Genomic DNA, 922,746 nt, shown 5'->3' with positions numbered 1-922,746 from the left:
TGAAAATCAGAGAGATCTTAGAAAAGGCAAAATACATAATCGCAGGTGAAGCTGAGGATGGTGAACAAGCCGCAGACCTGTATAAAAAATTGCGGCCTGACATTGTAATACTGGATATTACAATGCCGGTGAAAAATGGCATTAAGGCATTGCACGATATTTTAGCTTTTGATCCTAAAGCGAAGGTGATCATGTGCACCGCCATGCGCCAGCAAAGAATTGTAACAGAAGCGATTGAGCTGGGAGCAAAGGATTTCATTGTGAAGCCATTTGAGGAAACAAAAGTGTTAGAAGCTGTGAGCCGCGTTATGGGGAATGAAAGTCATTTCTTTTGAAAATGGTTTTTTTTATTGTTTTGGAGTATAGTATATAGTGTCAACACTCCGAGAAACAAAGGAATGATATGTATGATGATAATAGTTTCATCGATTATTGCTGTGTTAATGGCTGTATCTGTGATGGTGGTCAGAATAAAGTCCTCTGACAAGCCTGTTTCGCCGAAAAAAATCATTCTTCCGCCGATTTTTATGAGTACGGGAGCGTTAATGTTTGTATTTCCGGTCTTTTGGGTCACTGGTGCAGAGTTTTTAGAATCAATCACTTTAGGCGTGGTTTTCTCTATTTTTCTCATTAAAACCTCTAAGTTTGAAATTAAAAATAATGAAATTTACATGAAGCGCTCTAAAGCATTTGTTTTTATATTAGTCGGTCTTTTGGTGATCCGCATTGTGATGAAATCGATCTTAAGTACATCAATCGATTACGGTGCACTGAGCGGAATGTTTTGGATTTTGGCTTTCGGTATGATTGTGCCGTGGAGAATCGCTATGTATTTATCATATCGAAAACTTAATAACGAGCTGCAGTCATCTAATATTCAAATGAATTAAAAAACCTTTCCCCTTATCAGGAAAGGTTTTTTATTTAAGAAGGGTCTGATAAGGCTCGAGATCGATTTTTTTGTCGCGCAGATGCCTTTTTAAAAAGGTATGGTCTCTTTTAGGAGTTGCGAGAATATAGCCTCTGATTATCAGTTGCTGATCAATCTTTGACACCTTTTCTTTTATTGCCAGTTCACCGATTTTACCTGCGATTTTGGCTTTAGCTGCATCTCTGAAAAGCTCTGGAACCGGGGAAACCAATTCATTTAGAAATTGTTTGTTTTCAATACTCCACAAATGCTTGCTGCTTTCAATATAGTAATCCTGCCAATCAAGCTCTGACCTGCCGTCTTCTTTCGGTAAACGCTTTAAAAATTTTCGAAACATAAAAAAACCGCCGATTGATAATAAGACAACCATCGTGATCACCCAAAATAGAATAAACCACAAAAACCATCCTTCCAGCATCAATCATTCCCCCTTATTCTAACCATATTGTAAACGAAGAAAGAATAGAAGAACACAGTAAAAAAAGAATAGAAAAAAATGATAGATGTCTAGTCAAAAGAGATAATAGATCATATTCTATTGTATAGTGAATCTGCTATTTGGCCATGGGAGAGTCACTAGAAGGTATTTGACGATAAATGGACGGAAAAAAAGTCACTTTCATAATAGGGGATGAAAGTGACTTTTTATGTTAGCTGAGTGGAAATTGAAGAGAAAAAGAAGAACCATCTTCTGTTTCTTTATTAACGGCAACTGTGAGTATTTGATTTTCGCATTCAGTTTGAATGTTTTTGTCATTAAAATAAAAAGGAAGCATCATTTGTTTTTCAAAAGTCTGCCCTGACGATTTAACTGTTAAGATGAACTCGCATCCAGACAGGGTAACCGTAACTTGTGTCGGCTGCAAAAAAGCCAGATCTGTTTCAATAATATACTGCTGACTTGTTTCATATAAATCAATAGGCAATGTTTCATCGTACCAGGCGAAAGGGTCTTCAAAAAATTGCCGAAGCCATTCATCCATACTATCGAAATCATTATCATTGGCATCATTACGTTTTGAATGGGTCATGGAAGCATTCCTCCGCATATCAGCCTTGCTTTACATCATATGCGGAATATCAGAAATGGGTGAGCGCATAAAAAAACAGACACTAAGGCCTGCTTTTCTTACATATCATGGCTTGAATTATGTTTTTGTCTGGTGTGGTTTCGATTTTTCACTTTTTTGCTGCCGCTGAGAGGCTCCGGCTGACCCGGATTGTGTCCTTTAGGTGCATTTTTATGCATATCTTTACTTGTATTTTTATTGGTCATAATATGAGAACCTCCTTAAAAGAATCAGAAATTATTGATTGGTTTTTCTTTTTTTATTATTTTGGCGTTCGGCTTCAGTCAGTACAAGCTGGTCGTTTTCGATATAGCCGGCGCCTTTGCCTTGGCTTTTCGCGTCATTCATTCCGTTAATGACATGATTTGCTTTTCTTTTGACCATCATTATCACCTCAATCATAATATGGCTCCTTTTGCGACGTAATATGAGAGAGTATAAACAGTAATAATTACCGTTATATTTTTCTGATAAGACAAACTTATTGTATTTAATAAAAACATTGATATTTACTTATGTATGATTTTGCTTTAATATGAAATTGTGAGGAAATTGTGATGGAATTTATGTTCATCTGAGAATGATCTGATCTGAAGGGGGATTTTGGAGAATGACCAACGAGCAAAAAACGATAGCAAAAGACGTTTTCCAAGCGAGAAAAACGTTTACTACAAATGGAAAAACCTATCATTACTACTCTTTAAAGACATTAGAAGATGCAGGTGTCGGAAAGGTATCGAAACTTCCTTATTCCATTAAAGTTCTTTTAGAATCTGTATTGCGTCAAGTTGACGGATTCGTCATCAAAAAAGAACACGTGGAAAACTTGGCAAAATGGGGAACTGCCGAATTAAAGGAAATCGATGTTCCGTTTAAACCGTCTCGTGTTATTTTACAAGACTTCACAGGAGTTCCAGCAGTAGTAGACCTTGCCTCACTGCGTAAAGCGATGGCAGCTGTCGGCGGAGATCCTGATAAAATTAACCCTGAAATTCCTGTTGATCTCGTTATCGACCACTCTGTTCAGGTTGATAAAGCGGGTACAGAAGATGCATTAGCGATTAATATGGACTTGGAATTCGAAAGAAATGCAGAGCGCTACAAGTTTTTAAGCTGGGCAAAGAAAGCGTTTAACAATTATCAGGCAGTGCCGCCTGCAACAGGTATCGTACACCAGGTAAACCTGGAGTTTCTGGCAAGTGTCGTCCATGCCATTGAAGAAGATGGCGAGCTTGTAACGTATCCTGATACGCTTGTCGGAACGGACTCCCATACAACAATGATTAACGGCATCGGCGTTCTTGGCTGGGGTGTCGGCGGAATTGAAGCTGAAGCAGGGATGCTTGGACAGCCTTCTTACTTCCCAGTTCCTGAAGTAATTGGCGCCAGACTTGTCGGCAAGCTGCCGAACGGAACAACAGCTACGGACTTGGCGTTAAAAGTGACACAGGTATTGCGTGAAAAAGGCGTTGTCGGCAAGTTTGTTGAATTCTTTGGGCCGGGAGTGGCTGAACTGCCGCTTGCAGATCGTGCAACTATTGCGAACATGGCTCCGGAATACGGCGCTACATGCGGATTTTTCCCAGTAGATGAAGAGGCGCTTAATTACTTGCGTCTGACAGGCCGTGATCCAGAACATATTGATGTGGTAGAAGCATATTGCAGAAGCAATGGATTATTCTACACGCCAGATGCGGAAGACCCTCAATTTACTGATGTGGTTGAAATTGATTTGTCTCAAATTGAAGCAAACTTATCAGGGCCAAAACGCCCTCAGGATTTGATACCTCTTTCCGCTATGCAAGAAACATTTAAAAAACATTTGGTCAGCCCTGCTGGTAACCAAGGATTCGGTTTACAGCCAGAAGAAGAAGAAAAAGAAATTAAATTTAAACTTCTTAATGGCGAAGAAACCGTGATGAAAACAGGGGCGATTGCCATTGCCGCGATTACAAGCTGTACGAATACCTCTAATCCGTACGTGCTGATCGGAGCCGGGCTCGTAGCGAAAAAAGCAGTAGAGTTAGGGCTTAAAGTGCCTAATTACGTGAAAACGTCACTTGCACCGGGTTCTAAAGTCGTTACAGGATATCTTGTGAATTCAGGTCTGCTTCCATACATGAAAGAGCTTGGTTTTAACCTTGTTGGGTACGGATGTACAACATGTATCGGAAACTCAGGTCCGCTTTCACCAGAAATTGAAGAAGCAGTTGCAAAAAATGACCTTTTGATTACATCAGTCCTTTCTGGAAACCGTAACTTTGAAGGTCGTATTCACCCGCTTGTTAAAGGAAACTATCTTGCTTCTCCGCCGCTTGTTGTGGCATATGCACTGGCTGGAACGGTGAATATTAACTTAAAAACCGATCCGATTGGTGTGGGCAAAGATGGTCAGAATATTTACTTTAACGATATTTGGCCGTCAATGGATGAAATTAATTCACTTGTTAAGCAAACTGTTACACCTGAGCTCTTCCGCAAAGAGTATGAAACGGTATTTGATGATAACGAGCGCTGGAATAAGATTGAAACAACGGATGAAGCACTGTATAAATGGGATAACGAATCAACTTACATTCAAAATCCGCCATTCTTCGAAGAAATGTCTGTTGAACCAGGCAAGGTTGAGCCATTAAAAGGTCTGCGTGTTGTCGGTAAGTTTGGCGATTCAGTCACTACTGACCATATCTCTCCAGCTGGGGCGATCGGAAAAGACACGCCTGCCGGAAAGTACCTGCAAGAAAAAGGCGTTTCCCCTCGCAACTTTAACTCTTACGGTTCCCGCCGCGGAAACCATGAAGTGATGATGAGAGGAACGTTTGCAAATATCCGAATTAAAAACCAAATCGCACCCGGAACAGAAGGTGGGTATACTACATACTGGCCGACGGGTGAAGTAACATCCATCTATGATGCGTGCATGAGATACAAAGAAGATAAAACAGGTCTTGCTGTATTAGCAGGAAAAGACTACGGTATGGGATCTTCACGTGACTGGGCTGCAAAAGGAACAAACCTTCTCGGCATCAGAACGGTAATTGCTGAAAGCTTTGAAAGAATTCACAGAAGCAACCTTGTATTCATGGGTGTGCTGCCGCTTCAATTTAAACAAGGTGAAAATGCAGAAACACTTGGTTTAACTGGTAAAGAAACGATCGAGGTTGATGTGGATGAAACGGTTCGCCCTCGTGACCTTGTGACAGTAAGAGCTATCAATGAAGACGGTAATGTAACAACATTTGAGACAGTTGTCCGCTTTGATAGTGAAGTGGAAATTGATTATTATCGCCATGGCGGCATCCTGCAAATGGTGTTGCGTGATAAAATGAAACAGTCCTGATGACTCAATAGGAAGAGAAGGCATTTCGCTTTCTCTTCTTTTGATGACAAAAAGTGTGCTGCGGAGGTGGCATATGCTGAAAAAATGGCTCGCAGGGATCGTGCTTATCATGCTTTCAGGTTATATGGGATGGAATCTGTACCAAACATACAGCAAAAAAGAAGTCGGAATTGAAGTTGGGCAGCAAGCGCCTGATTTTTATTTGAAAACGCTATCAGGAGAGAACTATTCTTTACAGAACTCAAAAGGAAAAAAAATCTTGCTCAATTTTTGGGCGACTTGGTGTAAACCGTGCCGCCAAGAAATGCCGGCGATGGAACAGCTGCAAAAAGAGCACCAAGACAAACTTGCGGTTGTAGCGGTTAATTTCACTTCAGCTGAGAAAAGTGAGAAACCGGTACGGGCTTTTGCTGATACGTATGAGATAACGTTTCCCATTTTGATTGATAAAAAAGGGATCAATGCTGACTATAATGTGTTGTCATATCCAACGACGTATATCTTAGATGAAAAAGGCGTTATTCAAGACATACATATCGGCACTATGACAAAAAAAGAAATGGAACAAAAGCTGAATCTTGATTAGATTCGGTTTTTTTTATGCTCACATATGCTTACAATTTTCAGAATTGGAAAAAATAAAAGATAATGCGGAGGTGAGAAGAGTGAAGAAGATGAGAAAACGTTCTTTTCATGAGCTTGTCATGGAAAACAAAAAAGAGCTGATGACCAACACAGAGTATTTACATCAGCTTGAGGAGAAGCTTGAACAACGATTTAAACAAAAATAACCTTTAATTTGTATTCATGTTTACCCCTCCTTTTGAGAATCCTATCTGTTGAGGAGGGATACACATGGGAAACAACAAAAAAAACGGCCAGCCTCAATATGCGCCGAGCCACTTGGGTACAAAACCTGTAAAATATAAAGCCAATAAAGGGGAAAAAATGCACGATACGTCCGGACAGCGGCCGATCATCATGCAAACAAAAGGCGAATAGCGCCGAATTGAGTTTATTTTTAGGAGGTACAACCCAATGACAAAGAACCAAAACCAATATCAGCAGCCTAATCCTGATGATCGTTCTGATAATGTAGAAAAATTGCAGGATATGGTTCAAAATACTATTGAAAACATAGAGGAATCAGAGGCATCAATGGAGTTTGCTTCAGGAGAAGAGAAGCAGCGAATTAAACAAAAAAATGCGAGGCGCGAACAGAGCATCGAAGCTTTTCGCAATGAAATTCAAGATGAAGCCGCAGCGAGAGAAAACGGATACCGTTCTTAAAAACCAGGGAAACCTGGTTTTTTTCTTTCTGATTTGATTATGGTAAAATGGGGCTAAATTGACGTTAAGGGAGCAGAATAATTTGCATGTATCAAAAAAAGAAATAGAAGTTCGTTATGCAGAAACAGATCAAATGGGAATTGTCTATCACGCAAATTATCTTGTGTGGATGGAGCTCGGCAGAACAGAGCTGATTAAGGACTTAGGCTTTTTATACAGTGATATGGAAAAGCGGGGCGTTCTGTCACCAGTCGTTGATATCAATATTTCCTATAAAAAGCCGCTTCATTATGGGGAAACAGCTGTTGTGAATACATGGATAGAGGAATACAACGGCTTTAAAACCGTTTATGGTTATCATATTTATAATCCGGCCGGTGAGCTTTCTATAGAAGCCACCTCATCTCATATTTGCGTGGATAAAGAGAGTTTTAAGCCTATTCAGTTTCGCAAAGCTTTCCCTGATTGGCATGCGGCATATGAAAAGGCCAGAAAATAGGGAAGTGAACGAGATATGGCGTTTGGTGTGAAACGTGAGGAGCTCAACCGGTGGAAACGAGCGGTGAAAAGAGGAGAAATTGCATTTTTAACACATTACTGGCTGGATGATCGGTTTCCGGAAGCAAAGACTGTGACAAAAGCAGGCTGTGCAGATATTGATAAACTGATTCAGTGGGGAGCGGCGTACGGTTTACAAAAAGAATGGATACATAAAAAAAGTGATTTTCCTCACTTTGATCTGTTGGGTGAGACACAAAAATACATTTTGGAGCAAGAAAACCTGACAGACCATCTTATAAGATTTCATTTATAAAAAAAGAACGCACGCCATGTGCGCTCTTTTTTATTGGTATTCAAAAACCGGTTCATCAGCGTCCGCTGAATAGCTGACGAGAAGGTCGTGATTATCGAAGTACCATAGGTCACTTTCTTCAATAAAGAAAATGATGCCTCCCGCTTCTGCAGTAGCTCCCGCTTCTTGCGGAGAATCTTTTGACACTCCGAGGGAAAATCCTTTTTGAACGTTGCTGCAGCCGCCGTAGCGAACGAAAAAGCGAACCTGATCTCCGCTTTCTAAATCGAGCTCTTCTTTATACCAATTCAGCGCGTCTTCGTTAATTGTCAGATTCATAACAGAACACCCCTTTGTTCTTTCATCATGTGAATTTCGTGAATTTCCTCTATTATAAACGTATTAGACTGTTCTGTGTCAAAAGAGAAGTTTTATAACCATGTCACTTTAGGTTCTGTTTTGTTAATAATTCGTTTGATATTCGTCCGGTGTCTGTATATCACAAAGATAGTGAGCAGGATGACCACAACCAATAAATACGTATCATGGACAAAGAGACTATATATCACAGTATAGATCCCTGTTAACATCGATGACAGAGAAACAAATTTAGTCAAGTATAAAAAGATGAAAAATACCGCGATCATCGTGACGAATAACAAAGGTGCGTAAAATAGCAAAACGCCTCCGGATGTGGCCACGGCTTTACCGCCTTTAAATTTAGCGAAAATGGGAAACACATGGCCTAAAACCGCAAAAACTCCTGCTAGAAGCGGGTGAATATCAACAAGCATGAGAAAAGGCAATGCAGTTGCCAGCGTCCCTTTCAAAATATCTCCGGCGATCACAATTGAACCAGCTTTTACGCCCAACGTACGGAATGCATTGGTCGCACCTAAGTTACCGCTGCCGTGCTCCCGAATATCAATTCCTTTAGCAAGCTTGCCCACAATTAAGCCAGATGGAATACTGCCTATCAAGTAGGCCAAAATAATCAATAAAGCAATTAACATCTACATTTCTCCTTTTTCAAAATCCCTTCTCTTTATTTTAACATGAGATATCATGATCTGATGATACGTTTTTTGTAAAGTTTAATAATCCATCCAATCAAACGTGTATCATATTTTGATTTCTTTCGTTTTGATCGTGTAAAATAGATGAAAAAGGAGTGGTCTATGATGCAAAACCCTTCCAAAGCGGAAATAAAAGAGATTCTTGATCAAAGCAAGCGAATCGCGGTAGTCGGGCTTTCAGACCGGCCAGATAGAACGTCATATATGGTTTCTAAAGCGATGCAGGATGCAGGCTATGACATCATTCCCGTCAATCCTACAATTGATGAGGCACTTGGTGTCAAAGCCGTTTCATCTTTAAAAGAGGTTGACGGTCCGATTGATATCGTCAATGTATTCCGGCGCTCAGAACAGCTGCCGAGCGTGGCAGAAGAGTTTTTGGAGACAGATGCTCCGGTATTTTGGGCACAGCAAGGGCTTGTAAACGAAGAAGCTTACGAGATGCTAAAGGAAAAAGGCAGAACAGTTATTATGGATCTGTGCATAAAAGTTGCGCATGCTGTAACAAAATAGATGCAGAACTGCAAAAATCCTTGTGAATTCAAGGATTTTTGCTTTTTAATTTTAAGATATTGTTTGCGTATTACGATGAAACAGATACAATAAAGCTTGAACAGCTTTTTTTGAAAACCTTGTCTAGCTGGTTTCGGCCGTTCGATTTGCGAAGGTCTGCTGCTTTATATATAATAAACAAACATACGTTCTTATGGTGTGAAAACAGCACTAGGCGATATGTTGCGAACTGATTCGTTAGCTCTATGTTGTGATTGCATACATATTGGTTATAATGAGGAGTCCAAGACAGTACCGGCACCGAGACGAGGTTTATAAAAAATACTTTATACAATTGATGTGTAACACTGAAAAAGAGAAAGACAATGTTAGTTTTTGAAAGGGGTTTGTACGTTTGGCTAGAAAACAGCAATTTGATTACAATGAAGATGCCATACAGGTGCTCGAAGGCCTTGAGGCCGTTAGAAAAAGGCCGGGGATGTATATTGGCTCTACCGACGCACGGGGCTTGCACCATTTGGTTTATGAAATTGTAGATAACTCTGTCGACGAGGTGCTTGCCGGCCACGGAGATCACATTATCGTCAAAATACATAAAGACAACAGTATTTCTGTTCAGGATAGAGGCCGCGGCATGCCAACCGGAATGCATAAACTCGGCAAACCAACCCCTGAAGTGATTTTAACAGTGCTTCATGCCGGCGGAAAGTTCGGCCAAGGCGGCTATAAGACAAGCGGAGGGCTTCACGGTGTCGGTGCATCAGTCGTGAATGCTTTATCTGAATGGCTGACGGTCACTATTGAACGGGACGGTTTCGTTTATCAGCAGCGCTTTGAAAACGGAGGAAAACCGGCCACATCTCTCGAAAAAATCGGCAAAACAAAAAAGACGGGAACGCTCACGCATTTTAAGCCAGACCGCACGATGTTCAGCGCAACAACTTATAATTTTGAAACGCTTTCTGAGCGCTTAAGAGAATCTGCGTTTTTATTAAAAGGATTAAAAATTGAGCTGATTGACGAGCGTAATGGCCAGCATGAGGTCTTTTATTATGAAAACGGCATAGAAGCGTTTGTCGCTTACTTAAATGAGGAAAAGGACGCCTTGTCTGAAGTGGTCTCATTTGAGGGAGAGCACCATTCAATCGAAGTGGATTTTGCGTTCCAGTTTAACGACGGCTATTCTGAAAACATTTTATCGTTTGTTAACAACGTCAGAACAAAAGATGGCGGAACTCATGAGTCGGGTGCAAAAACAGCGATGACACGTGCTTTTAATGAATATGCGCGAAAAGTGGCTTTGCTGAAAGAAAAGGATAAAAACCTGGAAGGCACTGATATAAGAGAAGGGCTTTCAGCCATTATTTCTGTTCGGATTCCTGAGGAGCTTCTTCAATTTGAAGGACAAACGAAAGGAAAGCTCGGTACGAGTGAAGCGAGATCAGCAGTCGATGCGATTGTTTCTGAGCAGCTTGCTTACTTCTTAGAGGAAAATCGGGATACTGCAACGCTTCTTGTTAAAAAAGCAATCAAAGCGAGCCAGGCGCGTGAAGCGGCACGTAAAGCCCGTGAAGAAGCAAGGAGCGGCAAAAAACGAAAAAAATCAGAAGCGACATTAAGCGGTAAGCTGACGCCTGCCGGTTCGAGAAACCCGGCAAAAAATGAATTGTATCTCGTTGAGGGAGATTCTGCAGGCGGGTCAGCCAAGCAGGGAAGAGACCGCAGATTCCAAGCGGTACTGCCTTTACGCGGTAAAGTTATTAATACAGAGAAAGCTAAGCTTGCCGATATTTTTAAAAATGAAGAGATCAATACGATCATTCACGCGATCGGCGGGGGAGTCGGAGCGGATTTCTCAGTCGATGATATCAACTATGACAAAATCATCATTATGACTGATGCAGATACGGATGGCGCTCATATTCAAGTGCTGCTTCTTACCTTTTTCTATCGCTATATGAAGCCGCTCATTGAGCATGGCAAAGTGTTTATAGCATTGCCGCCTTTATATAAGGTCAGTAAAGGAAGCGGGAAAAAGGAGATCATTGAATATGCATGGTCTGATGAAGAGATGGATGATGTCCTGAAAAAAGTCGGTAAAGGCTACACCATTCAGCGGTATAAGGGTCTTGGGGAGATGAACGCAGACCAGTTATGGGAAACGACGATGAATCCGGAGTCCCGTACGCTTGTTAGGGTTAAAATCGATGATGCGGCACGTGTTGAGAGACGTGTCACGACGCTAATGGGAGACAAAGTCGAGCCGCGCAGAAAGTGGATTGAGAAAAACGTCGCTTTCGGCTTAGATGAAGAAAGCAATATTTTGGAAAATGAAAACTTATCGGTCGCTGAGGAGGTTTAATGTTGTCACAGCCAGAATTATTTCATGATTTACCATTAGAAGAGGTGATCGGCGACCGTTTTGGACGCTACAGTAAATATATTATTCAAGACAGGGCGCTTCCTGATGCGAGAGACGGCTTAAAGCCGGTACAGCGCAGAATTTTGTACGCGATGCATACAGATGGAAACACGTTTGATAAAAACTTCAGGAAAGCTGCCAAAACGGTCGGTAACGTCATCGGTAACTATCATCCGCACGGTGACAGTTCGGTTTATGAAGCAATGGTGCGGATGAGCCAGGATTGGAAAGTGCGAAATGTGTTAATTGAAATGCATGGGAACAACGGAAGCATCGACGGAGACCCTCCGGCAGCCATGCGTTATACAGAAGCGCGGTTATCTCCGATCGCTTCTGAGCTCCTGCGGGATATTGACAAAAACACGGTTGAGTTTGTACCGAACTTTGATGATACAAGCAAGGAGCCTGTCGTGCTCCCGGCAATGTTTCCAAACCTTTTGGTGAACGGGTCGACAGGGATATCAGCAGGATATGCGACAGACATTCCGCCGCATCATTTGGGAGAAGTCATTGATGCCGTCATTAAACGCATTCAACTGCCATCTTGCTCTGTTGATGAACTGATGGAAGTCATTAAAGGGCCAGATTTTCCGACAGGCGGTATTATCCAAGGCGTTGACGGCATAAAGAAAGCTTACGAGACCGGAAAAGGAAAAATCATTATCCGCGGAAAAGCTGAAATTGAAGGAATCAGAGGCGGACGTGAACAAATCGTCATTACAGAAATCCCATTTGAAGTCAACAAAGCCAACCTCGTGAAAAAAATGGACGAGTACCGCATTGATAAAAAAGTTGAGGGCATCTCTGAAGTTCGCGATGAAACAGATCGAACTGGGCTGAGAGTAGTCATTGAACTAAAAAAAGAAGCGGATGCCAAAGGCATTTTGAATTTCTTATATAAAAATACCGATTTGCAGATTACTTATAACTTTAATATGGTGGCTATTCACAATCGCCGTCCAATGCTCATGAGTCTGCCGTCTATATTAGATGCGTATATCGGCCACCAAAAGGAAGTCGTGACAAACCGGTCCGTATATGAGCTTCAAAAAGCAAAAGACAGACATCACATCGTAGAAGGGCTTATGAAAGCTTTGTCTATTTTGGATGAAGTCATTGCAACAATTCGTTCTTCAAGCGATAAACGTGACGCTAAAAACAACTTGATCGCGAAATATGACTTTACAGAGCCTCAGGCTGAAGCTATCGTGTCTTTGCAGTTATATCGTTTAACCAATACTGATATCACAGCATTGAAAGAGGAAGCAGAAGAGCTCGGCAAAAAAATTGAAGAGCTCGAGTCGATTTTAAGCAATGATAAAAAGCTGTTAAATGTGATCATAAACAGCTTAAAGGCATTGAAAAAGAAATATGCAGACACGAGACGATCTGTGATTGAAGAAAAAATTGAGGAAATTAAGATTAACCTTGAAGTCATGGTTGCGTCTGAGGATGTATATGTGACCGTTACAAAAGACGGCTACTTAAAACGGACGAGCCAGCGCTCATTTGCCGCTTCCAATGGCCAGGATTTCGGAATGAAAGATACGGACAGGATGCTGCACCAATTTGAAATGAATACGACGGATGTGCTGCTGCTCTTTACGAACAAAGGAAGTTATATCTATTGTCCGGTTCACCAGCTGCCAGATATCAGATGGAAGGACATGGGCCAGCATTTTTCTAATATTATCACCATTGACGGTGATGAAACGATTGTAAAGGCTATCCCGATAAAAGAATTTGATCCATCGGCGTATCTGTTGTTCTTTACGAAAAACGGTATGGTGAAAAAGACAGAGCTCACCCATTATAAAGCACAGCGTTATTCTAAGGCGCTTGTGGCCTTAAATCTAAAGGGTGAAGATGAACTAATTGATGTCCATGTAACAAATGGAGAAAGCCAGATCTTTATGGCAACTCACCTAGGGTACGGCTTATGGTTTGGAGAAGACGAAGTAAATGTAGTTGGCGCGCGTGCCGCAGGTGTCAAAGGGATTAACTTAAAGGAAGATGACTTTGTTGTTTCCGGAGAGATACTTCAAGAATCTGATTCGGTTGTTCTGTTTACACAGCGGGGAGCAGTGAAACGCATGGGTCTTTCTGAGTTTGAAAGAACATCCCGTGCAAAACGCGGTGTCGTTATGCTGAGAGAACTGAAGAAAAATCCTCACCGTGTCGTAGCATTGTTTACTTGTGGTCTCAAACAGCGATTTATAGCGGAAACCGAAAAAGGTGACAGGAAAGAACTGCAGGCAAAAGAACTACGGACAAATGACAGATACAGCAATGGCTCTTTCTTTATTGATGAAGAAGAGTCAGGAATAGTCACAGCTGTCTGGAGCCTTCATACTGAACAGTAATAAAAAACCCGCTCACGATGCATGAGCGGGTTTCGTTTATGCAATTAGCTTTCATGACTGGTGAATAGATCTGTAAAGGCATGAATAAATTCGATTCCTTGCCATACAAATAAATTCAGCGCTGTAAAAGAAAATAAGCCTAAAATCACCATTCTCAAGATAAACAACATGTTTAACAGCCTCCTCATATGGTTGTTATATTATGGGTTGATGTTGAACATGAAGTTTGTCGAAATAAGACGATTGATAAAATTTGGCTAGTATAAAGCTTTTTTTTCGCTGGCGTCTGCGGGAATATCCTGTGCTTTTGCTTTCAGCAGTCAGAAGCCGAACAGCCATTGCCCATAAAGCAGTTAGCGCAAATGCCCCTGTGATGGATTTTTTCTCATCATCAGCGTGTTGACCGGCTTTTACTTCATGCATTTCCTGCTGGTCGGATACAGCTTTGTAATGATGACCGATATCAAAGGCGTGGGGAATCGAGAACAAATGAAAACTGGCAATCGCCAAGAATAAGATGGATGTTTTCAGTATCGTTACTTTTTTCATATGATCTCTCCCTCCTTTAATATTACTGAATATTTTTATAAAAATACCCTAATCCATGCTGGAAGTAAACCTGATTTATTAAATTTAAAAATAAAATTCACTTTGTTAAGTATATATCTTTCTGTTTGTTTTTGATAGAGGAATTTTTTTATTAGTGTATGTATAAGCGGTTGTCGCTGTGAACAAAAACACATTTTAAAAGATATGATTGTTGTGTAAGGTTTATGAATTTATTTATTAGAGAGACATCTTACATTGTGAAAGAGGAGGGGAAGCTTACAAGAAATATCTTTATTCATAGGAAAATAACAGAGCGGGGAACAAAGGAGTAAGCTTCAGGCTAGAACAATAATCTTCATAAAAAAACTTCCTAATTCGACATATTGTGATATAATAAGACTCGTTATGTTAAAAAATCTAACATCGAATATGAATTCACTATGAATTGATGAAAACGGGAGGTCAATATGGAGTCTTTTTTCAATAGCTTGATCAATATTCCAAGTCATTTTATCTGGAAATATTTATTTTATATTTTAATAGGACTTGGCTTATTTTTTACACTTCGTTTTGGTTTTATCCAATTCCGTTATTTTATTGAAATGTTCAGAATAGTAGGTGAGAAACCGGAAGGAAATAAAGGTGTTTCATCTATGCAGGCGTTTTTTATTTCTGCCGCATCACGAGTCGGTACAGGGAATTTAACAGGTGTTGCCTTAGCGATTGCAACGGGCGGACCCGGAGCTGTATTTTGGATGTGGGTGGTGGCTGCTGTAGGCATGGCTTCAAGCTTTGTTGAGAGCACGTTAGCACAGCTTTATAAAGTGAAGGACGGAAACGATTTCCGCGGCGGACCGGCCTACTATATTCAAAAGGGCCTTGGAGTCAGGTGGCTTGGCATTGTATTCGCAGTCTTAATTACCGTATCATTCGGTTTGATTTTTAACGCTGTTCAATCCAATACGATTGCAGGAGCGTTAGATGGCGCCTTTCATGTGAACAAAACAGTTGTGGCTATCGTTCTTGCTGTTTTAACGGCTTTTATTATTTTCGGCGGTTTAAAACGCGTCGTCGCCGTAACACAATTGATTGTTCCGGTCATGGCAGGTCTTTATATTCTCATAGCTTTATTTGTTGTATTTACGAATATTGCTGTATTTCCGAGCGTTATTGCAACAATTGTCAAAAACGCTTTAGGATTTGAACAAGTGGTCGGCGGAGGATTAGGGGCTATCATCGTCATCGGTGCACAGCGCGGACTTTTCTCTAACGAAGCGGGAATGGGGAGCGCACCTAACGCGGCTGCGACAGCTCATGTTTCGCATCCGGCAAAGCAAGGCTTTATCCAAACATTGGGCGTGTTTTTCGATACATTTATCATATGTACGTCTACAGCGTTTATCATTTTGCTGTACAGTGTAACACCAAAAGGGAACGGCATCCAAGTGACACAAGCTGCGCTGAGTCACCATATTGGAGGATGGGCGCCTGGTTTTATTGCTATCGCAATGTTCTTGTTTGCTTTTAGTTCAGTTGTCGGAAACTACTATTATGGCGAGACAAACATAGAATTCATTAAAACCAGCAAAACTTGGCTGAATATTTACCGCATTGCAGTTATTGCTATGGTTGTGTTTGGATGTGTCGCAGGATTCCAGCTTGTGTGGGATATGGCGGACCTCTTTATGGGCATCATGGCACTGATTAACTTAATTGTAATTATGCTGCTCTCAAACGTTGCTTATAAAGTATATAAAGATTACGCAAAACAGCGTAAACAAGGACTTGATCCTGTATTTAAAGCGAAAAACATCCCTGGTCTGAAAAACACTGAGACTTGGGGAGATGAAAAGCAAGAAGCATAAAAACCCGGCTGCATTCAATCAATTGAATGCAGCTTTTCGTTTGTTAAGATATTTTGAGTCATCATGAAAGTAACGTGTAAGTCCTAATTACATACTTTTTACATGGGATCATAGGTATGAGCAGAACCTGAAATAAGACAAAAAGAGCAAATTCATTGGCTTTTACCTGCATAAAAACAAGAAATTAGGTTGATAGACAATCACATAAAAGATTTTTACAATGAGACCGTGCTAAAAAAAGCGAAAGGGGAGGAGAGCGTAAATTACTAGAGTTATTGTTTTTCATCATCATTCAAAGGAGGAAAAATGATATGAAACGTTCAGTCTCTAAATTAATTGCAGTGTTATTCATTGTATTACTAGCAATCAGCGGTATGCCTGCTTCAAAAGCAACTGCAGCAGGGGGAAAAACCCCGGTATCCATAAATGGGCAGCTGAGCATAAAAGGCACACAGCTAGTCAATCAAGATGGCAAAGCGGTACAGCTAAAGGGAATCAGTTCACACGGATTGCAATGGTATGGTGATTATGTCAATAAAGACAGCTTAAAATGGCTGAGAGACGATTGGGGCATTACGGTTTTCCGGGCAGCGATGTATACGGCAGAGGGCGGTTATATTGATCATCCATCTGTGAAAAATAAAGTAAAAGAAGCGGTTGAAGCGGCAAAGGAGCTGGGGATCTATGTCATCATTGATTGGCATATCTTAAGTGACGGCAATCCAAATCAACATAAAGAGAAGGCAAAAGAATTTTTCAAGGAAATGTCAAGCCTTTACGCAAACACACCAAACGTGATTTATGAAATTGCGAATGAGCCAAACGGCGATGTGAATTGGAAACGTGATATTAAACCATATGCGGAAGAAGTGATATCCGTTATCCGTAAAAATGATCCTGACAATACCATCATTGTCGGTACAGGTACATGGAGTCAGGATGTGAATGATGCTGCCGATGATCAGTTGAAGGATGCAAATGTTATGTATGCGCTTCATTTTTATGCTGGAACACACGGCCAATCTTTACGTGATAAAGCAAACTATGCTCTCAGCAAAGGAGCGCCTCTTTTTGTGACGGAATGGGGAACAAGCGATGCTTCAGGAAATGGCGGCGTATTCCTCGACCAGTCGCGGGAATGGCTCAATTACCTCAATAGCAAAAATATCAGCTGGGTGAACTGGAATCTTTCCGATAAACAGGAAACCTCTTCAGCTTTAAAGCCAGGAGCCTCTAAAACAGGCGGCTGGCCGTTATCACAACTAACCGATTCTGGTACATTTGTAAGAGAAAGCATTCTCGCAAGCAAAAACTGAAACATCAACTGAAATAGAAAAACAGTCTTACAGCAGGTGAGAAGAAATAAACTTCAACCAAATCTAAACATGAAAAATAACGCTAATTCTCCTTAATTATGTTTAAAACGGCGAAAAATATCACATGATATCATCATGGAAAACTGATTTGGGAAAGAACCCAAATGGTTTAGCTTTTGGCGGGCATCAGCAATGGTGTCCGTTTTCATCATCTTATCGTTATAGCAAAACAAGGAGGATGTAAGTTGTGGATGACACTTTGAAACAGTATATGATGCTGTTCAAAAAAATGAATAATGCAATAAATGGCCCCGACTATCCAGGTAAGGAAAAAGACGTCCAACATCAAAAAGAACAGATCGAAGTTTACGAACAACAGCTACAGCAACATTTTTCTACAGATTATGACTATGATGTATTTGCTGACTCGGCTATTAAATGTGCTTATGGTGATATGACGCTTGAGGATTTGGAAGCCGTGTATGATGAATTAAAAACGCCATTTTTTTAATTTGAACATACTGAACAGTAAAATTTTAAATTTTTGCTTCTGTCTCATTTACTTAAGTATACTTAGTTATTGAGACAGGAAATGATTTATTTTGTTTACTTCCTAGAATATATATTATGTAAACTAGAAGAATCGAATTTGCGTTTACGCATTAATTTTCATCTTACCTACAGTTTCACCCTTTTTGTTTGTAATATCAAAAAAACCTTTACGTCCTCAATATAATCGGTCATAAAGATTTTTCAGTTAGTTGTTCGTCTATCCAATCATTACAGTTTCAGTTGAATTCTTCATCATTTATCAGCTATCAGCAATCTCTCGGTTATGTCACTTGTTGCTGGTCTTCTTGATCAAGTGCACGCCATCGTATGTCAGACTTTCTACATTTGCTGTCTTCTGCAGTATGTAATGAGCAAAAAAGTTCTTCGTATAGTCTGTAATAAGATTTCGCATCTCCATAGCATCCCGTTCGCCTCTGATTTCCTCATTCACACTGGTAAACACGATGTCGCAGTAATCTAAATGCGCAGCACGATCAACAGAGAAATAATAGGTTTCCATGCTATTGTTAGCGCCAATGATCGCATTCATGTTATAGTTCGGTTCACAAAACAGCAGCAAAAAGGGTTTCTTCAGGTCGCTGTCGAGAAGGCCGAACGCACCGCTATCCAAGCCAATTCCACAGACGAATCGGTCGTCGTCCCGGCAAACAATCGCCGTCGTGGGTCCTCCATAAGAATGTCCGACTATGCCCATGCCGATGTCAAGCAACAATCTGCCTTTAAAGATGGAATTTAGTTCTCCAGAGTCCAGTTTGTAAAGATAATCGGCTACATACCTTACATCTTCCGCCTGTAATTCACAATACTTTGTTAACTTGCTAATTATCGGCAGTGTAAGCACGTTACGGCACATTTCAATGGCCGTTTCATCATCAGGCCGCATCTCCATCTTACCAGACAATTTCCGCATCTCCGGATCTTCAGAAAACGCCAAAATGACATCCGAAAAGTCCTTTGATATATTAAACAGACGTCCATCTTTACGCTTATACATCGTGCTATTCTGATGGCCGATGCTTACCACAACATATCCCATGCTTGCCAAGTCTGTACAGATCACTGTACCCCATTCTGGAGAACCGCCCCCGCCGCAAACATAGAATAACACCGGATAGCGCTTTTCCTTCTCGGAGAGAGCGTGGTCGTCGTAACATTGGGTCTTGATATCTATAGAGAAAACATCCTTCAACTCAGTGACAAGTGGCTGCTCATTAAACATCTCGTAGACCTCAGGAAACATGTACGTTGATGTATTCTTACCTTCGCTGCTGTCGGACGGATAGTACACAAACGCCGTCAGTTCTCTTTTTGAGTGATCTGATGCCGTGTACTCAAAATCCATCTGGGTTCGACCGACAGTATAGCGGCCGATTGGTTCTGGAAATGCGTCATACGTTTTCATTGTCTTGTTCCCCTTCATTAATAAAAGTGGTGAATATGACATACATACATTTATCCCTGTAAAGATGAGCAACAAAAAGAAAGTTTTTGACATTGTGTGAAGTGTGAATTGAATCACACTATACCGATAATCCATTCATATGCCAAATAGTATTGAAATATGAATATCATTATAAAAGATTTAAACCATATCTTTCTTCTTAAAGAAGAATTTAAAAGTTCCTAAATGAAAATAATCTTCTTCAAGAGTTCTAAAGAATCTTTCAGCGATACTTCTCATAATTCATATGGGAGCCAAAATGTTAATTAAGCTATCTCTTACTCTATTTTATATTTCTTTCAGTGTACCAGACTTAAATAAATATCAATTAGTGATCGGCGGCTTATGTGGCTTCCCCTACCCTAAGACCTTTTTCAATTTTTGATTCGATTGAGATTCTTGCCATTTATCTATAGCCTATACAGGTGCATTTTTCTCTTTATTATTATGCGTTTCATAAACTTACACTCATTTCATCATAATACCTCGCAACATAAATCCCCTATTTCCTGAATATCTTTATAACATAAATCCCCTCATCTCTCATTCCACCGATCTGAACCAAACATACAGCTCTTTTTACAAAAACTTTAGTTCCTTGCCGGGCAATTTGGTTAGTCTTTGGATCACTTATTAATACATGCCCGTATTGATTACATGCTTGTTCATGTCATAAAGAAAAAACAGGATGAAACGGAGATGGCTATGTGATTTCAATCAGTTTATGTATGATTGTGAAAAATGAAGAAGCTGTTATTGGACGATGCTTAGATTCTGTGCAAGGGATAGTTGATGAAATTAACATTGTGGATACCGGCTCAGTTGACCAGACGAAAAAGATCGTTGCTCGTTATACAGACCGCATTTTTGATTTTGCTTGGATCAACGATTTTGCGGCAGCCCGAAATTTTTCGTTTCAGCAGGCAACGGCCGACTATATTTTATGGCTTGATGCCGATGACATCTTTACCGAGAAGGACCAAAAGCTGTTATTGGATTTAAAAAGAACGCTTGATCCACGCATTGACGCAGTCTCAATGAAATACCATTTGGCGTTTGATGAAGATCATAACGTCACATCCAGCTTAAGAAGGTACAGACTTGTAAAACGCGAAAATGGTTTGAAGTGGATTGGCGCCGTCCATGAATATTTAGAAGTTAATGGAAACCTCTATCACAGTGAAGTCGCAGTTTCTCACATGCCACTTAGTCATGACGCGGACAGAAATCTGCGGATTTATGAGAACATGGCTTCTTCGGGAAAGGATTTTTCGCCAAGAGATTTATTTTACTATGCGAATGAATTGTATGATCATGAGAAAATAGAAAAAGCAATTGAGTATTATTTGCGTTTTTTGAAAACAAAACAGGGATGGGTAGAAGATAATATTAGAGCATGCAATAAATTAGCAGATTGTTATCATTCATTGGGGCTGAAGGAAAAAGAATTAAGCTGGGTGCTTCACACGCTCGTCTATGGGCCGCCTAGAGCCGAAACCTGCTGCAGGCTGGGATTCTCTTTTTTAGAAAAAAACGATTTTCAAAGTGCAGTCTATTGGTATGAAAGAGCCTTAGAAAACAAAGACACAGATAGCTTGGCTTTTCAAAATCGTGCCTGCGCCACCTGGCTGCCCCACCTCCAATTAGCTATTTGCTACGATAAGCTTGGTAAGTATCAGCTTGCCTACCAACATAATGAATCAGCATTACAACACCGTCCCCATGATTCAAGAATCCTATCAAACAAAAAATACTTTGAAGATATTCTGCAGAAACAAGTTGGCTCTGATGATGAACATCATGGAAATCGATAAATGGGTCACTTGTCGATTCTATGAAAGAGTATCAGCTAAAAGATGTGGGAGGTCTTTTTAAAAAAACAAAAAAAGCTTGTAGAAAAAACATTGTTTTCTCTACAAGCTGAACGATTAAAGGTCAAAGGCTTAATGCAGTTTATACATATGGTACACCATTTACAGCTCGAGTAGCTGCATCGACTGTTGTTATATTTGATTGATCTGTAATAATGACATTAACAGTATATACATTATCCTCTGTATCCTCCGTACTTGTTGCAGTATCAACATAAGTGGTGGAAACTACAAAGCTTTGTGCCCCTGCGCTTGACCCCGATCTGGCAAAAGGAATTTCTGCTAACAATGTTTCGTTTCTCCTTAATCGAATAGAGCCGGTAATACTATAATTCTCTGTAGTGTTAGCTATAATATGCGCTGATAGGTCAACCTTTACTCTTTGGCCACTTGTTACAGGAACTGTTAATGTGAGTATTGTTGTTTCTGAGTTCATTTCTGAGTTCAATGGAGGATATACTTGCTGTTGTGTTTCTGTTTGGCCAAAGAAAATTTGTGTGGGTGATCCGGTAGCGCCAGTTGGCCCCGTTGGTCCAGTCGGTCCAGTAGGTCCAGTATCTCCAGTCGGCCCCGTCGGCCCGGTCGGTCCAGTATCTCCAGTCGGCCCCGTTGGTCCAGTTGCACCGGTTGCCCCAGTATCTCCAGTCGGTCCAGTAGATCCAGTGGCACCAGTGGCACCAGTGGCACCAGTAGGTCCGGTAGCGCCAGTGTCTCCAGTTGGCCCAGTCGGTCCAGTCGGTCCAGTAGCGCCAGTATCACCAGTTGGCCCGGTCGGCCCAGTAGCGCCGGTGGCTCCAGTCGGTCCGGTAGCGCCAGTATCTCCAGTATCTCCAGTAGGTCCGGTTGGTCCAGTAGGTCCAGTAGCGCCAGTATCTCCAGTTGGCCCAGTAGGTCCGGTCGGTCCAGTAGCGCCAGTATCACCAGTTGGCCCAGTAGGTCCGGTCGGTCCAGTAGCCCCGGTATCACCTGTTGGTCCAGTAGGCCCAGTAGGTCCGGTAGCGCCGGTGGCTCCAGTTGGTCCAGTAGGTCCAGTAGCCCCGGTATCACCTGTAGGCCCCGTTGGTCCGGTCGGTCCGGTAGCGCCAGTATCACCTGTAGGCCCAGTAGGCCCAGTCGGTCCGGTAGCGCCAGTATCACCTGTAGGCCCAGTAGGCCCAGTCGGTCCGGTAGCGCCAGTATCACCTGTAGGCCCCGTTGGTCCGGTCGGTCCGGTAGCGCCGGTGGCTCCAGTCGGCCCAGTAGGTCCGGTAGCGCCAGTAGCGCCAGTATCACCAGTTGGCCCGGTCGGCCCAGTAGCCCCGGTGGCTCCAGTCGGTCCGGTAGCGCCAGTATCACCAGTTGGCCCAGCCGGCCCAGTAGCCCCGGTATCACCTGTAGGTCCAGTTGGTCCAGTAGCCCCGGTATCACCAGTTGGTCCAGTAGCGCCAGTATCACCAGTTGGCCCAGTTGGTCCAGTGGCACCGGTATCACCAGTTGGTCCCGTCGGTCCAGTAGCGCCAGTATCTCCAGTTGGCCCAGTTGGTCCGGTCGGTCCAGTGGCACCAGTATCCCCAGTCGGCCCTGTTGGTCCCGTCGGTCCAGTAGCCCCGGTATCACCTGTTGGTCCCGTAGGTCCGGTATCACCAGTTGGCCCAGTAGGTCCAGTGGCCCCGGTATCACCAGTTGGTCCGGTCGGTCCAGTAGGTCCGGTAGCGCCAGTATCCCCAGTAGGCCCAGTCGGTCCGGTAGCACCAGTATCCCCAGTAGGCCCAGTCGGTCCGGTAGCACCAGTATCCCCAGTAGGCCCAGTCGGTCCAGTTGCACCGGTTGCCCCAGTATCCCCAGTCGGTCCGGTTGGTCCGGTAGCGCCAGTATCTCCAGTAGGCCCAGTAGGTCCGGTAGCGCCAGTCGGTCCAGTATCCCCAGTAGGCCCAGTAGGTCCCGTAGCGCCAGTTGGCCCGGTCGGTCCGGTAGATCCAGTGGCACCAGTAGGTCCAGTAGCACCGGTAGCACCGGTATCACCTGTAGGCCCCGTTGGTCCGGTCGGTCCGGTAGCGCCAGTCGGTCCAGTATCCCCAGTAGGCCCAGTAGGTCCGGTAGCGCCAGTCGGTCCAGTATCCCCAGTAGGCCCAGTAGGTCCGGTAGCGCCAGTATCACCTGTAGGCCCCGTTGGTCCGGTCGGTCCGGTAGCGCCGGTGGCTCCAGTCGGCCCAGTAGGTCCGGTCGGTCCAGTGGCACCAGTATCCCCAGTCGGCCCTGTTGGTCCCGTCGGTCCAGTAGCCCCGGTATCACCAGTTGGTCCCGTAGGTCCGGTATCACCAGTTGGCCCAGTTGGTCCAGTGGCACCGGTATCTCCAGTTGGTCCCGTCGGTCCAGTAGCGCCAGTATCACCAGTTGGTCCCGTCGGTCCAGTAGCCCCAGTATCACCAGTCGGCCCGGTCGGTCCGGTAGCGCCAGTATCACCAGTATCACCAGTAGGTCCAGTAGGTCCGGTAGCACCAGTATCCCCAGTCGGCCCAGTAGGTCCGGTAGCGCCAGTTACACCCGTCGGCCCAGTAGGTCCGGTTACGCCAGTGAGCCCGGTCGGCCCAGTTACGCCAGTAAGTCCAGTAGGTCCGGTAGCGCCAGTTACACCCGTCGGCCCAGTAGGTCCGGTTACGCCAGTGAGCCCGGTCGGTCCAGTTACTCCAGTAAGTCCAGTAGGTCCGGTAGCGCCAGTAACTCCGGTCGGCCCAGTAGGTCCGGTTACACCAGTGAGCCCGGTCGGCCCAGTCACTCCTCTTAATCCAGTGGGTCCAGTAGGTCCAGTAACTCCAGTCGGCCCAGTCGGTCCGGTTACGCCAGTAAGCCCAGTCGCTCCAGTCGCTCCTCTTAATCCAGTAGGTCCCGTAGCGCCAGTTACACCCGTCGGCCCGGTAGGTCCAGTAGGGCCAATCTCCCCGGCAGACTCTATTAAAGAAACATCATCAATTAGAACAGATCCAGTAGTAGTTTTACTTATTACTATCACTGCGTTTACTGCTTCCGCGGGGGTTTCAATTGTTCTATATATCTCATTCCATGTATTAAATGAGATATTTGGCAAACTTCCGGAAGCAATGATAATTTCCTGTCCTCCTTCAATCTCTTCCCCTTCATTGTTAAAAAATAAAATTTGTATAGTTACTTGAGGACTTGGATTATTTTCAATCGTTCTAAGCGAAACGATGAATACCGAAGATTGCCCAGAAACGACAGGCACCACCTGCCCTAAAAAAGCATACGGCTGGCTACTGATAAACTGTGCGGAATAACTTCCAGAGTGGGCAAAAGTATTAATAACAGACGTATTTGCAGACGCCCAGCCCGTCAGATTTCCTGTTTCAAAACCTCCATTTACAATCACATCATTCACTCAACTTCATCCCCTGCCTTTTTGAATAGTTCCAGCTATCATATGCAGAAAAAACTCCAGCGATCGTTCATTTTGCTAGCTAAAACGAAAAAAGGTGAATGCCTCTGCATCATTTTTTATATCTGTTTATGTAAATATCAGTGAGTATCGAACCCGAAAAAAGAGAAAGCAGTAAATAGCTTCTTGGATGATCAATAGAATGAGGTTTGGGCTTTATATAAAGACAGAGAAGATTCTCGGGGGACTCAATGCAATTGAATGAAGGTTTTACATATCTTAGATTGAGAAGAGTATGCTAATGAAGGAATTTAAAGATGGCGAGAAATAGCAATTCATAGCCAGAAAAACGTTTTATAAAAGCTGCTGATAAGAGTATCAACAGCCTCACTACTATGATCACAATATTGCTATTTCATCTATTTAGTTGAGATTGCGCTTAACAAGTTTTCGCTTGGACCATTTTTTGTATAACGGAATATTAATATGCATTTTCTATTATCAAAACAACAATGACTATGCAGTGCAAAGGTTCTTCTCTCTGAATTTTATACCGATTAAATAGGTATAATTTAAAATATAGATATAGTTATACTTCATTTGAACTTCTAAATCATTTCCTTTTTCGAGTGCTTCGGAACATGTAAACCCAATTAAATACTTCGTTTCCCATTGGTTTGACCTTCACTTTTTTATCCTCGTAAGATATTTATTCTATTTTGAGCTGTCAATTTGGCACTCTCTTTAATCATGCAATTTGCTAATAACTCAAACCCAAAAAATTGGTAAAATGTTAGCTCGGGGAATACTGCATCCTACTCTAGTTTCTTTAGACGTATTATTTTAGTACTGCTATTTTTTATTTATTCTATAGGCTATCTGTTCTCTATGTTTGGGACAGGTAGTTTCATTTTTCAGATGCACTGTATCGTTATGCTTCTCTCGTCATTTACCTCGGCCTTGAAACATACGCTTCAAACGAGATACGAGATGAAAAAAGCGATATTCCGATTGGAACATCGCTTTTTCAGACTATAGAAGAGCGTTGAATTTCAGCAAATGTTTTGCTTAAAAGTTTCCTAGATTATACCCGGCGCATCGCTTGCTTAGACGCCCTTAACGATTTACGACAAATGTTGTCACGCTTTGGGCTGGAAGGTGGGCCCAAAAATGATTGTCGGTTACATTGAGATTCGTTCCAGGCTGAAGATTGCTGCTGCTGCTCGTGACCCATCTAGATACTGTAGAAGCAGATCCGTTCTGCAGCACAAAATTATGGTTGACCCCTGTGTTGCTTTTGTTAATGGCAACAATAACGACCTTGTTGTCACCTTTATAGGCTGACACGTAAACGTTTGCATTAGGATTTTTCGTTGCATCGATCCTTACATAGCCGGGACGCACAAACTTCGAGAAATGCGCCATATTGTAACCGCGTTTGCTGATCGTGCCGTCTTCTTTCATAGGACCGTATGATCTGCGAATGTACCACCATACATAAGCTTGAAAATCTCCCTCAACCATTGAATGGTGAATATGCTCTGAAACCCCCAATGCCTCGGGCCAGCGATCTGCTGAATTATTGTCACTGTTCGGATAGTATACTTCCGTCATCCACAGCTCTTTCCCTCCTCCTTTTTGTTTGAAAAGAGGATAAGGGAGCTGACTGATCTGAGTACCATACAGATGAGCGCCAAGAATATCCATATTCCTAAACGCCTGTGGGTCGTTCAAAATGGGGTCTGATATATTTTTTAGGTACTGAAATGATTCAGGCGCAATGACACGGGCATTAATCGAGCCGGCGTTTTCCTTCATGAAGCGAAGTATTTCTTGCGGCGTCCACCATGTCCAGTCGTGTGCAAAATCAGGCTCATTTTGAACAGAAATCGCATACAGATTCACACCATTATTCTTCATAAAGGTAACGAAATCGTTAAGATGCTGCGCGTATGCGGCATACTTATCGTATCTCAGCCGTTTAGCCGATGTATCCCCATTATGATTGAAGGTCTCAACCATGTTACTTGGGGGATTCCAAGGCGAGGCAATCACAGATGCTCCGTGCTCTATCGCTCTTTTTGCAGTTGCAACTTCTCTGTGCCAATTATTTCTGTTATCGTCTATATAGATTCTGAGAACAGAAAAGCCTAACTGATTCTGTCCATTGCCAAAAGCGGTTTCCCTTTGAGGTGCTGTAAGATCTCCGACCCAAGCAGGATGATTCATTCCTCCAAAACCGCGAATCACTTGTTTTTCTGCAGATACATTAACGGTTACATCGCTTGCTGCCAAAACTTCAGCAGCTCCTGGCCCGGTAAATATGACTGATAGTATAGTGAAGCACATCAATAATACACAAATTGGTTTTTTTACGCATGACATCATTTTTTCCTCTCCTCCATATGATGAATGGCTTTTTGAATTGTGCAACAATCAGCTTCGTCGCTTTTGCTATCTTTGCGTAAACTGCCAGTGATCAAAGTGAAACAAGTTTCTTGTATTTGTTCCGGTAAATACAAAGTATACGTTGTGCACACCTGTTGCGCCGTTTACCGCAGTTTCTATTTCTCTCCAAGATTGCTCTCCGCCTGTAGGAGGAACATCCAAGGTTCCTACAAGCTTACCGTTTACACTGTCAAGACGAACTTCTATCTTCCCTCCTGCAGCCGATGCTACATTGGCTTTAAACGTCTTGGCACCGCCCGCTCCGAAGTCTGCATTACCTACAGCAATCCAATCTCCGTTATGAATGTTTGTGACATGCTGATTATTGATCGGTCCGCCGGGTGCTGAGGATGCCTCTGTTAAAATGCGTCCATTCCAGGCAAATGTTTCAGCTTCTACCCGGTTATATGGATTCAAATTGGAAAGCTGTGTTACGCCTGTATAATTTGCCGCCACCTCTTGAATGGATCCATCTGGATTATGCACAAGCTTATTAATATGGGGAGATCGGTATCCTTTACCAGCCCCAAACAGAGCGGAACTGACAGTTTGAGTATGGTACACCACATACCATTCGTTTTTAAAATTGAAAACCGCATGATGGTTGTTGCCGCCGCCCCCGAAAAAAGCACCCGGATTTTTCAGGAAGTGCCCTCTATACGTAAAGGGACCCATGGGGCTTGAGCTGGTCATATAGCCAATCTCACCTGGCGGCTTATCGGCCGGATGCACGCCGCTGAAATTGATGCAATAAGAATAGTAATAGGTTCCGTTAGATTTATGCATTCCCGAATCTTCAAACATGAAAGGCGCATCAATCGTAGATGCACTTCCCACAACACTGGTCATATCAGGCCCTAATTTGATGACTCTTGCTGTTTTCGGATTTGCCCATTGATCCTGTGTTGGATTTGAGCCGCCAGGGATGCCTCCGCCGGCGTACAGGTAGCCGGTGCCGTCATCATCTACGAATACTGCCGGATCAAAAAGCCACACAACACCGGACATTCCTGGTGTACTTGTTGTAAGCAACGGCTTTCCGATCGGATCTGTCCATGGACCGGTTGGGCTGTCTGCAGTGAGAACCCCGATCCCTCCGCCGCCGTTTGCGAAATAAAGGAAGAATTTGTCCTTGCCATTTATCTTTTTCACTGCGACTGACGGAGCCCAGGACGCACCCGCCCATTTCGCAATTCCTCTGCCGCCATTTATCCCATTGGCACCTGCAACTGGAATGGCTCCGTGGTCTGTCCAGTTCACCATGTCCGCAGAAGAGATGACAAAAATTCGATTCAAATTGGCGAACGAATTATCCTTAATCGTCCTGTCACTATTATATTCGTAGTCATCACTTGACATATAAATATAGACTCTTCCGTTATATGTCAGTGCAAACGGATCCGCTCCCAAATGATGGTCTATCAGCGGATTTGATTTCCCTGCATGTTTTGCAATTGTGGTACTGACGGCATACGCAGACTTCCCGGTGAAGCAGCTCCATAATAAAAATAAAGCTAGAACCCATAAACATACGCTGCGTTTTTTCATCATAAGTTAACATCCTCCTTTTTCTTAAAATGGGGTTTCTTTTAAAATTTGATGACAACAGGTCGTAAAGAATGCATAAAAATGGAAAATTTCTAGCGTGAATTGTTGCAAACATAGGATTTTACGCTCCTCTTTCTCATAAAAAAATGGCCGCTAACTGTCTCAGCGGCATGTTGTATTAGATTATTTATATTTTGTGAAACTTCCTATCTCCGGCAAACGATTCCGTTGACAGTTGTTCATTAACAGCAAGTCCTTGAGGAACCCGTTCTGCAATCCTTTTGATAATCGTTCGAATTGCATCTGCATTTTCTTCGATATGCTGAGGTTCAAAGATTGTCACATGATCTCCTGTTAATTTGTACTCAAGGTACTGCTGTGCAGTTGATTGCGACCACCCTCTATCGGTCGAATCGCCGCACAACAAATGATGTATGTTGGCATTGATGGCGCCGGAATTGATCAGTTCATTGTGATACGCAAGGTAGCTTCTGATTTTATCCTTAATCGAAGGAATGGTTAATAGTTCTCTGTAGTAATCTGGAATAATGTCCATATTCAGTTGGACGATCTCTTCTATTTCCTGTTCCGATAAATGCGTAACCGTAACGGTCATTCTAGAATCCAGCATTATCACATCAGATACGATACGTCCCCGCTGCTCCAAAGTTTTAGCAACCTCAAAAGCCACATTTGATCCTGCGGAGTAACCAAGCAAAACAAACGGCCCTTTTTCCTGAATGCGCATCATGCTTTCTGCATATTGGTCAACGATCTCTTTTTGAGACTGATCTTCCAAGAAATCAGCGGCATAGACGGTACAATCGCCGTCAAGCCTTTTCGCCATTTCATGATAAACCAGCCCATACCCGATTAAAGGCGGGAAACAGAATACAGGGATTGAACCTTCCTGATTCAGCTTCACAAATACATTATTTGTCTTGGATTCGAACACCTCGGTTAGAATGGCGCGTGCCATTGTTTCGATGGTTGGAAAATCGTATACGGCTTGATAATGCATTTTGATTCCCATATTGGCGTTCATTTGATGAATCAATTGCAATACTTTGAGTGAATGGCCGCCAACGTCAAAAAAGTGATCTTTTATTCCCGGGTTACTGAGGGCTAAAACGCTCTTCCATATCTCAGCCAGCTGTTTTTCAATTGGTGTTCTCGGTGCTGTGTACTCAGTTCCGGCCACCTTATTTTTCTCAGGAGCCGGCAAAGCTTTTCGGTCGATTTTACCATTACTAGTGATTGGCATCTTGTCTACTTGTACAAAATAGGCTGGAATCATATATAAAGGCAGTTTTTGCAGCAATTTCTCCTTCAAATGGATTGCATTCAGTGCTTTGTCCCCTGTCAAGTAGGCACAGAGCTGCTTGGAGCCCTTTTCTTCAACTGAGGTGACAACTGCTTCTTTGACTGCATCGAGTTGTAATAACGACGTTTCGATCTCGCCGAGTTCAATCCGGTACCCGCGGATTTTCACCTGATGATCGATTCGCCCTATATACTCGATATTACCGTTGGGCAGCCATCTTGCTAAGTCTCCTGTCCGGTAAAGCCGCTTTCCTGCTTCAAATGGGTGATTTACAAACTTTTCAGCTGTCAGCTCCGGACGGTTCAAGTAGCCACGCGCAAGCCCGTCTCCTGCGATACACAGCTCTCCTGGCACACCGAGCGGCTGAAGAAGTTCTGATTCAGGCTGTACGATATACAATTGAATGTTGGAAATCGGTTTACCTATTGGAACTGAGTCGAGCGTTTCTCCCGTTTCACATTCAAAATACGATACATCAATCGTTGCTTCTGTCGGCCCGTATAAATTGATGATTTGAGCCTCGCTTACCGGTGTGATGCTGCGATGAAATCCGGCAGCGTGCGCAGGCGTTAAAGCCTCGCCGCTTGCAAATACATATGTTAATGACGCCAGCTTTCTCTGTAATTCGTCGTCGGTTTTCTGCTCCATGGATTCGAGAAAAGCATGCAGCATCGCAGGTACAAAATGCATAACGGTAATATTTTCTTTCGCAATCGTCTCTAAAATGATGTCAGGGTTCTTCTCTCCTCCGTTTGGCAGCAATACTGCTTTTGAACCTGTTAACGACCACCAGAACAACTCCCACACCGATACATCAAAGGTAATAGGGGTTTTTTGCAGAATGGCATCCTGCTTGTCCAGCGGGTAGTTTTCCTGCATCCAAACGAGACGGTTGACGACGGATCGGTGCTCCACCATCACTCCTTTCGGTTTGCCCGTTGATCCTGAAGTATAGATGACATAAGCTAAGTGATTCGGACTGGCTGTTTTCTTCAAGTTCGAAGCATCTTCCTTGAAGAATCGCGGATCTTCCAGATCCAACACTTTCCCTTTAAAAGGTACGCCCTTCCTCAAATGACTCTGTGTTAACAACAGCTTCGTATCCGAATCCTCCAATATATATCGAATACGCTCTTCTGGATAACTCGGATCGATCGGTACATACGCGCCCCCGGCTTTTAAAATCCCAAAGAGTCCTATGATCATTTCCAATGAACGTTCGGACATAATCCCGACTGGCTGATCTAGATGCACGCCTTCTGATTGCAATGTCCTGGCAAGTTGATTTGCTCTTTCATTCAGTTCCCGGTATGTCAGCTGTTTTTCTCCGAAGATAACAGCCGCTTGATCAGGCGTACGTTGCACTTGTTCCTCAAACAATTGATGAAGTGTCTTTTCCTTTGGATACTCTGCTGCCGTATTATTGAATGTTTCGACAAATAGCGAGCGTTCGTCAGCTGTCACTATATCTAAATCTCGAATGTGCGCTGTCTGGTTTTTCACCATCTGCTTAATGATTTGCAGAAAATGCTCTTTCATCCGTTTGACACTATCATGATCATAGACGTTGCCATTGTACACAAAATGAATGTCGATTTCTTCTGCAGGCATGACAATGAAATTGAAATCGTAATGGGTTTGCTCCTCCATATGAAAATTGAGAATGTTCAACGCGTCACGATCCTGTTTCAAGTGCTCCATTTGTTTCTCGACCGGATAATTTTCAAACACCATAATATGACTGATCAGCTGCTGCTTTTGTTCGGTTTGAGCCTGTATTTCATACAATGGAAATGTATCAAATGCCTGAGAAGCCAGTGCCTGATCTTGGCTCATCTTCAATACTTGTTCAACGGTCATTTCAGGCTGAGCGGAAATACGTACGGGAATAGTATTGATAAATAAACCGACCATAGATGCAATACCTGCGATTTCTGCCGGCCGGCCGGATACGACCGTTCCAAAAACGACATCCTGACTGTTGTTATATCGCTGCAGCAGCAAGCCCCATGCACTTTGTATCAAAGTGTTTACGGTGACGTGATGTTGGCTTGCGGTCTGTTTGATTTCCTCAGAAAGCTGTTTTCCCAGATGACATGCAAGCCTTTGTTTGTGATATCCAGTAGATTGGTTTGAAACAGGTTCTTTCGGCAAAACAGTCTTCCCTTCATAGCCGTTCAAATATTTCTGCCAATAGGCTGAAGCATTTTTATGATCCTGATCTTCCAGCCATTCGATATACCGGCTGTACGGGGGAACGGCTTCCCGTTTCGGTTTCCTTCTATCGAGAATTGCATAATAGGTTTCAAACACTTCTTTCGTAATAAGAGGCATACACCAGCCATCCATTAAAATATGATGGAAGCTCCATATCACTCGTGCTTGGTCGTCCTCTGTACGAAGGATTGAGACACGCATTAACGCATCTTGAGTAAGGTTGAATCCTCTTGCTTGATCTTTTTGTACAAAGTCGGCGATGAACTTGGCGCGTTGTTCATCCTTCATGGTTCGAATATCTTCAACGGTTATTTCGATCGGTTTTTTTCGAAATACGATTTGTAGAGGCTGATCTTTCCAATCCGTATGAAAATGAGTCCGAAGAATCTCATGTCTGTCTGCCAGCTGCGATAAACTCATTGTAAAGGCTTCGATATCCAAATCTCCTTTGAGATCAAAAGCGGCTTGTTCAAAATAAGCTCTGGAAGCTGAATCGATTAAGCTGTGAAACAGCATACCTTTCTGCATGGGGGTTAACGGATATATGTTTTCAATGTCGCCAATATGCTGTGTTTGCTGAGCAAATTGGTCTAATTCTGCGATTGTGATGTCTTTTAGCGAAATATCGCTAGGCGTCAGTTGAATTTGTTCTTGAGCTGTACAATGTTCGATAACTTGTTGCAGGCTGCTCTTTAAGAGATCGGCGCATCTTTCTATTGTTTCTCTTCGATATTGTTTTCCAGAGTAACTGATAGCCAGTGAGAGCTGCCCGTCTGAAATCATGCCGTTTATATCGAGCGCATAGGTAATGGGATGCCTGTCGCTGGCAATTTCCCCGCCGGAGTAAGGGGAGATCTCGATTTTTCCATTTCGGACATCTTGATCGAATTGGCCGAGGTAATTGAAGCTGATTTCCGGATGTCCTGTCCAGTCAGGTGCTTTCGGATGATCGGATAAATATTTGATCAAACCATATCCTATTCCTTTTTGGGGAATCTGACGCAGCTGCTCTTTTACTGTTTTAATACGCTGTGAGATATCTTGATCCGCTTTGATTTGGAGAGAAACAGGGTATTGGCTTGTGAACCATCCCACTGTACGTGATATATCAAGGTCTTGAAAAATAGATTCTCTGCCGTGCCCTTCCAGACTAATGAGAATGTCTTCATGGCCGGTCCAACGATAGATAGCCATTCCAAGTCCTGTCAGCAATAAATCGTTCATGTCAGTCGTATAGGCCCGGTTCGACTTTTTTAATAAACATTCGGTTTCTTCCGCTGTCCATTGGACGATGATCGCTTCCTTGTCTTTGGCCAGACCAGCATCCTGTTCATTGTCCTTTGGCAATGTATATGGCGGGATATACTGCTGTTCGAACCAGTATCGATTTTCGGCTTCAAATTCGTGACTTTCTGCATAACGTTTCAATTGTTCAGCCCATAAAAGGTAGGAATCTGTCTTCTTAGGCAGCGTGATCGCTTCACCGTTTTCGAGCTGCTCATAAGCCGATGTTATATCTTCAAGTAAAATTCTCCACGAGACGCCATCGACAACTAGATGATGGATCGCCATTAGCAAATGATCTCCATCCTGACATTGAAACAATCCCAGTTTCATGAGAGGTCCTTCGGCTAATTGGATGGATTGCTGAATGCCGTTGGAGATCGTTTCTATCGTTTGAGCCGGGTTGGTTTCTTCGAGTAATGAGAACACTTCAAGGCTGAATAAATCTCCTTCATCGATCCCACGATTTCGGGCTTCATAGCCGTGGCCTGTCGGAACATAAACCATGCGTAAAGCATCGTGATGCTCTGTAATCTTCTTCATGACTTTTTGAAGCCTCGATTCGTCCAGCCCCTCTTTGAAATAAAGCATGACAGATTGATTATAATGGTGCGAATCAGGATATTGCTGGGCAAAAAACCAGTGTTGAATCGGTGTCAGCAGCGATCGGCCTTTGATTTCTCCTTGTTCAGCAATTCGCGTGACCGGCTCTGCAAAAGGAGCAACACCAGCGATTGTCGGATGCTTGAACAAGTGTTTGATGTCAAGCTTATACCCTGATTGATATAAGCTTGAAGTCACTTGAATCGACTTAATTGAATCTCCCCCAAGCTCAAAGAAATGGTCGTCGATTCCGACGCGTTCTGCGCCTAATACCGACTCCCACACTTCGGTTAGGGTTTTTTCCAGCTCTGTCCGCGGAGCTATATAGGTATCACCTGTGAGATTGGCTGTTGGAGCAGGCAATGCCTGACGATCGATTTTTCCGTTGGACGTAAGCGGTATCGCTGTCAGCTGTATGAAATAAGCAGGTATCATATAGTCGGGAAGCTGCCGGGACAGATGTTCTCGGATTTCACTTACGGTTAAAGAATGCTGTGCTGTATAATAGGCGCACAAAGATGTTTCTCCATCGGTTTCGTGTGCAATAACGATAGCTTCTTGAATCGGCTGTATATGAATAAATGCGGCTTCGACTTCACCGATTTCAATGCGGTAACCGCGAATTTTCACCTGGTGGTCGGCCCTTCCGAGGTATTCGATCTTACCGTCCGGAAGCCGCCTGGCCAAGTCTCCTGTCCGGTACATTTTTGCCCCCGGTACAAAAGGGTGCGGCAGAAACTTTTCCGCTGTTAATTCCGGCCGGTTCAAATAACCTCTGGCAATACCGTCCCCGCTGATATAGATTTCTCCCGGGACGCCGATCGGCATCGGCTTCATGCTCTTATCGAGTACAGAAATGTTCATATTGTCTGCGGCGGTTCCGATCGGCACTGATTCCCTTCTGTCATGTTGCGGATCAAAGGAATGGATCATACAGCCGACGACTGTCTCTGTAGGCCCGTATTCGTTAAAGATTTCGATTCTGCCGCCGAATTGCCTGATGATGTTTCGGGCGAGCCCAGTGCTTAAATTGTCGCCGCCAACGATGAATTTCCGAATGGCGCACTCAGAAGGAATGTTCATTTCTTTTAATAACCGCAAATGAGCCGGGGTCAATTTGATAATATCAACTCTTGGATCCTGCACAATGGATTCAAGCAAGACCGCCTTGTTTTCGCCTCCGTAGATAATCATGGCATTCCCGGTAATAAGCGGAGTGAAAACAGATGTTACTGTCAAATCAAAAGCGATGGACGAATAGAGCGGAAAGGTGGTTTTTTCTCCTTTGACATATACCTTGCGGGCCCACCAAATATAATTGGTTAAGCCTTGATGCTCAATCGCCACACCTTTAGGCTTGCCTGTAGAGCCTGACGTATAGATGACATAAGCTAAATCCTTCGCACTGCTGATCGGTTCAAGGTCAGTGCTGTCCTTGTGGTAAGAGCTTTCTTCATCAATGAAAACCATTGGGCCTGAAAGATCCAACTGTTGTCGGAGATGGCTCTCTGTCAAGATGATATCAGCTTCGGAGTCATCTACTATATACTGGATGCGGTGCTTCGGATAACCAGGATCAATTGGCACATAGGCACCGCCTGCTTTTAATACGGCCAGTATTCCCACGACCAGCTCAATGCTATGATCGTTGATAATGGCTGCGAGCCGGTCCTTCCCGATGCCCTTGGCTCTTAACGTTCGGGCTAATTGATTGGCGCGTTCATTGAGCTGGCGATACGTGAATTTCTTTTCACCGCAAATAACGGCTGCTTGATCCGGTGTTCGTTTTACCTGCGCTTCGAATAACTGAGTAATTGTCTTATCCCGCGGATATGCTGTTTTCGTATAATGATAGTCAAGGAGAAATGTATTTGTCTCCGCTTCAGATAACATATTCACTTGGCCGAGGGTGAGGTCGGGCTGAAATAATATGATAGAAAATAGACGATTTAAATGTCCGATTACCTGCATCATGTACTCGCGGTCATAGGTTTGGTCATTAAAAAATAACTTTAAATCAATCGAGTTTTCCCCCATAGCAAACTGAAATAAAGCATCTGAAGCAGCCGTTTCTATGAAACGATCAGAATGAAGTTGCTCTAATGACACAACCGTATGGATGATCGGCAAATGATTTGTATTGTAATTCAGCGGCAGCTGTCCGGCCATTTTCTCAAAAGGAACGTTTTGATATAAGATTGCTTCGTCCAGCGTATGTTTCAGTTCTTGGAATATCGATTTAAACGTACTGTCGGCATTGATATTCTGTTTGATTAACAGGAGTTGATCTAAACGAAGCTCCTCATCAGTTTCGTCTTCAAAGGTTGGAACCCCTGTAATCACCCTCTCTTCCCCTGTGTATTTGTATAACAGGGCTTCAATTCCGATCAGGAGAACCAGATAGACGGCCATCGGCGTTTGATTCGTCATGGTCAGGATGCGGCGTGATACATCTTCACTCAATGAGCTGTGAATACAGTCAGATGCCCTCGTTATATCACGCTTTAATGCTGTGTTGGACATTTGAAACGAAGGGAATGCACTGGGGCGGTCTTCCGCTTGAAACATACTTCCCCAGAACAACTCCTGTTGTTTGAATTCTGACATTCATATCCCTCCAGTTGGTTTCATTCCTGTTTTGAAGGCGGCTGGCGGCAGCCTCGGCAATTGTGCCGGGACGGCCGCTGCCGTCTATAATTAGAAATCCAATTCGATTGTGCTTGCGAGATGTTTGTTTTTGTTTACTTTTTCGCTTAATTGAATGTCTTTTAAAAGAACGGATGGGTTTCGCAAAATCGCCGAGAGGATCATGATGTAATCCTCGGCCAATACAGAAATGGTTTTCTTTTTAAATAGCTTCGTGCAGTAGACAAAGCTGCCTTTTATTTCATCTTTGTCCATTACGAAGGTCAGCTGCAAATCAAATTTAGCTGTTGTATTCGTTTGTTCATAAGATTTGACGGCGAGAGAGTCTATTTCAATATCCGTTTGTTCTGTGTTTTGCAGGACAAACATCGTATCGAACAATGGGTTGCGGCTTAAGTCCCGTTTTACACCTAGTTTTTCTACAAGTTCTTCAAAAGGATATTCTTGATTTTCATAAGCCTCCAGCATCGTTTCTTTCGTTTCCTTTATATAGTCCATACATGTCTTTTCTGCCATCGGAGCGGTACGGATGGCTAATGTATTGACAAACATACCGATGATGGGTTCCAAATCTGCATATGGTCTCCCCGCAATAGGCGTACCGATGACGAAATCATCCCGGCCGCTGTATTTAGCAAGCAGTATGGAATAGGCAGAAAACAAAATCATATAAGCGGTCGATCCGGTCAAGTCTTCCAGCTGCTTTATACCTTGTACGACAGTCTTATCAAGTGTAAAATTGTGCTGCTTGCCATCGAAGCTTCTAACAGGCGGTCTCGCAAAATCTTTCGGCAGCTCGAATGACGGAAGCTCTTCATGAAATACACCGAGCCAATACGTTTCCTGCTTCTTGATTCGTTCTCTTTGTTCTTTTTGATGTTTCCATTCAGTAAAGTCTTTGTACTGAATACGGAGCGGAGCTAACTCTTTGCCGTCATACAATTGAATCAGTTCTTCGACAAAAATATTCATCGAGACGCCGTCCGTTATGATGTGGTGCATGTCAAACATGAAAATATGCCGGTCTTGTTCCAACTCGATGAGTCCCGCCCGAAGTAATGGAGCCTGACTGAGATCGAATGGCCGAACAAAGGCGCGGAAACATTCCTCAACCTCGTCAGGTGCTGCCTTATATCTTTCTATAGAGAACTCCATTTGCGGTTTGATCACCTGCACCGGCTCTCCGCGGACCATTTTAAATCCGGTACGCAGTGATTCATGACGCTGGATCAGTCTTTGAAAAGCAGTTTGTAAGCGATTTATATCAATTTTCCCTTCTAATGTAAGAATTCCCGGCATATTGTAGCTAAGTTCGCCGCCTTCGATTTGTGTCGACAAGTAAACCATCTTCTGCACGGAGGATACAGGATAAACATCTTTTTCTTTGGCAGGCGGAATGGTCTCCGGCCCGATGTCCTCAGCTTCAGTAATGATCTTTGCCATTTCTTCAACGGTCGGATATTGAAAGACTTCTTTTAAAGAAATGTTTTTGCTGAATTGCTTATGAATGTTAGCGATGAGCGTCATCCCCCGTAATGAGTGGCCGCCCAGATCGAAAAAGTTATCTTTCACGCCAATTTCTTTTACCTTCAAAACGTCTTGCCAGATACATACCAGTTGCTCTTCCATGCTCGTTCGCGGAGCAACGTAGTCGGTTCCTGTATGCAAACCTGCTTCAGGAATTGGCAATGCTCTCCGATTTACTTTTCCATTCGAAGTTAGCGGCAGTTTTTCCAGTTGGATAAAGTATGACGGAATCATATAGCCTGGTATTTGCCCTGCAAGTTTTTCTTTTAGCTGACTGATCGAAACTGATTGTTCCGCTGTAAAGTAAGCATACAAATCGCTTTGCCCATCTGCATTTTCTTTTGAGAGGACAACTGCTTCCTGTACATGTTTTAAAAGAGCGGCCTCCACCTCACCGAGCTCAATTCGGTAACCGCGAATTTTGACTTGATGGTCCATTCTTCCCGCATATTCAATGTTTCCGTCAGGAAGGTAACGGGCCAGATCGCCTGTTTTGTACATCCGCTGATTCGGGTCAAATGGATGCGGAACGAATGTTTCGAGCGTCAAAGACTCCTTGTTATGATAACCTCGGGCTAAACTGCTCCCTGAAATACATAGCTCACCGACAATTCCGACAGGCTGAAGCGATCCTGCTTCATTCAAAATGAAAATCTCTGTATTTGAAATCGGTTTGCCGATTGGCTGAAGTTCCTGATCTTTATCCGGATCAACGGTATACATGGTCACGACATGCGTCTCTGACGGACCGTAATGATTATGCAGTGTGACCTGGTGGCGTCTCAGCATGTCGCGCAGCATATTTGTTATGATGAGCTGTTCTCCTGCGGCGATGATGTGATCCACGCACTCAGCAAACGGTTCGAAATAGTGTGTCTCTGAGGCGAGGAGCTTAAGGAACGCGGTCGGAAGAAATGCTGTCTGTATATTGTGCTTTTTGACAAATTCATTGAGCTGACGCACTTCCCGTTTTGCCTCATCGCTGATGATACATAGTGTTCCTCCGCTTGAAAGTGCGGAGAACATTTCTTGATAGCAAACATCAAAGCTCATGGCGGCAAATTGCAGCACTCTGTCAAAACGCAGCTGTGTATGATCTCGTTCATGTACGAACAGATTCGTCATCGTTTTATGCGTTATTTGAACTCCTTTTGGCTTCCCTGTTGTACCAGATGTGTAAATGACGTACATTAAGTCATTTTCCGAATACGAAAGATGAAGATTGTCGGTACCGCCTTGATATAGTAACGGATCGTCAAGCAGCAGAACTTCCCCTTCAAAGAGCCGCGGGATGGTATGGCCAGCACTAGTCAATAGCACATCGGCTCCGCTGTCTTTCATCAAAAAAGTCCGCCGTTCATCAGGAAGTTCCGGATCGATAGGAAGAAATGCTCCGCCGGCCTTTAATATGGCTAAAATGCCGATGATCATATTTGCTGAGCGCTCGGTGAGAACGGCAACCGCCTGATCAGTGCTTACCCCCTTATCTTGAAGGACGCGCGCCAGCTGATTGGAGCGTTCATTCAGCTGACGATAAGTCAGCGTCTGATTTTCAAACAGGACGGCTTCATGGTCTGGGTTAAGCGCAGCCTGCTGCTCAAAAAGCTGATGAATCGCTGGCGGAATATGTTTTTCTGTGATTCCGGTATCGTTAAATCGTAGCTGAATGTCACTCTTCTCTGCTTGGGTCATCATATCCAATCTGGCCAGCTTTGCCTCAGGCTGTTTGATAATCGAATCAATCAGCTGCACAAAATGACCGATCATGCGTTCGATCGTTTCTGGTTTAAACAGAGCGGTCAAATATTCCATCGTGAAATGAATACAAACGTCTGCTTCCACAGCTGTTAAGGTTAAATCGAATTTAGCCATCGTATGTTCGCTTGGATAGGGTTGAAAAGTGATGTCATTTATCTCTAACTGTTCCTGCTCCGTGTTTTGAAGCACAAACATGGTGTCAAACAATGGATTGCGGCTCAAGTCTCTGGCAATATTCAGTTGGTCGACCAGCGCTTCGAACGGGTAATCCTGATTCTCATAAGCCTTTAAGGCATTCTCCTTCACCTCGGACAGATACTGAGTGAACGTTTTCCCTTTTTCAGGGTAATTTCTCATCGCCAATGTATTCACAAACATTCCGATAATCGGTTCCAAATCCGCGTGCGGTCTCCCCGCTATAGGACTGCCGACAATAATATCTTCCTGACCGCTGTATTTTGAAAGCAATAATGTATAAGACGCTAAGAGCACCATATATAAAGTAGATTCTGTTTGGGATGCCAGCTGCTTCAACCCGTCACTTTTTTGCTTATCAAGTGTAAAATGCATCGTGGCTCCCGCAAAATCACGTGTCGACGGCCGGATATAATCGGTCGGCAGATGAAGGACAGGAACGTCGCCGCTGTAAAGCTCTAACCAATAGGCTTCTTGATTTTGGATCTGCTGTAACCGTGCTTCTCCGGTCTGCCATACTGCGTAGTCCTTGTACTGGATGCGTAAAGGCGGCAATATCTCTCCTTTATATGTCCGAATAAATTCTTTAATCAATACGCTCATGGATGTTCCGTCAGAAATAATGTGATGCATATCAAACATGAGAATTCCTCGGTCAGGTTGAAATTCAATCAGCCCTACGCGAAGCAGCGGCGGCTCCTCCAGATGAAACGGACGAATAAATTGGCGGATATAAATGTCCGCTTCATTTTCTTCTGCCTGATACCACTCTACTTCGAACTTTGCGTGATCTAAGACATACTGAACAGGTTCTCCGCCGGCCATTTTAAAACCGGTGCGCAAAGATTCGTGACGCTGAATCAGCGTGCGGAAGGCTTGTTGCAGCTTATCACGGTCAAGCTTACCTTCGACAGCCATCAGTCCCAGCATGTTGTAACTGAGTTCTCCGCCTTCCAGATGATTAAGAATGTACAATCGTTTTTGGGCCGAGGATACCGGATAATAAGGTCTTTTTTCAATTGCGGGAATAGCGGCATACCCAGTTAGCTCAGTTTTCGTGATTTCCCGCGCGAGCTGTTCAATGGTTGGGAAACGGAATACGTCCCGCAAAGGAATTTGGACCTGCATTTGCTTTTGTATTTTTGCGATAAGCGCGGTTGCCCGCAGAGAGTGTCCTCCAATATCAAAAAAGTGATCTCGAATCCCGATCTGCTCTAAGTCGAGAACGTCCTGCCAAATGGCTGTCAGCTGGATTTCTGCCGGAGTCTGCGGCGGCACGTATTCCGTGCTTCTGTCTCGACCTTTGACCGGAGCCGGTAATAACTGCCGGTCAAGCTTCCCATTTGGCGTCAGCGGCATTTGATCAAGCTGCACAAAATGAGTTGGTATCATATACGCCGGTAAATGCCGGGACAACCTTTCACGAAGTTCACTGATCTGTATTGGTTTGTTCGCAGTATAGTATCCGCATAGATCATATTCTCCATCTGAGTCTTTAAGGGCAATTGCGGCTGTTTCTTGTATATCAGGAACGTTCATCATGACCGTTTCTATTTCACCGAGCTCGATTCGAAAACCGTGAATTTTCACTTGATGATCAACCCGGCCGATAAATTCAATATTTCCATCTGGCAGAAAGCGGGCCAGATCACCGGTTCTATACATTCGTTCCGCCGGGACAAACGGATCGGCCGCAAATTTTTCATTCGTCAGCTCCGGCAGGTTCAAGTAACCCCGACCGACACCGTCCCCTGCTATATACAGCTCGCCTTGGACGCCTGCCGGCTGCAGCCGTTTTTTGGAATCAAAAATGTACATGCGGTTATTGCCTAACGGCTTGCCTATAGGGACATGAATGTGACTGCGAGCCCAGGCATCGGCAGAATACTCAATGTTGAACAAGGACGCGTCTACGCAAGTTTCAGTAGGGCCATATACATTGGTGATCGCAGGCGCAGCGGCATGCTTGCCGAATAATTGCATGAGCTTATTTACCGTCGTTTTGGAAAGAGCTTCTCCTCCGATTATAAGATGCCGAAGCGTGACTCCCTGTAAATCCCCTGCGGCTAATAAGAGTTTTAAATGGGCAGGTGTTCCGTCGGTAATATCAATAGAATGCTGCTGATAGTAACGGCATAAGGCTGCACCGTCTGATACGACCTCTTTTGGAACAATAAACAGGGTATGACCTAATAGCAAAGAAGCATACATTTGCTGAACAGAAGCATCGAAATAATATGGAGCGAGCATGGCTACATTCAGATCCGACTCATAGGCAGAGTATACTTGGCGGCTCAGCCCTTCTATCAGGTGGATGACCTGGCGATGTTCAATTAACGTGCCTTTAGGTTTGCCTGTCGTACCGGAAGTATAAATGGCATAGGCCAGTTGACTGGACTGATAAGAGAGTGCAAGACTGCTGTCATTTTCATGATAGGCATGTTCCTCCATGAGATCGATACATGTCCCTGAGAAGTCGATGTTATCCTGCAGCTGTCCGCGATAAAGCAATACACTGATGCCTGAATCATTTAAAATATAACGGATGCGGTTAGACGGAGAATCAGGATTTATAGGCAAATATGCACCGCCCGCTTTTAAAATTCCCAAAATGCCTATCATCATCTCCAGAGAGCGTTCAGTCATAATGCCGACAAGCTGATCCGCCCCCACTCCTTTTGCCCGCAAGGTTCGCGCAAGCTGATTGGCCCGCCGGTTCAGTTCCCCGTAGGTTAATTGTTTACCCTCGAATACAACCGCGGTATGGTCCGGCGTACGATGCGCTTGTTCCTCGAACAACTCATGAATCGTTTGATCACGCTGGTATTGCATGTCGCTAGACTGAAAATGACTGAGCAGATGTTCTTTTTCTTGCTGAGTCAAAAGCTCTAATTCTTCTATTTTGACTGATGGATTCTGTAATACTTGCTGCATGAGCTGTTCAAAATGTCCGCGGAGCCGCTCCATTTCTGATTTTTCATAGTCATTTTCATTAAAACCGAAATGAACGGCCAGCTGTTCGCCAGGTATAACAACCACATTCAAATCATAATGGGAGTGTTCCTGCATATGAAAATTCGTGATGCTCAGTTCCGTATCATGATGACCTGCCTCTTCAACCTGCTGCCCTATCGGATAGTTTTCAAAGATCAGTATGTGATCAATTAAGTTTTGCTTTTGTTCCGTTTGGGCCTGAATTTCGTATAAAGGGTAGGTATCGTATGCTTGGGAGGCCAGTGCATTTTGTTGAACCATTTGCATCGTTTCAATAAAAGAGCTGTCCTCATCACAGCGGATGCGAACTGGTATGGTATTGATGAACAGGCCGATCATCTGTTCCGCCCCAGGGATTTCCGCCGGCCTTCCGGACACGACACTGCCAAAGACGACATCCCCAGACCCGCTGTATTTCTGTAATAAAATTCCCCACAACGTTTGGATCAACGAATTTAATGTCACTTGATGCTGATTTGCGATTTGCTGCAGCCGTTTTGTTTGTTCCGGGTCTAATTCATAGCTCACATTGGCATAAGCATATGCTTTTTGTTCATGCTGCGGTCTTTTATGAAGAAATCGCGTTTCACCCTTATAGCCGTCAAGATACTCACACCAGTACCGTTTAGCCGCTCCCTGATCTTGACGGCCAAGCCACTCGATATAGTCGCTGTAAGGAGCGGCGGATGGCGCTTCTGTTTCCCTGCCTTTTTGCAAAGCGTAATAATGCTCAAATACTTCCTTTGTAATAAGAGACAGGCACCAGCCGTCCATCACAATATGATGAAAGCTCCAAATCAGATGATATTTGCGGTCTTCCATACGGAAAATCGCTATGCGCATCAGCGGGTCCCGAGCCAAGTCAAATCCTTTTGCCTTGTCCTCTTTTTGATAGGCTGCGATTTCATCCTCGCGCCGAGGCTCCTCTATGTCACGCAAATCTGCAAAATGAATTTGCGGTTTTTGCTTTTTATAGACAATTTGTAAAGGAGTATCGTTCCAGCCGCTGTAAAAACGGGTTCTGAGCACGGCGTATGTTTCACATAATCGTTCAAGGCTTGCTTTAAACCAATTAATCTTTAACTCTCCCTGAATACTAAACGATGCTTGTTCAAAATAAGAATGTGAGTCCTCATCCAGCAAGCTGTGAAAGAGCATTCCTTTCTGCATCGGGGTGAGCGGATACACGTTTTCGATCTCACTTGAATGCGGCAGTTGAAGGAGAAGCTGATCCAATTCGTCAATGGACATGCCTTTTAACAATATATCGCTTGGTGTCAGTTCTGATTGTTCTTTCTGAACGCAATGTGTAATGATTGTCCGCAGCTGGCTTTGAATCGTTTCTGATAACCGCTTGATCGTTTTTCTTTCGTATTGTTTGCGGCTGTAGCTGATCACAAGCCTCAGACGGCCCTCAGTGATCATTCCGTTTATATTCAGTACATACGGTCTTGCTTGATTTCCGCTCGAGTCGGAACCGCAGGAATAAGAAGATAATTGAATCGCATGCTGCTGCAAATCTTGGTCAAACTGCCCTAGATAGTTAAAGCTGATCTCAGGATTGAGTTTCGATGGCATTGTGCTGCTTAAGTACCTTGCTATTCCATATCCAATCCCTTTATGCGGAATTTGACGCAGTCCTTCTTTAGTCGTTTTAATGTAATCAGAAATTTCTTTGCCTGGCTGTATATGAAGGACAGCCGGATAAAGGCTTGTGAACCATCCAACCGTACGGGAGATATCCACATCTTGCATAATCTGTTCTCTTCCGTGTCCCTCTAAATGAATCGGGATCTGTTCCAGTCCTGACCAATGCGATATGGAAAGACCGAGAGAAGTTAAAAGCAAATCATTTATTTCAGTATGATAAGCGCGATTCGCCTGTTTTAATAGCAGCTCCGTTTCCTCTTTCGTCCATTCCGCGGTTTCTGTTTCACTGTCTTTTGCAGCCGTATGTGTTTCATGGAAATCTTTCGGCAGCGGTTTTCCTTCGGTTTGTTCGATCTTTGCCCAATACTCCTGTTCTTGTTTTACGGTTTCACTTTGTGCATATTCCGAAAGCCTCTTGGCCCATAATTGGAAAGAGTCTGTTTTTTGCGGCAGTTGAATCACTTGCCCGTTTTCGGCTTGCTTGTACCCGCTAACAAGATCCTCCAGCAGAATGCGCCATGAAACCCCGTCCACAATTAAATGATGGATGGCTATGAGCAAATGGTCTCCATCTGCGCACTGAAACAACCCAGCTTTCAGTAACGGTCCATCACTTAAATTCATACTGCTTTGTAGCTCGTCAGCCTTGGCTTCAATTGTCCGCCTCGGATCGGAATCTTCTTTCAGGTCCAGGACTTCTAAGTGGTACAGTCCGCTTTGGGCAATCTCTGCATTCTGTGCTTCGTAGCCATTTTCCGTAGTCTGGAACGTCATGCGGAGCGCATCATGATGTTCAGCAAGCTTTTGCAGGGTTTGCCGAAGCGCTGATTCCTGGAAACCTTCCGGCGCATACAGCATGACGGCTTGATTATAATAATGCGGATCGACTGTTATGTGATCAAAGAACCAATGCTGAATAGGAGTCAGACTGACGTCTCCTTTGACTTCACCTTGATCGGCTATACGCAGATTCTGCTTAATATGCGGACTTAACTCGGCAATTGTGGCGTATTGAAACAAATCTTTGATTTCCATTTTGTATCCTTGTTGAATTAATCTGGAGGACACTTGAATGGATTTAATGGAATCTCCGCCAAGATCAAAGAAATCATCCATAATACCAACATTTTCAGCACCTAATACCGATTCCCAGACAGAAACTAATATTTCTTCCATTTTTGTTCGAGGAGCCTTGTACGCTGCTCTGTCCTGCAGATCGAAATCCGGAGCCTGCAGCCCTTTTTTGTTTATTTTTCCGTTAGAAGTTAAAGGCATTTCATCCAGCTCGATAAAATAAGCTGGAATCATGTAATTCGCCAAGCTGTGAGCCAATTGTTTCCTGAGCTGGGCTCCTGTTATTTGTCCGCCGCTCACGTAATAAGCACACAATTGTTTAAACCCGTGGACATCAACTCTTGCTGTAACGACCGCTTCCTTGATCGCTTCTTCTTGAAGCAATGCCTCCTCGATCTCGCCTAATTCGATACGATAGCCTCTGATTTTTACTTGTTCATCTATTCTGCCCGCATATTCAATGTTTCCGTCAGCCAGCCATTTCGCCAAATCCCCTGTCTTATACATCTTGGCTCCGGGTTCAAACGGGTCATCGACAAATTTCTCTGCCGTCAATTCCGGACGGTTCAAATATCCTCTTGCCACACCAGCGCCGCTGATATAGATTTCTCCCGGGACGCCGATCGGGGCAGGTTTCCTATTCTCATCAAGGATATAAATGCTCATGTTTGCCGCAGCTGTTCCGATCGGTACCGATTCCCGCTTGTCCTTTACGGCATCATAACGGTAAATCATGCAGCCGACAACGGTTTCCGTCGGCCCGTACTCATTGCATATGTCAATTCGGCCTTCGAACTGTTCATGAATACTTTGGGCTAGCCGGGTGCTTAGATTTTCCCCGCCCACAATCATTCTCCGGACAGCCGATTGATCGGCGATGTTCATTTCTTTTAAAACCTGCAAATGGGCTGGGGTTAATTTCATGACATCCACCCTCTGGTCCTGCACAATCGATTGAAGCAGAGCTGTTTTGTCCTCTCCGTCATAGACGATGATCGTATTGCCTGTGACAAGCGGTGTGAAAATAGAAGTCACCGTCAGATCAAAGGAGATTGACGAGTACAACGGGAAGTTGGCTTTCTCGCCTTTTACATAAACTTCTTTCGCCCACCAAATATAATTGGTCAAGCCGCGGTGCTCGATGAGTACGCCTTTTGGCCTGCCTGTGGAACCTGATGTATAAATGATATATGCCAAATCGTTCGTACTGCTGAGCGGTTCAAGATAAGAGGCATCTTGATGATACGAGCTTTCATCATCAAGTAAAATAGTGACGCCTTCATAAGAAAGCTGCTCCCTGATATCTTGCTGCAACAAAACGATTTCGGCTTCGGAGTCATCCAGCATATACCGAATGCGGTCTTGCGGATATTCCGGATCTATAGGGACATAGGCTCCGCCTGATTTTAAAACGGCGAGGATTCCAACCACTGATTCGATACTATTTCTGCTGATGATGGCTACAGGCTGATCTGCTTGCACGCCTTTCGCTCTTAGCGTTCGCGCCAGTTGGTTTGCCCGTTTATTGAGCTCTGCGTACGTGAGCTGACTGTCTTTATCGATGACGGCTGCTTGATCGGGTGTACGCTGCGATTGCTCTTCAAATAATTGATAAACCGGTTTCTGCGGAAACGATGCGGCCGTGTCGTTCAGCGTATGAAGAAGGGTTCTTTTTTCACCTTCCGTTAACAATTCCACTTGCTCTACGGGGATATCCGCATCAGTCACGACCTGCTGCAAAATGTGCATAAAATGCTTCCGTACCCGTTCAATACTTTCTCGCTCATACACATTGGCATTGTATTCAAAAAGGATGTTCATCGCATCGCCCGGTATAACGGTCAAATGAAAATCATAGTTGGTCTGCTCTTCCATTTGCACGTTGGAAATGGTAATAGATGATCCATTTTGCCGGCCGATGTTTTCCATATACTGATCAACCGGATAATTTTCGAATATCATTAAATGTGTAATTAAATCTTGCTTTTGCGTTGTACGTGCTTGAATATCGTACAACGGGTGCGTCTCAAATTGTTGAGACGCTATAGCCCTTTCCTGCGCGTCTTTCATAAGCTCGGCAAACGTTGTCCCAGCTTCACATCGGAACCGCACGGGAATAGTGTTAATGAATAAGCCGATCATCGTTTCCACATTTGGAATTCCAGCCGGCCTTCCCGATACAACACTTCCAAACACAACGTCTCTGCTTCGATTATATTTCTGCAGCAAAACCGCCCATGCCGTTTGCAGCAGCGTGTTCAGTGTGACGTGGCGCCGTCCGGCCGTTTGCTTCATTTTTAATGTGAGGTCGGGGCTTATTTCACACGTCACTTTCTCTGGTACATATCGTTCTTCCGCCGCATGGTGATCCTTAGGAAGGCTGGTCTGTTCTTCATATCCCTCCAAGTATTGATCCCAATAACGCATAGCCTCCTTTGCATCTTGCCGGCCGAGCCATTCAATATATTGACTGTATGGAGTCATCGGTGTTTGTTCAGGCTGCTTTTTGTGAAGCAAGGCAAAGTAATGCTCGAATATTTCTTTTGTAATCAGCGGCAGACACCAGCCGTCCATCAAAATATGGTGAAAACTCCATATGAAACGGTAGGCCTTTTCATCAGTACGAAGAATCAGCAGCCGCATTAACGCGCCTTTTTCTAAGTCGAAGCCTTGCATCTTATCTTTTCTGGCATACTGCTGAATCATCTCTTCTTTTTGTGGTGCTTTCATCTCGCGTAAGTCAATAAATTGAAAACCGATTTTTTTCGTTTTGAATATGATTTGCAGCGGCTGATCTTTCCAGCCTCTGTAAAAATTCGTTCGGAAAATATCATATTTTTGCGATAAGCCATCCAAGCTTTTTGAAAATGAATCAATATTCAAATCTCCATGCAGATCAAACATCGTTTGCTGAAAATAAGCACCTGAATTCGGATCAAACAAGCTGTGAAACAGCATGCCCTTCTGCATCGGTGTTAATGGATACATATTTTCTGCTTCGCCTAATTCACGCGTCTGCTCTAAAAGCTGTTCCAGTTCGTCTATTGTGATGTCCTTTAACAGGGTGTCGCTTGGCGTCAGGGAAGTTTGCTCCCGGCTTACACAATGCGCAATGACTTCTTGCAGACTTTCTTTCAAACCGCGAGCAAATTGCGCCATAGTCGATTTTTCGTATTGTTTATTGCTGTAGCTCAGTGTCAGCGATAATTTGCCTTCAGCAATCATGCCGTTCACATCAAGCACGGCCGTTCTCTTTTGGTTTTCATTCATCGATGCTCCTGTGGAATAAGGCGACACGCGCAACGTTTGATGCTTCAGGTCTTGATCAAATTGTCCCAAGTAATTAAACGATATTTCCGGATTCAGTTGTAGGCTTGCAGCTTCCGGATGTCCGGATACATATTTGATGATGCTGTAATTCATCCCTTTATCAGGAATACGGCGCAGCCCTTCTTTCACAATCTTGATGCGCTGTGACAGATCTTTGCCGGCTTCCATCCTCAGTACGACAGGGTACTGGCTTGTAAACCAGCCTATCGTGCGGGAGATATCCGCATCTGGAATAATTGGTTCTCGCCCGTGTCCTTCCACATTCACGAAAACGTCTTCTATACCTGTCCATCTGTGAATGGCCAGACCTAACGAAGTCAGCAGCAGATCATTGATTTCCGTGTTATAGGCACGATTCGCTTGTTTTAATAATTGCTCCGTTTCCTCTTTTGTCCATTGAATCGTCACTTCTTCGCTGTCACTTAATAATGAACCTTCACAGATATTGTCCTTAGGCAATGGCTGCAGCTTTATGCTTGAAAGCTCAGCCCAATAAGCAATCTCCTGCTCCATATCTGCTTCTGTCGCATATTTGGACAATTGATCTGCCCAGAATGGAAATGAGTCTGTTTTTTGCGGAAGCTGGATCGTTTGTCCGCGCTCCGCCTGCTCATAACCGCTTGCAAAATCCTCAAGTAAAATGCGCCACGATACGCCGTCAATTACCAAGTGATGAATCGCAATCAACAAATGATCTCCGTCTGGACATTGGAACAAACCAAGCTTCATCAAAGGCCCCTGCTCTAATACCATGCTGCTTTGAATCTCATTCGCTTTACCGGCGATCGCTTGAGCCGGGTCGGTTTCCCCTTTATAATCCATCACTTCCAGATGGTATAATTCACTTTCATCTGTTCCTGTAATTCGCGGTGCATATCCGTTCGGTGTTTCTTCAAAAATCATTCTCAAGGCATCGTGATGTGAGGCGATGTGTTCCATTGTCCTGCGAAGCGGCCCCTCTTTAAACCCTTCCGGCGCATATAACATGACGGCCTGATTGTAATGGTGTGCTTGCGGCATTTTTTGTTCAAAAAACCAATGCTGAATCGGGGTCAGATTTGTGCTGCCTTTCACTTCCTCTTGATCGGCCATTCTGCCGATCGGTTCTACAAATTGACTTAAGTCAGCAATCGCAGGGGATTTAAACAAATGCTTCATATCAACCTTGTATCCGGCTTGATATAATCTGGAAGACACCTGAATTGATTTAATCGAATCTCCGCCAAAATCAAAGAAATGATCCTGTATTCCTATGCGCTCTTCCCCTAATACTTCTTGCCAGATCGACACCAGCAGTTCTTCGATTGTGTTTCGCGGTGCTATGTATTCGTTATCCGTCCGCATATTTTTTTCTTCCGCAGCAGGCAAAGCTTTCAAATCAATTTTTCCATTGGAAGTGAGCGGGATATGTTCCAAATGGATAAAAAAGGAGGGAATCATGTAATTCGGCAGTTTGCGGGACAAATCGTCTCTAAATTGTGCAGCGGTCAAAGAAGACTCGCCGGCATAATAGGCATACAGTTGCTTAGTTCCGTCTTCGTTTTCCCGCGCAACAACCACAGCTTCACGAACATTTTCGATATGGCACATGGCGGCCTCTACCTCGCTGATTTCGATACGGTATCCGCTGATTTTCACTTGATGATCGATTCGCCCTAAGTATTCAATTCTTCCATCTGGCAGCCATCTGGCGAGATCACCCGTTTTATACATCTTTTGGTCAGGCAGGAGCAAATGCTGAACAAACTTTTCTTCCGTCAAATCAGGCTGATTGAGATAGCCGCGGGCCACGCCGGCTCCTCCGACATACAGCTCTCCCGGTACGCCGATTGGCTGGATTTGGTGGTGGGCTCCTAAAATATAGGCTTGGTGATTGGCCACCGGTTTGCCGATTGTGATCTGTTCATCAGCAGACTGAACAGGGTGAAAGGTAGATACGACGCTATTTTCTGTAGGTCCGTATTCATTATTAATTCGAATGTGAGGCTGCAGAGAATACAGCTTCTCAACTGTATCTGTTTCCAGCTGCTCTCCTCCTACAACAACATGCTGAACATGAATGAAGTCGTCCGCGTTCATATGTTCGATCATGGTTTTTAGAAGACGGGGAGAAGTTGAAAAATGTGTGATTCTTTCTTGTTTCATGACCTTTTGAATGGCGAAAAGATCTTTATTCTCTTCATTTGGCAAAAGATGCAAAGCTGCACCAGAGATGAGCGGGCCGAAGAAATTTAAAATGAACGCATCAAAAACATACGGGTACAAGACAAGCACGCGATCTTTGGCAGAATGCTTGAAAAATGCCTTCTTCCACTGGAGCGAGTTCACAATGCCGCCGTGTTCGACCATAACCCCTTTCGGCTTTCCGGTTGTGCCCGAGGTATATATGACATAGGCTAAATGGTTATGTTCCGCTATTGATGATAATGACGAGTCATCGGCATGGTAAGATGTTTCATCATTAAGATCAATCGTCAAGCCGTCAAAGGTGAGGCTGCTTTTTAAATGATGCTGAACAAGGAGAATATCTGGCTTCGCATCATGAAGCAAATATTGAAGCCGTTCTATTGGATATTCAGGGTCCAGGGGCACATAAGCGCCCCCAGCCTTCCAAATGGCTAAAATGGATACGATCATCTCTAATGAACGATCAGCCAAAATGGCGACTAACGAATCGGCTTGAACCCCTCCATTACGCAATGTTCTTGCCAAACGGTTAGCCCTTTCATTCAATTCCCTGTATGTCATGTGGTCGTTTTTAAACTTGACGGCCTTGTGATCAGGCGTTCTTTCTGCTTGCTCTTCAAATAAATGATAAACAGTTCTGCTCCCGGAGTAATTTGCGCTGGTGTCATTAAAATCAAACAAAAGCTTCTGTTTTTCCGGTTCGGATATGATTTCTGCCGTATGGATCGGCGCTTGAGGCTGAAACAAGATCACGGACAGCAGCTGATCCAAATGGGATACAATTTGATCCATATAACGCTCATCGTACAGATTGCTATTATAAAAAAGCTTCAATTGAATCCCGTTGTTCTCCAAATCAAAGTGAAACAGCGTATCGGCTGCAGTGTCTTCTTTAAATCGCAAGGAATGAATTTCGTTCAGTGAAACGACAGTATGAATCAACGGCTGACGTTCATCATTGTATTCTACATGTAGATGCTGGACCATTTTTCGGAACGGCAGGCTTTGATTTTTCAGAGAATCAGTAACAGCTTCTTTCAGATGCTCGAATAAGGTTTTAAATGTGCTCTCGCTTGAAAGCTTATTTTTGAACAGGACAATGCTGTTAATGGCTGACTGACTGCTTTTTTGCTTCGATACGGCTGGAATGCCCAAAATCAGGTTCGTTCGATCAGTGTATTTATACAGCAAGCATTCAATCCCTGCTAATAAAATCAAATAGGCTGCCATTTCAGAATGATTAGCCATCGTCATTATTCTTTGAGATACGTCCGGTGATAAGGAACGGCAAATATATTTTTCCTGATAGCCAGTACGGGTCAATGACGCTTTATCTGCTGCTTTAAAGATAGGGAATGCGCTTAAGCTGTCATCTTCATCAAATAGGTTTTCCCAATACGTTTCTTGATTTTTAAATACCGACATTGGAGCACCTCATTTTATATAATTTAAAGAAATCAATACTTTTCCTTAAAAATTCAATTGAATCGAATCCAGCATGTTCTTTTCTTCCTCCATGCTACCGCTTAATCCGATATGTTCAATTAGAATGCTTGGCTGTTCGAGAATCGCCGATAAGATGTGTAAGTAGTCGTTTGATAAAGCCTCAATTCTGCTTTTCTTAAACAGTTTTTTTGAATATTCAAACAACCCGTGATAGTTGTCTCGATCTGCCTGAATCGACAAAGTCAAATCGAATTTGGCAACCGGTTGATGAAATGGATACGGCTTAAGCTGAAGGGAATCGAAAGTCAATTCAGCTTGATCGAGATTTTGCAGCACAAACATCGTATCAAATAAAGGATTACGGCTTGAATCTTTTGGAAGATACAGCTGCTGAATCAATTCTTCCAGCGGATAGTCTTGATTTTTATAGGCGTTCAGCATGTTTTCTTTTACTTCGTTTAAGTAGGCATCAAATGTTTTACGGCCCGCCGGGTGATTGCGGATGACTAATGTATTAACGAACATTCCCACGACTGATTCCACATCCAAATGAGTCCGGCCGGCAGATGGTGTTCCTACGATAATATCCTCTTGTCCGCTGTATTTGGATAAAAGAATCGTATAGGCTGCCAATAAAATCATATATAGTGTTGCTCCTGTATCTTCTTCCATTTGGCTTAAACGCTGTTTCAAGTGTTTCGGTATAAGAAATTCAAAGGATTCGCCTTCGTAATCGCGTATGGCAGGTCTCTCATAATCCGCAGGCATATCCAGTACAGGAATGTCACCGTTAAACTGATCCAGCCAATACGTTTCCTGGCTCTTGATGTTCCGTTTCTGAATGTCCGATTGCTGCCAAACTGCATAGTCTTTATATTGAACAGAAAGCGGGTCGGGTTCGTTGCCATCGTAGATTTGGCTTACGTCTTTCATCAGAATATTGACGGACATGCCGTCAGAAATGATATGATGCATATCAACCACAAGTACGTGCCGCGCAGGTTCAAGTTCAATCAATCCGGCCCGCATCAGCGGCGGCTTTGATAAATCAAATGCTTTGATGAAATCTAGCACACGGTCTTCCGCTTCTTCTTCGCTTGCTTGAATTCGCTCTATCGTAAAGTCGACGTTCTGATGAATACGCTGTGCCGGCTCGCCTTCATATAAATGAAAGCTGGTCCGCAACGCTTCATGACGCTCGATTAATTTTTGAAAAGCGGCGTTTAACCGGTCGTAATCGACAGTCCCTTCCACACTCATGGCCCCCGTCATATTGTAAGTCAGCTCGCCGCCTTCTGCGTGACTTAACAAATACATCCGCCTCTGAGCTGAAGAAACCGGATAATAGGGCATTTCCTTTGCGGCCGGGATCGGCACATATCGATTTTTGTCCATGTGTAATGCCTTATCAGCCAATTGTTCAATGGTAGGAAACTTGAATATGTCTTTGAGAGACAGATTCACATCCAGCTCTTTGTGAATTCTGGCGGCTAAGGCTGCCGCGCGAATAGAGTTTCCTCCAAGATCAAAGAAATTATGTTTGATCCCCACATGGCTTATCCCAAGTACTTCCCTCCATAAATCTGTCAGTTTGCACTCCGCTTCATTACTCGGCGGAACATATTCAGCAGTCAGCTGCAGATTCGCTTCAGGCTCGGGCAGTGCTTTACGGTTTATTTTCCCGTTGGACGTTAACGGCATATGCTCCAGACGGACAAAATAGGATGGAACCATGTAGCCCGGAAGCTCTGCTGTCAATTGCTCCCTAAGCTGCGCAGCCGCTATAGGTTTGTCGCTTACGTAATACGCGCACAATTGTTTTAAGCCGTCTGCTTCTTCTCTCACTGTCACCGCGGCTTTTTGCACCGCTTCCGTATTGTGCATCGCCGCTTCGATTTCACCAAGCTCGATTCGGTGCCCCCTGATTTTGACTTGTTCATCAATACGGCCTACATACACAAGATTTCCATCTTTCAATCGCTTAGCCAAGTCTCCAGATTTGTACATCTTCGCTCCCGGAATATATGGGTTTTCGATAAATTTCTCCGCCGTTAAATCCGGGCGATTCCAATACCCTCTGGCAACACCGGGTCCGCTGATATACATTTCGCCGATGACCCCGAACGGAACTAGATTTCTGCTTGGATCGGCCACATAAATGTCGGTATTGGCCGCAGGAGTGCCGATCGGTACAAATTCCCGCTTGTCCCGTTTTGCGTCGAAATGATAAATCATACATCCGACGACAGTTTCCGTCGGTCCGTATTCATTGAAAATATCCAGCCGGTCTTTAAACTGCTCGCTCACACTTTTGGCCAGACGGGCGCTTAAATTTTCTCCGCCTACAATCATTTTCCGAACGGTGGTGCCGTCTGCTATATTCATCTCCTTGATGACATGCAGATGGGCCGGTGTCAATTTGATTATGTCTATTCTTGAGTCTTGCATAATCTCAGCAAGCACAGCGCTTTTGTCTTCTCCGTCGTAGACAATGATCGTATTCCCCGTAACAAGCGGTGTAAATACCGAAGTCACCGTCAGGTCAAAAGAGATAGACGAGTATAATGGAAAGTTGGTTTTTTCATCCCGCACATAAACCTGTTTCGCCCACCAAATATAATGAGACAGCCCCTGATGCTCAATGAGTACACCTTTCGGATTTCCCGTAGAACCCGACGTATAGATCATGTAGGCCAAATCATGCGCGTCGCTTTTTGATTCAAGGTTTGAGCGATCGTCATGATATGAGTTTTCCTCGTCCAAAAGCACAATATCACCATCATACGGCAATAGATCCCGCAGTTGCCGCTTTGTCAATACTATCTCCGCTTTTGAATCCCTCAGCATATATTGGATTCGATCCTCCGGATATTCAGGATCAATAGGTACATATGCGCCGCCGGATTTCAGAACAGCCAAAATTCCAACAATGAGCTCGATACAATGCGGAGAGATGATGGCAACGAATTGATCCGCTTGTACGCCTTTTGCCCGTAACGTCCGCGCCAATTGGTTCGCCCGTTCATTGAGCTGTTTGTACGTATACCGCTCATTGCCAAAAATAACAGCTGCATGATCAGGCTGCTGTTCCGCCTGCATTTCAAACCATTGGGAAACTGTTTCGTTATGCGGATATGGTGTCTTTGTGTCATTACAATCAGTCAGCAATTGCCGACGTTCGGCTTCAGACAGCATAGGGATGGAAGACAACGTCATCTCCGGCTGCTTAACCAGGCTGTTCAAAATATTGGTATAGTGTTTTGTCATCTGTTCTATGGTGCTTTTTTCAAACTGTCCCGATTTATAATCAAAATGCATCTCAATCTGTTGTCCGGCATCTTCAACCGTCAGCATCAAATCATATAAAGAGACCCCTGGATTTCGTTCTTTCACCCTAAAGGTACATTCATTATGCCGGATTTCATGAAATTCAATATTTTGAAACACAAACATTGTGTTAAACAGAGACTTTCCAGTTGTTTCCTGATGCATATTTAATTTCTCTACAAGCCGGTCGAATGGATAGTCTTGATTTTCGAAAGCGTCAAGCGTCTGCCGCTTTACTTCTTTAAGATAATCCGAAAACGTTCTTTTGGCGTGCGGCTTCGTCCGGATCCCGATCGTTTGGATAAAAATACCGATGATACTTTCGATATCCGGATGATTCCTTCCTGAAGCAGGCGTGCCTACGACAATATCTTCTTGTCCTATATATTTATGAAGCAACACTTTATAGGCGGCAAGAAGCACTGTATACAGAGTCGTTTCCGATTTTTGCGCCAAATCTTGAAGCGAGCGAATGACTTCCGGCTGTAAGGAACACGTCACACGCTGTCCCTCAGAGGAGTGCTCCGCCGCTTTTGAACCGTCTGTCGGCAGTTGGAGGACCGGAATTTCGTCTTGAAATTGTTCCAACCAATATGTCTCCTGCCGCTTCATGGCATCTTCATTCAGCCATTGGTTTTGCCATTCTGCAAAATCTTTATATTCAAATTCAATGTCTGGCAGTGGTTTTTGATGATATAAAGCCAGTAATTCATTTGTAAGGATGTTGATGGAGTACCCGTCCGAAATGATATGATGCATATCGATGAGCAGCTCGGCCTGTTCGTTATCAATCTTGATCAGCTCCGCGCGAACCAAAGGAGCTTGTTCCAAACGGAACGGTTTTACAAACCGGTCTGAATAGGCATCAAATTCGTCCCGGCTCATCGTCCGGACATGAATCTTAAAATCCACTTCGTTTTCTAGTTTCTGGACGATTTCGCCATCAATAATGTCAAAATATGTGCGAAACGCTTCATGCCGCTGCATGACTTGCTGAAGAGAAGAAATCAGGGCTTGCTCATCGTACTGCCCTGTTATTGATATTTGGCCGAACATATTTTGAGCCAGCTGATCCGGCTCCATTTGGTGCAGAAAATATACTCTTTGCTGCGCCGGCGTTGTCGGGTAATACGCTTTTTTCTTAGCGGCCTTCATCGGGAGGTGCATGACTTTCGTTTCGTTCTGAATGAAACGAGCTAATTCCTTAATAGTCTGGTGATTGAAAAATTGTCCGATAGAAACCTTTTGATGAAATGTCTTCTGAACTTTGGAAAGCATAAGTGTCGCTTGGAGTGAGTTTCCTCCCAGAGTCAGGAAGCGATCTGATCTGCCAATCCGTTCAAGTCCGAAAAGCTCCTCCCAAATCCGCGCCAGCTGCCGCTCCGTTTCATTTTCCGGCGGCTCGTAGGTGTAAGTGAAGTTTGCCGTATTGCCTGCGATTGAAATGATCTGCTTTTGGTGTTCGGCGTACAGTTCTTGTAAATCACGCTGTTGTTCATCGGTAAATATCCTCAGGGCGTCAAGAGGGACAGAATTTCCTTCAACCATTTTTTGCAGCAATGTCGCAAAGCCCGCACCCCATATTTTCATGATTTCAGGACTGATGACATTCGTATTAAAATCGAAATCAAGAACATATTCTTGATCCGCGTCTGTTATGTTAAGAAATAAATCGTACAGCAAGCATTTCACCGGGTATGCAACGGGCTCCGCCTCTGCCTTTCCGAAATGCAGCTTTCGAAACGGTCTGTCCAAATTAAAAATAATACGCATATCCGGCACCTGATCGTGCGGGAGCTCTCTGGCCACCAGTGTCATCGGAACGGCTTGATACCGCATGGCGTGATTCACGTTTTCTTTCATACTGCCAAGATAACCGGATAAAGTGCTTTCTGAAGAAGACGTGTTCATCACCGGAATCATATTGACGCAATTTCCAATCAGATTATGCTGTTTCATATGCGATTGACCTGCTGCGGGAATCCCGATCACAAGGTTGGACTGTTTGGTAAGCTGGTGCAGAAAAAGGTGAAATGCGCCCAGCATCGTTACAAATACGCTATTTTTCATCTGAATGCTTAATGACTTCAAAGCCGCGCTTAAAGACTGTCCAAGCCTGACGGTGCATCGGTCCCCCTCATACCCGTTCGGATAACGGGCAGAGGCGACGCTCGGCAGGACCGCCTGCTGTATTGGTTCAGAGAAATGACGCCGCCAATAACGGACTCCTTCTTCATAATGGCCGCTATCCATCTGCGCCTGCTGCCAGTCTAAATATTGATAAAACGAAGCAGCAGCTTCTTTAAGCGGAAGTGGTTTTCCTTGTACAATTGCCGTATAGTTACTTTCTAGTTCTTGAACAAAAACGGCGATTGACCATCCATCGGCAATGATATGATGGAACGTGAGCACAATCAGATGCTCATTGTGAGCTGATGTAAGTACATGGATTCTAAACAAGGGTTTTTGTTCATGGAAATCAAACGGCCACTTCGCATCTTCTGTCAGCCATTTTTGAATTTCCGACTCCCGATGCTCATCTGGGAGACCGGTAAAATCAATGACAGGTATTTCTATAGTCATCCGTTCCTGCACTTGCTGTACCTCGTCATCGGCATGAATCACCGTACGTAAAGCTTCATGGCGATCGACGATATGCTGTACAGCTTGTGTTAAGGACGTATGCTGCAGCTCCCCCTTCACTTTCAGCATAATAGACTGGTTTAAAGCCGCAGAAGCTTCATTCCCGTAATGGGATGCCATAATCAATTGTTTTTGTTCAGGTGAAAACTCGCGCGTTCCGGGCTTTTTACGATCTCCGTCATCAGGAGAATCCGGGCCTTCCGGAATAAACCCGCCTCGGCGAAGATCCTTCACCGTGTCTTTCACGGCTTGAATGATATGTTCAATATCTTCCGCGGTATGCGCCGAAGATAAGAAACAGTTGCGTCCTTCCCACACATAAACCCCTTTATAGTTGAGGTGGTAAAAGAACAAGTCATTATCAAGCGATGAGACAAACCGGAATAAAGAACCGAATCGAACCATGCGGATAGGAACTTGTGATTGTTCAAAGTAGCGATTTAACTGATCGACCAGATAGGCTGTTTTTTGATTCAACTGCTCATATATGTCTTCTCCCTCGGTTTGTAAATAGCGAAGCACCGCTAATGACATTCTCATAGTAAGCGGGTGCGTATTGAAGGTGCCGGCCACAAATGTTCGTTTCGCCTCGTCTTGCGGATAGGAGTCGTCTCCGTACTGCCAGGTTCCCCCGTCGATCGCATTCATGAATTCAGCTTTTCCGGCAACAATCCCTAACGGCTGTCCGCCGCCGATAATTTTCCCGTAGGTCACTAAATCGGCTTGAATGCCGAACCATTCCTGAGCGCCGCCGAGACCGATCCGAAATCCGGTAATAATTTCATCCATAATCAAAGCTGTTCCAGATTGCTGCGTGATCGCCCGCAGTTCTTTCAAAAACGCCCGCGGCTGTAAATCCGGCCTGCGGCTTTGAACCGGTTCTACCAGTACGGCTGCCAATTCGTCACCAAGATTGCGAATCACGTCCAGTGAATCGGGATTGTTGTAATGCAAAATAATCAAATCATCCATAAAGCTCTGCAGTATGCCCGGAGCCAGCGGATTCGCAGATGCAGCCCCGCCTTTTGTGCTGGCAACTCCTAATACACCGTCAAACGTTCCGTGATAAGAGCCTGAGAAGGCCACGACTTTTTTCCTTCCTGTTGCCGCTCTCGCCAATCGAAGAGCAACCATGACAGCTTCTGTTCCGGAATTATAGAAAGCGACCCTTTCTACTCCAGTGCACGTGCGGATATGGTCGGCAACTTCACCGGCGACATTTGACATCGGGCCGAGCGGAGGCAATGATGAACGGGTTGAATCGTTGATAACCTCTGTAATAAAGGCCGGGTGATGCCCGAAAAGGTTTACCCCAAATCCCATAGTGATATCAATATATTCGTTTCCGTCAACATCCCACATCTTAGAGCCGTCAGAACGTTCGGCAATAATCGGGTATACGATCTCCTTCCAATATGAACGGAAGCTGGATAAGTTGCGGTTGTTTGCATGAGCAAACCGGGTTTTGGCCGTATATTGTTTGGAACCTTTCGTTTTCTCTGCGTATTTTCGAATGAAATCTGCTAAGTATTGTCTTTGCTGTGCGGTATAGTGACCCTGTTCACTCAGATTCTGAGACTGAAAAGGAACATAGGGTTTCGTCTCTTGAGACGGTTTCTTTTCTATAGTGACGGCCGGGGGCGCCTGTTTGACAGAAGGTATTGATTTCTTCTGCTGTGCCATAGCCGATTCATTCACACTGCCGTTTTTTAGCAAATTAAAGCTATTTAACTGAGCTTGCAAGGTGTCCTGAATTAATTGATTTTGAGAAGCGATTATTTTTTCGAGCGCATGCTCCTGATGACCTACTCTGTGATCAGATTCTGGCTGTGTTTCTGAAATGACTGGTTTTTCCTGCGCCAGAACATTCTCTTGAACTGGAGCGGAAGATGGAATAGTCTCAGCCAAGTAATCTATGACACTTTGAAGGTTGTTCATCGTATCAAAGAAGCGATCCATCGGAATGTCTACCCCAAATTCGTCCGCGATGGCTTTCTTAACCTGTGACAGCATGATAGAATCCATTCCGAGCCCGATAAAATGAGCGTTCAGATCGATTTCATCCGCTTTGATACCTGAAGCATTGCCGATTATCGTTTTCAGGAAGGATTCAATATGCGCCTTCGATTGATTGATATTCAATGCCGCTTCTCCTCTCTCTTCGCCATCGTTTACACGCAATTGGTCAGCTTCAGCCCAGCAGCGATTCCGTTCAAACGGATACAAGGGCAAAGGCGTTTTTTGTACAGTTTCACCGGCGTACAGCGCATGCCAATCTATAACAGCTCCTTGCACAAATAATTCGGCGGCGCGATTTAGCCATGTGATTCGTTCATCCTGTGTACGTATCTGCTCCTCAACCAGATCAGCGGCTTCTTTATTCAGCTTTTCTTTATGAGCGGGCAGCATTTCCTTCAAGTTCCGATAACCAATGTGTACCCCGGGGAGATGTCTGTCCCTCTGCATAAGGCTTGTCAGCTTATCTGATAATTCTTGCTTACTGGATACAATCATGGCAATGCCATGATCCAAATGGGCTCTGCCTGTACTGGCTGTATAGCAAATGGACTTCAATGAAGCTTGGCTGCCATCTGATACATATTGCTGGTACTGCTGTGCGAGTTCATAGAGTGAATTTTCAGTATGAGCGGATAATACAAATAAGTGCGGCTCATTTTCGTCCTCGGGTGTGTACTCACTTTCAGAAGGATATTCCTCCAACACCACATGAGCATTTGTTCCGCTAAAGCCAAAAGAGCTGACACCGCCTCGCAGCGGCTCATCACCGGATGTAAACTCCGCAGCTTCCTGATCTATATAAAAAGGTGATGAGTGAAAATGAATGAGCGGATTAGGTTCCTTAAAGTGCGCTAACGGCGGGTTTTTCTTATGATTCAGCATGAGAACTGATTTGATCAGCCCAACAATGCCTGCCGCTTCAAACAAATGACCGATATTCGATTTTACAGAACCAATCGCGCAAAATTGTTTTTTTGCCGTATACTTTTCAAATGCTTTACAAAGTCCATTGAATTCAACCGGGTCACCGAGCTTAGTTCCCGTGCCATGCGCTTCGATGAAAGACAATGTTTCAGGAGCAATACCCGCGTCTTTCCAAGCCGTCTCAATGACTTCAGTCTGGGACGCCGGATTTGGTGCGGTAATTCCGGCAGTGGTTCCGTCTTGATTCATCGCACTTCCCTTGATCACGCCGTATATATGGTCTCCATCGCGAACCGCATCCTGCAAAGGTTTTAACAGGACTGCCGCCGCGCCTTCACCCGAGCCCGTACCATCCGAATCTTTGCTGAACGTTTTGGTGTACCCGTCAGAAGATTCCATATCAAGCCCGATACGCATTGGCAAGAGCGATGTTCGGATACCTCCGGCAAGAGCCATTTCACAATCGCCGGAAATTAAGGATTTACATGCCATATGAACGGCTGCAAGTGATGAAGAACAAGCTGTATCTACTGTGACTGCCGGTCCTTTTAAGTTTAAGAAATAAGCGATTCGGCTTGCTAACACGGAAGGAAGATTGCCGACAATATATTGATGAAGCTCGTCAGGATAATTCGCAGAAAGAAGGCGTTCATAATCGTAGCCTACCTTCGAGTACCCTGCATATACTCCGACCCGGCTCCCATTTATGCAGTCGCCCGCATAGCCTGCATCTTCAATCGCATGCCATGCAGACTGCAAAAACAGTCTTTGATTGGGGTCCATAAACTGGGCCGTTTTAGGAGCTAAACCGAAGAACGAATAATCAAAGCGGTCGATTTCATCTAAATAGCCGCCCTTCACAAACTGATTCTCATCGAATTCGCTTTGGATTGATCTTACATAATCTGCCGCGTCTTTCAGCCGAGATGCAGGGTATTCCCGAATGCTGTGCTCACCTTTTTCAAGCAGATTCCAAAAATCACTTTTAGTCGATGCACCCGGAACATTGAGCGACATCCCGATAATCGCGATATCTTTCGACGACACACGGCTTGGTTTCACTGTCATGTCGTGTTTGATTTCAGCATGGTTTTCAGATAGATATGCCGCTAAATCAGTGATGGAAGGATACGTAAAGAGGTCGGAAACGGCAAGCTCACGTCCAAATGTCTGTTCGATGCGCTCGGCAATTTGTGATAACTGTAATGAAGTTGCCCCCATATCAAAATATTGATCAGTTAGGTGAATCTTTTTTCCATCCAGTACTGCGGAAAAGATAGACAGCAATTCGGTTTCTATCTCATGAATGGGAGTATGTCCGGGTTTCTCCTGACTGCTCTCCAAAACTTCATTGATGGCGGCAGACTCTTTTGAGAAATTACCTTCCTCATACTGTCTGGCCAGCTCATAACGTTTCACCTTCCCGCTGGTTGTTTTTGAAAGTTTTCGGATCGGAAGGACTTCTTTTATGCTCCATCCTCCGCGCTTGTACAAATGCTTTTTAATCTCTTTGACAAGCGGAGCAAATATTTCAGGTGATTTTTTAAAAACAACAAAAAGCACAATTTCTCCGCTTCGTGTCCTTTGATCATATACACCGCAGGCTGCAACTCTTCCTAAGTCAACTTCTTCCATTTCAATCGCGACCCGTTCAATATCGTGCGGATAGATGTTCTTTCCGTTCACAAAAATAATGTCCTTTTCTCTTCCGGTAATGACTAAGTTACCACTTTCACTGATGAATCCGAGATCGCCCGTTTTTACCCAGCCGTCAGAAGTCATCGCTCTGTCTGTGCTTTCTGGATTGTTATAATAACCTTGAGTTACATTGTCTCCTTTAATCTCGACATGGCCGATGATTCCATTTTCTACTCTTTCATTTGCTCCGTTGGAGATACGAATCTGACAATAGTCAATGGGCTGACCCACTTCTACGAATGAAGCGCAATTTTGATCTTCTTTGCTGACGTTTACAGCTCTTTCTCCAAGGTTTAAATGATCGCGATGCAAATAAACGGGGACAAATTCCTCCCCTGTTTTAGAAAAGGCTGCGCCGACCGAAGCTTCCGCTAAACCGTAAACATTCAAAATGGCGGATCTTTTCAGATTGAATGCTGCGCATCTTGTCAAAAATTCGTCACAAAGCTCCGGCAATATCGGTTCTGCACCGTTTGCGATGACCTTGATGTGGGATAAATCCCAGTCTGGTTCGTTTTTCAGAAATTTAAGGAAGTAGTTGTACCCGAAATTAGGAGAGGATAGAATACTGGCTTTATGTTCATGAGCTTTTTTCATCCAAAGAATCGGTCTGCGAATAAATAATTCTGTAGGCATTAGATTTTGATTGATTCCGGTTATGAAGGGAACAAGGTGGCAGGCGATGAGCCCCATATCATGCGTTAAAGGCATCCATGATAAGAAAGAGTCTTTCGAATCAATGGCTAGGGAAGTCCCAATGGCGCACGTGTTATGTATTAAGTTGTGATGCGTTAACATGACTCCTTTTGGATCTCCTGTCGATCCAGAAGAAAATTGTATAAAGGCGAGTTCATCCGTATCAGGTTCATAAAACGAAGCGGGGTAATCGTAGGTTTGATCTTGAATGATGTCAGATTTTTCGTTTAATTGATGATGGAAATCCTGTAAATCGTGTTCTGCAGCGTATTTCTTTATTTTGTCCAATACTTTTTCAGAGGCAATCAAAAACGGATGATTTAATATATTCCAAATGCGCCACACCTTCAGCTTATGGTCATCATCTTCTCCGATACTGACCGGTACCGGGATCATTCCTCCTAATAAACATGCCCAGAAAGCAACGACGAAGGATTTGTTTTCTTGGATCTGAAATACAATTTCCTGCTTCGGCTGAATGCCGATATGCTGTAAATAGCCAAGATAGCCTTGCGCCTCCTCAAACAATTGGCGGTAAGAGACAACTGTTTCTTTTTTATCGGATTCGATAAAACGGATCCCGCGATCGGATATATTGCTTCTTTCCCGAATGACATCGACTAAGGTTTGGAACTGACTGGTATACATAAGGTCCCCTCCTGGGCGCTTTATTTTAAAATTCGCAATTGTTCCCAAGCCGGAAGCTGTTTAGCTTCGCAAATTAATTTGCATAAATGGATCGAATGTTCGAGCTCTTGTTCTGAAAGCTCATCTGCATGTCTGTCCATTTTCTTTTTCAGCTCTTGGATTTGCGTAAATAATGGTGTCGTCATGTTGGAATAAGCTAATGAATCCTTGTTGTAATTTCGCGAAATAACGGATTGAATCATCAATTTATGCAGTTGTTTTTTTCGTAATTGGACAATATTTTTATTTCTTTCAGCTGAATTGGAAAGCAAGTGAATATCAGATGTCTGTCCTAAAGAATAAGGGGCAATATGATTCGTTATGTTTTTCAGCAGACTGGCTAAGATGTTCTTTGGACCCAGTTCGATGGCTTCTGTCACTCCGTGTAAAAGCAAATAATGCATCGATTCTGCCCATCTTACCGGCATCGCCATGTGATGCTTGAGATGTTCGTTGATCGAATGCCCGCTGCTGTAAGGGTGTGCGGTGACATTCGAAATGATCGGCCATGCGGCATCCCGGAAGGAATACTGGTGTAATACAGTCTGGAATTGTTCGGATGCTGATCCTATCATCGAACTGTGAAAAGGTGCACTAACATTCAAATAAGTACATTTCCCCCCCATCTTCTCCGCCAGCCTGATGACACGTTCCACAGCTTGCCGGTGTCCGGAAATCACATGCTGCTGATCTGAATTCATGCAGGCTATATCCACAGGAATTTCTTCTGTCGATACTTCCAAACACATTTCTTGCAATGTTTGAAGAGAGAGCTGCGTCACAGCGGCCATTGTTCCCTGCTGCTTAAGATCCGCATTTTGCATCAGAATCCCCCGCTGCCTTACAAGTGTGACAGCATCATGAAAAGAAAGTGCGCCGGCACAAACAAGCGCTGAATATTCGCCTAAGCTATGACCTGCAAGAAAGCGTGGCTTAACCCCTATTTCCTGCATATACACTTGAAAAGCAATCACACTGACCGTTAAAATAGCGGGCTGGGCGTTCATTGTCTTTGTCAATTCATTCATATCACTGTTAAAACACAGTTTTTTTACATCTAGAGAGATTGCATCGCTCGCTTCTTCAAATAATCTCTTTGCGAGCACAAAATCATTCCAAAATTGTTTGCCCATTCCTACAAATTGAGATCCTTGTCCAGGAAATAAAAAGGCAAGATTGTTCATGAGATCCCTCCAATTATCGAACGAAAAATACAAATTTATTCAAAATATACCTTTATCTAACATTCTAGCATGATTATAATATATATGTATAATACTTTGGGACGAATTATGGTTTGAGAACCGGATACATTATCAAGATTGGACTGACACAGAAAAACCAATCTTGAAGAGAGAGGTGCGGGATAAAAAGGCTATTACCGACTCATCTTCATTGAGACCGCGCTCACTGTGTACATATAATTTAGGTCTATTGGCACAATTGTGTCAGAAATAACATATTGTAAACATCCATTTGTGTATCTGTGAAGGATTGTAAACTGATTGCACTTTATGGATCTAGGTGAGGAAAATCTGCAAAATGAAATACGATACAGAACATGTTGACGATTCTGCGTTGGGGCAATAAAATGATCTTTCGCATTGCTGAAATGCGAGCTGCAATTATCATTTGAAACAAATGGCTTTGGACCAGTCTTGCACGAACTGGCAGGGAGAGGCGGAACTTCTCAAACTATTCTATTGAATCCCGGCTTTTCTTATGCTGATTTCTGTTTGCATTGTTCTCTTGATGATAAGATATTTCGTTACCATTCTCCAAAATCCCCTTTCAAAATCCGAGTTTTTTCATATTTTTCGTGAACAATGTTTTCAAAAATACAAGAACTCTTGAGCGGTATGTCCGCCGCACATGACTACTGCCTGCCCTGTGCCGCAGTTTGCTGCACCTGTTTGTTGTAAGGCTATCCAGTATAGGAAGCAAAAAAATGATTCGATAAAAAAATTGTAACCATCTTGTGCGTCAATCAGTCATATAATAGTGAAAAAGATTAGGACAGGTTGTGAAGAATGTGAGCAGTTTGATAAGCGAAATTTTAACATGGCTGACGAGTATGGGATATGCGGGTATTGCGATTGGGTTAATGATTGAGATTATTCCAAGTGAGCTTGTTTTGGCCTATGGCGGCTATATGGTATCGGAAGGCACGATTGGATTTATTGGCGCCATTATTGCGGGTGTTATCGGGGGCACCATTGCCCAAATCTTTATTTACTGGATCGGTCGCTATGGCGGAAGGCCGTTTTTGGACAAATACGGGAAGTATTTATTGATTAAAAAGCATCATATCGACATGTCCGAAAACTGGTTTCAAAAGTACGGCGCCGGAGTTGTCTTCTCAGCACGTTTTATACCGGTTGTCAGACATGCGATATCCATTCCCGCAGGCATTGCCAAAATGTCGTTTCCTAAATTTGTGGTATTAACGGCGCTTGCTATCATTCCGTGGTCTATCCTGTTTGTTTATTTAGGGATTCAGCTCGGTAGCCGATGGGATCACGTTGAAAACATTGCTGGCACTTATACAACACCGATTATGATACTTGCTGTTGTCGTTATCGCTCTTTACTTTGTAATAAAAAAACGACGTGCAGCCTTCTCTAAACGGTAGCTAGTTGATATGCATAGGGATGATTGTTCCCTATGCATATTTTTTATCTGCGATGCTGATTTGCCAGTTTTACATGTTCCGCTAAAAATGCAACAAATACTTCATCCCGCACGAGTGATGCTGCATAATTTCTTTTCAGAAACCATTCTGCTTCTTCAAATGTGGCGAATGTCTCATCCTGCGTTTCTCCGTTCATTTGAATTTTCCACTCGTTATCTAAAGGAAACAGAAGAAATCTCATTTGATCGCGATTTTGATATAATGATCCGTTCGCCGATCCTTTGAGGTTATACATATTACGAAAAGCATCAGGTCGGACTGGATCGATTCGGAATGCTTCAGCCACAAACAATTCGTAGACTTCGTCAGTTATTGAGCATCCGGATGCCTTTGCATGCCCTCCGCCTCCGTACCGGCCGGCGATTTCTGACACATCGATGCCATTATGAATGGTGCGCAGGCTGACTCGTTTTGATCCCATACTTAAAATCGCAATGTAATCGAGGTGCGGATTTTCTTTTCCGAGCCTGTTTCCCAGCTCTGAATGGTATGATTCTGCGTGAACAATGCCTACACAATGTTCGTGAACAAAGGTCTGCACCATCTCCCTTTTCTTTCTGCGTAGGTAGCGCTCGATTTTTGTTTCTTCTAAATCAAGCAGCTTTTCTTCAAAATCATCAAAGAAAAATTCATCATGTGCAGAAAGGCGCTGAATCATTTTTTCTTCAAATTCATCAATAGACAGCAGAAAGAAGAGATCATTAAGCCGCTTTGCTTGTTTTTGATCGTATCGTTCCCACTCCCATGTATCGTATTGGCGGACGAGCTCTGTAAATTGATCTAAGGCATTTGTCGGTTTTAGAAAATCATTTTCCACCAGATAGCCATATAAAAGCGTTGTCGCAGACGTGAGTCTACCGTCATCATATTCCACTTGGACAAATCCCCATTCATGCTCATTCAAATGAAGCGCTGTTTTATGATGGTCAATCAGCTTCACTTTTCCGCCTGCATGAACATACTCATTTAATCTCTCTTCATTTTCTTCGTTAACGGCGAGATCGGTGATCAATAACGCGTCTTTTCTGTTGCTCTCTTTCGTTTTTTCTAAAAAGTACTGCACTTGAACGTTTAAGCCGTTGACAGAGTTATACCGGACCTCAACATCTTTCCCAAATGCCAATTTTGCCACAATTCCGCATCCTACTCCGTCCAGGTCGTTATGTGAATATAAATGATACATCATGTAGGCCCCTTTTTATGATGAACTGACCATTGCCGCTATTGGAGCGGCAGCCTTTATTTACTATTCTAAAAAACATAGCGTTTTATGCAAAGATAATTAGTTTACATAATGTTGTTATCGTAAATTTAAAAAGAGCGCTTTTGGCGCTCCTAGTTCTTTCTTTTTATCCCAGGTTAAACTGGATGCGTTTTGTTGATAAACGTCATTTCCTTTTGAGTCGTTCATCACGCTTCATTACTGAAGATTTCCGCTGTCCCGTTTGCTGCTTAAATAGTGTCTTCTTTCTCTTATTCTGTTTTTTGTTCGGCAGCCTGGCTTTCATTATGAAGTCGGTCTGCTGAAGTGACATAATACGTATACTTCTTGTTTGGGTCTGCTGTCTTATCTACGAAGGTTTGCTGTTCATGGGTTTTCCTTGCGGCTCCAACTAATGTTTTGTTCTTATTCCCTTCGGCTCTATAAATCGCATAATAGGCGGTTTCTTTTGATGTTTGATTGATTGGATGATCTTGGATGTGCAGAAGATTGCCGTTTTTATTTTTGGTGATTTTTGTAAGCTTCGGTTTTTGTGGGGTTGTACTGTCAAGCCAAGGCATTTGCGGAATGAGTGCCGGCTTGCTGTAAAGCTCGGTGATGAGGCGGTCTTTGATGCCAAGCGGATTTTTGTTGAGGTCTTTAAGGCTGAAATGCATGCTTCCTTTTACAAATTCAAGCTGACGGTTTAAGGTGATTTGTTTCACATACTCCTTAGGATCGGACCATGCCGGATCAACGTTATTATTGATTTTATAAGCTGCCTGGCCAATATATAAATGAACAGGCCTATTTTTGACTTCATTGCTCCACCAATCAGCAAGTATGTCGTAAGCTGCTGCGTTAAAGCCGATGCTCCAATAGATCTGCGGGGCAATATAATCAATGTCGCCTTCTTGGATCCAATGTCTCGTATCTGCGTACAGGTCGTCATAGTTGGTGACGCCTGCTTTCGTATTTGATCCGGTTGGGTCATCCGCAGCGTTTCTCCATACACCAAAGGGACTGATGCCCAATTTGACATAAGGCTTAGCTGCTTTAATGGTTTGGTTGAGTTGTTTGACAAGCTGGTTTACATTATCCCGCCGCCAGTCATCAATATTGGAAAAAGTGTCTTTTCCGTATAGTTTATACTGTGCTTGATCAGGAAATTCCTGTCCGGCTATTTTATAAGGATAAAAATAATCATCCATATGAACGGCGTCGACATCATAACGTTTTACCACTTCTTCAATACCTTTGACGATAAAATCTCTAGCTTCAGGAATGCCTGGATGATAATAAAGCTGCTTTCCATACGCGGCAACCCAGTCTGGATGCTGTCGTGCCGGGTGATCTACCGACAATTTATTGAGATCTGTATGATTCATCGTTATCCGATAAGGATTAAACCATGCATGAAACTCCAAATTTCGCTTGTGGGTTTCTTCAATCATAAATGCAAGCGGGTCATAGCCGGGGTCTTTCCCTTGGACGCCGGTTAAGTATTCAGACCAAGGTCCGTAAGCGGACGGATAAAAGGCGTCTGCCGTCGGTTTAATTTGCACAATAACGGCATTCATTCCCATTGTTTGGACATCGTCCAGCAGTTTGAGATATTCTTGCTTTTGCTCTTTTTCTGATAACCCTTTCTTTGACGGCCAATCAATATTTAATACAGAGGCAATCCATACGGCTCTCAGTTCCCTGTCAGGCTGCGCATTAGCTATAAACGGAATGGAGATGATAAGCGTTCCGATGATCAAGCTGACAAGGAAACGGACAATCGACTTTTGGCAAACCTTCATATTGCTTCTTCTCCCCCATTCATCACTTTCACTATTCGCTAATACGGTATTCCCGGGCGGTAAAAGGGTGCTTAATCGAATGGAAGAAACAAAAAAGTCCTGAAGCACTTTGTTACGCTGCTTTAGGACTTTTTATCATTTATCATGGTTTGCAGGCTCTTTAACACATCAATGAGTTTTACGCCGACACCGACAGCTGTTTCAAGAATTGCCTGTGCTCCTGCGATGGCTAAAATAAAGATCACTGGAACAGCAATCCGGGGCAAAAAAAGATACCCAAGTCCGATCAAGATAGCGCACCAAACACCTGCGCACCAATAACAATTGAGCATGTATCCAAAGTTAGAAGCCGGAACGCTTTTTTCGTTCACATGCCCGTTTTGATCAACAATTCTTTTCTTTTTCATAAATGGTTTTCGGATAAATTCTGTAATTTTATCAAATACAATGAGATGTGTCAGCCTGTAACTGGCTAGAAACAGCATGATAAAAGTAAGCAAAGAAAGATGATCCATGACAAGCCTCCAAGAAAAAAAGAATGGTGTTATTATCCCCCCGTGTCTTCTATCCATTCTTTATACAAAAAGAAAGACGGACAGAGAATGGCCCCTGTCCGCAGTATTGCTTGATTGAAGTCTTGTCTAAAGTGTCAAGGAGGATGTCCGCGTTATTTCCGCATGCTGTATGTGCACCAAAAATAATAAAATAGGTACTTTGCTATTCTGTTAGTTGACAGGTGCAACCTGGCGCAATTATTGATTCGCTAAGATAACAGCGATTTGATCCTCAATCTCTTTTCCATCCTCGTCATCAATCAATCCATTTAGAAGAATTGAGAAAACAAGGGTTTTTCCGCTCTTGGTTTCTGCGTATCCGGATAAAGAGCTTACCGTGCTTAGTGATCCGGTTTTTGCCCTTACTTTTCCTTGTGCAGGAGTGTCTTTCATTCGATTCCTTAGCGTTCCGCCTATCATTCTGTCACTATTGCCCGCTACAGGCAGAGAATGTAGATAAGCTGAGAACCACTTTTCATCTTGAATATCATATAACAGCTGTGACATTTGATCTGAGGATACAGCATTAATATGGGAGACACCCGATCCGTCTCTCAATATGAGCGACTTGGTATTGACACCAAATGTCGGAATCGTACTGTTTAATACTTCGAGTCCCTTTTCCCAGCTTCCCTCATCTTTTTTCACCTTTCCCATTTCTTTTACGAGCACTTCGGCATGTCCGTTATTGCTTAATTTCATAAACGGAATAAATAATGTTGACAAAGGCATTGAGTGATGAGAGATCAGCATGTCTGAGGAATCAGGTGCAGCGCCGATTTTGACATTCCCTTTTACAACAATCCCTTGTTTTTTCAGTGCCTGCTTAAATAAATCCAAAGCATATCCGGCCGGCTCCCAAACAGCAATCCATTCTTTTGTCTTGCTTGCGTCAGCTGGTATACTTCCTTCAATTGTGATCGTGTTTTTCCCATGCTCTCTTTCGATTGTAAGGTCTTTCTTTTGGTCGAACGAAGTAGTCTCAGCATTGTTCTTAATCGCTACATAATCTGTCTTTGGAGATACAGAAACAGCAGGCTTATCCCCTTCTTTTTTACCTGGGGTGACCTCTACAATTACAGTGCCTGCATCATAGTCTGCATTCGGGGACGCTGTTAAAGCAGAAACTTGCGCGCCGTAATATGCATATTCATCACTCCACGGCAAATCAGGCGCTAATCGGATGTCATCGTACCACGTATCATCACCAATCAGATCACCTTTGATCACATCTACACCCGATTGTTTCAATTTTTCAGCCATATTATCAAAATCAGATGCTAAAAGTGTTGGATCACCTTTTCCCTTCAAATAAAGGTTTCCATTCAGCTCTTTCTCTCTTTGTGTGCCGTTTGTCAGGACCTCGGTTGTAAAGGAATAGTCTTCGCCAAGGACAGAAAGTGCCGCGGCCGCTGTCAAAAGCTTCAGAGAAGAGGCGGGCCTCATTCGGATATTTCCTGAATGCTCATATAAAACAGTTCCAGTATCCGCAGAGCGAACAGTGATACCGGCCATTGCGCCGTCGAGTGCAGGATGCTCAGCTAAAACCTTATCGATCTGCCCGGCAAGTGCATCTTGTTTTTCAGCCGCTTGTGCATCCTGATCCATATAAGGTACCGAAGCAACGGCGAAAAGCAGCAAAACAGCAACATAATGCTTTACGCTTTTATTCATTTTTTACCCCGCCTCTCTGACGCTTGATCATTGGCTATTGATGATTTAATTCAATGGTAATACTGCTTTTAGCTGTCGTTTCTTCTCCTGGCTCCAGCACTTGTAAACCAGAAACTGATGGAGACACATTAAGGTTCACAGCGTTTGTCACCCATGTGTAAGGTTCAAGACATAAATATCCCTGTTTTCCGTCCGCGTTGTATACGACCCAATGTTTGAATTGGTCATCTGCCTTATAAATCATGCTAATATGCGTCTGCTGATGATAAATGACTGCCTGATTTTCTCCGCCTCTTTTCTGATAAGAAGATAAAAAGACATCATCCAGCTGCTTGTGGCGTAAATCTGTCCCTTCATGCAAGGCTTCTTTATACGGTACATCGATCAGCTTCCCGGTCGGCAGCATGCGCTCATCCAGCTCCCATTGCTGGTCGGCTGTCAGCGAGAATAACGAGCTTTCTTCTGAAAACAGAAATGCAGTATGATAGCCGATTCCCCAAGGAAACGCTTCTTTTCCTTTATTCATGACCGTCGCCTGTTTAGATAGAGTGTTCCCTTTTAATGTGTATGTCATCCGAACGACGGCATGATGCGGAAATTGCTTATACACATGAGGGATCTCTGAAAGATCAATTTCAGTTTCAACTATCACTTCTTCGTCAGTTTGTTTCATCGTCACTACATTCCATTTTTCTTGATAGAGAAACCCATGAAGATGGTTGTGTTTATCCTTTTCATTGATATCAAAATGATACACCCTATCCCGGAAACTGAATGTACCGTCACTTATCCGGTTAGGCGGAAAGAGGATTGGAATGCCATACAACGCAGGTGTGTCATGAAACCGTTCTGCTGTTTCCGGTTCACGCAAAAGCTGCATCTGTGTCGTTTTGTCCACAAGAGAAATGACGTTGCTGCCCCACTCGGGAACGACAATCATTTCTATATATTCGTTGCCTGCTTTGATGGCAGGGGTTCCTAAATACGTAATTTTCTCAATATCATTAGCCATGTGTACTCAACCTCTCCTTCAATCATTGTTGTTGTATAAGAATTCAATATACTGTGCTATATGTCCTCCATTGTATGTTTTCCCTATATAAATAAAAAAAACACCGTTCAAACGATGAACGGTGCGATTTAGAACACTATTGGATGAGACGTGTAATCTGTTTCTTTTTCCACACGAATTGATAATATCCATAAATCAATAGCAAGCTGACGGCAAATGCAGCTGGATAGCCAACCCAGACGCCGAGTATTTCAAGTTTTGTATAGTGGGAAAGCACGAATGCAACAGGCACCTCTACTCCCCAAATGGCGAAAATGCTGATAATGGTCGGCCATAAAACCGTTCCGCTTGCCCGCATCGTCGCAGAAATGATTTGTGCATTTCCAAACAGCAAATAGCTCCACAATGTAATCATCAAGAGACGGTGAGCGATGTACAGCGTCTCTTTCTCGGTTAAAAATAATGCCAAAATCTGCTGTGAAAAAACATAGATCAGAATGATCAGCACGCCGCCAATCATATAATTCAGCCAAATCCCGACGCGAATGACCTGCTTTAAGCGATCAAATTCGTTTGCTCCAATCGATTGCGCAGCGAATATAGACACCGCGATGCCAAGGCTGACGGCCGGCATCTGGACATAGCTGGCTACCTGGTTAACCACGCCATATGCAGCTGTCGCATTAGAACCGTAATGATTGACGAATGAAATAACCGCTATCTCTGATAATGAGACGAGAATCATATTAATGCTTGATGGAATTCCGAGGCGCAGCAGGAGTGCAAGCAGTTCCTTATCCATTTTCAAATAACGACGCACTGTTTTATCAAATTGCAGCGGATGGTTTCGTTTTCGCAAATACACCAATAACACGAGAAAAGTCGCAATCGTGGAAATGACAGTCGCATATGCGGAGCCGTATATGCCCAGTTTCGGAAAACCGAACATGCCAAGGATTAAGACAGGCAAAAGCGCTATGTTAATGACCGTGCTCACAATCAGGGTATAAAACGGTGTCTTAGAATCCCCTGTTCCGCGCAAAAATGTTGTATAAGCAAAATATAAAAACATAAACGGCATAGCGTAAAATAAAATACGTGCATAGCTGGCACTGACATGTATAACGTTTTCAGGCGTGCCCATTAATCGAAGAATATCCAAGGTGAAAATACTGCCGATGACAGCTAACACAACCCCTAATAAAAACGTAAATATGAGCGTCGTTCCGACCACAGCTTTTAACCGCTCCTCATTTTTCGCCCCGTAGGCTTGTCCGATCATGATCGAACTTCCTGAACCGATCCCAATTGTAAATGAGATTAAAAGAAAAAATAACGGGAAAAAGGATGATACAGCTGCAACCGCATTAACGCCAAGCCATCTGCCTACAGCCATCATCCCCACCAACTGGCCGACTGATTGCAAGACATTGCTTAGCAACAGCGGTACTAAAAAGAGTGACATAGACTTCCAGACAGATGGATTGCTTTTCTTCTGAGTTCCGAGCTGTTCTTGTGATGTTTCCATATTGAAAAGACTCCTTTATTTGGATTCGTTTGTAAACTATACCCCTGTTCTTTTGACAAAAACAGGAGTGCAACATGTTTTTATTCATCATTGTATATATGAAACCCTTCACGATTCTTTTATTTTTACACATCTTTTCAGCTTATGAAGAATAAACTAGCAAGCAGGAACCTATCTATCTGTGAGTAAAAGAATAAAAAATAATTTATGCAAAAGTATTGTAATCTTTCCGTAATTATTGTAACATTTGTAACATAAGAGAAAGAGATTTTAAAGGAGTGAACCACAATGAAAAAATGTTTTCTATTTCTAACAACGATTGCACTTATCCTATCATTAAGCACAAATGCATTTGCAAAAAATACATCAGGGGATTTATCACAAAAACAAGCACAGCAGCTGGCGCTATCAGCTAGAGAGCATTTTTGGAACACAATGAGCGGCCATGATCCAAAAGCAAAAAAAGCGGCTTGCCCATCAGGTACATTTGAGCATCAAAATCTTCAATATGTGTACATGTGCAGTGATCTAGGCACTAAAGCAAAAGCAGTACATTACTTAACTCCTATTTTTACAAAAACAGCAATCGAAAAGGGCTTTAAAGACTATCATTTCACTGTTTCAAAAGGAAAATTAGCCGTTCCGATCGGCGACGGAGATAACTTATTGAATTGGAAAAAATCAACTGCTAAATTGATTTCTAAAAAAGGCGGCACAATCACATACGAATTTACCGTTCCTACTTTAGACGGATCACCTGCAGCGAAACGAAAAGTGACATTTGTAAAAGAAAATAATAAATGGAAAGTCAACCAATTTGACGCCGTTATATAAGAAAAAACGCCCTGCGTATGAAGTGCACCCCAAATATTAGACATAGTCTCATATTTGGAGGTGCTTTTTCTTTGGCATAAAGAATCCACCTATTCATTGTGCAATTTGTTTACCTGTGCCCCCTTCTAACCTTTTGGGTATAATAATATATCAGATACACAATCAGAAAGACTAATACAGCTACGGCAACATAGTATAACGGCATCGCCAAGAAAGGAGCAAAATTCGCTATGGCCATCAGTATAATGATGGTTATTCCATACAAGCTTATAAAGCGTAGTAATGCCATATGATCCCCCCTCTCATTTCCATTATTTTAACAAAAAAAGCAAGCTGCTGAAGAGCTGTTTTTGAGACATGATCAATGGGACGTCTTCACGTTTAGCTTTGTGTAAGCTCGTGCATTGTCGGGACGGCTTGACCGCTTCGATGGTCTTTCGATGTTGCTATTGAAAAAGAGTAAAATCGAGAGTTTATTTTAACTGGCATAAAGGAGTCTTGAATAACAATGTATGAAAATGATGATAATCTGGAAGAATTAAGTGATTTTTTAGAAGGAACATTTCATCAAGACATAGGTTCACCAGAACAAGCGTTGGAGGAATTTATAGCTGAATCAAGCAAAGAATGCTTAGTTTTTACAATAAAATGTTGTGAAGGATTTCTAAATAAAGACATCCCTGATCAAGAAAAAGAGAGTTTTATAAAATTAAACTCGGAAATTTATTTTCCGGCAATTGATTCAACTCCCTTACAATGGTTGAAAAAAGTAATTGCAGAATTAAAGGAGGCTAGCTGTTAATAAGTAATGATTGAAATTAAAGTTTCTGATCCTGTATTTAGATTTCTCGGCGGACATTTCCATCAGGATATAGAGTCTCCGGCAAGTGCTCTTGATGGATATTTAAATGAAGCGACACAAAACCTGAAAGAAAGAGATTTCATGGCACTAACTGAGTTTTTAAATAATGATTATTCTGAAGAAGATAAAAATGAATTTATAGAAGAAGCAGCGGATGGTATATACTTTTCCGAAGATGGTATTACTCCATTGGAATGGCTTGAACAAATTGCTGAACAAATTAAACAATATAGTTATTAAAGAAACCCATCTCCTTTCTAATAAGGGTTTCTTTTATTGCCGATAAATCGGCGATAACAATTTGCTCGAAGCGGTTTACTGAGAAGGGGCCCCTCCCTTAAAAAATTCCTTGCCTTCAATAACTCGTGTACATCTAAAAATATATGGCGTTATAAATAAAAAGCACCCCGAAAGATGCTTTTTGATCGACTTTATCTCGCTTTTACATCAAATTGCGTTACAAGTCGCATATTAATACTTGTAATACGCTTACCATTTTCATACTCATACCAATGATCACATGCTTGTAATTCTTTTATAAGTGCCTTCTCAGATTCTGCATTTACTTTAGCTGTCCTTACATTTTCATTATCAAACCAAAAGTCCACTGTAATTTTCATAACTTTCACCTCTTATTTTATTATCAAACAAGAGAGCTAGGAATGTAACAGTTTGCAAAATTTGTCGAACGATTCTCTATTTCCTCATTGGGTTGATTGTAGTACAAAAATTGTGCAAAAAGAAATAAATTCACATCGTTTTCCACCGTATTTTCGTTCAGTTAAAAAACGCCTAGAAACAGCCAAAACCCTTGTTTCACAAGGGTTTAGAAGCTTTATGGATGTGATTCATCTGAACCCATCTAATTTAAAAAACGCTCTAGGAGAGATTCGAACTCCCGACCTGCAGTTTAGGAAACTGCTGCACTATCCGCTGTGCTACTAGAGCTTTGGATATTTATATAGTAGCTCTGATGCTCGATATTTTCAAGCAATTTGTATTAGAGTCCTCCAAAAACTTTATACGCGGCCCTTGTTGTATCTTCGTCAATTCCGATATACCGCATCGTAATGGATGGTGATGAATGATTGAGTATTCTCTGCAGCTCGGCGATGTCTTTTGTCCGTTGGTAAAAATGATAGCCGAACGTTTTCCGGAGTGTATGCGTCCCTATCTCTTCAAGTCCGCAGGCCGCAGCGGCTTCTCTTAAAATTCTGTAGGCCTGAATGCGTGAAATCGGCTTTCTGGTTCGGGCAGATTTAAAGAGATATTCGTTTTCTTTCATATCTTTTGTATATTCGTATATTTCGTATTTCAGTGATTCTAAAATTAAAATCTTCCTTTTCTTTTTCGTTTTGCTTTCAGTTGCCCATAAATGATCTTTGTTTTTCACATCCTTCACTTGCAGCGGCAGAATATCTGAAATACGGAGCGCGCTATTAATGCCGAAAATAAACAAAAAGTAATCACGCTTGTTTTTGTTAAGCAAATACTGTTTTACGTCTTGGATTTTCTCTAAACTGCGAATTGGCTGTACAATATGCATCCAAAAACTCCTTAAAAACCATTATGTAACGTTTTGAGGCCTATGTTACTATTATAGCTAAAAAACATTGAATGTCAAAGTGTCGCGGTCTTTATGTAACATAATATACATAGTGTTACATCAGAAGTTGAAAAGATTCCAAAAACCCCTACCCCTCTTAAAAGGTAATAAAGCGCCCATATAAAGCTTTTAATTGATTTGATACTTATACCTCTATAATTTGTTTAAAAGCCTCTTAAAACGAATTCTGAGACTCCCATTTTTCTATTACTTCTAAAAAAACATACAAAAAAAGACACAATTTGAAATCGTGTCCTAATCCTCATCCTTTACATCAATATCTTCCGGGATCGGTTCGTTTAATATTTCCTGTACAAGCGCTTTGTAATTCTCCAGCTGTTCAAGATGCGTTTTGAACTGTCCTTTATAAATCAAAAATTGATCACCGTCATGAACGGCTCTGATTTTTCCTTCAAGCACCAAGCTTTTAATATAATCCTCTGAAAGATTTGCATATTCTGCTGTTTCTTTAATCGTTAAATACATATAGCAGTCCTTTCTTCATCCGTATACTGATTCTAATATAGCACATGACTCATAACAATATAATTAATTCCGCCCAAAAAAGCGGATGGATATTCTATATAATATACCATTTGTCACTTGTGAAAATGCTGTAATTTTCTTACGCTAAGATTGTAACATAACAGCTTCATATAGGAGGGAGAACATGAAAAGAAGGTGGAACGTCTGTTTAATAGCTCTGCTTAGTGTTCTGTTAGTCGCTGGAAGTGTCCCTTTTCATGCAGAAGCGAAAAAACCGCCCAAAAGCTATGATGAGTACAAACAAGTAGATGTTGGAAAAGATGGCATGGTTGCCACAGCACATCCTCTCGCTTCAGAAATCGGTGCTGATGTACTGAAAAAAGGAGGAAATGCCATTGACGCGGCGGTTGCCATTCAATTTGCACTCAACGTAACAGAGCCGATGATGTCAGGTATTGGCGGCGGCGGTTTTATGATGGTGTATGACGGAAAAACAAAGGATACAACAATCATCGACAGCCGTGAACGCGCGCCAGCAGGTGCAACCTCCGATATGTTTCTCAATGAAGACGGCAAAGCAATCCCTTTCTCTGAACGTGTGACAAAAGGTACTGCCGTAGGTGTTCCGGGTACACTGAAAGGACTAGAGAAAGCCCTGAGTACATGGGGAACCCGTTCTATGAAGCAATTAATCACCCCTTCTATTAAACTCGCTGAAAAAGGTTTTTCGATTGATTCGGTGTTGGCCGACGCCATTTCTGATTATCAGGAAAAGCTCTCGCAGACTGCTGCAAAAGATGTATTTCTGCCAAATGGCAAGCCGCTTAAAGAAGGCGATACACTGATCCAAAAGGATTTGGCAAAAACATTTAAGCTCATTCGTTCAAAAGGCACTGATGCTTTTTATGAAGGGAAATTTGCCAAAGCGCTTTCTGACACAGTGCAGGATTTCGGCGGATCAATGACAGAAAAGGATTTAGAAAATTTTGACATTACAATCGATGAACCGATTTGGGGAGACTATCATGGCTATCAAATCGCTACTCCTCCTCCTCCAAGCTCTGGCGGTATTTTCTTATTACAAATGCTGAAAACACTTGATGATTTTAACCTTTCACAATACGATGTCCGCTCATGGGAAAAATATCAGCTGCTTGCTGAAACGATGCATTTGTCTTATGCCGACCGCGCGTCTTATGCGGGTGATCCCGAATTTGTAAACGTTCCTCTCAAAGGCCTGCTTCACCCCGATTATATTAAAGAACGCCAACAATTAATCAGCTTAGATCAAGTCAATAAAAAACCGAAAGCCGGTGATCCTTGGAAATACCAAGAAGGATCTGCAAACTATAAGCAAGTCGAACAGCCTGAAGACAAAGCAGAAGGCCAAACAACCCACTTTACAGTTGCTGACCGCTGGGGAAATGTTGTGTCCTATACGACGACAATTGAACAGCTATTCGGAACCGGTATTATGGTCCCTGATTACGGCGTCATTTTAAATAATGAACTAACGGATTTTGATGCGATTCCAGGCGGAGCTAACGAAGTACAGCCGAACAAGCGGCCTTTAAGCAGCATGACCCCGACGATTTTATTTAAGGATGACAAACCTGTTCTCACTGTTGGATCTCCTGGCGGGGCCACCATTATTTCATCTGTTTTGCAAACCATTCTTTATCACATCGAATACGGCATGGAATTAAAAGCAGCAGTTGAAGAGCCGAGAATTTACACAAACAGCATGAGCTCTTATCGTTACGAAGATGGAGTTCCTGAAGATATCCTTAGTAAGCTAAACGGCATGGGCCACAAGTTCGGCAAAAACCCCGTGGATATCGGAAACGTACAAAGTATTTCGATTGACCATGAAAACGGCACCTTTAAAGGCGTAGCTGATTCAAGCAGAAATGGCGCGGCAATCGGTATTAATTTAAAGCGGAAATAAAAAGAAAAACTGTACTCGGTTCACACGAGTACAGTTTTTTTGAATACAGACCTTTATACCTGATGATCGCAGCACAACAGGCTTCATCTCTTCAATTCGCATATCTCATCCATAAATCTCTGAAACGCACTCGTAATGTAAAAGTCTTTCCTAAATATAAATACAATTTCTAAGTCTTGATATGCTGCTGGCAGCTGATGAATCCATACATTCGTATGTTGTTCAGAGCAGTCGACTGCAGACTTCGGAAGCAGCGCCGTGCCCAAACCAGCGGAAACACCTTTTATAATGGCTTCCAATGTACCAAACTCTATGATTTTTGGATTTTGAATGCCTGCATCCTCCAGCAATCTTTTGACTCTGGCACGATGAGAACAGCCAGCTCCAAAAAAGAGCATCGGCTGCCGAAGCATGTCTTCCGCCGCTCCTTCCTGTGATGAAATCAAAACCAATTCATCACGGAAAACAGGAATTTGTTTGATATCCGTGTGCTCAACCGGTCCGTATACAAAAGCGCCATCAACATCATGATCTAGAACCTGTTGAATCAAATTGTGCGTATCAGCTGTGTTCACTGATAAATCAACTTCAGGAAAACGTCTGAGGAAGGAGGCCGCATGCTCAGGCAGATGTGTTACCGCTGTTGTTTCTAGCGATCCGATCCGTAAAGGTCCTTTCGGATGCCTGCTCATCTGTGTCGATTTTTCAGCTTCATCTAGCAGTGATAGCACTTGATCAGCATATTGTAAAAGATTTTCTCCGGCAGCGGTCAGCTTGACCCCGCGATTTGTTCGATGAAAAAGCCTGATGTTCAAAACTTCTTCAAGGTTATGAATTCTGGCTGTCACATTCGATTGAACATAATTCAACATTTGAGCTGCTTTCGTTATGTTTCCTTCACGGGCAACAGCCTGAAAAATCTTTAAATCTCTGCTTTCCACGGGCTTTCACCTTCTCGCTATGATTAAAAGTGATATCAGCTATCATTTTTGTTCATTTTACTTGAAGAAAACCGCTATGTAAAATATGTAAAGATATGAAACTACAATTCAATGAGGAGGCAGACAGCATGAAAGCTATTATTCACAACGGAAAAGCAGGACTTCAGGGCTTATCATTGCAAGACGTTCCATCAAAAAAGCCTGGATATGGACAGGTGAAAGTAAAATTAAAATCTGCAGGTCTAAACCATCGTGATCTGTTTTTGATGAATAACAAATCTGAACGAGATCCTCATCTGATACTAGGTTCTGACGGTGCCGGTATTATTGAAGAGGTTGGTGAAGGCGTCAAAAACGTATCTGTTCAAACAGAAGTCATCATTTTTCCGACATTGAACTGGGATTTGACAGAGAATGTACCGCGTGTTCCGGATATATTGGGAGGACCATCTGACGGAACGCTTGCTGAATACGTGATCATCCCTTCGCAAAATGCCTTCAAAAAGCCTTCGTATTTATCCTGGAAAGAAGCAGGCGTTTTGCCTTTATCCGCTTTAACCGCATATCGAGCCTTGTTTACAAAAGCCCGATTGAAAAAAGGTGATCATCTCTTGATTCCTGGAATCGGCAGCGGAGTTGCCACCTATGCTTTATTTATGGCTAAAGCGATCGGAGCGACAGTAAGCGTGACATCCCACAGTGAGGAGAAAAGAAAAAAAGCGCTCCATCTAGGTGCTGATTATGCTTTTAACAGCTACAGCAATTGGGATGAACAGTTGCAGGGAGAAAAGGCTGATGTTGTTCTTGACAGCATAGGACCCGCCCTCTTTTCGGAATACTTTCGCCATGTTAAACCGAACGGGCGTATTGTCAGCTTTGGGGCAAGCTCAGGGGACGACCTCCATTTTCCGGTGCGCTCTTTATTCTTTCCTCAGATCAATGTATTGGGAACCTCGATGGGAAGCTGTGAGGAATTTTACGATATGCTCGCTTTCGTTGAAAAACATCAGCTGCGCCCTGTAATTGATCGCACATACCCTTTAGAAAAAGCGTTTGAAGCATATACGAGAATGCAGGAAGGCAGACAGTTTGGAAACATCGGAATTATGATGGAATAAAAAAAGAAACCGGCTGGTATACAGGCGGTTTCTCTTATATGATAATCCCCTTTATTTACGGAAGAACTGAACTCCCCATCAAATATCGATCCACTTCGCGCGCCACTTCACGGCCTTCATTAATCGCCCATACGATTAAGCTTTGACCTCTTCTTGCATCCCCTGCGGCAAATACGCCATCGATATTTGTTTGATAATCCCCATATGCTGCACTGATTTTGTTGTTTGCAGAATCAACACCGAACTGTTTCAGCAACGGCTGTTCTGTGCCTTCAAAGCCGATCGCGATGAAGACAAGCTGAGCAGGCCATACTTTTTCCGTTCCGGGCAGCTCGCGGAACTCGTATTTTCCATGCTCGTTTTTCACTTTTTCCATTTGGATGGTATGAAGCTCTTTCAGCTTTCCGTTTTTATCCGCTACCAATTTTTTTGTTTGAATGGAGTACTCTCTCGGATCTCTTCCGAATTTTGCTTCTGCTTCTTCATACGCATATTCAAGCGTAAAGACATGCGGCTGTTCAGGCCACTGATTGTCATTCGTTCGGGCTGGCGGAAGTTTCGGGTGTTTGCCGAATTGGTGCACACTTTTAGCTTTTTGCCGCAGTGCAGTAGCTACACAGTCGGCTCCCGTGTCGCCGCCCCCGATTACGATGACATCTTTCCCTTTGGCATCAATAAATTTCTTGTCTTTAAAGTTAGAATCTAAATAACTTTTTGTCGCAAGTGTCAGGTAGTCCATAGCGTAAAGGACTCCTTTTGAATCTCGCCCTTCAATTAATAGATCCCGCTGTTTTTGCGCGCCTGTACACAAAATCACAGCATCAAATTGCTCCTTCAGCTCATCAGCTGTAATATCAACACCGATTTCTGTGTTTGTGACAAAATCAATTCCTTCTTGCGTCAACAATTTAATTCGGCGTTCTACAATGCCTTTCTCAAGCTTCATGTTTGGAATGCCGTAAGTTAAAAGGCCGCCCGCTCTGTCTGCACGTTCAAAAACAGTGACAGAATGCCCAGCTTGATTCAGCTGATCAGCACTTGCCAGTCCAGCCGGGCCTGATCCAACGATAGCCACGTTTTTGCCAGTTCGTTTTTTAGGAATTCTAGGCTGAATCCAGCCATTCTCAAATCCTTTATCGATAATGGTGCGTTCAATATTTTTAATGGATACGGCCGGATCTGAAATTGCTAATGTACATGATCCTTCACAAGGAGCAGGACATACCCGCCCTGTGAATTCAGGAAAATTGTTTGTTTTCAAAAGACGCTCCAATGCTTCTTTCCATCTGCCTCGATAGACAAGATCATTCCATTCAGGAATTAAGTTGTAAATCGGACAGCCGGATGTAAATCCGTTAATGTCTGCACCGATTTGGCAAAACGGTGTACCGCAATCCATACATCGTGCTCCTTGCCGTTTTGATGCTTCTTCTGACAAAGGAGCAGAATATTCTTTCCAATCCTTTAAGCGAGTGAGAGGGTCCCGCTCAGCAGGTTTTTCTCGTTTGATCTCCATAAATCCAGTTGGTTTTCCCATATTCCTCTCCCCTTCCTTACTGTACTACCGCTTGTTTTTGACCTGATGATACCGTGTTCTGCTTTGGTTTTGTATTAGCTTCAAAAGCGTACATGACAGCTTCTTCATCTGATAAACCTGCAGCTTTTTGTTCTTCAATACTTGCGAGCATTTGTTTATAGTTTTTCGGAATGACTTTAACGAATTTTTTCACGCTGTCTCCCCACTGATCAAGCAGGTTTGCTGCTTTTTCGCTGTTTGTATAGGCAGCATGTTTTTCAAGCATTGTGTGAATGTGCTGGATTTCTTTTTCATCCTTTAATGATTCAAATAAAATCATTTCAAGATTGCATTTACGTTTAAATGCCTTTACATCTTCGGTGAGAACATAAGCGATCCCGCCGGACATACCTGCAGCGAAGTTTTTGCCTACATCACCGAGTACGATCACACTTCCGCCAGTCATGTATTCACAGCCGTGGTCGCCAATACCTTCTACAACCACATTTACACCGCTGTTCCGAACGGCAAAGCGTTCACCCGCACGTCCGTTAATATATGCTTCACCGCTTGTCGCACCGTAGAAGGCCACGTTTCCGATAATGACGTTATCATCTGAAGCATAATTGAATCCTTCTGGTGACTTGACGATGATTTTTCCGCCAGAAAGCCCTTTTCCGACATAATCGTTTGAGTCTCCGTCCAAATAAAGCGTCATTCCTTTAGGAACAAAGGCTCCAAAGCTTTGTCCGGCTGATCCGGTAAACTGCAGCTTGATCGTGTCTTCTGGAAGCCCTTCTTCTCCATAGCGTTTTGAAATTTCACTGCCTGTTATCGTTCCGGCTACACGGTTTGTATTGTTGATTTCAATTGAAATATCCGCTTCTTTTCCAGACTCGATGGCTTTTTGTACGGCCGGAAGAATTGCTGTGACATCCAGTGATTGATCAATTTTATGATTTTGCGGCGATTGAAATGTCCGTATGCCTTCAGGCTGATAAAGAAGTGTAGACAAATCAAGCTGGCTTGCCTTCCAGTGCGCCTTCGCCCGTTCACTCACATTGAGTGCGTCAGTGCGGCCGATCATTTCATCAAATGTCTTGAAGCCTAAAGCAGCCATGTACTCACGAACTTCTTCAGCAATGAACAGCATATAGTTCACAATGTGATCAGGGTCTCCCATGAACTTTTTGCGAAGCTCTGGATTTTGTGTCGCTACTCCGACAGGACATGTATCTAAATGGCAGGCGCGCATCATGACACAGCCAAGTACAACTAGCGGAGCCGTTGCGAAACCGAATTCTTCAGCTCCGAGTAATGCAGCCATTACAACGTCCCGTCCCGTCATAAGCTTTCCGTCTGTTTCTAACACAACACGGTCGCGGAGCCCATTCAGCATTAACGTTTGATGAGCTTCTGCCAAACCAAGCTCCCATGGAAGCCCTGTATGTTTAATACTGGTTTTTGGAGAAGCGCCTGTACCTCCGTCGTAGCCGCTGATTACAATGACATCTGCAGTCGCTTTGGCAACACCTGCAGCGATTGTGCCTACACCTGCCTTTGACACCAGCTTTACGCTAATTCTTGCATCACGGTTGGCATTTTTTAAATCATGAATCAGCTGGGCCAAATCCTCAATCGAATAAATGTCGTGGTGCGGCGGCGGTGAGATTAATCCGACACCAGGTGTTGATCCGCGGACATCAGCAACCCAAGGATATACCTTGTTGCCAGGGAGCTGTCCGCCTTCACCCGGCTTCGCGCCTTGCGCCATTTTAATTTGCAGCTCATCTGCATTGACGAGGTAATGGCTTTTGACACCGAAACGTCCGGATGCAATTTGTTTGATCGCACTTCTTCGGTCATCGCCATTTTCGTCTGGAACAAAACGTTTTGGATCTTCTCCGCCCTCACCGCTGTTGCTTTTTCCGCCAAGACGGTTCATAGCAATTGCTAAAGCTTCGTGCGCTTCTTTACTCAAGGATCCAAACGACATCGCACCTGTTTTAAAGCGTTTGACAATCGATTCAGCGGATTCGACTTCCTCCAGTTTCAGCGGCTTACGGTCTCCGTCGAATGCAAACAAGTTCCGTAAAAATCCGATACGTTCTTCATCTGCCGCTTTTGTATATTTTTTAAACAGCTTGTAATCATTTCTGCGGCACGCCCATTGCAGCGTATGAATCGTTTTCGGATTAAACGCGTGATGCTCACCGCCGTTTCTCCATTGAAAATCACTTCCTGATTCAAGCGTTTTGCTGTAATCATCCTGATACGCTTCTCGGTGGCGGTGCTGCGCTTCTTCCGCTATTGTTTTGATGTCGATGCCTCCGAGCTGTGATGCTGTACCAGTGAAATAGCGGTCAATTACATCTCGGCTGATGCCTATCGCCTCAAAGATTTGGGCGCCTCTGTAACTTTGAACAGTTGAAATTCCCATTTTGGACATCACTTTGACGACACCTTCAGTGATACTTTTTCCATATTTGCTGACTGCTTCTTCATAACTGATATCCAAACGGCCTTCATCAATTTCCTGCTTGTAGGTCGCATAAGCGAGATAAGGATTGATCGCATCCGCTCCATAACCGATCAAAGCTGCAAAATGATGCACTTCACGCGCTTCGCCTGATTCCACAATTATGCTGACTTTTGTACGCAGCCCTTTGCGGATTAAATGCTGATGCAGCGCGCTGACTGCCAGTAGCGGTGGAATTGGTGTCAGACGTTCGTTCATCTTTTTATCTGATAAAATTAACAAGCTTACGCCATGATTGACGGCTTTCTCTGCTTGTGTGAACATATCCTTTAATCCGCGTTCAAGATCCTCTGAAAACAGCACATCGATTTTTTGGCTTTTTAAATCAGGATGAACAATCGTTTTCAATGCGTAGAACTGTTCATTGGATAAAACAGGTGTATACAGTTTAATGCGGCGAACGTTTCGCTCACTTGGGTGGAGAAGATCGCCTTCTGCCCCGAGCCAGGTCATCGTTGATGTCACAAGCTGCTCACGAATCGCATCGATCGGCGGGTTCGTTACTTGTGCAAACAGCTGCTTAAAGTAGTTAAACAGAGATTGCGCACGGTCTGACAAAACGGCAAGCGGCGCGTCATTACCCATTGAACCGAGAGGATCTTTGCCTTCTTTAATGACAGGGATTAAATATTTTTGAATATCTTCATATGTGTATCCGAATGCCTTCTGGCGAGTAAGAAGATCTGTAAACTGTTCTTCCTCTCTTGATTCAGGATCTGGATTTACTTGGACAAGCTCTTCTTCAAGCCACTTTTGGTATGGATACTCAGTCGCAATTTGTGTTTTGACTTCTTCATCTGAAATAATCCGGCCTTCTTCCAGATCGATTAAAAGCATTTTTCCAGGTTCGAGACGGTTTTTATATAAAATGTTCTCCTGCTCCACTTCAATCACGCCTACTTCAGATGAGAAAATAATATAATCATCTTTTGTTACATAATAACGAGCCGGACGAAGACCATTCCGGTCAAGGACCGCACCGATTTGTTTTCCGTCAGTGAAAGAAATGGCTGTCGGTCCGTCCCACGGTTCCATTAATGAACTATGGTATTCATAGAACGCTCTTTTTTCCTTAGACATATGTGTGTTTTCTGTCCATGGTTCAGGAATAAGCATCATTGCTGTATGTGCCGGCTTGCGTCCAGCCATCACAAAAAACTCAAATGCGTTATCCAAAATGGAAGAGTCACTGCCGTCAGCATTGAGAATCGGCAGAATCTTGTTTAAGTCCTCACCGAAGCTTTCTGATACAAATTGCTGCTCACGCGCTCTCATCCAGTTGATGTTTCCGCGAAGGGTATTGATTTCACCGTTATGAACCAAATAACGGTTTGGATGCGCTCTTTCCCATGTCGGGAATGTATTGGTGCTGAAACGTGAATGGACAAGCGCAAAAGCAGAAACGAATGCTTTATTCTGCAAATCAGAATAAAAAGCATCAACCTGTTCAGGTGTTAACAGACCTTTGTACACAATGGTCTGGCTTGAAAGACTGGCAAAATAAAAATCAAAACTTTCCGTTACTCCCCAGTTTTCAGCCTGCTTACGAATGACATACAACTTTCGTTCAAAAGACAAATCGTCCTTCAGGTCCGAGCTTGCGCCGATAAATACCTGACGGACAAATGGACAGCTTTTTTGCGCCACTGTTCCGATTTTTCTGACATTTATAGGTACAGTTCTCCATCCAAGAACGGTTTGGCCTTCTTCTTCAATCAGTGCATTAATGTGCTTTTCGATTTTTTTTCTTTCATCTTCCTTCTGTGAGAAAAAGACCATTCCTACCCCATAACGCCCTTTTTCCGGCAGATTGATGTCTTTACACTCTTTCCTAAAGAAAGCATCAGGGATTTGCACCAGCAAGCCAGCTCCGTCTCCTGTATCCGGATCACTGCCTTGGCCTCCTCTGTGGTCTAGCTGGCAAAGCATCTTAAGCCCTTGTTTGACGATGTCGTGCGTTTGTTTGCCCTTTAAGTGTGCATATAGGCCGATTCCGCATGCATCATGTTCAAATTCAGGACGGTAGAGACCTTGAGCTTTTGGCATTTGATTGTATGTCATAATTCCACTCCCCCGATCAATTTCCGATAATAACGGTCATAAAATCTAACACTCTATAATCATTGTAGGTTTTCAAAACGATATAAACAATATATAATTTAGATCAAAAGAATCTCAAAATGAGATAGATGGATGTGAGATAAAAATGGAGCTGCGCCAACTGCGTTATTTTATGGAAGTAGCTGAAAGAGAACACGTGTCAGAAGCCGCTGATCATTTGCATGTGGCCCAATCTGCAATCAGCAGGCAAATTGCAAATCTTGAAGAAGAATTAAATGTGACGTTATTTGAGCGTGAGGGGAGAAATATCAAACTCACGCCGATCGGAAAAGAATTTTTACATCATGTGAAAACGGCGATGAAAGCCATCGATTATGCCAAAGAACAAATTGATGAGTATCTTGATCCCCATCGCGGAACGGTAAGGATCGGCTTTCCTACAAGTCTTGCCAGCCAGCTTTTGCCGACTGTCATTTCAGCATTTAAAGAAGAATACCCGAACGTTGAATTTTTGCTGCGTCAAGGCTCCTATAAATTTTTGATTGAAGCTGTCAGAAACCGTGATATTGATCTGGCCTTATTAGGACCGGTGCCGACGAATTTCCCTGACATAACAGGGAACATATTATTCACAGAAAAGATTTACGCGCTTGTTCCATTAAATCATCCGTTAGCCAAACAAAAAACAATTCATTTAATCGACTTGCGCAACGACCAATTTGTTTTATTCCCGGAAGGATATGTGCTTAGAAAAATGGCAATTGACGCCTGCAAACAAGCTGGTTTTGCTCCTCTCGTTTCTACAGAAGGTGAGGATTTGGATGCGATTAAAGGCTTGGTGTCCGCTGAAATGGGCGTTACCCTTCTGCCGGAAAGCACTTTTGCTGAAACGATACCGCGTTTCACTGTGAAAATTCCAATTGAGTTTCCTCAGGTAAAACGAACTGTAGGAATCATCAAACCGAAAAATAGAGAGCTTGCTCCGTCTGCGAATGATTTTTATGAGTTTGTCATTCAATTCTTCTCTAAACTAGAGCAGTATCAATAAAGAATAAACCCGACCTTCTATTTAAAGAAGCTTCGGGTTTTTTTACTGAAAATTATTTTACAGGCAAAGATAAATCCACATGGCAAACAAATGCTTCCTGATCTATCACAGTTTTGTTTTTCAGCTCTTCCTTCTCTTTGGGTTCTTGAAGCTGTACAGAAGAGTAATTGACGATTCCGAGCCCAATTTCTGCTCCTTGTGAATCCATCAGCCGAACAACTGATCCGCTTTTGAATTTCCCTTTAATCTCCTGTACACCATCCAGATCTAAACTCGATTGGCCATTTGTGATTTTTTGCGGATAATCATCTGATAAAATGAGTTCGCCTTCCGGGCCGGAGTTAAAAGCGATCCACTGCTCCTTTTGATTTAACGGAAGCGTTCCCTCAGCTTCAAAGTAAGTGCCTTCCGCTTCTTCATGAACGGCTTGATACAAAATATCGCTTGCATCTGCCTGGCCAAGAAATCCTTTAATGCCAGACGCCATTACAATTTTAAACGCGTCAAGCTTAGAGCGCATGCCGCCAGTACCGATGTCGCTGCCTGAGTCACCTGCACACGCTTCGATGTCAGCCGTTATCTCGCTTACCCGCTTCATCCGCTTTGCTTCTGGATTTGTACGCGGATTGCCGTCATATAGTCCGTCGATATCTGATAAAATCACAAGCATATCTGCGTCAATTAATCCCGCAACTTTTGCTGCAAGCGTATCATTGTCGCCAAACTTCAGCCGATTGACAGTAACTGTATCATTTTCGTTGATAATCGGGATGATGCCGCGTTCGAGGAGTACACTCATTGTATTCCGGACATTATTATAACGATATTCATCAGAAAAATCGCTTCTCGTAATTAAAATTTGGGAAGCAACATAGCCGTGTGCCAAAAACAGCTTTGAATAAGCTTCCATCAGCAGGCCCTGGCCGATTGAGGCGGATGCTTGTTTTTCCGGAAGCTTCTTCGGTCTATGGATAAACCCGAGCTTCCGATATCCAGCGGCCACTGCGCCAGACGACACTAAAATCACTTCATAGCCTGCGTCTTTGAGTTTGACAACTTGATCGACCAACGCTTCTAATTTTCGGATGCTGATTTCTCCATGAAGGCTTGTTAATGAACTGCTTCCAATCTTCACAACGACTCTTTGCATGTTTGTATCAGGTGTCACTTGATCACTCCTGATAGCAGGGCTGTTGTTTTTTCAATATCGTTGCTGATTTCCTTTGAACGCTTTGCAGCATGCGTGATTGCTTGAGAAATCGCTTCTCCGCCGCCGCTCTTTTTCAAGGCGTGCAGCCCTGCAGCTGTTGTTCCGTTCGGTGATGTGATATGATCTCTTAACACTTCAGGCTGTTCTCCTGTTTCTATGAGCATTTTTGCGGCACCTAAAAGTGTTTGCGCGCCGATGCTTCGAGATAATTGTTTATCGAGGCCTGCCTCTTCACCTGTCTTTTCGATGAATTCCATTAAATAATAAAAATACGCGGGTCCGCTGCCCGCAATCCCGGTGAATATGTCCATTTGATTTTCTTGGATTGTATAGACTTCACCCATGCATCCAAGCAATGATTCAGCCAGCTCCCGCTGATCTTCTGATACATACTTGCCCAGCGCAATGGCTGTTGCAGATGCGCCGATCATACTGGAGGTATTGGGCATTACCCTGACAACTGGCTGCTGATTAAGCAATGATTGTTCAATAAAAGAGGTTGTTATGCCGGCAAGGACCGACAATAGTAATTGATGGGGTTGAATACGTGATTTTAATGATGACAGAGCTCTTTCAGCGTCTTTTGGCTTCATGGCCAAAATAAGCACATCCATGTCTTCAATACGGATTTGGTTCGGCGAGGCGCCTTTAATTCCATATTGAAGTTCGAGTTCCGCTAATCGCTCTGTATTGCTGCGGTTTGTAACGCAGATGTTTTGCTTCGGGATTTTGTTGGCACGAACGATACCTGATATCATTCCTTCTGCCATAGATCCTGCTCCTATAAAAGCTACTTTTTTTTGATCAAAGATCGGTAACATCTCCTTTGTTCGCTTTTTTGTTCGCATTTCCACACGTTTAAAATGTTACCACTTGTGGAAATGATGTCAAGTGTGAAGGTCATCACTGATGTGTATTGTTTCTTTTCGACAAATATGTATCTTGCAGAACAAAAACACCCGATGCACATTGCTGTGCGGGTGTTTGTTTCTATTAAAAATTATCCGCAATCGCTTTTTCAATCAGGTTTTTACAGCGATCCAACTCAACTTTCAGCTGCTTTTTATATAGTTTGGCAGCTTCGTAATCTTTAAATTGATAGAGAACGACTTCCTGAAGTTTGGCACCTTCTTTTTTTACTTTGATTTGCTTTAATATCCCGTCATCAAGAAGCTCATGCAAAGACCGATATACTTCTGTATGATTTGGTTTAAAACCAATCTCTTTAAATTCAGACCGAAGCACCTCAAGCAGCTTTAATCCGTAGAGCCTCTCCTGCTCTGTCATTGTTATCATATAAAGCTTCAAAAATGCGCGCTGTTTAACTAAAAAACCAGTTGAACTTCTTTTTTCTTCTTTCATGATACGCACTCCTTCCTTTATAACTGAGAACACCATGTACTAAATATTCAATTTTATATTATTGTTTTCCTTCTTATATTAAAGACTGTTATATCCAGTTATCTTGTATTCATTACATATAAGAGGAAAAGCAGAAAAATAAAATATCAAATGAACATTTAGTATATAGTTTTTTTAGTTCTATTATAACCTTTATTATCGTTCTCTTCAATTTAAATGGTAATAAAAAAAGCTTGTCGCATGACAAGCTTCTCATTTTTACGGATTTGTTGACCATAATCCAGCTGTTTTAATGAAAATTCGCGGATCTAATTTCAATTGTGCCACCATGTATTCAGCAAGATCCTCTGGCTGCATGACCTTTTCAGGATTACCGTCTGTTAGGTTCAATTCAATAGACATATCACTAGCGACAGTACTTGGTGTTAACGCGCTGACTCTGATATTATGTTTTCTCACTTCTTGCATAAGAGACTCAGTTAATCCGAGAACAGCAAACTTAGATGCACTGTAAGCACTTGTCGCAGCTGCTCCTCTTTGGCCTGCTGTAGATGAAATATTAATAATGTCTCCGGCTTTGCGTTCGATCATTTCTGGAAGCACCGCGCGAGTGACATGGTACACACCCATTAGGTTGACTTGCATAATATTTTCCCATTCATCAGCAGACAGATCTAAGAAACCGCCAAATTTGCTGATGCCTGCGTTATTAATGAGGATATCGATATCTCCAAGCTGTTCCTTCACTTGAGCTACAGCTTGGTTAACCTCCTCGGCATTTTTTACATCTGCAGTGGCAAATGCTGCTTTTACACCAAGAGCTTTGACTTCTTCAGCCACTTTTTCAACATTTGCCGCAGTCCGGCCAATTAATCCGATATTCACGCCTTCTTTCGCAAGCGCAAGAGCGGTAGCACGGCCGATCCCTCTGCCTCCGCCTGTGATAAGAGCGGTTTTCTTTTGTAAATTTTGCAATTGAAGCACCCTTTCTTTGTTTCATATGTACGATATCACATTATAAGTAGAATAAGTCCAATACGCAAATCAAACGAACTGAAAGAACATCATTCTTCTGGTTAAAAAAGCGGAAACAGGGTAATGACATAAGAAAAGGAGTGAATAACATATGGTTATTGTGTATATCAGCATCGCAGTATTGGCTGTTTCAGTTATTTTCTTAGGGATTAATGTACTTCAAAATAAGAAAAAATTAGATCCCGCACTAAAGGAAATCACCTCTGTTACACAGGCAATGCAAAAACAAGTTGATGCATTAAAAATGGAAGCAGATCTGCTAACGCAAAAACAAAAGAGGATTCAGCAGGATGTGCAAATGAAAAAAAACGTCATCAAACAAACAGCAGTTGAAGTGAAAGAAGTTCCTCAAGCAGTCAAAGAAGTGTGGCAGGCAGGACATTTACATCACAGATAAAGAGAATGATATCCCGTTGTTACGACCAGAATGAACAATGGGATATCGTTTTTTAATGAGGACTTGTTTGTAAGCCGCAGCTGCTTAAAGAGAACCTGCATTTTCTTGCGAAGTATTTACATTTCATTTTCATCAGAAATACGAATTTCGCACCTACTATTACCCGCCTAATGCAGAGATCAAATCTGATCGTCTCGATTGTGACTGCCGGAAGCACTCTAGTTTTCTCCACATGAAAACAGTACAAAGTTATCATTGAAAGCCTGCGGCAAGATCGGTGTCTTGAGTCTTAAAAAATGCTGTAGTCACGAAACAAGCAGCAGGCCCCTCCAGTTCGATTTGATGACGTACCTTATTACTATGCTTGATTGATGCAGCTTTTAGACATTTAAAGTGCCGGTAGAGCTTTTCATTCCGCTTCCCACTAGCAAATATCCTGTCTACATTCAGCCAACGATGATATCGTATACAGACCAGCCATACTCTATCTCTTATACTAAGCTTCTGTGTTTTTGGCACTTCTCTAAGAAGCTCAAATAGGTGACAGGACCGGATCAGCCAAAGCGCTCTGTGACTCACATATCCCCGAATTTTTTGTCTTCATGGCTTTATACATCTGTATCTGGAAACGGGTTGAGCGAGCGGAGCAATTTTAGCGGAACAATGATCAGATAATGCAAATTTACCGATTAAACCTCCCCCAACATTAATTGACATGAGGCACCACATTCTCTTTCTAAAACCTATATACTGAATAAATGCTTCAGCTCTTGCGCAAAATATTCCTGAAAATATGTTGGACAAGGAGTGTTTTAATGATGACCACGACCGGTGACCAACCAAACATTACAGAGAAACAATTCGAAGAATTTAAAAGCCACTTTCCTGATGACGCAAAAATACAATCTGCTACCTTTCAAGAGCTTCTTGCCAACACAAATGGCGGAAATGTAGATTGGACCAACCTGGATGAGGTGGACGCCATACAACCGCAAAGACTAAATAGCAGCGCACTAGATTGCGGACTTTTGTGGGGTGTGGTCGGATTGGACTGTGTCTTTTTGGCATTGGGGGTTGGCGAATTCAGAAGCATCATCAATCGAGCGACGATTAAAGCCGCTAGTGCTGCCATAGAACCATTGGAACAATTATTAAAAGCTGATATTGTCAGATTGGCTGAATCAACAACCGCCAAAGAAACGGCGAGCTTAGCAGTCAAGCTGGTTCTTAAAATTGCATTGAGCGGTGGAAGTCTTGTGTCAAAGATCCTTCAATCCTTGAAGCATACCATGAGTTGGTGGCAATGGCTTTTATTCGGAGCAAGTGCGTTTTTCACAATTATGGCAGCTCTTGCAACTGACGGTGTAGCTCTTATTGCCATTGCTATCGCAGAGATGGCTCTTATTGGGGTTACTGTATCTGATTGCATAAACGCTAAAAAGGTATGCGGGTTAAAATGATTGATACGTACTGTGCCTAATTTTTCAACAGTTATAACAAAAAGCCCGCCAGGCGGGCTTTTCTTCAGCTTCAGTTTCTCCGATTTGTTTGATGCGTGGAAACTGTACGCTTATAAAGAATTAGCGAATCCCAAAACCAGTAGATCAGTGCAGCTACAATACTTACCATATAATAAAAGTACGATTGCAATGCCCATGCTATTGACTCAGGATAACCGATAACAAAAAGCAGGAAAGCTGCGATAAAAGCAATGACAATGGACAATGTAAATCAATAGATGCATGACATTGAATGTTTTCGCTTTTTTCTGCAATATCATTTGCAGCGGAAAAGCAAAAAGGCCATACATCACAACGCCGTATAAGAAAGCAATGGCTGCCGTAATCAATGCAATGATCAAATCGCCAAACATAATAAAAAAAGAATATCTCCAAAAATTAAACCAAACGTAAGGCTGGACAGCCCTAATGTCATTACATAATATGCTGCAGTGCTTTTCATTTTTTCACCTTCCTGTTTGATTAATTCATTTCTAAACCTTTGTATTTCTTTCATCAAGTTGTCTACCCCAACATGCCATACGCCATGCGCTACTAGAAGGTTTCAAACATGACGTTCTTTTTATTAAATAATATGACTGGTATGAAGATGCCTCTTTTGATCGACAAAACCGCGAATGAAAAAAGTGAATGAATACCTGCCTAACAGACAGAATAAAAGAGGTGATATTCAACACTTTTCGTAAAGGAGTGAAACAAACAGGAAAATTAGGTAAAGGCGATCTAAAACAATGAAATACGTTTTATACCCACACTAAAAATTCAATAACCTGGAGGAAGTAAAGTGACTCAAAAAAATGAAGCCGACAGACCTGATGATTATAAAAGATTTTCTTCAATAGGCAAGGAAGATGATGTTCAACAAAATGCAAAAACTGAAAGTCATAACAGAAGCGACACCACGGATGTGGCCGGACGATATTTTGATCCCTCGGATTATAAAGGAACCACGCAATTAGAAAAAGGGTTGGCTGAAACTCATGAACAAGTCAGTGATGATTATTTTGAAGGAACGATCGATCAAAATCTAGACTAGTATTCAAGCGGAGCTGACTTGACAGAAGGCAGTTAGTTCCGTTTTAAATTCACCTCAGTAAAATCTATGGGAGCTATCAAATAGTAAAACAGATTAAAAAAGGCTTTTCCTATCTCAAATTGGCTGAACAGGCAGTTCTTTCGAAAATATAATGATCATACGCAGCATATTTGAAGGAGCGAAACGTCAAATGGGGATTATCAATGGAAAAGAATTCATTGACCGATTGAACAAACTAGAAAACGAAATTTGGTATGATGGCAAAAAAATAGAGGGTAACATTTCTGAACATCCTGCGTTTAAAGGAATTATCAAAACAAAAAGCTCTCTTTATGATTTGCAAACGAAAGATGAGTTCATAAACGAAATGACTTATCGTCTTTCTGGAGATTATGAGCGAATTGGTCTTTCCTATCTCCAGCCTAAAACCAAGAGCGATTTGAGTAAAAGAAGGAAGATGATTGAACAGTGGGCTAGACATACTCACGGAATGATGGGGAGAAGTCCGGATTATATGAATACGGTGATGATGAGCTTTGCATCATCAGCAGAGCTTTTACGAGAAAAAGAGAATTGCTTTCCGGAACACATACTAAACTTGTATCAGAAAGCCGCTAAAAACGACCTTTCCTTTACCCATACATTCATTACCCCCCAAGTGAACCGGTCACAGTCCTATTTTGGAATCAGTGAAAAGCCGATATCAGCTAAAGTCATTGATAGAACGGAAAAAGGATTGATCATTCAAGGCGCACGTCTGCTTGCAACTCAAGGTGGATTAACTGATGAAATCTTGGTTTTTTCGGCACCAAAATTTTATTTTGAAAAGGATGAAGCCTTTGCTTTTTCGATTCCCTCTAATACAAAAGGTGTCAAATTCATCACAAGAGAATCATTTGTATTAAGCGAGTCGACCTTTAATCATCCCTTAAGCTCAAGATATGAAGAAATGGATTCAATCGTCGTTTTTGATCACGTGTTGGTACCCTGGAATCGTGTGTTTTTTTACGATAATGTTGAAGCAGCTAATGATTTTATGGCGAAAAGCTCTTTTCATGCCTTTACCTTTCATCAGGTCGTCATTAGGCAAATGGTCAAAATTGAATTTCTATTAGGAGTTGCACAGCTTCTGGTCGACACCATTAATGTGTCTGAATATCAGCATATACAAGAAAAGCTCTCCGAAATCATTGTCGGATTGGAGACAATCAAAGCACTCATTGACAAATCAGAAAATGACGCACAATTAGATGAAGCCGGCTATATGCGTCCCAGTTTAATTCCTCTTCAAGTCATCAGTACAATCATTCCAACTCTATATCCTCGTTTCACTGAAATTATTCAGTTAATTGGTGCCAGCGGAATGGTAACGCTGCCGACAGAAAACGCGTTTGACTCAGAGATTTCGGAAGATCTTGACCAATACCTTCAAGCAGTCAATACAAATGCTTTTGAGCGTGTGAAAATATTCCGGTTAGCGTGGGATTTAACGATGAGTTCCTTCGGCACAAGGCAAACTCACTATGAAAGATACTTTTTCGGGGATCCTATTCGGATTTCAAGCAGACTGTATACCAGCTATCCCAAGCAGCAGCATGTGAACATGATTAAAACATTTCTGCAAAGAGACGCTGATAATTGATATCTGTTTGTATGAAAAAAACAGCGGGAAAAAGTCCGCTGTTTCGTATTTTTCATTCTGGAAATTGCACATGCCCCGGCACTGTATATGCTTTTGACGTTCCGCTTTCAGGCAGCTTCGGAATGGTGTCTTTCACCACTTTCCCCCTGATATCGGTCATTCTGATTTTGAGAGAACCAGCCCCTAAATGAGTGCCGGAAAAATGGTTATAGTCCATTTTTTCCATGTTAATCCACTTGCCATTCTTTTCATATTCCATTTTCATAACAGGATACTTGTGATTTCTGACTTGAATTGCAGCCCACCATCTGCTGCTGCCCTCTTTGACCCGGTACGTGAAATCACCGGTGATTGGAGCTTTGACAACACGCCATTTAATGTTGATTTTTCCGTCTTTCATATCACCAATTTTTCGAAAAGCATTCGGTGACAGATCAAGAGCTCCACGAGCGCCTTCTGGATACAGATCGGTTACGTAGACAATTGTTTTTCCTTTTGGACCTTCAACTTCCAAATAAGAGCCTGCAAGTGCCGCTTTCACTCCCCCGTAATTGAGATCTGCCGGATTAATTGCGGCAATCTCCATATCAGAAGGAATTGGATCCAGCAAGAAAGCCCCTCCTGAATAACCTGACCCCGTATACGTTGCATAGCCTTCATGCAGGTCATCATATGCGGCCAAAGCTTGCGGAGAAAAACAAAGGATCATCAACAAAACCATACCCACAATTGCACTGAGATTCTTTTTCATACATGTCCTCCTCAATTCAGACTTTAAATGAGAATCATTTTCATCATAAGTCTCAACCCACCTTCATTGAAAGAGGACATAGATTCATAGATTATGTAAGGCAGATTCATCACACATAGGCAGTTTTTTCAAAAAGATACAACGAATGAACGCACATACCTACCAGACGAAATTCTTATTTTGCATTTCTGAATAGCATCCGCATAACCATAAACAAAATAAATGAGCTGTTTGCAGCTCTTATTTTTCCCCGCTCAGTTTTAACTTAGCTGTCATCATGATGCCAAATATCAGCACGATCGGAACCCAAATGATGACGTTATGAAATTCAGGATTAGCCAAAGCTACAATAAAAGCCCCAAGGCAATAAAAGACAACCGCCAGCGCTCTTAACACAGTATCTCTTAAAAATGTTTTCTTCTTTTTCTTAAAAAATAATCGATTGGACAAATCCTCTAATAGAGAAGCCAGTGTTCCCGTTAACACAATTGAAGTAATGCCTGCGACTCCCAATTTTTTGGCTGCCATTGTTTGTATCCCCATGGAAATGCTCAAGAGAATAATAAGAATGTATACAGGAACAAAAGCCGAATAAAAAGAAAGACAAGAAAAGACAAATAAAATGAATGCTTCAAGTGCCAGTGCTTTAGTCACAGCAGGAGGCCAAAGGGTGTTTTCTGCCTTTCCGACCATCAGTGTCGAAATCATCACACCGCCTATAAATCCGATTAGCGCGATCAATGAATGAAAAACTGTAGCTTCAAGGGATTTGCCGATTCCTAACCCTAGCAATACAATATTCCCAGTCATATTGGCCGTGAACACATGTCCAAGGCTAAGATATCCGATTACATCCACGATTCCAGCTGTTAAACATAAAAGAATAAGCAGGATGTTTCGGTATGTTGCTGCAGTCAATGGCGCATCAACCCTTTCTTCTGTTTTCAATTGTTAGTATGTCTTTTAGCGCAGTTTGTATATTTATAAATTAGGAAAATAGAAACTACCAAATAATACCATTTTATGAAATGATAATCTTCACAAGGAAATGATTACATTAGAAAGGAAGCGTATGATGAAACGATTTTGTTTATGGTTCGCAGTTTTTAGTTTGTTATTGGTTCTCTTGCCTGAAAAAACGTTTGGAGCCGTTGATTTTCCAAATACCTCTACGAATGGCCTCTTAGGATTTGCTGGAAATGCTAAAAATGAAAAAGGAATGTCTAAAGCGAGCACAACGGGCGGAAAAAATGGTCAGATTGTTTACATTCAAAGTGTAAATGATTTAAAGGCACATCTAGGAGGAGCCACTCCGAAAATTTTAGTCCTTCAAAATAATCTTACCACATCTTCAAAAACAACAGTCACCATTGGCTCAAATAAAGCACTCGTAGGCTCTTACGCGAAAAAAACGTTGAAAAACATTTTTCTCACAACTTCACCTTCCTCCGAAAACGTTATTTTTCAAAACCTGACTTTTGAACACAGTCCGCAGATTAACGGAAATAACGATATCCAGCTTTATTTAGATTCCGGCATCAACTATTGGATTGATCACGTCACATTCTCAGGTCACAGCTATAGTGCAAGCGGCAATGATTTGGACAAACTTCTGTATATCGGAAAATCGGCAGATTATATCACCATCAGCAACTCAAAATTTGCGAATCATAAATATGGCTTGATTTTAGGATATCCAGATGATTCGCAGCATCAATATGACGGCTATCCCCACATGACAATCGCCAACAATTACTTTGAAAACTTATATGTAAGAGGCCCTGGCCTCATGAGATACGGTTATTTTCATGTTAAAAACAATTACAGCAACAACTTTAACCAGGCGATCACGATTGCCACAAAAGCAAAAATATATTCCGAATATAATTATTTTGGAAAAGGCAGTGAAAAAGGCGGTATCCTCGATGACAAAGGCACAGGTTATTTTAAGGATACAGGCAGCTATCCATCTCTCAACAAGCAAACCTCTCCACTGACTTCTTGGAATCCTTGGTCTCATTACAGCTACCGTGTGCAAACACCGGAATATACAAAAGAATTCGTTACGAAATATGCCGGATCACAAAGTACAACACTAGTATTTGGCTACTGATACAAAAGAGGCCTGCGTAAAACGCTCGGCCTCTTTTGTATGCTTACTTTTTTCAAGAAATCCCCTTCAAACAAAGCACCTTTTTTCACAAGAACTGCTTTATTATATCAGGCTCTCGTAAATATAAAGATATCATCTATATACCAGTCCGCCATCAGTTACTATCGCCTGACCAGTGATATAATCTGAAGCGTCTGAAGCTAAAAATGATACCAGATTGGCAACATCCTCAGGTGTTTGGTATCTCTTTAGAGCGATTTCAGAAGAAAATTTTTCAAAAGCTTCTCCCGGCTGCAAATCATCACTATGCTTCACCATTTCTTCATCTATTCTATCCCACATTTTTGTTTTTGCAACTCCGGGACAATATGCGTTCACTGTTATTTTATGCTTTGCCAGCTCTTTAGCAGCTGAATGTGTAAAAGATTTCACTGCATGTTTTGTCGCTGAATAGGTTCCCAGCATTTCAAATGACTCTTGTCCCGCTATACTGCAAGCATTAATGATTTTACCCTTTGTGTTTTGTTTCATAAACTGGTCAGCGGCAGCTTGAGTGCCAAAGACAACTCCATTGACGTTAACCTGAAATAATTTATTCAGCTGTTCTTCTGTTATCTCCAAAAATGGGGAAACAGCTTCAATCCCCGCATTGTTAATAAAAACATCTAAACCGCCAAAGTGATCTACCGCTTCTTTAACCAAATTGAATTGGTCATCACGTTTTGATACATCACCCGTTACTCCAATCACTTGAAAGTGTTTCTCTTTAAAATCTGAAACCGTTTCATTCAGCAGTGTTTCATTAATATCATGCAGCACTACCTGAAAACCATCTTGGCATAGTCTCTCTGCGATGCTTCTTCCTAATCCTCCTGCAGAACCCGTAACGATTGCTGTCTTGGTCATAATTATTCCCCTTTCGCAATGAGTTATCGTGACTACACTTTTATTGTAACAAATCATGTTGTCTTTGCATCATTTGAACTGTAGAGACAAAAAAAGCTTGGCTCATTTGAAACAATAACCGATAAACCATTCTTTTGAAAACCGCCTGTTGCAAACACTGCCCCATTCCAACCGAGCGTTTTTATGGATGGACATGACTTGATATCAAAACAAAATGTCGATCGCGGCAGTATATTTTTGTTTTCTTATGATAATGATGCATGTCAGGCTTCATTATTAGTGAATTTACACCTGAGCCGCTGATGAGTAGCATTGTGTTTTTTATTAGTATTAAGTATTTTTTTGCTTAGTGCAGTTTTATTCTTTTATATTGAAAATTTAGTACATAGATCATTTAGTTATTTAAAGGTTTACATCCCTTATTGATACTTTGCTATTCTTCAACAGCAGAATGAAATTCGCTTCACTTTTCAGTTCTGTCAGAAAAATAACTGAACCACATTAAACTTATAAAACCTGTAGCACCTATGATTGTAAAAATGATATAAGTCCATTGAAGTGAATCCATCTATTTTTCCTCCTAAATCCTACACCTATGATGCCTAAAATTGTACTTACACTTATTATGTAATGTTTTGTCGCCGCTTGACTGTCAATCAAATTGAAAAGTATTATCAGTCCATTAGCCATTGTCCCCGGATGGCAATGACACAAGAAACTAGATAGAAAAGTGAGTGATTTCATTCTCGACCTTCTTAAAGGCCATTTTCATTTTGCGTAATCAATAATAAAGACTACAGTTTTCGTTGTGTTAAAAATTGTGATCAGATAATGGTTATCATTTCCACGTATTCATTTTCAAGGTCGCAACATTCCTATTCAAGCAGAAAAACCCTATATAACATTTCTTACATAGGGATTTAACACGAGTTATCGTATTCTAATGATCATCCCGGCGCTTCACTTAATAAAAATTGAAAACGATTGTAGGACAGTTACCTTCTTTACATGTCAGGATATTTCACAACAGGCACTTTTTCCTTATGCAGGGAATCGAGCATGGCTGATCCTGCGTTCAAATTGCTTTGCACTAATTCTTTGGGCGTCAATGCCATCCACTGATTGAGCGACATGTCTGCATAGCGGTCACTTTTGAACATTTCTAAAAACCATAACGTTTCTGTGCCCGTGTTTTGTATATAGTGTCCTGCATTAGAAGGCACGTATCCAACGTCACCTGCTCTATAATCAAATGTACGGGCAGTCCCGTTGCCGGTAAACACTGTCATGCGTCCTTGTCCTGTCAGATAATACTGCCACTCATCACTGTTCGGATGCCAATGAAGCTCTCTCATAGCGCCGGGCTCTATCTGAACAAGTGCTGCCGCTATGTTTTTAGAAATCGGGAAGTTGGAAGAATCCACAATTCGCACGCTCCCGCCAGGCGTTTGAATGGGAGTTTGATTCAGCAACTCATATTTGAAGGTCAAGGGGACATTTCCGTAAGGTGACTGAATACCTTCACTGGCGACCGATTCCGGTACCTTCCCTTGATAGATATACACTTGTTCTGAAGGAATAGAGCGAAACGCATTCTCTGGGACACCAAAATTTGCAGCCAGAACATCTTTGGGCGTGTGTGCAAACCAATCTGAAATGCTTAACGTTGAAAACTCTGAAAAGTTTCCATCATCGAAGACGAGCAGAAACTCGCAATGTTCCAGGCCTTGAATCGAATGCGGAACTCCTGCGGGAAAGTACCAAAGATCGCCTGGACCGATATCAGCAATGAAATTTCGTCCCTCTTGATCAACTGCGGTAATGCGGGCACGTCCTAAAAGCATATAAGCCCATTCGGCTTGTTTATGCCAATGAAGTTCACGTACGCCTCCCGCAGTCAAGCTCATATTTACTCCTGCAAGTGCGGTCGAAATCGGCAGCTGCCTGACGGTGATTTCACGTGACCAGCCGCCATGATCTAATTTCATGGGAGCATCTGAAAATGAAAATCTCAAGTTTGGAATCATACCGTCATCTGTAACAGGCGGAACAAGTATATTCGGATTCTGAATATCCCGGATCACATTTCGTGGACCCGCGTCAATCGCTCCGGCTCCATCACTTCGAATAGGCTGCGGCACGTTTCTGCCTTCATGATTGTTTGGTTGTTTTCCCAACAGCAAGCACCTCATTTTAAAAATTTACAGGTTTTTATTCCAGCCTATGCAAGTTCTCATATTGCTGTGCCTAGAAACCTGCAAAAAAAGTGACCACTTATGTGATCACCTGCTCATCAAATAAACTATTTTTTATACCATGGCTTCTGATGTAATTTGAGTTCTTCTGTTTGTCTTTTCTCGCCTGTCCTCCACTCAACTTTCGCCAAGATTTCATGCCCGACCACTTCCTCCTCAGGCATATAATCAAATGTAGCAATGTGGTCTTCCATTTGACCTCCACCTGGCATTTCTTCACCAGTGTATTCTGACAAGTTATACTCCCCTACGTTATCATCTTGATACTTTCTGCCATCCACATACAGAGTAATTCTTTCAACTACCGTCTGTTTTTCATCCTTCTTACTCCCCTGCCAATACAGGTTAAAAAAATAATTCGGTCCAATTGATGTCTTTCCTGATTTTTCAAGATTAGAAACCCATAATCCGCTTTTGCCGCTGCCTTCATATTTCACTTTGTTTCCTGATATCATGACAAGGATTGATACAATACAGACTATCAAAAATACAGCAGCTATCAGCAGCCACCTTTTCATGTTTTTCTTTTTTTTCATGTTTATTCTCACTTCCCTCATCCTTTTAGTAGGAAAGTGAGGTCAAAATGTTACTGAAAAAACCAATTCTTATTGAACGTAATCGGTGTGATTGTGACTGCGTTCAACAAGTAGTTGCTTTTCCACTAAACAAAAACGATAAAAACCATATGTTTAGGCTCACATGAATGTGAAAAATAAGATGATTACAATTGTGAACAGTATCAAAGAGAGAGATGAGTCTTAGCAGAAGCATATATACAAGTTAAGTTTGCGGATATAATGAGGTATGGGCACTTTCCGTGTTGCAATATAGAGTTTGGCTATAGGGAGGATCATGATATCAAATTGACATTATTGTAACTCCGGATCATTTAAGTGAGGCTGCATTTCACTTGTAAACAATAGAAAATTGCTCATCCTGAAGATATTCCAAAAGGTTTAAAAAAGGGCGAATGCCTGACTTTTTGATTTTAGTGAAACAATTGAAACACCTAAATCTTGACTTAGCAAACTTCGAAATAAAAGGTCTTTAACGGTTAACTGAGATGTTTTTTAATTATGCAACAGTCTGTAGCTATGCAAAACAAACTAAAATGTTGTTTTTTCTATTCATATTCAATAAAGACTTTGGTGTCATCAACAAACATTTCACTTCCATCGGATAAATGTACCCAAAAAGCTTCCTCTGGTTCCTCTCTATAGTCATAAATTGCAGTCACTTTGACGCTTGACTCATTTTTGATTGGTTTTCCGACTATTATTTTCGTTTTTTCCTCTGGCAAAGTAATCGATTTAATCATTCAAACCATCCTTTCTCGTTATTTTGACTCTCTCCGCCCCTGTCCTTTCTCCTGAGGTGATTGTTCACAGCTCAATTAACGCCATCTTCGGTGAATGTAAAGGTTTGTTTTAAGCGCCGTCCCTCTTCTCCCTTTTGCGTCCACATAATCACAACTTCTAATTCAGATGACTTATCTGCCAGCATAAAATAGTTAAATCTCAATGGCGAGCGATTATTTAAACTTGCAGCTAAGGTTTTCTCATCCATTTTTTGCTGGACACAATTTTCACCAGGACATCTAAAAAGTGAAAATCTTGTAATTGAATGAGGGTCGTTTCTATACAATTCCACCTCCACCGCAGCTGCTTCTGCGCCTATGTTTTTGACTTCCAAGGAATATACATGATTTCTCCCTTCGTCACGTTTCGCAAAACCTTTCACTTTTTTTGCCTCACTCACTTCTACTGACCATTGTTCTGTTTTTTGTGTGATAGGCAGCACCGTAAAAGTAAGGGCGTGCGCTTTTAATTGAACAACATTCAAAGCAAATAACAGAACACACAAGGAAAATAACACCTTCTTCACTTCATTTATCCCTTCTTTCTTTTTTCATTAGATTGTCCAAGAAAAGTATTTTATTGCCGTTCAGCATGAATTTCTTTTGGGATTTGAGATGGTGCTTTAGGAACCTTTCTCAATTTATTATTGATCACATCTGAAGAGTACAGCGTAACAATCATACTTCCTCCATATCGTTTGGCCCGAATGAGTATTGGCTGGTTATATTGATTTTGAAAGAGAAAGTCAGGACCTCCCCAGCTTACTGTTGCGTCACGTCTTGGCGGAACATATGGCACGCTTCTTGTATGAGAATAGCGCTGAACGATTCGCAGCCCTGCACGGTCGACTGCATTAAATAGTGTTGATGATACTTGACAAATCCCTCCGCCGACCCCTTCCGACAGCTCACCTTTAACAATAATGGGCGCACTCTTGTATCCTTTGTCCCGAGTTCTTATCCCTACAACTTGATTAAATGAAAATGTCTCATTAGGGAAAATAACATAATTATCAATCGCTTTTGCAGAAAGGGAAATATTGTGCGATCGGCTTTTATTATTTGAATTAAAATAAGTTACATACTGACCAAGCTGTTGCGTGCTGATGTGAGCAAGCAATTCGCTATCAACTTTTGGATAAATATTTAATTCCGGCACTTCTACTTGAGAAGAGCCTTGTCCATAGAAATAAGCATAAAACTTTTCCAGGAACGCCTGTTGATACAACCTGTAACCAACCCTGCCCGGGGTAATGCTGCCATGATCGTTGAGTACAGCATTTATTGGCTCCCGGTACACTTGCTGATCCAACTGCTGGATGAATTTATCGTACTTTTCTCGATCAATCATTGGGGTACCGGGAAGAGGCATTGTAAAGTTTTCACGAGTGACAACAGAAATCGTCCGCCCTTGCTGTGTGATCGTTAAGCTGTCAGGCGGCTCGATCGGTTGAGCTAATAATAAAAGACCAGCAATCCAAATTTGTATCATCAGTGTACCTCCCGAGCATTAGTATGAACATCAGCCCTCCCTTTAATGTATTTCTTCCCATTTATTGTTTACACTTTTAAATGCCTTCCCTCAGCTGAGGGAAGACAGCATCGCAGACAACTAAATATCCCCAATAAAAAAGCTAAAGTCTGCATGTGAGACATTAGCTTTAATAACTGTTTTAAAAATAATGATGTTATAACTCCTTCATCTTTTCTTCTTTTAACTTTTTGTTCAGCTTAAATCCAATTAAGATATTGACAATTGCAGCTGGAAAATAGAAAATTCCTGCACCTATAATTCCGATTGCGGTACTTGAGTTAATGATAAATGATTGCGTTTCGATTTTGCTTACCTTCAAATTAAATAACATAAGAATTCCCGCTAAAATCCCTATATACCGAGCATTACCCGAAATAAATAAATCAGATAAAATTCCAAATAATTGCCCAACAATTGATAATAATATTCCCAATAATCCAGAAAGTACAATTAGCTTTTTAATGACTTATCCCTTCTTTTTTTACACTTTATTATTTAACCCGTTTCAAAATTAAAATCTCCCTGCGGTTATAAACTTCTTTAGGTATCAGCAACTCACGCAGTTCTTTATTCACTTCTATATGTCAGCTGTCACTTGATATACATGCTTTTTACGACTGAAAACTCTTAAACAAACTGAAATATGACATAGACAGCAACTTCAGCTACAAGCAAATAAATCATGAAACTAGCATAAAAAAATACATCTGCATCCACATTTTTTTGTCTTTTGAAAGTCCATACGGTTAAACCGCATACAGTTAACATTGAAATGAATTCAACAATTGTTAAAAAAGACATTTTTACCTCCATATCAATTACCTCGACATCCACTATCCAAACAAAAAGCACCAGTTTCACAGACAATATTATCAGTAATAAAATTCAATATTTTCGTATTAACCCCATTCACCTTTTATGTATAAAACTGTTGTTTCAATCAGATATGACTGCTTTGCGGTTTCTCTTATCATTACGCCAGCGAGCTATTCCTGCAGGTACTAAAAGCAGGGTACCGACAAACAGCAACATAAAAAAGATCACAAACAGTGCTCCTGTCCCTGGAACCATTTCTGTATAGGTAATAAAACGTTCATTTCCTTGCAGGACGAAGAATCGTGAATTTTCGAGAAAGGCTAGATGAAAGGCTATAGATGTCCACAAGCTTCCTGTTACGATACGCAGGAGCTGAAGAATGAATCCAAAAGACAACAATAAAACGATGTAACCTAATGTGATAGCAGGTGACTCAATCCCTGCTATATATTGCAAACCACTTACAGTTAAAGGGGCAAGCACAAATAGGATGGGTTGCAGGAGTAATGCTATGAAACAATGAAATCGCCTGTGTAAAGCGTTGTACACAATCCCGCGGAAAGTTAATTCCTCTGGAAAAGCTTCATAAAAGAAAGCGATAATCATGTTTAAAAGCAGCGCTGTCACTAAATGAGCAGAAAAGTGAAATTGTGTAACTTTGATCCAGCCCATTAAATGGGCGATAGCGAATCCATATCCGGAGAGTAAAATGACATACATGATTCCCATTATGGCTTTTGGAACGGCTTGCCGCCATCCAAACAGTCCGATTGAGAAGAAAGGTTTACAAGAAAACCGTTTAAGAAGAATGTAGAGTAACGGAACAGTAATAAATGACACTAAACCTGCTTGGATACCTTGCTGCAAAAGGTTGGAAGCTCCTGCTTGGCGGACCATCGAACCGATAAAAGTGGCAAAAAACAAAGCAAATACAAACGCTCCCCAGCCGAGCAAGGCAATTGCCCACCATTTAAGATGATGGTTTTGTTTTCCGCTTTGGGTTTGGTGAAGCTGCATTTGAATACTCCTTTCATATCATCCATGTAAGCACTAAACAAAATAGCAAATTACGCCATTAAAATGGAAACTTTACTATCATATACGCTCTGCTCCTGTTATTGTTTCAAATTTCTGTATCTTACTTTTCTTTTTCTTAATAAATGGACATATAATAAAAATACGCCCCATCAGTTCAGGGGCATTTGATAATGAGTCTATCAATTTACTTTGTTCATTAACTCAAAAAGTATTCATATTCTTTGTTAAGGTTGAGTCATTTAACCCTCTCTCATATCTATGAGGCAACCGAAACCCCTGTATACAAGTTCAGGTCTTGTTATTATTGGTGGATAAAAAGATGAGACTAATATAAAACACCACAAAATTTGCAATGAAAGAAAAGAGCAAAACGCAAGGTAAATAAACAGTCGAAAATTTTAAGGATAACAAAATAAAAAGTAAAAAACCAAAAATGATCAAAAAAAGTGTTCTGCTTTTTGCTGCAGGTGTGCTCCTATGTTGTTCAGTTATATACGGCTGACCGTTTATCATTTTAATTTGAAAAAGTTCACAAATTAATGTGAACTTGGACCATATTATGCTGTTAGACTGGTCCAGCTTACTTCTCAGTAAAAATTTTTCCTGGCCATTAGTTTCAATTTGATTTTTGTTAAATGCATCAATTCTCCAGTGATCAAAAAGTCACAAACATAGCCCCGCAAGAATTTACTCATCATAGTTGCCGTGCTATACTATCCTTATCATACACATTTTCATCAATGAATTTAGTTAGAACAGCAATATAGTCATAAAAAACTTGATTCTTCGTTCCATCCCGTCCAGCCAGTGTAAACTTGTTAAACATTTCTCTTCGTTGTCCATTGCTTATTTCAAGTTGAATACTCATACCAGTTCTATTTTTATTAGCGATATTCTGTGCATTTGTACCGGCTAAACGAGAGTCTTCAGACAGCAATTCTGCAGAAAAACCTGCACTATTAAGTAATGATGTAAGTTTTGCTGCTTTTACTCTGTCTGTCCCACCGACTAATGTGTGTTTTTTCCTTGATGCATAACCATGAAGCGAGAGTGTCAAATCATGCTTTGATAATAAATCTAAAGCTTGCGGCTCATCAAAATTCGCACTTGTAATATGAAATTCAGAAGCTCCTGGTATCCTTAAAGCTTCAAATAGATAGGTAGAGTAAGACTTGCTTAATTCTCTTGCAAGCTCACTAGTTCCTCCTTCAATGCCTCCTCCATGAGGAGCCAAAATAAGTACACGCCTATCAACATTGGCAGTAAAAATGTTATAGCTCAAAAGTGACTCATTTGCTTTTAACTCTTTAAAATTGCCATACTTATCTGCAGCTAGAACTGAATTGATATTAAACAATACCAACAATAATGTGACTATGATTGTAAAAAACTTCTTGTCTATGATATACTTATATAGCTTCGTAACCTTGCGAAGTATTAGGTAAAGAAAGCTAGACTCACCAAAGCAAGCCTTCTCTGCCGCATTAACCTCTTTTCCCGCTATTCTGTTTTTAAACTTCAACGATTAATAACTCTCCTTATGTAATGTTGCTTATCCTTATTTTCGTTTTACCCTCATCAGTATCATCCTCTTTTCTAAATAAAAAATCACTTTTAACTAATTAATCTAATCTGGAGAAATACCATTTGGGAATATCGGCATGATCCTCTTACTTGAGATCGCTTTCATCATTGTATTGCTGTCTATTGCCGTAAATGTAATGGGACTATTGCGAATCGGTTAAGGAACACACCAAAAGGCAAAGAGTTATAACTCTTTGCCTTATTTATGCAGTTTTCTTATGTATCCCCTCTGCTACTCGCTGAGTAATAACAAGCACTTGGCCCAACCAGACTAAGGAGTGAATATTCAGGTTAAACCTTTTTGGACTGCGATTTAAGAAATAGTGAACAGACGACGCAAATAATAAATTAAATGATAAAGAGAATAATACTATTAAGCAGTATGGAATGCGGCTATCATAATCAATGCCAAAAACATAAACAACAGCAGCTGATAACGCAGACAAGAGATGAACAGTCACTTAAATAAGTCTGTTGCCTCTTTTTACAACAATAGACAATCACCTACATCATGGTTAACCCATTTTATATCTGATGATACATATTAAGGCCAAAGCTCAATCAATATATTAATGTCTGCTGAACTTATAGAGAAAGTTATAAAGCCTGATGGAGAATACCTCACCTTCAGCTGTTCTCCTAGTAGAAAAAGGCCTTAAACCATTACTAACGATTTTAATAATCATTCACTAGATTCGAGGCAAAAGGCTGTTGCCTCTCTTAGTAACTCACAAATACAGTTGGTGGAAAAATGTCTCAAGGAACGATCAGCAGCCCGTTAGCTACCTCTGATTAAAGTTGATCTGTTACCACACTGTTACGTTAGAACTCCCACTGCTTTTATATCCTTCTGTCGCTAAGACTTGATAAGACCAATTGCTCCCCAAATTCATTCCATGACTCTTCCATGCGTTAACATGATTGCTGAAAGTAATTGTAGCGTTGCTTCCAGTTGGTCTCTTTGTCTGACGGACACTCCAGTACTGCGTAAAAGTAGTGTTATCGCCATCAATGGAAGGTGCGTTATAACGTATTGTTGTATATATGTCATATGTACCTCCATCACTCTTTACAGTACCTTTATACGTTCCGGTAGGTCTGTAAGTACCCCATGAATCCACTACATAATATTCGATGAGAGGTGATCTCGTCCAGCCATATAAAGTCAAATATCCATTGCCATTCGGCGCCCAAACTCCGGCATTATAGTTTATGGTCCTGAATGGGGAACCTGTAGTCCAGCCTTTACCAACAACGAAATTTCCGGTATTGGACCAATTCACACTATAATTCCCGCCAGACCCATTGACAGCGTTTACGATTCCGCCTCCATCAGTCCAATTTTGCCAGTAGTCTGTGCCGGCAGCAGACGCGGTTGACGAAAACAAGCTAATACCCATCAAAGCTGTCGTTAAGCCAACTAAGAACTTCTTTTTAAATTTAAACATATGTTACCTCCTCTAATATTTTTTCTGAGATTAAAATGAGGTAGCAATCGCATATTTTTAAAACATCCTTCATTACTAACGCCAAACTTTTGATCGTCCCCTTCAACATAATATCATGAATTCACAAGTAAAAATCAAGAATAATTGTAATTTAATTACAATTACCTAAAAATTATATGGTGAGGGGTCTTATTCCTAAATCTCACGGAGTAATATTTGTACATTCGAACCATTTCATATAAAGAAGACATACAATATAGATATAGATTGTAAAGTCATTGCAGCTAAGCCGCTCAGTAAATGTAAGAAAGTTCTAAACTCACTCATCCTAATGTCTTCGTAATGGATTATGATTCAACCTCCTGTCCTTTTTTAATTGAGGAGAGTATTTGTTTCGTTTTTTTTAAGATAATATTAATATTCCTTACTTCTTTAAACATGATAAAATATTACATATTTAGTATATAAGATACATTCAGGGAGGGCCTGTGTTGGAGCAAATGATCTCTTCTTCTAAAGTTGGTGTAAAAATAAATGAGTGGTATAAATACATAAGATTATTTAGTGTCCCAGATTCGGAAATATTGAAATCTGAAGTTGAGGAAGAAATAAGATATATGAAAGAAGATCAAGATTTATTGCTGTATTATTCTCTCATGTGCTTTCGCCATCAATTGATGCTTGATTACCTTGAACCAAAACCAATGAATGAAGAACGCCCTAACATTTCAGACTTATTAGAAAAGATCGAAAGCAGTCAAACTGATTTAAAAGGGATTCTTGAATATTATTTTAACTTTTTCCGGGGGATGAATGAATTTGAACAATACGAATATCTTTATGCCATAAGCTTCTATAAGCAAGCCGAGAGAAAATTATCACTTGTTGCAGATGAGATTGAACGAGCAGAGTTCCACTATAAAGTTGCAGAAGTTTATTATCATATGAAGCAAACACATATGTCGATGTATCACATTGTTCAAGCGATCGATAGTTATAGAGCACATGAAAACTACACTGTAAGAGTTATTCAGTGCTTATTTGTTATCGGTCTGAACTATTTGGATATGGACTATCCTGAAAAAGCGATCCCTCATTTTAAAGATGCTCTAGACAAAGCAAGAGAAATCGATATGTCACGATTAATCGGATCATCACTTTATAATCTTGGCCTATGTTCATTTGCTAAGGGAGCTTATCAAAAGGCTACTAAGTACTTTAAGGAGGGTATTAGAGTATACCAAGATAATGGATATGAGCACTCAAATCGTTTATTAGACATCTTACTCATGTTGACAAAAACCACATTTAAAATGAGAAACCACTTCGAGGGTATTTCTTGGTGTGCACATGGTCTGTCTTTGTCCACTAATTTTAACAATGAGGTTATGACAAAAATGTTTGAATTCATTCATGCCTTATATGTAGATAACGACAAAGAAAAATTAAATTCCATTCTAAATTACTTAGAATTAAAGTCAATGTTTTCAGACGTGGAGGATTTAGCATTAGATGCGGCGAAGTATTACAATGAGAAAGAAGAACGTAAAGCAGCTGTTGCTTTTTATGAGAAAGTGCTTTACGCTCGCAAACAAATTCAGAGAGGGGATTGTCTTTATGAAACGTAAGCATGCATCTGTCTTTATTTTAGCCGTTGTTTTATTTGGGTTTATAAGCATTTATTCAGTCAACACTCAAAAAGATGTACAAGAAGCACGCAGAGGACATACAGCCAGTATTGGTTATACTGCTGACCATTCATTTGAAGTTGCAAGCAGAGGTCATACTTCTTGACGATGTATTATTCCCCCCCCTCTCTCGATTTTGAGGGAGGGGGATTTTTATGATTTATGTCCTTTAAACCAGTTTTGTGAAGCGCCGTACAAATAAGGCTCTCAGGATCACTTGAGAGCCTTATTTGTATTTGCTTTTCCCCCATAACGGATCCAGGCTTTCTTCTCTTTTCATAACCCACTTCAAACTCAATTGCTGATTAATATCATCTTTAATATTAGATAACGTAACTGATACTTCTTACTGTTTTTACCCGAGTAAAACTTATTAAAGGATATCAAGCAGCAAAGCTATAAATGCCCATATATTTATGAAAAATCAATTTTTTTGATAAGTTGTTTTAATTAAATGGGAAATTCTAAGATATTTAATCTTACTTAGTCGCTATCTTTACCTTGCTTTGCAGAAAAATTGAGTCCCAGAGCCAAAAGATTACAGCGAATGAAATGCCAAATAAGTAAATTTCGTATCCCATTAAAAAGTCTATAGTACTCTTTGGATCAGTTATTGCACCGAAGAATAACCATACTAAGATTGAAAAGAGTATGTATATGAGTAAATATTTCAGGTTAAACCTTTTTGGACTGCGATTTAAGAAATATTGAACGGGTGATGCAAATATCAAATAAAAGATAAAGAGAATAGCACTTATTAAGAAGTATGGAATGTAGCCATCATAATCAATGCCAAAAACATAAACAACAGCAGCTGATAACGCAGACAAGACATGAACAAATATGATCCTTAAAACTTGCATGTTTATAGCTCCTTTCTAATTCCCCGTGTCTGATTGTTTTGCGTATCGAAGATGGCAATCCCTTTTGTCCTTTATTATACAGCGGGATCTTACCCAATGAAAACTGCTGTTTTATTCAGATTTATTGTACAACCCATAACCACCATCGCCATCCTCGTGTGAACTCTTTTGATTCGCATTTTTTTGCAAATAAAGTCCCTCAACATTCTTTCTTAGCATCAGTCTATAAAATTCTCGTTTGTCTTCTTTATAGACAATCTCTCAATTAACATAAAATCATCAGTCCATATACGAAACCCTGTTGAATCCTCTTCGGGAAATATCATATTTGAAAAAACTTGTTCACCGTCATTTATAAACAACTCTACAGTGCTGTTGTCTATAACTATATTTAATTTAATGCGTCCGTCTTTAGGTGGAATTGTTGTTCGTTGCAGATTATAGAATTCTGGTTTGTCAATTACTTTTCCACTCTGCTGACGATTGAAAACAAACTCATTGCTTGAGACATCATAAACCAAGTCAGTGTGATTTACACCGTCTCGAATAGCTATACCAAACTTGCCTTTGGTAACACCATCTAATGCTATGACTAAATCAACAATATACGATTTTAAGTCATGCTGTTGAATAACATTGTCTTTAAAAAGGTCAACATTATTTAATGACAGCACCTCATCAAAGCCTTCTGATAAGTCCCAGATAGGTTGTTGAACAATTTGAGGTATACCATTAATAGTTTTTAGACGAAGCTCTCTTACTATACTTCCATTCCCATTGTATACTTTCCAAGGAAGGTCTAATGCATAAGCCCAATTATTCATCCATGACATATAATATCTATAGTTACCATTTGTATACGGTGCATCCCAAGTAGCACCCCCATAAGAGTCAGCGCCTTTCTCCAACCATTCAATATCAGTTTCCGGTTTAAACGCCACACCGTCAAATTCGCCTACAAAGTAGCATGATCCTGTTGTCAACCCATAATTAAACCCGTTAGCCGCGATCATAAGAACCCACTTCTTATTGTTTGGATCGTCATCTAAGTTGATCTGAAAGATGTCAGGACACTCAACAACCCCTATATCAGTCCTTACAAATCCGCTCATATATTCCCAGTTCTTCAGATTTTCGGATTTATAGAAACCTATCTTATCTCCCTCTGCAAGCAGCATTGTCCAGCTTTGGGTGTCTTCGTGCCAAATTACTTTTGGATCTCTGAAGTCTGATCCTCCTGTTGGGTTTTTCATTACAGGTTGTGGCTTCGTGGAACTTGAATCAGGATTGTAATGTTTAAAACTGTTGCCGCCATCTACGCTATACCAAAGGTGGGTGCATTGATAATCAGGCTTTGGCATAGTCAATAGTGCGATTATAGCTCCTTCTCCAAATCCAGCGGTGTTATTTTTGTCTACAACAGTACTCCCTGACCAAGGGTCTCCAGCATCATCTGTGTACTTCGGTATAGCTGTGGGAAGTCTTTTCCAATGTTTTAAATCCACAGACTCAACATGCGCCCACTCTGTGCCGTTACCTCCCCAATCAAAGTCATTATTGTACAAATAAAACAAATGATGTGTTCCGTCAATATATAACGGTCGTTGAATGTCGTTCATCCAACCACTGGCAGGCGTAATATGAAAATTAGGTCTAAAGTTACTCAAACTATCCACTTCCTTTATATAAAATTACTTGTGTCTTTTACTGCCTCCTATATGTTTAATACTGCTATTTTATCGAACGGTTCAATGGTCACTTTCATCTATTAACTAATTTCTTAACTTTTACCCAGAAATCCTTCTTTTCATCCATCGAAGAAGCCCACTAAAATTTCTTAATGCGACATAAATACTGTCCTGCAAACTCATATTCATTCATCGTACTGTGTTTTCGATTTTGCATAGCTCGTAAATATTGCCCTATCAAACGTTTTCTCATATCTTAATTCCTTTAGTTTGAAATTGTTATTTTATTTAGATGCCATAACAAAAAATAGCGTCCTAACTTTAGTTGCCGGTACGCTTTCTTTCTAAATATATGAACATATAACTAAAGTTTTGAAAAGTGTTTGGGACGAATTTGGTTTATTTAGTGTGCAAATTGGACAAACAGATCCGGCAATTATAATTGGCATGGACCAAACCAACAGAGAAGCAAAGCGACGTGAATATTTAAAAGATAATCTGCCTAGAGAAGCAAGGGAAAAATATAAAATTTATATATTCAAAGATGATATTGTTGATAAGTTGGAGAAAGAACATCAAAAGTATTTACGAGAAAACAACCTCAATAAATAAAACACCCAGCTCTTTATTTAAGCGGGGCATTGTTTTCATTATTTAAATAGAATTTTTATAAGTACTAATTGCTTCATTTCGCAACAGCATATTATCTTTATTAACCATGCCTAAGTTATAAGCTTTTTTGATAATATCTAATACCTGTGAATCCATTGCAGAAAGGCTTCCTCCTGCAGTAAATCTTAATTTCCAGTCTTCTAAAGACTTATTCAAATCTAGCGTGCTTTTTTTGTTCTCAGGTTTAACAATCTCATTTTTCTCAAGTTTTTCACAAAACTCGTTAAAACCTATAGAAGATTGCTGAGTATTATTCTGACCATACCCTTCTGTAGCTAATCTGCAAGATGATAAGAACTTTGGATCTTTTGTTACATCATAATTAGAAGTACTAATCACCCTGTTCACTCTCTTTCAAAATCAATTTTTTGGCTGTAGATAAAAGTGACGCCTGAACTTAATGCTTTAATCTGTATAGAATTATCTTGAAGTGCGTCCATTGGAATCTCAAAATAGTTATCCCAACCTATAACCACTCTATTCTGTCCAAGAATGGCATCAGATTGGTACAGCCTAGCTGTACCATCATACAATAGATTTTTTCCATTTTTACCTGTGATAACTTTAAACTCTGTGTAACCCATAAACCGAGCTTTCACATATAGTTTATTACCCTTCAAAACCTTTGGGGCTTTGGTTTGACGAGAAGAGATGTTATCCCAAGCAAATTCATTTCCGTCTGATGTAATCCCTGTGATTTGTAGATAGTAGAGCGGTAATGCTTCTGCTGCTTTTGCTTTTGATACATCAGTGAAAGCAAAAGTAACAACTGCTAGAAGAGCAAGCAGTACATATGTAATTCTCTTTTTCATTTCCTAAATCACCCTTGGAACAAGTTTACATGTTAAATATCGACAGTTCGATACAGATATTTAGTATTTAAAATGAAAAAGAACCTGCATTTTGCAAGTTCTTTTCATATTATCAATTTATTGTGAATTTTAAATGATAAGGACATTTATGTATAGTATAATATTTCCTGTACATTTAGTTTGCTCAATCAAGGGAGTCTTGATCATCCCCTAATGAAAGGGGGTGATGCTATGTCAACATTTCAGGCATTAATGCTGATGCTTGCATTCGGGTCGTTTATAATCGCCCTGTTGACGTATATAAATAAAAAATAGACCTCCCTTGAGCGTCAGAACCTGAAGGGATAGGTCTACCAAGAAACCACATCGAGCAAGCCCTTTGATGGGCAGCTTTTTGTACAGAGCTGGGGTGCGCCAACACCCTGACCTTTTTATTTTTATGCAATTCTCATAAAGAAATGCACTGTAATGTATAAAACTGATTATAACACATTTTCCGTGAAATGCATTACATAAACCTCAAGAAGCTTTTTTATTGTTTCTTGTAACGTTATATTGAATCTAAAATAGCGCACAAGCCTTTATACATCTTCATCATTTCTTACTCTTCTAGCTCGTCTTTCAACATTCCAATTCCCAATCTTTCCCCAGACATTCTTGTTAGTCCATTTCCCTAGCTTAGTTTTATCAAACCATTCCTGAAACAAAGATATTTCATCTTTCCTTTGCATTGTATCTTTTAAAAGGAAATAATGTATTATCCAAAAGATATAAAGAGCTGAAATAGAAAGTCCAAAAATAAGTTTATTTGCTTCTAACCAATTCCCTAAAACGTGTTCGCCTAAATATTTATCATATAGAAGGGGTATAAAAGCAAATGCTGAAGCACCGACAAAAAAAGCTAGAGTTTCTTTAAACCATCTAACAAAAACAAAAACAGCGCTTAAAATATAATTCGTTCTAAAAAGAACTTTATACCAATTATAATTCTTGTTTAGAGTAACAAATATACTTCTATATTCTTTATTTACTGCTTGATCTAACATTCTCATTTTATAGAATAATTTTTTCCTATTCTCGCCATTCTTGTTTAAAAAATACTCTCTGAAACAATCTTCCATGTTCAAAATTTGGTCTATCAATAAGATGTTTCTAAGTTTTGATAACTTCCCCTTTTTCCCACTATACTCTTCGAAAAATTTTTCTATAAGAATCATTTTATGGTTTTCATCTTCTTCATTCTTTATTTCTTTTAGAGAATAATACATTGGCTCCAAAATTTTTTCTAATGTTTCACCTGATTGAGAGTAGAATCGTTCTATACTTTTTTGTCTTTGGTTGAATAGCAATGCAACTACACCCGTAATCACTGCAGTAAGAATACCATTTTGTTGTATCCAATTCCAAATAACTAATAACTCCAATTAAGCTTCTCCCCTTCTCACTGAACTTACTTTTAATACGGGCTTAAATAAAAAAAGTTTCAGTTATAAAACGGGATTAGAAAACGTCTGTCACTTTAATTATTTAATCCAATAAAATAAGCTCTCATTGCGAGAGCTTCATTAGTTTTATGGATAAAACCATTATTTTATTTAGATTGTAGTCCTCTTTTAACAACCGTCTAAAAAGAATGTTACTTATTTTTATTCACTTTTGTCAAACACTATATTTAAACTATTCGTTAACCAGTAAACTTATATCGTTTTTAGTACCATATGATCTCACTTATCACAATAACAATGTTGGTTGTTGGTCAACTAACGCATCCGATAATTTAAATGTACTCCTTCACAATCTTTTACACCTTATCTCTAATTTAATGTGTGGAATGGTTTGAAAAAGACGCCGGCCCTTTTCCTGAAAGATCTAATACCTTCTAAATTCATGAAGGAGATTACTTAACTCTTCGTTCTTTTTAATAAAATTATAAAGGTAATCCTCTGTAATAATAAACTGTTTTCCATTCTTATTTTTAGTTGCTAAAGTCTGTTTACCATCAACATCAGTTATTTGAAAGCTATGAATAATTCTATTTCTCAATTCAATAACTTCAGAAAAACAAGAAGTGATTTTTGTATCTGAAAACTTAGTTATAGTTTTCTTTATTGGTTGACTAAGTTGACCAGAAGTATAATCAATTAATTCATACCAATTAAAGCTGTTTTCCTCATCTTTGTTAAGTATATTTTCAATGATAAATGCATTGTTAGAGTTGAAAACACAGATTGCACTCCCTAACAATTCCCTATATTTTCCTGACGGTAAAGATTGCTTACTATATTCCTCATACATTTTCACTATTCTCCTCAATGTTCATGGAAAACTTTATTCCTTGTATTTATTCATAACTAACTTTCATTGCATCAGCTAGCATGGCGTTAAAATCATCAAATTTGTTCATCGGCGTTCCAGAGGGTTTATCAAGCTCTAAGTATGTATTCATTCTGAATTACATCTAAACAATACCAAGCTGTATCTGAGTCACCAAAAAACAGATATTTTTTCTGCTCATCATTTTCGTGCCAAAGTTCATTTGTTTCAAGAAAGCCGTAAACCTCTTCATCTTTTTCTTCTTCCAATAAATCATTGTCGATCCCGTTAATCACTAAACCATTGTAGTCTAATCCGTTTACACTTTGAAGGAATTCCTTATAACCTGTTGGAATCTCATTTATTAGAAACTTGCCTACAACCTCCGCTTCAAATTTATTGATTTCTTTTTCTGTGGCGGGAGAGTTCGGTTCATCTCCATACTTTGCTTTTCTTTTTCGAATTTTTCCTAATAAATTATTTAGCCGACATAAAACTAACCCCTTTTATCTCGGCTAAATTCTAATCAACCATTGTACTTTAATAAAAAAGCTCTCCTATCGAGAGCTTAAACATTTCTTTGCAATACTTTTGCTTAACTGTTTAGTAAGTCATCATCTAATTCCATGAAAAGAATACCGTCATCTTCTTCATCTGATGTCTCTGCAATAAACAGGCTTTGAATGAAGTCAGAGAAAGAATTTGCGACCAAAAATGTGTCTTTAACTCCATTTGTCAATTCATGATCCCAAAAATAAACTTTCCCTGTTGCTTCTCCTTTCACACCCAGACAAACTTGGTCTCCTCCATCACCATCAGCAAGCGGAATAATCCAGTCTGGCATTTGTTCTTCATAAGTAACTGTCATTGATTTAACATCAAAGTCATTATCATCTACCCCAAACCCATAAAATAGCCCTAACCTTAAATGATTATTACTAGCCAATGAATTCTCTTCTAAGCTTGGAAATAAAACATTATCTGCTTGTATCGTGCTTCCACCATATCTTATTGCAAATTCTTTGTACACCTCATCAAGGTTTATGTTTAATTCGTTTTCAAATGCCTTGATTTTTCTTTTGCTTTCTTGTTCATTACTTGAAGTGTAATACTTCAAATCAAATTTGTTCATTTTTTCAAAAATATCACGGAAGACCACTCTCTTACCTCACTCAGATCGGATTTTCAGGATAATCAGCTTTATATTTCTCAATTATCCCTTTTAGAGAAGTATCAGACGGTTCCTCACCTAGATATTTATGTTTCCATATGATTTGTTGGTCACTGAAGCTGTAGTCAGTGCTGAACCAATCAGTGTAATCAAAACTAATGTTTAACTTGCCTGTTCTTTCAAGACTTAACGTAAACGAATACCACAATTCTTGATCGTTCTCCTTGAACACATCTCGCAGCTTCTCGCTCAGATCAAACAACTTTCTCTTTTTCTCAGTAAAGTCGTCTTCATCAATTGTAAAAATAAAAGGTACTTCTAAGCTATACTTATAATTTTGTGGCTCGTCAGGAGTATTGTAATAAAAATAAGTTCCTCCTCCTGTTTCCGAAACTTGTGCATAAAACCAAAACTTTTCCCATTGCTCGGGGATCATTTCATTTACTGTTTCTGCGATCTCTTTGTATAGATTGTTTAGTTTTGTCTCCAACGTTGCTCAACCTCCAGGTTTATTTTTTATAATCTTTTCATAAAACCCTTTTCCTTCAATGTGATACATTATCTCAAAAGAATCTGGTCTTAGTGAATCACCTTTATAAACAGGTGAAATTTTCACTTTAACTTTTCTTGGAGGTTCTTCTTTTAATGCATTTGCCCATTCAGTCTCCATTTTGTACCATTCTCCACCAGAACGGTTGACTTGGCTGTTTTGGGCTATTAGATTATCAATTTCACCCGATCCTTTAAATTGACTACCGATCAAATGGCCTCCATCATCATCTGGTAGACGATCTTGCGGTTTACCAACATTAGACTGAGCATATTGATTTCGTTTCCCCTCGCCTAATTGTAAATCAGCATCTACATTTGTAATTCTTCCATAGTTGTCGGTTTTATAAGAATAGCCCTCTTTTGTTTTATATATAACGTTAGGCTTTAGTGTCTTTCTTCTCGACCATTTTGCATAATGTTCACCGTATTTAACAGTTACAGGAGGTACTTTAGGTGCCGGAAGCCTTCTTCCAGTTGAGGAAGTGCCATAGACACTGTTTTGTTTTTTGGCAAAGTTTAATATACTTTCTTTTAATCCTCGGCTGTTAACTACATTATAAGGAACTCCTCCAGCTGGAACAACACTATAACGTGGGTTATAGGGCAATAAATCAGCAATTGAGACATCTTTTAGCTTTTGGCTAGCTTTGCTAACTTTAGAAGCGACCCTCCCCGCTGCATCTGCTTTATTAATGGCTCCTGCACCTTTGGTTCCAAAAATAGCTACAGCTACTGAACCAATTGCATACGTTACCCACCTTGACCTAGAATAGGCATCTCCATTCGTCATATCCTTTTGATATGACTCTTCAATTGCTGCTGAAATGGCATCGTATGTTTTCACTGGATGCATAGCTGCATTGCCAAGTGCTGAGAGTGTTTCTCCTGGATCGGTGATGAAGTCCCATATGCCGGTTACAGTGTCTTTTCCTACATCATATAAGCCTACTCCTACACCTTTTACGATATCCCAGGTGATTTCTCCTGCTCCTTCTAGCTGCTTCGCTTGTTCAATTTGCACTGCAAGCTGCACTTGAGCTGGCTCAAGATTCTCGTATCCTACTTTCTTAGCAATCTCTAAATATTCATCAGGATCCGACACACCGTCATTAAGTTTCTTTTTCAATTCCTTAATTTCTCGTTCTTTTGCTTCTTCTTTCTTCACGCTTAAGTAAGCTTCAGAATGCTTCTCTATGTCGCCTTTTTTCTTATGTATGTCACTTTCTCTATACGCTTTGGCATTATAGTGAATCGGAGTGGCGTTCTTCCCTTTGCCTGTTGATTCCTGTAGCTTTTTAAAATCTTGCTGAATAAATTGTTCGTTTGACTCAGTCCCTACGTACTCTGTTTTTAAATCCTCATCAAGCTTGTTTAGCTTATCGATTGTTTTTTCACGTTTGCTATCTGCAGAAGAAAGTTCGTCTTTAAAGGTTTCTGTCGAGAACAAATCAAGCGGAAGAATATAATCGATATCATGTAAGATATCTTTCATCGCTTTCTTTTGTTCAGACATAATCGCTTTTGATTTTGTATAAGCATTAGCCAACTCATGTTCTAAAAAAGATTCTTCTATGTAAGCATCAGACATCTTGGCTTCTTCAAGCTTTGCAGAAATGCTGCTTAAGAAAGCAATTTTCATGTCAATTAAATCAATCCATTGGTCTGTTACACCGACATGATCATGATAAAACGCTTTAATGTTGTTAGCACCCTTACCGGAAAACTCGCTGTTATCTAGGTCAGCTACGTCCTTAAACGCTTTTCTGAGCTTCACCATTTGTGATCTTAGTTCCTTGTACTCTTTGGTTCTTTTATCTGCTTCAGAGAGCAATGAATCAGCTTCAAATACCTTCATTTCATTCTCCTTTCAAGCCTACTCTATGTAAATTTTACCACAACTATTTGTTTGAATAACAGAAAAAGACAGCCAAAACTGACTGTCTTATACATCGTGCTTATCGTGTTCTATAATAATTTTTTGCGATATAGTAGCTCCATTCCCAAAAAGTCGCCCCATTGGATTCTATATACCGATCTAGAAATATCTCAAAATTTAAATGTAATGGTGTATACTCTCCTATTTCTAATATAAAAAGATAGTTGGGATCCCCTTTATCCAATGTATCTTTGTCGATCATCAAATGACAACCTTCTAATAAATGACCAATTGGGATACCATTGATACCTTCAAATAAATCCTCATATTTTAGTTCCTCTTCAATCTCTTCAAGGCTAAATAAATAAAGTCCTCCACCTATATTCTCCCCATCAGAAAGAATTTGAAAAATTTTCGCACCATTATGTAGTGTCATGAACTTCTGATAATCCTTTGGAAGGGTAAGCTGGTGTTTAGCCTCAAAGCTTTGAATGTCATTCAGGGTTGCTTTGTCCTTTGTAAACGTAACAAGGAACTCCATGATATATCCTTTAGAACAAAATAATGTAATGGCCCCTTTTTCATCTAAAAGACTTTTCAAGCCATTTACAGTCTTATGAACAAAGTTAGTCAAGTCAATCACCCCTATTGATAACAAGGAAAACATCGTTAATTCCTTAGATTGAAATTCCAATTTTGGATAGCTGCTAATTGATCATTAGGTTTTCAGCTTTGATTCCTAGTATAGAAACATTTCCCTTTTGACTAGAATTCAGTGAATTTTCAATATAATCAGGGGGGGAATAAATCCACAATCATTGGATATAGGATTATAATGATTGATGGTTTACCGATATAAACAGAGAATAAACATTGTAAAAGGGGAAATGAAGTTGAAGAAAGTATTATTAGGTTTTGCTGCATTTGCTTTGAGCTTATCGTTGGCAGCTTGCAGTTCAAATGATGCTGAAAAAGCAAATACAGAAAAAGAAACGCCACAAGCGTCTAAGGATGCAGAACGGAAGACAGGCCAAAAGAAAGCTGCTAAAGAAAAAACTGCTGAGAAAGCTAAGAAAAAAGATCATAAAAAATTGGTTGATGTAACATTAAATAGAGCAGTTGATGGAGATACGATTAAAGTAAGCTATAACGGAAAAGTAGACACTGTTCGCTACTTGCTCGTTGATACACCTGAAACGAAGAAACCAAATTCTTGTGTTCAACCATACGGTGAAGATGCATCAAAGCGAAACAAGGAATTAGTCAACAGCGGTAAGCTGCAACTTGAATTTGATAAAGGCGATCGCAGAGATAAGTATGGAAGACTGTTGGCTTATGTTTATGTTGATGGCAAATCTGTTCAGGAAACATTGCTAAAAGAAGGATTGGCCAGAGTAGCATATGTATATAAACCAAATACGAAGTATTTAGACACGTATAAGAAAGATGAACAAGTTGCGGAAGACAAGGACTTGAAGATTTGGAGTAAGAATGGCTATGCGACTGACAGAGGATTTAATGGATGCGTGAAAAAGAAAAACACTGCAGTTAAAAAAGCAACAATATCCAAACCGGCAACTTCACAGCCTACACCTCCAAAGACATCAAGTGATGCTTCGACTACAAATGAAAACGAAGCTTCTTCAAAATCAGCTAGAGAAGTAGAAACATTTGAAAATTGCACTGAGTTAAGAAAGAAATATCCGCATGGCGTGCCTAGCTCCCACCCTGCTTATCAATCTAAAATGGATAGGGATCATGATAACTATGCATGTGAGCGGTAATTGAAAGCCCTTTGCGGCTTTCTTTTTTATTTCTCGGCTTGTTTATCATTGAGTAAAAATATTAGAACCTCTTCAATTTTTTCTCTAAGTCATTATGATTCAAATCGAATAATGTTCCACAACTGCTTCCTATAAAGCCACCGTAGTAATACCACAAATCCATTGTGATGCAGTCTAGATCTTCATCATAGGCTTTTGCAGGTTGATAATAATTAATTGTTATTTGTGAGCGGTATTCTTTTTCCAAACAGCTCTCAGCTGTTAAATCATTTATTACATCACCATCAATGTCTCTACAAACTTTGATGATGAGATTTAGTTTACCCTGAGCTTCAAAAACACCTCCATACTTATTTTGCAGCTTTTCAGATACTGCCTCCCCCAGACTTTCCAGCCCAAATATCATTTGTTTTAATTCTAGATTAATATCCTTTTCTGGAACCTGTATATAACCTTCATCGATTGAACTTTGATTTTTCTGTTTCTTGAGTAACTGTATTAAAGCTTTCCACACAGCGTTGTCCTCCTTCGGCACATGTTTCGTATCTCTTGCAGTTAGAACACATAAAGATGCCTGCTGTTTATACTTCCGATAAAAAAAAAGGAAGGTAGAACAGCAGCCTTCTTGATTTAGAATACAAAAAAAATAATCACTAGCCAGGAGATAATCAAAGTTAAAATGAACCATTTTTGCTGCAATGAAATTAAAGCGTAGCAAACATAAGAGATCGTTAACATCAAATTAGAAGTGATCTTAACATACCATCCAATAGAATCATTGGAAAACGCACAAACAAATAATGAGATAAGAACAAGAACCATAAATACGTTCCCTACAGTCTTTAAGATGCTCTTTTTATCACCAAAATTCATAAACTCAATCTCCAAATTATGTATATCACATGTTGTATAATTATACAGCATCCAGATACACGCTGTTGCTCACCACCGCTTAACTGGTATACCTTTTTCTTTAGGAAGCTTTTATCTAAGCCGACCATCTCTAGAGAATCAGACAGCTTATTTTTGTCAAAGTCTTTTGCGTGTGTTGTGGAAAGCAACAAATTTGTTAATACAGTTTTCATTATCCATGAGCACATTGTTTTGAAAGATATAGCCTAAAATCTCAATTTTACCTTCATCTGAAGAATCTAAGTGGCCGATTTTTTAGAAAAGTGGCTTTACCAGAACAGCTCTTTCTAACAATGGAAACGAATTCATTTTCCTCTATGTGAATTGAGCGTAATCATAGTTATAACGATAAGAAATTCTCTAGCTTAGAGAGACGTATCCATGATCTTGAAGAAAGATTGAATAACTAAGCCACCTTACAAGGGGATGGGATAACATGGGTATCAGTAAGATTAGAAGCCTTCTGTATAAGTCCTCACGTATCTTAGGAGACGTTCAAGCAGCGAAAAATGGTACGTTAGGTAAACGTATAGCAAGACGTGCTGCAGGTAAAGCAACGGGTAATTTATTTAGAAGTATATTCAAATAAAAACACCCCCTCACAATTTATGAAGGGGTTATTTTAACTATTTAGTTTTAATACTTCTCATTCTCAGGTTCTTTTGGTTTTATCCATTTACCTTCTTTTTTCTTCGCTTGAACAAATACGTAAACATCTAGGCCTGTATCTGGATCTTTTTTGATTTTATCTACGTAAAAAGCTTTCCTTTTATCCTCAGTTATTAAGGGTTTTTTATCTTTATTCGCTCGTTTAAGCTCCTTATCTCTATAGGTGACAGAATTTAGATAGTAATAAATTTCATCAGATAGGTTAGGAATGTCATATTTTTCACTCATGTACATAGCTCTTGTCCTATTGTAAAATAAAAGGTGGAAAGGATGGTTTTATGAAGAAACCCATAATTATCCTAATAATAACAATTGTTATTTTAACACTTGGGGGGCTATTTATGAAACATAAATATGATGAAAATCAGGAAGCAGAAGCAAAAGCCCAAGAAGTTAAGTTATTTGAGAGAGCAAAAAAAAGAATGACTGACTATCTTGAAGCTAACTATAGTAACGTAAATCCAATTAACTTCTCAACGGATTATGAAATAGATCCAATGGGTGGTATTTCAGTGGAAGGTACATACGGAGCAAAGAAAGAACATTTCTGGGGGCTATATGATAAAAGCAATGACAAAATAGGCTTGACTAGAATCGATGCTAAACCAAAACCTGGATGCGAAGATGACGTATGTGAATATTAAGTATACAACCCCTCACCATAGTGTAGAGGGGGTCTTTTATGCTTTTTCAAAACTCATTCGTATTATCAAAGGGTCGGATACCTTTCTTAACCCACTTCAATAGATTTTTCAAAAAAATGATAATCCACTCATTATACGGCAAGAAGGATGGTTTTATGAAGAACCCCATCATTATACTTACTACTTTAGCTCTAATAGCAGTTGGAGGAATATACATGAAACACCAATATGATGAAAAGCAAGAAAAAGTTAAGACTGCAGAACTAGAACTATTTGATAAAGCTAAAAAACGAATGACTGATTACATAAATGCTAACTATGAAGGTATAGATAAAATTGAGTTCTCGGACAAATATGAAATAGACCCAATGGGTGGTATTAATGCAGAGGGGTACTTGAATAGTAACAAAGGAAAAGAGTTTTGGGGATTTATGACAAGTCAAATGACACTATAACATCATCTTATGTTGATGCTAAAGAAAAACCAGAATGCGAAGATAAGCCATGTGAATATTAAAAAGGAAATAAAAGAATTCCCTCTAAAATTTTCAAGGGAACTATTTTATTTACTTAAACTATTTTTCTGTACTGACCAGACACATATCGGCGTTTACCGTTATGAATGATCTCCCAGTATCCTTTAGAATTGTTTGAACCTCTAACAGACCTAGCGATATCAGTTGCCTTACCAAGCCCAATTGTACCAACATTCTTAGCGTTAATCCGATCTGGTTTGTCCATGATAATTGCAGCATTTAATACACCGACAATTTTGATCTTACCGACTGATTTAATGCCTGAATTTGTAGATTTTGAAGGTTTAGAGGATGCTTTCTTTACAAAGGTATCTGTGCTATTGCCTTTATAGTTAAATTGAAGATGTGGCTGATCAACAAAACCTTTCCAGTCTCATTCCCACTCAAACCCAATTGATTTGGGATAAGCAATAAATTTCTTAATTTCTACACCACAATATCCATTCCATTTAGTATCAGATTTAGAAAAACCACCAGTTGGTACAAAGTCTAAAGCCTGACCGTCTCCTGAAACACCTTTATTAACATTCTGGCGTTGTTGTGCTTCAGTACGAATCGTTTCATAGATAAGCACACCACCCTGTATTCACCTTATTATTTAGTACGCTTCTATTGATTTAACAGCATTTATTCACATTCACAAAACGGTGCTTCAGGTCACAGTTAAGTCACTTTTCTAAGTTTGGATGATAAAACGCAACCTTATTATTATCATACAAATTAACAATATTGGAATAGAAATTGTGTGTTTTCACTTATTTTCGATAATATAAGATAAGTTTTATATCTATTTCACTCATATATAAAAAGTAACCCTTGCATTCCTCCACCCGCCATGCTATATTCATATAGCGATGAGCTGAATTGTGTAAGTCGATGTACATGCTCTTGCGGCGCACACGAATGTGGCGTGTGGTGCATCGCCTCAATACGCAAAGACGTTTGCCTTAGGCAAACGTCTTTTTTACGTTATCCGATTTTTGTGCCGTTTGGAACGGGCTGACCCGGCTGCAATAGGACGACATCACCATGGCTGGGAACGCCGCCGAGGACCAGCACTTCCGATTTAAATCCAGCGATCCGGCGCGGCGGAAAGTTGACGACTGCAATGATTTGCTTGTTAATGAGATTTTCCGGCTGATAACGCTTCGTGATTTGCGCGCTTGATTGTTTCAGGCCGATTTCTGCTCCGAAATCAATCACAAGCTTAATCGCCGGGACTCTGGCTTCAGGAAATTCCTCCGCTTTTACAATAGTACCAGTTCTGGTATCCAATTTTTCAAAGTCCTCAATGACCGCCATATCAATAACTCCTTTTTCTCCTATTATAAAAAAGATATTCAAAATTCGTTTATCCAAAGCACTATCATTTTTTATCCGAATATAAGGTGTTTCGATATAACCCAGGCGGTGTGCCTGTATTTTTTGTAAACCATCTTGTAAATGAAGAAAGATTTTGAAAACCCAGCGCCTCACTCACCACAGTAAGGGTTTCCTTTTTCTCCATCACCATTCGTTTCGCTTCCTCAAGGCGAAGGTCAGCGATATAGTTCTGCGGCGACTTCCCCGTCTGCTTCTTGAACCAGCTTGAATAATAGGCTGGGTGGTAATGCTCGATATCTGCCAGCTTTTTAATCGTCAGCCGCTCAAATAAATGGCTGTGAATATAGGCAATTGAGGCGTAAGAATGGGATTGCAGCTTTTCTTTTATGTATTGAACAAGCATATGTAGCGAATTTGCTGTGCCGATCTTTTCTTCTTCTGTCAATAAGCACCTGATTGAAGACCAGAAAGGATCTAGCCCAGCATCCATTCCCGATCCGGCATGATCCTCATCAATTTTTAGCGCATAAAGCGGAACATCCAGTACAAGACATTCATTTCTGCCGATTGAACGGAAACGATGCTCACACTCAGGCGGAATATATATAAAGCGATCTGGCTTTAATGTCACCTCGCGCCCCTCCGTCTCAAGATCAATACTCCCTTCAAGCGGAAAAAGAAATTGGCTGTACGCGTGCTTATGTGAATGATAGAGGCGTGTATATGTCCGTTTTTCGCAAATAATCTCTTGAAGCGAGTCCATCAGCAAGCCCCTCCCTGTGGTCATCTTTTGATCCGGTTATGGTGTTTTGATATAGTCGAAAATCCGATTTTTTCATATAAAGAAACTGCCGCAAGATTTTCTTTCAACATTTGTAAAAACATGCGTTGTCCTCCTCGGCTACAACGATATTGCTAAGTCTGCCATAACCATCAATGACAAAAACCGTTCAAAGCAGGGCTGTCTGGCTTCCTTGGTCCATATATCGTAAGGCGGCATGCGCTTGAAATTGTTTGTACAGCCTTGATGCCGCTCCAGCGAAAATCCTTCCAAACGAATAAATTCAAACAGATGACGGATCAGGCTTCCACTTGTATGTAAATTGCCTGTTTTCTTCAGTATGGTTCATAATATCCCGGCACAATGCTGTCATTTGAAAGCACTCATCCGCCTTTTCATAACCACTGTCTGCCAATGCAGCATCTAGTCCTTTCGGAGATGCATTTGATATGGAAACAAACGGGCAAGCCTAAGCTTTTATAAAAATGCTCGGCTTCTTCTCGGAAGTCTCCTTTAGGTATTTCCGCTGATGTCCACACGCAGTTCGCCCTTTTGGTTACGTCAAAATTCGCTCTGAGAAGCCATTTTCCCATGCTTTTCTGAATATATGGCGGCCATGAAGCTGCCGCTAACCGCTCAATTTTGCGAATGTCATTCATTGACTAATGTCTCTCCCCTACGTATACTGCCTAATATTATATCAATATTCAGAAATATAGGACATCTTTTTATTGGTTTACATAATATTTTTATTGTTTATCACTAAACCTGACAAAAATGTGCGGATTGAATATGACAGACTTTCTGAAACATCCTCTTCACGTTCAAATGCTTCTTTTGCAATTAAAGCTGTGAAGCCATGCAACAAGCTTCTAAGCCCCCTTGTCGCGTGAATGGCAGTCTTATTACTAGCATAGCCGTTTTCAATGAGCAGCTTTGACACCAGCCGGACAATTTCTTCTGAGACGATTTCCGCCCTTTCGTCCTGAACCTTAAGCAAAGACGCCTCATAATATCCGGGATTCTCAACTGCAAAATCAACATAGGCATGAGCTAAAGCAAGCAGAGCGGCATCTCCCTTTTGTTCGGTTACGGAGACTGCCATTTGTTCATAAAGTCTTGTCAGCCCGCTGACAGCAAGCTCTGTTCTGATCGCTTTGAGCCCGTTGATATGATTATACAGCGACGGAGGGCGCACATTCATTTTTTTAGACAGAGCGGCAAGCGTGACACTATTCAAACCTTCTTGATCGGCAATCTCCGCTGCGGCGTCTACAATCATTTTTTGGCTCAATCCTATTCTCGGTGACATTCTCGTCATCCTTTCTTTGCTTTTATGATCGCCTGTCTCATCCGCTCTTCGGGTGATCTCAAGAAATTCCCATGTCCAACCGCGAGACACGAAGGCGCCTTGTCGGCGAGCAATTGTGCACTTTTAATAGCTTCCTCCTTATTCCATGTCGCGAAGGCGGGAAAAGGAAATGTCCATTTTATCTGGCCTGATACAGCGATTCCTCCTCGCAATTGAAACGCATCTCCCGCTATTACAGTGCCGTTTCTTGTATCAAGAAATGACATGCTGCCCGGTGTATGGCCCGGTGTAGAAATTGCAAGCAGAGAACCTATTGTTTCGCCTCCCCTCAGCAGCTGGTGAGGCTTTGTTTGCACGTGTTTCGGAATGCCTCCTTTAATAGGTGTCTGCGGCTCATCATGACGCAAGGATGTATCGCCTTGCAGCAGGAAAGAATCCCGTTCTGAGATCATCACCTTTGCGTAAGGAAATGCTTGTGTCAATACATCCAGCGATCCGACATGATCACCATGGGCGTGGGTCAGTAAAATATGCTGAAGCGGTTTTCCCAGCTGATTTACAGCTTGAATGATTCTTTTATAGCTGCCCGGAAGTGCGGCATCAATCAGGGTGACTTCGTTTTCTTCCTCTACTAAATAGCAATTGACTGGAAACAATGCTGGATAAAAAGTCAGCTGCCAAACCGTTTGGTACTGAGTAACTCTCATCTTTTCATTCCCCCTAATAAAAACTAATGGTATTAGTTTTTATTATTAACTAATACCATTAGTTTATCAAGAGTTTATTTTCTTATGGCTACATAAATACGAACTTGTGCCCGCTGAGGTATTGCTGCATTTTGATCATATATTTCAAAATCACCTGTAAACGTGCGGAGATGGCGCTGATCCCACGTCCAAATCTCCTTCCACGTTTCAAGTATAACCTCTTCAATAGGACCGGTTCTAGAAGTGAAAACAGCATAAGCAGAAGCCGGCAAATTAATATTCTCATAAGGTTGCGGAACAGTACCGCTCTCCTCCTGAAACGTTCCAACCGAAAACGTGTAAAATCCATTTGTCTCCTGTTCGTAATTGGAATATAGAGCGATAATGCTTTGGTCTTTCTCAGCTAGCGAAAATAGAGCGCTCATATCCTGCTCCCAGAATTGGTCCCACAGGGCCGGAATCCGCCGGTCTTCCGTCATTTCCAATGCATTGCTGGTCCGTTGTGACAGTCCGGCAAACCGTTTCTGTTCTAAGTATGTCATATGTGAAAAACTCATAAGATCCCTCCTTTTTACCTAGATTATAAAAAAAGAAACCTGACAGCAGTGTGTCAGGTTTCATAAATTTTTTGCATCTGCTGTATGGTTTCTTTTACTTTATCCCGTATATGAAAAGGCTGGAGAACTTCAATATCCTTTCCAAACTGCAGCAAAAAACCTGTCAGCCATTGATCTTCTGGAAGAGAAATTACCGCCCGGCAGGTTCCATCTTCATCACAATGAAGAGCCTCATTTCCGAACCATTCACGTATGCGCTGACGTGCTGCCGGCTGAACAAGAATGACAAGTTCAGTTAAACGGTCCTTTTGATGCCAATTTTTATCCCACGGCAACGTCTCCAGCTGTATGTCTCTTCTGATAAAAGACTGATGTAAAATAGTCAGATCCTTCATTCGGTTCAGTTTAAAAAAGCGAAAATCATTTCTAACCAGGCAATAGGCGTATAAATACCAGTACCCTGTCTTGCAAACCAATGTGTAAGGCTCTGTTTCACGATAAAGTGTTTCTCCGCTTGCATTTGTATATGTAAATGACACCGTTGACAATCGATCGATGGCGGCGCTGATAGTCTCACGAAGCGCCTTTTGATCTTCAGTCTGTCCCCAAGCCGTCATATCAATAAACCATTTTTCAGTTTGATGCTTAAATGCTTCAGCAGACTGCTCCGGTATGAGATGTTTGATTTTTTGATAAGCTTTGCTGTGAGAAGCTGGTTCATACATAGATGAGACACTCTGCAAAGCGGAAGCGATCGCAAACAGCTCCTCCTCTTTCAGCCACTCTCTCTCCAGCCGGTACGTATTCATCATGCTGATCCCGCCTCCGGAGCCCTGTGAGGTTACAATCGGAATACCAGCTCTATTGATCGTCTCAATATCACGATAAATTGTTCTGACAGATACTTCAAACAGCTCAGCAAGTTCAGCGGCCTGCACCTGTTTTTTGCTGATTAATAACACAACCATCGCTAACAAACGTTCCAGTTTCATGCTGTGCTCCTTTCCTTCATTATTTTACAATTTTAAAATGTTAAATAAGCTTGGGCATATCGATTATGCCGCCCAAATACATCTTGCATATATTATGAAAACAAGGGTTTCCCCTTCTTTTTTTGTTCAGTATTGATTTTAGCTACTATTTCATACCGGATAAGCATACACTTCTCAACGGAGGGGATTTCACATCATGCATCTTACACTTCAAAGCATTTATCCTGCCATGATTATCATCTTTTTTCTGTATAAAAAAATGAAAAGATCCATCGGATATCAGCCGCTTAAGCCTCGCTGGCTGTTTACCCGTATGATTCTTTTCTCGCTGTTAGCTCTTGCTCTTTCAATCTTCAGCATCATTCACCCTTTTTTATATGGATATCTCATTTTCGGCATTTTCGGCGGATGGCTCCTCGTCTTTTTCGCAAAGAAAAACATCTCCTTTGAAAAACGCAGAGGAAAAATTTATTTTCGGACTCATATTTGGGTAGAAGTGATTCTTTTAACCTTGTTTCTATCAAGATTTCTATATCGAGTAACAGAGCTTTATCGAACCCCGCCTGATTTGAACAGTCTTGAATCTTACAGTCAGTCAATCGGAACAGACCCATTGACAATTGGCGTCTTTTTTCTAATCGCCGTTTATTATATCGGTTTTTCTTCTTTTGTCATCAAGCTCAGCAAAAACGAATTCGATCAGAACGGGCATAATAAAGAAAAAGACATCCTTGCACGCTGACAGCGATGAAGCAAGGATGTCTTTTTCAATCATGCTGTGTATGATGGATCATTTGCTGAAGGACATCTAAAACGTGTTCATCCTCCGGCGAGTAATAAATCGACGTTCCTTCTCTGCGCGATTTGACAAGCCGCAGATTTTTCAAAAATCTGAGCTGGTGGGACACTGTGGATTGCAATAAATTCAGTTTTTCTGCAATTCCGTTTACCGCATGTTCCCCCTGGGATAATAAATGAAGGATTCTAATCCTTGTAGGGTCAGAGAGTGCTTTGAATGTTTGCGCGACTAGAAACAAAGTTTCTTCGTCCAAATCAGGAGCTGTCCGTTCTGTTTTTTCAAATTCAGTCATCTGTCTCACCTTTCTTTATTCATAGTTTTATCTTATACCAAATGTGCTCGGGTGCAAACCAGCCCGCTTGTGTTTCTATTCAATCTCATAGTTTAAATTTATGTTTCAAATCAAGTTTTTACTTGGTCTGATATATCTTTCTATGTCATAATGAAAAAGTCAGACTGCTCTACATATTGAGGGTGAAACACAGTGAAGAAAAAGAGAAAAGGCTGTTTCGCTGCTGCGGGCTTTTTGATGATTTTTGTCTTTGTCATCGCCACACTATTATTGGTCTTGCTGTCTTCCAACCGGGACCTCATCAAAAAACTTCCGATCGATACGAAAATGATTGTTTTGGAACGTTTAACCGATTATAGACCGCTGGTGGAAGATGAACTTGAAAACCAAGGACTCCCTAATTATACATCACTCATTCTTGGCATGATGTATCAGGAGTCAAAAGGAAAAGGCGATGATCCCATGCAGTCCTCTGAATCTATGGGGTTAAAACGCAATGAGATAACAGACCCTCAACTCAGTGTTAAACAAGGCATCAAGCAATTTACCCTTATGTACAAGACCGGTAAGGAAAAGGGTGTGGATTTGGATACTATTATTCAAAGCTACAACATGGGGGCAGGTTACATTGATTTTGTAGCTGAACATGGAGGAACGCATACTGAGGAATTGGCAAAACAATACTCCGAGCAGCAAGTCAAAAAAAATCCTGATCTGTATACTTGCGGGGGAAATGCGAGCAATTTTCGCTATCCTTATTGCTATGGCGATTACACGTATGCAGAGAAAGTAAAAGAAAAAACAAAAACTGTTGAAGAATCTTTGCAGGTTGCAACACTTGAAACGATGGAATCAAAGGCTCATAAATAAGAGTCTATCAATTTACTGACAAAAGCCCAATTTCGTTTTGGGCTTTTGTCATCTTTACAAGCTCAAAAAAAGCCATACTGCGTATGGCTTTTAATAATACGGTGATATCATCAGATATACAATAACACCTGTAAGGCTCACATACAGCCATAGAGGCATTGTCCATCTGGCAATTTTTTTATGGCGCTCCACCTGCATGCTGAATCCTCTAATCAGCGTAAACAGCGCAAGCGGCACAATGATTGCAGAAAGGCAGATATGCGTAATTAAAATAAAGAAGTAAATCGGGCGCATAATACCTTCTCCGCCATAGAGTGTGTTCTCCGCAATCGAATGGTAAACCACATAACAAATCAAAAATAGCAATGTTGTTGTAAATGCGGCTAAAATAAAGCGTTTATGAGCTTTAATGTTTTTCTGTTTAATCATGATCAGCGCGGCCAATAAGAAGATAAACGTAAAGCTATTGAATATCGCATTCAGCATAGGCAAAATGTGAATATTCGCATGGCTGAACTGATCTAATTTAGGCATAAAAAACAGCACTGCGATTAAACCGTTAATCAGAACTGTCAGCGTAAGGACAATCCCTGTATAATTTTTCGGTTTATTTTCTGTTTGATTCATTTGGTGACCTCTCCTACTTTGTACTGGCTATCCAAATCGTATGCAAATTCGAAGAAGATGTCAACGTTTTCGATTGCTTCGTCAGAAATTAGACACACTTCAGGCCGGCGGCTTTTCGCCCCGGCCCTGTCAGACTTATGCCTCTTTGATTAAATGCTCAACAGCCTTATGTTCATTTTCATTCAATAAGTTCTTTTGGATTTTTGAATGAATCGGTTTATTCATATGCTGATCCAATAGATCAGCTGTTTCTTTATCACCGGCGATGACCATTCGTTCCCATCTTTTTGCGGCAGCTTTTTGATCAAGGTCGGCAGCCAGCCGCTTATACAGTCTTGTTTGATTTTCCGTTACATGTTCCCTCATTTGGTTTTCTTCAAATGGTACCGCTTCGTTTACAGAGGAATGACAATTTTCCCAAGACTCATTGATGATATCATACTCGTAATGCTCCACCGCCTCAATTTCCCCTAAAACGGTTTCAATAATTTTCACTTCATGCTGCTGGGTTAAAATAAACGCTGTGCTCGGATACGTCTGGCGCAAATCCTTTAACTGATCCAAAACGGCTGTTTCTTCCCAGTAAAATCTTGTTTCTACAGGGATTTGAAGCTTAATGGGTTCCCATATGCCGCTATCGGATACAAAAAATATGAGACTGCGAGGTATGTCTTTCCCCATTTCCTTAATGTATTGATCAATTTTCATTCTGATTCCTTCCAGACAATTCTCTTCCTCAGGATCACTTATTGCTAAATACTCTTTTAATCTGCTGAATCCTGACTTTAAGGCAATTTTCCATTCTCCCCCCTGCTGATCTGGATCTCTCATGTCTGTATTGAGGTACAGGGAGAGAATTTTATCCGGCGGCTCTAATTGGACATACTGTAATTTCTTAATCAATGAATCAATCGCCATTCCGATTCCTCCTTTTTCACAGGTTAGTTTTCTTTTTCCTCTCCTATAAATGCTCAAACCTGACTTTCGCTAATTTTTAGTAATAATGGTTTTGTTATTTACAATGCCCCTCTCATCTAATACAATTGGTAATTGTGTTTCTAAGCTGATTTTTGAAAGGAGATTGATCTTGTTTACTGTTAATGAAAAAAACCGTCAAGAACTTGAGGAAGAACTAACAGATTTACAATTTCAGATTTATCGCATGCAGGAGAATATAAAGGATCTATCTAAAGATGCCAGAGTGCTTGGTATTGATCAATCGACACATGAAGAGTGGATGATCGTTTCTTCGATTGATGATGGCCAAACATGCAAAATTATGCTTACCGATTGTAAAACGGCTTACAGAGGGAAAGGCTGTTTTTCACTTGTAGCATCTTACAAGAATGACTCGATTCATATCGGTGATATAAAAGGCCCTCCGAATCATGGATTTGGTTCCATTTGCATGAAATACTTAAAAGATATCGCCAGAGACCGCAATATTCCGAAAGTCACCGGTGACATTGCCAAACGGGATTGGGATCATGTAGACCGGCTAATTCATTTTTATGAAAAACATCAATTCAAAGTATGCATCGATCATGATACCCAATCAGGGAGCATTAAGTGGGTTGATTTGTAAAAAAGTCTAGAAGAAAGAGTCAAGATATGCTGTAATGGTATAAAACCATTAATGGAGGGTGCTATGTTCGCCTCAAAACTGAAAAAGGGAGACGAAATCCGGATCGTGTCTCCCGCGACCAGCATGTCTACATTATCAAATGAAGCAAAAATTCAAGCAAAAACCACATTAGAACGCTTAGGTTATCGAGTAACCATCGCTGAACATGCAAATGAAAGGAACGAATTTGATTCCTCCTCTATCGAATCAAGAGTCTATGATCTGCACGCTGCCTTTTTCGATTCAGGTGTCAAAGCGATTTTAACGACACTCGGAGGTTTTAATTCAAATCAGCTGCTGCGCTATCTTGATTACGAAAAAATCAAACAGCATCCAAAAATTCTGTGCGGCTATTCCGATATAACGGCCCTCAGCAACGCCCTTTATCAAAAAACAGGTCTTGTTACGTATTCAGGTCCCCACTTTTCAACATTTGCAATGAAAAAAGGGCTCGATTATACAAAAGATTATTTTCTTTCTTGCTGCGCTTCCGACGACCCGTTTGAGATTCATCCTTCGAGCGAATGGAGCGATGACCGCTGGTATTTGGATCAAGAAAACAGGCGATTTTATCCTCATAACGGCCCTGTTGTGATTCAAGAGGGATATGCGGAAGGCACCTTGATTGGCGGAAACTTATGCACGCTTAATTTGCTGCAGGGAACGGAGTATTTTCCAGAAACAGAAAATACTATTTTATTGATAGAAGATGATTATATGTCAGACATCCACATGTTTGACCGTGATCTGCAATCACTCATCCACCTCCCCGCTTTTTCTCATGTAAAGGCAATTTTGATCGGCAGATTTCAAAAAGCATCAAACGTATCAATCGATCTTGTGAAAGCCATGATTGAAACAAAAAAAGAATTATCCGGCCTGCCGATCATCGCGAATATAAATGCCGGACACACCTCACCAATTGCCACCTTTCCTATAGGGGGAACATGCAGAATTGAAGCTGTTTCAGGTGCAGCACGAATATGGATCAATAAACATTAATCAGCTTGTAAATTTCTTTTTTACAAGCTTTTTTTGCGTAATCGTTTATACAAACTTTCCTCGAGGTATGACAAGTGTCATATGCAGTGTATGATGTGTGCTACTACAAAGGACTCCTCTCATTCGCGTATACTAAATAGAGACACACGACGAGAGGATACTTATGATGACTGAACAAACCACTGCTCATAAACAAAAACAGCTGACAAAGCAAGTAGCCGCTTTTGCTCAGCCTGAAACAAAAAATAGCATGATTCAGCTTTTGAACACGTTTATCCCTTTCTTTGGACTATGGTTTCTGGCTTATTTCAGCCTTAACGTCTCCTATCTTCTTACGTTAGCATTAACCGTAATTGCCGCAGGTTTTTTGACAAGAATTTTTATCATCTTTCATGACTGCTGCCATCAATCTTTTTTTAAACAAAAACGCTACAATCATATTCTCGGATTTCTGACAGGTGTTCTGACTTTGTTTCCCTATCTTCAATGGCAGCACAGCCATTCGATTCATCATGCGACAAGCAGCAATCTGGATAAACGCGGAACAGGAGACTTGTGGATGTTAACCGTAAACGAATATAAAGCTGCATCCAGACGAACAAAGCTTGCATACAGACTTTATAGAAACCCGTTTATTATGTTTATTCTCGGACCGATTTATGTTTTTCTAATCACCAACCGCTTTAACAAAAAAGGTGCAAGACGCAAGGAGCGTATAAACACACACCTTACGAATTTGGCCATTGCGGCTTTGGCTGCTGCCTGCTGTCTGATTTTTGGCTGGCAATCGTTTTTGCTTGTGCAAGGTCCTATTTTTCTGATCTCAGGTTCAATCGGTGTATGGCTGTTTTATGTGCAGCATACCTTTGAAGATTCTTATTTTGAAGCAGATGAAAACTGGAGCTATGTCCAGGCAGCCGTGGAAGGCAGTTCATTTTATAAACTGCCGAAACTGCTTCAATGGCTTACAGGCAATATTGGGTACCACCATGTTCATCATTTGAGTCCTAAAGTGCCTAATTATAAGCTTGAAGTTGCGCATGAACATCACGAACCATTAAAAAACGTACCGACAATCACCTTAAAAACAAGCCTGCAGTCACTAGCATTCCACCTTTGGGATGAAGACAAAAAACAATTTGTGTCGTTTCGTGATATCAAACATGTACCTTCCAGCATTCTGCCTGATTCAACAAAAAAACAAAAACAGCGGAAATATGCCTGATGATGAAGGAGGTCTTCTTTACAAGAAGGCTTCCTTTTTTACTGATCGAGGGTGCAATCTGGCGGTCGCAGTGATAAAGTTACATATAAGATGAGAAGTTGAAAATGAGGGAATATCATGAGCAAAAAACATTTTATATTTCAAAAACTAAGCGGGATTACGCCCTATATATGGACGATATTTTTTATCCTCCCCTTCTACTTTATATGGCAGTCATCATCTACACTTATTATTATCGTCGGAATCATTTTGACGCTTTTATTTTTTTCAGTATATAGATTTGCTTTTGTCTCAAAAGGCTGGGCTGTTTATTTGTGGGCATTTCTGTTAATCGGCATTTCAACCGCTTCTATTACCTTGTTCAGTTATATTTATTTTGCTTTTTTTATCGCTTATTTTATTGGAAATATAAAAGAGCGCGTCCCTTTTCATATTTTATATTATGTCCATTTAATAAGCGCAGCCGTTGCGGCTAATTTCAGTCTCGTATTAAAAAAGGAATTCTTCCTGACGCAAATTCCTTTTGTGGTCATTACCCTCATCAGCGCGATTTTATTGCCCTTCAGCGTAAGAAGCCGCAAGGAGCGCGATCGGCTGGAGGAAAAACTTGAGGATGCCAATGAACGGATTGCCGAGCTGGTGAAATTAGAAGAGCGGCAGCGAATTGCCCGTGATCTCCACGATACACTCGGGCAAAAGCTTTCTTTAATCGGTTTGAAAAGCGACTTGGCGCGAAAATTAATATACAAAGATCCCGAACAAGCCACACGGGAACTGAAAAGCGTACAGCAAACTGCCAGAACTTCTTTAAATGAGGTCAGAAAAATCGTATCCTCTATGAAGGGTATCCGGCTCGAGGATGAAATCATAAACATCAAACAAATTCTTGAAGCAGCCGGCATTACGTTTATCTACGAAGAAGATAAGTGGCCTGAAAATATCTCCTTGCTTAATGAAAACATTTTGAGCATGTGCTTAAAGGAAGCCGTTACTAATGTCGTCAAACACAGTCAGGCTAAGACATGCCGAATCGACATTCAGCAGCTCTGGAAGGAAGTTATCATTACAGTGACTGATGATGGAACGTTTCAAGGCGAGGAAAAATATTTTTCAAAAGGACATGGCTTGCTTGGCATGAGAGAGCGGCTTGAGTTTGCAAACGGGTGCCTTCATATTGATACAAAAAACGGCACAAAGCTTACCATGTCCATTCCTAATATCTCAAAATAAACAAAAAAGGATGACTTACATGATTCGGATATTTATTGCGGAAGACCAGCAAATGCTCTTGGGCGCTTTAGGATCGCTTCTAAACTTAGAAGACGATATGGAAGTCGTCGGAAAAGGCACAAACGGGCAAGAGGCTGTTGAGTTTGTCAAAAAACATCAGCCTGATATATGCATGATGGACATTGAAATGCCAGGGAAATCAGGGCTTGAAGCAGCTGAAGAGTTAAAGGGCACGGCCTGCAAAATAATCATCTTAACCACCTTTGCCAGACCCGGTTATTTTCAAAGAGCCATTAAAGCAGGCGTCAAGGGCTATTTATTAAAAGACAGCCCGAGCGAAGAACTCGCAAGCGCTATCCGAAGCGTCATGAACGGAAAACGCATTTATGCACCTGAACTGATGGAGGACATATACAGTGAGGCAAACCCTCTTACTGACAGAGAAAAAGAAGTGCTTGAACTTGTGGCTGACGGAAAAAACACAAAAGAAATCGCTCAGGAACTGAGCATCAAAAATGGAACGGTGCGAAATTATATCTCAATGATTTTAGAAAAGCTTGAAGTGAAAAACCGAATAGAAGCCATTACCCGTTCAAAGGAAAAAGGCTGGTTTAAATAAAAAAGGATCTTAGCACCTGCCAAGATCCTTTTTTAATCTGCAATTCCCCAAGGAGAAAACAAAAGATACGTCGCCGCGGCCAAAACGATAAGAATACAGGACGCCAGCTTTACATGCTTCCAAGGCGATATATCCACTTGTGGATTGTGATCAATCTGATATTCTGTTTTTCTGGGACACAGCTTCCCTGTCAATAGCATAACAGCAACTGAAAATGGAAAGAGTACAGCAAGAATGTACAGAAAATGAATGTGGCCTAAATAGATTTTTGACAGGCCGTATAAAACAATGTGTGCTGGTATCGCTATTTTCACAGCTAAAGCCGGCACTTTTTTTGTAAAGAAACCAACGACAACCGCTGCCAATATCGGGACATTAAAAAATCCGAACATTTCCTGAAGGTAGCTGTATAGTCCTGATGGCGCATATAAAATAAAGGGCGCAATGATAATTGATATACCTCCAAGAATCGCGACGAAAATCCGCCCTGTTTTGACGAGGTCAGCTTCATCCGCATGAGGCTTACATAACGGTTTGTATATGTCCAGCGTAAACAAGGTGATGGTGCTGTTCAGGGAGCCGTTGAACGAGCTCAAAATCGCTCCGAATAAAATAGCCGCAAATACACCAGTGAGGGATACCGGCAATAGATCGACGATCAGACGAGGATAAACACTGTCAGCATTTTTTATTCCGCTCCCGTATAAATGAAAAGCAATAACTCCTGGAACGACTAAATAAAACACACCGATAAGTTTAAAGAAACCTGCTAAAAGAGCGCCCTTCTGTCCTTCAGCTAGATTTTTCGCTCCTAATGTCCGCTGAACGATTGCTTGGTTAACAGCCCAGTAAAAGAGGTTGTTCACTAATAGTCCTGTTAAAATCGTCGGCCATGGCACATCTGCCGAATTGCTGACATCAATGGAATTGAGTTTTTCCGTATGTAAAGAGGTCAATTGTGCCACTCCGCCCCCGAAGCTGCCTTGTCCGACTGCAAGGACACCTAATATCACAATAAAAAAACCGCCTAATATTAATCCGATTCCATATATAGCATCAGCTGAGGCAGCAGCTTTCAAGCCGCCCAAAAAGATATAACAGCAGCTTGTTATGCCAATGATCATAGATATCAGCAGCACAGCCATAAATGTGCTGATGCCGAGTGTCTCTGTAATATGGAACACTTGATTTAACACGAGAGCCCCTGAATAAAGTACTGTCGGCAGGAATGAAACTGCGTAGCCAATAATAAGAAGCACAGAAACAATCTGCCTTGTTCTTTGGTCAAATCGCTGTTCCAAAAAATCAGGTATCGTGGTAATTCCTGTTTTCAAATAACGGGGCAGAAAGACAAGTGCAAGGAAGATTAATGCGAGCGGTGCACTCGCTTCCCATGACATCGCTGTCATAGACCCTGCATAGCTTTGTCCATTTAACCCGACCATCTGCTCGGTTGATAAATTGGTTAACAGCAGCGAGCTTCCAATGTATAACGCAGTAAGACTTCTCCCTCCGAGAAAATACCCATCGGACGATTTTAAGTTAACCTTTCTTGTTCTCTGCCATGAAAATAGAAATATCCCAATATTAATAGCCAGAAAAGATACAACAATCCAAAGCAACGGCCAGCAACTCCTTCTGCAAATAGTCAGATAACAGGTGCATTTACCATCTACCCATTTTTCACACAGCAAAAACCTCTCTAAACATAACAAAAAAAGACACAAGCCAAAGCTCGCGTCTTTCATCACAGTCTATATAATTAGTTTAAGATTTTTACATTTACAGTTTTGACGCCCCAATTAGATGCATCGCTTTTATTGGGTACAAAGACGTCAATTTTATTTCCATTAATAGCGCCGCCAGTGTCTGCTGCTGTTGCTTCACCATAACCTTCGACATAAACTTTAGAACCTAGCGGAATCACATTAGGATCCACCGCGATCACTTTCGCGTTCGGGTTCTTATTTAAGTCAACGCCTGTTGCTGTAACGCCGGAAATGCCGCCGTCGTTAGCAGTGTAAGCAGTAGCAGTAACTGTTAGTTCTTTTGAAGCTTCATGATGATTTGTATTAGATTGAACAGCCTTTTCTTCTGCAGGAGCAGAAGTTGTTGCTGCAGCTTTTGTTTTTGGTTGTTGTACTGTTTCTTGTTTAGGTTGCTCTTTTTGCACAGCTTCTTGTTTTGTTTCAGCTTGAGGTGCGCTCGTTTGCGTATTCTCAGTAACTGCGTTTGCTGCTGTTGCCTGACCTTTTACTGAAAGTGGTGATCCAGCATAGATCATGTCAGAGCTTAGGTTATTCCAAACTCTCAAGTTATTCACTGTTGTTCCGAATTGTTGAGCAATCTTTGTCAGCGTGTCTCCCGCTTTAATTGTATATTGCCCAGTAGTGGCTGTTTCTTCTGAAGAAATGGACAGCTTATCTCCTGTAAAGATTTTATCAGAAGTTAACTTGTTCCATTCTTTTAAGTCCTTTAGGTTCACTCCGTTTTTCTGAGAGATTCCCCAGAGCGTATCACCCTTTTGCACCGTGATTTCTTTTGCAGAAGCGTGAGCTCCGAACGCAGTTGTTGAAAGTGCAGCAACTGCTACAAAGGACATAATCGTCTTCTTCATAAGTAAATCCTCCCTTGTTAGCTTTTTATTGGCGGCTAACAGGTGATATCGTAACACATGCAAATGTCAAATCAATAACAAAAAGATTTGATTTAGATTACAGTTCCTTTACATGAAGGATTTCTCTCTGCTGGAAAGACTTGCTGATCCCCTGATATAATAGGCTTTGCAAGTCTTTTTATTTTGAGGGAAAAAAGAGAAAATAAAAAGTGTTTTTTATAGAAAAAAAGGTTGTTTTTCTGTTTTTCTAGTCTGTTACCTGTACATAAGCTTGTATTTCTTGTAAAAAAAGCCGGCCGTATTTTGCTCTTTTTTGTTCTCCGACTCCTTTGATAGACAAAAGTTCTTCATCATTTACAGGCTGTTTCCCTGACATTTCTTTTAATGTTTGATCTGAGAAAACGACAAAAGGAGGAACACCCTGCTCTGCCGCGATTTCTTTACGAACCATCCGCAATCGTTCAAACAACTCGTCATTTTCCGTAATCGCTTCAGCTTTTAACGCTTCTTTCCTCGTAACCGAACATTCTCCCCTCAGCACATTTTTTCCTTTGCTGCTGACAAAAAGAGTCGGAAATGTTCCATCTGACATTCTGATAAAATCGTCAGAAATGAGAAATTCGATAAAATCACTGATTTCTCCTACTGATTGGTGTTTTAAGATCCCGTATGTCGAGAGATTGGAAAAGCCGTTTTCAAGAACTTTTTTATTTTTAGAGCCGGCGAGCACTTGGGCAATCATCGTCTTGCCAAACCGTTCTTTCATGCGAATAATACACGATAAGACCATTTGCGCCTCCCGTGTCACATCATGAGCCGTCCTTGTATCAGTGCAATTTCCGCACTGTCCGCACATATCAGGCTCCTTTTCTCCGAAATACATTAGGATAAAACGCTGCAGACAGTCTTCCGTATGACAATAGTCGACCATTTGTCTCAGCTTTTTTAAATCCTGTTTCTGTTTCTCTTCATGCTCTGATTGTTCAATTAAAAAACGCTGCACCATAATATCCTGTGGTGAAAACAGGAGTACACATTCACCGGGAAGGCCATCTCGCCCAGCTCGTCCAGCCTCTTGATAGTAGCTTTCCATATCTTTCGGAATTTGAGCATGCAGAACAAACCTAATATTAGATTTATCAATACCCATTCCAAAAGCAGAGGTTGCGACCATCACTTGCAGCTCATCATTAAGAAATTTTTCCTGCTGCTCTTTTCTCATATTATCAGCCAAACCTCCGTGATATCGTCCTGCACTGACCTGATTTCGTTTCAATCTCTCATAAATCCGATCAGCTTCTTTTCTCGTCGCTGTATAGATAATGCCTGCTTCATGTTTGTTGTTTTTCACATATTCATCAATATAACGGTCTTTATTTTCTCCCTTTGCAACTTTAAAGGTTAAATTGTCTCGGGAAAACCCGGTATATACCGTATTTTCTTTTTGAATATGCAGCTGTTTGCATATATCCTCATGAACCTCAGGCGTTGCTGTTGCTGTTAATGCCATAATGACGGGTTTGTCCTGTAATTCATGGAACAAAATTTCAATATTTCTGTAGCTGGGCCTGAAATCGTGGCCCCATTGAGAAATACAGTGTGCCTCGTCTATTGCGACTAAAGGAATATCAATGCCCTGCAAAATCCGAATAAACTCTGGGGACGTTAATCGCTCTGGGGTAATGTAAAAAAGCTTATAGGCCCCTTCTTTCAGTCCATTCAGCCTCTCATATATTTCCTGATTGGATTGTGTGCTGTTAATGTAGGCGGCGTTAATTCCCGCTTCTTCCAAAGCATCTACCTGATCTTTCATCAAGGAAATCAAAGGCGAAATGACAATCGTTGTCCCTTCAAACATCAGTGCGGGAATTTGATAGCAAATCGACTTGCCTCCTCCCGTCGGCATAATGCAAACCGTGTTTTGTTTTTCTTCCGTCACCGAGCGGATCGCTTCTTCTTGCCCGTTGCGGAGTTTTTCATAACCAAAATAATGAGCCAGCAGGGATTGGGCTCTTTGTAACATAACGTGTAAACCTCGCTTCACCTTGAATTTCTCCCATCATATCATAAATAAACAGCCTGCATTTCTTTCGTGCAGAAATTGAATTTTTAAGTACGCCTGCTCTTTTCAGACAAAATAAAAAGCCATTTCCAAAGGGAAATGGCTTTCGCTACATCTTGCCGTATGCAAGTAAGAAAGTTTTAAACCACCACTCCTCAAAGTGGGTGTTTGCAGAAACATTCCTGTCGTCCTCTTCAATGGAGGCATGACATTCCAGTTTCGATATAAAACTCCCTATTACAGCTTAAAGGTTAAAACTTAATTAACAATACGTACAAAGTAGCTTCTTTTATATAGTACACCATCAGTCGATTTTTATCAAGGGGGTGGAACAATTGTTTAGAAAAATTTTTTTCACCCATCAAAACAGTTATTTCGCTATTATATATGATTATTCGACAAACAAAAAAATATATCACAATAGAAAAAAACAGCCAGTACAGTAAAAACGGATGATCACTTTCTTCTATTATAATGTATGCAAAAAAACTCCTATCGCATGGATAGGAGTTTTGTCGTAATTAGAATTTTGCAGCAAGATCTTTTGCTTCTTGTAAACCGTTTTCAATGATTGCTTGTGCTTGATCAGGTGCTGCGTTATGTCCTTCGATAACAACTGTGTGCACGTCTTGAACACCCCAGAAACCAAGAACAGTTTTCATGAAGTTTAATGACATTTCAAGTGAAGCCATTGGTCCTTCAGAGTAAATGCCGCCGCGTGCGTTAAGAAGCGCAACTTTTTTGTCGCCCATTAAACCAACTGGTCCTTCTTGTGTGTATTTGAATGTAACGCCTGCACGAGACAGATAATCAACATAAGTATGAAGAACTGCTGGCACTGCGAAGTTCCAGAGCGGGAATGCGAAAACAACTTTGTCAGCTTTTACAAACTGATTTAAATATTTGTCAGCAATTGCCGCTTGTTTTTTCTCTTCTTCTGTCATTTCCATTCCTTGGCTTGCTTTAAATGTTCCGTTAATCATATCTCTTCCAAGGTAAGGTAGGTTCTCTTTATGAAGATCTAATTCAACCACTTCATCAGCAGGGTTGTTTTCTTTATAAGAAGCTAAGAAAGCTTCGTAAAGTTTAGTTGAAACGCCTTCTTCGGCTGTACGGTCGCTTGATTTTACAAATAATACTGTAGACATTTGTATTCCTCCTGGTAAACTTTTTATATTTACTTACAAATAGTATGTTACTTTCTTTTTTACGCAAAGTCAATCACTTTATTTCGAATATGAGATTTTTTCATAAAAAAAAAGCAAGTGCACCTCACTTATATCGGTGTACTTGCTTGCCATTTTCACTTCGAATCCTGTTCACGATCCAAAATCTCATATGTCTGTGAACTTTTTTGGTCAATCGTTTCTTTATTGGACAGATCTTTTACTTGTTCGTGAAACTCTCTTTCGTATGATGGAGCATCTGTGTCCAGATCATCCTCCATATCAGCTTGAGCGTCAACTGTCATTCTTGCATAGGGAACCGCTTCAAGCCTTTCGTAAGGAATGTCTTGACCGGTTTTTTCACATACGCCGTACGTTCCGTCTTTCATTTTTTGTAATGCGTGATTGACCTCTTCCAATAGTTCCCGGTCAACCTCTCTCACCGTTTGATCTGTCATCCGGTCTGTGACGAGTGTGCCGTGGTCTGCCATATGGTTGTCAACCCCATTGGAAAGCTCGCCCACTTCTTCTGTCATTGATTCTGTTTTCTTCTTCTCGCCAGACAATTCTTTTTGCATATCGAGCAATTTATGATAGAGATGCTGTGTTTGTTCTTTTGTCAATGCCATGTATATCCTCTCCTTTCTATCCTGTTTCCCGTTTCACCGCCTGTCAAACATGGAAGGTTTGATAAAAAGGTGGGCTACTGCTTTTTTGAACGGATCGTGACCGCCGGGGATGGTGGTGTTTCTGGTTTTCGCTGGCACTTTTTGTCCTTCTCTTCTGGCGGTATATAATATGTTGCTCCTATATTTAGTTTTCCGCTGAGTTCATCTATGGTCAGCTCGCCGAATTCAAGATGATAATCAATTTTTTCGACATGCAGCGTTTCAATATGTATATAGGTTTCGTCAGATTCATTGTTGCTGCTTTGTTTTTGCTTTTCAAGCAGTGAAAGTCTTTTTTCATATTCACGCAGTTTGTCAAGCTCTGGTTTCATACAATGCCTGATCAGCGAACGGAGCATTTTTTTCATGACATCACGACCCTTTGCATACTCCTCTTTTGTCTGCAATATATAATGAGGTATACCCCACAGAAAGGAGAGGTTTTCATGCTTCCGACTTGCATCAACATTTCTCATTTCAAAAATAACACGATTGGCACCGGCTCATCTCTTACTTTCGGTTCCGCGGATATAAGAAATAAGTGCTCTGCGATTAAAAGAAATAACGGTTTTGGGGAACAAAACGCAGATTTTGTTGTTATCGTCATTCCTATTGAATCAATTGATGATCGTGATGGGACAGATGCGCTCAGTATGAAAATCAATCATCAATAACAACTGTTTTCGCTTAACTCTCGTCTTTTTGAATGGTGATGTATAGGATTCCGTCTTTGAAAATGGCACTCATTTTTCCATGAAGATGGTCGGAAAGCGGGATTTTCTTCTCAAAACTTCCGTATTTCCCCTCTTTTTGACAAAAGTCCTGTTCATTAAAATAGGAAAAACGCTGTCCCTTCACGACTAGATAATCTCCATAAGATAATATGTGAACATCCTGCTTCCGGTAGCCTGGAAGATAAATTAAAAACTGTACCTCTGTAACGGTATCTACAATATCCATACTTGGAAATGAATGATCTTCTTTCCTTCGCTGATCCTGCTGCGAAAACGGAAACGGAGATTGGCCATTTGTCATAAAAGGGGTTTTCTGATCTTCATCAAATACCTGTTTCCAAAAATCACCGCCGTACATCTGCTGTGCGAATTCCATCCACTGCTTCATCTTTTCGAAGTCCATTTGAAGCCCCCTGTCTTAACATACTTTATAACCGCCGGCATACAACTATAGAAAGGAGGTTTTCCTGTGGTTCAACCAACTCCGTATATCAATATTAATATTTTCATGCTCAAAATTAATTCCTTTGAAAATGCTTCAGCGGTAAATGTAGGACAAAATTTATTGGCAGATTGGCAAAATTCAGATAAAAAAAATCAAGGCTACGGACAAAATTTTGGAGATGCAAGCGGTTTTATGGGCACCAAAAGCCATGTGGATGACAGGGACCAAATTGATTCTCCTGCATCTTTTGAAAGTGATGCGGTCAACTCGATCAAAAGGAAGTGACGAAATGTTCTTTTCGCCCTCCGTCGTCAACGTCGGCGGATTTAAAATCAATACGATGGATCGCGGTTCGTCTTTAACACTCGGACCATATCAGCAGGTCGATTACTTTTTATCAGCTAAAATCAACCAAGGTTTTGGAGAAGAAAATGGCGACTTTACTCCCCTTGTCATCCCGATTTCAAATGTGTTAGATGCAGATGTTGTCGATTCGAACTCAGCGAAAAACAGTGTCGTGTAAAAAGAACAGGGCTGACATGCCCTGTTCTTTTGTATATAAAAAAAGCCTTACCATTTTTAAACGGCCGGCTCATCAATATTCAGCTGCACAAGTGCCTTGTCAGCACCGCTTGAACTTCGCTTAAATCGGTGTCTTTGGCAAATTCCAATTCGAACGTTTTGCTTCTGGTCATCAATAAAAGTCCAGTGTCCGGGTCAAATATGCCCGCTTCTTGGATCGCAAAGCTCTCAATTGATTTATATGGAAGGAATACACGAACCTTCTTTTTAGAAAACATTTTATTGTCAAAGAAAATAATCCGCTTATTTGTAAAGCAAATGTGGTCTACCCGGAGCTTATAAATCGATTCTATTCTTTCTCCCTCAACAAGCAAAGCTTCAAGCTTCTTTGCATCCGTTGATCTGCTAACAGAAAAAATACCCAATGAAGAACCCCTCTTTCTGCATGTATCTATTGTTTTTTATTGTTCACTACATAAAAATAAGTCCTTTATCCCTATATAAGAATACGACATAGAAGACATTTAAACCATTACGAACAGATTACATTTTTCAAATTTTTGATATGTTTTTCAGCTTTTGTACGATTGTCACATGTAATACGCACGCGCAGAGAAAAAGTTTCAATATTCAGCAATATTTTTAAAGTTTTTCATTGGTTTTGTTTTATTTTTCCTGTTTCACCCATAGAAAAAACCGCAGCTCAGGCTGCGATTTTTTAAATTCTCTGCTTATGCAAGCATTAAACCTCTTGGAAGTATTCTTTATAATAGCCGCCAACTTTATTTGTATTGTCGATGACAAAGAGAAATTCCTCAGTTTCGTTTTTCACTTCATATTCTTTTCCAGGCGTTAAAACGCGGTTCACAATATATTTTTTAGCGTTGGTCTGCACACATTTCACCTTTTTGATTGTTTCTTTTTCAAGCCAATTGTTATGAATCATAAACGAAATCTCCTTTACATATCTATAAGCTTATTGTAGCTTTTTTCTTTTGTAAATTGCAATATCAGTTATTCATTGATTTTGCCTTGTTTCCTATTATAGAATGTTTGTATGCGCTTACTTTACCGGAAAATATCACAGTTTATTTCTGCTATTCAATCAATGAATCTATGTGCTATCACCAAGAGTCTCAAAACAGACCATAAAAATTGAATGGAGGTTTGTTACGGATGAGTTCTTTAACGATGCAAGTGACAAAAAGGCTGGAGACATTTTTACAAGGAACAAAGAAGCTTTATATTGACGGAAAGTTTGTTCCGAGTGCCTCAGGGGCAACCTTTGATACGCCCAACCCAGCGATCGGCGAGACATTAATGACCCTGTATAAAGCTGAGGCTGAGGATGTGGACAAAGCGGTTAAAGCTGCCCGGAAAGCTTTTGACCAAGGCGAATGGAGAACAATGTCTCCAGCTTCAAGAAGCAGACTGATGTATAAGCTGGCTGACTTAATGGAAGAGCATAAAACTGAGCTTGCTCAGCTTGAAACGCTTGATAACGGAAAACCGATAAATGAAACGACAAATGGAGATATACCGCTGGCTATTGAACATATGCGCTATTACGCTGGCTGGTGTACAAAAATAACTGGGCAGACGATTCCAGTTTCCGGCGCTTATTTTAATTACACCCGCCATGAGCCTGTCGGCGTCGTCGGCCAGATCATTCCATGGAATTTCCCGCTCCTGATGGCGATGTGGAAAATGGGCGCGGCTCTTGCAACAGGCTGTACAATCGTGCTCAAGCCAGCTGAACAAACACCGCTTTCGGCGCTTTATTTAGCAGAGTTAATTGACCAAGCCGGATTCCCTGCCGGTGTCATCAATATCATTCCGGGATTCGGTGAAGATGCCGGAGACGCGCTAACAAACCATGAAGCGGTTGATAAAATTGCCTTTACAGGATCAACTGAAATCGGAAAGAAAATCATGTCCACGGCTGCGAAAAGCATTAAGCGCGTTACCTTGGAGCTGGGCGGAAAATCTCCTAATATTCTTCTGCCTGATGCCAACTTAAAAAAAGCGATTCCAGGCGCTTTACATGGCGTGATGTTTAATCAAGGGCAAGTCTGCTGTGCAGGCTCACGTGTCTTCATTCATAAAGAACAGTATGATGAAGTCGTCAATGAGATGGTCTCTTATGCTGAATCACTCCGTCAAGGAGCAGGACTTCATAAGGATACGCAAATCGGCCCACTCGTGAGTAAGGAACAGCATGAACGTGTTCTTTCCTATATTCAAAAAGGTAAAGACGAAGGAGCAAAAGCAGTGACAGGCGGAAGCTGTCCTTTTGAAGAAGGATATTTCGTCTCACCGACTGTATTTGCGAATGTTGAAGACGAGATGACGATCGCAAAAGAAGAAATTTTCGGACCTGTGCTGACTGCCATTCCGTACGATACAGTCGATGAAGTCATTGAACGAGCAAACCAATCAGAATATGGACTCGCGGCCGGACTATGGACAGAAAACGTCAAGCACGCCCATTATATCGCTGACCGCCTTCAAGCAGGAACCATCTGGGTGAACTGCTATAATGTGTTTGATGCGGCATCTCCTTTTGGCGGCTATAAACAGTCCGGACTCGGACGAGAAATGGGATCATATGCCTTAGATAACTACACAGAAGTTAAAAGTGTTTGGATAAATCTCGAAGACTAACATGTATGTCAAAAAACTGCTGACCGCCAGCAGTTTTTTTCTTTCTGTAATGGCGGTAAAAGATGCTGAATATATATGCTTCTGAAGGAGTTGAACGTGATGGGCACACTTCAGGAGGAAGTGAGGCGTTATCAAAAGAAAACCATTACAGCGTTAAAAGACAGGCAAAACGCTGACGGTTCGTGGAGATTTTGCTTTGAAGGACCAATGATGACAAATTCCTTTTTTATTTTGCTCCTCACCTCGCTGGATGAAGGTGAGAATGAACAAGAATTGGTATCAGCGCTTGCGGCCGGCATTCGCGAAAAACAGCAGCCCGATGGGACATTCATCAACTACCCCGATGAAAGGAGCGGAAATATAACAGCTACCGTCCAAGGGTATATCGGGATGCTGGCATCAGGGTGTTTTCACAGGTCTGACCCGCACATGAGAAAAGCTGAACAATTTATCATTTCACATGGCGGTTTGAGACATGTTCATTTCATGACAAAATGGATGCTTGCCGCAAACGGTCTGTATCCTTGGCCTATTTTGCATTTACCCTTATCACTCATGGCGCTCCCCCCGACGTTACCGGTTCATTTCTATCAGTTCAGCGCATATGCCCGGATTCATTTTGCTCCTATGGCTGTCACACTCAATCAGCGATTTGTTCTTAAAAACCGCAATATTCCATCTCTTCACCATCTCGATCCGCACATGACGAAAAACCCTTTCACTTGGCTTCGTTCTGATGCTTTTGAAGAAAGAAAGCTCACGTCTGTTTGGTCACATTGGAAGCGCATTTTTCAGGCACCTTTCGCTTTTCAACAGCTGGGCTTACAGACAGCTAAAACATATATGCTGGACCGAATCGAAAAAGACGGAACATTATACAGCTATGCGAGCGCAACCATATTTATGGTTTACAGTCTTCTGTCACTAGGTGTGTCACGCTACTCCCCTGTTATCAGAAGAGCGATTAATGGTATCAAATCCCTTGTCACAACATGCAGCGGGATTCCTTATCTGGAAAACTCTACTTCAACTGTTTGGGATACAGCCCTGATCAGTTATGCCCTTCAAAAAAACGGCATGGACGAAAAAGACGGCTCTATTACAAAAGCAACAGCCTTTTTGCTGGAACGTCAGCATACTAAAATCGCAGATTGGTCTGTCAAAAATCCAAGTGCAGTTCCCGGCGGCTGGGGCTTTTCAAATATCAATACAAATAATCCCGACTGTGACGATACGGCTGCCGTCTTAAAAGCGATTCCCCGCAGTTATTCTCCTTTAGCTTGGGAGCGAGGAGTGTCTTGGCTTTTATCAATGCAAAATCATGATGGCGGATTTTCTGCTTTTGAAAAAAATGTGAACCACCCTCTCATCCGCCTTCTCCCCCTTGAATCAGCCGAGGACGCGGCAGTTGATCCTTCAACTCCCGATCTTACCGGGCGTGTGCTGCATTTTTTAGGCGAAAGTGGCGGTTTCTCAGAGAAACATCAACAAATTCAGCACGCTGTGAACTGGCTTTTCGAACATCAAGAACAAAACGGATCATGGTACGGGAGATGGGGTGTTTGCTACATTTACGGCACATGGGCTGCTCTTACAGGTGTGCATGCCTGCGGGGTTAGCCGAAAGCACCCTGCTATACAAAAGGCCTTACGCTGGCTCAAATCCATACAGCTTGATGACGGCAGCTGGGGGGAATCCTGTAAAAGTGCGGAAGCCAAGACGTACGTCCCGCTTCATAAAGGGACCATTGTACAAACGGCCTGGGCTTTAGACGCTTTGCTCACATACGAAAAATCCGAACACCCAACTGTTGTGAAGGGTATGCGATACCTTATTAATAAGAGTTCTCATAGCGCCGATAGCTTGGCTTATCCGGCAGGAATCGGATTGCCAAAGCAATTTTATATCCGCTATCACAGTTATCCATATGTCTTCTCTTTGCTGGCGGTCGGGAGGTATTTGAATTCTATTGAAAAGGAGACAGCAAATGAAACGTGAAGCCTATCAAACGGAGATGTTCAACTGGTGTGAAGCTTTGAAGGATCAGATCCAAAAACGGGGACAGCTTGATCTGTTTGAAAACCAAATTGACGAAATGATTGAAGCGCTGGAAGATCACCAAACAACAGAAGAAGATTGGTATCAGCAGGCTGCTGCTCTTTACCGGGATATTACAGAATCAGAAGGTACAAGTGAACGGCGCGCCTATGTTCCAATAGGAAAACATGTGCTGCCGAAGCTTCCTTACAAATATTCCGCCTTAGAGCCCTATATCTCACGCGATATCATGGTCCTTCACCATACGAAGCACCACCAGAGCTATGTTGACGGTCTTAACAAAGCTGAGACAGAGATGAAAAAAGCGAGAGCAGCCAAGAATTATGACTTGATCACTCATTGGGAGAGAGAGCTTGCTTTCCATGGGGCAGGCCATTATTTGCATAGTATTTTTTGGTTTTCGATGCATCCAAACGGAAAAAGGCGTCCTACAGGCGCATTATTTCAAATGATTGACCTTTCATTTGGAAGCTATTCTGCTTTTAAAGAACATTTTTCTCAGGCCGCTAAAAAAGTTGAAGGTGTCGGCTGGGCCATTCTGGTCTGGGCTCCTCGTTCGGGACGGCTGGAGATTTTAGCAGCAGAAAAGCACCAGCTCTTCAGCCAATGGGATGTGATCCCTCTTTTACCGCTTGATGTCTGGGAACATGCCTACTATTTGCAATATAAAAATGACCGGGCAAGCTATGTCAATCATTGGTGGAATGTTGTAGATTGGCGCGAGGCAGAAAAACGTTTCGAGCAAGCAAAAGAAGTCGTTTGGAAACTTTACTAAAAAAAGCCCCCTTTTCCCAGGGGCTTCATGTTTAAAAAATGCCGATCACATGCAAAAATACGATGATGATGGCAACAGGAGATAGATAACGAATAAGCAGCAGCCAAACCGCAAACCACTTCCGCTTGAGATTAGAACCGCTTTTTAGCTCGTCGAATAGATCCTGTTTCGGAATTTTTAACGGAACAAAAATAGAAATTAACAACGCGCCTAATGGCATTAAAATATTGCTCACGAGATAGTCTGCCGCATCAAAAATGGACAAATGAAAGATAGAGACATCACTTAAGATACCATATGATAATGCAGACGGCACTCCGACAATAAAAATAGCAATTCCGCCTAACCAAGCGAATCGCTTTCTCTTATTAACATCACCTTTTGAAAGGACTGCGACTAAAATTTCCAGCATTGAAAAAGCGGATGTTAGTGCCGCAAATAAAAATAGAATTAAAAATGCTAATAAAAAGATAATTCCGAATGGCATTTGATTAAACACAGTCGGCAGCACATTAAATAGCAGAACCGGCCCTTGGTCTGGTTTAAGGCCGAATGAAAATACAGCTGGAAAAATCGCAATACCCGCCATGACCGCAACAAGCATGTTCAATACAGTTACTGATACAGCCGACTGCACCAGATTTTCCTGTTTCTCTAAATAAGAGCTATACGTTACCATGACAGATACACCGACACTTAATAAGAAAAAGGATTGGCCCATCGCGTATAAAATCGTATTGGCGTCAATCGCTGAAAAATCAGGCATCAAGAAAAACTTGAGCCCTTCCATTGCGCCATCCAGTGTAACTGAACGAACCATTAAAACAACAAATAAGATGAAAAGCGCCGGCATTAATACTTGGCTCGCTTTTTCAATTCCGCTGCTAACTCCTTTTGCAACAACAAGAATGGTCACTACCATAAAGAGCAGCTGGCCCCCTACAGCCATATAAGGATTTGAAATCGTATTTGCAAATATCTCATCAAAACCAGATGTTTGCGATAAACCGCCAGTAAAGCCTTTTGTAATATAAATTAAAATCCACCCGCCGACGACACTGTAAAAAGATAAAAGAATAAAGCATGTCACCATGCCTAAATAACCGATCCAATGCCATTTCTTTTTCGGAGCGAGTGTTTTATAGGACTGTACGGCGTCTTTCTGTGTTTTTCTGCCTATGATGAATTCACCTAACAGTAAAGGCAGTCCAATTAAAAGCGTAAATAAAATAAAAATTAGTAAAAACGCGCCTCCTCCGCTAGTTCCCGCTACATATGGAAATTTCCATATCGCACCGAGCCCGATAGCTGATCCTGCCGCGGCTAAAATAAAGCCGAGCTTCGAAGACCATTGATTCGCTTCCTTCACCCTATCACTCCTAATTTGTCTAACCATTATAAAGATTCATTGTAAGAATATCTTCTTATATAGTCAAGAACATTTTAATTAGTTTACATAATATATTTATTGTTTTACTCTAAAAGCAATTTGTTTATAGATATTGAATTGTTCAGAAAAATCATTATAATAAGAGAATGTTTCAAATTATCTGTAAGAATTTCTGCTGCGGTTCTTGCATGGGTTAGGAGTGTTTTGATGGGCATCATTAGAAAAATTAGTCATTTCGCAGGGCAAACCTTTGGCATATGGGTGATTGTTTTTGCCGTGCTGGGATTTTCTTTCCCGTCTTTTTTTACGTGGATCAGTTCTTATATTACGATTTTTCTTGGCATTATCATGTTTGGAATGGGTCTTACACTGCAAGCCGATGATTTCAAAGAACTAGTCAGAAAACCTTGGCATGTCATAATCGGAGTGATTCTTCAATATACCATCATGCCGCTCGTTGCTTTTGGCCTTGCATTTGGATTGGGACTTCCAGCTGAAATTGCAGTAGGTGTTATTCTTGTCGGCTGCTGCCCTGGGGGAACAGCCTCTAATGTCATGACATTTTTAGCAAAAGGAAATACAGCCCTTTCTGTTGCTGTTACCACAATTTCGACCTTGTTGGCTCCTGTATTAACACCCCTTTTGATTATGCTGTTTGCTAAGGAATGGCTGCCTGTCTCACCGGGGTCTTTGTTTATTTCGATCTTACAGGCTGTTTTAATTCCGATCATTGCAGGCGTAATCGTCCAAATGTGCTTCAGAAAACAAGTGGCAAAAGCAGTACATGCCCTCCCGCTCGTTTCTGTCATTGGCATCGTTGCGATTGTCTCTGCTGTTGTCAGCGGCAACCGGGAAAATCTGCTTCAATCAGGCGCGCTCATTTTTTCTGTTGTCATCCTGCATAATGGTATCGGATATTTACTTGGATTTTTTTGCGCAAAGCTTTTTAAAATGGATTATCCATCTCAAAAAGCCATTGCAATCGAAGTTGGTATGCAAAACTCAGGGCTGGGGGCCGCACTGGCTACAGCGCATTTTTCACCGCTATCTGCTGTTCCCAGTGCGATATTCAGTGTGTGGCATAACCTTTCTGGTTCCATGCTTGCAACATACTGGTCAAAACAAGTGAAAAAGAAACAAGCAACATCAAACAACCGCAATCTGTCTCTTTAAATCCCCATATCAAAAAAGGTACATCACGATGAAGTGATGTACCTTTTTTATTATCCTTCTAATAAAAGCTGTTCAGGATCTTCAAGTAAATTTTTGATTGTCACGAGGAAACCTACAGCTTCTTTACCATCTACAATCCGGTGATCATAAGATAAAGCAATATACATCATTGGACGGTTTTCAAAACGCTCTTCATCAATGGCTACAGGCCGGAGCTGAATCTTATGCATGCCCAGTATGCCGACTTGAGGGCTGTTTAAAATCGGGGTAGACATGAGTGACCCGAAAGTCCCCCCGTTTGTAATCGTGAAAGAACCGCCTTGGAGTTCGCTAAGGGTTAATTTATTGTTTCTCGCTTTTTTCGCAAGCTCGCCGATTTCTTTTTCGATTCCGGCAAATGTCAGACGGTCCGCATCCCGTACAACCGGAACGACAAGGCCTTCTTCAGCTGCAACAGCAATCCCGATATCGTAGAATTTCTTAACGATCAGCTCATCTCCGTGAATTTCCGCATTTAAGAGCGGATATTTCTTCAATGCAGCGACGACCGCTTTCGTAAAGAAAGACATAAATCCGAGCTTCACTTCGTTTTGTTCTAAGAATTGATCTTTACGGCGTTTTCTGAGATTCATGACAGCCGTCATATCTACTTCGTTAAATGTAGTCAGCATCGCTGATGTTTGCTGTACCTCTACGAGGCGTTTTGCAATCGTTTGTCTGCGGCGTGACATTTTTTTCACTTCGACGGGTTTGTCAAAGCTTTGCTGTGCTTTTTGCGCCTGAGGCTGCTGCTGTTTTGGCTGAGTAGCCGGCTTCGAAGGTTTGTCGTACGCTTCGACATCCTGCTTGCGCACTCTTCCCAACGGGTCTCCCGTTGGAATCTGAGAAAGGTCAATTCCTTTTTCTCTCGCCAGCTTACGGGCTGAAGGAGAAGCGACCGTTCTTGATTTTGCATCGGTTTGCGCTTCTTCACTCACCTCTTGTGCCGCTGGTTCTGTTTGCTGTTCTTCCTTGCTTTCAGCTTTCTCTGAAGGAGCAGAGGCAGAACTTTCTCCTGCGCCTTCAGAAATCGTACCGATTATTTCCCCGACCTGGACGGTATCACCCGAATCTTTCAATACCTCTTGAAGTACACCCGATTCTTCTGCTGTCAACTCGACATTTACTTTATCCGTTTCCAGTTCAAGCAGATATTCACCCTGTTCTACATAATCACCAGGCTGCTTCAACCATTGGGCTATTGTTCCTTCTGAGATTGATTCTGCTAATTCAGGTACCTTAATTTCCGCCATTTTTTCATTTCCCCCTTAGTTTTTGCGAGTCAAGCTATCAGATACAATACGTTTCTGTTCTTTTTTATGGACCGTTGGATCTCCTTCCGCAGGGCTGGATCGTCTTCTTCGTCCAATATATTGAACGCTTACTCCCTGTGGTGCAATTTCTGTCAAATACGGGCTGATATAACTCCAGGCCCCCATGTTTTGCGGCTCTTCCTGCACCCATACGATTTCTTTCAGGTTCGGAAGTTTTGCAAATAATTCTTTGACTCCTTTTGCCGGGAATGGATACAACTGTTCAATTCTCGCAATGTGAAGCCACTCTTTACCGTCTTCTAACTTATTAAAATAGTCGCTGATGTCTATAGATACTTTACCGCTGGATAGTACAAGTCTGGTTACTTTTTCATAGTCATGAGAAAGACCCGACTGTTCGTACACAGGCTGGAAGCGGCTTTCGCTGAGCTCCTGCACTTCGGAGACCGTATTCGGATTACGAAGAAGGCTCTTCGGCGTCATAATGATGAGCGGCCTAATTTCTTCACGAAGCAGCATTTTAGCCTGTCTTCTTAAAATATGGAAATATTGCGCGGCGCTTGTCACGTTGGCAACTGTCCAGTTGTTCTCAGCGGCAAGCTGCAGAAAACGCTCGATTCTTGCGCTTGAGTGCTCAGGCCCCTGCCCCTCATATCCGTGCGGAAGCAGCATCACTAATCCGGATTTTTGCCCCCATTTGGCGCGTCCGGCTGAAATGAATTGGTCAAAGTACACTTGGGCGGCGTTAGCAAAATCTCCGAACTGCGCTTCCCACAAGACAAGTGTTTCCGGTGAATGCACGTTATAGCCGTACTCAAACCCGAGAACCGATCCTTCAGACAGCGGGCTGTTATGAACCGCAAAAGATGTGTCACACTCAGATAAGTGATGAAGCGCCACAAATTCTTCGCCTGTCTCACTGTCATGAAGCACAAGGTTTCTGTGAGCGAACGTTCCGCGTTCAGAATCCTGCCCTGTTAAACGAATCGGTGTTCCGTCTTTCAAAATAGAAGCGAACGCAAGGGATTCTGCCAAAGACCATTCCACTTTTCTGTCATCATCAAACGCCTTGGCGCGTCTTTCTAAAATGCGCTTTAGTTTTCCGAAAACATGAAATGACTCGGGCCAATTAATCAATTCGCCGTTCAATTTGCGAAGCACATCAAAATCAATGGATGTGTCTACATCTGGGAAACCGTTTGAAACAGGCTCCGGAAGTTCTATTTCACTGGCGATATGTTCCTTTTTAGCAGGCACTTTTTGATAAGCACTTTCAATGCGCTTCGTTACCGTTGTTTCGATGTTTTGGACAACTTCCTCGGTAATGATGCCATCATTTACGAGCTTTTCGGCAAAAATTTGTTTGGCAGTCGGATGCTTTCTGACAGCATCATACAGCATCGGCTGAGTGGTGGACGGCTCATCCATTTCGTTATGTCCGTAACGTCTGTACCCGATCAAGTCAATCAAAAAGTCTTTGTTGAATGTTTTTCGGTATTCAACTGCAAACTTAACAGCTGAGAGACATGCTTCAGGATCATCCGCATTCACGTGAACAATCGGAATTTCATAGCCTTTTGCCAGATCACTGGCATATTTTGTCGATCTTGATTCAGCGCTTTCTGTTGTGAACCCGATCATGTTATTGGCGATAATGTGAATCGCACCGCCTACTTGATACCCTATTAAAGAGCTTAAATTCAATGTTTCAGCAACAATTCCTTCCCCGGGGAATGCAGCGTCTCCATGAATTAAAATGGCAAGTGATTTCGTTTCATCCTGCACCGGGTATCCGCTTTGTGTTCTTGTTTCCTGTGCCGCTCTCGTGCTGCCTTCAACAATCGGATTGATAAATTCCAAGTGGCTCGGATTGTTTGCCAACGTAATGCGCGCTGATTTTGTCTCAGCGTCTTGAAGCTCCCGATTCGCCCCTAGATGATATTTAACATCCCCTGTCCATCCGTAGCTGATTCCGATTGAACCTTCAGATGGGACAAGATCTTTGTTCGGTGCATGCTGAAATTCAGAAAAAATGATTTCATACGGTTTGCCGAGCACGTGTGCCAAGACATTCAGGCGCCCCCTATGCGCCATTCCGATGTTGACACTTGTTGTGCCTGATTTGACAGATTGTGCAATAATATCATCGAGCACTGGGACAAGAGCGTCCAATCCTTCAATGGAAAAGCGCTTCTGTCCGACGAATGTGCGGTGTAAAAACTGCTCGAACCCCTCTACTTCTGTCAGTCTTTCTAAAACAGCCGACAGCTTTTCGGCAGTGTTCTTCTGGAACAGCTCACCGGATTCAATCATCTTTGTCAGCCACTCACGCTCTTTGAAATCATGCACATGATCAAATTCAAACGAGATCGTTCTTTTATACGTATTCCGTAAATACTGAATGGCTTCTAAACCGTTCGTAATGTTTTTAGGAGCGTCTTTGCAAATCACTGACGCAGGTATTGCTTTTATTTCTTCTTCTGTTAGCCCGTAATCGGATAATGGAAAGAGTTCGCTCTTTTTCCCGTCCTTTCTGAGCGGATTGACGGAAGCGTTTAAATGGCCATAGGTTCGGATATCCTCTGCAAGTTTGACTGCGGATGCGATCTTTTGAACCAGATCGGCTGTAACATGTCCCTTTTCTTTTGTTCCCGAGACCTCTTTTATATCGCTTGGCGGAGCACCTAGCTCATCGAATATTTCCTTCAGATCCGGATCAATGCTGGTCGGATCCTGAGTATACTGATCGTAAAGCTCCAGCGCATAGCCGAGGTTCGGACCGTAAAAATTTTCCCAATTCATTCGTTGTTTCATACTATTTTGAAACATTTGAATATTACCCCCAACTTAGATAATCAAGTGAATGATTCACTATCTTAAAATAACTTTCGAACGCTGTGCCCAAAATTATGTAATAAAAACGCTTCCAATGGTATTTTACCACTGTTTACAATTTGATTCTACCTTGATTGTTCACAAAACAGTAAAAAATCTTTATAAAAAACAAAAAATTTAATCATTTGAAAAAAGGAACAGCAAAAAGCACAGGATAAAGGGTTACCCTATGCTTTTATGGAGCAGTTTTTTGAGCAGCGGATACAGAACATCCGGGAGCTGATCAACATCTGGAACAAATATACTGAATTTTCCGTACATGTCCTGAATGGTCTTCATTTGCGATTCTTCTATTTCTGAGTTGGAGAGAAAAACATTTATTACTTCTATTCCTCTCTTACGAGCTTCAATAACCGCTTCACTTGTATCGATTATTCCGTTTTGTTCATAGCCAAACGCCGCCGGCTCGCCATCCGAGAAGACGATTAAAAACTTTTGTGATTCGCTGCGCTGCAGCATTTTTTTCGTCATCTGCCGGATTGCATAGCCATCACGATTATCTTCCTCAGGCTCAAGCTGCAAAATCGCCGGTCCCGATTCCTGTCTTAATGATGATTTGAAAGGAATAACTGTATTAAAATAGTTAGGCTGGCTTGTTTCCGTCGCATCGTTTGTATCCTCCCAAAAGCCGACAATCTGATGCGGGACCGCTACCGATTTCAGCGCTTCGTGAAAAAGTACGATTCCCCGCTTTGTTTCGTCCATTTTGTCAAACATGCTGGCTGAACAGTCGACCAGCAAAGTGAAAACCGCGTCAATTTCGGAAGACGGCTCCTGCTTTTTGTAGAACAGCCGCGGATTCCGCTCAGTGAAATAACGGAGCAGTTTATTGTTCAGCCGCCCGGCATGCAAATCTGTTCTTGGCGATGTTTTTTTATGCTCCAGCGTTTTTTGAATCATTTGTTTTAAACGCTTTTGATATGATTCAATCGTTTTTGCCTGCTTTTTATACGTAAGTTCTTCTTCACTTGCTGCCGGCTGCGGTTCTTTGTAAATCGGAAAGGCGTATTTATTTTCTTTTCCGTCCGCCATACCCGCCCCGTTTGGCTGATCTTTCTGGGACTCCAGCGTTTCCAGCTTGGAATAATCTTTCCGTTTTGTTTGCCTGGCTGATCCTTGGACAGAGCCAAGGGCTTGATCACCATCGTCTCCTTCTCTTGAAGCGTCTTTTCCTATGTCTGATTTCGCGCCGTGTTCGATATCAAATTGAAGGAAGCTTTTAGCTGGTGCTTCTGTTTCCCTGTGCCACGTCGGCATTTCTTCCTCATGAATATCTTCATTACCATCTGACTTTTTCGGAAGTGTGATATCATCACTCAGTTTCGGCGCTTTTTTCTCTTCTTCAAATAACGGATTTTCTGCTGCTTTTGCGTAATCAAGCTCAGGCAAAAAGAAGTACGTGTTCAGCATATCTTTATCGAGTATCTCTTCAAGTCCGTCCATGAGATCTTCAACCAAACTCAGAACCTGGGAAGTCGAATTTGCTTCATACACGCGCAGGAGCTGCTGCTCTATAAATGGGCGCATCAGATTGATGTCCTCACGCATAGACGGAAGAGATTCAAGCGGTGACTCGGTCGTAAGCTTCATATAGATCGCGCAAAAGAGTGCATCCGTAAAAATGCTTCGTTCCAAATTTAAAGTCAGCTGGGTGGAGAAGTGCTTTCTGTACATGTTTTTTCTTTTGGCAAAGACTTGTTTCGTACCAGGGCGTTCGCGTTTGATGCATTCTTCAATTCTGATGTCCTCTAGCAGCATAAACAGCTGCTTGGCAAAGCTTTTGAACTTAAGACTTCGATGAATATCATCCAAAAAGTTCGCAAACTCATGCAGTGAACTGTATCTCGTTCCTACCGAACGCAGGTAGACGTCGCTTTTCAGGCCCGCTTCCATATCCTCAGCTGCCCTGTCTTTCCAAAAGTGGCTCATATAGATTTTTTTTTCAAACGGGTTGTAATAGGACTGAACGCCATACTCCACTTCTACCGCTTCACTCTTGGTAAGTGTTTTGGCTAAATCAGTCAGCATCATAAATAGAAACGAATCAATTGTGCTGTCGTTAAATTTAATAAATTTCATCGCAGCTCCCTCATTCAAACAGAGTTTCTGCGATATTTCGGACTGCTGCCTTTTCTCGATCATCATCAAGCTTCTCTACAATCCCCCGCTCAATGGCACGACGCGGCGGAATATAAGCGGCTAAATCACATGTATCAATTAACGCTCTGATGGATGCCGCTTCTTCAGACACCTGGCCGTTATTGGCTTGAACGATCAAATCAGAGGAAAGCATGATAAACCGGTCAATCATTGTCTCGTCTTGCAGGGAGGACTGAGACATAAGCACTTGTTTCAGCAGTTCACCTTTGATATATGGCACATCAATGATGACAAAACGGTTTTTCAATGCTTCATTCAGCGGAACGGTTCCCACATAGCCTTCATTGATGGCCGCAATAACTCCAAATCCGCCTTTAGCTCGAATGACCTCTCCTGTAAACGGATTCGTCATCATTTTTCTGTAATCTAATACACCATTTAAAATGGGCAGTGTTTCTGGTTTTGCCATATTGATTTCATCTATATAAAGAAAATGGCCTTCTTTCATGGCTTTAGTGACTGGTCCTGGCACAAATTCAATTGTTGCCTGGCCTGATTGATTTTCAATCGTTTTATAGCCGACCAGTGCTTCAGCGTCCAAGTCAACCGAACAGTTGACACTGTGCATCGGTTTATGAAAATAGTTGGACAATGTTTCTGCAAGCTTCGTTTTTCCTGAGCCCGTAGGCCCTTTCAGCAGAACGTTTTTTCCCATGGCTAGTGCGATAATGGCGTCGAATAAAATCGCCTCATCATCCGCCTCATAGCCTGACGCCCCGATGAGCGACTGAAACTCTGGAGAAATCGGCTGGTCTTTATATGATAAAAGCTTTTGTTGTATCTCTTCCGGCAATGTTAAGTGCTGTAATCGAGTTGTCATAGACAGGTCCCTTTCCTATTCGTATTCCATTAACGAGTATACTAAAAAAGCCCCTGTATGCTCAATACAAAAGGGCTTGGATGACCATTACTGCTTCTCACTATTGCCGGAAAGAGCTCCGCAGACGATTCGCGCCCCTGAATTGCCGCTTGGGTTTGTCAAATAATCGTCTTCATGTTCATGAATAATAAACGCACTCCCATCCTCATCAAGGATATTTCGTTTACTTCCTTTTTCCATTGAGGTATCCGGCGCATTCATAATGACATCCACCTTTCCATCAGCACCGACTTCAAGGTTGGGCAGATCTCCGGCATGATGACCCATCGGATTATTGAAACCGTGTTCTTTATTCAGCGGATTAAAGGGGCCTCCCGCTGATTCAAAATCCGGCCTGACACATGATCCTTTCTCATAAATATGAAAGCCGAGAGAAGCGCCGGGGCGCAGGCTGTTTGCAGAAATGTGAATATCGAGGCCTTCATCATCCGATTCTTTAATCTCTATAAAACCGACTGCTTTGCCTTCACGATTGAACAGCTGAACGTGATGGTCAAACGCTGATGTTTCAACAGCCTTTTTTTTTGGTATCCGCTTAGGAGGGTCCGAAGGGTTTTGCCCGCATCCCGCAACGCTCAGTGCAGCCGCTATCATCAACAGCAAGAGACGGTACATACTGTCTCCTCCTTGTTTTTTCTAACAGTGTGGTCAATCATTTTCGGAAATAAACAAAAAAAGCCTATAAAAAGGCTTTTTGTCACACTCATATTTAAAAGTAACTTTTTGCACCCAAGTAACGCTCTTTCCAATACGAATTGCTGAGATTGGAAATATCGACGCCCGATGAGCTTGCATGAATAAAGTTCCCGCCGCCTAGATAAATCCCCATGTGCGATGGACCGGATTTATATGTGGTAAAGAAGACAAAGTCTCCGACTGAAGGCTGGCTGACTTCTTGCATGATATTCCAATAGCCCGCCGTACTCAGTCTCGATGCCGATGATACATGATTAATGAGGTAATAAATAAAGCCGCTGCAATCAAAACCTGCTGGCGTGTTTCCTCCCCAGCGATATGGCACCCCGACATATTTTTTTGCTTCCGCTATCATTCTGTCAATCTTCGAGCCTATTTGGACATTTGATCCTGAGTTGTCTTTTGGCTTTGTTAGATTTGAATGGTTAGGTTTTGTTGTTTCTGAACCTGAAATGGTTAGAACTTGTCCGATATGCAGGACATCAGACGATAGCTTGTTTATATCGCGGATGCTTTGCACAGTGATTCCAAGCTGATTCGCGATTTTCCACAGCGAATCGCCAGCTTTTACTTTGTATGTAGTTGTTTTTGAAGAATTGATGTTTGACGGGTTTTTTGAACCGATATTTTCACTGTTTTTGCCCTTAGATGGATTGTTCCCTTTTATTTTCAGTACCTGTTTAGGGTAAAGCGTATCTGATGTTAACCCATTTAAGGTCTTCAATTCAGCTACAGTCATATGTAAACTGTTTGCAATTTTCCATAGCGAATCACCAAGCTTAACCGTGTATGTACTTTTCGGAGAGCCTGAAGAAATGGACTCGCTGTTTTTCTTCGATTTGCTTGAGCCACTTGAATTGGTTGTCCCTTTTATCTTAAGCTTTTGCCCTGCGCGAATGAGGTCACTGGATAAGCTGTTTAAGCTTTTAAGTTCCGAAACACTCATTTTATGATTTTTCGCAATCATCCAAAGTGAATCACCATATGCAACTGTGTATGTTGAGGTTTCACTTGAGCTTGAGCTTGTTGAGGATGGCGTGTTTTTTTTGCTGCTCTCAGGAACCTTAAGACTTTGTCCGGCATAAAGCACCGTTGATTTCAATTTGTTTTCAGATTTCAGCGCTGTTATTGTCGTATCATATTGCCGGGAAAGTTTCCAAAGAGAGTCACCGCTTTTTATTTTTATCGTTTTTGCTTCCGCGGGTGCCGCGGCCATCGATGACCCAACTACTGCGGACATAGCCAAGCCGGCTACAATTTTCTTTTTCATTCATTTAACCTCCTAAACTATTTGCAATATAAAAATTATGAAAAATAACATACTTCCATTTTATCGTCACTTTTTCACCAAGTTACACACTTTCCAAACATGTAGCAGCAATTTCAGCATTGTTCGACTTTTACCTTTCAAATACTTAACATTGTATATAAACTGCATCTATTTTTCGAAAGTCTAAGGAACTATTTAAACGGGAGCAAAATAATTTTTAATGATAAACGAAGCAAAAATTCCTCCTTTCTTGTTTGTTTTTCTAATCAATTCTCTATCAGTACGTTAAATCCCTTCCTCGGTTTTCAGATGTAACAGCTAAAAAACCTGTTCTTTTGATAAGAACAGGCATCTATATTATGCATCTGCTGATTGTGTTTTGTGTTTCACAACTTCAAGAATGCTGTCAGCAGCTTTTTTAGAGCCGCCCGCTGCTTTCAGGGATTGTCCGATGTCTTCCGCCTTTTCAGTATACACAGGATTGTTCAACACTTCTTGAATTGTTTCCTTTAGAAGACTCTCAGATAATTGTTCTTTTTTCAGCACTTTTCCTGCGCCGATTTTTTCCACTTGGCGTCCTACGACAAATTGGTCAGCTCCAATCGGAATAACAACGAGCGGGGTTTCAAAATACAGGCCTTCACTTGTGCTGTTCATTCCTCCATGGGTCACAAATAAACGGGCTCTTTTCAGGATCTCAAGCTGAGGAACATATGGGCGTACAATGAAATTCTCTGGAATATCATTCAGCTCATCTGTTTTAATATGTTTTCCAATGGAAAGCACAACCTTACCGTCAAAATCTTTACACACCTCGAGACATTGATTAAAAAACCGCTTTTGATTGTTAAAAATAGTTCCCATCGAAATAAACAGCACATTTTTATTGTCTATTTGATCAAATGGAAAGTCATTGTTTTCGACTCTTTCTGCAATGGAAGGGCCGACAAAAACATACCGATCGCCAAATTGCTCAGCCATTGGCTGAAATTCTCTTGAGGTGAAGACGATCGTCAAGTCCCCATCTGAAGAAAAGACGTCAAAAGGCTTCTTGATCTCTGTTTGAAAATCAGCATGTAACGTTTCTGTAAGCTGCTGGTAAGATTTATAATGAGGCGAATCTTCAATCGATCCTTTCACGTAATCGCCCATCATTTCCTTGAGGAATTTCTCATTCATGGCAAAGGTTGTACACAATGAGAACCGCGGGAGCTTCAGCAGATTGGCAATCATTTTTCCAGCCAGAAGATGGTGATCATATATGACATAATCATACGATTCATGTTTGACTTCATCATAAATATGAGCCGCGATATCTTGACAGCCTTTCAAAAAGACGCAGATCATTTCAGTGAAATCTCTTTCTTCATCTCCGGTTGCGTTTTTTCCGAAGTAATCTCCCCGGAAATCATCATACTCGCGAAACTCGACACCAAGAGCGGCAATTTTTTCTTTGTATTCCTTCACTGCGTAGTAAGTAATCTGTTCCCCGCGTGATTTTAGCTCCTTCATTACACCGATAGACGGATTAATATGCCCTTCACCAGGGAAACCGATCATTAATACATTAGCCATGCGGCAGCACCCTTTCTTTTAAAATGTACGTAATATTTTAAAAGGTACTACAAATACAAAATAAGGTAAAGAGTTTCACTTTATTAATATTTATTCAATATAACTTTTTTACTAGTTTATATTTTCTTTTCTTGGAAGACAAAAACATTCAACTGAACGTGAAGGCTTAAAAAAACGCTACATTTAGTCAATCTGTCTCATGATAGGTTTATTCATTATGTCCTTTTATTTATTTTTACGTTCTCGGCGAAATCACCGGATATAATACGCCGTCTTTTGCAAATGACATCTTTCCTGTCTCCTCCGACACAACGAGCACAAGTGCATCTGTATATCCCGACATACCGAGAGCTGCGCGATGCCGGGTTCCCAAATGGACATCCACTTCCTTTGTAGTCAGCGGGAGGACATTCGCTGCCGAGACGAGTTTATTTTCCTTCACCAATAACGCGCCGTCATGAAGAGGATTTCCGGGAAAAAAGATACTCTCAATTAATGAAGCGCTGATCTCCGCATGGAGAAATGTCCCTTTTTGAATAAAATGTTCAACCGGTTCCGATCTTTCAATCACAATTAAAGCGCCATGCTTATGTTCTGATAGAGCTTTAATCGCCTTGGCCAGCTCGATAAATGCGGGCGTAAATTGCTCAATGTATGATTGCAAATAAAAGGAGGATGCGATGCCCTGCATCTCCTGAAAAAGGCGCCCCAATTCATCTAATTCACAAAGAAGGCACTGGTCTTTTTCATGAAGTGTTTTCAAAATCAGCGATGAATCATCTAGTATTTGCTCTAAACACAGTTGGATTTTTTCCTTAAATGCATGTTCTGTTATCTGTACGTATCGCATAGATCTTCAACTCCTTTTCAAATGTCCAACTTTTCACGCATGCTAATCTTATTGATGCACATTCTATAGGTAAAGGAGGAATGTAAAGAATGGAAATCGAAAGAATCATCCAGTATGTTTGCACCTTTTTAGGCGTAATATCACTTGCTTTTATTTATGCCCAAATGTTTAGAAAAACGAAGCCCACAAAAAAAGAATAGACCTGGCGCTCATTGCTTTTTATACATAAAATGTTATAATTTCTCTCGTTATGAAAAAGAAACGGAGATCAATGTATGAAAGAAACTCGAAATGCCCGGCAAAAGATTACACAGCTTTTGCATATTTTCATTCCGATATTCATTACTCAGGCGGGGCTTTCTCTTATGACATTTTTAGATACGGTGATGTCAGGGAAAGTCAGTCCCGCTGATTTAGCCGGTGTGGCCATAGGCTCAAGCCTTTGGACTCCCGTTTATACAGGACTTGCAGGTATTTTAATGGCAGTCACACCCATTGTCGCTCAGTTATTAGGCGCTGAAAATAAACGGCAAATACCCTTTACTGTCTTGCAGTCTGTATACGTGGCCGCGCTTCTTAGCATCGCCGTTTTAGCGATTGGATATGCTACAGTAGACCTTATTCTTGGACGATTGCACCTTGAGACACACGTACATCAGATTGCCAAACACTTTTTAGGCTTTTTATCACTAGGTATTTTCCCTTTATTTGTCTACACCGTCTTGAGATCATTCATTGACTCATTAGGGAAAACGAAAGTTACCATGATGATTACACTTAGTTCTCTTCCGATCAATTTTGTATTGAATTACGTATTCATCTTCGGGAAATTCGGGATGCCGGCTCTTGGAGGTGTCGGCGCCGGTATAGCGTCCGCGCTCACATATTGGTGTATCTGCATCATCAGTTGTTTCATCATTCATAAATCCGCTCCGTTTGCCGAATACGGGATTTTTCTTACAATGTATAAGTTCTCTTGGAGCGCGTGTAAAAACATGCTGAAAATCGGGCTTCCTATTGGATTCGCCGTATTTTTTGAAACGAGCATTTTCGCAGCTGTCACGCTTCTGATGAGCCATTTTAATACAATAACTATCGCCTCTCACCAGGCAGCCATGAACTTTGCTTCACTTTTATATATGCTGCCGCTCAGCGTGTCCATGGCTTTAACAATTGTAGTCGGTTTTGAAGCAGGTGCAGCCCGTTTTAAGGATGCACGCTCATATAGCGTGATCGGCATCGTAATGGCGATTGGCTTTTCTTTGTTAACTGCAGCCTGTATCCTTTTATTTAGAGAGCAAATTGCCGGCATGTACACTTCTGATCCCGATGTGCTCCGGCTGACACAGCACTTTTTAATTTATGCGCTGTTTTTTCAGCTTTCTGATGCTGTCGCCGCGCCGATCCAAGGAACGCTCAGAGGGTACAAAGATGTGAATTATACGCTTGCAGCCGCATTTGTCTCTTATTGGATCATTGGCCTTCCCGTCGGTTATGCGGTCGGTACGTTCACGAATCTTGGCGCCTTTGGCTATTGGATCGGGTTAATTGCAGGTCTCGCCGCCGGGGCAGTCGGGCTGTTTTTCAGGCTGGCTAAACTGCAAAAACGTTATTCGCAAAAACTATACATCTAAAAGAGGTGAACAATCATGGCAAAAAACAAGAAATTATTCGAATATCTATCTCAGCATGCAGAAACGATCAGCTCAACATGGTACGAAACAATCGAAGAGACTGACCCAAATTCCATTTATGCATCAACAGATCCTACTATCATTCAAAATTTAAAGAGCCAAAATCTTGCCTTCAATTATAAAATAAATCGCATTTTTATAGACGATGAGGAGGTATACCTGCCTATCCTGCAAAATTGGGCCATTGAAGTGACACAGGATCAAGAGCATTTAAAAACTCCGATCCACTATATTATCCGGGAGTTTGTCAGGGTAAGAGATTTATACGTTTCCTATGTAAAGGAATTTGTCCATCTCCATCAGGATACTGTAAAAGGCGAAGAAGCCGAGGACCTGTATCACTCTCTCATTAAAGCATTCGATCTAGTGATTCATATCTTTATAGAAGAAGTGTATAAAAACACGAGCCTTCAGCTTAAAGCGCAAAAAGATATGATTACTGAATTAAGCGCACCAGTGATTGTGCTGTTTCACAGCGTCGGACTGCTGCCTTTAATCGGAGATATTGATACAGTGCGCGCCAAACTGATTATGGAAAACACCTTGCATCAATGTGCGAAAAAAAAGGTGACACAGCTGTATATTGATTTATCAGGAGTAGCTATTATTGATACAATGGTTGCCCACCAGCTGTTCAGCCTGATTGAAGCATTGCGTTTAATCGGTGTTTCATCCACGTTGTCGGGAATCCGCCCGGAAATCGCGCAAACCGCTGTTCAGCTAGGTTTGTCTTTTGAAGATATTTCCTTGCGATCTACCCTCGCTTCAGCGATTGCTTCTGACTTAAAATTAAAAAAGGTATAAGGCTTAAGGCCTTATACCTTTTTGATTAATCATTCCATTGATACGTCCAATATATTTCTTCTTCAAACCATGTTGCCATAACAGGTTCATTGTTTTTCAACTTTTCTTCAAGCTCTCTGAGCATGCCTTCTGTTTGTGTGCGGTGAGCTTTCAACGCATTCATTTTAATATCAGCTACTTCTTTGATATCAAGTACGACATCAGCTTCGCCAAGAACTTCTTCTCTATTGCGTGTAATGGCCATACAGATTGTACGCGGACGGTCTTCTTTCTTTTTGCGGTACAATGCACGGATAACCGCTTCCCCGCATGCATCATGATCAGGATGTACACCGTGTTCAGGATAAAATGTGACAATTAAACTTGGTTTTACATCATCTATGATCTCTTCCATGATATCAGCTAAATATTCATCGTCTTCAAATTCAAGCGTTTTGTCACGGAGTCCAAGCATACGAAGGTCATTGATATCCATCTCTTTGCATGCATTGATGAGCTCTTGTTTTCTTAGAAGCGGCAATGTTTCCCGATTCGCAAAAAATGGATCGCCCATATTTCTGCCCATTTCACCTAAAGTGGCGCAGGCATACGTAACCGGAATGTCTTTTTTTCTGTTTAAGGCAATGAGGCCTGCCACTCCGTATGATTCATCATCAGGGTGAGGCAGGATTACAAGTACGTGTTCGTTCATTATTTTTCACCCTTTTCTTTAAACTGTGAACGGTTTTTCACTGATTTGCAGAGAAATAGCCAGTTTACCGCCCGGCAGGTGTCCCGCCATTAATAAACGGTTATCTTCATCAATTGTATATTCAGTTAAGCCTTCAGCATAAATCCAGCCTTCTTCTGTTTTTAAGCCGACACGGTAAGGTCCGCTGCCTTTGATTTTTGCCTGATGGTAGGTAACTTTTGCATTGCGGATATAAGCAACAACTGTCATGTTTTTCTCGTTTAAGTGCGCTGAATAAGAACCGGTTGTGGTTTCTAAATGGATATACACAGGACGGTCCGCATATCGCTCTAAAGATGCTTGCACATCTTCTTTTATGATTGCTTTCATAATTGCTCCCCTCTTTCTTCTTTTACATGCTCTGCACGTTCTGTATGTAATTTGACCAGTTGATATTTTGCAGCTGGTTCGAGCTGTGAATTCACAATGCGCTGGATTGCGGCAACGTATTTTTCCAGCAGCGGTTTTCGGAGTCTCGGATGTGTTCGTTTATCCAAGAGCTCAAGATCAATCGCCTCTGCTAGCGCTTCGGCGTCATCACTTGCGAGAGATCGGTTATTCCAAAGTGAAGCGTAGGCTTTCACTATCTCTTTATCATTGTCCATCGTCGTGCTCCTTTATGTCTTACATACATGAAATGATTATACATAATATACGCATCAGCTGAAAAGCCAAAGGCCTCAATGGCTTTTTGACGCCCGTTTCCACTTTACCTGTGCAAACGTAAACAAGATGAGCGCAGCCCATATACAACTGAATGTAAAAGCCTTTGAGCTTGAAAATGGTTCATGGTAAACAAACAGCCCAATCAGTAAGGTAATGGTCGGTGCAATGTATTGTAAAATACCGACTTGATACAGCGGCAGCCGTTTTGCTCCTTCTGCAAACAATAATAGCGGCAAAGCCGTAAATACACCAGCAAAAAAGAGAAGCAGCCACATCCCTCCGCTTTCTGCAGCCGTTTGCTGAACATGGCCGCTCATCAGCAAATATCCCAAAGCAAATGGCATAATCAAAAGCGTTTCCAGTGTTAAACCGATGGCGCTCGGCAGATTTGTTCTTTTTTTACTTAACCCATAAAGACCAAAGCTGAATGCGAGCAGAAGCGCGACATAAGGAATAGATCCATATTGGAACGCAGAGATGATGACGCCCGCCGCCGCAATCGAAACTGCCACCAGTTGCAGGCGATTCAGTTTTTCCCTTAAAAATAAAATGCCAAGGAGCACTGATACAAGCGGATTTATATAATAGCCAAGGCTAGCCTCAAGCAAAAAGCCATGATTGACAGCCCATATGTATACAAACCAGTTAATCGAAATCAGGATAGACGCAAGAAATAAAGAAAGGATGCCCCCGTTCTTTTTCAAAGAGCGCAGTTCCTGCCACCCTCTCTTTCCTTGCCGCAAGAAAAAAAGCACGATACACATAAAAACAAAAGACCATACCATACGGTGAGCCAAAATATCAAGAGCCGGCAGCTGTTCGAGAAGCCTCCAATAGAGCGGAAACAACCCCCACATAATAAAGGAAACAGCTGTGTAAACAACGCCTTTTTTTGTTTCTGAATTTCGCATGTAAATTCCCGCCTTTCTTTAGAGCATCTTATATTATATCACGTGAAAGATCAGGCGGGCATATACTATTTTGTCCATGAAGAAAGGGTGTGACGACGATGTTTGAGTGGAACAAATACTTTCCTTTCCACAACCAATTTTCTAAAGATGCTTTAAAAAAAGCGGATCCAAAAGAAGTGGAGACCTATGTAAATCGTGTGATGGAAAGTGTATTCGGCAGTGACTATGCAGCTCAATTTCCTTTCCGTGATCCACTCCCAAAAAAAGAACAGCACGATAAACCTGAACCTAAACCCGATGTTGATATATTCGAAACAGCAGACCATGTGTTTATAAAGGTGCCGATCAATGAAGATCAGCTGGAACAGATGAGAATCAAACATACATCTCACGAATTATGGTTAGACGATTTTCCGCATACAGGTCAGCAAAAAAAAATTCCCCTCCCATGTTTAGTCAAACGCAAAGGAACAAAAGCTGTCTATAAGGATGACCTTCTGGAAGTTATGTTTCAAAAGCAGCAGGATTACAATATGTCCGAGGTAGAAATCATCCGATAAAAAACGGCCTGCGCTATGCAGGCCGTTTTTATTAATAGAAGCCGGGATATCCGCCGTATGGCACGCCGGCACCAAAACCGTACGCTCCGCCTCCGTATCCATAAGGGCCAGGCGGGTAGGCATAGGGGCGAGGAGCATTAAACAGAGCACTCCCGAGAAAACCGCCTAATAAGCCGCCGACTAAAGGAGCCCCAAACAAGAAAGGATTGCGCGCCGGATATCCGACTGGATCTGGGTGCTCACGATAATATAAATGATGAGGGTACATGATTTTTCCTCCTTTTGTCTGCCTATTCGTAACGTATTCAACAATGGAGAAAAACGATTGGGCTAATGTAAGGTAAACGGGGATCTGACTGTACATTGCATGGCGAGATACATGCTCATGCCAAGTGAAACGTTACGATCTTTTTTACAGATTGCCCTATACCTACTTATAAATCGTAAAAATCATTTCAGAAATATAAAAAGCCATGTAAGGCATCAATCCCTTACATGGCTTTATTATTGAAACAAGGCTCAGTACCTGGCGCCTCTTTCCTTATTTCTCTTCTTCGCACACTGAATCACCAGGCTCACAAAATTGATCAGCCCACACCTGCATCTCTTGGAATACAGCTTGAAGCGCTGTTCCTTTATTCGTCAGCGTGTAGATCACTTTGACCGGCGTTTCAGGGAGAACCTGACGTTCGACAATCTCGTTTTGTTCAAGCTCCTTAAGGCGCTCTGCCAGCATTTTTTGGCTGATCATCGGTATTGTTTCTGTTATCTCTTTAAACCGTTTCGGCCCATCCATAAGCACATGGATGATCAGACCGTTCCATCGTTTTCCCAGCAGCGAGAAAGCCGATTCCATTTTAGGACACATTGTATATCCCACAAGTCTTCATCCCTTCATCTATCGATTGACATGTATTCAATGAACCTTTACAATAATCTTCAAGTTACATTTAGTAAGCTTCTAACTTTTCTATTATCATACCACGTTTATCCGAAGGAGGAAACATTATGACGAATACTCTGGATGTTTTGCAGGCACGTGCATCTGTGAAGGAATATGATACAAATGCCTCGATCTCTAAAGAAGAGCTGACTGAGTTATTAGATCTTGCTGCTAAAGCGCCTTCAGCTTGGAACCTTCAACATTGGCATTTTACAGTATTCCACAGTGATGAATCAAAAGCGGCGCTTCTTCCTGTAGCGTATAATCAAAAACAAATTATTGAGTCTTCTGCTGTTGTTGCTATTTTAGGTGATTTAAAAGCAAATGACAAAGGTGAAGAAGTTTACGCTGAATTAGCAAGCCAAGGTTATATTACAGATGACATTAAACAAACATTGCTCGGCCAAATTAACGGTGCTTACCAAAGCGGAGAATTCGCGCGTGATTCCGCATTCTTAAATGCTTCTTTAGCCGCTATGCAGCTTATGATTGCCGCAAAAGCCAAAGGTTATGACACTTGCGCAATCGGCGGATTTAACAAAGAACAATTCCAGAAACAATTTGATATCAGTGAGCGCTTTGTTCCGGTTATGCTTATCTCAATCGGAAAAGCAGTAAAACCCGCTCACCAAAGCAACCGTTTGCCGCTTTCAAAAGTGTCAACTTGGCTGTAAAGATATGAAAAACCTTAGTCCGGCAGCCGGGCTAAGGTTTTTTCATTATATAATCGTATCTTTGTACCACTCGCGAGCTTGTTCAGCTTCATGCTGCGTCAGCTGATGGCCTCCATCCTGCCAGAAAACAGAGGCTGATGCCCCGCTATCATGTAAATAGCGATGGAGCTCTTCTGATTCTTCCTTCGTGCAGAGAGGGTCGTATTTACCTGCACCGATAAAAACAGGAAGCCCTGTCATATCAGGCAGCTCGTGACCGCGAATCGGCACCATCGGATGATGCAGAATAGCCCCTTTTACCACATCTTTATAATGGAATAGAAGGCTTGCCGCAATATTTGCGCCGTTTGAATAACCGACTGCAATCACTCGGCCGCGGTCAAATTGGTGCGTTTCTGCAGCCTCGTCGATAAAATCTTTCAATTCTCTTGTCCGCTCCACGAGGTCTTTTTCATCAAAGACACCTTCACTCAGACGTCTGAAAAACCGCGGCATTCCATTTTCAAGCACTGATCCCCTGACACCCAGCAAATGGGCATGAGGATCTATAAACCGTCCTAATGAAAGCAAATCGTGTTCATTTCCGCCAGTGCCATGCAACAGCAAAAGTACGTTATCTGATGTTCCTTTTTCATAAATATGCTTCATCATAAATTCCTCCTTTTAAAGTTTAGGCAAAACGTCTGTAATTTGTTGTCTATGTTTCTCCAGCCATTCAGGCAGTTTCAATGAAGTCCCCAGCTCATCAAGCGTTTCATCTGTCATAAAGCCCGGTTCATCTGTGGCGATTTCAAATAAGATACCGCCTTTTTCCCTAAAATAAATGGATGTAAAATATTCTCTGTCAAGAATTTCTGAGGAAGGAAGATGGTTTTCTGCAATGACAGGCAGCCAGTTTGGCTGTTCCTCTTTTGGTGTCCGAAACGCTATATGATGGACCGTGCCATAACCTCCCACCCCTCTTTTTTCAGGATGTAAATGTACATCAACCACGCCGCCAATGGCTGCTGAAGATGTCAGTCTGACAATCTGGCCTTCTTGCGCCGCTTTGATGTATCCGAGGCTTTCTGTTAACAATTGAATCGTCGCCTGCGGGTCATGGGAATACAGCAGTACCCCTTTCATTCCTGTAATGGCTTCGTGTTTTGAAATGCCGTCAGGCGTCCACTCGCTGTTGCCGCTATTCACACCCTCCATGATGGCTAGCGGAAGGTCTTCCGTATCATTAAAAATAAGACTCTTTTCACCGAATAATGTTTTCTCCTCAAGATTCAGCCCATTGCTCTCAAGACGTTCCTTCCAAAAAGCCAGGGAGCCTTTGGGAACTGAAAAGTACACCCGACCCGCTTGGCCTTTGCCTACCGTTCCCTGTCCGCTTCCTTGGAACGGAAAAAAGGTCATAATTGTACCGGGATCACCCTTGTGATTCCCGAAGTAAAAATGATATGTTCCCGGATCATCAAAATTTACCGTTTTTTTAACAAGCCTGAGTCCAAGCACTTCTGTATAAAATCGCAAGTTTTCTTGCGGATCTCTGGCAAATGCTGTGACATGGTGTAATCCTTCTGTTTTCATTTTCTCACTCCTATTTATCTCGATTTCAAGATATCCATTATTTTAAACCCTTAAAAGAAAGGATGCAAACGATGTGTTTTGTTTAAATAATTGAAAAAATCATTTTTTTCTAATAATTATCTTGTGATCTTTTCTTACAACTGCTATTATAGTGAGCATTATCATGTTTCAGGAGGAAAGTAAATGGTTAAAAAAGCACTTATTGTTATTCTCATTCTTTTGCCATTCGCACAACTTGCATTATTACCGCTTGTGAATCGAATTGAACCGATTCTATTCGGCCTTCCTTTTTTCCACTTTTGGCTGCTGCTGTGGATTATCATTACGCCGTTATGCTCGTTTGGCATTTATCAGATGCAAAAAAAAGATGGAGGGCTTAAATAATGCAAGGGAATCTCACTGCACTTCTCATTACAGCTATTATCGTTTTAACCGTGGTCTGTATCGGATTTCTTGCCGGAAGAGACAAATCCTCACGCACTTCGGTAGAGGAATGGTCTGTCGGCGGCAGACGCTTCGGCGGCCTTCTCGTCTGGTTTTTAGTAGGTGCTGACCTCTATACCGCCTATACTTTTTTAGGGCTGACCAGTACTGCTTATACAGGCGGAAGTGTAGCATTTTTCGCCATCCCTTATTCTGTGTTGGCTTACTTTATCGCCTACTTCTTTCTGCCAAAACTTTGGAAAGTTGCGAAAGTTCATAAATTAACAACACTGGCGGATTACGCCCGGGAACGTTTTGACAGTAAGCTTTTAGCAAGCCTTGTTGCGATCGTCGGTGTGCTCATGCTTATTCCGTATATCTGCCTTCAGCTGAGCGGCATTCAAGATACACTTCAAGTTGCCGGCACCGGATATATTAATGTACAATTCGTTGTCATCATTTCATTTATTCTTGTTGCTCTTTACACATTTTTCAGCGGGATTAAAGGGCCTACATTTACAGCGATTATTAAAGACATTTTAGTGTGGGTGATTATGCTGTTTATGGTGGTGTCCCTCCCCCTCATTCATTTTAACGGCTGGACACCGATGATTGATACGTTAGTAAAGGAAGCGCCGCAAATGCTGACGATACCTGCAGAAGGGCCAAAAGGCATTCCTTGGTTTATCACAGCATCTATCGTTTCCGCTCTGGCACTTTTTATGTGGGCACATGCCGCTACAGGCGTTTTCACAGCAAAAAGCGCTGAGACAGTTAGAAAAAACAGCATGTTTTTACCGCTTTATAATATTGTGTTAATTTTGGTCATTTTTCTTGGGTTTATCGCCTTTCTTGTTCTGCCGGAAGATACAAATCCAAGACTGGCGCTGCTTCATTTGATTCAAACATCTTACGGCGGCGTGGCACAAGGTTTTGCATATGCTACAATTGCTCTCGCTTCTTTGATTCCTTGTTCGATCATGGCAATCGGAGCATCCAATTTATTCGCCAATAACTTGTACCGTGATTTGATTCATCCGAATGTGTCTCAAAGCAGGCTGACCTTAGTCACACGTTCAATGGTGTTTGTGGTCATCGGTCTCGCGCTTCTGTTCGGAATGCTTTTCCCGACTGCCTTAGTGACACTCCAGCTATTAGGTGTGTCCGGAATGGTTCAAATCTTCCCGGCAATTGTTGTCAGCCTATTCTGGAAGCATCAAACGAAAGAAGCGACGGTTATCGGATTATTAGTCGGTCTTGCAGTTACGTTTATTGTGTATACCACTCAATCCGCACATGGCATTTATGAAGGATTCTGGGGATTGGCCGCCAACATGATCGCTGTCGTTATTTTGAATCCGCTTTTCGTTAAAAAGGCAGGATCCAATCCTGTTATTGAAGGGTTATTTGGTAAAAAACAAGATGCTAATCCGAATCAAAAGGGTGCATAAAAAAACCATACGCGGCGGCTGCCGCGTATGGTTTTTTACATTTCTTTTTTCAGTTTTTTAATTGCTGCTTCCATTTGCGTATCATTATTAGACAGCTTTTTTTGAAGTTCTGTCATTAACTTTGTTGTTGTATCGCCAGTCAGTATGCCTGTTTCTTTCAGCTTCTCTTTTTTCTGGAACTGTTTGACGGCAGATACAAAGTCCTGGTCAAACGAACTGTTAACCTTTACCTTGTAGCCAAGTGCTTTGAGCATTTGCTGTGCAACTTTGACGTTTGTGCCTGAATCACCTGATTTATACGTTTTATCCGCGTCCAAATACGGCAGCTTCGCGTAATCAGGCAGTTCTGCTTTCACTTGAGGTTTAATTCCTTTTTTGTGAATCCATTCGCCGTCGGCAGTCAGCCATTTAGCAACTGTCAGCTTGACGTTGGAGCCATCATCATATTCTTTTGCTGTTTGCACTGTGCCTTTACCAAACGTCGTTTCACCGATTAACGGTATGCCTGACGATTCATGAAGGGCAGCTGCCATAATTTCCGCAGCGCTTGCTGTGCCGTCATTAACTAAAACGACGGTCGGCTTAGTGACTTTTCGTTCTTTTTCAGCCTTCATGACTTCTTTTGAGCCGTTTTTATATTCAACCTGCATGATGTTTTTACCCTTGTCAATAAACAGGTTGCTCATTGCAATCGCCTGCTCCATTAAGCCGCCCGGGTTGCCCCTTAAGTCTAAAATATAGCCTTTGGCGCCTTTTTTCTCTAAACCGTCAATCGCATCCGTCAGCTCTTTAGCAGTTGTCTCAGAGAAAGAAGTGATTTGGATTTCGCCGATGTTATTGTCTTTCATCTCTGAATAGACGGTTTCTACAGGAATGGTATCGCGCTTAATGGAAAGATCGATATTTCCGACTCCGGCTCTGTTCAGCTCAAGCTTCACTTTTGAGCCCTTCTTGCCGCGGATTAAAGCAACAGCTTCATTTACATTCATACCTTTGACGCTTTTGCCGTCAACCTTTAGAATTTGGTCCCTCGGTTTGATTCCGGCTTTTTCAGCAGGAGAACCTTTAATGGGCGACACAATAAGGATGTTTCCGTCTTTCTCCTCTACTTGGGCTCCGATTCCTTCAAAGGATGCAGAAATCGTCTCGTCGAATGATTTTGCAGCCCCTTGATCCATATACGTGGAATACGGATCATCCAGAGATTGAATCATTCCTTTAATTGCTCCGTCTACTAATTTGTCATCGTCTGTTTTTTGGTAATAATCACTTTTGATTTGCTCATACGCTTTATTTAATTTGCCGAACTTGCTGTCTCCTATGCCTGCTGATTTTTGGCCTAGGATGCTTGAATTGCCCGTAATAAACAAAGTAAGCGCTGAAGCGACAACCGCAGTGATCAGCACAATAAAAAACAGTTTTAATTGCCGTTTCAATTAAACACCACCTTTTTCTTCTTACAATATTATCATGGACGAATCCTTATTCGTCAACTCGGAGCAGAAATGAAAGAGAAACGCCCTTCTTTCGCTTTTCATAAACCTATACCTTTATACAACATATGATAAGGAAAAAGGAGGATTCAATATTGAGCCGATATTTAGAAATGCTGTCCTTATTCGGTGTCGCTGGAGCACATCCGGGCGGGCTGGCTTTTTCAAAAGCAATCTTGCAAAAGGCTGCACTTTCCCCGAATCAGCCGATTCTTGATGCCGGATGCGGAACAGGCCAAACCGCGGCTTACTTAGGACATTTACTGTATCCTGTAACAGTCGTTGATAAAGACCCTATTATGCTTCAGAAAGCGAAAAATAGATTTACAAATGAAGGGCTTGCCATCCCTGCATATCAGGCAGAGCTGGAACACCTCCCATTTTCTTCTGAGTCCTTTTCCTGCGTCCTGTCAGAATCGGTCCTCAGTTTTTCCGATCTGACATCCTCTCTTCAAGAAATTGCAAGAGTATTAACCCCCGGCGGGATGCTGATTGGTATAGAAGCAGCCTTAAAAAAACCAATGCCCCCAGCAGAAAAAAAGCAAATGATGGATTTCTACGGTTTTACTTGCTTACATGAAGAAGCTGAGTGGCATAAAACCTTGAAGTCTTGTGGCTTTCAAAGGACTGAGGCGATAACACTTCTTCCGGATGACATGGAATTTGAACCAACGACAGAAATGGATTTATCGCAATCGATTGCTCCTATTTATTATGATACGCTGCAAACACATTATGAACTCATGCAGATATATAGTGAGTATTTAGGGCATTGTATCTTTATCGCGCACAAGTAAAACGGCGAATCCCCCCCTGTTTTCGTCCAACCTTTTTCTCCCATCTATCATATGCTGATAGAAAGTCAGGATAGGAGGGAAACAATATTGGAAAGATATTATCATCTTTGCAGAAACCATCAAGGTAGAGTTGTCAGGATTACAGAGAGAGGCGGAAGAGTTCACGTCGGCAAAATTACCCGTGTCACAAGAGACAGAGTTTTTATAGCTCCGACCGGCGGAGGGCCAAGAGGTTTCGGTTACGGATATTGGGGCGGTTATTGGGGTTATGGAGCGGCTTACGGTATTTCCCTCGGTTTAATTACAGGGGTCGCTCTGGCTGGTTTATTCTTCTGGTAATCATAGAACAACCAGACACAATGAAGCCCGCTTATTCATCGTAAGCGGGCTTTTCCTTTTAAATTTTCTTCACTTTTTCAAAGTACTCTTCCAGCGTTAAATCATGATCATGAATCACCTTCGCTGCCTTTTTGCCTACATAGCGCAGATGCCATGGCTCATACTCATATTTCGTAATATCTTCTTTATCTTTCGGATAGCGAATGATAAAGCCATATTTATAGGCATTGTCCTGAACCCATTTTCCATCGGCCGTACCGCCAAATGCTTCATTTAACTCGAAACCATTGCTTCGGCTGGAGATATCCATCGCAAGTCCTGTTTGGTGCTCGCTTTCTCCTGGATAAGCGACCGCTTCCCTTGCCTTCTTTTCCCCTTTTAAGCTGACTTCATTATCAAAAATGACTTTCTGTCTGTCATATGCACGGTAGCCTGAGACAGCTGCCAGTTCATAGCCTTCCTTTTTCGCAGCATCGAACAACGTTTTTAATGCGTCGGCCGCTTCCTTTCTGATATAACGTTTTTGAATCTTTTCCGCAAAAGAAAACTCTACATCAGGAATGACTAGATCACTAGGCTCATAGTTTCCTGGCAATGCGTATTGTTTATTGACGAGCGCAAGGATGTTTTCTGGATTTTGAATGGTTTCCAGACCGTCCACCTTTTTAACATCATTGAAATATTTGCTTTCCAATGAAAACGCACTGTCCTGAGTGTTTGCTTTTTTGCTGTCAGCTGTTTTTTGTTCTGTTTGCTTTGTTTCTGCTGTGGTTTTCGTATCCTTTTGAGCATCTCCGTTTGACATGCTGCATCCGGTTCCGACGATTGCCGTTACGCTTAGAGCGGCAGCCAGTGAAAACCATTTACCAGGCTTTTTCATATTACATTACCTTCCTTTTATCAATCGTTTCCGCATTCATAAAGAAGAGGCTGCCGGCACCCAGCACGCCTCTTGAGTTATTTTACTTTGATACGGAGTGTAAAGCTACTTCTATCATATCATGAAATGTCGTTTGACGCTCTTCCGCTGTCGTTTCTTCTCCTGTTAATACGTGATCGCTCACGGTGAGAATTGACAGCGCTTTTCTTCCGTGTTTCGCCGCTAATGTATATAGTGCAGTCGTTTCCATCTCAACGCCAAGCACTCCGTATTTTGCAAGCTTTTCAATTTGCGAATCGTCGTTGTAGAACTGATCAGCTGTAAATACGCTTCCTACAGTCACCGGTACGTCTTTAGCCTTGGCAGCAGCATAGGCATTGTTCAGAAGCTCAAAATCTGCGCAAGGCGCGAAATCAATGCTCCCGAAAGCGACTCTGTTCATTTGCGAATCAGTTGAGGAAGTCATAGCCAAAATGACGTCCCGCACTTTGACATCTTTACGGATAGCACCGCAAGAGCCTACTCTTATTAAATTTTGCACATCATAGCTTTGAATTAATTCATTCACATAAATTGAAATAGACGGAATGCCCATTCCCGTACCTTGTACGGAGATTTTTTTTCCTTTATATGTACCCGTAAATCCATACATGCCTCTGACTTCATTATAGCATTCTACATTTTCTAGATATGTTTCAGCGATAAATTTTGCTCTGAGAGGATCTCCCGGCAAAAGCACTGTATCCGCAATTTGGCCTTTTTCAGCACCTATATGTACACTCATCTCATATCCTCCTCTAAATTATCATCCAGTCCGTTCATTTTACAACGAATGTCATGATGAGACAAACTTCAGCATTGATTATAAAGGAATATTATAAAAAAAGAAATGTTACGGAATGGTTTGGACACTTCCTGAGAAAAACAGGATAATTGAGCCGGTTATTTGAAAACCTAACCGCAGGAAGGAGGGATGAGACATGGGTAAAAAACAGCGCAACCGGATCACCGGCCAAAAAAAGAACAATCATATACCTGCAAAAGACGTGATTGCAGCTGAAGAGGCACACGAGAAAGAGCATTCCCCTGCCAAACGCAAGCCTTAAACTGCAGAAAACTGCGGAAATCCGCAGTTTTCTTTTTGTTATGTCGTTTGTACAATCAGACGATTGATTTTTCTCCATCCAGCGGGAAGCAGTTTATAATATGTTTTTCCTTTTCTGCCTTCATCAATCAGAATCACGTCCCCTGTGGCCATAAATCTCGCAGCATAATCACTTGGAACGGTGTCAAATACATTAAACAAAGAAAATGCTCTTTTCAGTACGTCTTGATGATCGCTCCCGTTGAGTTCAGTTCGATAGACGGCTCTATAGCCCTTTTTTTCGCCAAATCGGGGTGTTTGGAATATTGTCACGTCATAGAAACAAGACTTCTTTTTAAACACGGATAACATCATCAAGATCCCCTCCCTTTTATTTCTTTAACATATTAGCGTTTTTGCCACGTTCTCCTCTCTCTATTTTTGTCGAAACAACTTCATCTTTTCGCCAAAACCTTTTACTAGGAAAAACAGAAATAAGCCGAAGCTAAAGCCTCCTAACACGTCTGTCACAAAATGAACCCCCAGATAGACCCTGCTTATGCCGACCAAAACTGTAATGACACCAGCAATGGTATATACTATTTTTTTATGTTTGGTCAAAAACGGGAAATGTTTTATGAAAAAGTAAGCAGCAACTGGGTAGACATAGGCAACGTTCATAGAGTGGCCGCTCGGAAAGCTGAAGGATGATTCATGAACCAATGGCGCAAAGTCAGGCCTCATTCGTTCAATCCATTCTTTGAAGACTGTGTTTAACAGTCGATCGACCCCGAATCCCAAGAGAATCAAAAGACCATGCCATGTTTTTCTGTAAAAAAACAGACCGGCCCCAATGATTACGATAAAAGGGAGCAGGAAAGAAGAAGTACCAAGATGTGAGATCCCTTTCATGACATCATTAAGCCATGGCTTACGGATCAAAATAGCTGCCTTACTTATCGCTTCATCTGCAGATTGAACAGCATTTGTATGAATGACCGCAGCTAGAAAAAGAAAGAAAAGAAACAGACTAACGGGCTTGTACAACAATTAGATCACCTCGTTTTTCACAGAAATCATAGAACACGAATAACAAAACCGGAGCTAACCGCTCCGGTTCTAAGCCTCAATCATCTTCATCCAGCTCTTCATCTATCATACATTTTTCTATCAAATAATCAAAGGTAATATCGGCGATTTCAAACAGCTCATCCTCACCCGGTATGTAGCCCCGTCTTGCAAGCTCTCTGTAAAAAAATTCAGCGATTTCTTCCGTATCAATTACAAGATCTATTTCTTTCATCTCCGTACCGCCTCCTTTTTTATGTTTTATGAAAAAACAGGCTGAATTATACCCAGGTTCTAAACAATTCTTTCAGTCATATACATTGAATAAAAACAAGCCATGGGAGGCTGACGAAAATGATTGCTAAAATGATGGAAGCACTGGACGGAGACAGATTTGATATTCTCATGGAAAAAACGCTCAAAAAAATGACGCATGTAATGATTTGGGGCTGTCTGCCTTATTTTTTATATGTTTTGATCTGTTTATTCGCAAACTAACTAAAATGCTCTTTTAAACTTTCCAAAACAAAAATCATCATATCTTTATATTCTTCATCTTGAAACATGTCGTACAAAATTTTGTAGTCATTATAAATATCCAGAAGCTCATCTACAATTGATACAGCAAGGATATGAAGGGTATCTTGATCATCACCATCGCCTTCAAACTGAAGAAGAGCAGACGATGCAATATCTTCGCCGATCTCATGGCCAGTTTCTCCGACATAGTGGACAAACAAAAGCTGATGGACAAACTGGTCCATTTCATATTTTCTCAGCACCAGCGTGAGATCCTCTTCCTCCGTTTCAAGCCACTCTCCATCCTTTAAACGAGTCAGCTCATAAATGATATCTTCCCACCCATCTTCTAAATATCTCCAAATTTCTGTTCTATGGCCAATAATGCGAAAGAGTTCTTTTCCATAATCTTTTACATAAACGACATCCCCAATAAGGAATTCATACTCAATATCAAGTTTTTCCATGTCGACAATGACACCTTCATAATCTTTATAAAGCTGAATAGACGATTCAAAGTATAAGACTTCATTATGATTGACTTCATAAAGATAGTGTTTATCAATTTGGTGTACTTTTGTGACAGTGCCGACTGTTCCATACATAATGACGACTACGATATCCCCTACTTGAAATTTCGGTTTATTTTGCTTCATGGTGTCTCCCCCTCGCCGCAACATTTCTCATACGCTATCGTATGCCGAGTGACGCAAATTCGCATGGGCATGAAAACCAAAGGGAATATCCAATTATAGAGTGGGTAAAGACATAAAAAAATCCGCAGTGATCCAGTGATCTGCGGATGAATCAATTATTTGCTGTGCACTTCTGCCTCGTATCGATCCCAAGCTTCATCAAACGTCATCATTGTATGAAGATAATCAGCATTCAGCTCTAAATATGAACTGATTTCATGATAATCGGTTGAGGTTTTCGGAAAGCTGTGATCCTCATACGCCTGATTGGCAAATTCACTGATGCTGTCCTGAGGTTTCGGGTGTCTGTATTTTAATAAATAATGGTAAAAGGATTTCATGGGTTTCCCCTCCTGATGTCTGTCTTTTGCTGTTCTATTATACAGTTCAAGTGTAAAATTACAACAAAAGAATACCGAACACCTTTTAGAAGAAATCAAAATAATTGCGTTTCAGAATCCTTTCTATCCCCATGAGCTACTGATATGTCAGGCTTTCAGGCAGTTTTCCAGCCCATGTCTGCATCTGCGTCTTATTCTTCATATTCATTTCTGTTCTTTCATAGGCACCCGCCAAGTGTCCACACCCTTTTGTTTCACTTTAAGCGGATAACTAAAACACCCCTACTCTAATGTCGGATAACAATCATCCAACTTCAAACTTGAAGGTGTTTTTTGTGCATCTTATTTATAGGTTAATCCCTCAATCAAGGTGCTCCTTTTAAAATTGAGTTTAGCGAAGAAATAAAACAATAATGAAAATTAGACAAACCCCATTTATGATTAGCGTCACATTTATAAGGTAAATCTAACTCAATACACTAAACTTTTTCCGCTAAACAAAAAGATAGATTTTTCATTTTCTTTTTCCCTGCCAATATTGAATGGAGATCTTCATAGCATTTTCTAGCGCTTATTCGCTGTTGACAAAAAGACCAGTTGACATCTCCCCGCAACTCCTGCGCCAAGAGAGCAGCCAATTGCTCGGCAGGCATGCTCGCAAACTGAGAGCAGCAGACAAAAGTTACTTGATCAAGCTGCTCTTCAGCTTCTCAGTCATATCCCGGCCCCCGTGGCCAATATTGTATGTCACCGCACCTGATGAACCCTCAAAATATCTTTTTCCGGTCTGATACATATGAACCTTTTGATAATTAACCGCCGATAGCCGAAGGTTTATCAGATAACTGCTCATACTCCCACCTTTTGATCTATTGTATGAGTGTCCAAATGGCGTCATGACGCCCCATGTCATCGAAAAAGAGCCCTTCTGGAGGAAAGGCCCTTTTGCACACTTTTAGCAAATGAAAGCGGCTCCTACAATAATTAATAAAATGAACAAGACGACAATCAATACAAACGTATTTGTCCCGCAGCCAAATCCGTAACCGTACCCAGGATATCCATACATGCTGTTTTTCATCCTTTCTTATCACGATATATGGCATGTTATGCGGGCCAAGTCCCAAATGGTTTGTGCAAACGCCTATTTCATACAAGAAAATAATGAAAAACAGTATGCATCCGCTCATATTTTTTAAACAGCAGCTTTTCGTAAAAATGGGTTGCGCCATCAGTGCTTGTAGTCACTAAATAGGCAGCTTCCATTCCTAGCGATTTGGCAATTGACAGCATTTCTTTCACTAAAATACCGCCGTAGCCCTTCCTTTGAAACTGGTCCAAAATAGCCACTTCTTCCATTTTAGCCGTTTTTTCTTTCGGATGAATGAACAGCTCACCGCACCCGATAGGAAGCTTCTGCGACTCATCGCTGTAACAAACAACAAGGATGATCGTCCCTGATTCATAAAAAGGATATTTTCTTTTTATTTTTTGTTCAGCGAGCGCTTCTCCTATATAAATGGAATCATAAATTTTCATAATAGATGATCCGTCGCTAAGACTTTTTGCCGTTCCCCATGCCGTTAACGGATGCCCAACCTGCCCTTTCCAGTCACGAAGCTTCATATCATATAACAGCTCATCCTCGACGACAAACCCGCTTTTGACAAGCGATTGCTTTAAACCGAGCGGAAAAACATGCTGCGGCGACGCTTTTAAATGAAGATAATTCGCATCAAGCAGCTTTGGTACGGAGGGCAAAAAGTTCAGTAGCCGCTCCAATGGAAATGTATCATGAAGCTGCACAAAGTTATGAGAAAAAATATGCGGAAGCTTCGGATCTCTATAAATGCTGTAATGCTCAAACGATGCCGATTCAGACGTTAACAATATATATTGATGTTCCGTTTTTGCATAATGACCTGTCATGAACGTCTCCTTTTTATGACCTATGCCTTTATTCAATTGCAATATTCAATTTCTTTATAATCTCATCGTACACCGGATAGTACGGCTTTCCAATTATAAATTCCCTAATATTTAGGGAAGAAGAGGGTATTGGCTTCTGATGTAAAAAGAACTTCCTTGCTACTTGTTTACTAATCGGATGAAAAACGCCGTTTAAAAACAAAAATGGCTCACGTTCTATGAAAAACAACCTTCGCCCAGGCGGGTTTTCAATCAATTCAGAGCGTTCCCGCATAATCGGCAGCCCTTCCGGCATCATATCTAGTTCTTCTTTTTCAATTGTCAGTATGTCTTTTCTTTTAAATTGATAAAACTGAAAAGCATACTGACCGACAATCCGCCTTTTTTTTCCGGATTCGATATAAAATATTTCGGGCCGGTCAGCTTCCTTTACTAAAATGTAATTCGGAATGTTTAAAATTTCCCCGGTTCTATATTGGAATAAATATGGGTCTGGAACCGCCACAGTACGATTTAGATACAACGGACACCATCTTTCCCCGACAGGATGCCTTACACCCCGCTCTAGAAAATACACCTGTCGATCTGAACCTTTTACAAAAGAGCCGTCAATCAAATCGGCGGGCAGAAACCGAGAGGCATTTTGATATGAATCAGGGGTTTTATAGGTTGTATCTAATACTTCATTTATCGGCAGAAATGGGGAAAAGTTGTTGATTCTGGACCAAAAAATTGAGTCCCCGTGATTCCAATGCTTCATATCATCATCCCAATAGCTTCCATATTTATGTTGAATACGATCAAGTAACGAACGGCGGTGCATAACTGAGCAGTGATCGACTTGAAATGCAGCCTGATCAAGTATTGCATCGGCATTTCTATAGAAATGTGAGATTTCTTCTCCCCGTTCGTTTACATGTACAACTTTCTGTTTTGAGTAGACCGCCTGTGCCTCAGGCTTATCTGAAAACGTCTGCACCATCCGGCTCAGCCTTTCAGGATGATAAACAGTGTCATCGGTGAGATAGGAAATGTAATCGCCATCAGTAAATGGGAGTGCATCATTAATTAATGTGGCATAACGGGTTGTTTTTAATCGTTCTGCAGGATGTATAAAACTGTTTTGATAACGAATGCGCTTGTCATGAAGATACCTGTGAATCATCGCGGTTGTTTCTTCATTAGAATGATCATCCATGATCAAAAGCTCCCACAAAGCATAGGTTTGCTTTATGACGCTTTCAATCGCTTTTTGCAAATAATCAGGTTTGTTGTAACTAGTTAAAATAATAGACACTTTCTCTCCCACCTAAACAGCCCCCATCGTCAAACATAAAAACGGCTCCGCAGCAAGCAGAGCCCCTGACATCATTTAAAAAGCACCTCAGTTTACCGGGTTTTGAAAAACAACCACATCTGTCAGAATCACTTTTACGATGACGTTTTAAAGCGTATTCCATTCGGCAAATGAACTGCTGAAACCGGTACGCCAAGTTCTTTTGCAAGTACGAGCTGGCGTCTGAGATCAGATGGATTTCCTTCAGCAGATGACTGACGCATGAGCAAAATCAGCAAAAGCAGAAAAAATGTAGTTTATCTTGGTTTTCCTCTTAATTCACGTGTTGCTCTAAATCCAAACAAGCCCTCTCCCTTATCCTTATACTCTATTTCACAATATGAACTGACTTCGATTTATGGCACGGGCTATGTCCACTCTTTTAAAATATCAGCATTTTTCTTAAATATATAAAAATAGATCAGGTACGGCGTTCGGCTCATACGAAATGGCTGGCTGAGGAATATGATTAACGTGAGTTCACTATTGAATAGGAGGTGTATGTAATGAGCTCTGAAAACGCACAGTTGAAAAAGGATTTGATTAAAACTCTTTTAAACCCTTTATTTCCAACTGCAACAGAAGGAGGAGTAAACGTGGATAATCATCTTAAAGATATGCTTGAAGCTGCCATTGACCAAAAAATAGATGAAAGAGAAACTGCTGCGGCAGAATCTCTTTTAGACCCTTCCCTTCCGCCCAGATGGATTTTTGCCAGAACCACGCCAGGCACTACAATCAGTCTTGTAACTGATTCCGGTGACATGATCGGACCGGTAGTCTTCGTATATTTCGATCAAGTTCACGGTATCGTATACGTCACACAGGAAAGCTCCGTCACTCCGGCAGGTCAAGCTACAACATTAATTGATGTAGACAAAGTAGAAAGCGTTACATTCTTTTCCTAACATCTGATGAAAGTTTTATATATCCAGTCGGGATACGGAGGAATTTACAATTATTTTGATCGCTGGGCTGCAGAAAGTTTTCGGACCACTGATACAGAGTATATGTCCGCAGATACACCGGAAGCAGAATCTCTAATGAAGATCGAAGCATTTCAGCCAGACCTCGCACTCATGATGGTTGGAGACCGCGTTCCTTACGACTGGCTAACCTGGTTAAAGAGTAAGGATGTGCCCGTGTATGTTTGGCTGACCGAAGATCCATTTTATATAGATATCAGTCTTCAGGTGATAAAGCATGCTGACGCCATATTAACGATTGATCAAAATGCCGCTCTCTATTATCGGGAGCGTGGCTACCAGCATGTCTATTATATTCCGATTCCAGTTCATCATCGGCTGTTTAAAAAAATGGACACAGAACACTCTTTCCATTCAAATCTGCTTATCATCGGCTATCCTTACTCTAATCGGGTTCAGCTTATAAAAGAAACGGCACATCTGCCTTACACGGTGCGAGTAATCGGCACGGAATGGAGAAAATACCTGCCTAAAAAAGTGCTCAAACAGCCGCATATCGATGTCATCAGCACATGGATTCCACCCGAACAGGCTGTTCATTATTATAACGGGGCAGATATCGTAATCAATGCACATCGACCTTATCATTTCCCTCTCAACAAAAATCACATTCGCATCAAAAATGCTAGTTTAAATAACCGAGCGTTTGATATCGCTGCATGTGAAGCATTTCAATTAACAGATTTACCCGCGGCTTATCCTTTTTCATCCTTTATTTCTTATCACAGCCTGAACGACTTTAAGGAAAAAGCCGATTTCTATATCAACCATCCTGAAGAACGGCATAAAGCAGCGGCAGCCAATTACAAAGAAACCGTACCCGCAAATACATTTGATGCGCTTCCTGCAAAGCTAAAGGCAATTCATCTGGAACTTTCTTGAAAATCGTTCATTTTATGGACGATTTTTTATCTGTCTCTGTTTACACTATGCCTTTAAAAGGAGACTCCCCATTCACATGATGAGCTGTAAGAAAGTGGTGTCAAGCTAGGCAGCAATCCCGCGGTGTTTACCAACATTGTCACTTGGTCTCCGTTCCTTTATTACTGTTATTTCCATTTTAAAATATATACATTGTTTGACAGAGAGACCTAACCTATTTAGTGTTTCTAATATCATTCACTTTTGCAGGGTGCGTAGGATGACTTTGTCGATTTGTTTTTGAAGCGCGTCATATTATTATATTGAATATTTAGCACACAGTTTATTTAGTTTAATTGATTCTGCCTGTGTCTTTGTTATTCAAAAGAACACTCTATGACATAATCATTCCCCTAAATTTTGTTTTATTGGTTGCTATCATTAACTCAGAAACAAAAATGAACATATGATGCATGGTAGAGAAACGAGAGTTGGAGGATAAGCCATGTCTAAACAGCAAACAGCAGAACTAAAACCATTTTTCCATAACAAAATCGTTTTAGTCACTGGCGGAACGGGTTCAATTGGAAGTCACATTGTCAAACGCCTTTTGTTGCTTACTCCAAAACAGGTGATTGTATTCAGCAAAGACGACAGTAAGCAGTATGTCATGAGTCAAAAATATGCTGAAGATAAGCGGCTTTCATTTGTACTCGGAGATGTGCGCGATCATAGAAGAGTGAATCAGGTGATGAAAGGAGTCGATATCGTCTTTCACGCAGCTGCACTGAAACAGGTTCCCACCTGTGAAAACCATCCATTTGAAGCCATCCAGACCAATCTCATCGGCGGACAAAATGTAGTGGAGGCTGCCCTTTTACATCAAGTACAGCATGTTATCAACATAAGTACAGATAAAGCTGTATCTCCTGTGAGTACAATGGGTGCTACGAAGCTGTTATCTGAAAAGCTGTTTCATCAAGCAAACTGCCATATTCAAAACAGAGGAACCGTATTTTGTTCGGTTCGTTTTGGAAATGTTCTCGGCTCAAGGGGTTCAGTCATCCCTATTTTATTTGAACAAATGATGGAAGGTGAACCGCTGACCATCACGGACAAAAATATGACCAGATTTTTCATGTCAATAGATGACGCAGCTACACTAACATTGCAATCAGCTGCTATTACCAAAGGCGGAGAAATTTTTATTTTTAAAATGGAATCATTAAGACTTGAAGAATTGATTCATGGGTTTGAGGAATATGCATCAAAGCACGGACTCCCTCGTCCAGCCGCAGTAAAAGTCGGCAAACGCCCTGGTGAAAAGCTTCATGAAGAATTAACATCTCCCCATGAAATTGAATCACTGTATGAATGGGGTGATCTTTATGCAATCCTTCCCGAGCCGGAAAAACATCCCGATTTTCGCAAAGTCACTCTTCCCGGATATCAATCAGATCAAGCTCCGCTTATTACAATAGACAGGATTGCCCAGATCATTGAAGAATTGCATCAAGAAAAAAAGGCATAAAAACAAGCCTGTCTATCCAGTAGGCAGGCCTGTTTTTTTGCATCTTATTTATCAAAGAGATGAAGATAGTTTTCGTATCCTTCTTCTTTCAGCTTCTCTTTCGGCACAAATCGCAGCGCAGCTGAATTTATACAGTAACGAAGCCCGCTTGGCCCCGGCCCGTCATTAAATACGTGGCCAAGATGAGAATCAGCAATGCGGCTTCTCACTTCTGTGCGAATCATTCCGTGGCTCGTGTCTACCTTTTCTTCTACTTCTTCTTCTTCAATCGGCTTTGTAAAGCTTGGCCATCCGCAGTGGGAATCAAATTTATCTTTAGATGTAAATAGCGGCTCACCGGACACAATGTCTACATACAGCCCTTCTTCCTTATGATCCCAAAATTCATTTTGAAACGGCGGCTCCGTGCCGTTATTTTGCGTCACCTCATATTGCATCCGGTTTAGTGACTGAATTTTTTCTTCTTTATGATTCGCCATTTACTTCGCCCCCCAATGTTCGCTGATAAATCCGGCACGTCCAGAACCTGTTCGGTAGCGCTGATAATGCCCTGGATTTTTTTTATAAAAATGCTGATGGTAGCCTTCCGCTTCGTAGAAAGGTTCAGCTTTTAAAATATCTGTTACAATCGGATCTTTAAAGATTCCGCTTTCCTCCAGACGCTGCTTGGAAGCTTCCGCAAGCTCCTTTTGTTTATCATTATGATAAAAAATAGCGGCACGGTAGGAACTGCCCCGGTCAGCAAACTGGCCGCCGGCATCTGTCGGATCGATTTGCTGCCAAAATAATTCAAGCAGTTTTTCATAAGGGAACACATCGGGACGGAATGTGATTTGAACGGCTTCACGATGTCCTGTCGTTTCACTGCACACTTCTTCATACGTAGGGTTTTCAGTATGGCCGCCTGTATACCCGGACACCACTTTTTCAATTCCCGGCTGTTCGTCAAAAGGTTTAACCATACACCAAAAACAGCCTCCTGCAAATGTGGCGATTTCTTTTTTTTCAGACATACTGGTGCCTCCTTTGTTAATACGTGGTATTATTATATTATAGCATGTAAAAATAGAATGAAAACGATTCTGCTTTTCATAAAAATCTATAGGTTTTAAGCAATATGCTTATGTAATGGAGGTTCACAAATTTGAAAGTAAGAACACAGATGATGTACGATATGGAAACTTTACTTCGTAAAGTCTTTAAACAAATACGCAATGAAATCAATGAGATTCTAGATAAAGAACTGTCACGGAATGAATTCACCATTTTGCGAATTCTCAATGATCAAGGCCCTAAAAAAGTAACCGAATTTGCGCCTATTTTAGAGGTTTCGGCAAGCCACATTACGGCTGTAACTGATGCGCTGGTCGAAAAGGAATGGATTACGAGAATCAGATCGAAGGAAGACAGACGGATTATCCGTATTCATATCACTGAAGCAGGCGAAAAAGTCCTCCAGCATTTCAACGAGAAAAAAACGGAATATTTCTTTAAACGTTTTGACTGTTACAGTGACGCTGAACTAGCCTCATTAATTGAGCTTTTCAGCAAACTAGATAAAAACCGTTAAAAAAAGCACATACCTCCACACAAGGGTATGTGCTTTTTACAGCGCTTCCTTATTTTTCAGTAAACAGTTTCATTGTTTTCCAACGACCGTATCTGTAATACAAAAATGCTGCACAGCTGCTTAATAAAAAACTCATTCCGATTCCGAGCCCAATTCCTTTCTGTCCAAGCCATGCTGAAAATAGAGCGGTGAACGGATACCTCAACACCCAAAACGATATTACGTTTAAAACTAAGACCTGCATCATCGCTCCCGCAGCTCTGACAATTCCGTTCAGCACGAAATTAATCCCAATAAAAGGATAGAAGAAAGCAATCCACCGCAAATATTGTTCACCAAATGCAATCGCATCTGGCTCGCTGATAAACAACTTCATGAGCTCTTTACTAAATACCCATATCATCACTGCAATCACCAGCATGCAAGAAATAACAGCTATCACACTTAGTCTCGCAATTGCTCCTACTCTTTTATCGTTTCCTATTCCGATATTTTGACCTGCCATACTGTTAACCGCCGTACCGGCTGCCATAGCCGGAAGTGTGATGATGCTGTCGAGCCGCTGCACCGCGCCAAAACCTGACACCACGTGCTCTCCGTATGAATTGACAACACTCATAATCGCCATCATTCCGCCTGTAATCACCATCATCTGCAGGCCTGCCGGAATCCCAAGTTTCAAAATCAGCGCGGACTCTCCCCATTTGGGCATTCGCGGAATAGAAAATGGCACAAGCTTGTGTTTGATGACATAAAACAATCCGTACAGAAACGCAATACCTTGGGACAAAATCGTCGAATAAGCAGCTCCCGCTATTCCCATACGGAACACAGAAATAAAGAGCGGTGCCAATACCGCATTCAGCACAACGGCAAACGCAATAAACCGGAGAGGTGTTTTGCTGTCACCGAGCGCCCGCAATACAGTACTGATAAAGTTATAACCGAACAAAAATAAAATACCGATAAATTGAATCTGTAAATAGGTCTCAGCCAGCGGTATCATCGACTCAGGCGTTTTCAGCAGACGAAGCAAGGGATCTGACAGAAAAAAACCGGCCGCTCCGAATCCGATGCTTAAACCTGTTAATAAGACCACAAAAGCGTTAATATACGACTCCATTCCTGTTTCATCATCTTTCCCCTTTTGCTGTGACAAAATCGTTAATGTCGCATTATTAAGGCCCAAAATAAAAGACAGCATAGTTAAAACAATTGTGCTTGATACCGCAGCTGCCCCAAGAGCCTTTGCTCCTAGTAAATTTCCAATCCACAAACTGTCTATCAATTGAAAAGAAACCTGCAATGCGTTCCCCAGCATAATAGGTGTTGAAAAAAGCACAAGCTGTTTCAGTACGTTCCCTTCTGTAAAATCGTATGCTTTCATTTTTTCTCCTTATGTTCTCAAATTTTCATCTGGCCGCATGAAAAAAGAGACGTTGTTTCATGTCTCTTTTTTCATGATTTATCCGTTTTTTTTTCGGTCTTTCATACCGAATGTAAGCACCATCACACTTAGGAACAAGGTACAATAGGAAATATTCAAGTACATTTGGTCCATGTTTTCAGCGGCCAGATGATGATATGCAAGCCAGCCGAAGTACAGAGAAAATGTAAAGGATAATAAACTGAAATACTGATAAATACGTTTCATTTTCAGTCACCTCTATTGTTTAGGATGATAGTAGGAAAACTCAATTTCATCTTTTTCTAAATTTATTTTATCCGCTTTGACATACATTCCATTCGTTAAAGGCATTTCTGACAGACGAACTTCAATGCTTTTATCACCGGGATGGACATGCACAAATGACGGCAATTCGTAAAAGCTGCCCATATAATTTAACACAAAGCTAATGGGAATACTCAATTTCCCTAATGAAAATTTCGTCACATTCAGCTCCACATCTCCATTTTTTTTCACGGTCGGTTCGAAAGCGACAAACGCATCAATGGATGTCGAAAAAGCTTTTATTTTCCCTGCGACATGAACATCATCCTCAATCTCTACTTTATAATCAAGCTTGTTTGATGCTTTGTCGTTTAAATATGAATTGATAAACGCAGCTAATGATTCTTTTGTGCTTGTCACTTGAAATCCGTATTCGCTCTTGGTTGATTCTTTCACCTGTGCTTGTTTTCCCGGCAGCATAACAAGGACTGTAAACCCAACAGCCAGGACAATATTGATTGTAAGTAATATAAAAAACAATCGTTTCCACATATTCATGATGTCACCCTATTCTTTCGGTAATCCTTCTTTTTTTATGGCTTGATAGACACGCTGCGCGATAAGGGAATAACCCGTACCATTAGGATGAAAATCATCGTCCTCAGAAATTCGGCTGCTGTCACTTTTTTTATTGAACAAGTCTTCAATATGAATGATTTTTGCATGTTTATCTTTTTTCAGCTCTTTTTCAGCAATATGATTCCAATCAGTGACGACTCCGTTTATTTCATTTAATTCAGATAACGTAAACGTAAATGGATTATACATGCTGACATAAATGAGCTCAGCGTGATCATTCAGCTTTCGAATTTCAGAAATAATTTTTTTAAAGCGCTTTTCGTACGGCTTTTCCGCTTCCTGAAACGGTTCAATGGTTAATTGCAGAAAGTTTTGGCGAAGGACTTTCATCAAATCATTACCGCCAATTGTAAAAAAGACATAATCTGCGTCCTTTATGCCTTTTCGAACCTTTTTATCTTTTAGTTTCTCTAACAAATCGTCCGAACGGTTCCCTTTCACGGCATAATTTTTCACGTCTACCGTTTTGACTTGTTTATCTGATCGGATAGAATCCGCAACATTGCCAACATATCCCTTTCCTTCGAGATCTCCGACTCCTTCTGTCAGCGAATCTCCGACAGCTGCAATGACAATGTGCTCTTTCGTTTTCGGTTCATGGGCTTGTTGTTTTCCCTCAGATGCTGTACGTATACCCGTACAAGCAGTAAGAAGCAAAATCAAACTGGCCATGAGTGCTATGCGCAGCTTCAATCTTGTTGCTCCTTCCCATTCTACTAGTGGAAAGTGTATCATGTTTTAGCAGATTTGAAAATGCCTAGTCTGCTAGCTTACTTGAGTACACTGGCTGTTTTCACATCGTCAATAATGTCACCGTAGGGTGTATTTTCCACTCCATTATAATCTTTCAGCACCTTGCCGTCCGGTCCTACTAAATAAAAGGTAGAATAATGAATGACTTGGTCCTCTCCCTCCGGCTTTTTCACAATCGCTTTAAAGCTCTTAAGCGCGAACGCCTCAATCTCACTCTGGCTGTACCCCGTGAGGAAATCCCAGTTATCAAACGATAATGGGTAGTTTGCAGCAAATTTTTTCAGCTGTTTCGGCTTATCATTTTCTGGATCAACGCTAAATGATACGATACGGACATCTATCTTCTCGGCTTCCAGCTTTTTTTGGAGCTCGGTCATATGAGCGGTCATCGGAGGACAAACAGTCTCACAGTTGGTGAAAATAAAATCCGCCAGCCATACTTCTCCTTTTAAACTCTCTAAAGAAACGTTCTTTCCATCTTGATTTTGAAAGATAAAGGGTTCCACCTCATAATTGAGCGGATCTTTAATCTGTTGTCCTCCGCAGGCATACAAAAACAGTACAAACAGTCCTGCCGTTAAACCCTTGATCACTTTCATGACTTTCACCCTTTCCAGCCAACATAAAAGCGTTTTTTCGAAATCACCCTTGCCTGCTTGCGTCCCATGTTTGTATTCGATATTGGGCAAAAAAATCCTGCATGCCCCCCAATTAGCAAATTGAGGAACATACAGGTGATAAACGGCATATTAAGCGTTGTACTTTAACACCTCTTGATGAAAAACAGCCTGATAATCTGTCCATTTCATTCGGCGCTTCATATAATGTCGGAAAGAATACACTTTTGCCCTGCAGTTTGATGAAAACACTTCTTTTAAGTAGATTTGCAAATGATGATGTAACATAAAGAAATAGTGCTCATCTTCCTTTAATACAGGTATTTCTGTCACTTTCACCTGAATCCCATCACTGCGTTTGAACTCTAGGCTTTTGAGTAACAAGCTAATCAATCCTCTTTTTTGTTTTTCTTCTATTATATACAATGCCAGCCGGGCTGTCTGTCATTTTACGCGGTTCAGCAAAAAAATTAGATCAGCAAATGGAACAAATCCTCATCCTTATTTACCTCTACATAATGAAACGGTTTTCTGTTCATCCTTTCAATCAGCGGTCCATAGTCTTCCTTATTTTGCAATTCGATGCCGACAAGGGCAGGTCCATTGCTTTTATTATTTTTTTTCGTATATTCAAATCTTGTAATGTCGTCATTAGGTCCGAGGACTTCGTCAAGAAATTCACGGAGCGCCCCTGCTCTTTGCGGAAAATTGACGATAAAATAATGCTGAAGTCCTTCAAAAATCAATGACCTTTCCTTCATTTCCTGCATTCTTCCGATATCGTTATTGCCTCCGCTGACCACACACACCACGTTTTTGCCCTTAATTTCTTCTTTGTACAAATCAAGCGCTGCGACAGAAAGAGCTCCAGCCGGTTCAGCAACAATCGCACATTCATTATATAATTCAAGAATGGACGTACATACTTTTCCTTCAGGTACGAGGAGAATGTCATCGACGACAGATTCCAGCGTTCGGAACGTTTCCTCCCCAATTTTTTTCACAGCTGCTCCATCGACAAACTTATCAATTTTATCAAGGGTGACAACATGCCCGGCTTTGTTTGATTCAAAGTAGGAGGCCGCACCCGCCGGCTCAACGGCAATTACCTTTGTAGCAGGAGACACATTTTTCAAATATGTACCTACACCTGAGAGAAGTCCGCCCCCTCCGACACTCGCAAACAGAAAATGCGGCTCCGTATCAATGTCGTTTAAAATCTCGACCGCCAGCGTCCCCTGTCCGGCCATCACATCGGGATCATCGAAAGGATGGATAAACGTCCGGGATTCCGCCTCGCAGCACTCAACAGCGCTTTTATACGCATCGTCAAACGTATCACCTGTCAAAATAATATCGATAAACCCTTTTCCGAACAGTTCAACTTGAGACACTTTTTGTCTCGGTGTTGTAGACGGCATAAAGATTTTCCCGTGAATGCCAAGATATTTACACGAAAACGCCACGCCTTGGGCATGGTTTCCGGCACTCGCACATACAACTCCATTCTCAGTCTGCTCGCTGGAAAGCTGTTTGATTTTATGATAAGCCCCTCGGAGCTTAAATGATCTGACAACTTGCAAATCTTCACGTTTCAAATAGATATTGCATTCATATCTCTCCGAAAGTCTGTCATTTCTTTGCAAAGGTGTATGGATCACAACATCTTTTACATTTTGATGCGCTTTTAAAATGTCTTTCACTTGAATGAGAGAGTTTTCTTTAAGCAACGGTTTCATGTACAGATTCCTTTCTTATTTTAAATCTCTATTTAATATGCCATTATAACATGAATATTCAAAAAATAAGATAGTTATTTTTATTTTATATTTCAAAAATACAGATTTCTTACGCAATATCTGTGTCTGTGGTGCCTTGGAATGTCTAAGAAAAAAAGAAGATCGGAAATAAAGGATGTTTTCAGCCAAATGGCATGATATAATAAACCAATTAGAACCAAAAGGAGCCAATTGATGAATACCACACTACTATCCAGCGCATTTCAACATCTAATTGGAGAACATCAAACATTCCTGGAAGCGAAGCGAATCGCCAAGCAGTTCTCATTATCGGAGTTTCCAGTTCTGATCACAGGAAAAATCGGAACAGGCAAAAATCATTTTGCACAAGCAATACACCAGGAATCTTCGAGAAATAACGAATCCTATATTAGCATCAATTGCAGCACACATACTGAAGAAAGCCTTATGCATGAGCTTTTTGGCCTTAATGGACACTCAGGTGCATATCAAAAAACGGCGCGAGGAACCCTATTTCTTGATGAAGTTTGGCGCATGCCTGCTTCTGTACAGGCTGAACTGCTAAAAGCACTTGATTCAGACACAGAGAAACCGCGCTTGATCTGTGCTTCCACAGTTAGATGCGCAGATGGTCAAACTTTCAGGCAAGACTTATTTTACAGACTGAATATTTTAACACTCACACTGCCCGCATTGTCTGAACGTAAAAGCGATATACCGCTTTTGACACAGTATTTTCTCTCAAATTCAGGGCAGCAAATGTTAATCGATCCCTCAGTTTTTTCGCTGCTTGAGCAGCACCCATTTGAAGGTAATGTCCGGGAATTAAAAAACGCCGCACATTATATGGCGGCAGTCTCAAACGGGGGAACCGTTCATCCATATGACCTGCCGCCATATATGAGGGACGCTATAGACGAAAAAGCATCGAAGAAAAAAGTGAAGTTGCTTACATTAATGGAAAAAGCTGAGTTTTTGTTTATTTTGGAAACCATAAAAATATTAAACGAAAAAGGAGAACCAGCCAGCAGAAGAATCATTTCGGAACACAGCAAAAACAGCAAAACTTCGTTAACTCCGCAGCAGGTCAGAAGCCGTCTCGATTACTTAGAGAACAAAGATTATCTTACTAAAAGCCGCGGGCGCGCCGGCACTAAAATTACATTAGAGGGACTGAGTTTTTTAGAAACACTGAAACATCAAATAATCTAGAGATTGAAAGGAGAATGCACTTGTTTACAATCAAAGAAGAGATCGCCAATGCAATTACACATGGCATCGGTGTGATCTTGTCTATACCAGCATTAGTGTTTTTGATCATATTTGCGGCTCATTACGGGTCCGCATGGGATATTGTCAGCTTTACGATATTCGGTGTTTCCACGTTGCTGTTATATTTAAGCTCCACACTGCTTCACAGCATCACACATAAAAAGACGAAGGATATTTTAGAGATTATTGATCATAGCGCCATTTACGTACTGATCGCCGGAACCTACACCCCTTTTTTGCTGGGGCCGCTAAAAGGCACACTCGGCTTCACTTTGCTGATTATCGTCTGGTCTCTTGCCCTTGGCGGAATCGTCTTTAAAATTTTCTTCGTGAAACGCTTTATCCTATTGTCAACCTTCATGTATTTGATCATGGGCTGGCTGATGATGATTGCGGTTAAACCTTTATATGCTTCGCTGAGCGGAGCGGGATTCGGCCTTCTTTTTCTGGGGGGCGTTTTATACTCTGTCGGAACGATCTTTTACATTTGGAAAAAGATCCCCTTCCATCACGCCATTTGGCACAGTTTTGTATTAGGCGGAAGCGCTGCGATGTTTTTCTGTGTCCTGTTTTATTGTGTAAGGGTGCCATTCATTTCATAGCAAAAAGCGCAGTCTTAACGACTGCGCTTTTTTATGCTCTTAATTGTTTTTCATTTGCAGGTATCCAGGCTTTTGAAAAGGACAATTCAATATCTGCAGGCTTTAACCGTTTAAAGAACGATCCCTTTAGCAGATCTTCTGTTCCTTTCGTCTCCACCATTACCAATGGAAGCTGATGGCGGCTTGCAAGCGCTACAGGATCTATAGAACCATTTAATGAAAGAATCAGACTTTGTCCTTTTTCCAGCTGTTTCGTCACATCTTCATATACCTTTTCTGAATCGCCGTCTGAGATCACATCCATCCGATCTAGCCATTGCCCGACAAAAGGCAGGCGAAATGCTTTTGGCTTGGCAATAAAGCCGGCCGGTTCCTCAATATATCCAGCAATTAAGGCCAGTTCCGTCACATGTAAACGGGGATGCACATACAAAACAGGACCGTGCGGTATTTGCTCAGGCTGATGGATCGTCACAACTGAACCGGTAATGCCGATACAGCCTTCCAAAAACGCCTTTGGCTGCTCATAAACAAGCGTCATCTGTTTTTTGTATGAAAGACGAGGGTCAAGCATCCTTTGATTAAATAATTGTTTCATATGTTTCAACAGCATATATACAATATAAACGACTAGCAAACTGTAGCGGAACAATTAAAATCCTCCTGATTCAGAAGAATTCTTTTTTTCATATATCAGAAATTCGTAATCGTAAGGGTTTTTTTCATCCTTGATTCCCTTCTCAGCTGAAACCAGCTTCCAATCGGTCTCATCGAATTCGGGAAAATGTCGGTCGCCCTCAAACTCGTGAAGAATTTTCGTCATATACAGTCTGTCTGCATAAGGAAACAGCGCTGTATATAGCTGAGCCCCTCCGATCACAAAACATTCCTCAGAGTCTGAACATATGTCCAGTACATCCTTTATCGAACTGACAACCGTGCATCCCGGAAATTGTGAAGCCGGCGCTGATGTGACGACGATATTTTTCCGGTTTGGGAGCGGCCGTCCAATCGATTCATATGTTTTCCTGCCCATAATGATTGAATGCCCTGATGTTACTTTTTTAAAATACGCAAGATCATTAGGCAAATGCCACGGCAAATCATTGTCTTTGCCGATCAGCCTGTTGGCATCCATCGCAAAAATGAACGAAATCATACGCTGATCACTCCTTTTATCGGAAAGCCTTCCTGTAACTGAAATCTCATTTGATATCTGAAGGTGCTGATTGTTCCAGCGCCTGTCCGATCTCCCTTTTTTTCACCATGCTCTACGACATGTCTGCATAACTCCATATATTGTTTCATTTTTTTCATCCTTTAAAAGTAATCTTCTAGTAGTGTAACACAATAAAAAATCATTTCTGAACCCAGAAATGATTTTTTATTGTCACCTAATGAGTGGCTTTTCATCTTGTTCTTTTTCTTCATCTTGCAGATCCTGATGTGTATGGGCAATTCTGCTCGCCGCCGCTGCCGCAAGTGCTGCCACAATATCATCCAAAAAGGTATGAATCCCGTCCGGACTTTCATCAAGTTCCTTAATAATACCAACTTTCTCTTTATCCAAATAACCGAAGTTAGTTAAGCCAATCGATCCGTACACATTGACGATTGAAAGAGGGATAATTTCATCTATGCCGTAAAGCGGTTCATCCGTCTCAACAAGATGCTGCAGCGGTTCCGGAAGAAGTTTCTTCTCGGCGAGCTGATCAAGCGCAAGGCCTGTCAAAACAGCGTGAACAATTTCACGTTTGTGCAGCACTTTTTCTACATTCTCCATACATACGCTGAGCGGCAGATTTGGATTGTATTTTTCCTGAAGTTTTTGAACAATCTGCGCAATATCTTCTATCATAACACCGCGTTTGTGCAGCATATCTTTAGTTATATCGACCATTTCATTCATTGTGTACTTTTTCATGTCTAATGGCATCTCCTTTACGCACTCATCCAGTTGGGAGGCGTGTTGCGGTCCCAGTAAATGCTCCCAAGCTCATGATGTGATTGAAATCTATCTTCTGCTGAATGATAGTGAAAATTAAACCAGTAGCCGTCGTGAGGCGGATGGTCTCTGCGCACGTGAAATCTAAGGAGGTCTTCTCCAGTCTTCCGATTGTAAACGTTGAATATTTTTTCCGTTTTGCCCCCTGAAGGCGTGCTCGAGATCACTACATCTTGATATGCCTCATTATCTTGCAATGTCGCTAAATAATTACTTATTACATTTTCAATTTGCGGCAGAATCTCTTTCCGATAGTCATCCTCAATGACAGTAGAGATTTTGCTGCCGAATTTCAAAAAAGACTGATCCTCAGCACTGTCAAGGAGCTCTTCCTTGTACAATTGAAAAAGCAGTTCAGGGTCTTGCCTGTCTTCCGATGTATCATCATCGTACAGCTCATGCTCATCATAAAAAGCGGTGTAATCACTCTGCTCAAGACTGCTCGGCTGTCCGGAGGGCTTGTCTGCCATAAGAGCAGCCGGAGGAGATACGAGCCCGAATGTTACGATGGTAAATAAAACCACAAGAGTCTTTCTCATCCACAATTTCATGACTGCTTATTCCTCTCTGTATTATTTTCACTTTTCTCTTATTTTAGCACACCCTAAACATGCAAGTCATGTAAGATATGAAACTGATATGTAAATTAGGAGATTCGGTACTTTGCACTTCTTGTAAAAACGCTTACAATTTTTTGTGAAAGGAGGCTTTCTGCATGATTGACGCTTTATTTGCCACAGTTTCACTCTTAACATTGTTATACTTTGTCGTCATGGAAGTCACCGACTGACAGAAAGCCCGTGAATTCAATCACGGGCTTCGATGACACCATAATGAAAAAGCGCTGTTTTTCTTTTCATGACGTTAAAGCCAAACTGTTCAAACCTCGGGCTTTTCCAATGGTCTTTCAGCACAACTCTTTTTCTGGCAGCGCGCACCGCTTCTTTAATACACTCTTCATGTAAAACTGAATCTTCTGCCAAATCCCGTAAAGGTGCGATGCCGTCAGATGTCTCTACAGGCTCATGAAACATCGGATCAAAATAAACCACGTCAACCGAGTTGTCAGGAAGCTGCTTAATGTATTTAAATGAATCTCCATGCTTCACTTGGATTCTTCTCATTGCAGCCTGAAGCTCTTCTATCTTCGTTTCCCATGAAAGCAGTCCCAACTTCACCAACGCGGAGACAAGACTGCTTTTTTCAATCCCGATCACTGAACCTGTTTCGCCTACTGCCATACTTGCAATAATGGCATCTGAGCCCAGCCCGAGTGTGCAATCTAAAAACGTATCTCCCTCCGATAAACCAGCTGCCTGAAGCAACGGCTCCCGCTCGCCCCGTATGAAGCGTTTGGCTCTGAACATTGCTGTATTCGGGTGAAAAAAGAATTTGGCACCTTGTGTCGTATAAAGTTCAAATCTCTCTTTGCCGACCACAAGCAAATCGTGTTCAGCTAACTTCAGCAGATTTTCAACCGTTTGTTTATTTCGGCTGCAATATGGCATATGCAGCTCTTTTGAAAGCTGCTTTGCGGTTTTTATGGTGTGTTCAGACGGTCTATAGCTTGTTGTTATCATCTTTTGTACTCCCAAAAAGAAAATGCCCGGAAAACGGGCATTTAGCAGTGTGCATCAAAGGCAGCAGTCAAATTTTTCTTGATTTCTTCCATATCGTGTCCTTCAATTTCGTGACGCGGAATGAAATGCACGACTTCTTTTCCTTTCAAAAGAGCCATAGACGGTGAAGAAGGCTCCTGGCCGGTAAAATATTCACGCATTTTTGCAGTGGCTTCTTTATCTTGGCCCGCAAATACCGTCACCGTATTGTCAGGTGTTTTGTCATGCTGGAGAACTGCCTGTGTTGCCGCAGGACGTGCAAGGCCAGCCGCACAGCCGCACACAGAGTTAACGACGACAAGAGTTGTGCCCTCTGCCTTCTCCATAAAGTTTTCTACTTCTTCCGCTGTTGCTAATTCATCAAAACCTGCTCCCGTCAGCTCGCGGCGCATCGGCACAACAAGCTGGCGCATGTATTCTTCATAAGCCATTGACATAAAAAAAAGCCCCCTCTAGTATCCTTCATATGAAGTAAAGGATACTATAGAGAGGACTCGATTTCAAATGTTCACACCTTAAAATAGAAGAAAGTGTTCCCCGCTGCCTAGATTTTCATAATACCTCCGGTGTTGGCGCTTGTCACAAGTTTAGAATAACGTGCCAAGTAGCCAGTTTTCACTTTCGGTTCAAAACCTTTCCAGTTGGTTTTCCGCTTTTCCCACTCTTCCTCCGGCACTTGCACATCCAAAATACGTTTTTCAATATCAACAATGATATGGTCTCCATCTTCAACAAAGGCAAGCGGTCCTCCCTCAGCGGCCTCTGGTGATACGTGGCCGATTGAGAGTCCTCGGGAGGCCCCGGAAAAACGACCGTCCGTGATCAGAGCTACTTTTGGCCCAAGCCCCATTCCAACGATTTGAGACGTAGGCGCCAGCATTTCCGGCATGCCAGGTCCGCCTTTTGGTCCTTCGTATCGGATGATGACAACATCGCCTTCTTTGACTTTCCGGTTGATAATACCGTCAAGCGCCTCATCCTGAGAATCAAATACAACAGCCGGCCCTTCGTGTCTCGTGATTCCGTTTTGTACGCCGCCTGTTTTAATGATAGCGCCGTCCGGAGCCAGATTACCGAACAAAACAGCGAGACCGCCTTTTTCAGTGAATGGCTGATCCAGCGGATGGATGACGTCATAATCCTTCACTTCATGTCCGGCAATGGTTTCTCCAAGTGTTTCCCCTGTAACAGTCAGGGCATCTAAATGAAGTGCTCCTTCTTTCTTGGAAAGTTCATTCAGAGCCGCTGACACGCCGCCCGCTTCATGAAGGTCTTCAATAAACACATCTGAAGCAGGTGCCAGCTTAGCCAAATGCGGCACGCGCTCAGCAACTTCGTTGATGCGTTCTAAAGAGTATTCCACACCGGCTTCATTTGCAAGAGCTAGCGTATGAAGAACGGTATTTGTTGAACCTCCGAGCGCCATATCGAGTGCAAATGCGTTATCAATCGCCTTTTCAGTAACAATATCACGCGGTTTGATATCCTTGCGAATGGTTTCCATCAATTGTACAGCCGATTTTCTGACAAACTCTTTGCGTTCTGGCGATGCCGCGAGAATGGTTCCATTGCCCGGTAAGGCAAGTCCAAGTGCTTCGGAGAGACAGTTCATTGAGTTTGCCGTAAACATGCCGGAGCAAGACCCGCACGTTGGGCATCCAAACTGCTCAAGCTCTTGAAGTTCATTTTCGTTAATTTTTCCGGCTTGGTAAGCGCCTACCCCTTCGAATACTGAAGAAAGGGAGATTTTTCGCCCGTCACTAGTTCTTCCTGCCGCCATCGGTCCGCCGCTGACAAAAATCGTCGGAATGTTGATTCGCATTGCAGCCATAAGCATTCCCGGCGTAATTTTGTCACAGTTCGGAATACAGACCATTCCGTCAAACCAATGTGCGGATACGACCGTTTCCACAGAGTCAGCGATGATTTCACGGCTCGGCAGCGAATATCTCATACCGATATGCCCCATTGCGATGCCATCATCTACTCCGATGGTATTAAATTCAAATGGCACACCGCCGGCTTCTCTGATTGCTTCTTTTACGATTTTCCCAAACTCCTGCAAGTGAACATGACCGGGAACGATATCAATGTATGAATTACAAACCGCAATAAACGGCTTGCCGAAATCCTCTTCTTTTACACCTGCTGCACGAAGCAAACTGCGATGCGGAGCTCTATCAATTCCTTGTGTGATCATGTTACTGCGTAATTCTGCCATGGTGATCCCCCTATATTCTTTCAATTGTTAGATTGGATTTTATTTTAAAAATTTTCAGTTTATTTCGGGCTGATTTTGCAATAGATGAAATACAGGGCCGCCCTCGCCTTAGTTGTTTTCTTCATGTTTTTATATTTATATAGCTTTCTGTCGATGTGAACCCTCCAACTATTAATATTGTTACTTACTATAAATAGTTTTCGGGTATTTTTCAACAATATTCGCAATAATTTTTATAAAAAATCAATTCACATAAAAAAGACGCATCATCTGCGCCTTTTTCTTTTTATTATTCGCCTTTTTTTCTGCTCTCTGTCATTTGTTTCCAAACCGAACCTTTTGCTTCTTCTCCATGCTCAATACGTTCAAGCGCCATTTTCACCTGAAGGCTGACCTCAAATTCGGTGTCATCTTCGGCAGCTCGCAATGCTTCAATTGCACTTTCATCGCCGACTTCGTATAGAAACATAGCCGCACGCCAGCGAACAAGCTTGCTGGAATCGCTTAACGACTTGATCATAGCGGGGATGGCTTGCGGATCACCTATATCAGACAGGCAGTCTCCGGCCGTTCTTCTGACTGAGACAGCTTTATCTTCAAGCGCTTTATACAATAAAGGAAGAACATCAGGTGTTTCAATCATTCCTATATACACAACAGCCTGCCTTCTGATGGATACTTTCGGATCATCCAACGCCTTCTGTAAAACCGGGATATCCTCTTCTTTCGGATCCATCTGTTCGAGGTGTGCATAACGCTTTTTCCAGTCTTCTTCATCAAGCATGTCAAGCGTTACTTTATAGGCTTTGCGCTGTACAGCTTGTTTTGCTTCTCCCGTTCCTTCAGCAACAGCTTCTGCCAGCCGTTTCAGCCGTTCATCACTGTAAGCAGCCTGAAGCTCTTCTGTCACGTCATGACCGATTTCATTAAAATCGCCGAATCTGACACCTTGCTCCTTCCAGGCCCGCTCAAACACAACGTTTGACGATTCAGACCTGAGTTTTAAGATCGCCTGCTGAAAGCGTTCAGGTAAGCCGAAGCGCTCTTCCCGCTCCCCATCCGTCAATTTGACCTGCATAGGAATGCCGCTGAACATCTGCACAAAAACTTTCACCTCTCCAAAAGATTCTTGCTCAGAGCGGTTTTCTTCTTTGCTTTCAGCGCTTTCCATCCCAAATGCAGTGCGGACTTGCGGTAAAATGTCTTTCCAGTCGTATCTCGCATTCCGTTCAACAGCAAGAAAATCAGCGACATGGTATACCCCTTTAACACCTTCTATTTTAAGGATTTCCGCTATAACTGGCGGTGCGCCTTCTGCTTCATCCTGTTTATAGTTATTGCTTTTGCCTGCCGGAAGCTCTTCTGTCAGGATGACCTTCATCGTATTCGGGCTTGGCGTAGGTTCAATTGATTTTATCTTCATGATCGTCCTCCTATAGCATATCTGTGACTTATTCTATCATAGTCGCTCCAAGCCTTCTATTACGACGTTTTGGCATCTATTCCAGGTGCATCTTTTTCTAATTGGCCGATAAACTGCACCATAAAATCATGTCTTTCTTCTGTCAGGTCCCGTGCAGTTTCTGTATTCATCATATCTTTCAATCGAAGCAGCTTATGAAAAAAATGAGCATAGGCGCTTTGATCATCACCGTAAAGACCGTGTCCTTTTACCCCAGCAAACATAAAAGCTCTGGCAATACCTACAGCACCGATCGCATCAAGCCTGTCAGCGTCCTGCACAACCTTTCCTTCAATCGAGAGCGGCTCGCCATCAAGCTTTTTTCTGTCCCGAAAAGACATCCTTGTGATGATGTGAATCACTCTGTCAGCAGCCTCTCTTTCGATTCCGAAAAAAACGAGCTGATTATATACTTCACCTAGAGAAAGCCTGACCGTCTCAGGGAGTTTGTCATCAATCACATCATGAACCAACGCTGCTGTTTCACAATGAGCAAATCCGGCTCTCTTTTTCTCCAATATACACAGCAAGTTCTGCCACTCTTAATACATGATGCCAATCATGCCCAGCGCTCTCACCCGTTAGGACAGATTGAACCCATGACCTGATTTGCTCTTTGTGCTTACATCCCTTCATAAAATCACCCTTTTATCGCCCTAATTGTTTTATGATCACGTCTTCCAGTTCTTTCGGATTTGTATTTGGAGAATAGCGGCCAACAACCACTCCGTTTCTGTCCACGATAAACTTCGTGAAATTCCACTTGATCGCCTTAGTTCCAAGCATCCCTTTCGCATGCTCTGTCAAATACACAAACAGGGGATGGGCGTTTTTTCCATTCACTTCTACTTTCGAGAACATAGGAAACGTAACACCGTAATTTGTTTCACAGAAATTCTGTATGTCTGTCTCGTCGCCAGGCTCTTGGTTCATAAATTGATTACAGGGAAACCCTAAGATCTCTAAGCCTTCCTGCTGATATGTATCATATAACTCCTGAAGCTGCTTAAGCTGAGGAGTAAAACCGCATTTACTCGCTGTATTCACGATCATTAACACTTTACCGGCAAAAGGCTGAAGTGTCATGTCCTTCCCTGTAATTGTACGTACCTTCATCTCATATATCGACATATAAGTCCCTCCTATGTCCCCCTGCTGATGATTATTTTACCTTTTTTATATTTCAATTCAAAATGCATGTGACCCCCAGCTCTTCATGAGGCTCATTTTTTATCTCTTTTCTTTCTATAAAACGCTCCAATCCCCTTCTGTAATCCCGATGGAAAATTATTTTACGGTGAAACCAAAAGGCGTATCTATGCGTTTTATTTAAAGAGTTTTCTGTTGTTTCTCCCCTTAACACATATAGATAGATTGAAAATTGGCGTAAAAATTCCTATAATGAAGAAAATCAGACGGGGAAATGATGGGGGTGGCACGTTGCCTATAAATATACCAACACACCTGCCGGCAAAACAGGTGCTTGAGAGTGAGCATATATTTGTAATGGATGAAAGCAGAGCATTTCATCAGGATATCCGGCCGCAAAAAATTATCATATTGAATTTGATGCCGAAAAAAATCCAAACAGAGACTCAGCTTCTCAGATTGCTTGGAAATTCGCCTTTACAAGTTCATTTTACATTTTTAATCCCAAGCACACACACGCCGAAAAACACTGCAAGAGAACACCTGGACGAATTTTACACGACTTTTTCCAATATCCGTCACAAGAAGTTTGATGGCATGATTATCACTGGTGCGCCGATCGAGCATTTGGCGTTTGAAGATGTTTCTTATTGGGAAGAGCTCAAAGAGATTATGGAGTGGAGCAAAACAAATGTTACTTCAACCTTGCATATTTGCTGGGGAGCTCAAGCAGGTTTGTATTATCATTACGGAGTGGAAAAAATTCAAATGCCGAATAAGGTCTTCGGCGTGTTCGAACATACAGTTCTTTCAAAACATGAAAGATTGGTAAGAGGTTTTGACGAGCTATACTACGTGCCGCATTCCCGGCATACAGATATAAATATGGAACAGCTTCAAGCAGTGCCTGATTTACATATTCTATCCGCATCAGAGGAAGCTGGGGTTTGCTTAATTGTGTCAAAAGACGAAAAACAAGTATTTTTAACAGGGCACCCCGAATATGATACAAATACGCTTCTTCAAGAGTATGAAAGAGATTTGGAACGAAACCTTTCTACTGTCGAGGCGCCTAAGCACTATTTTGCAAAAGAAAGCAAAGAGCCAGTGAATCGCTGGAAAGCGCATGCGACATTATTGTTTATGAACTGGCTGAATTATTACGTTTACCAAGAAACTCCTTATGAATGGGACTAATTTTTTTTATAGTGATACGCTGAGCAAAAAATATGATAAAATACATCTGATTCAGTCTGCCTATAACAAAAATTTAACATACTGGGATCCAAATCTTTTAAAACTAGCTTAATTTTTTACTGCATTACTAATTTGATTATGTATTTGTGTTATGTTTATGTATAGACATTAACTCCTTACGATGCATGAAGCTTGCTTGTTGTTGATTACATTGAGGTGAATTTACTTGAATACCAATAAAAGAATATTAATTTTGACTGCAAATTACGGAAATGGACATATGCAGGTAGCCAAAACGCTTTATGAGCAATGTGTACGGCTCGGCTTTCAGCATGTTACAGTTTCTAATTTGTACCAAGAGTCAAATCCGATTGTTTCAGAGGTAACTCAATACCTTTATTTAAAAAGCTTCTCAATCGGGAAACAGTTTTATCGTTTGTTTTATTACGGAGTTGACAAAATCTATAATAAACGCAAATTCAATATTTATTTCAAAATGGGAAATAAACGATTGGGCGAGCTTGTTGATAAACATCAGCCCGATATTATTATTAATACATTTCCGATGATCGTCGTGCCGGAATACAGACGCCGAACAGGGAGAGTCATTCCTACCTTTAACGTTATGACTGATTTTTGCCTTCACAAAATCTGGGTTCACGAAAACGTGGATAAATATTATGTGGCAACAGATTATGTAAAGGAAAAACTGTTGGAGATCGGCACTCATCCAAGCAACGTAAAAATTACCGGAATTCCTATCAGGCCCCAATTTGAAGAATCCATGCCGGTGGAACCGATATATAAAAAGTACAATCTTACACCGAACAAAAAAGTGCTTTTGATCATGGCAGGTGCCCACGGTGTATTAAAAAACGTAAAAGAGCTGTGTGAAAACCTTGTTAAAGATGATCATGTGCAAGTGGTTGTTGTGTGCGGAAAAAACACGGCTTTGAAAGAATCTTTAAGTGTGCTTGAATCAGAAAACAGTGACAAATTAAAAGTTCTCGGCTATGTGGAGCGCATTGATGAGCTGTTTCGAATCACAGATTGCATGATTACAAAACCCGGAGGCATTACTTTGACAGAAGCAACTGCCATCGGTGTGCCCGTCATTCTGTACAAACCCGTGCCTGGCCAGGAAAAAGAAAATGCAAACTTCTTTGAGGATCGAGGAGCTGCGATCGTCGTGAATCGTCATGAAGAGATTCTCGAGTCAGTCACTTCCCTTCTTGCAGATGAAGATACTTTACGTCGCATGAAGAAAAACATTAAGGCTCTTCACTTAACCAACTCTTCCGAAGTGATTTTAGAGGATATTCTGAAGGAATCTGAAATGATGACAGATAAACAAAAAGCCAAAGCATTATCTTAATCAATATTCTGGAGAGCATACGAAAATCGTGTGCTCTTTTTTTATTTATATTCATCCATTAATAATAACGGTTACACTTCTTTTTCGAAATGTGCCTTCTTTTGAAAAATAAGCAGTTTCACAACTTGACGCATGTTTTCATATGGTGTATAGTTGAACCATCATTTAACAATAAATCACCGTTAAATGATGACAAAAATTTTTTTTAGCACTCATGTGCTACAGTACTAGGAGGAATTAAGCAATATGCAAAACGGTAAAGTAAAATGGTTCAACAACGAAAAAGGATTCGGCTTCATTGAAGTTGAAGGCGGAGACGATGTATTTGTTCACTTCACAGCTATCGAAGGAGACGGATACAAATCATTAGAAGAAGGACAAGAAGTTTCTTTTGAAATTGTCGAAGGTAATCGTGGACCTCAAGCTTCTAATGTTGTAAAACTCTAAACTCAATACATGATGATGAGATGACAAATATAGGAGAGGCAAATGCCTCTCCTATTTGATTTTCATCTGGATTTCAATCGCCAAAATATTTTGTTTGCACCTCTGCTCAATGTCTTCAATATGTTTTTCCATTGACGGCTTCCCTTTTTTCGCGATATCCGCCAGTTCTTCTAAATCATTGTATATTTCTACAAACGTTTTGTGAAGGATCGACTTCAAGTCTTTATCATCCATATAACTGCGTTCCCCTTCTCTGCCAAGATACCTCAAATAGTAAAACAGTCCTATTTTTTGTGGTTCAATAGTTATATCGGCTTATTTTTATTTTATTTTCTATTTTGGTGCATAAATTTCAAAAAATCTCTGCAAAATAAGTGCGGAGGTGTTTTTTATGACTTCAGAATTTCATAATGAGGATCAAATTGGCTTTACTGATAAACGGCAGCTAGAACTGGCGGTGGAAACAGCGCAGAAAACGACAGGAGCTGCGACGCGAGGGCGAAGCACAACATTAGTTGATGCCGCATACCAAGCCATTGAGGATGCAAGAGAACTATCGCAATCTGAAGAGCTGACAGCTCTGGATGATTCTGAATTTGTACAACAGCAGCAACAGCTTCTGGATGACAGTCAGCATCAGCTTGATGAGTTCAAACAATAAAAAACCGCAGCTTCTGCGGTTTTTTTGTTTAGTGATTGGTTAAAACATCGCCGTAGGCTCTCAGCTTTTCACCAACCGTACATTTATTAATACAAAATGAATGCGCATAGGTTTTGCCAAATTCTTTGCGGAACTGCTTCTTGATAAAACAGTCCTTGCAATATTCATCGTGCAATTCTGTCAGTTCTTTAAAGATCATTTTCTTATCCAATATCGTCATCTCCGTTACGGTCTAATGTCGTGTGGCTTTCCACGAATTGATGGGATAGAATTTTTTTAGCGAGTCCATCAGCTTCCTGGTTGTTTTTCCGCTGTATGGTTTCGTAGGTTGGAGTAAGCTTCAGCGATTCAAGGAGTGCTTCTATTTTGTCCAGCCATTCATTATGAGACGGGTCATAGCAAGGCCAGCTGCCATCAAGCTGATTCAGCACAACAAGCGAGTCCCCTTTGATCGTAATTGAATTTCTGCTTGCCCCAAGCTCTCTTACTTCCCTTATCGCTTCATAAAGCGCCGCGTATTCAGCTTCATTATTGGTTTTCAGCCGGAAACTTTTATTTTTTCGCAAACGATGCCGGATTCCTCCTAATGAATAATAAATGACAATTCCGAGTCCGGCCAGCTCGCTCTCCTTATCGAAGCTGCCGTCAAAATAAACAGTAATGTCATCAGGCTCATGAGCAAGCTCCTCTGTCAACTTTTCCAATTCCTTCAGCGACCAGCTGCCGCCTTTTTCATCTTCAAATTCGAGTTCTTTCATGTATGGAAAACGGCCAAGTTCTCTCGCAAGCATACGGGCCTGCTGTGCTGTCAGCCAGTCTTCTCCCAAAAACGAGACAGATCCCGTTCCTTTTGCTTCTATTTTCATATGCGGTTTGAGCTTCATTGATATCACCTTACCATTCATTTCATTAGTTGCAGGGCTTGTGCTATAATCAAACCAATCTTATCCCGGAAAGGAAGCTTCTTTATTTTGTTTAACAACTTGTTTTGGATCGTTTTTGCGATCATTAATTTTATCATTGTTCTCTTGTTTTATAAAGGATTTGGCAAAATGGGACTGTTTGTTTGGATTGGTTTTGCCACAGTCTGTGCCAACCTTCAAGTGGTCAAAACAGTAGAACTGTTTGGCTTAACAGCAACACTCGGAAATGTGATGTACGGCACAATCTTTTTTGCGACAGATGTGCTGAATGAAAAATACGGACCGGCTGAAGCCAGAAAAGCGGTATGGCTCGGATTCTCAACCCTTCTGACACTGACAGCAGTCATGCAGGGCGTGCTCCTTTTTGAACCGGCCTCCAGCGACATGTCACAAACCGCGCTGGAAACGATTTTCGGCTTCCTTCCACGCGTCGCGTTAGGAAGTCTGCTTGCCTTTATCTTCAGCCAAACACTGGATGTTTATGTATATTCGGCAATCAGAAGGATATTTCCTTCCGATCGGCTTTTATGGCTCAGAAACGGCGGCAGTACAGCAGTCAGCCAGCTGTTGGATACATTTATTTTTACAAGCGTCGCTTTTCTCGGCATTTATCCGCCAAACATTTGGCTTCATATCTTTATTTCAACATATTTGATTAAGTTTGCGGTATCTTTGATTTCATTGCCATATGCCTATACAGCCAAAAAAATGATACCGAATGATGAAAGGAGTTCATAATGCTTGCTGAAATATATGTAGACGGCGCAAGCGCTGGTAATCCCGGGCCTTCCGGTATCGGCATTTTCATTAAACATGAAGGAAAAGCAGAATCTTTCTCTATTCCAGTCGGAATACATACAAACCAGGAAGCTGAATTTCTTGCATTAATTGAAGGAATGAAGCTATGTGCAAAGCGCGGGTATCAATCTGTTTCCTTTCGAACTGATTCAGATATCGTGGAGCGTGCAGCTGAGTTTGAAATGGTTAAAAATAAATTGTTTCAACCATATGTGGAGGAGATCATCCGATTAAAAGCAGGCTTCCCTCTTTTTTTCATCAAATGGATACCAAGCAAGCAAAACCAAAAAGCCGATCTGCTCGCAAAAAACGCGATTTGGATGAATGATAAGAATTAAATCTGGATCATTGGTCATCCTAGTGATGAGGTGACTGACATGAAAAAGAAAAATAAAGGCCGGCTGACCGGCGGTGCAACTCCACAGGGCGACCTGGATGGTAATACACATAATGACCCTAAAACCGAGCTTGAGGAAAGAGCCAAAAAAAGCAATACAAAACGCTAGAGAAGATCTATACGATCTCTCTAGCGTTCAATTTTTCAAGCATACGTTCAATTCCTTTGATTTGATGGCGCCGAAGCATGGCAGCCGCCTGCTCCATTTGCAGAGTAAACAAAGCATCATTCAAGGTGCAGACCAGCGGCACAGAGCAGTGAATTTCCGCAAGCTTCCTCGACATCTCCAAATCGCTCAAACCTTGCTGAATTTTCCCCTGCTGTCCCTTCGGAAGAAGCGAAAGATTTTCTAATAACCGGTCAATCGTTTCGTATTCACGAATCAGTTTATAGGCTGTTTTTTCGCCAATCCCTCTGACGCCAGGATAGTTATCACTGGAATCACCCATAAGCGCTTTAATATCAATTAAGGCCTTCGGCAGGATGCCTGTTTCTTCATAAAAAGCCTCTTTTGTATAAACTTTATAATTTCCAATTCCTTTTTGGAGCAAGGCCACGCTCACTTCATCTGTTAACAGCTGAAGCAAATCTCTGTCTCCCGTTACAATCGTGATGTCAGCTTCATTAGCAAACAAAGCGGCAAGTGTTCCGATGCAATCATCCGCTTCATACCTGGCAAATCCAATGTTTATAATACCAAGCTCTGCGGCCGCTTCCTTAGCCAACTCAAACTGCGGGATCAGTTCTTCTGGGGGTGCACTGCGGTTCGCCTTATAATCTTGGAACAGATCATTTCGATACGTTTTGCTTCCCATGTCCCAACAGCAGATGACGTGTGTCGGCTGGAATGTTTCAACTGATGTGATCAAATGCTTTAAAAAACCATTGACACCGTTCGTCGGCACTCCGCTGTCATTTATCATAAAGTTGCGATGCACAGCCGTTGCAAAAAAAGCTCGGAATAAAAGAGCCATGCCGTCAACCAGCAATAGTTTATTTTGATTCATAAATTAACTCCCTTTTCTTTCATTCCTTCTATTTTACCATAAAGCAGCGCAAAATAAAAAACAGCATCTCTCCAATAAGAGATGCTGTTCGACGACAAATCAGTCGCTATGTCTTTTGTTGCTGGCGATCAGCTTTTCAGCTTCGCGTCCTGCGTAAGAGTCAAAATGGGTTTGAAACCCATTTTTCTTTTTGGCATTGTTATTGGCCTGTGCATTTCTGTTTCCCAGCTTTGTTCTGCCCAACATGAATCCCCCCTTACGTCGGATACATATAGTATATGCTTCCCGCAAGAGATTCACTCGCGACAGGATCATCCAGCTTATAGGCTGCCTGCGTATTCTCTGACCATTTCTTTTGACACAAGGCGTCTTGTCGGGACAATGCCTTTTTTGGCGAGCTGATTCATTTGCTCGGTTATTTCATTAATGGCATCTGTCGTAAAAGGCTCATCGTTTTTGCATTTTGAAATCGCTTCTTCAATGGCCATTTCACGCATGTTTTCAAGTCGTACAAATGCTTTGATATGCTCATGCTGTTTTGATGAATGTGCTGAAATTGCTTTATGTACCTCTGACATGAATCGCTCATCTCGCTTTTTTCTATTTAGTCTATCATGACTTGTCAGACACGCCAACTGAATTTTACATTTTTATTGAATGATCTGATCTTTGCCAGGAGATACATGCTCGGTATGCCTTTTCAATCTCCTTCGCCTGTTCCCCCTGCTCATATCCCCTTACATATGTCTCTTTTTGATCCTTTATTTGTTTCATTGCGTTTTCAGCCATCTCTTCCTGCAAGCGGCTGAGATGATCTGTGTAATGAGAAAGGAGGCTTTCCTCTTCATTTTTCACCCAATTCTCTGTGATTTTATTGAGTTTCGTCCGCACAGCTTCGATAAAGGCTGCTTTTCCTTTCTGTTCAAAAAAGTGCTTTGGTGATTTAATCCCTTTTTGTTCCTGCTCAAAGGCATGTGCAGCTATTTCAGGTGCAACTTCCTTCAGTTGAATGCCTTTCGAATGCTGATCATTTGTATAAATGGAAAAATAACCGTCCTCGTTTAATGTTTTTTGAAAGCTTACCAGCCACTCTTCGGCAAGATGCCGTTCAATGAAACCGCTCATGCGGACGTCAAGCGTTTTGATTTCCTGAACATATTCAAACTGATATTCTTGTAAGGCGGCGGCCATCGCCTTACCGACATTGTTTCTCCAATCCCCATTCTGAAGCCCGGGATGAAATGCTGATTTTAATAAATCATTCGCAAAAAAGGATAATCGCTGTGTAATGTGATAAAGCTGTTCTTTTGTATCTTTTTTCACTTTCTCAATGATGGTTTTTGAGTTCTGTCGTTTTTCGATCTCTGCAGCAGCTCGCTCATATGACAAAGTTAAGCGCTGTTTCTGCTCTTCCTTTTCCTCCTTGGACTGAAGCTGAGATTGACGGAGCTGGAAAACAGTTTCGCATAGTTTGTCTGCTTCCGAACTGAGCTGTGCAGCTGACGCTTTTTTTACATCCACTTCGATAAAGCGTTCTAAGTGATTTCTTACTTTCTGAAACTGATTATAAAATGATTCCGTTTTTCCCAGCAGTTCCTCCTTACTTGATACGGTAAAGAGCTGCGGTTTGTGAATCCCTTCTTTTGCAAGCTCTGCGCTGACATAATCAGTCACTGTTTCGAGCTCTGTTTTATCTTTTGCAAGATCTGCTGCATTAATGATGAAAATCATCTTATCTGTGCTGAGCGATTCTTTTACAAGCCCAAGCTTCCGCAAAAATGAACGGTCTCCTTTCGAAAAGGAGTGCTGATAATAGGTCATATAAAAAAATGCATCAGCATCTTTTATATATTGGAACGCCAGCTCTGTATGCCGTTTGTTCATGCTGCTTGCGCCTGGCGTATCAACGATTGTAATTCCTTTTTCAGTGAGCGGGCATGTATAATAGACCGTCACCTCTTTTACAGCGCAGGCTGTTGCCTCCTCCGCCACATACGGCTTTAATTCAGACAGCGGTATCGTTAATTTCTTTTGTTCCTGTATATATTGCTGATACTTTTCATGTGCGAGCAGGAAGTTGTCGATCAATTTGATATGTTCTTTTTGAAGCCTGCTTTTTTTGACGGCCTTTTCCCACTTTTCGGTGAAAGAGCGGCCTGCGGGTTCTTCTTGTATCCCGGTAAGCTGCATAATGTCTGCCGTTAAATCAGCTTCCGACTTAAACACGACATCAGCTGTTTTATTTAGATGCACTTCGGTTGGTTTTGTGATTTTGTTAATGGTGGCTGTGGTTGGCGTTGGAGAAGACGGCAGTACCTTTTCACCAACAAGTGCATTGGCAAATGACGATTTTCCCGAGCTGAAGCCCCCAAAAAGCGCAAGTGTAAAATTCCGGTCCTCAAGTCTTTTAATCCTTTCCTGAAATGCTGCCGTTTGCTTCGATAACACGCTGTATTCTCCTAAAAGATCAGACAACATGTGAAAGCGTTTGATTTGGTCTTGAAGCCGGTACCCCTGCCCCGTTTTGATTTCTGATTTTTGCATCGGCTGCAGCGTTTTCTGGTCTTGATTTTGTTTCTGCTCTGGAGCTGGCACTGTTTTTTTCTTCGTTTTAAACCAGTCCATGTCTACCTGCTTTGGATTTCCTGGCTTCGTTTCCCACATGGCCCACATGCGATCGGCTTTTTCACGTGCATTATGTTCTAATTGGGCCTGTTCTTGCAGGAGGGCAAGTTTTTCCGATTCCTGAATCAGCCGATCATTAATCATTTGCATGTCTTTGAAAACACGCTCTTTTACCATCTCAGCCAGCGGCTTTATGATGTCTGCCGCTTTTCTTTTCGCTTCTTTGCGGATAAGCTCTGCCAAGTCTTTTGTATATTGCAATACATATTCAGAGGAAAAAGCTGCCCCCTGCTTGACCGCACGTTCAATGATGTCAATTTCAAGCGGAGTGGAATAGGCCTGTATGCGCTGTTCACTTTCAGCGGTATGAACATGGAATGCCTTCGCAAGGTCATGGAGCGTGTCTATCATATGCCAATCCGCTTCAGCCTCTGTCCGTTTTGTCACATCAGAGAAAAAAACATTCCTTCTTCTCTCTCTTTCCTGTGCAGTTTTCGCTTTCGAAAAGAATAAACCTGTTTTAAAAGAAGGCTCTCTTGATTCTAGGTATGCAGCTGCCAGCTCACGCATTTCAAAAGGTGTCAGATTGGCGTTTTTTAAGATGAGATTGATTTCTTCTTTCATCCTGTTTTCTGCACTAGTCGTTTGTTTTGCCGTCTCAGCCAATTGATCACGCAGCGATTGGACCAGTGCCATTTGTGTATCAAGCTGTTCAGCAAAGCTTGGACCGTCTGTTTCGTTTTTCAAAAGCATTTCCGTATGTTCCTTCAGCAGATTGTGGACTTTTTGTTCGGTTAAAGTCTGCAAATTGTTTTTTGATTGCCGCTCTATTCTTTTTAATTCTTTTCGCAGAAGCCGAATCTGATTGAACGGATGGTTTGGTTCTGTCACTGACGTAAAATAGAGCGCTTCCTTCGAAATGCCTTCATTGCAAAGCATCTCCTCTACCTGCACTTTATAGTCTTCAAAGCGAGTCTCCGTCTCGTCATGGCGGTCAATTTGATTTACGATAAAATACACATTGGGAATACTTTCTTTTATCGATCTGAGAAACTTCACATTTTCCTCAGCGTGCACATGATTATAATGAACGACGTAAAACAACGCATCTGCCTGATGGAGAATGGACGCGGCCGACAGAAAATGAGCGTTGTCAGTAGAATCAATCCCAGGGGTGTCAATATACGCTACCCCAGAATCGATCTCAGTATACCGGTCAAAAATTTCAACGCTTTCAATTTGTTCGCCGTCTTTGCAATATTGCTGCACCTTTTCCTTCTGGTAAGATCCCTCCAGCTCAGCATACGCCCCGTCTGTTGTATGAAGCCGAACTCGCTTTTCACCGTTTCTGATCACAACAGTGTTAGCGCTTGTCGGAATCGGACTTGTCGGCAAAATCTCCTCCATTAGCAGGCAGTTCAGCAGTGACGACTTCCCTGCTGAATAATGCCCGGTAAACGCGATATAAATTTCCTCATCAGCTGCTTTTTTCATAACTGCTGCCAGTTTAGCCGCCCTTTGGTCGTCTTGATTCTCAATGAGGTGCTTGTAAAGTTCTCCTGTTTTGTGCAAAAGCTGTTTTCTGTTATGTTTTGTCATCAATCTGAACCCCTTTGCGCCGTATCAATTGTGAACCTTTTTTGAAAGATCTGAATATAACCCTTTTTCTCATTTTACACAAGAATGAGCCAAATTTCTTTAAGAGAATAGAAAAAAGCCGCCATTACGGCAGCTTCTGCAAAAATCTGAAAACTTAAATGATTCTTAGATTCATGAAACCGATTTATTAGAGATTCCTTTTAATACAAATCCAATTAACACACTATATGTACAGACCGCCCCAAACAAAAACAGCATTGTCATTTGCTTCACCATCCTGATTGAGAATCTTTTTCATGTTCATTTTAACATGGATGAGAATGATTTTCAATCTCTATTTTATACCGTATTCCTCTAAAGCTTTGTCTTCTGTACGAATTCTCACTGTTAACATTGCGGCATTTAAAATGGAAAACAGACACATCGTAACGTACGCTTGATACAGCAGCGGAATCAATACAATTTCTAAGATGACCACGGTATAGTTAGGGTGCTTCATCCATTTATAAGGGCCTTTTTTCACAAGCTCCGCACCTGGAACGACGAGGATTTTCGTATTCCAATATGACCCTAAGGAACAAAGCGCCCAATAACGTACTGCCTGAACGGTTGCGATAGCAACCGCGATAGCGATCCACCAGCTTGACGGCTGTTTGTTCATCAGCAGCACTTCCGCCATTAATGACAGGAAAAAAAGGATGTGCATGATGATCATATATGGGTAATGGCTCTCCCCGAATTCCATTGCCCCTTGTTGCTTTACCTTTTGTTCATTTTGTCTGGCTACTGCCATTTCAGCTGCTCTTTGCGCAATGAGAATAGCAATTAACAACCAAAACATAAATCAAGCCCCCTTCTCCCAGCTGAATAACAGCAGCTCTGATGAAAACCCAGGTCCTAATGCGCCAATCAGCCCCCGTTCAGCTTCCTTTTTATGTCCGTTTAACAGATGGTCTTTGATGACATACAATATTGTGGCTGAAGACATATTTCCATGTTGTTGCAATATGTATTGAGCTGATGAAAGCTTTTCTGGCGTCAGCTCCAGACTTTGAATGTATGCGTCGATTACTTTTTTTCCGCCTGGATGTGCCAAAAAAACACTGATATCACGACATGTCAGCCAATGTTTTGCCAAAAACTCTTGTACATTTGTTTTGAGCCATTTTTCCACCAAATCCGGAATATCTCTAGAAAAAATGACTTTGAACCCCCGATCGGTAAAATCCCAGCCCATTACATCTTCTGATTGTTTCATCAAAACAGACTGGGAATCTATTACCTTCGGGGCAAGCTTCAATTTCGACACCCTGCGGTCCGCTTTTCCTCCGCATAATAAAGCTGCGGCAATACCATCACCGAAAAGTGAGGTGCCAATCAGATTGCTTTTCGTTTTGTCTTCCGGCTGGAATGTCAGGCTGCACAGCTCAGCAGCAATGACAAGCACGAAAGCCTCGGGATACGCTTTGCAGTATTCTGCTGCGCGCGCGAGTCCGCTGGCTCCGCCTGCACAGCCCAGCCCCCAAATTGGAATCCGTTTTGTATATGGAGAAAACGGCAGTTCATTCATGAGACGCGCCTCAATGCTCGGTGTGGAAAGACCCGTGCTGGAGACGAAAAACACAGCATCTACTTTCTCATAAGGAATGGCATCTTCAATAAATGCAGGATGAGAGAGACACTCGCGAACAGCTTCTTTGCTGTGTTTTAGCGTTTCTTCTATGTATATTTGATTTTTTTCTTCAAAGCTGTGACCCTCTTTATACCATTCAATCGGCTTGACAAATTGTCTTGATTGGATTTGCCCATTTTTAAAGGAGGTTAACAGCCTGTCAATATCCTTAAAAGAATGCTGAAACATATAGCGGGCAAACTCAATCGCTTTTTCTTGATTTACATCGTTCATGGGGAGACTTGTTCCGATAGATAAAATAAACGCCATGCAATCACCTCTTTGCATACATTGTGCCGCAACCATCTTTTTTATATACAAAAAAACTCCGCCGCGGCGGAGTTTAGACTGCTGTTTTTTGCTCAATGGCATCAGCGTTTCGTTCTGTTTTTTCAGCTCTAGAAAATACGTTATATACGATATTCAAGATGACAGCAGTAATGCTGCCAGCGACAATACCGTTTGTTGTAAGGAGCGTTAAGGCACTAGGAAGCTGCTTGAAAATATCCGGTACAACTGTCACACCGAGGCCCAGACCGACTGAACAGGCAACAATCAGCAGATTTTCCTGTTTTGCAAAGTCAATGCGGCTAAGCATTTTGATTCCGTAAGCGATCACCATTCCAAACATCGCCACCATCGCACCGCCCAAAACAGCAGATGGAATAATGGTCGTAAAAGCAGCGATCTTTGGAAACAGCCCAAATGCCATTAAGATGATACCCGTGACCACAATAACGGCATTTTTTTTGATTCCTGTCAGCTGTACGAGCCCGACATTTTGAGAGAATGCAGTGTATGGAAAAGCGTTAAATATACCGCCCAAAAGCACAGCCAGTCCTTCAGCGCGATAGCCTTTAGACAAATCTTTCTCTGTCAGACGGCGGTTCGTCAGGTCACCTAAGGCAAAGTAAACACCCGTTGATTCTACAAGGCTGACAATGGCAACGATGGACATCGTGATAATAGGTGCTGCGTGAAAAGACGGCATGCCGAAGTAAAACGGCTGAATCATTTGTACAGCTGCAGCATCCGAAACGTTATCAAACTGAACTTTTCCCATAAAATAAGCGATGAATGTCCCGATTAAAATACCGATTAAAATGGAGATGGATTTGATAAAACCTTTTGAGAAACGATATAGAAGCACAATGATACTCAATACGACAAAGGCGAGAACAAGATTGGAAAGCTCTCCGAAATCAGCACTTCCTTCACCGCCGGCCATGTTATTCATCGCTACCGGCATAAGGGTAATACCGATAATCGTAACAACTGAGCCTGTCACGACCGGCGGAAAAAACGATGCTAGCTTTCCAAAGAAAAACGAAATCAGAATAACGAGAATACCTGACGCGATGATGCTTCCGTAAACCGCTGAAACCCCGTACTCAGCTCCTATCGCAATAATCGGCGATACTGCTGTAAATGTACAGCCAAGCACTACCGGAAGCCCGATCCCGAAAAATCGGTTGCTCAACACTTGCAGAAGTGTAGCCACACCGCACATAAAAATATCAATCGACACTAAGTAGGTCAGCTGTTCGACAGTCAGTCCCATCGCTTTTCCGACAATCAGAGGAACGACAATGGCACCGGCGTACATGGCGAGCACATGCTGTATACCTAAAGACAGCGTTTTGCCGAATCCGTTTTTCATGAATGAACCTCCTGTACGAAGGATACTTTTCCTTCTGCTAAAGATTGAATTCTTGCCAAAGATTCCACCCGATAACCAAGGTTTATCAGTTCTTCTCTTCCAGGCTGAAATGACTTTTCAATGACAATGCCAAGTCCTGCAATAGAAGCCCCCGCTTGTTTCACAATCGAAACGAGCCCATGCGCCGCTTGTCCATTTGCCAAAAAATCATCGATAATCAGCACATGATCCTGATCCGACAGATGGGTTCCTGAGACTGCGATTTGACTTTCGGTCTGCTTTGTAAAGGAATAAACAGATGCTGTCAGCAAGTTGTCGGTGAGTGTTAATGATTTATGTTTTCTCGCAAAGACAACAGGCACTCCCAGCTTCAAACCCGTCATCACAGCAGGAGCGATTCCGGACGATTCGATTGTCACAATTTTGGTAATGTTATCTTTTGCAAACCTGGCCGCAAGTTCGTCTCCGATTTTCTGCATAAGCAGCGGATCAATTTGGTGATTTAAAAACGAATCCACTTTCAATACTTGATCGGATAATACGAAGCCTTCTTCCTCAATTTTCCGTTTTAATGCTTCCATCCTGCCTTACCTCCATTATGAGAATAAAAAAAGCATTGCCCGCTCAAATAAAGAGCAAGCAATGCTGATAGAACAAAAAACCGTACATGTGCGGTCTCATTGCTCACTCATAGTCGGACATTTACGGTGCCCGGTAGAAACTTGCATGCCATATCCATGCGATTATATGAGTGTACCTATGATGTTGTACTAAATTATATCAAGATTTTCGTCCCGTGCATAGATAAAAAAACAAAATACCCGAACTTTACTTTTATTTCATTAATAATCATTCGTGTTTTCCGCATAAAAAAGCCTGACGGCTATACCGACAGGCTTTTGATTATGACAGATAGAGATTCGAGTACTTATTTGACAAATAGTCAATCAAATAGCGTACATTCAGCTCTTCCCCTGTTGCATCTTTAATAATATCTAACGGCTTTTTCCGTTTTCCATGAATATGCACCTTTTCTGTCAGCCATTGTTTAATCGGATGAAAGTCTCCTCTTTCCAAGAGAGTGTCAAACTCCGGCAGATCCTCGAGCATTTTTTGTTTCAGCTGAGCCGCATACATGTAACCGAGCGCATAGGATGGGAAGTAGCCAAAATCTCCGCCTGCCCAATGGACGTCCTGTAAAATCCCCTCTGCGTCCGTCTGCGGTGTAATCCCCAAATAATCTTCGTATTTTTGATTCCAAAGCACGGGCAGTTCTTCCACAGACACTTCATTGCTGAAAATCGCTTTTTCAATTTCATATCGGATAATAATATGAAGAGGATATGTTAATTCATCCGCTTCAACTCTAATAAATGAAGGTTTTGATTCATTGATGGCCCGGACAAAATCATCCAGGGAGATGGCCTTGAACTGTTCCGGCGATGCTTCTTGAATCTTCTTATAGTACGACGTCCAAAAATGCTTGTTGCGACCGATAAAATTCTCGTAAAACAATGATTGAGATTCATGGATTCCCATTGATGCGCCGTCTGACAAATTCGTGCCGCTCAGCGCTTCGTCAATATTTTGCTCGTATACTGCGTGACCGCACTCATGGATGGTGCCAAAGATCGCTGTGCGGAAATCTTTTTCATCATATCTCGTTGTGACCCGAACGTCTCCGCGGTTCATTGTAGTAGCAAACGGATGAACCGTTTCATCAAGCCGTCCGCCATCAAAATCGTAGCCAAGCTCCTGTAAAAAATACAGACTGAGCTCTTTTTGCTTTTCTTTCGGGAACACTTTTGCAATAAAGCTTGTATCCGGCTTATTCCCAGAAGCTGTTACCTTCTTAACAAGAGGGATAATCGCTTCCTTGAGATCGGAGAACAGCTGATCAAGCACCTTTACCGTGACACCTGGCTCAAATAAATCAAGCAATGCATCATAAGGATGCTCTTGATAGCCCCAATATGTAATAAAACGTTTATTGAATTCAATCAGCTGCTCTAAATAAGGGGAAAACAAGCTGAAATCAGATTTTCCTTTCGCTTCTTCCCACGCGGTTTCTGCCTTTGAACATAAAATCACATATTCCTTGTATTCAGCCTCAGGGATTTTTTTATTCTCTTCATACTCTTTTTTTGCAAGCTCCACTGCCTTTTTCGTATCTTCAGCCAGGTCATCAAATCGTTCATACAGAGCATCGATCAGCTCCTTCATCCGATCTGATGTTTGAATATTGAATATATCTGTCGAAAGCTGACCAATGCTTTCGGCCCGATCCTCTGAGCCGTTTTTTGGCGCACCTGTTCTGGAGTCCCAGTGCATTAATGCAACCGCTTCGCTATAATGTGAGATTCTTTTTAAAAGATCAAAAAATTCCTTTTCATATGTATGTATCTCCATATCTATTCCCTCCCTATTCTAGCCGTTCCATTACAGGCTAATGGAAGGGAATATGAAAGTCAAATGGTTTGGATAAGGGGCCGAATTTCAGCGGCAGCCATCTTTGTTCAGCTGCTGTTCATTTGATTGTTTAGGAATTGGTGTTTTCGGCTTTTCCATTCATCTAAATTATTTCCAACAAGGTAACAATTAGCGTCTTTCACAATATATCCGCTGATAAATGAAAAAAGCTGACGAACACAGCCGTCAGCTTTTTCCTCTTACATCATATGCGGTTCAACAGGCAGGACCTTTTTGACTTCATCAATGATGCGTTCCTTTTCTCCGGCAGCGTAGATGTGAATCGAGCCGCTGTCTTGATTCGAACGAATGAGGCGTCCGATGCCCTGCCGTACGCGTAATAACATATATGGCAGATCAACTTCTTCGAACGGATCCTTTTTCGTCCCGTTTCGTTTCGCTGTAAATACTGGATCATGCGGCGGAAACGGCAATGACCAAATGGTAACATTCTTCAATGCGTCACCAGGAATATCGAGCCCTTCCCATAAGTGAACAGAACAAAGCACTGTTTCCTCTTCCTCTTGGAATTTCTCCACTAAGCTGCTGATTTCCTCGTCACCTTCAAAGAAAATCGGATACGGCAGCTCCCAAGCCGCCGAGAGCTGCTTAAACTCGTTTAATTCCTCAAAAGAAGGGAAAAGCACCAGCGTCCGGCCTTTATACCGTTTGATCGTTTCAATCGTTTCAGCCGTTTTTTGTTCAGCAGCCATATCTGTTTTGGCATATAGATTAACCGTCATTTGCTCATCATAATCATAAGGTGAATCAACAGTTAATGACAAATAATCACGAATCCCGAGACTGTCGGCAATGTAATCAAACGAACCGCCTTCTGACAGCGTAGCAGAAGAAAAAATATAAGGAATTTTCTTAGAAAATACTTTTTCGCCGAGCACTTCCGCAACCGTTCTCGGCATTACAACAAAGGTAGATTCCGCTTCCTTTTTCTCCAGCCAGCTGATCGCATCCTTTTGGTATAGAGATAATGAATATGCCATTTGTTCAACATATTCCTCTACAACTGACAGCTCGTATTGATCAATCGTGTACATCTCAGACTCGAACACAAGCGCATCTCCGATTTTATCAAGCAAACGGTACAGCTCGTCTGCCGCTTTTTTGACACGCTGCTCATTTTTTATGTCTAAGCGGTGTGAACCGGCTATTTCCTTTGATTCTTCAGAAAGCACATAGAAAAATTCATCGTTCGCAGCAAGTGCATCTTCAATCAGTTCAGCAAACTCTTCTCTGATGTCATTTTGAAGCAAACGTTCTAAAAACAACTCAAGCGTAGACTGCTTCACTCTGTAGGTTAACGCTTTTTGCGCAGCGAATTCCAACAGATGCCCTTCATCAAATACAACTGCACTATGATCAGGCAAAAGCGGCAGCTGGCCCTCTCGTTTGCGTGACTCTTCTGTCCACACATGCTCCATATAAAAATCATGAGAACAAATGATCAAATCCGTTGATTTACGGTAATAATCTCTGGAAAGCGTTAAGCCGCATCTATGTCTCATATCACAAGTCAGGCAATCCTGAAATGAATCGTAGTTTACTTCAGACCACTCTTCATTCGATAGGTTTGCGTACTGCTTACGGTCACCGTACGGATAGAATCGCTGCATCGCCTGTGATTCATGGACAAATGACGGTAAGGACTCATAAAGATCAAGCCATTTATCATCATCAGACCGCTGCATCGTTTTTTCAAGCTTCTTCAAGCATAAATATTGCTCATGTGACTTCGATAGCCTTGTATCAATTTTCAGATCCAAATGCTCAGCCAGCTTTGAAATATCGCCCTCTTTTTTCACAAGCTGTTCGATTAATGTTTCATCAGCACAAGCGATAATGGCAGGTTTGCCGACATATCTTGCATAGCTGATCGCGAAAAGAAGATAAACCAGCGTTTTCCCCGTTCCCACTCCAGCTTCGGCGAACATGACTTTTTTCTCTTTAAACGCCCGCTCCAGCTGAAAAGCCATAAATACTTGCTCATCCCGAAGGTCAAATCCTTTTTCGGGAAGAATATCGTAAAACACGTCACCAATCCAATTGTTCAATTCTTCATAAAAATTCTTTGTTTTCGTTAAAGAAAAAGGCAAACGTGATGTTGTCACCCAACTCCAACCCCTAACTATTCGGCATTCAGACCATCTATAATATCATTTCCTGATAATGAATACAATAAAAAAACTTGGCAATGCCAAGTTTTTTGTTGCAGCTTACTTTCGATTGATCACATGCGATGATAAAAACGGATGGTCTGTTGAGTAAATATGTTCCACCGCTTTTTCTAAATCATTTTGCGCATGCGATATCACAGACGGAGACAAATCAGCCTTGAGCTCATTCAGCTCGTTTGCCGTTGTGTCCAGCGCCCTTTGAATGCGATTAAAATGTTCGCTGTTCAACATGAGATCACCTCTTACGGAAATAATCATCATTGTATGCGAATGTTTCAATTTATATACATGCTATCTGCATGTTATCATCGAAATGTGCACAAACTACATTTGATATTCCGTATCCGGATTATCCGTCTTATCAACAATATTCTATCAGGGAGTGATGTTGACATGAGTTATAGAAATCGATTAGATCAGCATTCTGAACTGTTTCACCACAATTGGACGCGGCCTAAACGTTCTAAGTCTCAAGTAAACGGTCACACTGAAATGTCCCAAACCAACATTATTTTAAGAAGCAACGCGAAAGCGCACCGTTGGTAACGATAGAATATGGCTGAAAGATGAAAGAAGACGCTTTAGCGCGTCTTCTTTTTATGCGTTTTCAGTTTTTTTGCGCTGCGGTCTTACTTTTGACCAGTATTGATAATAATCCGTTTTAATAAAGCCGTTAAAAAGCTTTCGTTTCTTCGTCGCTTTTCTGCCGTATACTTCCTCAAAATTCTCATTTGATGTCAGCATATACACAGACCAAGTATCAAGTGGTTCGAACGCCTGTCCCATTTCTTTATACATCTGCTCAACGGCCTTTTTCTCGCCGAGACGCTCTCCGTATGGCGGATTACCAACAATCACGCCAAAATCGAGACTTGTCGTGAAGTCTTTGACTTGCATCTGCTTAAATTGGATTAAATCCCCTAAGCCTGCTTCCTCTGCATTTTCTTTTGCGATTTGAACCATACGGTGGTCTATATCGCTAGCAAAAATCGTAAGCGGTTGGTCATAGTTCGCCTTTTCTTCGACTTCAAGCCGCGCTTTGTCCCACAGGTCTTTACCGATCCATTCCCAATCCTCTGAGGCAAAATCACGGTTAAATCCCGGGGCGATGTTTTGACCGATGAGTGCAGCTTCAATCGCGATCGTTCCGGAACCACAGAAAGGATCGGCAAACGGACGGTCAGGGGTCCAATTGGTTAATTGCACTAAAGCGGCAGCAAGTGTTTCTTTTATCGGAGCACCGCCCTGATCAACACGGTATCCGCGTTTGTGAAGGCCTGTCCCGGATGAATCCAGCGTAATAACCGCCTGATCTTTTAATAAAGAAACTTCCACCTTATACTCGGCACCTGTTTCTTCAATCCAGTCGTTGGCTTTATCAGACTGCAGCTTAAGCTTTTCAACAATCGCTTTTTTGACGATTCGCTGACAGTCAGGCACACTTGCAAGTGTTGATTTCACAGATTTCCCAATAACAGGAAATTTCCCGTTTTCAGGTATAAATGAGCGCCAGTTAATCGCTTTCGTTTTTTCAAACAGTTCATCGAATGTTTTCGCTTTAAAAGAAGCTATCTGAACCTTTATGCGGTCGGCTGTTCTAAGCCAAAGGTTTGCACGGCAAATGGCAAACGCATCACCTTCAAAAATAACTTTTCCGTTATCGACCTTACATTCGTACCCTAAATCTCGTACTTCCTTTGCAACAACAGCTTCAATGCCCATCGGCGCCGTTGCAATTAGTGTATACTTCGTCATCGTATCACCCTGTCTTTTAAAACTTTTCTCTTTTCAAGATAAAAGCTCTCCTTATACGGGAGAGCTTGTTTTCATCATTTAACATGTAAGTGGTTTAACGTTCTGTAAGCCATGTTTTGTTCCGTCGTACTGCAAATGGCTCATCACCTCGTACTCGGGCGGCAATCATCTATCTACAGAAAGCATTCTGTCCTTCTCTCCGTTGAATTCCGTTAAGAAGGTTCCCCTACCAAAATTTGGGTTTCTCGCTCGAGGGGTTTACCGCGTTCCACTCTCACCATTTCTAGTGAGACTTCGTCACTGTGGCACTTTTCAAGGATACTCAGCCATATCCAAAGGACGTAGGCTTTTTTCCTGCCGTCAGCCTTTCAAAGGCTGCCCTAGCTTATGACTTCGCTAGGCACGAACACTACGGGCATCTCAGCACCGTGCGAGCATGGACTTTCCTCTACAGATTCAAGATCTGCAGCGATTACCCGAACGTTAAGAACATGAATTATTATATAACAACTGATTGCAATTTACAAGCACCATTTTTTCAAGTGCGATCAATCATAAAGCTTACTGCCAAAAACGTGTTTTTCTAAGTTGGACAACCGTTTTAAAATATCAAAGTTCGTTGTGTTAGATTGCACAGGCTGTTTTTTGCTGGCTTCTTCAAGCTGTTTTTTCAGTTGCAGATTTTCCTGCTGCAGTTCTTCGATTTCTTGATGGAAGGTTTCATAATCCTTAATGATCATATCTAAAAATTTGTCAACGTCTTCTTGCTTGTAGCCTCTAACGCCTGTTTTAAATTCTTTTTCCAAAATTTCTTTCGCAGAAAGCTTTACTTTATCAGCAAGCATCTTTTTCACCTCGTATCGTGAATCATCACATATATTTTTTCAGAAATCTGCACGCTTGTCAAATTTCTCTTTCTTTGTTATAAGTAGCTGTCTTCCTCTACTGTCACTCTTAAGTCATCCATTGTGATAAAGTAAATAGGATAGCCATCCTGTTCGCGCCGCTTTTCTGCTGTCTCAAGCATATACTTTGGGGATCCTTCCATTTCTAAATCATATAACAGCATGAGCGCATCGGATTTCTCAATAAAGAACTGGTTTTTTTGCCTAAACTGAAGCGGGCTTTCATAAGGCCTGTGAGTCAGGCTTTCTTCATAGTCAGCCTGTGCTAAAACAGCTTCATATAGCTCTTTATTAGGATCTTTCCAGTTCTTTTCTTGATCGTAAAAAGGGGTAATGACAGCTACCTTCAAATCAGGATATTCTTCCTGCAGATCATATGCAGCTTCAGCCGCCCACAGTTCTACTCCAAGCTGGCCCGAGATTAAAATCCATTCTAAACCTTCATCTAAAAATCCAATCAGCCGATTTTTAATCGTTTTTTTTATGTAGTACAATGCCTTATCATCCTGCTTGAAAATCCCTAATTCAAATGGTTTATATCCTGTAATTGCCAATACCTTCATATTTTCACCTACTTTTTAAAAATGGGGTCCCCTGCGGGGCCCCATTTTTATCATTGCGTGTTACACCAATCAGCCTGCACGATTCAATACTAGTCGCAGCAAGGTTTTCCTGCCTGAAAATGCTGATGTGTTGTCGGATCAAAGCTAGAATAAGTGTGTGGATAGTAGTGAACATGCTCAAAATGCTGGTGATTTACATTTGTCGTATGCTGTGGATGAATATGCGGCACGATCGTATTTGAAAACGTATGATGTTCACAGCAATGAGTAGGATGGACAATCGGCGCCATCATGTGCGGTCTGCAGTGATGCATGATGAAATCCCCTTTCCATAAACTTTATTACAATACTAAGCTATGAAAATGAAAGGGTACATGTTCTGATGCAAAGACCTATTTTAAAAGTGTGCAATTAAGCTGTCTTTAAAGTTTGAAAACACAAAAGCAATCAAAAAAACCACAACAAAGAACAAGTAAAAAACACCCTTATACATACCAACTCTCCCTTTAAAAATAACTAACGTTATTTTACAGGATTCGCCGCTATTCTACAACAAATTCAATGCGTATTCAGCAAAAAAAATCGTTGCCGAAACAAGTCGTCTTTTGCGCTTTCCCGGGGAATATTCAAGAGGAATATTTCCTCTTCAGCCGAGCGATTCTCACATGCAGTTTTTCTGTTTCTTTTTCTGATAAAAATGCCGCATCGCTCAGTAATGATTCTGTTATATGCAAAGCTTTACCGAACGCTTTTGTCTTATGCTCTAAATATTTTGCAAGTTCTATCACAGCAGCATATCTGCACTTCTGGTTTTGAGAGCGGGACAGTTTTTCCCAAAGCGGCACTGCTTCTTCAAACCGGTCTTGTTTCTTGTACAGGAGCGATAGATCGAGCAGCGCTTTGTCTTGATCCTCAAACGACTGTTCTTTAAGCCTTTCCAGCTGTTTGACCGCTTGATTCGTTTCTTTATGGGCCAAAAACCATTTCGCCATGGCATAAGCTTCCCGGTGCTCTTGTGGCGCATGTGATTCAGAAAGGATTTTTTTAGACATATGAATATACAATGAAATGAGCGATAGTACATCCATTTCGTTATGATGCAGGACACCTTTTAAAAGGTCAGGCTCTTGCGCTTTGATAAAATGAAAGTAAAGCATTGGCGCCAAGTAGCCCGGTGTATCTTCTTCCCTCTGAATGCCAAGCTCCTCTTTTTCAACTGTTCCAAGTGATACGCGGTCCATTTTGTGTTTCCACAGACGCCTTGCTCCATGCAGAAGGTCAAAATGGCCAAACTCCGGGAGCTTTGGAAGTCTGTCACGGATCAATGTGTGCCTTGTTTTTACTTGCGGCCAATCAAAGGCTTTTCCGTTGTAGGTCACAAGTGATGTAATATCAACCTCGCTTAAAAAGCTTTGATACAAGGCAACTTCATTCCCGGGTTTAGGCAAAAGATGCTGTTTGACTATTACTCTGTCTTCGTATACTCTCGCATGACCAAGTAAAAAAATTGTATTTCCAGCTCCGCCTCCAAGGCCAGTTGTTTCTGTATCAAAGAAAAAGAGGCTGTTTTTGTTATACCCTTTTGCTGACAGCGTATGTGACAGGCTGCTTTGATTCCACAGGTCGATCACTTCATCAAGCTCAGAAAAACTGTATAATCCATGGCAATGAGAAAGCGGATATTCTACCTCTCTGATGAGGCAGTATTCATCCTCGAAGAAAAAAGGCGTCATGCCAAAAGCCTCCCACTCTTCTAAAAACGGGATTTCAGCGATATTGTTTTCTTGTTTGCCTGCTTCTGTTTTATGTTCTCCATCGCCGAGCACCATATGCTTTTTCATTCGCTGGAGTTTCCCTTTTAATGACATATCCTACCTCTCTCCTCACGACATTTGATCCAACAGCTGCAAAATTCTTTCCTTTGCTTTTATCCCTTCTATTTCGGTACCTATACAAGATGGACAGCCATCATCACAAGGACATTGTTTAATGAGCTGTTTCGCCGCTTCATTAATATCTGAAAAACGTTTGAAAACTTCCTCCGCTAAACCGATTCCGCCCGGATAATGATCGTATAAAAAGATCGTCGGCAATCCGGTATGAGCTGCTTTGATTTGTGACACGACGTGAACATCATTGCGGTCGCACATAATATACACAGGGACAATATGCTGCAGCACATTTGAGATGCCGAGAAGCAGCTGTTCCAGCGTCTTTTCCCCGATATCTTCGTCTGCTGTTTTCATTTCGAGCCATGCGGCACTTGTATGCAGTTCCTCTTCCGGCAAATGAATCGGACCGGACCCGATGTTTTCAAAAGTGGTCATTTTTATTTTTTTAAAAATAGTCGGCAGGGCATTGACAGTTACGTCACCGTAATTCAATGACAGACAGCTTTTTTCTTTCGTTTTATCAATTTCCAATACCTTTAGCTGTACTGCCAGGTTGGCATCCGTATAATATTCGACATCGACTTTTCTGACATAAGCTTTTTTATGGTCCCAGTCAAGCTTCTCTACCTGATATTGAACGCCTTCATGCAAATAGATCGCTTCATCATGCAAAAGCGTCATCGCGCTAAAACGATCCATTTCACCGATGATCCTTACGTTCGCAATATCAGACTGATCAACGATAACAACATTTTCCTGTGAGGCCGAACGCAGGCTGATATTTGAAGCGGGAAACGATTCACTTGCCCAGTGATATTGTTCGCCGTTTCGGTGAAGAACAGACTCTTCCTGAAGATACTCAAGAATATCACTTACATCCATCGGACCGAATTCTTCATCAGCTCTAAAGGGAAGCTCATAAGCCGCACACTTTAAGTGGTCTACCAAAATGATTACATTCTCCGGATTGATTCTTGCAGATTCCGGCGAACGCTCAAAGAAATATTGGGGATGCCGCACGATATATTGATCGATCGGCGTTGAATTGGCAACCATGATAATCAAAGACTCACCGTGTCTTCTGCCAGCTCGTCCCGCCTGCTGCCATGCACTGGCTACACTTCCAGGATAACCCGTCATCACACATACTTGGAGCTGGCCGATATCAACGCCTAACTCTAAGGCATTCGTACTGACCACTCCCAAAATCTCGCCTTCTCTCAAACCTCTTTCGATTTCTCTTCGCTCTTTCGGAAGATAACCTCCCCGATAGCCTCTAATTGACTTTGTCCCAAGCTCTTTTTTCACAAGCTCCTGAATGTGGCTTAAGATAATTTCCACCCGGACTCTGCTTCTGGCAAAAATAATCGTCTGCACTTTGTTTTTCAAAAATTCTTTCGCCAGTTCGTTTACTTCTGCTGTTGCGCTTCTTCTAATATTCAAAGGCTTGTTCACAATTGGCGGATTATAAAATACAAAATGCTTCCGTCCGGTCGGGGCACCATTATCATTGACCAGCCGCATAGGGCTGTCTGTCAGCTGTTCTCCCAATTCCTTCGGGTTGGCAATTGTTGCGGACGTGCAAATAAAAACCGGATCACTTCCATAAAATCGGCAAATCCGTTTCAGCCGCCGGATCACATTCGCCACATGGCTCCCGAATACACCGCGATATGTATGAAGCTCATCAATGACGATATACTTAAGGTTTTCAAACAAACTGACCCATTTCGTATGATGCGGAAGAATGGCAGAATGCAGCATATCGGGATTTGTAATGACAATATGGCCTGCTTTTCTCACCTTTTGTCTGATTGCAGGAGACGTATCCCCGTCATATGTAAAGCTTTTAATATCAATATCCATTTCATCAATGATTTCATTTAGCTCGCTTTTCTGATCTTGTGCCAGCGCTTTAGTCGGGAATAAATATAGCGCCCGATTTGTTTCGTCTTGGGCGATAGACTGCAGGACTGGGAGATTATAGCATAACGTTTTTCCTGATGCGGTCGGCGTCACAGTAACGATGTTTTCTCCTTTTTGCACATGTTGAAAAGCGGAAAATTGGTGGGTATATAGTGCATCAATGCCTCTTTTTGAAAGGGCTGCTTTTATTCTCTCATCTATACTTTCAGGCATCGGCCTTGTTTTTGCTTCACGAGGCTCTATTTCATGCCAATTCACAACATTTTCATTTCCTTTTAACTCAGAAATGAGCTCAGTCAGTGATTTCTTTTTCATTCTTTACACCTCTTTGTCAAGTACAGTTTACCGAATATTTGTTTGTATGGCTAGGTGCAAATTTTATACAGTCGAACAAAAAAAGCAAGGCATATGCCCTGCTTATTTCGCTTTTATTGTGAGGAGCTTTGTTTTACCTTTATGGGCAGCCTTTTCGTCTGCCGGCACAAGAGATCCTACAGCTTCACCATTCATGATTACAATGGGAATGACTGTGCTGCTCGCTTTTTCTTTTATTAACTCCAAATCACACGTAATCAGCGGATCACCGACCTTCACTTTGTCCCCTTCTTTTAAGTGGGCAGTAAATCCTTCTCCGTTCATATTAACCGTTTCCAGGCCAACATGGATTAACAGTTCTATTCCTGAGCGTGTCCGAATGCCAACTGCATGTTTGGTGTGGAAAATCTGGATCACTTCACCTTCCACAGGTGAGACGATTTCGCCGTTTGAGGGTTCTACCGCTATGCCTTCTCCCATCATTTTCTGTGAAAAAACAGGGTCCGGCACATCTGTCAAGTTCATGACCGTCCCGTCTGCCGGAGAATAAATAACCTCTTCTGTTACTTTTTCCTGAGTTTTTCCCATTCCGAATAATTTTTTCAGCAATGTGTTTTCTCCCTTCTCATTCGCTTCAACCGTTATCCCTTCATTCACCCCTATTTAACCACACTTTCAATTTTGCTTCAATTTATAACAACATCTGGCATTGACGCATAACCTGATAAAAAAAGGCGGTGGCAGATTTGGAATTTCATGATGACAAAAAGAATGAACTGCAAAAGAAAGAAGAAATGATCACAGAGGCAATTGACTCTCTTTTTCAATCTTCAGCATTCGGCAACCTATTAAACGGGTTTCAAAACCTGATCAACTCGAGTTTAGAGGATGTGCAGACAACCATAGATCTGAGGGAAAGAGAGACCGGACTGTATGTCGATATCACCATTCCGGCGACGTTTCGGGATGGTGATATCGTCGTTGATGTAAAATCAAGATATCTGCATGTAACACTTCAAGAGAAACAAAAACAGCATAATGAGGCCACTTTTACAAGCATGACAAGAACGGTTCAGCTGCCTTATGAAGTACACCAAGAAGATATGGAAACATCTTGGGATGAGCAGACGATGACGCTTTTCTTTCCAAAAAAGAAGCATGAATGAGTAACTCATTCATGCTTTCATCATTTGAAAAAGCTGGTAACTCCCTTTATTAATGATCCGAACTGATTCATTGCACTCATCACTTGGCCTGTCGTATCCATCATTTTATTAAAATCAAACTGTCCGTTGGCTTTTTTGAATTGCGATAGTATATTTTGAAATTGTGAGGGCTGCTGTTGATTAGGCCTTGGGATTGGATAAGGGTTAGAAAACATAGGCGGCTGCATAGGCATTGACTGGTTTGGGTTTGGAGTATACGGATCATAATAATCCTGCTGTCCATACTGCATCGGGTAATATTGCCCAGGCCCTGGTGCAGCAGCCTGCTGATAATACCCTTGCATTTGCTGAGGATCATAGTAGCCCATTTGCTGAGGATAGCTTTGAGAACTCCTGTTCATTGCGATTCCCCCTAAACTCAACATGTTTTTTCTTCTATATATGTATGAGTGAAATCTATTATTTGTGTCACATGTCTTGATTTGCATTTGTCTAACTTTGTCGAAAGTTTAAATTTTTTAAAAACAGAAAAAAGTCGAATCATTATGGTACCATATTTTCAATACAGATGAGAGGGGATGCACCATAATGAACGTATCATACTTAAGCAAACGTTTTGCAGAAATGAAGAAATATGAAACAGACTGTGTGAATAAACTGATGGACTTTGCCAAGTTCCTCTATATTCAAGGACATCTCAGCATAACTGAGTTTCGTTACAGTATGAAGGTTCTCGAAGCAAATGGAGCAGAAAGCCCGGCATATGAGCTGAATTAACAGCCGGCCCCCTATAACAAACGTAAAAGAAGACAGCCTCTACCGGCTGTCTTCTCTTTCTATTTCATCTTTTACTGCGTGCAACGTATAAAGGACAGATTCCGTGATATCCTTAAATCGTTTTTTATGAATATGATGAACGTATGATTGAAGGACCAATTCCAAAAAATGATCCTTTACGGTCTCGATTTGCTCTTTATGCACATATTTTGGCCGGCTGGCTTTTATCCATTCAAATGCCCCTTGCGCCCAGCTATTCGCAAGCTCATCATTCTCCTCAACTGCAGGCTTTATCGTATCAAAAAAATCATAAGAATGATCATTGTCTTTTCCTTCCTGATATCGATCAGCGCCTTTTTCAGCAGCTTCAATCATTTGCTTGGTCATTTCCAGCAATGTTTGTGATTGCAATACCCTTCACCTCAATGCATATCGTACCAAATTTCAGTCACAAATTCAGCTGATACGATATACCTTTTCAAATGCATACCTATGCCGAGGCGATTGATACAGCTCACTGATGCAAATATGAAGGTCCATGAGTTCTTCTTCCAGCACGCGCAGACGATCGTTTTTCGTTTCCCGCGCCTCAGCTTCAAATGCATGTAAAGAATGATTCAGGCTTTGCTCAGCTCGAGTTAGTTCATGTTCCATATCAGAAAGCATACGGAGAATATCTGTTTTGCTTACATAACCGGACATTCGTGTACCTCCCTTTCTTCGTCTCTCCCGGTTAACATTCTTTGCTCTTTAGGCTCTTTCCTTCCTCCTGACAAAACTAGAAGCAAATCGCCAAACAAACAGGTATTCCACAAAAAGCTGACGTTTTCGACAAAAACACCCGCAAACATTGTATGATCCTCCCTCTTAATGCAAACGATATTTGTGAGGAGGTGCCGTATGAAAACAAGACCGAAAAAAGCCGGCCAGCAAAAAAAGACTGAATCAAAAGCAATCGACTCTTTAGATAAAAAATTGGGCGGCCCAAACCGCCCTTCTACGTAAGAAGCAAGGAATTTCCTTGCTTCTTTATTTTTTCAGCCAATGCTCGACCGCGAAAAGCGCATGAAGCTGGCGATTTTTATGCAGATACCAGTCTGTCAATTCAATCTGCTTCGGCAATACTTCACGTTTAAAGAACGCTTTCTTTATCTTTCCATGAAACCAATCAGTTTTCTTTCCGTCTAATGAGTGAATGAACTCTGGATAGCATGTCCTAAGCATAGGAGATGTTCTTTTTTTGACCCCGATCATTTTTTCCATATCAAAACGGGAACCTGTATGCGGCACTGTGTGCAAAAAGTGATAAAATGAGGAAAACAATTCGGGGCTGAACAGCAATTGAGACAGCTGCTTTCCCAGCCTGATCCTCTCCTCTGTTTTGGAAAAACGTTTCACTGAAATCCCGTAAAGAAGCCCATCTGAAGAAGGAAAAATAACCGTGTTAAAATGAAACCAATCACTTAAATAAAAAGGAATCGTGTCAAAAACGTTCTTTTTAAACGAAGGATTTTGTATAATAGGTGTTTGGATAGTGTTTTGTTCATTTATGATGAGGGCATACATTAGGCGCTCTGTGTTTCGCTCATACCAAAAACGGGTCCATTCTTCTCTCATAAATTGTGAGACGCCAAACATAGGCAGGTAATGAAACAGCGGTTTACCGATTATTTTTGACCATTGGTATAAGAGAAGCTGCGGATAGGCATCCGAAAAAATAAGCCAGTTCGCTCTTTCATAGGCCAAAAAGAACCACTTTTGCTGTCTCTCACGAAGTCCGAGCTGAAACAGACTGCCTTTTAAGTCAGTCATTGACCAGCCGGCATTGCGGGATACGAAGGATGCCAATAGCGACCATTTGATCTCTGGATGACGATCATAAAACGCTTTATATGCATTCGTTCTTGAGATATTATCTATATTTTTTACTTTTGTCTCCCGCTCAATCCGGCTCAAAAGCGTTCCGATGCTCTGTTGTCCGTGCATGTTCATTCACTTCCGTCATGAATAGTTTAATAAGGAGGATGAGAAAGTGATTCGGTATCCTAACGGAAAAACGTTTCAGCCGAAACATTCGGTTTCATCCCAAAACAGTCAAAAAAGGGCCCCGTCTTACAGTAATCGCGGAATGACCCTCGAAGATGACTTAAACGAAACGAATAAGTATTATCTGACAAACCAAATAGCCGTCATACACAAAAAGCCGACACCTGTTCAAATTGTAAATGTCCATTACCCAAAAAGAAGCGCCGCAGTGATTAAAGAAGCTTACTTTAAACAATCATCGACTACAGATTATAATGGGATTTACAAAGGACGGTATATTGATTTTGAGGCGAAAGAAACGAAAAACAAAACCTCTTTCCCCCTGCAGAATTTCCATGACCATCAAATTGAGCATATGAAGCAGGTGAAGGCCCAAGACGGTATTTGTTTTGTTATTATATCCGCTTTCGACCAAGTTTATTTTTTGGAAGCCGATAAGCTGTTTTTTTTCTGGAACAGAAAAGAACAAAACGGCAGAAAATCAATTCGAAAAGATGAGCTAGAGGAAGCCGCATATCCGATTTCTCTTGGATATGCACCTAGAATTGATTATATTAGTATTATTGAACAGCTTTATTTTTCGCCATCATCAAGTGCGAAAGGTTGATTAACGAAAGGTTGAGATGTGATGTCAGATCAATTAAACAGCCGTGAAGCTCGACGAAAAGCAAACAGCAAATCGAATCCTTCACCGAAAAAAGGTAATAAAAAACGAAAAAAAGGTGGGTTGTTTAAAAAGACCCTTTTCACTTTACTCATTCTGTTTGTTTTAGGCGTAGTCGGCGGTGCCGTTACATTTGCCGTCATGATTTCAGATGCACCTAAACTAGACGAAAACAAACTGAAAACACCCTACTCATCGACAATTTATGATGAAAATGGAAAAGAAATCGCTGAATATGGGTCTGAAAAGCGGAGTTACGTCTCGATAGATGAAATTCCTGATGTTGTAAAAGAAGCGTTTATTGCAACAGAAGACGCCCGTTTTTATGAGCACCATGGGATTGACCCTGTCCGTATCGGAGGCGCCTTAGTCGCCAACTTTACAGATGGCTTTGGCGCTGAAGGCGGAAGTACGATCACACAGCAGGTCGTTAAGAACTCCCTTCTTTCCCAACAGAAAACAATGAAACGGAAAGTACAGGAAGTATGGCTTTCACTTCAGCTGGAGCGCAATTACTCTAAAGATGAAATTTTAGAAATGTATTTAAACCGGATTTATTTCTCTCCTAGAGCATATGGAATCGGAAAAGCGGCGGAAGAATTTTTCGGTGTCACAGATTTAAGCAAGTTGACTGTGGAACAAGCCGCGACACTTGCCGGTATGCCGCAAAGCCCGACAGCGTACAATCCCGTTAAAAACCCGGATAAATCGGAAAAAAGACGGAACATCGTACTCAGTCTAATGAAAAAACAAGGATTTATTTCTGATTCTCAATTTAACAAAGCGAAAAAAGTGGCAGTGAAAGATGAAGGCGTTGTATCACAGAAGGAATATGAAAAAACAAATTCAAATAAATACAGTGCGTTTGTTGAAGAAGTCATGAAAGAAATTGAAGAAAAATCTGATGTCAATCCAGGCACTGACGGATTGAAGATTTACACGACATTAAATACAAAAGCACAAGACAAACTAGATGAATTAATGGACGGAGACACCGTCGGATTTACTGAAGGCATGCAGGGCGGCGTTACCCTTCTCGATACAAAAACCGGAGAAGTCCGCGCGATTGGCGCGGGACGCAATCAGCCGGTCGGCGGCTTTAACTATGCTACTCAAACTGAGGCCCAACCTGGTTCGACCATAAAACCGATTTTGGATTACGGACCAGTGATTGAAAATAAGAAATGGTCCACATACGAACAAATTGATGACTCAGCCTATACGTATTCTAACGGAAAACCAATCCGTGATTGGGACCGTAAATATAATGGACCAATGTCTATGCGCCAAGCATTGGCACAATCTCGTAACATCCCGGCTTTAAAAGCGTTCCAAGCAGTCGGAAAAGACGCAGCGGTAGACTTTGCTAACGGATTGGGATTAGGATTAGATAAAGAACATGTATATGAATCGTATTCTATCGGCGGATTCGGAGAAGGCAATGTCGGTGTTTCTCCTCTGACAATGGCTGGGGCATACAGTGCATTCGGCAATAACGGAACATATAATGAACCGCATTTTGTAAAGTCAATTGAATTTAATGATGGCACGAAGCTTGACTTAACACCAAAATCTAAGTCAGCCATGAGCGATTATACTGCGTTTATGATTACAGATATGCTGAAAACAGCTGTTAAGTCAGGTACTGGACGACTTGCACAAGTACCGAATGTGGAAGTTGCAGGTAAAACAGGTACAACAAACTTTGAAGAAAAATATTTAAAGCAATATAATATTGCATCAGGCGGCGTACCTGATTCTTGGTTTGTGGGATATACCCCTCAATATACAGCCGCTGTATGGACAGGTGTAGATTCTAACAACAAGCTAGGAAAAAAATCTTTGAATAGTCCAGAGCAGCAGGTGGCAAAACGTCTATTCGCCCAGCTCATCGCCGATGTCGATAACGGAAGCGGAGCATTCGAGAAGCCTGACAGTGTAGAGGAAGCTACTGTAGAAAAAGGCTCTAACCCGGCAAAATTGGCAGGACCAAATACACCAAGCGACAAAAAGCTCACAGAGTACTTTGTAAAAGGCACTGCTCCTTCCTCTGTTTCTAAAACGTATGAAAAAAAAGAAACAGATAAACCGACTGACTTAAACGTAAAATATGATAAAGACAATCAGTCTCTGACGTTAAGCTGGAAATATGACGATGATGCTACCTTTGAAGTGAAGCAGTCTGTCGATGACGGCAGCTACTCAGAGATCCAGAACAGTTCCGCAAAAGAAGTCGTCATATCTGATGTGAAGCCTGGATCTGTGTATAAATTCCAAGTAACAGCGATCAGCGATGATGTTCGCAGTGATACAGCCGCTACTTTCTATGAAGTACCGAAGGCTGAGGATGAAGAAAATAAAGACGACGAAAAGAAAACCGATGATGAAAAGCAAGATGAAGATAAATCTCAGGATGACTCCCAAACTGATGATTCTCAAACAGATGACCAGAAAAATCAAGATCAAACTGATGATTCAACAAACGATCAAGATCAAGATAAAAAACAAGATAATACAAATAACAACCCGTCCGACAACAGTAACCAAGATCAATCTAACGATAACAGCAACAATCAAGATACGTCAGATGGCAATTCAAACTCAGGCACGAATGAATCATCCGGTTCTGATCCCAACAAAAATAAACCAGATCCATCTGACAAACCGCAATCAAACTCATCACCTAAAAAAACAAATTAAACAAAAAGCCGTCACCCAAAAGGTGACGGCTTTTTTTCTTCATAAAAAACCTCTCCTATTACGGGGAGGTTTTATCGATTTATCGCGTGATATTTATAAAAGTGCTTTTTCATTTCAGTAAACAGCTCATCAAGCTGAATAAAGCAATGGTATTGGGTCGGCTTTAGAAGAATAAATTCTACCCGTTCAGGCCAATTGATCGGCTTTGCGGGGAATGATTTATCCGTCAGTTCTGCCCAATCCAGCGATTTCACCCGCTCGCCCGCTGTCCAGTGGAGCGAAGCCAGCAAGCACACAATGCCCTTCAGCATGTCGTTTTGATCACATCTCGATTTTCGTGTTTGAAAAACTGGGAGAAGCGATTCTTTGATGTCTTCCCACACTTCAAACAAAAGCGGAACATACTTGCCGCTGTCTTCCCATGGCAAAACAACTTGGGTTTCCGTGCGGAAATCAAAATAAACAGGGTTCATCTTCAAGGTTTCTTTTATATCCGCAGAGCTCATCTGGCCAAGACTGCGCAAGTATTGCTCATAGGTAGCCAGTACTTCTTTTGCTTCTGTCATCGTTTCACCAGTCCTTTTTTCTCTCTCTTCTGCCCTTCTCTGCATAGAGAAAGGAGCGGACATTCCGCACAGCGCGGTGACTGGGCCTTACAATGATATCTGCCAAAGAAAATAAGCCGGTGATGGGTAACAGACCAGTCTTCCTTCGGAACCTTACGCATGAGCGTCTTTTCCACTTCCAGCACCGAATCCTTCCAACGGCAGATGCCCAAACGCTTACTGACCCTCTCCACATGGGTATCCACGGCGATGGCCGGTACGCCAAAGGCAACGGATACCACGACGTTGGCGGTCTTTCTTCCGACACCAGGCAGTTTGACAAGCTCATCACGATCTCTCGGCACTTCCCCGCCATAATCTTCAATAATCATTTTACTTAGTTTTTGAATATTTTTCGCTTTATTGCGATACAAACCGATTGATTTAATATCCTGCTGAAGCTCTTCCAGCGAAACAGCCAAATAGTCTTCAGGGCGTTTATATTTTTGAAATAACGTTTTGGTCACTCTGTTTACAAGTGCGTCTGTACACTGCGCAGATAAAGCGACTGCTACCACTAATTCAAAAGGATTGGAATGAACCAGCTCACACTCTGCGTGGGGAAACATGTCGCCTATCTTGTCTAAACAGAATTCAATTTGCTTTAGATTTAACATGTTTGTCACCTTTTCACTTTATTGTTCAAGCCAATTGTAAAAAGGAACCTGCCTTTTATACTCTTTTTGCGGTTCATTCTGCTTTGTTTGCACACGCCGGAATTTTTGGCTATGGACTTTTGCCTGTTCCACAGTTTTCAATCCGTTTTTCTTCCACTCAAACAATATCCGGTCAATGTAACGGAAACTAAGTTTTCCTGATAATACCGCTTCTTTTAACGCGTGTTTGATCAGCTGTGCGTCATGCTGATCTTGATCCTGCCAGATTGCCAGTGTTTCACATTCCAAAGGTGATAAGGGCCTCGCAAACTCTTCCTCAAAAATCGTATAAAGGCTTTTTTGTTCCCCTTCTGCTTTTCTAACCTGTGTCTGCGTCTGGGCAAGCTGCATATACTCGTACAGCTTGCCCCATAAAGGCTGAAGAGAATATTTCTCAAATTTGATGCCGTTTTGGTCTTCACATTCTTCAATAAACAGAAAGCCTTTTTGAATGAACATTCGCAATCTGCTTGTGCATTCTTCAACAGAAATTGACATACCTTCCTGCAGTTCGTTCGGTGTAGGAAAGTAAGAGCCTCTTTCTAAATGCATTTTGATTTTCAACAGGAGGATTAGCTCTGTTTCATTAAGCCCGAGCTGTTTATAATGCGTAAGCAGCAGATTAGGGATGGTTGACGTTCCCTGCTCCTGCATATCAATAAATTGTTGTTTTTTCATCGTCACACCTCTTACTGTAAAGGATCATGATTTCCCCTTTACTGTAAAAAGTCTCCCTTGCAGGAGACTCTTTTTTTGTTTCATTTGAATGTATTATGGATATAGACGGTTTAACAGTCTTGGGAACGGAATGGTTTCACGAACGTGAGGCGCTCCGCTAATCCATGCTACTGTCCGCTCTAATCCAAGGCCAAAGCCTGAATGAGGAACTGATCCATATTTTCTAAGTTCAGCATACCATTTATAGGCGTCAGAATCCAGTCCATGTTCTTTAAGACGCGCTTCCAAGAGTTCCATATCGTGAATCCGTTCAGATCCGCCGATAATTTCTCCATAGCCTTCCGGCGCAATCAGGTCAGCGCAAAGCACGACATCCTCGCGGTCAGCAGCCGGCTGCATATAAAACGGTTTTAGGGCCGTCGGGTAGCGAGTGATAAAAACCGGTTTGTCATAGTGTTCGGCAATCGCTGTTTCATGAGGCGCTCCGAAGTCATCTCCCCATTCGATATCATCAAAGCCCTTTTCTTTTAGAAAATCAATGGCTTCGTCATACGTGATTCTTGGGAACGGCGCTTTGATTTGCTCAAGTTTTGACGTGTCTCTTCCTAATATGTTTAATTCAATTTTGCAATTCTTAAGAACCGATTGCACAATGAATGAAACATAATTTTCCTGTACTTGAAGGTTTTCTTCAAATTCAACAAACGCCATTTCCGGTTCGATCATCCAGAATTCGATTAAGTGGCGTTTTGTTTTAGACTTTTCCGCTCTGAACGTCGGCCCGAAAGAGAATACTTTCCCTAATGCCATTGCCGCAGCTTCCATGTAAAGCTGACCGCTTTGAGACAGGTAAGCATCTTCATCAAAGTACTTAGTCGCAAAGAGCTCTGTTGTTCCTTCTGGTGCGCTTCCAGTCAGAATCGGCGGATCTACTTTTACGAAGCCTTCGTTATTAAAGAATTCGTAAGTCGCGCGAATAATTTCATTACGGATTTTCATGATCGCATGCTGGCGTTTTGAACGGAGCCATAAATGTCTGTGATCCATCAAAAATTCCGTACCGTGTTCTTTTGGTGTAATGGGATAATCAGTCGCTTCGTGAATGACTTCAATCCCTGTCACAGCTAGTTCATAACCAAGCGGGGAACGCTCGTCCTCTTTGACAACCCCTTTTATATAGAGTGACGTTTCCTGTGTCACTGATTTAGCTGTTTGGAACATGCTCTCTTCTACTTCTGCTTTTACTACGACACCTTGAATAAAACCGGTACCGTCGCGCAGCTGTAAAAACGCGATTTTCCCGCTTGAACGCTTATTTGCGACCCAAGCACCGATCGTTACTTCTTCACCTACGTGCTTATACACTTGGTTGATTGTTGTTTTCAACATATTTCCCTCCAAAACAAGAAAGACATTCGGAAGACCATTCTCCCGAACTCTATTATCATCACTTTATTATACCCGCTCTTAACTAACCGGGTCAATGCAGAACAAAAGCGGCTTTTTTGTCAGCCGCTTTTGTTCTGTTAGCTATGCTTTTCTACAAAACGTTTTATTCTTTCCACCGCTTTTTCAAGAAGATCTAACGATGTGGCGTAAGATAGACGGACATTATCAGGAGAACCGAAGCCCGATCCAGGAACAATTGCCACTTTTTCCTCCTCAAGAAGCGCTTTGACAAATTCATCTACATCTTTGAAGCCGCAAGATTGAGCTGCTTCTTTTGCATTCGGGAACAAATAAAAAGCACCTTCCGGCTTCACACAGCTGAACCCAGGGATTTCTACGAGCTGTGCATAAATCGTGTTTAATCGATGTTCAAAAGCTTCTCTCATTTCTTCCAAAGGCTCTGAAGGCCCATTATAAGCCGCAATCGCTCCATACTGTGCGATCGATGTCGGGTTTGATGTACTATGGCTTGCAAGGTTCGTCATCGCCTTAATGATGTCTTCAGCCCCAGCCGCATAACCGATTCTCCAGCCTGTCATGCTGTGCGACTTTGACACGCCGTTAATAATAATGGTCTGTTCTTTCAGACTGTCAGACAGCTGCGCAATGGAAACGTGTTTCTTTCCGCCATATGTAAGTTTTTCATAAATTTCATCAGACACAATTAGGATGTCATGTTCAAGGCATACTTCACCAAGCGCTGTCAGCTCCTCTTCCGTATACATGACACCAGTCGGGTTGCTCGGAGAGTTAATGACGATCGCTTTTGTTTTTTCCGTGATCGCGTGTTTCAGCTGTTCAGGAGAAATTTTGAAATGATTTTCCTCAAGACCTTCTACATAAACAGGCTTTCCGCCAGCCAGCTTCACTTGCTCGGGATAGCTTACCCAATAAGGTGTTGGAATAATGACTTCATCTCCTTCATCCAAAATCACTTGGAAAAGGGTGTACAGAGCATGTTTAGCACCAGTGCAGACAATGATTTGAGACGGTTTGTATTCAATATTCTGGTCACGTTTAAATTTCTCTGCAATGCTGTTTTTCAGTTCAGCCAAACCACCTGAAGGCGTGTATTTCGTATGACCTTCGTTCATAGAACGTACAGCGGCATCAATAATATGCTGCGGTGTATTGAAGTCAGGTTCGCCTGCCCCTAAGCCGATGACATCATGGCCTGCTGCTTTCAATTCCTTCGCTTTCGCTGTGATTGCCAGTGTGGTGGATGGTGTTAATGCGGATACTCTTTTTGCCAGTTTCAACTTGAATTCCCCCTAATTCGTCTTAAGGCGTGATATTTTTGAGAATCTTTCCAGTTGTAAAGTCCACATAACTTAAACTATATTGAGCTTCCTTGTCTAAGTACGTTACTTCCCAAAGCAGAACATTTCCTTCTCTTCCCAGATGGACCTCTTTTTGCTTTGAAACCAGCCCTTCGTCCTGTATGATTTTTGCCGCTTTGTCTCCCGAGATCCCCTCTTTTGCTTCTTTCGAGAGAATTTTTGCTTTTTTGTCAGCAGGAACCCACACATAGAATTTGCTGCCTTTTTTGTCCGTTCCCTTTACGACATAATATTTCTCTTTACCGACAAATGTTTCGACTTGATCAACGTTGGAGAGATCGGTTTCTTTTTTTGCTTCAGCAACTGCCGCTTCGTGTCCGTCTTCCTTTTGTGCCATAGCTGATTTATAAATGTGTGCCGAGACAAGAAGTACTGCTAAAAGAATAATACCAAAAATGACAGTAAATATTAATGCTTTTTTTCTCATCTTCTCACCTACGTACGATAAATGGTAAAAACGGCTTGGTTTTTGTCATCTTCATCCAGCGCAAGGCCGAACATCAAATTGTCTCTTTTCAGTGTTCGATTCAGTGTGTCTACAATTTTATACAAGTCATCAGAATGCTCTACAGTAATTGTTGAAAGAATTTCGATTTTGCTTTCCATCATTTCGTCCTCCAGTTTGAACAAATATTGTTAGTCATACTCCATTTCAAGTCACGCCATACTAGTATCACAGAGCGGCACAACCGCTTTTAAATAAAACACCATCCTACTCCCACACCGCAAAAGCCGCTTCATGCGGCTTTTATTTATTTTCCCCTTTAACGTAAGCCTCAAGCTCACTGTCAGTCATTTCAGATACAGAGGTTGTGGGCAAAGCATCAAGAAACAGCCGTCCATAACCAGCCGTTTTAATCCGTCTGTCTAATATGACAATCGTGCCTTTGTCTCCGGCTGTCCGCAGCAAGCGGCCGATTCCTTGTCTGAAAGTCAGCACAGCTTCCGGTAGTGATACTGTTTGAAACGGATTCCGCCCTTTTTTGCGGGCAAGCTCACATTTTGCAGCATGAAGCGGATGGTCAGGGGACCGGAATGGAAGCCTCACGATCATTACCGTTGTCAGCTCATCACCGGGAAAATCAACACCTTCCCAAAAGTGGTTTGTACCAAGCAGGATCGCCTGATTAGATGTTTTAAAAGTTTTCATCAGTTTCCCGGGACTTCCGCCTGTAATTCCCTGTGCCAAAAGTTGAATGCCAGAAGCACTCATGGTGTGCTTGAGTTCCTGATGAACCTTTTTCAGCATGTCGTGGGACGTTAACAGCACCAAAATTTTTGGTTGTTTTTCCTTTGCCATCAGTTCGATATAACGAGCAGTATCCCGGATAAATTCTGCTTGCCCAGTATCTTGGATTGATTTCATTTCTTTTGGAATCATGACCTGCATGCGTTCATTGTAAGAAAAAGGCGATTCAATTCTCATGGTCCGCGGGTAAAAGTCAGCTAACCCAAGCCGTTCAATCATAAATTGAAAAGAATCTTCGACTGTAAGGGTTGCAGATGTCAGCACCACACTGTTTTTACGCGCGAAAAATTGATCTGCCAGAAGTTCGCCGGGTTCAAGCGGCTGGGCGTAAATGGCGACCGCATTTTTCGCTCCCTTTGCGTCAATTTCAATCCACACCGCTTCATCGTCTTCAGCCCCAAAGAACAGCTTCTGCAGTGTCTGGCAGTACTGCTGCAAGCCTTTCATACTTCGTTGATATTCATCCGCTAAAAAGACAGATTTGCTTTTCATACTCGTCAGATGTTTTTCCATCAGAGCCGACTGGGTCCCAAAAAGCTGCTGCAAATGTGTCAGCATGGAACAAAGCCTCTCCGCTCCATCCTTTAAAATTGGCCAGCTGTTATCTTGGCTGCTGTCTTTATTCACCTTAAAAACTAGACGGTTTAAGTCTTCTTTAGGTTTTCTTCGTTTGACAAAAGAATGTACGGAGCTGAAGAAAGCATCACTTTCTGCTTGAATGTGCTGAATCCACTCTTCCAATTCGAAAAAGGAATCAACGGGCAGGCTGTACCGCTGGAATAACTGCCTCATTTTTTTTAGAAGTCCCTGCTCCTTCAAAGTGCCGATTCTGCTCAATTTAGAATGCAACTCTATGTAGGTGGCTCTTTTTCCTAAATGTTCGCTTGCCGCACGTTCAAAATGATGTGCTTCATCAATGATAAATGTGCCGCTTTCAGGAAGTCTTTTTTTCGGACTGGCTTCATCCGTCAGCAAAAGAGAATGGTTGGTGATCACCAAATCGGAACGCATGGCAACCTGTTTGGCCCGCTCATAAAAACCAATCACATTCTCATTGCGGCTTTTTTTATAAGATTCATCGTCGTAAGCCAATCTGTCCCACAGCAATTTTCCGCCCGACGGCAAATTCAGTTCGGCTACATCTCCTGTATTGGTCTCTGTCAGCCAAACGAGAAGCTGTGCCTTTGTCAATACAGCATCATAATTATCATCATCTTCATGAAGCACCTGCTCGAATTTATGCAGACATAAATAATGCGATTGTCCTTTTAAAATAGCTGCTGTTACCCGAAATGGAAACAGATCTTGGACAATCGGCAAGTCCTTTGTCAAAATCTGCTGCTGCAAAAGCGTTGAATATGTGCTGATTATGACCGGCTTTTTTGATTTCTTGGCAAAAAGCGCAGCCGGAATAAGGTAGCCAATCGTTTTTCCGATCCCCGGCGGAGCTTCGATCAACGCATGCTCACGATTGGCAAACGCGTCAGCCACCTCTTTCATCATCATCATTTGGCCTTCTCTTTTTTCATATCCAGGCATTAACTCTGACAGCGCTTCTTCATTTCCCGCTTCCCAATTTTCAATCTCATACGAGAAGTTCTCGTCTTCATTGACACGCTCATCAATTGATTCGGGTTCTCTGACAGAAAAGGAAGAAAAGCGCACAAAACCGGGAGTTTCGGTATGTCTGTTTTCATAAATGAACATATCCAACAAATGCGTCAGATCACTGATAAAATGCTGCGAAAGCCTTCTTAACTGTTTTAATGTCGGATAAGGAAGCTGCCGCAGCTTTTCAAGGATTTCCAAAAAAATAAGCCCTGTCACTTCAGCGTCGCTGTCAGCCCGATGCGGCTGTTCATGCCGCAGCTGAAGTTCCTCACTTAATTCGGTCAGCTTATACCCTTCAAATCCTGGAAAAACAATACGGGAGAGCTCAACAGTATCCAGCACTTCACAGTCCGGAAGCTGAAAGCCCGCCTTATGTAACTCATACTTGACAAACCCAAGGTCAAAATGGATATTGTGGGCGACAAAATAAGCGCCGTCAAGCAAATGGAACACGTCTTCAGCGACAGCCTCAAACGGCTGTTCATGTTCTACCATTTGATTAGAGATTCCAGTAAGCTGCTCAATAAAAGCAGGAATGGATTTATTTGGATTAATGTATTTTGAAAACCGCTCAGTAATTTGTCCATTTTCAATTACAACCGCTGCGATTTGTATGATTTTATCGCCTTTTTTCGGCGAATTCCCTGTTGTTTCTACATCTATAACAACGAACCGTTGCTTATTCATTAAAATGGACACCTCAATTCTTGCATACGACAAAAGTGTAACACGTTTTGTACGGAAATGGAGCGGCAAAACCATTTTACTCTCAAAATCTTAAAAGAAAACCCCCGATAAAGGGGGCTTTTCTTCTACAAAATTGTACGGGCCGGTTCATTTCCCAGCAGTTGTTCAATTTTGTTTTGATCATTCAGAACAGCCACTTTCGGCTCGTGACCTGCCGCTTCTTGATCTGACATCATTTTGTAGGAAATAATAATAACCTTATCTCCTTCCTGTACTAAGCGTGCTGCTGCACCATTTAAACAGATGACGCCGCTTCCGCGTTCGCCAGGAATAATATATGTTTCCAAACGTGCTCCATTATTATTATTCACAATTTGCACCTTTTCATTAGGAAGCATTCCCACCGCATCAATAAGATCTTCATCAATTGTGATGCTTCCCACATAATTCAGGTTTGCTTCCGTAACAGTTGCCCTGTGAAGCTTACCGCTCATCATCGTGCGATACATATTATATTCTCTCCATTTCTCGAATATCAATAATGATATTATCTATTAAACGCGCTTTTGAAAAAGCAACTGCAACAGCCAGAATCATTTTTCCTTCAATATTGTTCACTGGCTCGAGTTCTGGATAGGAATAAAGCTCCACATAGTCAATAGTGCCGCTTGTCGTTCCAATCATTTCTTTTGCAGCGTTGATCACTGCCTGAGGATCTTTTTCACCTGCTCTAATCAGCTCCGCACTTGTTTGAAGGGCTTGGTACAGCTTAGGCGCTTCTTTTCTTTCCTCAGCTGTTAAGTATACATTGCGGGAACTTTTCGCTAAACCGTCTTCCTCTCTGACCGTATCGACTGCAACCAATTCAATATCCATGAAGAAATCGCTGATTAAGCCATCAACAACTGCCACCTGCTGTGCATCCTTTAAACCGAAATAAGCGCGGGTCGGCTGTACAAGATTGAACAGCTTTGTCAGAACGATTGCAACACCGTCAAAATGCCCTGCTCTTGAGCGTCCGCACAATACTTCTGTGCGTCTTTCAACATGGATTGTGACATTTTTTTCATCGGGATACATCTCTTGAGCATCAGGGGTGAAAAGAATATCGACTCCGGCATTTTCTGCAAGAATCGCATCCCGCTCAATATCCCGAGGATATGCTTCAAAATCTTCATTAGGACCGAATTGCGCGGGATTGACAAAAATACTCATAACAACGGCGTCATTTTCTTGTCTTGCTTTGTCTGCCAGGGTTAGATGCCCCTCATGCAAAAATCCCATTGTCGGAACAAATCCGATTGATTTCCCCTCTGACTGATATTGTCTTATGGCTTCTTTCAGCTGTGAAATACCTGTAATCTGTCTCATCTTATTTTCCTCCGTACAAGCCGTCCAGCACTGTCTGGTTCATTTTAAAGGAATGTTTTTGTTCAGGAAAAGCACGATGTTTCACATCCTGGACATATCCGCTGATTGCTGTCTCAATTGTTTTATCAATTTGCGTATATTGTTTTACGAATTTAGGTGTTCTCTCAACACCATGGCCGATCAAATCGTGATAAACGAGAACTTGTCCGTCCGCTTTCACACCAGCCCCGATTCCGATAACCGGTATGCTTAGCTTTTCGGCAATTTTAGCTGTGAGTTCTGCTGGCACACATTCCAGCACAAGCATCATCGCTCCTGCTTCTTGACATTTTATACTGTCTTCTATTAATTTTTTGGCGCTTTGTTCATCTTTGCCCTGTACTTTATACCCGCCTAATACACCGACAGACTGAGGTGTCAGGCCTAAATGACTGACTACTGGAATGCCTCCGAGCGTTAATGCCCGAATGGATTCAAACACGCCTTCTCCGCCCTCAAGCTTCAGTGCATCGGCACCGCTTTCCTGAACAATAGCCGCTGCGTTTTTCAGCGTATCTTCTTTAGACAGGTGATAAGACATAAATGGCATATCTGTCACAATAAAGGTGTTCGGCGCGCCCCTTTTAACAGCCTTTGTATGATGAATCATGTCCGCAACTGTCACACCGACAGTTGAATCAAGGCCAAGGACGACCATTCCGAGTGAATCCCCGACTAAAATCATGTCAACTCCTGCTTGTTCAGCAAGCTTAGCTGCCGGATAATCGTAAGCGGTCAGCATGACAATCGGTTCTTCCGTCTCCTTCATTTTTTGAAAATCGAGTTTTGTTTTCATGTTTTCTCCTCCTCATGTTTAGAGGAGATGAGCTGCCGTTTTCTTTTACAAGCCAAAAAACCTTCTGTTTAACGAGAAGGATTCTTCACTTTCTAAAGTTCGGCGAGTGTCATCCCTCTGTCCCAGTCCTTTTTGGATCAAGGCAGACTGCTGCAATGTCTATCTATTTTTATAATAGGTGCAGTTCGCAGGCGATACTGCCCAATGGAAGTATACCAAAATCAACGGGCTTGTACCAACACATTAACCCAGTTCAATATCGGCAGAATAAATTTTTTTGATACCTTCTTGCGTTTCTAAAAGAAGCACGCCTTCATCGTCTATACCTAGCGCCTTCCCGTAAAAGGTTCCTTTTAACGTTCTGGCTCTCATATTTGTGCCGATTCCCAGCGCATAGCTTTCCCATAAAAGCTTAATCGGCGTAAAACCATAAGTCATATAATCCCGATACCTTTTTTCAAAGCAAAGTAAAATATGCTGGATGACACCGGACCGGTCAATTTTTTCTCCGGCAGCTTGGCTGAGGCTTGTCGCGATGTCCTTCAGTTCCTCTGGAAAATCATCAGGCTGCTGGTTTACGTTAATGCCCATCCCGATGATAACTGAACGTACGCGGTCTTCCTCAGCCTGCATTTCTGTTAAGATGCCGACTGTTTTTTTTCCGTTAATCAAAATATCGTTAGGCCATTTAATATCAGTTTGAATGCCTGCTGCCTCTTCTATCCCCTGCACAACAGCTACTGCAGCAAGCAATGTGAGCTGCGGTGTTTTTTGAAGCGGGATGTCTGGCCGCAAAATCAGGCTCATCCAGATGCCGTTCCCCTCTTGAGAGTGCCATACCCTAGACATCCGCCCCCTGCCAGCTGTTTGTTTGTCAGCCACTATGAGCGTGCCTTCAGGTGCGTTATTATTCGCAAGCTCATGCGCCGTTTTTTGTGTGCTTGATATAATGTCTTGATAAATAAGATGCTGGCCCATCACTTCTGTTTTCAAACCGAAGCGAATCTCACTTTCACTGAGTTTACCAGGCTTTTTAATGAGCCGATATCCTTTTCTTCTAACGGCTTCTACTTCATAGCCCTCTTTACGAAGCTCTTCAATATGCTTCCACACAGCAGTTCGGGAACAGCCGAGGGCGTCACTGATTTTTTGGCCGGAAATAAACTCACTTCCGGCCTGAGAAAATAATTCAATAAGGTCTATTCTTAATGTTGACCGCATGTCTTCAGCCACTCCTCTATGTGTTTCTTTTGATTGGAGAGCTTTCCTGTCACAACAGCCTGCTCGATCCGCTGTAATTCTTCCGACACCCATTTCCCGGCAGGCCGGTCGCGAAGCGCAAGCAAATCCTTGCCAGTGATATCAAGATCCTTAAGGCTTTTGATCGGCAGGCTTTGATAAGCGCTTTGAATATCCTTTAGTTTTTCATCATCCAGTTTTTTGTTTTGCCGAAGCTGTGCTATTTTGACTGCTGAAAGAAGTGATTTTTCTCCAGCTTTATACATTGAAATGGCGTCCAGAGCCTGTCCAAACGTATGGGCAATGTGAATGGCTTCCTTCATCACTTTTCCCGGGAGCTTCCAAGCTTTCAGGAAAAGCGGCGCGTCTTTCAAATCTATTTCAAGATGAATTAAAATCGCAGACCAAAGCTCTTCACGGGATGTTAAACAGCAAAACGGAAACTCACTCGCCGCGAGCAGGTTCTCTCGTTTATCATAAAAACCAGGCAGTTCTTCGTAAAGCCCCGTTTGAATGAGTGTGCGGAGCGCCTGCCCGGAGCCTCTTCCTTGCAGCAGTTTCTCAAACTCGATTGTTTTTCGTTCAACTGATACATGGGATAGCAGTGATTTTTCTTTCGCAATGGCTTCTTCTGTTTCTAATGAAAGCGTAAAGCCAAGCTGACTCATAAAACGTACGGCTCTCAGCATACGAAGCGCATCTTCTTGAAACCTGTCCTCAGGCTTTCCGACGGTTCGAATCAGTTTCTGATCAATATCTTTTTTACCGCCAAAATAATCAAGCACCTTCCCATCCGCTGTCATAGCCATCGCATTAATCGTCAAATCTCTGCGTTTTAAATCCTCTTCTAATGATGTGATAAATTGCACGTCTGACGGTCTTCTATAATCTTCATATTCTGATTCAGTCCGGAATGTCGTGACTTCATAAGTTTCATCTTCCCAGAGCACAATAATTGTCCCGTGTTCTTTGCCTACATCAACTGTCCGCTGAAACAGCCTTTCTACTTGATCTGGCTCCGCATCAGTTGCAATATCGACATCTCCGATGGTTCGTTTCATGTAGCTGTCACGAACTGCTCCCCCGACAAAATAAGCTTGGTGGCCCGCTTCGATTAAGTTGTAGAGTACGGGAAGTGCTTTATTAAAAACTTGTTCCATGTCATCACTCCGGTTCTGCTAAATCGGCATAAATCTGTTCATATTGACTGACAATTTTTTGTGAAGAGAATTCATTTTTTAGCATTTCCATTGCCGCCTTTGTAAACCGCTTGCTTAGTTGTTCATCTTCTAAAATACTCAGCGCACAGGCTGTTGCTGCTGCAACATCTCCCACATCCACTAAAAAGCCGCTCTCATTATTCTTAATTACTTCTGGGATACCGCCAATGTTTGTTCCGATACAAGGCACCCCGCAAGCCATCGCTTCAAGCAGGACAAGGCCGAAACTTTCTTTTTCAGACAGCAGCAGCTTTAGATCGCTAATGGAATAAAGTTCCTCAACACGATCTTGATTTCCAAGCATTAATACTTGGTTTTCCAATCCATATTGTCTGACAAGCTCACAGGCTGTTGATTTCTCCGGACCGTCTCCGACTAAAAGCAGCTTCGCTTTCGTTTTGCCGGCAATATTACGGAACACACGGATAACATCCTGCACACGTTTGACCTTTCTGAAGTTGGACACATGGATAACGACTTTTTCGTCTGGTAAAATCCCATGTTTCTCTTTAATCGACGCAGTGTTTTTCTTCAGATATACACGCTCGTCTATAAAGTTATAAATTGTTTCAATTTTTTTCTCCGGTTTAATTAAATCGTACGTTTCAGCTGCGAGCGCTGAAGAGACAGCAGTCACCCTGTCTGATGCCTCAATGGCAAAACGGATAAGGTCTTTTAGAGACGGGTCATAGCCTAACACTGTGATATCCGTGCCGTGCAAGGTGGTTACAATGCCGATATGGCGTTTCAGCATCTGCTTCGCAAGATAAGCGCACACGGCATGCGGGAGAGCATAATGAGCATGAATAATGTCTAAATTCTCTCGTTCTGCCACCTCAGCGATTTTGCTTGCTAATGTTAAATCATACGGAGGATACTTAAAAACAGCATATTGATTAACCTCAACTTCATGGAAATGAATATTGGGGTGATATGTATTCAGTCTAAACGGAATGCTTGACGTGATGAAGTGTATTTCATGTCCCTTTTCAGCAAGCTGCTTCCCCAGTTCTGTCGCAATGATGCCTGAGCCTCCGACGCTCGGATAGCATGTGATCCCTATTTTCAACTTTTTCATTGTTTGCCCCCAAACACATCATGATTGAGCATCAGCATCCGTTTGGAAAAGAAACCCTCAGCATACTCCACACCCGCTTCTTTGCCATAAAGCTTTTCTCTCGCTTCAATCATCTCAATATAGCCATTTGTCAAAGGTGTTGAAACTGAATCCTTTGATGGTGCAAACTGGCTTTTGTAGGCGTTAAGGCTTTGTTTTTTGGCCTCTATCGTATCTGAGATATCAATGACAAAATCAGGCTGATGAAAACCATTTATCATATAGTAGTAAACCTTGTTTACTTTATGTGCTGGAAGGCTTTTTTCGTCTTTATATTTGTGGATTCCTGCGGAAAAGATTGCTTCTTCCACCAGTGCAGCTGCATTGCCGTGATCCGGATGGCGATCCTTTTTATACGGCATAAAGACCGCTTTGGGCCGACAGGTTCTGATGACACTGACAATCTCTCGAATGGTCTGGTCACTCATCATCAGGCCGCGATCCGGAAGCGTCAGCTGAATTCTTTTATCTGCACCTAATATACGTGCTGCTTCAGCAGCTTCTTCTTTACGTAAACTGACCGTTCCGTTTGAAGAAAGTTCTGCTCCAGTTAAATCGCATATCATGACTTTTTTTCCTTGTTTGACAAACTTCGCGATTGCGCCGCCCATTCCGATCTCGACATCATCGCTGTGGGCGCCAAACGCAAGAACGTCAGCATTATACATTCGGTTCTTCTCCCCGAAGAAGGTTTCGGAATTCAAAAACACCTTCATCAAGTGTGCGGACAAGAATCTCCGCAGTACCCATATTTGTAGCGAGCGGAATGGAATACACATCACATAACCGGATTAATGCCGAGACATCCGGTTCGTGCGGCTGCGCGGTCAGCGGGTCGCGCAAAAAGATGACAAGATCGAGCGCATTGGCCGCGATCAATGCGCCGATTTGCTGGTCTCCCCCTAAAGGGCCGGATTGAAAACGTTCAATTTGAAGACCTGTCGCCTCTTGAATTTTCAATCCTGTTGTACCGGTTGCGTATAGATCATGATGACTCAAAATATCCCGATAGGCAGTCGTAAATTGAACCATATCTTGTTTTTTCTTATCATGCGCGATCAAAGCAATTTTCATCGTTCATCCCCCTGTCTAATCAATGATATTTTCTAAGCCGTATACAAGCTGATCAATCTTCATGACTTGTTCGACTGACAGTTTAACACCAGACATGAAAGAAGCACGGTTATAGGAATCGTGGCGAATCTGAAGCGTTTGCCCATCCATGCCAAACATGACTTCCTGATGTGCGATCAATCCCGGTAGACGGACACTGTGCAAGCGAATGCCGTTTTGCTCCGCCCCTCTCGCTCCTGGGAGAATTTCTTTTTCATCTGGATGTCCTTGCTGCTTTTCTTGACGGACTTCTGAAATCATTTCCGCTGTTTTAAGCGCCGTTCCGCTTGGAGCGTCAAGCTTCTTGTCATGGTGAAGCTCAATAATCTCGACATCCTCAAAGTAGTTGGCAGCCATTTTCGAAAATTTCATCATCAGCACCGCACCAAGCGCAAAGTTTGGAGCGATGATGGCTCCGATGCCTTTCTCTTCTGTTAAGGTCATGAGCTCTTTTAGATCAGCTTCTGAAAATCCAGTTGTTCCGACAACCGGGCGAACGCCGTGCTCTAATGCGATTTTAGTATGTATTTTCCCGATTTCAGGCGTCGTTAAATCAATTAAGACATCGGGCTGTGTTTCTGCAAAACAGGCCCGGATATCAGTGTAAATCAGAGCATCTGACTCTACAGCCATCACATCTGATAACTTTTGCTGGTCGTATGTGTGGTCGATGGCCCCGACAAGGTGAAAATGAGGTGTTCGTTCCGTCAATTTAACAGCTTCCTGCCCCATTCTTCCACGCGGTCCTGCAATGACTACTTTAATTGTCTCGTTTGGCATCTTGATCTCCTCTACTTTCCTTCTTCTTTTCTGGTCCAGCGGTCTTTATCTCTCGTATTAAATTTATGCATGACTCGGTCGTGGGCTTCCTCTAATGAGATATCAAGAGAGTTTGCTAAACAAACCAATACAAACAGCACATCACCCATTTCCTCTTCCATGCTTTTATCATCTTCAGTCGCTTTTTTTGGTTTTTCACCATAGCGATGATTCACTTCTCTGGCAAGCTCGCCCAGTTCTTCGGTCAGCCTCGCCATCATGGCAAGCGGGCTGAAATATCCTTCTTTAAATTGGCCGATATAACGATCTACTTCAGCCTGTATGTCTTTCATTGTTTTATCACTCACTAAACGAAACCTCCTATCATCCTCTTACATGTTAGCTAATTCAGATACGTTTGACAAATGTTTAAGCACGTTTGCTGTTTTCTTTTTCATCCACTATAATATAAACGCTATCTAATGGAAGGAAAAGGGGTTTTGTGTGATGCTGGGAGAAATTAGATTAAAAAACATATTTTTTATTTTAATCGGAGCAGCGATTTTTTCATTTGGCTTAGTTCACTTCAATATGCAGAACAATCTGGCTGAGGGCGGTTTTACAGGTATTACACTTCTGCTTTATGCCCTTTTCCATATCAGCCCCTCTATCTCGAATCTGGTTTTGAACATTCCGATTTTTTTTATCGGCTGGCGTTTGCTTGGCAGGACAATGTTCGTTTATACCCTTGTCGGCACAGTAGCTTTGTCTCTGTTCCTCAGCATCTTTCAGCGATATGAAATACACATGCCGCTTCAGCACGACTTAGCGCTCGCTGCTTTATTTGCCGGCGTGTTTATCGGAGCCGGATTAGGCATTATTTTTAAGTTCGGCGGGACAACAGGCGGGGTTGATATCATCGCCCGTTTGGTCAATAAGTATTTTGGGGTTCCTATGGGAAGAACGATGTTTGCTTTCGATGCCTGTGTCATCATTTTGTCTTTGCTTACTTATCTCTCCTACAAAGAAGCGATGTATACCCTTGTGGCTGTATTTGTAGCTGCCAGATTAATTGATTTTATTCAAGAAGGCGGATACGCTGCTAAAGGCGCTACGATTATCTCTGCGAAAAACGATCTGATCCAGAAAAAGATTCTTGAAGAAATGGAACGGGGCGTCACCATTTTGAAAGGGCAGGGTTCCTATACAAAAGAGGATTTAGATGTGCTTTATTGTGTCGTGCCGAAAAACGAATTGGTAATGCTGAAAAGTGTGATTAACACAATTGATCCTCATGCCTTTGTAGCGGTCAGCGATGTCCACGATGTGCTTGGAGAAGGATTCACGCTGGACGAAAATAAAAATCCGCTTCCGCGCTGACATTTGATAAAAAAGAGGCGGCTGCAGCCGCCTCTTTTCCTTATTTAGGGTAATCCCGTTTTTTTAGCTTATTTTTCTCCGCTTTATACTTTCTGTAGCCGACATAGCTCAGAGCTGTAATGATGATACTGCCGGTGGTGATGATCACCCAGAGTAAAGACGGATCGGCATCATCCTCTTCCACCCTGTCAAATACATTTTTCAGATCTTGCTGGAGAAGAGAAAGCCGCTCAAGCTTTGTGCTCTCAGTCATTTGCTGAAATTCCTCTTGCCCAATGACGTCTATATGTTTTCCGACAGTTTCAAGCTGATCCTCTGATACATCAATTGTAAGACTGGGGTAAATCAAATCATATAGACTGATAAATTCATTCCATTTTTCATGAAAGCTCGTACTTTCATTTTTTTGAACACCTTGCTTCAGTTCAGCAAAGGCTTCCATAATCGGTCTTTCAAGTGAGCTCCAAAGCGGATCAGATCGATTATCAACAGCGTCCATCAGCATTCTGAACTGCGCGGCTGCTCTCCGTTTTTGCTCATCTGATGTATCAGCCTGTTTCAAACTCCGTACCATATCATTATAGCCCAATGTAATTTGACGAATTTGAGCTCCAGTTAACATGAGGTCTTGATTTTTTTTCTCAGCAGATTTTAATGTTTTTTCAAAATAAGCAAGGACTTGCAGTGCCTCTTCATATTTTGACTGGCGGGTCATTTGAAAAATCGTATCAGATAAATCGTTCAGCTCTTTGAGGCTTCCCCGCTCTGCAGCCTTGGCATTTCCATTATAAAAAATAAGAGCAATCAACAAACAGATCGTCAGCTTTCGTTTCATGCAGGTCCCTCCCACTCTCTCTCCTTACAGAATATGAAGAAAGGGACAAGGATAGACCAACATTGTCTTTACATCAGCTCAAGCTTCGTTTGCTTTTTCGAGACCACAAGGAAGTAAGCAAGCGCGATTGAAAAAATGCTTAGCCAAAATGTTCCGTACCCTATTTCAGTCATATAATCAGAAAGCATAGAGTACTGCGGCATCATATCAAACAAGTAGTCAATGACATCGTTATGCAGTGTCCAGACTGCAGCAATGGCAAGATGCCAAAAAGAAAAACGAAAATACGGACTGTACAACACGCCTTGGACTGCCATCGCAAAATGCGAGGCAATCAGCATATACCCCTCCCACGGCAGGTCACCTGTTACACCTAATACAAGAAAATTCATAGCGGCCGCCCACAGGCCATATTTCACTAGGGTGACGAGCGCCAGCGCCTCAAAGAGCGAAGCATTCCGTTTCATAATAAAGGCGAGCAGCACAAACAGAAAGAAAAACGTTGCTGTCGGGCTGTCCGGAACAAAAATCAGGAAGCGTGCCGGTGTTTCTGCCAGCTGCGGCAAGTACCAATAATATCCGTAAACTGTTCCCAGAAAATTGATCATTAAGACAAGAATAAGCATTGGCCGCTGCCCTAATACATATTGAAACCATTTCACATCAAATCAACTCTCAGTCTGTAAAAATAATGTCTCCATATAAAAAAGCTGACGCCGAGTCAGCTTTTGATAATAAAAGTATATCCTTCCATTTCACAATTCACAATACGTTATTTTGCGGTTGTTTCAGAAATGAATTTCGCAAGTTCTTTGAGCTGCTCATCATTCCCCTTAAACACGCCTGCCGGCATTTTACCTTTCCCTTCAACAGCGATTTTTTCGATTTCTTCCGGCTTCAGTCCGCTGTCAACCAACGAAGGTCCGGCCGCTCCCCCTTGGAGGTTATCTCCATGGCAAGAAATACAGCCCTGTTCCTTAAAAACCTTATATCCTTCCGTATTGGTGTCAATGTCGGCTTCTTTTGTGATTTTCCCCTGTTCTTCTGCTTTGGCCCAGTCGTGAGTAGCAACTGACTGCCACGTCAAAAATACAGCTGCGGAAATAGCCAAAAGCATCATACCGACAGCAACAGGACGCTTCCACGGCCTTCTTTCTGTTCCTCTGTCAAGGAATGGCGCCAAAAGCAGCGCACCAAAAGCGAGCCCCGGCATAATCATGGCACCAACCACTGTGAAACTTCCGGCCGCGTATTCATACTTCAACAGCTGATATAAGAAAAGAAAATACCAATCCGGCAGCGGAATATAACCAGTATCAGTCGGGTCCGCCATCCGCTCTAAAGGCGGCTGATGCACTATCGTCAAAACAAGAAAACCGATCAGAAAGACAGCGCCGACCATCCATTCCTTCAACAAAAAATTCGGCCAGAAAGCCTCTGTTTTGCCGGGATACTCCGAATAATCCTTCGGTATGTTCGGCTTTTTTTCAGCCGGTATCCTTGAGTCGCCCACAAATTTCATCCCTTTGCCCCGGTGCATGTCATCCCCTCCCTTTTATTCGCAGATCAAGATTTTAAAGCGGTCCTGAAATCCCCTGCTTCCGGATCATAATAAAATGTGCAGCCATGAGCCCGAACAATGCGGCAGGAAGAAAAAATACATGGATCGCAAAAAACCTAGTCAGCGTTTGGGCTCCTACAATATCCGGATGCCCCGCAAGGAGTGTTTTGATTTGCGTCCCGATTAAAGGCGTGGCTTCAGCGATCTGCAGCCCGACTTTTGTAGCAAACAAAGCCTTCATGTCCCAAGGAAGCAAGTAGCCTGTAAAGCCAAGCCCGAGCATGACAAAAAAGATCAAGACACCGACAATCCAGTTCAGTTCGCGCGGCTTTTTATACGCCCCTTGGAAAAAGACCCTAAGTGTATGTAAAAACATCATTACAATGACTAGGCTCGCACCCCAATGATGCATCCCCCTGACGATCTGACCGAATGCCACTTCATTTTGTAAATAATATACCGATTCCCAGGCATTTTTGATATCAGGCACATAATACATCGTTAAAAACATTCCAGATAACACTTGGATAACGGTTACAAAAAACGTCAGCCCTCCAAAGCAATACACAAACGCCGAAAAATGGTGAGCGGGATTTACATGTTCCGGTACTTCGTGATCGGCAATATCCCTCCACATCGGTGTAATATCAAGCCGCTCATCTACCCAGTCATAAATTTTGTTCAGCATGTCACCCTTCCCCCTTAGGCTTTGCTTTTCCAAGATACAGGAAGCCGTCTTTTACTTCTTGCTCATAATGATCAAGAGGCGCAAGCGGCGGTGTGCCCGGGACATTGGTGCCGTCCTTTTCATAGAGTCCATAATGGCATGGACAAAAGAATTTATTCGGATTTTTAGGATCACTATTCCAGTTCACCGTACATCCTAAGTGCTTGCAAATTGGCGAAAGTGCTACAATTTCTTCCCCATTTTTGAAGACCCAGGCTGATCTTGACTCTTCTGATTCATACCAGGCATCGACTTGATTAATTTTGAAATCAAAGCGCTGCGGCTCTTTTGTCAGTTCATCTACGCTGACAACCTGAACCATGTCCTGCTTGCCTGTCGATTTTAATACCGGGTCGAGTGCAAAGCGAACCATCGGCATGAGCATACTAGCCGCCATAAACCCCCCTACGCCTGTGAGCGTATAATTCAAAAATTGACGTCTGGATATATCATGTTTGCCCATCTCTTCTCCCCCCCTCTAGAACACCCCTGTAAACTGACTAAAATAGAAAATATTGCAATACCTTTAGACACCCTCATAATATATGAATCTCTCAGCAAGGTCAATATAGCCAAAATATTGTTTATAAGGAAATGTAAGTGTTTTTATATATTGCTCCACAACTGTAACAAAACGTTCAAAATTTCAGCGGTACGTTCATCTAATATTTTTCTTTTTAAGGAGTCATTTACATGCTCTAATGGTATAGACGGCGTAACAATGATTTTGCCTAATGCATCCTCACTTTTCCAATTTTCTTCAGATGTAAGCAGTACAACATGAGAAAATTCTGATATCAGCTCTTCCCGCAAATTCTTGAGCCCTTGAACAGTTATTTCATTTCTATCAACATATGTATAAGGGGGCAGCAAATATACCCGTCCCTTTAACTGCCTTTCCAGTTCTTCTGCCAGAAGCTGAATGAACTCGCCTTTCTCAGCCGCCATTTTAAAATGACTCCCTGTTTTTATGTTAATTATTGGAATGATAGCGGTATCAATGTAATCTTTAGATTGTAAATAGTCCTTGGCATCGCTGATTCTCCACCTCATTGTTTTCCCCCTTTACGACAACTAGCCTTGCAATACGCTGCAAGGCTGGTCATATTATGTGAGCTGATTCAATTGGCGCGATAGTTGTTCAAAGGCAGCTTTATCATGACGATCTAACGCGGCATCAATGTCTTTTAATAATTTTTCTCTTTGGAAGGTAGAAATAGCATGCTCCAAAAATTGTTCAGCCAGTCCCTGATCTTTTTTGTTTCCAAACAGATCCTTCGGAATATGAGGATTGGATTCCAATACAGCCGCATACTCAGGTGAGCTGTAAGCTGAACGGAAATTAAGCTGGATAAACAAATCCTGCTGCTTATTTAATCTAATATCATGAAAAGATTTTTCAGCGTCGGTTGTCATGATATTCTCTTTATAGAACCGAAACGGAACTTCTTCCACACAATGTGTTGACATAATGATGCCTCTCGGGCAAAATTCGGCCTGCTCCACAAAATGAACCTTCTCCATGAGAGAATCATGGCTCATTAAGTAGTTCAAAATCCAAACGCATTCTCGGCGCTTTAACTGATAATGGTTTAAAAACCAACGGATAAAATCTTTTTTCTCATTGACAGAAACAGGGGTCTGCATGTAATTCCCTCCTCTATCGTTCGTATAATTTATATACTTATATGTTCCACATATATGGTGAGCATTCCTGCTTACCTAGAAAATTCATCCTCGATTCGCAAAATCGTTTCTTCCAGCTCTTCATTGGCCCCGTCAATTTCAAGAACCTTTTTCAAAAGCGGCAACGCTTCTTTTTGCAGACCTTCTTCTAACAGGAAGCTTGCGTATTCATATAAGAAATCTCTGTCCTCCCTGTAATGAAGAAAGGCAGTTTCAAAAGATTGTTTTGCTTTTTCGTATTCCTCTAATTCGGTATAAGCGCTCGCCAGATACCAATTGTATTTCGGATCTTCTTCTCCATAGCCGCTAACCTCTTGAATCAGATCAATGATTTGTTCATAATCCTCTTCTTTATGATATACAGCAAGAAGTGTATGAAGGGCCTCGACGAAGCCAGGATCGAGCGCGAGCGCCTCCTGAAGTAGATTTTTCCCATCTTCTGGATTCCCGATTTTCAAGGCCATTTTTGCGGCATAGAGGTAAAGCTCTTTGTTATACTCATCGTAATTGATACCCTCTTTTGCCGTTTTGAATGCCTCTTCATACATTCCTTCAGCTTCATAGCTTTTCGAAAGCGGCATATAAAGTGAAGAATAAGAAGGATCAAGCTCTTTTAAATCAGACAGCTGCTTAATAGCTGTTTTCACAAGCCCTGCCTGTAATGCTGTAAATCCATAACCAAAAATCGTGTTAGGATCAGGATTCTCATCAGCGGCTTTCTCATACCATTGAATGGCATCCTCAAATTCACCTGAGGTACTTAACGATTCGGCCAGTCTCTGATGGACATTAACGCCCCCAATCTCACTCTGCACCTCAGCCGTTGTTTTAAAATATTGAACCGCTTTTGCATAGGCTCCCTGCGTAAAGTAAAGTTCCCCCAGTGCAAAATCAATGATGGGTTCACTGTCCAGAATGGACTTTGCTTGTAAAAGCTTTTGTTCACTGACTTCGAATAACCCCTGCATCTGATAAAGATCTGCCATAAGCAGCAAACTTTCCGGATATGATGGATCTGTTTCCGGAATGGTTTCCAGCACAGTAAGGGCTTTTTCTTCTTCGTCAATATCTATTAAAAGTTCGGCATAAAAATTCGTCAGTTCTGTCTCGTTTGGATATAAATCATGTAAATCACTGATCAGCGAAATCGCTTTCTCCACATTACCCCACTCGTAATAAAGCTGGGCTGCAATGGCTTTGTCTTCATCATGAAGCTGTTTCTCAGCTTTTGAGAGAGTGTTGAGGCCTTTTTCTGTTTCACCTGCTTCAACTAATTTTATGGCTTCTTGAATCAATGTATTCAAATCGAACCGGTCCTTTCTTTTCCTATACAACATCAACCATACAAAAAAGCTTTATTTGTTAGGGCTATCCTTATCATAATTCAGAGAAAAGCCCCCGGCAAATAAGATGCTTGCTGTACGGCAGGGAATTATTGAGTGTTATTAGTTTACCAAAAGTTTTTGTGATAGAAAATGAAAAAAGGAAGAATCGCCCCTCAGTACAGTAAAGCAGTTCGCTGACCTGCCGGCTTGTAAGTAAGCGCATCCCCCCTTTTCAATTTTCTTTTCTCTTTATAAGACAAGCTATGTTTTTTTGCCTCAGAATATGATTTTCACAGACAATCCGCACAAAAAATCCTGAAGCAAAATACCTCAGGATTTGTTAGAAAGCTTATTTAAATGCTTAAAGAAGGTTGGATAAGAAACGTGAATGGCTTCTGTCTGCTCGAGTTCAATCGGCTCTTCCGTTATACAGGAAGCGATGCCAAGCATCATTCCGATTCGATGATCCCCGTGGCTGGACACTGTTGCGCCGCCTTTCAATGTTTGTTTGCCATAAACCTTCATTCCATCTGCTGTCGGTTCAATCTCAGCACCCAGCTTACGAAGTTCGGAAACCACGGTGTCAATGCGGTTTGTTTCTTTTACCTTAAGCTCTGCCGCATCTTTAATAATAGTGGTCCCTTCCGCTTGAGTTGCGAGAAGCGCGATGATAGGGATTTCATCAATCAGGCGCGGAATGATGTCTCCTCCGATTTCAACAGCTTTTAAAGATGACGTTTCGATGATCAAATCTCCATATGGCTCTGCCCCGCTGTCAGCAGACGGTTTGATTTCAAGTTTTGCTCCCATATTTTGAAGGACGTCAATGATACCTGTCCGAGTCGGATTTAAACCTACATTTTTCAATACAATGCTGCTGTTTGGAACCATTGCACCTGCAGCAAGAAAAAATGCCGCTGAAGATATGTCTCCAGGAACAAAAATATCTGCAGCTGTCATTTTCTGGCCCCCGGTGATAGAAACGCTTGTTTGATCTTCAAAAAGCTTAACGCCAAAGGCAGAAAGCATTCGCTCCGTATGGTCTCGGGATTTATGAGGCTCTGTGACGGTTGTTGTCCCTTCAGCCTGTAATCCGGCCAGCAAAACAGCGGATTTAATTTGTGCACTTGCAACAGGTGATACATAATCAATGCCTTTTAATGAAGCGCCGCTCACAGATAGCGGGGTGAAGTCTCCTCCGGCTCTTCCGTCGATTTTAGCACCCATTTTTTTCAAAGGCTCTGTTACGCGCTTCATTGGGCGCTTCGCAATGCTCTCATCTCCGGCTACTGCACTGTAAAAAGGACGGCCCGCCAAAATACCGAGCATTAGGCGAATTGTTGTACCTGAATTCCCGACATCTAAAAAGCTTTCTGGCTCCCTCAGAGAATCGATTCCTTCACCGTAAATGACGACATCGCTGCCATTTTGCTCAATTTGCACACCCATTTTTCTAAAACAATCGATTGTGCTCAAACAATCCGCTCCCGGCAAAAAGTTTTTAACAGTTGTTGTGCCATTTGCCAGCGCACCAAACATGACAGAGCGGTGAGAAATGGATTTATCACCAGGAACGTGTATTTCTCCATGTAAGACCTGCACCTTTTCTCTTTTCATTTAAATCTCCACCTCAATCAGCATAAAAAGTTTTATATTCAGCCCGGGCTTCAATGCATTGTTCAGCCCGCTTCCGGTCATCATCCGTCTGAAAGCTGATCCTTAAAATTCCGTTAATATCTTCTCGTGTTTCAATAATGCGGATATTCGTGATACTGATGCGCTCCGCAGCTAAGATAGCTGTTATCTCAGAAATCACACCAGGATGATCAGGAACATCCACGTATAAATCATAAAATGCAGGTATCGCGCCTTTCTGCCGAAGCGGCAGCCCGTCGCGATAATCCTTAGCCGTTTTGAAATAACGAAATAGATGTTCCGCATCTTTCTGTTCTACATATGCTCGGATTTTCTCCATTTCACGAATCCACTCATCAAAACGATCCAAAATTTTATCTTTATTATGTAATAAAATATCCCGCCACATGGCCGGGCTGCTTGATGCAATCCTTGTAATATCCCTGAACCCGCCAGCTGCAAAACGTTTAACAAGCGGATAAAGTTCTTCAGAATGATGGGCTTGGTGAACGAGGCTTGCTGCGACTATATGCGGAAAATGACTAATAACACTCGTAACGCCATCATGTTCTTCAGGTGACATTTCCACAAAATGGGCATTTGTACCCTTCAGCAAATGTTGCAATTGCTCTACCGCTTGTCTCTCCGTTTTCTGTCCGGGCGTCAAAATATAAAATGCATTTTCAAACAGGAATTCCTTCGCAGCGGCCACCCCTGATTTATGTGAACCTGCCATCGGGTGGCCTCCGACAAATTGATAGCGGCTAGGCAGCACTTGATCAGCGTATTGAACCACTTTTTGCTTTGTGCTTCCGACATCGGTAATCAAAAGCTCATGTTCTATCCCTGAATGAGCCAGTTCATCGAGCATAAGCAGGGTTTGCGCAACAGGGGTCGCAATGATTACTGTCGTTGCCTCTTTTGCACCGCTAATAAACGAATCCGCACACTCGTCAATTACACCTAATTTTAATGCAGCTACTGCCTGTTCCTCAGAGATATCAATTCCGATGATCCGTTTGCCGGGATGATTTTTTTTGATCGCTAACGCAATCGAACCGCCTATCAACCCCAGGCCGGCGAGGAATATGGTATCTTTCATTCGATTCATCCATCATCACCTGGCTTATAGACTAAAGAGGTGATATGAGATCACCTCTTATAAAATTTCATCTAAAATAGAAATAATTTCTTTATTTTGCTCTTTTGTTCCAATCGTAATTCGGAGTGATGTCGGGAAGCCTAATGCATTTCCCGACCGGACAATATAACCTCTTTCCAGCAGAGCCTGAAACAGTTCATCAGAAGGACGGTTAAAATCAATCAGCACAAAGTTTGTCTGTGAAGGATAGCACTTTAAACCATGAGCCTTCGCAAAATCATAATATTGCTGAAGGCCTGCTTTATTTTGCTCGACACAGGCAGCAATAAACGCTTGATCATCAAGCGCTGCGATCGCCGCAGCCTGGCCCAGACGGCTTGTATTAAACGGCTCTCTCGCCGGCTCAATCTGGCGAATGAGGTTCTCGTCAGCAATTCCGTACCCGACTCTAAGCGCTGCCAGGCCGTAAGCTTTTGAAAATGTCCGCAAAATCATCAGATTGGAGTATTTGTTTAATAGCGGCACAGTTTCCGGATAATCTTCTTCTGTCACATATTCATAATATGCTTCGTCAAGAACAACGAGAACACGAGAAGGGACGCGTTCCAGAAATGCGAGCAATTCCCCTTCCGTTGTATAAGTGCCAGTCGGGTTATTCGGGCTGCATATCCAAACGACTTGTGTCTGTTCGTCAATCGCTTCCAGCATGGCGTCTAAATCATGTGAGGCGTCAGGACGAAGTGCGATTTCGCGAACTTCAGCGCCTTCTATGACCGCATTATGTTTATATTGCGGAAAAGTCGGGGCAGCGGTTATCGTGTTGGTTTTATCATGTAAAAATGCCCGACAGATGATCTGAATGATTTCATCTGAACCATTTCCGAAAATAAGTGATGTTTCGCTGACATTGAGATGCTCACTGAGCCTTGTCCGTAAAGCGGCGCTATATCCGTCCGGATAAAGCGCAAGCTGTTGAATTTCATGATGAAGTGCCTCTTTTACAACTTCCGAACAGCCATACGGATTCTCGTTTGAAGCAAGCTTCACAACTTTATCCAAGCCATATTCTGATTTTACTGCTTCAATCGGCTTACCTGGCTGATAAGGCTTCAGCTGTTTTAAATGTTCTTTGATTCGCAAATCCAGTCACCTCATTTTAAACTGTACAAGCCGCCAAACGTCATCGCGTAATCTTCAAACTCCTGCAGCGCTTGGTTTCTCGTTTCAGCGCTGATGAGCCGCTCCTTTAATTCTTCTATTTTTCCGACGAGCGCACTTCCCACGACGACACCGTCACATATTTCATTCATCTTCATGACCTGTTCACGGTTTGATATACCGAATCCTACAGCAACAGGAACAGTGCTCAGTTCCTTCACTGTCCGGATGAACGGGTACACGGATGAATTGAACTCATTGCGGATACCAGTCACACCTAGAGAAGATACACAGTAGACGAAGCCCTCGGCTTGTTCAATAATGGTTTTCAAACGGCTTTCACTTGTCGGCGCAACCAAAGAAATATACGTCACCCCATGGTTCTTGCATTCTGCTTGAAGGCTGGCGCTTTCTTCTAATGGCAAGTCTGGAACAAGCAGACCGTCAATGTGATTTTCCCGCAGTAAAGCGAAAAAGTATTCTTTGTTCAATTGTAACACAGGATTATAATACGTAAAGAGGATAATCGGAATATTCACTCCGTTTTTTTTCATGTCTCCGCCTAATTCGATTGCCTTGACGATATTCATTCCATGATCAAGCGCCCGCTTTGAAGCCCGCTGAATTACCGGACCGTCTGCCAGCGGATCTGAGTATGCAACACCAAGCTCCAATGCCGTAGCGCCCGCTTTTTGGAGAGACTTCGCCAGTTCAACCGAAACCTCGGGCGATGGATCGCCCGCCGTAATAAACGGGATAAACAATCTCTCTGATGCTTGAAGGTTTAATTTAAACATGCGTTTTCACCTCTTCTTCCAATACATTCATTAATGTGTTGACATCCTTATCTCCCCGCCCTGATAAACAGATGAGAATCGTTTGGCCGCACTCCATCTCTTTGGCGAGTTTGAATGCTTTCGCTAATGCATGGGCAGATTCAATTGCCGGCAAAATCCCCTCTTTTTCTGACAAGAGCCTTAACGCATCCACCGCTTCTTCATCTGTGACACTGTCGTAAATGACACGGCCGCTTTTATGCAAGTGAGCGTGCTCGGGACCGATTCCTGGATAGTCGAGTCCTGCTGAAATGGAGTAAGGCTCAATGATTTGCCCGAACTCATCTTGAATGAGATAAGTCAATGAACCGTGAATAACGCCTACGGTTCCTTTCGTAATTGTAGCGGCATGAAGAGCAGTATCAATCCCCTTCCCTGCTGCTTCAGCTCCGATCAGATCAACCTCTTCATCTAAAAATGCTTGAAACATGCCTATTGCATTGCTTCCTCCGCCTACACACGCCACTACTTTATCAGGCAAGGAGCCTTCAAGGTGTTTCAGCTGATCCTTCGCTTCCTCACCGATCATTTTTTGAAATTCACGGACCACGTGCGGATAAGGGTGCGGGCCGACAACTGATCCAATCATGTAAAAGTGGTCCTCACAATGCTGAACCCAGTAACGGATCGCCTCATTTGTAGCATCCTTTAATGTGCCGTTTCCGCTTGTTACTGGCACTACTTCCGCCCCAAGAAGCTTCATTCGGAAAACGTTCAGTGACTGGCGGGCAACATCCTCCTCGCCCATAAACACAGTGCAGGAAAAGCCAAATTTGGCTGCAACTGTTGCAGCGGCGACGCCGTGCTGACCGGCACCGGTTTCAGCAATGATTTTCGTTTTGCCCATTTTTTTCGCAAGCAGCGCTTGACCCAGGGCATTATTGATTTTATGAGAACCTGTGTGGTTTAAATCTTCTCGTTTCAAATAGATCTTTGCCCCGCCTAAATATTCTGTGACTCGATCAGCATATGTTAATGCAGTCGGCCGTCCGGAATAGTCATGTAACAGCTGATTATATTCTTTACGAAAAGCTGGATCATCCTTAACTTCTTTAAATGCAGATTCAATTTCTTCTAACGGCTGCATCAGTGTTTCGGGCACAAACTTCCCGCCAAAATCACCGTATCTTCCTATTTCATTTGGATATAGATACATATCGATTCATCCTTTCTTCTAAAAGCCTCATTAAATTCTGATCTTTTTGCCCGTTTTTTTCGATTCCGCTGGCAAGGTCAATTCCTGCTGGCTTATATGTCAATAGGTCTGTGATAGTATCCGGATTCACACCGCCTGCGATAAAACATCGTTTGCCTGTAGCCGCCTGCTGGTATTCCGGCACACAGTCCCAAGAAAAAGAAACACCTGTGCCGCCTCTTGCCCCTTTGACAGATGAATCAATGACAAATCCGTCCACATCATCTTTAAAGCGGGCTATTTCGTGAAGCGTGTTCTCATGATGATGAAGCGCCTTCCATATTTCACAATCTGCTATCATACGAAGCGCACCGGCCTCCGCTGGATTTTCATCACCGTGAAGCTGAATAACATCGAGATTCAAGTCTTCAGCAATGCGTGACATCTTCTCTATCGATTCATTAACAAAAACACCCGCAACCTGTTTTTCGATACGAACTTGACTCAGCCATTTTTTCACATCATACGGAGATACATTTCGTTTGCTTTCAGCAACAAAAATAAAGCCCAGATAATCAGCCTGCGATCCCGCTGCAAGCTGCAAATCCTGCAGTGACCTTATACCGCAATATTTTAATACCGGCTTCTTCATACCTTACTCCTCAAACAAAGCATGGACGGCTTTTTGCTGTGATGTTTGTCTCATCAATGATTCACCGATTAGCACAGCACGTGCACCACGTTCTTTGACAAATGTTAAATCTTTTAAAGAACCGATTCCGCTTTCACTGACAAGCAGTGATTTTTTCGGGGCAAGAGATGCAATTTGTTCTGTCTGTTTTATAGAAGTTTCAAATGTTTTTAGATTTCGATTGTTTATACCAAGAATATCAGGCGTGAACACTTTCAAAATTTGCTCAAGTGTCGAGGCATCATGAACCTCTACCAGGACATCCATCTTTTTTTCACCTGCTTCAAGATATAATTCATGAAGATGTAAAGGATCAAGCACCTCGCCGATTAACAAGATGGCATCCGCTCCGATTCTTCTTGATTCCTCCACTTGAAGAGAATCAATAATAAAATCTTTTCTGAGTACAGGTATCCTAACAGCACGTTTCACATCTGATAAATAGCTGTTTTCCCCTTGAAAAAACGGGGTGTCTGTTAAAACAGAAAGCGCATCGGCCTTTGCAGTTTCATAGTCTTTCGCAATCTGTTCAGGGACAAAATTCTCTTTAATAAGCCCTTTTGAAGGTGATGCTTTCTTCACTTCAGCAATCAGCCCGATAAACCGATTCGGACTTGCCAGCGCCTCTTTAAATGAACGTTTTTCGAAAGGCTGCTCTTCCGGCAGGACCAATGTTTTTACTTCTTCTTTCTTTTGTTTGATGATGTTTTCAAGCATAGATCTCTTCCTCTTTCTGCTTTAGTCGTTCAAGCTGCACAGCCGCACCTCCGCTTGTAATCGTCTCTAACGCCAGCTCTGTTCCTTCTTTCAGCGAAGCTGTTATTCCCGCCGCATATATCGCAGCCCCTGCATTAAAAGCGGTAATAGATAAAGCGGAGCTGCTGCTTTTATTTTCAAAAATATTCTGAATGAGAAAGGCGCTTTCTTTCGGCGACTGCACCTGTAAATCTTCAAGTCTCCCATTTTTGAAACCAAAATCTTCGGGTGTAACGGTATATTCCCGACGCTCTCCGTCTTTTAATTCAATCACATCGGTCGGTGCTGTAATCGAAAGCTCATCTAAACCATCACGGCTTGATACAAACATGACATGCTTTGGCTGAAACGTCTCCAGTGCACTTGCCATCAATCCCGCTTTTTCAGAGGAATAGACCCCGATCACCTGACGCTTCGTCTGCAAAGGATTGCTGAGCGGTCCAAGCAGATTAAATGCCGTTCTGAAGCCTAATTCTTTTCTAGTCCGAGCGACATATTTCATAGACGAATGATAAAGCGGTGCAAACAAAAAACCCATGTTGTTTGTTTCAATACTGCTTTTGACATGTTCAGGAGTGGTTTGAATAGGAACCTCTAACGCCTCTAAAACATCAGCGCTTCCGCTTTTTGAAGAGACAGAACGGTTGCCGTGTTTAGCAACCTTCGCCCCTGCTGCTGAAGCAACAATCGCCGATGCCGTTGAGATATTAAAAGTGGAAATGCCATCTCCTCCGGTTCCGCATGTGTCGACAACATCAGAAAGTCCATCGACAGTCAGAGCGTGTGCCCGCATCGCCTTCATAAAGCCTGTAAGCTCTTCTGGCGTCTCTCCCCGATGAGCAAGGATAGACAATATGCCTCCCACTTCAGAAGGCGTCATCTCCGCTGTCATCATCATATTCATCAGTGCCTCTGCTTCACCAGCAGTAAGTGTTTTTCCGTCAACGCACGATTGTAGAAATTTGTTCATCAGCTTTATCCTCCTTGCTATGAAACATATCTTCTGCAATATGAATTGTTTTCATCAGTGCACCGGCTTTATTACAGCTTTCCTCGTATTCAGCTTCCGGAACAGAATCTGCAACAATACCAGCACCTGCTTGAATCGATGCGACGCCGTCCTTGACGCTCATGGTGCGAATCGTAATGCAAGAATCGATATTACCGTCAAATCCAATGTAGGCAATGCAGCCGCCGTATGTCTCTCTCGGAGTGGGCTCCAGCTCTTGCAAAAGCTGCATGGCACGGATTTTTGGAGCGCCTGTTAACGTACCCGCCGGGAATGCGGACATTAGAGCATCAATAGGATGAACTCCTTCTTTCAATCTCCCTGTCACCACTGAAATAATGTGCATAACATGCGAAAAAGAAACAACGCTTGTGAACTCCGGCACAGAAACAGATCCATACTCTGCTACTCTGCCAATATCGTTCCGGGCAAGATCAACGAGCATGTAGTGTTCCGCTTTTTCTTTTTCATCCTTCATCAGGTCCATTTTGAGTTTTTCATCTTCCGCTTGATCTGCGCCCCGTTTTCTCGTACCGGCAATCGGATGGATTTCCAAGTGCCCGTCCTTAACGTGAATTAACCGTTCCGGCGAGCTGCCGACTATTTCTCTGTCTTGGAGCTTTATATAATACATATACGGTGAAGGGTTGACGATCCTAAGCACACGATATAACTCAAAGGCATCTGATGTTATCGGAATCTCAAATTTTTGTGATAGGACGCCCTGGAAGATATCGCCCGCTTTTATATATTCTTTTATTTTTTCTACATCAGCCATAAAAGCTGACTTTTCATAATTAGAGGATAACGTCTCAAAGCTGGGTGTCTTATATGAATCAGCCGAAAGAAACAGTTCTTTTATGTTTTTTGGATCCATCATTTTTCCGATGAGCTCTTGAAGCGCCTGATGATTTTGGTAAAACACATCAATCTTTTCGTTTTCCGTTTCTTGTCCATTGAGCCTTGCATATTGGATAAAGTGGACGTTTTTGGTTTCATGATCATACGCTATTAATGTCCGGCAAACAAACAGCATACACTTTTCCATTTCTGTTTCTTTTGTATGGGCAGGAACAGAAGGCTCAATCATCGGGACCATATCATAGCTTAAGTACCCGACAGCCCCTCCGACAAAAGGGATACTTAGCTCTGGCGTTTTGATGTTGTATGTGGTGTTCATCCAGTTCAGCACTTCTTTTAGTTCGTTTCCTGTGTATAGAGATCTGCCGTCCTGATCAACAGCTGTAAAATGTCTCTGTTCTTCTTTAATTGTGAGAAACGGATTCAGGCCGATAAACGAATATCTTGACCAATTGGATGTATCATCCTTGCTTTCTAGAAGATAAGTAATCTCCCTATCAAGCTTCTCTATCATTTGAATGGGTGTCATCGTATCGACTGTGAAGGTCTCCACGATCGGTATCGTGCGGTAGGACAAGCTGTCCTGTAAAAATGCAGAAATGTTGGATTGGAAATTCATTACTCTCACTCCTTATGGCAAGGAGAATGAGAAGATGGCATGAGAGGATAAAACATTATATAACAAATAAACCCAAAAGAAAGGCTTCTTTTGGGTAGAATAAACATACATGTCTCAGCTCAACTACACTCATTCTCTGCTACCCTATTCTCTAACTCAACTCATTTTCATCGCTTTATACACACTCTTGTGTATTTCTAAGCTGTTCCTATCGTATTACAATTCAGTATTTTTTGTCAATGATAAATCGGGTCTTAATACGACGGCTTTTTCTAAATATACATGTCTGATCTGATCCTGAGGAACGTCTGTCTGAACGGTCATCATAACCCTTATACACTTTTTCAGACCGCCGGTTACATCCATTTCCTGCATACAGGTTACCGGCACATACTGCCAGCCAGAAAGCTCACGGACAGCTTTTGCCGGGAAAACAGAGTGCAAATCAGGCGTCGCCGAAAGAAGAATTTGAACAACATCTTCCGGCTTCGTTTTGTTTTCTTCTATGATTTTCTCTAACAGCTGTTTTGTTTTTTGTAACACTTCTTCTTCTGTATCCTGTTCAACTGTTGTTGCTCCGCGAATTCCGCGAATCATCATGATGTCTCCTCCAATCGCCATTTATGCAGCCAGCTCTCAAGTTCATTTCTGGAAAATGTGTGATCGGCAACTTTCCCTAATTCGTTAAGAACGATAAACTGAATCTTCCCGTCTCGGGTTTTCTTATCATTCATCATACGGTCCACTAGAACGGAGGTTTCAGTCTCTTTTTTTATTTGAGTTGGATATCCCAAGTTTTTCAGCCAGCTGATCAGCTGTTTTCTATCCATTTCACAGCCTGCTGTCTTTTCACTTATATATAAAGCAAACTGCATTCCAAGGGCTACGGCATCACCGTGAGTGATTTGTCCGTATCCATATTCCGCCTCAACCGCATGGCCAAGCGTATGTCCGAAGTTTAAGTAAGCTCTGATCCCCTCTTCTTTTTCATCCTCCTGCACGACAGACGCTTTAATGGAGACGCCTTTAAATATCATGTCATTCAGCCGATCGCTGGTGATATCGTGCAAGGAGCGGATATTCAACAGCTCTTCCAGAAACGCTTTGTCATAGATAAAAGCGTGTTTAATCACTTCTGCCATTCCGGACCGAAGCTCTTTTTCAGGCAGAGAACGCAGGAAGTCAGTATCATATAGTACCGCCTTCGGCTGATAAAACGCACCGATTAGATTTTTTCCGAGCGGATGGTTTACGGCTACTTTGCCTCCGACTGCGCTGTCATGCGCCAAAAGCGTCGTAGGCATTTGGATGAAATCAATGCCGCGCATAAAAGTAGCTGCCACAAAACCGGCAAGATCACCAACAACACCGCCGCCAAATGCGATGATGCATGAGGAGCGATCCATATGAAAACGAATCGCTTCACTCTGGAGTTCTGTGTACATGTCCATGGATTTCGCCTGCTCTCCGCTCGGCACCGTCACTTTTTGCACAGGCCACTTTTCTTGCAGCAGACGAAGCATTTCATCACCATACAGGCGGTCCACCTCTTCATCCGTGACAAGCATAATCCGTGTTAAAGGCCTGTTTAAAGAGGTTAATAGTTCACAAGCCTCTTTTCTGATACCTTTCCCAATAAAAACAGGATACGACGAGGAAGCGGTTTGAACATGCAGTGTTTTCATTAAAATTCCCTCGACAGTTTTCTCATATTCTCCACATTTTCTTTAATGCGGTCAATTTGATCTAAGCCGAATTGTTCAACAACTGCGTTCGCAATTTCCCATGCGACAGCCGCTTCAGCTACAACACTTGCGGCAGGCACGGCACAGCTGTCTGAACGTTCGATACTGGCGGAAAACGGTTCTTTCGTTTCAATATCTACGCTTTTCAGCGGTTTATACAAAGTCGGGATCGGCTTCATGACTCCGCGGACAACAATTGGCATTCCTGTCGTCATACCGCCTTCCAGTCCTCCGAGTCTGTTGGTCGCACGGGTATATCCCTTTTCCTCATCCCAAATGATCTCGTCATGGACTTCACTTCCATTTCGACCTGCCGCCTCAAATCCGATGCCGAATTCCACGCCTTTAAACGCGTTAATTGACAGCACAGCTGCAGCAAGCTTGCTGTCCAGCTTGCGGTCATAATGAACATAGCTGCCCACGCCTACTGGCATTCCTTCAACAATGACTTCTACAATCCCGCCGATTGAATCTCCATTTGCCTTCGCTTCGTCAATGGCAGTCATCATTTTTTTGCCCGCTTCTTCATCGTAGCATCTGACCGGAGATTCCTCTGTTACACGCTGCAGGTCTTCGATTGACGCATATTGTGTTTTTTCAGCTTTAACTGCGCCAATTTGCAATACGTGGCCCGCCACTTTAATGTCCAGCTCAGAGAGAATTTTTTTCGCGACAGCGCCTGCCGCTACTCTGACAGTTGTTTCCCTTGCTGAAGAGCGCTCAAGCACATTTCTCATATCACGGTGATTATATTTAATCGCACCGTTTAAATCAGCGTGCCCAGGTCTCGGTCTGGAAATTTGGCGCTTCATTTCCTTTTCTTCATCTTCTGTAATCGGAGCCGCACCCATAATTTTTTTCCAATGCTTCCAATCATTATTTTCAACAACGAGAGCAATTGGTGAACCAAGTGTACGCGCATGGCGCACCCCGCTCATCATTTTCGCTTGGTCTTTTTCGATCTGCATTCGGCGGCCGCGGCCATAGCCTTTTTGGCGTCTGGCAAGCTCAAAATTGATATCTTCCTCCGTTATGTAAAGCCCGGCAGGCACACCTTCAATAATGGTTGTCAGTTGGGGACCGTGTGATTCTCCGGCTGTTAAATATCTCATAACCTCTTCTCCCTTCATCACATTAACGCTTTTAAGTAAAACCACTATAACATATTTTTCAGCAAAAAGTCAGTCTATCTTTTTTGATAAAAGAATGTATCAGCTGGAACCAGACCGAATTTCTCTGGATTGAAGATTTGCTCGGTGCTGCCGACAAAAAGTACTCCATTCTTTTTCAAGCTATGTGCCATTTTTAAATACAGCTCTTCCTTCGCACGCTCTGTAAAATAAATCAATACGTTGCGGCACACGATCAAGTCAAAGTCTTGTTCATAACGATCTGCCAGCAGGTTGTGTTTTTTGAATGTAATATTCTTTTTAATTTCCGGTTTTACTTCATAGCTTCTATTTGCATGTTGAGTAAAATAGCGATCCTTCACAGAGGAGGGCACTTCCTGTAAAGAACGTTCCTGATAAACGCCATTTTGCGCTTTTTCCAGTGCCTTTTCATCAAGGTCTGTCGCCAAAATCTGAAATCCAGAAAGACCTTTTTGCTGTTCTAAAAGCATGGCAAGTGTGTAAGGCTCCTCACCTGTTGAGCAAGCGGCACTCCATATCTTTAAAGGCTTATTGTTCTTGATTAACGGAAGAATAGCAGTCTCAAGAACTTCCCACCTTTTATAATTACGATAAAATTCTGAAACATTGATCGTCATTCTGTCCAATGTTTCATTTAAGAGAGCCTGATCCTTCTCCAATGCAGCCGCAAAGTCCTTAAAGCTTTGAAAGCCCTTTTTCTCATATAGCGACGTCAGCCTTCTCTTCATTTGTGCTTCTTTATATAATGTCAGATCAACTCCAGTTAATTGTTTCCACTTCGTTGTAAATACACTGTATGTATCCATCTCTCTACTCTCCCAATCTCGCTATCTTTTTGTCCTAGTATAGCTTGTTTTATCAGTAAATAGTATGGTTTCCATAAAAAAATCAGCTTTTCAGCTGATTTTAGTTCGTAGGGAGAGACATGAGTCTGATACACTGCTGCCATTAACCCCTTTATCCCCTTTGATGTAAGCCTTTACAAAAGAAAGCAAAAACCGGCCCATCAGATGGCACCGGCTCTGTTACATACTTTCACAATGATTAATAGATCCAGCCAGCCATGAGCTGCTGATATGATACTAATTCTTCATTCTTAAAGAAATTGTTTATCTCGCGTTCTGCACTTTCGAGAGAATCAGAGCCGTGGATGATGTTTTTTCCGACAAACATGCCGTAATCTCCCCGAATCGTACCAGGTAAAGCTTCTTTAGGATTTGTCTTTCCGATCAGTTGTCTCGTCACTTCAATGACATTTTCGCCTTCCCAAACCATTGCGAATACAGGGCCTGAAGTAATAAACTCAACAAGTTCTCCAAAGAAAGGCTTCCCTTGATGTTCGGCATAGTGTTTCGCAGCCAATTGTTCAGATACTCTCATTAACTTGGCACCAGCTAACTGCAAGCCCTTACGTTCAAATCTGGATAAAATATCCCCAATGAGCTGACGTTGGACACCATCTGGTTTCACCATGATAAAAGTCTTTTCCATCATATTCTCCACCCCATCATTATGTATGTATAGGCTTTCACATTGCACACCGAAATCGTAACATCTTTCTGATCATTAATCAATTGGGGGTGGAGAAATTTCTTAATATCTACAAAATTAAAATTTTCTTTTACCGATATATTTTGCGATCGCTGCAAGAGACGAACGTGCACGCCCTCTCGGAAGCGTGTTTAGTTTTTGGAAAGCTTTTTGCAGATACATTTCGCTTACTGCCATAGATGCTTTAATGGCATCCGTTTTTTTGATTTCCTCAATGATCGGCTCAAGCTGTTCCTGCGTTGTCTCACTGTTAATCAATTGAAGTTGATTTTTCAGTGCTGGATTTTTCAACGCATACAGCACTGGCAATGTAACATTCCCTTGAAGCAAATCTCCTCCAACGGGTTTGCCCAGCTCCTCTTCAGTTGAAGTAAAGTCAAGGATATCATCAATGATTTGATAAGACATGCCGACGTAATACCCAAACCAGTACAGAGCTTTATGAATCTTTTCATCGGCTCCGGACGCAATGGCACCGAGCTGGCAGCTGACCGCGATAAGGAGCGCCGTTTTTCTTTTGATGCGGCGAAGATAAGTTCGGAGATTTTGTTCCATGTTGTATTTGTCTTTGATCTGCTCGATTTCCCCAAGACAGACTTCAACAATCGTTTGTGACAAAATCCTATGGGCTTTCGGTTCATTAATTCTCGTCATCATTTCAAGAGATCCCGCCAGCATATAATCGCCTGTGTACATTGCAATGCGATTGTCCCATTTTGCTTTGATTGTCGGTTTCCCTCTGCGAAGTTCCGCATCATCAATAACATCATCATGAACTAAAGATGCCATGTGGATCATTTCCAGCGTGACAGCGACATATTTAATTTTATTAATATCATAATCCCCAAACATGCCGGAAAGCAGCACGAAAACAGGCCGAATACGTTTCCCTCCGGCCTGCAGCAGGTGAAGACCCGCCTCGCTTAAAAGCGGGTAATCGGAACGTACGGTTTGTTCAAGTTCTCTTTCGATCACATCAATATCGTCATTTAAAAAAGAGTAGGCCATTTTAAATTTCATATCATTCACCCAAACATCTATGTTTTCATTTCCATCCGATATGCGTGGCAGCGACTCCGCCAGTAAACGAATGATATTTGACATTTTTCAGACCCGCCTCTTCAAACAGGCCTGCCAATTCCTTCATTCCAGGAAATTCTCTGGCTGATTCTTGAAGCCAGGAATATTCTTTATAGCTCTTGGCAAACAGTTTCCCGAAAAACGGCATCATATACTTAAAGTATATAAAATAAGCCTGTCTGAATCCGAACATTTCCGGCTGGGACGTTTCCAGACATACCACAAGGCCGCCTGGCTTAACCACACGTCTCATCTCTTTCAGTACAGTCAAGTAGTCGGGGACATTGCGGAGCCCGAAGCCGATCGTGACATAATCAAATGTATCATCATCAAAAGGAAGCTCCATCGCATTTCCGTGCAGCAGTTCAATTTGGCTGTATCCGCCGTCTTTTACTTTTTTCTGGCCGACACTCAGCATATTTTCACTGAAATCCAAGCCTTTGATCTCGCCGCTTTTGCCCGCTGCTTCTGCAAGCGCGATCGTCCAGTCAGCTGTTCCGCAGCAGACATCAAGTGCTTTGGCGCCTTCTTTTACATCCATGATGCGCATCGTTTTGTTACGCCATTTTTTATGCTGCTGAAAACTGATGACAGAGTTCATTTGATCATAGTTTTTATATATTTTTTCAAATACTCCGTGTACGCGCTGTTCTTTTGAGTCCTGCATATGGCTTACCCTTCTTCCACTTTCTGATGATAGGTTTGATCTTGGCTGATTGTCTTCAGACGGTTTAATAAAATGTGCTGAATAGGTGAATTCAGAGGCAAAAGTGACTCAATGCTGTTTTTCGCTTTTTTAAAACACTCTTCTAATATCTCTTCTTTTGTTTTTCCGAGCTGTATAAAACTGCCGATCACATCCAGAAATGTATCATTTCCGCTCATAAGCCGTTTAAACACAAAAAAATCACTCGACAGCTTTTTCCAGCGCGGAAGGCTGAAATGATCCGATACCCGGTGGAATAATGCTGACTCAACGATGCCGACACTTTCGAAAAAATCATGTTCATCCTTGAAAGAACGGTCATACAGACGAATCTTATGTTCATTGATCTCTTTGATGGCTGTAGCAAGCGTCCGAATCATGTAGATATCCTTCATTTCAGATAGTAAAGAGTAATACAGCCCGCTGAAATAATCACCTGCCAGAACAGTCAATTGGCGGTTTTTGTTTTCGTCTCGTTTTATGACTCTGGCTGTTGTCACTTCATCATGGGTATCAAGGGCGCTTTGTACAAGCATCGCTGTTACAATATAATTTTCTCTGTCGTTGCTTTTTATGTCAGCTTCTTCAAATAAAGCATGAAAAAGAAGAAGCTTATCCTCATCAATTTTTGGCGCAGAAATATGCTTCGCTAAATAAGGATGAGACAGCTTTTGTTTTAATTTCGTGTTCAGATTGGCTAAAGTTCCGTAGATGTCTTGCAAAAATATCACCCTTGTCCCCAAATTCACATTTATTTCTTAATCTATGTATGAGTATTATCTTTTCATTCACTTACGCAGGTATCATTATAGCATAAAAAAAAGAAATTGGCTGTATCCTCCCGCTGTTTGCGAACATTTGCATTTAACAGCGGGGACAGCCAGCTTATTTTTTTTCGCTTTTCATTTCTCCGTATGCGGTTTGAATGAGAGCCTCTCCTCTGATTTTAATAGCAGAAGTATGCTCTGTGAACTGAGCAATGATTACTTCTCCCTTATCAAGTTTTTCGGAATGATGAAACTTTGTGTCTGTTCCTCTTGTCAGGCCGATCACATTCACTCCGTCCTCCACCGCTTTAATGACGACAAAATCACTTGAATGCTTTTCGTTCATTTATAGCACCCTCTATCTTTATTAGTCGTGGCGTTTAATATGTTCCAATACTTCAGAACGGGCAGCGGCATCATCTTTAAAAATGCCTCTTACTGCTGAAGTGACAGTTTTTGCACCTGGTTTTCTGACACCGCGCATTGTCATGCACATGTGCTCTGCTTCAACCACTACCATTACGCCATGCGGATCAAGCGTTTCTACGATGCTTTCCGCAATTGTAGACGTGATACGCTCTTGAAGCTGCGGACGCTTTGCAACTGCTTCAACAGCGCGTGCCAGTTTGCTGAGTCCTGTGACCTTTCCGCCTCGCGGTATATATGCAACGTGTGCTTTTCCATAAAAGGGTACAAGGTGATGCTCACACATAGAATGAAACGCGATATCTTTTACAAGAACAAGCTCCTCATGGTTTTCACCGAAGATAGTCTGGAAATGTTCTTTTGGATCTTCATTTAAGCCGGAGAATACTTCAGCGTACATCTTTGCGACTCTTTTCGGCGTATCAAGAAGGCCTTCTCTATTCGGATCTTCCCCGATTGCTTCTAAAATTTGACGAACAGCTTGTTCGATTTGCTCTTTATTAACTTCTTTCATGTTCTATGTCCTCCACCAATGAATACATTTAATTTCGATTCTAGCACACATGCCCCGCTAAAAGCAAAGCGAATGCCTGTCAGGACTCCTATGCTCTTGAAATATGAAAAGCCCCTTAGAAAGGGGCTTTTCTGTGAAGAAATAAAGTGTATGTAAGCTAGATGCATACACGATCTATATTCACAATTATTTTCCGGCAACTGCATCTTTAAGCGCTTTACCTGGTTTGAATGCAGGTACTTTGCTTGCTGGAATTTCGATTTCTTCACCTGTTTGAGGGTTGCGTCCTTTACGTGCAGAACGTTCACGCACCTCAAAGTTACCAAAACCGATCAGTTGAATTTTATCACCGTTTTTAAGTGCATCTAAGATCGTATCAAAAACAGAGTCAACTGCTTTTGTAGCGTCTTTTTTAGACAATTCGCTTGCTTCTGCAACCGCATTGATAAGTTCTGTTTTGTTCATGCCTTTCACCTCCTCCCAAAAGGAATACAGTCAGTTCGTTTATTATCATTTCTTCACAGTTCAGTCTGATTCTAAACCTGTCCCAGAAAAAATCAGAGCAGGCAAGAAAGACAATTAAACGGCTTTTTAAGAAAAACTGCACTTTGAGGAATGTTTGTCCAACAAAGTGAAGAATTTCTGTATGTAGAGTAACACATATAAAAAGCCATATCAAGCATTTTAAAGCGTCAATCCCTTGCTCGTCAAGGATTTAACGTGATTTACCGAACAAATATTCCTTTTTTTCCTTTTTTCATCCTATTCTTTGTTCCTTTTCCATTAATAAGAACAAAGAAAAAAAGACCTCCTATTCTATAAAGAGGTCCTTCGGTATTACAGGATGATGGCGATTAATCCGCCTGATCCTTCGTTTATAATTCTTTCTAATGTTTCTTTTAATTTGTACCGTGCGTTTTCAGGCATTAACGACAGCTTTGCCTGGATCCCTTCTCTCACAATTGAGCTCAGTGATCTTCCAAAGATATCTGAGTTCCAGATGGATAGCGGATCATCCTCAAAGTCCTGCATTAAATAGCGCACAAGCTCTTCGCTTTGTTTTTCCGTTCCGATGATCGGCGCGAATTCGCTTTCGACGTCGACTTTGATCATATGGATTGACGGAGCGACAGCTTTCAGCCTTACACCGAATCGCGAACCCTGCCGTATAATTTCCGGCTCATCGAGACTCATATCAGTTAAAGCAGGCGCTGCAATGCCGTATCCCGTCTGTTTGACCATTTTTAAAGCATCGGATACTTGATCATATTCTGTTTTCGCATGAGAAAAGTCCTGCATAAGCTCAAGCAGATGGTCTCTGCCTCTGATTTCAACGCCCACCACTTCTTTTAGGATTTGATCGTATAGATGATCCGGCGCGTACAAATCAATTTCAGCCACCCCTTGGCCCAGTTCAATCCCGGCTAATCCGGCACTTTCAATAAACTCAAACTCGCTGAATTGGCCGACAACCCTGTCTACGTCCCGGAGACGCTTAATATCCTTAACCGTTTCCTTTACGGATTCCTGATAGCTTTCACGCAGCCAATGGTTTTCTTTCAATACCATTACCCAGCTTGGAAGGTTGACATTCACTTCAAGCACTGGAAACTCATACAGAGCCTCTCTGAGCACACTCAGCACATCTGTTTCCCGCATGCTTTCCACGCTCATTGCCAATACCGGGATATCATACTTTTCGCTTAAATCTTGGCGCATCGCTTCTGTTTCCGGGTGATAAGGCCTGACTGAGTTGATAACCATAATAAAAGGTTTGCCTACCTCTTTCAGCTCTTCAATGACTCTTTCTTCAGCCTCTATATAGTCACTCCTCGGAATATCTCCAATGGTGCCGTCAGTCGTAATGACAACTCCGATGGTCGAATGTTCTTGAATGACTTTTCGTGTGCCGATTTCAGCAGCCTCATGAAATGGGATCGGTTCTTCGTACCAAGGCGTGTTGATCATCCGCGGCCCGTTTTCATCTTCATATCCTTTTGCGCCGGGCACTGTGTACCCTACACAATCTACTAATCTTATATTGACATCGAGTCCGTCTGACACATGAACAGACATCGCCTGATTCGGAACAAATTTAGGCTCTGTAGTCATAATCGTTTTGCCGGCCGCGCTCTGCGGCAGTTCATCCTGCGCGCGGGCCCGGTCTGCTTCGTTACTGATATTCGGGAGCACCACAAGCTCCATAAATTTTTTAATGAACGTGGATTTCCCTGTACGGACAGCACCTACGACTCCTAAGTATATATCGCCTCCTGTTCGTTCAGCGATATCCTTGAAAATATCGACCTTTTCCAAGTGATCCCCTCCCGGACTTCCTATCCTTCTCAATTTTATTAAGCTCTTTCACTCAAACACAGGACACTATATGTGTATGACGTTGTCCTATTTCAATATGACATCTTTAGAAAATTTCCCATCCTCAATCTATTAAAGTATAAAAAAACCTTTCTCCCTATTTGTATGCACGGGAGAAAGGTTCATTCCTATTTTATATCATTTTCTAAAAAAACAGGTTCCTGTTTGTCATTTACCGTATATTTCACAGAAAATACAGGGACAAAGGGTGTTTCTTGCCAAATCATATCCTGGATTTCAGCCCCGGGTTTAAATGTTTTTTTGCTTTTTTTGAGGCAAGAAGCCAGCTCAGTCCGGTAATCGGCATATATTTCTCCGTCTCCGCTAATCATAAGCGGCAAAGAATGTCCTGAGATTGGGCTTGCCACTGTAAGAGAGCTTCCATCTCCCAGCTTTTTTTCATCAAGTGTAAATAAATCACGCGATAACACATCCTTGTAGGGCGGATATCGATGCTTCTGGCGATACATTTGAACACGCAACTTTACGTCACGGATTGTTTCAGCCATCTTTAGATCGATTAATTTAACAGTCGGATTGTTCTCTACGTCAACAAGCACGTATTGATAGTCTCCCCCGCTTTCATATGCGGTGCTCGGGGGTTCGGCCATATATCTCGGTGCTAAGCGGTTGAAGTCTATCGGATACTTTTGATATAGCGGTGTTGACATATCTTTTGTTTGAATGGGAAGCAGCCCTTTATTTGCCTTTTGAAATTCATCAACAGCAGACTGAACCTGCTTTAACTGGTCCTGATAAGGAACGGCATGCACACTGCTTTTCCGCTCATTTGGATATAAACAGCCTGATAAAAACACGACTGCCGCAACAATCATAGCGCACTTCAGTTTACCCATACAGCACTTCCTTTTACAGCTTTATTCATTGACAGGACCGCTGAATACCACGACAAATACAATGATTCCAGATATGAGCATACACATGTAAGCGAACGATGAAACCGCAATCTTCAAAAAACGGTTTTGAAACTTAAATCGGCTCAAATAGATGGAAACCACAGCCAAAAACATCAGACCCATGGACCCAAGTGCAAACCACATTTTCATCAATGCCAGACTCAATAAGTGCGCCTCCCCGATATGTATAATGTTGGTGTAAGCGTTATATTTAAATTTTAATATACAGCGCCGGAAAAGATCAACCAGATTTTCCATCCTTTGATAGAACAAAAAAACTGAAGCAAAGAGGGGGGCCTTCGCTTCAGCCAACTTGACTATATACACCTGCACGTTTAAGAAACACTCTCTTGGACTTCGATGCTATAGTATGCGACTTGCCATACAGATGCATCCTCTATTGCCTAAATCGGCAAAATGTTTCAGGAGCTCCCTAGACTTGGGTGTTCTTCTGTTTTTTCGGGCTTTCGTTCAATTAAGATATGCGTTTTTTTATATGATTGACACTTTTACTTCACTTGATTTTCAAACGTATTGACAAGATCCTCCATCTCGTGGGTTTTCCCTCTCGCCATTAAAGATTCAACAGCTGTTTCCACTTTTTGTCCGGTAAATAGAACTTGATGAAGTGCCTCTGTAATCGGCATTTTCACATCATATTTTTTCGAAAGCTGGTAAGCCGCTTTTGTTGTACGGACTCCTTCGACCACCATCCCCATCTCTTCCAGAACGGCTTCAAGCTTATATCCTTTTCCGAGCAGATTGCCGGCACGCCAGTTTCTGGAATGTACACTCGTGCACGTCACAATCAAATCGCCCACACCCGTCAATCCAGAAAATGTCAGCGGATTTCCGCCCATTTTCGTTCCGAGTCGCGCAATTTCGGCAAGTCCGCGTGTAATCAGTGCAGCTTTGGCATTGTCACCATAGCCTAAACCGTCTGTGATTCCTGCGGCAAGGGCAATGATATTTTTTAAAGCCCCTCCGATTTCAACACCGATAATGTCAGGGTTTGTGTACACCCGGAAATTATGGTTAATAAATAAATCCTGCACCTCTTCCGCTGCCCGCATGCTCTTTGAAGAAGAAGTAACGGTCGTCGGGTGCCGCAGCCCCACTTCTTCCGCATGGCTCGGTCCCGAAAGGACAACAACATCTTTGTTGATATCAGCCGGGAGCTCGCTTTCGATAATCTCAGAAATCCGCAAAAGCGAATCCGGCTCTATGCCCTTGCTGACATGAACAAAAACTGTCTTTTTCGTTATAAAAGGCACAGCCTGCCTCAGCACTTCCCGAATTGCTTTTGTCGGGACCGCCACGATAATGAAATCTGCGTCCGAAACAGCTTTCCCGATATCCGTTGTGGCCTCAATTGTTTCAGGAAGCTTAACGTTCGGCAAATAATCCTTATTTTCATGCTTGTCATTGATTTGATGAATTAGATCTGCACGGTGCCCCCACATGGTTACATCGTGATGATTATCAGCTAACACTAAAGCCAATGCTGTCCCCCAGCTTCCCGCTCCGAGCATAGTGACTTTTTTCATATTTGCTTCACACCTTTTTATTTTCTAGCTCTTGCAAATATTTTAATTGGTGTCCCCTCAAAACCAAACGCATCTCTGATTCGATTTTCTAAAAAGCGTTCGTATGAAAAATGCATCAATTCCGGATCGTTTACAAACACAACGAAACTCGGCGGCTTCACTGAAACTTGAGTTGCATAATAAATCTTCAAGCGAGAGCCATTATGAGTCGGCGTCGGATTCATTGCCACAGCATCCATGATGACATCATTTAAGACATTTGTTTGAACTCGAAGTGAATGATTTTCGCTTGCCTTGATAATCGCAGGCATCAGCGTATGAATCCGTTTTGTTGTTAAGGCTGACATAAATAGAATCGGAGCATAATCAAGAAATTGAAAATGGTCACGGATATTTTCTTCAAATTCTTTCATCGTGCTTTCATCTTTATCAACAGCGTCCCATTTGTTTACGACGATTACAACGGCCTTGCCCGCTTCGTGTGCATAACCGGCGATACGCTTGTCCTGTTCAATAATGCCTTCTTCGCCATCCAGCACAACCGCAACAACGTCTGAGCGGTCGATAGCTTTCAGCGCCCGCAGCACACTGTACTTTTCAGTCGTTTCATAGACTTTCCCTTTTTTTCGCATACCGGCAGTATCAACAATGACAAATTCCTGCTGGTTGTACGTAAATTCCGTATCAACAGCGTCTCTTGTTGTTCCCGCCACGTTGCTCACAATGACACGCTCTTCGCCAAGCATCGCATTAACAAGTGAAGATTTCCCAACATTCGGGCGCCCGATCAGGCAAAATTGAATCACTTCTTCATCGTATTTTGTTTCAGGAATGTTTTTAAAATGCTCTGCAGCGGCATCAAGTAAATCTCCTAATCCGAGTCCGTGTGTACCCGAAATTGGATATGGTTCGCCAAAGCCAAGCGAATAAAAATCATAAATATTCGCTCTCATTTCTGTGTTATCCAGTTTATTAACTGCTAACACAACAGGCTTTTTCGTGCGGTACAAAATTTTCGCTACTTCTTCATCAGCAGCTGTCACACCTTCACGGCCGTTCACCATAAAGATAATGACATCAGCTTCATCCATGGCGATTTCAGCCTGCTGGCGAATTTGCGCTAAGAATGGCTCATCACCGATATCAATACCGCCAGTATCAATCAAATTAAAATCATAATTCAGCCATTCAGCCGAGCTGTATATCCGATCCCTTGTCACACCAGGGGTATCTTCTACTATTGAAATTCTTTCTCCCGCAATCCGGTTAAAGATTGTGGATTTTCCTACATTTGGTCTCCCGACAATGGCTACGACAGGTTTACCCATAGTACCCTTCCTTTCGATCCAGCCGCTTTCATTTTTACATAAATTTTCAACCGGTTATTAAAATCATTTCATTCACTTTTATGAAAAGAAACCCTTCAGAGGAAGGGCTTAACTCATTTATTATATCAGTTTTTACTGGGATCACAACTATTCTTAAAAATGTTTCACGATCAAATACACATCATCACCAATTCTGTGCGCTATTCCATCTAGGATCGCCTCAAGATTTTTAGCGAAAAGCTCCATCTCCTTATGGTCATTGCAGAAAAAGACAGGCGCTCCTCCTGCAGCCCGATTGCGGTTCGTTGTGATCACAGACAAAATGACATTCGAGAGGGATTCACTCATCCTATCACCTTATCCTGATTTTTGATAAATTCCGCCGGCATTCTGATCGCGTTTTCCAAGGTGGGGACATTACTGATGATCTGAACAGCCGTGTCGGGATGGTGAATTTGCGGCAGCACAAAGACCGCCACTCTTCCATCATTTAAATCCCGTTTTGCAATCGGTGTCAGAGACGGCTCGCCTGAGTCACGATAAACACCGAGCACATTGGAAACATCAAATAAAATGGCCTGGCGCTGCCCCAGGTTGGCAATTGTCGCTGCAGAATTAAAGTTTTTTGGCGTTAAAATAAATCCCATGCCATTCTTTAAAATCAACTCCTGTTTCTCCGAAAGCCCGATATTCATCATGTAGATATTATCAATAAACAAGCCCGGACCATCAAAATGAGGCTCTATGTACTTGATGTCTACAATATCCTTCAACACACTGCCCGACATAAATTTCATCGCCAGCAAAAAACAAACAAAAGCCGTTATGACCGCAGCCCAAATCGACAAAAACAAATAAGCAGAGGTGGTCAAAAGTGCTGTAAAGATCACAATATAATTTCTGCTTTCAAACGCAATGGCAATTCCTTCAATATATGTGCTTCCCCTTGACACAAGTTCATACGAATCCATTTGCGTCAGCGTATTCCGCTCCATATTTCGGACATCTCTAAATTGCGTTGCTGCCAATGTTAAAAATGTAATGGCCGTAAATTCCTCCTGCAAAAGCGCCGGCATAATAATGGCCCCTAAACCAGCCGCTATCAGCCCTAATGCGATATGAATGACTTTTCCATGGACATAGGTCGGATACTGGCGGTAATCCGTTTTCAGCATATAAAGCCTTGTCGCAACTCCGGCAATGACCCCGGCAATAATCGGATAGATATAATCACTCATGACATTTTGGTAGCTCCTTTGTTTGATCTTTTGCTTTTTTGACTAACCTGACTTGCAAGCTGTTCATATTTAGATATGCCAAACAGCAATATCATGCCCGCTGAACAAGCATTCAGCCATTGAAAGCCGCCTACGGCCAAAACCCCGGCCAGCTTTTGAATCACAAATGAATACACAAGTTCGCCTTGGCACATTCCTAAGACAAATAAGGCAAGCTGCTTCTCGAAAGTCCTTTCAACCGAAGCTGTTAAAAGCACAAGTAAGATAACGGCAGTCCACTCAGGTTTTATGATAAACCAAACCGGATCATATAATGCAAAAAGATAGACAAACGCATACCCACTAACAAGCGTCAAACAGGCCATGAGATATCGAATACGGTACATTCTCAAATACCCGGCATAAACGCATCCGCAGACGAAAAACATCAGATATGCAGCATTCAGGGGAAAATATAAAGTAAAGTCATGTATGCTTAGAATCATATTAGTCAAAATAAAGACAGAGACGGCATACCGTTTCTTCGTCTTTTCAAAAATAAAGGTTGTCAGCACCCACAAAAACCACATTGACCAATAGTAATAAAATTGTTCCATCTTGCATCCTCCATACCCCCAGTATGGAGCAAAATCGCATGTTTTAAACAATCCATCACAGAATAAGGAGTATGATCATGGGAAAAGACAGACAAGAGAAAAAACTGAAAGCTTCAGGAAGAGTCGAATCAGATCGCGACCATTCCATTCACTATGACGGAGCCACAGCTCTTGAGCAAAACGGCAGATTTAAAAAGCGAAAATCATAACACAAAAAGCCCAAAACTCATTAGGTTTTGGGCCTTTCTCATTTATCTCACACTGTAGCAGGATGTATTGATCCCTCTCTCTGTAAGCCAGTGATGGGTTTCACCTTTGATTACCAATGGCGCCTTTTGCAAATCAGCAATCGTTCTGACGCCCAGTACAGTCATAATCATCTTTAATTCCTCAAGGATCAGCTGAATCTCCTCAAGCAGCCCTTCCTCACCGCAGTCAGTCAGCGTTTTCAAAAAGTGCCCTGCCATTCCGGTGCAAGAGGCTCCAAGCGCAATAGCCTTTGCGACATCAAGCGCATCCTGAAGGCCGCCGGAGGCAATCATTGTGTTTGCGGGAAAAACGGAGCGGATTTCCGCTAAACTTGCCGCTGTTGAAATGCCCCATGAATTAAAAAAAGTGATTTGCCGCTGTCTTCGGAGATTTTCAATTTTCGAAAAATTTGTACCTCCGTAGCCGCCAATATCAACAGCTGCAGCACCAGCTTCATACAGCTTTCCTGCCGATTCTTTGCTCATCCCAAAGCCGACTTCTTTCACGATGACTGGCACCCTGACCTGACTGCAAATTTGCTCAATTCGGTCCAAAGCGCCGCTAAAGCTTCTGTCTCCTTCAGGCATTACAATTTCTTGAATGACATTCAAGTGAATCTGCAGGGCATCCGCTTCGATCATTTCAACTGCTTCCTTCGCCTGATCAGCTGTTACCTCACTTCCCAAATTGGAAAAAATGAGTCCGTTTGGGTTTTCCTTTCGAACGATTTCATAAGAAGCACGCTCTGAAGGATCCCTTAATGCTGACATTTGCGATCCGACAGCAAGCGGTATTCCAGTTTGACGTGCAGTTCGTGCAAGAGATTGATTTATTTCATATGTAAGTTGTCCGCCGCCGCCAGTCATTGCATTGATAAAAATCGGCGAACTGCTTGAAAGTTCGCCGATTTTTGTGGAAATATCAACTTGTTCTAATGCAAGATCGGGCAGACTGACATGAACAAACGCAATATCATTAAGACCTGTTTCCCGCTTTTGGCCGGTGGACAGGGCATGGTTGATGTGTTGTCTTTTCCGTTCTGCTCGAGTCACATTTATCACCAATTATTTTAGTTTATTCAGCTTATCTCCGATCAGATCTCCAAGCTGGAAGCCAGTGCTTGTTTCTTCCTTCGCTTGATATTGACGGTAATCCTCTTGATCAGCTTTAGGCGATTCTTCTAGTTCACGCATGCTTAATGAAATGCGCTCCTCATTTTCATTCACATCAAGAACCTTCACTTTTACAGTCTGTCCTTCTTCAAGGACTTCATGCGGTGTGCCGATGTGTTTATTGGAAATTTGAGAAATATGAACAAGACCTTCAACGCCCGGAAGGATTTCAACAAAGGCACCGAAGCTGACAAGGCGCTGTACAGTTCCTTCAAGCACATCACCAGGTTTCACTTTCTCGCCGATTTGGCTCCATGGTCCCGGAAGAGTATCTTTAATAGATAAAGAAATACGTTCATTATCACGGTCTACCGATAATACTTTCACTTTTACTTCTTGTCCCTCTTCAACAACATCGGACGGCTTCTCTACATGGGAGTGGGAAAGCTGTGAGATGTGTACAAGTCCGTCGATACCGCCGATATCAACAAATGCGCCAAAATCAGTCAGGCGCTGTACTTTACCATCAAGCACACTTCCAACTTCAAGAGACTGAAGAAGATCTTGCTTTTTATTTGCTTGCTCACTTTCAACAACAGCACGGTGTGAAAGGATCACACGGTTTTTGTCACGGTCAAGCTCTACAACGAGCAGAGACAATGTTTTTCCTTTATAGTCAGTGAAATCTTCAACGAAATGCGCTTCAACCAGCGATGCCGGAATAAACCCGCGAACGCCGATATCAACGACAAGACCGCCTTTCACGACATCTTTCACTTCCGCTTCAAACACTTCTTTTGTTTCGAATTTTTTTACAAGGTCTTCCCAAGCGCGGTCTGCATCAACAGCACGTTTAGATAAAATCAAAGCATCGTCTTCCACTTTTGTTACTTTCAGGTCAAGCTCGTCGTCTACTTTTACAACATCCGATGCTTTCTCTACATGAAGACTTGATAATTCACTGATTGGAATAATGCCGGACTGTTTAACATTGATCATTTCAACATCCACATGTTTGTCCTCTACCTTTGTCACAATCCCTTTCACTACATCTCCAACCTCTGGCACTTGAACATCAATTTGATTCATTTCCTCTGTCATTTGAATAACCTCCTTGGTCCAAACCTACACAGCTTAATTAAAACGGTTTAAAAGCTGAACCTATAAACATGTCCGCTTTTTAGCCGAATATGTATTAAAGAATCACCCAAAAAGTTTTTTGAATGATCAATAAAAAGTTTTATTAGTATTAACTTCTAATAAAAGGACAGGTTTGTCAAGCGATAACATTCTTTCTTCGTTGAAAAATTTCAAAAAAATTTGCATTCCCTATAATCAGCGGGACTTTTGTTCTACTGCCTCTAGGATCTTATCAGCCACTTCTTGAATGGAAAGGGACGTCGTGTCAATTTCAAGAGCATCTTCTGCTTTTCGCAGCGGAGATACTTCGCGCTCTGAATCAAGCTTGTCCCTTCTTGCAATTTCCTCGATTAATGTTTCATAGTTAACATTGTAGCCTTTTTTCACATTTTCTTCATAACGGCGCTTCGCTCTCTCTTCTACAGATGCGAGCAGAAAAATCTTCACCTCTGCATTTGGAAGCACATGAGTCCCGATATCACGCCCATCCATGACGACGCCGCCTTTTTCGCCAAGCAGCTGCTGGCGCTTTACCATTTCTTCTCTGACGCTTCTATGCTTCGCCGCTATTGAAACTTGGTTGCTGACTGCATCTGTTCTGATCGCCTCAGTTACATCGGTGCCATTAACGAGTACTTTTTGTCCCTCTTTTGTTGTAATCAGTTCAATGTCCGTCTGTTTTAACAGCTCGGCTATTTTTTCTTCATTGGTCAGATCAGCGTTTTCCTGTAAAGCTGTGTACGTTATCGCCCGATACATCGCCCCTGTATCAATATATATGTACGATTTTTTCTCAGCCACAATTTTGGCAACAGTGCTTTTCCCCGCAGCTGCCGGGCCGTCAATTGCAATCGATAATTTCTTTTCCATAATTCCTCTCCTTGCTCTTTTCTCCTCTATGGATTGTATCACGAACTTTAGGAAAAAGGGTGAAAAATTGATGAATATTAATGTTTGAAAGTTTCAATCTTATTGTTCTCCTCCATTTTATCCACCCCTTCATATTGAATCACTTTTGATACATAAGGCTCAATATGCTCATAGTGAAAAAGAACCTGGACACCAAATAAAATAATGACCTGAATGAACAATAATTTAATCAGCAGCCGTTCAAATGTTTTCATCGGAGCACCTCCATTACATATAGTATGGAAGGGTCTGCAAATGTTTATTCCATCCTTGCCTTTCCTCTCTTATTTAATCGGCGCAGGACGCAATATTAGAGCGGGAACCGGTGTCACTGGCTGCGACTCCTTTGTCTTTTGCGTTTCCTTGATTTCAGATCGTCAAGCGATTCGACTGACAACGGCTTCTGTTTCTATTTGATAGATGTTCTCTTCTTCAGAAAGACTTGAAGTAACATGATAGAGGAGTGTGCGAAACCCTTCTATATTTGCAGGCTGAATTTGCACGCCCAGTTCTTGCATGCGCTGGATTTGTTTCATTTCACAGGGCGCACTTTAAGACAAATCATTTGAAGTTTTTCCTTCTCTTTAGCTTTTATGCTGCTTATAAAACGATAAGAAGCCTTCTTGCCGTTACTTCCATATCGTTATGTAACATCACCGTTCGCCCTTAACAACTTTTACTCATTTTCTGTATTCTAAAAATAGATTTTCTACAATCTCTATTATCGAATACATTCTTTTTTATGAGAACATGCAATGAAAAAAGGAAAAGACATTTAGTCCTTTCCCCTTTTTTTATAGGTCTTTGTATATAGGTTCTGCATTTTTAAGTTTTTCAACCTTTTCTTCAGATCCGTCTTGAGCATTTATAAACATTCTGAATGTGTCATTTTCAATTGTTCCAAGCATTTCATAGCATAGCACTTCTTGGCCAAGTTCATTTGTAATTAAAGCGAGCCTTGTTTCTCTCACTTGTACATTTTTATTTAATTTAGATTTTGCTTCTGCTTCCGTTATAGCAGGCTTAGGTATATTTCTTGTTCTATGGGCGGTCAGGAAGTCTCTTGCTGAAAATCCGACAACCTCGCCGTCATCCAAGGCTACTTTCATACGAATGGCTTCTGGGTACATCCGGACTTTATTTTCAATAGGAACATATGAAAAGACACCAACTTTATCGTATTGAGCACTTTCATCAATTTCCAAGTCATCTGTTTCATATCCATTTTTCTTTAAAAAGGCGAGTGCACGGTTCGATCCGTCATTCAAACTGATTTTCTGTTGTTTCACTTCTCTGTTTTGAATCAAATAAACTGGATGCCCGCCCTTTTTCGTAATGTCCATATAAATCGCCGCATTATGGTCTGGATCTTTCATGCTGATGCTATACACGTCGCGATTTGTTTTTTTTCCGCTCTTGACTACTTTAATGGAATAATTGTCATCCGGTGCAAAACGCTCAGCAATTTGTTTTGCTTCCTGTACGGAAATCTGTCTTCCCTTCAGATGGCCGAAGCCTTTCTCTTCTTTTTTTGTGCTGGTGAAGCTTGGCCCAAGATCTGTTCCTGTAGAGAATGCACCCACATTTTTTTCGACAGCTTTAAAACTGTTGATAATCGTATTATCACTTTGTTTTTTATCAGATGCCAGCGCCATCTCTACGTCCATCCAGCGAAGATTTTTGCTCATGACAAGGTGCTGGACATGCCGAAGTTCATTTTGTATATCTTCGGACTGCTGATATAGCTTATTTAGAGATGTATACTCATTTTTATCAAGCGGCTTTTGATCCAAATCTCTGACAGATGTTTTATAACTGAAATCCCCGATCTTTGATAACAGCTCTTCCGTTTTATTAAACGGCATTAATGTAAGCGGCAGCTGACTGACGCTGTTATGGGCTTCAGATGTAATTCTCCACACGTCTATCAATGCAGGTGATAGTGATTTTTTGCTGTTCATAGCAAGTGTTGTTCCGATTTTGTCATGAAGCTGATCCACCTGATAGGTAAGTTCATGAAAAGCCCGCTGATAGTTATTTTCAGCATGAAGAAGAACTGCGTCTTTTTCCTGGTGTTCTTTATATCCCCAGTAGCTTGTACCGACAATTGCAATCCCGAGCACAGCGATTAAAATTCCTCTGATCATTTATCACACCTCTTTTTATGCTTTCTCATGTCCTGCTACTCACAGAAAATGTGTTTACCGATTCTTTTAATCTGCGGACGCCCCCAAATCCATGCACTGGTCGCTGTATCCGGGTTAAAGTAATACAGCGCTTCTTCAGTCGGATCCCAGCCATTAATGGCATCCAGCACTGCTTTTTTTGCTGTTTCATTCGGCTGCATATAAATTTGTCCGTCAGCGACCGCTGTAAAGGCGAGCGGTTCGAAAATGATGCCTGCTACTGAATTAGGAAATAGCGGACTGTTCAAACGGTTCAAAATAACTGCTGCGATGGCAACCTGCCCTTCATACGGTTCTCCTCGGGCTTCCCCATAGACTGTCTGGGAAAGCAGCTGAATATCATTGTTGGAAAATCCGCCAGGCATGTTAGCAGCGACCGCGTCCTGTTTTTTTGCCTTTGCAGGTGTATTGTTTTGCTTGTTTTGCTGTTGATTCGCTTTAGGCTGCTGTGTTATTTTTTCCGCAGGCTGTTTCTGCCTCGCTTCTGCTTGCTGCCTTGCTTTTTGTGTTGCTGTTTTTGACGGTTTCGTCTGGTTTTTCAGCGGAATTTTCCCGTAATGCGTGAATGTATTTCCTTTTTGAAGCTGCTGCGTAACATATTCACGATAGTATTTAGATGTAGATGTTAAGGTCTGCTTTGTTTTAGCTCCTACAAGGCCGTCGATCTCTTTTAACCCGAATTGATCTTGAAAGTTACGAACTGCCCAGTACGTTCCCCATCCATAAACCCCATCTATTTTTCCATTATAGTAACCGTTATACTGAAGACGCGCCTGAAGTTCGATCACATCGTCCCCCGTTGCCCCTCTTTGAATGACCTGATTCGAAAAGGCAGAGACGGACTCAGTATTGATAAACATCATTAATGTAAAGGAAAAAAGAATGAGACATGCCATAATCGATCCTTTGGACTTCATCTTTTCAAGCCTCCTACAGCAAAATTTTAAGTGTAATCGTATTTTCTGTCACAAGGTTATTTTTATACACTCTTTCCTTGTTATCCCTCCGAACTTAAAATCTCTTTGATCAATGGTAAACAAAAAAGCCGCACAGTTTTTGTGCGGCTATACTTGCATCATATTGACGGTACGGGCTTTTTTTGCTTTTCGCAAACCAAACCACCACAAAAATAACATAAATGGAAATATATAATAAATCCAATTACTCAGTGCTGTCAGGATAAAATCATAGGATCCATGTAAAAGGGACGGGACGGCTAAAGAAAGAATCAGCCACTTCACTCGTGCCTTATCAGCGGAAAAACGGGCTTTCCCAAGATAAAATCCCATAATCACACCTATTAAAGCATGACATGAAACAGGCAGAAGCGCCCTCACAAAGGCATGCTCTACACCGTGGCCAATTAAATAAAGTATATTTTCGAGTGTTGCAAATCCGAGCGATACACTCGCCCCGTACACAATCCCGTCATAATGCTCATCAAAGTGGGCATGCGGGTAGACACTGACCATCAGTATAAACCATTTCAGTGACTCCTCCAAAAACCCGGAAGATAAAAAAGAAACGAAAAAGCTTCCGCTCCCCACATTTTCTTTTTCAAGCACATACTGGATAAACATTATGGGAAATACAAGAACAACCCCTAGAAAAAACGACCGAAGCACCATATGTACAGGTTCATTATCATACTGATCTTTTAAATAAAAATAACTTAACAGCGCGATGCCGGGAGCAATTCCTGCAGAGATGATTGCAAACATCAGGCAACCTCTTTCCTTTATATTCCTAAGTCTATCCTACCATGTTATGTATGATTTTACATCTGTCTGAAACCAAAAAACAAAAAGAACATATGAATTCATCATATGCTCTCTTTCTTTAATGATGTTCTCTTTTAGCGATTTCTGCTGCGATATGTCCTCCGTGAAATCTGCCGTTTTCGATAAATATTTCATTCGCATCGTTCCCAGCAGCAATGACTCCGGCAATAAAAATGCCTTTAACATTCGTTTCCATCGTTTCTTCATTGAAAAACGGGCGGCCGGTTTCTCGATCAATTTCAACTCCTATTTTTGCAAGAAATTGATGGTCGGGATGATAGCCCGTCATAGCAAATACAAAATCATTTTTAATGGCGGTGACTTCGTTCTCCCCTGTTCGGAAAACAACTTCATCTTCTGTGATTTCTTCGACACAAGCTCCAAATTCCATACGGATTGTACCGTTTCTGACGAGTGATTCAAATTCAGGCAGAATCCACGGCTTAATGCTTTGCGAATATTCCTTGCCCCTGTATAAAACAGTGACACGCGCTCCTGATTTTACGAGTTCAAGGGCAGCGTCTACACTTGAATTTTTCCCGCCGATGACGACAACATCTTTATCAAAGTATGGGTGGCCTTCTTTAAAATAATGGAATACTTTTGGCAATTCCTCACCGGGTATGTTCATATAGTTAGGCTGATCATAGTAACCTGTGGCAATAATACAATATGGCGTCGAGTAAGTTTCTTTTGACGTCTCGATTACGAATGTATCGTTTTCCGCTTTCGTCACTTTCCGCACCATTTCAAACGCATTTACACGGATGTCTTTTCGTTTGACAACTTCCCGGTAATACGACAAAGCCTGAATTCTTACAGGTTTTCTATTTTCCGTAATAAACGCTACATCCCCAATTTCAAGCTTTTCACTTGAGCTGAAAAAGGTTTGATGTGTCGGATAATTGTAAATACTGTTAACGACATTTCCTTTTTCGATAACGAGGGCATCAATGCCAATTTGTTTTAGGTGAATGGCAGCAGATAATCCGCAAGGTCCTCCGCCTATAATTATTGCTTTTTCTTGAATCATTTCCGTCAACTCCTGCGATTGGCATTTCACTTCATATTTTTCTATATCCGAATAAAAAAATCTCCTACTATATCATAGGAGATTTTTTATTTTTATGCAAACCATCTACTTATATCCAGCCTCTAAAACGCGAAGCTTCGGCCATTTTTCGAACGCCGACCATATAAGCAGCGAGCCGCATGTCAATTCTGCGGTTTTTGGCCATTTCATATATATTGTTAAATGATTTAACCATCATTTTTTCCAATTTTTCTTCTACCTCTTCTTCACTCCAGTAGAAGCCTTGATTATTCTGAACCCATTCAAAATAAGAAACTGTTACGCCCCCGGCGCTCGCCAGCACGTCTGGCACAAGCAAAATGTCCCGGTCTGAAAGGATTTTGGTCCCTTCAAGCGTTGTTGGCCCATTTGCCGCTTCCACGACAATCTTAGCCTGTATGTTATGTGCATTTTCTTCTGTAATTTGATTTTCAATCGCAGCAGGAACGAGGATATCACAATCCAGCTCCAGCAACTCTTGGTTTGTAATGGTATCGTTAAACAGCTTTGTTACGGTGCCGAAACTGTCACGGCGGTCGAGTAAGTAATCGATATCAAGACCATCAGGATCATAAAGTCCGCCATATGCATCTGAGATGCCGACAACCTTCGCTCCTGCATCATGCATAAATTTCGCCAAATAGCTCCCCGCGTTTCCGAAGCCTTGGACAACGACACGCGCACCTTTAATATCGATGCCTTTTTTCTTAGCCGCTTCTTTAATACAGATGGTTACACCTTTTGCTGTCGCAGATTCTCTTCCATGAGATCCGCCAAGTACAAGCGGTTTTCCTGTAATAAAGCCAGGTGAATTAAATTCATCAATTCTTGAATACTCATCCATCATCCAAGCCATGATTTGTGAATTTGTAAATACATCCGGGGCCGGCACATCTTTTGTCGGGCCGACAATTTGGCTGATCGCTCTGACATATCCTCTGCTCAGACGCTCCAGCTCTCTAAACGACATATCCCTTGGATCACAAACAATTCCGCCTTTACCACCGCCATATGGAAGATCAATTATGCCGCATTTTAAACTCATCCAAATAGAAAGCGCCTTCACCTCTTTTTCTGTTACGTTAGGGTGAAAACGTATCCCGCCTTTCGTCGGACCGACAGAGTCATTGTGCTGGGCACGATAACCGGTAAAAATCTTTACTGAACCGTCGTCCATGCGAACGGGTATTTTTACCGTTAATAACCTCATCGGCTCCTTTAACAATTCATACACTTCTTCTGGATATCCCAATTTTTCCAGAGCCTTATGTATGACGGTTTGGGTTGATTTTAATACATCAAGTTTGTCCTCTTCTGTATGACCGGTGTATCGATCGGCTGCCATTTGAGTTAACCTCCTAGAATCTTCTGTTTCTCACATGCTCCCTTTCAGAGAATAGTATACACCTTCATATCATCTATGCATAGAATAAACGTTATGTTTTTCCATGTTTTTCAACGAAAAAAAACCGCTGTGAAATCAGCAGTTTTCCGTTATATTCTTATGAAAAATGGGTCTGTATTGTCTCAACGGCATTACCGTCCATAATGAGCTTACCATACTCGTGCAAACGATAAATCGTTAACGTTGTCGGATTTCCGTATTCAGCGAGAACCGCTACAACTCCCTCAGCCGTACGTGACCCCAGGTCTTCAAGGCTTAAAAAGTACTGTCCGTCATAGTGGTAGACATTTCCCCCTGTGATACCGATTCGCTGTAAGCTTTCTGAAAGCTGAATGATATCTTCAAAGGAATGGAATTGATAAATGATGTCCGCACTTTCATCAAGCTTGACTTGCATTTCGATGTAATCATCATCATACTCATCGTCTTCTGAATCAGCGTCTTGATTCTTTGTTACGATCACAACCATCCCTTGTGCTTGGAGAGAATACACTTCCACTGCAATCGGTCCATTCGCTTCAAAGCCGAGCTCTGTATTCGCTTCATTCATCATATCTTTAAATAACTGGTGGACTTTAAACGAGTCCTTCCAGAGGTCTTCTTTTGTCAATCCTCGGTCTGTCAAATCATCGAGGGTCAAAAAGATTTTGATCTTATTATAATTCAGACGCTCAAGCCGCATAACGTTCCCTCCTGCCTCTACTTGCACACAAATCATATAACACATTATATGAGATGATGAGTCATAGGTTCTTAATTGTTATCAGTTTACACTGAGTTCACTAGTAAGACAAGCACAATGCAGTTTTATCGCCATATGGATTTTTCCTTTTGAGACGTTATTCTGGCGCACAAATCGTCACAATATGTGTTTCCGGCTCAGCACCTAAACGGAGGGGCACTTTTGTGGTCCCGTATCCGTTGCTGATGAGATACGCTGCATTTTTTACAACACCTGTTTTTCCAAGTTCATAAGGGCCGAACTTCCAAAACCTAATCTGACCGCCGTGGGTATGCCCGCTGAATATCGCATCAATGCCGTCGGTTTCATTGATTTGCTCATGAATTTCCGGGTTATGGCAAACCAAAATATTCAGCTGGCTTTTGTCGAGTTCTTTAATGGCTTCTTCATAATGATCCATTTCCATTCTGATATCATCAACTCCGGCAATCGCAACTGTATGACCATTGTAAGAAAAAGGAACTGACTCATTCCTCAGAGCAATGACGCCGTGTGTTTTGAATATGGAATACAGTTTATGCTGTTTGACTTCATAATCATTATTTCCCCATACAAACACGACGGGAATCCCTAAATCCGCGAGCCTTTTGATGTTCTCCCCGATTCTTCTGCTGGAAACCCCGCCTTCGGCTAAATCACCGCCGATGATCACAAGATGAGGAGCATGGCTGCGCACTTTTTCTAAAAGGTCCAGATTTATGAGTCGTTTGTGAATGTCCGAGATAAAAAAGATAATAAGGGGCGGCTTGCCCTTCATTTTTGTTGAAGGAAACTTATGTGTTTTCAAATGGTTGCCTTTTGCTGTTGAATACATCTTTGCCGTCATTGCCGCTGCTGCAGCAGTTAACACACCGGCAATTTTCACTGATAGCTTCATAAAAACGCTCCATTCTTTTAGAACTTATCAATAAGACGGACAATAAAAAAAGACGTTTCTATCGTTTGAGAAAACGCCCGATTTTATTTACTTTCAAAATATAGATTAATATCATATTTGTGCTTCATCATTTGAAAAACAGATTCTCTCGCCCGCCATTTGTCCGGCTGCGGCCAAAGATCAGTGCTTTTTTGAATAATTTCACATCTCAGCTTATGAAAATCGCCCTCAGCTTTTTCTTCCTTTTTTTTAAAATAATGAGACGTGCAGTATGCAAAAGCGGTTGCCATCATCCAAAACAAATAAAAGGTATGGCTAAGCATTTCTTGAAGAATGTGCTGAGGCGCCGGGCTTTTGATTATGATCATAAGACATAATAAGCCTAAGCAAATGAGTGAAGCCCATCGCCATCTGCGGCATTGCGACGCATAGTTTTCAAATTTTTGTTTTCGTTTCACCAGTGCTTGGAGCATTTGCTTGGTCGGCGCGTCTGTAAACTGGTCTATCTGATTCCATAGGGATCCCATACGCTTCACACCTTGTCCATTTTCATTGCTACAATATATGAGCGTAAAATAAAAAAATGCCCTATTCCTCCATTAAAGGGATGTCCAAAACTTGTCCGGTGTAAACCTCATTTCCACTCAGATGATTATACGCGCGAATTTTTTCTTCTCCCGTCCGGCTTTTATAATACTTCATAGAAATGCGGTACAGCGTTTCTTTCTTTTGCACAGTGTGCTTGACAACTCGTTTCGGCTCAGGATGAGCTTGTTTTGCCGGCGGCTGCACATCTTCTTGCTGGGAAGAGGAAGCAGCAGCTGCTGCTTCCTCTTTATTTGCTGAGTCTTCTTTTTCCGCTGCAGCATACTGTTTCTTATCAGGTGTTGGTTTCGCAGGTTTTTTTGCCTTTGTGTCCTCAGCCTGTTTTTTTGACTCTTTCTGCAGTGCGGTCTCTTTCATTTCTTTGGATTCATTGGTGTCTTTTTTGTCCTTTTGTTTCGGAACAATCTCATATTCACTTTGGCTTCTGTCGATAAACACATCTTCATGATCATCCGGGTGGTCTTTCAGATAAAATAAACTGATTAAAACGATAACCGGCACAAATACAAATAATACAGCGAGTATAGTGAATAATGGCGTTTTTGTTTTACCTTGCTTTTTTTTCTGTTCTCTTTGATTTTTAACAGTTTGCCTTGTCGGAAGGCTTTCTTCATCCTCATCGAAATAATCGTCCGCCAACGCGTGATCTTCATCAAGATTCTGTTTTTTTCTTCTCTCTACTCTCGACATGTTCGTCATGTTTATCCCTCCTCACATGTTCTAAACGAATCTGACAGGCAAACACGGCATCGATAATAAAGTGCGCCGTCACCGGAACAAATAAGTTACCGGTCCATTCATACATCAGACCGAGCAAAAAGCTGATTGCTGTCACCATGATAAATAACAGCCATTTTGACAAATATCGAAAGTGCAGAGCGGCAAACACAAGGCTGGCCGCCCAAAGACCGATATGAGTCTGCAGCACTCCTCTGAATAACATTTCTTCCGCGAAAGCAATCAGAAGCGTTAAAAATATAATATGAGGGATTGACCTCTTACTGAATATTTTTTTATTGATTCCGCCGTCATCATATAAATGAGGCGGACACCATTTCATCACTGCCATATCAGCTAAAATCACAATAACCGAAAGAGAAACACCATGCCATATGATTCTCATATCGCGAATATCCCAGAGTTTTAGTACGTCTCTTACGTCATTGAAAAAGAATAATCCAGCTAAAACTGCGGCAATCATAAGGAAAAGCTGTGTCAAATATAACTGCTTGAGCATATCTCGATCAGACATATGCTGAATGAAATCCTTCTGCTGTTTCAGTTCAGCTCACCTACAGTCTGAAAGCTGAATATACGGTTCAATTCCGAACTCCAACTGTCTAATGACGTCATTTTACTCCGTTCCCCTTTTTGTTTATACAAGGATAAATCAAAACCGCAATGTGAACAGCACGGGAAATTTTCGTCTTCAAGCTCATATGCTTCATCAAAATAAGATAACAATGATTGCCTTACACAACCGTCACGCTGAAGCAGAAAAGATACGCGGTGCATTTTTTCCCTCTTCAGCTCTATACGAGATGAAATTTCCTGCTCCATCAGTTCAATTGATGTTTTCCCCTGCATAAAGAGATGGATCATCATACGGGCCTGTGTCTCTCCGACACCATATTGCATGATTACGTCGCGCAGCCTTCTCTCATCCTGCTCATCTGTTTTTTCAAGCACGCGGATGACTTCTGCGATTTCTCCAGCTGTAACACTCTCCATTTGGATAATCTGCTCTTGCAATTCAAAATCACCTGGCGCCCGCAGCAAAATGCTGACACTTGGTTTTCCATCACGTCCAGCTCTGCCGATTTCCTGCATAAAAGCTTCGGCCGTCTGCGGGAGATGAAAATGAATCACATACCTGATATCAGGCTTATCGACACCCATTCCAAACGCATTCGTACAACATATCACATCAAGCTGGTTATGAATAAACTGCTGTTGTATTAAAATCCTATCGCCAGACTCCATACCACCATGGTAAAAGTCAGCTCTGCTGCTCGTCTTGCTTTTAATTTCGCCCGCTAATTCTTCGGCCCATTTCCGTGTCGGGCAATAAACAATTCCCGGCCCTTGCAGGTTTTCAACCAGCTGAATTACCCTATCTATTTTTTCGGCAGGATTTTCCGCATTTTCAATACGGAGTGCGATATTTGGCCGATTGACTGAGTTGAGATGCCGTTGAGCATGCTGCAGCTCCAGCAGGTTCGTGACATCTTGCAACGTATCCTTTGTCGCTGTAGCTGTCAATGCCAAAACAGGTGGGTGCCCAAGTTTTTTTCTCAGCTGTCCGAGCTTTGAATAGTCAGGCCTGAAGTCGTGCCCCCATTCAGAAATACAATGCGCCTCATCAATAACGAATAAGCTGATCGGGACACTTTTCAATTTTTCCAACACATATGGCGACTGCAAAGCCTCCGGGGACAAGTACAAAAATTTATATCGGTGAATATGCTCCAAAACCAATTGTCTTTCCTGCCTGCTAAGCATACTGTTCAAAGCAGCCGCACGCTTTTCACCCCGCGCTTTCAGCTGCTGAACTTGATCCTCCATTAAAGAAAGCAGCGGTGAAACGATTAACACCATGCCGTCAAGCATATAGCCAGGAAGCTGGTAGCAAAGCGATTTCCCTCCTCCGGTCGGAAGCATCGCAATGGTATCCTTCCCGCTAAGCACGCTTCTAATAATGTCCTCCTGCCCTTTTTTAAAGGAAGTAAAACCAAAAAACTGATATAACGTTTTCTGTAATTCAGTCATATTGCTGCACCTGCTTTGTCAATGCCAGTCTGATTTGAAAGTAGCTAAATTGCTGTTCAAGCCCGTCGCGAATTTGTTTGATTTTGTTCGTCTGCATCCGCTTGGAAAACTCTGTGATCTTGATCTGATCTTCCACTGTTACATAGTCATCAATCACAAACGCAGGCTCATGAAGAGAAATTTCAACAATATGGTCTTCGATCGTGGCTGTTTTCAGCTTTCTGATTTCAGCAATTCGCTGTATCGGGATCCCTTGTTTGACCATCTGCCATGTTTTCCTCGTTGACTCTGTCAAGGCATTCTCTAAATGCACATCAGAGAGAAGGTCTTTTAACAGAGAATGTTCACATGCCGGCAGAGAATAAATAAAGTAATGTACCGAAGCCCAAAACATAATATACACATACCATTCATCTTCTTTGAGCGCGTCAGCAAGCTGCCTGCTTGTATAACCAATCCTATGGTGCGAGGTTAAGGAATAGACAAAAATTTGCGCTGCCTTATCATCAAGCTTCTGCAAATGCGCTTCCAGCATGGCAAAAAGACTGTTTGCCATCTCTATATGATCCGTATGCCGAAACAGGAATCTCTTGACCCAGTGAAGTGTCTTGTAATCCTTGGTGACAGGGATATATTGCCTGCTCCCTTGCAGTTTATGGGATAAAACCTGCACAAGCAGAGATAGTCTTTTCCAAAGTACTCTAGCTGCCTGCTGGTAATAAGCGCCGTGGCAGTGTGCCGGCCAAGGCCGCTCAGTAAGAGTGCGGCTTAAAGCTGCTGTTCCGCTGGCTGTTGCTTTGTATGTATCTGTTTCAAACAATGATTCAAGGTAGGAATGCTGTTCAAGCTTAGTAAGTGACGCTGAAATATCTCTTCTCGAACATTGCGGCGCTATCCCAAAGTATTTCGCAGTCTGAAATAGGCCGGCATCTTGAATGGTTTGTGACGATCTTTTGCCCTTGAATAGGTGGAAAACAGCGCTTCCCGACCGTTCTCCGTTCATTTTATAAAGGCAATCGAGAACCATAATATCGAAATAATTTAATGACAACCTATTCACCCACATTCTTCCTGACAAAAATCGTTGATTTGCTCTTTTTATTTTAACAGATTTCTAACAGAAATCGACGTTTAAAGTCATCATTAAGGGGGATGTTATGTAGATGACCCCTTATGTGATAAGCATTCTCAATCATTTTTCTGTTGAAATGTGGCAGCAACATCATTACAATAAGTAAGGGAATAGGTGTTAAATTGATTAAATATAAAGATTGATCCATTTGTTCCACCAAGAACAATCTGGGAGGTTTTATTCATGGCAAAGTACACAATCGTAGACAAAGATACATGTATAGCATGCGGCGCTTGCGGAGCTGCTGCACCAGACATTTACGATTACGATGATGAAGGCATCGCGTTCGTAACGCTAGATGAAAACAAAGGCGTTGTCGAAGTTCCTGAGGTACTGGAAGAAGATATGATTGACGCATTTGAAGGATGCCCTACTGATTCCATCAAAGTGGCGGATGAGCCATTTGAAGGCGACGCGCTTAAATTCGAATAGAAGTAACAAAAAAAGCTCCCCTGCGGGAGCTTTTTTCATTAATGGATATGCGCGCTTCGCTGCTGTTCAATCCATGGCTTAAGCTTGATGAAAATAAGTGAGAATACAATTGTAATGATAATGCCTTTTATGATGTTAAACGGCAGGATACCTGCGACGACCGCTGTTTTCAGCGCGCTGTCAGATAATACCGGTGAATGCAAAAACCACGTGTATGCCGGAAGAATCAGAACATAATTTAAGATGCTCATCAAAATGGTCATCGCTGCAGTTCCCAGAAGAAGACTGACAGCCAAGCCCTTTGTTGAGTTCAGCTTTTTAAATAAGAAAGCAGTCGGTAATATAAAGAGTGTGCCTGCGATAAAGTTTGCAACTTGCCCTACAGGAACTCCAGCCATGCTCCCTTGAATGATATATTGAAGAACATTTTTGATTCCTTCTACAGCAATACCTGCCAAAGGTCCGTAAATCAGAATGGCAATAATAGCGGGCACGTCGCTAAAATCAATTTTTAAATAATCCGGAAGACCCGGAAACGGGAAATTCAACAGCATCAGAACAAATGCAATACTGCTCAGCATACTGATCACAACTAATTTTTTTACTTTCATTACACTCTCTCCTTTTCGATCATATCTTACTCGAAAACGGAAAGGTTCTTTTCCAGCCAATAAAAAAACCGCTTTATGTATAAAAGCGGGGTTTCGAAAATTAGGCTAGTCAAAGAAACGTTTGAAATGACAATTTCAAAACGCTTATGAACCTCTACCTTCTCCCATCCAGACTGTACTGTCGGCTCCGGAATTTCACCGAATCCTGCTGTAAAAACAGCTCGCGGGCTTAGAGCCATCGGCTCATCACCGCCGGTAGGGAATTTCACCCTGCCCCGAAGATTGATCATATGAATTTAATTTCATTATAAACGATAACCGGTTGGCTGTATAGAGAATTGCTTCAAATTATATATAATAGAAAAATGTTGATTTTTCAAGCCTTTCTTTTATCCTTTACTGCGTCAATATACATTGACACTCTATTAAGAATATGTTAAATTATCAGATATTTAGTTTGTCAATTTAGGAGGAAATCTAACGATGTTTCGAGTATTGGTCTCAGACAAAATGAGCAATGACGGTTTACAGCCACTTATTGATTCAGATTTTATTGAAATCGTTCAAAAAAACGTAACAGAAGCAGAGGAGGAATTACATACTTTTGATGCTCTTTTGGTGAGAAGCGCGACAAAAGTGACAGAAGACCTTTTCAAAAAAATGACTTCTTTAAAAATTGTCGGAAGAGCTGGTGTCGGTGTAGATAATATCGATATTGACGAAGCGACTAAACATGGGGTAATCGTGATTAACGCCCCAAATGGAAACACCATTTCGACAGCTGAGCATACATTTGCGATGATCTCTTCCTTAATGCGACACATTCCTCAAGCTAATATCTCAGTGAAATCCAAAGAGTGGAATCGTACAGCTTACGTCGGTTCAGAGCTTTATGGAAAAACGCTTGGAATTGTCGGATTAGGCCGAATCGGAAGCGAAATTGCACAGCGCGCGCGAGCATTTGGTATGACTGTTCACGTTTTTGATCCTTTCTTAACTGAAGAGAGAGCGAAAAAAATCGGGGTAAACAGCCGTACATTTGAAGAAGTGCTTGAAAACGCCGATATTATTACCGTTCATACACCTTTGACAAAAGAAACAAAAGGCTTATTAAATAAAGAAACGATCGCTAAAACGAAAAAAGGCGTTCGCTTAATTAACTGTGCGCGAGGCGGTATTATCGATGAAGCGGCGCTTCTCGAAGCATTGGAAAGCGGACATGTTGCCGGAGCGGCGCTGGACGTTTTTGAAGTTGAACCTCCAGTTGAGAATAAACTCGTTGATCATCCATTAGTGATTGCCACTCCTCATTTGGGAGCATCGACGAAAGAAGCTCAGCTGAATGTGGCGGCTCAAGTGTCAGAAGAAGTTTTGCAATTCGCAAAAGGCCTTCCTGTAATGTCAGCTATCAACCTGCCTGCCATGACAAAAGATGAATTTGCTAAGATTAAGCCTTACCATCAAATCGCAGGAAAAATCGGCAGCCTCGTATCCCAATGCATGAAAGAGCCTGTACAGGATGTTGCCATCCAATATGAAGGTACAATTGCCAAACTTGAAACATCGTTCATTACAAAAAGCCTTCTGTCAGGCTTTTTAAAACAGCGCGTCGACTCAACAGTTAACGAAGTCAATGCCGGCGGTGTCGCAAAAGAACGCGGCATCAGCTTCAGTGAAAAGATTTCCTCTTCTGAATCTGGATACGATAACTGCATAAGCGTAAAAGTGACAGGAGATCGCAGTACCTTTACTGTGACAGCTACGTATATCCCTAATTTCGGAGAGCGTATTGTCGAGATCAACGGATTTAATATCGATTTTTATCCGACAGGTCACCTTGTATATATTCAGCATCGAGATACAACAGGTGTCATCGGCAAAGTAGGACGTATTCTTGGAGATAATGATATTAACATTGCAACCATGCAGGTTGGCCGTAAAGAAAAAGGCGGGGAAGCCATCATGATGCTTTCATTTGACAGACATTTGGAAGAAAAAATTGTGAAAGAGCTAACAAACGTTTCTGACATTGTGTCTGTGAAGCTCATTGATCTTCCGTAATTTAAAAACTCAAGCTTTTGAAGCTTGAGTTTTTTATTGTTCTATTTTCGTATATTTTTGTGCAGAATCTCTAAAAAATTCCTCAGCTCAGAAACAGGGATTTGGCCAGGTGCCGAAGCTTCTTCTCCTGCCCCAAACGTGCAAGCTGATCCAAAAACCTCCCCGCTTAGCCTGCTGATCAGCCCTGTTTCTGCCATTGACATCGTAATAATTGGACGGTCTGCATATGTTGTTTTCATTGTGTACGTCGCATCAAGCAGTGTTAAAAGATCTCCCGTATCATTTGGCATGACAGCAATTTTCGGAATATGCGCGCCTAAATCCTGCATTTTTCGAAGTCTCGACAGAATCACCTCTTTCGCAGGTGTATTCTCAAAATCATGATTTGACATCACTACATAAACATGATGTTCTTCTGCCAGCGATACGAAAGCTTCCACGTTTGCATCTCCTGAAAATAATTCAATGTCAATAAGGTCAATTTCTTTTGTCCGAACTGCCGCTTCCAGTAAAGCAATATAGGAGCTTTCATCCATTTTCATGCTCCCGCCTTCTTTTTGAGTTCTAAATGTAAATAGAAACAAGATGTCCGCTAAAGCTTCCCGAAGCTTAGAAATCATCTTTGTGACGACTGCTTTGTCATTTGCTTTTTCAAATACATCGACTCGCCACTCTACAATGTCCGGATTCAGCAGTTTTACAGCTTCTGCTTCATTCAAAATTTGTTTTTCCGTTTTGCCCATTAGCGGAACGATGATTTTCGGCATTCCTTCACCAATAGAAACTCCTTTAATTGTTAACACGTTCACTCGTCTCAAATCCTTTCAATCGGTACCCTTTTTTTATTATACACGCCAAGGTTTTTTTTGAAAATTTCTATTATATAAAAAGTTGAAAAGAGCTGAAGTGAAGCAAACCCCTAAAGTGATTCGTTACGCTGCTTTTGAAGCATGATACAGATAATTTTTGATTCGATATTGAGTTGACGTTTTTTATTTTGTAATCCCTAGCTTATGTGGCGTATAACTGCTGTAATTTTGTAAAAATGCAGACAAAAGAAAAGCACCTCTACATCGAACATGCAGGGTGCACTTCAAAAGAATTCTTTTTAATTTAATGAAATTGGATTTGGAGCAGCTGGTACCGAAATGGCATCTGATACGTCATATTTGCCAATTTTTTTTGCTTTGGTTTCCGTAAAAGTCACATCTGTAAAGCCGAAGTCCTTCGCTGTTAAAAGAAGTCCTTCAAGCATTAAAATACCGGTAATCGAATCATCAACTTCTGCGTCTTTTGAGAAACGGATATATAAGTGATTCTGTTTCTCCGTTACAGATTGGACAGCACCCGTTTGAATAAGAGGTTCTGTATCCTCTTGGCTGCTTGATTCCATGTCCTTAATTGCTTCTTTTACAGTATTAAATGTTTTTTTTGACGGAACGAGAAAGTTTTGTCCTTGTTTATTTTGGTATAAGCAATAGGCTCTTTTTGACTGTTTAGGAATCGAAATTTCCGTAAAAGTGCCATATGAGCCAATAGGAACGCCACTCTCATTTTGATCTGATAAAAATGTTACTTTTTCGTATGGACTCCATTTTAAGGATTCTTTCAGCAATTTTTTCAACAGTGTATCATCTCTTACCGAAAAGGCCGTAATGAGCTGATGGACTCGTACACTTAATTCTTTCTGCTTTGGTTTTTCCTTGACCTCTACTTCATCTATGAAGGATGGAATCGTAATGGCATCATGATCAAGGATACCCAATTCACCACTTCTAGACAGCATATCCTGTATCGTTTGGTCTGCGTTTGTTTTTTTAATGCTGATGGGTATGATTGCGGATGTTTCGGCATCAGCTATCGCAACAGTAATGTAATGACTCTGTTCCTTTTCAGGAACAACAAATGAAGTCTGCTTCAGGGACGACGCAGCTTTCGGGCTGTCTGCTTTCTCCATTTTCGTTACAGCGTTCTCTTCGGACGCTTCTTTTTGTTGAGGCTGTGCCTGATTAAAGAAATGAGGAGTAATAATGAAGGCGATATAAATCGCAATTGCAGCAGCACACGCGGGGCCAATCCACCTAACTATGGGCTTTTTTTTGCTATTTGCCATCGTCAGCCGCTTGTAAATATCGTGAGGTGAACGATGGTCTTTAACTGCTGGAAGTTGGCTTAACAACTCCTTTACCTGTTCTTCGTTCCATTCTGACTTCATCATCCATTAGCTCCTCCCTCAAAAGCTCCATATGTTTCCGAAGTACTTTGAGCCCTCTGTGTTGGGTCGTTTTTACTTTGCTTTCCGAGAAGCGCAGCGTAGTGGCTGTTTCCTGAATTGAATATCCCTGAATAAACCGTAAGATAATCACAGCTCTTTGATCGATCGTACATTGATCAAGCGCAGCATAAATTTCACGGACATTTTCATGCTGAACCGCAAGTTCGTCCGGAAGCAGTTGCTGGTCTCTGACATCCTGTGTATCCCAATCAAATGTGCCGAGTATACGCTGTCTGATCGTCTGCTGTTTACGGAACCAGTCTATCGCAACATGACGTGCGATAGATAAAAGCCATGTTTTTTCACTGCTTCTTCCTTCAAACGTATGATAAGAATGTAGTACCCGAATATAAACCTCCTGAAGAAGATCTTCCGCCTGGCTTTTATCCTTTACCATATAAAATAAAAATTGGTACAAATCTTGATGATATGTATCATATAATAATTGAAAGGTTTCTTCCATTTGAAACCCCTCCGTTCACTTTTTTGTCGTATGAATAGCTTGAAAAGTTACATTACAACTATATTACGAGAAACTGGAATTTGGAAGGGAATTTATATTAACATATCCTTAAATTTTATTAATATGGTCTTTTTTAAAAAAACACCCGCTCTAATAGCGGGTGTTTCTTATGGAACAAGATTCTTCGGCAATTTCAGACTCGATGTCATGATTTTGTCGGAATATAAAATGTAAATGTTGTACCTTTATCCATTCGACTGTGCACCGTAATCGACCCGTTGTGGGCTTCCACAATATTTTTAACGATAGCCAGTCCAAGTCCGGTTCCTGCTCTGCCTCTTGTCCGCGCTTTATCTGCCTTATAGAACCGCTCAAAGATAAACGGTAGATCTTCTTCCGGTATACCGGATCCAGTGTCTTTAATATCAATTTTCAATGCATCCTTCACAGAATGGGCTGTAATGGAGACACTGCCGCCGGATGAAGTATGCCGCAGCGCGTTATCTATCAAATTGGTAAAGACCTGCTCCATTTTGTCCTCATCAAACATCAACTCTTCTTCTGTGAGAGAAATGTCTTGATGTAAAGCAATATTTTTTTCTCTCGCAACACCGGAAAACTTCCGGATGATTTTCTCTAAAAACTCATTCACATTAATTTTTTCATAATGCAAGCCTGTATGCCCTGATTCCATTCGCGCTAAATCAAGCAAATCATTGACCAAACGGCCCATTCGAAGTGATTCGTCATAAATGATTTGGGCAATTTCTTTCCGGTCTTCCTCGGAGCTTGCAATGTCATCGACAATTGCTTCACTGTATCCCTGAAGCATAGAAATCGGTGTTCTCAGCTCATGGCTGACATTTGCTATAAAATCCTCCCGCAGTTTATCCAAGCGGCGTTCTTCCGTCATGTCGCGCAGCACGGCAACCGCTCCCCTGACATGTGATTTCGCATAAAGCGGCGTCATTAAGAGCACCCATGATCTGCCTTGCAGCGTCATCTCGATCATTTGTTCTTTTTCAGTGCTGACAACGTTTTGGAACAGCTCTTTTGCTTCAGGCGGAAGGTTATCACCTTCTTTGATATTCATGTTCTGCTCATAATACCAAGCTTGGAGAAAACGTTCAGCCGGCGGATTTGTCACAAGAATTGCACCATCAATATTGATGGTAATAACCCCGTCAGCCATACTGCTCAAAATATTAGAAAGCTGCTCTTTTTCTTGATTGAGCGCATTAATATGAAAGTTAAGCTGCCGGCCCATTTGATTGAAGGCAGTTGCCAGTTCTCCGATTTCATCCTGGGTTAGAATCGGGATTTTTGTATCAAACTTGCCTTTCGCCAAATCCTGTGCGCCTTCTCTCATTTTTCGGAGCGGATACGTGACCCTGCTTGATAAAAAGAAAGCGAAAAACGTGGTCAGCACAGTCGCAATCCCCGCGGCCAGAAAAATATAACGGGTTGTATGTTTTGTTGTATCTTTAACAGCAAGCAAAGACTGAGATAAAAAGACCATGCCTTTCTTTCCGTCTTTTTCATACGGGACACCGACAATCAAACGTTCATTATCCGTGTCTGTATCGCTCAGCCCCGTTCGCTTACTTACTTTTTTATGGTTTTGGAGAGCATGATTTAAGTCTTTGTCGTGTTGTATTTGCTCAACCGTAATGGACGACAGACGATTTTTATCATTGGGAGAATACCAGTGCTTTTTCTCATCCTGAACGATTGCAATGCTTGTTAAGTTATCAGCGAGCTCCCAAGTGATTGATCTTGCCAGTGCCTGATCCTCGTGATTTTCTATGATGACAGCAACTTTATTTGCAAGCTGTGTTAAATCATTCTCAGCTTCTTCCACATGATAATTTTCAATAAATTCCAGCAAAAGAACCGTTAAAATGAATAATACGATCAAGACGAGCGAAAGGATTGTAAACCATAGCTTGCCAACTACGCTTTTCCAAAATTTCATTCAGCGCCTACCTCAAATTTATAGCCTACACCCCATACAGTGACAATTTTTTTCGCAGCTTCCGGCGATACCTTGTTCAGCTTCTCTCTCAGGCGTTTAACGTGAGTATCTACTGTTCGCAAATCTCCAAAAAACTCATATTGCCATACTTCTTTCAAAAGCTTTTCCCGGTCATACACTTTATCAGGTGTTTTCGCTAAGAAATATAGAAGCTCATACTCTTTTGGTGTTAAGCTTACTTCTGTTCCGTCTGCCGTTACGCGATGAGCGTCATGGTCAATAGACAGATGTGAGAACACAAGTACATTTTTCGTCGGTGTATTGGCATTGAAATAAGAGGTTTGGGATGCTCTTCTTAAAAGAGCTTTTACCCGCAGCACGACTTCTCTCGGGCTGAACGGTTTGACAATATAATCATCTGTTCCCGCTTCAAATCCCTGAACCCGGTTTGCTTCTTCTCCTTTTGCCGTCAGCATGATAATTGGCGTTGCTTTTTTTTCCCGTACTTGCCGGCACACTTCAATTCCGTCAGTTCCCGGCATCATCAGATCAAGCAAAATCAAGTCATAATTGGCTTCAAGTCCTTTGGCAATCGCTTCATCACCATTTTCCGCTTCGTCTATGACATAATTTTCACGTTCAAGATACATTCTTAAAAGGCGGCGAATTCTGGCTTCGTCATCAACTATTAATATTTTGGTTTCGTTCATTTGGTCCATCGTTTTCCCCCTGCTTTCCTTCTGTTACTTTCATTTTATCAAATCATGAGAAAGTTTGAGAACTGGTCTCTTTTTAAGGACTATGCATAAGAATGAAGTCCGGCAAGCACTAGATTTACAAATATTAAATTAAACATGATAATAGCAAAACCGATAACGGCCAGCCATGCTGACTTCTCACCGTGCCAGCCTCTTGACAGTCTTAAATGAAGATACGCGGCATAAAATAAAAACGTAATCAGCGCCCATACTTCCTTCGGGTCCCAGCCCCAAAATCTGGTCCAAGCGAGCTGAGCCCAAATCATTGCGAAGATCAGCGCGCCGAGCGTAAAGATCGGAAACCCGATTGATACCGCCCTGTATCCAACCTCATCCACCAGATCAAGATTGACGTTTTTCACTAGAGGATGTAATAGAGCGCTTATTCTTTTTCTGAAGATGAGACGAAGAGCCCCGTATAAAACAAGGCCAGCTCCAAACGACCAGATTACCGTATTTACCTTTCTGCCTGAGAAAATGGCGGGAAGCTCAGCAAGCGGCTTCATTTTCCCCTCGGTCAAAAGCTCTCCCTCATGCGGGCCGATAAGCGCGGGCATTTCGTACTTCATCACGATTTTTTTGTTATTTTTATCCACCCAGTTGAACTCCGCTTCATAGCCCGCGAGACGAAATGCTGAAGTAACCCCAATAAAGGCCACAGTTGTGACCAGGATAAACATAATCGCTTCTAGCCAGAACGTTTTTTTGCTTGGTTTTGTCTGGTCTACATGCTTTAACAGGAAGATGACACCTGCAACAAAGCTGATAGCAAGTATAGCTTGCCCAAGTGCGGCCGTTGTTACGTGAATATACAGCCAATTGCTCTGCAGCGACGGAATTAAGGGCGAGATGTCTCTCGGAAACATACTGGCATAAGCAATCAGCAATAAAGCGATTGACAGTGTAAATAAGCCCAATGATGGCAATCTATAAATAAAATATAGAATAATAAACGCCAAAACGAGCATCATGCCAAAGGCGGTGGTGAATTCAAACATATTGCTGACAGGCGCATGACCGCTTGCCGCCCACCTTAAGGCGAAATATCCCAGATGACAGAGAAAACCAACAATAGAAAGAGCGATCCCGATATTGGCCCACCGGTTTGGCTTGCTCTTTTGATCTTTATTTCCGCGTATGGCCCCGCCGAAAATCGGGACAGCGATTAAATACACAAGAAAGGCTGCATAAAGAAAATTTCCGCTCAGCTCTGCCATGACATCACTCCTTTTTCGCCTAATTCTGTGTTTTGGTTAATTCTTTTTGGTCCTCCGGTTCAGTCAGTCCGGAATCAGCCAATACAAAGGCTAGATCCTTTTTCAAGCCATACCAGTTTTTATTCGTATGCCCAGCCACCATGACTGCGCCATCCTGTGAGTGCAGCCAGATTCTTCGGTGCTGCCAATACATGCCTTGAATAACACCAATCATAAAAATGGCTCCGCCGACGGCAAGCACCCAGAGTGTCAAATCCTTTCTGACTGTAAGTCCGGTAATGTTTTTCGTTTCGACATGGTCAAATTTCAGCTTGTATTTATTGCTTCCGGAGCCTTCAATTGTTTCTTGGATGGCGACAAAGCTTTTTTCGCCCTTCGGTTTATCCGGCGTGATGATATTAAAGACAAAAGCCGGGTTGTTAGGGATTTTAGTTTTCGTGCTCGGCTCACCGTCCTGATTAAAATAGAAGTCTGGCAGATAGCTGGCGACTTCCACCTTGTAACCGTTACCAAGATCATAAACCGAATCTGGATCCAGAAGGTTGATCTTTAAACTCCCGAAGGATTTTTTAGTTTTTTTGTCTATTAACTGGAATACCATTTGATCAAGCTGATTCTCTTTATAATCTACCTGGTAAACAGAAAAAGAATTAAAACGCAGCGGCTGATTGACACGAATGTCCTCTTCTGTTACTTTTTTCAGCTTCGGCTTCTCACCATAAACAATTTTTCCTTCTCTTTTGTAGAGCACGGCATCCGTTTGAAAGTTCTTTGCCACTCTTCCGTCCCCGACTCTGTCAATGGCATCTGCGAATACCTTTTTTTCCGTTTTGCTGCTATAGGTTTCTACACTGAATTGATTGTTTTTAAGATAATATTTTCCATCTGTTCCCGGGATTGCTGCGGTTTCGCCTTCTCTGACCCAAAGCGTCTCATCGACGTACATGCCGGGCACAAATCTCAGCATCGCACCTATCAGAAAGATAATCAATCCAATGTGGTTGACATACGGGCCCCAGCGGGAAAAACGCCCTTTTTCAGCAAGAATGCTGCCCTCTTTTTCTCTGATTCTATAATGCTTTTTCGTTAAGAGAGCAGTAATCTTTTCTTTTGTTTCCCCGTGCAGCACAATATCCGTTTCACTGAACAAGCGCTGCCTTTTTAAAAAAGCAGGACTCCGTTGGACACCTTGGTTTTTCAATGCTCTATATAACGGAATGACTCGATCGAGACTGCAAATCACGAGTGAAATGCCGATCGAAGCAATGAGCAGCAAATACCACCAAGAGCCATATAAGTGATGAAACCCGAGCAAGTAATAAAGCTGGCCGAATGTGCCGTACTGCTCTTTGTAATAAATATCTGCCTGCGCACCAGGCGGCAAATAGGCTTCCTGGGGAAAAATAGTGCCGAACGCTGATGCAGCAAGGGTTATGATGATAAGCCATATTCCCACCTTAACCGAAGAAAAGAAATTCCAAACTTTGTCAATGATCGTCTTGTTATAGGTTTGTGAACGTCTTGCACTGCCGTCATATCTCATATCAGCAAGCGGAGGCTGAGTGTCCTGAAGAGCTCTTCCGCACGATTCACATAGAACGGTTCCGACCGGGTTTATATGTCCGCATTCGCATTTGACTTGCTTCATCCTGACGTCTCTCCGGGTTTTATCAGATTCATATAATCGTGTATCATACTTTCTGTCATAGGACCGGTCACCACCTTGACAACTTTTCCTTCCGGATTGATGAGAAAGGTTGTCGGAAGCGGAGATACGTCATAGGCATCAAGCACTTGGCGATCTGTATCCAGAACAACCGGGAAATTGACTCCGTAGGATTTCATAAAATTATGTACTGCTATCTTTGACTCCCCAACATTTACCGCGACAATTTCAACACCTTGATCTTTAAAATGCTTATATTGGTTCGCCATATAAGGAAATTCTTTTTTGCATGGTTCACACCATGTGCCCCAGAAATTCAAAAAAACACCTTTTCCGTTTAAGTCACTGAGCTCGATACGTTTCCCATTCGTACCTTCAAGGACAAAATTCGGTGCGTTGGATCCTTCAGATATACTCTCTTTGCCGGCAAATACTGCGTTGTAAATGGTATAGCCAAGTGCGCAGATTAAAACGAGAAGGATGCCGGTCCGAATGAATAAACGCCTTTTTTTCTTCATTGTCCGCTGCCCCCTTCCCCCAATTGCATATCCATTCAATTATATCATTGCCCAATCATTTCACATTTCTTACTTTTTGAAGGTTATGTGAAATTTAGAAAGCGTTTTTACCGTGCTCAGCCAGCGCTCTGAGTCTTTTGACTTCATGAGGCGTAAGCTCTCGGGCATCTCCTGTATGCAGGCCGCGCAAGTTTAAAAACGCGTATTCTTCACGCTTCAGCTTAATAACCTCATGGCCAATCGCTTCGAACATGCGGCGCACCTGTCTGTTGCGTCCTTCATGAATCGTCAGCTGTATAATGCTTGTTTGTTTTTTCTTATCCAAAGACAGCAGCTTCGCTTTAGCAGGCGCCGTTTTGCCTTCTTCAAGCCTGATTCCGCGTTCCAGTTTTCTAAGCACTTCTTTAGGCGGGATGCCTTTCACCTTTGCCACATATGTTTTGTCTATTTCATACTTAGGGTGCATCAGTTTATTGGCAAACTCGCCGTCATTGGTTAAAAGCAAAAGACCGCTCGTATCATAATCCAGACGTCCAATCGGGTAAATGCGCTGCGGGATTGCTTTAAAAAAGTCCGTTACGACTTTGCGGCCTTTGTCATCCTGGGCTGCAGAAATGACACCTCTTGGTTTATATAAAAGGAAGTAAACCGGCTCTTCGCGTTCCACCTTTAACCCATTTACCTCAATTTGATCAGAACCGGTCACCTTAACACCAAGCTCTGTTATTACTTTGCCGTTCACCTTTACTTTTCCTTCTTTAATCAGCTCTTCCGCCTTTCTGCGCGATGCAACTCCGGCGTGAGCAATTACTTTTTGCAGTCTTTCCATGTCTTTCACCTCATGTATTATCTTACTTTTTTCAACCTTAACAAACAAGCTTTTTCAAATTTCTATGCCAAATCCAAAAAAACGCCGTTTTCAGGCGTTCCCAAATAATAACGTAACGATGATGATAGATGCAACTACGCCGATTAAATCAGCAAGGAGCCCCACCTTTAAAGCATCCCCCATTTTTTTAATGCCCACCGCTCCAAAATACACAGTCAGTACGTAAAGCGTTGTATCTGTTGATCCTTGCATGACGGAAGCAAGCCTCCCGATAAAAGAGTCCGGCCCGTATACCGCTATTAAATCTGTCGTCATGCCAAGTGCTGCCGTACCGGAGATCGGACGAATCAACGCAAGCGGAACTACCTCAGCGGGGATGCCCATAGCGGAGAAAAACGGTTTCAAAAAATCCATTATAAAATCAAGCGCACCCGATGACCTAAAAACAGTGATGGCGACAAGCATTCCGACTAAATAAGGGATAATGGAAAAGGCAATTTCTATCCCTTCTTTTCCGCCTTCGACGAAGGATTCATATGTGGGGACCTTTTTCATTGTTCCATACAGAAGAATTCCGGCAATAATGATTGGAATCATGGCTAAAGAAAGCCAGTTGATGATTTCCATCCGCTCACCTTCCCTTCCTTTTGCGGCGGTAATAAAAGTACCGATCAATAAAAATAGCGCCGATTCCGGAAATGAGTGTCGCTAAAATACTCGGTCCGACGATATCTGTCGGCGCTTTGGAGGAATAAGCCATTCGGACTGCGATAACGGTTGTCGGGATGAGAGTGATGCATGACGTATTGACCGCTAAAAAAGTAATCATCGACCGGCTCGCTTCCGTTCGATTTCCATTCAGTTTTTTCATTTGCTCCATTGCTTTTATGCCAAGCGGAGTTGCTGCATTACCAAGGCCGAAAAAGTTCGCCATGAGATTAGATAAAATGTAGCCCATTGCAGGATGATCCGGCGGTATATCAGGAAACAGTTTAGATATAAAAGGCCTGCACATCCGGCTGAATAACTCCAAAAGCCCTGACTGCTCGGCTATTTTCATTAAACCCAGCCAGAAAACAAGCACGCTCATCAGTCCGAATGAAATCGTAACGGCTTCCTTTGCCCCCTTAAATACGGCTTCATTGACATCTTGCAGCGTTCCGTTGCACATCGCAAAAACAAGTCCGATCACAGTTAAACTGACCCAAATTATATTGACCATTTTGTCCCGCCAGCCGCATTCAGAAAGATTGATTTAAATGTTTCAAAAAATTGTTTTTTCGGTTTTTGATGTCGTTTATTTTCATAATAGATTGGCACTTTGGCGATCATTTCGTCGTTGAACATGATCTTCATGTGCCCTACGATGTCAGGAATTTTCGAGGCGTCTTTTTCCCATGCTTTTTTCGGCTTAAGCAGCGTGGTTTTAATTTTAACGTCTTCCTTTTCCTCATCGGTTAGCAAATAGGTGATATCACGTTTGATAAAAGCCTTTGATTCATAAAATGTGCCTTTCAGCTTGGGAATGTCTCCTTTTTTTGCGATTAAATAGGTTTGGTAATGATCAAATACATAGTTAAACATATTCATATGATCATCCCAATCGTCAGGATCATTTATGGTGACGGCAATCAAGTCAACGCCGGCCTTTGAGGCTGTTGAGACCAGTGTCCGTTTTGCAAGTTTTGTATAGCCTGTTTTCCCCCCTGTGCTGTAAGGGTAAAGCATGGTCAGCAACTTATTTTTGTTTTTCCAGACGCTTTCCATTGTTTCAGCTTTGTATATTTTTGTTCCTGAAATTTTTTGATAGTTTTTCAGTTTCATCGCGTATTTGGTTAAAATGGCCATATCATAGGCTGTTGAATAATGATTTTCATGGTCGTCCAATCCGTGCGGGTTTTGAAAACGAGTGTTCTTCATGCCAAGCTGCTCAGCTTTTTGATTCATCATGTAAATAAATCCATCAAGACTGCCCCCGACATGCTCAGCAATTGCGACAGCGGCGTCGTTTCCTGATCTCAGCATCAGTCCATACACGAGATCTTTTAGTTTCACTTTTTGTCCTTCTGTCAAATAAATGGCCGATCCTTCTGTTTTGACAGCATTTGCTGACACTGTCACCGATTCATCCATTTTACCTGATTCGATAGCAAGAACAGCTGTCATAATTTTTGTGATGCTTGCAATTCGCCTTTTTTCATGCTCATCCTTTGCAAATAATACTCTGCCTGACGCTCCGTCTATCACGATCGCGCTTTTTGCACTGACATCTATAGCATGGGCTGTGTCTACATTTACATTAGCAATAAGAAATGTAATCATGACCATAAATACTGCTTTTTTGAAAATGCGCATGTTTGCTCACGTCCTTGTGGTGGTTTGTACAAGTTTATGCGCATGTCCACAAGTTATGAATAACAATTATATGCACGCAAAAAAACCCTCCCTGAAAAAGGGAGAGTAAAGGTTATCTGATTGGCGCCATGCTCGATCCGGATGCTTCATAATGAGCCAGGTCTTCCCTCATCTTCAGAAATGCTGCGCTTAGCGGCAATAATAATTGCTCAAGCGACGCAGGAACAGCATGGTAAAATTTAATTGCGCTGACACCCGTATAAGACGCCCGGCTATTTTCACACCACGTGTCTTTTTTCGGCATAAAAAACTCTTCAATACATTGGTGATACACTTTGTAAAGTGTTTTTTCCGCTCTGGCGTCCGAAAAAGGCTCCTGCATGAGGAGACGGCGGCACGCTTCTGAGCCTCCTTCACAAAATACTGTCATTCTTCTCAGAGTGCTCAGCACATCACAACAGTATCCTTCCTCAACAGGCAATTCAGCCTGTAAAGATTCCAGCGTCGTTTGATTTAGGTAATCGTTAATGGTATTGACAACCATTGATAAGAATTCGCCTGTTTTTTGAGTCTGCGCCCGCACAATCGAATGTCCCATTTCGTTCAGTATCTTCCCCTCATGTCTTTGTCTCTCATATAATGCTTCTTTCATGATAGCTTCTTCCTTATATCTTATGATGATGAAAAAGCGCGATTCATTAAACTTCTATTTTATATCTTCGAAGGTTTGGTTAAAGTTTTCAAAAAATAAATCTGCTTCTTCTTGAATAACGTCTTCTTCCGCATTTTCAGGCAGCGGCGGAAGCTCGTCCAGCGTTTTCAGACCGAATTGTTCTAGAAATGTCGGTGTTGTGCCGTATAAAATAGCCCGTCCCGGACCATCAGCCCGGCCGACTTCGCACAACAGCGCCTTCGCGACAAGACTGTGTAAAATCCGCTCTGATTTCACGCCCCTGATTTCTTCAATTTCAGCTCTCGTAATCGGCTGTCTGTATGAAACAATAGCCAGCACTTCTAATGAGGCTTGAGAAAGGCCCTTTGACGGCACTTCAATCAATTTTTTCAAGTATGGCGCAAAGTTTTTTTTGGTGGAAAGCATGTACGTATCTGCATATTCAATCAGCTCAATGCCTCTTGTCTCCCCGCGGTATTCGTCCGCCACTTCCGCCATGATGGTATTCAGTTCAGGCTCTTCGATTTCAAGCACCGTTAACAGCTGCTTTTTTGTCAGCCCTTCATCTCCTGCCGCATAAAGAAGGGCTTCCACTATAGCTTTCCAATTCACGATATCAAGCCCCATGAATGGATTCACTCCCCGCAATGTAAATATCCGAAAAATTGTGCTCCTGTTCAATGAATATCAGCTGATTTTTCATCAGCTCAAGAACAGCAAGAAACGTCACAACCAAATGGTCTTTTTGTTCATATGGAAACAGGTCCATAAAGTTGATTTTTGTTCCTCTTGATTTCAGGCTGTGCACGATTTCTTTCATTCTGTCTTCGATTGGTATTTCCTGTCTGGTAATTGTTGTTTCCATCGGTCTGGTTATTTTTTTTCGTTTCAACACTTTTTGAAAAGCCCCGATCATATCATAAACCGTGACAGAGAGCCTTTGCTCAGACTGTTTTACTTCTTTTGCAAATTCGCTCAAATCACTCGGCGGTTTCGTGAACGATTTTTGTCTTTCTTCTTCCCGTTCTTTTAAATCCTTCGCCGCATCTTTATATTTTCTATACTCAATCAGCTTTTCAATCAGTTCTTCCCGCGGATCTTCTTCTTCAAGTAATTCATCTTCAAAAAGCTCCTCCTCTTGCTTCGGGAGCAGCATTTTGCTTTTAATGCTGAGCAGCGTGGCAGCCATGACTAAATACTCGCTGGCAATATCAAGCTCAAGCACACGCATCGTATGTACATATAATAAATATTGTTCAGTGATCTTCGCCACAGGTATATCATATATGTCAATTTCAAGACGATTGATTAAATGAAGCAGCAGGTCCAACGGGCCCTCAAACGTATCAATTTTCACTTGATATTCTTCCATCATCTCACCATTTTCAAGTATCGCTCTCATTGCCGGATAAACTGGCTACCCTTTAGTATAAGCCACCAAAAAGCTCTCGTCCAATACTATTTCATTTCCTGTTTTGAAGAATTTGTGCAGAATATTCAGAACGGAAAAGGCGTCGCTCAGATGATTACAAAGGAGATGGGAGAAGAGAGTCTTAGCGGCAGTTTCTCTTTCATTACCATGCTAAAACAATGACGCAATCAGAGCTGAGCGTTCTTTTTTCCTTTTATCCTTCCTGTGTTACACTAAGGGCAGATTAAAGGAGGAAGTACCTTGTATCCGAACGCTTATATCAATTATCTCGTTGAATTTCACGCGACACGGGATTATTTTGAATGCCATGAAATACTAGAAGAATATTGGAAGGAAGACCCGCCAGATAAACGAAAAATATACTGGGTCGGCTTTATTCAGCTTGCGGTTGCTTTGTATCATCACAGAAGGAAGAATACAGCCGGCGCAAAAAAACTGATGGCGAACAGTATTCGAATTCTTCATGCTGAAAAACAAGCGGTCGAAAGCCTGGGTCTTGATCATAGCCGTTTGCTTGAGCTTATGCGGTTGGTTTACGAACAAATCGAAGCCGGATCTTTTTATCAAAGCATTATGCTGCCGATCAAAGATGCGAAGCTGGAGGAAGCGTGCCGCATCGAATGCAAGAAAAAAGAGTATACATGGGGGCAGCCCAGCACACTCACCGATGCATTTCTTATCGACAAGCACCGTTTGCGGGATCGGACTGATGTCCTCCTTGAACGTGAAAAAGAAATAGAGCGTAGAAAAAAAAGCAGAGGCTGGTAACAGCCCCTGCTCAGCGTGTTGACAAACCCTCGCATTCGTTGTCAAGCCTGTGCGTTGGTGCTCACGAATCAAAACATTCGCTCCGCTCCAATGCTCAGCTTTCCTAGAATTCAAGAGTTTTCAAACACACTGAAAGGATAGCCAAATCATAAAACAGTTTTGTTTTATGATTTGGCCATGAAACTAAAGCAGCGGCTGGTAACAGCCTCTGCTTTTAATTATTGTATGAAATGTCTTGATCCTGCTGACCTTGACAACGTTCGAAAAAGCTCTGCGTTAATTCATTCGGAACCAGTACCTGTGTTTTGAATAAATGCTTTAAAGCATCCATCATCTGTTTTCCGATTCCTTGATGGCGATGAGAAGGATTCACACTGATATGCCGGATCTCAACCTCAGAATCCTTTTTTTCGACTCCGATTGCTCCGACGATATCCTCGTCCTCTTTCCAAAGAAAGAGCTGGCGGTCTGTATCCGTTTCGTAGTCCTTAATTGTCTGCTGAAGCTGCTTCAGGTCTTTTTCACTCGGCATGAACGAAAGAAGCCCCATCGCAATCTTTTCAAACGATTTTTTATAACGAATTAACATAAAAACCCCTCTATATCAAAATGTCCAATATGCTATTAACGGATACGAATAGGTGATCCGTATTCTCACATTATATCATTATCGCCATATTTTTAAACTCTTTTCAGCAAATTATTCAAATGAACGGTTTAAATTTGCCATTTCAATGGCAGAAACAGCACAATCTACACCTTTATTGCCCGCTTTTGTACCGGCTCGTTCAATTGCCTGTTCGATGTTTTCAGTTGTGACGATTCCAAAAATGACCGGCACGCCTGTAGTGTTTGCCGCTTGCGCGATACCTTTTGCAGCTTCGTTGCAGACATAATCATAGTGTGTTGTTGCACCTCTGATAACAGTGCCTAATGTGATAACGGCGTCATATTTTTTTGTTTCCGCCATTTTTTTCGCAGCAAACGGAATTTCAAATGCACCCGGCACCCAAGCTACATCGATATCATTTGTATCCACGCCGTGTCGGAGAAGCGCATCTTCTGCACCGCTCAGCAGCTTACTCGTAATAAAATCGTTAAATCTTCCTACGACGATTCCGATTTTAAGACCTGTACCGACTAAATTTCCTTGTATGATATTCATATGATTCCCATCCTTTTTGTGATATTAGTTTTTTTAGAAATGAAGTAAATGCCCTAACTTGTTCATCTTGGTTTGTAAATATTTTTTGTTGTGCTCTTTTGCTGCCATTTGAAGCGGCACTCTTTCTGAGATGCTGAGTCCATAGCCTTCAAGCCCGGCGATTTTTCGCGGATTATTCGTCAAAAGCTTCATATTCCGCACACCGAGATCGCGCAATATTTGCGCTCCGATTCCATAGTTGCGAAGGTCGGGCAAGAACCCAAGCGCCTCGTTGGCTTCTACAGTGTCATAGCCTTGCTCCTGAAGCTTATAAGCTTTTAATTTATTGATTAAACCGATGCCGCGGCCTTCTTGGCGCAAGTACAAGAGCACTCCCCGGCCTTCTGCAGCAATTTGTGTCAGCGCGGCATGGAGCTGCGGGCCGCAGTCACAGCGATGAGATCCAAACACGTCACCTGTGAGACATTCTGAATGCACCCGGACCAGTACAGGCTCTTCACCGAACGGTACATCTCCCATCACAAATGCGACATGCTCTTTTCCGTCAACCTCATTTGTATATCCGTAAACCTGAAATGTGCCAAAATCAGTGGGGAGCGTAATATCAACCTCACGCTCGACAAGCGAGGTTAAGTTGTAACGGTATTGAATCAAATCTTTAATCGTGATCATCTTTAATTGATGTTTTTTCGCAATTTCAATGAGTTCAGGCACTCTCGCCATTGTTCCGTCTTCATTCATAATTTCACAAATCACACCCGCTCCTTGAGATCCGCAGGCTTCAGCAAGATCAACAGCAGCTTCTGTATGACCCGCTCTTTTTAGGACGCCCCCTTTTTTCGCAATGAGCGGAAATATGTGACCGGGACGCTGAAAATCAGACGGAACAGATTTGCTGTCAAGCAATGCTTGAACGGTAAAGGATCTTTCTTGAGCACTGATGCCCGTCTTCGTTTTGCGATGGTCAATGCTTACCGTAAAGGCAGTATGGTGAGAATCTGTATTATGTTCAACCATATGGTGAAGATCAAGCTTGTTTGCGATTTCTTCACTGAGCGGCGTGCAAATCAGCCCTCTCCCGTGTGTCGCCATAAAATTAATGACTTCTGGTGTTGAATGCTCAGCAAGAGCTACGAAGTCTCCTTCGTTTTCTCTGTCTTCGTCATCTACAACGATGATGACTTCGCCTTTTTTTAGAGCGCCTAGTGCTTCTTCTATCGGATGAAACATACAAATCTTCCTCTCTAAAAGCCGTTTTCGTTTAAGAAGGCTTTTGTTATGGTTTGTTGGTTCTTATTTTCATTGGCTTTATGCAAAAATCGATACATGTATTTTCCGATCATATCGCATTCGATATTCACTTTAGAACCAATCGTTTTTTCTGAGAAAATCGTTTCGCTGATTGTGTGAGGTATTAAAGAAATTGTCACTGTATCCTCTGTCAGGCCGAAAATGGTTAAGCTCACGCCGTCCACAGTCACCGATCCTTTTAAAACCAATGTTTCTGTTAAAGACGGATTCATTTTCAAATCATAGTAAACAGCATTGCTTTTCTCTTCAATTCGTGTAATTTCCGCAGTTCCGTCGACATGTCCTGAGACGAAATGGCCTCCGAAACGGCCGTTGGCTGCCATCGCTCTTTCCAGATTTACTTTACTTCCTTTTGATAGACCATTCAGGGACGTTGCTTTGACTGTTTCAGGCATCACATCCACTGTGAATTGATTTTTTGTAAAATCAGTCACAGTTAAGCAAACGCCGTTCACTGCAATGCTGTCGCCCAAATGAACATCCTCTAGAATTTTTGAGCATGTAATCGTTAAGGCCATTGACTGCCCTGCTTTTTTCATGGATTCGATCGTGCCTGTTTCTTCTATAATTCCTGTAAACATGGTCACCATCCTATTCGTTTATCGGTATTGCCGTCACTTTGAGATCACGGCCGATTTGGGTTATATCAGTGAATTGCAATAAGGGGACATCTTTTAATGATTGAATACCTTCACCGGAGATTAAGCTGGGAGCATGCGTTCCTCCGATTAGTTTAGGGGCAAAATAGAAGATCAATTCTTGAAAACAGCCTGCTTTGATAAAGCTTCCGTGAACTGCTGATCCGCCTTCCACATACACAGACATGATGCCTTTTTCCGCAAGGATTTTCAAAACATCGGGGACGTGGACACGCTCCGTTTCAAGCGTGAATATGTTCACTCCGAAAGCTGAAAGCCGTTTTTTCTTTTCCTCTCCTGCACGTGCCGTTGTAAAAATCCACGTCGGCGCTGCCTGATCGCAAATCACTTTGGCATCCTCAGGAATCGAAAGTTCGGTATCAAGTATTACCCGAACCGGCTGTTTTGCCACATTCGGCAGCCTGCAGGTTAAGCTTGGATCGTCGGCTTTCACCGTGCCAACTCCGACTAAAATGCTTTGGTGATTTTTCCTGTATTTCTGAGCATCTTGTCTGGCGGTTTCTGACGTGATCCATTTGCTGTCGCCCGTGCTGGTAGCTGTTTTCCCATCAAGGCTTGCAGCAGCTTTTAGTGTGACATAAGGGAGGCCTGTCCTCATGAAGTGCAGAAATTGTTTGTTCAGCTTCTCCGCCTGTTCTGCCAGGATGCCTTCTTTTACTTCGATACCGGCTTTTTCAATCATACTGATCCCTCTTCCAGCCACAAGCGGGTTAGGGTCTCTCATCGCCACGAATACTCTTTTAATGCCAGAGTTGATAATGAGTTCTGCACATGGCGGTGTTTGTCCGTAATGACTGCACGGTTCGAGTGTAACGTAAATATCAGCACCCTTTACATGTGATCCGGCCATATGGATGGCATGAACTTCCGCATGGGCTTCGCCATATTTTAAATGGGCGCCCATTCCGACAATTTGTCCGTCCTTTACGACAACAGCGCCGACGAGCGGATTGGATTCGGTCTGTCCTTCGCCCCGCTTCGCAAGATCTAATGCCAGCTTCATATAATACACTTCCATTTGTTTCCCTCCTCTCTTTTTATTTACCGTCAAAAAAGCCCCGAATATATGAAAAATCCGGGGCTTTACGTATTTTACTCAATAGGAAATAACACTATGCATTTTGACATAATTGCATAGCGTATCACCATCCTTCTCCCATCCAGACTTTCACTGTCGGCTTCAGCTTAAACTGAATCCACCGCACGCTTATGCACACGGGTCACGGGCTCTAAAGCACATTCGCTTTACTACCGCCGGTCGGGATTTCCACCCTGCCCCGAAGGATACAATCTTTATTCATTTGTCCTTATTGGCTATTATAGCGATCCTTTTTATCGTACGCAATGAAATAAACTTACAATTTGAGAAAAACAAAATACCACCCTTCGATCCGAAAGGCGGTGTTTTGTTAATCATTCACTTTGGCAACCTTGATTAATCCATCAATCCGCTTTGCTTTGCTGAAGTATGCCTTAATCTTGTCGCCTTCTTTTATATCAGATAAATCCTGATTTAATTTTTTTCCGTTGAAGATGATTTTCGTGCCGTTTTCAGCTTCTCCATGATACTCTGAACCGCTAATTTCCGTCACTTTATATTCTTGGATGGTGTATTCCTCTTCTTCTGAGGACAAGGTTTGTCCAATTGCTGTTGGAACGTCTTTCAGTTCAACGCCATTTATGTACATATAACCGCCTGCTAATAAAAACAAAAGCACTAACAGAATGGTAATTTTGGTTTTTATTCTTCTCATCTTTAAACCTCCAGCCAATATGAATATAATCATTCATATGAGTTATTCCTTTTTTTCATGAATAAAAAACCGTAAATTCTTGTAAATTATTAATATAACGATGCAAAAAGAGAATATGTTTCACATTCTGCAAAACTTTCTTTTTTATAGTAATACGAATTTATGTTCTGGTTTTGGGGGATGGACGAGAAAAACAAATAAAAAAACAGCCTCCTGTTCAGGAAGCTGCTTAATCCTAATTTGTTTTTCGCATTTCGTTAAACGGAAAGAAAACAAACTTTGCCGTACCCGCAATTTGTTTTTTCGTGAAGAGGCCAAGCCCGTTTCGGCTGTCCATTGATTTCTGCCGGTTATCTCCCATCACAAAATACTTGTCATCAGGCACTTTCACCGGGCCGAAATCATTGGTCAAATGTTCACCATTCTGATTCGCTATCTTTTTGTAAGCAGCCAAATAAGGCTCAGCTACCTTTTTCCCGTTGATATAAAGCTGGTCGCTTTTCATCTCGACTGTATCTCCTGGCAGGCCGATAATACGCTTGACATAGTGAACATCATCTCCGTTTAATACGATGATGTCTCCTCTATCAAACTCGCCGATGTATTTGACAGTCATATTGACAAAGACCCTTTCACGGTCATGTAAAGTAGGCTCCATGGACTCCCCATCAACGATATACGGCGAAAAAACAAAATTGCGGATGAGCAAAACGAGAACACCAGCAATCACAATTGCTTTTGTCCATTCTACTATTGTTTTTTTCTTTGAATTATTTTCTGCTTTCAACTGATTTCCTCCAATAAACAACGATCTTCAATTTATGTTATCACGAATCGAAAAGAAATCCCATCAGGACCATTGAAGTGATTTTTGCAATCTGTTCATCTTCCTCTTCTATTCACATTACAACTATCTTTTTTCCGCTCTATCAAATGAAAAATAAATGTTTTTACCAATAAGTTTATGCTGATTGACTCTAGCATTAATACATATAAAAAGGAGAATACTATGAAAGGAGACTTGATAGTATGATTGATTATCCTATTAATATAAACAACGTTTCCGGGAACGGCGTAGTAAACGTGGGCGGCGCTTTTATGATCAGGCCATTAACTTTGTCCAAATCTGTGTTTGGTTCCGGAGGTTTAAACACAGGAATTGTCTTTGAAAATAACTTTGTAAGCAAGGCGAAAATGATTAACCATCAATTTACTGATCAGAATGTGACCAAAACATTTTAGCCTATTCATTACAGAAGGGACCATTTCAGATGTATCACTAACTACACGTCCGGTTTGTCAACCGCCATCAGTACCCAGGCGGTTTTTTTATTACATATGTTTGCCCAATAAAAAAGACTCCCCCGATATGAGGAAGCCTTCTGTCTGCCGATTAGCCTTCTACGCGAACTTCTTTCATAACGTCGCCGTTAGACATGTTTTTCGCGAATTCTAATCCGCTTGTTACTTTCCCGAACACAGTGTGAACACCGTTCAAATGCGGCTGCGGCTCATGTACGATGAAAAATTGGCTGCCGCCTGTGTCTTTTCCGGCATGTGCCATAGAAAGAGATCCCGCTTCATGTGTATGTGGGTTTCCTTCTGTTTCACATTTGATTGTGTATCCAGGACCGCCTGTGCCGGTTCCGTTTGGGCAGCCGCCTTGGCTGACGAAGCCTGGAATAACTCGGTGGAATGTAAGCCCGTTGTAAAAGCCTTCGTTCGCAAGCTTTTCAAAGTTTGCGACAGTGCCGGGAGCAGCTTCAGGGTAAAGTTCAAATTCAATTTTGTTACCGTCTTCTAATAAAAAGTAACCTGTTTTCAATTGTATGCCTACTTTCTTTATTTTAATTTTCAAAGGAGATTATGTATGATAAATGATATCCTGTCTCTCCTTGTCGCGGCTATTATACCACACCTTTCGGGGGAAAACGAATCTCTCGGCTTTACTAAAAAATAAAATGAAACCTGAATCTCTTTCTCTCCGTCTAACCTAACGGAACTGTAATTTTATCATGATTCAGGTCCTCGCAGAGCAGCTCTATCCAGCTGCTTGTGAAATTGAAGGAGGTCAAACTGCTTTGAAAAAAATATGGATTGGGATGGCAGCAGCGGCCGTTTTGCTGCTGGCTGTTCCGAAAGTCAGCCTTGCGGATGCCGCGGTTGGAGATGTTATTGTAACACTGGGCGCTGATTTGTCAGCATCTGATAAACAAAAAGTGCTTGCTGAAATGAACGTCCCTGATAATGCCACAACGGTAAACGTGACCAATAAGGAAGAGCATGAATATTTAGGAAAATATATATCAAACGCGCAAATCGGATCAAGAGCGATTTCTTCCTCATCAATAACCATTGCCAAAAAGGGCTCTGGACTGAATGTTGAGACACATCATATCAGCGGCATTACAGACGAAATGTACCTAAATGCCCTGATGACAGCAGGTGTAAAAGATGCGAAGGTTTATGTGACTGCACCGTTTGAGGTATCCGGGACTGCCGCTTTAACTGGATTGATTAAGGCGTATGAAGTTTCTTCTGATGAAGCAATCTCAGAGGATGTTAAGCAAGTAGCCAACCAAGAGCTTGTTACAACATCAGAGCTTGGAGACAAAATCGGTAACGAAAATGCAGCTGCGCTGATTGCAAAAATCAAAGAAGAGTTTGCGAAAAACGGTGTGCCTGACAATAAAGCTGACATTGAAAAACAAGTAGACGATGCGGCTTCTGATCTGAATGTCACACTTACAGACAGTCAAAAGGATCAGCTTGTCTCCCTATTCAATAAGATGAAAAACGCTAACATCGACTGGGGACAGGTCGGTGATCAGCTTGATAAAGCGAAAGACAAGATTACGAAATTCATAAAATCAGATGAAGGCAAAAACTTCATCCAGAAAGTCATTGATTTCTTCGTATCTATCTGGAATGCAATTGTTTCTATATTCAAATAAGAAAAAGCGCCGAGAAATCGGCGCTTTCTTTATTGCTTTACACCCGTTTTATAAGGCAGATCAAGTTTCACAATGTCCTCGTATGTTTCTCGTTTCACAACTAAGTGATCCTCGCCGTTTTCCACAAATACAACGGCAGGTCTTGGAATGCGGTTGTAATTATTGGCCATGCTGTATCCGTATGCGCCTGTACAAAAAACAGCAAGAAGATCGCCTTCTTTTACTTCCGGCAGATTAATATCCCAAATGAGCATATCGCCGCTTTCACAGCACTTTCCGGCAATCGACACCGTCTTGTCATGCGCTTCTCCGATACGGTTGGCGGTCGCAGCTTCATACTTCGCTTGATAAAGCGCAGGCCGAATATTATCATTCATGCCTCCGTCTACAGCCACATACTGACGGACATTCGGCACTTCTTTTTGTGAGCCAACCGTATAAAGGGTTGTGCCCGCGTCTCCAACGAGAGAGCGGCCCGGTTCAATCCAAATTTCCGGAATGTCAAAACCGTAACGAACGGCATTTTCTTTCACAGCCTCGATAATTTTTTCAACGTATTCAGTAGCGTGAAGCGGCTCATCGTCTTCCGTATAGCGGATGCCGAAGCCTCCTCCAAGATTCAGCACCTTGGATACAAACGAATATGACTGTCTCCACTCATCCAGTTTTTTGAAGATTTTTTCTGCCGCTAACACAAAACCCGCCGTATCAAAAATTTGCGAGCCAATATGGCAATGGACACCCAGAAGCTGAATGTGTTTTGATTGTAATACTTGCTCGATCGCCCGCTCAGTTTGTCCGTTATGAAGGTCGAAACCAAACTTTGAATCTTCTTGACCTGTTGTAATATAGTCATGCGTATGTGCTTCTACCCCAGGTGTGATCCGCAGAAGAACATTGATAGAGCAGTCTGTTTCTTTACATAAGTCTTCAAGAAGGGCAATTTCATAGAAATTATCCACCACGATGCAGCCGATGTGATGCTCAAGCGCCATCCGCAATTCTTCCCTGCTCTTATTATTTCCATGAAAGTGAATGCGTTCTGCCGGGAAACCTGCCGCTACAGCTGTATAAAGCTCTCCTCCTGACACTACATCCAAGGATAGTCCCTCTTCCTCAGCAAGCTGAATTATTGCAACTGAGGAAAACGCTTTGCTCGCATATGCCACCTGTGCTTTCAGTCCCGCAGTAATAAATGCCTTCTTAAAACTTTTAGCACGCTCACGTATTAAAGCCACATCATATACGTAAAGAGGAGTCCCATACTTCTCCGCCAAATAGAGAGCGTCCACTCCTCCAATTTCTAAATGCCCTTGTTGATTTTGTCTGCTTGTGCCATGTAAGAACAATGTCATTCCCTCTTTCTCCGCTTATGGGTGAAAAGGACAGTTTTATCGACTGTCCCTTCACAATTAAGACATACATTATCATACTCTTCAGTCAGTTTCAATGCGATTATGAATTGGTAGGCTGTCTTAAGCGATTTTTGGGGTGAACGATACTGGGTCTTACTTTTGCGCCAGGTTTCGCTGTGCGGATCAGCACCTGCCACAGCGCCTTGCCGTTAAATGGAATCAGCGGCCATAAGTACGGCGTTTGGAGGGATTTAATGCTTGCCATGGCAATAATCAGCACTGTAAATCCGATGACGAGCCCTTTTATATGAAATAAAGCAACGAGTATCATGAGGATAAGGCGGCTCATTTTGTTTGCCAAGCTTAATTCATAACTAGGCGTCGTAAAGGTTCCAATCGCTGCAAGTGAGACGTACAGAATCACTTCAGGCGAAAACAGACCGACTTCAATCGCAATTTGTCCGATCAGCACAGCGGCTATTAATCCCATCGCTGTCGATAAAGCGGTCGGTGTATGAATGGCAGCCATTCTGAGAAACTCAATCCCTAAGTCAGCTAAGAAAATTTGCAGAATAACGGGGATATGCGTATCTTTATTTAAACCGATAAATCTCATGTTGTCCGGAAGCAGATCAGGTTGAAGAACAAAGAGAAACCAAATCGGGAGAAATAAAGTTGAAGCAAGAATACCGAAAAATCTTACCCATCTTAAAAAGGTGCCGACTGAAGGCGCCTGCCTGTATTCTTCAGCATGCTGGACATGGTGAAACAAAGTCGTCGGGGTAATGATCACACTCGGCGATGTATCAACCATAATAATGACATGGCCTTCAAGTACATGATTTGCTGCCACATCCGGTCTTTCTGTATAGCGCACGAGCGGAAAAGGGTTATAGTTTTGATGAACAATGAACTCCTCAACAGTTTTATCTGCCATCGTTAACCCGTCGACATCAATAGCAGCAATTTCTTTTTCCACGATGTCAACGAGATCCGGATCTGCAATATCTTCTATATAACAAATGCTTAAATCCGTCTTTGATCGCTCGCCGACCTTTGTCATCTTAATGCGAAGACGTTCGTCTCTGACCCGCCGTCTGAGAAGAGCCGTATTGACGACAATATTTTCAACAAACCCGTCTCTGGCTCCCCTGACCACCTTTTCCGTATCAGGTTCTTCTGGATTTCTGCCCGGATAGCTTCTGACATCAATTATAAATGCAAACCCTGCGTCTTCTACAATAACCGCGATTAGGCCTGATAGGACTTGGTCGGTGGTTTCATCCAAGGTTTTTACTTTTTCGACCTGGGCATTAAGCAGTCTGTTTTCGACGATATCGACCAGCTTATCAGGGTCTTCACTCCGATTGTTAATGGCAACGAGTTCTCTCATTAAATGAATGATATAGGCCGTATCACACAATCCATTCAGATAGTAAAGATGTATTTCTTGATCTAAAATGGTGAGCTTGCGAACACCTACATCATAGCTTGTCCCCATCCCCACACGGTTTTTGAAGTATGCTTCATTTTTATCTGGATTCCGATAAACCCGAATTTTTTCTTCCTTGTGGTCCGGCATGATACCCGCTCCTTTCTAAAATAAACTCGACCGCTTTCATGGTGATTGGCGATCCTTTTGAAATATCGTCTTTTCTACCCATTTTGCCAATATCACCAATACCGACAATCAGCGGGAGATCAAGTTTATCAAGGCAATAGACTGTATCTCCGCTCATTCTGTGCGCATCAAATTCTCGTTCCCCGACTTTATCGACGCCATATTCTGTTACTTCTCCATTTCGGTCAATACTTACGTCAACTCTGGTCCATTCAGCCTGATGGGTTTTTGACGCAACCGCAATCACTCCGAGCACTTCTATTGATGGATGGCTGGCGACATAGGTCAAAGCGGTTTCTCCCGGGCCCTCTCCTTGAAGTCCAGAGTCATCAAACATGACAAATACAGGATCATATGGTGCTGAGGTGATCAGCTTGACCAGCTCTGCGCCGCTGCGGATGGTAGGATTTCCTTTTGATTGGGAAATACAGCGCCCTCCCACTTTGTTTGCGGCGTATTCAATTGTTTTAGCGGCGTACACATCCCCATCTGTTACCAGTATGACCTTTCGTTTTGTCGTCATATCGGCATTATCCTTTCGGTTTGAAAATAACTGCTACGATAAAGGCGAAGAGAATGGCTGCTGAAATACCCGCAGAGGTCAGCTCAAAAATCCCCATGCCGATTCCGATAAATCCGTGTATATGCGCCTGATGCATGGCACCGTGAAGAAGACTATGGCCGAAGCTGACGATCGGGACAGTGGCGCCGCCTCCGGCAAACTCAATAAATTTATCATAAATACCGAAACCATCTAAGATCGCGCCGATCACCACAAATGATGTCATGACGTGGGCCGGCGTTAATTTAAAAATATCTAGAAGCAGCTGGCCTACAATACAAATGGCCCCGCCGCATACAAAAGCCAAAAAGTATTCCATGTTAAGATGCACCTCCTGCACGCTCAAATACTACCCCATGGGCGATGGTTGGAATGGTTTCTTTTTGCTGGATCATCGTCGGGCTTAACAGCGCCCCGGTCGCCACGACAAATACACGGTTTAATTTTCCTTCTCTCAGCTGCTTAAAAATGTGAGAGTAGGTGACAACCGCCGAACAAGCGCAGCCGCTTCCTCCGGCAAAGACCTGCTGATCCGGAGTGTAAATCAGAAGCCCGCAATCATCATGCTTTGTGCCGACCGGATAGCCATCTTCCTTTAAGATGTCTTTTACGATGGGAGATCCGACGCCTGACAGGTCACCTGTCAGGATAAGATCATAGTCATCCGCTGTCCGGTTGAGATCTTTAAAATGCTGCTTAATCGTATCAGCTGCAGCGGGGGCCATGGCTGATCCCATATCAAACGGATCAGTAATTCCTAAGTCAGCAACCTTGCCGACAGTCGCGCTTGTGATTTGGATGTCACCCGGTGTCTGACTGATGACAACCGCTCCGCTTCCGGTTACAGTAGAAGTGGCAGTATCCGGTTTTTGGCCTCCGTATTCCGTTGGATATCGAAACTGTCTTTCCGCCGTTGCATTATGGCTGCTGGTAGCTGCGAGCGCCCTTTTGGCAAAACCGCCGTCTACTAAGGCTGATGCGACAGCCACTGTTTCCATTGATGTTGAACAGGCGCCAAACATACATAGAAACGGAATTTTTAATTGTCTTGCCACATAGTTGGCTGTCACGTTTTGATTCAGCAGGTCGCCTGCCAGTAAGAGATCAATATCATCTTTTGTCAGATTATTTTTTTGAAGCGCTGATGTAATCGCATCTTCCATCAGCTGGCGTTCAGCCATTTCCCAATTTTTTTGATTGCAGTGCATCTCGTCATAGGTTTTATCATATAAAGCGCCCAGCGGTCCGTCTTTTTCCTTTGGTCCGACTGCTGTTCCCGCTGAGTTGACAAATAAGGGATGTTCATATACCCAGGTTTGCTTTCCAGTTAATTTCATTTTCTTCTCCTCCTATGACATCAGTTTCTCAAAAGCAAACCGGATCATTCCGACGATGTAAGCAGCCACAACTCCGAAAACAATAACATTTCCCGCTAGTTTAAACATGTTTGTCGCTACTCCGAGCACTAACCCTTCGCTTTTATATTCAAGAGCCGCACTTGCCATACTGTTAGCAAAACCTGTGACCGGCACGGCTGAACCAGCGCCTGCAAACTGTCCGATTCTGTCATAGATGCCGAACCCTGTAAGCAGTGCAGAAATTAATATTAGTGTGGCCGCCGTTGGGTTTCCTGCTGTTTTTTCATTAAAATTAAAAAAATGAATATAAAAATTTTGCAGACCTTGCCCGATGGCGCAGATCAGACCGCCTACCAGAAAGGCTTTTACACAGTTCCAGATGTACGGCGGCTTAGGCTGATAGGTTTTTACTTTTGATTTGTAGTTTTCTTTTATGTTTGTCATCTTGAAACCTCCTTATGAATGATCAACAAAATACAGCCAGTGAAATAGAGAGCCGGCAATTTTTCCAAACACGATGGCCATTAACAGAATAATGATCTTACTTCTGAGCCCGATTCGTTTTGCCAAAATCGGCAGGACATTTAAAACCTCTGTGAGGGCAGCCGCAAGCATTCCGACAAACACCCCTGCCAGCAGTCCGACCGGAACGGCAATCCATTTTGTTAAAAAAAGATGGTTCATATGAAGCGTCTCCCATCCGCCGCAAACAGCGCCAAAAATAACAGCCGCTTCATAAGCTTGGACAAATCTCATTGTTTTGGTGAGCTGCATCAGCCGCGGAATGATTCCCATTACGGTTAAAAAGGCAACGAAACCCGCCCCCACTGTGATACCCCCGCCGAGCCCGACAAAAATAATGAACAAGACACTAACGATCATGCAGGTCCTTTATTGTTTCTTGATTCTCATGCATGGCTACATATTGGTCGAGATCAAGCTGGTAGTTAAACATCTCAACCTCCAGCGGGCTAGGCTCTTCATTTAGGCGCTTTTTAAATATGTGGTTAAAAAACACAATCATCCCAAGTCCCAAACCGATGCTGTATGGGATTTGAAGCAAATATGGATAGTCATTTCTCTCTCCGGTTATGATTTCATATAGTGCGATATGGACATCCCTCATGCTGACATCCTCATGAAAGTTCATAATGGCAAGACACGATCCGATAAACAGAAGCAGCCAGACACCGATAAACAGAACTGTTGATAATTGCCGTTTTCGATACTGAACTTCAACAATGGCTTCTGCCCCGCCTACCGTTTGAACATCAAGAGCCGGATCTTGTAAATGGATGGCTTTGAGAACTTGTATGATATCCAGAATTACGATATTTTTATCTTTTTCGCTCACCTGGTAAAGCGGCATAGCCGATAGTTTCTTTTTCAGCTGAAGCTGTCCTTCAATTTGCGCGGCATCTCCCACCGTGATGATATCTCCCGGGCGGGCCAGCACTCTGTGACGAAGTCGGATAAATATACGTCGTTCCATCTTTGATCACCATCTTTCGGTGGTTATATATGTAGTATGTGGTTCGATTTTGTTCTCATTCATCCGCTTGAAAAGACCATAAATTACCACGCTTTCACGCACAAAAAAGCTAGTCTGCATGGCAGACTAGCTATCCGTATGATCCATTTGAACCTTGATCTGTTTTAATATTTTCTTTTCGAGTCTGGATACCTGAACTTGAGAGATCCCAAGCCGCTCAGCCACCTCGGACTGCGTTTTGTCTTTATAATATCTGAGATAAACAATTAGTTTTTCCCTTTCCTCCAAATCGCTGATTGCTTCTTTCAGCGCAATCTTGTCAAACCATTTTTCTTCTGAGTTGTCAGCAATTTGATCAAGCAAAGTAATCGGATCTCCGTCGTTTTCATAAACGGTTTCGTGAATCGAAGACGGAGCCCTTACCGCCTCTTGGGCGAGTATGACATCTTCTGCTTCTATATCTAAGTAGTCTGCAATCTCCTGCACCGTCGGCACTCGACATAGTGTTTTGGAAAGCTCATCCTTCGCACGCCGGATTTTGTTGCCGAGCTCTTTTAATGACCTGGACACCTTTACGGTTCCATCATCACGGATAAAACGCTGGATTTCACCGATAATCATCGGCACTGCATATGTTGAAAAACGCACATCATAGGTTAAATCAAATTTGTCTACAGATTTTAACAGCCCAATGCAGCCGATCTGGAAAAGATCATCAGGCTCGTAGCCTCTGTTTAAAAACCGCTGTACGACAGACCAAACAAGACGCATGTTTTTTTCTATGAGGAGGTCTCTTGCCTGCTGGTCGCCATTTTGGCTTTGTTTGATTAATTCCTTTACTTCATGATCCTTCAGCTGAGCGTTTTTGCTGTTTTTCTTAACCTCCACATCCATAACAAATCTCCTTAATTACAAAGCGCTTTGCTTTTTGATAAGTGCTTTGTTAAGCGAATCGTTGTGCCCATCTCAGGCGAAGAATCGATGCTGACATCATCCATGAAATTTTCCATAATGGTAAAGCCCATTCCAGACCGTTCGAGCTCAGGCTTTGTCGTAAATAAAGGCTGGCGGGCTTCTTCAAGATCTGTAATCCCTCTGCCTTCATCACGAATAGTCATGTATACGATATGATCTTCCAGCGTCACTGAAATGTAAACTTTTCCGTCACAATTCTCTTCATATCCATGGATAATGGCGTTTGTCACAGCCTCTGACACGACTGTTTTGATTTCGGTTAGCTCGTCCATTGTCGGGTCAAGCTGGGCAATAAACGAAGCAACTGTCACGCGGGCGAACGATTCATTCTGGCTGAGAGCAGAAAATTCAAGATGCATTTCATTTTTCATGAGGCCACCCCCAGCGTCAGCAGCGCTTGCTGCTCGGATTGTTCAAAACGAATAATTTTAAACAGACCCGACATATCAAACAGCCGTTTTACTGCAGGCGAGATAGCGCAAACGACCATTTCCCCGCCAATTTGCTTAATTTGCTTGTATCTTCCTAAAATAACGCCAAGCCCTGAGCTGTCCATAAAGGAAAGGTCTTCCAGGTTCAGCACAATATGGCGAATATCTTCCTTTTCCAATGATTGAGTCACTTTTTGCTTTAAGGTTTCAGCTGTATGGTGATCGAGTTCACCTGTTAATCGAATACAAAGCACAGATTCTTTGACATACATGTCAATTCCAAGGCTCATGCTCATTCCTCCTTGATATGATCGGATAATGAGTGTTTCGATTTCGAAGGAATGAATTCCTTCACCATGACAAAACTAGTGATCATTCGGCATAATTACTTAAATTTTGTCCAGTCTGCCATCGTCCGTTTCAAGAATGTTAAGAAACCGGCTTTCTTCATATCCTCTTTAGCAGCAACAGGACTTTCAGCGAGCACGTCTCCATCCTTTTTCAATATGAGTGTGCCAAGCTCTTGCCCTTTGTGAATTGGAGCACTTACATTGTCATTCATTTTGATTTCTTTTTTTACATTTTTCATATCCGCGCCTTTTTTCGTCAGGATTGAAATCGGCTCAGATGTCGTAAGTTCGAGAAATTTTTGTTTTCCTTTTTTGACCTTTATTTTTGCTACTGTTTCATTTCGTTTATATAAAGGATGCGTTTCATACTGGTTAAATGCGTAATCGAGCATCTTTGTCACTTGCGCGTTTCTTTCTTTAGGGGTGCTCGCCCCGAAGACAACCGCGATCGCCCGCATGTTTCCTTTTTTCGCTGAAGCTGTCAGACAATATTTGGCCTCTCCTGTATAGCCTGTCTTAACGCCGTCTACGCCAGGATAAAATTTGATCAGTCGATTCGTATTCACAAGCCAAAACTTTTTATCTGTATGTTCGCGCAAATAATCTTCATACGTGCCGGTAAACTTCGTGATGGATTCGTATTTCAATAATTCCTTAGCCATGATGGCCATGTCGTAAGCAGAGCTGTAATGTCCTTTTTCGGTCAGCCCGGTCGGGTTTTTGAAGGATGTGTTTTTCAAGCCCAGCTCTTTTGCTGTTTCGTTCATTTTCTTCACAAATTCTTCTTCAGAGCCGGAAATGAATTCAGCCATCGCTACGGAAGCATCATTTCCTGATGCGATTGCGATGCCTTTCAGCATTTCTTTGACAGTCATTTCTTCACCAGGTTCCAGAAAAATCTGTGAGCCGCCCATTGAAGCCGCGTGTTCGCTTGCACGGACCTTATCACTCATTTTGATCTTGCCTTCATCTAAAGCTTTCATAATTAAAAGCATCGTCATAATTTTCGTCATGCTTGCAGGCGCCAGTCTTTCATTACTGTTTTTGTTGTAAAGCACTTTTCCCGTGTCACGTTCGATCAGCACCGCAGACTTCGCTTCATGAGCAAGCTCCGATGTACGTTTTCCGTCTTGTTTTGCAAATGCAGACGGTGCAAATGTAAGCAGCATTATACCAATCAACAAAGTGGATAAAAGACGTTTCATCTCAAAAGCCCTCCATTTCATAATCCTTTTTATTTTTTCCAAGCCGGCTGGTTTTATACGCCTTTGATGGAAAATGTTTCGTATCTTTTTTAGGCATAAAAAAAAGACAGCTGCGTCCTATCAGACACAGCTGTCTTTCGATCTTAAACATTTATTCATACTGAGCGACGACCGCTTTGACAAGCTTCAAGAATCCTGCTTTTACTTTTTCGGTCACTTCCATTACTTCATCATGACTTAACGGCTGATCCAGAATTCCGGCTGCTGCGTTAGAGATGCAGGAAATACCGAGGACTCGCATTCCCGCATGATTCGCTACAATCACTTCCGGTACAGTAGACATGCCGACTGCATCAGAGCCCATTGTTCTTAAGAAACGTACTTCTGCCGGCGTTTCGTAAGAAGGACCTGTCACAGCGGTATATACACCCTTTTGAAGCGGAATGTTAAGGTCTTTTGCAACTTTTTCAGCTAGGCTGGAAAGATCTTTGTCATATGCTTGAGACATATCTGGAAATCTAGCGCCGAAATCGGCTTCATTTGGCCCGATTAACGGATTTGTTCCCATAAAGTTGATATGATCGGTAATGATCATTAAGTCTCCCGCACGGAATTCAGTATTGACACCACCAGCGGCATTTGTCACAATCAATGCTTCCACGCCGAGCGCTTTCATGACGCGTACAGGGAAAGTGATCTTATCCATTGAATAGCCTTCATAAAAATGAAAACGGCCCTGCATTGCAATAACAGAGACTCCTTCAAGAGTGCCAAGCACAAGCTGGCCGGCATGCCCCTCAACAGTGGATACCGGGAATTCAGGTATGTCTTCATATTTCAGCTTAACTGGATGTTCGATTTCATCCGCCAAAATTCCGAGACCTGAGCCTAAAATAAGGCCGATCTTCGGAGATTCCGGCAGGTTTTGCTTAATAAAAGCGGCTGCGCGTTCGATTCTGTCTTTCAAGAAACAGTCCCCCTATTGTAATAAAGATAAAAAGCTTTTCCCGTATTTCGGTTGATTTGTTTGGAAATTATCAGCGATCGTTGCACCAATATCGGCAAATGTATCTGCAAGCGGCAGCATTTGCGCTTTCTTATGTTTCTTGCTGTAAGCGAGAATCGGCACGTATTCGCGTGTATGGTCGGTACCATGGTGAATCGGATCATTGCCGTGATCGGCTGTAATGATTAACAGATCGTCTTCTTTCATTTTCTCAAATACTTCCGGAAGACGTGCATCAAATTCTTCAAGCGCGCGTCCGTATCCTTCAGGGTCACGGCGATGTCCGAATAAAGCATCAAAATCAACAAGGTTCGCAAAGCTGAGGCCCGTAAAGTCTTCCCCCAGCGTATCAATCACCTTGTCCATGCCGTCCATATTGGAAACCGTTCTCCGCGAAGAAGTAATGCCTTCTCCATCATAAATATCAGAAATTTTTCCGATCGAGATCACATCTAAGCCGCTGTCGTTTAATTCATTCATGACGGTACGGTCAAACGGTTTAAGCGCATAGTCATGACGGTTTGGTGTCCGTTTAAATTGTCCCGGCTCTCCGACGAACGGCCGTGCAATAATGCGGCCTACCATATACTTCGGATCAAGTGTCAGCTCTCTCGCCGTCTCACAAATACGGTACAGCTCTTCAAGCGGCACAATCTCTTCATGAGCAGCAATTTGCAGAACAGAGTCAGCAGATGTATAGACAATTAAAGCTCCTGTCTCCATATGCTCCCGGCCAAGTTCGTCTAAAATTGCTGTGCCTGAAGCCGGCTTATTTCCAATTATTTTGCGTCCGGATCTCTTTTCCAGTTCTTGAAGCAGTTCATCTGGAAAACCTTCCGGAAATACTTTAAACGGTTTGTCAATATATAAGCCCATAATCTCCCAATGGCCAGTCATTGTATCTTTACCATTGGACGCTTCTTGCATTTTTCCGTAATAGGCAAGCGGTTTTTCTGTCTTTTGTACACCTTTGATATCTCCGATGAGACCAAGGCCGAGTTTTGCCATATTCGGCATATGTAATCCATTCATATGCTCGGCGATATGTCCGAGCGTATTGGCGCCTTCATCATTGAAATCAGCAGCATCCGGCGCTTCACCGATTCCCACTGAGTCCATTACAATTAAAAACACACGATTATATTTGTATGCAGGCATCTTAAAAGCCTCCTTTTTTTCTATACGTCTATTGTATCGCTAAGAGGTCTGACAACTCAAGTATAAATCGTTTTCATTCCCGTTGACAATGCATTAGAAAATAATGAGAAACTTCAATATTTTCTGCCGCTCTAAACTAAAAAAGCCGCAGCCACCTGCGGCTAGGCGCGCGGATGAAACTGCTTGTACACATCCTTCAGCCTTGTTTTCGTCACATGCGTATAAATTTGCGTTGTGGATATATCCGCATGACCGAGCATTTCCTGCACAGCTCTTAAATCAGCCCCATTCTCAAGCAGATGGGTCGCAAAGGAATGCCTGAGCGTATGCGGTGTCAATTCTTTTTTGATCCCGGCTTCCAACGCGATTTTCTTTAAATTCTTCCAAAATCCCTGGCGGCTGATCTGTTTGCCGTGATGATTTAAAAAGAGAGCGTCAGACACATTGTTCTTTAACAGTTTTCCTCTGGCTTTTGTCATATATTCCTCAATGGCGGAAGCAGCGGTTTCACCGATTGGCACAATCCGTTCTTTTCTTCCTTTTCCGAAACAGCGGACAAAACCCATGGATAAATGGACATCTGATGTTTTCAATTCAATCATCTCACTGACTCGTATGCCTGTCGCATAAAGCAGCTCCAGCATCGCCTTATCTCGATAGCCAAAAGGGCTTGTCAGCTTGGGCGTGTCCAATAACCGCTCAACCTCATTGAGCGCAAGCACCTTCGGAAGCGCGCGTTCAGTTTTTTGTGTCTCAATATGAACAGAAGGGTCCTTGTCGGTCACCCTTTCTCTGAGCAGAAATTGATGAAAAGAACGAATGGATGCCAAGTGCCGCGCCGATGTCTTTCCGGATTTCCCCGAGTCCCTCAAGTGCTTTAAATATTGGATAATATGTATGCGGGTTACGTGATTCCAATCTGTAACATGAAGGGTTTCTGTTAAATAGATAGAATAGCTTTTCAAGTCACGTTCATAGGATACCACCGTGTTTTGAGAAAGCCCTCTCTCTACCATGACGTAGTGGATGAAATCCTTTATTTGATCTTTCACTCGTGATCTACTCCCCATTTTGGTAAAAAAAGATCAACCGGTCGAACCATCCGCCTTTTTTATCCTGATCCATTTCAACAACTTTTACAGCGGACCCTTCCGGTTTATCGTACCGATGATAGTTTTCATACTCTTGATTCACCCATATCATAGCATAATAGAACAGAGCGGTAAAACCGGTAAACAGGATGAAAACTTTCAATGCATCGAGAGCTGTTTTTAGGAATCTTCCCATGTCCTAATCGATCCTTTCCTATGGTTCCAGTTATTTAAACCATATGCCAAATCAGAAGGGTTTTATACATAGAAACAGCAAAAAACCCTTTCCACATGAGAAAAGGCTCGCGCTCGGCACCATCTATTCAGCTTCTTTTCCGTTACAACGGTGGCAAATGCCATGAAACGTCAATCTATGATCTTTAATCTTAAATTTCCAATCATGTTCAATGATGTCTTCCACGTCTTCAAGCAAATCTTCTTCAATTTCATCAACGGCTCCGCACTCCATACACACCAAGTGGTGATGAAAGTGAGCTGCACCCTCTTTCCGAAGGTCGTAACGGGAAACGCCGTCTCCAAAGTTAATTTTATCAACAACTTTTAATTCAGTTAATAATTCAAGCGTACGGTATACTGTTGCGAGACCGATCTCAGGAGATTTCTCTTTTACGAGGAGGTATACATCTTCTGCGCTTAAATGGTCTTCTTCGTTTTCAAGCAGCACCCTTACTGTCGCTTCACGCTGAGGCGTAAGTTTGTAGCTGGATGAGTGCAGCTGTTTCTTAATTCGATCAATACGGTTTTCCATGTCTTTCCCTCCTACGCCGCATTCCATGACTCATTATAACAAAATACGCGCAGAGTTCCAACTATAATTATTATAAACTGATAAATAAAATGGTTTTTTTTTGATAATAATTTTAAAATAATCTTGATGTAAGCTTTTCCATGAAAATTGGAGACAAATAAGCCTCAAAAAGAGAGGAGATCAATGCTAAAAACAGAATGATCAGAAGCACAAAGGCATACCGACCGAACCATTGAATCGGCGCGTCATGAAGGCTTCGTTTCACGAACAGCTGCCTGATTAACTTCAGAGAAAACGCAATCGCACACGTGCCCATCATGAGATACGCCGGAATCAGAAGCACATTTTGCGGCAAAACGGAGACAAAGGATAAGAAAAAACCGCCGGCTCCCATCTGATTGACAAGGAACCCGACAGTAAAGCCGACTACGATGCCTTTCAAAAAGATCATGATAAAAATAATCGGCATCCCAATGACGGAAATCCCCAATATCCACATTAACCCTAAATATTTAGCATTATGAAAGATACTTTGTGCAAACATGTCAGATGAACTTGCCTGTTTTCCATCCGAAAGCTGCCCGAAAAATCGGCTTAAATAGTAGTATAAATCTTCTTTCTGACTGATGGTCATGCTGTTGACAATGATGGCGCCAAAGATAACACCCATGAAAAACAGTACTGAGACAAATATATAAAGAGAGAGATGATCTTTGACATGTCTGAGAAACATGTCCTTATAAGAGACTTTTCGCATACCGTTTCCTCCCGCCCGCTCTATTGATTTATTTAATAGATTGTATGAAAGAAACGGAAAAACATGCTCTTTTTCAAAAAGAAACAATAGAGAAGAATTGCTAGGCGGCTTTTCGGGGCATAAAAAAATCCTTATCATCAATTGTGGTCTGATCATAAGGGTTTTTTTGCTTCCTTTTATTCAATATCGATTTTTTGCTCTTTGTCATTCTTTCATGTGTGCTGAACGATGGCCTGCTGTTTCTTGATAATAAGACGTCACGTCCGCCATTTCTAAGCAGATGCGCTCGTTTCTTTTTCGCTCGGCTTTTCGCCATTTTGATCACTCCTTTATTTATTTTCACGGCCATTATAGCAGAGATCATTATCAATGAAAAAACAGCATCTGTTTATGCCAGATGCTGCCTCCCCTCAGTTATTCCATTGCTGCAAGAGCTGCGTGTTCTACCGCAGCTGCTACCTCCTGATGGACGTTTGGGTCTAGCGGCTGCGGGACCACATCGCCTTGTTTTGTGCAGGCTGCGATAGCTTCTGCTGCTGCGACAAGCATCTCATGATTAATGTCCTTGCTTTTTGCGTTGAGCGCTCCTCTGAAAATACCCGGAAAACCGAGTACATTATTAACAGAACGTCCGTCCGCTGCATAAGCCGCACCAGCCTGCAGCGCGGCATCCGGCTCAATTTCGGGCTTCGGATTTGAGAGAGCCAAAATGACCTGGCCAGTACGTACAAATGCTGGTTTAATTAATCCCGGAACGCCCGTTGTCGCAATGACAATATCACATGTTTCCATAAGTTCCTCAATGCTTGCGACCGCTTGGCCCCCGTATTGTTCAAGACGGTTCATGGCTGTCTCTGACTTGTCCGTTCCGCATACTGCTTTCACGCCATAGGCCATAAACATCCGGCAGATGGCAACTCCTGCTGCACCCAGGCCGATTTGCCCCACTTTTGCTTCTTTCAGATTAACACCTGCACTCCTGCATGCCGAGATGGCAGCTGCCAGCGTCACAACAGCTGTACCATGCTGATCATCGTGCATAACAGGGATATTCAGCTCCTCTTTTAGTCGGTCCTCGATTTCGAAGCAATGCGGTGAGCCGATATCTTCAAGCAGGATGCCGCTAAAACCCGGAGAAATATGTTTTACCGTTTTAATGATTTCTTCAGAATCACTCGTATCAAGCAATATCGGAATGCCGCTAATACCTGCCAGCTGATCAAACAGGGCCGCCTTTCCTTCCATGACAGGCATGCCTGCCACGGAGCCGATATTGCCGAGACCGAGAATTGCCGTTCCATCTGTTACAATCGCGACAGAATTGCTGATCGTTGTATAAATAGACGCTTTTTCCGGCTCTTTTTCAATCAGCCTGCACACCTCTGCGACACCAGGTGTATAAACACGTCCGAGCTCTGCCAGTGAGCGAATCGGCATTTTGCTTTTCATTTGAATTTTTCCGCCTTCATGTGCGGACAGGACTTCATCAGATACAGTGTGAAGTCTGATTCCTTCTCCCAAGGCCTGGACAGCCTCGATCACTTCCTGGAGCTGTTCTTCATTCTCCACTTGAACGGTAATATTCCGCATGGTGTAATTGGGTCCAACTTTTACTGTCTCCACTTCACCAATATCCCCGCCCAGAAGGCCGATTGCCGTAGCAACCCTTCCAAGATTTCCGGGAACTGAAGGCGTTTCAATCATCATTGTCCGAATCATGTGTTTCGCGATCATGCAGTGGATCCTCCCTGTTAGCCTAGTTTTTCGGCTTTATCTGTATTGTTTTTGGTATACCAGATAAACTTCCCTGTATAACCATAGATAATAGCAAGACCTATTGCGACAAAGCTGAGCCACATAAACGGCAGATAGGCAAAGGTAGAAACACCTAAAATACCAGCCATGTAAATACCGTTATCAGACCAAGGGACCATACCTGACGTTAATGTCCCCCCGACCTCTGCGTTACGGGATAATACCCTTCTGTCGAGATTCAATTTATCATAGCTGTTTTCCATGATTTTCGGCGTCAAAATAAGGGAAACATACATCGCACAGCCAAAGATATTCGCTAAAAACGCAACAATCAGCGTAGATAAAGTGACATTTCCTGATGATGTTAATTTCTTTTCAAACATAGAGACAATAACTTTCAGCACGCCAAGTTTCTCAAGCAGTCCGCCAAAACCAAGGCCAAAAATAATCACGACAAGAGAACTGAGCATTCCGACAATTCCGCCGCGATTTAAAAGCCCGTTCAAAAATTCAACGTCTGTGTGAATAGAAAATCCGTTGTACGCTGTAGCAATCGCATCCGCAATGTTCATGCCTTGGAAAACAGCAGCCCAGATTGCACCAAGCAAAGCACCGATCACGATAACCGGCATAGACGGCTTTTTCATCATTAATAAGACAATCACGACAACAGCCGGAATAAGCATCCAAATATGAATATCAAACGTATTTTGCAAAGATGATTTCAAGAATTCAACTTTATCCAGATCAATATTTTTTCCGCCGTACATAAAGCCGGTAATAGTAAATAAAATGGCTGTAATCACATAGGCTGGCACAGATAAAAAGAGCATTGCTCTCACGTGGTCTAAGACATCTACTTTAGACAGTGAAGAAGCAAGAACGGTACTGTCAGACAGAGGAGACAGCTTGTCCCCGAAGTAAGCGCCTGAAAGAATAGCCCCGGCTACAAGTGGAAGCGGAATCCCTAATCCTTCTCCAATTGCGATCATGGCGATGCCCGCAGTCCCGACTGTTCCCCATGACGTTCCCGTTGCTACTGACATAATTGAACAAATGATTAACGTTGCAAGTAAAAAGATACTAGGGTGAATAAATTCTAAACCGTAATAAATCAGTGTCGGCACAACGCCGCCGGCGATCCAGGTTCCAATGAGCGCTCCGACTGAAACGAGAATCAGAACGGCTTCAAGCCCGTTTGATATGCCATGCAGAATCGCATTTTGCATATCTTTGTAAGAATAACCGAGCCTGATTCCGAGAATCATTGCAATAAACCAGGAAATGAAAAGCGCGAGCTGTATCGGCAGGTCTAAAAAGACAGTAAACGACATGACAAGTGCTAAAAAAGATCCTAGTACAATAATAATTTCGAATAATGTTGGCAGTCTTACATCCTTCAAAAGAAGTCCCCCTTCATGTAAAAAAAGCTAAAACGCTTTCAATAAAAAGTGCAATATGTATACTATACCTTCCTCATCCCTATGTTGTAAACAGCTTATTCATCCGGCTATATGGAGATGAATAAGCTGTATTTTGTTTAAATTTTATTTTTCTAATAGTTCTTTTCCTGCAATACCTGGTTTTGTCATCTCATATGGATTTAAAATTGTATCCAATTCTTCTTCTGTCAGCACATCATGTTGCAGGCATAGATCGCGGACTGATTGGCCTGTCATAATCGCTTCCCGGGCAATTCGGGCCGCCGCTTCATACCCAAGGTGCGGGTTGACCGCAGTGATCACTCCCGCACTTTTTTCCACGTATTGTTTCAAGCGTTTTTCGTTTGCTTCGATGCCTTTTAAGCAATAATCAGTGAACGAATGGAAGCCATTGTTCATGATGCTGATTGATTGAAGCAAATTGAAAACAAGTACAGGCTCCATGACATTCAATTCAAGCTGGCCGGCTTCTGAAGCCAGACAGATCGTATTGTCGTTTCCGATGACCTGGAATGCGATTTGGTTGATGAGCTCGGCCATAACCGGATTGACTTTCCCCGGCATAATGGATGAACCCGGCTGACGTGCCGGCAATGAAATTTCCGCAAGTCCTGCGCGCGGGCCTGACGCCATCAAACGAAGGTCATTTGCAATCTTAGACATGTTCATCATGCAGACCTTTAATGCCGCTGACACCTCTGTATAGGCATCTGTATTTTGTGTTGCATCAACAAGATGGTCTGCACCGACAAGAGGAAGTCCGCTGATACCAGCAAGGTGCTTTACAACCTGTTTGATATATTCAGGATCGGCATTCAAGCCTGTACCCACAGCAGTTGCACCCATGTTGACTTCATAAAGATGCTGGCGGGATTGCTTGATTCGTTTCATATCACGCTCCAGAACACGGCTGTACGCTTCAAATTCCTGGCCAAGCCGAATCGGCACAGCATCTTGCAGATGTGTCCGTCCCATTTTAATCACAGAATCAAATTCCTGTGCTTTTTGTTTGAACACACTGTGCATGTCCTCCATTGTTTTCAGCAGTTTTTCTAACAGCTTCAATGTGGAAATATGAATCGCAGTCGGGAACACATCGTTTGTCGACTGTGACATATTCACATGTGTGTTTGGGCTTAAATGGATATAGTCGCCCTTTTTATGTCCCATGATTTCAAGCGCCCGGTTTCCGATAACCTCATTCGCATTCATATTCATAGAAGTTCCGGCACCGCCTTGAATCGGATCAACGATAAACTGGTCATGCCATTTGCCTTCCAAAACCTCATCAGCGGCTTGTACGATAGCTTGGCCAATTCCTTCATACAGCCGTTTCACGTCCATGTTGGCAAGAGCCGCAGCTTTTTTAACAATCGCCAGCGCATTAATCATTTCTTCATGGATCTTGTATCCCGTAATCGGGAAGTTTTCAGAAGCTCGAAGTGTCTGTATTCCGTAATAAACATCCGCTTCAATTTGTTTTTCTCCAAGGAAGTCTTTTTCTACGCGGTATTCTTTTTGGCCGTTTAACATCATCTTTACCCTACTTTCTCTCTTTGTTGGTCATAGTTTCTGACATTTTACAAAACAACGTCATCAGCAATCGGCGTTTCCATAATTCTCTTTACGACGGGAAGATCCGAAGACTGTCCGAGTGCCCACATCAATTTTGGCATGATCGCTTCTGTGTTCATATTTCTGGATCGGATAATTAAGTCTTGGTTGACTCTGCGGCCAACCTCGTAAATGCTCATGTCTTCGCCTTCTTCCAGACATTGAGTTGTGATCACGACGACAATGCCGCTTTCGATCAGTTCATTGACTTTTGACAAAATATCTCTGCCTTCAAATGGTACGCCCCCGCTGCCATAACTCTCAATGACAATCCCTTTGTACATGCTTTTCAAAGCATCTAACATATCAGGCTTTAAGCCTGGATGCAGCTTCAGCAGACATACATCCGTACATAGTGACGTATCAACTTTGAAAGCGCCGTTCCCATGTTCCGTTACTTGTTTGTTGTATTCGATCCCGTCTTCATTGATAAAAGCGATATATGGATAATTGATGCTTTCAAATGCGTCATAGCTTTTCGTTCTTAATTTGATCGCACGCGTTCCTTGAATGACTCTGCCGTCAAACACAACATAAACGCCGCCCACACCTTCACAGGCAAAGCGAATCGCATCTGTAATGTTTTTTTTAGCATCGGTTTTTTGGAATGTGATCGGGATTTGCGAGCCGGTGATGACGATCGGCTTTGCGGCTTCCTGGAGCATATATGACAGCGCTGCAGATGTATAGGCCATTGTATCTGTACCGTGTGTAATAACAAATCCGTCATAGGCGTCATAATTTTCTTTAACGGCTTCAGCTATTTCCACCCAGTATTCAGGCTGCATATTGGTGCTGTCTATATTCATAAGCGACTGAGTCTCCATCGTGTAATCGTTATCAAGTTTTGATACGTAACTTAATAATTCATCAGCCTTGACTCCTGGGGCCAGACCATGTTCCCCTTCAACTGAAGCAATCGTTCCCCCAGTTGTCAACATCAATAATTTTTTCATACCATGCACCTCTTCACTGTATCTAAAGATGGGTTGCGAGAAGGCATTCGCTTTTCGCATACTTTTAATGCAATTATAGACACGGAAAATAAAATACGCAAGAGATTATTATTCAATTCGCGTACACTTCTTAATGCCTATATGATATAATCAGCTCAAGGTAAAAAAGGAGCGGAAGTTCATGAATCTGGATCGTTTAACTGAATTGAGAAAAAAGAAAAATTGGTCGCTTCAATATACAGCCGACCTTCTGGGTATCGCCAAAAGCACTTATGCCGGCTACGAGTCAGGCTACCGCCGTCCTTCGCTTGAAGCACTTGCCATGCTGGCTGATCTCTTCGACACAACCTGTGATGAACTTTTGGGCCGTGAGAAACAAAAGCAGACTGCTCCCCAGACCATTGAATTAGCCACGTGGAACAGCCTTGATTTTCACATTTCTGTTGATGGTAAGCCGCTGAGTGAAGATGAAATCATCCAGCTGATTACCTTTATCCGAACAAAAAGGAAAGTACAGGAGGAGCTGAGTTAATCTAACTCACCGCTTAATTTTCCCATAGGTTCCTCCTCCTCCGGCTTTCACTTCCAGCTGTCCGGATCTCGCTTTTACAATGAGTGCCGCGGTTTTCGCCGGGACCACGCGAGCCAAATCTTCTTCCGAAGCCTCATGAAGCACAGCCATCTCTGTTCCAAAGGCTTTTTTTAGTTTGTCCAGAGTTTTTGGACCGACACCCGGAACAAATTGCAATGGGATCTGATGAACATACCGCGGACGCGAGACGCGAACTTCAGTCTGATCACTCAATTCAAGCAATCTTTCGCTGACTCCTTTGGTCAATCTGCGATTTCCGCAATTCGCGCACGTCGCTTCTCCGCTTACAGCAGGTTCTCCGCACGCTTCACAAGTCGTCTGATAATATTTCCCCAATAGCGGGTCCAAGCCGTAATTTGCCGTAATGACCCTTTCATCCTGACCTCTTAATGCAAAAGCAAACTCAGTAAAATCAGCTGACTGTACATATAGTTCATTATATTCTCTGCCAATTTTGCCTAACGAATGCGCGTCAGAATTTGTTAAAAAAGAGTACTGATTCAATTCAGATACGTGTGAAGCCATGTCTGTATCACAGCTTAATCCAAGCTCCACTGCATCTATCATAGAAGGATCAAAAACCTCGGTTAAGCTTGATGCAACCCCTTTTCCATATAAGCTTTTATGCGGTGTAAAGATGTGGGCGGGAATAAATAGGCCGCCCATTCCCTTCACTTTTTTTTGCAGATTCATGCCTGTTTCATAAATCCGCTGTGAGCTTAAATGAATATTTTTCAGCCGCGCTGACAGCCAGTTTGAAAAGTTTTTCATATCAGCAAGTGTCGGCATAAAAGCGAGCACATGGATCGGCCCGTTGCAGGCTTCATCATAAATCTCCAGCTCGCTTCCTAATAAAAGAGTGGTGTTGCGGTAACGAATTCCACCGCCATCAAGCTCGCGATATTTCCCTGATGATATGCCTTCCTCAAGCTCTAGGATGACTTCCGGAGAATGACAGTCGATAATGCCAAGAAGCTCAATTCCTTTATGTTCACTGGCTTCAACTAAAATTCGGTCAAGCGTCAGCGTTTTGGCGCCTGTTATTTTAACAGCTCTTCCCTTAAAGGTGCGGCCGATATGAATGTGCAAATCTGCGTAAATCTTTTTCATTTTTTTGCTTGGAGCGCTTCTTTCAGCTGAAGATACTGAATCGCATAGGCTGTTTTAGCATCATAAACTTCACGCGATTCAACCAGCTTCAGCGCATCTTCAAGCGTCACCTCCATCACTTCAACAAACTCGTCCTCATCAAGCTCCCGTTTTTCTTCAAGTACAGAAAGCTCTTCAGCAAGAAACACGTGAACAATTTCATCCGCAAAGCCGGGTGATGTATAAAACGCAGTGATTTTTGTCAGTTTTTTCGCAGTATACCCCGTTTCCTCTTCAAGCTCCCGAAGTGCCGTATACTCTGGCTCCTCCCCTTTTTCAAGCTTTCCAGCCGGAATTTCAACAATCGTACGCTCAAGCGGTTTACGAAATTGTTTGACAAGGATCATTTTCCCCTCCTCTGTGACAGCTAATATAGCTACAGCTCCAGGATGTTTCACAATTTCACGTTTACTCTCTTTGCCGTTCGGCAGTTCAACATCTTCTACATAAAGATCAATTACTTTACCCGAAAAGATCTGTTCTTTGGCAATTGTTTTTTCTTCTAATGATTTCACTTCTTCATCTCCCGTTCTGTCTCTATATGATGCCCCATACATTTTATCATACTAGAAAAAAGGAGGCTTCTTATGAAAGTCCGCCGTGTGCCAAAAGGTATTGTCCTAGTCGGAAAAGCATGGGAGGTTCGCGCGAAGCTGAAAGAGTACGGGCGCATATTCCAATACGTGAAAGATTGGGTTTCCAAGCCGTAAAAGTTGAAACTTTATCTCCTTTATATTACGGTCAATATAAAGCGTAAAAAAGGAGTGTGCACATGAGAAAGCGCAAACTGGGTACATCTGATCTAGAGATAAGCGAAGTCGGACTTGGCTGCATGTCTCTGGGAACTGAAAAAAATAAAGCCTTGTCCATCCTGGATGAAGCGATCGATCTTGGCATCAACTATTTGGACACAGCGGATTTGTATGACCGCGGTTATAACGAAGAAATTGTCGGTGATGCGATTCAAAACAGACGCCAGGATATTATTTTGGCAACGAAAGCGGGAAACCGTTGGGATGACGGCAGTGACAGCTGGTATTGGGATCCTTCAAAAGCTTACATAAAAGAAGCCGTAAAAAGGAGCTTGGCACGGCTGAAAACAGATTACATCGATCTTTATCAGCTTCACGGCGGCACGATTGAGGACAATATTGATGAAACGATTGAAGCGTTTGAGGAATTAAAACAAGAAGGCGTCATTCGTTACTACGGCATTTCCTCCATCCGCCCGAATGTGATAAAAGAATATGTAAAAAAATCAAACATCGTCAGTATTATGATGCAATTCAGCCTGTTTGACAGACGCCCTGAGGAATGGCTTCCGCTTTTAGAGGAACACAATATCAGCGTTGTCGCCAGAGGCCCTGTTGCTAAAGGGCTCTTAACTGAAAAATCGCTTGATCAAGCGGCAGACAGTCTCAAACAAAACGGGTACTTGTCCTATTCATTCGATGACTTGGCAAATGCCCGCAAGGCTATAGAGAACGTCGCACCTGATCTTTCTATGACAGAAAAGTCTCTGCAGTATCTGTTAGCACAGCCGGCTGTTGCCTCGGTGATTACAGGCGCCAGTAAGGTTGAGCAGCTACGGGAAAACGTTCACGCTGCAAATGCCCGGTGTTTAAGCACTGAAGAAGTCAAAGCGCTCCAATCTCATACGAAACAAGACATTTACGAGGCTCACCGCTCATAATAGAAAAACCAGCCCCTGTACGGGTGCTGGTTTATTTATATTTGTGCCAATCCATTTGGCTTTCATTAAAGAGTTCTCCAAAGCTTTTGTTTTTTTCGATCTCTTTTTTCTTTCTGATCTGTTCGGCTTTCTCTCTTTCCTGTCTCTTTTTATCATCTTCCTTCAACTGGTTCTTCATCTCCATAAGCTTCGCTTTCATATCTGATTGAAGGTCATCTTTTAACTGGTGTTTGTCAGCGTTTTTTTGTTTTTGCATATTACGCTCTCCCTGTAAATTTGTTTTGAAGCCAGTTTATCATGGAGTAAGCAGACTGAACAAGCAGACTCTCTTCTAAACACTTTTTCGGCCAGCACAGCACGATTTGATATAATGATTTCAGTATGAATTTCCTATATTTGTTGAAAGGTGATGTGGCTATTGAAGAAAATCTTTTTGGCCGTTGGCGCTCTCTTAACCGCTGTTATCGCAATCGGAATGGTATTTTCGAATATCATTCTGTTTATCAGGAAAAAGGCAGACGAAGATATTATCAAAAGAGAGACAGACGATGGACATGATGTGTTTGACTCCTTTGAGCTTATGGAGAAAACCGCTTTTGTCATACCATCTGCTTACGGGTACGATATAAAAGGCTGCCATGTCGCACCATATGATACACCAAACACCATCATTATTTGCCACGGGGTAACAATGAATACGCTGAATTCTCTTAAGTATATGCATTTATTTCTTGATCTCGGCTGGAATGTCATTGTTTATGACCATCGCCGGCACGGACAAAGCGGCGGAAAGACGACTAGCTATGGGTTTTATGAAAAGGATGATCTCAGCGAGGTTGTCAGCTGGGCCAAAGATAAAACAGGCCAGCGCGGATTGATCGGAATTCACGGCGAATCAATGGGAGCTGCCACGGCCCTGCTTTACGCTGGTGAACACTGTGAGGATGGCGCTGATTTTTATATTGCCGATTGTCCCTTTGCACGTTTTGATGAACAGCTTGCCTACCGGCTGAAGGTGGAATACAAGCTTCCGTCTTGGCCGCTGCTCCCCATCGCCGACTTCTTTTTGAAGCTGAGGGGCGGCTATCGGGCACGCGAGGTATCTCCGCTTGCTGTCATTGATAAAATTGAAAAACCGATTCTCTTTATTCACAGTAAGGATGATGATTATATACCCGTTTCTTCAACCGAGCGGCTTTATAAAAAGAAACCCGAGCCGAAGGCGCTGTACATTGCTGAAAATGGAGAACATGCCATGTCGTATACGAAAAACCGGGACACATACCGAAAAACGGTGAAAGAGTTTTTAGATAAAATAAAGGATCCAACAGAATAAAAAAGCGAAAGGCCCTTCGGCTCTTTCGCTTCTGCATTTCACAAAACGTCGGTAATGCCATCCATATTTTCTCTGATCCATTCAATCGCAAGCTCTATCGTTGTAAACTCCTGCGTTTCGAATGTCATTTCATCCTGCAATAGCCAAACATCTTTCTTGACAGATTCTGCTCCTCCAATTGACCAGTGGAGTAAGGTATAGGGATGGTTTTGATTCAGGAAGGATACCCACGTTTTATTCTGTGCTGTGTTCTTCATCGACTTCAGCTTTTGTTCCACGTTTCGTGTCTCCCTACTTTACTAGTATGCTCATTCTGGGGCTGAGCATTTCAGCCGGGCTTTTCAGCGCCAGCGTTTTGGCTTTCTCATTGTAATCGATTGTCATTTGATCGTCAAAAAACACTTTTTGCGACGATTGGATATAAAGCGGAATGCCATTCGTTTCAAGCTGCTCACACTGTCCCGTTAATTCTTCTGCCAGCCAGATTGTCGGAACACCGCTTACCGCGCAGCCGCACCCTTCTGCATCGTAACGAAGCTGGGCTTTTTTCCCCGGGTTGGCGTCGAACGCCTGCTCAAATGCCTGTTTTGCTGCATCTGTCACATGTATGTTCATAAGGTGAGACCCCCGTTTTCATCATTTTCGCTATTGTAGCATACAACGCTTCCATTCGCATTGTTTCTGCCTTTTTTCCACCGTTTCGCATTTTTTTCTGCAGTCTTGATCCATTCATCTTTCCCTTGCATGTACTGTTTGATGCTGTCGGGATGCTGGGCCGCCAGCCATTTTTTGAGAACGGCGTATTCTTTCGCTATGTTCGGATGAGCTCTGAGATAATCTCTGAATAACAGATGCCTTTCAATAGCAGGGTTTTCCTGTTCGTACAGATGGACGTGATGGGTTCGTTTATTTCCGCCCTTTTGAAAATAGCGCCTGCCCGCTATGCCGTTCTCACCTTTTGATATATAGCCGATAGCCTTCATTTGTTCATCAAATTGGCTCACGGCCTCAATGCTTCTGACTTCAATTAGCATATCAATGATCGGCTTCGCTGCCATGTTCGGTATCGATGTGCTTCCGATATGATGAATGGCGATCATCTCCGGCCCGAACACCCGCTTCAACCATTCTTTTTCTTCATCGAAACCTTCCGTCCATTTTTTGTTGTAGGGAACGACCTCAACTTTTCTTTTCGGATACAAACGAAAGACCGACAGCAATAGACCCTGCGCTGCTTTGACGGTTTCTGCTTTTTGAAATCCGGCCTGTGTGTAGAGTGACACGGCCGGGATATTTTTCTCGGCTGTGACGACTTCGATTTTCTCAGCGTCTTCGTTCTGATCAATGACAAATTGCAGAAGTGCTCGTCCAATCCCTTTTCTAAAACCGTCAGGGTGCACAACAAGCCTGCAAATGGTGAGATGATGCATGTTTTTCTCATATGAAATGACACCAATCAGCTTGCCATTTTTCCGGTATCCCGCAAACCGTTCATGAGATGCTTGAATATATCCTTCACCTTCTCTTGTAAAGCGGGAATGCCGTCAAAACAGATAATCTCTGTTTCCTTTATGTAGGCGGGGATCTGTACGGCTATAATCTCACGCGCTACAGTGTCTTCCTTATGCTGGAGAAATTCAATCATTCGTGTTCTCCTGAAACAGCCGCTGTCTTCCGACTTTTGCGATGCGGACTGCATACGACTTGTACCAAACGCTTTTTCCTTTTTCTTTTGCCGCTTGATGTTCAGTATGATGCTTCCAGTTGTTAATTGCGTCCATACTGTCCCAATAGGAAACCGTTATGCTCCTTCCATCCGACGCACGAACACTTTCGACGCCTAAAAATCCCGGCTGATCCGCCGCAAGCGATACCATACGTTTTGCTGTTTCTCCATACCCTGTGTCATGTTCACTTTTAATAGAAGAAAAAATAACCGCATAGTAAGGAGGCTCAGGTGTTTTTGATAAAAAGTCCATCTTATTTCCCCCTCATATGTTTTTGACAAACAGCACTCTGTCTTGGCCCGGGCCGTCATAGTTTGCGAACACGGAGATGCCGTTTACTGTTTTGGTGCCCTTTTCAATATTAAAGCCCAATTTTGTGTGGTATGCGATTGATACTTTATTCACCGGTGAAGTGACGCATTTGACTCGGGTGCAACCCCTTTGTTTTACGGTTTCAATGAATACATCATATAATTGTTTTCCAATTTGCATTTTTCTGAAATCAGGATGCACACCGGAAAAATGAATGTATGCCGTTTCAGGGTCTGATTGCGATTGAAATCCGATTAAAAATCCGGTCATACTGTTATGTTCAGATGTAATAAAGCTTGTGTCCTGAAAATGCTCAAAAAATAGTCTCGGCAATTTTTCTTTCATCTGTCTGCCGCCCCACCATTCATTCAATACAGACGTTACCATTTCATAATCTGAAGACGTGATTGTTCGAATATCCATTACGATTTGATCTCCCTCCGTCTGGCAAAACGAATGTCAGCTCTTTTCTCTCACAATATAAAAATTATATTTTGCCTGACTGGAATTGTAAATGCCTTCTTTCCTCTATCATACGTTTGCAGACTTCCAAGGGGGGAACAATGTTTATATTTCTGCACATATTTCTCTTCCCCAATACAGGGGAAGAGACTTTACAGCACAATATCAAGCACTTGCTCAAGTTCCAGTTTATAAAGCTGGTCCTCGTCTCCTTTTATCCATACTGTTTTTTTAAACTCTTCATACCGGCAGATTTTCCCCGTACATCGGACAATTTCACCATCTTGAAAGCAGCTGACAGTGATATTCTGAGCAAACTCCATCGCGGCGCAAAGCGTTTGATTCATTTCCTCCAGCTTATCAGAATCGAGAATCGGCTTTTGCAGCTTCTGTTTATGGCGCTTTCTCTCAAGCAGGCTTTGTCTATGTTCCGGCAGAAACATTCTGCTTCCTTCCCACAATAGATTGCCTCTCTTTAAATGGTCGTTCATTTATAGTGCCCTCCTATTTTAGCCGCACGTTCAAATGCCTGGCCTGCCGCTGTCAGTGACGCCGCTCTGATGATAGCTGTGTCGCCGAATCGGTTTTTAATGCCGTCCACCACATAGCCAAGGCTCATTTTTTTGGCATAATCCTGGAATAAATTGAGCTGCCATATGTCATCAGATGAAAGCAGTGACAGATTGACCCCGAGACGGCGGACAGGCTTCCCGTCCCAAAATCTAAGAAACAGTCCGCATACAGCCTCATATACATCCTGGGTGGAATTTGTCGGTTCCGCCAGCTTCACTTGCCGGTTAAAGCCTGTTAGCCAATTAAAGTCAGCACCCCGGCAGCTCACGGACACCGTCTGTCCCATGACACCGGCGTTTCGACTTCTCCTGCACACCTCTTCACTCAACTCCAACAGCACGACCTTGATTTCTTTGTCAAATTGTTCGTAGTCTCTCGGGAGAGTCATTCCGTGGCCTATCGCCTTTTGCCCGTCCAGAGATGAAGTTGATACAGGGGAATTGTCGATCCCGTTCGCCGTCATCCACAGCACGTGGCCGTTAATGCCCCATTTCTTTTTTAAAAGATTGAGCGGAAAAGCCGCAAGCCCGCCGATCGTGCTGATGCCCATTCGGGTTAAATGATGCTTCATGCGGCTCCCGACGCCAAACATGCTGCCCACCGGAAGCGGCCACATGTCAGTTTTCATATTTTCTTTCGATAAGGTAAAAATGCCACTCTTATTCTTTTTGGCAAAGTTGTCACACGCAATTTTGGCCAGCGCTTTATTAGGACCGATTCCGACCCGCGCATAAATGCCGATCTCCCGCATAATTCTGCCCTGAATGCTGTTTGCGATCTCTTCCGGCGTCCCAAACAGCTTTTGACTGCCTGTAATGTCCATGAACTGTTCATCAATGGAATACGGCTCTACAAGCTCTGTATATTCCTCTAAAATAGCCGTAATTTGCAGTGATACATCAATATACCGCTGCATACGGGGCCGAAGCACAACAGCTTCAGGGCACTTTTCCTGCGCCTCCCACAGCCGGGAAGCATTCGCCACACCCTTTTGTTTCGCCAGCGGGCAGGCAGCCAATACGACTCCGCCTCTTTTTTCAGGATCACCTGACACAATGACGGGCCTATTTTTCAAATGTGGATTTTCCGCTTTCTCTACAGATGCATAAAACGATTGCATGTCAACGAGAAAAATCACTTTTTCTTTCATCATACACACCTCTGATAAGGAACTTATGTTCGTGATTTCATTATATGCGAAAGTATGTTCGATTTATACTGGTAAATGATTCTTGTCTGAGAGAAAATATGAGCCAGGGGTGTGAGAGAAGAAAAACATTTAGTAGACTAAAAGCGAAGCATAAAGATAGGAGCGTCATAATGGAGAAATTCGTCGAAAAAATGATGGGGCAGGCACTTCGTCAATACGGCAGAAATGTTGCCATAGATCCGTTAAGCCCGTATGAAAAACAAAGCTTGAAATCAGCCTTAGAAGAGAGACGGAATGAAGAACCCGATGAGGATCTGCATGCGCATATAGAGGATATCATTTATGACTATGTCACAAACCAAGGGCTGTTCTCTTAAACGCAGGCTGCACCGCACAATCCTCCTCACAACAGGATAAGCTGTCCATTTCCCGCTATCATGAGGGTTTCCTCACTTGTAATGATTATAGTCACATTTACAATCGACGAAGTGCTTTTATCCTCTATGATGGATTTGCAGATCAGATTTGGCGCTGGCCGGCCGATCTGTTCTAAGCGGAATCACCCTGCTCGGCCTGCCATTTTTAGCGTTCGCCTATCGGCAGATGAAAGGAGAAATGACAAAACACCGGTCCGCGCTGGAAAAGCCGCTTTAAACAAAAAACGGGAGAGAACCAATCTCTCCCGCAACAATGAGATGATGACCATAAATATAGGCGGTGTAATGTTTCAGCTTTTCGTATTTATCGTGTTCGCCGCTGTCATCTTTGCAGCTGTGACAAGTTTCAAGTACGCGGAGATTCGAAAAGCGTAGCTGACCCGCATAGAGACAGCCGATCCGAAGATTATGATTAATCGTTTGGGACAACGAGCTCTACCTTTATCCGGTCCGGATCCTCACAATATACTGCGTAACGCCCGTCCCCTCCGGCAAAAGGATACCTGTCTTAGTACAACACACGATAGCCTTTTGCGGTTAATTTTTCCATCATCAGGTCAACTTGAAGCTTGGATTCAGCGTGATGATTCGGCCCGACACGGCATCTGGGGCATTTCCTCTAGAAATTGCTCTTTGCGCCTGCACAATCACAAGGTAAAAACGATATTTTTTCCAGCTAATTCCGAAATCCTATTTTAATACTCTTTATAGCCAATCTTTTAAAAACCATCCCCAAAACCGCATAGACACTTCCAAATCAGAGACATACAGTTCAATATGATGCATGACATTACACCCGCCTTACCAGCACTTGTTCAACCTTATGCCCGTCTCCCTTGCGCAAAATGAGGTCCGATCTGAATTTAGTCGGCAGGATATTTTCATACAAATTCGGACGATTGACCGTCTCCCAAATCGAAGCTGCCATCTCGTCAGCCTCCTGATCAGACAAGTCTTTAAATTTATGAAAATAAGAATCGGGATTTTGGAAAGCTGTTTCCCGAAGCAGACGAAAACGCTCTAAATACCAAGTGAAAATCCGGCTTTCCTCCGCGTCCACATAAATCGAAAAATCAAAGAAATCGGAAACAAAAATACGCGGGTTTTCCCGGTCATCTTCCAAGGTTGGCGACTGAAGAACATTAATGCCTTCAATAATCACAATATCGGCCTGTTCTACAACCTCAAACATGCCTTCCTCGCGGTCATAGGTAAGATGGGAATACACCGGGGCCTTTACGCTGTCTTTTCCTGATTTTAAGTCGTTCAAAAATTCGAGAAGCGCCTTTACGTCATAGCTTTCAGGAAACCCTTTTCGTGACAGCAAATTTTTCTTTTTCAGCTCGGCTGTAGAAAATAGAAAACCATCTGTGGTGATAAGGCTCACTTTAGGCCGGTCCGGCAACCGCGAAAGCAGCTTCTGTAAAATCCGCGCTGTTGTGCTTTTTCCGACTGCCACACTGCCGGCGATGCCAATTATAAATGGAATTTTGGCGGAATGAGGGTGCTTCAAAAAACCATTAACATGCTTATTGCGCTCAGCAGCAGACTTCACATGCAAATGAAGCAGGCGAACAAGCGGGATATAGATCGTTTCCACTTCTTCGACAGAAAGGTAATCATTCAGCCCTTCCACAGCTTTTGCTTCCTCTTCAGAGACAGCAATCGACAAATGTCCGCCAAAACCAGACCAAGACTCACGATTGTGCTGTGTATATAATGTATGTAAATTAAGCTCTTTATTTTTCACTGTTGACACCTAGCTCTCTGTAGGTTAAAACCCTTACAAAGATTGTAACGGAAAACCCTTTCACTGTCTGCTTATTTTTTTATTTCATTTTTTAGTAAACCTGCACCGATCTGGTTAAACGCAGCCATTTCTTCTTGCGGAACCATACTTCCTCCCGTTCCCCAGACAACATGTACCGCGTGCTCCATCTCATATTTCTGGCGATAGCGTCTGCCTTCTTCTGTCGAAAAAAGCTGAACTGGACCGAACATGCCGGCAAGAGCAGAAGGCTCTAAGTATTGATTTTCAGTTACAGCCAGCATATGCAGCAACGTGTAAAGCGTATCATCCTCTACCGTATAACAGCCGCTCAGCAGCGGTTCAATGAGCTGACCGACAAATCCCGACGGCCTCCCTACAGCCAGTCCGTCAGCAGCTGTCCGATTATCTAAGCCGATATCCTGGACAGAAATCTTCTCATGGAGGCCGGAATAAAGCCCTAACAGCATACACGGTGAATGAGTCGGCTCTGCAAAAAACACATGAACATGGTCGCCATATAAAAGCTTCAGCCCAAACGCCACACCACCCGGCCCCCCGCCGACACCGCATGGCAGGTACACAAACAGCGGCGTCTCACGGCTCGGTCGTATATTCATACAGTCGAGCTGTGTTTTTAATCGTCTGGCTGCCACCGCATATCCTAAAAACAGCTGGCGGGAATGTTCATCATCAATGAAATAACAGAACGGATCTTGCTCCGCCTGCTGTCTCCCTTCTTTCACCGCTTCACTGTAATCTGATTCATACTCCATGACAGTAACACCCTTTTGGCGAAGCATATCCTTTTTCCACTGCTTAGCATCCGCGGACATATGCACTGTCACGCGAAATCCGAGTGCGGCACCGATGATGCCAATGCTTAATCCGAGATTTCCTGTCGAACCGACAGCAAGCGAGTAACGGGAAAAAAACACGGCAAACCGCTCTTCCTGTAAGATTCGGTAATCATCAGTTTCATGAAGCATTCCTGCCTGAAGCGCCAGCATTTCAGCATGCTTTAATACTTCATAAATTCCGCCCCGCGCTTTAATCGATCCTGAAATCGGCAGCTCATGGTCGCACTTTAAAAGCCACCTTCCGGGAAAAGACAGCTCGTATGCCTCTTCCAGCTTTTTCTTCATATGCTCTATTTCAAAAAGCGGAGACTCGATCATACCGTTGGCATCTTTCGTCTCAGGAAACACTTCGGCAATGTAAGGAGCGAATCGGCTTAGCCTTTTTTCAGCCTCCGTTATCTCGCTTTCCCACTCATCTGCATGGAATAACAGCTCCTCTTTCTTGCCCGAATTTGCCCATAATACAGGCTTTGTATCAATCAATTTCTGAATAAACGGATCTTTGAGCAGAACGTGAAGAACTTCTGAATGAATTGACATTCAACGATCTCTCCCTTTCACTAATAAAAACCGCCTCATGAACATACCAACAAAAGCCATTTCGACAGTTCCCTCTTTATTTTTTCATGAGCACGCGCCCTGCTACCTTTTCAACGAGAGCTGGAAACAACTGATACAGCTTAGTGCCGGCGTTCATGAAACGCGGAAGATTGATCTCCCGTTTGTTCGTGAAAATAGCAGCTGTAATGTGAGCTGCCACATCATCAGGATCGAGCATCCAGCGCCCGACATTTTTGACATAGTCCCCGCCTTTATCAGCAATGGAAAAAAAGTCTGTCTGAATCGGTCCCGGATTGACAGTTGTCACATAAATGCCGGTTCCCGACAGCTCCATCCGCAAAGCGTTTGAGTAGCCTAGCACAGCATGTTTTGTCGCAGAATAAAGACTTGATTTCGGTGTTGCGATTTTCCCCGCTTGAGAGGCGATATTGATGATATGGCCCTTTTTTTGCTCAAGCATTTGCGGGAGCACCGCTTTTGTACAGGCGATCAGGCCGAAGACATTTACATCAAACATCGCTTTCATGTCTTCCAATGTCGAGTCTAAAACCGTTTCAAAGATACCGAAGCCCGCATTGTTAATCAGTACATCCACCAAGCCGATCTGATCGCGGACCCGGGCGATATCCTCCAGGCGGCCGACATCCAGAGGGAAAATCTCACACTGTCCGCTCCATTCCCCGGTTATTTTCCTTTTGATTTCTATCAAGCGGTCCTCACGTCTTGCCGACAGCAGGACGTGGGCTCCTTCAGCTGCGCATAAGTATGCGATTCTTTCACCGAGCCCCCCTGAAGCGCCTGTTATCCAAATCCGTTTTCCTGCTAAATCCTTCACCCATTTCACCTCTTCATCGTTCTAAAATATGCTGTATGTCCTTCCCAATATAGCGTGATGGATTCTTCAGCCGCCAGCACATCAAGATGCCCAACCGTTTCTGACATCGTGAAAAATAATTCTCTTTCATACACAGCAGGAAAAAGCTGCTGACAGACCTGAAAAGCGGTCATCGGCTTTTCAGCCAGCATACGCCGCACTTCCTCCGTTCTGTTCCTCCGCTTGTCAAAGCGCTTCTCAATCAATGCCTGTACGCTGGTAATCATGTCACCATGACCCGGAAACACGATCGTTGGATCAAGCTCAGACAGCCTCCGCAAAGACTGCTGATAATTAATTAAAGGCGTTGACCTTATGACTCCTGCTTTCGGGGCTTCCAGAATCGGATTAGACGAGCTGTTGGTCAGCAGAAGATCGCCGCCAAGCATTCTCCCGCTTTTTTCATGGAATAAGACGATATGCGACTCAGCATGTCCAGGCATCTCCAAAACAGACCAGCCTTCCAGTCCATCAATGCTCATCCCTTCTCTGACTGTTTTCGTCAAGGATCTTGTACAGGAAAAGGCGTACGCTGACCGAATCAGCTTTTCTGCCTTTTCTGTATCAAGAGGAACGCCTAATTCAGGCAGCAGCTTTTGAAAAAAACGTTTTTGCCAATCCATAAAAACTTGATCTCGGCTAATATAAGGTTCGTTGAACGGATGCCCGATCACTTCGATTTCATCAGAAAAGATATCAAGCAAGCCGGCATGATCAGCATGATGGTGAGTCAGTACAACCTGCTCAATATCTGACATTTTCACATGGACAGCGGCAAGCTGCTCCTCAAGGGCTCTGCCAGCCTTTTTTGTATTTGGCCCGGCATCGATAAGTGTCAGCGCATCACCTTTTACGAGGTAAACGATAACGTCGCCTACAGCAAACGGTGTCGGAACGCGAATTGGAATGATGTCTAGAGTTGTCATCCTTTCTCTCCTTGTCTTCATTCATTAGTCATATTTTAGCTTTTTCTCGGTCTTGTGTCATTATTTGCTGAATGAGAATGACCTTTTTGAAAAAGTGATTGACATTAGCTTGTCCGCCATAGCATAATGAACAACAAAATAAAACGAGAACCATTGGAACGCTATGACGAGGAATAATATACAAGGCGATGGCCAAAAAGAGCGATCCCCCAGACTGAAAGGTATTAGGAAAACCTAAACGTTTCCCGCGTTACGGGATGTGAGCTGGGCGCAATCTGTGCCCAGAGGGTGGTACCGCGAACCTTTTCGTCCTTTATGTGATGAAAAGGTTTTTTGTCGTTCTGATAAAAGGAGGATATGAATGAAAAAGATAGGATTTGTCGGCGCTGGTTCTATGGCAGAAGCACTGATTAAAGGTATTTTGCATAGCGGCATCACAAAACCAGAATATATCTATATCACAAACCGCTCAAATGACGAGCGGCTGATTGAACTAAAAGAAACGTACGGTGTGCGTCCATGCAGAGATAAAAATGAGTTTTTCGCTCACACCAATATCATTTTTCTCGCCTTTAAACCGAAAGACGCGGCGGAAAGCATCAGCAGTCTGCGCCCGTATATCAAAGACCAGCTTGTCATTTCAGTGCTTGCAGGCCTTACTATCGACACCATTCAGCACTATTTTGCCAGAAAGCTCGCAGTCATTCGTGTCATGCCTAATACATCAGCAGCGATCGGAAAATCAGCAACCGGTTTTTCCGTAAGCGCTGAAGCAAGCGAGGACGATATGGCTGCCGCAAAAACGCTATTAGAAACAGTCGGTGATGCCACACTGGTTGAGGAACGCCATCTTGACGCTGTCACGGCGATCGCCGGCAGCGGTCCAGCCTACGTATACCGGTATATCGAGGCGATGGAAAAAGCGGCACAAAAAGTAGGATTGGACAAGGAAACAGCAAAAGCACTCATTTTGCAGACAATGGCCGGAGCAACAGATATGCTTCTTCACAGCGGCAAACAGCCTGAACAGCTGCGGAAGGAAATCACGAGCCCGGGAGGCACAACAGAGGCAGGTCTTCGCGCTTTACAGGACGCCCGATTTGAAGAAGCGATTCTTCACTGTATTGAGGAAACCGCTAAACGCAGTGCTGAAATCAAAGAACAGTTTGCCGGTGCTGCCTTAGGGAAGCATTCATAGATTTAATAAAAGAGAGAAGCCGCCGAGTCTTCTCTCTTTTATTTTTCCTGCACCAGCTGTCCTTGTTTGAATAAGGAGGAGATGGTGAACGAAAGCAAGTCCGGAAGCACTTCAAAGGAATAAGGCATATACAGTCTTTCCGTCCATTTGTGCGGGTCCTTTCCAGCCGGACCAACGTTGAACACCGGGACATCTAAAGCATGGTCTTTACCGCTTGGCAGTGAATATCCTCGATTAAAGAGCGGCATATTGCTTGTGTACGCGTCAACCTCCTGCTTCTCCAGCTGCAGATAGCTTAAGTCTGAAAGTCCCGGGAAATACTGAACCTCCCGTAACACTATGCCATATCTGTCAAAGGTATAACGTATAAGCTGATCAGCTGTATTCCTGATCAATTGATCGTCCTTTGAAGAAACCGCCGGATAAAACGGCGGGCTGTAAAAAAGAACAATGAGCGGCGCATCCTCCTTACAAAGCGAAGCAAGCTCGGATACCATTTTGGTCGAAAAATCCCTGTCTCCAAGATCTCCTCTGTTGGCAAAGGCATAATTTATAGCCCGCTCTATTTCCGAAACCCCAGCACACTTTTTCGCACGTGCGACCAGCTCATCAAATGGCAAAACAGTGACAGCCCGCTCCATCGGCTGAAACGACTCAAATTGCTGAAAAGCCTGTGTTTTCTTCCGAATATTCGCGATGATTTCCTCCGCCGCCTGTTCTGCGGTTTTAAGTAGCATCTGATGCAGCTCACTGGCTGAGCGTTTCATTGACAGCACATTAAATAACGTGACAGCTGTATGCGGTGTCTGAACTGAATACGCTTCTTTCAAGTCCTTTTGCATGAGGTTTACCGGCGGCGGAGTGACTTCGCCATCAACCTTTTCGCAAAAATCCGCATTCAGTTCGAGCAAACGGTTCAGCTCAGATACCATTAAATTTGCGTTTATGCCGGAAAATGGCTCTCCGACATGAGTCTCAATCCCCTTGCAGAAAAATCCCGCAAGCACCTTGCCAATACTCCCTGTATAAACATATTGCTGCTGGTCGCCGGGAAACTTTTCAAACATCGGTTCAGCATTCAAACAAGCAGTTAATGTGATATCATGCGTTTTCTCCATTGCCTTCAGTACAGGAACCGCTTCAATCATACCTCTTGAGTTTACCTCTTCATCAGGAACCGTGATTAACAGCACGTTGCCCTCAAATTGCCCGTTCATCGCCCGTTCCAGCATCGACAGCTGAACAGCAAGCCCCGCTTTCATATCCATCGTGCCTCTTCCAAACAGCCAGTCTCCGCTTTCAGCGTCTCTTTTCACCTGTTCCGGAAGCAGCTCTTTTTTCTTTAGAAAAGAGCGTAAAAGCTCAGCAGGTTTACAAGCCATATGTATAAATTCTCCGTAATCTTCAATGTCTACGACATCAAAATGGCTCAGCAGAAGCACTGTCTTCTTGACATTCTTCTTTTTGACCAAAGCTGTAAGAAAGGATCTCCCATCGTTCATCGGATGAAGTGTGACATCATCAGAATGTTTTTGAAAATAAGGCTTATCCTTCAAAATAAAATAAAGATATTCCGCAAGTGCTGCCTCGCCCTTTGAACCGGTGATGCTTTCGTATTGCACAAGAGAAGTTAAAAGGGTCAGCAATTCATCTTTCGTCTGCCAATTCATCGATTTCCGCCCCCTCCTATGTATAAAAACGCTTCCAGCCTGAAAAATAAAATAATTCTCTGTCTATTATACAGATATGTTTAACAAAATCGGATCTTTTGAGCAGTTTATATGACGGGAAAGAAATGAGTTGATATAATCAATTCCTAAAAACCTTACGGGAGGCGAAAGAAATGGCTAGAAAATTATTTACACCCATTACAATCAAAGATATGACGTTAAAAAACCGCATTGTTATGTCGCCAATGTGCATGTATTCTTCTCATGAAAAGGACGGAAAATTGACACCGTTCCACATGGCACATTACATATCACGTGCAATCGGCCAGGTTGGGCTCATTATTGTGGAGGCATCAGCGGTTAACCCTCAAGGCCGAATCACAGACCAAGACTTAGGAATTTGGAGTGACGAGCATATTGAAGGCTTTTCCAAACTGACTGAGCAGGTCAAAGAACAAGGTTCAAAAATCGGCATCCAGCTTGCACATGCCGGACGTAAAGCAGAGCTTGAAGGAGATATTTTCGCTCCATCGGCGATTGCGTTTGACGAACAATCAGCAACACCTGTAGAAATGTCGGCAGAAAAAATAAAAGAAACGATTCAAGAGTTCAAACAAGCGGCTGTGCGCGCTAAAGAAGCCGGCTTTGACGTGATTGAAATTCATGCGGCACACGGATACTTAATTCACGAATTTTTATCTCCGCTTTCCAATCACCGCACAGATGAATACGGCGGCTCACCAGAAAACCGCTATCGTTTCTTAAGAGAGGTCATCGATGAAGTCAAACAAGTATGGGATGGACCATTATTTGTCCGTGTATCTGCTACTGACTATACAGACAAAGGCTTAGACATCGCCGATCACATCGGTTTTGCAAAATGGATGAAGGAGCAAGGTGTTGATGTAATCGACTGCAGCACAGGCGCCCTTGTTCATGCAGACATTAACGTATTCCCTGGCTATCAGGTCAGCTTCGCTGAGAAAATCCGTGAACAGGCTGGCATGGCAACTGGTGCTGTCGGCATGATTACAAATGGATCAATGGCTGAAGAAATTCTGCAAAACGAACGTGCCGATCTCATCTTTATCGGCAGAGAGCTTTTACGGGATCCATTCTTTGCAAGAACTGCTGCCAAACAGCTCAATACAGAGATTCCGGCCCCTGTTCAATACGAAAGAGGCTGGTAAAGTCCAAAAGAGATATCCTCAACCGGATATCTCTTTTTTATTTTTAGAGAAACGATCAGCTAACGTTCTCCGTCTCCCTAGTAGAACCAATTAGAGGAGATGACTCCAATGAACACAGCTTGGATGGAAAAGACATATACGATTGACGGATGTGAATTTCATACACAACACCGGAGAGGATCAGGCGGTGTAACGATTGTCTTTGAGGCCGGCTACGGTACTTCTTCTGAAACGTGGAAACCATTAATGGCGGACATTGATGATGAATTTGGCATTTTCACATATGATCGGGCGGGAATAGGAAAAAGCGGACAAAGCAGCGCAAAACGAACAGCTGAACAACAGGTGAAAGAATTGGAGAGTTTGCTGAAGGCAGCAGATGTAAAACCACCTTATTTGGCTGTTTCACACTCATACGGAGCTATCATTACCGGTCTATGGGCCTGCAAAAACAGGTGTGATATTATCGGCATGGTCCTTCTTGATCCTGCTTTAGGAGATTGTGCAGGCTTCACCTTTATACCTGAAGAAATGCACAAATCATATAAGAGAAAGATGATGCTTGAGGGCACACATGCGGAGTTTTCAAAAAGTCTGCAGGAGTTCAAACAGCGGCAAGTCCATTTAGGAAACATGCCTCTGCTTGTGCTGTCATCAGGTGAACGAACCCAGAAATTCGCTGTCGAACAGGAGTGGCAGCACCTGCACAGCAGCATATTGTCTCTTTCTAACCAAAGCGGCTGGATTCAAGCTAAAAACAGCTCGCACAACATCCATCATGATGAACCCCACATCGTTCATTTGGCTATTTATGATGTATGGTGCGCAGCGTGCCAGCAGGTCGCTCCGCTTTATCAGGCAGTCAATTAAAAAAAAGAAGACCGGATATGTAACGCTCCGGTCTTCTTTTCTATTATTTTGTTTCGCGGTGAATATTTTTTCAGCTCTAAACGGTCTGGATTCGTGCGTTTGTTTTTTGTTGTGATGTCATTTCGATCTCCTGTTTCAGTGGCTAACGTAACATTGATCCTCATTTGAACATCTCCTTAAATAAGAGCTCTCCGCATCAGCTCCGCGGGACGTTTACCTCTAAGAAATCAGACGCCACCACGCTGTTCGAGAAAACCTCAGCCGCTTCTTTTTGCAGTTCCAGAGAGATATCACCCTGATATCTGGCGCTAATATGGGTTAAAATGAGCTTCTTCGCTCCGGCTTCTTTTGCTGTGACGGCTGCTTGCTCTGTTGTACTGTGAAAATAATCATAAGCAAGCTTCCGATCTTCCTTGGAAAAAGTCGCTTCATGAACAAGCACATCACAGTCCATTGCAAGGTCTTTTAGCTTGTCACTTACTCTCGTATCTCCGGAAAACACAACAGCTCTTCCCTTTTTAGGAGGCTCCAGAAAGTCATTCCCATTGATGATGCGCCCATCTTCTAGCGTAACCGTTTCGCCTTTTTTAATTCTTTGATATACAGGTCCTGGCGGGATCTTCATTTCCTTTAATACATCTGCCTTTAAGGAACCAGACACATCTTTTTCCTGCACACGGTACCCGAACGCTTCGATTCCATGAATGACAGATACTGCTGTCACAATAAACTGATCATCTTCAAACACGATTCCTTCTTCGATTTCTTCGATCACAAGCGGATATGTCAAATGAGTTTTCGTGACCGCAAGGCTTGTTTCAATAAACGCTTTGATTCCTTTAGGTCCGTACACCGTCAATTCGTCCTCTCCGCCTTGAAAAGAACGGCTCCCCAGAAGCCCCGGAAGTCCGTATACATGATCGCCGTGCATATGTGTAATGAAGATTTTTTCTATTTTACGAGGTTTAATTGATGTATGTAAAATCTGGTGCTGTGTAGCTTCTCCGCAGTCAAACAGCCATACCGAACGCCTTTCTTCAAGCAATTTCAATGCCACCGACGTTACGTTTCTCGCCTTCGCGGGAATGCCGGCTCCTGTTCCTAAAAAAAGTAATTCCACATTTCCTTCCTCCTACTAGAACTAGTTACCTACAAGAATACAGGATCATGCGCAAAATGTGAATCTTGCCCTTAAAAGGAACAATCCTTTCGTTCTAGAAACATTTTTACGGCATTCTTCAAAAAAAGGGCTGAAATGTTTGCTTTCGTCGAATTTTAGATTTAAAATGAAGGAAATATACGGGGTGTACTAAAATAAAGCTTCGAATAAAGTGAGGTACTTTTAGTGAAAACAAACCAACAACCAAAAGCAGTAATTGTCATATTCGGTGCAACTGGAGATTTAGCAAAACGAAAATTGTATCCGTCTATTCACCGTTTATATCAAAACGGACAAATCGGAGAAGAATTCGCAGTTGTAGGAGTTGGAAGAAGACCTTGGTCTAATGAGGACCTTCGCCAAACGGTTAAAACTTCTATTGCCTCATCTGCTGATAAACATATAGATGATTTCACGTCTCATTTTTATTATCACCCATTTGATGTGACAAACCCTAGCTCTTATCAAGAACTTAACGTATTGCTTAACCAGCTGGAAGATACATATCAAATTCCGAACAATAGAATGTTCTACTTGGCAATGGCGCCTGAATTCTTCGGCACAATTGCAAAAACATTAAAATCAGAAGGTGTTACGGCAACAACCGGATGGTCCCGCCTTGTGATTGAAAAGCCGTTTGGCCATGATCTGCAAAGCGCACAGGCACTGAACACAGAAATCCGCAAAGCATTTACGGAAGATCAAATTTACAGAATCGACCACTATCTAGGCAAACAAATGGTACAGAACATCGAAGTCATCCGATTTGCCAATGCGATTTTCGAACCGCTTTGGACAAACCGCTACATCTCAAATGTTCAAATCACATCGAGTGAATCACTTGGCGTCGAAGACCGTGCAAGATATTATGAAAAATCAGGCGCTCTGCGTGACATGGTGCAAAACCACATGATGCAGATGGTTGCCCTTCTTGCTATGGAGCCGCCGATCAAATTGAATACAGAAGAAATCAGAAGCGAAAAAGTAAAAGTGCTGAGAGCGCTGCGTCCTGTTAAAACAGATGAAGTGGATGAGTATTTTGTGCGCGGACAATATCAGGCTGGGGAAATTAACGGCCTGCCGGTTCCCGCTTATACGGATGAAGATAATGTCGCTCCTGACTCCAATACAGAAACCTTTGTTTCAGGAAAGCTTTTGATCGATAACTTTAGGTGGGCTGGCGTTCCATTCTATATCCGCACCGGAAAACGATTGAAAGAAAAGTCTACAAAAATTGTCATTCAGTTTAAGGACATTCCGATGAATCTGTATTACGGCAATGAAAGCAACATGAATCCGAACTTGCTCGTCATCCATATTCAGCCTGACGAAGGCATTACGCTTTATCTAAATGCCAAAAAGCTCGGAGGAGGAGCACACGCTCAGCCAATCAAGCTGGATTATTGCAGCAATTGCAATGACGAAATGAATACCCCTGAAGCATATGAAAAATTAATTCATGACTGCCTTCTTGGCGATGCAACAAACTTTGCACACTGGGATGAAGTTGCCCTTTCATGGAGCTTTGTTGACTCCATCTCTGAAACATGGGCAGCAAATAAAACCTTGTCACCAAACTACGAATCAGGCTCTATGGGACCGAAAGCATCAGATGATCTTTTGGCGAAAGACGGCTTGAACTGGTGGAATATATAAGATAAAAAAAGCCGGAAATGCTTATGAGCATACCCGGCTTTTTTTATCTGTCCATAAGGCATTCCTGTCATTCAACAAAAACCCCGAAGCTTTAAGGCTTCGGGGTTTTTGTTCATTATTTCATCCATTCAGTATGGAAGATGCCTTCTTTATCCGTACGCTCATAAGTATGAGCGCCAAAGTAGTCACGCTGTGCTTGAATCAGGTTTGCAGGCAATACCGCTGTACGGTAGCTGTCATAATAAGCTAATGCACTTGAGAATGATGGCACCGGAACACCTTGGGCGACAGCAAGCGAAATCACTTGGCGAAGCGCCCCTTGGTAGCTTTCCACAATATTTTTGAAGTAGCTGTCAAGAAGAAGGTTGGCAAGCTCAGGCTCACGATCGTAAGCTTCTTTGATCTTCTGAAGGAACGCCGCGCGGATAATGCAGCCACCGCGGAAGATCATAGCGATTTCGCCATATTTCAGATCCCAGTTATATTCTTCAGAAGCAGCTTTCATTTGAGCAAATCCTTGTGCATAAGAACAGATTTTACTCATGAACAGCGCTTTTCTCACTGCCTCAATCAGCTCTGCTTTATTTTCGGTAACAGGCTTCACGTCTGGTCCTGAAAGAATGCCGCTCGCTTTCACACGCTCTTCCTTCATAGCTGAGATAAAGCGTGCGAATACAGATTCAGTAATAATCGGAAGCGGAACACCTAAGTCAAGTGCGCTTTGGCTTGTCCATTTTCCTGTTCCTTTTTGGCCTGCTTTATCAAGAATCACATCAACAAGCGGTTTGCCTGTTTCTTCGTCTTTTTTCGTAAAGATGTCAGCTGTAATCTCAATCAAATAGCTGTCAAGCTCACCCTTATTCCATTCAGCAAAAACGTCATGAAGCTCGTCAGCTGAAAGACCTAGCACTTGTTTCAAAATGAAGTATGATTCAGAAATCAGCTGCATATCTCCGTATTCGATACCGTTGTGGACCATTTTTACGTAATGGCCTGCACCGTCGGGGCCAATATATGTCGTACAAGGTTCACCGTCAACTTTTGCAGAAATCGCTTCAAGAATCGGCTTTACAAGCTCATGTGCTTCTTTTTGTCCGCCAGGCATGATAGAAGGCCCTTTAAGCGCTCCTTCTTCTCCGCCGGAAACGCCTGTTCCGATAAAGTGAATGCCGCTTTCAGCGAGTTCTTTGTTACGGCGCTGTGTATCTTTATAGTATGTATTTCCGCCGTCAATTAAAATATCATCCTTCTCTAGATGAGGAAGAAGAGATTGAATTGTCGCATCTGTTGCAGTTCCCGCTTTAACCATTAATAAGATTTTACGCGGTGTTTCCAAGGATTGCACAAACTCTTCAATACTGTATGTGCCAACAACATTTTTGCCTGTTGCCTCCTGCAAAAACTCCTCAGTTTTACTGCTTGATCTGTTGTAAACAGAAACAGAAAATCCCCTGCTTTCGATATTTAAAGCCAGATTTTTACCCATGACCGCAAGACCGATAACGCCGATTTGTTGTTTTGACATATTCTAACGTCCCTTCTGCAAACGTTTAATCATTTTAAAATTTAAATTAAAATAAAATGATATTTATATTAAAGAAATTACCATACTTTCACCCTTTTTTTCAAGCGATTCAGCTTTTCTTTTCATCTTGAAAAAAATCTTTATTAAAGCTTGTCCCCTTTGTTTTGCTCTCCTCTTTTTTTATCCTTGCCCCTTTTTTAATCAATTTGGAGCCGTATTTCTCATTCAGCTTTTCAATCATCTGCTGAATAGGCTCGTCCTTCGCATCTTCATTAAAGCTGAACAAATCAAGCTGCTTATAGGCCTGCTCTTTTTCTACTAAATCCGTTCCGGTAATGCCAAGCAGTCTGACAGGATTTTTATTCCAGTGTTTAAAAAAGAGATGCTCTGCTTCTTTCATAATGTCATTTTTTTGATCAATCGGGTTTCTCAACGTGATGCTTCTCGTAATGGTTTTCCAATCTGCATATCTAATCATAATAAAAAGCTTCGAAGCCATCACTTCTTTACGCTGTAAGCGATCACTCACAGAGGCGGACAGCCTTCTGAAAACCCCTAACAGCTCCTCTTCATCACTGGAATCATGTGAAAGTGTTGATGAGTTGCCGACGCTTTTAAATTCGTAAATGCGCTCCGGGTCAACCGGTGCAAGGTGAATGCCGTTTGCTTTATGTTTAAGGCGCGGCCCATTAATGCCTAGCAGGCGCTTCAGCGAGTGTTCATCAGCTGCAGCTAACTCTCCAATCGTATGAATGGCAAGCCCCTTCAGCTTTTCGGCTGTCTTTTTGCCAACTCCGTGCATCTCTCCCACAGGGAGCGGCCAAAGGATATCAGGGACCTGCCTCTTTCTTAAAATCGTGATGCCAAGCGGCTTTTTCATGTCAGATGCCATCTTAGCGAGAAATTTATTCGGCGCGATTCCTATGCTTGATGGAAGCAGCAGCTCTTTTTGCAGCCTGTTTTGGATTTCTTCTGCCGTTTCAAGCGCACGGCTGCTGTAGGGTGTATCGGTCATGTCCATATACCCTTCATCGATGGAGACAGGCTCTACCAGATCAGTATATTCACGGAGGATGTTAAACATCGCCCTTGAAGAGCTTCTATAGCGATCAAAATTCGGCGGAAGAACGATGAGCTCAGGACAATTGCGCTTCGCTTCCCAAACCGGCATCGTTGTTTTGACACCGCGCGCTCTTGCTTCATAGCTGCATGTCACCACTATGCCCTTTCGCTCCTTTACGTTTCCGGCAACGGCGATAGGCTTCCCTCGGAGTGCCGGGTCATATGCCATTTCTACCGATGCGTAGAAGCTATTCATATCAATATGATAAATAATGCGGCCCTTTCCCGGCATAAACAAATCTCCCTTTTCGTTCATTAGACAACGGCTTGTACATATAGTAAAATGAAGGTATTGAATGGATGTGATTACAATGTTTGTGGAATCGATAAATGACGTTTTATTCTTAGTCGATTTTTTCACAATTATTCTACCGGCTCTGACGGCAATCGGGATTGCATTCCTCTTACGAGAGTGCCGTGCCGGCGAGCAATGGAAATCTAAACGAACAGACGAACATCAGACAGTCTTTCAAATTAACCGAACAGACTTTCTTATTATTATATATCATCGCATTACAACTTGGATACGTAAAGTCTTCCGCATGAATTCGCCTGTGAACGATGACGAAGACGCGAGTTCCCTTCTTTTATAAATCGCATTTATAAAAAGGAGGAGAACAAATTGTTAAAAACGTATCAAAAACTGATAGCTTTAGGAATCTTTGTGTTCGTATTATGTTCTGGCAATGCTGCATTCGCGGCGACGAATCAGGTGGGAGGCCTCAGCAACGTCGGTTTTTTCCACGACTATTTAATCGAACCGTTTTCCGCTCTGCTTAAAGGTGTTGCCGGACTGTTTGGCGGAGAATACGGACTCTCTATTATTTTCGTCACTATTATTGTGCGTGTGGTTGTACTGCCTTTGTTTGTCAATCAGTTCAAAAAACAGCGCATATTTCAAGAGAAAATGGCCGTTATTAAACCTCAGGTTGACAGCATTCAGGCCAACTTAAAAAAGACGAAGGACCCGGAAAAGCAAAAAGAATTGCAAATGGAAATGATGAAGCTGTATCAAGAGCACAATATTAACCCGCTTGCGATGGGCTGTCTTCCAATGCTGATTCAGTCTCCGATTATGATTGGGCTTTATTATGCGATTCGCTCAACACCTGAAATTGCGTCACACTCATTTCTATGGTTCAGTTTAGGGCAATCTGATATTCTCATGTCCCTTAGTGCAGGGATTATGTATTTTGTCCAAGCCTATATCGCTCAAAAGCTGAGCGCGAAATATTCCGCTGTCCCGCAAAACCCTGCGGCACAGCAGTCTGCAAAATTGATGGTGTTCATCTTCCCTGTGATGATGACGATTTTCTCGCTTAATGTACCGGCAGCCCTTCCGCTGTACTGGTTCACAAGCGGGCTGTTCTTGACAGTGCAAAATGTTGTCCTACAGCTGACGCATCATAAAAATAAAAAAGCCGCTGCTCTTACAGAGACGGTGAAATAGCGAAACAACCCCGAGCGAAAAGCCGGGGTTGTTTTTTGTTTTACCTAATCCTTTTCTGTCAGGACTGAAGAGAAAATGGCGGCCCTACAAACAGATGTTTCGTTTAAAAAGAGAGAAACCGGGAATACCTTTACTCATATTAACTGAAAGGAGCATATACGTGACAGAACGCTTTCAGCAAAAAAATATATCTGTGCCTGAAGGAAAGTGGATCATGAGACAAACATGGAATGATGTCTTATTTGCCCACTGGCCTGTTGATTTTTCTATCCTTCGCGCTTTGGTACCTCCAGTTTTAGAATTAGATACATATAACGGACAGGCTTGGGTCAGTATGCTCCCCTTTATGCTTACGAATCTAAGGGCGCGTTTCCTCCCTCCCATTCCCGGTGCGCGTGCTTTTCCCGAGCTTAACCTCCGCACCTATGTCACATATAAAGGCAAGCCCGGGATTTATTTTTTCAGTTTAGATGCTGATCACCGGCCGGCGGTCTTGGGTGCTCGCACGTTCTTTCATTTGCCATATTTTCACGCAGATATGAAAGCTGAGAAAAACGGTGACGGCATTAACTATGTCAGCAAGCGGAGAGACGGCGGGAAAGCCGTATTCCGCGCCGCATACCGGCCTGTTTCAGCCCCTTTTACAGCGGAAGAGCATTCACTCGATTATTGGCTGACAGAACGATATAGGCTCTATACCGCTTATCGCAACAAGCTCTTTTACGAAGACATTCATCATCATCCGTGGCTGCTGCAACATGCCGAGGCGGATATTTCAGTCAATACGGTGGCTGATGCTCATGATCTTACATTGCCAGATTCAGACCCCTTGCTTCATTACGCTAAAAAACAGGATGTGTTATTTTGGCCGCTTCGAAAATGGAGCTAAACGCAAAAAACCCGAATGCGATTTCCCGCACCGGGTTTTCTTTTTTATTTTGCCGCCTCTTCAATAATGGCAACAACCATTTCGGCCGTTTTGACGAGTTCTTCGACCGGCATTTTTTCATTTTTCGTATGAATTTGCTCATAACCGACAGCAAGGTTAACTGTTGGGATGCCATGACCGGCAATTACGTTCGCATCGCTTCCGCCGCCGCTTGTTTGCAGCTCGCTCGGACGTCCGATTTTAGCTGCCGCTTTTTTCGCGATTTCAACAACTTGGTCACCGTCTTTGTATTTAAAGCCCGGGTACATGACTTCAATTTCGACTTCTGCGCGTCCGCCCATTTCGGCAGCAGCCGCTTCAAAAGCAGCTTTCATTTTTTGAACTTGTGCTTCCATTTTCTCAGGAACTAAAGAGCGCGCTTCTGCAAGAATATGGACTTCATCACACACGATGTTTGTTTGTGTACCGCCTTCAAACCGGCCGATGTTCGCTGTTGTTTCTGCATCGATGCGGCCCAATGGCATTTTTGAAATGGCTTTGCTAGCGATTGTAATAGCTGAAATGCCTTTTTCAGGTTCAACCCCTGCGTGTGCAGTTTTTCCGTAAATGGATGCTCTTACCTTTGCCTGTGTCGGTGCTGCCACAATGATATTTCCGACTTTTCCGTCTGAGTCAAGGGCATAGCCGTAGGATGCCGTAATCATAGAACGGTCAAGCGCCTTCGCTCCGATCAGACCTGATTCCTCGCCTACTGTGATGATGAATTCAATCGTGCCGTGTTCAATGTTTTTTTCTTTCAGCACTTTAATTGCTTCAAACATTGCAGCCAGCCCTGCTTTATCATCAGCACCTAAAATCGTCGTGCCATCTGTTTTGACATAGCCTTCCTCAACAACCGGTTTTACGCCGTTTCCAGGTACAACTGTGTCCATATGAGATGTAAAATAGATCGTGTCTGTTTGTTTTGTTCCTTTTAATGTGCAGATCAGGTTACCGGCTCCGTGGCCAGTGATATCCATTGTATCGTCTTCTTTGACGTCCACACCTAAATCAGAAAATTTTCGTTTCAGCACTTTGTTAATTTCTGCTTCGTGTTTTGTTTCTGAGTCAATTTGGACAAGTTCTAAAAATTCTTCCAGCAGGCGTTTTTCATTCACCATTTGTAAGTCCCTCCATATTAAAGCGGTATGTTACCGTGCTTTTTTTTCGGTCTCTCTTCTGTCTTATGTGCAAGCATGCGGAAAGCTTGCATCAGTCTTTTCCTTGATTCTTCCGGCAAAATGATGTCATCGACCATTCCGCAGGCCGCCGCTTTGTATGGGCCCGCGTTTTGCTTTTTGTATTCAGCTGTTTTTTCACGTTTTGCCTTTTGGGGGTCTGCTGAAGCTTTTATTTCCTTTTCGTACAAAATTGATGCCGCGCCTTCTGACCCCATCACTGCGATTTCAGCATTCGGCCACGCAAACACAAGGTCTGCTCCGATTGCTTTGCTGTTCATAGCGACATAAGCGCCGCCGTACGCTTTTCTAATAATGAGTGTGACTTTCGGTACGGTCGCTTCTGCATAAGCAAACAATAATTTTGCTCCGTGTCTGATAATTCCGTTATGCTCCTGCTGAACACCCGGCAGAAATCCCGGGACATCCTCGACAGTTAACAGCGGTATATCAAATGCGTCGCAAAAACGGATGAATCTTGCCGCTTTATCAGCAGCGTCAATCGTCAGGCTGCCTGCCAGATGCTTCGGCTGACTTGCAATAATGCCGACTGTTTTTTCACCCAGCCTGGCAAATCCGATCACAATATTCTTCGCAAAAAACGGCTGAATCTCAAAAAAAGACTGCGGATCAGCCAGCTCCTGAATCACCGTTCGAACATCGTACGGCTTTGTTGTGTCAGCGGGCACGAGATGGTTTAATGACGATTTAGAGGCTTCTTTTTCCGGTAGCGGTGCTGTTGTCTGACCATTCAGCGGCAAATAAGACAGCAGTTTTTTCACTCCTGTCAGAACCTCCTTCTCCGTATGTCCGGAAAAGTGGGCGTTTCCGCTGACGGCATTATGTATTCCCGCTCCGCCTAAGCTCTCCGCATCAATCTGTTCTCCTGTCACTTTTTCAATCACCTTCGGCCCGGTAATAAACATCCGCCCTGTCTGTTCAGCCATAAAAATAAAATCTGTGAGTGCCGGAGAATACACAGCACCACCAGCGCACGGCCCTAAAATAACCGAGATTTGCGGGATAACTCCAGAGTATAAGACATTTCGGTAAAATATGTGACCGTATCCATCTAATGATACCACACCCTCTTGAATTCTCGCACCACCTGAGTCATTCAGCCCGATAATCGGCGCCTTATTTTTTGCCGCCAAATCCATTAGTGCACAGATTTTTTTGGCATGGGTTTCGCCAAGCGCTCCGCCGAACACTGTGAAGTCTTGCGCGAATACATATACGGAGCGGCCGTCAATTGTGCCGTATCCTGTCACAACTCCATCTCCTAAAATACGCTGTTCTCTTGTTAACACTTTGCTTTCCATGAAGGGATAAAGCTCGATAAAGCTGTCCTGATCAAGAAGAAACCTGATCCTTTCCTGAGCGGTAAGTTTTCCCTTTTGCCGCTGTTTGGTCTGCTTTTCATGCCCGCCTCCTTGTTCTGCCTGCCTGCGTCTCGTGTATAAATGATCAATATGCTCATTCATGTTCATTTGTTTTGGTCTCCTTTCAGTTCACAAAGCTCTACAAGCACGCCGTTTGTTTCCTGCGGAGAAAGAAAGGCGATTTTTTTACCATTTGCTCCCTGTCTCGGATACCTATCAATCAATTGAACTTTCCGATCAGACAATGTTTGCAGCTGTTCAGATAAGCCGGTGCACGAAAACGCAACATGATGCAGCCCCTGCCCCTTCTTCTCTAAAAATATATAGACGGGGCTGTCAGGTGTCAACGGCTCTATCAGCTCCAGCTTGACATTTCCCGCCTGAAAAAATGCAACCTTCACCTTTTGCTCTTCTACCGTTTCTTGATGAAGACACACAAGCCCCAATATATCTTCATAAAAGCTTCTTACTTCTTCTATCGAAAAAACGGCTATCCCGATATGGTCAAGCCTGTTCATTTTCATCCCTGCTTTCTAAATAGATATCGCTTGTCCGCCCAATCAAAACGCGCTAAAATATAGTCAGATGATCTAAGGAGTGAAACCATGTCTCAAAAACTAATGAAAAGCGTTTTAATCGTGATTTTGGGCGTTTTTATTCTTTCAACTGTACTCTCAGGAATCATGATGTTTTTCTAACGGTAAAAAAGCAGGCGGCCTTATTGTATGGGAACATCCTGCTTTTTTATCAAAGCTTTATGCTCAATGGCAATTCTCTCAAAAGAGCGGTTGTCGTCCGTAATCAGCACTTTTGTGCCCACCGGAATCGTTCGAAACAAATGAATGACCTCATCGTTATGCATACGTATACAGCCGTTAGACACAAATCCCCCTATTGATTCTTCACGGTTTGTGCCATGAATTCCGTATATCCGCCCGTCTGTTCCTTTTGCGTCAAAGCCAATCCATCTTGCCCCAAGCGGGTTGTCAGGAGATCCTCCTTCTATATTTTTCTTTCTGTAAAAAGGATTCACCGCTTTAACCGTTATTGAAAACTCTCCTTCTGGCGTTAGATCGTCTGTTTTTCCAGTCGCCACGCTGTACACACCCTCTACTTTGCTGTCGAGGATAACAGCCAGTTCGTTTGTTCTCTTGTTGACAATGACATATGGATCGCCTGGCAGCGGGTTTTCGCCAAGCGGCCAAATCGGAGATATCATCATAAAAATCGAACATAAAAAAAACACATCAGCTCCTCCTTTTTCATTAGGTTGACCAATGAAGGAAGAGCTCATGCGAATCATGCAAGTGATTTTTGTGCCTTTATTCCTTTAAAATAACTTTTGATGACTAAATATTGTTCCAATTCGCCGAGCAGATGGAAGAGAGCCGCTCTTGCTTCAAATTCCTCTCTGGTCTCTGGAAGCGGCATCTCCTCAAATTCCTTTCTCATATCAGCAAGTCTTTTTAGAAATATGTATGCCGTATTTCCCGGGTGTATCGCTTCCCGCAAATCGTGAATAAATTCAGCGATCATTTTTCCCTGCTCCACCGTAATAGAGATAGAAGTTACTTTAGGGAGAAGACGTTCAATAATTTCAAATTGTTTTTCTCTCATTTTAAAATAATGATAATGTGAATTTTCGTAACGCAGAATGTGGTTTTGCACATCTCGGTATGCCAGATTTTTTGCCTCTGTGAGGAGCTGGTGCGTTTCGGTAATTTCTTTTCCGGTCCAATCTTGCTCACTCGTTAACAAATACCGCTCTATTTCTGCGAAAATCACAGCAAAGTTATCTTCTACCTTTTTGCGATAGGCAATCAGCTTTCTGTCAAGGCTTGGCATATACAAGTTCATCAATAGAGCGACACCGATGCCAACTGTAATCAACTGAAACTCATTCCAGATGAAAGCAAGCGTAATACCGCCGGACATGTACAAGTGAAGGATAATAACAGAACTAGTGACAATTCCTTCGTTAATTTTTAACAGAACCGTAATCGGAATGAATATCAAAAGAAGGGCTCCGATCACAAACGGATGATAGCCAATCAGCTCGAAAAAGAGATAAGAAAAAAGAATTGCCAGGCAGCATGCGGCAAAGCGGGCCCATGACGCCTGAAGCGACCGTTTTTGTGTGATTTGAATGCACAAAATGGTGATAATTCCTGCTGATGCGAAGTTTTGCAAATGCAAAAGCTGGCTTATATAAATAGCCAAAGCTGTTCCAAGCGCGGTCTTTATTGTGCGGTAACCAATTTTAAACATGTCGTACTCCATTTCTATTTGTTTCTTCAATAAAAAAGAAGAAGCGATCAGACTTCTTCTTTTTTCTATATTCTATAATATTTTCTCTAAAAAGTCCTGCGCTCTTTTGGATTTTGGCGAAAGAAAAAATTCTTTCGGATTGCCATCCTCGACAATCGTTCCTTGGTCCATAAACAGGACACGGTCAGCCACTTCCTTTGCGAAGCCCATTTCATGTGTGACAATCACCATCGTCATACCGGTTTCAACCAGCTCTTTCATTACCTGGAGCACTTCTTTGACCATTTCTGGGTCAAGTGCAGAAGTCGGTTCATCAAACAGCATAACCTCCGGATTCATCGCAAGTGCCCGGGCGATGGCCACACGCTGCTTTTGTCCGCCTGATAAACGGTTTGGATAGTCGTTTTTCTTTTCAAAAAGGCCAACTTTGCGGAGCAGCTCTTCTGCTTTTTCTTTTGCAGCCTGCTTTGATTCTTTTTTTACATTAACAGGCGCGTACATGATATTTTCGAGAACGGTTTTGTGCGGAAAGAGGTGAAAATGCTGAAAAACCATCCCGATGTTTTCCCGGACCTTTAATGTGTTGGTTTTCGGCTTCGTAATCTCTTTGTCTTTGATTGTAATGGTTCCGCCGTTAGGCTTCTCCAACAGGTTTAAACAGCGAAGGAATGTTGATTTGCCTGAACCAGAAGGGCCGATTATGGCAACAACCTCACCTTCAGCAATTGTTGTTGATATATTTTGTAATACTTCGTGTTTCCCAAATGATTTTGACAGCTTTTCAACCTTAATCATTGGATTTCAGCTTCCTTTCTACAGCCTTGCCGATAAACGTTAAAATCAAGACAAGCACATAATAAATCAATCCGGCGATAATAAGCGGCTCAAGATAATTGTAAGTGGCGGCGCCAGCTTGATATGCGCGTCTCATGACATCACCAAGCCCAATGACAGTGACGATCGCCGATTCTTTTGTTAGTGTAATTAATTCATTCATAATGGCGGGTGAAATATTTTTGAAGGCCTGCGGCAGCAGCAGATCCTTCATCATTTTTCCATATGGGACACCGAGTGCAACAGCCGCCTCTTTTTGTCCTTTATCAATGGCATTGATGCCGGCTCTGATAATTTCCGATACATATGCGGCAGAATTCAATGACAATGCGGCAACCGCCGCCCAAAACTGATCAATTTGAAATCCGATCAGCTGAGGAAGTCCGAAATACACGATCATAAGCTGCAGCACTAACGGCGTTCCGCGGAACACCGAAGTATAAAAATCAGCGATCCAGCTGAGCGGTCGGAACGTGCTGATCTTGAATAAACTTAGCACAATACCTAGTATAAGTCCGATAATGGCTGATACAATGACAATTTTCAACGTAATAGCCAAGCCTTCTAATATAAAAGGAATTTGGGGGATTGTTGCTGAAAAATCCAAATTCATAGCCTTTGTCTCCTTTTCTTACAGGAAAAAAGATTTCCTATTCAATAAAAAGGCTCAACGAAAAAGTTGAGCCGCTTTTTTACTTCTGGCCAGTGAACCATTTTTTCTTCAATTTTTCGAGCTCTCCGTTGTCTTTCATTTCTTTGAGCGCTTTATTGAATTTGTCTGTCAGTTCACTGTCCTTTCTGAAAGCAATCGCTGAACCGGCTTCCTCCGCTTTCGCATCAGGAATCACGAAGCCTTGCAAGTCGTCATTTGATTTGAAATACCCTTCCGCTACCATGTCTTCGATAATGGCGGCGTCAAAGCGGTCAGATTTGATTTCCTGCACTAAATCAGAAATTCTGTTGCGGTCTTCTGTCTTAAAGTCATATTCCGGAGAAAGTTCTTTCCCCTTCTCTTCCTGAATAGAGCCAAGCTGAACACCGACTGTTTTTCCTTTCAGGTCTTCCAGAGATGTAATGCCGCTGTCTTTTTTGCTGACAATCATATGGTTCGCTGTGTAGTACACATCGGAAAAGTCAACTTGTTTTTTACGCTCAGGCGTCGGTGTCATACCTGACAGTACGATATCCACCTGTTTTGATTTCAGTGCTGTGATTAAGCTGTTGAAGTCCATATCCTGCACTTCAATTTCGTAGCCCGCCTTCTTCGCAAGCGCTTTTGCCAAATCTACATCAAAGCCGACAATATTGTCGTCTTCTTTATATTCAAACGGTTTGTAATCCGCCGAAGTGCCCATAATTATTTTTTTCTTGCCGTCAGCTGAGCCGGAGTTGCTTGACCCGCAAGCGGATAACGCTAAAGTGATACAGGCAGCTACAAGTAATAAGAGCCATTTTTTCATGATTCATTTCCCCCATATTCATTACTTTTGGTGTATTTGAATATTTATTCGTTAATATGTATTTTAAACAGTTTCTTATTTTTATGCAATACTATTTTTAAAAATTATTTATAAGCTTATTTTACCAGCAATCTCTTTTTGATATGATGAGATAAAAACAGATTCACTGTATACCCAAATGTATAATATTTTAATATTTATTCATATCTCTTTGGCATTTTATGCACAAAAAACCCGGAGCCGCTTAGGCATCCGGGTGTTGGTCTTATACTTCTTCACAATATTCTTCAAAGGCTTCTTGCAGCTTTGCCACAACAGCCATTGGTTCATGGCCCTCAATTTCGTGGCGTTCCACCATTTTCATGATTTTTCCGTCTTTCAAAATCGCAAAGGACGGAGAAGATGGCGGGTATCCTTCAAAATAGTCGCGCGCGCGCGCTGTCGCTTCTTTATCCTGTCCGGCAAAAACAGTAACGAGCTGATCAGGTCTTTTATCATAGTGAACGGAATGGTATGCAGCCGGTCGTGCAATTCCGCCTGCGCATCCGCAAACAGAGTTTACCATAACCAATGTCGTTCCCTTCTTCGTAAGTGCCGCATCTACCTCATCAGCGGTTTTCAGCTCAGTATATCCGGCAGCAGCAATTTCTTGTCTCGCTTGGCGGACAATATCATTCATAAATAAATTAAAGTCCATGTTCAATGAAGACCTCTCCTTTTTCATCATCTGTTCTTATGATAGCAAGGAAACGTCCGGATCGGCAAATAACATTGCTTGGCCTTACACTTTTTTTGGCCTTCGTTTACAGCTTACAGAAAAAGGGGATAGTATAACCAGATGTAAAAAAAGGAGCCGTTTTGTATGAGCCAAAGGAAAACATTATTAATCCATAACGGAAATGCCGGAAACAAAAATATAGAAAAGGCACTGGGTGCTGTAGTGCCGGTTTTATCGCAATCTTTTGATGAGGTCATCATTAAACAAACAAAGAAAAAGGATGATGCGTATTATTTTTGCCAATCCATTGATGATTCTGTTGATACCGTCTTTATTCTTGGCGGCGACGGCACAGTTCACCAATGCATAAACGCCATCAGTGTTTTAGAACGAAAACCCGCGGTCGGAATTTTGCCCGGCGGCACATGCAATGACTTTTCAAGAATGCTGGGCATCCCTCAAAATCTCGCAAAGGCTGCGGAAGCACTCGTATCAGGAAAAAAAACAAGTGTAGATGTATGTCAAATGAACGATCGTTATTTTTTAAACTTTTGGGGGATCGGCCTGATTACAGAAACATCGAATCAAATTAACGAAGCGGAAAAAGCTTTATTAGGGAAAATCAGTTATTTTACAAGTGCATTGCGGACCGTCTCATCTGCTGAATCGTTTTCGATGACCTTAAAAATCGATGGGGAAGAAAGAAAAGAAGAAGCTGTTATGCTGCTTGTCATGAATGGACAATACATTGGAACGAATCGAATCCACCTGCCGGATGCTAGTATAAAAGACGGCTTACTCGATGTCCTCATTTGCCGCAGCACCAACCTTTCTGCATTACGGGAGCTCATAAGCTTGGAACAGGACACAGCTGATCGCTTCACCGGAGAGCTGTCCTATATTCAGGCCTCCCGTATCGAAATTGAAACAGACACTGTTAAAAAAGCGGATACAGATGGAGAAGTTTATACTCAAACGCCTGCGGTGATTCAAGTACTGCCGGGACATATTGATATGCTGGTCCCACGTGGCGAATAAGGATCGAATACTGTTAGAAAGATGTTGTAAATCCGTTGACTCTCCCCTAAGAGGAGGCTTTACAGTATAAAAGATACACTTTCGAAAAAAGGGGAAGTCACATGGAGAAACAAAATATGACCCTGACAATACTATTAATCAATTTATTTATTGCGTTTTTGGGGATCGGACTTGTCATCCCGGTCACACCTACCATTATGAATGAATTGCATTTATCAGGTACCGCGGTCGGTTATATGGTGGCCTGCTTTGCTGTTACACAGCTCATCATTTCACCAATAGGCGGGAGATGGGTCGACCGTTTCGGACGTAAAATCATGATCGTAATCGGTCTGTTGTTCTTTAGTGTTTCAGAGTTCTTATTCGCCATCGGGAACACAGTTGAAGTTTTATTTATTTCCCGTATGCTTGGGGGAGTCAGCGCTGCTTTTATTATGCCTGGGGTCACGGCTTTTATTGCGGATATCACAACCATTAAAACGCGGCCGAAAGCGCTCGGTTATATGTCAGCCGCTATTTCAACAGGCTTTATTATCGGTCCGGGCATCGGAGGGTTTTTAGCTGAGATCTACTCCCGCCTGCCTTTTTTCTTTGCGGCGGCTTTTGCCTTGCTGGCATCCATTTTATCAATGCTTTTGCTCCGCGAACCGGAACGAAACCCTGAGAATCAAGAATTACAGGGCCAAAAGAAAGGCTTTAAACGGATTTTTGCACCTATGTATTTCATCGCCTTTCTTATTATCCTGATTTCATCTTTTGGTTTAGCGTCATTTGAATCGTTATTTGCGTTATTCGTTGATCATAAATACGGATTTACAGCCAGTGACATTGCCATTATGGTAACAGGCGGAGCGATTGTTGGCGCCATCGCGCAGGTCGTCTTATTCGACCGCTTTACAAGATGGTTTGGTGAAATCCATCTCATTCGGTATAGCTTAATTCTCTCGACGAGTCTTGTATTTTTAATGACAATCGTACATTCTTACATTGCGATTCTATTTGTTACAGTCACCGTATTTGTCGGATTTGATCTCATGCGGCCGGCGATAACGACTTATCTGTCAAAGATGGCGGGAAATGAACAGGGATTTGCCGGCGGAATGAATTCAATGTTTACAAGTATCGGCAATGTCTTCGGTCCTATTATCGGCGGAATGCTGTTTGATGTCGATGTAAACTACCCATTCTACTTTGCAACGGCTGCCTTAGCCGTAGGCATTGCGCTGACTATAGCGTGGAAAGCGCCTGCACATCTCAAAACCAGCACATAAATAAGAAGCGTGTTCTTTTGTATACTGCAAAGAATGCGCTTTTTATTTATACTGATCATAGAAGGAGTGATGACATGGAGGAATCGTATTACACCATTGGAGACGTTTCAAAACTGGCAAACGTGTCGATTAAAGCGCTCCGCTACTACGATAAAATTGATTTATTTAAACCTGCCTACGTCGACCCGGATACCAGCTACCGCTATTATTCAGATTCTCAGCTTATTCATCTGGATTTGATCAAATCATTAAAATATATCGGCACACCTTTAGAAGAGATGAAAAAGGCACAGGACTTAGAGATGGAAGAACTGTTTGCTTTTTATACAGAGCAGGAGAAGCAAATCAGGGAGAAATTAGATTTTTTATCAACATTGAAAAAAACCATTTCACTGGTGAAAAAGCGGATGAAACGTCAGATGGAGTACCCCGCGAACGGTGAGGTGTATATTTTAGATGAAGAAGAAACCCGAATCATTCAGACAGAGGCTGGCGGGGTCGGACCTGAAAACGTGCTCAACGCCTCCTACAGCAAACTAAAACAATTTATCGAATCAACAGATGGATTTACGAATAATAGCTACGGTGCTACTTTCTCATTTCAGCCATATACCAGCATTGATGAAATGACATACCGTCATATCTTTACGCCTGTATTGACAAACAAACAAATTTCTTCCATTACGCCAGATATGGAAATCACCACGATTCCTAAAGGAAGGTATGTTTGTATCGCGTATCATTTTTCACCAGAGCATTATTTTCTCAACTTACAGAAGCTTATCAAGTATATTATAGACCGCCAATTAACTGTGATCAGTGATGTTTACGAATTAATTATACCGATCCATTACTCACCCAAAAAACAAGATGAATATCGAGTCGAAATGAAAATCCGAATCGCTGAATCAGACGCATAAAAAAAGAGCATTCTTTGAAATTATGTTTCAAAAAATGCTCTTTTGCTTATTAGTAAACAGATGTTTTCTCATCAATCGATTCTAAAATTTGTTTCACGCGACCGAGGAATCTCCCGCACACAAGGCCGTCAAGCACGCGATGATCCAAGGACAAGCACAGATTGACCATATCTCTGACAGCAATCATGCCATGATCCATGACAACCGGGCGTTTGACAATGGATTCCACTTGAAGAATCGCAGCCTGAGGATAATTGATGATGCCCATCGACTGAACAGATCCAAACGAACCAGTATTGTTGACGGTAAATGTTCCTCCCTGCATGTCATCTGCTGAGAGTTTTCCATCTCTTGCTTTTTTGGCAAGCTCAGTAATTTCTCTCGCAATGCCTTTAATTGTTTTTTCATCCGCGTTTTTAATCACCGGAACAAATAAAGAATCCTCTGTCGCAACGGCGATTGAAAGATTGATATCTTTTTTCTGAATGATGTTGTCGCCCGCCCACATGCTATTCATTTGCGGAAATTCTTTTAACGCCTGAGCGACAGCTTTTACGAAAAAGGCGAAAAACGTGACATTAAAGCCTTCTGTCTTCTTGAAGGAATCTTTAATGCTGTTGCGGTATGCCACCATATTTGTGACGTCTACTTCCATCATCGTCCAAGCATGCGGAATTTCCGTTTTGCTGCGTTTCATATTGGAAGCAATTGCTTTTCTTACGGCTGTAACAGGGATTTTTTTATCTCCGGCAGCAGATGCAGGATATGAAATCTCTTCTTTCCGCTCCGGCTTTGGTGCTGACTCTGCATTTGGCGCTTCTGTTTTCAGCTCCTCACGTCGTTCTTGCATGCCGCCGGTTTCAATGATGCGCTGAATATCTTTTCGCGTAATGCGGCCGCCGGCACCTGTTCCTGTCACTTGGTCCAGATCAATATCGTGTTCACCCGCCAAACGAAGTACAGCTGGCGAGTAGCGCTTTTTATTCGGTTGACTGGCAGCTTCGGCGCTGCTTTCTGCTGCAGGTGTCTCAGCTTCTGATGATGATCTCGGCTGCTCTTGTTTTTGTTCAGCCGGATTCGCGCCTTCTATTTCAATTTTGCAAATGATTTCCCCTACTTGCAGTGTCTGTCCTTCTTCCCCCACAAGCTCTGTTATCGTTCCGGTAAAAGAAGACGGAACCTCTGCATTCACTTTATCTGTCATAACTTCCGCAATTGGATCATATTTGTTCACTTTATCACCGGGGGCAACAAGCCATTTGCTGATCGTCCCCTCTGTCACGCTTTCTCCAAGCTGCGGCATCGTCATTTGTTCTATTGCCATGATCGTATCCTCCTTACGTCTTTAAAACTCCGCTAATTCTCTCATCGCCGCTTCCACTTTATCAGGGTTGACCATAAAGTATTTTTCCATTGTCGGCGCATAAGACATAGCCGGAATATCAGGACCTGCAAGCCGTTTGATCGGCGCGTCTAAATCGAACAGACAATGCTCGGATATAATGGCGGCTACCTCGCTCATGATGCTTCCTTCTTTTGTATCCTCTGTGACTAAAAGGACCTTACCGGTTTTGGACGCGGCTTCGATGATTGCTTCTTTATCGAGCGGATAAACCGTTCTTAAATCCACTATATGTACAGAGATGCCATCTTTTTCGAGACGCTCTGCAGCCTGTAATGCGAAGTGGACACACAAACCGTATGTGATCACTGTGATATCTTCGCCTTCCCGCTTTACATCAGCCTTGCCGATCGGCAGAACATAATCATCAGCCGGGACCTCTCCTTTTATCAGACGGTACGCGCGTTTGTGCTCAAAAAACAGAACCGGATCTTCGTCACGAACTGCGGCCTTTAAGAGTCCTTTCGCTTCATATGGCGTTGAAGGCATCACAATTTTCAGTCCGGGCTGATTAGCAAAAATCGCTTCGACTGACTGAGAATGATAAAGGGCTCCATGTACGCCTCCCCCATATGGCGCTCTAACGACAATCGGACAGCTCCAGTCATTGTTGCTGCGGTAGCGGATTTTAGCAGCCTCGGAAATAATCTGGTTGACCGCCGGCATAATAAAATCAGCAAACTGCATTTCGGCAATCGGCCTCATACCGTACATAGCAGCTCCGATACCGACTCCAGCGATCGCTGATTCGGCAAGCGGCGTATCCAACACTCGCTCTTCTCCGAATTGTTCGTATAGTCCGGCTGTGGCTTTAAATACACCGCCTTTTCTTCCTACATCTTCCCCAAGGACGAAAACGCGAGGATCTCGTTCCATTTCTTCTTTCATCGCCAAATTGATTGCATCAATATATGACATTACTGACATTGTTCTTCCTCCCTACTTCGCATACACATAATCAAGCGCTGACTCAGGAGCTGCATAAGGGGCGTTCTCCGCTTCATCCGTCGCTTCATTTACGATTGCCATGATTTCATCCAGCATGGTTTGTTCTGTCTCATCAGACAGCAGGCCTATTTCTTTTAAGTACGCTTGATAAGTAAGCAGGGGATCGCTTTTTTTTGCTTCCTCTACTTCCTCACGGCCTCTGTAGCTGCTGTCATCGTCATCGCTGGAATGCGGTGTAAGGCGATAAGAAATGGTTTCAATTAATGTCGGGCCTTCACCGCTGCGCGCTCGTTCACGCGCTTCTTTGACCGCTTGATACACTTCCAGCGGGTCATTTCCATTTACGGTTACGCCAGGCATTCCATAGCCTACGGCACGGTCGGAAATGTTCTCACATGCGACTTGCTTATCGTAAGGCACTGAAATTGCGTATTTGTTGTTTTCACACATGAAAATGACCGGCAGCTTATGGACAGCGGCAAAGTTTGCTCCTTCATGGAAATCCCCTTGGTTAGAAGACCCTTCTCCAAATGTGACAAAAGCAGCAATATCCTTTTTCTCCATACGCCCCGCCAGCGCGATGCCGACTGCGTGCGGCACTTGCGTAGTGACCGGAGATGATCCTGTCACGATCCGGTTTTCCTTTTGACCGAAATGTCCCGGCATCTGGCGGCCCCCTGAATTCGGATCTGCTGCTTTAGCAAACCCAGACATCATTAAATCCTTTGCTGTCATGCCAAATGCCAGCACGACACCTAAGTCTCTGTAATACGGAAGTACATAATCCATCTCACGGTCAAGAGCAAAGGCAGCCCCTACCTGCGCTGCTTCCTGTCCTTGACAAGAGATTACGAACGGGATTTTACCTGAGCGGTTTAACAGCCACATTCTCTCATCGATTTTTCTTGCTAACAGCATGGTTTTATACATATCAACGGCTTCCTGATCAGTCAGCCCTAGTGCTTGATGTCGGTTTGTACTCATTCAAGCCCCTCCTTTATGCTTTTAAAAATGAATGGCTTTGCCGTCTGCGGCGAGCGCTGCTTCTCCAATCGCTTCTGAAAGCGTTGGGTGCGGATGAATCGTTTGCCCGATCTCCCACGGTGTCGCGTCCAACACTTTGGCAAGGCCTGCTTCTGAAATCATGTCGGTGACATGCGGGCCGATCATATGCACGCCAAGGATATCATCGGTATCACGATCAGCCACGATTTTTACAAACCCGTCGCTTTCTCCGTATACAAGCGCTTTTCCAATGGCCATAAACGGGAACTTGCCGATTTTGACATTATGGCCTTTCTCCTTTGCCTCATCTTCTGTTAAGCCGACACTGGCAGCTTCAGGGCTTGAGTAGATGCACTTCGGTACAAGCGCTGGATCAAGAGGATGCGGATTGAGGCCTGCAAAGTGCTCAACGGCCATGATTCCTTCATGTGAGGCAACGTGGGCTAACTGAAGACCCCCGATTACATCTCCGATTGCATAAATATGAGATTCCTTCGTTTGGCAGCTTTCATTGACTGAAATAACACCGTTTTCAGTAACAATATCGGTGTTTTCGATGCCGATTCCTTCGATATTTGCCTGTCGCCCGATGGAAACGAGCATTTTTTCAGCAGAGAAAGTAATGGTTTCTCCGTCTTTTTCCGCTAGTATGCTGATGTCCTCTGACGTTTTTGTGACTGAGTCAGGCAGCACTTTTGCCCCTGTAACGAACTGGATGCCTTTTTTCGTCAGAAGACTTTCCATTTCTTTAGAAATGTCCTGATCCTCAGTTGGTAAGATGCGGTTCGCATATTCAATAACCGTTACCTTCACGCCAAAATCATGAAGCATAGACGCCCATTCGATACCGATAACGCCTCCGCCGACAATGATGATCGATTTTGGCAGCTTTTCCATTTGAAGAGCCTCATCTGAAGTCAATACATGTTTGCCGTCCGCTTCAAGACCCGGAAGCATTTTTGGCCTTGACCCTGTTGCAATGATGACTTGTTTCGGGATCAGCATGTCATTTTCTTCGCCATTTCCCCGCTCCACAGAAATTGTCCCCGGCAGCGGAGAGAAGATAGATGGCCCGAGTATACGGCCATAGCCGGAATACACGTCGATTTTTCCTTTTTTCATTAAATGACTCACACCGGCCGCAAGCTTATCAACAACGGCTTGCTTACGCTGCTGCACTTTTTCAAAGTTGAGGGATACACCAGCCGTTTCCACTCCGAATTGACCGGCTTCACGAGCTGTCCGGTATACCTCTGCGCTTCTAAGCAGCGCTTTACTCGGAATACAGCCTTTATGCAGACATGTTCCTCCGAGATTTTCCTTTTCTACAACGGCTGTTTTTAAGCCGAGCTGAGCGGCTCTGATGGCCGCAACATAACCGCCGGTACCGCCGCCCAGAATGACTACATCATACTCAGTTGCCATGGTGACTCACTCCTCGTCTGTCTATTCAATACGATATTGTTTAGATTGCTCTTCGCCCAGCAATACCCTGAGTGCTCCTTGAGCCAGAGACTGCAATTCATTTTCTCCCGGATAGACGAAAACATCTGAAATCCAATCTATGTATGATCTGATATTAGAAACAAAGCTTTTGCCATACGCAAGTCCTCCCGTCAGCACAATCGCTTCCACTTCACCTTTTAAAACAGCACTGGCTGCCCCGATTTCCTTTGCTATTTGATATGCCATGGCATCAAATATGAAACGGGCTTTTTCATCGCCCCCCTGAATCATTTGTGCCACTTTTTCTGCGTCATTCGTACCGAGATAACCGAAAAGCCCGCCTGTGCCCACCAATTTTTTCACCATTTCTTCTCTTTCATACTGTCCTGAAAAACATAAATCGACAAGGTCTCCTGCAGGCACTGTTCCTGCACGCTCAGGACTGAATGGCCCTTCTCCGTGAAGTCCGTTATTCACATCGACCACCCGCCCGCGGTCATGGACGCCAATCGTAATGCCGCCGCCCATATGGGTCACAATCATTTTCGTATTCTCGTATCGTTTGCCGAGAGAGGCTGCCGCCTTACGGGCGACAGCTTTTTGGTTTAACGCATGGAAAATGCTTTTCCGTTCAATCTCAGGCATACCTGAGATTTTTGCGAGCTCTGACATTTCATCTACGACGACAGGATCGACGATATATGAAGGGATATTCAGGCCGTCAGCGATTTCCCGCGCGATAATGCCGCCGAGGTTAGAAGCATGCTGGCCGGCATAGCCGCTTTTCAAGTCCTCAATCATCTCATCGTTCACTTCGTAAGTTCCGCCTTCAATCGGCCGGATAAGGCCGCCTCTGGCACAGACTGCATCAAACTTTGAGATATTGATTCCCTGTTCATGAAGCGTTTCGAGAATATGGTGTTTTCGAAATTCATACTGATCAATAATTTGGTCAAATTGCTGTAGCTCTTCAATGTCGTGTCTCAATGTTTTTTCAAAAATGCTCCGTTCGTTATGAAAAACACCGATTTTCGTTGAAGTTGAGCCTGGATTAATTGTGAGAACGCGCTTTTCGTCATATAGCACTTCCATAACCTCCAGTTCAATTTCTTAGCGTCTGCTTAATACACTGTGGCCGTTTTGCAAAAACTGGCTTCTTGAGCGGCGCATGCGTTCAATCCGTTCCTCTGCCAAGCGGTCAGCCGCTAAATATGTCGGAATGCTGTCACGCTGAGAAATATCAAGCACACGCTCAATATTGCTGTAAATGCCTTCGACTTTCTTCAATGCACGTTCTGCATTATAACCATTCAGCTCATCTGCCACGTTGATGACGCCGCCTGCGTTAATGACATAATCCGGCGCGTAAACGATGCCCATTTCGTGAATTTGATCGCCATGACGTGTTTCTTTTAATTGGTTATTAGCCGCACCCGCAATGACTTTTGCCTTCAGCTGGTTTATGGTGTCGTCGTTGATTGTTGCACCAAGGGCACATGGCGCATATATATCGCAGTCTTGCGAATAGATCTCTTCCGGATCAACCGCACGGGCGCCAAAATCCTCAACCGCACGCATTACTGATTGTTTGTTGATATCCGTAACGATTAAGTTTGCTCCTTCTTCATGCAGATGGCGGCATAGATTATAGGCAACGTTCCCTACACCCTGCACAGCGATGGTTTTCCCTTCAAGAGAATCGGTTCCGAATGCAGCTTTTGCAGCTGCTTTCATTCCTCTGTACACCCCGTATGCTGTAACCGGGGACGGATTTCCAGAAGAACCGAAAGCGGGGGAAATTCCTGTGACATAGTCTGTTTCATCATGAATGATATCCATATCCTCAACCGTTGTACCCACATCTTCAGCTGTAATGTATCTGCCGTTCAGCCCTTGAATATAGCGGCCGAACGCGCGGAACAGTTCTTCATTTTTGTCTTTGCGCGGATCACCGATAATAACTGTTTTTCCGCCGCCAAGGTTTAAGCCTGCTGCCGCGTTTTTATAGGTCATGCCTTTAGCCAGTCTGAGCGCATCTTCAATCGCCGCTTCTTCATTTTCATATGTCCACATTCTTGTTCCGCCAAGCGCCGGGCCGAGCGTTGTATCATGAATGGCGATGATCGCTTTTAAGCCTGATTGTTCATCTTGGCAGAATACCAATTGTTCGTAATCGTATTTCTCCATATATTTAAAAAGTTCCATGTTCGTTCCTCCTAATATGTGTGTTTTTCAGATGCGCAGATCGCCAGCGCAATAGAATACAGTTTATTTTCAGCGGAGTCCGCTCTGCTCGTTAAGGCAATCGGCGCTTTAGCTCCTGTAATGACAGCCGCCACGCTGGCCTTCGCAAAATAAATCAGTGATTTATATAAAATATTGCCAGCCTCAATTGTTGGGACGAGAAGAATATCTGCACTGCCCGCTACGTCTCCTGACATCTTTTTCTGGGCTGCAGCAATTTGTGATACTGCATTATCCAAAGCAAGCGGGCCATCAACAATACAGCCTTTGATTTGGCCTCTTTTATACATTTGGGCAAGAGCAGCTGCATTTACTGTCGCTTCCATTTTCGGATTCACCGTTTCGATCGCTGCCAGAGCAGCTGCTTTTGGCATATTGTTCCCTACAGCATGGGCGACATGAACAGCATTTTGCAAAATCTGCCGAAGCTCTTCCAGCGAGGGGGCGATATTCATTGCCGAATCTGTCACAAACATCAATCTGTCAAAGTCCGGTATATCGAACACCGCCACGTGGGAAAGGATACTGGATGACCGAAGTCCCTCTTGTCTGTTTAACACCGCTTTTAGCAAAACAGAAGTCGGCACATTCCCTTTCATTAAAACGTCCGCTGTTTTGTGATGTACAGCACGAACCGCTAGTGTTGCCGATTCCTCTGGTGTATCAGCATGAATGATCTCTACTTGATGCCCTTGCATAGATGATGTCAGATTGTTCAACCTTTCACTGTCGCCGGTTAACAAAAAACGGGCTGATAGGTGCTCGGATGCCAGCTTTACAGCCCGGATCACTTCCTCATCCTCAGCATGGGCAACCGCAATGGTCTTGTTTTTGTACATCGACGCTTTACCGATCATATTTTTCAGCTTCATCTTTTACCACCTTTCTTGTTTCGACTCCGCTTTTTATTATGCAAGTTCCATGCCAGCTCCTCGTCATGCTGTTATAACGGGTTGATTGAGAAAGTCGTGCAGAGGTTTGCGCTCATTCTGCAATTTATTGCATGCCTTCATTTGCAAGGCCGTATTTATCCATTTTGTAATATAAGTTTCGAATGCTGACACCCAGGGCTTTTGCCGTTTTTGTCCGGTTAAAATGATGCTGTTCGAGCGTTTTCTGGATCAAATGCGCTTCGAATTTTTCCACTGCGACAGACAGCTTTTCTCCTTCAATAGCCGGGAAATCAAATCCGGGCCTTTGCTCTGCGGCAGTTTCTTTTTGTTCAACTTCGAATACAGGCAGGTGATCTTTTTCTATCCATTCCGTATGCGGATTCAGAAAAATCATGGCTCGTCCAAGAACATTTTCCAGCTCACGGACATTCCCAGGCCAATGATAAGCAGATAAGGCACGCAAGGCTTGCGGCGAGAGTCCCTTTACGTTTCTGCCGTAATCCTGGTTAATCTTTTGGATAAGCCTGATGCTCAGCGCTTCAATGTCTTCCAGCCGCTGCCGCAAAGGCGGGATGGAGATCGGATAACGGTTGATACGATAATACAGGTCTTCGCGGAACGTTCCATCCGCCATCGCCTTTTCGATATTTACATTTGTCGCCGCGATCACTCTGACATTGACAGGGACCGCTTTCGATCCGCCCACTCTGACAATTTCCTTCTCTTGAAGAACGCGGAGCAATTTTGCCTGCATATTGTGTGTCAGTTCTCCGATTTCATCTAAGAAAATACTGCCGTTATTGGCTTCTTCGAACAAGCCCTTTTTACCGCCTCGCTTCGCTCCTGAAAACGCACCATCCTCATAGCCGAACAATTCCGATTCCAGCAGATTTTCAGAAAGGGCTGCACAATTCACGCGTATAAACTTATTGTATTTCCGATCGCTTTCGTTATGGATGGCATGGGCGAACAGCTCTTTTCCTGTTCCTGATTCACCGCGCAGCAAAATCGTTGCCGGCGTTTTCGCCCCGAGCTTTGCCTGCTCAAGCGCCACCAGCATTTGCTCGCTTTTGCCGATAATGTCATCGAAAGTGTATTTCGCTTCAAGTGTGCGAATGATTTGTCTGGCGCGATTTAGCTCCACGGTCAGCATTTTAATTTCGGACACGTCGTGAATCACACCGACGCTGCCTTTTAAAATCCCGTCTACGATCACCGGCGCTACATTGACAATAACCTCTTTTTCATTCGGGCCTACCTTCATTCTGACACCGCGGACTGGGCGTCTTGTTTCAAGCACCTTTAAATGCATGCTTTCACCTTCGGTTATATCAGCGTTTGCGGGCTTGCCGATGACTTCTTTTTCAGAAAGACCTGTCATTTTCGTATATGCTTTATTGATCAAGAGACCTGTGCCGTTTTCATCAACGACAGAAATCGCCTCATCTGAGGATTGAATAATCGCCTCCAGCATTGTACGCACCTGTTTGAGATTCGTCACTTCCTCCGCCAGTTCAACGGCATCCGTAATATCCTTGAATACACAGAGGGCACCAAGCAAACGGCAGCTTTCATCTATGATCGGCAGTCTGGTTGTCACGATTTGATTCTCGCCCAAAAGCTGCTTTTGGTTGTATTCAGGCTCTCTCGTTTTTAAAATTCGCGGCAGCTTTGTGCTCGGAATGACTTCTTTTATCGGACGTCCGATGACTTCCTCGCGTTTTTTCCCGACCATTTTTTCGGCCATAGAATTAAAGAGAATGATTTCTTCATTGATATCAATAAAGATCATCCCGTCATGGGCAGAATTGAAAATTCGGTCATGTTTATATGTTTGCTCTTTCAGTATTTGAATCAGGTGCTGCTTTTCTTCCATCAGCTGAAAAACGATGTACGCCAATTTCCCTGGCATAACAATAGTCTCTTCATGCTTTTTTTGAAGGAGTTCGTCAAACACAGCTTGATCGCCGGTCGTATGGATGATGATATCCGGTTTTTGTTGTATGTAAGGTTTCCAATCAGATGAAACGGCAATCCCATACTGTTTTGCTTCTTCTAATCCCGGCGCCTTGGGGTCTTTGTCAACAATGGCAATGATCTCTATGATGGCTGTTTTGATTAGAATATGTAATAACGCCGTTCCCCTTTTTCCGGCACCTACCATCAGTACCTTTTGCATCCCGCTACCCCTTTTTATGAAAAAATTTGCACACCTAATTATTCCGTTGCAATAATTTGCACAACCCTATGTTACCACGTTTTCTTCTCTTGACAAAATATTTTTTCCACTGGACAATAAAGGAAATGAAAAGATAAAGGGGTTTTCTGATGATGAGCCGACTATTTGCGCTTTTGATATTAGTCATCCCCGGGGCCATTTCTGCTATAGGCATTAAGCTGATGAGAGATACGCTTTTCGGCCATACAATAAAGCCATTTGCAGCTCTTTGGCTCCAAGGTTTGTCAGGATTTATCTTTTTTACGTTCGGCCTTTATGTACTGGCCGGGTTCGTTTTATTCAGAGACAGAAAACGCAACCAAGTCAGCCAGCGATTCAGAAAACGATAGCCGCAAAAAAAGCCGGAGAATACTCCGGCTTTTTTACCTATTCGTCTGGCAAAACGCTCTTAGCTATCGTGTTATCTAACGCTTCATAGTCATGATAAGAAATTGTATCGTACAGTTCTTTTCGTGTCTGCATATCTTGCAGCCCTTCTTTTTGTGAGCCGCGTCCCTTTATCAAAGCAAACATCCGTTCATAAGCTTTTGCCGCCGCCCGAAGAGATGTGACAGGATAAATAACCATGTGAAATCCCATATCTTCGAATTCATCAGCACGATAATACGGTGTTTTCCCAAACTCGGTCATATTTGCAAGGAGAGGAACAGAGATGCGCTCAGCAAACTGACGGAATTCATTCTCCGTCTGAAGCGCTTCGGGGAAAATCGCATCTGCTCCAGCCTCAATATAAGCCTCAGACCGTTTTATTGCGGCATTAAGCCCTTCCTGTGCCCTGGCGTCTGTACGGGCGACGACAACAAGAGAGGGTGCCGCTTGTTTGATCGCTTTTATTTTTTGCGCCATTTCCTTTATCAAAACAAGTTGTTTTCCATTTAAATGTCCGCATTTTTTCGGAAGCTGCTGATCTTCTATTTGAACGGCGGCCACTCTTGCTTCCAGCATCTCACGGGCGGTTCGGGCGGCGTTTAACACACCGCCAAACCCGGTATCGATATCAACAAGCAGAGGCAGGTCAGCTGCACGCACTAGATCTTTGGCCCGGCCAGCCATCTCTGACGACGTGATGATCCCTAAATCAGGAAGCCCTCTGCTGGCTGTATATGCCGCACCAGACAAATAAACAGCAGAAAAACCAGCCTCTTTTGCAAGCAAGGCTGCCATTCCGTCATGAGCCCCGGGAATTTGCAAAATGTCCGGAGCTGACATCAGCTTGCGAAAACACCCGGCAAGCTCCTCTTGTGACGATTGCTTATTGACGATCCAAGACATGACATCAACCCTCCTTTTACATGCAAAACATATCTACAAATTCATTCACACGCATCGTTTGCAATGTCTCATCATTGGTACAACTCTCATAAATGTATTTTTGCTGTTTATCAGAGAAATGGGTTTTGAGATTGGCAGAAAACTTATCCAGCAATTTCGGCACTGCCTCGTCTCTTCGAAAACGATGGCCAAGCGGAAATTCACATTTCACCATTTCCGTGCTTGTTCCGTCTTTAAAATAAACTTGAACAGCATTTGAAATGGAACGCTTGTCGGGTTTCAGGTAATCCTCGGTAAATGTTTTATGTTCAGTCACTTCCATTTTATCCCGAAGCTTATCTATCCTTGGATCAATCGCTGTTTCAGCCTCATAATGCTCCGCCGTGATATCACCAAAAATCAAACCGATTGCTGTGATGTATTGGAGGCAGTGATCACGGTCGGCCGGATTATGGAGCGGCCCTTTTTTATCAATGATTCGGATAGCGGATTCATGCGTTCTGATAAGAACACGGTCAATCTCATTAATCCGATTCTTTACCTGCGGGTGAAGGATGACCGCGCACTCCGCCGCTGTCTGGGCGTGAAATTCCGCAGGATAAGACACTTTAAATAACACATGTTCCATAACATACGTATCGAGCGGGCGGGCGAGTTTGATCTCTTTCTTATTGAATAAAACGTCTTGGAACCCCCATCCCGGTGCGCTCAATGCTGTCGGATAACCCATTTCCCCCTTTAACGCCAGCAGCGCCAAATGAACACCTCTGCTCGTTGCGTCCCCTGCCGCCCATGATTTACGCGAGCCTGTATTTGGTGAATGGCGGTATGTTCTTAGGGGAGCATTGTCAATCCATGCATTCGAAAGCGCATTTTTTATTTCTTTTCTCCCGCCGCCCAAAAGCTTGGCTGCAACAGCAGCTGTCGCAACTTTGACAAACAGGACATGATCAAGGCCAACCCGATTCAAACTGTTTTCTAACGCCAGCACACCTTGAATCTCATGTGCTTTGATCATCATCTCAAGTACGTCACGTATTATTAAGGGCTCTTTTCCTTCAGATAGTCTTACCCTTGATACATAGTCGGCAGCGGCAAGAATCCCTCCCAGATTATCGGACGGATGCCCCCACTCCGCCGCCAGCCACGTATCATTGTAATCGAGCCAGCGGATCATGCAGCCGATATTAAACGCCGCCCTCATCGGATCTAGAACATATGACGTTCCCGGCACTTTGCTCCCATTTGGGACAATCGTTCCCGAAACAATCGGACCGAGCAGCTTTGTGCATTCAGGATACCGGAGCGCCAAAATTCCGCAGCCCAGCGTATCCAGCAATACATACCCCGCTGTTGTAAACGCCTCAGAACTTGTAATCTCTTTCTCAAGCACATAGTCTGTGATTTCTTCTATGACATGATCTGTTTTCAGCATTCTACCAGTTCCTTTCATCATTTAGAATTCGTCCTGATGGCGCGGGCCCTTATAGCTGACACGCGGTCGGAAAAGACGGTTATTGGCATGCTGTTCGATTACATGAGCGCATAAACCGGCTGTTCTCGCGCTGAAAAAGACGGGTGTATACAATGGAATCGGTATGCCGAGCATCCAATACACAGGGGCAGCGTAGTAATCCAAATTCGGGTAAAGCCCTTTTTCCTTCTCCATCAGCCGCTCGCCTGCTTCACACATCTCGTATAAACGATGGTCACCGGTTTTATCGCATAATTGCTTGAGCGCTCCTTTCATCATGAGTGCTCTCGGGTCCATTTTTTTCATATACACCCGGTGGCCGAATCCCATAATTTTTTCTTTTCTGTTCAGTTTTGTTTGCAGAAGCTGTTCAAAACCGGACGTTGTTTTCGCCTCTAAAAGCATATACATCACAGCTTCGTTTGCTCCTCCGTGAAGATCCCCTTTCAGTGAGGCAACAGCTCCTGTTAAAGCGCCGTATAGATCTGAATGGGTAGACGCGATGACCCTTGCCGCAAAGGTTGAATTCGGCATCTCATGCTCACTGTACAGGACGAGTGATCGGTCAAAAATCCGTTCTTCCAGTGAGGATGGTATTTTCCCTGTCATCATGTAAAGAAAATTCGCGCTGTAGGATAGAGTGTGAAGTGGAAAAATCAATTCTTTCTTATTAATGATTCTGTAGCTGGCAGCGGTGAGGGCAGGCATTTTCCCGAGAAGCTGATAGGCGCGTTCTTTGTTCGCGGAAGAAGATCGATCATCTATTTGCCGATCATAGCCTGCAAGTGCTGACAGGCCGGTACGCAGGCTATCCATTGGATGAGTGTGCTCAGGGAGCAGCTCAAGCAGACGTACAATATCAGACGGCAGTTGTGATGTGCTGCTTATTTTTAGCGTTCCCGTTTCACTTTCTTCCGGAAGCCTGCTCTCCAGCAATAAATGGACAAGCTCGAGGTAGCTTTTTGTTTTAGAAAGATCTATTAAATCATGGCCTCGTATTAAAATCTGGCTGGACTGGGTGTCAAGATAAGAAATACATGTTTCTGCCGCAATCACACCGTCCAAACCAGGAGCATAATGCTGTTTCTCCTTCATATCCTCAACCTCCGTTTTGCTTTTTTGTCTATCAGGTTCCGCTAAGCAGATGTTTGGAAATAATCAGCCTTTGAATCTCGTTCGTTCCTTCATAGATTTGCGTCACCTTTGCATCGCGAAGCAGCCGCTCGACTGGATAATCTTTCATATAGCCATACCCTCCGTAAATCTGGACGGCCTCTAACGCTGCCTTTACCGCAGTATCGGAAGTGAATTGCTTAGCCATAGACGCTTCTTTTCCACAGGCCAACCCGCGGTTATGAAGGTCTGCAGCGTGATAGACAAGATGCCTCGCTGCCTCTGCTCTTGTCGCCATGTCAGCCAGCTTAAACGATATGCCTTGATTGGCGGCGATAGACCTCCCAAATTGCATTCTCTGCTTCGCGTAATTTACGGCATGCTCAAGAGCCGCATCTGCAATTCCGAGCGCCTGTGCCGCAATGCCGATGCGGCCGACATTCAAATTCGCCATGGCAATGTGAAACCCATCCCCTTCATTGCCAAGCAAATTTTCTGCAGGCACTTCTGCATGATCAAATATCAGTTCCGTGGTATTAGAGCCATGGAGACCCAGCTTTTTTTCTTTTTTTCCAACTATAAAACCGGGTGTGTTTTTTTCAACGATAAAAGCCGAAATCCCGTTCCTGCCTTGATCTGGAGCTGTTAAAGCAAACGTGATATAGATATTTGCGGCTCCGCCGTTTGTAATGAATATTTTCGACCCGTTTAACAGGTACTTGCCGTTTTTTTTGACAGCTGTCGTTCGAAGGCCCCCGGCATCCGAACCTGAGTGAGGCTCTGTTAGGGCAAATGCCCCCAAATGGTCTCCTGAAGCAAGCTTCGGTATATATCTCATCTTTTGTTCTTCATTGCCAAAGTGCAGAATCGGGTTTGTGCCGACTGAGGTATGAACGGACAGAATCACACCGACGGCTGCGCTGATTTTAGAAATCTCATGAATCGCCAAAATATAAGAAACAACATCCGCACCTGCGCCACCGTATCGTTCTGGGACCGGTATTCCCAGCAGGCCGTGTTTACCCATTTTTTCAATCAGCTGAAACGGGAATTCGTCCGTTTCCTCCATGACTTGCGCAGCTGGAGCAATTTCTTTTCGGGCAAAATCACGCACCATTTTTCGCATCATGACTTGCTCTTGGGTTACATGCAACTCGTCCACCCCCGGATGGAAATGACTTCAGGAAGTTCCCTCCTCATATTGATAAAAACCGCGTCCGCTCTTTTTGCCAAGCCAGCCCGCTTTGACATATTTGCGGAGCAGCGGGCAAGGGCGGTATTTGGGATCGCCAAGGCCGGAATGAAGAACTTCCATAATCGACAGGCACGTATCCAGCCCGATAAAATCTGCTAATGTGAGCGGGCCCATTGGATGATTCATACCCAGCTTCATCACCTCGTCTATTGCCTCGGGCTTTGCCACCCCCTCATATACGCAATAGATGGCTTCATTAATCATCGGAAGAAGCACGCGATTGGAAACAAACCCTGGAAAATCATTCACTTCTACTGGCGTTTTTCCCATTTTTTCCGCTAAGCCCATCACATCTGCCGCTGTTTCTCCTGATGTAGCCAAGCCGCGAATCACTTCAACCAGCTTCATCACCGGGACGGGGTTCATAAAATGCATGCCAATGACCCGTTCAGGCCGGTTTGTGACAGCAGCGATTTCTGTAATAGGCAAGGAAGATGTATTGCTGGCCAACATCGTATGAGGCGGGCAAATCCGGTCAAGTTTTTTAAATATTTCAGTTTTAGCTGTCATGTTTTCTGAGACAGCCTCAATCACAATGTCCGCAAACTTTGCCTCCTCAAGCGTTCGAGAGAGCGAAATGCGGCTGATCACACCAGCCACTTCCGCTTCGGTCTTTCTTCCTTTCTCAGCATCACGGGTTAATTGTTTCTTCAGCCGCTTTAATCCTGTCTCTGCAGCCTCTGGATTCACATCATACATCTGCACATAAAAGCCCGCGCCGGCAGCTGTTTGAGCGATCCCACTCCCCATCTGACCTGCACCAGCTACCATGATTTGTTTGATTTCCATTTAAATCCCCTTTTTCATCATGTTTTAGTGAACCTGCACTAAGACAGCATCTCCCTGAGCCGCACCGCTGCAAATGGCGGCAACACCCAGTCCCCCTCCCCGGCGTTTTAATTCATAAACAAGTGACATAAGAATTCTCGCACCGCTTGCGCCGATCGGGTGGCCAAGCGCAATTGCCCCGCCGTTTACATTTACTTTTTCAAGGTCAAAGCCAACAATTTTTTCACATGTCAACACGACAGAGGCGAACGCTTCATTTACTTCAAATAAATCAATATCTCGGACGGTTAAATCGTTGTTTTTTAAAAGCTTGTTGATTGCAACCCCCGGTGCTGCCGCTAGCTCGTGCGCTCGCATTCCTACAGTTGCAAAGTCTAGAATTGCAGCCAGAGGCCGTTTACCAAGCGCATCAGCTTTATCTTCTGACATCAGCACAAACGCACCCGCTCCGTCATTGACTCCCGGAGCGTTGCCGGCTGTAACGGAACCAGCGCTTGTATAAATCGGAGAAAGCTTTGCAAGCTGATCCAGACTTGTGTCACGGCGAATCGCTTCATCTTTGTCTACAATTTTTGTTTTTCCTTTTCGGTCGGTCCGCCTTACGGGAATGATTTCATCCTGAAATGTCCCATTATCGGCTGCCTTAGCTGCACGCGCATGACTCCTTAGCGCCCATTCATCCTGCTCGCTGCGTGAGATCCCATATTCCTCGGCCGCTGTATTTCCGTGAACAGCCATATGCACCCCGTCAAACGCGCACATTAATCCGTCATAAACCATTAAATCCCTAAACTCACCATCTCCTATCCGGGCTCCCCAGCGCCCGGCGGGCACGGCATACGGGATATTGCTCATGCTTTCCATTCCTCCGGCGACAAGCAGGTCCGCATCATGCGCCCGGATCATTTGATCACACAAGGTGACAGCGCGCAGTCCGGATGCGCAGACTTTATTCAGCGTTTCTGACGGTACGCTCCAAGGCATTCCAGCCAGACGGGCAGCTTGCCGGGAAGGTATCTGCCCTGATCCCGCTTGGACAACCATGCCCATGACGATTCCTTCCACCTCATCTCCAGAAACTTCAGCCCGATGTAACGCCTCCTTCATCGCAATGCCCCCAAGTTCAGCAGCTTTCACCTCTTTCAATACTCCACCAAATTTGCCAAATGGAGTTCTTGCGGCACTTACAATGACTGTTTTCCTCATGATTTCACCTCATTCAGAAGATAGACAGCGCTTACAATTTCTAGTTGCCTTCTTGAATATATGCGCTGAAATGTCCATGAATGAACGAAAAAAAGAAGGCTGCACCAACAGCCTCCTTTAAAAAACAACTAGTTATTTTTCAGCAATGCTTTTGCCTTTGCAGGAAAATCGGTGAATATACCGTCTGCCCCCGCTTCAATGAGACGCTTCATATCTTCTGGCAGATTAACTGTAAACGGCCTTACCTTGATCGAACTGCTCTTCATTTTTTTCAGCACCTCATCCGCTGTTCCCGGGCTATTCAGCTTCGGATGGTAACCGGTTGCTGGAATTGATGCCATATACCGATCGGCCTGATAAAGCACATCTGACGTTAGCACCGCCCGTTCGATATGAGGAGCAAGCCGGGCGCATAGGGCCAAGCTTTCATGATTAAAGGTGGAGAGGATGATTCTTTCCTCTATCTTGAACCGTTTCACTGCCTCCAGTACTTTTTCTTCCATTCCTTCATACCGGATGACGCTGTTTTTTAATTCAATGTTGATGAGAAAATCCTTTTTGTCTGCCCACGAGAGCACTTCTTCAAGCAGCGGCACTTTGATGTCTCTGTACGTCCGATCATAACGAGCGGCCGCACTCGCGGTCTTTATCACATCGTACACTGTATCCTTCACAAATCCATCGAGCGTTGTCGTCCGATCAAGTTTTTCATCATGGATCACAACAATGCGCCCGTCTTTTGTCAGCTGCACATCAAGCTCAATTCCATCCGCTCCTGCTTCAATTCCCTTTTCAAATGCAAGCATTGTATTTTCGGGATATTGACCTGATGCCCCCCGATGGGCAAAAATCTTTGTCATCGTTTCACCTCAAGCCCTAAAGTAGTCTCCATTATACTGTGTTTGGCCGTTCCGCTCTAGGATTAAGGCTGTAAAATCTTACTGATTGTAATAAGAATCAATGCCTGTAACAATCGCATCTGCGGCTTTTTGCTGGTATTCTGGGCTTCCAAGCTTGTCCGCGTCAGAACTGTTAGTCATAAACCCAAGCTCCGCCAGCACACTCGGCATTTGCGAATATGTAATGACATAATAATTTGATTCCTTCACGCCCCTGTCTCTCGTCTTTAAAGATGAAACGAGCTGGGACTGAATATTTGCCGCCAGGCGCCGGCTTTTTTCCCCTTCATGATCAGACTGAAAATATGTTTCTGTTCCTGACGCTGAAGCAACTCCTGAATTGACATGAATGCTGACAAAAAGATCGGCCTGATTGACCCTTGCCTTCGCCACTCTATCCTCCAGAGTCAGAAAATGATCGTCAGACCTAGACGAAACTGGATTGGCTCCCTCCGCTTTCAGCTTGTCTGTCACATGCTCGGAAACGGCTGCATTAATATCTTTTTCAAAGAGCCCTTTCCCAACTGCTCCGCTATCTTCACCTCCGTGTCCGGCATCAATGTATACTGTTTTCCCTTCTATCCGCTCAGCTGCCTGAGCATAAGGCGCGAGCATCAAACAAAATCCGCATAGAGCTAAGCTCCTCCATAACATTCTCAACTTTCTCCCCCCGGTCTTTTATGACGCATTCTTCTGCAGCTGAATATCTTGCAGCTGCAATGTTCCATTATTCTTTTTTATATATTTCACCTGGACATCTGTGTGATCTGGCAGTGATTCACATTCATCACGTTTAGCCTTCGGGACCTGTATCATCGTCTCTTCTCCATTCAAAGAAACCGCAATCGTATGAGGGTCAGCCGAGCCAATATATTCCCCCTCTTCTGTAAACCTTGGGGCTGAATCATCTGCACTTGCAGCACTGCACCCTGAGAGAAGAAGCACAGTTAACAGCAATAGAATCGTTTGTTTCACATGATCACCTCTTCTTCCTGATGTTTGGCTTTTATCTTTGATCAGAACGGCAGATTTGTAAAGCCAGCGCATACGCCAGCATTCTTGTTCCATATTTTTCAACCAGGCTATCCGACCTGATCATTTCCTGTTGTTAGAAAGAAAACAAGCGAATTCGCCTATGAGGATGGCTCTAATCGAAGCGTATATTAGAAAAATTTAACGGAAAGAGGCTACTTTTTATTCATTTTAAAAAATATGAGGAACGATGTAAGCAAATCGTTTGACGGGCGGATCAGTCAGGCGTAACCTTTTAAAGGATATTCACTTTGCAGAAAGAAGTTACAGCCATGAAAAAATTCGTTCTGCTGCTCGCTGCAGCGGTCATCACTTGCACCATTGGCCACCAAATCAGCGGCGGCTACAAAGCGCCTGAAAAAGAGCGAAGAAAACAGCACTCTGTACTCAAGATATTCAGCCGGTAAAGCAGATCAATTGCATTAATTTTTACATATAGGCTAGAATATGTGCGAATCCTAACGAAAGAAGATGATCAAATGAACCCTAAGTATAAACCGCTGTTTGAACCATTTACGTTTAAAAGCGGTGTTACAATCGACAACCGGATCGCAGTAGCACCGATGACTCATTACGCTTCGAACGAAGACGGTACAATTTCTGAAGCAGAACTTGACTATATCATCCCACGCTCTAAAGAGATGGGGATGGTCATTACAGCCTGTGCAAATGTTACACCGGACGGCAAGGCTTTTTCCGGGCAGCCGGCCATCCATGATGACTCCAACATTCCAGGTTTACAAAAATTAGCGCAAGCCATTCAGGCACAAGGCGCTAAAGCTGTTGTGCAAATTCATCACGGCGGCATTGAATGCCCGCCTGAGCTCGTTCCTGAACAAGATGTTCTAGCGCCAAGTGACGTATTTGATAACGGCAAACAAATCGCTCGCGCTTTAACAGAAGAAGAAACGGAAAACATCGTGAAGGCATTTGGAGAGGCGACAAGACGCGCCATTGAAGCCGGATTTGACGGTGTCGAAATTCACGGCGCAAACGGCTACTTGATTCAGCAGTTTTATTCTCCGAAATCCAATCAGCGTACAGACCGCTGGGGAGGAAGCGCTGAAAAACGATTAGCCTTCCCACTGGCAATTGTTGATGAAGTGAAAAAAGCTGCGGCAAAACATGCGACGGGTGCGTTTTTAGTCGGCTACCGCCTGTCTCCTGAGGAACCTGAGACACCAGGATTGACAATGACTGAAACCTTTACGCTTGTTGACGCTTTGAGCGATAAAGAATTGGATTACCTTCATATCTCGCTGATGGATGTAAACTCAAAAGCGCGCCGCGGCGCAGATCAAACTCGCACACGCATGGACTTATTGAATGAACGTGTCGGAAACAAAGTGCCGCTGATCGCTGTCGGTTCCATTCATTCCGCAGATGACGCGCTTGCCGTCATTGAAAGCGGCATTCCATTGGTCGCTATGGGACGCGAAATTTTAGTTGACCCTGACTGGGCTGTGAAAGTAAAAGAAGGCCGAGAAGAACAAATCGAAACAGTGATAAAAGGCACGGATAAAGAGAAATATCACTTGCCTGAACCTCTATGGCAAGCCATTGTGAACACACATGGCTGGGTGCCTTATAAAGATTAATATAAAAAGACTGCCGAAACAGATTCGGCAGTCTTTTATTATATAAACAGTTTATGTAAACATCTAAACAGCAAGAGAAGGAACTCTCCAGCTGCATCTGGAAGCAAATCTAAGAGAAACCCAACACGCTTTCTTGCTTTTTTCTTTTTCATTTGTACGTCTCCTTCGATTATGATGCTTCCTTACTTACGATTTTACAGGGAAAAGGTTTCAATTTGACTATGGATGTTTGATTTTGATTCTCCAAGTAGTGAAAACACATGAAATCACGACTGTAAATGAAATAAAGTCGCTCAAGATGGCTATGTTCAAATTGATACAAAGCGCAAGAATAAATAGTACAATCAGCAGCCCATACATGTTCAACCCAAACAGAAACTTCATCTATGATAACAAATCTCCTCAAAACAAAACGCCTCCTACTTATTAGCGCGAACTAATAAATAAAAGACGTGATTTTCATCATCGGTTCATATGTTCATGTTTAAGAAGCTTTATGCTCTAATCTCAGCTTGTCTGCTACCATCGCAATGAATTCGCTGTTGGTCGGCTTAGCTTTTGTCATACTGACGGTATAGCCGAACAGTGAGGAAATGGAATCAATGTTTCCTCTGCTCCACGCCACTTCAATCGCATGGCGAATCGCTCTTTCTACACGGCTTGCGGTTGTGTTGAATTTTTTGGCGATGTCAGGATAAAGGACTTTTGTAATGCTGCCGAGCAATTCAATGTCATTGTATACCATGGAGATTGCTTCGCGCAGATAAAGATAGCCTTTAATATGTGCCGGGACGCCAATTTCATGGATAATGCTTGTGATGCTCGCGTCGAGATTTTTCTTCTTTGGCTCAGGCTGGCTGCTGCGTATAATGCTGCTTTGCGATGAGGGCGCACGATGCGTCACATTGCTGGCATTTCCGCTGACCTGGCGGATATGTCCGACAAGGTTTTCCATATCAAACGGTTTGAGGATGAAGTAGGACGCGCCTAAATCGACGGCCTTTTTCGTGACATCTTCTTGTCCAAAGGCTGTCAGCATAATGACATTCGGCTGCTTTTTGAGATCTGATTCCCTCAGTCGCTCTAAAACAGCAAGTCCGTCCAAATGCGGCATAATAATATCCAACACAAGCACATCGGGATCTTTTTCTTTAAACAACGACAGGCACTCTTGTCCGTTATAAGCTACACCGATCACTTCCATATCTTCCTGTCCTTCTATATATTCACTCAACAGGCTTACCAGCTCTCGATTATCATCAGCAACACAAACTTTAATTTTCTCCACGTTTCTTCCTCCCCAAATGTAGTTAACAGGATTCACCCTTGCTACATGTTTACATTCGACAAAACCGCTATATACCCTCTAAAAAAAATCATAATCATCAATATTAGTGGCATATCTTTATTATTCTATGTTTTTCTCCGTTTTTCGACTAAAAATGAAATTTGACAAACAAGGAAACGTGAATTTGTCGAAAAATCTTCTTTTGTATATTTTACCGTATGTATTCTGAGAAGTGAAGAGGGATCAAAACAAAAAACTGCCGGAAATCCCGGCAGTCAGCTTGCTTTTTCTTTTCCATAAATATCGATTCCCGCTTCTGACAGCATCCATTCAATATGAACGCCGTAGCCGCTTGTCGGATCATTTACAAACACATGGGTGACAGCGCCGATCACTTTTCCATTTTGAATGATCGGGCTTCCGCTCATCCCCTGAACAATGCCGCCCGTTTCTTTCAACAGCCTAGGATCGGTTATTTTTAAGACCATTCCTTTTGTGGCTGGGAACTTTTGCGGCGTGGTGCTGACAATTTCGATATCAAACTTTTCCACCTTGTCATCATCAATGACTGTTAAAATTTCAGCAGGCCCTTTTTTGACTTCAGTAGAAAACGCAACCGGCAGTGCTTGATCTGAAATGTTATTTTGAATCGGCTGGTGCAGTGTGCCAAAAATGCCAAATGGGCTGTTTCTGTTAATATCCCCGATCGTTTTTCGTTCTGAGGAAAATCGCGCCAGTTTTTCTCCCGGATTTCCGCCTGTTCCTTTTTCAATGGATGTCACAGTGGACTTAACGATTTCTCCATTGTCCACTACAATTGGTTTCTTTGTATCCATATCGGAAATGACGTGGCCAAGCGCTCCGTATTTTTTTGTTTTTGGTTCATAAAAGGTCATGGTGCCGATGCCAGCGGCAGAATCTCTAATGTATAACCCAATTCTGTACTTACCTTCTGCTTCATCCTTTTCAGGGATTAGCTTCGTTTCAATTTTTTGTTTATCGCGTTTGATGAGTAAATCTAAAGATTCTCCGGTTTTACCGGCTTTTTGAATAAATGGAGCTACATCATTCATTTTTTCAATTTTCTGTCCATTCATTTCAATAATAATATCGCCCGATTCAATGCCTGCCGTTTCTCCCGGAGATTTTTTGCCTTCACTTGTATTGATTTGATGAAATCCGACGACAAGCACACCGACGGAATGAAGTTTTACACCAATTGATTGTCCGCCGGGTATGACCTTTAAGTCAGGAAGAACTTGCACTTTTGTTTTTTTAATTGGAAATCCGGCCAGATCGTATACTAACTCTGACTCGCCTGATTTTTTGCCAGTCACCTGGATTTCATGCGGGTCTTTCTTTACTGTAAACGCTTCTGATGATTCTTGTGCATGGGCGTTTACCGCTAAACCCGTTTCAATCGCTTGCGTTTGGGTTTCAAATACCCTCATTTGCGCTGGAATCAGTAAATACTCTTTTAGCGGTTTGCATAAACCTACACTTAATAACGAAACAAGGAGAATTAAACCTATTGCTTTTCTAATGTTATCGGGCATTCACTACTTCACTCTCCTCGCTCCTATCCCACACCTTCTTTATGACTTGCTGCTACATCATATAATTTTGCCTTCTGACGGCTTATTTATAACTGTCATATGAAGAAAAACATTGGATATACTGATGAACGAATGGATGTGCGTGAAAAAAAAGCTGCGCTTTCCGCGCAGCTTACCCAGTTGATTTGACTCGATCCGCTTGTTTTAAAAGTTCTTTTGCATGGCGTTTCGTTAAATCTGTTACTTCGACCCCGGCAATCATGCGCCCGATTTCGACCACCTTTTCCTGCTTAGACAACGGTTTAACATGTGTAGTTGTTCTGCCGTCTTTTAACTCCTTCGCAATATAAAGATGCGTATCGGCCATGGCAGCTACCTGAGGCAAGTGTGTAATACACAGCACCTGTGATCCTATTGATACTTTATGGATTTTCTCAGCGATTGCCTGTGCGACTCTGCCGCTTACACCAGTATCGACCTCATCAAAAATAATTGATGTCACATCCTGCTGAGAAGAAAAAATGCTTTTTATTGCAAGCATCACCCGGGACAGCTCTCCGCCGGAAGCGACTTTTGAAAGGGATTTCAATGGTTCGCCTGTATTGGTCGAAATTAAAAATTTCACTAAATCAATCCCTTGTTCAGACAGCTGAACAGGCTGTCCGTTTACAACCGGCGCCTCCTCATTGTGTGACGCTGCTCTGACTTTAAACTCTGTATCAAACGTTGATTTTTCCATGTACAGGCTTTTTAGTTCCCGGTGAATTTCATCAGCCAGCTTTTTCGCCCATGCTTTTCTGATTCGCGAAACATTTGCCGCTTCCACTGCAACATCCTTGCCGACTGAGTCAAGCTCCTTCTTCACACTTTGAAGATGGCTGTCCCTGTTTTCAATTTGGTCAATCTCTTCTTCAATTTTAGAAGCATATTCCAAAATATCCTCAACAGTCGCACCGTATTTTCGTTTCAGCTGTTTGATTTCATTAAGACGCGTCTCAATATAGTTCAGGCGTTCCGGGTCATATTCAAGCTCATCCAGCATATTTCTCATCTGAAATGTAGCATCTTCCAAAAGATAGTAGGAGTTCGACACACCTTCAGACAGTTTTTTCAGCGGTTCGTTAATATCGGATATATCTTCAAGCTGCGCCGAGGCCATTCCGACCCAGTCCAATCCGCCCTGCTCACTGCGTAGCGCATTATATGCATTTTGCAGCGATTCATAGATCTTCTCAAAGTTTGAAATTTGCTGGCGCTCTTCTTGGAGATGTTCATCTTCATTAAGCTCGAGCTTTGCCGATTCGATTTCTTCGAGCTGAAATTGAATGAGGTCAAGACGATGGGCCATTTCCTGTTCGCTTTCTGAAAGCTGTTTAAGCTTTTTGAGCAGCTTCATATACCGCAGGTACCCTTCCTGATACGCTTGGAGCGCGCTTTCCACTTCGGTTCCGGCAAACTTGTCCAAAAGCTGAAGATGATTTTCGTCTTCCATTAACAGCTGGTTATCGTGCTGTCCGTGAATATCTAATAAAAGCCTGCCGATCTCTCGCAGTGAAGCAATCGTGACAAGCTTGCCATTCACGCGGCAAACGCTTTTTCCGCTCGTGCTGATATCTCTTCTCATAACAATCATGTCGTCGGAAACGTCGATTCCCTGCTCAGTGCACACGTCAAAAACGGGGTGGCCGCCCTCTAGCAGAAACAGCCCTTCAAGCTCGGCTTTTGTCTCTCCATATCTGACAAATTCAGATGATCCTCGTCCTCCGACTAAAAGAGAAATGGCGTCAATAATGATGGATTTACCTGCTCCGGTTTCTCCTGTTAAAACAGTGAGCCCGCGTTCAAAAGACACCGTCAGTTCCTCAATGATGGCAAAGTTCTTAATCGATAGTTCAGCTAACAAACAGCATTACACCTCTTATCTTTTGTTAGATTTCTGTTACAGCAGCTCAAGCAGCCTGCTTTTTACGCTGTCAGTATCTTCAGGAGTGCGGCAAATAATTAAAATTGTGTCATCTCCGCAAATGGTCCCCATAATTTCATCCCAGTCCAAATTATCCATCAGCGCACCGATTGCCTGGGCATTTCCCGGCATCGTTTTCAGCACAATCATATGGCTTGCTGAGTCTATCTTTACAAAAGCGTCCATTAATGACCGCTTCAGCTTGGAAAGCGGATTGAAACGCTGGTCTGCCGGAAGACTGTATTTGTAAGTGCCGTTATTCGTAGGCACTTTCACTAGGTGAAGTTCTTTAATATCCCGTGAAACTGTAGCCTGTGTTACTTTGTATCCATCCTGCTTCAGCAGGTCGACTAATTCATCCTGCGTTTCGATTTCATTGCTCGTAATGATGTCTCTAATTTTAATATGCCTCTGGCCTTTGCTCATGTAAGCACCTCTATTTCCAGCTTATCTGTCCTTTTATGTTATATGATTCTCTGCAAATTGTACATGAATGCAGAAAAAAGGAATAATAGCGCACTATTATTCCGGTACATCTGCTTTTTTTTCTTTTAATGTCTTGTGTGCCTCTTCTACAACACGTAAGATCTCTTCTTCCGGCAGCTCCTGCCCTTCCTGTCCCTCTCCCGGCCAATGCAAATGAAGGAGAAATTCAATATTTCCGTCTCCTCCCGTGATTGGAGAAAATGACAGGCTTCTGCAAATATAGCCTTCAGCCGCAGAAAATTTGATCATTCGCTTGAGAACATCAGCATGCACTTTCGGATCTCTGACAATCCCTTTTTTGCCGACGGATTCCCGTCCCGCTTCAAACTGCGGCTTGACGAGAGCCATGCAGTCACTGCCCGGTACAAGCAATGTTTTGAGGACAGGCAGAATGAGCCGCAGTGAAATAAATGACACATCAATCGTGGCAAACTCCGGCATGCCTTTTGTGAAGTCTGCCGGTGTTGCATACCGAAAGTTCGTGCGCTCCATCACAACGACCCGATCATCCTGCCTGAGTTTCCATGCAAGCTGATTGTAGCCTACATCCACCGCGTATGACTGTTTCGCTCCATTTTGCAGGGCACAGTCCGTAAAACCGCCGGTGGAAGAGCCAATGTCTATCATGATTTTATCCTTAACAGAGACAGGAAACTCCTCCAGCGCTTTTTCAAGTTTTAAGCCGCCTCTGCTCACATATTTCAGCGGGTTTCCTTTTACGGTTAACGGAAGGTCGCGGTCAATTTTTTCCCCGGGCTTGTCCAGACGGTTTTCGTTTGAATAGACGATTCCCGCCATAACAGCTCTTTTGGCTTTTTCCCGCGTTTCCGCCAGCCCTCTTTCTACTAGTAATACATCTAATCGTTCTTTCTTCGATGTCATGATCCAATTCCTTTATGTGTCTTTGGCGGCATCAATAATCTAATGCGGTTTGCCACCTGCTGTTTTGTTAGTCCAATCTCTTCAAGAAGCGCCGTTACGCTTCCGTGCTCGATAAACCGATCCGGGATACCCATTCTGTCGATCGGTGTATGATATTCACCTTGATCATGAGCGAATTCTAAAACCGAGCTTCCGAAACCGCCTTCTAAGACTGCTTCTTCAATCGTTAAAATGGGCAATCCTTCTGTTAAAATATCCTTCATCATCTTTTCATCAATCGGTTTAATAAAGCGCGCATTTACAACCCGCACAGAAAGGCCTTCTTTTTGCAGCTCTTCAGCTGCTTCAAGCGCCATTTCGATTGTTGTTCCGAACGTTAAGATGACAGCATCGTTCCCCGGACGCAGCACCTCCCACGTACCGATCGGAATCGTTTTCAGCTGTTCATCCATTTTTATGCCAAGTCCGTTTCCGCGCGGAAAACGCATCGCAATCGGGCCTTCATCATAGCTGAGTGCTGTATGGACCATATGCTGTCCTTCATTTTCATCTTTTGGCATCATTAAAACGATGTTTGGAATATGGCGCATAAACGCAATATCAAATACGCCTTGATGTGTCTCTCCATCAGCGCCTACGAGTCCGGCACGGTCAATCCCAATAAACACATTGGCGTTTTGGCGGCAGATGTCATGAACAACTTGATCATATGCCCTTTGCAAGAAGGTTGAATAAATCGCTAGGTACGGCTTCATCCCTTGCATTGCCATAGCAGCTGCCATCGTAGCGGCATGCTGTTCTGCGATTCCTACATCGAACATGCGGTCAGGGAATTCCTTTGCAAAGCCTTCAAGCTTAGAGCCCACAGGCATAGCAGGTGTAATGGCTACAATACGTCCGTCCTCGCGCGCCATTTGCTGTACAGTGCCGCTGACAAGACCGCTCCATGAAGGGGCTGCTGCTTTCGGTTTTACAAAGTCACCGGTATTGATTTTATATGGCCCGGTACCATGCCATGTGCCGACTGTATCGGTCTCAGCCGGTTTGTACCCTTTCCCTTTTTTCGTAATAACATGCAGAAGAACAGGGCCTTTCGTTTTTTTGGCGTATTGAAGATTCTCTATCAGCTCATGATAAGAATGTCCGTCCACTGGGCCTAAATACGTAAAACCAAGCTCCTCAAAAAACATTCCGGAAACAAGCATGTATTTCAGGCTGTCTTTGACCCGTTCAGCCGTGGCTGCAAGTTTGCCCCCAACTGCCGGGATTCTTTTAAACAAGTATTCGAGCTCGTCTTTGACCCACTGATATTTCCCGGCAGTGCGCAGACGTCCGAGCATAGAATGAATGGCGCCGACATTTGGTGCGATACTCATTTCATTATCATTTAGGATGACAATCATGTCTTTTTTCTCATCACCAATATGATTTAAGGCTTCAAGCGCCATTCCGCCGGTAAGCGCGCCATCACCAATAATGGGAACAATAAATTCATCCGTTCCTCTAATATCACGCGCAGCTGCCATTCCCATGGCGCCTGACAGAGAAGTTGAGCTATGCCCGGTTTCCCACACATCATGCTCGCTTTCACTCCGCTTTGGAAATCCGCAAAGCCCTTTGTACTGGCGAAGCGTCGCAAATTCTTTTCCGCGTCCTGTCAGCAGCTTATGGACATACGATTGGTGGCCCACGTCCCACAAAAATTTGTCTTTCGGGCTATTGAATTCTTTATGCAGCGCAACAGTAAGCTCTACGACACCTAGGTTTGGGCCGATGTGGCCGCCGGAAGCGGATAAAGTTGTAATTAAAAATTGACGGATTTCATCACTTAATTTCTCTAATTCATCAATGGACATATTTTTTAAAAACGACGGGTCCTGTATTGATAAAAGATCCAAAGCGGATCAACTCACTTTCAGCATGAATTTCTGCAATGATACATGTCTTTCGTATGCCAAGCTGGACAAAGGCCAGATCTCAGACATAAAAAAAGACAAACGCGCTTTTCCTTTTCACTTTTCATATAAACTGCTTACATTTTACCATATCTCGGGCAGCCGCTTCAAATTAGGATTGGTTTAGTGATCCCTTGCCGCAATTAATTCACAAAGCTCATATAAGAGGTCTTTTTGAAGCGAGAGTCCGCCGATCAAACGCTTTGCTTCTTTTATGTGAAAATCCAATTTATGCTGGGCCCCTTCCAGTGAAAGAAGTGACGGATAAGTCGATTTATCGTTTGTTGTATCCGAGCCGACACGTTTGCCGATTTTCTCTTCACTGCCTTCTACATCTAAAATATCATCTCTGATTTGAAAACCGATTCCAATGTGGCTGCTGAAGGTCCGCAGCGTTTCGATCTCTTCCTCAGGCGCATCCGCCAAAATAGCACCGGCGATTACGCAAAAACCGAGGAGCTTGGCGGTTTTCCGTTCGTGTATGGATTCGAGTTCTTCAAGCGTCACTTGTCGGTTTTCCGCTTCCATATCAGCTACTTGTCCCCCAACCATGCCTTCAGTGCCTGCCGCTGAAATCAATTCATTCACAAGCCGAAGGCGCTTTTCTGCTGATACCTCATCTGACACATGGGAGGTGATCAGCTTAAAGCTTTCTGTTAAGAGCCCGTCACCCGCTAACACTGCTGTCGCTTCACCGAACACTTTGTGGTTTGTCGGCTTCCCGCGGCGCAAATCATCATCATCCATACATGGAAGGTCATCATGAATTAACGAATATGTGTGAATCATTTCAACAGCACACCCGACCGGAATGCCGTCCTGTTCACTTTTCCCGTAGGCGTTTAAAACAGCCAGCACAACGAGTGGCCGCAGCCGCTTTCCGCCGGCCTCAAGGGAATACAACATCGACTTTTTTAATGAGTCCGGCATGTCAAGCTTTTCTGTATAGACAGACAGCTGATGTTCAATCGTTTTTTTTCGCTCTGCCAGAAAGCTCGTTAATTTATTTGTCACCTTTGTCTTCCTCCTGAACACTGAAAGGTGCCAGTTCGCCGTCTTCTTTTAAAATGAAGTCCATTTGTTTTTCGACTTTTTGCAGCTTTTCATGGCACATTTTTGATAGAGCCATGCCTTCTTGGAAATAGTTAATTGCCTGCTCTAAAGGCACATCGCCTTCTTCAAGCTTTGATACAATGCTCTCAAGCCCTTTCATCGCTTCTTCAAATGTCATGTTTTCATTTTTTTTCACGTCTGTCATTTTTCTTCCCCTCTCTTTTCTAATACTTCACAGGTCAGCACGCCGTCCTTTAATTTGACCTCAACCTGATCCTTCTCTTCTATCTGACTGACACTTTTAATGAGTTCATCTTCTTTATAAGCCAAGCTGTATCCTCTTTCCATCACTTGAAGAGGGCTTAACGCATTCAGCTTGCCAAGAACAGTTTGAAATTGGGAGTGCAGCTGTTTCATTTGGATATTCATGTTTTTTCTCAGCTGATTTGTTTGTTCTTCGTAACGTATTTTCGCTTGCTTTAGCTGTTCATGAGGGTGCAGCGCCTCTAATCTGTATGTTTCACGCTCAAGCTGTCTGCTGTTTTGATCTAAAAGTGCGGTAAGCTGTGCTTGAAACTGCTGATAGGCCAGGTCAAACTGCTGCTCTTTTTGCGCATACAACCGCTTTGGAAAACGGAAGGCATACGAGGATTGGAGCGTTTGAACCCGTTCTTTTTTCTGGCCGAGATGCTGCTGCATCGCTCTTGTCATTCTGACTTCCGCCGTCTTTGTCCGTTCAATTAAATCAGTAGTATGAGGCACGGCAATCTCAGCTGCTCCTGTCGGTGTTGCGGCTCTGATATCAGCGACAAAATCACTAATTGTAAAGTCCGTTTCATGCCCGACAGCAGATATAATCGGAATATTGGAAGCGAAGATTGCACGTGCTACTATTTCTTCATTAAATGCCCATAGTTCTTCTATCGAACCGCCGCCTCTTCCGACAATTAATACGTCGCAGAGCTCTTTTTTATTTGCCTCTTCAATGCGCGTAACGATAGATTTGCTCGCGTTTTCACCTTGTACGAGCGCTGGAAGAACAATGACTTTTACAAGGGGATATCTTCTTTTTAGAGTTGTAATGACATCTCTGACAGCAGCACCCGTTGGGGATGTCACAACCCCGATTGTGGCTGGAAATGCGGGGATTTGTTTTTTATAGCGGTCCTCAAATAAACCTTCTCCGGCAAGCTTCTTTTTCAGCTCTTCGTACGCTAAATAAAGCGCTCCGACCCCGTCAGGCTGCATTTCTTTGGCGTATAATTGATAGTTTCCGCTCGGTTCATATACGGAAATGCCGCCTCTGACCAGCACCTTCATGCCGTTTTCAGGTTTAAAAGGCAGACGCTCGCTCTGTCTCGCGAACATCACCGACTGCATTCTGGCGTTTTCGTCCTTCAATGTGAAATAAATGTGGCCTCTTGTGTGTATTTTGACATTCGATAATTCGCCTTTAATCCAAATATTTTCAAGGTGAGGATCAACATCGAATTTTCGTTTTATATACTTTGTCAGCGCCGAGACGGTAACATACGCTGTTTCGCCCATGTCTCAAACTCCTCTCATAAGCATTCCTGCACCATAACTAAAGAAAACCCGCCCTGGCTTTAGGAGCCTCAAGAAGCGGGTATCGTGCTCATATTCACTGCGGACAAAACGTCCCGCCTGTGAATACCTCCAATTATCTATGATAACGTACGTTTCGCGGATTTAACAGTATTATGCGCAAGCATCGTGATGGTCATCGGCCCTACTCCGCCCGGAACCGGTGTAATGAAGGACGCTTTTTCCTTTGCCCCTTCAAATTCTACGTCTCCGCAGAGCTTTCCGCTTTCCAGACGATTAACGCCAACATCAATGACAACAGCGCCCTCTTTGATCTGGTCTGCACTGATGAAATTAGCCCTGCCGACTGCCACCACCAGGATGTCCGCTTTTTTCGTATGTTCTGTCATATTTTCTGTTCTTGAATGACAGTAAGTAACTGTCGCGTTTTCATTTAATAAAAGCTGGCCCACAGGTTTGCCGACAATATTGCTTCGGCCGACTACAACAACCTCTTTACCGGAAAGGTCGATCTTGGTTTTCTTCAAAAGCTCAACAATTCCGTGAGGTGTGCAAGGAAGAAACGTATCTTCGCCAAGCAGCATTTTCCCAACGTTTAGCGGATGAAAACCGTCTACATCTTTATCAGGAGAGATGCGTTCGATTACCGCTTTTTCAGAAATATGATCTGGAAGCGGAAGCTGAACGAGAATGCCGTGAAACGCAGGGTCTTGATTGTATTGATCAATAACGGAAAGCAGTTCAGCTTCTGTGAAGCTGCTGTCAAATTGATCAAGCTTGAAATTCATTCCCATTGTTTCAGCTGCTTTTTTCTTTCCACGCACGTAAGAGTGGGAAGCAGGATCATCTCCAATTAAAATGACCGCCAGCCCGGGAGTGACGCCTTGCTTTTTAAGCTCTTCTACCTCTTTTGCCAATTGTTCGCGTTTTTCTCTAGCTGTTTCTTTTCCGTCGATGATTGTTGCAGTCATTTTCTTTCCTCCTATGATTGTTCAATATCAGATTTAATGTTAGAAAGAACTCCGTTTACAAATTTTGTCGCTTTGTCATCGCCAAACCGTTTTGCCAGCTCAATCGCTTCATTCATGGAGACATTCACCGGAATGTCTTCGGCATAGGCCATTTCGTATGCTGCCAGACGCAAAATCGCGCGGTCAACATTGGCAATCCGATCGAGCTTCCAATTCACGAGGTGTTTGGAGATCATTTCATCCAGCTGGACTTGATGTTCCAGCACTCCGTGTACAAGCTGTTCAAAGAAAGGATCTGTTTTTTCTTCATCCAATGCATGTTCTATGGCTTCATTCACTGCAATATCGCTGACATCAATTTGAAATAGTGCCTGCAAAGCTTTTTCTCTTGCTGTTCTTCTTTTCATTTTCTTTCTCCTTTGATCCTCTTTATCTGCTTGTCGTTAAGCCACAAAGAGATCATAACATATTTTTTTCATATCCGCATATTGAAATCAAGGTTTCTTACCCTATTACCGAATATTTTCACGCATCGTAATATGATCATTCGGATTTCACGATCATGAAGAAACTCGGCTGCTTTGAGCCGGCTTTCTTCATACTTTGAAATAAGGGTAACGTGTAAAAAAACCAAAGGGCCGCCCTCCCCTTGGTTTTGTGTTTAGCCATTTACATTTCTTCGTCGATTTGGACTTCCTGGGCTTTTGTGTCAAATTGAATGCCGACGATATGAATATTGATTTCATTAATCGAAAGAGACGTCATGTTAAGTAAGGTTTGACGAATATTTTCCTGAACGGATGCTGCAACTTTCGGAATCGAAACACCGAAGCTGACGACACAATATACATCGATCGTAATTCCGTCATCCGCAAGGTCGACCTTGACACCTTTGCCATGATTCACTTTACCGAAGCGCTCGACAACGCCTGTCGCGAAGTTTCCGCGCATTTCAGCAATACCCTCAACTTCTGAAGCTGCTATGCCGGCTATAACCTCAATGACTTCCGGTGCAATCTCAACCTTACCTAAATGTGTATCTTGATCCATCTTAAGCAAGCTGTTGTCTTTCATTCAATTCACCTCCGTTAAAATTATGAGCCCATTACATCATATGTTTCTAAAAATTTCGTATTAAACTCTCCGCCCACAAATGTTTCGTGTTCAAGCAGTTTTAAGTGGAACGGGATTGTTGTCTCAATGCCTTCGATGACGAATTCGCTCAATGCGCGCTTCATACGGGCAATCGCTTCATCCCTCGTTTTTCCGTATGTGATCACTTTTGCAATCATGCTGTCATAGTACGGAGGGATAGAATAGCCCGGATAAGCAGCTGAGTCGATACGGACACCAAGACCGCCAGGAGGCAGGTACATTTTAATTTCACCAGGTGACGGCATGAAATTTTTACTTGGGTTTTCCGCGTTGATCCGGCATTCGATAGCCCAGCCTTCAAATTCAACATCTTCCTGCTTGAGGCTCAGTTCTAATCCTGATGCCACTTTAATTTGTTCCTTAATCAGGTCAGTTCCTGTCACCATTTCTGTAACTGGGTGCTCTACCTGAATTCTCGTGTTCATTTCCATGAAGTAATAGCGCTGTTCTTTGTAGTCATAAATAAATTCAACTGTTCCTGCGCCTGTATAGCCGACCGCTTTCGCAGCCTTTACCGCGGCACTTCCCATCTGCTCCCTGATTTCTGAATCAAGGGCAGGAGATGGTGATTCTTCCAAAAGCTTTTGCAGACGCCTTTGAATTGAGCAGTCGCGTTCTCCTAAATGAATCGTATTTCCGTAGTTATCGGCAAGCACTTGGATCTCAACATGGCGAAAATCTTCTATGTATTTTTCTATGTATACACCTGGATTCCCGAATGCTGTTGCGGCTTCCTGCTGTGTAATCTTAATGCCATTAATCAATTCCTCTTCGGTGCGAGCAACCCTGATTCCTTTTCCGCCTCCGCCTGCGGTGGCTTTTATAATTACAGGATACCCAATTTCATCAGCAAGCGAAACCGCTTCTTCCACATTTTCTATAATTCCTTGTGAACCCGGCACGATTGGCACACCGGCCTGTTTCATCGTTTCCCGCGCAACGTCTTTTGTTCCCATTTTTGAAATGGCGTCAGCACTCGGGCCGACAAACGTGACGTTAACTTCTTCACATAATTCAGCGAAATCAGCATTTTCAGCTAAAAACCCATATCCCGGATGAATAGCGTCCGTGCCAGTCAGTTTTGCAACACTCACAATATTCGTAACGTTTAAATAGCTGTCTTTTGATGCTTTCGGTCCGATGCAAAAAGCTTCATCAGCCATTTGAACATGAAGGGCATCTTTATCAGCTTCTGAATAAACAGCGACAGTATCAATCCCGAGCTCTCTGCAGGCTCTGATGATTCTGACAGCAATTTCTCCTCGATTGGCGATCAATAGCTTTTTAATCATGTTAAGTCTCCTTACTCTGCTTTTACAAGAAATAGAGGTTGTCCGTATTCGACCAGCTGGCCGTTTTCTACTAATACTTCAACGATTTCGCCTTTCACTTCCGCTTCGATTTCGTTGAAAAGTTTCATCGCTTCTACTATGCAGACAACGGTGTTTTCATTTACTTTTGAGCCGGCTGATACATACGGGCCAGATTCCGGTGATGATGATGCATAAAACGTTCCTACCATTGGTGAAGTGATTTTATGCAGATTTTCATCCTGCTTTGGCGCTTCTTCGGCAGGTGCCGGCGCTGCTTGCTGCGCTTGCGGTTGAACTGCCTGCGGAGCCTGTGCCTGCACTGGTGCTGCCGGCGCCTGCTGCATCACTTGAACAGTGCCCGCTTCATGTTTTTTCAGTTTTAGGGAAACACCTTCATTTTCATATACGAATTCATCAATTGCAGACTCGTCAATCGCTTTAATCAGCTCGTGGATTTCTTTAATATTTAACATTCAATCGCACTCCTATGTAAGAAATTTCTTTTTTTATAGGTTACTACTAAAAGTACATACTATGTTTATCTTACAGGAGCGGACTTTTGAATTCAACTCTAATATGAATGGCAACAAAAAGCCCGCTGCTAAGCGGGCGTGTTTTTCCTCTTATTTACTTGGATGGCTCAAATGTGACAGCGACGTCTTTCATTGTTTTGATTTCTTTTGCCACAAGATCGATAATCGCTGTCGCCTTTGATTTAGAGTGTTTGTCTGATTTGACTGTAATGTTGATTTTATCTCCTTCAGCATTAACGAGCGCGTCTTCGTAGCCTTGTGTTTTAATAAGCGTTTCCAGCTGTTTTTCTGTTCCTTCTACTTCACTGAGAGCTGTCATTTTATCATATGCTTTACTCTTTTCCTTTGCTGTTGCGTCGTCGCTTGAGACAACAGCATTCAGCTCTTCTCTTTCTTTGCTTCTGGCATCTTCTAAATCAAGACGGTACGTCGTAAACAGATCATCATCGGCTGTTTCTGTCACAACAGTCCCTTTTTCACTGGCTTCAGCTGATGTTTCCTTGTCTGCTGATGAATCTTTCGTGCCCTTTGTTCCATCCTCTTTTCCTTTTTCAGTTTCTGTACCGCTCTTTTCCTTCGTGTCTTGCTTGACAGGCGCTTTTTCAGTTGCTACCTCTCCTGAGTCAGACGCGCTTTTTTCACTTTGCATTTGCACGGCATTTTTGCTTTCCGGCGACATGATATAGTAGACGCTTAACACCACGACAAGACTGAGCATTGTTAATAGCCAAACGGTTTGTTTTTTGAGCATTTATGAATCCTCCTTTATTTTTTTAGGGGCAACCGCCACCCGGTGGCTTGGAACATCCAGGACTCGTGTCACCGCTTCAATAATGGTTTGTTTTATTTGAACGTTGTCCACTCCTTGAGCAACAACGAGTACACCGCGTATATCAGGCTTCTTCGTTTGCACGACGACGGGTGTTTCTTTATCGCCGTTTTTGATCATGACGATTTCTTCTTCTGATGTCTGGTCAGTAACGCTCCTGGTTCCGCCTTCTTTGTCCGTTTCTTCAGTGGTTGTATTTTTGTTGGATTTGTTTTTTTCGTATACTTTCAGCGACGTTGCATCAACATTTACGACAACCGAGACATCGTCAACACCTATGATCGTTTCAAGAATTTCTTTCAGCTGATTTTCGTATTCTTTTTCATAATCACCGATCGAGTTTTTAGGTTCATCAGATTTTGAGGCTTTAAACACTTCTGCTGTTTTCTCTTTGCTGGCTTTTTGTGATGAAACTGCCGTTGTCATTTTGGCGTTTTCTGATTTCTCAGGTGAAGAAAACAGCTGGCTGACAAGCATAAAAGAAACTCCGAGAACAAAAACGAATAGAAAGTAATGATATTTGGTCAGCTTCGGCTTTTCACCGTCCTTCGTTCGCCCCGGAAGAAACTGCTTTTTCAATACATTCCATAATCCGTTTCTATTCATTGCCGACACTCTCCCCGCCTTCCATATGAACCGTAATTTTCTCGCTTCCGATTTCCCAAATGTCCGCAAGCTGCGTTTGTATCTGTTTGGCTTCTTTTTGTTCTGCTGCTTCTTTCGTTACGTATGCGTGATCTGTATCAATATTGACCGGCGCGACCGTTTGGACCGTTTTTTCAGAAGACGGGGCGATGAACACGCTGATTGTTTTAATATCCTCTTCTGAATCTACCTTTTCTCCTGCCGTCAGTTTGATGCGGCCTACTTTGTATTCATCATGACTGAATCTCTCCTCCGCTTTCTTTTTTAGTTGGACAGCCATTTCTTCTAAAATATATGCGCGCTGGGAAGCTTGTATTTCTATTTTTTTTGAATTGATTTGATTTTTTATGCCGGCAGACTCTGACTGCCCGTTTTTTGTGAGATATTCAAAGATGACTTCGGGGTCTGTATTGAAGAGCTTAAAAATCGGTGTGAGCATGACGACAATCAAAAGCAGGCTGACTACCATTTTGGCGTATTTTTGCATGCTGGAGCTTGGTAGCAGCATATCAATCACAATGGCAAATAGGATAAACAACACGATGGTGGTAAGCCATTCAGTTAAAAAACTCATCCGTCAGCCTCCTTTATTTCATCATCATCGTGAGGTTTCCGGCTGTGATGATCACAGTAAGGCTTAAAAAAAACATGAGAGACACAATGGCGAGAGCAGCAAAAATATAAATGACGCTTTTGCTGATGACATCAAGGCAGGTAATGACAGGACCGCCTCCAAGCGGCTGAAGAATCGCGGCTGCCAGCTTATAAATAAAGGCAAGGGACAGCACTTTGATTGCCGGAAAAGCAGCAATACAAATCAAAATAGCGACACCGAGTATCCCGACTGTATTTTTCAGCAGCAAGGAAGCGCTGATTACTGTATCTGTCGCGTCTGTAAACATTCGGCCAAGCACAGGTATAAAGTTTCCGGTTATAAATTTAGCCGTCCTGAGCGTAATGCCGTCTGTCACTGCAGCAGAAGCCCCCTGAACAGAGATGACGCCAAGAAAGATGGTGAGAAAGACGGCGAGTGCTCCGATAGCAATATTTCTGAGCAGGTTGGCCAGCTGTGTTACTTTGTATTGTTCGGTCATTGTGCTGACAATGCTCAGAATCGCGGATAAGAAAATGAGCGGCATAACAATATTCTGGATTAAGAGACCGCTTGTGTTCATCAGAAAGAGGATAACAGGATGAAAGAAGGCTGCAGACACAGCTCCGCCTGAGGATGCCAAAAGCGCCAAGAGGAGCGGGATGAGCGCGAGAATAAAGCTGGTCATCGTCTGAATGGCTTCTGTCGCATAATTGATTGCTACATGAAAGCTATTCAACGCAAGAATGATCAGCACCATATACACAATTGAATATGCGACCTTGCTGACGGTGCTTTGCTGAAACGCATTTTGCAAAAGCTGCAGGATGACGCAAAAAATTGTGAGCAAAATCAATGTGCCCAGCAGCTTTCCGTTGGCAAGCACTTCATGAAACAAATAAGAAAAGAGAGCTTTCAGCCATTCTTGCGGTGAAAATGATTTATCGCCATTGATAAACTCAATTATGCTGCCTTTTTGGCTTTCTGGCAGCAGTCCGCCGTATTCTGTCATAATGTCATTCCAAAATTCACCGATCTTATCTGTCTCAAGCGACGCTGCTGTTCTTTCCGCTAATTGCTCAGCTGTTTGAGCATGGTCTTCCGTTTGTTCGGACCCGCCGGCTGCCTGTACAATGTCTGCACCCCCTGCGCCTGCTATGAGCAGAACGGCCAAAAACAAAACCCATTGAATACGCTTCAATCTACCGCCTCCTTTCAGCTATGACATGGAAGGTATAAGTCCGAGAATCGTTTCAATAATGACGGTTAAAATCGGCACAGCCATAACGAGAATTAAAATTTTCCCTGCCAATTCTATTTTCGAGGCGATGGCCCCTTGACCGGCATCCTTGGTAAGCTGAGCCCCGAATTCAGCAATATAGGCGATTCCGATAATTTTTAAAATGGTTTCAACATAAACCATGTTGATGTTTGCATTTACCGCGATTTTTTCTATCATTCTAATAATGTCGTAGATTTGGTCTACCAAATAAAGAAAAATAGCGCAGCCGGCAAACACAACGATTAAAAATGCAAAAGTCGGCTTTTGTTCTTTTACAATTAAAGAAAGGAAGGTGGCGATCAGCCCTAAACCTACAATTTGAACAATGTCAATCTGCAAGCCCCCCTATCCTTGGAATAAAAACACAGCTTTTATCTTTTTAAAAAGGTCATCTACAATCGTAGCAACCATAAATAAAATATAGATAAAACCTAACAGCGTCACCCACTGGGCATATTCTTTTTTGCCCATCTGGTCCAAAATCGTGTGTAAAAACGCGACCACGATTCCGACTCCGGCGATTTGAAATATGACATTCACGTCTACTCCCATAATATTTTTACTCCCCTCACGTTTACATCAATAGAAGAATGAGTAACAAGCCAGCTAAAAAGCCCAAACTTTTTATCATCTTTTCATTTTTCGCTTGCGCTAGATCCGCATCCGCTTCAGAGGCTTCCAAATGTGTCAGCGCCAGCTTGATATGCTTTTGTTGGGAGATGCGATCATGTATCCCGAGCGTCTCGCCAAATTGCTTGAGCACTTCATATTCACTTTTTTTCAAAGACATGGTTCCCCACACCTTCTTTAAGCTTTGCTCCCACGCCATTTTCGCGGAATCACTTCCCTTGTCCAGCTGGTCACTAAACGTGATAAAAAGAGCGGAAACAGGCTGTGCTAGCTGCTTAGCAATCTGCTGTGAAGCGATATGAAGCGGTGTATGGCCGTACATGATTTCAGCCTCAAGGGATTGGAGCGCCGCACGCAGCTGGCGGATTTGCCGCGGCCGTTCTGTATACACTTTCGCCATCTCAAAACCTGTCCACGTTGTCGCTGCCACAATGAATACAGCGCCCAGCAGCTTCAGCATGTCTTCACGCTCGCCTTAGACAGCACATTTCCGCCTTTATCATAAACGCGGCTTATTGTACCCGGTCCATTCGCTCGCGATAATTCCAAATAGCGGTCAAAGGCTCTTTCTTCCCATAAACGCTTCAATGAAGGCCGCTTCATCAAGTCAGATATGCTCCAGCCATGCGCCGATACAATGACCGATACACCTGCATGCAGCGCTTCAAGCAGTGCATCAGTATCTTCCATACGTCCGATTTCATCGACAATGATCACCTCAGGGCTCATGGAGCGAATCATCATCATCAGCCCTTCAGCTTTGGGACAGGCGTCTAAAACGTCGATCCTCTGTCCAAATTGATGCTGAGGAATACCGCGCAGACATCCGGCAATTTCTGAGCGTTCGTCGACGATTCCCGTCTTTACGGGTAATATACGGTTTTTCCCTGTGCTCGAGAGTCGCGCAAGATCACGAAGAAGTGTTGTTTTACCGGTTTGCGGCGGACCGATAATCAGCGTATTCAGCCAGCTGTCTTGATATAAAAATGGAAGCAGCGGCTCCGCAATCCCAAGCTTTTGCCTGGCGATTCGTATATTAAAAGATGTGATGTCACGGAGCCCTTTCACACCCCCGTTTTCTGTGATGACTCTGCCTGCCAGTCCGACTCTGTGGCCGCCTCTGATCGTGACATACCCTTTCTTCAGCTCTTCTTCGAGTGTATACATACTATAGTTGCTGAGCCGGCTGAGAATCAGATGGGCATCCTCGGCAGTGCCGGCATAGGACAAAAAAACAGGTTGTCCTTTTCGAATCAATTCAACAGGGCGGTTAACCCGAATTCTGACTTCTTCGATTTCCAGCCATTGATGTTCCGGTATTTCAGAAAGGGCGTTTTTCATGGATTCAGGGAGAACCTCAGCGATTTCATTCAACAGAGCCTCCTCCTTTCTACCGATTGGCTTCTTTAAAATGTATGATGTGAGGCAGACTTTATGACAAGCCTTGCTTTATTTATGAACACCCGCCAAAATCAAAACAACACCCGTAAAAATCAGAATCAATTTTGCATACGACAGCTGTCCGGCAATTTGATAGATTCCAACAGTCATGGTGATGATAAAAATCAGCGGACCGACAATAGCGAGAATGCTGTTAACGACAACCGCCTTCCGGACGTCATTTGTCACAAGCATGACAATCGCTGCCGTCAGCTCAATCATAGAGGATAAAACACGCAACCCAGCCATTGTTAAAACAGTAGAATTGACATTTCCAAATAAAAATTTCATAGCATTCTCCCAACCTCCCATTTTTTTATATGATATGCTCTAGCTTGTGGAAGTAGTCTTGTCATTTCGTATAAAAGAAAGATTCTGTTTTTGGGCACAAAAAAAGCCTGCTCCCATTTGGGAACAGACTTCTTTTTTTCTATCTATGCTCTTGAAACGTACGAACCATCCGATGTATTGACAACAAGTTTGTCGCCTTCATTCACAAAAAACGGCACGTTTACTACAAGGCCTGTTTCAGTTTTCGCAGGTTTTGTCCCGCCTGATGCTGTATCACCTTTAATGCCAGGTTCAGTTTCAACCACTTTCAGCTCAACTGTGTTTGGAAGTTCGATACCGAGCGTTTCATCTTGATACATCATGATATGCACAGACATGTTTTCAAGCAGGTATTTTAATTCCTCTTCGATTTGAGTCGCGTTCAATTCAAGCTGCTCATAAGAAGAAGTATCCATAAATACGTGCTGATCTCCGTTTGCATATAGGTATTGCATTGTTTTTGTTTCGATTTGCGCTTTCGCAACTTTTTCACCAGCGCGGAATGTTTTTTCCTGAATCGCGCCTGTGCGAAGGTTGCGGAGTTTAGAGCGGACAAATGCCGCACCTTTTCCAGGTTTTACGTGCTGGAAGTCAACAACGCGCCAAATGCCGCCGTCCACTTCGATTGTTAATCCTGTACGGAAATCGTTAACTGAAATCATCTTTAATGTCCTCCTATATTCCAATCACAAAATAATAAGTTCTTTTGGGGAATGGGTGATTGTCCGGTTGCCGTTTTCTGTCATCACGATGTCATCTTCTACACGGACACCGCCTACTTCTGGTATGTAAATGCCAGGCTCCACTGTGACCACCATGCCCGGTTCAAGGATAGCTGAAGATCTGACGGACAATCCCGGCGATTCATGCACTTCCATGCCGAGCCCGTGCCCGGTTGAATGGCCGAAATATTCGCCGTAGCCTTTTGCAGCAATGTGATCCCTCGTAAGGGCGTCAGCCTCTTTTCCGGTCATCCCCGGCTTAATATGTGCGACGCCGAGCGCTTGAGCATCAAATACGACCTGATATATCTCCTTCAACTGATCACTTGGCTGACCGACAGCGACCGTACGGGTAATATCAGAACAATATCCTTTATAATAAGCGCCAAAATCAAGCGTAACAAGGTCTCCGCTTTCAATCAGTTTGTCACTGGCCACTCCGTGCGGAAGGCTTGACCTAAGGCCCGAGGCGACAATCATATCAAAAGAAGAGCTGTCTGCTCCCTGGCTTCTCATATAAAACTCCAGCTCATTGGCAACAGCAATTTCAGAAATGCCGGGTTTCATAAACGTCAAGATATGTTTGAAGGCATCATCTGCAATCTTCGCAGCTTCCTCTAATATCTTAATCTCTTCATTAGACTTAATCAAGCGCAACTTTTCTACAGATTCAGCTACAGGCACTAATTCAGCCTCGCCGATAACCGCGCTGTATGAAGCATAGGTGCCGTATGTCATGCTGTTCTGCTCAAAGCCGATCCGCTTGATGCCGAACGCGTCAATTGTGTCGGCAGTGGTCTGAATCAAGCTGCCTCCGTGTTCAATGATCTCAAAACCCTTCACCTGAACCTTCGCCTGCTCTGTATAACGAAAATCCGTAATAAACGCTGCCCTGTCACCTGATATAACAGCAAGGCCCGCTGAACCTGTAAACCCTGTCATATAACGTACGTTCGTGCTGCTTGTGATCAGCATTCCGTCAATCCCCAGCTGCCCAAACAGGTTTCTTAATTTCTCTAGCTTCATCTTATTCTCCCCCTTGCATGCTTATTAAGTAACGCACAGCAAGCTTATAGCCTTCAGCTCCAAGACCGACAATCTGCCCTTTTGCAACTGGAGCGATAACCGATTGATGTCTGAATTCCTCTCTGGCGTATAAGTTTGATAAATGCACCTCAACTACAGGAAGAGTGATGCTTGAAACGGCATCCCTGATCGCATAGCTGTAATGACTCAGCGCACCAGGATTCAGAACAATCCCGTCGTATTGCTCCTCAGCCTCATGTATCGCATCTATCAAATCACCTTCGTGATTAGACTGGAAGAAAGTGAGCTGGATTTGTAAGGCTTCTGCAAATTGAAAAAGATCTGTTTCAATATCAGTCAGTGTCCGGCGGCCGAATACCTCTTGCTCACGCTTCCCCAGCTGATTGACATTCGGTCCGTTCAACATTAAAAAATGAGGCACAGGAATCTCTCCTTTTCGCGAGGGTTTCTCATGTAAAAAATGTTCACTTCTCGTGAACATTTTATCATACTGGAAAAGGATAATACACTATTCTCTATGCGTTCCCAGCGCACGTGCCAGCTTTTCTGAATTCAGCATATTGTATTCAAACGAAATAGAATAACCGACAAACAGCCCGTAAAGCAAATAGATACAAATGGTCGTAATCACTGTGTCTGCTTTCAGTTCTGTCACCACGCGCACATCAGGAAAAATCGGGTTAAAAACAAAAAACACGAGCAGCCAAAGCAGCAAACCGTATAAAACACCTGCCCACATTGTTTTTAAACGTTTCATGAGAAGAAAATAAACAAACGCTGCGCCAACTGAAAGAAGTCCGATTAAAATGATGCTGATCACGGTTCCTAGCCCTTGTTTTTTCCACTCTCCGAGCACAAACGGCTGCAAAATCATATTCGGACTGATTTCCGAAAAATGAAATAAATATGCGATATAAGCAACGAAACTCCATAATACACCACCGCAAAAGCCTGTTGCAGCTACCCTTCCGGCCATCGGAACAGGCGGCCCTTGCTTCTCATTCACTTCTTCATTTTGTTCTGTATCTTTTTCGCTTGTCATTATGGCACCTCCAGTAAAAGTGTGCCCAAAAAATGAAATGTCAATAAAAAAGCTCACATTTTTTGACAAGAGCGAGTAAAATTTGAAAATAGAGGGTATACTGCATGTAGAAAAAGCAAGGCTATGGCAATTTTTCAGTCTGTCAATCTAGAGGTTTAGCGCTGTTTCCTGTACAATAGAGTAAAAGGAAATGGTTAGCAATCCTAAAGAAATAGGCAGGTTGATAATATGTCAAAACATAAAACTCCGCCCGCATACGGCGGGCAGGCAGTTGTGGAAGGCGTTATGTTTGGCGGAAAGCATCATTACGTTACAGCCATCAGAAGAACAGATAAAAGCATTGACTTTTTTAAGCTTCCCCGCAAACACAATCCGAAACTGAACATCGTAAAAAAGATACCGTTTTTACGGGGGATCGCGGCCATTATTGAAGCAAGCGCAAACGGGACAAAGCATTTGAATTTTTCAAGTGAACGTTACGGGCTCGATCCCGCTGAAGACGAGACACTTGACCAGGCAGAAAAAAAATCCTCAGGGCTGTCCATGTATCTCAGCCTCGCGGTAATCGGCGTCTTATCATTTTTGTTCAGTAAGTTCGTATTTACATTGGTTCCCGTTTTCTTAGCTGAACTGACAAGACCGATATTTTCATCGGACACAGCGCAAATCGCGGTTGAAAGCTTATTTAAGCTGATGCTGCTGCTTGGCTACATTTATTTTTTATCCATGACACCGCTCATTAAAAGAGTGTTTCAATATCATGGGGCCGAACACAAAGTCATAAACTGTTATGAACAGAATTTTCCAATTACAGTGGAGAATGTGCAAAACCAATCCCGGCTTCATTATCGTTGCGGATCAAGCTTTATTTTATTTACGGTTATTGTCGGCATGTTTGTCTATTTGCTTGTTCCGACAGATCCGCTTTGGCTGCGTGTTATAGATCGTGTTGCACTGATACCGGTCGTACTCGGCATATCTTTTGAAGTTCTGCAGCTGACAAACAAAGTTCGTGATATTCCCGGACTGAAATTTCTTGGGTACCCGGGACTCTGGCTTCAGCTGTTAACAACAAAAGAACCTAAGGATGACCAGGTTGAAGTTGCCATCGAAAGCTTTAACGAGCTTCTCAAACTCGAAGAAATGTCTGAACAAGATCAGAAGCCTTCTCACAACGTCATCTAGTATCGTTGCCCTGCTATTATTTTCGGAGGTGGACAGTTATGAATCATCGTGTACAACCTATTATTGCTGTTTTAATTGCGCTGGGAGCGTTCGGTTTCCTCTATATGCTGGTAACAAATCCCGGAGAAATAGCAAAAATGGCGATCACCATCATCGTGGCGGGTATCATTATTTATTTTATTGTAAAATACGTAATGAATCGAAATGCCGGCAGTGAAGGAGCGGCCTTCAAAAAAGCGGCGAAACAGTCGCGGCGCCGGATGAAGGAATCAAAAGCAAAGCACCGCGCCGGACATAAGGCACGTGTAAGCCACCTGCGAAGCGTTCCGAACGCAAGCAAGCCTAAGCCGATGATTCTCAAGAAAAAAAGCCAGACTCAGCTGACTGTTATAGAAGGAAAAAAAAATAAAAAGAAAAACAGAGCGCTTTTTTAATAGGTCCACTTTCTCAAAAACTGCTCAGTCTGTCTTTTTCCTAGCTCTATGAGGGCTAGTTTTTTTTGTTTTGTCACATAAAAATCGGTTGCCATCACGTCATCAACCGGCAGAAAAATGATGTTTTGTTCATAGCGTGACGCGATATGCCTTGCATCATGTGCATCCTTCATCGTTTCAAACAGAGCTGCAAACAGTTCAAAAGCATTGCGGATGTTTTTTTTCGGACGCTCTCTTTCCCGCGGCGCGAGCGTGACACCGATCACAGGTCGTTTTCTTTCCTTAGAAAACAGCCAGATTGGAAAATTGCTTAACACCCCTCCGTCAACTACCGTGGCAGCGCCACTCTCCGTTTTTAATTTTATAGGTTCAAAGAAATACGGAATGCTGCAGCTCATTCTGACCGCTCTGGCAACCGGAAACATATCGGGATTTAACCCGTAACGACCCAAATCGTCTGGCAAAACAATCATGGTGCCGTTTGTCAGATCAGAAGCGATAAGGCGCAGAGACCCTTTAGGCAAATCACCGAAAACCCTTATGCCTTTCGCTCTTAACAGATCAGCAATCCACTTTTCTATTGTGTCGCCTTTGTATAAGCCGAGACGCCAGTAGATGGAAACCCACTGGAGCATCTTTAAGGGAAGAAATGAGTATCGCTGGTCCAGCAATTTCTCTCCGTCCACTTCTTCAATCAAAGTGCGGATTTCCTTACCGGTGTATCCTGACGCAATGAAAGCGGCAATGATGGCGCCTGCGCTTGTACCTGCAACTCTTTTAAAGCGGAAGCCCTTTTCCTCAAGCATTTCATAAGCGCCTGCCAGTGCAATGCCTTTTACTCCTCCGCCGGAAAACACACCGTCAATATACATCCCATTCCCTCCCCCTCCATCCGATCGTTTACTATCATTTTAAGAAAACACGCAAGGAAATAGACCAACGAATGACACCTGACGCAATGCATCAAAAAAGACGGCCTCAAGGGAGGCCGTCTTTTCACTGATTATGTTGTTCTGATTTCTTTTGGATTAATTTCAGATCTTTTTTACGGGCATCATCTTCTTCAAAATATTGAACAAGATCTCCGATGCGATCAATGCTGTTCCAGCTTAAATGATGTTCGATTCCTTCAACATCGTTATATATTTTCTCTTCATCAACACCAATGATTCTTAAAAACTGCTCAAGCAATTCATGTCTGTATACTAGCCGTTTGCCTATTTTTTTCCCTTTAGACGTTAACACGAGACCGCGATATTTTTCATAAATTAAATATTCGTCTTTATCTAGTTTTTGAACCATTTTCGTTACAGAGGAGGGGTGGACTGCTAATGCTTCCGCGATATCGGAAACCCGTGCATATCCTTTTTCTTCAATCAGCATATAAATCTGTTCAATATAATCTTCCATACTTGGTGTTGTCATCAAAACCCTCCCATAAAGCACCTTAACTTTATAAACCATTACAAGTTTACACTAATAAACTTGAAAAAACAAGGTTGCTCCGCGGGACAAAAGCCCTGTTTACCGCTTATAATTCCATTCGTCTGAGGCGTATTTTGTTTCTGCCAAATGATGAACAAAATCAAGCTCTTCTTTAGACAGTTCGTACGGTTCCAACTGAATGTTAAGGCCTGTTTCAAAGCCTTCTTTAAAGGCTATACGAGCCTCATCCATCGTCACCCGCTTATCAGTGAGTTCATTAATGGCAACGGCTTTGTTTTTGAAATTGCGCTGCATCCGTTCTCTGACTCTTTCACTCGGATACAAAAACAGATCGAACAGCTTGTCCTCATCAAGATCAAGCAAAATAGAGCCGTGCTGAAGAATGACGCCTTTTTGTCTCGTTTGTGCGCTTCCCGCCACCTTGCGGCCCTCGACCACAAGCTCATACCACGAAGGCGCGTCGAAACAAACGGATGACCGCGGATTTTTTAAGCTTTCTTTTTCTTTTTCTGTTCTCGGGATGGCAAAGTAAGCGTCCAGTCCAAGATTTCTAAAGCCTTGGAGTATGCCTTCGGAAATGACCCGGTATGCCTCAGTTACAGTCGCCGGCATTTCGGGATGCTCTTCCGAAACAATCACACTGTATGTCAATTCCTGATCGTGCAGCACACCTCTCCCGCCGGTTGGCCGTCTGACGAACCCAAGATTATACTTATGTACTGCTTCAAAATTAATTTCCTTTTTAATATTTTGAAAATACCCGACAGAAAGAGTCGCCGGATTCCAGCCATAAAAACGGATAACCGGAGGAATTTTCTTTTCACTGTGCCAATATAAAAGCGCTTCATCAAGCGCCATATTGAATGCAGGACTTGCGTTTCCTGAGTCTATAAACCGCCAAGTTTCTTTTTCCATTTTGAGACCTTCCTTACCATTTTAATAGATTTAGTTTATCAAACTGCCGGGAAAATGAAAAATATTTTCGTTCCATTATGGATGACAATCTCGCTCTGCTTTACTATAATAGTATTTGTCGAAAACGGCTCTATAGCCTTGTTTTATTGAGCAAGGTTTTGATTTTATATGATAAAGGAGTAGAATCACATTGTCTAATATGATCATATTGATTATTTTTGCTGCGTTTCTCGTTTATATGATTGCTTCATATGTCTATCAGCAGCGAATTATGAAAACACTTACGGAAGAAGAATTTCGCGCGGGTTACCGCAAAGCGCAGCTCATTGACGTTCGTGAACCGAATGAGTTTGATGGCGGACATATTTTAGGCGCCCGCAACATCCCTCTTTCCCAGCTGAAACAGAGAAAAAATGAAATCCGTCCGGACAAGCCTGTCTATCTGTACTGCCAAAACAGTGTCCGCAGCGGACGCGCGGCACAAACCTTGCGCAAAAACGGCTGCACTGAGATTTACAACCTAAAAGGCGGCTTTAAAAAATGGGGCGGAAAAATTAAAGCAAAGAACTAAAGCAAAACATAAAAAATCCTTCTTTCGTTCAATGAGAACGTTTGAAGGATTTTTTTGTCACATGCTTTTTTCACTCGACAGCCTGAGAGGTCTATCTTTCATTCACACGTTTTTTACTGTGTTTTTGATACTTTGCTTTCAAGTGAAATAGGTTTTTCTGTTTTCGTTCTTCTAATCTTTACAGATATACCTACTAGAATGACCGCCATCGTTGTAAAGATTCCCATGGTTAATAAGATCGTATCTTGATTTAAACTCCATCCAATTAAGAAAGAGATGATCGCTCCCCCGAAACTTGCCGAAGCAATAAATAAACTTGTAACTTCGTCAACGTACTTCTGAATAATGATTGAGGCCAGTGTTAAAGCAATCGGAAATATGCCCGCTATGCTTAAGCCAATCAAAAATGTACCGCCCAATTGAAGGATTGGGTTACTTAAATAAGAGAAAGCGATTAACAAAACAATTAAACTACTACAACTAAATAGGAGGTACTTGGAAAAATCCAGCTTTCTGCTTACTACACCAATCAGTATTCTTCCTATGATGATCCCTACCCAGAAGAAGGAGACACTTATAAGGCTAATTTGTTCATTGTCTTGGTTGATCATGATGGAAGGTAGAAAGTTGGCGAAATTTGTTTCTATCCCTGCATATAGGAAAGCGAAAAACACAAAAAAGCCTAACTGCTTTGATTTTTTTCTGTCTCCAATAAAATATTGAAAGGCCCCTGTGTCTGGCAATGATACTTGCTGGTTAGCATTTTTAGCGCACTTGCGATTCTTGGATAAGAAAAGGAACCATCCTGCTAATAGGACGAACAAAAAGGTGAATATGCAGTAATACGGTACATACCAGTTATCGATATCGATGAAGGAATTAACTAATAATGGAAAAGATAAAGCACCTACTCCGAAGAGGACCTCCAACTTACTCATTTTTTCTGCATTACTTGTGAAATTAGCAATCACAAAGGAACCAACTGTCGTTTCCAACGTACCTGCTCCATACCCTAAGAGAAAAGCCATGACCACAATATAGTACCAATCCTTAGTGAGAAAAAAGATGCTTAACGCCGCGAGCATGATTGTCAAAGCTAAAGTAAGTGTCCTAAAGTGACTGTATTTCTTAATCATTAACGGTGCGATTAATACTCCGCTTAGGAATCCCGTAAACTGAAAGAAAATGATGACTGAAATATCATCTGTTGTCTTATGAAAAGATTCTAATAGAAATGGTGTCAAACTCCCTGTTGATATATGGATAATGCCTACTGTAAAAAAGAAAGCATAGCCAAATAAATATGTTCCTCTTATCATTCAATACACCCCTAGATGAAAAAGCAGGAAAATAAATTCCTGCTTTTTTAGTAACTTGCCTCTTCGAATGAATTGGCTGCTAAACAGACATTTTTTGAAGGTTGCTGTCTTTCTCAAAGAACATTTCTAATACTTCCTGAGATCTAAATCCATCGTTAAAAGATGGGATCTCCACCCAATCTTTCTGAGTTGATTCAATCCAATTGACTAACTCACTTCTAAAAGAATCAGCCCACCCATAAAATTCGTTTGGCGGATCGTTTAACAGGCTTTGCGGTACTGGACAATCTACCGCGCTTAAGCCATCTATGAGCTGGTAAACATGAGGATTACCTGTGTGGTATTTAAACTCTTTTTTGTGTCCAACTACCTCGATACTAAAACCACAGTCTTCAGGCACAGAACTTTTTGATGTGATAATATTTACAAATACCTTGTTCTTCAGTTGACCATAAATTTCTGCATAGTCATCTACAAGTACCTGTTTTTCCTCTTTTGTTTTTACATTTGTGTTCATCTTTGCCCTTACTGATTCTGGGATAAAATCACTCTCAAACAAATACCATACCATGTCGATAAGGTGGATACCGAGATCTCCCAATGAACCGCTAGTCTTCTTACTATTAGCGTCATCTCTCCAAGTAAAATTCTTACGTCTAATTGCACTATTTTTCTTAAAGTGTACTTTTATGGACAGTATGTTACCTAGTTCATGATTGATAATTAAGCTTTTTAAGATATTTACGTAAGGCAAATATCTATAATTAAATCCCATGCAAGCCCTTACGTCTAACCTTTCAGCTGTATCTTTCATTATGCTTGCTTCTTCAAGAGAAATCGCCATAGGCTTTTCACACAGCACATGCTTATGTTTTGCTAATGCTTGCAAGGCATGTTCTTTATGGCAAAAGTTTGGAGATGCTACAATCAAACCTTCTGAGTCATCAATGAGTTCATCTGCACTTTCATATGCCTTCCCGCCGAACGTTTTAACAAAGCTTTTCGCATGTTGTTGACTTATGTCATACACCCCTGCTAACTCTGCATTTTTTATTGTAGATAAAGCTGTAGCATGCGCTCTGGCAATACCGCCTGCACCTATGATCCCAATCTTCTTCATATCTATTTCCTCCTCATGATCCAATTAATTTTTTCAAAGTATTCGTAATCCCTTTTGAGTACTCACTATTAGATATAAGGTGGTGCAAGTTTTTGGCTTCTTGTGTCGCATTCTTTAGAAGGTATCCATTCCCTACTGTCTGTAACATACGAACATCATTGCCGCTATCTCCAAATGCGATCGCTTTTTCGGCATGTAGGTTGTGTTTCTCTAACATAAACTTTACAATTTCGTGTTTTCCTGTTCCCATGGGTATAAAATCTACATCATAGCTGCCCTCTGGATCACCAGCTAAGGGATTGCATCGATTGATATTAACTGAAACTCCGTATTCCTCGCAGATCTTTTCAATTGCTAACAGGTTTTTCTTATCGTTTATTTCATCTTGTTCCTGATAATAAAAATTATGCTTATACCGTGACTTTCCTAATTGCGTTTGAGGATCCAAAGAAATGTTATGACTTTCGTGTAATTGTTTCACAATTATGTCAATCTTTTTTTTACTAAACTCTTCATTTATACGACTGTTCCACTCATGATCCTGCTGTCCGAAGTTATGCTCTGAAAAGTACGTAATTTCTGTTCCAAGATCACTAGCTATAAAATGGGGGAAATATCTGAATTTACCCTGTCCCATTTTGTCAAGAACAGACTCTATACTGCTCCCGGTAACCCATCCGATCAGCAGTTCCCCGTCTTTGCTTTTTTGTTCTAGATAGTCTTCGAGTTCATATATATCTTCTTGCTTCTGTTCATCGATTGTATGCGGAAAATATGTTTCATCAAAATCACAAAAAACAATATACTTAGGATGTTCGACCGTGGGTAACGTTTTATACTCCAATTTCTTGCTTAATAACATCAAACAGTCCCTCCATTACTCTGTCCTGTTCTTCTAACGTAAATGACGGATATAAAGGCAAATGCAGCACCTGACTATGAGCCTTTTCCGTATGAATCAATTGGAGTTTTGCATACTTGTCCTGTACTAAAGGTGTTTTTTGCATATGAGACAGTATTGGGTAATATATATCTGTTTGAACACCATAATCTTCACTTAATTTCGTCATGATATCTGTTCTATCTTCTGCTCTTACCTTAATAGGAAACAGATGCCACACATGATCTTCACTTAATTCTGGCAATTCAATAAAGCCTTTATTCTGTAATTCTGCTAATTGAGTAATGTATCTATCCGCCAAAAAGAGTCTTTTGAAATTGTTTAATGAAAGATACTTCATTCTCTCTAAACCAATTGCTGCCTGTAAATTGTCCATTTTTGAATTAAATCCAAAATTGATGGTTTTTTTATTTTTCTCATTTACTTCAAAACCATGATAACTAAATTGAATGCATTTTTTAGCGAGTTCTTCATTATCAGTTGCTATCGCCCCAGCTTTGCCACATACACCAAAATTCTTGTATGGATTAAAGCTTAATGTCGTTACATCTGCATACTTTCCTAAGTCTGTCAATCCAATTCCTTGGCAAGCATCATCAATGACTTTCAAATTATAATGATTTGCTATTTGACGAATAGGCTTCATTTCGGAATGTTTTCCATATAAATGTACAGGCAGAATAAATTTTGTATGAGAAGTTATAGCTCCCTCAATTTTGTCAGGATCGATGCAGAATGTTTGCGGGTTAATATCTACATAGACAGGGACGCCTCCCACAGCTAACACAGCATTTTCAGTAGCCGAAAAGCTATTAGCCGGCATGATAACTTCATCCCCCGGCTTTAACCCTAAAGCTAATAATCCTATCATAATAGCATCCGTTCCGCTGCTAGTTGCAATTACATACCTTTTATGTAAATATGTAGATAAAGTTTTTTCAAATTGATTTAAATAGGGACCACTCGTGAATTTTCCAGTCGGCAACACTTTAGTTAACGTATTTAAGATATCATTCACTTCATCATTGGTTATTAACCGATCTACAGGCATAAAAGGGACTTTACTTATTTCACGATTTTTTTGATAGTTGAAAAGGTCTTTTTCAATATCTGTATTTTCTTTTAATACTTGTCTCCATCGGTCGTTTGCAATACTGTCTTCAATAACAAGTTCTTTTCCTTGCGCGGCACCTTTTAAGTGTTTCAGCAGTAACATGTTTTCTTGACTTTTACCTGTAACCTTAACCTGTTTTTGCATGAACAGTACCTCCATTGATTTGTGATTCAAAAAATTTGTTACAAATTTATCCTAATTTCTGAAACCGATAACATGTCAATAACTTTTTTAAGGAAGGGAAAATATGCCTACAATTGATGAAATAGCAAAATTGTGCAAAGTGTCTAAAACAACAGTATCAAGAGTATTGAATAATCATCCTTATGTATCGAAAGAAAAAAGAGATATGATCTTAAAGACGATTAACGAACTTGACTACACTCCCAATTATTTAGCACGGAATTTCAGGAGAAATAAGACACAAACGATAGCTTTATCAGTTCCAAGTATCGACCATCCATTTTTCACTCAATTGATAAAAGGAGTTTCCCATGAAGCCCTTTCTAAGAATTACAAGGTCATTGTTTTTCAGACCTTTTATGACCGACAGACAGAGCTAGATCAATTAGAGTTATTGAAACACAAGGAAGTTGATGGTATTATTCTTGGAACTTTAGAAAACGAATGGGATAAGATAGCTCCTTTCTTAAAGTATGGGCCTATCCTATTATGTAATGAATATCATCACTCAGCGGACATCACGATCATTGGGTATGATGAATTTGAAGCCGCATACACAGGGGTTGTACATTTAATCGAAAGAGGACATACAAAAATTGGATTTTGTTTTGATACGCCATATAGCGAAGCTCAACGTCAGAGGAAAGAGGGTTACTTGAAAGCGCTGCAAGATTACAATTTACATCATAAAAACGAATGGATATTCGGCGAATTGTTTAATATCGAGGATGGCTTTCGTGTTTTTAATAAGATAAAAGATTTAAAGGACAGACCCTCAGCCATATTTACAGGAAATGATCAAGTCGCCGCAGGGATGATTAAACAGGCGATAACAAATGGCTTTCGTGTTCCAGAAGACTTAGCTGTCATTGGTTTTGACAACCAACTGATTTGCCAAGCAGTTACTCCGACTATAACAACGATTGATATTCCCATCATAGAATTAGGTCAACAGGCTGTGTTGAAAATCATCGAGAATATTTCGGACAACACTGCTTTAAACAGAAGAATTATTAAACTGCCAACGAAACTTATTATCAGAGAATCAACTTAACTATAGATGTTCACTTCTCTTTTCAATCAGGAAGCTGTATTTCGGAATTCTCATAAATGGTCTGATTTCTTCGTCTTTCATTTCGTCTTCTGGCTGTATCATTTCAAATCTAACTCTTTTTCCACATTTCTTAAGGGACACTTTAGAATATAAAAAGGCATTGGAACCATTTATGAAAGCGTTAAGAATTCAGGTATTGCTTTAGCAAATTAAAAGATGACGAAAATGCATCAAGCTGGATCTGCTTAAACAGTTTCGCTTCGGCTAGAGTGGCCGCATAATCAAAAAATCCTTCAAACGTTCTCATTGAACGAAAGAAGGATTTTTTTATGCTCACGAATGATGCTGCAAAACAGACGCAGACATATAAAAAACACTTTGACAGTCAATATTAATGATTTGAACCCATCATCTATTAAGAAAGCTGTGTATATTTATCTTTTTTGCATCTCATGCCTGAGCACTGGATGTCTCGCTGCTTTTGTCTCATCCATTCTTTTTACTATCGTTGTATGCGGTGCCTCCTGGACGAGTTCCGGTGTCTTCTCCGCTTCACTTGCAATTTGAATCATAGCGTCGATAAACGCGTCCAGCGTTTCCTTTGATTCCGTCTCAGTCGGCTCAATCATGATGCATTCTTCAACATTTAGCGGGAAATATATTGTAGGCGGATGATAGCCAAAATCCAGCAGCCGTTTAGCAATATCGAGCGTCCGCACTCCCAGCTTTTTCTGCCGCTTCCCTGACAATACAAATTCATGCTTACAATGGCGGTCATACGGAAGATCGTAATAAGGCGCAAGCTTTCTCATCATATAGTTGGCATTTAACACTGCGTTCTCAGTAACAGCCTTTAACCCGTCAGGCCCCATGGAGCGGATGTATGCATACGCTCTGACATTGATGCCGAAGTTCCCGTAATATGGCTTCACGCGGCCGATCGAATGAGGGCGGTCATCATCAAATGTAAAGCGCCCTTCTTTTTTGATTAAAACTGGTTTTGGCAAATAAGGAATCATGTCTTTTTTGACGCCGACAGGGCCAGAACCCGGACCTCCGCCTCCATGGGGTCCGGTGAATGTTTTATGCAAGTTAAGATGCACTACATCAAAACCCATATCTCCCGGTCTAGCTTTGCTTAAAACGGCATTTAAATTCGCGCCGTCATAGTACAGCTTCCCTCCCGCTTGGTGAACAATATCCGCCATCTCGGTGATCTGTTCCTCAAACAAGCCGAGCGTATTCGGATTCGTCAGCATAAGAGCCGCAGTTTCTTCATTCACTGCTCTTTTTAAATCCTCCAGATCGACAAGCCCATTTTCATTTGATTTCACCATTATGGTTTCAAAGCCTGCTACTGTCGCTGAAGCAGGATTCGTCCCGTGCGCAGAATCAGGAACAATGACCTTCGTCCGCTTGAAATCGCCGCGCGCTTCATGATAGGCGCGGATCATCATCAGTCCAGTCCATTCGCCGTGCGCTCCGGCAGCGGGCTGAAGCGTGACCTCATCCATGCCTGTCATTTCCTCAAGGTGCTTGCTTAAATCATACAAAAGCTCTAAAGCGCCTTGCACCGTTTCCTCATCTTGTAAAGGATGAATCGCCGCAAATCCGGGAATTCGTGCGATTTTTTCATTTAGTTTCGGATTGTATTTCATGGTGCAGGAACCGAGCGGGTAAAAGCCGGAATCCACCCCGTGATTACGTTTGGACAGCGCTGTATAATGGCGCATAATATCCAGCTCAGACACCTCCGGGAGCTCTGCATCCTCGTCACGAATATAGGTGTCTGTCAATAGATCCTCCAATTCGATTTCCGGTACATCGAGCTCCGGCAGACTGTAGCCGATACGGCCTTCTCTGGAAAGCTCAAAAATAAGTGCCTGATCTTGGTTACTCATGGCGATCCCCCAATTCCTGAATGAGTGCGTCAATTTCTTCTTTTGTTCTCAGCTCCGTGACAGCAATCAGCATATGACAGTCCAGCTCTGGATACGTCAGGCCAAGATCATATCCGCCGATGATGCCTTTTGCCAGCAAACGCTGGTTCACAGCTTTTACCAGTTCATTCAGTTTAATGACAAATTCATTAAACATCGGTCCGTCAAACATAACGGTGAGACCCGCTTTTTTTGCTTCTTGCTTGGCATAGCTGGCTTTCAGAAGATTTTGGCGGGCGATTTCTTTTACCCCGTTTTTTCCGAGTGCCGTCATGGCCACTGAAGCCGCCAGCGCATTTAAAGCTTGGTTGGAGCATATGTTTGATGTCGCTTTATCCCGGCGGATGTGCTGCTCTCTGGCTTGTAAGGTAAGCACAAATCCCCTTTTTCCATTTTCGTCTTCCGTTTGTCCGACGAGACGGCCAGGCACCTTTCTCATCAATTTTTTAGTGACGGCAAAAAAACCGCAATGCGGGCCGCCATATGCTGAAGGAATCCCGAAAGGCTGTGCATCGCCAATGACGATATCAGCCTGAAACTTGCCCGGCGGCGTGAGGAGGCCCAGCGCAAGCGGGTTGGCTGACACAATAAACATGGATTTCCCTTGGTGAGCGATGGGCTCAATCTCTTTTAACGGCTCAACCCGTCCGAAAAAGTTAGGGTACTGAACAATCACTGCCGCTGTATCCTCGCAAACATTTTGGCGCAAAGCATCAAGATCGGTAACACCATCTATAGAGGGGATTTCAACGACTTCAATATACTGACCTTTTGCGTATGTTTTCAGCACTTCTCTCGATTCAGGGTGCACGGTTTTTGACACGACGATTTTTTTCTTTTTCGTATGGCCTGAAGCAAGCATAGCCGCTTCTGCCAAGGCTGTTCCTCCATCATACATAGAGGAGTTGGCGATATCCATTCCTGTCAGTTCACAGATCATTGTTTGGAATTCGAAAATGGCCTGAAGCTCCCCTTGTGAGATTTCCGGCTGGTAAGGCGTATACGCCGTATAAAACTCAGAGCGTGAAATGACATGATCCACAATGACAGGCTGATAGTGATCATACACACCTGCTCCTAAAAAAGACGCGTGCTCCAGGGTATCACGATTTTTAGAGGCCAGCTTTGTCAGCTCTTTTGTTAACTCCGTTTCTGATTTCGCTTTTTTCATTTGATACTCTTTTTTATATCTGACGTTTTCCGGTATATCGGCAAATAAATCATCGATGCTGCCTACACCGATAGCGGCAAGCATTTCCTGTTTATCCTTTTCAGTTGCGGGCAAATAACGATGCTTCATGTGTTGACTCCTCTCTCCAAGAAAAAATATTAGCGTTTATAAAATGGTGTTTTGACAACCTTTGCTTGCACTAATTTTTTGCGGATCTCCACCTCTACAATAGTCCCGATTTCACTCGCTTTTGCAGCAACTAGGGCAAGGCCGACGTTTTTCCCTAATGTCGGTGACTGTGTGCCTGTTGTCACCTTTCCAACGGAATTACCATCATGGAACACTTCATACCCGTGCCGCGGTATCCCTTTTTCAATCATTTCGAGGCCGACAAGCTTTCGCTTCGCTCCATTTTCTTTTTGTTCACTCAATACCGACTTGCCGAAAAAGTCAGACTCTTTTTTGTGCTTTACAGCAAAGCCTATACCTGCTTCAATCGGTGTAATATCCCGGGTCATCTCCTGGCCGTAAAGCGGGAGCTTCGCTTCAAATCGGAGCGTATCACGTGCGCCGAGACCGCATGGAATTAATTCGTACACTTCTCCGGCACCCATGATTTCTTCCCAAATATAAACGGCATCATCAGCGCGGCAGTAAATTTCAAACCCATCCTCACCCGTATAACCGGTCCGCGAAATAAGCGCTTTACAGCCGCTGATATCAGCATCATCGATAAATGCAAACGGCTTTAATGCAGATAGATTTGCAGATGTCAGCGTTTTTAAAATAGCTTCTGCTTTTGGCCCTTGCAGAGCCAAGAGCGCAATTTCATCTGACTGATTGTCAATCCGCACATCACCTGCCGCATGTTCTTCCATCCACTTCAGGTCTTTCTCTATATTAGAAGCATTAACGACGAGCAGATAGCGGCTTGCTCCTTTTTGATAGACAAGTAAATCATCGACGGTCCCGCCATCTGGATAACACATCGCCGTGTATAACGCACGGCCTGGCGTCAGCAAGGAAACATCATTGGTCATCAGCTTTTGCAAAAAAGGCAGACTGTCGTTTCCTGACACTTCGATTTCTCCCATATGTGAAACATCAAACAGCCCGGCCGCAGTACGAACAGCCTTGTGCTCCTTTTTGATAGAAGAAAATTGAACAGGAAGATCCCAGCCCCCAAAATCAATCGTTTTCCCTCCATATTCTTTGTACAGTTCAAATAACGGCGTTCTTTTCAGCATTGGATTCCTCCTCTTTTTCAACGGCGCAGCTAAAAATAGATACAAAAAAGGACAGAGAAACACCTCATGTAAAATGAAGGTTCTCTGTCCTGGCACCTGAAAGTTTACTTTGCATACACAAAGACGTCCCCTTTGGTGGCTTGCATATCCGCAAACACTCTCCAGAGTTGCGTCGAGCAAGAGTTCTTTTGCCTGAGAGATTCACTTTCACAGTTTGCTCCTTCGGCGCCTGTATCCCGAGGTTTTCGGCCAGGTCTCTCCCCTTGCTGTCATTCGCTCATATTTTCATGCTGTTATGGACATACTATAGCAATATCTTACATTCAATACATACTCATATCCTACCACCATCACGATATGCCGGGCAACAGCAATTTGGGCAGATTTTTCTTCAATGTTCATTTTAAGAATCGAAGAATAAGAAAGGCGGTTTCAAAGTATGGACGCAGACATAATCTATGATGCAAAATGGCCTGAAGAATTCGCGAACAGGCTGAAAAACGACGGCCCGTGGGCGAACTGGGAACTGTACAAGCTATCTGCAGAAATCCAACAAACATTAGCCGTTCCTGAATTTGAAGGCTTGCGGGCCCCTTTATATTTGCCTTCCTTTACACCGCTCCCTCACCAGCTTGAGGTTGCACAAAAAGTAGTTGAAAAAATGAACGGGAAAGCGATTTTAGCAGATGAGGTCGGTCTCGGGAAAACAGTTGAAGCCGGACTGATTTTAAAAGAATATATGATTCGCGGTTTAGCCAAAAAAATATTGATCCTCGTGCCTGCCTCCCTAGTGTCTCAATGGGTCAAAGAGCTTCAGGAAAAATTTTTGATCCCGGCTGTTGAACAAAAGAAAAGCTATGTGTGGGAGCAATACGATGTTGTCGTCTCATCAATCGACACCGCAAAGCGCTCGCCCCACCGTGAAATTGTGCTGTCAATCCCATATGATCTCGTCATTATTGATGAGGCGCACAAATTAAAAAACAGCAGAACGAAGAACTATGAATTTGTCCGGAATCTCGTCAAGAAATATTGCCTGCTTCTAACCGCGACGCCCATTCAAAACCGCATCGAAGAAATTTTTAATTTGGTTTCCTTGTTAAAGCCTGGCCATTTAGGCAGCCAGAATCATTTTCAGGAAGAGTTCGCCAAGAAAAAATCCAGTTTGGAAGCACATGAGCATTTAAAAGATCTTGTAAATAAAGTCATGATCCGCAACAGGCGGCATGACACCGGACTGAATTGGAAACAGCGGCATGTTGAAACAGTGCCGATTGAATTTTCTCCATCAGAGCAGGCGCTTTACGATGAGATTTCCCGCTTGAAGGAAGGGATCAACAAACCGGCCAGCATGTTCTCCATTATGACCCTGCAAAGAGAATGCTGTTCGAGCAGAGAGGCTGTGTATATGACGCTGAAGAAAATGCTTGATCAAAAAGAAAAACAAGCACCAGCCATCGATGAGCACACCATTTCGGTTTTAATAGAGCGCATCAATCAAGTGACACAAAATTCCAAAGCACTTCAAGTGGTTGAACTGATCAAAAAGATTGACGATAAGGTCATCATATTTACAGAATACCGGGCCACCCAAATTTACCTGCAATGGTTTCTTCAGCAAAATGGCATTAGTTCTGTGCCATTCAGAGGCGGATTTAAACGCGGGAAAAAAGACTGGATGAAAGATCTTTTTCGCGGAAAGGTCCAAGTACTGATTGCAACTGAAGCAGGCGGTGAAGGAATCAATCTGCAATTTTGCAATCACATGATCAACTATGACCTGCCATGGAACCCGATGCGCCTTGAGCAGAGAATCGGAAGAATTCACAGGCTTGGTCAGGAACGAGATGTACACATTTACAACATGGCAACAAAACATACGGTGGAAGAACATATTTTAAAGCTTCTATATGAAAAAATTCATTTGTTTGAAAATGTGGTCGGCGAACTTGATGATATTTTAACAAAAATTCAAGTGAACAATTTTGAAGAGCACCTGCACGATATTTTGTGTCATTCAGCAACAGAAGAAGAAATGAAAATAAAAATGGACAACTTAACCTCATTTTTGTCAAATCAGCAGCCAGCTGAAAAAAGAGGATCCTAGCCTGTAAGGAGGTTTTAAAGTGAGACAGCAAGAGGTTCACGATTTCCTGCTTCGTTTTTTTCGGGCAAACAGCTGCCAAATCGCCGAGCAAGGTCCAGGATATATGACAGTGCAGCTTACAGTTGAAATGGATAAACAGATCATGAATCGCCCTTTCTACTGGCACTGGCGCGAGAAGACAGGCGGCGACCCGAATCCCATGAAAATCACTTTTATTACAGATAAAGAAACCGCTCCAAAAGACCTAGACGGTGAATTTATTTATTTTGGAGCGCCGCGTCTTTTTCAAATATTTAATGCTGTTAAACAAAATGGGAGATTTACCAAAATGTATGAGAAAATTGAAACAGCCGGAGCTAAAGTTCCACTTCAGCCCTGGCTTGGTATAAATGTTACGATTTCATACCAGTCCGACATGAAAAAAGATAAGCTATTATCACTAGGTCTTCACCTAGTCTCTGGAACCATAATTGAAAAATTTCAAAGCAAGCTGACACAGCTGCTGCTGACATCTCAAATATGCGATTATTGCTTTACCATATCGCCTATGATTAAACCAGAAAGCGGACTGAAGCGGATGGAAAACTATATTGCCAAATCTGCTATGCAGGAACCGTCAGACTGGGCAGAGCAGGCGGTAAGCAGATGGAGAAATGATATGACATTGCTTGATAAGTTTTATGAGCATATAGAAGAAAAACCAGAAGAGTATCATCTAGAAAAACAGGCGCTGAAAGCCTTATACCAACCAAAGATATCAGTTGTCATTGAAAATGGCGGATTATTTTATCTGCAAAATAATATGTCAGTCTAACTTTTTTTACCATTCGACATCATTCTCGTTTTTTTTGAAAAAATGCGATTATAATAAAGGTATATCAGAAAAAAATCCTGGCAATTTAGATGGCAAATGACTTCCAGAGACCAATGAAGGTATGCAATAAGTCATGGCCGGACTGGCTGAAATACATAAACAAGTATTTTAGGAGGAGAAACTGCATGAAAAATGCAAAACAAGAGTACTTCGAACTAGATAAAGAATGGGTTGAATTAATGATGCAAGCAAAAGAAGCAAATATCAGCCCCGAAGAAATACGAAAATATTTACTTTTAAACAAAAAGTCTGCTCATCCTAGTCCGGCAGTCAGAAGTCATACCGTAAATCCTTTCTGAATGTGCTATAATATCACAAGGAAGGTGATGACATTGATTGGCCAGCGTATTAAACAATACCGTAAGGAAAAAGGCTACTCACTATCGGAACTAGCTGAAAAAGCTGGGGTAGCGAAGTCTTATTTAAGCTCAATAGAACGAAATCTACAAACGAACCCCTCCATTCAATTTCTCGAAAAAGTCTCCGCTGTTCTGGACGTCTCGGTTCATACTTTGCTCGATGAGAAACATGAAACCGAATACGATGGTCAATTAGATAGTGAATGGGAGAAATTGGTTCGCGATGCAATGACATCCGGGGTATCGAAAAAACAATTTCGTGAATTTTTAGATTATCAAAAGTGGAAAAAGTCCCAAAAAGAGGAGTAGTGCCTGAGCAGAGGCGCTAACTCCTCTTTTGTCAATAAACACAGAAACAGCCCAGTATATGGTATACCGGGCCGTCTCTTTTTTATTGCTGTTATTCAATTTTTATCCTCACTGTGCGCCTTTTCATTTTCCTCCACGTAACCGTCTTTATCCGTATGTTCCTTTTTAATTGTCAAACCATTCCATTGTGTCGCTTCAAACGAGAAGTGAAGCTGAATAGAGTTGCCTTGGTATTTATTTTGAACCATTAGCCCTTTTTCATCTTTTGTTTTGTCATCTTTGAATTTGATCTCCATTTTAACCTGATCGAAATCAGTCGGTGTTTTTGGAACACCATCGTATTCAGGAGCGGTTTTACCATCAATTGTTGCTACATTGACTTTACCGCTTGCATGTAAGAACTTAGGATCAATTTGTTTTTTGATTTTTTCAACAGCCGCTGTATCATTCTTAGCGGACATCAAATACAAGTCTTTTAGATTGGCATCATCTAAAATAATATTTTTCGGGTATCCATTTCCGCCCTCTTTTCCAACTGTCAATAAGGTCACTTCAAACTGACTGAGAAAATCTTCTGCAGATGTATTGCTGCCCCCGTTTGCTTTAAATTCACCATAATTCAGTGCCATTAACACCTCTTTGATCGCAAGAGAGCCGTTATTTTCAAATTGGAAGTCCTTTGTCAATTTGTCTCCCGGCTTAAGATTTGACAGGTTAACATTCGCTGAATTTTCTTTAGCAGATAAATCAAGCTTTCCTGATGCAAAAGCAGCATCCGTTGATTTAATGTCGTTAAATGCTGCCCAAGTTCCTCCTCCAACTAAAGCCAATCCTAGTGCCGCAGAAGCAACTCCTAAACTCAATTTCTTTTTCATATTCATGGCAAGCTCCCCTTTTATTGAATGATATAATATAGAAACCTGTTGCCAGGTTTACAACGATGTTAAGTGGACACGGTGCTGTCCTTTTCCTCTGTTTCCAAAGCTTTTGTCTTTCTTTCAACCTCTCTGATGGCATTGCTGATTGTCACGAAAGCGTACACCAGCAGCATCACACCGGGAACAATCAGTAAAACAGCAGTTCCAATCGGCTGACTGGCGAAATAGAGCATATAACCGGCATAAGGAAGCTGAAAGCCTGTATATTGCGCGCGAACATTTTCGTCCGGTACAAGCGCTGAATCAGCTGCGGCGTTATTGTCTCCTTTTGTTTTAAATAACAAATGGTCTCCTTGCTTTGTCATATCAATAATTCTGTGGGTGACCGCCGTATTTGCATTCTGCATAAATGTAATGACGTCACCCTTTTGAAGTTCCTTTACATCAGTAATTTCTTTGACCAATATTAAGGAACCCGTGTTGAACTCCGGCTCCATTGAACCTGACATAACTGATTTCAGCGTGTATCCAAATATCGCCGGCTCCCCCCCGGATGAACGCGTTGATATCACGACAAGTGTCAACACAATAATGAGAGTTAAGATAACCACATAGAGAATATTATTGATTAGCCTCATTGCTTTTTTCATCCTCTTCCCCGCCTTCCTTTTGAATTGATTGGATTTCTGTTTTTTCTGTTGCAGTTTCATGAGTTGACTCTTCTTCCTTTTCTTGTAAATCCTTTTGCGCTGTATCTTTCTCCTTTTTAACGGAAGACTTCAGTTCTTTTTTCGGAACTGTCGCTTTTTCATCGCACTTTGCAAGCGTCATAGGCTCCGACCACTCAAAAGTACTGCCGCTTGCCGGATAACCAACAGGTTTATATACTTTAAATGCATAAATGCCGGGTTTCATTTTTCTCTTTGTCTCAATTTTATAAAGATCGCTCGTTTGTTTGGAAACGTACCCTTTTTCGATCACGTTCCCATTCTTTAATGGTTTGCGGGCGTTTTCCAGCTTATGAAGCTCCCAACTCCACTTTGATTTCCTAAGTTTCTGCCCTGTATTTTTGAGCTCAGCAAACAAAGAAATTGGTGAGCATACAGTGCCGTTGGTATCCGTTTGATTAGACAGGTGCAAATCACTGCGATCCCAGCGCTTATCAAAATCGCAGTCTTTATCTGTATGCTGAAAGTCTGTACACGTTTGAAGCGGAAACTCAATCGTTTCAATATCATGAAAAGCAGCACTTGTATTACCCGAAAGCTGTAAACATATCGAGGCAGTCAGACTGACAATAACTGAAAGCTGAAACATAAGCCGTACTATCAGTTTTGTCTTCGTCTTTTGCTGAATGCGAGACAATTGAAACATATCGTACCTCCTATAAAACCCTGTCACCAAATATGACAATCGTTCTTTTTAAAGAACTAATAAATAGAGTATAATCAATATTTTGTCGATTGAAAACCACCAAAATCATTCATTTTGTTCTCTAAAAAGAATTTTTTCTCCATATTTCAATATCTTGCTCAGGATTGCTCATCTTTTTACTTTTTGAAATTTCTGGAATTATTATCCGCAAAATTAAATGTATAGTCAAATATGAGTTGGCTATCATAAAAAAGAAAGGGTGACAGCATGATGATCAAACGATGTGTAATTTGCCTTTCTTTTCTCATTTTTGGCCACACTGCCGCTCACGCCCACGCAGAAGAAACACCGCTTGTAACCGTGCGTCACATGTCAAAATGGGAAGAGCTAGCAGTTAAAGAAGCAAAAAAAAGATACCCGCTCGCACAGGTACTGTTCAAACAAAAAGTATGGGATCGCAAAAGAAAAGATGAGGCAGTAAAGCAATACCATTTAACCCTGAAGGAAGGATCAAAGGAATTCGGCATTTTTGTCACAATTTCATTCGATCCCTATAGCCAAAAGGTCAATAAAATTGCCATATTAGAAGAATATCAATAAGGTCCTCCATTTTTGAAGGACCTTATTCGTTATATCTGTGATTATTTTTTTCGCTTCAGCCACATTCTGAAACCATAAGGAAAAATACCGAACCACTGCTGTGAAGCGGGCGTTTTCGTTTCTTTCCGCACCTCTTTTCGTTCTTTTCGCTCATCTCTCGGAGTATCTATATATTTGACAAATTGCTGTGTCATATATTTGACATAATCATTCGATTTCATGTGATCACCTCATCATTCAATTATTATGAAGTGTTGGCTCACCTGACTTTTTTTATACCATTTACTCTTCTTTATTCTGTCCAGCTCAGCAATTTTTTCTGTTTTTGATGAAAAACGATCCGGGCATTTCTTTCTGCCCCAGACTGTGTGATTGCTCTTAAGCTGATTTCTTTTTGTCCGTTTGCCGATGTATCGTAAATACGATAAGAAACTTGTCCATACGGAAATTCTTGGGATCCTTTTCGGCCTTTCCTCTGCTCAATAACATGCCGAATTGACAGAAGAGCACCGTTTTGAAGCAAATTCTCTCCCGTGTAAAACTCTTTTGTCTCCTTTTCAAACAAGCAGTGTGAAACATATTGAGAAGCAGTAAAATTCACCATCAGCAGTACAAGCGCGGAAACAAAAAGAACAGTTGGATAAATAAACCCTTTCGAGCAGTACATTTATCCTCCTCCTAAAGTTGTGTAAACCGGAAAAGCAGTTTGATACACTTTATCTTGCTTACTCTTAATTTCCAGCAACACAACACCCTTCTTAATATCAGCTTTCATGTCTGTAATATGATCTAGAATGGGAACATGTCCTTTCCCATCTACCCTTTTTCTTATCATTGAGTGATAAGTCTCAAAACGGATGTCTTGCCCGGAAGCATTGGTGCAGATCAGTACGCTTCCACGCCCGGCTGTCTTGACTGCTTGAGATTGCTTACACTCGTTCATCATCTGTTCCATCGAAATCAGCCATTCCTGCTGTAAAAATTCGTCGTGTGCCTGCTGCCATGACAAAAACAGATGAAAGATGGCAGCTAACGATCCCGATATAAGCAAAAAGACGGAAAGTGAAAATAATACGTTAAGAAGCGTATAACCAGTCTGAGCGCAGAATGCTGAAGCAAAAGTTTTTTTCTTTATAAGCTTCTCCCGTAATGCATACGTTTTGATACTCCCCCTCCTCCTCCCAGTTTAGCGTATAGTTATTGTTGTTCTTTGAAACCTTTTTTGTCTCAGTTTCTTCACCAGTCATCATATATTGGCTAATGCTTTCATTCATTATCTGGTAACCAATTTCTCGAGATTCTGCCAAATTTTCAGCAGCTATCAGCTCGTTCCACAAGGGAACAACTGTCAGCAGCAGAAACAGCCACAAACTTAATGCAGACATTGTTTCTATTGTAGAAAAGCCTTTATTTTCTCTCCACATTGACTCTCCCGCTCCCTAAATAAACTGTTATGTCATAAGCGGTGTTCCCTTTCACTCGTATTTTTCCGCCTGCATTTGGGTGCCCTTTCTCATTAAAATCCAAATGGTCTTTTAATGTCTGCGGTTTTATAGAAAGTCCCGTAGCATACGGCCGTTCAATAACCGTATCACCTATGACTAATTGATATTCGTTTTGCTGAAAGAGAATTTTTGTTCTTTGTTGTCTGGATATTGCAGCCTGTTGTGCAAGCATCATATCGTTTTTCAGCTGCCATGCTGCCTGCTGGACGGCTGTGTTTCCATAAACAGGAGGAAGTGTAGTAAATACAGCAATCAAGAGGATAGAAGCGAGGCTCAGCACAAGCAAATTTTCTAAAAGGGTAAATCCTTCCTCATTTAATTTAATGTTCAACCTTAACTTCTCCGCCAGTAATGATAATGTGCTTCCCATTTGGACAAACTGCATCCTTTTTCACATATCCCTCTGATTGTAAATCAGCAAGACTCGGTGTCTGTCCTTCATGATCAAGTTCAAATGCAGTCATTTGTGCCTTAATCATGTTTTGCAAACCTTCACAGCCCTTTTTTTGAATGGTTTGATTATGTTTCGTGACGTTCGGTATCGTTATTAAAAGCAAGATCGAAATAATGAATAGCACAATTAACATTTCAACAAGTGTAAATCCTTTCTCATTCATCAGCCTCTTCCTTTCACATTTGATTCATCATCTGATACATTGGCAAAAGCATTGATAAATACACAAGTAAGATCATCGCTGCCACAAACCCATAAATCATAGGCTGAAGGATGCCAGTCCACTTTTGCACCTTGTATTCCAGACGCTGCAATATGAACTGGCTGTATGTGAAAAGCTCTCGATCAAGGCGGCCGCTCAGCTGTCCGTGAGAGATGACTTTTGAAAAATCAGTTTCATAAAAAGGACTGCTGCCAATAGCGACTTCAATTGATTCACCAGCTTTCAGCCGTTCAATTACTTGTTCAGCCTCGCAGCGGTAGAAAGGGAGAAACGTTTGATGTTTAAATGCGTTAAGACTGTCATAAATTGAGAGACCTGATTGTAAAAGACTGCCTAGCTGCAAAGAAATAAAGTAGCTGTTAAACAGCCTGACAAGGTTTCCTATCAAAGGCATTCTCACACAAATAAGCATTTGCCCGGCAGGCGATTTTTTCTTAAACACAAACCAATAATAAAGCCCGACACCCGCTGCAAAAAAAGCAAATAAAATGAGAAAAAAATCGATATGTTGAAAAAAAGCAAAAAGCATGTCAGTCGAACGTGTGGTTTCCATATTCATTGATTGATAAATACCGGAAAACTGAGGAATGATAACAGCCTGCAGCATATAAAACATGGCAGCCACTGTGAAGATGAGAAAAAGCGGATATCTCAGCACCCTTTTCAGTTGGTCTGCCTGTGTCATTTTTCGTTCCAGCAGCTCGCCGCTCTGGATCATGGAAGCAGGCAATTCACCATGTGTTTCAGCAAAAAAACAAATACCTATAGCTTCCTTATGAAATGACAGCCTTTTTAATACTAGATAAAACGGAGCTCCTTCCCTCAGCTGTAACATTGCGTCAGTCAAATCTGAAACCTGCCTCTTATTCAGCTGGAGTTCCATCAGGCGTAATGCATCTAACATCGTATAACCGCCCGCCATCATTTCCCCAAGCCGCTTTAATAACTGGGCTTGATCCTTTAACGGCCAGGTTTTTCTAATCTGTCTCATGATAAACCCACCGGTCATAATTGTTTGTTGTCAAGTAGCCAAGCGCAATTCCTTTTCTGATAATTTGACGCAATGTTTGATATTGATAATTTGCATGATGTCCTTTGGCCTCCTGCATGCATTGCTGAAGATTTTGACCATAAAGCAGCTCATAAACGCTCGCTCTCCTGGTTTTTCGTAACTGGCGGCAATACACTGATGAACATCTGTCTTCACAAAACGGGCAAGCCAAATCAACTAGACGCTGAGCAGCAATGGCAATGACAGTCTGTTCGATTTCATTCATGTTGATGCCGAATTCAAGAAGCCTGTAAATCGCCCCCTTCGCATCTCTCGTATGAAGGCTTGTCAGTACCAGATGACCGGTCATCGCTGCCCGCACCGCAATTTTTGCTGTTTCTGCGTCTCTAATCTCACCTAAAATAATCATATCCGGGTCATGGCGCAAAATCGCCTTTAGCCCTGCGGAATATGTCACACCGGCTTTTTCATTCACCTGCACCTGAAGAACATCCTCATCCCTTGTTTCAACAGGGTCCTCCAGTGTGACAATATTTCGATTAAAGTGTTTTTTTGCATATTGAACAAGAGAGTATAGGGTAGTGGTCTTTCCTGAACCAGTCGGACCGGTAAAAATGAGCATACCGTGTGAATGTTTTAAAAATGAGAGTAAGGTCGCACCTGCCTTCGGAAATAATGATAGTTTATCAATTGAAGGGATATTGTATTGAGGCATCACTCTGATCACGAGGCTTTCTTCATTAATTGTGGGAAGCGTTGACATTCTTAAATGAACATTGCCCTCTTCTAACTTTAATGTAAGCGAACCATTTTGCGGTTTTCGTCTTTCTCCGATATCCATCGCTGAGAGAAATTTGAAATGTGAAATCAACCTTATACTTTCTTCTTTTTTCATATTTCTTTTTTTCAACAAAGCTTGATCAACCCGAAAATGAATGATGGCGTCCCGCTCTCTCGGCACAATGTGTATGTCAGAAGCCTTTGTTACATATGCCTCTTCAATCAAGGTTCTGCTGATCTTTTCTATTGAATCCAATTTGATTCCCTCTCCTTTCAATGCGTATTGTAGAAAAAAACGAACCTGTAATCAAACCGGGAAAAAGTGATTTTCTGCGATATTTTATTTCCAAAAAGCAACTTCTGCTGACAGAAAACAATGTTTTAACTAAGGCACCTTATTGATTTCGCTATTTTTCCAATAAAAAAGCAGGCATGATTGATCATCATGCCTGCTTCATTTCATCTTACAATATAATGAAACACCCTACAGTTTCCACTTTTTTCGATTTTTTTTATTCTTGTGCTCCTGCAGCATATCTCCTGTCCAGCCCTTTTTCCTCAAATAGAGGTAGATCAGAATAGTAGAAATAATAATCATTATGAGAGAATAGAGATACCCGTATTTCAAATCCAGCTCAGGCATTACTGAAAAGTTCATTCCCCAGAGGGCACCGAGTGCTGTCATCGGTGTAAAAAGCGTTGTGAAGATCGTCAGCGCTTTTACAATCTCATTTCCTCTGTGAGAGGTAATTACTTCTTCTGAATGCAGCAGCGTGTTAAGCTCTCCTTCAAATTCATTGATGTATGTAAACCCTCTGTCAATTTTCAGATGTATCCGCCGATAATCTTTTCCTTCGTTTTGAGGCAAAAAGGTTTCTTTCAACGCCATTTCAATTTTCTTGACATTTAGGATTAATTTTTTCCAAACCATCAGATCATGACGCAGAAGATGGACGCGGTTCAAAATACTTTTACTATTGTCATCTTTGATTTGCCATCTGAGTTTTCTCAGATTCACCTCAAATTCATCAATACCAATTAGGTACGCATTCATTAATTCACCGAGAAGAACCAAAAATCCCTCTATGGCATCGCCTGTCCTTTCCATTTGTTGGATGACTTCTCTTCCCTTAATCCCTTTCAAAATTGAAAAATCAAAGTTAATGGTAAAAAAATAGTCTCTCGTGATATAAAAATGAAAAACGGTATGGTCTTGTTCCTGATCAAGTCCCTGATCATATACGATCGAGCCAAATACCGCTTCATTATCTGCCTCAGTCGTGTCTACGCGTAAAAAATTAATATGCTGATTATTTTCAAACCACTTTTCACATTGAGGCCAATGAGAAAAATGGATTAGATCTCTTGCCTGATCTCTTGCCTGAGGTCCCATTTGGTACCAGAACCAATCCTTTCCCGTATGTACTTTCATGTTAAGCTCCTCCACATTTTTGTTCTTTTATTCTTTAATTGCCCAAGAACAGCTTCATTAAACCAGTTAGACGCCGCAAATTTATGTTTTGCGAGTATTTTCCGGTGGTATGGAATGTAGAAAGACAGAAAGACATCGGAAAAGGGAGGTGCATGCCTTCCTTGGAGAAGGCAGTTATTTTGGAATTTATTAATTTATTAGCAGTCGCTATTCTCATTTTATTAACAGGATTTTTTGTTGCCGTAGAATTTTCAATCGTAAAGGTGCGGCGATCCAGAATTGATCAGCTTGTCGCAAAAGGGAAGAAAGGTGCTAAAGCGGCAAAGCATGTCATCACTCATCTTGATGAGTATTTATCAGCCTGCCAGCTGGGTATCACAGTTGCGGCTTTGGGCCTAGGCTGGCTTGGAGAACCAACTGTACAAACTCTGCTTCGGCCGCTTTTTCATAAAGCAGGCTTAAATGAATCGCTTACCCATCTTCTTTCACTTGTTATCGCCTTTTTATTGGTGACGTATTTCAATGTCGTCATCGGAGAGCTGGCGCCGAAGAGTTTCGCCATTCAAAAAGCAGAGAGCATTACATTGATGCTCGCCAAACCGCTTATTTGGTTTTACAAGATTATGTTTCCATTCATTTGGCTGCTGAACCACTCTGCCCGGTTGATTACAGGGGCATTTGGACTAAAACCTGCATCAGAGCATGAGCTGGCGTATACGGAGGAAGAGCTGCGGGTCCTTTTGGCTGAAAGCTATAAAAGCGGTGAAATCAGAAAAAGCGAATTAAAATACATGAATAATATCTTCACCTTTGATAAACGAATGGCAAAAGAAATTATGGTGCCGCGAAATGAAATGGTCAGTTTGTCACTTGATGAAGAATCCATTTCAAGTCTGCAGGAAACAGTGAAGCAAACGAAGTACACACGATATCCCATTGTCAGAGAGGATAAAGATAATGTCATTGGCGTAATCAATATGAAAGAAGTATTATTTGCAATGCTGTCGAAAGATTTTTCACTTCAAAAGCAGCAAATTGAACCTTTCATTCAGCCTGTTATCCACGTGATTGAGACAATTCCGATTTATAAATTGCTGCCGAAAATGCAAAAGGAACGCACTCATATGGCAATCCTCATTGATGAATATGGCGGGACATCCGGTTTGGTTACTGTCGAAGATATTGTCGAGGAAATTGTAGGAGAAATCCGCGATGAATTTGATACAGATGAAGTACCCCCTATCCGGGAGCTTGGAAAAGATCACTTTTTATTAAATGCAAAGTTATTAATCAGCGATGTAAACAGCCTGCTTGGAATTGCTTTACCAGACGAGGAAGTGGACACTTTAGGCGGCTGGTTTCTGACACAAAATATAGATGCGGAACCTGAAAGTGTCATTGAATATGGCGGCTACTCGTTCAAGGTAAAAGACATCGACAGCCATCACATTTTATTTATAGAGGTAAAAAAAGCTGAATAGCCCTTCGAAGGCTGTTCAGCTTTTTTATTTCATAGCATCAATACTCTTCTATCTTAAATCCTTTATTAGCCAGAGCTTTAACAAGATTTCGCTCCGTTTTCACATTTGAAAAATCCAGTCCAAGCTTCACCACAGTTTGAGCAATTTCTGGTCTGATTCCTGAAATAATCGTCTCAATTCCGAGCAGTCTGGTGCTGTCAATCACTTTAAATATTTGATAAGCCACCATTGTATCAACGATGGGAACACCCGAAATATCTAAAAATAAATATGAGAGCTTTAGCGCTGAACACTGGTGCAGTACAGACTCCAAAATGGTCCTTGCTCTGTACGTATCAATTTCACCGACAAGCGGCAGAATCCCTATCCCGTCAGAAATCGGCATAATAGGCGCGCTCAATTCATTAATCATTTCCTTTTGCGCGTTTAATTGGATCATGGTGACTTGGTGATATTCTTCTGTAAACACTTCGATGATTTCATCAATGGTTTGATTCAAAATCTTGCTCCATTCACACATGTCCTGAATGCTGATTTCTTGAGAAGAGGCTTCGCTGAATTTCTGCAGCCATTCAAACATGATGTGCCTGAAGGCGTTAAACTGGCCGACACTTTCTGTTACAGTAACTTCATGAACGGCACGGTCTCTGGCGCATTGAAGAGACCATCGGTTGAGCTCATCCTTTACGTTTTCTGCATTTCTCAGGGATTTTGCCACGATGGTCACTAATGATTCATGCTGGTCTTTTAGCTTTTGTTCTAATCTTTGCTGATCTTTAACGGAATGCCAGCTTCCTTTTGACGTGCAGGTTTTCAGCCATTGTTCCAAAATGTCTTCTTTGTGCTCTGTTACGTGCTGATCAAGAGCTATCATCTTAATGAGCTACCCCCTGTTTTTTTAAAAAATATATCCCACATGTATAACGCCTCTGCCTCTACACATACTATGTTTATATTCAATGGGCTATAGCCAAGCGGTAAGGCAATGGACTTTGACTCCGTGATCGTTGGTTCGAATCCAGCTAGCCCAGTTTCTGAACAGGTGAAAAACCGAAGATAAGCTGATTCGGATAAATCAGCGGATCTTCGGTTTTTCATCATGCAGATTGATGAACCGTTTTCTTCTTTGATAGTTTCAACAGTTCTCCCGGATTATAACCAATCACCAGTTTTTTATTGTCTACAATAATCGGACGTCTCAAAAGCTTAGGCTTTTCAACTAAAAGTTCCAGCACCTCATTTACCGTCATCTCTTCAATGTTTAAGTTCAAATTTTTGAACGTCTGGCTTCTTGTCGCTAAGATTTCATCAATACCTTCTGTCGTTAGAGATAAAATGTATTTTAATTCTTCTACTGTCGGGGTTTCTCTGAATAAATGCCGTTCATTAAAATTAACTTGATGTGCTTTAAGCCAATGTTTTGTTTTCCGGCATGACGTGCAGCTTGGATATGAGTAAAAAATGATTTGTTCCATTTGTTTATTTCCTCCTCAGTTAACCATCTCTTTGTAGAATAACTACCCGGATCATTTTTTATTTAAACCATTTATAAAAGTTTTTTTGAATTATTTTTAAAAAATCATTCATATAATAGAAATATAAATTCCATTTGTATATAAAGTAATGAAAATGTTTACATTTTTAGATGCGATCTATTATAATAACAATCAGAGGGACTCTCGGGAGGGGATAAAAATGAATCGCATGTTCCGGGTGTTAGGATTTTGGACAGGAATTTTTGCAGTCATGTTTTATTTGGGTGATATGAAAGATGCTTCCCTTTTATTTTTTGGACAGACGATTTTATTTGTATTCCTATCGTATTTGAACTTAACTGAACGCATGTATATTTATATTTTTGGCGCCTATTTAACGATTTTCTTCGCCGGCTTTACATATTACTCGATTTTTATTATGGTGCCCGGCGGCGGAGGCCATTAAATGCAAAAAGAGACAAACCGATAAGGTTTGTCTCTTTTTTATAGTGAAAAGCCATTTAAAAATGGATTTTGATCCTGCTCGGTCTGCACGTCTGTTTCAGCGCCATGCCCGCTTAACACCAGCGTGTGCTCCGGCAGTGTAAGCAGTTTTTCATGAATTGACCTCAGCAATGTCTCTTGATCGCCGCCTATTAAATCCGTACGCCCTATACCGCCTTGAAATAAGACATCTCCAGAGATCACCAAGTCTGCATCCTTCACATAGTAAGAAACACTGCCTGGCGAATGCCCCGGTGTAAATAATGTTTCCAAATGAAACGGCCCGATATTCAGCTCACCGTCGCCTTCAATCAGATGATCTGCAGGTTTAGCTGTGACTTCTATCCCCCGAAGTATACCGGAGCCATTTAAAGAGGCATCTGTAAGCCAATTCTTTTCATTTTGATGCAGATAAACAGGGATATCCCATTTCCCCCTCACTTCATCAAGTGCTCCTATATGGTCAAAATGGGCATGGGTAAGCAAAATGGCTAAAGGTGTCAGCCCTTTTTCTTTTATGTATTGATTGATTTTATTTCCTTCGCCGCCTGGATCAAAGATCAGGCATTGATCATCATTGATAAGAAAATATGCGTTCGCTTGAATCGGTCCTACTGGCATTCGTCTCCATTTCACTTGTATCACCTCTTTCTTTTTATGCTCCTATTATGAAGGTTTTTGAAAAAAGATTCAATCAATCTCAATGAAAACGCTATCGACAAACCTTTAAAAAGCAGGTAAAATGAAACTGGAAAGAATTGCAGGTTTTTCAATGTAAAGGGGGCTGCTTCATGTTACTTGTCGTGATTTTCGGCCTTGTCGCTCTTTTCGCTTTATGGGGAGTCTTGCGTTCTGTGAAAAATAGAAATATACTTGGATTTTTATTGGCTGGAGGCACCTTATTTGTCTTTGGCTGGTTTACCGTGATGACCGTGATAAACAGCGGATATCCAACCGCGCATTAAAACCTGTATCCGATGGATACAGGTTTATTTTTATTGCTGTAAATGTTTAGTGACACTTTCTATTTTGCTTTCTAGCGTCGTTTTTTTGTCACGCCTGTCATCAATGCGGATGTTTGTCGCCACTCTGTGCAGCCCTTTTTGAAACGGTGCTTCATGTATTGCCTGAATGACGGTGAAAAGGTCACTAAGTTCTCCCTCGATCAGTGTACTCATCGGTGTCAGCTGATATTTGATTTTCCCTTCAGCTTTATATCCTTCTAAAATCTTTTGCACATCGGCAACGTAAGCACTTACACTGGGTGTTTCCGTACCGATTGGGATAATGGTTACATCTGCGATCGCCATCGTTATTCCATCTCCTTTTGATTAATAATCAGTTGCTTCGTTTCATGCGATTTTAATAAAATAATCCGCTCAAAATGAAAGCCGTATAACGCATATTTCCCGTTCGGAGATATTTGAATCGGCTCCATATGAGGCAGAGAGAAAAGATCTTTTGTCTTTCCCGATGCCACATCGACAGCTGCGAGCTTATATGCATCGCCGCTTTCTTTAAACGTATAAAACAGGCCTTTTGCTTCATCATAGTCATACTCCATCGGAGCCAAGCTTGTATATTTCATTTGAAGCGGCAATTCCGCTGTTACTGGCGATTTTGTTTGCGGTGTTTTAAAATGATATGTCCCTTTTTGCCCGGCGGCCGATTTGACAATAAAACGCATGTGCTGGAAAGAATCAAAGAAAAGCACGTCATCTTCGAGCTTCTGTTCTGCTTTGGAGGCTGTATCGTATGCATATATAGGACCTGACTTGTCGTCTCTTCCCCCTTTTATATAATCAAATGTGTTTTTAGATGTCCAATGAATAAATGGAACCTGTACCGGGCTTAAGGAAGACTCATCTTTTTTAGCATTCACCTGATATGTATGGAAATCCCAGTTTTCAGAGAACACCGTGACCATTATTTGATAAGGGTCATATTGATTCCAAGCCGCCTCCAGCTCATATGTTTCGTAATCTTTTTTGTAGAGCATCTTTCCATTGGCATTAAGCAAAACCACTGCTGTCTTTTGGCTGTGTGTGATTTGCAGCAAAATCATCTGCTTTTCTGGATTGATTTGAACATCAACAATTTGACCATCTGTTTGATAGAGCTTTTTCGCTTTGCCAGTGAAGATGCAATATGCAAAAAGCTCCGTTTTTGTCGGATCAGACGCGGTATATAAAATAGTGCTATTATTAAGCCATCCTTCTGCTCCATCCGCTTTTTCTGCGGAAAGCGGTATGATGTCTTTTTCTTCATCTTTTGCCTCCGCTGCCTGTTGCTGCTGCTGATGAGATGGTTCGCATGCCGACAAACTAAACAGCAACGCTGACAGCAGAATGAAACAAACTGATCTCATCAGCCTTCCCTCCTCCGATCATTTTTATTGTCTCATATTTACTTCGGCAGAAAAAAGGAAAAGTTTCAGTTACTCATGAAAAAATAATGCCCTCCACAAAATGCCGTTTGTGGCATTATAGATATGTGAAAACTGCTGAAACGGCAAAGGATTTTGGCCTTTTCCAAGTTCCACCGTAAATCCTTCTTTGAAATAATGGTGAATAAACCAATCGCGAAACCCTGCATAGCTATCTATATCCCTTACTCCTTTATAAATGTTTCCGCTTAACCTTTCAAAATCCTTTATGACAGCAGCAGATTCTTCAGGCTCAAGGCCTTTATAGCCCCAATAAATTTCTTCCCCTTGCGTATGGAGAGCCAGCAGTCTGTCTGGCGGATTCTCCGTTATGAGCTGGCACATTGCAATAGATTCCGGCTCCGTAAGCGGTGAGTTTCCCGGAAAATCGCGATAGTTGGGCATTGTTGGTTTGCGGTATTTTTCAATCTCCCACAGTGATGGAAATTGTTTATTTAAATCAACTCCGTTTATATTCGCTTTCCATTCATTAAAATCCGAGCGATGGTCATTAATCCTTTCGAGCTCATCTTTCTTGACGCCCATGCCGTCTGGTCCGTTTAAAACGAGATCAACACCATCGGGATTCACGAGAGGAACAAGAGACAAGGACGTGCTGCTGAACAGCTTCATAGGAGAAAATCCGAAAAAAGATGTGTTGCAGCATAATGACATACAGTATTCCTTAAACCATTTCAGCAGGACAGATGTTGTGATCCACTCATTCGCATGAAAGGAGGCGTTCATGTGAACCTTTTTTGCCGCATGTTCCATGCCAGTCTTAAGCTCCCAAATGGGCCTGCCAAGTACAGAACGACCGATTTCCCGGCATGAGACAAACGGAAACACATCAATGATCTTCTTTATTTCCTTTTCAACAGCTGCACTATCATAGAATTTTTCCTCCACTACCCATTTATCAGATAAGTCCAACTGCCGAGGCCGTAAAAAGCTCTTTATATCCTGAATCGTTTGAAACTCCTTATCACCATGTTCTTCTACCACATAACCAGGACAATATAATTGTTGTTTCAGCGCTGAGCGGTTTGCACTTCTAAGCAATTCCTCATCTATCTCCAGCTCTCTCGCCACTGCGGCCAAATTGTGCTTGATTTCAGGTTTCACCGTGATAAACGCCATCATCATCCCCCTTTTTTGTTACTATATGACAGCGTGTTAAAAAAAAGAAAGCCTCCCGCTTACTTTGATGCGGGAGACATTGTGATTACGATGCCTGATCAAACATTTGTTTTTCTTTTCGTTTTGACGGATTGTCCAGCCTTTTCTGATCATAAAACCGCAGTAAATCCCCATAAATAATTTCATCAGAAAGTGAAAGCTCTTGTTTCGCTTTATCAGCAAATGCTTCACATTGTTTTGCCTCTTTCAGCGGCTTTCCGGTCTCTTTGTCATAACAAGTACCATCTGTATAAACGACCTGATCCGTAATAAAGCTTCCGTCTCTTAGCACCGTAAAATCCAGTTTTTCATCTGAAAGCAGGTCGTTTCCGAATTGAATGTGATCTTTCGTATCAATGCCTAAAAGGTTCATCAGCGTCGGCCTGATATCAACCTGGCCGCCTACTGTTTCAATGGTTTGCGGTTTTTTATCAGTCATACCGGGAATATGAATAACAAGAGGCACTTTTTGGAGCTGTACATTCTCAAATGGTGTAATCTCTTTCCCTAAGAACTGCCCCATTGCTTCATTGTGGTTTTCCGATATGCCATAATGGTCACCGTATAATACGATCACCGAGTTGTCGTATAGCCCGTCTTCTTTCAGCTTTTCGATAAACCGTTTCAGCGCCTCATCCTGATAGCGAACAGTGGGAAAATATTTGTTTAGTGTCTGGCTGCTTGAATCATATTGATCAATCAATTGATCTTCTTCATTAAGATCGAACGGAAAGTGGTTCGTTAAAGTGATCAGCCTCGCGTAAAACGGGTGAGGCAAATTTTTCATCAGCTCTGAAGACTGTTCAAAAAATTCTTTATCCTTCAGTCCCCAGCCGACTGAATTTTTCTCAGTTACGTTATAGGAGTTAATATCAATAAACGAATCATATCCAAACGAGTCGTACATTAAGTCACGATTCCAAAAGCTTTTATTATTAGCATGAAGCACAGCTGAATAATAACCGCTGTTCTTCAAAATCTCAGGTGCTGCCATATATTGATTGCCCGCATTTGTAAAAAACACTGCACCTCGTCCAAGCGGATACAGTGAATTGTCCACGAGAAACTCTGAATCAGATGTTTTCCCTTGGCCAGTTTGATGATAAACATTATTGAAATTGTAGCTCTTTTTTATAAACTCATTTAGAAAAGGCGTGATTTCTTCTCCATTTACCTTTTCATTGAGCACAAAGCTTTGTGTCGATTCTAAAGATACGAGAATGACGTTTCTTCCTTTTGCAGCGCCGAACAAGCTTTTGTTGCCATCTTTCGCATTAGCGGTTACATAGTTTTCAATTTCCGTCAGGCTGTTGCTGTCAGCCAAGGCCCTTTGTGCGGATTGCTTTGACTGAAGAACGCCGTCGTAAATATGAAAATTAAACAGGCTGATGTTTTTAACAAGCATTTCCCTGTCAAATGAGCGTGTCAATAGCTGAGGTCTTTCCGCTTCAGACAGGCCTAAATTGAAGAAATAAACAGAAGCAACAAACAAAAAGTATGCCGCCCGTTCATTTTTCGTGGCAGGGATGTCTGATTGAAACGTTTTTTGCCGGGTGTAAAGCCATATTAAAATCACAATATCTACAGCCAATAGGAGGTCTGTCGGCTCAAGAAGTGTTCCGATGCTGCTTCCGAGATCACCCATATTGCTCGTTTGAAAAAGGACAGGGATCGTTAAGAAATCATTGTAAAAACGGTAAAATACCATATTTGCCAATAATACAAACGTGACAAGACAGCTCATCGCGATCATGTAGCGATTTCTGTTTTTTCCTTTTAAAAACAAGCTGAAGCCAAAGATGAGCAGCAAAAAACTTAGTGGGTTGATAAACAAAATAAATTCCTGCGCCAGATTGTCGATTTTAATGTGAAAACTGGTTTTGTAAACAGCATACGTTTTCAGCCACATCAATAAAATGGCAATCAGCATAAATGAAATCTTCGAAAAAAATGTTTTTCGCATTTCAACCTCCTATGCGGCACGCTCTTAAAAAAATCAGTCTATTTCCAACATTTTCATTACCCATCAAATGAAATCTTAACCTGAGCACAACAAAAAATCAATTTCATTTACAGATTTTTAACAATTTTGGTGTTTCAGCCATTCGTTTTTAGCGATCCAAGCGCCTCCGATAACGCCAGCATCATTTCCAAGTGATGCGATTGAAATATCAGCCGCCTCAGCTGCTCGCGGAAACGCATATTCCCGGAATGTTTTCTCGATTTTTGATCTCAGCAGTTCTCCGGCTCTTGATACGCCTCCGCCAATAACGATTTTTGAAGGATTAAGCGTGCTTGCCAAATTCCCCAGCACCAAACCAAGGTGCTTAGCCACATAATCAACTACCTCAAGGGCCATTTCGTCTTTTTCAGCCGCTGCTTCAAATACATCCCTTGATGACAACTGTTCAGTTGCTTTTAAACATGTCGTCTGCTTAGCTTTTGCTATTTTCTCTTTTGCAATTCTCACAATTCCGGTTGCCGATGCAATCGTTTCGATACAGCCCGTTTTGCCGCAGTTGCAAGGCGCCCCGCCTTCAGGAATGCTGCAAATATGACCGATTTCCCCGCCGGCGCCGTTTATGCCGTGGGCAATTTCACCATTTACAATGATGCCGCCGCCAACTCCTGTGCCAAGCGTTACGAGTATGACGTCTTTCGCTCCGTCACCCGCTCCCTTCCACATTTCTCCGAGTGCCGCAATATTCGCGTCATTTTCTATAACAGCTGGGATACCTGTTTCTGTCTCCAGATGGTTTTTTAACGCATAGTTTTCCCATCCTAGATTTACCGTTTCATAAACGATTCCGGCCGCCATATCTACAGGTCCTGGTGCGCCCATTCCGATGTATTTGATGAGACTTTTCGGCTTTTGGAGCTCATCAAGCTTGCTGTCGATTGTTTTTGCAATCGTAACGGTAATCGTTTCTCCAGTTTTATCAGTCGGGACTTCCCATTTATGCTGAATTTCACCATATTGATTAATAAAAGCGAGTTTAATCGTCGTTCCGCCCAGATCAATTCCCACAAACCATACTTCGTCCATTTTTTATCACCTTAACCTTTACATCAATCTATTCCGTTTTTTTGTTTGTTCCAATTCTTTTCGAAGGACAGCTGCCGCTTTGACCCACTGCTCCTTCTCAATCATGTGATTCATGTATAATTCCTTTAGTTCCTCTAGCATAAACTCAATCTCAAGCTCTCTGTCTCCAAAGTAAACAATGTGGCCAAATGTTTTTAACAGCTGCTGCACATCATAAAATGTATTCATTTTCCTCACCATTCTTGATATTAACTATCATAAGCGTATTCATAAAGGAGCGGCCAGTCAAGAAGAATACGCTGACAAAAAGCCAGCCTCCCCCATGGGCATTTCGATTTATGATCCTCTATTTGTTTTCAATTTGCTGCTGCAGCTTTTTGTAGCGCTGCTCCTTCGGCTTTAAGTTTACAGCCGATTTGATCGCCTTTTCAGCTTGACCAAGCTCATTTTTTTCAGTATACAGCAAGGCTAAATAATAATATGAGACGTGGTCTTTCGGGTCTTTTTTCACTGTTCTTTCCAAAAGAGAAACCGCTTGGTCATATTCGCCGATTTGAATATCTGAAACAGCAAGAATTCTCAACAGATTGACTGAAGCACCTTTTTGCTCCGCTTCTCCGTTCAGCAATTCCGTTACTTCTTCATACTTTCCTTCCCTATACAGCTCGTTTGCCTGCTGTATCAGCGCTGACTCCTGATGGGAAGGTGAATGCAATCCGTAATATAAAAACCCGGCCGCCAAAGCTAACAGCAAAACGGCTGACAACACTCTTTTACTTACGGCTCTTGCTTTGGGCAACCCCAACGCAGCAGCAGCGAAAAAGCCGCCAATCAAGCCGCCAATATGTCCTGAATTGTCAATATTCGAAACCGCAAAACCAAAGCCCAAGTTGATGATAATAATGACAATAATATTGGTTCCAATGGTTCTTAAAAACATTTTTCGATTTGACAAAGCGACATACAGCAATGCGCCTAAGCATCCGAATATGGCTCCTGACGCGCCTGCTGAGGGGTAGGGGCTGAACACAAAGCTTGCAATCGAACCCGCTATGCCAGCCGACAGATAAATCAGAAGAAACCTGCCCGAGCCGTACATGCGCTCAACCGCCGATCCGACCGACCATAAGGCCAGCGTGTTAAACGCTAAATGCGCAATGCCAATGTGGAGCACAATCGGCGTCAGCAGCCGCCACCATTCTCCTGCTGCGATGAGGCTGTTTTCCTTTGCGCCAAAAGCGACAAGCACCTCCGTGTTTGTACTGCCCCCGTTTCGTTCAAGCACGAAAAACATCAAAATTTGAAGCGCGATGAATAAGTATGTAAAGATCGGTTTTCCGTTTTGAAAAACAGCTGCTTCCTTTTTTCTCTGTTCTTCTTGCTTCAGTACGAGCGCAAGAAAATGATCTCTTGCCATTTGCGCGTCTTCAAACGAATTACGGGCTTCTGTGCATTCGTTTGCAGGAAATGATGGGAAAATAGCTTGAAGATCATCACAAAGCATCGTTCCCCTCACGATCACCGGTTTAACTGCCACGGTTCCATTCTCAAAAGGCTTTTCGGCAACCTCTTCCCATTCATCAACAGGGGCTTCTGCTGAAAAAAACACATTCAGCAGCTTCATCTTGCGTCTGCCAAGTTGCTTTCTGACTTGTTCTACTCGCTCAGCCTGCTCTTCGATATCTCTGGCCATTTCTTGACGGAAATCAAGGTCATGCTTATAAAGACGAATCAGATCATGAGAAGACTTCCCAGGCGCTTCAAGCCATATTTCACCTGATTCGCCAGCTTGTATAATGCCATACCCGCTTTTCACTAGGTGCGCCGCAATTTTCCAATATGTATAGTCCAGCAAATACATGTTTACCGCTCCAATGGTTTTATTTCATTATAACAGCTGGCGGCTCTGAACGCCTACTGAAAGCAAAAAATCCCGTTTTTCACGGGATTTTAGAAAGCTTGCTGTATAAACTTATTACGAATAAATGGAATTCTTAAAAAAAGATGGATAAAAGACCGCCTGATTCCCGGCTGGCTGAGTATAGTATTCATAAGCCGGTAACGATTTTGATAAAACATGACGGCAGAAACAGCGAAAATGGCATAAATCATTAGTTTTTTCATGACATCCCTCCTGCCAATAGGGTTTGTCATTCTCTCTTATTTATTCTTGAATAAAAAGCAGGAAAGTTACGAAAAACAAGAAATGACCTGGTCCTCAGTTATCAGCTTATTTACCGGGATGTCATGCGGCAGACGGGGAACGCAGGCAAACAGCTGACACTCCAAAAGCAATGAGGCTGTTTCCCCTTTATAATCGCTTAAATAACGGTCATAATATCCGCCGCCAAAGCCAATTCTAAATCCGTCAGTATCGAAGCAAACACCCGGAACGATGATCAAGTCAATTTGTGATGATTTCACTTCTTTTGTTTTTTCGATCACAGGCTCAAGAAGGCCAGCGTAAACAATTTCGAGCTGATCATCGCTCTGGAAGGTACGGAATTGCATATGTTTTGTGCCTGGGTCGCATTTAGGAATGCAAACTTGTTTCCCTTCTTTCCAAGCCTGCTCAATAATGGGACGCGTCGGTATTTCTACTCCTCTAGAAATGGTGACTCCAATGGTGCTGGCATTTTGCCACTCAGGCAAGGAAAACAAATCCTTGTATATTCGTGCGGTTTTTTGAAGAAGCTCTTCACTTGATACAGCAGATAGAGCTTCTATGGTCTTTTTTCTTAATTGTGATTTCATCCCTTATCCCCCTCGGAACAGCAAAAAGCCAGAACCTTTTTCAAAGCTCTGGCTTTTTTCTCACACCTCAAACAGCTAGGCTGTTATTTTGTTTCACGGTGTAACGTAGATTTTTTATCACGTGGGCAATATTTTTTAAATTCAACGCGGTCTGGATTGTTGCGTTTGTTCTTTTTAGAAATATAGTTACGCTCACCACATTCAGTGCAAGCCAAAGTAATATTAACGCGCATTATTTTCCCTCCAAACTAAAATCATTTACTTATTCAGACTTATACATAATACCACTATAATGGACGGAATGCTAGGCTGTTTTTTAATGATTTGCTGAATTATTGAGGATTCTCCCATAAACCTGCAAATATGATTCCGTAATGAGCCGGGAATGGCGAAGATTGATGCCTTGTTGTCTGCCGGCTTCTTTTACCCAGCGGCGTTTTTCCGGTCTTAAAAAACCTGTCCAAAGATCAATTACTTTCTGTGCACGCATAACATCAACGGACATTGCCATTTTATCATAAACAGCATATCCAAAAAAGCCATTCGACTGAGAAACGGCAATCAGCATACCTCGGTCCATGCTTTCTTGCACAGCAGCGGCAAACCTGAGAAAGACATTCATGACATGTGCAATTTTATTGTCTATAGTATCACTAACTGCCTTTTCAATCGTGCATTCTTTGCTCGGATCTTTTGATAAAAATGCACAATTTTTTCACCATCGGTTGTGGTTTTTTGAAAAGTATTGCCTCCCGGTGTGAGCGTTTGAACGATTATGTCAAATGTGTCCCTAAAAAAGAAAGCTTATGTCGTATATTATAGGGAAATGAGTGTTTATTCATGGACTTCTAACATTCTCCTTTCCTATCATTCACTCAAAATCATTACATAGAGAGGAAGCAAAGAAAGATTTCTCGACAAAAACTCGTTTTTTTCGGGAATGCCTTTAGAATCCATTGGTTTTATGGTATAAAAAAGAAGGATAAAAAAAGAATAGAAGGTGATGAAACGTGGAAATTGCTATTATTGCGTTGTTTATCGTCAGTATAGCGCTAATTGCATTCTCATATTCTCAAAGAGACCCAATGAAAGATGTAGAACAGGAGCTCGAAACCCTGCAGCTTTCCGCCATGCAGGAAATTTACAAACTCAAAAAGAAAATGGCAGTGCTTGAGGAAGAATTATTGGAAACAAACCTTGTCATCCGCAAATCAAAGCATAGCGATATCAATCAAAAGATCGCTAAACAAATACTTTCTAAATATAATAACGGCATGTCCGCTGAAGCCATTGCTAAAGCTGAGCATGTATCAGTAGAAGACGTGAATACGATTATCAAAGATAACGAGAAGGTGCTCGTATGACAAAACGGGGCATTCAAGCATTTGCTGGCGGTATCATTTTAGCGACAGCCGTTCTTGCAGCTGTTTTCTATCTGACAGACGAAGATCAGGCCGTGGCTGTAAAAGAAAATAAAACAGTAACCGAACAAGATGTGAACAATTACCTTGATTCTAAAAAAATGGTTTCTGTGAACCGTGATGAATATCAAAAGCTTCTCGATTCAAAAGAGAAATCGTTGAGCGATGACAGCAGCTCAAATGAGAAAAAAAACAAAGTAAAAACGTACAAGCTCAAAATTAAAGACGGCATGAGCACTGCGGATGTATCTGATATTCTTGAAAAAGAAGGCATCATAAACTCGGCTCAAGACTTTAATGATTATGTCATTGATGCCGGCTATCACAAAGAAATCCGCGCCGGTGAGTTTAAAGTGAAATCAGATATGAGTTTCAAAAAGATCGTAAAAACGTTAACGCGATAAAAAACAGGCTGACAGTCAGCCTGTTTTTTTCATCCGAATTTTCCTGTAATATAATCGAGTGTTCTTTGATCCCGCGGGTTAGAGAACATTTTATTGGTAGTGTCGCATTCAACAAGCTCGCCCATGTAGAAAAAGGCGGTTTGATCAGAGACCCTCGCTGCCTGCTGCATGTTATGCGTGACGATGACAATGGTATATTTATGTTTCAGCTCAATAATGAGCTCTTCAATTTTCCTTGTTGAGATTGGGTCAAGTGCAGATGTCGGTTCATCCATCAGCAAAATATCAGGATTTGTCGCAAGCGCTCTGGCGATACAAAGACGCTGCTGCTGGCCGCCTGATAACGAAAAGGCCGATGAATGCAAACGATCCTTCACCTCATCCCATAACGCCACATCTTTTAATGACTTTTCCACAATCTCTTGAAGCTTCTTTTTATTTTTGGTGCCGTGGACTCTCGGACCGTAAGCAACATTATCAAAGATAGATTGTGGAAACGGATTCCCTTTTTGAAATACCATGCCGATATTTTTTCGCAAATCAACGATATCCACTTTATTCTTTAAAATGTTGCTGCCATTATAGCTCAGCTCACCCGTGAGCTTTACATTCGGCGTCATTTGAATCATCATATTCAAGGTTTTGATGAAGGTTGATTTCCCGCATCCAGATGGCCCGATGATCGCCGTTACTTCATTCTCATGAATGCTCAAGTTGATATTTTTTAAAGCATGATGCTGTCCATACCATAAGTTCATTCCATTGACTTGATAGACTTCGTGTTTCCTTACAGTTTCGGTAGCTATACTCATTGCCGCCCTCCTATCCGAATTTCCCGTTAATATAATCTTCGGTCTTTTGCTGCTTCGGACTTGTGAAAATTTGTTCTGTCTGCCCGTATTCTACAAGCTCGCCATCTAAAAAGAATGCTGTCCTGTCGGAAACACGCAGTGCCTGCTGCATATTGTGCGTGACAATAATAATCGAGTATTCACTTTTCAATTCTGTCAATAATCCTTCTATTTTTGCATTTGAAATCGGATCAAGCGCTGAAGCTGGTTCATCCAGCAGAAGAACAGCCGGCTTCAGCGCAAGCGTTCTTGCAATGCATAAACGCTGCTGCTGGCCGCCTGATAAAGAGAGAGCAGACGAATGCAAACGATCCTTCACCTCATCCCAGAGCGCTGCTTTTCTTAAGCTTTCTTCCACAATCTCATCTAAAACGGCTTTATTCCGCTCTCCCGCATATTTTAAAGCATGTGTGATATTCGCATAAATTGATTTTGGAAATGGGTTCGGCTTTTGGAACACCATCCCGATTTCTTTTCTTAAGCTGACCTCGTTAATATTGCGGCCCAGTATATTTAGTCCTTCGTAAAGAATCTCACCCTCCGCTCTTGCAGAAGGAATGGAGTCATTCATTCGGTTAATATTTCTCAAAAAAGTCGACTTCCCGCAGCCTGAGGGCCCAATCAAAGCAGTCACCGCATTTTTTTCAATATCCATATTCACGCGGTGAACCGCTTGTTTATTTCCGTAAAAAATAGACAAGTTTTTCACTTCGAGCACGTGGCGCTGCTTCGGAATGAAAACAGCACGCTCAGGCTTTTCTTTTACCATTTGTTCAGTCATGTTTTTCGCCTCTTCCCGTTCTAATTTGCCGTAAGCTTTTTGTAGATCATCGTGCCAAGCCATCTCGCTGCAAGATTAAATACTAGAACAGAAATCACCAGCACCGCAGAACCTCCGTTGGCAATCGCTTCAGCATCTGGAATGATCCCTTGCGTATTGACGTTCCAAATGTGAACCGCCAGTGTTTCAGCGGGCCTGAAAATATTAAAGGGCGATGTTTCAGAAAACGGGTTCCACTCTGTAAAATTCAGACGCGGTGTTGTCAGACCGGCAGTAAATAATAATGCCGCCGCTTCCCCGAACACCCTTCCTGACGCTAAAATAGCTCCTGTGATGATAGAAGGGATCGCACTCGGAATTAAAACCGTTTTTACGGTATGCCAGCGTGATACACCTAAAGCGAGAGAAGCTTCCTTCAGATCTGCAGGGACTGAACGGATCGCGTCTTCTGTCACACGCACCATAACAGGAAGGTTAAACACAGTTAACGCAAGCGCTCCGCCTATGATCGTATATCCCCAGCCTGTTAAGTTGACGAACATCAGCAATCCAAACATCCCGATGACAATTGATGGAAGAGATGACAGCACCTCTATACAAGTCCTAATGAAATCAGTCACTTTGTGATGAGGCGCATACTCAGCCATGAACACTCCGCCGCCCACACCGAGCGGGATTGTAATTATCATCGTGATAAACAAAATATAAAAGGAATTGAATAGCTGGTCGCGTATTCCTCCTCCAGCTGCAATCGCGCTTGATTTTGTCGTAATAAAATCGAAGCTGAGCTGGGAAACGCCGTTTTTTATAATATAGGAAAACAAACCTACCAAAATGGCAGCGATGATGGCTGCACACAAACCAAACATTCCAGTCGCCAGTTTGTCTGTTAGTTTGCGGTTCATTACACTTTCCTCCTAGATGACAAGTAGCGAATAAACAGGATAAACATAAATGACATGACCAGAAGCACAAGCCCCATGGACCATAGCGTATTGTTTTCAACACTTCCGTATGTGGTGTGGCCCATATTCAGCGTGATGATCGTTGTCAGTGTTCCAGCGGTGTCAAACAGGCTTTCCGGCAATACCCTTGTATTTCCAATGACCATCTGAACAGCCAAAGCCTCTCCAAACGCCCGTGCCATACCAAGCACAACAGCCGTCATTAATGTTGGAAAAGCTGCAGGCACAAGGACTTTTCTGATCGTCTGCCATCTAGTCGCACCTAATGCGTAAGAACCTTCTCTTAAGCTCTTCGGAAGGGAAGCCATCGCATCAGCAGAGATCGATGTGATGGTCGGCAGAATCATAACGGAAAGGACAATTGTTCCCGCCAATAAACTGTGCCCTGTTCCGCTCGATTTGAACTGAGCGATAAATGGCACCAATACTGTAAGACCTATGAATCCATAAACAACTGACGGAATGCCGACTAAAAGTTCAATTACCGGCTGCAGCACTTTCTTTCCCCAATTCGGCGCAATTTCTGTCATAAAAATTGCACCTGCAATGCCAAGCGGCGCAGCAATGAAAGCAGAAAGAATCGTGACTGCAAATGAACCAAAAATAAATGGCAGCACTCCGTATTTCGGATCAGCATCTGCAGGGTTCCAATTTAAGCTCGTTAAGAATTCAATTGGGCTTACACCATTTACTAGAAAAGATTGCAGCCCCTTCACGCCGAGGAAAATAGTGATCGCAACAGACGCCGCAATCATGATAAACGCACACGCTGTTACAACCATTCTTCCCCGAACTTCATCCAATTGCCGATTTTGCCTTGAGCTGATCAAACGCTCGCTCACAGACCTATTTTCTCTATTGTTTATCATTGTTTTACACTCCTATGAATGTGTTAAGAGGAGAAACGGCTGTCTCCGCACTCCTCTTTTTATGAAGCTCAGCTCTGCTTCCCGTTTGCATCGCGTGTCACTTTCATATCAGTAACCGGAATGTAGCCTTGGTCAGTTACAATGCTTTTTTGAATATCTTCACTCTTTAGATAATCAAGAAATTCTTTAGCTAAATCTGTCGCTTCACCTTTTGTATATGAATGCTGATAAGCCCAGATGGGATACTCGCCTGTTGCTACATTTTTCGCTTCAGGCTTTACGCCATCAATAGATAGAGCAGTAACCTTGTTATCAGTTACATACGAGAATGCAAGATAGCCAACCGCTCCCGGAGTATCAGCGATGATTTTTTTTACTGTGTTGGAAGAATCTTCAGTAATGCCTTCTTCAGGTTCTTTTCCGTCAAGCGCATATTTCACAAATGTAGCACGTGTGCCAGAAGAATCCGGACGGTTTACAAGTGTAATCTTTTGGTCTTTGCCGCCAAGCTCTTTCCAGTTTTTGATTTTGCCGGTGAAGATTTTTTTCAATTCATCTTTTGAAATATCCTTCACACCAGCATGAGGGTTTACAGCTGCTGCCATGCCAACTACTGCGACTTGATGATCAACAAGCGCTTTTGCATCGATCCCTTCTTTTTCTTCAGCAAAGACGTCTGAATTTCCGATCTGCACAGCTCCTTCAGACACTTGAGAAAGCCCTGTTCCAGAGCCGCCGGCCTGTACCTGTATATCAGCATCAGGGTTTTCTTCCATAAATTTTTCTGCGGCCGCAAGTACTAATGGCTGCATAGCCGATGAACCAGAAATGGTTAAAGAACCTGATGCCTTTTCTTCTCCTTTTGCAGAATCGCTATTCGATTTTTCTTTTTCTCCTGCATTTCCGCATGCAGCTGCAATCATCATAAAAGCAGCCATCAGAAGCATAAGCACCCATTTGTTTTTTTTCATTTCCTGAATTCCCCCTGCGTATAATGTGTAATTTGTCCTACACGTATAGCGTAAAGGTTTTGTGTAAAAGGGGTTTGAATCAAATGTTAAGGTTTTGTAAATCAGTGTGTTTTTTTGTATAAAAAAAACGCCCACATATGTGAGCGTTTCTTTTTAGTGATCAGAAGACGTTGTGTTTTCTGCTTTTTCTTCAATTTTGTTTTTATTCTTTTGCTGCGTATCTTCTTTGTCCTGCTTCGATTTCAGCTCAAAATATTTGTCTAATACTTCTCTGCCGATTTCGTTTGTAATTGAGAATCTTTCATTATAATCAATGTAAGTCCATGGAACTACGACAGAAATAGCGACCTCAGGATTATCAGCAGGTGCATAAGCGACAAGTGTCGTATTATAAGTGCTTGTGCCTGTTTTTGATTTATCCGGTCCGTCATAGAATGATTGGGCTGTACCTGTTTTTGCAGCGGGTTTATAAGATGCTGAAGCCAATTGACCTGCAGCAGTCCCTTTAGTGGCAACCCGTCTAAATCCAGCTTGGACCTCTTCAATATAGCTACTCTTCATATCAACTTTATTCAATACTTCAGGCTGAACAGATTCAACAACAGCGCCGATTCCTTTTTTCGCATCTGACTGTCTGACTTCTTTTACAAGCTGAGGCTTCATGCGATAGCCTCCATTTGCAATCGTTGATACATATTGTGCCATTTCCAGCGGTGTATATGTGTCATACTGACCAATCGCATAGTCCAGTAAGAATCCTGTCAGTCTGTCTGTTCCCTTATAGCCTGTCATTTCATTCGGAAGATCAATTCCCGTTTTGACACCTAGTCCAAATTGGCTAAAGTGATTACGGAATGTATCAAAGGCCGCCGTATCAATCGGTAATGCTTGATGGGGTCTATATTCTCCTTTACCGAGCGCGATTGCCGTTTTAAACATAAAGACGTTGGAAGACTGTTCTAAGGCTCTTTGAATATTTACCGGTCCTAAGTCATTCCATGACTTTTTACCATTTTTATCCTGACTACCAATATACATTGGTTCATCCTGAAACACTGTATTTAGGTTAATGGCTCCTGTTTGAAGACCTGTCAAGACGGTTGCACCTTTAACAGCTGATCCCATGGCATAGGAGGAAGTCATATTTCCTAACGCATAGTCATCAAACTTATAGGCTCCGTTTTCTCGTTTAATCTGCTTGCCTGCCATCGTCAGCACTTCACCGTTTCTCGGATCCATCATGACAACGAATGCGCGGTCCAACAATTCGGTGCTTGCATGTGCTTTAGCAGCTTTAAGTTTCTTTTCAATAATTTTTTCTACTGATTTTTGTAAATCAATATCAATCGTAAGGACGAGATCTTTTCCGGCTTTGCCTTCAGAAACGGTTTTCGTTCCTGTCACATTGCCTTTTGCATCTGTGATGTTTTCCACTTTTGCTTTTTGGCCCTGCAGCAGGCTTTCGTATTGGTATTCCAGATAGCTTTTTCCGACCCTGTCATTTCGGCTGTAGCCCAGTGACAGATAATGGTCAAGCAAGTTGGACGGCAAACCTTCATTAGAGTTGGAAACACTTCCAAGCACTGAGCGAAGAAGGTTTTTATACGGGTATTCACGTTGCCAATCAGACGTGACATCAACACCCGGCAGTTCATCTAAATGTTCACTCACTACCGCCATTTCCTTCGCTGATACATCCTCATTTTTAATATATTGAGGAGTCAACGCATATCCTGAGTCCATCTGTCTTTTGATGGCGAGGATCTGCATGTCTTTATCCGTCAGGTCATTCAGCTGCTTATCTGTTACCCGTTTCAGCTGAAGCTGATATAAATCAGCATCGGATAATTTTTTGTCTTGGACCTGCTGTCTTTCTTTAGATGTAATCAGCTTTTTTGCTTCTTTCGGTCTGGTCAACATCCAATAATCTTTTTTATCCCGTTCTGTTACCTTTTTTGTGTCAACTTTAATCATGTCAGACAGTTTTTTTGCGATCGTTAAACGCTGTTTTTGCGTCGTCGATTTAGATCTGGTGTATGTGATTGCATTTAAAGCCTTATTTGTCACAATGGAATTAAAGTTTCGATCATAAATTTTCCCACGCGGCACTGCCGAGCTGACTTCACTTTGTTCCTGCTTATTGGCTTGATTTTTGTAATCATCGCCTTGCACGATCTGTTTAATGCCCAGTTCCACAATGATCCAGGTAAATATAACAAAGGCAGCTAAAAATAAAATATTCAGCCGGATCGGAAGCGACTTCTTTTTCTCTTTATGATTTTGCTTTTTCGGTTTATTTCTCCTCATAACATCACCTTTTTCTATTTACAGAAAGAAAAGACACTCAAGTAAGAGTGCCAGTTTTCATTTTAAAGGTTTTTTCGACTTTTTTCTACAGATAACTCCTTTTTGACAAAAAATTATCTTTCGCCTTTTAAAAGATTCGGTTCCGTTACCCGTTTTTGGCCGTCTTCTTCCATGGTTTCATTTTCCTCTTCTTTTTCCTTAAAACTGATATCCTTGACAAAGTAATAAATCAGCGGATGTCCTATGCCCAGTATCGCAAGTGACAAAGGAATTCCCACTTCCTCTTTCAAAAGGGCTACGATGAGAAGAAAACATAAGATGGAAACAATCCTGCCAGCGTTTAAAAATAGTTCCCTCAGAACAATATATTCAATTCTTGCTTTTCTGGCATGCCTCGCCCGGCCGATCACATCATATGTAAGTGATACATATGGCACGAGCAAAAGCGGATATCCGATGGCAATAAAAACGCCGTACGTCAATAACGTCGTAAAGCTCATATGAAACAAAATCAAAAACAGCGCGCCATATAGAATAAGTCCGCCCAGCAAAATTGATTTTTTTCTCGCCTTTTTCTTAATCAGCCTGGAGGCAAAGTAGTAGGCAAAGAAGGAAACAGCTGAGTTGACGAGTCCGAATGTGCCGAGGGCCAGTTCGCTGTTTGTCTCAATAAAAACAAATACACTAATTAAGAAGACAAAAATCCCTTCTCTCAACCCTTGAAAAAAATGCGCATTCGTGATTCTCCGCCAATTCATATTGCTATGGCGCTCTCCAAATACTTTACTCAGCATAAAACGGCCCTTAGATTCTCTCCGTTTTAAGAAGAAACTCATCATAACAGCCAGAGCAAATAAACTGAGAGAGAGACTGAAAATCACTGTATAACCCGTATTATTTTCAAGTCTTGAGATAACGAACCCGGCTACAATCGGACCGATCATTCCTGCAGAGGAAGACAAAATACCCATAAATCCGTTGAAGAAATCTCGCGTCTCCGGTTCTGTTATTTCAAAGGTCAGCACGTTAAACGCAAGCCAATAAAAGCCATAACCCACCCCGAGCACCGCACCGATCAGGACGAGACGGCTGGCCGCTGTTTCTCCGGCTAAAAGCACACTTAAATAAAAGGCAGCTAAAAAGATAACACCGAACCTTAAAATGAATACCCTGTCTATTTTTTTGGCTAATCGTCCAGCCAAATAAAAGGTTATCGGCTGCATCGTCACAATGGATAAATTATATATCGCCAAATCAACAAATTTTCCTGACTGCTTCCAAAGGTACACATTCACAAATGTATTGGATAGTGCAATTCCCAGTGAGTAAAGTCCGCCAATGGTCAGCAGAAAGAGTAACCCTTTGTTTACCTCTACATCGCCAATCACTTTTTTTAGTTTGCTCATTACTGACTCCCCTTTACTATCCCTTAGTCTGTCTCACTCAAACCGAGATATGTAAAAAGAAGACATAAAAAAACAAGACCCTGCAAGCAGGGCCTTGTTCGTGTCATTATTTTGCTTCGCTGTATAGACGAGCCACTTCGTCCCAGTTCACAACATTCCAGAATGCTGAAATGTAGTCAGGACGGCGGTTTTGATAGTTAAGGTAGTAAGCATGCTCCCAAACGTCAAGACCTAAGATAGGTGTTTTGCCTTCAGAAAGCGGAGAATCTTGGTTTGGTGTGCTTGTGATTTCAAGTTGGCCATTGTTCACAACAAGCCATGCCCAGCCAGAACCGAAACGTCCAGCCGCAGCTGCTGCAAATTGCTCTTTGAATTTGTCAAAGCTTCCAAATACACTATTGATCTCATCAGCTAGTGCGCCAGTCGGCTCACCGCCGCCGTTTGGAGATAAAAGTGTCCAGAATAATGAGTGGTTCGCGTGTCCGCCGCCGTTGTTGCGAACTGCAGTGCGGATGTTTTCTGGAACAGAATCAAGATCTGCAACAAGCTCTTCAACTGATTTGTTTGCAAGAGTCGTGTTTCCTTCAACCGCTTTGTTTAAATTTGTCACGTATGTGTTATGGTGTTTCGTATGGTGAATAGTCATAGTTTCCTTATCAATATGCGGTTCTAAAGCATCGTACGCATAAGGTAGTTCTGGAAGTTTGTAAGACATGATAAATTCCTCCTTAGTTATATATGTACTGAAATGCCGCTTCACAGCGAGCCTTTCCTTCATTTAATGTACCAAAAGAATACTTTGTAATCAATGAAAAAGCTCACACTGCGGTTCATTTCAGCAGACATATTTCACTTTAACCGATAATCCGTGCCCTTAAACCTGCCTACCTTTATTCTTATAGGACCGTCCATAAAAAATATCCGATCATGAAAAGCTGTATGACACCCTTCGCAATCACTCCAGATAGAAAACCAATGAGTGAGCCGAGCCCGATTTTAAACGCTGATTTGATGTCCTTTTGATGAACGATAAGTTCTGCACAAACCGAGCCGATAAACGGTCCTAATATGATTCCCGCAACCGGAATGACGAAAGGTCCGATCAATAAACCGATCGTGCTTCCCCATATAGCGGCCCTGCTTCCGCCGAACCTTTTGACTCCAATCAGATTAGAGACATAATCTGCGGCGAATAATACGGCGGCAAAAACAGCTTCAATGAGCCAAAACATATAAGTATACGGGCTGAACGAAAACAAAAATCCGTACAATATAAAACCGGCAACAATAAATACGACACTCGGAATAACGGGGTACACCAGCCCGACAAAAGCGATGATAAATACCGCCGCAATCAACAGCCAATACAACAAATCCATAGTATCCATTCTCCCTTTCTTCATCTATCTTCTTCATGTCTTCCTTGTATTCACACGCAGGCAACGATACAATAAGCAACATATATTAAGTATAGCTAGGAAGTGAAGATAGTGAATGTATTTCAGCTTTTCATCAAAAGTACATACTCTCCCCGTGATATTGCAAAAACAAGATTTCAAGGAATCGGGAAAGCAATTCTCTATGTATTTTTGCTTTCTGTCCTTTTTGCAATTCCAACCGCTTATTATGTAAGCTCAGGGACTGTAAATTCAATGAACGGCTTTAAAACCGTTTTAAACAAAGATTTCCCTGATTTCACAATTTCAAACGGCAAACTTCAAACGGATGAGAAAAAAGCCACGGAATCAGAGGCAAATGGTTTCGTTATTGTGTTTGATCCGACAGACGCCTATGGCACTGAGCAAATTAAAGCAAAACAAAACGCGATTGGCATCCTTCAGAACAAATTTGTGTTGTCCATTGACGGACAAGCCCAAGAAATGCCCTACTCCATGATGCCGTCAGATTTGACAAAAAAAGATGTTGTTGCAGGTTTAAATCAAAATCAAACGATGATCGTAACTGTTCTCTCAGTTCTCATTTTTCTTGTAACAGCTGCAGGAAAGTTTATTGAGGTATCGTTTTTAGCGCTTATCGGGATCATCATTAGGAATGCACAGAAAAAGCACCTGTCCTATCACCAGCTCTGGAAGCTTTCTGCTTATTCCATCACGCTTTCGACTGTATTCTTTACAATTATGCGCGCGTTAGAAGTGATCGTTCCAAGTGAATTTTTGCTGAACTGGTTTGTCAACTTTGTCATCCTATTCCTTGTTTTAAAAGAGATTCCGTCTAAAAAAGTTCCTGTATAACCCGAGACTGCATTCGCAGTCTCTTTTCTTTTGTCATGAATCAAATTGGACAAGCATACTATAGTATAAATTTTGTATGCGGGAGGAAAAGCGATGAAGCGTGTCATCTTTGTATGCAGCGTTGTTTTTATTCTTTTTATTCTTTTTTATGACCTTAAAATTGGAACGATCCCCATTCAAAACCTCCCTGTCTATAAAGCGTCTGCAAAAACGGCTGCACAAGGACAAGCGTTTAAAACGGTGAAGGTAAAGCCGGGTGACACGGTTATGTCAATTGTCGGAACTGCAGATTCTCCAGATGACATCGTAAAGGATTTTGAAGCACTGAATCCCAACGTAAAGGCCAACACCATTCAAGCCGGCACAGCGTATAAATTCCCGGTCTATCCTTAATTAACGTTAATTTCTTGTCAGTTTGGCGAAGACACTGGTACAATGTAATTTGTAAAATAAATTCACATAAACCATACTAGAACTGTTTACATCTAGAAGCGGCAACTACAATTAAGGAGCGATTGCAAGTGAGTGAAATCACACATCGTACAAAAACGCGTCCCGTCAAAGTGGGACCTTTAACAATAGGCGGCAACAATGAAGTTGTCATTCAAAGCATGACAACAACAAAAACACATGATGTAGAAGCAACAGTGGCGGAAATTAACCGTTTGGCTGAAGCCGGATGTCAAATCGTCCGGGTGGCATGTCCGGATGAACGGGCAGCAAACGCCATCGCAGATATTAAAAAACGCATTTCGATTCCGCTCGTTGTTGACATACATTTCGATTATAAGCTTGCGCTAAAAGCGATTGAAGGCGGCGCAGATAAAATCAGAATCAACCCCGGCAACATCGGCCGCCGCGAAAAAGTCGAAGCGGTCGTTAAAGCAGCGAAAGAAAAAGGGATTCCGATCAGAATCGGCGTTAACGCTGGTTCACTGGAAAAACGGATTTTAGAAAAATACGGTTATCCGACTGCTGATGGAATGGTAGAAAGCGCCCTTCATCATATTAAAATCCTTGAAGACCTTGACTTTCATGATATTATCGTCAGCATGAAGGCATCTGATGTAAACCTTGCGATCGAGGCTTATGAAAAAGCATCAAAAGCTTTTGATTACCCGTTGCACCTCGGAATTACTGAGTCAGGAACGCTGTTTGCCGGCACAGTAAAGAGCGCAGCAGGACTCGGCGCGATTTTAAGCAAAGGTATCGGGAACACATTGCGTATTTCATTAAGCGCAGACCCTGTGGAAGAGGTAAAAGTAGCAAGGGAGCTTCTAAAATCTTTCGGGTTAGCTTCAAATGCTGCCACACTCATCTCATGTCCGACTTGCGGGCGTATTGAGATTGACCTTATCAGCATCGCCAACGAAGTGGAAGAGTATATTTCTAAAATAAAAGCGCCGATTAAAGTCGCTGTTCTCGGCTGTGCCGTAAACGGTCCTGGTGAAGCGAGAGAAGCTGATATCGGTATTGCCGGAGCACGCGGTGAAGGACTGTTATTCCGGAAAGGAAAAATTGTCCGAAAGGTTCCAGAGGAAACAATGGTAGAGGAACTCAAGAAAGAAATTGACATTCTTGCAGAGGAACACTATGCAAAACTTGAAGCTGAAAAAGCGAATTTAAAAGAAGAGACACAAAAAGCTTGACGGGAACCCGTCAAGCTTTTTTGTGTTAAAAAAATGGAATAATAAATATTCCAAGCACCAATGAGACAACACCGATACCCATTGCCCAAGCGCCAAGGCTTTGGGCACCTCTTCTTCTTGCAATATATCCGACAATAATACCGACAGCGCCCAATAAAACAGGCAGTACAAACAATGAAATAATCGACAAGGCTAAAGCAATATAGCCTATTCCGCGTCCTTCATTGACATTGTCTCCACTGCGGTCATTTTCTCGGTCATTGCGGCGGTCAGCAGCACGGTAAGGTTCTGCGATTTCAGCAGACGTTTCCTCAAAAAAACCATCATTGTCACGGGTTATATTTGTTCCTTCTGAACCATGATCAACATAGTAGCTATTGTTATCACGTTTTTCGTAATCGTTTGCCACCTTCAATTCCCCCTTCTGTTTTATTAAAGGAGCTTTTATAGTTTGATCTATTTCGCCTGTTTCATGTTTGCTAAACTTTTCTGTTAATGTCAATTGTTTATGTTACACTTGAAGGGATGAAACTGAAGGAGTGTGGGCATGTTACGCTTAGGAATAGATATTGACGGCACAATCACGGCTCAAGATACATTCGTCCCTTATTTGAACCGCTCGTTTAATCTTTCCATTTCATTAAACGATATGACGGATTATGATTTAACAAAGCTGTTAAATATTACCCAAGAAGAATTTTGGGATTGGATGAATCAAAATGAAGCAATTATATATAAAGAAGCATTGCTTGCACAGCATGCAAAACAGTCGCTTGACCTCCTCAAAGAGGAGCACAAGCTTATTTATATTACAGCGAGACGGACTCATTTAACTGATATTACCTATGAATGGTTTAACAGACAAGGCATCCACTACGACCACATCGAACTTGTTGGCGGCCATCACAAAGTTGAAGCAGTTAAAAATCACAACATCGACTTGTTTTTTGAGGATCATCACGGAAACGCTATGATGATCGCAAAAGAAGCCGGTATACCTGTAATTTTATTCAATTCCCCTTATAACCAGCTTCCGATTGACTCAAACATCATTAGAGTAAACAACTGGCTGGAAGCTGTTCAATGGATGGACAAAAACAAACATCATTTCATATGTGTCAATAACTGAAAAAGGAGCCCGCTTCAAAACCGGGCCCTTTTTTATATACACAATTATGCAGTGGCGTTTTTTTGGTTTTCCGCTGTACAGTCGGGACATGTGCCGTAAATTTCAAATTTATGCCCGCTGATCTGATAGCCATCCAAATCCTCACAAAGCTTGTCCATCGGACATGATTCGATCTCCTTCGTTTTCCCGCAGGCAAGACAGATAAAGTGATGATGATGATGAGTAAATGAACACTTAAATCGGAAGAGCTTTTCACCTGACAGCTCAGTTGTTTCCAAAATACCAAGTTCTTCATATAAAGAAAGGTTTCTGTAGATTGTATCAAAGCTTAAACCAGGATAATCATCATTTAATGCAGAAAGCACGTTTTTAGCGGTAAGATATTTGTCTGAATCAGCAAAAAGCTGCAGCATATCCTCCCGTTTGTTTGTATATTTATATCCATTTTCTTTCAGTAGGTTCAGCGCTTCTTGTACGTTCATGAAGGTTCCCCCTTTTCGCTTTGCTTAAGAACGTATCGCATGTATGCAAAAGAAAATGGCAGCTGTCCGACCAGCAAGCCATTTTCTTTACTGCAGATAAAATTATACCCATTAAATGAATAAAAGTAAATGAAAGCCTAGTGGATTGCGTTTTTGAATTTCCCGCCTCGTGTCTCATGGGTATTCATAATCGTAATGAATGCATTAAGATCAACTTCAAACACGATCGATTTTAGCTTGGTCACTTCCAGCCTTGTGACAACCGCATAAATGACGTCCTTTTCTTCGTCCGTATATCCGCCTTTTCCCTTCAGCTTTGTTGTTCCGCGACCGAGACGGTGCAAAATCGCGTCGGAAATCTCATCATATTGATCAGATACAATAATGACAGCTTTTGTTTCATCAAGTCCCTGAATCACGGCATCAATGGTTTTCATTGCAATATAATAAGTCATGAAAGAGTACATCGCTTGCTCAGGGCCAAACACAAAAACAGCCCAAATGAAAATGAATACATTGATGAGCATCACGAACTCACCTACTGAAAACGGCAGCTTTTTCGTCAGTAAAATCCCGAGAATTTCAGTACCATCCATTGAACCTCCGTTTCGGATAACAAGCCCGACACCAAAACCGAGTAAAAGGCCTCCGAATACAGTCGCCAAAATAGGCTGTGTTGTAATAGCTTCTACATGGTGAAGCAAGGATTCAATAACGGCAAGCCCGCCAATCCCAATCATCGTAGAGACAAGAAAGGTCTTACCTATATATTTATAGCCAAAGATCATAAAAGGAATATTTAACACGACAACAAATAAAGCAAAATTCAGAATTGGGGTTGACTTAAAGAGGTGGTCTAAAATAAGGGATACACCGATGATCCCGCCATCAATAAAATCGTTGGGAATTAAAAATAATTCGATGCTCACAGCCGCGCAGGCAGCGCCTATCAAAATTAAGAAGACTCTGAAAATAAAGAAGGGAAATGTTTCTTTCTTATGTTGTTTTGTCGGGGTCATAAAATCTCCTTTCCTGCAATAACTATTTTACATACATTATAAATCGATTTTACCATTAAACACTGACACATTTTGCTGATTTGTCCATACATTAAGCTTGGAGGTGGAAGATTGATGATTTTATTTCAAAAAATCATTTTGCAGCGGCTTAATCAAGCTACTGCTGACGATTTGCTGAAGTACTCAAAACAATACGGAATTCATTTAACAAGAGCACAGGCCATTGAAGTAGCAAACCTGTTATACGGGAAAAACGTGAACATTTTCAATGAGAGTGAACGAATGAGGCTGCTGAAACAAGTAGAAACAATTACGTCAAAAGAAACAGCCCAAACCGTTAATGAACTATTCAAACAATTCACAACCTAAAAAATGGGGGACCACTCCCCCATTTTTTATTGCTGTAAAATTTTTTCAAGCAGTGTATCATCAAATTGTTTTTCTTTGAGCATTTCGATCTCAAAACGGTATGGCGGCTTTTTATTCTTCTTATCTTCACCAACATATGGTGTCTCAAGGATTTTCGGAATGTCTTTTAGTTGCTCATGATGAATCACATATTGCAGTGCATCAAATCCGATTTCACCAAAGCCGATGTTTTCATGGCGATCTTTTCTTGCTCCTTTGACATTTTTGCTGTCATTGACATGAAGCACTTTAATACGGTCAATGCCGACGATTTGATCAAACTCATTCAGCACTCCGTCAAAGTCTTCAGCAATGCTATAGCCAGCATCATGTGTATGGCATGTGTCAAAGCACACTGAAAGATGCTCATTGTGTGTCACACCTTCTATAATCTGTGCAAGCTCCTCAAAGCTTCTGCCGCATTCTGATCCTTTTCCTGCCATCGTTTCTAATGCAATCTGGACATTTTGATTCGGATCAATGACTTCATTTAAGCCTTCTATAATTTTTTTGATACCTGCTTCAGCTCCCGCTCCTACATGAGCGCCGGGGTGAAGAACAATTTGCTTCGCTCCGATGGCAGCTGTCCGCTCAATTTCAGAACGAAGAAAATCGACACCAAGCTCAAAAGTGGACGGATTTGTCGTATTGCCAATATTAATAATATAAGGCGCATGTACAATAATCTCGTCAATGCCGTTTTCTTGCATGTGTGCCCGGCCGGCTTCTATATTTAAGTCTTCAATTTTCTTTCGGCGCGTATTTTGCGGTGCGCCTGTATAGATCATAAACGTGTTCGCCCCATAAGAGACTGCTTCTTGGCTTGCAGCAAGAAGCATATGTTTTCCGCTCATAGAGACGTGTGAGCCTATTCTCAGCAACAGGTTCCCCTACTTTCTTTTTTTAGATTGACTTCTTCTCTGTTTTTTCTTGATTTTCTCCATCTCGTAGCCCATTTTCTTTTTATAGCCAGGCTTTACCTTCTTCGGCTTTTTGACGAGGCGCTGTGCAATTTCATCCGCTTCATTCGGCGTTTTTTTCCTTTTCTTGCGGCGCTGGCGGTCATCGCCTTTTTTCCACTCGCCTTTTTCAAGCTCTAAGTAGTCAAATTCGATGCCCATTTTCTCAAGTCTCGCTAATGCATCTTCATCAGAAAGCTCGTAAATCGTCATCGCTTGTCCTGATGACCCGGCGCGAGCCGTTCGGCCCACACGGTGAACATAGAAATCGAGATCGTCCGGCAGCTCATAGTTGATAACATGACTGATACCTTTAATGTCAATCCCTCTTGCAGCAAGGTCAGTTGCAATGATATAAGTGAATTCCAAATCATTGATCTGCTTCATGACTTTTTTCCGTTCACGAGGTGTTAATCCGCCGTGCAGAAGCCCGATTTTCATACCTTTTCCAGTTAGATATTGAGCGATATGATCAGCAGTGTTTTTCGTATTGGCAAACACAATTCCTAAATATGGATTCAGATGAGACATGATGTCAAAAAGAAGCTTGTCCTTGTCACGATGTTTCGAAGGAATGAGAATATGTTCGATTTTCGCAGCAGTCACCTGTTTTGGCTCCACATGAGCATATTTCGGATTTTCCATGTATTTTTTCAAAAATGGTTTCAGCTTTTCCGGAATGGTCGCTGAGAACACAAGCATCTGCAAATCCTCAGGCATACGGGAACCAATGTAATCTACATCTGCAATAAATCCCATGTCCAGCATTAAATCAGCTTCGTCAATGACGAGAGCTTCCGCTTTATGAACACTTAACGCCTGTTCTTTGATTAAATCGGCAATCCGTCCAGGCGTACCGACAACGAGATGAGGCTGTGTCTTCAATTTATCAATTGATTTTTGTTTATCTGTTCCTCCGATAAAACATTTCGAGCGAATACGGCTGCCTTCCTCACCCTGTGTGATTTTCAGAGCTTCTTGATGAATCTGGTTGGCAAGCTCTCTTGTTGGAGCCGTAATAACTACCTGAACCACATCTTTAGCAGGATCGATTTTGTTTATTAAAGGCAGTAAATAAGCGTGTGTCTTTCCAGTTCCTGTCTGCGACTGGCCGATGACGCTTTCTTTTTTTAACACTGCAGGAATCAGCCTTTTCTGAATATCAGTCGGTTCGTAAAAACCAAGGCGGTGTACTGCATCTATAATAAATGGTTTCAATTCATAAAGTTCAAATTTCGTTTCTTTCATTTTTCCCAGCTCCTTAAAGCGGCACATTCTGTGTCCATCATCACATTATACCCGATTTTGTATAAAAACACCACGTTTGCAAGGCGGTTGTTTTATTCAGTTTTATAAAGCAAATACCGCGGCCCATGCATATTCTAATAGCAGAGAGAGCTGAAAGGAGGTACAAGTATGTTTTCACCGCAGCAGCCGATGAGAAATTTTCCGCAGCAAGGACCGCCCCGCCCTATGCCAAATCAGCAAATGATGGGTAGAAGAGCGTTTAATATGAGCAGACCATCATTTGGACCGCAGCAGCAAGGTTTTCAGCAAACGAGATCATTTTTCCCCCAGGCAAATGCCGGAGCGGGAAATGGCGCTGGCGGAGGCCTAAAAGGAATGCTGTCAAAATTCTTACCCGGCGGAGGTGGCGCTGGCGGCGTCGGAGTCCCAGGAACAGGCGCAGCAGCGAGTGGAGGAGCAGGTCTGCAAGGCATTCAAAACATCGCCAATCCCGCATCTTTATCAAGTATGCTCGGGAATGTGCAGAAAGTGCTCGGCATGGCGCAGCAAGTTACTCCTATGATCCAGCAATATGGCCCATTAGTCCGCAATCTGCCGGCAATGATGAAGCTGTACAGCCAATTAAGTAAAAGTGATGATGCAGAGAGCAATGAGGAAAACGAAAAGCAAACAGATTCAGAAGAAACCTCAGAAACAGAAAATGAAACTGAAGCAAAGACCGCTGATGAGAAAGATGAAAAGAAAGATGAAAAGAAAGATGCGAACAAAAAATCAAAACCCAAAAGTTCTTCTCAGCCCAAGAAATCAAAAACACCCGATAATAAAGAACAAGAATCAAAAACACCTTCTCCAAAGAAAAAGGAAGATGCATCTTCTTCACCGAAAAGAACATCAGGCAGTTCAAAGCCGAGATTATATATTTAACATTCTTTGATATCTGAAGTGAGATTGGCTATAATGAGATCAGAAGAATGCAAGAATAGAGCCGTTTGATTACGGCTTTTTATATTGCCTTTACCCACTTCAGTATTGGAGGACAACCGAAATGGACGTAATTAAAATTTCGCCGCGCGGCTATTGCTATGGTGTTGTTGATGCTATGGTCATTGCCAAAAACGCGTCACTAGATAAAAGCTTGCCAAGACCTATCTATATACTCGGGATGATTGTTCATAATAAACACGTGACTGATGCGTTTGAAGAGGAAGGAATCTTTACTTTAGACGGCGCTAACCGTCTGGACATCCTGAAGCAGGTTGAAAAAGGAACTGTCATTTTTACTGCGCATGGTGTTTCTCCCGAAGTCAGAAAAATCGCTGAGGAAAAAGGATTAGTTGCAATTGATGCGACATGTCCTGATGTGACGAAAACCCACAATTTAATTTTAGAGATGAAAGCAAAAGGTTATCACATCATCTATATCGGCAAAAAAGGCCATCCAGAGCCTGAGGGAGCCGTGGGCGTAGCGCCTGAGATCGTTCACTTAGTTGAAACAGAAGAAGATGTGAAAAACCTTGATATCCAAGCAGAGAAATTAATTGTGACCAATCAAACAACGATGTCTCAATGGGACGTTCACGACATTATGGAGCTTGTCAAAGAGAAATATCCTCATGTCGAATATCACCAGGAGATTTGCCTCGCAACTCAAGTGCGGCAGGAAGCTGTATCAGAACAGGCAACAAAAGCGGACTTAACAATCGTTGTCGGCGACCCGAAAAGCAACAATTCAAATAGGCTCGCTCAAGTATCAGAGGAAGTAGCCGGCACAAAAGCATACCGAATCGGCGATCTAAGCGAATTAAAGCTCGAATGGCTGAAAGGCGTGAATACCGTCGCAGTTACTGCGGGCGCTTCAACACCAACGCCGATCACAAAGGAAGTCATTCGATTTTTGGAGCAGTATGAGCATGGAGATCCATCAACTTGGACAACGGAACACAATGTACCGCTCAAAAAAATACTCCCGAAAGTAAAAGCAAAAAACTGAGGCTGTAAAAGCCTCAGTTTTTTTATAGAAATGTAAATGGATTTGTATCTGTTTCAGAAACAAATATATTTACGGCCAGCTTTTTATCACTGCACATTGACGCCAGTTTTCTCTTGACGCCTTCTTTCATGATTTTCTCTGCATAATGACCCGGATCCACAACATTCAATCCTAGCATCATCGCATCATGAGCCACATGGAAGTATAAATCTCCTGTCACATAAACATCGGCGCCCTTTCGTTTCGCCTGATGAATATACTTGTTTCCATCTCCGCCCAGAACAGCTACCTTCTTCACCAAGCTGTCGGCTTCACCCACCATTCTGACGCCATTCACGTCGAGCTTGTCTTTTACAAATAAAGCGAATTCCTGAAGTGTCATCTCCTGTTTGAGCGTTCCGACACGGCCGAGCCCTTTTTCAGCAGGAGACTGTTCGACAGGATAGATGTCGTAAGCGACTTCTTCATATGGATGGCTATTTATCATTGCATTTATAACAGCTTTTTCGATACTTTTAGGGAACACAGTCTCAAGCCTAACTTCATGAACAAGTTCGAGTTCTCCCACTTCCCCAATAAAAGGCTGAGCGCCATCTAATGGCTTAAAGCTGCCGATTCCTTCAGATGAAAACGCGCAATGGCTATATTCGCCAATATGACCTGCTCCCGCATTTCCGAGCGCCGTTCTGACCTGCTCTTCATACTCTTTCGGTACGTATACGGCCAGCTTTTTCAAAGGATCGGTGTAAGTAGGCACCAGCACCTCTGTTTCACTCAGCTCTAATGCTTCAGCAAGCAAATCATTCACACCGCCGTCTGCAACGTCTAAATTAGTATGGGCTGCATAAACGGCAATATCATGCTTCAAACACTTTTCAATTAACCTTCCGGCAGGCTGATCTGTTGAAATGTGCTTTAACGGTCTGAAAATAGGAGGATGGTGTGCAATAATTAAATCAACCTCTTTTTCAATCGCTTCATCGATTACACTCTCTAATACATCAAGTGTAACCATCACATTTTGAATTAGTTTGTTTAAAGTGCCAATTTGCAGGCCGATTTTATCGCCTTCGACCGCATAGGATTTCGGGGAAAATTGCTCAAACAGCTGGATAATCTGCTGCCCATTTACGTTTTTAGCCATGATCGATAACCTCCTTTAGCAGCTCTATTCGTTCTGCGAGCTCCTTTAATTTCTGCTTATTCTGCTCTGTACTTGCAGCTCGGCTGATTTGTTCATAAATACTTTGCGTGTGCTGAAACTCTTGTGTCCATTTTTTTAAAAAGACAGCATTCTTTTCTTTAGCCAAGAAAGGACCGACGAGCATTCCGGCTGATAAAGAAATACCGGCATAGGCCGCATCTCTGTCCCCTGCTTCAGCGACAAGCACCTCATAACACTTTCCGTCTTCTTCAAGGATCATTTCATCTGTCAATTCATATCCTTCTTTATAAAGCCACTCCCTGATATGAACAGCATGGATATTCGGCTGTAAAATAAGCCGCTCCTTCCCCGTTAATTTGTCTTTACCCGTTTCTAAAATGTGAGCAATCAATGATCCACCCATCCCGGCAATCGTAATGGCATCGGCTTCACCTTTTCTTAGGACCGCCAAACCATCTCCTTGTCTTACCGATATATGCGCGCTTAAGCCTGATTTTTCAACCTGCCGCTTGGCTGACAGAAACGGACCGTCTGTTATTTCTCCCGCAATTGCCCCGCTGGCTTTATGATTCAGCACCGCATAACAAGGAAGGTAAGCGTGGTCAGACCCGATATCAGCCACCACCCCTCCATTCGGTATGTATTCTGCTACTGTTTGCAGTCGTTTAGATAATTTTAATTCGTTCACTTGTCATCACAACTTTTCTCCATCATTTTTTCCTTTACTATCATATAAAAAATCAGCCCGGAATCCAAGCTGAGTGAATGATTTTCAGTTTATTTCTTTTGTTGTGTTTACATGCGGCAGACAAAAATAAAAGGCTGACGAGATCGTCTCGGCGGCCTGAGAACATATAAGGAGAAATACATCTTTATTTAATGTTAGACACCCACTTTGCCATATCATCCAACTTATCGGCCGGAACAAGCCCTGAAGGCATTCCATTACCGCCTTTTTCGATCTTTGTTTTAATGTCAGCGACGTCCTTCTTATCCCCTACACCTTTTAAGCTCGGCCCTGAAACACCTTCATAATTTTCACCGTGGCAAGAAATGCAGTTTGCCTTATATATATCCTCCGGTGAAGCGTTTGCATCTTCCTTTTCAGCAGATTTGCTTTCTCCGCCGCTTGCAATCTTCCGAGAATCATCAAGTCCCTTTACTGAAAAAAAGAAAGTTAGACCAATTCCCAAAACAGCGATCAATAAAAATGGAATAAGCGGGTTCCATTTCATTTCCCTTCCCCCTTTGTGATCCTTACCCCTATGTAAACACTTCTAATTCTAACTTATTTTTACAAAATGTAAATGGATTACTATACAAATTTTTTTTATTCACACTTTATACAAAATTGAATAGAAACAAATCTCTTCCTCTAATATTCTTTTTATTCTATTGTATAATGGATTGTATACGCTTACAATAGAAAATATGGAATCGTACTTTGAAACTTTTCGTCACAATGTTCATTTGCAAATGCCTTCATTTTTCAGTAAAATAAAGGCATCTTAACCATATATCTTTTAAAAACAAAAAAAGAACGGATCTACAAGACCCGTTCCATTCTATTCGAGGAAATCTTTCAAACGTTTACTTCTGCTAGGATGTCTTAGTTTCCGCAACGCTTTAGCTTCGATTTGTCGAATACGCTCTCTCGTTACTCCAAATACCTTGCCGACCTCTTCTAATGTTCTTGTACGGCCGTCATCAAGACCGAATCGAAGGCGCAATACATTTTCTTCACGATCAGTTAACGTATCAAGTACATCTTCCAACTGTTCTTTCAACAGCTCATATGCAGCGTGATCTGAAGGTGAAGTTGCTTCTTGGTCTTCAATGAAGTCACCAAGATGCGAATCATCCTCTTCACCGATCGGTGTTTCCAGCGATACAGGTTCTTGTGCAATCTTTAAGATTTCACGTACTTTTTCAGGTGTTAAATCCATATCTTCCGCAATTTCTTCAGGGGTTGGTTCTCTACCTAAATCTTGCAGCAATTGACGCTGCACACGGATTAGTTTATTAATGGTTTCAACCATATGAACAGGAATCCTGATCGTTCTCGCCTGATCGGCAATGGCGCGAGTAATCGCCTGTCTGATCCACCACGTAGCATACGTACTGAATTTATAACCTTTGCGGTAATCAAATTTTTCAACGGCTTTCATCAGGCCCATGTTGCCTTCCTGAATCAAGTCAAGAAACAGCATTCCGCGTCCGACATACCGTTTCGCGATACTGACAACAAGCCGCAGGTTCGCTTCAGCCAATCTGCGTTTAGATTCTTCGTCACCTTCTTCAATCTTTTGAGCATAGGCGATTTCTTCTTTTGCAGATAGAAGGTTAACCCGGCCGATTTCCTTTAAATACATACGAACCGGGTCATTGATTTTGACACCAGGCGGTACACTTAGGTCATTAAGGTCAAATTCTTCTTCGGCTTTGGCAAGCTGCTGAATATTAGGATCTTCTGTTTCTTCATTCTCACTAATTAATTCAACACCTTGTTCACCTAAAAATTCATAATACTCATCCATTTGGTCTGATTCAATTTCAAAGCTGGACATACGCTCGGCAATCTCTTCATATGTCAGAACGCCACGTTTTTTACCAGCCTCAGTTAATTGCTCTTTCACTTGGTCGAATGTTAATTCTGTCTCGTGGGTTTGTTTATCAGCCATTATGGATCCCTCCTTCCAAAGCTTGCAACGAATTCTATAAGCGGTATGATTCTTATTCGGTCTATTCAGGCTTTTCTATGTGAACCGCCTATTAATGCGCGAATAATGAAATGACAATTCATGATGAGGTCAAGCGATCTATTTGCTCCTCCGCAAGGAATCATTGCCAATACATGCTTCTCATCATTTTTACCAGCTATTTTAAAGATCGGTTCAATGTAATGATTTCTTGAGCAAGAGAAGCAGCTCTTAAAAAATCTTTTTGCCTTTCGGCTTCGGCTCTTTCCGCCTCTTTTTCTTTTATCATTGACCAATTTTTGTGATTCAACACTTTTTTTACATAATCTGATAACTCGGCTTCACTGAGTTCTTGATTAACCTGAAGCATTAGTATATCAGACAAAAGCTGGCTTATATGCTCATCCGTCACCCTGGCCAGAAGATGCTGAGGTGTCAGTTCAGCCCCCTCTTCATAAAAAGCATAAAGATAGGCAGCTAATGCGCGGTGCTCATCAATATTAAATTGAAAGCCTACCCGGTCAATTACTTTTTTGATAACTGTCCGATCTCTCAGCATATGAGCGAGTAACAGCCTTTCTGCATTTTCATACGCCGGACGCAGACGTCTTTGCCTTGCCTTTGTCGTCAGATGCGCTCGCCGTGTTTTGGTTTCACCGCTATTGTCAGCAGGTTTGCTTTGCTTGCTGAAAACAGTCAGCTGCTCAGTCAACGACTCCTGCGAAAGTGAAAACTCCGCAGCAAGCTGTTTTACATAGACTTCCTGCTCCAGCGATCCTGAGAGCGAGCTGATTTCCTTCAGTACATCTTTAATGTAAGCTAAGCGATCGCCTTCATCGGACAAGTTCTTTCCTTTTCGGAAATATTGCATTTTGAACGCCATTACGGTGACACTGGCATCGATAATATCGTTTTTAAATTTTTCCCCGCCGAACTTTTTGATGTAATCGTCAGGGTCCAGCCCGTCAGGAATCATTGCAACCCTGACTTTGCAGCCTTTATTTTGGAGAAGCTCTGAAGCTTTTAAGGTGGCTTCATAGCCGGCTTTATCAGAGTCATAGCAAAGAATGATTTCTTCGACATTTCTTCTCAAAATCTTGACATGTTCATCTGTCAGAGACGTCCCCATCGTGGCTATGCTTTCTTTTACGCCTGAGCTTACAGCCGATATAACATCAGCAAATCCTTCAAATAAGACTGCTCTTTCCTGCTTTCTGATATGAAGGCGGGATTTATAAAAATTGTAAAGCAGCTTACTTTTATGGAAGAGCGGCGTTTCAGGACTGTTCATATACTTAGGCTGCTGGCCGCCAAGCGCCCTGCCTGAAAAAGCAACAACCGTACCGTGATGATCATGGATTGGAAACATGACGCGGTTTCTGAAGCGGTCAAAATATCCGCTGCCGTCTTCGCGTCTGATCAGGAGACCCGCTTTTTCCATTTCCGCTTCACTAAAGCCTCTTTTTACGAGAAATTTTGTGATGAAGTCCCAAGAATCGAGCGCATAGCCAATCTGAAATTCATCAATCAGCTCTTTCGTAAAGCCTCTGGAAAGAAGATAATCCAGTGCCTCTTGACCTTCTTTTGTATTTATTAACAAATGATGGTAGAATTTCTTCAAGAGCTCATGAGCCTCAGCCATTTTTTGTTCTCCAGACGATTCTGTCCGGGTTCCGGAATGGACTGTTATGTCATCTGGAAAATCAATTTGGTATTTGTCAGCAAGGTGAGAAACCGACTCGGCAAATGTATAGCCTTCCATCTGCCTTAAAAAAGAGAAAACATTGCCGCCCGCTCCGCAGCCAAAGCAATGAAAAATCTGTTTGTCGGGCGATACGGAAAACGAAGGTGTGCTTTCTCCATGAAAAGGACAGAGTCCAAAATAGTTTCGGCCTTGCTTCTTTAATTGAACATAATCACCTATGACTTCAACGACATCTGCCGACTTTTGCACCTGATCCACAATTTCATCTGGTATCCGATTTCCCATCTTATAACACTCCGTCGTACATTATTCGATGCATTAGTGCAAAATCCCTTCATCATTCGACAGGATTTTTTGCAGCAGTGTAATAAATCGTTCTCGATCTTCATTATTCAATTTTTTAGGCCCTTTACTGTATATGCCTTTTTTCCTTTGTTTACCAGAAAGGTGGCGGCTCTCAAGAGCAAAATCAATCGTGTCTTCTTTGTAGAGACGCCCTCTTTCCGACATGACGGAGACATTTCTATTCAACAGCAGGGATGCTAAACCGATGTCCTGTGTTACAACAATATCTCCCGGCTTTACGTGATTTGCGATATATAAATCAGCAGCTTCTTTATGAGGATCAACGTACTTCCATTTTTCTTCATTGCTTCTGGAAAGCTGATAATGTTCAAATGAAGCGACAAAAAGAACTTGAACTTCATAATGGGATGCTGTTTGTAAAATTTCATCTTTTACCGGACAAGCATCTGCATCGACAAAAATCGTCTTTTCTTGTTCATTAAGAAGAGTAATTCTCCATCCCTCCATTAAACTCCTGCATAAAAGCAAGCAAATTCACACACCCTTTATCATTGCGGATGTATTTACGTTTGTCGAAAAATTTCCCGGAGAAATTCTTGACATCTTACCCATAATAGTTTATTCGTATCACACGAACCTTAAACCTAAAATTAATCATTTTATCACAATTTTTTATTATAATACAAACTTCTTAAAGATGCTATTATTTTTCATTATTCCCTTTTGGCATAACCAAAAACCCAGGATAGAGCGTCCTGAGTTACATATTTTTTGTTTTGAGATGATGGATAATATTCGCTGTTTCTTCAACCGCTTTATTTGAAACATCCACTATCTGGCACCCGATCCGATCCACAATCTTTTCGAAGTATTCCAGTTCCTCTTTGATTCTGTTGATATTTGCATAAATCGCTCTGTCATTGAGCCCGAGTGATTTTAATCGTTCTTTTCTGATATGATTCAGTTTGTCCGGACTGATCTTTAAGCCGATGCATTTTTTCGGGTCAACATGAAAGAGTTCTTCCGGCGGATCAACCTCGGGAACAATCGGAACATTTGCAACCTTCAGGCGCTTGTGGGCGAGATACTGGGACAGCGGTGTTTTAGACGTTCTGGATACACCGATCAACACGATATCAGCTTTTAAAATCCCTCTTGGATCACGTCCATCATCGTATTTCACTGCAAACTCGATGGCCTCTACTTTTTTGAAATAATCTTCATCAAGCTGGCGCACCCGCCCCGGTTCGTATTTCGCTGTTAAACCGTAGGCTGTTTCCATTTTATCAATTAACGGGCCAATAATATCATAATATAACACATTTGCTTTTTCCGCTTCGGCAATCAAATATTCTCTGATCTCTGGCACCACGAGTGTAAAACAAATAATGCCGCCGTCTGTCTTTGCAAGGGAAATCACTTCATTGATTGTGCCTATATCTTCAACATAAGGTATTCTTCTTATATGTGTATCGTCCGCCGAACCGTTAAATTGGCTTAGCGCTGCTTTTATGACCAATTCAGCTGTTTCACCGACGGAATCCGATACAACATAGATGATGCGATTATTCATATTATCCCCCCGTTAGTTTGCCGTCTTATAGGATTTCATTTTCAGATAAGCTGACAAGTATTTTTGTCATATTTGTTTTTGTCACTCTGCCGATTACTTCAAAGCCCTTATCTGTATCTTTGATGACAGGCAATGCATCAATTTGTTTTTCTATCAAATGCTTTGCAATGTCCATCACATAATCCTCACGCCTGCACACCGTAATATTCGGCATCCTTGTCATGATGATGTGAACAGGGACAGATGTAAGCTCCTGCTGGCCTATGCTGGCTCTCAGCAAATCTTTTCGCGAAAGCACTCCGACTAAAACAGCATCGCCGTCCACCACAAAAAGAGTACCCACGTCTTCTAAAAACATGGTGCAAATCGCATCGTACACTGAAACATTTTCGTGAATTACGACGGGGATAGATTGGAAATCTTTCACCTGCAGCTTTTTGAGTTTATCCGCCAAAAGCTGGGTACCGGTTTTCCCGGTGTAAAAATAACCGACTCTCGGGCGCGCCTCGAGGAATCCTGACATGGTGAGTATGGCTAAATCCGGTCGCAATGTTGCCCTGGTGAGGTTCAGCTTTTCTGCAATATGCTCCCCTGTAATCGGCCCGTTTTCTTTTACAATCTGCAAAATATGTTCTTGCCGTTTATTTAGTTCGATCGTACTCACCACCTTTTCACTTCATATCTTATGTAAAGAAATAATAATCCATATTATATCGTAAATATCTTGTCATCAAACAAAAAAACTTATAAATAGGGAAAAGACGATTACCGATCACACAGCAACCGCCTTTTCTCTCTTTATTTTACAATAAGGGCATTCATATTCGCAAAGGACTTGATTTCATCCGCCAAGCTTACCATTTGCGCTAAACGGTTTGCCTTTAATGTCTCGTTATCTGCTATAACCATTGTATGATCGAAGTAAGCCTCAATCGGTTCTTTTAAGGCTGCAAGTGATGCAAGCGCCGCCTCGTAATCTTTTTTGCTGAAGTTTTCCCGCAGGTTTTGCTTTACTGTTTGGTAGGCATCAAACAGTTTTGCTTCGTATTCATTTTCAAACAGATCAGGCTGAATGTCTCCGCGAACCCCTTTTTTGCTGATAGAGATCACTCGGCCTAAAGCCTCAGCTGTTTCCTTAAAGCCCGGCGCACCAAGCTTTTGCTCCAGCACTTGTGCTTTATGCACCGCTGAATACGGCTCAAGCTCAGAGCTTTCCAGCACAGCATCGATGACATCGTGTCTGATCTGTTCAGCATTCAGCACATATTTGAGGCGCTGAGTAAAGAAATCCAGCAGGTCATTTTCTTTTTCTGTTTGGACGAAAGTAAGCAGCTCTTCAAACGAAATCCCCCAGTTGCGGTCAAGGAGAATCGCAACAATACCGCTCGCTTGTCGGCGCAGCCCGTAAGGATCCTGAGAACCGGTCGGAATAACACCGATAGAGAAGAACGAAACGATTGTGTCAAGCTTATCAGCCATTGCTACAACAGCTCCGGTAAAGGTGGATGGCGTTTCTCCTCCTGCTGATCTCGGCATATAGTGTTCATTCACTGCCACAGCTACAGCTTCAGCTTCACCGAGCATTCTCGCATATTTCTCACCCATAATTCCTTGGAGCTCAGGGAATTCGTATATCATATGTGTGACTAGATCGAATTTAGAAATTTCAGCAGCCCGCTTTACATGTTGTAATGTGTCTTCATCAGCTTGAAGACGGACAGCTAGCTTTTCCGCGATTGAAGTAACTCGTCTAACCTTATCAGCAAGCGAACCAAGCTCTTCGTGGAAAACAATGTTTTCCAGCTTCTTCACGTTTGCATCAATATTTAGCTTCTGATCTTCCTTGTAGAAGAATGAAGCATCAGATAAACGCGCGCGCAGCACTTTTTCATTGCCTCGAGCCACATTTTCAATCGCATGGCTGTTCCCGTTTCGGACTGTAATAAAGTGAGGCAGCAAATCACCGTTCTTGCCTTTGACAGGGAAGTAGCGCTGGTGCTCCTTCATTGTCGTGACAAGCACTTCCTCAGGAATTGACAGAAACTCAGATTCAAATGAACCGTAAAGAGCTGTCGGGTATTCTACTAAATGGTTTACTTCATCAAGAAGGGCTTCGTCAACTGGAATGCTCCAATTGTTCTCTGCAGCCATCGCTTCCAACTGAGATTGAATCATTTGTTTTCGGACGTTAGGATCAGCAATCACGTGCTGTTCTTTCAACTGCTCTTCATAGGCTGAAGGCGATTCAATTGACACTTCATGTCCGAGGAAACGATGTCCCTGTGTTAAGCGTCCAGACTCAACATTTGTGATTGAAAATGGAATGACATTCTGCCCGAATAAAGCGACAATCCATTTGATTGGACGGATATAACGCAAATCTTCATTGCCCCAGCGCATGTTTTTCGGGAAATGCAAGCTTGTAACTAAACCGCTCAATTCCGGCAGAAGCGATTTCGTTTCTTGGCCGGCTTGGAATTTTTGCACAAACACATACTCTGTGCCTTTTACTTCTTTGATATATAGGTCTTTTACATCTGCTCCCTGGCCTTTTGAAAAGCCGATTGCCGCTTTCGTCCAGTTACCGTCTGCATCAAGGGCAATTTTTTTCGCAGGCCCTTTCGCTTCTTCTTTTATATCATCCTGCTTTTCTGCTACATCCTTGACGAATACTGCAAGACGTCTCGGTGTGTTAAAAAGCTTCACTTCACCGTGAGTGATATTTTTTTCTTCAAGCCAGCCTGTCAGCTTGTCGCCAAGCTGAACCATGCCATCATGTAAAAAGCGCGCCGGCATTTCCTCTAAACCGATCTCTAAAAGTAAATCCTGTTTACTCATGAGAAGAGCCCTCCCCTTTAAGCATTGGGAACCCTAGTTTTTCTCGTTCCTCATAATACGTTTTTGCTACTTTTCTTGCTAAATTCCGCACTCTTGCGATATAGCCTGTTCGCTCGGTAACAGAAATCGCACCTTTGGCATCAAGCAGGTTAAAGGTGTGCGAGCATTTCAATACATAATCATATGCAGGATGGACAAGTCCGTTATCCATTTGCTTGATCGCTTCTTTTTCATACGTGCTGAACAATTGGAACAGCATATCGACATTAGACGTTTCAAACGTATAAACGGAATGCTCATATTCTGCCATCATGAATAAATCTTTTACTGTAAATCCTGGCGTCCATTCTAAGTCGAAAACATTTTCTTTATCCTGTATATAAGACGCGAGGCGCTCAATTCCGTATGTAATCTCTACAGAAACCGGTTTACACTCTAGTCCTCCGACCTGTTGGAAATACGTGAATTGTGTGATTTCCATCCCGTCAAGCCATACTTCCCAGCCGAGACCCGCGCAGCCTAAAGATGGATTTTCCCAATTGTCTTCAACAAAACGAATATCGTGCTCAAGAGGATCAATTCCAAGAGCGCGCAAGGAATCTAAATACAGTTCTTGAATGTTATCAGGAGATGGTTTAATAATGACCTGAAACTGATGATGCTGATACAGTCTGTTCGGGTTCTCCCCATATCGGCCGTCTGCAGGGCGTCTGGAAGGCTCTACATAAGCCACTTTCCACGGCTCAGGGCCGATACTGCGCAAAAACGTATATGGGCTCATCGTGCCGGCCCCTTTTTCTACATCGTAAGCCTGCATAAGCACACAGCCTTGATTAGACCAATGCTTTTGCAATGTTAGAATCATGTCTTGAATATTCATTTCAAGCACCTCCACTTTTCCTTCATAAGATGACTGCGGCAGCAACCAAAAAACTCCCGTCTCTATGCTTGCCAGCCGCAAACATAGGGACGAGAGTTCTCCCGCGGTTCCACCCTAGTTGCTGAGAACGAAATCCCAGCCTCTTTTTTCAAAATTGCTCAAGAATGCCTTTCGTTGCGTGCTCATCCTTAGCTTACACCGCCCTAAGGTCGCTTTCATGAGGGTAACGCAAGTACTTCTTTCTCTCACTGCAACATATTGTATAATAAATGATCATATAAAAAGATGGACCAGATGTCAACTTTTGTTTTCACCTAAAAGATGCTTCATGCTTTCCATTTGATCTAAAAATCGCTTTGATTTTAAATATAATCCTGAATATTCTTCATAATATAAATCGATCACTTGCTTTAATTCAGCTTTTGTTTCTTGCTTTAAAGACACATTGCCCAGCCTTGACAGATCAAAGTAATAAAACAGTCTCAGCAGCCTTGCCGTTTGCGGTTTAATCGGAATTCTGTAAGGATCTTTATCAAAACAGCGATGGCAAATAAAACCGTTATCACGGACAGAGAAGTGAAACATCCCGTCCTGGCTTTTACAATGCACACAATGATTCAGCTCAGGATACAGTCCCATGACATTAAACATCTTCATTTGAACAATGAAGGCGATGACATCCGGATCTGTTCCATCATCCAGCTGTTTAAATGATTCTAGAATAAATTCAAACAAATAAGGATTTGGCTTCTTTTCTTCTGTGCCTTTGTCGACAAGCTCAGCAATATACGCAGCATATGCTGTTAAAAACAAATCTTCCCTGATGCCTCTCATGCTGAGGATCATTTCACCCTGCTGAAGCGTTCCGAGGCCCGTTGTTTTTTGCATTAAGAATGAACCATACAAAAAGGGCTGGCTGACTGCTGATAAACGGCTGTTCGGTTTTTTAGCGCCTCTTGCCATAACACCTATTTTTCCGTGCTCTCTTGTCAGCAATGTAACGATTTTATTCGTCTCTCCGTAATCATTTGTGCGAAGAACGATTCCTTCACATTTTGTCAGCATTTCCGCACCTTCCTAAAGCAGGAGCGGCCAAGAGGTTTAAAAAATTGGATAGTCAAATCGGGCTAGCTCATCTTTTAATTCTTCGGGTCTTTCTATGTTCTCTTTTTCCAGCTCTTTAAAAAGAAGATACGTATCAACATTTCCTGTTTGCGAAAATACGTTCCAGGTAAAATTCAACACAAGAAACCCACCTTTCAGTTGTTAAACTAGCTTACCTAAAGTCCAAATTCTTACCTTTATCTTGACCAGATGTCCCCCATTTCATGTTAAACAAAATTTACTAATGCATCCCTTTTCCTGTGAGATAATGACACAGCAAGCGGATTAATATTCGTCCTCATTAAAACCAAAATCGCGTAGCTGAGACATTTTATTACGCCAATCTTTCTGTACTTTCACCCACAATTCAAGGTAGACACGAGAGCCTAACAGCGCTTCAATATCTGCTCTCGCTCTTTTTCCAACCTCTTTTAGGAGGCTTCCCTTTTTCCCGATTACAATGCCTTTTTGCGAATCCCGTTCAACCACAATTGTAGCAGCCACATGTATGGAACCGTTGTCCTGCCCTTTGATGGATTCGATGGCCACAGCAATACTGTGCGGAATCTCTTCTCTCGTCAGGTGCAGCACCTTTTCTCTGATTAATTCAGAAATAATAAAGCGCTCCGGGTGGTCGGTCACCTGGTCACTCGGATAAAATTGCGGCCCTTCCGGCAAATATTTTTCAATCTGAGTAAGCAGTGTTTCGATATTATTTCCTTCTAAAGCGGAAATCGGAACAATTTCCTTAAAAGAATAGCGTTTGCGGTACTCGTCAATTAAGAGAAACAATTGATCAGGATGAATTTTGTCAATTTTGTTTACGATTAAAAACACGGGCGTTGACATCTGCTGCAATTTTTCAATGATGAATTCGTCGCCCTTCCCGTATCCTTCCTCGGCATTAATCATAAACAAGACCAAATCGACTTCTTTTAATGTATTTTGCGCCACTTTCATCATAAAGTCTCCAAGCTTATGCTTAGGTTTATGAATTCCTGGTGTGTCAATAAAAATCGTTTGTGATGTGCTTGTCGTCAAAACTCCTTGCACCTTGTTTCTCGTCGTTTGGGGCTTATCGCTCATAATCGCGATTTTTTGCCCAATAACTCTGTTCAAAAATGTAGATTTCCCCACATTTGGTCTTCCGATAATGGATACAAACCCTGATTTAAAGCTTTCGTTCGTCATGTAAATCCTCCGATGAAAATGCGCCTGGCAATAATTCTTCCACTGTCATTTCTTTTATTTGTCCTTGTAAATTAGTCAGCACGACCATAACGTCCTTTGCGCAAAGCTCAGAAATCACCTGGCGGCAGGCTCCGCACGGAGATACCGGGCCAGGGGTGTCAGCCGCAACAGCCAGCATCTGAAACTCTGTATCCCCTTCAGAAACAGCTTTAAATAAAGCGGTACGCTCAGCACAATTGCACATGCTGTATGCCGCGTTCTCGATGTTGCAGCCTTTGTACACTTTTCCATCCTTGGTAAGAAGAGCGGCTCCTACTTGAAACTTGGAATACGGCGCATATGCCATATCACGCGCTTTTAAAGCTTCTGCTATTAATTCTTGTCTGTTCATGTGTACATGTTCCTCTCTTACCTATATGGTACCGCTATCACTTTATATTTTACATAATCGCGCGCTTTTTTTCACGCCCATTTCTAAAAATGTAAAATAAATGTAAGAATTTTCAACTATTATAACTTTGGCAAAAAAATAAGTAAACCAATGATACACGAAATAACGGCAAAAACGCAAACTGCCCCGGCGGCAGCGTCCTTAGCCGCTTTTGCAAGAGGGTGATGTTTATCTGTTACTAAATCAACCGTATGTTCAATGGCTGTATTTAAAAGCTCCAGGGAAAACATTCCTCCGATCAAAAGGAAAATAACCACCCATTCCATTGAGCTGAGCTCCACGAGGAAGCCGCAAATGAGAACAGCGCAGGCTGCTGCGGCATGAAATTGAAAATTCCGCTCCGTCCGCGCTGTTTCCCAGATGCCTCGGCCTGCATGCACAAAGCTTTTGAAGAATCGCATCAGCTCATTTCTATGATCTCTTGAGTCCATAGGCGTCCAGCAAATCCTTTTGCTTAGTAAACATCTCCTTTTCTTCCTCTTTCGTCATATGGTCATATCCTAAAAGATGCAGAAATCCGTGCACAGCCAGAAATCCAAGCTCTCTTTTAAAAGAATGGTTATACTCCTCTGCTTGCTCTCTTGTGCGATCCGCACTGATGATAATATCACCTAAAACCGGCGGCATGTCTGCTCCGACAATTTCAACTTCGCCTTCTCCCTCTTCTTCAAGAGCAAATGAGATGACATCTGTCGGTGTATCCTTTCCGCGGTATTCTTTATTGATCTGCTGAATATCTTCATTAGAAACGATCGTGACAGACACTTCAGCCTCATCCTGAATGCCTTCACGATCAGCGGCAAATTGAAGCAGATTTTCTACTTCTTTGAGCATCTCTTCAGAGACACTCCCCGTTTCATCAACGATATCAATCAGTAAACTCATCTATTTCACCTTCTTAGTAGCCTCCGGATATTCAATCCGGGAGTGGAAAATTCCTTTTAATGTTGCACATAGCGTTTTTGCAATAGTATCCAGTTCTTTAAATGTCAAATCGCATTCACTGAACTGTCCGTCCTGCAGTTTATCGGATATAATACCCCGGACAAGCTTTTCAATCCGTTCAGGGTTTGGGTTGTGCATGGATCTGACAGCCGCTTCAACACTGTCAGCCACTGATATAATCGCGGCTTCCTTTGACTGCGGCTTCGGTCCCGGGTAACGGAACTCCTCTTCTGTAATCTGGTCTCCTTTTTCTTTCGCTTTATAATAAAAGAACTTTAGAAGCGATGTTCCGTGATGCTGTTCAGCAATGTCTACAAGCTCTCTCGGAAATTTATAGCTTCTCAGCATGTTCGCGCCGTCAGTGGTATGCGAAATGATAATATTTTTACTCAGCTGAGGTGACAGCTTGTCATGCGGATTGTCTATATTCATTTGGTTTTCAATAAAATATTGAGGACGCTTTGTTTTACCGAGATCATGATAATACGCGCCGACTCTTGCAAGCAAACCATTAGCCCCAACCGCTTCACAAGCAGCCTCTGACAAATTGGCGACCATTACACTGTGATGATATGTACCTGGCGTTTCTGTTAATATTTTGCGCAGCAGCGGATGATTAGGATTAGACAGTTCAATCAGCCTCACAGTGGATAAAATGCCAAAGCCTGTCTCAAAAAATGGCATCAGACCGATAATCAATACAGACGTCGCAAATCCCGATACAACACCCATGAGCATTAACGTGCCGATTTCAAGGCCCGACAGCGCAGTGTTTTGGATTAATAACAAGGAAAGAACGACAACCATATTAATAAACGCTACGAAAAGTCCGGTCTGCAAAATCTTTGATCTGGCATTTTGTTTTCCTAAAAATAAAATGCCTGAAATCCCGCTGATTAAATAGTAAATTCCTATGACGTAGTTAAATGTACCTGTTACACCCTGATTAAACATCATACTTCCGGAAATCGCAAGAATGATACTTCCCAAAATAGCGATGCGTTCATTCATAAGCAGTTTGATTAAGATCGCGCCCGCCGCAATGGGAACAAGATAGCCGATATTATGATACTCCATCTTCTGAAATAAACTGACAACCTCCATAATAACAAGCAAAAGCGTTATGATAATGGAGAACAGCAGGATGGATTGATTTTTATACTTCAAGTCTTGCTTCTGCTTTTCAAAATAATACACAAGGGTTGCAATGAAAAGTCCGATCATAATCAATAGGCCGCTGATCGGTTTAAAGAGATTTGAATTATTTAATAACCCAGTCAGCTCAAGCTTTCTGTACACTTCCCGATCAATGAGGTCATTTTCCTCCACAAGCACCTGCCCCTGTTTGATCTGAACCTGCTGGACATTATCTGACGCTTCCTGCCGTTTTGCTTCTGTCGCTTTCGGATCGAAGACATAATTCGGAATAATAGCAAAACGCCCGATTTCCGTCGCAGCGCCCAAATATTTTGAGGGGATAGAATTGCCCTTTAGCTCTTTTTCTACTTTATCCTTCGCATCAGTTAGTTTATCAGATGAGATTTCACTGCTCATGACCATATTTACTGCCGTAATGACCGTATCTCTGACAAAAGAAAACTCTTCCTTGTCTGCTTTCAGCAATGTCTTGATGGAATTCTCTGATATGGAATCATTCACATCGGACGTTAATTTGTTCTTTACAGACTTAACCATTGATTTTTCCGATGGTGATTTGCTGTCCTCTTCCGATGATTTTTTCACTTCGCTGATACTGTCGAATATAGACGACACAAGGTCAATCCGATTGTCTGCATATTCTTTTTTCAGCGTGTATTGATCTTCAACCGCATCCTCAGCGGCTTGCTTTTTTTCCTCTGTGGCTTTTTGATCTTCCACGGTTGCCGGAGCGTAAATGGTCTTGTCGCTGACAGAAAACAGGTCTAAATCAAGTGTTTCCGGCTTAACATGTACAAAGAGTAAAGCAAACATAATAGCAGCCAGCAGAAGATACAATAGTACATGCATAGAGCGGGCATTTTTAAAGCTGTCCCATTTTTTCGAGCTACTTTTGGTCTTCCCCTTCTTTTTCAACACAAGAACCTCCTCTTGAAACATCAAGCCCACTAAGCAATCATAAAAATGACCCGATAACGCGCGATCGGGTCATTCAGCATTAATTTTGCTTATCGTATGCTTCAATAATTTTCGCAACGAGCGGATGTCTGACCACGTCTGTCTGGTCTAGCTCAATCATAGAAATGCCGTTTATCCCTTTTAGCATCTCCTTCGCTACTGCAAGCCCCGATTTGACGCCTTTCGGCAGATCAATTTGACTAATGTCACCTGTAATGATCATTTTAGAGCCAAAACCCAGTCTCGTCAAAAACATTTTCATCTGAGCAGGTGTGGTATTCTGTGCTTCATCAAGTATAACATACGCATCATCAAGCGTCCGTCCCCTCATATATGCAAGCGGGGCAATTTCAATGGTGCCCCTTTCCATCAGGCGTTCTGTATGGTCTGCTCCAAGCACATCATGAAGAGCGTCGTACAGCGGGCGCAAATAAGGATCTACTTTTTCTTTGAGGTCACCCGGGAGAAAACCAAGGCTTTCACCGGCTTCCACAGCAGGTCTTGTTAAGATGATTTTTTTGATATGGCCGTTTTTTAAAGCATGGACTGCTTTTACGACAGCCAGATATGTTTTTCCGGTTCCCGCCGGGCCAATGCCGAATACAAGGTCATTTTGCTTCATAGCAGCCACGTATTCCCGCTGCCCCATCGTTTTTACACGGATTGGTTTGCCTTTTGCGGTTTTTGTAATTTCTTCTTCATACATGCTTTCAAAGTATTCAAGTTCATCCTTCTTTGCCATTTTGACGGCGTAAATTACATCACGTTCAGAAATCTCTATCCCCTTGCGAATTAAAGCGAGGAGCGATCCCAGCAGCTTGTCTGCAATCTGATACGATTCTTCATCGCCGGAAACATAAATGGTTTCACCGCGCGTAATGATATTTACATTCAGATCTTTCTCCATCAATTTCAAAAAAGAATCTTGGTTCCCGAACAGGGAAAGCGCCTCGTCCGGGCTTTTCAGTTTTTGATTCATCGCAAGTAAATGTTCTGTCATTCTTCAGTCTCCCTGACAATAGGTGTGGTTTGAACAATATCTTCTATAACTTGGTAGAGAATAATCAACTTTACTTTACCATTCTCGACAGTCTGGTGCAAAACTTTTTCATTCTTCACCTCGCCGTTTTCGCCGATTTTATCCTCTACATCCTGTTTACCCAATTTAATGCCTTCTTGAACCGCTTCGTCTTTCGTATATTTTCGCAAAGCCTCTTCACTTTCTCTCGTTTGCTCTTTGAGATAGGATACAGGGAGCGTAAATCCGAGAAAATTCAGCGAATGTTTTTCTAGCTCTGTTTTCGGATGTTTCAATTCCTCTTTTTTTAACGTCATGCCCCATATCGGGATTGCCAAAGAACCAAAAGAAAGCTTGTGCTTTGTCCTTACTTTGCCCGTATAGACGTTAAATAATGTTTCGAGCGGGACTGTTACCTCGGATCTGTACCAAGTTTCTCCGTAAATTTTTGCCTTTGAGGCGACTTCCTGCTGATTCTCTTCACTGCCTATCAGTCCTGAGACAAGAAGCTGGCCCTTTTCCACATGATCATGGATGGCGGCCATTGGCTGTCCTTTTTGCACATACATTCTTGTAATGGTCGCTTTCTTTTTGGCGACAATATCGCGCGGGCTGACATACTTTTCTTTTTCGGGTTCATTTTTCTCCACGACTTTCATATGGATGGTCGTCCCCTTCAAATCAACTCCGACCCAAGTGATATTGTCTATCCCATTGGTTAACGACTTTTGTATTTTTTCAGGCGACATCATGAAAAACTGCAGGCGCCCCTTTTTGACTCCGATTTCATTGAGATGCTGCCTCATCTGGTGTTCTGTTTCAGGCTCAGCACCTGTCACATCAATTTTCCACACCATATTGGAAAGCAAAAACAAAAGGATGAAAAACATCGCAAAACCGATCGTAAACCCTACATTCAGCTTTGATTTCAGCAACAGGAAAGGAAGTCCCTTCCGATTGATAAACCGGGCTTTACATGTGAATTTTCTTCTCACCCGGCGAAAGGCATGGACATCCCGAAGCTGTATATATAACGATACGGCTTCTTTCTTTTTTTTGACATGAAAGACCGGAATCTCCTGTCTTATGCATTCATTAAGAAGCCGTTCAATTCCTTTTCCCGTCAATTCAAGCTGGACCTTACCCGAAAAAAAAGACAGCCATTTATTTTTCACGATATTTCCCCCTCGACTTTATGACTCAACATATCGAACGACATCAATTGTACCCTCTAAAAGAATTTCTTCCGGCAGGATCGCTTTGATGACGAAATTTTTTCCTGATATGATGCATTGGCCCTGCTTCAGCATCAGTCTCACTTCATTTTCACTGAAAAGCAAAAGACCTCTATGGTTCTCTATGTAGATATGAAGTCTGCCAACCATTGTAATCCGCGGCAGATCCATCATAACGTCCGGGGGAATTTCCAATGCTCTTGTCAGCCAAGCTTTCAAACGATTCTTTCTCTGCCCCATACAAAAAGAACCCCCTTTCATCTCATATGTATGATTTGAAAGGGGGTTCTAACACTTTAATTTTTACGAGCCGAGCGCATCGTATGGTGAGGCTTTTTCGCCCTCGGAGGTCCGAATACCTCTCCTAAGACGATTCCCTGTACTACAGTGTCTTTATTGACCTGAAGCATTTTTTGTTTTGTGTATACTGCTTTTTGTTTAACTGCAGTAAGGTTTTGTTCCAGCCCTTTCAGGTTTCTTTCTGTTTCCCTGCGTCTTTTCTCGGCATCCCGTCTTTCCTGCTCCATAGGGTTAGGGGGAGGCACGGGAACGTCTTCTTGTGATTGCTTCTTCTGAGAAGAAGCAGTTTGTACCTGCTGAGGTTTGTTTCTATTTGGGCTGTTTTCCTTGTCCTCTTTGTTCTTTTTACCGAAAATCATAGAAATGAGTCCGATAACCGCTGCGATAATGAGCGGATTGGTCAGTATATCTTTCATCAGCGTTCTCCCTTCTTAGAGAGATTATGATTTGCGGTCTTCATCAGACGAATCTGTCGTCAGCTTGCCGAATGAATCACGCATGTCTGTGTCAGCATCGATGTTTTTGATATTCATGTAGTCCATGACACCGATATTTCCTTCACGCAAAGCTTCTGCCATCGCAAGCGGCACTTCTGCTTCGGCTTCTACCACTTTCGCGCGCATTTCCTCCACGCGGGCGCGCATTTCCTGTTCTTGAGCAACTGCCATCGCACGGCGTTCTTCCGCTTTTGCCTGCGCAATGTTTTTATCTGCTTCGGCCTGATCAGTTTGTAAAATCGCGCCGATATTTTTACCGATGTCAACATCAGCAATATCAATCGAGAGAATTTCAAACGCAGTTCCCGAGTCCAACCCTTTTCCAAGTACCGTCTGAGAAATCATGTCAGGGTTTTCAAGCACTTTTTTGTGATTTTCTGATGAACCGATTGTTGAAACGATCCCTTCGCCAACACGGGCTACGATGGTTTCTTCCCCAGCTCCCCCGACGAGCCGTTCGATATTCGCGCGTACTGTAATTCTCGCTTTTGCCTTTACTTCAATCCCGTCCATAGCAACACCGGCAATAAACGGCGTTTCAATCACCTTAGGATTAACGCTCATTTGAACAGCTTCCAATACGTCCCGGCCGGCAAGATCAATAGCAGCACAGCGTTCGAATGTCAGTTCGATGTTCGCTCGCTGGGCGGCGATAAGCGCGTTGACAACTCTGTCAACGTTTCCTCCAGCGAGATAATGGCTTTCAAGCTGATTAGTCGTAGCATCAAGCCCAGCTTTATGCGCTTTAATTAGCGGGTTTACCACTCTGTTTGGTATGACGCGGCGAAGCCTCATTCCGACTAGCGTGAAAATACTGATTTTTACTCCGGCTGCTAAAGCTGAAATCCAAAGCATCACAGGCACAAATGTAAAAAATACAGCTAAAACAATGATCCCTACTACGATAATAGCCAGTATCATGAGTGTTGATGGATCCATATTTATTCTCCTCGTTTCTGTTTAAATTTCTCTCACAACAATACGTGAGCCTTCCACTTTCACCACTTTTACTTCCTTATCTTTTTCTGTAAACGATCCTTCTGAAACAACATCAAGGCGTTCTTCATCAATAATAACAGTACCAGCAGGACGAAGCGGTGTAAAGGTTATACCTACTTTTCCTATTAAATCTGTGCGTGTTTGATTTGACACATAGCCGCTCTCTGTATTTGTAGAATCATTTAATACAAATTTCTTAAAAAATTTCATACGCTTTCCCAACACCCTTGTCAGTAAGATAAAAGCTGTAATAGAAACAGCTATGGCGATCAAGAGAGAAACCGCCATGACAGTAAAACTCCCCGCGGCTAAAAACAGGCTCGCAACAATCGCTCCTAAGCCCAGTAAACCAATGATGCCTCCGGGAAGGAAAATCTCAATCAGAATGAGAAGCACCCCTGCTATAAAGAGGAGGACCGTCTCGTATCCAGCAAGACCGGCTGCGAGATGTCCATAAAAGAACAACAATAACGCGATGAATCCAAGCGTTCCAGGAATGCCGATGCCCGGAGAAAAAAGCTCAACCGTCAAACCTAAAAAAGCGATTGTCAGCAGAACAGTAACAATGAATGGATTCGTCAGCCACCTTACCGTCTTTTCTGCAAAGCTTTCCTTCGCATGACTGATGTTTGCTTTTTCAAACCCAAGCTTTTTTACGAGCGCGGATAAATTGTCAGCCGTGCCTTCTGAATAGCCTACATCAATCGCCTTATCGGCGTTAAGTGTCAGCAGATCCCCCCGCGGGGCGCCGACTTCCTTGGCATCTATATCCGGGTCAGCCATTGCGAGCGCATACTTTGGATCGCGGTGATTTTTCACTGCAGCATCTTCCAGTTCTGCCAGCCAAAGTGATTCAGCTTTTTGGTCAGCTGCATTGCCTTTGGCATCAATAATTGCCGCCGCCCCCATTTTTCCGCCAGGCGCCATATAAATATGATCGGCTTGCAACGCAATATATGCACCAGCAGACAATGCGCGTTTGTTAACATATGCAGTTACAGGAATTTCGCTTTCGGTTATCAGGTCCGCTATATCAATAGCTGATTTGACTAATCCTCCGGGCGTATTGATGTCAAGAATAATATGATCTGCATGTGCTTCTTTTGCATCTTGTAACGAACGAGACAAAAACGAAGCGAGGCTCTGTTCGACATTTTTTTCTACTGGAATTACATAAACTATTTGTTTTTCTGCTTTGGCGTGCAGCTGTACGCCTAATAAAGAAAGTAAAAATATACTCAAAAGAACAGCACGGAATCCTTTGTTCTGAAGCAAGGGCGATGTATCCCTCCTTCCTTTTATAATAAGTGCCTTCTCTCTATACGTAACAAATGTATCGAAGGTTTCATTTTTTTATGTATAAAAAAAGACATCTCTCTTAGAAAGATGTCCTTTTCTTTGCCATTTAAGACAGTTGACTGCTCACAAGCTTATTTATTAAACTTCCGTCAGCTTTACCTTTTACTTTAGGCATAATTGCCCCCATTACTTTGCCCATGTCCGCTTTTGAGCTTGCACCGACTTCAGCAATGGTTTCATTTACGATTGTACGCAGCTCTTCTTCTGACAGCTGCTCAGGTAAATAAACTTCTAAAATGTCCAGCTCTTTTTGAACTTTATCTACTAAATCTAAACGATTAGCGTTTGAAAATTCCTGGAGGGAGTCTTTACGTTGCTTAAGTTCACGAGAAAGGACAGTGAGTTCCTCATCCTCGGTCAAACTGTCTTTCTTAAGCTTAATTGCTTCATTTTGAAGTGAAGCCTTAACCATTCGAACGACAGTCAGTTTGTCTTTCTCACGGTTTTTCATATATAGCTTCATATCCTGGTTAAGACGCTCAAGAAGACTCATAAATCCACCCTCTTTTAGAATTTGCGTTTTCTAGCAGCTTCAGATTTTTTCTTGCGCTTTACGCTAGGTTTTTCATAAAATTCGCGCTTTCTTGCTTCTTGCAAAGTACCTGTCTTTGATACACTGCGTTTGAAGCGACGAAGAGCATCTTCAAGCGATTCGTTTTTTCTAACGACCGTTTTTGACATTCTCTTTCCCTCCCTCCGAATACACCAATCGACTACCTTTAAGTTACACATATAAACATGTACTTTGACATTATAATATAAGCCACCATTCAGGTCAACTAAGTGAGTTCACTTTTCCGTCATGAGTGCGGCTGCCTGTCTATATACTGGTAGAAAGGGGTGGGTAAAAAAAGATGTTAATTCTAATTAGCTTCACTGCTCTTATACTATTCTTTCTAGCAGGCATGAATATGCTTCGGAAAGGCTTAGTTTCAATGGCGTACTCAAAAATCGAAGAACATTTGCTTTTATTTACGGACCATCCGATAAAAGCGTTTCTGATCAGCATTTTATTTACAGGCATTCTTCAAAGCAGTTCAGCATTTATGGTTATTGTCATCGGCTTTGTCAGTGCAGGCGTTCTGTCTTTTAAGCGGACGATCCCAATGATTCTGGGAACAAATGTCGGGTCTACCTTTACAACTGAATTTATCGCGATCAAAATGGATGTTTTGATTTGGGTTCTTCTAATAGGCGGTTTATTGTTTTTTCTGACTGGCAAGTATCCTTTGAAACAGCTGGGCACAAGCTTCCTCGGTCTCGGCATCATCTTTTTTTGCATCAGCGGGTTCAGTCATCTTGCAGGACCGCTTACAAAGCTGAAAACGGGAGCGGAGGTTCTGCACCATGTGAACGATTCAAACTGGTCCGCTTTGCTCATCGGTATGGTGTTAACTGCCATTATTCACTCAAGCTCTGTCTGTATCGGTATTTTGATGAGCTTTATGAATGAAGGAATTATCGGACTGACACAGGCGATGAGCGTCGTGCTCGGTTCCAATATCGGGACATGCATTACAGCTGTCATGGCTGCTGTATCCGGCGGGTATGCGGCGAAACAGACAGCGTATGCCCATGTAGTGTTTAATGTGCTGGGCGTGGCTCTTGTATTTCCTTTTCTGGCGGCTGCAACCGGCTTTGTAGAACAGTTATCATCTGATCCCGCACAAAAAATTGCACATTTCAGCCTCTTTTTTAATGTGGTGACAGCTTTCTTATTTCTTCCGCTTACAAACTTGTTTTACCGTTTGATTCATTTTCTTATTCCAGCAAAATAAAAAACCGGTACATGGGGATGCACCGGTTTTTTATTAAGAAGACAAACGCATATGTTCAGTTATTTCATCCTCAACCACACGGACAAATTGTCCTTCGTTGTAAGGATAGCCTGCTTTTAGGATTTTGACTTTCACGATTTTGCCGATCATATCTTCCGTACCTTTGAAAACAACCTTCATATAGTTGTCTGTGTAACCGACAAACATATTCTCTTCTTCTGTTTCCTTATACGCTTCCTCTGGAATAATCTCAAGCACTTCATTTTCGTATTGTGAAGCATATTCTTTCGCAAGCTGGTCAGAAAGAGCAATCAAGCGGTGTACACGTTCATTTTTCACGGTTTCATCCACTTGGTCTTCCATTCGCGCAGCTGGCGTTCCTGTACGTTTGCTGTAAGGGAAAACATGCAGTTCTGAGAATTGATGTTCTTTAATAAAGTGATAGGTTTCCATAAATTCTTCTTCTGTTTCACCGGGAAATCCTACAATGACATCAGATGTAACCGCTAGGCCCGGCAGTGCTTTTTTCAGTTTGTTTAAACGGTCTGCAAAAAACTCCATCGTATATTTACGTCTCATCCGTTTAAGCACTGTATTTGACGCAGATTGAATAGGAATATGCAAATGATTAACAATCTTATCTGAGCGGTCTAAGACCTCGATCACTTCGTCTGTGATTTGGCTGGCTTCAATTGAAGAAATTCTGATTCGCTTCACGCCTTCAACCCGAGTGTCTAATTCGCTCAAAAGCTTAGCGAAGTTGTAATCTTTCATATCTTCGCCGTAGCCGCCTGTATGAATGCCTGTAAGAACAATTTCTTTATATCCTGCATCGACAAGCTGCTGCGCTTGTTTAATGACTTCTTCAGGATCGCGGGAGCGAAGCAGGCCGCGTGCCCACGGAATGATACAGAATGTGCAGAAATTATTGCAGCCCTCCTGTATTTTCAATGACGCTCTTGTCCGGTCCGTGAAAGCAGGCACGTCAAGTTCCTCATAAACTCTTGCTTTCATGATATTGCCGACACCGTTAATCGGCTGGCGTTCTTCACGGTATTGATCGATGTAGCCGAGCATTTTTTCCCGGTCCTGTGTTCCGACTACAATATCAACGCCAGGGATTGCCATAATCTCAGCAGGCGAGGTTTGCGCATAGCAGCCTGTGACACAGATGACACCGTCAGGATTTTGACGAATGGCGCGTCTGATCACTTGGCGGCTTTTTTTATCTCCCGTATTTGTTACCGTACATGTATTAATAACATATACATCAGCTGTTTGTTCAAAGTCTCTTCTTTCATAGCCGGCTTCTTTGAAAAGCTGCCAGATTGCTTCTGTTTCATAATGGTTGACTTTACAGCCAAGCGTATGGAAAGCAACAGTTGCCATTACTGATCACCTCTTAATAACTCTGTTTGATAAGAAATCGCACTCAACGCGTATAGCGGAGCGGTTTCTGTCCTTAAAATTCTCGGTCCAAGGCCGCACGGCACACCGTCTTTCTCTGTGACCTGTTCAACCTCTGCTTCTGTTAACCCGCCTTCGGGACCAAATATGATCAAAAGAGATGATCCTTTCGGAAGGCTGCTAACTGCTGAGCCGAATGCGCTCATTTCACCTTGCTTCGATGACTCCTCGTATGCAACGACACATTTATCGAAATTCTGCATCCTTTGAAGAAGCTGCTGAAAAGAATGGACACCCATTACTTGAGGCACTTCGTTACGGTACGATTGTTCAGCCGCTTCCTTCGCAATTTTCGTCCATCTTTCCTGCTTTTTCTTAGCCTTCTTGTCATCCAGCTTAACAACAGAACGCGCGGCTTGGAAAGGAATAAAGGCATGAGCTCCAAGCTCAGTCCCTTTTTGGATAATCCATTCAAGCTTATCTCCTTTCGGGAGACCGCTCGCTATATAGACCTTTATCGGAAGCTCTCTGTTTTCATTCGTCCATTCTACCACAAGGCATGATACATTATCTTTGGAAACAGATTGAAGTTCACATTTTGCCTCGAAGCCGTCCTGAGAGCAGCAGACAATCTGGTCTCCCTCATTCATCCTCATCACGTTCACAATATGATGAACATCTTCGCCTGTAACCGAAAAAGCCGGCGTTTCCTCCATTTGCTGCTTCGTGAGCTCGATAAAATATCGTTGCATACGCTGTGACACCTACTAACTATTATTTTTTCGCAATTATGCTGACCCAATCTTCCATTGACAGGATTTCTACAATAGTGAAGCCAGCTTGTTCCAGTGCTTCTTTTACTTCTTGTTTTTTATGGCCGATGATCCCTGACGTAATAAAATGGCCGCCCTCTTTTAACAGGCTGTACGCTTGTGATGTAAAGCGAAGAATGACTTCAGCCAAAATGTTAGCAACAATGACATCATGTTCTCCTTCAATCCCGTCTAACAAGTTGTTTTGCTTCACTTGCGCAATTTCGCTCACCTTGTTCAGCTTGAGATTGAGACGTGCACTTTCTACAGCTACGGGATCAAGATCGTAGGCATGAACTGATTCAGCCTCAAGCATCGCAGCCGCAATACTTAAAATACCAGAACCTGTGCCGACATCAATCACCTTATCACCCTTTTGCACAATGCGTTCAAGCGCCTGAATGCAGAGTACAGTTGTCGGGTGTGTCCCTGTGCCAAAGGCCATTCCCGGGTCCATTTCAATAATCAGTTCATCAGTATGAACCGGATTATATTCCTCCCAGGTTGGCACAATTGTAAATTTTTCTGAAATTTTCACAGGATGATAATACTTTTTCCAAGCAGTCGCCCACTCTTCTTCATTCACTTCGCAGATCGTGATGTGATTTCTGCCCAAATCAATATCGTAAAGAAGCAGATTATTAATCGTTTCTTTAATGCCTTCCACCGTTTCGCCTAGAAAGCTGTTAACCGGTAGGTATGCTTTAACAATGACACCCTCGTCTGGATAATCATTGGGGTCGAGCTGGTAGATTTCCCCGTACACATTCTCACGTTCTTTAATTAAATCAAGCGGGTCCTCTATCACAACCCCACTTGCACCAGCTTCATGCAATATATTTGAGATAGGTTCGACCGCTTCATGTGTTGTGTGAATGCTTAATTCGGACCATTTCAAAACTACCAACTCCTCATCCAATAATTAATCGCCTTTAAACGCGCGTTTTACCTTGTCGAAGAAACTCATTTCCTGTTCATCAGGCAGGTTTCCGCTGACTTCGGCGAATTCACGTATAATGTCTTTTTGTTTATCTGTCAGGTTTGTCGGCGTTACGACACGAACGACAATATGCTGGTCACCCTGTCCGTAGCCTCTGACATTTTGAACGCCTTTGCCTCTTAATCTGAATTTCGTTCCTGTTTGTGTACCGGCTGGAATTTTCAATTTCACTTTTCCATGCAGCGTCGGAACTTCTACTTCATCACCAAGAGCAGCCTGAGCAAACGTTAACGGCATTTCACAGTAAATATCATCGCCGTCACGCTCGAAGAACTCATGAGGGCGCACATGGAACACGACAAATAAATCCCCGGCAGGACCGCCATTTACTCCAGGTTCACCCTGTCCAGCGAGACGAAGCTGCTGCCCGTCATCCACACCGGCTGGGATTGTCACACTAATTTTTTTGCGTTTTTTGATTTTACCTTTGCCGCCGCAATCTGCACATTTGTCTTTAATGATTTTACCCGTACCTTCACAGTGGTGGCAGACCCGTCTGTTCACGACTTTTCCAAACGGCGTATTTTGCTCCACGTTTAACTGGCCGGAGCCTCCGCAGTGCGAGCACGTTTCCGGATTTGTCCCAGGTTTCGCCCCTGAGCCTTTACATGTCTCACATGTTTCCTCACGCGGAATTTCAATGGTTGTTTCTTTACCGAAAGCGGCATCCTCAAACGACAAGGTCATCGTATACTGCAAATCGGCACCTTGGCGCGGTGCGTTTGGATCTCGCCGTCTTGTGCCTCCGCCGAAAATACTTGAGAAAATATCATCGAAACCAAAACCGCCGAAATCGCCGCCGCCAAAACCTCCGCCGCCGAATCCCTGATTAGGATCTGCATGCCCAAATTGGTCGTAATGCGCACGTTTTTGATCATCTGACAGTGTTTCGTACGCTTCTTTTACCTCTTTGAATTTTTCGTCTGATCCGGCTTCTTTGTTAATATCAGGGTGGTATTTTTTTGACAGCTTCCGATAAGCCTTTTTAATTTCATCCTTTGAAGCGCTCTTGCTTACTCCCAGCACTTCGTAGTGATCACGCTTACTCATCTCGCTTCACTCTCCCGAATTTCTCACATAAATTAGATTGTATCATTTTGAATTATGATTTTTCAATTCCTTTTATCCCGGGCAAGAAAAAAAGTCAAAGCCAAGAGATGCCTGACTTTGACTTTCTAATCATTGAATCAGATTATGAAATGTGTTCTTTTCGGCCAGCCCCGAAAAGCGGGACTGACTTTAAGAAGAACTTATTTTTTGTTTTGATCGTCGTTTACTTCTTCGTATTCAGCGTCGACAACATTGTCATCCGCTTTGCCTTCAGCGTTTGCGCCCTCTTGAGCCTGTTGTGCTTTGGCAGCTTCTTCATAAAGCTTCATAGAAAGCTCTTGAACGATTGTTTGAAGCTCATCTTTTTTCGCTTTGATGTCTTCAAATTCGTTTTTCTCAATCGCTGCTTGTAAAGCGTCTTTGGCATCGTTGGCTTTTTTCACTTGTTCTTCGTCCACTTTGCCTTCAAGATCTTTTAATGTTTTCTCAGTTTGGAAAACAAGCTGATCTGCTTCATTGCGGACTTCGATTTCTTCTTTTTTCTTCGCATCAGCGTCAGCATTTTCTTCTGCTTCTTTTACCATGCGTTCGATCTCATCATCAGAAAGACCTGAAGAAGATTTGATTGTAATGTTTTGTTCTTTTCCTGTACCTAAGTCTTTTGCTCGTACGTTTACGATACCGTTTTTGTCAATATCGAAAGAAACTTCGATTTGAGGCACGCCGCGCGGTGCTGGCGGGATATCAGTAAGCTGGAAGCGTCCGAGTGTTTTGTTGTCCGCAGACATTGGGCGCTCACCTTGAAGCACATGAATATCAACAGCTGTTTGGTTATCAGCAGCAGTTGAGAACACTTGTGATTTGCTCGTCGGGATCGTTGTGTTGCGGTCAATAAGCTTTGTGAATACGCCGCCCATTGTTTCAATACCGAGAGAAAGCGGTGTAACGTCAAGAAGAACAACGTCTTTTACGTCACCAGTAATTACGCCGCCCTGAATCGCTGCACCAAGCGCCACAACTTCATCTGGGTTTACGCCTTTATGCGCTTCTTTTCCAGTTTCTTTTTTGATCGCTTCTTGTACAGCAGGGATACGAGTTGATCCGCCGACAAGGATGACTTTGTCGATTTCGCTTGCAGAAAGCCCTGCATCTTGAAGCGCTTGACGGACAGGACCCATTGTGCGCTCTACTAAATGAGAAGAAAGCTCTTCGAATTTAGCGCGGGTTAATGTCAGTTCAAGGTGAAGCGGTCCTGCTTCTCCAGCTGTGATAAACGGTAAAGAAATTTGCGTAGAAGATACGCCGGAGAGATCTTTTTTCGCTTTTTCAGCTGCGTCTTTCAAACGTTGAAGCGCCATTTTGTCTTTTGAAAGATCAATGCCATTGTCTTTTTTGAATTCAGACACAAGGTGATCGATGATAACTTGGTCAAAATCGTCACCGCCCAGACGGTTGTCACCAGCAGTTGAACGAACTTCGAATACACCGTCGCCAAGTTCAAGGATTGACACGTCGAATGTACCGCCGCCAAGGTCGTATACAAGGATCGTTTGATCTTCATCTGTTTTGTCAAGTCCGTATGCAAGCGCTGCTGCAGTCGGCTCATTGATGATACGTTCTACTTCAAGACCTGCAATTTTACCAGCGTCTTTTGTTGCTTGACGCTCAGCATCGTTAAAGTACGCAGGAACTGTGATAACTGCTTTTGATACTGTTTCGCCAAGATAGCTTTCAGCGTATGATTTAAGGTGTTGAAGGATGATTGCAGACACTTCTTGAGGAGTGTAATCTTTCCCTTCAACCTCAACTTTATAATCAGTACCCATATGGCGTTTAACAGACATGATTGTGTTAGGGTTTGTGATAGACTGACGTTTAGCTACTTCCCCTACTTGGCGTTCGCCATTTTTGAATGCAACAACTGATGGCGTTGTGCGATTTCCTTCAGCGTTAGCAATAACTTTAGGCTCGCCGCCTTCAAGTACTGCCACACATGAGTTTGTTGTTCCTAAGTCGATTCCGATAACTTTACTCACTTGAATAACCTCCTGCTATGTAATTATTGATTTACTTTAACCATGGAAGGACGAATGACGCGATCCTTCAGCTTATAGCCTTTTTGCATTTCCTCAACAACAATGTTGGAGCCGTAGTTTTCATCTTCAGCTTGCATAACGGCTTGATGCAGATTAGGATCAAATTCTTGCCCTACAGCTTCGATAGCTTCAACGCCTTCTTTTTTCAAGGCTTCTACGAGCTGACGGTGGACCATTTCCATTCCTTGGAGCAAACTTTTCGTCTGTTCATTGTCGGCTTCTACCTGAAGCGCTCTTTCAAAGCTGTCAAGAGCCGGCAGCAAATCAGCCACGATGTTTTGCGAACGGTATTTTTGGGACGTTTCCATCTCTAGACGGCTGCGTCGTTTATAGTTTTCAAAGTCTGCTTGAACACGCAAAAGTTTGTTTTCTTTTTCTTCAAGCAAACCTTGCAATTCGTTAATTTGATGTTGAAGAGGTTCGCTTTCATTTGTTTCGTCCTGCTGTTCTTCAGCAGCAGCTTCTTCTTCAATGACTTCCTGCTCTTCTGTTTCGTTTTGTTCAACGGATTGTTTTTCTTCTGACATTGTGTTCACCTCCCTCAAAGTGTAAAGAGAAGGGCGATGCTGCCCCTCGATAAAATCAGCCATAAATACCTTATTCATCATACAAACTTGTTAATGCTTTTGACAAGTCCGAAGTCACATGCTCAAGCAGGCTGACAACCCTGGAATAATTCATGCGGGTCGGGCCGATAATTGCAATTGAGCCGATCTGCTTCTGATCAACGGAATAAGAGGCCGTAATCAAACTGCAGTTTTCCATCTCTTCATAGTCGTTCTCTTTCCCGATTTTAATCGAAATTCCCGTGTGCGGGGATTGAACGAGTTTCAAAACATCCTGTTCTTTTTCGATTAATGAGAGCAGAGAACGGACTCTGGTGATATCATGGAACTCCGGCTGGTTCAGCATATTGATTTTTCCGCCGAAAAATAATTTTTCAACGTGACTTGTGGAATGAAAGGTTGAACGAAGCGCGTCAAGTATATTGTCATAGTTTTTAATGTGCTGTCTTAGATACATGACGACTTCCTTAAATATGCGCTCATTCAGCTCATCCATTGGAACACCGCTTAAACGGTCATTCAGTATATTTACCAGTTTTTCAATATCAGACAGATCCATTTTGGCCGGGAAATTAATCGTTTTGTTTTCCACATGCCCTGTGTTGGTAACAAGGATTGCTACCGCCATATCAGGCTGAATCGGAATGATTTGAATCTGTTTAAGATAATTCTCACTCAGCTTCGGCCCGAGTACGATGGATGTATAATCCGTCAGATCGGATAAAATTTGAGCTGATTTCTGAACTGTCTTCTCCAGCTCGAAAATTTTCTCTTTGAAAATCGAGTGGATATGATCCAGATCGCTTTTTGTCAGTTTGACGGGTGACAGCAAATGGTCAACATAGTACCGATACCCTTTTTCTGACGGAACACGTCCTGAGGATGAATGGGTTTTTTCAATAAAGCCCAATTCTTCCAAGTCAGCCATCTCGTTTCTAATTGTTGCAGAGCTAAATGTGATTTCATCTTTTTTCGAAAGAGTTCTTGATCCTACCGGCTGAGCCGATTGAATAAAATCGTTGATTATGACCTGAAGGATCAGCAGCTGACGATTTGTTAACATCATCATCACCTCTGTTAGCACTCTCAATAAGCGAGTGCTAATTCTATAACAAAAGTATCAAACCACGAGAAAAATGTCAATTATAACTCACCCAAAAAAGCGCCAAAAACTTCATTCCCTAATAATTTCCCCTGATGGGTCAAACAAATGGCAGACTCCGAATTGTGAATCAGCCCTTTTTCAGTGAGGTCATTTAATACACTTGGAAAAAGTTCATTCAGTGAACGACCGTATTTTTCTGCAAATCGTATTTTGCTGACACCGGCTGTTTTTCTCAAGCCTAAAAACATTTCTTCTTCGATTTGCTCTTCTGTTGTCACTGCATGTGTATCTCTGTACGGAAAGCCTTTTTCAGCGATCAGGTCAATGTAATGCTTGACCGGTCCGACGTTTACGGTCCGTGTGCCGCCAATATAACCATGGGCTCCTGCTCCGAAGCCGAAATATTCCTCGTTGCTCCAATAGGTCAGATTGTGCTTTGATTCCATACCTTGCTTAGCAAAGTTGCTGATTTCATATTGATGAATGCCTTGAGCTTCCATACGGCTCATCACCATTTCATACATTTCGGCTTCCTGCTCCTGCGGCGGAAGGTGAAGCCGTCCTTTTTGCATCAAATTATAAAACACCGTTTTCGGTTCTACAATGAGAGAGTATACGGAATAATGCTCCGCATCCAACGATAAGGCAGTGTTTAAAGAATGATCCAGATGCTTCAGAGTTTGTCCCGGAAGCCCGAACATTAAATCAAGACTGATGTTGTCAAAACCTATTTTCCGCGCTCTTTCAAAAGAGGCAAATACATCTTTTTGTTTGTGCACCCGGCCGATTTTTTCTAATAGATCGTCTTCGAACGTTTGGACACCAAAGCTGAGGCGATTGACACCGGCTTCTTTTAATATGTTTAATTTCTCTGCGGACAGGTCGTCGGGATTGGCCTCAACTGCAAACTCTGTTAAAGAGCTTGAGGGCTTCAGCACTCGGATGATCATGTCCATCAGCTTTTTGAGTTGTTCCTCAGAAAGAGAGGTCGGCGTGCCTCCTCCGATAAAGATCGTTTGGAGATCAGGCTGTCCTGTTTTCGTTATTGTATTTATCATTTCCTGTTCAAGCGCGTTTAAATACTCATCAACAGGCTGGCTTTGAATAAAATATTTATTGAAATCGCAGTAGTGGCAAATGTGCTCACAAAACGGGATATGGATATAAGCTGATTTCAACGTATTCACCTTCTTTACAGAAAGAAGCCGCAGTACAAGACTGCGGCGGCTTCTATTATTTTTTCGGACTGTCGTCCATTTTCAGGACTGCCATAAATGCTTCTTGCGGCACTTCAACTGAGCCGACTTGCTTCATTCGGCGTTTTCCTTCTTTTTGTTTCTCAAGAAGTTTCCGTTTACGGGAGATATCCCCGCCGTAACACTTAGCCAATACGTTTTTGCGCATCGCTTTTATCGTAGAACGCGCCACGATTTTCTGGCCGATTGCCGCTTGAATCGGTACTTCAAAGTGCTGACGCGGGATAAGCTCTTTCAGCTTCTCAACGATCACTTTTCCTCGTTCATACGCGTAATCACGATGCACGATAAAGGATAGGGCATCGATTTTTTCTCCGTTCAGCATAATGTCCATTTTGACAAGCTGAGACGGTTTGTAGCCAATCAGCTCATAGTCAAAGGACGCGTAGCCTTTTGTGCTTGATTTAAGCTGGTCAAAAAATTCATAGACGATCTCTGCCAACGGCATATCATAGACAATACTGACACGGTTTGCGTCTAAATATTGCATATCAATAAAATTACCCCGTTTTCCTTGGCAAAGCTCCATTACAGCGCCGACATAATCATTCGGCACCATCATTGTCGCTTTCACATACGGTTCCTCAATTCTTTCGATCTTTTGAGGGTCAGGCATGTTGGATGGGTTGTCGACAACAACCTTTTCGCCGTCTGTCATATACACGTCATAAATAACGCTTGGTGCTGTCGTAATCAGGTCGATCTTGAACTCACGCTCTATCCGTTCCTGAATGATTTCCATGTGAAGCATGCCTAAAAATCCGCAGCGAAATCCGAATCCAAGCGCCTGTGACGTTTCCGCTTCATATTGAAGGGAGGAATCATTCAGCTCAAGTTTTTCAAGCGCTTCTCTTAAATCATTATATTTTGCTGTATCAATCGGATACAAACCGCAGTACACCATCGGATTGAGCTTGCGGTATCCCGGCAGTGCTTCGTCTGCAGGTTTAGCAGCGCCCGTTATCGTATCACCGACACGTGTATCACCGACATTTTTGATTGAAGCAGTCAGGAAGCCTACGTCACCGACTGTCAGTTCATCTGTCGGAGTCGCTTTCGGCGTGAATACACCGACTTCTGTTACTTCGAATTCTTTGCCGGTTGCCATCATTTTGATTTTTTGTCCCGGCTTTACCGTTCCTTCAACGACTCTGATATACGCCACGACACCACGGTAGGCGTCATAAAGCGAGTCGAAGATCAGCGCTTTGAGCGGCGCCTCCGGATCTCCTGTCGGTGCTGGCACCTTTTCTACGATCTGTTCTAAAATTTCCTCAATTCCAATACCGGCTTTTGCTGAAGCAAGAACCGCTTCTGATGCATCAAGACCGATGACGTCCTCTACCTCTTGGCGCACACGTTCAGGCTCTGCGCTCGGAAGATCGATTTTGTTAATGACTGGCAAAATTTCAAGGTCATTGTCAAGCGCTAAGTAAACATTGGCAAGCGTCTGCGCTTCAATTCCCTGTGCCGCGTCCACGACAAGAATCGCTCCTTCGCAGGCAGCAAGGCTTCGTGATACTTCATACGTAAAGTCGACGTGCCCCGGCGTATCAATCAGATGGAAAATATATTCCTCTCCGTCTTTTGCTTTGTATGTAAGCTGAACAGAGTTTAACTTAATCGTTATGCCCCGCTCACGTTCAAGATCCATAGAATCGAGCAATTGTTCTTTCATTTCTCGTTGAGTGATTGCCGACGTTTTTTCTAAAATACGATCCGCTAAGGTCGATTTCCCGTGGTCAATATGGGCAATGATAGAGAAATTCCGTATTCTCGACTGCCTCTCTAAACGCTTTTCTTTATCTGTCACAATCTATCACTCCTACTATTAAACGCAAAATACACTAGCTTAGATTATATCAATAGGATTGTAAAGATTCAATGTAAAACAAGAAAGAGAAAAGTTCCCTGTCATCTCTGGGCTGCTTTTCTCTTTCGCGACCTATTGATTCATATCCCGTATCCATTCATACATTGACTTTGCTGAGTTGGTCACAGTATCGGAAAGCGTTTTTCCAGCTTTAGAGAACATATTGAACGTTTCCACCTGTTCCAGCTCTTTTTGTTTTTCTTCTAAATCTTTCGCAGTGACTGTTTCCCCTAGGATTGAGGCTTCCTTTTCATTATTTTCCCCGTCGGTGAGCATGAATGCTCCCTTAAGTGACGGGTCTTGATAGCCTTTCATACTGAGCATCCCGTTATTCGCCTGCTGCATGCCGAACAGAACACCTAAAAACATGAGCGTGACAAGCAGCAGGCATTTGCCAAAGTAAATCAAATCAACCACCTATTTCTTATTGTTTTTTCGTCTCGCCGCTCTCCGCGTTGACCTTTTCCGCATCCCAGTACATTTCGCTGAATACGTCCGCGGCTGCGTCAGCCGCACGCTGCAGCTCTTCGAGATTATTATCTACTCCGCCAAATTCGAGCAAAAGCGCTCTGTCAGTTAAGTCCTGATTGTAAACACCGTTATCGCCTGGCGAGCCTTTTGAAAAGACACCTGTGCTGAGTCCGGGATATTTTTTCTCCATCAGCTTATGAAGCTCACTCGCAATTTTATAGTTTTCTTCGAAGTTTTTGCTTTTTTTGCCGACGACAAAAGAGACCCGGGCATAGGTTTTTCCCTTAACCGTTGCCGTCGTATCTTTTTTGCGCCTTGAGTCTCTATGGATGTCAATGATGTACTGCAGATTTTTGTTTGAAGCAAGCGCATCTTTCACGACCGGCTTTGATTCATCATAGGATCTGGCATAGTTTAATCCTTTTTTGTTCAGCTTCGCCTGTATATCGGTTTTGTTCACTGTTGCTCCAATGCCTTGGGCTTCAAGCGCTTTTCCGAGCATCTCTCCTACAAGCGTGACGTTGGCTTTAGAATGGCGCGCCATATCAGGATCTGTTTCTCCTTTTAATAGAGGAAGATACGACTCCGTATTGTGTGTGTGATAGATAAAGATTACCTTTTTATCACCAGTCGTTTGTTTCGGCGGATCTTTTTGCGCGTTGTCTGATTGTGTTTGCTGTTTTTCTATCACTGCCAAATTGGCTTCTCTCTCCTCCTCCATCACTTTAGACGGCGGCGGAGATTCCGCAGGCATATTTGTATAGTCTGTACCTTGTCCAGCTAACAGAATTTCGGTATCAAATTGTGCAAATCCCGGCAGCTCCCGGCCGAGAAAACTTCGCGGATCTTCGAGGTTGATGCTTGTCGCCAGCTTCAAAGAAAGACGCGAGAGATGAAATGAGCTGTCAGCTTGAGAAAGATCAGAAGCGAAATAATGATTCTCCATTCGCAGCAAGTGTGCAAACACGTCACCCGGCAATTCTTCAGCAATTCCGTAAAAAGAGTCGGACGACGGTCTGAGCTCCGGCCGGAGAGACGTCAGCACACCGGATAGAACAAAAATCACGATAAGGCTGGCGATAAATAGAAAGATGGCTTTTACCGCTTTCCTGCCATTTACCGCAACAACAATTTGTCTGTTTCTGCGTTTGTTTCTCATTGAATCCCTCCAGCGCTTGTCTAGTTATTACTCTATGAACAAGCTAGAGGAAGTAGAACTTGTTTAGTGATTATAGGAGCCTTTGTTTTCTTGTGACACTTTGTCATGAAGCGCTGTATTCAATCCGTTCGCCAGCACATTTGCCATATCATCGATAAATGAATCAACTTCCTTCGGCGTAACCATTAAATTGTGCCCTAATGGCGAAAGAACCTCGTGAATGAGCTGGCGTTTTTCATTTTCTTCAAGGGTCCCGACAATGCCGAGGAACGATTGCCGCTGCTTTTCATCGGGAAGATCGTCTTCAGTGAGCACTTTCTTTTTCCCAAACGTCATGCCGGCCGGAACAAGCGATCTTGACGGACTATTATCTTTCATTTCTCTGCCAAAATGTTTTAATATGTAGTCCACCGTATCGCTGGCGATTGTTACGGCATCAACGACCGTCGGCACTCCGATGGCAATGACCGGCACGCCGAGCGTGTCTTTGCTTAAATCTTTTCGTTTATTCCCCACACCAGATCCTGGATGAATGCCTGTATCGGATATTTGAATGGTTGTGTTGACCCTTTCCACCGCCCGCGCCGCCAATGCATCAATGGCAATGACAAAATCAGGCTTCGATTGCTCAATCACACCTTTAATAATGTCGCTTGTTTCGATTCCCGTAATCCCCATCACTCCTGGCGCAAATGCACTGACAGGCCTGTAGCCCTCCTGCACGTTTTCCGGCTGAAGCTTAAATAAGTGCCTTGTGACCAATAGACTTTCTACAGCCATCGGGCCCAATGCATCAGGTGTCACGTTCCAGTTGCCGAGACCAACAATCAAGCAGCTCGCATCTTTTGAGATTTTAAGGTTTTCAAGAAAAGCCGAGAATTCCTCCGCAAAGACAGCAGAAATCTTTTCCTGCATTTCCGAATCATTCTCTCTGATCCCTTGCGCCTCAAGCGTTAAATAGCGCCCTTCTTTTTTTCCAGAAAGCTCAGCGCCTTCCTTTGTAATATCAACTGTGCGAATTTTAATGCCACCGCGGTCGCGTTCCTTTTCAATAAAACCTTTAATTTCTTTTACCGGCACAGCCTGCTGATTGGCCATCGCTTCCTTCGTTTCGACCGCTAGATCGGTACGTACCAAATACTGATTCACATCCAGCTCATTATTTTTCATCAGGGGGCCTCCTTCATATTCAATATCTATATCGTTGCCATTTGCTGAATAAATCATGCGAAAAAGAGATCCTTCAACGAAAAATACTTTACATTTATATTGCAATCTAAAGGTGTGTTTGATAGAATACAATTTGTTCTATTGTGAAGAAGATTTAACCTTAAGACACTGTGCTACAGGTTGTATCTTAGGAGGTGAAACACATGCCAAACATTAAATCAGCGATTAAACGTACAAAAACAAACAACGAACGCCGCGTTCATAACGCGACAATCAAATCTGCTATGCGTACTGCAATCAAACAAGTTGAAGCTTCTGTTGCCAACAACGAAGCAGACAAAGCGAAAACTGCTCTTACTGAAGCAGCTAAACGTATTGATAAAGCAGTGAAAACAGGTCTTGTACACAAAAATACCGCAGCTCGTTACAAATCAAAACTAGCGAAAAAAGTGAACGGACTTTCTGCATAATATAAAAACGATCCTCAATAATGGGGATCGTTTTTTTCATTCCTTTTTAACAGCTGTAAAAGGAACAGTTCAAGCAAGAGCTGCTTGTCCTTTTTTCCGGTTTTCATCTCATAGTCCATCACAGCTAGCTGCTCAATAATTGACCGGAGCTCAGCCTCTGAAAAAAGCCTTGCTTGATCCATCGCCAGTTTCACCCGAAATGGATGAACTTTTAAATTAGAAGCGATTTGCTTTTGCCCGTATCCTTGTTCCGCAAAGTACTTTGTCTGCAGGATCAGCCGGAATTGGTTCGAAATAAGCGCCATAATTTTGATCGGTTCTTCATTTTGTTTGAGCAAATCATAAAAAATTTGCAGACTCTCTGTTCGTTTCCGGTTGACAATTTTATTAATCAGCTCAAAAATATTTTGTTCAAGGCTTCTGGCAACAAGCATTTTCACATCATCCAGGGTAATTTCTTCGCGATCTCCAATAAATGTGCAGAGCTTTTGAATCTCTTGAAAAATCGATGACAGATGTCCGTTCACAAGCAGAACCAGATGCTCTGCAGCCTCAGTGCCGAGTGTTTTCTGCTCGGTTTTTGCAAGGTTGACAGTAAAATCTGTCGTTTCCTTCGCGTTTAATTCCTTCGCCTCCATCATAAAGGCGTGCTTCTTTAACGCTTTCGTCAATTTTTTTCGCTCATCAAGCTTTTCATACGGCGCAAGCAGGACAAAGACCGTGTAAGGCGCAGGTGATTGTATATATGCTTCAAGCGCACTGACATTGTGCTCCATTTTTTCTTTTTTCTTTTCACCTGTTAAAAAAGATGGATTTTTCACAATGACAAGACGCCGCTCCCCCATAAATGGGAATGTTTCAGCATCTTCAATTGCTTGATCCAGTGGGTCCTCTTCCAGATCAAAAACGGATAGATTAAAATCCTTTGTCTCCTGCTCAATAACCGTCTGTCTGATCCTGCTGACGGTTTCTTGCAGCAGGTATGTCTCTTTTCCGTATAAACAATAAACCGGATGGACATCGCCTTTATTCAGGCTTTTCCACACATCAAATACCATTGTTGTACGACTTCCTCTCATTCATCATCCTCTTCTATCCTAAATTGTGTTGGCAAAATAGTAAAGAGGAAGCCTGACCGCTGCTTCCCCATTTATATTAAACGCCTGTTCGCAAGCCCCCGGGACAGCTTGTAAAAAGGCGATAATCACCAGAACAGAAAACGTTACCATAGCTTCTAGATTTTTCAAAACGATTCCATTATACTTAAATCAGTCAGGAGGGATAAAGTTGAATGATTTTGAAAAAAACGTTCAAAGCAAACGAAATGATGCTGTAGATTCAGCTGTTGGTTTTGTTGTGTCCTTCGGATTTTTCGCCTTCTTGTTTGTCATGGCAACGGTTATTCACCTAGTTGGTTCATAACAGCGACTGCCCGGGCTGCTGATTTCTCGGCAGTCTTTTTTAGTTCGTCTCTGTTATATCTGATGTATCATATGGAGGATAGACAGAAAAGGTTCCAACTCTGTTTTTATATCGATATTGGATCGTTCCCTTTTGGTCGGTGCGGAGTGCGCGGATGGAATTCCTCTGTAATATTTGCAGAACTTCTTGATGAGGATGTTGGTACCGGTTGTTTTCCCCGACCGAGATAATGGCCGTTTCTGGCTGAAGCCGTTTGATGAATTCTTCACTGGTAGAACCTTTGCTTCCATGGTGCCCGACCTTTAATATGTCTGCTTTTATATTTGGAAACACGTTCATGATCTCTTGTTCCCCGCCTTTCTCCAGATCACCGGTCAAAATCCAGCTCATACTACCCGTTTGCATCCAGAGAACGAGAGAAGAATTATTTTTGCTTGCCGGATCAGGTGCTTCCGGTGACAGGACTTGAAACTGCAAATCCTTTATTCGCATCACATCGCCTCGCTTCACCTCTTCAATCGGCACTCCTTCCTCTCTGGCTGCCTGTAACACTTTCTCGTCTTTCGGTCCAGAAACGAACCCTTTCGGTATCACGAGGCGCTTTATTTTATGATGCTTCAGCAAAGTCTCTGCCTCTCCTATATGATCTTGGTCAGCATGTGTCAGAATTAAAGCGTCAAGCTGTTTGATTCCCTTGGCAGTTAAAAATGGAATCAGCACCTTTTCCCCCAGTGAAAATGGATGCTGCTTTTCCCGCCAGGGCTCTGATGAGTAAGACAAGGTGCCTCCAGTATCAATTAAGACGCGCCCTCGTTGATGCGGTGCACCTACAAACATGCTGTCACCCTGCCCAATATCAATCATATCAACCTCTCCTTCAGAACTAAAACGCGGATAAATAAAGAGCAGACAGAGCACTGCACAGCAAAGACCTCCAGTAATCGCCAACTGCGAAAAGGAACGTTTTTCAATCGCCAGAAACAATAAAATGATCGTGACCGTGAACAAAAAGAGCAGAGCAGGTGCAGGACGTGCAATCATGAGCGTAAACGCATCAATCTCAGCAATTTTTGTGATCAGCTTGTTGGTCCAGCTTATCAATAAATCAAACCAGTTGAAGAACAATCGGCCGGCTGAAGCAGAAAGGCTTAATAGAAAAACACCTGCTATAGCCCCCGGCAAAACACAGAATGTATAAAAAGGGACCATCACCATGTTCATTGGTATACTAATCATAGAAAACTGCTGGAAATGGTGCAGAAGAATAGGAAGTGAGCCTAGCTGAGCGATCATCGATCCGATTGCCAGCTGGCCTAAAAGGGTTTTGACATGTTGAAAAATAGAAGCGGAAAGGATTAAAGAAAAACTGACTGCGAATGACAGCTGGAAACCAGCTTCGAAGAGGTGGTAGGGATTGAACAGCAAGAGAATAATATACGAAAGGCAGATTGCACCGGCTGAATGCACGCGATATCTCAGGAGGCTTCCAGCTAAGTAAATCCCCGACATCAGAGCGGCGCGGAGCACTGAAGGAGCAGCGCCTGTCAGCATCACATAGAGCGGCAGTAATAGCAGCAGCAGAAATGACGCCTTTTCTCTTGTCATACCGATACGGATCATGATGTAAAACAAACCAGCTATCAAAATGCCGACATGGAGTCCTGAAATCGCCAAGAGATGGATGACACCGAGCTTTTGATACGCGTTAAGCACTTCGTCCTCCACATAAAATCTGTCACCGACTGTAAGTGCTTGTACGATTCCTGCCGACTCAGGAGGCAGCTGACCGTTTGTGAATGATACGATGTATTTTCTCACACCGAGCAGCTTCTGCCTGACATTTTCAGGTTCGCTGCAATTTACAATCGATGTAACAGAATAGTTCCAGTGAATATGCTGCCGGTAAAGATAATTGTGATAATCATATGTGCCCGGCACAGTTGCATGTTTAGGCATTTCCAACGAACCAGTCAATTGACATGACATACCTGGTTCTATATATGACAGCCTGCCTTTTTCATCCTCAGACTGAATGCGGTGCGAAGCGGCCCATTTTTCGCCATCTGGCGTCTTAACCACCATAGACATACGGTCTCCGTCAATTTTAGGAATACTATTAATCACTGCCTTAAATTGATAGGTGCCCTGCTGATAGGAAGAGACATTTCTGGAATCTGTAACTGTATACAAGACAAAAAACAATAGAAAAGAGAAGAAACAAACAAAAATGAGAAGAGCGTGCCTCGTTTTGATGAAAATGATGAGGAGAAGGAGGAAGAAAAGAAAAACAGCAGAGAAATAAGCGGCGGCAGTAATTCCAGCCGTTGCTGAAGCTGCCGCCAAAGGCAATATCAAACGCGCGTTACGCATCAATCACACATAGCTCGTGAAAAGTGTATTCGCCTGTTCATGTATCTTTTTCAAATCTTCCTCTGCAAGACCGGCATCTGCCAGTTTTTCTAAAAGACCCGCTATAAATGAAAGCTTTTCTCTGTTTTTCAGATCAACGATCATTTCATCGAGCTCCACTTGTTCAACAGTTACACAGGCCTGTGCAAATAATTCCTGTGCGTACGGATTTGTTTTGTAATCCTCAGCATAATAAACCGTTTTGATACCAGCTTGAATAATAGATTTGCAGCATTGAATGCACGGATAATGCGTCACATAAATCTCCGCTCCATCAGTCGGCACCCCGAACTTTGAGCATTGAAGGATTGCATTCATTTCAGCGTGAATCGTTCTTGCACAATGACCATCTATCATTAAACACCCTTCGTCTGCACAATGCACGCCGCCCGCTATTGAACCGTTATAGCCTCCTGCAATCATACGTTTGTCTCTGACTATAGTAGCGCCGACAGACAATCTCGGGCAGGTGCTGCGCAGCGCCAGTAAATGGCTTTGAGCCATAAAGTATTGATTCCATGAAATTCGTTCCACGTTGTTCCCTCCAAATGTTGTGTTGCCTGACCTTTAGTTTACCTATCATAATGCATGACCGTCAAATCACTTTACAGTAATGGAAGACTTTATTTTTTCGAATGACTTTTCACCTATTCCCGAAACCTTTGTCATATCTTCAATTGTCTGGAAACGTCCGTTTTCTTCCCGGTATGCTATAATCGCTTCAGCTTTGGATGGTCCCACCCCTGAAATGCCCTGTAATTCCTCTAATGTTGCTGTATTGATATTCACCAGCGCTCCCTTCCTTTCACCGCTTTGATCAGATCCTGAGGTAGCTTGCTGCACTGCTGTTTCCTCTCCCTTTTTCGGAATGTATACTACTGTCCCGTCCTGCAGAACCTCCGCTAAATTCACTTGCACTTCATCTGCTTGTTCACCGGCCCCTCCTGCTTTCTCAATTGCCTGCGATACTCTGTCCCCTGTTCGCATTTCATAAACGCCAGGATGCCGGACAGCACCTTTGATATCTATCACAATTGTTTCGCTTGAGTCCTTTTTAACTGTTTTTTTCTTCGCCTCTATATTTTCTGTCTCAGTTGATATAGTCTGCTTTACCGGCTCTTTGTTTTTATCGGTGCCAAAGAAAAAAATAACCGCTATGAAAATAGCCAAAGAAGCAGTTAAACTAATTGCTTTCTTATGCTGATTCAACCATTTCATCGTGCATGTTCCCCGCTTTCGTCATATTTTATTTTCATAACACATATCGTGTTTAGAGGATAATAGCCAAAGGAGGGGAAACCATTGAAAATAGGCTTTATCGGCACAGGCAATATGGGTACGATCCTTATAGAATCATTTATTGAATCAAACGCAGCCGATCCCTCAAACATCACAATCACAAACCGCACAATTAAAAAAGCGCTGCACATCAAAAAGCGCTACAACAGTATAAACGTAACAGAAAGTCTGGAAGAGCTTGTTTCTGAAAACGAAATGATTTTTATTTGTGTGAAGCCGCTTGATATACATCCTTTACTAGCAAGAATGTACCCTTATTTAAGAAAAGACCATATTCTCATTTCAATTACAAGCCCAGTTCAAACTGAACAGCTCGAACAGTATGTGCCGTGCCAAGTGGCTCGTGTGATCCCTAGTATTACGAACAGAGCGCTGGCAGGCGTTTCTCTCGTCACTTTCGGCATAAGCTGCGGAGAATCTTCTAAAACGAAAATCAATGGGCTGATGAGACATATCTCCCATCCGCTCCAAATTGAAAGTGACATCACGAGGGTGGCATCAGATATCGTCAGCTGCGGTCCGGCTTTTATGAGCTATTTGATTCAGCGGTTTATAGATGCAGCCGTGGCGGAAACGTCAGTGTCCAAACAGGACGCTATTCTGATGTGTAAGGAAATGCTTGTCGGAATGGGGAAACTGTTAGAAACCGAATTATATACCTTGCCCACGTTACAGGAAAAAGTCTGCGTCAAGGGCGGTGTGACAGGAGAAGGCATTAAAGCGCTGGAAAGCGGTGTGCAGGATATGTTTCATCGGGTATTTCAAAATACTCATGTGAAGTACGAGGAAGATATATCCGCAGTGAAGAAACAGTTTCATGTGTAGACCGAGTATGCCATCCTTTTGTCTGTAATGCAAAAGCATAAAAAAGCATTTTAAAAACCATCGTCTTAGGAAACGATGGTTTTTGATTTCTGCGCCTTGAAAAATAGGCGTTCTGATTGTGCTGATGGCTCTGAATCCGTAAAATCAGCTGTCACATGATGTAGGTGAAAGCCGCAGTTCTCCAGCATTTCTTCATATTTATCCACTGGGAACGTTCTTTGCTCGTGCGTCTCATCAAAGCGGTCATACGCTTCTCCGTTCCATACAAAAAACGACATGTCATGAATGACAGAAAGCTCTTCACTTCCGGCAAAGCTCTGCCAAATATAGCTGATATCCTCGTCTTGGTCAGCAAATGTACTATCTGGAAAAACTTCGGCCATTTTATAAGATGAATGAACATCAAACAGCAAAATGCCTTCAGGCTTTAATACCCGAAATACACTTTTGAAGGTTTCGAGAACATCATTTTTCGTTTTTAAATAATTCAACGAGTCACAGCATATCACAACGGCATCAAACTGACCGTCAAAGCCGGTAATCTCTCTCATATCCTGCTGAAGAAACAGAATAGGCTGGTTATGAGAGACCTTTTGCTGAGCGTAGGAAAGCATGTCCTCACTAAGATCGATCCCTGTGACTTCAAAGCCTTTTTCGGCAAGCCGGATTGAAATTTCCCCCGTTCCGCATGCCAGATCGAGGATACGGCTTTTTTCCGGGAGAGAGGTTTCAATCCACTTTGTCCAATGTTCATAAGGTGCGTGTGACATTAACTCGTCATACACGCTTGCAAAACCTTGGTAAATCATTGTTCCATCCCAAACTCAAGATCTGCGAGCGGAGCGTCTCCCCACAGTTTTTCAAGGTTGTAATAGCTTCTTTCGTCCTTGTGGAAGACATGGACGATCACATCGCCAAGGTCAACGAGCACCCATCTTGCTTCATCGAAGCCTTCCATTTTTTTGACTTGAATGCCGTTTTCTTCAGCTTGATCCTTAATTTCACGGGCGATTGCCTGCACCTGTTTATCTGAATTCCCGTGGCAGATTAGAAAATAATCAGCAACCAATGAAATACCTTCCATATCCAGGGCTAAAATATCCTCTGCCCGTTTATCATCGCAAGCCGCAGCTGCATTCTTTAAAATGGACGTTTTGTTCATTCACAAATTCCTCCTGTTCAGTTTGCCAGACACAAGCCAATTATATGTTAAAAATGTGTCTGGAAAAACCGGTTGATTTTTTTTCATAAGAAACATCACCGTATTTTTGATGGATTGAATCAATGCTTGATTCAAATCTGTCTCAGCAAGCTTACGCACCTCATCGACACCGGGAAATGCCCGGTTCGGTTCAATATAATCGGCAACGTAAATGACTTTTTCCAAAAGTGTCATGCCAGGGCGCCCAGAGGTATGATATCTGATGGCATCAAGAATATCTTCATCTTGAATCCCTGCTTCTCTTTGGGCCAAATAAGCGCCGACCGGAGCGTGCCACAGCTCCGGATTATGATCTAATAAATGCGGAGGCATTTTTTCTCGCGCAATAATTTGTTTCATTTCTTCTTTCGGGCGGAATTTGGCGTAGTCATGAAAGATAGCTGCTGTTTCCGCTTTTTTAGGGTCGGCTCCAAAACGCTCCGCAAGTTCGATCGCCGTGTCCATCACGCCAATCGTATGGATATATCGATGTTCAGTCAATTGCTGCTTAACGCAGGCAAGTGCCTCTTCACGATTCATATAAACCATTCTCCTCTACATACTTCTTCACTTTTTCAGGGATTAAGTAGTCAGTGGGCTTCTTGCTTTTAAACCGTTCTCTTAGCATAGTTGAGGATACCTCAAATTCCGGAACGTCTGCAAAGAGAAGCGGATAAGGGGTTTCAACATGAAAGCCGGGGCGCTTTACTCCAATGAATTGAATTAGGTTCAATAGCTCGTCCAGTTTATACCATTTCGGCAAATATTCAATCATATCGGCACCGATAATAAAGAACAGCTCATCATTCGGATAACGCTGCTTCAGTAAAGAGACGGTATCAAAGGTATATGAAGGCCCTTCTCTTTCCATTTCAGCCAGCTCCAGCTTAAAGGACGGGTTAGACTGGATCGCAATCTTCAGCATTTCTACGCGATGAAAGCTGTCCGTATAATCCTCGTCCTGTTTATGCGGCGGAATTTGATTGGGCATAAACCAAATTTCATCAAGCCCCGCTTGATACAGCACCTCATTCGCCATTAAAAGGTGACCGTTATGCGGAGGATCAAACGTGCCTCCGAAAATTCCGATTTTCTTCATTTCAACCACCTTTACGGAAGCTCGATTTGTTTATTTTCCTTTGATTCTTTATATAACACAATCGTATTGCCGATTGTCTGCACCAATTGAGAGCGGCTTCCTTTTACCAAAGCTTCTGCTACATCATTTTTATCCTCTTCGCAATTTTGCAGAACACTGACTTTAATCAGCTCTCGCGCTTCAAGCGCCTCAGCAATTTGCTTAATCATGTTGTCGTTTACCCCGCCTTTTCCCACTTGAAAAATCGGCGTTAAATGATGCGCTTTTGAGCGCAAAAAACGTTTTTGTTTACCTGTTAACATTCTGTTCCTCCTAATTTTCCTATGACAATCGATCTCATTTTTTCAATGTCAGGCTCTTGCCCAGTCCACAGCTGGAAGGACAATGCTGCCTGTTCAACAAACATGCCCACTCCATCGAGTGTTTTCAGGCCTTTTTGGTTTGCTTCTTTTAACAGAGCCGTCTGAATTGGATTATACACGATATCGCATACGACGGCACTGCGGGCTGCGCGCTGTAATGAAAGCGGTGCATCGTCCACGTTGGGATGCATGCCTACAGACGTTGTATGGATAATAACATCATACCGCTCAAGCCGCTCTTCCGCTTCTTTTATGCTTAACACTTCTTTATTGTGAAATGAGGGAGTGAATTCTGTAAGCTGTTTGGCTTTTTCCAGCGTCCGGTTGCATATGTCAAACTTTTTCGGAGTGTGACGGGCAATTGTTGTAAAAATGGCTCTTGCCGCTCCGCCTGCACCGATCATTAGAAATGACAATTCAGAGATGGGCTTGTCCAATACCTTGATTAATGACTTCACAAAGCCATCCCCGTCGGTATTGTATCCGACAAGCTTGTCTCCCTCTCTTCTGACTGTGTTTACGGCACCGATCACTTTTGCACTGTCATCGATATGGTCTAGAAAATCCATAATGGAAACCTTATGCGGAACCGTCACATTGATTCCTTGTACGCCAAGTGCTTTTATTCCTTTTACCGCATCTTCCAGATCATCCTCTTCGACTTTGAAGGCATGGTAATCCCCGTCAATACCGAGATCTTTTAATGATGCATTATGAATATCAGGTGACATGGAATGCGCAATCGGATTCCCGATAACTCCGTACAGCTTTTTCATACGCCTCTCCCCTTTTCATCAAATTAATGAGCGCCGGACAAATACGTGAACGCCTTTTGGCGCATAAGCCGTTACTTTTTTATTAGCGTCATGCACTGTTACCCAGCCTAATCCAGAGAAAACGATGTCCGTCTTTTCGTCTTTTATCGTAAACGTATGGGCGACCAATTTCGGAAACTCATCCATTTCATCTTTTCCTGGAGGTGTGAGCATTTCCCCTGCATGCTTTTCATAAAGCGCATCTGCATTCTCAAGCTTTGTTCTATGAATCATCAGCTCATTCGGCATATAGCAAATAAAAGGAGACCTTTCCCCTGAAACATAATCAAACCTTGCAAGTCCGCCGAAATACAGTGTCTGCTGATCGTTAAGCTGGAATGTGCGAGGTTTCAGCTCCTTTTTAGGAGATAGTATTTTCAGATCCTTTTTATTGACATAATGCGCCATTTGATGATGATTGATGATCCCCGGTGTATCATAAAGCGCTGAGCCGTCGTCCAGCGGGATTTCTATTGCATCAAGGGTTGTACCGGGAAATTGGGATGTCGTAATAATATCTTCTTCCCCTGACACTTCTTTAATAACCCGGTTAATAAAGGTTGACTTCCCTACATTCGTACAACCGACAACATAGACATCTTTGCCGTTGCGATAATGCTCAATCGCATCAATTACTTCCCTGACCCCCTGGCCGCGTCCCGCACTGACCAAAAATACGTCAACCGGTTTTAAGCCAAGCTCTTTCGCTTCACGCTTCATCCACTGGATTAAACGCTCTCTTTTCAATGACTTAGGCAAGATATCCGCTTTATTGCCAACCAATAAAACAGGGTTTCCTCCCACCAAGCGCTGTAGCCCATTGATCCAGCTGCCGTTAAAATCAAAAATATCAACAATCTTAACAACGAGCGAATCTGTTTCTCCAATACCATGAAGGATGTTTAAAAAGTCATCATCCGTTAAGGAAACATCTTGTATTTCATTATAGTTTTTCAGTCTGAAGCAACGCTGGCAAATCACATTTTCTTTCGCAAGCGACGCCGGCGGCGCATATCCCAGACCTGTTTTGTCTTCGGTTTGGATTGCAACTCCGCAGCCGATACAAACAACCTTTTCCATTTCTTACTCCTCCCACTGAATGTGCCCTTTTCGTTTGAGAGCACTCAGTATTCTGCGTTCGACCTGACGGTTAAAGCGCGTCATGAATCCGTCAGAGGAAGCGACAGGCACAACCAAAATAGTATGGTATCCGTTTCGGTTTCCCCCGAGTACATCAGTCATCAGCTGGTCCCCGATGACAACGCAGTCTTCTTTTTTCAGTTCCATATTGCGCACCGCTCTGTTAAAGGCTTTGCCCATCGGTTTTCTCGCTTTATAGATGAATGGGATTCCAAGCGGTTCCGAGAAAATTTTTACTCTTCTCTCATTATTATTAGAGACAATCGTCACTTTAATGCCGTGCTCCTTCATTTCTTCAAACCACTCGAGCAAACGCGGCGTCGCGTTCGGCCTGTCCCACTCAACAAGCGTATTATCAAGGTCAGTAATAATTCCTTTTACATTTCGTTCCTTTAATTTCTCAGGTGTAATATGAAAAATGTTTTTTACAAACTCATCAGGTAAAAAAAACTTTTTTAACAAAACCCGCACCCTTCCCTTTTCTTTCTCTTTAAAATGATTGTCGAAAAAAATCGAACTTGCGATTCATGAAAAACTGAGCAAAAATATTTCGACAAAAATTGGGTTTCTTCACCAGTTGTGGATAAAATTACACACACTATCCACTCTTATTACATCAATCTTTAGACAAATTATAAACATGATACTCACAAGTTATCCACTTTTTGGTGTGGATAACAGAACGATTGTTCTTATATGCAATTCATGGTAGATTAAAGATAACTTCAGCCACAGATGAACGCAACTTATCAGTCTATGCGTTTCAATCATGAATGATTCCAACTTTTAAGGAGGTGCCTCTCCCATTAATTGGGTTCCTAGCATGAGAAAACTGTCTGATGAATTACTAATAGAGTCTTATTTCAAAGCCACCGAAATGAATTTAAACCGTGACTTTATCGAGTTAATTGAAAACGAAATAAAAAGAAGATCGCTCGGACATATTATTTCCGTATCTTCTTAATAGGAATTTGTCTATTTTTTCCGGGCGTATTTCCTTTTTTTACTCAGATGACTGATATTATATCACTTCAGTTACGGGCTTTACTACTGTTTTCAGCAAAAAACACCCCTAAAAGAGGTGTTTTCAAGGGACGGTCATTATGCTAACCAATATATGCCGCCCACAACCAGGAGAACAACAACTAAAACAACGATAAAAGCGTATCCATATGCTCTGCCTGCGCCATACATGTGAAGCGCCTCCTTAAATAAGGTTTATAACAGCCTATGTAGGAGAAGTAAAACGGCTTAGGCCTCTGTCCGGCTTAGTGCTTCAAAACCTGCCCATCTTGTATTCCTTCAAATACAACCCTTGCCCCTTTAGGTGTCATATGATTGCCCGAAGGATCAATCAGACCGGATTGGATAAGCGCTTCATCAGTTGCTTTGCCGCCGTCTGCTTCTATAAAATGCTTCCAGTTGTCTACAAGAGGGACATTCAGGCGCTTCGACACATCTCTTGTAATATCGTTGTACGAGTTGTGCCATTTCCTCGCCCCGCCCTTCGCTTCAAAAGCAGCTGCTTTATATCTCGAATAGTAAAACAACTGATGTTTCCCATTTCCTTCGACAATGGGAATACATGTCATCAGGATTGGCTTAATTCCGTGTTTTCTGCTTTCTTTAACAAAATAAACAAGGTTTTCTCTAAATCGCTGCTTCGATACTCTCGGTTTGCCTTCAGTCAGTATCCCGGCGTCATTGGTACCAAACATAATAAACAAATACTTCGGTTTTTGATCCAAGACATCTGTCTGAAACCGCAGACGGGCATCCTCTGTCGTCTGTCCGCCAATCCCCGCATTGAGTATATCAAGCTTTCCGCGTTCAGCTGTTTTTAACATATTGACCCACTGCTGTGCTTTTGGATAATCGCGATAATCCCAATTTGAGCCTCGCGTATTACTGTCACCAAATGCTACAACATCTTCGTATCCCCTTTCCTCACACCCTGCTATAGCGAACAGCAGAAGGAAAAGGATAAAAAAACGCTTCATCTTTACACCCCCAAAAACCTTACCTTAATGTTATACCTCTGATTCCCTTCATTCAATGAAGAGTTTTTTCGTTAGCACTGTTTTTTCCTTTTGTTAACGTATCCCCTTCAGTGAAAATCATTCTCTCAGCGGCGGGATATGGATGTCGGGTGATTTTTCCCTTTTTTTCAATCGGAAAAACACACAGTTAATAGAAAGAAGCGACACCATTTAAATTTCCCCCATTTCGATTTGAGCTTTTTAATCCATTAATTCCGTCCTTTTCATTATTTTTGGTGTCTTAGAAAAAATGAAGCGCACCTAAAGCTTTTTACAAATGCAAGACGTCCGTGATCATTACTGCCTCAATAATACAGACGACAGTAAGATGGACAGCCTATTTTACAAAGTGAAAAAGAATGGTGTTTGCAATCCTTGTAGTTGAATCGCTGAAATGACAGCAGTTATACTTACCCTAGATGACGGAGATTGTGCTTCTGACATCACCTTCGTTAGGAGTGACCTTAGACATGTTAAAAAAGATAATCGTTATCATCGTAATGATTGCAATCATCGCAGTCGGTTTTTTTCAGAAAGAAGCTTGGCTTGACGCGATCAAAGCAGGAGGGATGTTTTCTGTTTTATTCAGTATGCTGCTGATTGCTGCTGACGTCTTTTTCCCAATTGTGCCGTTTGCTTTGATTGCCGCCTTAAATGGTGCTGTGTTCGGAATAGTCAACGGGATTTGGATTACACTGATCGGCTCAATGTTTGGTACAATGATGCTGTTTTTTCTCGCCAGGTACAGCTTTAGAGATTGGGCCAGAAAAAAAGCTCAGGCCTATCCTGCCATTCAACATTACGAGGCTTCCTTCCACAAAAATGCTTTTGCCGCAGTTTTATTAGGAAGACTCGTTCCGGTCATTCCTTCTCTTGTCATGAACGTGATATGCGGACTAAGTCAGGTTCGCTGGCATGTTTTTTTCTTCGCGTCTTTTATAGGAAAAATCCCCAATATTGTCGTTATCACCATTGCCGGTGCCAATTTTGACAGCAATAAACTGCTTTCTTTCAGCATTTACGGAGCCTATATTCTGATCATGGTGCTGATCATTTATAAAAAGTTTCCTCATCTGCTGAAGGTGCAAAAAAAATAAGGGGAGCCTATCCGCCCCCTTCCTTCTTTTCTGTCGCACGCCCTCCGAACGAAGCCTGTAAACGTATCGTTTCTTAAAGAGCGGTATCTTATCAGAAGAAAGTTGCGGGTCTTTAGCTTAGGCATTACCTCCACCATTCATTTCTTATGTTTTTGTTACTCTCCTTTTATAACAAAACATTCAGTTTACCCTTGATTCACCATCACATTAAGTTAAAATATGGAAAATAATTCGATTTTTTCTGTAAAAGAAGGTGATATGTTGCACAATCAATCTCACACTACAATTGGAGTTACGAAAACCGCTACATATTTTTTATACGCCGTATTTGCAATCATCGGGCTTACAATCGGGTATTTTATCCCGCAGTTTGCGAAATGGGCGTTATCCCTCCCGTGGAATCCTTTTGAAGGACCGATCCGGCTGGTCACCTCTTTTCAAGGATCACCAGCATCATTTATCACCGCACTTATCGGCATGTCTGCAGGGATATGGTTCGTTCATACGGTTATCGCCATGCTGCTGTCTGTAGAGATAACAAATGACACAGTAAAATTAACCAAAGGAAAAAAAGTGCAAACGATTCGTTCCGAGGACATCACTTTAGTATTTATCGACCGCAAACAGCTTGTCCTTCTCGGAACAGCCGGATATGAATTAGCTCGGGAGGAAATCGATGAAAAACCAGCGAACGTCGAAAAGGCCTTCAGGCAGCATCATTATGAATGGGCAGCATATGGCGATCCGTTTAAAGATCAATTTCGCCGGTGGATACCTGATGCACCAGACCTCTCGCCAGGCGCCCATGCTTTATTGAAAGCTCGCGAAAAAGCGCTGAAAGAAGAGGACACAGACGATATGGAAGAATTCCGTCTCGAGCTTGCACAGCTGGGTATTGTTGTTCGAGACGAAGGCACACGCCAGCATTGGCGAAAAGCGCAAACCTCCCTCCCGAACATTCAGCGTGATGGAACATAAAGAGGCTCATAAAAAAGCCTCTTTATGATCACTGCACGATAAACAATACTCTGGTGCCGTCAGGATAACCGTTCATTTGATTCCCTACCCATGAGCCGGCCCCGCGATTATCAGACGGTGTGACATATCGGACAGAAGCCCCCGCGCCGCCTTCCTCACAAACTGCCATCGGCCATTCATCCCTATCATAGCCCGGCTTCGTCGGAATTCCTTTCAATGATTCCTCTCGCCTTTTATCTGCTCCGCCCCTGTCGATGGTGCAAATATCAGAGTGTCCTTCTGCAATCGCATCTTTCATATGATTCCCTGTTTCCGGATAGCGAGAAAGCGGAAAATGCAACACTTTGTCATACAAAGAAGCGCTTTGAATTTGCTGCGGAACGATTAAACAAAGCAGAATTGCTGCAGCAAGAAACAGGCCTGCCATCCATTTTTTCATCCCCATCCCCCCATACATTTGTTCCTTTCAATGTATGGGCACTGGATAAAGAATATTTTTCAAATGTGAATTTGGCTACCGCTCACGATATCTTTGCTCACCCGCGAGAAATTTCCCGGTACAGACACAGACAGCCTCCCGCTCACATACATTTACATATAGGCTTTTGCCTACATACTTTTGTGGAGGTGACGATGGTGACAGGTGTTTTCGCAGCGCTCGGCTTTGTTGTTAAAGAGCTTGTCTTTTTAGTATCTTACGTGAAAAACAATGCCTTTCCACAACCGCTCTCAAGCAGCGAGGAAAAAAAATACTTAGAGCTCATGGCTAAAGGGGATGAACATGCCAGAAACATGCTGATTGAGCATAATCTTCGCTTGGTCGCCCATATTGTGAAAAAGTTCGAAAATACAGGTGAAGATGCAGAGGACTTAATCTCCATCGGAACAATCGGGCTGATCAAAGGCATTGAAAGCTATTCCGCCGGAAAAGGGACAAAGCTGGCGACGTATGCCGCGCGGTGTATTGAAAATGAAATCCTCATGCATTTGCGCGCATTGAAAAAAACCAAAAAAGACGTCTCCCTTCATGATCCGATCGGGCAGGATAAGGAAGGGAATGAAATAAGTCTGATCGACGTTTTGAAATCAGAAAATGAAGATGTGATTGATACGATTCAGCTCAATATGGAGCTTGAAAAAGTAAAGCAATACATTGACATTTTAGATGACCGTGAGAAGGAAGTGATTGTCGGGCGCTTTGGGCTTGATTTGAAGAAGGAAAAAACGCAGCGTGAGATTGCCAAGGAACTCGGTATCTCGCGCAGCTATGTATCGCGGATTGAAAAACGGGCGCTGATGAAGATGTTTCATGAGTTTTATCGGGCGGAGAAGGAAAAGCGGAAGAAGGCGAAGGGGAAATAATAAAGAAGTGGCCGGATCTCATATTCCGGCTTTCTCTATTTCTTTTAAAAGAAATAGAGAAAGAATATATGAAAGAGTTATGAATATCATTTTGTTATCACTGATAAGCTCTCCAGAAAATCCTTCATCGGCATACTCAGCACATCCTTAGTCTCTGCTTTCTTTATGCAGGCCTCGATCTGGCTGTCGATGCTCGATCCCTTGATCGCTTGTTCCTCGGTCGATACCCTTACATATATTGCTATCACCCTGGATCTCCTTCCTATAAAGTTTTATTAAATAATGATAGCAATCGTTCATGCATTTGTCAGCTTGCGGTCCCTCGATGATTATTACCTTCATAAAATGCATCACCCCTTGGGTAATGCTATGTAATAACTGTTTGTCCTAATGAGGTGATTTTCAATGAGTATGAAAGCAAATAAAAAAACCGATGATTTGAATCATCGGTTTCTTTTCTGACATATACCACGTCCACTTTTCTTTTTTTGTAATTTTAGAAAATATATCAGATAAAAACTACAAATAATATAGTAATTAAGTAAGTTAAAATAATAATAAGATTCATCTAATCTAAAGTAGTCCTCCGTGTTTTAGGTAATGCTGTATTACATTATGTATATTATATCTTGATAGTGCGTTCAAGTATTCCTAAACCTTATTCTGAAGGTATTGATTAAGATGACTAATACCTTTAGATCTCTATGAAATTATATTATCTTTAATATGAAACTTGTTCTGGTTGTACAATTTCATATTCACCTTCTGCATACTCTTGCTCCGCATAATGGCTTCCCCATTGACAGAGCTCCTGCAAGATAGGTTTAAGAGATTCTCCAAGTTCAGTGGATGAATATTCAACCTTCGGTGGTACTTGATTATACATCTTTCTGCTCACAAGTCCACTGTCTTCAAGCTCTCTAAGTGTTTGAATCAGCATTTTCTGAGTTATATTTGGGACAATGCGCTTTAATTCACTCGTTCTCTTTGGTCCATTCATTAAAAAGTATAATACAAGACCTTTCCATTTTCCGCCAATAACTTCCTTTGTCACTTCAAACCCACAACTGAATTTTTTCAAGACTAAACCTCTCCATTCCACATTTATTACTTTTTAGTTACTATATCACAAAAAAGTGGGTACTTCCGTTAATATGCTTACTGAAGGATACTATATCTTGTAAGTTGTTCTTCAAGTACTTAAAGGTATTAAACATAAAATAAAAATAATTCTAAAGGAGTGTTAAGTATGGGTAAATTTGAAGGTAAAATAGCGCTTGTAACGGGTGGAACAAGTGGGATTGGTCTTGCTACAGCACAAAAATTTGTAAACGAAGGTGCATATGTTTATATCACGGGACGTAGACAAAACGAACTTGATAAAGCTGTTAACCAAATTGGCAAGAACGTAACCGGTGTTCAAGGTGATATTTCTAAGCTTGAAGACTTAGACAAACTATATGACATTATAAAGCAGGAAAAAGGTAAGTTGGACATCCTTTTTGCTAATGCAGGCATCGGCAACTTCCTTCCATTAGGTGAAATTACTGAAGAGCAGGTTGATAGAACGTTCGACATTAACGTTAAAGGAACCATCTTTACTGTTCAAAAAGCGTTATCACTATTCCCGGACAAAGTAGGTTCTATTATTGTAACGGGCTCTACTGCTGGATCAATTGGCAACCCAGCGTTTAGTGTATATGGAGCATCTAAAGCAGCATTAAGAGCACTAGTTCGCAACTGGATTCTTGACCTAAAAGATACTGAAATCCGTGTAAATGTGGTTAGTCCAGGAGGTATTCTTACACCTGCCTACGATGAGCTTTTTGGTGATGCACTTGAAGAAGTAATGGAAAATAGCAGAAATACTGTTCCAGCTGGAAAAGTTGGGACACCTGAAGAAGTAGCAAACGCTGTGTCTTTCCTTGCTTCAGACGAAAGCAGTTACTTGACGGGTGTTGAATTGTTCGTAGATGGCGGGCTAGCACAGGTATAATTTCACTGCGCAGAGATTACAAATAGTCCCCAAAAAAGGGATAGATAAAGCAGATTGTATTCTGCTCATCTATCCTTTATTATTTACTCTAATAATGTCTGACATTAAATAAGAAACCAATATTAATAAGGGTTTTAATAAATATCTTGACTTTTAATAAAACTTTTTTACCTGCTTTTATGCCATGAGAGTATTTTAGCTTTATCTTAAACTTAAAATTCTTTTTATATTAGGAATAACTGACCGTTTGATCTCTTTATTTACTTGAATAATGTCTTTTTGCGTTTTCCCATTTTCTTCCCAAGTAGCCTCTACTGTATAATCATTATTCTTATTTGGCGGATCTCCCATTAATCCTTAGGTTCATCTGTTGTGTCACCTGATGCCGCAACAAGTCAGTCTATTAAAATAGCCATATGAATATGAATACTACTAACTGAAGACCATTCTTGTTAGACATACTTTAATAAAATTGAACTTAAACCTTGTTTTCTAAAAATAATCAGTTAAACTGATTATATGTTAAACTGATTAACAGGAGGTGCAAACTTAATTGGAGAGATGGAATCAATCTTATGGTTTTTTACTCGGAAAAGTTCTTCAACGACTGGAAAGCAAATTTGCTGAAGGGCTTAATCCATATGAGATTAATGCTAGACAATACGGAGTTCTATTGTTTATCAAAGGAAACCCTTACTCATCGCAAAAAGATATTTCTGAAAATCTGCAAATAGATCGGACTACTATGGTCGGTCATATCGACCATCTCGAAACTTTAGGATTTGTTGAGAGAACAAAAAATCCTAATGACAGAAGATCCTATAGCCTTAAAATCACGGAAAAGGGTAACAATGTATTGGATTCACGTTGGGAGTTTTTAATGAAGACGGAATTAGAAGTATTAGATCCTTTAAATCAACAAGAAAGACAATTATTTAAAGATTTTCTCGTTAAGATTTGGAAGTCACTATAAAAAACAGGAGGTTTCATAATATGCATGCTCTCGATTATTTTAATGCACGTCTCGAAGCAACGATAAGCCCTATGGATTATGTAAAAGCGAAGCAAATGAGTCCCGAGAAATACTTCTTAATCGATGTCAGAAACGGTCCAACTCATGTAAGGAGTGTAACAATTAAGGATGCTAATGTTATTCCTGAACAAGAACTGCAATCTCGTTTAAATGAAATACCAAAGGATAAAGAAATTATTGTTTACTGTTGGGATGTCTGGTGCAATACAGCTGCCAAAGTTGCTAAGTGTTTATTAGAACATGGATATAAAGTCAAAGAATTGACCGGTGGTATTGCAGCATGGAAAGAAATGAACTTTCCTATCACAAACTCAGATCAAGGCAATAACACACCTGATAATTGTGGGTGTTGACTTAGTGCAAGATAAAAGATACTGGATTGGGGTTGCTTCTCGAGATCATGTAATGAGAGCTGTCCAAGGTGGTTTTGCTCAACTTTGTCATGGCAAAGAGGCACCTTTAAAAAAGATGAATACTGGTGATTGGATTATTTATTACTCCCCTAAGATGAATTTTAAGGAAAGCACACCACATCAAAAATTTACTGCTTTAGGCAAAGTAGTAGATAATCATATTTTTCAGTTTGAAATGGGAAATGACTTCAAACCTTTCCGGAGAAAAATAAGTTTTATTCATTGCACAGAAACACCGATTCGACCATTAATCCCAAAGCTTTCTTTCATTAAAGACGAGCAGCGTTGGGGGTATTCTTTTCGATTTGGACATTTTGAGATAAGTGAAAAAGATTTTATGCTAATTGCAAAAAAAATGGCGATGCTTAAGGAGATTAGAATATTCTAATCTCCTTAAAACTTTCTTATATATCTTTAACTTGTCACTATTTGCATCCCGATTCAACAAGTTTTAAAATTAACCATTTATCATATGAAGAAAAGATTCAAACTCTAAGCTATTCCGAAACCACCATTTTCTTTTGGAGGAGGAAGGCTCTTTCATACTTTCTCCGGTATTAAAAGGTGGAAAGCCCTTCTCTTATAAGAGGTCTTTAAATGAGTAATTAATTAGGAGTGAACAATTTATGGAAAATTCTCAAAAAGATTATCAATTATTAGTCGACAGATTTAAAAAGAATGGACTAAATAAAAGTTTTGTTATTACTGTCCTAGCTAAATTCGCTTTAGATTTCGACTTTATAAAAGTTTTAGATGGTTTCTTTAAAGAGGATGTAATAAGAAGGGATACAATTGGTGTTGTTTACTCAGATGAGTTCGACGAAAGCGACGAGGGCTACTTTGGAGAAGATAAGGTTTTATTCTATTATGGAGTAGATGATAATTGGCATGATATTATCACGTTTGGCGAGTTGTGTAATTATTTGCAGATAGTCTGCGATTTTTATGTTGAAAAACACAATGAAGAGGCTGAAGCAGTACAAAGATATTTACAAAAAATAAAAGAAAAATATAAAGTGAAATAAGTGTCTTATTCTCCAATCGTTTTTGATAGCTGATTTTGTAAAATAAGCAACATGGGGTATTGTAAGAAAGATATATCCAAACATACCCTAATTGTGAAGTGAAGTTCAAGGATAGTATTGGTGATATAAAAAATGAAAAACATCGAAAAAACCTTTAATGCTTTAAAAGAATTGAATGAAAAATATAATAGTACATTAATTTCCACAGAAGAACTTTTAGAGGAAGAGGAAAATATTAAAGAACTTCCGCAAATAGATGAAAGAATGAATAAAATTTTAGCTAACTTAAGTCAAATTGAAGATAAAGACAAACTAACTTCTGAATTACTACAGTTACATTTAGTAATTGGTGATGTAGAATGGCAATTTGACCAAATACATGAGATGGTTAGACAGGTAATCGAAAATATTGAGGATTAATATAATACAAAAGGTCCTCTTGAATGGGACTGCCCCCATAAAATGAGACAAACAAAAAACACCTTCAAGTTTGAAAACGGATGATTGTTATCCGACATTAGACTTGGAGGTGTTTTTCTATGGAACAAGGGTAAGTTTATCCGGTTGAAATCAAACAGAGGGCTGTAAAAGGAAAAGGCATTACCATGAGCATGTCCCGAGGAATGCCCGCTGATAAAGCCACCATCGAATCGTTTCATTCCACACAGAATTCTGAAACGTTCTATCTCAACAGCATAGTTCGAACTCCGACCCCCATCAAAAAGCGTACTGCCGAAGACTACATTCAATATGATAACAACATTCGTATTCAAACGACACTAAACAGCCAATCACCGTTACACTATCGGCAATTGGCTGTTTAAAAGGTGTTTTGATTCCTGTCTCAAAACTTTTTCTTAACCAGTGAATTATTTTGGTTCAACATTCAAAATCAACTCTTGTTTCTGATTTTATGCATATCAAATATAAAAACAGACCATCTACTTTCATAGAACGATTCTCATATGTTCATTAAGTCGTCCCACTTTCAAAAAGCTGTATGGGCAAATACGTTTCAAGCGGCACATCATCAAATTCGCCTTCAATTTGTTTTTCTAAAATCTCAATGGCTGTTTTGGAAATTAATTCGATCGGCTGTTGGATAGTCGTCAATTCTGGCAGAATAGCCTGAATGGTTTCGGTACCGTCATAACCAATCACTTTTAATTGACCTGGAATGTCTTTTCCACGTTTTTTGGCTTCCGTAATGACCCCTGCAGCTATGATATCATCACTGGCAAAAATTCCGTCAACTGCAGGCTGTTCATCAAATAGTTTTGAAATGATGTTCCGGTAGTTTTCATGAAACGACACTTCATATGTAATAGGCTGTCTTCCGTGTTCACGCATAACATCTTCATATGCTTTTCTCCTGAGATTTGCAGGTGTTTCGAGTTCAATCGGCCCACTGATGTGAACGATGTGCTGACAGTCCTTTTTTATTAGTAATTCTGCTGCCTTTTTGCCTCCATCAAAGTTGTCTGAGCCTACGACAGGAACTGTTTCCGATAAGTAATGGTCAATTGCGACAATCGGAAGATTTTGCTGGTGATAATTGAGTATTCCTCGGTTGTAAGTGACGGCGATGACACCATCCACTTGATTTCTAATCAGCATTTCGAGATATTTTTCTTCTTTATCTATTCGATTTAAACTGTTGCAAAGCAGCAGTTTATAGCCCTTAGACGTGCAAATGCTTTCAATAAAAAAGGCGAGTTCGCCAAAAAACGGATTGCTGGAGTTTGGAATGACAAGCCCTATTAAATTGGTACGCTTTCGAAATAAAGAACGGGCCAAATCATTTGGAAAGTAATTGATTTCTTCCATCGCCTTGTAAACTTTATCTTTCGTTTTTTCGCTAATATAGCCGCGATTATTTAGTACTCTCGAAACGGTTGTAGATGAAACTCCCGCTATTTTTGCAACATCATGAATGCTCGGCTTCATTCCCTTTCCCCCTGCTTTACTGAAATGGCTTACAGTACTCATCACGCACTTATTTTAGAGAATCAGACTGACATGTGCAAGGATTTTCCAAGGATCATATTGCAATACACAGATTTGTTCCTTGAATTTAGAATGATGTATAAATTTGTGTCAACCGGTTGACACAAGAAACCGGTTGACATACAATTCTTCTTGAAAGCGCTTTTATAATTTGTGGAAAAGGAGGGAAAATAACGAAGATGAAAAGGTTATTGTTAGGAAGTTTGTCATTGTTGTTCATGTTTTCAGTTTGGGGTTGTAATAAAAACGAAAGTGCAAATAGCGGCGGAAAGAAAACGATTTCGATGTGGGTGCATGTATCTGATGATAACGAAGAAGGCAAGGTTTATAAAAAAAGGGTGGATGCCTTTAATAAAAAGTTCGCTTCAGAAAATGTCGAGGCAAAAATTGAATTCATCCCCCGAAGCGGTAACGGCGGAGGTTATGAAGACAAAGTGAATGCGGCACTCACAACGAACACGCTGCCTGATGTCATCACTTTGGACGGACCAAATACTGCGGCTTATGCGAAATCTGGCGTTATTGCACCAATGGATGAGTATGTTAAAGATCAGGATGATTTATTGCCAAGCATTAAGCAACAAGGCACCTACCAAGGTAAACTGTATGCCATCGGCGTCAGTGAATCGTCGGTCGGCATCTACTATAACAAAAAAATGCTTAAGGATGCCGGGGTTGATTTGAAAGCGCTGCCAACAGTAAAAGATCCTTGGACATGGAAAGAATTTCTTGAGCTTTGCAAAAAGCTGAAAAATAAATACGATAAACCAGCTATCGATATGCAATTACAGTCAAAAGACGAAATATTGACTTATGCGCTCTTACCATTTGTTTGGTCAGCTGGCGGGAATATTCTATCAGAAAACGGGAAGAAAGCGGATGGCGTCTTTAACAAAAAACCAACCGCTGACGCGATGACGTTTATACAAACGATGCTTAAAGAGGGCTATACAACACGTACCCCTGTCAAACAAGCGTTTGAAACGGAGAAATACCCGATGAAGATGAGCGGCGTATGGACAATAACCGATATGAAAACAAACTTTTCCAACGTCGATTATGGAGTGATGCCATATCCTGTATCGCCAAAAACCAAAAAGCTTGTCTCTCCTTCAGGAAGCTGGCAGTTCGCAATAACACAAGCGTCTGAAAATAAGGATTGGGCAGCAAAATTAGTAGATTGGATGACGAATAAGGATTCCAATATTGAATTGAGCCGATCGATCGCCGCCCTGCCTGTGCGTTATTCATCAGAGAAAGTGCTGACAAAAGAATTTTCAGATGAAATGAATGTCTTTATGCAGCAGCTGAAAGAAACTGGCCATGCACGTCCGGTGACACCGGCATATCCGCAGGTAACTCGAGCATTTCAGCAAACAATCGATGACATTAGCTTTTATGATCAAAATCAGGATGTTCAAAAAGTGCTGGATACACGTGTAAAAGAAATGCAATCTGCCATCGATAAGGCAAACTAGCAGGTGGACGCCATGAATAAAACAATATTGAAAGAGACTAGGCCGGACTTTCCATTAGAAAGAAAGACAGTGAATAAAATAAGCTGGCGGAAAAACGCAGTCGCATATATGTTCTTAGGGCCGGCGTTGCTTATTTTATTAATGTTTCTTGTGATTCCTTCCATCATGGCTGTGTACTACGCATTTACAGATTACTACTTATTGACGCCTGATTTGCGTAAGTTTATCGGCTTTGATAATTTCATCAAACTTTTTCAGGATCCGATATTCTTAAAAAGTTTGGGCAACACCATTACATTTGTTGTCTTTCTAATGCCGTTACAGATCGGGGCAGCACTCGGGCTTGCCCTCCTATTGAATAAAAAACGCAAAGCCAATGCTTTTTTCAAAGTCGCATACTTTAGTCCTGTCGTCATGTCACTGGTTGTCATCTCCGTTTTGTGGATGTACTTGCTGAATCCGAATGAAGGGATGATAAATAATGTATTGGCGCACTTCGGACTATCACCACAGCCTTTCTTGACGAGCCCTAAGCAAGCAATCTTTACGATCGTTGTCGTTTCCGCTTGGCAGGGAGCAGGTTTTCAAATGCTCATTTTTTTAGCTGGATTGCAAAATATTCCCGAGGATGTCTACGAGGCAGCGCAATTAGATGGTATGAATAAATGGCAGCGTTTTATTTACATTACACTACCTTTGTTAAAACCGACATCTGTTTTTATCTTTATCACAACGCTGATCAGCGCGTTTAAACTCCTTGTTCAGCCGATGGTTATGACTCAGGGCGGACCAGTCAATTCAACGATGACAGTTGTCTATTATATTTATCAAACTGGATTTACCGATCGAATGGTCGGATATGCAAGCTCGGTCGCGCTCTTGTTTGGAACGATTATTGGATTGGTGACACTCGCACAACGCAAGCTGGTTAAGGAGGATGAAGATCATTGAGACGTAAGTTCGGGCCATTGACAATTCTGGAGTATACGTGTCTTGTTTTGCTGGCCGTACTATTTATTTTTCCGCTCATTTGGATGATTGCATCCTCAATGAAACCGGAAGCGGAAATTTACAACAATATGAATAGCTTCAAAGCCTTCCTGCCCTCTCTTCATCTGGCAGAATGGTTTTTATCCTATAGGGAAGTGCTGACTCGGTTTGATTTGCTTATGTATATTGGCAACAGTCTTTTTTATGGTTTGTGCGTTGCAGCTGGATCTGTTGTGATTAACGGAATGGCAGGGTTTGCATTCGCCAAACTGAAATTTACAGGGAAAAAGATGCTCTTTGGCATTTTGTTGGCGCTTTTAATTGTACCGTTTGAAACAATTTTAATCTCACAGTTTACAATTATTCATAAAATTGGTCTGGTCGATACACGCCTTGCCGTTATTTTGCCAGCGTTAGCGGGTGCCTTCAATATTTATTTGTTCCGTAACTTTTTTATGGCCATTCCCGAGGAAATGATTGAATCTGCCAAGCTTGACGGGGCAAATACATGGCAAATCTTCTGGCGGATTATGATACCGATGTCTAAACCAGCTGTCGCCACTGTCGGAACCTTAGCCTTTATCGGCAGCTGGAATGATTATATTTGGCCGCTAATGGTTTTGACGGATAAGTCGAAATTTCCGATTCAAGTTGCGATTACTGCTATCAACAGCACAGAGCCTGTCTACACAAATCAAGTTATGGCTGTATTGACGATTTCCACCATCCCATTGATCTTGATTTATATTGTGGCTCAGCGCTACATTTTGGAAGGTCTTAGCGGTTCAGGGACTGGTATAAAATAGATATCAATGTCGGGTTAAAGGAGCTGTAGATATGAAAAGCTCAAAAAGTCTGTATTGGAAACTGAGTGCTTATCTTTTCTTTTTCTTTTTCACATGGTCCTCAAGCTACTCTTTGTTTGCAATTTGGTTGGGACAGGAAGTCAAATTGAATGGATCGGCGACTGGGATTATTTTTTCTGTAAACGCTCTCTTTACTTTGTGCATGCAGCCTCTATACGGCTTTATCTCTGATAAACTTGGGCTGAAGAAAAACATATTATTTATCATTAGTATACTTATCGTTTTTACCGGTCCGTTTTATATTTTTATCTACGGACCTCTTTTACAGTATGATGTCTTCCTTGGCGCTATTGTCGGCGGTATTTATCTAGGAACTGCTTTTCTTGCGGGAGTTGGCGCTATTGAAACCTATATTGAAAAGGTCAGCCGAAAATATCAGTTCGAATACGGCAAGACAAGGATGTGGGGGTCACTCGGCTGGGCCGCAGCAACTTTTTTTGCGGGACAGCTGTTCAATATCAATCCGAATATCAATTTCTGGATTGCTTCCCTTTCAGCAGTTATATTGGTAGCCATTATTATGTCTATAAAAATTGAGATGACGGATTATGATAAGGAAAGAGCGGATTCGATCCGGTTAAAAGACGTAGGAGGACTCTTTCTATTAAAAGACTTTTGGTTTTTAATGTTATACGTCATCGGGGTGACATGTGTATACGGCGTCTATGATCAGCAATTCCCGATTTACTACGCTTCTTTATTCCCCACATCGACTATGGGGAATCAGATATTTGGATATTTAAACTCATTTCAAGTATTTATTGAGGCAGGCATGTTGTTTCTGGCCCCCTTTATAGTGAATAGACTCGGCCCTAAAAAAAGCTTGATTCTCGCGGGGCTTTTGATGTCTTTCCGTATGATTGGGTCAGGCATTGTCATCGGTCCATTCGGAATTTCATCGATGAAACTTATTCATGCTTTAGAATTGCCAATCATGCTGATTGCGATTTTTAAATATTTAGCCGCGAATTTTGATACACGTCTTTCATCAATTCTTTACCTTGTCGGCTTTCAATTTGCAAATCAAGTAGGCACGTCGATTTTCTCCCCGATTGCGGGTGGTTTATACGATAATATAGGTTTTCGTCACACATATCTTTTCATGGGAACCCTGGTTCTGTGCTTCACAGTTATTTCAATTTTCACTTTACTAGATTCAAAGAAAGGCGTTGCATATGCTCAACCTTTTCAAAAAAACAGATATAGAGAGGATGTCACAAATGGATAGAATCAAACAGGCAGAGAAAGCGTTGAAAAAAGCGGAAGAAAAGATGAACACTCGTTATCGATTGGGGTACCATATTATGCCTCGGGCTAACTGGATAAATGACCCGAACGGGCTTATACACTATAAAGGAGAATACCATGTTTTTTATCAGCATCATCCGTATGATGAGAATTGGGCACAAATGCATTGGGGCCATGCAAAAAGCAAAGATCTCATTCATTGGGAGCATCTCCCAGTGGCTTTAGCCCCTGGTGACTCTTTTGATAAAAGCGGCTGTTTCTCAGGAAGCGCGGTAGATTATAATGGAAAACTTGCTTTAATTTATACAGGGCATAATGTGATAGATCAAGAGAAAGACATTTTCTATCAAAATCAAAATATCGCTGTCAGTCAAGATGGGATCGTGTTTGAAAAGCTTCAGGAAAACCCTGTCATTGCGAAACCGCCGGCAGATAGCTCCCGCCATTTCCGCGATCCGAAAGTATGGAAGCATCGTAACAGCTGGTATATGGTCGTCGGAAATTCAACGAAAGAAAACGTCGGACGAGTTATTTTATACCGCTCGCCTAATTTGCGAGATTGGGAATACAAAGGTGTTCTTGCCCAAAGTGATGGAAATCTCGGCTATATGTGGGAATGTCCTGACTTCTTCAAATTGGGCAACAAATATGTCTTGCTGATTTCTCCTCAAGGCATTGAAGCAGAAGGTGATTTATATAAGAATTTGCATCAAACCGGTTATTTAATTGGAGAATATGATGAGGCAACAAATGACTTTGTATACGGGGCTTTTACAGAGCTGGATTACGGCCATGACTTCTATGCTGTACAAACGTTACTAGATGATAAAGGACGCAGAATTGCCATAGGCTGGATGGATATGTGGGAATCTGAGATGCCGACAAAAGCAGATGGATGGTGCGGTGCTTTGACATTGCCGAGAGAGTTAACATTGCGGGATGATCATAAAATTTTGATGAATCCTGTGGAAGAAACTAAGTTACTGAGAGAATCAAAACATCTGGATTGTGCTGATCAGTTGATCTCAGGGAATTACTTGGCAAAAACAGCCGAAGAGCTGCTTGAAATTCAAGTCGTGTATGACTTAACAGATTGTAATGCGAAATCAGTAGGTTTGAAGATTCGAGGCCTTGAAGAAGAAGAAACAGCTATCACATACAGCATAACTGATCAAAAGCTCTCACTCGATTGCTCTAAGATGGGGAAATCTCGAGACAGTGTGAGAAATGCGCCGCTAGAAGCAAATGGAAAGCTGACACTTCGTATATTTATTGACAGATCCTCGATTGAAGTATTCTCCAACCATGGGGAAACAACGATGACAAGCCGCATTTATCCGAAAGAAGGCCGATTGGGAATTGAGCTGTTTTCTGAGAAAGGCGCTGTAAGGCTTGAAGAGTTCACCTATTGGACTTTAAAAGACATTTGGAAGGAAGATGATTCGCATGAAAAAAATATTTTGCATAGGTGAAACACTGATTGATTTTATTCCCGTCCAAAAAGAAAAGGCTTTACAAGATGTCACATCCTTTGAACGCGTTGCCGGCGGTGCGCCGATGAATGCGGCAATCGCTGCTGCAAAATACGGTGCGCATGCCGTCATGCTGACGAAGATTGCTAACGATCATTTCGGGGATTATATAGTTGGCGTACTTAAAGAAAATGGCGTAGATACTTCTTATATGATTCAAAGTGATGAAGGCGAAACCGGATTGGCATTTGTATCCGTAGACAAGTCTGGGGAAAGGAGTTTCCATTTTTATCGAAAAAATGCCGCCGATTTGCTGCTTTCACCGGATGAGTTGATGTCAGAAAGGTTTAACCAAGGAGATATGCTTCACTTTTGTTCAATCGATTTAGTTGACAGCCCAATGAAACAAGCCCATATCAAAGTTATTAGGGACTTTCAAAACATTGGTGGCATCATAAGCTTTGACCCCAATATCAGGCTTCCTTTATGGCCTGATGAGGCAAGCTGCCGTGAAACCATTCAGAGGTTTTTACCTCTTGCGGATATCGTAAAAGTGTCCGATGAGGAGCTGAAGTTTATCTCAAACATTGATGACGAACAAGAAGCAGTCACATCGCTTTTCACCGGACATGTTAACGTCGTTGTTCTGACAAAAGGAAGCAACGGTGCGGCGATTTATTTAAAAAATGGCGAGGCGTACAAACATAAAGGGTTTAAAGTCGCTGTTTCGGATACAACCGGTGCGGGTGATGCCTTTATCGGCGGTTTTTTATCTGAGTTGATGTCAATCGGCATATCAAAGGCGACACTATGCGAACAAATAGGTAAACATCACCGGCGCTTGCTGACGTTTGCAAATGCAAGCGGAGCCCTCACTGCTTCTGTAAAAGGAGCAATTCACGCTGCACCAGGCAGACAGCATGTACTGGACTTTATTTCGGCTAAGACAGAAATCGAAGAAAAATAAGAATTTAGAAATAATCCACTCATATTATTAAAGAAGAGTGGATTATTTCTCTTGCGCCGTACCGACTCTTACAATCTTACATTATGAATACATAACTCGGACTCCGAGTTAACAAAAGACAGACAAAAGCAAGTCAATTTGTTAGAATTGACAATCAAACTACAGAAACCGAAGTCGTTAAACGAGGTAATTATTGAAAGAGTTACTTGATTCATCAGGAGAAAACGTATATATGCAACCTGATATTGGGTTTTTATGGATATAACACTTATGTAGGTGATAATCTTTTTAGATGTATGTGGAGTCCGATTTGGTGATAATTGTATGCTTGGTCCTAGTGTACAAATCTACTATCCATTAGTTTATTTGGAATTCAGATAATCCAAGACACGGTCAACTCTTTCATTAACTGAATGATCGCCTTCAATTTTTAACACAGGACATGATAAATCTGACATCCAATGTTCGTGTAAAGCTTTACTTCTAACTTCCATTCCAGCATTATCATATAAAGAAGCCCACTCTAAAAATGTTTTTGATTGTTCATATTTACTGCCACCGGCTAACACTTCGTTTCCATAACGCTGAAATTCCCTTTGCCTTAATCTCTCAAGCCGTATATCTTGTGGAACCCATAAGAAGACGACAAGGTCAAAATAACTTTTTAGATCATCGCCCCAGCGACACACTGCACCAGAAAGAATCCATTTCTCATTTATTGTTAAGTCTTTTTCAAGCAACTTTCTTCTTGCAGGAATTTCTCTTTTTTTAGTGAATTTATCTATCCAATAGTAATCATCAGTATCAAAATGCATATGAGGCAAATGCTTTGATAATGCAACACCCAATGTTGAAGTTCCGACACCAGAGGCTCCTAATATGTGAATGTTTTTTTTCATAGTTCCCCCTCCTTATTAAGCAACCAAATTCCCTGTTTGATAAGGGACTTACTATTATTTTGACATAAATCCTCAAAGACCTTTGCTTGTCTAGAGAAATCCAGATGTGTGTTTAAAGAATAATGCTTAGATATTAGGCTGTCGTTTGAACCTGTTACAAGCTTCGCACTTAAACATAGCGGAATTTATAACATATGCTTGGACAGCTGAAAAAGCCGAACTGTACATGGTATGCACTTTTGCATTCCAACTTCCATGTTACGTAATGGAAGCTGGCTGAACATGTATTTAATCAAACAGTTACGGGAAATCTGCGCTCCCCCCTTTTGTAATGAATAATGAAATCCTCATGCATTTGCGCGCATTGAAAAAAACCAAAAAAGACGTCTCCCTTCATGATCCGATCGGGCAGGATAAGGAAGGGAATGAAATAAGTCTGATCGACGTTTTGAAATCAGAAAATGAAGATGTGATTGATACGATTCAGCTCAATATGGAGCTTGAAAAAGTAAAGCAATACATTGACATTTTAGATGACCGTGAGAAGGAAGTGATTGTCGGGCGCTTTGGGCTTGATTTGAAGAAGGAAAAAACGCAGCGTGAGATTGCCAAGGAACTCGGTATCTCGCGCAGCTATGTATCGCGGATTGAAAAACGGGCGCTGATGAAGATGTTTCATGAGTTTTATCGGGCGGAGAAGGAAAAGCGGAAGAAAGCTAAGGGGAAATAATTAGGGAGCCGGATGACGATTCCGGCTTTCTTTATTTTATTCTTTTAAACGAAAACAAATAAAAAACACGACAGTTTGGAACTGACTCCACTCTTGTTTTGCTTTTCAAGGCTGAGCAAAACAAAAAAGCCTACTCTACTATGATATAAAACTCACCTTCTAATTCTTCTTGAGCCTCTTGTAATACTTCTAATGCAAGATCAGCGTATGAACCTAAAAACTTTTTACTGCACTCAAAATTCCTCCAGACTAAAGTTTGCGGCAATTCTATCCACCCTGTAAGGCAATCCCATAAAGCGTCTAAATTTCCCCCATAGTAATCTGGAAAATCTAATTTATCTTTTAAAGCATCGTGTAAAGCATCTTTATGTTCAGTGTCTTTTCCATCTATTATTATTTTTTTCATTAAAACTATGCCCTCCATCATTAATCGCAATCTTATTTCTTTTTGCCGCCCCCTAGCTCAGAAGACGATCACTTTAACGAGCTATAAATCCCTTCCGTATACTTTGTGATGCCTTTATCGTAATCTGGATACTGATATCCAAGTTCTCCTGATACAGCTTTTGAATATTTTCTAAATAATGTATAACAAGCAAATAAAGACTTCCACATTTTTTGATAATTATTCACAGAATATGTAGCCATTAGCTCTTCCCACTCTTTATTTGAAAGGTAACGATTAATAAATTTATAATTCTTCCCCATACTAAATGTATATCCTTGCTGCCATGCGATATGCCAAGCCATCATTCTCAATACATTAGGGCGGACGATTTCATTTAAATGGTCAATAGCAAAAAGGATTTCTTTTCTTGCTAATCCTTTTACTACGTAAGTCGAAACCATCCAGAACTCATTACAGCAATCATCAAATTCCCTTGCACTTGGCTTTTTGATCCAATATTGATGATCATTTGGTGTCACTTTATTTTTGAGGAAAACATCCTTATCAAGCAACACCTCAACCAAACCATCATTCTTAGCAAAATATCCTTCCGCTTCATGAATTGGAATAAGGGTTAGATCCACTTTGTTGCCATCTTCAAAAAGAATGATGTATGAAAACCAATGATCTAATTCAGGAGGGAAAAGCTCCATATCTTCAGGTTTTTGCATCATTATTCGACTCCCAAAGAGTTCGAGCCACAGATCATTTTCCGTAAAAGAATCCATATCAGTGACAAAATACGAAATATCATAGTCTTGGAAGTGGTCAGGGAGAATATTTTTGTTTGTACGTGAACCTTCCAAAGTAACCAAGCGTATTCTTTCATCATCCAAAGCAAAGTCTAAAAACATGTCCATCATTTCCTGTTCACTTCGCATTGTCGGTCTTCCTCCGTTCCACCCTTTTCTTTTTGCAGCGCAACTAGTTCTAACTCCATAACGGAAATATTGATCTCATTATGAAACAAATTCTTTTTGTTATCAATTATTGTCAGGAAATATTCTTAGCTGCATTTCAAACTTTTGTTTATCCCATCATTCCTAGTGACAAAGCATAATCGGATCAGTTGCGCCAAGAAAAAATGTGATGCCATTTATAGCAGCAAAAAGTTCTCTCTGTATACTTCACCCTCCTTTCGGGAAACGTAACGTTGATTAAAGGAGGTTAAAATACGATGGATCATCAAACATTAGCTGCTCACGAGGCTGTAGACTTACATGAAATCATTAACTTTAAAACACTTTGTATAACGAAATCGAAATTAATGCAGGGGCTTGTATTTGACCAAGACCTTAAGGACTTCATGCAAAAAGATGTGCAGCAATCCATTCAAGACCTTACTGATTTACAAGCCGTTTACGAGCGCGCATCATTTCAGGCTCCTGTTCCTCAAAGCCGTCCAACGCCAATCATTAATTGAAAGGAAGGGAAACACTTTTGAATCAAGATCATTTAGACCCCATTAATTCTCTTAATGTGCCTGAACTTGCAGACACTACATTTGCGATGGATTTTCTTATTCGCGCCAAAGAAGGCGTGAGAAATACTGCTGTAGCCTTGACCGAAACTGCTTCACCAGATGTAAGAGCCTTGCTTCGGAAACAGCTCATGCAAGGAATCGCAACGCACCAAGAAATAACAGAACTGATGATAAGTAAAAAATGGTTCCATCCATATGAGCTGAGTGAACAATATAAGCTGGATCAGCTCTCTGCAAAAAACACGATTATGGTCGGCAACATGGATCTTTTTCCTGAAGAAACAAATCGAAAAGGGATGTTTGACCGGACACCTGATGAACATTAACACTGGAGGTTATACAGCATGAAGGCAGTAACGTATCAAGGCATTAAAAATGTTGTTGTCAAAGATGTTCCAGATCCAAAGATTGAAAAATCCGATGACATGATTGTAAAAGTCACAAGTACCGCCATCTGTGGGTCAGATTTACATTTAATCCATGGAATGATTCCCAATATGCAAGAAGACTATGTCATCGGCCATGAACCGATGGGAATCGTTGAAGAAGTTGGATCAGGGGTTACAAAGGTGAAAAAAGGCGACCGCGTTATTATTCCTTTTAACATCGCCTGCGGTGAATGCTTTTTCTGTAAAAACCAACTGGAAAGCCAATGCGATCAATCTAATGACAATGGGGATATGGGCGCCTATTTCGGCTACTCAGGGCAAACAGGCGGTTATCCAGGCGGGCAGGCTGAATATTTAAGAGTGCCCTTTGCGAATTTCACCCATTTTAAAATACCTGAAACTTGCGAGGAACCCGATGAGAAGCTAAGCGTGATATCCGATGCCATGACGACCGGCTTCTGGAGTGTTGACAACGCGGGGGTAAAAGATGGAGATACAGTTATCGTTCTCGGCTGCGGACCAGTCGGTCTGTTTGCTCAGAAATTTTGTTGGCTGAAGGGCGCAAAACGCGTCATAGCCGTTGACTATGTAAACTATCGCTTACAGCATGCCAAACGAACAAACAAAGTCGAAATCGTTAATTTTGAAGAACATGAACATACAGGGAGTTACTTGAAAGAGATCACCAAAGGCGGAGCGGATGTTGTCATTGACGCTGTTGGGATGGATGGGAAAATGAACGATCTAGAGTTCCTTGCCAGCGGATTAAAGCTTCATGGCGGAACGATGAGTGCATTGGTTATCGCTTCCCAAGCCGTTCGAAAAGGAGGAACCATCCAAATTACAGGAGTGTATGGCGGCAGATATAACGGTTTTCCGCTAGGTGATATCATGCAGCGAAACATCAATATACGCTCTGGACAAGCCCCTGTCATCCATTACATGCCATATATGTTTGAATTAGTATCAACAGGTAAAATTGATCCGGGCGATGTTGTAAGTCATGTCCTCCCGCTTAGTGAGGCCAAGCACGGCTATGACATTTTTGATACAAAAATGGATGATTGTATAAAAGTTGTGTTAAAACCTTAAAAAAATGGAGGTTACAGAAATGGAATACGCCTTACATGAAGTGCTTGAGGTTCAAGAAATGACAGCATTTAAAACACTTTGTTTAACGAAAGCCAAAACAATGAAGGCGCTGGTATCTGATCCAAAGCTTAAAGAAATCATGCAGCAAGACGTTGACACCACTTCACGGCAACTGCAGGAATTCGCCTCTATATTATCTAATGCAAAGCCTAACTGAGGAGATGAGTAAATCATGAACCCTATCATTGAACACCTGACCGGCATGAACGTTTTAACAGACCAAATCATTGCCATGGACTTATTAATTGCAGCAAAAAGCGAAGTCAGGAATTATGCGATGGCCGCAACGGAAGCTGGAACGCCTGAAGTAAAAGAGATCCTTACCCGCCACTTAGAGGAAGCTCTTGATATGCACGAGCAACTCTCAAGTTATATGATGGAAAAAGGCTGGTACCACCCTTGGAACACAGACGAACAAGTCAAATTGAATTTACAAAATATAGAAACTGCGATTCAGTTGCCAACCCTTTAAGATAAAATGATTGATTTGCTGAGGAACAGTCAAGTTGACTCCGGCTGTTGCTCAGCTGATTTTTAAAAAAGTTGAAGCGCCATGAGTCACCAAATACAGGACTCCTTCCCAGCTCGTCTTCTGCCGCCCGCAATACTTGTTTGACCTTTGTCCACTCCTTCAGCTCTTATTTGCATGTGAGTGCGAGTGCAACGCAAGAATGACAATCAAAGAAATAATCCGAGACCCTCAACCTTGCTGGTTCACTTGTCGGCAATTGCAGAAACTTAAACTTCATCAGCATTGACAAAGCAGACAATGCACAGAACGTATCCTCCGAAGGAAAATCCATTATCAATTTGTAATTGATATTCCATATTGCACATCTCAAAAATGGGTTAGGCCTGACCAGCTTTTTACGGAGTAGAAATTCACGAAAAAAACGATCTCCATAAGCAAATTTTTTGAAAAAAAGCGAATCCCCTTGTTATTCTATAGACATAGAAGGATATAGGAGGTTTTTGATATGAGTAAAAAAATTGCAGTTCTCGTTACAGACCAATTCGAAGATATCGAATATACGAGTCCGGTAAAAGCGTACCAGGAAGCTGGCCATAGTATCACAAACATTGATGTGGAGGCTGGTAAAGAAGTTACAGGTAAGCATGGAGAAAAAGTGAAAATCGATAAAGCCATCTCTGATGCGGATGCAAGTGAATTTGATGCGCTTTTAATTCCTGGCGGATTCTCCCCAGATTTGCTTCGCGCTGACGACCGTCCTGGTGAATTCGCGAAAGCATTTGTTGAAAATAAAAAACCTGTTTTCGCTATTTGCCACGGCCCGCAAGTGCTGATTGATACCGATCTTCTGAAAGACAAAGAGATTACAGGCTATCGCAGCATTCGCAAAGATTTAATCAATGCCGGCGCAAACTACAAAGATGCAGAAGTCATCGTCAGCCACAACATTGTCACAAGCAGAACCCCCGATGATTTGGAAGCATTTAACCGCGAATCATTGAATTTGTTGAAATAACAAAAAGGCACAGGCCGCTTCGGTCTGTGCCTTTTTTCAACTTAAGACTCCTTGTTTACATTCTGAAAGACAGCAGTCGCATCCCACACATTCAAGCCAAATTGCCCTTTTGAGAATGAGGAATCATTCACGTCGATCACAAGACGATCGTCTAAATAGATTTTAAAGTGATGGCCCTCGGCCTCCGTTTTCAGATGATACTTGTTATTTACCTTAATTGGCGTTTTGTATTCGGCAATAATAGAAGCAACGCCATTCTCAAGCTTAAAGAATTTCACTAAGTCATTTTTCGCATCCGCGTTGGCGAGGTAACCATTTTTTCCGTATTTGTCAGAGCGAAACATAAGCGCCCCTGCTCCTCTCCCATTTCCATCCTTAATAGTAATATCTGATTCATAGGTAAAGTCAGACCCGGATGCTGAAGACAAAATAAAGGAATCACCGTCCGATCTCCCTTGTTTTCCCTCTATTGTGTCAGCCCACGTGCCATTTACTGCCGTCCAGCCAGTCACATTCGAGACAAAAGGTGATGTTCCCCACACCTTTTTCAAAGGATATATCGTTAAGGATTTTAGCTTTACACCGCCCTTTACAGCATATAATTCAAGACCTTTGCTTAATCGATCTGGAAGAATGATATCGGTTATGACCTGCTGCCCGTCATTTCCAAACACTTCAACTGAAGAGCGGTCAACAAACATACGCATCTTAATCTTTCCGTTTACTGGCTTCAGGGGAGCTGTTTGTTGTCCGGTATGAAAGGTTGGATGAAAGGTGACGTTCCCTGACTCGCTCCTGTCAACGAACAGTTTGCTGTTCTTTCGATCATACCCGACTTTTGTGAATTGATTTCTGCCAGTTCGAACTTTAAAACCAAATTCAGCAGCTGAACCTGGGCTCACTTGAAATTCTGCTTGTAACTCATACGCATCTCCAGATAGGCCTCTTAACACATTTTGACTTGCGGACGATACGGTCTGATTTTTCCACTTCTTAGAATCCCCGCGAATGGCTTGCAGCTCCTTTACTGGCATTTGGACGATCTTAACGCCATTAGTAAACGCTTTCAATTTTAGTTCTCTTGGAATGGATGCTGCACTTTTCCATGGGGAGGTAGGCACATCATTGGCGTATTGCCAATTGCTCATCCACCCTAACCACAGCCGCCGGCCATCTGAGGCTGGAATATCAGACCAGGATACAGCCGCATAAAAGTCTTTGCCGTAATCCGTCCAGAGAACTTTGTTTGACGGATTTTCGTTTTTAAAATAAGTTCCATCAAAGTCTCCTACAAAATATTGCATGCCTGATCCTCCCGAAACCGCTCCGTTCCCGACACTGACCTGCATTACCCATTTTTTTCGATTTGAATTGCCGTCTACCGGAAGCTCAAACAAATCCGGGCACTCCCATACTCCCCCATGACTCCCTTGCCCCTGTCCAAACTCACTTACATACGTCCACTGCTTCAGATTTTTGGATGTATAAATAAGAATACGGTCACCGGCCGCGAGCACCATCACCCACTTATTTTCTTTTTCATACCAAAAAACTTTCGGGTCACGAAAATCTTTTGCTCCCGGGTTTGGAATGACAGGATTGCCTGCATATTTTACCCACGTTCTTCCTTTATCATTGCTGTATGCGATGCTTTGCACTTGATGGCCTTCCCGATCCTGTGTATAGATTGCCACAAGCGGCTTCTCTTTGCCTGTTTGAAAACCGCTTGTGTTATTCGTGTCTACAACTGCGCTTCCAGAAAAGATCGTGCCTTTCTCATCCGGAGCCAGCGCAACAGGAAGGTGCTTCCACGTAACCAAATCTTTGCTTACGGCATGCCCCCAATGCATGGGCCCCCACTGAAGCCCATATGGATGGTATTGATAAAACAAGTGGTACTCTCCGGCATAATATACCATCCCGTTAGGATCATTCATCCAGTTAGCCTCCGGCGTGAAATGATATTGAGGACGGTGATCTTCATCATAGTAGCTTGGGTTGGCCGCCTTAACCGGAAATGCCATCGAAAACAGCAAAGTGAACATAATAATAACTTGGGAAAACCTCTTTTTCATTTGTTTCTTCGCTCCTCTCTTCATGCTTGAACACTTCGAAGAGAAACTGCTGTGCAAATTGATCTGCTGCTGGACATTCTCCTCTGTTTCGCTATTATCGAATCGTTGATATATGCAGTTTCTCTCTTCTTTCTAACCTTAAAACTTATGCTGAAATCCAGCCCAATCACTCCTTTACGCAGCATCCATGCCTCCAATAATATTAACCCTAGAGGCAGCGCATCCGGCATAATGTGTCTAACGGTTTGGGCATTCTTTTATCCTTTATTGTGAACAAAATGATTTCATTCCTTTCTTCACCAAATATTTTTTCAGAAGAAACTTAACATTTTGAAGAAGTGAATTATATTTTCAAAATTCAGAAATCAAATATTGTATTCTCTTAGATGATATAATATTCGGTAAAACTTTATTTATCTTTGGTTATTGGAGGAAGTTGACATTGACAGGCAATTCTACGAAAGACAATTTTGGACAACCCCAAAAATTGTCTAGAGGCCTTAAAAACAGGCATATACAATTAATGGCGATCGGTGGTGCAATCGGAACAGGCCTCTTCTTAGGATCGGGAAAATCCATCCACTTTGCAGGACCATCCATTTTATTTGCTTACTTGATCACTGGAGTCTTTTGCTTTTTCATTATGCGTTCGCTCGGAGAACTGCTCCTATCAAATACGGGATATCACTCTTTTGTTGATTTTGTAAGGGACTATTTAGGCAACATGGCAGCATATATCACCGGCTGGACCTACTGGTTTTGCTGGATTTCGCTGGCGATGGCTGATTTAACAGCGGTCGGTATTTATACGCAATATTGGATTCCCGATGTGCCTCAATGGCTGCCGGGCCTTATTGCGCTTATCATCCTGCTGACTATGAATCTTGCCACTGTTAAACTTTTCGGAGAATTAGAGTTCTGGTTTGCATTAATCAAAGTCATTGCCATACTGGCTCTTATCGTAACTGGTATTATCTTGATTGTGAAAGGTTTTTCCGCAGCTTCCGGCTCAGCAAGCCTTACAAACCTTTGGAGCCACGGCGGTATGTTTCCTAATGGATGGCATGGATTTATCCTCTCATTTCAAATGGTGGCCTTCGCTTTTGTGGGAATTGAGCTTGTTGGATTGACTGCAGGTGAAACCGAAAATCCGCAAAAAGTAATTCCTAAAGCCATCAATCAAATTCCTGCCCGGATTTTACTTTTTTATGTCGGTGCACTGTTTGTCATTATGTGTATCTATCCTTGGAACGTATTGGATCCAAATGAAAGCCCATTTGTTCAAGTATTTTCTGCTGTAGGTATTGTTGCGGCTGCCAGTATGATCAATTTTGTGGTTTTAACATCAGCGGCATCAGCTGCCAACAGTGCTTTATTCAGTACAAGCCGTATGGTCTATTCTCTTGCGAAAGATCATCATGCACCTGGGGCACTAAAAAAATTGACTTCATCTAACGTTCCAAGCAATGCCTTGTTTTTTTCCACTATCGCTATTCTGATTGGTGTTAGCCTGAATTATATAATGCCGGAACAAGTCTTTACACTGATTACTAGTGTTTCTACTATATGCTTCATATTCATTTGGGGCATTACGGTGATTTGCCATTTGAAATATCGAAAAACAAGACAGCAAGCTGCGAAGGAAATCAAATTCAAAATGCCTTTTTACCCATTATCCAACTACTTAACACTCGCATTTCTCGTGTTCATACTTGTCGTATTGGCACTGGCGAATGATACGCGTGTTGCTTTGTTTGTCACCCCGGTCTGGTTTCTTTTATTGATTGTGATGTATAAAATACAGACCATAAGAGGACATAAAATTAAATAATAACAAAAAGACAAGGAGTACACACTCCTTGTCTTTTTTTATGCGTCTGACATGAAATAAAATTGATATTACCGGAGTCTAGAAAACGCAAGTATCAGTTCAAACCAGTTTTGATACCAACAATAACTAATATGATTCCATTTATTTTTTGAAAGCTTTCTGAAACTTCGAATTTTCATCCATTTTTTCACGAAATCAATTATATAAATGAGAAAATGAAACCACAACACCGCTAAAATAGTAAGAATTGGGGCAAAAATGATGAGCTTCTGGTTTATATTTTCGTTTAAATTGATAAATTAGAGCATGATTGTAAATAGACCAAAACAGTTTTAGGATTGAGAATGTTACTGAGTGACTACTGCATAAAGGAAGTTTAATAATAACGTTTCGGAGGAGTACATTCTGTGGTTGTTGTTTGAGACTGCAAATCACCTATCAGAAATTGCTTTTGGCAAAAAATGTTGATTCCTAAATAAAAAGGTTTGGAGAAAATCTCATTCAGTTGCGGCGAAAATTTCTGCCTATTCAGATTTCAAAATACGCTATATTTGGGTAGATGTTTTTTCGACAAGCATTTCCCCTCCATTTGTCACGGATTGAGAAGTTTGGAACCCTACTGTGATGAAATTATTTTTTCACACTCTGCTTCCCTTGAACAGCCAAATAGCTTTGTCAGCTACTTCTTTTGCTTGTACCATTTTGAAATAAAAACCTGATAGAGATCTATATAATCGATAGCCTATTCGGTCAATTAGTGAGTATGCAAGGATTCGACTGAGATACATTATGGTAAAAAACAAAAGAGATTTCTTTCCTCTGTATGTTTACCTAGAATTTAGAGTAGGGTAAGGAATATTGAAGGAGGAGGAGCAAGAATGGCGCCTCACACAGAAAATGAGATCAAAAAGGAATTCACTCAATACGAGCCTTTTTTCAAAAAACAATATAAGGTTCTTTATACAGTAAATGATTTTATCATTGGTGCTTTGTTTCTGATCGGGAGCTTTTTCTTTTTTTATGACCAATTAATGTCGGCAGGGATATGGCTGTTTGCGCTTGGAAGCTTCCTGCTGTTAATAAGACCCACGATCCGGCTCATTCATGACTTTCATTACCGAAAACATTTGGAACACCAATTTAAACATCGACCTTCAAAAGATAGCTAATCTTGAGAAAAAGGCGAGAATAAAACACTCAAAATAAGACTTTAAGACTACTCAATTCAAAAAACAAGGTGAAAAATACTAAACTTTTGTCCTTGTGTGACGATATGAACAATAAGGCCGGTGCGATACTCCCTATAACATCCTTTTCAGTAGATTTCATTATCGTGCCGGTTTTCTCACATGCAAAATCATCCCGCCAAGCTGATGGCGGGATTTTATTTTTTACATACCTGTCCATACGTCTTTTACATAACGTTTTTGGGCTTGCAGCTTGATCAGCCAATCAGCTGATTCTTCTCGACTGGCTCCTTTTTCAGCTTCATAAGCCAGACGCAATGTATTCTCTACATCAGGAGCCATTTGCGATCCGTCACCGCAAATGTAAATGTGAGCCCCTTTTTCAATGAGTGATATCAATTCCTTCATATCTTGTTTGAGCAAATGCTGTACATATTCTTTTGGTGCGTTATCGACGCGTGAGTAGCATCGGCGGATTGTCACCAAACCATCCTGTTCCGCTTGATCCAGCTCTTGCCTGTAAAGATCATCATGATCCGGACACCGGCAGCCGAAGTATAAAAGAGCTTCACCAAGCGTGTTGCCTTCCTTCTTTAAAACAGATCTTGCCTGAATAAAGCCTCTGAATGGCGCAATTCCTGTACCCGGTCCGACCATAATTATTGGTGTTTCAGGATTACCAGGCATCTGGAATCCGGATTGCGGCGTTCGAATGAAGCAGGCTGCTGTATCACCTGTACCCAGCTCTGCTAAATAATTAGAAGCGACACCACGGTATTCACCTCGCCCGCTCCAAGCCGAAGCTTTAACAACACCTACTGTCATACTCACGATGTTGGCATGGACTTTCGGTGAGCTTGAAATGGAATAATATCTCGGTTTTAATGAAGGCAATAGCTCTAAAAATCGTTCAAACGGTATTTCGCAGGCAGGATAATCCTCTAAAAGATCAAGCATGGTGAGACGTTTTGCCAATACCTGCTCTTTGTAAATGCGATCCTCTAAAATGAGCATTTCAAGCTCTTTTTGATGCGGCGGACAGACTGTATATGAAGCCAGTTCCCGCAGCTGAAGCCGTGAAGCCGGCTCCTGAAGCTCCACATAGGATGCCAACAAATCTGCCACTTTGATTGGCCGATCCATCGGAAGATGAGCCATATGAGGGCTTCCGCTGATTTTGATTACATGGCTTGGCTGCAAATCGAATCGGTTGAGAACCCGCTGAACGAGCTTCTGGCTGTTTTTTGGCAATATGCCAATATGATCGCCTTCTTTATATGTGTTGCCGTCAGGAAGCTGCAATTCTATATGACGGGTGGAACGCTGGCTGTCCGCTGATTGAAGCTCTCGATTCTCCAAAATGAGCCCTTCAAACGCGCCATATGCTTTGGCAAGCGGCGTGTCCGTCGCTTCACTGAGAAAAGTAATCGATAAGGAAGACCTGTCTTTTTTCTCAGATACTTCGTTTATATCGAATGCCTCCATCGTTTCCTTCCAGAAGCGGTTTTCCCAAGACTCGCGATGGCTTTCAAAGTCATCGGCGGCATCGCCTTCCCCAATCTTTGTTAAACGTGATGCTCCCTTTGCTTCCATCATGTCATCTATGAGGCGGGGAATTCGCTGATACGTGCTGGCCCAGCTCCGATTTCCGCACCCGAACACCGCATAGGAAACCCCTTTCAATTGGCCTTCCTCAAGCTCATCCAGCCACTCTACAAAGCCGGCAGCATTATCAGGAGGAGTCCCATTATAAGAAGCGGTGACGATGATTACTGCGCCTTGTGTGGGAAGCTTGCCGATATAATCGTCCAGCGGCGCTGTTTCGGATGTAAAGCCCATTTGGCGGCCGTAAGCAGCCAGTTCACCAGCTATTCCTTCCGCTGTTCCTAGATTTGAACCATAAAGAACGAGTAATGGTGTGCCGTGTTTGGATTTTGTTTCTTGCGGCTTTCGTTCTGTTTTGATATCAGCTTGTTCTTTTGTTCGCACATTGATTTCTGCTGTTTTCCGCGGTTTCACAGTAATTTTAAATTCATCCGGCTTGATTGTTAATGCCTCTTTGATTTTCAGTTCATACCCAGGATTGCTCATCAAATCAAAATGCTTCAATACAAGGCCGAGAACCATTGTGGCCTCTTGGAGAGCAAACTGCATACCGATACAAGCGCGCTGTCCGTTTCCAAACGGCTTATACGCATGGTGAGGAATACGCGAAGGGTCTTCAAATCGTTCCGGACGAAACTCTTCCGCATCCTCGCCCCATGCATCTTGATCCCGGTGCAGTTTCGGAATCAAAACGGTAACAGGCTGCCCTTTGCTGATTGGGTATTCCCCTCCTAAAACGGTATCTTCCTTCGCGTAGAGAGAAAAGGCTGGAGCTGTTGGGTACAGCCTGATTGTTTCATTTAAAACCATCCGAATGTATTTCAGCTGCTGAATTTGTTTATATTCCGGCGTGTCACCCGTTAATACCCGATCCGCTTCCTCCTGGGCTTTTTTCAGTTTTTCCGGATATGAAAGCAGACAGTAGATCGCAAATGAAAGCAAACCGCTTGTTGTTTCGTGCCCCGCAATTAAAAATGTGATTATTTGGTATCTGATGTTTTCATCATCCAGCGTTTCACCTGTTACAGGATCTTTGGCATAAAGCATGAGTGATAAAAGATCTTTAATATTTTCATCCGGATTCGCTTTTCGCTCCGCTATCATTCTATCAACCAGAGAGTTCATGTCTTCTATATCCTTTTGGAACTGCAGCTTCTTTTTCACCATCATCTTATCTTGCAGACCCAGTCTTTTCGATTGATTCATCGCTTCTTTTAAAGCACGAAGCATACTGGTGATAAACGGATGCTGAGAATCACGATAAAAGCTGTTGAATCGATAGTTAAACCCGCATAACCCGATTGTATCAAGCGTCAGACGAGTCATATCGTCCGCTACATCAATTTCTTCATTAGGATTAAGCCGGCTCCATTTCTGAATCAGCTGGGTTGCGATATCCAGCATCATAGAATGATAGCCTTTCATTGCTTTTTGACTGAAACTCGGCAGCAAAATGCGGTGGGCTTTTTGCCAATTCGGTTCATGTGACCAGCTAGTAAATAAGCCATCTCCGCCGAACTCGCGCACCTTTTGCAAGGCTTTACCAAGATTTTTATCAAAGCGGCTTTCATCACACACTTCGGCTACGAGATTGTGTCCGGACACAAAAACACTGGAAACCCCCGGAAAATCGAAACGGAAAATCGGTCCCAAGTCATCAGCTATCCGCCATAAAGATTGAGAAAGCTGTTCTTTTTCCAAATGCGGAAGGTTTTTCAAAGGTCCGTATGTTTTGGGCTGAGGTATTGCGCTTGCCTGTTTCACTAACACATCTTCCTTTCCTATTTTTGTGATGAATGGAGCTTAATGGCATCCCAGCAGCATTGTTCTAATTCAGTCATTAAACCTATGTCCATCTCGATGTCACCCGATTGGACAAGCTGATATATCTTCAGAAACGCCCCTAACACAATCGCAATTAACACATTAGAGGGCAAGCTGCGTATCACGCCTTCTGCTTTTCCCTTGTTAAAATAGTCATCAAGCATGTGAATCAGATTTTCTAACATGAATCTGCTTGTATCATTTAAGTAATGAGCGTCTTTCTTCGTTTCAAGGAAAAAAAGCGCGTAGTCACTCTCTTTCGTAAATTGAACAAGACAGCAAAATACGTGGTGAAAGCCCTCTCTGACTGGCAATTCTGAAAAATCCTGCTTTAGCTTTTCCGTAAAGCGCTGGATGCTTTCTTGAAACAATACGTTGACAAGTGTTTCTTTGCTTTCAAAATAACGGTAGATCGTTCCCGTTCCTACATGAGCACGCTCGGCTATCATAGGGATAGTGGCAGCATTAAATCCCCTTTCCGTAAAAAGCGAGACGGCCGCTTTCATAATCATGTCGTATTTACTGCTGGATGCGGATAACATGTAATGTGACAACCTCCGATTCATTTGCGGAATGAATATTCATTCCTTTTGTTCGTTATGATGTTTGATCTGTCTGATATCACCTCTTTATCTTTTCTTATATCCCTAGTTTATCTGAAAAAAACTTTTTTTAATATAAATTATATGTAAATAATTAAAAATTAAGAAAATATACCCAAATCCTCAAATGAATGGACTGGATATATTTCCCGAGAAATGATTTTATTTAACAGCCACAATACAAAGACAGGAATCACACCTCATGACAGAAAGGTCCCTAAAATACTGTTCTCTCAGCAGCTGAATATACATGTTCTTTTTCTCACCTATATTTCCATCAATACAGAGGTAAAAGCGGCCATCGATTTGAAGCACACGGTAAATTTCCCTTAAGGCAATCCTTATATCAGTGCAGCTCTGAACTGTATGTAAAGAAAACACTTTATTAAAGGTGCGGTCAGCAAAGGGAATGTTCTCAGGATAGCCATGAACAATCTCTCTTTTCCTCTTGTTCCTTCGATTTGCACGAGAAAGCTGCCTTACTTTTCGCTTTGAAGGGTCAATACTTTTTAAACTTCCCTTTTCCAGTCTCTCGTTTATGCTCTTAAAAATCTTGCCATTACTGATTCCAATTTCTAAAATTCTGTCATTTTCTTGTATGTTTATAAAGTCAATCATCATATACTCAATTGTTTTTGTTTGCTTATATTTCCGAGAAACTAATTCCAAAAAATTTGATCGTTTATAAAGTTTATTTTCTAGCATTTTAAACACCTGCTTTTGGTTCTATGTTGATTTATTATATTTAAAAAATAAACAGTGTCTTCATATTGGATTGGGAATGAGATATCAACTAGACGGCAATGTGTTTAAGAATGTTTCAATAGAACTAAACTTTTTCGTTTCTCCCGCAAAAAAAGCAGAAAACAACATGTTTTCTGCCTAGATTTGTTGACAAAATGCTAAAATGGTTTTCATTTTAGCATTTTGTCATATTTTCAGCGTGATGGAATCCCTTTGAAGTTTAGAAGGTGATGACTGCGTTGTTTAGATAGAGTGTGTTTGGCATTTAGCCGCCCGTTTCTTTCCTCAGTCCTGACAATGAACGCAAGAAATTGTCGACCTGCCGAAAAGAAAATAACATGTTTTCTACTGCCAATGATAAGGGAACACATAAAGCCTTTGCTGCTGCATGGCCATCAGTCTTTGCTGACGAAACGGATTTCCATAACCATGTTTAAAGGAATGCGGCATAGAAGCATAGCCATGTCCAATCGACGGCAGTCTCTTTTGATCATTGTTCATCATGCCATCACCTGCCTTACTGTAATATTGATTTATCATATGCAGGCTGATCATTTCTTGACAGCCTCGCTAAACCTGGTCCTTCTCTATTGTATAATGCATTAATAGCTCCATTCTAAGCATATTTCATCTCCCCCTTCAGGTTTCTCATTGATTTAGATCCAGTTTGTTAAATAAAGATGCTTTAGCTGAGACTCTTTCATTTCATCATAAATCTGCTCAATCTGCTGTTCTCGTTCGAACTCTTCCGGTCTTTTAAACCGTTTGTTAATCGTTACTGTTAAAAAGAATAGGTTAATCGTCATATCGCTCACCCCCTTTCAAAGTCCACTTTCAGCGAAATAACCCGCGGCATTATCCTTTCTGCCGCGGGCAAATAAAAAACCGCAGACAAAAGAAGACACCAATGCCTCTACTGCCTGCGGGGAGCTGCGTATGTCCGACTATTCCAAATTTAACGCGTGCAATAAGCAACGGTTAAGGAAGGACACGAACTCTTCCACAGGCTGAATGAACGATGAATACCACATACAGGTCGACGTCGTTGTCTCATTGTCATTTTGTTCAGCCTCCTTTGCTTTTTTCTTCCTTTGTAAGTATATCCACCAAATTATATTTTGTAAACATATTTTACTAAAAATGGACGGAAATTGTATGGATCATCAGATCAATTTGTCCTACAGTTATGATACTTGTTTCATTTCTTTTCTAGAGCGATCTTTTTTATGATATGCAATAAAATAAATGAGACCGACAAAGATCGCTCCGCCGATGACATTTCCGATAAAAGCCGGAATAATGTTGCCGAGGAACTGCCCCCATGTGAACGAACCTGCAAAAATAGCAGCAGGTATCACAAACATGTTGGCGACAACGTGCTGAAATCCAATTGCCACAAAAGCCATAACCGGGAACCAGATGCCGAGGATTTTCCCTGCTCCGTCTTGAGCGCCAAACGAAAGCCATACCGCAAGACATACAAGCCAGTTACAGCCGATACCGGAAACGAGAACTTTGCCGAAGCTCATATCAAGCTTTCCTTGCGCAACAGCGACCGTTTTTTCTAAATAAGGCCCTGTTTCAGTCAATCCAACCAAATGCCCGAAAAAGTAAGCAACAAACAATGCGCCGATTAAGTTCATCATCGTGATGATTCCCCAGTTAATCGCCAATTCTTTTACTGATATTTTTCTCGAAAATAAAGCCATTGCCACTGACATCATATTGCCTGTGATCAGTTCACCACCAGCGAGAACCACAAGGACCAGACCGACGGGAAATACTGCAGCTCCGATCAAGCTGGACAGACTCCCCCATTCTTTCGGAAGATCACCGATGACCCTGATATCAAGCAAGTAACCAAGCGCGATAAATGCGCCTCCTAAAAATCCGAGCACAAGCAGAGATGACAGCGGGAGCTTTATTTTTTTCACTCCTGCTTCAATTGCTATATCCGCAATTTCATCCGGTTTACGAAAAGCCATATTAGAACGCCTCCATTATTTCTTCTTTTCCTCAGTCATGACAGAAAGGCAATAAAAAAGACAGCACTCAAATAACCCGTACCAAACAGGCGTTTGAATGCTGCCTAATTTGTATGCATACCCATACAACAATATCAAGCAGAATGTAAGATTTTGAAAGAGAATATATACAGTTCTTGCATACATTCCATCGCTTTAAGCCTTCTATAACTGTAGCAACATCATATCAAATGTGACAAATTTGTGTCAACGACAAATTTGCTAGTTTTGCAGAGCTTCTTTTTGCTCATCTACTTTTTGGTCAAAGACAAACACAGATACAGCGATATTTTCCTCAATTTTAATATCTGAAAACAAATGAACAAGCTTTGCGCCAATCAGTTCCTCCATTCCTTCCGGTGTTTGTTTAGAATAAAGGTCTTGAATGAGGCTTGTCCGAGCCGCATGCACCATTTCTCTTCCTTCAGGTGTGCGGGCGATAAACTGCTCGCTTGCACTCAGGTTTCCGTACAGTGTTGAGACTGCCATATTTTCTACAAATACAGTATGAATCCTTTCAGGCCCTTTTCCGAACAATTCTTTGCGAAGTTTTCGTATAATATCATTGAACTCATGAATTTTTTTTGACAAGCCGATTACCCCTTCCGATATTGCTTACAAAAGCTTTTCCCAATTCCCCTTAGGACATTTCACTTGGTTAAAATTTTCATACTATATTGTATTATAATAAATATCACTTTATAATAAAAGCAGTATTGATGGATTTGTAATAGGTTCTTGTTATGAGTCTATCGGTTTATAAAAATCAAGGATTGGTCTGTTAGTAAGACTTGCTAGTGAACTATTCCGCCATGTGTGTTTACACCTTTCTTATAATGAAGGGCAGGTGTATCTACACATGGCTTTTTGACTTCTTGAAAGACAGATGGAGGGGAATATGAATATGATGGACGTTAAGTCGGTCAATGTCCGTGTAGACGGAACAGAGATTCAAGCACGAGCAGGTGCCACAATTTTAGATATTTTAAATGAAAATGGGATTGAGTATCCGCAGATCTGCCACGTTCCGGAGGTTGACCCGATTCAAACTTGTGATACTTGTATTGTAGAAGTGGATGGCAAACTGGTTCGTTCATGTTCTACTGTTGCAGAAAACGGAATGTCAATTGACCTTTCGGGCAACCGGGTGAAAGAGGCGCAAACCGAAGCAATGGACCGCCTTCTTGAAAATCATTTGCTATATTGCACGGTTTGCGATAACAACAATGGGAACTGTACGCTGCATAATACAGCGGAAATGATGGGAATCGAGCATCAAAAATACCCTTATACGCCAAAAGAAGATCCATCTTGTGCGGTAGATATGTCTCACCCTTTTTACCGCTATGATCCAAACCAATGCATTGCCTGCGGCCAGTGTGTTGAAGTTTGTCAAAACCTTCAGGTAAATGAAACACTCTCAATCGACTGGGAACGCGAACGTCCTCGTGTGATTTGGGATGAGGGAGTTTCAATTAATGAATCCTCTTGTGTCAGCTGCGGCCAATGTGTCACTGTATGCCCATGCAATGCGCTGATGGAAAAATCAATGCTCGGACAGGCTGGCTTTATGACAGGCATCAAAGAGGATGTCATGGAACCGATGATTGACCTCGTGAAAAACGTTGAGCCTGATTACGGCAGCATTTTTGCTGTTTCTGAAGTTGAGGCGGCTATGCGTGAAACGAGAACGAAAAAAACAAAAACAGTATGTACGTTCTGCGGTGTCGGATGTTCTTTTGAAGTATGGACAAAAGGACGGGATATTTTAAAAATCCAGCCTGTTTCTGACGCTCCTGTTAATGCGATTTCTACATGTGTCAAAGGGAAATTCGGCTGGGATTTCGTCAATTCTGAAGAACGGATCACAAAACCTTTAATCCGTAAAAACGGAGCTTTTGTTGAATCTTCTTGGGAAGAAGCCCTCGACCTTGTCGCAAGCAGATTAGGAACGATTAAAGAGCAGCACGGCAATGGCTCTGTCGGCTTTATTTCTTCTTCTAAAATTACGAATGAAGAAAACTATGTTATCCAAAAATTAGCGCGTCAGGTATTTGAGACAAATAACGTCGATAACTGCTCACGCTACTGCCAGTCTCCTGCTACAGACGGATTGTTCCGCACTGTCGGCATGGGCGGTGACGCCGGCACGATTAAAGATATTGCCAAAGCCGGTCTTGTTATTATTGTTGGCGCCAATCCGGCGGAAGGACACCCTGTGCTTGCCACTCGTGTCAAACGGGCTCACAAGCTCAACGGTCAAAAACTGATTGTTGCCGATTTGCGTAAAAACGAAATGGCTGAGCGGTCTGATTTGTTCATCAGCCCTCAACAAGGCACAGACCAAGTTTGGCTGATGGCTGTGACGAAATATATGATTGACCAAGGCTGGCACGATCAGGCATTTATTGATGAAAACGTGAATTTCTTTGAAGATTATAAAGAGACGCTTCAAACGTATACACTTGAATATGCAGAACGCGTCACAGGTCTTTCAAAAGAAAACATGATTGAAATTGCTGAAATGATTCGTGATGCTGACGGCACTTGTGTCCTTTGGGGAATGGGTGTCACACAAAATACAGGCGGTTCTGATACATCAGCAGCGATTTCAAACCTGCTTCTCGCTACAGGCAACTATCGCCGTCCCGGTGCAGGCGCTTATCCTTTGCGCGGTCATAATAACGTCCAAGGCGCTTGTGATATGGGTACACTGCCAGGCTGGCTGCCGGGATATCAGCATATTACAGATGACAATGCCCGTGCAAAATTTGAAGAGGCATATGGTGTCACAATTGACGGTAAGCCTGGTTTAGATAATATTCAAATGCTTCATTCCATTGAAGATGGTGACATGAAAGCAATGTACCTTGTCGGTGAAGATATGGCGCTTGTCGATTCAAACGCAAACCGTGTGCATGATATTTTATCAAGCCTTGATTTCTTTGTCGTTCAGGACATCTTCATGTCAAGAACAGCTCAATATGCCGATGTCATCTTGCCTGCCACTCCTTCGCTTGAAAAAGACGGGACATTTACAAATACAGAACGCCGCGTGCAGCGATTGTATCAGGCGCTCCCAACGCTTGGTGATGCGAAACCGGACTGGTGGATTATCCAAGAGGTGGCGAACCGTTTAGGAGCGAACTGGAATTACAGTCATCCAAGTGACATTTTCTCAGAAATGGCAAGCCTTTCTCCTCTGTTTGCTCAAGCAAGCTATGAGGTGCTTGAAGGCTGGAACACCTTCCTATGGGGCAGCTTCACAGGCGAAAGCACACCTCTTCTATATGAAGACGGATTTAATTTCCCTGACAAAAAAGCTCGCTTTGCCCTTAATGATTGGACTGAGCCAGCGTTCTTCCCAGAAGAATATGACCTTCATATCAATAACGGCCGGATGCTGGAGCACTTCCATGAAGGAAACATGACAAATAAATCGAAAGGCATTCAAGCCAAAGTACCGAACGTATTTGTTGAAATCTCACCTGAGCTTGCAGAGGAGCGAGGAATTTGTGACGGTTCGTTTGTCCGTCTCGTGTCTCCGTTCGGGGCAGTCAAATTAAACGCGCTGATCACAGACCGTGTGCGAAAAAATGAACTCTATCTGCCGATGAATTCAACAGACAAGGAGTCAGCGATTAACTTCCTGACAGGTCCTGCGGCTGATACACGGACACATACGCCTGCTTACAAACAGACAAAAGTTCGCATGGAGGTGCTTGGAGGCTGTGAAACAGCGCCGCTTCCGAAAACAAATCCGCGCAACAAAAAACGCCACCCGCAAAACGGGGTTGAAGCAGAAAGAAAATGGAACCGACCAGGCTATGTCCATCTGACCGATTAAACGAAAGGAGGAGAACAAATGGCAGCTCCGATTACAACGATCAAAAAAGAAACAAAAACAGCAGAACAAATCAAACTTGAAAAATTAGAAGAACTGAAAGAATTGCTGGCGGAAAATGAAGATGCCGTCTCTAAAACGATGACGGTAATGAATGAGCTCAATGAGCTTGGCATTTTTGATGCTGCAGCAAGCATGCTGAGAGCGAAGGAAGACATCGCAAAGATTGCACTTGGCCAAGTTTCGCGCGAGCCTGTCACCAATCTCATCAACACGATGATGGCCGCCGGAGGCGCATTGACAAAAGCTGATCCTGAATTCACAGGAAAACTTTTAGAAAGCATGATGGCTGGAACTGAACAGGCGCAAAGCTTTTTAAAAGAAGACAAGAAAGTCGGAATTCTTGACCTTTTAAAAGCAATGAACGATCCTGATATCAACAGAGCGGTCGGCTTCGGCCTTCAGTTTTTAAAAGGCATGGGAAAAGAACTGCAAGAGAAATAACTTAAAATCTGCTAGCGTATCATGATTCAACTATTTGCTGATTGATTAAAAAAATCCTTCTTTCGTTCATTGAACGTTTGAAGGATTTTTTTTTGCATGGGCTGCCATAAAATGAATGGATCTAGGTTCTGATCTAGACAATCCCCTAATCAATTTGTTCTTTTATTTGAGGGCACTTTTTGCTTCTGTCTGTAATTAGAGTGATGAATTTTTTAACGTATTTCTGTAGACACGCAGCAATTCATGTTTTGAAGAAAATCCACGAAGTAAATCAAAATAAATGAGCCCTCCTGACAACATCAGAATTCCCCACTTCATTACGTAATTTCAAATTGATAAACCTTTTGAAACCGACCAGCTTCAATCGTACAATGTTAGTAATACGCGAGACACTCATACTGGCTATAACGGCCTCGATAATCAATAATCAGATGCTTTAGTGATGATGATGATCATGAGGTTTCTCTACCTTGGCCTGACAAAGGATTGCATTGTCATGATTATGTGCTTCGGTTTCCATTTGAATGGTTACATGCGTGATGTCTTTGTGTTCAAGCTTATGTTCAATTTTACGCAAAATACCTTCACTTTCTGAAATGGTCAGCTGCTCATCAACAACAGCGTGGCAAGAAAGAGCGTTTAATCCGCTTGTGATGGACCAGATGTGTAAATCATGTATATTTTGAATTCCCCCTGTCTCCTCAATTGTCAAAATGATGTCATCGACATCTATATTTTTTGGTGTTCCTTCCATTAAGACGTGAATGGAATCTTTGGTGACATTGTAACCGCTTCTTAGAACTAGAATAGCCACAATAACACTAGCCAGTGGGTCTGCCCAGCTCCACCCAAAAAAGATGATAAGTATCGCAGCTAGAATAGCACCTACAGAGCCGAGCATATCGCTTATCACATGTAAATAAGCGCCTCTTATGTTCAAATTATGCTCTGTATTTCCGCCACTCAGCATAATCCATGCGACTAATATATTCACAATTAACCCGATGATACTAATCGTAAGCATGCCGGTTGTTGCTACTTCTGCCGGATGAGAAAAACGCCCGATTGCTTCATAAATGATATATAGGGAAATAAGAATTAATGCCACACCATTTATAACAGCGGCAAGAATCTCAAATCGTTTATAGCCGAAAGTCTGATTGTGACTTGCCTTTTTCTCAGCTAATGTAAAAGCAATCAGGGCAACCATTAATGAGATTGAATCACTTAGCATATGGCCTGCATCTGATAAGAGTGCAAGACTATTTGTTAAAAACCCGCCTATCACTTCTATCACCATATAACCTGTAATAAGGATAAAAGAGAACAATAAAACCTTTTTATTGGATCCTGCAGCATGATTATGGCTATGGTTGTGACCCATAAAAAATCTCCTCCTTCAATTAAAGTTCCTTGATGCATGTGCGATTATTATTTCTTATCTGTTATTACACATTCTAACAAGACTCAAACCGATATATATATGATCATGTATTCATATAATATAAATGATGATAATAAAAATGTCAAAATGACCCTCATAAAACATTCTCAATTTTCTCACCACTCATTTCAAAACACCATATGTGCAACTATTTAAACAGAAAAAAGAGAAGCAAACACACGCTTTGCTTCTCTGCCTTCATTTTTTATTCGTCAGCTTCCTCTAAACGCTTCTTATAAATCAGTGAACGATCAGCGCAAAAGAAGGCACCGGCTAAAAATACGCAATCCGCTAGAAACATCGTTGATTTCTGGCCTAACGTTAAACCTTGATCAGGAAGAACTGCGCCTATATATAAAAAAGTGCTGACTGCAAGCAATGTAAAAGCAAAATGCTTATAGTCTTCTTTTAAAGATTTCATTCTAATTTTGTTCAAAAGAATCACCTGCCAGATTCATAGTATACGACTATTATAATATAATCTGGCGGCTTACAAAGAAAGTAATTGTATCCATTTGTTATATATTTTTAAGCGCCCGCTCAATATCTTCCAGTAAATCTTCCGCATCTTCAATTCCTACCGAAATTCTGATCAGCCCGTCTGTAATGCCAAGCTCAATCCGACGCTCTCTCGGTATAGAGGCATGTGTCATTCTTGCCGGAACAGAAATTAAACTTTCTACAGCGCCAAGACTTTCGGCAATGGTAAACAGTTTCAAATTCCCTAAAAATGCATCAACCTGCTTTTCACTGCCGATGTCAAAGGAGATCATGCCGCCGAAGCCAGACCCCTGTGTTTTTGCAAGCTCATGTCCGGGATGATTTGAAGAACCAGGGTAATATAACGTTTGAACAGCAGGGTGATTCTCAAGAAAACTTGCGATTTTCCGCGCATTTTGATCGATCGCTTCCATTCTAAGACCCAATGTTTTAATTCCTCTCATCAACAGCCAGGAATCTTGAGGACCGAGCACGCCGCCTGTGGAATTTTGCACAAAATGGAGCTTTTCACCAAGTTCTTTCGAAGCGGTCACAACTAAACCCCCGACGACGTCACTGTGTCCGCCAAGGTATTTTGTCGCACTATGAAGCACGATATCAGCTCCTAAAGCAAGCGGCTGCTGAAAATAAGGCGTGTTGAAGGTATTGTCTACGATAAGCAGAACATCCGCTTTTTTGGCAATATCAGACATAAGCGCCAAATCGGTAATTTTGAGCAGCGGATTTGTCGGTGTCTCAATATAGATGGCTTTTGTGTTAGGGCGAATCGCATTTTCAACTTCTTCTCTGCTGCTTGTATCGACAAATGTTGACTCAATACCGAGACGATTAAGCACCTTTGTCATCACGCGGTATGTTCCGCCGTACACATCATCAGTCAACACGACATGATCCCCGCTGTTAAACAGCATCATGACCGCGGTAATGGCAGCCATTCCAGAACTGAACGCATAACCCGCTTCCCCGCCTTCCAGCTCTGTCACAAGCGTTTCGAGAGCAGACCTTGTCGGATTCGCCGTTCTGGAATACTCATAGCCGGTATGCTGCCCTGCTTTCGGCTGCTTGTACGTGCTAACTTGATAAATAGGCACAGACACTGCACCTGTTTTCTCATCACCTGTGATTCCCCCGTGAATCATCAAAGTTTTTTTCTTCATATCAGATGCCTCCTTCGTATATGTGTTTACTGATATATCGATCGCTGCTGTCAGGCAATACCGTGACTATATTTGTTCCTGCTGAGGCTTTTTTCGCTTCCTCTAATGCTGCATAAAGCGCTGCACCTGATGAGCTTCCGATCAGCAGACCTTCTTGTTCCGCTGCTTCTTTTACAAGCCTGAACGCATTCTCATCTGTTACGGTGTAAATCTCATCAAAATGGCTCTTATTCATATAATCAGGAATGAACTCCATTCCGATGCCTTCTGTTTTGTGGGCGTGTGGCTCTCCTCCATTTAAAATAGACCCCTCTGGTTCGACAATGACCGTTTTGACTGCTGGATTTTTTTCCTTTAAGAAGGAAGCAGTTCCTGCAAATGTGCCTCCTGATCCCGCTCCTGCAACGAACGTATGAATATTGCCGTCAAGCGCTTCCCAAATTTCAGGTCCAAGCGTCTTATAGTAAGTCGATGGATTTACTTGGTTTTTAAATTGCAAAACGCAATAAGAATTGTCAATTTCAGTCTCCAGCTGAATGGCTTTTTGAATGGCTCCCTGCATTCCGTCTTGACGCGGCGTATGAATGATTGATGCGCCAAGCGCCTGCATAATTTGCTGTTTTTCTGTACTGAAATGCTCTGGGACACAAAAAATCGCTTGCAACCCATGTTTTCTGGCACTCAGCGCAAGGCCAATCCCTGTATTTCCTGCCGTAGCTTCGATAATTACGCCGCCTGGCTTCACCTTGCCCGATTCCAATGCGTCACGGATCAGCATATCGCCTAGTCTGTCTTTGATGCTCCCGCCGGGATTCATCATTTCAAGCTTGGCAAACACTGTGACGCCTTTTGGAACATCAAAGTTCTTCAAGCGGAGAAGGGGTGTATTTCCAATCAGCTCCGTAATGTCGGTAATAACAGTCATATATGTCCTCCTCCTTGATAGAGGTTGTTTTTAGGGAAAACGGAGGAGAATTCTCCCCCCGTTTTAATGAATTCGTTTGATCACTTTTAACACAAGCTCTGTGGAATTGACAGCCGCCTGCTCTAAAAATTGGTCAAATGATACATGTGATTCTTTTCCTGCGATATCAGATAACGCTCTGATGACGACAAACGGCGTTTTAAATTGATGGCATACTTGAGCCACTGCCGCAGCTTCCATTTCAACCGCGTACAGATCAGAAAATTTCGCACGCACATCTTCAACCCGCTTCGGATCGTTCATAAAAGAATCGCCTGTTGCAATCGTTCCTTTTGCAGCCTGAATGCCGTCAAGTTCAGAAACCGCTTCTTCAGTGATGCCGATCAGCTTTTCGTCTGCCTCATAAGCAGCCGGAAGCCCCGGAACCTGGCCATATTCATAGTCAAAGGCCGTTACATCCACGTCATGGTGGCGAACGTCAGTTGAAATGACGACATCCCCTACATTCAGTGTATGATGAAATCCGCCCGCTGAGCCTGTGTTAATCACATAATCAGGTTTATATCGGTCAAGCAAAAGCGTTGTGCTGATGGCAGCATTTACTTTTCCAATTCCTGATTTTAAAAGAATCACTTCAGTTCCTTCATATTCTCCTGTTGTAAATTCACAGTGTGCGATTGTTTCTGTTTTTGCATTTTTAAGTTTGCTTCTTAAGATCGTAACTTCCTCTTCCATTGCTCCGATGACTGCTAGTTTCATCTATTCACATTCCCTTCACTTTACCGTTTGATCGCCTCCATTATCCACACGAAGTCGTTATGCTGAGTGAATTGGACTGCAAAACTTTCAGCTATAAACATCTCTTTCAATGCACCCAATGTAGGATAATGCTCCGTCTCTAAATCATCTGCCAGCTGATAGAACCCTTGAGAACGAGCTTTATCAATCGCCTGTTGATACGCTGGCACATCTTCAAAGACGGTATCGGCAAACACTATTTTATCATGCAAGCGAAGGTATTTGCCATATTGCTTTATGGCAGCCCGCTTTTCTTCGTCGGTCAAATGATGAAATGCATATGAACTGACAATTGTGTCAGCCTGAAATGGCGGATCAGGAAATGTCAGGAAGTCTCCGTCAACGATTTCCGCCCTGTCCGAAAGCTTATCAGAAGCTAATTTACGCATTGCAGGAGACGGTTCGATTCCAAATACAGCTTTGCCCGCCTCCAGCAGCTTCACTGTCAAATTCCCCGTCCCCGGGCCAAATTCTAACACATGTGTTCCAGACCTGCGGACAATGGCATCAAGGATACTATCATAGCCTCTGAACGCTTCTTTATACTGAATATCAAAACCTTGTACTGTTTGATCATAAGTTGCGGCCCAATCTTCAAAGAGAGGGATAAATTCACGTCCCATAATTATCACACTCCATATTTTATAATTCCTATAAGTATACTATGAATTAATGATGGAACAGTTCCTATCATACCACATCTTCCAGAAAGCAGATACTAAAACATCTTGTGCATTTTATGCCATCTATGTTGCGTGTTGCCTGGAAAAAAGCTTATACTTCATATGACTTGTGAAAGCTGGAGGGCCGAGATATGAATTTTCAATTGGATCTGATAAAAGACAAAGTGGAGTTTTTCGAAGCGGCTTCATTGCAGGAGCTTGAAAAGAAAATCAATACTCAAATTGAAAACAATAAAGCTATCATGCTCCGGGTGAAATCTGTTTCACACCAAACTGCTGTGGCAGACGAAAGAATATTATACAGCGCGGTGGTTCATTTCGCAGCTGAGGCTTAAAACAAAAGCAGCCGGTTCTCAGCCCGGCTGCTTTTGTTATTTTAATTTCTCTACTTTTGTCGGCTTCCAGCCTTTTTCATCAACCCATGTAATGGTGACCTGATATTTATCACCAGTCGTCTTGTCTAAAATCTTGCCTTTAGCGTCCTGAGGGCTGCCGTTATTTCCGAGCCAGAGCACTGTCATATGATCTGTTGAAACACCTGTTGCATATGACATGGCTTTCAGCATCTCAGCCCAGTCTTTTGAGCTTGAGTCATACGTCGCGACGTGCTCGCCCTTCTGTTCAGTTCCGACCGCTTTCCAATCAGAGTTTTCATACGTTTTTTCCACATCGCTTGATGAGCCGCCATCTGTTACTTTTGCATCTTTAAGCGGGTCATCTGAATCATCATGTTTAGAAGCATCATCTTTTTTGGAGTCTTCTGAGTCGTCAGAAGACTTCTCAGAATCCTTTTCGCTGTCAGATGGATCTTTCTTGCTGTCTTTTATATCTTCGTCCGATTTCTTTTCAGTCTTGCCTGAAGCCGGAGATTCCTGTTTTTGCACTGTTTCAGAGTCCTTGCTGACATCTTTGCTGGAAGGACTGTTAATGAAAAGATTCGCTGCTACTACGACGATTAGAATAGATACGATTGCAATTAAAATGTTAAGCACTAAATTAGCTTTCCTGCGCTTATCACGATTTTCATAACGAGATTGATTATTGCTCAATAATTCTGCACTCCTTTATCCCTCTTGGCTCAGCATATATTTTACCATGTACTGAGAAGTTGTTCTATTTCTGATTGATTTCAATTTCGTGTACTTTTTTAACAATATCATAAAATACCGAATTTGTCAGAGCCTTATCCCCTGGTGTATCCATGTGTAAAACGACAAGAGCGTATTTCGGCTTCTCTGCGGGGAAATATCCGGCAAACCATTTTTCATAGAGCGTTTCTTTCTCTTTTGAGAGCTTGCCTGTCTGGGCTGTCCCTGACTTTCCTGCTACAGTATACGGAAGATCCTGAAACCTTCTGCCCGTCCCAGAAGGAGATTCTACCACCCGCCGCAGCATTTTTTGAAGCTGCTGTGCTGTATATTTGTCTATTGTTTCTCCTTTGAGCTTCTGATCTTTAAACGCAACCAGTGTTGTGCCGTTTTTATACTCAATTTGTTCAGCGATTTTCACCTGCCGCTTTTCTCCGCCACGAGCAATTGTCGCCATCATATTGGCTACTTCGAGCGGCGTTACCTTTACATTTTTCTGCCCGATCGCTGTTTGCGCAATGGCTTTCTTAACTGATTTGTCCTTTTCATCCCCCCAAATCACGCCGCTTTTTTCGTTATACAATTGACGGAAATCTGTTTCGTGATACAGTTTTCCTTCCCAGCCTGCCCGATCCGTGAGAGACAGCTTTTCAGACATGTCTTCAATAACTGAGCTGTCTTTTTCCATTAATTGTTCTGCAAGACTCGTAAATGTGTAATTACAGCTTTGGGCAAAACTTTCATCAAAAGACAAGGTCCCTTTGTTGTCGCCCGGTTCCCCGTACAGGTTTACATTGCAATTAAAGGTTTGGCTAGGCTTCACCGCATTATTTTCAATCGCAGCTGCGGCAATGACTGTTTTAAAAACAGAACCGGGATAGATTGGCGTCAGCATATAATGTTGAAGCGTATTTTGCTGTGAGACATCTGCATCAGGTTTGCTCACAATCCCCAAAACACTGCTATTTTCGATGTCCAGCAGCACAGCTCCGCCTTTTTTCAGCCCCTGTTTATTCAATACCTTCTCTATTGCTTTTTGAATGTTTTGATCAATTGTTGTTTTAATCTGGAGCGGATAAAAAGTATTGGCTTCAGCTGTATATTTGACGTCCATGCCAAACAAAGGGTTTCCTTTTCCGTCTACATGATATAAAAGCTTTGTGTCTTGTTCCGGAAGCAAAAACTCATCAAATGACCGTTCTAAACCAGTTGTTCCGATTTTTGTTGTGATCGGAAGGTTCTTCTTATCAGGATATTTTCTGCGGAGAAGCACCGGATCTTGATTTGTGCTCCCGATCGTATGTGAAGCAAGGCTGGGCTTGTCTTCATTCTCCATATATACGCCGTAAATCCCGGGATATTTCAAAGAATTGATTTTTGTGATAGCTCGTTTTGAAAGTGTTTTGATTTTCCTTTGTTGCAAAATGACCGGTTTCTTTGCCTTTACTAGTGTCTTATGCAATTGATCCTCAGACATACCGAGGATATTCGCAACTTTTTCGATCGGCCAATCCTGGGTCAGCAGAAAAGGAAACAACACAACTGCAGGCTCACTTTTGCCTGTTAGCGCTTGTCCGTTTCGATCTAAAAAGGATCCTCTTCCGTCAGAAATGAGCACCTCCTCTGTCCGCTGTTTCACACTTTCTTGAATCAAATTGATTTTCTTTTTAGAAAATGATTCGGTGAAAAACAGCTGGATTTCCGCCAGCCGCAGTAGAAGAAGAAAAAACACAACCAAAAAAGCAATGACTGTCAGCTTCATTCGTTTCGATATCTTCATAAAAAAGCACCTCCCCCACATTGTGGACGAGGTGCTTCTTTGCTAAACGGATGTTAGGAAATTTTCACAATTTTCACGAGCATTTCTCCGCCCGGTGTTTGAACTGTGACTTCATCTTCAACTTTTTTGCCCAGCAGGCTTTTGGCAATCGGTGAATCGTTTGAAATTTTTCCTTCAAACGGATCAGCTTCAGCGCTTCCCACGATTGTATATGATTCTTCGTCACCGTCAGGCAGTTCCACGAAAGTGACCGTTTTACCTAAACCGACAACGTTAGATCCGCCATCATCTTCAATGATTTTCGCATTGCGGATCATATTTTCAAGAGTTGTGACACGACCCTCTACAAATGCCTGCTCTTCTTTCGCTGAATCGTATTCAGAGTTCTCGGAAAGATCCCCGAAACTTCTTGCGATTTTGATGCGTTCTACTACTTCTTTTCGTTTAACCGTTTTCAAATATTCTAATTCTTGTTCAAGTTTTTGTTTTCCTTCTTCAGTCATAGGAAAAACTTTTTCTTGTGCCATGTCCCTTCACTCCTTCTGGTTGTCCCTCACCATCTTCGATTATGTATGAGAGCATAAACTAAAAATACAAGAATGAGAACACAGGGCAGTCCTCGTTCTTCTCTCCCATATAGGTACTGTTTATCTTAAACTGAATCTTGTCTTACTGCAAATATTTTGCGCTTATAAACAGGGAAAGAAGGGAATTCACACATCCCCTTCCTGCCTATACATAATATGGTCAGAGTTATTTATGTCTATGCTATGGTATTACAAAATCGCATTTTGTTCAAGAATGGTTTGGATTTTTATGGCCATCAGCTTAATTTGTCCTCTAGAGTTCTGAGTACAACCCATTTATAATGAAATCTTATTATGTAAAATTTCCATTCGCTTTGATTCGCACTGTTTGATAAAAAGGACGAGCAAACTGTGGTGTGGACAATACGAGCATTTCTCTTCTGTTTTAAGCTTAATTTAATTTTTAACAGCAACTCTGAATTTTAATTTAGCACGCATCTTAGACAATGTGCAAGCAACATGCAAAAGAACGCTCGGAAAAAGAATTGCCCGGTACGCTGCATGCAGGTAAAGCCGCTAACAAATTAATCAGATCATTGTGAACATGCTTTTATATAGAAAGAACTCGACTCATATAAAGTCCCTCTCTAATTGATATGATTCCCTCATAGCAAACACCTACTACTATGAAGGAATTTTGTATGAGGATCATATGTTTATCTTTCCTCAATAGGATTGTGTTTTGTTGTTTTCAACCCTGTTATCACTTTTTTGATGATCCTTAGTAATACATAAACCATCAGAACAGCGATTAAATAATTAACAACATTAAACTCTGTCTTTATAAATTCTGTTGGAGTAAATAACAAAAACCTATTTCCTACAAACCCATCATAGCTACGATAAATCACAAAATGAATAGGGAAACCGAGAGCATACCCCAATTCTGAAACTTTCTCATAGGGGATCACAAAAATCGAAATAAGCGGAACTAGAAAGCTTATCAAACCTAACTTATATTTTTTCAATCGGTTTTTCATGCAATCACTCCCTTCCCCTTATATATTACCCGGCAATTATAACATATCCAAATAAATAATTTTATTGAAAAATATAAATATTTTGGTTTTTTATGGATTCAAGGACTTTCATATGTTTTAATTGGTTTGTAAGAACTAAATTGAATGGGGGTTGAAAGTATGAAAAGGATTTTAGTTTTAGTCATTGCCCTTGGCTTGGCTTTGGTTCCTTATGCTTCAGCCAACGCAGAATCCACAACAAAAGAGAGTGCTGAAACAAAGAACCAAGTGGAAAAGTTACAAAAAGACCTTGGTTTTGAATTAGTGGATATCTCAAGTGAAGAATTTTCAAGTGTAACTAAAAAGGATTTTTTGAAGTTTGACTCAGTTCAGGATTTTGAAGAATTTATTAAAAATGCTCAACAACCACAAGAGTTTGAAGAGACCATTAATGTTAGTGAAGATACTCCTCTAATTAAACCACAAGTAAGTGACTCACATGTTATCAATTGGTGGTCGCCTTTTACAGGTTGGGGTATGACAGGGATGGCTTGCTGGAAAAATATCGCGTTTAATTACCAATATAAATTTGTAAATAAGAAGCCTCAGTTCACCAAAGTGTCAGGTATTGACTCTTATGTTACTGGCCTTAACGTAGCTTGGTGGAAACAAACTGGAAAGAGCTATAACATTACTAAAACCAAAACAACTAATGATACTGCAAAAATTAAGGTTGTAGGAGCTATGGTTCTTGGTATAGACATTAAAGGATTTACGATTGGAGCTAAAATCGGACAAACTTGGAACGGCAGTTTGCGTTTATATTAAAAGCAAAAAGGGGTGATTGATACCCCTTTTTATTTTATTCTCTCTCCGTAATTAAGTGTATACATAGAGACAAATAAAAGTATATGGTCAACTTTTATGCAGTCTTATATTTAACGCCTCCTGACTTGCTATACAAATGTCGACGTCGAAAGACTTATAAATTCTCGTTGCCGTTTGTGCCGTCTCCTGCATGCTCTATATTGCAATTTTAGGGATGCCTTGCCTCATCTATCGGAAGCATCAAGGTAAAGGATGAACAACACAATGCACCTATCCATCTTAATCTGTTCTTTAGTACATTTTAAGGTGAGTAACGAAAAAGGAAGGTACTGCAAACTATGAAGGTGAGAATAAACTATGTCGTATTGTTCATTATTTTATTTGAAGGTTTTTTATAGAAGTATGCATTAGAAAATGTCCTTGACTATTCATTGGCGGTCGGTATTACCTTTCAGATCATATTTATTATTTGCGCCTTCATTTTTGCAGTAAAAGAGAAAAAGAACTGAAGCAGGATACAGTAAGTAACTGCTGTGTTTTTTTCTTGTTATTTCCGAGATGCTAAAGAACAAAAGCATGAATTGAAACTGAAATTTCTTAAAAAAACGCGGGCAAAAAATGGGCAAGGTCGTTTTTCAGACCTTGCCCATTCGCTTAAAACGCCTATTATATAAGGTTTTTCTCTAGTATCGTCTGAATCTTCGTGACCATTAGATCAATTGCGACGTGATTTTGTCCGCCTTCTGGAATAATAATATCCGCGTATCGTTTCGTCGGCTCGACAAATTGGTTATGCATCGGACGGACAACGGACACGTATTGTTCAATGACAGAATCAATAGAGCGGCCGCGCTCATTAATGTCTCTCATAATCCGTCTGATGATACGCAAGTCAGCGTCTGTATCAACGTAAAGCTTGATATCCATCAGATCACGGAGTCTTTTGTCTTCAAGAACTAGTATACCTTCAAGGATAATAACATCCTTTGGCTCTACATGAATCGTTTCTTCTGAACGTGTGTGAAGCTTATAATCGTAAATCGGCTTTTCGATCGGGCGGTAATTCAACAGATCCTGAATATGCTCGATTAAATAGTCATTATCAAACGCAAGCGGATGATCATAGTTTGTGTTCAGTCTTTCTTCAAATGGAAGATGACTTTGGTCTTTATAATAAAGGTCTTGCTGGATCATTAAAATCGAGTGCCCCTTAAATTGTTCATAAATGGAACGTGTGACACTCGTTTTTCCTGAACCGGAACCTCCCGCGATTCCAATGACTACTGGACTCTTACCCATGGGCTATTACTTCCCCTTTCTCATCATGTTGCTCGGATAAATCTTTTTGTCTAGTTTGAATTTGACAATTTGCAGGGGATGGCGGGCAGCATCAAGCTCATTTCCGTCTTCGTCCCAAATGGTTTCGATTGTATGTGTAAAGTTTTCAATTTCAGGGCCGAAAAATTCCACTTCGTCGCCTTTTTTGAAGAAATTGCGCTGCTGAAGCGTGACCATTTGTGTGTCTTCATCATAATTGAGCACTAAGCCGACAAAATCAAACGTCGTTTTTTTGGCGTGCTCGCCAAACATTTGCTCTTCATAGCCTGGCGTTCCTTCAAAGAAAGCTGTCGCAGTGTCACGATTGGCACACTTATCAAGCTCTTCAAGCCATTCTTTTTGAATCACAAAGTTTTCTGGATCAGCGCAATAAGCATCAATAACTTTACGGTATACACTAACAACTGTTGCTATATAATGAATTGATTTCATGCGTCCTTCAATCTTTAAGCTGTCGATGCCCATTTCGATCATTTTCGGAATGGATTCAATCAGCTTCAAATCCTTCGGGCTCATCGCAAATGGTGCATCTTCTTCATCATACAAAGCAACGGCGTTGGCACCGTCTGTTTGATAGAGGTCATAATCCCAGCGGCATGACTGGCAGCAGCCTCCGCGATTGGAATCCCGTGCTGTCATGTGATTGCTCAGCACGCAGCGGCCGGAATATGCGATACACATCGCGCCATGAATAAAGGATTCGATTTCAATATCTACTTTTTCTTTCATTTCTTTGATTTCCAGACCGCTTGTTTCACGTGCCAGCACGACGCGGTCAAGACCTTCTTCCTTCCAGAACTGGACAGCCTTCCAGTTTGAAAGAGACTGTTGCGTGCTCAAGTGAACCTCAACATTCGGCGCCACTCTGCGGCATGTTTCGATAATCAGCGGATCTGCCACAATGATGCCGGCAACGTTGGCATCTCCAAGCGCTTTTAAATAGTCCTCAAGCCCGTCCATGTTTTCATTATGAGCGAAAATATTTGTCGTTACGTAGATCTTCGCGCCATATTGTTTCGCGAATTCCACGCCTTCTGCAATTTCTTCGATCGTAAAGTTATCGGCATTTGAACGGAGCCCATATTCCTGTCCTCCGATAAAGACCGCATCTGCTCCGTAATGAACAGCAATTTTCAGCTTTTCAAGATTGCCCGCGGGTGCGAGAAGCTCGGGCTTTTTCGTAATCACACGCTTACCATTGACGATTGTAGATATTTTATCATTTACGGCAGTCATAGCTTAACCTCCTTTTGATTAATAAACCGTTTCTTTGAAGAAGAATCCGGTATCGATTTTTCTGTTAACTGGCTGGATGCTTTCAATGCGTTCTACCCAGTCTTCTTTTTTCTCTTCGTATTCGTCACGGTTTTCCGCACACAGATCAATGGCTTCTCTGTACATTTTGGTGACTTCTATTAGGTATTCAGGCGTTTTCAAGACACCGTCGATTTTGAAAGAATCAATGCCTGCATCTATTAAGTCTTCTAGCTCATCAATGATGCACACATCGTTCGGACTCATGATGTGCGTGCCGTTTTCATCTTCGAAAATCGGATATTTGTTATCACGTTCTTTATCGTGCAAAAACATACCCGATTCTTTTTTCTTTCCTTCAAGATCCATGACTTTTCCTTGATATTCAAAATAGTTTCCAATCAAAGAACGCTTTGATTGGAACATGCACGTCATGCCATGCACATGGATTTCAATCTCAACTTCAGCGTTTTCTTTAATCTCCACAATGCTGTCCATGTTTAACTCTCTGGCAAGCACAGACCGCGCCGCGCCTTTACGCCCCCAGTAGTTGCATGTATAGTAGTTGGTGCCTGTCGTCTCTGTGCTCCAATGAAGCTTCAGGTCAGGCGCAGATTCACGGGCAGCCATAAGCACAGCAGGATCACCGAATACCGCGGCATCGACACCGGTTTCCGCTAAGAAAGCCAGATATTCGCCAAGCTCGCTCACTTTATCGTTATGGAAAATGGCATTTACAGCAACGTATACCTTTGCCCCTTCTTTGTGAGCAATCTCTACAGCTTTTGTTACATCTTCACGAGAAAATTCTCCGGCTAATCTCAAGCCATATCTCTGTTCCCCAACTAAAAACGCAGTTGCCCCCGCCTGTATCAGCGGTAAAATGTCTGCTGTACTCGTCGGCGTTACTAAGAGCTCTGGTTTTTTCATGACGTTCACCTCTTCTTTTTACTAATCGCAAGTCCGTCCCCGACAGGAATAATCGCAGTTTGATAATCCGGATGATTCATCAGCCAGTGATTATATTCATCAATTTTTGTTATCAGTCTGCGCCTTCTTTTCGGTTCTATTTTGCTGTAATCCTGTGCCACCAGACCTTTAAACAGCACGTTGTCTGTTATAATCATCCCGTCCGGTGAAAGCATCGGTTCATATAAATGAAAAAAGTTTTGATACTGACCTTTTGCAGCGTCAATAAAAATAACATCATAAGGCGCGGTTACTTGAACGGCGCCGGCTAATTCAAGCGCATCTCCATAAAAAACATGAATTCGCCCATCAAGCTGAAACTCCTTGATATTGTTTACCGCTTCTTCATGCCGCTTCTCATTGCGTTCAATTGTATATATGTCAGCAGATGACAGCTCCAGTGCCATTCGAATGGCGGAATAACCAATGGCCGTTCCGATTTCTAATATTTTTTTCGGCTGTTTTACAGCTAAAATTTGAAGCAGCACCTCCATACCCGCTTTTTCCATGATCGGGACATGATGTTCTTCTGCATATGCTTCAAGTTTTTTCACGTTTTCCGGCCGAGGCTTCAATAAGGCTTCTATATAGTCATTTATTTGTTCATAGCGGTCCGTCACGACAAACAGCCTCCCGTTTTCTAAAAAGGAGTGCCCCAGTCTTTTGCGCAGGACACTCTCTGAATATATCATGATACATCGGTAAACAACCCGATATATTTTATCATAAAACCTTGCGGAAAGCGAATAAAAGGAGAGCTTTTTGCTCTCCTTTTATTTCTCGCTTTTTGAGGAAATGTATTTTTCTTTTGCTTTATTATGCTCTTTTAGCGTTTTTGTAAATACGACCTCACCGTTTGATTTAGCCAAGAAGTACAGATAGTCTGTTTGATCTGGATGCAGCGCCGCTTCCCATGACGAAATGCCGGCGTTGGCAATCGGTCCTGGAGTCAGTCCTGTGTTTTTATACGTGTTGTACGGTGAATCGATTTTCAGATCCTTATAAAGCACCCGATTTTTATGCTTGCCTGCCGCATACAGCACAGTCGGATCTGTTTGAAGCGGCATTTTCTCTTTCAAGCGGTTATAAAAGACGCTTGCAATTTTATGGCGATCGGCTTTTTCAGTGGCTTCTGCCTCAATCAAAGAAGCCATTGTCAGCAGCTTATGCACAGAAAGTTTATTTTTCTTCATTTCTGGTTTGACAGTTTCGACATGAGCGTTTGTCTGTTTGATCATGGCCGTGATCATATCTTCAAGTGATGTGTCTGGATCGTTAAAAGGATATGTAGCCGGGAATAAGTACCCTTCCAGCGGGTGTTTCACGTTTTTATTGAACACATCGTTTGTCACAGTGTCCGGGAATTCTTTCTTCAGTTGATTGATAAATGTTTTATCGTCCAGTTTCGCTAAGATTTGCTTTTTAGAGTATTTTGTTTCCTCAGCGATAGCGTCCGCAATTTGTGTCAGCTGTGCTCCCTCAGTCACCGTAATTTGAAAAGCGTAGCTTGTAGCACCGCTTGTCAGCTTATGAATAATGGCATCCAAATCCATTCCTTTATTCAGATGGTAGTATCCCGCCTGAAACCCGGAAGCACCTTTATACTTCACATAATACTGAAAAGCTTTCTCGCTTTTTATAACGTCGTTTTTCTTTAATATCGATGCGATAGCCGAAACAGACGAACCGCTCGGAATGTTAATGTCAACTGTCGTTTTACTGTCTTTTTCTACAGGTTCAAGCAATGACTTCCCATATAAAAATGCCCCGCCAATGATGAGAAGCAGCACAATAATGGAAGACAGTATAATTCTTTTTTTCGTAAAAAATGATTTTTTTTGCTGATTGATATACATTAGGTCTCCTCCCATCAGCTCTTATACTACATGATTCATTGTAGTTCGGCAATTTATTACAAAAAAAGGGGGATAGACGTCTTCATAAAGCAGAAAAAAGCCGGAGCAATTCAGCTCCGGCTTTCGTTGTTTGACGCGGTATTTTATTCTTCGTCTTCGTCTGCTAAGAACGTGTTCAATGTTTCTTCGATCATATCCCATTCTTCGTCAGTTTCGATCGGGAATAACTCACCATTTTCACCGTTTTCGTTTGGCGTGAAACTGGAAGCAAGAATTTCTACTTCGTCGTCATTTTTTGCTTCCATTGGGTAGTACAGCACATATGACTTGCCAAACTCTTCGTTTTCAAATGTAAACAGCACTTCGCAAAGCTGTTCATTTCCTTGTTCGTCAACAATTGTAATATTATTTTCGCCGTGTTCCATTTTCTTCACCTCTGGCTTTAATTTAAGCTGTCAAGATATCCTTGCAAAATCAAAACAGCCGCCATTTTATCAATGACTTTTTTTCGTTTTTGCCTGCTGACATCAGCTGCAATCAGCATTTTCTCAGCCGCCATTGTGGTAAGACGCTCGTCCCACAACACAACAGGAACATTGTACGTTGTTTCAAGCACTTTCGCAAATGTTTGGCTGGCTTCGCCTCTCGGGCCGACTGTTCCGTTCATGTTCTTCGGAAAGCCGAGCACGATTTTATCTATAGTATCGTCCTTTATCAGTTCAGATAAACGGGATAAACCATAATCGCCTTCCGCTTCATTAATCTTAATGGTCTCAATGCCTTGAGCAGTCCAGCCCATTTCATCGCTCAGAGCAACACCGAGTGTTTTGGTTCCTAAATCGAGTCCTAATATTCTCATGTTTTGTTTACGCCTCTTTATGCTGTTCTAAATAAGACTTTACCAATTCCTCGATTAATTCGTCTCTTTCGAGTTTGCGAATTAAATTGCGAGCGTCACGATGCCTAGGAATATAAGCGGGATCACCTGACAGCAAGTATCCGACAATCTGATTGATTGGATTGTAGCCCTTTTCCTGAAGCGCGTCATATACTGTAATCAGCACCTCATTTACATTAGTCTCAGCAGAATCATCGGAGAAATTAAATTTCATCGTTTTATCAAACGAGCTCACCGTTTTGCACCTCTTTCCCAAATTCGCAGGCAAAGTTCAGCCTGGATCCTAATCTTACCATCATTCTACACTACATGGGCAAATTATAAAACGGATTTCACCCAATCTTCTACAGAAGCAAGAGCTTCTTCTAATTTTTCCGGCTGCTTGCCGCCTGCCTGCGCCATATCCGGACGGCCTCCGCCGCCTCCGCCGCAAACTTCCGCAGCTTGCTTCACGAGCTTGCCGGCATGAAGGCCCTTCTCAATGAGATCCTTTGTTACACCGGCAGAGATATTGACTTTATCATTTTGCACCGCGCCCAGCACAATCACCGCAGAGCCAAGCTTTGCTTTCAGCTCATCCACCATTGTACGGAGGTGGTTCATGTCTTTTGCATTTACTTTTTCCGCGAGCACACTGACGCCGTCAACGTCTTTTACTTGTGAAAGGATCGCGCCTGCTTCCACATTGCCGAGTTTTGCTAGAAGAGATTCGTTTTCTCTTTGTGCGTCTTTAAGTTCAGCCTGCAGAGCCGCAACCCGTTTCGGCACTTCTTTGATATTTGTTTTCAGCTCGTCAGCAGTCTGTTTTAACACTGAAATTTGGCTGTTCATTTCGACATAAGCGCCTTGTCCGGTTACAGCTTCAATCCGTCTTGTTCCCGCACCGATTCCAGATTCAGAAACGATTTTAAACAGGCCGATTTCCGCTGTATTTCTGACGTGGCAGCCGCCGCACAGCTCTAAGCTGTACTCTCCGACTTGAACGACACGGACAATATCGCCGTATTTTTCTCCGAACAGAGCCATCGCGCCCATTTCTTTTGCCTCAGAGATCGGCTTCAGGTCAATGCTGACCGGGATGCTTGCCCAGATCTTTTCGTTGACGATTCTTTCAATTTGTTCAAGTTCTTCTGTTGTCACTTGGCCAAAATGCGAGAAGTCAAAACGAAGACGGTTTTCTGTCACAAGAGATCCTGCCTGATTGACATGCGCTCCCAGTACATCTTTTAGCGCTTGGTGTAATAAATGTGTTGCTGTATGGTTTTTAATGACGCCGCTTCTCATATGGTCTTCAACTTCAGCAGTTACATGAAGGCCTTTTTGAACAGAACCGCTCTCAACAATACCTTCATGCACATGCTGGCCGTTCGGCGCTTTTTGCACATCTTTAATTCTTACGACTGCCTGTTCGCTGCGGAGATAGCCTTTATCGCCGATCTGGCCGCCGCTTTCTGCATAGAACGGAGTTTCATCAAGAATGATTTGAACACTTTCTCCTTCATGCGCCTCTTCAATGAATTGGCCGTCCTGAAGAAGCACAATGACATTGGCCTCAGCTTTTGTTTGAGCGTATCCGACAAATGTGCTTTCATCGGTAACATCGCGTAATGCGCCGCCCTGCACCTGCATGCTGCCGACATCCTGGCGAGCGTTTCTTGCGCGTTCACGCTGCTGATTCATTTCTTCTTCAAACCCTTGATGGTCAACCGTCATGTTCTCGTCTTCCGCGTATTCTTCAGTCAGCTCGACCGGGAATCCGTACGTATCGTAAAGTTTAAACACGTCAGCACCTGAAATCACGCTGCTGCCCTTGTCTTTTTCCTTTTTGATCATTTCTGACAGGATGGCAAGCCCTTCATTAAGGGTTTCATGGAAGCGCTCTTCCTCGGTTTTGATCACTTTTGCAATGAAATCTGCTTTCTCTTTGACTTCAGGATAGAAATCAGCCATGATTTCAGCGACAACCGGCACTAAATCGTACATGAACGGACGGTGGATGTTGATTGTTTTGGCATAACGCACAGCACGGCGCAATAAGCGTCTTAATACATAGCCGCGGCCTTCATTTGACGGAAGCGCTCCGTCACTGACAGCAAAGGCAACCGTTCTGATATGGTCGGCAATCACTTTAAACGCAGTGTCTTTTACATTATCTTCACCATAAGCTTCACCAGAAATGGTTTCTGTCGCTTTGATAATCGGAACAAACAAATCAGTATCAAAGTTTGTCGGAACATTTTGGATGACAGATACCATTCTTTCAAGCCCCATGCCCGTATCAATATTTTTCTTCGGAAGCGGTGTATATGTGCCGTCAGGGTTATGGTTGAACTCAGAGAACACAAGGTTCCACACTTCCAAGTAACGGTCGTTTTCTCCGCCAGGGTAAAGCTCCGGATCTTCTGGATCATTGCCGTATGCTTCACCGCGATCGTAGAAAATTTCAGTATTCGGGCCGCTCGGACCTTCACCAATATCCCAGAAATTCCCTTCCAGACGGATGATTCTTTCTTCAGGAATGCCAATTTTTTTCGCCCAGAACTCATATGCCTCTTCATCTTCAGGGTGAACGGTAACAGAAAGAAGCTCCTCATCGAAGCCGATCCACTTGTCACTCGTTAAAAATTCCCAAGCCCATGTAATGGCTTCTTCTTTGAAATAATCACCGATGGAAAAGTTTCCGAGCATTTCAAAAAATGTATGATGGCGCGCAGTTTTCCCTACATTTTCTATATCATTTGTTCTGATCGCTTTTTGAGCGTTTACGATTCTTGGATTTTCCGGAACGACTCGGCCGTCAAAATATTTTTTCAGCGTCGCAACCCCGCTGTTGATCCAAAGCAGGGAAGGATCCTCATGAGGCACTAATGACGCGCTGGGCTCGACCGCATGTCCTTTTTCTTTAAAGAAATCCAAAAACATTTGACGCACTTCCGCAGAAGTTAAGTGTTTCATTATATGTCCTCCTCTATAAAAATCGAAATTCTCTTCAGTGACAGCAAAAAAGCCCTCCCCCTATGCAAACCACGCGTTTACACAGGGACGAGAGCTTGCTCGCGGTACCACCCTGATTACGGGCATGATCATTCGCCCGTCACCTTTTACCCTGTAACGCAGGGATGTGCGGCAGTGATTAACTGCACTCAGGATTAGCTTCCTCCGATCTTCTGCTAAAGCTCCTTTCAGCTTGCGGAGCTTCTCTCTTTAACAGGGCTTCGGTGTACTCAGATCCGTCACTCGAGATTCGTATGTATTCTACGAGAAATTATAGACAAGCTGCACGCCAATGTCAATGCTCCGTCCTCATCCGCAAAAAATGGATCATCATCACTTTTAAAACAGCCGCCGCCGGAACAGCCAGTATCATTCCGATGATGCCGGCAAGCTCTCCTCCGGCAAGCAGCGCGAGCATAATGACGACAGGATGCATTTTTAGACTCCTGCCGACAATGAACGGACTGAGGATGTTTCCCTCCATAAACTGCAGAATAAACACTGTCATCACCACGACAAGAACAGCCTTTACCGAGATGGTCATGGCAATTAAAAGCGCAGGAACAGCTCCAATGAAAGGTCCAAAATACGGGATGACATTCGTTATTCCAGAAATAAGACCTAAAATCAGCGGATACGGAAGCCCGAATATCCAGAAGGTAATGCCTGCAATCACGCCGAGAATCAAGCAGACGAGAAGCTGGCCGCGAATGTAATCGCCAAGGGAGTCATCCACATCCCGCAAGAAGGCGCTGCCCCGTTTTCTCCACGATTTCGGAGTCAAATACCATACTGTCTTTTTCATCAGCTCAATATCCTTTACTATATAAAATACGAGAAAAGGAATGGTTGCCGCAATCAAGAAATAATCAAGCACGTTGCGAATTCCGCTGATCGCACCTTCGATTGTCCCGGCAAAAAACGCCTCTGTCTGGCGGATCATTTTATCTATCCGATGATGCATGCCGTCAGGCCAGTCATCCGTATGGTTATGCACATGAAGAAGAAGCCCATTATATGTTTCGGCAAACATAGGTATATTTTCTGATAAATCCGTCAGCTGTACAATTAAAACAGGCACTCCTTTATACAGCGCCCAGCCAATCCCGCCAAAAAAAAGAATATAAATCACAAGGATGCTCAAAGTCCTCGGCAATCCTTTGCCGTGCAGCCACTCTGTCACCGGCAGCAATAAATAAGAAATAAAAATGGAAATTACCAAAGGAATAAAGATCGTTTTTATGACAAGCCAAAAAGGCGACCATAACATATCTAACATCAAAAAAACGTAAACGGTTAATAGAATCAGCAAACAAATGGCCGCCCACAACAAAATCCGCACCGGTTTTTGAAGCATCTGCTCTCACCTCTTCTATATCATTTGAGGAACGGGGCGAATTATTCTTTCTCCTACAACAAAAAGGATACTCCCAGGAGAGTATCCTTTTTCGCATTAAAACATTTTTGTTATTTTTCTTCTCATCCGCTTCATGCTTCGATTATTCAGCATGTCAGATTGAGTCGCCATTCGGTACACGAGAGCTCCTGCTCCCATTGCCAAAAGTGAAGTCATCGTCCGATTCATCCTGCGCATCTCCTTCCATCATTAAAAATTGATGCTGCGTTCATCCTCAGAAAACAAATCATCCAAGCTGCTTAACGTTCCGTCTTCTTCCACCTGATGAGTTGCAATCTTCCCTTTCACAACTGTCAGTTCAATAAAACAGCTCCAGCAATAATATTGGTTCACGCCGATTTTTCCGATATCTTTACTTTTGCAGTTCGGGCATATAAGCATACTTCACACCTCTATCCGTTCAGGACGATCTCGTCTTTTCTCACCTCGACAAGCGAATCCGCTCTTTGGATTTGGCGCTTGCTTCCCGCCAGATCAGAAAAGAAACCATCCGAGAGTTCATATGCTACGATTATGCCCCTGTCCAAACAAAAGTATACATCTTCCAGCATCCCTAATACATCCCCCTGCTCCGATTTCACGAGCTTCATTTTCATCTGCTCGTACGTGAAGCATGATTTCGGAATGGGCAGAAGCTGATCAGAACTGACAGAAGCTAATATGCGGTCATCAAGTATGCAAGAAATATCATACGCGCGCAAAAGCACATGATGATGATGCAAAAATCGTTTTTGTGCAAGAATAAATCCGAGACAATCTCCTTTCAACGAAAAACAAATATCGGAAATTGTCCCAAGATAACAAGAAGTTCGTTCTGAGTATACTGAGAATCCTTCTACTTCATGGCATGTTCTCAAAGTGTGATCTACCACCTTTTGTTGAACAGGCTTAGGTTTTGCTTTGCGCCTTGGACTCATACAATGAAAAAACTCCCGCTGACACGGGAGTTTTTTACAGCTGTTCTTCTTTCATAAAATCAAATGGCGTTACGCCTTCCATTCCTATATTGGCGTCGTGGACGCTGAACGGGAGCTCTTTTTGCAAAGCTTCGAGCTCGGCGTCCATTTCCTCCGCCTGTAATGACAGCCTGTTTCTCAAGGACGTCTGTCTGACAGTCGCGTCATTATTTTTCACGCCCCACTCGAGCGCCTCCTCTTCTCCGCATAAAATGAGAAATTTCTTCGCCCTTGTAATCGCGGTATATAGGAGGTTTCTTCTGAGCATTCTATAGTAGCCTTTCACAACAGGCAAAACCACAATCGGAAATTCACTTCCTTGCGATTTATGAATCGAGCAGCAATACGCATGGGTAAACTGGTTAAAATCTTTTTTCGTAAACGTCATTTCATGCCCGTCAAAAGAAACGACGGCCATGTCTTCTTTTTCTGTATTTTCCTTCGCGTAAAATATCGACGTAATTTCGCCGATATCCCCGTTGAACACATTGTTCTCCGGTTGATTGACAAGCTGCAAAATTTTATCCCCGGTTCTGTAGACAACATCTCCGAACTTTAATTCTCTCCGTTTTTCTTTAGGAGGATTTAAAATGTCCTGAAGCAGCACATTCAGCTCATTGATGCCGGCTTTTCCTCTGTACATCGGAGCGAGAACCTGAATATCTCTTGCTGTATACCCTTTTTTCAATGCATTGGCGACAACCTTCTCAACTACTTCTTTAATTTGCGAGCCTCCGCAGCGGATAAAAGAGCGGTCCTTCGTGGGGGCAGTCAAATTATTCGGAAGCAACCCATTTTTCATCTCGTGGGCAAGCTCAACGATTGATGATCCCTCCGCCTGCCGGTAGATGTCTGTCAGTCTCACAGTCGGAATCACCTGTGATGCCAAAAGGTCTCTAAGCACTTGGCCCGGACCGACAGAGGGCAGCTGATCTTCATCTCCGACAATGATGATTTGAATATGCTCAGGGATCGCCTTGAATAAATGATTTGCCAGCCAAATATCAAGCATGCTGGCTTCATCGATAATTAACAGCTTGCCTTCGATCGGCTGGTCCTCTGTATGTGTAAAGCCTTCAGCGCCGTTCCAGCCAAGCAGCCTGTGAATCGTGACTGCCGGAAGGCCTGTTGATTCACTCATCCGTTTCGCCGCTCTTCCTGTCGGCGCGGCCAATACAACCGGAAAAGCTTCATCCTTTTTATAAGCTGACGGGTCCAGTGACACACCGTGAAGCTCTCCGTACAGTTCAACAATTCCTCTGATGACCGTCGTTTTCCCTGTTCCCGGGCCTCCCGTTAAAAGAAGCATCGGGGAGGAAAGAGCTTTTTGAATCGCTTCCTTCTGGCTTGGGGCATACTGAACGTTCATCCGTTCTTCCAGTTCTCCTAAAGCGAGCAGAAATTCTGATTCAGGAAACTGATCATCATATTCGGTTTGGCTTGCGATATGCTCTACACGCTTTGCAACGTTTTGTTCTGCGTAAAACAGCGATGGGAAATAACAGCGGCCATCCTCTATGATAATGTCTTTATTTTCTCCAAGGGCAATAATTGCGTTAGCGGCATCCATTTCTGTAATACGCTGTCCTTCTCTTGCTGACTGGTTTAGCAAGGATTGTGTATCAATGATCAGCTGCTCCGTTTCTATGTACGTATGCCCCTCCGATAGACAAGTTGTTTCAAGCGTATACAAAATGGCGGCTTTTATCCGCTCAGGATGATTCCCGGAAAGCCCCATTCTGCCGCCAAGCTCATCCGCTTTCCCAAATCCAATGCCTTCTACATCCTTCACAAGCTGATATGGGTTTTCCTGAATTTTTTCAAGCGTCTCGGATTCATAGGCCTGATAGATTTTCATCGACAGCTGAGGACCGAAGCCAAACTGATTCAAGGAAATCATAATTTGCTCCAGCCCCTGATGCCTCTGCAAGGCGCCGGCTAGTGTATCAGCTTTCTTTTTTGACAGCCTCGGTACATCATAAAGCACTGAAGCGTCAGCCAAAATTTTATTAATGGCACTGTCGCCCAGCTTTTTTACAATTTCTTCGGCTGTTTTTTTGCCGATTCCCTCGAACAAATCACTCGATAAATAGTGAATGATGCCTTCCTTAGTTGTCGGGATCTCCTTTCTGAAATGCTCCGCTTGAAATTGAAGCCCAAATTTTGGATGGGTTACGATCTTTCCGTAAAACGTGTACGTCTCTTCTTCTTGAAGCGCAGGGAAGTAGCCCGTCACAGATACGGCTTTTTCTTCAATCGCTTCGGAGGTCTCTATGACTTTTACTTTCAGAACCGTATATAAATTGGTGTCATTATGATAGATGACTGTATTGACTGTGCCTTTTAAATAGGGCTCTTCCTCCAGTTTAAGCTGATCCGGATGCTGCTGCACGAGCTGTCCCTCCTCCTGTGCCTGTTATGATGGATCGATCAGTTTTTTAGCATGAAGCGCAAGCATATGGTCTGGCTGGATGTCGATCGCCCTGTCCAGCATTTCCAGTGCTTTGTCTCGATTTTCTTTATAAGCATAAGCAACGCCGGCATTGTAAAATGCATCAGCGTGCCCAGGATCCTGTTCTGTTACAGCTGCGAATTGGCTGAGCGCTTCGTCCAGCATTCCCTCGTTCGCTAAGCACATCCCGAATTGAAAGCGCGCCTCCGTATCATTTTCATTCAGCTCGACCGCTCTTTGTAAATATGGCAATGCAAGCTTAGGCTGTTCGAGCTTGACAAGAACCGTGCCGAGCATGTAAAAAAGGTCGCCGTTTTCCATTCCGGCACGAAGCGCTTTTTCAAACATATCTTTCGCTTCTTTGTACATTTCTTTTACCACATAGACATTTCCTGCACCGTAATAAGCAGTGGCTGCGCTATTGTCTAATTCAAGCGCTTTATCATAAAACGCAAGCGCACGTTCCAGCTCATTGACTGATGAAAGCAAGTTAGCAAAGTTGATATAGGGAATCGCGTCTTCTTTATTTTCTTCAATGGCTTTTGTAAATGCCTCAGCCGCTTTCTCGTAATCGCCTTCCTGCATCGCCTCTATACCGAGTTGATTAAAATCCACTGACCATCTTCCTTTCATTAAAAAACCCCAACTCTGTGTTGAGGTTTTTCATCTTTTATACGTACCACAATTTTGTCCCGTCTTTGTACACATCATCAATTGTTCCGCCGCCAAGGCATTCTTCGCCATCATAGAACACAACGGCTTGTCCCGGCGTTACAGCGCGGACTTGTCCATCAAAGATGACTTCTGCTTCGTCTTCACCTGTCATGCGCACCGTTACTTTATGATCTTCTTGACGGTAACGGAATTTAGCCGTGCAGGACAACTCTTCGCCCTTCATGATGTCCGGACGAACCCAGCTGATATTTGTTGCTGTGATTTTGTCGGAATAAAGAAGCGGGTTGTGGAACCCTTGATCCACGTAAAGAATGTTCTTTTCAAGATCTTTACCAACCGCAAACCACGGCTCGCCGCTTCCGCCGATGCCAAGGCCGTGCCGCTGTCCGATTGTGTAGTACATCAATCCGTCGTGGCGTCCTTTTACTTCGCCGTCCATCGTCATCATATCGCCTGGCTGTGCAGGGAGATATTCGCTGAGAAACGTTTTGAAGTTGCGTTCGCCGATAAAACAGATGCCCGTACTGTCTTTTTTCGTCGCTGTAGCAAGATCTGCTTCTTTGGCCAGTTCACGCACACGGCTTTTTTGAAGCTCGCCGATCGGGAACATGACTCTGCTCAGCGTCTCTTCTGTCAGCTGATTCAAGAAATACGTTTGGTCCTTGTTTTCATCAATGCCGCGCAGCATTCTGACCTTACCGCCGCTTCTGTCCACTCTTGCATAGTGGCCAGTCGCTATATAGTCGGCGCCAAGTGACAGGGCATGCTCCAAAAATGCCTTGAATTTAATTTCTTTATTGCACAGCACATCCGGGTTCGGTGTTCTGCCTGCTGTATATTCATCAAGAAAGTATTGAAATACCTTCTCATAGTATTGCTTTTCAAAATTAACGGCATAGTACGGAATTCCGATTTGATTGCAGACGCGGATTACATCTTCATAATCCTCTGTCGCCGTGCAAAAACCATTTTCGTCCGTATCATCCCAGTTTTTCATAAAGATTCCGATTACATCATAGCCCTGTTCTTTTAACAGCAGGGCTGTCACAGAGGAGTCCACTCCGCCGGACATGCCGACGACGACTCTTGTATCCTCCGGCCGTTTTTCCATTTCATTCACTCCAATAGCTAAGCCGCCTTATTGTGTCAGCCGTTTAACAACATCGGCCACATGTAGGGCAGCGGTTTTCACTTGCTCAGCCGTATTGCCAAGGCCGAAGCTGATCCGAATTGACGACGTCAGCCGGTCACTTTCTTCTCCGAACATGGCAGTCAGAACATGAGACGGCAAGACTGAACCGGCCGTACACGCTGATCCGCTTGAGACAGCAACTCCTGCCATATCAAGATTCACCAGCAGCGCTTCCACTGAAATACCAGGGAAATAAAGATTCAGAACATGAGGCAAACTGTGTTCTTTGTCCCCGTTAATCTCGAATGCCACATCGGCATTTTCAAGCGTGTCGGCAATGATGGTTTTAAACGATTGATACTTCTCGTTTTTTTCATCCCGTTCTTCACTTGACAGCTTGATCGCTTCTTTCAGCCCGACAATGCCGGGAACATTTTCTGTTCCGGCACGGCGTTTCCTTTCTTGCTCTCCTCCGAATAAAAGCGGGGAGAGCTTTACATCTTTACTAGCATATAAAAAGCCTGTCCCTTTAGGCCCGTTGAGCTTGTGCCCAGAAACAGACAGAAGATCAATATGGCTGGTTTTCACATCAATTGGCAGCAGCCCGAATGCCTGAACAGCATCGGTATGAAAATAAGCCTGATGTTCCTTCAGCAGCTCACCGATTTCATCGACCGGCTGCACTGTCCCGACTTCATTATTTCCATACATCACTGTCACAAGGATTGTATCATCACGCAGTGCTTCTTTCACCTGTTTTGCACTAACTCTTCCATTTTGGCCAACGTCCAGATATGTGACTTCAAAGCCGTCTTCCTCAAGTTTTTCACATGTGTGAAGCACAGCATGATGTTCAATTTTTGTCGTGATAATATGTCTGCCCAGATCTTTTCTTTGAAGAGCGGTTCCCATAATAGCCAAGTTATCGGCTTCCGTGCCCCCGCTTGTAAATATGATCTCCTGCTCCGCCGCTCCGATTTCTGAAGCAATCTGCGCTCTTGCTTCGTCCACCCATTTCCGAGATTCTCTTCCAAATGAATGAATGCTGGATGGATTGCCGAAATTGCCGGAGAAATGCGGTATCATTTTTTCCAGCACACGCTCATCCATCGGAGACGTGGCGGCATGATCTAAATAAATCCGTTCCATTGTGTTTACACCTCTGATCTAAATATAGAACATATAAGCTTCTTGCTCTCCGTCTGTGTAGCTTGCAAGATCCTCTAATGTTGTACTGTCTAAAACCTCTTTCACAGCGTCCCGGATGCGAATCCAGAGCTCACGCTTGGCAGGCTCCTCGTCTTCCAATACTTCTACAGGGCTGATCGGCCCTTCGAGTACACGGATAATATCTCCCGCCGTAATGGAAGCCGGCTCACTGCCTAATACATATCCGCCGTATGCGCCTCTGATGCTTTTTACTAAACCGGCATTTCGGAGCGGTGATACCAGCTGTTCCAAATAATGCTCGGACAAATTATTCGTCTGTGCGATGCTTTTTAATGAAGTCGGGCCTTCACCATGCTTTTTTGCAAGCTCGATCATAATCGTGAGCCCGTATCTTCCTTTAGTTGATATTTTCAACATGAACACCTCTGTTATTTCATGATATTCCACATTTATAATGGTGATTTCTGTATGATTCGTCCGTTTAATATCTAAAAGACCAACTGTTATTATAACACACCTTCAGCGAATTTTCATTGAGGCAGGCGGAAACAGGCCTTCCCCCTTTTCTATTGCCTGTTTTTCCGTTACCCTGTAAGTATGTAAGGAGAGATGACGATGAAGCCATTAGCATATCGGATGCGTCCGACAAAATTAGAGGATATTATCGGCCAGCAGCATCTTGTGGCTGAAGATAAAATGATCGGCAGAATGGTTCAGGCGAAGCATTTGTCATCCATGATTTTGTACGGGCCGCCCGGAATTGGAAAAACATCAATCGCAACAGCAATCGCTGGTTCGACAAGTATTGCTTTTCGAAAGCTGAATGCTGTCATTAACAATAAAAAAGATATGGAAATCGTAGCACAAGAAGCGAAAATGTCAGGCCAGGTGATTTTGATTCTAGATGAAGTTCACAGGCTGGATAAAGGAAAACAAGATTTTCTTTTGCCCTATTTAGAAAATGGAATGATCATTTTAATCGGGGCAACTACAGCTAACCCGTACCATGCCATTAATCCGGCGATCAGAAGCCGGACACAGATCTTTGAGCTTAAACCGTTAACCCCAGATCTGATTAAACAAGCTTTGGAAAGGGCGCTCCAAGACGAGCACAGGGGCCTTGGCACATATTCTGTATCCGTTGATGATCAGGCGATGGAGCATCTTGCCCGCGGATGCGGAGGCGATGTCCGTTCCGCTTTAAATGCGCTTGAGCTGGCCGTATTGTCAACGAAGGAGTCTTACGACGGGGTCATTCACATTACATTGGAAACCGCAGAGCAATGTTTGCAGAAAAAGAGCTTTTCTCACGATAAAGATGGTGATGCCCATTATGATGTATTGTCCGCTTTTCAAAAATCGATTCGCGGATCTGATGCCAATGCCGCTCTTCACTATTTGGCAAGATTAATTGAAGCCGGTGATATGGAAAGCATCGCGAGACGGCTGCTCGTCATTGCCTATGAAGATATCGGCCTAGCAAGCCCGCAAGCCGGCCCAAGAGTGCTGCACGCTGTTCAGACTGCTGAGCGAGTCGGATTTCCCGAAGCGCGAATCCCGCTGGCCAACGCAGTCATTGAACTTTGTCTCTCGCCAAAATCAAACTCAGCCATCTTGGCAATCGATGAGGCGCTTGCAGATATTAGAGCAGGAAAAATCGGAGATGTTCCGAAGCACTTAAAAGACGCACATTATAAAGGAGCACAGGAATTAGGAAGAGGAATCGACTATAAATACCCGCACAATTACGACAGCGGATGGGTCGAACAGCAATACCTCCCTGACCCTTTAAAGAACAAGCAATATTACAAGCCAAAACAGACAGGAAAGTTCGAGTCTGCTTTGAAGCAAGTATACGACAAATTAATGAAAAGAAAATAAAAAGCAGCCTTGACTATAGTCAAGGCTGCTTTTATGCGTTATTTATCCTTCACGCGTTTGATTTCAATGTCTTTCAAAAGATCCATGACAACATGTCCGCCCATAATCAAACCGGCAACTGACGGCACAAAAGCATTAGAGGATGGCGGCATTTTTGCTTTGCGGATTTCCGCTTCGTCATTTCCCACTTCTTTTCTGACGTCTTCTCGAATGACAATTGGGCTTTCGTCAGAGAAAATCACTTGAACGCCCTTTTTGATGCCTTCTTTGCGTAATCGCGTACGGACGACCTTCGCAATTGGATCAGTGTGCGTTTTTGAAATATCAGCGATTTGGAAGCGTGTCGGGTCGGTTTTATTTGCGGCACCCATACTGGAGATGAGCGGAATATCACGCCTCAAACATTCTTTCATTAAATGGATTTTGTAATGAATCGTGTCTGACGCGTCAATCACATAGTCTAAGTTATATTCAAAGAATTGCTCATACGTTTCTTCTGTATAAAACATTTTTAACGAAATCACTTCACACTCTGGATTAATGTCTGCGATCCGCGCTTTCATTAAATCAACTTTCGGCTGCCCGACTGTTGAAAGCATCGCGTGAAGCTGGCGGTTTACATTTGTAATATCCACATCATCTTTGTCGACAAGCAAAATGCGGCCGACGCCTGACCGTGCGAGAGCTTCCGCAGCAAATGACCCGACTCCGCCGACCCCAAGCACAGCGACCGTGCTGTGTTTCAGCGTTTCAAGGCCTTCTTTTCCGATAGCTAATTCATTGCGTGAAAACTGGTGTAACAAGAACCTCACTCCACATTCGTATTCTGGTTTCATCTATTAAACGGCTGATCTGAAAACAGCCGTTTTTTCTGCACACAAAAATAAAGTCCCAATAGTGCCGTTGCAGCTTCCCTTTGTTTTGAACCCGCTCTCAGCAGGTGGGTGCCCTCTTTTAAATCTTGTAAGTCCTCTTTACCGAATGAAAAGAGGCGTGTACGCCATTTAAAAATGCGGGCTCCCAAATCAAAAAAATGTTCGGTCAAAACTAGGTGTACAACTAACACATCAGGACTTTATTTAACTTGTCAAAATCATATCACAGACGATTTTGATTTTCAAGAATCGAACTGCTCATTCAATTCTTTACTTTTTTCTTAATAGAAAGATGAAGCTCATCAAGCTGAGCATCGCTTACTTCTCCTGGCGCTTCTGTCATCAAGCAGCTCGCGCTTGCTGTTTTCGGGAAGGCGATCGTATCTCTTAGGTTTGAGCGTCCCGCAAGAAGCATAACGAGACGGTCTAAGCCAAGCGCGATTCCGCCGTGCGGAGGAGCGCCATATTCAAATGCTTCCAGTAAAAATCCGAACTGTTCAGCCGCTTCTTCTTTTGAGAAGCCAAGAAGTGTAAACATTTTTTCCTGAATGTCTTTTTCGAAAATACGAATCGAACCGCCGCCAAGCTCATAGCCGTTTAAAACGAGGTCATAGGCTTGTGCTTTCATCTCTTCAGGCGCTGTTTCAATCAATTCAAGGTCTTCGCGGACAGGCATTGTAAAAGGATGATGGGCTGCGTAAAAACGGCCTTCCTCCTGATCATGCTCTAAGAGCGGCCAGTCGATCACCCATAAGAAATTGAACAGGTTTTCATCTATCAGTCCGCGTTCTTTCCCAAGCTTTAAGCGCAGAGCGCCAAGTGATGCAGCTACAGTTTCAAATGTATCCGCTCCGAACAGCAGCAAATCACCTTCAGCAGCACCAAGTGCTTCAATCAGTTTAGATTGCTTTTCTTCATCAAAGAACTTGGCGATCGGGCCTTTCACTCCGTCTGCCTCAACTTTTACCCAAGCAAGTCCTTTTGCGCCGTAGTTTGCAGCAAAAACGCCAAGAGCGTCGATGTCTTTTCTAGAGTAATCACCTGCTCCGCCTTTTACATTGATGGCTTTTACCACGCCGCCGTTTTCTACAGCCGACGAGAATACTTTAAACTCTGTATCCTTCACAATGTCAGATACATCTGTCAAAAGCATGTCAAAACGCGTATCAGGTTTATCAGATCCGTATTTGTTCATTGCTTCGTCATACGTCATTCTAGGAAGAGGAAGCGTAAGTTCGACACCTTTTGTTTCACGCATGATCTTTGCCATCATATTCTCAGCCAATGACATAATGTCTTCTTGGCTCATAAAGGACATTTCAATATCAATTTGTGTAAACTCAGGCTGGCGGTCCGCACGCAAGTCTTCATCTCGGAAACAGCGGGCAATCTGATAATAGCGTTCAATGCCGGATACCATCAGAAGCTGTTTAAAGAGCTGCGGAGACTGTGGCAATGCATAAAACTCACCTTCATGCACACGGCTTGGCACCAAGTAGTCACGCGCGCCTTCGGGTGTGCTCCCTGTTAAAATCGGCGTTTCGATATCAAGAAATCCATTTTCATCTAAGAAGCCGCGAGCCGCTTTCGTCACATTGTGGCGCAGCTGCATCGTTTGAAACATAGCCGGTCTGCGCAAATCTAAGTAACGGTATTTTAAACGGACATCCTCTGATACGTCTTCCGCTTGATCAGAAATGGCAAACGGAGGTGTCTTTGCAGCATTTAAAACAATCACTCCATCAGCGTGAATTTCGATCGCGCCTGTTTTCAAATTCGCATTGACTGTGCCTTCTTCACGCGCTACTACTTTCCCCTGAATATCAAGCACATATTCGTTTCTGATGCCTTCCGCAACTGCAAGCGCCTCTTTTGACACATCCGGATTAAACACAACTTGAACAATCCCCGTACGGTCACGCAAGTCAATAAAAATCAATCCGCCGAGGTCGCGTCTTTTTTGGACCCAGCCCTTCAGCGTTACAGATTCGCCGATTGCTTTTTCAGTTATATCACCGCAATAATAGGTTCTTCCAAACAATATATTCCACTCCTTATCCCTTTTGGTTTGCCTTCATCACATGTATCAATTCATCAAGTGCCACTTCAATCTGTTCACCCGTTTGTGCATCTTTAACATTGATTTTATTTTGGGTAAGCTCATCCTCACCCAAAATTGCAATAAATCTGGCCTTCAGGCGGTCAGCTGCTTTAAACTGGCCTTTCATTTTCTTATTTTCATAATCGATTTCACTGGAAATACCTGCTTCTCTAAGCTTGTACACTAAGGAAACAGAATAATCCTTCGCTTTTTCGCCGAGTGTGACGATATAACAGTCGATTCCCCGATCAACAGGCAGTTCTCTTTTTTCAGCATCAATTGCCGCAAGCAGGCGTTCAATGCTCATCGCAAATCCGATGCCCGGCGCTTCAGGTCCGCCGATTTGCTCGACAAGTCCGTCGTAGCGTCCGCCGCCGGCAAGTGTCGTAATGGCGCCAAAGCCCTCCGCATTGCTCATGATCTCAAACGCAGTGTGGTTGTAATAATCCAGCCCTCTTACAAGGTTACGATCAATTTCATACGTAATGCCAAGGTCGTTTAAATATTGCTTCACTTTTTCAAAATAAGCGGCTGATTCTTCATTTAAGTATGTCAGAATCGAAGGTGCCGATTTCATGAGCTCATGATCACGGTCTTTTTTGCAATCCAAGATTCTGAGCGGGTTTGTGTGCAGCCGTGACTGGCAGTCTGAACAAAACTCTTCAATGCGAGGCTCAAAATGCTTGACGAGTGCTTCTCTGTAGCTTTTGCGGCTTTCTTGATCGCCGAGACTGTTGATGACAAGCTTAACATTTTGCAAGCCTGCTTTTTGATAAATACTCATGGCAAGCGCCATTACCTCGGCATCGATTGCAGGATCTTTCGAGCCAATCGCTTCAATTCCAAACTGATAAAACTGGCGGTAGCGGCCTGTTTGCGGACGTTCATACCGGAACATCGGCCCGACATAATAAAGTTTTGTCGGCTGAACAGGATTCGCAAACAGCTTATTTTCATTAAAAGCGCGTACCGCCGCTGCTGTTCCTTCTGGACGAAGCGTCAGGCTTCTGCCTTTACGGTCTTGAAAGGTATACATTTCTTTTTGTACGATATCCGTCGATTCTCCGACGCCTCTGGCAAACAGCTCCGTATGCTCAAAAATCGGTGTGCGGATTTCTTTATATTGATAAGTGCGGCAAGTGTCTCTCATAATTTGTTCAACAAACTGCCAGCGATCTGATTCTCCAGGCAGAATATCCTGTGTTCCTCTTGGAATGTTATATCCCATATGAAGACCTCCTTATGTCAATTACAATTATCGTTCATGATGAAAACAAAAAAACTCCCGCCCCTACTATAAATTTATAGTAGGGACGAGAGTTATACCCGTGGTGCCACCCTAGTTGGAATATGTTCATATTCCCGCTCGATCCTTTAACGCAGGTTCACGTTCACTGCCTAATGACGGAATGAACGCGTTCAGCAGGAAACCTCCGGAGTGTTGTTTCGAGAAAGACGCAATGGGATCCGCTTTCAGCCTAGGGCGGTTCCTCTCTAGCCATGCAATCTGACCTACTCTTCTCCATTATTGGTTCAAATTTTTCATCACTTGCTATGTACTCAATTTCTATTATAATAATGGGATTGGGGTTCTCTGTCAAGCTTTATTCCGGTTGTTTTTCCTCATTGCTGCTTCTTTGGACATAAGGCCGAACTCAGATGCTGTTTCAGTAAGATAACCGATTGTATCGGGATCTGCGTGATCGCTGTAATGCAGATTTGCTTCACCGTCGTGAAATGCACGTCCCATTTTTGGATGATATTTCATGATTTGCACACCTTTTTGATTGTATTTACGCCTAGTATAAACAAATCATTTTATTTTTATTTAAAAATCAGAAAGGACTTTACGATATTAAGCAAGAATGCTTTTTATTGATCATCAGAAAGGAGGGCATAATGAGCAAGAAATACGTTGTTCTTATTGTATGTATTATTTTTGCCGGGACCCTGTTCCCGACTTTTTCCGACGTTACAGCCGCACAGGGAGAAGCGGTTATCGCAACAGATGACATGAATGTCAGAAGCGGCCCTGGACTTAGCTACGGTATTACAGCGAAAGTGAAAAAAGGCGAGCATTACCCAATTTTAAAGGAAGACGGAGACTGGGTGCAGATTCAGCTTGGCTCCGGAAAAAAGGGGTGGGTGGTCTCCTGGCTTATTGCAAAGAAAGACCAAGCCGGCACAAACTCTTCAAAAAGCAGTGATACTGTGACATCAACAGACCCCGATCTAAGGATGCGAACAGGCCCGGGCACTTCCTACAAGGTCATCGGCAAATTCCCGCAAGGCAGCCAGGCGTCTGTTCTTGAGAAAGGTTCCGGCTGGACCAAGATATCCTATCAAAATGCTACAGGATGGGTGTCATCCGGATATGTCACGTCAAATCACAGCAGTTCAGCATCTAATGTAGGTCATCAAAACAATACTGTCGGTGCTTCAGCGGGCAAAGTCGGTGTTTCTGCACTGAATGTGAGAGCCTCCGCCTCACATGATGCAGCGATTATAACGAAACTGGATCGCGGAATGAAAGTGACAGTTCTCAATGAAAAAAATGGCTGGGCTCATATTGAGGCGAATGGGCTGAAAGGCTGGGTTGCAAGCCATTACCTTTTGACTAATTCTGATCCAGCGGAAAGTTCGGCAAATGCCGGCCGTTCATCCTCCGCTAAAAAAGCCTATATTGTATACGGAGGAACGAATGTAAGAAGTGATGCATCAACATCCGCTTCAATCGTTGAACGTGCTGCCAAAGGCGATTCATTCACCATTACTGGTTCTAAAGGCAGCTGGTATCAAATTAAGCTCGATAACGGGCAGACTGGTTATGTAGCCAATTGGGTGGTTCAAACGTCTAAAAGCGCAGAAGAAGCCGGCGAACCTCCTGCATCTGATTCCCCGTCTGGAAACGGGTCTCTAAACAATAAAACGATTATTGTTGATCCGGGGCACGGCGGAAAAGACAGCGGAACGATCGGTTATTCAGGTAAATTCGAGAAAAACCTGACAATCAAAACGGCAAAACGGCTCGCAAGCAAACTCAGATCCGCTGGGGCCAATGTGTATGTGACACGCCAGGATGATACCTTTGTCAGCCTGCAGTCACGAGTCTCTACGTCGCACTATCGCAACGCCGACGCCTTCATCAGCATTCACTTTGACAGCTATGCGGATACTTCCACGAGAGGCAGCACCGCTTATTACTACAGTCCTGCCAAAGATCAGAAACTGGCATCCGCCGTTCACTCTGAAGTGGTAAAGCGTTCTTCTATTCCTGACCGCGGTGTGTTATTCGGAGATTATTATGTGCTCCGGGAAAACAGACAGCCCGCTATGCTCTATGAGCTGGGATATGTAAGCCATCCGCAGGAAGAAGCGATTGTACATAGCAATTCATACCAAGAAAAAGTAACAGATGGGATCGAAAGCGGACTAGAGAAATACTTCCAATAAAAAAAGCTGCCTTTTGGCAGCTTTTTTATTTTGAATCCATGATGAGTGTGACCGGTCCGGAGTTTGTAAGCTGAACATCCATCATCGCTCCAAACGTTCCGGTCTCCACTTTGATTCCTTTTTCACGAAGCAGGTCGTTCCATTTTTCATAAAGGCCTAATGCTTTATCAGGTTTGGCGGCGTTCATGTAGTTTGGACGGCGCCCTTTTTTCGTATCTCCGTATAGCGTAAATTGAGAGACAGATAAAATCTCCCCTCCTATATCTAAAAGAGACAGATTCATTTTCCCTTCACTGTCATCGAAAATACGGAGATGAACCACTTTATCAGCTAAATAAGCTGCATCCTCTTCTGTATCCTCGTGAGTGATGCCAACCAGCACCATGATGCCTTGTCCAATTTGGCCGACGACCTTTTCATCCACTGTAACGCTTGCATCTGTTACTCTCTGAACAACTAGTCTCATGTTCTAACCCCTTTAGTTCATAACGCGGCGCACAGAATAGATATCTCTTATCTGTTTAATACGCTCGACGACTTTGTGCAAGTGATTGATGTTCTGAATAAAAATGGCCATATGAATGGTAGCCACTTTATTGCGATCCGATTTGCCAGAGACAGATGAAATATTTGTTTTCGTTTCATTCACTGCCTGAAGCACCTCGTTTAGCAATCCGCGGCGGTCATACCCAAGAATCTCTATCTCAACGTTGTATTCCTTACGCTTTTGAACCTGTGACTCATGCTCCCACTCTACCGGAATCAGCCGCTCTTGAGCTTCATTCGTTTTGACGTTCGGACAGTCTTCACGATGGACCGAAACCCCTCTTCCCTTTGTAATAAATCCAACAATGTCGTCACCCGGTACAGGATTGCAGCATTTTGACAAACGGACAAGAAGATTGTCGATTCCCTTGACGCGAACGCCTGCTTCCCGTTTTCGGCCCTGCGGGTATGGCTTAGGCTCCGCATTGACTTCCTGCACGCTTTTTTCCTGTTCTTCCTGGTCGCGCTGCTTTCTCTCTTTTTCCGTCAGGCGGTTTGCCACCTGTAAGGCTGTAATGCCGTTATATCCGACCGCTGCGTACATATCCTCTTCATTTGAGAAATTAAACTTGTCAGCAACCTTTTGAATATTCTCAGGCGTTAAGACATCCTTTACTTCAAAATCAAGGTTTTTAATTTCTTTCTCTACAAGCTCGCGGCCTTTTTCAACGTTTTCTTCGCGCCGCTGTTTCTTGAAGAATTGACGGATTTTATGCTTTGCCTGGGAGGTTTGGGCAAGCTTCACCCAATCCTGGCTCGGACCGTAGGAGTGCTTAGAGGTGAGAATTTCAACGATATCACCTGTCCGAAGCTTATGATCAAGCGTAACCATTTTTCCGTTTACTTTAGCACCAATTGTTTTATTGCCGATTTCCGAGTGAATTCGGTAAGAAAAATCAATCGGAACGGAGCCGGACGGAAGCTCGATTACATCTCCTTTCGGCGTAAAGACATACACCATATCAGAAAACAAATCGATTTTGAGCGATTCCATAAATTCTTCTGCATCTGTTGATTCATTTTGGAATTCTAAAATTTCACGGAACCAAGATAGCTTTTTCTCAAAGGTTGCGCTCTCATTGGCCGCTTTCCCCTCTTTATAAGCCCAGTGGGCCGCAACCCCGTATTCCGCAATTTCATGCATTTCAAAGGTGCGGATCTGCACTTCCAGCGGATCACCTTTAGGCCCGATAACCGTTGTATGAAGCGATTGATACATATTCGGCTTCGGCATTGCGATATAATCTTTGAATCTGCCGGGCATAGGCTTCCAGCATGTGTGAATGATGCCGAGCACCGCGTAGCAGTCCTTTATGCTATTCACAAGAATGCGGACAGCCAATAAATCGTAAATTTCGTTAAATTGCTTATTTTGCAGCACCATTTTTCGATAGATGCTGTAAATATGTTTTGGACGTCCCGAAAAGTCAGCCTTGATATTCACTTCTTCGACACGTTTCTTCACTTCATTGACAACCTCATCGACATAAAGCTCACGTTCTGCGCGTTTTTTCTTCATGAGGTTGACAATTCTGTAATATTGCTGAGGATTCAAATAACGGAGCGCTGTATCTTCCAGTTCCCACTTAATCTTTGATATCCCGAGACGATGCGCCAAAGGAGCAAAAATTTCCAGCGTTTCATTGGAAATTCTCCGCTGTTTTTGCTGAGGGAGATGCTTTAGCGTCCGCATATTGTGAAGACGATCCGCCAGCTTGATCAGTATGACCCTGATATCTTGAGCCATAGCGACAAACATTTTGCGATGATTTTCCGCCTGCTGTTCCTCTTGTGATTTATATTTAATTTTACCGAGCTTTGTTACACCGTCAACAAGCATTGCCACTTCTTCGGAAAATGCTTCTTTCAGGTCATCGAGCGTCACATCTGTATCTTCCACCACATCGTGCAGAAATCCGCCCGCGATTGTGGAAGGGTCCATCTCAAGATCAACGAGAATTCCCGCAACCTGAATCGGATGAATAATATATGGTTCGCCCGATTTGCGGTATTGCTCGCGATGAGCATCCTCAGCATACAGATATGCTTTCTCGACAAATGCGATATGCTCACCAGATAGATAGCTGCGCGCTTTATCAATAACTTGCTCGGCAGTCAATACTTGTTCGTTCGCCATGGAATCACCTTTTTTAGAATGTAAACTGTATTGTAGTTTATTATCAAGAAAAAAACGAAAGATGTAAAGAGCAGAAGCTCAAATAGCCGATATTATATAAAATAAACGCAAAACAATAGGAAAAAAGCACCCTAACATGGAGTGCTTTTTTCGTTATGCGATTATCTTTAGTATTTCATTAACGTTAGCATATCATAATTTTCAAGCTTCTTTCTGCCGTCAAGGTAAGAAAGCTCGATTAAGAAAGCGATACCAGCAACAACGCCGCCAAGTTCTTCAACAAGTTTGATTGTTGCTTCAATTGTGCCGCCTGTCGCAAGCAAGTCATCTGTAATTAGCACACGCTGACCTGGTTGAATCGCATCTTTGTGGATCGTTAATACGTCTTTTCCATATTCCAAGCCGTAGTCCACTTTGATCACTTCACGAGGCAATTTGCCTTCTTTGCGGACCGGAGCAAAACCTACGCCAAGCGCGTAAGCAACGGGACAGCCGATAATAAAGCCGCGCGCTTCAGGGCCTACGACCAAATCAATTTGTTTTTCTTTCGCGTATTCAACAATTTGGTCTGTGGCATAGCGGTATACGTCGCCTTTATCCATCAGTGTCGTAATATCTTTAAATTGCACGCCCTCTTTCGGGTAATCCGGTACAATTGTTACGTATTGTTTTAAATCCATCTGTTTTATGTCCTCCTCGTACTTTCATAAGCCTCTGAATCATGTTTCATCAGCTTATTCAGCCATTCCTTCAGCTCTTCAGCAGAAGAATAATTCAGCTTTTGATCCAATTCCATCAGCTGCTGCTTCGCCTGATATGTTTGTGAGTCTGTTAAATCTCGTTTCTTTACTCCGGTGACCACAGACAGCACACCATTCTCTATTTTAACAAAACCTAGATCAAAAAACACCTTTGTCATGAAATTGATTGTCTCAATGGACCAGCCTTTATGCCTTGCAAGCTCTGAGCCGTGTTTTTTCACGTCAAAAGTGCCTCTTTTCAGCAAGAACGCATAATACCATTTAAAGTGGTCTCTTGCGGGAAATGTCGATAAAAAGTGGTCCTCTTGATTGAGAAAAATAAAATATATCCGCTCCGGCGCCTTGTTTTCCAGCAAACGTGCAAGCATGTCCAATGAAGGCGGCGGATCCAGCAATACAGTAAACGCACCATCAAGGTCTAATGCCTTCGCTTGATCTTCTAAGCTGATGACATGCACATCGCGGCGAAGATCTTCAGTCTGAAGAAGTGCTGTTGAGTCTTCTTTGAAAGAGACAATGGTCCGTTTGGCAGATGGAAGGACGGAAACTGTGTCTTCCCACATCCGTTTTCCCCTTAAGTCAAACAGCTGCCATTCAGAAACCGCGGCATCCTTAATCATTAGCTGCGGTTTTTTTCTATTATTCCATTCGTTAATAGACATCTCGCCGACAATTGAAATTCTTGATCCGCGGACGATGCCTTCTTCAAGCTCACCTTTATTAAAGCCGACGCAATCAAGTTGAGATGACTCGTTTCTGATCGTCATTTTCACATGATTTTTATTAGCGCCTATTTTGCGGATATCTTCCAGCACAGCGTTTTCTACGAGAACGTGCGGTTTTGGGTTCAGCATGCCAAAGGGGGACAGCAGGTTCATCTCTGTGATGCTTTCAACTGTAATGTCCTCCAAACCGCAGACGAGATCTACTTCCTGCACAGGAATAAAATCCTCTTCCGTAAGCGTGTTGTTCGCTATTTCATTCAGCCTATCTCGTAAATCCGGCACATCTTCAGTATTTAGCGTCATTCCCGCCGCCATTGGATGGCCGCCGAAATGAGGAAGAATATCTCTGCATTCAGAAAGGCTCTCGAATAAATTAAAGCCTCTGATGCTTCGGGCCGAGCCTTTGGCGATTCCTTTTTCTTCATCAATGCCAAGCACAACAGCCGGACGGTAGAAACGGTCAACAAGCTTTGAAGCCACAATCCCGACGACTCCTGGATTCCATCCGGCTTTAGCGACAACGATTGCAGTTTGGTCGAGACCTTGCTGTTCAACCATTTCAATCGCTTCATCCGTCATTTTGCTGACCATTTTTTGACGTTCTTTGTTCAGCTCATCAATACCAGCAGCAAGCTCTGCCGCTTCAAACAAATCCTCTGACATGAGCAAATGAACAGCGGGATCCGCCTGCTCGATTCTTCCGACGGCATTCAGCCTCGGCGCTATCTGGAACCCTACTGTTTCTTCGTTCGCTTCTCCGATGTCTCCGCCCGACAGCTTGACCAGCTCTTTTAAGCCCAGCCGATTCGTCCGGCGAAGCCTTTCAAGTCCCAGTATTGCAATTAATCTGTTTTCATCATGCAGCGGGACAAGATCGGCAATGGTGCCGATTGCCGCCAAATCAAGCAATTCATCCGGCAGTTCCCCTAATAAAGCATGGGCAAGCTTAAACGCGACCCCAACCCCGGCAAGCTCTTTAAACGGATATGTGCAGCCAGGCTGCTTCGGGTGGACGATCGCGTGGGCATCCGGAAGCTCTGGTCCCGGCTCATGGTGATCCGTAATAATAACATCCAGTCCGAGTTCCCTTGCCACCTTCGCTTCATGCACAGCGGCAATTCCTGTATCAACCGTTATAACCAGAGAGAAGCCCCGTTCTTTAATCAAACGAAACGCCTGTTCATTAGGGCCATATCCTTCTTTAAAGCGGTCAGGTATATAAAAATCAACTTGAGCCGACAGCTTTTGCAGCGTATGAAGCATCACTGACGTACTGGTAACTCCATCGGCATCATAATCGCCATATATCATAATCTGTTCTTGTTGTGAAATCGCCTGTTTTATTCGATCTGCCGCTTCTTTCATGCCCTTCATTTCGAAAGGATCATAAAAATCGGCTTCCTTTGTATGTAAAAACAGCTTTGCGCTTTCTGCCGTATCAAAGCCTCTTTTTACAAGCAGGGACGCAACAAGTGGTGTTATATGCAATTGTTCTGTGAGTGATTTGACCTTATCCTGATCTGGTCGCTGGATTTCCCATCGCATTTTTGACGCTAACATAAATTCACCCCTCAACCACCCTATTATACTAGAGCAGACTGAGGGGTTTCAAATATTATTCAAAAACTAGTCTTTTTTCTCAAGTTCAGCTGATGCATCCTGTGTGTCGTTCAGATCAGAATGCAGCGTATCCTCTTGGTTATGTACCGTTCCTTGAGCAGCTTTATTTTCTTTCCGCAACGCTTTTATTTCCCGCTTTAATTTCATCACCTGAAAAACACCGGCAGAAAATACGATCAGCGCGCCCATTAAAACTGACCCTATAATAACTAGGATGAGCGGCCACTCCGACCTGCCAAACAGGTAATCAACTTCTACGGATCTTACATTAATGACTGCAAAAATAGCGACAATTAAAGTGAATATAAGTGCAAAAATAATGGTCCATTGTTTATTCATTCTCTTTCCCCCAAACTTTTTATTGAGGTAACTTTCCCTATCAAGACTGGATGTAAACATGGCTTAACACGAGGTTAAGCCCCATTCGCAGTAAATTTTTCCCGAATCAGCCTCTTCAGTCCATTACTCTCACCGGAAATGACAAGTGTATCACCTTCATCAATGACTGTTTCAGATCCCGGGTTCAGTTGTTTATCCTGACTCTTCTTTATAATCGCGATGACTGTCACATGATATTCTCGCCTCGCGTCCAAATCACCAATTGTATGATGAACGGCAGGCGCTCCCGTCTCTGCTTTACACCACTCTATGATTAGATCATCCAGCGCTGACTCGACCCGTTCTAATGCTTTCGGTTTATATGCCATTCCGCCGAGAATGGCAGAGACTTGTCTTGCTTCAACGTCATCAAACTGCACGGAGGCAACACATTCTTCATGATCATTTTCGTCAAAATAGTACAGCTCTCTTCGGCCGTCATGATGAATGACAATTGACATTTTATCCCGATTTCTCGTCATGATTTCAACTTTATGCCCTATGCCCGGCAGCTCCGATTCGCGGATCCTCATTTATAAACCCTCCTACATATCTGAAAACCAGTCATAAACAATCTCAACACCATTTATATGTGTAAATGTAAGCGTATGTCATTATAACAAATGTCTATTTTAAGTTCAATGAAACTTAAAAAACAGGCTGCCCTGCAAAGGACAGCCCGACAATTTTATTGCGCCTTTTCTTTTTTCAGTTCTTTGCCTTTCCATACAAGCCAAATTTGAGCGGCAATGTAGAGAGAGGAATAAACGCCTGTTAACAGCCCGACCAATAAAGCAATTGAGAAGTTTGTAATCGAAGATGCTCCAAAGATGAGCAAAGTCACTACAACAATCACGACCGTTAACACAGTGTTAATTGAACGTGTAAAGGTTTGCTGCAGGCTTAGATTTACAATGTGATTCAGGTCGGCAAATGTTTTCGGCTTGCGCTTTTTCATATGCTCCCGAACCCTATCAAATGTAACGATTGTATCGTTAATCGAATATCCGATAATCGTCAGGATGGCGGCGATGAAGGTAACATCTACCTCAAGCCTTGTAATGCTGAAAAACGCGATGATAAAGAAAGCATCATAAAGCAGTGAAGCGATTGCTGCTATCGCCATTTTGTATTCGAATCGGATCGAAACGTAAATGATGATGCCAATAGAAGCGATAGCAAGTGCGTACAGCGCATTTCTTGCCAGCTCTTTACCGACCGTCGGTGAAACTGTGCTGACATTCGGCTCTGATCCGTATTTGTCTTTGAAATACGTTTTTACGTCGGCAATGGTTTCTTTATCTGGGACACCGACAAAACGGGCAACACCCATATTGCTCTTGTCCCCAGAAAGAACAAGAGTATCTGGATCCATGCCAAGTGATGCAAAATCCTTCTCTACCTGCTCTGTCGTCAGCTTATGGTCGCTCTGCACTTCTATCCGGGCGCCGCTTGCAAAGTCAATGCCAAGATTGAGCTTAAAGACAAGCAGGATAATAATCCCGGCAATCGTGACTGCACTGGAGAAAACAAAGAAATATTTGCGTTTGCTCGTGAAATCCCATTTTCGGAACGGCGTATGCGGTTCTGTATTTTCATCCGTATCCTGGATATTCATAATATGTTTCTTATTGACGCCGAACCAGCCTTTTTTCCGATCAAGCCATCTGCTTTCCACGAGGAGTGTAAGGAGAAATCTTGATAAGAAAACGGCAGTGATAAAGCTTGTCAAAATCGACAGAATCAGCATTGTAGCAAACCCTTTTACAGAGCTTGTCCCGAAAATGAAGAGTACAACGGCTGCAATAATCGTTGTAATATTCGCGTCAAAAATCGTCGCAAATGATCGTCTGTTTCCTGAACGGAAGGCGGAGCGGACCGACTTTCCTAACTTAAGCTCCTCTTTAATCCGTTCATAGGTGATGATATTGGCGTCAACAGCCATCCCGACACCTAAAATGAGAGCGGCAATTCCCGGAAGTGTGAGTACCGCATTCATCCAGTCAAAGACCTGCAGTGTAATATAGATATAAACCGATAGCGTAATCACCGCAATAAATCCCGGCAGGCGGTAATAGAAAAGCATAAATAAGAAAATAATTGCAATACCGACAATACCAGCTAACACCGTATCATGGAGCGCCTGCTGGCCGAATTGTGCACCTACTGAAGTTGAATATTTTTCAGTCAGTTTCACAGGGAGCGCGCCGGCATTTAAAATGTTGGCTAAATCTTTCGCCTTTTGAACGGTAAAATGCCCTTCAATTGTAACGTCTTTTGTGTTTAATTCCTGACTAACGTTCGGAGCGGATACATATTTAGGATGCTCTTTTTGAACTTCTTTCTTAAAAGAGTCTCCTTTTTCGTAATCGAGCCAAATGACAAGCTGGTTGTTCGGCGCCATCTTCATGACCTGTTTGGTCACTTCGCCAAATTTATCAGCGTCTTTTAATTTAATACTGACTATCGGTTCATTTGTTTTAGGATCATAGGTTTGTTTGGCGCCATTTTCGACGAGATCAGAGCCGTTCAACAATTCTTTATCATTCGTATCTCTGAAGGAAAGCTGGGCTTCAGTAGCCAAAATTTCACGCGCTCTGTTTTGATTTGTCACGCCAGCGAGCTGAACGCGAATCCGGTTATTTCCTTCAATTTGGATGTTCGGTTCACTTACACCGAGAACATTGGCTCTGCGGTTCAGCGCCTCTACTGTGCTGACCAGAACATCTTTTGTGATTTTGTCACCTTTTTTTACGGGCTGTACATCATACAGCACCTCAAATCCGCCTTGCAAATCCAATCCTAATGTAATATTGTTCGCGGCAGGCTTTGTAAAGTAACCCAAGCCTGTGCCGATCAATAAAACGAAAAGGAAAAACGCAATCAAGCGTCCTTTTTTCATTATGTATATCCTCCCTTAAACCTGTGCGAATCAATCTGCTATCTCAGCAGTTCATCCAATGCTTCCTGTGCTTCTTCACTGCCTAGCCAACTAGACGTTTTGAATGACTCAACAGTTGCATAGTTCATAAATTCGCCAATTTTCACTGATAAAATATCACTCGTCATTTCATAAATGTGCAGCTCCGTTTTCTTTTTCCACTTCTTATCTTTTAAGAATGACCACAAACTTTCGAGCTCAACATCATCATACCCGAGAATCTTAAACTCTTCCAGTTTGCTGTAAAGAAACGGCCTGACGTGGTCCTTATATAGATCCGCGGGATGCTTCTCCACGATTCCACGCTCCTTTTTTATTGTTTTTCAAGAAGACTTGTCATGCTTGGACGATATATACGCATATCTTATTGTATATGATTACAGGTAGTTTGAGAAGGCAGGGGGTAAAAATGGCGAAACAGACGTTTTTAAGGGGCACTCTTATCCTTATCGCAGCAGGGATGGTGACAAGAATGCTCGGGTTTGTCAACCGGGTGGTTATTGCCCGGTTTATCGGCGAAGAAGGAGTCGGGCTTTACATGATGGCAGCTCCGACCTTCTTTTTAGCCACTACATTAACTCAATTCGGTCTGCCGGTCGCGATCAGTAAGCTTGTCGCAGAAGCAAGCGCACGCGGCGACCACAAAAAAACAAAAAATATTTTAGTCATGTCTCTGACCATCACAGGAGTGCTCAGTCTGATCTTTACACCGCTGTTTCTGTTTTTTGCCCCTGTTATGGCTGAAACGATGCTGACAGACAAGAGAACATTGTATCCTCTTCTGGCCATCACGCCGGTTGTGCCGATTATTGCTATCTCAAGTGTGTTGAGGGGGTACTTTCAAGGAAAACAGAATATGAACCCGCTTGCCATGTCTCAAGTCCTTGAACAGGTTGTCCGCATTTCACTCGTCGCTGCCTGTACGACAATTTTTCTTCCTTACGGAATTGAATATGCCGCAGCGGGGGCAATGCTTTCCTCGGTCGCAGGAGAGCTGGCATCACTTCTGTATTTATTCGTTTGCTTTAAGTATAAAAAGACCATTAAAATCAGAAAGCATTTTTTCCAGTCGATTAAAAATGGAAAACAAACCTTTACCCAATTAATGAGCGTATCCCTTCCAACGACCGGGAGCCGCTTTATCGGCAATCTCTCTTGGTTTTTCGAGCCGATTGTCGTTGCTCAAAGCCTTGCCATCGCCGGTGTCGCCACGGTCGCCGCCACAAAGCAATACGGGGAACTGACCGGCTTTGCCATGACGCTGCTGACTCTGCCCAGCTTTATTACATATTCTTTGTCGACCGCACTTGTTCCTGCGATCAGTGAAGGGATGGAGCAGAAAAAATTGCAGGTGGTGGAATACCGTTTGGAACAGGCCATGCGGCTCTGCCTGCTCAGTGGAGGCATTTCAGTTGTCATTTTATACGTCTTTGCGGACGAGCTGATGAGGGTAATGTATGGCTCTTCAGGCGCAGCTGTATTCATAAAAGTGATGGCTCCGTTTTTTCTCCTATATTATTTTCAAGGTCCTCTTCAGGCGGTCCTGCAGGCGCTTAATTTGGCCGGTGCTGCGATGATGAACAGTTTAATTGGAGCGCTTGTCAAAACAGGTCTTATTTTTGTCCTTGCCACAAGACCGTCTCTCGGCATTATGGGCGCATCGCTGGCCATTGTAACAGGTATGGTGCTCGTCACGCTTTTGCACGCGGCAACCGTAAGCAAGGTACTGCCGATCAGCATTAAAATGAAAGAGTATGCGCTTAGTTTCACTGTTATAGTGATTTGCGGATTCATCAGCTCTGCCATCAAACAATATGTAAGCTTTGGGGCGTCCGAGGCAGTGAATGTCGCCGGGTGGATTACAATAAGCGCCGCCATCTATATCATCCTTCTGCTCGCTTTCCGTTTAATAAAAAAAGATGAGCTTCGCCGCATTCCTATTATCGGACGTCTGATCGCTCGCTAAAGGTTACGTGCGGCTCCCATCCTTTTCATCAATAAATAACTCACCGTCAGTAAACGAGCAAAACGAAATGTCTGAAGGATTTGCATATCCATGTTTTTTTAATGTTTCAAACAGCCATTGTTCATCTTTGTCAATTCTGGACAGATTTTCTGTATGAATCGAGCCATCTATAATGAGCGGCATTTCAAGTTGCCGATGCTCACCGCTGTTTTCTTTCTTTATAACGGTCAATTTGCCCGACGGCTCTAAAATGGCAAATGATACATCAGCTACTCTGTCGATACTGTTTTCTCTGAGCTGAACCATTAAATCATCAAAATTATAACGTTGTGATCTCATGGCGCCTTCGTCAATTTCCCCATATTTAATAATGATAGTCGGCTTGCCGTCAAGCAGCTGGCGGATTTTTCGGTTTTTTAAAGAAAAGTAGGCGAATGTCACCTGGATGATCATTAATACGAGCATCGGCAGGATGGTGTGAAACAGATGATCCTCTACGTTTTCTATGGCTAAAACGGCGATTTCTGCCATCATGATAAAGACAACGAGATCTAAAATGCTAAGCTCCCCGATCTCCCGTTTGCCCATGAAACGAAAAATAACCAATATCACAAAATACAATATGATTGTGCGAAATGTAATAGTAAAAAGCTCTTCCATCATGCACCTCCAACTCATCATAGGTTGCAACAAAATGACCAATTTATGTGGGAAGAACCGATAGGATTTCATAAAGCTTTTACGTCTAATTCACGGAATGAGGGAATACATTTTTACAAAGACGAGCTGTCAGCATGTCTGGCGCTTTGTTCAAAAAGAACAAAAGCCTTTTAATACAGGCAGAGAGGAGACATTTATGGAGGAAACGAAACAAGTTGGAAAAGGCATTCTTTACGGCTTAATCGCCATATTCTCAGCTATGCTTCTGACGAGTTTAGCCGTTTCACTTTTACTGACGGCAACATCGCTGGAAGAGTCATCATTCAACTGGCTGATTACAGCCGTATCGTTTATTTCCTTATTCATCGGAGGATTCATTTCAGGCGGGAAAGGAAAAGAAAGAGGATGGATGATCGGGGCATTGACTGCTTTAAGCTTCTCACTGATTATTTTGTTGTTTCAGTATTTAGGCTTCGGAAAAACATTTACAGCGGAACAGCTGCTCTTCCATCTTGGATTTTTAGGGGTATGCATGCTGGGCGGGATTTTCGGCGTGAATTTGAAGGGAAACAGGTCTTCCACATAAAAAAGAGCGGAATCATCCGCTCTTTTTTTGTTAGCTATGTATAGCTTCTGCTGTTATTCTGCAGCAGAAGCTTCTCTGATCGCGCGGCGGTCGAACGTAAGACGTGTGTTTTCACCAGTCTTGATTACGACTTTGCTATCGTCAATAGAATCCACAGTGCCGTGCAATCCCCCGATTGTCACTACTGTATCACCTTTTTTCAGTTCCTGCTGCATATGGCGTACTGCCTTTTGCTGCTTTTGCTGAGGACGAATCAGCAAGAAGTAAAGAACCGCAAACATTAAAATAATAGGAATCAATGTACCTAAAGTGCCAGTCATTATTTTCACCCCTTTCTATAAACCTGTTATTTATTTTTATTTAGAAGCTTTTCGCATTTGGCTTGTTGTAGCCGTAACGCTCAAAGAACTCTTCTCGGAAATCACCCAGACGATCCTCACGAATAGCCTGTCTGACCTGCTCCATTAAGTGTAACAGAAAATGAAGGTTATGGTAAGTTGTTAATCTCAGGCCAAATGTTTCGTTGCAGCGGATCAAGTGTCTGATGTACGCGCGAGTGTAGTTTTTACATGTATAGCAATCACACTCTTCATCAATCGGACGGAAGTCTCTTTCAAATTTCGCATTTTTCATATTGAGGCGGCCTTCAGCTGTAAACACTGTGCCGTTTCGCGCAATTCTTGTAGGAAGCACACAGTCAAACATGTCGACTCCGCGGATTGCTCCGTCAATCAGCGCGTCCGGAGATCCCACTCCCATCAGATATCTCGGTTTATCCTTCGGCAAAAGCGGTGTCGTAAACTCGAGTACGCGGTTCATGACATCCTTCGGTTCACCGACAGATAATCCGCCTATAGCATATCCCGGAAAATCAAGAGAGACCAAGTCCTTCGCGCTTTGTGTGCGCAGATCTTCATATTCTCCGCCTTGTACTATCCCAAACAGCCCTTGCTCATCCTGACGGCTGTGGGCATTCAGGCAGCGTTCCGCCCAGCGGCTTGTCCGTTCTACTGATCGCTTCATATAATCATACTCTGCCGGATACGGCGGGCATTCGTCAAACGCCATCATAATATCAGAGCCGAGTGCGTTTTGAATCTCCATTGCTTTTTCCGGAGATAAAAACAGCTTGTCTCCATTTAAGTGATTGCGGAAATGAACGCCCTCTTCCTCTATATTACGAAACTTGCTTAAAGAAAAGACCTGAAACCCGCCTGAATCTGTTAAAATCGCACGGTCCCAGTTCATAAATTTATGCAGTCCGCCCGCTTCTTTGACAATATCATGACCCGGGCGGAGCCATAGGTGATAAGTGTTGCTTAAAATGATGCCCGCATCCATTGCTTTCAGCTCTTCAGGCGCCATCGTTTTGACTGTTGCCAGTGTGCCGACCGGCATAAAAACCGGCGTTTCAAAGGAGCCGTGCGGGGTATGTACTTTGCCTAGCCGAGCCCCTGTTTGTTTGCATTCTTTTATAAATTCATAGCGTATTGGTTGTTCAGCCACTTTTGAGGCCTCCTGTTCTTAAATTATCAGCATCGCGTCTCCGAAGCTGAAGAAACGATATTCCTCTTCCACCGCATGGTGATAAGCCCGCAGAACGTTTTCTCTTCCAGCAAGCGCGCTCACCAGCATAATCAATGACGATTTCGGCAAATGGAAGTTTGTAATCATTCCGTCAATGGCTTTAAATTCGTAGCCCGGATAAATAAAAATAGATGTCCAGCCGCTTGACGCTTCAAACCGACCGCCATTTTCCCCGGCAATCGTTTCAAGCGTACGTGTCGATGTCGTGCCGACGGAAATAATCCGGCCGCCATTTTCCCTTACCTTGTTTAAGGCTGCAGCTGTTTCTTCTGACATTTGATAAAATTCAGCATGCATATTATGCTCTTCAACGTCATCAGCACTCACAGGTCGAAACGTTCCAAGACCTACGTGCAAAGTGATGAACTCAATTTGCACACCTTTATCTTTCAATTGCTGCAAAATTTCTTCTGTGAAATGAAGACCTGCTGTAGGCGCGGCTGCAGATCCGATTTCTTTAGAATATACAGTTTGGTAGCGCTCTCTGTCATCAAGCTGTTCTTTAATATATGGCGGGAGCGGCATCTCTCCAAGGGATTCAAGCACCTCGTAGAAGATCCCGTCATACTGGAATTCCATTTTTCTGCCGCCATGCTCAAGCTCTTCCGTGCAGACAGCCTTCAATCTTCCGTCCCCAAATGTGACAACGGTTCCTTTTTTTACTCGTTTCGCCGGTTTGGCAAGGGTTTCCCACCTGTCACCAGCTTCCTGCTTCAGTAAAAGAAGTTCCACTTTTCCGCCAGTATCCTCTTTTGTGCCGAATAACCTCGCAGGCAGCACACGCGTATTGTTTAATACTAGACAGTCTCCTTCGTTAAAGAAGCTGATAATGTGTTTAAACGAGCTGTCAGTCAGCTCTCCTGTATGTTTATCAAGCACCATCAGTCTTGAAGCATCGCGCTGCTCCAACGGCACTTGTGCAATTAAACGTTCCGGTAGTTCAAAATCAAATAAATCGACTTTCATGATGTTTTCACCTTTATTCTTGTCTTTTGTTATTTCATTCTGCCGAAAAGGTTAAGCAAAATTGATAATACCACACTTATGATAATACAAGTGACAACCGGGAAGAAAAACGTGACATTTCCTTTTTTCACAAAAATATCTCCCGGCATCTTGCCGACAAAATGCAAAACTGCTCCGATCATAAGCAAAACAGCACCAAGAATCATAATGATCTTAGGGAATTCAGTCATATCGAGGAGCCTCCATTTGGAAATGATGATAAACAGCCGGTGTCACAATCCTTCCTCGCGGTGTTCTTTGGATAAACCCGATTTGCAGAAGGTATGGCTCATATACGTCTTCGATCGTATGCGGTTCTTCGCCGATCGTGGCTGAAATGGTATCAAGTCCCACCGGGCCGCCGTTAAATTTTTCAATCATGCCCATCAGCAGCTTATGATCAATATGATCCAATCCGAGACGATCCACCTGCAGCCGCTCCAAGGCATCTTGCGAAATCCCTTCCGAGATCCGGCTGTCACCCAGCACCTGGGCGAAATCCCGCACCCTTCTCAGCAGGCGGTTCGCTACGCGGGGTGTCCCTCTCGATCTCCTCGCGATTTCAAGGGCAGACGGTTTATCAATCTCAACATCGAATACATCAGCTGTTCTTGTAACAATGTCCGCCAGCTCTTCTTGTGTATAGTACTCAAGCCGCGACATGACACCGAAACGATCTCTTAACGGCGCCGTTAAAAGCCCTACCCTTGTAGTGGCGCCCACCAGCGTAAAAGGTGGAAGATCGAGCCGTACCGAACGGGCAGAAGGACCTTTGCCGATCACAATATCCAGGCAAAAGTCTTCCATCGCAGGATATAATACCTCTTCAATCGATCTGTGCAGCCTATGTATTTCATCAATAAATAATACATCTCCCGGCTCCAACGCCGTTAATATGGCAGCCAAATCACCAGGTCTCTCAATCGCCGGCCCTGATGTCGTCCTCAATTCCACTCCCATTTCATTGGCAACGATAGAAGCAAGCGTCGTTTTCCCGAGTCCGGGCGGCCCGTACAGAAGAACATGGTCAAGCGTCTCCTGTCTCATTTTTGCTGCGTCTATAAAGACGCGCAAATTTTCTTTCACCTTATGCTGCCCGATATATTGCGCCAAATTTTGCGGCCTTAGGCTTTGCTCTATCACTGATTCATGGTTGTCTGCTTCACTTGAGACGAGCCGTTCATCCATGAACATCACCTTACTTCAATAGTTTTTGTAACGCTTTTTTCACATATTGGTCTGTTGAGAGCCCAATATCTTCTTTCAAGTGAGGAAGCACCTTTTTGATTTCTTTTTCAGCATATCCGAGAACCCTAAGGGCCTCAAGCGCTTCTTCGAGAGCCGTTTCTGCTGTTTGCTTTTCAAGTCTTTCTTCATGATTAAACAGATTTTCAATCATTTCAGGCACAACATCGGCAAGCTTTCCTTTTAAGTCAAGAATAATCTGGCGAGCGGTTTTCTTTCCGACACCGGGAAACTTGACCAAAAAGGCTTCATCCTCATTTTCAATCGCTTGGATGACAGCTCCCGGATCACCTGAGCCCAAAATGGCAAGCGCGCCTTTTGGCCCGATTCCGGTCACATTTAACAGCTTTGTAAAGAGCGCCTTCTCCTCTCTTGTTGAAAACCCATAGAGCGAAAAAGCATCCTCTCTGATATGATGGTACGTAAAAATCGTTTCTTGGTTTCTCTCCTTATATATAAATGGATTCGGCGTGAAGATCTGATAGCCAATCCCGCCGTTCTCAATCACAATATATTGGGGAGATACATAATCAATCGTCCCTTTAACAAATTCGATCACGCAAATTCACCTCTTTGACTGTTCTTCATTGTACCATAAAAACAGCCAAAGTCTTATAGAAAAGTTAACATACGTTCGCTTCTCTCTCATTCTTCCACTAAAAAAAGACATGAATACATGTCTTCGTTCAGCGGACATTACCCACTGTATGTCTTTATATGTTCTATCACATCCTCAAACTCCGCTTTTGTCCGGAATGGTATGCCTTTCAGCAGATTTTTTTGCATATGGCTCTCCAGTCTTTCTAAATCAATTTGAAAAAAAGACTGAACCGGTTCTCTCGCTGACTCAGGCTGGCCATGAAAAGTAGAAATCACTCCATTATCCGATACACCGATATACCCGTTCACCTTACTGAGCGGAGAAATATCGTCCATTTGCTTTCGGAATAGCACATATCCCTTTTTTTGTTCGACAAGCGTCCAGCCGGCATAAGCCGTCCAAAAATCCTCCATTGAAAGTACTTTTTCACGTTTATGCTCGATGCTGACATCGCCGTCCAAATACACCTTCTCAAGCTGCACATGCACCTGCAGCGGTTCATAGTGCTCCACTTTCGCCGCAAACAGGCGGGGAGGAGCACCTATTAGACATGCTGCGGCTGAGCAAAAAATGCCCAGTAAAAGATACGCCGTGCTGAATCGTTTCACCCTCTACACCTCTTTGCCATGTTTAAGACTAGTTTGACCAAAGAGGTTACTGCTTAACCGTTTTCTCAAAATTTGTTTGCATATTTTCCCTGACAAACCGTTCTTCTGTAAATACATCCTCGCTTTTCTCAGAAATCGTCAAGAATTGTGTCAGAAAAGCGCTGAAAAAATACAATGCCGCAAATATCCAAATCACACCTCCTGCACCGAGCGGGCCAATGAAAAGACTTACGATGCCCGGCGCGATAAATGCGCATAAACCAGATCCCAGGTTCAACACTGACATGGCAGCGCCTTTGTTATCAGGTGCGAGCGTCGGCAAAAGGGCGCTTAATGGCACGTAACCGGCCAATGACGCGCCGTAGCAGCAGGCGATAATCATCAGTACCCAATACTGATGCCCGATGAGCTGAGGCGTGTAATAAAGCGCCAGCGTGAAAATACCGCATCCGACACCGCCAAACCACATCACGGTATTGCGCCAGCCGAGTTTATCTCCGACTGCACCAAAAATAATATTAAACACAATATTCACAAAAAACAGCGTCCCCCATATTTGCAGCCATTCTGAAACAGAATATCCGTAACGCGCTAAGTATGTAGGAAGAAAGATCGCAAATCCAAATTGTCCTATGGCATTGATCGTCTTGACCACTCCGCCGATGCCGACTTTAGGGTTTTCGAACATAATGGTAAATGCCTTGGACAGCTCTTTCCATTTCGGCTGATCTTGTTTTTGTACTGGAGTAAATTTATCTTTATTTAAAAATAGAGCGAGGAATCCGCCTGCAGAGACAAACAGCAAAGCGCTCCAAAGTGTATGGATTTCTCCAAAGGCCGGAACTGCATAGCTGGAATAGAACGGACCGAGTACGTTAAGACCACACGTAAACATAAACCAAAACCAGCCAACGGCTTTTCCGAGAATTTGATGAGAGGTGCTGTATGACACCCATACGAGAAACGAGTATGCAAACAGCGGATAACCCAAACCTCTAAGTGCGTAGCTGCCTAAGAGAGCCGGGTAATGCATATGAGGAATCGCCCAGCCGATAAAAGCGACTGAACCAAGGATAAATGCAATCAAACCGATCGTCATCGTTTTTCTTGGCCCCCAAGTTTGAACAAATGTGCCTGAAAGCCAAGCCGAGATGGTGACAGCAATACCGTACATGGTAAATAACGATGCGGATTGCTGCATGCTGAGACCATGATCAACGAGAAAAGGAGAAAGCCAGCCTTGTTCGAGCCCATCCCCAATCATAAAGATGACAACGCCAATGTAACCCCAAACCATGTGAGAAGGAATTCCGATTTTGTTCAAAACATTCCCTTTACCATGTGCATGATTCATTTTCTCCACCGCCTACTTTTTTCTAAAGTATCAATGGAATTTTTATACCCAAGCTTTGTGAATTGTAATCCTATTTTTTTAAAAAGCGACTTTTTCAGTATGCTCAATACTGACAGGCATGCCAAAAGCAAGCGATTGCTGTGCCGCTCTGGCGATCCGTTCCGCCTGAAAACCGTCATTGCCAGTGCAGACAGTTTCCCGGTTTGTTCCGATCGCTTCTGCAAATCGAAGAATCTCTTCCTCATACGCATCTTCATAGCGTTCAAGGAAAAAGAAATGCGGTTTATCCTTCATCACAAAATCAGCAGTCGACACTTCGACCGTCGTCGGCCGGCTGTTGTCCGCCGCTGCGGAACCTTTTGTCCCGAAAACCTCGACCCGCTGGTCATATCCGTACACAGCTTGGCGGCTGTTGTCAATCACAGCCATAGCACCGTTTTCAAAAGTCAGTGTAATAACAGCCGTATCAATATCGCCCAGCTCTGAAAAAGAAGGATTCACTAAGGCCGCTCCTTTTGCATACACTTCCGTCACTTCGTCTCCCATAATATACCTGGCCATATCAAAATCATGGATTGACATATCCATAAACAAGCCGCCTGACGTACGGACATAATCCATATTCGGGGGGTCAGGATCACGCGACGTGATTTTTAATAAATGAGGCGTACCGATTTCACCATTTTCAACAATTGCTTTGACCTTCTTAAAATGAGGATCAAAACGGCGATTGAATCCGACTTGGAGTGCAACCCCGTGTCTGCGGACGGATGCAAGCGCTTCCTTTGTTTCGTCTAAAGAGAAACTGACAGGCTTTTCACAAAAAATATGCTTTTTCGCCTCCGCTGCTTCCCTTATCATTTGAGCATGTAGGGTAGTCGGCGAGCAAATCAAAACAGCGTCAATGTCCGGGTCATGCAATATATCCCGATAATCAGACGTTATGTATTCAATCTGATGTCTGTCTGCCCAGCTTTTGATACGGCTGGCCTGAAGATCAGAGACAGCTTTTATTTTTATATGAGGAATCCGGCATATATTTTGAACATGAAGTTTGCCGATGCGCCCCGCACCGATAATCCCAGTCACAATCTGTTTTGTCATGGCATGTTCCCCCTTAAATATTTACGAAAGCGCTTTATTTAAAATTAATACTATCCCATTTGTAAGCGCTTTTCAAGAATGGAAATCATCACTCTATATCTCTTTTATCATGATTCATGCTTATTGAGGCAGCCTTCTTCTTCTCGAAGACCAGACACACTAGAATTAGGCTCTTTTTCCTGAACAGTTTATGATTTTCCCATAAACAGCTGCATAAAATAGAGCAAAGAAGGTGAATGAAATGGTGACAAAAGCAGAGGCACTGGCCCATTCAGTCATATTCCGCAAGAACAGCAGATTTGATAAAGTGAAAGGAAAATCCGAGGAACTAACATTAATCGGCAAGGGAAGAAGCGCCTATGTGTTTGCCTTCACAGAAGCCGATCGAAAAATGGCGCTGAAAGTATTTTTTCCTGAACATCAAGCGACCGCAGTCAAAGAAGCCGCGATCTATAAAAAGTTGGCCGGATCCGCTTTCTATCCTGACATTTACGAAACTGGTGATTCATTTATTCTTATGGAATATATCAAAGGCGAAACCTTTTATAACTGTCTGAAGAAAGGTATTGCGATCAGTGATGACAAGATTCAGCAGGTTGAAGAAGCACTTTCTGCCGCCCGGGCAGCCGGTCTGAATCCGTCCGACATTCATTTGCGCAATCTGATTCTGACAGAAACTGGGGCGGTGCGGGTAATTGATGTTGCCAGATTTGAACAGACAAAAACGTGCACCCAGTGGGAAGATTTAAAATCAGCGTATCATGCACTCTACAAAAAACCGATATTCCCAAAAAAGATTCCGGGTTTTTGGCTGGAGATTATCGCATTGTTATATAAAAAAGATTGGTTTCAAAAGCGTGTCGCTCACTGGAAAAGAAAATATTCTTAAATCGAAAAGGCAGCCGCTTAAAGCGGCTGCCTTCTTCCATATATTTTACTTTTTGTGAGCAGAAATCAGTTTCATTTGTTCAGGCGACAGCTTAATTCGATAGCCTCTCACAGTTAAGTAGAGCGCTTCTGAGCCCTTATCACTGGAATGACAATATATTTTCTCCATTTCTGTCTCTCCTCACCCTTTATTTGTTTCCATCATACCACCGCTTTATTGAGGGAATTTTAAAGAAGTGTAAAGATAGTATGAACTTGATATGTCGTGAAATACGAAAAACGCATCGTAATCACTCGCAGCGTTTTTTCTTTTTCCCTTCCTCTCCTTATTGTTAATTACCGGGTCATATAATGTGACAAATCAATTGTAGAAATAGTTCGATTAACCCAAAATTCTTTTATACGTGTATTTTGAAGGGGAAGTGAGGAGGAAGTTTGATGGAAGATTTTGTTGCCCATTTGAACGCGGTCTTATGGAGCACCCCCGTCATTTATATTTTATTAGGAATTGGGTTCCTCTTTTCTATCATGACCCGTTTTTTACAAGTCAGACATTTGAAAGAAATGATTGTTCTGATGTTCAAAGGAAAGAGCTCTGAAGCCGGCGTTTCTTCTTTTCAAGCACTATCAATTGCGCTGTCCGGGCGAGTGGGAACAGGGAATATTGCAGGTGTGGCGACAGCAATTGCATTCGGCGGACCCGGTGCGGTGTTCTGGATGTGGGCAATTGCCTTTATCGGTGCGGCGAGCGCCTTTGTCGAGTCAACGCTTGCTCAAATTTACAAAGTAAAACAAGGCGGACAATATCGAGGCGGTCCGGCTTATTATATTGAAAAAGGCTTAGGGATTAAGTGGTTTGCCGTCTTATTTGCCGCTGCCGCTCTTATTGCCATGGCCCTTTTGATGCCGGGCGTACAGTCTAATTCCATTGCGGCCAGCGTCAAAAATGCATTCGGCATCTCTCCTGCCATTACAGGCTGCATTCTCATTTTATTATTAGGCTTTATCATCTTCGGCGGTGTCAAACGAATAGCCAGTGCTGCACAAATGATTGTTCCGTTTATGGCGATTGGATATATTCTGCTGTCTGTGATCATTATTAGCATGAATATTTCTGAATTGCCTGCTGTCATTTTATTGATTTTCAAAAGCGCTTTTGCTCTGGATTCCGCTTTTGGCGGCCTGATCGGCATGGCGATTTCTTGGGGAGTCAAACGAGGCATCTACTCAAACGAAGCCGGCCAGGGAACAGGCCCCCATCCAGCGGCCGCCACAGAGGTTTCCCATCCGGTTAAACAGGGGTTGGTTCAGGCATTTTCTGTTTATATTGACACATTATTTGTGTGTTCCGCTACAGCTTTTATGATCTTGTTTACGGGCATGTACAATACCCAGGCTGCAGATGGTTCCTTTATCGTTCATCAGCTGAAAGGCGTCGAAGCCGGGCCCGGTTTCACTCAAGCGGCCATTGACAATGTTCTCCCCGGATTCGGTGCGGGCTTTGTGGCTATCGCTTTATTCTTTTTCGCATTTACAACGATTATGGCGTATTACTACATCGCAGAAACCAATATCGTCTATTTAGCCCGAGGCAGAGAAAGCAAATGGGCAACACTTGGCTTAAAGCTGGTTATTTTAGCCGCGACGTTCTATGGAACTGTGAAAACTGCTACACTTGCTTGGGCATTAGGCGATGCTGGACTTGGCATTATGGTATGGCTGAACGTCATCGCGATTGTGCTGCTGGCCAAACCGGCGCTTCTCGCTTTAAAAGATTACGAGCGCCAAAAGAAACAGGGCTTAGACCCTGTATTTGATCCGAAAGCGCTGGGCATCAAAAACGCTGATTTCTGGGAGAAGGAATATATCCAGGAAAATGAGCGTGTCTCTTAAATATACAGAAAACCGGCCCGATATGACATCGTGCCGGTTTTTTTATGGGCGATAATTGGTATACACTTCTTGGACATCATCGTCATCCTCTAGACTGTCGATTAATTTTTCCAGCTTCTCAGCAGCCTGATCATCGGCATCTGTATAGGTTGCCGGAATCATGGTCACCTCTGCCGAAGAAATGGGATACTTCGATTCAATAGCTGCTTTGACGTCTTCAAAGCGCTCAGGCTCTGTTAATATCTCATATCGGTCTTCTACCGTCTGCAGTTCTTCTCCGCCTGCCTCCAGTACATCAAGCATAAGCTCATCTTCATCTATTTTCTGTTCTGTACGTTCGATTGCAATAAATCCCTTCCGTTCAAATAAAAAGGCTACACATCCGTTTTCTCCAAGACTTCCGCCATTTTTATTAAATGCTGTCCGCACGTTTGATGCCGTTCGATTTTTGTTATCTGTAACACATTCAACCATGACAGCAACACCAGATGGGCCATAGCCTTCATAGGTGATTTCTTCATAGCTGTTTCCATCTAGGCTTCCCGCCGCTTTTTTAATGGCTCGATCTATATTTTCATTCGGCATATTGGCGCCTTTTGCTTTTTCGATAACCAAACGCAAAGCAGAATTTGCTTCAGGATCAGCTCCGCCTTCTTTCGCCGCCACATAGATTTCTTTCGCAAGCTTCATAAATATTTTCCCGCGTTTTGCATCCTGGGCATTTTTTCTTTTTTGGATATTTTTCCATTTCGAATGTCCCGCCATGTTTTCACCTTCTTTTACATTTTCTATGTACACTTTAATGGGAATTGTTCGCTGATGCAATGAAAAAGGCTGCCGAAATCACACTTCCGGCAGCCTTTTCGTTCTAGCGGGCGTTCATTTTATGAAGTCTTTCGAACAGCCCTTTATCTGTAGATACTTGGACGTCGCGGCCATTCGCATAGTTGCGTGCCGCTTTTGTAACATTCTCTCTGTCAGACTTTGTAAAATCCGCGTGACTTCTTACTGCGATGACTACTCGATCATCCGTTACCATAACTTGTGTGTCATTGACGTTTTTCACTTGTTTCACACGGTTGGCAATTTTTGCAGCCAGTCTGCGGTTTTCTAGGTTGTCATACCCGTTGTTCCCCGCATTTTGGTTCATGTTACTGTTATTCGTGTTGTTATATGTTCCGTCAGTTGCCAGAGGAACGCGATCGTCCGCAGTAACACGATCACGATTATTCACATTCGTGGTATTTCGGTTATTGCCGTTTTGATCCTCCATTAATTCAGAAACCGGACCATCGTGGTCTACTCCGTCTCCCCGTCTGTCAGCGTCATTTTCATTTGTATAATACCCAATTGGTCGGGTATTGCCGTTATTGCGCGTATCATTCATAGCATTGTCGTTTGCTGTGCATGCAGTTAAGCCCGCTGTCATTAGAATCAAGCTTGCGATCGTCATTTTTTTACCCAATGGAAAAACCCCCCGTAGACGAATTGAGCATGTTTGCTCGTTTTTATCATGCACGCGTGCGGGGGATGTTAAGCGTGTCAGTTCTGTCCATTTGGCAGTTAACTGCTCCGAAATAAAAAAGGAACGATTTACATCGTTCCGAACAATTACTCATTTTCTTCTTCAGGCCGGCCAAACATTTGGTTTGCAGAGGGCTGATTCGCCATTGGCATAGAAACTCCGGCAGCATATGGATTCGGATTCACTCCGCCGTAAGGCATATTAGGGGTACCATAAGCTCCGAGTCCGGCATAGCCAGGTGCGGCGTAATGTGGCTGATGGTGATGGTGGTGATGATCATCGTCACAACCGCAATCGTCATGGTCTTTATACGGCATGTATCCTGGAGCCGCCGGCTGGTATGCTCCCATCACTTGAGGCGAGCCATAATGAGAGCCATGCGGCATATGTCCATACGGAGAGCCATAAGCCGGGGATGCGTATTGAGGCGCTCCGTAAGAGCCGTAATGTCCGTGATGCTGGTTTTCATATTCACCCGGATCATACTGAGGCGATACAAAACTTGGCTGATATCCATAAGGCTGGTACATTGGATAAGCCTGTGCCGGATAGTATGGATAGCATAATCCTGACCCTGGAAGAACCGGTGAGACAGGAACCGGACATGGCAAGGGACACGGCATGAAGTGAGCCGGATAGTGATAATATGGCAGAACAGCCGGCATATTCGGAACTGCGGGAAGAACGTTTTCTTCTTCCATGCCGCCTACCTCTGGCGCCTTTGGCATATTAGGCATATTCGGATAATTTGCATTTTCCATATTACTCATAGCCTCCTGTTGTGGAAATTGGTCTTGGTTTTGCATGTGATACACATGATCCATATTTCCGTCATGATGTTTTTTCGGCTCCTCCGGTTTAGGAGGCGACCAAGGCTGGAAAAGCTGGTTCATATCATAATAATCGTTCACATCAGCTTCAGGATACACATTTTCCTGCAAATTAGGCATTGGCGGGACATACGGCACAGACTTCTTTGCTTTCGGCTTTGTGTCTTCTACGTCGACAACGGATTTAGGCTTCTCTTTCGCATATGGATGATCTTGCTTCACATTCCCTGCCGCCGGACTTTTTCCCGCTTTCGGCTCTTTTCTGACCGGTACACCTTCAGACGGCACTTTTATTTTCATTCCAGGCATGATTAAGTCTGGATTGCTGAGCTGTGTATTAAGCTTCTTCACTTCCTCAAGATCAACTCCATACTTTTCAGCTATTTTCAAGAGCGAATCGCCTTTTTGAACGATGTGGATTTTCAACGTTTTCCCCTCCTATGCAAAACGTGAACAGTTCAGCTGTCATTACATTGTGTTTCTTCACAACATATGTCTGAAATAAAGAAGTTATGAATACAGGAAGGGAAATATTTCTGATTTACGTAATCGAAAGCATTCGATTCAAAGCAAGGAGGGCATCTTGCTGAATGACTTTTGGCACCTTGATCACGCCTGAAGGTTTACCTTTTTCTATTTGTTCCAAAGACCACAGCAAATGCGGCAAATCAATGCGATTCATTGTCAGACACGGACACATGTCAGGGTTGAGTGATTCGATTTGTTTATCAGGATGGTCGTGAATGATCCGCTGAACAAGATTCATTTCTGTTCCGATTGCCCACTTGCTTCCCGCCGGGGCGTGGTTGATTGTATCAATAATATATGTCGTTGATCCGCTGTTGTCACTAAGCGTCACAACTTCATGTGAACACTCCGGATGCACAATGACTCGAATGTCAGGGTCACGCTCTCTCACATTATGGATATTATCCGCGGTGAATTTTTCGTGGACGGAGCAATGTCCTTTCCACAAAATCACTTTCACATTCTTATGCTCAGATGCAGCCGCCAATTCATCTTTTATCGGATCCCACACAGCCATATCCTTAAGCGCAATGCCCAAATCATAAGCCGTATTTCTCCCTAAATGCTGATCAGGCAAAAATAAAATTCGTTTTTTCTGTGTAAATGCCCATTCAAGCACTTTTTTCGCATTTGAAGAAGTTACAGTCGCTCCGCCATGCTTACCGACGAAAGCCTTGATCTCCGCAGTGGAGTTCACATACGTTAAAGGTATGATTGTATCTCCGAATATATGCTGAAGCTTCTCCCACGCCCTATTGGTCTGCTGCATGTCTGCCATGTCCGCCATAGAACACCCTGCTCTCATATCAGGCAGAATGACCATTTGTTCCTTACATGTCAGCATATCAGCGGTCTCAGCCATAAAGTGTACGCCGCAAAAAACAATATAATCCGCTTTTTTATTTTCTTCGGCAATTTGGGCCAGCTGCAGGGAATCGCCTGTTTGGTCAGCAAATTGTATGACTTCGTCTTTTTGATAATGATGACCTGGGATAAAAAGCCTGCTGCCGAACTTTTTCTTGATAGCGGCAACGCGTGTTTCCATGTCCTTTCTTGATATTCTTTTATAACCTTCTGGCATCATCTTATTCGATTGTTTTATCACATCAAGAATTGACATCGCGACACCCCTCCATAGAATCATTTGATAATCCAGCAACCATACTGATATCTAAACTTTTGACGGAATGAGTCAGAAATCCTAATGAAATATAATTCACACCTGTCCCTTTAAAAGCAGGCAAAGCTTCTAACGTAATTCCGCCTGAAGCTTCAGTTTTTATATGGTTTGGTGTGAGATTTGCAAAATGGCGGACCGTATCAGGCGGGCAGTTGTCAAACATAATAACATCTGCTCCTGCTTCAATTGCTTCCCGCAGCTGTTCTTCGGTTTCAACTTCGACCTCGATTTTTACCATATGCCCTGCGGCATGACGCGCTTTCTTACACGCCTCTAAAATAGAGCCGCATGCTGCGATATGATTGTCTTTAATCATGATGCCGTCATACAAGCCGAATCGATGATTATACCCGCCTCCCGCTCTGACAGCGTATTTTTCCAGCATTCTCAGCCCCGGTGTTGTTTTTCTCGTATCACAAATGTTAATCTGTTCATCATCAAGCCGCCGAACAGCCTCCCTTGTCAGCGTCGCAATTCCTGACAGCCTTTGAATAAGATTTAATACGACCCGCTCTCCTGAAAGCAGTGCTGTCGCAGGACCGTGTAATACGGCAATTACTTCACCTTTTCGCAACCTGTCTCCATCTTTTTTATGTAAAATGCTTCGAACATTTTCATCTAATAAGGCAAAGCCTTCTTTTATCACTGCAGCTCCGGCAAAGATGCCGTCTGACTTTGCCACAATCTCCGCTTCACAGCTATGTACGCCAAAGATAGACTGCGACGTAATGTCCCCTGTCCCTATATCCTCAAGAAAAAAGCGATTCAGTAATTTTTTTAGCTGTAAATGATTCATTTCTCCAACTCCCCTCTTTTTTTCTGATTTTTATTCCCTTTTTTGTATGGACAATTTGTCTTCCTTGCCAGCGCATATCTGCTTGAGGAAAATCGGTACGGAAGTGAGCTCCTCTGCTTTCCTCCCGCAAAAGCGCAGAAAATGTCATCAGCTTTGCGGTTTGCCATAAATGAGAAAGCTCCAGCTGGGGTATTGTGATATCCTTTACATTCACTTCTTGAGAAGGCAGCATATGAAGCCATTTGTTCAGTTCAATCAGACTGTCTTTTTCCCGTAAGATCGACATATGGCATGCCATTTTGGTTTGCAATTCATTTACCGCTATATTCGGCACCTGATAGATGGCATTGGTTTCCGGTTCTGATTGATAGTGCCTGTTATAAACCGGTTTTTGTCTTATATGCTCTGCTGCTCTTTTTCCAAACACCAGCGCCTCCAACAAGGAATTGCTCGCAAGCCGATTGGCTCCGTGTAAACCAGTACATGTGGTCTCGCCAATTGCATAGAGTCCCGGCACTGTCGTTTCCCCCCAGCGATTCACTGAAACACCTCCCATCAAAAAGTGCATTCCCGGTGCCACTGGAATTTTTCCGCTTTGGATATCAACTCCTGCTTTTTCACAAATAGCAGTAATAGTGGGGAAACGCCCTTCAAAATCAGAAATTGCCCTGCAGTCGATATAAACGCGATTTCCTTTTGACATTTCTTCATGAATAACCCGAGCAACGATATCCCTTGGAGCCAAGTCACCTAAAGGATGGCGTCCAGCCATAATCCGGCTGCCTTTTTCGTCAATTAAATATCCGCCTTCCCCTCTGACAGCTTCTGAAACGAGCCCATAGGAAACACCATTTTTCACAAGCAATGTCGGGTGAAACTGGGTAAACTCTAAATCCGTTAATTCCGCTCCGGCCCGGTAAGCTAGAGAGAGGCCGTCACCTGTGACAGATGGATCGTTCGTATGATGAAGAAACAGACTCCCGCATCCGCCGGCCGCCAGCACCACTTCATCCGCATGCCTCACCTTGACTTGCCCCCTGCTGTCTTTTGTCATGACACCGATACAGCGCCCATTCTCAACAAGCAAATCGGCTGCTGTTTCATGCTCGATTAATTCGATTTTACTGTGAACCTGTCTGAGCAAATAATCAACAAGCAGTCTGCCTGTTGCATCTCCGCCTGCATGAAAAATACGGTTGTATGAGTGGGCGCCTTCCCTGCCAAGGCAAACATCACCTTGTTCATTGCAGTCGAATGGAAATCCGCTCTCCACTAGATTTTGAATCATGTTTTTCCCATCATGTAAAACGTCTCCTGCAATAGCTTGATCATTATGTCCGCAGCCTGCATATAACGTATCCTCCAAATGGGATGCAATCGTGTCACCTTTTGCAAAAGCCGCAGCAATCCCCCCTTGTGCATAGACAGAATTGCTGTTTTTAGCGCTTTTTTTTGTGATGACAGTTACTTCGTATGCGGACGGAAAAGCAGACGCTAAGGAAAGTGCTGCTGCCCCTGAACCGATGACTGCAATCGTCTTTTTAGACATATGCCGACCTCCCGTTGTTTACACCTGTCTTGACACATATATTTACACAAGAGTAAAATAAACTCAAGAGTTTTTTATGAAGAACAGATGGAGGAGACTGGATGATTTATTTAGATTATGCAGCGACGACACCTATTTGCGAGGAAGCTCTCCACGTTTATCAGAAGCTCAGCATAGATATGTACGGGAATGCCAGCAGCCTGCATGATGCGGGAGGAAAAGCAAAGTACATACTGGAGTACTGCCGTGAAAAAATCGCCAGCATCATTGGCGGAGAAGCAAGCGGCATTTATTTTACAAGCGGCGGCACTGAATCCAATTTTCTGGCCATTCAATCGTTGCTTAATTGCCTGCCAAAAACGAAAAGACATTTCATTACAAGCGCTATGGAGCATCAGTCCATTCATAACTGTGCTGCTTATCTGGAACAGCAAGGATTTGATGTAACCATCATTCAACCGAATGAATACGGGCTTATTACCGAGGAAATATTAACAGCTCATATTCGGCCGGAGACAGGCCTGATATCTATTCAACATGCCAATTCTGAAACCGGGATCATTCAGCCCATTCAACGTCTGTCTTCATTCCTCCGCAATAAGGGTATTCTTCTTCATTGCGACGCTGTGCAAACGTTTGGAAAAATCCCCATCAATACAGAAGAACTGGGGATGGATGCACTGTCAGTATCAAGCCATAAAATCCACGGCCCTAAAGGAGTGGGCGCGGTCTATATTCGGCCGGATGTCCCTTGGAAACCCGTTTACCCTCACACTGCTCACGAACAAGGATTCAGAGCCGGCACTGTGAATGTCCCCGGGATCGGCGCCTTCACCGCCGCTGCAGAGCTAATCATTAGCGAGATGGATAAACAGATATCCCGCAATAAGACATTAAGAGCACACTTATTAGACGAAATCGGTATTCGATCTCTTCCTGTAACCCTTGCGGCAGACACTGCACAAACAGAATGTCTCCCGCATATTTTAGGATGTTTTTTTCACTCATTTGAAGGACAATATGTTATGTTAGAATGTAATCGGAATCATATTTGCATCTCAACGGGCAGCGCTTGTTCTTCCGGATATCAAGGTCCGTCTGCAGCGATGAAAGCACTAGGAAAAACAGATCAAGAAGCGCTGCAATTTATCCGCATCTCTTTCGGAAGGCATACAACAGCTGAACAGCTGGATCAGTTATTACATACACTTACAGCGCTTTGGGAACAAAAGAAAGGAGAATTTGATATTGACCGAAGAATTAAAGCTTATGGGCGCCAGCAGGCGTGAACAGCTTCTTCTGTGGCTGAAGGAATCTAAATCGCCGCTGACAGGAGGAGAACTCGCAAAAAAAGCAAACGTTTCAAGACAGGTTATTGTACAGGACATATCGCTCTTGAAAGCGAAAAATGAACCGATCATCGCCACAAGCCAAGGATATATATACATGGATACAGCCGCTCAGCAGCACCAGCAGGCAGAAAAAATTATCGCTTGTCAGCACGGCCCCGAACGGACTGAAGAGGAATTGCAACTCATCGTGGACGAAGGTGTTACAGTAAAAGACGTAAAAATCGAGCATTCCGTATACGGAGATTTAACGGCAGCCATCCAAGTAGGCACCCGGAAAGAAGTGAGCCGTTTCATTCAGAAAATCAATTCCACAAATGCCGCCTATTTATCACAGCTGACTGACGGTGTGCATCTTCATACACTGACAGCACCTGATGAACACCGCATCGATCATGCTTGTCAAGCACTCGAGGCAGCCGGTATTTTAATTAAAGACTAAAAAAAGCCCTTTATTGGGCTTTTTTTATCATAGATAGGACTGATATGCACCAAGGAGCTTTACTTTGCAGCCGAGTGCTTCGAGCTCCTGCATGGCACCTGGAATCAATACTTCATCAAACGCTTTCTCGATATCAATGATAAAGAAATAATGGCCTAATCCGGTTTTAGTCGGACGTGACTCAATCTTTGACAAGTTTAAGTTTCTCCAAGCAAAAGCAGACAGCACTCTGTGCAGCGCCCCTGATTCGTCCTGCGGAAGCATCACCATCAAGGTCGTTTTAGGCTTCGAGCTCAATTTTGCATTCACTTCAAATGAAATGTTTTCATCAGATGACAGAATAACAAATTTCGTATGATTGTCCTTGTAATCCTGTATATCTCGTTTTACGATTTTTAACTCGTATGTAGAAGCTGCCATTTCATTGGCAATGACCCCGATGTTCAGCTCTGGATGGTCACTGACATATTTAGCTGCCGCCCCTGTTGAATTGGCGTATTCATAGGGAACGGAAGGAAAATGACGATGGAGAAATTTATGGCATTGTGCAATCGCGTGTGAGTGTGAGTAAATTTTGTCGAGTTCTTTCCATGCATTCTCTCTTGAAGGATGAACGAGCAAATGCTGATGAATCGGCAATGTCATTTCACCTACAATTGGCAAGGGCTGTTCATGTATTAAATAGTCTATCGTTAAATTCACTGATCCTTCTAATGCATTCTCTAAAGGAACGAAAGCGAAATCAACTTCGCCTGCAACTGCCTCATCTATGCACTCCGGTATGGTACGGTAAGCAACATGTTCGGCGCCGTTTTGAAAACAAGAACTGACTGCTAAATGTGTGAATGTAGCTGCTGGACCTAAATAACCGACTTTCATGACCCTATTCTCTCCCTTATGCACCTGAACCTAATATTTCAACCTTTTCTACAAAATCAAATTTTCTAAGCTTATTCATTAACGTATGAATGTCCTCTTCCATGGCAGATGTACTGATAGACAGCGTCACATTTGCTCGGCCCTGAAGCGGAATGGTCTGGTGAATGGAAAGAACATTGCTTCCAGAATCAGCTACTGCCTGTAGGAGCTGAGATAACGCACCTGACCTATCCTCCAAATGAAAGAAAAGTGTGATAATTTGCTCTTTAACCATAGTGTAGAACGGAAAAACAGCATCTCTATATTTATAAAATGCACTTCTGCTTAAATCGACCTTTTGAACGGCATCTGCCACTGAATCTGCTTTTTTTCGATCAAGCAGCTTTTTGACTTCCAATGTTTTTTTCATCGCATCGGGCAATACATCTTCACGGACAAGATAAAATGTCTCCTCTTTCATTTGCATCCCCCCCTTTAAAATAGAGAGCCCGACATTCAGGCTCTCCTTTCTGCCATCATTAATCAATAAATTCAAATTCAAACTCCAGAAGCCTGATAATATCTCCATCTTTGGCTCCGCGTTCTCTGAGTGCTTCATCAACACCCATTCCGCGCATTTGTCTCGCAAATCGTTTAACCGATTCATCACGCGAGAAATCAGTCATCTTGAATAATCGCTCAAGGCTGTCTCCTGAAAGCACAAATACACCGTCTGGGTCGCGTTCAATATTAAATGGCACTTCTTCATTTTCGATCGTGTACATAACGCGATTTTGTGTAAGCTCTTCCTCGTCATATAACGGAAATTCCGGCGTATTTTCAAGCTGATTGGCGACTTCAAACAGAAGTTCACGAAGGCCTTCTCTTGTCACCGCGCTGATTGGAAATACCGGGTAATCATCCGTCAGCTTTTCTTTAAAGGCTTTAAGGTTTTCCGACGCCTCCGGCATGTCCATTTTATTTGCAACAATAATTTGCGGGCGTTCAGTGAGACGCAGATTGTACTCGCTCAGCTCCTGGTTAATCGTTACATAATCCTCATACGGATCGCGTCCTTCTAAACCGGACATGTCAATGACGTGAACGATAACCCGTGTCCGTTCGATATGGCGCAAAAATTGGTGGCCAAGTCCGACGCCTTGGTGTGCGCCTTCAATCAGTCCCGGCAAATCAGCCATAACAAAGCTGCGTCCGTCATCCGTCTCAACCATGCCGAGATTCGGAACAAGCGTTGTAAAGTGGTAGTCCGCAATTTTCGGTTTTGCAGATGAAACAACAGACAGCAAAGTGGATTTTCCGACACTCGGAAATCCAACAAGCCCCACATCTGCAAGCACTTTTAATTCAAGAACAATGTAGCGCTCTTTTCCCGGCTCGCCGTTTTCTGAAAGCTGAGGCGCGGGGTTAGCCGGTGTAGCAAAGCGGGAATTCCCTCTTCCGCCTCTTCCTCCCCTTGCAATGACAGCCTGCTGTCCGTGCTCTGTTAAATCAGCAATGACCTGCTTTGTATCATCGTCTGTCACAACGGTGCCTGGCGGAACTTTAATGACCATATCATCGGCATTTCGCCCATGCTGGTTTTTAGACATGCCGTGCTCGCCGCGAATTGCTTTAAAGTGTTTTTTGTATCTAAAATCCATCAGGGTGCGGAGACCTTCATCCACTTCAAAAACGACGTCTCCTCCCTTTCCTCCGTCACCGCCGGCAGGGCCGCCTTTCGGCACATATTTTTCACGACGAAACGCAACCATCCCGTTGCCGCCATCGCCGCCTTTTACATATACTTTGACCTGATCTACAAACATAATGTCCTCCGTTCTAAACCGTTAAAAACTCCGCTAATCCAACCCAATTTCAATCAGACATTCGTGACTTGTGATCTCAAAACGCATGATGTCAACATCCTCATATCCATTCTGCCGAATATCATCAAAAGCCGATGGATCAGTAAAAGCGCCGTGAAAATCAAGGTACAGAATCAGCTGTCTGCCAGGATGATCCGTTTGCAGCGAAACCGTTAAATGATTTTCGCTCCCTCTGCTGACCGCTTGATCAAACAGAGAAAACAGTTTTCTCATCAGGTTCACCAGCTTTTGATCATATGCCGACAAATCCTTAATTTCTCCAAGAACTTCATATTCAAGCGTCATATAATGGGTTTTCCAATTAAACGTAAGAAAATCAAACGCCAAATGCGGTGTTTTCAGGTTTGAGAGCTTTGATTCGTGTTTTGCGTCTATCACCATTTCTTCAATCATTTCAAAGACGCGGTCATACTTCTGCAAACTTAAGTTTCCTTTAATCAGCTGCAGCTTATTCATCCAATCATGCCGAGAATGGCCAAGCAGATGAATCAGTTCGTTTATTAATGTTGTATCGCTTATATTTTCTTCTTGATTATTTGAAACATCCTTCATTTTCGCACTCCCAATCATTTAATTTCTTTTTAGGAGTCTGTATAAGTGTGTATTATGAATTATAACAGAGAAGGCTTTGTTAGAAAAACAATTGTTTTTCCCAGAAATATCATGTTCCTTTTTTATGGCTATGGTTGATTTGCAGCCAGGCAGAACATATTATGTATTACTGCTTGGGGAACATATCCAGTGGGTTTGAGATGTTATTCTCATTCTTCGCGGGGTCTGCTCGCACATACTCTGCATTTCATTCTTGGTGTATACTCCGCATATTGCAAAAAAACTCCAGTCATCATCGACCGGAGTTTTTTAAATCATTATTGAGCTACAGGATATACGCTCACTTTTTTGCGGTCACGGCCGAAACGTTCGAATTTAACAGTTCCGTCGATTTTCGCAAATAGAGTGTCATCTCCGCCGCGGCCCACGTTTTCACCTGGGTAAATTTTTGTTCCGCGTTGACGGTAAAGGATAGAACCGCCTGTTACGAATTGACCGTCAGCACGTTTAGCACCTAAACGTTTAGACTCAGAGTCACGTCCGTTCTTTGTAGAACCTACTCCTTTTTTAGAAGCGAAAAACTGAAGATCTAATCTAAGCATGTAGCTCACCTCCTATATTATGTTTGTGGTCACACGCAAGTTATCTTTGTAATCCCGTTCGATTGTCTCCAGTGAAACAATCATGCCTTCAATCAGCAGCTGAGCCTTTTGGCGCGACTCCGTATCAAGAGATTCAGGGAATTCAAAGTAAAAATAACCCCCATCCTCTCCTATATCAAGAAGCGGCTCAAAGCCTGCAAGCACAATAACCGCGTTTACGGCTCCAAACACAACCGCTGTCACTCCAGCACAAACAAGATCTTGTCCATGTTCAGCAAAATTCGCATGGCCTGTCATTTCAAAAGACAAGATGCCTTTATCATGGGACCTTCTGATTGTTGCCTGAATCATGCTTACGCGTTGATTTTTTCGATCGTCACTTTAGAGTAAGGCTGACGATGACCTTGTTTTTTATGAACGTTTTTCTTTGCTTTGTATCTGAAAACAGTGATTTTTTTCGCACGGCCTTGTTTTTCAACTTTAGCTGTTACTGTTGCGCCTTCAACTGTAGGGTTGCCGACTTTCACATTGTCTCCGCCAACAAACAAAACGTCTTCAAAAGTAACTGTTTCTCCTGCTTCAGCAGCAAGTTTTTCGATGTAAACAGTTTGGCCTTCTTCAACTTTGATTTGTTTACCGCCTGTTTTAATGATTGCGTACATTCTCTGCACCTCCTATTAGACTAAGACTCGCCAGACACCAGGGGGCTTTAAAAGCTCTTAACACCTGTACTGAGCGGTTGTAGCAATGGTGCTACATCCATAACATTAAAAAATATACCAAAATACAAGACGTTTGTCAATTGATTTTAGTAAGGCAGCAGCAGCTCTTCCATGGAGGAATTCGTCCGCTTATCGGCAAAGTAAGCGTGGAGCACTTCATTCTCGTCAAGCTGGCTGAGCTTCTTGCCTGATTTCTCTATAATAATCGGATGTTTACAGCCACGTTTGAACTCTGCCATCACATGATAGACTTTGTCTTCCGCCTTTACAGTCAGCGGCAGCAGTTTTTCAAGCTCGCGATTTTTTCCGTAATACCGTTCAAGAAGAAATCTCACGTGGATATAATGCCTTTGCTTGTATTCCTCAAACAAAGAAACAGCAAGAAAGACAAACAAAACCCATGCGCTGATTTGCAGAGGAACCACAAATAAAATCCAGCACCCGAGCAGCAGACAGAAGCAGAGCGACGTTTTTAAATTGAGCCGGTGAGCCTTTTGAAAAGGCAGTTGCTTGGAAAACAGCAAAAACAACAGTTTTCCGCCGTCAAGCGGCCAGATCGGCAGCAGATTTACAAATAAAATAGAAAGGTTATAAAAGGTGAAGAGTTCAAAGGTATGCTGATGAATTACTGAGAATTCTGCAAGCGTCCAGGCAGCAAGCTGAAGCCAGATGTGCTGAAGAGGGCCCGCAATAACCACCGCAAGCTCTTCCTTTAACGGTCGATTCCCGTGCTCTTCCACTTCGACCGTTCCGCCAAACGGCAGCAAAAAAACACGCTTAATTCTCCAAGAAAAAAACACGGCCAGAGCAGCATGCCCCAGCTCATGGATCAGTACAATCAGCAGCAGGCATAATAATGCCTTCATATGGCCTGTGAGCAGTCCCAGAGCCGCAATCATCCACAGAAAAGGATGCACATGAATTTTTAAAATAAGGTCAAGCCACTTATTCAAATGAAATCACCTGAATCGGGTCAATAAATTTATCGCCATCTTTCATAGCAAAGTAATAGACCCCTTTATTATGATCATCAAGTTTAATTGAACCAAGTTTTTTGCCTTTATCTACAAAGTCATATAAAGCCACATCTACATCTTTGAGTTCTCCATAAATACTATAAGTATTGTCAGCATGCTGTACCTTAACCGTCAGCCCCGTCTGGCTATCTTTGTTAACTTCAACTATATAGCCTTCTTTTATGCTATCAATAGTATCACTGCTTGTTTCGACTTTAATCCCTTCCCCGTTATCCTTAAAATCCTCCTGCACTTTCCCAGATGCAGGCGCGGCCAAACCTTGGCCTACTTCAACCTGCTGTTCCTTATTTTTATGTTCAGGAGCCAGAAAAGCGAGCGGATTTCCAAATTTCGTTTCAAACCAGTGGCTTGCAGAGGCAAATTGAAATTCAGTTTCGAAGGTTTTGGCAACGGCGGGTTTAATCTGGCTGACAGGCCCTATATTTGTTTTATAAGCTATGGCTGAAACAAGAACAAGGCAGGCTGACAGAAGACATTTTAGGATAATCGAATCTGTTTTAACCAAAGGGTGTTTTCCGTTAAATGTTGATATGTTATCTTCATATATTGGAAGAGTTCCATGCTTTTCTTGATCCGATACCATTACCCAAGACGGGGGTTTCTGCTTTTCAGGAAATGTCTGAGCGGAAGAACGTTTCGAGCCGGAAAGCTGTTTTCTTCTTTTCTCTAATCGTTTTCTGATTTCATCTGCTCTATGACTCATTGCAATCATCCTTTGCATTCGTTGGGTTTGTACATCATATGTCTTGTCCATGACAAATATTCGTTTTACCCAAAGCAGACAAAAACAAAAAACCTGACACAGCATTTGCTTTGTCAGGCTCTTCTCTTTGATTTTATTTCACTAAGATCTTACTCCGAAAAATGATTTAATCTTAGCCATCATCCCTTTGTTTTGCTCTTCAAGCACCTGCAAAGGAACAGATTCACCCAGGATGCGCCGGGCAATATTGCGATATGCAATCGAAGCGCGGTTTTTCGAGTCCATTGCAATCGGTTCGCCATGGTTAGAAGCTCTAATGACTTCATCATCATCAGCCACGATTCCGAGTAAATCGATCGACAAATGCTGTACGATTTCGTCGATATCCATCGTATCACCATTTTTCATTAGGTGATTTCTGATTCTGTTTACAACAAGCCGCGGCGGTTCAATATTTTCCTCTTGCTCCAGCAGTCCTATAATACGGTCAGCATCACGAACAGCTGAAATTTCAGGCGTTGTGACCACAATCGCTTTATCAGCTCCGGAAACGGCATTTTTGTATCCTTGCTCAATTCCGGCAGGACAGTCTATGATGACATAGTCAAATTCCTGTTTAAGCGCTTGAACCATATCTTTAATTTGTTCAGGAACCACGGCTGTCTTATCGCTCGTTTGAGCAGCGGGCATTAAATAGAGCAGATCATCGAAACGTTTGTCTTTTACGAGCGCCTGATGCATTTTGCATCTTCCCTCTACGACGTCGACAAGATCATAAATAATTCTATTTTCAAGACCCATTACAACATCAAGGTTGCGCAGCCCTATATCAGTATCTAATAAGCATACTCGCTTCCCTAAAATGGCTAAGGCGGTACCGAGGTTCGCAGATGTTGTCGTTTTACCTACTCCGCCTTTTCCCGAAGTTATTACGATAGCCTCACCCAATTCACATTCCTCCCTCAAGCCTTGTTAGATCAGGTCTTAAATGAGCCAAATGTTGAAGGCGTTCAATGACCATATTTCCGTCTGTATCTAAATAAGCACATTCCATTTCGTTCCCTTTTTGAATGTGGTCTGGGGAGCGATTTAACACATGATTGATTCTTAATTGTGTCGGCAGCATTTCGGCGGCGGCGATAACCGCTTGATGATTACCGTTACATCCAGCGTGCGCCATCCCTTTCAATGAACCAAGGACAAAAATGTTCCCTCCTGCCATGACTGTTCCGCCGGGATTCACATCACCGATCAGGAGCAAATCGCCTTTCACTTGCAGCACTTGGCCTGAACGGACAATTTTTGAAACAGAAATAATTTCAGCTTCCTCTTTCATTCGCTGTGCTTCTTGTTTCGTAATGACTTCACTGTCAATAGAATGAACAAACAAATCTTTCTTTGACGCAATCAATTCGGTCAGCTGTTCCTCTTGCTCCTTATATAAAAAGCGATTTCCCAGCTTAATATGGACGCTGATTTTCTGGCCTTTTCCATCCGTATATTGCTCAATTGACAGCATATTCTGAAGACCATCGAGAAGCTCATCAAAAGAACATGCATCATCCAGATGCAATGTTAATCCGTTCTTAGTTCCTTTTATTGTTACATATTGCTGCTTTTTGGTCTTCACAATATTCACCTCAACAACATACTCATTTCGTCAAAAAAAGATAAAATCCTTTTTTACTCATCTCTCAATTCTTTCTTTAGACTCATAAAAAACAATCTAAATGGAAGAACCAGGATTAGAGCGGCTGCAATATTTAATAAAATTGTCGGTATAAACCGGTCAAGCACAAACCCGTTAAACGTCATGATGTCTTTATGAATCAACGACTGAATGCCGAATACATAAAATTCGAGCACGCTGACAGCGAGAACTGCTATCAATATCACCACAAATGCGTTTGTATGCAGCACTTTAAACGCTTTTGAAGCCAAGTAGCATAACCCGGCAAAACCAAACATATAAACGCCTAATAGACTTGTATAGTTCATGTCATATAGAAAGCCAAAAATAAATCCGTAAATCATCGCGTGTTTTTGGTTGATGAAAGCTGACATAAATATCAATACAATCATCAGAAAACGCGGGGCAAGCACCTGATCATCTGTAACGAACGGAAAATGCACCAGATCTGTAAAAATGCTTTCCGCAGAAAAAACGAGCAGCATCACGAAAGGGAGAAGGAAACGTTTCACGATCCTTCCTCCTCTGTATCGACAGTCGGCACGTCACGGTTAACAATGATCACATTATTTAAATCGGATAGGTCAGCAGCAGGTTTTACATAAGCAACTTTCGTTAATCCATAGGAATCTGACTCGATATCTGTCACTTCACCGATTGTCAGTCCCTCTGGGAAAACGCCGCCTGTGCCTGATGTTTCAATAAGATCGCCTTTTTTTACGTCCTGCTTATCCTTACGCTCAATAATTGTCATCTTAAGACGTTTTTTCTCTTTGTCATACCCTTCGACCAGGCCGTAGCCTTTGTTGCCTTTTTTCCCGGATATTTTCGTCGCCACTCTGTTATTGCGGTCAGTGTCGCTTAAAAGCTGAACAGTAGACGTGAAGTTATTGAGGCCAGAGCTTTTGATCTTGCCGATTAATGCGCCTTTTTCGTTTGTTACAGCCATATCCTTCGCTACGTTTTGCTGTGTCCCCTTATTAACGGTGACCTGTTTCGCCCAATGATCAGGACTTCTGGCAATGACCGTAGCTAAAATCGGCTTGTAATCTTTAATCGATTTAACGTGGCCCAGCTCGTCACGCAAGGATTTGTTTTCTTCTTCAAGCTCTTGAAGCTTGGCTTCATACTGTGTCTGTCCATCAAGCTTCTCTCTTAGACGCTCGTTTTCTTTATACGTGTTTTTTAAATCATCGATGTTTTCAAATATCCCTGCAAAAAACGCGGCAGGCGTATGAAAAATATTTTGAAATACTCCCGTCGTATCGCCGATCACTTTCTCAGGCCAGGTGGTATTGCGGCCGCCCTTCAGCGAAAATCCAATCATAGCCACCAATATGATAATACACAGAAGTAATAGCATTAACCGTTTATTCGGCATCGTGTTACACCTCTTCTATTGAACTCCCGATTATCTTGTTTTCCCTTTGAAAAGATGGATGTGCTCCAGCGCTTTTCCTGTTCCGATCGCTACGCAATCGAGCGGATCTTCGGCAATCAGAACCGGCATTTTTGTTTCTTCGCTAATGACTTTATCCAAATTGCGAAGAAGTGCTCCGCCGCCGGTTAACACAATACCTCTGTCCATGATATCTGCTGCAAGTTCAGGCGGTGTTTTTTCAAGTGTGCTCTTCACTGCTTCAACAATTGTAGATACAGTGTCACGCAAAGCATTTGCAATTTCTTTTCCTGTAATTTCGATTGTTTTCGGCAGACCTGTCAGTAAATCGCGTCCGCGAATTTCCATGTTGTCGGATCCTTCAGGAGCTTCCGCTGATCCGATCTCCATTTTAATCGCTTCAGCCGTACGGTCACCGATCATCAGGTTGTATGTTTTTCTGATATAGTTGATAATCGCGTCATCCATCTCGTCACCGGCTACGCGGATCGATTGGGACGTTACAATGCCTCCGAGGGAAATAATCGCAACCTCTGTCGTACCGCCGCCGATATCTACAACCATACTTCCCGTCGGTTCCCAAACCGGCAGATTAGCACCGATTGCTGCGGCAAATGGCTCTTCAATCGGATACGCATCACGCGCTCCCGCCTGTCTTGTCGCATCGATAACAGCGCGTTCCTCAACAGCCGTAATGCCTGAAGGGACACAAACCATCACATATGGTTTTCTGGCAAACATGCCTTTATTTTTAATGGCCTGATTGATGTAATATTTCATCATCGTCGCCGTTGTTTCATAATCAGCGATAACGCCGTCTTTCATCGGGCGAAGCGCCACCACATTGCCCGGTGTCCGTCCGATCATATTTTTCGCATCATTTCCGACAGCAACAATCGACTTCGTATCCGTTTGCAAAGCGACGACTGACGGCTCTCTCACAACAATTCCTTTTCCTTTTACAAAAACAAGCGTATTCGCAGTTCCAAGATCTATACCAAGGTCTCTTGTACCAATTCCAAACATATGTATGTATCTTCCTTTCTTAAAGCAAAAATACCCTAAAGGGAAAAACTCATAAACTCTATTATAGCTTAATTTGACGAAAAAAAAAGTGTTACAAATATCCTTTTTCCTTTAAACTCACAAATTTTTTGTCACCGATCACCAAATGGTCAAGCAATTCGATGCCAATCAGGTTTCCGCATTCAAACAGCCGCCTCGTCACTTCAATATCTTCCCTGCTCGGCGTCGGATCTCCAGAGGGATGATTGTGAACACAGATAAAGGAAGCGGCAGATCGTTTAAATGCTTCTTTAAACACCTCTCGCGGATGGACAATAGATGAATTCAGACTTCCGATAAATATGGTGCGTTTATGGATCACTTGGTTTTTTGTATTAAGATATAAACAGACAAAATGCTCCTGGCTTAAAAAGCGCATATCCTCCATGACAAGATTTGCGCCGTCTTCCGGGGAGCGAATAATGAAATGTTCTTCATTGGCTAATTTATGAATACGGCTTCCCAGTTCAACTGCCGCCAGTATTTGCACGGCTTTTACCACACCAATTCCCGGGATGCTCGACAATTCTTCAACCGATGCTTCTTTCAGCAGTCGCAGTCCGTCAAAAGATCGCAGCAGCCGATTTGACAGGTCCATGACAGATTCGCGTCTCGTTCCTGTCCGCAATAATATAGCCAATAGTTCGTGATTCGCTAAGTTCTCGGCTCCGACTCTCAGGAGCCGTTCTCTTGGCTTTTCTTTCGTTGGGAAATCTCTGAGTTTTAATGGCAGATCGTGTATGATCAAGCACTCCTTTTCTTTCCCTTCCCGTTTATAGAACCGTCATGAATGTATATCAAAATGGCGAAGAGCTCTCATCGTTTTTGATATAGGAAGACCCATGACTGAATAATAATCTCCGTCTATTTTCTTTACAAAAAGCGCGCCTCTTCCTTGGATGCCGTACGCACCTGCTTTATCCATTGGTTCTTTTGTTTCAATATAAGTCCAAATCTCTTCTTCAATGAGTGGCCAAAACACAACTTCTGTCTTATCATAAAAAGTCTCGCTGTGATGTGCGGCTTGTATGCTGACCGCGGTAATGACTGAATGACTCCTGCCTGAAAGCCTCCGCAGCATAGAAGCGGCTTCTTTTTGATCCTTTGGTTTGCCGAGGCATTCGCCGTCCAGGCATACCATTGTATCAGCGCCGATAACGATTGCATGCGGGTGGAGATCAGCTACAGCCTTAGCTTTTTGTTTTGCCAACCATTGGACGTTTTCTTCAGGTGAAAAGTTTCGATTTAATTTTTCCTCTACTTCACTGACGATAATGGAGTAGGGCAGCTGGAGAAGATCAAGGAGTTCTTTCCTGCGCGGAGATTGTGATGCAAGTATTAGCGGCTTAGTCATGCTCGTCATCCTTTCAGGGTTTGCTTAAGAAAAAAAGATACTCGTTTATCCTACCAAATCACGAGGCTTGTCACAATTTCAGAAAAATAACTTTTTCATAACAAAATAAAAAAAGCCTGTCGCTAAAGGACGAAGGCTCAGGCACTTTCTCTTATTTAATGAGAGCCAACAACTGCTGCTGAGCCTTCCAGCCCGCTTCAGCACTTGGGTTCTCCAGTTCCTTTAATGCTTGCAAGATCGCTTTTTTCTCTCCTGCTTCTGTTTCTCCAATCGACTTTTCTATTTTTTCCACACTTGCTTTTGTAACGTCTTCCCCGAGAATCGCCTTTGCTGCAAGCTCCGTTGTTTTCTTGAACGAATCTGTCATATCCGGCTCTACTGATAAGGAAAGCTCCTTGCCGCCCCAAGCTTCAAAATCGCTATCGATTAAAAATTGCCCTAACTGCTGTGATACACCTTTATCACCGGCTAAGCCTGCGATGACATATGTATATCCGTCATCCTTTGGCAGCGACACGGCGGAATAGCCTTTTTCAGTCAGTTGTTCAGTTAACGTTTCGGCACCCTTTTCATTTGAGAATTTCCCGGCTTGAACAGCGTACGTTTTATATGTACCTTTAGTTTGTGCCGCCTGCTTTTCTGCGCCTGAGCTTTGTTTCTCACCAGCAGTATCTCCGGCTTTCGCCGTTTGGCTGCCTAGGGAATCATCTATAGAAGCAGGTACCGACGCTTCTTTATTACCAGACATGTTCAACGCGAATAAACCTAATCCTGTGCCTATGACAGCCGCAAAGGCAATCGTCGCCGCCACTCTTTTTACCGGCTTTGCCGTCCCGGGCTTTCCCTTTGAATACAGCTTTGTTTTTTTCTTTTGATAGGCCGGAACAACTTTTGGATCCTCTTTAAACACCTTGTCTTCCTCAGAATCCCAATTAAAGTCATCCTCATCAGGATGCTCATGGGATGCGGCAACTTCTTGTTCTGCCTTTCTCTTTTCCTCCCAATTTGAAAATGTCATGTTTTTTTCCGTCTCAGCTTCAGTCTCAGGCATTTCTTGTTCGTAAACCGTCTCTTCTTGTCCATTAATCGTTACCTTCAGGGCCTTTTCTGCGGCTTTCCTGTTTTTTTTATGCTTCCTTTTTTTCAATTCCGCTTCCTCCCTTCGTTTGCTTGACCGTTTTTGTCGGCTTATTCATGCTACACACTTTAGCACAGGCGAAAAAAAAAAGAACAAGACTTTTGTCGCCTTGTCCAAAAAACGTTCGTCAAATTTTTCAGTGATTCCCTAATGCCATTTGAATATAAAAAGAAATGATAGCATCACCGTATAAATAGGCTAACGTACTGCCTGCCGCAATCGCGGGAGCAAAGGGAAGCGGCTGTCTTTTGGCGAGTCGTCCAGTCAGGGCGGCTGCCGCTCCATATAATGCACCGATCAAAACAGAAAAGAAAAAAGCAGCAGCCAGCACTTTCACACCAAGCATAAAGCCAATCACCGCAAATAATTTAATATCTCCTCCCCCTATTCCTCCACGGGTGATCGCGGCAATAAAGGCTAAAGATAGAAATCCGGCGGCCGCACCTAAAAGACCGGCATACCAGGAATCAAGCGGAGAAATCAATCTCGCAGCCGCCAAAAGGGGAAGAAAGAAAACCAATATTCGATTTGGAATCAGCATATAATGAATATCTGTCACCGCAACAATGATGAGAAGAGAGATAAACACGAGAGCTGGAAATAGTTCCGAAGATAGACCAAAGCGAATACCGGCGGCGGCAAATAAACACGCTGTCAAAAGCTCTGCCGCGGGATACATTAAAGAAATTCTGCGCTCGCAGCTTTTGCATTTCCCCTTTTGGAAAAGAAATGACAGGATGGGGATTAATTCTGTTGGAGTTAAAGTCCGCCGGCAAAATGAGCATGCTGAACGGGGCGTGATAATGGATATATGTGAAGGGATACGGCACCCGGCCGTATAATAAAACGAACCAAAAATCAGGCCGAGAATAAATAGAATAAGAAGCATGGACAACACACCTTTACTAGATACTGGTATGGATTGTAGCAAAATGAGCGGCCATAACTCGAATCGGGAATATTCAATTTTACACATAAAAACCCCGGCAGAATCTCAATTTTGATACTGCCGGGGCTGATTGCCTTTATTTCAGCCTTTTACGAATCTCAGAAATAAAATAAAGCGATCCGGTAATCAGCACAATGTCATTTGTTCCTTTTTTGCTTTCTATAAATTCGAGCACATCTTGAGGATCTTCACTCCAGCTTTTATTGCTGATTTCACTTACCTCATAGAGATCTTTTGCAAGAGAAGCACGCGGGAAATCAAAAGAAGCAAAATGAATCGCATGCGCTATGCTCTCCAGCCTCTTTATCATGGTTTGATATGGTTTGTCCTTTAACGCACTAAACACAATAGAAATGCGGGAATCAGGGAAACGCTGTTTCATCGTTTCCGCCAGCTTTTCCACACCTTCTTCGTTATGCGCGCCATCTAAGTATACCGGCGGCTGCTCTAAAACTAGCTCTAACCGTCCCGGCCATGCAGCCTTTACCAGCCCGCTTCTTAGCGCTTCCTCACTGATATGGGCAATATTCTCTCTATTGAGCCACTCCGCAGCCAAAATGGATAATGCGGCATTTTGTCTTTGATGTGTGCCAATGAGAGATGTCCGAATGTCTTCATAGCACTTCTCACCCGTTTTGAAGGAAAACTGTTCTTCCGCAGGCAAAGCCTTTTCATTGAACATAACACATGTGTCATGTAATGACTGGAACGGCGCAGCATGCTGCTCAGCTTCATGACGAATGACCTGCAAGGCTTCCGGCTGGGTAACAGCGGTCACGATTGGAATTCCATCTTTAATGATTCCGGCCTTTTCTCCTGCAATTTCTTCAATCGTGTTTCCCAAAATGTTCATGTGATCATGTCCGATGCTTGTGATCACAGTTAAAAGCGGTTCAACCACATTGGTAGAGTCAAATCTGCCGCCCAAACCTGTTTCAAAAACAACAAAATCGACCTTATGAAATGCTGCAAAATATAAAAATGCACAAGCCGTCATCACTTCAAATTCTGTCGTCGGCCCGTATTCTGTTTGATCAAGTGCTTCAACGTGCGGCTTCAGCTGATTGACAAGCGCCGTCCATTCCTCATCTGAGATCGGTGTTCCGTTTACACTGATCCGTTCATTAAACGTAATAATATAAGGTGACGTAAACGTGCCAACCGTATATCCGGCTTCTTGCAGCATAGAACGGATAAAAGCGACAGTTGAGCCTTTTCCGTTTGTTCCTGCGACGTGAAGTGCACGGATTTTCTTTTCAGGATGCCCTAATCGCGCCATCAGCTGCTCCATCCGGCCGAGTCCGGGCTTCACGCCGAATTTCAGCCGCCCATGAATCCAGCTGCGCGCTTCTTCATATTTAGTAAACAATGATAATCCCCTCTTTTATAAGACAAGGCGGTTTCTAGAGAAACCGCCCCGCTTTTTCATTAACCCTTCAGCTCAGCCATTCGTTTTTGAACAGCGTCACGCTTTGCCACATAATCTTTTTCTTTTTCACGTTCTTCATCAATTACGTGCGCAGGGGCTTTTTTGATAAATCCTTCATTTCCAAGTTTCTTTTGGACACGCTCGACTTCTTTTGTCAGCTTATCGAATTCTTTTTGCAGACGGGCAATTTCTTCGTCGATATTAATTAAGCCTTCAAGCGGAAGAATAACCTCTGCTCCTGAGACAACGGCCGTCATTGCTTTATCAACAGCCTTGATATCCGTGCCGATTTTAAGCACGCTCGGATTCGTAAAGCGTTCAACATACGAACGGTTCGCTTCGAGACGGGCTGCGATTTCGTCTGTGCTTGTTTTAATATGCAGTTCAACCTGCTTGCTCATTGGCGTATTGACTTCACTGCGGATATTACGCACAGAACGGATCAGCTCAACAAGAAGCTTCATGTCAGCCGCCGCTTCCGCATCCGTATGCTCTGGCACAACAACTGGCCATTGACTTACTGTAATCGATTCCCCTTGGTGAGGAAGGTGCTGCCAAATCTCTTCCGTTAAGAATGGCATAAATGGATGGAGCAGACGCATCGTTTGATCCAGTACGTAAGCAAGGATGGAACGAGTTGTTTTTTTAGCCGCTTCGTCTTCTCCGTAAAGCGGTAGCTTCGCCATTTCAATATACCAATCACAGAAATCATCCCAAATGAAATTATATAAATGGCGGCCGACTTCACCAAATTCATATCGATCAGCAAGCTGGGTTACGTGCTCGATCGTTTCATTTAATCGCGTTAAAATCCACTTGTCAGCAACTGATTTTTCACCTGACAGATCAAGCTCATCGTATGACATGCCGTCCATGTTCATTAATGCAAAACGGGAGGCATTCCAAATTTTATTGGCGAAATTCCAAGTCGATTCCACCTTTTCATAGCTAAAGCGCAGATCCTGGCCCGGAGAGCTTCCTGTCGCTAGGAAATAACGCAGAGAATCGGCTCCGTACTTGTCAATGACATCCATCGGATCGACACCGTTGCCAAGAGATTTACTCATTTTCCGGCCTTGCTCGTCACGGATTAAGCCATGGATTAACACATCTTTGAACGGGCGCTCGCCTGTAAATTCGATACCTTGGAAAATCATGCGTGACACCCAGAAGAAAATGATGTCGTATCCTGTTACGAGAACGTCTGTCGGATAGTAGCGCTTAAAGTCTTCAGCCGTTACGTCAGGCCAGCCCATCGTGGAGAAAGGCCAAAGCGCAGAACTGAACCATGTGTCCAATACGTCTGTATCTTGTTCCCAATTTTCGCTGTCCTCAGGCGCTTCAAGCCCGACATATAGCTCGCCTGTTTCTTTATGATACCAGGCAGGAATACGGTGTCCCCACCACAATTGACGGGAAATACACCAGTCGCGAATGTTTTCCATCCAGTGTAAATACGTTTTTTCAAAACGGTCAGGCACAAAGTTGACCTTTGCTTCTTTCTTTTGCAGTTCAATCGCTGCATCAGCAAGCGGCTGCATATGCACAAACCATTGTGTAGAAAGATAAGGCTCCACAACAGCCCCGCTTCGTTCACTATGGCCGACAGAGTGCATGTGATCCTCGATTTTGAAGAGAACTCCCGCTTCCTGTAAATCCTTCACGAGCTTTTTGCGGCATTCAAAACGATCCAAATCTTGATATTGCAGGGCATTTTCATTCATCGTACCATCTTCATTCATAACGAGTATGCGCTCTAAATTGTGGCGGTTGCCAAGCTCGAAGTCGTTCGGATCATGAGCAGGTGTAATTTTCACGGCACCTGAACCAAATTCCATATCAACGTAATCATCACCCACAATCGGAATTTCACGATTTACAATCGGCAGGATCACCGTTTTTCCGATAAGGTGTTTATAGCGTTCGTCTTCAGGGTGAACGGCAACAGCCGTATCACCGAGCATCGTTTCAGGACGTGTCGTCGCAATTTCAATTGAACCTGAACCGTCGGTGAGCGGATAGCTCATATGATAAAATGCGCCTTGAACATCTTTGTAAATGACCTCAATGTCAGATAACGCTGTTTTTGTCGCAGGGTCCCAGTTAATAATATATTCGCCTCTATAAATCAGGTCTTTTTCATAAAGCTTAACAAATACTTCACGAACCGCTTTGCTTAAACCTTCATCCAGCGTGAAACGTTCACGGGAATAATCAAGGCCAAGCCCTAATTTCGCCCACTGGCTTCGAATAAAGTCAGCATACTCTTCCTTCCAGCTCCACGTTTCCTCGAGGAATTTTTCGCGGCCCAAATCGTAGCGGGATTTGCCTTCTTCACGAAGTTTCGCTTCTACTTTAGCCTGTGTCGCGATGCCGGCGTGGTCCATACCTGGAAGCCACAGCACATCATAGCCCTGCATGCGTTTCATTCTAGTTACAATGTCTTGCAGCGTCGTATCCCACGCATGACCAAGATGAAGTCTTCCTGTTACGTTTGGTGGCGGAATAACGACAGAATAGGGCTCTTTTGTCTCGTCACTTCCAGCTTCGAAAAATTTGCCTTTCAGCCAAAAATCATATCGGTCTTTTTCAACCGCTGCCGGATCATATTTCGTCGGCATTGTCATCTGCTCATTCGTTTCCATCATAACCCTCCAACATGTTTAAAAATGGCTGAGAACGACAAAAGAGCTCTTCATCCTGTAAAAGGACGAAAAGCTCTTTCGCGGTACCACCTTTTTTCATGAACTCTACCAGTTCATGCACTTACAACGGATAACGGGTGTTTCCCGAATTTCTCTACTCTTCTTTCAAGAAATTATGCTCCCGGGCGACCTTCCAATCAGACAACATAAGAAGCCTTTCAGCAAACGGCTTCTCTCTCTGCATGCGCCTTTTTTGTACTCTTCCCGTTCTAAGCAGGTGTATCGTATCTATCAGCTCATTATATACTTTTATTTATGCTCTTTATTATAGTAAAAGTGTTTTTGATTCGTCAATCATCTTTTCCAAAAACGCCGCTTTCTATACCGAATAGGCAGGCACCTATTGCCCAAGTTTACATATGATGCTTGTAAATGCGTAGGAGGAGGATGCACCGTGAAGAAACGATTCAGCTCTTATTCGCTGCCGCCGTGGGTCAAACAGATTCGGCTTGTATCCGTACAAGTGATTATCCCCATTTCAATATTTCAAGGGATCAGAACCATTTTCTTTCCGACAACCTTTGATGTTTTGCTGCTCGCAATTCTAATCATTTTAGCTTGTGCCCTTCATTTAGAATGGATATAAACCAACAAGTCCGCGCCATTAAGACGTGGACTCGTTTTCAGCCTGATATTTTTTCTCTTGTTCAATTTGATAAATTTTCATCAAAAACGGCTCTATATTTTTCATTTGCCAGTAGGCCTTTAATAAATGTGTACATTCATCCTTTTCATGCTGTCTTTTCCCAGTTTCATAACGGTACAGCACCTTATACACGGCTGCCGGGTACGCCATATAGCTGAGAAAAAGACTAACCTCCGCTTCATGCAAAGGGAATGATTTCGTGTAGGCATAAAACCATTCGACGCATTCTGGACAAGCTTTTGGAAATCCCCTGAACATTTTTGTATAAAAGCCGAGCAGGTCGTTTTGCGGCGGACCGACAGATGCCCTTTCAAAATTTGTAAAATACCCGGTGCCTGCATCATTATACAGAAAATGATGGATAGACAAGCTGCCGTGATTCATCACAACTCTTGAGACATCCTTTTCTTTTGCCGACTCATACCAGTCCTCCAGCCGTTCCAATGCAAAGCGCACCGCAGAAATGGTTTCTGAAAAGCAGCTTACAGCTTGGAGTTCAAATGGGGAAAGGTACCATTCCTTCTCCGCTCTATCCACAAACTGTTCATAGAACATTTTATCCTGTTCCCACTTTTTTTTCGTTTGACCGTAATAACCTTCAACATCATTACGGCTAATCTTCATTTCCTGTGCAGTTCTCTCGTGAAGACGGGCTGCTTCCCTAAATAAATAAGTATGTTTTTGATCCTGTTCTTCCTCTTGGTCAAATTGAAGCCAAGGCATTAAATAATAGGAATCTCCTGATTGTACACCAGCCGATAAAAACGTACCGCTATTTGTTCTGTAAATGGGAACAAACGAACGAAAACCTTTTTCCTCAATCGCCACCATATGATCTGTAAACTGTTTGCTGCGAACCGATTTCAATTTTTTCAGGGCAAATATACCGTAGTCTGTATACACTTTCCATACAAGAGGACTGACAGGCTCAATAAATTGAGCAGTCAGTCCGTATTCCTGAAGAACCGATTGGGTTTCTTCCATTCCATTCACCACATTTTCCAATCGCTTACGACTTACGCATGGCTATGTTTATTTTGAGGAATATAAAGGATTTGACCTGCTTTCAATTCATCATCCAATGCTAAGGAATTCATCCTGATCAGCTGCTGGGAGGTAATTTCATACCGTTCACATAAACGCTCGATCGTGTCTTCCTGCTGAACAATGCATATTTTCATTCTCGAAAATTCATCCTCTTCTCTCGTAAAGAGCTTTGTTAAGTAAAGAGAATTATTACTTTCATTTGCTTGAGGCTCTTTCTTTTCAGCAGCAGGAGCAGTCCTAGGAACAGCCTTTGGTTTCTCCCTTTCAGTTTCTGAGGCATTAGGCTGCTGGAAGGATTGAAGAGAAGTTTCTTCCTCAGGTTCTTCAGCCGGCGGTATTTTCCTCACTTCAATCTGAAAACTTTCCTCCCCTTGTTCTTCCTCTTCCAGCAGCTTAGGCGCTGAATAAAAAGAAACCTCATCTTCATGTTCAGGCAGGAAGGTTCGGTATGCCGGTGCAGACTCTTCTTCTTGAGATGTCTCCTCCTTCAAGCTTGCTTTTTGATTATGATGAAGCTGTAAAGCGGCTTCGTCATTCTCCGCCTGTGGAGCTGAGGAAGATTTTCCCTCTCGGCTTTCTTCAATGGAAGATACGGCCTGAGATTCAGTCTCCAGAGCTTCTTCAGCTTTTTGACGGTACGCAGGTTCAGTATGCTCCCGGTTTTCTGTTTCTTGACGGTACGCAGGCTCAGCGCGCTCACGGTTTTCTGTTTCTTGACGGTACGCAGGTTCAGTATGCTCCCGGTTTTCTGTTTCTTGACGGAATGCCGGTTCAGCGTGCTCCGATTTTTCTGTTTCTTGACGGTACGCAGGCTCAGCGCGCTCCCGTTCTTCTGTTTCTTGACGGTACGCAGGCTCAGCGTGCTCCCGTTCTTCTGTTTCTTGACGGAGTGCTGGTTCAGCGTGCTCCTGTTCTTCTGTTTCTTGACGGTACGCAGGCTCAGTGTGCTCCAGCTCTTCTGTTTCTTCATTTTGAGCCTCTTGGCGCAATGCATATTCGAGAATAGGTGACACTGGCGCCTCAGAACTCACAGTCTCTGCCTGCGGTTCGGCCTTTGCTGCAGGGTCTGCTTCTTCGCGAACATCTGCACTTTCAGCTGCTGACTCTGGCGGTTCATTTTCTGCTTTCACGATCTCTTGATCCTCTGTTTCTAAAGCATCATCTTCCTCTAATTCCGAATCTTGACGGCTCTCCGTTTCCCTCTTTGGAAGTTCTGCCGGGCATGCCTCGTCTTCCACGCCTTCTCGCGTCTCTCGTTCTGAAAAAACTGATTCTAGGTTAAGGTTAGCAGATTCTGCTTTTTCTGTTTCCAGCTCTTCACGAAGCCCAGCTTCCGAGATAAATAGTTCTGGCGATTCGGCTGTTATTTCATTCTGCAGAACCCCTTCTGCTGCCCTTTGCATCGGCGGCTCTGAAAGCTCTTCCTCTCTGAACGCCGCGGAAGCCTCATATAGAGGAATCTCCGGCTCCTTGTCTGCCGTATCATCCAGAAGCCCTTCGATCGCTAAATCAGCCTGAATCGTTAAAATACGTGAATCTGTTAACTGATAGTCAAATGCGTCAATAAAGACGAAGACATCCTGTAAATGACTCACTTTATTTTTCGGAATGGTAATATCCACAGGAAAACAGTGAGCCAGCTCAGCACTTCCATCCGCTCTCTTTCTTACTTCTTCAACAAACCGCTTATCAGTATACATTTCTTCGGTATGTTTGTTTTGATCTATGTTGTACTCACCTGTAAGTTCAAGCGATCCTCTGATTGATACATAATCATTTACTTCCTGAACCCTAATATCAGGATCTAATGAAATAGAAAGCAGTTCAGAAACTTCCTGTCCTTTTTGGAAATAGATCGATTCTTCTACAGAAAATTGCAAGCGATGATTTTGCGGCAAGTTCATATCCTCCTTTCATCTAATCCTTAAAATTAGATGTCACTAAAGGTGTATGTATGAACTGGGGGAAATATGAGTGGACGGACACAGAAAAAACCGGTACAAGGCTGTCCTTGATACCGGTTTTTTCTTTTATCCGCGGCTGATTTCAGCAAATACTTTCTCAGCTGCCTGAATTGTTTTTTCAATATCTTCATCAGTGTGGGCCGTTGAAAGGAAAAGCCCTTCGAATTGTGATGGCGGAAGGAATACACCTTCATTTGCCATTCCTTTGTAATAGTTAGCGAACAGCTTCAGATCGGAAGCTTTGGCTGTATCATAATTGATAACAGGCTCGTTAGTAAAGAAGAAACCGATCATTGAACCAGCGCGGTTAAAGGTATGCGGAATGCCGTGAGTCTCGGCCGCTTTTGAAATACCTTCTTCCAGTCTGTCACCTTTTTTCATAAAATTCTTATAGGAGTCAGGTGTCAGCTGTTTCAATGTCTCTAAGCCAGCTGTCATTGCAAGCGGGTTGCCTGACAATGTGCCGGCTTGATAGATCGGACCGCTCGGAGCGATCTGCTCCATGATTTCTGCCTTTCCGCCATAAGCGCCGACAGGAAGTCCGCCCCCTATTACTTTTCCTAAACAAGTGAGATCAGGCGTTACGCCGAAATAGCCTTGGGCACAGTTATAATCGACCCGGAAGCCTGTCATCACTTCATCAAAAATCAGCAGAGAACCGTATTGCTCAGTGATATCACGCAGACCTTGCAGGAAGCCTTCTTGCGGCGGAACAACGCCCATATTTCCGGCAACAGGTTCTACGATCACACCGGCAATGTCTTCACCGAATTGCTGGAAAGCAAGCTTTACACTTTCTGCATCATTGTACGGAACGGTGATGGTGTTTTTCGCGATACCCTCAGGCACACCAGGGCTGTCAGGAAGACCGAGAGTGGCCACACCTGAACCTGCTTTAATTAAGAGGGAATCGCCGTGGCCGTGGTAGCAGCCCTCAAATTTTAAAATTTTATTGCGGCCCGTATACCCCCTTGCTAAACGGAGGGCACTCATTGTAGCCTCTGTTCCGGAGCTGACCATTCGTACAATTTCTACAGATGGCACACGATCAATGACGAGCTTTGCCAGTTCATTTTCCACTTCAGTCGGAGCACCGAAGCTTGTCCCGTATTCAGCCACTTTTTTAAGACTCTCTACAACACGGTCATTTGTATGTCCCAAAATGAGAGGTCCCCATGACAAGACGTAGTCAATATATTCATTTCCATCAATATCATAGATTTTTGAGCCTTTTCCGCGTTCCATAAAAATCGGGTCCATGTTTACCGATTTAAATGCGCGAACAGGGCTGTTCACACCGCCCGGCATGAGTTTTTGCGCTTCTTTAAAAGCCGTTTTTGATTTTTCATAGCTTCTCATCTGCCTCAACTCCTATCAACTGAATAAAATTACTCCGCAAGCCATTTCGCTGCGTCTTTAGCATGATACGTAATAATCAGGTCCGCGCCTGCACGCTTCATACTTGTCAAAATTTCCAACACGATTTCTTTTTCTTTGATCCAGCCATTCTGCGCTGCAGCCTTCACCATTGAATACTCCCCGCTAACATTATAAGCGACGAGCGGTAAAGTAAACTCATTTTTCACATCACGCATAATATCCATATATGAAAGCGATGGTTTGACAATCAAAAAGTCCGCGCCTTCCTCCACATCTGACTGCGCTTCGCGGAGTGCCTCCATACGGTTGGCAGGGTCCATCTGATATGTTTTGCGGTCCCCGAATTGCGGCGTGCTGTTTGCTGCATCACGGAATGGACCGTAAAACTCACTTGAATATTTCACAGCGTAGGACATGATCGGAATATTGATGAATCCTTCTTTATCAAGAGCTTCTCTGATCACTGTAACAAATCCGTCCATCATGTTTGAAGGCGCAATGATATCCGCCCCTGCTTTCGCTTGGCTGACAGCCGTCTGCGCTAAAAGCTCCAGTGATTCATCATTTAGAATTACGCCGTCTTTGACAAGCCCGCAATGGCCATGATCAGTGTATTCGCATAAACATGTATCAGCAATAACAACCATCTCAGGGAAATGTGTCTTAATTTCGGTAATGGCTTTTTGGACGATGCCGTGGTCATGGTACGCTTGCGTTCCGCAATCATCTTTTTCTTCAGGTATGCCGAACACGATGACCGATTGAATACCCAGTTTAACCAGCTCTGCTATTTCATCCTTCAATAAATCTAATGATACATGGTAAACATCAGGCATCGACGGAACAGCTTTTCTGCCTTCAAGCCCTTCAACGACAAAAATTGGATAAATAAAATCCGATGGGTGTAAACGTGTTTCTTTTACCATCTCTCTCATTGTTTTTGATGCCCGCAGGCGACGGTGTCTGTTAAATAATTGACTCATATTTTCTCTTCCTCTCTTGACATGCTGCACATTAACTCAAGCATGCCATCTATTGTAAATGTACTAGGCGTATGAGATGTAATGCCATATGTCAGCAGTGCGTCTCTTGTTAAAGGTCCGATGCTGATACATGACGTCTTGTTCGCCTGCCACTGTTTCAATTCTTCACCTAAAACATGCATAAACGTATGTACGGTTGATGAACTCGTAAATGTCACATAGTCAAAGGAATATTGGCCCGCAGCTGCTTTTAATGCCTCGATGCCTTCTTCATCCGGAATTGTTTCGTAAACAGTCCATTCCTTTACTGCAAAGCCGAGCGGGACAAGCTCCTGTTTGATCACATCACGTGACAAATTGCCTTTCACTACGGTAATTGGTTCCGCAGGATTCGCATGCTCTTTAAGGGACTCTGCCAGCTGTTCAGCGATATAATCCTTAGGCATGACATCAACCGATACGTCATACGTTTCCAAACGGCGTGCCGTTTTTTCACCGACAGCCGCAATTTTTTTATACGCTGGAAAAATGAGTTGATTTTCCTTTAGATAAGAAAAAAAGAAGTCTGCTCCGTTCACACTTGTAAAAACAATCCATCCAGGCGCACCAAGATCCTCTTCCACTTGTTTTGCAGCATCATTCGGCAAAGCGCGGCGAAACGTAATCAAAGAGGTCAAAATCGCTTTTCCGCCCAGCGCCTCCACTTTTTGACGAAACGATTTTGCCTGTGCCTTATTCCGGGTGACAAGCACTGTTTTTCCTTTCAGCGGAAAATCATTTTCCATCCTCATCAAGCTCCTGTTTTACACGATCAATTAAATCTTTGGCTCCTTTATCAGCCATCAGAGCAGCACAGCGCTTTCCAACGTCCTCTGGATCGTTTCCGGTGACGGTTTCTTTATAAATGATTTTGCCATCAGGAGAAGCGACAAGTCCTGTCAATTTAATTTCATCATTCTCATTTAAAACTGAGTAGCCTGCAATCGGAACCTGGCATCCGCCCTCCATCGCGTTTAAATAAGCGCGTTCTGCCAACACAGTCCGTTTTGTATATTCATCCGTAAACTGCGTAAACAGCGCCAAAAGCTCTTCATCCGATTCTCTGCACTCAATCGCCAATGCTCCCTGGCCCACAGCAGGCAAACAGCACTCCGGCTCTAGAAATTCTGTCACGACATCTTGCTTCCAGCCCATTCTGGAAAGGCCGGCTGCAGCTAAAATAATCGCATCATAATCTTCATTTTCCAACTTTTGGAGCCTTGTATCTATATTGCCTCGAATCCATTTAATTGTAATATCAGGCCGCTCGATCAAAAGCTGTGCGCTTCTTCTTAAACTGCTTGTTCCGATGACAGCGCCTTTCTTCATTTCCGAAAGCTTTACATGATTCTTTGAGATAAGGGCGTCACGCGGGTCTTCCCGTTCAGGAATACAGCCGATCACAAGGCCTTCAGGTAAAACAGCCGGCATGTCTTTCATGCTGTGCACTGCCATATCAATATCTTCATTCAAAAGCGCTTGTTCAATCTCTTTGACAAAAAGCCCTTTTCCGCCCACTTTTGAGAGCGTAACATCGACAATCCGGTCGCCTTTTGTCACGATCTCTTTAATTTGAAAATCAAATGAAGGATTAATTTCCTTCAGTTTTTGAATGACCCATTTTGTTTGAGTCATAGCAAGTTTGCTTCGTCTCGAACCTACTTTTATTGTTCTCATCGTTTTCTTTCCTCCCGAATCTGCTTGGGACATCTTTTAACTGAACCAATGGAATTGCGACAGGCTTCCAAGCAGGAAGTAATTGATCATCAGCACGAGAAAACAAGCCGTATTCCACAGTGCAGCGACCTTTCCTTGCAGCTCTTTTATCAGCCTGATATAAAGATAATAGCTGTACAGCAGCAGGACGACAAACGAACCAAGCACTTTGGCGTCAAACCAATACAGCGTTTCTAATGAGACATACGCCCAAATGACACCGAGAATCAAACTCAGCAGCAGCATCGGAACCCCGATGATATTTAGAACATATGCCATATAATCAAGCTTAGACAAATCTTCTATTCTCAACAGCCATTTTCCCCATTTTTTCTTTTTCAGCAGACGATATTGAAACATGTACAGCACAGAAAAAACGAAAGAAAGGGAAAAGGCCCCGTATGAAAGAATCGCCATTGTAATATGAATCACCAAAAGCTCAGATACCAGCTGCCCGGAAAAAGCGGCTGACTGCTGATCTGTCGGTGAAAAGGTATGGATAGCGATCAGAGAAAACCCTATCACATTTGTGAAAAACACAATAAAGTCAACTCGTAATAGCTTTGTCAGGACAAGTGACAGTGTGACAAGCACCCACGCATAAAAATAAAGCGCCTCTGTCACATTTAATACCGGAAACCGCCCCGTTATCCACATAAAATAGGACAAATACACGGTTTGCAGAGTCCAGACAATAGAAAGCAACCAGAAGGCCATTTTTCCAGCCTTCCGGTTGTGTTGAAGAAAATCTATAAAATAAAAGAGCACACTTAATGCATAAATGACGATTGTTCCTTCATTAAGCCTTGCCATTGCAGTATCAATCATTCAGCATTCACTCACTTACAAGTGGGGCAAAGCCCGCTTTTGATTCAGTCTTTTTAAAAGAATGAACCTTTTGGCTGCTTTCAACAGTTTTCATCGTTTGATGGTCCGCAGCTTCTTCAATATCAAAAATCTGCATAAACAAGGCCAGCTTTTCTTCAGAATCAGCTTCTGCCGCAAGCTCTTTCGCCTTTAAAATTGGGTCACGCAGCATTTGGTTAATGATGCTTTTGGTGTGTTTGTTCAACAGCTTTTTCTCTCTTGTGCTTAAGTGAGGCAGCTTCCGTTCGATACTTTCCATCGTTTCAGACTGAATCGCAAGCGCCTTTTCGCGCAATGCAGAAATAACCGGAACAACACCAAGTGTATTCAGCCATTGTTTGAACTCCACAATGGTTTCTTCAATTAACAGTTCAACTTTTTCAGCAGTTTCTCTGCGCTCTTTCATGTTCGCTTCTACAATACCTTCAAGGTCATCGATATCATAAAGAAAAACGCCTTCAAGATCATTCAGCGCTGGATCAAGGTCTCTAGGCACAGCAATGTCCACCATAAACAGCGGACGTCCCTTGCGAAGCTTGTTCGCATTTTCCATCATCTCTTTGGACACGACAAAATCACTTGCGCCAGTTGAACTGATTAAGATATCGGCCTCCGCAAGCGCGCTTTCAAGCTGATTTAAGCTTCTCGCTTCACCGGAGAAACGGTCTGCAAGCTCCTTCGCTTTCAAATATGTTCGGTTAATGACAGTGACCTTGCCAATTCCCTGTCCGTGCAGGTTTTCCGCAGCAAGCTCGCCCATTTTTCCCGCACCGAGGATCAATATGTGCTTACTTGAAAGGTTTCCGAAGATTTTTTTAGCAAGTTCAACTGCAGCATAGCTTACTGACACTGCGTTTGAGCCAATGTCTGTTTCAGCGTGAGTTCGTTTGCCTACTGTAACGGCCTGCTTAAACAGTTCATTAAAAATAGTGCCGATGGTTTTTTCTTGCTGAGCTGTTTTAAAGCTGTCACGCACCTGGCCAAGAATCTGCGTTTCGCCAATTACCATAGAATCAAGTCCGCAGGCTACGCGGAACAAATGCTCAAAAGCCGCATCGCTTTCGTAAAATGTTAAAAACGGTGACAGCTCTTCTTTGCTTAATTGAAACCAATCAGCTAAAAACTTCTTTATATAATAACGGCCGGTATGGAGCTGGTCGACTACCGCATAAATTTCAGTGCGGTTGCAGGTGGAAACGATGATGTTTTCAAGAATGCTTTTCTCTTCTTTCAGCTGCACCATCGCTTCAGCCAGCTCATTCGGCTGAAAGCTAACTTTTTCACGCATTTCAATAGGGGCGGATTTATAATCTACTCCCACAACAAGTATATGCATCGCTTTCTTTGCACCCCCAACGTCCATTCTTTATTTATAATCATTCTAACATAGAATTTATTATTTATAATGATTATAACATAGTTTCTTTCACAAAATGTGAACAGATTTCAAAATTCTTATGCTATATTAGAAAAAGCTCCACGAAAAAGAAGCATCCCTATTGACAATACCAAAAACAGCAGAAATTCACTACACATCTGCTCTAAAAAACAAGAAGGTGATACACATGAAACAAAAATCAATTTTATTCCCTTGTCTGCTGCTTGCCGCTTCTGTATATGCATGGCTCGAAAGCGGCCAAACCAAAATATTTTCAGGGCAGGATCAATGGCCTGTTCTCCTCATGCTGTTAGGTGCAGCCTTTGTTTATCAAGGAAAAAAAGAAACCGTCACACCGCATTTCTTTATCGGTTTGCTTCTTTTCGGGTTTGGCTTACACTTTTTCGCTAAACCAAAATGGCTATGGTGGCCGGATCATTTTGAAATGCTCGTATTTATTATCGGCTTCTCGCTTTTGGTGTCAACCGTACAGAAAAAAGAATATGTATATGAAGCGGTATCGATGATTTGTTTTTCCCTGTTTTTATACTTTTTCAAACAAATCATGGCGTGGCTTGAGTCTGTGCATATCCCGACAGCCCTTTTGAAAGAGTACTGGCCGTTTGTCTTTATAGGAATCAGTTTATTGTTATTATTGATAAAACGAAAAAAATCTATACGATAAATAAAACCGGCAGAGAATGTTCTCTACCGGTTTATCATTTTTTTGATCGCTCCCCAAGCTTCGTCTTTCCCCTTTTTCGTTTCTGAGGAGAAGAGAATCAGCTCGTCTTCCGGATCAATATTTAATGTCTGTCGGACAACCTTTGCGTGTTTATCCCATTTTCCTTTCGGGATCTTATCCGCCTTTGTGGCGATAACAATGACAGGAATACCGTAATACTTTAAGAATTCATACATCTGTACATCATCATTAGACGGCGCATGCCGTAAATCAACGATCTGCACCACTGCTTTCAAATTCTCTCGCATCGTGATGTAGGTTTCAATCATTCTGCCCCAAGCTTCCCGCTCGGATTTTGACACTTTGGCAAAACCGTAACCCGGTACATCCACAAAGTGCAGCTCATCATTGATAATGTAGAAATTAAGCGTTTGTGTTTTTCCTGGTTTAGATGATGTTCTCGCAAGATTTTTGCGGTTGATTAATGAATTAATAAAAGACGATTTTCCTACGTTCGATCTTCCGGCCAGTGCAATTTCCGGAAGCCCGCCCTCAGGGTACTGCTCTGGCTTAACTGCACTGATCACGATTTCTGACTTTGTGACTTTCATTTTTTCTCTCCTACTAAGGCATGTTCCAAAACTTCGTCTAGATGGGACGCCAATATAAAGGTCAGACCCTCTCTGACGCTTTCTGGAATATCCTCTATATCTTTTTCATTCTCTTTAGGCGCAATAATGGTCGTAAGCCCCGCTCTATGGGCACCAAGCGCTTTTTCCTTCAATCCGCCGATCGGCAGCACGCGCCCGCGAAGCGTGATTTCGCCAGTCATGCCGACCTCACGCGAAACCGCCCGACCTGTTAAAGCAGAAACAAGCGCTGTCGCCATTGTAATGCCAGCTGATGGACCATCTTTAGGCACCGCGCCCTCAGGTACATGTATATGAATATCATACTTCTCATGAAAGTCAGGTTCAATGCCAAGTTCTTCTGTTTTTGAACGCACATAGCTGAATGCAGCCTGAGCTGACTCTTTCATTACATCTCCAAGCTTTCCTGTCAGGATCAATTTTCCTTTCCCCGGAGAAAGCGATACTTCAATCGACAGTGTATCTCCGCCGACTGTTGTATAGGCAAGCCCTGTCACTACACCTATTTGATCTTCTGCTTCAGCTTGTCCGTATCTGAAAATACGCTTCCCGATAAAGTCCTGAAGGTTCTTTTCAGTAATCGTAATCCGTTTTCGCTCTTCAGCGACAATGGCTTTGGCAGCCTTACGGCAAATCGCAGCAAGCTGGCGTTCAAGGCTTCGCACTCCTGCTTCCCTCGTGTAGTAGCGAATAATATCAAGAATCGCTTGATCACGAAGCTGAAGGTTAGTTTTTTTCAGTCCGTGTTCCTTGATCTGCTTTGGAAGAAGGTGGTCTTTTACGATTTCAAGTTTTTCTACTTCTGTGTAGCCCGCAATATTAATGATTTCCATTCTGTCTCTGAGCGGGCCAGGGATCGTGGCCAAATTGTTTGCCGTTGCGATAAACAGCACTTTTGATAAATCAAATGTTTCTTCAATATAGTGGTCACTGAAGGTGCTGTTTTGCTCTGGATCAAGCACTTCAAGCATAGCAGAAGACGGATCGCCTCTGAAATCAGATGACATTTTGTCTATTTCATCTAATAAGAAAACCGGGTTCAGCTTGCCTGCTTTTTTCATGCCTTGAATAATTCGTCCAGGCATTGCGCCGACATATGTTCGTCTATGTCCGCGGATTTCTGATTCGTCACGTACTCCTCCGAGGGAGACTCTGACAAATTCCCGCTCCATGCTTTTTGCAATTGATTTGGCTAAAGATGTTTTTCCAACACCAGGAGGTCCTGCCAAGCAGAGAATCGGGCCTTTCAGTGATTTTGTCAGCTTCTGGACAGCCAAATATTCTAAAATACGCTCTTTCACTTTTTCAAGTCCGTGGTGTTCTTCATCTAAAAGACGCCCTGCTTCTTTCAAATCAAGCTTATCATCTGTCTCATCCGTCCACGGGAGAGCGATCAGCCATTCGATATAGTTGCGTATTACAGAGCTTTCTGCGGAACTTGACGGAATTTTTTCGTATCTGTTCAATTCCTTAAGTGCCGTTTCCTTTACATGATCAGGCATGCCTGCTTCTTCAATTTTTTCTGTCAGCGTCTGAACTTCGCCCGTTTTACCTTCTTTATCGCCAAGCTCTTTTTGAATCGCCTTCATTTGTTCACGCAGATAGTATTCCTTCTGCGTACGCTCCATCGAACGCTTGACTCGCTGGCCGATTTTTTTCTCAATCTCCAGCACTTCTTTTTCGTTATTGATAAAATCAATGACTTTGTTCAGTCTGTCTTTAACGTCAGCCGTTTCAAGAATATCCTGCTTATCCTTTAGCTTAAGGGGCAGGTGAGAAGCAACGATATCTGCCATTCTCCCTGGCTCTTCGATATCAGTAACCGCCGCGTACGTTTCGGCTGAGATTTTTTTAGAAATTTTTATGTACTGATCAAAGTGGTCTAACAATGTCCGCATCAATGCTTCGTCTTCTGTATCTTTTGAATCATCTTCATGGGTCAGCTGAATGTCGACCGATGTGTAATCCTCATACTCGTTGTATTTGACGATTTGGGCACGCTTGAGACCCTCAACCAACACACGTATCGTACCGTTCGGAAGCTTCAGCATTTGCTTAATTTTAGTATAGGTGCCGACAGTAAAAATCTCATCTTCACCCGGTTCGTCTATCGAAATATCCTGCTGAGTAGCTAAAAATATCATATGATCATGCATCATTGCCTGTTCAAGAGCCTGAACCGACTTGTCACGTCCTACATCTAGGTGCAAAACCATCGTCGGGTACACTAATAAACCTCTTAAAGGGAGGAGCGGGATGCTGCGTTTTAACTCTTCTGCCATGTGACTGACACCTCCGTGACTTTAGTATGAACCATTATAATACAACTTTTTCATCCTTGTACAATAAACGGCATGGTTACATTTTCTATAAAACAGTCTCCTCGTAGTATACCCTTTCTTTTTGATATGAAAAAGGAAAAGATGTCCTTCATAAAAAAAACCCTATTTTAAAATAGGGTTAAACGGATTCTTTGTTGATTTCAATAGGAAACGGTTTTTGTTCCGTTGGCGGATTCACTAAAATTTCATCCAGCACTTCCTGGAATGTTTTCACTGCCATAATTGTAATTCCGTCAATCTGTTTTAAGATCGCCTGCTGATTTTCATATGGGATAATCACTTTTTTCGCACCAGACTGCTTGGCCGCTTTTATTTTTGGAATGACGCCTCCAATGGGTTTCACAAGACCGTTCAGGCTGATTTCGCCCGTCATGGCAACGGTATTGTCAATTGGGATTTTGTGAATCGCCGAAAAAATTCCTGTCGCCATTGCAATACCTGCCGACGGCCCGTCAATCGGAATTCCTCCTGGGAAATTAATATGAATATCATAATCAGACGGCTTTATTCCCATTGTCCGGAGCACCGTTAGCACATTTTCAACCGAACCTTTCGCCATGCTTTTGCGCCGTATGGATTTTGATTGACTGCCGATGCTTTCTTCTTCAGCTATTCCTGTGATATTAATGGATCCTTTATCCTGAGCCGCGGTTACACTCACTTCGATTTCCAGAAGCGAGCCGCTGTTAGGTCCATATACTGCAAGGCCATTTACAATGCCGACTTGCGGTTCGGCTCCGATTTTTTGCTCGTGCTTCGGCGTAAGCTGACTGGAATGAATGACCCATTCAATATCTTCAATTGTAATGTCTTTCCGATTCTCCGTTACCGCCATCCCCGCGGCGATTTGAATCATATTAACAGCTTCGCGACCGTTACGTGTATAGCTTGTCAGCAGATCGAGACCCTCAACAGAAATGTTTTTTTCAATTTTATCAGCTGCTGTTTTGGCAACTGTTTTTAGTTCATCCTTTTCAAGCTCGCGAAAAAACACTTCTAAACAGCGAGATCGGATAGCTGGCGGAATTTCATTCGGCATTCTTGTCGTCGCACCAATCAGCCGAAAATCAGCCGGCAGTCCATTTTGAAAAATATCGTGAATATGATTCGGGATTTGTGTGTTTTCCTCGCTGTAATACGCACTGTCTAAAAAGACTTTTCTGTCCTCAAGGACCTTCAGCATTTTATTCATTTGAATCGGATGCAATTCCCCTATTTCATCAATAAACAGCACACCGCCATGGGCATGAGTTACAGCTCCCTGCTTTGGCTGCGGAATCCCCGCCTGTCCCATCGCTCCTGCTCCTTGGTATATCGGATCATGGACAGAGCCGATGAGCGGATCAGCAATTCCCCTTTCATCAAAACGCGCTGTTGTCGCATCGAGTTCCACAAAAACAGCCTGCTCTTTAAAAGGCGATTGATTATGCTTTTTCGCTTCTTCTAACACCAGCCGTGCAGCAGCTGTTTTCCCAACTCCGGGAGGTCCATAGACAATGACATGCTGAGGATTCGGTCCGCACAAAGCGGCCTTTAATGCTTTGATGCCGTCTTCCTGTCCGACGATATCTTGAAAGCTTTTAGGGCGGACTTTTTCGGATAATGGCTCAGACAAGCTGATAGCGCGCATTTTTCGCAGCTGCTCCATTTCCTTCTTTGATTCCTTATCTATCGTGACCTTTTGTGTCCTTTGGTTTTTAAGTAAATTCCAAAAATACAAACCAATAATGATCCCAAAAAACAGCTGAATAAATAACGCGATCCCTGTCCAACTCATGATGGTCCCTCCTGAAAAACAATTTATGTATCCAATTCATTCCTCTGGTTGCTAGTATCTCCCATAGAAGCATGGAATAAACGTTTTTTCAGAAGAGATTGCATGACAAAAAAACCTCCTGAATGTCACCATTCAGGAGGTTTTTTGCTTATCTTTATGCAGATGTTTTATCTTGGTTTACCTCAGTGCCGTCTTTTAATAAGAGGCGAGGAGATTCTCCACTTGTCACTGTTGCCCCGGTGATCACACATTTTTCAATGTCATCACGAGAAGGCAGCTCAAACATCACTTCAAGCATGATACCTTCAATGATAGAACGAAGTCCACGGGCTCCCGTTTTGCGTTCGATCGCTTTTTTAGCAATTTCAGAGAGCGCTTCTTCTTCAAACTCAAGCTCTACATTATCAAGCTCAAGCATTTTCTTGAATTGCTTAACAAGAGCGTTTTTCGGTTTTGTTAAAATCGCAACCAACGCTTCTTCATCGAGCTTTTCAAGGCTTGCAATAACCGGAAGACGCCCGATAAATTCAGGAATTAACCCAAAGCGGAGCAAATCTTCAGGAAGCACTTTTTGAAGAAGGTCTTCCTTCTCAAGATCCGCAGCTTTATTGTCTCCGCCGAACCCGATCACTTTTTGCCCTAAACGGCGTTTGATGATTTGTTCGATACCATCGAAAGCACCGCCGCAAATGAACAAAATATTTGTTGTGTCAATTTGAATGAATTCTTGATGAGGATGCTTACGTCCTCCTTGAGGCGGCACGCTTGCCACTGTGCCCTCAAGAATTTTAAGCAATGCCTGCTGCACACCTTCACCTGACACGTCACGTGTAATAGACGGGTTTTCTGACTTTCTTGCCACTTTATCGATTTCATCGATATAGATAATGCCTTTTTCTGCTTTTTCCACATCATAATCAGCAGCTTGGATGAGCTTCAAGAGAATGTTCTCAACATCTTCACCCACGTATCCAGCCTCAGTCAAAGACGTAGCGTCCGCAATCGCAAACGGTACATTTAAAATACGAGCCAATGTTTGCGCCAGAAGGGTTTTACCGCTTCCTGTCGGGCCGATTAATGAAATATTACTTTTCGAAAGCTCAACATCATCAACTTTGCTGTTGGAGTTAATGCGCTTATAGTGGTTATACACAGCAACAGCAAGTGATTTCTTCGCTTGATCCTGTCCGATGACATATTCATTCAGAATTTCGCGGATTTCCTGAGGCTTTGGTACGTCTTTAAATTCTACTTCTTCCTCTGTTCCGAGTTCTTCCTCTACAATTTCAGTGCAGAGTTCGATACATTCGTCACATATATATACACCAGGTCCAGCTACAAGCTTACGAACCTGATCTTGTGTTTTTCCGCAGAACGAGCATTTTAATTGTCCTTTTTCCTCGTTAAATTTAAACATTCTTTCACCCCTTAATCTTGTCTCACTTTTTCTTTTACCACCAGAGCAAAAGAAAATGATTCTTGAAACGAACGAGTATGTATTGCATTTTACCATACTTTCCAAAAAGACGGTAACAATGTGTTTCTGACTTGCACATTCTATATGTATGAGAAAAAACAGTTCTGCATTAACTATCTTACCCCAAGAAAAAGAGATAACTCATAATTGTACAAAACAAGGCACGAATGATTCGCGCCCTGTTTTATTATTACTATTATTATGCACCATATTAACGGTTTTCAACAAGAAAATCAATTGCTTTGCGAACTTTTAAATCTTCTTTCATCGCGTCAGCTGAACCGATGGCTTGTTTAATATTTTCAACAGGCATGTTGTATGCTTCAGCCATTTTAGTAAGCTCAGCTTCAACTTCCTCATCTGATACTTCAAGGTTTTCCGCTTTCGCAATTGCTTCAAGAGTCAGGTTAGATTTAACGCGTTTTTCAGCATCTTCTTTCATTTGCTCTTTTAACGCAGCTTCATCTTGGCCTGAGAATTGAGTGTAAAGCTCAAGGTTCATACCTTGCATTTGCAGTCGCTGTTCGAATTCTTTCAGCATACGGTCAAGCTCAGTGTCAACCATTGCTTGCGGCACATCCATTTCAGCATTTTCAGATGCTTTCAGAACAAGCTCTTCACGCAATTTAGCGTCAGCTTCGTTTTCTTTTGCTTCTTCTAAACGTTTCTTTGTTTTTTCAGTTAGTTCAGCAAGTGTTTCCACTTCTTCATCGATATCTTTTGCGAATTCATCGTCAAGCTCAGGAAGCTCTTTCGCTTTGATTTCGTGAATTTTCACTTTGAAGACAGCTGGTTTGCCTGCAAGATCTTCAGCGTGGTACTCTTCAGGGAATGTCACTTCAACATCCTTCTCAGCGCCCGCTTCAAGACCCACTAACTGCTCTTCGAAGCCAGGGATGAATGAACCAGAACCTACTTCTAGAGAGTAGTTTTCAGCTTTTCCGCCTTCGAATGCTTCGCCGTCAACGAATCCTTCGAAATCAAGAACAACTGTGTTTCCTTCTTCAACAGCGCCTTCTTCTTTTACAACAAGCTCAGCTTGACGCTCTTGAAGTGCTTTTAGTTCGTTTTGAACATCTTCGTCAGTTACAGCCGTGTCGTCTTTTTCAATGCCTAAGCCTTTGTAGTCGCCAAGCTTCACTTCAGGTTTTACTGTTACTTTCGCAGTGAAGATTAAGCTTTCGCCTTTTTCGATTTTTTCAACATCAATTTCAGGACGGTCTACCGGCTCGATTCCAGCTTCTTCAATCGCTTTAGGGTATTCTACAGGAAGAAGAATATCCAAAGCATCTTGGTAAAGAGCTTCTACGCCAAAGCGCTGTTCGAATAATCCGCGTGGAATTTTACCTTTACGGAATCCAGGAATTGAAACTTGTTTTACTACTTTTTTAAACGCATCATCAAGTGCTGTTTTAAACGTTTCAGCATCAACTTCAACCGTTAAAACGCCTTCGTTGCCTTCTTGTTTTTCCCATTTTACAGACATGTGTTTCCCTCCAAAAATCTATTCAGGTTGTGTCGGTCTTCCATTCTAAAGCAATCATTCGGCTTCGTCCAACAAAATCAAAGCTGCCAAAGATCAGAATCATTATGTATAGATGTTAATAATGAACTGCAAAGCCTGTCCAACCGTATTTCTTATAACCCGTTATACACAAATACAACCATTATATTATAACATAACACATAGCGCTTTCAACTATATGGCGCGATTTACAAATAAGAAATTTCTTCAAGATCTTTAATCATTGTGCACGCTTCATCGAGTTCTTTGTCAATAAACTCATACATCATATGAAGTTCTTCTTTTTCAATTTCAATCCCGTGCATCTCGTAACCGACTTTATGAAGGGCAGCCGCCCAGAGATCGGCCGACAGCAATTTTGGCTGGAACGGATATAAAACGTACAAATGTCTTCTCCACAATTCTTCCACTGCCGCATATAAGGTTGGGTTTTCATTTCCAAGCGTCTCATCCAGCACCCTTAAAACACGATGTAAAACCGGAGCGGCATCAGGCGGAACGATCTCAGATGGTTCAATTGTCAACGATTCGCCAAATTTAGTAATGTGCACAGGTTTGCTGTACTCGTGCTCAGCCAATAACATCACAATCATCGTTTTAATAATCGGATGAGCTGAGGGGTCTTGCAGAATTGTTTTGAGCAGGCCTGTATACTTCGCTACATTGCGATCTTTTAAGGAATGAATGAGATTCATTTGCTCCTCAGGGCTTGCCAGCACTTTTTCAGTATCAATTGTATCCTCATATTCCTCTGCCCACGCCTCGTCCTCACGTTCCGGATCGGCCATTTTCCGGCTGAAATCAAGCAGCTTATAAAATTGCTCGGCACTTTCTGCCGGGAGCTGATTTTCTTCCAAAACGGCTTCAATGGTGCTTTTGACTTCTTCGTATTTTTTGAGCTGAATTAAGATGGTCATGTACACCTGCAAAACCGTAAAATAATGGCCATAGCCTTCTCTTAACATCTTTTCGCACACGCTTTTTGCTTCTTCTAATTCGCCCAGCTCTAAAAAGCAGATGGCCATCCCTAAGTGAAGATCGGATTCAGTATCATCATATTTCATTGCTTCTGAAAAGAGTTCAAGTGCTTCTTGATACTTTTTATCCTTTAGTGATGACATCCCTTTTTCCACAAGACGATCTTTTAGATGAGGAAAAGGAATAATTTTTGCGTTCTTCTTGTCATGCGTCATACCTATATTCCTTTCAGGCATTTATTTTGTTCAAGTGTATCAACACCTGTGAACAAACACAAGAAATGAAAGGTTTCTCCAGGCGAAAAAAGCCGCCGAACAAATGCGGCAGCTTTCTCAGGCTTGAAGCCATGAACTTCTTTGTGATTCAAATTGCTTGATTTCATCCTCAAGCAAAAGTGTTAAAGAAATTTCATCATAACCGTTGATCAGCATCTCTTTCCAATGCGGATCGACTTCGAATGAAATGTGATTGCCTTCACTGTCATGAATGAGCTGTTTTTCAAGGTCAACTGTCATTTGCGATGACTGGTTTTCATATTGGCCGACAAGTTTTTTCCAATTGTCATATGGCATGCGGATTGGCAGCATACCGTTTTTAAAGCAGTTCTGGTGGAAAATATCAGCAAATGACGGCGCAATGATAATTTTAAATCCGTAATCATCAAGCGCCCACGGGGCATGCTCACGCGATGAGCCGCAGCCGAAGTTTTCTCCTGCAATTAAAATGGATGCACCTTGATAAGCAGGCTGGTTTAATTCAAATTCAGGGTTCGCCTCGCCTTTCTCATCATATCTCCAATCAAAGAATGCAAAGCGGCCGTAGCCTGTTCTTTCAATCCTCTTCAAAAATTGTTTTGGAATAATTTGATCTGTGTCAACATTGATTCGATTCAACACGGCTGCTTTTCCTGTATGTGTTTTCAAAGGTTCCATCTCGCGCACTCCTTATACAACTGTTTTTTCTTGATAAAACTTTCTGACGTCAATGAAGTGTCCGTGAATGGCAGCCATTGCAGCCATTGCCGGGCTGACGAGATGTGTTCTTGCACCTTTTCCTTGCCTGCCCTCGAAGTTGCGGTTAGAGGTTGACGCACAGCGCTCTCCTTCAGGAACAACATCATTATTCATGCTCAAACACATGCTGCAGCCTGACTCTCTCCATTCAAATCCAGCTTCCAAGAAAATTTGGTCAAGCCCTTCCTGTTCAGCCTGAAGCTTCACGCTTTGAGATCCTGGAACGACGATGGCTCTTACGCTGCCAGCTACCTTTTTCCCTTTGATCATATCAGCAGCTTGGCGAAGGTCAGTCATGCGTGAATTTGTGCAGGAGCCGATAAATACGTGCTCGACTTTGATGTCTTCAATTTTTTGATGAGGGGTCAGTCCCATATATTCATAAGCGCGAACCGCTTCTTTTTTGTCATCTTCTGCGGAAAAGCTTTCCGGCGCAGGGACTTCTGAATCCACAGGAAGAACCATTCCCGGGTTGATGCCCCACGTCACCATAGGAGAAATGTCGTTGCCATCAAGGACAATAGATTTATCATAAACTGCTCCCGGATCTGTACGCAGCGCCTTCCATTCCTCTACAGCTTTGTCAAATTCCTTACCCTTTGGCGTATACTTGCGGTTTTTACAGTATTCAAACGTCACCTCATCAGGTGCAATCAAACCGGCTCTTGCCCCTGCTTCGATTGACATATTGCATACAGTCATTCGTTCATCCATCGTCATATTTCTGAATACTTCCCCAGTATATTCAATGACGTAGCCAGTGCCGAATTTCACACCGTATTTGCCGATGACAGCAAGAATGACATCCTTTGCCGTTACCCCTTTTTGAAGCGTTCCGTCTACACGCACTTCAAGTGTCTTCGGACGCTGCTGCCAAAGTGTCTGTGTGGAAAGGACATGTTCAACTTCACTCGTTCCGATTCCGAATGCAAGAGCGCCGAATGCTCCATGGGTCGATGTATGGCTGTCACCGCATACAATTGTTTTCCCCGGCAGTGTTAAGCCCAGTTCAGGACCGACGACATGGACAATCCCTTGATCCACGCTGTGAAGATCAGCAAGGCGCACGCCAAATTCTTCACAGTTTCGTTCAAGCGCCGTCACTTGGCGTTTCGCGACTTCATCCTTGATCTCAAAACGATTGACGGTCGGAATGTTGTGGTCCATTGTCGCAAATGTGTTTTGGGGTCTTCTGACCTTTCTTCCCTTTTGTCTCAACCCTTCAAATGCCTGAGGAGATGTCACCTCATGAATAAGATGCAAATCAATATAGAGAAGATCCGGTTTTTCCTCACCATGTTTTACGATATGCTGATCCCAAATCTTTTCGATGATTGTTCGAGGCATCATCTTTTATTTCCTCCCTCTATCTGTGAACTAAGACCGCTTAACATAAGCTGTCACACATTAGAAATTGTATTTTCACTCATGATTGCTGCCTTGACTTCCTCTGTAATGGCCTGAGTGCTGCTGAACTCTTCGCCTCGTGCCAAGTCTCTTGTTCTTTTTCCGGAAGCTAGGACTTTGTTAACCGCATCTTCTACAGCTTTCGCTTCCTCTTCAAGCCCGAAAGATGTTCTCAAAAGCATTGCCGCTGATAATATGGCTGCGAACGGATTCGCCATTCCTTTACCGGCTATGTCAGGCGCAGAGCCGTGAACAGGCTCAAACAAATGAAGACCTGAGCTTGACAGGCTGGCTGACGGGAGCATTCCGAGTGAACCTGTCAGCATGGATGCTTCATCGCTTAAAATATCGCCGAACATGTTTTCAGTCACCACGACATCAAATTGATTCGGCGCATAAATCAGCTGCATAGCCGCATTGTCCACAAGCATGTGCTCCAGCTTCACCTCAGGAAAGTCTTTTGCAACATCTTCAGCCACCTCACGCCATAGCCTGCTTGATTCAAGGACGTTCGCTTTATCAACTGAGGTCACTTTGCCTTTTCTGGCCGCCGCCATTTTAAAGCCCTCTCTGATTACACGTTCAATTTCCGTCCGCTTGTAAAACAGTGTGTCTATAGCTTCCTGTTCACCTTCATTATTTACATAGCGTTTGCTAGGCTGGCCGAAATACAAGCCGCCTGTCAGCTCACGAACAATGACAAAATCAACGTGATCTATATACTCTTTTTTTAAAGGTGAGGCGTCAGAAAGACTTTCAAACACCTTTACAGGCCGTAAATTCGCAAACAAATCAAGCTGTTTTCTGATACTAAGAAGCCCTTTTTCTGGTCTCAGCTCAGAAGGATTTTGATCCCACTTCGGGCCTCCGACAGCGCCAAGCAATATAGCGTCGGCATTTTTACAAGCGGCAATCGTTTCTTCCGGGAGGGGATTGTTATGTTCATCAATCGCCGCCCCTCCAATCAAGCCATAATCAAATTCAAATTCATGGTTAAAGCGTTCGGCAACACTTTTCAGTACGTCTGTCGCTGATTCTAATACTTCAGGGCCGATCCCGTCTCCAGGCAATAGAGCAATACGTTTTTTCAAGTTAACCGTTCTCCTTTCTTTTAGGATCCGATAGCTGCATGGCTTTTAAATCCGCTCATACTCGACTGAAAAGCCAACTGACGGTTGACTGCGTTCAAATAGGCTTTCGCTGAAGCTTCTAGTACATCTTGCGCTATGCCCCGCCCTGCTGATTCTTCTCCATTCACCAAAACTCTCACATATACCTGAGCAAATGCGTCTTCGCCTTTTCTATTGGACTGAATGCGGTAGTCCAAGAGCTCTAAGTCTTTGTCGATACTGCGTTCAAGCGTGTTGTAGATCGCTTCCACGCTCCCGGCTCCAGTTGCTGCTTCCTGAATAAGTTCTGCGTTTTCTTGGTTTTTCAAAGAAAGTGTAGCTGTAGGAACCTGACTTGTTCCGTAATGCACTTGCAGGGAAAGAAATTCATACCCAATCTTGCAGTCTGTTACTTTTTCTTCTAAAATAAGAGAAACAAGATCCTCGTCAGTGAATTCTTTTTTCTTCTCAGTCAACTCTTTGAACATCGTAAAAAATTTATTAATCTCTTCACTATCAAATTTGAATCCTAAAGCAGTCAGCCGGTCTTTAAAGGCGTGGCGTCCAGAATGTTTGCCTAAAACAAGCGCATCTGCCGTCACACCGACAAGCTCCGGTGAAATAATTTCATAAGTCGATTTTTCTTTTAAGAAGCCGTCCTGATGGATACCTGATTCATGAGCAAATGCATTATCACCCACTACCGCTTTATTGCGCGGCACAACCATGCCTGACAGCTTGCTTACTAGATCGCTAGTACGTTTAATCTCGTTCAATGTAATGCCTGTTTCAGCTTGGTAGAAATCTTTTCTGATATGAAGGGCAACAGCAATTTCCTCTAACGCTGCGTTCCCGGCTCTTTCACCGATTCCGTTCACAGCGCATTCAATTTGATCAGCACCATTTTCAATCGCAGCAAGTGAGTTTGCGACTGCCATTCCCAAATCATCATGACAGTGGGCCGAAAGCTTTGCTTGCTCAATGTTCGGAACGTTTCCCTTCATATATTTAAAGATATTGCCGTATTCCGCCGGAGCCAAATATCCGACCGTGTCCGGGAGATTGATAACACTCGCGCCTGCGTCAATGACTTTCTCGACGATTTCCGCCAAAAACGCCAGTTCAGTGCGGCAGGCATCTTCAGCTGACCATTGCACAACCGGAAAACGCTCTTTTGCGTATTTCACCATTTCAACCGCTCTTTCTACCACTTGCTCACGCGTCATTTTCAGCTTGTGTTTCAAATGAATGTCCGATGTGGCGATAAACACGTGAATTCTCGGATAAGCACCGTCCTTTAACGCTTCCCAAGCAGCATCAATATCACCTTTTACACAGCGGGCAAGACCGGTTACTGAACAATTTTTAATGGTTCTTGCAATCTCTTGGACAGCTAAAAAGTCACCTCGGGACGAAGCGGGAAACCCCGCTTCAATGATATCTGCCCCGAGTCTTTCGAGCTGCTTTGCTATGGCGAGTTTCTCCTGTGTATTTAAATTCACGCCAGGAGACTGTTCACCATCACGAAGCGTCGTATCGAAAACATTAATTTTGCGCAACGGAGACCACCGCTTCCTTCTTCTTGCCTTGTTTCACAAACGGCATCATTTCACGAAGCTTTCTTCCGACAACTTCAATTTGATGTTCGTTTTCGCTCGTATTGATAGCGTTGAAGCGAGGACGGTTTACTTGGTTTTCGACGATCCACTCTTTTGCGAATGTACCGTTTTGGATATCTTTTAACACTTCTTTCATAGACTCTTTTACTTTAGCATCAACAACGCGAGGGCCTGATACGAAATCTCCCCATTGTGCTGTGTCAGAGATTGAATATCTCATGCCTGCAAGCCCTTCTTCGTACATAAGGTCTACGATTAATTTCAGTTCGTGAAGACACTCAAAGTATGCAAGTTCAGGCTGATAACCCGCTTCAGTTAATGTTTCAAATCCTGCTTTGACAAGCGCAGTTAATCCTCCGCAAAGCACTGCTTGCTCACCGAACAAATCTGTTTCTGTTTCTTCTTTAAATGTCGTTTCCAAAACGCCCGCTCTAGCGCCGCCGATTCCTTTTGCATACGCGAGGGCTTTGTCTTTCGCTTCACCAGTCACATCTTGATAGATTCCGAACAATGCCGGCACACCAGCTCCTTGCTCATATGTTCTTCTGACTAAGTGTCCCGGCCCTTTAGGCGCTACCAAAAATACATCAACATCAGCCGGCGGAACAATTTGATGGAAATGAACGTTAAAACCGTGAGCGAACACTAATGATTTCCCAGCAGTCAATTCATCTTTAATTTCAGCTTCGTAAACTTTTTGCTGCTGTTCATCCGGAAGCAGAACCATGATGATTTCAGCTTGCGCTGCCGCTTCTTTTACTGTAAATACTTTATGTCCGTCTTCTTGGGCTTGAGTGAAAGATTTTCCTTGTCTAACACCAACGATTACGTCAACGCCGCTTTCTTTAAGGTTCAATGCATGTGCGTGGCCCTGTGAGCCGTATCCGATAACCGCTACTGTTTTTCCAGCCAATACGTTCTCTTTGATATCACCGTTATAATATACTTTTACCATTTCAATCTCTCCCTTGTTATGTTTTATACAATAGATATTGTTTTATTGAATGACGGCTTTTGCTGGGTTCCCCTCGTAAAAGCCGTTGTACCTGTTCTCGCGATTTCTTTAATGCCATAAGGTTTTAACAATTCAATAAGCGCCTCAATTTTGTTAGATTCGCCTGTCACCTGAACAACGATGCTGTCTCTGCTGACATCAACGATAGTGGCTCTGAACGGTTCTATGATTCCATTCAGCTCTGATCTCGTTGACGGTGCGGATACGACCTTGATTAAGGCCAGCTCCCTCTGGACAATCGATTGATTCGTAATATCCGTGACTTTCAGCACATCAATCTGTTTGTTAAGCTGTTTTGTCAGCTGTTCAACATCATTTTCTCCTTCAACGTGAACGACAAAGGTGATTCTGGAGACACCGTTTGTCTCCGTGTGTCCAACTGTAATGCTTTCAATGTTGTAATGTCTTTTTGTAAATAGACCGGTGATCCTGTTCAGCACGCCGGAACGGTTCACCACGGTCAATGTGATAATTCTTTTCAAGGTTTCACCCCCACCATTTCATGCAATCCTTTTCCCGGAGCCACCATCGGGAATACTTTTTCTTCACCGGCAACCCGCACGTCAATGACAACTGGTTCTTTTGATGTTAGTGCCTCTTCCAGCTTTTCTTTCGCTTCTGCTTCTGAAGAAATTCTGATGCCTTTAATGCCATAAGCTTCTGACAATTTGACAAAGTCAGGCTGAGAAGCGAATTTAGATTCTGAATAGCGTTCTTCATAGAAAATTTCCTGCCACTGTCTGACCATCCCGAGACAAGCGTTATTTAAAATGACGACTTTAACCGGAATGTTCAATTCGCGGATGACATCAAGTTCTTGGAGTGTCATTTGAAAACCGCCGTCTCCGACGACTGCGACAACAGTAGCATCTTTATCTGCCAGCTGTGCGCCAATCGCTGCCGGAAGGCCAAATCCCATCGTTCCAAGCCCGCCTGATGTGACCCATTTATCTGCTTTTCGGAATGGATAAAATTGCGCTGACCACATTTGATGCTGGCCGACATCCGTTGCAACAATGGCCTCGCCTTTTGTAAATTGATGAATATATTCAATCAATTTCTGAGGTTTAAAGCCTTCTTCTTTATTATCTACATACCAGAGCGGATACTCTTCTTTCCACTCGGCGAGCTGTTTTTTCCATTCCTTCGAATCGCTTTGTTTGCCGTCTTGTTTGATCAGCTCCTGCAAGACAGTTTTACTGTCTCCGACTACAGGAATCTGCGTTTTTATGATTTTTCCGATTTCAGCCGGATCAATATCGATGTGGGCAATCTTTGCGTTTCTGGCAAAGTGCTTCAGGTTTCCTGTGACGCGGTCATCAAACCGGGCACCGATGCTGATTAAAAGATCACAATCATGAAGAGCCATATTAGCTGTATAAGTGCCATGCATTCCCGCCATCCCCAGGAAAAGCGGGTGGTCAGCAGGGAAGCCTCCGAGTCCTAAAAGGGTGTGTGCCACAGGGATTTGCTGCTGCTCAACATAATTTTTTAATTCTTCTGACGCTTTTCCGTGCAGTACGCCCGCACCCGCCAGGATCACCGGTTTCTTTGCGCTGCTTACGGCTTCCACAAGCTTGCGGATCTGCAAATAATTCGGCTCTGTTGTCGGCTGGTATCCCGGGAGGTCCATCTCATGATCGTAGCTGAATTCCCCTTCAATTGTTGCTACATCTTTCGGAATATCAATCAATACAGGTCCGGGTCTTCCAGTTGTTGCGATATGGAACGCTTCTTTAATAATACGCGGCAAATCTTCCGGCTTGCGAACCTGATAGCTGTGTTTTGTCACCGGCATCGTAATTCCTAAAATATCTGCTTCCTGAAATGCATCGCTGCCGATAACAGATGTTGCGACCTGACCAGTAAAGACGACTAATGGCAATGAATCAATCATGGCATCGGCAAGCCCTGTCACAAGATTTGTCGCTCCGGGTCCTGAAGTGGCGATCACGACACCCGGTTTTCCAGATACTCTTGCGTATCCTTCCGCAGCATGGATCGCACCTTGTTCGTGACGGGGAAGGATATGTACCATCCCTGAATTGTAGAGTTTATCGTAAATCGGGAGCACGGCCCCGCCCGGATAACCGAAAATCATCTCTACTTTTTCTTTCTTTAATGATTCAATCAGCATTAATGCTCCGCTCATTGTCTGTGTACATTTGGCAGATGCTGAATCCACCTGTACATTAGTCCCCATTTTAGTTCCTCCTTTTGGATTTTCATCCTCTAAAGATCATCTTTTTATTCGTTTGATAGCTGATTATTCAATAAAAAGAGCCCTTCCACCCACAATCAGCCGCGCAGTTGAATGCGATAGCCAAAAGGGGCGAAAAGGCTCTTCTTTCCGCGGTACCACCCTTGTTTACGGCCTATAATCGGCCGTCTCATGGATATTTCTATCCGCTTTAATAACGAGTGAATCAAGTTCACCCGGCCAGGTCCTACTATCTAAGATTTCAGACTGGCACTCTGAGGCGAGTTCACCTTGTAAAGCTTCGCCGGTTCTCAGCTAACCCGGTTCTCTGTGGGAAACTTTATCAAGGCTACTTATCCTCATCTGCGCTTTTCATATTCAGCCTCCGAAACAGCTTTTCAGCTGTTCCTGAAGGTTATTATTTTAAACATTTTTCAGATCACATTGCGATTATTTTTCGCTTGTGAAGCTTGCGTTTATCTTTTGTTGAACTCATATTACGCCGCTTTGGACCTAGTGTCAACAGCATTTTTAAAATTATTAGACAATTTTGATTAATCAATCTATATTGTATACGCTTTCATCATTGGTGTATCAGGAATTGCAAATGTTATAAGTTTTTATAATTTTTTTATTAATCTATCAAAGATACACCAGAATTTTTTAATTTCCTAGAAATGTGTCATATTTTATAACATACTAGCGCCGGCATATAGATTGAAATATGACATATCACCTAGCAAATCATTTCATTTCGGATAGGCACTTCCAGTTATCCTGCAGCATACATTGATGGTATCTTGCAAAGAAAAAGGTGATACGATGAATAAATCATTAGCTGACATGCAAGGATTCCCCCTAGGTTTCCCCAGTTTTCCGCCGCAATATTATCCGGCTGCCCCTGCCTTTTACCAGCAAAGCCATCATCCAATCGGAGGGTATGGATATAGTCAGCCGTACAGCCAAGCATACAGCCCGCTAAGCCCTGCCGGCAGTATGTACTCCTCTTTTCCATATGCTTCAGGATTTTACGGACAGCAATTTGCCGGCGCCGGCTATGTCGGCCATGGCGGCGGATTTAGTATCCCAGCGACGTCCGCTGGCGGTGTCAGCATTCCAGCAACGCATGCTGGCGGCTTCAGCGGAGCATCAGGGGTACATGGGGGCTTTAGATATTAAAAAGACACGAGAGCCAAACTTTGTTTCGGCTCTTTTTTCCATTTAGAAAAAGAACGGATTTATCGAAGTAAAATATGTTCTGATAACCTGCACATTCTGGAGGAGGAGACTGGAAACGCAGCTATGAGGGGTTAAAATTCAAACAGTGTGTTTAGGACGAAGAAGCTGTGAGACATTTTTATGGGGCTAGAAAGTACAGAGGCGGCGCTATCTTATCTATCTTTTTTGTCTCACGCAATAGCTTTGAAACTCCTCTGATGTTTTCAATTTTGTTTATTTCAAAGTTCAACGGGAATTAGAAAAACATGAACGATGAAATGCAAAATTGATAAAGGAGGAGATTGATATGAAAAATATAGTTGGTGTATATGAAACGCCGCAGGAAACCATCGCAGCGATTGAAGGCTTATTAACAAAAGGTTATGATTCTGACGACATTTCTGTTGTGACAAGCCGGCGAGATACAGATTATCTTGAGTCACGAACAGGAACAGAAGTCAATCAAGCCGTCGATGCACATGAAAGTGGATCTGAATCTTTTATTGATAAACTAAAAGATTATTTCACAATGGATGATACGGCAGAACATAGCAAAACATTATCAGATTTGGATATCAAGGCTGGAGAAATTGACAAGTATCAAGAGGATCTGGATGACGGCAAACTCCTTGTAGCCGTTGATACAGATGCAGATGTAAATGCTCCTATCGATAACGGCAGTGCCCTATCAGGCGGCTTTTCCAGCACAAATGAAACGACGGATTATACTGCGAAAGAAGAAAAAACAATGCCGTTGCGGGAAGAACAGCTGAAAGTCGATAAGGAAGATATTCAAACTGGAGAAGTAGAGATAGGAAAAGAAGTAAAAACAGAACAAAGAGATATGGACATCCCAGTGAGACATGATGAAATTTATGTCGAACGCCGCCCAGTGGATGAAAACAGAGCGGACGCTTCTCCTGTCAATGATTCAGAAACGGTCAGAGTTCCAATCGTTGAGGAGAAACTGGAAGTGACGAAAAAACCGGTTGTCACTGATGAAGTGGTTGTCGGAAAACGAACTGTAGAAGAAAATGAGCATATTTCTGAAACTGTGAAAAAAGAAGAACCCCGCCTGCATAAAGAAGGAAAAGCTGATGGCTTGGATGATGATCCGTTAAATAATAAATAAAAGTCATAATCCTACAGCAAAAAAACCTCAAATCCTTAAAGGATTTGAGGTTTTTCTTTTGGTACGTCCCAGGAGAGATTCGAACTCCCGACCGACGGCTTAGAAGGCCGTTGCTCTATCCTGCTGAGCTACTGGGACATGCTTTGTTTTTCGCCTTAACTATCAGCGACAAGATTTATTATATATGGGACTCAACAATAAGTCAACGGTTTTTTAGAATTTTTTTCATGAGGAAGAAAATTTTCTTCCCCATGACATTTTCATAGTGTGACTCGGTTTTGCAGATCCTCAATTTCATGGCCTGTTTGGTCGTAAAAACGCACTGTCGCAACATCATTTTCTAATGTCAGTATAGCATAGCTTTCTGTCCTGCGCACCCTCGGAAGCCGGATGCTGCCTGGATTAATCAGCAGTTTTCCGCGCAGCACTTCACTTCCCGCGATGTGCGAATGCCCGAAACAAATGATATCCGCTCCGAGCTCCTCTGCACGATAGTATACGTTTAACAAAGTTTGTTTTATACCGTGAAGGTGACCGTGCGTGACCAAGATTGTTTTTGAACCGGCAGTCAGAAGAAGCTCGTCCTTAAAATCGCCTGCAAAATCACAGTTCCCTTTTACAACCTCATAAGGCTCCAAAACCGGATGCCCTGATTTAAGCTCAGAGTCTCCGCAATGAATCATGAGATCAACTTCTGCTTCATGCCGTTTCGAAATGGTTTGGAGTTCTTCTTCAAGCCCATGGCTGTCACTGATAATCAGCACGTTCATGTATAAACTCCCCCTTATGCCTCCAAAAGCTTAGACAGCTTTTTAAGCGCGTCAGCTCTATGGCTGATTTTATTTTTTTCATCACTTGTCAGTTCAGCCATTGTCTGATCTTTATCTTTCACGATAAAGATCGGGTCATAGCCAAAGCCGTATTCTCCTCTCGGTTCTTCAGCAATGTACCCTTCAACATGACCTTCGACTGTTTTTGTTTCCTCGCCGGGGATACTCACAGCCAGCGCACAGCGGAAACGGGCGGTGCGCTGTTCTTTTTCTATCCCTTTCAGCTCGCTGAGCACTTTATCGATATTTGCCTGGTCGTCTTTCTGTTCTCCCGCATAACGTGCGGAATAAACGCCGGGTCTTCCGCCAAGATTATCGACGGACAGACCGGAGTCATCAGCAATCACCATTTTGTTCACTGCTTTGGCAACAGCTTCCGCTTTCAGAATTGCATTTTCTTCAAACGTATGGCCTGTTTCTTCAATTTCTTCTGTGAAGCCAATTTCAGCTAACGATTTGACATCATAACCTTTCGGCTCAAGAATCTCTTTGAATTCCTTCACTTTTCCCGGATTGTGCGTCGCAATAATTGCTTCTTTCATGATGATCAAGCCTTTCTGTCTTTATTTCAGTTCTGGCAGAGAATCACCCAGTACTTCTTTTTGCTTGTCAATCAGTTCCTGAATGCCTTTTTCAGCAAGTCCGAGAAGACCGTTCAGATCCTCCCTTGAAAAAGTCGCCTCTTCCCCGGTTCCCTGCAGTTCTACAAAGCGGCCGCTGCCAGTCATAATGACATTCATGTCCACTTCAGCGGAGGAATCTTCCTCATAATTTAAATCTAACAAAATTCCCTGTTCCTTATCAATTCCGACAGAAATCGCAGCAAGAAAATCAGTGATCGGATTTGTCTTAATCGTTCCCGCTTTCATCAGCTTGCCAACCGCAATCGACATCGCAAGAAACGCACCTGTAATTGAAGCGGTTCTTGTTCCGCCATCAGCCTGAATGACATCACAGTCAATCCAAATCGTCCGTTCCCCGAGCTTTTCTAAATCTACAACTGCCCGAAGCGCACGGCCGATCAAGCGCTGAATCTCCATTGTTCTGCCGGAAATTTTTCCTTTTGAAGATTCTCTGATTGTTCTTTGGTTTGTTGCCCGCGGCAGCATACTGTATTCAGCTGTAATCCAGCCTTTTCCTCCGCCCCGCAAAAACGGCGGCACGCGATCCTCAACAGACGCGTTGCAAATTACTTTTGTGTTTCCCGCTGTTATTAGAACAGAACCTTCCGGATGGCTGATAAAATCCAAATCAAATGTGATTGGACGCAGCTCATCATGTTGTCTTCCGTCATGTCTCATGTTTTACCTCCGATTATATGTACATAAACCATTTTTGTCCCGGAATTGAATAAAGAAAGAGGCAGCCGGAACGCTAACCTCTTTCTTTCTAGTATACCAAAAATCTCAATTTAAAAACTACCCGTATTCACTTGAGAAGGTCTGGAGACTGGTTTTGTGAGCTTTTCGCCTTTTTCATTTACGAGCTCTGATTTACCGTTCACTTTAACAGAGACACTTTTTATATCGGGTTGCTCCGTTAATGTCAGCACAATACTGTTCAGCACTTCTGAAGAAATCATTTTCGTCTTTTCATCGGCGCTGCCGAATATAGATTGATTGAAATCTAACGTTACGCGTCCGTCTTTCATTTTTGGTTTACTGACCAGCTTTACATCTCCACTGAAATCCGTTAACAGCCCGCTCACCTTGCTTGGACCTTTGGCCAGTTCATTGATCGCTGCTGTGATGTCGTCTTTTTCCGAATTGTCAATTCGTTTTGTCACCGGCACGTAGTATTCACTATTCTCGTTTTCCGCCAAATAATAGACAGTGAGCGGATGTGTTGCAGTGAGGTCATTCACGCCGGATGTTTCCATGTTAATCCCGTCTTTACGGCTTAAATCATCTGAGATCGGCGTACCGCCTACAGGCATCTCCTTCAGTTCATGGCCGTTTATTCTCAGCTTCACTTTGTCTATCGAACTGAATTGCGTCAGCGTCCATGTCACAGATTGAACGATTTTCTGTTCGTCTTCCTTCTTATAATTTTTAAATTCATTAGAGAAGTCAGCTATTGCAGTCCCGTCTTTTTTGATGTCAACGTTAACGGCTGTGTCGGCTGGCAATACGGCTCTGAAGCCGTTCGGAAGGATTTCTGACACAGGTCCGCCTTGAACAAGGTATTCAAGCGCCTGCTTGGCAGTGCCTTCACTTTTCGGAAGGGGCAGCGTTTGCGCAACGACATACCCGTTTTTATCAATAAGATAAAGCTCCCTCATGACTGCGGATGAGGCTTGATCCGCTTTTGCGGTATCACTTTTTTCACTTCCTGTTTTTTCAGCTGTTGTATTTGAATTGGCCCCCGCTTCATCATTCACGTATGTAACGTCTTGAGGCGGATCAATTTCCTCAGCTGCCTTATCAGATTGAAACAAACCGCATCCAGATAAAAGCAAGACAGAGGTGAGGCAAGTGGCACCAATGACTGCAGGTCCTTTTTTCAGCATACTTTTCCCTCCTAAAGCTGTTTGTACTATTATGTATACGAGCCTTATTAGGAAATAGACCGAAGAATTCCCATCAAACAGAAAAAACCCGCAACATGCCGTTGCGGGAGAAAACTATCTTCTAATCGGTTCTTGCAGTGAAATGCATTCCACGCGGCCCACCTCATGGCCAAACCAGTCATCTGCGATTTTCGCAAACTGATCACGTGCTCCTGTTGTCAGGAACTGATGCTCAGGAACAATCGGAGACTGGTTAAGCAGCCCTTTGTATGAAAGAATCGTGCTGACTTCCCGGGCTGTTTCATCACCGGAAGAAATAATGTTTACATGTTTCCCCATATATCTCTGAATAGATTCTTTTAAAATGGGATAGTGGGTGCAGCCCAGAATCAGCGAATCAATCGCTGTGTCTTTTAAAGGATATAGCGATGTTTTCACAATCTCGTCTGCTGTTTTGTCGAGAAATCTCCCGCTTTCCACAAAAGGCACAAGCAGCGGGCAGGCAAGGTTCTCAACCTTCAGATCAGGATTTAATGCCAAAAGCGCCTCTTCGTATGCATTGCTTTTTACCGTATTCTCTGTGCCAATGACACCGATATGCTGATTTTCCGTCACTTTTATCGCTGCTCTCGCACCCGGCTGGATCACTCCGACAACAGGGATGCTGACGCTGCGCTGGATCTCTTCCAACGCAATCGCTGTTGCTGTGTTGCAGGCAATCACGAGCATTTTGATGTGATGGTTTTCGAGTAAATAATTCGTCAGCTCCCACGTATATTGAAGAACTTCTTCTTCAGGGCGCGGCCCGTACGGACACCGCTTTGTATCCCCGACGTAGATAATATTTTCTTTCGGTAGCTGTCTCATGATTTCCTTTGCAACGGTTAAACCGCCAACCCCGGAATCAATGACTCCTATTGGTTGTTCCAACAAAATCGCCTCATTTTCTCTTCATTTCATGCTGTAGTTTCATCAATGATTTTTCGAAGATGGCTATTTCTTCATCTGTAAACGTTTCGAACATGTTGTGCAGATATTCCTGCCTTTTTGTAATAACCTCTTGGATAATCCGTTCTCCTTCGGGTAAAAGGTGTATCCGGACAACGCGCCTGTCCGCAGGGTCCTTGACTCTTTCAACAAGCTCATTTTTTTGCATGCGGTCGATTAAGTCCGTCGTTGTGCTGCATGCCAAGTACATTTTGCCTGATAGTTCGCCGATTGTCATATCTCCTGCTTCATAAAGCCATTGCAGGCCGATAAATTGCGGCGGCGTGATCGCATATTGGTTAAGGATTTCTCGTCCTTTTTGTTTAATGATCGCGGCAATGTGGCGGAGTGACTTTTCAATATCCGCAACATGCTCCAAAGGTTTTGATATCATTTGTCCATCCCTCACTCAAGGATCTCATACGCACAAAGCGTTCCGTGTCTATTTTCCTTCTTTTTTGAAGAAAATGCAAGACTCACTGGAGAGAAATAGCGGACTTTAGGCCAAACACATCATAATAGAAACTTTTGTTTTTTGCCTGGCTATCCAAGTTTTGCACAGCATTCCAAATATGGTTTCAAGCGTTATAAACAGCAATAACCGGCTCCTTCCTGAAAAGAAGGAATACCGGCAAAGATTAAAGCTCTAACTCACCCATTCTAAGAAGCTCAACAACGGCTTGCGAACGCCCTTTCACACCTAATTTCTGCATGGCATTTGAAATATGGTTTCGAACGGTTTTCTCACTGATAAATAGCTCGCTTGCAATCTCCTTTGTTGTCTTATCTTGAACGAGCAATTCGAACACTTCTCTTTCTCTTTTCGTTAGCAGCGGCTTCGATTGAAATTCTTTCTCCTTCAAGTATTGTAACCCTCCTTGCTAAGGTGAGAGCGAATCAGAAACGAATGGGTTTTGATATAGTCGAGATATCATATGTAAGAAGAGCACTGGAGGTGACGTATACAAGAGAATTAGTTTATGGTGTATGGAGAAGCTTATCTTTTTCCTCATCCGTCCAGCTGACAGCCTTGCCGCTATCCTTTGAGACTTGGACCATCACAACCGCCCCGGTAAAGCAAGGCTCGCCTTTACAGTTTTCTCCGAGATAGTGCAAGGTAAGGGATGAGCTGCCGACAGCGCTTGTTTTCACATAGATGCGCAGCTTTTCATAAGGCATGACTTGCCTCAAATAATCGCATTGCTGGCTCGCCACAACCGTCATAGTCTGTTTATTATTGTTCATCATATTGAGTTTTTGGAAATAGGAGATCCGCACTTCTTCAAAATATATGAAAGGGATTACATTATTCATATGCCCAAACATGTCTGTCTCGGAAAACCGAACGGATACTTCATTAAAAAAAGAGAAGGACGTTTGCCAGTCTTGAAACGGCATGTCTATATAAGCGGGAAGCCTCATCTTTATTCATCTCCTTATTGTTAAAAAACCTCTCCCATGCGGAAGAGGTTTCAGCGTGTCGACATACCCTCGCATACTTTGTCAGGCCTGCGCGTCGGGCTCACGAATGATGAAAAGTAAGGCGGCTGCATACTTAGTCGTCCTGCCTAAACACCGCCTTCATCACATTCTGTGAAAGTCTGCTCCGATGCTCATCCTTTTTCGACTTCGAGGATTTTCAATCACGTTTAACATATAATGAAAAATGTAAATTATTTTATGATTTTGTCAACAATAGTTTTTGCTTCTTATACTCTGTCGCTTCCGAAGAAATTGCGGAATGCTTGTAAGTTTGTGTCTCTATTCAAAGCTGCAATCGATGTGGTGAGCGGAATGCCTTTCGGGCAGGATTGCACGCAGTTTTGCGAGTTGCCGCAATCTGCAAGGCCGCCTTCATCCATCAGTGCTTCTAATCGATCAGATTTATTCATGGCGCCTGTTGGATGCGCGTTAAACAGACGGACTTGGGACATCGGCGCCGGCCCCATGAACTTTGATTTGCTATTCACATTCGGGCAGGCTTCAAGACAGACGCCGCACGTCATGCATTTTGATAATTCATATGCCCATTGACGGCGTTTTTCCGGCATTCTCGGCCCCGGTCCTAAATCGTGCGTACCGTCAATCGGTATCCACGCTTTTACCTTTTTCAATGAATCAAACATTCTGCTGCGATCAACCTGCAAATCACGTACGACAGGGAATGTTTTCATTGGTTTTAAACGAATCGGCTGTTCAAGTTTGTCGATTAGCGCCGTACAGGATTGGCGGGGCTTTCCATTTATGACCATCGAACACGCGCCGCACACTTCTTCGAGGCAGTTCATATCCCATGTAACAGGGGTTGTCTTTTCACCTTTCGCGTTAACTGGATTCCGACGAATTTCCATCAGAGCAGAAATAACATTTAAGTTCGGGCGGTATGGAATTTCAAATTCTTCATCATAAGGCGTGCTGTCCGCTGTATCTTGACGTGTAATAACAAATCGTATTGTTTTTTGTTCACTCATGATTATTTCGCCACCTTCTTCTTCGAGTAATCCCGTTTCCGAGGCGGTATCAGCGATACATCGACATCCTGATACTCAAATTCCGGCGCTTCATACGGACTTACATGTTTAGCCATTGTTGTTTTAAGCCATTCATCATCATTACGTTCAGGATAATCCGGTTTATAATGAGCGCCCCGGCTTTCGTTGCGGTTGTATGCGCCAAGGGTAATAACCCTTGCAAGCTGAAGCATGTTCGAGAACTGGCGGGTGAACATCGCTCCTTGATTGCTCCATTTTGTCGTGTCATTGATATTAATCTTTTTAAACCGTTCCATTAGCTCTTGAATTTTGTCATCTGTTTTCAATAGCTTGTCATTGTGGCGGACAACCGTGACGTTTGCTGTCATCCACTCACCGAGCTCTCTATGGAGAACATAAGCATTTTCAGTTCCGTCCATGCTCATCATCTCAGCCCATTTTTCTTCTTCGTTTTTAACGTGAGCATCGAATAAAGACGAAGACATGTCTTCTGCCGAAGATTCTAAGCCGTTTACATACTTCACCGCATTCGGTCCCGCCACCATTCCTCCGTAAATCGCAGAAAGCAGGGAGTTTGCCCCTAAGCGGTTGCCGCCGTGCATAGAGTAATCACATTCTCCAGCTGCAAACAGTCCCGGGATGTTTGTCATTTGATCGTAATCCACCCATAAACCGCCCATTGAATAATGGACTGCCGGGAAGATCTTCATCGGGAGCTTTCGCGGGTCGTCTCCCATGAATTTTTCATAAATCTCAATAATGCCGCCGAGCTTAATATCCAGCTCTTTCGGATCTTTATGAGACAGATCGAGATACACCATATTTTCACCGTTAATGCCGAGCTTCTGGTTGACACACACATCAAATATTTCGCGTGTCGCAATATCACGCGGCACCAGGTTTCCGTAAGCCGGATATTTTTCCTCTAAGAAATACCACGGTTTACCGTCTTTATATGTCCACACTCGTCCGCCTTCACCGCGCGCTGATTCACTCATCAGCCTTAGTTTGTCATCGCCCGGTATGGCTGTCGGGTGGATTTGAATAAATTCCCCGTTTGCATAATACGCTCCCTGCTGATAAACGATCGACGCAGCAGAGCCTGTATTAATCATAGAGTTAGTCGATTTTCCAAAAATGATGCCCGGTCCGCCCGTTGCCATAATGACAGCATCTGAACGGAAGGATTCAATTTGCATGTTTGTCAGATTTTGCGCAACGATTCCGCGACAGGTTCTGTCATCATCTAATACTGCGCCAAGAAATTCCCAGCCTTCGTATTTTGTGACCAGACCGGCAACTTCGTATCTGCGCACTTGCTCGTCCAGCGCGTACAGCAGCTGCTGTCCCGTTGTTGCACCCGCATAAGCTGTTCTATGGTGCTGTGTGCCCCCGAATCGGCGGAAATCAAGCAGGCCTTCAGGTGTCCGGTTAAACATAACGCCCATCCGGTCTAATAAGTGGATGACTGAAGGCGCCGCTTCACACATCGCTTTGACCGGCGGCTGGTTGGCAAGAAAGTCGCCTCCGTATACAGTGTCATCAAAATGCTCCCACGGAGAGTCACCTTCCCCTTTTGTATTGACCGCTCCGTTTATGCCCCCTTGCGCACAAACCGAATGAGAACGTTTAACAGGAACGATGGAAAACAGCTTAACCGCCATTCCTGATTCCGCTGCTTTTATTGTCGCCATGAGGCCCGCGAGACCTCCGCCGACTACGATAATGCTTGATTGACTCATGATAGCCCATCTCCCTCTAGTAATCTAGTACTCTTATACAAATGCAAAAATCGCTTTTAAGCCTACGTAAGACAGGACAACAAAAATAATTAGCGTAACATATGTCGAAATTCTTTGAGAACGAGGCGTTACCGTGATACCCCATGTCACAGCGAAAGACCATAAACCGTTCGAGAAGTGGAAAATTGTGGACAAAACACCGACAATATAAAAGCCAAGCATAGCCGGAGAGCTCAAAATATTCGCCATCATGTCAAAATTGACTTCAGCGCCCATTTGTGCGGCAATGCGGGTCTCCCATACGTGCCAGCTCACGAAGATGAGGGTGATAATACCGGTTACACGCTGCAGGACGAAGAGCCAGTTTCTCATATAGCTGTATTGGCCTGCGTTATTTTTTGCAGTAAACGCTATGTACACACCATAAACTGCATGATAAATTAATGGTAAGAAGATAATAAAAATTTCCAATGCATACCTGAAAGGCAGACTATCCATAAAATGAGCGGCATTATTGAATGCTTCAGCGCCTCTTGCGGCAAACTGGTTGACGACTAAATGCTGAATGAGAAAGATGCCGACCGGTATGACGCCAAGCAAGGAATGCAATCTTCGAAAATAAAACTCTCTGTTCCCAGACATTACGTTACCCCCTGTTTGATAAGTGCGAAATGTGCTAAATCTCTTCCCCCACTTCTTTCAATTGTAAGCACTTTATTAAGATTTATTGACAATTTCATTTTACTCCTCCCTCAAAAGGGCGTCAAGAAAACGCGTACATAAATTATAATTTTCCGAATTGATTAGCAGATTCAAAAATTTTATTTTATCAATATATGTTTTTTCTTAATTTTTCATAAGAATTACAGGATCATTCTGTAATCCTTCCCCCTGTTTAGGCTATAATATACGGAGGAGAGAGGGGAGACAGATATGAAGTCTAAATACGAAGCATCTATTGATAATCTAAAAGAAATAGAAATGAATGCCTATGCCTACGAACTAATACGAGAGATCGTTCTCCCGGATATGCTTGGCCAAGATTACTCTTCCATGATGTATTGGGCAGGAAAACATCTCGCCCGTAAGTTTCCTCTTGAATCATGGGAGGAATTTCCGGCCTTCTTTGAAGAAGCGGGCTGGGGAACTCTCACCAACGTAAGCACTAAAAAACAGGAGCTTGAATTTGAACTTGAAGGGCCGCTCATTTCCAACCGGCTTAAACATCAGAAAGAACCATGCTTTCAGATGGAAGCTGGTTTTATTGCTGAACAAATCCAACTCATGAATAACCAGATTGCCGAATCATATGAACAAGTGAAAAAGAGAGCCGATAAAGTGGTTCTGACTGTAAAATGGGATATGAAAGACCCAGTGTAATAAAAAAGGCGGTGACTGCACAGTCCCGCCTTTTTTGATTGTCATTGCACAGCTGAAGGGTGTTTTGAAAGCTCAAATGCATCGTGCAGCGCTTCGACTGCTTTCACCATGTCATTTTCGCTTATAACGGTTGAAACTTTGATTTCAGATGTGCTGACCATTTTGATTAAAATATTTTTTTCCGCCAGTACAGCAAACATTTCAGCCGCTACACCAGGGTTTGAGACCATGCCGGATCCGACAATGGATACTTTAGCCAATTTGCTTTCTGTCTCGATTTTCTCAAATTCAAGAGCGTCTTTATATTCTTCAAGCACCTTAACGGTTTGAGCGGCGTCTTCTGTTTTGACAGAGAAGGAAATGCCGGCCTGATTGTCTCCGGCTTGCGTTTGGATGATAATATCGACGTTAATGTTTCTTTTCGCAAGTGTTGTAAAAATTGTGGACAAGGTTGTCAGGCCGCCAGTCAGGCCGTAAATGGTGACCCTTGTGATTTGATCTTCGAACGCAATGCCCCTGACAATTAGATTTTGCTCCATGGATGATTCCTCCTCAATTAATGTTCCCGCTTCTGTTTCTGTACTTGAACGCACTTCCAACGTCACTTGATAATTTTTCGCAAATTCAACAGCTCTTGGGTGAAGAACGCCAGCGCCTAAATTAGCAAGCTCAAGCATTTCATCGTATGAGATACCGGCAAGTTTTCTCGCAGATTTCACAAAGCGCGGATCGGTTGTAAACACTCCCGGCACATCCGTGTATATATCGCATTTATCCGCTTGTAATGCGGCAGCCAAAGCAACTGCTGTTGTGTCAGAACCGCCCCGGCCCAATGTCGTGATTTCAGCGTCTTCTGTCATACCTTGGAATCCCGCGACAATGACAACCTTTCCTTGCTCAAGCTGATCTGCTAAAGCCGAAGTGTCTATATCTGTAATTCTGGCGTTTCCATGCACAGATTCCGTACGGATTCCCGCCTGCCAGCCCGTATAGGAAACTGCGTCATAGCCTTTTTCCTGCAGCGCCATGGAAAGCAGGGAAATGGTGACCTGCTCGCCCGTCGCCAGCAGCATATCCATTTCGCGTTTGCTCGGCTGGTCAGAAATTGCTTTTGCAAGGCCGACCAATTCGTCAGTGGATTTTCCCATAGCCGAAACGACAACAACGACTTGATGGCCCTTCTGTTTTTCTGCAATTGCGCGGTTTGCCGCATTTTGAATTTTTTCGACTGAGCCGACGGAAGTACCTCCGAATTTTTGTACAATAAGACTCATGTATTACCACCCTTTACATTTTGGTTCGTGCGGGTGAGGAGAAAGAGCGCTTTGTCCACAATAAAAAAGCAATGAGAGGAATGTCTCTCATTGCTTATCAATTAATCATCATGAATGATTATGAACAACGAGATAGCCCTCCAAGAAATGATTTCTTGACAGCCTTACATTTCTTCAATGCACGGCCAGCAAATAATACCGATGGGGGGTTTTATTTGCTTCGGCGACGCTCCCCTTTCAGCCTTTTTCACAGAATCCATCATTCTCTAAAGGCTTACTCTTGAAGTTCGCACCTCTATCTTCACCATATAACACGATCTAACTATGAAATTAGTTCACATTTTATCAGATCTTTTTTAAAAGGACAACATTAATTTTGCAATTTATCGTAAAGCAGCTGAGCCGCCGCTCCGGGAACACCCGCTTTTTGAATGTCCTCAAGGCTTGCTTCCTTCATTTTTTTCACAGAACCGAAATGCTTCAACAGCATTTTCTTTCGTTTCTCTCCGATACCCGGGATATCATCCAATACGGATTGAAATGCGCTTTTCCCGCGGATTTGCCTGTGAAAGCTGATCGCAAAGCGGTGCACCTCATCCTGAATGCGTTGCAGAAGGTAAAATTCCTGGCTGTTTCGTTCCAGATACACCGCCTCCAGCGGATCTCCGATTAGCAGATTTGAGGTTCTGTGTTTTTCGTCTTTCGCCAGGCCCGCAATTGGGATATCCAAGCCGAGTTCATTTTCAATGACATCCCTTGCGGCGTTGATCTGTCCTTTTCCTCCGTCAATGATGACCAGATCAGGCAGCGGCAGATTGTCGCGAAGCACTCTCGTATAGCGTCTTCTGACAACCTCTCTCATAGAACCATAATCATCCGGCCCTGTAACGGTTTTGATTTTATATTTGCGGTATTCCTTTTTATTCGGTTTGCCGTCGATAAACACGATCATCGCGGAAACAGGATTTGTCCCCTGTATGTTTGAGTTATCAAATGCTTCGATTCTGTGCGGGGTGTAAATATTCAATGCTTCACCGAGTTTCTGCACGGCCCCAATGGAACGTTCCTCATCCCGCTCGATTAGAGAGAATTTTTCTTTGAGCGCAATTTTCGCGTTTTTATGAGCCAGCATAAGCAGTTCTTTTTTCGAGCCTTTTTTTGGCTGGTGTACGTTTGTTTCCAGCAGCTGCTCAATCATGGATTGATCGACACTGTCCGGAACTAAAATTTCCTTCGGAAGGAAGTGGTTGTTTTTTGTATAGAACTGCCCGACGAACGTAAGAAACTCTTCATCTGCTTCCTGATAAAGCGGGAACATGCTGACATCGCGTTCAATGAGCTTTCCTTGGCGGATGAAAAAGACCTGTACGCACATCCAGCCTTTATCATACGCATAGGCGAATACATCACGGTCGACTAGATCGTTCATCGTCATTTTTTGTTTTTCCATCGTTGATTCAATATGAGCGATTTGGTCACGAAGTTCTTTTGCCCGTTCAAACTCAAGATTTTCAGCAGCTTCATGCATTTTCTCTTCAAGCTCTTTTTTAACCTCATTATAGCCGCCTTTTAAAAAGCGGGTAACGCCCTCTACCAGCTCTCTGTTTGTCTCTTCAGAAATATCCTTCACGCACGGAGCGAGACATTGGCCAAGATGATAGTAAAGGCACACCCTGTCCGGCAGTTTGGAGCATTTTCTGAGAGGATAGAGACGGTCGAGCAGTTTTTTTGTTTCCCTTGCGGATTGTACGTTCGGGTACGGCCCGAAATAGCGCCCTTTGTCTTTTTTGACATTGCGGGTGACAATCAGCCTTGGGTGGCGTTCATGTGTGAGTTTGATAAAGGGATAGGTTTTGTCGTCTTTGAGCATGACATTGTATTTCGGGTCATACTTTTTGATTAGGTTCATTTCTAAAATAAGCGCTTCTAGATTGGAGGACGTCACGATATATTCAAAATCCTCGATTTCCGTCACAAGCCTTTGTGTTTTCGCATCATGAGAACCGGTGAAGTAAGAGCGCACTCTGTTTTTCAGCACTTTTGCTTTTCCTACGTAGATCACAGTCTGCTGCCGGTCCTTCATGAGATAACATCCGGGCTGATCGGGAAGGAGGGCGAGTTTTTCTTTTAGTTGTTTGTTCATACATTACCCTTCCTTAGTGTGTAATCCTTTGTTTCCAGTTTAACACGAACGTTTGTTTTTCTCTATGCTTCATGATTGGCGAATAAAAAAAGCGATCCCTCAATCGGAATCGCTCTGGCATGTAAGCAGCCGAAAATTAAAGATGTTTGTTTACAAGCTCTTGAAGTGCTTCTTTCGGTTTGAAACCGACAGACGTTTCAACTACTTCTCCGTCTTTTAACACAAGAAGTGTCGGGATGCTCATAACGCCGTATTTTCCAGCTGTTTCTTGGTTTTCGTCTACATCGATTTTTACGATTTTCAGTTTGTCTCCCATTTCTTGATCCAGTTCTTCAAGAACAGGTGCAATCATTTTACAAGGTCCGCACCAAGGAGCCCAGAAGTCAGCCACTACGACGCCTTCGCTTGTTTCAGCTGAGAAAGATTGATCAGTTGCTTTTACGATAGCCATTATTGAATTCCTCCAATTGTGAAATGATGATTTTTAGTATAGCATCTCCCATTCATTCACGCTATTTTAATGCTTATAAATTATTTTTTCCTGATCACAATCGGTTTACTCATATTTTCTTGGATTGAATGGGATATGTTCTTTTCATTAAAATACGAATCTGATAATGGCCCCAATCACTACAATCGCCCCGATGATCATAAGAATGGTACGAAGCATAGAATAACATCTCCTCTTTTGTCATGTACCTTACTTTGCCCTGCCGAAGCTGTTTTAAAACATGAAAAAGAGAGTCGGTATGAAGGCCGGCGCTCTCTTTCGGATAAAAATCGGCACGCAGTACATGCCAATGGCGGTGCTTTTATTATATTTGTTTTGTGTACACCTTTCCCGAACTTCAGCAGCCCGGGAGTTCCTTTACGAGTGTATATTCAATTGTTTGAATTCCTCAGTTAATAACGGAACGACTTCAAATAAATCCCCTACGATGCCGTAATCCGCTATTTTGAAGATATCGGCTTCAGGGTCTTTATTGATAGCGACGATTACCTTGCTGTTTGACATGCCGGCCAAATGCTGGATGGCGCCGGAAATACCGCAGGCGATGTACAAATCCGGGGTGACGACTTTCCCGGTCTGCCCGATTTGGAGAGCATAATCACAATAATCTGCGTCACACGCCCCGCGAGATGCCCCTACTGCTGCGCCCAGCACCTCGGCAAGCTCCTGCAGCGGCTCAAATCCTTCCTTGCTTTTGACCCCTCGGCCGCCTGCAACAATCACTTTGGCTTCGGAAAGATCAACGCCGTCCGCTGTTTTTTTCACAACTTCTTGAATAACAGTGCGGAGGTCAGTAAGAGAAACGTCAACGCTTTCGATACTTCCCGACCTGCTGAGGTCTTTTTCTAGAGCTTGAATATTATTGGGGCGAATCGTTGCCAAAACCATCGGATCGGTCGAAATGACGTGTTCAAATGCTTTCCCCGAGTAAATCGGCCGGGTGAACACGATATTCCCTCCGGCAACGCTTACATCTGTCGCATCAGAAATCAGTCCTGTTTGCAGACGAGCCGCGAGCTTCGGCGAAAGGTCCTTTCCGATTGCCGTGTGCCCGCAAATCACTGCATCCGGCTTTTCTTGGTCAATAATGGATCTCATGACCTGGCTGTAGCCATCTGCCGTGTATGCTTTCAGGTTTGGGTCTTCGGCTGTGAGAACTTTATCAGCTCCGTAATGGTGAAGCTCCTGTGCAACGCTTTGGATATTTTCTCCGATGAGAACACCGATGACTTCTCCATCACCTGAAATGGTTCTTCCTGCAGCTAATGCTTCAAAGGTGACATTCCGCAATTCTCCATCGCGGCATTCTCCTAGTACGATCACTTTCTTTCCCATTCTAACATCCCCCCTGTTTCTTTGAATGTCCGAGCTTTATATGACTTTAGCTTCGCTGCGGAGCAATGAGACGAGCTCTTTTGCCTGTTCGGCAGGCTCACCTTGGAGAAGTTTCCCGGCTTCTTTTTTCGGCGGCAGAAAACGATCAATGGTTTTCACCTTTGGTTCGGCATCCTCTTCGTCAAGACCGAGATCATCAAGTTCCAGCTCTTCAAGCGGCTTTTTCTTGGCCTTCATAATCCCCGGAAGCGAAGGATAGCGCGGTTCGTTTAAGCCCTGCTGAGCTGTGACAAGCAACGGGAGCGTCGTTTTGATTTTTTCAATATCCCCTTCCACATCCCTTTCCGCTTCCGCATCAGCGCCGTTGATTTCGAGTTTTGTAATCGTTGTGATGCACGGGATGTCCAGCAGCTCAGCAAGCCTTGGCGCTACTTGCCCTGATCCTCCATCAATGGCGACATTTCCGCCGAGAATCAAGTCAAATTCCTGATCCTTCATATAGTGATATAGCACTTGAGAAACGGAATATTGATCGGGTTCTTCGAGATCATCTTCTATGTTGATTAAAACGGCTTGGTCACATCCCATGGCAAGCGCCGTACGCAATTCCTTCTCGGCTTCTTCACCGCCGACCGTAACAGCGGTGATCATGCCGCCATGCTTTTCCTTCAGCTGGATGGCTTCTTCTATCGCGTACTCATCGTATGGATTAATGATCCATTCCGCTCCGTCATCCTGAATCTTTCCGGCTTCAATGACGATTTTTTCTTCAGTGTCAAACGTCCGTTTCATCAGTACAAATAGATTCATGATCATATCCCCTTTTATTCGCCTTTGAACTGCGGCTTTCGTTTTTCGAGAAAGGCCTGGATGCCTTCTTTGGCATCCTCTGACTGAAATGCTTCTCCAAACCGTTTTGCTTCAAGCTTTAAGCTTCCTTCGTAGGAATATATCTTGTTCGAATAAAGCAGCTCAAGCAGTGATGCCAGTGTTTGCGGACTTTTTTCTGCAAATTTAGCAGCAAGTGTCTTTGCTTTTTCAAGCACCTCCGCTTCATCTTTTGCTCCAATTGATACAAGCCCGAGATCAAGCGCTTCTTTCCCTGATATTGGTTCTCCTGATCCGATGAGCTCTAATGCTTTAGCTGTACCGATATACCTCGGCAGACGCTGTGTTCCCGCAAAACCCGGAATAATACCGAGGTTAAGCTCGGGCAGCCCCAGCTTGGCGTCCTCTGACGCAATTCTGATATGACAAGCCATCGCAAGCTCCAGTCCGCCTCCAAGAGCGGCACCGTGGATTGCCGCGATTATCGGTTTTGAAAACCCTTCTATTCTCTCCATCAGCTGCTGGCCTCGCTCAGCCAGCAGTGAGGAATCCTCATTGCCTTTAAGCGATGTGAATTCTTTAATATCGGCGCCGGCGGAGAAAAATCTTCCTTCACCGTGAATGATGATGCTTCGTACGCCTGCATCTGTCTCACATTGATCAAGACAGGAAGACAGCTCTTCCAATATCCGGCTGGAAAGCGCGTTTGCCGGCGGATTGTGAATCGTCAAGACTGCCACAAATTGATCAACTGCCAATGATATTGCATTCATAGACAAGCCCCCTTTACTTATTATGAATTCCAGACGCTAACAGTTCTAAAACGCTGTCTGACAAGGCGGCAAGATCATACTTTTGGTCATTCATCACCCAAGTTGTCACGGTTTCGTCAATCGTTCCGAATATCATCTGCCGGGCGAGGCGGACATCAAGACCTTCTTTTAATTCGCCTGATTGTATGCCTTCTGTCAAAATATTATCCAAAATATTCATATAGCCTTTTAATACTTCATTGATTTTCTGGCGCAGCTCCAAATTTGACTGGCGGAGTTCAAGCTGAGTGACAATTGCGAGGTTATGATCATCCGCTAAAAGGGAAAAATGCTTTGAAATCACAAGTGCAAGTTTCTCTTTCGCTGTTGTCTTTTCTTTTATGTCCTCTTCCATCCGCTCAATAAATTGGCCCATTTTTTCTTTGAAAAGAGAAATTAAAATATCTTCTTTATTTTTGAAATAAAGATAGATGGTGCCATCCGCCACTCCGGCTTGTTTGGCGATTTTAGATACCTGTGACTGGTGGTAGCCGTTTTCTGCAATGACTTCTACTGCTGCATCAATAATCTGCATATACTTTGGCCGTTTTTGCTTCAATGTTCATCGTTCCTCTCTATAGAAATGAATGACTATTCATTCATATTTTCATAATAAAAAGGATTTTCAGCTTTGTCAAGTTTATTCATAGGTATTCTCTTTTTCTCATATCATTTGTTATTTCATATGATGATTTTCAACTTCTTCTTCAAGTAAACGCCTTCTTAATATTTTCCCAACCGCCGTTTTCGGGAGCTCTTTTCTAAACTCATAGACTTTCGGCACCTTATAGGGAGCAAGACGGGATCTCGCAAAAGCGTCCAGCTCCTCTTCATCAGCTTTTGCGCCTTTCTTTAACACAACAAACGCTTTTACTGTTTCTCCCCTGTAGGGATCTGGCACACCGGCCACAACAATTTCCTGGATGGCTTCATGTTCATAAAGCGCTTCTTCTACTTCACGCGGATAAATATTATAGCCGCCGGCGATGATGATGTCCTTCTTTCTGTCGGCAATATAGAAAAAGCCCTCTTCATCCATATAACCCATGTCTCCGGTGAACAGCCAACCGTCTCTTAGTACAGAGGCAGTTTCCTCTGGTTTATTCCAATATCCTTTCATGACTTGCGGCCCTTTTACAATGATTTCTCCATGTTCATACGGAGCGGCAGGCCCGCCCGTTTCTTCTGAATAGATTGCTGCGTCAGTACCCGGCCAAGGACAACCGATACTGCCCGGCTTGTTTTTTCCCCAGACAAAATTGGCGTGTGTCACTGGGGAGGCTTCAGATAAGCCGTAGCCTTCCACAAGCTTTCCGCCGGTTACCTTTTCAAATTTCTGCTTTACCTCCACAGGCAGCGCAGCTGATCCGCTAAGACAGCTTTTAATGGATGACAAATCATATTGCTGCAGTTCGGGATGATGTAAGAGGCCAATGTAAATTGTCGGTGCGCCCGGAAAAAGGGTCGGTTTCTGTTTGTCGATGATTTTAAGCGTTTCGAGCGGATCAAACTTAGGAAGCAGGATCATTTCGAAGCCTAGTTTAATCGAATAATTCATTACTGCTGTCAGTCCGTAGACGTGAAAAAACGGGACGATGCCAAGCACTTTTTCATCCCCTTCTTTTACACCATACATCCAGGCGGAGCACATGTCAGTATTGGCCAAAATATTTTGGTGTGTGAGCATGGCCCCTTTGGGAGCCCCTGTTGTTCCGCCGGTATACTGGAGGACAGCGATATCATGTTCAGGATCAATCTTTGGGATTGTCAAGAGCGCAATTTTTTCCCCCTTCATGCTGGAAGCGAACATATGAATATGATCTTTTTTGTCAAAGTCGATGTGCACTTTTTGTTTTTGCGTCAGCGGGTAAAGGATGTTTTTCGGAAAAGGCAAATAATCTTTTATGCTGGTGATCAAAACCTGCTTCACAATTGATAACGTTTTCATTTTTACAGCCTTTGGGAACAGTAAATCTAAGGTGATGATCACGCTCGCCTCCGCATCTCGCAGCTGGTATTCAAGCTCATGCTCAGTATAGAGCGGATTCGTCTGCACCACGATGCCGCCGGCAAACAAGACGGCATAATAGGAAATGACTGCTTGCGGGCAATTGGGCAGCATGACAGCCACTCTGTCTCCTTTTTGCAAGCCGATGTCCTGCAAAAAAGCGGCGAGTGTAAGGGCATCTGTCAGAATGTCATGAAAGGTGAGTTTTTTTCCATAAAAAGAGATTGCGGTTTTATCAGGGAATCGTGCGGCGGAGTCTGTCAGGATGGATTGCAGGGTTTTGTTCGGTAACGGAAGCTCATGCGGGATATCGTCGGGATACTCGGTAAGCCACGGTTTTTTTGACTGCATAAAACCTCCCCTTTCGGTTTTAGATTTTCACCCTCTCATTATAGCAGATGCACGGTAAAAAAAAGAAAAAGAAAGGTAAATCTTTCTTTTTCTCATGATACGAACAGATATATAAGACCGATTAACAAAAAAATTCCCGCTGCAGCGAGCAATACTTTTGCAAGCTTTTCCATCTATTCTCCGTCCCCTTATATTCCGGCTGCCACCACAAAAGAAAGCCCGACAGAGATGACAAATGAAATGAAGCCGACAGCCCGGTTATCATTCTGGATTTCCTGATCAATTTTAAATCGCGGAGTCAAAAACTCAAAAATAAAGTAGCTGATCAGAAGCATGACAAATCCGTAAACACCCCAGCCTATCATTTGCATTAGAGAATTGTGCTGGGAGATGGAATGTTGAAATACATTTGCGATTCCTAAAATTTTTCCGCCGGTCGCCATTGCTACCGCGACATTCCCTTTTTGAATCTCTTCCCAGTTTTTATAAGCCGTCACCAGCTCAAACACAGTCAAAAAGAGGACGAGGCAGAGAACCGCAACACTGTAATATGCCGCGATTTCCACAAGCTCGTTTTCCCAAAAATCACTCATGCTCATACTCCCTTTTATTTTAGTTCAACAACCGTAACGCCTGATCCTCCCTCACCCGCTTCACCGAAACGGGAGCTTTTGACGCTGCGGTGGTTTTTCAGAAGTTCCTGCACGCCTTTTCTTAAAGCGCCGGTGCCTTTTCCGTGGATGATTGACACCCTTGGATAGCCGGCTAACACTGCATCATCCAAGTATTTTTCAACACGGCTGAGGGCATTTTCATAGCGTTCGCCGCGAAGATCAAGTTCAAGCGATACGTGATAATCCTTTCCCTTGACCGCCGTAATCATTTTTTCTTTTTTCGGTGCCGGAGCTGATTTGATAAACTCTAAATCTTTTTCTTTTACTTTCATTTTTAAAATGCCGATTTGGACATTCCATTCATTGCTCCCGGTTTTTTCAAGCAATGTTCCTTTTTGCCCGAAGGTGAGCACCTTCACCTCATCACCAGGCTTGAAGTCGCGTTTTTGTGTTGTCGGTTTTTCCGGTTTTTTGGACTTTTCAAAAGCAGGAACAGCACCTTCTAACCGTTTCTTCGCGTTGATCAGCTCGTGATCCTTGAAGGATCTGTGTTCTTCTTTTATGGAGCGCAATTCATGAATAATGTCTTCCGCTTCTTTCGTTGCTGCTTTTACTTTTTCAGCCGCCTGCTGTTCAGCCTCCTCGAGCATTTTGTCTTTTTTGCTATTGAGCTCGATGATTTGCTGCTGCAGCTCTTTATGCAGCTTTTCTGCTTCTTTTCTAATTGACTCTGTCTCTGAAAGTTCTTCTTCCGCACGTTTTTTGCTTTGTTCAAGCGACGCAATCATCGTATCGACTTCATTATGCTCAGCCGTCATTTCTGACTTCGCCTGTCCGATGATGTGGTTTGGAAGCCCTAGGCGTTTTGAAATTTCGAAGGCGTTGCTTCGTCCCGGAACGCCAATTAAAAGTTTATAGGTCGGTGACAGCGTTTCGATGTCGAATTCAACACTGGCATTCATCACACCATCTCTGTTATAGCCGTACGCCTTCAGTTCCGGATAATGGGTCGTGGCTAGTACTCTCGCATTAGTGCGATGCACATCATCCAAGATGCTCATAGCGAGGGCCGCGCCTTCTTGCGGGTCTGTCCCTGCGCCAAGCTCATCGAAAAGAACGAGGCTGTTTTCATTAACTTCTGCTAAAATGCCGACAATGTTCACCATATGGGATGAGAACGTACTCAAGCTTTGCTCAATCGACTGTTCATCGCCGATATCGGCGAATACATGCTCAAACACCGCAGCTTCAGACTCTTCCTCTGCCGGAATATGAAGGCCTGATTGCGCCATCAAGGTTAACAGTCCTAATGTTTTAAGGGTGACTGTTTTCCCCCCGGTGTTCGGCCCTGTAATGACGATAGTTGAAAAATCGCCGCCAAGCTCGATATCATTGGCAACCACCTGATCAGGCGGCAGCAGTGGATGGCGGGCTTTTTTCAAGCGGACAAAGCCGTTGTCGTTCATGATCGGCTTTGTCGCTTTGACCGCTTTTGCGTATCTGGCTTTTGCAAAAATAAAGTCAAGCGTCTGCAGCACGTGCAAATCTTGAAAGATCTCTTCTGTGTGCTCTGCCGTTTTCTCTGTCAGCATGCGCAAAATCCGTTCAATTTCTTGCTTTTCTTTCACTTTCGCCTGCTGAAGCGAGTTGTTCATGTCGACAATTGCCTGCGGTTCTATGAACAGCGTCGCGCCTGATGAAGAAGTGTCGTGCACAATTCCTCCATAGCTTGATCTGTACTCTTGTTTGACCGGAATCACAAAGCGGTCATTCCGAATCGTAACGATCGTATCAGACAGCATTTTTGAAGCGGAGGAGGAGCGCAGCATTGACTCTAACCGGTCTCTGATTCTCGATTCAAGTGTTCTGAGCTGTGTACGGATTCCTCTTAACGTTTCCGACGCATGATCAAGCACTTCTCCATGATCATCGATGCAGGAATTAATATCCCGCTCTAAATCGGTCAGCGTGATAAGCTGTTCCGAACGCTGATGAATCAGCGGAATGTCGACGCCGTCTTCAGCCATTTGGCTGATAAAATGTTTCATTTGTTTCACTGCATAAAGCAGTCCTGAGATTTCAGTGAATTCTGAGGGACTGAGAACACTGCCGATTTCCGCCCGTCTTAACGCTCCTCTAACATCAGTAAGACCGCCAAATGGCGCCTGGCCTCTCAGCCGGATAATAGCAGAAGCTTCGTCTACTTCATCCAGCTGTTTTTTAATTTCATCTAAAGAAGCAGAAGGCTTAAGCTCAAGGAGCATCTCTTTTCCGAGCGATGAGGCGGCATGCTCAATAACCTGTTCTTTCACTTTATGAAATTCAAGAGCTGATAATACTTTTTGCTGCACGATTGTGTGAGCCTCCTTACTTAATCGTTGCGCTTCAGGAATGCCTGTACGTCTTCAAGTGACCGGGCATTCAGAACGTTTTTTGTTTCCGTCCAGCCTTTGCGCGCGGCAGTAACGCCGGTTTTCATATCGTCTAACATCTCAATATTATGGGCATCGGTATTGATCACCAATGTAACCCCTTGTTCGTTTGCTTTTATTACATGTTCTGTGCGCAGATCGAGACGCGCAGGGTTGGCGTTGAGTTCAAGCGCCGTATTTGTTTTCTTCGCAAGCTCAATCAGCTGATCAATGTTAATTTCGTAACCGGCCCGTCTGCCGATCAGGCGTCCGGTCGGATGGGCGATAATGTCAACATGTTTATTGGTCAGGGCTGTCTCAAGCCGTTTCATGATGACGTGTTCCGGCTGATTAAAACTGGAATGAATTGATGCAATGACGATATCCATTTCTGCCAGCATGTCATCATCATAATCAAGCGTGCCATCAGGCAGGATATCCATCTCGACACCTTTCAAGATTCGGAAATTCGAGAATTCCGCATTCAGCGCGTCTATTTCTTTTGCCTGCTGCTTAAGCCTTTCAGCAGTCAGCCCGTTGGCGACCTTTAAATATTGCGAGTGATCGGTGATCGCCATATATTGATAGCCTTTATTCATGCAGGCTTCAGCCATCTCTCTGATGGAAAATGCGCCATCGCTCCATGTTGAGTGCATGTGGAGATCTCCTTTGATTTGCTCTGGCTCTATCAGGTTAATGCTGTCGCTGTAGGTATCCACTTCTTGCCCGCTTTCGCGGAGCTCCGGCGGAATCAGCGGCAGTCCGAAATGCGCATAAAATTCTCGTTCACTCGGGAATGTTTTAATATCCCCGGTTTCAACTGTCTCGACGCCATATTCACTGATCCGCTCACCGCGTTCTTTGGCGATTTGCCTCATCTTAATGTTGTGATCCTTTGACCCCGTAAAATGGTGAAGCGTTGTCGGGAACTGCTCTTCCGTCACAAGACGGAAATCAACGCTCGTTTCATATTCAAAGGAAAAGATGACAGACACCTTTGTATCTCCGCTCGCGATCACGCTTTTGATATTTGGCAGCGCGAGAAGCTGCTCTCTTACTTCATTCGGATGATCTGTGGCAATGATATAATCCAAATCCTTTACTGTTTCACGCGCTCTGCGGAGACTGCCTGCGCGAGAAAATTTGATGACATCCGTCAATTGAGAAAGGTGCTCTTCAATGTCCCGGGCAACCCGGAGGGCATAGCCGATCGGGAACCGGTCAGGCTGTTTTCCAGCTTCTCCGAGCGCCTGTAATATTTTTTCTTCGGATTTTTTGCCAAAGCCCGCCAGACCTTGCACCTTTTGCTGTTCGCAGGCTTCCTTTAAGGATTCTGCATCATGTACGCCAAGCTCTTTATATAGCTTTGCAATTTTTTTGCCGCCCAGCCCCGGCAGCTTCAATAAAGGCACGAGCCCTTCCGGCACTTCTTTTTGCAGTGATTCAAGCGTGCTTGACTTTCCTTCATCTATATATTCTTTAATCACGCTGTACGTCCCTTTTCCGATGCCGGACAGCGACATCATATCGTCCATTTCTGATAAACTGCGGTCGTCCTGCTCCAGAGCTGCCGCTGCTTTTCGAAAGGCTGATATTTTAAACGGGTTGTCCCCTTTGAGTTCCATGTAGACTGCAATGGTTTCAAGCAGCCGGATAATATCTTTTTTATGCATACAATAACCCCCAGACGTTCACATATGTTTCCATCATACTCGAAAAAAACTTCTCCGGACAAGAGAAGTTTTTTATGCCCCGTACTGTGTCCATAGCTCTTCTAAAAGCCCTGACAAATACGGTGTATGGTTAATGATCAGATTGGCGAGAGATGATTCGCTCATCATTTGCTGTAAAGCATCTACCGGAAGCACGGATCCGACATATAACAGCACAAATGTAAACAAAAAGACTTCCAGAAAACCGAGAACCGCACCCAGCACCTGGTTGATTTGTTTAATCACCGGAATGCTGGTTACCATACTCAGGAATGAGCCGACGATTCTCAGTAAGATTTTAGCGATGATAAATAAAACGATGAACGCAATCGCATTATAGTAAGCCGTTTCTAAATTTCCCGTAAAAAAAGAAAGCGCCGGCTGTCCCCCCGAAAAGTCAGGAGCGGGAATCCACTTTAAATGCGGCGCCACATTTTTATAAAATAAAGCCGCAAAAGCGATCGATAAAATAAAGCTCGTCAAGCGGATAAACTGCAGGATAAAACCGCGTTTCAACCCCAGTAAAGTCCCCATCAGGAGCAAGATGATGATGATGATATCTAGCATAGTTGTTCAATCCTTTTTTTTAAGCTGACGCTCCAGTTTTTCACATTTCTCTTGTAATTTGACATAATCGTGCACCACATTTACAGCTGTCAGCACTGCAAGTTTATTTATATCAAGGTATGGGTTTTTTTCATTAATTTCTCTCATTTTATCATCAACAATTCCGGCGACATACCTCATATGGGCTTTGCTTTCTTCACCAATTATCGTGAAGTGCTGGCCGTAAATGTCAACGGTTGTTTTTGTTTTTTTGCCGTCAGACAACGTTTCTCCTCCATTCAACGAGAATCCTAGTTCTTATCATAACACGTTTATTAAATGAATGGAAAGACGAGCCTCCCGCTGTTATGATACACTGGTATATACAGTGAAAAGTGTAAAAAAAGGAGATTATTACGTGTCCCATTCTGTGATAAAAGTATCGTTGTCTGCTATCGACAAAATGAAAACGGCGTACAGCGGTTCGCTTACTGCCTCTGTTCCGCAGGGAGCCATTTTTCAGGCGAAACCGCCGGGCTGTACCATTACAGCATATCAATCAGGCAAGGTCTTATTTCAAGGCAAAAACGCAGCGGCAGAATCCGCGCGCTGGGGAACAGCAGAGCCTCAAGAAAAGAAGAAAACGGCCAAAAAGCCGGCTGATCCCCGCTATGCCCCTCCGGCAGATATCGCCGGAATGTCTGTTATCGGCTCTGATGAGGTTGGAACCGGGGATTACTTTGGCCCGATGACGGTTGTATGCGCATACGTTGACAAAACCATGCTGCCTTTAATGAAGGAACTCGGTGTGAAGGATTCTAAGGATCTAAAGGACCCGCAAATTATTGAAATCGCCCGGAACCTGATTAAAACCATTCCGTACAGCCTGCTTGTGCTAAAGAATGAGAAGTACAACAGCATGCAGGAAAAAGGCATGAGCCAAGGAAAAATGAAAGCCTTGCTGCACAATCAAGCCATCACCCATTTGTTAAAAAAAATGGATGGGATAAAACCTGAAGCCATTTTGATTGACCAATTTGCTGAGCCCGGCGTCTACTTCAATCATTTAAGGGGCAGAGACATTGTGAAGGAGCGGACTTATTTCAGCACAAAGGCTGAGGGCATTCACCTGTCAGTTGCTTCTGCTTCCATCATTGCAAGGTATTCGTTTTTAATGGAAATGGATAAACTGTCGCGCGAGGCAGGCATGACACTTCCAAAGGGTGCCGGCCCGCACGTGGATGAAGCGGCTGCCAAGCTGATCCTTAAAGAAGGAGCATCCGCGCTCAGAAGCTTTACAAAACTTCATTTTGCCAATACACAGAAAGCGCTGCGCCTTGCTGATAAAAAACGTTCATAGAAAAAAGCTTGCAGATTTCTCTGCAAGCTTTTTTATTAACCTCTCAAAACAGCTTGATATGTGTCTTCTAGCGCTTTTAGCACTTTGCTGTGTGCCTTTGTCACTTCTTCTTCAGTCAGTGTTTGTTCAGGGTTTACATATTGAAGTGAGAAAGCGACTGACTTTTTGCCTTCCTCCATATGCTCACCTTCGTAAACGTCAAAGACAGATACTTCTTTCAGAAGCTTGCCGCCAGCCTCTTTAATGACACTCTCGAGCTGGCCGCTTGTGACGGATTTATCAGTTACAAGCGCGATATCACGTGTCACAGACGGATATTTTGGAATCGCCGTGTAAACGAGCGGTGCTGTGTCCGCTGTGAGCAATGCATGAAGGTCAAGCTCAAACACGTATGTCTCTTTTATATCGAGTTCTTTTTCCACTGATGGATGAACTTGGCCGATAAAGCCGATAAGAGAACCATCCAATAGAATGTTCGCTGTTCTGCCCGGATGCAGCTGTTTGCGTTCAGACTGTACAAATTCAATGCTGTCGAGAACATTTAATTTATCTAAAAGCCCTTCCACAATCCCTTTAGCGATAAAGAAATCAACCGGTTTTTTCTCTCCTTGCCACAGCTGCTTGCGCCATAATCCCGTAATAGCTCCTGCCACACGTTCTGTTTCAACAGGTTTTGCGCCCTCTTCCTTCGTCAAGAATACGGAGCCGACTTCGTACAGTGCGACTGAGTCTGTCTGTCTCGCCAAGTTGTAAGAAATGGACTCAAGCAGATTTGGAACTAGGCTGTGTCTGAGAATACTTCTTTCTTCACTCATCGGAAGCGCAAGCACGGTATTAAGTGATTTTTCAATCGCAAACGCAGCCGCTTTCTTCTCGTTTGTCAATGAGTAAGTAATGGCTTGTGATAAGCCTGCACCTTCAAGGAAACGTCTGACTTTACGGCGTTTTGCCTGATATGGCGTTAAGCCGCCTGTTGTTCCCGCTGTCTCAGGAAGCGTAGATGGAATATTGTCGTAGCCGTACAGTCTTGCCGCTTCTTCTATTAAATCCTCTTCGATTGTAATGTCGCCGCGGCGTGACGGAACCGTCACAACGAGAAGGTCATTCGCTTCACCGACCGTAAAACCGAGACGCTTATAAATGCTGATGAGTTCTTCTTTGCTGATTGTCATGCCGAGAACGCTGCTCACTTTGTCAGCAGAAACGTGAATGTTATTTGCTTCGATTGTCAGATGATCTTCTTCAACTGTTCCAGTGAGCACTTCACCGCCGGCATACAGATGAATCAGCTGTGCCGCTCGTTCTGCTGCAAGACGTACACGTGCCGGATCAATGCCTTTTTCAAATCTAACACTTGATTCACTTCTCAAGCCAAGGTCTTTGGAAGCCTTGCGAACCGTCTGTCCGTTGAAGTACGCAGCCTCAAGCAAAATCGTTTTCGTATCTTCCTGAACCTCTGATTCTGCTCCTCCCATGACACCAGCAACAGCTTGCGCTTTCGTTCCGTTCGTAATGACAAGGTGATCGGCAGACAGCTTACGTTCTTGATCATCAAGGGTTGCGATCATTTCATTTTCAGACGCTTTTCTTACGACAACTTCTTTGGAGCCGAATCTGTCATAATCAAACGCGTGAAGCGGCTGGCCGTATTCCAGCAGAACAAAGTTTGTAATATCCACGACGTTGTTGTGCGGTCGAATGCCTGCGTTCATCAACTTCGTCTGCATCCAAAGCGGTGACGGAGCGATCTTGACATTTTTAATGATTTTTGCCGCATACAGCGGGTTTGCTTCCTGATCTTCAATTTTGACAGTGATGTAGTCAGACGCTTGTTCTGAAGCAGCCGGATAATCCGTTTTTGGAAGCTTTACCTCTGTGTCTAAAATTGCCGCAACCTCGTAAGCAACGCCAAGCATATTCATGGCATCGGCGCGGTTTGGCGTTAATCCAAGCTCAAGGATCGCATCGTCAAGCTGTAAAGCCGCTAATGCATCGCTTCCTGTTTCAGCATCATTCGGGAATACGAAAATGCCCTCCGCATACTCTTTCGCCACTAGCTTGCTTTCAATGCCAAGCTCCTGTAAAGAACAGATCATGCCGTTTGATTCTTCACCGCGAAGCTTAGCTTTTTTGATTTTGAAATTGCCCGGTAGCACCGCTCCGACTGTTGCAACTGCGACTTTTTGTCCTTTATCAACATTCGGCGCGCCGCAAATGATTTGTACAGGTGCTTCCGCTCCGATATCCACTAGGCACTTATTCAGCTTATCAGCATTCGGGTGCTGCTCGCGCTCCACTACGTGGCCGATGACAACGCCTTTGATGCCTTCTCCTTTGTATTCAATTCCTTCAACCTCAATGCCCGCTCTTGTAATTTTCTCAGCGAGAACAGCCGGTTCCATGCCTTTTATGTCAACATAATCCTCTAACCATTTATAAGAAACAAACATCCTAGCATCCTCCTCTTACGCCTGTTTAAACTGCGAAATAAATCTGACATCGTTTGTATAGAAGTGGCGGATATCATCAATGCCATATTTCAGCATTGCGATACGCTCAACACCCATTCCGAATGCGAAACCTTGATATTCCTTCGGATCAAAGCCAGCCATTTCAAGTACGTTCGGGTGAACCATGCCGGCGCCGAGGATTTCAATCCAGCCTGTTCCTTTACATACTGAGCAGCCGTTTCCTCCGCATTTAAAGCATGTTACATCCACTTCTACTGAAGGTTCAGTAAACGGGAAGAAGCTTGGACGAAGTCTGATTTCGCGGTCTTGTCCGAACATTTTTTTCGCAACAAGTTCAAGCGTTCCTTTCAAATCACTCATGCTGATGTTTTTGTCAACGACAAGTCCTTCAATTTGCATAAATTGGTGAGAGTGCGTCGCATCATCGTTATCGCGGCGGTATACTTTACCCGGGCAAATGATTTTAACCGGTCCTTTGCCTTCGTGCTTTTCCATCGTCCGTGTTTGCACAGGGGAGGTTTGCGTTCTCATCAAAGTTTCCTCTGTGATGTAAAAGCTGTCCTGCATATCGCGTGCAGGGTGTTCTTTCGGCAGGTTGAGGGATTCAAAGTTGTAGTAATCCGTTTCTACCTCAGGCCCTTCCTCGACTGTGTAGCCCATACCGATAAATAAATCTTCAATTTCTTCAATGACAACAGTGAGCGGATGGCGGCTGCCGACTGCGACAGGGTTCCCCGGCAGCGTGACGTCGATTGTCTGTCCCGCAAGCTTTTGCTTCATTTCCTCTTCCTCAAGCTTTTCGTTTTTGACAGCAATCGCATTGGCGATACGCTCTCTTACTTCGTTCGCGAGCGCGCCCATTTTCGGACGCTCCTCAGCAGAAAGCTTGCCCATGCCGCGCAGCACTTCTGTAATCGGCCCTTTTTTGCCGAGATATCGCACCCGAATATCATTGACAACCTTCAATGAGCTTGCCGCTTCTACTTGTTCTAAAGCTTCTTGTTCCAGCTGTTTTAGCTTTTCTTCCATTTTGCATCCTCCTTTTATGTAAACAAACCGTCATATGTCTTTGGAAAACAAAAAAACCCGCCCCTTGTACAAGGGACGAGTTGTGGCCGCGGTACCACCCTTATTTCAGACAGACTGATGCTGTCGTCAGCTTCATTGACATAACGGAATCAGATTCCGGTTCACCTTTACGCGCAATGCAGCGCGGTCCCGGTGACAACTCAAGAGGTGAAGACAACTTCCGGCTGCGTTAAAAATGCTCTCAGTCAGCGGCATTTTCTCCCTGGAAAGCAGTTGATCAGAAATTGAGGTCCTCTGTCACGGTTTTTCAAATATTATGTTCTATTATAGTGAAATCGAGCGCTTGACGCAACACTATCCTCGCAAGTGGTACATGAGGACGGCAGCTGCAATCGCAACGTTCAGTGATTCAGCCTGTCCGTAAAGCGGCACGTACAGGTTCAAATCTGTTTTTTCCAACAAGGCAGCATTCATCCCTGCCCCTTCATTACCTACAATAAGCGCAAAGGATTCAGCCTGAGGCAAATCTCGGTAAGGCGCTCCGTTTTGCAACGCAGTGCCATACACTTTTACGCCCCCTGCCTTCAATTCGTCTACATATGTATGCAAGTTTCTTCTTACTACAGGAATATGAAAGTGAGAACCTTGCGCAGATCGCAGCGTTTTTCCGTTAAAAGCGTCGGTTGTGCCGTCACCGAGCACAACTGCATCTAAACCTGCTGCATCCGCCGTCCGTATCATTGTACCGAGGTTTCCCGGATCTTGAACAGCGTCAATCAGCAGCACCCGCCGAGGTGACGTCAGTTTTTCCTCAGGCATACGGCACACAGCGGCAATCTGCTGCGGCGTTTCGGTTTCAGTAACAGCTGAAAACGCATCTTCACTCAGCACATAGCACTGGATGCTCACATCAAGATCTGCCGGGATTTTCATTTCATCCTTTACAAGGATTTCTTTTACTATGCCCGGGCTCTTGAGCGCCTCTTCAACAAGGTGTTCTCCCTCTATCAGAAATGTATTCGTTTTAGCTCGTTCTTTTTTCGTGTGAAGCTTTTTCCAATCTTTCACTTTTTGGTTTTTTGCCGATTCTATTTGTTTCACTGTCTGTGTGGCTCTCCTTTTTTTAACATGCTGTTATTATATCGCAAGAACAGCACATAATAAACCAGGTGCAGGGTTAGAATATACGTATTACATTTTAGGAAAAGGAGCTTTTTACATGGATCTTAATTTACGTCATGCCGTCATTGCCAATGTTACCGGCAATAATCAGGATCAGCTTGAACATACCATTGCGGACGCGATTCAAAGCGGTGAAGAAAAAATGCTTCCGGGACTCGGGGTTTTATTCGAAGTCATTTGGCAACACGCGTCCGATAGTGAGAAAAACGAAATGCTAAAAACGCTTGAAGGCGGATTAAAACCTGTCCAATAAGACATGAAACCGGGTGACAGCGCCCGGTTTTTTCCTTATATAATAAAAGCATGACGAGGGGGATCGCCATGTTTTTACAGCCGATATTAGCGAAAAAAATCATTGCTGAAGTCAAAAAAATGTATGAACGTGAAGTTATTATTGTAAATACAAACGGTCTTATTATGGCAAGCACAAATGATGAGAGGGTCGGACAATTTCATGAAGGAGCGCTCATCTGCGCAAAAGAGAAACGCAACGTCATTATTTCAAAAGAAGATGAAAAGAGACTAAAGGGAGTAAAGGCAGGCCTGAACCTGCCTGTATTTTTTGACCGTGATGTAATCGCCGTCTTCGGGCTGACAGGTGAGCCTGCTGAGATCCAGCCTTACGGGGAGCTGCTTCGAAAAATGACAGAGCTGTTCATTAAAGAATCATGGCACTTAGAGCAGTCTCAATGGCGTGAGAGAATGCTGGAGTCCTTTATGATCGATTGGCTGCAATTAAAAGAATGGTCTCTCGGGTTTCTTGAGAAAGCCCAGCTGCTTGGCGTTGACCTTTCCTCCACACGCCAAATGATTCTGATTCAAGGTGATGGGTGGTCATCTTATGATATTGAGCAAATGACACATATATGGAAATCCGCATACCCTTCGGATTTATTGATCAGGTGGGGAAATGAACGAATTCTCATTAATCACGAAGTGCCAAAACATGAACAAAGGGATCGGCTTTTACGAGAGGTCCTTCGCATTTGTTCATTTGCTCATCCCGCAAACAGACGATTTGCTGCAGCTGGCGCCGGGAGGGCTGTCGCAAGCTCCAGCCTGGCAGACTCCTACGAGCAAGCGGAAAAAGCGCTGGCTGTCAGCCTAAAGCGAAAAACACCCATATTTGAGGAGGATTTGAAGCTTGATATGTGCCTGGAGGAGATCAGCCCGGCAACCCGAAATGAATTTCCCAAAAGAGTATTTCGTGAGGCGCTTCAGCAGCATGAGCTTATGAATACGATACGTACGTTCTTTCATCTTGATTTGTCTTTGAAACAAACAGCAGAAGATATGCATATTCACATCAATACCTTGCGTTATCGCTTATCAAAGGCTGAAGAGCTGACAGGATTGCGTTTTAACCGTACAGAGGATATGGCCGCGATGTATGTTGCACTCTATTTTTTAGATCAAGATACAAAATAGAGAGATTTTCAGCTTCATTTTTTATATGTTTCTCCATAGAAGGCTTTGCTTTTTTTCTTTTACAATAGATTGAAAGCGATTTTTAACAAGGGGATGGGGGAAATGATCACAAAAGATATAAAAGAACAGCTGATCCAAATCGTCGGTCCGGAAAATTTTGATGACTCGAATGCCGGCCGTCTCGTCTATTCATATGATGCAACGCCGCAGTTTCAGTCAATGCCTGATGCCGTCATTGCGCCGAGGAATACTGATGATATATCGCGAATATTAGCGATTTGCTACGAACATCAAGTTCCGATCGTTCCAAGAGGATCAGGGACAAACCTGTGCGGCGGCACATGTCCGACCGAGGGAGGACTTGTGCTGCTCTTTAAGCATATGAACCGGATTCTAGAGATTGATGAAGAAAATTTGACCGCCACCGTCCAGCCGGGCGTCATTACGCTGGACCTGATTCGTGCAGTTGAGAGAAAAGGTTTATTTTATCCGCCTGATCCGAGTTCTATGAAAATATCAACAATGGGCGGAAATATCAATGAAAATTCCGGCGGACTCCGCGGATTAAAATACGGCGTCACCCGCGACTATGTCATCGGACTGGAGGTTGCGCTCGCAAATGGAGACATCATCCGCACCGGCGGAAAGCTTGCAAAAGATGTGGCCGGATACGACCTCACACGCCTTTTTGTCGGCTCAGAAGGAACTCTCGGCATCGTGACAGAGGCCATCGTCAAACTTGTTCCAAAGCCGGAAACAAAGAAGACATTGCTTGCCCTTTATGAAAATATCGATGCCGCTGCTCAAACGGTATCAGACATCATTGCCGCTAAAATCATACCCGCCACGCTTGAATTTCTTGATCAGCCTACACTTTTGGTCATTGAGGATTATGCCAAAATCGGCCTTCCGACAAATGCAAAGGCGGTTCTGTTAATTGAACAGGACGGACCGCTTGAAACCGTGGCCCAAGATATAGAAAGGATTGAGGCGATTTGCAAAAAAGGCGCCGCCGTCTCCGTTCAGACCGCACAAACGGAGGAGGAAGCGTTTGCCCTGACTGAAGCCCGGCGTTCTGCACTTTCTGCTCTTGCCCGCCTTAAGCCAACGACCATTTTAGAGGATGCAACCGTTCCTCGCTCAGAAATCGCCAATATGGTAAAAGCCATTAATGAAATTGCTTCTAAATACGATATTTCCATCTGCACCTTCGGCCACGCGGGAGACGGAAACCTTCACCCGACATGCACGACAGACATTAGAAATAAAGATGAGATGAAGCGTGTCGAACAGGCTTTTGCAGAGATTTTTGAGAAAACGATTGAACTTGGCGGCACGATAACCGGAGAGCACGGGGTCGGAGCTATGAAAGCGCCCTACTTGGAAATGAAGCTGAAAAAAGAAGGCATTGCAGCAATGAAGGCGTTGAAAGCGGCATTTGATCCTCAGAACATATTAAATCCGGGCAAAGTGTTTGCGAAAGATGACCGAAAACGTGTGGTGACGGAAAGATGACAACAAATAAAGAAATGAAACAGATCCAAGAGGCTTTTAAAGAGCGCATGGATGAAGGCGAGCTGTTAAATTGTATGCGCTGCGGCTTCTGCCTTCCTTCCTGTCCGACTTATATCGAATCGGGTTTTCAGGAATCTCACTCTCCGCGCGGGCGTATCGCCTTAATGAAAGCTGTAGCCGACGGTCAGATTGAACCGGATGAAGATGTTGAACGTTCGCTGTCACTTTGCCTCGGCTGTCGCGCCTGTGAACCTGTATGCCCGTCAGGGGTGAAATACGGACAGCTGCTTGAGGAAGCGAGAGATATAATCCACCAAAATAAAAAACACTCGCTCGGTGCACGTGTCATGCGAAAAACGGCTTTTCACGAGCTGTTTCCGCACCAAAACCGCATGCGCTCTGCTGTAAGCCTTATCGGTTTGTATCAGCGCTCAGGATTGCAAACCGCTGTACGTAAAACCGGTATGCTTCGCGTTCTGCCAGAGCATTTGCGAACGATGGAAGCTGTTCTTCCCGAGGTTCCTAAAAATAAAGATATGAAGCATCGGCCGCGTTTGCTTCCTTCCATTGGCCGCAGAAAAAAACGGGTCGCCTTTTTTTCAGGCTGCTTAATGGATACCATGTTTTTACCGACCAACAATGCGACATTGAAGCTTTTGCAGCTGGCAGGCTGTGACATTGTCATCCCGCCTGAACAGACTTGCTGCGGTGCCCTGCATGGGCATAGCGGTGAAAAAAACGCGGGCAAAGAGCTCGCAAAACAAAATATCGCTGCTTTTGAGGCATTAGACGTGGATGCCGTCATTACAAACGCAGGGGGATGCGGAGCCTTTCTTATTGAATATGACCATTTGCTGAAGGATGACCCCGAGTGGTCGGAACGGGCCGCCGCTTTCGTTCAAAAGCTGAAGGATTTTTCTTCTGTTTTGGTTGAACTCGATTTCCATCAAATAGGATTAACGCTCGATACGCCTCAGGTCGTTACCTATCAAGATTCATGCCATCTAAGAAATGTGATGGATGCGTCGATTGAGCCTCGACAGCTTCTTCAAAGCATCGATGGGGTTGAGTTCATAGAAATGGAGAAAGCAGACAGCTGCTGCGGATCAGCGGGAATTTATAACATTGTGGAAGCTGACATGTCTATGAAAATATTGGATCGTAAAATGGCTGCCGTCAAAGCAACTGAAGCGATCGTCATTGTGACAGCTAATCCCGGCTGCCTGCTGCAGATAAAGCTCGGCATTGAACGAGAAGGTCTGGGCCATAAAGTAAAAGCCGTTCACCTGGCTGATTTACTTCTCGAAGCGGCTGGACACATAACATCATAAGAATGCCCAAAACAGACTTTGTTTTGGGCTTGTTCGTTATTCTATCGGACTGCAAATTTCAATATAATGTCCATCTGGATCAGCGATATAGGCGACTGTCTGTCCCCACGGTTTCACTTTCGGTTCCCCAATAATCGTAACACCTTGTTCTCTCACGCTTTTGATGACCGCCTCTACATTTCCAGTGACAAAACCGATTTCAAATGTGTGCGAAGCTGATGTATCTTGAATATCTAGCGGTGTGATGTCTCTGGCGCTTTCTCGCGTATTAAGCGCCAAAATTGTAGAGCCTGTTTCAAATTCGACATATGTGCCGTGTTCAGCACGGATCGGCAGTCCTAAAATATCCCGATAAAAATGAATGGCCCGCTTGCTGTCTGATACGTAAAGAATCAAATATTTCATTGATAGATTCATTTCAAATCCTCCTTAAACATTATCAATAGCGCTTTACCCCGGGATAGATGCTCCCATTCTTAAGCTTGGATCTTTCCACATTTGCGCCCATTTTTTCACAGCCGCCACGATAATGATGAAGCCTAAAAGCAGCATGATGATGGATAGTACGCCATTCAATACACTGTATCCTGCCGCTTCGGGATTGAGATACTCATTACGCACCATCCAATAGCCTGCATAATTGACAGTGACATATAAATAGGCAAGCGGGATAAGGCAGGTCAGAATGTAACGGCGTTTATCAGCAATTTTTAGCACGATCGTCGCTCCGATAATAAGTCCTACTGAAGCCATCAGCTGATTGGACACGCCAAACAGCGCCCATATGGAACCGATATCCCCCGAACACAGCAAATATCCCCACATCAAGCAGGCAAGCGCGCTGGCAAATACCGATCCCGGAATCCAGTCTGTTTTCTTCAGCGGTTTATACACCTCTCCGAAAAAATCCTGAATTAAATAACGGGCAACACGTGTGCCGGCGTCAATCGCTGTTAAAATAAAGACAGCTTCAAACATAATGACAAATTGAAAAAAGTATGAGGCCAAATGGCTGAAAAGCGGAATTCCAGTAAAAATGTACGTCATTCCCACTGCAAGCGTGACAGCTCCCCCTGTTCTTCCTTCTAAGTCCAGACCGATTTCCCTGCTCAATTCAGGCAAATGAACGACATTCATGCCGAGCGTATGGAAAACCTCAGGTGTGCTGTTAATCGCAAAATAATCTGCCGGTTGCAAGGCGGTCGCTGCAATCAGCGCCATGATACCGACAAGACATTCTACAAGCATCGCACCAAATGCAACCGGCTTCATATCACTCCATTTATTCAGCATTTTCGGTGTCGTGCCTGAACCGACAAAAGCATGAAACCCTGAGATCGCACCGCAGGCGATGGTGATCGAAATAAAAGGCCAGACAGGTCCTGCCAGCACCGGCCCGCCCCCTTTTACGAATTCTGTAAATGCAGGAAACGGAATGGACGGATTGACGACAAACACCCCTGCAATCAAAGCGATAAAAACACCGATTTTCATGAAGCTGCTTACATAATCACGAGGTGCGAGAAGCAGCCAAACGGGCAGCGCCGCTGCAAAAAACGCATAAACAGGAAGCGCGATCGCAAGCGTTTTCGTATCCAGAGTTAAAAAAGCTCCTAACTCGGTCGTTTGCACCCACGGACCGATAAAGACGCCTGCCATTAAAAAAAGAAAGCCGATCGATGACGTGAGCTTTAAATTTCCAGTTTTCTTATAAAATAAGCCTATACCCATCGCAATCGGAATCGTAATCCCTACTGCAAATGTGCCCCATGGATTGCGTTCAAGCGCGTGCAGCACAACCATCGACAGCCCCGCCATTGTAATCGTGATAATAAACAGCATGGAAAGTCCCGTACAAAAGCCGGCAACAGGGCCGAGCTCATCCTTCGCCACTTCCGACAGCGACTTGCCGTTTTTTCGCATCGATGCAAACAGCACAACAATATCATGGACGGCTCCCCCTATCACCGCCCCGATTAACAGCCATAATAACCCCGGCAAATAGCCGAACTGTGCCGCCAGAATGGGTCCGACCAGCGGCCCGGCCGCTGCAATGGCTGCAAAATGGTGGCCGAACGAAACCCATTTATTTGTAGGCACATAGTCTTTTCCATCCTCAAGCGTGTGAGCAGGCGTCGGCTTGTCATCATTTACTTTGAGAACCTTCACCATCATAAATGTTCCGTATAAACGATAGGCGATAGCCAAAATACACATTGACGCTATCACAATTGTAACCGCATTCATTTTATCCCAACCCCTTTGCTGTTTGTCATAAATATATCACAATTTCTAAGTGAAAAGCGGTCATTTTCCTATACAAAAAAGCCGGCTGTAACAGGCCGGCCTGAGGTAATAAAAAACATGCCGAAGAAAGGAGTCTCTGGCTTTGTTTCTATTATGACTGTTTTTTCAGACGGATCACATTCCAGGAAAGCGGTGTGAAATACGCGGTTAAGCCGTTTTCGCTGACAGACGATGTGCCGTTGGAATGCGGGAGGACATTTTTTCTGTTATGCTGGTTTGTCGCTTTGATATCCTTATGCTCGAGTACGATGTGCTCTGCGATTTGATAGGATTCAAAATCTCTGAGCGAAATCTCTGTCTCCATCTGCTCCTCAGCTTTGTTCACCGCAAAAATCGTGAGGGTTTCTTCCTCTTCGGAATACACAACAGCGGCATCGACATATGGCACATCCGTAAAATCAGTGCAGTCGTACTTCGGCGAAGAAATAAGCGGTTTCAGTGACTCACCTCTTCCGTAAATAGAAGCATGCATGTACGGATAGAAAATCGGCTGTCTCCAAGCTTCTCCTCCTTTTTCCGTCATGATCGGTGCGATGACATTTACAAGCTGTGCAAGACAAGCGATTTTCACTCGATCTGCGTGCTGCAGCATCGTAATGAGGAGAGAACCGACCAGTAAGGCATCTTCAAAATTATAAATATCCTCTAAAATCGGACGCGCAGTTATCCACGGCTCAACTTTTTTATCCGCTTCATTTGAGTGATACCAGACGTTCCATTCATCGAGAGAGAGATTGATGGTTTTCTTGCTGCGTGTTTTTGCTTTCACATAGTCACATGTGGCAGCGACCGATTTAATAAAATGATCTAGATCCATGGAACGGGCCAAATAGTTTGGCAGATTGTTATCCCGGTTTCCGTAATATGTGTGAAGGGAGATATAGTCGACATGCTCGTACGTATGCTCCAGCACCTTTGCTTCCCAATCGATAAAGGTCGGCATTCCGCTGTTTGAGCTGCCGCAGGCAACAAGTTCAATTGATGGGTCAACCCACTTCATGACCTTTGCTGTCTCCGCTGCAAGCCGCCCGTATTCGTCAGCAGTTTTGTGGCCGATCTGCCATGGGCCATCCATTTCGTTTCCTAAGCACCATGTTTTGATGCCATACGGCTGTTCATAGCCATGCGATCTTCTTAAGTCACTCCAGTAAGAGCCCTTCGGGTGGTTGCAGTATTCAACGAGATTGCGGGCGGCGTCAATGCCTCTTGTGCCAAGGTTTACGGCCATGTTGACACTCGTGTTCACCTTTTTTGTCCAACTTAAAAACTCATTTGTCCCCACTTCATTCGTTTCTATCGTTTGCCATGCCAAGTCAAGCCGTCTCGGGCGGTTTTCGGCAGGTCCGACACCGTCCTCCCAATTGTATCCGGATAAAAAGTTCCCGCCTGGATAGCGGATAATCGGAACCTGCAACTCTTTGATCAGCGACTGGACATCCTTTCTAAACCCGTCTTCATCCGCTTGTGGGTGATCAGGCTCATATATGCCTTCATATACCGCACGCCCCATATGTTCGATAAACGAACCGTAAATCCGTTTGTCTACTTCACCGATTTTATATTCTTTATCTACAATCATTCGCGCTTTTTTCATTACACGTTTCCTCCCCTTTTTACCCTTTGACTCCACCTACTGTCAGTCCCGAGATAAAGTACTTTTGGAAAAACAAGAAAATGATAATGACCGGCAAAATCGCAAATACTGAGCCGGAGATAAGCATGTCATAGTTGTTGCCGTAAGGGCTCAACAAGCTGGACAGCCCAATTGGAAGTGTAAACATTTCTTTCGAACGAAGCACAATCAATGGCCACAAGAAGTTGTTCCAGCTGTTTAAGGACTGGAGGATAATCATCGCGCCGAAAGCCGGTTTCATCAGCGGCGCCATAATCCGGAAAAAAATGCCGAATTCCGTACAGCCGTCCATCCGTGCAGAGTCCAGTAAATCTTTTGGAAGACCGAGGGCATACTGCCTGAAAAAGAAAACGGCTACCGGTGAAACGATGAATGGCAGGATAACACCCGTATACGAATCGATTAAGTGCAATCCGACGGTCAGCTTAAACAACGGAAGCATCATTACTTCAAGCGGGACCATCATAATAATCAGCACAAAAACAAAGATGATATTTCTGCCTTTAAATTCGTAAACCGCAAGTCCGTACCCAATCATCGAAGACAAAAACAGAGTGAGCACGGTCGTGAAAATTCCAAGCACATGACTGTTAAAAAACCATTTGAAATAAATACTGCCTCCACTAAACAGAAATGTGTAGTTATCTAAACTCATCACTTCGGGATCAATATCAACATTCAGTCCTACACGCAAAAGCTCAGAGGACGGCTTTAATGATCCTAAAAGCAAACAGAAAATTGGGAAAATATATAATAGGCTCAGCATGATAAAAAACAAGGTAAGCGCGATTTTGTAAACGCTGTACTGAGGACAGTGCCGCAATATTTATCCCTCCCCCTTAAACGAGCCTGACAGCTTTAACGAAACCAGGCTGACAACAAGTATCACAATCAAAAGCATAATACCGATAGCCGCTCCGTATCCCATTTCGTTGTAGGCAAGTCCCTGCTGGTACAAATATCCAACAAGCGTCAAGCCGATATTACCCGGGGAATTATTTTGCCAAAGGACGTAGCTTTCCTCAAACATCCTGAATCCGCCGATGATGCTGATGGTTAGCACATAAACCGTTACAGGCTTGAGAAATGGCAGCGTAATGTTGCGGAATTTTTTCATCGTATTCGCGCCGTCGATATCGGCGGCTTCGTACAGCTCTTTCGGCACATTCTGCAAACCGGCCAAAAAGTAAAGGATGTTGATACCCATCCATCTCCACGAAGCAAGCAGCACCATTAAAAACATGCCGGTATGTTCATTGTTCATCCAGTTCTGAGGTGAAAAGCCGAGATTGAGTAAGATAGAATTGGCCAGCGACGTTTCCATTTCTCCGAAGATCAGCCGAAATATGATCCCCGCCACAATGGTAGAAGTCAGTGCCGGAATGAATAGGGCTGATTTGAATATATTTCTGAATTTGACCAGCCTTGAATTCAGGAATATGGCCAGAAGCAACGGGACTGGAATCAGCACAATCAGTGTCCAAAAGGTGTACTCCAATGTATTCCAAAGAGCGGTATAGAACGTCGGATTGTTTAGCGCATTGTAATTGGATAATCCGACAAACGTCACCTCTCCCGGCAATATTCTTTGAAAGCTCATTATGAAGACGTTAATGATGGGGTATAAAAAAAACACGAGAAAAGATAAAATGAATGGCGCTGTAAACAAATAGGGCGCCGCTTTTTTCGAATAAAATAGATCTCGCCAACCTGATTGTTTCGCAGCTGTGGGAACGGGATGAACCGTTCCCGTTTTCACAGGTTTCATGAGAACCTCCCCGCTTTCACTTTTCGAATGGGATTCTATTTCTGTTTCAATTCACCTTCTGCTCTGTCCAAGGCTTGCTTAGGCGTTTTTTGCTGAGATTTAAGTGCGTCGAACAATACGCTTCTGTTGACAAGGTCTGAAGCCTTGGCAAAATCCTCATGTAAATAAATTGGATTGATTTCATCCTTGATATCGAGAAGCATAGAAAAAATGCCTGTTCCGTTTTGGAAGTAATCCGTGTATTTGTTTTTCTCCTGCAATTCCTGAGAGCTCCAGACATCCCAGCGGAGCGGGTCAAACCCGAGTACGCTCCAAAGCTTTTTGTTTCCTTCTTTAGAGCCCTTCGCATAGGCCAAAAACTCTTTCGCTAACACAACATGCTTGGATTGCTTTGGCACAACAGTTGCCGTACCGCCCAAACCTGCCGAACGGTCGCCTCCCTCTTTCCATGCCGGAAGCGGCCTGATGGCAATCTTCCCTTTCAGATCAGGCATATAATCTATGAATCTTCCCATATACCAAATCGGCATCAGAACTGAAGCGGCTCCGCCTTGGTTCATAAAGCCGTAGTATTCTTCACTGTGATGCCCGCCGCCCGGCGCAGGAATCATCGTTTTGTCATTCATCATGTCCTTTAAAAATTGAATTGTTTTTACATTGGTGTCATTATTGAGGATCAGCTTGCCGTTTTTATCAAAATAACCTGAGTTTTGCTGTGAAATCATGGATAAGAACGTTGCGGAATCATTGGTTTCCACCGTTCCCATCGGCTTTCCGATCACTTTGCGCACTTTCTGCCCGGCTTTATGGTAATCATCCCATGTTTTGATATCATCAGGATTGACACCGGCTTTTTGCATCACATCCATGTTATAAAACATAACTGTCGTTCCTACATGCGTATCCAGCCCGTAAAGCTTGCCGTTTTTGCTGTACAAGGTAAGCCGCGCCTCAACGAATTTATCGCGGTCCTTTTCAATCAGCGGTGTCAAATCGGCAAGCGGTATGTCAGTGCCCTTCAAAAAATTTGAAAAACGCGCCAATTCGACATCGGCAATATCAGGAACACCTTCTCCCGCAATTAAGGAGATAGACAAATTATCGTGCATTTGTCCATATGGATAAACGACCGTATTCAGTTTAATTTTGCGATCAGGGTATTTTTTGTTCCATTCCTGCACCATTTCTGCATAAAACTGCTCATGAAGGCCGTTAAATGTCCAAAAGGTCAGCTCGGTTTCATCCGATTTCCCGGATGATCGTTCTGCCGAACACCCAGCAATGAATAATGTCAGCAGCAGCATAAGCACAAGAAAACAGGCAGTCATTTTTTTCATTTACGTTACCCCTTCCGTTCTAGGTGCGGGCTACTCGTATAGACCATGATTGATCAGTGTTTGATTTTCATTCATGATTTTTAATCCGGTGCAGCGGTCTCTTAAGGTGTGAGCGTTTCTGAAGGCATTCATGACGGAACTCTGTCCGACACCGATTTCATCAAAAGCCGCAGGACCCCCTGCTGATCTCAGCCAATCGGCCAGCACTTTTCCTTCCGGGAGCGTTTGATAAGCCGATTGAACGGCTTGCTGATGACGCGGAGATAATTCGTGCAGCCCATCATCCTGAGCGAGCTTTCTGTATGTGTCAGTTAATAAAGCAGCGGCACAGCCGACCTTTGCCCCATGAAGAATCTGCGGCCGTTTTTTCTCCATTAATTCCATCTCAATCCAATGGGAAATGTGATGCTCACCGCCAGATGCCGGACGGGAATGATTTAAAGCCAGCATAACAAGCCCTGATACGATTAAAGACTCCATCAAAACCCGTATGCCGGTTTCCGTTTTCTTCGCAATGTCTTCTATGTGTTCGATACAGGCGTCAAGCGCCTCCTGAACGATCTTAGCCCCTGTTGGCGAATAAGGCTCGCCGGCAAGATGGCGGGATATTTCCCAATCAGCTAAAGACGTGATTTTACCGAGCATGTCGCCAAACCCTGCCGCCACCATTGACTGGGGCGCCGCTTTTAATAAATTCACATCAGCGAAGAGAGCGACAGGGGCCTTTGTTTGAATGGTTGTTTTCTTACCATATAAAATAAGCGGCGCCCCTGCCGACGTAAATCCATCTACAGACGGAGCAGTCGGGTAAGAAATAAACGGCAAACCTCTCTGAAACGCTGTAAAGCGCACGATGTCATGAATCGTGCCCGAGCCGACTGCGATCATGACTTCCGTTGTTTTTTTCGTATGGAGCAGCACATGAATGAGCGATCGTTCATCAGCCGTCACATCTCCGGCTTCATTTTCCGGAATGAGCAGGCATTCGGCTTGAAATCCTTCTTGATTCAGGCGATTTTCCAGATCAATGCCTGCAATGCGGTGTGTATTCGAGTCACAGACGAGGACAATATGTTTATTGTTTTTTCGTTTTATATAATCCAAAAGCGAATCGGCTGCTTGTTTATCGATAACAATTTCTTCAACTTCGACAGGAAACGTCTTTTCCCCAGCATGATCAAAAGCACGCTGAACGTCAGCTGCAATACGGTTCATAGCAAATTCCCCTCCTCAGCCCATTTGGTTACATCCTTAATAGACCTCAGCACATAATCCGGCGTGTATAAATGCTTGTCACCCAGTTTTGCAGAACCAGTAAGCACTAAGGCGCTTTTCATGCCATAAAGCTTCCCCATCGCAATGTCAGATTCAATGCTGTCTCCGATAATCATGCATTCATGTGCGGACAGCCCTATTGCCGTACAGGCGGCCTCTGCCATCAGCCATGACGGCTTTCCGACAACAAGCTCCGTCTTCGCTTGAGCGGAAGCCTCGATCGCCCCAATCATGCCAGCCACGTCAATGGCATTGCCGTTTTCGTTCGGAAAAGAGCGGTCTTTGTTCGTCGCAATCATACGAGCACCGCCGGCAGCCGCTTGAAAGGCTTGATTTAAATCTTCATACGTGAGCGTCTCATGAAGGGAGATCACGAGCCAACCCGCTTCCTTCGGTTTGTTCGCCTGCTGCACACCCGCCAGTCTCAGCTCGTCAACTAAACCCTGCTCTCCAAGCACCCACACCTTTGAAAAACGATAATGATTTCTCAGAAATGCCGCTGTCACGCTTGACGACAGAACAATGTTGTTTTCTTCCGCTTCAATCCCTGCGCCGAGCAGTTTTTTTCTGCACATGGCTCGGGAGATATTCCCCCGATTGCTTAAAAAGACGATTTTCTTCCCCATTCCCCGAAGTGTATCGATCGCTTCTCTTGCCCCTTCAATCAACTCATTTCCTCTGAATACAGTACCGTCCAAGTCAATTAGAATGCCGGCCGGTAACACAGCGGAATTATGACTGGCCATAATACGCATTCGCTCCGTGCTTTCGATAAAAATGCTTCTCATGAAGGACTGTATTAATTGGGTTTACATCCTTGTTCAGCATAATGGAGTGGTAGGCCATTTCGGCAACCGTTTCTAATACAACTGCGTTATGAATAGCATGTAAGGCGTCCGTCCCCCAGCAGAACGGGCCGTGATTGTTCACAAGCACGCCCGGCACCTGTTCGTAGTTATGCTGCTGAAAGGTTTCCGCTATGACTTTTCCTGTATTCAGCTCGTAGTCATGAATGATTTCTTCATCGTACATTTCTCTTGTGCATGGAATCGCACTGTCAAAATAATCAGCATGGGTCGTGCCTAAAGGGGGGATGTCTCTGCCCGATTGCGCCCAGCTTGTCGCCCATTGAGAATGGGTGTGGACAATCCCTCCGATGTTCGGAAAGGCTTGGTACAAATAAACATGTGTAGGTGTATCTGATGAAGGCTTGAGCGCGCCCTCGACAACCTCTCCTTTAAGGTTTAATACAACCAAATCATCGGCTGTCAGATCACTGTATTCGACACCGCTTGGTTTGATAACAATTCTTTCTTTTTCACGGTCAATTCCGCTGACATTTCCCCACGTAAAGGTTACCAGCTGATACGCTTGGAGCTTCAGATTGGCAGCCAGCACTTCTTTTTTTAATGTTTCAAGCATGCTCCATCCCCCTATATGAATTCTTTTTGGCGGCAGATGAGAATTGAAGATTTTTGATTGTTTTCAGACGCTTCATCACATGGTTTTCTTTTCCGAAGTAGTGAACAAGCTCCTTATATTCAGCGTACAATTTTTCATAAACCGCTGCATTTTCGGCGTTCGGCGTATAAGAGATATCTTTCAGTTTGCCCATGTATGCCGCTGCCGCTTTGATGTCATCGTATCCGCCTTTTTCTTTGCCTGCTGCGACCGCGCCGAAAATGGCAGATCCCAAGGCTGGGGCTTGAGGTGAACCAGAGATTTTAATATCCATGTTTGTCACATCCGCATAAATCTGCATGACAAACGGGTTTTTCTCAGCAATTCCGCCGGCTGCGTACAGCTCCTCAATCGGAACACCGCTTTCTTTGAACGTTTCGATAATCATTCGGGTTCCGTAAGCTGTCGCTTCAACTAACGCTCTATAAATCTCTTCAGGCTTCGTCAGCAGCGTCATACCAAACAGCAGCCCTGTTAAATCAGCATCAACAAGCGTAGAACGGTTTCCATTCCACCAATCTAAAGCAAGCAAACCGCTTTCACCCGGCGCTTGAAGATGTGCCTTTGCACTCAGCAGCTCATGAACGCCAATGTTTTTTTCCTTTGCTTCCTCTTGATATGCTTGGGGGACACATGTTTTCACAAACCAGTCAAAATGATCACCCACACAGGACTGTCCGGCTTCATATCCCGCGTAGCCAGGAAGTATTCCATTGTCCACGACCCCGCACATACCGGGCACGATATGTTCCGCTTCTCCCAGAAGAACATGGCATGTTGAGGTTCCCATAATCATCAGCATTTTCCCCGGCTCTGTGATGCCGACCGCCGGCAGAGAAACATGAGCGTCAACATTGGCAACTGCCACAGCCGTACCCGGAAGCAGCCCTGTCAGCTTTGCCATTTTTTCAGTCAGTCCGCCGGCTTTTTCTCCTACTGAATGAATAGATCCTCCCAATTTATTATTTGTAATCGTTTTCATTAATGGGTTTAATTTTTCAAAGAAATCATCTGACGGATATCCTGCTTTTTCACTCCAAATTGCTTTATATCCTGCAGTACAGTTGCTTCGCTTGAGCGAACCGCACAGCTGGTATACGATCCAGTCTGCAGCCTCGATGATCCGGTCAGCTGCTTCATAAATGTGAGGCGCTTCTTCGGCAATCTGCATAACCTTCGGAATCATCCATTCTGATGAAATTTTCCCTCCATATCGCTGCAAAAAAGCTTCTCCTTCTTCTTCCGCGATTTGATTGAGCCTGTCAGCATGTTTTTGTGCCGCATGATGCTTCCAGAGCTTCACATAGCTGTGCGACTCCTCTTCATATTCCGGCAGCATGCATAACGGCTGCCCTGTGCTGTCAACAGGCAGAATTGTACATGACGTAAAATCAATTCCGACCCCGATAATATCTTTCGGTTCAATCCTCGTCTGTTCGAGTAACGACGGAATCGTTGTTTCCAAGACTTCCAGATAATCAGCCGGATGCTGCAGTGCCCAGTCACGCGGCAGCTTTTGACCCGTTTTGGGCAGGACAGTATCAATGACAGCATGCCGGTATTCTTTTACAGCAACCGCCAGTTCCTCACCTGTCTTGACGTGGACAAGCACCGCTCTTCCTGATAACGTTCCAAAATCAATCCCTATTGTGTAAGCCAATTGACATCCCCCTTTCTATTTTTGAAGCCGGTATAGCGCCTCATTCCATTTTAATTCGTGCTTCAGCTTGTGAACTGTCGTATCACGGGAAATAAGCACGCTTTCGATCCCCGCCATTTCTGCCCAATCAAGCATTTGCTCCGCGGTCAGTTCATAAGACAAGCAGGTGTGATGTGCGCCGCCGGCTAAAATCCATGCCTCTGCCGCTGTTTTCAGTGACGGCTCCGGCTTCCAGAGAACACGGGCCACAGGCAGATTCGGCATTTCTTTTTCAATTTCCTGTCCGTTAACCTCATTCAAAACAAGGCGGAAACGCCCCCCGATATCAACGAGGCTTGCTTGAATGGCTGAACCGCTGATGCCGTTAAATACAAAACGCGCAGGATCCTCTTTACCACCGATTGAAAGCGGATGAACTTCAATTTTAGGCTGATCCAATGCGACAGTCGGACACACTTCAAGCATGTGCGAGCCCAGAATCATTTCATTTCCCGGTTCAAAATGATACGTATAATCCTCCATAAAGGATGTCCTTTTTCCTTCAGCCATGATTTTCATTATCCGTACAAGAGCTGCGGTCTTCCAATCTCCCTCACCTGCGAACCCGTAACCTTTCTCCATCAAGCGCTGTACGGCAAGTCCCGGCAGCTGTTTCATTCCGTGCAGCACTTCAAACGATGTTGTAAAAGCTGTGTAACCTCCTTGTTCCAGAAAAGCGGTTAAGCCAAGTTCAATTTTCGCTTGTTCTTTAATGGACGCTGCCTTTACTTCGTCACGTTTTGTCTCCTCACTGATCATATAAAGCCTGTCATACTCCGCATACAGTGTCTCAACCTCGTCGTCCGTAATGCGGTTGATCACTTCTACAAGGTCGCCGATGCCATATCCGTCAACCTGCCAGCCAAATTGAATATGCGCCCCCACCTTATCTCCGTCCGTGACCGCGACGTGACGCATGTTATCTCCGAATCTGGCAACCTTTATATGTCTGCTTTCATTTAATGCAGCCGCCGTATCCATCCACTGGGAAATTTCTTTCTTCACTTCTTCATCATTCCAATAACCGGCAATAACTTTTCGATTCAGACCCATTCTTGAGTTGATATAACCGTACTCACGGTCGCCGTGTGCCGATTGGTTGCTGTTCATAAAGTCCATGTCAATCGTACCCCAAGGAATATCGCGATGATATTGAGTATGCAAGTGCATAAGCGGTTTTTGATAAGAGGAAAGGCCTTCTATCCACATTTTCGCGGGAGAAAATGTGTGCATCCATGTGATAATCCCGGCGCATGTCTCACTGTACTCCGCTTCTCTTAACAGCTGTCTGATGGTTTCCGATGAGGTGACGACGGGCTTATGCGTGATTTTATATCTGGAAGAAATCCCGCTGAGCCCCTCACAAATGCTTTCCGCATGCTGGTCCACCAGTTTTAACGTCTCTTCCCCGTATAGGTGCTGGCTTCCTGTTACAAACCAGAATTCAAAATCTTTTGCCTGAAGCATGTTAACTGCCCCTTTCCTATTAGATAAAACGCTTTCAATTTCAGCAAAAAGATACGTATCAATAATAAAATATAAGTCTATAATAATTAATTTGTACGAACAATTCCATTATAGTAATTGACTATTTTACTGTCAATCTTTTCTTTTTTTAAAAAGACGGGGCCTAGCCCGGCTTTTGGACGGCAAGCTCGAGCTCCGATACAAATCATTGATGACAAGCTTCGAAATGCCGTTATCCTTGGCATCATAAAGCATGACGAACAAGGATTTTTTCCGTTCAATATTCTGGCCGCCAGAACCTTTCCATTGGTCATTGCCAAAATCTAAAATGGTGTCTCCGCTTTCCAGCATGCTTTTCCGGTCTTATCAAGATAAGGGCCTGTCATGCTTCTAGATCTTCCGCAAACAATTTTGTACGTGTTGTTTGCTCTGTCACAGGATTTTTTAAATGAAACATTCATTGGACAGACAAAAAAAGAACCCGCCTTCATTAGGCGGATTCCTCTGTCTCTTTATTGGTACGTAATCTCATCAACCGTTTTCCGGTCTAATTTCTTAATGACTTCTGTAATTAATTTGACCGCATTTTCATAATCGTCACGGTGCAACATGGCCGCGTGCGTATGAATGTAGCGGGTTGCAATAGTGATAGACAGCGCCGGCACACCATTTGCCGTTAAATGGATGGATCCCGAGTCTGTTCCGCCCCCTGCAATGGCATCAAATTGGTATGGAATGCCTGCTTCTTCTGCGGTAGCAACAACGGCATCGCGCAACCCTTTGTGAGAGACCATAGATGCATCGTAAATGATAATCTGCGGGCCTTTGCCCATTTTGCTTTGTGCTTCCTTCTCGGAAATGCCCGGCGTGTCTCCTGCTATTCCGACATCAACACCAAATGCAATATCAGGCTGAATAGTATGTGCAGCCGTTTTCGCTCCCCTTAGACCGACTTCCTCTTGCACGGTTCCGACGCCGTATACAATGTTTGGATGATCTGTGTTTTGTAAGTTTCTTAACACATCAATCGCAATCGCACAGCCGATGCGGTTGTCCCAAGCCTTCGCCAGTAAGAATTTTTCATTATTCATGACCGTAAATTCAAAATGGGGAACGATCATGTCTCCCGGGAGCACACCCCATTCCAAGGCTTCATCTCGGCTTGAAGCACCAATATCAATAAACATCTCTTTTATCTCTATTGATTTTTTTCTCGCTTCAGGAGATAAAATATGCGGCGGCTTAGAGCCGATAACCCCTGTGATTTCGCCTTTTTTCGTTACAATAGTGACACGCTGGGCCAGCATGACCTGCGCCCACCAGCCGCCGACGGTTTGGAAACGGATGAAGCCTTTATCAGTGATTTGTGTCACCATAAAACCGACTTCGTCCAAATGCCCGGCAATCATAATTTTCGGCCCGTTTTCCGCACCTGTTTTTTTGGCAATTAAACTGCCCAGCCGATCTGTTGTCACCTCATCAGCAAATGGTTCTATGTATGATTTCATCACTTGCCTTACTTCTCTCTCATTGCCCGGTATGCCTTTTGCATCTGTTAAATCTTTCAGCATGGTCAATGTTTCATCTAATTTTGCCATGTTCCAAAACCTCCTTCATCAGTCCTATCTTCTTATTATACAAAACCTGGCGCTAACCATACGACTATTTCACTTGAAAATCGGGTATATGTTTAAAAAAAGTGAAACTTTTTTCTATGCTCTTCGTATTACATCAGATCACCACAATAAGGGAGGTGCCTTCACACAATGTTTGCCTTGGCTTTAAGGATCATATTCCTTGCACTTTTTGCTTATTGTATTTATGCCGTAGTCAAATATGCCGCAAACCCAAAGAGAAGGCTGAAGCTGGCCCAATCAAAAGAAGATTTTTATATGATCGATGAACAGAACAACGCCCGTAAGAACTTTCAACTAACGTATAAAGGCGTGCTTTTTGAAGGAGAAAAACATATTCCTTCCAAAGATCATCCGCTGTTTATCCATACTATCTTTGTCTGGACAGAATCTCCTGAGAAGCTGAAGCGTTTCTCTGCAAAAGATTTTGAGAACATCGAAGAAAAAGTGCTGGAACGTTATCCAAATTGTAAGATTGACTGGGACCAGCCCATTAAACTCGCAAAAAAAGCAGAAGAGCGCTAAAGCGCTTTTCTGCTTTTTATAAATCAAACGGGCTGTAATACACGCCGATCAAAATCGCTTCAATTATCAAAAGAAGCGGCACTCCGTACTTAAAAGACGCGTGCTTCGTTTTATGTCGGAAGGTTTGCATGCCAAGCCAGACACCGAGCGCGCCAAAGACGATCGTTATCAGCCAGAGCCGTTCTTCAGAAATTCTCCATTTGTGCTGCTGCGCTTTTCGTTTATCAGCGCCCATCACCCAAAAACCGCACAAATTTATCAGCACCAGATAGACAGCAATAATCATGTGGCCTCATCCTTTATATAAAAAAGCCGCTCTGCTGGAGAGCGGCCCTGTATGATTACTTGTTTAATTGAGCTTTAGCAGCATCAGCAAGCTGATTGAATGCAGTAAGATCGTTTACAGCAAGATCAGCAAGCATTTTACGGTTTACTTCGATACCAGAAAGCTTAAGACCGTGCATTAAACGGCTGTAAGAAAGACCGTTCATACGAGCAGCTGCGTTGATACGAGTGATCCAAAGCTTACGGAAATCACGTTTTTTCTGACGACGGTCACGGAAAGCGTAGTTTCCAGATTTCATGACCTGCTGGTTTGCTACTTTGTATAATCTATGTTTTGAACCGAAATAACCTTTTGCTAATTTAAGAACCTTTTTACGACGCTGACGCGACACAGTTCCGCCTTTTACTCTTGGCATAAAATTTCCCTCCTAATTGTTCCTTGTCCGATTACTTGATGTTAGCAAGCTGTTGTTTGATGCGTTTGAAGTCTCCTGCGCTTACAACAGCACTCTTGCGAAGCTTACGCTTTTGCTTTTGAGATTTGTTGGCGAATAAGTGACTTGTATATGCGTGAGAACGTTTTAACTTCCCAGAACCTGTCTTTTTAAAACGTTTAGCAGATCCGCGGTGAGTTTTCATTTTTGGCATGGGATTTCCTCCTTATTGCTTTTCGTTTTTCGGCGCGAGCATTAAGAACATGCTGCGGCCGTCCATTTTTGGTTTTGTTTCGACAGTCGCAACGTCAGCACATGCTTCAGAAAAACGGTCTAACACACGCTGGCCGATTTCTTTATGAGTGATTGCGCGTCCTTTAAAGCGGATAGAAGCTTTTACTTTATCGCCTTTTTCAAGGAATTTAATCGCATTTCGCAATTTCGTATTAAAGTCATGCTCATCGATTGTCGGACTTAATCTAACTTCTTTTAAGTTAATGATTTTTTGATTTTTGCGTGCTTCTTTGTCCTTTTTCTGCTGCTCGAATCTGAACTTACCGTAGTCCATAATGCGGCATACAGGCGGTTTTGCATTCGCTGCAACTAACACAAGGTCAAGATTTGCGCGGCCGGCGATTTCAAGTGCTTCCTGACGGGACTTGATTCCAAGCTGGTCGCCATTTTGTCCGATTAAACGGACCTCACGTGCACGGATACCCTCATTAACCAATTGATCTTTGCTAATAATGAGCCACCTCCATAGTTTCTTCGAATTGATTCACAACTCATTTTGACTGCATTCTGCAGGCAAACAAAAAGTGTGGGCGTTATAAAACACCCACACTACGAACATCTGTATCAATAAAAATGTACGGTCAACCTGCCAACTACATGCATGTGTCAATCAGGTGAGAAGCGGGTGCTTCTGCTTGTGATTTATATTCAATTCAATAACTATTCTACACAATACCGGACTTTTAGTCAAGAATGACTTATCCGGAACAACTTTTATATTGTAACATGGGTTTTCTAGGAGCGCAAGAGCGCAAAAGAAAATCTTTCAGCCTGTTCACTGAATAAGATCGATTCAGCGAGCAGTATCTCATATCCGCTCCTTGAAATAAGCTGATTTTCTGTTCACACACCCAGCAGCTGAATTCAGTCATGACCGGAGAGGAACACCTAAAGAACCAGTCATCTCTCCCCCATCCTTCTCATTATGATCACGGTTTCCTATTTAGATATATCGATCCGTAATACGCACGAAAAAGCCAAGGCTCGCAGGCCTTGGCTTATCCTCCGATCAGCTGGATGAACAAAGGGATGACTAAAACCGTCACCACGCCCACTACGACAACCGCAATACTTGCCATCGCAGCTTCAACTTCCCCCATCTCAATTCCGACAGCTACACCGAGTGCATGTCCGGACGTTCCGAGGGCCAATCCTTTAGAAATCGGATTTTTCACTTTAAACACCTTCAAGAATAATGCTCCTAGCGCATAAACAATAACAGCGTTAAAAATGACCGCAAAGGCTGTTATGTCACTGATGCCTCCGATGTCTTTTGAGAGCGGAAGCGCAATTGCCGTTGTAGCCGCCTGCGGAAGCATGCTTTTCATAACTGCCGCATCGAGGTGAATACCTTTTGCAAGCAAATAAACAATCGTGACTGAGCAGATAGAGCCGACAATAATGGAGGACATGATTTGCCACCAATATTTTTTCAGCTTTTCTCTTTGTTTGTATAACGGAATAGCAAAGGCGATTGTCGCAGGCTCAAGGAAAAACTTAATGATTTCCCCCCCGTTATGATAGTCCGCGTAGGAAAAACCGCCAATTTTCAAAAATGCGATCCCAAGCACCATGGCAACAAACAGAGGAGTGAAAAGGAAAAAGCCTTTCGTTTTCTTAAATAAAAAGGTGCCGATACCGAACGCTGCAAGCGATACGACAATACCGAAATAAGGACTCATTGTGCTTTCCATCTGATGAACCTCCTGTTTCCTTAATGATGAGCGAGTTCTTTATTGCTCTGCGGGTTTTGCGCTGTTTTTGTTTTCATGTCCGCTGGGGTCTCGCGTTTTCTGCTCAGCGAAAGAATCAGCTGTGAAAACAATCCCGTAGCCCCCAGCAAAATGATCGTGGCGAGCAGAATGACAAGAACAATTTGCAGGCCGTATTGCTGCATGACGCCAAGTGAATTCATAACAGATATACCAGACGGGACAAATAAAAATCCGATCAGAGAGGTTAAAGACGTTCCGAGTGTTTCTACTTGTTCCAGTTTAATGACTTTCAAGCATAATAGGAGAAATAATAGAACCAGCCCTACAACCGATGCCGGAATAGGTATCGGGACAATAGCGGCAATCATATTTGAAACCAGCATAATGACGGCAAAAATAAATGCTTGTGTTAAAAACCCGTACACTTTTTTAGCACTCATTTTCTTCACCTCTTTCTCTTTTGTTCCCTCATTATAAATAAGAATCTCTCCTTATGAAGCGCTTTCAAGATAACATGCCGAATAGCGGCACTGAGTTGCAGAATCAAATGGCTGAAATGCAAAAAGCCGCCCATCAAATATGAAGCAGCTTTTTCAATTCCTTCGCATATGTCCGGCTGACCGGTATTTTTGATCCGTCTTTCATGATCAGGTTGTATGTTGAATTAAACCACGGCTGAATTTCTTTAATATATTCGGTATTGACCACAAAGCTCCGGTGGACGCGGATAAAATCAGCATCAGGCAGCTTTTTCTCAATCACAACGAGCGTATCGCTGACCGTGTAAGCTGTATCAAAAGTTTTTACATTCACATGACGATCTTCCGTTCCGGCATAGATAATGTCCTTCGTATCTACGATTACAATTGATTCTCCGATAGACAATGCGAGTTTATGCTGGCCGGTGTGGCTGCTCTGATCTGCTTCACCATTATCCCGATTCCCTTTTTTATATTTTTTCAGCGTTTGCTGAATTCTTTCCTCATCGAAAGGCTTTGTTAAATAATCAAGCGCATCCACCTCAAACGCTTTGAGCGCATATTGATCATACGCTGTCGCAAACACAACAGCAGGAGGATGCTTCATTTTCTTCAATCGCTTTGCAATATCAAAACCGTTTTCTCCGGATAAATCAATGTCTAAAAATAGAAGATCAGGCTTTTGATCCATCATTTGGTCAAAAGCAGATTCAATATTTTCCGCTTCAGTAAGCTCTATTTCCTCATTAGTTCGCTTGAGCAAGTAAGCCAGTTCATCCCTTGCCAGCACCTCATCATCAACGATTAACACCCTGAGCATGTTCTTCACCTTCTTTCATTTGTTTCATTGGCACTTGAAAGGACACCTCTGTCCCTTTATCAACTTCACTCCTGAGATGAAGCGCAGCCTGCTGCCCGAATAAACCGATCAGCCGCTGATTCAGATTATAAAGCGCTGTACCGGTTCCCTCTTTAGACGGAAATGGTTTCTTTCCTAGCTCCGGCAGAACATTCGACGGAATTCCCCATCCGTTATCCGTCACCTTCATATAGACGGATGTATCATCAGATTGAACACAAACCGTAACTTTGCACTTGTCTTGTTTTTTCGGAAACGCGTGCCGAAGCGCGTTCTCCACAAGCACCTGCAAAACAAACGGCGGGATTTCGATATGCTCCAGTCGTCTGTCGATGTTGAACTCAATCTTATATTTCCCGGGAAAACGCGCCTGTTCTAATGACAAATAGGCGTGAAGATGGTTCATCTCCTTTGAGAGCGGTATCAGCAGCTGTCTCGCTCCTTGAAGGTTTGAACGAAAATAAACACTGAGCTGTATTAAGAGCTTACGGGTTTTTTCCACATCCGTGCGGCATAACGCAGAAATCGTGTTGATCGCATTAAATAAAAAGTGCGGATTCACCTGTGCTTGAAGCGCCTTGATTTCAGCATCCTTGAGAAGCTTGCTTTGCAGCTCTGCTTCCCCAAGCTCAAGCTGTGTTGAAAACAGCATGGCCAGTCCTTCAGCAAGCTCCTCCTCTACTTGGTTCAGGCCTGCCGGGCTTTTAAAGTACATTTTTAAGGTGCCGATTGTTTTGCCGTTTGATGTCAGCGGCAGGACAATCGCCGCGTGCAAAGGACATTCCGCATGCGTGCATTCTATCTCTTCCTGGGACGCCGCCTTCATGATTCTCCCTGTTTTAATCACCTTTTTGGACAATCCGGTGATCAGACTTTTTGATGGAATGTGATGATCTATTCCCGCGCCGACATGCGCAAGGATCCTCTCTTTGTCAGTGAGAGATACCGCATCTGTTCCCGTCAGCTTATGGATAATAGCCGCCACACTTTTACAGGAGTTTTCATTGAGACCTTGGCGAAAAAATGGAAGCGTCTGGTCAGCAATCGTCAGCACTCGGTGTGTTTCAAGCGCTCTTGCCTGCTCTTCCTTGCGAATGATCGCTTGAATAATGGACAGAAACACAAAACTGCCTGTTCCATTGATGAGTATCATTGGAATTCCAATCATACTGACAAGCTCCCAAGCATGATGAAGCGGTTTCGCCATCAGCAAAATAATCACCATCTGCAGGGACTCCATGCCGATTCCCACAAGAGCGGCAACGCGCGGTGTCGGCATTCGGTAGCGCTTCGTAAAATATCTGCCGATCAAACCTGCAAGAATACCTGCTAAAACGGATGATACCGCACAGCTGAAGGCCGTGCTGCCGCCGAGCGAAAAACGATGCAGCCCCGCCAGTATACCAATTCCCGCCCCTACATACGGGCCTCCGAGAAGCCCCCCTATTTCCACCCCTAAAATACGGGTATTCGCGATTGAGCCTGATGGATCTATGGCAAACACCCAGTCATTGTTTACAATCATATTTTTTTGGATTTCAATGCCTGTATAGTTGCTGATCATGCTGAAAAGAGAGAAAATAGAAATTAAAACCGCTTTTCCTTTATAGCCGTCCTGCTGTAGTGCTTGTCTGAAAAGCTTCGTATGGGCAAGTATGAACCCCAATATAACGATAATTCCTACCCTCTCAAGCATCATAATCATTAAATGGATCATACATGTCACCTGTTCTTTCCGCTTTCATTCTAGCATGTTTTCGATTCACAGCTGACTGTTTTTTTAAAATCATCTGAAAACATATTTCGCAAGGCTTTCATCTATTGTAAAATAAAACGTGAGCTTTTTGACAGAAAGATTTGAATCTGAAGCAGAGGAGAAGATCATGAAAGCCGTATTTTTTGATTTAGACGATACACTACTTTGGGACGAAAAAAGCGTCAGAACTACATTTGCAGCAACTTGTTTACAGGCAGAAAAAAAATATGGCCTTGATCCGCGGGCATTCGAAGAAGCTGTTCGTAAAGCGGCAAGAGAATTGTATATGTCATATGAGACGTATCCATACACAGTGATGATCGGCATAAATCCGTTTGAAGGACTGTGGTCCAATTTCTCAGAACCGATCAGTGAAGGCTTTCAAAAGCTGAACAAGATTGTGCCGGAGTATAGAAAAAACGCATGGACAAACGGACTGAGGGCACTTGGCATAGATGATCCCGCATACGGCGAATACTTAGGCGCGTTTTTTGCGGAAGAGCGCAGAAAGCGCCCGTTTGTATATGAGGAAACATTCGCTGTGCTTGATCAGCTAAAAGGCAGATATGAATTGCTGCTTTTGACAAACGGCGATCCGAGCCTGCAAAAGGAAAAGCTCGCCGGCGTGCCGGAACTCGCCCCTTATTTCAATGAAATCGTCATTTCTGGCGCTTTCGGCAAAGGCAAACCCGATGTTACCATTTTTGAACACTGCCTTCAGCTGCTGAATATTGAAAAAGAACATGCAATCATGGTCGGCGATAATTTGAACACTGATATTTTAGGCGCTTCAAAAGCTGGAATCACAACCGTTTGGATCAACCGTACGGATAAGAAAAATGAAACCGATGTGACGCCAGATTACATCATTAGCAGCCTTCATGATTTGTTTCCTATATTAGAGAAATAAAAAAAGCATGATCTCTTCAATGAGATCATGCTTTTTTATGTTATTTTTTCGCCTCGGCTACTGCCTTTTTCACAAAATCATCAAGTGAAATGGTTTCAGAGTTTTGCTCTCCGTACTTACGGACATTTACCGCGCCGTTTTCTGCTTCTTGATCACCGACCACAAGCATGTACGGGATTTTTTGCATTTGCGCTTCACGGATTTTGTAGCCAATTTTTTCATCACGGCTGTCAAGTTCTACGCGCAGACCTTCACGCTGCAGGCGTTCCTGAACTTTTTTCGCATAGTCTAAATGCACAGTCGGAGAAACCGGGATGACTTGGAATTGAACCGGTGCAAGCCATGTTGGCAGTGCGCCTTTATGTTCTTCAATTAAGAAGGCAACAAAGCGTTCCATTGTTGATACGACACCTCTGTGAATTACAACAGGACGGTGCTGCTTGCCGTCTTCGCCGATATAAGTCAGATCGAAACGTTCAGGCAATAAGAAGTCGAGCTGGACTGTAGACAATGTTTCTTCTTTGCCGATGGCTGTTTTTACCTGAACATCAAGTTTAGGGCCGTAGAATGCCGCCTCACCTTCTGCTTCGTAATAGTCATGGCCGATTTCGTCCATTGCCGCTTTCAGCATAGATTGCGCTTTGTTCCACATTTCATCGTCATCAAAATATTTCTCTGTATCTTCTGGATCACGGTAAGACAGGCGGAATGTGTAATCACTTAGACCGAAATCTTCGTATACATCTTGGATTAAACGGACTGTACGGATAAACTCATCCTTAATTTGATCCGGGCGCACAAAGATGTGTGCATCATTTAACGTCATTCCACGCACACGTTGAAGTCCTGACAGCGCACCTGACATTTCATAGCGGTGCATCGTTCCAAGTTCCGCAATACGAATTGGAAGTTCACGGTAGCTGTGAATGTCTTGTTTGTAAATCATCATATGGTGCGGGCAGTTCATCGGACGCAATACAAGCGTTTCATTATCCATTTCCATCGGAGGGAACATGCCTTCTTGATAATGATCCCAGTGTCCTGATGTTTCATACAGCTCTTTGCTTCCGAGCACTGGTGTGTATACATGCTCATAGCCGAGGCTGATTTCTTTATCGACAATGTAGCGCTCGATGACGCGGCGGATTGTCGCGCCTTTCGGCAGCCAAAGCGGCAAGCCTTGTCCGACTTTTTGAGAGTTCGCAAACAGTCTTAATTCTTTGCCGAGCTTTCTATGATCGCGTTCTTTCGCTTCTTCAAGCATGCGAAGATGCTCTTCAAGATCAGCTTTTTTGAAGAAAGCTGTGCCGTATACGCGCTGAAGCATTTGATTATTGCTGTCACCGCGCCAGTATGCGCCCGCAAGACTTAAGAGCTTAAACTCTTTTATTTTCCCTGTGGAAGGAACATGCACGCCGCGGCACAGGTCAAAGAATTCGCCCTGCTCATAGATCGAAACGGTTTCTCCTTCAGGGATTGCATCCAACAGTTCAAGCTTCAGGTCGTCGCCGATTTCTGCAAAGCGGGCTTTCGCTTCTTCGCGGCTGACTTCTTTTCGAACGATCGGAAGGTTCGCATTGACGATTTTTTTCATTTCTTTCTCGATCTTCGGCAGGTCCTCCGGCGTGATCGCCTCTTCCATTTCTACATCATAGTAAAAACCGTTTTCGATGACCGGACCGACTCCGAATTTCACATCTTTGTATATGCGTTTAATCGCTTGAGCCAGCAAGTGAGCCGTACTGTGGCGCATAATTTGAAGACCTTCTTCGGAGCCTTCTGTAATGATTTCCACTGTACCGTCTTCATTGATCGGCGTTCTTAAATCGATTTCTATTCCGTTCAGTTTTCCGGCTAATGATTTCTTCTTTAATCCCGGACTGATGGATGCCGCGATATCTTCTGTTGTTGTTCCTTTCGCAAACTCCTTGACTGCTCCATCAGGAAATGTGATTTTCACCATATCTGACATCTAGGTCACTCCTTTTTTTTGCATATAAAAAACCCCGCCCCCTATGAAAGGGACGAGGTTGAATAAACGGAATCGTGGTTCCACCCTTTTTTCCGCTAAGCCAATAACTCCGGCTCCTGCGGCTCTAAGCTCTGTAACGGGAGTTCCCGTCAGCCATTACTGCCCCTTATCGAGGGGTTCACAGCTGAAGTTCAAAGGCGGTAAAGCGAATGGTCCTTAGCTAGGAAGCTTGCAGCCTGGGCTTCCCTCTCTTTGAGCCGGTATCATTCCTTCGTGTCCTTATCAATACGTGTGTCTTTCTTAATCTTCTATGTATTATAAATTGTTCATTCCAAAAAATCAACACGATCACATTTTCTTTTTTCAAACCGACAGCCTTATATTTACAGGCTGCCGGCTCTTATCCTTCTGAGTGCTTCACAGGTATGTCTGCGTCTGAAAAAGTGTGGAGTGGAAGCATTTCCATTCGCTCGAGAAATATATTTTGAATGGTTCTTGCCATCAGATGCTCCGGCTGATCGGTATAAAGAACCACTTCATCAGGCGCAATGGATATCAGAGGCGCGAGCAAATGAGAATCAATATACATAGGATGATCCCGGACGAATCGCCTGTCTATGTATTTCATTTTTTCCCGTTCCGGCATATAGCGCAGCTCCCATAAGGTAAAGGAACCATCATGGACAATATGCACCTTTTTGATTCGCGGCTGTTTGGCCATTACATAGTCTCTGAGTGTTTGAATAAAGTTTTGATATTCCTGTTCTATCTTATATTCATCTATCGCCGCTTCCGTGATGTCTCTCAGCTGCTTGTAGTATTGTCCAAGCCGGAAGGTCTGAAAGGAACGAATGGAAAATACGCCTTCCTCTAAACCGATCGTTTGAAGTTCACTCAAAATAGCTTGTTTCCGCGAAAGCTTTAGCGGCTCAATCGCGTCCGCCTCTCCTTCAATTATACTGTGTGCGAGCTGCAGGATCTGCTGCTGTTCATCATTGTCTGTGAAACAATATGTTTCCTCAATCAATGACAGCATATGCTCGTCTTCTTTGCACTCCAAAAAAAACTCGACCAGAATCGGCTCCATAAAACGCTGAATAGAGAAAGCCGGCTGCGCTTTTTCAATCTCAATTTTTCGCATGCCTTCCCGGACAATGATATTGTGCCGATCGTCCGAATGCTGAATGAGATGTAAAAAAGCGGCTGCATCATGGTCATCTTCGAAGATTATTTCAAGCATGTTTGTCCCCCCTTACGGCATCTGTTACAAGTATATGGGGGATGTTTTTAAAATAGACGTAAAGGTCATTGGCAAATCTTAATTTGATTCTTGAAACAAGCTTTTCATTTTCTTTTTGAAGATAAACGGCAGTGAAATAAAAACGATATACAAAAAGAGCACCATAAAAAAGGCAGGCAAATTGCCTGACAAAAAGCTCGCCCCCAGCACATTAAGCGCGATGGTCCCTGGGATGATCCCCGCAGCCGTCGCCGCAAAATAGGACAGCGCTTTGACATTAGAAAGGCCCGCCGCATAACTGACGAAATCAAAATTGATCGGCAGGATTCTTAAAAGAAAGATATAAAAAAAGCCGTGATCCTCCATTTGCTTCTGAATGGCTTCCAGCTTTTCGTACTGGCCATTCTTTTTCGCGACAAATAGACCTGCTGCAAAAAACGATACAGCAGCAGCGCACATCGATCCGAACAACGTATAAAGCGTACCGAGGAGCGGACCAAACGCAAGGCCGCCCGCTACAGAAATAACAGACACTGGAAATAAAACAAGCGGCCTGACGACGGATATTCCGATAAACATCAGAGGAGCAAAAACCCCAAAAGACAATACCCAAACTCTGATCTCTTTCGGCGATACATTCAAATACCTTTTATTTCCCCAAAAGATTAAACCAACAATAGCCAGCAACGCCAGCCATTTAAGAACGTTTTTTCGTTTCATATCTTCAGTTCCTTCCCCTTTGAACCGCAGCAATTACGGATGGCGGCGGTTTTCGCCATCAAGGCGGATCGGAGCAGCCAAATATAATATCCGTTCCATTAATCTTGCCGCTTTCACCTCTTCCTTTTCTCCTCTTTGTGAATACGTAAAATGATGCTTCAGTTCGTCAGGTGAGAAGTTAGAAGAAAAGAAAGTCGGCAGCTGCTGGGACATTCTGTGCTGAAGCACTGTTCCGATGACTTCATCTCTTACCCAGCTCGTCATTGATTCCGCTCCGAGGTCATCGAGCATCAATACTGGTGTCGTTTTAACCATATTAAGCTTCTCCTCCAATGAATGGTCTTGAAGCGAGTTCTTGAGCTCTCTCACAAATTCGGGCACATAAACGATCATGGAAGAATACTCTTTTTCCGCCAGCTCATTGGCAATCGCAGCGAGCATAAACGTTTTTCCTACTCCGAATTTTCCGTATAAATACAGTCCTTTCCCTTTTCCCGTCTCATTATAGCTTTTCAAAAAATCTGTAACATGCTGGAACATCGCAAGCCTGCTCGGATCATTGATATCAACCTGCTGGAATGTTGCTCCGAGAAGGTCCTTTTGGATATACATGCTTTTCATAAGGGACTTTTGTTTTTTCTGCTGGTCGAGTTTTCGTTTGACCGGACATTCAAAATACTCAATATCAATAGCGCGGCCATTGACAACAAGCTTCGGATGGTAGCCCTCAAGCAGGTTATTGCAATCTTCATCTTCCGAACAATAGGAGCAATTCTTGCTTTGCCCGATATATTCATAGAGCTTATTTAGGCTCTTTTCGATCATTTTTTGGTCAATTATCTCTTCGTTTTCCTTCAAAAATACCTGAACATCTTGATCATTCATGACTTTTTCTTTCATTTGTTCAAGGCGTTTTTGGAAATCCGGCCTGCCGGTTACGCCCTGCAAGGAACGGCCGATTGGTTCCATCTATTGCTTCACCCCGCATCTCTGTCATTAATAGGCAGAGTATTTTTTCAGTTTTTCCATTTCTTCCATCATCTTTTTCTTCTGTTCTTCCAAATCCTTCGGCTGCAGCTTCTGCTGTTTGGATTCTGAATCGGACGCTGTCTCCTTTTCCTTCATCCAGTCAGGAAGCTTTTCTTCGCGGATCACTTTTTTGTTCCGTTTCGAAGGCTGATTTGCTTTTCCTTCAGCCCATTCAAGGTATTGGCGGTTTTCTTCTATTGCAAGTTTCATCGCTTCTCTGACCGTTTTCACCTTTTTGCGCGCCCAATGCGAAGCGATTTTTTGGATATAGTTTTTCGACAACTTCATATCGGTTTTCAGCATGACGTAATAAATTAACACATTTGTAACGCCTGGTTCGAGCTTCTGTTCAAACATAATGTCTTCTATGATTTTCATATCAGCTTTTGACGGCTCTGTTCCGTCGGCAATATCCTGTAAAAGTTTCTTTGGAGAAATCGCTTCAAGCAATGCAATCAGCTTCCCGTCCAGCGAATCCTCTTCGGCCGGCTTTTCGCCTTCACGCAGATGCACCGGCTGTGTTTTTTCCACTAAGTCAGGCAGCTTTCCGTTTCTTTCGATTTGATACCAGTCGCTGGCCGCTTTTCGTAAAGCCTCCGTCGTAATAGCGTCACGCTCATCAATCGCACTCATAACGACATTTTGCATTTGCAAAGGATCTATGCCATACAAATAGGAAAGCTTTTTGATTGTGTCCCGCACTTGCTGGGTCATCGCTTTTCTCGGAATCATCGTCTCAGAAAGTCCCGCTAAAAACAAATCAAAATCAAACACATCTTCGGTTATCGTGTAGGACGAAGCCTCGCCGACAGAGGTATACTCTGTACCTTGCGCAAGCCTTACCGTTTCCTCCATATCAGATGTGAGCTTCCATTCACTCGGCTGCAGCGATTCAAATGCATGATTAAATGGACGAGTAATGTCCTTCGCATCTTCTGCAATGGCCGGGTGCGTGAAAAATTGTTTTAATTGCTGATATTTTGTTTTCCCAACTCTATTGTACAGAAAAACATTCAACATTCCGTCTTCAAAAAAATCATTTGGCCTGAGCGGCGGAAGGAGTTCATATATAAAGAGGCGCTCCTGCCGCTCGGATTCTTTCATATATACTTTTAGCAATCCGATGCCCTCGAGCTTCCCCTGTTCCTGATGGAGCGTTTTTAAGTTGGACTGTGTCATCCCCATCAGCTGTCTATGTGTGGACTCTCCGCCCCACAGACGGTTTTGTTCAAGCTCTCCCCACAATGTCATATAAAGAGAGAATGCAACAGGTCCGATTAAGGGCTGATACAGCTGTGTAATAATTTGTCTGTCTATATCTTGCAGCATCGATCTGCTTTTGACCACATACGGATCTACAGGCAGTACATCTTTCCAATAGTCAGCCATACATTCTCAAACCTTCCGAATTTGTTTCTACCTTTCATTTTACACCGTTTCTCATATCTATCAAATGCCAATTTTGCACATGAGAAAAGAGCTAGAAGAATCCTCTTAGCTCTTTTAACGTTCTTTTTTTATTAAGTCTTTTAATTCGTCGATAAAAACGTTTATATCTTTAAACTGCCGATAAACGGACGCAAACCGTACATATGCGACTTCATCAATCTTTGCCAGCCGGTCCATTACCATTTCTCCGACGAGCTCGCTTTTCACCTCGGAACAGCCTTGATTGCGAAGTTCTTTTTCAATATCAAAGCACACGTCTTCAAGCGTTTTGAGTGACACAGGCCTTTTTTCACATGCTTTTATGAGGCCGCGTAGCATTTTTTCTCTGCTGAATTCTTCGCGCACACCTTCTTTTTTCACGACGATGAGCGGGGTTTCCTCCACTTTTTCAAAGGTCGTAAACCGGTAGTGGCAGGATTCACACTCGCGTCTTCGGCGAATCGATTTTCCATCATCCACAGGCCGGGAATCAAGGACTCGCGTTCCGTTATGCTGGCATGAAGGACATTTCAATAAAATCAGCTCCCAACTATTTCGTTCCCTACAATGTATTTTCGGCAGCCTCCGCCTTTTAACATAAATGTGACAGCATCTGTCGGGAGAGCCGTTGTGTAAAGCTGTATGTACAGCATCAGGTGGTTTGTGAAAATCTCTTTCTTATTTTACAAAAAAAATGAAAAAAGAAAAAGCTGACCGCCTTGTTTCTTTATAAAAATAAAAGGAGCATAAGCTAAAAGCGCGTAATGGCTTTCTAGCTTCAGCTCCCTTTGTGTTCGTGTTTACTATAGTACTTTCGCTTGCGCCTGTTTAATTTGCACAGGCCCCATTCCTCTTGGTATTTCAATGTTTTCTCTTGTATCAGCATGTAATGCCTCTGCAATATGGTCAGCAGCAACATTAGGATCTAAATCTCCACAAGTATAAACATCAATGCTCGCATATCCGTGCTCAGGAAAACTGTGAATTGTTAAGTGTGATTCAGAAATAATCACAACTCCGCTTACGCCCTGCGGTGCAAATTTGTGAAATGCAACCTCGCGCACCTCAGCTCCTGATTTTAGAGCAGCATTTACAAACGTTTTTTCAATAAAATCCATGTCATTCAGCTTATCAAAATCGCATCCCCATAGCTCGGAGATAACGTGACGCCCCATTGTTTCCATAGTCATGGACCCCCCTTAACAAGAATTAAAAAGTGAAATTCCAACAACTGGGCCGGCCATTTACCACGGGGGAAAGTTAGTCCGGAGAGGTCCTAACCCTTTAAGTAATTCCGAAACAGTCTCAAGCAAGAAGTTCACGAAAAATAGTATACTGTGTTTAAGTCTAATTTGCAAGGTGCGTTTTTTCAGAAATAGGCTGTTAAGGGTTTTTTCTGCAAAATGCGTCCATGACCTTATTTTATACAGCAGATGGATATTTCATTCGTGCAGCTACATAACGAATCAGATCAACAACTCTGCATGAATAGCCCCATTCGTTGTCATACCATGCGAGCACCTTTACTTTTCTGTCTTCCATTACCATTGTCGTCAGCCCGTCAATGACCGCTGAATGCGAATTTGTATTATAGTCAGTTGAAACGAGCGGTTCATCTGAATAATCAAGAACACCATACATTGAGGTTTTGGCAGCCCGTTTAAATGCTTCGTTTACCTCTTTTGCCGTTACACCTGTTTTTAGGTCGACAACAAGGTCAACCAATGAGACATTCGGAACAGGGACGCGCAAGGCAAGACCGTGGAGCTTTCCTTCCAGATGCGGCATCACGAGCGATAGCGCTTTTGCAGCTCCTGTTGTCGTCGGAATGATGGATTCCCCGCACGCCCGTGCCCGGCGCAAATCTTTATGCGGATTATCAATATTTTTTTGGTCATTCGTATATGCGTGAACTGTGGTCATCAGCCCGCTTTCAATGCCGAATTCTTCATCCAGCACTTTGACAACAGGCGCAAGGCAGTTTGTCGTACATGACGCATTTGAAATAATGACATGGCGGTCAGCGTCGAACTGTCCCTCATTGACTCCCATCACAATGGTAACGTCTTCATTTTTCCCCGGAGCAGTCAGAATGACTCTTTTCGCGCCTGCTTCTATATGGCCCATTGCTTTATCTTTTGAATTAAACTTTCCTGTAGCTTCGACGACAATGTCAACATCATATTCCCGCCAAGGCAGCTGTTTGGGATCACGGCTGTTTAATAAAAGCACTTTCTTTCCGTTCACAATCAGGCTGCCCTCATCAGCAACAACCTCTTCGTCATACCTGCCGTGAATTGTGTCATACTTTATTAAATGAGCCAGCGTTTCTGCGGAATAACTGGCATTAATGGCCACTATTTGAATTTGATCGTCTAACATCGCTTTTCTAAAAACCATTCTCCCAATTCTTCCAAACCCATTGATCGCTATTTTTACCATCATGTTGGACACCCCTTATCAATATGTCATTCTAATTTGCTTTTATACGAAATTAGTATAACACATTAGAGAAAAATCGCCAGTACATATTGAAAAAAATCTCCGATTCTAACGCTAACTTTATGAGACATCATCGTTTTTTGGCACAGTTATTAGGCGCAAAAAAACAAAAAGCAGCCAGCGCTCTGCACTGACTGCCCTTTTTTACAATTCCTGTTTCAGCTTATCATTAAGTACGCTTTCTTCTAACACAGAAAATGTATCTCCGTACACTCTGTTAATATGATTCGCTCCCCAATCACACAGCATATTTAAAATCCCTTCTAAGCTGCGGCCGTATTCACTGAGTTCGTATTCCACTTTGGGAGGAACCTGATTGTACACAATCCGGTTAATGACACCGTCCGCTTCCAGCTCACGCAGCTGCTGGGTCAGCATTTTTTGTGTGATATTAGGCATCAGGCGCTTTAATTCACTCGTGCGTTTCTTCCCATGGGTCAGATGGCATAAAATGACGCATTTCCATTTCCCGCCGATCACTTCAAGAGTCGCTTCAACAGAAATGTTATATTTTTTCTTTTCCATACAGTCCATTCTCCTTACAGGCACTAAAAAGTGGCTATAGCACTTTCAAGTACGTACTTTTCTTTTTTAATGATATCTTTCATAATCACATTTGCCGGCTGATTTGAATCTGCTCTTTTATTTATATAGCTTACTCGGCAGAATTTCAATCATACAACACATCACAAAGGAGGGAACATGATGACTTCAGCCAATAAAAGCAGCCTTCCTGCACTTCTGGCACTGGCTATAAGTGCATTCGCTATAGGGACAACCGAATTTATCAGCGTCGGCCTTTTGCCGTTAATTTCTGATGATCTGGACATTCCTGTTACAACAGCAGGTTTGACTGTTTCCCTTTATGCGCTTGGCGTTACAGTCGGAGCGCCTATCTTAACTTCATTGACCTCAAGCATGTCACGTAAGACACTATTGCTGTGGATCATGTTGATTTTTATTGTTGGGAATACGATGGCTGCTACTGCCACAAGCATCGGGATTTTATTAGCAGCACGTGTGATATCCGCTTTTTCACACGGTATATTTATGTCGATCGGTTCAACGATCGCAGCGGATATTGTCCCTGAGAATAAACGAGCAAGCGCGATTTCGATTATGTTTACAGGGCTTACCGTGGCAACTGTAACCGGAGTTCCTTTCGGCACGTTTATCGGCCAGCAGCTCGGCTGGCGTTTTGCCTTTATGGTCATTATCGCTGTCGGAATCATTGCTTTCATTGCAAATGGCATTCTTGTCCCGTCGAATTTACGAAAAGGGACGAAAACGACAATGCGGGATCAATTGAAGCTTGTGACAAACAGCCGGTTATTGCTTTTATTTGTCATTACAGCGCTTGGGTATGGAGGAACATTCGTTGTATTTACGTATTTGTCTCCCCTGCTTCAGGAAGTAACAGGCTTCAAATCCGGCACTGTAGCAGTGATCCTGCTCGGATACGGAATTGCCATCGCAATCGGCAATATGATTGGCGGAAAGCTGTCAAACCGAAATCCGATTGCCGCTTTATTCTATATGTTTATCGTACAGGCAATTGTTCTGTTTGTACTCACATTTACGGCTCCCTATCAAACAGCAGGCCTTATCACCATTCTCTTTATGGGTTTGTTAGCCTTTATGAACGTGCCCGGCCTTCAGGTGTATGTCGTCATGCTGGCTGAGCGTTTTGTTCCGAGTGCTGTTGATATCGCATCTGCGATGAATATCGCGGCCTTTAATGCAGGAATTGCGCTCGGCTCATATCTTGGAGGTGTGATCACCGATTCAATCGGACTGATTCATACTGCTTGGATAGGCGGGTTAATGGTAGTCGCTGCAGTCATCTTGACGGGCTGGAGCCGCTTGATGGAAAAACAGGATCAACAGGCATCCTGACAATTTTAAATGTAAAGGAGAAAATAAATATGACAACACATTTACAAGCAACAGCAACTCTTCATAACGGGGTAAACATGCCACGGTTCGGCCTTGGCGTCTTCCAAGTGGAAGAAGGATCTGAATTGGTAAACGCAGTTAAAGCTGCTATTGTTCACGGATACCGCAGTATTGATACTGCCGCTATTTACGGAAATGAAGCTGGAGTCGGAGAAGGACTACGGAAAGGCATTGAAGAAGCAGGGATCTCAAGAGAGCACCTGTTTATTACATCAAAAGTATGGAATGCTGATTTAGGCTACGAGGAAACAATTGCTGCATTTGAAACAAGCCTGTCAAAACTCGGTTTGGAGTATTTAGATCTCTACCTTATCCACTGGCCTGTAGAAGGAAAATATAAAGAAGCCTGGAGAGCCCTTGAAGCACTGTATAAGGAAGGCCGTATTAAAGCGATCGGCGTGAGCAACTTCCAAATCCATCATCTTGAAGACTTGATGACAGCTGCTGAAATCAAACCTATGATCAACCAAGTTGAACTTCACCCCCGTCTTACACAAAAAGAGCTGATGGCATATTGCAAAAAACAAGGCATCCAAATGGAAGCTTGGTCACCTTTAATGCAGGGACAGCTGCTGGATCACCCTGTATTGACAGACATTGCGCAAACCTATAACAAATCTGTCGCGCAAATTATTTTGCGTTGGGATCTGCAGCATGGCATCATTACGATCCCTAAATCAACGAAGGAACATCGCATTAAAGAAAACGCGAGCGTATTTGACTTTGAGCTAACACAGGATGACATGAACCGAATCGATGCCCTGAATGAAAACCTGCGCGTCGGTCCTGATCCGGACAACTTTGATTTTTAATGAGAAAACACCGTTCGCTACGAACGGTGTTTTTGTCTTATGCCCAGCGGCTGATGATGTCATCAAGCTGCTGTTTAGTCTCTTCAAGCGTGCCGCTGTTGTCGATGACTTGATCTGCTCTTGCTGTTTTTTCCTCTAAAGGCAGTTGAGAGCGGATACGGCTGAGCGCGTCTTCTTCCGTCAGCTGATTGCGCTTCATCAGACGCTCCAGCTGAAGCTCCTTTGTCACACTGACCACAATAATTTTATCAACTAAAGATTCTAATTTACTTTCGAACAGAAGCGGGATATCCAGTACAACAAACGCCTCCTGATTCGCAATCGCTTCATCACGGCGCTTCAGCATTTCCCGCCTGACTGCGGGGTGAACAATGGCATTTAAAGCAAGTCGCTTTTGTTCATTTGTAAATACCAGTGCACCGAGCTTTTTTCGATCTATATCGCCATTGGGGAGCAGAATGTCTTGACCGAATTCGTCAATGATTTGCTGGTAGGCCGGCATCCCTTTTTCTACCGCTTGTTTGGCAATGATATCTGCATCGATAACGATTATTCTTTTTTCAATCAGCATATTGGCGACCGTGCTTTTGCCGCTCGCTATTCCACCCGTTAAACCAATGACCAAGGTCAAGAGATTCACTCCTTTTTACAATTTCCAGAGCCCGATCGTGATCAGCAAAATCCCCGGCAAAAACGCCATTTTATCAATCCATTTCCATTTTGACAGAATATGTCCGGCATTGATTCCGATCGATACAAACAGAGAGCTCATGATGGCCACGGAGATACTCATCACAATTGGTGAAAAACCGAGAATGGCTGCGCCTATCCCTGCTCCAAAGGCATCAATTGATAAGGCAACCCCCAATAACAATGCCTCAACTCCATTGATCACACCCGATTTGTCGATATCAGCACACATCGGTTTTCTTAAAATATGAATCACAATTCCTAATGACCGAACCTCTAAATTAAGCAGCGTTTTTTCATGCAATAAGTATTCTTTGTCTTTTTCCGGTTTGAAAAATTGATACAAAACCCACGCTCCAATTCCGACCAATATCAAACCGCCAAGCTTCTCTGTCACATATACAGGAAAAAACTTTGTCAGAAAGCTTCCGATCAGCATGGATATAAACATGACAACACCGGAACAGCAGGCGATAATCACAATCGCTTTAAACGGTATTTTCATTTTTCTCAATCCGTACGTAAATCCGACTGAAAAACTGTCCAAGCTGACAGCCAACGCCAGCAGCAGTATAGAAACCATTTGCATACCCGTTTCTTCCTTTCTGTTGGTGCTCTTATATAGACAAAAAATGCCCGGGATTCATCACCATCATATATATGGCAAAGTGAAAAATCCGTGTTTCGAAAAAGGCATCCTCTATTACAGAGTTATTGATATATGCACCGACAGCTTGGACAATGAAGCTTTAAGCTATTTTTTATGCTGGCACTTCGCACAAAAATGCGTGCCCCTGCCTCCGACGACGATTTTTGAAATCATCGTTCCGCAATTTTTGCACGGCTCGTCTTTTTTTCCGTATACAAAATGCTGCAGCTGGAACATGCCGATTTCCCCTTGGGAGTTGATATACGAGCGGACTGTGCTGCCGCCCGCGTCAATCGCTTCCTGAAGGGTATTTTTGATTTCAGCGTGAAGTGTTTTGATTGTTTTGTCTGATAATTGATTTGCTTTCGTCTCAGGATGGACACCTGCTCTGAAAAGAGCCTCGTCGACATAAATATTTCCGAGCCCGACAACTGTTTTTTGATCGAGCAGAGCGGTTTTGACAGCACGGTTTGTTTTGGCAAGCCGTTCTTTTAAATATGCACTCGTAAATTCTTCAGCGTCAGGCTCCGGCCCTAACTGAGAAAGCGGGAGCGCATCCGCCTCCTCTCCCGGTTTAAATAAGTGCATGGTTCCAAATTTCCGCACATCCCTGTAACGAAGCTGGGTTTCATCTGTCATTGTAAATATGACATGCACGTGTTTATCGTCTGGCTCCCCTGCTTGATGAAGCCCGTATTTCCCCTCCATTCGCAGGTGGGAAACCATCACATAATGATCTAAATGAAACAGCAGAAACTTTCCCCGTCTTCCGATAGACTGTATTGTTTCTCCTGCTATTTTTCGCGCAAATTCCTCCGGTTCGGCAGGCCGTTTAATAATATTCGGCCATCTGATCTCTACCGATTTGATTGTTTTTCCCTTTACAAGCCCGGTCAGAGTGCGCCGGACTGTTTCAACCTCTGGTAATTCCGGCACATCCATCACTTCCTATCTCTGTTTATTTCGCATCATACCAAGATGGGCCTGAGGCAAAGTCCACTTTTAACGGCACATCTAATGCCAGCGCATGCTCCATCACTTCAGGAACAAGCTTTTCTAGAATTTCAATTTCTTCCTTCGGCGCTTCAAAAATCAATTCATCGTGTACTTGAAGAAGCAGCCTTGCCCTCAGCTGTTTTTCTTTTAGTTTGGCAGCCATATCAATCATGGCTTTTTTAATAATATCGGCGGCGCTTCCTTGAATCGGCGTATTCATTGCCGTCCGCTCCGCAAAACTGCGGATATTAAAGTTTCGGCTCGTCAGCTCTGGAATGTAGCGGCGGCGGTGCATAAGCGTTGTCACATATCCTTTTTGCTTCGCTTCCTGAACGGAATCCTCCATGTACGCCTTTACGCCTTCAAAACTTTCTAAATAGCGATCAATGAATGCTCCGGCTTCCTTCCGGGTAATCCCGAGATTCTGTGACAGCCCGTAATCACTGATGCCGTATACGATACCAAAGTTGACTGCTTTCGCCTGACGTCTCATCGCAGATGTCACTTCATCCTTAGCGACATGGAACACATCCATTGCCGTTTTCGTATGAATATCCATATCATTCGTAAAAGCCTCAATGAGATTATGGTCCTTTGAAATATGGGCAAGCACCCGCAGTTCAATTTGTGAATAATCAGCCGCAAAAATGAGCCAGTCTTTTTCCGACGGAACAAAAGCTTGGCGGATTTTGCGCCCTTCCTCAAGCCTGATCGGTATGTTTTGCAGGTTCGGATCAGTCGAGCTGAGGCGGCCGGTTTGCGTTAAAGCTTGGTTAAAGCGTGTATGCACCTTATGCGTATCCGCCCTCGTCACTTTTAACAGCCCTTCAATATATGTCGATTGAAGCTTGCCGATTTGTCTGTACTGTAAAATATAGTCAACAATATCATGTTTGTCCGCCAGCTTTTCAAGCACATCAGCAGACGTTGAATAGCCTGTTTTTGTTTTTTTCACGACGGGCAGGCCGATCTTTTCAAACAAGATGACACCGAGCTGTTTCGGAGAATTGATATTAAACGGCTCTCCCGCAATCTCATGGATTTTTTCTTCATATTCCTTCAGCTTCGCGCTCAGTTCTTCACCCATCCGTTTTAAACGCTCAACATCGACCTTGACGCCAGTTGATTCCATTACGCCGAGAATCAGTGCAAGCGGCATTTCGAGCTCTTCAAATAGTTCAAGCTGATCATTGTTCTCCAGCTCCTGAACGAGCTTTTCCCGCAGACTTTGAATCGCCAACGCTTTTCGGACAAGATGCTCAGACAGTATGTCTTCTGACGGCACCGCCCGCTTTGCTCCTTTTCCGTAAACCGATTCGTCACTTGATACGAGATGCAGGCCGTAATCCTTGGCCACACTCGCCACATCATCATATGAATTGCCCGGGTTGATGATATAAGCTGCAAGAAGCGTATCAAATTCGGCTCCTTTCAGCTCAATGCCTTGCCAGCGCAAAGCGACAACAGCCCGTTTGCTGTCAAAGACCCATTTCTTCTGCTCGTCATTTTCCACCCATTCTTTAAATACCTCAGACGCCACAGCAATGTCTTTCGGAATAAAATAGGAGCCCGTTTCGTTTACGATCGAAAATCCGAGAATCGGCTCTTCATGATAATTATCGCCAATCTGTTCAACGACAAATGCGGATGGAGAAACCAATATTTCGCTCGTGACGTCTTTGACGGTTTCGACATCAATGTCTTCTAATTCCTGATCTTGCGCTGCTTCTTCACTGCCTTCCCCAAGACGTTCAAGAAGCGTATTGAATCCAAGGTCTTTAAAGATCCCAATCACCTGTTCACGATTAAAGCCTTGATATTCCAAGCCGGAAACAGACACTTCAATCGGGGCGTCCGTCATAATCGTCGCAAGTTCCTTGCTCATCAACGCCTGATCCTTAAATTCCTCAAGCTTTTCCTTCAGTTTCTTTCCGCTCACCTCATCAATGGACGCCAAGAGCTTTTCCACGGAATCGAACTGTTTTAAGAGCTTAATCGCTGTCTTCTCTCCTACGCCAGGCACCCCCGGAATATTATCAGAGGAATCGCCCATGAGGCCTTTCATGTCCACGATTTGTTCAGGCGTCAGCCCGTATTTCTCTTTGACGTGTTCCGGTGTGTAAAATTCGACATCGGTAATTCCTTTTCTCGTAATGGCAACTGTTGTTTTTTCTGTTGCCAGCTGAGTTAAATCCTTGTCTCCTGAAAAAACCTTTACTTCAAATCCGTCTTTTTCAGCCGATTTGGCCAGTGTGCCGATAATATCGTCGGCTTCGTATTGTTCCAATTCGTAGCGGCTGATCTGGTAGGCATCCAGCAGCTCGCGGATAAATGGCAATTGTTCGGAAAGCTCAGGCGGGGTTTTCTGTCTGCCGCCTTTATATTCTTTGAATGTGCTATGACGAAATGTTGTTTTTCCGGCATCAAAGGCAACCAGCATGTGCGTCGGTTTTTCATCCTCAAGCATCTTCATTAAAATCATCGCAAAACCGTATACGGCATTCGTATGAACACCTTTATCATTGCTTAACAGCGGCAATGCAAAAAACGCCCGGTAAGCCAGACTGTTTCCGTCTACAAGCACTAATTTTTTTCGTTCCGTCATTCAATATCCTCCTAAGAAGCAACAGGCTTCTATTCATCTCTTTCATAGTCTTTAGCTCCTCTTATTTTAACAAAGTTCAATTTGAAAGGAAAATACGTAAACTCTGAGGAGCAGACACAAAAAAGGACGGGAACACAAAATGGTTCCCGCCGTCAAAATTGGCTCCTTGGATGAAGGGGTTCTACTACATCCTACCAGCATAGGTTTAACAGTGCATGAAGATATTGTTAAACCTTTGTAAACATTAGGCGGACGTTTCTGCGAGCCGTTTCAATGTCACGGTAAAAACCGTTCCCCGTCCAGGTTCGCTTGTGACATCTATTTTCCCTCCATGCGCCTCTATTAAATGCTTTACGATCGCAAGCCCTAGTCCTGTGCCGCCCGAATTCCTGCTTCTGTCTTTATCCACGCGGTAAAACCGTTCAAAGATGCGCGGAATTTCCTCTGTCTGAATTCCGATCCCGGAATCAGCAACTTCAATCTGAATATCTTTTTCTCCCGGCTTTACATTAATGGCTACAGAGCCCCCCTCCGGCGTGTAGGTTAACGCATTGTTTACGAGATTAAGAAATACCTGTTTCAGTCTGTGCGGGTCACCTGACACATAGAGCGGGTCTTTCGGGACATTGAGCTGTAAGGAGATGCCTTTCTCATCCGCCTTATGCTTCAAAAGTGTTTCAATCTCACCAAGCATTTTGGCTGGTTCAAACGTGTCGACGCTGAGCGTGAAATTTTGCTGTTCGATTTTGGAGAGATCGAGAAGATCCTGAACCAAAGACTGAAGCCTTTCGCTTTCCTTTAAAATGATGGAAAGAAATTCAGAAAGCGCTTCTTTGTCCTCCATCGCCCCATCCAATAACGTCTCCGTAAACCCTTTAATGGACGTAATCGGCGTTTTCAGCTCATGAGAAACATTAGCCACAAAGTCCTTTCTTATCTGCTCTAATTTCTTCGTCTCCGTCATGTCATGGAAAACGAGCACAATTCCTTTCCATTCATCATCCGGCCCCATAATCGGAACGCCGTCCACTTCGAAATAGCGCCGTTCAATGTTAATCGGGAGCCTTAATAGCTTGCATTTCTTTGTCTCTGTCATAAAGATGTCTTCGACAAGCTGGATTACTTCTTCATGTTCAAATACATCATGATAAAGACACCTCAGCATCTCGTTCGGGTTGATATGAAACTGCTTGGCGTAAGCCCTGTTCACGAGATTGATAAAGCCTCTGCCATCAATCATAATCAGTCCGGAGCCAATATTTTCGATGACCGTCAGCAGGCGGTCCCGCTGCATTTCTTGCGTTCTCGTCATTTCCATCAGATCAACGGCCAAGCTGTTCATCGCACGGCCTAGCTTATCAGTGTGCCTGATATAGCCGCCGTACGTCCTGGCATCGTAGTTCCCCTTGGACAGTTCTGTCGCTACGTTTGTCGCTGCGTCAATTGACCTTTTATAACGCGAGGTCATACTGGAATAAAAATAAACAATGACAATAAGAGCGGTGAAAAGACTAGCCGTCAGCATTCCCCACAATTCGCCTTTTAAGCCGTAGCTTTTTTTAGAGACAGAAAGCAGCACATATCCTGTTTTTTCGCCTTCGCTTTTAAGCGGAAGTCCGTAATAAAGCTTGTTATCCGCTGTGGGAAGGACACCCTCATGACCGGAAACAAGCGCCTCTGCTTTTTGAGAATCTGCCGTGCTCCCCTTTGGCCCGTACAGCACCTTGCCATCTGTATCGATAACAAATGCGCTCACACCCAACGCGCCGCCTGCATCTTTAATGATTTTCTCATTTCTTTGATCATTCAGATTGCCGGCATTAAGCAGTGAAGCCATGTATTTGGCTTCTTTCTCAATGTATTCCTCCGCTTTCCTTTGATCAGCCGATTCAAAGAGCTGCTGCAAAAACAGTCCGAGGACGCTGAACACCAGAATCATACAGACAATAAGTAAAGAAAAAAAGCGCATACGGTGTTTATTCATTCATTTTTGGCTCCTCCAATTTATACCCCAATCCTCTAATCGTTTTTATATAGATTGGTTTTTTCGTATTGTTTTCAATTTTGTCACGGAGGTGGCTGATGTGCACATCAACAATTCTTGTATCCCCGGCAAAATCATAATTCCAGACAGCGTTCAATAAAAGATCTCTCGTCAGCACTCTGCCTTTATGCCTGCCCAAATACAGCAACAGTTCGAATTCTTTCGGGGTCAGCTCAAGCTGATCTTCTTTAAAATACGCTTCATAATGGTCAGGCAGAATTTTCAGATCACCAATGACAATCTGACCTTCAATTTCATCGCTTTTCAATTCACTAGAGGGCGCAGCCATTTCCGAACGTCTTAAAATCGCTTTGACTCTTGCATTTACTTCCCTTGGACTGAATGGCTTGGTCATATAATCATCAGCACCGAGCTCAAGTCCTAATACTTTGTCGAACTCTTCATCCTTCGCTGTCAGCATTAAAATCGGAAACATGAGTTTTTGCTGTCTCAGCTGCTTGCACACTTCAATTCCGTCCAGTTTGGGAAGCATCACGTCAAGCACAATTAAATCAGGCTTTTCTGTTTCCGCTTTTTTGAGTGCTTCTTCCCCATCCGAGGCGGTGATGACATGATAGCCTGACCGTTCCAAGTTGTACTGCAAAAGAGTAACAATAGATTCTTCATCATCCACAACTAAAATTTTCTTATTCATGCTGTGCCTCCAGTATTATAATTCCCCGACATCCTATTTCTCTATTTTATGTCATCTTAACATGTTTCATGATCTTATTTTAACGAAAGCAGGACATTCCGACAATTCGCCTTTTACATCATTTTTCAAAAGAAATAATGGTATTTACGAAAGCGATTTCATTTATAACAAAAAGAGAAAGGCTCTATTAAAAGCAAGCCTTTCTCTCATTTTATTAAGATAATACTTTCATGACATTTTTGACAGATTCAACTGATTTATTCAGCTGTGCTCTTTCATAGTCTGTCAGTTCAAGTTCAATGATTTGCTCAAGACCGTTGCCGCCTACAATTGTAGGAACACCAAGGTAGATGCCTTCATAGCCATATTCCCCTTCGAGATAAGCAATGGTAGGAAGGACGCGGCGCTGATCTTTCAAGATGGCTTCGACCATTTCGGTCAGAGAAGCCGCAGGCGCATAATACGCGCTTCCGTTTCCGAGAAGATTCACGATTTCGCCGCCGCCTTTTCTTGTACGCTCTACAATGGCGTCAATCCGTTCTTTCGGAATGAGCGTTTCAAGCGGGATACCGCCGGCATAAGAATAACGCACAAGCGGCACCATATCGTCCCCGTGGCCGCCAAGAACGAAACCAGTCACATCTTTTACTGACAGGTTTAATTCCTCTGCCACAAATGTTCTGAATCTTGCTGTATCAAGCACACCAGATTGGCCGATTACGCGCTCTTTAGGGAAGCCCGATTCTTTGTACACCGCGTATGTCATTGCATCAACAGGATTTGTCAGCACTACAATAATAGCGTCAGGAGAATATTTCACGATTTCTCGTGTAACACTTCTCATAATTTTTTCGTTTGTAGAGACTAGATCATCTCTGCTCATACCAGGTTTTCTTGCGATACCAGCTGTAATAACAACAATGGCAGAACCCGCCGTATCCTCATAATTAGAAGTACCCGTAATTTTCGCGTCAAAGCCTTGAACCGGGCTTGCTTCAAACATATCAAGCGCTTTTCCTTTTGTCGGGTTTTCCAATTGCGGGATGTCAACAAGAACAACATCTGCCAGCTCTTTTTGAGCGATTAAAAATGCAGTTGTCGCTCCGGTAAAACCTGCTCCGATAACAGAAACTTTTTTACGAGTATTTCCCATGTCTCTCTTCCCCTTTATAGCTAGTTTAGGCTGTTTCCTTGCTTAGTCCATGTTTTTAATCAGTTCTTCTCCGAACTCTGAACATTTCACTTCAGTCGCGCCATCCATTAATCTGGCAAAATCGTAAGTTACGACTTTAGAAGCAATTGTTTTTTCCATAGATTTGATTACCAAATCAGCCGCTTCGTTCCATCCTAAATGCTCAAGAAGCAGAACGCCTGAAAGAATAACAGAAGATGGGTTTACTTTATCAAGGCCTGCATATTTAGGAGCCGTTCCATGCGTCGCCTCGAAAATGGCATGTCCTGTTTCATAGTTAATATTCGCTCCAGGAGCAATGCCGATACCGCCGACTTGTGCAGCAAGCGCATCAGAAATATAATCGCCGTTCAGGTTCATTGTCGCAACGACATCAAACTCGTTCGGACGCGTTAAGATCTGTTGAAGGAAAATGTCAGCAATGCTGTCTTTGACAATGATTTTGCCTGCTGCCTCCGCTTCGCTTTGCGCTTTGTTAGCGGCGTCTTTTCCTTGTTCTTCAACAATACGGTCATATTGAGCCCATGTGAAAACTTTTTCACCGTATTCTTTTTCAGCCAGTTCATAACCCCAGTTTTTGAAGGCGCCTTCTGTGTACTTCATAATGTTTCCTTTATGAACAAGCGTTACAGATTTACGACCATGCTCGATTGCGTAATCAATGGCTGCTCTGACCAAACGGCTTGTTCCTTCTTCAGAAACAGGCTTAATGCCGATACCTGATGTTTCAGGGAAACGGATTTTGTTGACGTTTAGCTCATTTTGCAGGAAGCTAATGAGTTTTTTCACGTCTTCAGAGCCTTTTGCGTACTCGATGCCTGCGTAAATATCTTCTGTATTTTCCCGGAAGATGACCATATCAGTATCTTCAGGTCGTTTTACTGGTGAAGGCACTCCTGTAAAGTATCGTACAGGTCGTAAGCAAACGAATAGGTCAAGCTCTTGTCTGAGCGCTACGTTCAGAGAACGGATACCGCCGCCGACCGGTGTCGTTAACGGACCTTTAATCGCGATGAAATATTCGCGGATCACATCTAATGTTTCAGCAGGAAGCCACTCACCTGTTTTATTATAAGCCTTTTCTCCGGCATAAACTTCTTTCCATGTAATTTTCTTTTCGCCTTTGTATGCTTTTTCAACCGCTGCTTCCAAAACCTTCGAAGCCGAGTTCCAAATATCAGGACCGGTTCCGTCTCCTTCGATAAACGGGATAATCGGGTTGTTTGGTACGTTTAATACTCCGTTAGAAACTGTAATTTTTTCGCCTTGTGCCACAATAAAAACCTCCCAATATGTAATTCATATTTAGAAAACATTTTATTTTCCTCATATAGAAAACAAAATGACTTTTCTCAACATTCGATATAAAGTGTAAACCACGTTTGCCGTTCTGAACAAGAGGCTAACTTCATTAACGAAAGCCAGCCTCTAATGGTTCTTTAGGCTCTTTTTTCAATCGGAATAAATGCTTGTTTATCAGGACCTGTATAATCTGCACGCGGGCGGATCAGACGGTTGTTGTCATATTGCTCAAGAATATGAGCGAGCCAGCCGGACATTCTGCTTACAGCGAAAATCGGTGTGAACAAATCATGGTCAATACCGAGGCTGTGATAAACAGAAGCCGAATAGAAATCAACATTAGGAGGAAGCTTTTTCTCCGAGGTGACGATCTCTTCTATACGAATCGACATCTCGTACCATTTGCTTTCTCCTGTCAGGTTGGTCAAGCGCTTGCTCATTTCTTTCAGATGCTTCGCGCGCGGGTCGCCATGCTTATATACGCGGTGACCGAATCCCATGACTTTTTCTTTCTTTTCAAGTTTAGCGCGGATGTACGGCTCAGCGTTCTCCACTTCACCGATTTCTGTCAGCATTTTCATTACGCCTTCATTCGCACCGCCATGGAGAGGACCCTTCAGCGCGCCGATTGCAGCAGTAATGCCTGAATAGATATCAGAAAGTGTTGCGACACAAACCCTTGCTGTGAACGTTGACGCGTTCAGCTCATGGTCAGCATGTAAAATCAGCGCCTTGTTGAAGGCTTCAATCTCAATGGGCGAAGGCTCTTCACCGTTTAAGGTGTAGAGAAAATTCTCGGCAATGCCGTAGTCTTCTCTCGGTTCAACAGGTTCAAGGCCCTTGCGGATTCTGGAGAACGCTGCAACCAGGCCAGGCACCTTTGCCTGAAGACGGATCGCCTTTCTGTAATTGGCTTCCGGGTTCATGGTATCAGCCTCGCTGTCAAGCAGGCCTAATAATGAAATTGCTGTCCGAAGAGCAGCCATGGGATGAACATTTTCGAGGGAATAAGATTTGAAGTGCTCAATTATTTCTTGTGGAACGGCAGCTTCCTTTGCAAGCTGCTGCTTTAACTCTTCAAGCTCTTTTTTATTTGGCAGCCTTAAATGCCAAAGTAAATAGATGATTTCTTCAAAACTTGCGTTCTCTGTTAAATCATCGATATCATACCCCACATATGTAAGGGTATCATCAATAATAGAACTAACAGATGATGTTGTTGCTACAACCCCTTCTAGACCGCCTGTCGCTGTCATATATAACATCTCCTTTTCAATAAATTTCCCCTTTAAGAGTGTTGTAAAAACATGTGGCTTACTTAAAAAGCATGATGCAAGTATCTCTCTCCCCCAAAAAGAAAATGCTTACATTTTACAGCCTACTAGTACTGCAGCCTGTTGCTTATGAAAGAACATAACAAATTCTTATAAGCTTATTTAAGTTTAAGCCTATTCTCATTATAAACAATAATCAGACATTTGTTAAAGGTTTACCTATAAATTTTTTTTCATATCGTGATTTCTCCGTAAAAAACGCCTTTATTTGCGGGTTTTTGCATACAAAAAAAAGCGGCTTTTCGGGCCGCTTTTTTCATGAAGTGAACATTTTTACGAGCTGCATGGCAATATAAGCAATTCCCGCTCCGATCAGCGGCCCTACTGCAACACCGCCAAAAAGCGCGACTGCAAGAATGGTCCCGATCACAAGAGCAGTTGTAATATGCGGGTCATTTTCCAGCAGAGTCAGTCCGTTTTTGGCAATCAGCGCCACTGCGATACCCGCTCCCAAGGCGATCCAGGCATAGGAAGAACGCATTGCTTCTCCAAGCTGTTTAAATCCGATTTCTCCTGTAGCGATCGGCACAAGAACAGCGATGGTAATAATGGTCACACCCCAGTTGATGCCTTTTGACTGGATAGTTGGTAATAATTTTTGGTCAAGTCCAACGATTTTGATGATCAAAAGGACAGATACAGCAAAAAGCAATGATTGATTTTTCGCGATAAGTGCGATAGCCAAGAGTAAAATTAAAAATAAGTTCGCTTGTGTAAACATATGCTATCTCTCCTTTAAGATGTATGTATTCATATTCGGCCAGCGCGTGAATACATATATAAAATAGGACATGCTGCCGAGAGGAGGATCGATTTCGTGAATCAATCTTATGTCACTATTTTTTTCAGAACCCTCTTTGTCATATCAATTACCGGGGGATTGGTAGCTGTAGCCTATTATTCGTTTCCGTTAACATATCCGTTCCTAATCGCTCTTATTCTTTCATCAGCGATTCATCCTGTTGTTGACTATTTTGACAAAGTGACAGGATTCCCCCGAACGATAAACGTTCTGGGCGTGCTTGCTTTTTTTCTGCTCGCCGCCTTCGGCGTACTCACTATTCTGGTAGCCGAAATCGTAACCGGGACAGCCTATCTTGCAAAAACGCTGCCTCCGCATATCAGCACATTTATCTCATATTGCGCAAAATTGTTTACGGCTCATATCCAGCCGCTCTATAACGAACTGACCCTTTTATTTCAAGAATTGGAGACCAATCAGCAGGCTTCCATCGTTACACATATCCAAACACTCGGTGATTCTGCCGCTAAAAATGCCGGGCTGCTGCTGTCCCACATTCTAGAAATGCTCCCGAGTTTTTTCGCGCTTCTCCCCAACACAGCTGCTGTGCTCATTTTTTCTCTTTTAGCAACTTTTTTTATGACAAAGGATTGGCACAAGCTGAAAGCCATGCTCGTTTCCATTCTGCCGGATCGGGTTACAGTCAATGGCAAAGCCATCAGCAGCGAATTAAAAAAAGCAATGACCGGGTTTATCAAAGCGCAGGCCGTTCTTGTTTTTATTACGATGGTGATTGTATTTATCGGCCTTTCTCTCTTAAAAATTGAACATGCTGCAACAATTGCTTTTTTAATCGGGCTTGTTGACCTTCTCCCTTATTTGGGAGCGGGCTCCGTATTTGTGCCCTGGATTTTGTATTTATCGATTACAGGACAGCTGCCACAAGCGATTGGAATCGGTGTATTGTACCTCATCGTTCTGATTCAACGGCAGCTGACAGAACCTAAAATTTTAAGTAAATCTATCGGGATCGACCCGCTGGCAACGCTTATCGCCCTTTTTGCCGGTTTTAAATCATTCGGATTTTTAGGACTAATTGCAGGGCCGGCTGTTCTCGTTATAGTTCAAGCTTTCATCAAAACAGGCGCATTAAAGGAGATATGGTCCTATATCACCGTTCAGCCAAAATAAAACAGCAGCCCATTTTGCATGGCTGCCGTTTTTTATTTGATGATAATCCGCTTGTTCTTCGACATTCCTCTCAGCCATTTGAACAGAATCGGCTTACACCAGCTGCGGGTAAACGGGATAAGCAAACAGGCACCGGCCAAATCTGACAAAAAGCCCGGAAGCATCAGCAATAGACCGCCAATGAAAATGCACAGGCCATCAGCCATCGCTTCACCCGGCATTTTACCATATTGAAAATCACGCTGAACCTTGTAGTATACTTCGGTTCCTTGTTTTTTTGCAGCGGCTGCGCCGATAATGCCCGTCAGAATCATTAAAAGAACTGTCGGCAAAATGCCGATCAACTTCCCTGAAAAGAGGAATATGCCGATTTCTATTGCCGGAAATACAATAAAAAGCAAAAATAAAAATCTCATATCCAATCCCCCCACACGTGTAGCACGCCTCTGTTTCGTATAAGGCGAGATAAGAGAAAAGGAAGGGATTCCCCTTCCCGTTTCATCTGTGATTAAAGAACGCTCGCACGGCCTTGGTAGACTGCGCCTCTGGAAGCGTCAACTGTGATTTCTTGGCCTTCTGTTAAAATAGATGTCGCTTTTTCAAGGCCAACGATAACCGGAATGCCAAGGCTTAATCCAACTACCGCAGCATGACTTGTTAAGCCGCCTTCTTCAGTAATAAGGGCAGACGCCTTTTCAAGAGATGCCATCATGTCACGGTCAGTGCTTTTTGTAACAAGTACCGCACCGTCAGTCATTTTTTGCTCAGCTTCTTTTGCAGTTTGTGCAATGACAACCGAACCGAATGCTGATTTGCGTCCGATACCTTGTCCTTTAGCGATGATATCGCCGACAGTATAAACTTTCATTAAGTTCGTAGTGCCAGATTCACCGACAGAACCTGCTGTAATAACAATGAGATCGCCGTGTTTTACCAACCCGCTGTTCAATGAATTTTGGACAGCATCCTCAAGCATCTCATCTGTTGTGTTCGCATTTTGGCCGCTTTCTGCAAATACGCCTGATACAAGCGCTAGTTTTCTGGAAACAGAATCATTTACAGTAACTGCAACAATCGGCGCTTGCGGACGGTATTTCGCGATCATACGCGCTGTATGGCCGCTTTCAGTTGGTGTTACGATCGCAGCAGCATTGAGGTTAATCGCCGTATGCGCGACAGATTGTCCAATTGCGTCTGTAATCGTCATTCCTACTTGACCTCTGCGTTTAGAAAGAATTTCTTTATGATTTAAAGCTTCTTCAGAACGGGACGCGATGTTGTGCATGGTTTGAACCGCCTCAACCGGATAGTTTCCGGCAGCTGTTTCACCAGAAAGCATAATCGCATCTGAACCGTCGAAGATCGCGTTTGCTACGTCACTTGCTTCCGCACGAGTCGGACGCGGGTTGCGCTGCATGCTGTCAAGCATTTGTGTCGCTGTAATAACAGGTTTGCCAAGCGCGTTGCATTTTTTGATCAGTTCTTTTTGCACGAGCGGCACTTCTTCAGCCGGAATTTCCACGCCTAAGTCTCCGCGTGCAACCATTAAGCCGTCAGACACTTCAAGAATCGCATCGATGTTGTCAACGCCCTCTTGGTTTTCGATTTTAGGGATGATTTGAATATCCTGAGCTTTGTGCTCTTCAAGCAGCTCACGGATTTCAAGCACGTCCGTAGAACGGCGTACGAAAGACGCTGCGATAAAGTCTACTCCTTGCTCAATACCGAAAACGATGTCTCTCGCGTCTTTTTCAGTGATACCAGGAAGGTTGACACTTACGCCCGGTACGTTAACACCTTTTTTGTTTTTGAGTGTTCCGTTGTTTAATACTTTTGTTTTGATTTCGCGTTTAGCGGCATCAACAGCAAGTACTTCAAGACCGATAAGGCCGTCATCTAGGAGAATCGTTGAACCTTGTCCTACGTCATCGACTAAACCTTCATATGTCACTGAAATTTTATCTGTCGTACCTACGACCTCATCCATTGAAACGATAAGCTCCTTGCCTGTTTCAAGCTCAATGCCGCCGTTTTCCATCGTATGTGTGCGGATTTCAGGACCTTTTGTATCAAGCAGGATACCGACGTTTTTGCCGACCTTTTTGCTTGCTTCACGGATATTTTTAATTCTTGCACCATGTTCCTCAAAATCTCCGTGAGAAAAGTTCAAACGAGCCACGTTCATGCCTGACTCGATTAATTTCGTAAGCATTTCGATGCTTTCACTTGCCGGACCAATAGTACAAACAATTTTAGTTTTTCTCATTTGGTTCACTTCCTTCTGAAATCTTCAGCCTTCAGCTGTGCGTTAAATAGACAGTTCTTTTGAAAGCTTATACATGTTTTGCTCAACTGTGTGTTTTGTCTCTAATATTTCTATAATATCATGGTCTACAAGCTTATTGTTTTGTATACCCACACAGCGTCCGCCTTTTCCTTCAAGCAGCAGTTCAACTGCATATGCGCCAAGACGGCTTGCCAGCACGCGGTCAGCAGCGCTCGGAGAACCTCCGCGCTGGATATGGCCCAATACAGATACCCTAGTTTCAAGGTTTGTTTCTTCTTCAATGCGTTTCCCGAATTCAACGCCGCTTCCTACACCTTCGGCAACAATAATAATACTATGTTTCTTGCCGCGTTCGTGGCCGCGTTTTAAGCGGGCAATGATTTCGTGCATGTCATAGTCTGCCTCAGGGATTAAGATCGATTCTGCGCCCCCTGCAAGACCGGCCCACAATGCGATGTCGCCGGCATGGCGGCCCATTACTTCGATCACATATGTACGTTCATGAGAAGTCGCTGTATCGCGAATCTTATCAATTGCGTCAATTACTGTATTTAAAGCTGTATCAAAACCGATTGTAAAATCAGTGCCCGGAATGTCATTATCAATTGTACCCGGTACACCTACACATGGAAACCCGTGTTCCGTTAATTTTTTTGCACCCATATAGGAACCGTCTCCGCCGATGACAACAAGCCCTTCAATACCGAGCTTCTTCAAGTTTTCAATCCCTTTTTCCCGGCCTTCAACCGTTTTGAATTCAGGGCATCTTGCCGTATAAAGCTTTGTTCCTCCGCGATGTATAATATCGCCTACAGATCCAAGCTCAAGTTTTTCAATCTTACCGCTGATCAACCCTGCGTATCCGTTGTAAATGCCGTACACTTCAACATCATGATAAATCGCTTTTCTGACTACTGCGCGAACTGCTGCGTTCATTCCTGGGGAATCTCCGCCGCTCGTTAACACCCCTATACGTTTCATTTCATTCACCTCAGCAACATATATGATTAAACATAACACGATCATTGCCCTAAAAACAATGAAAAGGGATCTCCATCCTCCCTATGAAACCCTACCTATTATACAATTAATTAAATTGTTTTTAAATAAAATTTAAAGATTGTCACAAAAAATAAACGTGAGCCAAAGGCTTCACGTTTATTTAGTTTACCCCGATAAATTGATCTTCAACCGAGACTTTGCCAATTGCTCTATATTTTTCATAACGCTGCTGAATCAATTCTTCTTCGTTCAGCTTCAACAAAGTTTTTAACGATTGTTTGAGGGTTTCGTCCATATAGCTTGCCTGCAACTTGACATCGTGATGCGCTCCGCCTTTTACTTCTTTAACCATATGATCTATAATACCTAATTCTTTTAAGTCAGGCGCAGTGATTTTCATTGTTTCAGCTGCTTTTTTAGCAAGACTGGAGTCCTTCCATAAAAGTGCTGCAGCCCCTTCCGGAGAAATAACAGAATAAGTGGAGTTTTCCAACATGTGCATGTGATTGCCTACACCCAAACCAAGAGCTCCGCCGCTTCCGCCTTCACCGATGACAATGCAGACAACAGGCACTCGAAGGCCAGCCATCTCAAACAGATTTTTTGCAATGGCTTCACTTTGTCCTCTTTCTTCCGCTGCTCGTCCGGGGTATGCCCCCTTCGTATCAATAAAACAGATAATCGGTCTGTTAAATTTATCAGCTTGTTTCATGAGACGCAGTGCTTTTCGGTAGCCTTCAGGGTGCGGCATTCCAAAATTACGGACAAGGTTTTCCTTCGTGTCTTTGCCGCGCTGATGCCCGATTACCGTTACAGGAAGTCCGTGGAACTTTGCAATCCCGCCGACAATGGCTTCATCGTCCCCATACGCCCTGTCTCCGTGGCATTCAAAAAAGTCGGTAAACAGGTGTTCAATATAGTCAAGCGTTGTCGGACGTTCCGCCAGGCGCGCGATTTGAACCCGGTCCCAAGGCTTCAGATTTTTGTAAATATCATCTTGAAGCTTAGCGAGACGGTCTTCAAGCCGTTCGATTTCCGCACTTAGATCCATATCGGAATTTTGGGTGAATGTTTTTAGTTCGGCGATTTTCGTTTGCAGTTCAATCACTGGTTTTTCAAAGTCTAATCTTGCAGCCACTCAATGTCACCTCCTGTTTGATGCATATCCAGCAGATTTCCTAACGTTTTTTTCATGTCATTTCGATGAATAACCGCATCAAGCTGTCCATGCTTTAATAAAAATTCAGCCGTTTGGAAGTCCTCAGGCAGTTTTTCTCCTATTGTCTGTTCAATAATCCGTCTTCCGGCAAAACCGATCAGCGCGCCAGGCTCAGCGAAATTGTAATCGCCAAGGGATGCAAAGCTCGCTGATACGCCCCCTGTAGTCGGGTGTGTCATGACTGAAATGATGAGGCCTTGTTCTTCACTGAACAGTTTTAAAGCAGAGCTTGTCTTAGCCATCTGCATCAAACTTAATACGCCTTCCTGCATTCTCGCGCCGCCTGAAGCCGTAAAAATAATAAACGGAACTTTATCAGCTTTTGCTTTTTCAATCGCAAGTGTGATTTTTTCACCGACAACTGAACCCATGCTGCCCATTCTGAATGAAGAATCCATGACTGCAACAACAGCCGGGTATCCGCCGATGGTGCCTTTGCCTGTCACAACAGCCTCGTTTAAAGATGTTTTCTCACGGTCTTTTTCGATTTTTTCCATATACCCTGGGAAACCGAGCGGGTTTTCCGATAGCATTCCCTGATTGAATTCTTCAAAGGATTGTTCATCCATCAAGCTTTCAAAACGCTGTTTTGCATTCATCGGGAAATGATAATCGCAGTTCATGCATACCCGCATATTTTTATCCAACTCTTTAGTGAGCATGATTTTTTTGCACTTAGGACATTTTGTCATAATACCTTCCGGAACATCGTGTTTCGCTTGATCAGATGGCACGGAAGCATACTTTTTCTTTTTCGTGAATATATCCTTTAACAAATGATTACCTCCCTTTTGTGAAGGGTTCTCTTCACCGCATGTCATCAAATAGATAGACTTGCTAATAACTTTACCGAAACTATTGTACTTTTTTTGTCAAACGCTGTCATCCTCAATTCGACAACTTTTCATTCAATAACATGTTCGGAAAGGTTCGGATGAATTCAGATAAGACATTGAAACAACAGGTTTGGTAACGCATTCAAAAAAATTGTTAAACCCGCCTGAAATTTTTTTAAGACCAGCCTTTTAAAAAATTTCAGGCGCTAGTTTAACTTGAGAACAGCGCGTCGGTCTCCGCCAACACGCTGCCATTTTTGGAATGAATTACGATTATTCACCAATAATCGTAAGTTTTCTCGTTTTATCAGCAACTTCCTCAGGATCAACAGTGATTCTTGCAACACCTGTTTCCATTGCCGCTTTTGCCACAGCCTTCGCAACAGCAGGCGCAACACGTTTATCAAACGGTCCAGGGATGACGTAGTCTGCGCTGAGCTCATCCTCTGAGACAAGTGAAGCAATGGCTTCAACTGCCGCGATTTTCATTTCTTCGTTAATGTGAGTAGCGCGAACGTCAAGCGCACCGCGGAAAATACCAGGGAAGGCAAGCACATTGTTTACTTGGTTCGGGAAGTCAGAACGGCCCGTTCCAATAACGCTTGCACCAGCTTCACGCGCATCTTCCGGCATAATTTCCGGATTTGGATTTGCCATCGCAAAAATAATCGGGTCTTTTGCCATGCTTTGAACCATTTCTTTTGTTAACGCTCCTGCTGCAGATACGCCGATAAATACGTCAGCATCAACGATGACATCTTTCAGAGAACCGTCTTTGCGGTCTTGGTTTGTAAATGCCGCTACTTCGTTTTTGACATCGTTCATGCCTTCCGGACGCCCTTCATAAATTGCTCCTTTTGTATCGCACATCACGATGTCACGTACACCGAAATGGTGAAGAAGCTTGATAATCGCAATGCCAGCTGCACCGGCGCCATTTGCGACAACTTTAATAGATGACATGGATTTTCCAGACAGTTTCAGTGCATTTACAAGACCTGCTACCGTTACAATGGCAGTACCGTGCTGATCATCATGGAAAACCGGGATGTTTGTTTCTTTTTTGAGGCGTTCTTCAATGATAAAGCAGTTTGGTGCTGCGATATCTTCAAGGTTGACCCCGCCAAATGTCGGTTCAAGCAATTTAACAGTTTCAACGATTTTATCAACATCGTTTGTATTTAAAGCAATCGGGAACGCGTCTACGCCAGCAAAGCTTTTGAATAGAACAGCTTTTCCTTCCATGACTGGAAGCGCTGCTTCAGGACCGATATTTCCCAGACCGAGCACAGCTGTACCGTCAGTAACAACTGCTACCATGTTCCCCTTCATTGTATAATCATATACTTTGTTAATGTCTTCATGAATATCCTTACAAGGTTCTGCAACCCCCGGGGAATACGCAAGACTTAAATCTTCAGCGTTTCTGACTTCTACTTTCGCTTTAGATTCTAGTTTCCCTTGATTTACTTTATGCAGGTGCAATGCTTCTTCTCTTAATGACATTTTCTTAAACACTCCTTAAATGGGTATTGTTTGATTCGTATTTTGCTGCGTTCATTGCTGCATTCTGCGGAGTTTATCTATCTGAATATTTAAACAGGTTCACATAATTGCTCCAATTGTACAACAATCAGTGACACGTTACCACTGTTTTAAAACGACATTTTTTTGGCCCAACAGTTCTTTTAAGCGATATAATACCTGGTAATCCGCATTGATATGAAACGACTCAGGCAGCTTAATCGTCTGTTTCTGCCTTTCATAATAGAGATAAACGCCTGTTTCCCCTTTATGCTCCAGCAAAATGCGCTTAATCTTTGCCAAGGTCTCCTGGCTGTGCTTACTGCTTTCTATTTTTATATAAACCGATGGCGCTTTTTCCGCATCCATATTATCTAATAATTCTGCCTGGGACATGATGAACTGGACCTTATCCTGCCTTACTTCACATTTGCCCTCGGTGAACAAAAGAGCGCCTTCTCTTAAAACAGGGGAAAGCTGTCTGAATTGTTCAGGAAAGACTACGGCTTCCATTTCACCGGTTTCGTCACTGAGTGTTAAAAATGCCATATTTTGACCTGTTTTTGTCCGAATCGTCTTTATCCTCGACAGCAGGACACCGAGAGAAAGCGGCCTTTTAACAGCCTGCTGGGCCTGCAGAATGGACGCTGCCCCATGTGCGGCAAGCTGTTTTCGGTAGGCAGAAAGCGGATGATTTGAAAAATAAATGCCAAGCGTCTCTTTTTCAAACGCCAATAAATCCACAAGCGGAAGCTCTTCCGTCTCTACATACTTCGGCTTAATCGAAAACGATTCATCTAAAAACAATCCCATTTGGTCATCGTCCGCGGCGAATAGCTCAGCATGTTCCAAAGCAACATCAATGGATGCGAGCATCGTGGCCCGGTTTTGGCCGAATTCGTCCATCGCACCAGAAAAGATAAGTGCTTCAAGCATTTTGCGATTTACGTTTTTGGACGGCACACGAAAGCAGAAATCGAAAAGATCTTCAAATGGTTTCTCTTTTCTTGCTTTATAGATATCTTTGACTGCTGAAACGCCTACACTTTTTATCGCACGAAGGCTGTATCTGACAGATCCGTCTTCAACTGTAAACGGAAAACTGCTTTTGTTCACTGACGGAGGAAGGATACGAATCCCGCTCCCCTTTGCTTCGTAAAGATGTTGAGCTATTTTGTCCTCATTGCCAATGACGCTTGTCAGCAATCCGCACATAAAATATAACGGATAATGAGCTTTCAAATACGCAAGCTGGCAGCCTATCATACTGTATGCCACCGCATGGCTTCGATTAAAGCCATAGTTCGCGAATTTGACGATTAAATCGTAGACTTCATTTGCAGTGTCTACAGAATACTCCTTTTTTAAGCACCCTTCAACAAAATGGCTTCGCTCTTTGTCCAGGATTTCTTTTTTCTTTTTGCTGACCGCCCGCCTCAGCATGTCCGCTTCACCTAAAGAAAACCCTGCCATGCGGGAAGCAATCATCATAATTTGTTCCTGATACACAATAACGCCATATGTATCTTCTAAAATGCTCCTTACATCTTCATGAGGAAAATGAACAGGCGCCCGTCCATGTTTACGGTCGATAAAAAGCGGAATATTTCCCATCGGACCAGGCCGGTACAGCGCATTGACTGCCACAATATCCTCCAGACCTGAAGGTTTAAGCCGCTTCAAGACGCTTCTCATCCCTGCGGATTCAAGCTGGAAAATCCCTGTCGTATCCCCTCTTGACAGCAAAGAGAACGTTTTGTCATCACTGTACGAAATATTTGAAAGATCAATTTTAATCTTTTCTTCTTTTTCGATCATTGAAGTGATGGACTCAATCAAGGTCAGGTTGCGCAAGCCTAAGAAATCCATTTTTAAAAGGCCCAAGTCTTCAAGATGATCCATCGCGTATTGCGTCAAATATATCCCTTCATGCCCTTCCTGAAGCGGAACGACATCTGTTAACGGCTCTTCACTAAGGACCACACCCGCTGCGTGGGTTGATGTATGTCTTGGCAGCCCTTCTATTTTTAGGGCAATTGTATAGACTTGCTGAAGCAGGTTTGACTCGCGAAGCCGCTTATCCAGCTGAGGCGACTGTTTTCTCGCTTCATCCAGCGTTATGCCCGGCCTTGAAGGAATGAGTTTTGCAAGCTGATCAGCTTCCTTTGGGCTTACACCGAATACTCTGCCGACGTCTCGAAGCGCCGCTTTTGCCGCAAGTGTTCCAAAAGTAATAATTTGCGCAACATGCATCGCACCGTATTTCTGCTGCACATATTGGATGACTTCATCTCTTCTTGTATCCGGAAAGTCGATATCAATATCTGGCATGCTGATACGTTCGGGGTTTAAAAATCGTTCAAACAGCAAGTGATGTTTAATCGGGTCAACATCTGTGATATACAGCACGTAAGCTACAAGAGAGCCTGCCGCAGAACCTCTTCCCGGTCCCGTGACGATTCCTTTTTCATGAGCATGCTTCATAAAATCCCACACGATCAGAAAATAATCGCTGAACTTCATTCGTTTGATGATATCCAGCTCATACTGAAGACGGCGAATGTATCGCTCATCAGGCGTGCCAAGGCGGCTCCGGAGCCCTGCCATACAGATATCCGTTACATAATCATCGGCGGACGTTCCGTCTGGAGTCGGGAAAGATGGGAGACGGGCTTGTCCGAGACTGACATCCACCCGGCATTGTTCGGCGATTTCAACAGAAGCCAGCAACGCTTCGGGATGCTCCCGATAAATGTTTTGCATTTCTTCGATTGGTTTCAAATCGAGATCAGGAAGATCTTCAGCAGGTGCATCCGTCAATTTTTCACCTGCTTTAATCGCTTTCAGACAGCGATAAGCAGTCTTGTCTTCTTTCCTTATGTAATGCACATCGCCTGTCGCAGTAACGGGAATGCCAGTTTCTTCAGACAGCCGCAGAATCTGCTCAGACAAGGATTGATTCCCTTTAAAGGGCTGATACGAGACATAAAAGGCTTCTTTTCCGAATATCGACTGAAACTCAAGTGCAGCTTGAGCGGCCTGTTCAAACAGCCCTCCTTCAAGAAGCATTTCAATATATCCTTTTTCACCGGGCGTTATTGCAATAATGCCTTCTCGATAACTGTGAAGCCATTTCAGCTTTAGCCCGCCTTTTGATTTTGATTGCAGGACGCTGCTGATTTTCAGCAGATTTTGATAGCCTGTATTTGATTTTGCCAGCAGAACGAGCGGATAGGCTTCAAGCTCGTTATCATCTGTAAAAACAGAAGCCGTCAAACCGATTATCGGGTGAATCCCCCTCGTCTTGCATGCTTTATAAAATTGAATAGCTCCGTACATGACATGATCATCTGTCAGCGCCAAAGATTCATATCCGAGCCTGTCAGCTTCACTGACGAGCTCTTCCACAGCCGCGGCGCTGTTTAGCAGGCTGTACCCGCTATGCACTTGCAGGTGAACAAAAGACATGCTATCACCTCTTTCTCAATACGCTCCATTTCTTTCTTCATTATAAGTCCGGTTTCCATAAGAAACAAATGTTCTTTTTCGACTGGTCATCATACTTGTCCTGAAAACTCAATATGATATAAAGGGTGAGGTGATAAAGATGGATCAGGAAGCAGGATTTATGGTGAATTTTATTAATAGTTACTTCATTGCCTTAGGGGTGCTGATCGGAGGCGCACTTATCGGAGGACTCGGAGCCTATTTGGCAGGCGAAGCGCCGCTTACGGCCATTACAAAGCTTGCGAACCGGTTAAAAATATGGGCGCTTGTCGCAGCTATCGGAGGCACCTTTGATGCAGTATACAGCTTTGAACGCGGCATTCTTGAAGGCAATACAAGAGATATTTTTAAGCAGCTTCTTTTGATTATCTCAGCCATGGGCGGGGCGCAAAGCGGCTGGCTCATTATTTCATGGCTGACTCAGGAGCATCTTTCTTCATGAGGATTCCACAGCAGTACAAAAAACCAGGGTGGCAGCGCTTTTTCGCGGGAATGATGTGCGGAGCCATAATCAGCTGGTTCTTTTTCCTGTTTACTTATGGAACATTCCAAGAGGAACAGGTCACCCTCATTGAAAAACAAAAAGAGCATGTAAAAGACTTGAACAATCAAATTTCGATCTATCAGGAAGACCTCCATAAATTGAATGAAGATAATAAAAGAAAACTGCTGATTCAAAGCGTCAGCGTCAAACTGCTGAATGGAGATAAATATAAAATATCGCAGCCGGATAAAACGAAATTCGAGGAACATGTAAAAGATGATATCTCAGAGGTGATTACAAAAGACATCGAAAGCGTCTATCAAACAAAGGATCTTTTAAAACGGACTATCGAAAATAAAGTCTATATGATCAATGAAAAAAAATACGAAGCAACCGTTAAAGAATTAACAATTTATACAAGACTGACCGTAGAGCTCGAAATATCATTCGCCACGTAATTATGGATTTTTTTAAAATTCACCAAACTTCTGTCGCTTTTTCCCATTCTTTTTTATAAACTATATGTGAGGCTTATTGACGAAAGGAAGGAGGAAGGGAAATGGAGGTTTACAGTGACCGTCAGTTAGCAAAAGATCAAACAGCCCGAATCAGACAAGGTTTTTCTGCATACGCCGAAACAAACTCACTCGCTTCCCTCATCAAAAAAGAACTTCAATCTCACAATCTCCAAGTCTATGAGGACCTTACTGACTTTGGATGCTGGTTCATTCCCGTCACTGGTGAACACTAAGAGAGGGTCTCCCCTCTACTCGTGTTCTTTACATAATGTTTCAAGATCGGCTAAAATCCGATCAGCCTCATCCCAGTTGTAAATAGAGGCCCCTGAGGCAAGCGGATGCCCTCCTCCGTTATATTTCCGGGCAAGTCCGTTAATGACAGGTCCTTTTGAACGGAATCTGACTCTGATTTGATCGTCTTCTTCTACGAAAAACACCCAAGCGCGAATGCCTGAGATATTGCCAAGCGTCCCGACAAGCTGAGACGCTTCCGAAGCCGTTGTGCCAAACTTTTCAAGCGTATCTTTTTTAATGAAAACAGAAGCGGCTCCGTTTTCGGACAATGACACATTTTGGAAGATAAAGCCATTAAGCTTCACTACATTCAGTTTTGTTTCATACAATTGATTAAACAGCTCTGAGGAAGAGAATGGATACTGAATGAGCTCGCCTGCATATTTTAATGTTTTTTCCGTTGTATTCGGAAATAAGAAACGTCCGGTATCTCCGACAATGCCGGCGTAGATCAGCTCTGCCGCTTTCGTATTAAGCTTCCAGCCATGCTCTTTTCCTTCTAAATACAGTTCGTAAATCATTTCACTTACTGAGCTTGCGCTTGTATCGACCCAGAGAAGGTCTCCGTATGGATCTTCGTTCGGATGGTGGTCGATTTTCATCAATTTGGCTCCTGAAGGAAAACGCTGATCGTCAATTCTTTCTTGATTTGCCGTATCACAGACAATGACAAGTGCGCCTTCATATGTTTCATTGTCCACCTCATCAAGGGAATATAAGAAAGAGAGGGACGGTTCCGGCGTGCCGACTGCGAAAATATTTTTTTCAGGATATGATTCACGCAGGATTTCTGTAAGCCCGCACTGTGATCCGTAGGCATCCGGATCAGGACGCACATGTCTATGTATGATAATCGTGTCATATAATGATATGGTTCTGATCAGTTCTGTTTTCATTTGGTACTCCTTTATTGTTTTTATTCATTAAATCACATTCTCTGCCGACGGAAAAGATAAAAACGTCAAAACCAAGCCCGTTTTTATTAGGATGGGTTTGTAAACTTTTACGATGGAGGATTTCATTTATGCTGGTTCTTGTTTTTTTGATTGGGCTTTCAGCCTGCTTTTATGTGTATTATAAAGTAAAAGACATACGGGCAAAACAAGCTTTGGAAAAAGAAATCTGTTCAGCAAAATCAAGCATGGCCTTAGGATCGCTGGTCCTATTCTACGGTCTCAACCAAATGATATTATTCCATTCAGTATTAACGTTAGTCATCGGCGGCATCTTTATCATCATAGGAGCAGGAAGCGCTTGGGCAGGTTATAAGGCTTACAGGCATTACAATCCCCTTCACGCTAAAGAAGCTGAAAGAGATCACGCGTAGGGGGCGCCTGACGTCCCTTAGCTTCTTTCCATCAGCTGAACCATCAGCATCGCTTTTGACACGATATGGCCTTGGTTATGCACCTCTACCTCCATTTTTCCGAACTTTCGGCCGGCCTCTAAAATGCGCGGTTTGACTTCAATGACCGATTCCATCTGCACAGGCTTCAAAAAGAAAATGGTGATGCTTTCTATGACAAGCTCGCCGCGTTTTTTCGAGCGTAAAAAACGGTTTGCCGCTTGCGTCAAAATGGTCGTAAACACACCATAAGAAATGGTTCCGAGCTGATTTGTCATCTGCGGTGTAACCTCATACTCGTAAACCGTTTGCCCCTCTTTATCATTGTCCTCATCTTTAAATCCCCTTGAAACGATATCATCAAGCTTCTCTCCGACCTGCGGCTGCTTTTGAATCATTTGGAGGGCCTTTAACACGTCTTGGCGGCTGATTATGCCGATCAGTTTTTGGTGTTCGTCCGTGACGGGAAGCAACTCGATCCCTTCCCATACCATCATCTGCGCAGCTGAGGCGACAGATGTTTTCCCAATCACCGTAACCGGATTTTTGGTCATGACCTTTTCGATAGGTGCATTTCGGTCATGGCCGGCAATATCTTTTGATGTCAGAATGCCGTGGATTTTCATCTGGTCGTCGACAATTGGAAATCGGCCATGCCCCGTTTCAAAGTTTTTCTCATACCACTTTTCAAGCTTTTCCTTAGGCGAAAGATATATCGTGCGGTCAGCGGGCGTTAGGATGTCCTCCACCAGGACAATTTCTTTTTTGATCAGCTGGTCATAAATCGCCCGGTTGATCATTGCGGCGACTGTAAAGGTGTCATAGCTTGTTGATAAAATCGGCAGCTCAAGCTCATCTGCCAGCTGCACAATGCTGTCATCCGTATTGAAACCCCCGGTCACCAATACAGCCGCTCCCGCTTCGAGCGCTTGTCTGTGTGCATTGATTCTGTTTCCGACAATCAAAAGATTGCCTGCCGCAGTGTAACGCATCATCGCGTCCAGCTCCATCGCGCCGATAACGAACTTATTCAATGTCTTATGAAGCCCTGCCCGGCCTCCGAGCACTTGTCCGTCTATGACATTTACGACTTCTGCATATGTAAGTTTTTCAATGTTTTCTTTTTTCTTTTGTTCAATTCTGATAGTGCCCACACGTTCGATTGTGCTGACAAACCCTTTATTTTCTGCTTCCTTGATCGCTCTGTACGCAGTGCCTTCGCTTACTTTCATTTCCTTTGCAATTCGTCGCACAGAAATTTTTTCACCGACAGGCAGTGAATCAATATATGTTAAAATTTGTTCATGCTTCGTTGCCAAGCCTTTCACCTCTAAGGACAGTCTTCTGTTTTTATTATAAGGGCTTGGAGGATTTGTACGCAATGAGGCTGGAAAATAAAAAAACATCTCCTGATTCATCAGGAGATGTTTTCATCCGTTTAAAGCTCGATCGTCTCACCAGCAGCCATTACTTTACCGACTCCGCCCGGCAGGCTGTCAGCAAATGCCTCAGGATCTTGTTCGATGACCGGGAATGTATTGTAGTGCACCGGCACGACCTGCTTTGCCCGCAGCCATTCAGCGGCAAGCTTGGCGTCTTCAGGCCCCATCGTAAAGTTATCGCCAATCGGCAGGAAGGCAAGGTCAATATGATTCAATTCGCCTATCAGCTTCATATCTGAGAATAGAGCCGTATCACCCGCGTGGAAAATTGTTTTACCTTCGACAGTCAGCAAAATACCGGCCGGCATGCCTGTGTACGTGATCGTTTTGTTTTCTTCGTCTGTGATCGCTGATCCGTGAAAGGCCTGTGTGAGCTTCACTTTTCCAAAATCGAACTGGCGAGAGCCGCCGATGTGCATCGGATGAACATTCAAGCCTTTCCAGCCTAAGTACACGGCGAGCTCGTTTGGAGCTACGACAAGCGCATTGTTTTGCTTGGCGATTTGCTCTGTGTCGCCGACATGATCATTGTGGCCGTGCGTCAATAAGATGACATCTGCTTTTACATCCTCCGGCTTGATATCCGTTAACGAATTCCCTGTCAAAAATGGGTCAAATATTATATGGTGCTCCTTCGTTTCCACTGTAATGACAGAATGTCCGTGATATGTCACTTTCATTTCTTTCACCTCGTCACGATATTTTGATTTTTTATTTTCCCTTTTTAAAAAGCTGAAAAACTTATGTTGCTTGATTCTTATTAATGACATTGAGGCCACCGGTGGCTTCAATGACAGTTCCTGTTACAAGGTCTGAGTTCTCCTCACACAAGAAAGCGATAATCCGGGCGATATCTTCGCCTGTGCCGGATCTTCCAATCGGCGTTTTTTCTTTGCCGATTCGCTTTCTGGCTTCCTCTATTGAGGCTTCCTTCATCCCACCGACAATCTCTCCTGGGCAAACCATGTTAGCGGTTATGCCGAATTCAGCTTCTTCAATGGCAATGGTTTTCGTCAAAGAGGCCAAACCTACTTTTGCAGCGCCAAATGCCGATCGATGAAGCCATCCGGGCGCATGCGCCGCGCCTTGGAATCCGTATGTGATGATGCGTCCGAATTGCTGTTGTCTCATCGCGGGGATAATCGCTTTGAATAAATGAAAGACAGCGCTTAAATTACCTTCCAGCATGCCGTACCATTCATCATCAGTGTAATCAGCTAACTTTTTACGTTCAAATATGTATGGCCCCGCGTTGTTAATCAAAAAGTCGATCCTTCCGAAGCGGTTTAAGGCAGCCTCTGCCATACGCAGCAGATCTTCTTTTTTTGTGACATCACCTTTTACAAATTGCAGCCGGTCAAGACAATCATGACAGGCTTCCTTTAGGCAGTTGACAGCTTCCTCGTCCTGTCTGTAATTGACTGTTACTGAATACCCCTTTGCAAGCAAAGTCTCAGTCACTTTGCGTCCTAAACCTTTTGAACCGGCAGTAATTAAAGCATGTCGCACATGAATACCTCCCAAAGCAACGTCGCCGCTTTCATAAAGCGTTTCTTCTTCTACTTTACTATAAAAGGCCTTCAATATCACTTTTTACACTTTGACATACAAAAAAAGCTGCCTGTACAGACAGCTTATTTGGCAGTAGACGAAGATTCCTGATCAGGCATATCGACATAACCGCTTTGATATGCTTCTGAAATAAGCCTTGTCGTCTCCTGGCTTTCTTGTTCATCATATATATAGCGTTCCGGCTCTTTTTTCATCATTTAGCCTCCCATCATCATTGTAGAGATAGGTTGGCTATAATGATGAGATTTTATGAAGGAAATATTAGCAAACTCCGGCTGCAACGCAAGCTTTCGCTTTTTCAAGCGCCTGCTCCACCTGTTTGAACCCAGTGCCTCCTGCGCTCATTCTTTTTTCAACCGCGTGGTAAGGGTCTAAGACCGTGTAAATATCTTCTTCGAAAAGCGAGCTCGCCTGTTGAAAATCACTAAACGGCATATCGCTTAAATAGATCCCTTTTTCAATACATGTGTACACAAGTTTCCCGACCACTTCATGCGCTTCTCTGAACGGCATTCCTTTTTTCGCTAAATAATCGGCCAGTTCTGTCGCATTTGAAAAGTCTTGTTTTGTCGCTTGCTTCATGACCTCTTTGTTTACAGTCATCGTTTGGATCATGCCCGTGAAAATTTGCAGGCTGCCCTCGACTGTTTTTACCGTATCAAACATGCCTTCTTTGTCTTCCTGAAGATCTTTATTATAAGCGAGCGGAAGGCCTTTCATGATCGTAAAAAGCCCCATCATATCGCCGTATACGCGTCCCGTTTTCCCACGAATCAGCTCTGCCATATCAGGGTTTTTCTTTTGCGGCATCATGCTGCTTCCAGTGGCATACGTATCGTCAAGCTCGATGAATTTAAACTCCTGAGAGCACCATAGAATGATTTCTTCAGAGAAACGGGATAGGTGCATCATCAGCGTACTGCTGTTGCTTAAAAATTCCAAAATGAAGTCTCTGTCGCTGACGCCGTCCAGACTGTTTTCATAAATGGAATCAAAGCCGAGCAGTTCTGCTGAATAATTACGGTCGATTGGGAAGGTTGTTCCCGCGAGTGCACCGCAGCCTAACGGAGACTTGTTAATTCTCTTCATTGAATCCTGAAAGCGTTCCTTATCGCGCTCAAGCATCCAGAAATAAGCGAGCAGGTGGTGAGCGAATGAGATCGGCTGTGCGCGCTGCAAATGTGTGTAGCCCGGCAAAATCGTTTCGACATTCGCCTCCGCCTTTTCAATCAGCGTGCTTTGGAAAGCTCCAATCAGTTCGATGATGTGGCTGACATGATTTTTTAAGTATAAATGCATATCAGTCGCCACCTGGTCATTCCGGCTTCTGCCGGTATGCAGCTTACCGCCGAGAGGGCCGATTTCGTCAATCAGCATTTTCTCAATATTCAAATGTATATCTTCATAATCGACTGAAAATGCCAATGCTCCCTCCTCTGCTTTTTGCAGAAGGGTATTCAGCCCCTCACGGATTTTCTGCTCTTCTTCCGCTGTCAGGATACCGCATTTTTTCAGCATGGCAGCATGTGCGAGAGACCCTGTAATGTCTTCAGTGACTAAATTTTGGTCAAATGATATGGACGCGCCAAATTCGTCGACCCATTTTTCCGGTGTTTTTTGAAACCGGCCTCCCCAAAGCTTCTTCATGCTTTCATCTGCTCCTTCTTTTTCACGATGCTGTTCACTTTTGTCGGAAGTCCCCAAAGCTCAATAAATCCAATTGCCGCATGGTGATCAAACGCATCGTCTTTCGTATATGTTGCAAGTTTTTCATCATATAGAGAGTATTCTGATTTACGCCCCTCTACAATCGCATGGCCTTTAAACAGCTTCACACGGACAATACCTGTGACATGCTGCTGCGTTTCCTTTAAGAAAGCGTGCAGCGCATTTTTTAATGGCGAGAACCATAAGCCGTTGTAGATAATCTCCGACATTTTTTGCTCGATGATCGGTTTAAAATGAGCGACCTCTTTCACCAAAGTTAGGTCTTCTAGTTCTTTATGCGCTTTGATGAGTGTCATCGCACCAGGGCATTCGTAAACTTCCCGGGATTTAATGCCGACAAGACGGTTTTCCACATGGTCGATACGTCCGACACCGTGTGCGCCTGCCACTTCATTCAGCTTTAAAATCAATTCAGAAAGCGAGTAGGATACACCGTCAATCGAAACAGGCACGCCTTGTTCAAAAGCAATTTCAATCACTTCCGGCGTGTCCGGCGTTTTTTCCAGCGGTGCCGTTAAATCGTATGCACCTTCTGGCGGCGCTGCCCATGGATCTTCTAAAATACCGCACTCGTTTGCGCGGCCCCAGAGGTTTTGGTCGATAGAATACGGGCTGTCAAGATTAATCGGAATCGGAATGCCGCGGCTTGCCGCATATTCAATTTCTTCTTCACGTGACCACTGCCATTCGCGAACCGGCGCGATAACTTCAAGGTCAGGGTTTAATGATTTAATAGAGACTTCGAAACGAACCTGGTCATTTCCTTTGCCTGTACATCCGTGCGCGATGGCCTGCGCATCTTCTTTTTCCGCAATCTCAACCAGTTTTTTCGCGATAAGCGGCCGGGACAATGCCGAAACGAGTGGATATTTCCCTTCATACATCGTATGGGCCTGCAGAGAGATAAGCGCATAGTCCTGTGCGAATTCTTCTTTTGCATCGATCACGTAGGAGTTTGTTGCACCGACTTCCAGCGCCTTCTGCTGAACAAATGCCAAGTCTTTTCCTTCACCGACATCCAGACAGCAGGCGATCACATTATATCCTTGCTCTTGGAGCCATTTTATTGCGACGGAAGTATCAAGACCTCCTGAATATGCTAACACGACTTTTTTCTGTTCTGACATGATAATAATCCCCTCTCAACTGTGTTTCTTTTTGTATAAAAATAAATTATATTTAATAAAAATGCATTTTGTATGTATACACTGTAACAAGTATGTTTCTTTTTTTCAAGCCTTTTATAAAAAAACTTCACCTGAATTTTCAGGTGAAGTTTCGCAGTATTTATTCATTTACTTGTCTTTTCTGATTTCTCTGACCACATGTGCAAGTTCAGGAATAATAAGCTTATTCATTGCCAGCTTTACCGCACCGCTTGAGCCTGGTGTTGAGAAAACAGCTGTATGCTGGATGACGCCTGCGGCAGCTCTCGACATAATCGCGGCAGAACCGATATCCTCTGTATAACTCAGCATCCTGAATATTTCTCCAAAGCCCGGCAGCTCTTTCGAAAACAGCGGCGTAATGGCTTCAATTGTGACATCCCGATTGGCTATGCCTGTCCCGCCGTTTAAGAGCACTGCGTCTGTATGTTCATCCAAGCACCCTGCAAGCACAGCACGCTGCAAAGCATCCTTTTCATCTTTTATGATTTCATATGAAGCGATGTGATGACCTGCATCTTCTAAAAACGAGATCATCAGCTTCCCGCTTTTATCGGTTTCTTCCGTTCTCGTATCACTGACTGTGATCACTTTGCATCGAACAATATCAGGAGCTTCTTGTTTATGCTCTTGAACACTCATCGTTCCACCTCTTTTATTTTTTCTGTCTGTCACAATCATGCATGAACAAAAAAGCACATTCAAGAGAATGTGCTTTCATACGATTTATTCTGCTAAACGGACAACGTCACGTGCAATCATGACTTCTTCATCAGTCGGAATGATCATGACTTTCACTGGAGAATGCGGATAGCTGATGAAGCCTTCCTCGCCGCGAACGTTATTAAGCGCAGGGTCCCAGTATACGCCCATAAATTCTAAGCCGCAAAGGACGCGCTCTCTCACTTCTATACTATTTTCACCGATTCCCGCAGTAAAGATAATCGCATCCACACCGCTCATTCTTGCTGCATAAGAACCAATGTATTTGTGAATTCTGCTTGCGAAGACTTCCAGCGCCGTTTCTGCTCGCTCATTTCCTTCTTTCGTTGCTTTAACGATGTCACGAAGATCGCTTGAGAAGCCAGAGATACCGAGCAATCCGCTTTTTTTGTTTAATGTTTCCAGTACTTCGTCAGCTGTCTGGCCTGTTTTCTCCATGATATATGGAATCAAGGCAGGATCAATGTTTCCAGAACGGGTACCCATTGCAACGCCAGCAAGCGGCGTAAAGCCCATGGATGTATCAATTGATTTTCCGCCTTCAATAGCTGCAATACTCGCGCCGTTTCCGAGATGGCAGGAAATCAGGCGCAGGTCTTTTAATGGGCGGCCCAGTAGTTCTGCCGCGCGCTCAGACACATATTTATGTGAGGTGCCGTGAAAACCGTATTTACGGATGCCGAATTTTTCATAATATTCATATGGCAGGCTGTACAGGTAAGACTGTTCAGGCATTGTTTGGTGGAACGCCGTATCAAAAACAACAACCGCATGAACATTTGGAAGCACTTCTTTGAACGCTTTAATTCCAACGATATTTGCCGGGTTGTGAAGCGGTGCCAATTCAGAGATATTTTCAATTTCCTTAATCGTTTCATCCGTCAATAAAACAGAATCGCTGAATTTTTCTCCGCCGTGCACGACACGATGCCCGATTCCGTCAATTTCATTTAAATCCTTAATAATGCCAAATTCCGTTAATTTGTTCAGCAGCATTTTAACAGCTACCGCATGATCCGGAATATCAGTAACTTCTGTATTTTTTTCGCCGTTTACAGAAATCGTGAATACGCTGTCGGCGATACCAATTCGTTCAACTAAACCCTTCGTTAAAACGGTTTCAGAAGGCATTTCGAAAAGCTGAAATTTCAAAGATGAGCTTCCTGCGTTAATTGCAATAATTTTGGACATGATTGACGCTCCTTTATACTCTGTATCAACAACTTCGTTTTCGTACTTTTTTCCCGGTGAATATCTTTACTTCTCCGAAAATATCTGACTTTTTCATTTAAACATTGTCATGCCAGCATTTCAAGTGAACTTGTGTATTGATAACGCTTACAATAAGAAGTCATTATTTTCAGATATATCGTCTGTAGATTTTGTAATGACGAACGCTTACATTTAGCGGGTTTTCCTTCTGTATTTTGTGTTTCAAAACTTGATTCAATTCGTCAGACCGATTTCAAGAGCATAAATAAAAACAGCTTAAGCACCATCGCATGACGGCTGCCTAAGCTGCTGTTCGACACCTATTTCTCTTTTTTAAACCACTCATCAAATTGAGCCATCATATCAAGCATTGCCTTTTGATTTGAAAAAGACGGCAGACTCGCAAGCAGAATTTGACTCGGTGCTTTCGTCTCTGTTCCTTTTTTCTGAAGTACAAGGATGCTTTTCGCATGTGCCTCATCTTTAAAAATAGATTTTGGCAGCTGCAAAAGCGCGTTGATATGAACTTTATCTTTGAAAAATTGTTTCAGCTTTTCGCTTTGGGAGCTCTCAAATAAATGATTCGGGATCATAAAAAATGAGTAGCCGCCCGGCTTGGTATGTTTGAGACTCTGTTCGATAAACAGATGATGGGCGTAGGAATGGCCTTCATCCGCTTTGAGTTCAAATGCTTCTGCCCCCTCGTCATTCGGATAATAGCCGACTGGCAGGTCACAAATGACTGTGTCAACAGGATCGATAAACAGCGGCTCAAGGCTATCCTGATGGAAAAGCTCAAGCTCTTTTTTCAGAAGATTCGCTTGGGCATATGCGATTTTCAGCAGCACATCATCAATTTCAATACCATAGCTATTTGCCGTTTTTTCAGATAGCTGGTTCAGCACTGTGAATAGAAGGTTTCCTGTTCCGACAGCCGGATCAAGAATCGTCAGTTCCTTCTTGTCCGCCATAAACTTATTCACCAAATAACTGATGAAAAGCCCGATCGTGTCAGGCGTCATTTGTCTGTTCGGATGAGAAATATCTTTCAGACCCTTCAGAACAGCAAGCTGAAAAGCTTTGCGCACCCACTCGTGCTCACACGTCTCGAATTCCGCTTTTTCAAGCAGAGCTTGAAGCTGTCCGTCTTTCTTGTCAGACAGTTTCAGCTGATCCGTTTTTTCAAGAAAATACATTTCTCCCGCTTCAGCCAGCGCCTCTATATATGAAATTTGCAATTCATTCTTTATGATAATCGCGGCCTCGTCTAACAGCTCGTAAACCGCACCTACATGGTCTTTTTGCATATGTGTTCCTCCTTGCCATAAAAAAAGCTCCGGCGGCAGCCTGGAGCTTTTTTCCCTGCTTACTTTACTAATGCTTTGGCAGCCTCAATTGGCTTTTCATAATTCGGGTGGTTTGTCGCTTCACTTACATATTCTGCATAAACGACTTTTCCGTTCTCATCAAGGACAAATACGGAACGCGCAAGCAGACGAAGTTCTTTTATATACACACCGAACGCTTCGCCAAATGACATATCTCTGTGGTCAGACAATGTTTCCACTTTGTCAATTCCGTTAGCACCGCACCAGCGAGCTTGTGCAAATGGAAGATCTGCACTGATTGTGTAGACGTTGACATCTCCAAGCTTTGCAGCTTCTTCGTTAAAACGGCGTGTTTGCGCGTCACAAACGCCTGTATCAATTGAAGGGATAACAGAAATAATCGTTACCTTTCCTTTCATATCAGCTAACGATTTTTCGTCAAGGCTGTTAGTCAGCACTGTGAAATCAGGAGCTTGATCCCCTGCTTTCACTTCTTGTCCGACGAGTGTAACCGGACCGCCTTTGAATGTAATTTCAGCCATTATAATTCCTCCCTATTGTATGTATGTCTCTATCTATCATAGTAAAGTTTCCTGCAAACTGCAAAGTTTATGCCAAAAAAGTTAACTGCGGCCTCCGCAGTTAACTTACTTTACTCATTCATATTGTTCATTTGATTTTGACCCTGACCTTGGTGCTTGTTATTTTTCTTGAACATTTGCTGAATACGTTCAAGGGTTTGAGGGGCTGCATCTAAAATTTTTTCAATCAAATGGGTATTTTCATCTAGATGGAGCATTCTGACGCCGGTCGTTCCGACAATTAAAAATGCGATCGGCGTAATGGATACACCGCCACCGCTTCCGCCTCCGAAAGGAAGTTTCTGTTCTCTCGTCTCATCGTCTTCCGATTTTTTTTCTGCCGGCTTTCCGCCAAACTCGCTTCCCCCTGCGGCAAATCCAAATCCAACTTTAGAAACAGTCAAAATCACGCTTCCATCCGGCGTTTCAACCGGGTCTCCGATGATAGTATTTACATCAATCATTTCCTTCAAGTTTTCCATTGCGGTTTTCATTAAACCTTGGATGGGGTGGTCTGCCATATACGCTTCCTCCTTAAACTGATGAATCATTCTTTGAAGTCATTCGGGATGACGAATTCTTTTTTAATACGGATAGCTCCCGTCCGTATTTGACGAATTTGAAAGCTGCAAGCATAGCATGTCCAAAGCGAAAAAAGAATATACACTGAAAATGGGTCTTGGAAACAGGAACTTGAAACGATGGAATCACTTCATAAACGGGTGTATTCACAAAATCCAGATGGTCATACAGCATCGCAGCGATACCGCCTTTCACACCCCAGACAGCGCCTGTTAACACACCTGTCACTGCCGCATCCTGAATTCCGACAACTGTAACCCATTCGAGTTTTGTGATATGTAAATGCGCCAAAAAAGACGCGCTGATTTTTTTTAATTTGGTGACCTGATGCAGAAGCGTTTGGATTTTATGAATGCTTTTCTGTACATCATCTTGCGTAATTTTTTTCTTTTCGCTGTTTTTTTTCATTTTGGATTCCGTTTTTTGTTTAATATCCACCGTTCCATCGTCTTTGTTGAACTTAATCGCCGGGATTATTTTTTTTATCCGGATGAGGCCAAACAACGCTGTGATCTTCAACGTCAATTTGTCATTATCATCGGCATGAAGATACTCCATCGCGACATGGATCTTCATTCTAAAAAGCAGTATGATCCCTAGGAGAATAAGAATGGCTGTCAGCACATATACCATATTCTTCACTTCCTCTAGGAGCATTATCGCCAAATCCAAAAAAAATAAACCCGGAGGAAATCCGGGTTTATCGGTTATTTGCGGTACAATTTTTCATGCACTACTGTCGTATCTGCAATGTAATCATGAATCCCCTGCTTTGTGGGCGAAAACGCAATGACGATATATAAAATCCAAAACTTATCAATATACCGTCCGACTACTTCACGAAAAATGACTGCGCCCCATGTCAGCTTGCGATCCGGCTTCACAGAAACCACCTTGAGGCCGAATACCATTTTCCCAAGCGTCTGCCTGAAGAACTTTGTCATCAGCGCAAAATAGGCAAGATACACAACAAGCGTAGTCACACTGTAGGCCGAGAAAGTAAACATGCCGGATGTTTTCGGCAAATCCAATACGGTAAAGAGGGGAGAAACAAGTAAATGGTTTAATCCCCATACAACGAGCCAATCCAGCAAGAAAGCCCAGAAACGAACCCAAAAGCCGGCATAGGCAAGTGTCAGCGGTTCCGCTTCTTGCAGGCTTTTGATGTCATCGCGCTCTAACTCTTCATATGTCGTGTCCATTATTGATCCCTCCTACTTCGCATAGAGATACATCATTCTCGGCGAGCCGGATTGTGAAAGAATTTCTCTCATATTCAGAAAATCAATTTCACTCTTAAACATTTTGTTAGCACTCATGGAAAACAGTGAGCCTAATCCAAAGCTTTTCTCATAAGAAATGACAGTCGCATTTTTCAAATCCTTATGATCCTTTTTCATCGCTGAAATGGTGTCATCATAAAAACCAAGCTCATCAACAAGCTTCAGTTTTTTCGCCTGCCGTCCGTCATACACGCGTCCATCCGCAATTTTCTTCACGTCAGCTTTCGACATGCCGCGGCCTTTGGAAATGACATCAACAAAACCTTCATACGAATTATCAACCATGGATTGCATGATGTCCTTTTCTTCTTTCGTCATTTCACGGGAAGGAGACATAATATCCTTATGGGCTCCGCTCTTAATTATTTCAAAAGAAATGCCGAGCTTATCAGCAAGCTTTGAATAATTGACGCTTTCCATAATAACGCCGAGTGACCCAGTCAAGGTTTCCGGTGTCGCAAAAATCTTATCAGCCGCCGTTGAGATGTAATAGCCGCCAGATGCTGCCATCGATCCCATCGACACGTAAATCGGTTTTTTTGTTTCTTTCTTGATTTCTTCTAGTTTCTTATGTATTTCAGCACTTTCGTACACTCCGCCGCCCGGAGAATTCACCTTCAGAACGATGCCTTTGACCATTTTATCCTCTTTTGCGCGCTCAAGGTTTTTTAAGAATGTTCTGTGGTTATATCCGTCTGAACCGAGCAGACTGCTTGAATCTCCATTATCCTGGATAGTGCCACTGACCTCTAATACAGCTATTTTACTTGAGAGACTGCCGTTTTCCAGCGTCTTTTCCTGCGTTTCATCCGTCAGTGATGTGAGATCTGTTTGAGCGCCTTTGGCACTTTCAAAGAAACTCATTGAGATGCTGACGATGATGGACACGCCGAAAATCCCCAATGCAATCACTAATGCAATCCATCTTTTTGCATTCATTTTTTCTCCTCCTTTTTCCCAAACTCTCTCATTATACGATTGAAAATGAAAAATGTTTCATTTGATGAGAAAGCTCCGGCTTAACTGGCTGCCGGCAAACATGGTACACTTATGGCCAAAGGTATTTTATCACAATACTGGATGACAGAAAAACTTAAATATGACAGCAAAGGGGATATGGGATATGACCGATCAGCGCCGTAATGTTTATTTTTTTCACAAACAAGACCAAAAAACAAACGAACAAGCCAGCTCTTTAATACAATTGGCTGAAGAGCACGGATTTACGGTTGTGAACCATCAGTCAGACGCCGATATTATTGCCAGCATTGGCGGGGACGGTTCATTTTTGCAGGCAGTCAGAAAAACGAATTTCCGTGACGACTGCTTGTATGTCGGCATTACCAAAAAGGGGAAAGCTCATTTATATTGCGACTTTTATAGTGATGAGCGGGAAAAATTGGTCGATGCGATGACGTTTGAACAATTAGAAGTCAGAAAATATCCGCTGATTGAAGTGGCAGTGGATAACGCCAGCCCTTTTCACTGCTTAAACGAGGTCTCTATCCGTTCAAGCATCATTAAAACCTTTGTCATGGATGTGCTAATTGATGATCTACACTTTGAAACGTTTAGAGGTGATGGAATGATCATCTCAACCCCTACAGGCAGCACCGCTTATAATAAGTCTGTAGCAGGAGCGGTTGTTGATCCGCTACTCCCATGTATGCAGGTATCTGAGCTTGCCTCACTCAACAATAATACCTACCGGACACTCGGCTCGCCATTTGTCCTCAGCTCTGACCGAAAACTGACCCTTCGTGTGATACAAGACGGAAATGATCACCCAATCATCGGATTGGACAATGAAGCTCTCAGCACGAGAAACGTGAAAACAATCGAAATCAAACTGTCTGACAAAAAAATTAAAACAGTGAAACTAAAGGACAATTCATTCTGGGAGAAAGTGAAGCGTACCTTTTTATCGTAAGCAAAAAGGACAGGCAGCTGCCTGTCCTTTTATAAATTCTCATACACAATCTGGCCGTTGATCACGGTTTTTTTTATGTCCAAAAGATGAAGCTGGGCGGGATCATTTGTAAACGGATTATCACTAAGAACTGTAAAATCCGCGTCATAGCCTTCTGCAATCTTTCCGCGTGACTCCTCTTTATAAATGATCCGGGCGCTTCCTTCCGTATAGAGCTTTATCGCTTCATATATAGATAAACATTCGCTTTCATTATAGCTTGGCCCGTTCTGCTCATGACTGCTTTTCCTAAGCACCGCCGACTGGATGCCAAGAAGCGGGTCAACAGGCTCTATCGGGGCGTCTGAACCGCCCGCGCATAAAATGCCTTTAGACATCAACGTTTTCCAAGCAAAAGCTGTGTTCATCCTGTCTTCTCCAAGACGGTCAATGACCCACGGAAAATCACTGGCGACGAAATGAGGCTGAAGATCAAGTGCGATCGGCATCCGTGCTGCTCTTTCAATTAATTCGTCGTTCAGCACTTGCGCATGAATCAGCCGGTCATGCCTTCCGTTTGCGGGCGGATGTTTTTCAGCTGCATTCAGCACTTTTTCAAAAGCGAGATCACCGATTGCGTGAACCGCAACCTCCATGCCTTTTTCTCTCGCTTTTTGAACAAGCCGGGCAAGGGTTTCATCATCATGAACTTGAACCCCGCTAGTGGACGGATCGTCCTGATAGGGTGCTTTCAATAAAGCGGTTCTCCCGCCAAGCGCTCCATCTGCAAAGATTTTCATTGCACCGAACTCCACATACGGGCCGATTGGCTTCTCTAGCTGCTCCCATCGATCGACTGCTTCATGATGAACGAGCAAATGGCAGCGGAACGGGTACGCCCCGCTTGCAGCAGCTTTCTCATACGCTTTCATCGGCACAGAAGCATCGCCGTAATAGGACAAGTCTTCCGAATGCCCTCCCGTCAGGCCTTTTGCCCAGCAATCCTTTATCGCAGCCGTAAGCGCCTCATCAACATAGTGCTGAGAGACTGGCGGGACAGCTTTCAAAATTAAATCCTGCGCCTTATCAAACAGAAGTCCGGACGGCTCACCATTTGCATCTTTTACAATGACTCCCCCTTCAGGGTCGGGCGTGTTTCTTGAAATTCCTGCTGCTTGAAGGGCTGCAGAATTGACAGCTATCGCATGCCGGCATATTCGTTTGAGTAAGACGGGCCTGTCTGGAAATAAATGATCAAGATCATGCTTAACCAAATAGTCCGGTGTCTTAAATTGATTTTCATTCCAGCCCTCTCCAATGAGCCAATCGCCCTCAGAGAGCTGCGCTTCTCTTTCCTTGGCAGCCTGTAAAATCGCTTCTTTCGACGTTAGCGCGGACAGATCAAGCTGGAGCTGTTTTTCACCGTGGCCGATCAAATGCAAATGGCTGTCGACAAAACCCGGAAGCATGACCGCTCCGTCCAGATTGATTTCTTCCGTTTCCGGAGACCCGTACTTTTTCTTTAGACATTCATAGCTGCCAGTGCCCTTTATGACACCGTCCTCAACATAAACTGCCTCTGTCCGATCGTCTTCTTCGAGCATCGTATAAATGAAACCGCCGTGCCATATCGCCTTCACTTCACGTTCACTCTCTTTCGTTATGCCTTTTTATTGGCTTTGAGCTGTTCTTCGCGTTGTCGTAATTCCACTCGTCTGATTTTTGCAGAAGCCGTTTTCGGCAGGCTTTCTACAAATTCAATCTCTCTTGGATATTTGTAAGGAGCAGTGATTGTCTTCACATGATTTTGCAGCGTTTTGACAAGCTCATCACTGCGTTTATCGTAATCTTGCAGAACAACGTATGCCTTAACGATGGAGCCTCTGATTTCATCCGGGCTTGCAACAACCGCACATTCTTTCACTTCAGGGTGCTTAACAAGCGCATCCTCCACTTCGAATGGCCCGATCGTATAGCCGGAGCTGATGATAATATCGTCATTACGGCTTTCAAACCAGAAGTATCCGTCTTCATCTTTTTTGGCTCTGTCTCCTGTGAGGAAATAATCGCCGCGAATTTGCTTTTTCATTCTTTCCGGATCTTTGTAATATTCCTTAAAGAGCGCCGGTGTACTCAAATGAACTGCGATATCGCCAACCTCACCCGTTTTACAGATTTCGCCGTCTTCGTTAATGATCTCAACCTGATTGCCCGGTGTCGGTTTTCCCATGCTCCCTGGTTTAATATCTGTATCTTTTAAGACACCGACTAACAGTGTGCTTTCTGTTTGGCCATATCCGTCCCGCACCTTAATGCCAAAGTGCTTTTGGAACACATCAATGACTTCGCGGTTGAGCGGCTCACCTGCGGAAACAGCGCTATGCAAGGCAGAAAGATCATAGCGGTCTAAGCCATCGACCTTCGCCATTAAGCGGTATTCTGTCGGCGTGCAGCAGAAAACATTGATTTTGTAGCGGTTTAACAGTTCTAAATATTTTTCCGCTTTGAATCGGCCGTAGTATATAAAACCTGTCGCTCCGCTGCCGAGTGTCGCTAAAAACGGGCTCCACACCCACTTTTGCCAGCCAGGAGCAGCAGTCGCCCAGACGGTATCCTTTTCAGAAATATCAAGCCAAGCGCCGGCAGATGTTTTTAAATGAGCAAATGCCCAACCGTGTGTATGTACAACACCTTTAGGCTGACCGGTTGTCCCAGATGTGTAAGATAAGAAAGCCATATCTTCTCTAGTTGTGTCAGCTGTTTGGAATTGGCTTCCGTCTGCTTCAATCGATAAGAGATTTTTCCAGCCGGCATCGTTTTCGCCAATAGACAGCTTAATCAGTTTGTCAGCCGTACTGACATCACGGAAGGCGCCAATAAATGCAGAATAGACGATAGCGCCTTTTACTTCCGCATGTTCAATCCGGTATTCAAGATCTTTCGCACGAAGCATTTCGGAACACGGGATGACAACCATTCCTGATTTCAGGATAGCCAAATAAACAGCATAGGCTTCAAGCACCCGCGGAACCATTACAATCAGCTTATCTCCCTTTTTAAACCCAAGGTCAGCCAAAGCCGCCCCGATTTTATTTGTTTCTTCCATCAGCTTTTCATATGACCAAGATTTTTGTGTACCTGACTCATCTTCCCATAGAAGAGCGGTTTTTTGTCCAGCAGCACTGAACTTTTCCATTTCATTCACTAAGTTGTATTGCATAGGTGCAATTAAATCTTCTCGTTTTAACACGAACAACTCCTCACTTTCTCCACTCATTATACATAAATTCAGGCCCTTTTCGTAAGGATATGCCTAAAAATAAGCTGCGTAAACATAGATTTTATAGGCCGCTAGTCCTTTTTTATATATAAAAACGAAAAAGAGTGGGGATATCCCCCACTCCTAAGCCATTATGTGAAATTGTAAATTAGAATTGTCCTCCGCCCATGTTTTGTTGAGCAAAAGATACAAGACGTTTAGTGATCTCTCCCCCAACAGAACCGTTAGCGCGAGAAGTTGTGTCTGCTCCAAGGTTTACACCGAATTCAGAAGCGATTTCTAATTTCATTTGGTCGATAGCTTGAGCAGCTCCTGGTACTAGAAGTTGGTTACTGCTGTTACCGTTTTGACTGTTTTGTGCCATGTGTCTCACCTCCTTGTGAGTATAGAATGTGTTAAAACACATGGCTTCATTCAGAAAAACTTTGGTAATTGTATACAGGAGCTGCAGCTGATTTAAAAGAGTTCCATGAATTTATCGTTTGCTTCTTGTTCGCTATACAGTGTCACTGTCTCAATGTTTTCAACTGCTTCTTGGATATACGGCTCAAAATCAACAAAGCTTTCATAGTGTTCGATTTTTTCTTTTTTAGGGCGTGTTTTCGGACTAGGCGGCGTAAAGATCGTACAGCAGTCCTCAAACGGCTGAATGCTCGTCTCATACGTACCGATTTCCCTTGATTTTTCAATGATTTCTGTTTTATCCATGCCGATTAACGGACGCAAAATCGGTGTTGACGTCACCGCATTAATTGCATACATGCTTTCAAGCGTTTGGCTCGCTACCTGGCCGAGGCTTTCTCCCGTAATGATAGCAAGCCCGTTTCTCTTTTCTCTGATTCTGTCTGCAATTTGGAGCATGAGGCGGCGGGTTGCCGTCATTGTGTAGTTTTCGGGAATTTGTTTTTGGATCAGCTCCTGCGTTTTTGTAAACGGTACAATATGAAGCGTCATGCTTCCGCCGAAATGGGCCAGGCATTTTGCCAGATCCATTACCTTTTGCTTTGCGCGCTCGCTTGTGTACGGCGGGCTGAAGAAATGAACAGCTTCTACTGATATTCCTCGTTTCATCGCATAAAAACCGGCGACAGGGCTGTCAAAACCGCCGGAAAGCATCAGCATTGCTTTGCCTGCTGAACCAACTGGCAGGCCGCCTGCTCCTTTTTCATTGCGAATCGTCAAAAACGTCGCTTCCTCCCTGATTTCGATTCTGAGCGGGATATCAGGGTTGCGGACATCGACGGTCAATCCTTCTGTATGCCGCAAAATATGGCCGCCGACTTCAGCATTCATTTGATTGGTATCTAATTCAAATTGTTTATATGCTCTTTTTGTCTCTACTTTAAACGTATCACCAGACTGATACTGGTCCTCTATCGCCTTTAGAGCAGTAGCTTTTATCTCATCAAGACGGCTGTCACACTTAATCGCCAGGCTGAAGCTTTGAATGCCAAACACCTGCTTTAAATGAGGGAAAAGAGCCTCAGGATCTTGGCCATTTAATGTAATCGTCATCCGGTCCCGATTGGAAAAGTATTTTAAGTTCGGATAGTCTTTCAAAACGAGTCTGATGTTTTGCTTTAAGCGCTCAATAAAGCTTTTTCTGTTTTTGCCTTTAGTCGAAATTTCCCCAAAACGAATTAATATATGATCGTAATTCATGTTCTACCTCATCATTTTCTTTAATTTTTTGATGCCAGGAACGAGTGCGTCCATAAAAGGTTCTGCCACTTCGCTTGTTTGGCTGTAATGTAAGCTGATTCTGATGCTGCTTCCGGCAACTTGCTCTCCCTTGCCCATCTGTAAGAGAACTTTGCTGGGCTTATTTTCTTTTGCCGAGCAGGCTGATGTCGTTGAGACGAATATATGCTGTTCCTCGAGCATGTGTAAAAGCACCTCTGCTTTGATTCCCGGGACAGAGAAATTAATAATATGCGGCGCGCTATTCATTTGAGGCGTGTTGACAACAACGCCTTCAGTTTCACTCAGCCTTTTCATAAACAATTCCTTTGCAGCAGCCATCGTGCCAAGCCGTGTTTCAAAATCAGCAGCGGCAAGATTAATGGCTTTGGCAAGCGAAACCGCACCCGCTGTATGTTCCGTCCCTGCTCGTATGCCTTTTTGCTGAGAGCCTCCCGTTATTAGCGGAATAAGGCGTGTTCCTTCTTTTACGATAAGCGCCCCCGTCCCCTTCAAGCCGTGAATTTTATGCCCGGAAATCGAACAAAGGTCAATGCCGGACGTTTCAATAGCCAGAGGCACTTTATAGATGCCTTGCACATAATCGACATGAAACAAAATGTTCGGGTGCTCTTTCAGCATTTCTCCCGCCTCTTCAACCGGCTGTACGGAACCAACTTCATTGTTCACATGCATCATGCTGACAAGCACGGTATCCGGACGGATCGATTGTTTTAGCTCTTCAATTGATACAAAACCATCTTCGTTCACCGAAAGATAAGTAACATCAAACCCGAATAACTCTTGCAGCTGTTCTAACGATTCCGTAACGGACGGATGTTCAATAGAAGTGGCAATGATATGTTTTCCTGCTTTTATTTTTGACAAAGCCGCTCCTTTTAAAGCCAAATTATTAGCTTCTGTAGCGCCTGACGTAAATACAATATCATAATTCTTTAGGCCCATGGCTCTTTTTATCTGCTGTTTAGCTGCCTGAAGCAGCTGTTCCGTTTCAGCTCCATACCTGTGCAAAGATGAAGGATTTCCAAAATACCGCCGGCTTGTTTGTTTATATGTATTCAAGACGTCATCATAAGGTTTGGTCGTTGAACTATTGTCTAAATATAACATCTTTTTACTCCTTTAACATGAAAGCGATACAAAACTAATTTTATATGTTACCATAACAAATTATTGCTGAAAAAGTAAATGAAATTACTATTGACTTCTTCATTCATTCACATATAATTAAATTTGTTACTTTCGTCATATTATCTGACAATTAATTGACAGAATATTCTACCATAGTAAATTTAGGAGGACTTATACGTTATGAAATCATCAATATCAGCCAAGGAAACGATCGCCATCGGGCTTATGCTTTTTGCGTTGTTCTTTGGCGCAGGAAATATGATATTTCCGCCGGAACTTGGACAGGCAGCCGGGGAAAATGTTTGGAAAGCGATGACAGGATTTCTTGTGACGGGTGTCGGTCTGCCGCTTTTAGGTGTTGTAGCTGTTGCATTAACAGGTACAGATGCTAAAGGCCTTGCTGATAAGGCACATCCGGTCTTTGGAACCATATTTACAATCGTTCTTTATTTAACAATCGGACCGTTGTTTGCGATTCCGCGAACAGGCACTGTTTCTTATGAAATTGCGGCTGTACCTTTTGTTAGCGGCATGCCGGCATGGCTCACACTTCTTATTTTTACGTTTCTTTTCTTTGCTGTTACGTACTATTTGGCTTTAAATCCTACAAAGCTAGTTGACAGAGTCGGCAAGGTATTAACTCCTATTTTACTTGCTGTCATTGCAATCTTAGTCATCAAAAGCATCGTGACGCCTATGGGAAGCGTTCAGTCACCGCTTGAAACATATGCTTCCGGATCATTGTTTAAAGGATTTTTAGAAGGATATAAAACAATGGACGCACTTGCTTCTATCGTGTTCGGAATTGTTGTTGTGAATGCCGTTAAGGACAGAGGCATTACCAGCCGTAAATCAGTTGCTTCCGTATGTATTAAAGCCGGACTTGTGGCAGCAGTAGGACTTGGCCTGGTTTACGTTTCGCTCGCATACTTAGGAGCTACAAGCACAGATTCTATCGGACTTCTCGGGGCAGGAAGCAAAATTTTATCATCATCATCACAGCACCTGTTCGGATCTTTGGGAAATATCATTTTAGGCGTGGCTATCCTATTCGCATGCTTGACTACAAGCATTGGCCTTGTCTCTTCATGCGGAAATTATTTCTCAAAACTGATTCCTTCATTATCTTATAAAGCCGTTGTAACGATTGTCACTGTGTTCAGCTTTATTATTTCTAACTTTGGGCTGTCAAATATCATTTTGTTCTCAGTTCCTATTTTATCAGCTATTTATCCATTAGCAATTGTTATCATTTTGCTATCATTTATCGAAAAATTATTCAAAGGCAGACGTGAAGTATATATCCTTTGTTTGATTGCAACTGGTATTTTTAGTATTATCGATGGCCTGAATGCTGCAAGCATTCCGATCGGTTCTTTAAATAAGATTCTCAGTGAATCGCTGCCATTTTACAGCTTAGGGTTTGGCTGGGTCATCCCTGCAATCATTGGAGGCATCGCCGGTTATCTGATTTCTCTTGCTACCGGTTCAAATAAAAAGCCTGCTAATATCAGCTAGTAAAGACGAAAAGCCTTATTGGACATGCATCCAATAAGGCTTTTTTATGAATACAGATAAAAGGCCGGGCATTGATATGCCGGCCTTTTTTTATCTGCACTTTATTGATATTGCCGCTGTTTTGTCTTTTGTGATTCTATTTTTCGAACAGAACCTGGTGCGGCTTTTTCAACCGCGGCCGCTGCAATTTCATATGCTTCACTGTAGTCATATTCATAAAAACGTCTTTCCGCTTCTTTCAGCTGTTCAGATAAAATATGATTCTGGCTTCTGAACCGGTTTCCAAACTGAATGATTTTTTCAATGAGGATTACCTGCTCGACGAGTTCCTCTGATTCCCGGCTCGCCCTGTTGACGATTTCTTCTGCTTGCTGCAAATGGGCTCCGGCTTCTTCCATATTTAATGGAAGTTCGTTTAGTTGGTTGACTGTTTCTTGAATATGATGATATGCGTTTTCCAGCATCTCTTGAATATGGCTTGGAACGCCTGGAATATTGCTTGTCTTTAGCAATCTTGCTGTCTCAGAAATTGTTTTTTTCAAATTGCCGAGCGTCTCTCTCGCCTGAAGCTCTTCTTTTCTCAATGCTTGCAGGTTTTCACGGTATTCCGCATGCTCTTTTTTCACTTCTTCAATCTGCGTCTCTATTGAAGCAACCTCTTCTACTAAAAGCGAATAGGCGACGTGCTCTGCATCGAGCTTATCTTTAACAGATGAAAGCAGCTTGCCAATTTCATCAAGACGCTTTTCAAAAGCCTGCTGTTTCCCGAGCTCGCCAGCTGTCAATCTGTAGCTTTCCTTCACCAGCTCAGTTTCTGTCTTTGTATGTTCTTTCTCTTCTTTCAGCTTGTCATAAGCAATAATCAATTCAGGCATTTTGCTTAGGACAGATTGGCCAGCTTCGACTTCACCCTCCAGCTGCTGATAAACAGCTTGAATGTTTTCGTCTATGAGCTGCAGAATTGCAGAGGCTTCATCAATATCCAGCTCAGTCAACAAGACGTGTTCCGCCCGTTTCAGCTGATTTGACAGATTTTCCAGCTCCTTATCAAGCTGGATATGCTCAAGCCTATACCCTTTCTCTTTCATTTCGCGATAGCCGTCCTTGAGCTTCGCAATCTGTCCGGGCACCGTCTGTTTGCAGTCAGCTAACAGCTTCGGTACGTCATCTATATATGACTGAAGCCGATCAAGGTTACGGTCCTGCTCAAGCAGCACTTGTCGTGCGGCAATATAGTTTCCGCTTTCTGTTTCTTCCTCAAACTGTTTTATTCCGCTCCAAATGTCGTCAAGATCCTTTTCAAGGCTGTCATAGAGCTCTCCGTAAAGGTGGCTGTATGCGAGCAGGTTTTTTCGCGACTTTGAATAGCGTTCTCTCACCTGTTCAATCTCTTCACGGCTCTTTTCCTCACTTGTAACGAGGTCGCTGATTTCGCGAAGAATCTTTTCAATGTTCGATTCCGCAGCTGTCAGCAGGTCGTCGATATGAACGAGCACTTGATTAGCCTTTTTAAAACGGTATTTGTCTGCGTTTTCTTCGGCGTCATAAAGGAGCTCTTCGACCTTTGGCATGTGGGCTGTAACAATCTCATCCCATTCTTCACGCCACTTTTCAAAGAACTCTTCCGTCTGCCCCGTCATTTTTAAATGCTTGATTTTGGACATTTCTTCCACGATTGACCGATTTAGAATTTCAATCTTCCAGGATTCCAGCCGGTCAATTTCGCTGTAAATTTTTTTCCTGAAAAAGTAGCCTGCTGCAAACAGCGCAAGCAATACAATTAATAATCCAATGACAAACTCCATAATGAGCCCCCTTGCTGTTAACCTTAATCTGTCAGGGTGTTTTATTTATTCAGAAAGATTTCAGGATATGTATTGAGAAAAACTGTCGTTTTCATTGTTATTATGATACCATGTAACCAACATTTTTTGACCAGAAATCCAAAACTTTTTGTACGAAATCGGCAGGATTTGACTATTTTTTCATGGGGTGACACCAATGCAAAAGCGAGACGGACATATTCACACACCATTTTGCCCTCACGGCTCCGATGACACACTCAGACAATATGCTGAAGAGGCGCTAAAAAAAGGCTTTGAAACAATTACATTTACCGAACACGCCCCATTGCCGCCCTCATTTACTGATCCTACCCCGCTGAAAGACAGCGCAATGGCACAAGCCTCTCTGGAGCGCTATATCAATGAAATAACCGGATTAAAAAAAGAATATCGCGGACAGCTTACTATACAGACGGGCCTTGAGGTCGATTATATTGCTGGCTTTGAAGATGAAATCAAATTATTTCTGGATACATATGGGCCCTATTTAGATGACAGTATCCTATCCGTTCACTTTTTGCATGCAGGCTCTTCCTATCTGTGCCTTGATTATGATGAGCATACCTTTAAAGAGCTGATTTCAGCCTGCGGAAGTATTGAAGCTGTGTATGAGCAATATTACCGCAGTGTCTTTTCTTCCATTGTAGCACCTCTAGGCCGCTTTAAGCCAAAAAGAGTCGGTCATATCACACTCGTCCAAAAATTCATCAAACTGTTTCCATACAGCATGTCTGAATATATTCGCGGACTTGTTTCACAGTGCCTGAATGCTATTGAAAAAAATGAAATGGAGCTTGACTTCAATACTTCCGGCTTAAGAAAAACTCATGCTGGCGTCATTTATATCGAGGATTGGATGCTGAATGAAGCGAAGCAAAAAAAAATCCCGCTTGTGTTTGGGTCTGATGCCCATCAAGCGGGAGATATCGGGTACGCATATGACACGTTTTTGGAGCGGTTCTAATTGATCAGTGCCATGTCTCCTGTCCGGAAGACGCTTCTAATCCAAACTTTGATTTCTTCAAAATACATTTTATAAAAGTATGGCTCGTGCGGCTGCATGTAGAGCACTTCTGAGATATATTGAGGCTGGAGATATGGCATCATTAAGAGAGATTTTAATTGGAGAAGAAAATGGGGCAGCGGCAGCGTTAAATGTTCGCATCGTTTTTCTCCTTCCTCAATGACCAGCTGGAAGATATACTTTTCCTTCATTAAGTATGTGGACATGATTTCCCTGATTAGCGTGGAGTCAATCGTAACTTCCCGATAGACAAAACGAGTTAATTGACGATGGTTATGCTGATAGGATAAAATATCGAAAACCAATTGGAGAAGCTGTTCCTGCGTACTTTGAGAAGAGATAGTGCCTGCCGCTGTTTCAAGTGTTTTGCAATAGCCTTCATAAAACTCTGAAACTAAGTATTCCATCAAACCTCCTTTGCCTTTAAAATAGTAGGAGATGTGCGCAACATTTACATCAGCTGACTTTGCGATTTCACGGACAGATGTACCAGAGAATCCTTTTTGGTTAAAGAGCATGACAGCAGATTCAATAATTTTGTCTTTAGTGCTTACCTTCATACGGCTCACTCCTTCCTCTTGATATTATTCAAGCAGAAGGCCTTTGTTCCTGTAAGAACTTATCGACAAATGCCGGCAGAAAAGCCGGAACTCTGTTTTATATTATAGAAAAAGTGAGGGTTTTCCATGTTCCATGTCGAAAAACAATCTGAAGATAAAGAAAAAAACTATCAGCTTCTGCTAAAACAGCTCGAAGCCATCATCGAAGACGAAACAGATCCTATTGCAAACTATGCAAATGCTTCAGCACTTCTGTACCACTCGCTGCCTGAAGTAAACTGGGCAGGTTTCTATTTTGCCAAAGAAGAGGATGGACAGCTTGTGCTAGGGCCATTCCAAGGTCTGCCGGCATGTGTACGGATTCCTTTCGGCAGAGGCGTCTGCGGTACAGCGTATACAAATGGAAAAACAGAGCGTGTCGCAGATGTAAACGCGTTTCCGGGACATATCGCCTGCGATGCTGCGTCTCAATCAGAAATTGTGCTCCCGATTCATGTAAGCGGAAAAGTTGTCGGCGTCTTGGATATCGACAGCCCAGTGAAAAACCGTTTCGATGAAATGGATGAAAAATATCTTTCGCAATTTGCCGAAACGCTTGAAAAAGCGTTGGCACAGTAATCGAAAAGCCCAAAACAATTTTTGTTTTGGGCTTTTTATTTTATTGATTCATGAATCATCAAACGGTTTTTTCCGCTTCGTTTCGCGCTGTACAGCGCTTCATCAGCCTCATGCACAAGCTCCTTTAGAGACTTTCTCGTTTCTGCTGTCCAGCAGGAGATCCCGCATGAAATCGTTACCTCGGGTTTCGTACTATTTCTGACCGCATCAATCAATTGCTCAGTAATCCGTTTTCCCATCGCAACAGGCGCATTCGGCAAATAAATCGCCAGCTCTTCGCCTCCCCAGCGGGCGCCTACATCTTGCTTTCGGATGTTGCTTTTCATCACCGAAGCGACTTGAATTAAAATCTCGTCTCCAGTTTGATGACCGTATGTATCATTTACATTCTTAAAATTATCAATATCAACCAGGATAAAGACACCCTTTTGGTCGACTTTCATGCTGTATTGAATTTTTTCATCTAAATATGCCCTTGAATACAGTTCAGTCAGCTGATCCGTTTTGACGAGATGCTCAAGGCGGTCGCGAAGCATTGAGTTGGTTACAGCCAATGTTGCGTGATGAATCAGCGCTTGAAACAGCTTGTACATTTCAAATGTAAAAGCGTACAATTCCTGTTTCAATAAAACAGCAAAGCCTAAAAGCCTGTCATTCTCAATCATTGGAGCTGCCATCAGCGAGCCGTAGCCGGCCTTTCCAAAAATAGACTGGCCATTACCGTTGAAAATCCCTTTTTCTTCATACAGCTTCTCTTTCCATTCATCATATAAATCAAATGGCTTTTCTTCAAAAAACGCTGTGCTGCCAGGGAGCAATGCTAACTTTTCAAAATGGTCTATATGAAAAAAACCCACTTCTTCGGCCTGAAACGATTCTGCCATTCTTACAGCCAGATCATTCATCGTATCGGTCAATGTCAGTCCCTGATTCAGGCGGCGTGACGTTTCATTGATCAATTCCAAATTTGTGATGCTTGCTTTGGATTGTTCATAGAGCTGGGCATTTTCAAACGCTTTTCCCGCCGCGTTTGCTATCAGTGACATTTCATTAAGGCAGTCGTCGGTAATAAAACTGCCGTCCGTCCCCTCAGCCATCAGCACCCCATATGTTCCCTGTTGCCCTTTGATCGGAATGTAGGCCGCAGATTCATTTTTTCGCAACATATCCCCGGATAAATACACTTTGAGGGCAAAGGAATCGGATCCTTCTCCTTCCATATACAGCTCTTTTGCAGGAGCGCCTAAACATTGATCTTGATCGTGCGATATATAGAGGGAAAATTCAAAGAGAGAAAACGTGCGGGTCAAGCTTTCTAAAAGCTGCTTCAGCACTTCTGTCTGATCCAGCAGTGAATGGAAGAGCTCTGTCATTTTGTATATCTTTTTTTGATAGATCGTTTGATTATAGAGTTTTTCTTGTTTTATGGACTGGTTTAGAAATGAGGAAATCACGCCAGGAAGCCCTTCAGGCATCTCAATATCCTGCCTGCATTTCAGATGAAATCGCCTGCCGCCGGTGTCTTCAATCAAATAACACGAGGCTTTTACTTTCGAAGCTGAAAATGAAGCTAGATCATCCGCCTGTTTTGAAGCAGAGGCGGATGGTGCCGGTGTAAGCGAAACACAAAGGGATGAAAAACAGGTCTGAAGAGCCGAGGTAAGCCATTTGAAAGAGTCGGTGAATGTAACTTTTTCCGATTTCGTTAATAAAAAATCGAGCATATGAGAATGAAAGGCGGATAATTGTTCTTTTGTTTGTTTTACCATATTTTTATCACCTGAAAGTTTACCCCTGATTTTTGTTTATTATATCATAAACGGCGAAGTGATAATGAAGGAATGGTTGACTTCAAAACAAATAAATTATATAATGACCTTTGTGTGAAATATTGCAGCCTTTTTGTTCAGCTTCTATGTTTTCATTTTGTTCCTTATCTATAAGGTGTATCGTGTAACTCTCTGCTGCTGGAGCGAGGATACATGAAAACAAAATGTACATGGTCGAATAGAGCAGACGGTTTTTATTTTCCACAAAAATAAAACCAAAGGAGGAGTCACATTATGGCTCGCTATACAGGTCCATCTTGGAAACTGTCCCGCCGTCTAGGAATCTCTCTTAGCGGTACAGGAAAAGAATTAGAAAAACGCCCTTACGCTCCAGGTCCACACGGTCCAGGACAACGCAAAAAATTATCAGAATACGGTTTGCAATTGCAAGAAAAGCAAAAGCTTCGTCACATGTACGGTGTAAACGAACGCCAATTCCGCACTTTGTTTGACAAAGCTGGCAAACTAGCTGGTAAACACGGTGAAAACTTCATGATTCTTTTAGATGCTCGTCTTGATAATGTTGTGTACAAGCTAGGTTTAGCACGTACTCGCCGTCAAGCTCGCCAATTGGTTAACCACGGTCACATTCTTGTAGACGGAAGCCGCGTTGACATCCCGTCTTACCAAGTAAAACCTGGTCAAACGATCGGTGTTCGTGAAAAATCAAGAAACCTTTCTATCATCAAAGAATCTGTTGAAGTAAACAACTTCGTTCCTGAATACCTTACATTCGATGCTGAAAAGCTTGAAGGTACTTTCACTCGTCTTCCTGAGCGTTCTGAACTTGCTCCGGAAATTAACGAAGCGCTTATCGTTGAGTTCTACTCTCGTTAATCGTTAAAACCCCCTGCCGCTACGCGGTGGGGGTTTTTTTATCGTCTGTTTCGTCTATTGCCTCTTGCTCGCCAACACTATCCCGCGTCTTTTGGTCCCAATAATCCCGCTGAAGCCTCTCTTTTGCAATTGTGCACATGAGATTCATGGTCAGCGCTCCTTTCTAAAAGGTGGTGATGATCATGTTTGCCCTTTCTAATTTACTCTTTTCCTGTTATTCATATGCGCTAAACAAAAAAAATCCTTTGCCTTTAGCGGCAAAGGATTTTTTCTTATTGATACGTCACAAGGAAGTATTTTTTCTTTCCGCGGCGCAGAACAGTAAATTGGTCCTCAATGCGGTCTTCAGCAGATAAAATATAATTCACTTCTGTCTGACGTTCGCCGTTAATGTAAACAGCCCCGTTTTGAATGTCTTCACGCGCTTGTCGTTTAGAAGGAGATAATTTAGATTGCACCAACACATCGACTAGTGAAAGTTCTTGGCTGCTGTCAGCTTCCATTGATGGAACATCTTTAAAGCCGACTTTTACGTCTTGGGCGGAAAGCTCTTTAATATTGCCGCTGAACAACGCTTGGGAAATATTGATAGCTTGCTTCAGCGCCTCATCTCCATGAACGAGCGCTGTCACTTCTTCTGCCAGACGTTTTTGCGCTTCACGCTTTTCAGGCGCCGTTTCTGTTTTCTCAGCATATGCTTCAATATCCTCTTTTGATAGGAATGTGAAGTATTTCAAGTATTTGATAACATCACGGTCATCTGTGTTGATCCAGAATTGATAGAATTCATAAGGCGATGTTTTGTCCTTATCAAGCCAGATCGCGCCGCCTTCCGTTTTTCCGAATTTCGTGCCATCTGCTTTTGTGACAAGCGGAATGGTAAGACCGAACGCTTTCGCTCCCTCTTCTTCTGATTTTCTAATCAATTCAAGCCCCGCTGTGATGTTGCCCCACTGATCGCTTCCGCCGATTTGCAATTTACAGTTTTTATCTCTATATAAATTTAAGAAATCATAAGATTGAAGAATCATGTAGCTGAATTCCGTGTATGAAATGCCGGATTCAATTCTCGAGCTGACTGTGTCTTTTGCCAGCATGTAATTGATGCCGAAGTTTTTGCCGACATCACGAAGGAAGTCGACTACATTCATTTTGCCGATCCAATCATAGTTGTTCGCGATGACAGCTGGGTTTTCTGCTGCGTCGAAATCCAGAAATCTGGACAGCTGGTTTTTGATTTTTTGGGACCACTCGGATACGATGTCAGCTGTATTTAATGTACGCTCTGCCTTTTTCCCGCTCGGATCACCGATAAGCCCCGTTGCGCCGCCCACAAGCGCAATTGGATGATGCCCCTCGAGCTGGAAACGGCGAAGTGTTAAAATAGGCAGCAAGTGTCCGATATGCAAGCTGTCTGCTGTCGGATCAAAACCTGAGTACAGGCGGATTTTCTCTTCATTCAGCTGTTTATTTAATCCTTCTTCATCTGTCATTTGCTGAATCAATCCGCGGAAGGATAAGTCTTCAAGTAAGTTTGTCATAAGAAAAAGCTCCTTTTTTGATTAAAATAAAAAACGCCCCTTCGTTTACACGAAGGGACGATTGATTATCGCGGTACCACCCTACTAATAAGAGAACGTAAAACATTCGCCTTATCACTTTGCCTGATAACGGATCAGGTCCGTTCTTTCACTACTGAAAGCCTGGCCGGCTTTGTTTGCAAAAGCGGTTCATGAGTGTATTCGATATATCCGTCTGTACTGATTTTCACCGGCCATCAGCTCTCTGGAACGTAAGGATATCCTACTTGTCTCAATCTTTACCTTTTCATATGAAGCTATATCATTTTTAACATAAATAAAATTCCGTGTCAACGCCGCCTTTTTAATCCTCCATCGTCGATAGATCCCCAGCCGGCAGATCGAGCTCCCACGCCTTCAGCACACGTCTCATAATTTTGCCGCTCCGGGTTTTCGGAAGCTTATCTTTAAATTCAATCTCACGCGGAGCCGCATGGGCTGCGAGACCCTGCTTCACAAAGAGGCGGATCTCTTCTTTCAGCTGATCAGACGGCTCAAATCCTTCTCTGAGTGCGATGAAGGCTTTAATGATTTCTCCCCGCACCGGATCGGGCTTTCCGATCACACCTGCTTCTGCAATGGCCGGATGTTCGACAAGCTTGCTTTCCACTTCGAATGGACCGACGCGTTCACCGGAAGTCATGATGACATCATCGACTCTGCCTTGAAACCAGAAATACCCCTCATCATCCATGTAGGCAGAATCGCCAGACACATACCAGCCGCCCGGCATGAAATATGATTCGTACTTTTCAGGGTTATTCCAAATGGTGTGCATCATGGAAGGCCAGCCCTTTTTGATGGCGAGATTGCCCATTCGGTACGGCGGAAGCTCGTTGCCCTGATTGTCAACAATTGCCGCCTCTACACCGGGAATGGGCTTACCCATTGATCCCGGTTTAATATCCATGCAAGGATAGTTGCAGATGAGCTGGCTGCCCGTTTCTGTCATCCACCATGTATCATGAATTCGTTTGTTAAAGACTTTGTGTCCCCATCTGATGACTTCTGGATTTAACGGCTCCCCAACACTGAGCACATGCCTAAGTGACGTTAAATCATATTTCGCAGCCATCTCATCTCCTGCTCCCATCAGCATTCGAAACGCAGTCGGTGCGCTGTACCAGACGCTGACGCCTAGCTGTTCAATCGTTCCATACCAGCTTTCCGGACTGAAACGGCCGCCGACGATCACATTTGTCGCCCCGTTTAGCCACGGGGCAAAAATGCCGTATACCGTACCTGTCACCCAGCCTGGATCAGCTGTGCACCAGTAAATGTCTTCTTCCTTTAAATCAAGGACCCATTTTCCTGTCTGATATTGCTGTACCATCGCTTCATGGACATGAAGCACACCCTTTGGCGTTCCAGTGGAACCTGATGTATAGTGAAGCAGAAAGCCGTCTTTTTTGTCCATCCATTCGATATCCAGCCTTGTGCTCTCCTGTTTTGCCGCTTCGTCATAATGAATGATGTTTGCGCCGCTTTGAGACCCTTCACCGACTACGAATATATGCTGTAAGTGAGGCAGTTTGTCGGCCGGTATTCTCTTCAGCAGTTCAGGCGTTGTGACAACAACCTTCGCTTCGCTGTTTTCAAGCCGGTCCTTTACAGCTCCCTCCATAAATGCTTCAAACAGCGGTCCGGCGATGGCGCCAATTTTGATGGCGCCAAGCATAATAAAATAAAGCTCGGGTGATCTCGGCATAAAAATAAAAACGCGGTCCCCTTTTTCCACATTTCCAGACCGTTTCAGCACGTTCCCAGCTTTGTTAGATTCTTCCTTCATTTCTTTAAATGTGTATTTTTCATTCCGGTTTGCGTCTTTATAATAAAGCGCTACTTTGTTTTTTCGAAACGATTCGGCATGGCGGTCAATCGCTTCATAAGCCGCATTCAGTTTTCCTGTCTCATGCCAGGAGAAATGTTTCTCTGCCTCTGCCCAATCAAAATGCCGGTACGTTTCTTCATAATTTTTTAAATGATGATCCCCTTCCACTGCCGGTAACGCTTTCAAAGTCATGCCCAAACATCCCCCTTTGCTGAAGTTGTCACAATTATTATAGTATAAATTCACACTCTTCTCAATTTTTAAAATATAAACCGTATTGAAAACGTTTTATATTTTGTTATTCTTAAAGAAGACACATATTTTCACAAGAATTGATGGGACGGTGGATCAGTGGAACATCATAAAACATACCATTCAGCAAACATCAAAACAGCAGCCGGCTCCTTACTGATAGAAGGGCCTGTCTCTCCAAAAGATTTGGCAGGTTACGAGTTTCATCATGATTTAACCGCATTTCGCCCGCCCCGCGAGCAGCATGAAGCGCTAGTCGACATTGCCGGCCTTCCCGAAGGTCGCATTATCATTGCCAGAGACAACCAAACCATTATCGGCTATGTGACGTATTTATATCCCGACCCGCTCGAAAGGTGGTCTGAGGGAAATATGGAGGATTTGCTTGAACTCGGAGCCATTGAAGTGGCGCCGGCTTATCGGGGATGGTCTGTCGGCAAGACGCTTCTGACCGTCAGCATGATGGATGAACAAATGGAAAACTATATTGTCATGACAACAGAATATTATTGGCATTGGGATTTAAAAGGGATGAAAAAAGATGTGTGGGAATACAGGAAGCTGATGGAGAAGATGATGAACGCAGGCGGATTGGTCTGGTTCGCCACAGATGAGCCGGAAATCAGCTCCCACCCTGCAAACTGTCTGATGGCACGCATCGGTAAAAACGTCAGCCAAGAATCAATTGAACAATTTGACAGGCTTCGTTTTTATCATCGTTTTATGTATTAAATGACACTGACAAAGGGGAAAAAATAATGATTGTTGAGCAAATCATGAAAAAGGATGTCATTACATTAACGAAGACCGATACGCTTGAAACAGCCATATGCAAGCTGAAGGAATTTCATATCAGGCATCTGCCTGTTGTTGATGAAGACCGCTGTGTAATCGGAATGGTTACCGACAGAGACATGAAACAGGCCAGTCCCAGCATTTTTGAAGAAAACAAACGAAGCCGATTTCTCACACGAAACGTAGATTCAATTATGAAAACAGATGTCGTCTGCGCCCATCCGCTTGATTTTGTCGAAGAAATATCTGCCGTCTTCTACGAGCATGGCATCGGCTGTCTTCCAGTGGTGCAGCATCAAAAATTAATAGGGATTTTGACGAAAACCGATTTGCTGCGGACATTTGTCAAATTGACAGGTGCTGACCAGCCGGGCTCGCAAATCGAAATAAAAGTAAACGACATCACAAAAAGCCTCTCAGAAATCAGCAGCCTCTGCCAAGATCTCCAAGTGAAGATACTCAGCGTGCTTGTCTATCCCCATGAGGAACCCGAGGTAAAAGTGCTTGTCTTTCGTGTGAAAATGATGAATCCGCTGCCATTTTTGCAGGCATTACAAAGAAAAAGGCATCACGTCTTATGGCCGTCAGAGCAAAGGGACCTGCTATGAGAGACAGTGTGTTTATCTATTCTCCATCTTATCAAACCTATATGTTTCACCAGGAACACCCATTTAACCAACAGCGGGTTCTGTTAACATACGATTTGCTCAAGACGATCAAAGCCTTTGATGATGGAGATATTGTCAGTCCCAGACTAGCAAAAGAAGAGGAGCTTGCCCTTGTCCATACGGAAGATTACATTCAGGCTGTCAAACTTGCGGGCGCAGGAAAACTTCCAGTTGAAGAAGGAGAAAGCTACGGGCTCGGCACAGAGGATACACCTGTCTTTGCCGGCATGCACGAAGCTGCATCACTTTTAGTCGGCGGTACCTTAACGGCCGCAGACTGGGTGATGTCAGGACGAGCCCAGCACGCCGCCAACCTTGGGGGAGGCCTTCATCACGGCTTTCGGGGGAGGGGATCGGGGTTTTGCATATACAACGACAGTGCTGTGGCGATTCAATATATCCAGAAAAAATACAGGGCCAAAGTGCTTTATATTGATACGGACGCCCACCACGGGGACGGTGTGCAATTTACGTTCTACGATAACCCCAATGTATGCACGCTATCCATTCATGAAACAGGAAGGTATTTATTTCCTGGCACCGGTCAGATTCAGGAAAAAGGGAGCGGAAAAGGTTATGGCTATTCCTTTAATATCCCGCTTGATGCTTTTACAGAGGATGATTCCTTTCTTGAGGCTTACGAGACAGCAGCTGCCGAAGTCGCCGCTTATTTTCAGCCTGATGTTATTATCAGCCAAAATGGCGCAGATGCCCATTACTATGACCCGCTAACACATCTATCTGCAACAATCAGCATATACAAAGAAATCCCCCGGCTTGCACACACTTTAGCACATCAATATTGCGGAGGTAAATGGATCGCAGTCGGCGGCGGCGGCTATGATATTTGGCGTGTTGTGCCCCGCGCCTGGGCCAGAATATGGCTTGAAATGAAAGGGATAGATCCGGGAGACGACATCCCAGCGGAATGGACCGCTAAATGGCAAAAACAGTGCCCCGTCACCCTGCCGTCCAGCTGGAGCGATCCTGCCAATTTATATCCTCCGATTCCACGCAAGCCAGAAATCACAGAAAAAAATGCGCAAACCGTCAGCAAAGCATTATATGCGATACGATCTGAGAGGCAAAGAACAACATAAAAACGACCTTCACGAAGAGGTCGTTTTTGATTTCTTGATGACAATTTCCACACGCCGGTTTTCCTTCATATGTTCGTTTGTCTTGTTATCCTTTACAGGTTTTGTATCCGCATAGCCGACAGCGATAAGACGCTTCGAAGGAAGTTTCTCTTTTGACGTGAAATATTGAATAACTCCGCTCGCCCGCGCTGCTGACAGTTCCCAGTTAGACGGATATCGGTATGTTGAAATGTTGCGGCTGTCTGTATGGCCTTCCACTTGAATGTCGTTAGGAAGGGCTTGAAGAAGAACAGCGATTTGGTGAAGAAGTGATTCGGCATTTTTCAGCACTTTTGCCTCGCCTGAATCAAACAGCACAGCCTCCTGGAGCACGAGCACCACCCCGCGTTCATCCCGTTTGGCTGTCATTTGGGCATTCAAATGGTTGTCTTTTATGTATGTATTTACTTTCTTGAATAGCTGATCCTGCTGATCTTCCTTCTTCTTCTCATCAGCTGGCGAGGCATCCTTTTTTACTTTGGAGGTTTGGTCCGGCTGATGCCCGCCGTCTTCCTTTTGGATTGAATGAACTGCCGCTTTAAATTTTTGCAGATCGATTTGGGACATAGAAAAAAGTAAAATAAAGAACACAAGGATCAAGGTGATTAAATCTGAAAAGGTCACAATCCAGCTTGATGAAGATTGGCTGTTTTTCCCGCTTCCATTCCTTCTTTCTCTTCTAAGCTTCATGTATAGATCCCTTTTTTGTTTTCGCTTGATTTGGATTCTTTTTCCATTCTTCCCGAGAGCTGAAAACGACGAGCTGGCTTTCGAGATTGCGCGGGTTTTTTCCGGATTGAATTCCAATAATGCCTTCCACCATTACCTGCTTGATGAAGATTTCACTTTCTGTTTTTTCTTCGAGCTTAGCAGCAATCGGGTTGAATACCATGTTTGCCAGCAATGAACCATACAAGGTTGTCAGAAGCGCAACAGCCATATTCGGTCCAAGCATTTGCGGATCATTTAAATTTTTGAGCATCAGCACCAGTCCGACGAGTGTTCCGATCATTCCCCATGCCGGAGCGAATTCTCCCGCTTTTTCAAACACCCGCCGCCCTTTTCGGTGACGCTCCTCCATTGCTGCGACTTCTGAATCCATAACGAGCCGAATCGTTTCTTCATCCCAGCCGTCAATTGCTAAAAGCAGTCCCTTTTTTAAGAAAGGATCTCTGATTCCCCGAGCCTGATCATCCAATGAGAGAAGCCCGTGCTTACGTGCATGATCAGATAGAGAAACAAAGGTTTTCACAAGGTCTTTCACATCGTCTTCCTTTCGGATAAATGCCTGCTTTAATACAGAGGGCGTTTTTTTCAGCTCTCTCGGCGGAAAGCTGATAAAAATAGCGGCGCATAGTCCTCCTGTTACGATAAAGAAAGAGGTCAGATCAAGAAATGAGCGGAAACCGCTTACTCCCGACCCTGAGATAATCCCGATAACAATCATAATCATTCCTAGTACAAAACCAACAGGTGTAAGATAATCAAATCGTTTCATCATTTCTCCCCATGAAAAAAGCAAGAATTCACCCTTAGAGGTGAAGCTTGCTCTCTTGTTTTTCTTATGACTTGGTTGACTTTCTTAGCTCTATACGGTGCGGCAGTTCGACGATGTGCTCTTCAACAGGCTCTTTATTCATGAGCTTTGTCAGCAATCTCATCGCGACGGCGCCTATATCATACGTCGGCTGAACAACGGTTGTAAGCTGCGGACGAACCATGAGGCTTAATCTCGTATTATCAAAGCCAATAATCTCAAGATCTTCAGGAATAGATAAGCCTTGATCCTGAGCCGCATGGATAATGCCGAGCGCCATTTCATCAGTTGCAGAAAGAATGGCTGTCGGTTTTTTGTCCAGACTCATCAAATGCTGAAGTGCTTCAAGGCCGGAATCATATGTGTAATCCCCTTCAGCGATAAACTGCTCATTAAAAGGAAGGTTTGTTTCTTCAAGCGCACGTTTGTAGCCTTGCAGTTTTTTCGAGCGATTGATCGGTTCTGTCATTGGCCCGGAAACGAATGCGATATCTGTGTGCCCTTTATCAACCAATAGCTTCACAGCATCATAAATCGCCTGTTCGTAATCGATCGCAACCGACGGTGTTTCCCCCTGCTCTTCTACAGAAGCGGCAAGCACAATTGGCACTGGAGAACGCTTGAATTCCGCCACATGCTCGTCCGTAATGTTCCCTCCCATAAACACGATGCCGTCCACTTGCTTGCCGAGCATTGTATTTAAAAGGTGCCGCTCTTTCTCTGTATTTTGGTCAGAGTTACTCAAAATAATATTGTATTTATACATTGTTGCGATATCTTCAATTCCGCGCGCAAGCTCTGAATAGAAAATGCTTGAGATATCGGGAATGATGACACCTACAGTTGTTGTTTTTTTGCTTGCCAGCCCTCTTGCCACCGCGTTTGGACGGTAGCCGAGACGGTCAATGGCTTCCAAGACTTTTTTCCGCGTTGTCGGTTTTACATTCGGGTTGCCGTTCACGACACGGGAAACAGTTGCCATGCTTACATTCGCTTCTCTCGCTACATCGTAGATCGTAATATTGCTCATCCTAAAACCACTCCTTTTACTGGATACACTTATCTTTATCTATAGCATAAACACTTTATGTAGAGAAATGTCATAACGTCCGAATTTATGTCGTTTATGATTTGTAAGCGTAAGTCAGTAGTTTACATTATTTTTCATTATTCCTCAAATTTAAATACTTCTCATGAAATTATACACGTTTTTATAGATGATGAAAACGTATACGTAGATTTTATAACTAATTAAACAAGAAAGCATAAAAAAAGACCGCAGATGCGGCCTTTTAAAGGTCAATTAAGCATTGACTTTCACCATAGGTTTCAGTTCATCCAACCATTTTTCGAATTCAGGAATCGCCATTTGCTGAGCAGAGTCAGAAAGCGCAACTGATGGATCCGGGTGAACCTCAGCCATTACGCCATCTGCGCCAATCGCTAAAGCAGCTTTAGCTGTCGGAAGCAAGAGGTCGCGGCGGCCAGTTGAATGTGTCACATCAACAAAGACCGGCAAATGTGTTTCTTGTTTCAGAATCGGCACAGCGGAAATATCCAATGTGTTTCTCGTCGCTGTTTCGTATGTTCTGATTCCGCGTTCACAAAGGATAATTTGATCGTTTCCTTGTGACATGATGTATTCAGCAGCATTGACAAATTCAGAGATTGTTGCAGCAAGCCCTCGCTTCAGAAGCACTGGTTTTTTCACTGCACCAGCTGCTTTCAGCAACTCGAAGTTTTGCATGTTGCGCGCTCCGATTTGAATGACATCAATGTAGTCCAGCGCTTCTTCGATATGAGCCGGCGTTACGATTTCACTGATCACCGCCAAATCAAATTCGTCCGCTACACGTTTTAAGATTTGAAGGCCTTCAACACCAAGCCCTTGGAAATCGTATGGGCTCGTACGAGGCTTAAAGGCTCCCCCGCGCAATATTTTAATTCCTTGTTTTTTCGCAGCTGCCGCCACTTCAGCCACCTGCTCGTAGCTCTCTACCGCACATGGGCCAACAATGAATCTTTGCTGGCCGTCTCCAATTTTTTCACCTTTGATATCTACGATTGTATCTTCCGGTTTTTTCTTACGGGAGACAAGCAGCGCTTTGCTGTGATCTTCTTCCTGAAGCTCTAAACCTGCTTTGAATATTTCTTTAAAAATGTGCTGGATGGTAGAATTTTCGAACGGGCCGTTATTGTTTTCAATGATATTGTTTAACATTGTGCGTTCTCTGACAGGATCAAACCGGTTAACACCCTGCGCTTCCTTCGCTTTACCAATCTCTTTCACAACATTGCCGCGTTCGTTGATTAATTTTAGAATTTGTAGGTTTAATCCGTCTGCTTTCTGCCTTAGTAGGTCTAACTCTGTGTTGCTCATTTTTTTCATCCTCTCCCTGCACATTCAATTTGTATTTTGTGGTTATCATGCATCTTACTATAAGTAATTCCAAATGGAAATACTGAAATACAAAAAATTTTATAAAAACTTCACTTTATTACCCAAACGCTTTTAAGTGATAAAGTAATCTATGAAATTATCCTACATGATGTGAGGGTAATGTTCAAGGTTTTTTTCAAAAAAAAAGCGCCAGAATATATCTGGACGCTCTTTTCTATGATAAATGCTGCTCAATGGCCGCTTCTGTAATTTGTGAATGTGAGGTATGCCACTTCACTTCACCGTTTTCGATAACAAAAACCTGAGGGCTTTCGTGCTTTACGCCATATGTTTCTGCGATGAAATTTGACAGCGGCCGGGCATTTTGCACTTGCAGATAGTAAGCCCGCACATCCTCATGCTGATTTGCAAAGGCATCGAATTCTTGGAATGCCGCCTGGCTGATCGGACATGTCATACTGTGTTTAAAGAAGACGAAGCTGCCTTCCTGTCCTGCAATCCGTTTGAATTCTTCCTCAGATTGAATGAGCTGTTTTGCCATGATTCAAGCTCTTCCTTCCTGCTTAGCGATTGATATGCTCAGCCTGTTTTTTTGCATCTTTCAGTTCGTCTTTTACATCTTCTTTCTTTTGGAGAACTTGGTCTTTTGTTTCGTCGGCAGCCTGCATTGCTTCTTCTCTCATATCTTGCATGGCAGTCGATGAATCCGTTTTTCCTGATTTGGAACGGTCTCTTAAATCCTTGACCTTGTTCATGATCTGCCCTGACTGATCTGCTACAAGCTGTGTGATGTTAGATGTTTTATCTTTTGCAATGCTGACATATTGCGTGCCTTTTTCCTTCGCATCTGCTGTCATTTTGTCGGTTTTGTCACGCAAAGCTACAGCTTGACTGCCAAGATCGTCGCGAAGTTCTTTGCCTGATTTAGGCGCTAGAAAAAGAGCGGTTGCGGCACCGACGATTCCCCCGACTAATGTTCCGATTAAAAAGTCTTTACTATTCATTCCATCTTTACTCATCCTTATTCCTCCTTATCATATTTTTCTCTTACAAAGCTGATTTTTTCTTTTGCTTCCATTTCTCCCAAATTTCCATTGCTGCTTGACTCCATGTGACAACTTGATTGATCTTGTCTTGGTTTTCCCTCACTGATGCTGATACAGACCCTGCCGCCTGTTTCATAGATGTATTGAACTGCTGTACAGAAGTTCCCACCCCTTGAACAGCATGAACGACCGTATTCAGCTTTTCAGATTTTTCTTGGATATCTTCAGCCAAGCGGTTTGTCTTATGTAAAAGCTCAGCTGTTTCAATTGTGATGCCTTTCATTTGTCCCTCCAGCCCTTCGAGAGTGGATGCGACATTTTTCAGAGTCAGCTGCAGTGACTTCAGTGTTTTAGACAAGTAGATCACTAATACTAGAAATGCGACTGCGATAAGTGCAACGCTTAAGTAAAGAATTATAATCATCTCAAACCTCCTTGCTGCAGGATATACTGCTGTTTACCCGTTTGCTTAAATCATAAACATGTGTATTGGGCTGTATACATATTATTCTCCATTATGTAAGAAAATCCTTTATCAAGGTTTTCATCAGATAAATAAAAAGCAGTGAAAACACTGCTTTTTATTATGCCATGACGTTTTCGTAGGCTCTCATATATTTTTGGATATCTCCTGCCCCCATAAAGATGAGAACGGCTTTTTCATGAGCTTTTAAAACAGATGTATCATCTTCTTCAATCAGCTTTGCATGATGGATTTTTCCCTGCAGGTCTCCGATCGTCAGCTTTCCTGCATTTTCCCGTGCTGAACCGAAAATATCGCATAAATACACACAGTCAGCTCCGCTTAGGCTTTCAGCGAATTCGTCAAGGAATTGCTGCGTGCGTGTGAAAGTATGAGGCTGAAATACAGCAACGATTTCACGATCGGGGTATTTCTGTCTTGCCGCCTCAATCGTTACCTTTATTTCTGTCGGGTGATGAGCGTAGTCATCAATTAACACTTGATTTCCGAGCTGTTTCTCATTGAATCTTCGTTGAACGCCGCCAAATGATTTGAGGGCATGTTTAATGATGCTCGAGTCAATCTCTTCATAATGGCATAACGCAATGACCGCCAATGAGTTTAACACATTGTGGTTGCCGTACGCCGGAATATAAAACGTGTCATAGAATGTATTGCGGACAAACACATCGAAAGTTGTCCCTTCCGTGCTTTTTACGATGTTTCTGGCTTGAAAATCATTTTCTTCCCCAGTTCCGTAATACACAACCGGGACGTTCGCATGGATTTTCGGAAGATGCTCATCGTCTCCGCAGGCGATAATGCCTTTGTTGACTTGCAGAGCCATCTCTTGGAAAGCGTCAAACACATCGTCAATGCTTGAGAAGTAATCAGGATGGTCAAAATCAATATTCGTCATGATCGCGTAGTCTGGCTGATAGCTTAAGAAATGGCGGCGGTATTCGCACGCTTCAAACACAAAGTATTCGCTGTTTTCATTTCCTTGGCCTGTTCCGTCCCCGATTAAAAAAGACGTCGGTTTTGCGTTTTGTATCACATGAGCCAGCAAACCCGTAGTCGACGTTTTGCCGTGTGCGCCCGTAACGGCAACACTCGTGAATTTTTTCATGTAGTCGCCTAAAAACTTATGATAACGTATCACCGGAATTCCGTCAGACATAGCTTTTTCAATTTCAGGATGCGTGTCTGGGAATGCGTTTCCAGCGATAACTGTCATGCCAGGTTTGATATTATCTGCGCTAAAAGGAAGGATTGTAATATTTCTTTTTTCAAGCGCTGTTTGCGTAAAAATAAATTTTTCGATATCCGATCCTTGGACAGTATATCCATTATCATGAAGTATTTGGGCAAGCGGACTCATACCGGTCCCTTTTATTCCAACAAAATGATAAACAGTCATAATTGTACCTCCAACAAACGTCTATCTGTTCCCCAGTATATGACGCTCATTTCAATTTGCGACCGCGGCGGCTGAAAAGCACCCCTAGCGGCGTATTTTTATATGTTTTGTTATGTTCAGTATCCGGTTATTTCTTTCTGATTAAACCTGAATATCAAGATTTGTCTATGCGTATCTGCTGTGAAGCGAAATAGCATAGCAGTTAAATGCTCTAAACACTATCATACCATGTTTAATGTGAAAATGAACCCAATATTATTCGTTTATTAAATCACTTGCTGTGATCAGGACCTCCCGCGGCTTGCTTCCTTTTGCCTCCGAGATCATGCCTTCCGCTTCCATCATATCAATCAGCCTTGCCGCACGATTATATCCGATTCTGAATCTTCTTTGCAGGCTTGAAGTACTCGCGCTGTTTTGCTCAACAACAAACTCACACGCTTCGTCAAACAGTTCATCCTCTTCTTTCAAGGCTGATCCTTGTCTCACAAGCTCTTCTTGTTCAAATAAATAGGTTGGCGGCATTTGGGCTCTAACATGGGAAACAACCCGGTCGATTTCACGGTCTGACACAAAATTACCTTGCAGACGGACCGGTTTTCCCGAGCCGTTTTCTAAAAAGAGCATGTCTCCTTTTCCGAGAAGCTTTTCCGCACCGGCAATGTCAATAATCGTTCGGGAATCAACCTGACTCGAAACAGAAAATGCAATTCTCGTCGGGATATTCGCCTTAATCAGACCAGTAATGACATCGACTGACGGCCGCTGAGTCGCAACGAGCAGATGGATTCCGCAGGCTCTGGCTTTTTGGGCAATCCTCGCAATGCTCTCTTCGACATCATTCGGAGCCACCATCATCAAATCAGCAAGCTCATCAATTACCACAACTAAATAAGGCAGCTTTTCACCTGTCTGATGATCGGCTGTTAATTGATTAAAGCGGTCAATATCGCGTACGCCGGAATGGGCAAACAGCTCATAGCGCCGCTCCATTTCCTCAACCGTCCATTTTAAAGCAGCAGTAGCCGCTTTAGCGTCCGTAATAACTGGGCTCACGAGATGAGGAATTTTGTTGTAAGGGGCAAGCTCTACCATTTTCGGATCAATCAGCAGCACCTTTACCTCACTCGGGTCAGCTTTATAAAGCAGGCTGACTAACATTGTATTGATGCATACGCTTTTTCCCGAGCCCGTTGCACCGGCAATCAAGCCATGCGGCATTTTCTTTAAGTCGATAACGACAGGGTTTCCCGAGATATCCAGTCCCAGGGCAGCCGTGAGCGGCGACTTGCTTGTCCTGAAAGCTGAACTGCGAATCATCTGACGCAAATCAACCATCTTGCTCGTACGGTTCGGCACTTCTATTCCGATCGTGTTTTTCCCCGGAATCGGCGCTTCAATCCGAATATCTCTTGCAGACAGGCTGAGTTTAATATCATCAGATAAGTTGGTGATTTTATTCACCTTTACGCCTGGTTCAGGATGCACTTCAAATCTCGTGACAGACGGCCCCTGAGTCACATGGACTACATTGGCGCGGACATTGAAATTTTTCAGCGTCAAGTCAAGAAGCTGACGCTGTTCCTCGATCCACTCTGTATCGTCCTGAACTTGCGCCGGCGGAACATCAAGCAGGGAAACATTTGGAAACACATAGCTGCCGCGGCGATCTTCAGCTTTTTGCTGTTTATGTGTATCTCTTTTCAGCATCATAACATTAAAAGGAACGGATGGCCCTTTTTGAGTTGATGTGCTTCGTTCAGTCCGTTTTTCCTGCATGGCAGGCCTTTTTTGCGGTTCCTTTATCGTCTCATATGTTTCCTGCCGGTTTGCATCGGCTTCAGAAAACTCTTGCTCCAGACTGTCAGGCTGAACAGCTTCTTCCGGACTGTCGTGCTGATTATTTATTATGCTGTCTAATGGCTCGTCTGATTCTATGGCATCCGTTTCTGCTTGAGCCAGGGCTTCAGATCGTGAAAGCTCATCATCAGTAAATAAAGAAGGCTCGTCTGTTTGTTCTTCTTGAACAGCTGAAGCCTCAGCTGCTGCGATTTCGTGCTGATTGTTTACAGAGCTGTCTGACCGTTCTTCTGACACTTCAGCCCTAGACAACGCCTCTGTCAAAGACTCAGGTGCTGGATGCTCTTCATCATGTTCAGCGCGAAAACCAGATTCTTCTACTTCCTCTGGCTGCAGTTCCTTTTGTTCTTCTGCAACACGGCTTAAAAGGTCTTCTTGCGCCTCAGTCACCTGATCTGTCAGCATCTCAGGTTCTGCCTGCTCTTCAGTTTGTCCTGCCCGGAAGAAAGGTTCCTCTTGTTCCGGCTGCTGAACGTCGTCAGCAGCCGGAACTCTCTTATCTAATGGCTCGTCTGCCGGGTGCTGTGTCAGCATTTCATCATGCTCTGCTGCCGTTCCATTTGAAACGCGAGAAGGCTGCTCTTCGAATTGATTATCCGGGAAGAAACGTTCTTCTTTCATGTCCTGCTTCGGTCTGTCTGAAGCAGTATAGCCGTGTTCACGTTCGATCTCTTCGGACAGCAATGTTACTTTCTCTTTTACAGATTTGTCCTGCACCTTCATTGCTTCAGAAGGCTGTTCCTTTTTGACGGATGGTTTTTGATTGAATCCATATATAGGCGAAGGAATATTTGTCGGTTTAAACGGTTTCTTCGCCGGTTCAGATGTTTGATATGTATGTTGCTCTTTTACATCTTTGGATCGTTCTCTGTATGGTGCAGCGCTGGGACGAGTTGCGGGTTTCGGTTCATCCGATGGTGCGCGGCGCCTTTTTAAATCTTGATTTTTATATCCGTCAGGCACGATTGGAAAACGGAATTTGCCTTTTGGATATTCATAATATATTTTAGGATCTTCCAATCTTTTTACTTGTCCTTCAGAATGATGTGTCTCTTGCTGCTGCGGAATTTGAGCGGTTTTTGTCTCCTGTTCATTATCCTTTTCACTTTCGCCTAAAAACAAATCAAAAAATTTATGAAGCCAACTCATAATTTATCTCTAACTCCCTTATAGTTTTCTGGGACGTTTTTTAGTATACCACTGCTGGTCTGCCCAGAAAAGATTAAGCTTTCAGCAAAACAAAGCCGCTAAACAAAGGCTTAGCGGCTTTTTAGATGATTCGTTTTTTTAAACGGGTTTATGGGAGTCTAAAACTGAAATGCCTCTCCCGCCTTATGGTCTCCTTCTAATACAAGAATTCCTTTTTCAGCTGGGGCATCCGGCAAAGCGAGCTCTTTTGCTGAGCAGATCATTCCGCTTGACGGAACGCCGCGAAGCTCTGCATCCTTAATGACAAGCCCGCTCGGCATCACAGCGCCCACTTTGGCAACGACAACTTTCTGACCTTGGTCAACGTTAGGTGCGCCGCAGACGATCTGGAGCGTTTCTTCTCCTACATTGACTTTACATACACTCAGCTTATCCGCATTCGGATGTTTTTCTTTTGACTCCACATATCCGACAACAAACTTCGGAGATAAATCAACGACTAATGTCTCTTCTGCGCCGTTTCTGCTTAGAATCTCATTCACATCCTGCACAAATGTTTCTGAGAGCTCAACAGGGCCGTTTTCATCAATGGTCAAGTAAGAAGACGCATTGAAAATGTTGAAACCCGTTGTTTCCTTTGTCTCGTTATTAAAAATTTTGACGACATCGCCGTATGTTTCATAGCCAATTTGTTCGCGTGCCACATCTTGAAGTGAGATCAGGAGCGTGTCTCCCACACCTTCTTTATTATAAAAAGCGTTCATAAGTAAAAATCCTTTCTAATCCTTTTTCGGACGGCTTTTCGCCAGAATAAACACCGGTTCCAGCTTTCCTTCATTGTACAAAAATGAAAGGGCGGTAATCGGAACGGTGCCGCCGGCAAAGAAGCTCATCGACATTTGTCCTAGAATATCATACCCCGATTCATTACGGATGTCAGCAAGAATCAGAACGTCCTGATGCGGAACAGAGATCGCCAGCTCACCTTCTGCACGCTGCTTGTACTCATTTAAAATCGCTTCGTTTAAAATCCGGCTGGCGTCATAACCGTCGTTCGCCCTGAAAAAGTAAAAGTAATTGCCGGCTACTGTATCCTCTTTGACAACCGCCGGCAGAGAGCGGAGATTAAATGCAGCCGTCTCTCTGATCCGCTCTTTTGTCCAGTTTTCTTTCTCAAGCATGCGCTGGTCAATTAAACGGTAGGTTTTCCCGAGATCAAGCGCGTAATAAATTCTTGTCTCTGCGGTATGATCGTCATAAATGAGCGGAATATCTTCGCTGGATTTATCCGGAAAAGAAGTTGAGCGTATGACCGGGTAAATGCGGCTTTCTTTTCCGGTCATTTCCTGAGCCTTCCCTTCCATTGCCGTCATCGCTTCGGAGACATAGTACACAATCTCATCGATGGCTTCATCTTTTTTCAGTTCCCATTTTGCAATGATCGGCGGCAGGTCGAGCGTAATTCCTTTTTTCGTCGTTTGATCCTCAACACGGAGGGTATCTTTTTCTCTGTCAAACAGAAAGAAGCGATTCTCGTGCTGAAGGCGCTGTTTCAGAATATCTGACAGCTTCCTTGAGGTCATTTTCAAACCGGATGTCCTCCTTTACGCTTTAGCGAGAGAGTCAGTTAAAAACTGTTCAATTTCTTCTTTCGTTTTACGGTCTTTGCTCACAAAACGATTCACTTCTTTTCCTTTATTAAAAACGACAAAGCTTGGAATTCCGTAAATTTCCCACTCTGCACACGTATCGATGAATTTGTCGCGATCTACGTAGTAGTAAGTGAATTCAGGGAAGTCCGCTTCCACTTCAGGCAGAAAAGGCTCTACGAAACGGCAATCCGGGCACCAGTCGGCTGAAAACATAAAGACCGCCCAATCATCCTTTACCGCTTTTTCCAGCTCTTGAGTTGATTCGATTTTTTTCATTTTATATCCCTCCAGTTGTTTATGTTCTTACATGTTGTTTATCGATACTTGTCTATTTGGATCATACCAAACTGCTTGCGGCAAAACCACTTATATGCAACGTATGAATATGTAAGATTGGCTTTCCCATTATCATTATCATATTTTATTTGCATTATCAAGTTCGTTTCGTTTAACATCGTGTACATAAGGGCAACATTTACAGATGAATATAGATTAGGAGGGATTTTCAGGATGGAGTTTATCGTCTATTTAGCAGGAGAAATCCACAGCAATTGGCGCGAGGAAATCAAAGAGAAAACAAAATCACTAAAGCTGCCGATTACGTTTGTCGGCCCGATGGAAAATCACGATCGCTCAGACAATATCGGTGAAGAAATCATGGGTGTTCAGCCAAGTGCCGTTTTGAAGGATGACAAAGCCTCTGACATGAACAATTTCAGAACAGCCGTCCTGATGAATAAAGCAGACGTTGTGATCGCCCTATTCGGCGAAAAATACAAACAATGGAACACGGCAATGGATGCATCATATGCGATCGCAAAAGGAAAACCTTTAATTATGATCCGGCCGGAATCGCTCCACCATCCTTTAAAAGAGCTTTCCAATAAAGCGAATATAACGGTTGAAACCGTGAACCAAGCCATTAAGGCCCTGTCCTATGTATTTGAAGCAGAATGAGAAAAAAGCTTGTTGATCCGGGCTTACTGCCCTGTTCAACAAGCTTTTATGGCTTCCTACATATTTTCCTTAATCGCATCCACCGTCTGCTTATCGCAGGCTGTCACTAATGTAATGAGCATTTCTTTAGCAGCAGCATAGTCGTCAATATGAATGATAGAAGCATTCGTATGAATATAGCGGGAACAAATCCCGATCACCGCTGAAGGAACACCGCTGTTCGAAATATGAACTCTGCCTGCATCTGTTCCCCCGCCTGATACAAAATATTGATATGGGATATCATGTGTTTCCGCCATATCAAGCACAAATTCTCTCATTCCGCGGTGCATGACTGTCGTTCTGTCAAGAATGCGAAGCAAAAAGCCTTTTCCAAGCTGGCCAAATTCATTTTTGTCACCGCTCATATCGTTTGCCGGACTGGCGTCAAGCGCAAAAAACAAGTCGGGTTTAATCATATGGGAAGCCGTTTGTGCGCCTCTCAGCCCAACTTCCTCTTGAACCGTTGCACCCGCGTAGAGTGTGTTCGGAAGTTCTTTTCCATGCAATTCTTTCAAAAGCTCAATGCTCAAGCCGCATCCATACCGATTATCCCACGCTTTTGATAAAATTTTCTTTTCATTTGCCATCGTTGTAAACGGACAGACAGGCACGATTTGCTGTCCTGGTTTTATGCCGATTTTGATGGCGTCTTCCTTATCATCCGCTCCAATATCAATCATCATGTTTTTGATATCCATCGGGCGGTTTCGCTGGGCATCTGTCAGCAGATGCGGCGGTATGCTGGAAATCACTCCCGGAACCGGCCCGTTGTCTGTTTGAATTTCAACTCGCTGTGCAAGCAGCACCTGGCTCCACCAGCCTCCGAGCGTCTGGAACCTAAGCAGCCCATTGTCTGTGATAGATGTGACCATGAAGCCGACTTCGTCCATATGCCCGGCTACCATAATTCTCGGTGCGCCCTCGCCGCCTTTTCTGACACCGAAAACACTTCCCAGTCTGTCCTGAACGATGTCATCGGCATACTTGGCAAGCTCTTGCCTCATAAAAGCACGAACCTGATGTTCATTTCCCGGCGCGCCGGGAAGCTGCGTCAGTGTTTGGAAAAGCGTTTTCGTTTCATGATTCATGTTTTCCCCTCATTTCTATGTAGTCCTTTTATTTTATTAGAAAAAATGCAGTTTTCCAAGCGCCAGACTCAATCTGCTCCATCGGCCGCGTATTGCTTAACACGATTTGGCGGTTTCTGTATAATGAAAAGTACAATCAATCAGGAGGTGCTTTATTTTGAAATTGCGTCATCTTCTTTTAGGAGCAGGACTTGGCATTTGTACAGCTATAGTTGTGAAACAATATGTGATGAAACCTTATATTTCGTCAGAAAAAGCGCTTCGAATCGTAAAATCCGCTTTTAAGCAGCGGGGGCCGATTGACGGTTCATGGATTTACACCCAGCCTGAGCCTTACAAGGTGAACGGAGAAACAGTACAGGTCTACAAAACCGGCATTACACGATCAGCTTTCGGGGAATTAGAACAGTATGAAGTCATGGTGGATGCAAAAACGGGAGAAATTGTAGATGTCATTGATACAATTGCCTCTTAACATCGGACAAGCGTAAAATAAAGGCCGCTGCCCACGCAGCGGCTCTTTTTTTATATCGCGCGAATCGGTTTGTATACCGGATACCACATCGCGTCCTGCACAGCCTGGATAATGTCTTCAGGTTCTTCCGCCGCGACGCCTTCCTTGATTGCGGTTTTAGCGACTTCAACTGCGACGGTTGCCGATACAGTCCGCAAATCTTCTACTTTCGGGAGCATCGGTGCACCAGGCACCCCGACATTTACCATGCTTGCGATCGCCCGGGCACATGCTTCAAACATGCCGTCAGTTATTAATTTTGATTTGGTGACAATTGTTCCAAGCCCGAGACCCGGAAAGACAAGCGCATTGTTCGCTTGACCGATATGGTATGTGACGCCGTTATATTCTACCGGCGGGAACGGGCTTCCTGTCGTAATAAGCGCACGTCCTTCTGTCCATTCGAGTAAATCCTGCGGTTTGGCTTCAGAGAGTGTTGTCGGGTTTGACATCGGCAAAATTGCCGGACGTTTAACATGTGAAGCCATTTCTTTTACAACTTCTTCAGTAAATGCGCCAGAAACCGTTGATGTCCCAATCAGAATCGTCGGTTTCGCCTGCCGGACCACTTCAAGGAGATCAATGCCTCCGCCGTCTCCGTTCCGCTGATAACCCTTCACTTCATCAGCCGAACGGGCATAAGGCTTCTGGAAATCAAGAAGCTGATCCATATCATCTGTTAGCAGCCCATTTCGGTCTATGCACCAGAAGCGCCGGTATGATTCTTCCTCACTCACTCCTTCGCGCACGAATGCTTCCCGCAGCTGTTCAGCAATTCCAATTCCTGCTGTCCCCGCTCCGAATACGACGACTCTGTGATCTTTCAGCGGTACTTTAGACGCTTTTGCACAGGATAAGACTGCTGCTAATGAAACAGCGCCTGTACCTTGGATATCATCATTAAACGTACACACTTTATCTTTATAGCGATTCAAAATGCTGCGCGCATTTTTCGCTCCGAAATCTTCCCAGTGCAGCAATGCGTTTGGAAATGTTTCTCTCGCAAGCGCCACATAATCATCAATGAATTGGTCATAGCGTTCCCCGCGCACTCTGGAATGCTGGTTGCCGACATAAAGCGGGTCGTTTAACAGGCTCTCCTGATTTGTCCCCGCATCTAAAACGACAGCCAGCACTCGGCTCGGATCAATGCCGGCAGCCGCCGTATAAACTGCCAGCTTGCCGATAGAAATCGCAATTCCTCCGACGCCCCAGTCACCGATTCCTAAAATTCCTTCCGCATCAGTGGCAACAATTAAATCAATCGTATCGCTCTGATCTTTATACTGTTTAAATGCTTCTTTCATACCGTCCGGGTCATCAATTGAAAGATAGAGACCTCTCGGCTTTCTGTATTCATGGCTGTATCTCTGGATTGCTGTTCCAACTGTCGGTGTATAAACAATCGGTAGCATTTCCCCTAAATGGTCGTTTAACAGGCGGTAAAACAGCGTTTCATTCCGATCGTGCAACGCTGTTAAATAAACATTTTTACTTAAATCATCAGGCTGTGCGGAATATTGTTCGTACGCTCTTTTCACCTGATCTTCAATTGTTAATACCTTTGGCGGCAGAAAGCCTTTTAAACCGAGTTCTTTTCTTTCTCCTTCAGTAAAAGCAACACCTTTGTTCAAAAAAGGAACAGAGAGTACTTCAAGGCCTCTTAATGTTGTTTGAATATCTCCTTCGTTTGTTACTTTAAATTGTTTCACCCTGCCTCTTCCTTTCTGAGCATAATTAATACTAGGTTTGCATTATTAGCCGGAAAACATGCAGGGTAAACCTAAAAATATGCTATTAGTTGATTCGCTTGATTGACTCTTTGATGCTTCCCTCTTCATCCCATTTAAGCGCGCGATATTGGGCATCATGATAAAAAATAAACCATGCGTCTTTTTCCGCTGCGAATGACTGCCATTTCTGCTTTTGCGGTATAGAGGTCATCGGATAATCATCGTAAGCCAGCACCCATAGCGGGTTGCGGTGGGCGTGTGTCGGCATCAGATCTGCCATATGTACTGCGGTTTCACCCGCATCCTCGCATATAAGAATACTGTGGCCCTCACTATGGCCTCCAGTGTGGTACAGCGTCATTCCCTCTGTGATTGTTAAGGTGTCTTCAAAGGTTTTGACTTGGCCGGCAACAGCCTCCCAGTTTTCTTTCCAATATGTATTTTTCGATCGAATATTCGGATGGCGCATTTCATCCCACTCAATAGCTGATGCATAAATCACTGCATTTGGAAAGACAGAGACGAGCTGTTCTCCTTCGTATTCAGTTAAACCACATGCATGATCGAAATGAAGGTGTGTCATCGCAATCACGTCTATATCAGCAGCCGTTAACCCGAGTCCTGCCAAGGATGTTTTTACATTCGACTCTTGTGTCACGCCATAGTTTCGTTTTTGTTTATCAGTCAGCTTGCCGGTCCCAATTCCCGCGTCGACAATTATATTCAGCCCGTCCTTTTGTATGAGGATAGGGTCTGTCCGTAGTTCAATCTGGTTTTTTTCATTGACTGGATATTTTCTGGACCATAATGGCTTCGGAACGACCCCGAACATGGCGCCTCCATCCATATGTATCACACCTCCGTCAAGCCAGGTCAATGTGATATTTCCAACTTTCATTGTTTCCATTTTCATCCCCCCTGTCATCATAGTAGCAAACGGTCCATAAAAAAAACAGACTCCTGTCGAGAGTCTGTTTTACGTTCTCCATTCAACCTCAGCCCGATAAATCGGCTGGCCGAGTGCTGAGAATTTTTCTTCGTATTCTGTCATAATATTGCCTTCAAGATTGCTGTTATGCAAATCGAGACTGACATATGTCAGCAGCAGGCCGTACTCAGAGAAGCTTTTCAAAGAGTACTCAAACAAGCCGCGGTTGTCTGTTTTAAAATGAATCGCTCCGTCTTTCCCCATTACTTCTTCATATTTTTTAAGGAAGTGGGAATACGTCAGACGGCGTTTTTCATGACGGTTCTTCGGCCAAGGATCAGAAAAGTTTAAGTAAACCCGATTGACTTCACCTGGCTCAAACACATCTGTCAGCGTGTCAGCGTCTATATTCAAAAGCTTTACATTCGGCGTTTCACTGTCTTTTACTTTTTGGACGGCTGTCACGATGACGCTTTTAAATAACTCAATACCAATATAATTAATATCCGGATTTTGTTTGGCCATTCCAGAAATGAATTGTCCTTTTCCTGTTCCAACCTCGATATGAATCGGATTGTCGTTGCCAAACACTGTGTTCCATTTTCCTTTATAATCAGCAGGATTGCTGATGGCAATATGTGCGTTCTCAGCCAAAAAGTCATCAGCCCAAGGCTTATGGCGCATTCTCATATGATTGACACCTCTATCTATTATTTCGACTAACAACATACCATGAATTAAAAGGACCCGCAAGATCGTTTTTCCAGTGTGTCTTTTAGGGCCGATGACATAAAAAAGGAGGCTCCCGTCTGCCGGAACACTCCTTTCACATGCATAAAAACACTCTATTTTGAACAAATTAACCCGTATGATACTGAAGGGATGTGTACCGTTATGGGTTTACAATATGAGCATCAAGTTCATTTATTGAAAGATATATTGACTGACCATCAATTGGACTGCTGCGGAACCGTTGCCGAGTACGAGCAGCTTGAGCGTGTGATTAAATCGCTGATGGCAAACACCGAACTAGATTCAAACTTCAAAAACGTGCTGGAAGATGTGTACCGCTACAGCCAATCAGGAATATCGTCCAAATCCATTGACTCACACATACAAGAGCATCAAAACAGTCTGACTCAGTGGGTAGAGAAAATGGATTCGTATTCCTGATTATTCAACGATACGTTTCATAAGCATGTGCAGTTCTTCCATTGCATCATGAAACTCCTTATCATTGCCTTTTGCTTTATGCCACGCAATGAAAGTAATTGTTTCAGCCAACACATACCAAGCCATTCGCAACCGCAGGCTTTCTGTTAATTCAATGCCGTACATGCCCAGCCAGCTCTCCCAAGCTGGCTTTTCGACGTAATGGTATAGCAAGGGCCCGAGATCCATGGCCGGATCAGCAATCATGGCGCCGTCCCAGTCAATTAAATACAGCTGGTTGTCTTCAGACAATAGCCAGTTATTATGATTGACATCACAATGGCAAACGACTTTTTCACCGAAATGCACTTCATGCAGATGTTCTTCTAAGTATTTGATCCCTTCTTGAATCAGCGGCGAAGATTGCTGCACAACAAATACAGCCTGCTTCAGCTGAGAAAGAAGAGCACCCGGGTCCAGCGGTTCTTTTCCAAGTCTCTTCAGCATGTCCAGCAAGGCTTTTGATGTGTGTATTTTACGAAGCAATTCAGCAACGGACCGTCCGCTCATATCTTTAGGCTTCAGCTCTCTGCCGGTCATCCAGTGCTGGGCCGTAATAACATCTCCATTTTCCATCCGTTTTGTCCAAACCAGCTTCGGTACAATGCCTTCGGCGGATAAAACAGCTAAAAAAGGTGAGCTATTACGTTTTAAAAAAAGCTGCTGCCCGTTATGTTTCGCATAATATGCATCTCCTGTAGCTCCTCCGGCGGGGAAGATCTCCCAATCGCTACCTAGTAATTGTCCCAACCAGTTCATATCAATGTTCAACCCATCATTTCTTAAAATATTTTAGAATAAAGGCTAATCGTCTCCAGTATATCCAGCGAGTGCCTTTTTCGTACGAAGCGTATGAAAATAAAAAAGACAGCTATTGAGAGTCTCATATGCTAATCAATAGCCGTCCTTTAAATTTTAGCGCTATAGCCCAAACTTCGTCAAGCAAAACTCTTAAGATCTGATGCTAAATATAGAATACCGTTCCGAGCAATCGCTTTCTTGATTTCTTTCAGGTCAAGCTGAAAACCTGATGGATCTTGGCTGCCGTCCATTCTGAATTGTTGCAGTGCAAAACATATATTCACACCTGCGAGATCCCCAGTGACCGGCGCCCTTTTATCTGCGCCCGAATTATCCGAATGTGAAAGCTTGACAGCAGCTGAGCTGCGGCAAGCTCCCAGCCCTCCATGATAACAAAGTGAAATTATCAAACATGTGCCACGTTTGGAGATCCATTTTGCCGCCGCTGGATGCTCCGACGGCGTGCCAGTATTTCTCCCCAGCGGAAAAGCGGCCGTTTCTCTCTCAGCTGAAACGGCGGTTTCAAGATTTCTTTTTGTTCAGCAGGAATCAGTCATCGATATACGCTTTAAATCTGCGGCGGATGCTTTTTCTTCAATCCGTTTATGTTTTGATCTTTAGGGGTGAAGGACTCGATGCCAGACGAAACGGGGTGGTGCCCATGATTTCTCCGTCAGCATGGAATGGAATTTTCCCCTTTGTGTAAAGCGTAATATCTTTTGCTTTAAACATCGTAACGCCGTCCATCTTTGTATGTTTTCCAAACGCCATCAGACATAAAAGCCAATACTTTTTCAAAAACGGCTGATTTTCAACGATCACGATATCAAATGCTTTCTCGCGCGGATTTGCAAGCGGAGCCGCCTTCATGCCGCCTCCGTAAAACGGATGGTTGGATACAATTGCAAACCAGACATCATGAAATTCTTGTGTCTCACCTTCCATTGTACAAGCTAATGAAAACGGCTTAAAGGTCGCCGAGGCATGCAAATGGGATAGCGGATACACAAGAAATCGAAGGCGGAGAAAAAGAAAGAATCGCCGCAGCGGAAATTCCATCGCCTTTTTATTGACATATGCGTCAAACCCGATTCCGATATGATTCATAAAATAAAGAAGCTGTGATTTATCCTGAAGGAAATGAACGCTCCCTAAATGAAAGGTTCTGGTTAACGGACGTTTTAGCTTTTTGATTTCCTGTATCAGATCGATTTTTTTAATCGAAAATCCTCTCGAAAAATCATTGTACGCGCCCGCTGGCACGAAGCTCAATTCAATATCGTCAACATCTTTCAGCCCGTTAACAACCTCGTGCATCGTTCCGTCTCCGCCAATGACGATCAGGCGCTTGAGTTTATATTCCTGTATCGTTGAAATCTGCCTGGCGAGCACCTCAGCATGTCCCGGATGTTCAGTTAAAAAGGAGCGGTGCTCGACCTTTCGTTTGATCAATTCCTTTTGAATCGACTTCCAAACACGCAGTCCGTTTCGATGACCTGCTGTCGGATTAATAATAAAAAACCAATGGCTCATCTCTCTCACCTGCTTACGTTATGAGGCAACCGCTCAAATCGTTCTCTTCTACTCCAGCCACTCTTGTCTGCGATAGGACTCAGACATGCAGTAAGACAACAGAGCCTTTGCAGCTTTCACCTGATGATGTTTAATCGGTGCAGTATTTTTCTTCTGCCGCTCAATCCATTCCTCCGCGTTTCGCTTATCTGCTATTTCTAAACCGTACGGCGGTTCCGGGTAATCGATATATGACGATCTGCTCAGAAGCAATTTGCGAACCGGAATCTCAGCCTGTTTTTCCTTTACGATCTTTGAGACAACAGAGTCGGTTCGAAACAGGCTCAGGCCCGGATTTAACACTGATGCAGTCTGAGAGGCTGTTTTCTTCTCCCAAAAACGATTTTTAGCCCCTATGTACACACTGTCTTCCTCCGCTTCTAAAAAAGAAACGCAATAAATCTCGAGAGGGGAAATAATTACAATGCTTAACTCAACCGCCGCCTGCTGAATTTGCAGCACAGGCTTATACATAATGAAATAAGAATCAGGCAGCTGCTGAGTCAGATAACGCAATATGCGGTCCTGTTTCACCTGATTTGAAAGACGAGATATGTCTGAAAGAGTAGAGCTTGCCCATTTAAGCTGAAAGTCATATAAATGTCTTTTATAAAAAGACGCCAGCGCCATCCTGCTCTGCGGCAGCCTTACATGTATATCTTCATCTTCTTCAAACCATTGGTGTTTCTCTTCTTGTATATCGGCTTTTATCTCTTCTTTTCTTCTTTTCAATGAAAATTTTTTTCGTTTTTGTTCTGGTTCAGGCTCTTCGGCACCGGCTTGCCTTTTTTCATGCTGGCGCTCCGCTGCTTCTAACAGTGAATGCCAGCGCTCTTTTTTCAGCCGTACAAACTGGTTGATATAGTGGTAAGGATCTAGCTCATATCTCGATATATAATCATGAATTTTAATGATTTGTGCCATGTTCGTTTCTCCACTCCGCAATGTATTAAGATAAATGAAATTTGAATCGTTCCTCATATTTTGGTGACCGGTTTAAGTGTATTCGAAAGAGCGAAAACCTCTGGACCATCATTGAAACCTCGCCGCGTTCAAATGGAACATGTGTCGGAAACACTGCTTCACCTGTCCATTTTCTAGCCAGCGTCATATGGGGATGATACGGTCTTTTTTCCACTTGAAAACCGGCTTGAAGAACAGCCTGTTTTGTCTGTTCCCGCAACATGTCAAGCGTACTGTTTTTCTTTGGCTCCAGATGTAAAACACGCGGTCTTCTGCGGTCGCCGAATACATCTATTTGGCCAAACTCGATCGGAAACGAATCGGTTTCTGAAGCAATCGCAGCTAGTGAGCCTTCAAGCTGCTTGATTTGTGTCTCATCCGCCGCTCCGAGAAAAATTAATGTGATATGGTAGTCAAGCGGGTGTACCCATTTTTGAAACGTCAAAGCCGGCTCGTTTTTCGCAGCTTGGTAAATGGGATTCGCAATTCCCTCAGGAATAGGAACACCGATGAAATAATGAGGCCGTATATCCGGCATCCGTCTGACACTCCCTTCTCTGACAGCTATTATTTTATCAATAAAGAGGCTGTGCGAATAGAGGAACAGTGTATGAAAACACTCTCCTACAAACGTTTATTATGTTAGGATATTATATGACACTTGTTTTATTCAGAAAGGAATGACAATGTTGAAAATCGTTAAAAACACAGCAGAACTGATAGGAGACACACCGCTTGTGAGATTGAATCGGCTTCAGCCGGAAAACGCGGCTCAAGTCTATTTAAAGCTTGAATACTTCAATCCAAGCGGCAGTGTGAAAGACAGAGCTGCTTATCATATGATTATAGAAGCAGAACAAAACGGTTTGCTTAAGCCGGGCTCAGTCATTATAGAGCCGACAAGCGGAAATACCGGAATCGGGCTCGCCATGAATGCAGCTGCACGCGGCTACAAAGCGATTTTAGTCATGCCTGATACGATGACGAAGGAACGGATAAACCTGCTAAAAGCTTACGGTGCAGAGGTTGTATTAACACCCGGAGCGGAAAGAATGCCAGGCAGCATTAAGAAAGCGAAGGAGCTTGCCGAACAAATTCCGAACAGCTATATACCAATGCAGTTTGATAATACCGCCAATCCTGACGCACACCGAAAAACAACGGCTCCTGAAATTGCCCGGGCAATAGAGGAAATCGGAAAACCGCTCGGCGCTTTTGTAGCATCTTCCGGAACGGGAGGAACCATTACAGGAACAGGTGAAGCGCTCAAAGAGCTTTTTCCTGATATTACGGTTCATGTTGTCGAGCCTGAAGGTTCACCTGTATTATCTGGAGGGAAACCCGGCGCCCATAAGCTTGTTGGGACGAGTCCAGGTTTTATACCTCCGATTTTAAATCAAGATGTATATGATGAGATTATCAAAATTTCTGATGAAGACGCCTATACGACGACAAGACGCCTTGCCGCTGAAGAAGGAATCCTTGTCGGACCTTCTTCAGGCGCTGCCTGCTTCGCGGCAATCGAAACAGCGAAACGCCTCTCTCCTGACCAAGTTGTGGTTTGCATGACTGCCGATACAGGGGAACGGTATTTATCAACTGATTTATGGTCATTAGTTTAAAAAAGGACTGGCTTCCGCAGAAGCCGGTCCTTTTATTTCGCCAGTTCATAGATCGCCTGCGCATATAACGCTGTCGATCTGAGCAAATCATCAATTTCGATATATTCATCCTTTTGATGTGCACTGTCAGGGCGTCCTGGGAACAGAGGGCCGAAAGCGACACCGGCTTTTAAAGATCTGGCATAAGTCCCGCCGCCGATTGAGATTAAATCAGCTTTTTTACCGAGCTGGCTTTCATAAACCATTTGCAGAGTTTTGACTAACGGATGGTCTGCTGATACATGATGCGGCTTGCTGTCCTTGAAATCTCCCAGTTCAAATTCAGATGCGCTTTCAAATGCATTACGGATCACTTTGCTTTCTGCGGTCACAGGATAGCGGATATTGATCCCTAGCTTGCCTCCTTGCCCTTTCGAATAACGAAGTGTTCCGACATTTAATGTCAGCTCGCCGCTAATGTCATCCTCACAGTCGATATTTAGTTTCTTCCCTCTCGTATCGTCTGAAAACTTGTCTGTTACAACGTGCACAAACTGCTGTCCTGCTTCGTCAAGCTTAGTCTGCTGCAAAAATTCACACAGTAAAAGGCCGGCATTAATTCCATTATTCGGTTCCATCGCATGGCAGGAAACCCCGAACATACGCAAAATGAGCTGGCCGTTCTCTATTGCAGCTTCACCTTTTTGATCTGTCGTGTGAAGCATGTTTTTAAACGAAGCAAGAATTTCTTCTTTTTTCGGTCCTTCAATGACAGCTTCCGCAGCGTCAGGCACCATGTTCAAGCGGAGGCCTGATTGAAATGAGACAAGCACTGCTTCTGAATCGGATTGGATTGAGCGAAGCGGGATGAATAATGAAGCATCAATGATTCCTTTTTCCGCGTTAATAATCGGAAAATCGGCATCCGGCGCAAACCCCATTGCCGGCATTTCTTCATGCTTGAAATAATGCTCCACACATCTCCAATCGCTTTCTTCATCAGTTCCAATAATAATTCTGACACGCTTGGACAGGGGCAGATTCATATCTTTTACAATTTTCAGCGCGTAAAACGCCGCCATCGTCGGACCTTTGTCATCAATAGCGCCTCTTGCATAAATCCGTCCGTTGCGTATATCCGCTGAAAATGGATCACTCGTCCATCCGTCCCCTGGCGGCACAACATCAACATGGCAAAGTACACCGACAATCTCATCGCCCTCGCCCCATTCAATATGTCCTGCGAAGCCGTCAAGGTTTTTAGTTGTAAAGCCTTCTTTGTCTCCGAGCTCCAATAGTGACGTCAGACTGGCGTTTACTCCATCCCCAAACGGTTTGCCGGGTCCTGCGGTTGTGTCATCCATTACACTGTTGATTCTCAAAAACTTCTGGGTATCACGAATTAAATCTTCTTTTTTCCTGATCACTTCAACTTCCCAGTTCATAACGTTCCCCTTTCCGCAAGAAACCACTTGCAAAAACTAAATAAAACGAATAATATTAATGTGATTTTGTTAAATTGTTCGTAATTGGAGGATACTATGTTTCATCTAAAAGAGCAGCAAACATCCATAAAGCAAGAAATCATAGCAGGGCTGACAACCTTTTTCACAATGGTCTATATCGTCGTGGTTAACCCAGTCATTCTGGCTAACGCCGGGGTTCCTTTCGACCAGGTTTTCACCGCAACGATTATTGCCTCCATTGTCGGGACGCTGTGGATGGCCCTTGCAGCAAATTATCCGATTGCTATTGCGCCGGGCATGGGCTTGAACGCTTATTTAGCCTTTCATGTCGTAAGCGCAAGCGATGGCGGAATCACATACGCTACAGCGTTCAGCGCTGTGTTTACAGCAGGGGTTCTCTTCATTATTTTATCGTTAACGCCTCTAAGAAAACAACTTATAGAAGCGATTCCAAACAATTTAAAATACGGGATCACAACAGGCATCGGGCTGTTTATCGCTTTTATCGGTTTGCGGCAGGCCGGAATTGTGGCAGCTGATGAATCAAATTTGGTTACACTCGGTAATTTACACTCACCAGGTGTGATTTTAACACTGATCGGGCTTTTGCTCAGTGTGGTTCTGATGGTTTTGAATGTCAGCGGAGCCTTATTTATCGGAATGGCGGCGACGGCTTTAATCGCCTTTTTTACCGGCCAGCTGCATTTGCCGAAAGGGCTTATGTCTCTCCCTCATTTGCCGGACGGGCTGATCATCGCAAATCCGTTTTCCGCTTTTGGAGACGTCATACATCATGGCCTGTACGCCGTTGTCTTTTCTTTTCTATTGGTCACAATTTTCGATACGACCGGCACAATGATCGGTGTTGCAGAGCAAGCTGGGCTGATGAAGAACAACAAGCTGCCAAACGTGCGAAAAGCGCTGCTTGCTGATTCAACAGCGACAACAGTAGGCGCTGTTTTCGGCACAAGTCCAACAACGGCATTTATCGAATCTTCCGCTGGTGTCGCAGCCGGAGGAAGAACAGGGCTTACCGCTTTGACTGTTGCGGTGCTGTTTGCAGTTTCAATGTTTTTCAGTCCGCTCGTCAGTGCCTTATCCGGTATCGCCGCTATCACCTCTCCTGCTTTGATTATCGTCGGCAGCCTGATGATGAGTTCTGTTTCTCATATCAAATGGAAAGAAATGGATGATGCGTTTCCTGCGTTTCTCGTTATTTTGGCCATGCCTTTGACATCAAGCATCTCTACAGGAATTGCGCTTGGATTTATCTCATATCCAATCGTTAAAGCAGCGCGGGGAAAATGGAGAGAGATTCATCCGCTCGTTATTGTTTTCGCTATTCTGTTTTTCATCCAGCTGTTCATTTTATAACCTGTACAAAAACCCCAAACGTCAGCCGTTTGGGGTTTTTATGTAAACAATAAAGAAATAGCGGCCGCTATATAACAGCAGGCAGAAAATGCATAGTGCAGCGTGTTAATACAGCTTTTTCGGGCTCGGTAGTACTCATCACTTTCCTTATCGGCGCCGATTAAAAAAGGAGCATCCATGATCTTGTCAAACATAAGCGTTAGAAGAAAACGGCACACACCTGTATACACCAACAGCGCAATCAGCTTCAGCCCAATCGGGAAGACAACTATTAGAACGGTGAACGCTGACAATAACATGTACATGTGCCTCATATACTCGCCATTCCTCAGCATGACTTTGAAAAACAACTCCTTATAACCTGTACAGATTGTTCTTTTTTTAAATATCCTTCTTGAATTCCGGTATAGGAATGGTTTTCTTCTCATCCTGTCTTTCACCTTCGGGACCCCTGTCTCCTGGCTCATCATCATCACAAGTCCAGCAAGCGCCAACCTGCTTTTTTTCTCTTCAATCACCTCTGCTTCGAAACCCGAGATTGAAGCTGCCTTTTTTAAACCGCGGCCAAATACGAAAATCAAAAACAAAATGCCAATGAGCGCAAGCAAACGCCAATCACTAAAATCGATCAGGACAGCAGAACCAGAGAAAAGAACGGCTTTGAGAAGAATACCGCCAATCCATCTCGACATGGTGCGCGGCCACCTGATCCTGTCTTGCTTCAAGGATAAAAAGAATATATGGAGACCAAACAAATAACACAATAGAGCAGCGCTTTCTGCCATCGTAAGGTGAACAGAATGACCGATAAAGGGAAAAACAACGAAAAAGAGCAGCAGCCATTTAGCCAGCGTGACAAAAAAAGAATACACTAGCGCAAACCGTTTGAGCTGATAGATCATCTCTTTCTTTTGCAGCAAAAATACTTTGTCCGCTTCCATTACAAACGTATGAATTGTGCCTGTACACACGATCAACGCACACACAGCGTACAGCCATCTCCATTCTATTATCTCCGACCACTCATAAAAAAGGCCGCTTCCGTTCAGCAAATCAACATACTGATAGATGACGAAAACAAGCGCCGGCAAAACAATGTAGAGAGCAACCGTCCAGTCTATGACCGCATGCATCACCTTAAACTGATATCTGTAATGGTCAAACAGCCTTCGAACAAACAGCGCTCGCCCATTCATGATCGATCACCTTGAACCGCCTTATAAAAACAATCAAGCAATGACTGCCCCTCTGATCCAGTCTGTTCCTGAATATCTTTTAACGTGCCTTGGAGAAAAACAGATCCTTTCTCAATCATGTAAAAACGATCGCACATTTTTTCTGCAGTATCGAGTACATGCGTGCACATGAGGATGCCGGCTCCCCTCTCTTTTTCAGCTTTAAGCATGTCCACAAAACGTTTCGTTGATAATGGATCAAGGCCGATAAATGGCTCATCGATCACATACATATCCGGTTTAGAAAGAAAAGCCTGGATCAGCATCAGTTTTTGCTGCATGCCTTTTGAAAACGTGACAGGCAGTTCATGCCGAACGTGGTCAAGCGAAAACGCCTGCAGCAGGCTTTCGGCACGCGGAAATTCATGCTCTCCAATACCGCGGAGCGTGCTGATCAGATCCAAGTGCTCCCATAGCGTCAGCTCTTCATAAAAGGCCGGATGTTCAGGAATATATGCAAATGAACAGTCGTTCCAGGCAATATTCCCTTTAAAGTCTTCTGAAAGGCCGAGTATCGCTTTGATCGCGGTGCTTTTTCCGGCGCCGTTAGCCCCGATTAACCCGACCATCTCTCCTTTTCCGACTTCCAAAAAAACATCAGCGAGAACTTTTTTTCGGCTAGTATATCCTGCCTGTTCAATTGAGGCCTCAAGCAATTTTGTCAATTTTCATCCACCTCCAAAATTTACTACGAAAAAGAATAAAAAAAGTTCCTGTAACCATAATAATATTGTGTCGAAATACATAGTAATCCAACAAGGATGGCCGCACAGCTTAAATTGGAAAAAATTTAATAGAAGTTATCTCTAGATTCATCACTGCGGTATCGTGTATAATAAGGGCGAATTATCTAAAAACTTTACATGTCTGCCTTAGTTGTAATTTTGTACGCAGTTGATAGTCGTGAGTTGTGGTTAGTCAAGTCCATCCGATCTTATGATAGGGAGTGGTTTTTTGAAACCTTCAACAAACCGTATGCTAACTCGAATCAAATCAGTTTATATGTTTATACAAGAAAAAGGCCTTGTGACAACACAAGAACTGGTTGATGAATTCGGCATTACACCTAGAACGATTCAAAGAGACTTAAATGTGTTGGCATATAATGATCTTGTTCATAGTCCAAGCCGTGGCAAGTGGGAGACAACGAGAAAGAAAGTAAAGATTACATCATAAATTAAAAAATTACATAGGGCCGCCTGCGCGCGGCCTGATAAATACAGGGTGACGAAACTTCTGACCCTTGTTTTTGCGTGTTTATAAATAAAAAAATCCCGCATGGAATGCGGGATTTTGTCATCTTTATTCAGCGTGATTGAAAACTTTTGATGTCTAGGAAGGGCGAGCATAGGAGCAGACTTTCACAGGAGGTGATGACGGCGGTGTTTAGGCAGGACGCCTAAGCATGTAAGTTGCCGTTCCTTTCATCATTCGTGAGCACCGACGCACAGGCCTGACAACGAATGCAAGAGTTTGTCGACACGCTGAAATCCCGCATGGAAATGCGGGATTTTTCATGCCTGCGGTTCATTCAGACACGCAAGCTCTTCTTCTGTAAGCTCACGGTATTCTCCTGGCGCAAGAGCAGGGTCCAAGGAAACCGGCCCCATCGAAAGCCGCTTCAAATATATCACTTCATTGCCGACAGCCTTTGCCATCTGCTTAACCTGATGGTATTTTCCTTCTGTAATCGTCAAATATATCACGGTATTGCCGCTATCGTTTGCTTTGATTTCCGCTTTTGCCGGCTTTGTTTTATAGCCGCCTTCTATGTAGACACCCGCTTCCAAATCGGACATGTCCTCAGATGAAATCTGTGATGTTAAATGGACTTCATACGTTTTTGGAACATGCTTTTTAGGCGATAGAAGCCGATGTGCGAGCTGTCCGTCATTTGTGAGCAGCAAAAAGCCCTCTGTATCCTTATCAAGCCTGCCTGCAGGAAATGGCTCAAATCTCATCTCTTCCGGTGGCAGCAGATCAACCACTGTTTGCTGGCGGCTGTCCTCCGTCGCCGACAGCACTCCCTGCGGCTTATTCATCATGAGATAAATGAACTCACGATAATCAACCGGATCTCCGTAAACGGTAACCTCCTGAGCAGCAGGATCAACGTGTGTCTTTACGTCTTTGGCCATTTTGCCATCAATCATGACGGCACCTGCCTTCACAACGGCTTTGACCTCTTTTCTTGAACCATATCCGCTGTTGGCAAGCAGCTTATCAAGCCTCATCCCTAATCTCTCCTTTATAAAAGAAAGCCCGCAGCATGCGAGCTCTCCGTTTCTTATGTTTTGTTCATCGGCCGGCATGTTTGCCTCTCTTTAAGAACCCGGGCAAACGCCGTCCCACTATTTTCTGCAAAAATCCTAATCGGTAGCTGCAATACAAATAAACAGCTCCGCCAACAGCCGCAGCGATCACCACAACTGCTGCAGCCTGCACCTGGCCATCTTGGTAAGAAATGAAGAAACTTAATACCCATTGGACGATTTTCACAGCTATACCCATGATGGCTGACAAGACCAGCATCAGAACAGTCCGTTTGATTAATATGTTATACGAATAGCCTGCATGGCGTTTAATCATGATAAATCCGTATAAAAGCGAAGCGATATATCCAAGCGCTGTCGCTAAAATCGCACCGTCAGCCTGCATCAACTTGATCAGCGGCACATTCAGCACAAGCTTAATTACGACGCCGATCACAAGGCTGACAACCGCAAATTTTTGTTTATTGATGCCTTGCAGGATAGCTGCATTAACCGTAAATAAAGAGAACAAAATCGCAACTGGTGAATACCAGAGCAAAATGTTTGCCCCCAGCTCAGGATGAAGGCTCTCTGATCCGTAAAAGAACGTATACGTCGGTCCTGCCAATAGGGAGATCCCTACAACAGCTGGAATGATTAAAAACAGGATCGTCTGCATCGTTTGATTGATCTGCTGATTCAGCAGCTTGTAGTTTGCGCTTGTAAACGATTCAGTAATCGTTGGAATTAATGTCAGACCGAAAGCCGTTGCAAGGGAAACCGGAATCATCACGAGCTTCTGCACATACAAGGTAAGAATCGCCAGCATATCTTGGCTGATGGCCTGATGGCCGGCTTCAATCATCGCTTTGTTAAATGTATTTGTATCAATATAATTATACAAAGGGATGGCTAGTCCGACAAAAACGTACGGAGCGGCATAGCTGAACAGTTCGAGAAACATTTTCTTATAGCTTAAGTTTGCTGTCGGCCCCGTATTCGGCATCATCGCCAACAAGCCGCCCTTCCGTTTGTTCCAATACATATACAGCACAATCAGGCCTCCGAAGGCGCCTATCAGCGCTGCGAAGGTTGCATAGCCGACAGCGATCACAAGACCGCCGTTAAAAACCTTCAAAATCAAGAAAGTCGCACTCAATAAAAAGATGATCCGGACAATCTGTTCAACGACTTGGGAAACAGCTGTCGGCCCCATCATTTGATGCCCTTGGAAGAAACCGCGGACAAGGCTCATAATCGGCACGACCAGAAGTGCTAAGCTGACCATGCGGATGACATAAACAACATGATCAATGGTCAGGCCGTTATTATCCTTTCCTCCCAGCGATATTTCCGCAAAAAACGGAGCGGATAAATACAGGATGAAAAAGGCAACCATTCCTGTGACAAGCATAACCGACATGCCGGCCTTGAGCATTTTTCTGCTTGTTTCATAATCCCCTTTGGAATTATATTTGGAAACAAATTTAGAAACGGCCGCGGGAAATCCCATCGTAGCAATATTCAAAAATAAAGTATATTGGTTGTATCCATATTGAAATAATGCACCGCCTGTCGCCCCGACCATAATGCTGAAGGGAATTAAATAGACCATTCCCAGAATCCGCGATATATATGTACCGAGCGTTAATACAAACGTGCCTCTTAACAGTTTGCTTGACATGTTTCTTCATCACCATTTTCTACGAAGATTCAACTTTTCTATTTTACCACAACTGGGCATTTAGACGGTAATAAATACAAAAGCAATCTTGTGAACGATTCAGGTTCGCGGCAAAAGACGTTTAAGGAGAGGCTTTCTTTCGCTATAATAGTACTGTGAACGGAGTGTTCGCAGACGAAATGGAAATAGAAAGTTGATGATAAAATTGAAACAATATGACGTAATCGTAATCGGCGGAGGCCCTTCAGGCTTAATGGCCGCAATCGCAGCGGGAGAACAGGGCGCAGAGGTTTTGCTGATTGATAAAGGAAATAAATTAGGCAGAAAACTCGCGATTTCAGGCGGAGGCCGCTGTAATGTGACGAACCGGCTTCCTGTGGAGGAAATTATTAAGCACATCCCCGGCAATGGGCGGTTTTTATACAGTGCATTTTCTGAATTCAGTAATGAAGACATTATCAAATTTTTTGAAAATCTCGGCATTCAATTGAAGGAAGAGGATCATGGCCGGATGTTTCCTGTGACTGATAAAGCCCAAAGTGTCGTTGACGCCCTGTTAAATAGGCTGAAACAGCTTCGTGTAACGATCAGAACGAATGAGAAAATAAAATCTGTCGTCTATGAAGATGGGCAAGCAGCAGGAATTGTGACGAATAACGGCGAAATGCTCCACAGTCAGGCAGTCATTATCGCTGTTGGCGGTAAAAGTGTGCCTCACACCGGAAGCACAGGAGACGGCTATGAATGGGCTGAAGCTGCGGGTCATACTATAACAGAACTATTTCCGACAGAGGTTCCCGTCACATCTGAAGAACCGTTCATCAAGCAAAAAACACTTCAGGGCTTATCATTAAGAGATGTCGCTGTCAGTGTGCTCAATAAAAAAGGCAAACCAATCATCACTCATAAAATGGATATGCTATTTACCCATTTCGGCCTCTCAGGACCTGCCATTCTCAGATGCAGCCAATTTGTCGTGAAAGAGCTGAAAAAACAGCCGCAAGTTCCGATCAAAATTGATTTGTATCCGGATATCAATGAAGAAACACTATTTCAAAAAATGTACAAAGAACTGAAGGAAGCACCGAAAAAAGCTATTAAAAACGTACTGAAACCTTGGATGCAGGAGCGCTACCTCCTCTTCTTGCTTGAAAAAAACAGCATCTCTCCGAACGTATCTTTTTCTGAGCTGCCGAAGGACCCTTTCAGACAATTTGTAAAGGACTGCAAGCAGTTTACCGTCCTCGCAAACGGCACATTGTCTCTTGATAAAGCTTTTGTCACGGGAGGCGGGGTATCTGTTAAAGAAATTGACCCGAAAAAGATGGCTTCTAAAAAAATGGATGGGCTTTATTTTTGCGGTGAAATTCTGGATATCCACGGATACACAGGAGGATATAATATTACCTCGGCCCTTGTAACCGGAAGGCTTGCCGGACTCAATGCCGGCCGCTTCGCCCGCTCTTGACCGCCTTTTCAATTTGTTTCCAAACGCTGAATATTTGAAAATTCCCCGCATTCATGGTAGGGTGAGACTTGTTTTGTTTCACCTGATTGCGGGGTAATTTTAAGAGAGGAATGATCTGCCAGCGTACGACCATACTAAGCCTGCGAGCAAATATAGGCGTACATAAAAAATTTAGAGGGTGAGAATAGTTGAAAAATATATCTAGTGTATTTTGGATTGTGATTGTAATCACAGCTGCCGCTGTATTGTGGGGCGTTGTATCTCCTGACAGCCTGCAAAACGTATCCCAATCCGCACAAGCATTTATCACCAATTCGTTTGGCTGGTACTATCTTTTGGTTGTTTCATTATTTGTCGGGTTCTGTCTCTTCTTGATTTTCAGCCCGATCGGAAAAATTAAACTCGGAAAGCCCGATGAAAAACCGGAATTCGGGTTATTATCATGGTTTGCCATGCTGTTCAGCGCAGGCATGGGAATTGGCTTAGTATTCTACGGTGCGGCTGAACCGATCAGCCATTACGCAATTAGCTCTCCATCAGGTGAAACAGAAACCCCCCAAGCCTTTAGAGATGCGCTCCGCTATACGTTTTTCCACTGGGGTCTGCACGCTTGGGCAATTTATGCCGTTGTAGCATTATGTATCGCTTATTTCCAATTTCGAAAAGGCGCTCCAGGATTGATCAGCAGCACGCTATCACCGATTCTCGGTGATAAAGTAAACGGCCCGATCGGCAAATTGATTGACTGTATTGCCGTTTTTGCCACAGTTGTCGGCGTAGCGACAAGTCTTGGTATCGGAGCGACTCAAATCAATGGCGGATTAAATTACTTATTTGGGATACCAAATAACTTTCTCGTTCAATTGATTTTAATAACTGTTGTTACGATCATTTTCTTGGTTTCTTCGTGGAGCGGACTCGGTAAAGGCATGAAGTATTTGAGCAACACCAATATGATAATAGCCGGACTGTTAATGCTGTTTGTTCTGTTCGTCGGGCCTACAATACTGATTATGAACTCATTTACAGACTCAATCGGACAGTATATCCAAAATATCGTGCAAATGAGCTTCAGACTGGTCCCATACGATCCTGGAAAACGTGAATGGATTAACAGCTGGACGATTTTCTATTGGGCATGGTGGATTTCCTGGTCTCCATTTGTCGGCATCTTCATTGCCCGGGTATCCAGGGGACGGACGATCCGAGAATTTTTGATCGGTGTCCTGGTAACACCATGTATTCTCGCGTTCCTATGGTTCTCTATCTTTGGCGTATCGGCTATGGATCTTCAGCAAAGTGGCACATTCAATGTAGCGAATCTGTCAACTGAAACAATGCTGTTCGGAACACTTGACCACTATCCGCTGACGATGTTGACATCTATTTTGTCATTGATCTTGATTGCTGTATTCTTTATTACGTCTGCTGACTCTGCAACATTTGTACTCGGCATGCAGACGACATACGGCTCTTTGAACCCAGCCAATTCAGTAAAATTCAGCTGGGGTATCATTCAATCTGCAATGGCTGCTGTTCTCTTGTATTCCGGCGGACTTGCCGCCTTGCAAAACACAGCGATTCTGGCAGCACTGCCGTTTTCTATCGTTATTCTGCTGATGATTGCCGCTCTCTATAAATCGCTCTCAAAAGAACGAAGAGAGATCAAAAAAGCGGAAAAAATCGATAAACCAAGAAGTCCAAGAGTGAAAAAAGCATACTAACAATAAAAAGAGCTTTCCGCCCTGGCGGAAAGCTCTTTTTATTTGCGATATAATATAAGGGCGGAAAAACAGTAAAGCTGCTCACCGTCTGGGTCGCACGCCGCCGACACCGTATATTTGATATCAATTAGCTGCTCCTCCGATATCCCTTTTAAAAATGAATTGATTTCCGTTTGTAAGTCTTTTTCATGCTCTTCATCAAAAACTGCTACCTTCATCATCTTATCCGCTCTCCTTTCTCTATCAATCTATTCCTGTTGGAACAGCGTTATGATAGAGAAATGATCATCATCTCATATTTGAATAAATCCCCCTTTATAGGGTGAACGGCGCGTGAAGTGTTGAACACGCACTCTCCTTTCTGTTCAAAATAAAAGCAATCGGCATCACGGCGATTGCTTGTTGACTCTCTCGGCTTCTCAATTAAAGCTGGCCTTCATTTCTTCGACTGATTCGACCTCAAAGCCTAAATCATTCAGCATTTTATGGTCCTCCGTCTCCTCTTGTCCGGCAGTTGTTAAGTAATCACCGACAAAAATAGAGTTAGCGGCGTAAAGCCCTAATGGCTGCAATGAGCGGAGATTGACCTCTCTTCCTCCGGAAATGCGAATTTCTTTCGACGGGTTGATAAAACGAAACAGCGCCAGCACTTTTAAACAATACAATGGGTTTAATTCGTTAATGCCTGCTAAAGGTGTGCCGTCAATCGCGTGCAAAAAATTCACCGGAATGGAATCCGCGTCAAGAGCCTTTAAGCTTTTGGCAATATCAATCACGTCCTGTTTCGTCTCCTTCATCCCAATAATGGCGCCTGAACACGGAGACAGTCCCGATTCTTTGGCGATTTCAACCGTATTGACTCTGTCATCGTATGTATGTGAGGTCGTGATGTTTGGGTGGTTTCTCTCTGATGTGTTCACATTATGATTATAGCGATCTACTCCGGCTTCCTTGAGCCGCTTCGCCTGCTCTGGCTTTAATAGTCCAAGACACGCACAAACCTTTAGTCCATATGTCTGTTTAATATCCTGCACCGCGTCTGCGACCTGATCCACTTCTTTATTAGAGGGGCCTCTGCCGCTTGCCACGATGCAATACGTACCGATATTCAGTTCGTGCGCGCGCTTTGCGCCTTCTAGAAGCGTTTCCTTATTCACCATCTGATAAGCCTGAATCGGCGCTTTTGAAATCACTGACTGTGAACAATAGCCGCAGTTTTCCGGACAGAGTCCGGATTTCGCATTCATAATCATATTGAGCTTTACTTTTTTACCGTAAAAGTGTTTTCTGATTTGAAAAGCTCCATGCAGCAAAAGCAAAATATCTTCATCTGGACAGTTTAATATAGAAAGCGCTTCTCCGTTGGTCACTTCTGCTCCAGCAAGCACCCGGTCTGCGAGTTCCATCCATTGATTCATTCTCATACCTCCACTTGATTCATAGTAATCATAATGTAGAACCGTTTTGCTTTCCTCGATCATACTTGCATGAGATGACCTATGTATTGAGTGTGCGCTTCATCTCATGGCAGGGAATCAGCCGTTCTCCGCCGGACATATGCTTTCCGCCATCATCATCTGACACTGTAAAATGTTTCTTCTTGTATATCGAAAATCACTTCCTGTCATTTTGTTAACTCTTTTTAAAAAAGGTTAACAATTAAAATACTATTATTCACACATGATTCTGTCAATATAAGATGTCTTCTTTATGTCCATATTGCTGAGGGCATTCTCAATTATTATCAGCTCCAAAGTCGTACAACAGTATTGGAGGGTTAAGCAGTTTGATATTGTCATGCTCACCGCAGGCGGCTTCGGCACTGCGCCCGTTTATATATGCGTTGTATTTTAAACAGCAGGATGCAGGATATGCCGCAACACAAGGCCTCTCTATGGCATTTATCATTTTGATCATCAGCCTTTGCACGCTTGCGTACGTTAAAGAAATGGGCTGAAAGCCGGCCGCAAAAAACGCATTTAGTTGCGGCAGCTGCACTCAGGCAATCCTTGTTGATGGTCACGCTGTTTTTGACGCTGCAAAAATACTTTATTGTCAGCTTTTTATCCAGAGCGGTAAAGAGATCACATGAAAGGAAGAAGCCATATGAAAAAGATTACATTTATCGGTGCAGGGAGCACGGTTTTCGCTAAAAATGTTTTGGGAGACTGTTTGTTAACAGAAGCTCTTAATGGCTTTGAATTCGCTCTTTTCGACATTAATCCAAAACGCCTGCAGGAATCCCAGCTCATGCTCGAAAATCTGAGAGACCGCTATAATCCAAGTGTGGCGATTAATAGCTACGATGACAGAAAACTCGCCTTGCAGAATGCAAGCTATGTCATCAATGCAATTCAGGTTGGGGGGTATAAACCGAGCACAGTCATAGACTTTGAAATTCCGAAACGGTACGGGCTTCGTCAGACAATTGCCGACACAGTCGGCATCGGCGGGATCTTCAGATCACTTAGGACCATCCCGGTTTTATTTGATATCGCAAAAGATATGGAGAAAATGTGCCCGAATGCGTGGTTTTTAAACTATACCAATCCTATGGCTTCTCTTACAGGCGCTATGCTTCGCTATACAAATATCAAAACAATCGGGCTCTGCCACAGTGTTCAAGTATGCACAAAAAATTTATTTAAAGCTCTCGGAATGGAGCATAGCGGGATTGAGGAGCGCATCGCGGGCATCAATCATATGGCTTGGCTGTTGGAAGTCAAAAAAGACGGCGCAGATTTATATCCGGAAATCAAAAGGAGAGCAAAAGAAAAACAAAACACAAAGCATCATGATATGGTGCGGTTTGAATTGATGGATAAGTTCGGCTATTATGTCACGGAATCATCCGAACACAACGCAGAATATCATCCATACTTTATTAAACGAAATTATCCCGAGCTAATCAGCGAGCTGCAAATCCCGCTCGATGAATATCCGAGAAGATGCGTCAAACAGATTCAAAATTGGGAGAAAATGCGGGATGATATCGTTAACAATAAAAACCTTGCACATAAACGCTCAAAGGAATACGGCTCAAGAATTATCGAAGCGATGGAAACGAACGAACCGTTCACCTTCGGAGGTAATGTCCTGAATACAGGGCTGATTACCAATCTCCCTTCAAAAGCAGTTGTGGAAGTAACATGCGTCGCCGCCAGAAAAAAAATCACCCCGTGCTTCGCCGGAGAACTGCCTGAGCAGCTTGCAGCCTTAAACCGGACAAATATTAATACACAGCTGATGACAATCGAAGCGGCTGTCACTCGAAAAAAAGAAGCGGTTTATCAAGCCGCAATGCTTGATCCGCATACAAGCGCGGAGCTTTCCTTGAATGACATCATCTCTATGTGTGACGATTTATTTGCAGCGCACGGCAATTGGCTTCCGGAATATAAATAAAAAACTAGGGAAAATCCTTCCCTAGTTTTTTGGCTTTGTTTCGCCTTCCCAAGCCATCATGCCGCCTTCAACATTTATTGTTTTAAAGCCCTGTTCATCCAAGTATCTGCAGACATTCATGCTGCGCATTCCTGAGCGGCAGATAAACACGTACTCTTTGTCTTTATCAAGGGTATCCATTTTTTCAGGAATATCTCCCATGCGAATATGAACAGCTTGCGGGATCATGCCTTCCGCCACCTCTTCATCTTCTCTGACATCAATCAAATATAATTCTTCGTCCGCCTCTATTTTTTCTTTCAAAGCGGCTGTGCTGATTTCTTTTATTTCCAAAGAGAACACTCCCATTCATAATGATCATGTTTTAGTATATCAAAGTCAGCCGGGCGATTGCTATTTCGAGCCTGATGAAAAAAATCCCCTTTTGGCAAAGGGGATTTTTTCAGCTTAGTTTGCTACAATATTGACGAGTTTGCCAGGCACCGCGATGATTTTTCGAATCGTTTTGCCTTCAAGCTGCTCTTTGACCTTTTCATCTGCTTGAGCAAGCTGTTCCAGCTGTTCTTTCGTCGCATCGGCAGGAACATGTAATTTCGCTTTTACTTTTCCGTTCAGCTGAACAACGATTTCAACCTCATCATCGACAAGCTTCGTTTCATCATATACAGGCCAAGCTTCATATGCAATCGTGCCAGAATGGCCAAGCTTCTCCCAAAGCTCTTCCGCTAAGTGAGGCGCGACCGGAGAAAGAAGCTTCACGAAGCCTTCCATATATTCTTTCGGCAGTTCTGTTGCTTTATACGCTTCATTAATAAAGACCATCAGCTGGGAAATACCCGTATTGAAACGAAGGCCTTCATAATGGTCTGTGACTTTCATGACAGTTTCATGATATACGCGCTCCAATGTTTCACCAGCGCCTTCAACGATTTTGCCATTAAGCTCACCGCCTTCTTCAACAAACAGGCGCCATACACGGTCAAGGAAGCGGCGCACGCCGTCTAATCCTGATTCAGACCAGGCGATTGAAGCATCAAGCGGCCCCATGAACATTTCGTACAACCTCAGCGTATCAGCACCGTGAGAAGCAACGATTTCGTCAGGGTTGACTACGTTCCCTTTCGACTTACTCATTTTTTCGTTGTTTTCGCCGAGAATCATTCCTTGGTTGTACAGCTTTTGGAACGGTTCTTTCGTCGGCACCACACCGATATCATAAAGGAACTTATGCCAGAAGCGGGCATACAGAAGGTGAAGCACGGCATGTTCTGCGCCCCCGATATACATATCAACCGGAAGCCATTTTTCCAATTTCTCTGGTGATGCCAGCTGATCCGGATTGTGCGGATCAATGTAGCGCAAGAAATACCAGCAGCTTCCCGCCCATTGCGGCATTGTATTCGTTTCTCTTCTTCCTTTTTTACCTGTCTCAGGATCTGTGACTTCCACCCAATCTTTTATGTTCGCAAGCGGTGATTCACCTGTTCCGCTCGGTTTGATTTCATCCGTTTTCGGCAAAATCAGCGGCAGCTCCTCTTCCGGTACAGCCGTTGATGTCCCATCTTCCCAATGGATGATTGGAATCGGCTCGCCCCAATAACGCTGGCGGCTGAAGAGCCAGTCACGCAGACGGTATGTCACTTTCTTCTCGCCGTTTTTCGTTTCTTCCAGCCAAGCGATCACTTTCTCAATCGCTTCCTGCTTGTTAAGACCGTTCAGAAAATCAGAGTTCACATGCTCGCCGTCACCAGTGTAAGCTGCTTCCTCAACGTTTCCGCCTTTCACGACTTCCTTCACCGAAAGGCCGAATGTTTTCGCCAATTCAAAGTCACGCTCATCGTGGCCTGGAACAGCCATGACCGCGCCTGTTCCGTATGATGCAAGCACGTAATCGGCAATCCAGATTGGCAATTTTTCTCCGTTTACAGGATTGACCGCATAAGCACCTGTGAAAACGCCTGTCTTTGTTTTCGCAAGATCTGTACGCTCAAGGTCACTTTTTGATTGAATGTCTTTGATATATGCTTCAACAGCTTCTTTTTGCTCAGCTGTTGTGATGTGTTCCACCAATGCATGTTCTGGAGCAAGTACTGTGTATGTAGCGCCAAAAAGCGTATCTGGTCTTGTCGTAAACACCGTAAAGGATTCAGCATGTCCATCTACAGCAAAATGAACGTGCGCGCCTTCAGAACGGCCGATCCAGTTGCGCTGCATATCTTTAATGCTTTCCGGCCAGTCAAGCTCTTCCAAGTCTTCAAGCAGCCTGTCCGCATATGCTGTAATTTTCAGCATCCACTGCCTCATTGGGCGTCTCTCGACAGGATGGCCGCCGCGTTCGCTCTTGCCGTCAATGACTTCTTCGTTGGCGAGAACTGTTCCGAGCGCAGGGCACCAGTTTACAGGCACTTCGTCAACGTAAGCAAGACCTTTTTCGTAAAGTTTTAAGAAAATCCATTGCGTCCATTTATAGTATTCTGGATCAGTCGTATTAATTTCACGATCCCAGTCATATGAGAAGCCAAGCGCTTGAATTTGGCGGCGGAAATTATCGATATTCTGCTTCGTAAACACAGCGGGATCGTTCCCTGTGTCAAGCGCATATTGCTCAGCCGGCAGGCCGAATGCATCCCACCCCATTGGATGAAGGACATCATAGCCTTGCATGCGTTTCACGCGAGACAGGATATCTGTGGCGGTATATCCTTCAGGATGACCGACGTGCAGCCCCGCTCCAGACGGATAAGGGAACATGTCCAGCGCATAAAATTTTGGTTTTTCATTATGATCAAGAGTGGCAAATGTTTTGTTTTCCAGCCAATATGTTTGCCATTTCTTTTCTATCTGTTTGTGCTGAAAACTCAAAGTAAAAACCTCCTTCTGATTGAATACGGCGTGTATGGTTCAAGTATTGACGGAAAGGAGAGGATTATATTCAGAATATTCCCAAACCAAAAAAAACTCCCTCATCCCTATAAGGGACGAGAGACTTTCGTTTTCCCGCGGTACCACCCTCGTTAGCGCGGCATGCGCCACACTCACTTGATACTTTTAACGCAGTTATGCGTCAGCGGCTTTTTACCGCTGCAACTCTGAGGTGAGTTCAGAAACAAACTTGATTGACTTTCACCAGCCGTCAACTCTCTGTAACAATATCTGCTTCTTACTGCTCCTCTTCATTGTCTTATCGCAACCGTAATCTTACCTGTATTTTATAGAATTCTGTTCATAAGTGCAAGCAGGTTTGTATACAATGGGAATGTACCCTGAACGGGCGAAGAATGAGGACAATTATTCGGGTGGAGTTTTGGTTTGACGTTTGGACTCGGCTGATTCGCCGCCGCTTTTCATTTCTCTCACAAAGTCAAAACTTCTGAGAACAGCTTCACCGCCGTAACCTGAAATAATGGATAAGATGACAAGTTGAATTCCTGAATCGGGGTCAGCGGATAATACAAGTAATATGGAAGCAGTCATTCCGATAAACCAATCTTCCAAAAAGCCAAGGTAGATAAACCGCTTCGTCATTCTGGGTTTCTCCAGCCTGCCTCTCTTTTTCACATGACCGAGAATCCCCATGATTCCTCCAATTACACAAGCAATAAGTACCTGATGCAGCATCTTTATCATCACCTTCCTAAAGCCCTTATTTCGTAAAGCGACTTCAGGCCATCCAGCCCCCTTACACGATTTCCGATGATTTTCGATATCTACATACTGGCAAATCTGAAAAAAGCTTGTTTCTTCCATTATATGTGAACACATGATCGGTAAGCTTGATGCATTGGATTCATTTTTCAGCCGGTGACATTTACCTAGTTACTTATTAAGCTTATACAACATTCTTCCGTTCATATGTTCAATTTATGTTCTTAGCTTTAGTGTATACGAGGACAAGCCTTGATGACAAATCGCAAACCGCCCTTGCTTGAACAAGAACATACGTTATGCTAGGGTTACTGTAGAATTGATTTAATAAAAGGGGAATACTAGGCTTTCACACAGTTAGCTGACTGCCTAAGGGGGATTTACATGGCTAATTTTCAATCATTCGAAATACAAGGACAGCTAGAAATCATAAAAAAAGCGCTTGATCACGCCCGAGTCGGTGTAGTCATTACAGACCCCGCACTCGAAGATAATCCGATCGTCTACGTTAATCATGGATTTATTCAAATGACCGGCTACGAAGCTGAGGATATTGTAGGAAAAAACTGCCGCTTTTTACAGGGGAAACACACAGACCCCGCTAAAGTAGATACCATCAGAACCGCAATACAAAATAAAGAGCCGGTTACCGTTCAGATCCAAAACTATAAAAAAGATGGAACAATGTTCTGGAATGAATTGAATATTGATCCGCTTGAGACCGAAGGCAAGACCTATTTTGTAGGGATTCAAAAAGACATCACCCAGCAAAAAGAGTATGAAAAACTTCTCGAGGATTCCCTCACAGAAATTACCGCACTTTCAACGCCAATTGTCCCAATTCGCAACGGCATTTCGGCTCTTCCGCTAGTCGGTAACCTGACAGAGGAACGATTTCATTCGATCGTTTGCACATTGACGAATATCTTATCAACGTCCAAAGATGATTATTTGATCATTGATTTATCTGGATTGGCCCAAGTGACCGAACAAACTGCCGACCAGATTTTCAAGCTGAGCCATTTGCTGAAATTGACTGGCACTGAATTAATCATTACCGGCATTAAGCCCGAATTGGCCATGAAAATGAATAGATTAGATGCCAATTTTTCATCATTGAAAACATTTTTAAATGTAAAGGATGCCGTTAATGTGCTTCCGATTGTGTAAAAAGCTCCCGCTTTCAGGCGGGAGCTTTTATTATGAAGTGATTGACGCTTGCTTATTTCTGTCTTTTGCCGGTTTGATCCGTTTGTCATAAAAAAGCGTTGTGGCAATACTGATCATCAGCAACACCAAAAGAGATAAAACAAGAGCCTGAATGCCGAAATGATCGACAAGCAAACCGCCAAACAACGGACCAATCATTCTGCCGCCTGTAGCCGCGCTGTTGACAAAGCCTTGGTAAAATCCTTCCTTTCCTTTAGGGGCAAGCTGGTTGGCAATCGTCGGCACTGCAGGCCAGACAAGCATTTCTCCGATGGTCAGGATTACCATGGCAGCCAGAAACATCGGAAAGTGTTTTGCTGTCAGCAGCATGCTGAAAGATGCAATGAAAATGATAAATCCGATGACCATTTGCGCTTTCAGTGACTCTGCCCATTTTTTCACCACAAAGCTGACAAGCGGCTGGCCAAGCACAATTAAAATTCCGTTAACCGTCCACAACACGCTGTATAAGGAAAGAGATATTCCAATACTTTGCGTGTATGAAGCAATCGTGGTAGACCATTGAGAATAAGCAAGCCAGCCTAGTACATAGCCGCTGCTTAATATGATCAGCGCGGCAAATTTCGCTTTGCCGTTCATAGCATCATAATCAAGCACGGATGTTTGAGACGCATCCTTCGTCTGAATATTTCGAAATCCGAAATATACGATAAAGAAAAAGAGCAGATACAATACGGCATTCGCCATAAATACGTACGAAAACGAGAAAGACGCCACGACACCGCCAAGCGCTGAGCCGACGGCCACCCCCGCGTTTTGCGCGACATAGATCGCATTAAATGCCTTCCTTCCCCCTTCAGGCCACACTGCCCCAGCCATGGCGTAGCTGGCTGGAAAAACAACACCGGAACCAAAGCCCACAACCGTCAGCAGTGCAATATAGGCAGGCCAATCATGAAAAAAGACAAGACCCATTAAGCTTGCTAACGTAATCGCAATTCCGAGCATAATCGATTTAAACCCGCCGATTTTATCAAACAAAAAACCGCCGCATAAATTTCCTGCTACACTGGCGCCGGAATTCAGCATCAGGACAAGTCCGGCTACTGTTAATGACTTTCCTAATTGATTATGAATATAAATCGTATTCAACGGCCACAAAAAAGAAGCTCCGGTCACATTGATAAACATTCCAATAACTAATATTTTAAGAGCACGCGGCATACTCATCCCCCTTTCTTACCTAAAAAAGCTCATGAAAAAAACGAAACCTAAAACGGCTCCGTACGAATCGAGTGATCATAGCACATTCATTCTATCTGTCTATCTCACATTTTTCAACTGATGAGCGTAAAAAAATCTAACAAATATTGTTTGTAAAATGTGAAATAAAATAGAAAAGGGAGGATTTTATGGAAATGACATTAGCATTCTTAGGTTTTCTTGCATGTCTCCTTTCGCTTGGCTATGGATTGTACCACCTCGCCGGATATATGCTAAAAAAGGAAAAACGTTTCTCTAAAAGACTTTTTTGGCCGCTTTTGATAGCAGGTCTCGTGCTTCTCTTCACCGGAGCAGGATTATCAGAGCCTGATGCCGCTGCAGCAAATGCTGAGAAAAAATATTCAGAGCTGAACACCGAATATAAAAGTCTCGCAAAAGAGCACGAAGCACTTGAGAAAGAATATCAATCTGTCAGCGCTGAAGCAAAGAAATTGAAAGTCAGCACAGAAGACCAAGACAAGCTTAAAAAGCTCGAAAAAGAAAATAGCGAGCTAAAAAAGACTCAGACATCATTAAAAGCTGAAACAAAAAAACTTCAAGATAATCAAAAACAGCTCAAAGAAGATAAAACAAACCTTGAAAAGCAATTAAGTGAGGCGAAAAGCCAGCCTGCGCGTTCTCATGAAAGCACGAAAAATTCTTCAAGCCATACAAATAAAGCTGGTGAAGCCAAAACAGCTGACAAAGCAGAAGGCTGTAACATTAAAGGAAGCAAAAGCGGCATCTATCATACACCAGGCAGTACATACTATGACCGGACAACTGATCCTGCTGAAATGTTCTGCTCAGTTGAAGAGGCTAAAGCCGCCGGCTACCGGGCACCAAAACGATAAGAAAAGCTCCAGAATTTCTGGAGCTTTTCCATTTTATAATGAAGATTTCATTACCTTCTTATAATATTGGACAGATAGAAAACCAAAAATGGAGTAAAGCGCTGTATATATCACCATGACCATAATCATCGGCGTCCACACCTCTGACCCGAATAAAAACCAGCCGGATTGGACGGCGAAGTAGCTGTGGAAAAGACCGACAACGAGCGGAATCCCGAAGTTGTACATTTGTTTGATGCGTATCCCCTTCATCAGATCCCCCTGCGTAAAACCAAGTTTTCTCAAAATCGTATAATTCGGTTTTTCATCTTCACTTTCACCCATTTGTTTAAAATAAAGAATACAGCCTGATGTAATCAGAAACGTTAACCCTAAGAAACCGACGATGAACATCACGATTCCAAACAGTGATTTTTGTGCTATACCTGTATCCAGTCTTGATAAGTGCTGACCTGTTTTATTCACATTCTGAAAAAGCTCATTTGCCTTTTCCAGCTGGTCTTCATGTTTCACGTTGATGCCGATAAATTCAGATTGCGCCAGCTGAATATGGGGGTCTTTATCTTTGTTCAACCTTTTATACAAGCGGTCATCTACTACCACTGTAGGCATCCCCCCGCTTGTAAACATGTATGATACAAGAAACTCATCTCTTAATCCTTTATAGTGTAATCGATGTGTTTCATTTTTACTTTTTACTTTTATGCTGCCGGAGTCTTTTAAAATCATAAGTTTTTGCAGTAAATCGGTATACCCTGAGAAAACCGCCTCCCCTGAAGCTACGTCGACTCCTGTTACATCTTTGTCGCTCACAACAGCAAGTTGTAATTTGCTAGGATCACCCTGCATTTCTTTCGGGTTTCCATCCATAATTTTTGTGACATCAAAAGCCGCTTGCAGAACAGGAGTTTCTTTTTTCACATACGAAATGTTACTTTCACTCAAACTGTTTTCAAATTGTTTGGCATTTTTCTCATTCATGAATGAAAAATCAGCCGCCACGTTTTGTTCAGCACTTTTTTCTGCCGAGTAATAGGAGATGTAAGCAAGAGACAACAGTCCAATGGCGAGCGCTGAAACGGTTGTAATAATCGTCAGCAGCAACGCGTTCGATTTCATTCTGAACATGATCGATGACAGGGACAGGACGTCGGAAATATGTAGGTAGCCGCCCTTGCTTTTTCGAATGATGTTTGAGATAAATGTGACCGATCCTTTATAAAAGAGAAACGTTCCAATAATAACAGTCCCTAAGATAAAGCTCATCGCGCCAAACAGTTCGTTAATGGTCTTAAATTTTCCGCCAAACAGCTCAGAAGACACATAGTATCCTGTCAAAATCAGCACGATGCCTAAAGCGCCGATCAGCATTTGGAAAAATGATATTCGCTTCACTTTATCTTCAGTAGAAGACACTACTTTAAATAAAGATAAAATGCTTTGTTTTTTGATAAATTTGTAATTCATGAGCATAATCAAGAGGTAAATGCCGCAAAACACAATAATCGTTTGAATCAAGGCTTGATCAGAAAAATACAGTTTTGCATCAGCTTTGACATCGACAATTTTAAATAAGATCATGAGCACAAGCTTTGAGATTGAAAACCCGGCCACTACTCCGATGGCTAAAGAGCCGAAATACAGCATGATATTTTCTGCGCTTAAGATGCGGAAGATTTTATGCTTTGTCATCCCGATTAATTGAAACAGCCCGATTTCTTTACTCCGTCTTTTAATAAATATCGTATTTGCATATAAAATAAAAATCGTCACCACAGCGACAAGCAAAATCGATGCGGTTTTAATAGCCGCGGCTCCCTTGATTGAAGCCTTTACTTCATTAATCGCGGGATCATACTGGAGCGTGACAAAGGCAAAATAAAGCGCCACGCTAAAGATTAGCGCAAACACATACAAATAGTAATTCCGAAGATTCTTTTTTAAATTTCTTAGGATGAGCTGATTAATGTTCATGCTGCACCCCGCCCAACACGCCTTGCGTTTTCATGATATCCTGGAAAAACGTCTGCCTGTCTTGGCCCCCTTTATTCAGCTGGGTGTACATTTGCCCGTCCTTAATAAAAATGACTCTGCCGCAGTAGCTGGCCGCTACCGGATCATGAGTGACCATAATAATCGTAGCGCTGCGTTTCTGATTGAGCTGGCTCAGTTTGTTTAACAGATCAGAGGCCGATTTCGAATCGAGCGCGCCGGTCGGTTCATCAGCGAAGATAATGCTTGGGTCATGAATAAACGCTCTCGCAGCCGATGTTCTCTGCTTCTGGCCGCCGGATATTTCATTCGGGTACTTATCTCGTAATTCATAAATCCCCAGCTCTTTTGCAACTTCCTCAAACTTGCGATTGGCTTCCTTTTTTGACAGTTTCGTGATCGATAGCGGCAAAAGGATATTTTCTTTCACTGTCAATGTGTCTAACAAATTGTAATCTTGAAAGATAAAGCCTAAATGCTGTTTTCGAAACTCAGCCAGCTGCTTTTCCTTCATAGCAGTCATTTCGTTTCCGTTAATGTTGATCGTTCCATGACTGACCTGATCAATCGAAGACAGTACGTTAAGCAAAGTGGTTTTGCCCGATCCGGAAGCACCCATAATACTGACAAATTCGCCTTTTTGGATATGAATATCAATGCCCTTCAGCACTTCCTGTTTATTCAGCTTGTTCCCATAGTTTTTTCGAATTTTATTCGCTTCTAAGATCATCATTTCTAAAATCTCCTTTATTTTGGATAATCTCATTATAAAAAGGAATGCCGGGCTTTTCCTTCGATTGGGCGAACAAAAAAGAAAAGCATGTGACATTTTCGTCACATGCTCATGACACGTTCAAATTGATTCCGTTTTGAAAAGGTTAATGTAAAAACTGTCCCTGCACCGAACTCCGAATACACATCAATATGGATCAATAACGGCGTCGCTGCCTTTTTCACCAAGTACAGCCCCATGCCAGTAGAGGCGTGATTATGGTGATCCACTGTGGATGTAAATCCTTTATCAAAAATGCGCGGCACATCTTTTTGATCAATTCCCCTGCCAAAGTCTTTCACTTCAAGCTGCGTCTGTTCCCCTTTTTGAACGCTTTTGATCTCAATGTCAGAGGCTTCGCTGTATTTCACCGCGTTTGTCAGCAGCTGCCGAATGATAAACGCCAGCCATTTCGCATCGCTCAGCACTTCCTCAGCCTCCAGCTGAATATCAAAGCCGATCCCTTTCTGGATGCACCATGACTGTAATTCTTTGATTTCCTTGAAGATCAAAGGCCGGAGCTGTATGCGCTCTACAGACAGGTCGTTTTCAATAAATGATATGCGTTTTTGATGAAGCTGCTGATCAAGAAGCAGGTGAATACGTAGCCATTCATATGACAGCTGGGATTTTAAAGCTTGGTCCTCCACTCTATCTATGAGTAAATGCATTGCTGTTAATGGTGTTTTCACTTCATGAATCCAGGCCATCAGCTCATCTTTTTCATTTTCTAAAGCCAAACGATGCTGGGCTGCGGTTTGTTTCAAGTAGTTCGTTTGTCCGGCAATGCTCCTTTCAACCATCGATTCAAACGGCGTTTCCGGTTCATTTATAGCTGTCGCATCAAGATTGTTCTCCCATGTTTTCAAGCTTTTATAAAACGCCGTTTCTTTCCGATAGCGAACCCAAAGGAATATGATAAAAAACAAGACACATAAATATACCAGATAAAGAACATTTTCAAAAGAAATGGCAGAATCAACAAAAGCAATAAATAACATCAAAACCTGCTGAAACAAAAACGCGGCAATCCAGCTTCGCCGTTCAATGAGAAACGCTTTAATCATAGAATTGATCCTCTTCCTTCGCGAGATAGCCTTGGCCTACCTTTGTCTCGATATATGCGCCAAGCTGCAGAGCGTCCAGTTTTTTTCGCAGGCGATTGACATTGACGGTAAGCGTATTATCACTCACAAAACGCTCATCGTTCCACAAGCTTCTGATCAGCTCTTCCCGGCTGACGATCTTGTTTTTTTGTTCTATCAATTGTTTGAGAATGAATATTTCGTTTTTCGTCAGTTCTACGGAACCTTTGTCATTGCTGACGAGGTTCTGCTCCGCGTCTATAGCCGCGCCGCACCACGTTTTGATCGCGCTCGGCTCCGTATTATAATGATACACGCGCCGGAAAATTGCTTGGATTTTCGCTATCAGCACATCAAAATGAAACGGCTTTTGAATAAAATCGTCCGCTCCAAGCTGCATAGACATTACCATATCAGCAGGATGATCACGTGAGGATAAAAAGAGAATCGGAACATTTGACCGGGAGCGGATCAGCCGGCACCAATGAAATCCGTCAAACTTAGGCAGCTGGACATCAATAATGACACAATCAGGCTTAACCGCCGCAAATTCCTCAATCACTTGACTGAAATCCTGAATGCCATATACATCATAAGACCATCCCGTTAATCGATCCTTAATTTCATGAAACAGCGATTCATCATCTTCAATCAGCAAAAGTTTAAACAATCGACTCACCGCACTTTTCCTTTTTTATCAAGTGTATAGCAAAACGCCCATCATACACTATAAAGAAAGCCGACTGTCTCAGCCGGCTTATACATCTTATAATTCTCTTCTCAGCGCTGTCAGCACGTTGGTTTTTGTCGCTTTTCTCGCCGGGTTCACACCGGAAATCACCGCAACCCCTCCGCAAATCACAACAGCGATAATGACAAGGCTCGCCGGGATGTAGGAGAATGTGTAATTCAGATCGCCCGCATCGCTGCCGCTTGTCGCCGCGAGAATCATCGGAACGGCCAGGTTGACAAGGTAGCTCACACCGTAAGAAATGATAATCCCAATCACACAGCCTAAAATTCCGATATACGCGCTTTCCATTAAGAACATACGGCGAATGATAGACGGACTCGCCCCAATCGCTTTCATAATTCCGATCTCCTGCGTTCTTTCTGTCACCGCCATCGTCATCGTGTTGAAAATGCCGATTGCAGAGATAATAACCGCGATACATCCCACAAAGATCAAACCGATTTTGAAGACCATGAAGAAGGTGTTGGCTCCCTTAAGCTGCGTTGTTACGGACATCACATGGTAACCGTCATCCGTCAGATCATTTGTCAGCTGTTCAACATGATCAAATTTGTCTGCATACACTTTAGTGCTTTTTTCAACAGAACTGCTGTCTTTGGATAAATCCAGAAACTTCGAAAAATCGTGCTTAAAGCTGTTGCTCACAAAAATATCATTATCTTCCTGCCAATCTGTATTCGGTTTCTTCGTAATGCCGACAATTTTAAAATCATAAGACTTTTCTTCATCAACATTGCCGGTTTCCTCATTTGTTTTAGAGACATTGAGCTGGATCGTTTTATTCAGCACATCTTTTGTAAACCCTTTTGGCTCTTTAACTTCCTCATCATTTACTTGGGATTTGCTGATTTCTTTTTCGTAATCTTCGGAATCCTTTTTCGTCCATAGATACTTAGCAAAATTATATCCAACTACGATTTCGTTTTCTGACTTTGCAGTGCGTCCTTTTGCCAGCTCCATATTGGATTTTAATTCATCGTCCATGTTTGTGAAAACCAAAGTGGAATTCGTATTGGTTCGATCTCCCAGCTTCGCTTCAACCGGTTCGTATACCGTTGTCCTTTCTACCACCGCTTTGACATTGTCATATTTCTCTAAATCAGCCTTTTTAAGATCTTTCCCATCCGATTTTCCGTACACCTGGATTTCCGTTACAATCTGCTGGCTCATCGTCATATCTGTAATCGTCTTTTGAATTCCGAACCCAACCGACGACAGGACAACCAAAAACGCACACGCCATTGTGGTCGCAAGAATCGTCATAAAGACGCGGAGCCTGTTTTTCTTCATATTTCTTCTAATAAAATGAACCTGATCTTTAAACCTCATCGGTAATTCCCCCTTTTAACACACCGTCATGAAGCTGAAATTTTGAATGTCCGATAGAAGCGACCTCATCATCGTGGGTGATGATCACAAATGTAATGCCCCGCTCGCGATTCAATTGCTGGATCAATTCCAACACTTCCTGTTCCGTTTCTGAATCAAGGCTACCCGTCGGCTCATCCGCTAAAATAATAGATGGATTTAAAATCAACGCTCTCGCAATACTGACACGCTGCTGCTGTCCGCCTGACAGTTCATTCGGATAATGAGCAGCGTGATTTTCCAGACCGACTCGCTTCAGCATATCCTGCACCTTTTGCTTGCGCTCAGACGGTTTGATTCCTTTTAACGCCAGCGGCATTTCAACATTCTCATACGTTGTCAGGCCAGGGATCAGCTGAAAGCTTTGAAAAATAAACCCGAAATGATCAAGGCGAAACTTCGCCCATTCCTTTTCATTAAAACCCGTCACATCAGCGCCATCAATGACAATCCGCCCTTTTGTCGGCGAGATGTAGCCGGAAATCAAATTCAAAAGCGTTGACTTTCCTGAGCCGCTTCGCCCGACAATACAGGCGATTTCCCCTTTCGCCACGCTTAATGAAACATCCTTCAATACTGGAACTTCATTCTCACGGCCTTTTTTTCCGATAGTGAAAGAATGGTCGATATGCTGAACATCAATCATATTTTCTCTCTCCCCTTACAATAGTTTCGTTTTTTTATAAATCGTAAAATAACTGATCAAAAACCCAATCACAGCACCTGCGGCCATGCCAATTAGGTAGCCGGAAAAGCTCTCGCTTACTGAGTATCCAAAACAGCCAAAACCTAAAATTCCAATGATAATGACGATGACTTGCATCGGGCGATCCAATGCTTTCCACAAAAAGAAATATCCGTTTCGATCATTTGCCAGCTTGATGAAGCTGATGCAGCCGATGATGTAGAACATGATGCTCATCACAGCCGGAATAACTAAATAATACGGTGAATCATCAACCCAATTTGGAACCACATACATAATCGGAAATATATACTTTACCCATTCTGGGATAGGGGTGTCTAAAAATGCCACTCTTCCGTTAAAAAGGATATCCATATTAATTGCAGGCAAGGTAATCACTAAAAAAGGTAAAATAGTGACGGTAAAAGAGACCAACAGCTGTGCAAAAATACTGCCCGTCAGAGCTCCGCCAGCCATGACCAAAGAATAAGCAAGCATGCTGACGATGATCATTCCAAGACTGTAGTGGTGAAAATAAACGGCCTGATCAGGCTTCAAAAGCACAAGCAGCAAGACAGATAAAAGATAACCTATGAGCTGCGGCACCACAATCACCATTCCGCCGGTGAGAAACTTCGCATTAAATATCTGCCCTCGTGTATAAGGAAGGCTTAATGTAAAATCAAACAAGCTCTTGCTTCGTTCAATTCCAAGCTGGCTGACAGCCAAAACGACACCCAACATCCAAAAGAATGAGATGAATGTGCCGTTTAAGTAATCAACACTGAATACGCAGGGACTGACCCAATTTTCTTTTCCGGTGACACAGCCTTGATAGATGAGATACATATTTATTATTGATAGGGGATTACCCAATATAAAAACCAAAATGGTAATAACGAAGGCGACTTTATTCTGCCGCCACTCTTTGAAAAGCAGTCCGGAATCCGGCAACTCACTTCCCTCCAAACCTAAGGCATTTCTTACACTTTTGTTTTCTTAAATATAGAGAAGTAGCTCACAAAGAATCCAACTACAGCTCCAATGATCATTCCAAAAATATAACCAATAATGGAATGTCCGGTAGAATATCCAAACAAACCAAATCCGAGAATGCCAAAAATGATAACCAAAATTTGTACCGGACGGTCTAATCTCTTCCAAAGGAAAAAGTATCCGTTTCGTTCACTTGGATGCTTTTTAAAGCTTATATAGCCAATCAAGTAAAACAGAGCGCTCATGACAGCCGGAATGAATAAAATATATTTACTGTTGGTAAGCCAGTCATTTGAAACATAAACAAGGGGAAATAAATACATGAGATTATTCTCCAACTCATAATAAGATTCCATTGAAGAGAAAATCTCATATATATGAAAATCAAAAACAATTTCCAAATTGGTAAACGGCAATGCAAGGATTAAATACGGCAATATCCCGGCAGAAAGTGCAGTTAATAGCTGGGCAAAAACATTTCCAGTTAACGCTCCGGCGGCCATTACCAGTGAAAAAACCATAAAACTAATAACGATTACTCCAACGCTGCTGTGTTCAAAAAAGTAGACGTGTTCAGGGCTATAAACAAGAATCAGCAGCCACGCAAGTAAAAAGCCAATCAATTGTGACAGCACAATGACAATGCCCCCTAACCAAAATTTCGTCTGGAAAATTTGGCTTCTGTTATACGGGAGGCTTAATATAAAATCCATCGTGCCTTTCGAACGCTCCATTCCGAGGAAGCAGACTGCCAAAATGACCCCCGGCACCCAGTTGATATCTATCAAGTTGCTCGTGTAATTCACAATAAAATCACAATATTGCGGGTCTTGGTGATCAAGACATCCTTGATAAGACAAATACTCATTAACGATAGAAAGTGGATTTGCAAACACTAAAAACACAATACTAAGCAAAATCACCACTTGATTCTGCTTCCACTCTCGATAGAGGAGACCTCGGTTTACCATCTCCGCTTCCCTCCAAACTTCGCAATAAACACTTCTTCCAAGTTGACAGGAAGCTCGTTCCACACTTTTGGCTTCAGCTCTTTTAAAAAGCTCTTCTTCTCTTCGTCGCTTTTCGGAATCAGCACCGTGTAAAACACGCCGGCCTGATCAAGCATCGGAATGTTTTGCTCTCTGATCGCCAAATTGACATCTGTGTCAAAGGCCATTTGAATTTTGATATATTCTTCTTTTAACTCATCCAGATCCATGACATTGGTCAGCCTGTTGTCTTCAAGAAACCCAATTCGGTTGCACATCCGTTCTATATCCTCAAGCCGGTGAGACGTAATGAGAATGCTTGTATCACGTTCCGCCACTTCATCGACCATCAGCTGAAGCACATCATGCCTTGTCACCGCGTCAATGCCGTCCGTCGGCTCATCAAGAAGAATCAGCGCCGGTCTCGCCGCAAACGAGAGTACGAGCGACAGCTGTTTTTTCAAGCCTGTCGACAGCTCGCGATATTTTTTCGTTTCCGGAATTTCGTATCTGTTCATCAATTCATTCGCATACGTGACATCAAACTTCGGATACATTCTTCTCAGGATATCGACCAACTGCTTGTATGAATACTTATCGTAAAAAGGATTCTGAACCGGCATGTAGATGATATTCTGTTTCACCTTCGGATGCTTTTTGATTTCTACGCCGTCAAACAAAACCGTCCCGCTGTCCGCGAAAATGATTTGCTGGATTAAACGAAGCATTGTCGTTTTGCCTGATCCGTTGCGGCCAAGCAATCCGAAGATTTCTCCTTTTTCGATTGTTAACGAAACGTCCTTTAATACTTGATTGCCGTCAATCGTTTTTGACAGCTGCCGTAATTCAATCATCTTGTTGACCTTCTTTCACATCAGCGCTGATTTCCTTTATCCATTCTTGCAGTTTTTCCAGCTCAACCCCTGCATAATGGGCATCGATGATGAGCTGTTTGAGTTGCTCTTTAATCATCGTCATCTTCCCTTCAACCAATGTCGTTTTTGCACGCTCCGATATATACGTTCCTCTGCCGCGCAGCGTTTCGATAATTCCCTCTCGTTCAAGCTCTTTATATGCTTTGCTGACAGTGTTTGGATTTGCGATAATGATCGTCGCCAATTCTCTGACAGAAGGAAGCTTATCACCAGGCCTCATGATCCCTTTCAAACAAAGCTCTTTCATTTGCTGAATAATTTGTTCGTAAATCGGTGTTGAGCTTCTTGGATCGATTTGAATCATTTACTTCCCTACTTTCTATACGATCTGATCCTTTTTATAGATAAAACTGATCAATTATACTTTTTTGCCATTCAAAACCGATCATCACAAGAACAATAAAAAAAGAACAAGCGATTACAGATGCCGCAATCAGCAAGGGCACGTTACGTTTGTTTCGTTTTTTACGTTTCATAACTGCCTCCCTTAATTTCAATATATAAATGATTTTACTTTAGTGTCTATAGTGTATTACGTCAATTAGTACACTTAATACAATAAATACTTAAGCATATAAAGTCAATCCTTTTTTACAAAAAAAACGGACCCTTCCAAAGGGTCCGTCGTTTCTTACACATCAAGAGGATGCTGCAATATCATATTGTTTTGCAACGTTTGAAGCTGGAGCCTCATTCTGTACAGCTGTTCTCTCTGCTGTTCATTTGAAGACAGCCACAGCTTATTCAAGGCATTTACCGCATTTTCAAGCTGCATTTGTGCATCACTGTATTCTTGCTCGTTATAATGCTCTTGTTTTGAAGCGGTTGTCAGCTGCTCTTCAGCATAATCATATGCCTGCATACATTGCTGGAGATGTTCATCTACTGATTGTCTTGTTGCCACAGTAACCCCTCCTCTTGGTAATGGAAACAATCCATCTTTCATATTGTAGCCTCATCTGACTTCATTCAATAAAGTAATTTATGGTCGATATTCATTTGTTCTCTTGTGAAATGCGTGCTACAATTTTAGGATGCAATCGTACGCAAGGAGGCACATGAATTGTGATGCAGAACAATCCTTTTCCTTATTCTAATACGGAAAAACGCTATCATACATTGAATTATCATCTCAGAGAACATTTCGGCCATAAGGTATTTAAAGTGGCGCTGGACGGCGGCTTTGACTGTCCGAACCGGGACGGCACCGTTGCCCATGGCGGCTGTACATTTTGCAGCGCAGCAGGCTCTGGCGATTTCGCCGGAAACCGGGCCGATGATTTAATTACGCAATTCCATGACATTAAAAACCGTATGCACGAAAAATGGAAGGACGGCAAATACATCGCTTATTTCCAGGCTTTCACCAATACGCATGCGCCTGTTGAAGAGCTTCGCGAGAAATTCGAATCTGTCCTCGCGCTTGATGATGTGGTCGGCATTTCGATCGCCACGCGCCCAGACTGTCTGCCCGATGATGTCGTTGAATATTTAGCAGAGCTGAATGAACGCACATATTTGTGGGTTGAGCTTGGGCTTCAAACGGTTCATGAACGGACAGCTCTTCTGATCAATCGCGCACATGATTTTACCTGCTATACAGAAGGTGTCAATAAATTAAGAAAACACGGCATACGTGTCTGCTCTCATATCATCAACGGACTGCCTTTGGAAGACAGGGATATGATGATGGAAACAGCAAAGGCAGTCGCAGATTTGGACGTCCAAGGCATTAAAATCCATCTGCTGCACCTATTGAAAGGCACGCCGATGGTCAAGCAATATGAAAAAGGAAAACTGGAATTTCTTTCTCAAGATGACTATGTGCAGCTCGTCTGTGATCAGCTTGAAATCATTCCCCCGGAAATGATCGTCCACCGTATTACAGGTGACGGACCGATTGAGTTGATGATCGGGCCCATGTGGAGCGTTAACAAATGGGAAGTGCTTGGCGCCATTAATAAAGAGCTTGAAAATCGCGGCAGCTATCAAGGAAAGTTGTTTCAGCGGCTTCAGGAGGAATCTGCTTTATGATTTTGAAAAAAATTCTCCCTTATAGTAAAGAACTGCTGAAAATGGCCGCGGGAGAAGGAGATATCGTCGTAGATGCAACGATGGGCAATGGACATGATACGCAATTTTTAGCGGAGCTTGTCGGTGAACACGGCCATGTGTACGCATTCGACATTCAGGAATCAGCTGTGGCAAATACGAAGGAACGGCTTGGTGAGATTTATCAACAGAGAGCAACATTATTTCACAAAAGCCATGACAAAATCGCTGAATCTCTCCCGCCGGAAACACACGGTAAAGTGGCAGCCGCTATGTTTAACCTCGGCTATCTGCCTGGCGGAGACAAATCGATTACGACGAGCGGGAATTCAACCATTCAAGCAATTGAACAGCTGCTCAGCATCATAAAAGAGGAAGGCCTGATTGTTCTGGTCGTTTATCATGGCCATCCGGAAGGCAAAGCAGAAAAAAATGACGTGCTCGACTTTTGCCAAGCTTTGGATCAAGAAGCGGTCCGAGTGTTAACATACGGATTTATCAACCAGCAAAATGATCCGCCATTTATTGTCGCCATCGAAAAAAAAGCTCAAATCAGCAAATGATTTGAGCTTTTTTCTTTGCGTTTTTCATCCAGGCCATTTTTTGAAATTTACGGTAGGCTCTGCCATTAATATAAAAGAAAAAAGAGGTTTTTCCGCTTGCTTTGATCAGCTTTTTCGCGAGCCGGCCTATTTTCTTTTGGCCCGCCACTTTATCATCTGACAAATAAACGCCCAGCAAGCCTCGATTAATTAACCGATGGAAGTTTTCATGCGGAATGCCTTGCAAATGCTCGTCGGCTTTTTGGATAAAGTGTTCAAGCCGGTTCATCATTTCTTCATGCGATTCGTAATACGAGCAGAAATTCAAGTCCCCTTCCAGCAAGTCCTCCTCTTGGTCAATCAAATAATCAAGCAGAATGTGAAGACCTTGTATGTAAGGAAAATAGCTATTGCGGATTTTTTTAGCGGTGTTTTCTGTGAAATCAGTCTGGAACGAATACGCAACAAGACAGAAAATGCCTAACGTCGAACCTGCACAAGCTGAAAATTCATACCATTCCATCTTAGGAAGCTCTGATTCATATTGAGCAAACCACTTTTCAAGCCGCGGAACACGTTCATGCTCAATGACATGTTTATGCACCTGCAAATCACAATAATAGCTGCACAGCTCAAGCAGATAAGGTTTAATCAGATGATAATGCTCAATTGAACCAAGAACACGCTGGCACGTTTTAACCAATTCATGCAAATATCCGCTGTCATCTTGCTCTTCTCTGAACTGGTAGTAATTTTGTGGTTCCGCCCCCACTGTCAGTGCGTCCTGCATTGAGGCATGGAGCATTCTGAAATCCTGCGGGTCAAGCGAGGTGCTGCGGTCACACAAATTGTCCAAGTAATCGCTGATTGTTTGATACGCGATGATAAACTCGACGCATTTTTGCTTTTGATTGCCTGACAACAAGGCCAGTATGCCGCCACCTTCACAGTGGAACGTTTTGTCACGAATACTTGCGGTTGCCTGTGCTTTTAATTCACTGTTATGAATTGATTCTGATTTTTGTTTCCATATGTCCAGCTCTTGATGGACGAGCGGAAAAATGTCTCGATATACCTTTGCCATCAGTCCAAAAGGATGTTCCGGTACTGTCAACACATGCACCCCCCATTAGTTCAAATATATTGATCAGTAAACGCTCTTGCTGCTTTAAAAACATCTTCTCTTTCTGGTTCATTAAATATTTCATGATAAAGCCCTTCCCACTCTCTATACGCTTTATTGCGGGAAGCAACACCTGAAAACCACTTGATGACCATCGTTTTATCGACGAGCTTATCGTCACCAGCCTGCATGACAAGAAGCGGCACATTTAAAAACGCATCTGTCGGCACCATTGCTGACTCAATTGTTTTTAACAGTTCTCTGTACCATCTGACAGATACCTTTCTGACGTATAACGAGTCATTTTGGTCGGCCTCGATGATGTTCTCATTGCGCGTCGCCATATCAAGTGATAATCCCGAATCAACCCTAAGCGACGGAGCAATGACATTCAAGCCTCTTGATGCGAAATCAAGCGCTTTATTGACCTTAATTTGCAGTCCGAGACACGGGGATGATAAAATGATTCCCGTAATGCGGGGATTTCTTTGCTGTTTAAACCATTCAATCGCGACCAGGCCGCCCATGCTGTGACCAAGAAGAAAAACCGGCAGCTCAAAGGTTCGCGCTTTATCTATCCAAGTATCTACTTCATCAATGTATTCTTGAAATGAGCGAATATGACCTCTGGCTCTTGTGGTTGTCCCCTGACCCGGCAAGTCGCCCATAACCACGTGATAGCCTGAGGATCTCCACATTTCAATCAGCCATTTATATCGTCCGTGATATTCACTTGCCCCGTGAATGATCACAATCACGGCAACAGGTCTGTCTGCTTTCCAGGTCCACATGCTCTTCACCTCATACGAAATTTAAATAGAGAAAGAAGGAGGAATACTTATGATCTGCCCTTATCATGAACACATGCCAGATATCCATCCAACAGCCTTTATAGCTGAGAACGCAACCATTATCGGCGACGTCGTTATCGGAGAACAGTCCAGCATTTGGTTTTCTGTTGTCATAAGAGGAGATGTCGCGCCGACCCGGATCGGAAATAGAGTCAATATCCAAGATTTAAGCTGCCTCCATCAAAGCCCGAACCGGACGCTTCTCATTGAAGATGACGCCACGATAGGCCATCAGGTTACACTTCATAGCGCTGTCATCCGCAAAAACGCCTTAATTGGCATGGGCTCAATCATCTTAGACGGAGCTGAAATTGGCGAAGGCGCCTTTATTGGTGCCGGCAGTCTTGTTCCGCCTGGAACAATCATTCCGCCTGGCCAACTCGCCTTTGGCCGTCCTGCAAAGGTCATCCGTCCTTTGACGGAAGATGACCGAAAAGATATGCAAAGAATACGGTCTGAATATGTAGCAAAGGGCCAATACTATCAATCACTCCAACAAACATAAGACCTGTTTCGTCTTACTTTACCATTTTTTAAATTATGTTTGAAAGCAATAACCATCCTTTCCCCGGACGTAATGACAGTTCGGGGTTTTATTTTTCCATAAAACGTTCACATAGTACATGACATGTTTAACTTTTATCTTATCATAAAACTGTAACAGCCTCTGCAAAACATATCCCTATTCTTTCCTGTTCTCTGTTTTCTATGAGCACACAAAAAGGGCCTGAGAGCTCTTCTGGTCTTTTATCGGGACTGCAGGCCCTATAAACATGCCAATGATACATATGACGGAAAGAGTGTCTTTAGTGGCTGCGCTGGTACGGAATTGTTCCTCGGCTCCGTAGCAGCTGTTCAATGAGCGGGTTCGGGTCATTTGGCAGCGTATGTCATAAGCGGCTGGTTATATTTTTTATTATCTTCGAGTTCGCGGTACAGCTCTTGTTTTGCAAGCTCCTCTAGAAAAAATATGTCATTTTTCCGAATTTTTAGTTCATATCGGATAAAAGAATAATAACAAGGCTTTCGACGAATCGAAAGCCTTGTTATTTGTTATACAAAAATGACTTCTTTAGGCTGATGGTTCAGCTCTTCAGGCATATACCGTTTTTCGATATTGATGCTGTGCCAAATCATAAAGATCAGGACAGTCCAGATTTTACGGCTGTTATCAGCCTTGTCCGCACAATGGTCTTCAAGAAGCTGAAGAACATAATCTTTATGGATATAAGCATCCGTTTGGCTTTCCTGAATAATATTCCGCACCCATTCGTTCATTTCATTTTTCAGCCAATGACGGATCGGTACAGGGAAACCAAGCTTTTTGCGATTTAATACGTGCTCAGGCACAATTCCTTCAGCGGCTTTGCGAAGGAGGTACTTCGTTGTACCATTCTTCGTTTTCAGCTCATCTGGAATTTTTGAAGCGACGTCAAATACGACTTTATCCAAGAATGGCACACGCAGTTCCAAAGAATTCGCCATTGTCATTTTGTCCGCTTTTAACAAAATATCGCCGCGCATCCAAGTATGGATATCGACATACTGCATTTTATTGATATCGCTGTATGAGCTGCTTTCTGTAAAGTAAGTCTTCGTCACGTCACGATATGAAAGGTTCGGATTATAATGCTTGAGCAGCTGCTTTTTGACAGACTCTTCAAAGATCTTCGCGTTACCGATATAACGGTCTTGAAGCGGAGTACAGCCGCGCTCAAGCAGGCTCTTCCCTCTCATTCCTTCAGGCATAACGGCTGCAACATGAAGAAGCATCTTTTTCAGGCCGGACGGAATGCGCTCAAACGGCTTAAGCGAAAGCGGTTCACGGTAAATGTTATATCCACCGAAGAGCTCGTCTGCACCTTCACCTGATAAAGCAACTGTGACATGTTTTTTTGCTTCTTTTGCCACAAAATACAATGGAATTGCCGCCGGATCAGCAAGCGGATCATCAAAATGCCATACAATCTTCGGAAGCTCATTCATGTATTCCTCAGGCGAAATGACTTTGCTGATATTTTCAATACCAAGCGCAGCCGCAGTTTCTTTCGCTACATCAACTTCACTGAAGCCCTGCTGTTCAAATCCGACAGAAAAGGTTTTTAAGCTTGGATGTAATTCTTTCGCAACGGATACAATAAAAGAAGAATCAATTCCGCCAGACAGGAATGAACCGACAGGAACGTCACTTCTCATATGAACGTTCACAGAGTCATAGATCGCGTCTCTGACCTCTTTCACAAGCTTTTCTTCTTCAGTCTGAACCGGTTTAAAGTTCGCTTTGAAATACGTTTTGAATGTGATATCTCCGTCCGGGCGGATGGTGAACTGTGAACCCGGCTCTACTTTTTTCACATTTGCATCAAGCGTGCTTGGTTCAGGAACGAATTGGAAAGACATGTATTGCTGCAATGCCTCTTTATCTATTTCAATATCATTCTGGGCAACCATTAAACTTTTTCTCTCTGAGGCAAAATACACCTGATCATTGATCGTTGTGTAGTACAATGGTTTAATGCCGAATGGATCTCTTGCTCCATAAAGAACATGATCGTTTTTATTCCAAATGAGAAAAGCAAACATACCGCGCAGTTTGGACGCAGCTTCTTCTTTATAGTGACGGTAAGTCGCAAGAAGAACCTCTGTGTCCGAATCTGTGTTGAATGTATACCCCTTAGCTTCAAGTTCTTCTCTCAGTTCAATATAGTTGTAGATTTCTCCGTTAAAGATAATCCAATATGTTTCATCTTCATATGATAAAGGCTGTCCGCCATTTTCTACGTCAATAATGCTGAGCCGTCTGAATCCAAATCCAACGTGCTCATCATGGAAATATCCATCACTGTCAGGACCGCGGTGAACGATCATTTGGTTCATTTGTTTGATTAGTTCTTCTTGATCAGCGGTTTGAGCTAACGGATGCTTGTTAAAAACCCCGACAAATCCACACATAGTATTGCCTCCATAATTAAAATTGTCATCATTGAACCCCTATTTATAGACGCTGTGAATAATATTTGGTTTCACAGTATGTAAAAAAATAAACATGAATACAACGATAAAAAAGGAAAGCCGCTTACCAGTAAGCGGCTATAAAATTATTCTCCTAACGCTTCTTTACGCAGCTGCTCCGCCTTGTCTGTACGTTCCCACGGAAGATCAACATCGTGGCGTCCAAAGTGGCCGTATGCAGCAGTTTGTTTGTAGATCGGACGGCGTAAATCAAGCATTTTGATAATGCCGGCAGGTCGTAAATCAAAGTTATTGCGAACAACTTCAATCAGTTTTTCCTCAGAAGCTTTTCCGGAACCGAAAGTGTTGATTGAGATTGACACGGGCTGAGCAACACCGATCGCGTAAGCAAGCTGCACTTCGCAAGAATCTGCCAGCTCAGCCGCAACGATGTTTTTTGCAACATATCTTGCTGCATATGCAGCAGAACGGTCTACCTTCGTCGCATCCTTACCTGAGAACGCGCCGCCGCCGTGGCGTGCATAGCCGCCATACGTATCAACGATGATTTTGCGTCCTGTAAGTCCAGCATCCCCTTGAGGCCCTCCGATAACGAAACGTCCTGTAGGGTTGATGAAATATTTTGTTTCCTCATCAATCAGCTCTTCAGGAACAACCGGGTTGATCACATGTTCTTTAATGTTACGCTGGATTTGCTCAAGCGTAATTTCAGGGTGATGCTGAGTTGAAATGACAATCGCGTCAATGCGAACAGGTTTGTTCTGTTCATCGTACTCAACTGTTACCTGTGTTTTGCCGTCAGGGCGAAGGTACGGAAGAATATCTTCTTTACGGACTTCACTGAGGCGGCGGGCCAATTTATGAGCAAGTGAAATTGGAAGAGGCATTAGCTCTTTCGTTTCGTTGCACGCATAACCGAACATTAAACCTTGGTCACCCGCACCGATCGCTTCAATTTCTTCGTCGCTCATTGTGCCTTCACGGGCTTCAAGCGCTTGGTCTACACCCATCGCAATATCAGCAGATTGCTCGTCAATTGATGTTAAAACTGCACAAGTTTCCGCATCAAATCCGTATTTCGCACGTGTGTATCCGATCTCTTTAATGGTTTGGCGAACGGTTTTCGGAATGTCAACATACGTAGATGTTGTGATCTCTCCGCTGACAAGAACTAAGCCAGTTGTCACAGATGTTTCACAAGCAACACGCGCGTTAGGGTCTTTCTTTAAAATTTCATCTAAAATGCTGTCAGAAATCTGGTCACAGATTTTATCCGGATGCCCCTCCGTAACAGATTCTGATGTAAATAAACGACGATTTTTACTCATGATTTGCTTCCTCCTGCACAAGGCCTCCCGAAAGACCTTGTATATATGATACGGAACTCGCTCCCTCTTATACAATGAAACGTTATATTAGAGAATGTAAATTGGCATATTTATGAAATAAAAAAACCTTTTCCATCGAGGAAAGGGTTTGGTCTTTGTGCCTTTCACTCTTATCGCTCAAGGAATCATACAACCTTGCAACAGGTTAGCACCTTGGTTGTCTCACACAATTGAACATAATAAATAACAGAGAAACCGGTTGCTGGGCTTCATAGGGCCTGTCCCTCCGCCAGCTCGGGATAAGAGTATCCGCTCAATGAAATATCTTATCGTAAAAAGGTTTGCAATGTCAATATGATTCAAAAGAAATAGGCGCCTATATCAAGGGAAAAGATTGGAATATGCATACACAAAAAACGATAAATAGTATAGACTATTTAAAAATATATGTTATACTAATTCACAATTAGCAAAACACAAAAAAACGATAAAGGAAGGTTTCATATGAACTCAGTTGATTTGACCGCTGATTTACAAGCATTATTAACAAGTCCAAATGTGTGTCATAATTTATCAGCAGCACAGCTTACAGAAAAAGTATTATCCCGCAACGAAGGCATTTTAACTTCTACGGGTGCTGTCCGGGCGACAACAGGGGCTTATACGGGACGTTCACCTAAAGACAAATTTATCGTGGCGGAAGAAAGCACGAAACATAAGGTCGATTGGGGTCCGGTGAATCAGCCGATTTCAGAAGAAGCATTTGAGCGGCTGTACGCGAAAGTCGTCAGCTATCTGAAGCAGCGAGATGAGCTGTTCGTTTTCGAAGGATTTGCCGGAGCAGACGAAAAATACAGGCTGCCGATCACCGTCGTAAATGAGTTCGCATGGCACAATTTATTCGCCAGACAGCTGTTTATCCGCCCGGAAGGCAATGATAAGAAAACAGTTGAACAGCCGTTTACGATTCTTTCTGCACCACATTTCAAAGCAGATTCAAAAACAGACGGCACACATTCCGAAACGTTTATTATTGTCTCTTTCGAAAAGCGCACGATCTTAATCGGCGGAACAGAGTATGCTGGGGAAATGAAAAAATCGATTTTCTCCATTATGAATTTCCTGCTCCCTGAAAGAAATATTCTATCCATGCACTGCTCCGCCAATGTCGGTGAGACAGGTGATGTCGCCCTTTTCTTCGGATTGTCTGGCACAGGTAAAACCACCCTTTCAGCCGATGCTGATCGCAAGCTGATCGGCGACGATGAACACGGCTGGTCTGACACAGGCGTCTTTAATATTGAAGGCGGGTGCTACGCTAAATGTATTCATTTAAGCAAGGAAAAAGAGCCTCAGATTTTTAATGCGATCCGCTTTGGGTCTGTTCTCGAGAATGTTGTTGTGGATGAAGGTACGCGGGAAGCCAATTATGATGATTCCTTCTATACTGAAAACACGCGGGCGGCTTATCCGATTCATATGATTGACAACATTGTAACTCCGAGCATGGCAGGCCACCCGTCAGCGATTGTATTTTTGACGGCTGATGCATTCGGAGTGCTGCCGCCGATCAGCAAGCTGACGAAAGAACAGGCGATGTACCATTTCTTGAGCGGCTATACGAGCAAGCTAGCTGGAACCGAACGCGGTGTGACGTCTCCTGAGACGACGTTTTCCACATGCTTCGGCTCACCGTTTTTACCGCTTCCTGCTCACGTCTACGCTGAAATGCTCGGCCAAAAGATCGATGAACACGGCGCAGACGTTTTCTTGGTCAATACCGGCTGGACCGGCGGCGGCTACGGCACAGGCGAACGCATGAAGCTTTCTTACACGAGAGCGATGGTCAAAGCAGCGATTGAAGGCAAATTAGAGGATGCTGAAATGATGACTGACGATATTTTCGGCCTGCACATTCCGCTTCACGTTCCTGGCGTTCCTGATCATATCCTTCAGCCGGAAAACACGTGGAAGAACAAGGAAGAATATAGAGAAAAGGCAGCTTACCTCGCAGAAGAATTCAAAGAGAATTTTAAAAAGTTCGCACATACAGATGCTATAGCACAGGCAGGCGGCCCTCTCGTTTAACAAACAAAAGCCAAGAGCAATAACGCTCTTGGCTTGTTTTAATTAACAGAATGCAGTGAAGTCAGCTTGTACGTAATGAGGGTTCGGCCGTCTTCCCATTGAAGCTTCTGCACTTCAGCTGTGCCTGACTTTTCGCCGAACTTTGTTTTCCGCACATCCATCGGAATCTCCATGGGATACACACGATATCCGTCTTTCTCTAGCGTGAATATATTTTCATCTATGCGCACTTCTTTTCCTTTTGTCACAATCAGTGTATTAAATTCAACAGGCATTCCCAAAGTGAGATCCCCTTTCGTTCTCTTTTCCTTTTATCATACCATATTTCACCCTCAGCGGTTTTTCATCCATTGTGTAAGCTGCCGCACGATACGCCGGTTTTCTTTTGGCGGAAAATAATGTGTGAATGCACTGTAATACCACGTCTCCACCGGCTTATGCAGCTGTTTTAGCTTCTCTTCAAATAAATAGGAATGCTGAATCGAAACGTTTTGGTCTTTTGCTCCATGAATTAACAGCACAGGAGCCTGGATCTTATTTACTTGATCAAACGGTGTTCTCCATTTGTATTCTTCAGGCACCTTTTTCGGCGTTCCGCCAATGACTCTTTTCATCATCCGCCGCAAATCCTGCCGCTCCTCATATGTAAGGACCATATCGCTGACGCCTCCCCAGGAAACAAACGAAGCCGCTTGCCGGCCCATTTCAATCGCAGTGAGCATTCCCATAATTCCGCCGCGGGAAAAGCCGAAGATATGGATTCTGTTCTTCTTGACTTTTGGATGCTGCTGAAGCAGTTGAAATGCAGAAAAAGCATCCTCCCTGTCTTCACCGGCAAAATCCTCATTGCCCTCTCCTCCTTGATTCCCTCTATAAAAAGGAGCAAACACAACAAACCCTTGAGATGCAAACTGGATAATCCGGCCCGGCCGAACCATGCCTACGCTTTTAATCCCGCCGCGCAAATATAAAAATCCATCATATTGCCCCTGTGCCGCCGGTTCAGCCAGAAGCCCCTTCACACGCAAGCCATTTGATAGATAGCAGATCGTATACAGACGTACTTGCTGGCTTGGCGACGGAAATCTTCTTTTCTCAATAATCAAAAAAGCCGCCTCCTTTTTTCTATATGCTTCCCTTACTCTAAAGTGACATCCTGAGAACCCCATTAGGCATTCACACATTTTTATACCCATCATACGATATGTAAAGCAAAATAGGGTATTTACATGATGCTAAATAAGGAGGTTGTCCATGTGAACAAATGGTTAAGGCTGGGCTGCGCTTGTGTCGGCAGTATATTTCTAATGATCGCTCTGACGGCTTGCAAGCAGCAAGACACACTTACCAAAATCAAAGTAGCTGAAGTGACCCATTCGATTTTTTACGCCCCTTTATATGTTGCTGAGTCTAAGGGATTTTTCGAGGAAGAAGGGCTTGATATCGATGTAAATACAACATGGGGCGGTGATAAAACAATGACATCGCTTCTTTCAAACGGCTCAGACATCGCACTTGTCGGGTCAGAAACATCAATTTATGTCAAATCGCAAGGGGCTAAAGATCCTGTCGTTAATTTCGCCCAGCTGACACAAACAGATGGTACGTTTCTTGTCGCGAGAGAGGATATTGAACACTTCGACTGGGATCAGCTAAAAGGAAAAACATTTCTCGGCCAAAGAAAAGGCGGCATGCCGCAAATGGTCGGTGAATATGTGCTGAACAAACATAAGATTGAGCCGCATAAGGAGATTGATCTCATCCAAAACATAGACTTCGCTAATACCGCCAATGCATTTGCTTCTGGAACCGGTGACTATGTACAGCTCTTTGAACCGCAAGCCTCTCTTTTTGAGAAAAAAGGCATCGGACATATCGTGGCTTCATTCGGAGAAGAATCAGGCCAGGTTCCTTATACGACTTTTATGGCGAAACAAAGCTATCTGAAAAAACACGAGGACACAGCTGTTAAGTTTACAAAAGCCATTTATAAGGCACAGCAGTGGGTGGGAAATCACTCAGCAAAAGACATTACGGACGCCATTAAAAACGAATTTGCTGATATTGATCCGGCAGTCATTGAAACTTCGATTGAACGCTACAAGAAGCAACATTCGTATTCACCAGATCCCCTGCTCAACGAAAAAGAATGGGAGCTACTTCAAACCATTATGGATCAATCGGGAGAATTGCCAAAGCATATTCCATACAATGAGCTTGTAAATAAACAAATTGCCGAAAAAGTCACCTCGGAAAAATAGGAGGCGCCATCTATGTCTTTCTTACATGTCGACCATGTAACCCATACTTATTTTTCTATTAAAGAAAAAACAACGGCCGTGCGGGATATTCACTTTGATGCTGATAAAGGCGATTTCATCTCGTTTCTCGGCCCAAGCGGCTGCGGAAAAACAACATTGCTTTCCATTATTGCCGGCCTGATTGAGCCAGCAGAAGGCAGAGTTCTGATTGAAGGCCGTGAGCCGAATCAAAAAGAACATAACATTGGCTACATGCTTCAGCAGGATTATTTATTTCCCTGGAAATCTATCGAGGAAAATGTACTTCTTGGTTTAAAAATCGCCGACACGCTGACGGAAGAAAGCAAGGCTGCTGCACTCGGTCTATTGCCGGAATTCGGTCTCATAGACGTGGAAAAGAAATACCCGAAAGAGCTGTCAGGCGGAATGCGCCAGCGAGCTGCGCTTGCAAGAACTCTAGCGCCAAATCCAAGTCTGCTTTTGCTGGATGAGCCATTTTCCGCGCTCGATTTTCAGACAAAGCTGTCATTGGAAAACCTGGTATTCCGCACATTAAAGGAGTATCAAAAAACAGCAGTGCTAGTCACACATGATATAGGAGAAGCGATAGCGATGAGCGATACGATCTATTTATTTTCAAATCAGCCGGGCACCATTCATCAGATTTTCACCATTCCTAAGGAGTTGGCCGCGATGATGCCTTTTGACGCCCGCCAAGAGCCAGCCTTCCAGACGCTGTTTCAAACGATATGGAAGGAGCTGAACTCTCTTGAGAAACAGCAAAGAAACGATTGATCTGCTTCATGAGCAATATCAACTCAAACAAAAAAAGGAAAAATGGAATGTCCATTCCTTTCAGCTTGCCATATTTATTCTCTTTTTCTCGGGATGGGAAATTTCCAGCAGGCTCGGCTGGATTGATCCGCTGATCTTCAGTTCTCCGTCAGCTGTATGGCATTTATTGCTGGAGAAACTCGGTGATGGGTCTTTACTGTCACATATCGGTGTCACTTTAGTCGAAACAGTGCTGGGCTTTTTACTTGGAACGTTTACGGGCACGTGTCTTGCTGCTTTGTTATGGTGGTCCAAGCGGCTTGCCAGAATTTTAGATCCGTACCTTGTTATCTTGAATGCAATGCCGAAAGTGGCGCTCGGCCCGATTCTGATTGTCGCGCTCGGCCCCAGTTTGATCAGCATTATTGCAATGGGGGCCACCATTAGTGTGATTATCACGACCATCGTTGTATACACCGCTTTTCAGGAGGTTGACGAAAACTATATAAAAGTCATGAAAACATTTGGCTCAAAAAAACGGGGCATTTTTAAGGAAGTGATTCTGCCCGCATCCTCCCCCGCTATTATTTCGACACTGAAAGTAAATGTTGGTTTATCATGGGTTGGCGTCATTGTAGGGGAATTCCTTGTGTCTAAGGTCGGTTTAGGATACATGATTATTTACGGTTTCCAAGTCTTCAATTTCACACTCGTCTTCTTAAGCCTGCTGATCATCGCCATATTCGCCACTTTGATGTATCAGGGCGTAGAGCTGCTGGAAAAGAAATGGACGAAAGGCAGGACATAAAAAACCCGGCACATGGCCGGGTTTTTTTATTCGATCCATCCAGCTTCTTTCAGTTTTTTCAAACAGATCGGAAGAACGGAATCTTTCATAATAAAGCTGAATTTTTTATTGCGTGAAAGGTTCTCCGGCAGTTCATGAAATAATACCGGACCTTTCGTTTCAAAGTAATCAGCTTGCTTTTCGAGCTTTTCTATATGTGCAAAATATATATTTTTCACAATCACTTTTTCTTTACCGAGAACTTTATACTGTCCGAGGTACCGCAGGCTTTTCACTCGCGCTCCCGTCTCTTCCTTTACTTCCCGGAGTGCCGCTTCTTCCGCGCCCTCCATCGGCTCTACTTTCCCGCCTGGAAACTCATAGCCTCTGTCCTCATGTTCTGTTAACAGCCATTTGTCTCCAAAACGGCAAATCACCCAGACATGCTTCGGGCTGTCTGAGAAAGGCTGATCGTCAAAGGAAAGCTGAACAGTATTCTGATAATAATCTTTAAACTCGTACATGTTTATCCCTCAAATCCGTTCCTAGCTATCTTCCATACATCATACCATAGTTACGTTTCTTCGGAAGCCTTTTATCAAAAAATAAGGGGAACCCAGCACGCTATGAAGGTCTAAAGCATGCATACCAGCTCGTACAGTTTTTTGCCATGCCTTTTGCCAGAATGTGCGACCAGCGCTCTGGGCTTTATTATGACCCGTAAACAGGGAAAAGTTACGGTTTGCGCTTGATTTTATTTTTTAATGTTTCTAAAAGATCGATAAGCATCTGAGGAACCGGTATACCAAGAGAGCTGGCTGTTACAACAATTTGCACGGATTCATAAAGAATATAAAACATAATAGCCAAGTCACGCATTGACCCCTGTGTATTCAGCAGCTGATCAAAAAAGTGGCATACAGAGATCAGAGCCAGCGTAACTAATTTTTTAGCAAATCGGGCAAATACCATTTTAAACGTCAGTTTGTGAATAATCGATTCCTTCAAAGTCGTACTGATAAATTCAATTGCCATAAGAGAAAGCAAAATAAGAAATGAGTACTGAAAACCTCCGAAAAAAAACCCTGCCGCCGACACGCTGACTGCTAAAAACGAAAAGATGCCAAAGTCTCTGCCCATTTATCCCAACATCCTTTCACAGAAACGGCCTTACGATATATTCTATGGAAAACAAGCCGAACGGATTGGATTTTTCAGAAAAATGGACTGGTTGTTGCCTGATTTTCGGATGCAACATCAAAAGCCGGACATCTTTTATAAGACATCCGGCCTTTCTCCTTTTTGGACCTAACCTAGGTAAGCTTTCAGCATCCAGTTGTGTTTTTCAATATTTTGATGGATCGCAAGAAGCATGTCCCCTGTTGTTTCATCTCCGACTTCATCAGCTAAATCCATGCCTTTTTTCAGCTCTTCCGCAATCACTGTGAAATCATCATATAGGCTTTGAACCATTTGCTCAGCCGTTTCATTTCCTGCCGCTTCTTTTACAGAAGCCGTTTCCAAGGATTCCTTCATTGTTGCAATCGGTTTTCCATCGAGCGCCAAAAGACGTTCTGCTAAGTCATCAATGTAAGTTGCTGTTTCGTTATACAGCTCCTCAAACTTTTCGTGAAGAGTGAAAAAGTGTTTCCCTTTCACATACCAGTGATAATTATGTAGTTTGACATACATGACGGTCCAGTTGGCTACTTGTTTGTTCACTGCTTGAATCAATTGTTCTGACATGATTATCTTCCTCCTTGTTATATGTCTATGTATACCCTTAATATCGTACGTTAAAACCTCTTTTTCACCGCTTATCTGTTACGATTTCTTCCGCTGTGCTACAATTGTTAAAAAACGGGAGGTGGAAAGTCATGATGCTTCTCATTACTGTAAGTATTTTGATTGTGCTGGCTGTTTTGCTCGTTACCATTTGGACGACTGTGAGAGCCTATAATGTAAAGCACACCATTGATCCTCCGCAAGAAACTCGTTCTGATTCAAAAAATCAATGAGAGTGCGATTGCCTGTCTTCAGACTGATCGCTGGCAGCATGGGCGTCACCGACTTGAACTTTTAAGGTCGGCATGCTGTGCTGTTTTTTTGCTGTGACATGGGATTGGACAGTATATACACCATCTTCCTTAAATATTGTGTCCAAGCGATATACGCCTTTTTCCTGCTTTGCTTTAAATATTTGGCTGGCGTCTTTTTCCCCTTCTTTCCATACTTCAAACTCCACTTCATCGGCATCTGTCACCGCTTCATCACCATATGAAATAGCTGCTTCATATACAGCATTTTCTCTGGCATTTACTTTTTCAGGGCCGGTCAGCTTGACATTCAATACCTCGGGCGTCTCATCTGTATTCGCTGTGTTTTCGCCAGATTCACAGCCGTTAAAGAAAAATGCAGAAAAAAGCAGCACAACCAGCATCTTTTTCATGCCATCACCCTTTCATCATTTACCTACATAGTAGCAAACGCTTACAACAAAAGGTACACAAAATAAAAAGTCGTCACAAAAAAGACCTTTTTGCATAAACGCAAAAAGGTCTCTTTCTGTTTAGCCAAATACTTTCAGCAATTCTTCTTTATCTTGCGACAGCCAGAAACGCATGAGACGTTTAGCTCCTTCTAGATCATGAAGCTTCGCTTGGCCGCATTGCTTTTCATTGGCAGCCGGAATTTCGGTAATTTCCACCGCTTCCTTCATTGTGTCTTCAAGCAGATCAACGATTTCCGCTGATGTCGGCTCCCCGCTTACAACAAGATAGTAGCCTGTTTGGCAGCCCATTGGAGAAATATCAATGATATCAAAATGATCATATTTCTCTGCATGAGAACGAATCGTAAACGCCAGCAAATGCTCGAGCGTGTGAATAGTGTCAGGCTTCATCGCCTGTTTATTTGGCTGGCAAAAACGAATATCAAATTTATTGACAACGCCGTCTGTTCCCACCTTATGCACACCGCAATGTCTTACATATGGAGCAACAACCGCATTATGATCAAGCTCAAAACTTTCTACTGAAGGCATAATGGCACTCTCCCTTTTTTAAAAATGTAGTTTTATTATAACATACCTTTCCGATAAGAATTATCGAATAACTTTTCAATCTGTGTTTTTTTTCTTATACTTGCATCAGAAAGGTTGCTGAAGATATATGAAAACCCTATTTATCACCCTGATCAGAGGATATCAAAAATTCATCTCGCCCTTGACGCCGCCAGCATGCCGCTTTTATCCGACGTGTTCCCAATACGGGATTGAAGCGATTAAAACGCATGGCGCTTTAAAAGGCGGCTGGCTGACAATCAAACGGATTTTGAAATGCCACCCGTTCCATCCGGGAGGAGTCGATCCCGTCCCTGAAAAGAAACGAAAGCGTTAATCGCGATAACCGTTTACGACAAGATCGAGTTTTCCGGTTTCAGGATCAATGACTAAACCATGGACAGGAACATCTTCCGGAAACAGCGGATGATGCTTAATCACGTCTACGCTGTCTTTTACACTTGCTTCCACTGAATCAAAGCTTTTAAACCATTGATCAAAGTCCACACCCGAAAATCTTAATGTGTCGATGCGTTCTTCCGGAATTCCTCTTTCTGTCATTCTATTCAGCATGCTTTCACTGCTGATTTTGCTCATGCCGCAATCGTGATGCCCGATTACACATACTTCATCGGCGTTCAGCTCGTACACTGCGACAAGCAAACTTCTCATGATGCTGCCGAATGGGTGTGTCACAAGCGCACCAGCACTTTTAATGATTTTCACATCACCATTTCGCATATTCATTGAATGCGGTAGCAGTTCAACTAAACGTGTGTCCATACAAGAAAGAATCGCCATTTTTTTATCTGGAAATTTTGAAGTCTGATACTTTTCATAATCTTTTTGTTCAGTAAATGTCTTGTTAAATTCCAGAATATCATTTATTAAGCTCATAGCTAGTAATATCCTTTCCATCCTTTTTACTCTTTAATATATCACAGCGGCAGTCTATTCGTCATCTTACCGAAATGAACCGCGGCAAGAAAAAAGACAAACCCTCAGGTCTGCCTCATTTCCCCATATTGTAGCGTTTTTTGAACTGCTCAACTCTCCCGCCTTTTTCATTGAATTTCTGGCGGCCTGTATAGAATGGATGCGTGTCAGAGCTTACTTCTACTTTAATGACAGGATATGTGCTGCCGTCTTCCCACTCTGCTGTTTCATTAGATGTTTTAGTAGATGTGCTGAGAAAACGGTAGCCGCTGTTGACATCCTGAAATATGACTTTGTGGTTCTTTGGGTGAATTCCTTCTTTCATGTGTAACTCTCCTTCCTTCAAATCGAAATAATTACGTTTTATTTTATATCTCTGCAATCATTTTGTCAATTATATCCTTCCCTGTATGTTCTCATCATAAACTTCATGGCATTGAAAAATAGGAAGAATAATCTAACCAAGGAAGCAAATAATAAACCCAAAATACATACAGAACGTCTCTTTAGAAAGGTGGTTTATGATGATGGATGATTTAGTATTGGCCAGAAGCCTTTTTGGCACAACAATGGGCTTTCATATCATTTTCGCAACGCTTGGAGTTGGCCTTCCGCTGATGATTTTAGCGGCGGAATTGATCTATCAAAAGACGAAAGATGACCATTATGCGATCATGGCAAAAAGATGGACGAAAGCACAAGCCGTTTTGCTGGGGGTTGCCATACCGACAGGGACGATTGCCGGTACTCAGCTTGCGCTTTTATGGCCGGGATTTATGGAAGTGATCGGCCGGGTCATGTCCCTGCCATTTCAAATTGAAATCTATGCTTTTTTTATAGAAGCTCTTTTTATGTCAATTTATGTATACGCCGCAGACCGCTTGTCACCAGTTATGAGGATTGTTGCCGTTATCTTTGTGTTAGTCGGAGCCGCAGCGTCGGCTGTTCTGATCACCAATGTCCATGCTTTTGAAGGAACACCGGCAGGTTTTAAAATTTTAAACGGAAAAATTACAGATGTTGATCCATGGGCTGCATTCTTCAACCCAAGCTTTTTTATCACTGCCGGCCATGTCGTTTTGTCCGCGTTTATGACGGGTGCTTTCATTGTGGCTTCTGTGGCCGCATATAAAATGATCCGAACAAGAAAAAAAGAATCGGTTTATCGCTTTCACCGGAAAGCCCTTTTGCTCGCACTGACGATCGGCGGTATTTTTTCATTGCTGACTGCTTTGAATGGACACGAATCTGCACAGATGCTGTACGAATACCAGCCCGAAAAATTAGCAGGTGCGGAAGGCCTGTTTGAAACAAGATCACACGCCCCGCTCGCGATCGGCGGTTTTACCGATGCGAATGAAGAAAAGGTAAAATGGGCCATTGAAATTCCTTGGGCGTTAAGCTTTCTGGCAGCGAATCGCTTTGACACTGTTGTCAAAGGATTAAATGCATTTCCCAAAGACGAATGGCCGCCGCTCTTCATTCACACGCTGTTTAATGCGATGGTAGGCGTAGGCATGCTGCTTATCCTTTATTCCATTATCGGAGTGGTTTGGAGAAAGGTGCTCAAGAAAGACCGTTTCCCAACGTGGCTTTTGGTTATTTTCCTGACGGCAGGCCCTTTTAGTCTCATCGGCATTGAATTCGGCTGGATTTTCGCCTGTACGGGGAGACAGCCTTGGGTCATCTATCATCTCCTGAAAACGTCGGATGTCGTGACAACGACTGGATCGATCGGGGTGCTGTTCTTATTTTTCACATTTGTTTATGCAGTGTTAGGCGTAGCTGTCGTCTACGTGCTGCTGTACTATTTCCGCAAGCACCCAGTTGACGAAGATTTAAATACAACGGAGTCGTAATACTCCGAAAAACAGGAAATTAAATGGAAGGAAGATCCGCTAATGGACATTTCAACTGATGCTCTGATTGCCATCTCAATTATCTGGGGCTTTGTGTTTATTTACGCCGTCATGGCGACAATGGATTTTGGAGCGGGATTTTGGTCTATGATCTATTTAAATAAGGAGCACATGAAGGCTACTGATATTGCAAACCGCTTTCTGTCTCCGACATGGGAGGTCACAAATGTCTTTATTGTGGCCATCGTCGTGGCGCTTTTCAGCTTTTTCCCTGGCGCGACGTTTGTGCTCGGAACCGTACTATTAATTCCAGGGAGTATGATTTTACTGTTTTTAGCCATCCGAAGCGGATTTCTCGTTTTTTCAAACACAGCAAAAGAACGGAAAGTGCTAAGATATATTTCCGGCATATCCGGCTTTATCATCCCAGCTATTTTAATTTTGGTGCTTCCAGTGACACACGGAGGGTTTATCGAAAAAACAAACGGAATCTATAGCTTAAACATGTCTAAAATCTTTTCAAGCCCTAATGCCTATTCATTTATCGGGTTTGCGATTTTAAGCACTTTGTTTTTGTCTTCACTGCTGCTTGCTGATTTTTCAAATGTGGCGGAAGAACAAGATGCGTACCGCGCTTACAGGAAAAGCGCCTTGATTACCGGCCCGCTTTCACTTCTGTTTGCTGTATGTATTATCCTGACGCTGCGGAATGAAGCAAACTGGCTGTATAGCGGAATGATGAATGATTTCTCTTGGATTATTGTATCTTTCATTACATTTGTTATTGCTGGAATTTCTCTTTTTCTGCCTAACAAGAGCTTTGGCCAAAACATCGGCAAGCCGCGGCTTGCGCTTGTCGCCATTGCGGTCCAGTATTTTTTGGCAAGCTACGCGTACGGACAGGCACATCTCCCGTATATGATTTACCCCGATGTGACTATCATGTCAGGCTTCACAGAGCCAGCAACGTTCAAAGCGCTATTCGCGACGTATATCGTAGCATTTATCATTCTCTTCCCAGGCTTTTATTTCTTCTGGAGAATGTTTATGCGAGATAAACGGTATATCCGCCAGGAGGAATAGAGGATAAGCCCGCCGGCTATACTAAGCCAGAACCTATATAAGGAGGGGATAGCATGGAGCAGAAAATTCTATGCGAAGTCAACAACTGTTCTTATTGGGGCAAAGGAAACAAATGCACCGCTGACGCCATTTATGTTGTCAGCCATACTGGTGAAACCGCTGATAATAGTCAGGAAACAGACTGCAAAACGTTTAAGCCGCATGATTTGTAATAAAAACCACCCGTTATTATCACGGGTGGTTTTTTCACACCTTTTCTATCACAGGTACAGAGTATCCCCATATCTTTCTTTGTTTTCTGTCCTCCAAAGCAAATATGCGTAATCCTTGCAATTCAAGGTTGTGTGCTAAAGTTCAATATAAACTCTCTGCATGTATAGAGGCAAAAAATATTTTCATCTTGGAGAGAGTGTTTTTTAACCACGCTGGAAGCTGTTTGTAATCTAGTCCTAGTTTGCAAAAAAACCGGCTGAGCCAGCAGCCGGTCCAAACGAGAAGGGATGTATTCAACGAACAGTTTTACTATAACAGCACACTGGCATTCACTCAAAATAGCAAAATGCTTTTTTTCTTACCCATGCTGCGTAAAAACTTCCATTTTGGTCACATATTTTCGCATAATGTTCTGATTCACTTCAACCCCTAAACCAGGCTGTTTTGACACAGAAATAAATCCATTTTCAATATGGATATCAGGGGTCACAATATCCTCAGCCCAATAGCGTGAAGATGATGAGATATCACCAGGTATTGTGAATTGCGGCAATGAAGCAAGCGCCACGTTTTGCGCTCTTGAAATGCCAGTTTCGAGCATTCCGCCGCACCAAACCTGCATATGATGCTCTCTGCATAAATCATGAATTTTTAACGCTTCTGTTAAGCCGCCAACTCGAGAAGGCTTAATATTAATGATTTTGCAGCTTCCAAGTTCTATCGCCCGCCTTGCATCATCTGCTGAACAAATGCTTTCATCAAGGCAAATGGGCGTTTTTAAGTATTTCTGTAAGTGGCGGTGATCAACGATGTCATCAGCTTGGAGAGGCTGTTCAATCATCATTAAATGGTACTCATCAAGCTCCTTTAAGCGGCTGATATCCTTCAGCTCATAGGAAGAATTGGCATCGGCCATGAGCGGAATATTAGGGAACCGGCTGCGGATAGCCTTGACCAATTCCACATCCTGTCCAGGCTGAATTTTTATTTTTATTCTTTGATATCCTTCTTTTTGATAGCTCTCAATTTCTTTCAGCATATCGTCAAGGGGCGCCAAACCGACAACCACCCCGGCAGGGACTTTATCTCTTGTTCCGCCCAATGCTTCGGCGAGAGATATGCCTTTCTTTTTCGCATAAATATCCCAGACAGCCGATTCAAGTCCCGCCTTTGCCATGCGGTTTCCTTTATAGCGTGCCAGACTGTCCGGCACATCGGAGGGGTGATTGAATTCACGACCGACGACGTTGGGAATAAAAAAATCCTTTAACATATGCAAACATGTTCCAATGGTTTCCTCAGTGTACCAAGGCGATGAGAACGCAGAAACTTCTCCCCAGCCAGTAACACCTGATGTATCGACAGCTTCCACGATCAGAAATGACCGCTCCTGAAGCGTTTCTATACTGTTTTTGAACGGTTTCTTTAAATTCATATTTAAATGATAAAGTGTAATTTTCTCGACTTCGATCATAGCAGTTCTCCTTTACGCGCATCCTTCAGCTGATTTCGCAAGAGCTTATTAGACGCATTGCGCGGCAGTCGGTCAAGTTCAAAAAATTTCGCCGGAATTTTATACTTCGCCAAGCGGTCTTTGCAATAGGAGGTTAATTCTTCTACACTCACAGGCTTATGAAGGACAAGATAGGCATGTGGAACCTTTCCCCATTTTTTATCCTCTGCTCCTGAAACACCAGCTTCAGCTACAGAAGGATGTGAAAGCAGGACTGACTCCACTTCAGCCGGATAAATATTTTCTCCGCCTGATATGATCAGATCTGAACGTCTGTCTAGTACATATAAAAAGCCTTCGCTGTCCAAATATCCAAGATCACCGGTTTTCAGCCAGCCATTTTGAAAGGAGGCTTCGTTTGCGCTCTTTCGATTAAAATAGCTTTTCATCACATTCGGGCCTTTGACCATGATTTCACCGTGTTCAAACGGTTCACACACCTGCCCGTCTCGCTCTATTTTAATCTCACATGAAAACAGCGGTTTCCCCGCAGATCCGAGCTTTTCCATACTGAATTCCGGCGACAGAGTAACAATTTGTGAGCATGTCTCAGTCATTCCGTATGATTGAAAAACAGGGAACCCTTTCTCTCGGCACTCCTCAAGCAATGGCAGCGGTGCAGGACCCCCGCCGAGCAGAATACACCTGATAGATTCAGGACAGCGGCTTGTTTCTTCCAAAAGGCCAGCCAGCATGGTCTGCACCGCAGATATCATGGTCACTTGATGCCTGCTGATAGAATCCAGCACATCGCTTACGGAAAAACGCTGGTGAAGCACAACAGTCATTCCGTAGATTACCGATTTAAATAATGCGGACAATCCGCTGATGTGAAAGAGCGGCAATGCAATAAGCCATCGGTCTTGTTCTGTTATACCCAAATTAAGTGCAGATGACACCGCACTGAAGTAATGGTTTCCGAACGTTTGCTGAACCCCTTTTGGTTTGCCGGTCGTACCTGATGTATACATCAGTGTTGCCGTTTGATCCAATTTCATATAGGCCTGAATCTCAATGTCCTCAGCAGCTGTTTTCATCAGTTCATCCACATCAATGGTTTGAACGGTATGCTCATAATTTTGCTTGTCAAAGCTTGAATCTGTCAGCAAAAAGCGAGCGCCGGAATCCTCCAGCTGAAACAGCCTTTCATGTGTTGACAGCTTTGTATTCAGAAGCACCGCCTTCACGCCAAGCAAAAAACATGCATGTACGGCGTATACCATTTCTGTACGGTTGTGGAGCAAAATAGCCGCAGTATCTCCCTTTCGGACTGAATAAGCAGCAAGACGCGCCGCCATTCGCTTAGACGCGGCAAATAGTTCTGCAAATGTCACGGTTTGGTCTTCATAGATGAGAGCAATTCTCTCAGGTGTCAGCTGTGCTCGCTGCATGAGCCAGTTGGGCTGTTCTGTCAGCATGTCATCATCTCCGAGGTAAAATGTCTGTATTGAAAAGAAAACAGCTTGGACCGCAAAGTCTCAAGCTGTTTGTTTACTAAGTATTGCTGATCACGGAAAACGAGGGAACTGTCCGAAATCAGGTTTGCGTTTTTCCTTAAAGGAATCTCGTCCTTCTTTCGCTTCATCAGTTGTGTAGTAAAGTAGGGTAGCATCCCCTGCAAACTGCTGAATCCCAGCAAGTCCATCTGTATCCGCATTAAACGCAGCTTTAAGAAAACGAAGTGCAGTCGGGCTTTTTTCAAGCATTTCTTCACACCATTTAATCGTTTCTTCTTCAAGTTGTTCCAATGGAACGACTGTATTGACAAGACCCATGTCAAGCGCTTCTTGAGCATTGTACTGACGGCATAGGTACCAGATTTCACGGGCTTTTTTATGTCCTACGATACGAGCCAGGTAGCCAGAACCGTAACCAGCATCAAAGCTTCCGACTTTAGGGCCTGTCTGTCCGAAAATCGCATTGTCCGCAGCAATTGTCAAGTCACATACGATGTGAAGCACATGGCCTCCGCCGATCGCATATCCGGACACCATTGCGACAACCGGTTTCGGAATGACACGGATTAAACGCTGAAGATCCAATACGTTTAGACGCGGAATCTGGTCGTCTCCTACATATCCGCCATGACCGCGCACTTTTTGGTCTCCGCCTGAACAAAATGCTTTGTCTCCGGCACCGGCAAGCACGATAACCCCGACGTTTTGGTCGTCTCTTGCGTCAGCAAACGCATCAATCATTTCAGCAACCGTTTTAGGTGTAAACGCGTTATGTACCTCAGGGCGGTTAATAGTTATTTTTGCAATACCATTATACGTTTCATACAATATTTCATCGTATGTTCGTTTGGTTTTCCATTCTGCAGCCATATAATGACCTCCTTTTATTCTCTATATGAATGAGTCAGATGCTTGTTAAAAACTCACTCACTATTTTACCAAAAACTTGCGGCTGTTCCACATGGACCGTGTGGCCGGCTTTTGGAACAATCTCTATTCTACTAGATGGGAGCTTCTTATGCACCTCTTGATTGATGGCGCAAAACTTTTCATCCCACTCCCCGCAGATCAGAAGCACAGGCACGTCTATTTTTTCTATACGGTTCCACAAGGAAGGCTGTGAACCAGTGCCCATACCGTTTAAACTGTTTGCAAGCCCAATCTTATTGTTCCGCAAACGGCCCGACCTTATCCTGTGGCGAATATCTTCAGCAAGATGCTGCTGGGATGAAAACAAAGGGATGTTCTCCCAATATTGTACAAAAGCTTTAATCCCGTCACGCAAAATAAAATCAGCAAGCTTCCGGTCCCTCATGATCCGTTCCCGCCGTTCCTCAAGCGTTTTAAGCCCAGGCGTTGTGCTTTCAAGCACAAGTGCCGATATTCGTTCAGGATATGCCGCCGCAAAAGAATAAGCAAGCCTTCCTCCCATAGAATACCCAATCAATTTCACTTTGTGAAGTTTTAATTGATCAAAAATTTCGGCAAGGTCAGAAACTTGCCGGCTTATGCTGTATCTATTCCTATTTAGCGGGGCATCAGTTTCTCCATGCCCTAAACAATCAAGTTTGATCAAACGGGAATCAGGCAGCATCCGATCAAGAAAAGTCCATGATTGTTTGCTGCCGGTAAACCCGTGCAGACAGACGACGGCTTCGAGAGCATTTGACCGTTCGTCGGTGACCGCATATCGGACACCGTCTGAAACAGTTATGCTTACAGTCCCCATTGCTTTTTCACTTCCCGCACAGCCTCATTCAGCATATCGCGATGGAGCTGAACTCTCGATTGGCGATCCGTTTTGATTTCGATCAAATGGAGTCCGGGCTCATCTGCCTGCGGTGCATAAGCTGCTTTGAACTCATCCCACGACGCTGGGCAAGAATACGTTCCTCCGTAAAGCGCAGCCGCATGCTTGAAATCGAGCCCTGTCGGTGTGCCAAACAAATCTTCAAAGTGTGTCTTCTCAGAAGCCTGCGGCAAAAATGAGAAAATCCCGCCGCCGTCATTATTCACGAGAATCACAGTAAGCGGAATGCCAAGCTTTTTGGCTGCCAGCAGTCCATTTAAATCGTGATAAAAAGATAAATCTCCAATGACGAGGGTAACAGGCGCTTTTGTTCCTTCACATACCCCCATGGCAGAAGAGACAACACCGTCAATCCCATTTGCGCCACGATTTGAATAAATTCGAAAGTTTCGTTCCTGGTTTTCAAAAAACGTATCAACATCCCTGATCGGCATGCTGTTGCCGACGAACAGCGAACTGTTTGCAGGCACGAGATGCTGAAGAATTCGGTAGAGATTGCCTTCAAACGACATCTCTTCACTGCTGATTGTTTGTAAGTGCGCACGGAACCGGCTATTGACAAACTGCCACTTTTCCAGCCACTCTGATGACTTAGTCATAGCAGCATGTTCTGCCATGATGGCTTCAGCAAAAGCAGATGGATTGCAGTGAATCATATGTGCGCTTGCCTGTGTCGGATCTCTCCACCCGCCATCCTCGTCAATCACAATCTGCCGAATGTCAGGGTCATCCTTAAGCCATAAGAAAACCGGTTTTGAAACAGGCATCGGTCCAAAACGGATGACAACATCAGGACGAAGTTTCGACTTCAATTCATCATCTTTTAAAAATGAATCATACGCATCAATAACAGTGCTTTTATCATGATCACCGTTCCGTAAATTAGAGAGTGGGTCTGCTAAAATCGGATACTGAAGCGCTTTTGAGAGCGCAATAATGTTTTCCTTATCCGCATCACTATGGAGCTCTCCGCAAACGATCATGCCTTTTTCAGCCTCTGTGAGCATTTCAGCTACATCAGACAGGGATTCGCGGTCAACAGATTGCATACCCGTTTTCACAGAGACGTGACGGTCTGTTCTCATCCTTCCAAACGGCTCATCCGAAAGATCCGGAATCAGCGGTTCCCGCAGCGGGACATTCACATGCACAGGGCCCATTGGGCGTTTTTGCGCTTCTCCGGCTGCACGCCCGGCCAGCGTTCGGATATATCTCAGCATATGCGGAGACTCTTCAGGAAGAGCAGAGTCTGTGAAAAACTTAACAAATTGGCCGAATAAGAAATGCTGATTAATAGCCTGCGGTGCGCCTACTTCACGCAGCTCGTGAGGCCGATCAGCAGTTAATACAATAATTGGCACTCTTGAATAATGAGCTTCAATTACTGCCGGATAAAAGTTGGCCGTCGCTGTTCCCGATGTACAGATCAAAAGCACGGGATGCTGCTTTGCTTTCGCCAGCCCTAAAGCAAAAAACCCGGCAGACCTTTCATCAATTTGGACATGGACGTTAATATCAGGATGCGCGGCTGCAAGAATAGCCAGCGGTGTAGACCTAGAGCCTGGACAAACGACGGCATCCGTAATCCCGGAAAGGGCGAATTCATCAATAAAACTTCCGATGTAATGAGTAATTGGGTTGACTGTCAACGCCTCTCACCTCCTAACGCAGAGATCATCGGCTTTAATTTAATCTGAGTTTCTTCATACTCTGACTGAGGGTCTGAGTCTTCCACAATGCCGCATCCGGCAAATAGCCTTGCTGTGCTGCCTTCGATTAATCCTGAACGGATGGCTACTGCAAATTCCCCGTTATTCTGGCTGTCAATCCAGCCGATAGGAGCCGCATACCAGCCGCGGGACATCGGTTCGATTTCTCTGATCACTTCAACCGCTTTTTTTTGTGGTTCGCCCCCAAGCGCCGGTGTGGGATGCAGCTTTTCAATTAAATCAAAAAGCGAAGCAGACTCACGAAGCTGTCCGACTATCGGCGTAAATAAATGCTGAACGCTTTTCGTTTTGTACAATTGAGGTCCGTCAGGCTTTTCAACCTCCGAACAGCTTGATACAAAAGCGTCATGAATCATGCCTACAACAATATCATGCTCCAGCAGATTTTTTTCATCGTTTAATAATTCAAGGCCCATTCGACGGTCTTCTTCTTCATTCTCACCGCGTTTAATAGAGCCAGCCAAACAAGAAGACATGACAGTGTTGCCGTCTCTTTTGATCAGTCTTTCCGGAGATGCACCGACAAAGGTTTTTCCTTCCTGCTCAATTGCAAACACATAGCTTGTCTGCTGATCGTTCAGAAGTGTTTTAAGCATCGGTTCAATCTGGACCGGTCCATCAAACGTGAGCAGCAGCTCTCGAGCTAGAACCACTTTATCATATTGTTTCTCTTTAATTTGACTTGTAGCCGCTTCAATTGCTTTCAGCCAATTATCCTTATCCAGCTCTTGAGAGGCTTCAATCACAGCTTGATTTTCTTGATTAAAGTCAGGAACCTTACATTCAGCTGCAAAAGATGTTAAGTCATCCAAAACAGCCTCTGCGTCTTCCTCTCCGCTTATCCATCTGTTGACTGTTAAGCACGGGCCTTCGGCAGTCATCGTCAGCATAAGCGCAGGCACGAAGAAATCCCCTTCCGAGAAATGGTTCCATTGTGTACCTCTTTCTTCGTAAGGGTCAAAAGAAAATCCTCCGAACAGAACAGGTCCCACTGCAGAATGATGCAGCTTTTCTTCTTCATAAATATGAAAAGCCGTCTTTTTAAAGCGTTCCCATTGTTCAAACACCTCACGATACCGCTCGCTGTTTTTTTCATTTGTCTGGAAAACCGCTTCTTTGCCAAGACCGACTATTGTCAATTCACTTTCAGGATCTGACCAAAAAAATCGATTGCCTGTATATTTTTTTGCTCCGTAATTGAAAAATGATAGAGGGTCAAGAGACTCGATTTGTCTCGAATAGCTTATTAAGACAGCATGGTTGACTTCTTTGGCTTTATGTAATGCATGTAGAACTTCCTTTCGGAACGTACGCTGCACCGTTGTCACCATGAGACATTCCTCCATAATCCTTAAAATGCTTTTAATACCATACACCTGTGTCTCCTTTGTGTCAAACACACAGATCAGGCAGTCCAAATGGCCTGCCTTACCTATTATAAACCTAATTTCAGAAATGAAAAAGAAACAAACCTCAAATTTCTTTCTCCACTGATAGCAAAGGTTGTATCCGTTTACCATATAAGGTAAACCGCCTATATTTATCCACTCGCTATTTATGAAAGTTCTCAGGTGATCTGTTCATACTAATGGTATGCATCACAGAGAAATGAGGCGATTACATTGCTTACAAAAGACCAGCTTCAACACTTGAAACATGAACTGGAACAAACAAAAAAAGATATCTTAAACCGTTTCAAAGACAATGACCATTTTCAGCTTAACTCTGCCTTTCCTTATGATTCATGGGGCGAGCTTTCTGCTTACGACAACCACCCCGGCGATCAGGCAACAGAGCTCTACGAACGTGAAAAAGACATCGCACTCGACTTGCATGAGCGAGAGCATCTTCGGGACATCGAACATTCATTGAAAGCGATAGAAAACGGTACGTACGGCATTTGCGAAGTCAGCGGAAAGGAAATCCCTTACGATCGACTTGAAGCGCTGCCGACTGCCACAACGCTCGCAGAGTATTCATCACAGGACGTCATTTCCAAAGACCGTCCGATCGAAGAAGAAACGCCTTTCGGACAATTTGAATTTGACGATGATGAAGAAATCAGAGCGCCTTATGACAGTGAAGATTCCTACCAGGACGTCGAAAAATACGGAAACTCATCAACACCTCAGGATATGGAAAACCCTCCGCTCAGCTATGATGATATGACGATGAATGCCGAAGAAAATATCGGCAATACAGAGTCGTACGAAAATTTCATTGCAACAGATATTACAGGCAAAGAAATTACAGTTTATCAAAGCAGAGCCCATGAACGTTATGAGGAAGAACTCGATGAAGAAGGAATCATGACCACATTCGGCGACCTCCATGCTGATTGAACCCCCGTTAAAGGGGGTTCTTGTACATTTTCATCACATCGGTCATCAGCTTCAAATAACCCTTTTGCTGCCCAATGTCATGTCGCTTGCCCTCCAGCAATTTTTCAACAGACTCTCCTTCGTGTGGAATGACGAAACATTCAATGTGATGCTAATCAGTTCTCTAATAAGTGACTTTACGATGTCATTCGCGAAAAATACGTTCCTAAATCTATTTTATGGAAAAATAAGAACCAATAAAGTACTGATTTAAGCCCATCTTTTCCCCATATCGGGAGTTTAATCTTTATAAAAGATAGGGTAAGTACAAATGCAAAATAAATACATATGGAGGTTGCAAATATGAAGAAAATTGTCGGTGCCATAGCCGTTTTTGTAATTACCTATGCGCTGTTTTCAGCAGCAGGATACTTGTTTCCAATTGACCAACAATGGTACCATTCACTGAAAAAACCGAACTGGACACCGACAGGATCTGCGATCGGCATCGTTTGGGCGATCCTGTTTGCCCTGATCTCCCTTTCAGCTACCATAGTATTTGCAGCGTGTTCATTTAAAAAAGCGAAAAGCTTTTGGATAATACTTTTGGTTAACTTCGTGCTGAATCAGGCATTCAGCTATTTTCAATTCACTCAAAAAAATTTGCTCGCTGCATCGATTGACTGCTTGCTTGTCGCGATCACTGCATTCCTATTAATGTTCATTGCAAAAAAATACAGCATGGCTGCTAGCTATCTTCTTTTGCCTTATGTATTATGGAGTGCGTTTGCAACGTTCTTATCTTTTACAATCTATTCCATGAATCTGTAAATCAAAAAAAGCCGCTGTAAGAGCGGCTTTTCAGATTGTTGACAAAATTTCATTTATAACTTATATCGCTTCTTTTCTTTCTGCAATAAATAGAGTTCGAACGCCACAGTTGTTTGCTTTGTCCATTAGACTCTGTTCTCAGGACTAGTGTTAAAATCCTCGCTTACCTGTTAATTCTAAAGCATATCAGGATTTATAAAAATTAAAAACCTTGCATATTCTACAAGGTTTCTGGATGACCCGTACGGGATTCGAACCCGTGTTACCGCCGTGAAAGGGCGGTGTCTTAACCGCTTGACCAACGGGCCGATAGTTGAGAACTTATATTTGTAATCATATGGCGGAGAAGGAGGGATTTGAACCCTCGCGCCGCTTACACGACCTACACCCTTAGCAGGGGCGCCTCTTCAGCCACTTGAGTACTTCTCCAATTGGCTCCACAGGCAGGATTCGAACCTGCGACCGATCGGTTAACAGCCGATAGCTCTACCACTGAGCTACTGTGGAATATAAGTCATGGTGGGCCTGAATGGACTCGAACCATCGACCTCACGCTTATCAGGCGTGCGCTCTAACCAGCTGAGCTACAGGCCCATGACGATATAGAAATGGAGCGGGTGATGGGAATCGAACCCACGACATCAGCTTGGAAGGCTGAGGTTTTACCACTAAACTACACCCGCAACTTTATTTGGGGCGATTGATGGGAATCGAACCCACGAATGCCAGAGCCACAATCTGGTGCGTTAACCACTTCGCCACAACCGCCAAAACATATATTAATAAATGGTGGCTCGGGACGGAATCGAACCGCCGACACACGGATTTTCAGTCCGTTGCTCTACCAACTGAGCTACCGAGCCTTATATTTAAAATGGCGGTCCGGACGGGACTCGAACCCGCGACCTCCTGCGTGACAGGCAGGCATTCTAACCAACTGAACTACCGGACCATTTATTTTGGTTGCGGGGGCAGGATTTGAACCTGCGACCTTCGGGTTATGAGCCCGACGAGCTACCGAACTGCTCCACCCCGCGATGATTAAAAGTATATATGGAGGAGGAAGAGGGATTCGAACCCCCGCGGGCTTTGACACCCCTGTCGGTTTTCAAGACCGATCCCTTCAGCCAGACTTGGGTATTCCTCCGTATAGTGGTGGACCTTGTAGGACTCGAACCTACGACCGGACGGTTATGAGCCGTCTGCTCTAACCAACTGAGCTAAAGGTCCATTGGTAGCGGCGGAGGGGATCGAACCCCCGACCTCACGGGTATGAACCGTACGCTCTAGCCAGCTGAGCTACACCGCCAAATATTTATTGAAACCAAGTGGAGCCTAGCGGGATCGAACCGCTGACCTCCTGCGTGCAAAGCAGGCGCTCTCCCAGCTGAGCTAAGGCCCCAAGAATGGTCGGGAAGACAGGATTCGAACCTGCGACCCCATGGTCCCAAACCATGTGCTCTACCAAGCTGAGCTACTTCCCGATTTCATGTAGATGATGGCGCGCCCGAGAGGAGTCGAACCCCTAACCTTTTGATCCGTAGTCAAACGCTCTATCCAATTGAGCTACGGGCGCAAAAATCAATGCCGAGGGCCGGACTTGAACCGGCACGGTAGTCACCTACCGCAGGATTTTAAGTCCTGTGTGTCTGCCAATTCCACCACCCCGGCGTGGATGGTATAGTTGGAGCGGAAGACGGGATTCGAACCCGCGACCCCCACCTTGGCAAGGTGGTGTTCTACCACTGAACTACTTCCGCAAAATTGGTGCGGATGAAGGGACTTGAACCCCCACGTCTGTAAAGACACTAGAGCCTGATTCTAGCGCGTCTGCCAATTCCGCCACATCCGCAATATGGAAATGGTGAGCCATGAAGGACTCGAACCTTCGACCCTCTGATTAAAAGTCAGATGCTCTACCAACTGAGCTAATGGCTCTTCTTATAAGAGACTTGAATATAATAACATATAAAAGTGGTGCCGGCAAGAGGACTTGAACCCCCAACCTACTGATTACAAGTCAGTTGCTCTACCAATTGAGCTACACCGGCCTATATGTAAAACCGATATGTATAATGGTGGAGGATGACGGGCTCGAACCGCCGACCCTCTGCTTGTAAGGCAGATGCTCTCCCAGCTGAGCTAATCCTCCATAATTGCACTAACGTGCAATTGCTTGGCGGCGTCCTACTCTCACAGGGGGAAACCCCCGACTACCATCGGCGCTGAAGAGCTTAACTTCCGTGTTCGGCATGGGAACGGGTGTGACCTCTTCGCTATCGCCACCAAACAAGTTGAGAGTGTTCTCTCAAAACTAGATAACAGATGTAACATCATTCAAATGTGGTTAAGTCCTCGATCGATTAGTATCTGTCAGCTCCATGTGTCGCCACACTTCCACCTCAGACCTATCAACCTGATCATCTTTCA

Annotated in this window: 925 protein-coding genes, 24 tRNA genes, 2 rRNA genes, 3 other RNA genes, 31 pseudogenes, 6 riboswitches and 8 other annotated features (1 of these 999 only partly in view); of the genes and pseudogenes, 228 read left to right on the top strand and 757 right to left on the bottom strand. The window is 43.0% G+C overall.

Going from position 1 to position 922,746, the window contains the following annotated elements; all coding sequences use genetic code 11:
- Both AAGG74_RS04925 and AAGG74_RS04920 read left to right on the top strand, forming a co-directional pair.
- Positions 1-335, top strand: partial view of a response regulator gene (locus AAGG74_RS04925; RefSeq protein ID WP_162101767.1) — the 3' portion only. It extends 43 nt beyond the left edge of the window; only the last 335 of its 378 coding nucleotides appear in the window; the start codon falls outside the window, past its left edge; its stop codon occupies positions 333-335.
- A 63-nt stretch (positions 336-398) separates the two neighbouring features.
- The gene (locus AAGG74_RS04920) at positions 399-890 is read left to right on the top strand and encodes a CcdC family protein (RefSeq protein ID WP_162101768.1); all 492 of its coding nucleotides are present in this window, start codon (positions 399-401) and stop codon (positions 888-890) included.
- Positions 891-920: 30 nt separating this feature from the next.
- On the opposite strand, the gene AAGG74_RS04915 is transcribed toward AAGG74_RS04920, so the two are convergent.
- The 4 genes from AAGG74_RS04915 to sspO form a co-directional block, all read right to left on the bottom strand.
- Positions 921-1,349 carry a DUF2621 domain-containing protein gene (locus AAGG74_RS04915; RefSeq protein WP_429674700.1) on the bottom strand — a complete coding sequence of 143 codons (429 nt, stop codon included), beginning with the start codon at positions 1,347-1,349 and terminating at the stop codon, positions 921-923.
- A gap of 232 nt (positions 1,350-1,581) precedes the next feature.
- Positions 1,582-1,980 (bottom strand): outer spore coat protein CotM, encoded by a 399-nt coding sequence (gene cotM, locus AAGG74_RS04910; protein ID WP_429674699.1) that lies wholly within the window; start codon positions 1,978-1,980, stop codon positions 1,582-1,584.
- An 80-nt stretch (positions 1,981-2,060) separates the two neighbouring features.
- On the bottom strand, positions 2,061-2,207 hold the full coding sequence (locus tag AAGG74_RS04905; protein WP_003221237.1) for a small acid-soluble spore protein P: 147 nt from the start codon (positions 2,205-2,207) through the stop codon (positions 2,061-2,063).
- A 31-nt stretch (positions 2,208-2,238) separates the two neighbouring features.
- The gene (sspO, locus tag AAGG74_RS04900; RefSeq protein ID WP_003244839.1) at positions 2,239-2,385 is read right to left on the bottom strand and encodes a small acid-soluble spore protein SspO; all 147 of its coding nucleotides are present in this window, start codon (positions 2,383-2,385) and stop codon (positions 2,239-2,241) included.
- Positions 2,386-2,611: 226 nt separating this feature from the next.
- Between sspO and acnA the strand changes: the two genes are divergently transcribed.
- The 7 genes from acnA (at position 2,612) to AAGG74_RS04865 (ending at position 7,445) form a co-directional block, all read left to right on the top strand.
- Positions 2,612-5,341: an aconitate hydratase AcnA gene (gene acnA, locus AAGG74_RS04895; protein ID WP_429674698.1), complete on the top strand. Its 2,730-nt coding sequence runs from the start codon at positions 2,612-2,614 to the stop codon at positions 5,339-5,341.
- 73 nt (positions 5,342-5,414) lie between these two features.
- Complete coding sequence (locus AAGG74_RS04890) at positions 5,415-5,927, top strand: redoxin domain-containing protein (RefSeq protein ID WP_429674697.1); 513 nt, start codon at positions 5,415-5,417, stop codon at positions 5,925-5,927.
- A gap of 79 nt (positions 5,928-6,006) precedes the next feature.
- Positions 6,007-6,132: an FbpB family small basic protein gene (locus tag AAGG74_RS04885; RefSeq protein ID WP_003328742.1), complete on the top strand. Its 126-nt coding sequence runs from the start codon at positions 6,007-6,009 to the stop codon at positions 6,130-6,132.
- 64 nt (positions 6,133-6,196) lie between these two features.
- The gene (sspN, locus tag AAGG74_RS04880) at positions 6,197-6,343 is read left to right on the top strand and encodes an acid-soluble spore protein SspN (protein WP_003231569.1); all 147 of its coding nucleotides are present in this window, start codon (positions 6,197-6,199) and stop codon (positions 6,341-6,343) included.
- A gap of 36 nt (positions 6,344-6,379) precedes the next feature.
- Complete coding sequence (gene tlp / locus AAGG74_RS04875; RefSeq protein WP_162101773.1) at positions 6,380-6,631, top strand: small acid-soluble spore protein Tlp; 252 nt, start codon at positions 6,380-6,382, stop codon at positions 6,629-6,631.
- 82 nt (positions 6,632-6,713) lie between these two features.
- A complete protein-coding gene (locus tag AAGG74_RS04870) occupies positions 6,714-7,130 on the top strand; it encodes a YbgC/FadM family acyl-CoA thioesterase (protein ID WP_162101774.1) in 417 nt (138 codons plus the stop codon).
- Between the two features lie 15 nt (positions 7,131-7,145).
- Positions 7,146-7,445 carry a hypothetical protein gene (locus AAGG74_RS04865; protein WP_162101775.1) on the top strand — a complete coding sequence of 100 codons (300 nt, stop codon included), beginning with the start codon at positions 7,146-7,148 and terminating at the stop codon, positions 7,443-7,445.
- A 30-nt stretch (positions 7,446-7,475) separates the two neighbouring features.
- On the opposite strand, the gene AAGG74_RS04860 is transcribed toward AAGG74_RS04865, so the two are convergent.
- Complete coding sequence (locus AAGG74_RS04860) at positions 7,476-7,763, bottom strand: HesB/YadR/YfhF family protein (RefSeq protein ID WP_162101776.1); 288 nt, start codon at positions 7,761-7,763, stop codon at positions 7,476-7,478.
- Between the two features lie 92 nt (positions 7,764-7,855).
- Complete coding sequence (gene plsY / locus AAGG74_RS04855; RefSeq protein WP_162101777.1) at positions 7,856-8,437, bottom strand: glycerol-3-phosphate 1-O-acyltransferase PlsY; 582 nt, start codon at positions 8,435-8,437, stop codon at positions 7,856-7,858.
- Positions 8,438-8,605: 168 nt separating this feature from the next.
- Between plsY and AAGG74_RS04850 the strand changes: the two genes are divergently transcribed.
- The 3 genes from AAGG74_RS04850 to parC all read left to right on the top strand — a co-directional run bounded on the left by AAGG74_RS04850 (position 8,606) and on the right by parC (position 13,798).
- Positions 8,606-9,013 (top strand): CoA-binding protein, encoded by a 408-nt coding sequence (locus AAGG74_RS04850; RefSeq protein ID WP_162101778.1) that lies wholly within the window; start codon positions 8,606-8,608, stop codon positions 9,011-9,013.
- A 394-nt stretch (positions 9,014-9,407) separates the two neighbouring features.
- Entirely contained in the window at positions 9,408-11,375 is a 1,968-nt protein-coding gene (parE, locus tag AAGG74_RS04845) for a DNA topoisomerase IV subunit B (RefSeq protein ID WP_162101779.1), read from the top strand.
- Positions 11,376-11,377: 2 nt separating this feature from the next.
- Positions 11,378-13,798 carry a DNA topoisomerase IV subunit A gene (gene parC, locus AAGG74_RS04840; protein WP_429674696.1) on the top strand — a complete coding sequence of 807 codons (2,421 nt, stop codon included), beginning with the start codon at positions 11,378-11,380 and terminating at the stop codon, positions 13,796-13,798.
- Positions 13,799-13,842: 44 nt separating this feature from the next.
- On the opposite strand, the gene AAGG74_RS04835 is transcribed toward parC, so the two are convergent.
- A complete protein-coding gene (locus tag AAGG74_RS04835) occupies positions 13,843-13,968 on the bottom strand; it encodes a hypothetical protein (RefSeq protein WP_010330653.1) in 126 nt (41 codons plus the stop codon).
- Between the two features lie 25 nt (positions 13,969-13,993).
- A complete protein-coding gene (locus tag AAGG74_RS04830) occupies positions 13,994-14,347 on the bottom strand; it encodes a hypothetical protein (RefSeq protein WP_162101781.1) in 354 nt (117 codons plus the stop codon).
- 467 nt (positions 14,348-14,814) lie between these two features.
- Between AAGG74_RS04830 and AAGG74_RS04825 the strand changes: the two genes are divergently transcribed.
- The 3 genes and pseudogenes from AAGG74_RS04825 (at position 14,815) to AAGG74_RS04815 (ending at position 18,039) form a co-directional block, all read left to right on the top strand.
- Positions 14,815-16,212: an alanine/glycine:cation symporter family protein gene (locus AAGG74_RS04825; protein WP_429674695.1), complete on the top strand. Its 1,398-nt coding sequence runs from the start codon at positions 14,815-14,817 to the stop codon at positions 16,210-16,212.
- A 311-nt stretch (positions 16,213-16,523) separates the two neighbouring features.
- A pseudogene (locus AAGG74_RS04820) lies at positions 16,524-17,525 on the top strand (glycoside hydrolase family 5 protein); the annotation flags it as partial.
- Positions 17,526-17,775: 250 nt separating this feature from the next.
- A complete protein-coding gene (locus AAGG74_RS04815; protein WP_429674694.1) occupies positions 17,776-18,039 on the top strand; it encodes a YnfE family protein in 264 nt (87 codons plus the stop codon).
- Positions 18,040-18,366: 327 nt separating this feature from the next.
- Here the strand turns inward: AAGG74_RS04815 and AAGG74_RS04810 are convergent, their stop codons facing one another.
- On the bottom strand, positions 18,367-19,503 hold the full coding sequence (locus AAGG74_RS04810; protein WP_162101784.1) for an alpha/beta hydrolase: 1,137 nt from the start codon (positions 19,501-19,503) through the stop codon (positions 18,367-18,369).
- 746 nt (positions 19,504-20,249) lie between these two features.
- On the opposite strand from AAGG74_RS04810, the gene AAGG74_RS04805 reads away from it, so the two are divergent.
- Positions 20,250-21,356, top strand: coding sequence for a tetratricopeptide repeat-containing glycosyltransferase family 2 protein (locus tag AAGG74_RS04805; RefSeq protein WP_225494015.1), 1,107 nt, complete (start codon positions 20,250-20,252; stop codon positions 21,354-21,356).
- Between the two features lie 139 nt (positions 21,357-21,495).
- Here the strand turns inward: AAGG74_RS04805 and AAGG74_RS04800 are convergent, their stop codons facing one another.
- The 7 genes from AAGG74_RS04800 to fabD all read right to left on the bottom strand — a co-directional run bounded on the left by AAGG74_RS04800 (position 21,496) and on the right by fabD (position 66,192).
- Positions 21,496-24,786, bottom strand: a complete 3,291-nt coding sequence (locus AAGG74_RS04800; RefSeq protein WP_429674693.1) for an NTTRR-F1 domain — start codon at positions 24,784-24,786, stop codon at positions 21,496-21,498.
- Between the two features lie 1,113 nt (positions 24,787-25,899).
- A complete protein-coding gene (gene xynC / locus AAGG74_RS04795) occupies positions 25,900-27,171 on the bottom strand; it encodes a glucuronoarabinoxylan endo-1,4-beta-xylanase XynC (RefSeq protein WP_429674692.1) in 1,272 nt (423 codons plus the stop codon).
- Between the two features lie 66 nt (positions 27,172-27,237).
- Positions 27,238-28,782 (bottom strand): glycoside hydrolase family 43 protein, encoded by a 1,545-nt coding sequence (locus AAGG74_RS04790; RefSeq protein ID WP_429674691.1) that lies wholly within the window; start codon positions 28,780-28,782, stop codon positions 27,238-27,240.
- Positions 28,783-28,966: 184 nt separating this feature from the next.
- Complete coding sequence (locus tag AAGG74_RS04785) at positions 28,967-36,814, bottom strand: amino acid adenylation domain-containing protein (RefSeq protein ID WP_429674690.1); 7,848 nt, start codon at positions 36,812-36,814, stop codon at positions 28,967-28,969.
- A gap of 90 nt (positions 36,815-36,904) precedes the next feature.
- Positions 36,905-52,993 carry an amino acid adenylation domain-containing protein gene (locus AAGG74_RS04780; RefSeq protein WP_429674689.1) on the bottom strand — a complete coding sequence of 5,363 codons (16,089 nt, stop codon included), beginning with the start codon at positions 52,991-52,993 and terminating at the stop codon, positions 36,905-36,907.
- A gap of 45 nt (positions 52,994-53,038) precedes the next feature.
- Complete coding sequence (locus AAGG74_RS04775; RefSeq protein WP_429674688.1) at positions 53,039-64,969, bottom strand: non-ribosomal peptide synthetase/type I polyketide synthase; 11,931 nt, start codon at positions 64,967-64,969, stop codon at positions 53,039-53,041.
- A 20-nt stretch (positions 64,970-64,989) separates the two neighbouring features.
- Positions 64,990-66,192: an ACP S-malonyltransferase gene (gene fabD, locus AAGG74_RS04770; protein WP_429674687.1), complete on the bottom strand. Its 1,203-nt coding sequence runs from the start codon at positions 66,190-66,192 to the stop codon at positions 64,990-64,992.
- An 848-nt stretch (positions 66,193-67,040) separates the two neighbouring features.
- Between fabD and uptA the strand changes: the two genes are divergently transcribed.
- The gene (uptA, locus tag AAGG74_RS04765) at positions 67,041-67,640 is read left to right on the top strand and encodes an undecaprenyl phosphate transporter UptA (protein WP_429674686.1); all 600 of its coding nucleotides are present in this window, start codon (positions 67,041-67,043) and stop codon (positions 67,638-67,640) included.
- Positions 67,641-67,683: 43 nt separating this feature from the next.
- On the opposite strand, the gene AAGG74_RS04760 is transcribed toward uptA, so the two are convergent.
- From AAGG74_RS04760 to AAGG74_RS04735, 6 genes are all read right to left on the bottom strand, one after another.
- Complete coding sequence (locus AAGG74_RS04760; protein ID WP_162104209.1) at positions 67,684-68,883, bottom strand: DHH family phosphoesterase; 1,200 nt, start codon at positions 68,881-68,883, stop codon at positions 67,684-67,686.
- Between the two features lie 290 nt (positions 68,884-69,173).
- Positions 69,174-70,706 (bottom strand): glycoside hydrolase family 10-like protein, encoded by a 1,533-nt coding sequence (locus AAGG74_RS04755; RefSeq protein WP_429674685.1) that lies wholly within the window; start codon positions 70,704-70,706, stop codon positions 69,174-69,176.
- A 122-nt stretch (positions 70,707-70,828) separates the two neighbouring features.
- Complete coding sequence (locus AAGG74_RS04750; RefSeq protein ID WP_162104211.1) at positions 70,829-71,221, bottom strand: DUF1360 domain-containing protein; 393 nt, start codon at positions 71,219-71,221, stop codon at positions 70,829-70,831.
- A gap of 237 nt (positions 71,222-71,458) precedes the next feature.
- Entirely contained in the window at positions 71,459-72,934 is a 1,476-nt protein-coding gene (gene dacB, locus AAGG74_RS04745; protein WP_429674683.1) for a D-alanyl-D-alanine carboxypeptidase/D-alanyl-D-alanine endopeptidase, read from the bottom strand.
- A gap of 34 nt (positions 72,935-72,968) precedes the next feature.
- Complete coding sequence (gene galM / locus AAGG74_RS04740; protein ID WP_429674682.1) at positions 72,969-73,946, bottom strand: aldose 1-epimerase; 978 nt, start codon at positions 73,944-73,946, stop codon at positions 72,969-72,971.
- A gap of 136 nt (positions 73,947-74,082) precedes the next feature.
- A complete protein-coding gene (locus AAGG74_RS04735) occupies positions 74,083-75,474 on the bottom strand; it encodes an MATE family efflux transporter (RefSeq protein ID WP_429674681.1) in 1,392 nt (463 codons plus the stop codon).
- A 288-nt stretch (positions 75,475-75,762) separates the two neighbouring features.
- Between AAGG74_RS04735 and iseA the strand changes: the two genes are divergently transcribed.
- The 3 genes from iseA to AAGG74_RS04720 all read left to right on the top strand — a co-directional run bounded on the left by iseA (position 75,763) and on the right by AAGG74_RS04720 (position 77,410).
- Positions 75,763-76,308: a DL-endopeptidase inhibitor IseA gene (gene iseA / locus AAGG74_RS04730; RefSeq protein ID WP_162104215.1), complete on the top strand. Its 546-nt coding sequence runs from the start codon at positions 75,763-75,765 to the stop codon at positions 76,306-76,308.
- 508 nt (positions 76,309-76,816) lie between these two features.
- Positions 76,817-77,110: a contact-dependent growth inhibition system immunity protein gene (locus AAGG74_RS04725; RefSeq protein ID WP_225493870.1), complete on the top strand. Its 294-nt coding sequence runs from the start codon at positions 76,817-76,819 to the stop codon at positions 77,108-77,110.
- A gap of 6 nt (positions 77,111-77,116) precedes the next feature.
- Positions 77,117-77,410 carry a contact-dependent growth inhibition system immunity protein gene (locus tag AAGG74_RS04720; protein ID WP_162104216.1) on the top strand — a complete coding sequence of 98 codons (294 nt, stop codon included), beginning with the start codon at positions 77,117-77,119 and terminating at the stop codon, positions 77,408-77,410.
- Positions 77,411-77,601: 191 nt separating this feature from the next.
- Here the strand turns inward: AAGG74_RS04720 and AAGG74_RS04715 are convergent, their stop codons facing one another.
- From AAGG74_RS04715 to AAGG74_RS04700, 4 genes are all read right to left on the bottom strand, one after another.
- On the bottom strand, positions 77,602-77,790 hold the full coding sequence (locus AAGG74_RS04715; RefSeq protein ID WP_162104217.1) for a hypothetical protein: 189 nt from the start codon (positions 77,788-77,790) through the stop codon (positions 77,602-77,604).
- A gap of 255 nt (positions 77,791-78,045) precedes the next feature.
- Positions 78,046-78,118, bottom strand: a tRNA-Arg gene (locus AAGG74_RS04710).
- A 52-nt stretch (positions 78,119-78,170) separates the two neighbouring features.
- Positions 78,171-78,716 carry a site-specific integrase gene (locus AAGG74_RS04705; RefSeq protein ID WP_429674679.1) on the bottom strand — a complete coding sequence of 182 codons (546 nt, stop codon included), beginning with the start codon at positions 78,714-78,716 and terminating at the stop codon, positions 78,171-78,173.
- Between the two features lie 315 nt (positions 78,717-79,031).
- Positions 79,032-79,262: an excisionase family DNA-binding protein gene (locus AAGG74_RS04700; RefSeq protein WP_162104219.1), complete on the bottom strand. Its 231-nt coding sequence runs from the start codon at positions 79,260-79,262 to the stop codon at positions 79,032-79,034.
- Positions 79,263-79,446: 184 nt separating this feature from the next.
- Between AAGG74_RS04700 and ggt the strand changes: the two genes are divergently transcribed.
- Positions 79,447-81,210 carry a gamma-glutamyltransferase gene (ggt, locus tag AAGG74_RS04695; RefSeq protein ID WP_429674677.1) on the top strand — a complete coding sequence of 588 codons (1,764 nt, stop codon included), beginning with the start codon at positions 79,447-79,449 and terminating at the stop codon, positions 81,208-81,210.
- A gap of 83 nt (positions 81,211-81,293) precedes the next feature.
- Here the strand turns inward: ggt and yofA are convergent, their stop codons facing one another.
- Positions 81,294-82,151, bottom strand: coding sequence for a LysR family transcriptional regulator YofA (gene yofA, locus AAGG74_RS04690; protein WP_162104221.1), 858 nt, complete (start codon positions 82,149-82,151; stop codon positions 81,294-81,296).
- Between the two features lie 128 nt (positions 82,152-82,279).
- Here yofA and AAGG74_RS04685 point away from each other — a divergent pair, with 128 nt between their 5' ends.
- Positions 82,280-83,269 carry a zinc-binding dehydrogenase gene (locus AAGG74_RS04685; protein ID WP_429674676.1) on the top strand — a complete coding sequence of 330 codons (990 nt, stop codon included), beginning with the start codon at positions 82,280-82,282 and terminating at the stop codon, positions 83,267-83,269.
- Between the two features lie 55 nt (positions 83,270-83,324).
- On the opposite strand, the gene gltD is transcribed toward AAGG74_RS04685, so the two are convergent.
- Both gltD and gltB read right to left on the bottom strand, forming a co-directional pair.
- A complete protein-coding gene (gltD, locus tag AAGG74_RS04680) occupies positions 83,325-84,806 on the bottom strand; it encodes a glutamate synthase small subunit (protein WP_162104223.1) in 1,482 nt (493 codons plus the stop codon).
- Positions 84,807-84,822: 16 nt separating this feature from the next.
- Positions 84,823-89,385 carry a glutamate synthase large subunit gene (gene gltB / locus AAGG74_RS04675; protein ID WP_429674675.1) on the bottom strand — a complete coding sequence of 1,521 codons (4,563 nt, stop codon included), beginning with the start codon at positions 89,383-89,385 and terminating at the stop codon, positions 84,823-84,825.
- A 145-nt stretch (positions 89,386-89,530) separates the two neighbouring features.
- On the opposite strand from gltB, the gene gltC reads away from it, so the two are divergent.
- Positions 89,531-90,433 carry a glutamate biosynthesis transcriptional regulator GltC gene (gltC, locus tag AAGG74_RS04670; protein WP_162104225.1) on the top strand — a complete coding sequence of 301 codons (903 nt, stop codon included), beginning with the start codon at positions 89,531-89,533 and terminating at the stop codon, positions 90,431-90,433.
- Between the two features lie 52 nt (positions 90,434-90,485).
- Here the strand turns inward: gltC and proB are convergent, their stop codons facing one another.
- From proB to AAGG74_RS04650, 4 genes are all read right to left on the bottom strand, one after another.
- Positions 90,486-91,601, bottom strand: coding sequence for a glutamate 5-kinase (gene proB / locus AAGG74_RS04665; RefSeq protein ID WP_429674674.1), 1,116 nt, complete (start codon positions 91,599-91,601; stop codon positions 90,486-90,488).
- The gene (gene proC, locus AAGG74_RS04660; protein ID WP_429674672.1) at positions 91,598-92,491 is read right to left on the bottom strand and encodes a pyrroline-5-carboxylate reductase; all 894 of its coding nucleotides are present in this window, start codon (positions 92,489-92,491) and stop codon (positions 91,598-91,600) included. Before proC (AAGG74_RS04660) ends, proB begins: the two co-directional genes overlap by 4 nt.
- A gap of 145 nt (positions 92,492-92,636) precedes the next feature.
- Positions 92,637-93,005 (bottom strand): replication termination protein, encoded by a 369-nt coding sequence (gene rtp / locus AAGG74_RS04655; RefSeq protein ID WP_162104228.1) that lies wholly within the window; start codon positions 93,003-93,005, stop codon positions 92,637-92,639.
- 258 nt (positions 93,006-93,263) lie between these two features.
- A complete protein-coding gene (locus AAGG74_RS04650; RefSeq protein ID WP_162102802.1) occupies positions 93,264-93,980 on the bottom strand; it encodes a 3-ketoacyl-ACP reductase in 717 nt (238 codons plus the stop codon).
- Positions 93,981-94,131: 151 nt separating this feature from the next.
- On the opposite strand from AAGG74_RS04650, the gene AAGG74_RS04645 reads away from it, so the two are divergent.
- Together AAGG74_RS04645 and AAGG74_RS04640 are read left to right on the top strand one after the other, a co-directional pair.
- A complete protein-coding gene (locus AAGG74_RS04645) occupies positions 94,132-94,437 on the top strand; it encodes a DUF948 domain-containing protein (RefSeq protein ID WP_225493864.1) in 306 nt (101 codons plus the stop codon).
- A gap of 815 nt (positions 94,438-95,252) precedes the next feature.
- Positions 95,253-95,897 (top strand): hypothetical protein, encoded by a 645-nt coding sequence (locus AAGG74_RS04640; RefSeq protein ID WP_258894750.1) that lies wholly within the window; start codon positions 95,253-95,255, stop codon positions 95,895-95,897.
- Between the two features lie 70 nt (positions 95,898-95,967).
- Here the strand turns inward: AAGG74_RS04640 and AAGG74_RS04635 are convergent.
- A pseudogene (locus AAGG74_RS04635) lies at positions 95,968-96,399 on the bottom strand (UPF0715 family protein).
- A gap of 342 nt (positions 96,400-96,741) precedes the next feature.
- Between AAGG74_RS04635 and AAGG74_RS04630 the strand changes: the two are divergent.
- Both AAGG74_RS04630 and hpaB read left to right on the top strand, forming a co-directional pair.
- Complete coding sequence (locus AAGG74_RS04630) at positions 96,742-96,993, top strand: YozQ family protein (protein ID WP_162102795.1); 252 nt, start codon at positions 96,742-96,744, stop codon at positions 96,991-96,993.
- 190 nt (positions 96,994-97,183) lie between these two features.
- A complete protein-coding gene (gene hpaB / locus AAGG74_RS04625) occupies positions 97,184-98,635 on the top strand; it encodes a 4-hydroxyphenylacetate 3-monooxygenase, oxygenase component (RefSeq protein WP_429674670.1) in 1,452 nt (483 codons plus the stop codon).
- A 52-nt stretch (positions 98,636-98,687) separates the two neighbouring features.
- On the opposite strand, the gene exlX is transcribed toward hpaB, so the two are convergent.
- The gene (gene exlX / locus AAGG74_RS04620) at positions 98,688-99,386 is read right to left on the bottom strand and encodes an expansin ExlX (RefSeq protein WP_429674669.1); all 699 of its coding nucleotides are present in this window, start codon (positions 99,384-99,386) and stop codon (positions 98,688-98,690) included.
- A gap of 240 nt (positions 99,387-99,626) precedes the next feature.
- On the bottom strand, positions 99,627-100,304 hold the full coding sequence (locus AAGG74_RS04615; protein WP_429674668.1) for a YoaK family protein: 678 nt from the start codon (positions 100,302-100,304) through the stop codon (positions 99,627-99,629).
- A gap of 157 nt (positions 100,305-100,461) precedes the next feature.
- On the opposite strand from AAGG74_RS04615, the gene AAGG74_RS04610 reads away from it, so the two are divergent.
- Complete coding sequence (locus tag AAGG74_RS04610) at positions 100,462-101,499, top strand: polysaccharide lyase family 1 protein (RefSeq protein WP_429674667.1); 1,038 nt, start codon at positions 100,462-100,464, stop codon at positions 101,497-101,499.
- A 132-nt stretch (positions 101,500-101,631) separates the two neighbouring features.
- Here the strand turns inward: AAGG74_RS04610 and AAGG74_RS04605 are convergent, their stop codons facing one another.
- The 4 genes and pseudogenes from AAGG74_RS04605 to AAGG74_RS04590 form a co-directional block, all read right to left on the bottom strand.
- Positions 101,632-102,405: an acetoin reductase gene (locus AAGG74_RS04605; protein ID WP_429674666.1), complete on the bottom strand. Its 774-nt coding sequence runs from the start codon at positions 102,403-102,405 to the stop codon at positions 101,632-101,634.
- Positions 102,406-102,868: 463 nt separating this feature from the next.
- Positions 102,869-103,095: pseudogene (locus tag AAGG74_RS04600) on the bottom strand (permease).
- Positions 103,096-103,409: 314 nt separating this feature from the next.
- The gene (locus tag AAGG74_RS04595; protein WP_429674665.1) at positions 103,410-104,588 is read right to left on the bottom strand and encodes an oxalate decarboxylase family bicupin; all 1,179 of its coding nucleotides are present in this window, start codon (positions 104,586-104,588) and stop codon (positions 103,410-103,412) included.
- 119 nt (positions 104,589-104,707) lie between these two features.
- Complete coding sequence (locus tag AAGG74_RS04590; RefSeq protein ID WP_429674663.1) at positions 104,708-105,196, bottom strand: DUF4944 domain-containing protein; 489 nt, start codon at positions 105,194-105,196, stop codon at positions 104,708-104,710.
- A 279-nt stretch (positions 105,197-105,475) separates the two neighbouring features.
- On the opposite strand from AAGG74_RS04590, the pseudogene AAGG74_RS04585 reads away from it, so the two are divergent.
- Positions 105,476-105,711 (top strand): annotated as a pseudogene (locus AAGG74_RS04585) (hypothetical protein); the annotation flags it as partial.
- Between the two features lie 71 nt (positions 105,712-105,782).
- Here AAGG74_RS04585 and AAGG74_RS04580 read toward each other — a convergent pair.
- The 7 genes and pseudogenes from AAGG74_RS04580 to xynA form a co-directional block, all read right to left on the bottom strand.
- Positions 105,783-105,978: pseudogene (locus tag AAGG74_RS04580) on the bottom strand (hypothetical protein); the annotation flags it as partial.
- A gap of 71 nt (positions 105,979-106,049) precedes the next feature.
- Entirely contained in the window at positions 106,050-106,544 is a 495-nt protein-coding gene (locus AAGG74_RS04575; RefSeq protein WP_429674662.1) for a hypothetical protein, read from the bottom strand.
- A 50-nt stretch (positions 106,545-106,594) separates the two neighbouring features.
- Positions 106,595-107,509, bottom strand: a complete 915-nt coding sequence (locus AAGG74_RS04570; protein WP_429674661.1) for a VanW family protein — start codon at positions 107,507-107,509, stop codon at positions 106,595-106,597.
- A gap of 196 nt (positions 107,510-107,705) precedes the next feature.
- Positions 107,706-107,984, bottom strand: coding sequence for a permease (locus AAGG74_RS04565; protein ID WP_429674660.1), 279 nt, complete (start codon positions 107,982-107,984; stop codon positions 107,706-107,708).
- A 503-nt stretch (positions 107,985-108,487) separates the two neighbouring features.
- Positions 108,488-109,384: a CPBP family intramembrane glutamic endopeptidase gene (locus AAGG74_RS04560; protein ID WP_429674659.1), complete on the bottom strand. Its 897-nt coding sequence runs from the start codon at positions 109,382-109,384 to the stop codon at positions 108,488-108,490.
- 715 nt (positions 109,385-110,099) lie between these two features.
- Positions 110,100-110,927, bottom strand: a complete 828-nt coding sequence (locus tag AAGG74_RS04555) for a poly-gamma-glutamate hydrolase family protein (protein ID WP_429674658.1) — start codon at positions 110,925-110,927, stop codon at positions 110,100-110,102.
- Between the two features lie 868 nt (positions 110,928-111,795).
- Positions 111,796-112,437 (bottom strand): endo-1,4-beta-xylanase XynA, encoded by a 642-nt coding sequence (xynA, locus tag AAGG74_RS04550; RefSeq protein ID WP_225493859.1) that lies wholly within the window; start codon positions 112,435-112,437, stop codon positions 111,796-111,798.
- Between the two features lie 491 nt (positions 112,438-112,928).
- Here xynA and AAGG74_RS04545 point away from each other — a divergent pair, with 491 nt between their 5' ends.
- A complete protein-coding gene (locus AAGG74_RS04545) occupies positions 112,929-114,065 on the top strand; it encodes a response regulator aspartate phosphatase (RefSeq protein ID WP_429674657.1) in 1,137 nt (378 codons plus the stop codon).
- Positions 114,055-114,231 (top strand): aspartate phosphatase, encoded by a 177-nt coding sequence (locus AAGG74_RS04540; RefSeq protein WP_162102782.1) that lies wholly within the window; start codon positions 114,055-114,057, stop codon positions 114,229-114,231. The genes AAGG74_RS04545 and AAGG74_RS04540 overlap by 11 nt, the downstream gene beginning before the upstream one ends.
- A gap of 373 nt (positions 114,232-114,604) precedes the next feature.
- Here the strand turns inward: AAGG74_RS04540 and AAGG74_RS04535 are convergent, their stop codons facing one another.
- The gene (locus tag AAGG74_RS04535) at positions 114,605-114,988 is read right to left on the bottom strand and encodes a UPF0715 family protein (RefSeq protein ID WP_429674656.1); all 384 of its coding nucleotides are present in this window, start codon (positions 114,986-114,988) and stop codon (positions 114,605-114,607) included.
- A 218-nt stretch (positions 114,989-115,206) separates the two neighbouring features.
- Positions 115,207-116,655: a glycoside hydrolase family 32 protein gene (locus AAGG74_RS04530; protein ID WP_429674655.1), complete on the bottom strand. Its 1,449-nt coding sequence runs from the start codon at positions 116,653-116,655 to the stop codon at positions 115,207-115,209.
- A 387-nt stretch (positions 116,656-117,042) separates the two neighbouring features.
- On the opposite strand from AAGG74_RS04530, the pseudogene AAGG74_RS04525 reads away from it, so the two are divergent.
- Positions 117,043-117,288: pseudogene (locus AAGG74_RS04525) on the top strand (YolC/YozM family protein); the annotation flags it as partial.
- Positions 117,289-117,330: 42 nt separating this feature from the next.
- Here the strand turns inward: AAGG74_RS04525 and AAGG74_RS04520 are convergent.
- Together AAGG74_RS04520 and AAGG74_RS04515 are read right to left on the bottom strand one after the other, a co-directional pair.
- Positions 117,331-117,687: a hypothetical protein gene (locus tag AAGG74_RS04520; protein ID WP_429674654.1), complete on the bottom strand. Its 357-nt coding sequence runs from the start codon at positions 117,685-117,687 to the stop codon at positions 117,331-117,333.
- A 5-nt stretch (positions 117,688-117,692) separates the two neighbouring features.
- The gene (locus AAGG74_RS04515) at positions 117,693-118,160 is read right to left on the bottom strand and encodes a DUF4879 domain-containing protein (RefSeq protein ID WP_429674653.1); all 468 of its coding nucleotides are present in this window, start codon (positions 118,158-118,160) and stop codon (positions 117,693-117,695) included.
- 231 nt (positions 118,161-118,391) lie between these two features.
- Here AAGG74_RS04515 and AAGG74_RS04510 point away from each other — a divergent pair, with 231 nt between their 5' ends.
- Complete coding sequence (locus tag AAGG74_RS04510; protein ID WP_082786706.1) at positions 118,392-118,475, top strand: putative holin-like toxin; 84 nt, start codon at positions 118,392-118,394, stop codon at positions 118,473-118,475.
- 266 nt (positions 118,476-118,741) lie between these two features.
- Here AAGG74_RS04510 and AAGG74_RS04505 read toward each other — a convergent pair whose 3' ends face one another.
- The 7 genes and pseudogenes from AAGG74_RS04505 to AAGG74_RS04475 all read right to left on the bottom strand — a co-directional run bounded on the left by AAGG74_RS04505 (position 118,742) and on the right by AAGG74_RS04475 (position 124,706).
- Positions 118,742-119,584 carry a hypothetical protein gene (locus AAGG74_RS04505; RefSeq protein ID WP_429674651.1) on the bottom strand — a complete coding sequence of 281 codons (843 nt, stop codon included), beginning with the start codon at positions 119,582-119,584 and terminating at the stop codon, positions 118,742-118,744.
- A 445-nt stretch (positions 119,585-120,029) separates the two neighbouring features.
- Positions 120,030-120,455: a selenium binding protein gene (locus tag AAGG74_RS04500; protein ID WP_429674649.1), complete on the bottom strand. Its 426-nt coding sequence runs from the start codon at positions 120,453-120,455 to the stop codon at positions 120,030-120,032.
- A gap of 46 nt (positions 120,456-120,501) precedes the next feature.
- A pseudogene (locus AAGG74_RS04495) lies at positions 120,502-120,937 on the bottom strand (YrhA family protein).
- A 131-nt stretch (positions 120,938-121,068) separates the two neighbouring features.
- A complete protein-coding gene (locus AAGG74_RS04490; protein ID WP_429674648.1) occupies positions 121,069-121,632 on the bottom strand; it encodes an SMI1/KNR4 family protein in 564 nt (187 codons plus the stop codon).
- A 13-nt stretch (positions 121,633-121,645) separates the two neighbouring features.
- Positions 121,646-122,134, bottom strand: coding sequence for an antitoxin YezG family protein (locus tag AAGG74_RS04485; RefSeq protein ID WP_429674647.1), 489 nt, complete (start codon positions 122,132-122,134; stop codon positions 121,646-121,648).
- Between the two features lie 6 nt (positions 122,135-122,140).
- Positions 122,141-124,051, bottom strand: a complete 1,911-nt coding sequence (locus tag AAGG74_RS04480) for a T7SS effector LXG polymorphic toxin (protein ID WP_429674646.1) — start codon at positions 124,049-124,051, stop codon at positions 122,141-122,143.
- Positions 124,052-124,151: 100 nt separating this feature from the next.
- Positions 124,152-124,706, bottom strand: coding sequence for an SMI1/KNR4 family protein (locus AAGG74_RS04475; RefSeq protein WP_429674645.1), 555 nt, complete (start codon positions 124,704-124,706; stop codon positions 124,152-124,154).
- Positions 124,707-124,965: 259 nt separating this feature from the next.
- On the opposite strand from AAGG74_RS04475, the gene AAGG74_RS04470 reads away from it, so the two are divergent.
- On the top strand, positions 124,966-125,856 hold the full coding sequence (locus tag AAGG74_RS04470) for a thermonuclease family protein (RefSeq protein WP_429674644.1): 891 nt from the start codon (positions 124,966-124,968) through the stop codon (positions 125,854-125,856).
- Positions 125,857-125,917: 61 nt separating this feature from the next.
- Here the strand turns inward: AAGG74_RS04470 and AAGG74_RS04465 are convergent, their stop codons facing one another.
- Positions 125,918-126,370, bottom strand: a complete 453-nt coding sequence (locus AAGG74_RS04465; protein WP_429674643.1) for a hypothetical protein — start codon at positions 126,368-126,370, stop codon at positions 125,918-125,920.
- A gap of 834 nt (positions 126,371-127,204) precedes the next feature.
- Between AAGG74_RS04465 and AAGG74_RS04460 the strand changes: the two genes are divergently transcribed.
- The gene (locus AAGG74_RS04460) at positions 127,205-127,357 is read left to right on the top strand and encodes a hypothetical protein (RefSeq protein ID WP_429674642.1); all 153 of its coding nucleotides are present in this window, start codon (positions 127,205-127,207) and stop codon (positions 127,355-127,357) included.
- 47 nt (positions 127,358-127,404) lie between these two features.
- On the opposite strand, the gene AAGG74_RS04455 is transcribed toward AAGG74_RS04460, so the two are convergent.
- Positions 127,405-127,665 (bottom strand): hypothetical protein, encoded by a 261-nt coding sequence (locus AAGG74_RS04455; protein ID WP_429674641.1) that lies wholly within the window; start codon positions 127,663-127,665, stop codon positions 127,405-127,407.
- A gap of 50 nt (positions 127,666-127,715) precedes the next feature.
- On the opposite strand from AAGG74_RS04455, the gene AAGG74_RS04450 reads away from it, so the two are divergent.
- Together AAGG74_RS04450 and AAGG74_RS04445 are read left to right on the top strand one after the other, a co-directional pair.
- Complete coding sequence (locus AAGG74_RS04450) at positions 127,716-128,081, top strand: DUF1433 domain-containing protein (RefSeq protein ID WP_429674640.1); 366 nt, start codon at positions 127,716-127,718, stop codon at positions 128,079-128,081.
- A 155-nt stretch (positions 128,082-128,236) separates the two neighbouring features.
- Positions 128,237-128,598: pseudogene (locus AAGG74_RS04445) on the top strand (DUF1433 domain-containing protein).
- 53 nt (positions 128,599-128,651) lie between these two features.
- Here AAGG74_RS04445 and AAGG74_RS04440 read toward each other — a convergent pair.
- From AAGG74_RS04440 to AAGG74_RS04405, 8 genes and pseudogenes are all read right to left on the bottom strand, one after another.
- Positions 128,652-129,191 (bottom strand): annotated as a pseudogene (locus AAGG74_RS04440) (M15 family metallopeptidase domain-containing protein); the annotation flags it as partial.
- Positions 129,192-129,586: 395 nt separating this feature from the next.
- Entirely contained in the window at positions 129,587-129,919 is a 333-nt protein-coding gene (csaA, locus tag AAGG74_RS04435; protein ID WP_429674638.1) for a chaperone CsaA, read from the bottom strand.
- 64 nt (positions 129,920-129,983) lie between these two features.
- Positions 129,984-130,709: an AraC family transcriptional regulator gene (locus AAGG74_RS04430; protein ID WP_429675239.1), complete on the bottom strand. Its 726-nt coding sequence runs from the start codon at positions 130,707-130,709 to the stop codon at positions 129,984-129,986.
- A gap of 14 nt (positions 130,710-130,723) precedes the next feature.
- Positions 130,724-131,380 (bottom strand): annotated as a pseudogene (locus tag AAGG74_RS04425) (GNAT family N-acetyltransferase).
- A 77-nt stretch (positions 131,381-131,457) separates the two neighbouring features.
- The gene (locus tag AAGG74_RS04420; protein ID WP_429674637.1) at positions 131,458-132,033 is read right to left on the bottom strand and encodes a TetR/AcrR family transcriptional regulator; all 576 of its coding nucleotides are present in this window, start codon (positions 132,031-132,033) and stop codon (positions 131,458-131,460) included.
- 5 nt (positions 132,034-132,038) lie between these two features.
- Positions 132,039-132,740 (bottom strand): MBL fold metallo-hydrolase, encoded by a 702-nt coding sequence (locus tag AAGG74_RS04415; RefSeq protein ID WP_429674636.1) that lies wholly within the window; start codon positions 132,738-132,740, stop codon positions 132,039-132,041.
- Positions 132,741-132,814: 74 nt separating this feature from the next.
- Entirely contained in the window at positions 132,815-133,297 is a 483-nt protein-coding gene (locus AAGG74_RS04410) for a GyrI-like domain-containing protein (RefSeq protein WP_429674635.1), read from the bottom strand.
- Between the two features lie 53 nt (positions 133,298-133,350).
- Complete coding sequence (locus AAGG74_RS04405) at positions 133,351-134,289, bottom strand: helix-turn-helix transcriptional regulator (protein WP_429674634.1); 939 nt, start codon at positions 134,287-134,289, stop codon at positions 133,351-133,353.
- 196 nt (positions 134,290-134,485) lie between these two features.
- Here AAGG74_RS04405 and csk22 point away from each other — a divergent pair, with 196 nt between their 5' ends.
- The gene (csk22, locus tag AAGG74_RS04400; RefSeq protein ID WP_162102766.1) at positions 134,486-135,031 is read left to right on the top strand and encodes a mother cell-specific sporulation protein Csk22; all 546 of its coding nucleotides are present in this window, start codon (positions 134,486-134,488) and stop codon (positions 135,029-135,031) included.
- A gap of 25 nt (positions 135,032-135,056) precedes the next feature.
- Here csk22 and czrA read toward each other — a convergent pair whose 3' ends face one another.
- On the bottom strand, positions 135,057-135,380 hold the full coding sequence (czrA, locus tag AAGG74_RS04395; protein WP_162102765.1) for a Zn(II)-responsive metalloregulatory transcriptional repressor CzrA: 324 nt from the start codon (positions 135,378-135,380) through the stop codon (positions 135,057-135,059).
- A gap of 192 nt (positions 135,381-135,572) precedes the next feature.
- Here czrA and AAGG74_RS04390 point away from each other — a divergent pair, with 192 nt between their 5' ends.
- Positions 135,573-136,250 (top strand): lysozyme family protein, encoded by a 678-nt coding sequence (locus AAGG74_RS04390; RefSeq protein WP_162102764.1) that lies wholly within the window; start codon positions 135,573-135,575, stop codon positions 136,248-136,250.
- 90 nt (positions 136,251-136,340) lie between these two features.
- On the opposite strand, the gene AAGG74_RS04385 is transcribed toward AAGG74_RS04390, so the two are convergent.
- Together AAGG74_RS04385 and AAGG74_RS04380 are read right to left on the bottom strand one after the other, a co-directional pair.
- Positions 136,341-136,877: a DUF420 domain-containing protein gene (locus AAGG74_RS04385; protein WP_019714625.1), complete on the bottom strand. Its 537-nt coding sequence runs from the start codon at positions 136,875-136,877 to the stop codon at positions 136,341-136,343.
- 135 nt (positions 136,878-137,012) lie between these two features.
- On the bottom strand, positions 137,013-137,795 hold the full coding sequence (locus AAGG74_RS04380) for a VLRF1 family aeRF1-type release factor (RefSeq protein WP_162102763.1): 783 nt from the start codon (positions 137,793-137,795) through the stop codon (positions 137,013-137,015).
- Positions 137,796-137,964: 169 nt separating this feature from the next.
- Here AAGG74_RS04380 and AAGG74_RS04375 point away from each other — a divergent pair, with 169 nt between their 5' ends.
- The 5 genes from AAGG74_RS04375 (at position 137,965) to desR (ending at position 142,577) form a co-directional block, all read left to right on the top strand.
- Complete coding sequence (locus tag AAGG74_RS04375) at positions 137,965-138,462, top strand: hypothetical protein (protein WP_162102762.1); 498 nt, start codon at positions 137,965-137,967, stop codon at positions 138,460-138,462.
- Positions 138,463-138,525: 63 nt separating this feature from the next.
- Complete coding sequence (locus AAGG74_RS04370) at positions 138,526-139,503, top strand: S66 family peptidase (protein WP_429674633.1); 978 nt, start codon at positions 138,526-138,528, stop codon at positions 139,501-139,503.
- A gap of 166 nt (positions 139,504-139,669) precedes the next feature.
- Positions 139,670-140,728 (top strand): Delta(5) desaturase DesA, encoded by a 1,059-nt coding sequence (gene desA / locus AAGG74_RS04365; protein ID WP_429675238.1) that lies wholly within the window; start codon positions 139,670-139,672, stop codon positions 140,726-140,728.
- 117 nt (positions 140,729-140,845) lie between these two features.
- Positions 140,846-141,958: a two-component sensor histidine kinase DesK gene (desK, locus tag AAGG74_RS04360; protein WP_162102759.1), complete on the top strand. Its 1,113-nt coding sequence runs from the start codon at positions 140,846-140,848 to the stop codon at positions 141,956-141,958.
- A 19-nt stretch (positions 141,959-141,977) separates the two neighbouring features.
- Positions 141,978-142,577: a two-component system response regulator DesR gene (gene desR, locus AAGG74_RS04355; protein WP_162102758.1), complete on the top strand. Its 600-nt coding sequence runs from the start codon at positions 141,978-141,980 to the stop codon at positions 142,575-142,577.
- A 32-nt stretch (positions 142,578-142,609) separates the two neighbouring features.
- On the opposite strand, the gene AAGG74_RS04350 is transcribed toward desR, so the two are convergent.
- The 7 genes from AAGG74_RS04350 to AAGG74_RS04320 form a co-directional block, all read right to left on the bottom strand.
- A complete protein-coding gene (locus tag AAGG74_RS04350; RefSeq protein WP_429674632.1) occupies positions 142,610-144,199 on the bottom strand; it encodes a solute:sodium symporter family transporter in 1,590 nt (529 codons plus the stop codon).
- A 140-nt stretch (positions 144,200-144,339) separates the two neighbouring features.
- Positions 144,340-145,194 carry a 3D domain-containing protein gene (locus tag AAGG74_RS04345; RefSeq protein ID WP_429674631.1) on the bottom strand — a complete coding sequence of 285 codons (855 nt, stop codon included), beginning with the start codon at positions 145,192-145,194 and terminating at the stop codon, positions 144,340-144,342.
- A gap of 247 nt (positions 145,195-145,441) precedes the next feature.
- Positions 145,442-147,217, bottom strand: coding sequence for a DNA helicase RecQ (recQ, locus tag AAGG74_RS04340; protein ID WP_429675236.1), 1,776 nt, complete (start codon positions 147,215-147,217; stop codon positions 145,442-145,444).
- Positions 147,218-147,358: 141 nt separating this feature from the next.
- Positions 147,359-147,545: non-coding RNA, 6S RNA (gene ssrS, locus AAGG74_RS04335), on the bottom strand.
- Positions 147,546-147,777: 232 nt separating this feature from the next.
- Positions 147,778-148,404 (bottom strand): FMN-dependent NADH-azoreductase AzoJ, encoded by a 627-nt coding sequence (gene azoJ / locus AAGG74_RS04330; RefSeq protein WP_162102755.1) that lies wholly within the window; start codon positions 148,402-148,404, stop codon positions 147,778-147,780.
- Positions 148,405-148,559: 155 nt separating this feature from the next.
- The gene (locus tag AAGG74_RS04325; protein ID WP_225493851.1) at positions 148,560-149,051 is read right to left on the bottom strand and encodes a TraR/DksA family transcriptional regulator; all 492 of its coding nucleotides are present in this window, start codon (positions 149,049-149,051) and stop codon (positions 148,560-148,562) included.
- 74 nt (positions 149,052-149,125) lie between these two features.
- The gene (locus AAGG74_RS04320; protein ID WP_429674629.1) at positions 149,126-149,458 is read right to left on the bottom strand and encodes a hypothetical protein; all 333 of its coding nucleotides are present in this window, start codon (positions 149,456-149,458) and stop codon (positions 149,126-149,128) included.
- Positions 149,459-149,536: 78 nt separating this feature from the next.
- Between AAGG74_RS04320 and AAGG74_RS04315 the strand changes: the two genes are divergently transcribed.
- The gene (locus AAGG74_RS04315; RefSeq protein WP_162102752.1) at positions 149,537-149,764 is read left to right on the top strand and encodes a hypothetical protein; all 228 of its coding nucleotides are present in this window, start codon (positions 149,537-149,539) and stop codon (positions 149,762-149,764) included.
- Between the two features lie 13 nt (positions 149,765-149,777).
- Here the strand turns inward: AAGG74_RS04315 and yocM are convergent, their stop codons facing one another.
- Positions 149,778-150,227, bottom strand: a complete 450-nt coding sequence (gene yocM / locus AAGG74_RS04310; RefSeq protein WP_429674628.1) for a salt stress-responsive protein YocM — start codon at positions 150,225-150,227, stop codon at positions 149,778-149,780.
- A gap of 66 nt (positions 150,228-150,293) precedes the next feature.
- Here yocM and AAGG74_RS04305 point away from each other — a divergent pair, with 66 nt between their 5' ends.
- Both AAGG74_RS04305 and AAGG74_RS04300 read left to right on the top strand, forming a co-directional pair.
- A complete protein-coding gene (locus AAGG74_RS04305) occupies positions 150,294-150,554 on the top strand; it encodes a hypothetical protein (RefSeq protein WP_024715385.1) in 261 nt (86 codons plus the stop codon).
- A gap of 4 nt (positions 150,555-150,558) precedes the next feature.
- The gene (locus AAGG74_RS04300; RefSeq protein WP_162102750.1) at positions 150,559-150,792 is read left to right on the top strand and encodes a hypothetical protein; all 234 of its coding nucleotides are present in this window, start codon (positions 150,559-150,561) and stop codon (positions 150,790-150,792) included.
- Between the two features lie 79 nt (positions 150,793-150,871).
- Here AAGG74_RS04300 and AAGG74_RS04295 read toward each other — a convergent pair whose 3' ends face one another.
- Positions 150,872-151,216, bottom strand: a complete 345-nt coding sequence (locus tag AAGG74_RS04295; RefSeq protein WP_162102749.1) for a PH domain-containing protein — start codon at positions 151,214-151,216, stop codon at positions 150,872-150,874.
- A 317-nt stretch (positions 151,217-151,533) separates the two neighbouring features.
- Positions 151,534-151,737, bottom strand: coding sequence for a DUF6501 family protein (locus AAGG74_RS04290; RefSeq protein ID WP_162102748.1), 204 nt, complete (start codon positions 151,735-151,737; stop codon positions 151,534-151,536).
- A gap of 230 nt (positions 151,738-151,967) precedes the next feature.
- On the opposite strand from AAGG74_RS04290, the gene dhaS reads away from it, so the two are divergent.
- From dhaS to AAGG74_RS04275, 3 genes are all read left to right on the top strand, one after another.
- Positions 151,968-153,455, top strand: a complete 1,488-nt coding sequence (gene dhaS, locus AAGG74_RS04285) for an aldehyde dehydrogenase DhaS (RefSeq protein ID WP_429674626.1) — start codon at positions 151,968-151,970, stop codon at positions 153,453-153,455.
- 99 nt (positions 153,456-153,554) lie between these two features.
- Entirely contained in the window at positions 153,555-155,453 is a 1,899-nt protein-coding gene (locus AAGG74_RS04280) for a terpene cyclase/mutase family protein (RefSeq protein WP_429674625.1), read from the top strand.
- Positions 155,443-156,288 (top strand): superoxide dismutase, encoded by an 846-nt coding sequence (locus AAGG74_RS04275; RefSeq protein ID WP_429674623.1) that lies wholly within the window; start codon positions 155,443-155,445, stop codon positions 156,286-156,288. Before AAGG74_RS04280 ends, AAGG74_RS04275 begins: the two co-directional genes overlap by 11 nt.
- 31 nt (positions 156,289-156,319) lie before the next feature.
- Here AAGG74_RS04275 and AAGG74_RS04270 read toward each other — a convergent pair whose 3' ends face one another.
- Positions 156,320-157,657, bottom strand: coding sequence for a sodium-dependent transporter (locus AAGG74_RS04270; RefSeq protein WP_429674622.1), 1,338 nt, complete (start codon positions 157,655-157,657; stop codon positions 156,320-156,322).
- A gap of 228 nt (positions 157,658-157,885) precedes the next feature.
- Between AAGG74_RS04270 and AAGG74_RS04265 the strand changes: the two genes are divergently transcribed.
- Positions 157,886-158,851 carry a bile acid:sodium symporter family transporter gene (locus AAGG74_RS04265; RefSeq protein WP_162102743.1) on the top strand — a complete coding sequence of 322 codons (966 nt, stop codon included), beginning with the start codon at positions 157,886-157,888 and terminating at the stop codon, positions 158,849-158,851.
- Between the two features lie 50 nt (positions 158,852-158,901).
- Here the strand turns inward: AAGG74_RS04265 and odhB are convergent, their stop codons facing one another.
- The 8 genes and pseudogenes from odhB to cdaS all read right to left on the bottom strand — a co-directional run bounded on the left by odhB (position 158,902) and on the right by cdaS (position 170,490).
- The gene (odhB, locus tag AAGG74_RS04260) at positions 158,902-160,143 is read right to left on the bottom strand and encodes a 2-oxoglutarate dehydrogenase complex dihydrolipoyllysine-residue succinyltransferase (RefSeq protein WP_429674621.1); all 1,242 of its coding nucleotides are present in this window, start codon (positions 160,141-160,143) and stop codon (positions 158,902-158,904) included.
- A gap of 15 nt (positions 160,144-160,158) precedes the next feature.
- A complete protein-coding gene (gene sucA, locus AAGG74_RS04255; RefSeq protein ID WP_429674619.1) occupies positions 160,159-162,993 on the bottom strand; it encodes a 2-oxoglutarate dehydrogenase E1 component in 2,835 nt (944 codons plus the stop codon).
- A gap of 228 nt (positions 162,994-163,221) precedes the next feature.
- Positions 163,222-165,138, bottom strand: coding sequence for a vWA domain-containing protein (locus AAGG74_RS04250; RefSeq protein ID WP_429674618.1), 1,917 nt, complete (start codon positions 165,136-165,138; stop codon positions 163,222-163,224).
- Positions 165,139-165,148: 10 nt separating this feature from the next.
- A pseudogene (locus AAGG74_RS04245) lies at positions 165,149-166,062 on the bottom strand (AAA family ATPase); the annotation flags it as partial.
- Between the two features lie 64 nt (positions 166,063-166,126).
- The gene (locus AAGG74_RS04240; protein ID WP_162102738.1) at positions 166,127-166,714 is read right to left on the bottom strand and encodes a superoxide dismutase family protein; all 588 of its coding nucleotides are present in this window, start codon (positions 166,712-166,714) and stop codon (positions 166,127-166,129) included.
- Positions 166,715-166,808: 94 nt separating this feature from the next.
- Positions 166,809-168,065 (bottom strand): C40 family peptidase, encoded by a 1,257-nt coding sequence (locus AAGG74_RS04235; protein WP_429674617.1) that lies wholly within the window; start codon positions 168,063-168,065, stop codon positions 166,809-166,811.
- Positions 168,066-168,422: 357 nt separating this feature from the next.
- Positions 168,423-169,640 carry a macrolide family glycosyltransferase gene (locus tag AAGG74_RS04230; RefSeq protein ID WP_429674616.1) on the bottom strand — a complete coding sequence of 406 codons (1,218 nt, stop codon included), beginning with the start codon at positions 169,638-169,640 and terminating at the stop codon, positions 168,423-168,425.
- 235 nt (positions 169,641-169,875) lie between these two features.
- Entirely contained in the window at positions 169,876-170,490 is a 615-nt protein-coding gene (cdaS, locus tag AAGG74_RS04225; protein ID WP_429674615.1) for a sporulation-specific diadenylate cyclase CdaS, read from the bottom strand.
- A 275-nt stretch (positions 170,491-170,765) separates the two neighbouring features.
- Between cdaS and AAGG74_RS04220 the strand changes: the two genes are divergently transcribed.
- Positions 170,766-172,124, top strand: coding sequence for an MATE family efflux transporter (locus AAGG74_RS04220; RefSeq protein WP_429674614.1), 1,359 nt, complete (start codon positions 170,766-170,768; stop codon positions 172,122-172,124).
- Positions 172,125-172,139: 15 nt separating this feature from the next.
- Complete coding sequence (rsbRC, locus tag AAGG74_RS04215; protein ID WP_429674613.1) at positions 172,140-172,988, top strand: RsbT co-antagonist RsbRC; 849 nt, start codon at positions 172,140-172,142, stop codon at positions 172,986-172,988.
- A gap of 25 nt (positions 172,989-173,013) precedes the next feature.
- On the opposite strand, the gene bshB2 is transcribed toward rsbRC, so the two are convergent.
- The 4 genes from bshB2 to rarD all read right to left on the bottom strand — a co-directional run bounded on the left by bshB2 (position 173,014) and on the right by rarD (position 175,295).
- Positions 173,014-173,679 carry a bacillithiol biosynthesis deacetylase BshB2 gene (bshB2, locus tag AAGG74_RS04210; protein ID WP_162102732.1) on the bottom strand — a complete coding sequence of 222 codons (666 nt, stop codon included), beginning with the start codon at positions 173,677-173,679 and terminating at the stop codon, positions 173,014-173,016.
- Between the two features lie 18 nt (positions 173,680-173,697).
- Positions 173,698-174,048: a YojF family protein gene (locus tag AAGG74_RS04205; RefSeq protein ID WP_014114096.1), complete on the bottom strand. Its 351-nt coding sequence runs from the start codon at positions 174,046-174,048 to the stop codon at positions 173,698-173,700.
- Entirely contained in the window at positions 174,045-174,323 is a 279-nt protein-coding gene (locus tag AAGG74_RS04200) for a hypothetical protein (RefSeq protein ID WP_162102731.1), read from the bottom strand. The genes AAGG74_RS04205 and AAGG74_RS04200 overlap by 4 nt, the downstream gene beginning before the upstream one ends.
- Positions 174,324-174,398: 75 nt before the next feature.
- Positions 174,399-175,295: an EamA family transporter RarD gene (rarD, locus tag AAGG74_RS04195; protein ID WP_429674612.1), complete on the bottom strand. Its 897-nt coding sequence runs from the start codon at positions 175,293-175,295 to the stop codon at positions 174,399-174,401.
- A 98-nt stretch (positions 175,296-175,393) separates the two neighbouring features.
- Here rarD and AAGG74_RS04190 point away from each other — a divergent pair, with 98 nt between their 5' ends.
- Positions 175,394-175,855: a spore gernimation protein GerT gene (locus tag AAGG74_RS04190; RefSeq protein WP_429674611.1), complete on the top strand. Its 462-nt coding sequence runs from the start codon at positions 175,394-175,396 to the stop codon at positions 175,853-175,855.
- Positions 175,856-175,886: 31 nt separating this feature from the next.
- On the opposite strand, the gene AAGG74_RS04185 is transcribed toward AAGG74_RS04190, so the two are convergent.
- On the bottom strand, positions 175,887-176,123 hold the full coding sequence (locus AAGG74_RS04185; protein ID WP_162102728.1) for a hypothetical protein: 237 nt from the start codon (positions 176,121-176,123) through the stop codon (positions 175,887-175,889).
- Positions 176,124-176,396: 273 nt separating this feature from the next.
- Positions 176,397-176,735, bottom strand: coding sequence for a transcriptional regulator YodB (yodB, locus tag AAGG74_RS04180; protein ID WP_162102727.1), 339 nt, complete (start codon positions 176,733-176,735; stop codon positions 176,397-176,399).
- Between the two features lie 128 nt (positions 176,736-176,863).
- On the opposite strand from yodB, the gene AAGG74_RS04175 reads away from it, so the two are divergent.
- A complete protein-coding gene (locus tag AAGG74_RS04175; RefSeq protein WP_429674610.1) occupies positions 176,864-177,472 on the top strand; it encodes a nitroreductase family protein in 609 nt (202 codons plus the stop codon).
- 45 nt (positions 177,473-177,517) lie between these two features.
- On the opposite strand, the gene AAGG74_RS04170 is transcribed toward AAGG74_RS04175, so the two are convergent.
- Together AAGG74_RS04170 and AAGG74_RS04165 are read right to left on the bottom strand one after the other, a co-directional pair.
- Entirely contained in the window at positions 177,518-178,120 is a 603-nt protein-coding gene (locus AAGG74_RS04170; protein ID WP_429674609.1) for an alpha/beta hydrolase, read from the bottom strand.
- A gap of 15 nt (positions 178,121-178,135) precedes the next feature.
- Positions 178,136-179,047 carry a ring-cleaving dioxygenase gene (locus AAGG74_RS04165; protein WP_429674608.1) on the bottom strand — a complete coding sequence of 304 codons (912 nt, stop codon included), beginning with the start codon at positions 179,045-179,047 and terminating at the stop codon, positions 178,136-178,138.
- Positions 179,048-179,230: 183 nt separating this feature from the next.
- On the opposite strand from AAGG74_RS04165, the gene AAGG74_RS04160 reads away from it, so the two are divergent.
- Entirely contained in the window at positions 179,231-179,431 is a 201-nt protein-coding gene (locus AAGG74_RS04160) for a DUF3311 domain-containing protein (RefSeq protein WP_162102723.1), read from the top strand.
- A complete protein-coding gene (locus tag AAGG74_RS04155; protein WP_429674607.1) occupies positions 179,431-180,921 on the top strand; it encodes a sodium:solute symporter family protein in 1,491 nt (496 codons plus the stop codon). The genes AAGG74_RS04160 and AAGG74_RS04155 overlap by 1 nt, the downstream gene beginning before the upstream one ends.
- A gap of 35 nt (positions 180,922-180,956) precedes the next feature.
- Here the strand turns inward: AAGG74_RS04155 and ctpA are convergent, their stop codons facing one another.
- Complete coding sequence (ctpA, locus tag AAGG74_RS04150; protein WP_429674606.1) at positions 180,957-182,357, bottom strand: carboxy-terminal processing protease CtpA; 1,401 nt, start codon at positions 182,355-182,357, stop codon at positions 180,957-180,959.
- Positions 182,358-182,509: 152 nt separating this feature from the next.
- Here ctpA and AAGG74_RS04145 point away from each other — a divergent pair, with 152 nt between their 5' ends.
- Both AAGG74_RS04145 and AAGG74_RS04140 read left to right on the top strand, forming a co-directional pair.
- A complete protein-coding gene (locus tag AAGG74_RS04145; protein WP_429674605.1) occupies positions 182,510-183,211 on the top strand; it encodes a class I SAM-dependent methyltransferase in 702 nt (233 codons plus the stop codon).
- A gap of 87 nt (positions 183,212-183,298) precedes the next feature.
- On the top strand, positions 183,299-183,550 hold the full coding sequence (locus AAGG74_RS04140; RefSeq protein WP_162102719.1) for a hypothetical protein: 252 nt from the start codon (positions 183,299-183,301) through the stop codon (positions 183,548-183,550).
- A gap of 58 nt (positions 183,551-183,608) precedes the next feature.
- Here AAGG74_RS04140 and ldcB read toward each other — a convergent pair whose 3' ends face one another.
- Together ldcB and deoD are read right to left on the bottom strand one after the other, a co-directional pair.
- Positions 183,609-184,430 (bottom strand): LD-carboxypeptidase LdcB, encoded by an 822-nt coding sequence (gene ldcB / locus AAGG74_RS04135; protein ID WP_225493839.1) that lies wholly within the window; start codon positions 184,428-184,430, stop codon positions 183,609-183,611.
- A gap of 82 nt (positions 184,431-184,512) precedes the next feature.
- Complete coding sequence (gene deoD, locus AAGG74_RS04130; protein ID WP_429674604.1) at positions 184,513-185,214, bottom strand: purine-nucleoside phosphorylase; 702 nt, start codon at positions 185,212-185,214, stop codon at positions 184,513-184,515.
- Between the two features lie 196 nt (positions 185,215-185,410).
- On the opposite strand from deoD, the gene AAGG74_RS04125 reads away from it, so the two are divergent.
- Positions 185,411-185,536 (top strand): hypothetical protein, encoded by a 126-nt coding sequence (locus AAGG74_RS04125; RefSeq protein WP_162102716.1) that lies wholly within the window; start codon positions 185,411-185,413, stop codon positions 185,534-185,536.
- A gap of 38 nt (positions 185,537-185,574) precedes the next feature.
- Here the strand turns inward: AAGG74_RS04125 and yodL are convergent, their stop codons facing one another.
- The 3 genes from yodL to AAGG74_RS04110 form a co-directional block, all read right to left on the bottom strand.
- The gene (gene yodL / locus AAGG74_RS04120; protein WP_429674603.1) at positions 185,575-185,889 is read right to left on the bottom strand and encodes a shape determination protein YodL; all 315 of its coding nucleotides are present in this window, start codon (positions 185,887-185,889) and stop codon (positions 185,575-185,577) included.
- 60 nt (positions 185,890-185,949) lie between these two features.
- Positions 185,950-186,561: a phosphatase PAP2 family protein gene (locus tag AAGG74_RS04115; RefSeq protein ID WP_429674602.1), complete on the bottom strand. Its 612-nt coding sequence runs from the start codon at positions 186,559-186,561 to the stop codon at positions 185,950-185,952.
- A 79-nt stretch (positions 186,562-186,640) separates the two neighbouring features.
- A complete protein-coding gene (locus AAGG74_RS04110) occupies positions 186,641-186,817 on the bottom strand; it encodes a YozD family protein (protein WP_429674600.1) in 177 nt (58 codons plus the stop codon).
- A 119-nt stretch (positions 186,818-186,936) separates the two neighbouring features.
- Between AAGG74_RS04110 and AAGG74_RS04105 the strand changes: the two genes are divergently transcribed.
- Positions 186,937-187,080: a hypothetical protein gene (locus AAGG74_RS04105; protein ID WP_429674599.1), complete on the top strand. Its 144-nt coding sequence runs from the start codon at positions 186,937-186,939 to the stop codon at positions 187,078-187,080.
- Here the strand turns inward: AAGG74_RS04105 and AAGG74_RS04100 are convergent.
- From AAGG74_RS04100 to AAGG74_RS04065, 8 genes and pseudogenes are all read right to left on the bottom strand, one after another.
- Entirely contained in the window at positions 187,077-187,757 is a 681-nt protein-coding gene (locus tag AAGG74_RS04100) for a hypothetical protein (protein ID WP_162102711.1), read from the bottom strand. The genes AAGG74_RS04105 and AAGG74_RS04100 overlap by 4 nt on opposite strands.
- A gap of 155 nt (positions 187,758-187,912) precedes the next feature.
- Positions 187,913-188,137 (bottom strand): YozE family protein, encoded by a 225-nt coding sequence (locus AAGG74_RS04095; RefSeq protein WP_429674598.1) that lies wholly within the window; start codon positions 188,135-188,137, stop codon positions 187,913-187,915.
- Between the two features lie 85 nt (positions 188,138-188,222).
- Positions 188,223-188,303, bottom strand: a pseudogene (locus tag AAGG74_RS04090) (YokU family protein); the annotation flags it as partial.
- Between the two features lie 332 nt (positions 188,304-188,635).
- Positions 188,636-188,990, bottom strand: a pseudogene (locus tag AAGG74_RS04085) (aminotransferase class III-fold pyridoxal phosphate-dependent enzyme); the annotation flags it as partial.
- Between the two features lie 102 nt (positions 188,991-189,092).
- Positions 189,093-189,218, bottom strand: coding sequence for a YhzE/YjcZ family sporulation protein YoyG (gene yoyG / locus AAGG74_RS04080; protein WP_429674597.1), 126 nt, complete (start codon positions 189,216-189,218; stop codon positions 189,093-189,095).
- A gap of 68 nt (positions 189,219-189,286) precedes the next feature.
- On the bottom strand, positions 189,287-190,066 hold the full coding sequence (gene cgeE, locus AAGG74_RS04075) for a spore maturation N-acetyltransferase CgeE (protein WP_429674596.1): 780 nt from the start codon (positions 190,064-190,066) through the stop codon (positions 189,287-189,289).
- Between the two features lie 28 nt (positions 190,067-190,094).
- Positions 190,095-191,375: a spore maturation glycosyltransferase CgeD gene (gene cgeD / locus AAGG74_RS04070; RefSeq protein ID WP_429674595.1), complete on the bottom strand. Its 1,281-nt coding sequence runs from the start codon at positions 191,373-191,375 to the stop codon at positions 190,095-190,097.
- Between the two features lie 75 nt (positions 191,376-191,450).
- A pseudogene (locus AAGG74_RS04065) lies at positions 191,451-191,703 on the bottom strand (spore maturation protein CgeC).
- 205 nt (positions 191,704-191,908) lie between these two features.
- Between AAGG74_RS04065 and AAGG74_RS04060 the strand changes: the two are divergent.
- From AAGG74_RS04060 to AAGG74_RS04050, 3 genes are all read left to right on the top strand, one after another.
- Positions 191,909-192,310 (top strand): protein CgeA, encoded by a 402-nt coding sequence (locus tag AAGG74_RS04060; protein ID WP_429674594.1) that lies wholly within the window; start codon positions 191,909-191,911, stop codon positions 192,308-192,310.
- A gap of 6 nt (positions 192,311-192,316) precedes the next feature.
- Positions 192,317-193,270 carry a spore maturation protein CgeB gene (cgeB, locus tag AAGG74_RS04055; RefSeq protein ID WP_429674593.1) on the top strand — a complete coding sequence of 318 codons (954 nt, stop codon included), beginning with the start codon at positions 192,317-192,319 and terminating at the stop codon, positions 193,268-193,270.
- A gap of 484 nt (positions 193,271-193,754) precedes the next feature.
- Positions 193,755-194,780, top strand: coding sequence for an SDR family NAD(P)-dependent oxidoreductase (locus tag AAGG74_RS04050; protein ID WP_162102705.1), 1,026 nt, complete (start codon positions 193,755-193,757; stop codon positions 194,778-194,780).
- A gap of 44 nt (positions 194,781-194,824) precedes the next feature.
- Here AAGG74_RS04050 and msrB read toward each other — a convergent pair whose 3' ends face one another.
- A complete protein-coding gene (gene msrB / locus AAGG74_RS04045) occupies positions 194,825-195,259 on the bottom strand; it encodes a peptide-methionine (R)-S-oxide reductase MsrB (protein WP_429674592.1) in 435 nt (144 codons plus the stop codon).
- Positions 195,260-195,793: a peptide-methionine (S)-S-oxide reductase MsrA gene (gene msrA / locus AAGG74_RS04040; protein WP_429674591.1), complete on the bottom strand. Its 534-nt coding sequence runs from the start codon at positions 195,791-195,793 to the stop codon at positions 195,260-195,262.
- 131 nt (positions 195,794-195,924) lie between these two features.
- Between msrA and AAGG74_RS04035 the strand changes: the two genes are divergently transcribed.
- On the top strand, positions 195,925-196,350 hold the full coding sequence (locus AAGG74_RS04035; RefSeq protein ID WP_162102702.1) for a MarR family transcriptional regulator: 426 nt from the start codon (positions 195,925-195,927) through the stop codon (positions 196,348-196,350).
- Between the two features lie 49 nt (positions 196,351-196,399).
- Here the strand turns inward: AAGG74_RS04035 and AAGG74_RS04030 are convergent, their stop codons facing one another.
- The 7 genes and pseudogenes from AAGG74_RS04030 to ilvA form a co-directional block, all read right to left on the bottom strand.
- A complete protein-coding gene (locus tag AAGG74_RS04030; RefSeq protein WP_429674590.1) occupies positions 196,400-197,737 on the bottom strand; it encodes an MATE family efflux transporter in 1,338 nt (445 codons plus the stop codon).
- A gap of 71 nt (positions 197,738-197,808) precedes the next feature.
- Positions 197,809-198,004: pseudogene (ypmT, locus tag AAGG74_RS04025) on the bottom strand (protein YpmT).
- Positions 198,005-198,016: 12 nt separating this feature from the next.
- Entirely contained in the window at positions 198,017-198,580 is a 564-nt protein-coding gene (locus AAGG74_RS04020) for a YpmS family protein (RefSeq protein ID WP_429674588.1), read from the bottom strand.
- Between the two features lie 9 nt (positions 198,581-198,589).
- Positions 198,590-199,354, bottom strand: a complete 765-nt coding sequence (locus AAGG74_RS04015; RefSeq protein ID WP_429674587.1) for an SGNH/GDSL hydrolase family protein — start codon at positions 199,352-199,354, stop codon at positions 198,590-198,592.
- Positions 199,355-199,431: 77 nt separating this feature from the next.
- Positions 199,432-200,013 (bottom strand): SCO family protein, encoded by a 582-nt coding sequence (locus tag AAGG74_RS04010; RefSeq protein ID WP_162102697.1) that lies wholly within the window; start codon positions 200,011-200,013, stop codon positions 199,432-199,434.
- 150 nt (positions 200,014-200,163) lie between these two features.
- Positions 200,164-200,415, bottom strand: coding sequence for a DUF2535 family protein (locus AAGG74_RS04005; RefSeq protein ID WP_429674586.1), 252 nt, complete (start codon positions 200,413-200,415; stop codon positions 200,164-200,166).
- An 86-nt stretch (positions 200,416-200,501) separates the two neighbouring features.
- The gene (gene ilvA / locus AAGG74_RS04000) at positions 200,502-201,770 is read right to left on the bottom strand and encodes a threonine ammonia-lyase IlvA (RefSeq protein ID WP_429674585.1); all 1,269 of its coding nucleotides are present in this window, start codon (positions 201,768-201,770) and stop codon (positions 200,502-200,504) included.
- Positions 201,771-202,004: 234 nt separating this feature from the next.
- On the opposite strand from ilvA, the gene AAGG74_RS03995 reads away from it, so the two are divergent.
- Complete coding sequence (locus AAGG74_RS03995) at positions 202,005-203,003, top strand: sigma 54-interacting transcriptional regulator (protein ID WP_429674584.1); 999 nt, start codon at positions 202,005-202,007, stop codon at positions 203,001-203,003.
- A 20-nt stretch (positions 203,004-203,023) separates the two neighbouring features.
- Positions 203,024-203,665, top strand: a complete 642-nt coding sequence (trhA, locus tag AAGG74_RS03990; protein ID WP_429674583.1) for a PAQR family membrane homeostasis protein TrhA — start codon at positions 203,024-203,026, stop codon at positions 203,663-203,665.
- 31 nt (positions 203,666-203,696) lie between these two features.
- Here the strand turns inward: trhA and AAGG74_RS03985 are convergent, their stop codons facing one another.
- The 11 genes and pseudogenes from AAGG74_RS03985 to AAGG74_RS03935 form a co-directional block, all read right to left on the bottom strand.
- The gene (locus AAGG74_RS03985; protein WP_429674582.1) at positions 203,697-204,317 is read right to left on the bottom strand and encodes a lysophospholipid acyltransferase family protein; all 621 of its coding nucleotides are present in this window, start codon (positions 204,315-204,317) and stop codon (positions 203,697-203,699) included.
- Positions 204,318-204,824 (bottom strand): dihydrofolate reductase DfrA, encoded by a 507-nt coding sequence (gene dfrA, locus AAGG74_RS03980; protein WP_429674581.1) that lies wholly within the window; start codon positions 204,822-204,824, stop codon positions 204,318-204,320. It abuts the gene before it with no gap.
- Positions 204,825-204,841: 17 nt separating this feature from the next.
- Positions 204,842-204,973: pseudogene (locus AAGG74_RS03975) on the bottom strand (thymidylate synthase); the annotation flags it as partial.
- 82 nt (positions 204,974-205,055) lie between these two features.
- Complete coding sequence (locus tag AAGG74_RS03970) at positions 205,056-205,589, bottom strand: phosphatidylglycerophosphatase A family protein (RefSeq protein WP_429674580.1); 534 nt, start codon at positions 205,587-205,589, stop codon at positions 205,056-205,058.
- A gap of 17 nt (positions 205,590-205,606) precedes the next feature.
- Positions 205,607-206,221: a YpjP family protein gene (locus tag AAGG74_RS03965; protein WP_429674579.1), complete on the bottom strand. Its 615-nt coding sequence runs from the start codon at positions 206,219-206,221 to the stop codon at positions 205,607-205,609.
- 255 nt (positions 206,222-206,476) lie between these two features.
- On the bottom strand, positions 206,477-207,250 hold the full coding sequence (locus tag AAGG74_RS03960; protein ID WP_162102688.1) for a class I SAM-dependent methyltransferase: 774 nt from the start codon (positions 207,248-207,250) through the stop codon (positions 206,477-206,479).
- Between the two features lie 41 nt (positions 207,251-207,291).
- Entirely contained in the window at positions 207,292-207,726 is a 435-nt protein-coding gene (brxA, locus tag AAGG74_RS03955) for a bacilliredoxin BrxA (protein ID WP_162102687.1), read from the bottom strand.
- Positions 207,727-207,833: 107 nt separating this feature from the next.
- The gene (gene ilvD / locus AAGG74_RS03950; protein ID WP_429674578.1) at positions 207,834-209,510 is read right to left on the bottom strand and encodes a dihydroxy-acid dehydratase; all 1,677 of its coding nucleotides are present in this window, start codon (positions 209,508-209,510) and stop codon (positions 207,834-207,836) included.
- Between the two features lie 289 nt (positions 209,511-209,799).
- Positions 209,800-210,933 (bottom strand): conserved virulence factor C family protein, encoded by a 1,134-nt coding sequence (locus tag AAGG74_RS03945; protein WP_429674577.1) that lies wholly within the window; start codon positions 210,931-210,933, stop codon positions 209,800-209,802.
- Positions 210,934-210,992: 59 nt separating this feature from the next.
- A pseudogene (locus tag AAGG74_RS03940) lies at positions 210,993-211,608 on the bottom strand (HD domain-containing protein).
- A gap of 12 nt (positions 211,609-211,620) precedes the next feature.
- Positions 211,621-212,103 carry a glutathione peroxidase gene (locus tag AAGG74_RS03935; protein WP_429674576.1) on the bottom strand — a complete coding sequence of 161 codons (483 nt, stop codon included), beginning with the start codon at positions 212,101-212,103 and terminating at the stop codon, positions 211,621-211,623.
- A gap of 309 nt (positions 212,104-212,412) precedes the next feature.
- Between AAGG74_RS03935 and metA the strand changes: the two genes are divergently transcribed.
- From metA to cspD, 3 genes are all read left to right on the top strand, one after another.
- The gene (metA, locus tag AAGG74_RS03930; protein WP_162102682.1) at positions 212,413-213,318 is read left to right on the top strand and encodes a homoserine O-acetyltransferase MetA; all 906 of its coding nucleotides are present in this window, start codon (positions 212,413-212,415) and stop codon (positions 213,316-213,318) included.
- Between the two features lie 226 nt (positions 213,319-213,544).
- Positions 213,545-214,693 carry a diglucosyl diacylglycerol synthase gene (locus AAGG74_RS03925; RefSeq protein WP_162102681.1) on the top strand — a complete coding sequence of 383 codons (1,149 nt, stop codon included), beginning with the start codon at positions 213,545-213,547 and terminating at the stop codon, positions 214,691-214,693.
- A 246-nt stretch (positions 214,694-214,939) separates the two neighbouring features.
- Positions 214,940-215,140: a cold-shock protein CspD gene (cspD, locus tag AAGG74_RS03920; RefSeq protein WP_003230776.1), complete on the top strand. Its 201-nt coding sequence runs from the start codon at positions 214,940-214,942 to the stop codon at positions 215,138-215,140.
- 51 nt (positions 215,141-215,191) lie between these two features.
- Here the strand turns inward: cspD and degR are convergent, their stop codons facing one another.
- Positions 215,192-215,374: a transcriptional regulator DegR gene (gene degR, locus AAGG74_RS03915; protein ID WP_162102680.1), complete on the bottom strand. Its 183-nt coding sequence runs from the start codon at positions 215,372-215,374 to the stop codon at positions 215,192-215,194.
- A 157-nt stretch (positions 215,375-215,531) separates the two neighbouring features.
- Between degR and AAGG74_RS03910 the strand changes: the two genes are divergently transcribed.
- The gene (locus AAGG74_RS03910; protein WP_162102679.1) at positions 215,532-215,801 is read left to right on the top strand and encodes a DUF2564 family protein; all 270 of its coding nucleotides are present in this window, start codon (positions 215,532-215,534) and stop codon (positions 215,799-215,801) included.
- Between the two features lie 28 nt (positions 215,802-215,829).
- Here AAGG74_RS03910 and AAGG74_RS03905 read toward each other — a convergent pair whose 3' ends face one another.
- Both AAGG74_RS03905 and AAGG74_RS03900 read right to left on the bottom strand, forming a co-directional pair.
- A complete protein-coding gene (locus tag AAGG74_RS03905; RefSeq protein ID WP_162102678.1) occupies positions 215,830-216,012 on the bottom strand; it encodes a zinc-finger domain-containing protein in 183 nt (60 codons plus the stop codon).
- Positions 216,005-216,685: a ribonuclease H family protein gene (locus tag AAGG74_RS03900; RefSeq protein WP_162102677.1), complete on the bottom strand. Its 681-nt coding sequence runs from the start codon at positions 216,683-216,685 to the stop codon at positions 216,005-216,007. Before AAGG74_RS03900 ends, AAGG74_RS03905 begins: the two co-directional genes overlap by 8 nt.
- An 87-nt stretch (positions 216,686-216,772) precedes the next feature.
- Between AAGG74_RS03900 and AAGG74_RS03895 the strand changes: the two genes are divergently transcribed.
- From AAGG74_RS03895 to sspL, 3 genes are read left to right on the top strand one after another with little or no spacing between them, the layout of a single operon-like run.
- Entirely contained in the window at positions 216,773-217,462 is a 690-nt protein-coding gene (locus AAGG74_RS03895; protein WP_162102676.1) for a queuosine precursor transporter, read from the top strand.
- Positions 217,462-217,860, top strand: coding sequence for a reverse transcriptase-like protein (locus AAGG74_RS03890; RefSeq protein WP_162102675.1), 399 nt, complete (start codon positions 217,462-217,464; stop codon positions 217,858-217,860). Before AAGG74_RS03895 ends, AAGG74_RS03890 begins: the two co-directional genes overlap by 1 nt.
- A 39-nt stretch (positions 217,861-217,899) precedes the next feature.
- Complete coding sequence (gene sspL / locus AAGG74_RS03885) at positions 217,900-218,028, top strand: small, acid-soluble spore protein L (RefSeq protein ID WP_162102674.1); 129 nt, start codon at positions 217,900-217,902, stop codon at positions 218,026-218,028.
- Between the two features lie 7 nt (positions 218,029-218,035).
- Here the strand turns inward: sspL and exnP are convergent, their stop codons facing one another.
- The 12 genes from exnP to AAGG74_RS03825 all read right to left on the bottom strand — a co-directional run bounded on the left by exnP (position 218,036) and on the right by AAGG74_RS03825 (position 231,374).
- The gene (exnP, locus tag AAGG74_RS03880; protein ID WP_429674575.1) at positions 218,036-218,926 is read right to left on the bottom strand and encodes a 5'-3' exonuclease ExnP; all 891 of its coding nucleotides are present in this window, start codon (positions 218,924-218,926) and stop codon (positions 218,036-218,038) included.
- Positions 218,927-219,025: 99 nt separating this feature from the next.
- The gene (locus AAGG74_RS03875; RefSeq protein ID WP_072557089.1) at positions 219,026-219,172 is read right to left on the bottom strand and encodes a hypothetical protein; all 147 of its coding nucleotides are present in this window, start codon (positions 219,170-219,172) and stop codon (positions 219,026-219,028) included.
- Between the two features lie 74 nt (positions 219,173-219,246).
- The gene (locus AAGG74_RS03870) at positions 219,247-219,504 is read right to left on the bottom strand and encodes a YpbS family protein (RefSeq protein ID WP_162102672.1); all 258 of its coding nucleotides are present in this window, start codon (positions 219,502-219,504) and stop codon (positions 219,247-219,249) included.
- A 64-nt stretch (positions 219,505-219,568) separates the two neighbouring features.
- Positions 219,569-223,150: a dynamin GTPase gene (dynA, locus tag AAGG74_RS03865; RefSeq protein ID WP_429674574.1), complete on the bottom strand. Its 3,582-nt coding sequence runs from the start codon at positions 223,148-223,150 to the stop codon at positions 219,569-219,571.
- Positions 223,151-223,321: 171 nt separating this feature from the next.
- Positions 223,322-223,414, bottom strand: a complete 93-nt coding sequence (fbpC, locus tag AAGG74_RS03860) for a Fur-regulated basic protein FbpC (RefSeq protein WP_162102670.1) — start codon at positions 223,412-223,414, stop codon at positions 223,322-223,324.
- A gap of 70 nt (positions 223,415-223,484) precedes the next feature.
- Positions 223,485-223,991: an isoprenylcysteine carboxyl methyltransferase family protein gene (locus AAGG74_RS03855; protein ID WP_429674573.1), complete on the bottom strand. Its 507-nt coding sequence runs from the start codon at positions 223,989-223,991 to the stop codon at positions 223,485-223,487.
- Between the two features lie 3 nt (positions 223,992-223,994).
- Positions 223,995-225,092 carry a type III polyketide synthase gene (locus AAGG74_RS03850; RefSeq protein WP_238391403.1) on the bottom strand — a complete coding sequence of 366 codons (1,098 nt, stop codon included), beginning with the start codon at positions 225,090-225,092 and terminating at the stop codon, positions 223,995-223,997.
- A gap of 73 nt (positions 225,093-225,165) precedes the next feature.
- Positions 225,166-226,482 carry a xanthine permease PbuX gene (pbuX, locus tag AAGG74_RS03845; RefSeq protein ID WP_429674572.1) on the bottom strand — a complete coding sequence of 439 codons (1,317 nt, stop codon included), beginning with the start codon at positions 226,480-226,482 and terminating at the stop codon, positions 225,166-225,168.
- Entirely contained in the window at positions 226,479-227,063 is a 585-nt protein-coding gene (gene xpt / locus AAGG74_RS03840) for a xanthine phosphoribosyltransferase (protein WP_429674571.1), read from the bottom strand. Before xpt ends, pbuX begins: the two co-directional genes overlap by 4 nt.
- 90 nt (positions 227,064-227,153) lie before the next feature.
- Positions 227,154-227,253, bottom strand: a riboswitch (purine riboswitch).
- A 132-nt stretch (positions 227,254-227,385) separates the two neighbouring features.
- The gene (gene ypwA, locus AAGG74_RS03835; protein ID WP_429674570.1) at positions 227,386-228,891 is read right to left on the bottom strand and encodes a carboxypeptidase; all 1,506 of its coding nucleotides are present in this window, start codon (positions 228,889-228,891) and stop codon (positions 227,386-227,388) included.
- Between the two features lie 260 nt (positions 228,892-229,151).
- Positions 229,152-231,077 carry an ATP-dependent DNA helicase gene (locus AAGG74_RS03830; RefSeq protein ID WP_429674568.1) on the bottom strand — a complete coding sequence of 642 codons (1,926 nt, stop codon included), beginning with the start codon at positions 231,075-231,077 and terminating at the stop codon, positions 229,152-229,154.
- A gap of 105 nt (positions 231,078-231,182) precedes the next feature.
- On the bottom strand, positions 231,183-231,374 hold the full coding sequence (locus AAGG74_RS03825) for a hypothetical protein (RefSeq protein WP_429674567.1): 192 nt from the start codon (positions 231,372-231,374) through the stop codon (positions 231,183-231,185).
- Between the two features lie 162 nt (positions 231,375-231,536).
- Between AAGG74_RS03825 and AAGG74_RS03820 the strand changes: the two genes are divergently transcribed.
- On the top strand, positions 231,537-231,689 hold the full coding sequence (locus AAGG74_RS03820) for a YpzG family protein (protein ID WP_010327933.1): 153 nt from the start codon (positions 231,537-231,539) through the stop codon (positions 231,687-231,689).
- A 51-nt stretch (positions 231,690-231,740) separates the two neighbouring features.
- Here AAGG74_RS03820 and AAGG74_RS03815 read toward each other — a convergent pair whose 3' ends face one another.
- The 9 genes from AAGG74_RS03815 to AAGG74_RS03775 form a co-directional block, all read right to left on the bottom strand.
- Positions 231,741-232,898, bottom strand: a complete 1,158-nt coding sequence (locus AAGG74_RS03815) for a THUMP domain-containing class I SAM-dependent RNA methyltransferase (protein WP_162102662.1) — start codon at positions 232,896-232,898, stop codon at positions 231,741-231,743.
- A gap of 100 nt (positions 232,899-232,998) precedes the next feature.
- Positions 232,999-233,382: RNase P RNA component class B (gene rnpB / locus AAGG74_RS03810), an RNA gene on the bottom strand.
- A 64-nt stretch (positions 233,383-233,446) separates the two neighbouring features.
- Entirely contained in the window at positions 233,447-233,743 is a 297-nt protein-coding gene (gene gpsB / locus AAGG74_RS03805) for a cell division regulator GpsB (protein WP_003225629.1), read from the bottom strand.
- 77 nt (positions 233,744-233,820) lie between these two features.
- Positions 233,821-234,366, bottom strand: a complete 546-nt coding sequence (locus AAGG74_RS03800) for an SLOG family protein (protein WP_429674566.1) — start codon at positions 234,364-234,366, stop codon at positions 233,821-233,823.
- 89 nt (positions 234,367-234,455) lie between these two features.
- On the bottom strand, positions 234,456-234,680 hold the full coding sequence (gene cotD, locus AAGG74_RS03795; protein WP_162102660.1) for a spore coat protein CotD: 225 nt from the start codon (positions 234,678-234,680) through the stop codon (positions 234,456-234,458).
- A gap of 83 nt (positions 234,681-234,763) precedes the next feature.
- The gene (locus tag AAGG74_RS03790) at positions 234,764-234,892 is read right to left on the bottom strand and encodes a hypothetical protein (RefSeq protein ID WP_003230707.1); all 129 of its coding nucleotides are present in this window, start codon (positions 234,890-234,892) and stop codon (positions 234,764-234,766) included.
- Between the two features lie 100 nt (positions 234,893-234,992).
- Positions 234,993-236,234: a ribonuclease H-like domain-containing protein gene (locus tag AAGG74_RS03785; RefSeq protein WP_429674565.1), complete on the bottom strand. Its 1,242-nt coding sequence runs from the start codon at positions 236,232-236,234 to the stop codon at positions 234,993-234,995.
- Positions 236,235-236,249: 15 nt separating this feature from the next.
- Complete coding sequence (mrfA, locus tag AAGG74_RS03780) at positions 236,250-238,499, bottom strand: ATP-dependent helicase MrfA (RefSeq protein ID WP_429674564.1); 2,250 nt, start codon at positions 238,497-238,499, stop codon at positions 236,250-236,252.
- Positions 238,500-238,601: 102 nt separating this feature from the next.
- Entirely contained in the window at positions 238,602-239,108 is a 507-nt protein-coding gene (locus AAGG74_RS03775; protein ID WP_429674563.1) for a PTS sugar transporter subunit IIA, read from the bottom strand.
- Between the two features lie 137 nt (positions 239,109-239,245).
- On the opposite strand from AAGG74_RS03775, the gene AAGG74_RS03770 reads away from it, so the two are divergent.
- The gene (locus AAGG74_RS03770; protein ID WP_162102656.1) at positions 239,246-239,665 is read left to right on the top strand and encodes an Hsp20/alpha crystallin family protein; all 420 of its coding nucleotides are present in this window, start codon (positions 239,246-239,248) and stop codon (positions 239,663-239,665) included.
- A 20-nt stretch (positions 239,666-239,685) separates the two neighbouring features.
- On the opposite strand, the gene AAGG74_RS03765 is transcribed toward AAGG74_RS03770, so the two are convergent.
- Complete coding sequence (locus tag AAGG74_RS03765; protein WP_162102655.1) at positions 239,686-240,066, bottom strand: YppG family protein; 381 nt, start codon at positions 240,064-240,066, stop codon at positions 239,686-239,688.
- A gap of 187 nt (positions 240,067-240,253) precedes the next feature.
- On the opposite strand from AAGG74_RS03765, the gene AAGG74_RS03760 reads away from it, so the two are divergent.
- Positions 240,254-240,442: a YppF family protein gene (locus tag AAGG74_RS03760; protein ID WP_162102654.1), complete on the top strand. Its 189-nt coding sequence runs from the start codon at positions 240,254-240,256 to the stop codon at positions 240,440-240,442.
- A 39-nt stretch (positions 240,443-240,481) separates the two neighbouring features.
- On the opposite strand, the gene AAGG74_RS03755 is transcribed toward AAGG74_RS03760, so the two are convergent.
- Both AAGG74_RS03755 and AAGG74_RS03750 read right to left on the bottom strand, forming a co-directional pair.
- A complete protein-coding gene (locus tag AAGG74_RS03755) occupies positions 240,482-240,853 on the bottom strand; it encodes a YppE family protein (RefSeq protein ID WP_429674561.1) in 372 nt (123 codons plus the stop codon).
- Between the two features lie 45 nt (positions 240,854-240,898).
- Positions 240,899-241,144, bottom strand: coding sequence for a DUF5446 family protein (locus tag AAGG74_RS03750; protein ID WP_162102652.1), 246 nt, complete (start codon positions 241,142-241,144; stop codon positions 240,899-240,901).
- 198 nt (positions 241,145-241,342) lie between these two features.
- Here AAGG74_RS03750 and sspM point away from each other — a divergent pair, with 198 nt between their 5' ends.
- Positions 241,343-241,447 (top strand): acid-soluble spore protein SspM, encoded by a 105-nt coding sequence (gene sspM, locus AAGG74_RS03745; protein ID WP_003225606.1) that lies wholly within the window; start codon positions 241,343-241,345, stop codon positions 241,445-241,447.
- A gap of 24 nt (positions 241,448-241,471) precedes the next feature.
- Here the strand turns inward: sspM and AAGG74_RS03740 are convergent, their stop codons facing one another.
- A complete protein-coding gene (locus tag AAGG74_RS03740; RefSeq protein WP_429674559.1) occupies positions 241,472-242,434 on the bottom strand; it encodes a DUF2515 domain-containing protein in 963 nt (320 codons plus the stop codon).
- Positions 242,435-242,474: 40 nt separating this feature from the next.
- On the opposite strand from AAGG74_RS03740, the gene recU reads away from it, so the two are divergent.
- The gene (gene recU / locus AAGG74_RS03735) at positions 242,475-243,095 is read left to right on the top strand and encodes a Holliday junction resolvase RecU (RefSeq protein ID WP_162102650.1); all 621 of its coding nucleotides are present in this window, start codon (positions 242,475-242,477) and stop codon (positions 243,093-243,095) included.
- 21 nt (positions 243,096-243,116) lie between these two features.
- Positions 243,117-245,852 (top strand): transglycosylase domain-containing protein, encoded by a 2,736-nt coding sequence (locus tag AAGG74_RS03730; protein ID WP_429674558.1) that lies wholly within the window; start codon positions 243,117-243,119, stop codon positions 245,850-245,852.
- A gap of 71 nt (positions 245,853-245,923) precedes the next feature.
- Here AAGG74_RS03730 and AAGG74_RS03725 read toward each other — a convergent pair whose 3' ends face one another.
- From AAGG74_RS03725 to AAGG74_RS03640, 18 genes are all read right to left on the bottom strand, one after another.
- Positions 245,924-246,418 (bottom strand): YpoC family protein, encoded by a 495-nt coding sequence (locus tag AAGG74_RS03725; protein ID WP_429674557.1) that lies wholly within the window; start codon positions 246,416-246,418, stop codon positions 245,924-245,926.
- Entirely contained in the window at positions 246,415-247,074 is a 660-nt protein-coding gene (nth, locus tag AAGG74_RS03720) for an endonuclease III (protein WP_162102647.1), read from the bottom strand. The genes AAGG74_RS03725 and nth overlap by 4 nt, the downstream gene beginning before the upstream one ends.
- Before the next feature lie 18 nt (positions 247,075-247,092).
- A complete protein-coding gene (dnaD, locus tag AAGG74_RS03715; RefSeq protein ID WP_429674556.1) occupies positions 247,093-247,791 on the bottom strand; it encodes a DNA replication protein DnaD in 699 nt (232 codons plus the stop codon).
- A gap of 93 nt (positions 247,792-247,884) precedes the next feature.
- Positions 247,885-249,177, bottom strand: coding sequence for an asparagine--tRNA ligase (gene asnS / locus AAGG74_RS03710; protein ID WP_429675234.1), 1,293 nt, complete (start codon positions 249,175-249,177; stop codon positions 247,885-247,887).
- Positions 249,178-249,317: 140 nt separating this feature from the next.
- Complete coding sequence (gene aspB, locus AAGG74_RS03705; RefSeq protein WP_162102644.1) at positions 249,318-250,499, bottom strand: aspartate transaminase AspB; 1,182 nt, start codon at positions 250,497-250,499, stop codon at positions 249,318-249,320.
- A gap of 22 nt (positions 250,500-250,521) precedes the next feature.
- Complete coding sequence (gene tseB / locus AAGG74_RS03700) at positions 250,522-251,007, bottom strand: cell wall elongation/penicillin-binding protein regulator TseB (RefSeq protein WP_162102643.1); 486 nt, start codon at positions 251,005-251,007, stop codon at positions 250,522-250,524.
- Between the two features lie 8 nt (positions 251,008-251,015).
- Positions 251,016-251,186 carry a YpmA family protein gene (locus AAGG74_RS03695; RefSeq protein ID WP_162102642.1) on the bottom strand — a complete coding sequence of 57 codons (171 nt, stop codon included), beginning with the start codon at positions 251,184-251,186 and terminating at the stop codon, positions 251,016-251,018.
- Positions 251,187-251,328: 142 nt separating this feature from the next.
- Positions 251,329-254,127, bottom strand: a complete 2,799-nt coding sequence (gene dinG / locus AAGG74_RS03690) for an ATP-dependent DNA helicase DinG (RefSeq protein ID WP_429674555.1) — start codon at positions 254,125-254,127, stop codon at positions 251,329-251,331.
- 125 nt (positions 254,128-254,252) lie between these two features.
- Complete coding sequence (gene panD, locus AAGG74_RS03685; protein WP_162102640.1) at positions 254,253-254,636, bottom strand: aspartate 1-decarboxylase; 384 nt, start codon at positions 254,634-254,636, stop codon at positions 254,253-254,255.
- Position 254,637: 1 nt separating this feature from the next.
- The gene (panC, locus tag AAGG74_RS03680) at positions 254,638-255,498 is read right to left on the bottom strand and encodes a pantoate--beta-alanine ligase (RefSeq protein WP_162102639.1); all 861 of its coding nucleotides are present in this window, start codon (positions 255,496-255,498) and stop codon (positions 254,638-254,640) included.
- A 1-nt stretch (position 255,499) separates the two neighbouring features.
- On the bottom strand, positions 255,500-256,333 hold the full coding sequence (gene panB / locus AAGG74_RS03675; RefSeq protein ID WP_162102638.1) for a 3-methyl-2-oxobutanoate hydroxymethyltransferase: 834 nt from the start codon (positions 256,331-256,333) through the stop codon (positions 255,500-255,502).
- Positions 256,334-256,576: 243 nt separating this feature from the next.
- Positions 256,577-257,554, bottom strand: coding sequence for a biotin--[acetyl-CoA-carboxylase] ligase (locus AAGG74_RS03670; RefSeq protein WP_162102637.1), 978 nt, complete (start codon positions 257,552-257,554; stop codon positions 256,577-256,579).
- A complete protein-coding gene (locus AAGG74_RS03665; protein ID WP_429674554.1) occupies positions 257,539-258,732 on the bottom strand; it encodes a CCA tRNA nucleotidyltransferase in 1,194 nt (397 codons plus the stop codon). Before AAGG74_RS03665 ends, AAGG74_RS03670 begins: the two co-directional genes overlap by 16 nt.
- 4 nt (positions 258,733-258,736) lie before the next feature.
- Complete coding sequence (bshA, locus tag AAGG74_RS03660; protein ID WP_429674553.1) at positions 258,737-259,870, bottom strand: N-acetyl-alpha-D-glucosaminyl L-malate synthase BshA; 1,134 nt, start codon at positions 259,868-259,870, stop codon at positions 258,737-258,739.
- Positions 259,867-260,577, bottom strand: coding sequence for a bacillithiol biosynthesis deacetylase BshB1 (gene bshB1 / locus AAGG74_RS03655; protein WP_429674551.1), 711 nt, complete (start codon positions 260,575-260,577; stop codon positions 259,867-259,869). Before bshB1 ends, bshA begins: the two co-directional genes overlap by 4 nt.
- Positions 260,570-260,983 carry a methylglyoxal synthase gene (gene mgsA / locus AAGG74_RS03650; RefSeq protein ID WP_162102633.1) on the bottom strand — a complete coding sequence of 138 codons (414 nt, stop codon included), beginning with the start codon at positions 260,981-260,983 and terminating at the stop codon, positions 260,570-260,572. Before mgsA ends, bshB1 begins: the two co-directional genes overlap by 8 nt.
- Before the next feature lie 15 nt (positions 260,984-260,998).
- Positions 260,999-261,802 carry a 4-hydroxy-tetrahydrodipicolinate reductase gene (gene dapB, locus AAGG74_RS03645; RefSeq protein WP_162102632.1) on the bottom strand — a complete coding sequence of 268 codons (804 nt, stop codon included), beginning with the start codon at positions 261,800-261,802 and terminating at the stop codon, positions 260,999-261,001.
- A gap of 11 nt (positions 261,803-261,813) precedes the next feature.
- Entirely contained in the window at positions 261,814-262,149 is a 336-nt protein-coding gene (locus tag AAGG74_RS03640; protein ID WP_004398044.1) for a nucleotide pyrophosphohydrolase, read from the bottom strand.
- Positions 262,150-262,288: 139 nt separating this feature from the next.
- Between AAGG74_RS03640 and AAGG74_RS03635 the strand changes: the two genes are divergently transcribed.
- Positions 262,289-263,161 carry a YitT family protein gene (locus AAGG74_RS03635; protein ID WP_162102631.1) on the top strand — a complete coding sequence of 291 codons (873 nt, stop codon included), beginning with the start codon at positions 262,289-262,291 and terminating at the stop codon, positions 263,159-263,161.
- A gap of 40 nt (positions 263,162-263,201) precedes the next feature.
- Here AAGG74_RS03635 and ypjB read toward each other — a convergent pair whose 3' ends face one another.
- The 36 genes from ypjB to AAGG74_RS03455 all read right to left on the bottom strand — a co-directional run bounded on the left by ypjB (position 263,202) and on the right by AAGG74_RS03455 (position 295,039).
- On the bottom strand, positions 263,202-263,996 hold the full coding sequence (gene ypjB / locus AAGG74_RS03630; RefSeq protein WP_162102630.1) for a sporulation protein YpjB: 795 nt from the start codon (positions 263,994-263,996) through the stop codon (positions 263,202-263,204).
- A 68-nt stretch (positions 263,997-264,064) separates the two neighbouring features.
- A complete protein-coding gene (gene lhaT, locus AAGG74_RS03625) occupies positions 264,065-264,658 on the bottom strand; it encodes a lipoprotein heptaprenylglyceryl N-acetyltransferase LhaT (protein WP_202923595.1) in 594 nt (197 codons plus the stop codon).
- Positions 264,659-264,768: 110 nt separating this feature from the next.
- Positions 264,769-265,536: a c-type cytochrome gene (locus AAGG74_RS03620; RefSeq protein WP_429674550.1), complete on the bottom strand. Its 768-nt coding sequence runs from the start codon at positions 265,534-265,536 to the stop codon at positions 264,769-264,771.
- A gap of 34 nt (positions 265,537-265,570) precedes the next feature.
- A complete protein-coding gene (gene qcrB / locus AAGG74_RS03615; RefSeq protein ID WP_162102628.1) occupies positions 265,571-266,245 on the bottom strand; it encodes a menaquinol-cytochrome c reductase cytochrome b subunit in 675 nt (224 codons plus the stop codon).
- A 1-nt stretch (position 266,246) separates the two neighbouring features.
- Positions 266,247-266,747: a Rieske (2Fe-2S) protein gene (locus AAGG74_RS03610; RefSeq protein WP_162102627.1), complete on the bottom strand. Its 501-nt coding sequence runs from the start codon at positions 266,745-266,747 to the stop codon at positions 266,247-266,249.
- A gap of 143 nt (positions 266,748-266,890) precedes the next feature.
- Positions 266,891-267,337: a YpiF family protein gene (locus tag AAGG74_RS03605; RefSeq protein ID WP_162102626.1), complete on the bottom strand. Its 447-nt coding sequence runs from the start codon at positions 267,335-267,337 to the stop codon at positions 266,891-266,893.
- Positions 267,338-267,391: 54 nt separating this feature from the next.
- A complete protein-coding gene (locus AAGG74_RS03600; protein ID WP_429674548.1) occupies positions 267,392-267,931 on the bottom strand; it encodes a ReoY family proteolytic degradation factor in 540 nt (179 codons plus the stop codon).
- 71 nt (positions 267,932-268,002) lie between these two features.
- Positions 268,003-269,274, bottom strand: coding sequence for a tetratricopeptide repeat protein (locus AAGG74_RS03595; RefSeq protein WP_429674547.1), 1,272 nt, complete (start codon positions 269,272-269,274; stop codon positions 268,003-268,005).
- A 351-nt stretch (positions 269,275-269,625) separates the two neighbouring features.
- Positions 269,626-270,912 carry a 3-phosphoshikimate 1-carboxyvinyltransferase gene (aroA, locus tag AAGG74_RS03590; RefSeq protein ID WP_429674546.1) on the bottom strand — a complete coding sequence of 429 codons (1,287 nt, stop codon included), beginning with the start codon at positions 270,910-270,912 and terminating at the stop codon, positions 269,626-269,628.
- Positions 270,913-270,925: 13 nt separating this feature from the next.
- A complete protein-coding gene (locus AAGG74_RS03585) occupies positions 270,926-272,041 on the bottom strand; it encodes a prephenate dehydrogenase (RefSeq protein WP_429674545.1) in 1,116 nt (371 codons plus the stop codon).
- A gap of 48 nt (positions 272,042-272,089) precedes the next feature.
- A complete protein-coding gene (hisC, locus tag AAGG74_RS03580; RefSeq protein WP_429674544.1) occupies positions 272,090-273,172 on the bottom strand; it encodes a histidinol-phosphate transaminase in 1,083 nt (360 codons plus the stop codon).
- An 11-nt stretch (positions 273,173-273,183) separates the two neighbouring features.
- Positions 273,184-273,987 carry a tryptophan synthase subunit alpha gene (gene trpA / locus AAGG74_RS03575; RefSeq protein WP_429674543.1) on the bottom strand — a complete coding sequence of 268 codons (804 nt, stop codon included), beginning with the start codon at positions 273,985-273,987 and terminating at the stop codon, positions 273,184-273,186.
- On the bottom strand, positions 273,980-275,182 hold the full coding sequence (gene trpB, locus AAGG74_RS03570; RefSeq protein WP_429674542.1) for a tryptophan synthase subunit beta: 1,203 nt from the start codon (positions 275,180-275,182) through the stop codon (positions 273,980-273,982). The genes trpA and trpB overlap by 8 nt, the downstream gene beginning before the upstream one ends.
- Positions 275,163-275,813 carry a phosphoribosylanthranilate isomerase gene (locus AAGG74_RS03565; RefSeq protein WP_162102618.1) on the bottom strand — a complete coding sequence of 217 codons (651 nt, stop codon included), beginning with the start codon at positions 275,811-275,813 and terminating at the stop codon, positions 275,163-275,165. The genes trpB and AAGG74_RS03565 overlap by 20 nt, the downstream gene beginning before the upstream one ends.
- 3 nt (positions 275,814-275,816) lie before the next feature.
- Positions 275,817-276,569, bottom strand: a complete 753-nt coding sequence (trpC, locus tag AAGG74_RS03560; protein ID WP_429674541.1) for an indole-3-glycerol phosphate synthase TrpC — start codon at positions 276,567-276,569, stop codon at positions 275,817-275,819.
- Positions 276,562-277,578: an anthranilate phosphoribosyltransferase gene (gene trpD, locus AAGG74_RS03555; RefSeq protein ID WP_429674539.1), complete on the bottom strand. Its 1,017-nt coding sequence runs from the start codon at positions 277,576-277,578 to the stop codon at positions 276,562-276,564. The genes trpC and trpD overlap by 8 nt, the downstream gene beginning before the upstream one ends.
- Positions 277,550-279,097: an anthranilate synthase component I gene (gene trpE, locus AAGG74_RS03550; protein ID WP_429674538.1), complete on the bottom strand. Its 1,548-nt coding sequence runs from the start codon at positions 279,095-279,097 to the stop codon at positions 277,550-277,552. The genes trpD and trpE overlap by 29 nt, the downstream gene beginning before the upstream one ends.
- Positions 279,098-279,313: 216 nt before the next feature.
- Positions 279,314-279,697 carry a chorismate mutase gene (gene aroH / locus AAGG74_RS03545; protein ID WP_162102614.1) on the bottom strand — a complete coding sequence of 128 codons (384 nt, stop codon included), beginning with the start codon at positions 279,695-279,697 and terminating at the stop codon, positions 279,314-279,316.
- Complete coding sequence (gene aroB, locus AAGG74_RS03540; protein ID WP_429674537.1) at positions 279,694-280,782, bottom strand: 3-dehydroquinate synthase; 1,089 nt, start codon at positions 280,780-280,782, stop codon at positions 279,694-279,696. The genes aroH and aroB overlap by 4 nt, the downstream gene beginning before the upstream one ends.
- Entirely contained in the window at positions 280,782-281,954 is a 1,173-nt protein-coding gene (gene aroC, locus AAGG74_RS03535) for a chorismate synthase (protein WP_429674536.1), read from the bottom strand. Before aroC ends, aroB begins: the two co-directional genes overlap by 1 nt.
- Before the next feature lie 74 nt (positions 281,955-282,028).
- The gene (gene cheR, locus AAGG74_RS03530) at positions 282,029-282,799 is read right to left on the bottom strand and encodes a protein-glutamate O-methyltransferase CheR (RefSeq protein WP_162102611.1); all 771 of its coding nucleotides are present in this window, start codon (positions 282,797-282,799) and stop codon (positions 282,029-282,031) included.
- Positions 282,800-283,037: 238 nt separating this feature from the next.
- Positions 283,038-283,487 carry a nucleoside-diphosphate kinase gene (gene ndk / locus AAGG74_RS03525; RefSeq protein ID WP_162102610.1) on the bottom strand — a complete coding sequence of 150 codons (450 nt, stop codon included), beginning with the start codon at positions 283,485-283,487 and terminating at the stop codon, positions 283,038-283,040.
- A gap of 114 nt (positions 283,488-283,601) precedes the next feature.
- Entirely contained in the window at positions 283,602-284,564 is a 963-nt protein-coding gene (gene hepT, locus AAGG74_RS03520) for a heptaprenyl diphosphate synthase component II (RefSeq protein WP_429675233.1), read from the bottom strand.
- A 25-nt stretch (positions 284,565-284,589) separates the two neighbouring features.
- On the bottom strand, positions 284,590-285,291 hold the full coding sequence (menG, locus tag AAGG74_RS03515; RefSeq protein WP_162102608.1) for a demethylmenaquinone methyltransferase: 702 nt from the start codon (positions 285,289-285,291) through the stop codon (positions 284,590-284,592).
- Positions 285,292-285,296: 5 nt separating this feature from the next.
- Positions 285,297-286,052 carry a heptaprenyl diphosphate synthase component 1 gene (hepS, locus tag AAGG74_RS03510; RefSeq protein ID WP_162102607.1) on the bottom strand — a complete coding sequence of 252 codons (756 nt, stop codon included), beginning with the start codon at positions 286,050-286,052 and terminating at the stop codon, positions 285,297-285,299.
- A 163-nt stretch (positions 286,053-286,215) separates the two neighbouring features.
- Positions 286,216-286,443, bottom strand: a complete 228-nt coding sequence (gene mtrB, locus AAGG74_RS03505; RefSeq protein WP_162102606.1) for a trp RNA-binding attenuation protein MtrB — start codon at positions 286,441-286,443, stop codon at positions 286,216-286,218.
- Positions 286,444-286,464: 21 nt separating this feature from the next.
- Positions 286,465-287,037 (bottom strand): GTP cyclohydrolase I FolE, encoded by a 573-nt coding sequence (gene folE / locus AAGG74_RS03500; protein WP_162102605.1) that lies wholly within the window; start codon positions 287,035-287,037, stop codon positions 286,465-286,467.
- Between the two features lie 186 nt (positions 287,038-287,223).
- On the bottom strand, positions 287,224-287,502 hold the full coding sequence (gene hbs / locus AAGG74_RS03495) for a non-specific DNA-binding protein Hbs (RefSeq protein WP_003153447.1): 279 nt from the start codon (positions 287,500-287,502) through the stop codon (positions 287,224-287,226).
- A gap of 372 nt (positions 287,503-287,874) precedes the next feature.
- Positions 287,875-289,353, bottom strand: coding sequence for a stage IV sporulation protein A (spoIVA, locus tag AAGG74_RS03490; protein WP_162102604.1), 1,479 nt, complete (start codon positions 289,351-289,353; stop codon positions 287,875-287,877).
- 188 nt (positions 289,354-289,541) lie between these two features.
- Positions 289,542-290,270: a hypothetical protein gene (locus AAGG74_RS03485; RefSeq protein WP_429674535.1), complete on the bottom strand. Its 729-nt coding sequence runs from the start codon at positions 290,268-290,270 to the stop codon at positions 289,542-289,544.
- 21 nt (positions 290,271-290,291) lie between these two features.
- Positions 290,292-290,495 carry a DUF2768 domain-containing protein gene (locus tag AAGG74_RS03480; protein WP_429674534.1) on the bottom strand — a complete coding sequence of 68 codons (204 nt, stop codon included), beginning with the start codon at positions 290,493-290,495 and terminating at the stop codon, positions 290,292-290,294.
- A 344-nt stretch (positions 290,496-290,839) separates the two neighbouring features.
- Entirely contained in the window at positions 290,840-291,877 is a 1,038-nt protein-coding gene (locus AAGG74_RS03475) for an NAD(P)H-dependent glycerol-3-phosphate dehydrogenase (RefSeq protein WP_429674533.1), read from the bottom strand.
- Between the two features lie 17 nt (positions 291,878-291,894).
- Positions 291,895-293,205: a ribosome biogenesis GTPase Der gene (gene der, locus AAGG74_RS03470; RefSeq protein WP_162102600.1), complete on the bottom strand. Its 1,311-nt coding sequence runs from the start codon at positions 293,203-293,205 to the stop codon at positions 291,895-291,897.
- Between the two features lie 153 nt (positions 293,206-293,358).
- Positions 293,359-293,553: a capping complex subunit for YIEGIA gene (locus AAGG74_RS03465; protein WP_162102599.1), complete on the bottom strand. Its 195-nt coding sequence runs from the start codon at positions 293,551-293,553 to the stop codon at positions 293,359-293,361.
- A complete protein-coding gene (locus AAGG74_RS03460; RefSeq protein ID WP_429674532.1) occupies positions 293,550-294,443 on the bottom strand; it encodes a YIEGIA family protein in 894 nt (297 codons plus the stop codon). The genes AAGG74_RS03465 and AAGG74_RS03460 overlap by 4 nt, the downstream gene beginning before the upstream one ends.
- On the bottom strand, positions 294,440-295,039 hold the full coding sequence (locus tag AAGG74_RS03455; protein WP_429674531.1) for a YphA family membrane protein: 600 nt from the start codon (positions 295,037-295,039) through the stop codon (positions 294,440-294,442). The genes AAGG74_RS03460 and AAGG74_RS03455 overlap by 4 nt, the downstream gene beginning before the upstream one ends.
- Positions 295,040-295,116: 77 nt before the next feature.
- Here AAGG74_RS03455 and AAGG74_RS03450 point away from each other — a divergent pair, with 77 nt between their 5' ends.
- Positions 295,117-295,248, top strand: a complete 132-nt coding sequence (locus tag AAGG74_RS03450) for a YpzI family protein (protein WP_162102596.1) — start codon at positions 295,117-295,119, stop codon at positions 295,246-295,248.
- 42 nt (positions 295,249-295,290) lie between these two features.
- Here AAGG74_RS03450 and fni read toward each other — a convergent pair whose 3' ends face one another.
- From fni to AAGG74_RS03430, 4 genes are all read right to left on the bottom strand, one after another.
- Positions 295,291-296,340, bottom strand: a complete 1,050-nt coding sequence (fni, locus tag AAGG74_RS03445) for a type 2 isopentenyl-diphosphate Delta-isomerase (protein ID WP_429674529.1) — start codon at positions 296,338-296,340, stop codon at positions 295,291-295,293.
- A gap of 12 nt (positions 296,341-296,352) precedes the next feature.
- Positions 296,353-297,501, bottom strand: coding sequence for a 30S ribosomal protein S1 (rpsA, locus tag AAGG74_RS03440; protein ID WP_162102594.1), 1,149 nt, complete (start codon positions 297,499-297,501; stop codon positions 296,353-296,355).
- 234 nt (positions 297,502-297,735) lie between these two features.
- Positions 297,736-298,410, bottom strand: a complete 675-nt coding sequence (cmk, locus tag AAGG74_RS03435) for a (d)CMP kinase (RefSeq protein ID WP_162102593.1) — start codon at positions 298,408-298,410, stop codon at positions 297,736-297,738.
- 77 nt (positions 298,411-298,487) lie between these two features.
- Entirely contained in the window at positions 298,488-298,664 is a 177-nt protein-coding gene (locus tag AAGG74_RS03430) for a YpfB family protein (protein ID WP_429674527.1), read from the bottom strand.
- A 40-nt stretch (positions 298,665-298,704) separates the two neighbouring features.
- On the opposite strand from AAGG74_RS03430, the gene AAGG74_RS03425 reads away from it, so the two are divergent.
- Complete coding sequence (locus tag AAGG74_RS03425) at positions 298,705-298,866, top strand: hypothetical protein (protein WP_429674526.1); 162 nt, start codon at positions 298,705-298,707, stop codon at positions 298,864-298,866.
- 377 nt (positions 298,867-299,243) lie between these two features.
- Here AAGG74_RS03425 and ypeB read toward each other — a convergent pair whose 3' ends face one another.
- The 12 genes from ypeB to AAGG74_RS03365 form a co-directional block, all read right to left on the bottom strand.
- Entirely contained in the window at positions 299,244-300,596 is a 1,353-nt protein-coding gene (gene ypeB, locus AAGG74_RS03420) for a germination protein YpeB (RefSeq protein ID WP_162102590.1), read from the bottom strand.
- Positions 300,597-300,631: 35 nt separating this feature from the next.
- A complete protein-coding gene (gene sleB / locus AAGG74_RS03415; protein ID WP_162102589.1) occupies positions 300,632-301,552 on the bottom strand; it encodes a spore cortex-lytic enzyme in 921 nt (306 codons plus the stop codon).
- 147 nt (positions 301,553-301,699) lie between these two features.
- Positions 301,700-302,356, bottom strand: coding sequence for a glutamic-type intramembrane protease PrsW (gene prsW / locus AAGG74_RS03410; RefSeq protein WP_162102588.1), 657 nt, complete (start codon positions 302,354-302,356; stop codon positions 301,700-301,702).
- 118 nt (positions 302,357-302,474) lie between these two features.
- Positions 302,475-303,449 (bottom strand): YpdA family putative bacillithiol disulfide reductase, encoded by a 975-nt coding sequence (locus tag AAGG74_RS03405; RefSeq protein ID WP_429674524.1) that lies wholly within the window; start codon positions 303,447-303,449, stop codon positions 302,475-302,477.
- A gap of 109 nt (positions 303,450-303,558) precedes the next feature.
- Entirely contained in the window at positions 303,559-304,833 is a 1,275-nt protein-coding gene (gene gudB, locus AAGG74_RS03400; RefSeq protein ID WP_162102586.1) for an NAD-specific glutamate dehydrogenase, read from the bottom strand.
- Between the two features lie 157 nt (positions 304,834-304,990).
- Positions 304,991-305,575 carry a genetic competence negative regulator gene (locus AAGG74_RS03395; RefSeq protein WP_429674523.1) on the bottom strand — a complete coding sequence of 195 codons (585 nt, stop codon included), beginning with the start codon at positions 305,573-305,575 and terminating at the stop codon, positions 304,991-304,993.
- Between the two features lie 157 nt (positions 305,576-305,732).
- Positions 305,733-306,512, bottom strand: a complete 780-nt coding sequence (locus AAGG74_RS03390; RefSeq protein ID WP_429674522.1) for a metallophosphoesterase — start codon at positions 306,510-306,512, stop codon at positions 305,733-305,735.
- Positions 306,513-306,595: 83 nt separating this feature from the next.
- Entirely contained in the window at positions 306,596-307,039 is a 444-nt protein-coding gene (locus AAGG74_RS03385; protein WP_429674521.1) for a YpbF family protein, read from the bottom strand.
- Between the two features lie 61 nt (positions 307,040-307,100).
- Positions 307,101-307,817, bottom strand: coding sequence for a LysM peptidoglycan-binding domain-containing protein (locus AAGG74_RS03380; RefSeq protein WP_162102582.1), 717 nt, complete (start codon positions 307,815-307,817; stop codon positions 307,101-307,103).
- Positions 307,771-308,370 carry a CPBP family intramembrane glutamic endopeptidase gene (locus tag AAGG74_RS03375; RefSeq protein WP_225493816.1) on the bottom strand — a complete coding sequence of 200 codons (600 nt, stop codon included), beginning with the start codon at positions 308,368-308,370 and terminating at the stop codon, positions 307,771-307,773. Before AAGG74_RS03375 ends, AAGG74_RS03380 begins: the two co-directional genes overlap by 47 nt.
- A gap of 26 nt (positions 308,371-308,396) precedes the next feature.
- Positions 308,397-309,887 carry a RecQ family ATP-dependent DNA helicase gene (locus AAGG74_RS03370; RefSeq protein WP_162102581.1) on the bottom strand — a complete coding sequence of 497 codons (1,491 nt, stop codon included), beginning with the start codon at positions 309,885-309,887 and terminating at the stop codon, positions 308,397-308,399.
- The gene (locus AAGG74_RS03365; protein ID WP_429675232.1) at positions 309,880-310,938 is read right to left on the bottom strand and encodes a YpbB family protein; all 1,059 of its coding nucleotides are present in this window, start codon (positions 310,936-310,938) and stop codon (positions 309,880-309,882) included. The genes AAGG74_RS03370 and AAGG74_RS03365 overlap by 8 nt, the downstream gene beginning before the upstream one ends.
- A 264-nt stretch (positions 310,939-311,202) precedes the next feature.
- Between AAGG74_RS03365 and AAGG74_RS03360 the strand changes: the two genes are divergently transcribed.
- Positions 311,203-311,451 carry a ferredoxin gene (locus AAGG74_RS03360; protein ID WP_039074341.1) on the top strand — a complete coding sequence of 83 codons (249 nt, stop codon included), beginning with the start codon at positions 311,203-311,205 and terminating at the stop codon, positions 311,449-311,451.
- A gap of 38 nt (positions 311,452-311,489) precedes the next feature.
- Here the strand turns inward: AAGG74_RS03360 and fmnP are convergent, their stop codons facing one another.
- Entirely contained in the window at positions 311,490-312,062 is a 573-nt protein-coding gene (fmnP, locus tag AAGG74_RS03355) for a riboflavin transporter FmnP (RefSeq protein WP_162102580.1), read from the bottom strand.
- Between the two features lie 152 nt (positions 312,063-312,214).
- A riboswitch (FMN riboswitch) is annotated at positions 312,215-312,349 on the bottom strand.
- A 196-nt stretch (positions 312,350-312,545) separates the two neighbouring features.
- Here fmnP and serA point away from each other — a divergent pair.
- A complete protein-coding gene (serA, locus tag AAGG74_RS03350; RefSeq protein ID WP_429674520.1) occupies positions 312,546-314,123 on the top strand; it encodes a phosphoglycerate dehydrogenase in 1,578 nt (525 codons plus the stop codon).
- Positions 314,124-314,164: 41 nt separating this feature from the next.
- Here the strand turns inward: serA and aroD are convergent, their stop codons facing one another.
- From aroD to AAGG74_RS03275, 15 genes are all read right to left on the bottom strand, one after another.
- Positions 314,165-314,932: a type I 3-dehydroquinate dehydratase gene (gene aroD, locus AAGG74_RS03345; protein ID WP_429674519.1), complete on the bottom strand. Its 768-nt coding sequence runs from the start codon at positions 314,930-314,932 to the stop codon at positions 314,165-314,167.
- A gap of 299 nt (positions 314,933-315,231) precedes the next feature.
- Positions 315,232-316,341, bottom strand: coding sequence for a sigma-X negative effector (locus AAGG74_RS03340; protein WP_429674517.1), 1,110 nt, complete (start codon positions 316,339-316,341; stop codon positions 315,232-315,234).
- A complete protein-coding gene (sigX, locus tag AAGG74_RS03335; protein ID WP_162102576.1) occupies positions 316,277-316,861 on the bottom strand; it encodes an RNA polymerase sigma factor SigX in 585 nt (194 codons plus the stop codon). Before sigX ends, AAGG74_RS03340 begins: the two co-directional genes overlap by 65 nt.
- 205 nt (positions 316,862-317,066) lie before the next feature.
- Positions 317,067-318,836: a sensor histidine kinase ResE gene (gene resE, locus AAGG74_RS03330; RefSeq protein WP_162102575.1), complete on the bottom strand. Its 1,770-nt coding sequence runs from the start codon at positions 318,834-318,836 to the stop codon at positions 317,067-317,069.
- A complete protein-coding gene (gene resD / locus AAGG74_RS03325; protein WP_162102574.1) occupies positions 318,833-319,555 on the bottom strand; it encodes a DNA-binding response regulator ResD in 723 nt (240 codons plus the stop codon). Before resD ends, resE begins: the two co-directional genes overlap by 4 nt.
- Positions 319,556-319,635: 80 nt before the next feature.
- Entirely contained in the window at positions 319,636-320,811 is a 1,176-nt protein-coding gene (ccsB, locus tag AAGG74_RS03320) for a c-type cytochrome biogenesis protein CcsB (RefSeq protein ID WP_162102573.1), read from the bottom strand.
- 19 nt (positions 320,812-320,830) lie between these two features.
- The gene (gene resB / locus AAGG74_RS03315; RefSeq protein ID WP_429674516.1) at positions 320,831-322,459 is read right to left on the bottom strand and encodes a cytochrome c biogenesis protein ResB; all 1,629 of its coding nucleotides are present in this window, start codon (positions 322,457-322,459) and stop codon (positions 320,831-320,833) included.
- Positions 322,456-322,995, bottom strand: a complete 540-nt coding sequence (resA, locus tag AAGG74_RS03310) for a thiol-disulfide oxidoreductase ResA (RefSeq protein ID WP_429674515.1) — start codon at positions 322,993-322,995, stop codon at positions 322,456-322,458. Before resA ends, resB begins: the two co-directional genes overlap by 4 nt.
- 94 nt (positions 322,996-323,089) lie before the next feature.
- Positions 323,090-323,824, bottom strand: coding sequence for a 23S rRNA pseudouridine(2605) synthase RluB (gene rluB, locus AAGG74_RS03305; RefSeq protein ID WP_162102570.1), 735 nt, complete (start codon positions 323,822-323,824; stop codon positions 323,090-323,092).
- 90 nt (positions 323,825-323,914) lie between these two features.
- Positions 323,915-324,451 carry a spore maturation protein SpmB gene (spmB, locus tag AAGG74_RS03300; protein WP_162102569.1) on the bottom strand — a complete coding sequence of 179 codons (537 nt, stop codon included), beginning with the start codon at positions 324,449-324,451 and terminating at the stop codon, positions 323,915-323,917.
- A 4-nt stretch (positions 324,452-324,455) separates the two neighbouring features.
- Entirely contained in the window at positions 324,456-325,046 is a 591-nt protein-coding gene (gene spmA / locus AAGG74_RS03295) for a spore maturation protein SpmA (protein ID WP_162102568.1), read from the bottom strand.
- A complete protein-coding gene (locus AAGG74_RS03290) occupies positions 325,034-326,179 on the bottom strand; it encodes a D-alanyl-D-alanine carboxypeptidase family protein (RefSeq protein WP_162102567.1) in 1,146 nt (381 codons plus the stop codon). Before AAGG74_RS03290 ends, spmA begins: the two co-directional genes overlap by 13 nt.
- A gap of 112 nt (positions 326,180-326,291) precedes the next feature.
- Positions 326,292-326,831: a YpuI family protein gene (locus AAGG74_RS03285; RefSeq protein WP_429674514.1), complete on the bottom strand. Its 540-nt coding sequence runs from the start codon at positions 326,829-326,831 to the stop codon at positions 326,292-326,294.
- 54 nt (positions 326,832-326,885) lie between these two features.
- Positions 326,886-327,479: an SMC-Scp complex subunit ScpB gene (gene scpB, locus AAGG74_RS03280; protein ID WP_162102565.1), complete on the bottom strand. Its 594-nt coding sequence runs from the start codon at positions 327,477-327,479 to the stop codon at positions 326,886-326,888.
- A complete protein-coding gene (locus AAGG74_RS03275; protein WP_162102564.1) occupies positions 327,469-328,224 on the bottom strand; it encodes a segregation/condensation protein A in 756 nt (251 codons plus the stop codon). Before AAGG74_RS03275 ends, scpB begins: the two co-directional genes overlap by 11 nt.
- A 300-nt stretch (positions 328,225-328,524) precedes the next feature.
- Between AAGG74_RS03275 and AAGG74_RS03270 the strand changes: the two genes are divergently transcribed.
- The gene (locus AAGG74_RS03270) at positions 328,525-329,052 is read left to right on the top strand and encodes a DUF309 domain-containing protein (RefSeq protein ID WP_162102563.1); all 528 of its coding nucleotides are present in this window, start codon (positions 328,525-328,527) and stop codon (positions 329,050-329,052) included.
- A gap of 214 nt (positions 329,053-329,266) precedes the next feature.
- Here AAGG74_RS03270 and ribT read toward each other — a convergent pair whose 3' ends face one another.
- The 7 genes from ribT to sipS all read right to left on the bottom strand — a co-directional run bounded on the left by ribT (position 329,267) and on the right by sipS (position 334,728).
- Positions 329,267-329,641: a GNAT family N-acetyltransferase RibT gene (gene ribT, locus AAGG74_RS03265; protein ID WP_024715198.1), complete on the bottom strand. Its 375-nt coding sequence runs from the start codon at positions 329,639-329,641 to the stop codon at positions 329,267-329,269.
- A 111-nt stretch (positions 329,642-329,752) separates the two neighbouring features.
- Complete coding sequence (gene ribH, locus AAGG74_RS03260; RefSeq protein WP_024121911.1) at positions 329,753-330,217, bottom strand: 6,7-dimethyl-8-ribityllumazine synthase; 465 nt, start codon at positions 330,215-330,217, stop codon at positions 329,753-329,755.
- 33 nt (positions 330,218-330,250) lie between these two features.
- Positions 330,251-331,447, bottom strand: a complete 1,197-nt coding sequence (locus AAGG74_RS03255; RefSeq protein ID WP_162102562.1) for a bifunctional 3,4-dihydroxy-2-butanone-4-phosphate synthase/GTP cyclohydrolase II — start codon at positions 331,445-331,447, stop codon at positions 330,251-330,253.
- Positions 331,448-331,461: 14 nt separating this feature from the next.
- The gene (gene ribE / locus AAGG74_RS03250; RefSeq protein ID WP_162102561.1) at positions 331,462-332,109 is read right to left on the bottom strand and encodes a riboflavin synthase subunit alpha; all 648 of its coding nucleotides are present in this window, start codon (positions 332,107-332,109) and stop codon (positions 331,462-331,464) included.
- 10 nt (positions 332,110-332,119) lie between these two features.
- Entirely contained in the window at positions 332,120-333,205 is a 1,086-nt protein-coding gene (ribD, locus tag AAGG74_RS03245; RefSeq protein ID WP_225493811.1) for a bifunctional diaminohydroxyphosphoribosylaminopyrimidine deaminase/5-amino-6-(5-phosphoribosylamino)uracil reductase RibD, read from the bottom strand.
- Between the two features lie 126 nt (positions 333,206-333,331).
- Positions 333,332-333,476: riboswitch (FMN riboswitch) on the bottom strand.
- Positions 333,477-333,596: 120 nt separating this feature from the next.
- Positions 333,597-333,941: a hypothetical protein gene (locus AAGG74_RS03240; protein WP_162102559.1), complete on the bottom strand. Its 345-nt coding sequence runs from the start codon at positions 333,939-333,941 to the stop codon at positions 333,597-333,599.
- 235 nt (positions 333,942-334,176) lie between these two features.
- Positions 334,177-334,728: a signal peptidase I sipS gene (gene sipS, locus AAGG74_RS03235; protein ID WP_162102558.1), complete on the bottom strand. Its 552-nt coding sequence runs from the start codon at positions 334,726-334,728 to the stop codon at positions 334,177-334,179.
- Between the two features lie 242 nt (positions 334,729-334,970).
- Between sipS and AAGG74_RS03230 the strand changes: the two genes are divergently transcribed.
- Complete coding sequence (locus tag AAGG74_RS03230) at positions 334,971-335,183, top strand: spore germination protein (RefSeq protein ID WP_071578073.1); 213 nt, start codon at positions 334,971-334,973, stop codon at positions 335,181-335,183.
- A gap of 151 nt (positions 335,184-335,334) precedes the next feature.
- On the opposite strand, the gene AAGG74_RS03225 is transcribed toward AAGG74_RS03230, so the two are convergent.
- A complete protein-coding gene (locus tag AAGG74_RS03225) occupies positions 335,335-335,766 on the bottom strand; it encodes a peptidylprolyl isomerase (RefSeq protein ID WP_162102557.1) in 432 nt (143 codons plus the stop codon).
- A 256-nt stretch (positions 335,767-336,022) separates the two neighbouring features.
- On the opposite strand from AAGG74_RS03225, the gene AAGG74_RS03220 reads away from it, so the two are divergent.
- Positions 336,023-336,895 (top strand): DUF1002 domain-containing protein, encoded by an 873-nt coding sequence (locus AAGG74_RS03220; RefSeq protein WP_429674513.1) that lies wholly within the window; start codon positions 336,023-336,025, stop codon positions 336,893-336,895.
- A gap of 29 nt (positions 336,896-336,924) precedes the next feature.
- On the opposite strand, the gene lysA is transcribed toward AAGG74_RS03220, so the two are convergent.
- The 23 genes from lysA to ansA all read right to left on the bottom strand — a co-directional run bounded on the left by lysA (position 336,925) and on the right by ansA (position 356,792).
- Positions 336,925-338,244, bottom strand: a complete 1,320-nt coding sequence (lysA, locus tag AAGG74_RS03215; protein ID WP_429675231.1) for a diaminopimelate decarboxylase — start codon at positions 338,242-338,244, stop codon at positions 336,925-336,927.
- Positions 338,245-338,350: 106 nt separating this feature from the next.
- Entirely contained in the window at positions 338,351-339,832 is a 1,482-nt protein-coding gene (spoVAF, locus tag AAGG74_RS03210; protein WP_225493800.1) for a spore germination protein SpoVAF, read from the bottom strand.
- A complete protein-coding gene (gene spoVAEA / locus AAGG74_RS03205) occupies positions 339,783-340,394 on the bottom strand; it encodes a stage V sporulation protein SpoVABEA (RefSeq protein WP_429674512.1) in 612 nt (203 codons plus the stop codon). Before spoVAEA ends, spoVAF begins: the two co-directional genes overlap by 50 nt.
- Before the next feature lie 7 nt (positions 340,395-340,401).
- Positions 340,402-340,752 (bottom strand): stage V sporulation protein AE, encoded by a 351-nt coding sequence (gene spoVAE, locus AAGG74_RS03200; protein WP_429674511.1) that lies wholly within the window; start codon positions 340,750-340,752, stop codon positions 340,402-340,404.
- A gap of 1 nt (position 340,753) precedes the next feature.
- Positions 340,754-341,770, bottom strand: coding sequence for a stage V sporulation protein AD (gene spoVAD / locus AAGG74_RS03195; protein WP_429674509.1), 1,017 nt, complete (start codon positions 341,768-341,770; stop codon positions 340,754-340,756).
- 12 nt (positions 341,771-341,782) lie between these two features.
- Positions 341,783-342,235, bottom strand: a complete 453-nt coding sequence (spoVAC, locus tag AAGG74_RS03190; RefSeq protein ID WP_162102551.1) for a stage V sporulation protein AC — start codon at positions 342,233-342,235, stop codon at positions 341,783-341,785.
- A 12-nt stretch (positions 342,236-342,247) separates the two neighbouring features.
- Positions 342,248-342,673: a stage V sporulation protein SpoVAB gene (spoVAB, locus tag AAGG74_RS03185; RefSeq protein ID WP_225493797.1), complete on the bottom strand. Its 426-nt coding sequence runs from the start codon at positions 342,671-342,673 to the stop codon at positions 342,248-342,250.
- Positions 342,663-343,283 (bottom strand): stage V sporulation protein SpoVAA, encoded by a 621-nt coding sequence (gene spoVAA / locus AAGG74_RS03180; protein WP_162102549.1) that lies wholly within the window; start codon positions 343,281-343,283, stop codon positions 342,663-342,665. Before spoVAA ends, spoVAB begins: the two co-directional genes overlap by 11 nt.
- A gap of 126 nt (positions 343,284-343,409) precedes the next feature.
- Positions 343,410-344,177 (bottom strand): RNA polymerase sporulation sigma factor SigF, encoded by a 768-nt coding sequence (gene sigF / locus AAGG74_RS03175; protein WP_162102548.1) that lies wholly within the window; start codon positions 344,175-344,177, stop codon positions 343,410-343,412.
- 11 nt (positions 344,178-344,188) lie between these two features.
- A complete protein-coding gene (gene spoIIAB / locus AAGG74_RS03170) occupies positions 344,189-344,629 on the bottom strand; it encodes an anti-sigma F factor (RefSeq protein WP_162102547.1) in 441 nt (146 codons plus the stop codon).
- The gene (spoIIAA, locus tag AAGG74_RS03165; protein WP_429674508.1) at positions 344,626-344,979 is read right to left on the bottom strand and encodes an anti-sigma F factor antagonist; all 354 of its coding nucleotides are present in this window, start codon (positions 344,977-344,979) and stop codon (positions 344,626-344,628) included. Before spoIIAA ends, spoIIAB begins: the two co-directional genes overlap by 4 nt.
- A gap of 95 nt (positions 344,980-345,074) precedes the next feature.
- Entirely contained in the window at positions 345,075-346,244 is a 1,170-nt protein-coding gene (gene dacF / locus AAGG74_RS03160) for a D-alanyl-D-alanine carboxypeptidase DacF (RefSeq protein WP_162102545.1), read from the bottom strand.
- Positions 346,245-346,395: 151 nt separating this feature from the next.
- On the bottom strand, positions 346,396-347,211 hold the full coding sequence (locus tag AAGG74_RS03155) for a purine nucleoside phosphorylase I, inosine and guanosine-specific (protein WP_429674507.1): 816 nt from the start codon (positions 347,209-347,211) through the stop codon (positions 346,396-346,398).
- A gap of 12 nt (positions 347,212-347,223) precedes the next feature.
- Positions 347,224-348,408 (bottom strand): phosphopentomutase, encoded by a 1,185-nt coding sequence (gene deoB / locus AAGG74_RS03150; protein WP_162102543.1) that lies wholly within the window; start codon positions 348,406-348,408, stop codon positions 347,224-347,226.
- Positions 348,409-348,569: 161 nt separating this feature from the next.
- Positions 348,570-349,460 carry a site-specific tyrosine recombinase XerD gene (gene xerD, locus AAGG74_RS03145; RefSeq protein WP_429674506.1) on the bottom strand — a complete coding sequence of 297 codons (891 nt, stop codon included), beginning with the start codon at positions 349,458-349,460 and terminating at the stop codon, positions 348,570-348,572.
- A gap of 7 nt (positions 349,461-349,467) precedes the next feature.
- Positions 349,468-349,695 (bottom strand): YqzK family protein, encoded by a 228-nt coding sequence (locus AAGG74_RS03140; protein ID WP_162102541.1) that lies wholly within the window; start codon positions 349,693-349,695, stop codon positions 349,468-349,470.
- A 123-nt stretch (positions 349,696-349,818) separates the two neighbouring features.
- Positions 349,819-350,268: a ferric iron uptake transcriptional regulator gene (gene fur / locus AAGG74_RS03135; protein WP_162102540.1), complete on the bottom strand. Its 450-nt coding sequence runs from the start codon at positions 350,266-350,268 to the stop codon at positions 349,819-349,821.
- Positions 350,269-350,380: 112 nt separating this feature from the next.
- Complete coding sequence (gene spoIIM, locus AAGG74_RS03130; protein ID WP_162102539.1) at positions 350,381-351,025, bottom strand: stage II sporulation protein M; 645 nt, start codon at positions 351,023-351,025, stop codon at positions 350,381-350,383.
- Positions 351,026-351,125: 100 nt separating this feature from the next.
- Positions 351,126-351,341, bottom strand: coding sequence for a hypothetical protein (locus tag AAGG74_RS03125; protein ID WP_225493795.1), 216 nt, complete (start codon positions 351,339-351,341; stop codon positions 351,126-351,128).
- Between the two features lie 98 nt (positions 351,342-351,439).
- Positions 351,440-352,759 carry an NAD-dependent malic enzyme gene (locus AAGG74_RS03120; protein WP_225493794.1) on the bottom strand — a complete coding sequence of 440 codons (1,320 nt, stop codon included), beginning with the start codon at positions 352,757-352,759 and terminating at the stop codon, positions 351,440-351,442.
- 17 nt (positions 352,760-352,776) lie between these two features.
- The gene (gene mleN / locus AAGG74_RS03115; protein ID WP_162102537.1) at positions 352,777-354,183 is read right to left on the bottom strand and encodes a malate-H+/Na+-lactate antiporter MleN; all 1,407 of its coding nucleotides are present in this window, start codon (positions 354,181-354,183) and stop codon (positions 352,777-352,779) included.
- A 144-nt stretch (positions 354,184-354,327) separates the two neighbouring features.
- Complete coding sequence (gene aspA, locus AAGG74_RS03110) at positions 354,328-355,755, bottom strand: aspartate ammonia-lyase (protein WP_429674505.1); 1,428 nt, start codon at positions 355,753-355,755, stop codon at positions 354,328-354,330.
- A gap of 47 nt (positions 355,756-355,802) precedes the next feature.
- Complete coding sequence (gene ansA, locus AAGG74_RS03105) at positions 355,803-356,792, bottom strand: asparaginase (RefSeq protein ID WP_162102535.1); 990 nt, start codon at positions 356,790-356,792, stop codon at positions 355,803-355,805.
- Positions 356,793-356,973: 181 nt separating this feature from the next.
- Between ansA and ansR the strand changes: the two genes are divergently transcribed.
- Positions 356,974-357,324 (top strand): HTH-type transcriptional regulator AnsR, encoded by a 351-nt coding sequence (ansR, locus tag AAGG74_RS03100; protein ID WP_162102534.1) that lies wholly within the window; start codon positions 356,974-356,976, stop codon positions 357,322-357,324.
- Positions 357,325-357,330: 6 nt separating this feature from the next.
- Here the strand turns inward: ansR and AAGG74_RS03095 are convergent, their stop codons facing one another.
- Positions 357,331-358,494 carry a TIGR00375 family protein gene (locus AAGG74_RS03095; protein ID WP_429674504.1) on the bottom strand — a complete coding sequence of 388 codons (1,164 nt, stop codon included), beginning with the start codon at positions 358,492-358,494 and terminating at the stop codon, positions 357,331-357,333.
- Positions 358,491-359,048: an ADP-ribose pyrophosphatase gene (gene nudF, locus AAGG74_RS03090; protein ID WP_429674503.1), complete on the bottom strand. Its 558-nt coding sequence runs from the start codon at positions 359,046-359,048 to the stop codon at positions 358,491-358,493. Before nudF ends, AAGG74_RS03095 begins: the two co-directional genes overlap by 4 nt.
- 72 nt (positions 359,049-359,120) lie before the next feature.
- Here nudF and mciZ point away from each other — a divergent pair, with 72 nt between their 5' ends.
- Both mciZ and AAGG74_RS03080 read left to right on the top strand, forming a co-directional pair.
- The gene (mciZ, locus tag AAGG74_RS03085; RefSeq protein ID WP_429674502.1) at positions 359,121-359,243 is read left to right on the top strand and encodes a Z-ring formation inhibitor MciZ; all 123 of its coding nucleotides are present in this window, start codon (positions 359,121-359,123) and stop codon (positions 359,241-359,243) included.
- Between the two features lie 62 nt (positions 359,244-359,305).
- A complete protein-coding gene (locus AAGG74_RS03080) occupies positions 359,306-360,226 on the top strand; it encodes an aldo/keto reductase (RefSeq protein ID WP_429674500.1) in 921 nt (306 codons plus the stop codon).
- Positions 360,227-360,257: 31 nt separating this feature from the next.
- On the opposite strand, the gene AAGG74_RS03075 is transcribed toward AAGG74_RS03080, so the two are convergent.
- A complete protein-coding gene (locus AAGG74_RS03075) occupies positions 360,258-360,482 on the bottom strand; it encodes a YqkE family protein (RefSeq protein ID WP_429674499.1) in 225 nt (74 codons plus the stop codon).
- Positions 360,483-360,644: 162 nt separating this feature from the next.
- Here AAGG74_RS03075 and AAGG74_RS03070 point away from each other — a divergent pair, with 162 nt between their 5' ends.
- Positions 360,645-361,562 (top strand): alpha/beta hydrolase, encoded by a 918-nt coding sequence (locus AAGG74_RS03070; RefSeq protein WP_429674497.1) that lies wholly within the window; start codon positions 360,645-360,647, stop codon positions 361,560-361,562.
- 38 nt (positions 361,563-361,600) lie between these two features.
- On the opposite strand, the gene AAGG74_RS03065 is transcribed toward AAGG74_RS03070, so the two are convergent.
- The 7 genes and pseudogenes from AAGG74_RS03065 to AAGG74_RS03035 all read right to left on the bottom strand — a co-directional run bounded on the left by AAGG74_RS03065 (position 361,601) and on the right by AAGG74_RS03035 (position 365,789).
- Complete coding sequence (locus AAGG74_RS03065; protein ID WP_162102527.1) at positions 361,601-361,840, bottom strand: YqkC family protein; 240 nt, start codon at positions 361,838-361,840, stop codon at positions 361,601-361,603.
- A gap of 13 nt (positions 361,841-361,853) precedes the next feature.
- Positions 361,854-362,177 carry an iron-sulfur cluster biosynthesis family protein gene (locus tag AAGG74_RS03060; protein ID WP_162102526.1) on the bottom strand — a complete coding sequence of 108 codons (324 nt, stop codon included), beginning with the start codon at positions 362,175-362,177 and terminating at the stop codon, positions 361,854-361,856.
- Positions 362,174-363,207: pseudogene (locus AAGG74_RS03055) on the bottom strand (GNAT family N-acetyltransferase). The gene AAGG74_RS03060 and the pseudogene AAGG74_RS03055 overlap by 4 nt, the downstream one beginning before the upstream one ends.
- Positions 363,200-363,541: an antibiotic biosynthesis monooxygenase family protein gene (locus AAGG74_RS03050; RefSeq protein WP_429674495.1), complete on the bottom strand. Its 342-nt coding sequence runs from the start codon at positions 363,539-363,541 to the stop codon at positions 363,200-363,202. Before AAGG74_RS03050 ends, AAGG74_RS03055 begins: the two are co-directional and overlap by 8 nt.
- Before the next feature lie 12 nt (positions 363,542-363,553).
- Positions 363,554-364,024: a GNAT family N-acetyltransferase gene (locus AAGG74_RS03045; protein ID WP_225493791.1), complete on the bottom strand. Its 471-nt coding sequence runs from the start codon at positions 364,022-364,024 to the stop codon at positions 363,554-363,556.
- Between the two features lie 191 nt (positions 364,025-364,215).
- The gene (locus tag AAGG74_RS03040) at positions 364,216-364,554 is read right to left on the bottom strand and encodes a YolD-like family protein (RefSeq protein ID WP_429674494.1); all 339 of its coding nucleotides are present in this window, start codon (positions 364,552-364,554) and stop codon (positions 364,216-364,218) included.
- Complete coding sequence (locus tag AAGG74_RS03035) at positions 364,551-365,789, bottom strand: DNA polymerase IV (RefSeq protein WP_429674492.1); 1,239 nt, start codon at positions 365,787-365,789, stop codon at positions 364,551-364,553. The genes AAGG74_RS03040 and AAGG74_RS03035 overlap by 4 nt, the downstream gene beginning before the upstream one ends.
- 167 nt (positions 365,790-365,956) lie before the next feature.
- Between AAGG74_RS03035 and AAGG74_RS03030 the strand changes: the two genes are divergently transcribed.
- Positions 365,957-366,163, top strand: coding sequence for a YqzH family protein (locus AAGG74_RS03030; RefSeq protein ID WP_162102520.1), 207 nt, complete (start codon positions 365,957-365,959; stop codon positions 366,161-366,163).
- Between the two features lie 66 nt (positions 366,164-366,229).
- Positions 366,230-366,440 (top strand): annotated as a pseudogene (locus tag AAGG74_RS03025) (MDR family MFS transporter); the annotation flags it as partial.
- 195 nt (positions 366,441-366,635) lie between these two features.
- Here AAGG74_RS03025 and AAGG74_RS03020 read toward each other — a convergent pair.
- The 5 genes and pseudogenes from AAGG74_RS03020 to AAGG74_RS03000 form a co-directional block, all read right to left on the bottom strand.
- Positions 366,636-367,009, bottom strand: a pseudogene (locus AAGG74_RS03020) (VOC family protein).
- A gap of 4 nt (positions 367,010-367,013) precedes the next feature.
- Complete coding sequence (gene coaA, locus AAGG74_RS03015) at positions 367,014-367,973, bottom strand: type I pantothenate kinase (RefSeq protein ID WP_162102519.1); 960 nt, start codon at positions 367,971-367,973, stop codon at positions 367,014-367,016.
- Positions 367,974-368,044: 71 nt separating this feature from the next.
- The gene (gene dsdA / locus AAGG74_RS03010; protein WP_429674491.1) at positions 368,045-369,391 is read right to left on the bottom strand and encodes a D-serine ammonia-lyase; all 1,347 of its coding nucleotides are present in this window, start codon (positions 369,389-369,391) and stop codon (positions 368,045-368,047) included.
- A 76-nt stretch (positions 369,392-369,467) separates the two neighbouring features.
- Positions 369,468-370,247, bottom strand: a complete 780-nt coding sequence (locus tag AAGG74_RS03005) for an SDR family NAD(P)-dependent oxidoreductase (RefSeq protein WP_162102517.1) — start codon at positions 370,245-370,247, stop codon at positions 369,468-369,470.
- Between the two features lie 5 nt (positions 370,248-370,252).
- Positions 370,253-371,212, bottom strand: coding sequence for an MBL fold metallo-hydrolase (locus tag AAGG74_RS03000; protein WP_429674490.1), 960 nt, complete (start codon positions 371,210-371,212; stop codon positions 370,253-370,255).
- Between the two features lie 361 nt (positions 371,213-371,573).
- Between AAGG74_RS03000 and proC (AAGG74_RS02995) the strand changes: the two genes are divergently transcribed.
- Positions 371,574-372,410, top strand: coding sequence for a pyrroline-5-carboxylate reductase (gene proC / locus AAGG74_RS02995; protein ID WP_162102515.1), 837 nt, complete (start codon positions 371,574-371,576; stop codon positions 372,408-372,410).
- 38 nt (positions 372,411-372,448) lie between these two features.
- On the opposite strand, the gene AAGG74_RS02990 is transcribed toward proC (AAGG74_RS02995), so the two are convergent.
- A complete protein-coding gene (locus AAGG74_RS02990; RefSeq protein WP_429674489.1) occupies positions 372,449-374,080 on the bottom strand; it encodes a M20/M25/M40 family metallo-hydrolase in 1,632 nt (543 codons plus the stop codon).
- 173 nt (positions 374,081-374,253) lie between these two features.
- Here AAGG74_RS02990 and namA point away from each other — a divergent pair, with 173 nt between their 5' ends.
- Positions 374,254-375,270 carry an NADPH dehydrogenase NamA gene (gene namA / locus AAGG74_RS02985; RefSeq protein ID WP_162102513.1) on the top strand — a complete coding sequence of 339 codons (1,017 nt, stop codon included), beginning with the start codon at positions 374,254-374,256 and terminating at the stop codon, positions 375,268-375,270.
- A 108-nt stretch (positions 375,271-375,378) separates the two neighbouring features.
- Complete coding sequence (locus AAGG74_RS02980; protein ID WP_429674487.1) at positions 375,379-376,140, top strand: alpha/beta fold hydrolase; 762 nt, start codon at positions 375,379-375,381, stop codon at positions 376,138-376,140.
- Here the strand turns inward: AAGG74_RS02980 and rpmG (AAGG74_RS02975) are convergent.
- Together rpmG (AAGG74_RS02975) and rnz are read right to left on the bottom strand one after the other, a co-directional pair.
- Complete coding sequence (gene rpmG, locus AAGG74_RS02975) at positions 376,137-376,304, bottom strand: 50S ribosomal protein L33 (protein ID WP_429674486.1); 168 nt, start codon at positions 376,302-376,304, stop codon at positions 376,137-376,139. The genes AAGG74_RS02980 and rpmG (AAGG74_RS02975) overlap by 4 nt on opposite strands.
- A 32-nt stretch (positions 376,305-376,336) precedes the next feature.
- Positions 376,337-377,260 (bottom strand): ribonuclease Z, encoded by a 924-nt coding sequence (rnz, locus tag AAGG74_RS02970; RefSeq protein ID WP_429674484.1) that lies wholly within the window; start codon positions 377,258-377,260, stop codon positions 376,337-376,339.
- A 225-nt stretch (positions 377,261-377,485) separates the two neighbouring features.
- Between rnz and zwf the strand changes: the two genes are divergently transcribed.
- Positions 377,486-378,955 (top strand): glucose-6-phosphate dehydrogenase, encoded by a 1,470-nt coding sequence (zwf, locus tag AAGG74_RS02965; protein ID WP_429674483.1) that lies wholly within the window; start codon positions 377,486-377,488, stop codon positions 378,953-378,955.
- Positions 378,956-379,070: 115 nt separating this feature from the next.
- Here zwf and gndA read toward each other — a convergent pair whose 3' ends face one another.
- Together gndA and AAGG74_RS02955 are read right to left on the bottom strand one after the other, a co-directional pair.
- Positions 379,071-380,480, bottom strand: a complete 1,410-nt coding sequence (gndA, locus tag AAGG74_RS02960; RefSeq protein ID WP_429674482.1) for an NADP-dependent phosphogluconate dehydrogenase — start codon at positions 380,478-380,480, stop codon at positions 379,071-379,073.
- A 109-nt stretch (positions 380,481-380,589) separates the two neighbouring features.
- Entirely contained in the window at positions 380,590-381,834 is a 1,245-nt protein-coding gene (locus tag AAGG74_RS02955; RefSeq protein ID WP_162102508.1) for a DNA polymerase IV, read from the bottom strand.
- A 73-nt stretch (positions 381,835-381,907) separates the two neighbouring features.
- Here AAGG74_RS02955 and mifM point away from each other — a divergent pair, with 73 nt between their 5' ends.
- The 3 genes from mifM (at position 381,908) to AAGG74_RS02940 (ending at position 383,941) form a co-directional block, all read left to right on the top strand.
- Positions 381,908-382,195 (top strand): membrane protein insertion/folding monitor MifM, encoded by a 288-nt coding sequence (gene mifM, locus AAGG74_RS02950; protein ID WP_075746683.1) that lies wholly within the window; start codon positions 381,908-381,910, stop codon positions 382,193-382,195.
- Positions 382,196-382,224: 29 nt separating this feature from the next.
- Positions 382,225-383,052, top strand: a complete 828-nt coding sequence (locus AAGG74_RS02945) for a membrane protein insertase YidC (RefSeq protein WP_162102507.1) — start codon at positions 382,225-382,227, stop codon at positions 383,050-383,052.
- 160 nt (positions 383,053-383,212) lie between these two features.
- Complete coding sequence (locus AAGG74_RS02940) at positions 383,213-383,941, top strand: YqjF family protein (protein ID WP_429674481.1); 729 nt, start codon at positions 383,213-383,215, stop codon at positions 383,939-383,941.
- Between the two features lie 44 nt (positions 383,942-383,985).
- Here the strand turns inward: AAGG74_RS02940 and AAGG74_RS02935 are convergent, their stop codons facing one another.
- From AAGG74_RS02935 to mce, 3 genes and pseudogenes are all read right to left on the bottom strand, one after another.
- The gene (locus tag AAGG74_RS02935) at positions 383,986-385,101 is read right to left on the bottom strand and encodes a M20/M25/M40 family metallo-hydrolase (RefSeq protein ID WP_429674479.1); all 1,116 of its coding nucleotides are present in this window, start codon (positions 385,099-385,101) and stop codon (positions 383,986-383,988) included.
- A gap of 17 nt (positions 385,102-385,118) precedes the next feature.
- Positions 385,119-386,642, bottom strand: coding sequence for an acyl-CoA carboxylase subunit beta (locus AAGG74_RS02930; protein ID WP_429675230.1), 1,524 nt, complete (start codon positions 386,640-386,642; stop codon positions 385,119-385,121).
- Positions 386,635-387,058, bottom strand: a pseudogene (gene mce / locus AAGG74_RS02925) (methylmalonyl-CoA epimerase). Before mce ends, AAGG74_RS02930 begins: the two are co-directional and overlap by 8 nt.
- Before the next feature lie 87 nt (positions 387,059-387,145).
- On the opposite strand from mce, the gene prli42 reads away from it, so the two are divergent.
- Positions 387,146-387,238: a stressosome-associated protein Prli42 gene (prli42, locus tag AAGG74_RS02920; protein ID WP_162102503.1), complete on the top strand. Its 93-nt coding sequence runs from the start codon at positions 387,146-387,148 to the stop codon at positions 387,236-387,238.
- A gap of 20 nt (positions 387,239-387,258) precedes the next feature.
- Here prli42 and AAGG74_RS02915 read toward each other — a convergent pair whose 3' ends face one another.
- From AAGG74_RS02915 to brxB, 6 genes are all read right to left on the bottom strand, one after another.
- Entirely contained in the window at positions 387,259-387,762 is a 504-nt protein-coding gene (locus tag AAGG74_RS02915) for a L,D-transpeptidase (protein ID WP_429675229.1), read from the bottom strand.
- A gap of 77 nt (positions 387,763-387,839) precedes the next feature.
- Positions 387,840-388,808, bottom strand: a complete 969-nt coding sequence (locus AAGG74_RS02910; RefSeq protein WP_162102501.1) for an aromatic acid exporter family protein — start codon at positions 388,806-388,808, stop codon at positions 387,840-387,842.
- A gap of 72 nt (positions 388,809-388,880) precedes the next feature.
- Positions 388,881-389,603, bottom strand: a complete 723-nt coding sequence (artM, locus tag AAGG74_RS02905; protein ID WP_225493768.1) for an arginine ABC transporter ATP-binding protein ArtM — start codon at positions 389,601-389,603, stop codon at positions 388,881-388,883.
- Positions 389,596-390,255, bottom strand: coding sequence for an arginine ABC transporter permease ArtQ (gene artQ / locus AAGG74_RS02900; protein WP_162102499.1), 660 nt, complete (start codon positions 390,253-390,255; stop codon positions 389,596-389,598). The genes artM and artQ overlap by 8 nt, the downstream gene beginning before the upstream one ends.
- Positions 390,256-390,334: 79 nt before the next feature.
- Positions 390,335-391,102 carry an arginine ABC transporter substrate-binding protein ArtP gene (gene artP, locus AAGG74_RS02895; RefSeq protein WP_429674478.1) on the bottom strand — a complete coding sequence of 256 codons (768 nt, stop codon included), beginning with the start codon at positions 391,100-391,102 and terminating at the stop codon, positions 390,335-390,337.
- Positions 391,103-391,367: 265 nt separating this feature from the next.
- Positions 391,368-391,805, bottom strand: a complete 438-nt coding sequence (gene brxB / locus AAGG74_RS02890) for a bacilliredoxin BrxB (RefSeq protein ID WP_162102497.1) — start codon at positions 391,803-391,805, stop codon at positions 391,368-391,370.
- Between the two features lie 159 nt (positions 391,806-391,964).
- Here brxB and AAGG74_RS02885 point away from each other — a divergent pair, with 159 nt between their 5' ends.
- The 3 genes from AAGG74_RS02885 (at position 391,965) to AAGG74_RS02875 (ending at position 395,049) form a co-directional block, all read left to right on the top strand.
- Positions 391,965-392,858, top strand: a complete 894-nt coding sequence (locus tag AAGG74_RS02885; protein WP_429674477.1) for a YegS/Rv2252/BmrU family lipid kinase — start codon at positions 391,965-391,967, stop codon at positions 392,856-392,858.
- Between the two features lie 101 nt (positions 392,859-392,959).
- The gene (gene bmr, locus AAGG74_RS02880; protein ID WP_162102495.1) at positions 392,960-394,129 is read left to right on the top strand and encodes a multidrug efflux MFS transporter Bmr; all 1,170 of its coding nucleotides are present in this window, start codon (positions 392,960-392,962) and stop codon (positions 394,127-394,129) included.
- Positions 394,130-394,203: 74 nt separating this feature from the next.
- On the top strand, positions 394,204-395,049 hold the full coding sequence (locus AAGG74_RS02875; RefSeq protein WP_225493766.1) for a MerR family transcriptional regulator: 846 nt from the start codon (positions 394,204-394,206) through the stop codon (positions 395,047-395,049).
- Between the two features lie 49 nt (positions 395,050-395,098).
- Here the strand turns inward: AAGG74_RS02875 and AAGG74_RS02870 are convergent, their stop codons facing one another.
- From AAGG74_RS02870 to AAGG74_RS02835, 8 genes are all read right to left on the bottom strand, one after another.
- Positions 395,099-396,373, bottom strand: coding sequence for a dihydrolipoamide acetyltransferase family protein (locus AAGG74_RS02870; RefSeq protein WP_429674476.1), 1,275 nt, complete (start codon positions 396,371-396,373; stop codon positions 395,099-395,101).
- A 21-nt stretch (positions 396,374-396,394) separates the two neighbouring features.
- Positions 396,395-397,378 (bottom strand): 3-methyl-2-oxobutanoate dehydrogenase subunit beta, encoded by a 984-nt coding sequence (bfmBAB, locus tag AAGG74_RS02865; RefSeq protein ID WP_162102492.1) that lies wholly within the window; start codon positions 397,376-397,378, stop codon positions 396,395-396,397.
- A 12-nt stretch (positions 397,379-397,390) separates the two neighbouring features.
- On the bottom strand, positions 397,391-398,383 hold the full coding sequence (gene bfmBAA / locus AAGG74_RS02860; protein WP_162102491.1) for a 3-methyl-2-oxobutanoate dehydrogenase subunit alpha: 993 nt from the start codon (positions 398,381-398,383) through the stop codon (positions 397,391-397,393).
- Positions 398,384-398,404: 21 nt separating this feature from the next.
- Positions 398,405-399,829 (bottom strand): dihydrolipoyl dehydrogenase, encoded by a 1,425-nt coding sequence (gene lpdA / locus AAGG74_RS02855; RefSeq protein ID WP_429674475.1) that lies wholly within the window; start codon positions 399,827-399,829, stop codon positions 398,405-398,407.
- Positions 399,830-399,850: 21 nt separating this feature from the next.
- A complete protein-coding gene (buk, locus tag AAGG74_RS02850; protein WP_429674474.1) occupies positions 399,851-400,942 on the bottom strand; it encodes a butyrate kinase in 1,092 nt (363 codons plus the stop codon).
- 18 nt (positions 400,943-400,960) lie between these two features.
- On the bottom strand, positions 400,961-402,055 hold the full coding sequence (bcd, locus tag AAGG74_RS02845; protein WP_429674473.1) for a branched-chain amino acid dehydrogenase: 1,095 nt from the start codon (positions 402,053-402,055) through the stop codon (positions 400,961-400,963).
- 11 nt (positions 402,056-402,066) lie between these two features.
- On the bottom strand, positions 402,067-402,966 hold the full coding sequence (yqiS, locus tag AAGG74_RS02840) for a phosphate butyryltransferase (RefSeq protein ID WP_225493762.1): 900 nt from the start codon (positions 402,964-402,966) through the stop codon (positions 402,067-402,069).
- Positions 402,967-403,090: 124 nt separating this feature from the next.
- Positions 403,091-405,166, bottom strand: a complete 2,076-nt coding sequence (locus AAGG74_RS02835) for a sigma 54-interacting transcriptional regulator (protein ID WP_429674472.1) — start codon at positions 405,164-405,166, stop codon at positions 403,091-403,093.
- Between the two features lie 152 nt (positions 405,167-405,318).
- Between AAGG74_RS02835 and AAGG74_RS02830 the strand changes: the two genes are divergently transcribed.
- Entirely contained in the window at positions 405,319-405,555 is a 237-nt protein-coding gene (locus AAGG74_RS02830) for a DUF2627 domain-containing protein (RefSeq protein WP_162102485.1), read from the top strand.
- Positions 405,556-405,592: 37 nt separating this feature from the next.
- Here the strand turns inward: AAGG74_RS02830 and prpB are convergent, their stop codons facing one another.
- The 9 genes from prpB to AAGG74_RS02785 all read right to left on the bottom strand — a co-directional run bounded on the left by prpB (position 405,593) and on the right by AAGG74_RS02785 (position 414,209).
- Positions 405,593-406,498 carry a methylisocitrate lyase gene (prpB, locus tag AAGG74_RS02825; protein ID WP_429674471.1) on the bottom strand — a complete coding sequence of 302 codons (906 nt, stop codon included), beginning with the start codon at positions 406,496-406,498 and terminating at the stop codon, positions 405,593-405,595.
- A 16-nt stretch (positions 406,499-406,514) separates the two neighbouring features.
- Entirely contained in the window at positions 406,515-407,933 is a 1,419-nt protein-coding gene (locus tag AAGG74_RS02820) for a bifunctional 2-methylcitrate dehydratase/aconitate hydratase (protein ID WP_429675228.1), read from the bottom strand.
- Positions 407,934-407,954: 21 nt separating this feature from the next.
- Entirely contained in the window at positions 407,955-409,067 is a 1,113-nt protein-coding gene (mmgD, locus tag AAGG74_RS02815) for a citrate synthase (protein WP_429674470.1), read from the bottom strand.
- 31 nt (positions 409,068-409,098) lie between these two features.
- Entirely contained in the window at positions 409,099-410,238 is a 1,140-nt protein-coding gene (locus AAGG74_RS02810) for an acyl-CoA dehydrogenase (RefSeq protein WP_162102481.1), read from the bottom strand.
- Positions 410,239-410,265: 27 nt separating this feature from the next.
- On the bottom strand, positions 410,266-411,129 hold the full coding sequence (locus AAGG74_RS02805) for a 3-hydroxybutyryl-CoA dehydrogenase (RefSeq protein WP_429674469.1): 864 nt from the start codon (positions 411,127-411,129) through the stop codon (positions 410,266-410,268).
- 24 nt (positions 411,130-411,153) lie between these two features.
- A complete protein-coding gene (locus tag AAGG74_RS02800; RefSeq protein WP_429674468.1) occupies positions 411,154-412,335 on the bottom strand; it encodes an acetyl-CoA C-acetyltransferase in 1,182 nt (393 codons plus the stop codon).
- Positions 412,336-412,463: 128 nt separating this feature from the next.
- Complete coding sequence (locus tag AAGG74_RS02795; RefSeq protein ID WP_162102478.1) at positions 412,464-413,195, bottom strand: glycerophosphodiester phosphodiesterase; 732 nt, start codon at positions 413,193-413,195, stop codon at positions 412,464-412,466.
- Positions 413,196-413,273: 78 nt separating this feature from the next.
- Entirely contained in the window at positions 413,274-413,894 is a 621-nt protein-coding gene (locus tag AAGG74_RS02790) for an N-acetylmuramoyl-L-alanine amidase family protein (protein ID WP_225493755.1), read from the bottom strand.
- A gap of 18 nt (positions 413,895-413,912) precedes the next feature.
- The gene (locus AAGG74_RS02785) at positions 413,913-414,209 is read right to left on the bottom strand and encodes a hypothetical protein (RefSeq protein ID WP_429675227.1); all 297 of its coding nucleotides are present in this window, start codon (positions 414,207-414,209) and stop codon (positions 413,913-413,915) included.
- A 329-nt stretch (positions 414,210-414,538) separates the two neighbouring features.
- On the opposite strand from AAGG74_RS02785, the gene AAGG74_RS02780 reads away from it, so the two are divergent.
- Together AAGG74_RS02780 and AAGG74_RS02775 are read left to right on the top strand one after the other, a co-directional pair.
- Positions 414,539-414,673: a hypothetical protein gene (locus tag AAGG74_RS02780; protein WP_162102476.1), complete on the top strand. Its 135-nt coding sequence runs from the start codon at positions 414,539-414,541 to the stop codon at positions 414,671-414,673.
- A gap of 72 nt (positions 414,674-414,745) precedes the next feature.
- Positions 414,746-415,864, top strand: coding sequence for an NADH-dependent flavin oxidoreductase (locus tag AAGG74_RS02775; protein ID WP_429674466.1), 1,119 nt, complete (start codon positions 414,746-414,748; stop codon positions 415,862-415,864).
- 484 nt (positions 415,865-416,348) lie between these two features.
- Here AAGG74_RS02775 and spo0A read toward each other — a convergent pair whose 3' ends face one another.
- From spo0A to AAGG74_RS02640, 27 genes are all read right to left on the bottom strand, one after another.
- Entirely contained in the window at positions 416,349-417,152 is an 804-nt protein-coding gene (gene spo0A / locus AAGG74_RS02770; protein WP_162102474.1) for a sporulation transcription factor Spo0A, read from the bottom strand.
- Positions 417,153-417,427: 275 nt separating this feature from the next.
- Positions 417,428-418,708, bottom strand: a complete 1,281-nt coding sequence (gene spoIVB, locus AAGG74_RS02765) for a SpoIVB peptidase (protein ID WP_162102473.1) — start codon at positions 418,706-418,708, stop codon at positions 417,428-417,430.
- 172 nt (positions 418,709-418,880) lie between these two features.
- A complete protein-coding gene (gene recN, locus AAGG74_RS02760) occupies positions 418,881-420,611 on the bottom strand; it encodes a DNA repair protein RecN (protein ID WP_225493752.1) in 1,731 nt (576 codons plus the stop codon).
- A gap of 36 nt (positions 420,612-420,647) precedes the next feature.
- Positions 420,648-421,097, bottom strand: a complete 450-nt coding sequence (ahrC, locus tag AAGG74_RS02755) for a transcriptional regulator AhrC/ArgR (RefSeq protein ID WP_162102471.1) — start codon at positions 421,095-421,097, stop codon at positions 420,648-420,650.
- Positions 421,098-421,193: 96 nt separating this feature from the next.
- Positions 421,194-422,039: a TlyA family RNA methyltransferase gene (locus AAGG74_RS02750; RefSeq protein ID WP_162102470.1), complete on the bottom strand. Its 846-nt coding sequence runs from the start codon at positions 422,037-422,039 to the stop codon at positions 421,194-421,196.
- Positions 422,036-423,937, bottom strand: a complete 1,902-nt coding sequence (gene dxs / locus AAGG74_RS02745) for a 1-deoxy-D-xylulose-5-phosphate synthase (protein ID WP_429674464.1) — start codon at positions 423,935-423,937, stop codon at positions 422,036-422,038. Before dxs ends, AAGG74_RS02750 begins: the two co-directional genes overlap by 4 nt.
- Before the next feature lie 180 nt (positions 423,938-424,117).
- Positions 424,118-425,008, bottom strand: coding sequence for a polyprenyl synthetase family protein (locus AAGG74_RS02740; protein ID WP_429674463.1), 891 nt, complete (start codon positions 425,006-425,008; stop codon positions 424,118-424,120).
- Entirely contained in the window at positions 424,998-425,252 is a 255-nt protein-coding gene (locus tag AAGG74_RS02735) for an exodeoxyribonuclease VII small subunit (protein ID WP_103749597.1), read from the bottom strand. Before AAGG74_RS02735 ends, AAGG74_RS02740 begins: the two co-directional genes overlap by 11 nt.
- Positions 425,249-426,595, bottom strand: a complete 1,347-nt coding sequence (gene xseA, locus AAGG74_RS02730) for an exodeoxyribonuclease VII large subunit (protein WP_429674462.1) — start codon at positions 426,593-426,595, stop codon at positions 425,249-425,251. Before xseA ends, AAGG74_RS02735 begins: the two co-directional genes overlap by 4 nt.
- Positions 426,596-426,732: 137 nt before the next feature.
- Positions 426,733-427,584, bottom strand: a complete 852-nt coding sequence (gene folD, locus AAGG74_RS02725) for a bifunctional methylenetetrahydrofolate dehydrogenase/methenyltetrahydrofolate cyclohydrolase FolD (RefSeq protein ID WP_162102466.1) — start codon at positions 427,582-427,584, stop codon at positions 426,733-426,735.
- Positions 427,585-427,595: 11 nt separating this feature from the next.
- Entirely contained in the window at positions 427,596-427,991 is a 396-nt protein-coding gene (gene nusB, locus AAGG74_RS02720; RefSeq protein ID WP_003226401.1) for a transcription antitermination factor NusB, read from the bottom strand.
- A gap of 262 nt (positions 427,992-428,253) precedes the next feature.
- Positions 428,254-428,658: a fatty acid biosynthesis protein YqhY gene (yqhY, locus tag AAGG74_RS02715; protein ID WP_162102464.1), complete on the bottom strand. Its 405-nt coding sequence runs from the start codon at positions 428,656-428,658 to the stop codon at positions 428,254-428,256.
- Between the two features lie 20 nt (positions 428,659-428,678).
- Entirely contained in the window at positions 428,679-430,031 is a 1,353-nt protein-coding gene (gene accC / locus AAGG74_RS02710) for an acetyl-CoA carboxylase biotin carboxylase subunit (RefSeq protein WP_429674459.1), read from the bottom strand.
- An 11-nt stretch (positions 430,032-430,042) separates the two neighbouring features.
- Complete coding sequence (gene accB / locus AAGG74_RS02705) at positions 430,043-430,525, bottom strand: acetyl-CoA carboxylase biotin carboxyl carrier protein (protein ID WP_429674457.1); 483 nt, start codon at positions 430,523-430,525, stop codon at positions 430,043-430,045.
- A gap of 154 nt (positions 430,526-430,679) precedes the next feature.
- Complete coding sequence (spoIIIAH, locus tag AAGG74_RS02700) at positions 430,680-431,336, bottom strand: stage III sporulation ratchet engulfment protein SpoIIIAH (RefSeq protein WP_162102461.1); 657 nt, start codon at positions 431,334-431,336, stop codon at positions 430,680-430,682.
- The gene (gene spoIIIAG / locus AAGG74_RS02695) at positions 431,337-432,020 is read right to left on the bottom strand and encodes a stage III sporulation protein AG (RefSeq protein WP_429674456.1); all 684 of its coding nucleotides are present in this window, start codon (positions 432,018-432,020) and stop codon (positions 431,337-431,339) included. It lies immediately after the preceding gene.
- A complete protein-coding gene (gene spoIIIAF / locus AAGG74_RS02690; RefSeq protein WP_429674455.1) occupies positions 432,013-432,633 on the bottom strand; it encodes a stage III sporulation protein AF in 621 nt (206 codons plus the stop codon). Before spoIIIAF ends, spoIIIAG begins: the two co-directional genes overlap by 8 nt.
- 13 nt (positions 432,634-432,646) lie before the next feature.
- Positions 432,647-433,852, bottom strand: coding sequence for a stage III sporulation protein AE (spoIIIAE, locus tag AAGG74_RS02685; RefSeq protein ID WP_162102458.1), 1,206 nt, complete (start codon positions 433,850-433,852; stop codon positions 432,647-432,649).
- 18 nt (positions 433,853-433,870) lie between these two features.
- Positions 433,871-434,272 carry a stage III sporulation protein AD gene (spoIIIAD, locus tag AAGG74_RS02680; RefSeq protein ID WP_162102457.1) on the bottom strand — a complete coding sequence of 134 codons (402 nt, stop codon included), beginning with the start codon at positions 434,270-434,272 and terminating at the stop codon, positions 433,871-433,873.
- Positions 434,273-434,278: 6 nt separating this feature from the next.
- Entirely contained in the window at positions 434,279-434,485 is a 207-nt protein-coding gene (gene spoIIIAC / locus AAGG74_RS02675; protein WP_003153142.1) for a stage III sporulation protein AC, read from the bottom strand.
- 22 nt (positions 434,486-434,507) lie between these two features.
- On the bottom strand, positions 434,508-435,023 hold the full coding sequence (spoIIIAB, locus tag AAGG74_RS02670; protein ID WP_429674453.1) for a stage III sporulation protein SpoIIIAB: 516 nt from the start codon (positions 435,021-435,023) through the stop codon (positions 434,508-434,510).
- Positions 435,017-435,937: a stage III sporulation protein AA gene (gene spoIIIAA, locus AAGG74_RS02665; protein WP_429674452.1), complete on the bottom strand. Its 921-nt coding sequence runs from the start codon at positions 435,935-435,937 to the stop codon at positions 435,017-435,019. The genes spoIIIAB and spoIIIAA overlap by 7 nt, the downstream gene beginning before the upstream one ends.
- 75 nt (positions 435,938-436,012) lie before the next feature.
- Entirely contained in the window at positions 436,013-436,294 is a 282-nt protein-coding gene (locus AAGG74_RS02660) for a YqhV family protein (RefSeq protein ID WP_162102454.1), read from the bottom strand.
- Between the two features lie 143 nt (positions 436,295-436,437).
- Positions 436,438-436,995: an elongation factor P gene (efp, locus tag AAGG74_RS02655; protein WP_429674451.1), complete on the bottom strand. Its 558-nt coding sequence runs from the start codon at positions 436,993-436,995 to the stop codon at positions 436,438-436,440.
- Between the two features lie 24 nt (positions 436,996-437,019).
- On the bottom strand, positions 437,020-438,081 hold the full coding sequence (gene papA, locus AAGG74_RS02650; protein ID WP_429674450.1) for an aminopeptidase PapA: 1,062 nt from the start codon (positions 438,079-438,081) through the stop codon (positions 437,020-437,022).
- Between the two features lies 1 nt (position 438,082).
- Positions 438,083-438,523: a type II 3-dehydroquinate dehydratase gene (gene aroQ, locus AAGG74_RS02645; protein ID WP_429674449.1), complete on the bottom strand. Its 441-nt coding sequence runs from the start codon at positions 438,521-438,523 to the stop codon at positions 438,083-438,085.
- Between the two features lie 87 nt (positions 438,524-438,610).
- Positions 438,611-439,147 carry a YqhR family membrane protein gene (locus AAGG74_RS02640; RefSeq protein WP_429675226.1) on the bottom strand — a complete coding sequence of 179 codons (537 nt, stop codon included), beginning with the start codon at positions 439,145-439,147 and terminating at the stop codon, positions 438,611-438,613.
- 225 nt (positions 439,148-439,372) lie between these two features.
- On the opposite strand from AAGG74_RS02640, the gene AAGG74_RS02635 reads away from it, so the two are divergent.
- Together AAGG74_RS02635 and AAGG74_RS02630 are read left to right on the top strand one after the other, a co-directional pair.
- Positions 439,373-440,329, top strand: a complete 957-nt coding sequence (locus tag AAGG74_RS02635) for a DUF1385 domain-containing protein (protein ID WP_162102451.1) — start codon at positions 439,373-439,375, stop codon at positions 440,327-440,329.
- Positions 440,330-440,367: 38 nt separating this feature from the next.
- Positions 440,368-440,763, top strand: coding sequence for an SA1362 family protein (locus tag AAGG74_RS02630; protein ID WP_162102450.1), 396 nt, complete (start codon positions 440,368-440,370; stop codon positions 440,761-440,763).
- Here the strand turns inward: AAGG74_RS02630 and AAGG74_RS02625 are convergent.
- The 3 genes from AAGG74_RS02625 to lipM form a co-directional block, all read right to left on the bottom strand.
- Positions 440,760-441,635 carry a patatin-like phospholipase family protein gene (locus AAGG74_RS02625; RefSeq protein ID WP_429674448.1) on the bottom strand — a complete coding sequence of 292 codons (876 nt, stop codon included), beginning with the start codon at positions 441,633-441,635 and terminating at the stop codon, positions 440,760-440,762. The genes AAGG74_RS02630 and AAGG74_RS02625 overlap by 4 nt on opposite strands.
- 124 nt (positions 441,636-441,759) lie before the next feature.
- Complete coding sequence (gene mntR / locus AAGG74_RS02620; protein ID WP_162102448.1) at positions 441,760-442,188, bottom strand: transcriptional regulator MntR; 429 nt, start codon at positions 442,186-442,188, stop codon at positions 441,760-441,762.
- Between the two features lie 99 nt (positions 442,189-442,287).
- Positions 442,288-443,124, bottom strand: coding sequence for an octanoyltransferase LipM (gene lipM / locus AAGG74_RS02615; RefSeq protein ID WP_162102447.1), 837 nt, complete (start codon positions 443,122-443,124; stop codon positions 442,288-442,290).
- A 190-nt stretch (positions 443,125-443,314) separates the two neighbouring features.
- Here lipM and AAGG74_RS02610 point away from each other — a divergent pair, with 190 nt between their 5' ends.
- Positions 443,315-443,695: a rhodanese-like domain-containing protein gene (locus AAGG74_RS02610; RefSeq protein WP_162102446.1), complete on the top strand. Its 381-nt coding sequence runs from the start codon at positions 443,315-443,317 to the stop codon at positions 443,693-443,695.
- A 113-nt stretch (positions 443,696-443,808) separates the two neighbouring features.
- Here the strand turns inward: AAGG74_RS02610 and AAGG74_RS02605 are convergent, their stop codons facing one another.
- The 4 genes from AAGG74_RS02605 to ntdA all read right to left on the bottom strand — a co-directional run bounded on the left by AAGG74_RS02605 (position 443,809) and on the right by ntdA (position 448,293).
- On the bottom strand, positions 443,809-445,014 hold the full coding sequence (locus tag AAGG74_RS02605; protein WP_429674447.1) for an MFS transporter: 1,206 nt from the start codon (positions 445,012-445,014) through the stop codon (positions 443,809-443,811).
- 79 nt (positions 445,015-445,093) lie between these two features.
- On the bottom strand, positions 445,094-446,134 hold the full coding sequence (gene ntdC / locus AAGG74_RS02600) for a glucose-6-phosphate 3-dehydrogenase NdtC (protein ID WP_225493748.1): 1,041 nt from the start codon (positions 446,132-446,134) through the stop codon (positions 445,094-445,096).
- Positions 446,135-446,147: 13 nt separating this feature from the next.
- The gene (locus AAGG74_RS02595; protein WP_429674446.1) at positions 446,148-446,996 is read right to left on the bottom strand and encodes an HAD-IIB family hydrolase; all 849 of its coding nucleotides are present in this window, start codon (positions 446,994-446,996) and stop codon (positions 446,148-446,150) included.
- Positions 446,968-448,293 carry a 3-dehydro-glucose-6-phosphate--glutamate transaminase gene (gene ntdA / locus AAGG74_RS02590; RefSeq protein WP_429674445.1) on the bottom strand — a complete coding sequence of 442 codons (1,326 nt, stop codon included), beginning with the start codon at positions 448,291-448,293 and terminating at the stop codon, positions 446,968-446,970. Before ntdA ends, AAGG74_RS02595 begins: the two co-directional genes overlap by 29 nt.
- A gap of 103 nt (positions 448,294-448,396) precedes the next feature.
- Here ntdA and ntdR point away from each other — a divergent pair, with 103 nt between their 5' ends.
- Positions 448,397-449,386, top strand: coding sequence for an NTD biosynthesis operon transcriptional regulator NtdR (gene ntdR, locus AAGG74_RS02585; protein WP_429674444.1), 990 nt, complete (start codon positions 448,397-448,399; stop codon positions 449,384-449,386).
- A 434-nt stretch (positions 449,387-449,820) separates the two neighbouring features.
- Here ntdR and gcvPB read toward each other — a convergent pair whose 3' ends face one another.
- The 3 genes from gcvPB to gcvT are packed head-to-tail and all read right to left on the bottom strand — an operon-like array spanning position 449,821 to position 453,744.
- The gene (gene gcvPB / locus AAGG74_RS02580; RefSeq protein ID WP_429674443.1) at positions 449,821-451,287 is read right to left on the bottom strand and encodes an aminomethyl-transferring glycine dehydrogenase subunit GcvPB; all 1,467 of its coding nucleotides are present in this window, start codon (positions 451,285-451,287) and stop codon (positions 449,821-449,823) included.
- Positions 451,280-452,626, bottom strand: a complete 1,347-nt coding sequence (gene gcvPA / locus AAGG74_RS02575; RefSeq protein ID WP_429674442.1) for an aminomethyl-transferring glycine dehydrogenase subunit GcvPA — start codon at positions 452,624-452,626, stop codon at positions 451,280-451,282. Before gcvPA ends, gcvPB begins: the two co-directional genes overlap by 8 nt.
- A gap of 29 nt (positions 452,627-452,655) precedes the next feature.
- A complete protein-coding gene (gene gcvT / locus AAGG74_RS02570) occupies positions 452,656-453,744 on the bottom strand; it encodes a glycine cleavage system aminomethyltransferase GcvT (RefSeq protein WP_429674441.1) in 1,089 nt (362 codons plus the stop codon).
- A 170-nt stretch (positions 453,745-453,914) separates the two neighbouring features.
- Positions 453,915-454,017, bottom strand: a riboswitch (glycine riboswitch).
- Between the two features lie 166 nt (positions 454,018-454,183).
- On the opposite strand from gcvT, the gene AAGG74_RS02565 reads away from it, so the two are divergent.
- The 4 genes from AAGG74_RS02565 to sinR all read left to right on the top strand — a co-directional run bounded on the left by AAGG74_RS02565 (position 454,184) and on the right by sinR (position 457,393).
- A complete protein-coding gene (locus AAGG74_RS02565) occupies positions 454,184-455,851 on the top strand; it encodes a DEAD/DEAH box helicase (RefSeq protein WP_429674439.1) in 1,668 nt (555 codons plus the stop codon).
- A gap of 19 nt (positions 455,852-455,870) precedes the next feature.
- The gene (locus AAGG74_RS02560) at positions 455,871-456,665 is read left to right on the top strand and encodes a YqhG family protein (RefSeq protein ID WP_225493742.1); all 795 of its coding nucleotides are present in this window, start codon (positions 455,871-455,873) and stop codon (positions 456,663-456,665) included.
- Positions 456,666-456,850: 185 nt separating this feature from the next.
- Positions 456,851-457,024 (top strand): anti-repressor SinI, encoded by a 174-nt coding sequence (gene sinI, locus AAGG74_RS02555; RefSeq protein WP_162102435.1) that lies wholly within the window; start codon positions 456,851-456,853, stop codon positions 457,022-457,024.
- Positions 457,025-457,057: 33 nt separating this feature from the next.
- Positions 457,058-457,393 (top strand): transcriptional regulator SinR, encoded by a 336-nt coding sequence (sinR, locus tag AAGG74_RS02550; RefSeq protein ID WP_024715074.1) that lies wholly within the window; start codon positions 457,058-457,060, stop codon positions 457,391-457,393.
- A 95-nt stretch (positions 457,394-457,488) separates the two neighbouring features.
- Here the strand turns inward: sinR and tasA are convergent, their stop codons facing one another.
- The 3 genes from tasA to tapA form a co-directional block, all read right to left on the bottom strand.
- Positions 457,489-458,274, bottom strand: coding sequence for a biofilm matrix protein TasA (gene tasA, locus AAGG74_RS02545; protein ID WP_162102434.1), 786 nt, complete (start codon positions 458,272-458,274; stop codon positions 457,489-457,491).
- Positions 458,275-458,336: 62 nt separating this feature from the next.
- The gene (gene sipW, locus AAGG74_RS02540; protein ID WP_429675225.1) at positions 458,337-458,909 is read right to left on the bottom strand and encodes a signal peptidase I SipW; all 573 of its coding nucleotides are present in this window, start codon (positions 458,907-458,909) and stop codon (positions 458,337-458,339) included.
- Complete coding sequence (tapA, locus tag AAGG74_RS02535; protein ID WP_162102433.1) at positions 458,893-459,645, bottom strand: amyloid fiber anchoring/assembly protein TapA; 753 nt, start codon at positions 459,643-459,645, stop codon at positions 458,893-458,895. The genes sipW and tapA overlap by 17 nt, the downstream gene beginning before the upstream one ends.
- 267 nt (positions 459,646-459,912) lie before the next feature.
- On the opposite strand from tapA, the gene AAGG74_RS02530 reads away from it, so the two are divergent.
- Positions 459,913-460,245 carry a YqzG/YhdC family protein gene (locus tag AAGG74_RS02530; protein WP_225493741.1) on the top strand — a complete coding sequence of 111 codons (333 nt, stop codon included), beginning with the start codon at positions 459,913-459,915 and terminating at the stop codon, positions 460,243-460,245.
- Between the two features lie 41 nt (positions 460,246-460,286).
- Here the strand turns inward: AAGG74_RS02530 and AAGG74_RS02525 are convergent, their stop codons facing one another.
- The 9 genes from AAGG74_RS02525 to AAGG74_RS02485 form a co-directional block, all read right to left on the bottom strand.
- Positions 460,287-460,466, bottom strand: a complete 180-nt coding sequence (locus tag AAGG74_RS02525; RefSeq protein WP_162102431.1) for a YqzE family protein — start codon at positions 460,464-460,466, stop codon at positions 460,287-460,289.
- Positions 460,467-460,537: 71 nt separating this feature from the next.
- Positions 460,538-460,912, bottom strand: coding sequence for a competence type IV pilus minor pilin ComGG (gene comGG, locus AAGG74_RS02520; protein WP_162102430.1), 375 nt, complete (start codon positions 460,910-460,912; stop codon positions 460,538-460,540).
- On the bottom strand, positions 460,913-461,296 hold the full coding sequence (comGF, locus tag AAGG74_RS02515) for a competence type IV pilus minor pilin ComGF (RefSeq protein ID WP_429674437.1): 384 nt from the start codon (positions 461,294-461,296) through the stop codon (positions 460,913-460,915).
- A gap of 25 nt (positions 461,297-461,321) precedes the next feature.
- The gene (gene comGE / locus AAGG74_RS02510) at positions 461,322-461,669 is read right to left on the bottom strand and encodes a competence type IV pilus minor pilin ComGE (RefSeq protein WP_162102428.1); all 348 of its coding nucleotides are present in this window, start codon (positions 461,667-461,669) and stop codon (positions 461,322-461,324) included.
- Positions 461,653-462,081, bottom strand: a complete 429-nt coding sequence (gene comGD, locus AAGG74_RS02505; RefSeq protein WP_429674436.1) for a competence type IV pilus minor pilin ComGD — start codon at positions 462,079-462,081, stop codon at positions 461,653-461,655. The genes comGE and comGD overlap by 17 nt, the downstream gene beginning before the upstream one ends.
- A complete protein-coding gene (gene comGC, locus AAGG74_RS02500; RefSeq protein ID WP_014114400.1) occupies positions 462,071-462,367 on the bottom strand; it encodes a comG operon protein ComGC in 297 nt (98 codons plus the stop codon). The genes comGD and comGC overlap by 11 nt, the downstream gene beginning before the upstream one ends.
- Positions 462,368-462,380: 13 nt before the next feature.
- Positions 462,381-463,418: a competence type IV pilus assembly protein ComGB gene (comGB, locus tag AAGG74_RS02495; RefSeq protein ID WP_429674435.1), complete on the bottom strand. Its 1,038-nt coding sequence runs from the start codon at positions 463,416-463,418 to the stop codon at positions 462,381-462,383.
- Complete coding sequence (gene comGA / locus AAGG74_RS02490; protein ID WP_162102425.1) at positions 463,405-464,475, bottom strand: competence protein ComGA; 1,071 nt, start codon at positions 464,473-464,475, stop codon at positions 463,405-463,407. Before comGA ends, comGB begins: the two co-directional genes overlap by 14 nt.
- 228 nt (positions 464,476-464,703) lie before the next feature.
- Positions 464,704-465,651 carry a magnesium transporter CorA family protein gene (locus AAGG74_RS02485; protein WP_429674433.1) on the bottom strand — a complete coding sequence of 316 codons (948 nt, stop codon included), beginning with the start codon at positions 465,649-465,651 and terminating at the stop codon, positions 464,704-464,706.
- Between the two features lie 152 nt (positions 465,652-465,803).
- Here AAGG74_RS02485 and AAGG74_RS02480 point away from each other — a divergent pair, with 152 nt between their 5' ends.
- The gene (locus tag AAGG74_RS02480) at positions 465,804-467,132 is read left to right on the top strand and encodes a hemolysin family protein (RefSeq protein ID WP_162102809.1); all 1,329 of its coding nucleotides are present in this window, start codon (positions 465,804-465,806) and stop codon (positions 467,130-467,132) included.
- Positions 467,133-467,169: 37 nt separating this feature from the next.
- Here the strand turns inward: AAGG74_RS02480 and AAGG74_RS02475 are convergent, their stop codons facing one another.
- Positions 467,170-468,006, bottom strand: a complete 837-nt coding sequence (locus AAGG74_RS02475) for an STAS domain-containing protein (protein WP_162102423.1) — start codon at positions 468,004-468,006, stop codon at positions 467,170-467,172.
- 86 nt (positions 468,007-468,092) lie between these two features.
- Between AAGG74_RS02475 and AAGG74_RS02470 the strand changes: the two genes are divergently transcribed.
- Positions 468,093-468,163 (top strand) — tRNA-Gln (locus AAGG74_RS02470).
- Between the two features lie 66 nt (positions 468,164-468,229).
- On the opposite strand, the gene AAGG74_RS02465 is transcribed toward AAGG74_RS02470, so the two are convergent.
- Complete coding sequence (locus AAGG74_RS02465; RefSeq protein WP_429674431.1) at positions 468,230-468,607, bottom strand: Spx/MgsR family RNA polymerase-binding regulatory protein; 378 nt, start codon at positions 468,605-468,607, stop codon at positions 468,230-468,232.
- 220 nt (positions 468,608-468,827) lie between these two features.
- On the opposite strand from AAGG74_RS02465, the gene AAGG74_RS02460 reads away from it, so the two are divergent.
- Complete coding sequence (locus AAGG74_RS02460) at positions 468,828-469,073, top strand: DUF2626 domain-containing protein (protein WP_003226300.1); 246 nt, start codon at positions 468,828-468,830, stop codon at positions 469,071-469,073.
- Positions 469,074-469,111: 38 nt separating this feature from the next.
- Here AAGG74_RS02460 and AAGG74_RS02455 read toward each other — a convergent pair whose 3' ends face one another.
- On the bottom strand, positions 469,112-469,747 hold the full coding sequence (locus AAGG74_RS02455; protein ID WP_162102421.1) for an MBL fold metallo-hydrolase: 636 nt from the start codon (positions 469,745-469,747) through the stop codon (positions 469,112-469,114).
- A 155-nt stretch (positions 469,748-469,902) separates the two neighbouring features.
- Here AAGG74_RS02455 and AAGG74_RS02450 point away from each other — a divergent pair, with 155 nt between their 5' ends.
- Positions 469,903-470,076, top strand: coding sequence for a DUF2759 domain-containing protein (locus AAGG74_RS02450; RefSeq protein WP_162102420.1), 174 nt, complete (start codon positions 469,903-469,905; stop codon positions 470,074-470,076).
- Positions 470,077-470,106: 30 nt separating this feature from the next.
- Here the strand turns inward: AAGG74_RS02450 and AAGG74_RS02445 are convergent, their stop codons facing one another.
- From AAGG74_RS02445 to AAGG74_RS02395, 11 genes are all read right to left on the bottom strand, one after another.
- Positions 470,107-470,421: an MTH1187 family thiamine-binding protein gene (locus AAGG74_RS02445; RefSeq protein WP_162102419.1), complete on the bottom strand. Its 315-nt coding sequence runs from the start codon at positions 470,419-470,421 to the stop codon at positions 470,107-470,109.
- Between the two features lie 2 nt (positions 470,422-470,423).
- Complete coding sequence (locus tag AAGG74_RS02440) at positions 470,424-471,479, bottom strand: YqgU-like beta propeller domain-containing protein (protein WP_429674430.1); 1,056 nt, start codon at positions 471,477-471,479, stop codon at positions 470,424-470,426.
- Between the two features lie 69 nt (positions 471,480-471,548).
- The gene (locus AAGG74_RS02435) at positions 471,549-472,679 is read right to left on the bottom strand and encodes a M14 family metallopeptidase (protein ID WP_429675224.1); all 1,131 of its coding nucleotides are present in this window, start codon (positions 472,677-472,679) and stop codon (positions 471,549-471,551) included.
- A gap of 82 nt (positions 472,680-472,761) precedes the next feature.
- Positions 472,762-474,678: an LTA synthase family protein gene (locus AAGG74_RS02430; RefSeq protein ID WP_429674429.1), complete on the bottom strand. Its 1,917-nt coding sequence runs from the start codon at positions 474,676-474,678 to the stop codon at positions 472,762-472,764.
- A 117-nt stretch (positions 474,679-474,795) separates the two neighbouring features.
- Positions 474,796-475,761: a glucose kinase GlcK gene (gene glcK / locus AAGG74_RS02425; protein ID WP_162102416.1), complete on the bottom strand. Its 966-nt coding sequence runs from the start codon at positions 475,759-475,761 to the stop codon at positions 474,796-474,798.
- Positions 475,762-475,779: 18 nt separating this feature from the next.
- Positions 475,780-475,989, bottom strand: a complete 210-nt coding sequence (locus tag AAGG74_RS02420; RefSeq protein ID WP_429674428.1) for a YqgQ family protein — start codon at positions 475,987-475,989, stop codon at positions 475,780-475,782.
- Positions 475,990-476,107: 118 nt separating this feature from the next.
- Entirely contained in the window at positions 476,108-477,622 is a 1,515-nt protein-coding gene (yqgP, locus tag AAGG74_RS02415) for a rhomboid protease YqgP (protein WP_429674427.1), read from the bottom strand.
- Positions 477,623-477,711: 89 nt separating this feature from the next.
- The gene (locus tag AAGG74_RS02410; protein WP_162102413.1) at positions 477,712-477,885 is read right to left on the bottom strand and encodes a hypothetical protein; all 174 of its coding nucleotides are present in this window, start codon (positions 477,883-477,885) and stop codon (positions 477,712-477,714) included.
- Positions 477,886-477,951: 66 nt separating this feature from the next.
- Complete coding sequence (locus AAGG74_RS02405; protein ID WP_429674426.1) at positions 477,952-478,515, bottom strand: 5-formyltetrahydrofolate cyclo-ligase; 564 nt, start codon at positions 478,513-478,515, stop codon at positions 477,952-477,954.
- An 83-nt stretch (positions 478,516-478,598) separates the two neighbouring features.
- Positions 478,599-478,748 carry a 50S ribosomal protein L33 gene (gene rpmG / locus AAGG74_RS02400; RefSeq protein WP_003153056.1) on the bottom strand — a complete coding sequence of 50 codons (150 nt, stop codon included), beginning with the start codon at positions 478,746-478,748 and terminating at the stop codon, positions 478,599-478,601.
- Between the two features lie 83 nt (positions 478,749-478,831).
- Positions 478,832-479,107, bottom strand: coding sequence for a hypothetical protein (locus tag AAGG74_RS02395; protein ID WP_429674425.1), 276 nt, complete (start codon positions 479,105-479,107; stop codon positions 478,832-478,834).
- Positions 479,108-479,525: 418 nt separating this feature from the next.
- Between AAGG74_RS02395 and AAGG74_RS02390 the strand changes: the two genes are divergently transcribed.
- Positions 479,526-479,879 carry a hypothetical protein gene (locus AAGG74_RS02390; RefSeq protein ID WP_162102410.1) on the top strand — a complete coding sequence of 118 codons (354 nt, stop codon included), beginning with the start codon at positions 479,526-479,528 and terminating at the stop codon, positions 479,877-479,879.
- Positions 479,876-480,340, top strand: coding sequence for an endolytic transglycosylase MltG (locus AAGG74_RS02385; RefSeq protein WP_429674424.1), 465 nt, complete (start codon positions 479,876-479,878; stop codon positions 480,338-480,340). The genes AAGG74_RS02390 and AAGG74_RS02385 overlap by 4 nt, the downstream gene beginning before the upstream one ends.
- Positions 480,341-480,369: 29 nt before the next feature.
- Here the strand turns inward: AAGG74_RS02385 and pstB (AAGG74_RS02380) are convergent, their stop codons facing one another.
- The 9 genes from pstB (AAGG74_RS02380) to AAGG74_RS02340 all read right to left on the bottom strand — a co-directional run bounded on the left by pstB (AAGG74_RS02380) (position 480,370) and on the right by AAGG74_RS02340 (position 489,869).
- On the bottom strand, positions 480,370-481,152 hold the full coding sequence (gene pstB, locus AAGG74_RS02380; RefSeq protein WP_429674423.1) for a phosphate ABC transporter ATP-binding protein PstB: 783 nt from the start codon (positions 481,150-481,152) through the stop codon (positions 480,370-480,372).
- 10 nt (positions 481,153-481,162) lie between these two features.
- Positions 481,163-481,972 carry a phosphate ABC transporter ATP-binding protein PstB gene (pstB, locus tag AAGG74_RS02375; protein WP_429674422.1) on the bottom strand — a complete coding sequence of 270 codons (810 nt, stop codon included), beginning with the start codon at positions 481,970-481,972 and terminating at the stop codon, positions 481,163-481,165.
- 20 nt (positions 481,973-481,992) lie between these two features.
- Positions 481,993-482,877 (bottom strand): phosphate ABC transporter permease PstA, encoded by an 885-nt coding sequence (pstA, locus tag AAGG74_RS02370; RefSeq protein WP_429674421.1) that lies wholly within the window; start codon positions 482,875-482,877, stop codon positions 481,993-481,995.
- On the bottom strand, positions 482,877-483,806 hold the full coding sequence (gene pstC / locus AAGG74_RS02365; protein ID WP_429674420.1) for a phosphate ABC transporter permease subunit PstC: 930 nt from the start codon (positions 483,804-483,806) through the stop codon (positions 482,877-482,879). Before pstC ends, pstA begins: the two co-directional genes overlap by 1 nt.
- A 68-nt stretch (positions 483,807-483,874) precedes the next feature.
- Positions 483,875-484,777, bottom strand: coding sequence for a phosphate ABC transporter substrate-binding protein (locus AAGG74_RS02360; protein WP_429674419.1), 903 nt, complete (start codon positions 484,775-484,777; stop codon positions 483,875-483,877).
- 153 nt (positions 484,778-484,930) lie between these two features.
- Positions 484,931-487,084, bottom strand: a complete 2,154-nt coding sequence (pbpA, locus tag AAGG74_RS02355) for a penicillin-binding protein 2A (RefSeq protein WP_429674417.1) — start codon at positions 487,082-487,084, stop codon at positions 484,931-484,933.
- A gap of 113 nt (positions 487,085-487,197) precedes the next feature.
- On the bottom strand, positions 487,198-488,490 hold the full coding sequence (locus AAGG74_RS02350) for an MFS transporter (protein WP_162102402.1): 1,293 nt from the start codon (positions 488,488-488,490) through the stop codon (positions 487,198-487,200).
- Between the two features lie 106 nt (positions 488,491-488,596).
- Positions 488,597-489,205 (bottom strand): superoxide dismutase SodA, encoded by a 609-nt coding sequence (gene sodA / locus AAGG74_RS02345; RefSeq protein WP_429674416.1) that lies wholly within the window; start codon positions 489,203-489,205, stop codon positions 488,597-488,599.
- A gap of 181 nt (positions 489,206-489,386) precedes the next feature.
- The gene (locus AAGG74_RS02340) at positions 489,387-489,869 is read right to left on the bottom strand and encodes a DUF456 domain-containing protein (protein ID WP_429674415.1); all 483 of its coding nucleotides are present in this window, start codon (positions 489,867-489,869) and stop codon (positions 489,387-489,389) included.
- A 111-nt stretch (positions 489,870-489,980) separates the two neighbouring features.
- Between AAGG74_RS02340 and AAGG74_RS02335 the strand changes: the two genes are divergently transcribed.
- The 3 genes from AAGG74_RS02335 (at position 489,981) to ispG (ending at position 492,391) form a co-directional block, all read left to right on the top strand.
- The gene (locus AAGG74_RS02335) at positions 489,981-490,742 is read left to right on the top strand and encodes a DUF1189 domain-containing protein (RefSeq protein ID WP_429674414.1); all 762 of its coding nucleotides are present in this window, start codon (positions 489,981-489,983) and stop codon (positions 490,740-490,742) included.
- Positions 490,743-490,835: 93 nt separating this feature from the next.
- Entirely contained in the window at positions 490,836-491,135 is a 300-nt protein-coding gene (locus AAGG74_RS02330) for a LysM peptidoglycan-binding domain-containing protein (protein WP_429674413.1), read from the top strand.
- 122 nt (positions 491,136-491,257) lie between these two features.
- Positions 491,258-492,391, top strand: a complete 1,134-nt coding sequence (gene ispG, locus AAGG74_RS02325) for a flavodoxin-dependent (E)-4-hydroxy-3-methylbut-2-enyl-diphosphate synthase (protein WP_162102397.1) — start codon at positions 491,258-491,260, stop codon at positions 492,389-492,391.
- Between the two features lie 25 nt (positions 492,392-492,416).
- Here ispG and AAGG74_RS02320 read toward each other — a convergent pair whose 3' ends face one another.
- Positions 492,417-492,806, bottom strand: coding sequence for a DUF308 domain-containing protein (locus AAGG74_RS02320; protein WP_429674412.1), 390 nt, complete (start codon positions 492,804-492,806; stop codon positions 492,417-492,419).
- Between the two features lie 132 nt (positions 492,807-492,938).
- Between AAGG74_RS02320 and AAGG74_RS02315 the strand changes: the two genes are divergently transcribed.
- Entirely contained in the window at positions 492,939-493,520 is a 582-nt protein-coding gene (locus tag AAGG74_RS02315; protein ID WP_162102395.1) for a hypothetical protein, read from the top strand.
- A 44-nt stretch (positions 493,521-493,564) separates the two neighbouring features.
- Here AAGG74_RS02315 and zur read toward each other — a convergent pair whose 3' ends face one another.
- Both zur and AAGG74_RS02305 read right to left on the bottom strand, forming a co-directional pair.
- Positions 493,565-494,002 carry a zinc uptake transcriptional repressor Zur gene (zur, locus tag AAGG74_RS02310; protein ID WP_162102394.1) on the bottom strand — a complete coding sequence of 146 codons (438 nt, stop codon included), beginning with the start codon at positions 494,000-494,002 and terminating at the stop codon, positions 493,565-493,567.
- Between the two features lie 137 nt (positions 494,003-494,139).
- On the bottom strand, positions 494,140-495,021 hold the full coding sequence (locus AAGG74_RS02305) for a YitT family protein (protein ID WP_162102393.1): 882 nt from the start codon (positions 495,019-495,021) through the stop codon (positions 494,140-494,142).
- 114 nt (positions 495,022-495,135) lie between these two features.
- Between AAGG74_RS02305 and AAGG74_RS02300 the strand changes: the two genes are divergently transcribed.
- Positions 495,136-495,390: a DUF2624 domain-containing protein gene (locus AAGG74_RS02300; RefSeq protein ID WP_162102392.1), complete on the top strand. Its 255-nt coding sequence runs from the start codon at positions 495,136-495,138 to the stop codon at positions 495,388-495,390.
- A 26-nt stretch (positions 495,391-495,416) separates the two neighbouring features.
- Here AAGG74_RS02300 and AAGG74_RS02295 read toward each other — a convergent pair whose 3' ends face one another.
- Both AAGG74_RS02295 and cshB read right to left on the bottom strand, forming a co-directional pair.
- Positions 495,417-496,310, bottom strand: coding sequence for a deoxyribonuclease IV (locus AAGG74_RS02295; RefSeq protein WP_162102391.1), 894 nt, complete (start codon positions 496,308-496,310; stop codon positions 495,417-495,419).
- A 9-nt stretch (positions 496,311-496,319) separates the two neighbouring features.
- Complete coding sequence (gene cshB / locus AAGG74_RS02290; RefSeq protein ID WP_162102390.1) at positions 496,320-497,636, bottom strand: DEAD-box ATP-dependent RNA helicase CshB; 1,317 nt, start codon at positions 497,634-497,636, stop codon at positions 496,320-496,322.
- A gap of 168 nt (positions 497,637-497,804) precedes the next feature.
- On the opposite strand from cshB, the gene vrrA reads away from it, so the two are divergent.
- Together vrrA and AAGG74_RS02280 are read left to right on the top strand one after the other, a co-directional pair.
- Positions 497,805-498,560 (top strand): VrrA/YqfQ family protein, encoded by a 756-nt coding sequence (vrrA, locus tag AAGG74_RS02285; RefSeq protein ID WP_429674411.1) that lies wholly within the window; start codon positions 497,805-497,807, stop codon positions 498,558-498,560.
- A gap of 121 nt (positions 498,561-498,681) precedes the next feature.
- Positions 498,682-499,626 (top strand): 4-hydroxy-3-methylbut-2-enyl diphosphate reductase, encoded by a 945-nt coding sequence (locus AAGG74_RS02280; RefSeq protein ID WP_162102388.1) that lies wholly within the window; start codon positions 498,682-498,684, stop codon positions 499,624-499,626.
- A gap of 22 nt (positions 499,627-499,648) precedes the next feature.
- On the opposite strand, the gene AAGG74_RS02275 is transcribed toward AAGG74_RS02280, so the two are convergent.
- From AAGG74_RS02275 to rpsU, 25 genes are all read right to left on the bottom strand, one after another.
- Positions 499,649-500,770, bottom strand: a complete 1,122-nt coding sequence (locus AAGG74_RS02275; RefSeq protein ID WP_429674410.1) for a Nif3-like dinuclear metal center hexameric protein — start codon at positions 500,768-500,770, stop codon at positions 499,649-499,651.
- Positions 500,763-501,413, bottom strand: coding sequence for a tRNA (adenine(22)-N(1))-methyltransferase TrmK (gene trmK / locus AAGG74_RS02270; RefSeq protein ID WP_238391407.1), 651 nt, complete (start codon positions 501,411-501,413; stop codon positions 500,763-500,765). The genes AAGG74_RS02275 and trmK overlap by 8 nt, the downstream gene beginning before the upstream one ends.
- A 250-nt stretch (positions 501,414-501,663) precedes the next feature.
- A complete protein-coding gene (gene cccA, locus AAGG74_RS02265; RefSeq protein ID WP_162102386.1) occupies positions 501,664-502,026 on the bottom strand; it encodes a cytochrome c550 in 363 nt (120 codons plus the stop codon).
- 330 nt (positions 502,027-502,356) lie between these two features.
- On the bottom strand, positions 502,357-503,472 hold the full coding sequence (gene rpoD / locus AAGG74_RS02260; protein ID WP_162102385.1) for an RNA polymerase sigma factor RpoD: 1,116 nt from the start codon (positions 503,470-503,472) through the stop codon (positions 502,357-502,359).
- Between the two features lie 196 nt (positions 503,473-503,668).
- Positions 503,669-505,480, bottom strand: a complete 1,812-nt coding sequence (gene dnaG, locus AAGG74_RS02255) for a DNA primase (RefSeq protein ID WP_429674409.1) — start codon at positions 505,478-505,480, stop codon at positions 503,669-503,671.
- 33 nt (positions 505,481-505,513) lie between these two features.
- The gene (locus tag AAGG74_RS02250) at positions 505,514-506,008 is read right to left on the bottom strand and encodes a YaiI/YqxD family protein (RefSeq protein ID WP_162102383.1); all 495 of its coding nucleotides are present in this window, start codon (positions 506,006-506,008) and stop codon (positions 505,514-505,516) included.
- A gap of 253 nt (positions 506,009-506,261) precedes the next feature.
- The gene (locus tag AAGG74_RS02245) at positions 506,262-507,074 is read right to left on the bottom strand and encodes a pyruvate, water dikinase regulatory protein (protein WP_429674408.1); all 813 of its coding nucleotides are present in this window, start codon (positions 507,072-507,074) and stop codon (positions 506,262-506,264) included.
- A 25-nt stretch (positions 507,075-507,099) separates the two neighbouring features.
- Positions 507,100-507,738: a transcriptional regulator CcpN gene (gene ccpN, locus AAGG74_RS02240; RefSeq protein WP_162102381.1), complete on the bottom strand. Its 639-nt coding sequence runs from the start codon at positions 507,736-507,738 to the stop codon at positions 507,100-507,102.
- Between the two features lie 134 nt (positions 507,739-507,872).
- Positions 507,873-509,912: a glycine--tRNA ligase subunit beta gene (gene glyS / locus AAGG74_RS02235; RefSeq protein ID WP_162102380.1), complete on the bottom strand. Its 2,040-nt coding sequence runs from the start codon at positions 509,910-509,912 to the stop codon at positions 507,873-507,875.
- Complete coding sequence (gene glyQ, locus AAGG74_RS02230) at positions 509,905-510,792, bottom strand: glycine--tRNA ligase subunit alpha (protein ID WP_162102379.1); 888 nt, start codon at positions 510,790-510,792, stop codon at positions 509,905-509,907. The genes glyS and glyQ overlap by 8 nt, the downstream gene beginning before the upstream one ends.
- A gap of 82 nt (positions 510,793-510,874) precedes the next feature.
- Positions 510,875-511,050: a binding site (T-box leader), on the bottom strand.
- Between the two features lie 39 nt (positions 511,051-511,089).
- Entirely contained in the window at positions 511,090-511,857 is a 768-nt protein-coding gene (recO, locus tag AAGG74_RS02225) for a DNA repair protein RecO (RefSeq protein WP_162102378.1), read from the bottom strand.
- 36 nt (positions 511,858-511,893) lie between these two features.
- The gene (locus AAGG74_RS02220) at positions 511,894-512,037 is read right to left on the bottom strand and encodes a YqzL family protein (protein ID WP_162102377.1); all 144 of its coding nucleotides are present in this window, start codon (positions 512,035-512,037) and stop codon (positions 511,894-511,896) included.
- A gap of 144 nt (positions 512,038-512,181) precedes the next feature.
- The gene (gene era, locus AAGG74_RS02215; RefSeq protein WP_429674407.1) at positions 512,182-513,087 is read right to left on the bottom strand and encodes a GTPase Era; all 906 of its coding nucleotides are present in this window, start codon (positions 513,085-513,087) and stop codon (positions 512,182-512,184) included.
- Positions 513,068-513,478, bottom strand: coding sequence for a cytidine deaminase (locus tag AAGG74_RS02210; protein ID WP_429674406.1), 411 nt, complete (start codon positions 513,476-513,478; stop codon positions 513,068-513,070). The genes era and AAGG74_RS02210 overlap by 20 nt, the downstream gene beginning before the upstream one ends.
- 119 nt (positions 513,479-513,597) lie before the next feature.
- A complete protein-coding gene (locus AAGG74_RS02205; protein ID WP_162102374.1) occupies positions 513,598-513,969 on the bottom strand; it encodes a diacylglycerol kinase family protein in 372 nt (123 codons plus the stop codon).
- Positions 513,950-514,423, bottom strand: coding sequence for an rRNA maturation RNase YbeY (gene ybeY, locus AAGG74_RS02200; RefSeq protein ID WP_162102373.1), 474 nt, complete (start codon positions 514,421-514,423; stop codon positions 513,950-513,952). Before ybeY ends, AAGG74_RS02205 begins: the two co-directional genes overlap by 20 nt.
- On the bottom strand, positions 514,424-516,559 hold the full coding sequence (pgpH, locus tag AAGG74_RS02195; RefSeq protein WP_162102372.1) for a cyclic-di-AMP phosphodiesterase PgpH: 2,136 nt from the start codon (positions 516,557-516,559) through the stop codon (positions 514,424-514,426).
- A gap of 79 nt (positions 516,560-516,638) precedes the next feature.
- The gene (locus tag AAGG74_RS02190; RefSeq protein ID WP_162102371.1) at positions 516,639-517,598 is read right to left on the bottom strand and encodes a PhoH family protein; all 960 of its coding nucleotides are present in this window, start codon (positions 517,596-517,598) and stop codon (positions 516,639-516,641) included.
- Entirely contained in the window at positions 517,595-518,791 is a 1,197-nt protein-coding gene (gene yqfD, locus AAGG74_RS02185; RefSeq protein ID WP_162102370.1) for a sporulation protein YqfD, read from the bottom strand. Before yqfD ends, AAGG74_RS02190 begins: the two co-directional genes overlap by 4 nt.
- Positions 518,792-518,809: 18 nt before the next feature.
- Positions 518,810-519,091 (bottom strand): sporulation protein YqfC, encoded by a 282-nt coding sequence (gene yqfC, locus AAGG74_RS02180; RefSeq protein ID WP_024122093.1) that lies wholly within the window; start codon positions 519,089-519,091, stop codon positions 518,810-518,812.
- 56 nt (positions 519,092-519,147) lie between these two features.
- On the bottom strand, positions 519,148-519,567 hold the full coding sequence (locus AAGG74_RS02175; protein WP_429674405.1) for a hypothetical protein: 420 nt from the start codon (positions 519,565-519,567) through the stop codon (positions 519,148-519,150).
- A gap of 24 nt (positions 519,568-519,591) precedes the next feature.
- Positions 519,592-520,587, bottom strand: coding sequence for a flotillin-like protein FloA (gene floA / locus AAGG74_RS02170; protein ID WP_162102368.1), 996 nt, complete (start codon positions 520,585-520,587; stop codon positions 519,592-519,594).
- A 21-nt stretch (positions 520,588-520,608) separates the two neighbouring features.
- On the bottom strand, positions 520,609-521,922 hold the full coding sequence (locus AAGG74_RS02165) for an NfeD family protein (protein WP_429674403.1): 1,314 nt from the start codon (positions 521,920-521,922) through the stop codon (positions 520,609-520,611).
- 130 nt (positions 521,923-522,052) lie between these two features.
- Positions 522,053-522,499, bottom strand: coding sequence for a GatB/YqeY domain-containing protein (locus AAGG74_RS02160; RefSeq protein WP_003230022.1), 447 nt, complete (start codon positions 522,497-522,499; stop codon positions 522,053-522,055).
- A 14-nt stretch (positions 522,500-522,513) separates the two neighbouring features.
- Positions 522,514-522,687 carry a 30S ribosomal protein S21 gene (gene rpsU / locus AAGG74_RS02155; RefSeq protein WP_003152957.1) on the bottom strand — a complete coding sequence of 58 codons (174 nt, stop codon included), beginning with the start codon at positions 522,685-522,687 and terminating at the stop codon, positions 522,514-522,516.
- Between the two features lie 173 nt (positions 522,688-522,860).
- On the opposite strand from rpsU, the gene AAGG74_RS02150 reads away from it, so the two are divergent.
- A complete protein-coding gene (locus tag AAGG74_RS02150) occupies positions 522,861-523,784 on the top strand; it encodes a Na/Pi symporter (RefSeq protein ID WP_162102366.1) in 924 nt (307 codons plus the stop codon).
- 33 nt (positions 523,785-523,817) lie between these two features.
- Here AAGG74_RS02150 and mtaB read toward each other — a convergent pair whose 3' ends face one another.
- The 12 genes from mtaB to gpr form a co-directional block, all read right to left on the bottom strand.
- Positions 523,818-525,173: a tRNA (N(6)-L-threonylcarbamoyladenosine(37)-C(2))-methylthiotransferase MtaB gene (gene mtaB / locus AAGG74_RS02145; RefSeq protein WP_162102365.1), complete on the bottom strand. Its 1,356-nt coding sequence runs from the start codon at positions 525,171-525,173 to the stop codon at positions 523,818-523,820.
- Positions 525,173-525,943: a 16S rRNA (uracil(1498)-N(3))-methyltransferase gene (locus tag AAGG74_RS02140; RefSeq protein ID WP_429674402.1), complete on the bottom strand. Its 771-nt coding sequence runs from the start codon at positions 525,941-525,943 to the stop codon at positions 525,173-525,175. Before AAGG74_RS02140 ends, mtaB begins: the two co-directional genes overlap by 1 nt.
- Positions 525,944-525,965: 22 nt before the next feature.
- Entirely contained in the window at positions 525,966-526,901 is a 936-nt protein-coding gene (gene prmA, locus AAGG74_RS02135; RefSeq protein WP_429674401.1) for a 50S ribosomal protein L11 methyltransferase, read from the bottom strand.
- A 24-nt stretch (positions 526,902-526,925) separates the two neighbouring features.
- Entirely contained in the window at positions 526,926-528,053 is a 1,128-nt protein-coding gene (gene dnaJ, locus AAGG74_RS02130; RefSeq protein ID WP_162102362.1) for a molecular chaperone DnaJ, read from the bottom strand.
- Between the two features lie 200 nt (positions 528,054-528,253).
- On the bottom strand, positions 528,254-530,089 hold the full coding sequence (dnaK, locus tag AAGG74_RS02125; protein WP_429674400.1) for a molecular chaperone DnaK: 1,836 nt from the start codon (positions 530,087-530,089) through the stop codon (positions 528,254-528,256).
- Between the two features lie 23 nt (positions 530,090-530,112).
- Positions 530,113-530,676 carry a nucleotide exchange factor GrpE gene (gene grpE, locus AAGG74_RS02120; RefSeq protein WP_429674399.1) on the bottom strand — a complete coding sequence of 188 codons (564 nt, stop codon included), beginning with the start codon at positions 530,674-530,676 and terminating at the stop codon, positions 530,113-530,115.
- Positions 530,677-530,746: 70 nt separating this feature from the next.
- A complete protein-coding gene (gene hrcA / locus AAGG74_RS02115) occupies positions 530,747-531,778 on the bottom strand; it encodes a heat-inducible transcriptional repressor HrcA (protein WP_162102359.1) in 1,032 nt (343 codons plus the stop codon).
- An 80-nt stretch (positions 531,779-531,858) separates the two neighbouring features.
- On the bottom strand, positions 531,859-532,998 hold the full coding sequence (gene hemW / locus AAGG74_RS02110) for a radical SAM family heme chaperone HemW (RefSeq protein WP_429674397.1): 1,140 nt from the start codon (positions 532,996-532,998) through the stop codon (positions 531,859-531,861).
- Between the two features lie 55 nt (positions 532,999-533,053).
- Positions 533,054-534,889, bottom strand: a complete 1,836-nt coding sequence (gene lepA / locus AAGG74_RS02105) for a translation elongation factor 4 (protein WP_162102357.1) — start codon at positions 534,887-534,889, stop codon at positions 533,054-533,056.
- Between the two features lie 132 nt (positions 534,890-535,021).
- Positions 535,022-535,357 carry a YqxA family protein gene (locus AAGG74_RS02100; RefSeq protein ID WP_225493890.1) on the bottom strand — a complete coding sequence of 112 codons (336 nt, stop codon included), beginning with the start codon at positions 535,355-535,357 and terminating at the stop codon, positions 535,022-535,024.
- A 16-nt stretch (positions 535,358-535,373) separates the two neighbouring features.
- Positions 535,374-536,579, bottom strand: coding sequence for a spore autolysin SpoIIP (gene spoIIP, locus AAGG74_RS02095; protein WP_162102355.1), 1,206 nt, complete (start codon positions 536,577-536,579; stop codon positions 535,374-535,376).
- A gap of 63 nt (positions 536,580-536,642) precedes the next feature.
- Complete coding sequence (gene gpr / locus AAGG74_RS02090; RefSeq protein ID WP_162102354.1) at positions 536,643-537,749, bottom strand: GPR endopeptidase; 1,107 nt, start codon at positions 537,747-537,749, stop codon at positions 536,643-536,645.
- 203 nt (positions 537,750-537,952) lie between these two features.
- Between gpr and rpsT the strand changes: the two genes are divergently transcribed.
- A complete protein-coding gene (gene rpsT / locus AAGG74_RS02085; protein WP_162102353.1) occupies positions 537,953-538,219 on the top strand; it encodes a 30S ribosomal protein S20 in 267 nt (88 codons plus the stop codon).
- A gap of 14 nt (positions 538,220-538,233) precedes the next feature.
- On the opposite strand, the gene holA is transcribed toward rpsT, so the two are convergent.
- The gene (gene holA / locus AAGG74_RS02080; RefSeq protein ID WP_429675222.1) at positions 538,234-539,277 is read right to left on the bottom strand and encodes a DNA polymerase III subunit delta; all 1,044 of its coding nucleotides are present in this window, start codon (positions 539,275-539,277) and stop codon (positions 538,234-538,236) included.
- 39 nt (positions 539,278-539,316) lie between these two features.
- Entirely contained in the window at positions 539,317-539,466 is a 150-nt protein-coding gene (locus AAGG74_RS02075) for a hypothetical protein (protein ID WP_162102352.1), read from the bottom strand.
- A 40-nt stretch (positions 539,467-539,506) separates the two neighbouring features.
- Between AAGG74_RS02075 and AAGG74_RS02070 the strand changes: the two genes are divergently transcribed.
- Positions 539,507-539,641 (top strand): YqzM family protein, encoded by a 135-nt coding sequence (locus AAGG74_RS02070; RefSeq protein WP_003229983.1) that lies wholly within the window; start codon positions 539,507-539,509, stop codon positions 539,639-539,641.
- 39 nt (positions 539,642-539,680) lie between these two features.
- Here AAGG74_RS02070 and AAGG74_RS02065 read toward each other — a convergent pair whose 3' ends face one another.
- The 3 genes from AAGG74_RS02065 to AAGG74_RS02055 form a co-directional block, all read right to left on the bottom strand.
- Positions 539,681-542,011 carry a DNA internalization-related competence protein ComEC/Rec2 gene (locus AAGG74_RS02065; RefSeq protein WP_429675221.1) on the bottom strand — a complete coding sequence of 777 codons (2,331 nt, stop codon included), beginning with the start codon at positions 542,009-542,011 and terminating at the stop codon, positions 539,681-539,683.
- Between the two features lie 3 nt (positions 542,012-542,014).
- The gene (locus AAGG74_RS02060; protein ID WP_429674395.1) at positions 542,015-542,584 is read right to left on the bottom strand and encodes a ComE operon protein 2; all 570 of its coding nucleotides are present in this window, start codon (positions 542,582-542,584) and stop codon (positions 542,015-542,017) included.
- A gap of 66 nt (positions 542,585-542,650) precedes the next feature.
- A complete protein-coding gene (locus AAGG74_RS02055) occupies positions 542,651-543,268 on the bottom strand; it encodes a helix-hairpin-helix domain-containing protein (RefSeq protein ID WP_162102350.1) in 618 nt (205 codons plus the stop codon).
- Positions 543,269-543,352: 84 nt separating this feature from the next.
- Between AAGG74_RS02055 and comER the strand changes: the two genes are divergently transcribed.
- Positions 543,353-544,174, top strand: a complete 822-nt coding sequence (comER, locus tag AAGG74_RS02050; protein ID WP_429674394.1) for a late competence protein ComER — start codon at positions 543,353-543,355, stop codon at positions 544,172-544,174.
- Positions 544,175-544,239: 65 nt separating this feature from the next.
- Here comER and AAGG74_RS02045 read toward each other — a convergent pair whose 3' ends face one another.
- From AAGG74_RS02045 to AAGG74_RS02010, 8 genes are read right to left on the bottom strand one after another with little or no spacing between them, the layout of a single operon-like run.
- Entirely contained in the window at positions 544,240-544,983 is a 744-nt protein-coding gene (locus AAGG74_RS02045; protein ID WP_162102348.1) for a class I SAM-dependent DNA methyltransferase, read from the bottom strand.
- On the bottom strand, positions 544,980-545,336 hold the full coding sequence (rsfS, locus tag AAGG74_RS02040; RefSeq protein WP_162102347.1) for a ribosome silencing factor: 357 nt from the start codon (positions 545,334-545,336) through the stop codon (positions 544,980-544,982). Before rsfS ends, AAGG74_RS02045 begins: the two co-directional genes overlap by 4 nt.
- Positions 545,337-545,915 (bottom strand): bis(5'-nucleosyl)-tetraphosphatase (symmetrical) YqeK, encoded by a 579-nt coding sequence (gene yqeK / locus AAGG74_RS02035; RefSeq protein WP_429674393.1) that lies wholly within the window; start codon positions 545,913-545,915, stop codon positions 545,337-545,339.
- Positions 545,905-546,474, bottom strand: a complete 570-nt coding sequence (locus tag AAGG74_RS02030; RefSeq protein WP_162102345.1) for a nicotinate-nucleotide adenylyltransferase — start codon at positions 546,472-546,474, stop codon at positions 545,905-545,907. The genes yqeK and AAGG74_RS02030 overlap by 11 nt, the downstream gene beginning before the upstream one ends.
- An 11-nt stretch (positions 546,475-546,485) precedes the next feature.
- Positions 546,486-546,776 carry a ribosome assembly RNA-binding protein YhbY gene (gene yhbY, locus AAGG74_RS02025; protein ID WP_003226133.1) on the bottom strand — a complete coding sequence of 97 codons (291 nt, stop codon included), beginning with the start codon at positions 546,774-546,776 and terminating at the stop codon, positions 546,486-546,488.
- Positions 546,770-547,612, bottom strand: a complete 843-nt coding sequence (gene aroE / locus AAGG74_RS02020) for a shikimate dehydrogenase (protein ID WP_162102344.1) — start codon at positions 547,610-547,612, stop codon at positions 546,770-546,772. Before aroE ends, yhbY begins: the two co-directional genes overlap by 7 nt.
- An 18-nt stretch (positions 547,613-547,630) precedes the next feature.
- On the bottom strand, positions 547,631-548,731 hold the full coding sequence (gene yqeH / locus AAGG74_RS02015; protein ID WP_162102343.1) for a ribosome biogenesis GTPase YqeH: 1,101 nt from the start codon (positions 548,729-548,731) through the stop codon (positions 547,631-547,633).
- Between the two features lie 3 nt (positions 548,732-548,734).
- Positions 548,735-549,253, bottom strand: coding sequence for a YqeG family HAD IIIA-type phosphatase (locus AAGG74_RS02010; protein ID WP_162102342.1), 519 nt, complete (start codon positions 549,251-549,253; stop codon positions 548,735-548,737).
- Positions 549,254-549,614: 361 nt separating this feature from the next.
- Between AAGG74_RS02010 and sda the strand changes: the two genes are divergently transcribed.
- Positions 549,615-549,755: a sporulation histidine kinase inhibitor Sda gene (gene sda / locus AAGG74_RS02005; protein WP_003226124.1), complete on the top strand. Its 141-nt coding sequence runs from the start codon at positions 549,615-549,617 to the stop codon at positions 549,753-549,755.
- Between the two features lie 304 nt (positions 549,756-550,059).
- On the opposite strand, the gene AAGG74_RS02000 is transcribed toward sda, so the two are convergent.
- The gene (locus AAGG74_RS02000; RefSeq protein ID WP_162102341.1) at positions 550,060-550,791 is read right to left on the bottom strand and encodes an SGNH/GDSL hydrolase family protein; all 732 of its coding nucleotides are present in this window, start codon (positions 550,789-550,791) and stop codon (positions 550,060-550,062) included.
- A 509-nt stretch (positions 550,792-551,300) separates the two neighbouring features.
- Here AAGG74_RS02000 and AAGG74_RS01995 point away from each other — a divergent pair.
- Both AAGG74_RS01995 and AAGG74_RS01990 read left to right on the top strand, forming a co-directional pair.
- Entirely contained in the window at positions 551,301-551,927 is a 627-nt protein-coding gene (locus AAGG74_RS01995) for a TVP38/TMEM64 family protein (protein ID WP_429674392.1), read from the top strand.
- A gap of 258 nt (positions 551,928-552,185) precedes the next feature.
- Entirely contained in the window at positions 552,186-552,905 is a 720-nt protein-coding gene (locus AAGG74_RS01990; protein ID WP_429674391.1) for a YqeB family protein, read from the top strand.
- A 28-nt stretch (positions 552,906-552,933) separates the two neighbouring features.
- Here the strand turns inward: AAGG74_RS01990 and AAGG74_RS01985 are convergent, their stop codons facing one another.
- Positions 552,934-553,344: a NucA/NucB deoxyribonuclease domain-containing protein gene (locus AAGG74_RS01985; RefSeq protein ID WP_429674390.1), complete on the bottom strand. Its 411-nt coding sequence runs from the start codon at positions 553,342-553,344 to the stop codon at positions 552,934-552,936.
- A 194-nt stretch (positions 553,345-553,538) separates the two neighbouring features.
- Between AAGG74_RS01985 and sigK the strand changes: the two genes are divergently transcribed.
- Entirely contained in the window at positions 553,539-554,267 is a 729-nt protein-coding gene (sigK, locus tag AAGG74_RS01980; RefSeq protein ID WP_013308023.1) for an RNA polymerase sporulation sigma factor SigK, read from the top strand.
- A 102-nt stretch (positions 554,268-554,369) separates the two neighbouring features.
- Here sigK and AAGG74_RS01975 read toward each other — a convergent pair.
- The 3 genes and pseudogenes from AAGG74_RS01975 to AAGG74_RS01965 all read right to left on the bottom strand — a co-directional run.
- Positions 554,370-554,473, bottom strand: a pseudogene (locus tag AAGG74_RS01975) (recombinase family protein); the annotation flags it as partial.
- A pseudogene (locus AAGG74_RS01970) lies at positions 554,431-554,609 on the bottom strand (hypothetical protein). The pseudogenes AAGG74_RS01970 and AAGG74_RS01975, both read right to left, overlap by 43 nt.
- Positions 554,610-554,988: 379 nt before the next feature.
- Positions 554,989-555,348, bottom strand: a complete 360-nt coding sequence (locus tag AAGG74_RS01965) for a winged helix-turn-helix transcriptional regulator (RefSeq protein ID WP_072566581.1) — start codon at positions 555,346-555,348, stop codon at positions 554,989-554,991.
- A gap of 168 nt (positions 555,349-555,516) precedes the next feature.
- Between AAGG74_RS01965 and AAGG74_RS01960 the strand changes: the two genes are divergently transcribed.
- Complete coding sequence (locus AAGG74_RS01960; RefSeq protein ID WP_162102336.1) at positions 555,517-556,263, top strand: SDR family NAD(P)-dependent oxidoreductase; 747 nt, start codon at positions 555,517-555,519, stop codon at positions 556,261-556,263.
- Positions 556,264-556,464: 201 nt separating this feature from the next.
- Here AAGG74_RS01960 and AAGG74_RS01955 read toward each other — a convergent pair whose 3' ends face one another.
- Entirely contained in the window at positions 556,465-556,614 is a 150-nt protein-coding gene (locus AAGG74_RS01955; protein ID WP_429674389.1) for a hypothetical protein, read from the bottom strand.
- Positions 556,615-556,816: 202 nt separating this feature from the next.
- Here AAGG74_RS01955 and AAGG74_RS01950 point away from each other — a divergent pair, with 202 nt between their 5' ends.
- From AAGG74_RS01950 to AAGG74_RS01925, 6 genes and pseudogenes are all read left to right on the top strand, one after another.
- The gene (locus AAGG74_RS01950) at positions 556,817-557,236 is read left to right on the top strand and encodes a MarR family winged helix-turn-helix transcriptional regulator (protein WP_162102335.1); all 420 of its coding nucleotides are present in this window, start codon (positions 556,817-556,819) and stop codon (positions 557,234-557,236) included.
- 20 nt (positions 557,237-557,256) lie between these two features.
- Complete coding sequence (locus AAGG74_RS01945) at positions 557,257-557,649, top strand: rhodanese-like domain-containing protein (RefSeq protein WP_429674388.1); 393 nt, start codon at positions 557,257-557,259, stop codon at positions 557,647-557,649.
- A gap of 4 nt (positions 557,650-557,653) precedes the next feature.
- Complete coding sequence (locus tag AAGG74_RS01940) at positions 557,654-558,097, top strand: EVE domain-containing protein (protein WP_162102333.1); 444 nt, start codon at positions 557,654-557,656, stop codon at positions 558,095-558,097.
- Positions 558,098-558,335: 238 nt separating this feature from the next.
- Positions 558,336-558,734 (top strand): ribonuclease toxin immunity protein CdiI, encoded by a 399-nt coding sequence (gene cdiI / locus AAGG74_RS01935; RefSeq protein ID WP_162102332.1) that lies wholly within the window; start codon positions 558,336-558,338, stop codon positions 558,732-558,734.
- A 132-nt stretch (positions 558,735-558,866) separates the two neighbouring features.
- Positions 558,867-559,154 (top strand): hypothetical protein, encoded by a 288-nt coding sequence (locus AAGG74_RS01930; RefSeq protein WP_162102331.1) that lies wholly within the window; start codon positions 558,867-558,869, stop codon positions 559,152-559,154.
- A gap of 155 nt (positions 559,155-559,309) precedes the next feature.
- Positions 559,310-559,558: pseudogene (locus AAGG74_RS01925) on the top strand (IS3 family transposase); the annotation flags it as partial.
- A gap of 148 nt (positions 559,559-559,706) precedes the next feature.
- Here the strand turns inward: AAGG74_RS01925 and AAGG74_RS01920 are convergent.
- Positions 559,707-560,681, bottom strand: coding sequence for a LacI family DNA-binding transcriptional regulator (locus tag AAGG74_RS01920; protein ID WP_162102330.1), 975 nt, complete (start codon positions 560,679-560,681; stop codon positions 559,707-559,709).
- 239 nt (positions 560,682-560,920) lie between these two features.
- Here AAGG74_RS01920 and AAGG74_RS01915 point away from each other — a divergent pair, with 239 nt between their 5' ends.
- Genes AAGG74_RS01915 through AAGG74_RS01890 form a run of 6 tightly spaced genes read left to right on the top strand, consistent with a single transcriptional unit; the run spans position 560,921 to position 567,762 of the window.
- Positions 560,921-562,219 (top strand): ABC transporter substrate-binding protein, encoded by a 1,299-nt coding sequence (locus AAGG74_RS01915; protein WP_429674385.1) that lies wholly within the window; start codon positions 560,921-560,923, stop codon positions 562,217-562,219.
- A 12-nt stretch (positions 562,220-562,231) separates the two neighbouring features.
- Entirely contained in the window at positions 562,232-563,170 is a 939-nt protein-coding gene (locus AAGG74_RS01910) for a carbohydrate ABC transporter permease (protein ID WP_162102328.1), read from the top strand.
- Positions 563,167-564,015, top strand: coding sequence for a carbohydrate ABC transporter permease (locus tag AAGG74_RS01905; protein ID WP_429674384.1), 849 nt, complete (start codon positions 563,167-563,169; stop codon positions 564,013-564,015). The genes AAGG74_RS01910 and AAGG74_RS01905 overlap by 4 nt, the downstream gene beginning before the upstream one ends.
- 31 nt (positions 564,016-564,046) lie before the next feature.
- The gene (locus tag AAGG74_RS01900) at positions 564,047-565,303 is read left to right on the top strand and encodes an MFS transporter (protein WP_429674383.1); all 1,257 of its coding nucleotides are present in this window, start codon (positions 564,047-564,049) and stop codon (positions 565,301-565,303) included.
- Positions 565,296-566,795 carry a glycoside hydrolase family 32 protein gene (locus AAGG74_RS01895; protein WP_429674382.1) on the top strand — a complete coding sequence of 500 codons (1,500 nt, stop codon included), beginning with the start codon at positions 565,296-565,298 and terminating at the stop codon, positions 566,793-566,795. Before AAGG74_RS01900 ends, AAGG74_RS01895 begins: the two co-directional genes overlap by 8 nt.
- Entirely contained in the window at positions 566,770-567,762 is a 993-nt protein-coding gene (locus tag AAGG74_RS01890; RefSeq protein WP_429674381.1) for a carbohydrate kinase family protein, read from the top strand. The genes AAGG74_RS01895 and AAGG74_RS01890 overlap by 26 nt, the downstream gene beginning before the upstream one ends.
- Positions 567,763-568,124: 362 nt before the next feature.
- Here the strand turns inward: AAGG74_RS01890 and AAGG74_RS01885 are convergent, their stop codons facing one another.
- Positions 568,125-568,661: an ATP-binding protein gene (locus tag AAGG74_RS01885; RefSeq protein WP_429674380.1), complete on the bottom strand. Its 537-nt coding sequence runs from the start codon at positions 568,659-568,661 to the stop codon at positions 568,125-568,127.
- A 126-nt stretch (positions 568,662-568,787) separates the two neighbouring features.
- On the opposite strand from AAGG74_RS01885, the pseudogene AAGG74_RS01880 reads away from it, so the two are divergent.
- Positions 568,788-568,993 (top strand): annotated as a pseudogene (locus tag AAGG74_RS01880) (hypothetical protein); the annotation flags it as partial.
- Positions 568,993-569,391 (top strand): annotated as a pseudogene (locus tag AAGG74_RS01875) (sigma-70 family RNA polymerase sigma factor); the annotation flags it as partial. The pseudogenes AAGG74_RS01880 and AAGG74_RS01875, both read left to right, overlap by 1 nt.
- Positions 569,392-569,521: 130 nt before the next feature.
- Here AAGG74_RS01875 and AAGG74_RS01870 read toward each other — a convergent pair.
- Positions 569,522-569,797 carry a barstar family protein gene (locus AAGG74_RS01870; protein WP_429674379.1) on the bottom strand — a complete coding sequence of 92 codons (276 nt, stop codon included), beginning with the start codon at positions 569,795-569,797 and terminating at the stop codon, positions 569,522-569,524.
- A gap of 68 nt (positions 569,798-569,865) precedes the next feature.
- Positions 569,866-570,720 carry an aminoglycoside 6-adenylyltransferase gene (gene ant(6) / locus AAGG74_RS01865; protein WP_429674378.1) on the bottom strand — a complete coding sequence of 285 codons (855 nt, stop codon included), beginning with the start codon at positions 570,718-570,720 and terminating at the stop codon, positions 569,866-569,868.
- 296 nt (positions 570,721-571,016) lie between these two features.
- On the opposite strand from ant(6), the gene AAGG74_RS01860 reads away from it, so the two are divergent.
- The 6 genes from AAGG74_RS01860 (at position 571,017) to AAGG74_RS01835 (ending at position 574,350) form a co-directional block, all read left to right on the top strand.
- Positions 571,017-571,262 (top strand): spore gernimation protein GerQ, encoded by a 246-nt coding sequence (locus AAGG74_RS01860; protein WP_429674377.1) that lies wholly within the window; start codon positions 571,017-571,019, stop codon positions 571,260-571,262.
- Between the two features lie 17 nt (positions 571,263-571,279).
- Complete coding sequence (locus AAGG74_RS01855; protein ID WP_162102319.1) at positions 571,280-571,648, top strand: spore coat protein; 369 nt, start codon at positions 571,280-571,282, stop codon at positions 571,646-571,648.
- 18 nt (positions 571,649-571,666) lie between these two features.
- Positions 571,667-572,803 carry a zinc-dependent alcohol dehydrogenase gene (locus AAGG74_RS01850; protein ID WP_162102318.1) on the top strand — a complete coding sequence of 379 codons (1,137 nt, stop codon included), beginning with the start codon at positions 571,667-571,669 and terminating at the stop codon, positions 572,801-572,803.
- Between the two features lie 19 nt (positions 572,804-572,822).
- Entirely contained in the window at positions 572,823-573,020 is a 198-nt protein-coding gene (locus tag AAGG74_RS01845) for a hypothetical protein (protein ID WP_429674376.1), read from the top strand.
- Between the two features lie 15 nt (positions 573,021-573,035).
- Complete coding sequence (locus AAGG74_RS01840) at positions 573,036-573,335, top strand: spore coat protein (RefSeq protein ID WP_429674375.1); 300 nt, start codon at positions 573,036-573,038, stop codon at positions 573,333-573,335.
- Between the two features lie 505 nt (positions 573,336-573,840).
- On the top strand, positions 573,841-574,350 hold the full coding sequence (locus AAGG74_RS01835; RefSeq protein ID WP_225493707.1) for a type 1 glutamine amidotransferase domain-containing protein: 510 nt from the start codon (positions 573,841-573,843) through the stop codon (positions 574,348-574,350).
- Between the two features lie 41 nt (positions 574,351-574,391).
- On the opposite strand, the gene AAGG74_RS01830 is transcribed toward AAGG74_RS01835, so the two are convergent.
- Entirely contained in the window at positions 574,392-576,425 is a 2,034-nt protein-coding gene (locus AAGG74_RS01830; RefSeq protein ID WP_429674374.1) for a glycoside hydrolase family 32 protein, read from the bottom strand.
- Positions 576,426-576,867: 442 nt separating this feature from the next.
- Between AAGG74_RS01830 and AAGG74_RS01825 the strand changes: the two genes are divergently transcribed.
- Entirely contained in the window at positions 576,868-578,256 is a 1,389-nt protein-coding gene (locus AAGG74_RS01825; protein ID WP_162102313.1) for an amino acid permease, read from the top strand.
- Positions 578,257-578,350: 94 nt separating this feature from the next.
- On the opposite strand, the pseudogene AAGG74_RS01820 reads toward AAGG74_RS01825, so the two are convergent.
- Positions 578,351-578,734: pseudogene (locus tag AAGG74_RS01820) on the bottom strand (LysE family transporter); the annotation flags it as partial.
- Between the two features lie 400 nt (positions 578,735-579,134).
- Between AAGG74_RS01820 and AAGG74_RS01815 the strand changes: the two are divergent.
- Positions 579,135-579,425, top strand: a complete 291-nt coding sequence (locus AAGG74_RS01815) for a YrhK family protein (protein ID WP_162102312.1) — start codon at positions 579,135-579,137, stop codon at positions 579,423-579,425.
- A gap of 222 nt (positions 579,426-579,647) precedes the next feature.
- On the opposite strand, the gene cypB is transcribed toward AAGG74_RS01815, so the two are convergent.
- The 7 genes from cypB to AAGG74_RS01780 form a co-directional block, all read right to left on the bottom strand.
- Positions 579,648-582,812: a bifunctional cytochrome P450/NADPH--P450 reductase CypB gene (cypB, locus tag AAGG74_RS01810; protein ID WP_429674373.1), complete on the bottom strand. Its 3,165-nt coding sequence runs from the start codon at positions 582,810-582,812 to the stop codon at positions 579,648-579,650.
- Between the two features lie 17 nt (positions 582,813-582,829).
- Positions 582,830-583,414, bottom strand: a complete 585-nt coding sequence (gene fatR, locus AAGG74_RS01805; RefSeq protein WP_162102803.1) for a transcriptional regulator FatR — start codon at positions 583,412-583,414, stop codon at positions 582,830-582,832.
- Positions 583,415-583,636: 222 nt separating this feature from the next.
- Positions 583,637-584,179 (bottom strand): class I SAM-dependent methyltransferase, encoded by a 543-nt coding sequence (locus AAGG74_RS01800; protein ID WP_429674372.1) that lies wholly within the window; start codon positions 584,177-584,179, stop codon positions 583,637-583,639.
- Between the two features lie 384 nt (positions 584,180-584,563).
- Positions 584,564-584,722 (bottom strand): hypothetical protein, encoded by a 159-nt coding sequence (locus AAGG74_RS01795; protein WP_162102309.1) that lies wholly within the window; start codon positions 584,720-584,722, stop codon positions 584,564-584,566.
- A gap of 152 nt (positions 584,723-584,874) precedes the next feature.
- Positions 584,875-585,024 carry a YrzI family small protein gene (locus tag AAGG74_RS01790; protein ID WP_162102308.1) on the bottom strand — a complete coding sequence of 50 codons (150 nt, stop codon included), beginning with the start codon at positions 585,022-585,024 and terminating at the stop codon, positions 584,875-584,877.
- Between the two features lie 378 nt (positions 585,025-585,402).
- Positions 585,403-586,203 (bottom strand): formate/nitrite transporter family protein, encoded by an 801-nt coding sequence (locus tag AAGG74_RS01785; protein ID WP_162102307.1) that lies wholly within the window; start codon positions 586,201-586,203, stop codon positions 585,403-585,405.
- A gap of 261 nt (positions 586,204-586,464) precedes the next feature.
- Positions 586,465-586,833, bottom strand: a complete 369-nt coding sequence (locus tag AAGG74_RS01780) for a Na-translocating system protein MpsC family protein (protein ID WP_162102306.1) — start codon at positions 586,831-586,833, stop codon at positions 586,465-586,467.
- Positions 586,834-587,146: 313 nt separating this feature from the next.
- On the opposite strand from AAGG74_RS01780, the gene fdhF reads away from it, so the two are divergent.
- Both fdhF and AAGG74_RS01770 read left to right on the top strand, forming a co-directional pair.
- Positions 587,147-590,089, top strand: coding sequence for a formate dehydrogenase subunit alpha (gene fdhF / locus AAGG74_RS01775; protein ID WP_429674371.1), 2,943 nt, complete (start codon positions 587,147-587,149; stop codon positions 590,087-590,089).
- A gap of 18 nt (positions 590,090-590,107) precedes the next feature.
- The gene (locus AAGG74_RS01770; RefSeq protein ID WP_429674370.1) at positions 590,108-590,590 is read left to right on the top strand and encodes a helical membrane plugin domain-containing protein; all 483 of its coding nucleotides are present in this window, start codon (positions 590,108-590,110) and stop codon (positions 590,588-590,590) included.
- Positions 590,591-591,026: 436 nt separating this feature from the next.
- Here the strand turns inward: AAGG74_RS01770 and AAGG74_RS01765 are convergent, their stop codons facing one another.
- The 6 genes from AAGG74_RS01765 to AAGG74_RS01740 form a co-directional block, all read right to left on the bottom strand.
- Positions 591,027-591,974: a cation diffusion facilitator family transporter gene (locus AAGG74_RS01765; RefSeq protein ID WP_429674369.1), complete on the bottom strand. Its 948-nt coding sequence runs from the start codon at positions 591,972-591,974 to the stop codon at positions 591,027-591,029.
- A gap of 265 nt (positions 591,975-592,239) precedes the next feature.
- Complete coding sequence (locus AAGG74_RS01760; protein ID WP_429674368.1) at positions 592,240-592,470, bottom strand: YrhC family protein; 231 nt, start codon at positions 592,468-592,470, stop codon at positions 592,240-592,242.
- An 82-nt stretch (positions 592,471-592,552) separates the two neighbouring features.
- Positions 592,553-593,692 (bottom strand): bifunctional cystathionine gamma-lyase/homocysteine desulfhydrase, encoded by a 1,140-nt coding sequence (locus AAGG74_RS01755; protein WP_429674367.1) that lies wholly within the window; start codon positions 593,690-593,692, stop codon positions 592,553-592,555.
- A gap of 1 nt (position 593,693) precedes the next feature.
- Positions 593,694-594,617: an O-acetylserine dependent cystathionine beta-synthase gene (locus AAGG74_RS01750; RefSeq protein ID WP_429674366.1), complete on the bottom strand. Its 924-nt coding sequence runs from the start codon at positions 594,615-594,617 to the stop codon at positions 593,694-593,696.
- Positions 594,618-594,680: 63 nt separating this feature from the next.
- Complete coding sequence (gene mtnN, locus AAGG74_RS01745) at positions 594,681-595,376, bottom strand: 5'-methylthioadenosine/S-adenosylhomocysteine nucleosidase (RefSeq protein WP_162102299.1); 696 nt, start codon at positions 595,374-595,376, stop codon at positions 594,681-594,683.
- 20 nt (positions 595,377-595,396) lie between these two features.
- Positions 595,397-596,038 carry a class I SAM-dependent methyltransferase gene (locus AAGG74_RS01740; RefSeq protein ID WP_429674365.1) on the bottom strand — a complete coding sequence of 214 codons (642 nt, stop codon included), beginning with the start codon at positions 596,036-596,038 and terminating at the stop codon, positions 595,397-595,399.
- A gap of 191 nt (positions 596,039-596,229) precedes the next feature.
- Here AAGG74_RS01740 and AAGG74_RS01735 point away from each other — a divergent pair, with 191 nt between their 5' ends.
- Complete coding sequence (locus AAGG74_RS01735; RefSeq protein ID WP_010327860.1) at positions 596,230-596,433, top strand: YrzA family protein; 204 nt, start codon at positions 596,230-596,232, stop codon at positions 596,431-596,433.
- Between the two features lie 36 nt (positions 596,434-596,469).
- Here the strand turns inward: AAGG74_RS01735 and AAGG74_RS01730 are convergent, their stop codons facing one another.
- The 4 genes from AAGG74_RS01730 to AAGG74_RS01715 form a co-directional block, all read right to left on the bottom strand.
- On the bottom strand, positions 596,470-597,147 hold the full coding sequence (locus AAGG74_RS01730) for a YrrS family protein (protein ID WP_429674364.1): 678 nt from the start codon (positions 597,145-597,147) through the stop codon (positions 596,470-596,472).
- A 64-nt stretch (positions 597,148-597,211) separates the two neighbouring features.
- On the bottom strand, positions 597,212-598,966 hold the full coding sequence (locus AAGG74_RS01725) for a peptidoglycan D,D-transpeptidase FtsI family protein (RefSeq protein WP_429674363.1): 1,755 nt from the start codon (positions 598,964-598,966) through the stop codon (positions 597,212-597,214).
- Between the two features lie 53 nt (positions 598,967-599,019).
- Positions 599,020-599,493 (bottom strand): transcription elongation factor GreA, encoded by a 474-nt coding sequence (greA, locus tag AAGG74_RS01720; RefSeq protein ID WP_162102295.1) that lies wholly within the window; start codon positions 599,491-599,493, stop codon positions 599,020-599,022.
- Positions 599,494-600,209: 716 nt separating this feature from the next.
- On the bottom strand, positions 600,210-600,533 hold the full coding sequence (locus AAGG74_RS01715; RefSeq protein WP_429674362.1) for a hypothetical protein: 324 nt from the start codon (positions 600,531-600,533) through the stop codon (positions 600,210-600,212).
- A 159-nt stretch (positions 600,534-600,692) separates the two neighbouring features.
- Between AAGG74_RS01715 and AAGG74_RS01710 the strand changes: the two genes are divergently transcribed.
- Positions 600,693-601,340, top strand: coding sequence for a hypothetical protein (locus AAGG74_RS01710; RefSeq protein ID WP_429674361.1), 648 nt, complete (start codon positions 600,693-600,695; stop codon positions 601,338-601,340).
- 666 nt (positions 601,341-602,006) lie between these two features.
- Here the strand turns inward: AAGG74_RS01710 and udk are convergent.
- The 18 genes from udk to cymR all read right to left on the bottom strand — a co-directional run bounded on the left by udk (position 602,007) and on the right by cymR (position 618,865).
- Entirely contained in the window at positions 602,007-602,639 is a 633-nt protein-coding gene (gene udk / locus AAGG74_RS01705; RefSeq protein WP_429674360.1) for a uridine kinase, read from the bottom strand.
- A gap of 6 nt (positions 602,640-602,645) precedes the next feature.
- Positions 602,646-603,914 (bottom strand): peptidase U32 family protein, encoded by a 1,269-nt coding sequence (locus tag AAGG74_RS01700; RefSeq protein WP_162102293.1) that lies wholly within the window; start codon positions 603,912-603,914, stop codon positions 602,646-602,648.
- An 18-nt stretch (positions 603,915-603,932) separates the two neighbouring features.
- Positions 603,933-604,862, bottom strand: coding sequence for a peptidase U32 family protein (locus tag AAGG74_RS01695; RefSeq protein ID WP_429674359.1), 930 nt, complete (start codon positions 604,860-604,862; stop codon positions 603,933-603,935).
- A gap of 5 nt (positions 604,863-604,867) precedes the next feature.
- A complete protein-coding gene (locus AAGG74_RS01690) occupies positions 604,868-605,521 on the bottom strand; it encodes an O-methyltransferase (protein WP_162102291.1) in 654 nt (217 codons plus the stop codon).
- 153 nt (positions 605,522-605,674) lie between these two features.
- Entirely contained in the window at positions 605,675-606,757 is a 1,083-nt protein-coding gene (gene mltG, locus AAGG74_RS01685) for an endolytic transglycosylase MltG (protein WP_429674358.1), read from the bottom strand.
- A 143-nt stretch (positions 606,758-606,900) separates the two neighbouring features.
- On the bottom strand, positions 606,901-607,182 hold the full coding sequence (locus AAGG74_RS01680; protein WP_162102289.1) for a DUF1292 domain-containing protein: 282 nt from the start codon (positions 607,180-607,182) through the stop codon (positions 606,901-606,903).
- 17 nt (positions 607,183-607,199) lie between these two features.
- The gene (gene ruvX, locus AAGG74_RS01675) at positions 607,200-607,616 is read right to left on the bottom strand and encodes a Holliday junction resolvase RuvX (RefSeq protein ID WP_162102288.1); all 417 of its coding nucleotides are present in this window, start codon (positions 607,614-607,616) and stop codon (positions 607,200-607,202) included.
- A gap of 7 nt (positions 607,617-607,623) precedes the next feature.
- A complete protein-coding gene (locus tag AAGG74_RS01670; protein ID WP_003225903.1) occupies positions 607,624-607,890 on the bottom strand; it encodes an IreB family regulatory phosphoprotein in 267 nt (88 codons plus the stop codon).
- A gap of 83 nt (positions 607,891-607,973) precedes the next feature.
- Entirely contained in the window at positions 607,974-610,610 is a 2,637-nt protein-coding gene (alaS, locus tag AAGG74_RS01665; protein WP_162102287.1) for an alanine--tRNA ligase, read from the bottom strand.
- A 334-nt stretch (positions 610,611-610,944) separates the two neighbouring features.
- Positions 610,945-612,006 carry an AI-2E family transporter gene (locus AAGG74_RS01660; RefSeq protein WP_429674357.1) on the bottom strand — a complete coding sequence of 354 codons (1,062 nt, stop codon included), beginning with the start codon at positions 612,004-612,006 and terminating at the stop codon, positions 610,945-610,947.
- Positions 612,007-612,102: 96 nt separating this feature from the next.
- Complete coding sequence (locus tag AAGG74_RS01655) at positions 612,103-612,234, bottom strand: YrzQ family protein (RefSeq protein WP_162102285.1); 132 nt, start codon at positions 612,232-612,234, stop codon at positions 612,103-612,105.
- A gap of 21 nt (positions 612,235-612,255) precedes the next feature.
- A complete protein-coding gene (locus AAGG74_RS01650) occupies positions 612,256-612,447 on the bottom strand; it encodes a hypothetical protein (protein WP_429674355.1) in 192 nt (63 codons plus the stop codon).
- A gap of 11 nt (positions 612,448-612,458) precedes the next feature.
- The gene (locus AAGG74_RS01645) at positions 612,459-612,983 is read right to left on the bottom strand and encodes a PRC-barrel domain-containing protein (protein ID WP_429674354.1); all 525 of its coding nucleotides are present in this window, start codon (positions 612,981-612,983) and stop codon (positions 612,459-612,461) included.
- Positions 612,984-613,017: 34 nt separating this feature from the next.
- The gene (recD2, locus tag AAGG74_RS01640; RefSeq protein WP_429674353.1) at positions 613,018-615,414 is read right to left on the bottom strand and encodes an SF1B family DNA helicase RecD2; all 2,397 of its coding nucleotides are present in this window, start codon (positions 615,412-615,414) and stop codon (positions 613,018-613,020) included.
- A 24-nt stretch (positions 615,415-615,438) separates the two neighbouring features.
- A complete protein-coding gene (locus AAGG74_RS01635; protein ID WP_429675220.1) occupies positions 615,439-616,059 on the bottom strand; it encodes a tetratricopeptide repeat protein in 621 nt (206 codons plus the stop codon).
- 85 nt (positions 616,060-616,144) lie between these two features.
- The gene (mnmA, locus tag AAGG74_RS01630; RefSeq protein WP_162102281.1) at positions 616,145-617,260 is read right to left on the bottom strand and encodes a tRNA 2-thiouridine(34) synthase MnmA; all 1,116 of its coding nucleotides are present in this window, start codon (positions 617,258-617,260) and stop codon (positions 616,145-616,147) included.
- A 27-nt stretch (positions 617,261-617,287) separates the two neighbouring features.
- A complete protein-coding gene (locus AAGG74_RS01625) occupies positions 617,288-618,430 on the bottom strand; it encodes a cysteine desulfurase family protein (protein ID WP_429674351.1) in 1,143 nt (380 codons plus the stop codon).
- Between the two features lie 18 nt (positions 618,431-618,448).
- Positions 618,449-618,865, bottom strand: coding sequence for a cysteine metabolism transcriptional regulator CymR (cymR, locus tag AAGG74_RS01620; protein ID WP_162102279.1), 417 nt, complete (start codon positions 618,863-618,865; stop codon positions 618,449-618,451).
- A gap of 201 nt (positions 618,866-619,066) precedes the next feature.
- Here cymR and AAGG74_RS01615 point away from each other — a divergent pair, with 201 nt between their 5' ends.
- The gene (locus AAGG74_RS01615) at positions 619,067-620,332 is read left to right on the top strand and encodes a replication-associated recombination protein A (RefSeq protein WP_225493696.1); all 1,266 of its coding nucleotides are present in this window, start codon (positions 619,067-619,069) and stop codon (positions 620,330-620,332) included.
- 38 nt (positions 620,333-620,370) lie between these two features.
- Here the strand turns inward: AAGG74_RS01615 and AAGG74_RS01610 are convergent, their stop codons facing one another.
- From AAGG74_RS01610 to AAGG74_RS01590, 5 genes are all read right to left on the bottom strand, one after another.
- Entirely contained in the window at positions 620,371-621,135 is a 765-nt protein-coding gene (locus AAGG74_RS01610) for a tRNA threonylcarbamoyladenosine dehydratase (protein ID WP_162102277.1), read from the bottom strand.
- Between the two features lie 81 nt (positions 621,136-621,216).
- Positions 621,217-621,409, bottom strand: a non-coding RNA gene (gene ssrS / locus AAGG74_RS01605) — 6S RNA.
- A 60-nt stretch (positions 621,410-621,469) separates the two neighbouring features.
- Positions 621,470-623,248, bottom strand: coding sequence for an aspartate--tRNA ligase (gene aspS, locus AAGG74_RS01600; RefSeq protein ID WP_429674350.1), 1,779 nt, complete (start codon positions 623,246-623,248; stop codon positions 621,470-621,472).
- A gap of 13 nt (positions 623,249-623,261) precedes the next feature.
- Positions 623,262-624,536 (bottom strand): histidine--tRNA ligase, encoded by a 1,275-nt coding sequence (gene hisS, locus AAGG74_RS01595; RefSeq protein WP_429674349.1) that lies wholly within the window; start codon positions 624,534-624,536, stop codon positions 623,262-623,264.
- 78 nt (positions 624,537-624,614) lie between these two features.
- Positions 624,615-624,846, bottom strand: a binding site (T-box leader).
- A gap of 59 nt (positions 624,847-624,905) precedes the next feature.
- The gene (locus AAGG74_RS01590; RefSeq protein WP_162102274.1) at positions 624,906-625,076 is read right to left on the bottom strand and encodes a YrzK family protein; all 171 of its coding nucleotides are present in this window, start codon (positions 625,074-625,076) and stop codon (positions 624,906-624,908) included.
- A 131-nt stretch (positions 625,077-625,207) separates the two neighbouring features.
- Between AAGG74_RS01590 and AAGG74_RS01585 the strand changes: the two genes are divergently transcribed.
- Positions 625,208-626,761, top strand: coding sequence for an N-acetylmuramoyl-L-alanine amidase family protein (locus AAGG74_RS01585; protein WP_429674348.1), 1,554 nt, complete (start codon positions 625,208-625,210; stop codon positions 626,759-626,761).
- A 25-nt stretch (positions 626,762-626,786) separates the two neighbouring features.
- On the opposite strand, the gene dtd is transcribed toward AAGG74_RS01585, so the two are convergent.
- From dtd to AAGG74_RS01545, 8 genes are all read right to left on the bottom strand, one after another.
- On the bottom strand, positions 626,787-627,227 hold the full coding sequence (gene dtd / locus AAGG74_RS01580) for a D-aminoacyl-tRNA deacylase (protein ID WP_162102272.1): 441 nt from the start codon (positions 627,225-627,227) through the stop codon (positions 626,787-626,789).
- A gap of 12 nt (positions 627,228-627,239) precedes the next feature.
- Positions 627,240-629,444 carry a GTP diphosphokinase gene (gene relA / locus AAGG74_RS01575; protein ID WP_162102271.1) on the bottom strand — a complete coding sequence of 735 codons (2,205 nt, stop codon included), beginning with the start codon at positions 629,442-629,444 and terminating at the stop codon, positions 627,240-627,242.
- 167 nt (positions 629,445-629,611) lie between these two features.
- A complete protein-coding gene (locus AAGG74_RS01570) occupies positions 629,612-630,124 on the bottom strand; it encodes an adenine phosphoribosyltransferase (RefSeq protein ID WP_162102270.1) in 513 nt (170 codons plus the stop codon).
- Positions 630,125-630,129: 5 nt separating this feature from the next.
- Complete coding sequence (gene recJ / locus AAGG74_RS01565) at positions 630,130-632,490, bottom strand: single-stranded-DNA-specific exonuclease RecJ (protein WP_429674347.1); 2,361 nt, start codon at positions 632,488-632,490, stop codon at positions 630,130-630,132.
- 66 nt (positions 632,491-632,556) lie between these two features.
- Complete coding sequence (locus AAGG74_RS01560) at positions 632,557-632,889, bottom strand: LapA family protein (RefSeq protein WP_429674346.1); 333 nt, start codon at positions 632,887-632,889, stop codon at positions 632,557-632,559.
- Positions 632,890-632,963: 74 nt separating this feature from the next.
- Positions 632,964-633,461: a cation:proton antiporter regulatory subunit gene (locus AAGG74_RS01555; protein WP_429674345.1), complete on the bottom strand. Its 498-nt coding sequence runs from the start codon at positions 633,459-633,461 to the stop codon at positions 632,964-632,966.
- 155 nt (positions 633,462-633,616) lie between these two features.
- Complete coding sequence (secDF, locus tag AAGG74_RS01550) at positions 633,617-635,830, bottom strand: protein translocase subunit SecDF (RefSeq protein WP_429674343.1); 2,214 nt, start codon at positions 635,828-635,830, stop codon at positions 633,617-633,619.
- A gap of 38 nt (positions 635,831-635,868) precedes the next feature.
- Entirely contained in the window at positions 635,869-636,165 is a 297-nt protein-coding gene (locus AAGG74_RS01545; RefSeq protein ID WP_162102265.1) for a post-transcriptional regulator, read from the bottom strand.
- 113 nt (positions 636,166-636,278) lie between these two features.
- Here AAGG74_RS01545 and spoVB point away from each other — a divergent pair, with 113 nt between their 5' ends.
- Positions 636,279-637,835 (top strand): stage V sporulation protein B, encoded by a 1,557-nt coding sequence (spoVB, locus tag AAGG74_RS01540; RefSeq protein WP_162102264.1) that lies wholly within the window; start codon positions 636,279-636,281, stop codon positions 637,833-637,835.
- 3 nt (positions 637,836-637,838) lie between these two features.
- Here spoVB and AAGG74_RS01535 read toward each other — a convergent pair whose 3' ends face one another.
- The gene (locus tag AAGG74_RS01535) at positions 637,839-638,495 is read right to left on the bottom strand and encodes a DUF421 domain-containing protein (protein WP_162102263.1); all 657 of its coding nucleotides are present in this window, start codon (positions 638,493-638,495) and stop codon (positions 637,839-637,841) included.
- Positions 638,496-638,691: 196 nt separating this feature from the next.
- Here AAGG74_RS01535 and AAGG74_RS01530 point away from each other — a divergent pair, with 196 nt between their 5' ends.
- The gene (locus AAGG74_RS01530) at positions 638,692-639,081 is read left to right on the top strand and encodes a TIGR04086 family membrane protein (protein WP_202923592.1); all 390 of its coding nucleotides are present in this window, start codon (positions 638,692-638,694) and stop codon (positions 639,079-639,081) included.
- Between the two features lie 53 nt (positions 639,082-639,134).
- Here the strand turns inward: AAGG74_RS01530 and yajC are convergent, their stop codons facing one another.
- The 9 genes from yajC to iolG form a co-directional block, all read right to left on the bottom strand.
- Entirely contained in the window at positions 639,135-639,401 is a 267-nt protein-coding gene (gene yajC / locus AAGG74_RS01525; RefSeq protein ID WP_162102261.1) for a preprotein translocase subunit YajC, read from the bottom strand.
- A gap of 40 nt (positions 639,402-639,441) precedes the next feature.
- Positions 639,442-640,587, bottom strand: coding sequence for a tRNA guanosine(34) transglycosylase Tgt (tgt, locus tag AAGG74_RS01520; RefSeq protein WP_162102260.1), 1,146 nt, complete (start codon positions 640,585-640,587; stop codon positions 639,442-639,444).
- 18 nt (positions 640,588-640,605) lie between these two features.
- Positions 640,606-641,634 carry a tRNA preQ1(34) S-adenosylmethionine ribosyltransferase-isomerase QueA gene (queA, locus tag AAGG74_RS01515; RefSeq protein ID WP_429674342.1) on the bottom strand — a complete coding sequence of 343 codons (1,029 nt, stop codon included), beginning with the start codon at positions 641,632-641,634 and terminating at the stop codon, positions 640,606-640,608.
- A 29-nt stretch (positions 641,635-641,663) separates the two neighbouring features.
- Positions 641,664-641,864: a DUF2905 domain-containing protein gene (locus AAGG74_RS01510; protein WP_225493690.1), complete on the bottom strand. Its 201-nt coding sequence runs from the start codon at positions 641,862-641,864 to the stop codon at positions 641,664-641,666.
- Positions 641,857-642,861, bottom strand: a complete 1,005-nt coding sequence (ruvB, locus tag AAGG74_RS01505; protein ID WP_162102257.1) for a Holliday junction branch migration DNA helicase RuvB — start codon at positions 642,859-642,861, stop codon at positions 641,857-641,859. The genes AAGG74_RS01510 and ruvB overlap by 8 nt, the downstream gene beginning before the upstream one ends.
- Positions 642,862-642,871: 10 nt before the next feature.
- Positions 642,872-643,477, bottom strand: coding sequence for a Holliday junction branch migration protein RuvA (gene ruvA / locus AAGG74_RS01500; protein WP_162102256.1), 606 nt, complete (start codon positions 643,475-643,477; stop codon positions 642,872-642,874).
- Positions 643,478-643,614: 137 nt separating this feature from the next.
- Positions 643,615-644,127 carry a BofC C-terminal domain-containing protein gene (locus tag AAGG74_RS01495; RefSeq protein ID WP_429674340.1) on the bottom strand — a complete coding sequence of 171 codons (513 nt, stop codon included), beginning with the start codon at positions 644,125-644,127 and terminating at the stop codon, positions 643,615-643,617.
- A gap of 46 nt (positions 644,128-644,173) precedes the next feature.
- Complete coding sequence (locus tag AAGG74_RS01490) at positions 644,174-645,481, bottom strand: MFS transporter (protein WP_162102254.1); 1,308 nt, start codon at positions 645,479-645,481, stop codon at positions 644,174-644,176.
- Positions 645,482-645,559: 78 nt separating this feature from the next.
- A complete protein-coding gene (iolG, locus tag AAGG74_RS01485; RefSeq protein WP_429674339.1) occupies positions 645,560-646,585 on the bottom strand; it encodes an inositol 2-dehydrogenase in 1,026 nt (341 codons plus the stop codon).
- 241 nt (positions 646,586-646,826) lie between these two features.
- Here iolG and AAGG74_RS01480 point away from each other — a divergent pair, with 241 nt between their 5' ends.
- Positions 646,827-647,474: a phosphotransferase gene (locus AAGG74_RS01480; RefSeq protein ID WP_429674338.1), complete on the top strand. Its 648-nt coding sequence runs from the start codon at positions 646,827-646,829 to the stop codon at positions 647,472-647,474.
- Between the two features lie 45 nt (positions 647,475-647,519).
- On the opposite strand, the gene AAGG74_RS01475 is transcribed toward AAGG74_RS01480, so the two are convergent.
- Positions 647,520-647,642 carry a hypothetical protein gene (locus AAGG74_RS01475; protein ID WP_429674337.1) on the bottom strand — a complete coding sequence of 41 codons (123 nt, stop codon included), beginning with the start codon at positions 647,640-647,642 and terminating at the stop codon, positions 647,520-647,522.
- A gap of 269 nt (positions 647,643-647,911) precedes the next feature.
- Here AAGG74_RS01475 and AAGG74_RS01470 point away from each other — a divergent pair, with 269 nt between their 5' ends.
- Positions 647,912-649,366 carry an alanine/glycine:cation symporter family protein gene (locus tag AAGG74_RS01470; RefSeq protein WP_429674336.1) on the top strand — a complete coding sequence of 485 codons (1,455 nt, stop codon included), beginning with the start codon at positions 647,912-647,914 and terminating at the stop codon, positions 649,364-649,366.
- Positions 649,367-649,408: 42 nt separating this feature from the next.
- Here the strand turns inward: AAGG74_RS01470 and AAGG74_RS01465 are convergent, their stop codons facing one another.
- The 6 genes from AAGG74_RS01465 to nadB form a co-directional block, all read right to left on the bottom strand.
- On the bottom strand, positions 649,409-650,131 hold the full coding sequence (locus AAGG74_RS01465) for a YebC/PmpR family DNA-binding transcriptional regulator (protein ID WP_429675219.1): 723 nt from the start codon (positions 650,129-650,131) through the stop codon (positions 649,409-649,411).
- Positions 650,132-650,234: 103 nt separating this feature from the next.
- Complete coding sequence (locus tag AAGG74_RS01460; RefSeq protein ID WP_429674335.1) at positions 650,235-650,831, bottom strand: YhcN/YlaJ family sporulation lipoprotein; 597 nt, start codon at positions 650,829-650,831, stop codon at positions 650,235-650,237.
- Positions 650,832-650,977: 146 nt separating this feature from the next.
- The gene (gene safA / locus AAGG74_RS01455) at positions 650,978-652,147 is read right to left on the bottom strand and encodes a spore coat assembly protein SafA (protein ID WP_162102247.1); all 1,170 of its coding nucleotides are present in this window, start codon (positions 652,145-652,147) and stop codon (positions 650,978-650,980) included.
- Positions 652,148-652,262: 115 nt separating this feature from the next.
- Positions 652,263-653,369: a quinolinate synthase NadA gene (nadA, locus tag AAGG74_RS01450; RefSeq protein ID WP_429674334.1), complete on the bottom strand. Its 1,107-nt coding sequence runs from the start codon at positions 653,367-653,369 to the stop codon at positions 652,263-652,265.
- Complete coding sequence (nadC, locus tag AAGG74_RS01445; protein ID WP_429674333.1) at positions 653,356-654,225, bottom strand: carboxylating nicotinate-nucleotide diphosphorylase; 870 nt, start codon at positions 654,223-654,225, stop codon at positions 653,356-653,358. Before nadC ends, nadA begins: the two co-directional genes overlap by 14 nt.
- Positions 654,179-655,774, bottom strand: coding sequence for an L-aspartate oxidase (gene nadB / locus AAGG74_RS01440; protein ID WP_429674331.1), 1,596 nt, complete (start codon positions 655,772-655,774; stop codon positions 654,179-654,181). Before nadB ends, nadC begins: the two co-directional genes overlap by 47 nt.
- Before the next feature lie 101 nt (positions 655,775-655,875).
- On the opposite strand from nadB, the gene AAGG74_RS01435 reads away from it, so the two are divergent.
- On the top strand, positions 655,876-657,063 hold the full coding sequence (locus AAGG74_RS01435; RefSeq protein ID WP_162102243.1) for an IscS subfamily cysteine desulfurase: 1,188 nt from the start codon (positions 655,876-655,878) through the stop codon (positions 657,061-657,063).
- Entirely contained in the window at positions 657,023-657,565 is a 543-nt protein-coding gene (locus AAGG74_RS01430) for a transcription repressor NadR (RefSeq protein WP_162102242.1), read from the top strand. Before AAGG74_RS01435 ends, AAGG74_RS01430 begins: the two co-directional genes overlap by 41 nt.
- A gap of 27 nt (positions 657,566-657,592) precedes the next feature.
- On the opposite strand, the gene pheA is transcribed toward AAGG74_RS01430, so the two are convergent.
- The 4 genes from pheA to spo0B are packed head-to-tail and all read right to left on the bottom strand — an operon-like array spanning position 657,593 to position 660,861.
- Complete coding sequence (gene pheA / locus AAGG74_RS01425) at positions 657,593-658,444, bottom strand: prephenate dehydratase (protein WP_429674330.1); 852 nt, start codon at positions 658,442-658,444, stop codon at positions 657,593-657,595.
- Between the two features lie 16 nt (positions 658,445-658,460).
- Complete coding sequence (thrR, locus tag AAGG74_RS01420) at positions 658,461-658,904, bottom strand: transcriptional regulator ThrR (RefSeq protein ID WP_162102240.1); 444 nt, start codon at positions 658,902-658,904, stop codon at positions 658,461-658,463.
- 58 nt (positions 658,905-658,962) lie between these two features.
- On the bottom strand, positions 658,963-660,249 hold the full coding sequence (gene obgE, locus AAGG74_RS01415; RefSeq protein ID WP_429674329.1) for a GTPase ObgE: 1,287 nt from the start codon (positions 660,247-660,249) through the stop codon (positions 658,963-658,965).
- A gap of 33 nt (positions 660,250-660,282) precedes the next feature.
- Positions 660,283-660,861: a sporulation initiation phosphotransferase Sop0B gene (gene spo0B, locus AAGG74_RS01410; RefSeq protein ID WP_225493685.1), complete on the bottom strand. Its 579-nt coding sequence runs from the start codon at positions 660,859-660,861 to the stop codon at positions 660,283-660,285.
- Between the two features lie 76 nt (positions 660,862-660,937).
- Between spo0B and AAGG74_RS01405 the strand changes: the two genes are divergently transcribed.
- Positions 660,938-661,060: a hypothetical protein gene (locus AAGG74_RS01405; protein ID WP_162102237.1), complete on the top strand. Its 123-nt coding sequence runs from the start codon at positions 660,938-660,940 to the stop codon at positions 661,058-661,060.
- Between the two features lie 118 nt (positions 661,061-661,178).
- Here the strand turns inward: AAGG74_RS01405 and rpmA are convergent, their stop codons facing one another.
- The 16 genes from rpmA to valS form a co-directional block, all read right to left on the bottom strand.
- A complete protein-coding gene (gene rpmA / locus AAGG74_RS01400) occupies positions 661,179-661,463 on the bottom strand; it encodes a 50S ribosomal protein L27 (RefSeq protein ID WP_003152662.1) in 285 nt (94 codons plus the stop codon).
- Positions 661,464-661,475: 12 nt separating this feature from the next.
- Complete coding sequence (locus AAGG74_RS01395) at positions 661,476-661,814, bottom strand: ribosomal-processing cysteine protease Prp (RefSeq protein ID WP_429674328.1); 339 nt, start codon at positions 661,812-661,814, stop codon at positions 661,476-661,478.
- A gap of 2 nt (positions 661,815-661,816) precedes the next feature.
- Positions 661,817-662,125, bottom strand: a complete 309-nt coding sequence (rplU, locus tag AAGG74_RS01390) for a 50S ribosomal protein L21 (protein WP_162102235.1) — start codon at positions 662,123-662,125, stop codon at positions 661,817-661,819.
- Positions 662,126-662,138: 13 nt separating this feature from the next.
- Positions 662,139-662,214 (bottom strand) — a sequence feature (ribosomal protein L21 leader region).
- Positions 662,215-662,271: 57 nt separating this feature from the next.
- A complete protein-coding gene (gene spoIVFB, locus AAGG74_RS01385) occupies positions 662,272-663,138 on the bottom strand; it encodes a stage IV sporulation intramembrane metalloprotease SpoIVFB (protein ID WP_429674327.1) in 867 nt (288 codons plus the stop codon).
- Positions 663,131-663,925 (bottom strand): peptidoglycan DD-metalloendopeptidase family protein, encoded by a 795-nt coding sequence (locus AAGG74_RS01380; RefSeq protein WP_429674326.1) that lies wholly within the window; start codon positions 663,923-663,925, stop codon positions 663,131-663,133. Before AAGG74_RS01380 ends, spoIVFB begins: the two co-directional genes overlap by 8 nt.
- A 141-nt stretch (positions 663,926-664,066) precedes the next feature.
- A complete protein-coding gene (gene minD, locus AAGG74_RS01375; protein WP_429674325.1) occupies positions 664,067-664,873 on the bottom strand; it encodes a septum site-determining protein MinD in 807 nt (268 codons plus the stop codon).
- Position 664,874: 1 nt separating this feature from the next.
- Complete coding sequence (gene minC / locus AAGG74_RS01370; RefSeq protein WP_162102231.1) at positions 664,875-665,555, bottom strand: septum site-determining protein MinC; 681 nt, start codon at positions 665,553-665,555, stop codon at positions 664,875-664,877.
- A 53-nt stretch (positions 665,556-665,608) separates the two neighbouring features.
- Entirely contained in the window at positions 665,609-666,127 is a 519-nt protein-coding gene (gene mreD, locus AAGG74_RS01365) for a rod shape-determining protein MreD (RefSeq protein ID WP_162102230.1), read from the bottom strand.
- On the bottom strand, positions 666,124-666,996 hold the full coding sequence (gene mreC / locus AAGG74_RS01360; protein ID WP_429674324.1) for a rod shape-determining protein MreC: 873 nt from the start codon (positions 666,994-666,996) through the stop codon (positions 666,124-666,126). Before mreC ends, mreD begins: the two co-directional genes overlap by 4 nt.
- 30 nt (positions 666,997-667,026) lie before the next feature.
- Entirely contained in the window at positions 667,027-668,040 is a 1,014-nt protein-coding gene (gene mreB / locus AAGG74_RS01355) for a cell shape-determining protein MreB (protein ID WP_162102228.1), read from the bottom strand.
- 91 nt (positions 668,041-668,131) lie between these two features.
- Positions 668,132-668,827: a RadC family protein gene (gene radC, locus AAGG74_RS01350; RefSeq protein ID WP_162102227.1), complete on the bottom strand. Its 696-nt coding sequence runs from the start codon at positions 668,825-668,827 to the stop codon at positions 668,132-668,134.
- Positions 668,828-668,863: 36 nt separating this feature from the next.
- Positions 668,864-669,433: a Maf family nucleotide pyrophosphatase gene (locus tag AAGG74_RS01345; RefSeq protein WP_429674323.1), complete on the bottom strand. Its 570-nt coding sequence runs from the start codon at positions 669,431-669,433 to the stop codon at positions 668,864-668,866.
- Between the two features lie 151 nt (positions 669,434-669,584).
- Positions 669,585-670,580, bottom strand: coding sequence for an SPOR domain-containing protein (locus AAGG74_RS01340; RefSeq protein ID WP_429674322.1), 996 nt, complete (start codon positions 670,578-670,580; stop codon positions 669,585-669,587).
- A gap of 127 nt (positions 670,581-670,707) precedes the next feature.
- A complete protein-coding gene (locus tag AAGG74_RS01335; protein WP_429674321.1) occupies positions 670,708-671,460 on the bottom strand; it encodes a prepilin peptidase in 753 nt (250 codons plus the stop codon).
- Between the two features lie 136 nt (positions 671,461-671,596).
- Entirely contained in the window at positions 671,597-672,889 is a 1,293-nt protein-coding gene (locus AAGG74_RS01330) for a bifunctional folylpolyglutamate synthase/dihydrofolate synthase (RefSeq protein WP_429674320.1), read from the bottom strand.
- A 59-nt stretch (positions 672,890-672,948) separates the two neighbouring features.
- On the bottom strand, positions 672,949-675,594 hold the full coding sequence (gene valS / locus AAGG74_RS01325; RefSeq protein WP_429674319.1) for a valine--tRNA ligase: 2,646 nt from the start codon (positions 675,592-675,594) through the stop codon (positions 672,949-672,951).
- Between the two features lie 58 nt (positions 675,595-675,652).
- Positions 675,653-675,875 (bottom strand) — a binding site (T-box leader).
- A gap of 173 nt (positions 675,876-676,048) precedes the next feature.
- On the opposite strand from valS, the gene AAGG74_RS01320 reads away from it, so the two are divergent.
- Complete coding sequence (locus AAGG74_RS01320; RefSeq protein WP_162102221.1) at positions 676,049-676,240, top strand: hypothetical protein; 192 nt, start codon at positions 676,049-676,051, stop codon at positions 676,238-676,240.
- Between the two features lie 18 nt (positions 676,241-676,258).
- Here the strand turns inward: AAGG74_RS01320 and cotN are convergent, their stop codons facing one another.
- The 8 genes from cotN to hemA form a co-directional block, all read right to left on the bottom strand.
- Positions 676,259-677,284 (bottom strand): spore coat protein CotN, encoded by a 1,026-nt coding sequence (gene cotN, locus AAGG74_RS01315; RefSeq protein WP_429674318.1) that lies wholly within the window; start codon positions 677,282-677,284, stop codon positions 676,259-676,261.
- Positions 677,285-677,316: 32 nt separating this feature from the next.
- The gene (locus AAGG74_RS01310; RefSeq protein ID WP_429674317.1) at positions 677,317-679,245 is read right to left on the bottom strand and encodes a LysM peptidoglycan-binding domain-containing protein; all 1,929 of its coding nucleotides are present in this window, start codon (positions 679,243-679,245) and stop codon (positions 677,317-677,319) included.
- A 132-nt stretch (positions 679,246-679,377) separates the two neighbouring features.
- Positions 679,378-680,670 (bottom strand): glutamate-1-semialdehyde 2,1-aminomutase, encoded by a 1,293-nt coding sequence (hemL, locus tag AAGG74_RS01305; RefSeq protein ID WP_162102218.1) that lies wholly within the window; start codon positions 680,668-680,670, stop codon positions 679,378-679,380.
- A 29-nt stretch (positions 680,671-680,699) separates the two neighbouring features.
- A complete protein-coding gene (gene hemB / locus AAGG74_RS01300) occupies positions 680,700-681,674 on the bottom strand; it encodes a porphobilinogen synthase (RefSeq protein ID WP_162102217.1) in 975 nt (324 codons plus the stop codon).
- Complete coding sequence (hemD, locus tag AAGG74_RS01295; protein WP_162102216.1) at positions 681,671-682,459, bottom strand: uroporphyrinogen-III synthase; 789 nt, start codon at positions 682,457-682,459, stop codon at positions 681,671-681,673. The genes hemB and hemD overlap by 4 nt, the downstream gene beginning before the upstream one ends.
- Positions 682,449-683,390, bottom strand: coding sequence for a hydroxymethylbilane synthase (gene hemC / locus AAGG74_RS01290; RefSeq protein WP_162102215.1), 942 nt, complete (start codon positions 683,388-683,390; stop codon positions 682,449-682,451). Before hemC ends, hemD begins: the two co-directional genes overlap by 11 nt.
- Before the next feature lie 36 nt (positions 683,391-683,426).
- Positions 683,427-684,257, bottom strand: coding sequence for a cytochrome c biogenesis protein (locus AAGG74_RS01285; RefSeq protein ID WP_429674316.1), 831 nt, complete (start codon positions 684,255-684,257; stop codon positions 683,427-683,429).
- A gap of 7 nt (positions 684,258-684,264) precedes the next feature.
- On the bottom strand, positions 684,265-685,632 hold the full coding sequence (gene hemA / locus AAGG74_RS01280; protein WP_429674315.1) for a glutamyl-tRNA reductase: 1,368 nt from the start codon (positions 685,630-685,632) through the stop codon (positions 684,265-684,267).
- Between the two features lie 229 nt (positions 685,633-685,861).
- Here hemA and AAGG74_RS01275 point away from each other — a divergent pair, with 229 nt between their 5' ends.
- Positions 685,862-686,359, top strand: a complete 498-nt coding sequence (locus tag AAGG74_RS01275) for a hypothetical protein (RefSeq protein ID WP_429674314.1) — start codon at positions 685,862-685,864, stop codon at positions 686,357-686,359.
- A gap of 23 nt (positions 686,360-686,382) precedes the next feature.
- On the opposite strand, the gene yihA is transcribed toward AAGG74_RS01275, so the two are convergent.
- The 13 genes from yihA to ilvB form a co-directional block, all read right to left on the bottom strand.
- The gene (yihA, locus tag AAGG74_RS01270; RefSeq protein WP_162102211.1) at positions 686,383-686,970 is read right to left on the bottom strand and encodes a ribosome biogenesis GTP-binding protein YihA/YsxC; all 588 of its coding nucleotides are present in this window, start codon (positions 686,968-686,970) and stop codon (positions 686,383-686,385) included.
- Positions 686,967-689,291: an endopeptidase La gene (gene lon / locus AAGG74_RS01265; RefSeq protein WP_429674312.1), complete on the bottom strand. Its 2,325-nt coding sequence runs from the start codon at positions 689,289-689,291 to the stop codon at positions 686,967-686,969. Before lon ends, yihA begins: the two co-directional genes overlap by 4 nt.
- Positions 689,292-689,469: 178 nt before the next feature.
- The gene (gene lonB, locus AAGG74_RS01260) at positions 689,470-691,128 is read right to left on the bottom strand and encodes an ATP-dependent protease LonB (RefSeq protein WP_225493680.1); all 1,659 of its coding nucleotides are present in this window, start codon (positions 691,126-691,128) and stop codon (positions 689,470-689,472) included.
- Positions 691,129-691,282: 154 nt separating this feature from the next.
- Entirely contained in the window at positions 691,283-692,545 is a 1,263-nt protein-coding gene (gene clpX / locus AAGG74_RS01255) for an ATP-dependent protease ATP-binding subunit ClpX (protein ID WP_225493679.1), read from the bottom strand.
- Positions 692,546-692,816: 271 nt separating this feature from the next.
- Positions 692,817-694,091, bottom strand: a complete 1,275-nt coding sequence (tig, locus tag AAGG74_RS01250) for a trigger factor (RefSeq protein ID WP_162102207.1) — start codon at positions 694,089-694,091, stop codon at positions 692,817-692,819.
- A gap of 227 nt (positions 694,092-694,318) precedes the next feature.
- A complete protein-coding gene (ddcA, locus tag AAGG74_RS01245) occupies positions 694,319-695,323 on the bottom strand; it encodes a DNA damage checkpoint antagonist DdcA (RefSeq protein ID WP_429674311.1) in 1,005 nt (334 codons plus the stop codon).
- Between the two features lie 117 nt (positions 695,324-695,440).
- Entirely contained in the window at positions 695,441-696,040 is a 600-nt protein-coding gene (gene leuD / locus AAGG74_RS01240; RefSeq protein ID WP_162102205.1) for a 3-isopropylmalate dehydratase small subunit, read from the bottom strand.
- A gap of 12 nt (positions 696,041-696,052) precedes the next feature.
- Positions 696,053-697,471, bottom strand: a complete 1,419-nt coding sequence (gene leuC / locus AAGG74_RS01235) for a 3-isopropylmalate dehydratase large subunit (RefSeq protein ID WP_429674310.1) — start codon at positions 697,469-697,471, stop codon at positions 696,053-696,055.
- 50 nt (positions 697,472-697,521) lie between these two features.
- On the bottom strand, positions 697,522-698,619 hold the full coding sequence (leuB, locus tag AAGG74_RS01230; RefSeq protein ID WP_162102203.1) for a 3-isopropylmalate dehydrogenase: 1,098 nt from the start codon (positions 698,617-698,619) through the stop codon (positions 697,522-697,524).
- A 20-nt stretch (positions 698,620-698,639) separates the two neighbouring features.
- The gene (locus tag AAGG74_RS01225) at positions 698,640-700,196 is read right to left on the bottom strand and encodes a 2-isopropylmalate synthase (protein ID WP_429674309.1); all 1,557 of its coding nucleotides are present in this window, start codon (positions 700,194-700,196) and stop codon (positions 698,640-698,642) included.
- A complete protein-coding gene (gene ilvC / locus AAGG74_RS01220; RefSeq protein ID WP_162102201.1) occupies positions 700,183-701,211 on the bottom strand; it encodes a ketol-acid reductoisomerase in 1,029 nt (342 codons plus the stop codon). Before ilvC ends, AAGG74_RS01225 begins: the two co-directional genes overlap by 14 nt.
- 23 nt (positions 701,212-701,234) lie before the next feature.
- A complete protein-coding gene (gene ilvN / locus AAGG74_RS01215; RefSeq protein ID WP_162102200.1) occupies positions 701,235-701,753 on the bottom strand; it encodes an acetolactate synthase small subunit in 519 nt (172 codons plus the stop codon).
- Positions 701,750-703,474 carry an acetolactate synthase large subunit gene (gene ilvB / locus AAGG74_RS01210; protein WP_429674308.1) on the bottom strand — a complete coding sequence of 575 codons (1,725 nt, stop codon included), beginning with the start codon at positions 703,472-703,474 and terminating at the stop codon, positions 701,750-701,752. The genes ilvN and ilvB overlap by 4 nt, the downstream gene beginning before the upstream one ends.
- 122 nt (positions 703,475-703,596) lie before the next feature.
- Positions 703,597-703,846, bottom strand: a binding site (T-box leader).
- 447 nt (positions 703,847-704,293) lie between these two features.
- Between ilvB and AAGG74_RS01205 the strand changes: the two genes are divergently transcribed.
- Both AAGG74_RS01205 and AAGG74_RS01200 read left to right on the top strand, forming a co-directional pair.
- Positions 704,294-704,650, top strand: a complete 357-nt coding sequence (locus AAGG74_RS01205) for a hypothetical protein (protein ID WP_162102198.1) — start codon at positions 704,294-704,296, stop codon at positions 704,648-704,650.
- A gap of 346 nt (positions 704,651-704,996) precedes the next feature.
- Positions 704,997-705,821, top strand: coding sequence for a YsnF/AvaK domain-containing protein (locus AAGG74_RS01200; RefSeq protein ID WP_429674306.1), 825 nt, complete (start codon positions 704,997-704,999; stop codon positions 705,819-705,821).
- A 64-nt stretch (positions 705,822-705,885) separates the two neighbouring features.
- Here the strand turns inward: AAGG74_RS01200 and AAGG74_RS01195 are convergent.
- From AAGG74_RS01195 to sdhC, 12 genes are all read right to left on the bottom strand, one after another.
- Positions 705,886-705,959: transfer RNA gene (locus tag AAGG74_RS01195), tRNA-Arg, on the bottom strand.
- A 122-nt stretch (positions 705,960-706,081) separates the two neighbouring features.
- Positions 706,082-706,591 (bottom strand): YfcE family phosphodiesterase, encoded by a 510-nt coding sequence (locus AAGG74_RS01190; RefSeq protein ID WP_162102196.1) that lies wholly within the window; start codon positions 706,589-706,591, stop codon positions 706,082-706,084.
- A 14-nt stretch (positions 706,592-706,605) separates the two neighbouring features.
- Positions 706,606-707,202 (bottom strand): XTP/dITP diphosphatase, encoded by a 597-nt coding sequence (locus AAGG74_RS01185; protein WP_429674305.1) that lies wholly within the window; start codon positions 707,200-707,202, stop codon positions 706,606-706,608.
- Positions 707,203-707,214: 12 nt separating this feature from the next.
- Positions 707,215-707,952: a ribonuclease PH gene (rph, locus tag AAGG74_RS01180; protein WP_162102194.1), complete on the bottom strand. Its 738-nt coding sequence runs from the start codon at positions 707,950-707,952 to the stop codon at positions 707,215-707,217.
- A 110-nt stretch (positions 707,953-708,062) separates the two neighbouring features.
- Entirely contained in the window at positions 708,063-709,160 is a 1,098-nt protein-coding gene (gene gerM / locus AAGG74_RS01175; RefSeq protein WP_162102193.1) for a spore germination protein GerM, read from the bottom strand.
- Between the two features lie 114 nt (positions 709,161-709,274).
- Positions 709,275-710,093: a glutamate racemase gene (gene racE, locus AAGG74_RS01170; protein ID WP_162102192.1), complete on the bottom strand. Its 819-nt coding sequence runs from the start codon at positions 710,091-710,093 to the stop codon at positions 709,275-709,277.
- A 7-nt stretch (positions 710,094-710,100) separates the two neighbouring features.
- Positions 710,101-710,541: a MarR family winged helix-turn-helix transcriptional regulator gene (locus AAGG74_RS01165; protein WP_162102191.1), complete on the bottom strand. Its 441-nt coding sequence runs from the start codon at positions 710,539-710,541 to the stop codon at positions 710,101-710,103.
- Positions 710,542-710,785: 244 nt separating this feature from the next.
- Positions 710,786-711,010 (bottom strand): spore germination transcription factor GerE, encoded by a 225-nt coding sequence (gene gerE, locus AAGG74_RS01160; RefSeq protein ID WP_003184172.1) that lies wholly within the window; start codon positions 711,008-711,010, stop codon positions 710,786-710,788.
- Positions 711,011-711,125: 115 nt separating this feature from the next.
- Positions 711,126-711,569, bottom strand: coding sequence for an acyl-CoA thioesterase (locus AAGG74_RS01155; protein WP_429674304.1), 444 nt, complete (start codon positions 711,567-711,569; stop codon positions 711,126-711,128).
- A gap of 287 nt (positions 711,570-711,856) precedes the next feature.
- A complete protein-coding gene (gene sdhB / locus AAGG74_RS01150) occupies positions 711,857-712,618 on the bottom strand; it encodes a succinate dehydrogenase iron-sulfur subunit (protein WP_162101022.1) in 762 nt (253 codons plus the stop codon).
- A 2-nt stretch (positions 712,619-712,620) separates the two neighbouring features.
- On the bottom strand, positions 712,621-714,381 hold the full coding sequence (sdhA, locus tag AAGG74_RS01145) for a succinate dehydrogenase flavoprotein subunit (protein WP_429674303.1): 1,761 nt from the start codon (positions 714,379-714,381) through the stop codon (positions 712,621-712,623).
- Between the two features lie 33 nt (positions 714,382-714,414).
- Positions 714,415-715,023 carry a succinate dehydrogenase cytochrome B558 gene (sdhC, locus tag AAGG74_RS01140; RefSeq protein ID WP_162101024.1) on the bottom strand — a complete coding sequence of 203 codons (609 nt, stop codon included), beginning with the start codon at positions 715,021-715,023 and terminating at the stop codon, positions 714,415-714,417.
- A 291-nt stretch (positions 715,024-715,314) separates the two neighbouring features.
- Between sdhC and AAGG74_RS01135 the strand changes: the two genes are divergently transcribed.
- On the top strand, positions 715,315-715,761 hold the full coding sequence (locus AAGG74_RS01135; protein ID WP_429674302.1) for a YslB family protein: 447 nt from the start codon (positions 715,315-715,317) through the stop codon (positions 715,759-715,761).
- A gap of 41 nt (positions 715,762-715,802) precedes the next feature.
- On the opposite strand, the gene AAGG74_RS01130 is transcribed toward AAGG74_RS01135, so the two are convergent.
- From AAGG74_RS01130 to zapA, 13 genes are all read right to left on the bottom strand, one after another.
- The gene (locus AAGG74_RS01130) at positions 715,803-717,035 is read right to left on the bottom strand and encodes an aspartate kinase (RefSeq protein WP_225493673.1); all 1,233 of its coding nucleotides are present in this window, start codon (positions 717,033-717,035) and stop codon (positions 715,803-715,805) included.
- 125 nt (positions 717,036-717,160) lie between these two features.
- Positions 717,161-717,341: riboswitch (Lysine riboswitch) on the bottom strand.
- A gap of 64 nt (positions 717,342-717,405) precedes the next feature.
- A complete protein-coding gene (gene uvrC / locus AAGG74_RS01125) occupies positions 717,406-719,178 on the bottom strand; it encodes an excinuclease ABC subunit UvrC (protein ID WP_429674301.1) in 1,773 nt (590 codons plus the stop codon).
- A gap of 136 nt (positions 719,179-719,314) precedes the next feature.
- Positions 719,315-719,629 (bottom strand): thioredoxin, encoded by a 315-nt coding sequence (trxA, locus tag AAGG74_RS01120; protein WP_162101028.1) that lies wholly within the window; start codon positions 719,627-719,629, stop codon positions 719,315-719,317.
- Positions 719,630-720,046: 417 nt separating this feature from the next.
- Complete coding sequence (locus AAGG74_RS01115; protein ID WP_429674300.1) at positions 720,047-721,024, bottom strand: electron transfer flavoprotein subunit alpha/FixB family protein; 978 nt, start codon at positions 721,022-721,024, stop codon at positions 720,047-720,049.
- Positions 721,025-721,060: 36 nt separating this feature from the next.
- Positions 721,061-721,834: an electron transfer flavoprotein subunit beta gene (gene etfB / locus AAGG74_RS01110; protein WP_429674299.1), complete on the bottom strand. Its 774-nt coding sequence runs from the start codon at positions 721,832-721,834 to the stop codon at positions 721,061-721,063.
- A gap of 14 nt (positions 721,835-721,848) precedes the next feature.
- Positions 721,849-722,625, bottom strand: a complete 777-nt coding sequence (locus AAGG74_RS01105; RefSeq protein WP_429674298.1) for an enoyl-CoA hydratase — start codon at positions 722,623-722,625, stop codon at positions 721,849-721,851.
- Between the two features lie 13 nt (positions 722,626-722,638).
- Entirely contained in the window at positions 722,639-723,223 is a 585-nt protein-coding gene (gene fadR / locus AAGG74_RS01100; protein WP_429674297.1) for a fatty acid metabolism transcriptional regulator FadR, read from the bottom strand.
- Between the two features lie 117 nt (positions 723,224-723,340).
- Complete coding sequence (locus AAGG74_RS01095) at positions 723,341-725,023, bottom strand: AMP-binding protein (protein WP_429674296.1); 1,683 nt, start codon at positions 725,021-725,023, stop codon at positions 723,341-723,343.
- A gap of 188 nt (positions 725,024-725,211) precedes the next feature.
- A complete protein-coding gene (locus AAGG74_RS01090) occupies positions 725,212-725,616 on the bottom strand; it encodes a DUF350 domain-containing protein (protein WP_429674295.1) in 405 nt (134 codons plus the stop codon).
- A gap of 14 nt (positions 725,617-725,630) precedes the next feature.
- A complete protein-coding gene (locus tag AAGG74_RS01085) occupies positions 725,631-727,988 on the bottom strand; it encodes an endonuclease MutS2 (RefSeq protein WP_429674294.1) in 2,358 nt (785 codons plus the stop codon).
- A gap of 20 nt (positions 727,989-728,008) precedes the next feature.
- Positions 728,009-729,721 carry a DNA polymerase/3'-5' exonuclease PolX gene (gene polX, locus AAGG74_RS01080; RefSeq protein ID WP_429674293.1) on the bottom strand — a complete coding sequence of 571 codons (1,713 nt, stop codon included), beginning with the start codon at positions 729,719-729,721 and terminating at the stop codon, positions 728,009-728,011.
- 72 nt (positions 729,722-729,793) lie between these two features.
- The gene (locus tag AAGG74_RS01075) at positions 729,794-730,327 is read right to left on the bottom strand and encodes a CvpA family protein (protein ID WP_429674292.1); all 534 of its coding nucleotides are present in this window, start codon (positions 730,325-730,327) and stop codon (positions 729,794-729,796) included.
- Positions 730,328-730,333: 6 nt separating this feature from the next.
- Entirely contained in the window at positions 730,334-730,591 is a 258-nt protein-coding gene (gene zapA / locus AAGG74_RS01070; protein WP_162101038.1) for a cell division protein ZapA, read from the bottom strand.
- A gap of 133 nt (positions 730,592-730,724) precedes the next feature.
- Between zapA and rnhC the strand changes: the two genes are divergently transcribed.
- Complete coding sequence (gene rnhC / locus AAGG74_RS01065; protein WP_429674291.1) at positions 730,725-731,666, top strand: ribonuclease HIII; 942 nt, start codon at positions 730,725-730,727, stop codon at positions 731,664-731,666.
- A gap of 35 nt (positions 731,667-731,701) precedes the next feature.
- Here the strand turns inward: rnhC and pheT are convergent, their stop codons facing one another.
- Positions 731,702-734,116: a phenylalanine--tRNA ligase subunit beta gene (pheT, locus tag AAGG74_RS01060; protein ID WP_429674290.1), complete on the bottom strand. Its 2,415-nt coding sequence runs from the start codon at positions 734,114-734,116 to the stop codon at positions 731,702-731,704.
- 15 nt (positions 734,117-734,131) lie between these two features.
- Positions 734,132-735,166 carry a phenylalanine--tRNA ligase subunit alpha gene (gene pheS / locus AAGG74_RS01055; protein ID WP_429674289.1) on the bottom strand — a complete coding sequence of 345 codons (1,035 nt, stop codon included), beginning with the start codon at positions 735,164-735,166 and terminating at the stop codon, positions 734,132-734,134.
- Between the two features lie 80 nt (positions 735,167-735,246).
- On the opposite strand from pheS, the pseudogene AAGG74_RS01050 reads away from it, so the two are divergent.
- Positions 735,247-735,454, top strand: a pseudogene (locus AAGG74_RS01050) (hypothetical protein).
- A 66-nt stretch (positions 735,455-735,520) separates the two neighbouring features.
- Here AAGG74_RS01050 and AAGG74_RS01045 read toward each other — a convergent pair.
- Positions 735,521-736,267, bottom strand: a complete 747-nt coding sequence (locus AAGG74_RS01045; protein ID WP_225493666.1) for a TrmH family RNA methyltransferase — start codon at positions 736,265-736,267, stop codon at positions 735,521-735,523.
- A 118-nt stretch (positions 736,268-736,385) separates the two neighbouring features.
- Here AAGG74_RS01045 and sspI point away from each other — a divergent pair, with 118 nt between their 5' ends.
- From sspI to AAGG74_RS01025, 4 genes are all read left to right on the top strand, one after another.
- Positions 736,386-736,601: a small acid-soluble spore protein SspI gene (gene sspI, locus AAGG74_RS01040; protein ID WP_162101043.1), complete on the top strand. Its 216-nt coding sequence runs from the start codon at positions 736,386-736,388 to the stop codon at positions 736,599-736,601.
- A gap of 68 nt (positions 736,602-736,669) precedes the next feature.
- Positions 736,670-737,776 (top strand): CdaR family transcriptional regulator, encoded by a 1,107-nt coding sequence (locus tag AAGG74_RS01035; protein ID WP_429674288.1) that lies wholly within the window; start codon positions 736,670-736,672, stop codon positions 737,774-737,776.
- Positions 737,777-737,878: 102 nt separating this feature from the next.
- Entirely contained in the window at positions 737,879-739,291 is a 1,413-nt protein-coding gene (gene glcD / locus AAGG74_RS01030) for a glycolate oxidase subunit GlcD (RefSeq protein WP_429674287.1), read from the top strand.
- On the top strand, positions 739,288-740,622 hold the full coding sequence (locus AAGG74_RS01025) for a (Fe-S)-binding protein (protein ID WP_429674286.1): 1,335 nt from the start codon (positions 739,288-739,290) through the stop codon (positions 740,620-740,622). The genes glcD and AAGG74_RS01025 overlap by 4 nt, the downstream gene beginning before the upstream one ends.
- 36 nt (positions 740,623-740,658) lie before the next feature.
- On the opposite strand, the gene AAGG74_RS01020 is transcribed toward AAGG74_RS01025, so the two are convergent.
- From AAGG74_RS01020 to AAGG74_RS00960, 13 genes and pseudogenes are all read right to left on the bottom strand, one after another.
- Positions 740,659-741,039: a VOC family protein gene (locus AAGG74_RS01020; protein ID WP_429674285.1), complete on the bottom strand. Its 381-nt coding sequence runs from the start codon at positions 741,037-741,039 to the stop codon at positions 740,659-740,661.
- A 33-nt stretch (positions 741,040-741,072) separates the two neighbouring features.
- Positions 741,073-742,869, bottom strand: coding sequence for a carbon starvation protein CstA (cstA, locus tag AAGG74_RS01015; RefSeq protein WP_429674283.1), 1,797 nt, complete (start codon positions 742,867-742,869; stop codon positions 741,073-741,075).
- Positions 742,870-743,020: 151 nt separating this feature from the next.
- The gene (gene abfA / locus AAGG74_RS01010) at positions 743,021-744,523 is read right to left on the bottom strand and encodes an alpha-L-arabinofuranosidase AbfA (RefSeq protein ID WP_429674282.1); all 1,503 of its coding nucleotides are present in this window, start codon (positions 744,521-744,523) and stop codon (positions 743,021-743,023) included.
- Positions 744,524-744,542: 19 nt separating this feature from the next.
- Entirely contained in the window at positions 744,543-745,388 is an 846-nt protein-coding gene (araQ, locus tag AAGG74_RS01005) for an arabinooligosaccharides ABC transporter permease AraQ (protein WP_429675218.1), read from the bottom strand.
- On the bottom strand, positions 745,389-746,330 hold the full coding sequence (gene araP, locus AAGG74_RS01000; protein ID WP_162101050.1) for an arabinooligosaccharides ABC transporter permease AraP: 942 nt from the start codon (positions 746,328-746,330) through the stop codon (positions 745,389-745,391). It lies immediately after the preceding gene.
- Positions 746,331-746,365: 35 nt separating this feature from the next.
- Complete coding sequence (gene araN / locus AAGG74_RS00995; RefSeq protein ID WP_429674281.1) at positions 746,366-747,667, bottom strand: arabinooligosaccharides ABC transporter substrate-binding protein AraN; 1,302 nt, start codon at positions 747,665-747,667, stop codon at positions 746,366-746,368.
- Positions 747,668-747,697: 30 nt separating this feature from the next.
- On the bottom strand, positions 747,698-748,882 hold the full coding sequence (gene egsA / locus AAGG74_RS00990; RefSeq protein WP_429674279.1) for a sn-glycerol-1-phosphate dehydrogenase: 1,185 nt from the start codon (positions 748,880-748,882) through the stop codon (positions 747,698-747,700).
- Positions 748,879-749,697 (bottom strand): sugar-phosphatase AraL, encoded by an 819-nt coding sequence (gene araL / locus AAGG74_RS00985; protein ID WP_429674278.1) that lies wholly within the window; start codon positions 749,695-749,697, stop codon positions 748,879-748,881. The genes egsA and araL overlap by 4 nt, the downstream gene beginning before the upstream one ends.
- Positions 749,675-750,364: an L-ribulose-5-phosphate 4-epimerase gene (araD, locus tag AAGG74_RS00980; RefSeq protein ID WP_162101053.1), complete on the bottom strand. Its 690-nt coding sequence runs from the start codon at positions 750,362-750,364 to the stop codon at positions 749,675-749,677. Before araD ends, araL begins: the two co-directional genes overlap by 23 nt.
- The gene (gene araB / locus AAGG74_RS00975) at positions 750,357-752,063 is read right to left on the bottom strand and encodes a ribulokinase (RefSeq protein WP_429674277.1); all 1,707 of its coding nucleotides are present in this window, start codon (positions 752,061-752,063) and stop codon (positions 750,357-750,359) included. The genes araD and araB overlap by 8 nt, the downstream gene beginning before the upstream one ends.
- A gap of 15 nt (positions 752,064-752,078) precedes the next feature.
- A complete protein-coding gene (araA, locus tag AAGG74_RS00970) occupies positions 752,079-753,569 on the bottom strand; it encodes an L-arabinose isomerase (RefSeq protein ID WP_429674276.1) in 1,491 nt (496 codons plus the stop codon).
- A 132-nt stretch (positions 753,570-753,701) separates the two neighbouring features.
- Positions 753,702-754,024, bottom strand: a pseudogene (locus tag AAGG74_RS00965) (hypothetical protein); the annotation flags it as partial.
- Between the two features lie 57 nt (positions 754,025-754,081).
- Entirely contained in the window at positions 754,082-755,167 is a 1,086-nt protein-coding gene (locus AAGG74_RS00960; RefSeq protein WP_162101057.1) for a M42 family metallopeptidase, read from the bottom strand.
- 168 nt (positions 755,168-755,335) lie between these two features.
- On the opposite strand from AAGG74_RS00960, the gene AAGG74_RS00955 reads away from it, so the two are divergent.
- Complete coding sequence (locus tag AAGG74_RS00955) at positions 755,336-755,728, top strand: sigma-w pathway protein ysdB (RefSeq protein WP_429674275.1); 393 nt, start codon at positions 755,336-755,338, stop codon at positions 755,726-755,728.
- A gap of 16 nt (positions 755,729-755,744) precedes the next feature.
- On the opposite strand, the gene AAGG74_RS00950 is transcribed toward AAGG74_RS00955, so the two are convergent.
- The 8 genes from AAGG74_RS00950 to AAGG74_RS00915 all read right to left on the bottom strand — a co-directional run bounded on the left by AAGG74_RS00950 (position 755,745) and on the right by AAGG74_RS00915 (position 761,511).
- Entirely contained in the window at positions 755,745-756,014 is a 270-nt protein-coding gene (locus tag AAGG74_RS00950) for a DUF1294 domain-containing protein (protein ID WP_429674274.1), read from the bottom strand.
- 55 nt (positions 756,015-756,069) lie between these two features.
- On the bottom strand, positions 756,070-756,429 hold the full coding sequence (gene rplT, locus AAGG74_RS00945) for a 50S ribosomal protein L20 (protein WP_162101060.1): 360 nt from the start codon (positions 756,427-756,429) through the stop codon (positions 756,070-756,072).
- A gap of 31 nt (positions 756,430-756,460) precedes the next feature.
- The gene (gene rpmI / locus AAGG74_RS00940) at positions 756,461-756,661 is read right to left on the bottom strand and encodes a 50S ribosomal protein L35 (RefSeq protein WP_003184267.1); all 201 of its coding nucleotides are present in this window, start codon (positions 756,659-756,661) and stop codon (positions 756,461-756,463) included.
- A 12-nt stretch (positions 756,662-756,673) separates the two neighbouring features.
- On the bottom strand, positions 756,674-757,195 hold the full coding sequence (infC, locus tag AAGG74_RS00935; RefSeq protein ID WP_082022621.1) for a translation initiation factor IF-3: 522 nt from the start codon (positions 757,193-757,195) through the stop codon (positions 756,674-756,676).
- A gap of 58 nt (positions 757,196-757,253) precedes the next feature.
- Positions 757,254-757,384 (bottom strand) — a sequence feature (ribosomal protein L20 leader region).
- A 355-nt stretch (positions 757,385-757,739) separates the two neighbouring features.
- The gene (lrgB, locus tag AAGG74_RS00930; RefSeq protein WP_429674273.1) at positions 757,740-758,435 is read right to left on the bottom strand and encodes an antiholin-like protein LrgB; all 696 of its coding nucleotides are present in this window, start codon (positions 758,433-758,435) and stop codon (positions 757,740-757,742) included.
- Between the two features lie 20 nt (positions 758,436-758,455).
- Positions 758,456-758,896: an antiholin-like murein hydrolase modulator LrgA gene (lrgA, locus tag AAGG74_RS00925; protein ID WP_429674272.1), complete on the bottom strand. Its 441-nt coding sequence runs from the start codon at positions 758,894-758,896 to the stop codon at positions 758,456-758,458.
- A gap of 133 nt (positions 758,897-759,029) precedes the next feature.
- Complete coding sequence (locus tag AAGG74_RS00920; RefSeq protein WP_429674271.1) at positions 759,030-759,755, bottom strand: LytR/AlgR family response regulator transcription factor; 726 nt, start codon at positions 759,753-759,755, stop codon at positions 759,030-759,032.
- Positions 759,733-761,511: a LytS/YhcK type 5TM receptor domain-containing protein gene (locus AAGG74_RS00915; RefSeq protein WP_429674270.1), complete on the bottom strand. Its 1,779-nt coding sequence runs from the start codon at positions 761,509-761,511 to the stop codon at positions 759,733-759,735. The genes AAGG74_RS00920 and AAGG74_RS00915 overlap by 23 nt, the downstream gene beginning before the upstream one ends.
- 166 nt (positions 761,512-761,677) lie before the next feature.
- On the opposite strand from AAGG74_RS00915, the gene AAGG74_RS00910 reads away from it, so the two are divergent.
- A complete protein-coding gene (locus tag AAGG74_RS00910) occupies positions 761,678-762,460 on the top strand; it encodes an HAD family hydrolase (protein ID WP_429674268.1) in 783 nt (260 codons plus the stop codon).
- A 40-nt stretch (positions 762,461-762,500) separates the two neighbouring features.
- Here the strand turns inward: AAGG74_RS00910 and thrS are convergent, their stop codons facing one another.
- The 9 genes from thrS to AAGG74_RS00865 form a co-directional block, all read right to left on the bottom strand.
- Positions 762,501-764,432 (bottom strand): threonine--tRNA ligase, encoded by a 1,932-nt coding sequence (gene thrS, locus AAGG74_RS00905; protein ID WP_429674267.1) that lies wholly within the window; start codon positions 764,430-764,432, stop codon positions 762,501-762,503.
- A gap of 400 nt (positions 764,433-764,832) precedes the next feature.
- Positions 764,833-765,672, bottom strand: coding sequence for a putative sporulation protein YtxC (gene ytxC, locus AAGG74_RS00900; RefSeq protein ID WP_429674266.1), 840 nt, complete (start codon positions 765,670-765,672; stop codon positions 764,833-764,835).
- Between the two features lie 78 nt (positions 765,673-765,750).
- Positions 765,751-766,392: a TVP38/TMEM64 family protein gene (locus tag AAGG74_RS00895; protein WP_162101068.1), complete on the bottom strand. Its 642-nt coding sequence runs from the start codon at positions 766,390-766,392 to the stop codon at positions 765,751-765,753.
- Between the two features lie 33 nt (positions 766,393-766,425).
- Positions 766,426-767,361, bottom strand: a complete 936-nt coding sequence (gene dnaI, locus AAGG74_RS00890; RefSeq protein ID WP_162101069.1) for a primosomal protein DnaI — start codon at positions 767,359-767,361, stop codon at positions 766,426-766,428.
- A gap of 27 nt (positions 767,362-767,388) precedes the next feature.
- On the bottom strand, positions 767,389-768,810 hold the full coding sequence (dnaB, locus tag AAGG74_RS00885; RefSeq protein WP_429674265.1) for a replicative helicase loading/DNA remodeling protein DnaB: 1,422 nt from the start codon (positions 768,808-768,810) through the stop codon (positions 767,389-767,391).
- 114 nt (positions 768,811-768,924) lie between these two features.
- Positions 768,925-769,383, bottom strand: a complete 459-nt coding sequence (nrdR, locus tag AAGG74_RS00880) for a transcriptional regulator NrdR (protein WP_162101071.1) — start codon at positions 769,381-769,383, stop codon at positions 768,925-768,927.
- A gap of 269 nt (positions 769,384-769,652) precedes the next feature.
- Positions 769,653-770,033, bottom strand: coding sequence for an adenosylmethionine decarboxylase (gene speD, locus AAGG74_RS00875; RefSeq protein WP_162101072.1), 381 nt, complete (start codon positions 770,031-770,033; stop codon positions 769,653-769,655).
- Between the two features lie 238 nt (positions 770,034-770,271).
- On the bottom strand, positions 770,272-771,294 hold the full coding sequence (locus tag AAGG74_RS00870) for a glyceraldehyde-3-phosphate dehydrogenase (RefSeq protein ID WP_429674264.1): 1,023 nt from the start codon (positions 771,292-771,294) through the stop codon (positions 770,272-770,274).
- A 201-nt stretch (positions 771,295-771,495) separates the two neighbouring features.
- A complete protein-coding gene (locus tag AAGG74_RS00865) occupies positions 771,496-771,876 on the bottom strand; it encodes a winged helix-turn-helix transcriptional regulator (RefSeq protein WP_162101074.1) in 381 nt (126 codons plus the stop codon).
- A 180-nt stretch (positions 771,877-772,056) separates the two neighbouring features.
- Between AAGG74_RS00865 and AAGG74_RS00860 the strand changes: the two genes are divergently transcribed.
- Together AAGG74_RS00860 and ytbE are read left to right on the top strand one after the other, a co-directional pair.
- Complete coding sequence (locus AAGG74_RS00860) at positions 772,057-773,247, top strand: MFS transporter (protein ID WP_429674263.1); 1,191 nt, start codon at positions 772,057-772,059, stop codon at positions 773,245-773,247.
- 29 nt (positions 773,248-773,276) lie between these two features.
- On the top strand, positions 773,277-774,119 hold the full coding sequence (gene ytbE / locus AAGG74_RS00855) for an aldo/keto reductase YtbE (protein WP_429674262.1): 843 nt from the start codon (positions 773,277-773,279) through the stop codon (positions 774,117-774,119).
- A gap of 37 nt (positions 774,120-774,156) precedes the next feature.
- Here ytbE and coaE read toward each other — a convergent pair whose 3' ends face one another.
- The 10 genes from coaE to AAGG74_RS00805 all read right to left on the bottom strand — a co-directional run bounded on the left by coaE (position 774,157) and on the right by AAGG74_RS00805 (position 786,307).
- Complete coding sequence (coaE, locus tag AAGG74_RS00850) at positions 774,157-774,750, bottom strand: dephospho-CoA kinase (protein WP_429674261.1); 594 nt, start codon at positions 774,748-774,750, stop codon at positions 774,157-774,159.
- A 15-nt stretch (positions 774,751-774,765) separates the two neighbouring features.
- Entirely contained in the window at positions 774,766-775,443 is a 678-nt protein-coding gene (ytaF, locus tag AAGG74_RS00845) for a sporulation membrane protein YtaF (protein ID WP_225493884.1), read from the bottom strand.
- Positions 775,444-775,563: 120 nt separating this feature from the next.
- A complete protein-coding gene (mutM, locus tag AAGG74_RS00840) occupies positions 775,564-776,394 on the bottom strand; it encodes a DNA-formamidopyrimidine glycosylase (RefSeq protein ID WP_429674260.1) in 831 nt (276 codons plus the stop codon).
- Between the two features lie 22 nt (positions 776,395-776,416).
- Entirely contained in the window at positions 776,417-779,059 is a 2,643-nt protein-coding gene (gene polA / locus AAGG74_RS00835; protein ID WP_429674259.1) for a DNA polymerase I, read from the bottom strand.
- Between the two features lie 244 nt (positions 779,060-779,303).
- Complete coding sequence (pnpS, locus tag AAGG74_RS00830; RefSeq protein WP_429674258.1) at positions 779,304-781,043, bottom strand: two-component system histidine kinase PnpS; 1,740 nt, start codon at positions 781,041-781,043, stop codon at positions 779,304-779,306.
- Entirely contained in the window at positions 781,036-781,758 is a 723-nt protein-coding gene (gene phoP, locus AAGG74_RS00825) for a two-component system response regulator PhoP (protein WP_429674257.1), read from the bottom strand. The genes pnpS and phoP overlap by 8 nt, the downstream gene beginning before the upstream one ends.
- A gap of 214 nt (positions 781,759-781,972) precedes the next feature.
- Positions 781,973-782,911: a malate dehydrogenase gene (gene mdh, locus AAGG74_RS00820; protein ID WP_225493649.1), complete on the bottom strand. Its 939-nt coding sequence runs from the start codon at positions 782,909-782,911 to the stop codon at positions 781,973-781,975.
- 42 nt (positions 782,912-782,953) lie between these two features.
- Positions 782,954-784,225 carry an NADP-dependent isocitrate dehydrogenase gene (gene icd / locus AAGG74_RS00815; RefSeq protein WP_162101084.1) on the bottom strand — a complete coding sequence of 424 codons (1,272 nt, stop codon included), beginning with the start codon at positions 784,223-784,225 and terminating at the stop codon, positions 782,954-782,956.
- A 164-nt stretch (positions 784,226-784,389) separates the two neighbouring features.
- Entirely contained in the window at positions 784,390-785,508 is a 1,119-nt protein-coding gene (gene citZ / locus AAGG74_RS00810) for a citrate synthase (RefSeq protein WP_429674256.1), read from the bottom strand.
- A 334-nt stretch (positions 785,509-785,842) separates the two neighbouring features.
- Positions 785,843-786,307, bottom strand: a complete 465-nt coding sequence (locus AAGG74_RS00805) for a DUF441 domain-containing protein (protein WP_162101086.1) — start codon at positions 786,305-786,307, stop codon at positions 785,843-785,845.
- 96 nt (positions 786,308-786,403) lie between these two features.
- On the opposite strand from AAGG74_RS00805, the gene ytvI reads away from it, so the two are divergent.
- On the top strand, positions 786,404-787,519 hold the full coding sequence (gene ytvI / locus AAGG74_RS00800; RefSeq protein ID WP_429674255.1) for a sporulation integral membrane protein YtvI: 1,116 nt from the start codon (positions 786,404-786,406) through the stop codon (positions 787,517-787,519).
- A gap of 32 nt (positions 787,520-787,551) precedes the next feature.
- On the opposite strand, the gene AAGG74_RS00795 is transcribed toward ytvI, so the two are convergent.
- The 7 genes from AAGG74_RS00795 to dnaE all read right to left on the bottom strand — a co-directional run bounded on the left by AAGG74_RS00795 (position 787,552) and on the right by dnaE (position 797,855).
- Positions 787,552-787,935 (bottom strand): FxsA family protein, encoded by a 384-nt coding sequence (locus tag AAGG74_RS00795; protein WP_225493645.1) that lies wholly within the window; start codon positions 787,933-787,935, stop codon positions 787,552-787,554.
- 92 nt (positions 787,936-788,027) lie between these two features.
- Positions 788,028-789,785, bottom strand: a complete 1,758-nt coding sequence (pyk, locus tag AAGG74_RS00790) for a pyruvate kinase (RefSeq protein WP_429674254.1) — start codon at positions 789,783-789,785, stop codon at positions 788,028-788,030.
- Positions 789,786-789,827: 42 nt separating this feature from the next.
- The gene (gene pfkA, locus AAGG74_RS00785; RefSeq protein ID WP_162101090.1) at positions 789,828-790,787 is read right to left on the bottom strand and encodes a 6-phosphofructokinase; all 960 of its coding nucleotides are present in this window, start codon (positions 790,785-790,787) and stop codon (positions 789,828-789,830) included.
- Positions 790,788-790,968: 181 nt separating this feature from the next.
- Positions 790,969-791,946, bottom strand: coding sequence for an acetyl-CoA carboxylase carboxyl transferase subunit alpha (gene accA / locus AAGG74_RS00780; protein WP_162101091.1), 978 nt, complete (start codon positions 791,944-791,946; stop codon positions 790,969-790,971).
- Positions 791,931-792,803, bottom strand: a complete 873-nt coding sequence (gene accD / locus AAGG74_RS00775) for an acetyl-CoA carboxylase, carboxyltransferase subunit beta (protein WP_429674252.1) — start codon at positions 792,801-792,803, stop codon at positions 791,931-791,933. The genes accA and accD overlap by 16 nt, the downstream gene beginning before the upstream one ends.
- A 333-nt stretch (positions 792,804-793,136) precedes the next feature.
- Positions 793,137-794,369, bottom strand: a complete 1,233-nt coding sequence (gene ystJ / locus AAGG74_RS00770) for an NADP-dependent malic enzyme (RefSeq protein WP_162101093.1) — start codon at positions 794,367-794,369, stop codon at positions 793,137-793,139.
- A gap of 138 nt (positions 794,370-794,507) precedes the next feature.
- The gene (gene dnaE, locus AAGG74_RS00765) at positions 794,508-797,855 is read right to left on the bottom strand and encodes a DNA polymerase III subunit alpha (RefSeq protein WP_429674251.1); all 3,348 of its coding nucleotides are present in this window, start codon (positions 797,853-797,855) and stop codon (positions 794,508-794,510) included.
- 139 nt (positions 797,856-797,994) lie between these two features.
- On the opposite strand from dnaE, the gene ytrH reads away from it, so the two are divergent.
- From ytrH to AAGG74_RS00750, 3 genes are all read left to right on the top strand, one after another.
- Positions 797,995-798,336 (top strand): sporulation membrane protein YtrH, encoded by a 342-nt coding sequence (gene ytrH / locus AAGG74_RS00760; protein WP_003223537.1) that lies wholly within the window; start codon positions 797,995-797,997, stop codon positions 798,334-798,336.
- On the top strand, positions 798,333-798,836 hold the full coding sequence (gene ytrI / locus AAGG74_RS00755) for a sporulation membrane protein YtrI (RefSeq protein WP_429674250.1): 504 nt from the start codon (positions 798,333-798,335) through the stop codon (positions 798,834-798,836). Before ytrH ends, ytrI begins: the two co-directional genes overlap by 4 nt.
- Before the next feature lie 101 nt (positions 798,837-798,937).
- A complete protein-coding gene (locus AAGG74_RS00750; RefSeq protein WP_162101096.1) occupies positions 798,938-799,129 on the top strand; it encodes a YtzJ family protein in 192 nt (63 codons plus the stop codon).
- Between the two features lie 15 nt (positions 799,130-799,144).
- Here the strand turns inward: AAGG74_RS00750 and nrnA are convergent, their stop codons facing one another.
- Positions 799,145-800,086, bottom strand: coding sequence for a bifunctional oligoribonuclease/PAP phosphatase NrnA (nrnA, locus tag AAGG74_RS00745; RefSeq protein WP_162101097.1), 942 nt, complete (start codon positions 800,084-800,086; stop codon positions 799,145-799,147).
- Between the two features lie 128 nt (positions 800,087-800,214).
- Here nrnA and AAGG74_RS00740 point away from each other — a divergent pair, with 128 nt between their 5' ends.
- Complete coding sequence (locus AAGG74_RS00740; RefSeq protein WP_162101098.1) at positions 800,215-800,517, top strand: YtpI family protein; 303 nt, start codon at positions 800,215-800,217, stop codon at positions 800,515-800,517.
- A gap of 17 nt (positions 800,518-800,534) precedes the next feature.
- Here AAGG74_RS00740 and AAGG74_RS00735 read toward each other — a convergent pair whose 3' ends face one another.
- The 14 genes from AAGG74_RS00735 to sppA all read right to left on the bottom strand — a co-directional run bounded on the left by AAGG74_RS00735 (position 800,535) and on the right by sppA (position 813,091).
- The gene (locus AAGG74_RS00735) at positions 800,535-801,854 is read right to left on the bottom strand and encodes a DRTGG domain-containing protein (RefSeq protein ID WP_429674249.1); all 1,320 of its coding nucleotides are present in this window, start codon (positions 801,852-801,854) and stop codon (positions 800,535-800,537) included.
- A gap of 119 nt (positions 801,855-801,973) precedes the next feature.
- Positions 801,974-802,657: a metal-dependent hydrolase gene (locus tag AAGG74_RS00730; protein ID WP_162101100.1), complete on the bottom strand. Its 684-nt coding sequence runs from the start codon at positions 802,655-802,657 to the stop codon at positions 801,974-801,976.
- Between the two features lie 61 nt (positions 802,658-802,718).
- Entirely contained in the window at positions 802,719-803,486 is a 768-nt protein-coding gene (locus AAGG74_RS00725; protein WP_225493640.1) for an SDR family oxidoreductase, read from the bottom strand.
- 125 nt (positions 803,487-803,611) lie between these two features.
- Entirely contained in the window at positions 803,612-803,743 is a 132-nt protein-coding gene (locus AAGG74_RS00720; protein ID WP_258894761.1) for a hypothetical protein, read from the bottom strand.
- A 67-nt stretch (positions 803,744-803,810) separates the two neighbouring features.
- The gene (gene argH / locus AAGG74_RS00715; protein WP_162101102.1) at positions 803,811-805,196 is read right to left on the bottom strand and encodes an argininosuccinate lyase; all 1,386 of its coding nucleotides are present in this window, start codon (positions 805,194-805,196) and stop codon (positions 803,811-803,813) included.
- Positions 805,193-806,404, bottom strand: coding sequence for an argininosuccinate synthase (locus AAGG74_RS00710; protein ID WP_162101103.1), 1,212 nt, complete (start codon positions 806,402-806,404; stop codon positions 805,193-805,195). Before AAGG74_RS00710 ends, argH begins: the two co-directional genes overlap by 4 nt.
- 168 nt (positions 806,405-806,572) lie before the next feature.
- Complete coding sequence (locus AAGG74_RS00705) at positions 806,573-807,085, bottom strand: MogA/MoaB family molybdenum cofactor biosynthesis protein (protein ID WP_429674248.1); 513 nt, start codon at positions 807,083-807,085, stop codon at positions 806,573-806,575.
- An 84-nt stretch (positions 807,086-807,169) separates the two neighbouring features.
- A complete protein-coding gene (locus AAGG74_RS00700) occupies positions 807,170-808,357 on the bottom strand; it encodes an acetate kinase (protein ID WP_429674247.1) in 1,188 nt (395 codons plus the stop codon).
- Positions 808,358-808,698: 341 nt separating this feature from the next.
- A complete protein-coding gene (locus AAGG74_RS00695; RefSeq protein WP_162101106.1) occupies positions 808,699-809,685 on the bottom strand; it encodes a class I SAM-dependent methyltransferase in 987 nt (328 codons plus the stop codon).
- Between the two features lie 59 nt (positions 809,686-809,744).
- Entirely contained in the window at positions 809,745-810,248 is a 504-nt protein-coding gene (tpx, locus tag AAGG74_RS00690; RefSeq protein ID WP_429674246.1) for a thiol peroxidase, read from the bottom strand.
- Between the two features lie 110 nt (positions 810,249-810,358).
- Positions 810,359-810,808: a GerW family sporulation protein gene (gene ytfJ / locus AAGG74_RS00685; RefSeq protein ID WP_225493638.1), complete on the bottom strand. Its 450-nt coding sequence runs from the start codon at positions 810,806-810,808 to the stop codon at positions 810,359-810,361.
- Between the two features lie 13 nt (positions 810,809-810,821).
- Positions 810,822-811,502: a DUF2953 domain-containing protein gene (locus tag AAGG74_RS00680; protein ID WP_429674245.1), complete on the bottom strand. Its 681-nt coding sequence runs from the start codon at positions 811,500-811,502 to the stop codon at positions 810,822-810,824.
- Between the two features lie 74 nt (positions 811,503-811,576).
- Complete coding sequence (locus AAGG74_RS00675) at positions 811,577-812,071, bottom strand: RDD family protein (protein ID WP_429674243.1); 495 nt, start codon at positions 812,069-812,071, stop codon at positions 811,577-811,579.
- 12 nt (positions 812,072-812,083) lie between these two features.
- Positions 812,084-813,091, bottom strand: coding sequence for a signal peptide peptidase SppA (gene sppA, locus AAGG74_RS00670; RefSeq protein ID WP_429674242.1), 1,008 nt, complete (start codon positions 813,089-813,091; stop codon positions 812,084-812,086).
- Between the two features lie 184 nt (positions 813,092-813,275).
- Between sppA and AAGG74_RS00665 the strand changes: the two genes are divergently transcribed.
- A complete protein-coding gene (locus tag AAGG74_RS00665) occupies positions 813,276-814,082 on the top strand; it encodes an NAD kinase (protein ID WP_225493636.1) in 807 nt (268 codons plus the stop codon).
- Between the two features lie 29 nt (positions 814,083-814,111).
- Here AAGG74_RS00665 and AAGG74_RS00660 read toward each other — a convergent pair whose 3' ends face one another.
- The 5 genes from AAGG74_RS00660 to AAGG74_RS00640 all read right to left on the bottom strand — a co-directional run bounded on the left by AAGG74_RS00660 (position 814,112) and on the right by AAGG74_RS00640 (position 820,152).
- Entirely contained in the window at positions 814,112-815,701 is a 1,590-nt protein-coding gene (locus tag AAGG74_RS00660) for an amidohydrolase (protein WP_429674241.1), read from the bottom strand.
- Positions 815,702-815,721: 20 nt separating this feature from the next.
- Entirely contained in the window at positions 815,722-817,311 is a 1,590-nt protein-coding gene (mbcS, locus tag AAGG74_RS00655) for an acyl-CoA synthetase MbcS (RefSeq protein WP_162101114.1), read from the bottom strand.
- 178 nt (positions 817,312-817,489) lie between these two features.
- The gene (locus AAGG74_RS00650) at positions 817,490-817,705 is read right to left on the bottom strand and encodes an alpha/beta-type small acid-soluble spore protein (protein ID WP_010329658.1); all 216 of its coding nucleotides are present in this window, start codon (positions 817,703-817,705) and stop codon (positions 817,490-817,492) included.
- A 92-nt stretch (positions 817,706-817,797) separates the two neighbouring features.
- Positions 817,798-819,003: a tRNA uracil 4-sulfurtransferase ThiI gene (gene thiI / locus AAGG74_RS00645; protein ID WP_429674240.1), complete on the bottom strand. Its 1,206-nt coding sequence runs from the start codon at positions 819,001-819,003 to the stop codon at positions 817,798-817,800.
- Between the two features lie 3 nt (positions 819,004-819,006).
- Positions 819,007-820,152 carry a cysteine desulfurase family protein gene (locus tag AAGG74_RS00640; RefSeq protein ID WP_429674239.1) on the bottom strand — a complete coding sequence of 382 codons (1,146 nt, stop codon included), beginning with the start codon at positions 820,150-820,152 and terminating at the stop codon, positions 819,007-819,009.
- Positions 820,153-820,353: 201 nt separating this feature from the next.
- Here AAGG74_RS00640 and brnQ point away from each other — a divergent pair, with 201 nt between their 5' ends.
- Positions 820,354-821,691 carry a branched-chain amino acid transport system II carrier protein gene (brnQ, locus tag AAGG74_RS00635; RefSeq protein WP_429674238.1) on the top strand — a complete coding sequence of 446 codons (1,338 nt, stop codon included), beginning with the start codon at positions 820,354-820,356 and terminating at the stop codon, positions 821,689-821,691.
- Positions 821,692-821,792: 101 nt separating this feature from the next.
- Here brnQ and ezrA read toward each other — a convergent pair whose 3' ends face one another.
- Positions 821,793-823,496, bottom strand: a complete 1,704-nt coding sequence (ezrA, locus tag AAGG74_RS00630) for a septation ring formation regulator EzrA (protein ID WP_429674237.1) — start codon at positions 823,494-823,496, stop codon at positions 821,793-821,795.
- Between the two features lie 196 nt (positions 823,497-823,692).
- On the opposite strand from ezrA, the gene hisJ reads away from it, so the two are divergent.
- Positions 823,693-824,499 carry a histidinol-phosphatase HisJ gene (gene hisJ / locus AAGG74_RS00625; protein ID WP_429674236.1) on the top strand — a complete coding sequence of 269 codons (807 nt, stop codon included), beginning with the start codon at positions 823,693-823,695 and terminating at the stop codon, positions 824,497-824,499.
- On the opposite strand, the gene refZ is transcribed toward hisJ, so the two are convergent.
- Positions 824,496-825,119, bottom strand: a complete 624-nt coding sequence (gene refZ, locus AAGG74_RS00620) for a forespore capture DNA-binding protein RefZ (RefSeq protein WP_162101120.1) — start codon at positions 825,117-825,119, stop codon at positions 824,496-824,498. The two genes, hisJ and refZ, sit on opposite strands and share 4 nt — an antisense overlap.
- 126 nt (positions 825,120-825,245) lie before the next feature.
- On the opposite strand from refZ, the gene AAGG74_RS00615 reads away from it, so the two are divergent.
- A complete protein-coding gene (locus AAGG74_RS00615; protein WP_429674235.1) occupies positions 825,246-825,737 on the top strand; it encodes a GAF domain-containing protein in 492 nt (163 codons plus the stop codon).
- Between the two features lie 35 nt (positions 825,738-825,772).
- Here AAGG74_RS00615 and AAGG74_RS00610 read toward each other — a convergent pair whose 3' ends face one another.
- A complete protein-coding gene (locus AAGG74_RS00610; protein ID WP_429674234.1) occupies positions 825,773-827,506 on the bottom strand; it encodes a sensor domain-containing diguanylate cyclase in 1,734 nt (577 codons plus the stop codon).
- 294 nt (positions 827,507-827,800) lie between these two features.
- On the opposite strand from AAGG74_RS00610, the gene rpsD reads away from it, so the two are divergent.
- Entirely contained in the window at positions 827,801-828,403 is a 603-nt protein-coding gene (gene rpsD / locus AAGG74_RS00605; RefSeq protein WP_429674233.1) for a 30S ribosomal protein S4, read from the top strand.
- 19 nt (positions 828,404-828,422) lie between these two features.
- Here the strand turns inward: rpsD and sr7p are convergent, their stop codons facing one another.
- The 3 genes from sr7p to acsA form a co-directional block, all read right to left on the bottom strand.
- The gene (sr7p, locus tag AAGG74_RS00600; protein ID WP_258894762.1) at positions 828,423-828,551 is read right to left on the bottom strand and encodes a small protein SR7P; all 129 of its coding nucleotides are present in this window, start codon (positions 828,549-828,551) and stop codon (positions 828,423-828,425) included.
- A gap of 124 nt (positions 828,552-828,675) precedes the next feature.
- The gene (gene tyrS / locus AAGG74_RS00595) at positions 828,676-829,944 is read right to left on the bottom strand and encodes a tyrosine--tRNA ligase (RefSeq protein WP_429674231.1); all 1,269 of its coding nucleotides are present in this window, start codon (positions 829,942-829,944) and stop codon (positions 828,676-828,678) included.
- A gap of 50 nt (positions 829,945-829,994) precedes the next feature.
- Positions 829,995-830,232, bottom strand: a binding site (T-box leader).
- A 55-nt stretch (positions 830,233-830,287) separates the two neighbouring features.
- Complete coding sequence (gene acsA, locus AAGG74_RS00590; RefSeq protein WP_429674230.1) at positions 830,288-832,006, bottom strand: acetate--CoA ligase; 1,719 nt, start codon at positions 832,004-832,006, stop codon at positions 830,288-830,290.
- A 159-nt stretch (positions 832,007-832,165) separates the two neighbouring features.
- Between acsA and acuA the strand changes: the two genes are divergently transcribed.
- Genes acuA through AAGG74_RS00575 form a run of 3 tightly spaced genes read left to right on the top strand, consistent with a single transcriptional unit; the run spans position 832,166 to position 834,629 of the window.
- Positions 832,166-832,798: an acetoin utilization protein acetyltransferase AcuA gene (gene acuA, locus AAGG74_RS00585; protein WP_162101127.1), complete on the top strand. Its 633-nt coding sequence runs from the start codon at positions 832,166-832,168 to the stop codon at positions 832,796-832,798.
- Between the two features lie 26 nt (positions 832,799-832,824).
- Positions 832,825-833,469 carry an acetoin utilization AcuB family protein gene (locus AAGG74_RS00580; protein WP_429674229.1) on the top strand — a complete coding sequence of 215 codons (645 nt, stop codon included), beginning with the start codon at positions 832,825-832,827 and terminating at the stop codon, positions 833,467-833,469.
- A complete protein-coding gene (locus tag AAGG74_RS00575; RefSeq protein WP_429674228.1) occupies positions 833,466-834,629 on the top strand; it encodes an acetoin utilization protein AcuC in 1,164 nt (387 codons plus the stop codon). Before AAGG74_RS00580 ends, AAGG74_RS00575 begins: the two co-directional genes overlap by 4 nt.
- 9 nt (positions 834,630-834,638) lie before the next feature.
- On the opposite strand, the gene motS is transcribed toward AAGG74_RS00575, so the two are convergent.
- From motS to AAGG74_RS00510, 13 genes are all read right to left on the bottom strand, one after another.
- Positions 834,639-835,358, bottom strand: a complete 720-nt coding sequence (gene motS, locus AAGG74_RS00570; RefSeq protein ID WP_162101130.1) for a flagellar motor protein MotS — start codon at positions 835,356-835,358, stop codon at positions 834,639-834,641.
- Entirely contained in the window at positions 835,348-836,166 is an 819-nt protein-coding gene (gene motP / locus AAGG74_RS00565) for a flagellar motor protein MotP (RefSeq protein ID WP_429674227.1), read from the bottom strand. Before motP ends, motS begins: the two co-directional genes overlap by 11 nt.
- A 64-nt stretch (positions 836,167-836,230) precedes the next feature.
- A complete protein-coding gene (gene ccpA, locus AAGG74_RS00560; protein WP_429674226.1) occupies positions 836,231-837,235 on the bottom strand; it encodes a catabolite control protein A in 1,005 nt (334 codons plus the stop codon).
- 273 nt (positions 837,236-837,508) lie between these two features.
- Complete coding sequence (locus tag AAGG74_RS00555) at positions 837,509-838,585, bottom strand: bifunctional 3-deoxy-7-phosphoheptulonate synthase/chorismate mutase (RefSeq protein ID WP_429674225.1); 1,077 nt, start codon at positions 838,583-838,585, stop codon at positions 837,509-837,511.
- 235 nt (positions 838,586-838,820) lie between these two features.
- Complete coding sequence (ytxJ, locus tag AAGG74_RS00550) at positions 838,821-839,147, bottom strand: bacillithiol system redox-active protein YtxJ (protein WP_429674224.1); 327 nt, start codon at positions 839,145-839,147, stop codon at positions 838,821-838,823.
- 22 nt (positions 839,148-839,169) lie between these two features.
- Complete coding sequence (locus tag AAGG74_RS00545) at positions 839,170-839,625, bottom strand: YtxH domain-containing protein (protein ID WP_162101135.1); 456 nt, start codon at positions 839,623-839,625, stop codon at positions 839,170-839,172.
- Between the two features lie 28 nt (positions 839,626-839,653).
- Positions 839,654-840,076: a DUF948 domain-containing protein gene (locus AAGG74_RS00540; RefSeq protein WP_162101136.1), complete on the bottom strand. Its 423-nt coding sequence runs from the start codon at positions 840,074-840,076 to the stop codon at positions 839,654-839,656.
- Between the two features lie 160 nt (positions 840,077-840,236).
- Complete coding sequence (gene murC / locus AAGG74_RS00535) at positions 840,237-841,535, bottom strand: UDP-N-acetylmuramate--L-alanine ligase (RefSeq protein ID WP_429674223.1); 1,299 nt, start codon at positions 841,533-841,535, stop codon at positions 840,237-840,239.
- 255 nt (positions 841,536-841,790) lie between these two features.
- The gene (locus AAGG74_RS00530) at positions 841,791-844,544 is read right to left on the bottom strand and encodes a DNA translocase FtsK (RefSeq protein ID WP_429674222.1); all 2,754 of its coding nucleotides are present in this window, start codon (positions 844,542-844,544) and stop codon (positions 841,791-841,793) included.
- A 158-nt stretch (positions 844,545-844,702) separates the two neighbouring features.
- Complete coding sequence (gene ytpR, locus AAGG74_RS00525) at positions 844,703-845,308, bottom strand: YtpR family tRNA-binding protein (RefSeq protein ID WP_429674221.1); 606 nt, start codon at positions 845,306-845,308, stop codon at positions 844,703-844,705.
- A 15-nt stretch (positions 845,309-845,323) separates the two neighbouring features.
- Complete coding sequence (locus tag AAGG74_RS00520; RefSeq protein ID WP_429674220.1) at positions 845,324-846,133, bottom strand: DUF1444 domain-containing protein; 810 nt, start codon at positions 846,131-846,133, stop codon at positions 845,324-845,326.
- 15 nt (positions 846,134-846,148) lie between these two features.
- Positions 846,149-846,472 (bottom strand): thioredoxin family protein, encoded by a 324-nt coding sequence (locus tag AAGG74_RS00515; RefSeq protein WP_162101141.1) that lies wholly within the window; start codon positions 846,470-846,472, stop codon positions 846,149-846,151.
- Positions 846,473-846,510: 38 nt separating this feature from the next.
- The gene (locus tag AAGG74_RS00510) at positions 846,511-846,627 is read right to left on the bottom strand and encodes a hypothetical protein (protein WP_429675216.1); all 117 of its coding nucleotides are present in this window, start codon (positions 846,625-846,627) and stop codon (positions 846,511-846,513) included.
- Positions 846,628-846,706: 79 nt separating this feature from the next.
- Between AAGG74_RS00510 and AAGG74_RS00505 the strand changes: the two genes are divergently transcribed.
- On the top strand, positions 846,707-847,153 hold the full coding sequence (locus AAGG74_RS00505) for a YtoQ family protein (RefSeq protein WP_162101142.1): 447 nt from the start codon (positions 846,707-846,709) through the stop codon (positions 847,151-847,153).
- Between the two features lie 56 nt (positions 847,154-847,209).
- On the opposite strand, the gene AAGG74_RS00500 is transcribed toward AAGG74_RS00505, so the two are convergent.
- Positions 847,210-848,283 (bottom strand): M42 family metallopeptidase, encoded by a 1,074-nt coding sequence (locus AAGG74_RS00500; protein ID WP_162101143.1) that lies wholly within the window; start codon positions 848,281-848,283, stop codon positions 847,210-847,212.
- Between the two features lie 157 nt (positions 848,284-848,440).
- Here AAGG74_RS00500 and AAGG74_RS00495 point away from each other — a divergent pair, with 157 nt between their 5' ends.
- Complete coding sequence (locus AAGG74_RS00495; protein ID WP_429674219.1) at positions 848,441-848,758, top strand: PepSY domain-containing protein; 318 nt, start codon at positions 848,441-848,443, stop codon at positions 848,756-848,758.
- A gap of 50 nt (positions 848,759-848,808) precedes the next feature.
- Here AAGG74_RS00495 and AAGG74_RS00490 read toward each other — a convergent pair whose 3' ends face one another.
- The 3 genes from AAGG74_RS00490 to trmB all read right to left on the bottom strand — a co-directional run bounded on the left by AAGG74_RS00490 (position 848,809) and on the right by trmB (position 852,148).
- Positions 848,809-850,509 carry an NAD-dependent malic enzyme gene (locus AAGG74_RS00490; protein WP_429674218.1) on the bottom strand — a complete coding sequence of 567 codons (1,701 nt, stop codon included), beginning with the start codon at positions 850,507-850,509 and terminating at the stop codon, positions 848,809-848,811.
- An 85-nt stretch (positions 850,510-850,594) separates the two neighbouring features.
- Positions 850,595-851,437, bottom strand: coding sequence for a YtnP family quorum-quenching lactonase (locus AAGG74_RS00485; RefSeq protein WP_429674217.1), 843 nt, complete (start codon positions 851,435-851,437; stop codon positions 850,595-850,597).
- 69 nt (positions 851,438-851,506) lie between these two features.
- Positions 851,507-852,148, bottom strand: coding sequence for a tRNA (guanosine(46)-N7)-methyltransferase TrmB (gene trmB, locus AAGG74_RS00480; RefSeq protein WP_162101146.1), 642 nt, complete (start codon positions 852,146-852,148; stop codon positions 851,507-851,509).
- Between the two features lie 204 nt (positions 852,149-852,352).
- Here trmB and AAGG74_RS00475 point away from each other — a divergent pair, with 204 nt between their 5' ends.
- On the top strand, positions 852,353-852,631 hold the full coding sequence (locus tag AAGG74_RS00475; RefSeq protein ID WP_162101147.1) for a YtzH-like family protein: 279 nt from the start codon (positions 852,353-852,355) through the stop codon (positions 852,629-852,631).
- Here the strand turns inward: AAGG74_RS00475 and AAGG74_RS00470 are convergent, their stop codons facing one another.
- The 5 genes and pseudogenes from AAGG74_RS00470 to thpR all read right to left on the bottom strand — a co-directional run bounded on the left by AAGG74_RS00470 (position 852,632) and on the right by thpR (position 856,544).
- A complete protein-coding gene (locus AAGG74_RS00470; RefSeq protein ID WP_162101148.1) occupies positions 852,632-853,429 on the bottom strand; it encodes a phosphotransferase family protein in 798 nt (265 codons plus the stop codon).
- 179 nt (positions 853,430-853,608) lie between these two features.
- Positions 853,609-853,707, bottom strand: a pseudogene (locus AAGG74_RS00465) (hypothetical protein); the annotation flags it as partial.
- 367 nt (positions 853,708-854,074) lie between these two features.
- On the bottom strand, positions 854,075-855,004 hold the full coding sequence (locus tag AAGG74_RS00460; protein WP_162101149.1) for a YegS/Rv2252/BmrU family lipid kinase: 930 nt from the start codon (positions 855,002-855,004) through the stop codon (positions 854,075-854,077).
- A 48-nt stretch (positions 855,005-855,052) separates the two neighbouring features.
- Positions 855,053-855,967 carry a hypothetical protein gene (locus tag AAGG74_RS00455; protein ID WP_429674216.1) on the bottom strand — a complete coding sequence of 305 codons (915 nt, stop codon included), beginning with the start codon at positions 855,965-855,967 and terminating at the stop codon, positions 855,053-855,055.
- Positions 855,968-855,992: 25 nt separating this feature from the next.
- Positions 855,993-856,544 carry an RNA 2',3'-cyclic phosphodiesterase gene (gene thpR / locus AAGG74_RS00450; protein WP_429674215.1) on the bottom strand — a complete coding sequence of 184 codons (552 nt, stop codon included), beginning with the start codon at positions 856,542-856,544 and terminating at the stop codon, positions 855,993-855,995.
- Between the two features lie 148 nt (positions 856,545-856,692).
- Between thpR and cysK the strand changes: the two genes are divergently transcribed.
- Complete coding sequence (gene cysK / locus AAGG74_RS00445; RefSeq protein ID WP_162101152.1) at positions 856,693-857,628, top strand: cysteine synthase A; 936 nt, start codon at positions 856,693-856,695, stop codon at positions 857,626-857,628.
- Positions 857,629-857,660: 32 nt separating this feature from the next.
- Here the strand turns inward: cysK and pepV are convergent, their stop codons facing one another.
- Positions 857,661-859,052, bottom strand: coding sequence for a dipeptidase PepV (pepV, locus tag AAGG74_RS00440; RefSeq protein WP_429674214.1), 1,392 nt, complete (start codon positions 859,050-859,052; stop codon positions 857,661-857,663).
- Positions 859,053-859,148: 96 nt separating this feature from the next.
- Here pepV and pbuO point away from each other — a divergent pair, with 96 nt between their 5' ends.
- Positions 859,149-860,447 carry a hypoxanthine/guanine permease PbuO gene (pbuO, locus tag AAGG74_RS00435; protein ID WP_162101154.1) on the top strand — a complete coding sequence of 433 codons (1,299 nt, stop codon included), beginning with the start codon at positions 859,149-859,151 and terminating at the stop codon, positions 860,445-860,447.
- Positions 860,448-860,485: 38 nt separating this feature from the next.
- Here pbuO and AAGG74_RS00430 read toward each other — a convergent pair whose 3' ends face one another.
- Positions 860,486-861,643, bottom strand: a complete 1,158-nt coding sequence (locus tag AAGG74_RS00430; RefSeq protein ID WP_429674213.1) for an ABC transporter permease — start codon at positions 861,641-861,643, stop codon at positions 860,486-860,488.
- The gene (locus AAGG74_RS00425; protein WP_429674212.1) at positions 861,640-862,347 is read right to left on the bottom strand and encodes an ABC transporter ATP-binding protein; all 708 of its coding nucleotides are present in this window, start codon (positions 862,345-862,347) and stop codon (positions 861,640-861,642) included. The genes AAGG74_RS00430 and AAGG74_RS00425 overlap by 4 nt, the downstream gene beginning before the upstream one ends.
- A 289-nt stretch (positions 862,348-862,636) precedes the next feature.
- Between AAGG74_RS00425 and AAGG74_RS00420 the strand changes: the two genes are divergently transcribed.
- On the top strand, positions 862,637-862,858 hold the full coding sequence (locus AAGG74_RS00420) for a DeoR family transcriptional regulator (protein ID WP_003152337.1): 222 nt from the start codon (positions 862,637-862,639) through the stop codon (positions 862,856-862,858).
- A 338-nt stretch (positions 862,859-863,196) separates the two neighbouring features.
- On the opposite strand, the gene AAGG74_RS00415 is transcribed toward AAGG74_RS00420, so the two are convergent.
- Both AAGG74_RS00415 and murJ read right to left on the bottom strand, forming a co-directional pair.
- On the bottom strand, positions 863,197-863,916 hold the full coding sequence (locus AAGG74_RS00415; protein ID WP_225493619.1) for a pseudouridine synthase: 720 nt from the start codon (positions 863,914-863,916) through the stop codon (positions 863,197-863,199).
- A 64-nt stretch (positions 863,917-863,980) separates the two neighbouring features.
- Entirely contained in the window at positions 863,981-865,618 is a 1,638-nt protein-coding gene (gene murJ, locus AAGG74_RS00410) for a lipid II flippase MurJ (protein ID WP_162101158.1), read from the bottom strand.
- A 205-nt stretch (positions 865,619-865,823) separates the two neighbouring features.
- Here murJ and AAGG74_RS00405 point away from each other — a divergent pair, with 205 nt between their 5' ends.
- Entirely contained in the window at positions 865,824-867,086 is a 1,263-nt protein-coding gene (locus AAGG74_RS00405) for a BaiN/RdsA family NAD(P)/FAD-dependent oxidoreductase (RefSeq protein ID WP_225493883.1), read from the top strand.
- Between the two features lie 188 nt (positions 867,087-867,274).
- A complete protein-coding gene (opuD, locus tag AAGG74_RS00400) occupies positions 867,275-868,810 on the top strand; it encodes a glycine betaine transporter OpuD (protein ID WP_162101159.1) in 1,536 nt (511 codons plus the stop codon).
- Positions 868,811-868,848: 38 nt separating this feature from the next.
- On the opposite strand, the gene AAGG74_RS00395 is transcribed toward opuD, so the two are convergent.
- The 3 genes and pseudogenes from AAGG74_RS00395 to AAGG74_RS00385 all read right to left on the bottom strand — a co-directional run.
- Positions 868,849-869,031, bottom strand: a complete 183-nt coding sequence (locus tag AAGG74_RS00395; RefSeq protein WP_162101160.1) for a sporulation protein Cse60 — start codon at positions 869,029-869,031, stop codon at positions 868,849-868,851.
- Positions 869,032-869,229: 198 nt separating this feature from the next.
- Positions 869,230-870,228: a biotin synthase BioB gene (gene bioB, locus AAGG74_RS00390; protein ID WP_429674211.1), complete on the bottom strand. Its 999-nt coding sequence runs from the start codon at positions 870,226-870,228 to the stop codon at positions 869,230-869,232.
- A gap of 85 nt (positions 870,229-870,313) precedes the next feature.
- Positions 870,314-870,416 (bottom strand): annotated as a pseudogene (locus AAGG74_RS00385) (6-carboxyhexanoate--CoA ligase); the annotation flags it as partial.
- Between the two features lie 180 nt (positions 870,417-870,596).
- Here AAGG74_RS00385 and AAGG74_RS00380 point away from each other — a divergent pair.
- Entirely contained in the window at positions 870,597-870,767 is a 171-nt protein-coding gene (locus AAGG74_RS00380) for a hypothetical protein (protein ID WP_202923581.1), read from the top strand.
- A gap of 149 nt (positions 870,768-870,916) precedes the next feature.
- A complete protein-coding gene (melA, locus tag AAGG74_RS00375; protein WP_429674210.1) occupies positions 870,917-872,215 on the top strand; it encodes an alpha-galactosidase MelA in 1,299 nt (432 codons plus the stop codon).
- A gap of 21 nt (positions 872,216-872,236) precedes the next feature.
- Here melA and AAGG74_RS00370 read toward each other — a convergent pair whose 3' ends face one another.
- The 3 genes from AAGG74_RS00370 to AAGG74_RS00360 all read right to left on the bottom strand — a co-directional run bounded on the left by AAGG74_RS00370 (position 872,237) and on the right by AAGG74_RS00360 (position 875,839).
- Positions 872,237-872,548: a rhodanese-like domain-containing protein gene (locus AAGG74_RS00370; RefSeq protein WP_162101163.1), complete on the bottom strand. Its 312-nt coding sequence runs from the start codon at positions 872,546-872,548 to the stop codon at positions 872,237-872,239.
- Between the two features lie 114 nt (positions 872,549-872,662).
- Positions 872,663-875,077 (bottom strand): leucine--tRNA ligase, encoded by a 2,415-nt coding sequence (leuS, locus tag AAGG74_RS00365; protein WP_429674209.1) that lies wholly within the window; start codon positions 875,075-875,077, stop codon positions 872,663-872,665.
- A 109-nt stretch (positions 875,078-875,186) separates the two neighbouring features.
- Positions 875,187-875,401 (bottom strand) — a binding site (T-box leader).
- A 102-nt stretch (positions 875,402-875,503) separates the two neighbouring features.
- Positions 875,504-875,839 (bottom strand): DUF4257 domain-containing protein, encoded by a 336-nt coding sequence (locus AAGG74_RS00360; RefSeq protein ID WP_162101214.1) that lies wholly within the window; start codon positions 875,837-875,839, stop codon positions 875,504-875,506.
- Between the two features lie 405 nt (positions 875,840-876,244).
- Here AAGG74_RS00360 and ytvA point away from each other — a divergent pair, with 405 nt between their 5' ends.
- Positions 876,245-877,030 (top strand): YtvA family blue-light photoreceptor, encoded by a 786-nt coding sequence (gene ytvA, locus AAGG74_RS00355; RefSeq protein ID WP_429674208.1) that lies wholly within the window; start codon positions 876,245-876,247, stop codon positions 877,028-877,030.
- 30 nt (positions 877,031-877,060) lie between these two features.
- Here ytvA and AAGG74_RS00350 read toward each other — a convergent pair whose 3' ends face one another.
- Positions 877,061-878,254, bottom strand: a complete 1,194-nt coding sequence (locus AAGG74_RS00350; protein WP_429674207.1) for an MDR family MFS transporter — start codon at positions 878,252-878,254, stop codon at positions 877,061-877,063.
- 188 nt (positions 878,255-878,442) lie between these two features.
- Here AAGG74_RS00350 and AAGG74_RS00345 point away from each other — a divergent pair, with 188 nt between their 5' ends.
- Positions 878,443-879,147 (top strand): sunset domain-containing protein, encoded by a 705-nt coding sequence (locus AAGG74_RS00345; protein ID WP_429674206.1) that lies wholly within the window; start codon positions 878,443-878,445, stop codon positions 879,145-879,147.
- A gap of 33 nt (positions 879,148-879,180) precedes the next feature.
- Here AAGG74_RS00345 and AAGG74_RS00340 read toward each other — a convergent pair whose 3' ends face one another.
- From AAGG74_RS00340 to AAGG74_RS00285, 12 genes are all read right to left on the bottom strand, one after another.
- Complete coding sequence (locus AAGG74_RS00340) at positions 879,181-881,121, bottom strand: ABC transporter permease (RefSeq protein WP_162101168.1); 1,941 nt, start codon at positions 881,119-881,121, stop codon at positions 879,181-879,183.
- A complete protein-coding gene (gene bceA / locus AAGG74_RS00335) occupies positions 881,111-881,872 on the bottom strand; it encodes a bacitracin ABC transporter ATP-binding protein BceA (RefSeq protein ID WP_162101169.1) in 762 nt (253 codons plus the stop codon). The genes AAGG74_RS00340 and bceA overlap by 11 nt, the downstream gene beginning before the upstream one ends.
- A gap of 101 nt (positions 881,873-881,973) precedes the next feature.
- Complete coding sequence (locus AAGG74_RS00330; RefSeq protein WP_429674205.1) at positions 881,974-882,978, bottom strand: HAMP domain-containing histidine kinase; 1,005 nt, start codon at positions 882,976-882,978, stop codon at positions 881,974-881,976.
- Complete coding sequence (gene bceR / locus AAGG74_RS00325; RefSeq protein ID WP_429675215.1) at positions 882,971-883,666, bottom strand: two-component response regulator BceR; 696 nt, start codon at positions 883,664-883,666, stop codon at positions 882,971-882,973. Before bceR ends, AAGG74_RS00330 begins: the two co-directional genes overlap by 8 nt.
- Before the next feature lie 96 nt (positions 883,667-883,762).
- Entirely contained in the window at positions 883,763-885,079 is a 1,317-nt protein-coding gene (locus AAGG74_RS00320) for an ABC transporter permease (protein WP_162101171.1), read from the bottom strand.
- Positions 885,069-885,764, bottom strand: coding sequence for an ABC transporter ATP-binding protein YtrE (ytrE, locus tag AAGG74_RS00315; protein WP_429674204.1), 696 nt, complete (start codon positions 885,762-885,764; stop codon positions 885,069-885,071). Before ytrE ends, AAGG74_RS00320 begins: the two co-directional genes overlap by 11 nt.
- Positions 885,765-885,779: 15 nt before the next feature.
- On the bottom strand, positions 885,780-886,757 hold the full coding sequence (gene ytrD, locus AAGG74_RS00310; protein ID WP_429674203.1) for an ABC transporter permease YtrD: 978 nt from the start codon (positions 886,755-886,757) through the stop codon (positions 885,780-885,782).
- 29 nt (positions 886,758-886,786) lie between these two features.
- On the bottom strand, positions 886,787-887,770 hold the full coding sequence (gene ytrC / locus AAGG74_RS00305) for an ABC transporter permease YtrC (protein WP_429674202.1): 984 nt from the start codon (positions 887,768-887,770) through the stop codon (positions 886,787-886,789).
- Positions 887,764-888,642, bottom strand: a complete 879-nt coding sequence (ytrB, locus tag AAGG74_RS00300) for an ABC transporter ATP-binding protein YtrB (protein WP_429674201.1) — start codon at positions 888,640-888,642, stop codon at positions 887,764-887,766. The genes ytrC and ytrB overlap by 7 nt, the downstream gene beginning before the upstream one ends.
- Positions 888,635-889,027 (bottom strand): GntR family transcriptional regulator YtrA, encoded by a 393-nt coding sequence (gene ytrA / locus AAGG74_RS00295; protein ID WP_429674200.1) that lies wholly within the window; start codon positions 889,025-889,027, stop codon positions 888,635-888,637. The genes ytrB and ytrA overlap by 8 nt, the downstream gene beginning before the upstream one ends.
- Before the next feature lie 34 nt (positions 889,028-889,061).
- Complete coding sequence (locus tag AAGG74_RS00290; protein WP_162101177.1) at positions 889,062-889,199, bottom strand: hypothetical protein; 138 nt, start codon at positions 889,197-889,199, stop codon at positions 889,062-889,064.
- 155 nt (positions 889,200-889,354) lie between these two features.
- On the bottom strand, positions 889,355-889,627 hold the full coding sequence (locus AAGG74_RS00285) for a YtzC family protein (protein ID WP_162101178.1): 273 nt from the start codon (positions 889,625-889,627) through the stop codon (positions 889,355-889,357).
- Between the two features lie 161 nt (positions 889,628-889,788).
- Here AAGG74_RS00285 and mnmL point away from each other — a divergent pair, with 161 nt between their 5' ends.
- Together mnmL and mnmM are read left to right on the top strand one after the other, a co-directional pair.
- Positions 889,789-890,757: a tRNA modification radical SAM protein MnmL/YtqA gene (gene mnmL / locus AAGG74_RS00280; protein ID WP_429674199.1), complete on the top strand. Its 969-nt coding sequence runs from the start codon at positions 889,789-889,791 to the stop codon at positions 890,755-890,757.
- On the top strand, positions 890,754-891,338 hold the full coding sequence (gene mnmM / locus AAGG74_RS00275) for a tRNA 5-(aminomethyl)-2-thiouridylate-methyltransferase MnmM (RefSeq protein WP_429674198.1): 585 nt from the start codon (positions 890,754-890,756) through the stop codon (positions 891,336-891,338). The genes mnmL and mnmM overlap by 4 nt, the downstream gene beginning before the upstream one ends.
- Here the strand turns inward: mnmM and tbcS are convergent.
- Both tbcS and ytpA read right to left on the bottom strand, forming a co-directional pair.
- Positions 891,328-892,431 (bottom strand): tetraprenyl-beta-curcumene synthase, encoded by a 1,104-nt coding sequence (gene tbcS, locus AAGG74_RS00270; RefSeq protein WP_429674197.1) that lies wholly within the window; start codon positions 892,429-892,431, stop codon positions 891,328-891,330. The genes mnmM and tbcS overlap by 11 nt on opposite strands.
- Before the next feature lie 20 nt (positions 892,432-892,451).
- Positions 892,452-893,231 (bottom strand): phospholipase YtpA, encoded by a 780-nt coding sequence (ytpA, locus tag AAGG74_RS00265; protein WP_429674196.1) that lies wholly within the window; start codon positions 893,229-893,231, stop codon positions 892,452-892,454.
- 49 nt (positions 893,232-893,280) lie between these two features.
- Between ytpA and AAGG74_RS00260 the strand changes: the two genes are divergently transcribed.
- Positions 893,281-893,796, top strand: a complete 516-nt coding sequence (locus AAGG74_RS00260; RefSeq protein ID WP_429674195.1) for a gamma carbonic anhydrase — start codon at positions 893,281-893,283, stop codon at positions 893,794-893,796.
- 548 nt (positions 893,797-894,344) lie between these two features.
- Here the strand turns inward: AAGG74_RS00260 and asnB are convergent.
- Positions 894,345-896,243 carry an asparagine synthase (glutamine-hydrolyzing) gene (gene asnB / locus AAGG74_RS00255; protein ID WP_429674194.1) on the bottom strand — a complete coding sequence of 633 codons (1,899 nt, stop codon included), beginning with the start codon at positions 896,241-896,243 and terminating at the stop codon, positions 894,345-894,347.
- A 146-nt stretch (positions 896,244-896,389) separates the two neighbouring features.
- Positions 896,390-897,592 (bottom strand): methionine adenosyltransferase, encoded by a 1,203-nt coding sequence (metK, locus tag AAGG74_RS00250; RefSeq protein WP_162101185.1) that lies wholly within the window; start codon positions 897,590-897,592, stop codon positions 896,390-896,392.
- Between the two features lie 167 nt (positions 897,593-897,759).
- Positions 897,760-897,898, bottom strand: a riboswitch (SAM riboswitch).
- A gap of 198 nt (positions 897,899-898,096) precedes the next feature.
- Between metK and pckA the strand changes: the two genes are divergently transcribed.
- Positions 898,097-899,680, top strand: a complete 1,584-nt coding sequence (gene pckA, locus AAGG74_RS00245) for a phosphoenolpyruvate carboxykinase (ATP) (protein ID WP_429674193.1) — start codon at positions 898,097-898,099, stop codon at positions 899,678-899,680.
- A 38-nt stretch (positions 899,681-899,718) separates the two neighbouring features.
- Here pckA and AAGG74_RS00240 read toward each other — a convergent pair whose 3' ends face one another.
- Entirely contained in the window at positions 899,719-899,961 is a 243-nt protein-coding gene (locus tag AAGG74_RS00240) for a DUF2584 domain-containing protein (protein WP_162101187.1), read from the bottom strand.
- 51 nt (positions 899,962-900,012) lie between these two features.
- Positions 900,013-900,786 (bottom strand): alpha/beta hydrolase family protein, encoded by a 774-nt coding sequence (locus AAGG74_RS00235; protein WP_162101188.1) that lies wholly within the window; start codon positions 900,784-900,786, stop codon positions 900,013-900,015.
- Between the two features lie 150 nt (positions 900,787-900,936).
- Between AAGG74_RS00235 and AAGG74_RS00230 the strand changes: the two genes are divergently transcribed.
- The 3 genes from AAGG74_RS00230 to AAGG74_RS00220 are packed head-to-tail and all read left to right on the top strand — an operon-like array spanning position 900,937 to position 903,523.
- Positions 900,937-901,941, top strand: coding sequence for an ABC transporter substrate-binding protein (locus AAGG74_RS00230; RefSeq protein WP_429674192.1), 1,005 nt, complete (start codon positions 900,937-900,939; stop codon positions 901,939-901,941).
- A 12-nt stretch (positions 901,942-901,953) separates the two neighbouring features.
- Positions 901,954-902,736 carry an ABC transporter ATP-binding protein gene (locus AAGG74_RS00225; RefSeq protein ID WP_429674191.1) on the top strand — a complete coding sequence of 261 codons (783 nt, stop codon included), beginning with the start codon at positions 901,954-901,956 and terminating at the stop codon, positions 902,734-902,736.
- The gene (locus AAGG74_RS00220) at positions 902,711-903,523 is read left to right on the top strand and encodes an ABC transporter permease (RefSeq protein WP_429674190.1); all 813 of its coding nucleotides are present in this window, start codon (positions 902,711-902,713) and stop codon (positions 903,521-903,523) included. The genes AAGG74_RS00225 and AAGG74_RS00220 overlap by 26 nt, the downstream gene beginning before the upstream one ends.
- A 26-nt stretch (positions 903,524-903,549) precedes the next feature.
- Here the strand turns inward: AAGG74_RS00220 and ytkD are convergent, their stop codons facing one another.
- From ytkD to AAGG74_RS00205, 3 genes are all read right to left on the bottom strand, one after another.
- Positions 903,550-904,026 carry an RNA deprotection pyrophosphohydrolase gene (gene ytkD, locus AAGG74_RS00215; protein ID WP_162101192.1) on the bottom strand — a complete coding sequence of 159 codons (477 nt, stop codon included), beginning with the start codon at positions 904,024-904,026 and terminating at the stop codon, positions 903,550-903,552.
- A 211-nt stretch (positions 904,027-904,237) separates the two neighbouring features.
- The gene (locus tag AAGG74_RS00210; RefSeq protein ID WP_162101193.1) at positions 904,238-904,642 is read right to left on the bottom strand and encodes a phage holin family protein; all 405 of its coding nucleotides are present in this window, start codon (positions 904,640-904,642) and stop codon (positions 904,238-904,240) included.
- A 168-nt stretch (positions 904,643-904,810) separates the two neighbouring features.
- Positions 904,811-905,248, bottom strand: a complete 438-nt coding sequence (locus AAGG74_RS00205; protein ID WP_162101194.1) for a Dps family protein — start codon at positions 905,246-905,248, stop codon at positions 904,811-904,813.
- A 131-nt stretch (positions 905,249-905,379) separates the two neighbouring features.
- Between AAGG74_RS00205 and ytzI the strand changes: the two genes are divergently transcribed.
- A complete protein-coding gene (gene ytzI / locus AAGG74_RS00200; protein ID WP_202923582.1) occupies positions 905,380-905,520 on the top strand; it encodes a YtzI protein in 141 nt (46 codons plus the stop codon).
- On the opposite strand, the gene AAGG74_RS00195 is transcribed toward ytzI, so the two are convergent.
- Together AAGG74_RS00195 and AAGG74_RS00190 are read right to left on the bottom strand one after the other, a co-directional pair.
- Positions 905,514-905,951, bottom strand: a complete 438-nt coding sequence (locus AAGG74_RS00195) for a FixH family protein (RefSeq protein ID WP_162101196.1) — start codon at positions 905,949-905,951, stop codon at positions 905,514-905,516. The two genes, ytzI and AAGG74_RS00195, sit on opposite strands and share 7 nt — an antisense overlap.
- Positions 905,952-906,071: 120 nt before the next feature.
- Positions 906,072-906,545 (bottom strand): S-ribosylhomocysteine lyase, encoded by a 474-nt coding sequence (locus tag AAGG74_RS00190; protein WP_003219361.1) that lies wholly within the window; start codon positions 906,543-906,545, stop codon positions 906,072-906,074.
- A 127-nt stretch (positions 906,546-906,672) separates the two neighbouring features.
- On the opposite strand from AAGG74_RS00190, the gene yidD reads away from it, so the two are divergent.
- Positions 906,673-906,900, top strand: a complete 228-nt coding sequence (gene yidD / locus AAGG74_RS00185; RefSeq protein WP_162101197.1) for a membrane protein insertion efficiency factor YidD — start codon at positions 906,673-906,675, stop codon at positions 906,898-906,900.
- Here yidD and AAGG74_RS00180 read toward each other — a convergent pair.
- Positions 906,897-907,460 carry a beta-class carbonic anhydrase gene (locus AAGG74_RS00180; RefSeq protein WP_225493607.1) on the bottom strand — a complete coding sequence of 188 codons (564 nt, stop codon included), beginning with the start codon at positions 907,458-907,460 and terminating at the stop codon, positions 906,897-906,899. The two genes, yidD and AAGG74_RS00180, sit on opposite strands and share 4 nt — an antisense overlap.
- Before the next feature lie 115 nt (positions 907,461-907,575).
- The gene (locus AAGG74_RS00175) at positions 907,576-907,824 is read right to left on the bottom strand and encodes a type B 50S ribosomal protein L31 (RefSeq protein WP_024714695.1); all 249 of its coding nucleotides are present in this window, start codon (positions 907,822-907,824) and stop codon (positions 907,576-907,578) included.
- 202 nt (positions 907,825-908,026) lie between these two features.
- On the opposite strand from AAGG74_RS00175, the gene AAGG74_RS00170 reads away from it, so the two are divergent.
- From AAGG74_RS00170 to AAGG74_RS00160, 3 genes are read left to right on the top strand one after another with little or no spacing between them, the layout of a single operon-like run.
- Positions 908,027-909,358, top strand: a complete 1,332-nt coding sequence (locus AAGG74_RS00170; protein WP_162101199.1) for a cytochrome ubiquinol oxidase subunit I — start codon at positions 908,027-908,029, stop codon at positions 909,356-909,358.
- Positions 909,359-909,400: 42 nt separating this feature from the next.
- Positions 909,401-910,441, top strand: coding sequence for a cytochrome d ubiquinol oxidase subunit II (locus AAGG74_RS00165; protein ID WP_429674188.1), 1,041 nt, complete (start codon positions 909,401-909,403; stop codon positions 910,439-910,441).
- A gap of 53 nt (positions 910,442-910,494) precedes the next feature.
- On the top strand, positions 910,495-910,653 hold the full coding sequence (locus tag AAGG74_RS00160) for a DUF1540 domain-containing protein (RefSeq protein WP_162101201.1): 159 nt from the start codon (positions 910,495-910,497) through the stop codon (positions 910,651-910,653).
- 359 nt (positions 910,654-911,012) lie between these two features.
- Here AAGG74_RS00160 and menC read toward each other — a convergent pair whose 3' ends face one another.
- The 6 genes from menC to AAGG74_RS00130 all read right to left on the bottom strand — a co-directional run bounded on the left by menC (position 911,013) and on the right by AAGG74_RS00130 (position 918,495).
- Positions 911,013-912,128: an o-succinylbenzoate synthase gene (gene menC / locus AAGG74_RS00155; RefSeq protein WP_429674187.1), complete on the bottom strand. Its 1,116-nt coding sequence runs from the start codon at positions 912,126-912,128 to the stop codon at positions 911,013-911,015.
- Positions 912,125-913,585 (bottom strand): o-succinylbenzoate--CoA ligase, encoded by a 1,461-nt coding sequence (locus tag AAGG74_RS00150; RefSeq protein ID WP_429674186.1) that lies wholly within the window; start codon positions 913,583-913,585, stop codon positions 912,125-912,127. Before AAGG74_RS00150 ends, menC begins: the two co-directional genes overlap by 4 nt.
- 90 nt (positions 913,586-913,675) lie before the next feature.
- Positions 913,676-914,494, bottom strand: coding sequence for a 1,4-dihydroxy-2-naphthoyl-CoA synthase (gene menB, locus AAGG74_RS00145; RefSeq protein WP_003219322.1), 819 nt, complete (start codon positions 914,492-914,494; stop codon positions 913,676-913,678).
- A gap of 34 nt (positions 914,495-914,528) precedes the next feature.
- Positions 914,529-915,353 carry a 2-succinyl-6-hydroxy-2,4-cyclohexadiene-1-carboxylate synthase gene (menH, locus tag AAGG74_RS00140; protein ID WP_429674184.1) on the bottom strand — a complete coding sequence of 275 codons (825 nt, stop codon included), beginning with the start codon at positions 915,351-915,353 and terminating at the stop codon, positions 914,529-914,531.
- Positions 915,341-917,083 (bottom strand): 2-succinyl-5-enolpyruvyl-6-hydroxy-3-cyclohexene-1-carboxylic-acid synthase, encoded by a 1,743-nt coding sequence (gene menD / locus AAGG74_RS00135; protein WP_429674183.1) that lies wholly within the window; start codon positions 917,081-917,083, stop codon positions 915,341-915,343. The genes menH and menD overlap by 13 nt, the downstream gene beginning before the upstream one ends.
- On the bottom strand, positions 917,080-918,495 hold the full coding sequence (locus AAGG74_RS00130) for an isochorismate synthase (RefSeq protein WP_429674182.1): 1,416 nt from the start codon (positions 918,493-918,495) through the stop codon (positions 917,080-917,082). The genes menD and AAGG74_RS00130 overlap by 4 nt, the downstream gene beginning before the upstream one ends.
- A gap of 291 nt (positions 918,496-918,786) precedes the next feature.
- Here AAGG74_RS00130 and AAGG74_RS00125 point away from each other — a divergent pair, with 291 nt between their 5' ends.
- Both AAGG74_RS00125 and AAGG74_RS00120 read left to right on the top strand, forming a co-directional pair.
- Positions 918,787-919,506 carry a yteA family sporulation protein gene (locus tag AAGG74_RS00125; protein ID WP_429674181.1) on the top strand — a complete coding sequence of 240 codons (720 nt, stop codon included), beginning with the start codon at positions 918,787-918,789 and terminating at the stop codon, positions 919,504-919,506.
- Between the two features lie 342 nt (positions 919,507-919,848).
- Positions 919,849-920,316: a TspO/MBR family protein gene (locus AAGG74_RS00120; RefSeq protein ID WP_429674180.1), complete on the top strand. Its 468-nt coding sequence runs from the start codon at positions 919,849-919,851 to the stop codon at positions 920,314-920,316.
- Positions 920,317-920,552: 236 nt separating this feature from the next.
- Here the strand turns inward: AAGG74_RS00120 and AAGG74_RS00115 are convergent.
- The 23 genes from AAGG74_RS00115 to AAGG74_RS00005 form a co-directional block, all read right to left on the bottom strand.
- Positions 920,553-920,624, bottom strand: a tRNA-Glu gene (locus AAGG74_RS00115).
- A gap of 30 nt (positions 920,625-920,654) precedes the next feature.
- Positions 920,655-920,745: transfer RNA gene (locus tag AAGG74_RS00110), tRNA-Ser, on the bottom strand.
- Positions 920,746-920,748: 3 nt separating this feature from the next.
- Positions 920,749-920,823 (bottom strand) — tRNA-Asn (locus AAGG74_RS00105).
- A gap of 10 nt (positions 920,824-920,833) precedes the next feature.
- Positions 920,834-920,910: transfer RNA gene (locus tag AAGG74_RS00100), tRNA-Ile, on the bottom strand.
- 15 nt (positions 920,911-920,925) lie between these two features.
- A tRNA-Gly gene (locus AAGG74_RS00095) sits at positions 920,926-920,999 on the bottom strand.
- A 9-nt stretch (positions 921,000-921,008) separates the two neighbouring features.
- Positions 921,009-921,084, bottom strand: a tRNA-His gene (locus tag AAGG74_RS00090).
- A 19-nt stretch (positions 921,085-921,103) separates the two neighbouring features.
- Positions 921,104-921,179, bottom strand: a tRNA-Phe gene (locus AAGG74_RS00085).
- Positions 921,180-921,191: 12 nt separating this feature from the next.
- A tRNA-Asp gene (locus AAGG74_RS00080) sits at positions 921,192-921,268 on the bottom strand.
- An 8-nt stretch (positions 921,269-921,276) separates the two neighbouring features.
- A tRNA-Met gene (locus AAGG74_RS00075) sits at positions 921,277-921,353 on the bottom strand.
- 17 nt (positions 921,354-921,370) lie between these two features.
- Positions 921,371-921,463, bottom strand: a tRNA-Ser gene (locus tag AAGG74_RS00070).
- Between the two features lie 6 nt (positions 921,464-921,469).
- Positions 921,470-921,546, bottom strand: a tRNA-Ile gene (locus AAGG74_RS00065).
- A 2-nt stretch (positions 921,547-921,548) separates the two neighbouring features.
- A tRNA-Met gene (locus AAGG74_RS00060) sits at positions 921,549-921,625 on the bottom strand.
- Between the two features lie 20 nt (positions 921,626-921,645).
- A tRNA-Ala gene (locus AAGG74_RS00055) sits at positions 921,646-921,718 on the bottom strand.
- Between the two features lie 5 nt (positions 921,719-921,723).
- Positions 921,724-921,800, bottom strand: a tRNA-Pro gene (locus tag AAGG74_RS00050).
- A gap of 15 nt (positions 921,801-921,815) precedes the next feature.
- A tRNA-Arg gene (locus tag AAGG74_RS00045) sits at positions 921,816-921,892 on the bottom strand.
- A gap of 9 nt (positions 921,893-921,901) precedes the next feature.
- A tRNA-Leu gene (locus AAGG74_RS00040) sits at positions 921,902-921,987 on the bottom strand.
- 14 nt (positions 921,988-922,001) lie between these two features.
- Positions 922,002-922,076: transfer RNA gene (locus tag AAGG74_RS00035), tRNA-Gly, on the bottom strand.
- Positions 922,077-922,081: 5 nt separating this feature from the next.
- Positions 922,082-922,168, bottom strand: a tRNA-Leu gene (locus tag AAGG74_RS00030).
- A gap of 10 nt (positions 922,169-922,178) precedes the next feature.
- Positions 922,179-922,254 (bottom strand) — tRNA-Lys (locus AAGG74_RS00025).
- 37 nt (positions 922,255-922,291) lie between these two features.
- Positions 922,292-922,367 (bottom strand) — tRNA-Thr (locus AAGG74_RS00020).
- A 25-nt stretch (positions 922,368-922,392) separates the two neighbouring features.
- Positions 922,393-922,468 (bottom strand) — tRNA-Val (locus AAGG74_RS00015).
- Positions 922,469-922,490: 22 nt separating this feature from the next.
- Positions 922,491-922,606: ribosomal RNA gene (gene rrf / locus AAGG74_RS00010) — 5S ribosomal RNA — on the bottom strand.
- A 53-nt stretch (positions 922,607-922,659) separates the two neighbouring features.
- Positions 922,660-922,746: ribosomal RNA gene (locus AAGG74_RS00005) — 23S ribosomal RNA — on the bottom strand; the annotation flags it as partial.

The organism is Bacillus mexicanus (genome assembly GCF_050445615.1).
Taxonomy (GTDB): Bacteria; Bacillota; Bacilli; order Bacillales; family Bacillaceae; genus Bacillus; species Bacillus mexicanus.
The sequence above is the reverse complement of the archived record's forward strand: the minus strand, read 5'-3'. Positions and strand labels throughout refer to the sequence as shown.

Coding starts and splice junctions, on each gene's coding strand:
- ntdR (WP_429674444.1), top strand. CDS start 448,397: ATGCCTACAATTGATGAAATAGCAAAATTGTGCAAAGTGTCTAAAACA.
- AAGG74_RS01380 (WP_429674326.1), bottom strand. CDS start 663,925: ATGAGTCATAGAGCAGATGAAATCAGAAAACGATTAGAGAAAAGAAGA.
- mtnN (WP_162102299.1), bottom strand. CDS start 595,376: ATGAAACTAGCAGTCATCGGAGCAATGGAAGAGGAAGTTACGATCTTA.
- AAGG74_RS00650 (WP_010329658.1), bottom strand. CDS start 817,705: ATGGCACAAAACAGTCAAAACGGTAACAGCAGTAACCAACTTCTAGTA.
- AAGG74_RS04905 (WP_003221237.1), bottom strand. CDS start 2,207: ATGACCAATAAAAATACAAGTAAAGATATGCATAAAAATGCACCTAAA.
- iseA (WP_162104215.1), top strand. CDS start 75,763: ATGAAAAAATGTTTTCTATTTCTAACAACGATTGCACTTATCCTATCA.
- AAGG74_RS03375 (WP_225493816.1), bottom strand. CDS start 308,370: ATGTCTGATCGAGATATGCTCAAGCAGTTATATTTGACACAGCTTTTC.
- AAGG74_RS02330 (WP_429674413.1), top strand. CDS start 490,836: ATGAAGCGTGTCATCTTTGTATGCAGCGTTGTTTTTATTCTTTTTATT.
- AAGG74_RS01200 (WP_429674306.1), top strand. CDS start 704,997: ATGAAAAATATAGTTGGTGTATATGAAACGCCGCAGGAAACCATCGCA.
- proC (WP_429674672.1), bottom strand. CDS start 92,491: ATGCGAACAAAAAAGCGAACAAAGGAGATGTTACCGATCTTTGATCAA.
- AAGG74_RS02140 (WP_429674402.1), bottom strand. CDS start 525,943: ATGCAACGATATTTTATCGAGCTCACGAAGCAGCAAATGGAGGAAACG.
- AAGG74_RS04725 (WP_225493870.1), top strand. CDS start 76,817: ATGTATGAAAATGATGATAATCTGGAAGAATTAAGTGATTTTTTAGAA.
- AAGG74_RS02885 (WP_429674477.1), top strand. CDS start 391,965: ATGAGCCAAAGGAAAACATTATTAATCCATAACGGAAATGCCGGAAAC.
- panC (WP_162102639.1), bottom strand. CDS start 255,498: ATGAGACAGATTACAGGTATTTCACAGCTGAAAGAAGCCATAAGACAA.
- ytrC (WP_429674202.1), bottom strand. CDS start 887,770: ATGGTAAACCGAGGTCTCCTCTATCGAGAGTGGAAGCAGAATCAAGTG.
- AAGG74_RS03360 (WP_039074341.1), top strand. CDS start 311,203: ATGGCAAAGTACACAATCGTAGACAAAGATACATGTATAGCATGCGGC.
- dfrA (WP_429674581.1), bottom strand. CDS start 204,824: ATGATTTCGTTCATTTTTGCGATGGATGCCAACAGGCTGATCGGCAAA.
- AAGG74_RS04755 (WP_429674685.1), bottom strand. CDS start 70,706: ATGAAGGTTTGCCAAAAGTCGATTGTCCGTTTCCTTGTCAGCTTGATC.
- AAGG74_RS04510 (WP_082786706.1), top strand. CDS start 118,392: ATGTCAACATTTCAGGCATTAATGCTGATGCTTGCATTCGGGTCGTTT.
- AAGG74_RS03275 (WP_162102564.1), bottom strand. CDS start 328,224: ATGGAAGAATATCAAGTGAAAATTGATACGTTTGAGGGCCCGTTGGAC.
- AAGG74_RS00610 (WP_429674234.1), bottom strand. CDS start 827,506: ATGGTAAAACAAACAAAAGAACAATTATCCGCCTTTCATTCTCATATG.
- AAGG74_RS03285 (WP_429674514.1), bottom strand. CDS start 326,831: ATGAAAGAAGCATTATATGAGAGACAAAGACATGAGGGGAAGATACTG.
- AAGG74_RS03075 (WP_429674499.1), bottom strand. CDS start 360,482: ATGCAAAAACAAAAAAACGCTGACAAACACCAGTTAAAAGATGACCTT.
- ytrA (WP_429674200.1), bottom strand. CDS start 889,027: ATGATTCAAATCGATCCAAGAAGCTCAACACCGATTTACGAACAAATT.
- ytpA (WP_429674196.1), bottom strand. CDS start 893,231: ATGTGGACCTGGAAAGCAGACAGACCTGTTGCCGTGATTGTGATCATT.
- AAGG74_RS03485 (WP_429674535.1), bottom strand. CDS start 290,270: ATGGGTAAACTGAAGTGCGCTATGATTGTTGCGGCAGTCGTGTTTTTA.
- gpr (WP_162102354.1), bottom strand. CDS start 537,749: ATGAAAAATAATGAGCTGGATGTGAATCAGTATTTGGTACGTACCGAT.
- AAGG74_RS02735 (WP_103749597.1), bottom strand. CDS start 425,252: ATGACAGACGTGAAAAAAAATGAAAACATGACATTTGAAGAAGCGATG.
- valS (WP_429674319.1), bottom strand. CDS start 675,594: ATGGAAACGAATGAGCAGATGACAATGCCGACGAAATATGATCCGGCA.
- AAGG74_RS00165 (WP_429674188.1), top strand. CDS start 909,401: ATGGACATTTCAACTGATGCTCTGATTGCCATCTCAATTATCTGGGGC.
- spmA (WP_162102568.1), bottom strand. CDS start 325,046: ATGGTCAATATAATTTGGGTCAGTTTAACTGTGATCGGACTTGTTTTT.
- csaA (WP_429674638.1), bottom strand. CDS start 129,919: ATGGCGGTCATTGAGGACTTTGAAAAATTGGATACCAGAACTGGTACT.
- AAGG74_RS04420 (WP_429674637.1), bottom strand. CDS start 132,033: ATGTCACCGAGAATAGGATTGAGCCAAAAAATGATTGTAGACGCCGCA.
- AAGG74_RS02385 (WP_429674424.1), top strand. CDS start 479,876: ATGACAAAACGGGGCATTCAAGCATTTGCTGGCGGTATCATTTTAGCG.
- rpmG (WP_003153056.1), bottom strand. CDS start 478,748: ATGCGCGTTAATATTACTTTGGCTTGCACTGAATGTGGTGAGCGTAAC.
- yqeH (WP_162102343.1), bottom strand. CDS start 548,731: ATGGAAAAGGTTGTTTGTATCGGCTGCGGAGTTGCAATCCAAACCGAA.
- AAGG74_RS04380 (WP_162102763.1), bottom strand. CDS start 137,795: ATGGCGATTGATTCATTGATTAAGAAATTACAGTATGTCCAATTAGAG.
- AAGG74_RS01035 (WP_429674288.1), top strand. CDS start 736,670: ATGTTTTTACAGCCGATATTAGCGAAAAAAATCATTGCTGAAGTCAAA.
- polA (WP_429674259.1), bottom strand. CDS start 779,059: ATGACGGAACGAAAAAAATTAGTGCTTGTAGACGGAAACAGTCTGGCT.
- AAGG74_RS04275 (WP_429674623.1), top strand. CDS start 155,443: ATGAAACGTGAAGCCTATCAAACGGAGATGTTCAACTGGTGTGAAGCT.
- AAGG74_RS04685 (WP_429674676.1), top strand. CDS start 82,280: ATGAAAGCTATTATTCACAACGGAAAAGCAGGACTTCAGGGCTTATCA.
- araA (WP_429674276.1), bottom strand. CDS start 753,569: ATGCTTCAGGCAAAAGATTTTGAATTCTGGTTTGTAACAGGAAGCCAG.
- AAGG74_RS00910 (WP_429674268.1), top strand. CDS start 761,678: ATGAAAGCCGTATTTTTTGATTTAGACGATACACTACTTTGGGACGAA.
- pstB (WP_429674422.1), bottom strand. CDS start 481,972: ATGACTGAACAAATGGTAAAAGAAAAGCCTGAGCGTGCTGTTTTCATT.
- AAGG74_RS04175 (WP_429674610.1), top strand. CDS start 176,864: ATGACGAATACTCTGGATGTTTTGCAGGCACGTGCATCTGTGAAGGAA.
- fdhF (WP_429674371.1), top strand. CDS start 587,147: ATGATGGACGTTAAGTCGGTCAATGTCCGTGTAGACGGAACAGAGATT.
- AAGG74_RS03455 (WP_429674531.1), bottom strand. CDS start 295,039: ATGGAACAATTTTATTACTATTGGTCAATGTGGTTTTTGTGGGTGCTG.
- AAGG74_RS02305 (WP_162102393.1), bottom strand. CDS start 495,021: ATGACCCCGACAAAACAACATAAGAAAGAAACATTTCCCTTCTTTATT.
- AAGG74_RS02430 (WP_429674429.1), bottom strand. CDS start 474,678: ATGCGAAAAACATTTTTTTCGAAGATTTCATTTATGCTGATTGCCATT.
- ggt (WP_429674677.1), top strand. CDS start 79,447: ATGAAAAGAAGGTGGAACGTCTGTTTAATAGCTCTGCTTAGTGTTCTG.
- AAGG74_RS03460 (WP_429674532.1), bottom strand. CDS start 294,443: ATGAGTGATTATATCTATCCGATTATTGCCGGGGTCATTGCCGGAGTT.
- AAGG74_RS02000 (WP_162102341.1), bottom strand. CDS start 550,791: ATGAAGCGTTTTTTTATCCTTTTCCTTCTGCTGTTCGCTATAGCAGGG.
- lrgA (WP_429674272.1), bottom strand. CDS start 758,896: ATGAGTGCTAAAAAAGTGTACGGGTTTTTAACACAAGCATTTATTTTT.
- AAGG74_RS00540 (WP_162101136.1), bottom strand. CDS start 840,076: ATGATTATAATTCTTTACTTAAGCGTTGCACTTATCGCAGTCGCATTT.
- AAGG74_RS03585 (WP_429674545.1), bottom strand. CDS start 272,041: ATGAATCGAATGAAAGATACCATATTCCTCGCCGGCCTGGGGTTGATA.
- ndk (WP_162102610.1), bottom strand. CDS start 283,487: ATGATGGAAAAGACTTTTATCATGGTGAAACCAGATGGTGTCCAACGT.
- AAGG74_RS04825 (WP_429674695.1), top strand. CDS start 14,815: ATGGAGTCTTTTTTCAATAGCTTGATCAATATTCCAAGTCATTTTATC.
- xynA (WP_225493859.1), bottom strand. CDS start 112,437: ATGTTTAAATTTAAAAAGAAGTTCTTAGTTGGCTTAACGACAGCTTTG.
- AAGG74_RS04030 (WP_429674590.1), bottom strand. CDS start 197,737: ATGAAAGCATACGATTTTACAGAAGGGAACGTACTGAAACAGCTTGTG.
- mltG (WP_429674358.1), bottom strand. CDS start 606,757: ATGTATATCAATCAGCAAAAAAAATCATTTTTTACGAAAAAAAGAATT.
- csk22 (WP_162102766.1), top strand. CDS start 134,486: ATGCATCTTACACTTCAAAGCATTTATCCTGCCATGATTATCATCTTT.
- tpx (WP_429674246.1), bottom strand. CDS start 810,248: ATGGCTGAAATTACATTCAAAGGCGGTCCGGTTACACTCGTCGGACAA.
- AAGG74_RS02405 (WP_429674426.1), bottom strand. CDS start 478,515: ATGAAATCACAATTAAGAAAAAAGACCATAGAAGCTCTATCTGCTGTA.
- thiI (WP_429674240.1), bottom strand. CDS start 819,003: ATGAATTACGATCATATATTAATTCGTTTTGGGGAAATTTCGACTAAA.
- AAGG74_RS02190 (WP_162102371.1), bottom strand. CDS start 517,598: ATGACAGAACATTTACTTGCGATGAATCAAAAACTGAAAAGCCCGGAC.
- AAGG74_RS00515 (WP_162101141.1), bottom strand. CDS start 846,472: ATGAAAAAAATCGAATCAACTCAAGAGCTGGAAAAAGCGGTAAAGGAT.
- AAGG74_RS01990 (WP_429674391.1), top strand. CDS start 552,186: ATGTTGCACAATCAATCTCACACTACAATTGGAGTTACGAAAACCGCT.
- AAGG74_RS00665 (WP_225493636.1), top strand. CDS start 813,276: ATGACCGATCAGCGCCGTAATGTTTATTTTTTTCACAAACAAGACCAA.
- AAGG74_RS00950 (WP_429674274.1), bottom strand. CDS start 756,014: ATGATTATTGCTGTCTATCTGGTGCTGATAAATTTGTGCGGTTTTTGG.
- lpdA (WP_429674475.1), bottom strand. CDS start 399,829: ATGGCAACTGAGTATGATGTAGTCATTCTGGGCGGCGGTACCGGCGGT.
- mciZ (WP_429674502.1), top strand. CDS start 359,121: ATGAAAGTCCGCCGTGTGCCAAAAGGTATTGTCCTAGTCGGAAAAGCA.
- sda (WP_003226124.1), top strand. CDS start 549,615: ATGAGAAAACTGTCTGATGAATTACTAATAGAGTCTTATTTCAAAGCC.
- AAGG74_RS02440 (WP_429674430.1), bottom strand. CDS start 471,479: ATGAGATCAGTTTGTTTCATTCTGCTGTCAGCGTTGCTGTTTAGTTTG.
- AAGG74_RS03785 (WP_429674565.1), bottom strand. CDS start 236,234: ATGTCATTAAAAGGGAAACTCCAGCGAATGAAAAAGCATATGGTGCTC.
- AAGG74_RS03370 (WP_162102581.1), bottom strand. CDS start 309,887: ATGACTGAATTACAGAAAACGTTATATCAGTTTTTTGGTTTTACTTCC.
- AAGG74_RS02055 (WP_162102350.1), bottom strand. CDS start 543,268: ATGAAATGGTTGAATCAGCATAAGAAAGCAATTAGTTTAACTGCTTCT.
- AAGG74_RS01655 (WP_162102285.1), bottom strand. CDS start 612,234: ATGAATCGGACGATGACTTCACTTTTGGCAATGGGAGCAGGAGCTCTC.
- AAGG74_RS01920 (WP_162102330.1), bottom strand. CDS start 560,681: ATGAAGCCGAGCATTCATGATGTTGCAAAAATAGCGGGAGTTTCATCT.
- spoVAE (WP_429674511.1), bottom strand. CDS start 340,752: ATGGAATACTTTTTGGCTTTTGTATGCGGCGGGGCCATTTGTATTGTA.
- prli42 (WP_162102503.1), top strand. CDS start 387,146: ATGTCTCAAAAACTAATGAAAAGCGTTTTAATCGTGATTTTGGGCGTT.
- spoVAD (WP_429674509.1), bottom strand. CDS start 341,770: ATGAAATTAACTGGAAAGCAAACCTGGGTATATGAACATCCCTTATTT.
- AAGG74_RS04265 (WP_162102743.1), top strand. CDS start 157,886: ATGGGCATCATTAGAAAAATTAGTCATTTCGCAGGGCAAACCTTTGGC.
- AAGG74_RS02360 (WP_429674419.1), bottom strand. CDS start 484,777: ATGAAAAAAAACAAATGGGTGCTTATGCTTCTGATGGCTGCTTTTATG.
- AAGG74_RS02205 (WP_162102374.1), bottom strand. CDS start 513,969: ATGGACTCAAGAGATCATAGAAATGAGCTGATGCGATTCTTCAAAAGC.
- yhbY (WP_003226133.1), bottom strand. CDS start 546,776: ATGTTAACAGGTAAACAAAAACGTTTTTTGCGCTCAAAAGCGCATCAT.
- AAGG74_RS04205 (WP_014114096.1), bottom strand. CDS start 174,048: ATGAAAGCAATCATAAAAGAAGATGTGCAAGCATCTTTAGAGCGATAT.
- AAGG74_RS00120 (WP_429674180.1), top strand. CDS start 919,849: ATGAAGAAAATTGTCGGTGCCATAGCCGTTTTTGTAATTACCTATGCG.
- AAGG74_RS01835 (WP_225493707.1), top strand. CDS start 573,841: ATGAGTAAAAAAATTGCAGTTCTCGTTACAGACCAATTCGAAGATATC.
- AAGG74_RS00395 (WP_162101160.1), bottom strand. CDS start 869,031: ATGATGAAGGTAGCAGTTTTTGATGAAGAGCATGAAAAAGACTTACAA.
- AAGG74_RS04315 (WP_162102752.1), top strand. CDS start 149,537: ATGCTTCCGACTTGCATCAACATTTCTCATTTCAAAAATAACACGATT.
- trpD (WP_429674539.1), bottom strand. CDS start 277,578: ATGAACAAATTTCTACAATCGTGCGTTGACGGAAAAACACTTACTGCT.
- cotN (WP_429674318.1), bottom strand. CDS start 677,284: ATGGAAGAAACCCAATCGGTTCTTCAGGAATACGGACTGACTGCTCAA.
- AAGG74_RS00705 (WP_429674248.1), bottom strand. CDS start 807,085: ATGAGTGTTCAAGAGCATAAACAAGAAGCTCCTGATATTGTTCGATGC.
- dapB (WP_162102632.1), bottom strand. CDS start 261,802: ATGCCAAACGAGACAATTAAAGTAGTCATTGCAGGACCGCGTGGAAGA.
- AAGG74_RS00750 (WP_162101096.1), top strand. CDS start 798,938: ATGGAGGTTTACAGTGACCGTCAGTTAGCAAAAGATCAAACAGCCCGA.
- ntdA (WP_429674445.1), bottom strand. CDS start 448,293: ATGCAAAAACAGGTTAAGGTTACAGGTAAAAGTCAAGAAAACATGTTA.
- AAGG74_RS04760 (WP_162104209.1), bottom strand. CDS start 68,883: ATGTATCATTTATATTCACATAACGACCTGGACGGAGTAGGATGCGGA.
- AAGG74_RS01995 (WP_429674392.1), top strand. CDS start 551,301: ATGTTAAAAAAGATAATCGTTATCATCGTAATGATTGCAATCATCGCA.
- nth (WP_162102647.1), bottom strand. CDS start 247,074: ATGTTAAATCTAAAGCAAATTGAATTCTGTTTAGACAAGATAGGCGAC.
- araL (WP_429674278.1), bottom strand. CDS start 749,697: ATGCGTATTATGGCCAGTCATAATTCCGCTGTGTTACCGGCCGGCATT.
- AAGG74_RS03800 (WP_429674566.1), bottom strand. CDS start 234,366: ATGAAGGTATTGGCAATTACAGGATATAAACCATTTGAATTAGGGATT.
- AAGG74_RS00920 (WP_429674271.1), bottom strand. CDS start 759,755: ATGCTCAGGGTGTTAATCGTTGATGATGAGGTGCTGGCAAGGGATGAA.
- degR (WP_162102680.1), bottom strand. CDS start 215,374: ATGGATGATAAAGACTTGAAGTCGATCCTTCACAAAACGTTTGTAGAA.
- AAGG74_RS02485 (WP_429674433.1), bottom strand. CDS start 465,651: ATGAAAGTACATACGGGAAAGGATTGGTTCTGGTACCAAATGGGACCT.
- rarD (WP_429674612.1), bottom strand. CDS start 175,295: ATGCGAAATTCAGAAACAAAAAAAGGCGTTGTTTACACAGCTGTTTCC.
- AAGG74_RS03450 (WP_162102596.1), top strand. CDS start 295,117: ATGGGAAAAGACAGACAAGAGAAAAAACTGAAAGCTTCAGGAAGAGTC.
- AAGG74_RS01135 (WP_429674302.1), top strand. CDS start 715,315: ATGAAGTCTAAATACGAAGCATCTATTGATAATCTAAAAGAAATAGAA.
- ypwA (WP_429674570.1), bottom strand. CDS start 228,891: ATGGAGATACATACATATGAAAAGGAATTTTTTGATCTTTTAAAAAGA.
- pbuO (WP_162101154.1), top strand. CDS start 859,149: ATGTTTCATCTAAAAGAGCAGCAAACATCCATAAAGCAAGAAATCATA.
- AAGG74_RS03240 (WP_162102559.1), bottom strand. CDS start 333,941: ATGAGAAGAATAAAAACCAAAATTACCATTCTGTTAGTGCTTTTGTTT.
- AAGG74_RS02805 (WP_429674469.1), bottom strand. CDS start 411,129: ATGGAAATCAAACAAATCATGGTAGCTGGTGCAGGTCAGATGGGGAGT.
- AAGG74_RS02150 (WP_162102366.1), top strand. CDS start 522,861: ATGTTAATTCTAATTAGCTTCACTGCTCTTATACTATTCTTTCTAGCA.
- AAGG74_RS04750 (WP_162104211.1), bottom strand. CDS start 71,221: ATGGATCATCTTTCTTTGCTTACTTTTATCATGCTGTTTCTAGCCAGT.
- nadC (WP_429674333.1), bottom strand. CDS start 654,225: ATGAATCATTTACAGCTAAAAAAATTACTGAATCGCTTTTTTCTTGAG.
- pepV (WP_429674214.1), bottom strand. CDS start 859,052: ATGAACTGGGAAGTTGAAGTGATCAGGAAAAAAGAAGATTTAATTCGT.
- AAGG74_RS01860 (WP_429674377.1), top strand. CDS start 571,017: ATGGATCATCAAACATTAGCTGCTCACGAGGCTGTAGACTTACATGAA.
- AAGG74_RS01475 (WP_429674337.1), bottom strand. CDS start 647,642: ATGGAGAAAATATATTGTCATTCCAGTGATAAGGGCTCAGAAGCGCTC.
- AAGG74_RS03600 (WP_429674548.1), bottom strand. CDS start 267,931: ATGCAGACCCCTGTTTCTGTCAATGAGAAAAAAGATTTTATCCGTTGG.
- fmnP (WP_162102580.1), bottom strand. CDS start 312,062: ATGAAAGTAAAAAAATTAGTTGTGATCAGTATGCTGAGCAGTATTGCA.
- AAGG74_RS04810 (WP_162101784.1), bottom strand. CDS start 19,503: ATGAAAACGTATGACGCATTTCCAGAACCAATCGGCCGCTATACTGTC.
- rpsT (WP_162102353.1), top strand. CDS start 537,953: ATGCCAAACATTAAATCAGCGATTAAACGTACAAAAACAAACAACGAA.
- AAGG74_RS03890 (WP_162102675.1), top strand. CDS start 217,462: ATGCTTGCTGAAATATATGTAGACGGCGCAAGCGCTGGTAATCCCGGG.
- AAGG74_RS04155 (WP_429674607.1), top strand. CDS start 179,431: ATGCAAGGGAATCTCACTGCACTTCTCATTACAGCTATTATCGTTTTA.
- tasA (WP_162102434.1), bottom strand. CDS start 458,274: ATGAATATGAAAAAGAAATTGAGTTTAGGAGTTGCTTCTGCGGCACTA.
- AAGG74_RS04500 (WP_429674649.1), bottom strand. CDS start 120,455: ATGTATGAGGAATATAGTAAGCAATCTTTACCGTCAGGAAAATATAGG.
- trmB (WP_162101146.1), bottom strand. CDS start 852,148: ATGAGAATGCGCCATAAGCCTTGGGCTGATGACTTTTTGGCTGAGAAC.
- yodL (WP_429674603.1), bottom strand. CDS start 185,889: ATGATGTTATCCGTGTTTAAAAAGAAGTCTTGTTTCTATGACGTGACA.
- AAGG74_RS04570 (WP_429674661.1), bottom strand. CDS start 107,509: ATGATACAAATTTGGATTGCTGGTCTTTTATTATTAGCTCAACCGATC.
- AAGG74_RS00500 (WP_162101143.1), bottom strand. CDS start 848,283: ATGAATCATGAAACGAAAACGCTTTTCCAAACACTGACGCAGCTTCCC.
- yqeK (WP_429674393.1), bottom strand. CDS start 545,915: ATGAATCGTGAAGAGGCACTTGCCTGCGTTAAGCAGCAATTGACTGAA.
- AAGG74_RS00160 (WP_162101201.1), top strand. CDS start 910,495: ATGGAGCAGAAAATTCTATGCGAAGTCAACAACTGTTCTTATTGGGGC.
- AAGG74_RS04735 (WP_429674681.1), bottom strand. CDS start 75,474: ATGGAAACATCACAAGAACAGCTCGGAACTCAGAAGAAAAGCAATCCA.
- sipW (WP_429675225.1), bottom strand. CDS start 458,909: ATGAGGCTAATCAATAATATTCTCTATGTGGTTATCTTAACTCTCATT.
- comGE (WP_162102428.1), bottom strand. CDS start 461,669: ATGTGGAGAGAAAATAAAGGCTTTTCTACAATAGAAACAATGTCTGCA.
- pheA (WP_429674330.1), bottom strand. CDS start 658,444: ATGAAAGTCGGTTATTTAGGTCCAGCAGCTACATTCACACATTTAGCA.
- thrR (WP_162102240.1), bottom strand. CDS start 658,904: ATGAAAGAGGAGACATTTTATCTTGTCCGTGAAGATGTATTGCCCGAT.
- AAGG74_RS04160 (WP_162102723.1), top strand. CDS start 179,231: ATGGTTAAAAAAGCACTTATTGTTATTCTCATTCTTTTGCCATTCGCA.
- AAGG74_RS00180 (WP_225493607.1), bottom strand. CDS start 907,460: ATGAGCTTAATAAATGATATTCTGGAATTTAACAAGACATTTACTGAA.
- AAGG74_RS04410 (WP_429674635.1), bottom strand. CDS start 133,297: ATGAGTTTTTCACATATGACATACTTAGAACAGAAACGGTTTGCCGGA.
- lipM (WP_162102447.1), bottom strand. CDS start 443,124: ATGGAAAAAGAAACTTGGCGGTTTATAGACTCAGGAAACGCAAGTCCT.
- AAGG74_RS01900 (WP_429674383.1), top strand. CDS start 564,047: ATGAAAAGCTCAAAAAGTCTGTATTGGAAACTGAGTGCTTATCTTTTC.
- AAGG74_RS04535 (WP_429674656.1), bottom strand. CDS start 114,988: ATGCAAGTTTTAAGGATCATATTTGTTCATGTCTTGTCTGCGTTATCA.
- AAGG74_RS01910 (WP_162102328.1), top strand. CDS start 562,232: ATGAATAAAACAATATTGAAAGAGACTAGGCCGGACTTTCCATTAGAA.
- AAGG74_RS02990 (WP_429674489.1), bottom strand. CDS start 374,080: ATGAATTGGCAGACGAAAGATGAATTGCTGACCCTTTTAACTTCTCTT.
- secDF (WP_429674343.1), bottom strand. CDS start 635,830: ATGAAAAAAGGACGCTTGATTGCGTTTTTCCTTTTCGTTTTATTGATC.
- aroB (WP_429674537.1), bottom strand. CDS start 280,782: ATGAAAACACTGCATGTTCAAACCGCTTCCTCGTCGTATCCTGTTTTT.
- menC (WP_429674187.1), bottom strand. CDS start 912,128: ATGATCGAAGTCGAGAAAATTACACTTTATCATTTAAATATGAATTTA.
- floA (WP_162102368.1), bottom strand. CDS start 520,587: ATGGATCCATCAACACTCATGATACTGGCTATTATCGTAGTAGGGATC.
- AAGG74_RS01755 (WP_429674367.1), bottom strand. CDS start 593,692: ATGAAGAAAAAAACTTTGATGATTCACGGGGGAATCACAGGTGATGAG.
- AAGG74_RS04320 (WP_429674629.1), bottom strand. CDS start 149,458: ATGAAAAAAATGCTCCGTTCGCTGATCAGGCATTGTATGAAACCAGAG.
- AAGG74_RS01850 (WP_162102318.1), top strand. CDS start 571,667: ATGAAGGCAGTAACGTATCAAGGCATTAAAAATGTTGTTGTCAAAGAT.
- AAGG74_RS00190 (WP_003219361.1), bottom strand. CDS start 906,545: ATGCCTTCAGTAGAAAGTTTTGAGCTTGATCATAATGCGGTTGTTGCT.
- gndA (WP_429674482.1), bottom strand. CDS start 380,480: ATGTCAAAACAACAAATCGGCGTTATCGGTCTTGCGGTCATGGGTAAA.
- AAGG74_RS04775 (WP_429674688.1), bottom strand. CDS start 64,969: ATGTATACCAGTCAGTTCCAAACCTTAGTCGATGTCATTCGGGAAAGA.
- AAGG74_RS00290 (WP_162101177.1), bottom strand. CDS start 889,199: ATGAAACGTAAAAAACGAAACAAACGTAACGTGCCCTTGCTGATTGCG.
- mreC (WP_429674324.1), bottom strand. CDS start 666,996: ATGCCGAATAAACGGTTAATGCTATTACTTCTGTGTATTATCATATTG.
- AAGG74_RS00680 (WP_429674245.1), bottom strand. CDS start 811,502: ATGGTATATGTGCTGACAGCCATTCTTATTCTCCTAGGGATCATACTG.
- AAGG74_RS03765 (WP_162102655.1), bottom strand. CDS start 240,066: ATGAACAGGAGTTCTCAAAGCTATCCTCAGCAAATGGGCTACTATGAT.
- queA (WP_429674342.1), bottom strand. CDS start 641,634: ATGAAAGTCGATTTATTTGATTTTGAACTACCGGAACGTTTAATTGCA.
- mmgD (WP_429674470.1), bottom strand. CDS start 409,067: ATGAAGGAGAAACAGCATTATGCTCCTGGTTTGGACGGTGTGATTGCG.
- AAGG74_RS01735 (WP_010327860.1), top strand. CDS start 596,230: ATGAATTTTCAATTGGATCTGATAAAAGACAAAGTGGAGTTTTTCGAA.
- ansR (WP_162102534.1), top strand. CDS start 356,974: ATGAATCTGGATCGTTTAACTGAATTGAGAAAAAAGAAAAATTGGTCG.
- AAGG74_RS00460 (WP_162101149.1), bottom strand. CDS start 855,004: ATGAGCCATTGGTTTTTTATTATTAATCCGACAGCAGGTCATCGAAAC.
- sdhC (WP_162101024.1), bottom strand. CDS start 715,023: ATGTCTGGGAACAGAGAGTTTTATTTTCGAAGATTGCATTCCTTGCTT.
- AAGG74_RS03035 (WP_429674492.1), bottom strand. CDS start 365,789: ATGATGAAAGAAAAAGTGATTTTTCTCGTTGACATGCAATCGTTTTAT.
- AAGG74_RS04020 (WP_429674588.1), bottom strand. CDS start 198,580: ATGAATATGTGGAAACGATTGTTTTTTATATTACTTACAATCAATATT.
- AAGG74_RS01335 (WP_429674321.1), bottom strand. CDS start 671,460: ATGCTTCTTATTCTATTTATTCTCGGCCTGATTTTTGGTTCGTTTTAT.
- yqiS (WP_225493762.1), bottom strand. CDS start 402,966: ATGAAGCTGAAAAATATGATCGGTAAAGCGTCGATGTACAAAAACAAG.
- murC (WP_429674223.1), bottom strand. CDS start 841,535: ATGACTGTTTATCATTTTGTTGGAATAAAAGGGACCGGTATGAGTCCG.
- yqhY (WP_162102464.1), bottom strand. CDS start 428,658: ATGAAAGACAACAGCTTGCTTAAGATGGATCAAGATACACATTTAGGT.
- AAGG74_RS04480 (WP_429674646.1), bottom strand. CDS start 124,051: ATGAAGGTATTTGAAGCTGATTCATTGCTCTCTGAAGCAGATAAAAGA.
- AAGG74_RS00700 (WP_429674247.1), bottom strand. CDS start 808,357: ATGTCCAAAATTATTGCAATTAACGCAGGAAGCTCATCTTTGAAATTT.
- AAGG74_RS01845 (WP_429674376.1), top strand. CDS start 572,823: ATGGAATACGCCTTACATGAAGTGCTTGAGGTTCAAGAAATGACAGCA.
- pstA (WP_429674421.1), bottom strand. CDS start 482,877: ATGAACCGCAAACTAACAGACAAACTGGCGACTGGAATGTTTGGTTTG.
- AAGG74_RS04235 (WP_429674617.1), bottom strand. CDS start 168,065: ATGAAAAAGAAAATTGTAGCCGGCTTGGCTATGTCCGCAGTAGTTGGG.
- tlp (WP_162101773.1), top strand. CDS start 6,380: ATGACAAAGAACCAAAACCAATATCAGCAGCCTAATCCTGATGATCGT.
- AAGG74_RS00430 (WP_429674213.1), bottom strand. CDS start 861,643: ATGAATGGGCGAGCGCTGTTTGTTCGAAGGCTGTTTGACCATTACAGA.
- AAGG74_RS02275 (WP_429674410.1), bottom strand. CDS start 500,770: ATGGCTAAAAACGTAAATGGGCAGCAGATTATCCAGCTGTTTGAGCAA.
- pstB (WP_429674423.1), bottom strand. CDS start 481,152: ATGAGTATAGCTACCGAAACTGTAAGGAAACACGAAGTCTATCAAGTC.
- comGB (WP_429674435.1), bottom strand. CDS start 463,418: ATGAGACAGATTAGAAAAACCTGGCCGTTAAAGGATCAAGCCCAGTTA.
- bshB2 (WP_162102732.1), bottom strand. CDS start 173,679: ATGAACGAACACGTACTTGTAATCCTGCCTCACCCTGATGATGAATCA.
- spoIIIAC (WP_003153142.1), bottom strand. CDS start 434,485: ATGGGAGTAGACGTGAATGTCATATTTCAAATCGCCGGAGTCGGAATC.
- AAGG74_RS04780 (WP_429674689.1), bottom strand. CDS start 52,993: ATGTCGGTATTTAAAAATCAAGAAACGTATTGGGAAAACCTATTTGAT.
- AAGG74_RS01840 (WP_429674375.1), top strand. CDS start 573,036: ATGAACCCTATCATTGAACACCTGACCGGCATGAACGTTTTAACAGAC.
- AAGG74_RS04110 (WP_429674600.1), bottom strand. CDS start 186,817: ATGAAAGAAATAGATCTTGTAATTGATACGGAAGAAATCGCTGAATTT.
- AAGG74_RS04590 (WP_429674663.1), bottom strand. CDS start 105,196: ATGAAAAAAAAGAAAAACATGAAAAGGTGGCTGCTGATAGCTGCTGTA.
- AAGG74_RS03125 (WP_225493795.1), bottom strand. CDS start 351,341: ATGGCGAAAAGCCGAGCGAAAAAGAAACGAGCGCATCTGCTTAGAAAT.
- ytkD (WP_162101192.1), bottom strand. CDS start 904,026: ATGTACGAGTTTAAAGATTATTATCAGAATACTGTTCAGCTTTCCTTT.
- AAGG74_RS01020 (WP_429674285.1), bottom strand. CDS start 741,039: ATGAATCTATCAATGAAATATTTGATTCTTTACGTATCAGACAGCAAG.
- AAGG74_RS01165 (WP_162102191.1), bottom strand. CDS start 710,541: ATGATATCAAAACCTTTGGAGCATGTTGCGGATATTGAAAAGTCACTC.
- brnQ (WP_429674238.1), top strand. CDS start 820,354: ATGAAATCATCAATATCAGCCAAGGAAACGATCGCCATCGGGCTTATG.
- AAGG74_RS00575 (WP_429674228.1), top strand. CDS start 833,466: ATGAGAGACAGTGTGTTTATCTATTCTCCATCTTATCAAACCTATATG.
- AAGG74_RS01790 (WP_162102308.1), bottom strand. CDS start 585,024: ATGACGATTAACCTATTCTTTTTAACAGTAACGATTAACAAACGGTTT.
- dacB (WP_429674683.1), bottom strand. CDS start 72,934: ATGAATAAAAGCGTAAAGCATTATGTTGCTGTTTTGCTGCTTTTCGCC.
- leuC (WP_429674310.1), bottom strand. CDS start 697,471: ATGATGCCTCGAACAATCATCGAAAAGATTTGGGATCAGCATATCGTA.
- AAGG74_RS01945 (WP_429674388.1), top strand. CDS start 557,257: ATGCATGCTCTCGATTATTTTAATGCACGTCTCGAAGCAACGATAAGC.
- AAGG74_RS03465 (WP_162102599.1), bottom strand. CDS start 293,553: ATGAGTGAATCCCTCTCGAATGTCATTTTGTCTGTGATCACAACGAAC.
- resE (WP_162102575.1), bottom strand. CDS start 318,836: ATGAAATTTTGGAAAAGCGTAGTTGGCAAGCTATGGTTTACAATCCTT.
- panD (WP_162102640.1), bottom strand. CDS start 254,636: ATGTATCGCACGATGATGAGCGGTAAGCTTCACAGGGCAACTGTTACG.
- AAGG74_RS00210 (WP_162101193.1), bottom strand. CDS start 904,642: ATGGGCAGAGACTTTGGCATCTTTTCGTTTTTAGCAGTCAGCGTGTCG.
- ldcB (WP_225493839.1), bottom strand. CDS start 184,430: ATGAAAAAGCCTGGTAAATGGTTTTCACTGGCTGCCGCTCTAAGCGTA.
- AAGG74_RS01095 (WP_429674296.1), bottom strand. CDS start 725,023: ATGCAGTCAAAAAAACCGTGGCTTACCGAGTATCCCGACGATATCCCG.
- AAGG74_RS02445 (WP_162102419.1), bottom strand. CDS start 470,421: ATGGCGATCGCAGATGTAACCATTATCCCAATCGGTACGGAAACACCC.
- AAGG74_RS03995 (WP_429674584.1), top strand. CDS start 202,005: ATGAATACCACACTACTATCCAGCGCATTTCAACATCTAATTGGAGAA.
- AAGG74_RS04450 (WP_429674640.1), top strand. CDS start 127,716: ATGAAGAAACCCATAATTATCCTAATAATAACAATTGTTATTTTAACA.
- ystJ (WP_162101093.1), bottom strand. CDS start 794,369: ATGTCATTAAGAGAAGAAGCATTGCACCTGCATAAAGTAAATCAAGGG.
- AAGG74_RS01800 (WP_429674372.1), bottom strand. CDS start 584,179: ATGCTAGAAAATAAACTTTATAAACGATCAAATTTTTTGGAATTAGTT.
- AAGG74_RS03050 (WP_429674495.1), bottom strand. CDS start 363,541: ATGGACTTTTTATCAAAAACACCTGAGCCTCCTTACTATGCGGTTATT.
- AAGG74_RS00320 (WP_162101171.1), bottom strand. CDS start 885,079: ATGAGGTTTAAAGATCAGGTTCATTTTATTAGAAGAAATATGAAGAAA.
- AAGG74_RS01955 (WP_429674389.1), bottom strand. CDS start 556,614: ATGGGAGATCCGCCAAATAAGAATAATGATTATACAGTAGAGGCTACT.
- AAGG74_RS00510 (WP_429675216.1), bottom strand. CDS start 846,627: ATGCAAATAAAATATGATAATGATAATGGGAAAGCCAATCTTACATAT.
- hemL (WP_162102218.1), bottom strand. CDS start 680,670: ATGAGAAGCTATGAAAAATCAAAAACGGCTTTTAAAGAAGCGCAAAAA.
- accB (WP_429674457.1), bottom strand. CDS start 430,525: ATGTTAAATATTAAAGAAATCCACGAGCTGATTAAAGCGATTGACGAG.
- AAGG74_RS02800 (WP_429674468.1), bottom strand. CDS start 412,335: ATGAGGAAAACAGTCATTGTAAGTGCCGCAAGAACTCCATTTGGCAAA.
- aspA (WP_429674505.1), bottom strand. CDS start 355,755: ATGTTAAACGGCCAAAAAGAATACCGCGTAGAAAAAGACTTCCTTGGA.
- refZ (WP_162101120.1), bottom strand. CDS start 825,119: ATGAAGGTAAGCACTAAAGACAAAATTATTGAATCTGCTGTCATGCTC.
- AAGG74_RS04185 (WP_162102728.1), bottom strand. CDS start 176,123: ATGTACCCTCATCATTTATATTATCGTGAGCACCCAGATCCAGTCGGA.
- AAGG74_RS02340 (WP_429674415.1), bottom strand. CDS start 489,869: ATGGATTTGTTGTATTGGCTGTTGATTGCGGCGGTATTTATCATCGCT.
- AAGG74_RS04850 (WP_162101778.1), top strand. CDS start 8,606: ATGCAAAACCCTTCCAAAGCGGAAATAAAAGAGATTCTTGATCAAAGC.
- artM (WP_225493768.1), bottom strand. CDS start 389,603: ATGATTAAGGTTGAAAAGCTGTCAAAATCATTTGGGAAACACGAAGTA.
- rpsA (WP_162102594.1), bottom strand. CDS start 297,501: ATGACAGAGGAAATGAATCAAATTGATGTTCAAGTGCCAGAGGTTGGA.
- AAGG74_RS02660 (WP_162102454.1), bottom strand. CDS start 436,294: ATGAAATTTTTATTTGGAAATGTCAATTCTACTGTTTTAACAATGGCT.
- trpB (WP_429674542.1), bottom strand. CDS start 275,182: ATGTATCTATATCCAAATGAAATAGGAAGATACGGTGATTTTGGCGGG.
- AAGG74_RS01480 (WP_429674338.1), top strand. CDS start 646,827: ATGGTGACAAAAGCAGAGGCACTGGCCCATTCAGTCATATTCCGCAAG.
- dnaD (WP_429674556.1), bottom strand. CDS start 247,791: ATGAAAAAACAACAATTTATTGATATGCAGGAGCAGGGAACGTCAACC.
- AAGG74_RS01915 (WP_429674385.1), top strand. CDS start 560,921: ATGAAAAGGTTATTGTTAGGAAGTTTGTCATTGTTGTTCATGTTTTCA.
- AAGG74_RS00695 (WP_162101106.1), bottom strand. CDS start 809,685: ATGCAAAAAGACCATGTAGGTGCGGTTTACGAGCTGTTAGACGAGGCC.
- AAGG74_RS04100 (WP_162102711.1), bottom strand. CDS start 187,757: ATGAAGCAAAATAAACCGAAATTTCAAGTAGGGGATATCGTAGTCGTC.
- aroH (WP_162102614.1), bottom strand. CDS start 279,697: ATGATGATTCGCGGAATTCGCGGAGCAACAACAGTTGAACAGGATACA.
- AAGG74_RS04835 (WP_010330653.1), bottom strand. CDS start 13,968: ATGTTGTTTATCTTGAGAATGGTGATTTTAGGCTTATTTTCTTTTACA.
- AAGG74_RS04105 (WP_429674599.1), top strand. CDS start 186,937: ATGATTGCTAAAATGATGGAAGCACTGGACGGAGACAGATTTGATATT.
- AAGG74_RS01025 (WP_429674286.1), top strand. CDS start 739,288: ATGACAACAAATAAAGAAATGAAACAGATCCAAGAGGCTTTTAAAGAG.
- AAGG74_RS01750 (WP_429674366.1), bottom strand. CDS start 594,617: ATGACTGTTATTACCGACATTACGGAGCTGATTGGAAATACACCCCTT.
- yidD (WP_162101197.1), top strand. CDS start 906,673: ATGAAAACCCTATTTATCACCCTGATCAGAGGATATCAAAAATTCATC.
- AAGG74_RS02300 (WP_162102392.1), top strand. CDS start 495,136: ATGATTTTATTTCAAAAAATCATTTTGCAGCGGCTTAATCAAGCTACT.
- nadA (WP_429674334.1), bottom strand. CDS start 653,369: ATGTCAATTCTTGATGTGATAAAACAATCGAATAAGATGATGCCAGAA.
- yihA (WP_162102211.1), bottom strand. CDS start 686,970: ATGAAAGTCACAAAGTCAGAAATCGTGATCAGTGCAGTTAAGCCAGAG.
- ytzI (WP_202923582.1), top strand. CDS start 905,380: ATGATGCTTCTCATTACTGTAAGTATTTTGATTGTGCTGGCTGTTTTG.
- ilvB (WP_429674308.1), bottom strand. CDS start 703,474: ATGGGGACTAATGTACAGGTGGATTCAGCATCTGCCAAATGTACACAG.
- plsY (WP_162101777.1), bottom strand. CDS start 8,437: ATGTTAATTGCTTTATTGATTATTTTGGCCTACTTGATAGGCAGTATT.
- AAGG74_RS04830 (WP_162101781.1), bottom strand. CDS start 14,347: ATGAAAAAAGTAACGATACTGAAAACATCCATCTTATTCTTGGCGATT.
- melA (WP_429674210.1), top strand. CDS start 870,917: ATGAAAAAGATTACATTTATCGGTGCAGGGAGCACGGTTTTCGCTAAA.
- AAGG74_RS03040 (WP_429674494.1), bottom strand. CDS start 364,554: ATGAACGACCATTTAAAGAGAGGCAATCTATTGTGGGAAGGAAGCAGA.
- xynC (WP_429674692.1), bottom strand. CDS start 27,171: ATGATGTCATGCGTAAAAAAACCAATTTGTGTATTATTGATGTGCTTC.
- gerM (WP_162102193.1), bottom strand. CDS start 709,160: ATGCTGAAAAAAGGACCTGCAGTCATTGGTGCCACTTGCCTCACCTCT.
- AAGG74_RS02875 (WP_225493766.1), top strand. CDS start 394,204: ATGGAGGAATCGTATTACACCATTGGAGACGTTTCAAAACTGGCAAAC.
- yocM (WP_429674628.1), bottom strand. CDS start 150,227: ATGGACTTCGAAAAGATGAAGCAGTGGATGGAATTCGCACAGCAGATG.
- dtd (WP_162102272.1), bottom strand. CDS start 627,227: ATGAGACTAGTTGTTCAGAGAGTAACAGATGCAAGCGTTACAGTGGAT.
- AAGG74_RS02830 (WP_162102485.1), top strand. CDS start 405,319: ATGAGCCGACTATTTGCGCTTTTGATATTAGTCATCCCCGGGGCCATT.
- ezrA (WP_429674237.1), bottom strand. CDS start 823,496: ATGGAGTTTGTCATTGGATTATTAATTGTATTGCTTGCGCTGTTTGCA.
- AAGG74_RS01960 (WP_162102336.1), top strand. CDS start 555,517: ATGGGTAAATTTGAAGGTAAAATAGCGCTTGTAACGGGTGGAACAAGT.
- AAGG74_RS02980 (WP_429674487.1), top strand. CDS start 375,379: ATGAACACAGCTTGGATGGAAAAGACATATACGATTGACGGATGTGAA.
- AAGG74_RS01510 (WP_225493690.1), bottom strand. CDS start 641,864: ATGACTGAATTCCCTAAGATCATTATGATTCTTGGTGCTGTTTTGCTT.
- AAGG74_RS04455 (WP_429674641.1), bottom strand. CDS start 127,665: ATGAGTGAAAAATATGACATTCCTAACCTATCTGATGAAATTTATTAC.
- AAGG74_RS04865 (WP_162101775.1), top strand. CDS start 7,146: ATGGCGTTTGGTGTGAAACGTGAGGAGCTCAACCGGTGGAAACGAGCG.
- AAGG74_RS04165 (WP_429674608.1), bottom strand. CDS start 179,047: ATGAAAACAGAAGGATTACACCATGTCACAGCATTTGCCAGAGATCCG.
- AAGG74_RS03605 (WP_162102626.1), bottom strand. CDS start 267,337: ATGAGGTGGAGAATCAGCGATGCCAAGGACTATTTACAATCTAAAGAT.
- AAGG74_RS00175 (WP_024714695.1), bottom strand. CDS start 907,824: ATGAAAGAAGGAATTCACCCAAAGAACCACAAAGTCATATTTCAGGAT.
- sspO (WP_003244839.1), bottom strand. CDS start 2,385: ATGGTCAAAAGAAAAGCAAATCATGTCATTAACGGAATGAATGACGCG.
- recJ (WP_429674347.1), bottom strand. CDS start 632,490: ATGTTAGCGTCAAAAATGCGATGGGAAATCCAGCGACCAGATCAGGAT.
- AAGG74_RS02930 (WP_429675230.1), bottom strand. CDS start 386,642: ATGAATGAGCATATTGATCATTTATACACGAGACGCAGGCAGGCAGAA.
- hbs (WP_003153447.1), bottom strand. CDS start 287,502: ATGAACAAAACAGAACTTATCAATGCGGTTGCAGAAGCAAGCGAATTG.
- AAGG74_RS03740 (WP_429674559.1), bottom strand. CDS start 242,434: ATGAACATGCACGGACAACAGAGCATCGGAACGCTTTTGAGCCGGATT.
- AAGG74_RS03080 (WP_429674500.1), top strand. CDS start 359,306: ATGAGAAAGCGCAAACTGGGTACATCTGATCTAGAGATAAGCGAAGTC.
- AAGG74_RS03850 (WP_238391403.1), bottom strand. CDS start 225,092: ATGGCGTTTATTTTATCTATCGGAACAAGTCTCCCCATGAACGATGTA.
- AAGG74_RS02450 (WP_162102420.1), top strand. CDS start 469,903: ATGTTACTTGTCGTGATTTTCGGCCTTGTCGCTCTTTTCGCTTTATGG.
- ytxJ (WP_429674224.1), bottom strand. CDS start 839,147: ATGGCAAAACAGCTCATTCAATCTGAGGAAGAATTCAAACGGATTGCA.
- AAGG74_RS02525 (WP_162102431.1), bottom strand. CDS start 460,466: ATGAAATCGAATGATTATGTCAAATATATGACACAGCAATTTGTCAAA.
- comGC (WP_014114400.1), bottom strand. CDS start 462,367: ATGAATGAGAAAGGATTTACACTTGTTGAAATGTTAATTGTGCTATTC.
- AAGG74_RS04095 (WP_429674598.1), bottom strand. CDS start 188,137: ATGAAATCCTTTTACCATTATTTATTAAAATACAGACACCCGAAACCT.
- AAGG74_RS01710 (WP_429674361.1), top strand. CDS start 600,693: ATGAAAAGGATTTTAGTTTTAGTCATTGCCCTTGGCTTGGCTTTGGTT.
- spoVAF (WP_225493800.1), bottom strand. CDS start 339,832: ATGCCGGACCACAAGGAAGAAAAAATTCGGGTTTATCGGAATCCAGAT.
- hemD (WP_162102216.1), bottom strand. CDS start 682,459: ATGGAAAATGATTTTCCGCTGAAAGGAAAAACAGTGCTTGTCACCCGG.
- tseB (WP_162102643.1), bottom strand. CDS start 251,007: ATGAGAAAAAAAGCATTAATATTTACTGTCATTTTTGGTATTATTCTT.
- AAGG74_RS01785 (WP_162102307.1), bottom strand. CDS start 586,203: ATGGCTTTTCGTAAACCGGATGAAATTGCGGATATAGCAATTGAAGCA.
- AAGG74_RS02210 (WP_429674406.1), bottom strand. CDS start 513,478: ATGAACAGACAAGAATTAATAGCAGAAGCTTTAAAAGCGCGTGATATG.
- motP (WP_429674227.1), bottom strand. CDS start 836,166: ATGAAACGATTTGATTATCTTACACCTGTTGGTTTTGTACTAGGAATG.
- AAGG74_RS00130 (WP_429674182.1), bottom strand. CDS start 918,495: ATGGTGACAACGGTGCAGCGTACGTTCCGAAAGGAAGTTCTACATGCA.
- AAGG74_RS02245 (WP_429674408.1), bottom strand. CDS start 507,074: ATGAATAATCGCATCATCTATGTTGTATCGGATTCCGTCGGTGAAACA.
- alaS (WP_162102287.1), bottom strand. CDS start 610,610: ATGAAACACTTAACTTCTGCGGAAGTGCGTCAAATGTTTTTGGATTTC.
- spoVB (WP_162102264.1), top strand. CDS start 636,279: ATGGCGAAACAGACGTTTTTAAGGGGCACTCTTATCCTTATCGCAGCA.
- AAGG74_RS00345 (WP_429674206.1), top strand. CDS start 878,443: ATGGAAATGACATTAGCATTCTTAGGTTTTCTTGCATGTCTCCTTTCG.
- fabD (WP_429674687.1), bottom strand. CDS start 66,192: ATGAACAATCTTGCCTTTTTATTTCCTGGACAAGGATCTCAATTTGTA.
- AAGG74_RS04890 (WP_429674697.1), top strand. CDS start 5,415: ATGCTGAAAAAATGGCTCGCAGGGATCGTGCTTATCATGCTTTCAGGT.
- ribE (WP_162102561.1), bottom strand. CDS start 332,109: ATGTTTACAGGAATTATAGAAGAAACAGGCACGATCGAATCCATGAAA.
- AAGG74_RS02565 (WP_429674439.1), top strand. CDS start 454,184: ATGGACGCAGACATAATCTATGATGCAAAATGGCCTGAAGAATTCGCG.
- dnaE (WP_429674251.1), bottom strand. CDS start 797,855: ATGTCTTTTGTTCACCTGCAAGTGCATAGCGGGTACAGCCTGCTAAAC.
- prsW (WP_162102588.1), bottom strand. CDS start 302,356: ATGTTTGCAATCATCTCTGCAGGAATTGCTCCCGGCATCGCGCTGTTA.
- AAGG74_RS03730 (WP_429674558.1), top strand. CDS start 243,117: ATGTCAGATCAATTAAACAGCCGTGAAGCTCGACGAAAAGCAAACAGC.
- araN (WP_429674281.1), bottom strand. CDS start 747,667: ATGAAAAAAATGACTGCCTGTTTTCTTGTGCTTATGCTGCTGCTGACA.
- artP (WP_429674478.1), bottom strand. CDS start 391,102: ATGAAAAAATGGCTCTTATTACTTGTAGCTGCCTGTATCACTTTAGCG.
- gpsB (WP_003225629.1), bottom strand. CDS start 233,743: ATGCTTGCTGATAAAGTAAAGCTTTCTGCGAAAGAAATTTTGGAAAAA.
- AAGG74_RS04325 (WP_225493851.1), bottom strand. CDS start 149,051: ATGGCATTGACAAAAGAACAAACACAGCATCTCTATCATAAATTGCTC.
- AAGG74_RS04700 (WP_162104219.1), bottom strand. CDS start 79,262: ATGTATTTAACGATTAAAGAAACAGCAGAATATGCAAATCTTTCAGAG.
- zur (WP_162102394.1), bottom strand. CDS start 494,002: ATGAACGTACAAGAAGCGCTGAACCTACTGAAAGAAAATGGATATAAA.
- cheR (WP_162102611.1), bottom strand. CDS start 282,799: ATGGATACATACAGTGTATTTACAACGAAGTGGAAACAATTAACTGGA.
- sr7p (WP_258894762.1), bottom strand. CDS start 828,551: ATGAATCTCATGTGCACAATTGCAAAAGAGAGGCTTCAGCGGGATTAT.
- AAGG74_RS03670 (WP_162102637.1), bottom strand. CDS start 257,554: ATGCGGTCAACATTAAGAATAGACCTTATTGAATTATTTTCTCAGGCC.
- spoIIAA (WP_429674508.1), bottom strand. CDS start 344,979: ATGAGCCTTGGAATTGACATGTATGTCAAAGAATCTGTGCTTTGTATT.
- nusB (WP_003226401.1), bottom strand. CDS start 427,991: ATGAAAAGAAGAACAGCAAGAGAAAAAGCTTTGCAGGCACTATTTCAA.
- AAGG74_RS02795 (WP_162102478.1), bottom strand. CDS start 413,195: ATGACAAAGATTTTTGCCCATCGGGGGGCATCAGGTCAATATCCCGAA.
- AAGG74_RS03965 (WP_429674579.1), bottom strand. CDS start 206,221: ATGAAATTGTGGATGAGAAAGACTCTTGTGGTTTTATTTACCATCGTA.
- AAGG74_RS01660 (WP_429674357.1), bottom strand. CDS start 612,006: ATGCTTCAAAAACCGGTGCGGATTTTGTTGTGGGCGGCCATTTGTTTG.
- menG (WP_162102608.1), bottom strand. CDS start 285,291: ATGCAGGACTCAAAAGAACAGCGCGTACACGGAGTATTTGAAAAAATA.
- AAGG74_RS02835 (WP_429674472.1), bottom strand. CDS start 405,166: ATGCAAAAGGTACTGATGGTAGGTGCCGGAAAAAGGGGAACGGCGTTA.
- AAGG74_RS01490 (WP_162102254.1), bottom strand. CDS start 645,481: ATGAATCATGCACATGGTAAAGGGAATGTTTTGAACAAAATCGGAATT.
- desR (WP_162102758.1), top strand. CDS start 141,978: ATGATTCGGATATTTATTGCGGAAGACCAGCAAATGCTCTTGGGCGCT.
- AAGG74_RS04010 (WP_162102697.1), bottom strand. CDS start 200,013: ATGAAAGTGATCAAGGGTTTAACGGCAGGACTGTTTGTACTGTTTTTG.
- ytrI (WP_429674250.1), top strand. CDS start 798,333: ATGAGGATTCCACAGCAGTACAAAAAACCAGGGTGGCAGCGCTTTTTC.
- AAGG74_RS01560 (WP_429674346.1), bottom strand. CDS start 632,889: ATGAATAAACAATGGACCATTATTTTTGCACTTATATTCACTTTAATT.
- AAGG74_RS04540 (WP_162102782.1), top strand. CDS start 114,055: ATGAAACGTAAGCATGCATCTGTCTTTATTTTAGCCGTTGTTTTATTT.
- accC (WP_429674459.1), bottom strand. CDS start 430,031: ATGATTAAAAAGCTATTGATCGCCAATCGAGGAGAAATTGCTGTCAGA.
- pbpA (WP_429674417.1), bottom strand. CDS start 487,084: ATGAGGAGAAATAAACCGAAAAAGCAAAATCATAAAGAGAAAAAGAAG.
- rpsU (WP_003152957.1), bottom strand. CDS start 522,687: ATGTCAAAAACGGTCGTTAGAAAAAACGAATCGCTTGAAGATGCTCTT.
- nadB (WP_429674331.1), bottom strand. CDS start 655,774: ATGTCTAAAAAGACGATTGCAGTCATCGGTTCAGGGGCAGCAGCACTT.
- AAGG74_RS02635 (WP_162102451.1), top strand. CDS start 439,373: ATGTCAAAACATAAAACTCCGCCCGCATACGGCGGGCAGGCAGTTGTG.
- qcrB (WP_162102628.1), bottom strand. CDS start 266,245: ATGCTGAACAAAATTTATGACTGGGTAGATGAGCGGCTTGATATTACA.
- ansA (WP_162102535.1), bottom strand. CDS start 356,792: ATGAAAAAATTATTGATGTTGACAACTGGGGGAACGATTGCTTCAGTT.
- bfmBAB (WP_162102492.1), bottom strand. CDS start 397,378: ATGTCAGTAATGTCATATATTGATGCAATCAATTTGGCGATGAAAGAA.
- efp (WP_429674451.1), bottom strand. CDS start 436,995: ATGATTTCAGTTAACGATTTCCGTACAGGATTAACAATCGAAGTGGAC.
- mnmA (WP_162102281.1), bottom strand. CDS start 617,260: ATGGAAAAACGGCCGGAGGATACAAGAGTCGTCGTCGGCATGTCCGGC.
- AAGG74_RS00895 (WP_162101068.1), bottom strand. CDS start 766,392: ATGAAACGAAAAAACGTTCTTAAATGGCTGGCGTTGCTGGCTATTGTT.
- buk (WP_429674474.1), bottom strand. CDS start 400,942: ATGGAAGTGCTATATGACGAAAAGCGCGTTCTCACAATTAATCCAGGC.
- AAGG74_RS04640 (WP_258894750.1), top strand. CDS start 95,253: ATGATGACCACGACCGGTGACCAACCAAACATTACAGAGAAACAATTC.
- pyk (WP_429674254.1), bottom strand. CDS start 789,785: ATGAGAAAAACTAAAATTGTTTGTACTATTGGTCCGGCAAGTGAAAGC.
- AAGG74_RS04190 (WP_429674611.1), top strand. CDS start 175,394: ATGTTTGAGTGGAACAAATACTTTCCTTTCCACAACCAATTTTCTAAA.
- AAGG74_RS00330 (WP_429674205.1), bottom strand. CDS start 882,978: ATGATTAAAGCGTTTCTCATTGAACGGCGAAGCTGGATTGCCGCGTTT.
- egsA (WP_429674279.1), bottom strand. CDS start 748,882: ATGAACCGTATTGCAGCTGACGTTCAGCGTGCTTTTGATCATGCTGGG.
- spmB (WP_162102569.1), bottom strand. CDS start 324,451: ATGGAAATCATCAACTGGCTTTCTTTAGCCATGATTCCAATCATTATT.
- dhaS (WP_429674626.1), top strand. CDS start 151,968: ATGAGTTCTTTAACGATGCAAGTGACAAAAAGGCTGGAGACATTTTTA.
- cysK (WP_162101152.1), top strand. CDS start 856,693: ATGTTGAAAATCGTTAAAAACACAGCAGAACTGATAGGAGACACACCG.
- AAGG74_RS01465 (WP_429675219.1), bottom strand. CDS start 650,131: ATGGCGGGACATTCGAAATGGAAAAATATCCAAAAAAGAAAAAATGCC.
- hpaB (WP_429674670.1), top strand. CDS start 97,184: ATGGGGATTATCAATGGAAAAGAATTCATTGACCGATTGAACAAACTA.
- sodA (WP_429674416.1), bottom strand. CDS start 489,205: ATGTCTTACAAACTTCCAGAACTACCTTATGCGTACGATGCTTTAGAA.
- AAGG74_RS01645 (WP_429674354.1), bottom strand. CDS start 612,983: ATGAGTCCAAGGCGCAAAGCAAAACCTAAGCCTGTTCAACAAAAGGTG.
- AAGG74_RS02475 (WP_162102423.1), bottom strand. CDS start 468,006: ATGATAGCTCTTGATCAGCACGTAACAGAGCACAAAGAAGACATTTTG.
- dnaI (WP_162101069.1), bottom strand. CDS start 767,361: ATGGAACCAATCGGCCGTTCCTTGCAGGGCGTAACCGGCAGGCCGGAT.
- pheT (WP_429674290.1), bottom strand. CDS start 734,116: ATGTTTGTTTCTTATAAATGGTTAGAGGATTATGTTGACATAAAAGGC.
- hemB (WP_162102217.1), bottom strand. CDS start 681,674: ATGAGTCAATTATTTAACAGACACCGTCGCCTGCGGGCATCAAAAACA.
- thpR (WP_429674215.1), bottom strand. CDS start 856,544: ATGCCGGATATACGGCCTCATTATTTCATCGGTGTTCCTATTCCTGAG.
- ytrE (WP_429674204.1), bottom strand. CDS start 885,764: ATGATTGATGTTCAGCATATCGACCATTCTTTCACTATCGGAAAAAAA.
- AAGG74_RS03750 (WP_162102652.1), bottom strand. CDS start 241,144: ATGTCCGGTTATGTAAGCAAAACAGATATTCTCCGTATGCTTTCTGAT.
- rsfS (WP_162102347.1), bottom strand. CDS start 545,336: ATGAACAAAACGTCCATTTTAAAGAATGCAGCTGCGGCTTGCGATGAT.
- ccsB (WP_162102573.1), bottom strand. CDS start 320,811: ATGGCAGAGCTGAGCGGAAATTTTCTTTATGCAGCCTTTCTTGTGTAT.
- AAGG74_RS02045 (WP_162102348.1), bottom strand. CDS start 544,983: ATGATTTACCAAGGTTTTGCAAGCGTGTATGACGAGTTAATGTCACAC.
- sinI (WP_162102435.1), top strand. CDS start 456,851: ATGAAAAATGCAAAACAAGAGTACTTCGAACTAGATAAAGAATGGGTT.
- spoIIIAF (WP_429674455.1), bottom strand. CDS start 432,633: ATGAGTTTTTTAACTGAATGGCTTACCACCATCGTGTTGTTTATCCTA.
- pstC (WP_429674420.1), bottom strand. CDS start 483,806: ATGATAAACAATAGAGAAAATAGGTCTGTGAGCGAGCGTTTGATCAGC.
- AAGG74_RS04125 (WP_162102716.1), top strand. CDS start 185,411: ATGGGTAAAAAACAGCGCAACCGGATCACCGGCCAAAAAAAGAACAAT.
- motS (WP_162101130.1), bottom strand. CDS start 835,358: ATGAAGCTTAGAAGAGAAAGAAGGAATGGAAGCGGGAAAAACAGCCAA.
- AAGG74_RS03945 (WP_429674577.1), bottom strand. CDS start 210,933: ATGAAGATAAAATCAATTGAACCTACGCCAAGCCCGAATACGATGAAG.
- AAGG74_RS02410 (WP_162102413.1), bottom strand. CDS start 477,885: ATGAAAAAACTAATGATTTATGCCATTTTCGCTGTTTCTGCCGTCATG.
- odhB (WP_429674621.1), bottom strand. CDS start 160,143: ATGGCGGAAATTAAGGTACCTGAATTAGCAGAATCAATCTCAGAAGGA.
- mtrB (WP_162102606.1), bottom strand. CDS start 286,443: ATGAACGAAAAGCATTCAAGTGATTTTGTCGTCATTAAAGCGGTGGAG.
- dinG (WP_429674555.1), bottom strand. CDS start 254,127: ATGAATAAGCAACGGTTCGTTGTTATAGATGTAGAAACAACAGGGAAT.
- AAGG74_RS02435 (WP_429675224.1), bottom strand. CDS start 472,679: ATGATGGCGTTTATCACGGTGAAACCTGAAATCAAGCACAATTTGGCC.
- lonB (WP_225493680.1), bottom strand. CDS start 691,128: ATGAGTTGGACAGGGATCGCGTTATTTATTCAGCTGTTTTTTGGGATC.
- AAGG74_RS03120 (WP_225493794.1), bottom strand. CDS start 352,759: ATGATCGCGAAACACATGATTCGGACAATGATGATTGAAACGCCTTCA.
- fatR (WP_162102803.1), bottom strand. CDS start 583,414: ATGTTATCCGCATCCAGCAGTAAATACGACATGATTATGAAAGCGGCC.
- AAGG74_RS04405 (WP_429674634.1), bottom strand. CDS start 134,289: ATGAAACTGGAACGTTTGTTAGCGATGGTTGTGTTATTAATCAGCAAA.
- AAGG74_RS02280 (WP_162102388.1), top strand. CDS start 498,682: ATGGACGTAATTAAAATTTCGCCGCGCGGCTATTGCTATGGTGTTGTT.
- pheS (WP_429674289.1), bottom strand. CDS start 735,166: ATGGAAGAAAAGCTAAAACAGCTGGAACAAGAAGCTTTAGAACAAGTA.
- AAGG74_RS01870 (WP_429674379.1), bottom strand. CDS start 569,797: ATGAAAAAAATAATAATAGATGGAAAAGACACTGAACATAAAGATGCT.
- AAGG74_RS03900 (WP_162102677.1), bottom strand. CDS start 216,685: ATGAAGCTCAAACCGCATATGAAAATAGAAGCAAAAGGAACGGGATCT.
- rpoD (WP_162102385.1), bottom strand. CDS start 503,472: ATGGCTGATAAACAAACCCACGAGACAGAATTAACATTCGACCAAGTG.
- spoIVB (WP_162102473.1), bottom strand. CDS start 418,708: ATGCCCGATAACATTAGAAAAGCAATAGGTTTAATTCTCCTTGTTTCG.
- AAGG74_RS00740 (WP_162101098.1), top strand. CDS start 800,215: ATGCTGGTTCTTGTTTTTTTGATTGGGCTTTCAGCCTGCTTTTATGTG.
- AAGG74_RS03255 (WP_162102562.1), bottom strand. CDS start 331,447: ATGTTTCATCCGATAGAAGAAGCACTAGGCGCTCTAAAAAAAGGCGAA.
- AAGG74_RS01075 (WP_429674292.1), bottom strand. CDS start 730,327: ATGCTAGATATCATCATCATCATCTTGCTCCTGATGGGGACTTTACTG.
- metK (WP_162101185.1), bottom strand. CDS start 897,592: ATGAGTAAAAATCGTCGTTTATTTACATCAGAATCTGTTACGGAGGGG.
- rsbRC (WP_429674613.1), top strand. CDS start 172,140: ATGGCAAAAAACAAGAAATTATTCGAATATCTATCTCAGCATGCAGAA.
- AAGG74_RS01795 (WP_162102309.1), bottom strand. CDS start 584,722: ATGATGAACAATGATCAAAAGAGACTGCCGTCGATTGGACATGGCTAT.
- AAGG74_RS04385 (WP_019714625.1), bottom strand. CDS start 136,877: ATGAATCAAACAGAAAATAAACCGAAAAATTATACAGGGATTGTCCTT.
- AAGG74_RS01615 (WP_225493696.1), top strand. CDS start 619,067: ATGAAGCCATTAGCATATCGGATGCGTCCGACAAAATTAGAGGATATT.
- AAGG74_RS01985 (WP_429674390.1), bottom strand. CDS start 553,344: ATGAAAAAATGGATGGCAGGCCTGTTTCTTGCTGCAGCAATTCTGCTT.
- AAGG74_RS01830 (WP_429674374.1), bottom strand. CDS start 576,425: ATGAAAAAGAGGTTTTCCCAAGTTATTATTATGTTCACTTTGCTGTTT.
- AAGG74_RS04560 (WP_429674659.1), bottom strand. CDS start 109,384: ATGCAGCTTCACCAAACCCAAAGCGGAAAACAAAACCATCATCTTAAA.
- spoVAA (WP_162102549.1), bottom strand. CDS start 343,283: ATGGAACGACGTATATTTATCCGACTTCGTCACAGAGTGCTGGCCCGC.
- era (WP_429674407.1), bottom strand. CDS start 513,087: ATGACGAACGAAAGCTTTAAATCAGGGTTTGTATCCATTATCGGAAGA.
- AAGG74_RS03060 (WP_162102526.1), bottom strand. CDS start 362,177: ATGAACATACATGTGACAGATGCAGCAAAACAGGCATTTGAGCAGGCG.
- rpmG (WP_429674486.1), bottom strand. CDS start 376,304: ATGAGGATCAATGTTACGTTAGCCACTGAAACAGGAGATCGAAATGAC.
- AAGG74_RS03230 (WP_071578073.1), top strand. CDS start 334,971: ATGATTGATTATCCTATTAATATAAACAACGTTTCCGGGAACGGCGTA.
- lrgB (WP_429674273.1), bottom strand. CDS start 758,435: ATGGAAAGCACAATGAGTCCTTATTTCGGTATTGTCGTATCGCTTGCA.
- AAGG74_RS04460 (WP_429674642.1), top strand. CDS start 127,205: ATGGGTATCAGTAAGATTAGAAGCCTTCTGTATAAGTCCTCACGTATC.
- AAGG74_RS00505 (WP_162101142.1), top strand. CDS start 846,707: ATGGAGTTTATCGTCTATTTAGCAGGAGAAATCCACAGCAATTGGCGC.
- comGG (WP_162102430.1), bottom strand. CDS start 460,912: ATGTACTGCTCGAAAGGGTTTATTTATCCAACTGTTCTTTTTGTTTCC.
- sspL (WP_162102674.1), top strand. CDS start 217,900: ATGAAAAAGAAAAATAAAGGCCGGCTGACCGGCGGTGCAACTCCACAG.
- clpX (WP_225493679.1), bottom strand. CDS start 692,545: ATGTTTAAATTTAACGAGGAAAAAGGACAATTAAAATGCTCGTTCTGC.
- AAGG74_RS01395 (WP_429674328.1), bottom strand. CDS start 661,814: ATGATTCAGGCAACAATCAGAAGGTCCCATGATAAAGGCATCTTGTCT.
- AAGG74_RS01715 (WP_429674362.1), bottom strand. CDS start 600,533: ATGAAAAACCGATTGAAAAAATATAAGTTAGGTTTGATAAGCTTTCTA.
- AAGG74_RS00350 (WP_429674207.1), bottom strand. CDS start 878,254: ATGCCGCGTGCTCTTAAAATATTAGTTATTGGAATGTTTATCAATGTG.
- glyS (WP_162102380.1), bottom strand. CDS start 509,912: ATGAGTAAACAGGATTTACTTTTAGAGATCGGTTTAGAGGAAATGCCG.
- AAGG74_RS01275 (WP_429674314.1), top strand. CDS start 685,862: ATGAAACAAAAATCAATTTTATTCCCTTGTCTGCTGCTTGCCGCTTCT.
- namA (WP_162102513.1), top strand. CDS start 374,254: ATGGCTAGAAAATTATTTACACCCATTACAATCAAAGATATGACGTTA.
- sucA (WP_429674619.1), bottom strand. CDS start 162,993: ATGTTTCAAAATAGTATGAAACAACGAATGAATTGGGAAAATTTTTAC.
- pckA (WP_429674193.1), top strand. CDS start 898,097: ATGAACTCAGTTGATTTGACCGCTGATTTACAAGCATTATTAACAAGT.
- gltD (WP_162104223.1), bottom strand. CDS start 84,806: ATGGGAAAACCAACTGGATTTATGGAGATCAAACGAGAAAAACCTGCT.
- AAGG74_RS03760 (WP_162102654.1), top strand. CDS start 240,254: ATGAACGTATCATACTTAAGCAAACGTTTTGCAGAAATGAAGAAATAT.
- AAGG74_RS01285 (WP_429674316.1), bottom strand. CDS start 684,257: ATGATTGATACTGCAATGGCAAGGCTTAATGAAGGAACAATCGTCATT.
- scpB (WP_162102565.1), bottom strand. CDS start 327,479: ATGGGGCTTGATATCGTGAATTGGAAAGCTATAGTGGAAGCCCTTCTT.
- AAGG74_RS02480 (WP_162102809.1), top strand. CDS start 465,804: ATGCCTTCCTTGGAGAAGGCAGTTATTTTGGAATTTATTAATTTATTA.
- aroC (WP_429674536.1), bottom strand. CDS start 281,954: ATGAGATATTTAACAGCCGGAGAATCACACGGTCCCCAACTGACAACC.
- dacF (WP_162102545.1), bottom strand. CDS start 346,244: ATGAAACGTCTTTTATCCACTTTGTTGATTGGTATAATGCTGCTTACA.
- folD (WP_162102466.1), bottom strand. CDS start 427,584: ATGACTGCAACAATCATCGACGGAAAAGAAACAGCTAGAGAAAAACGC.
- spoVAEA (WP_429674512.1), bottom strand. CDS start 340,394: ATGACGACAAAACGAAAGGTCATACTGGTAACAGATGGGGATGTGTAC.
- serA (WP_429674520.1), top strand. CDS start 312,546: ATGTTTCGAGTATTGGTCTCAGACAAAATGAGCAATGACGGTTTACAG.
- AAGG74_RS04060 (WP_429674594.1), top strand. CDS start 191,909: ATGAGCTCTGAAAACGCACAGTTGAAAAAGGATTTGATTAAAACTCTT.
- rpmA (WP_003152662.1), bottom strand. CDS start 661,463: ATGCTTAGATTAGATCTTCAGTTTTTCGCTTCTAAAAAAGGAGTAGGT.
- cdaS (WP_429674615.1), bottom strand. CDS start 170,490: ATGCGATACGTACAGATAACAGAACATGCATTTAAGGAAAAAATCCAA.
- cshB (WP_162102390.1), bottom strand. CDS start 497,636: ATGAAAGAAACGAAATTTGAACTTTATGAATTGAAACCATTTATTATA.
- rplU (WP_162102235.1), bottom strand. CDS start 662,125: ATGTACGCAATCATTAAAACAGGCGGTAAACAAATCAAAGTTGAAGAA.
- gcvPA (WP_429674442.1), bottom strand. CDS start 452,626: ATGAAGCATCGTTATTTGCCCGCAACTGAAAAGGATAAACAGGAAATG.
- AAGG74_RS03875 (WP_072557089.1), bottom strand. CDS start 219,172: ATGTTGGGCAGAACAAAGCTGGGAAACAGAAATGCACAGGCCAATAAC.
- pbuX (WP_429674572.1), bottom strand. CDS start 226,482: ATGAAAAACGGATTCGGCAAAACGCTGTCTTTAGGTATACAGCATGTG.
- AAGG74_RS01740 (WP_429674365.1), bottom strand. CDS start 596,038: ATGGGACGTGAATTTATCCCTCTCTTTGAAGATTGGGCCGCAACTTAT.
- spoVAB (WP_225493797.1), bottom strand. CDS start 342,673: ATGATCGTTAGTGTCTTGTTCATTATTTTTGTCGGGCTCGGCGGGGGT.
- AAGG74_RS01090 (WP_429674295.1), bottom strand. CDS start 725,616: ATGAGTGATTTTTGGGAAAACGAGCTTGTGGAAATCGCGGCATATTAC.
- AAGG74_RS01205 (WP_162102198.1), top strand. CDS start 704,294: ATGAATAAATCATTAGCTGACATGCAAGGATTCCCCCTAGGTTTCCCC.
- sigK (WP_013308023.1), top strand. CDS start 553,539: ATGGTGACAGGTGTTTTCGCAGCGCTCGGCTTTGTTGTTAAAGAGCTT.
- AAGG74_RS02465 (WP_429674431.1), bottom strand. CDS start 468,607: ATGGAACAAATCATTTTTTACTCATATCCAAGCTGCACGTCATGCCGG.
- AAGG74_RS01190 (WP_162102196.1), bottom strand. CDS start 706,591: ATGAACGTGCTGATTATCAGTGACAGCCATGGGCTTGAAGAAGAACTC.
- folE (WP_162102605.1), bottom strand. CDS start 287,037: ATGAAAGAAGTTAATAAAGAGCAAATCGAACAAGCTGTTCGTCAAATT.
- cspD (WP_003230776.1), top strand. CDS start 214,940: ATGCAAAACGGTAAAGTAAAATGGTTCAACAACGAAAAAGGATTCGGC.
- cccA (WP_162102386.1), bottom strand. CDS start 502,026: ATGAAATGGAACCCGCTTATTCCATTTTTATTGATCGCTGTTTTGGGA.
- proC (WP_162102515.1), top strand. CDS start 371,574: ATGAAAAAGATAGGATTTGTCGGCGCTGGTTCTATGGCAGAAGCACTG.
- bcd (WP_429674473.1), bottom strand. CDS start 402,055: ATGGAACTTTTTAAATATATGGAGAAATACGATTACGAACAATTGGTA.
- hepT (WP_429675233.1), bottom strand. CDS start 284,564: ATGAAATTTAAAATGGCCTACTCTTTTTTAAATGACGATATTGATGTG.
- AAGG74_RS00580 (WP_429674229.1), top strand. CDS start 832,825: ATGATTGTTGAGCAAATCATGAAAAAGGATGTCATTACATTAACGAAG.
- artQ (WP_162102499.1), bottom strand. CDS start 390,255: ATGAATTTGGATTTTTCAGCAACAATCCCCCAAATTCCTTTTATATTA.
- AAGG74_RS00195 (WP_162101196.1), bottom strand. CDS start 905,951: ATGAAAAAGATGCTGGTTGTGCTGCTTTTTTCTGCATTTTTCTTTAAC.
- AAGG74_RS01590 (WP_162102274.1), bottom strand. CDS start 625,076: ATGAAATATCATCCAAAAATGGGACGTGCATTTCACGACGGTGAAGCA.
- argH (WP_162101102.1), bottom strand. CDS start 805,196: ATGAAGAAGCTTTGGGGAGGCCGGTTTCAAAAAACACCGGAAAAATGG.
- sdhA (WP_429674303.1), bottom strand. CDS start 714,381: ATGAGTCAATCAAGCATTATCGTAGTCGGCGGAGGTCTCGCGGGCCTC.
- nrnA (WP_162101097.1), bottom strand. CDS start 800,086: ATGAAAACAGAACTGATCAGAACCATATCATTATATGACACGATTATC.
- AAGG74_RS00615 (WP_429674235.1), top strand. CDS start 825,246: ATGTTCCATGTCGAAAAACAATCTGAAGATAAAGAAAAAAACTATCAG.
- mreB (WP_162102228.1), bottom strand. CDS start 668,040: ATGTTTGGAATTGGTACAAGAGACCTTGGTATAGATCTTGGAACTGCG.
- recO (WP_162102378.1), bottom strand. CDS start 511,857: ATGCTGACAAAATGTGAAGGAATCGTTCTTCGCACAAATGATTACGGA.
- exnP (WP_429674575.1), bottom strand. CDS start 218,926: ATGAATCAAAATAAACTATTGCTGGTTGACGGCATGGCTCTTTTATTC.
- AAGG74_RS02250 (WP_162102383.1), bottom strand. CDS start 506,008: ATGGAGGGATGGAGAATTACTCTTCTTAATGAACAAGAAAAGACGATT.
- AAGG74_RS01345 (WP_429674323.1), bottom strand. CDS start 669,433: ATGACTAAGCCGCTAATACTTGCATCACAATCTCCGCGCAGGAAAGAA.
- fur (WP_162102540.1), bottom strand. CDS start 350,268: ATGGAAAACCGTATTGATCGAATTAAGAAACAGCTGCACTCATCCAGC.
- bmr (WP_162102495.1), top strand. CDS start 392,960: ATGGAGAAACAAAATATGACCCTGACAATACTATTAATCAATTTATTT.
- trpE (WP_429674538.1), bottom strand. CDS start 279,097: ATGAATTTCCAATCCAACATTTCTGCATTTTTACAGGACAGCTTGTCC.
- spoIIIAG (WP_429674456.1), bottom strand. CDS start 432,020: ATGAATAGAAACGGATTATGGAATGTATTGAAAAAGCAGTTTCTTCCG.
- rtp (WP_162104228.1), bottom strand. CDS start 93,005: ATGAAAGAAGAAAAAAGAAGTTCAACTGGTTTTTTAGTTAAACAGCGC.
- AAGG74_RS02750 (WP_162102470.1), bottom strand. CDS start 422,039: ATGACATCGAAGAAAGAACGATTAGATGTATTACTAGTAGAAAGAGGG.
- mdh (WP_225493649.1), bottom strand. CDS start 782,911: ATGGGAAATACTCGTAAAAAAGTTTCTGTTATCGGAGCAGGTTTTACC.
- AAGG74_RS03475 (WP_429674533.1), bottom strand. CDS start 291,877: ATGAAAAAAGTCACTATGCTCGGAGCGGGAAGCTGGGGGACAGCATTG.
- AAGG74_RS04645 (WP_225493864.1), top strand. CDS start 94,132: ATGGTTATTGTGTATATCAGCATCGCAGTATTGGCTGTTTCAGTTATT.
- AAGG74_RS00455 (WP_429674216.1), bottom strand. CDS start 855,967: ATGGCACAAATCATTAAAATTCATGATTATATATCGAGATATGAGCTA.
- hisJ (WP_429674236.1), top strand. CDS start 823,693: ATGCAAAAGCGAGACGGACATATTCACACACCATTTTGCCCTCACGGC.
- AAGG74_RS02530 (WP_225493741.1), top strand. CDS start 459,913: ATGATGATCAAACGATGTGTAATTTGCCTTTCTTTTCTCATTTTTGGC.
- araD (WP_162101053.1), bottom strand. CDS start 750,364: ATGCTTGAAACATTAAAAAAAGAAGTGCTGGCTGCCAATCTGAAGCTC.
- pnpS (WP_429674258.1), bottom strand. CDS start 781,043: ATGAATAAACACCGTATGCGCTTTTTTTCTTTACTTATTGTCTGTATG.
- AAGG74_RS02935 (WP_429674479.1), bottom strand. CDS start 385,101: ATGGTGAATGAAAAACGCCTGCTGGAAGAATTTTTAGAACTTGTCCAA.
- citZ (WP_429674256.1), bottom strand. CDS start 785,508: ATGACAGCGACAGGCGGTCTAGAAGGGGTTGTAGCAACAACATCATCT.
- spoIIIAH (WP_162102461.1), bottom strand. CDS start 431,336: ATGCTCAAAAAACAAACCGTTTGGCTATTAACAATGCTCAGTCTTGTC.
- AAGG74_RS04220 (WP_429674614.1), top strand. CDS start 170,766: ATGAAAGAAACTCGAAATGCCCGGCAAAAGATTACACAGCTTTTGCAT.
- cgeB (WP_429674593.1), top strand. CDS start 192,317: ATGAAAGTTTTATATATCCAGTCGGGATACGGAGGAATTTACAATTAT.
- AAGG74_RS00870 (WP_429674264.1), bottom strand. CDS start 771,294: ATGATGGTAAAAATAGCGATCAATGGGTTTGGAAGAATTGGGAGAATG.
- xseA (WP_429674462.1), bottom strand. CDS start 426,595: ATGGGCGAAACAGCGTATGTTACCGTCTCGGCGCTGACAAAGTATATA.
- AAGG74_RS02955 (WP_162102508.1), bottom strand. CDS start 381,834: ATGCCGGGAAAGGGCCGCATTATTTATCATATTGATATGAATAGCTTC.
- dynA (WP_429674574.1), bottom strand. CDS start 223,150: ATGACAAAACATAACAGAAAACAGCTTTTGCACAAAACAGGAGAACTT.
- AAGG74_RS02065 (WP_429675221.1), bottom strand. CDS start 542,011: ATGCGTAACGCGCGTTTGATATTGCCTTTGGCGGCAGCTTCAGCAACG.
- sigX (WP_162102576.1), bottom strand. CDS start 316,861: ATGGAAGAAACCTTTCAATTATTATATGATACATATCATCAAGATTTG.
- AAGG74_RS01105 (WP_429674298.1), bottom strand. CDS start 722,625: ATGAATGCAATATCATTGGCAGTTGATCAATTTGTGGCAGTCTTGACG.
- sleB (WP_162102589.1), bottom strand. CDS start 301,552: ATGAAGTCCAAAGGATCGATTATGGCATGTCTCATTCTTTTTTCCTTT.
- rplT (WP_162101060.1), bottom strand. CDS start 756,429: ATGCCAAGAGTAAAAGGCGGAACTGTGTCGCGTCAGCGTCGTAAAAAG.
- AAGG74_RS00960 (WP_162101057.1), bottom strand. CDS start 755,167: ATGGCAAAATTAGATGAAACATTGACCATGCTGAAAGATTTAACAGAT.
- udk (WP_429674360.1), bottom strand. CDS start 602,639: ATGGGTAAGAGTCCAGTAGTCATTGGAATCGCGGGAGGTTCCGGTTCA.
- AAGG74_RS04300 (WP_162102750.1), top strand. CDS start 150,559: ATGTTCTTTTCGCCCTCCGTCGTCAACGTCGGCGGATTTAAAATCAAT.
- AAGG74_RS01155 (WP_429674304.1), bottom strand. CDS start 711,569: ATGAGGCTTCCCGCTTATATAGACATGCCGTTTCAAGACTGGCAAACG.
- AAGG74_RS03725 (WP_429674557.1), bottom strand. CDS start 246,418: ATGACAGAAGCAAAAGAAGTACTGGCTACCTATGAGCAATACTTGCGC.
- AAGG74_RS03635 (WP_162102631.1), top strand. CDS start 262,289: ATGCTGGGAGAAATTAGATTAAAAAACATATTTTTTATTTTAATCGGA.
- bfmBAA (WP_162102491.1), bottom strand. CDS start 398,383: ATGAGTACAAACCGACATCAAGCACTAGGGCTGACTGATCAGGAAGCC.
- AAGG74_RS03380 (WP_162102582.1), bottom strand. CDS start 307,817: ATGACGAACATGTCGAGAGTAGAGAGAAGAAAAAAACAGAATCTTGAT.
- resD (WP_162102574.1), bottom strand. CDS start 319,555: ATGGACCAAATGAACGAAACCAAAATATTAATAGTTGATGACGAAGCC.
- aroE (WP_162102344.1), bottom strand. CDS start 547,612: ATGAAAAAGCTGTACGGAGTTATCGGGAATCCGATTGCGCATTCCATG.
- AAGG74_RS03820 (WP_010327933.1), top strand. CDS start 231,537: ATGAGTTATAGAAATCGATTAGATCAGCATTCTGAACTGTTTCACCAC.
- dnaG (WP_429674409.1), bottom strand. CDS start 505,480: ATGGGAAATCGGATACCAGATGAAATTGTGGATCAGGTGCAAAAGTCG.
- resA (WP_429674515.1), bottom strand. CDS start 322,995: ATGAAGAAAAAAAGGCGTTTATTCATTCGGACCGGCATCCTTCTCGTT.
- leuD (WP_162102205.1), bottom strand. CDS start 696,040: ATGGAACCTTTGAAAACACATACAGGAAAAGCAGCCGTGTTGAATCGA.
- AAGG74_RS02775 (WP_429674466.1), top strand. CDS start 414,746: ATGAACCCTAAGTATAAACCGCTGTTTGAACCATTTACGTTTAAAAGC.
- AAGG74_RS03430 (WP_429674527.1), bottom strand. CDS start 298,664: ATGAAAACATTTGAACGGCTGCTGATTAAATTATTGTTCATTCAGGTC.
- AAGG74_RS04720 (WP_162104216.1), top strand. CDS start 77,117: ATGATTGAAATTAAAGTTTCTGATCCTGTATTTAGATTTCTCGGCGGA.
- AAGG74_RS04370 (WP_429674633.1), top strand. CDS start 138,526: ATGTTCGCCTCAAAACTGAAAAAGGGAGACGAAATCCGGATCGTGTCT.
- spoIIAB (WP_162102547.1), bottom strand. CDS start 344,629: ATGAAAAATGAAATGCATCTTGAATTTTCTGCTCTCAGCCAGAATGAA.
- spo0B (WP_225493685.1), bottom strand. CDS start 660,861: ATGAAGGATGTTTCAAATAATCAAGAAGAAAATATAAGCGATACAACA.
- ilvC (WP_162102201.1), bottom strand. CDS start 701,211: ATGGTAAAAGTATATTATAACGGTGATATCAAAGAGAACGTATTGGCT.
- hrcA (WP_162102359.1), bottom strand. CDS start 531,778: ATGTTAACAAATCGTCAGCTGCTGATCCTTCAGGTCATAATCAACGAT.
- bshA (WP_429674553.1), bottom strand. CDS start 259,870: ATGAAAAAGTTGAAAATAGGGATCACATGCTATCCGAGCGTCGGAGGC.
- AAGG74_RS04250 (WP_429674618.1), bottom strand. CDS start 165,138: ATGAAATTTATTAAATTTAACGACAGCACAATTGATTCGTTTCTATTT.
- relA (WP_162102271.1), bottom strand. CDS start 629,444: ATGGCGAACGAACAAGTATTGACTGCCGAGCAAGTTATTGATAAAGCG.
- ytfJ (WP_225493638.1), bottom strand. CDS start 810,808: ATGGCAGACCACCCCATCCAAGGTTTAATGAAAACCGCAATGGAAAAC.
- AAGG74_RS03565 (WP_162102618.1), bottom strand. CDS start 275,813: ATGAAGAAGCCGGTATTAAAATATTGCGGTATAAGGTCACTGCAGGAT.
- AAGG74_RS00955 (WP_429674275.1), top strand. CDS start 755,336: ATGTTTGCCTTGGCTTTAAGGATCATATTCCTTGCACTTTTTGCTTAT.
- hemC (WP_162102215.1), bottom strand. CDS start 683,390: ATGAGAACAATAAAAGTAGGTTCGAGACGAAGCAAACTTGCTATGACT.
- AAGG74_RS03935 (WP_429674576.1), bottom strand. CDS start 212,103: ATGTCGATATATGAGATGAAGGTACGTACAATTACAGGGAAGGACATG.
- ilvD (WP_429674578.1), bottom strand. CDS start 209,510: ATGGCAGAATTACGCAGTAACATGATCACACAAGGAATTGATAGAGCT.
- AAGG74_RS01115 (WP_429674300.1), bottom strand. CDS start 721,024: ATGGGAAAGAAAGTGATCGTACTAGGAGAATGCCGCGATGGAGAATTG.
- deoB (WP_162102543.1), bottom strand. CDS start 348,408: ATGCCTGCATACAAATATAATCGTGTGTTTTTAATTGTAATGGACTCA.
- AAGG74_RS00260 (WP_429674195.1), top strand. CDS start 893,281: ATGATCTGCCCTTATCATGAACACATGCCAGATATCCATCCAACAGCC.
- ribH (WP_024121911.1), bottom strand. CDS start 330,217: ATGAATATCATACAAGGAAATTTAGTCGGTACAGGTCTTAAAATCGGA.
- cdiI (WP_162102332.1), top strand. CDS start 558,336: ATGGAAAATTCTCAAAAAGATTATCAATTATTAGTCGACAGATTTAAA.
- ntdC (WP_225493748.1), bottom strand. CDS start 446,134: ATGAAGAAGATTGGGATCATAGGTGCAGGCGGTATTGCCAGAGCGCAT.
- AAGG74_RS02870 (WP_429674476.1), bottom strand. CDS start 396,373: ATGGCAATAGAACAAATGACGATGCCGCAGCTTGGAGAAAGCGTGACA.
- AAGG74_RS02780 (WP_162102476.1), top strand. CDS start 414,539: ATGAAAAAATTCGTTCTGCTGCTCGCTGCAGCGGTCATCACTTGCACC.
- AAGG74_RS02630 (WP_162102450.1), top strand. CDS start 440,368: ATGAATCATCGTGTACAACCTATTATTGCTGTTTTAATTGCGCTGGGA.
- desA (WP_429675238.1), top strand. CDS start 139,670: ATGACTGAACAAACCACTGCTCATAAACAAAAACAGCTGACAAAGCAA.
- AAGG74_RS00640 (WP_429674239.1), bottom strand. CDS start 820,152: ATGTTATATTTAGACAATAGTTCAACGACCAAACCTTATGATGACGTC.
- trpA (WP_429674543.1), bottom strand. CDS start 273,987: ATGTTTAAATTAAACCTTCAAGCATCAGAGAGATTGTTTATCCCGTTT.
- ccpA (WP_429674226.1), bottom strand. CDS start 837,235: ATGAGCAATATTACGATCTACGATGTAGCGAGAGAAGCGAATGTAAGC.
- AAGG74_RS02460 (WP_003226300.1), top strand. CDS start 468,828: ATGAATCGCATGTTCCGGGTGTTAGGATTTTGGACAGGAATTTTTGCA.
- gltB (WP_429674675.1), bottom strand. CDS start 89,385: ATGACATACAATCAAATGCCAAAAGCTCAAGGTCTCTACCGTCCTGAA.
- menH (WP_429674184.1), bottom strand. CDS start 915,353: ATGGGGACTGTAAGCATAACTGTTTCAGACGGTGTCCGATATGCGGTC.
- obgE (WP_429674329.1), bottom strand. CDS start 660,249: ATGTTTGTAGATCAGGTCAAAGTATATGTAAAAGGCGGCGATGGCGGC.
- AAGG74_RS03960 (WP_162102688.1), bottom strand. CDS start 207,250: ATGATAACAACAAGCTATAGACCGTCTGAACACACCATAAAAACCGCA.
- AAGG74_RS02420 (WP_429674428.1), bottom strand. CDS start 475,989: ATGAATACATTTTATGATGTGCAGCAGCTGTTAAAAACATTTGGCCAC.
- AAGG74_RS04170 (WP_429674609.1), bottom strand. CDS start 178,120: ATGAAGCATATTTATGAAAAAGGAACATCAGATAACGTACTTTTGCTG.
- AAGG74_RS04200 (WP_162102731.1), bottom strand. CDS start 174,323: ATGGACAATGATAAAGAGATAGTGAAAGCCTACGCTTCACTTTGGAAT.
- AAGG74_RS04230 (WP_429674616.1), bottom strand. CDS start 169,640: ATGGCTAATGTATTAATGATCGGTTTCCCTGGTGAAGGGCATATTAAT.
- sspM (WP_003225606.1), top strand. CDS start 241,343: ATGAAAACAAGACCGAAAAAAGCCGGCCAGCAAAAAAAGACTGAATCA.
- AAGG74_RS04240 (WP_162102738.1), bottom strand. CDS start 166,714: ATGTACCGTCTCTTGCTGTTGATGATAGCGGCTGCACTGAGCGTTGCG.
- polX (WP_429674293.1), bottom strand. CDS start 729,721: ATGCATAAAAAAGATATTATCCGGCTGCTTGAAACCATTGCAGTCTAC.
- recQ (WP_429675236.1), bottom strand. CDS start 147,217: ATGTTACAAAGAGCCCAATCCCTGCTGGCTCATTATTTTGGTTATGAA.
- AAGG74_RS01765 (WP_429674369.1), bottom strand. CDS start 591,974: ATGGGTCACAACCATAGCCATAATCATGCTGCAGGATCCAATAAAAAG.
- AAGG74_RS00865 (WP_162101074.1), bottom strand. CDS start 771,876: ATGGAAAAGAAAAAATATAACATTTCTGTTGAAGCGACTCTTGAAGTG.
- ypeB (WP_162102590.1), bottom strand. CDS start 300,596: ATGATCAGAGGAATTTTAATCGCTGTGCTCGGGATTGCAATTGTCGGT.
- cotM (WP_429674699.1), bottom strand. CDS start 1,980: ATGCGGAGGAATGCTTCCATGACCCATTCAAAACGTAATGATGCCAAT.
- AAGG74_RS04790 (WP_429674691.1), bottom strand. CDS start 28,782: ATGATGAAAAAACGCAGCGTATGTTTATGGGTTCTAGCTTTATTTTTA.
- AAGG74_RS00340 (WP_162101168.1), bottom strand. CDS start 881,121: ATGAACATTAATCAGCTCATCCTAAGAAATTTAAAAAAGAATCTTCGG.
- AAGG74_RS03095 (WP_429674504.1), bottom strand. CDS start 358,494: ATGAAAAAGATTTACGCAGATTTGCACATTCATATCGGCCGCACCTTT.
- desK (WP_162102759.1), top strand. CDS start 140,846: ATGAGCAAAAAACATTTTATATTTCAAAAACTAAGCGGGATTACGCCC.
- AAGG74_RS01885 (WP_429674380.1), bottom strand. CDS start 568,661: ATGAAAAAAAACATTCACATATTAGGAGCCTCTGGTGTCGGAACTTCA.
- AAGG74_RS04785 (WP_429674690.1), bottom strand. CDS start 36,814: ATGTCAGAATTCAAACAACAGGAGTTGTTCTGGGGAAGTATGTTTCAA.
- AAGG74_RS02595 (WP_429674446.1), bottom strand. CDS start 446,996: ATGTTATTAAGCAAGAAATTGGAGTATAAAACGTTACCCACGGTCGAA.
- rpsD (WP_429674233.1), top strand. CDS start 827,801: ATGGCTCGCTATACAGGTCCATCTTGGAAACTGTCCCGCCGTCTAGGA.
- asnB (WP_429674194.1), bottom strand. CDS start 896,243: ATGTGTGGATTTGTCGGGGTTTTTAACAAGCATCCGTTAGCTCAAACC.
- AAGG74_RS04515 (WP_429674653.1), bottom strand. CDS start 118,160: ATGAAAAAGAGAATTACATATGTACTGCTTGCTCTTCTAGCAGTTGTT.
- AAGG74_RS00530 (WP_429674222.1), bottom strand. CDS start 844,544: ATGAGTTGGCTTCATAAATTTTTTGATTTGTTTTTAGGCGAAAGTGAA.
- AAGG74_RS03030 (WP_162102520.1), top strand. CDS start 365,957: ATGGAGAAATTCGTCGAAAAAATGATGGGGCAGGCACTTCGTCAATAC.
- cgeE (WP_429674596.1), bottom strand. CDS start 190,066: ATGACAGGTCATTATGCAAAAACGGAACATCAATATATATTGTTAACG.
- acsA (WP_429674230.1), bottom strand. CDS start 832,006: ATGACTTTGAAAGCGTTACCGGCAGTGGAAGGGGATCATCATTTAAAA.
- spoIIM (WP_162102539.1), bottom strand. CDS start 351,025: ATGCGAAAAGTCTCTTATAAGGACATGTTTCTCAGACATGTCAAAGAT.
- gudB (WP_162102586.1), bottom strand. CDS start 304,833: ATGGCAGCCGATCGATACACCGGTCATACAGAAGAGGACAAACTTGAT.
- rpmI (WP_003184267.1), bottom strand. CDS start 756,661: ATGCCAAAAATGAAAACTCACCGCGGATCTGCTAAACGTTTTAAAAAG.
- AAGG74_RS01585 (WP_429674348.1), top strand. CDS start 625,208: ATGAGCAAGAAATACGTTGTTCTTATTGTATGTATTATTTTTGCCGGG.
- AAGG74_RS00710 (WP_162101103.1), bottom strand. CDS start 806,404: ATGTCAGAACAGAAAAAAGTCGTGTTAGCATATTCAGGAGGTCTTGAT.
- ypjB (WP_162102630.1), bottom strand. CDS start 263,996: ATGAAACGAAAGCTGACGATCTGTTTGTTGATTGCTCTTATTTTTTAT.
- AAGG74_RS00730 (WP_162101100.1), bottom strand. CDS start 802,657: ATGAAAGTGACATATCACGGACATTCTGTCATTACAGTGGAAACGAAG.
- mnmM (WP_429674198.1), top strand. CDS start 890,754: ATGATTTTGAAAAAAATTCTCCCTTATAGTAAAGAACTGCTGAAAATG.
- AAGG74_RS02030 (WP_162102345.1), bottom strand. CDS start 546,474: ATGAAGAAAATCGGAATTTTCGGAGGCACGTTTGATCCTCCGCATAAC.
- AAGG74_RS00470 (WP_162101148.1), bottom strand. CDS start 853,429: ATGAACTGGTTGGGACAATTACTAGGTAGCGATTGGGAGATCTTCCCC.
- AAGG74_RS03425 (WP_429674526.1), top strand. CDS start 298,705: ATGTTTATTCCATCCTTGCCTTTCCTCTCTTATTTAATCGGCGCAGGA.
- holA (WP_429675222.1), bottom strand. CDS start 539,277: ATGGTATTTGATGTGTGGAAAAGCCTGAATAAAGGCGATGTCCATCCG.
- glcK (WP_162102416.1), bottom strand. CDS start 475,761: ATGGACGAAGTATGGTTTGTGGGAATTGATCTGGGCGGAACGACGATT.
- AAGG74_RS00475 (WP_162101147.1), top strand. CDS start 852,353: ATGGGTTTACAATATGAGCATCAAGTTCATTTATTGAAAGATATATTG.
- AAGG74_RS02625 (WP_429674448.1), bottom strand. CDS start 441,635: ATGTATATTGACGGTGTGTTTTCCGGCGGAGGAGTAAAAGGCATTGCA.
- AAGG74_RS01435 (WP_162102243.1), top strand. CDS start 655,876: ATGATTTATTTAGATTATGCAGCGACGACACCTATTTGCGAGGAAGCT.
- AAGG74_RS04415 (WP_429674636.1), bottom strand. CDS start 132,740: ATGAGAGTTACTCAGTACCAAACGGTTTGGCAGCTGACTTTTTATCCA.
- AAGG74_RS03870 (WP_162102672.1), bottom strand. CDS start 219,504: ATGTCAGAGGTACATAAAGCAATTTCAGCACATTCATCAAAACAGCAT.
- rluB (WP_162102570.1), bottom strand. CDS start 323,824: ATGGAAAGACTGCAAAAAGTAATTGCTCACGCCGGAGTTGCATCGCGC.
- ytrB (WP_429674201.1), bottom strand. CDS start 888,642: ATGATTGAATTACGGCAGCTGTCAAAAACGATTGACGGCAATCAAGTA.
- ytbE (WP_429674262.1), top strand. CDS start 773,277: ATGACAACACATTTACAAGCAACAGCAACTCTTCATAACGGGGTAAAC.
- papA (WP_429674450.1), bottom strand. CDS start 438,081: ATGAAGCTAGAGAAATTAAGAAACCTGTTTGGGCAGCTGGGGATTGAC.
- msrB (WP_429674592.1), bottom strand. CDS start 195,259: ATGGCGAATCATAAAGAAGAAAAAATTCAGTCACTAAACCGGATGCAA.
- fbpC (WP_162102670.1), bottom strand. CDS start 223,414: ATGACAATGCTGTTTTTGTTTGGGGCGGTCTGTACATATAGTGTGTTA.
- AAGG74_RS04605 (WP_429674666.1), bottom strand. CDS start 102,405: ATGACCAAGACAGCAATCGTTACGGGTTCTGCAGGAGGATTAGGAAGA.
- etfB (WP_429674299.1), bottom strand. CDS start 721,834: ATGAATCTATTTGTACTGATGAAACGGACGTTTGACACTGAAGAAAAA.
- AAGG74_RS04705 (WP_429674679.1), bottom strand. CDS start 78,716: ATGCATATTGTACAGCCAATTCGCAGTTTAGAGAAAATCCAAGACGTA.
- tapA (WP_162102433.1), bottom strand. CDS start 459,645: ATGTTTCAATTGTCTCGCATTCAGCAAAAGACGAAGACAAAACTGATA.
- ahrC (WP_162102471.1), bottom strand. CDS start 421,097: ATGAGCAAAGGCCAGAGGCATATTAAAATTAGAGACATCATTACGAGC.
- AAGG74_RS01680 (WP_162102289.1), bottom strand. CDS start 607,182: ATGGAACACGGCGAAAATAATATTACAATTGTTGACGAACAAGGAAAT.
- vrrA (WP_429674411.1), top strand. CDS start 497,805: ATGTTTTCACCGCAGCAGCCGATGAGAAATTTTCCGCAGCAAGGACCG.
- AAGG74_RS01725 (WP_429674363.1), bottom strand. CDS start 598,966: ATGAAGATATCGAAACGAATGAAGCTGACAGTCATTGCTTTTTTGGTT.
- AAGG74_RS00720 (WP_258894761.1), bottom strand. CDS start 803,743: ATGAAAAAAGAGCCGGAACGCTATATATATGATGAACAAGAAAGCCAG.
- sdhB (WP_162101022.1), bottom strand. CDS start 712,618: ATGAGTGAACAAAAAACAATACGATTTGTTATTACACGTCAAGATACA.
- AAGG74_RS04290 (WP_162102748.1), bottom strand. CDS start 151,737: ATGATTCATAACAATTGGCTTGAAAAAGAAACAATCAAAAAGGTGAAA.
- AAGG74_RS01555 (WP_429674345.1), bottom strand. CDS start 633,461: ATGAGGATCCGCGAATCGGAGCTGCCGGGCATAGGGCATAAAGTTGAA.
- AAGG74_RS04860 (WP_162101776.1), bottom strand. CDS start 7,763: ATGAATCTGACAATTAACGAAGACGCGCTGAATTGGTATAAAGAAGAG.
- sppA (WP_429674242.1), bottom strand. CDS start 813,091: ATGAATGCAAAAAGATGGATTGCATTAGTGATTGCATTGGGGATTTTC.
- AAGG74_RS01470 (WP_429674336.1), top strand. CDS start 647,912: ATGGAAGATTTTGTTGCCCATTTGAACGCGGTCTTATGGAGCACCCCC.
- cmk (WP_162102593.1), bottom strand. CDS start 298,410: ATGGAAAAGAAATTATCGATTGCAATTGACGGCCCGGCAGCTGCGGGG.
- phoP (WP_429674257.1), bottom strand. CDS start 781,758: ATGAATAAGAAAATTTTAGTTGTGGATGATGAAGAATCTATTGTTACT.
- resB (WP_429674516.1), bottom strand. CDS start 322,459: ATGAAGCAAGTCAAATGCGAATGCGGACATATAAACCCGGTCGGAACC.
- AAGG74_RS01815 (WP_162102312.1), top strand. CDS start 579,135: ATGGCGCCTCACACAGAAAATGAGATCAAAAAGGAATTCACTCAATAC.
- gltC (WP_162104225.1), top strand. CDS start 89,531: ATGGAGCTGCGCCAACTGCGTTATTTTATGGAAGTAGCTGAAAGAGAA.
- ddcA (WP_429674311.1), bottom strand. CDS start 695,323: ATGACGCATGACAAGAAGAACGCAAAAATTATTCCTTTTCCTCATCTA.
- AAGG74_RS01130 (WP_225493673.1), bottom strand. CDS start 717,035: ATGAGTCTTATTGTACAAAAATTCGGAGGTACTTCCGTCGGCTCAGTC.
- araP (WP_162101050.1), bottom strand. CDS start 746,330: ATGAAACCTGTGAAAACGGGAACGGTTCATCCCGTTCCCACAGCTGCG.
- AAGG74_RS04610 (WP_429674667.1), top strand. CDS start 100,462: ATGAAACGATTTTGTTTATGGTTCGCAGTTTTTAGTTTGTTATTGGTT.
- ytpR (WP_429674221.1), bottom strand. CDS start 845,308: ATGAACGCTTTTTATAATAAAGAAGGTGTGGGAGACACGCTCCTGATC.
- aroA (WP_429674546.1), bottom strand. CDS start 270,912: ATGAAAAGAGAAAAGGTGCAGGTCTTACATGGAGAAATACACGTTCCT.
- AAGG74_RS03910 (WP_162102679.1), top strand. CDS start 215,532: ATGACTTCAGAATTTCATAATGAGGATCAAATTGGCTTTACTGATAAA.
- AAGG74_RS03620 (WP_429674550.1), bottom strand. CDS start 265,536: ATGCACCGGGGCAAAGGGATGAAATTTGTGGGCGACTCAAGGATACCG.
- glcD (WP_429674287.1), top strand. CDS start 737,879: ATGATCACAAAAGATATAAAAGAACAGCTGATCCAAATCGTCGGTCCG.
- cstA (WP_429674283.1), bottom strand. CDS start 742,869: ATGAATGCGGTTACAATTGTGATAGCGTCAATGTGTATTTTGGCTATC.
- xpt (WP_429674571.1), bottom strand. CDS start 227,063: ATGGAAGCATTAAAACGGAAAATTGAGGAAGAAGGCTTCGTATTATCC.
- AAGG74_RS03610 (WP_162102627.1), bottom strand. CDS start 266,747: ATGGGCAAACATGATATATCCAGACGTCAATTTTTGAATTATACGCTC.
- yoyG (WP_429674597.1), bottom strand. CDS start 189,218: ATGAAAAACAGCATGTATGGATATCCTGGGTACGGTTACGGATTTGGC.
- AAGG74_RS02350 (WP_162102402.1), bottom strand. CDS start 488,490: ATGAGCAAACTAAAAAAAGTGATTGGCGATGTAGAGGTAAACAAAGGG.
- hemA (WP_429674315.1), bottom strand. CDS start 685,632: ATGCATATACTTGTTGTGGGAGTAGATTATAAATCCGCCCCTATTGAA.
- AAGG74_RS03385 (WP_429674521.1), bottom strand. CDS start 307,039: ATGGGATCCCTATGGAATCAGATAGACCAGTTTACAGACGCGCCGACC.
- bioB (WP_429674211.1), bottom strand. CDS start 870,228: ATGAATCAATGGATGGAACTCGCAGACCGGGTGCTTGCTGGAGCAGAA.
- AAGG74_RS01570 (WP_162102270.1), bottom strand. CDS start 630,124: ATGGATTTAAAACAATACGTAACAATTGTACCGGATTACCCGAAAGAG.
- spoIIIAB (WP_429674453.1), bottom strand. CDS start 435,023: ATGCTGAAGCTGCTGGGCGCTGTATTCATTGTGGCAGCGACAACGTGG.
- AAGG74_RS00150 (WP_429674186.1), bottom strand. CDS start 913,585: ATGCTGACAGAACAGCCCAACTGGCTCATGCAGCGAGCACAGCTGACA.
- glyQ (WP_162102379.1), bottom strand. CDS start 510,792: ATGAATATTCAAGACATGATTCTAACATTGCAAAAGCATTGGTCTAAT.
- yajC (WP_162102261.1), bottom strand. CDS start 639,401: ATGACTGGCACTTTAGGTACATTGATTCCTATTATTTTAATGTTTGCG.
- deoD (WP_429674604.1), bottom strand. CDS start 185,214: ATGAGTGTACATATAGGTGCTGAAAAAGGCCAAATTGCGGATACAGTG.
- gcvPB (WP_429674443.1), bottom strand. CDS start 451,287: ATGAGTAACCAAGATCAGGCACTTATTTTTGAGCTTTCCAGAGAAGGC.
- azoJ (WP_162102755.1), bottom strand. CDS start 148,404: ATGTCTACAGTATTATTTGTAAAATCAAGCGACCGTACAGCCGAAGAA.
- mntR (WP_162102448.1), bottom strand. CDS start 442,188: ATGACAACACCAAGTATGGAAGATTATATTGAACAGATTTATATGCTG.
- AAGG74_RS03045 (WP_225493791.1), bottom strand. CDS start 364,024: ATGGATATTCGAACAATCACGTCTTCAGATTATGAAATGGTAACGTCT.
- AAGG74_RS03290 (WP_162102567.1), bottom strand. CDS start 326,179: ATGCGCATTTTCAAAAAAGCAGTATTTATGGTCATGATTACATTTCTT.
- AAGG74_RS03140 (WP_162102541.1), bottom strand. CDS start 349,695: ATGGGAAGATTCCTAAAAACAGCTCTCGATGCATTGAAAGTTTTCATC.
- AAGG74_RS01890 (WP_429674381.1), top strand. CDS start 566,770: ATGAAAAAAATATTTTGCATAGGTGAAACACTGATTGATTTTATTCCC.
- AAGG74_RS02915 (WP_429675229.1), bottom strand. CDS start 387,762: ATGATGATATCTCCGATTTGGCCGCTTGGCGAAAACCCGCTGCCAGGC.
- ybeY (WP_162102373.1), bottom strand. CDS start 514,423: ATGAGTTTACTGATTGATATCGTTGATGAAACGGGGAGTGTCTCTGAA.
- menB (WP_003219322.1), bottom strand. CDS start 914,494: ATGGCTGCAGAATGGAAAACCAAACGAACATACGATGAAATATTGTAT.
- tyrS (WP_429674231.1), bottom strand. CDS start 829,944: ATGACAAACTTACTTGAAGACTTATCCTTCCGCGGATTGATTCAGCAA.
- AAGG74_RS04920 (WP_162101768.1), top strand. CDS start 399: ATGATATGTATGATGATAATAGTTTCATCGATTATTGCTGTGTTAATG.
- AAGG74_RS04715 (WP_162104217.1), bottom strand. CDS start 77,790: ATGAAAATTACAGTGGACTTTTGGTTTGATAATGAAAATGTAAGGACA.
- AAGG74_RS01625 (WP_429674351.1), bottom strand. CDS start 618,430: ATGGAACGGATTTATTTAGATCATGCCGCCACGTCTCCGATGGATGAG.
- murJ (WP_162101158.1), bottom strand. CDS start 865,618: ATGTCAAGCAAACTGTTAAGAGGCACGTTTGTATTAACGCTCGGTACA.
- acnA (WP_429674698.1), top strand. CDS start 2,612: ATGACCAACGAGCAAAAAACGATAGCAAAAGACGTTTTCCAAGCGAGA.
- ruvX (WP_162102288.1), bottom strand. CDS start 607,616: ATGAGAATATTAGGACTCGATTTAGGAACCAAAACACTCGGTGTTGCT.
- ribD (WP_225493811.1), bottom strand. CDS start 333,205: ATGGAAGTGTATTATATGAAGCTGGCATTAGATCTTGCGAAGCGGGGC.
- exlX (WP_429674669.1), bottom strand. CDS start 99,386: ATGAAAAAGAATCTCAGTGCAATTGTGGGTATGGTTTTGTTGATGATC.
- mgsA (WP_162102633.1), bottom strand. CDS start 260,983: ATGAAAATTGCTTTGATCGCGCATGATAAGAAAAAACAAGATATGGTT.
- AAGG74_RS03390 (WP_429674522.1), bottom strand. CDS start 306,512: ATGAAGCTATCAGTGAAAATTGCCGGTGTGTTAACTGCTGCAGCAGCG.
- AAGG74_RS01895 (WP_429674382.1), top strand. CDS start 565,296: ATGGATAGAATCAAACAGGCAGAGAAAGCGTTGAAAAAAGCGGAAGAA.
- AAGG74_RS02160 (WP_003230022.1), bottom strand. CDS start 522,499: ATGAGTCTTCTTGAGCGTCTTAACCAGGATATGAAGCTATATATGAAA.
- AAGG74_RS00860 (WP_429674263.1), top strand. CDS start 772,057: ATGACTTCAGCCAATAAAAGCAGCCTTCCTGCACTTCTGGCACTGGCT.
- AAGG74_RS03665 (WP_429674554.1), bottom strand. CDS start 258,732: ATGGAACAAGTTTTTAATAAAGCACTTCCCGTACTCTACAACTTAATC.
- ytvA (WP_429674208.1), top strand. CDS start 876,245: ATGGCTAATTTTCAATCATTCGAAATACAAGGACAGCTAGAAATCATA.
- AAGG74_RS03825 (WP_429674567.1), bottom strand. CDS start 231,374: ATGTTGAACAGCGAACATTTTAATCGCATTCAAAGGGCGCTGGACACA.
- AAGG74_RS03855 (WP_429674573.1), bottom strand. CDS start 223,991: ATGTTTTGGTTGTTAATTGCTATTCTCATTGCGCAAAGAGCAGCTGAA.
- AAGG74_RS02175 (WP_429674405.1), bottom strand. CDS start 519,567: ATGAAAGATATACTGACCAATCCGCTCATTATCGCAGCGGTTATCGGA.
- brxA (WP_162102687.1), bottom strand. CDS start 207,726: ATGTCAATGGCTTATGAAGAATACATGCGCCAGCTTGTTGTGCCGATG.
- AAGG74_RS03405 (WP_429674524.1), bottom strand. CDS start 303,449: ATGATTCAAGAAAAAGCAATAATTATAGGCGGAGGACCTTGCGGATTA.
- bshB1 (WP_429674551.1), bottom strand. CDS start 260,577: ATGTATAATGCTGACGTTCTTGCGTTTGGCGCCCACAGCGATGATGTC.
- AAGG74_RS02820 (WP_429675228.1), bottom strand. CDS start 407,933: ATGCTGAAAACAGATCATGTCATAGAAGAAATCACAGACTATGTGCTT.
- AAGG74_RS02910 (WP_162102501.1), bottom strand. CDS start 388,808: ATGTTTAAAATTGGTTACCGCACAATAAAGACCGCGCTTGGAACAGCT.
- AAGG74_RS01650 (WP_429674355.1), bottom strand. CDS start 612,447: ATGCTTATATGCCCGAACTGCAAAAGTAAAGATATCGGAAAAATCGGC.
- AAGG74_RS03000 (WP_429674490.1), bottom strand. CDS start 371,212: ATGACAACTCTAGACATCATTCCAATTCGCGTTCCGACACCGTTTGCT.
- AAGG74_RS01930 (WP_162102331.1), top strand. CDS start 558,867: ATGAAAAACATCGAAAAAACCTTTAATGCTTTAAAAGAATTGAATGAA.
- dnaJ (WP_162102362.1), bottom strand. CDS start 528,053: ATGAGTAAGCGTGATCACTACGAAGTGCTGGGAGTAAGCAAGAGCGCT.
- AAGG74_RS03815 (WP_162102662.1), bottom strand. CDS start 232,898: ATGACGAAGTATACACTAATTGCAACGGCGCCGATGGGCATTGAAGCT.
- speD (WP_162101072.1), bottom strand. CDS start 770,033: ATGGAAACAATGGGGCGTCACGTTATCTCCGAGCTATGGGGATGCGAT.
- yqgP (WP_429674427.1), bottom strand. CDS start 477,622: ATGTATTTGCTGGACTATACATATTGGAAAATTGCGGCGCACCTAGTG.
- ilvA (WP_429674585.1), bottom strand. CDS start 201,770: ATGAAACCGTTGCTTAAAGAAAACTCTCTCATTCAAGTGAAAGACATT.
- AAGG74_RS03395 (WP_429674523.1), bottom strand. CDS start 305,575: ATGCGGCTTGAGCGTCTGAATTATAATAAGATCAAAATCTTTTTGACC.
- sspN (WP_003231569.1), top strand. CDS start 6,197: ATGGGAAACAACAAAAAAAACGGCCAGCCTCAATATGCGCCGAGCCAC.
- panB (WP_162102638.1), bottom strand. CDS start 256,333: ATGAAAACAAAACTCGATTTTCAAAAAATGAAGGAGACGGAAGAACCG.
- thrS (WP_429674267.1), bottom strand. CDS start 764,432: ATGTCAGATATGGTGAAAATCACATTTCCTGATGGAGCAGTCAAGGAG.
- mtaB (WP_162102365.1), bottom strand. CDS start 525,173: ATGGCAACTGTTGCTTTCCATACGCTTGGCTGTAAAGTCAACCATTAT.
- ytxC (WP_429674266.1), bottom strand. CDS start 765,672: ATGCTTGAAATAATCTTCGAAGATGACCATGATGCAGCCGCTTTTTTA.
- AAGG74_RS00415 (WP_225493619.1), bottom strand. CDS start 863,916: ATGAGGCTTGATAAGCTGCTTGCCAACAGCGGATATGGTTCAAGAAAA.
- sigF (WP_162102548.1), bottom strand. CDS start 344,177: ATGGATGTGGAGGTTAAGAAAAACAGCAAAAACGCTCAGCTGAAGGAT.
- AAGG74_RS02315 (WP_162102395.1), top strand. CDS start 492,939: ATGTTACGCTTAGGAATAGATATTGACGGCACAATCACGGCTCAAGAT.
- yqfC (WP_024122093.1), bottom strand. CDS start 519,091: ATGGGGCAGAGAAAGAATCGTTTGAAAGCTTGGCTGACAAGAGCATTG.
- AAGG74_RS04050 (WP_162102705.1), top strand. CDS start 193,755: ATGTCTAAACAGCAAACAGCAGAACTAAAACCATTTTTCCATAACAAA.
- AAGG74_RS00555 (WP_429674225.1), bottom strand. CDS start 838,585: ATGAGCAACACAGAGTTAGACCTACTAAGGCAGAAAGCAGACGGATTA.
- der (WP_162102600.1), bottom strand. CDS start 293,205: ATGGGTAAACCTGTCGTAGCCATTGTCGGGAGACCAAATGTAGGAAAA.
- AAGG74_RS01530 (WP_202923592.1), top strand. CDS start 638,692: ATGGAGGAAACGAAACAAGTTGGAAAAGGCATTCTTTACGGCTTAATC.
- greA (WP_162102295.1), bottom strand. CDS start 599,493: ATGGCACAAGAAAAAGTTTTTCCTATGACTGAAGAAGGAAAACAAAAA.
- galM (WP_429674682.1), bottom strand. CDS start 73,946: ATGGCTAATGATATTGAGAAAATTACGTATTTAGGAACCCCTGCCATC.
- AAGG74_RS00205 (WP_162101194.1), bottom strand. CDS start 905,248: ATGTCAGAACAATTGATTCAAGCAGTGAACAAACAAGTAGCCAACTGG.
- cotD (WP_162102660.1), bottom strand. CDS start 234,680: ATGCATCACTGCAGACCGCACATGATGGCGCCGATTGTCCATCCTACT.
- AAGG74_RS03970 (WP_429674580.1), bottom strand. CDS start 205,589: ATGAAAAAGTACACAATGAATGAAATGGTCGATATAACTAAAGATATG.
- AAGG74_RS01695 (WP_429674359.1), bottom strand. CDS start 604,862: ATGAAAAAACCAGAGCTCTTAGTAACGCCGACGAGTACAGCAGACATT.
- AAGG74_RS00225 (WP_429674191.1), top strand. CDS start 901,954: ATGTCTTTCTTACATGTCGACCATGTAACCCATACTTATTTTTCTATT.
- uvrC (WP_429674301.1), bottom strand. CDS start 719,178: ATGAACAAACAACTAAAAGAAAAACTCGCCCTCCTTCCCGATCAGCCC.
- grpE (WP_429674399.1), bottom strand. CDS start 530,676: ATGTCAGAAGAAAAACAATCCGTTGAACAAAACGAAACAGAAGAGCAG.
- AAGG74_RS01700 (WP_162102293.1), bottom strand. CDS start 603,914: ATGACTGCCGTAAATGATAAAATATCTACAATCGTCAATGGTAAGCGT.
- AAGG74_RS04345 (WP_429674631.1), bottom strand. CDS start 145,194: ATGAAGAAGACGATTATGTCCTTTGTAGCAGTTGCTGCACTTTCAACA.
- AAGG74_RS03340 (WP_429674517.1), bottom strand. CDS start 316,341: ATGATGAAGTCAGAATGGAACGAAGAACAGGTAAAGGAGTTGTTAAGC.
- sspI (WP_162101043.1), top strand. CDS start 736,386: ATGGATCTTAATTTACGTCATGCCGTCATTGCCAATGTTACCGGCAAT.
- AAGG74_RS01635 (WP_429675220.1), bottom strand. CDS start 616,059: ATGCAGGAAGGCGATTACGAGAAAGCGGCTGAGGCATTTACAAAAGCC.
- AAGG74_RS02605 (WP_429674447.1), bottom strand. CDS start 445,014: ATGATAAGAGGAACATATTTATTTGGCTATGCTTTCTTTTTTACAGTA.
- rph (WP_162102194.1), bottom strand. CDS start 707,952: ATGAGACATGACGGAAGACAACATGATGAGCTGCGTCCAATCACATTT.
- trxA (WP_162101028.1), bottom strand. CDS start 719,629: ATGGCTATCGTAAAAGCAACTGATCAATCTTTCTCAGCTGAAACAAGC.
- AAGG74_RS01535 (WP_162102263.1), bottom strand. CDS start 638,495: ATGGAAGAGCTTTTTACTATTACATTTCGCACAATCATATTGTATTTT.
- AAGG74_RS00915 (WP_429674270.1), bottom strand. CDS start 761,511: ATGATCCATTTAATGATTATGATGCTTGAGAGGGTAGGAATTATCGTT.
- lon (WP_429674312.1), bottom strand. CDS start 689,291: ATGGCAGAAGAGTTAAAACGCAGCATCCCGCTCCTCCCTTTAAGAGGT.
- AAGG74_RS04280 (WP_429674625.1), top strand. CDS start 153,555: ATGGGCACACTTCAGGAGGAAGTGAGGCGTTATCAAAAGAAAACCATT.
- spoVAC (WP_162102551.1), bottom strand. CDS start 342,235: ATGACAAACATAAAAGAAAACTACAAATCAAAAGTAAAAACCTATCAG.
- AAGG74_RS00170 (WP_162101199.1), top strand. CDS start 908,027: ATGGATGATTTAGTATTGGCCAGAAGCCTTTTTGGCACAACAATGGGC.
- AAGG74_RS00485 (WP_429674217.1), bottom strand. CDS start 851,437: ATGGAAACAATGAAAGTTGGAAATATCACATTGACCTGGCTTGACGGA.
- tig (WP_162102207.1), bottom strand. CDS start 694,091: ATGTCTGTAAAATGGGAAAAACAAGAAGGCAACGAAGGCGTTTTAACG.
- AAGG74_RS00545 (WP_162101135.1), bottom strand. CDS start 839,625: ATGAGTAAAGATGGAATGAATAGTAAAGACTTTTTAATCGGAACATTA.
- bceA (WP_162101169.1), bottom strand. CDS start 881,872: ATGATGATCTTAGAAGCGAATAAAATTCGAAAAAACTATGGGAACAAG.
- AAGG74_RS01770 (WP_429674370.1), top strand. CDS start 590,108: ATGGCAGCTCCGATTACAACGATCAAAAAAGAAACAAAAACAGCAGAA.
- AAGG74_RS04915 (WP_429674700.1), bottom strand. CDS start 1,349: ATGCTGGAAGGATGGTTTTTGTGGTTTATTCTATTTTGGGTGATCACG.
- prpB (WP_429674471.1), bottom strand. CDS start 406,498: ATGTCTTGGATCGTCAATAAGCAATCGTCACAAGAGGAGCTTGCCGGG.
- dsdA (WP_429674491.1), bottom strand. CDS start 369,391: ATGTCAATTCATTCAGAAGTTCTTCACGTTCTGCTCAAAGATCCGTTT.
- iolG (WP_429674339.1), bottom strand. CDS start 646,585: ATGACAAAACAGATTGTGACTGGGATTATCGGTGCGGGGCGCATCGGC.
- gcvT (WP_429674441.1), bottom strand. CDS start 453,744: ATGCTGAAAAGAACGCCGTTATTTGAACTGTACAAAGAATATGGAGGG.
- AAGG74_RS00795 (WP_225493645.1), bottom strand. CDS start 787,935: ATGAGATTTTTATTTTTGCTTTTTATTGTATTTCCGGCAATAGAAATC.
- ytrH (WP_003223537.1), top strand. CDS start 797,995: ATGGATCAGGAAGCAGGATTTATGGTGAATTTTATTAATAGTTACTTC.
- czrA (WP_162102765.1), bottom strand. CDS start 135,380: ATGACTGAATTTGAAAAAACAGAACGGACAGCTCCTGATTTGGACGAA.
- ribT (WP_024715198.1), bottom strand. CDS start 329,641: ATGTTAATTCGTTATAAAAAATCGTTTGAAAAGATTGCGATGGGGCTT.
- msrA (WP_429674591.1), bottom strand. CDS start 195,793: ATGTCTGAAAAAAAAGAAATCGCCACATTTGCAGGAGGCTGTTTTTGG.
- mrfA (WP_429674564.1), bottom strand. CDS start 238,499: ATGAAAAAGAAATCACTGACTGAGCTCATTTCTGAGTTAAAAGGAAAT.
- abfA (WP_429674282.1), bottom strand. CDS start 744,523: ATGAAAAAAGCGCGAATGATTGTAGATAAAGAATATAAAATCGGTGAA.
- AAGG74_RS00675 (WP_429674243.1), bottom strand. CDS start 812,071: ATGGACACGACATATGAAGAGTTAGAGCGCGATGACATCAAAAGCCTG.
- spoIIP (WP_162102355.1), bottom strand. CDS start 536,579: ATGAGAAACAAACGCAGAAACAGACAAATTGTTGTTGCGGTAAATGGC.
- pfkA (WP_162101090.1), bottom strand. CDS start 790,787: ATGAAACGTATAGGGGTGTTAACGAGCGGCGGAGATTCCCCAGGAATG.
- hisS (WP_429674349.1), bottom strand. CDS start 624,536: ATGGGATATAACATTCCAAGAGGAACACAGGATATTCTGCCTGGAGAA.
- trpC (WP_429674541.1), bottom strand. CDS start 276,569: ATGCTTGAAAACATCATCAAACAAAAGAAAGAAGAAGTAAAAACATTG.
- AAGG74_RS00805 (WP_162101086.1), bottom strand. CDS start 786,307: ATGTTTACACAAGCGAACTTATTTTTAATTTTACTCTTGGCTATCGCA.
- AAGG74_RS03695 (WP_162102642.1), bottom strand. CDS start 251,186: ATGGAAAGCAAAATCGAAATTCTTTCAACAATTACTGTAGAGCATTCT.
- dnaB (WP_429674265.1), bottom strand. CDS start 768,810: ATGGCTGACTATTGGAAAGATGTACTGCCTGTAGATCCGTATGTGGTC.
- ruvB (WP_162102257.1), bottom strand. CDS start 642,861: ATGGATGAACGGCTCGTCTCAAGTGAAGCAGACAACCATGAATCAGTG.